Genomic DNA, 922746 nt, shown 5'->3' on the forward strand with positions numbered 1-922746 from the left:
ACCGCCGATATGCAGCTCTCCCGGAAGATTGACCGGGACCGGCTGCATGGCCGGATTCAGCAGATAGATCTGAGTATTGGCGATCGGCCGCCCGATCGGCACGCTGCTGACCTTCTCTCCGCGCTGACATTTCCAATATGTCACATCGATGGCCGCCTCGGTCGGACCATACAGGTTATGCAGTCCGGTGGTGGGGAAGCGGCCGAAGAAGCGCTCCTGCGTCTCTGGCGCCAACGCCTCGCCGCTGCAGATCACGTTGCGCAATCCCCGGCAGCCGCTCAGGTCTGGCTCGGTCAGGAAGGCCTGCAGCATCGATGGCACGAAGTGCAGGGTCGTTACCCGCTGCTCGTTGATCAGGCGCGCCAGATAGGCGGGGTCCTGGTGGCCGCCGGGACGCGCGATCACCAGTCCGGCGCCGGTGAGCAGGGGCCAGAAGAACTCCCACACTGACACATCGAAGCTAAACGGCGTCTTCTGCAGCACGCGATCCTCGCCGCTGAGCTGATAGGTCTGCTGCATCCAGTGCAGGCGGTTGCAGATGCCCCTGTGCGTATTCATCACGCCCTTGGGCTTGCCGGTCGAGCCGGAGGTATAGATCATATAGGCCAGGTTCTCCGCCCTGGCCTGGCTGGTGGGATTGGCGATCTCTTCGGTCTGGGCGCTATTCCACCCGGCGTCCAGGCTGATGACCTGAGCCTGCGTGTCCGGTAGGCGCTCTTTCAGATGCGTCTGCGTTAGCAGCACGGGTACCTGCGCGTCCTCCAGCATGTAGGTTAGCCGCTCGGTGGGATAGGAGGGGTCCATCGGCACATAGGCGCCGCCGGCCTTGAGGATCGCCAGCAGGGCCACCACCATCTCGAAGGAGCGCTCCATGCTGACGCCAACCAGCACATCGGGACCCACGCCAAGCTGCTGCAGGCGATAGGCCAGGTGGTTGGCCGCGTAGTTGAGATCGCGATAGGTCTTGCTCCGCCCCTCGAAGATCAGCGCCACCGCGTCGGGCGTGCGCTCCACCTGCGCCTCGATCAACTGCTGCAGCGTCGTCTGATCAGGATAGGGCAGCGCGGTCGCGTTCCACTCGATCAGCATGCGCTGGCGCTCCGCCTCCGTCAGCAGCGGCAGCTGTAAGAGTGGTTGATCGGGCTGCTCAACGATCCCCTGCAGCAGCGTCTGGAAGTGCTGCTCCATGCGCGCGATCGTGGCCGGCTCAAACAGATCGGTATTGTAGCGGAAATCCGCGCTCAGGGCGCCATCGACCTCAAAGACCGTCAGCGTCAGATCGAAGGGCGCGCCCTGCTGACCATAGGCGAACGGCTCAAACGATAGGCCCGTCTGCTCCACCTGCCGCGCCAGCGTCCCCTGTCCCAGCCGCTCCAGGTCCTGTGGACTACGTGTGCGCGGCCGATCCCAGATGAACAGCGTCTGGTAGAGCGGTGAATAGCTGGGATCGCGTTTAGGCTGCAGGCGCTCAACCAGCAGGGGGAAGGGATAATCCTGGTGTTCCAATCCTTGTAGTACGCCCTGCCGCGTCTGTCCCAGCAGCTCTTTAAAGGTGGGATTGTCAGATAGGTTGGCGCGCACCAGGATCGGGTTGGCCAGGTAGTCCACCACGCGCTCCCACTCGGAGCGGGTGCGGCCCAGCGCCGGTGTCCCCACGATGATATCTTCCTGGCTGGTATAGCGATAGAGTAGGGCCTGGAAAGCGGTCAGCATCAGGGTAAAGAGGGTCACTTTTTCGGTCCCGGCCAGCGCGCGCAGGCGGCCGGTCAGGGTGGCAGGTAGCTCAAAGCTATGCGAGGCGCCCGGATAGGTCTGCACCGGCGGACGGGCATGGTCCAGCGGCAGATTAAGCACGGGCAGATCGCCCTGCAGCGTCTGCTGCCAGTAGCGCCAGTGCTCGTCGCCCTCGGGGCTCTTCAGCATCTCCTGCTGCCACCGCACATATTCGATATGTTGTGGCCCTACCTCGCCCAGCGGTGCAGGGGTTCCGGCCTGTTCCGCGGCGTAGAGGAGAAAAAGTTCATCGACAAAGATATCCAGCGCCCAGAAATCGACGGCAATATGATGCGCCACCAGGGCCAGCACATAATCCGTCTGCGAACGCTGATAGAGTTTGACGCGCAGCACCGGTCCCGTAGTCAGATCGATGGGCTGATTGCTCTCCCCCAGCAGCTGTCGCCGGATCTCATCCAGGCTCAGCTGCTTCGCCGCGATCTGCTCGAACGGCAGTGTGCGGTTGGAAACGATGTGCTGGGATGGCTCACCATCGTGCAGCGCGTAGGTGGCGGTCAGAATGGGATAGCGCTGTGCCAGGGTACGCAGGGCGTTTTGCAGCGCCTGCATATTCAGCCTGGAACTGATATGTGCCGCGTACAACAGGTTGTAGGCGGCACTATTGGGGGCCAGGCGCGAAAGAAACCAGAGCGCTTTCTGGTTGTGCGAGATGGGCACCCAGGACTCCTGGACCCCGGCTTTCTCGCGCAACAGGCGGGCCAGCAGAGCACGCTTGGCTTCGGCCGACAGATTGGAAAGATTCTTTGAGGAATCGCTCATCGATTTAAGTCTTCTTTCTGTGCCATTTCATTGAGCAATGCCTCGACCTGCTCATCGGAGAGCTGATCGATCTGTGCCAGCAATGCTGCCGCATTCTGGGCGTTGAGGTCCGGGCGTTCCTCGGCATGTCCATTGGTTTTCTGCTCATGTTCCTCGGGCAACATCTGCGCGAGGAGGGTATCAACATCTTGCTCTGAAAGTTGATCCAGCTGGGCCAGCAGGCGCTCCGCCTCCTGGGCCGACTCCACCTGCACCGCGTTCTCTTCAGTCGCGGATGGCGCCTCATCGCTGACCGCAGGAGCGACCATGATCGTATCCGCCAACTGCTGACGCACCTGGTGGGCGAACTGTACGATGCTGGGGCCCTGCAAGAAGGTCACGATCGGGATGCGGATGGCCAGCTCGCCCTCCATACGATTCTTCATCTCGATCGCCATCAGGGAGTCCAGTCCCAGCGTGGTCAGCGGCTGCTCGCTATCCAGCCGCTCGGGCGGCAGGCGCAGGACGCTGGCCACCTGTGCGCGCATATAGTCTTCCAGGATGGCCTGCCACTGCTCAGCGGGGGCCGAGCGAATGCTATCCAGGATCGATGCGGTTGCTGCAGGACTGGCGTCTGATTGCTGGCCGCTCGAAGATGTATCGATCAGGTGGCGCACCAGCGGCAGATCGGCGATCTGAGTATAGTACTGTGCCAGCAGTTGCCAATCCAGCTTCAGCACGCCGACGCGCGCGCGACCCTGCGCGATCAACAGCTCAAGCGCCTCCAAGACCTGACGTGGCGTGATGCGCTGGATGCCGCGCGACTCCCAGTATTCATGCACGCGCAGGCCTTCGCTGGTCGCGCCGAAGCCGATCTGGGAGACCGCGCCCCAGTCGATGCTCAGGGCCGGCTGGTTGTGCGCGCGCTGGTAGTGGGCCAGCATATCCAGGAACTCGCCCGCCGCCGCGTAGTTGCCCTGGGCGGCTGAGCCAAAGAGTGACGCGCCCGACGAGAAGGAGACAAAGAAGTCCAGCGGCTGTTCTTTCAGCAGGCTATGCAGCAGCCAGCTGCCGATCACCTTAGGACGGAAGACCGCCGTCAGGGCGTCCTGCGTTAGCTGAGCCAGTGGCCGCACCAGCGACTCTCCCCGCGCATCCTGCCAGACCGAGGCGGCGTGGATCACGCCCTTCAGCGCCGGATAGCCCTGTTGCGCATAGGTGGTCAGAAAATCGGTCAGCTGCGTCTCGTCGGTTACATCGACGGACGCGTAGTGGACCCGCGCGCCCAGGCGCTCCAGTTCACGGATGCCCGCCGCCTGTTGTGCCTGGCGGCTGCCAGCGGGTAGCTTATCCCAGCTCTCGCGGGCCGGCAGCTCGCTGCGACCCAGCAGGACCAGGTGTCCCGCCCCCTGGCGCGCGAAGCGCCGCGCCACCTCCAGGCCCAATCCCCACAGCCCACCCGTAATCAGGTAGCTGCCATCTTTCTGCAGGGTCAAGGGACGCGTCGCGCGGACCTGGCTGCGCACCATGCGTGCCACATAGCCCTGTCCGGAGCGGAAGGCGATCTGATCCTCCTGTTTATAGTTGCGCAGCGCGCCGAGCAGCTGCGTGGCCGCCGCCCGCGCCGTCTCTTCTGGATCAAGATCGACCAGCCCGCCCCACAGTTCGGGATGCTCCATGGCGCAGGTTTTGCCCAGTCCCCACAGGGGAGACTGGCTGATTTCAAGCTGGGTAAGATTGTTGTCGACCGCCTGAGCTCCACGGGTCGCGAACCACAGCTGCGGCGGCCTGGTACCACCATGTTCCGCCAGCGCCTGAATGAGCTGCAGCGCATGGCCGGTGCTGATCTGCTGATCCTCCTCCAATGACGCCACGCTGGTGGCCGCCACGGGAGTTGTATCCAGGCTCCACAGGTGGATCACGCCGGAGAGCGGCTGATCCTGCAGCGCCTCTTGCACAACGCGTTGTGTATCCTCGCCCTGCGCCGGATCGATCTGATAGTGTCCAGGGGAGAGGACGCGGTAGCGGCTGCCTGCCACTACGCGGATACAGCTGGCCCCCAGCTGTTCCATCTGCTCAATCAGCTTCTGGCCCACGCTGCTCTTATCCGTAAAGACCAGCCAGCGTCCCGACAGATCTGTAGCGGCTGGCGGGGTCAGCGAGGTCGGTTCCCACTGCAGCTCATAGAGCCAGTTCGGCAGATCTTTTGTCTCCGATGCCGGATTGGCACTCGTGTTGGTCGCGGGCGCGGCCAGCACCGTATGCTGCAACTGCAGCCCGCTGATCTCGACCAGCAGCTGTCCCTGATCATCGAGCAGGTGCACCGTACCTTCGATGACATCTGTGGAAGGAGTGGCCTCGGTCGTCAGCTGCGCGTGGCTCCAGACGGAGGTGCTGAGCGGCCGATGCTGTTGGAAGCTACGGATCCCGCTTGGCAGGTAGAGATCGGTCGCGCTCTCCAGCAGCTCCTGTGGCAGTGTTGCGATCAAGACCTGCAACGCCGAGTCCAGCAGGGTGGGATGGATAGCATACTTCTCAGCATCCTGTACCAGCCCGGCCGACAGCTTCACCTGTCCCAGCGCCTCGCCGTCGCGCTTCCACAGACGGCTAATGCCCTGAAAGCTCTCGGCCAGCTCAACGCCATGCCGCTGAAGCTGTTGATAGAAATCCGCCGTATCCACCTGCTGGCGACAGCGCTGGCGGATAGCGCCCAGTGAAAGGTCTTGCTCCACGGCCGACTGTGTGGTTGTGGGGTTGGAAGGCTGCAGCGCTGCTGTTTTCGCCGGCGCATGTCCATTGGTATGATGTTGTTCCGCCACGGCCGCCACGGGCTGTAGCTCCCTCTGAGCGCGCGACTGCAGGCGGCTGTTGGCCAGCTCTTTTAACTGATCCAGATAGGGCATGCTCTCCATCACCAGGTCGGCATCGACGCCAAAATCGATCTGGCAGGCAATCTCGCTTACGCCGGCCTCTTTCAGCTCAACGATCAGGTCGGCGCACTGTTCCGGCGTACCGATCAGGACGCGGCGGGTACTGATCAGGCGATCGGTCACGAAGAGCAGGTAATCGTTGAGATCCTGCTCCGAAAGCGTCTTGAGATCGACCTGCTGCCCCCGGCTGTAGGCGATGGCGTTCACCAGGTAGGAGGCAGACTTCAGGTACTCGCTGAACGGCCCCTGGGTCTGCTCGCGCACCGTGGCCTCATCTTTGCCGATAAAGGTATGCATCATGACCGACACCTGGCCCGTGGCCGGATCGTAGCCATGTTCCGCGCGCGCATTGCGATAGATGCGGATCTTTTCCGCCAGCTCCGGCACACTCTGGTTGTACATATGGGTCAGCAGGTTGGCCCCGATCTCGCCCGCCTTGGCGAAGGTGTTGGGATTGCCGGCCGCCGTCACCCAGTAGGGCAGCTCACGCTGGATGGGGGTCGGGTAAGTCTGGATCTCCGCCTGCTTACCATCGCCGCCGGTCACCTGGATCTTCTCGCCGCGCCAGAGCCGCTTCACGGTCTCGATGCCGCGATACATTACCTCGTGGCGCTGCTGATAGTTGTCCGGTGCCAGTGAGAAATCGGTGGGATGCCAGCCAGAGGCGAAGGCGATGCCCACGCGGCCGCCCGACAGATTGTCGACTACGGCCCACTCTTCCGCCACGCGGATGGGATTGTGCAGGGGCAGAACGACGCTGCCCGCGTGCAGCCGGATCTGGCGCGTCTCACGCGCCAGGGCCGCATGCAGAACCGCTGGATTCGGATAGAGCCAGCCATCCCTGGTGAAATGGCGCTCGGGAATCCAGACCGAGGAAAACGCGTGCTGGTCAGCAAATTTCGTGCTCTCAATCACCAGGCGATACTTATCGGCGTGAAATGGAGTCTCACTGCTCGAAAAGAATATCAGACCAAAGTCAATATACTGGCCACCGCTGGATGTCGTTGGTGATGCCACAATATCCTCCAGACTAGTTCCTTAATGAGTATGAATTTTACCAGTTGCATGGAGCGTCCAGTGGTCGTGTGGTTGATCTGGTGCACCGACAGCATGGCTATAAATGGTAAAGGTTGCCTGATCCTGGGTGTCGGCAGAAAGAACAACTTGAACCTTCTGGGGACCCTCCTCCGGCAAGAGGAGCAGCTTCTTAAGCTCAATCTCTTTCAGGCTATAGTTATTGGTGCCAAACGCCTCCCTGGTCGCGGCCTGCGCCATCTCGATGTATGTTGAAAGAGAAAGGGCGGGCGAGCCCTGGACGCGATGGTCCTTCATGTAGGGAGTTCGCTGCGTATTCAGTATACTCTCCCAGACGTGCATGCGTACAGGTTGAACCAGGGCGACATGGGTGTCCAGCAAGGGATGGCGTTGAGAGTCAGGCTGATTCTCTACAACCTCTGCTCGCCGCGCCTCTGGCTGCGCGGCGGGCGCGTCGCTGGTCTCGAACCAGTAGCGCTGGCGCTCAAACGGATAGGTTGGCAAGGCGATGTGCTGGCGCTGATAATCGTGGTCAAACCCAGGCCAGTCAAGGTCGACGCCCAGCACAAACAGCTTGCCCACGCTTTCCAGCAAGGTCTGCCAGTTGCCATGATCTTTGCGCAGCGATGGCAACCAGCTATACTCCCCTGCGGACAGGCTACGTTTTCCCATATTAATCAGTGTAGCGGCCGGGCCAACCTCAACAAAGACATCGCAGCCCTGGCTGGCCAGCGTATCCAGGCCAGCGGCGAACTGCACCGCGCTGCGGGTCTGCGTGCGCCAGTAATGTGCATCCACCGTTTCGCCCACGTTCAAGAGCTGGCCCGTAACATTGCTGACCATCGGGATCTGCAGCGGTTTAAACGTGATCTCGCTGGCCACCTGCTCAAATTCGTCGAGCATCGGCTCCATCAACGGCGAATGGAAGGCATGGGAGACCGTCATCGGATGCGTCGCGATGCCCGCCGCCTCCAGCTTTTGCGTCATCTCTTGCAGCGCCCCGGCATCACCCGAGAGCACCACGCTCTGCGGACCATTGATGGCCGAGATCGAGACCAGCTGCTGCACCGGCTCCATAAACGGCCGCAGCTGCTCGGGAGTGGCGAAGGTTGCCACCATGCTTCCCGGCTGCTTTAGCGCCTGCATCAGGCGTCCACGCGCGCTGATCAGCTTCAGTCCATCCTCCAGACTCATCATCCCGGCGACGCAAGCCGCCACATACTCGCCAACGCTATGCCCCAGTAGCATATCTGGCACCACGCCCCAGGACCTCCACAGCTCCGCCAGCGCGTACTCCAAAGCGAACAGGGCCGGCTGCGTATAGGCTGTCTCATCCAGCGATGGATTCTCCAGTGAAGGATAGAGCACCGACAGCAGCGGCTGCTCCAGGTACTGCTGCAGGATCTGGTCGCAGCGCTCAAGGGCCGCGCGGAACGTCGGCTGGGTATCATAGAGCTGCCGCGCCATCCCCACATACTGCGAACCCTGTCCCGTAAAGAGGAAGGCCAGCTTATGGCCGCGCGTTGTTTTGCGTCCCTGCTGGATGGTCGACGCCGGCTTATCCTGCAGGAAGGTCGCCAGCTGTCCTCGTAGCCGCTCGGCGGTCGTCGTCGTAATCGCCAGCCGCGAAGCGAAGGGGACACGCCCCGTATTGGCCGTATAGCAGAGGTCCGCCACCACCGTGCCGTGATGCTCCTTTAAGAAGGACTGGTAGCGGCGCGCCAGCTGGCGCAGGGCCTCATCGCTGTGGGCCGACAGCGTCAGCTGGTGCAGGGGCCGCTCCATCTCGTTGGTGACGGCGCGCGTCTTCGGCGCCGCCTCAAGGATCATATGCACATTTGTGCCGCCGAAGCCAAAGGCGCTGACGCCCGCGATGCGCCGCTCCGTGGGCCACGGCATCGGCTGCGTCGGGATCGCGAAGGTCGTATCCTCAAACGAGATATGCGAATTCAGCTGCTGGAAATGCAGATTGGGAGCGATCTCGCCCTTTTGCAGACTGAGCACCGTCTTGATCAGACCGGCGATGCCCGCCGCAGACTCCAGGTGGCCGATATTGCTCTTGACCGCTCCCAGCACACAGGTCTGCTCGGGCGTGCGCTGTGGCATCAGGACCGACTTGAGGGCCGCCACCTCGATGGGATCACCCAGCGGGGTACTGGAGCCATGTGTTTCCACATAGCTCACCAGTTCTGGCTGGATGCCGGCGTTATTCAGAGCCTGGCGGATCACAGCCTCCTGGGAAGGGCCATTGGGGGCGGTCAGCCCGTTGCTGCGCCCATCCTGGTTCACAGCCGAGCCGCGAATCACGGCCAGCACCGCATCACCGTCGCGCTGCGCGTCGGAGAGCGGTTTCAGCAGGACCAGTCCGCAGCCCTCGCTGCGCACATAGCCATCGGCGCTCTCATCAAACGTCTTGCAGCGACCATCCGACGACATCATGCGCGCCTGCGAGAAGGTAATCGTCAGTTCGGGCGTCAGGATCAGATTGACCCCTCCGGCCAGCGCCAGCGTGCATTCATGGTTGCGCAGACTCTGGCAGGCCTGGTGGACCGCCAGCAGGGACGACGAGCAGGCCGTATCCATCGCCATGCTGGGACCGCGCAGGTCCAGCACATACGACAGACGGTTGGCCGCGATACTGTGCGCATTGCCCGTACCCGCGTAGGCATCGGCCTCCTCGGGATGGCGGAACTGCAGGCGTGAATAATCGTCGCTACTGATGCCCACAAAGACGCCGGTCTGGCTTCCCGCCAGCCGCGCCGGGGAGATGCCCCCGTTCTCCAGCGTCTCCCATGCCACCTCCAGCAGCAGACGCTGCTGCGGGTCCATGCCATTCGCCTCGCGTGGCGAGATGCCGAAGAAGGCCGGATCAAACTTATCCACATCGGACAGGAAGCCGCCCCAGCGCGTGTTCATCTTACCGGGCGTGGCCGGGGTCTCGGCATAGTAATCCTGGCTATTCCAGCGCTCGCCGGGCACCTCCGAGATGCCATCGACGCCGTTGCGCAGCATCTGCCAGAACTCCTCAGGATTCTGTGCCCCCGGAAAGCGGCAGCTCAGGCCGATGATGGCGATGGCATCCTGGTCAAACCTCTGCTGATCGGGCGTCTCAACCGCCTCTGTCGCAAAGACCTCTTCTCCATTCGCCAGGTAGCGGGCCAGCGCATCTATAGTAGGATAATCATAGGCCAGCGTCGGGGACAGTGACTGATGCAGCAGATCCTCCAGGTCGGCGGACAGACTGACCGCCTGCGCCGAATCCATGCCGTAGTAGGCAAATGGTGTCCCCACATCGATTGAAGTAGGCGCCACCTTCAGCGCCTCCGCCACGTGCTCCACCAGCCAGGAGCGCAGGGTGGCCACGTCTATCGCTGGCTCGGATGGCTGTTCCTCCTGAACGGATTGCTCTTCTTGTACTGGCTGCGGCGTGGTCTCCTTCGCGGGTCTGGCTGCCTGTGGCGTGCCGACCTCGGACGCGTCCTGCTGCCAGGAATATACCACATCGAGCGTACCATCCAGATAATGTTCTTTCGTGCCCCGGCGCTGCACCTTGCCGCTGGACGTCTTCGGCAGGCTGCCGGGTTTGATCAGGGTGATCGCGTACACCTGGACCTCGTGCTGTAGCGAGATCGCCTGGCGAATGGTCGCCGCCACCTCCTCCAGATTGGAGGATAGCGCGGTGCGCTCAACCTCGTGTACGATGACCAGGCGCTCCTCGCCACTCGCCTCGATCGAAAAGGCGGCCCCGCCATTGAGGCGCAGGGCAGCGTGGCAGCTTTCCACCGTCTTCTCAATATCCTGTGGATAATGGTTGCTGCCGCGAATAATAATCAGATCTTTCAGGCGTCCCGTAATAAAGAGTTCATCCTCATGCGAAAAGCCCAGATCACCGGTACGCAGGAAAGGACCCTGTCCATCGACCAGGTGGGCCTGGAAGGTCTCGGCCGTCTCAACGGGTCGCTGCCAGTAACCCTGGGCCACGCTGGGGCCGGAGAGCCAGATCTCGCCCACGCGATCGGCTGGGCACGGCGTACTGGTCTCGGGGTCCACAATCAGCATCGTCTGATCATCCTGGCTCTTGCCGCTGCTCACCAGGGTTCTGATGTTCTGCTCCTCGCCATCCTGCTGATCCGTTGCTGGTACTTCCTGAGCCAGATTCTGCTTCAGGGACTGAGCATCGAATGAACGCACGGTGGGGAAGACACCCTTGGTGCCTGCGCTTATCAGCAGTGTCGCCTCGGCCATGCCATAAGAAGGGTAGAAATAATTGCGGCGGAACCCGCTGACCGCGAAGGCTTCCGCGAAGCGCTCCAGCGTATCCGCACGCACCGGTTCCGCGCCATTGGCCACGATCTCCCAGTGGCTCAGGTCCAGCGTCTTCTTCTGCTCCTCAGTAACCTTGCGCACGCAGAGGTCATAGGCGAAATTGGGAGCGCCACTAATGGTGGCCTGGGTATTTGAGATTGCCTGCAGCCAGCGGTACGGGCGCTGTAAAAAGGTGGTCGGGGCCATAATCGTTGATTCGTAGCCTGCGTAGAGTGGTTGAAGCACCCCACCGATCAGACCAAGATCATGATAGAGCGGCAGCCACGTTACGCCGTGGGCCGTCTCGGGATGCTGGCAATAACGTGCGACCAGCGATAGATTATGCAGTAAGTTCCCATGCGTCACCATCACGCCTTTAGGGACCCCGGTCGAGCCTGATGTATACTGCAAGAACGCCAGCGTTGCGCTATCCACATCGGGCATCTCCCATTGGGAAGAGGTATCGGTGAGGGTATCAGTGACAAGGACGGGCGCAGCCTGTAGCTCAGGGGTCTGCTGGATTAAATTGGTAACTTTTGAAGAAAGGGTGGTGGAGGTTAGAACGACCTCGGCATCAACGTTTTGCGCGATCGCTCGAAATTTTGTCAGGGTACGATCTGAGCGAACCGCAGAAGGTGGGTACACCGGGACTGCAATAATTCCACTGTATAAGCAACCGAAGAATGCGACGATAAAGTCCAACCCCGAAGGGTAGATCAGCAAAGCGCGGCTTCCGCGAGGAACGCGCCCTTGTAATGAAGCGCCGATAATTCTTGCTTGGTGATCAAGCTCCGCGAATGTGAGGGCATCTTTTTCTTTGTCTCCGTCAGTCAAAAAAGTGTAGATGCGCTGTTCGGGCTGTTGAGCTGCCCTCCAACGAAGGAGATTGACCAGAGTAGAAAACTCACGCGAGGGTGGCAAAATACGTGTTTTCAATTTACTATTCCTGGTCGGGAAATATCGACAGCCAGTTGCTAGTATAAGAGCAAAAAGCAATCGAGTTACATATTTATTTATGCGTCTGTTATTGATAATACATTTAAGTCAATGGGACTGTCAACCGTTTTTTTACACAGAATCCCACTCTGTTTCGCTGAGTTTACCACAGCCATACCGGTGCCGAACTCGCCCTGCTTCTATGGCTAAAAATAAGCCTGACTTCATACCAGAAGCCAGGCTCATTTTTATGTATATTTGATTGTGGGAAAGCGCAAATAGTAAGCTTTAACCATCAGATCTCATATATTTATTATATATTGGCAGCGGGCCGCTGACGGAGATATTTTGCGCTTCTTGACTAGTCGCCCAACTGACCGGCGGCAGCACCCAGAACGCGATCAAGGGTCTCGCGTTTAATGCGGTATGCCTGGCGCTCATTGACGTGGGGCAGAATAACCGCTTCCAGGGCCCCCTGCTTCACCCAGCGACGAACCGTAGTATCGTCTACGCGTAAGATATCTGCAACCTCGGACACTGTTAATAGCTCGCTCATCTGTTTTCTCCTTATTGATTGATATCAATTTTTATACTGTGTTTTCTACTGATTCACTTGCTCTGGGTTGCTTTGTCGCTAAATAGGCCCAACAGTTAAGAAGTGATCACTGCGTTGTAGAAATACACAAAAAAACATTGTATATGCATTGTACATTAATGTGGTCAGGTAAGTAAAGAGGAGTGATAAATTTTAGTATATTTAGTATATGCAGATAAGAACTTAAGCTATGCTTTTTACCTATATAAATTTTAACAGCTTTGTTATATCTATGCAGCTACGTGAGCATAGCTAGAACTATCTGGCTATTTTTTTAGTTTTTCACCATTTTTTATACTTCGGAACAGTTAAAAAGAATAAATTTTTCTTCGTAATTTATATAAGGGGTGGGGCAAAATAAAGGCGCGTCCGACGCGCCTTTATTTTGCCCCACCCCTTATATAAATTATTTGAATGCGAATTTTTGGCAATATACGTTTAATACGATCATCTGGTGCGCGAATCAGTTGAAAAAGGGCTCGGGTTTTGGTACAGTAGCATTTGATAATAATGCCTCTTGCGTGCTATTCTTCTCTCTCAAATACTATTGTTGCCAGGGAGGTTTTGTTTATGTCAACAGAAACACATAAGGAGACGCTTGGTTTCCAGGCTGAAGTAAAGCAGCTATTGGATCTGATGATCCACTCGCTGTACAGTAACAAAGAAATATTTCTCCGTGAACTCATTTCAAATGCATCGGACGCGATCGATCGTCTGCGCTTCGACGCCCTTTCAGATGCATCGTTATATGAGCATGATACCGATTTTAAGATTCGCGTTTCATTTGATAAAGATGCTCGTACGATCACCGTCGCGGATAATGGTATTGGTATGAACCGCGAAGAGGCTGTCGAGCATCTGGGCACGATCGCCAAATCGGGCACCCGTGAATTTTTCCAGGCTCTGACAGGGGATCAGCAGAAGGATGCCAACCTGATCGGCCAATTTGGTGTTGGCTTCTATTCTTCGTTTGTGGTTGCCGACCGGGTCACGGTCCTGACCCGTCATGCTGGTCTGAAGCCGGGCCACGGCGTGCGCTGGGAATCTAACGGTCAGGGAGAGTACTCAATCGAGAACATTGAGAAGCCCTCTCGTGGTACCGAGGTCATCCTGCACCTGCGCGAAGACGAAGACGAGCTCCTGAACGGCTATCGCCTGCGCTCAATCATTCGCAAATACTCCGACCATATCACCTTGCCGATCGTGATGAAGTCGGAAGAGAAGGATAAAGAGGACGAGTGGGAGGTAGTGAACACGGCGTCCGCGCTCTGGACCCGGTCACGCAACGAGATCAGCGAAGAAGAATATAATGAATTCTATAAGCACATCTCGCATGACTTCAGTGATCCCCTGGCCTATACCCACAGTCGCATGGAGGGGACGCAGGAATATACCCTGCTGCTCTATGTACCATCGCAGGCCCCCTTCGATCTCTACACTCGTGAAGTCCATCATGGTGTCAAGCTCTATGTGCGCCGCGTCTTCATCATGGATGACGCCGAGAAACTGATGCCGCGCTACCTGCGCTTCATCCGTGGTGTCATCGACTCCAACGACCTGCCCTTGAACGTCTCGCGTGAGATCCTGCAGCAGAATCGCATGATCGATGCCATTCGCTCCAATTCGACCAAGAAGGTGCTGAGCCTGTTCACCGACATGGCCAGAAACTCGCCGGAGAAGTACGCCACCTTCTGGCAAGAATTTGGCCGCGTCATCAAGGAAGGCCTGCTGGAAGACCACAACAACCGCGACACCCTGGCCAAGCTGCTGCGCTTCGCCACCTCGACCTCCGGCAGCGAGACCCAGAACGTCTCACTGGAAGAGTACGTCGGGCGCATGAAAGAGGGACAGGACAAGATCTACTACATCGTGGCCGACAGCTACGCCGCTGCCAAGGATAGCCCCCTGCTGGAGATCTTCAAGAAAAAGGGGATCGAGGTCCTCTTGCTTTCCGATCCCGTTGATCACCTGGCGCTGCCAGAGCTGCGTGAGTTTGACGGCAAGCAACTGCAATCAGTCTCCAAGGGTGAAGTCGACCTGAGCAAGCTGGAAGACGAACAGGAGAAAGAGGAGCAGCAGAAGAGCGCCGACGAGGCCAAAGATCTGCTGGAGCGCCTCAAGCAGGTCCTGGGCGAAGAGGTCAAAGATGTGCGCACCACCAACCGCCTGACGACCTCTCCGGCCTGCCTGGTCGTCGACGAATATGGCATCGACCCCAGCCTCAAACGCCTCCTGCAGTCCGCCGGTCAACAGATCCCCAACGACAAGCCGATCCTGGAGATCAACCCCCAGCATCCCCTTGTCGTACGCATCAAGGGAGAAGCGAACGAACGGCTCTTCTCCGATTGGGCACACGTGCTCTTCGACCAATCGGTTCTCAGCAGCGGCGAACAGCTAGAGAATCCCGTCACCTTTGTCAATCGCTTAAACAGCCTGCTGGCACAGCTCTAACCAGCAGCAGAAAAAAGGGCCGTCCTCGAAACTTCGAGGGCGGCCCTTTTTTTTGAAAGGCGTAGGATTCGCGCCTTCGCATAAGCCAGGGCAAGCCTGACACCTACACTCTACGCGTCTACGGTGCTCAACAGTATTATATTGGAGTGGACTGGCGTGATGTCATGCAGGCGCTGAAGCGCCTGCATGACATCACGCCAGTCCACTCCAATATAATATAACGAGGGCAGCCGCGCATGCGGACGCGCGTGTGGGGGCGCTCACGTACCCCGATAAGATGAGAGTAAGACCCCATACTCTTAATAAATAAAGCATCTGAAAGACAATGGCCTGGCTTTTGCAATTTGTACAAATATATCGAGGTTTTGTTTTGTGCAAATTGCACAAACGAGGGGTCAAATTGCTTCGTAAAGATGTAATAAAGGGTGTGGGTAGGAGTGTTTTTGAAGTGGCTATATATCGAAGTGCATAAAGATTTTTGCCGCCCCATTTTTTGGTCGTTTTTTGGCCCCTAAACGCCAGATTATGCCGTATTATATGTATGTCAGCGAAAGCGAAACGACAAACAAAATCAATCACCTGGGCTGGAGGTTCGACGGCGAATCTTCCCCTCAGTTAGTCAAAAGTATAAAGAGTAAAAACAACAGCCTGAGATAACCTCAAGGAGGAGCAAACAATATGAACACACCACACAACCACAAAGATCACATGAAAATCGGTCGCTACCAGTCCTGGTTAGAGGATGGCAAGCTGAAGCTGTACTACCACGAGTTTGGTAATCCCAGTGGCATGTATTGCACGATGAGCGCTGAAGAGACCCGTGGTCTGCTGGAGCTGTTGAGCCGCAATAGTGAGGGCATCAACGAGGCTCTATTCGTGAACGAAAAAGAGTCCCGAAACAACTACGCCGGCCTCTAGTCGTTCGAACTTCCTGATGAGGTTGTTTCGCTGCTAGATAGCCGATGAATAAAACCGCGGGGATCGTCCTGATATTTCTATCAAAGAGGACGACCCCGCGGTTTTTGTATGTCAGTTCGCTGTCGAAGTGATCAGGCAGCTACACAAAGAGCGGCTGCATACCCAGGCCGGCCACCATCTTCTCCATTTCTGAATCCTGTGTTGCCTTCTCAAAGCGACTGGCCGCGTCCAGCACCTTTGGCAGGAGATGGATATCGCCAACGGTATTGAGGAAGACTCCCTCGTGGCCCAGGACCCAACCGACGGCGCGATCGATATCTTCCTGGTCCTCCAGGGGAGCGTACCAGGTGCTGCGGTTGTGCTCCTCACCCAGCCATGGCTTGTAGGCAATCGATTTAATGGTCTGTACGGCCACGTTACGTTGCTTGCAGGTCTCAACCAGTGCGTTGAAGTTTTCCGCGTAATACGGATTCTGCAGCGTCACATAGTTGCAGGGCAGCAGGACCGAGTCGAAGTCGAAGCGCTCCAGGCTGCGGCGATGGGTGGCGGCGATCTGCAGGCCATGACCGGTCACACCGATGGCGCGTACCAATCCCTGCTTCTTCGCCTCGATGGCCGCGTCGATGACGCCACCCGGGCTCAAGGCGATGTCCCACTCGATAGGATCGGCCAGATTGTGGAATTGCCACAGATCAACATAGTCGACCTTCATACGCTCCAACGAGCGATGCAGCTCCTCCATCGCCTTGTCCGCTGTACGCTCACCAGTTTTTGTGGCCAAAAAGAAATCGCCGCGATGCTGAGCCATCCAGGGGGCAATGCGCAGTTCTGCATCGCCATAGCTGGCGGCTACGTCGATGTGGTTAACTCCATATTTGAGCAGTACCTCTAACGTCTGATCTGCTTCCGCCTGCGTAACCGAACCCAGAGCGGCGGCACCGAAGAGGGTGCGCGTGCTGTTATGCCCGGTTCGACCAAAAGGCTGTTTGGCAATAGTCATAAATACGTTCTCCTGCTTCTATACATTCCAATCAAAAGACGAGAGTGACATAGCGCTTTGGTCTGAATGGCCAAAGTTATTGTATCCCTTCGACTACCTCTATTCAACGCACCAATTTCAAGGTTGGTCAATACGTTATGTACAGTTCTTGCTGGCATGATGCTTTGTTCGCGGATAAAAGTCGCGGCATCGGCCAGCGGCTTGAATACATGATTGGTGCTTGATTGGGGTCGGCGGGCGTATATAGAAGTGATACGGATGAATGCGCCTATCAGTTTTGTGATAGCTCTCTCACGTATTATAATTTTTTTATATCATGTTTTTTGCTACCTATGATTGGTCCGGGCATATAGCGTGGCGCACTCCTGTGCCCGCTATTTTTGATCTCGATGTATGAAGCAATAAAGGAGCGATTGATGGCGCTGACCACTGAGGATTTGAATCGCCTGTTAACGGATGCAACCGCGAGGATTGAGGATGTTGTGGCGCTGACACAGCGTATCTGCGCGGTCGCGGCCCCTACCGGTGACGAGGGGGAGCGGGCCGCGTTTGTGGCGCAACTCTGGCGGGAGCGCGGCTATGCTCCTGAGATTGATGAGATCGGCAACGTCTATGTACGGCGCGGGCAGCAGGGGCAGGGCAGACCGTTGGTAATGCTGCTGTCGCATATCGACACAGTCTTTCCGGCCACGACACCCCTGAAGATCTATCGAGAAGGGGATCTCGTCTATGGTCCGGGGATTGGCGATAACAGCGTCAGTGTGGCCTCCGTATTGACTGTATTTGAGATGTTGGATGCATATGGCTGGGAGACGCCGGTAGACCTGCTGGCTGTAGCCAATGTTGGTGAGGAGGGCCTGGGAGATCTGCGGGGCGCCAGGGCCGCCGTAGAGCGCTACAGGGAAGAGATCGGCGCCGTCCTGGTCGTAGATGGTAACCTGGGCAGCATTGTCAATGTCGCCGTCGGCTCGAAGCGCTGGAAGATTACGGTCAGGGGCCCCGGCGGACACTCCTTTGGGTCCTTTGGTGTTCCCAGCGCCATCCATGGCCTGGGGCGCATTATCGCGGGCCTGGCGGCGCTGCAGGTACCGAAGGATCCAAAGACCACCTTCAATGTGGGCATGATCGAGGGAGGGACCTCAGTGAACACCATCGCGCCCCGCGCCTCGGCGTTGCTGGATATGCGTTCCATCAACCCGCAGGCGCTGGATACCCTGGTGGCGCAGGCGCGAACGATCGTGGAGCAGCGAGCCGGCTCCGGCCTGCAGACCGAGATAGAGAAGATCGGAGATCGGCCCGCCGGCAAGCGTGGCGAGGATGATGAACTGGTCCGGCTCGCTGTGGAGGTCGTGAAATGGATCGGCTATCAGCCACAATGCGTGGCATCGAGTACGGACGCCAATATCCCCATTAGCCTCAACATTCCATCCGTCTGTATCGGCGTCACCAAGGGCGAGAAGGCCCATACCATGGAAGAATGCATGCATGTCGCACCGCTGGGGAAGGGCCTCGCCCAGTTGTCGCGACTCTGTATGGAGGCCAGCGCGCTGGTGGCATCCCGGCAGCCCTAGCTACATGCCGCCGGGACGCATCGGTTAGGCGATGGTGACAACGTGCTTGATGCCACCGGGCTTCTTGAGCAGAACCCCGGAGGCCCGCTGCATTGGATGGCGTTGGGTAATCAGACTGGACAGGATCGAGGGCCAGCGCTGCTGGAACACGCCCAGATGCTCAATGGCGGACGTAAAGGTGTCCGGTCCCGCGTTGACCGTACCGATAATAACCTGGTTCAGCGGGGTCAGATTGTGCAGCGTCGCGGCGCTATCGATACCATAAGGCTGCCTGGGATTGGTGCCGCTGGTAAAGATAAATATGCCATTGCGATTGAGATGTTGAATGATCTCAATCGCCATTGGGGCTGCATCCATAGCTTCGTACACCAGGTCGATCTGCCCCACCTGCTTTGTAAACTCCTCCACAGGAGTCGTCTCGGATGAAATATAGGTGGCGCCGATGGCGGTTACGATATCGGCCTTTTCATTGGGGGCCTGGGCGCGGGAATAGACATAAGTATCGAAGCCCTGGATCACGAAGAGCATCGCGCCCAGCAGGCCGATGGGTCCGGCACCCAGCACGACGGCGGTCAGGCCGCGTCCGGGCTCGGAACTGGTAGCGGAGCCGGTCTGCCATGGCAGGCGCCGCTGAATCTGAAGAGCCTGGTCCAGCGCTTTCTCAGCGATGGTCAACGGCTCCGTCAGCACAGCCACCTGTCTGAGCCCCTCGGGGGCGGGATGCAGGAAGCGCACATCATCCACCACATATTCGGCCATATAGCCATGGAGTTCTTTAATGCCTCGTTCTGTATAGGTGCCGGTCTGACAAAAATCCTGGTGCTCGGCCTGGCAGGCCCGACACGAGGGATCGGCACAGGGGCGGCGCACCTCAGGCACCACCAGGTCGCCCGGCTGCAAATGGGTGACCGCATCTCCTACGGCAACCACTTCAGCCAGCGCCTCATGTCCCAGAATCAGATAGTCGCTATGTGCCGGCGGAGAGCCAAAGGCCTGGGCGCAGATATGGCGATCGGTGCCGCAGACTCCCACTTCCAGTAGCCGCAGCTTTACCTGCTCTGGTCGCTCGATCTGTGGCTCAGGATGTTCGACTACCTGGATCTCTTTTGTTCCTGGAAAGACCGCAATTGCCTTCACGAATTATCTCCTTGTGCATAGATAATAATAGGTTCTTTCTGCTACTTTGACATCTCCCCACAGCTAAAGCAAGGGGATGCTAAGAATCACTTCTTAGATTTCCTGCTTCGTTGAGGCTTGCCTGGTTTGGCTTTCTCCGCTCCAGGTCTTACGGCCTCTCCACAGGCATTAAGGACCGTGAGCCCCACGGACCTGATATTTTTCGCCGCGTTCAAATCTCTATGGTGATGAATGCCACATTCCGGACACGTCCAGTGGCGAACATTAAGTGGTAAGGAGTCTACAATATGTCCACAGTCGAAACAGCGTTTACTGGTGGGTTCCCACGTGTCAATTCTCACCACATGTCGACCATACCAGCCCGCTTTATATTCCAGCAGGGTAACAAATTGCCCCCAGCCCACGTCCGAGATGGCTTTACTCAAGCACGGATTCTTGATCATGTTCTTGACCCGAAGGCTCTCCACGCAGATCGTTTGGTTTTCACGGATCAAGCGGGTGGATAGCTTCTGGAGAAAGTCGGTGCGTCGATCAGCAATCCGAGCGTGTATTCTGGCCACTTGACGGCGCGCCTTGTCTCGGTTCTTCGACCCCTTTTGTTTCCTGGCGTATCGCCGTTGGGCTTTCGCCAGTTTCTTCTCATCCTGCCGAAAAAAACGCGGATTGCCAATTATTTGGCCATCGGAGAGCACCACGAACGATTTCAAGCCCAAATCAGCGCCGATCGTCACATCCGTCGGGGTCAGGTAAGGGATGGGTTCTTCCACCAACAGGCTGACGAAATAGCGCTCGGCGGCGTCTTTAGAGACGGTGACGCTGGACACCACAACCTGTGCTGGCAACGAGCGGGACCAAACGATATCGAGCGGATCTTTCATCTTCGCTAGCCTGAGAACTCCGTGGCGAAACGTAAAGGCACTTGCGGCATAGGAGGCCGACTGCTTGTTTCGTTTCTTTTTGAAGGCGGGATACTTCACACGCTTCTCAAAAAAGGCGAGAAAGGCATTGTCGAGGTGACGCAAAGTCTGCTGGAGGGGCACACTGGACACCTCATTCAACCATGTGTAGGCTTCTTGGGTTTTTAGGTCGGTCAGCAGCGAAGACAGATCTTCGTAGGAGAGACGCCGCTGCAGCTTGTGGTAGGCATCGGTTTTGAGACGGAGTGCCCAGTTGTACACGAAACGGGTACATCCAAAGGTACGAGCAAGCATCTGCTTCTGCTCATTTGTTGGATAGAATCTGAACTTGTATGCTCGTTTCTGTGTACACATGTTCTACATTCTATCATCCCAGATGCAGCACGTCAAGCAAATCGGAAGGAGCGACTTTGCTTCACCACCAGAAATGAATCTCGGAGTTTTCACAAAGCCGCATTTATACATAAATTGTCTATGTAGCGAGTCAGCGTTTTGTCTCGTATATGATATGATTAGCTCAGAGAAGTTATTATCATAAAGGGAATAAGCCTTTACTGATAGTGCATCCGCATAGCGGCGCCCCTCGCGGGGACCTCCATCTTTGTATGGACCAATGAGCACAGCACAGGTGATCTCCGCGAGGAATGCCGCTATCTCATTATGTCTTTAAGGCCATTTGAATTAAAGGAGTATCCATGAGCTTCCTCTCGTATCCAAGGACTGCCGAACAAAAACAACTGCTGGAGACGGCCGCTAGCTTAGCCGACCGTTTCGCGGAGCGTGCCGCGCGCTATGACTGGGAAGGGCGCTTCCCGGTAGAAAATTTTAAGGATCTGCACGAGGCGGGCTATCTGACGCTCTCGCTGCCACGCGAACTGGGGGGACAGGGTGCTTCGTTATTGGATCTCGTTCATGCTCAGTATCGGCTGGCGCAGGGTGATGCGTCGACGGCGCTGGTGGTAACGATGCACCTGATGCATAGCGGTCGGCTGGTCGAGGGGCGCGGCGAACTGCCCCCGGTGATCGAGCAACTGTGCCGGGACGTGGTTGAGAATGGAGCCATGATCAATAGCGCGGTCAGCGAGCCGGCGACCGGCAGTCCCAGCCGGGGAGGACGTCCCCAGACCACTGCCCGCCGCCAGCCAGACGGCAGCTGGCGTATCGATGGCCGCAAGACCTTTACCACCGGCAGCCACGCGCTCAGCTATTTCATCGTCGGATGCAGTATCGAGGATGCCGGGGGAGCGGAGGCTGGTTTGCCAGCACTGAAGTCCGAGCGCGGCAACTTCCTGGTCCCCAAAAGTGTCGAAGGTGTACGCATCGAGGACACCTGGAACACCGTTGGCATGCGCGAAACCGGCAGTAACGACCTGGTCCTGGAAGGGGTCCACCTGGGGGCCGAGGCTTATCTTGACGAGCAGCTCCCCGCGATCCCCAGCATCCAGACGAAGCAGGGCGTATGGGGACTGGTCCTGGCCTCCGTATACCTGGGTATCGCGCAGGCCGCCCGCGACGAAGCCGTACGCTTCGCGCGCAGCCGCCGACCCAACTCACTCAAACAGCAGTCGATCGCCACCGTCCCCCATATTCAGGACAAGATCGGCCGCATCGAAGTCCTGCTCTTGGAAAGCAAGGCCTCGCTCTTTGGTCTGGCCGAACACTATAGCGAGGATAACAGCAACGTAGAGTCCGCCCTGGTAGGAGCCGTCAAGTACCTGGCGACCAACAACGCCATCGAGATCATCGACCTCTCCATGCGCGTCGCGGGAGCCGCCAGCCTGGCCCTTAGCTCGCCGCTGCAGCGTTACTACCGCGACATCCGCGCCGGCCTGCACAATCCACCCATGGACGACGTTGCCCTCGCCGCCCTCGCCAAACGCGCCCTCGAAGACCCCACCGAACACGCGAAATAACGCCCCCTATACGCCCGATAACGACCTCTAATCGTAGGTGCCGGGCTTGCCCCGGCTTCGGGCTTGCCCCGGCTTTTGCGGCCCCGTTTGATGATATCCCCGACATCATCAAACGGGGCCAACGATTAGAAGGTCTCGTAGAGGTAGGGCAGTTGCGGCGTGAACATGCCGCGCATGGTGGCCTGGATCTGCTCTGATGGATCGCCCCAGTCGCGAATAGCGAACGTAGCCGGATCATGGGTACCATAGATGAGCGCCGATATGGCCTGGATCGACAGATTACAGTCCGCCGAGGTGGCGGGACTGATCTGGAGTTGGCTGTCGCTCTGCTCAAAGCGGTATGTGCCACTGTTCCAGGGACAGTATTCGTCGTGCACGTGTGCCGTGAAGCTGCCGGGCCCGATGTTCATACCGTTGAGCCGGGTGATATCGACGACGCGACCCATAGGAGCTCCTACAGAGGTCACACTCATGTTGAGATCGGCCCACCAGGTTTCAGGCTGTTCAAACGGCAGCAGATGTGCCTCGATGGATTTCACGTGGTCGATGTGGCGCGCGAACCATTCCAGCAGCAGGTAGCGGCCCTGAACATCGTGATACCAGAAATGGGCGACCTGGAAATCATCGCCATAGCCCTTGATCTTGTAGAGCATCATCCCCTTAACCTCGCCGTGTGAGCGGGCCACAGCCAGCCAGTAGGCGTTCTGATCGCGCAGGCTGGACTCGATCTTGGGCGAGAAGCGACCGAAGCCATGAATTCTCTGATGCTGAAGGGACAGATAGTCCTGGTAGAGCTCAAAGCCTTGAGCCAGCTCCATCAGCTCCACATCTCCATCCAGATCCTTTTTGAGCAGCGGCTGCAGCGCGACCGGGGAGAAGCGTGCCTGCTTTGATTGCGGAAAGGTGGTATAGCCGAGGCGTTGATAGAACGACTCGCGGAACGGATAGAGGACGGAGATGGCGTACCCATCCTCGCGCATGCGCGCCAGCAGAGCGGTCAGCATGGCGCGGGCATAGCCCTGGCGACGACCGGCGGGGTGGGTGGTAACCGCGCCTATCGCGCCCCCCTGGTAGAACTGGCCGCGAATATTTTGTGTGATGGTCGAACTAACCGCACTCGCGCGCGGCTGATTATCGTCAAAGACCGCGAAATAGGTGGCCTCATTGCGATAAGCCAGATCCTTCTCCCAGGCCGCTCGTTCGGGAAGCGAAGGCGTTGAACGAAAGGCATAGGAGGTCAGCAGGCGCGTCACCTCTGAAATCTCATCCGGCTGCATCTGGCGAATAGTAATATTGGACATAAGGCACGATCTTTCTAGTATTGCAGTAAATATTGACGAGGAAAAAAGCCGAAAAATAACACCAACCGCTGACTGGCAATCAGCGGTTGGTCGTTTTTCTCTACTGGTATGATGGCACGTCAGGGGGGAGTGTGTCCAGTCCGACCGCCTTACTCCTGATCGTCCTGATAGGGTTGGGGCTGGGCTCCGCTGATAGCCTCTACCTGGCACAGGGCGATCGTATCTGGATCGCCGCCGAGCTCCTCGAACAGCGTCAGGATGTTCTCTTCCTGTAGCCACTCTTGCGGCAGATGATAGTAGCGCTGGGTAGGGACATCGGTATTCTGGGCAAAGATGATATTCTTCTGCCATTGTTCGGTTTCGCCGCTCGCTGGGGTCAGCCAGTAGCGTCCGATGCAGCGACCATTGAGCCAGGCCAGACCCTTCTGCATGCCGTTGAGATCAACGACAAAGGGTCCCTCTCCCTGTGGACGGCTGAATGATAGCTGCCACCAGCGCAAGGGCTGATTGAGGGCCTCAGAGCTTTTCTTCTGCCACGTTACGAGTGCCGAGGCCGCCCCGAACAGGGCGCCCTGCTCACCGAGCAGGCCCGGCAGTATCGACCACTCGCCCTCCAGAACCTCACTATTCCAGCGTGCATGGCCCCAGAGCCCCTTGCGCTCCTCAACCATGTTGGCATCGATCATCCAGTCCCCTTTGATCAGGCCCACGGCACAGCTCAAAATGGACAACTCATGCTGACCGGCCGCTAGCGAGAGGTTGAAGGATTGGGTAAAGGCCGGACCCTCGAAGGAACCGCGATCTTCAAGCAGCGGCGTTGGCGAGGTGGCGACGAACTGGCTGTCCACGAAGATATGGGCCACGTCCGCGAAGCCGATCAAAGAAAGGGTGCCCTCCGCCTCCTCTGTTGTCGAGAGGGTGGTGCTATACCAGCAATAGTCGGTACGGTCATGGGTCAATGACAGCTGTTCAACGGGTTGGGGCGCCGTGATGGCACGCTGTCGCGCGTCAGGTCGCTGTGTGGGCAACGGCTCCACGTACCACGTGGTCCGCGTAATGGCTCGCTCCAGTGGTTGATAGGCCAGCTGCAGCGTATGGGCCGCATCGACCTCGGCCGTGTTATAGAGAATGACGCCATCACCGACCAGCAACACGGAGTGCGCCGGCAGCTCTATCTTCTCGTCGCCCAGCAGACAACTGGCGGGCAGCGGAGCATCGTTGCACAGAAATGTCAGCGCCTGCGTCTCACTGGCATAGGTATAGGCCCATTGCTGCTCGCCCAGTGGCTGTGGCTGTGGCCGTTCCTGTTCCAGCAGCAGCCGGGCATAGCTATGGAGGACCTGGTGGAGATCAGCCAGGTGACGCGACTTGGTGGTGGGCTGACCAAATTCGTTGAGCGGGGCATTGAAATCATAGCTGGTGGTCTGCAGATACATCGCCTCGCGCCCAAAATTGGTGCCGCCATGCCACATATAATAATTGACGCCCGTGCCCCCGGCGGCGATGAAGCGCGCCACGCCATACGCCACATCCTGAGGCGTGCGAATATGGTGGGGATAGCCAAAGGTATCGTACCAGCCGGGCCAGTCCTCGGTCCAGATGGCGGGCTGATCGGGATGGTTGAGCGCATGCTGCTCAACCATAGGATGGGCATAGAAGCCATTCATCGTCTCGATGGCCCCTTCGGCCGCCCCCACGCACATGACCAGTGGTATCCCCATGTTAAGTGACTGTCCCAGCTCGCTGACCCAGCGCAGATAGCGTTGTCCCTCCGCCCCGTAGCGGCTGGCGATATTCTCATACTCATTTTCAAGCTGGGCCAGAATAATCGGTCCCCCATGGGAAGCCAGCAGGGGACGGATATAATCGACCAGGAAGCGCACCCAACGCTCCATCTCGCGCATAAACGGCTGATTATAGGTGCGGAACGCGATACTCGGCACCTCGCGCAGCCAGGAGGGCAGGCCGCCATAATTGGTCTCCGCGCAGATATATGGTCCGATGCGCAGAATTACATGCAGGCCATACCGTTCCGCCAGCTCACAAAAATAGAACAGATTCAGGCGATCCGAAAAATCAAACTTCCCCTGCTCCTGCTCGTGCAGATTCCAGAACACATAGGTCTCAATCGTATTCAGCCCCGCCTCTTTGCTCTGACGCATCAATTCCGGCCACATCGCGGGCGTACTGCGTGGATAGTGGATCGCCCCGCTCACAATCAACGTGCGCTCTCCATTGATGAGGATCGCCCGCGAGTCGTAGCTCACCGCTGCAGGTATCTCCATAAAAAATATGCCCCTCTCTTCTCAACCCATAACGAAGCCTGCCACCTTGCATGGCCCGTGTTTTTAAAACTCTATAACTCATCTACGTTTGAGACGGTCATAAAGCGTCTTTTTGTGCGGAATATTATTGAGGGAGGATGGGCGCCCGGGAACGTGGTGATTCGCAATACGTTCAATGCAAGATCGAGCAAAACGAGAAAAGACCACAGTACGTGCGGGGCTTGCCCCCGCTTCCTTGCTTGCCCGCGAGAAAGGTTCCCTCAAAGTGACCAGGAACGGTTGCATTTTTCCTGCTGCTTTTTCGATCGGCGAGGAAGGAAGCGGGGGCAAGCCCCGCACGTACTGCATCTCTTTCTATTTATGCATTTTGTTTTCTGGAGAGGGAGGAGCAATAGGAGCCGGCGGTATGGTTGAGGTGGGCCACTTTGAGGGCGACCTCTTCATTTTCATCTACCTCGGGTCGGAGCTCGGGCGAGATGTTCCATTGGAACTGCTCCGCGTCGGGATAGCGGGCGGCGTAATGGCGCAGGGCGGGCGGAATCAGGCGCAGGCGGCGGTCGATCCATTCACGATCCCAGGGACCATCTTCAAGGATCTCTTCGGCGGCGCGGAACTCGTAGTAGATGGTGCGGCGCAGGGCCTTGCCCTCGACCTCTTCCGATCCATGTACGACCATTACATCGTGCAGCAGCACATCGCCGGGCTCCATCTCTACCACGATCGCGTCGGGCGGATTCCAGCCCCATTGCTCTGTCAGCGCGCAGAGATCCTGGCGCTGGCTGTGCGTCTTTGGAATGACGTGCAGAGCACCCGCATCACCGCGCGAGGCATCCAGGTAGAGATCGAAGTTGAAGATGCGATGCTTGCGTGGATGGACGGCATCCTGGTGCCAGGGGATCGCGGCCCCGTCGTCCTTTTCTTTGAAGACCATCGATTCATAGGTTGGCACAAAATCGGGGCCGCACAGGCTCTCGGCCACACCCAGCACAGCGGGACTGCCCAGCAACTCCAGCGAGGCCGCCTCCCCTTTATTATGCACATAGTTTACCCGGAACATGACGCGTCCATGTTCCCGCTCGGCGAAGGCATAGTCCTCATACAAAGGATCGCTGGCATCGATACTATTACCTTTCTCGATCCAATGCTCACCGGCCTCCTGCAGCCGCTTCAACAGATCCTGAGGGATCCACTGGCGCAGAACCAGATAGCCGTTTTCATCAAAAAAGCGGATCTGCTCCTCGCTCAGATGGTAGTCGCCGGTCCGGGGCGTCGTATCGGTCGTATGTTTGTTCGTGGTAGTCATCGAGTACTCCTCTCATGTACAACTCTGTATTGCTATGAGCTTCTACTACAGACTATACTTGATAGAATGAGAATAATCGTCTCACTCCGAACGCCATTTGTCTTAGATCCTAAGGTTCGTTCATATGCCATCAGAATTATTGAATACTGATATGACCGTGCTGGGTCTGGCGCATGGACATATGCATCCGACGTTGATGCCGAGTGCGCATCGGCACAATGAAGTGGAGCTCAATTTTGTCGAGAGCGGCGCCATGACGTACCTGTTTGGGGGCGTGCGTGTTGTGGTGCGGGCCGGCCAGCTGGCTTTCTTCTGGGCCACATTACCTCACCAGGTTATCCAGGTGGGAGAAGAGACCCGCTTCCACTGGCTGACCATCCCTTTCCCATCTTTTTTACAGTGGAGGGTACCGGCGCCCTTTCTGCAGCGCGTGCTGCGCTGTGAATGTCTGGTGGGAAGGGGTGAGCACGCGTTATTGCAATCACAATTTCAACAGTGGCGTATTGATCTACAGGCTAGAAGCGAAGAGTGCAATCAGATCGTGCTGCTTGAAGTCGAAGCCTGCGTGCGTCGCCTGGCCTTGACTATGGCCACGGCCGGTGATAGCTCATGTACGGAGGATGTGCAACATGTAGAGCCGCATGTACTGAGCAGGGTTGAGCAGATGACCTGTTTTATCGCCGAACACTACGCCGAACCCCTGCATACGCAGGATATCGCTGAAGCGGCCCATCTGCATCCTAACTATGCCATGAGTCTGTTTCGCAAACATGTCGGCATGAGTATGCTCGATTACATCATGCGCTACCGGCTCGCGCACGCCCAGCGGCTTCTGATTACCACCGACGCCAACGTGTCCGCCATTGCGCTGGCGGCCGGGTTTGGCTCCGTGAGCCGCTTCTATAGCGTCTTCAAAGCCTCATGTGGCCTGCATCCCGCAGAGTATCGCGGCGGTCTGCGGCTCCCCATCTTCGCCGAAGAGCACTGATGAGGTATAGCGATTCTTTGCCTTATGGTATATAATAATCCATTGGCCGTGTAATGATTTTACAGGGCAGAACAGATATCACAGGGGAGCGGATTGTATCAAACAATCTCCTATGATATACTATTGCAGTATTCTCAGGGCGGATCGAACAGCAATCACTGGTGTTGAGCACTCTACCGACAGCAAGAGACGCGGTAGATTGTGCTGATAGACCAACCGATTACGCGCCGGGAACAAATTGTGGGCTACATTTGTTCTAATGTGTAGAAGCCACAGAACAAGACTTCTAACAAGACAGTTTTAGGCGAAAGGGGAATATCAACAATGCCTAAGAAGGGTGAACTTTCAAAAACCGCCCGTGCTTCGCTGGCGAACCGCGAGGCCGTTAATCATCAGACTGGCCACATCTGCGCTTCTTGCAACGAGCCAATCTGGCTGGCTGATCTGTATCCAGTAAAGGTTATGGGTAAGGGCATGTCCTACTACCACAAGGACCACTACAAGGTACAGTAAAAAAATTTTGAGAAGCGGGCTTCCACATGGTGGAAGTCCGCTTTTTATATGTCTGTAGGGGTTGGTTTCGTGCCTTCGGCCCTTGACTCTACGCGCCTACGGCGCTCAACTATTTATAGTTAGGGATAGGTGCAACACAACGGGTGGGGGCGAACGCCCCCACCCGTTGTGTTGCACCTATCCCTAACTATAAAAATAGGGGCGGCCGCGTATGCGGACGCCTGTGCGGGGGCGCTCAGGTTTCCGAGGGGATGGGAATGTTGCTCATTATGAGCGCTTGACAATCCCGGCGTGAACTGGCACAATCGGCAGCAGGAGCGATGGAAAGAATAGCTGATACACTCTGCAAATGCTGGTACCTCTCTTGGAGCTTGTCCTTTGTAGTAACGGCCTGAGTGACATTCCATTTTGTCAGGGTGATAGGAGATGTGTGAATGGCACAGACAACGAAAGCAGAACATACGCGAGAATCGAAAGAGACTCCTGATGTCACTACCGTGGCCTTTCAAGGTGAACTGGGGGCGTTCGGTGATGAGGCTGTACGTGAGTATTTTGGCGCCCAATTGCAGGCCAACGCCCAGCCTGTTCCCTATCGCATATTTGCCGATGTCTTTCACGCTGTCGCGGCGGGCGAGGTAGATTACGGGCTGGTTCCGGTGGAAAACTCGCAGGCGGGCAGTATCAATGATGTCTATGATCTCTTGCGCCAGCATGACCTGTTTGTCATCGGCGAGATCGGCCATCCCGTTGATCACTGTCTGCTGGCGCTGCCGGGACAGCAGATCAGCGATATCAAGCGCGTCATCTCGCATCCGCAGGCTCTGGCGCAATCCGATGTCTTTCTGCGCGAGCTGGGCGCCGAAATCGTCGCCACCTATGATACCGCTGGCAGCGCCAAGATGGTGCGCGAAGAGCAACTGGTCGGGGTAGCCGCCGTAGCTGGCGCGGGCGCCGCAGAGATCTACCAGCTGGACATTCTGGCCCGTGGCATCCAGACCATCAAGGATAACTACACGCGCTTTATCGCCCTGGGACGCGAACCGGCGTCGCGTCGCGAAGGCGAGGCCAAGACGATGCTGGTCATGGCGACCGCGCACCAGCCGGGCTCACTCAACCGCTGCCTGGCCTTTCTGGCCGATAACCAGATCAACCTGCTCAAGCTGGAGTCGCGGCCCTCGCGCCAGCGCGCCTGGGAATACGTCTTCTACCTGGACTTCGAAGGACACCGCGAAGATCCACATGTGCGCAAGGCCCTGGCCAAACTGGCCGGTCACACCACCTTCTGCAAGGTTCTTGGCTCCTTCGCGCGCAGCATCTAACCATCCAATCGCGTGTTATCATCCATCACAACATATATAAACATAAGTGCACCAGGAGCGCTCAACAGCCGATGATAGAGAGGTGCACCAGGAGCGCTCAACAGTCCATGACATAGAGGTGCGCCAGGAGCGCTCAACAGCCGATGATAGAGAGGTGCACCAGGGGCGCGCATGTGCGCCCCTGGTGCACCTCTCTATCATCAAATGCGGCCGCGTAGCGGACGCCTATGCGGGGGCGCTCACGCTCACAAAAAAAGAGGCACCCCGCCAGGGGGCACCTCTTTTGACTCCGCGCATAGCGCGAATACCTAACGTTTAATGCGCAGGGTGCTGGTGAAATTTGCGGCCAGCTCCTCGTAAGCGTCAGCGTAATATTCCTCAACCCGGCCCGCGTCGCAGAGTGTGGTCAGGGAGGAATCGATCGGCAGATTGCCCAGCAGAGGGGCGCCCGTCATCGAGACCAGTTCGGTGCCATTGCTGGGACCAAAGATCTCGTAGCGCTCGCCGTTGGGGGTCTCAAAATAGGACATATTCTCAACCACGCCCACGATCGAGCCCTTGAGCTGCTGCACCATATTGATACACTTCATCACGATCATCGTTGCCAGCATCTGGGGCGAAGAAACCACCACCACGCCATCCAGCGGCAACGCCTGCATCACCGTCATCGGCGCATCGGATGTTCCGGGAGGCAGATCGACCAGCAGATAGTCCAGATTGCCCCAGTCCACATCGCTATAGAACTGCTTGATGGCGCTAGAGATCATGGGGCCACGCCAGACAACGGGATCGCTCTCTTTTTCAAGGAACATATTCATCGATACGATTTTGATGCCCCCCTTACTGCGCAGGGGCTCGATACCGCCATTAGCCGATTTGGTTGGCTGGCCCTTTGTGCCGAACATACGAGCAATACTCGGGCCGGTGATATCACCATCCAGGATGCCGACCTGCTGACCCTGGCGACGCAGGGAGACAGCGAGCAGACCGGTGACCAGCGACTTACCGACGCCACCCTTACCACTCATGATAGCGATCACCTGTTTGATTTTACGATTGGGGTCGCCGGATGCCATGGTCAGTGGCACACCGCGCCCTACAGGCGCCTTCTTTGGTGCAATAGATGTCGGCTCACCCTGGGCAGCGGCGTTCAGATCCTTGATCAGCAACTCCAGCTTCTCAGGAGAGAAACGATGGGTTCTGGCACCACCCGCCACGCTCTCACGCGCGCCCACTGCACAGGCGGTACAGGGGAGACCGTGTCCGTGAAAGACCTTCACGGTTGCAGGGAATTTGGTCACCACATCATGTATCACCATGTCGGCTGTAATAGTTTCCGCCATGTTACGTATCCTCATTCGCAACAGAGAACATAGATCTCTCTGTCGCTCTTTTCTGTAGAAAGATAATAATAATGAACTCTTCTATAGGTACATAGAGAGTGGTTAATTCCGACTTGCGTACTCAGATATTATAACACACCACGGTGAAAAGTGACTATAGCGATGAAAAAAAAAGCGCCCCGGAGGGAAGGGTGAGCCGAATTGCATGTCACATGTGGTTATGCTATGATGAGCGCACTGTCGCATAATGCATTATTGGGCCACAAAGGAAGCAGAAGAGATGGAAACAGAGAACGAATTTACCTATTTCCAACAGGTTACCATTTTTCGTGGACTGAGCGAGGATGAGATCCAGGAACTGGCGTCGGCGGCCAGGAAGAAAACCTTTCGGTCCGGAGAAGTTATTTTCCATCGTGATGATCCGGGACAGGTGATGTACGTCATCAAAGAAGGCAAAGTCAAAATCTGCCTGATCAGCCCCGACGGACAGGAGATCTCATTAATTGTGTTTGGCAAAGGCGATTATTTCGGCGAGTTCGCTTTACTGGATGGGCTTCCACGTTCAGCTGATGCCATCGCTCTGGAAAAAGTCGAATGCTATACCCTGCAGCGCAGCGATTTCCACAAAGCTATCATGAAGAATCCCAAAATCGCGATTCGGGTGATGGAGGTTCTCTGCGAGCGCCTGCGTAAGACGGACCAGCAGGTCGAGGACCTGATCTTCCTGGACGTATATGGGCGTGTGGCCAAGAAACTGCTCGAACTATCGGATACCCATGGCAAGAAGGTCGAAAGCGGTATCCGTATCGAAGTGCGACTGACACAACAGGAACTGGCATCGATGGTCGGCGCATCGCGTGAAAGCGTCAACAAAGTACTGGGTTATTTCACAGACAAAAAATATATCAGCACAGACAAGCATCGTATTACCCTGCACCGGGTAGCAGATCTGGAGCGGCGCATTTACTAATCCGCCGACTTGTACTTTTGGGTGCTGTGTTACCTCGCCCTTCAACGATACGTTTCAGGATGTCAGGTACATGTTTTCACGTATGTTTAGTATGCGTTGAAGGGACAGTAAACTTTTGGAGAAAGTTACTATAAACAATGACGGTCAATCTGTAGTAGAGGAGAATGAGCAGGCTCTATCCACCCCCATCGTGGAAGCTCCCGATCCGGCGCCAGCCAGCTTTTTTACCCGGTTAAAAGCCCTGATCGCGCTGATGAGGCCAAAGCAGTGGACAAAGAATGGCGCCGTTTTTATCGGACTGGTATTTGCCAGTGAGTTGTTTCACCTCTACCCATTAATCCGAGCGACTGTCGCTTTTATTGCTTTCTGTTTTATTTCCAGTACTATATATGTTTTAAATGATTTACTAGATATCGAAAAAGATCGCGTGCATCCCACCAAGCGGTTCAGGCCCCTGGCCTCGGGTGTGCTTCCAACCTCCTGGGCTAAAGCGGCCCTGGTTGGTCTGCTTGGTATGTGTGCCGTGCTTACTTTTCTACTCTTCTTGATTCCATCACCACCTGATATATACCGCTCGCTCGGGGGCGCCAACGTCCTTTTTGCCCTCAGCATTGCCGCCTATCTGGTCATGATGATTTTCTATAATACGCATTTAAAGCATGTAGTGCTGATCGACGTTTTTTGTATCGCGGCCGGTTTTGTCTTGCGTATCATCGCGGGCACCGTTGTGATCCCGGTCGTTATCTCGCCCTGGCTCTACCTGGTTACCTGTTTCCTCTCACTCTTCATGGGATTCGGGAAGCGGCGCCACGAACTGGTACTATTGCAGGGGCAGGCGGGTAGTCATCGCAAGATCCTCAAAGAATATAGTATTCCTATGCTAGATCAGATGATTACCGTGGTGGTTTCTGGTACATTAATGTCATATAGTCTTTATACGGTTCAGGGGCAGACCGGCAATCATCGTCTCATGATTACCGTTCCCTTTGTATTGTATGGGGTATTTCGTTATCTCTACCTGGTCTATATGCGTATGGACGGAGGAAGTCCTGATGAGATACTCTTGCGTGACCGCCATATACTGGCAGCCGTTTTGTTATGTGTTATCACTGTCATAACTGTTCTCTACCTGCTACCACAACCATAGTTATGGAGCATCTGTTTGTTTACTCGTAAGATACGTATCGGTATTATATGTTCGCTTGTACTGGCCTTTATAGTGATCGTCGCGATCGCGCTATATGCGGATTTGCCGCACATGGTGGAGGCGCTGACTCGTTTTCACTGGGTCTATATTCCGCTCATTTTAGGATTTACCCTGGTGAATTACGCCGGGCGCTTCATCAAGTGGCAGTATTATCTGAAGCGTCTGCGCATAGAGATCTCCACGAAGGAAAGCTTATGGATTTTTCTGGCGGGCCTGTCGATGGCAATCACCCCTGGAAAAGTAGGTGAGCTTTTGAAGTCCTATCTTCTGAAGCGCTCGACGGGGACGCCTATCAGTCGAACCTCCCCTATTATTGTGGCGGAGCGACTGAGTGACGGCATCGCGATGTTAGGACTGGCGGCGACGGGCCTCTTTCTGTATGGTATCGGTTGGGAAATCCTCCTTGTCTTGCTGATTCTGGGCGTGGTAGGGATTATCCTGATCCAGAATCGTTCATTGGTCCTGACCTTACTGCGGAAGGGTGAGCGTCTCCCTCGCATGTCTGGATTTATCCATCTGGTACGCGCATTTTACGAGAGCACATACACGCTGCTCCAATGGCGGCCATTACTGCTGGCCATAGGCATTGGTCTCATTTCCTGGTCAGGGGAATGCGTCGCGTTATATTTTGTCTATAGTGGACTGGGTATTGCCGCAGGTCCCGAGCTCTTTGTTAAATCTATGTTCATTTTAGCGGTTTCCACGCTGATCGGATCAGCTTCTGGCTTACCGGGCGGTCTGGGTACCGCGGACGGTAGTATGCTGGGCCTTACCCGCTTGCTGGTAACATCATCGGCCACGTTGGCGGGCGCGGCAACCCTGCTCATTCGCCTATGTACGCTCTGGTTTGGTTTGCTGGTCGGCATGATCGCCCTTGTGCGCATTCGTTGGACGCAGCGCCACCAGAAACTGGATCTCTGGGATAGTGACTGGGATGAACAGCAGAAGCAGAAGGATGAATCGCATAGCTACACACGATGACCTGACGTATACACCTGGCGGTACGGCAGCATCCACGAACACAGGAGAAATGTTTGTATGAAAACCTTGATTATTATTCCAACGTATAACGAGTACGAGAACCTACCTCCCCTCCTGGAGACGGTCTTCTCGTACGTACCGCAGTCAGATATTTTGATTGTTGACGACAACTCGCCCGATGGCACCGGTCAGCTGGCCGATAAGTTCGCGGCGGAGGATCCACGCGTCCATGTATTGCATCGCGCTGGCAAGCTGGGTCTGGGCACCGCCTATGTAGCCGGCTTCAAATACTCGATCGAGCACAACTACGATGCCGCCTTCGAAATGGATGCCGACTTCTCGCATGATCCCAAATACCTGCCGGACTTCCTCAAGGCCATCGAAAACGCGGACCTGGTGATCGGCTCCCGCTACATTCCCGGCGGTAGCACCCCCAACTGGTCCTTTGGACGCCGCTGCATTAGCGGTTGCGGCAACATCTTCGCTCGCTTCATGTTGCACATCCCGGTCAAAGACTGTACCGCTGGCTTCCGCTGCTATCGTCGCGAGGTACTGGAGAGCATCGATCTCGACACCATTCAGTCTCAGGGTTACGCCTTCCAGATCGAACTGGCGTACCGCGTTATGAAGCAGCGCTTCCGCATCACCGAGATCCCCATCACCTTCATGGATCGCCGCGTCGGTAAGTCCAAAATGTCGCGTAAAATTGTGCTTGAAGCCTTTGTATATGTTACTCGGGCGCGCCTGGGTATGGTGCCGATGCCATCGCCCGCACTGCGCAAAGAGATCAGCCGTGTCGAGGTGGCTCAGAAGTAGTCAGCATCTCTGGCAGAAGAATGAGCGTTTGCTGCTCCTTGAAGTGGTGAGCGCTTATTTTTTTATGCCGTTTTATTTGTGTTTTAGCGTCTTTCGATCTACGCGCATGGACTTGTAGCGGCGCGAGGACTTTCCCTTCTTAGGGGGTGAAGGGGTGTTGAACTCTTCGTTATCCTGCTGATACTTATAGGTAGGATCGATACCGTAGACGCGGCGCATCTCCTGGCGATATTCGGAACGCTGAAGCACATCCTGTGGAGCGGCATTGAGGGAGGAGACCAATCCATGGGTTGTCAGGGCATGACCACCTTGCTCGATCACGCTGCGCTTGACCTCACCATCGTCGCTAAACATCATTACCTCCACCCCCCTATCATTGGCCTCCGTCGCCAGTCGGGCGATGACACTATCGGCGGTCTCCCCATATTTCGAATAGATGACGCAGATATGATCGATATGTAGCATCTGTTCGCGTCCCCCCTTGCCATCAAAGACCACCACCACCCGGTCTGTCGTATTGCGATAGCGATTCTTCAACTGCTTGATCAGCAGATTGCGCGCCTCCGCCTGGCTCTTGCCCTCCACATATTTGAACATCGCGTTATTTTTGATGACATTGTAGCCATCGACTAAGATATCAAACCCCATAGCATATACTCCAATATCAGGTCGTTGCCCACTCAAGCACACGCCAGACATGGATAAAATGATGATACACTGTCTGGTTGCTCATGAGCATAGTTCTCTTCTCCTTTGACCTGGAACATCAGTAAATCTGGTAATACTATCTATTGTACCTTACTTTGCGCTGTTTGACAGCATCACGTAACCATTCAGGCTAAAGCTGGGACGCCGGGGCGGGCGATCCAACCGCCACGACTGCATAGTTAGATTACGCGAAGTGAGCGTTCATGGATGAATCTGCCGGATCAGCTGCCAGAGGTAGGCCAGTTCGGCCCGAATATTGATATGTAGAAAATGCTCGATGGTGGTATTGGCTGTACTGGAGGAGATAGATGTCACGACCAGGGCGAGAATAGCCAGCAGCAAGATCAGAAGGACGATCGTCACCAGGGATTCCAGCGAGAAGCCCGCTTTCCTCTCCACCTCATCACCGGATCTGTGTGGCACCGGCTTTTCTGGCTTATCCAATGCGATGGTCGTCCGGGGACGTGGGGGACGCGTGGCGATCTCATCGATGGCCAGATTCTTCCGATGGTCGCGCACGGCCGCATCGTGCTGCCTGCGGGCCGCCTGCTGGTGGGACGCGGTTCGCGCCGCAAAGCTGCCTTGAGGAGGACGCGTCGGCAGGCGCTCGATGTGCCATGCCGCCCCATCATCCCGCACCATGTCCCTACTGGTGTTGCTGTGGAGCGCTGGTGGTGGAACGAGTTGAGCTCTGATCGCGCTTTGCATCGGCAGCGTCTCGGCCGTATCAACCGATGTCATCGCCTGGAAGCGACCCGGCTTGATGCACACCAGGCGTACCGGGGTCGCGTGCTTGCGACGCAGCTGCGCCTGCCGCGTCGTCGCGAAGAGCACGCCTCGCAGCGGAGCCGTCTGGGCCCGAAAGGGCAGCCCCGCCTCCACACAGCACTCCCCGCACACCCCATGCACATTATCCCAGCACTGCGGACAGGACGGTCGGCGGCAGCGAAAGCAGAAATGACACATACTCATAAAGGCCGACTCCAGTGCCATCGGGGGAGCCTGCAAAAGATACTGATGTTCCTGCGACGGAGCGTACATTGCCTGGCAGATACGACACGAAATAGTCACCGGCAACCCTTCTTTCTGTCGCTGGCCGGCCGACTCGGGATCGGGCCTGGACAGTGCATGTGCCACGAAAGCCTCCAAAATATCATATAGCGCCCTGACCTGAATGAACTTCTGTTGTTATTATAACTTGTTTCAAACAATCCCTGTGCGCGAAAGCAAACAATCAGGCGCACAAGCCCTTTTTCAATACAACGCTAAAAAATAGGAAAAACGCAGATCGCTACCAAATTCGGGACAAAAACATTTGACAATGACAGGCAAGTCTGGTATTATTTATTCACGCGAGGCGGTGCCAGGAGCACCGGCGAGCAAGTAAACTGGAGCCGTGGTGTAGTGGCCTAACATGTCTGCCTGTCACGCAGAAGACCGCGGGTTCGAATCCCGTCGGTTCCGTTAATAAACATAATAAAATACGAGAGGCACGTTGCTAGCAACGTGCCTCTCGTATTTTATTATGTTTATTAACCATGGTGTCTGCTAATCGCCTCGCTGACTGGACCACCGCATATAGATAATCGGGTTCACTTTGCTGCTGATAGCCCATATGTTACTTTTTGCCGAAATCTTGCGTGTCATGGAGATACCGAACGCATGCAGATTTGGGCATGAAGTTAGCTACGCGAGCTTGAGTATTTTATAGATACGAGGAGAAGCATATGAAGGCTGTCGTCTATAATGGTCCCCGTGATATGCAGGTGAAAAATGTGCCGGACGCGAAGATTGAGCGGCCAACTGATGTTCTGGTGCGTATTACCAGTACCAACATTTGCGGCTCGGACCTGCATATGTATGAAGGTCGGACCGATCTAGAGCAGGGGAAAGTTGTCGGGCATGAGAATCTCGGCGAGGTGATTGAGGTTGGCCCTGCTGTTGATCGCATCAAGGTTGGCGACATGGTTTGCCTTCCATTTAATATCGCTTGCGGCTTCTGCGAGAACTGTACAAAGGGGCTTACCGGATTCTGCCTGACGACGAATCCTGATCCCAAGATGGCCGGTGCGGCCTATGGTTATGCCGACATGGGACCCTATAACGGCGGGCAGGCCGAGTATCTGCGTGTCCCCTATGGAGATTTTAATTGCCTGGTTTTGCCGGAAGATGCGCGTGAGAAAGAGGATGACTATGTTATGCTCTCCGACATCTTTCCCACTGGCTGGCACTCGACCGAACTTGCCGGTGTGCAGCCTGGAGATAGTGTGGTCATCTATGGTGCCGGTCCCGTTGGTTTGATGGCGGCCTACTCGGCATCCATTAAAGGGGCCAGTAAGATTATGGTTGTGGATCGCCTGCCCGATCGTCTGCGCCTCGCCGAATCGATCGGGGCCATTGCGATCGATGACTCGAAGAGCTCACCCGTGGAACAGGTTCTGGCAGCGACGCAAGGAAAAGGGGCTGATAGGGGTTGTGAGTGCGTTGGCTTTCAGGCACACGATACGCAGGGCCATGAGCATCCGAATATGACGTTGAATAATCTGGTGCAGTCGGTGAAGGCGACCGGAGGGATTGGTGTGGTTGGTGTTTTTGTACCCCAGGACCCCGGTGCTCCGGACCAGGAAAGCAAACAGGGCGCGATCAATTTCGATTTTGGAACTTTCTTTTTTAAAGGCCAGTCGATGGGAACAGGTCAGGCAAATGTCAAAGCCTACAATCGCCAGCTGCGAGACCTGATCCATGTCGGAAAGGCCAAACCTTCATTTATTGTTTCGCACCATTTACCTCTTGATCATGCCACCGATGCATACCAGCACTTTGATGCGCGTGATGAAGGCTGGACAAAGGTTATTCTCAAAACGGGGAAGTAAGACCCATTCTGAAATAATAGAGGCAGGCTTGTACGAGTCATCTCGTACAAGCCTGCCTCTATTATTTCAGGGACATCATGTCAAGGAAGTTTCTGCGATACTACTTGCAGCATTTTATATATTTAAGTCAGGAGCTATAAAAATACGGCATTTTTCATAGATAAATTTTAGGAGAGCATTTTCCGCTTATGAGCGCACCCATCGCCACGCTCGTTACCCACACCAGCGTTGTGCCAGATCATATTGATGATTTTACTAGCTGGCAACAGCAAGTGAATGATACCATCGCTATGTTTCCTGGCTATCTCGACCATACAGTCATCCCTCCCAACCCACCTTTACAGACTGACTGGGTGATTATTCAGCGCTTTCAGACCGTTGACGCGGCGCGTACGTGGCTCCAATCTACGGAGCGGCAGCATTTACTGGACACGATTCAACCATTCCTGATCGGACCAACCGACATTCATCTCTTTACAGAGGATGAGCCATCAGGTTCATCCTCTCCTGTGTCTGTAATCATCTCGACACGCCTCAAACCAGATCAGCAGGGGGCTTTTCTGCGTTGGTACAGGAGGATCTCTGCGGTGCAAAGCCGGTTCGAGGGTTTTCAAGGCTACAAGTTTGAACCGCCTATTCCAGGTGTTCAAGAAGATTGGGTGACCATTCTGCGCTTTGATTCCGATGCCCATCTAGAAGCCTGGCTCAACTCTGAGGAGCGGAAACAGATGCTTCAGGAAGCTGAAGCTTTCAGCCTTGATACTCACTTGCGGAAAGTAGGCGTTGGCTTTGAAGCCTGGTTCAGGTTCGCAGGTGGGCAACAGCAAAGTTCACTTTCCTCCTGGAAAGTGAATATGCTGGTGTTATTGGCACTGTATCCTACGGTCTTCTTGTTCTCCATTTTTGTGCAGACGCCGTTACTGCTTCATCGGGGAATGCCTTTCTGGCTGGCATTGTTCATCGGCAATGCCTTCAGTACCTCAATACTTGGCTGGATTTTAGTCCCATACCTGAGCAAGTTGTTCAGCTGGTGGCTTGATCCGCTAAAGCATGCATCTTTGCCCGCAAGAACCATTACCTGGGGCGGGACCGCACTTATTCTGGTCATCTATGCAGTATTGCTGTTTGTGTTCTCACGTTTATCGTAACGAGAACATTATATCGCAGCTTGCCCGGCGACAAGTCTTGCCGCATGGCGGTTATGTTCCTCAATCACAGGTACAATATCAAGCGTCGCGATCTCACCCCGATCAACAACAAGACGACCGCCCACAACTGTATAGTGAGCACGTTGTGGCGCGCAAAAGACGACCGCGGCAACGGGATCACTCAGAGCACCGGCGTAGTTAATGGTATTGAGATCAAGCGTAAAGAAGTCCGCACACTTGCCTGGCTCCAATGACCCGATATCGGATCGTCCGAGCACCTGCGCGCCCCCGCGCGTAGCGATCTCCAACGCCTCGCGCGCCGTCATCCATTCTTTATCACGCAGTGGGTCAGATGTCGGAAGGAGGGTCATCGGTCCCTCAGGCGGCCAAAGCCCCATCTTAAGTCTGGCAAGCAACATAGCCTCTCGTGTTTCGATGAGCAGATTGGAGGCGTCATTGCTTGAAGAGCCGTCGACGCCAAAGCCGACCTTCACTCCATGTTCCAGATACTTTTTGACGGGCGCGATCCCTGAGGCGAGTCGCATATTTGATGATGGGCAGTGACACACGCCTGTACCTCTCTGCGCGAATAGGGCGATTTCGCTGTCGTTGACATGTACGGCGTGAGCGTACCACACATCGTTGCCTATCCAGCCCAGTGTTTCCAGATACTCGACGGGACGCATGCGAAAATGCTCGAGGGTGTAGCGCTCTTCGTCTAACGTCTCGCAGAGGTGTGTATGCAGCCGCACACCACGCTCTCTGGCCAGGGAGGCAGATTCGCGCATGAGATCCGCGGTGACACTGAAGGGAGAGCAAGGTGCCAGCACAATCTGCACCATCGATCCAGGGTCAGGATTGTGGTATTGTTGAATGAGCCTGAGCGAATCGGTTAAAATAGCTTCCTCTGTTTCGACGCAGCTATCCGGCGGCAGCCCTCCCTTTGACTCACCCAGTGACATACTTCCGCGCGAAGCCATAAAACGCATTCCCAACTCCCTGGCGGCATGGATCTGATCGTCAAGTTTACAGCCGTTCTTGAAAATGTATGTATGGTCGAAGGCGGTTGTACAGCCTGAGAGGGCAAGCTCGGCGAGGCCGATAATGGTCGCCGTACGGGATGCCTCGGGGGTACGCTGACTCCAGATAGTATAGAGAACCTTCAACCAGCGGAAGAGGTTGATGTTCTGGGCCGCGGGCACGTTTCTGGCCAGAACCTGGTCCAGGTGGTGATGACAGTTAACGAGCCCAGGCAACATGATCTGTCCACGCAGATCAAGCACCGTATCGGCCGAAGTTGGTAGCTGGTCTGTGGGTGCCACTTGTTCGATGAAGCCATCCCGAGCGAATAACCCGGCGTTTTGCAACTCCCGGCGTTCGCCATCCATCGTGACTACCATCGTAGCGTTTTTAGCAAGCAGAGTTGTCATCTGCTCACTCCTTTCTTATGATTGGAGCTCGGTAAAAAACGTTCATGACTGGGAATAGAGCCGCTCGAAGATGCGCTCAGGCGTCAGTGGCAAGTCAGGAAAACGGATGCCAGTCGCATTGGCAACGGCATTGGCAATCGCCGGAGCAACAGGATTGATCGAACATTCTCCCTGTGACTTAGCGCCGAGCGGGCCAATGGTATCGTATGTATCCGCAAAGTACACCTCGCTGTGGGGAATGTCGGCAAAGGCCGGTATCCTATAGTTGCGCAAGGCCGGGTTCACCATGGTACCGTTGTCATTATATACCATCTTTTCGTAGAGCGCCCAACCGATCCCCATCGCAATGGCACCCTCGATCTGGCCCCGGCATTGCATCGGATTGATCAGTCGCCCGATATCGGCGGCCTGCACACTCTGTAATACTTCGATCTGCCCGGTCATACGGTTTACGGCTACTCGAATGCCTTGAACATTGAAAGCAACCGAGCGCGGCGACAAATAGGCTTTGCGCTTGGACTCGAAGCGGTGGTTTACATCCATACCAGCGCTATAGAGCTCCTTCAGTGGAATGCGCCGTTCTCCACATATGACGAAATCATGTTCAAGACGGCAGGCGGACGATGCTATATGTGTGAAATGAGCAGCAAATTCAATGATATTGTCGCGTAATGCCTCTGCCGCCAGCGCAACAGCCTTCCCCGCGATGACCGTGCCCGTGCTGGCAAACGTACCAGTGTCATAAGGAGTCTGGTCCGTATCGCCATTAATGATCGCAATCCGCTCTACCTGCGTGTCGAGGATTGCAGCGGCAATCTGGCAGTGCGAGGTAGTTGATCCATTCCCCATCTCTGTCGACCCCACCGCGAGATGATAGCTGCCATCGGGCAGGAGCTTCATCTCCGCGCCTGATCGGTGTTCGGTGGGAGGACCGCTTTCCAGCATCGCCATTGCAATGCCCGTTCCCTCGACCCATTCCTTTCCCTCTGGTCTGGCTGAGCCCTGTCCGCTGGCCAGAGCGGTTTCGACCCGATCAAGACATTGATCAAGGCCATAACTGCCAAAAGTAACATCCTGGGGGTCTTTCCATACCGATTCTATCCAATCATCCGGTTGGATCATGTTCTTGCGGCGGATCTCGAATGGGCTGATACCGAGTAATCGTGCCAGGTCGTCGATGGCACATTCTATCGCGAAGGTTGTCTGCGACGAACCATATCCGCGGAACCCTCCCGCCGGAACCATATTCGTATAGACTGCGTACCCATCAGCTTTCTTGTTGGGACATCGGTAGACGGTGAGAGGGTTGGTGAGAGCGGCAGCGAGCGTCTCACTGGCATGGCCGCCGTAAGCGCCTGTATTGGAAACCACACGGACTTGTATTGCCGTCAACGTCCCATCACGCCTGGCGCCAAGCTTAACACGGGTCGTCATCGGATGACGCGTAGTCGCACCGATAAACTGTTCCTCGCGGGTAAACTCCCACATGACAGGTTGCCCGGTTTTCAGCGTGGCGAGGACGCACAGATCTTCGGTAAGCATCTCCTGTTTCCCCCCGAATCCCCCACCGACGCGTTCAGCAAAAACATGGAGGTTACGCGAGGGGAGCCCAAAGATGTGGCAGAGCTTGCCTTTGACGATGAACGGCGCTTGCGTACTGGTGCGTACGTGAAGACGTCCATCGTCACCTTTCCACGCGATGCAGCCATGCGTTTCGAGATGGACATGCTGGACGCGGGAAGTCGAGTACGTCATCTCATGAATCGCGTCTGCCTCCTTGAAGCCTGCCTCCACACACCCTACTTCGCCGTGAATATCAACGTAAATATTATGGCCAGATTTGTTGCTGGTATCGTGAAGGGCGGGGCTCCCCGGATTCATCGCCTCTTCAGGATCGAAGACGGCGGGCAGCAGCTCGTATTCGACATCGAGCAGACGGCATGCCTCTTCGGCGGCCCCGACGCTCCCGGCAACAACGGCTGCAATTCGTTGCCCCACAAAGCGGACGACATTGTCAAGCACGTATGTATCATCTGGATCGACCAGGTGGTCTTCATGGGTCGCTGTACTGTAAAGTCGAAGGGGAACATCTTCCCAGGTAAAGATGTCGACGACGCCAGGAACAGCCATAGCCTTGCTGCGATCAATGGAGCGAATGCGAGCATGTGGGTGTGGAGAGCGCAACACTTTGAGGTGGAGTATTCCATCCATGGCAATATCGAGCGTGTAGCGTGCACTTCCTGTGACTATTGCTTCTCCGAATGGGTTCCTTACGTTCTTGCCGCAGGCTGAGCCTGCGACCTCTTTATCAGTGGAAACGATATTGCCAATGGCATCGTCAATGCTACGGTAGCCAGTGCATCGACACAAATTACCCTTGAGAGCGTTGGGGAGATGCGCCCGTTTCTCATCATTAAGCGATGCCGCCGTCATGATCATGCCAGCCGTACAAAAGCCACATTGAAAGGCCTGAGCATCAAGAAAGGCCTGCTGCATTGGATGCAACCGACCATCTTGTTTTAATCCCTCAATGGTCGTAATCTGATGGTTGGCGGCTCGAAAGGCAGGAATGAGGCAGCTATGCACAGGCACGCCATCAATCCAGACGGTACACGCGCCGCAGTCACCCGCGTCACATCCTTTTTTGACACCAAAGAAGCCGCGTTCACGCAAAAAGGTTCTTAAGCATTGTCCTGGTCCTGGCTCAGCAGAGAACCTTCTGGTATTGACAGTGTAGTTCATACCTTCCCCTCTTTCTGCGCCAGTTCGGAGCGGATCTGTTCCGCATAGTAGTAGGTGAGGTGACGCCGGTAAGCTGGTGACCCATGTACATCATCAAAGTAGAGGGAATCGGGAATAGTCACGTCGATGCAGTGACGCAACTCATCGGCCGTTGGCATCTGCGCAAAGCGCAACTGCAACGGTCGATTGGTTGCCGCCGTCACAGTGATCAGCAAATCACCTTCGTGTATGTTTTGGGTACCGATGAGAAGTACCGCCGAGCGTCCGAGATGCGTTAATGACAAACGGCGGAACGCGAACCGCCTCGTAAGTGCTGCTGTAGGAAGGTGGATACTGCGAAGCAACTCCCCTGGCTGCAGGACATTCGCGTGGTTTCCTGTGACGAAATCGGTGGCCAGAACCTGTCGTGGTGGTGCTTCGCGCGGCCATAATGTATAGACACCCTCAAGTGCAACCGTCAATGAAATCATTGGACCTGCTGGCAGCGACATACAGATGTTGCCTCCAACTGTTGCCGTGTTCCAAATTTTAAACGAGGCCAGCAGAGAACGGCAGCACTCGCCTATGAGCGGTGCTGCCAACCATTGCGGAGGCGCGACAAATCGGTCCAGTTCGGCGATGGGGCAGGTCGCAGCGATATCGAGCCCATCTTCTGATACATGCAACGCGGGCCAGTGAAGTGTTTCGAGGTCAATCAGCGTTTCGATGTTCAATTGTGGTTCCGAGAACAGCCAGGTGCCGCCAGCAAGCCACGCACATCCATCGCGCCAGATAACAGTATCAACTGATCCAGGCCGCCTCACTTCTTTAATGGTATTCAAGTCCATGAACTTCACCCTATCTGTTAGCTTAAGATCACGATGTTGTGCTTATCGCATCATCATATAATTATCGGTTGCAAACAAGTTTTCCTTAAATAAGGAAAAATGTATTACATGCAGATGAATATATATAGGGAAGGCCTAATTGGTGTATTGGCGCCGGGCAGCGTAGCCATAGCCGGTTGTGGAGGAGGTGCCATTTAAGGTATACTCCCTCCCAGGAGGCGAGAGCGCATGACGCCAATTTTAACCACGAAACTGTATCTTCCTCGGCTTCGCCCGAACGTCGTTCTTCGTCCCCGCTTGCTTGAGCGGTTGCATGAGGGCCTGCATCGTAAACTGACGCTTATCTCGGCTCCTGCTGGCTTTGGGAAAACCACGCTGGTCAGTGAATGGGTTGCAGAAATTGGGAGGCCGACCGCCTGGCTATCGCTGGATGAAGGGGAGAACGACCTTACGCGCTTTCTGACTTACCTGATTGCTGCCTTACAGACAGTTGTGCCGAATATTGGTGAAGGTGTGTTGAGCGCACTTCAATCTTCTCAGTCACCGCCAACCGAGGCGATACTGACTGGCCTGCTCAATGAGATCTCCGTGCTTCCGGATCGTTTCGTCCTCGTCCTTGACGATTACCACGTGATTGATGCCAGACCGGTTGATAGTGCCCTCGCATATCTCGTCGAGCACCTGCCGCCACCGATGCACCTGGTCATTGTTACCCGCGAGGATCCATCTCTTCCCCTGGCTCGTCTTCGTGCCCGGGACCTCCTGACCGAACTGCGCGTAGCCGACCTGCGTTTTACGTCTTCCGAGGCGGCCGCATTTTTCACCCAGGTGATGGGCCTCACCCTTTCGGCGCAGGATATTGCTGCCCTGGAAGGGCGCACCGAGGGCTGGATTGCTGGCCTGCAGTTCGCCGCGCTTGCCCTGCAAGATCGCCGAGATATTTCTGGATTCATCCGGACATTTGCCGGAGACCACCGATACATCATGGACTATCTGGTTGAAGAGGTTCTGCAAGGTCAGCCCGAATCTGTTCGCAGCTTCTTACTTCAGACCTCCATTCTCGATCGGTTGAGTGGTCCACTCTGTGATGCTGTTACCGGTCAGAAGGATGGCTTCGCGCAGCTGGAGGCCCTGGAGAGAGGCAACTTCTTTGTCATTGCGCTTGATGACAGGCGCCACTGGTATCGCTATCACCACCTCTTCGCCGACGTTCTTTCCGTGCGTTTGATGACTGAGCAATCCGATCAGGTCTCAACGCTGCATCGGCGCGCGCGCAGGTGGTATGAGAAGAATGGTTCGACGTCCGATGCGATCCACCATGCGCTGGCTGGAGGGGATTTCGAGCGAGCGGCAGACCTGATCGAACTGGCAGTGCCGGAAATGCGTAGGAGTAGACAGGATGCCACGTTGCGTGACTGGCTAAAGGCGCTACCCAACGAATTGATCCACTTCAGGCCCGTGCTCAGTGTTGGATATACCTGGGCGTTGCTGGCTGGCGGAGAGCTAGAGGCCGCCCACGCCCGACTGCGGGACGCTGAACAGTGGTTGGGCCCGGTGACAGGAGCAAGCTCGCTCACGCCTATCCCATCGGGTCAGATGGTCGTTGTGGACAAGGAGGAATTCCGCCGTCTACCAGCTGCGATTGCCGTTTACCGCGCTGCCATTGCCCAGGTTATGGGGGATGTGCCCGGCACCATAAAATACGCCCGGCTCGTGCTCGATCTCTTACCTGAAGAAGACTATCTAGGGCGTGGGGCGGCAGCGTCTCTTTTGGGGCTCGCATCCTGGACGAATGGGGATCTAGAGGTTGCGCACCAGGCTTTTGCCGATGGTCTGGCTCTTGTGCAGAAGGCCGGAAACCTCTCCGACGCCATCAGCGGCACAATCGCCCTGGCTGATATAAGGATTGCGCAGGGCCGCCTACGCGAGGCGATGCGAAGATATGAGCGCTCTTTGCGGGAGGCTTTGGCCTGGAGCAAGCCTGTGCTGCAGGGGACAGCCGACCTGTATGTAGGGATGAGTGAGTTATACCGGGAGAAGAACGATCTGGATGTCGCTATGCTGTATCTATCGAAAAGCAAGGAGTTGGGTGAGCGTACGGGGTTACCGCTAAACTGGTCTCGTTGGTATGTTGCTCGTGCGCGAATAAGTGAGGCCCAGGGTGATCTGGACGGCTCTCTCAACCACCTCCAGGAGGCGGAGCACCTGTATCGGAGAGACATCTTCCCAAATGTGCGTCCTATCTCTGCGTTGAAGGCACGGGTATGGGCCAGGCAAGAAAGATTGGATGAAGCCTTTGGCTGGGCGCGTGAGCAGAGTCTATCTGTTGGGGATGACTTGAGCTACATACGTGAGTTCGAGCATATTACCCTGGCCCGTGTGCTGCTGGCCCGCTATAAAAGCGACCAGGTGGATCAATCTGTTTTTGAGTCACTGAGATTGCTGGAGCGTCTCCTGAAAGCCGCAGAAGATAGTGGGAGGACGGGAAGCGTCATCGAAATCCTGATATTGCAGGCGCTCGCCTACCAGGCGCAAGACGATATCCCTGCTGCTCTTGTGCCACTGCGGCGGGCCTTGACTCTAGCCGCGCCGGAGGGCTACGTTCGCGTGTTTGTGGATGAAGGCTCTCCTATGGCAGTCTTGCTGGAAGAGGTCGCGAGACACGCGATCGTCCCGGGTTATGTCCGTCAGCTCCTGTCGGCCACAAACGCGAATGAAGACAGAACGCTTATCAAGCAGGGCTTGATCGAGCCGCTCTCGGAGCGCGAACTTGAAGTGCTGCAGCTGCTCAAAACTGACTTGACCGGACCGGAAATTGCCCGCAAACTCATCGTGTCCCTGAATACTATGCGTACCCACACCAAAAACATTTACAGCAAGCTCGGCGTGAACACCCGCCGGGCAGCGGTTCGCCGGGCTGAAGAACTCGATTTGCTCTAATTTGTTCTAAATAATTCATGAAAACTGGCCCTGGCGGCTCTGCCGACTCGTGTTCCCATACTTTTTCTCCCCCTCATCGCCTCCCATAAATAACATCACCACATCAATCACCACATGTGGTGATGCCTGCTCACCACATGAACAGGTATATTCTGATCAAAGAAACGGACGCACACAGCAGCGTAGGTCTTCATCCATATAAGCAAAATGATGACAAACTTTAATACAGATTACTTTTGTTTAAAACTATTGTTTAAAAAGGAGACAAACATATGATTTCCAGCAGACCAGCCATGGGCATTGAAGAAGACAGGCACCATCATACCAGTCATACCAGCAGACGGACAGCGGCAATTGTGGGGATACTCTTCATCGTGGCGGCGGTGACGGTGGTACTCGGTCTTATTCTCTACAATCCTATCCTTGGTGGCCCCGAGTACCTTCTGAAAGGCGCCGCGAATAAGAATCAGGTGATACTGGGCGCCATAATGGAGCTACTCCTCGTCTGCTCAGCTATTGGCACCGCTGTTGGTTTGTTTCCGTACTTGAGGAAGTACAACGAGAGTATCGCCCTTGGGTACCTCTGCTTCAGATTCCTTGAGGCCGTTCTCATTACCATTGGGATCATCGCTGTCCTTTCCCTTTTGACCCTCAGTCAGGAATTCGCGACCGCGGCAACCCCGAATGTTTCCGCGTACCAGGTTTCAGGGAGCCTCCTCATCGCGGTTCATGACTGGACATTCAAGCTTGGCCCTGATTTCATGCTCGGCATCAATACGGCGCTGTACAGTTCTCTGCTCTATAAATCCAGGCTTGTCCCCCGGTTCATAGCCATCATGGGGCTTACCGGAGCAACGCTCGTTTTTCTTGCGGCCCTCTTAGAAATATTCGGGATTGTCCTTCAAACATCCTTATGGGGAGCTATGCTGGCGGTACCAGTCGCCTTATATGAAATGACCCTGGCGGTATGGCTCATCGTCAAAGGATTCAATCCATCTGCAGTTGTTTCCTGATCAGCCTCTTTACGGCAGCCCCCATCTGTGAGAGGATACGGGAACTTCGCAGAGTGATTATGACGCTACAAGATAATCAAAAGGGATGCAAGAGGCCTTGCCTCTTGCATCCCTTTTGAAATGAAGCTCAACGGGGAATTAGCTATTGGTATATCCAAACATGGATGTACCACCATGCTTGATGTTATCGGAGAGGAAGTAGTAGACGCGTTCGGCAACTACTGTCCCATCCAACGCCTGTACCGTAATTGATACATTGTTAGCCCCGCCTGCCGGATAAGCTTTCGCGATCGGCACAATAATGCTATTCACATTTAGCGAGGTGATTTGGAGTGGCGTTAACTCGACCGTCTTTTGGATGATGGTGTTATCCGCGTACAGAGTAACAACTACATGCACCTTATTACTGGACTGGTTGAGCAATGTCAGGTATTCGGTGTTGTAGCCAGCCGTATAGCCTTCGGCAAAGCTATAGGATGCGTAACCTGTTGCGCTGGGCTGTCCAATGGTATCCAGAATGCCCGAAATAGTTGTCGGGCTCTGGTTATTGGTGCTGTTATAGTTGAAGTAGACCAGGCTCTCAGCCACGATTGCACCATCATCATCGTGTACCGCGGCTGCCACCCCATCGGTGCCCGGCCTGAACTGGGCTCGATAGCTATTTACATCGAAGTAGAGCTGGCTATAGGCTTTGACCTGTACAGAAACACTTTGTACCTGACCATTTGTGTATTCCAACTGGACTTGTGCGGTTGTATCGCTTCCCGTAAAGTTTGCCAGGACCAGGTATTCCTGATAGTTACTTTGTTGGGTGTTACCTACAGCGAAGAGCCAATCTTTACCCATGCCAGTTGCGCCAATGGTAGTTCCGGCACCAGATATAGGGCCGACCTGGTTAGCAACAGTATCCTTAAAGTACATAGGACGCTCTGCGACAATACCGATGCTCGATGTCACCTTCATGGCCATCTGCTGATGTCCCGGAGGAGTGAGCGTACCGCGTGCCATAGACCCAAGAGCCATCGTCTGGGTTCCCACAACACTCCCATTTGCATAGTAGGTCGCGGTAATGTTGGCAGTGGTGGAATTTGGATTGAGCAGGGTAATAAAGGTATTGTAGTTCTGCGTACTGTTCAGGCGTGTATCACCAGCCGGAAAGTAGAAATTGGTCTGATTGGCGGCGTTGGCACCGAAAACGTCTGTTCCACTATATACCCGATTGGCAAAGTTAAAGTACATAGGCCGCTCAGCAATGATTGGCACTGCGACGCCATTGCTGTTCGCCACCGATTCCACAATGGTCGAAACCGATGTCTGGGCTGTTCCTGTATCGGGATAGTTCAGATCGGACATCAGAGACACCGTACCACGTGTACTCGCTGTGACCGTGTGCATCTTTACAATGGGAGCACGACCATTGGGGAAGAGATAGGTGACCTTGACGTTCGCGGCCTGCGTGATATTGGGATTCAGGATGGAAAGGAACTCCTGGAATCCATTGCCCACATTGCCTTCGGCAAAGTACCATTTCGTTGCGGCTGGCGTCTGACGCTGTCCCGTCTGGCTATCGGCCAGGTTGGCGAGGTCAGTGAACAGGTTGCCATTAGCAGGTGAACCCAGGCCCGTCGCCAGATCATAGCCAGAGGTTGCGCTATACTGGGTACCGCTTACGATATTGTTGTTCCCGGTTGTGATGTCATGGAAATCACCAGGAGTGCGCGTATGCAGGCTGTACAGTAGCGGATTCAAGAAGCCGATATTGTAGTAGCCTTTGCTCAGCGAGTACTGGTTTGCCAGTGCAACCAGAGATGCATACATCGGAGCTGAGGTCGATGTACCACCGTAGATGTACCATGCGGGACCAGTACAGGATGCCGATGTGCAATTATAGGTGTAAATGGGATAGCCCGAATCGGGATCAGCATTAAAGGAGACATCGGGAACCTCGCGGCAATAGCCGCTGGTTGCGTTACAGGGGGTGCCTGAACTCGAACCGTTCACGATCCCTTGTTGATAGTCTGGCATGGGCCAGAGTTGACTGATGCCACCACCACCGGCTGCCTGCTGCTGCTGTGCGGATGGAAGCCCCTGGGTATTGTTCCATACGTTTTCACTGCCATAACCACCAGTGCTATTGGTATGCAGTGTGGTGCCCCCAACAGCAGTGACATAGGGCTGTGAAGCAGGATCACCAACCTGTAAAGAGGTGTCATTATTTGCGCCCAGACAATCCGTGCTACCATTATCGCCAGCTGAGGCAAGGATACTCTGGCCCTGAGCCGCAGCAATCATAAATAGAGAGTTTTCCTGCTGAACATCTGAGGGGGTAGTATTCGGTTCGCAGCTACTCCAACTCGTGCTCACAACCGGTACCGCATCGCTGATAATCTTGCCCCACATCAGCAAATTGCCTTGTGAGGTGTTTTGCGCCTCGTAGACATTAATGTTTGCCAGTTGTGGCGCGGTGCTCAAGGCCAGTTCTATGTCTAGCTCGGCCTCGCTCATGCCTGAATCGTAGGGTGTTGATCCCATGCCATCGGCTGCAATGCGCGATATGGGCACGGTCTTGCCACCATAGCAGGATGCATAGGCGGCCGCGTCGCTGGGCAGGTAGTCGGCAAATTCAACAAGACCGATCATCTGACCATTGCCCTTATAGGTTTGCTGCACATTACTCAAATTGTAGCCATTGGTAATCTGGCTTGGCGCGTAATAGGTTGGATAGGCATTATTCTGGCCGTTAGCCGGACAGCTCACTGTTGCATTGGAAACCGCCTGCGGGCTCTTGCCACCTGGCTGTACCGGTGTGATAGGGGTATGTGTAAAATGAGTTACATTATCCAACCCTTGAATGGTCGTGATATAGGGGGCAATCGCCGAAGGAACGCCCGGCTCCGTCGTTGATGCATAGAATTTGTGACCATCTTTCGTGGTGTAGTAGTTTTCAGATACGTTGAAAGCACTCTCGGCCTGTCCGATCGTGCCCGAGAATCCAATGACGAGACGATGGTCAAATGTTTCGGTTGTCTTAAAACCGTACTGGTTCATATAATTGATCACAGCTTGTTGCTCGGCAGGATAGGGGCTATAGGTCTCGATAAGCTGAGCTTTGGTTAGTGAACGTGCGGTTTTGTTTTTTGTGTTGCTGATATTGTTGACATATTGTTGCAAGTCGGCCTGGTTATGCATACGCAAACCGATGGTAATCTTCACCGGTGTATTTGCATCTACGGTGCTTCCGAGCTTACTGCTTTGCGTGAGCTTTGTTTTGATACCCGGGAGCGTCTGAATGCCGGCGGCATGCGCATTGTTCAGGGGATTAAAGCCAGAAAAATAGCCCACCACCAGGGCGAGCACAAGGCCGATAACAGGGATATAGGAGATGGGACGCTTCAAGAAAGATCGGCTTTGATGTTTCTTGTCCCCATCTGACACAGTTGCTTCCATACAGTTTTGTTCCTTCATTACATTGGAAAATTAGATAGATAAACGTAAAACACAAAAGGAAGAGATAATAGCAGAAATTGTGTCTATTTGTCTGACCTGATTCGCATGTGTCACATCGCTTATAGTACATCCTTGTTCAGTACACGCTGGGGGAGTCAGTGCAGGACATTTTTATCTCTGCTGTAACAAGTATACATTTATATTGTTCAATTTATAAATACTAAGATGCGGCACCTAGTACTAATGTTTTTTAATAAGACTTCTGATCTTTTCTTTGGGTATCCCTCATACGCCGCTTCTTCTTGTTCACCCAACTTGCTCCTGATGGTATAGCAAAAATATGTTTTCTTAAATAGAAAAGATATATGTTTGATATTGCTATGCGCCACAACCTGGCGGCTGTTCCCAGCGTCTTCTCGCTGCGTTGATAGCTATCGCTTTTCCCATAAAAACCTCCTGCAAATCAATCACATCCTTCTGTAGCTTTTAATCACGTCTATTCGTGCTATATATAAATAAAAGGGGATTTGAATGGTGGATGCGATACTCAACACATTAATTGTTGTGCTATTCCTGGGAGGTTTTGTCTGTGTTTGTGTGCTCTTCTCTCTTGGACTGAGAAGCTTGCGCGATCAACATTCCCAGGGAATACAGCAACCATGGTTTAAACACCCTACAATCTTGTTCAGCATAGGACTTTTCTTTTCCATTTCTTCCCCACCTGGCAGTTCATTGATCCGATTTCTTATGGGGAAGAAAGCAATACCAGACAGCGACATTTTTTTGTTCATACCATTTATCCCGATGATCTGCGCCCTCGCGATAATTTGTTATTGTCTCTATCTAAACCTCGACGCGGGTGGTTAAAATGCTTCCCTGGGTATTGAGCCGGGAAACGCCCCTGTAAATTCTCCCGAGAAAATGGGAGTTTCTCTCATGGTGCGGGAAACCTCCGACTGGTATGCTTCCCATGAAGAGAAGCAGAGATGGATCTGCTTCTAGAAATGGAAAGGCATTACCTGTAAAGGGGGGTATTGATTATGTCATCCACATCGTTGCAACGCTTGAGCGGGATCAGCCTGCTCGTTGGTAGCGTCCTGGCCATTGCTGGCGGCATTCTGGGCATTTTTAGCAGTAACCCGGCCGACAGCATGGGCATTGTCGGATCTCTCATCCAGTTTATTGGAGCAACATTGGTGATTCTGGGTTTGCCCGGTATGTATGCCAGGCAGGCACAACGAGCCGGCATCCCGGGTTTAATCGGCACCGCATTGATGATCTGCTATATTCTTATCCTCGGTGCGTTCGGCAGCGCACTGAATGCTGTTCTTCTCCCGTTTATCGCAACCCATGCGCCCGCGCTCGCGCAAAGTGAACCTCCCGGACTGGGCATCTTTTTTATGGTTGGCGGTTTGTTGGGAGCTCTGGGAGGCATCTCGCTCGGCCTGTCAACCATACGTGCCTCCATCTTGCCCCGATGGGCCGGGGTTTTGCTCATGGGCAGCGTTATTCAAGTTGTCGGTGACTTTTTCCAATCGCCCATTGCTAATCTTGGCTTCATGCTGGTAATGATTGGATTTGTCTGGCTGGGTATAGCTCTGCTGGCGTCGGAACAGCATGATGCCAGGGTACAGTCAGAGTTCTCCACCAGTGCTACACGGGTCTAAATGGGAAGAGACCAGACGCCTTAAGTTGATCGACTTGAGGCGTCTGTATCTTACACTGTACAGAAGAATACCTCATCAGGTAGAATAGGAAAAGAACCTGGAACCTGATTTGCACTCTTTGGAGTAAGACGAGGAGGATAGGTATGCGTGTCCCTACTCCATCGGCCCCGGCTAGCACACATCTCAGTCGATCAGGTACCCCTGACTGGCGTCTGCATGGTTCCTGGCTTGTCATCGCACGCATCGCGTGGCTTGCCGTGGTGGGACTCGTCGTCGTGCTGTTCATCACCAGCATTTCCACCTATGCTGCCTTCCTCCATACCCTCGCGACTGGCGTTGTCTTAGACTTGAACTCAGGACAACTCACTCAACAGGGAGTGCGTGACCTTCATGCGCTGGGCCTCTCCGTCAACTTCTATGTGATCTACCATATTGTGCTCAATGCCATCTTTCTACTTGGCTTTTTAACGGTTGGTGGCCTGCTGTTCTGGCGCAAGATCGACGATCCTGTGGCGTTGTTTACTTCGTTCGCCCTGGTTACCACTCCCTTAGGCGTCATGTTCCAGCCGGCAACGCTTCCTTTAACCTGGTCGTTTACAGTTCACTGTATTGCTTTCTTCAGCGGCATCAGCCTTAGTCTCTTTTTCTATCTGTTTCCCGGCGGCAGGTTTGCTCCAGCCTGGACGCGCTGGTTTATGATCGGCTGGGTGATTCACGAGGGAATCACCGATTTCTTCCCCTTTCCCACCTTATCTCTGTTCTCGAATCTGCTCTTTTTCCCGTTGTTGCTCAGTCTGGTAGCTATGCAGGTGTACCGCTATCGAAAGGTATCCATCCCACTTCAGCGTCAGCAAACGCGCTGGGTTGTCTTCGGCTCTAGCATCGCCATTGTTGGTTTTCTTGGCGTGATTATTTCTGGGACATTTTTCCCTTCATTCTTCCATCCCGGCACCTTCGCTTACTTCGTTGGTGAGACCGCTATCCCTCTCTTCCTGCTCTGTATACCGCTTTCTATAGGTATCGCGATCTTGCGTTCTGGCCTGTGGGACATTGATCTCATCATCAACCGTACACTCGTCTATGGAGGGCTTTCGACCTGCGTTATCGGCATCTATATCCTGGTGGTAGGATATTTGAGCACGCTTTTTCGGATGAGTGATAACCTTTTCATCGCGCTGCTGACAACCGCTCTGATTGCTATTCTCTTCCAGCCATTGCGCGAACGCCTGCAGCGAGGGGTCAACCGCCTGATGTATGGTGAGCGTGACGAGCCATACGCGGTTGTAACACGTCTCAGTCAGCGCCTGGAGGGGACGCTCGCACCTGAAACCGTGCTGCCAACCATTGTGGAAACCGTCGCCCAGGCACTGAAACTCCCCTACGTAGCGATCTCATTAGAGCAGGAAGGTACATTCACCGTCGTGGCAAGCTACGGCAAGCCTATTGACGATCCCCTGGTGCTTTTGCTTACCTACCATGGTGAGACCATTGGCCAGTTGCTCCTGGCCCCACGGACGCCAGGAGAGGTCTTTACCGCGGGAGATAGACGCCTACTGGACGAGCTCGCGCGTCACGCGGGCCTTGCCGCGCACGCGGTCCGACTTACCTCCGATCTACAGCGTGCGCGTGAACGCCTGGTCACGGCGCGAGAAGAGGAGCGTCGCCGTCTGCGCCGTGATCTGCACGATGGATTAGGATCTGCCCTTACCAGCGTGATATTCAAAATGGACGCGACGGATGAGCTACTCGACCGCGATCCTGGTACCGCACGGACATTGCTGGCAGAGGTGAGAGCACAGACGCAGGCATCCATCGATGATATCCGTCGCCTCGTCTACAACCTCCGTCCACCTATCCTGGACGAGTGGGGATTGGTCCCCGCACTCCGTGAATATGTGGCGCAGTATACCCTCAAGAACGTGCTGGTTTCCCTCGATGCCCCTGAAACGTTGCCACCGCTGGCAGCGGCCGTCGAGGTCGCCATCTACCGCATTGTACTTGAGGCCCTGGCCAATGTTATCAAGCATGCCGGGGCCTCAAGCTGCGCGATTCGTCTCGATCTCTTAGATGAAGTGTTAACCGTCGAAGTGCAGGATGATGGATCTGGTCGAATTGCTGGCTATCGTGCTGGCGTGGGTATGAACGCCATGCGTGAACGGGCCGAGGAACTAGGAGGATCCTGCGTTGTAGAAGATGTAGTGCCTCACGGAATACGTGTTTTCGCACGCATCCCTTTAAGGAAGGAGTGATGCCAGATGACAGAGAACCCCTTGCGTATCCTGCTCGTTGATGACCACCCACTTGTTCGTGAGGGCTTACGAGCGCTACTCACCTCGCTGCCTGCCATAACCATTGTAGGAGAAGCGGGTAATGGCGAAGAGTCAGTGATGATGGCGCTCGATCTGCAACCTGACATCATCCTGATGGACCTGTACATGCCAAAGCTCAACGGTATCGAGGCGACGCGCCGCATATTACAAACCAGCCCTCATATCGGCATCCTAGTGCTGACGATGCTTGGCGATGACGATTCGGTCTTCGGTGCCATGCGTGCAGGGGCACGCGGCTATCTGTTGAAAGGTGCCGGGAAGGCGGAGGTACTGCGTGCGATTACGGCCGTCGCTCACGGGGAGGCCATCTTTAGCCCACAGATCGCACAGCGGCTCATGCAGTATTTTGCCAATATGCGCCCGGTCATTCCTGAGCAGGCTTTTCCTGACCTGACCGAGCGCGAGCGGGAGGTACTGGCTCTCATTGTCGATGGTAAAAGCAATACCCAGATTGCCGATGTCCTGACTTTAAGCCCGAAGACTGTGAGCAATCACATCTCCAATATCTTCAGTAAACTCCAGGTCGTTGACCGCGCTCAGGCTGTTTCCAGAGCGAAACAGGCGGGTCTAGGATGAAAACGCTCCTGGTAGTTTGCTGACGTCGATGATGCTGAGCGTCTGGGAATTGTAGTTGGTGAGCAGTAACGTCTGGCCATTTGCTTCAAGGGTCAGTTCGCGGGGGAAATCGCCGACGTTTATAGAGGTCAGAACCGCCGCTTTGTGATCGAGCGCCTGTTTTGTGTTGAGTACTGTAAGATGTTGTGGCGTGTATGGTTGCAGGAAGCGGTTGGAATTGGCGACAACGAGCACTGAGCCTTTGTCTATGAGAGCCGCTCCCACCGGAGCCGTGCCAACAGTGGTAGAGGCCAGCCGGGCGTTCTTTTGATTGGTAATCAGCCGCGTGGTATCGAACGTCAGCACGGCATTGTTCCCTCGCGCTGTTACCCAGGCGAGCGTTCCGGAGGGAGAGAGCACTACGCGTACCGGGCCACATCCAGAGGCTGCCCTGGCGATAATCGCATGTGCTGGATCTTGCCTGACGCGCGCAATAGCTGCCACAGAAAGCGATCCTTGAGGGTAGCCACCACACATCTTTGCTGCCTGTGTCGAGGATGACAAAGACTTATCTGCCTCGCTCGTGATGTACAGAAAGCGATTATCAGGGGAGATAGCCATCCCGACAGGTGCTACCCCCAGTGGAAGCTGACCAATGAGCGCGTGCGCGCTAAAGTCGTGGGCGCGGATGCGTTGGAAATCAATCACACTGACCGTGCCATCATTCTCATTCGCCGCAAAGAGATCCTGCTCGTCTGGCGAGAGCGCTACCTCAATGGTGGATGATGAAGGATGCTCTGGTACATAACCGAGAAGGGCGCCCTTTGTGCCGCGTTCAGCCTGCGCTACATCCATAAACGCGACATTGCTATAGTCTGCGATCGCAAGGATGCGATCGTCATGACTCAATGTCATACCAAACGGCATGCCCGAAAGGGGGATCACATGTTGCAGGCAGATCTGTGAGCCCTGTTCGTGCAACACAGCGATACCACTTGTGGCGGCATCGTTGCCATTGAACGAGACAAATATCCATTGCCCATCACTCGTAGCAACAGCCTTGAACGTCTTGCCCGGCAACGCAACATTCGCCAGAATAGCGGAGCCGCTTCCATGACTGGCCGAGGACGAGGCGAGGGCCGTACAGGCAGTGTTTTGAGGTGGGGCCGCTGTATTTGCACCCGTACTGCAAGCACTGGCTAACAACAATAGAAAGATAGAGAAGGTAGCATACCTGCCGAGTGTCTTCACTTGAGTAAGAGAAAAGAGCCTCATGCATTTCATCTCCGTTATAACTAATAGCTATTTCTATTAAAACTAATTGCTATATATTCATAACACGTATGAATCCCTTCTGTCAAGATGGGCCCTTCTAATCATCATGCGAGCATATTTCGGATACACCTCCTATCTGCTTTAGAAGGAGGTCATTTCTTCATAAATATCATCATGTACATTTCTGCTTTATGCGTAATATATTTAGCAACTGCTTTTGTTAGAGATATGAACAAGAGGTGAGACTATGCCTCTATCCCCAAAAAGAGGAGGCTTCGAGCGTAAAAAGGCGTTATATATTCATATATTCATACTCTTGGCATAGAGATTTGCTCTTTAACGCTGTATAATTGGTTTATTCTTTTATAATCCGGATGGTCAGGGAAAGTGGGGTGTTTATCAAACCGCGCCGTAAAACCCCTGGTTTCAGCCATAGGGAGAGAAGGTGCGTTCCTTCTGGTGGAGCGATGGGAGTAGGACATTGTTGACTTTTTACACGGTATAGGCTACAATGTAAAACATGAGTACACAGAAACGCGCCTATCAATTCAGGTGGTACCCAACCGACGAGCAAAAACAGATGCTTGCTCGGACGTTTGGCTGTGTACGATTTATCTACAACTGGGCTTTGCGTCTCAAAACGGATGCGTTCTACAAGGAACATACGCGCCTCTATTATAAAGACCTTTCTTCACGGTTGACGGATCTCAAAAAACAGGATGAGTACGCATGGTTAAACGAGGTGTCCAGTGTTCCCGTCCAACAGGCATTGCGCCACCTGGATAAAGCCTTCATCGCCTTCTTTGAGGGTCGCGGAAAGTATCCCACCTTCAAAAAGAAACGGAACAGACAGTCTGCGACCTACACGTCGAGCGCCTTTACGTTTCGCCATGAGACGCTCACCCTGGCGAAGATGCAAGAACCACTCGCTATTGTGTGGTCGCGCCCTTTGCCAGAGGGGGTCATCCCTTCCAGTGTCACCGTCAGCAAAGATGCCGCAGGTCGCTATTTCGTCAGCCTCCTGGTAGAGGAGGACATTGCTTATTTCACGCCCAGTGAAACCATCATTGGTGCCGACTTGGGGTTGAAATCGTTCGTGGCGCTCTCTGATGGGGAAATCGTGGGAAACCCTCGCTTCTTTCAAAAAGATGAGAAGAAACTGGCGAAGGCGCAACGTCGTCATGCGAAGAAGCAAAAGGGCTCGAAGAATCGAGAGAAGGCGCGGCGCACGGTCGCCAGAATCCATGCCCGCATTGCTGACCGACGTGCTGACTTTCTGCACAAGCTCTCCACACGGCTGATCCGTGAAAACCAAACGATCTGCGTGGAGAGTCTTGCCGTCAAGAACATGGTCAAAAATCCTTCACTCAGCAAAGCCATCTCGGATGTGGGGTGGAGTCAATTTGTGTCTCAGTTGGAATACAAAGCCGACTGGTATGGTCGAAACCTGGTCAAAATTGACAAGTGGTATCCCTCCAGTAAACGGTGTTTCGACTGTGGATATATCTTCGACTCCCTCACTCTTGAAGTACGCCACTGGACGTGTCCAGAATGTGGCGTCCATCATGACCGAGATGTGAATGCCGCCAGGAATATAAGGTCCGTGGGGCTCACGGTCCTCAATGCCTGTGGAGAGGCCGTAAGACCAGGGGCGGTGAAAACCACCTCGGGCAAGCCTCAGCGAAGCAGGAAACCCCGCAAGTGATTGCGGGAACCCCACGGCTTTTGCCGGGGGGAGGATGTCAAGTTGACGCAAGAGGACAGAATATCTTCGCTGGAGAAGTCAGTGGCGTTGTTAGAGAAAAGATTTAACGGTGCAGATATTCAGAGCATTAATCATACCACTACAATGCTGCTCGGCCTTGCCTATAAACAACAATCGGAAACCAATGATATCAAAGCTGATTTTTCAGCCATGAAGCAGAGGCTGGATGGAGTCGAGCAGGATATTAAGGAGCTGCGCGTGAAATCGGATGAGCATACGATGATGCTCACTGAGAATACCAGACTGTTGACACAGATGCTGGCGCTAATGACTGCGCCTGCAAAGGGATAAGATCATCATTTCCCTTGCTATGGCAGGGATGCTGACGCATATTACCAGCATCCCTGCTTTTTTGTAATCTGCTACTTTGAGGCTTGCTTCCTGGCTACATATTGTTCGAGCTCTTGACGCGACCATGCGCCGTTGGCGAGCATGACGTGGTAGTTGAGGGTCAGATCGTCTCCCGGCTGCAGGGGATAGTATTCATCGAACATGAATGAGCAGCTGATGCAGGCGTATGGGTCGTTGCGCACGAACCATTTGTTGGGATAGCGGGGATTCTCCGGCCGATCTACGAACAGAATGGTTGATTGCGCCTGGTTGCCGTCGTGCTTGCCGCTCAGGGCCAGCCAGGGGGCGCGCTTGCCCATGCTTTCGGGACCCTCCAGGCCGTCGGGGCCGATGATGTTGCCGTGCAGGAACGAGCGCGGTCCGCGCCAGAACAAGCTACCATAGCCGGCATCCGGTCGACCTTCGGTGGTGGGTGAGCCAAAGTTCAGCGGCCGCTGCGCGACGTTGGTCAGGCGAAAGGCCAGGTCCAGGCTCCAGTAGCCCGCTTCGGGATTGATCTCGCTGACGACGATCTGGCGCTCCTCCTTGAGCCAGACTTCTCCCGCCTGGGTCACCCATTGAAGCTGTTCACGGCAGCGCACCTGCCCGTCGTTGTTGATCTCCTGCCAGCCGAGATGGTCTATATGCCCATTGTTGGCGAGCTGGACATACCCCTGCTTCTCGCGTGTATAGGTGGGGCCGCCCCAGAAGTTTTCCCCTTCGATGTTGGCGATGCACATGGTCAGGCCGATATGCCAGAGGTGATCGTGGGGACGGAACAGGCTCAGCTCGTTGCCCGCCAGCGTGCGCAAGGGATGGAAATAGGGTCTGGGTGCTTCTCGTGCTGGATTCTTTGACTTATATACGTATTTGAATAGTGTCTGCCCTTGATAGGCTACTTCGATCGCATCATTGAGCGTATGGGTCAGGGTTGTTTCCATATAGATATTTCCTCTTTGTTCAGGCGGACTCCAATGCATCCTGTCGGGGCTGTACCCCGATGCCGGGCTGCATCCCGAGATGGACGGCCCCATCAAATTCGAACTCGGCTTTGTCTGGATAGAGCGTGGACTCATCCAGAAACTGGCTGCCATTGAGGGCGGCCGGACCATGATGGCCGAACGCGACCGCCAGCTGGCAGACGGCCAGCTTGGTGAGCAGGCTATCCGTCAGGCCGCTGACGAGCAGGGGCAGTCCCGCGGAAGCGGCGACGGCAATCTGCTGCAGCGAGGGCCAGATGCCTCCACTGCGCGTGACCTTGATGACCAGGTAGTCGACCAGTCCCTCGGCGGCGTAGTGGAAGAAGTCGGCGGGACTGACGCTGGCTTCGTCGATGGCCAGGGGGATGGGACACTGCTGGCGCAGTCGCCGCATCAGCTGCAGCTGGTCGGCGGGGAATGGCTGCTCCAGCACGTTCACCCCCGCGTCGGCGAAGCCGCGCGCCAGCGCCAGCGCCTCCGGCGGCTGCAGTCCCTGATTGGCGTCCGCCCATACAAACGCATCGGGTCCGGCGGCCTGCCTGATCGTCCTGGCTATATCCCGATCGGTCTCGGAGGCTACGGCGGCCTTGAAGTTAAAGTGGCGAAAGCCTTTCTCCCGGGCCTCCATGATCTCGCGCTGTACATCCGCGACCTCGTGCGAGGTGAGCGTGTAGCTAAGCTCGACGGTGTTGCGCTGTTCGCCGCCACCCAGATAGCTGCGCAGGGGCAGGCCAGCATTGCGCGCGCAGAGATCGTGGGCCGCCATGTCGAGGGCGGCCCTGGCGACCGGCATACCGGTGCTGGGACCCCGGCCAATCGCGCCCTGCATACGCTGGTGCAGCCCCCAGCGATCCGTGATATCCAGACCGAGAATGGCCGGACCCAGATAGTCGCGGATCGTGCTGGTGACCGATGCGATGGTTTCATAGGACCATTGAGGCATGGGGCGTCCCTCGCCCCAGCCAACATTCCCCGCGCTATCGGTCACCTTGACCAGGGCGATGGAGGCGGTTCCACCGGCCGCGCCGGCGGAACCAGAAGAGAAGCGGAAAGTCTGCGTCACCGACAGGGAGGTCGAGAAAACCTCGACCTTCTGGATGGTGTTCATGGTTGGTTATGCTTTCTGCTGTTGGGTGCCACTGACATGCTCGTAGAAGGGATCGCCCGCGACGATTGAGCCCCGCTGCACGATCTGCCTGGTCGCCGCGGATTTATAGATGCTGGTGAGAAAGTCCAGCGTCGGACGGATATCGGTCGTGCTGGATATGGGCCGCTGCTGATGGTCCATGCTATCCAGTAGCATGCTCAACTGGGCCTTGTGGGATGAGGCCTGGTTGCGCTCCAACTCGTTCCAGCGCGCGGTGACGGCGGCATCTTCCTGTCCTTTGGGCTGCGTGAAGCGCCAGTTGTCATTCGTATAGCTGTAGAGCGCGGTCAGCTCCACCGTCGCCTTCTGGAAGTCGAAGCGGAAATAGGTCTCCTCGCGGGGCGACAGAACGCTATTGACGATGCTGCCCAGCGTGCGATTCTGGAAGCGCACCATCGCCAGCGAGACATCCTCGACCTCGATGGAGCGATCGAGCGTATCCGTGAAGGCGCTGACCTCCTGCCAGTCTCCCATCAGCCAGAGGAAAAAATCCATGGCGTGAATGCCGTGTCCCATGGTGGGGCCGCCACCCTCGGTGGACCACTTGCCGCGCCAGGGCACCTCGTAATAGGCGGCATTGCGGAACCAGGTCGTCTGACAGACGCCGACCAGCGGACGCCCCAGTGCCTCTTGCTGAATCAACTGCTTGAAGTGCTGGCCCCTCGATCCAAACCGCCACTGGAAGACGCTGCTGCAGAACTTCCCGCTCTGCTGCTCGACCTCGGCGATATGGTCCAGTTCGGCCAGCGAGGTGCAGAGCGGCTTCTCGCAGAGGACCGATGCGCCGGCCTTTAGCGCCTGGATGATCAGAGGGTAATGAAGGTTAGGCGGCGTCGCGATATGCACCAGGTCGGGATGCTCTTTTTCCAGCATCTCTGCGGCGTCGGTATAATAATGAGGGATGCCGTTTTTCTTGCTATACTCCTCTACGCGTTCGGGAACAACATCCACTGCAGCAACAACTTCTACCCGGTCCTTTAGATCGTGAAGCGCTTTGATGTGATTGCCTGCAATTCCACCAGTTCCAATAATGGCAGCTCGATAACGTGACATAGAAATGTTCCTCTTCTATTTATGAAAATGTGTCTGAATTCCACCACTATGGGAAGCTAAGCGCCCGAGCCATTGTTTTATTCGTTGATGCAACACGGTCGCACAGCGACCGTGTTGCATCAACGAATAAAACATTTTGAGCACCGAAGGTTTTTCAGACACGCTCTATGCATACTTTGGCAACATAGTTGTTTCAGTCAGTAGCCGACAGCTAGACAAGCTGTCGGCTACTGAGACCAATGCAGCTCTTAAAGAGCTACCTTGCCTGTTCCTTAGAGAAGGCCCTGGTCTTTGAGTTCTTTATTGGCCTGTGCCTCCCAATCAGAAACATTGAGGCCATCAAGTCCTTTGATAAAGCTGTTCCAGCTTGCATCATTTAATGGTTTCTGGCCCGTGATAAACTGAACCAGGTTTTCATCTACATAACGGTTGATGTCTGCCTGATTGTCTGCTGGCTGGATCACAAATGCAGCCGTTTGATCTTGCCAGGGAAATGATGCTATCGTATCGTGGATTTGAGACGGACTAATGATCCTGCCACTCTTCGTCTTGTGACTGTTGTACCTCGCTTTCAGTTCCGCAGGAGTGTTTTTGTATACCCAGTTACGAAGTTGGTTAAGGGGAGCCGCTTCATGTGAGGTGAAAGGAACTGGCACTCCATCTCCGGTCACATTACCCTGGGCATCTAATTTGTAATGGACACCTTTCTGACCAAAGGCCATCTCATAATAGCCTTCGCCAGTATTCCCCCACTCCAGGAGCTTGGCAATTGCGGGACCTTTGCCTGCATCCATGGCTTTCTTGGAGACCGCGATACGAAAACCAACATTCGTGTACGTGCCCAGAAAAGATTTTCCATCCGGCCCCTGTGGTGGTGCCAGTGGTTCCCATTCACCATTAGGGAAGTTTGTGTCAAATGATTTATAGTTGGCCTGACATATCGCAGCACAGAAATCTTCTGACATGATGCCATATTTGCCCTGCTGTTTCCAGGCTGCGCGGAAGTCATCCGTGCTCATGGTCGGCCAGGTCGGATCGATAAGCTTGTTTGCTGCCATCGTGTGTAGAAATTCGACTGCCTTCAGATATCCAGGATCACGTAAGCTCAGGCTTATTTTTCCAGGCGTATTAAAGTTCCAGGTACCAGGCAACCCATAAGCCCCAAAGAACGCTTGCCAGCTACCGCCCAATCCCACACCAGAGACGCCAGTAGTTCCCCCGAATCCATAGGTGTCATTTTTGCCGTCGCCATCAGGATCTTTAGTCGTAAAGGCCTGGGCGACATTATAGAAATCGTCTAGAGTCTTAGGTTCCTTTAATCCCAGCTTGTCCAGCCAATCCTTACGGATAAAGAGCCCTTGCCGTTTAATCAAGCCGGCCTTTTCCTGGAGCACATACTGCTTGCCGTTGATGGTGGCAATTTTCTGCATCTGTGGATCGCTGTAGCGATCTTTGGTGCGCCCTGGCATCATAGGCAACAGGCTATCAACGGGTGCAATCAATCCTTGTTTGACCCACTGTAAGAAAATATTGTTATTGGAGGGTACCTGAAAGACGTCCGGCAGAGCATTAGCGGCGGCTGCGGCATTCATTTTTGTATCACCATCATCACCATTAGGCAAAAGGGTGACTTTCAGGTTAATATTCAACTTACTACGGACGTCTTTGGTGAGGAACCAGTTTGCCGGTGGATTCCCCACTTCGCTAGCGGCTGGAGGAGTCCACAAAGTCAGGTCGACCGGTCCATTATTTGACGACGATGACGATGACGATGACGAGGGTAAGATATTTGATTTACATGCGCTGGCCAGAGGTACGAGCAAAAGGATGAGCAGACAAAAGGATGTGATCGTTTTGGATGCCGTGAAATTACTCCTCATGAGTATCTTTCCTCCTTACTTATCTGTAGATCAAGAGACGAAAAATAGCAACAAAGTGTTTGTTGACTGTACAAAGCGCTACAGGGACAAAAGTCTTTCATGCAACTTTCCTCCTTACTCCTTGACAGAACCCACCAGCACTCCTTTGGTGAAGTGGCGCTGAATCCAGGGATAGACGGCTAGCATGGGCAACATCGTCAGAATGACGGCGGCCATTTTGAGCGCATCTTGTGGCGCAGTGAATAGTGAGTTGACCTCAACATAATCATTGATGTTGCCCGCGGTCAAGATATTGCGCAGCAGCACCGGCAACGGCATTAAGTCGTTGTTGCTCAGGTAGAGAATTGGATTGAAGAAATCGTTCCATTGCGTGACCGCATAAAAGAGGCCAATTGTGAGTAGGATTGGCTTGGAGAGCGGTAGCACTATGCGCCAGAGTACTTGAAATTCGTTGGCCCCATCCACAATGGCTGATTCTCGTAAACTGGTAGGGATATTCTGGAAAAATGCTCTCATAACCAGCATATTGTACACACTGACAGCGTTGGGTAATATGATAGCCAGGTAGCTATCGAGCAGATTCAAGTTCTTTACCAGAATATAGGTCGGAACCAATCCAGCGTTAAAGAGAAAGGTGAACAGAATCAAGGTGAGCATCAGATTGCGCCCGGGCAGATCTTTAAAGATGAGCCCATACGCGGTGAGCGTGGTTAAAATCATATTGACGACGATAGCCATAGAGGTCAGCACCACGCTATTCCACAGTGCCTGCAAAAAAGAGTCCTGACTGAATAGCTGGGTATAGGCTGCGAACGACCAGTTTAGAGGAGAAAGGAACAGGTTATATCCGACCGTCTTGGTCAGTTCCAATGGCGTGACCGAGACGACAATGGCATACCAGACTGGTACGAACGTGACAAGAATGACAATAACCAGAAAAGCGGCTAATCCCCAGTCGAAAGAACTGATGCCGTTTTTGCCCCTTTTGCCAGCGGTGGTTTTGAAGACAGACTTTGTCTCAATGCGGTTTTCCACATTCACCTCCTTTTCCGTTAGTAGAGACCCGAACCTGCGAAGCGTTTCGCGACACGGTTAGCAACAACAATCAGACCTAAGCCGATCAAGCCCTTGAACAATCCAACAGCGGTTGCCAGGCTGAACTGAGCGTTTAAGACGCCCTCTCGGTAGACCCAGGTATCAATAATGTCCCCAACGCTGTAGACAGGCAGCGAATACATCGCAAAGATCTGCGTGAAACCAGCATCCAGAATCGATCCCAGGCGTAGAAGCGTCACCAGAACGATGACTTCTTTGATGTTGGGCAAAGAAACATGGATAATGCGCTGCAGGCGTGATGCTCCATCAATGGCTGCTGCCTCGTGCTGACCCGGATCTACAGCAAGCAACGCCGCCAGGTAGAGGATGGCTCCCCAGCCTGTCTCTTTCCAGATATCAGAGGAGACGACAATCAAGCGAAACCAGCCTGGATCGGTAAGGAAATTAATTGGCTGTCCGCCAGCATTGCTGATAGCAGAGTTCACCAGGCCAGTACTTGGCGAAAGCATACCGAGCAGGATACCAAAAATGACGATCCAGGAAAGGAAATGCGGCAGATACGACATCGTCTGGGTAATGCGTGCTAAGCGAGTAAAATGTCGAATTTCGCTCAGCGCGAGCGCCAGGATGATCGCGGGCGGAATGCCGAAAATCAGCTTCGCCACACTGATTATCAGCGTGTTGGTAAGCAACTGTGAAAAATAATAGGATTTAAAGAAGATCTCAAAGTTCTTAAATCCAACCCAGGGACTGCCCTCTACACCCAGTAGCGGCTGAAAATCCTTGAACGCGATCTGAGCTTCATACAGGGGTCCATAGCGGAAAATAGCGAAGTAGAGCAGCCCCGGCAGCAGCATCAGGTAAACATACCGATACCTCCACATGCGCCTGAACAGGGAGTTGCCACGGCTCTTTGAGCGAGTAACGCGCACCGATGGTGCCGTCAGTGTCTTGATACCCATATTCCTCCTCGAATAATGCGCGGGATAAAAAGGCTACAGCATCTTAGAAAACGTTTACTAAGGACGTATAAAAACCCTCCTTCCCTGTGGAGATAACGTTTACTGAACGTTATAGTAGAGCTGATAAGCGAAAAAGCAAACGCAACGGATGTTTAAGCGTGAACAGAAAAGCTGGTTGGTTCTGGAACAGTGCCACAGGACTCGCGTATGTGAAATTGATAGCTGAGCTTGATGTTCTGTGCCGGTAGCGTGTCGCTCGACTGGAACTGGTCGAGCAGGATGCGCGTGGCGATATGCCCTGCCTCTTTCACAGGGTGGGCGAATGTCGTCAGAGCGGGGAACATATGCGCCGCATACGCGGGATTGCCTATCGTTACCAGCGCTATATCGTGAGGCACTCGTACTCCGTGATAGTAGAATGCTCTCAAGGCTCCTATGGTCATGTGTTCGTTGGCGACAAAGATGGCTGTTGGTCGTTTCTGCGCCTGTTCCCAATGCCCCAATAGCTGCAGGGCGGCCTGATAGCCGCCTTCGTGGCTATAGCGCCCATCACCGATCCACTCCGGGACCACCTCCAGGTTTTGTTCTTTGAGCGCCTCCAACCAGCCCTGATGGCGATCCACGGCGCTCTTCCAGGGCGGAACATGGTTGCGCGGGCCACTGATGGTTGCGATAGAGGTATGGCCCAGATTTATGAGATGCCTGGCCGCGAGATAGCCAGCCTCCCACTCGTTAAACTGGATCTGGTTGAAATCATAATCCTTCTCAAGAGGACGGTTAATGACTACAAACGGGATGTCTTCCTCTTTCAGAGGTAATAGATGAGCTGATTGATATTGTGTATGAGAGGACATGAACGACATAAAAATAAAGCCATCAACCTGCTGAGCCTTTAAGGTCTCAATCGCCTGCATCTCGCTCTCCAGGTCAGGGGTACTGGCCAGGATGATGTTATAGCCGAGGGGACGCAAGACCTCCTGTATGCACTCAACGATGGGCATAAACAGGTTGCCGAGCACGGTAGTGACGACAACGCCCACGGTGGCTGTTCGTCGCTTGACCATGCTGCGAGCGATCGCATTCGGATGATACTGCAATGCCTTCACCGCGGCCAGCACCCGGTCGCGCTTCGCCTCTCCGACATACTGATTGTTGCCATTGAGAACCTGCGAAACAGTACTGATCGATACCTCGGCCATCTGGGCTACGTCCCGAATGGTAACAGATTTTCGGCGCATCGTTCCATCCTCACTTTGTTATAGAGGACAAAAACGTTTTTGAAAAACGTTTTTCAAAGCATACCCGGTAAATTTATGATTGTCAATACTATTGTGGATATATTCACGTTCACTGTTGACAGTGTCGTCTCGCCTCTTCTATCATTGTTTCCTATTGATTTGCTGCTTTTTTCGTTTTCAATGCTCTCTATGTGCCAGGAGTGTAAGGACAGGAGGAACGTATGAGCCCGATTCGCTTTGATATTGTTGGTGGCGGTTTTCGTATCCAGGCCTATATCCGCATCGCCGCCTTGATGCCGCAACGCTTTCAGGTCGGCGGGGTTGTGGTGAGGGATGAGGCCAGGGGGCGGGCGATTGAGGAGCAGTGGCATGTCAAGACCCATCGCTCGCTGGAAGATCTGCTGGCAGCGGGCGAGCGAGACTTCGTACTCCTCTCCCTGCCGAGGTCCGTGAACGCGTCCTATATCCATCAGCTGGCAGAGCAGGGTATTCCGGTGCTGGCCGAGACGCCGCCTACACAGGATCTGGAGTCGCTCATCGACTTATACACGTTTGTACGAGAGCGGCGGGCAAAGGTGCAGATCGCCGAGCAGTATCACTTCCATCCCTTAAACGCCGCCCGCATTGCCCTGGCCCGCTCCGGCAAGCTCGGCACGATCTCGCAGGCTCAGGTCTCCGTTGGACACGACTATCATGGCATGAATCTCCTGCGCAAGTTGCTCGGCATCCAATTTGAGAACGCGCAGATCTTCGCCCACCAGTTCACCTCTCCGCTCGCCGCCGGACCCACTCGCGCGGGCCTGCCCACTGATGATAAAACGCTGCCCTCACAGCAGGTGCTGGCATATCTAGATTTTGGTGATAAGCTGGGCGTCTACGATTTCTGTAGCGATCAATATCGCTCATGGATTCGCACCTCGCGCGTGCTCGTGCGTGGTGATCGTGGGGAGATTAATAATACGCAGGTGCGCTACCTGGAAGATATCCTCACCCCTATCCAATACGAGCTGGCGCGGCAGGACTCCAGTAAGATCGGCAATCTGGAGGGATATTTTCATCGCGGCTACATGGCCGGCAGCGAGTGGATCTATCGCAATCCATTTATCGATGGACGACTGAACGACGACGAGATCGCCACTGCGACCTGCCTGGATCAGATGGCTCGCTACGTGGCCGGTGGTCCCGACTTCTACAGCCTGGCGGATGCCGCCCAGGATCAATATCTGAGCTCGATGATTCACCAGTCCCTGGAAATCAACGGCCCGGTCAGGACCAGTACCCAACCCTGGGCCATGATCCACTAAGCCCGCAATTTACGCAGGCATGTCGCTACAAGTATGGCCTTTATCAACAAACTATGAGCCATCCCGGATTTTTCAAAAATCCGGGATGGCTCATATCATATCCTTAAAGAAATGGAATAAAGCTATATGACGATTTCTCACGTGGACCTGGATTGTGAAATAATTCAGTGAGGGTATTAGAAATGTGATGCCAGATGAACTTTCGGCACGCTTACTCCAGATCGTCTAGATAGCAGCGTCGGTAAAAGCAGAGGCAGCAAATTCACCGATGAATTGCTGCCTCTCAATGATGGCTTGTACTCTCTAAAAATTATGAGTTGTGTATCTGTATGTTGGCGGGGCTGCCAACGGTGCTGGCGCGAATGCACAGTTCAAATGGGACCAGAATGCGTTCGGGCGTCTCTGTGCGGGTGCCTTGAATCCTGCCGATGAGCGAGGTGACCGCCAGGCGACTGATCTCTTCTTTATCAGGAGAGACGGTCGACAGGGGAGGATAGGCGTACTGCCCCTCTTCAATGTTGTCGAAGCCAATTACGGCGATGTCTTCAGGAATGCTGAGTCCGGCGGCATTGATGGTCGAGAGCGCTCCCATTGCCATCAAGTCGTTGAAGCAGAAGACCGCGTCGGGCGGATTCTCCAACGAGAGGAGGTAGCGCATGGCGTTGGCTCCATCGGAACGGTGCCAGTAGCCCCCGCTGATCAGCAGACCTTCATCGACCTCGATACCAGCCTCGCGCAGAGCCCGGCTGTAACCTTGCGTGCGTAGCGATGGCGCCTGGCTCTGTGTCTCCTGCGAGCCAATAACAGCGATGCGCCGCTTCCCGATTTCCAGCAGATGCCTGGTCGCCTGGTAAGCTGCCTGCACATTATCGATGAGCACATGGTCAAACGGAGCGCCAAACAGGCGCTCTCCCACGAGCACCAGTGGTCCCTTTACCTCTTCCATCTTAATATCATCCATGGTCAGAGCTTGCGGATCAAGGATGACCCCATCGATCAGGTGTGGGCGCAGACCTTTAATGACGCTCAATTCTTTCTCCAGCGAACCATAGGCATAATCGCTATAGCGGATCTTCCCCTCGGGCTCGGGATCGCGAGGACCATAGGTATAGTCGAGGAGCAGCGTATATTTATGCTCTTCAGCCACCCTGGTCATGATGTCGCCAATTTCCGTGAAATATGGATTGCGGATGTCGGGAATGGCATAGGCCAGCACCCCGACACGGGCCTTGCGTAGTTGTCGTGCAGCGATATTGGGTTGATAGTTCAATTTTTCAATGGCTGCCAGCACCATCGCCCGTGTCTCAGGGCCCACGCGAGCGTAATTCCCATTGATTACGTTTGAGACAGTTTTAATTGAAACCCCCGTATAGGCTGCAATATCCTTTAAATGTACCGTCATCGCGCCGTTTTTTTTCCCACACTTCCGTATTATTTGCAATACAGCAAGGAGCACTAAATGTACCCCTACAGGGATCATAACATTGAGAAATGAAGCGAGTCAACGCGCTTATTACTTTTTTAGCTGAACTATCAAAATTGATCAATAAAGGGGTTGACAGGATGAGCCTGGTTTGATATTATCTATTCACGCAAGTGGTACTCCAAAAGTGCCGCCAGCAGCAAGAGATGGAGCCGTGGTGTAGTGGCCTAACATGTCTGCCTGTCACGCAGAAGACCGCGGGTTCGAATCCCGTCGGTTCCGTTTGTTTTACACCTGATACACCAGAACCAATATTGGTTCTGGTGTTTTGTTTTGTTAATCCGTTTGAGAATACATGAAGAAGCGCGGTATGGGCAGGTGAGCGCGCTCACCTGCCCATACCGCGCTTCTTACTTCTCTCTTTTTACCAGGCGTATGCTTCGGGAGCCTGTCCACCGGGGCCGGGGAAGATCTCATCGAGCTGTTTCAGGGTCTCTTCGCTCAGATGCAGATCCAGGACACGCATGGTGCCATCCAGCTGTTCGATGGTGCGGGGTCCGATGATGGGAGCTGTAACCACCGGATTGGTATGCAGCCAGGCCAGGGCGACATGGGCTGGTTCCGCGTCCAACTGTGCGCAGAGCTTCTCATATGCCTCAAGCTTCGAGCGATTCTTCTCGATGTTCTTCTGCATATTAGCGTCGCTGCGGCGGCCTTCACTCGCTTTCTGCAGCGCGCCACCCAGCAGTCCACCGGAGAGCGGGCTCCAGGGGATCAGCCCCAGACCGTACTCTTTACAGACCGGGATGACCTCGAGCTCGATCATACGGGCGTTCAGGTTGTAGAGGCTCTGCTCCGAAACCAGTCCCATGAAGTGGCGGTTCTTCGCGATCTCATTGGCCTGGGTGATGTTCCAGCCGGCGAAGTTACTGCTGCCAACGTAGACGACTTTTCCTTCGCGTACCAGCTGCTCCATGGCCTGCCAGATCTCTTCCCAGGGGGTCTGACGATCGACGTGGTGCATTTGATAGAGATCGATGTGATCGGTCTGCAGACGGCGCAGGCTATTCTCACAGGCCTGGCGAATGTGGCGCGCAGACAACCTGGAGTTGTTGGGCCACTCGCCCATATCGCCAAACACCTTGGTGGCCAGCACGACCTTGTCCCGGCGACCACCGCCCTGGGCGAACCAGCGACCCAGGATCTGCTCGGTGACTCCCTCGCCCCTCTTTCCACCATAGACGTTGGCAGTATCAAAGAAATTGATGCCATGCTCAAGAGCACGATCCATGATCTTAAAGCTATCGGCTTCGCTGGCCTGGGGACCAAAGTTCATTGTGCCCAGACAGAAGCGACTTACTCTCAATCCTGTGCGACCAAGATGGGTATATTCCATTGAAAACCTCATTCCTTACAAATACGATAGTGGAACAAATACGATAGTGGACAGCGCGGAGTTCATTCATTCCTATGTCCAGCCATCTTCACTTTTTGTGATAACGCATGTATTACGATTGATATTCCCAAAAAAGATAACGTTTTCTTCAAAATGCGGATAACTCGGTGCAATCCGTGTGGCATCAAAAGGCCCGGGAAGCGGTTTTATCCGCCGTCCCGGGCTTTTTTCAATTGATTTGATTTTGGGAGTGATTATGCGGGCCAGACATCGACGAGATAGTGGCCGTTGCTGGTCTGTTCGTTGAGCCAGTGTTCGGCGACCTCGGTCGAACTGCCAGTTTTTTCCTGGTAGAGGGTCACGAAGGCCCGGCGTACATCGGGTGCCATGTTGCCGGCATCACCACAGATGTAGATGATCGCGCCCTGCTCGATCAGTTCCCATACACGATCTTTGTGCTTGAGGATCTGGTCCTGGACGTACATCTTGTCGTGGCCTTCCCAGCGTGAGAAGGCGGCGATCAGCTCGGTGACGCCTCGGTCCTGCATGGCTTTGAATTCGCCGGCGTACAGGAAGTCGTGCTCGGGATGGCGGCAGCCAAAGAAGAGCAGCGATGCGCCAACGTTTTCGCCGCGCGCTTTGAGCGCGTCGCGCTCCTGCAAGAAGCCACGGAACGGCGCCACGCCGGTGCCAGGTCCCACCATGATCAAAGGCACGGTTGGATCTTCTGGCAGCATAAAGGTTGAGCGCGTATCCTGGATGAAGGCGTTGATCTGATCGCCCTCGTGCTGGCGGCTCAGGTAGTTGGAGCAGACGCCCTGGTACTGACCGTGGCCCGAGCGGGCCGGGGCATCGACTACCGCCACCGTAATGCTGCAGCGCCGCTCGTCCTGCGATGGTGAGGACGAGATCGAATAGTAGCGCGGACGCATCATCGAGAGCAGTTCCAGGTAGGCGTTGAACGGCAGTTCGCAGGCCGGGAACTCTTCCAGCAGGTCGATGATCGATTTGCGTTTTGCCAACACCTCGCTCTTGTACAGGGCGACACTGACCTCATCCTCACCGGAGAGGGCCAGCAGTTTCTTTTTATCTGGTGGACACTGCGTGAAGTCCGCCATGGCCTTGATCTGCTTGCGCGTGGCCACATCCTGCAGCTCGACATAGTCGCGCAGCAGGCTATAGACCGAGACCGGCATCTCAACCGGCAGGTTCGATTTGCGGTTATCGCCCTTGCGCAGCAGGATATGCGTATCCATGGCGAAGCTGAAGTGGCGCATGACCCGCTCAACCGTGGCATCGCTGTTGCGTGGGATGATTCCCAGGTGGAAGCCGGTGCGATAGCTCACCCCCTCGGGCAGCTCGAACTCGATATGGCGGGCCGAGCGGCCAGCCTCCGGACTGTACATTTCCCGGTTGACCATGACCGTAGCGGGACGGGCCCCAAAGGTCTCGATCAGCGGATGCGAGCGCATGCCATTGATGACCTCGACCTCGTAGGCTGTGCCGACCGTGTTGACCTCTTCTGGCAGCTTCGCTTCGATGCCAAACTGCTCGAACAGGGACTGCCACAGCGGCTGATACCAGGACTCGAATTGACCATCGAAGTCCTCGCGAGCATCACCCTCGCCGCGCGCGTAGATACGCTCGGCCCCAAACTTCTCCAGATTGGTGTCGATCAGGCGGGGAATGGCCTGGAAGGTAGCGGCCCAGTCGCGGTTGCCGCAGCCAAAGACCATATATTTCACACCCTTCAGGCTGCCCTGCGCCAGGTCACCGGAGCGCAGCCAGTTGCAGAACTTCTCCGCGTTATCTGGAGGCGTGCCGTTGTAGGAGGAGGTGATCACCACCACCGCGCCCTCGGTCGGCAGCTTGTTCGTATATTCATCCAGATCGGCGATAGTTGTCTTAAAGCCATAGGCGTTGGCATCCTCTACCATGCGATTGGCGATATCCTCGGCTGTTCCCATGTTGGAACCGAAGAGGACCAGCAGCGGGGTATCGTGTCTGGGCACCTCGGGCTTCGGCATGGTCCGGGCGGCGGTCCTTTTCGCCTGAACGCTCTCTTCGGCTTGCGGCCGTACAACGATCGTGCGCTCCGCATCGGTACGCTTGCGCACCTTGATCTTGAAGTCGTCTGGCTTGATCGTCAGCGTCTCTTTGATCTTGAACTGGTAGTTGGTATGGTCGATAAAGTGATAGCGCTGCAGCAGCATGCCCAGGACCAGCGTGGCCTCCTGCATGGCGAACTGGCGACCGATACAGGCGCGCTGTCCATTGCCAAACGGCTTGTAAGCATCAGCCGGACGGCTCTGTTCCGCCTCTGGTGAGAAGTGTTCGGGATCAAATGCATCGGGATTATCGCCCCAGATGGCGCGATCGCGGTGCAGCATCGGGATCAGAACGGCGATATCTTCGTCCTTCGTCACTTTATATTTGCCGCCGATGATCTCCTCATCGTTTAATGGGTAGACCGCGAAGGCGGGTGCCGTCGGCCACAGGCGCAGCGTCTCCTGCAGAATCTGCGTCACATAGCGCAACTGATTCACCTGGTTAAAGGTGGGGTGGGCGGTCAGATCACTGCCCAGTACACGGTCAACCTCTTCATAGGCTTTGGCCAGCACCTCTGGATGGTGCAGGAGCTCGTAGAGCGCGAAGGAGAGCAGACCGCTGGTTGTCTCGTGTCCCGCGATCAGGAAGGTAATGATCTGGTAGCGGATATTGAGGTCGTCCAGATGCTCGCCCGACTGCTTATCGGTGCCTGTGAGCATGTAGCTCAGCAGATCTTTCTTCTGCGAGGAATCCTCGCCACCCTCGCGGCGCTCCTTGATGATGCGGTCCACTACGCTATTGAGAAACTCGGTATCGGCCTGAAACTGGCGATTCTTATGGACGAGCAGCTTGTCCTCAAATGGTAGGCGACCGCCGCGCTCCATGGCTTCCTGCAGGGCACGCACCATGCTATTGACGAAGGGGTGCATATCCTCGCGATAGAACGAGTTAAAGCGATAGTCGAAGCCGCATAGACCGATGGTATCCAGCGTCAGGCGCGTCATATCGCCCGGCACATCGATCTCATCGTCCGAGTTCAGGCGGTCCCACTTGCCCACCAGCTGCTCTGCGATATCGATCATCATCGGCAGGTAGCCCTGCATAGCGCGCATGCTGAAGTTGGGCATCAGGATATTGTGCGCCTTGTGCCAGTTATGTTCCTGCGTCCAGGAGGTAAACAGGCCATCGCCGGCGAACGAGCGCACATTCTGCAGTGGGGCCCAGACCTTCTTGTCAAAACGCTTCTCATCCGCGAGCTCTTTGACCAGCTCATAGCCGGAGACAATGATCAGGGAACGCCCGGGCATATTGAGTTGATAGATGGGGCCATACTCACGGGCCAGCTTCATCATATCCTGGACGCGCCGCCCCGACTGCAGATCGAGCAGATTCCCAAGGAATAATTTTTCTTTTGGATGCGGTATATTATTTGTTTCAAGTACTTTATGTGTGGTCATACGAACCTTCTGTCTTCTCTAAAAGAAAGAGACTGGTTTAGATGTTATCGTGAATCAACGTTACCTTCAGGCAGCGCCTGCCGGAGAGGGCCGGATATGCTTATTTGGGTCGGTCCTCAACTCTCCAGCTAGCTAGTGTGCTGTATCGGGTGGCAGGAGACGCTCTTTGAAGAGCGCGGCTGGCAGGCCATGGGCGAGCAGATGTAAAACGCTTTCCGCCATCTCATCGGGTCCTGGATCATCCTGTTCAAACCACCAGATAATACCCTGGGCGATCACCCCCGTCACTAACCGGGCCAGCAGGAAAGCATCATATCCCTGCAGTTGACCCGATTCCGTCGCGCTCTCAAAGGCCCGCGTCAGGCCCTGAGCGATTGTATCCTCCACTCGAATGGTGCGTGAGACCTGTGCGCCACTGGTCAGGGCGATACTAAAAAGATCGCGCTCGGCATATGCGTGGCGGAAGATAGAGCGCACAATAACCGGAAGCGTCGCCGTTTCAGAGCTGCGCACCTCGCTGATAACCTGCTCTTCCAGGATCTGAAGGACTTCGTCGATCAATGTGTTGAATATCTCATCTTTATCTCTAAAGTGGAGATAAAAAGTACCAACTCCGACATCGGCGGCCTCGGTAATATCGAGGATACTGGTATCGTGGAACCCTTTTTTGGCGAAGACGCGCCGTGCGGCCGCTAGCAGCTCGGCACGGGTCCTCGCTCTTCTTTTCGCGCCCCGATGTTGCCGGGCGTTGGAATCATCTTTTGAACTATCATTCATAACTGAATTATAATTCAGTTTAATTTGTATGTCAAGGGGTGTAGATAGTAAAAAAAGGATGTGGTGGAACGCGCATTGAGCGCGTTCCACCACATCCTTTTTTTACTGTCAGGTGTTATTTAGGTTTCTGTATGGCCTGTGGGGCGGTGTGGATGGGACCCCAGTTGACCCATTCCAGTCCTTCATAGAGCTCATCGCCCCAGACCTTCCAGGAGTGGCCGCCGGGCTCCCTTACAAATGTATACTGGATGCCCAGTTTCTTTAGTGTGGCGGCGAACTTGAGGGCGCCGGGATAGTAGAGCTTATCTTCGGTCGCATCGCCCAGGAATATCTGTAGCGTCTTCGCCTGGGGTGTGTGCCCAATCTGAATGATGGGACTGTTGTACTGGCGATAGGCGGTACTGGGGCCCCAGATCGGTCCTATGGCATTGTAGTAGCCGCCCAGCGCGATGACCGAATGGAAGACATCGGGATGGTGGATCGCGATATTCATGGCTCCGAAGCCGCCCATCGAGAGGCCGCCGATGGCGCGGTGTGTCGCGTCTGGAATGGTGCGATAGTGCTGGTCAACGTATTTGACGAGTTCTTTGGATACAAAGTCTTCAATTGGCTGTTTATTGTTGCTACTATTGCCCCACTCGCTAGTTGTTCCAGGGGCACCATTGCCATCTGGCATAACCATGATCAATTCTTGAATCTTTTTCGTATCGATCAACGCATCGGCTGACTCGGCGGCTCGGCCCGCGATCACCCAGTCCGTTGCTCTGCCAGGTGATCCATGCAGGAGGTACGCTGTAGGATAACGTTTATTTTTCCCCTGGGGAGTGTTGTAGGTTGGGGGAAGATAGATCTCAAAGAGTCGGCGACTCTTCATCAAGGCGCTAGGCATCTCTACCAGCTTGGTCGTGCCAAACGATGGAACATTGGCGGCGACGGAGGTCAGTTTGGGAGCGCCATGAATGTCCGCCTCCGGCGAGATGATGAACAGGTTGCCCGACTGACTGGCCAGGAAAAAGAGTCCGAGCATGGCGATGAGTGCCGCCCAGCGTTCGAGGTGCCATTGCCGCAGGCGCACCTGGAGATTCATCGCACCCGTATCACGGGCGGCGATATCCCGCAGGGCGAAGCGTTGCCAGAGCGCGCGAATCGCCTGATATGGTTGATAGAGCAATATCTCATAGAGAGTCGAGCCGACCGCAGCACCGATAAGCGCGCTCAGAATGGCCAGAGCCACCATAATGAAACAGGTATTATAGAGAACGTTGGTCTGTAATGGTTCAATATGCCCGCCCGCATCGGTAACGGGGACAAGCTCAGTCTGTATAAACGCAACCAGGTAACCCAGGACAAAGACGATGCTCGCTCCTACCATGCCACCAGATTTTCGATGTGTGAACAGCGCTCCGGTCAGAGCAGAGCCCGCGGTAAGTATAAGGGCGGTGATGAGCTGAGAGCGCATCGAATCCAGACCAGTCGAGGTGATCGCTGCTGAAAGCCCATCGAATACACCATGCCCGAAGAGAAGAATCCCACTTATCAATGCAAGCAGGAAAGAGACAAAGAACCAGAGAATCGGTATATACCGCCTGGTTCTGTTGTAATTGAACATAGAGGGTTGTTTCTGTTTCATTCCCATTTAGTTTTCTATGAAGCTCTTGATCGGAGAGCTCCGAGCATTTTTTACCCTCGGCTACGTGATGTAATCTACTTGTCCGAGTGAAGAATCTGTGCCATTTTAATCTTCCATCGTATTATACGTTACGACCCTCGAAAAAATCGCGATCACATATCAAAAAAGGAAAAATGCCTACCCGGTTCGGCTCTGTAGTATATACGCTTAATTTAAACGCTTGTTGCGATTATGTGGCAATGTTATGTGGCGATATAATGTAGCGCTGATTTTGTTTGAATGGTGTGGATTGGCAGCCTAAAAGGAGCCGATTCCCAGCCCATGCAGAATCATTTCCAGTGCCGCGATCAGAATGACCGGCACGAAAATGATGCGTAAGATCTTATTGCTCATGCGCAGCAACAGGCGGGCACCCACCAGCGCCCCCATCAACACTCCCAGGGCGACTGGAGCCGCTATCAATGGGGGAATATTGCCACGCGAGAAATAGATGCCGGCGCTGGCGGCGGCCGTCACTCCGATCATCAGATTGCTGGTTGTCGTAGATACCTTGAGCGGTAAGCGCATGATGGTATCCATGGCGATAACTTTAAAGGTGCCGCTGCCGATGCCCAGCAGACCCGAGATCAGGCCAGCGATGTACATCATGCCCAGCCCAAAGGGCGTGCGCGTAACCTGGTAAGACACCTCGCGTCCTAGTTTGCGGTCTGGATATGAGCTGGCTAGCTTCAATGTGCGCGCCCAGCGATCGTTGATAACTCCTCGCGGTAACTCCTCTCCGATTTTGAAGATCAGGGGCGCGGCGGAGACGAGCAGGATGAAGCCAAAGATAACTCCCAGCAGGTTGGGGGCCAGCAGACCCGCCAGAAAGGCTCCGCTAATGGCCCCCAGTGTGGTCCCTATCTCCAGAAACATGCCGATACGGATATTGGTCAGTCGATCGCGTACATAGGCGACGGCGGCTCCGCTGGAGGTGGCGATGACCGAAATAATGCTGACGCCAATGGCAAAGGGGATCGGGAAGCCAAAGACAATCGTGAGCATCGGAACTACCATGATGCCGCCGCCCAGGCCAACCAGCGCCCCGACGATACCGGCCAGCAACGAGCCCGCGAATATGAGCAGGGCCACGCCCAGCGAAAAGTGAAGCTGCATCGCGTCGACGGTGAGCTCATTTTGCCTGTTCTGGTTGCCGATAAACAGGCTGAAGATCAGGATGGCCAGTACCACGGCGGTGATCACTACATATGTATAGTCGCGTTCCTTGATAAACATGACCAGTGAGGCCGCCACACGCACAATCGGCGTCGCGATCAGCAGCAGCAGACCCAGCATAATAAAAGCCTGAGGCCGCAGGATCAACAGGCCCGCGCCCACCTGTCCGAGGGTCTGCGGAAAATTCAACAGGCGGCTAGCCGATAGGCCGCCGGGACGTGTTGGTAACATGGCGATGCCAAGTACTATCAGCAGCGCGCTCAGGATGACTCCGCCCTGCAGAATCCAGCTAATGCTGTTAGAAAGCTGCAGGAGCTCCTGCGCCCCCTTCTCATCGGGCTGTTGGGGTGGCTCTGCTTTATTAGATATGGAAGGGACTGGTGTGTTTAGCGCATAAGGTTTAGCGCCCGCCTCCTCATCTCTCTCTATCATCATATTCCTCATTTCTCTATCGGTTTTTATTGATATTCATCTATGTCCGCTTTCAGTGTATCCCAGCTATAAGTATAATTACAATTCATATATGTGATATAAATAATAACCAGAGAGAATAATATGGTTGACTGCGTCTTTACCCTGCCGGGGAGCGTGTTTTTATTGCAGAGTATGGATAAGGAAGGACGCCTGGGGTAAGTCAATCGTGATATGAAGAAGGAGTGGTAAGGACAGGCATATTATACTGAAGAAATGTGTTCTTATATTATGTAGTGGAAAATTATCTAGAGAAAAAATATCTAGTAGGAAGGTTGTGGATTTCTATGTTCAAGTTATCGAACGTACGACGTCCCCGCTTTTCATTGAAGAGCTTTTTGTGGGGGAGCGTGGGAGGTAGCGTGGGGGTGCTGGCGGTTATTCTTGGGGTTGGCATGTATATCGTAGAGACGTTGACCCGTCCCAAGCGCCTGGCAACATTTGCACTGTATACATTTAGTCCTTTTGAGCTTGGTATGCCCGCGGAGGATGTAACGTTTCCCTCCTTGCACGACGATCACAAGGTGAATGGCTGGTATGTGCCTTATCCAGATGCGACCACCACGATTATCGTTTCACCGGGTTATCGTGGAAGCCGCTCGGATGTACTGGGATTGTGCGCGCTGCTATGGAAGGCAGGCCATAATGTGCTGGTATTTGAATACTATGGACATGGAACTGTGGTAGGGATGCCTGTGACGCTTGGATATCGCGAGATCAATGATTTTCTGGGTGCTGTTGCGTATGCCAGAGAGCGTGCTCCTCATGCGCGCCTTGGCGCGGTTGGCTACTCTATGGGAGCGGCGGTCTCGATCATGGGCACGGCCCGTTCTTCTGAGATTGAGGCCCTGGTGGCTGATAGCGCGTTTGCGACCCATCGTCGTGTGGTCGAGTTCGCGGTGCGCCGCACATTGCATCTCCCCTTCATCATTTTTGATTGGGTGACTGATCTCATGCTCTGGCTGCGGGCTGGCTATCATTTTAACCAGGTCGAGCCTTTGCGCGACATCGGGCGTATCGCGCCTCGGCCGGTGATGATCATTCATGGGATGAAAGATAGCGTCGTCGATCCCCATGATGCACCCTTGCTATACCAGGCTGCCAACGAACCGAAGGAGCTCTGGCTGGTGCAGGATGTTGAGCACTGTGGAGCGTACTTTGCCGACCGAGAGGAGTACATGCGCAGGGTCACCGAGTTTTTTGATCTCTACCTGAAGCAGCAGCCGCCCGTCAGGCAGGAGATCGTGAGCGAACCCGTTACCGAACCCACCAACGGACAGCATCCTTTATCCGAGGCGAGCTAGCCCTTATCAGGCTTCCGGCTCATCGGAATAATCCAGTGAAATCACCATTCCATCTTTGGCGGCACGTGTTCTGGCGAAGACAGCACGTGCCGCTTTTTCCGCCTGCCGGGTATCATGAATTTTGGGGCTGAAGTGAGTCAGGACAAGCTCATGGGCTCCAGCTGTTAGAGCGAGACCGGCACTCTCCTCAGCCAGCATATGTGCATTGCTCTTTGCCAGCGGCAGATCCTCTGGATCGTCGTACATGCTCTCGCAGATCAACAGATCCACATCTCGTGCCAGCATAGCCAGTTGTTGTGTTGGACGGGTATCGGTAATATAGGCGAACGAGATGCCACGCCGGGGAGGTCCCAGAACCTGAGAGGGTTTGATCGTCTGTCCCTGGTACTCCACCGTCTCTCCATGCTGCAGGCGCGACCAGAGTTGCACGGGGAGGCCAAGTTCCTGGGCCCGAGTCGCCTGGAAGGCGGGACGGCGTGACAGTTCCGCGCGATACGCCAGGCAGTGAATGCCATGATTGGCGGGCGCGCAGCTGGCCTGCAATCCACCCGGCAAGGCAAAATGTTCGTGGCCCTTGAGCTCGTGAATAATGACTGGATAGGGCATCTCCGGGGCGATGCGCCGCAGGCCATCGATTACATAGGTTGTGCCCGTGGGACCATAGATGTGTAGTGGCTCTGTCCGCCCGGCGTGGGCGACCATAAACAGGATGCCTGGTAATCCTGCCACGTGGTCGGCATGCATATGCGACAGGCAGATCGCTCCTAATTGACGAAAACCCCAGCCCAGCGATTTCCAGGGAATCTGTGTCCCCTCACCGCAATCGAACAATGTCAGTGCCGAACCGCAACGTACCAGCGTACTGGAGAGCCAGCGTCCAGGTAGCGGCATCATACCACAGGTGCCTAATATACAGATATCAATCATCATTTATCCTTCATATTATGAACATGTATCATCCACCACCCGGATATAATCGAACAGGAGCAATAATTGACAGACCCTGGTGGCGCGAACTGCGAGTGTACAAGCGGTTATCCCAATCATTTTTTTATAGCATACCATGGATAAGCGGCCGACTAAAAGCAAAAGTCTAACGTGAATCTTGTAACATATGCAAGCGAGCATTACGCTGTTATTATTGTTTCATGTAGATTTTTTGACATTTTTAGCCTCTTCTGTTATCATGAGATGCGCGAATGCTGGTAGTAATTGTCCTTGAGTTTTAGCGAGAAAAACATGGAGGACTGCATGGAATGGCGTGAGTTTCTGAGTAGTATCATCAGTAATACGACTGAACGCGATCGTATCGCTAGCGAAATTGGTGTACATGCGGTAACGTTGAATCGCTGGGTGAGTGGTGAATCTTCTCCTCGTCCGCATAATATGCGGCAATTGTTGCGTGCCATCCCCAAGCAGCAGCGCAGCCAGTTGCAGGCGTTGCTGGAAAAATACTCATCAGATGTTTCGGATTTTGACATCGATACCACCGCGCAAGAGATCCCGTACAAATTTATCATGGAGGTGCTGGACGCCAGGGCCAGCATCCCGGACCTGCTCCGCTTCTGGTCTATCACGCGCCTGGTCCTGCAACAGGCTCTGCGACAGCTGGATCCCGAAGGCGTGGGAATGGCGATCACTGTCGTACGCTGCATGCCTCCACGTGATGATAAGATTCGAAGTCTGCGTGAGAGCGTGGGGCTGGGAACGCCTCCCTGGGGTGGAGATCTAGAAGAGAAGGCGCTATTGCTGGGCGCGGAATCGCTGGCCGGCCATGTCACGGTATCGTGTCGTCTGGAGCAGATCGGTGATCTGCGGGCGAACAAGACATTTTTGCCTGCCTACCAGGTGGAGCATGAGGTCAGTGCTGTCGCCTGTCCGATCATGCATGCCTGCCGGGTCGCGGGCTGCCTGCTCCTCTCCAGTACCCAGCTCGATTACTTTGCCCCAGAAGCGCGGCTCTCCCTGGTACGGGGATATACCAACCTTGTCTCACTGGCCTTTAATCCCGACGAATTTTATGATCCGGAAAAGATAGCTTTGCATATCATGCCCCCCCCGCCGCGGCAACAAGAATTTTTCGACGGTTTCCGCCAGCGAGTCCTCAGACGCATGCAAGAGTCCTCGCGTTCTGAAAGGCGCCTATCGAGTCCCGAGGCCGAACAACTGGAGTGGCAGGAGATCGAAGAATCTCTGCTCAACCTGCCACCCGAGACCAGGGTATCCTGACTGATTTGTGCCTGTTGAACCCGGGCACGAATGCCATCGTCATCCCCATGTTATTACAAGATGTATAAATTCAAGAGGTAGCATTATCCACTCCTGAAAAAACAATTGAGCGCCGAAGGCGCGAAACAAGAGCGGCCTGACGCAAGGCCCAGGCCTTTATCTGGGAGCGGGGAAGCTGATGTGGTATGCTGAGGGAAGCATGCTAAAGGGAAACGAGAGGATCATGATGGCACTCATTTTAGTTGATCGATTTCATAGCCATAAAAGAGATGAGCAGCAGCGCTTGATAGATGCTGATCAACTGCAAAAGACGGAGGAGCTGGCTTTGTTAGAAGGTGAGCAGTTGCGGCCGCTGGCGCTGCTGAGCCTGCAAATGTTTATTGTTGGTGGACTCTTCTTTGTCGTGCTGGATCTGTTATCCTATCACTGGCATTATCAAACCTGGCTGGCCCCACTCAGCGCGCTAGGTATTATCCGCTGGATTATTCTTAACATAGTTGGCTATCTGCTCATCCTCTGTGTCCATGAGTTGATCCATGGCGCCGTCTTTGCGTTCTGGGGCGGCCGGCCCCATTTCGGTGCCAGACTGCCGCTCGCCCTCTACTGCGGAGCGAGCCAGCAACTCTTTCGACGCGACCACTACCTGGCTGTTGGACTGGCGCCGCTCGTCTTCCTCACCTTGCTGGGTATTATCGTGACCATCTTCTATCCGGGTCCCGCCTCCTATCTCTTGTTCGCCTTCGCGGGCAACTTCTCGGGTGCCGCGGGTGATGTGGTGGTCGCCCGACGCGTGGCACGCCTCCCCAAACCCACCTTGATCGAAGATACTGAAGTGGGCTATACCGCCTGGAAGCTTCCCGAATAAGTTGTCCCTGTAATTGCCACCTGTGGTACCCAGGGATCTGCTTTATGTTGGTGCAACCGGGGCGCATTGGTGCCAGACTCCATAAATTGGAGCAGGGGGCGCAGGTGCGCCCCCTGCTCCAATTTAAAAACGAGTTGCGGCCGCGCATGCGAACGCCCGTGCGGGGGCGCTCAAGCACCCCTACAAGAGGAGAGCCTGGTGTGTGATATACTATTTTTAGTAGAAGGTCATGTTGGGGGAGGGCAAATATTTTTCGGCCGCAACCGGCCATACCGCCTCTATTTGTTCTCACATGTATATCCTCTCACTACCACCAGTATAGAAGTTAAGGAAGCGAGTCAGTCGCTTCCAGGTCAGGATGAGCAATGCCAGAACTACCTGAAGTTGAATATACCGCGCGCCAGCTGCGCGCCTCTGTCGTGGGGGCGACCATCCGGGAGGCGTATGTCTTCTGGGAGCGCGCCATCAGCCATCCCGCGGTGCCAGATTTCCTGGCCGAGGTGGCCGGTCGTCGCATCGAAGGTGTGCGCAGGCGTGGCAAGTTTTTATTGATCGACCTGAGTGGCAACATGTTTCTCTCGATCCACCGGCGTATGACGGGCAATTTCCTGTTGCTACCGGTGGGTTGGGGTCTGGACACCAGCCTGCGTGAGCAGGACCGGGTGGCCTGGAATACGCGCGGCCCCAGGTTTTATGTCGATGGAGGGCAGGAGGCGGCCGAACAGGCCGAATTCAAGTACTGCCGGGCCTGTTTCGTCTTCGAAGATGGACGCTGCCTGCTCTTCACCGATCCACGCAAATTCGGCAAGATCGGCCTGTGGCCCCGGGAACGCGAGCAGGAGGCGCTCAAGGGACTGGGCCCCGAGCCGCTGGAAGCCGAGTTTTCGGTGGAGCGGTTCGCCAGCTCGCTGCGTGGCCGCCGGACCGGTATCAAGCAGGTGCTGTTGGATCAGACCGTCGTCGCGGGTGTAGGCAATATCTACGCCGATGAAGCCCTGTTTTACGCCCGTATCCATCCTCTACGGCGTGCGGAAAGCCTGTCGGAAGATGAGATGCGGACGCTGCATGAGGGGATCGTCGATGTGTTGACGCGAGGAATTGAGCACGGAGGCACGTCATTTAATGACTATCGGGATCTGTGGGGGGAGGCTGGCGATAACTTTAACCATGTGCGGGTCTATCATCAAGAGGGCAAGCCCTGCAGCCGCTGTGGCACAGTGATAGAGCGCATGGTGATCGCCCAGCGCAGCGCCCACTTCTGCCCCGGTTGCCAGCAAGCGCCGGCTCAGCCCGGGGATGTCGTGACCAGTGTCCCATAGCGGGCGCTCGCCCCAGCCTCTGCGAGATCACATGATTATTGTGGTGTAAAGAAGGCCGGGGTACATGTGACCGTTTTGCCATCGACGTTAAACGACACATCCACCGTCGCCGGAGTCAGCCGGGGTTGCTGTCCCCGCAGCTGGAGCACAAAGGTCACGTAGCCGCCGCTATCGCTGACCGGCGCCTGGTCCAGGTTAAGGTCTCTGTACGCAAAGTGGGCCGTCGCCTGAGCGGACGCTCCTGGAATCGGCTTGACATTTTGCGTCAAACGGGCGTAGATATTAATAACGCCATACGGGCCCGGATTGTTGGCAGACGACCAGGCGCCACAGAGATACTTCGGTAACGTGGGGACCGACGAGACACCTTTTTGGAATGACTTATTCACAGTTACCGTCGGTTGTGCCTTTGGGCGCGTCACCGAGACAGTTGGGCCACAGGCAGACAAAACAAGCAGGAGTGTCAGGAGCAAGGCGCTCATTAGAAATAATGACGTTTTTTTCATAGCACTCTAATTGAAGCTTCTTCGTTATTCTTGAATATGAAACGACACTGCATAATGAACGGGTGCGGCAGCGCTCCAGCGTTGCAAGGATAGATATAGGTGGGCCCACTCTTTAGGAATTACATACAGTATAACATACCTGAATAGTGAACCAGGCCATACTTCCTATTAGTGATCACCTTCACCGTGCATGATGACAGCCAGATTACTGCAAATGTATGAAAAAGTCATGAATAGCAACTTATGAGTAAGAAAGTGCTACCGTTGGCTTGCTGAATAAGTTGGACTGTGTTACACTGTGACTGGTTGTAGGATGCAGATGAATAATCATTGTGCAATGATCGACTTGAGGTATTACTTTTGTGAATCACGAAATTGATAGACAATTCGAACTCTTTAACCAGTTGCTCGGTGAGAAACCATTCGGGCACAACGATCTTCATATGGGACAAACTGAGCAAGCACCCGAGTCGGGCAGTTCTATTCATTCCGGGGATACACCGGTACCACCAGTGAACGCTGCACAGCCTGAAATCTCCTCTGCCATCCATACTCGTCCCGATCCTGGACGCGAGCAACGGAAAGGGGCCCCCGAGGTTATTCTTGGGGCTACCAAAGAGACGGCGCAAATTATTTCAATGGCGCATGGCCTCTTAGACGGGACCGGGCGTGCGATCATCAGTCGCTTGCGCCCCGACTCGATCCTTCCTCTCCAGACAGAGTTTCAAGCCTACACTGTTCGTACGCTTGCGGCGGCTCGCGCAATGGCGATCTACCGTCCTGATTATGTACACAAAAAGACCGGGGGGCATGTTGGCGTGATCAGCGCCGGCACCTCAGATATTCCAATGGCGGAAGAAGCGGCACTCATCGCGGAAGAGATGGGTTGCCACATCACATCTATCTATGATGTTGGGGTCGCGGGCCTTCACCGGCTGTTTGGGCCACTACGTGACCTGCTCTCCAACGAGGTTGATGTGATTATCGTTGCCGCTGGTATGGATGGGGCTTTACCTTCGGTTGTTGCAGGGCTGGCGCCGGTTCCAGTTATCGGGTTACCAACGTCGATTGGCTATGGTTTAGGCGGCAATGGGGTTGCCGCATTGCTTTCGATGTTGCAAACGTGTGCGCCAGGACTTTCAGTCGTCAATATCGATAATGGTGTTGGCGCTGGAATCACAGCGGCGCTGGTTGCCAATCGTGTGGCGCAGGCGCGTGAACATCAGTCGCAGTAGGGAAGCAGCGAGATGTTCTGAATGTAGAATGTCTCACCGCTAATATGTTGGGTAAACGTGGGTACGAAGTTTTAGAGAGGCGGGACTTTCTATGGCAAATAATAAACGTGGGCCCGAGCCGGGATCACAAAAAGCCAAGCATGGTGGTCAAGCTGTACGCGAAAAATATGGTCCGGAATTCTACTCGAAGATTGGTAAGAAGGGTGGTGAGACGGTCAAGGAGAAACGCGGCCCACAATTTTATGCTGAGATCGGGAAGAAGGGTGGCGAGTCAACCAAGCGACAGCAAGGCTCCGAATTCTACTCACGGATTGGGAAGAAGGGTGGCGAGCGTGGCCGTACAGCCTCAGATAGTCAGGAAGAATAGGGAAGATTGCTTTCCTTATCGTGGTCGGCGAAATGCTTTCTAATGCGCGGGCCTCGATGCGTCCCTAGCGTCCTGGTTGTGTCCCAAGTCGTAGCAAGACCGCATCCCGTTGCTGTTTCTTTTCTCGAACTGACGGGCATGCGGCCTTCGCATTATGGTCTACTGTTTACCCTTGCGCGGCTAACTTATTTCTCGTTGCGTTTGATAAATGGCGGTGGCTCGATGGCCCCATCCTGGTCCACTGTAGGGCGATAGCGCGGCCCGCCTTCCTGCCTGTTTCCCATACCACGGATCCCACGCAGATCGTTCAGGCTCCGCTGCTGCCGACCCGGCTGGGCCGGATTCGTCGGGTGTAGTGGTGGTGGCATGCGTGTCGGTGGTGGTGCTATCGGCGGCTCTGCTGGCTGGACCGATGGGGTCGCACCCGGGAGCCCGGGTCTGCCAGCAGTTTGCCATGGGCGGCCCGAACCCTGGTCGGGGTAGGTAGGGGCCGTGGTTGGCCTGTTAGCCAGTGGCATACCAGAAGAGGGCATATGGGTCGCTGAGATCTGACGGCCATGTAATCCATGCCCACGTGTCCCGCGCAGTTCTTCCATGCCGGCCGCGATCAGGGTGACGCGAATGGTATCGTTGAGTGTGGGATCGACCACCGCGCCAAAAATGATGTCCGCTGCATCATCGATTGCGGCACCGATGTGTTCGGCCACCTCATTTACCTCGAACAGGGTCATATCCTCGCCGCCGCTGATATTAAATAAGACACGCTTGGCGCCTCGGATCGTGACGTTTAAGAAGCCACCGGCGACCGCCTCCTCGGCCGCGATCTGCGCCCGATTGCGGCCCGAACCCTGGCCAATGCTCATCAACGCTGTACCAGCCTCCCGTAGCACGCTGCGCACATCGGCGAAGTCAACATTGATCATACCCGGCACATTAATCACCTCGGCAATGCCCTGCACGCCCTGGCGCAGAACATCGTCCGCTACCTTAAAGGCATCCGCCAGGTTGCGGTCGCGGGCCACGGTATTGAGCAGGCGATCATTGGGGATGGTGATCAGCGCATCGATCTCGGCGCTCAACTCGGCCAGTCCCTGCTCGGCGATGCGCTTGCGCCGTGAGCCCTCAAACGTAAACGGCAGGGTCACGATACCAACGGTCAGCGCCCCCATCTGCCTGGCGATCGACGCCACTACGGGCGCCGCGCCCGTCCCCGTGCCGCCGCCCATACCAGCCGCGATAAAAACCAGGTCCGCGTTGCCCAGGGCCTCACGAATCTCGGCGCTACTCTCGGTTGCCGCGCGCATGCCCACCGCTGCGTTGCCACCTGCTCCCAGGCCCTTGGTATGGTTCTGGCCCAGGCAGATACGATAAGGGGCCTCACAGAGGGACAGCACCTGGGCATCAGTATTCATAGCCACGAAGCGCACACCTCGCACGTGGGTATGGATCATGCGATTGATCGCGTTCATGCCGCCGCCGCCAACGCCGACTACGACAATATCTACATTGTGGGGCGCTTCCTCGGAAGCCTCGAAATCAAAAGGGGATTGGGGAGAAAGGGGATCTCCGTCAGTGTAGCGCTGATCCCAACCGCCACGCGCTGGGTCTGGTGCCCCTGGCACGTTCTCCGCTACCTCGTGACGAAGGATCGCCCACTGATTTTCCTGTCCTTCATATGCGTCTGGCGCCTGTCCAGCCCGATCTCTCCATGGCTCGGAGGCCATGTTGCGTTTGTATGCATCATCTGACATTGGTTGCATGCACACCCCCATTTCCTCTCATCGAAACAAACGGTGCAACCTCTCTACAAGAGAATAGGGTGCCGTCTTTCTTCTCAGTTTTTTCTTCGAGGCTGGTCAGGTTCAGGCCTGGTCTTTTCTATCCCCAAACAGCAAAAAATATATGCCCGAATTGTACTGGTAATCTGTTGAGGATAACAAACAGGCCCCGCCTTTGAGCGGGGGGCACCTGACGTAATAAAAGCATTCCATCCGCATTGTAACAAGAGTGTCAAGTATATATCGGGGAGAATACTTATGTCGCCATGGGCGCGCGCCTCTTATATAAAATAACGAATTAAAGCGGGAAAAAGTGATATCACTCTTCCACTGGTTATATATGGTGGTGCCAGGGGTGCGCGTCCGCGCACCCCTGGCACCACCATATATAACCAGTGTCTGCACCTCTGTGGGTCACAAGTCCATGGTGTTGGTACAGCAGGAGTGCGAAAGCGCTCCTGCTGTACCAACACATAAAAACAGTGCGCCCGCGTAGCGGACGCGAGTGCGGGGGCGCGCTGCCCCATTTTTAAGATAACAAAAAAGCTCTGATGATCAGAGCATGCGCAGATAAATTGGAGATGCGCATATCTCTCATACATCAGAGCCTGGAAAACAATGCTACTCTTTTTTTAGTGAGAATGAGCCGCTGGTTTTGGCCGCTTTCTTCTCACGCTGAGCTTCTTTTTTCTGTTTATTGGATTTAGGCGCTGCTTTTTGCGTCTTCTTCTGTTCTTTATTCGCCACGATAGGTACCCTCCTGAACTGTATTCTCTAAATGATAGGCACAACCTATGCTATATCTTTATTGTATCAAAATCTGCAGATGAGGTGAAAGGGCAACGAGCTTTACTGATAATTGTACTGCTCTTGTAGCCGTTTCTCCTCGAAGGTCGCCAGGGCATGGGTAATCATGCGAATAACACTGCCGATATCCATGGGCTTACGAATCTGATAGATGCCGCGCTTTTCTAACTCTTTGACAGGTAAGGTTGCGCTCATCATAATCGCAGGCACTCCACGGGTCTCGTCTATTTCCTGAAGGCGATCATACAATTCTAAACCATTTAATTTTGGCAGACGATAGTCCAGCAGCATCAGGCAGGGCCGGATGCCAGGAGTCTGCTCTAAGGCCGTCTGCCCATTATCGATGACTGTGGTATGATACGGTGTCTCCTCTTCAATCAACTGTTGCAGAAATTGAGCAATATCTGCATCATCTTCAACAATTAAAATCGTTGTGTTCCGTGGGCCAAGTGCCGCCGGCGGAATGACTTCTCGTGGCATGATGAACTCCTTTTCCGCATGCGATAGTTAAGATGCGAATATAATGCTATACCTTAATGTAACGGTTCTCAATCGACATTAGTGACGCACGAAAGGGGGCAATTATGAGAAATTGCTGGTGCCCTTCGTATTTCCTATCCTGCTTTCTACACTTTACACACTTAACTAGCGCTGTGGTGGAAGCTCTGTCCATTTCGACTGTGGTGGCGGCGATGTATAGTTTGCCAGGGCATCCAGTAGTGCCGCCGGGGTCTGATGATGGAGCAGAAGCCGGGTATGAAATGGTTGGATAAAACCTTCTTTTGATGCATGTTCTATAAGCGCGAGCAAAGGCAGAAAAAATTGTGCCACGTCCAGCAGCCCGATTGGTTTGGTATGGATGCCGATCTGGGCCCAGGTTGTAATCTCAAAAAGCTCATCGAAGGTCCCAAAGCCGCCGGGGAGGGCAATAAAGGCATCCGAGAGATCAGCCATCAATGCCTTTCGCTCATGCATACTATTTACAGTATATAAATTGGTTAAATGTTCATGGGCAACTTCACGCTGAAAAAGTCCTCTCGGCAGGACCCCAATGACCTCGCCACCGGCCTCCAGTGCGGCGTCCGCGATTGCGCCCATCAAGCCAATGCGCCCTCCGCCATAGACCACACCAATGCCACGGCCGGCCAGTTCCTGTCCCAGTTCACGTGCCGCCTGGACAAATTCGGGGCGCACACCCGGATTTGAGCCCGCAAAAACACAGATCCGACTCATTCAGCTATCCTTTTTATAGTGAATAAAAAAACATATGAATTTGATTTCTTATTGTACTGTATCTCAATCCAATCCGAAAGATATATGGACCAATGGGCATGAGCCCGTTGTTGAGAGTGGCACAGCGGGACGCATGCGTCCCGCTGTGCCACTCTCAACAACGAGGGATTACCACTCGGTGATGGAGCCATCGACGTTGCGCCAGACGGGACTATGCCATTGGTGCCCGGTTTTGGCCGCTTCGCGTACCCTGTCCTCGTTGATCTCTATTCCCAGCCCCGGTTTCGTTGGCCTGGCTACAAATCCAGCTTCATATTTGAAGACTGATGGATCGGCCAGATAGTCCAGTAGATCGGTTTGCTGGTTGTAGTGGATCTCCAGGGATTGCTCCTGGATGAATGCGTTGGGCGTGCAGAAGTCAAGCTGCAGTGAGGACGCCAGGGTCAGTGGTCCTAGCGGACAGTGCGGGGCCACGGCGACGTCGAACGCCTCGGCCATCGCAGCGATCTTGCGACCCTCCCAGATGCCACCTGTATGGCTCAGGTCTGGTTGGATGATGTCCACGGCCCCGCTGGTCAGCAGCGATTTAAAGCCCCAGCGCGTATAGAGACGCTCTCCAGTCGCGATGGGGGTACTGGTATGCCGGGCCAGTTCGACCAGGGCCTCATTGTTCTCCGGCAATACCGGTTCCTCAATGAACAGGAGCTTATATGGATCTAGTTCTTTGGCCAGCACCTTGGCCATGCCACGATGGATACGTCCATGGAAATCTACAGCCAACCCGATGCCGTTGCCGATCGCTTCGCGTACGGCCGCGATGCGCTCGACTGCCTCCTGCACCTTGAGCGCCGAATCGATCCACTCGAAGTCCGCTGTCGCGTTCATCTTCAGCGCGGTATAGCCAGATGCTACCCGTTGTTTGGCATGCGCGGCCGCCTCGGTCGCCTTATCTCCGCCGATCCAGGAATAGACACGCATCTTGTCGCGTACGGCCCCACCCAGCAGATCATAAACCGGCACGCCCAGGCTCTTCCCCTTGATATCCCAGAGGGCCTGGTCGATGCCTGAAATAGCGCTGGTCAGGACCGGGCCGCCGCGATAAAAGCCACTGCGATAAAGCGTCTGCCAGATATCTTCAATGTGCGAGGCATCCTGCCCGATCAGATAATCACCCATCTCGGTGACGGCTGTCTTCACCGTCTCTGCCCGCCCCTCCACCACCGGTTCGCCCCAGCCCTCCACACCATCATCCGTTGTAATCTTCAAAAAGAGCCAGCGTGGTGGCACCTTAAATAATTCCAGTTTGGCAATTTTCATTTCAGTTCCTTTCCTGCACCCATCGGCGCCATGCCGATGGCAGGATAGTCGTGATGATGGGCGTCTTATATTGCCCGTCTGTACTATCCCGTGTGTATTTTACATGGATAGTTTGAGTATAGAATGTGTTAGAGGCAAATTCAAGCCGGAGAGATAGATAACTCCTCTATAAAATACTCCCGTGCTATGGTCTCGCTTATCATAAGACCCTTGCTATCCGGGCAGGATGGAGGCCGCAACAGGGTCAAATCATCGATCATGCTGCTGAAATAATTGTGATATGATGGAGATAAATATGAATGTTCTGCCACTTATATAGATATATAGAGAAGCGAAAGGTTGTTTAATGATAAGCGCACTGGTCTTTGATTTTGATGGACTTATACTTGATACCGAAATATCCTCCTATCAATCCTGGCAAGAAATATATACTGAATATGAGCAGCACCTTCCATTAGAGAAGTGGGCCGCCTGCATCGGGAGCGGTCTGGAAGCTTTTGACCCCCATGAGTACCTTGAGTTGCTTACCGGACACGCTATCGAGCGCGATCCGCTCGCTGAGCGACGTCTGCGCCGCCACCTGGAGCTCATTGAGACACAGACCGTTCTGCCGGGCGTCGAGCAGTATATAAAGGATGCGCGCCGCTTGAATATGAAGATCGCCGTCGCCTCAAGCTCGCCACGCTCCTGGGTTATTGGCCATCTTACCCGTCTGGGCCTGCACGAGAAATTCGACGCCATGAAATTCGGGGATGAAGTGACGCACCGCAAGCCTCATCCCGAGCTCTACCTTTCCGCCCTGGATCTTCTCGGAGTTCAACCTGAGCAGGCCATCGCCCTCGAAGACTCTCCCAACGGCGTGCGGGCCGCTCAGAACGCTGGCATTTTCTGTGTTGCCATTCCCAATCCGATCACCGGCCAGCTACCGCTGGACCACGCGGATCTGCGCCTGACCTCCCTGGCCGCTATGCCCCTGGAACAGCTCGTGCGACAGGTCGCGAACAGGCAAGAAGTGTAGCGTATCGGCGCTCATTTTGTCGTTGCGGGATAATAGAGAAGAACGAAATCAGATGTATGATGCCACCAGCCATAAAAGGAGCATGAACGAGATGGAGCAGACAATCATCCAGGTAGACGCCTTTACCGACGAACCCTTTAGAGGAAATCCTGCGGGCGTGTGTGTGCTGTCCGAGCCACGCGATGCCGAATGGATGCAGCGGGTCGCGGCCGAAATGAATCTTTCGGAGACCGCCTTTCTCCTGCGGCAGGATGACGGATTTCAGTTGAGCTGGTTTACGCCAACTGTAGAGGTCGAGCTGTGCGGACACGCCACCCTGGCCAGCGCGCACGTCCTGTGGCAGGAGGGTCACCTGGCACCCGATGCCGAGGCCCGCTTTTCCACCCTGAGCGGCCTGCTGACCGCCCGGCGCAACGGCGAATGGATCGAGCTCAACTTTCCGGCGGACCCGACGCGGCCTATCGATTCTCCGTCTGTGCTCGCGGAAGCCCTGGGCGTACCTATTGTAGCGGTTGAAATGGGCAAGTTCGACTATATTGTGGAAGTAGAAAACGAACTGCAGGTCAGGGATCTCAAACCCAACCTCGCGCTCTTGCAACAGATACCGGCGCGTGGCATCGTCGTCACCAGTCGGGCCAATCCCGGCGTTGACTATGATTTTGTCTCCCGCTTCTTCGGCCCGCGCGTTGGTGTCAGCGAAGATCCCGTCACCGGCTCGGCCCACTGTGCTCTGGCCCCGTACTGGAGCCAGCGGCTGCAGCGCCCCACCCTCGTCGGCTACCAGGCCTCCAGGCGTGGCGGCCTGGTACGCGTCCAGCTGCAGGGCGATCGCGTCGTCCTGGGAGGGCAGGCCGTCACTGTCTTCAAAGGCACCCTGTTCGCCTGAGGAGAGAGCCATCGGCACGGCATATAAAAAGAGGGCCCCTGTCTAAGCAGACCGGGAGCCCTCTTTTCATAAAAAGCATACAAAGAAAGATTTAAGGTAGAACGTAAGAGATCTCACCTGACAGTGTATAGCAGATCGCCTCGCTATTGGGAAAGTACACCTTAAAAGCATTCTCAATCACGCGTCCGTGCTTATCTTTACTCGGTTCTTCATGAACATAATGACAGATCGTCGCCTCACACCCGCTGACCTCACCCTCATAGCGGCGAATCAATTTCAACGCACTTGAGGTAATAGTCGTACAATAGAGCGTTTTCATAGTATTGTGAACCTCGCAATAACCGGAGTACCGAATGGCCCGGACAGGGATAACGCCATCTCCTCCCCCTGACCAATGATATATTGTCTCAATTAATAACGTTAATAATAGAGAAAATTAACCACTGCATGCTGTAACATTGAAACAGAAGTTTTAATCATTCACAAGAGAGGAAACAACCTGGCAGTGCTCAACACTGTTGCAAAAATATTACCACGTGTTCCCAGCCAATGACGTCTTCCAACCATACGCCCACAGAAAAATAGGAATTTGGTCCTATTGAAGGATGGATTTGCGCATGTAAAATGGCTCACGAATTGGGTGCCGTTCTATTGACAGCCCCATCAACATGTGCTAAATTGATGGTGTTGCGCCCATAGCTCAGCGGATTAGAGCATCGGTCTTCGGAACCGAGTGTCGGGGGTTCGAATCCCTCTGGGCGCGTTAAACATATCTAAGCCACTAAACCAGCCCCACAAGCCAAAAAAGCCCTAAAGCCCTACTACAGAATAGCAGAACTTCAGAGCCATTTTTACCCAATTCTTAGTGTCGGACACACTGTTTTTCCGACACGAATTGATGTCAAAATGCTAAAAATTGATGTCAACTTTCTACTTTTTAGATTTCCAGATAAGCTCTAATTCTTCCGGTGTGAAATTTGCTAACCAAATTGTCCAACCATCATCATCAACACACTCCATGCAATATCCTGCTCCTTGTTGATACACCATCACTATTGTTCCTACATCACCTACTTGTGGCTCTCTGATAATTGCATCATCACCATCTATTATATGCTTCTGGTTGAGAAGCTTTACAATCCGAACAACATCAAACTCTTCCATTACTTTCTCACATTCTTTCCTCTCATGACTTGCCCCTATTTTTCTTACGTTTGCCCAGGAGATCAAGAGCATTCACAGGTGAAAACTTGCCTTGTCCCTGGCGAGCGGCCCGCAACTTGAAATCTTTAAGGTATTCTTCTGTGACCTCGACACTGCTATGTCCCATGAGACGCGAGAGCTTATAGATTTCGCCGCCTTGTTCCAGGTACATCCGAGAGAAGGTATGGCGGAAGGTATGAGCGGAAACCCGTACGCCAGTGATGCCAGCCTTATTTTTAACGTCCACGAGAAGCTGTTCTACGCCGTTAGGTGTGACCGGCTGACCATAACGATTGATGAAGATACGCTGTTCACCCTCATCAGCAGGTTTACGATAATGGTTGACATACTTCCAAAGCTGTTTAGCGACCTGGGGAGATACACCGACCTCGCGTTCTTTCTTACCCTTACCAAAGGCTCTAATATGATCGTCAAAAACATCCTGCACCTGAAGGCCACATAGCTCAGAGACACGGATACCAGTTTCTAAGAGCACTAGCATGATAGTATAGTCTCGATATCCTAAAATGGTAGAGAGATCACAAGCATCAAGCATTGAACGAATATGGTCATGTGTAAAAGTTGGTATCATATAATCGGGAACTGAAGGAAGCTTAAGCCTCTTAGAGGGATCTTTTTCTATTAACTCTTCTTCCAGGCACCAGGGGAAAAAGCCCTTGATCACCTGGACATATCCCTTTATGGTGAGTACAGATATTTTTACAGGATTGCCACCATTCCCTTTATTGACCGCCCTACGCCCTGCAGGCGGATGCGCGATGTCTTGAGAAGGATCTACACTGATGAGCAGTTTGCCCATCTCTTCCCTAAGGAGGGTCAATCGGCCCAGGCTCCATGGAGACTTGCCCTGGTCACCGTGCTCCAATTTGCTGAGAACCTATCCGATCAATAAGCGGCTGATGCGGTGCGCGGAAGGATCGATTGGAAATATTTGCTGAGTCTGGATCTCACCGATACCGGATTTGATGCCTCGGTGCTCTCCGAATTTCGCACCCGTTTGGTTGAGCACCATGCCGAAGAGCTTCTGCTGGAGACCATGCTCACCCTTTTTCATCAGAAAGGCTGGCTCAAAGCGCGCGGACGGCGGCGAACTGATTCGACCCATGTACTGGCCAAGATCCGCGCACTCAACCGTGTTCTGTGTGTGTGGAAAGCGATGCGCGCTGCCCTCAATAGTCTCGCAGTGGCTGCTCCCGACTGGCTACAAGCTCATAGCCACCCCGAGTGGGTGGAACGCTATGGTCCTCGTAGTGAAGAGTCGAATCATGAGAGAATGCTTCCTTTCATCCATACGAATGAATGCATGCTCATCACTACTTACTATAGCGCCACCATGTTTGGATCTCATGGTGAAAAGCACCAGTGAGGTAATACCCTGGCTGCTTGTTAGGCTTCCCTCCTGGCGAGGCAGGGGTGGAGCTTCCACCGCAAGCTGCGAGGAAGACTAACATACTTCCAAGGATCAGAATGCACGAGAGAGTTGCAAAAACGCGCTTTATGCTACTTTTCCGCATAGTATATACTCCTTTACTGTTGTGTTTCAAACAAAACAACGTTTCCCCCGAACCGATAGCATACGTCGGCCCGGTCCTTTGAAGGGGGATTGCTCAGCACTATCCAGGAGCGATAGTGCCCCCGTTCCTTTGGCAGCGGTCTTATCGCCTGCTCACAAACCAATGCAGGAATCCCTCTTCGTAAGGGTTGCTGCAGAAGATTCTATAAACTATTACGCCCAACGGTTACAAAACTCTGCGGGACTACTTCTACGAACGCAGTATTGGGTGTATCGATGTGCTCAAAGATTAGCTGGTACACATGGTTGCGAGTGCCTTGCGTTCAGGCGATCCCCGCCTTTCTCTGATACGCTGGTTCTGTCAGAATTCAAACTTCCATAGGGCACAGAGGTCCTATTTCTGATATGCTGCTCTCAGCATTTTGATGGAATGAGGCAGGTTGTATGAACTGTCCCTACTGTGTAGGAACGATGGCTCAGAAACGAGCAAAGAAAACCAAATGTGGCTACACAACGTTCTTTTGCTCTCAGTGCAGACATACGTTCAACGAACGCACCGGCGCTCTTTTTGAACTATCTGGAAGTCCCGGCGGACATTGTCCTGCTTGCGGTCATATGGCGGCTCCGCTATAAGCTGAGCCTGCGTGACGTAGCTGAGATATTTTTGGAGCGCAGCTTTCCGTTCACGCTTGAAGTTATCCGAGGCTGGGAAGCGCGGTTTGCCCCCTCGATAAAGGACCAGCTACACAGCAAGCGGCAGGGGCAGGTCGGGAAATGCTGGTATGTCGATGAAACGTACCTGAAAGTGCATGGGAAGTGGTGGTATGTGTATCGGGCGATCGATCAGGGTGCTTGAGGCGCAATGTGGGCAGTTCATGAATCGCTCCTTCTCGGTTGGATCTCTGTTCTCGGCATATCTCGCAAAAGATCACCGCGACAAGCTTTCCCCTGAATTCTGACAGAACCCTGAAGAAACTGATTGGAGATGGGAATATGGGAACGGTGAAGATAGAGGGATATTCTTCATCAGAAACAGTTGGCTAGAGGCTGGGTGCTCACTGCACTCGGCCTCATCATTATTTTGTCGGGTGGTAGGTCAGGGTAAGGACTCCTGAAGGGAGCAATTTGTTCTCGACCAGTTGAAGCGCTTGCATCTCGCTTGTATCAGAGAAGAGGCGCCTGCTACGGCCCAGAATCAGCGGAAAAACCATCAGGCGATACTCGTCGATGAGGCGTAGGTTATGCAGGGTTTGGACGAGTTGAATACTGCCGAAAATGAGAATATCCTGACCTTCTTCTTGCTTGAGCTTGGATATGGCTTCTGCCAGATCACCTGTGAGCGGTGTAGCATTCCAGGTCATTTCTGTGAGTGTCGTAGAGGCAATGTATTTGGGGAGGCTATTCATGCGCTCTCCATAAGCTCCTGTTCCTTGCATTGTCGGCCATACAGCGGCAAACCCTTCATAGGTTCGACGGCCCAGCAACAGGGTATTAGCTTGGAAGAGTTCATCGATTTTTACTTGCTGCTGCTCGGTACTGCCAAATCGGAAGGCCCAGCCTCCGTATTGGTATCCCTCCACGCCTCCTGGATCTTCGACAACGCCATCCAGCGACACAAATTGGGACATAACGACTTTGCGCATACATTTCTCCTCACGTTGATAGCAACACATTTACTTGTAATTTGCAAGTAATAACTATCTCCTTATTCCAAAACATCTCTATAAAAGCGGATATGTTGCCAAATTCTCTCTCACCAGGTATGCAGTAAGAGAAAACACGTTCCTCTTACTGCATACCTGGTGAGAAGAGAAGCCTGTGGAATACATCAGCAAGAGTTCGTCTACCAGGCTAACTCTTTCGTTTTTGACGCATTCTTGGTTGCCTCTGTCCCACGGGTAGCAGCTTTAAGCAAGTAAATGGAATACCTCTGAAGTTTTTATGTTTGGGCGCTTTACGAAAATGAACCAGATCTACCACTGAGGGGCAAGTGATAGACCTGTTCTACATAAGCTCATCAGCACCTGCCTGCTATCGTTTTGGTGCTATGAAGAGGAGTGATAACATCTCATAAAGTGGATATCAGGCCCTTTTAGCGCTATCGGAGTCGGGGATGGATATGTGGGTTATCTTCTCGTTTAAGAATGATCCTTACTTTGAGCTTTAGATAACTTTAGCCGTAGGGAGTGTCACACGCCTCTCCGAAATCCTTCCTCAATCGAGGTAATGTGCTCGGTCGCATGCCCCGCTCTCCCGGCAAACAAGTTGCCAGCGGCCTGGTCACCCACGACGGTGGGCACCGGAGCGGCCAGCTGATCATCGGTGAACTGGTGCAGGAGGTCCAATGTTTCCTGCCGCGTCGCCAGAAAATCTGCTGCCAGCATTTCCAGACTGTCGTCATGGTGTTCGTTCACGTAGGTCTGATTGACGCTGGCAACGGCCATCACCAACCGCTTCTGTTCCCCGGGGGTCAGCTCGCTCAGATTACCCGGATTGCCTGGCATTTCCATTTCCGCCGGATATTGAAGGCGTAAGAGAACGTCTCGAGTGTCGCCGGCGAGTGTATGGCGCAGCAATCGCTGGATGGCGCGCTCACTTTGCGCCAGGTGAGCAAAATGATCCTTGGCGCGCCAAGGAGCCGCTCCAGGAACATCACTCGCCGTTGCCGGGCGCTCCAGGTCTTCCGGGCTCAGCCCTTGAAAAAACGCCATGACCTGCGTCTGCGATGCCGCAAGGGTGTCCAAAATCTCTGTGCGAGTTGGCATAATTATCCTCCTATGTAGAAACTAGTGGGAAGTACAAGGCGTGTCCAGACAACAACCACCGGCGTGGCTCCACGCATTGAGCAACACTTCCTCGGAAGGATAGCATGCGAACCCACAACAAACTTCTTCTATTTTGCTCTTTTTCCACACTGGGCTATCCCAACGAAGTCACGATATGCTTTCACGATATCATTAAAGTGCAGCGCTTTAGATTTGATGTGGTAGAGTCTTTCAGATGAGACTGTGTGACGTTGGAGGTGACGAGCCTTCTCTTGCAGAGCACGGATCGTACCATTTTTATCAAAGATGATCAGGCTGTTGAGGCGTATGACAGCTTGCTCTTGCAGGGATGGTAACACATGCGAATAGGTATCCAGTGTCATGCTGATATTGCTGTGCCCCAATAGTTCCAGCACGATCTTTGGATGCACATCCATCGTCAGCAGTAACGTCGCGGTGCTATGCCGCAAATCACGGAACCGGATATCTGGCAGCCTGGCTTTGTCCAACAGCGGCTTAAATGAGCGCCGCAGAACGTTGCCGGCCTCCAAAGGATTGCCGCTGTATTATCTATGTTGAGCGTGCTTATCATGAAGCAGATCTTCGCCCTTAATGATTTCTCAGAGGGGTGATGGTCACCTTGTTCATGCTACTCTCGAAACAGGGCAATGCATCTAAAAAAACTTGTGTCTGCAACTTCTGCACCCAACCAGTTGCAGAAGTTGCAGACACGAGGGAGCAGTACCGCCTACACGTACCCCAGGATGCGGTCAACCATTACGCACAAAACCACACGCGGATCGCCACGATAGCGCGAGGAGGAGCCATACTTTTCTGCCAGGGTATTGTAAAAGGCTCCAGTGGGATCTTCCTCGACCTTGTCAACCACCCCACGAAACTCGGCATAAGTGTACGGGTCATCGGGGTCAGTAATCGTGATAGCCACACGCGGATCACGCTTGATATTCTGATATTTCTGACGTTCAGTAGTATGTGTAAACTTGATGTATTCCTCATCCCACAAAAACCACATCACTGATGAATTTGGCTCTCCCTTAGCGCCAATTGTTGCAAGATGCGCGAACGCTTTCGAGTTGAGTATCTTCTGAACTTTGGGATTATTCAAATCGGCCATGCAAATAACCTCTCGACATTACTTTGGCTGAAAGGCGTGATCGCCTTTCATGTAATAGAACCCCATAATCTGCATAGTTTATTCCTCTCGTTGTTCTGTAAACTCCAACTTCTCCGCAGTTTTAGAGCTTCTTTTATCACCTCCCATTTAGATGCGCTTGCCCTGCCATTTCACTCATGGCAAGTGTATCTCAAGTGTATCTAATGATTCTCGAAAGCACCTGTTTGACAGGTCCAATAGACACTATTAGAATAAGCTCAGATATACTGTTTCATAAAAGGAAGCATGACGTGAAAATCGTTTACAGTCGCTTCGCCGGTCAAAGTCTGGACCGATTTGCCTCCCTTTCCGATGGTATCTTCGCTGTCGCGATGATCTTGCTCGCCCTTGATCTGCGTACTCCTGTGGCTGACGCTGCCATCGAAGTATGCTCTGCTATCGAGCGGCGTATTGTCTTCTACCAGATCCTCTATGCTGTTGTTGTGCTGCAACCAGGTTCTCTTTTTTCCACCAGAAAGATACCATAAGGAGAGACGTCATCAAAGAGTCACCTTTTGCTCTTCCGTATATTCTAAGCCAAGCTCGGTGAGTTTGTGCGCCAGAAGATCCACGCAGGCTCGATAGGCAACTCCTGGAAGATTCTCGGTTGGTATCTCGATCAGGGCTTTCGTAAAGCCAATCCAGTTCTCCTGGTGTTCAGCGATGATTGAACGTAATGCATGCTCCATGATGAACTCCTTGATAGTGATCGTGCACAGAACGGTGTCTAGCTATCAGTATAGAGATCATTGACTGTGGAGGAAGGGCCAATGTATGAATGGACTGATCTTTGTTGCCGTCATCATCTAACAGGGCTTGTACGATTGCATAGACTCCTGTACTCGATTGAGCCACTCGCTGACCAGGGCGTTGAAGAGGTGAGGTTGCTCGATCTGCAAATCGTGACCGGCGCGGTCGAGTACCGCGAACGTTCCATGGGGATAGTTTTCCAGAATGCGCCAGGCATCGCGATACCCTGCTATATGGTCTTGCCTTCCCACGAGAAGCACAACCGGTCTGGTAAAAGGTCGAGGAAGTTTTCCGACATCGAATGAACAACTGTAGCGCTGAAGGATCTTTTGAAGAAACGCTTCATCTGCTACTTTGGCTCCACTGAGAACCTCGTCTCGAAAACGTTCCCAATGGTCGTGATCCTGTACAACGGCCATCGACGTAAATTCTTCTGCATCAGCGGGATCTAGTTTGGCCAATAGGGTGCGATCTTCAACCATCACTGTGCGCGGCGGGAGATCTCGTTGAGAGCGTTCCATAATGACCCCTGAGCAAATGAGCGCAATCCCCACAACCTGCTCAAACTTATGGTGGAGAACCCCCTGACTCAGGTATCCTCCATACGAATCCCCCACCAGAAGAAACGGTTGTCCAGGGATGACCGCATCGATAAAATCGACGACCACATCGAGGATGTCATCAGTGCCCTGGATAGATGCGCTGCCAGGTGTCTGTCCCATGCCGGGCAGGTCGAGGTAGATCCGTTGCCACCCATGCTGTTGGGTAAAGAGAGGCTCCATGCAGCCTTTCATCTGCCGATGGTCACTGGAAAACCCATGCAGTAAAATGATGGGAGTACCTGTTCCATAAGATTCGTAGAAGAGAGGAACATCACGGACAATACATTTCATATATCGGGGATTTCCTTTTCTTTCGTATTTGTGACTGCTAGATTGTGATTGAGACCAACGTATCATTCAATAAAACGCTTCCTCAGTATACGTTGCCGAGAAGATCGGCACCAGGAAAAAAGTATGCTGAGAGCATTGCTTGCCCGCCTTTTACTCTTTTTCGATGTGTGCTCATGGCCAAACTCTCATTCGCCATCATGGGTCGAAAGGTATGGTGGTACCACTTGTCTAGACAGAAATGGGCCAATTTTAAGAGAGAACTCAGCAGTATTAGAGAATTGATGGTGAACAATCAGGTCGATACACTGCAAAAGGTGTTTTGTACTCTAATGACTGATGGTACCGTTGGTAATTGTAAAAATGAAAATAGTCTGCTAATCCTTTTCTCGCTTCGGACACGGTTTGGTAGTCTTTGATATAGACCTCCTCATATTTCACACTGCGCCATAAGCGTTCCACAAAAATATTGTCTAACGCCCGTCCACGCCCATCCCAACTGATACGAATAGCTGACTGGAGTAAACGACCAGTGAAGTCTTTGCTCGTGAATTGGGCACCTTGATCGGTATTGAAAATCTCTGGCCGGGCCGCTTGTAACGCTCGGTCTAGCGCTTCCAAGCAGAAACTGCTATCCAATGTCGTTGAAAGTTCCCACGCCAGCACAAATCGGCTGAACCAATCAATAATCGCCATCAGGAACACAGAGCCTCGCGCTAGGCTAATGTAGGTAATATCGCAGCTCCAGACCTGGTCAATCCGATCAATGCTCATACCACGCAGAAGATAGGGATAGCGTACCGAGGGTTCTCCCGGCAGGCTCACCCGTGGTTTTGGATAGATCGTTTCCAGGCCCATCCGCTGCATCAGCCGTCGTACTCGTTTCCGATCGACGGTATATCCTTGTTCTTGAAGGAACACCACCATTTTCCGTTTTCCATAAAAGGGAGTCCGCGTATATTGTTCATCAAGCAATCGCATCAACAGCAGATCTTCCTCACTTTCAGGCACAGGCTCATAGTAATAGCTTGAACGAGCTAAACCCAACAGTTCACACTGGCGCGCGATCGACAAGTGCGGGTGATTGGGCTCGATCAAGAACCGCTTGCCTTCAACGGTACTGATCTGATTTTTTTTTAAGGAAATCTGCCTCGACTTTGAGTTGACCAATTTGTTGATATAAGCTTGCTATCAAGGCGTCGTCATTCTTCGCTCGCTCAGATCCAGGACGCTCAAAGATGGCTGGCAGCTCATCGAGAACTTGCTTTTTCCATTGCGTAATTTGGGTAGAATGCACTCCATACTCTGAAGATATCTCGTTGATTGTTTTCAGACCTTTTATTGCTTCCAGAGCCACTTTTGCTTTGAAATTGCTGCTGTACTTTTTTGGTGAACGTGCCATGGTTTTCCTCCTTGCGGATGCTTGTCTCCTTCCTGCTATTTTATCTCATTGACCTGTCCAGTTTTCCGCCCCCATTATAAGGATCAGTATGAAAACGACGCCTCGCTCTCCTCTTGATATCACCGCATTCTTCCCTGAACTCGTTTCGCTGGCATGTCAAGCAGTACGTTTGCAGCCACGGCGAGCTCCTGAACCTGGATTGCGGGAAAGCAAGTTGGGCGGCACGTTTCTTTAGCCTATGAACGAACCCTGGCCATTCTGTCCAGTTGAGCACGGAGAAAGTGAACCCCAACAGACCAGCGACGCCAAACTGCTGCGCGCGGAGGCTGAACGGAGAAGCATGTTGACGTTTCAACCTGTTATGCAAGTTGCGGGCCATCCCCAAGACGCTCCTGAGATAGAGACTGTTCTGGCAAATAGCTATGATGTATGACAAAATTTGAACAGGCCGACAATATTGTCGGTGAACGTAGCCGTATCAAAGGAATCAGGAGAAGATACATGCCACACGTACGACCGTTTCGCTTTGGCATCATTACCGATGGTGCCCCTACCCGTGAAGAATGGATCTCACAGGCACGAGAGGCCGAAGATCTGGGATACTCTACCTTCTTGCAGCCAGATCACTTTACCAGCGAGTTTTTCCCTGTGGCCTCCCTCATGGCGGCCGCGGATGCGACAAAAAATCTGAGAATTGGCACACTGGTCTATAACAATGATCTTCGTCATCCGGTCCTTCTCGCCAAAGAGGTGGCGGCGCTGGATATGCTCTCCGGTGGACGTTTTGAACTGGGCATTGGAGCGGGCTGGAATCGACCGGAATACGACCAGGTTGGTGTGCCCTTTGAACGTGCCGGGCTCCGCATTGAACGCCTGGAAGAATCCTTACAGATTCTGAAACAAAGCTTCAGCGATGAACCCGTCAATTTCACCGGCAAACACTATACTGTGACCGATCTCAACGTGACGCCGAAACCTATTCAGCGTCCTCACCCGCCGATCGTCATGGGTGGTGGTGGCAAAAAACTTCTGAGCCTGGCCGCACGCGAAGCCAATAGTATTGGTCTGCACATCAAGGTAAATGATAATGGCACCGTTGATGCCACAGAAAATGTTGAGGATACCCTGGCCGAAAAAGTCAGGTGGATTCGTGAGGCCGCCGGCGAGCGTTTTTCGTCCATTGAGTTAAATATGCTTATCTCTGGCTTCGCCCTGGCACACAATCAGCAGGAGGCCGCGGAACACTATATCCGCGAAAGGGAACTGACAGATGCCACGGTTGAGCAGGTGCTTGCCAATCCGTACATCATGCTCGGAACCATCGAACAAATGGTCGAGCGTATCCAGCTCTGGCGCGAGCGCCTGGGCGTCTCCTATCTTGTTATCCGCGCCGAGTATATGCGTGCCTTCGCGCCGGTTGTGACCCAACTGGCAGGGAAGTAAACAGGCAGGAAGCGTGGAATTGTGCGCCCACCTTGCCCAATACGGAGGAGGAAGGGCCAACGAGACTGCCCGCGTACACACCATCGTTGTTGTTACGCGCGGCTTCTCTCACCCGTTAGGATCTTTTGCCTCTGCCTCAATCCGAAAGGCGTGCTTGTTACGTGTAGAACATGATAAGAATGAAAAGCGAGGCGAAATACACGGTGTGGAAGAATAAGCAACAGTATCTTTGGGTTCTTGGTGCTATTGGCTCTTTTGGCCTCGCAGTAACGGGGTTTCATCAGACCGCAGAGGGCGAAAGCAGTGATCCAATCATTGGCTATATCTTTGCTGCTGTTGTGTTGTGTCTGAGCATCTACTGCATATGGCGTTTTCTTCGAGCACGCAAAAACTATTAAGAAGAAAAGGGTATCTGTCGAGGTGGTCTTGCGGCTAGCGTTTCCACGTCACTCCGCGATGTGTTACGCATTCCAAGGCGAGGCGAGAGGATATACTAGGGAGATACCGTTACACGGCACTCGGGATGGCATCTAGAAGCTTCTTGTTCGAAATCATTATCATCAGAAATACGAAAAGCAATAGGGAGAAAATACTGATTGTCCACTTGTCTCCTAAAAATTGGACGGTAAATCCCATCAATGTCAATCCAAGCGAATAGCAGATAAAATCACCTGAGCGGGTGATGCTGGTGACTCTTCCTTGAATATGATGAGGTATTTTCCCTATTATTCCTGCGCAAATAATGTAATAACTCGGGAAGAGGGCAAAAAGTATTGCGGTAATGATGGTTAATGTAACAAGATTGGACGCAATAAAATACAACATAAATATTGCTGTGCTGATAATGCCTGTTACTACTAATGCAGTGAAACGATTGTATTTTCTTGCAAATTTGCCGGCAACGATTGATCCAATGACTCCTGATGCTGCGCTAATTGCCAGAATAATACCAATAAATCCCGCTGAAGCATGGAACTGCTTTGCTAGTATAATCACGAGAAGAGATACCGCTTCGACAACTATGATGCGAATCCAAGACATACATAAATAGACACGATACAGTTGCTGGCCCCATAACCATGCAGCAGCTTCTTTTAACCCTTTTCTTAGTCCTTCATCTGGTTCTTTTTTTTCAAGAGACAGTGAGTTATTGACAAAAGAAAGTGCAATTGCATTTATAACATAAGACAGGGCGTCCGCCAGGAAAGAAATCATTGGGCCAACCGTTTGATAGAGGAATCCTCCAAAGGATGGTCCTACCATTTGTGCAAACTGTCCTACTGCGCTATCTTGCGCAATTGCTGCATGTAATTGTTCGTTAGGAACGATAAATCGCAGTGATGAAAAACGCCCAATATTTGCAAAGACAAAACAGCTCCCTTCGATCCCATAGAGGATAAAAAGCTCAGGTATAGAGAGGTGCTTAAATAATAGAGCAAGAAACACCATAAACATCGCCAAACCACTTCCCAGGTTACTTATAATCATGATATTTCTTCTGTTTCCTCGATCCAGAGCATAGCCTGCTGGTAGAGAAAGAAGTACATACGTTATCCCTCTCATTGCTGCGATTGTTCCGGCTAATGCTGCTGATCCTGTTAACGCAAGAACAATAAGAGGCATAGCTATTCCAGATATTTCAGTCCCTAGCCATGATATTCCCTGGCCAGCTGACAAAAGCATATAATTGCGATGTTTCCATAATGGTTGCATAGTATGATGCTAACAAATAAAAAGAGATGAAACAATTTTTTGGCCAAATTTGACCACCTGGCCGAACACCTATGGATGCAAATGTTACGAACTGCCAGATCTCGTTGAGTACCGCGTGGGTTTGATGGGTTGCCTCTTGTGGATGCAGGCGAACATGATGGCGTTCGGGTTATACCGTTTCGTTGGGTTGGGCGAAGGGACTACGTCCTCAATGTACATCAATGCTGACTAGATCAATGTTGTCACCAGGTCCATAATGGTGATAAAGCCACGCCTTAGGATTGTCAGGATCTTGTTCTATGCTAGCTGTCAGAAAACTATAAATTGATTTCAGATTTATGTATTTCCTCTTGCTCATCTCTTAAACTGTGGGCACTCTGCGAAAGCGGGCCAGGTCTAAAGCGCCATGAGGTAAGTAGGTGGTGTTTACACCACCAGATACATCCACCCGTTAAGAGGATGAGGAAGGGTTCGATTGGAGCTCGAAAGCGTGAACTTCCATAGAGCGCAATATTAAGTCCCACCGTGAGGAGCAGGCAGAGATAAACCACAAGGAGCTCTTGTTTCCAGCGTTTCCAGGTCATGATCAATCCAAGCGTGGCTAGAAGTAAAATAATTGGGTAGATATACCAGAGCATATCCCACACAATGATTGAAGAGATACGCGTTGGAAATTGTACCATTGGTAAGCCATTTTCTGAGGTGTATGGAATCCAGGTGTTCACAAAGTGCAAACTAAGGAGGTATGGCATCGAAGAGAGATGATGTCGTATCCAATCCACTGCACGGGATGTGCGATAAGCATCGGTATCCGAATGGTGCTCTAAATCTAAGAGTGGTTTTGTCTGGGTGGTGGACACCCAGAGGCCACGATCCTGGAGATTGATCCACATACTTTGTTTCATTGGGCTATTGGCAGGCATCCATGAGGTATCGTTTTTTGCATTAGGATGCAGTGCTGTATCATTATATGAACCTGACAGGACTGCCCCGCTGCCAACCGCAACAGGAATAAATTGATGAGTGGCCTCGTAGTTTCGTATTGTCCAGGGAGCGATGAGTGACACTGCGAGGAGACCATTGACTAGTGTGACAGTGAGGGCCTGTCGCCGGGAGAAGCGATGTTTCCAGAGCAGCAAGGCAGCCCAGACCACGACAAATACGATCAGAGCAACTCCATTTGGGCGTGTGAGAGATGCCAGAGCAATAGTAATACCACTGATCACAGCCCAACGGTAATGCTGTGTGCATTGAAAGCGGAAGAGAGCATAACAAAAGACTAGTTGTAAAAAGGTAAATAGGGATTCGGTATACAGCCAGCCGTCATACAAAAATAATCCCACATATACAGCCGCTAGCAGACCGGTAATGAGTGCAATCCGCTTTCCCCACAGGTCACGAGCAAAAAAATAGAGCATGGTACATGTGCCTGAACCAACAAGGCAAAAAAAGAGGCGTGGGTAGAGTGTGGAAGGTCCGAAGATCCAGGCGAGTACTGCAATTATGGCTGGCCATAATGGAGCACGTCCCGCCAGGCAGCCGAGCGTTTGTTGTTGATTTGGAGGACAATAGTGGTGCAGATAAAGCATGTTTAACCCGATATTGCGATAATTTTGGGCATCAAAGAGTGGGGCATATCCTTTGGCGACAGTCACATTATAGAGTACTCGGACAGTACAGGCGAGACAAAAAATGAGGAATGGCGCAAAGGCAGAACGAGATGGATTGATATTTTTCATAGAGGACCTCCAATAGGTTATTATTATACAAAATTTATATATGCATACATAAACCGAGTGACTTAAATCCTAATTGAAGTCACTATGAAAATGAAAAAAGAAATAATGAATTGGATGACGAGACGATGATCAGAACCTTGATTTTCAGCAATAAAGTTGATTATGCTTATTGTTGATAGGTGGATATCAATGCCCTCCTGGGAATGAGTGTAGCTATCTTCCCAACGCATCGCGACTCCATCTTTTATGTCCTGCTTTGCCTGGGGAGGCATACAGGATACGCAGGTACATGGATGTATCCCCGTCTATTTATGTAGAGAAAGAGAGCAAGGAAATGCGAAAATCTCTATCCCTCTTTTTGCGTGTTTCTCCTCTATTTGTCGCAGCCATGGTCGTGGTGCTGTTTGGTGCCGTTCAAACGGTACATGCCGCGCGCACCTGGCCAACCTATCAGTCTGGTGCGAGCGGGGAGAATGTTCGCTCCATTCAGTATATGCTTGTACAGCGTGGATATAGCCTGACGGTCGATGGACAATTTGGCCCCGCTACAACCTCTGTCGTGAAGAGCTTTCAGAGCAACAATGGTTTATCGGCGGATGGCATTGTGGGTCCACAAACCTGGGAAAAGCTGATTGTGACGACTCAGAATGGTAGTAACGGAAATGCAGTCACAGCCTTGCAACGCCAGTTGAACGCACATGGCTCCAGCCTGACTGTCGATGGCGCTTTCGGCCCGGCAACCGAATCGGCGGTGAAGAGCTTTCAGAGCAGCCAGGGCTTGAGCGCCGATGGCGTCGCGGGACTCGACACCTGGAGCCGGTTGGTTGGTGGCAGCGGAAGTGGTGGGAGTGACGGAGACAAACTCACGCAGAGCCAGGCTGCGAGCATGCTCAGTAATGCGGGCATCAGCGTTACATCCTCGGGCGGCTGTACTGACCGCAATAATTCAACGTGTACCTCGCTTGACCAGATCCGACGAGGTACCATTAATGGGGTTATCGCGTTCAAGAACGCAAGCGGGTGCGCGATCACCATCACCGGCGGCACTGAAACAGGACACGCCAGTGGCATCTACTCCCACTGGAACGGTTACAAAGTGGATGTTTCACATACGACCTGTGTGACGAACTATATCCACAACCACTTCACCTACAAAGGGCTGCGCAGCGATGGAGCACCAATGTATGACGACGTCTCTGGAAACCGTTACGCCGATGAAGGCTCCCACTGGGATATTACCTATTACTAAACTACAGGGTCCAGAATCGTCTGGGCCCTCCCTATTGGTCCAGGCACCGTTTAAGGGGCCGAAGGACTGGGGTCGGAAGTGAAAAGGAAAAACCTGTATGACAGATGAATTTACTCATGCGCAAACGAAGACAACTGCGTCTGGGCCCAACCCTGCGCTCGCATCCCTCAAAGGATTCATTGGTGATTGGGCAATGGAACTATCCAATGCATCTTTTCTTCCTCGCCCATCCGATATGGTAAAAGGATCAGTCTCTTTCGAATGGGCGCAGGACGGCGCTTTTCTGCTGATGCGCATGGGCGACGAACCCCCAGGTGCTCCCGCCGCTCTCTGGCTCATTGGTCGAGATGAATCGGCCCTGAACTATACAGTACTTTACTATGACTCGCGAAGTGTTTCGAGAATTTATGCGATGAGCTTCTCTGAAGGTGTGTGGAAGATGTGGAGGGAAGCACCAGGCTTCTGGCAACGGTATGAGGGTACAGTAAGCCAGGACGGCCAGACCATCACCGCCTATTGGGAGAAATCACATGATGGTTCTACGTGGGAGCACGACTTCGACGTCACCTATACAAAGCTCGACTAGACAGGCCCATGCCGCGTAGTGAACGAAGATTGCCGCTATTGATCGGAGTGACGGCAATCTTCAGCGATACGATTTCCATAAAATACGCGGCTTCCACTTTCCAGCCATCAGAGACAATCGGGCATCAAGCATCCATTCTATAAATGGCGGTGATGGACTTTTGCTGCCTGTGCCTGCGCGTGCTTCCAATCGGCATTGAATGTTGTAAGCAGGTGTGATACGACGTTTGCATTTGAGATCAGGATACCAACCTCACGGCTGTAGTGCAGCGATTGGTGGCTGAGATTCTGTGAACCGACAAACGCGAGATGCCGATCAACGATGATCATTTTAGCGTGCATGAAATATGGCGGCGTCACATTGACCGCGACGGCAGGGCTCAGGATACGATAGGTTTCGTTGTTATCAGCCGATGGGGCGCCCAGTGGCTGGGGTGAAAGCGGAGGCAACATCAACTGGACCGCAACCCCACTTTGGGCCGAGTGTAGAAGGATCTGTTTCAGGTTGAGCGCGCCTTGACCGGGCGGGTCGTTGAGATATTCTACCTGGATCGCCAGGCTGTGTTTGGCGGTTCGCAGCAATAGCGGCAACAATGAAAGCGCGTTGATGTCAGAGACAATGAGATTGGATGTCTCGGGTATCGCGGGGAGCGGGCGACCGGCTTGATCCGCCAGGAAGATCGCTTTGAGCAGCGCGATGTCATGGGGATCAGTATCGCAGATGATGTATTCGCGATTGGCGTAGCCCGCATGGTTGCCACCAAGAGCCTGCGCGGTAAAATTGGCGGTCATGATGTAGGCTTTGGCCTTCCCTGGCACATCTGCATCGACAAGGATAAATTTAGCGTGATGGACGGAGACGGGTTGACCGTCAGTGCGAATCGCTCTATTAGGTGCGACCCAGGCTGGGAAACGCCGTGTGCCGTTGGAATCAAGGCTGGGTGGCAGGTCTGGTTGATGGCACAGCAGACGGAGATCCAGTCCGGGATGGGCCGCCTTCTGCCTGAGCAGCATCTGCGCCACATGGTCGTTGTCGAATAGATACATTTCAATCCAAAGCGATTTGGTAGCTGAGGCAATGATATCTTGAATGATTTTTATGCCCGCATCCGGTTGGATGCCGGCAAGAGAGATATGTGAACCGGCTCCTGCTGGTAAAACGGGGAAGTGAAAAGGATTTTTTGCAGGAGCGTGGTGAGGCCAATGTGGATCCATATACTTACGCGAACTCGCTTTCCAGATTTCGTTGCTGCCCTTCGCTGCTCCAGATATGGTATCAGAAGGCAACATTTGATTCCATACAATGTTCGTACCCTCAAAAAAGTAGGGATCAATTGCTTCATCTGTACTATAACACATTATCTGAGCTAGAGATGTTGATCCAGACGTTCGATCAGGCACACGCGACCAGCGATCACGATTCGTTCAGCGTGTGCCTGTCTTCAGGTGAGGGGACATTATTGAACGCGCACGGCCAGGTCATGCTTTGGACCTCGGCTGGGGGCGGTTTTATAGCGGACCTCGTAGTTGGGTGGATCAAGGGTGAGATCCAGTTCGTTCACCAGGGCCGCGATCGTGGCCATAACCTGGATTTCAGCCATGCCCGCTCCCAGGCAGGTGTGTTCTCCAACGGTAAATGGGACGAAGATGTTGGGCTGGCGTTGCTCATGGCGCGGCTCAAGGTAGCGATCAATGTCGAAGGTGAATGGGTCAGGGAAGAACTGAGGCTGAAAGTGCGTTACACCCGTTCCGACCAGCACATTTGAGCCTTTCGCGATACGATAGCCGCCAAATTCAAAATCCTCTGCCGCCGTGCGGGGAGCACCGGGACCCACGGGATAGTAGCGAAAGTTCTCCAGCAGGGCGGCGTGCAGCACCTTCATCTCTTTCAGATCCTCCATAGTGGGATTAGAGGTACGCTGAAAGATCGGGCGCACTTCGGCTACGACGCGTTCCCATACATTTGGATGTTTCAACAAAGCGTACACGGCGAAACTGCAGGTTAAGGCTACCGTGTCGATACCGGCGATATAGGTGCCGATAATGGCCGCGCGTAGGAGATCGGGCGGATACGGCTGCCCTTGATCATCAACCGCAGCCAGCACATCATCGATGAGGGTACGTCGTGCGGGATCAGGTGGGGTAGCGGCTCGGGCAGCCATTACCTTATCAATGAGGCCGAATACACGAGTTTGAGTATGGCGGAAAGAGGGGAGCTTGAGGACGAATTCAGGTAATTGATTGGAGACGGTGGTTTCCGCTGTAGTGGTAAAAAACTTCTGAAGATCCTCAAAATAGCCTTCTGGATCGTACTGCAAGAGTACCTGGCCAAGCTGCTTTGTGATCAGACGTTTGAGGGCGGGAACGACAAATACACGTTCACCTTTTTTCCAGTCACGTGCCATCTCTTGCGTTAGCCGAATAATCAGTGGTACCGAGGGAATCACAGCGGTCTTAGAATAGCCACGTCTGAGAATGCCGCGCAGCTCGCGATGCTTCTTACCATCGTGATTCAGAATAAAATTATTAGATTGCAGGCCGGTCGCAACACCCGAATAGACTTTTTTGACGGTAAGATATCTGTCGCCCTCGCGCGCCAGGAATTTGTTGGCCTCAAGGCCAGCAATGATCGTGTATTCCAGGTGGAGCGCCCGTACGCGAAAGATCGGGCCATACTGTGAATATGCCCGCAGCATGAATATCAAAGGGTCCTTCACCATGTCACGGGCATTACCCAATATGGGGGCGCCAGATACGATGGGGGGTAAGGGTAATGATGTGTTTCCTTTCGTTCTGGTAAGCGATTCCATAAATATGATTGCGTCCTTTACTTTTTTTTCCAAAGCTCCTGCCTATGCCGAGTTGAGAGAGCATCTATACCTTGATAAGATACACAATGTAGTATACATCATCTATATGTTAAAAGAAATGTTAGAAGAGTGTTTATAGAGAATATATACAGTAAGGGTGAGCGCCCGTTTTTTAGTTGCCAGCACCAACTAGCCCGCTTATTAGGTGCAAAGGTCGATTTAAATTGATATTCTAGCCTGCAAAACAATTACTTACGCCAGCTCTTTTATATTGTACAGATCGATCAATTTATATGTTATACTTACACTGATAGTAAATGACGCAAAAATAGATGACATGTGGAGATGTGATGGCCGCCCGCGATTCATCGTCTACCTGGAATAATCCTTCTGCGAACGAGAAGGCAGGTACAAAGCATATACCCGGACCACTGAAGAGGCTTATTGGCCGTCAACGTGATATAGAGCGTTTCCTTGAATTGTTCGCGTTGAGAAGCAGCCGTCTGTTTACTATCGTGGGAACGGTAGGCGTTGGGAAGACGCAGTTCGCTTTACATGTGGCCTCTGCTCTACAGTCTTCTTTTCCCGATGGTGTTGGTGCCGTTTTTCTGGATAGTCTCTTCGATCATACCCTCGTTCTCTCGACGATACTGCGCACACTGGGTATTACCGAGGACCCTGCAAGCTCTGATTTCGAAACGCTCTGTTCTTTTCTTCATGAGACACACATGCTGTTGTTACTCGATACCTTTGAGCATCTTCGTCCTGCGGCCTCGTTCTTACCTCGTATTTTAGATGCGTGCCCTGGAATTACTATCCTGGTGGTGAGTCGCGCAGGTTTGAAAGTACGTGGTGAACAGCAATTTCCTCTCTTTCCGCTCGATCTACCAGACTACGCGGACCCATATGACCCCGAAGTGCTTGCGTATAACCCTGCTGTGGCCCTCTTCCTCGCCTGTACACGAACACACCTGCCACAGTTTCAGCTTACTTCAGAGAATGCGGGCTATATCGCGCAGATTTGTACCCACCTTGAAGGGATTCCACTGGCGCTGGAGCTTGCCGCGACCACGGGTATGCAGCTCTTCCCGCCCAGGATGCTGATCAAATACCTGGAGCAGCACCCATTGCATATCCTGGTCAATGAAGAACAAGATGTGCCGGAGCGCCAGCGTACCTGGAGCAAAACAATTGACCGCAGCTATTCTCTTCTCCAGCCCCAGGAACAGCGCCTGTTCCGCCGACTGGCAATCTTTGCGGGGGGTGCGACGTTGGAAGCCCTGGAAGATCTCTACGAGAGACTTGGCGAAAAAAGCCATACGATAGTGCCAGCGCTGGCCGTACTGACGAATCATCGGCTCGTGATTGCCCCTTCCGAGGGCTCAGCAGATCCCACGCATTTTAGAATGCTGCAGGTGATCCGTGCCTATGGTCGGGAGTGCATCAATGTTGAGAGGGAAATGAACGATATCGTACAGGCGTATACTGCGTATTTTATTCATCTCGCGAAGGAGATAGAGCCACAACTGATTGGCGCGGCACAGTTACAGGGGCTGGATATACTCGACCGGGAACAGAACAATTTCCGCGCGGTTTTCACCTGGCTGGTAGAACGAAATGAGATCGAAAACGCGCTCGATCTCTCGGCAGCCTTGTGGAAATTCTGGTCGTATCGTGGCTATGTGGCGGAAGGATACCAGCAGGTTGCGCAGCTATTGAAGATGTGCCAGGATGAAATGGTTTCGGCGGCAGTGAGAGCAAAAGCGTACTACGCGGCTGCCCTATTAGCCTTTTTTCAACTGCATATAGCGGCCATGAGAGAACATCTACAGGTATGCTTAAAGCTCTACCGGGAGATTGATGATAAACATGGGTATGCTATGGCTCTCAATGCGATGGGATTTTGTGAACTCCTGCAAGGGCATAACGAAAATGTAAAGACGTACTATGAGCAGAGCTTTCCTATCTTTCAGGAAATGGGGGATCGTTGGCATCTTGCTGAAGCATATGCGCTTATGGCCAGAGAGGCGCAGGCGCAAGGGAACCACTTGCGAGCCCGACAATTGCTGGAGCAATCCCTTACTCTCATAAAAGAGGTAGGAGATCGTCGAGCGATTATCCAGGCTCTGGATTTTTTGGGATCGATCGTCTGCCATCTGAAAGAATATGAAACCGCGCTGCAAATGTATAAAGAGAAATCCCTGACCGCTATCGAATTGGGCGAAAAGCCCTTAATTGCCACCAGCCTTGAAGAAGTTGGAGCGATTGCGATCATTACTGGTCAGCAAGCGTGGGCGGCTATCCTGATAGGCGCTGGCGAGGCATTGCGTGAAACAAGCTGGGGATTGATCTCAGACGCGGACCGACGACGCGTTGGAGATATGAAGATGCAGCTTCGTGCGAACATGAACGAGGAGACTCTGGCAAGAATATGGGCTCAAGGACGCGCGCTGACTCCAACGCAAGCTCTGCTGGCCTCTCCCCCCGAAACTCCTCTCGAACAGGAGGCCACCACCCTGTCTGCTCCTGATACCACACTCAATCTATCCATGTATCCCGATCAATTAACTCCGAGGCAAGTGGAGATACTGCGCTTGCTAGCTAAAGGTCTTACCGATAAAGAGATTGCTGCGCGCTTGAGCATAAGCCCTCGTACTGTCAACGCCCATCTCAATAAGATCTACCCCAAAATTAATGTCTCCACCCGAAGCGCCGCGACCCGTTATGCTGTCGAAAGAAAATTAATTTAGGCGCTACACGAGCTACTCCGTACGTTATTCTACCTACGCATCTTATCTATCGCATGCTGAGCAAATTACAGTCGTTTCACAGATGCGAAACGGCTAGCACATGAATACAATCAGAAGAAGAAGTTGCTCAAACGGAAGCACACACGCTACGTACCATCCGCCAGAGAAGAAGGAGTGCCATTATGCTAACGGAGACGAATAAAGCGGTCGCTCGTAATTTCTACGCGGCCATTACGGCATATAATGAAGGAGATGAACAGGCCCTGGAAAGGATATTGGCGCCTTCATTCATCAATCACCGCCCTCTTGAAGGTCAGACTCCTGATATCGAAGGGCTCAAGTTGCCAGCATTTCATCGAGCCTTTTCTCAGATTCACGTCACCATCCTGGATCAGGTTGCGGAAGAAGACAAGGTCGTTGATGTGACATCGTGGTCGCTTCTGCACACAGGGGAGTTCATGGGGATACCCGCGTCTGGCAAACGTATTTCTTACACCGAGATCAACGTTCTGCGCGTGGTCGACGGCATGATCGTCGAACGCTGGGGGCTTCCTGATGAAATAAACATTTTACGACAGCTAGGAATTGTATCACCGCAGGAGTAGGATGTGTTCCTACAAAGGATACAAAGAGGAGACGGAGAGAGTATGCAGAGCTTGAACAGTAGCGCCCCAGTTGTAAAGAGCTTGCCACAGTTGATTATCGGGAACATTCGCTGACGCGGTTTCTCTACAAGAGGATTCCTTACAGGCGAGGAAACATATCACAAAGGGATCACAATCAGACACAGCGCTGGAACTTCTATCTGCTTTGCAAGAGATTGAGGAATGCGGTGCCAGGCAGTGAATAGCCGGGTATCTCCTGAGATCGACTCGTGACAATGTGGCCTGCCCCTGTGATGGCATTGTAATATCGAGATCACATACTTTCACTGAATGTTGCCAGCCAGGATATGTTGTCATGCTTGAGCAAAGCTTTAGCCAGCCGCAAGCCGCCTCTTAAGGGCGTGCGGTGAGGCGTGCTCAGGTTTTCGTCCGTGGCCTCTTCGGACCAGGCATGCGGGTCTGGGCAAGCAATACCTCAGAGAGGAGGTCGTATCACTGCTCGTCAAGTTTGCGTGTTGAGCGATCTGGCTTGTTGTAGGAAGCGGTCGGCTGTGTTACATATCACCAGCCTAGACCACATAGTTCCTTCTTGACACATGAGGCATGTATATCGTATCATCTCTTTTTAGAACATATGATCTTGAAAGGAGTGAGCGATGGCAAAAGCGACCACCACGATCAAGCACATCTTGACCTCTACGCCCCACCATGGCACCTGGTTTGCCGCTAATCAGGCTCTTTTCAATCGTGTTGTTTCCTTCTACTTTGATGTGATTCAATCGCATATCATTGTGCTGGATCACTCGAACAAAGAAGCTCTGACCATCCTGGAAACGCTTACCCATGCCACCAAAAGGAATCCCTCCCCGGTTATGCCTCTTTCCAAGATTGCCGAGGATATCCCTGCCTATTTTCGCCGAGCAGCGATTCATGCGGCATTGGGCTCTGCTCACTCCTTCCACACCCACCTCACCTCATGGAAACAGCGAAAAGAGAAGGCCGGCATCAAAGGGAAGCCATTCCATGAGCGCCCGCCTGTTCCTCCACGTTCCTGGCAGAAAGCCGCGATCCTCTACCAGGGCATGTGGAAAGAGCGGACGAAGCAGAGCATTGTGATCAAAGTGTGGACGGGGGCATGTTGGAGTTGGATTAAGGTGCGTATGACTGGGCGCCAACTGCCAGTCGATGTGGAGCTAGGAAGCCCTTGCTTAGTGTGCAAAGGGACCCGTTGGTGGTTGCATACCCCCATTGAACGGCACGTTCACAACCCCGGAACCATCGAAAAACAAATGACTACACATGCACACACCTCACTGTGTGCGGTAGATCTCAATATTAATGAAAACCTCGCTGTGTGTACCGTCCAAACTGTCGAAGGTACGATTCTTGCCACCAAATTCATCAGGGGTGGCAAAAGAATAGCTGGCTTTAGGAAGCGACAGTTGGGTCGTATTGCACGCAACCGATCTCGGACAGGCATCATGGCAGAAGGCCAACAAGACAATGGTGACCTCTGGAAAAAGATTCGCCATGTTGATGAAAAATGCGCCCATCGTATCAGTGCACGCATTGTTCAGTTTGCCCAACAGCATCAAGCCACCATCCTCGTGTTTGAACACCTGGGCAATCTCAGGCCTGCGAAGGGCACGTATAGCAGTAGGAGTAATACCAAACGGGCCTACTGGATGAAAGGGCGTATCTTCACCTACGCCAAATATAAGGCATACACCATGGGTATGCTTACCAGTCGAGTCAGCCCAAGGAATACGAGCCGGGAATGCGCCTGCTGCCACAACCTGATTGTCCGGTACGACGCAGGCAAGCCAGTAGAAGGGTACATGCCCGGTGCGCCCTTAGCCTTTTGCCTTGAATGTGGGATGAAGGGCAATGCAGATAGAAATGCCAGTCTGGTCATCGGTCAACGATTGATAGCACGCTATCACCCAAAGGAAAAGCCTCAAACTCTTCGGAGGGTATCGAAAGATACAGGTGTTGTTGTTTCCCAAGACGCCGGATGTGAAGAAGGACCATCTATCCTTGTCGCAGGGCATGGAGAGAGCAACGAGCATGGCACCGCTCACGATGTACGGTTCAGGATGGATGAACCGGCATCAGATATTCCTCACCAATTACGGTTTCTCTTTTGAGACGTAGTTATGCTACCTATTCTCTCGAAACCGCGTACATAGGAGTGTCAGAAGATGCGGGGATGTATCCCCCGCGGAGTGTCACAGATGGAGAGACATATGTCATCGATGCCACTGAAACTGCTGCTCGTGGGCGACGTCATGCTCGGACGACTCGTCAATGATGCCCTTAAAGAGAAATCTCCTATCTATCCATGGGGCGATACGCTGCCACTTTTTCAGGCTGCGGATGTGCGGTTGTGCAATCTTGAATGTGCTATTTCTGATAAGGGGAGGCCCTGGTCCGCGACGCCGAAAGTATTTCACTTTCGCACAGATACAAAAAATGTCGCCGTACTTCATGCCGCGCACATCGATGCGGTCTCGCTGGCCAACAATCATATCCTCGATTTTGAGTATGAAGGGTTATTCGATACGATCAGCTCTTTGAAACAGGCGGGCATTCATGCCGTCGGCGCGGGCGCCACATTACGCGAGGCATCAGAGCCTGCCATATGGGAAGTGCAGGGGAGAAAACTGGGCTTCATCGCCTGTACAGACAACGAGCCAGTGTGGGCCGCGTCTCTAGAACGCCCGGGGACCTGGTATGTCCCCACGCAGATCCAGGACGAGCGAGCACGCTACCTGTTCGAGATTGTGCGACGTACAAAAATGAACGTCGCATGCCTGATCGTTTCTCTGCACTGGGGGCCCAACTGGGGTGATGTACCACCTCCTAAACATCAACTTTTTGCCCACGCGTTGATTGACGCCGGGGCTGATGTCGTCTTTGGACATTCAAGCCATGTCGTGCGGGGCATCGAGGTGTACAAGAATCGGCCCATTATCTATGGTGCAGGCAATTTTATCGACGACTATGCTGTTGATGAAGTTGAGCACAACGATCAAAGCGCCATATTTCTGATCGAGCTGTATGGAGCAACGATCGCGCGCCTGCGCCTGTATCCAACGATCATCGACTATTTTCAGGCGAGACGCGCGACAACTGATGAGTGCAGGGACATCATCACCAGAATGCAGCGATTGTGTACGCAACTGAAGGCTGTAACGAACTGGAATGGGCAGGAAGCATATCTGGAAGTAGCGATCAGCTCCCCGCCGGACGCAACAGCTCCTTTTGCGCCTTAGATGCTCGTGTATTTTGCTTTCTCTGGCCCTGCGGATGTAGAATCAAGTTGCTGTGATTGTTGTTGGAAAAGTATGGGAGTGTAGTGAGCGATGAAGTATCAGCGCGTGATGCTCATGAGACGCGGGGCCCCACATGTATTGCAGGTGCGCGAAGAAGATTTGCCCGAGCCGCGACCTGGTGAAGTGCGCGTCAAGATCCTGGCGGCTGGCGTGGCCTTCGCCGACGTGCTGATGCGCCATGGGAAATATCCTGGTCGGCCCCGCTTCCCTTTTACGCCGGGATATGACCTGGTCGGGGTAGTGGAGAAGTGTGGGGCGCAGGCAAGAACATATGGGGTCGGCACCATGGTGGCCGCGCTGCCGCGTTTCGGTGCTTATAGTCAGTATATTTGTCTGCCAGAGCAAGAGCTGGTACCCGTGCCTGCGGGAGTCGATCCAGCCGAGGGGGTCTGCCTCGTGCTGAACTACCTGACGGCGTATCAGATGCTGCATCGCCTTGCCCATGTCAAAGCGGGCCAGCGTGCGCTCGTCTATGGGGCCGCCGGAGGGGTCGGTACGGCCCTGCTACAGCTTGGCAGGTTGGCGGGGCTGGAGATGTATGGCACAGCCTCCCCACCCAAGCATGAAACCGTCACCAGATTCGGCGCGGTCCCCATCGACTACACCCACGAGGATGTGGTGGCCCGTGTCCGCTCGCTTACCGATGGAGGAGTCGATGCCGTCTTCGATCCAATCGGAGGGAGCCATCTGCAGCAGTCTTTTCGCGCATTGCGACCGGGCGGTACCCTGGTTGCCTATGGTTTCTCCTCCAGCCTGGGAGGGTTCCCCATGGCGTTGACCCTGTTGATCATGGTGCTGCAGCTGGCCTTCTGGTCATTGTTCCCTGGCAGCAAGCGAGTCACCTTCTATAGCGTGGTTGGTTTCCAGGGATTTAAGGACAATCATCCGGATTGGTTCCGTGAGGACCTGCGTACCCTGTTCGATCTCCTGGCGGCTGGACAGCTCAAGCCGCTCATTGCCGCGCGCCTGCCTCTAAGCCGGGTCGCGCAAGCCCACGAACTTATTGAAAAAGCCCGCGCGCAAGGTAAAGTGGTGCTTATTCCCAATGAAGATTCCTTCTAAGCTTTGGGTCTTTCGGAATTTTTTATGGGATTTTAACGATGACTATGGAGTGGTTGAACGTGTGGTATATCGATGCATTACTTGATATATATGTTAGAATATATGTATAAGCGTAGGGTGAGTATAGCGATCTTGAATTACATAAAGATGTTGTAGTGAGTATTATGATATTTGCGAATGCATATGATCAGAGGAAGAGGAATGTGTTGGGTATGAAAAAAACTACACAGGCAGTACCAAATATGTTATTGAGAAATGCACGTATAAGTCTTGGTTTGACTCAAGAAGATGTCGCGGATAAGATTGGTGCTTCTCACCCGTTTCTGGTGAACCGTTGGGAGAGAGGCATTGCCTCTCCGAGCCCCCGCTATCTTCGACAACTGGTAAAGTTTTTTAAGAAAAAGCCGGAGGAACTGGGTTATTGCCTGAAGGATTCTAAAGCAAAAAAGCGCATATAGCTGTGCGGCATTGATAGTCAGAGAGAAGAAGCAGGCGTGTGATGCGCGCATCACACGCCTGCTTCTTCTCTCTGACTATCAATGCCGCATGATCAAGATCGGAATCTGCTTCCATATATGCGATTTCTTCGTGTTACAAGTAGCTTTGTAGCGTGTATATGTAGGAGTCGCATGGTAGCGCATCTTTTTAAGGATGAGTAAAGGGGATAGTCCCACCATGTACGTTTGGGTGGGGGACCTCACCTTTATCTGGTGTATGGAGATATGGATTCATGAATCAAAATGCGTATAATTCGCAGACCGGCTATTATATGGCGCGGGGGCAGCGTGGTTGCCTCTCTACCTTTCTGATTGGCCTCCTGCTTTTTGTGGCGACGGCGCTGGTATTGATCTTCACAGGAAACCCCAACCTGTATCCGACTGTGATCATCATTGGCAACTTTCTCATTCCTATCGTGTTTGTTGTCTTTTTATACGATCACCAGCATCTGAGCTCCTTGAGTCCGGAGACAATCGGGCGCAGTTTTGGTGTTGGAGGTATTCTTGGCGTGCTGGGAGCCTCTATTCTGGAGACATTTCTGCTTCCCCGGCCCGCTACCCCCGATCAGGGCCTGACCTTTTCGAGCGCGTTGCTAGTGGGGTTGATCGAAGAGGGTTGTAAGATTATCGCCGTCATCATCCTGGCCCGACGCATGCGGCCACGTTCGCAGATCGATGGATTGCTGCTGGGGGCGGCGGTTGGCATGGGCTTTGCCGCCTTTGAGAGCACCGGCTATGCCTTTACCGCTTTTCTGGCCAGCCAGGGACATCTTACCGCATCGCTCATCTCGACTGTGCTGCGTGGGCTCCTGGCTCCTTTTGGTCATGGAACCTGGACGGCCATTCTGGGTGCCGTTTTATTCCGTCAGAGCCAGGGAGGGCGTTTCCGCATTACTTTTCCGGTCATTCTAACCTACCTGCTTGTCTCTGTTCTCCATGGTTTATGGGATGGCTTTCCGCTCTTTCTCTTTCCCTTCGTTGTCGATGTCTCCGGGATTAACGTGCCGCTGGCAACGATCATCATTGGCGTGCTCGGCCTGGTGATCTTGACCGTGCTTTACCAGGGGGCGATCCGCCAGCGCATCCTGACCGGTCAGCTACCACCTTTGAATAAGGCGCCGTGAATATGTTGTACTTTATCGCCAGTTATTGTGGTGACCTCTATAGCCACAATGGTTGGCGGTAAATATGGTGGAAGGGTACAGAGATACGCAAGGTAGCACCAATAGTTCTGGCCAACCATTGTTGTGAGAGACGTTTTTTTGTAGTGTGCATGTGATCGCAAGGAGACTGGAGCCGTGGTGGAAAGAATTATTGCCGGGTAACAAAGGTGCTCTGGCTGGTATGTGGAAAGGGATCACCCGATTGTAAGCTATCCAATGGCGTTAAAGGCCAGTCGGAAGCTGACACTAGTAGCTACTACGTTGCCAGGGCGGCTCATCTTGCCAGGCGAATAATCTGGAGCCTCTGCAGCGTTTGTAGCATGTGAGAGACCTCTCCTGGCTCCAGTCCCAACTCCACAATCAGCGCCTCTACGGACCGTCGACCGTCGATGAGAAAAATAAGCTGACGATATGAGCGCGGGAGCCCATTTTTCTCGATGATGCTGACGGCCTTGACCACCGACATGGTCGCGCTGGGAATCGTCGTCAGGGAGAGCAATGGACCTGATGGTGCCTCGCTCACTCGCTCAGGGAGAGAATGGACGCCGCTATTTCGCTCAGGGAGGGGATGGATACCGCTGCTCCGCTCAGGAAGGGGATGGATGCCGCTGGTAAGGGCAGCTGACTGTGTTCTGATTGGTCCAGTATCGGGGCCAGGCAGCGATTGGCGCAAAGGAGCTGTTGATGTGTGAAAGATAAAAAAGCATTGGCTCCATGTGCTCAGCATCGCAAAGGCCTGTGGTCCCTGATATTGCCCAATGCGTGCCGCAACGACCTGTCCATTCACAAAGGCAATGGAACCTGTTTCGGTGTATGGAGTGTTCCCTCGGCTAACCTGTAGCTCTCCTGTTCTACGCTCGGTTTGCAACACCCTGATGATGTTTGCCAGGCTATGTGTTATTCTTACTTGCTGCTGTGACACATACTTCTCCACATTATCATATTTTCATTTGAAGCGTATTCAATCGTGTATTGTCTGGTTGGCGCGCAATAGTTTACCCTTATAAGAGATGCCGCCTGTGATATTATCCCGACATTGTCGCGCGATAATATCACAGGGCACGCTTCTTGTCTCTTGCTATACATGTCGTACTGATATAGGGGCCTTATCCTATATTCAACACGTAAACACCCTGGTTGTAAGCCACATATCGTCGCGTGCCAGTACTCTCTGGCTACGGATGAGTAAGGTGTGAATTGGAGCCTCGCCTTATGGATCGGCCTGGTAATGGCTGGCTATGGGGCTTCGACCCGCTCCCATTCTGTTCTTCCCCGGCCTGCGAGATAGGGAAAGAGACCAGGGGAAAGTTTCCTGAGGGTGAGGTTACGTGATCCGAATATCCTGTGCCGGACAGTGCTCCCGAGTTAATGCCCGCATAGGAATCCTGCGGGAACATGTTGGGGCCTGTCTCATCGGATGATTGCGCGAAGATATCCTGATCTTCACGCAGTTTGAAGACCTCGGCGGATCCCAGCAATTGCTCAGCCAGCTGCGCCACGCGCTCCATGCGCGTTGATTCTTCACGGATGCTCTGGCCACTACGCAATGTTGAGGTATACACTTCTTGCATAATCTGCGCGACATTGCCCGATGCCGCCAGCTGGTGCCTGGCCGCGTGGTTAATCGTGCTGATCTCACCGCCCTGCTGCTCGATCGCATGGAAGATAGCGGCGAACGCCGTACCGGCATCCTGCGAAGATTGGATCCCAATCCCTGTCTCTGTTTCGGTTTCACGGATGGAGTAGGTGACGGCCTCAATATCCTGAATTACCTGTTTCACGATGCGCTCGATGTTCAACACCTGCATCTTCGCCGTCTCAGCTGAGCGGCGAATATCATCGGCCACGGCCCTGAATGCCCTACCATTTTCACCCGCCATGGCTGCCTGTATGGACGCGTCCAGCGCCAGGCGGTTGGTCTGGTTGGCGATGCCTGCAATGATGCGCACGATATTGTTGATCTCCTGTGAGTGTTCTTCGAGCGCCTGGACTTTTGAGGCGCTGAGATGAACATGCGTGCTAATGCGTCCCATGCCCTCCACTGTTCGCTGAACCGCGTTACGACCTGATTGGGTCTTCTGGTATACCTGGTTGCCGACCCGGACGAGCGCCTGCGCGCGCTGCACCACGTCGCGGCTGGCATTTGCCATCTCTTCTATAGTGCTGGTGGCAACGGTGATTTTCTGGACCTGGTTGTCTGTTTCACTCACCAGCTGTATGGTCTCGTCATAGGTCTGTAAGGTTGCGCGCTCGACTTCGTTGGCGAGTGTTTTAAAGTTGATAACCAGGGAGCCCAGTTCTGTAATCACACTGTTGAAGAAGGACGCCAGGAAGCCCATGCTATCGGGTCCCGCTTCGGCCTGTACACGCAGATCGCCTTCACTGACCGGGCTGATCTCGCCGATCAGTTTCTCGACCTGCATCTGCAAGGTCTTGTGACGTGATTCCGCCTCGGCAATCAGCCGCACAATGTTGTCCAGCATGGCGTTCATCGAGGTTGCTACCATGTGTATCTCGTCGCCGCCGGGGATGTCGGCGCGTTCGCTCATATCTCCTCTGGCAATGCGACCGGTCAGAGCGGCCAGCCGCCTGAGGGGACGAGAGATCGTTGCGTTGATAATGAGCGCGGTAAGCGCGATGACCAGGAGGATGAGCGCCACGGCAACGGCGGTCCCGATCTGCAGCGGCACGATCTCAGAATTGCTGAGGTCAGTGACCGCCTGGCCAACGTTTGTCGCCGTATCCAGCACCGTTTGCCAGCTCTTCTGCAGATCCAGAAATTTGAGATTGGCCTGGTAGAGCGTCTTGTAGGCTGGCTCATATTCTGGCATCGGCTGGCGCAACTGGCCCAACACCTGGTCTTGCAGGATCTGATAGGCGTGCCATTGCGTCTGCCTCACGTTATTGAGTGCGCTATTCTGGTCAGCAATAAAGTGCTGATTGGCGCTGCTGTTTTGCAAAATGCCCCGGATCGTCCCCATGTTGGACGAAGCGCTAATATTATAATTCCTATCGTAAGAGGCGCTGGTCTGATCAAAATCGATTTCGCGGGCCGTGATGTCCTTTTCGATCAGACCTCCCGAGGCGGCCAGCGATGGATCTCCCTGCAGGCCTGTTGTATTCTCATTGGCGAAGATCTGCGCGAAGCGCGCCTGCAGTAACGCGTTCATGCGCTGCAGGTTGATCTGCTCGTTGGTCGCGATTTTCTGCGAGTCGAAGCTTGTCTTCACTGCCTGCGCGTGTGTCTGCTCCGTCGTTAAATAGAAATAGCCCAGGGAGACCATGGTGGCGCTTGAAATAACCACCAGGGCTACAAATAAGATGATGAGCCTGGGAAATATACGTATCTTGCTAATGAATCCAAACATGCTCCTGTACGTCCTCTCCTAAAAATTCTTCTTCGGATATTCCGGGTTGGCCTGTGCGTTATTTACGGGATATACCAGCACCAACTTTCCATCTATCCACTGGAACATGTTAAGGGTACCAATTGTGTTGCCGCCATCGGCGCTAAATCGAATTGGTCCCTGCACGCTATTGAACGTACCGCTGTGCAGCAGCTTACTGAGTTTGGCATCATCCAGGCTATGTGTTTGCTCGACGGCCTGCTCAAGTACCTGCGCCGCCCCAAAAGCTTTGGCTGTGGTTGAACTGATATCGCGGAAGTTTCCCCCATATTGCGCGATGTAGGCCTGGGTGAATATATCGCTCTGGTAGGTGGTCGCGCCGGGATACCAGCCGGTGTCGGGGACAAAGATGCCTTCAGCCGTGGCCGGGCCACCGACCGCGTTGAGGTATTGCGCGCCTTCACCGGGCCCCGACGTTTCAACGATCGCTTTGGGATTATAATGAAGGGATTTAAAAGCCTTGGTGAATGAGACACTATCGCCCAGTCCACTGGTTCCCAGTACAACGACATCCGCCTGCGAACGAGCAACCGCCTGAGCGATCGGCATAATGTTCGAGTTAGCGGCATATGGCGCGGGCGCATAGACCGTGCGCATGTAATTGCCCAGGACCTGTTTGGCTTCGGCCACCTGTGGCATCGCGAATGGGCTGTCCACCGAGACGTACGCGACCGTTTGCGGGCGAATGTCTTGCGGTAAAGACAAAATAAAGTACCCAAAGGTCAGTAAATATTCCTGAGATGGCGGAACCGAGACGAAATAATTGTGGAAGTGCTTTTTAAAGATACCCGCCGCATTGCCAGTCGGGGCGAAGAGCACGCGGTGATTGGCGTTGGTCACCGTAGCGGCTGGCATCGTTAACAGACTGGAATAGGGTCCTAACAATAGATCAACATGATCCTTCTTGATCAGCGTAATATAGTCGCTTTTAACCTGGACCGGATCACTTTTGTCATCAATGCCCACCAACTCCACCTGGCGACCAAGAAGACCACCACGCTGGTTAATCAGGTCGCGCCACAACTGAAAGCCCTGTTGGAGCGCCTTACCATCGTTGGCGAAGGAGCCAGTAAGCGACGCGGAATAGCCGATCTTTATGGGAGGTTGTCCGTTGGTTGTCGTGCCTGGCCCTGTACATGCGTTCAAGCTTGCAAGGAGGATCACGAGGAAGATAAAGCACTCCCACGCCTTCTTGCGTCCTCTGTAGGGATATGTAGCCACTCTATTCTCCTTAAAAACATGTGCAGTTACATAAAAATAATGCCAAAAAAATAGGCTGCTATGCCTTGTGGGTTACGCGAGAAAATATAGAATAATACGTCTATACTATGAACATATGGTTTAAAATGTGCCTTTTTATATAGAAGATCCTACACATACTTTTATATATCTATAGCGTGATCAGTGATAGCGCATTGGATCTTTGCAACATGGCATCCTTCTCGCGAGGGATGCCATGTTAGCAGAAAGGGTTACCCGGTTAAGGGTTAATTGGACTTAAATGCCTGTCTGATGGCTGAGATCCAATATTCGTCGTCATAGAGAGAGTTCCTGCCCGGGATAACCAGTTGCCTGCTATCGACGGAGGTCGTGAAGCCACCGAACTGCTGGCGCAGATTGATCGTGTTGATCAGGCCGGGGATATTGAGCGCCTCCTCAATATTCTCGCCGCGCACAAAGTCTAGCATAGAATCCTGGTAGACATCGGTGGCGACCTGGGTCGACACCTTGTCAACGCTGGCGATATCGGCGATGACCGTGGCCTTATTGGTCGGGTTGATCGCGAAGTTGTAGCCCTGGATCAGAGCCGTGGTGAAGTTCGTGACGGTCTGGGGGTTCGCCTGCGCATAGGCGCGGGTGACGACCAGAGAAGCACCCTGGTAGGGAGCCATGTAGTCCGAGAACTTCGCGACATCGCTGAGGGTTGAGACGTAGTGGGCCTGCTCGGAGAAGGGGGTGCCCAGGATGGTAGCGTAGACTGGATCACCGGTGCTGGTATGACCAGCTGAGATAGCCTGGAAGCGTTGCAGGGAGCCACCGATGATCTGTAGCGAGTAGTCGCCGTTCTGCAGGCTCAGGCCGTTGGCCGCCAGGATCTTCTCCAGGGTGAAGACGTAACCGCTATCTGGAGCGTCAACGGCGATCGACTTGCCCTTGAGATCGGCGATGCTGTGAATGCCATTGGCGGTGTTGACGATCAGGTCAAGGCCTGCGCCCTGGTCGAAGCCGCCCACGATCTGCACCGGGACCTGGGAGTTGACGTAGCGGTTGACCGCGTTGTCGGCGGTGGTCTCGACGATGTCGTATTGACCTGAGAGCAGACTGTTGAACTGCTGGGTAGAACTGGAGACCTGATTGTAGCAGACGTTTAAGCCCTGCTGGGTGAAAAAGCCCTGCTGCTGCGCCTCGATGAAGGAGACGTTGTGCATAAAGGCTCCGTACTGGATGCAGGTAGCATCGGCGCGCGTTGTGGTTGGCTTATTTAGCACAAATAAAGAGGTCGTGATAACAATAGCTGCGAGGATAACTGCGGCACCTGAAATAATTTTGATGCGCTTCACGCTTGTCTTCCATACCTTTCTTACAACACACTTTGGGAATGGTCTGTGTTGTGTCAACTTTAGACGAGGCCAGGTCGCTAAATTGAAGTATTACACATACATTAGGATTACGGCTTTAATTCTAAATACTTTTAGTTAAAAGATATATCGATGGGCCGCAATGGAATGATAGTATATTTGGGGATAGAGATCAAGAAGCTCAGCATATATATAGGTAAATATAACTACGTAAATGGTTTTCGCGGAACAAAATTTATATTTTGATTAATATTTGTCGATTGATGCAGCCACGATGATAACGAAAGAAGATGTATATGCACTGATGCCTTATTTCCTTTATATGATCTTTAACTTTTTAACCTGGCATAACATGCCTCATGTATCCCCATCTGCGGCGGGGAGAGGGGAAGGGGTATTGGTGAGGGACTTGAGCATGCTCCCAGCATGCTCGCCCACACCCCTGGCAGGAGGGCCTCGCCGCCCTCCTGCGCCTCCCCGCTTTCTGCCAGCTTTATTTGTTAAATATCATATTAAGGCGTCGTTTTTTGTACTGCTGCCTGTGGGGCACGTGACGAGGTCATAGTCGTCACGTACTCCTTCTGGGGGAAACCAGGTCATGTCACGAACCGGGTATGCGCCTGTGGAGACCTGGCGTGAGTTAGTTCTGTGTATCCGTGTTTTCGTTCCCACCGCTGACGATCAGTTCTTCTTCCTCTACTGGAAGGGCCAGGGTGAACTGCGTCTCTTGATCATCGGTGGAATGGATCATGAGGGTTCCACCATGGGCGCGCGCAATCTGCCCCGCGAGGTACAGTTGTACTCCGAGTTGGAGCGAGGGCACATTGACGACAAACGGTTGGAGGAGGTCGCTCGAGATATGAGGCATCGCCAAACCGTTCGCCCTGATGCTTAACAGTGCCCATGGACCGTCGATGCGTATCTCGGTGGAGATATCGATGGTGACCTCCTCTGGCTGTGCCGGTGAACTGAGCATATAGAGCAACATCGTTTCAAACGCCTGCTGCACCCGCTGAGGATCGGCGCGAAGGATGACCTGCCCGGGAGCCTGGACGGTAAACAGGATGGGCCTGTGAGCAAAGGTCGCTACCACGTCCTGTACCATCTGTGTTATGTTCATCGGTACCGGGGTGATCGCGAAGACACCCTGGGTGAGGCGAGCGATATCCAGGATATCGGAGATGCCGCGTGTCAGCATCTCGAGCGTGTGGAGGCCGCTCTCAGCGTCGTGTCGATCTTTCTCTCGCCCTTCGCGCCGGGCGCGCTCCGTGAGAAGATCAAGCCGTCCGCGTAACGGTTGCAGATAGTTCCGCAACTCATGAATCATCATGGTCAGCAGTTCTTTGGCGACCCCCTCCTGATCATGTTCGATGTTCTTTTGCTCCATCTGCTCGGCCAGTTCGTTGCGTCCAACCATCAGGCCTACCCAGCGCGCGATCACTTCCAGGAAGCGCAGATCACCCGGCAAAAAGAAGTCAGGTTTCGTTGAGGCGACCAGCAGTACGCCCCGATGTTGCGTCTGTACCTTGAACACGGTGGCCATCTGCGATTTCACACCCAGACCACCCTTGATGCCCAGCAGTTCATTGGGATCCTGGTCCACATGGTTGTTAAAGAGAGCAATGCCGCTGAGGAAGACCTCGACGGTGCTGCCTCCATTCGCCAGTGGTAGACGATCCATGCCAATCGCTCGCTGTTGCTTTCCCAACGGGGAATCGCTACTACTCAGGACCACCAGCGTCTCGATGGCGGGCTCGTGAAAGAAGAGCGCAACCAGGTCGGCCGACAATACTTCCTGTACCTGCCGGACTACCTGGTCGAGCACAAAGAGGCTCGCGCTGGTCGGTACTTCCAGCAGGTGTTCAAGCATTGTCAGCAAACGGTCCTGCCGCTCGTTGAAGATCTCTTCTTGAAAGGCAGAGCTCATGGTAGTTATCCTTTCCTGCTACACTTACTTCGCGGCATCTTGCCGCAGAGAAAGCATCGTCTCTGTCAGGACTTCAGATATTTTTCGACTTTGGTCAGGATCTCCGCCATGCTAGATGGTTTGGCGAGATAGTCATCCGCCCCGACCTCGGTGGCGATCCGCTGGATGTTGTTGTTGGCCGAGATCAGAATAATAGGAAGATGCTGCGTTGCTGGCTGACTTTTTAAGCGTTTGCAGATGTCGCGCCCATCTTTGCCAGACATCCAGATATCTAAAAGCAGGACCTTGGGCAGGTCTTCCTGGAGCGTTTCGAGCGTTTCATCTTCGCGCAGGTTTCGAATAGTATAGCCAGCATCTTCAAAGATCGATGACATAGCCTCAACAACTGCTGGATCGTCATCCGCAATAAGCACGTCCCTGGTGCTATTCATGCTCTCTCTGTTCTCCCTTATTTGATTAGCTACTGGATGGGTATATGTTCCTTGATATGCGCTTATATGAAGGGCGCACATCCTGTTCCTATCCCCATTCAGAGCCTTATCTTGTAGCATATATTCGTAGAGGTTTACGCCTCACAGTATAGCGTTTGCCTCTCGCACACGCAAGCAGAACAAAAAGATTTTTTGATTGGCCTTCTAGCTAGATATGCAACATTATCATAGAGTCTTCCGATAACAATATGAGATGTCCGAGGAGGGGATATATGGGTATGGTAGAAGGAATGTGGTTACATATTATTACTGCGCCAATAGATATTGGGGCTCATTTGAAATTCTATGAATTTTTATGCCATGCTATGGCAAAGTATTAATTTTTTACTAATGTTATTGATATATATATGATAGCATCAATACCAAAAGAAGTGAGTAAGCTGTACCAAATATAACTAAAGGGTGAAAAAATATTAGTGGCGCCGAGCGTTATATAGAAAAGAGACGCGAGCGAGATGCGGTAGCTGAGGTAAAATCTACATCGTTTTTGCGGGGAATATGTGTCGCTAGTATAGCGCATGTATTTTATCGCAGCTACCAGGCATAGTGTTATGGAAAATTACCAGTTGGACATGGATGGGAAGTAATATGATTGATCTGGTCGGTCATCAGTTGGGTAATTATCATGTGCTTCGTCTCCTGGGGCGTGGGGGGTTCGCTGACGTTTACCTGGGGGAACAGATTCACCTCAAGTCCCATGCCGCGCTGAAAGTGGTTCGCACGCAGGTGAATAGAGAACAGAGCGCGGCCTTTTTGCAGGAAGCGCGTATCCTGGCGCATCTTAAGCATCCATATATCGTGCGCGTGCTTGATTTCGCGGTCGAGTCTGATATCGCGTACCTGGTGCTGGAGCATGCGCCGGGTGGCTCGCTGCGCGCCACGTTTCCAAGAGGGACGCGTCTCCCGCTTGATGTCGTGCTGCGCGTTGTTCGCCATGTCGTGCCGGCCTTGCAGTATGCGCATGACGAGGGCTTCGTCCACCGCGATGTCAAGCCCGAAAATCTTCTCTGGGGCTCGCATGGGGAGGTACTGCTCAGCGACTTTGGTCTGGCCGCCTTCGCCTCCAATGTGCAGCTCTATCGTGACCAGGACCTCGCCTTTTCGGGCGCGAGTATGTCTCCTTACATGGCGCCCGAGCAGTTGCAGGGGAAGCCCCTGCCGGCGAGCGATCAGTATGCACTGGGTACCATGATCTATGAGTGGCTCAGCGGCACGACGCCTGTGCAGAGGGTGCAGGCCTCGTTGGAGTCGTTGGCGCATTCTCCTTTCCCCTCGTATAAGCTGCCGTCCGATATCCCGCAGGCCATCGAGGAGATTATATCGCGGGCTCTGGCCCGGGACCCCGAGCAGCGCTTTGCCAGCGTGCGAGATCTGGGAGAGGCCTTCGAACGGGCGGCGCAGGGGTCCCAGGCGGTGATGCCCGTGCCCCTTTCTCTCTCCTCCTCTACCCGCGAGATCCTTGACATGTTGAGCCATAGACAGCCGGATAACCATCAATCGGAGGCGTCTTCCTTGCGTGGCAATGCGCCCGTTTTTCTGACCAGGCTGCTCGGGCGCGAACAGGATATCGAGGGTATCAGCGCGCTTATTCAGCGCCCTGAGGTGCGCGTGGTTACCCTGCTGGGACCCGGTGGTGTCGGCAAGACGCGCCTTGGGCTGGCTGTGGCGCAGCAATTGTGCCCCGCTTTCAAGGATTGCGCGTGCTTTGTGGCGCTGGCCCCTGTCCGTGATCCGCACCTGGTTCTGCCCGCGATTGCTCAACAGCTCTCTATAAAGGAAGAGGACGATCAGCCTGTTCTGAGACTGCTGATCGCGGCGCTGCGTGATCAGCAACTGTTGCTTGTGCTGGACAACATGGAGCAGGTGGTGGCCGCCGCTCCGCAGCTGGCCGAGCTCCTGGCGGCCTGCCCCGGTCTCAAGCTGCTGATTACCAGCCGGGCCTTGCTGCACCTGCCGGGCGAGCATTCGTATCTGGTCCAGCCCCTGGCTCTTCCTGATCTCGCGCACCTGCCCGATAACGAGTCTCTCGCGCAGCAGGCGGCGGTCGCCATGTTCCTCGAACGGGCGCAGGCGATGCGCCCGGATTTCTCGCTGACTGCCGAGAATGCCGGTGTGGTCGCCGAGATCTGTGTCCGCCTGGACGGCCTGCCACTGGCGATCGAACTGGCGGCGGCGCGCATCCGGCTGCTGCCGCCAAAGGCGCTGCTGGAGCGGCTGACGCAACGCCTGTCGGTGCTGACGCGAGGAGCCGCGACCCTGCCTGAGCGGCAGCAGACGCTGCGCGCCACGCTGCAGTGGAGCTATGACCTGCTCGATAGCTACGAGCAGCGCCTCTTCACCTACCTCTCCGCCTTTATCGGTGGTAGCTCGTTGGAGGCGGCGGAGGAGATCTGCGGTGCGCTGCTGGATGGAGACGAAGCGGAGAGATCGGTCCTGGACGGCCTGGACTCGCTGCTTGAGAAGAGCCTGCTGCGGCTGGTGGATTTGCCATCCGGTGAGTCGCGCCTGATGATGCTGGATACCGTGCGTGAATACGGTCTGGAGTGCCTGAGGAACAGCGGAGAGCTGGCGCTGGTGCGCCAGAGGCACGCGGCGTACTACCAGGCCCTGGCGCACCAGGTGGGGACAGACGTTAATAGTCCCGAAAACGGGCTCCGCCTTTTGGGGCAGGACAAAGACAATCTGCTCGCCGCCTTGAACTGGCTGCTTGAACAGGGGGAGATAGAACAGGCCCTGCGCATGTGTAATGACGTTCTATGGTACTGGTGGACGCGCACTTATCCACGAGAGGGGCGCCTTCTCCTGGAGCAGGAGCCGGGCGCCCCCGAGAGCGGAGAGCATGATGTCTGGGGCTGGGGACTGCAGACACTGGGCGTCCTGGGCAGCAACCAGGGCGACCTGACCCGCGCTGTAGAGCTCTGGCAGATGGGCCTGACACTTTTCCGCAGAGCTGGCGCGACGCTGGGGATCGCCTGGGCGCTCAGCAACATCGGCCTCGCCACGATGTACCAGGGGGAATATAGCCGCGCGCGGCAGTTCCTGGAGGAGAGCCTGGCTCTGTTTCGAGAACTGGCAGAGCAGGAAAGCCATGACCCCTTACAGATACGGTCGTCGTCCGCCTCGAGTGGGGTGCCGTTTACCCTCTTCCGTCTCGCCGCCATCGCCAACATCCAGGGGGACTATGCCCGGGCGCGAACGCTCGCTGAAGAGAGCCTGCCGCTGCTCAGAGCGACGGGAGATATCATGCGCATCTCTCTTGTGCTGGAAATCCTGGTCCTGGTGGCGCTCAATCAGGGGGACCTTGACCGCGCCCAGGAACTGCTGGCGGAAAAAGTCGTGCTCGATCGTGAAACTGGTTCCAGACGCGTTATTGGCACCACCCTCTTGTTCCAGGGGCAGCTGGCGCTGCTGCGGGGAGAGCTCGACCGGGCGCGCGACCTGCTGACGGAGAGCATTGCCATCCTGAAAGAGATCGCCGCCAGCGGCATGCCATCTCAGGAGAGCCTGGCCGAAGCCCTCTCCCTGCTGGGGCGAGTCAGCGCGCGCCAGGGAGTCCTGGTCCGGGCTCAGTCCATGCACCAGGAGAGCCTGGCCATCGCCAGGCACCTGGCGACGCCCCAGGTCGTCGCCTTTAGCCTGGAAGGGCTGGCCGAAGCCGTGGTCCAGCAGCATCCCGCCCGTGCGGTACGGCTCTGGGGGGTCGCCGAAGCGCTGCGCGAAATCAGAGGTACGCCGCTGCCAGCTGCCTGGCGACAGGAGTATCAACGCGAGGTCAAGCTCGCCCGCACCTTCCTGGGCGCGAAGGCCTTCTCCGATCTGTGGACCGCCGCACGCAGCCTGTCGCTGGACCAGGTGCTTGATGACCAGGAACCCGAGGTATCTTCACCCACATCATTGCCTGAGAACGAGAGCGCCGAGTCTGCCGCCTCGCCCGAGGCCGCGCTTCCGTCCGCTGTATCCGCCGCCGGACTCACCGTGCGCGAGATGGAAGTGCTGCGCCTGCTCGCCCAGGGACTGACCAGCGGGCAGATCGCCGCCCAACTCTTCGTCAGCACACGCACCGTCAACGCCCACCTGCGCTCAATCTACAGCAAGCTCGGCGTCTCCTCGCGCGTCGCCGCCGTGCGCTACGCCTTTGACAACCATCTTGTCTGAGCTGGAGCCAGTAATGGCATAGTTACATTTATCAAATCGTTGCTCCACTTTTGCCCCTGTTTATCAGGGGCATTTTATTGTCCCTGGCTACTAGTTAAACTTGCCTACAACTAACCCATACACAGGTTCCGGAACAATTAGTTAATTCTAACGATGCACATTTTTCACCGGTTATCTATACTATTCTTTGGGCGGTCGAGTAGAGCTACTACACCTACCAGCTAATGCGTATGCTCACAACGAAGTGAATACGCAATGGTGATATGAAAAGCGATACGTTGCATGCATCATATAAATAACGAAAATTATTGTGGTGGGGAATGAAAGATACAATGAGCGTATCTATACACACATATTGAGCAATGAGAAGCTCCTATCTCTCATTGCTCAATATGTGTGTATAGATTGTAATTCTGGACAATCTGTGTGAGATCAGCTGGTAAGACCCGCATTTCCACAACAAAACGAACGCACGGAGCTAGACCCCCATTCCCAAATTTAAAAAATCATCAAATGCTTGCTGCAGCGACGGAGCTAAATGTCACTATGCTCACAATATGTGATGACATCAAAAGTGACAATTTGAATTTCAATTTCGCAGGAGCATAATCAACACTCCTTTGCCTTTTTTACTTTAGTGCGTTATTCGTGTGTTACCTATTATAGTGGGATCTTTAACGAATGAAATTTTTATGGAGGGTCAGTTGATAGAAGCGAATATGTCTACTGATGTCGTAGAAGAGCCAGCTTTTCCCAGGATTAGTGTCGTCATCCCCACCAGGAATGAGGCCAAAAATCTTTCTCATGTCCTACCTTATTTGCCCTCCGATATTCATGAAGTCATCCTTGTGGATGGACATTCTATCGATGGAACAATAGAAGAGGCTCAGAGACTACTTCCATCAATTAAAATCATTCAACAGAGTGGTAAAGGCAAAGGTAACGCCCTCAAGGATGGGTTTGCAGCCTGTACAGGTGACATTATTGTGATGCTCGATGCGGATGGTTCCGCGGATCCCACTGAGATACCAAATTTTGTTGCGGCGTTGATGCAGGGGAATGATTTTGCCAAAGGTTCACGCTTCCTGAAGGGTGGGGGGAGCGATGATATCACATTTCTACGCCGCATGGGAAACGCTGGACTCAGCCTCTTTGTCAACGCGCTCTTTGGGACCCGTTTTAGCGACCTTTGTTATGGCTACAATGCGTTCTGGAAACACTGCCTGGATCGGGTAGTGATAGATTGCGATGGGTTCGAGGTAGAAACCCTGCTTAACCTGCGCATGCATAAAGCAAACTATCGCATTGTAGAAATTCCCAGCTTTGAGTTTCTACGCATTCACGGCCAGAGCAATCTCAACACATTTCGAGATGGCTGGCGCGTGTTGAGGACAATAGTGACAGAACGTAGCAGGCTTCATATTGTGATAAGACAACCTGTGATTGGCAGTTTTGCAGGATTAGAGAGAGAGTAGTAATAGAATGGCTGTGTGTCCTGATAGTATCTCGGTAATCATTTGTGCGCATACAGAAGAACGTTTTGATTACCTTGTTGAGGCTATTGAGTCGGTAAAGCACCAAACTGTTTTAGCTCAAGAAATCATTGTTGTTATTGATCACAATATAAAACTCCTGCAGCGCATTAAATCACAAACCTCTGATGTAATTATTGTGGAGAATAGTGGTGCCCGCGGACTGGCCGATGCTCGCAATACTGGGATTGCAACGGCTACCAGCACCCTTGTAGCATTTCTCGATGACGATGCTAAGGCATCACTATCCTGGTTAGAAAACCTCTGTGCAGGTTTTAATGATCCTTGTGTGATTGGAGCCGGTGGTGTTCTTACTCCATTATGGGAAGGGCAGGAACAAACCTGGCTACCAGCTGAATTTTACTGGGTTGTTGGTTGTACTTATCGTGGTATGCCACAGACTGTGACCAGCATACGTAATCCGATCGGGGCTAATATGGTATTCCGCCGTAAGATTTTTGATGAAATCGGAGTATTTCGTATAGGTCTTATTGGATCGCGCCTTATCTATTGTGATGAAACGGAGCTTTGTATTCGCGCCCGCCAGATGTTGCCAGGAAGCATATTTTTGCATCAGCCTCAAGCTAATGTCTTCCATCATGTGCCTGCGAAACGAACAACATGGAAGTACTTCTGCTCTCGTTGTTATGCTGAGGGAGTTTCCAAGGCAATGATTACACGGATGACGAGGGGCAATAGCAGTCTAACGCCTGAGCGCACTTATGTGTTTCGTACATTACCACTTGGGATACTACGCGGCTTAGCTGATGGATTGCTGCATTATGATTTTACCGGGTGGGCCCGCGCAATTGCCATTATTACTGGCCTATTCACTGTTGTTGTAGCGTATATCATCAGCAATATTAACTACTATATATCACATGATAAGAAACATGCTATTCATGAAGAAGTGCCGCAAAAATTAGAGCAACTTTTCAGTAATAAGGCTTGCTAAACAGCACATTAGTAAAGTTATTGATGAAAAGAATGGTGCTACGTAGAAAATTCTAGAAAATATTCTGTCAACTTTTAAGGAGCAAAATGGTTGTGGCTCAAATGAAAAAGATGCGTGTACTGATGGTGACCGCAAGGTATTTTCCTCATATGGGGGGAATCGAAACACATGTACACGAAGTGGGCCGGCGTCTGGTACAAAATGATGTAGATATCACGCTACTTACAACAGTAGCTCAGCAACCTGCGACTCCCCTCCCACGCGAAGAAGAGGTGGAGGGGATGCGTGTGCTGCGCATTCCGGCATGGCCTGCTCAACGCGATTATTATATAGCGCCTGAAATATTTTCTATTGTTAAACAGGGAAACTGGGATCTTGTTCACTGTCAGGGCTGCCATACGTTTGTACCGCTGCTGGCGATGTATGCTGCTCGCGAAGCCGGAATTCCCTACATGCTAACGTTTCATACCGGTGGGCATTCGTCGAACTGGCGCAATAGTATCCGTAAAGTCCAGTGGCAAGTTCAACGTCCATTACTGAAGCATGCGGCCAGACTTATCGGGGTATCGCGTTTCGAGGCCAGCTATTTTCGCACGCTACTGCATCTTCCACAAGAACAATTCACGGTCATTCCTAATGGTGCTGTCGTGCCGGAGGTTGTGGTACGAACCGCTCCGGAAACTGGAACACTGCTGATCACCTCTATTGGGCGATTGGAGAAATATAAAGGTCATCAGCGTATGATCAGTGCCCTGCCAGCTATTTTAGAGCGACGACCGGAGGCCAGGCTGTTGATTTTAGGCGTCGGCCCGTATAAAGCAGCGTTGGAAGCGAAAGCGAAAGAACTGGGAGTTGCTGCGCGTATCGAAATTCGTTCGGTTCCGGCCCATGATAGGCAAGCGATGGCTGATATCCTCATGAGCTCAGCCCTTGTTACCCTGTTGAGCGATTACGAAGCTCACCCGATAGCCGTGATGGAGGCCCTCGCGCTGAAGCGTCCAGTACTGGTGGCGGATACCTCGGGTCTACATGAGATTGCTGAACAGGGATTTGCCCGCGCCGTGCCATTGGAGTGCAGTCCTGAAGAAATCGCCCGGCTCGCGCTCAAACAGATTGAGGAGCCATTGCAACCCCCTGCAGAGTTTGCACTTCCTACATGGGATGAGTGTGCCCAGAAGTTACTGGATATCTATACATCAGTTGCGGAGAAAAAACTATGCGCATTTTGATGCTTGCTCAGTTTTATCCTCCCACTATCGGTGGAGAGGAGCGTCATGTGCGTAATCTGGGCATCGAACTGGCGGCGCGCGGACACGATGTCTCCCTGGCGACCCTCTGGCATAAGGGGCAGGCGGAGTTTGAGATAGATCAAGGCGTACGGGTCCATCGTATTCGCGGCACGATGCAGCGTTTCTCTGCTCTGTTCGTCGAGCAGGAGCGTCAGTATTCCCCTCCGTTTCCAGATCCAGAGGCGCTCAATGCTATACGCCGTGTGATTATTGCTGAGCGCCCTGATATCATTCACGCCCATAACTGGATCGTCCACTCTATGACGCCTTTGAAGGTTTGGAGCAAGGCAAAGCTGATTGTAACGCTGCATGATTATAGCCTGATCTGTGTGCAAAAGCGTCTGACCTATCAAAATCGTGTCTGTGACGGCCCGGCTTTGATAAAGTGCTTACAGTGTTCGCAAGGTTTTTATGGTACTGCAAAGGGGTTTTCATCAACAGCGGCAAACTGGATCTGGGGGACGGTAGAGCGACGAATGGTGGATATGTTCCTACCAGTGAGTGAGGCAGTTGCACGGGGCACCCAATTAGCCAGACATAAAGTTCCTTACCAGGTTATCCCAAACTTTGTGCCAGATAATGTAGCTATGTTACGTGACGATGAACATCCACTATTGGAACAATTGCCAGATGGAGATTTTCTACTTTTTGTGGGAGATGTGTCACGAGATAAAGGCGCAGAGGTTTTGCTACAGGCATATGCAGCCTTAGAGCGTCAGATTCCTCTGGTTCTTATTGGAAGATCGGGAAAAGATCTGGAGTTAGATGTCCCGTCTAATGTAAGAGTTTTGCAGGGCTGGCCACATACTGCTGTGATGGCGGCTTGGAAGCGCTGCACCATTGCTCTCGCACCCTCAATATGGCCAGATCCCTGTCCTACAGTTGCCATGGAAGCTATGGCATCTGGTCGACCAGTAATTGCTTCTCGTATGGGCGGACTCTCCGATATTGTTGCCGATGGTGAAACAGGGTTGCTGGTTCCCTCAAATGATCCACAGGCACTGCGGGATGCCATACAATGCTTGCTTGATGATCCGGCTCGTAGAAATCAAATGGGTATCAAAGCTAAGGAGCGAATAGCTGAGTTTGAATCGAAATCGGTGGTTTCGCGTATCGAGCGAGTGTACCAGGAAGTATCTGCATAAAGTATAGGAAGATACCATTCGCATGGAAAGATTAACAGTGACAGGTATAGATGAGAGAAGTGGCTCGTCATCTCCTGGTGAATTGGGAGCGGTACAGAAAACAGATAACAATGTGATCGACCGTTTGCTAAATAAACTTCCTTCACCTTTGCGCCGGATAATCTTTGCCCTTCTCAAGCGGGCGGGTGATCCAGATACGGAGGATACATCCACCAATAATCAACCGGGCGGGTTGGTGCTGGTTTGTGGGTGGTTTCCTGGATTAACCCTGAGTTGTGCCCTGGGCATATTATCGACAAGCTATTCCTTTTCTGCCGGCCGTGATGGACAATTCGGGCTAGAGCTTTTTTTTGTGCTCAGCATGTTGCTGATCTTTGTGCCGATTACGATACGCTTGCTTTCGCCCGCGGCAACACGTTTTGAGCGTATCACGATTGTTTGTACCGCCGGGATCAGCTTGTATCTTATAAAGGTATTAACCAGCCCGGCATACTTCTCGATGTATGATGAGTTTCTGCACTGGCGAACTGCAGATGATATTATGCAGACCGGGCATCTTTTTACCAGCAATGCGCTACTTCCCGTCAGCGCTTATTATCCTGGTATGGAGATCGTTACGAACGCACTAAGCACGCTCAGCGGCATGAGTACTTTTCATACCGCCTTGATCGTTATTGGTGTTGCCCGCGTGCTTATGGTATTATCGCTCTTCCTGTTGAATGAACGATTGACGAAGTCACCGCGTATGGCCGGTATTGCCACCATCATTTATATGGGGAATCCCCATTTTCTATTGTTTGATGCCCAGTATGCCTATGAATCGCTGGCGCTGCCACTGACGGTGTTCGTTTTGCTCGTCATCGAACTGCATCAGTTCACCTCGGTGCGCTTTAACGGCTTAAAGTCGGTCGCGCCAATTGTTATGTTTGCGAAGGCTCGGAATACATTGTTACGCGGAGATCTACGCTGGCTATCTGCTGTAACGCTGATGGTGCTTATCACCGTCGTCTTTACACATCATATGACTGACTATTTCCTTGATGGCATACTTGTTCTCTGGGCTGGTGTATATATATTTTTACACCTGAAGCCGCTGTATCGCTCCTATGTAGCCCGGATTGCCCTGGTTGGCCTTATCCTGTCCGTGATAGCGGCTTTACAGATAGGTAATCCGGTTGTTGACTACATTACCTCATTTTTTCAGATGGCCCTGGTTGAATTAAAGCACATCCTGACTGGCATGAGCTCGGCACGGCCCCTATTCCAGAGTTATACAGGGATTCCCACGCCGATCTGGGAGCGCATACTAACCATCTTATCACAGCTTCTCGTTCTGCTAGGTCTGCCGTTTGGATTATTATGCCTGTGGTTGCGTTTCCGCAAGCAGGCCCTGGTGGTTACCTTTGGTGTGCTTGTACTGTGCTATCCCCTGGTGCAGGTATTCCGCTTTACGAATGCTGGTGGCGAATTGGTAGACCGGTCTGCGGCGTTTCTCTATATTCCTATCTCAACTGTACTGGCGATCATGATTGTACAACTATGGCCGACGCGCTGGCTGAGGTGGAAACATCTCTTCTCGCTCGCAATCGCTCTTTCAGTGATAGCGCTAGGAGGCACCATACTTGGAGTGGGACCCTCGATGTCACTGCTACCTGGTCCCTATATGATTGCCGCTGATACAAGGTCTATTGACATGGAAGGTATCCAGGACGCGGCATGGACGCGCACCTATCTTGGTCCTGATAATCGCGTCGCCACTGATAGAACCAATCAGATCCTGGAGGGAACGTATGGCCATCAAAGGATTGTTGACTCGATCTATGATCGAGTGGATATATCCCCCATTTTCTTCTCGCCCCAGATGGGCCCGGATGAAGTGGGCATAATTCGGGCGGCAAAGATCCATTTTCTCGTGGTGGATATGCGTATGAGTAAGGCGCGTCCGTTATTGGGGTTTTACATTGATGAATCCGAAGTGGATGCTTATCAGCATACCAGTCCAGTTGATCCGCATAATTTGACGAAATTTAATACTGTATCACAGCTGAATAAAGTTTTTGATAGTGGAAATATTGTTATCTATGATACTGGGGGGTTAGTAAATGCGCCAGAAAAACCTTGATCTAATATTGATCATGGTAGCTGTGATCGTAAACATCCTGGGGGCTGTGTTTTCTTTCATCCCTCACTTTATTGTTATTAGCGCAGCTATGCCCATCGTTCTCTTCATCCCGGGCTACTTACTCTGTGAAGTAATATTTCAAAAGCGCATGCTTAGCATCTACCATCGCATCGCGTTCAGCCTGGCTTTGAGCGTGGCTGTAGTGATTTTAAGCGGATTCGCCCTCAATCTGCTCCCCACGGGATTGAATACAGTTGCCTGGACTGTGCTTCTAGACGTATTTAACACGGTTTTTTGCTGTGTGGGTTTTCTTTTACGGCATAGGACACGGGCAAAGAGCCGGGGCGTGGGCAAATTCAAATTTACTGTCCGTGACTATATATTACTGGCGCTGGCCGTCCTGGTTATCGCCTTCTCTTTTGAATACTCGTTTAATTCTATCCTGCATCAGCCAGGCCTGGGGTATACACAGCTCTGGATGCTCCCTTCGCAGACCGATCGTAACAGCTGGACGATTAACCTTGGTATGCAGAGCGAGGAGGCGGCTACGCGGCAGTATAAGCTTATTGTGATGGTCAATGGGAAGCCGCTAAAAACATGGTCATCTATTTCGCTGACCCCCAAAGGTCTTTGGAAGCAACAGGTACCGCTAACCGCGGGCAACGCTGACAAAATTGATGCAAGTGCACAGCTATATCTAGTAGATGCGCCGCAGGTTGTATATCGAGAAGTGCATGTAACCCTCCAGAGAAAATAAGTTGTAGGGATGTAAAGGTGTTGATTATGAAAGGTACGTATAAATGCCTGGGGCTATAGAGTTGAAGAAGATTCCCATTTTGATGTATCACAGTATATCGTCTACGACCAATAGCAGATTTAGTCCTTTTACCGTTTCTCCTGAGCTTTTTACGGAGCAGATGAGCTACCTTACTACCCATGGCTACACCCCTATAACGGTTACTCAGTTTATGCAAGCTCGTACCCATAATGGGTGCGCACTGCCTGAAAAGCCGGTAGTATTAACGTTTGACGATGGTTTCGCTGATTTTTTGATGTATGCGGTACCCATATTGCGGCAATTTAACTTTGCCGCGACGTTATATGTTTCGACTGCATTCCTCGATGGCACAAGTCTCTGGTTGCGCAAAGAAGGCGAAACGCAACGACGCATGTTGACGAGCAGTGAGTTACGGCAGGTGGATACATATGGCATCGAGTGCGGAGGACATACCCATCGGCATCCACAGCTTGATATGCTTCCACCTCAGATGGCGCGAGAAGAAATCGTTATCTGTAAAGATGTATTAGAGCAAATTCTTGGTCATGCAGTGTCCAGTTTTGCTTACCCCTTTGGCTACTATACTCCGCGTATCCAGCAATTTGTGCATGACGCGGGCTACATTTCCGCCTGCGCGGTACGACATATGATGAGCTCGGAGCAGACTGATCCCTTCGCCCTAGCGCGTTTGTGGGTCAAGCCAACGACAACACCGGATCTATTTGGCCGGTTGTTAGATGGGGTTGGTATGTCGACCCTCCAGACTTTCTATCTTCAGATGCGTACGCCCGTCTGGCGGGTTGTACGCCGCTGTTCATCGCTTGGCCATTCAGTAGAAGTAGAGAGGGAAGGAGTGACCACTCGTGTCCACAACGTGTGATGTGACCGTAATCATTTGTGCCTATACATTGAAGCGCTGGGATGATCTTGTCGCCGCGGTAGAATCGCTGTACAGGCAGACATGTGAGCCAGATGAAATTATTGTTGTCGTCGATCATAATACCGAGCTTTTTGAGCGGTTACGGCAGAAATATCCAGAGATCATGGTGATCGAGAATAGTCATGCGCGAGGCTTGTCGGGGGCACGCAATACCGGGGTGGAGATCGCGCGTGGCGCGCATATCGCATTTCTTGATGATGATGCCGAGGCGGAATCCCACTGGATTGAGTTATTGTTGAAGGGCTGCGCCGATCCCAATGTGTTGGGCGTTGGTGGAACCGTGCGTCCCTCCTGGCAAGGTCCACAGCCTGTGTGGTTCCCATCTGAGTTTTATTGGGTTATTGGCTGTACATATCAGACCTTGCGCCAGAATCCTGCCATCGTGCGCAACCCCTACGGGGGATGCACCTGCATCAAACACGAAGTATTCCAGGCGATTGGTGGTTTTCGCGAAGGTATTGGACGTGTGGGCATCAATTTTATGGGTGGTGAAGAGACCGAGCTCAGTATTCGTGCTGCTCAGCACTGGCCGGAAAAATTCTTTCTGCTCGAAGCGAAAGCGCTCATCTTCCATCACATCCCCGTAGAGCGTACCCGTTTGCGCTATTTTCTCTCCCGCTGCTATGCGGAAGGACTTTCGAAAGCGCTCGTCAGCCGATATGTGGGCGCTAAAGATGGACTGTCCGCCGAGCGTTCCTATGCCGCTATTACGCTTCCACTGGCTATGCTGAAGTATGCCGGTCAGGCACTCAAGCATGGCGATCCGGGCGGCTTTTTACGCGCAGGCGCTATCGTACTGGGGCTTACTATGACCGCGATCGGATATATCAAAGGACGTTTACGGAGTCAGGCCGCCACCCATGTGAAGGCATAAACACTCATGCTCGTATCTCTTTCCTGGCTACTTTGTCCGTCCATCATGGTGGTTGCGGTTCTAAAAGGGTGCAAGTTTTCTTGAAGAAAGGAGGCCGGTGATGTTGAAGTTTTTCATCCATTGGTTGAAAGCCAATAGCGTTATTCTATTAAACGCCAGTTCACTGATTGGCGCGACTGCCATTACTTCTGGATTGGGCTTTATCTACTGGTGGATTGCGGCTCGTCAGTTTCCCCCTGAAGCTATTGGAATGGCATCAGCATCTATATCAGCGGTAATGCTGCTGGGCACGATGAGTATGTTCGGACTGGGGACACTGTTGATTACGGAACTGCCGCGCAATCCCAGGGAAGCTGGCTCGATAATGAGTACCGCTCTACTGGTGGTTGGATTGCTGGGTACACTGGTGGGAGGCGTTTTTGCATTGATCGCTTCCCATTCCTCTGCTGGTTTCCAGCCACTGGGTGCCAGTCCCATAGATACACTCACATTTGCGGTCGGCGTCGGTTTCTTCGCGGTAACGCTGGTACTTGATCAGGCACTCATTGGTCTGCTGAGGGGAGGCTTGCAGTTCTGGCGCAACACCATTTTTGCTATCTTGAAACTGGCCGCCCTCTTAGTCGCTTATCTATGGCCCTCTCATCAACCGGGCATGAAGATCTATGCAACATGGATGGTGAGCAGCGGATTGTCTCTAGCGTTGTTTGCTGTGAATGTGGTGCTGAAGAAAAACTGGAGAAGTAAAAATTATTGGCCGCGCTGGCAGATCTTGCGTAAGTTAGGACTGCCCGCAATTCAGCATCATATGTTGAACTTAACCTTGCTTGCTCCGACGCAACTTCTTCCAATAGTTGTCACCTTTATGTTGTCCGCGCGCATGAATGCGTGGTTCTATGTTGCATGGATGATTGCCAGCGTTCTCTTTATTGTACCCGGAGCACTTACGACCGTATTGCATGCAATTAATGCTGCGCAGCAGACGACCCTGGCCCGCAAGGCGCGCGTGACCATCGGGATTGCTCTCCTGGTGGCGTTGCTGGCGAACCTGGTTATTCTGATAGGTGCGCAACAGATATTGGGCATCTTCGGCAAAGAGTATGCCAATGAAGCTGCCTGGTGCCTGCGTATTCTGGCCCTGACAGCCTTTCCCTTGACGATAAAGAATCACTATATATCAATATGCCGTATTCAAGATCGCATAATGACGGCAATGATAGCTATGATCCCCGGCGGATTGCTGGAGCTGGGAGCCGCGGCACTCGGTGCGTATACCTATGGCCTGCTGGGATTGAGCCTTGGTTGGGTCCTGGCGATCGGCGTTGAGTCCGTTTTTATGCTCCCCACCGTCTATAAAGTTATTCGCCCCGCACAGCCATATCTGGCTCGTGTGCAGAGCGCGAAGACGATCATCCAGCCAGGAAATGTATGGAAGGTAGAAACAATACCGCTTCCAAGAATGGATACGCTGGAAAGCCTCTGGCTGACAAAAACAGTTCCTCTGCCCGTGATGCCACGTGGTTATTCCAAAGATGCCGGACATTCCAACGATGTGAGGCATTCTTTATCATTCAGGGTGAACCTGGTTGCAGATCCAAACGTTACAGAAGAAGGGGTGGTATAATGGGATTGATATGTTCTTTTGTGGAGAAGAAATAAATAGAAACATAAAGTGTTGTGGGAATATATAAAAGGTTTCTCAATGCCTATTGGAATGCGCGTGTTGTTTATGGGTGCATTGTTCTTTTAATGGCGTTGGGTAGCGATTTTGTTATGTGTGGATGTAATCTACAATCTACCGCTGTGACAAAAGGCGCATATCAAACAGGAACATTCATTACGCGCTCTGATTCTATGCTCCAATTAAACGGTAAACCGTTCCGTTTTGCTGGAGCTAATATTTACTGGCTTGGCTTACAGGAAAAAAATGGGAATGCCATTTATCCCAGCCATTTTCAGGTAGATGATGCCCTGGCAACCGCGTCAGCTATGGGAGCGACGGTGATACGTAGCCATACTCTTGGTATCTCAACTGGCTGTAATCTTTGTATTGAACCTCATCTTGGTTCGTTTCAACAGACCGCTTTTCAGCATATCGACTATGCTATTCAGGAAGCGGGAAAGTATCACCTGAAGCTGATTATTCCGCTGACCGATAACTGGCACTATTATCATGGTGGAAAGCATAATTTTACTGATTGGCGTGGTGTTAACGAAGATCAATTTTACGCTGATAGCCAGGTGGTCGATGACTTTAAGCAATATATCAGCATGCTCCTCAATCATGTAAATAACTATACCGGGATTGCTTACAAAGATGATCCCACAATCCTTGGATGGGAAACCGGGAATGAACTAAGCGCACCTCCCATTTGGGTGCAAAATATAGCGGAATATATTAAGAGCATCGATAAGAATCATCTCATTGTTGATGGAAATTATGAATGGGATACCAATTCATCCAATTTTTTAGCTGATTTACAAATTGGCTCCATTGATATCTATACAGGTCACTATTATCCTCCCAGTTCCAGTGCCCTCCAGGTGCAATCTCAACAGGCTATACAGGCAAAGAAAGTGTTCATGGTTGGTGAATTTGATTGGAATACCAATGATGGAAGCTCTCTGGCCGATTTCCTCCCCGCAGTAGAACATAGTGGGATCGCGGGAGACTTGTACTGGTCGCTCTGGCCTCATGCGGATACCTATGGTTTCGTGCCACAAAACGAACATTTTACCTTGCATTATCCAGGAGAGACCCCGGATGAGCAGAGACGAGCAAGCATGCTACGTACACATGCTTATGCCATGCAGGGTTTGTCACCGCCCCAACCAGATATGCCAAAACAACCTTACATCACGAATTTTCAAGATAGTACCCTTTATTGGCGTGGCGCTGTTGGCGCGTATACCTATACGATTGAGAGATCTACACAAAGCTCGAATGGACCATGGACAGTTCTATGTACCCATTGTGCCGCCTATGGAGTGCCCTGGATGGATGCAACACATCCATCTGGTACCAGCTGGTATCGGGTGAAAGGAGTGTCCCTTTCAGGATATGATGGTCCCTATTCGAATCCCTATCAGGTCACAACGGACTCAACTTCTAGCGCCTGGTACGGTCAGGGTGAAGCAGAAGGTTGAGCCGGTGCCTTTGTCGCTTTCGGCCCAGATCCGGCCGCCGTGGCGCTGGATGATCTCGGAGGAGATGTAGAGGCCGAGGCCGAGACCGGGGTAGGTGTCTTCGTATACGCCGCTTTCGCGGAAGAAGCGTTCGAAGACGTGGGGGAGCTTATCAGTGGCGATGCCGATGCCGAAGTCCTGTACGCAGAACTGGATCTCGCGCGAGGTGCGTGAGGAGGTTACGATCACCTCCTTTTTGTGGGGTGAATATTTGATGGCGTTGGTGAGCAGGTTGGTGATGACCTGCCCGATGCGTTCCCGGTCACCGTAGATGGTGGTGTTGGTGGCGCCTTCGCGCAGGATGCTGTGCGCGGTAGTCTGCTGGATCTCTTCAATGATCTCTTCGACCAGCTCATCGAAGGCGAATTCGGCTTCGTGTAAGTTAAGCTTGCCTGTGTCGAGCCTGGTTACGTTGAGCAGATCGCTGATGAGGAAGGTCAATTTCTTCATCTGGGTGTTCATTTTGGCGAGCAGGGCGGCGTTTCTTTCGTCACCGTCCTTGCGGAAGCGGCGCTCGATCAATTCGGCGAAGGCCTTGGTCGAGGTAATCGGCGTTTTGAGCTCGTGACTGACGATGTTCAAGAAATGGCTTTTTTGCTGGTCGAGCTGCTTCATCTGCTCTATGTCTGTCTTGGTGCCGTACCAACGGAGAATGTTGTTGTTTTCGTCGCGGGTCGGCGTTCCTCTGACCAGATGCCAGCGATACGTGCCATCATTCATCAAGAGGCGTGCCTCGTGTTCAAATGCATTGCCCGTTTGTTTGGCCTGGTCCCAGTCGCGTAGAATCAGTAGCCTGTCGTCGGGATGTATGAGCGCCTGCCAGTCGTAGATGCCATCCTCGCTTCTGGACAGCTCGGTGTAATTCTGCAGTTGGTCGTTAAAAAAGTCGATGGACCCATCGGCGCGGGCCGACCATGCCAGCTGGGGTATGGAGTGCGCCAGGGCATGCAGATGTTCCTGGCTCTCTTCCGCTTTTTGACGTGCGCGAATGATGTCCGTGACCTCATAGGCGTAGACAAGCACACCGTCTACCTTTCCGGCGGCATCGCGGGAAGGTTGATAGACAAAGTTAAAGTACACCTCCTCTAACGTACCGTTCCCTTTACGATCAAGGTAGACTTGCGCCTCATTGCCCACGACGGGCTCACCCGTCTGATACACGCTATCGAGTAGTTTAAGAAATCCCTGTGGTTCGATCTCTGGGATGACTTCACGCACGGTTTTGCCGACGACGGATCGACGACCTTTGCTGATAAAGCTCATAGTCCGCGGATTGGCAAGCGCGAAAACATGGTTTGGTCCGCGCAAAATGGCGATGGCGGCGGGCGCCTGCATAAACAGGTCGTGCAGTCGTTTACGTTCGGCCAGGACCAGCCGCTCGGATGCGTACAGGGCCTTCTCTATCTGTTTGCGCTCCGAGATGTCTTCTGTGATACCTATGAAGGCGCATATCGATCCGTTTGTGGCGTATTCTGGATGGATGCGTGAGCGTTGCCAGTGCCCATTATCAAAAAATTCAAGCTGCTGCGCCTCGCGCGTCGAGAGTACTCGCTGGCAGATGGCTTCAAAGCGATCATAGATGTCTTCAGAAAGGCCCATCTCACGCGCCGTTTTACCCAGCCATGCCTGGGGAGGCTGGCCTGTGACGCGCTCAATCGCGGGACTGATGTACAGGTGGCGCAGCTGGAGGTCCAGCCGAAAGAAGACATCGGGCAGGTGCTCCAGGATCGCCGTGGCGGCGGTCCTTTCTTCACTATCCAGGAACAGAGACGAGACAGGTGCCCTTACATGCAAGCTTGCGGATCGACGTGGTTGCGACTCCTGACCCTGTAGAAAAAGGTCGAAGTCCTGTTGACGGATACGATATCCCTCATCTTCCAACGTCAGGGCTGGCAGTTTACCTTGTTCTATCCAGTGGCATACCGCCTGCACATTGACGTCAAGCCGCTGGGCAATCTCTTCCGCAGTGAGGTACTCCTTCATAGCCTCGTCTTCTCTCTGCTCTCGTCGCCTGGTGAATACATTTCCGGTGAGCGGACCTTGTATTCTGAGGGGAGTCTGGTTACTTCTGTTCTAATCATGATACATATTGTATTCAGCCGGAATATGCTCTTAAAAGTGTAACTGTTTTTACAGCATAACACTGGTTGGAGTCGATGTGCAAGCGGAACAATAGTTTCCAGGAGGGCTGAGGATGAGGTGCAGTAATAAACTGGAGGAGGACTTGTGTGTGTCGCTACTGCCATGTATAACTGGATTAATCCAGGTAGAGAAACAAAGAACATAGGAGAGAGATATATATGTTGGATTATTTGCGCTTCACCTGTGATCTGGAGCAGCCGTTAATCGCCTCGGCGATCGATGAGTGCTCGCTCTGGGCATCCAGATTTGGCTCCCTGCTGCTGGACAATCTGGAACTGCATGCCGATCTGCACATTCTGGACCTGGCATGCGGGACTGGCTTTCCGCTGTTTGAGCTGGCCCATATGTATGGTGCCTCGTGCCGGGTGACTGGGGTCGATAACTGGAAGGGTGGTATCGAGCGCGCTCGGGCAAAACTGGACGTCTACCAGTTGCCCAATGTGCAGATTATTGAGGCGGATGCTGCCCATCTTCCCTTTCCTGCCGAGAGCTTCGACCTGATCACATCCAACCTCGGCATCAACAATTTTGCTGATCCCGCGGCCGTTCTGGCGGAATGCTTCCGCGTCGGCAGGCCGGGGGCCCACCTTGCGCTGACGACGAATCCCATTGGACACATGCGCGAGTTTTATGCGGTATTCCGAAGTATACTGGAAGAGCAGCACAGGGACCGCTACCTGGAACGATTAGCGCGGAACGAGGCCCATCGGGGCTCAAAGGAGGCCCTGATCGAGCTAATGGAGCGTGGTGGTTTTCGTATAGTAAAGATTAAAGAAGAGCGGTTTCAGCTTCGTTACCTCAATGGGGGGACCATGCTCAATCATTTCTTGACGAAGATTGGCTTCCTGGGTGGCTGGCGACGGGTGATTGAGCCCGAGGATGAAGCGCCGATTTTTACGGAGCTTGAGCGTAGGCTCAATCAGCTCGTGGAGGCTCAAGGCGAGTTGCGCATGACCATTCCTATGCTTTACCTGGAGGCGGAAAGGTCTGATACGCGCCCTTCTTTGTCTTGAACACTTATCCCGCGAGCCGATTGCATGCGCTGGACCAGGTATGAGAACATCAATGCTCCTGGTCCACTTTCCCCGTGTCATCTGGATCTCTCATCAGTGCGCGCCGTTCAGATGGAGATGGAAGGCGCGTGTTGCCGGTCACAGGGAGATTGCCCCCGTGGACGCCGAGACTGGTCCCTCGTATTGCTGTGACAGCCGCTTGTCATCGGCCGGATCACCACCATGTTTGGGATTGGTGCTCGCCTGGCGCTGCGTGGCCGCCAGCTGCTGCTGCATATCATTGAATATCGGCTTATCTCGCTCGGCCTCTGAGCTTGCAGATTGGTTATAGGTATCTACCTGCGGCGGATAGGCCGAGCCTGTGGTGTACGACTTTCCTTCGGGATCGTATAGATTGCTCTGCTTATTATATTTGCGCGCCTGCTCTGGATCATAACTATCGTTATCGTAGCGTTCGTCTTCTACTGGCATGAGCTATATAGTCCTTCCTATATCTACCATCAGTGGTTCTCTTTTAAAAGGCCCCTGACGTTCATTCGTTACCCTGGTATTCACGTACTGGCCTTCTAAAAGAGAACATCTTTCCCCAGGATGCTCACGCGTGATCGGTCTCCTGGCCATCCTCACCCGTAACCTGAATCATATCCTCTTGCGCGGTGCCGTGATCGGCCTGCACCTCCGTGACCTCCCAGTGTGACTGCTCTCCCTGACGCCAGAAGCGCAGCGTGATGGAGCAGGGTCCAACGCGCAGGCGGTGGAGTGTGATGTCGGGCAGCCAGTGGGGAAGTGTGGGATGCACATAGAGGCGTTTGTGCGGCGCGTCTGCGCGCAGTCCCAGGATGGTGCGTAGCATGTGGAAGATGCTGCCGGTGGCCCAGGCCTGGGGTATATTGGCGCCCGCCGGATAGAGAATGGGAAAGTCTATCTCACCGGCGCGCTGCACGCCCGCGAACACCTCCGGTGGCCGGTAGCCGTCAAAGCGCTCGATGGCATCGAAGATGCCACGGATCACGTGATTGGCTTCCTGCGCCAATCCGTAGCGTTTGAAGCCGTCGGCGATGATCCCATTGTCCTGCGGCCAGATGGAGCCGCGCTGATAGGCGAAGGGATTGTACGCCGCGTTGTCGCGCGAGAGGGTGCGGATGCCCCAGCCGCTCCACATATCCTCCCGCAGGAGCCGGCGCGCGGTGCGCTCGGCCTTGTCTTGATCGGCGATGCCGCTCCAGAGGCACTGACCGGCGTTGGAGGCGATCGAGGTAATCTGCTTCTTATCGGGATCGAGCCCGAAGGCGAAGCAGCCCTCATTCTCCATCCAGAACGTCTTATTGAAGCGTCGCTTGAGCGTCTCGGCCTCTTGCTGGAGCGTCTGCGCCCGCTCCTGATCGCCAAGGGCCGCGAATACCTCGGCCATGCGTGTCTTGGCGTCATAGACGTAGCCCTGCAGCTCGCAGAGTCCTTTGGGCTGCTTTACCGGCGTTCCATCGGCGTAGACAACGGCATCGACCGCGTCTTTCCAGCTGACGTTGTTATAGTGGTACGGCGAGAAGCTCTTGTATTCCTGGAAGCCATCACCGTCGAGATCGCCATAGTGATCGATCCAGTGCAGGCACTTTTCGGTCACCTCGCGATATGTTTTGAGCAGCTCGACGTCCCCGGTCCAGCGGTAGGTTTCCGACAGGATAATGAGATAGAGGATGGTGGCGTCGGCGGTAGCGTAGAAGGGGGTGAACGGGACCTTGTGGAAGTGCGCCAGCTCGCCGAAGCGGATCTCATGCATGATCTTGCCGGGCTGGGCGTCGCGCTCATCGTCGCGCTCCTGCGCCTGGTATTCTGCCAGCCGTTTGAGGGCGCCGCGCGCGAATCCCTCCGCCACCGCCATGTTCTGGTACGAGACGGTCAGGCTATCACGGCCAAAGAGGGTGACAAACCAGGGCACGCCCGCCGCCGGTACCCAGGCCTCATCGGAGACGTCCATATCGTAGATGCGTAGCGCCCCCATATCCTCCACCGCCTGCTGATACATGCGATAGATATGGTGGTTGGACGTTGTAACCTCTGTGCAGTTCTCCTGCCAGCGCTGCTGTCGCTGCTCAAAATCGTTGCTCTGTTCGTGTCCCGATGTCAGCAGGGCCTGCGTGGCGTTCATGTCCCTCGTGGATTGGCTGCAAGTTCCGGGGGCGGGCTTCCGCACGTGTTGCCCATGTTCAAGTATCATTTCGCAGCAGGTATGCCAGCGTTGATTAGGTGCCAGGGCTATCTCAATGCGCAGGCGCCCATTCGCATAGCCCACTGGCATGTCACTGAGGATACGGTAGCGCATCGCGCGATGGAAATCTTTATTATCATAGGTGGTGTAGAGCTGCCTGCTCTGGGCATCCCATTGCGTCTGCTCGCGACCACGCTGAATGATATGTTTGGATTTTACCTCGAACAGATCGGCGAAGTCGGAGCGCATGGATAGTTCAAATATGAAGTGAATAGATTTGCCCGTATAGTTGGCGATATCTATGTCCTCATGAATCCCTTCATGCACAATCCGGTTGATGGTGATGCGCAGGGTCTGCTCATCGATGATCCCGCCCTCCGTCTCGATGCGTGGGTTGGTCAGGTGATAGCGCGCGGCATAGAACGTCAGCTGGCTTGAATTGATAACCTGCAATGGTACCTGGTTGATATACATGCGGTAAAAGCTCAGGAAGCGCGTATCGATGGCGTATACTCCCTGGTCTGTACTCGACATGATCTCGCCCGCCTGGGTCGTGACCATAAAGGTACGGCCCTGGCTGATGGTGATGGTAGGTGGACCTACCCGTATTTCGACTGTCATCCTGCTGTTCCTCCATAAGCCCGTAAGCCAAAGAAAAACGACCCCAGTACGTGCGGGGCTTGCCCCCGCTTCTTTGCATCCCAAAAGGAAAGGCACCTCAAAGCGATCAAGGACGGTTGCATGCGATGCACCACATGCTGTTTGTTGCTTGTTCGCGCGGCGAGCAAGCAAGCGGGGGCAAGCCCCGCACGTACTCTCGTCTCTTTTCTTGTTGCTTGCTCTAAAATTGAAAGTATTTGGGGCAAGCCCGGCACCTGCGACGATGATAACGATCATGAGCCGAAAGGAGCCCGGCATCCACAATGACGATTATCCGGCGAAGGGGCGCCGAGCTACGCCTTTGATGTCGGTTTGTAGATAGAAAAGGTCACCGCTCTGGGGAGACTGGCGGCGCTGCTCCGCGTTCAGTTCATTCCATGCGGTGGTAATGTAGAGCTCGTTCATATCCTTGCCGCCGAATGCGCAGCTGGTTGGATGCGGTACCGGCACCGAAACTTCTCGTTCGATCTTGCCGCTGGGATCGTAGCGGATGATCTTCCAACCGTTGTAGCGGACGCTCCAGAGGAAACCCTCGCTATCGATGGTCAGGCCATCGGGGACGCCCGGCTCGCCATGGGTCTGCACGAAGGGACGCCGGTGCTCGATGGCGCCTGTCTCTGGATCGAAGTCGTAGGCGTAGATAACCTGCTGCGGCGAATCGGTCAGATACAGGATGCGGTTGTCCGGGCTCCAGACCAGTCCATTTGGCATCCCCAGGCCCTCGTCCATCATATGGAGTGAACCGTCGGGATCGAGGCGGTAGAGGGCGCATTGTGGGGTCGGACAGGTATCGGGCGGATCGCACATCGATCCTGCCCAGAAGCGTCCCTTGATATCGATATTGCCATCATTGAAGCGCCGGTTGGCCTGGCCCTGTAAAGGATTGGCAACAATGGTCAGCTCCTCTGCCCTGTCATCCCAGCAGGCCAGTCCCTCATCGGTGGCCATGACCTGTCCCCCTCCGCTGCGCGGTGCCATCACGCCTATCTGCGCGCCAACGTTGAAGGTTTCGTACTGCTTTGTGCGCGTGTCCATGCGGAAGAAGCGTTTTTGTTTGATATCGAGCCAGTAGAGCTTCTGCTGATCCGCGTTCCAGAACGATCCTTCCCCCAGTTGATTCGTCATGGTCAAAAAATGCTCTGCCTGTAGCATCGCTGGTGGATCCTTTCTATCATTGTGTCTCTTTGCTCAGGGTTGCCGTACGTCATTTTCGGGCAAGATGATGCGCGTGCCTCGTTGAAACGTGATGTATGTCCAGGCGTATTCGAGAAGCACAAGGATGCGATTGCGAAATCCAATCAGGAAGAAGATGTGCACCAGGAGCCACGCCAGCCAGGCGAGGAGACCGCTAAAGCGAAGCGGGCCGATGTCGACGATGCCGAAACCTCGCCCGACCGTGGCCAGGGTCCCCTTATCAAAGTAGTGGAACGGTGACCGACCGGCGGTGCCTCCTGTAGTACGGCTGGCGATGACGGAGGCCACATATTTCCCTTCCTGTATGGCTACCGGTGCCAGACCGGGAAGGTGCTTCCCATTTTGGGTGACCAGCGCCGTATCGCCGATCACAAAGATGTTGCTGTGACCCGGAACGCTCAGATTCGACTGGACCTTGACGCGTCCGTCGTGATCAACGTCGGCATGCAGCCACTCGCCCGCCGGTGATGCCTTGACCCCCGCGGTCCAGATGATGTTTTCGGTGGCCAGGTGTTCATCCCCGACCATCACGCCATCTTCGCGCACCTCCTTCACGTGCTCACCGGTCTTGATCTCGACCCCCATCTGTTGCAGTTGCTTGCTGGCCCGCTGAGCCAGTGTGGCCGGGAAGCCGGGAAGAATCCTATCAGGGCCCTGGACCAGTATGATACGTGTCATGCTGAGATCGATGTGGCGGAAATTGCATTTGAGCGATTGATGGGCCAGCTCGGCGATGGCACCGGCCAGCTCGACGCCTGTGGGACCCCCTCCTACCAGCACAAAGGTTAACAGGGCTTTGCGCTTCTGTTCATCTGGCTCTCGTTCCGCCGCTTCAAAGGCCGAGAGGACCGTGCGCCGGACCGCCAGGGCATCGTTGACGGATTTGAGCCCTGGTGCCAGTTGCTGCCATTCCGGGTGGCCAAAGTAGTTGCTGGTCGCTCCCGTTGCCAGCACGAGGTAGTCATAGTGTACCGCCTGCCGATCGCCCAGCAAGACCTGTTGTTCATCCAGGTCTATCCCTGTGACCTCGGCCATCAGGGTGCCCGTGTTATTCTGCTTTTCCAGGATGGCGCGGATCGGGTTGCTGATATCGGACGGCGAGAGGCCCGCAGTGGCAACCTGGTAGAGCATGGGCTGAAACAGGTGAAAGTTATGCCTGTCGATGATGGTGACGTGAACGGGCTGCCTGCCCAGTTCTTTGGCGACCTGCAGACCTCCGAATCCGCCCCCTACGATAACGACATGCGGGGTCGTGGTCGGCTTCTGCTGCTGCGTTGGTGCGACCTCCGATGAATTAACCTGTCGCGTCTGTGTATCCATAAATCTTTCGATCCTTTCACTTCCTACATCTGCCCTGAGTTTTAATCATAGAGGTTTTGCGAGGTGGGGTGCGCGTGTCCGAGATGGATGTTGAGCGCCTTATCCAGGTGATAGCAGGCGGTGATCAGCGCGAGATGGGTGAAGGCCTGGGGATAGTTGCCCAGCGCTACGCCTGCGGGACTGATCTCTTCGGCATACAGGCCGACGTGGTTGCTGTATGAGAGCAGCTTCTCCAGGCGCAGGCGTGCCTCATCGAGCTTGCCCGCGCGCGCCAGGTCTTCTACCAGCCAGAAGCTACAGGCGCTAAAGGTCCCTTCTTGCCCCTCCAAGCCATCATCCGCCGCACCCTGCGAGTAGCGCTTCACCAGGGAGCCCTCGCTGAGCTGACGCTTGATGCGCTCGATGGTGGAGAGCATGCGCGGCTCCCTGGTCCCGGTGAAATTGGTGATCATCAAGAGTAGGGCGCTGGCATCAACGGCATCGCTCCCATAATATTGCACGAAGCTCTGCTCCTTCTCGTTCCATGCCTCATCCATGATCTGCTCGTAGATCTGGGAGCGGATCTCCACCCATTTCTCGGTCGGAGCGGGCCAGCCGCGATCGCGTGTGATACGAATGGCGCGGTCAAAGGCCACCCAGCTCATCAGGCGCGAGTGCAGGAAGTGTTTGGGGCCCCCACGCACCTCCCAGATCCCCTCGTCGGGCTCCTGCCAATGCTCCGCCAGCCAGTCGAGAAGGTTGCGCACATGGAGCCACAGATCATAGCTGATCGCCTCGTGGTTATTGAAGATAAAGATGGCATCCATCATTTCGCCATAGATGTCGAGCTGCGTCTGCTTATATGCCCCATTGCCAACGCGCACGGGACGGCTCTGCCGGTATCCCTCCAGGTGGTCGAGGGTGATCTCGGTCAGCTTCTGCTCGCCATCGATGCCGTACATTGGCTGGAGCGTGCCGCCGTCGTTCAACTGGTGACAGCGGTCATCCAGCCAGCCCATGAACGCTTCCGCCTCCTGGGTCAGACCGAGGGTGAGCAGGCTATAGAGCGAGAACGAGGCATCGCGGATCCATGTGTAGCGATAGTCCCAGTTGCGCTCTCCTCCAATCGATTCCGGCAGGCTGGTGGTGGCCGCCGCCACGATCGCGCCTGTGGGCGCGTAGGTGAGCAATTTCAGGACGAGGGCCGAGCGCTGCACCATCTCGCGCCAGCGCCCCTGATACTTGCACTGCGAGAGCCAGTTCTGCCAGTAGTGCGATGTTTGATGAAAGGCTTTCTGGTAGGCTTTCTCTGAGATCGGTTGCGGCTCCTGCTTGCCGTCCTGGCTGCTCTCCAGCAGAAAATGCAGGGTTTCATTTTTATGGAGCGTAAACGTGGCTTTGACGCCGCCCTGCTCATTTTGCTCAAGTGCGACCGGCGAGGAAAGCCTAAGGTGGAAGTCCTGATGCAGGAAGGTGGCCCCGCTCTCTGACATCTCGACTCGATGCTCATCTCGCGCGTAATTAAAGGCCGGTTGGCAGGTGAGCGTGAACGAGAGCGACCCGTGGACCATCGTCACGGACCGGATAATTTTGTGATCGCGCGTGGGGGTGCCTACCTCTTTGATCGGCATGAAGTCCGTCACCTCGGCCACACCGTCCTGGCTGAGAAAGCGTGTGAGCAGGATATTGGTTTCTGGCAGATACAATTGCTGACACCTGACGTCTGACATATCAGTTGGGGAGATGCGGAAAAAGCCTCCTTTTTTCGCATCCAGCAGAGCGCCAAAAACGCTTGGCGCGTCAAAGCGTGGCAGGCAGCACCAGTCAATGGAGCCATTCTTGCCCACCAGCGCCACCGTGTGCAAGTTTCCTATCAGCGCGTAATCTTCAATTGGTAGATATTTCTGTTCTTCTGACATACCACTCTCCCCTATAGCCCACCGGTATTGCGCATGAGTCCACCATCGATGAAGAAGGTCGCGCCCGTGACATAGGAGGCGGCATCTGAGGCCAGGTAGAGGGCCATCTGCGCGACCTCCTCTGGTTGCGCCATACGATGTAAGGGGATCTCTTTCAGCAACGCTCCCATCTTCTCCGGGTCCGCCTCAACGTCCCTATCGATTGGTGTATGCACGGCGCCGGGACCGATATTGTTGACGGTAATGTTGTGGGGGGCCAGTTCAAGGCAGACCGTGCGTGTCAGCATGCGCATGCCGCCTTTAGCGCAGCAGTAGGGAACGTTGCCGGGCATCGGCAAGTCTTCGTGGACAGAGGAGATGTTAATGATGCGGCCCGCGGTCTTCTGTTTGATCATCTCGCGTGCGGCCAACTGCGCGCCGAAAAAAGCGCCTTTGAGGTCGACGCCCAGAACACGATCAAAATGCTCCTCCGTTTCATCCAGAAACGGGCTGTGGATCTCCATACCCGCGTTGTTGACCATGATATCAATATGCTGAAACTGCTCAATTGTGTGCTGAATGAGCCCGGCGACCTGTTGATACTGTGAGACATCCGCCTGTATGATGATCGCTTTGCCATTATTCTTCTTAATGGTCTGCAGGGCCTCTTCCGCTTTATCCTGCGCATGAGCATAGTTGATAACGACGGTTGCCCCTTCTTTCGCGAATTGAATGGCGATGGCCCGGCCAATGCCACTATCGGAACCGGTCACAACGGCGACTTTTTGATCTAGCTGTCCCATATAGGTATCCTTTCGTCTGTTCAAGCATATATTTATTCAGAATATGTCTTACTTTCATCTAGAGCGGGGCACATGAGCGCCCCCATATGCGCGTCCGCTGCACGGCTGCACCGGTTATGGTAGTTGGTGCGTCGGAGGCGCCTCCGCCCCCGACGCACCAACTACCATATGCCCTTGAGCACCACAGGTGCGAAAACACAGGTAGACCGCAATCATTACTTCGTCTGGCTATGGTAGTAACTGGTTTATTGAAAGTGTAATAAGCGATGGTAAGGAAATGGTAAAAAAGAGAGACCCCCAGAATATCGATTTGAATCCTGATTCCCCGCTCTTAAAGACTCTGCAATAATTTTTACCAAGTTATAACCAAATGCTTCTACACTGATTTCTAGCAACGCAATGAGAAGTGAACAGTCAATCATTGTCAGTATAGATCTGATGCCTGTTTATGCTGTAGAGCCCTGTATTAGCAGGAGAAGGAAGAGAAAGAAATGAGTACGACCGTTAGTGATTTTCTACTAGAGCGCCTCGCGGAATGGGGTGTCAGGCGTATTTATGGGTATCCTGGTGATGGCATCAATGGTATTCTAGGAGGATTGGAGCGCCACCAGGAGCTTTTTGAATTTGTACAGGTACGTCATGAAGAGATGGCGGCCTTTATGGCGACCGCGCATACCAAGTTTACCGACGAGGTCGGTGTCTGCCTGGCTACTTCGGGTCCGGGCGCGATCCACCTTCTTAATGGTCTCTATGACGCGAAGATGGACCATCGTCCCGTGGTAGCGATCGTGGGCCAGGCGGCGCGCGCCGCCATCGGTGGCAATTACCAGCAAGAGGTCGATCTGCAGACCCTGTTTAAGGATGTGGCCGGTGAGTACGTCTATACCGCCTCAAGCCCGGTGCAGATTCGCCAGTTAGTTGATCGCGCCATGCGCATCGCGATGGCCGAGCGCACCGTGACCTGCATCATTATCCCCAAAGATGTACAGGAACTGGATGCCGTTGAGAAGCCACCACACGCCCACAATACCGTGCATACCGGCACCGGCTATTCAACCCCGCGTGTCGTGCCTACGGAAGAAGATCTCAAGAGGGCCGCCGCGGTCTTAAAAGCGGGGAAGAAGGTGGCGATCCTGGTCGGCGCGGGAGCCAAGCATGCGACCGATGAGGTCATCCAGGTGGCGGACCTGCTCGGCTGCGGTATAGCCAAAGCCCTGCTGGGCAAGCAGGTGGTCCCCGATGATCTCCCCTTCGTCACCGGCTGTATCGGTCTGCTGGGAACCAAGCCCAGCTACGATATGATGATGGAATGCGACACCCTGTTCATGATCGGGTCGACCTTCCCCTATGGCGAGTTTCTGCCGAAGGAGGGACAGGCCCGTGGCATCCAGATCGATATCGATGGTCGCAACCTCAGCCTGCGCTATCCGATGGAGGTCAACCTGATCGGTGATAGCACCGAGACGCTGCGCGCCCTCATCCCATACCTCGAACGCAAAGAGGACCGCTCGTGGCGCGAGAAGATCGAGAAGGGCTATCACGATTGGTGGAAGGTGGTTGAGGCGCGCTGCATGGAGAGTGCCGATCCGCTCAACCCCGAGCTCGTCTTCTGGGAACTCTCCAAACGCCTGCCGGACAATTGTATCCTGAGCGGAGACGCCGGTACCGCCACCAACTGGTATGGGCGCATCATCAAGATGCGCCGTGGCATGCAGGGCTCCCTCTCCGGTAGCCTGGCCACGATGGGCGCGGCTGTCCCCTACGCCATCGCCGCCAAGTTTGCCTATCCCGATCGCGTGCCGATAGCTCTAACCGGAGATGGCGCCATGCAGATGAACGGCCTGAACGAGATGCTCACCGTCGCCAAGTACTGGAAGCGCTGGAGCGATCCTCGCCTCATTTTCCTGGTGCTCAATAACCGTGACCTCAACCAGGTGACCTGGGAGATGCGCATCGAGGCGGGCAACGCCAAGTTAGAGTCCACGCAGGACCTGCCGGACTTCCCCTACGCGTCCTACGCCGATTCGATTGGCCTCAAGGGTATTCGCGTCGATCGACCGGAGGATGTTGCCTCGGCCTGGGATGCCGCCCTCTCCGCCGATCGGCCGGTGATCTTCGAGGCCTATACCTCCGGGAACGTGGCCACGCTGCCGCCGCACATCACCTTTGAGCAGGCCAAGAACTATACATCCGCGCTCCTCAAGAATGATCCCGAAGAGGGTGGGATCATCAAGGAGTCCATCAAGGGCGTAGTTGAAGGTATCGTGCCACATCGTGGCTAGACCGTAAGAAAGCAGGTGTAGGATTATGGCTAGCACGAAATTTGGTGACAACGGCGTCGCCATTGAACGGCTCGAAGTCTCGGCCTACACGGTGCCAACCGACTCTCCGGAGTCGGATGGCACCTATGTGTGGGATAAAACAACGATCGTCATTGTGGAGGCCTACGGTGGTGGCAAGCATGGACTTGGCTACACCTATGCCGATACATCGACGGCCACCCTGATCAAGACGATGCTCACCCGTATCGTTGAGGGACGCGATGCTATGAATGTCTCTGGCTGCTGGGCCGCCATGGTCGAAGCCATTCGCAACCTGGGACGTCCCGGCATCGCCTCGATGGCTATCTCCGCCGTTGATAGCGCCCTGTGGGATCTCAAGGCGCGGCTGTTGGATCTGCCGCTGGTCTCCCTGCTGGGTGGGGTACGCGATGCCGCGCCGATCTATGGTAGCGGCGGCTTTACCGCGTATTCGCGTGAGCAGCTGCAGGCTCAGCTTGGTGGATGGGCCGCGTCCGGCATCCCGCGTGTCAAGATGAAGATTGGCCGCCAGCCCAACGCAGATCCGCTGCGCGTGGCACAGGCGCGTGAGGCTATTGGCCCGGATACAGAGCTGTTCGTGGATGCCAATGGAGCTTACAGCCGCAAAGAGGCGCTCGCCCTGGCCGAGATCTTCGCGTCCCAATATGGTGTCACCTGGTTTGAGGAGCCGGTCTCTTCCGACGACCTGGAGGGACTGCATCTCCTGCGCGATCGCGCGCCAGCGGGTATGGATATCGCAGCCGGCGAGTACGGCTACGATCTCTGGTACTTCCGCCGCATGCTTGAGGCCAACGCCGTGGATGTGTTGCAGGCCGATGCCACACGCTGTGGAGGTATTACCGGTTTCCTGAATGCCGCCATCCTCTGTGAGGCACGCTCGCTTGAGCTTTCTTCGCACTGTGGGCCGGCTCTGCACATCCATGCCTGTTGCGCCGTCCAGAATTTCCGCCATATGGAATACTTCCATGACCACGTGCGCATCGAGCATCTCTTCTTTGATGGTGTTCCTGAACCGGTGAAGGGCGCGTTACATCCTGACCTTACCCGACCGGGCATGGGTCTTGATTTCAAGCGCTCCGACGCCGAGAAGTACGCCGTGTAGCGGACCGGCCTGGATGGTGAGAAGGGAGGCGTGATACATACTTCCCACGGCAACTCTGAGAGAGAGGATGATTCAGTGAAACATGTAGTGGTTCTCAATGAAAATGCACATACACATGTGAAGAACAGCAACGTGCATAGTGTGCCCATGACGAGCATGGTGGTTGACGTGGAGGCGCTAGAGCGCGATCTACGCCAGCAGGTGCGCGGCGAGGTTCGCTTTGACGAGGGGAGCAGGGGACTGTATACGACCGATGCCTCGAACTATCGCCAGGTGCCGATCGGCGTGGTGATCCCGCGGGATAAAGACGACGTGGTGGCAACGGTGGCGGCCTGCCGGGCATACAACGTGCCGGTCCTGGCGCGTGGAGGAGGCACCAGCCTCGCGGGCCAGTGCTGTAACGTCGCGGTCGTGATCGACATGTCAAAGTACATGAACGGGATCATCGAGATGGATCCCGAGCGACGGCGCGCGCGCGTGCAGCCGGGAATCATCCTCGACCATCTGCGCCAGGCGGCTGAAGAGCATCATCTCACCTTTGGTCCTGATCCGGCTACCCACAATCACTGCACCCTTGGAGGGATGATTGGCAACAATTCGTGTGGAACCCACGCCTTGATGGCGGGCAAGACCTCCGACAACATCGATGAGCTAGAGATCCTGACGTATGATGGTCTGCGCATGCGCGTGGGCAAGACGAGCGATGAGGAGCTTGAGCGCATCATCAGGGAGGGTGGCAGGCGCGGTGAGATCTACGCACGGCTCAAAGCTCTGCGCGACACCTACGCCGATCTGATCCGCGAACGCTATCCAGACATTCCGCGTCGCGTCTCCGGCTTCAATCTCGACGAACTGCTGCCAGAAAACGGCTTCAACGTGGCGGGCGCGCTGGTCGGCAGCGAGTCCACCTGCGCCGTGGTGCTGGAAGCAACGACTCGTCTTGTCGAGAGTCCTCCGGTACGCACACTGGTGGTCCTTGGCTATGCAGATATTTATAGCGGCTGCGACCGCATCCCCGAACTGCTCAAGCATCACCCCATCGGCCTGGAAGGCTTCGATGATGGCCTCATCAGTGACATGAGAAAGAAGGGTATGCACCCTGATGAGATCGCCCTTTTTCCCGAAGGACGAGGCTGGCTGCTGGTGGAATTTGGCGGGCAGGATAAAGAAGACGCGGGCAAGCAGGCACGGGCGCTGGTCGATGAACTGAAAGAGAAAAAACACGCGCCAGATATCAAGATCTATGATAATCCTGCAGATCAGCAGAAGATCTGGTCGGTGCGCGAGGCCGCCCTTGGGGTGACCGCGCTGGTGCCCGGCGAAAAAGCACGCTGGGCGGGCTGGGAGGACTCGGCCGTGCCGCCGGATAAGCTGGGAGACTACCTGCGTGACCTGCGCAAGCTGCTGGATGGCTATCAGTATAGCGCCAGTTTCTATGGGCACTTCGGTCAGGGATGCCTGCATACCCGCATCGATTTCGAGCTGGATACGCATGAAGGGATTCAAAAATTTCGTGCCTTCATCAATGACGCGGCCGATCTCGTAGTGCGCTACGGCGGCTCGCTGTCGGGGGAGCACGGTGATGGACAGGCGCGCGCAGAGTTCACCACCAAAATGTTTGGCAATGAGCTCATCGATGCCTTTCGTGAGTTCAAGTCTATCTGGGACCCAGCGTGGAAGCTGAATCCGGGCAAGATGGTGAATGCCTATCGAGTCGATGAGAATCTGCGCCAGGGGACCAACTATCAGCCGCTGCCGGTCAAGACACACTTTCAGTTTCCAGACGATGGGGGGAGCTTCGCCAGCGCCACCCTGCGCTGCGTTGGCGTCGGCAAGTGTCGCCGCATCGAGGGTGGCACCATGTGCCCCAGCTTTATGGTGACGCGTGAAGAAAAGGATACCACGCGCGGACGCGCCCGCCTGCTCTTTGAAATGCTGCAGGGCGATCCTGTCACCAGGGGATGGCGCAACGAGAAGGTCAAAGAGGCGCTCGACCTCTGCCTGGCCTGTAAAGGCTGCAAGGGAGACTGCCCGGTCAACGTCGATATGGCGACCTACAAGGCGGAGTTCCTCTCACACTACTACCAGGGGAGATTGCGTCCCCTGACCGGCTATTCCATGGGCCTGATCTACTGGTGGGCGCGGCTCGCCTCGCTCATGCCTGGCCTGGTCAACTTTGTGACCCACGCGCCCGTTCTCAGCGGCCTTGCAAAGACGATGGGCGGCTTCGCGCCACAGCGACGCATCCCTACCTTTGCCCCACAAACATTTAAGCAATGGTTCCAGCGACACGACACGCGCAATCAAGGCGGCCCACAGGTGATCCTATGGCCCGACACCTTCAATAATTATCTCAAGCCGGAGACGGCCATGGCCGCCGTCGAGGTGCTGGAAGCGGCCGGCCACCAGGTCATCGTGCCGCAGCGATCGCTCTGCTGCGGTCGCCCGCTCTATGATTATGGCTTTCTTGACCAGGCGAAGCATCTGCTGCGGCAGATCCTGGACACGCTTGGACCGCAGATTGAAGCGGGCACCCCCGTCGTGGTATTGGAGCCGAGCTGTGCCGCCGTCTTTCGCGACGAACTGAAGAATCTCTTCCCGCATGATGAGAACGCGAAGCGGCTCAGCCAGCAGACGTTCCTGCTCAGCGAGTTCCTTGAACAGAAGAGCAAGGACTACCAGCTGCCGCAACTGTCACAGCAGGCCGTTGTGCATGGACACTGTCATCACAAGGCCATCATGAAGATGAATGACGAGGAGGCCGTGCTCTCGCGGCTAGGACTCGACTTCCAGGTGCTCGACTCGGGCTGCTGTGGAATGGCCGGTGCCTTTGGTTTCGAAAAAGATCACTACGATATCTCGATCAAAGCGGGCGAGCGCGTGCTGCTGCCAGCTGTGCGTAAGGCCGATAAAGACACCATCATTATCGCCGATGGCTTTAGCTGCCGTGAGCAGATCGAGCAGACCACGGATCGCAAGGCACTGCACCTGGCAGAGGTGCTGCAGATGGCGCTCCGTCAGCAGCAGCAAAAGATCTCTGGCGACTATCCAGAGAGGCAATACAAGCGCGAACTGCACAGCCGTGAGGCGCAGGCAGTCCCGGCGCGGCGCGGGACGGTGCTTCTGGGCGCGGGGATCATGGGCGCCATCGCCATCCTCGCCTGGAGGCTGTTGTCACAGCGCCGCTTAGCAGTGAAATGAACAAAATGAGGAAATAGTATATGGCTCTAACGAAAACTGCATCTCCAATCAAAGATCTGGTTGAGGCCCCGCCCATACCCTTTGTAAAAGGGAAAGCGCATCGCTCGGGCCTGCGGAATCTGCTACCGCGCGCGATTACCCATGAAGGAATCGTGCTCGACCAGCATATCCGTGAGGGACGCTTCCAGCGCAGTCTGTCGCTGATCACGGCGTTCTCCAGTGTGCTGGCCGGCCTTGAGGTGACCTACGAGCATTATCGGGGGAGCTATGGTCAGCAGATCATGTATACACCGGTTATCATCAGTCCTATTCTGGCCGTCGCTGGCGTATGGGGCGCGTTGAATCGGCGTGTGGCCCGTACGGTCTTGCCGATCGTCTCGCTCTTTACCATGCTTGATGGCGTGGTCGGCTTCTACTTTCATGTGCGTGGCGTGGCGCGCAAGCCTGGGGGATGGCGCATCCCTATCTTTAACGTCATCATGGGACCGCCGGTGTTCGCGCCCCTGCTGTTCGCGATCAGCGGTTTTCTGGGCTTGATCGCCTCACTGCTGCGCCGTGAAGACGATCCCGCACACACCTCGCTGCCAGGGATGCCGCGTCCACGCGCGGGCTGGCTGCCGCGCAAACTGGTCAGGGAAGGCATCGTCTTCGAGCAAGATGTACGCGAGGGCCGCTTCCAGCGTGTGCTGGGCGTGGCCACCGCCGTCTCGGCCTTTTTCAGTGGCATCGAGGCCCTCTATTCACACTACAAAAACAACTTCAGCTATCGGGTCCAGTGGACGCCCGTCCTGCTGACTCCCGTATTGATGATCGCGGGCATCGGGACGGTGTGGAGCCGCACGATGGCGCGCACATTGCTGCCGCTGGCCTCGATTCTGGCCCTGCTCAATGGTGGCATCGGCTTCCTCTATCACGTGCGCGGAGTGGTGCGCCGCCCTGGAGGACTCAAGAAGCCTTTCTATAACATCGTCTATGGCCCTCCCATCTTCGCGCCACTGCTGTTCGCAGCATCCGGCTTCCTGGGTGTTCTGGCCAGTCTCTTAAGGAGGGCAGACTAATGAAGATCCGCGACAACGCCCGTAAGGACGAGCAGCAGCGGGATGCAGGGCGCGACCGCTGGCCTGTAGATGGCACGACCGGTCACCCCCTGGAGCCACGGGCGCAGCCCGGCTATTATCCCGGCTACCATACCCTGAGCCAGCAGGCATTCTGGGATGAGGCGACGCGCAAGGTCGTGCTGGCCCGCGTGCATGACGTGCCACCCATCCGTTTCTTCTCGCCGGAGGAGGCCCGGTTGATGCAGGCCATCTGTGACCGCCTGCTCCCGCAGGATGATCGCGACGAGGCGCACCGGATACCGGTGGTCAACTACATCGATACCAGGCTCTATCACAGGCGTATCGATGGTTACCGCTACGAAGACATGCCTCCGGATCACGAGGCGCACCGCCTGGGACTGCAGGCGATCGAGACCATTGCCCGGCATATGTATGACCGGTCCTTTGCCGATCTGGGCCAGGGCGAGCAGGACGCGGTCCTTCAGACCATCCACGACGTCAATCCGCCCGCCGCCCAGGATATCTGGCAGCGCATGTCGGTGCAGCGCTTCTGGATGCTGCTGATGCAGGATGTGGTCGATGCCTACTATGCCCATCCCTATGCCTGGGACGAGATCGGCTTTGGGGGTCCCGCCTATCCACGCGGCTACATGCGCCTGGAGGGTGGCAAGCCCGAGCCATGGGAGGTGGAGGAGCAGCGCTATGAGTGGCGTGCGCCCGATGAGGCCCTTTCCGATACCTATCGGCCAGTAGGTGGCCCCGGTGGTCATAAGCAACAGCCTTCAGGTCAGGAAGGCACACACTAAAGAGCCTGAAGAATGGATGGAGAGAGAATAGTTTATGAAGAAGCCAATTTTAGGAGCATTTGAGGGGCCGAAGCCTGGAAAGCATATGCTGGGGCCGGTCCAAAAAATAGATTTTCCTATGCACCATTTTGCTCCCGATGAAGAGGTTGATGTTTGTATCGTGGGTGTGGGGTCAGCGGGAGGTGTTTTGATCCAGCGCCTGGCCCGTGCAGGATTCCGTGTCGTCGGCATGGAGGCGGGCCCCTTCTGGGAGACGGAGCGCGACTGGGTCAGCGACGAGGCCGGGTCGTCAAAGCTGTACTGGAATGACCTGCGCATCACGGGTGGCAAAGATCCGATCACACTGGGCGCCAATAACAGCGGCCACGGCGTCGGCGGTGGCTCGGTTCACTGGGCCGGTTTTACGCCGCGCTTCCATCCGTCCGACTTTCATGTGTTATCGTCCGACGGTATGGGGGCCGACTGGCCTATCTCTTACGAGGAGCTCAAGCCATATTATGAACTGCTGGAGGCCGAGATCCCTGTTTCCGGACCTGCTTACTATCCCTGGGGCGATCCACACGGCTATATCTATGGACCCCATCCCCTGGGTGGTGTGGGCGATGTCCTGGTCAAAGGCTGCACGAAACTGGGCATCCCTGTTGTAGCTGGAGGCCCCGTCGCTATCCTGGCCGGCTCGCATGGTGATCGCCAGCACTGCATCTACCGTGGGTTCTGTATTCAGGGTTGTAAGGTGGGCGCCAAGCAGAGCACCTTGATCAGCCACGTGCCCGATGCCATCCGCCATGGGGCCGAGATTCGCGCCAACTGCATGGTCTCGCGCATCAACATGAAGAACGGACGCACCACCGGAGTCACCTACTTTGATCCCGATGGGCATGAGCGCGAGCTCAAGGCGAAGGTAGTCATCGTCTCTGGCTACGCCATCGAGACGCCCCGTCTGCTCCTGAACTCTGCCTGTCCCGGTTTCGAGCAGGGTCTGGCCAACTCCAGTGGGACCGTCGGCAAATACCTGATGGTGCAGATCGGCAACGTTGTGCTGGGCCGCTTTGAAGATCCCATTCGCATGTACAAGGCGCCGCCCGCGCACGCGCTGACCGAGGAGTTCTATGAGACCAATCCCAAAAACGACTTTATTCGCGGCTTCGCCATTCAGACGGTGGGTCCTCTTCCTATCGCCTTTGCCAAGCAGATGCTGGTGGCCAAGGGAGCCTGGGGCTGGGGCATGCGCCGCGTCATGATGGATTACAACCACTGGGCCGCTCTGGGCGTGCTGGGCGAGATCCTGCCCTGGGAAGACAATCGCGTGGAACTGGCCGATGAGACCGATCAGTTCGGTCTGCGCGTCGCCAAAGTGACCTTTAACCTGCACGACAACGATAAGAAGATCGCGCAAGCCGGGGTGAAGAAGACCACCGAGGTGATGCAGGCGGCCGGCGCGCAGGAAGTGGTGCAGGAGTCGCGCTACGCCCACCTGGTCGGCGGTGCGCGCATGGGGAGCGACCCCAGCACATCGGTGGCGAACAGCTTTGGCCGCACCCATGATATCCCCAACCTGTTTGTCTGCGATGGCAGCCTGCTGCCCACGCAGGGCTCGGCCAATCCGGGACTCACCATCCAGGCGCTCGCCGCCAGGACCGCCGACTACCTGATCTCGAATGCCGGTGACGTCCTGTCCTCCCATCCCGAGCGAATTTCGGTAACCGATCCACCAGTAAGGCGGAATCTCTCGCCGGCGGGCACGGCCAATAAAGGTGTGCCGCGTCTCGTGTAGATGGGTTTATCCCAGAGCCAGAGATTGAGGTTTGGAACAGATAGAAGGAGAGAATGTGAGATGCAAGCACAGAAAGCAGAAGTTGTTGTGGTGACCGGGGCATCGGCGGGTGTTGGCCGCGCTATTGTGCAGGCCTTCGCCCGGCGCGGCGCCCATATCGGGCTGCTGGCCCGTGGCCATGAGGGACTGGAGGGGGCGAAGAAAGATGTCGAGCGCATGGGGGGCAAAGCACTGGTCTTGCCGACCGATGTGGCCAACGCCGAGCAGGTGGAGGCCGCGGCCTCCAAAGTCGAAGAAACCTTTGGCCCCATCGATGTCTGGATCAATGTCGCTATGGCCTCGGTCTTTTCACCGGCAAAGGAGATGAAGCCGGAGGAATATAAACGCGTCACCGAGGTGACCTACCTGGGACAGGTCTATGGCACGCTGGCGGCCCTGCACCGCATGCTGCCACGCGATCAAGGGAGGATCATCCAGGTCGGCTCGGCGCTGTCCTATCGCGGTATCCCTCTGCAGTCGGCCTACTGTGGCGCCAAGCACGCCATTCAGGGCTTCACCGAATCGGTGCGCGCCGAGCTGATCCATGACAAGAGCAACGTCAAGATCACCATGGTGCAGCTTCCCGCCGTCAATACACCACAGTTCAGCTGGGTCAAGAGCCGTCTGCCGCGCAAAGCGCAGCCCGTTCCACCCATCTACCAGCCGGAAGTGATCGCCGACGCGGTCACCTGGGTGACCGATCATTATCGTCGCCAGCTCTTTATCGGGCTCTCCACGGTCATCGTCATTCAGGGCAACAAGCTCGCCCCCGGCTATGGTGATCGCTACCTCGGCAAGACAGGTTTCAACTCGCAGCAGACCAGCCAGCGCGAAGATCCCGACCGCCCCAACAATCTCTGGGCGCCCGTTGATGAGGACCGCGACCATGGGGCGCACGGGGCATTTGACGCCCAGGCCAGGGATCGCAGCTTGCAGCTATGGGCGGATACCCATCGTGGCCTGCTCGCCCTTGGCGGAGCCGCCCTGGCGAGCCTTGTCGGTGTCGCCCTCTTCGGGAAAAATCGATGAAACCAGAGGTGTGCGGTTTTCGTGACGACTTTAGATGAAATACCGTAATACGATGCAAATTAGAGCGAGGAGCCGTACGTGCGTCTTGATGGGCTCCTGGAAAGTGGATAGAACGAAGATGAATACCCATCTGGTGATTGCTGAACTGGGGTTTCCTCTCTGGCTACGGATCACGCACTATATTAATCTGCTGTTTATAGGGTTGTTGATCCGTAGCGGCATTCAAATTCTGGCCGCCCATCCCCGGCTCTACTGGAATGACAATAGCACGCCCGGCAAAGAGTGGATCCGGTTCACGCGCAAGAAGGTGCCGGTGAAGAAGGACGTCGTCTACACCTCGCTGGATGACGAGGTGCCAGCCTCACCCTGGCTGGCACTGCCGGGCGGAAAAAACCTGGGCATTGGACGACACTGGCACTTCTTCTCCGTGATCTTCTGGGTCCTTAATGGCCTGATCTACGTGGTGCTGCTCTTTGCCACCGGCGAGTGGGCGCGGCTCATTCCGACCTCGTGGTCGATTGTGCCGGAGGCCTTCCACACCTTTCTGACGTATATTACGTTTCATATCCCGCCCGCCAGCGAATTTCATCCCTACGATCCGCTGCAGCAGCTGGCCTATGCAGGCGTCGTCTTTCTGCTGGCACCATTTATGTTGCTGACCGGCGCGACGATGTCGCCAGCGGTGGCGGCACGCTTCCCCTGGTACATCAAGATCTTCGGGGGACGGCAGGTGGGACGCAGCCTGCACTTCTTGAGTCTGCTGGCTTTTATCGGCTTCATCATCATTCACGTCTCCCTGGTGCTCATCGTCCATTTTCAGAACAACATTCGCGATATTGTGTTCGGCAGCGATCGGGCCAACTTCTGGACGGCGCTTGACATTGCTATCGCGGCTCTGCTGCTGGTGGCGCTGATCTATGTGTGGACGACCGTCTACTCGGCGCGGCATCGCCGCAAAGTGCAGCACGCCCTGGGCGCGGTGGTTGATCCCACGCGTAATGCGCTTCTGCACGGAGCCAGGTCGGTCCAGCACTATCAAGAGGAGGATATCTCGCCCTATTTCTGGGTCAACGGGGCTCCTCCGACCAGCGAAGAGTATAAGCACCTGGCGCAGAACAACTTTCGCGACTGGCGTCTGGAGGTGAACGGGCTGGTCAAGCATCCGCTCTGCCTCTCCCTTGACGACCTGCGCGATCTGCCCGTGACCTCGCAGATCACCAAGCATAACTGTATTCAGGGCTGGTCGGGGGTTGGCAAGTGGACCGGCACCTGCGTGAGCGAAATCCTCAATCGCTGTGAGCCGCGGCCAGAGGCGAAGTACCTCGTCTTTACATCATATGGCCTCGATGAGCATAGTCTGGATGGCGAGCATTACTATCCATTTTACGAGGTTATCGATATGGAGCTGGCGCGGCATCCACAGTCCATCCTGGCCTACGATTTCAATAACGGGCCAGTCCCGATTCCCCACGGCGCGCCGCTCAGGCTACGCGTTGAGACGGTGCTCGGCTACAAAATGGTGAAGTACCTGCGCTCAATCGAGCTGGTGGAGCGCTACGATGATATCCGCGCCGGTCAGGGTGGATCGCGCGAAGATACGATGTACTATGGACGAGGCGCGGAAGTGTAAAGCGCCACTTGTCGGATACAGCATTGCTGGTTCTATGACGAAGAGGAAGGAATGAGGAGAGATATGGGTTCTGATGGAAAGCCGAGTACTTTTAAGATGGTAGTAGGCGTCGTACGCGCCTTCGTGACGATCGCGCGGCGCAAGACGCCTCCCGACATGCACGGACAGGTTGTACTCATTACAGGGGGATCGCGAGGGCTGGGCCTGGCCATGGCCGAGGAGTTCGCGCTCCAGGGAGCCAGGCTGGTCCTGGCGGCGCAGGATGAGCAGGAACTGGAAGAGGCGCGGCGACAACTGGCGGAGCAAGGAGCGCCGGTCCTGGCGATCCCCTGCGACATGACCAACCGGGAACAGGTGCAGCATCTCATTGATCAGGCGACCGAACACTACGGGCGTATCGATATCCTGGTGAACAATGCCGGTATCACCACCGTTGGACCAGTGCTATCCCAGACGCTCAATGACTTTGAGGATAGCATGAATATCATTTTCTGGGGCGCGGTCTATGCCACGCTGGCCGTGCTGCCACAGATGGTGGAGCGCAAGCAAGGCTGTATCGTCAACATCTCCTCCATCGGTGGCAAGGTCAGCGTCCCCCACCTCTTACCCTATTCAAGCGGGAAGTTCGCGCTGACCGGCTTTTCGGAGGGACTGCATGCCGAACTGGCGAAGGAGGGCATCCAGGTAGTCACCGTCACGCCTGGTCTGATGCGGACCGGATCGCCGGTCAACGCCCTGTTCAAAGGCAAGCACCATGCTGAATATACCTGGTTTAGCATCTCCGATAGTCTGCCTTTCCTTTCGACCAGCGCGAAGCTGGCGGCGCAGCATATCGTACACGCTACCCAGAAGCGCCGTGTCGCGGTTACCCTGACCATTCCCGCCAAAATGCTCGCCTTCTTCCATGGTATGTTCCCCCAGATGACCATCAGGCTGCTCAGTATTGTGAACCGGTTGCTGCCGGACGCGGGTGCGGCCGATGGATTTGATAGCACCACGGGGCGGGAAAGCGAGACACGCCTATCGCAATCATTTTTGACGACGCTGGGACGCAAAGCCGCCCAGGACTACAATGAAGACGTCTGATAGATGCTAGAACGGGAGATTGCTATGCAGCATATGGAATATCGAGACGGCCGCGCAATGTTGCGCAAAGCTGGCTTCACCGAAGTCGAGATAGAACGTCTGAGCAGGCTACGCGCCGCATATCGAGAAGAAGAGGTTCCCCAGCCAGCACCGGATGCCCATAGCCGACAACACTGGTTGGAGAAAGCGATCAGCAAATTTAGCAGCCTCTGCTTCCAGCTTACGTATAATGGGGGCATTTTCTGGCCATACGACCACACCACCTTCTAATCTCTCCACGGGATAAAAGGGGCCGGGACAATTTCTGTTTAGCCCGAGTATAAAACCGGGAGGCACCTATCTGCCGTATAATAAACGTTTCCTAAAACTGTAGCGAACTGTTTACAACTCTTGCGTTCTCTGCTATAAATCATCCTATGAAGTTGCATGATGACGCCAAAGCTAAAGGTGTTCGTGCTGAGAACACGTCCAACCTCGATAGATAGTCAAGCAGAGCGATGAGTCGCCTATTGTGCGGCCAAAGGCTATCAGATAGCTCAGGTGATGAAAGAGGTTGGGTCAGGAGTCAATGATAGCCACCCAAAGTTTCTTTCCCTGCTTACTGACCAATCTTGTGATGGAACACAAGGACAGAGGAATAAGGTTCGGGTTTCGCTCTATTGAAACACTTCTTCATGGTCAAAGGCGCGAAATTGAGGTGGTGAACTACGCAGACACAAGCACAGAATATGTGTTAGCTGACCTCGTTTCAATCATCGACCGTTTTTGCGCAAGGCTCTCTGGGCAAAGATGAGCGAAACGAAAAGCAGAGAAGATTGTAGCAGCATGAGAGGAAGGAGAGTAGAATGCAATTGGTAGAGCAACACGTGATCAAGAAAACTGATGCACGCTTTGCTTTGATCGATCAGGCTGCCTTTTCCTCCAAGAACCTCTACAATGCCGCACTCTATGAGATCAGGCAGTGCTTTATCTTCACTGGTAAATACCTGAGCTACAATGCACTGGACAAGCTGATGCAGAAGCATGAGACGTATCGGGCACTGCCTACCAAAGTGTCCCAACAAGTCCTCAGGCTGCTGGACAAGAACTGGAAAGCATTCTTTGCGGCAGTGCGAGCCTATAAAGAGGATCCCTCCACGTTCAAAGGACGCCCAAAGTTGCCTGGATACAAAGAGAAGAAGGATGGCAGGAATGTGCTTGTCTACACGCTCCAGGCCATTTCTCAACCAGCACTGCGCCAGGGCATCATCAAACCATCTCAACTTGGGATAGAGGTGCCAACCAGACACAGAAATGTTGATCAGGTGCGCATTGTCCCGAAGCACAGTGGAGCCTATGTGGTTGAGGTTGTCTACACGCAGGAGGAAACTCCACAACAGCTCGACCCATCTCTTGTCGCAGCGATAGATATTGGAGTCAACAATCTTGTGGCGCTAACATCAAACAAACGTGGCTTTGCGCCACGACTAGTTAACGGGCGACCACTCAAGAGTGTGAACCAACGCTATAACAAACACGCGGCAACACTTCGCAAGAAGATGAGTCACCATCATCACACTTCGCGCGAATTGGAACGGGTCTCAGCCAAGAGGACCCGACGCATTGATCACTACATGCATACCGCTTCCAGAAGGATCATTGATCTGTTGGTAGCTGAAGGCATAGGAACGCTCATTATTGGCAAAAATCCTGCCTGGAAGCAAGCAGCCAATATGGGCAAAAAGAATAACCAGCATTTTGTGCAACTGCCCCATGCAAGATTCATCGACATGCTGACCTACAAAGCCACATTGGTTGGGATCACGGTCATGCTGCAAGAGGAAAGCTACACGAGCAAGGCAAGTTTTCTCGACCTGGACATACTCCCAGTCTACGGAAAAACAGGTAAGAAGAAACCGGTTTTCAGTGGAAGGCGAATAGCACGTGGACTGTATCAGGCAAAGAATGGGAGAGCATTCAATGCCGACGTGAACGGCAGCTATAATATCTTGCGCAAAGCATTCCCAGACGCTTTCAGCAATGGGATACAGGATGTGAATAAGGCGCTGGTTGCGTTACCAGCGTCTTTCGTAGTGCATCCTGCGAGGATTGTCATTCCCTCCGAACCCAGAATGTCTAGCATTCGTTAGTGTTTTGGAACTATTAGAAAATAGAATAGACGCTCTTGAGACGCGCATTTCTTACCAGGTTTTAACAAAAAAGTCGTAGAGTAAAGGTGAATCAGATGCAAGGTCTCAATGTACCAGCAGGGGCAGGGAAGTAATGATGGCGAAAATACTTGTGGTTGAAGATGAAAAGCAGATTGTGAGTTTTCTGCGCCGTGGGTTGATGTATAAGGGTTTTGAGGTAATCAGCGCTGAAAATGGCAATGAGGCCATTAAAAAGGCGGAGCATGCCGCGCCAGACCTTGTAATCCTGGATATCATGCTTCCCGATTTCGATGGCTTTGAGCTCTGCCGCTACCTGCGCGCGACCGGTAATGAGACGCTGCCCATCCTGATGCTCACGGCGAAGGACGATCTGGCCGATAAGATAACCGGCCTCGATAGTGGGGCCGATGACTATATTACCAAGCCCTTTGATTTTGAAGAGCTGGTGGCACGGATTCGCGCGGCCCTGCGGCGTGTCGAGAGCCTGCACCAGAGCAATCAGCGTATCGAGATCGGTGATCTCGTTATGGATACCAGCGCTCACCAGGTCTGGCGCGCTGAAGAACTGGTTGAGCTGACGAGGCGCGAGTACGATCTGCTCGAATTTTTAGCGCAGAACGCGGGTCATGTATTGTCCAAAGAACGTATTTTTGAGCGCGTGTGGGGATATGACAATGAGGCTGAACTGGAGGTCATCAAAGTATATATCAACTATCTGCGCTCAAAGCTAAATGCAGGTGGCAAGCCCGATCTCATTCATGCTGTACGTGGCATTGGATACGTTCTGAGAGCATAGGCGCTCTCTTTGTCAGAAAAGAGATGATAGCTATGGGAGAGACTGCGATTACAGCGGAGAATGCTTCCCCTCCTTTCTCTGGCTTCAAAAAGACATCTTCACTGCGCCAACGCCTGGTATTCTGGAATGTGTTGATCTTCCTGTTCTGCTTCCTTATTTTAAGTGGCCTTATTTTTGTGCTGGTCTCTTCCTATCTGCAGACCAGCCTGGATAATCGCCTGTCATTACAGAGTGAGAAGATGCAGATTGCGACCACCTCATGGTTCGCGGCGGGTCACCGCTTTGATGCTCAATTTTTCAACCAGATGCTGCAGGGAGTACCTGGCAACGAGTTCACGGTGGACAATCCGTCATATATCAAGTTTATTGATATTCACTCCGGGAGGACACTTTACCACTCGGCCAATCTGCAAAGTGAAAGTTTCATCCTCAACCAGGCTGATACGAAAACGATTCTGCAGGGGCAGAATGTATTTCGTACCTACCAACAGGACAGCAGTTTGCAGGTCCGCACTCTGACCTTTCCGATACGAGACCATGCGCGTGCCGTCATCGCGATCGCCCAGGTTGGTAGCTCGCTCGCGCCGATCAGTGAGATGCAACGAGTCCTGTTGCTGTTCCTGGGCATCGGCATGCTGGTGGCGGCTCTGCTGGCCTATGTCATCGGCTCTCTCGTCACCAATCGCGAGCTGCGTCCATTAAGCGATTTAAGCTCCACTATGCTTGATTTAAGTGCGGAGAGCCTCGGTGCGCGGCTCTCACCCACGTCATCGGCTACTGAAATACAGCAATTGACCGATGCCTTCAACCACATGACGGAAAGGCTGGAGAAAAGCTTTCAGCTCCAGCGCCGTTTCGTCGCTGACGTCTCACACGAGCTACGGACCCCGCTTACAACGATACGAGGGCAGATAGATATCCTCCTGATGGATCCCGATCTCAAAGGTACGGCCCAGCATGATGTGCAGGAGATCAATGTAGAGCTCCGACGCGTCTCCTGGCTGCTGACTAATCTGCTGTTGATGGCCCGGGCTGAGGTGGGAATTATACCCGAACTGGACGAGAAGCATGTGCAGGCGGTAGAGCTGGATACGCTGCTGATCGAGATCTTACGCCAGTTGCAGGGAGACAGGCAGGCCGTGGAGCTGAGGATGGGACAGCTGGAGCAGCTTGGCGTGCGGGGTGATAGAGATCTGCTCAAGCACATGATCGTCAACATCTGCGATAATGCACTACAGTATACACAACCCGGTGGACATATTTTCGTGGAATTAACCACGCAGCAGGAACCACCGTCCTGTATCGACCACAAGCCGTATAATCGCTGCGCCTCATGGGCCACGATCCACATCTGTGATACGGGTCCGGGCATCGCACCCCACGACATTCCCCATATCTTTGAGCACTACTATCGAGCGACGCAGCCAAACTCTCGTAGTAAGCACGGTGCCGGATTGGGCCTCTTCGTGTCCCGCCTCATCGCCAGTGCGCATGGTGGTGATATCACCGTCGATAGCCAGCTATCAAAGGGATCATGTTTCTATATATGGTTACCAATGAACCCTGGTGATTGACCACGCCTCAGTGCAGACGTTCGCATCGCTGTATCTTTCCACTGCATCAGGCCGTAATGTCATTATGGCATTCTCTCGCGAACCGATAATCCCTGTGCTACTAAAATAGGATTTATGGCTCTAAAAAGAATGATATGCATTTGTCTCAGAAATAGCCATACTATCTGCTATAGCACTGTTTATTATTGGCTATGCTCGATGCTTCAAAGGATGATACCATGCTTCCACAAGAATCAATGCAGTCTGGCGGTTCTCAACGGCAAGACGAGTCAGGTGAAGAACAGACTCTGCTGAACAGGGATGAGCAATTTCATTTATGGATCGAGAATATCGCCGATATTATTACCGTATTTAAAGCTGATGGCACTATTTTTTACCAGAGCGCCTCCATCACGCGCCTGTTAGGCTGGGCGGTTGAGGAACGCGTCGGCCAGAACATATTTACCAATCCCATTACTCATCCCGACGATATCCAGGCGCAACAGGCTTTTCTCATTGACGCCATCAATAATCCCGACAAAGTGGTCACCAGCACATTTCGCCTCCTGCGCAAGGACGGCACATTCTGCTATATCGAGGCTATTGCTCGCAACCTGCTACATCACCCCCTGGTTCAAGGTATTGTCAGCACATATCGTGACATCACCGAACGCATGGAGTTGGAAAAGCGCAAAGAGGAGTTTATCCGTGCCGCCAGCCACGAGTTGCGCGCCCCCATCACCAACCTCAAGGGCCATACCCAGGTACTCAAGATGATGCTGGCGGACCATGATGCGATGGAGGAACCGGTTGAATACCTCTCAATCATGGATAAGCAGATCGACCGCCTGACACGGCTCATCAACGATCTCCTCGATGTCACAAAGATCAGGGCCAGTATGATGGATTATAAGGATACCCTGTTTGAGGTCGATCCTTTTGTGCGCGATCTGGTAATCCTGCTCCAGCACAACTCTTCCCATCACACGCTGAGGTTTAGCGGGGAATCCCACGCCACGCTCTGTGCCGATAAGGATCGCCTGGCGCAGGTCATCATCAACCTGGTCATGAATGCCATCAAATACTCACCCAGGGGCCGTCCCATCGATATCACGGTGACTGCTGAGGATGATCGTGTGCTCATACGGGTACGCGATTACGGAAAAGGTATCCCCGAGCTCTATCTGCAGAGGATCTTTGAGCGCTTCTATCGCGTGCCTGACACGGACAATGATAATCGCTCAGGCCTGGGCATTGGCTTATACGTCGCCCGAGAGATTGTTGCCCGCCACCATGGCGAGATACAGGTTGAGAGCCAGCCCGGCGAAGGCTCAACCTTTACCGTTGCTTTGCCCATCAATACCTGATACTCATTTTAGAATGGGCCTTACCCTCTTTATATTGGGGCATGTGAGCGCCCCCGCACGCGCGTCCGCGCTGGTTTTTTGTGTTGGTGCATGGGGGCGCATTCGCGCCCCCATGCATCAATATAAAATGACTCGTGAGCACCACAGGTGCGAAAACGCCTGCGGCATGCCCGGGCTGCTCAAGCTATTTGCCGCTCCAGACGAGGATAAAGTGCTCCGCGTTTCCCATCATGCCCCAGCTTTCTGGTGGGGGGAGTTTCTTTTTGTCCTCCTCGTCTTTTTGTTTAGAGGGGAGCGCGCCCTTGATGAGGCTGGTGCCCTTCAATGCCTCTAATTTCTTGGCCGGCCCTCCGCCGGTCTCTTTGACCGTTCCAGCTGCTTCTTTGATCTCCTTTGAGACCTTCCTGGGCCTGGTCAGGAACTCCTTCGCTTTATGCAGTAGCTTCTGTATTACTTCCACTGCGGAGGTGAACTTCTGCAGCATGGTATGAAGCGCACCCACTTCCTCTTTTTTACCGAACAGTGATGAGACCTTCTGAAGGCAACCGACGCCCCGCGTTGCCTTAGCCAGTGTTCCTTGCAGTTCACCAACTTTATCTGTGGCCTGGTCTAACAGCTCTAGAGCCTTACCGACCCCACCCTGCCGCTTGACCAGCGGCTGCACTTTACTGAGCAGATTCTGCCCGGTATGCGCACGTTTATCGACCGTATCGAGTACATCGTAGAGTGGTTTGAGCGTCTCCTTATTGTCTAGCAGCGGCTCAACTTTATCGAGTATCTGTCTGGCAACCGAAGCGCTAAGGACGATCTTTGCCAGAATATCCTGCGCTTTGTCGACATTTTCCGCTACCCGGCTTAGCAGGTCTTGTGAGGGACCTTTCTCTTCTTTTCCTTCGGCAGGCTGCTCTTCCTCGGCAGGCTGCTCTTCCTCGGCAGGCTGCTCAGATTTCTCTGGAGATGGCTCAGCAGTATCTTCTTCGGGAGACTGCTCATCCTGCTCGGAGGTCTCCTGCTCTTTATCAGTGGTAGACTGTTCATCCTGTTCCGGTCGGGTCTGTGTTTCTTCCTGGGCAGAGGTATCTTCAGAATGCTCTTTGACGCTTTTGTTTGCCATATGTATCCCCTTATGTATTGGTACAGATTATGATGGACTTCCGAACTGCTCAGGTCTATTGGTATACTTCTCTGATACTGTCTGGCTTTTATCGTTCGGGTATTTGCATGATTTCTTCATGTTAAATGCCTCTGTTAAAAGCCGGATTATCGGAGCGTTGCTGTAACCTACAATTTCATCGATATATAGTCAACCCTAAAAGTCAACTATTATGGCTGTTTCTTTTTAAGAATAACATATTTCAATCCATTCTAGCCTATTGGTAATCTTTCTACGTGCGAAGGATTTCGGAAAAATGCCTCAGGAAGATTGGTTAAGCCGGTGTGTAGCTGGCGAAATTTTGAAAGTGGGTTGGAAACTTATAATATTTCTTCATCGTGTTATAAATATTGTAGGCAGCGAAAAATAGGAATGTTGCAATGCACGTAGGTTATCTCTATATGTTCAAGCTGGGGAATACTTACTTGTTGTTAACCGAGAAGGGCAGGTTGCCTGCATAAAAAGTTTCAAATGCCTTTGAGGTTTTTACAAATAGAATCTGAATCACAGATTGAACATCATATTATGTCTAGTGTAAACAAAAAAGCTAGACGCTTAAACAAGTCATACGCTAAATGCAGTAGGAGGAGGGAAAAATGCCGGTAGACAAAGTTCCAGCGTCATCTAGTCTGGCAGAGGTCCTTGACCGCATTCTTGATAAGGGGATAGTCATTGATGCCTGGGTTAGACTCTCATTGATCGGTATTGAAATTCTAACCATTGAAGCCAGGGTTGTTGTCGCTTCCGTCGAAACATACCTCAAATACGCCGAGGCCATCGGCCTGGTCGCTTCTGGACCAGAAGCAGGTGCTGCCGAGGCGAGCTAACTATAAAACATCACATTGCTCTGGACTGGCTTGATTATTAGTGCCGTTGCGATAGCGAGGCGGTGGCAGCATTTTCAGGTGGGGTAGTCGATCTAACGGTGCCGATGATCAAGCCAGGCGCTAAAAACGGTGGCGAAACGAGCCGCAGGGAGAGTGCTGTATAACGACAAAGGATGACGATCATGAAGAAACAACATCAGAAAGAAGGCGAGGATAAATCCGCTAATGGACAGGGCTCCTTTATGGGATTTTTTCGAGGCCTTGAATCTCTGTTGAACACGGTGATTACTCTGGAAGAGGGGGCACAAGAAAAGAAATATGAAGGGGAAGCGAGCGATCCATCTGGTCGTTTAAAAACAGGCTTTAGCCTTTCTGTCAAAACCATAGGTGCCGCTACAACCCCATCCGCTGAATCTGCTCGTGTTGTTACCCGGAAGCCCGAGGTTGAGGCAGAGCCAGAGCCATTTGTCGATTTTTTCAATGAGCAGGATCATGTGCGGATCATTGCTGAACTGCCAGGGATCGAAGAAGAGAATATCCATACTGAGATACATGGTGATATCCTTATCCTTTCAATCAGCGGTAATCGGCGTGCCTATAGTAAAGAGATCGTTTTGCCCGAGGGTACGGATGTCGGTACGCTGACGCGGAAGTACACTAATGGCATCCTGGAGATCAGAATGGATAAGACGCACCATGGCTGATGCAGTGGTTCAGCTCAGAGTCGCCGAAGCCAATGCGCGCGATGTCGGCCGCGGAATTGCTCGCGTTGATCCCGAGGTAATGACAAAACTGGGCGTTAGCGACACTGGAGAGGTTATAGGCCTCAAAGGGAAACGGGAGACGGTGGTCAAGATCATGCCAACGTTTCCAGATATGCGAGGTCACGGCATCGTCCAGATCGACGGCATTATCAGAGAGAATGCGCAGATCGGACTGGACGAGCAGGTCAAGCTGGCGCGCACTCAGATTGCGCAGGCGCGTAAAGTCACCCTCTCACCACTTACCTCGCTGAATAACATGACCATTGATCGTGCTTACCTTTCCAGGCAGTTAGCTGCCATGTCCGTTATGCGAGGCGATCGGGTTCAACTTACCTTCCTGGGTACCAGAAAGCAAGATTTTAACATCGTAGATACCCAACCTTCCGGCGCGGTCTTGATTATGCCACAGACAGCCATCTCCATTACCGGTGAGGGCAAGGCCACCGATGCGCGCATGACCTATGAGGATATTGGTGGACTGGGGACGCAGATCAAGCGCATTCGGGAAATGATTGAGCTGCCGTTGCGTTTCCCCCGCATCTTCGCGCGTTTAGGCGTCACACCACCCAAAGGGGTCCTGCTGCATGGGCCACCGGGCTGCGGAAAGACCTTGATCGCCAGGGTGATCGCCAATGAGACCGATGCCACCTTCCTGCACCTTTCGGGTCCAGAGATCATGCATAAGTTTTATGGTGAGTCCGAAGCCCACCTGCGCAATATCTTCGAGAAGGCCAAAAAGAATGCCCCGGCCGTGCTCTTTTTTGATGAACTGGATGCTATTGGACCCAAAAGGGAGGAGCTTGGCGGCGAAAAACAGGTTGAACGACGCGTTGTCGCACAACTACTGGCCCTGATGGATGGTCTGGAGGAGCGTGGCCAGGTTATTATCATCGGCGCTACCAACCTCCCCGATATCCTTGACCCGGCCCTGCGTCGTCCCGGCCGCTTTGACCGCGAAATCGTGATCCCTATTCCTGATAAGAATGGACGCAAGGAGATCCTCACCATTCATACCAGAGGTGTTCCCCTGGCGGATGATGTCGATCTCGATCGCCTGGCATTTCTCACTCACGGTTTTGTGGGGGCGGACCTGGCGGCCCTGGCGCGCGAGGCCGCCATGTACGCGATCCGCCGCTTCCTGCCAAAGATCGACTTTGAGCGTGGCATCCTGCCCGAGCAGGATATGCTGGCGCTTGAAGTGACGATGGACGATTTTCTGCAGGCGCGGCGCGAGGTCGAACCATCGGCGATCCGCGAGGTCTTCACGGAGATCCCCGAGATCGGTTTTGCCGATATTGGTGGCCTGAACAACATCAAACGAATCCTGACGGAGACCGTCAGGGATCCCCTGTACCATCCCGAGGTGTATGCCAGGGCCAATACAAAGCCCCCCAAAGGGATCTTATTGTCTGGTGAGCCTGGCACTGGCAAGACCTTGATTGCCAAGGCGATCGCCAGAGAATCAGAGGTGAACTTCATCGCTATTTCGGGCCCGGAACTGATGTCCAGGTATGTCGGTGAGAGTGAGCGCGGCATCAGAGAGGTATTCAAAAAAGCCCGCATGGCCGCCCCATGTATTCTGTTTTTTGATGAGATCGAGACCCTGATCCCGAAGCGCGGCCTCAGCAGCGGCGACCAGGTGACGGAGCGCGTGACCACCCAGTTCTTAACCGAGATGGATGGCATTGAGGAATTGCGGGGCGTACTGGTGCTGGCCAGCACCAACCGGCCAGACTTGATCGATGCCGCCATGTTGAGGCCCGGACGCTTTGATCTTCAGATTGAGTTACCAAAACCTGATATAGAAGCGCGGGAGGCCATCTTCAAGGTCCATACCCGTGGCAAGCCGATCGCGGAGTCGGTTGATATCCACGGCATGGCTCAGCAAGCTGAAGGGCTGGTCGGCGCGGATATCTCCTCGCTGTGCCAGCGTGCCAGCCTGCTCGCGATTGAAGAATTTTTAGAAAGTAAAGAAGAAAACCTGGATAAACTACTGATTGAAGAGAGGCATTTTAGCGCCGCGTGGAGTGGTTCAACCGATGATATGTAGCCCCTTGTGTTTCATCTTAGCGAAACCGGGAGCCCGAGGCTAGAATGCGCAAAAGGCGCAGCGGAAATACCTGATGTTGACCGCCTGAAGTGCAAATGATAGACTGCACGAGGCCGCTCCACTAGCAGAATAGGAAACCAGACTATGATCAATGATGTCAAAGGGAAAGTTCAGCAATTTTTGCAAGATACGCTCGAGATTCAGGAACCCGGGGAGGGTGTGAGGATAGTCGGTATTACGAAAGTCAGCAATGGATGGGTGGCCGAGGCGGATGTAGTTGAAAGGGATCCGACCCTGCATGCGCACCGTGTATTTAAAACCGCGCGCTACATTGTTAAGCTGAATAAGGATCTTGAAGCGTATTCTTTCAGGCTGCAAAACAGCAATCAGCCTGAGGATGTTGAGGAATAATAGCAGACATGTAGGGATGGTTCACTACAATTGAGAGAATCATATGAATGGCAGAGAGCAGAAGAGCAATGTACCTTCAACTCCTGATCTGTTAGCAAACGACCATCGGGAGCCGCCAGAGCCAGAAGTGAACATGGGGGTTCTGCTCGAACAATGTAGCATAGAGATGCAGAAGGTTGAGCAGCGATTGGTTGAAGTACAGGCACAATTTGAGGCCGCCCGGTTACGCTTTCAAGAGCTGCAAACGGCGTTGATAAAGCAATACGCTGCATCACCTCAAGTCGCCCCCACAGCAACCCCCCAGGCCGCACCCTCAGAAGAGGCTCCAGCCGTGGATGCTGCTTATCCTGCATCCGGACTGTACGCCTATGGTTTCATCAAAAGGATGCCTCGCCACCTTGATATCGTCGGTATCGATCACCGGAGCAAAGTGTATCCCGTCAAGGGCAATGGCCTCTCTGTCATGGTGAGTGAGATCGATGTCGGCCAGTTTGAGGAGCAGGTGAAAAACCTCTACGCGGCCATGACCCAATCTCCCGGTGTGTTACAGAATCAGGATGGAGCTATTCTGCAGGCCCATGAGCACGTCATCGATACCATCATGCAGCACACCACGATCGTCCCACTCAAGTTTGGTACGATTCTGCGTGATGAACAGGCCGCGCAGCAGCTGCTGGAGGAGCAAGGCGAGCACTTTAAAGAACTGCTCACCAGGTTTCGGGGAAAGATAGAATGCGGGCTCAAGGTGTATGCCGATAAGCGTATCGTGTTGCAGCATATAATGCAGCGTGATGCTGAACGTATCAATGCGCAGGAGCAGCCTGAGCCAAGCTCGAAAGGGACCGCCTATCTCCTGGCCAGAAAGAAAGAGGAACAGTTAAAGGAGCACGTCAATAACGAGCTTGTACGCATCGGCGAGCATATCTTTCACACCTTTGGTCAAACGGCGTTTGATATGAAGCAGAATAGCCTGCTGCCACAGAAAGCGACAGGCAAAAAGAAAGAGATGATCCTCAACGCCGTGTACCTGGTGGGACAGGAGCAGCTCTCCACCTTCTATGAGTGGTCCGGAGGTATTACCGAGCACTATGCCCCCCTGGAACTAGAACTGGAGTTTTCTGGCCCCTGGCCTCCCTACAACTTTATGTAAGGTTTCATCAAGCAGTTACGTATATTGATGGGGTATGGGTGCGCAAAGCACACCCATACCCCATCAATATACGTAACTGTTCTAGAAGCTTTGGGCCAGCACAAATTGGGGATGGGCGGTCTCTGCAACGGTCCAGAGGAAGGATACGGTAAGAGGCAAGTAGACATAGAGATCTGGGGATGCCTGCTGCTCTTCCGGATTTAGCTGCGTTAATTCGTGGGAGAGAAAGCCGAAGCGGCCATCCGCTTGCTGCTGCGCGAGTAGAAAGTTTAATCCCGCTCCCCGGCTCTTATGGTCGTACAGGTGGAGGTAGCGCATGCTGCGCAGGATCTGCATGCCTGCTTCAAGGTTATAATCGCGAAATGAGTCGAGCATGAGGATGGGAAGGAGCGAGGAGAGCGTGCGCAAGGAGTCGGCCTCCAACCCGCGCGTGACCTGTCCAAACTGGGTGGCGGCCGCTATGTTTTTTGCCAGCCCCCCCATGCTCGCCTCATCCGCGTGAATCAGTTCTGCCGCACCGGGGGGCGGAGTCGATACGAGGGCAGGGGAGGGTGCAGGCGCAGGCGTCGCAGCAGGAAGCGTACCAGGAATAGCTCACTGGCCTCCTCGTCATCTTGATCCTTGTGTTCGCGCAACATCCCGCTGATCTTCTCGGCGAACTGTTCAATCTGATCACAGGAGACATCGAAGAAGCGTAGAATGCCGAGAGAAAACAGGACCAGCGCGGGATCCGCGTAGAGGAAGTCCAGCGCCTCATCCATGTTCTCGGGGATGTACTGGCACACTTTGTGCGTATATGAACCGGTGCAGGGATAGCTCTGTTCTTCGAGCAGGCCCTGTTCGCAGATCCAGAGTCCCACTAGAATCTGGAAGACGTATCTGGGATTTATGGTCGCAGCGGACGCCGTCAGATCTTGAGCCGCTACCAACCAGTCCCGCGCGCGTGCGCCGGTCGATCGCACCTGTTCAGACATCAGTGAACGAGACTCCATCACATATCCCTTCTACTTTTCATCTGTATCGCTGGCTGCCTTCAAATCCTGGTAGATTAGAAAACTGGCGAGGGCGTTCACAATGGTGGTGTGGTAGTTTTCCTCGAAGCAGTAATGAATGCTGTCGGTCTCGTCGAGCTTCTCTCGCTGCTCCTGTGAGTAGCGTGGTCCGGGGATTGATCCCTCCGGCAATTGATGCTTTCTTATAGCTCCCAACGCCAGCTGACAGAGAGGATCAGGATACCAGTGCAGGCAATAGCAGTCGAGCAAGAGCTCCCCCGCCAGGTCCCAGTTCTGATTGCGCAGATATATTCCCAATAGCGTTTCGATGGTCCATTGTACCGTTGCAAGGTGCTTACCTTGCAGGATGGCACATGGTGCGCGTCCAAAATCTGTGAGGTAGAAAAGGGTATGGGTAATAGCATACACATCTGTATCCGTGACATATACCAGCTCGGGATTGTGGGCCAGTAGCGTCTGGTGGTAGATCTCTTCATAGGAGGGTAGCGAATACTGGAACCGTCCGCAATCTAGCATGTGCCGGCGATCTAATAAGCGCATAGGGGTTGTCTCGGTGGCCGTCACATATCCCTGGTCGATGACCCTCTGGATCATGGCTTTGTAGTCTTCCGCAATGACGTTGCATTGCTGCAGGATGATATAGATCATGGTATAGATCTGAAAATAGTCGGGCCTGCGCACGATCCGCTCTTTATATTGTGGCTGTTCCCATACGCTGGCGATGAGCTGCAAGAAACGCTGGATGCGTGGATCAACGTCCCCCTCCTTGCAGCGATAGTAGAGCATGCAGAGGAGCCCCAGTTCGCCCAATGCTTTGGTCAGGTATATCTCTGATGAAGGATTGTCTGATGCCTCTGTGAGAGGATCAAACAGGTCTCGATGTGTATCCAGCCAATCCAATGCCTGGTCGTAGCAATGATAGATCTGCTCAAGTTGTGCGGCCATGAAGCGACGACTCCCCCTCTACTATGCCCATGAAGCGACAACAATAGGCCTGCCGGAAAGAGAGATTGCGCAGGCCTATTATCATGCTACAAATTGCCATATGCGCAGCGTCTAGTCATGTTTTTTTTGCCAGACCAGGGCCCAGTGCCCCGAGTCGCCGATCAGGCCCCATTCCGTTGAAGGGTCGGTCTGTATATTCTGTACCTGGTCGAACAGCGATTTCAAAGGCATGTCCAGGTTGATCAGGTTGGAACTCTTTAAAAAATCCAGCACCTGTAGCAGCGTGTTCCCCGTCTCCCCACCTGTCCGCTGCTCCTCACCTGCCTGCTGCTCCTCACCTTGCCCTTCTGCCTCTTCAGTTGCCTGCGGCTTCTCGCTTCGCGCTCCTGACTTTGAAGATTTGCTTCCCGTCTTTGATTCTGTGCTCTCTGTTTTTTTATCGCTATCCTGATCAGCCATATCTCCTCCAGAATAAAACTATGTGCTGCACTTGAGATTAAGCATATTTTCTCTATCTACAACACGCCTGGACATTGTACGAAGACACCATTCCGGATTCTTTGCTTGAAGAGGAGATGGAGATAGATAGCTCTGCTATTTTTCTGCCTCTTCTTCTTTCCAGACAAAAAGCATATGGCCCGGATAACCGATGATCGCCGCCTCCTCTGGCAGGTTCTGGCGCAGGTTTTCAAGCTCCTTGTGCAGATCTTCAGCATGCACATCCGGCTTGATAATGTTGGCCTTTTTTAAGGACTTGAGCATGTTATCTTCCTCGCTGGCGGGCTCCTTCTTTTCTTCCCCGGCCTTTTTTCCTTTCGGCGCTTCATGGGCTGCCTCGCTTTCGGGCTTCTCCTTTGTCTTTGCTTCGGGAGCGGGTTTCTTTCTGGTCTCCTTTTCTGGCCGGGCCTCTTTTTCAACCTCGGCTTCAGGGGCGGCTTCCGTTTCGGGCTCCTTGGCAGGTTTAGCTTCGGGGACAGGCTCCTTCTTTGTCTCTTTCTCCTCTTTTCTGACTTCGGGGGCAGGCTCCTTTTTTGCTTCTTTCTCCTCTTTTCTGACTTCGGGGGCAGGCTCCTTTTTTGCTTCTTTCTCTGTTTCAGCCTCGACTTCGGGGACAGGCTCCTTCTTTGCTTCTTTCTCTTTCTCTGCCTCAACTTCGGGGGGCGGGCAGTGGGTGCTCGGCGGGCAAGGCCATGATCTTATCCAGGGTGGATTGGACCACGTCGACGCCGACGATAGCCTTGCCAAGTACCAGGTTGACCGTTTTCACGATCGCGTTTACTTTTGTGTACAGTTTGCGCGCGGTACCGACCTCTGACTTTTTATCGATCATAGGCGCGACCTTCTCCATGGCTTTAAGGACCACCGCGACCCTGCGCAGAATGGTTTGCAGCGCGTCGACTCTTTCTTTGGCGTTTTCCAGCAGTTCCTGCAGATTTTCTACGCCTCCTGTAAACTTCTCCAGCACATCCCTGATGTTGGAGGCGTCTCCCTGCTGATAGAGCAGTGGTTCAAGTTTATCGATAACATCTTTGGCCGTCTTGACGCCTGGCTCTACCTTGTTCAGTACCTCCTGAATCTTTTGTATATTCTCTTGTTCTCCAAACAGAGGAGCGGACTTCTCGAGCACATCCTGCATGACATTAATGGCGGTCACCGTTTTATCCAGCGTGTTTTTGACCAGTATAATGTTCTGGGCCAGCCTGTCTATAAGCTCGTCCCTTTTCTTTCTGTCAGATATCAGACTGATCAGGGTATCCCGAGGGGGACTTTTTTTTACTTCTGCCTCATTTTCCTTTTTCTCTGCTGGCTCATGACCGCCGACCGGGTTGGTTGAGCTCTTCTTGCTCTCATGTTCGCCTCTGGCCTTCTGGCCGCGGGATTCCTCGATCGCGTTGGCGCCCGTCTGTAGTGCTGACTGAAGGCCAGTCTGCACATTATCTCTCATCGTTTCGCTGGCATTGCTCAGGCTCGTCTTGAGTTTCTGTATGTTACCCTGCAGTTCGTCCTTTACCACCTCCTGAATAACCTTGAGCCCTGCCTGTAAGTTTGTATGCTGGGTGCCGGTTCCGGCAAGATTCTGCGCGCTCTTGAGATCGCGAGCGCCTTTAAGACCCTCCGCTCCCTTAATATCTTTGACGCCCTTGAGACCCTGGCCCCCTTTGAGATCGTGTGTGCCTTTGAGGCCGCGCGTGCCTTTGAGGTCATGAACCCCTTTAAGCGCATGTACCCCTCTGATCTGCCTGTTTCTATGAGCAGGATCTTTGGGCCGTTCTTTATGTTCTGGTTGACCCCAGGACCGCGGCTCGTCGTCTGTACTCATGATTCAGCTTCACTTCCTCTTGCCAGATTTAGCCTCTCTAAGAGCTGATCTTCCCTTCTCTGGTACTCCTCTTCAGAGATCTGATCGGTGACAAAGAGTGTCTGCAGCATCAGCATCTCTTCTTTGATTTTGGATTCATTGAATTGGGATTCGTTGTTTAGTTCCTCCTCGGCCATATTCGCCAGGGTTCTGAGGATGCCGGTAAATCCTTTGACGGGTAGGCCGATCAGTAGATCATCGAGAATAAACATGACGTTAACCTTCCTTTTTTTGTGTTTCGGTAAACAACTGCGCGCCCAATGCCTGTAGCCTGGCGATGCCTTGTACTTCGGTGGCCTGTAAAATAACCTCTGTGATGATATGGTGGGGAAACATCTCTTTCATGCTCTGAATATACTGGTTCTGGAAATCTCTTCTTTGCCGGATAAAATCGCTTTCATCCTGCGGAAAAATATTGTTGATAATAATATGCTGCGATGGAATCTGCATTTTATGCAGGCTCTTTATCAGGTCCTGAGTTTCCGCGACGGCCATCTTTTCGGCGATCGTGACCACGACGAACTCTGTCCTCTCCACGTCCTGTAAGAGCGCGTGCACCTTTTTCACCGTCTTTTTCATCTCCACCAGAAACTTATCAGCACCCTCCATGCTGCTTTTTGGTGCCAGTTGTCTGACCACGGCATGATACTTCCAGCGTAGGGTACCAAGAAACTTGATCCAGTTATCTAAAAGATCTGGCAACATGAGCAGTCGCAGCGTATGACCGGTTGGAGCGGTATCGACGAGATACATATCGTATTCGGAGCTATCCATAAAATCCATGATCTTTTTAAAGCTCATCACCTCATCCAGGCCCGGGATCTCCATCTGAAACAACTCTTGGGCTTCCTCATCGGCCAGGTAGGTTCCTTGTTGCAGTATCTCCAGAATTTCGCTGCCGTACTCCTCTTTAAACTCTTTCAGTACCTTGCTGGCATCTATCTCCATGGCAAAGAGGTTGGAAACCTGTTCAACGGCTACCGGTTCACTACCGATCTTCTGTCCAAAGCTATCCGCCAGCGACGGCGCCGGGTCGGTGGTGAAGAGCAGTACTTTGTGCTGTCTGGCCAGTTCTACCGCGGTTGCCGCCGCCATCGTTGTTTTGCCGACACCTCCTTTACCGCCAAAAAGAATAAATTGAAGTGATGATTGTGATAATTGATGTAATGACAATGGATCTCCTTACCATTTGACTACTACCTCCACAAAGCTGTAAGGGACAGTTGATGTGGTGTAAATTACTACTATTCTGTCCTGAAGTTCTGTCTGCAGTTCATCTATTCTCTGGTCAAACTCCTTCTCCTTCGCCTTATCTACCAGGAAGGTCGCGTTCAAAAGATTCATGTCTCCGTAAAGCCGGCTTTCTCTGTGATCCAGGCTGAGAGGTCTGATCGCCTCCAATAGCGACCGGGTCTCTCTGATCCGCTTTTGCTCCAGCTCCTTCTGCACCATCTCGCCAACTTTGATGCTGTTGGCGTATTTTTTCTGCTTGTCTTTTTCCTGTAAGGATGCTTCTTTCAATTTCTTGATCGGCTCATTTTCCTCCACCAACTCGGCAAAGATCACATCCATATTTTTCCAGCGCGCACGCACTCCTAGCTCGATCTTCCCCTTCATCTTCCCGGATAATTGAATGAATTCTTGATAGCGCGTCTTCAGCAGTTTATCGACGATCATCTCCCCGTTTTCAGCAATAGTACAAAAACGAACCGGTAGAACCGTATAATCCTTTGCTACTGTTTCCAATACCTGGGTGTGGGCAAAGACGTTATCCCGGGTGACCTCGTATTTGATGATGGGGGATTTAGAGATGACGGCCGCGATATCCTGGTACGGAAGCGCATATACCTCATCACCACGGCCTCCAATGCCGATCGAGCCAAAATCCTGTTTCTCCCCAGATGGGATAATGCCATACAGGTAGAGGCCTTCTTCACTGCTCATTGTCTGCTCCTTGAGTTATCTGCCTGGGAAGGATCGCTGTAATGCATTAGTATTTCGGACCTCGCCCCACACGTAGAATTGGCAATCTGCATTGATTACCATCCTTTATCTGCTCTCTCAGAGAGTGTCTTATTCTCATGATCATCGCCTGCGGCCTGCATGAGGTTTCGCACCTACGGTGCTCACGAGTCCGTTTTGTGTTGATGCATGGGGTGCGCATCTGCGCACCCCATGCATCAACACAAAAAACCAGTGCGGCCGCGCAGCGGACGCCCGTGCGGGGGCGCTCATGCGCCCCCATAATGGCGGGAGTCAGACACACTCTCAGTAAGAGGGCTATATCGACTTCACCTTGAATAGTTGCCAAAATTTATACTATCACTCAAATTGAAATTATATCAAGCACAACTATCTCAAAATGTATCATTGGCACTCTATCACTAATTTATTAATTTACTCCATAATTTTATAAGAATGTGTCTGATGCTCAAGATTATCGCCTGCGGCTGCATGCGTTTGCGCACCTGCGGTGCTCAACAGTCCATAGTGAGTTGGTGCCACAGGGGCACACCTGCGCCCCTGTGGCACCAACTCACCAAATACCAGTGCGGCCGCGCTCAATCGCCCCTGGAAGAGGAGCGTCAGGCATTCTCCAAATATAAAGTGCACATCTGTCCTTCTCATCAGCCTCAATGGTAGAGCTGGCATTATAATACTGCTAGCTTGTATACTGGCAGTATCTTATAGAGGTACCTGTAGCGATTAAAGTATCTGTTTTGCGGCCTCGGGCATATATGCAGACAGAGTTTATATATCTGATGTTGTGCGATCCGATATACAGGAGTGTTTATGACAGAAGGCATCTATATCTACGGTATCATCAACAGTGGTGATCCTCAAAGTTTCAGCATTACTAACAACCCGGCCGTGCCTCAGGTGTTTACGATCAGCTCGCAAGATGTAGCCGCGGTGGCGTCTATCAATCCTTTTACACATTATGAATCGCTGGAGCAAGAACAGGCGGTGAAAGATCTAGCCATTCATAACTTCGTTGTTGAGAAAGCTATGGAACGATTTACCATCTTGCCGGTCAAATTCGGCACCATGCTGGAAACCAGGGATGAGGTGATCGCGTTACTGGATAAGGGCCAGACTCTCTTTCGTGAAATGTTGGGCCGGATGGAGGGGAATATAGAGCTGGATGTCGTGGCACGCTGGGAAATGCCCGAGGTGCTGGCCTCTATCGCGCGTGAGAATGCCCAGGTGCGAGACAGGCAACAGGCGATCACACAAAAAGGTGAGCAGGTGAGCATCGAAGATAAAATCATTCTTGGCCAATACATTGGGCAGGCGGTGCAGGAGAAGAAGGCAAGTTACCAGCAAACGATGCTACAGGCTCTGCAATCAGAAGCGGAAGATGTCTGTCAGCATGATCTAGTCAGTGATGAGATGATCTTCAATGCCGCATTCTTACTGTCCAGGCAGCGTCAGGATGCTTTTTACCATGCCGTTGATGTGCTGGATCAGCAGCTAGAGAGCCGGGTGCTCTTCCGTATCGTTGGTCCCTTGCCGCCGTATAGTTTTGCCACCATAGAAGTCAAACGATTTGATCCGACCAGCATTGAAGAGGCAAAGAAGATTCTCCAACTTCCAGCCGAAATCTCCGACAGGTCTGTGCGCGATGCCTACCACCACATGGCTAAAGCCTATCATCCGGACACGGGCAGCGAGGAGGAAACTGGAGAGTTCCAGCGCATCAACGCGGCCTACACCATCCTGCAGGAGTTTGTCGCCAACGGCTTGATCTATCCGCGGGTCTATCAATGGCCGGAAAGATGAAGTAGGGCCGCGCGCGCCGATCCACAATGCGACTGTAGGAGCGTCGATGGAAAGTCAGCAGAGACAGGTTGATGATCAAACAATCAGAAATTATCAGTTGACCCTTCTTGAGCTTTTGGACAGGTTGATTGATAAAGGGGTAGTGGTCAAGGGCGAGGTTCTGCTCACAGTAGCTGACGTTGATCTTGTCTATCTTAATCTGTCGCTACTTCTTTCCGCCGTCAAAACGATTGAGCGGGCCGCGCGTGGCGATGATGGTGGCGAAGGGAACATTCCGGCCAGAGAAGGATCTTCTCCGCAAGAGTCATTAAATAAGTCACCGCAGCCAGAGGTGCGGAGCCATAGCGCTCCCAGGTCCGGGGAGGAAACAAAAGCTCCGCATGCGCGAACCGCTCCACGTGAGTCTGCGGAGGAAACAAAGGCTCCACGTGCGCGAACTGCTCCACGTGAGTCTGCGGAGGACGCGCGATCAGCGTTTCCCTTTAGGGAGACGAAGCCACAACGACGCTCTGAAGCTGGCATTAATATTGATCCCGAGCGCGTCGAAAAGGGATTGGTGGCTCTGGTATTAACGCTTGTCGACCTGATTCGACAGTTAATGGAGAAGCAGGCCATCCGCCGCATTGAGAATGAGCAACTGACGGAAGCAGAGATTGAACGCGTCGGCAATGCCTTTTTTCTCCTGAACGAGAAGATCGCGGAATTGAAAGAGACGTTTGATCTCTCCGATGAAGATCTCAATTTGAACCTGGGACCCCTGGGCGATCTCCTGTAAACTAAAGCAGATATAAAGAGGGGTGGTGCAGGCACGTCTCGATCAAGCGAATGGGGCGCCATAAAAGAAAGAGAAGAGGTTGAGTGTATTATGGCAGAACAGAGTACCACTGTCCAGACAACGAATGTCGCTGATCTCTTAGAGCGTATCCTTGACAAAGGGATAGTTATTGTGGGTGATGTCAAAATCAATCTGATCGACATTGAGCTCATCACCATTAAAATCCGACTGCTCGTTGCCTCGGTAGATAAGGCGAAATCCCTGGGCATTAACTGGTGGGAGGACGATCCCTTTATTACCTCTCCCCGCATTAAAGAAGAGACAAGCTCTGAATAGTACATATGACGGTAGGGCGACAGGGGCGCATTCACGCCCCTGTCGCCCTACCGTCATATGTACTACTACAGGCCTTTTCGTCTCCAGATGAGCAGCCAGTGGCCTGATGACAGCAGGAGGCCCCACTCCTTCGGCGGTACGAGCCTGCCTTGCTTGACCATAGACTTTAAGGAAGCATCAGTATTAATCAGGTCCGCTTGCTTTAAGAGCTCAAACACCCGCTTAATCGAGTCTTCAGGTCCTTCCGGTTGTCCCTCTTGTTCTCCCTGAGGTTTCTCTTGTCCCTCTTGTTCTCCCTGAGGTTTCTCTTGTCCCTCTTGTTCTTTCTGAGGTTTCTCTTGTCCCTCTTGTTCTTTTCCTTGATCTTCCTGAGGCTTGCCTTGTTTCCCTTGCTCTTTCCTTTGTTCTCTTTGAGGCTTGCCCTGTTCTCCTTGCCCCTTTCCTCGTTCTCCCTGATCTTCGTGTTCTTCTTTTTGACCCTGGTTTTGTTCGGTGTCTGTATTTGCTTCTTGATCAGATTCTTGCTCTTGATCAGATTCTTGCTCTTGATCAGATTCTTGCTCTTGATCAGATTCTTGCTCTTGATCAGATTCTTGCTCCTGATCAGATTCTTGCTTTTGTTTATCAGTTGCTTCAGACGTTTTTTTCTGTTCCTGCTCGGTATCTTGATCAGAGTTGGCTTTCTTTTTGCCGAAGCGCATACATTCCTCCTCAAATAATATATCTCTATCACACCAATGGAAGAAGACAGCTTCTACGTTGACGGTATCTCTAAAGAAGATGACAATCTACAAAGTTATCGTCTTAACCTGAGCAGGCCTCCGTTGCATCCAGAAGTAGAGGAGGAATCTGGCTTTAAGGGATAAGTCAGTACTCTATATGTTTATTGCTCTGTTGCTTAAAACCTACACTGAGAATAGAACATGGAATTATCTTTGTCAAGATAAGCCTTTTGTGTGCTGCTCGATCAGTTCTTTTCCTGCTCAAGGAAAGCCAGGGTGGCAATTTCTGCCGGTGTCATGCTCTGAAGTTCCTGGTCGGAAGAAGATCGTTTATGTTCTGCAACGGCACACATAAAAAATCTGGTTGATGCCGCGGGCATCAACCAGATTTGAGTAGTTACAAAAAAGGGAGAGCTAAGCTCAGCTTAGCTCTCCCTTTGGGCAACGACCTTCTCTTCGCCGCGGATTTTTAATCCTTGCTTGGCGATCTTCTCGCGCAGTTTCAGGATGCCTTCGACGAGGGCTTCTGGCCGGGGTGGGCATCCGGGGACGTAGACATCTACCGGCACGATGTTATCAACACCCTGCACCGTGTAGTAGCTATCGTAAAACTCGCCACCCGAGTTGGCGCATTGTCCCATACTGATGACCCATTTGGGCTCGGGCATCTGTTCCCAGAGCAAGCGTAGGCGTGGAGCCATTTTGGTGGAAACGGTGCCCGCCACAATCATCAAGTCCGCCTGTCGGGGACTTGAACGGAACACTTCAGAACCGAAGCGGGCCAGGTCATACTGACCGGCTGAGGCGGAAGCCATCATTTCGATCGCGCAGCAGGCTAATCCATAGCCCAGCGGCCATACCGATTTTGAGCGCGCCCACTGCAGCATCTCTTTCATGCTTGTGAGTTGGACCGGCAGTTCCTGGTCGCCAGGGGTATACTGCTCGGGGCCGCTGACCATTGCCAACGGAATGGGCTTGCGGCGTTGCTGTTTGGGGGCGGCTTCTGGTTGTATCTCTTGTAATGTGGTAGTACTCATATATATATAGACACTGGACATTTGAGAGGCTGGCTCCCATCCTCTGTCCAGAGAGGTTTGATACTAGCGGCTTGTCAGTTGACTAACATCTACATCGAGCAGCTGGACCTTACCCTGAACGCGAGCTTTAATCGTGACTGTATCTTCTTTCTGGCGAAGGACCACAGCTGGAACAGGAATCTTCTCATTCCCATTTTGTGCTCTCCAGGTAACCAGCTCTCCTGCAATGAACGTATTTTTGGTATCTCTACTGGTGAATGTGGCCATATCTTCTATAACTCCTCGCGGAACACTTGCTTGATCTCGTTGGTTCCCTGATGAAGCATGGTGAGCCTGAGGGATCGGGCAAGGGATAACATATCATTCTCTATGTTTGGGGAATTGTTGTGTGGAATGGATGGTGGGATCACCACCCGCTTTCACTTATTACAACGTCACTGCTTCCCTGATTATTCCAAACTGGACGCTTTCCTCTGTTTCCTCCCAAGATGCATCCGCCAGCGGTTCTACCTCGCTTGTGATGGGCAGTTCTTCCTGTCGGATCGCCATAGATGGCAGGCGGCGGCTCTGCATGACCAGCCCGTGCATCAGTGAGAGGGTAGCCCGGCTCAGCTTTGAGCGTAGCTGAGTCAGGATAAGGTGTTGAGCCTCTAACCGTCTCTCTGCCTTACGACGCTGGTTGTTGTGCCGGTAGCCACTGAGGGCCAGCTCTTTGTCCCAGAGATCTTTATCGTCCAGCACGTGGCCGATGGCGGACTGCAACTGCTGCAACAGGTCGATGGTCTGGTTTAAGAGCATCAAGACATCGCCTTCTGCCAGGTCGATCTGCTCAACGATCATGCTGAGGGATTGTCCTTTCCCCCAGGCGAGCGCCAGCGAGTGGAAGTCGGGCATCGTGGCCGGGGAGAGGGTGACGTTGGCCTCTTGCTCGCTGGCGTGTACCTCATCCTCGATATCCCACAGTTGCAGGTGGATATTTTTCAGATGGGAGCCCAGCTCAAAGCGATTGCCGAAGCGGCGATCCTTCTCAAAGGTGAACCAGCTACAGATCTCGGCCAGCTCCAACGGACTGCAGTTCTGTAAGGCGCCGCTGGTGATCAGCTCGATCAGCGTCAGGCCGGCGGGATGATAGATGTGCCGCAGCAGGTGACCTTTAAGCGTCAATGTATCTGTTTCATCATCGATAAACTTGAAGGCGCGCAGGATCTGGATCGTTCCACGCAGTTCCGCTTCTCCCATCGCGCTCAAATTTGGATAGATGAAGTCGGTGTGCTGCTGTTTGTATGGATTCTGGCTGACCTTCTGTTTGCGCTGTTTCTTTCTGGACTGCTGCTTTTCCGCCCGCTTCTTATTTTTCTGTTGGAAGCGCTGTGCGCGCTGATACTCGTTCAGGCTGGAGGCGCAGATCTGCTGGATATAGTCCTCATCGCCCGGCTGCCACAGGTTGAGAATCGAGTTGTAGCGAATCTCAAACGAGCTCATGACCGGCAACTGTGGACCTGTGATGTGGGCGAATGCCTCCTCAAAGGTTTCCCAGGGTGAATATGGGATGACCGCCGCGCCACGGGTATCCAGACCCCGGCGACCGGCTCGTCCTGTCAGCTGGCGATACTCATTGGGGGTGAGCAGACGCATCTGCTGCCCGTCGAATTTGCTCAGGCTGCCGACGACGACCGCGCGCGCTGGCATGTTGACTCCCAGAGCCAAGGTATCGGTGGCGAAGACTGCGCGCAGGTAGCCCTGGGCAAACAGGCTCTCAACGATCAGTTTGAGTCCTGGTAAGAGACCCGCATGATGGAAGCCGATGCCCTGCGGCAAGAGCTGCGAGAGGAGCTGAACCTGGAAGAGTTGCCGATCCTCTTTAGAAAGGGTCTCCTTCCACTGTGCCAGCTGAGCCACGATCAGTGTCTGCTCTTCAGGCGTGGTGAAGGAGAGGGACGCGGCCTGTTGCGCCGCCTCCATCACCATCTTTCGTCCGGGCAGGAAGTAAAGACAGGGGAGCAGCTCGGCCTCTTTTAGCGTTTGCAGCACCTCCGCAGGCTTTGGCGCGGCATGCTTCTTCACCGGCTCCGCCTCCTGCTGATCCGTTCCCTGACCCTGAACGGGCGTCCTCTGGCCCTCTTCATACTCTTCTTTCTGCTGGCGACGCCCTGCTGAACCATAGCGCGCGTATCTATTGCGCGCGAGCTCGCGTTTGGCCTCGCCGCCAATATGCCGGAAGCGCTTGACGCGCTGACCCTCGGTATTCTGTACGAGGTGTAGCTGTCCATCCAGCAGGTAGAAGTGCTCCAATGGCACCGCGCGCTCATTGTGTACCACCAGCGAGGTGGGGCCGTGTACCCGGCTCATCCAATCCACCAGGTCGGTGGCGTTACTGACGGTCGCCGATAGGCCAACGATCTGGATGTGGGCCGGTGAACAGATGATGGCCTCCTCCCAGACCGGCCCACGCTGTGGGTCGCTGATATAGTGGAGCTCATCGAAGATCAGGAAGCCGATGTCGCTGAGCGCCGATGGTCGCTGCGCTTTGCGTTCGCGCTCCTCTTCCAGCAACATATTGCGATAGACCTCGGTCGTCATAATTACGATCTGCGCGCGGCCATGTTCAACAATGTCGCCGGTCATCAGTCCCACGGTTTCACTGCCATACATCTGGCAGAAATCCTGATATTTCTGATTCGATAGTGCCTTGAGTGGAGTCGTATAGATGACGCGCTTATGCTGCTGCAGCGCCTGCCAGATGGCGTATTCCGCGACCATCGTCTTACCGGTTCCGGTCGGCGCGGTCACCAGGACCGAGCGTCCGGCCGCCAGGTGTCGCATGGCTTCCTGCTGGAACTCGTCAAGCGCGAAAGGATAGCGAGCGGCGAAGCTTTCAAGCAAGCTATCGGCGGTAGTAATTTGTTCTGAATATACTTTTTGCATAAATACCTTTATGAGAGGAGCTGGCTTTCGTGCCATCTGGCAGGTAAAGCAAGCTCCAGTGGATAAGCAATGAAGCTGATATGATGATTAAGAAATGAAGTCTCGCAGTTCGTTGAGTTGACCCGAATCGCGCAGGTGCTTTCGGGCGCTGTTTTATCGTCTGTTTGCTTAACATAGCACCCCCCTTTTAACTCATCAAAATAAGTTGAAAAATCGCTGTTGTGTACAGCGAAAAGTCTTGGGGGAGTGAGCGTTTAACCCTGATGGAGGGCCAATCCAGGATGGAGTGGAACGTTCTTGATGTTGATTAATTGCGTTCACTTATAATAACGCTTGCCCGGCGGAATCTATTCCGCTAAATGGTCTTTTTGGCTGGCAAATGCCCGCTCCTGATGTATCTTCAGGGGAAGAATGGACGTTCAGCGTTTATCCCATTCCTGCTGGGCGGATGGGTGCAGGTCTACCTCTGGCTGCTCCCAGTCGATGATGTGTTTGGTGAAGAGATTGGAGGTGACGACATTGATCGTATATTCCCCGTAGGCGTCCAATCGTTCTTGAAAAGCTTCCAGGTGCTCCATGGAGGAGAGGGCAACTTTGAGCATGGTGCAGTGGTGTCCGCCGAGTCTATGCATCTCCAGAATCTCCGGAAATTTCTCCGCGCTGCTGGTTTTGAACAGGCACCGGTCAGGAGCGCAGCGCAGCTGGATAAAGACCAGCAGGGGCAAACCGAACCTGGTAGCGTCTACCCGCGCGCCATAGCTGGTGATGATGCCCGCGTCCTCCAGCTTGCGCACCCGTTCGGCCGCTGCTGGTGCCGATAATCCCACGCGTTTCCCCAGCTCATTAAAAGAGAGGCGACCATCCTGCTGCAGCTCGCGCAAAATCTTCCAATCGGTCTGGTCGAGGGACCTCTCTGACCGCAAAGCCATTTTCTGAAATACCTTTCTTTTTAAAAGAGAGTATAGCATAATCCCTTCCGTTTGCGATTCCTCTCCGGAGTATCTGCTCGTTACAATATGCCTGTGCATGGGCGTCCGCATATGCGGCCGAGACGTTTGTATGTGATTGTACAAGTGTAATTGTGATGCCGCCAGGCGGCATCACAATTACACTTGTACAATCACATGAAATCACTGAAGAAAAGATTTTTATATGACCCAGACAACGGCATCATGCCCAACTATGAGAGATCAGCAGCCTCGCGCAGGTCTGAATCCGCGCGTCTTTTTATTGTCCCTTGGTATGTTTGCTCTGGGGACCGATGCTTTTATTGTGGCGGGTGTGTTGCCTCTGATCGCGCGGGATACCGGGGTAAGCACCGGATTGGCCGGTCAACTGGTTACCGTTTTTTCGCTTACCTATGGCCTGGCCGCGCCCTTGCTGGCAGCTTTAACCGGTCGCTGGCCGCGTAACCGCGTGCTGCTGGGAGCGCTTGGCCTGCTTGGTCTGGCCAATCTCGCTTCGGCCCTCTCTCCTTCGTTCCCCATCCTGTTGTTTACGCGCTTGCTGGCGGGCTGTTTCGCCGCCACCTATACACCGCTGGCTTTTGCCGCCGGGATCGAACTGGCGCCCCCCAAGAGAAGAGGATTGGCGCTGGCGCTGGTGGTCGGAGGACTCAACATCGCGACCGTCCTGGGGGCGCCGCTGGGAATGTGGATCGGCGAGCAGTTGGGATGGAGGCTCTCATTTATCCTGGTAGCAGCGCTGGCGATAGTGGCGTTTCTCTGCCTCGTCATCTGTGGACTGCCGGAGGCAGCCTCGTCGGTATCACTGTCGTTGCGAGAGCGCCTGAAGCCGATCGCGCGTCTACGCATCGTGCTGGCCCTGTTGCCCGCATTGCTGTGGAATATTGGCGTCTATGTGCTGTATACCTATATCGCGGTCTTTTTACAGCAGCGATTACACATTACAGATGTCAGCCTGCTGCTGGCCTGCTTCGGTCTGGGCATCGTATTCGCCAATGTGCTGAGCGCGCTACTGTCTAATCGCTTCGCGCCACAACGGCTGGTGATCATTTTTCTGAGTACGCTGATCGTGATACAACTGGCGCTTCCGTTGCTCACGACCACTGTGGGGAGCGCGGCCGCGCTGCTTTTGTTGTGGGGCATGAGTTTTGCCCTGCTGTTTATCCCTCAGCAGCAACGTCTATTGAACATTGCGCCAGAGCACGCCAACGTGATCCTGGCGCTCAATAACTCGGCACTCTACCTAGGAATCGCCGGTGGTGCCGCGCTGGGTGGCCTGGCTTTGCGTACCTTTGCCATCACGCAACTGGGATGGATAGGCACGCTGGGCATGCTCCTGGCGTTGCTCATGATCATGAGCAATCCGGGTAAATAGGCACCAGGAGCGTGTGGTGGTGACTATGCGCCCGGGTACGGGGCCGCTTTGCGGCAAAGCTGGGGCAAGCCCAGCACCTACGACGATCTTCATTTGCGATATTGCTACATTTGTTTTTAAAAAAGGGGAAAATCCTGTGGTATCACCAAACGAAACGGAGCGCGTGCGCGCCATCTATGACTCTACAGCGGCGCGATATGATCAAAGCATGAATTTCAGTGAGAAGTTCTTTATAGGTGATGGGCGTGCCTGGGCCTGCTCCCAGGCACGCGGACAGGTGCTTGAGCTGGCCATTGGCACCGGACGCAACCTCTCATTCTATGCGGAGGATGTAGATCTCACCGCAATTGAACTTAGCCTCTCTATGCTTGAGGTTACCCGCCAGCGTGCACGGGACCTTAAGCGACAGGTTGAACTGGTTAATGGCGACGCGCAGGCGCTTCCTTTTCCTGACCAGAGCTTTGATACGGTGGTGTGCACGCTGGCGCTGTGTACTATTCCCGACGAACGCAAGGCGGTGGCCGAGGTTTGGCGCGTTCTGCGTCCAGGTGGCCGTTTTATCGCCCTGGAACACGTACGCAGTCCTAATGTGATTGTCCGTGGTATTGAGCATCTGCTAGAGCCCCTGTCGGTGCGCACGGAGGCGGACCACCTTTTGCGCGAACCGGTCGAAGCCGTGCAGGCGGCTGGCTTTAGCATCGAATACCTGACGCGGCACAAGCTAGGAGTCATCGAGCGCCTGATCGCACGCAAGGCAGCGCAATAAATCCTGCTTATACACTAAGGATAAGTGCCTTAGCCCTCGGGTGCGTCGACCAGGGCCGGGTGCTGTACATCCAGGATAGACGAGGTATAGCTGCCTCCGGCGAAATCGTTCAGCAAGGCGAGCAGGTCGCGCACGGCGGACCCGATATCCTGGTGGGCGGCGGCATGGTGCGCCTCAACGGTAATCAGGCATTCCCGCGTCTGCTCGACGGCCGCGCTCGACTCGCTCTGTCGCCAGCACCAGCGGCGCGCGACAACCTGTCTGGTCTCATCTGAGAATACCACCTCGCCCGGCTGCGGATGATCCTCCGCGCTTTCGCCCAGCTCGCTGTAGCGCTCTGTGCCATCGGCGAAGCGCACCGTGATCGGCCGCTGCAGGGCGCTCAGATCGAAGACCGCCACAGGCAGTCCATAGCGAATGCTGACCATGTTGCCGATATCGACCAGCAGATTGATGCTGGGAATATCCCCTTTTTTGGTCAGGCGGCGCAGCAGGGCTTCAGCCGCGCTGCGATACTGGGTTGGATCGACCCCGAAACCACGGAAGGCGCGTCGCCAGGCGGCCAGCGACTCTATCTGGCTCAAGGGCGTGTTGCCAATGCGCTCCACCACGCGCTGCTGCTCGGTTTGATAGAGTGTCTGTACCTGCGGTGGCGTTGGGCCGTTGGTCACATCGCGCGCCAGAATCGCGCCGCCAACAACCTCCGGGTAGCGTTCCAGAATGGCCGGATCGTATTGAAAGATATGCATTTCCTTCATCCTTTTTTATGAAAATTGTGTATAAAGCTTTTACTTTGCATTATTATAACCAAAGCAGGGAAATATGGAAATCAAGTTACTGGCTGTTGTTTTGCTTGAATTCCGCCACCGCAGCGGCGGAATTCAAGCAAAACAACAAACTCTCATTCCTTTTTAACTAGAAATTTGATCAAAAATGTGGTACTTGTATCAAGGTAAGCTACATTTTTGCGTTTGAATCAGCAATAGTGGCGGCTTTGTGTTCTATCGATGTCGATCGATTAAAATGCAAATCTCTATTGCTCCTATTTCTTATTCTTCTTATAAAGTCACATAGGTGGGCAACGATGGCGAAGCATATTGGTAACCTACCACACGCGCTCGACGAAGAGGCCGAGCTGGCTCAACGTCTGGCCGGAAGGCAGTCGGCTGTTTTCCTCGACTACGATGGAACCCTGACCCCGATCCGCGATCGGCCGGAGGACGCTGTGATCTCTGATGGTATGCGTGAGGCGGTACGCAGTCTGGCTGAGCGCGTTCCGGTGTGCGTGGTCAGTGGGCGCGACCGCAAGGTCGTACAGGAATTGATGGGTATCAACAGCCTGATTGTGGCTGGCAGCCACGGCTTTGATATCTGGAGTCCAGATGGTCGGGCCATTCAGCGAGAAGAGGGCGCCGCATTCGAGGAGTTGATGCGAGATGTGGAGACGCGGCTACGCGCCGACCTGTCCGACATTCCTGGCGTTTTGATCGAGCCCAAAAAGAGCTCGGTGGCCGTTCACTATCGTCTCGTTGCCGATGAGCATCGGCCCAGGGTCAAAGAGATCGTTGACATGATCCTCGGTGAGCACCCAGATGAGCTCAAGGTTACTCCCGGCAAGATGGTCTTTGAGTTGCAACCGAAACTGGACTGGGACAAAGGGAAGGCGGTGCTCTATCTGCTTGAGGCCCTGAGCCTGGACCGCGGTGATGTGGTACCTATCTACCTGGGCGACGACATCACAGATGAGGACGCGTTTCGAACTCTGGCGGGACGCGGCATCGGCATCTTTGTCGGACATGCTGATGATCCCGAAACCACCGGACGTACCACGGCAGCTGATTATGTGCTCAATACGATGGATGAGGTGGAGGGATTCCTCAACAGGCTGACCGCGCTAGAGTCAGCAGAAGAAAAGCAGACATTGCCCGGTGGCGTCCAGCCCAATCCAAATGATTGGACGCTCGTATATGATTTCTTCGATCCCGAGCAGGAGAGGTTGCGCGAGGTGCTGACCTCGACCGGTAACGGTTACTTCTGCACACGCGGCAGCCTTGAGTGGGCCGACGTGGATGAGGTGCATTATCCGGGTACATACGCGCATGGTTGCTATAATCGTGAGACGACCATCATGGGTGGGCGGCCTGTGCTCAACGAGGATCTGGTGAATCTTCCCAACTGGCTCCTGCTCAAGCTGCGCATCGGCGATGAAGAACCGATCAGCCTGAAGAACGTTGAAATGTTGAGCTATCGGCACGCGGTCGATTTCCGCAATGCGACGGTGATGCGCGAGATGCGCTTCCGCGATCGCCGTGGCCGCGAGACGACGCTGACCAGCAGACGTTTCGTTAGCATGGGGGATATGCACCAGGGGGCGCTGGAATGGACGATCACGGCCGAGAACTGGTCTGGTCCGGTCGAGGTGATTACGGCGCTTGACGCGCGCGTCATCAACCAGGGCGTTGCCCGCTATCGCGAACTTGAGGGCCGCCACCTGCATCCGGTGGCCAGCCGCACGCCGCGCCCGGATACCATCTCGCTGCTCGTGCACACCCGTCAATCGCGCATCTATGTGGCCGAGGCGGTAAGGACGCGCGTCTATGGAGACGCCGGTGAACTAGAAGTTGAGCGCAGCCGTTACCTGATGGAGGACTACGCCCATCAGACGCTGGGATTTGATCTGTTACAGGGGCAGCCGGTGCGGGTCGAGAAGATGGTCTCGTTCTATACCTCGCGCGACCAGGCGATCAATGAGCCCCTGACTAATGCCGAGAAGGCGGTCAAGCGTTTCGGCACCTTTGACGAGTCTTTTGAGCAGCACCGGCGTGCATGGGACGAGTTGTGGGACGATTGCGATATCCTGGTGCCCAATGATGACCGGGTACAGTTTCTGCTGCGCTTCCACGCCTCCCATGTGCTGCAGACCTGCTCTCCCCACACGGCCGATCTTGATGCCGGTGTCTCTGCGCGCGGCCTTAACGGGGAAGCCTATCGCGGCCACATCTTCTGGGACGAACTCTACGTCTATCCCTTCCTGAATTTCCGCCTGCCAAAGATCACGCGCGGCCTGCTGATGTATCGCTACCGCAGGCTCGACGAGGCACGCGCGCTGGCCCATGCCGCCGGCTTCCGGGGCGCCATGTATCCCTGGCAGAGCGGCAGCGACGGCAAGGAAGAGACCCAGGTAGTGCACCTCAATCCCCGTTCGGGAATGTGGGAGCCAGATCTGAGTCAGAACCAGAGACATGTGAGCGCGGCCATCTTCTACAATATCTGGCACTATATCCAGGCGACCGGCGATACCGACTTCTTGATTGGACCGGGTGCCGAGATGATGTTGGAGATCGCGCGTTTCTGGGCCAGCATCACCCACTTCAATTCACAGCGTGGCCGCTACGAGATCCTCGGTGTCATGGGTCCCGACGAGTTTCACGAGAAGTATCCCGACTCGGACGAGCCGGGCCTGCACAACAACGCCTATACCAACGTGATGGTGGCCTGGATCTGCGACCTCGCCAGCAGGTTACCAGATATGCTGGCGGAGCGCCGCCGCCGCGCGCTGGCGGAGCGTATCAATCTCACCAGCCAGGAGATTGAGACCTGGAGGGATATGAGCCGCAAGATGTATGTCCCTTTCCGTGATGATGGCATTATCAATCAGTTCGATGGCTGGGACAGGCTGGAGGACCTGGACTGGGACGCCTATCGCGAGAAGTATGGCAATATCCAGCGCCTCGACCGTATCTTGCGCGCGGAAGGGAAAGAGCCCGATCGCTACAAGCTATCGAAGCAGGCGGACACCGTGCTATTGTTCTACCTGTTCCGGCAGAATGAGCTGAAGGAGATTTTTGAGCGTCTGGGCTATGATTACTCGCCTGATATCCTGCATAAGAACGTCGAGTACTATGATGCCCACACCTCGCACGGCTCTACACTGAGCTTTGTATCCTATGCTGGCATCTACGCCGAGATCAACCTGACGACCTCCTGGGAGCGCTATCTGGTGGCGCTGGAGAGCGATGTCGAGGATATCCAGGGTGGCACCACGGCCGAGGGCATCCACATGGGCGTGATGTCGGGGACGCTGGACCTGGTGCAGCGCAGCTATCTGGGCGAGGTAATTCTCGATGGCGTCCTCTACTTTAATCCCAAGCGCATCGAACAACTGCGCGGCCTGTCGCTGCCCATGCGTTTCAGAGGGCTGCTGATCAACGTCACCCTCGAAGAGGGACGCCTGCGCGTCGGAGCCGAGGTCAACAGCCTCAACCAGTCCGTCAAAGTAGGTGTCGGCAAGCAGGTGCGCGAGATCGGTTCCGGTGAAAGCTACACCTTCCAACTTTAAAGATAGAAATTGCCCGCCCAATATGGGAGAGTGGTGTTGAACGGGCGCAACCGCGCCCGTTCAACACCACTCTCCCATATTGGGCGCCCGTGCTTAGTAAGCGTGAAGGACGTGGAGCAGGTAATCCTTGCGATTCAATGGATTAAAGTCCGCGCGCTTCCTGATGGGGAAGGCGCCCTCTACCTGGCGAAATCCCCCTGGCCTGGTAAGCAGGATGCCTTCACCCTCGGTAAAAGAGTTCAGGTTTCTCTTGAATGCCTCGGTGGTCGCTACTGGCAGCAGTCCCGTTAACTGGAAGGTGTCGCCGCGCAGTAGCGGCTTGTCAAAGGTTGCCCTTGAAGCGGATAATTTGAACATCGCTTTGCTGATGGCAGAGAGGGGAGCGTTCAGCTCAAACTGGTGCAGCGGTTCATAGACGGTGGTGCCCGCGCGGGAGAGCGCCTCCATCAGAACGAGCGGTACCAGCTTGCGGAAATCGCCCGCCACTGTGACCGGACTGGAATAGCCGGTATGGGTCAGGGTCACCTTGATATCGGTGACCTCCCAGCCGTAGAGTCCCTGTTTTAATACCTCGCGTGTCGTCTCCTCGATTGCCCGGTGGAAGGGGAGGGGCAGCGAGCCGAGCTTGACCTCCAGCTTATAACTGACGCCGCTGTTCACAGCGCCCGGCTCAACCCTGAAGCCGATAGTCGCAGCGAATGGGTTGTCCGCCGCGGTTATCATCTCCAATGCCTGTCCTGTTCCGGCGGGTTTTTCGACACAGATCACCCTGGTCTCAGAGAAGGTCACCTGTAGACCATACTTTTCCAGCAACATCGCCTCGATAACTTCCTTTTGTACCTCGCCAAAGATGCGTAGATAGATCTCATGGTGAAAGGTGTCTTTGAGCACCTTGATCAATGGATCTTCTTCCGCCATCTCCACCAGGGCCCGGTAGAGCTGTTGCGTTTGTGATGGATCTTTCGCCTCGATGCGTGCTTCCATCTGTGGTTCCACAAAGTGCAGGTCTTTCATCCTGTCCGATCGTTCGCCTATGATATCGCCGATGCCGACCTGTTTGAATCCCCAGATCTTACAGAACTCACCGGCTTCTATGGCTGAAGCCTGAACCGTTCTCCCTTCATTGAACAGGTGCAGCTTTTTGACTTTTTCCTGATACGTATTGACCTCCTGTATATCAGTATTGCGGCTCACTGGGACGTATGCCCGGACATTGATGCTGCCCGAGAACAGCCTGACATAAGCGATCTTTTCGCTGGCTGTCTCTTTCTCGATCTTAAAGACGACCCCGGATAGCGGAGCTTCCTTCAGACCGCTGTTGGTGGGGAAGAATGTGGCTACTCCCGTGAGCAGTTCGGCAACGCCGATGCCGGTGATGGCCGAGCCAAAGAAGATCGGGTAAAGGTTTGCCTCGCGGACCTGTTTTGTCAGTGCTGTTCTGATCTGCTCCTCCGGCAATGGTTCGTCGCGTAGATAAGCGGCCAGCAGACGGTCGTCGTTGAGGGTGAGCATCTCTATACACTCTTCTAAGAAGGTTGGAGTGGTATCGCGACAAAAACGATGCTCGACGATAAACGCTTCCTTCGTGCCTATCTTTTCAGGTGTGGAGAGGGGGAGTACACGCTCGGTCAGTTTTTCCTTGATGTGTTGGATGAGCGAGGCGGACTGCGCGCCTCGGCGATCGATCTTATTGATAAAGATGATCGTGGGGATACCAAGCTTGGCCAGGATGGCCATAAGAAACTTGGTCTGGGCCTGAACTCCTTCCACGGCCGAAATCACCAGGATCGCCCCATCCAGTACGCTGAATGAGCGCTCAACTTCCGCGATAAAGTCGGCGTGTCCGGGGGTATCGATAAGATTAACTTTGAGATCGTGATCCCGTACAAGGAAGGATACGATCGAGGCCTTAATGGTGATGCCTCTTCTTTTTTCCAGTTCTAGAGAATCGGTCTGGGTGTTGCCTTGATCAACGCGCCCAATTTCGGCGATAACATTCGTCTCAAACAGTATGCGCTCCGTCAGGCTTGTCTTTCCAGCGTCCACGTGCGCGACGATGCCAATGTTCACTACCTGCATGCAGTAAAATCCTCTGTGTGTGCTGTTCTTCTATTCTCATTTCAATCTCCTTATGAATAATGTTGAATTGCCGCATTTGATGATTCTCCTGTCTTTTTGCGATAAAGCTACTGTGTAGCAACGTTGAGTGGTTGTACCATATATGATGTGAGTCCGTTTTGTCAAGCTTTGTTATGCGCAGATAATATACGTGAATATGCAAAAAGCAACCGGCAAAATAATGTCTATAGACATCGTTTCGCTGGTTGCTTTATCTGGCGGATTTGTAGATGCGTTACTGTTGTTTGAGATCGATATCTTTGCGGGTGATGGTTACATAGGCGACGAGGGCGATGATCAGGATTGTCAGTACCAGACTGACCGTTCCTGTGCCGAAGCCGATGCCACCAGCGTCGCGGGGCTTGCCCATCCAGTCGGCGAAGGAGGCGCCCAGCGGCCGCGTTACGATGTAGGCGAACCAGAAGGCCAGGATCTCGTTTAAGCCCAGCAGCCAGCAGGCGAGGCCTGGAAGGGCGAACAGCACAGCAAAGAGGATACCGGAGTCCAGGTAGCCCAGGTGCAGGGTGGTGGCGGTCATATCGCCCAGGGCGGTGCCGAGCGCGAACGTGGTGACGATCGTGGCCCAGTAAAAAAGCTCACGGCGCAGCGTGTAGATGCTATGGATCGACAGCGTCTTTTCGGTCGCGTACCAGACGCCAAAGATAATGGCCAGCGCGATCGCGAAGAAGATGGTCGAGGCGAGATATGGGATGCCCAGTCCGATGTGGAGCACATCGGCGGCCATCGTGCCGAAGATAGCAACCATCACCACGGCGAACCAGTAGACCGCCGGTATATAGCGGCGCACCACGAGCTGTAAAGCGAGCGCGACGCATAAACCGAGGGCTCCGATAGCGACCGCGATCACCGGATCGATATGGTTGACCATGTAATCGGAGGTCGTTTCTCCCATCGCGGTCGTCAACAATTTAATGATCCAGAAGAAGATGGTAATTTCAGGAACCTTTTTAAGAAGATGCGCAGCCTTGTGCGCAGGTTGCGCCGCCGCACCGTCGCGCTCGAAGATGGAATTGGCGGCATCAAACTGCGCGTCAGACTGGCGCTGTGAGATAGGATTGCTCATTTACGATTTTTCCCCGATACTGATACAATGTTTCTGTCAGTGCTTTTCATATATACTTGCGGAACAAAAGAAATTTATCCTTCATATTGATCGTATCATATCGAAGAATGCCCATCATACGTTCTGGTACTCTTGCCTCAGGACCATAGGAGACTGGCTGAAGCATGGTCAGGCCGCTTAACCGTAGCCTGACTTAGCCTGAACCAGGGCCTACGTAGGAGGGCCGCGACGAATATGCTCGCAATATGCCTTGAATGCTTGTTCCGTCACCTGATCGGTTGGTTCCAGTTCGATCCACCACGTCGCCCCCGCTTCGCTATACTGCCGCACCAGTTCGGCGTTCTGGTGCGTATTCTCGGATGGCTTCACGTTCAGGGCCACGTTAAATGGCCCTCTGGCTGTGCGATTGGCGTTGATATAGGTGATGACTTCACGTACCTCGGCGGGCGTCAGCATCTGGCCCGTATCCTGGTTGGTGGTCATAAGATAGATGCCATCCCATCTCGCTGCTCTGCGCAGTGGCTTGCGGCGCGGCCAACCGCCCGCGAGCCAGATAGGGATGCGCGGAGATTGCAGTGGCCTGGGCTGCAGGCTCACATCGTGAATCTGATAGTGTTTGCCATCGAAGCTAAAGGTTTCGCCACTCCAGAAGCCATCAAGGATAGCCAATCCCTCATCCAACTTCTCAGCGCGAATTTTGGGATCGAAGGTCTCGCCGAAAGGGATAAAGTCGAGATCGTGATAGCCCAATGCGGCCCCGAAGATCAGGCGTCCGTTAGATAGGTGATCGAGACCCACGCTCGCGCGCGCCACCTGCCAGGGGCGGCGGCGCGGCAGCGGTGTGAGGAAAGCCCCAATCTTGATGCGTTGGGTACGCATAGCGATCCCCGCCAGGGCGATCCAGGGATCTACCACCGGAATCTCGGGATGTCCCGGCATAAAAATCGTATCCCACAGAAAGAAACCATCCCAGCCTGCCTCTTCTGCCTCAACCGCCAGATCGGCCAATGTGCGCGGATCGGCGAACGCACCCGCCGTTGGAATATCCAGACCATACTGCATCGCGATAAACTCTCCCTTGATTGATTGTTGAATGCATTTCAAGGGAGAGTTTATCTTATCTTGTTGACATCTCCTGTCATATTTTTATGTCATCGCATATAACCTGCTGCACATGACGGCAGATTATAGTGGCTGCTCGGCGGCGGCGGTGGTTTCGCGCCGCACTATGGGGGCGACTTTGGTACCGAACAACTCGATGGCATGCATGACTTTGTTGTGGGGCATTGCTCCGACGCTGGTCTGCATCAGGAAGCGCTGATGACCAAAGATTTTGTGCTGGAAGAGGATCTTTTCGGTAACCTCCTCGGGACTTCCCACCAGCAGCGCGCCGCGCAGTGAACTGCCGGCGTCGTATTGGCTCCGGGTCATCTTGCCCCAGCCGCGCTCACGTCCCAGCATATTCATCATCTCCATGTAGTATGGTGCATGCTCCTCTCGGGCCGTCTGTGAGGTGTCGGCGATATAGCCGTGCGAGTTGATGCTGATTGGTAGGGTAGAAGGATCATGCCCAGCGTGCTGCGCCGCCTGGCGATAGAGCCTGGCTAATGGCGCGAAGCGCGCGGGTTCTCCACCAATAATGGCGATCGCTAGCGGCAGCCCCAGGATGCCCGCGCGCTGCACCGAAGCGGGCGTACCACCAACGGCGATCCAGATCGGCAGCGGATTCTGAATGGGGCGAGGATAGACACCCAGGTTATCGAGGGCGGGACGATGCTGTCCCGACCAGGTGACGCGTTCCGACTCGCGGATGCGCAGCAGCAGATCCAGCTTTTCGGTGAACAATTCATCATAGTCGTCGAGGTCATAGCCGAACAGTGGAAAGGACTCGATGAATGAGCCGCGCCCGGCCATGATCTCCGCGCGCCCGCCTGAGAGCAGATCGAGCGTCGCGAAATCCTGGAATACGCGCACCGGATCGTCTGAGCTTAAGACGGTCACCGTGCTCGTCAGACGAATCTTCTTCGTGCGCTCAGCGGCGGCGGCCAGCACCACCGCGGGCGTCGAGACCGCGTATCCAGGGCGATGGTGCTCACCTACTCCAAACACATCCAGGCCAACCTGGTCGGCCAGTTCAATCTCTTCTATAAGGTCGCGCAGCCGCTGTGCGGGACTGATCGTCTCTCCAGTCAATGGAGAAGGCATCACATCTGCGAACGTATAAAATCCCAGTTCCATCAAGAACTCCTTGCAGGGCGTGTATGGCGGAAGTGCGCGCGGCCCCAGTCTGGATATGGGCAGCAATGCCTGCTACCCACCATCTCTAACTAAATGTATGTAACTTACAATAATATTGTACGCGTGAATACCCTTAACCGTCAAGTTGGTGGAGGTGTCAGACACGCTTTTTCTGCGCGCGTCCGTTGCGCGGTCGCGCGGTTTTTTTGTGTGGATGTTTGTGCCATGGGTTGTGCCTCCGCGCAACCCATGGCACAAACATCCACACAAGGCTGACTCGTGAACACTAGTTCTGGAGTTGCAATAACGCAGTTACATGCAAATGTATATATTTGTAGGATTTGGATCAACTTTGGATCAACTTTACTCTTCTATGTCGTGGCTGCTTTTCTTATACTTGGAAGTAGAAAGCAGGGTGAACCTTTGATGGCAGGCTGCATTCACAGAAAGAGATTGTTGATATGTCTATTGCTTTAGCTCAGTGTTGGATTAGCGATCTGGAGGGTGTTTCATGGTTTGTGCGGCCCGCGACATGTGCTGAAGAGGATCAACAATTTCTGACGTTGATGTGTTATCTCTCTGCTTTTCCGATGCGCCATTGCCGTATGTCTGGTTGTGATGCAGAGCTGGTCGCGCGTTTGCCTCAGATCGCGCCGTGGAGAAGTGGCTGGGGGCGTCCGGGTGATATCGCGCTGCTAGCTGTAGATACCATGACCCGGCGACGGCTCGGCGCCATATGGTGCCGTCTTTTCTCCTCTCCCGATGATTTTGTGCCGGGCTTCTATGCCAGCGATATTCCCATCATTGCGCTTGCCGTAGAGGTACATGCCCGTCGGCGTGGGATCGGCCAATCATTGCTGTCTACGCTCAAACAGATCGCCTCTCAGCGGGGCTATAGCGCCCTGAGCCTGTCTGTCAGCACGAATAGTCCAGCCAGACGGCTCTATGAGCGCAACAGCTTTATTGCTCAGGATATACAGAGCCACCCGGACCCCACCTCCATGTCCGTTACTTTATAACGGTTCCTTCAGCTATTATCCTCCCCTCTGACTACCCCGTCCATCCGTGCGTAGAAACGAATTTAAGTTTAGGCAAGATACTGCATGCCTGGTGATCCATTGTACAAGGCTTATACAAAATACAAAGCTTATGCATTGCGTGTTACCAAAACACCTATAAAGTACTTCTCCTCCAAAAGAATTAAATCTACATGTTATAATCGACGTATTATACGAGCCAAAGGACAATAGCAGACATACTGTTACCACGTTATCAAAGAATATTATGATACCTCCAATACAAAAAGATGATGCATACGCGCCGGCGAGCCTGAAGCTTTTTTCGTGATCTCGTAACGGCGGCGCGCCGCAGGGCGGGTCGTCTGCAAAAGGAACTGGCTGATGCCCTTAGCCTTGACGCGCAGGTACTGAGCCGTAAGCTGCATGGGGCGCGGCGATCTTTCCCGACCCATACTGAGGTGAAACAGATCGTCAAGACCCTGGCTGATTGGGACGCGATTACCACACGCGCCGAAGCCGGTCAGCTGCTCTCTATCATGGGCTTAAAGGTGGAAGCTTTCTCCGAGCCGGAGTGGGGGAGCGCGCCACTGGACAAACTTGAGGCTGAGCAGCCCCAACCAGAGTCGGGCCCGAGTGCCGCCACAACAACTGTGGCTACATCAACAACGTCCCCTGTGCATTCCGATTACGTACTGCCGGGTCCCACTACCGCGCTGATCGGGCGCGAATATCAGGTAGAGTTGTTGCTCGATCGATTGCTACAGCCAGCGGTACGGCTGGTAACGCTATTTGGGATGGGGGGCGTTGGCAAGACACGATTGGCGCTGGAGGTAGCGCATGTGCTCAAGCGCGATTTCGCCGATGGCGTCTTTTTTATCTCCCTGACCTCAATACGCGAGGTGGCCTTTGTTCCCGCCACGATCGTACAGGCGTTGCGGCTCATGACAGCAACCGGAGAAGGGAATCCAGACCAGCCGGGTGCTCTGGGGCCGGAAGATATATTGAAACAATTCCTGCAGAACAAAAAGCTCCTGCTGATACTCGATAACGTAGAGCAGATCCCCGATATCGCGCCATTCGTCAGCGATCTGCTGCAGAGTGCTCAAACCATTAAGATCATGGTGACGAGCCGCGTCCTGCTGCACCTGTATGGTGAATATGAGTTCGATGTTCCGCCGCTTACCATCTGCCCCTCACCTGATCTCGTTAATATAGAGACCCTGGAACAGTTTTCCGCCATTCGCCTGTTTGTTGAACGGGCTCAGTCAGTTGATCCGACCTTTCGCATAACGCCGCGCAACGCTCGGACCATCTCCCAGATCTGCACCCGCCTGGATGGGCTGCCGCTGGCGATCGAACTGGCGGCGGCCCGCGTCAAGGTGCTGCCATTAGCTGACATTTTACAGTGGTTAATGACCGGGAGGGGTGGATCCATTCTGCGTACCAGTGCCTATAATATGTTGCAGCGCCACCAGACCCTGCAGGCTATGTTGGATTGGAGCTATGAGCTACAGCCACCCCTATATCAAACGCTCTTCCGCCGCTATGGTGTATTTGTCGACGGCTGGACCCTGGAGGCGGCCCGCGCTGTTGTGCTATTTGACAACCCAGAGGCCACCATCCCCGACGTCCTGGAGCAGATGGAATTTCTTATAGATCAGAGCCTGCTGAAACGCATGCGCCCGGAGGAGGGATTTGCCATTGGGGAGACGCAGGAGCCGCGCTTTTACCTTCTGGAGACGATCCGTGAATATGCCCTGGGACAGTTGAATGCGGCCGATGAGCTGGCGCAGGTTCAGCAATGGCATGCCTGCTACTACCTGGTATTGGCCGAAAAGGGAGCGTCCAGCCTGGCTGGCGACGGACAGTTGGCGGCGATGGCGCTGTTCATGCGCGAGCAGGGGAACCTGCGGGCTGCCCTGGCCTGGGCGACGGAAAACGGCGAAAGCAAGATGGCGCTACGCATCAGTAGCGCCCTGGGACACTTCTGGGAGGCGCGTATGCAATTCCACTCTGCCCTGCGCTGGGTGGATGCCCTCTTCGCGATGCGGTCCGATACGCCATCATCTATGCATGCGAAGCTTCTGATGGGAACCGCCCGTCTCGTCCTCTGGGAGGTCGGTTGCGAGCGTTCGCGTGAGCTGGCTCAGCAGGCCCTGCGATTATATGAGGCTGATGGCAACCGGGTTGGGCGCGCATGGGCGCTATTCCATATCGGCGATACCTGGCATATACAGGGGGATTATGTACGGGCCATCCCCTACCTGGAAGAATCGTCACAACTGCTCTATGAGCAGGAGGACTGGCGTAACTATGCCTTCGCCTTGAGCAGGCTGGGGGCTCTGGCAACGTTGCAAGGCAACATCCAGCAGGCACGTACCTGGCTGGGTGAAGCCATGCGGCTCTTGCGCGAATATGACGAATCAGGCGTCCTGACGATTACACTGGTCTATCTGGGAATACTAGCTTTTCTCCAGGGGGATCTGCCGCTGAGCAGCGATTACCTGCGCGAGGGGATGTGGCTGGCCAGGAAGACCGGCAATAACTACATGCTGGCCGCTGACCTGCTCACCCTGGGCTGCGTGCTGGGCAGGCTGCGAGGACCTTTCTTCACCGCCCACATCTGTGCCGCCGCCGAAGCGCTCTACGAAAGCCTCAATTCCACGGTCCCGGTCGCATACCGTCCACTCTACTTTGCCAATCGCGACCGCATGCAGGCGCAGGTCAACGTCGAAACGTGGGAACGCTGGTGGATCGAGGGACGCAATCTCTCCATGGAAGAGATCTGCGCGCTGGCGGAAAAGACCAGCGCGCAGAACTAGCATCGGCCTGGTTCGGGGAGCTTAACGTTTTTTATAGTAAGAGACTGCCAGAGGATTGCGCTCGGCGAACGGGCGCTGGTGCCAGTATGGATAGATGGTTGGTATCTCGCTGGCCTGATCAAGTTTCGCCACCTGTTCGGGGGTGAGATTCCAGTCGACTGCGCCAAGATTGTGCTTAAGCTGATCCTCATTGCGCGCGCCAACGATAACGCTGGCGACCGTGGGGCGCTGCAGCAGCCAGTTCAACGCGATCTGGGCCACCGACTTGCCCGTCTCCTCGGCGATAGCTTCGAGTGCATCTACGATCTCATAGAGCTTCTCGTCAGAGATACGTGAACCCTCCGAACCGATCTGTTGCACGCGACTGCCCTGCGGTGCAGGCTGGTTGCGGCGTATTTTACCCGAGAGTACCCCAGATGCCAGGGGACTCCAGACGATCGTCCCCACCTTCTGATCGAGGGCCAGTGGCATCAGTTCCCACTCGTACTCGCGCCCGGCCAGCGAGTAGAAAGCCTGGTGGGCCGCGTAGCGCGTCCAGCCATAGTTCTGCGCCACGGCCAGCGACTTCATCAGGTGCCAGCCCGAGAAATTGGAGCAGGCGATATAGCGCACCTTGCCGCTCTGCACCAGGGTATCAAGGGTGCGAAGCGTCTCCTCAACCGGGGTAAGCGCATCGAAGCCATGCATCGTATAGATGTCGATATGATCCGTATTCAAGCGGCGCAGGCTGTCCTCGCAGGAGCGGATGATATGGTAGCGTGAGGAGCCCAGATCGTTGGGACCCTCGCCGGTGCGAAATGTTGCCTTGGTCGAAATAAGCAACTGATCGCGCCGTCCCTCGATAGCCTTGCCCAGAATCTCCTCGGCCCGGCCATTGGAGTAAGAGTCCGCGGTATCGAAGAGATTGACGCCTGCTTCCAGGCAGACATCGACCAGTCGACGCGCCTCATCCACATCGGTTTTGCCCCAGGCGCTAAAGAACTCGTTGCCCCCGCCGAAGGTCGCTGTTCCGAAGCTAAGTGCGGAAACTTTCAGGCCAGAGCCTCCAAGTTGCCTATATTCCATCGTATAATTCGCGTGATGCGGGTCCCCCTCGGTTGACCCATGGGGAGGAGCATCACGCACTCCTTTCGTCGTGATACGCATAGCCGTCTACCCGATGCAGACGGCGCATATATTTCGGATGAATATCGATCTTGCCCAGGCGGAATGACGGACGATAGCGAATCGCGATGCGCCCCTGAAACGTTCCGTTCGGCGTGACCGCCTTGACCATATCACCGGTCCGGTACCCGAGATAGGTCCCTTTCCGGCCTTTGTGCTGCTTGGGAAACCCGTATTTATCGGTGACGCACATCTGTCGTCGCCCATGTCCCGTTGCCCGAATGCGCAATGGATGGATCTGGTCGACCTTCAACACCTGCGGGGTACTCCTGCCGACACAAGCCGCGTCACCCCAATGGGTCTTGGCCATCTTGCGCTGGAATCGATTGAACTTGGTCAGCCCACCCGAACCGGTTTCCACAGGCAACCCCGTTGCTTTGAGTCGATCGAGGAGTGCGCTGCCTAAGCGAAGAGGTCGCCCTCTCCGCTCGGCTTCAAAACCGTGCGTGAGACTTGTCACCTCACACGGCTCCTCAATACTGCGGTCAGTTGTCATTGATACACTCCGCATCGTGCTTCGCATGTCGTTGGTCATGACAATGACGGTGCAGAGCACATTTGTTGCTGAGCTCTTCACCTCCACCTTCACTTTTCGGGGTGATATGGTCAATCTCAATAAGATCCTCTTCCCGAAAGTAAAGTTCACACCATCGACATTTCCCTTGCTGTTTCTGTAGCAGCCTTCCTAGTGTCGTCCTTGTTAATGGATGATTTTTTAAGCGCTTTGTCCAGTAAAGGAGATTTCCGTCAAACGGGCTTGCTCTGCCCTTTACCTTCACATGCCGCTGAATGGGGGTGTTTGCGTGCCATCGTAGGGTTCTTTGCTTGTCCCCTGCTGTGGTTGCAAATGTCCAATTGTTCCCTTCTACTGTCCGCCAGTACTTTCTTTTTACCCATCCCGCGTTTTTCTTCGGGTGTTTTCGGGTCATCCTCTGCCAGAGCATACTTATCAGGTGGTGATCGCATGCCTCGAGTTGTCTCTTGGAAACGACCGTTCGATAATACAGTGCCCATCCATGAATGACTGGGTTTAATTGGTCAATGAGTTCCTCTTGGGGAAGTGATTGACTTTTCTGTAAGATTTTTCTGAGTTCTTGCAGATGGCGTTGGACTCCTTCTTTACTTGGCTTGATGATCGTTTTGAAACCGGACGTTTTCCCCTTTCCCGTATGGGTCTTTCCTACCGGAAATTGTCGAATGGTAAACCCTAAAAAGTTAAACCCTACATTTTCCTGGTATTCCTTCAGAGTATGGGAGAGTCGCGTTTTGCTCGGTTTCAGTTCCAATCCGATGCCCTTTAACCACATCTCAATAATCTGTTGTGCTTTGATGATCTCTGTTTCCTGAGCATGCAGCACTACAAAATCGTCTGCGTATCGAATGAGTTGTGGTGCTCCTCGTAAAGCGGATGGCGCCTTCTTCTCACCGACGTAGGCTTTCTGCAGTGCTTCTTCCATTCCATAGAGGGCAATATTCGCAAGCAATGGCGACACTACTCCACCTTGCGGGGTCCCTGCCTTCGTTGGGGAGAGTTCCAATGCTTCCATCACTCCTGCTTTGAGCCAGCCTTTTACGAGTCGTCTCATTGCCGGATAGGTGGACAGTTTTGCTAAGAGCGCTTGATGGTTGATGTTGTCGAAACAGCCTTTAATATCCGCATCAAGAACATATTTGCTCTTGAGTCGAATATTGCTAAAGATTGCTCCTATCGCATCATGGGCACCGCGTCCCGGTCGGAAACCATAGCTATTGACCTCAAACAAGGCTTCCCATTGCGGTTCAAGGGCGGCTTTGGCTAATGCCTGACATGCCCTGTCGAACATCACTGGTATTCCTAACGGTCTTTGCTCAGTTTTTCCTGGTTTGGGTATCCAGACGCGTCTGAGCGGTTGTGGCTTCCTCTTGTTCATATGCCTTGGGTGAATTGCCTCAACCATTGCTAATCTTCCTGTTGGTTGGACGGATTTTACACCGTCTATCCCAGCGGTTTTCTTGCCCTGATTGTCCTGGGTCACTCGTCGCACTGCCAAGAGTCGGGCAGACCGAGACTTCATTAACAATTTCTGTAGTTTGTGAACTGCTTTTAGATCTCCACGTTCGGAGGCTTTGAAGATGCGCTTTTGCAGGCGGTACTGGTGTTGCTCTAGCTTGCGCCAGGGTAATCCGGCCCATTCCTCACTCGGACTTGCGTCCGGTGCCTTGGTTTGTTCCATGCGACTTGCGCTCCTTCATTCCACAGTATCGGGTCTGCGTCAGCCTATCCTGAACATTACTTCAGGCGTTTGCTTTTCAGACCATCCCACCTCACAGATGCTTACGGTTGGTACCTACTCATGTTTTCGACCTCACATGAGAGCTATCTGTCGGTTACTTCGTTCCGATAGTTCGTTTTGCGTTGCCGTAGGACTCCTGCTGTCCGCCGGGTTTCGTGGGGGTGAATACCGATCAGCGGTGGATCTGTCGGCCCCTATCCTTGTCCGTTTTGGACCAAGCCCCGCATTGGCTCCCTGATACTTGCGTTAACTCGCTTTGGCTTGTTCGCCATAACGACGGTTAATGTGCAGGTTCGCTTGCGCTAGCCATAGCAACTTGCTAGGGGTGTCCGTCACACCGAGTTTGCAACGTCGCCCCATTTCCTCCCGCTTCTCGGATTGATGACCAGTCGCTACCGAGGGGAGAATGCTGTTCCTCTCTTCACCTAAAGGGATGGGAATTGCGCCCATCATCAAACTATCAGTTGTCAACGAGACACCTGTCCCGTTGCTGTTCCGCCCCCGCTTAAGCGGTTTTGGAGCAAACGAATCGCAGCCACCGCGTGGCGTTGACGGCGGCAGCATCCTTGAGCGGCTGGCGTGCCTGCGCCAGAATCGTCTCCAGGACGAAGGGTTTCTTCTTGAGGAAGATCCGAATATCCTGGGTCCCCTTGGCCCTGTTGCACCGATCACAGGCCAGAGTCAAGTTGCTGATTCGATCGGTGCCCCCGGTGGCACGGGGGTGAATATGCTCAACCTGCAAAGGACAATCAGTCGCTCCACAGTACGCGCATTTTCTTCCCCATTTTTCGAGCAAGTATTCTCTCACTTCGAACCCCATGAGGGTCCCTTGTTGATATGCAACGCCGCCTATCTCCGGGTTCTCCAGCAATTGCGTGTCGAAGCGAACCAGTTCCATGCTGATCGTGGTGATGGCACAGAGTCGTGAGAGACGCGTAACCCAGGTGAGCACATTGGCAATACGGCTGAGCAAGGATGGTGGGAGCCACCCTTTGGGGACGCGACGATTGTGCCGTTGGGTAGGCCGCTGGCGAGGTACATTGTATGCCCTTTTCCTTCGGCCTCCCACCAAACTGTACGAGCACCTTTCAGTGCATACAGCTTTCCGTTCGTTCATTCCGATACCCTTTCGTTCTCGGACGATTGCTAAGACAGTTTTGGCGTCCCTCATCACGAGTACCTCTCTGAGCTTACAATCTGAACTCCCTGCCGCCCTTCGCCATGTGATCGGTGTTATCGTCTCGGACTACTATGGCGGCTCCGTTGCCTTGGACGCGCTTGCGTCTGTAGGCAATCCCACGTTCCGTCGGTCATGTACGTTCTAGCATCGCTTAGGCTCCCTACTCATCCCTTTGCTTACCCCCGTTGGGTACTCTTTCATGATATGAAGGTTGTCTCAGTTCGCGCTGGTAACTAAGGCATATCATGACATCGGTGTCAGGCGTTTTTCCGATGGGCGGCAAAGTTTCACCAAGTCAGGATTAGGGTTCAAGCAGTCTAGCTTTAGCCATACGACGCGGGTCTTGCAGGTACGATTCATCCGCAACGTCTCTGGATGTTCCCCACGTTCCCATCATGCTACGGTCCCCTTCGCTTTTCAGGTCCAGGTAAGATGGGTGACCCAAGAACTTCCCTTCAAGTTCTTTCCCCTTTCAGGGGAGATACATGGCCGCGTGACGCGGCGCACATCTCGCTTTGCGATAGCGGGTCTTGCGCTGCCGTCGTGAGCGTCGGACACCTCTGCGATCGTCAAGGCTGGTTTTGATGGCCTGTCCCCGATGCGAGAGTTCTGCGGCAAAGACGACCTGGCCTGAAACGTCGTTGACAAGCGCGATCCCCGTCGTCCGGGAGCCTGGGTCGAGCTTGAGACGCAGAGGTCGTACGGCTGGTTCAACAACTTCGGTTTTCAGGATGATCGTGAAGGGGAAGCGCCTCCACACCGCGGCCTTCCCCTGTGACAACAAGCGTCGTGCCTCTCCCGGATGAACCGGGTTGAGCGGTTTCTTCGTGGTATCAAGCAGGAATACAGAGGACATCGTTGATTGCTCCTTTCAGAGCCTCCCGTTGCCGGGGTAATGTGTGCCTCGTCAATGTTCGAGAGGGTTTGGCGTCAATCGCACTTCCTTAACCCTGTAGGGATGTTTAACGACTGACCGTAGAGGGCAGGGCTGGCATGCACCCTGCCGTACCTATTTCCTCCCGAACGGAGCCTGTGTTTCAAGGCTGAGACTGGTCAGGTATGGACTTGCTTTCACAAGCCCCCGCCAGAAGGCGTGGGGTTCCTGACCGAGTTGTTCCTCTCTTCTATTGACTACAACAAAAGGTTTGAGAGAGTGTTTCCCCCTTGTTTTAGAGGGGTACGTGAGCGCCCCCGCCCTGGTTGGGTTGGTGTTACAGAAGTGCATTCGCGCTCCTGTAACACCAACCCATAAAAATTTCTGAGCACCGCAGGTGCGAAAGCCAGGGGCAGATAGATATTTTCCTGAAGTTCTATAGTACAACAAAAGAGGGGTTTTCCCCAAAAACGTCGCCCTCCCGTAGGTGCCGGGCTTGACCCGGCTTACCGCGAAGCGGTCCCGTTCCCGAGCATCCACGCTCTTTGTGGGTAATTATGTATTGATGCCGCAGGGGCACATTTGCACCCCTGCGGCATCAATACAAAGAGAGGATGAAGACGCCTGCGTTCCCGTAGGTGCCCGGCTTGTCCGGGCTTGCCGCGAAGCGGCCCCAGGCGTCGGGGATGGAAGGGGGATCAGGCCACGCCGATCTCCCCATTTTCCATCTGTATCGCGATGAGTTTCGCATAGAAGCCACGGCGCTGTAGAAGTTGTTGGTGCGTCCCTTGTTCCACTATACGCCCCTCATCCAGTACCAGAATAACGTCCGCGTTGCGGATGGTGCTGAGCCGGTGGGCGATAACGATCTGGGTGCAGGAGAGGCGATTAAGGCTCTGCTCCACGGCCCGCTCGGTCGTCACATCCAGGGCGCTGGTCGCCTCGTCGAGCAGGATCAGGGCGGGATGGTTCGCCAGGGCGCGGGCCAGGGCCAGACGCTGACGCTGTCCTCCAGAAAAGACGCTGCCCCCTTCCGATAGCAATGTCTCGTACCCCATCGGCATCTTTTCGATATCCTCATGGATGGCCGCCGCTTTGGCGGCCCGCATAACCTGTTTTATATTCAGGTCCGGATTATTGAACGAGATATTTTCACGCACCGAACCACTGAAGATAAAGGATTCCTGCAGCACCACCCCGAACTGGCGCCGCACCTCCTGATAGTTGAGCTGCTGCAGAGAAAGGCCATCATAAACCACCTCGCCTTTGGTAGGGGTGATCAGGCCAATCAGGAGCTTGCCCAGCGTACTCTTGCCCGAGCCGGTCTTGCCGACCAGGGCCACTTTCTGTCCCGGCTGAATGCGCAGCGTAATGTCCTTTAAAATCGCGGGGGTGTTGGGATCGTACTGGAAGCTCACGTTCCTGAGCTCAAGGTTGCCCTTCAGCTTTGGTGGTAGCTGAACCTGGTGCAGGTCCTGCTCCGACTCGCTTCCAAGCACATCCGCCAGGCGATCGAAGTGCGCATTGGCGATCTGCAGCTTTTGCCCGCTGGCGGCCAGAGAACTGAGCGGCACCAGGAACGAGACCGCCAGCGTGCTGAGCGCCAGCATAGAGCCGACCGACATCGCGCCATTGATAACCTGTGTCGCACCGACCCAGAGCAGTAACAGCGGCGACAGGATCTGCAGAATCTCAAAGGCGATGCCGACGATGGCCTGCAGATAGTTGCGCTGGTTCGAGATATTCATCTCATCGAAAAAGAGATTTGTCCAGCGTGCCAGGGCGCGCTGCTCCGCCCCGGCCGCCTTTACCGTCGCGATACCGGATAGTACCTCGTTCAGATAACCCTGTGTTTTGCCCTGTGCGATCAGGTCGCGCATAGTCAGGCGGCGAATCGCAGACGCTGTCGTAAGCAGCAGCGCCACCTGAAGCACGCCAATTGCTATCGTCACGCCCGCGAAAAGCTTTGACTCTATGATCAGGACGATCAGGTAGATGATGACCGAGGAGCCATCAAGCAGGGTAGAGATAAGTTGACTCGTCAGCAGGTCACGGATGGCCGCGTTGCTCTCGGTACGTGCCAGCAGATCACCATTCAAACGCATCTGGAAGAAGCGGTAGGATAAGCTGAGGAGGTGCTCAAGGAAATTGAGCATCATCTTCGCGTCGACCCGCGTCTGCAGAAAGATCAGCAGGGAGACGCGCATCAGCTTCAACACCCCTTGCATCATAATCAGAAACAGCATGCTGATGCCCAGCATGACCAGGAGATTCACCGACCGGTTAGGAATGATATGGTCGATGACCATCTGGGTGAGCAGGGGCGTACCCAATCCGAAAATCTGGAGCAGGATTGAGATGCCAATAATCTGGGTAATGATCCCATGCATGTTGGGCAGCGAGCGTAGATAGGTCCAGAGTGACAGGGTGCGTGTCGAATGCTGACGTTCAAAGTTCGCCCCCGGCTCAAGCATCATCAAGATGCCGGTAAAGCTTTCCTCAAATTCGGCCATCGAGAGCCTTCTGCGTCCCGCAGCTGGATCGACGATATCGACATATTTTTTCGAGCAGCGCTCAACGACCACGAAGTGATTAAACTCCCAGTGGGCGATGGCGGGCAACGTAATGAAGCGAAAATCGTTTGTTTTCAGCGAAACGGTGCGCACCCGCAGTCCATACTGGCGGGCCGCCTGAACGATCGTCAGGGCCGAGAGGCCATCACGACCCACGCCGCAACGCTCCTGCACATCGGATACACTGACCGAACTGCCGTGGTAATTCAAGATCATGGCCAGGCAGCAGGCACCACACTCCACGGCGCTCATCTGCCTTAACTCATGAACGCGGCGCCAGCGCTTCTGGCGGCGGCGTGGGGCGGCGGCTTTAGGTGGTTCTTTCCTGGCCTGAGAGCTGGACGCGGCACCCTCCCGTGGCTCCTGTCTGACCTGTGCACCACTAGTCACGGCCTCAGGCGTCTGATGTTCGATCTGGGGAGCGGGAGCGACCGCCGGCGCCTGGTGCTCGATCTGGGGAGCGGGAGCGACCGCCGGCGCCTGGTGCTCGATCTGGGGAGCTTGAGCGACCACCGGCGCCTGGTGCTCGATCTGGGGAGCTTGAGCGACCACCGGAGGAGATGGTTTAGCTTTGATTGCGGGTACCGGGTGGCTGGGCAATGAAAGCAACTGGGGTCCATGCGAGGGCGGGATATAGGCCGCTTGATCTGACGCAGGTGTTGCGGCAGGGTTGGGATTGGATGCCGGAGCGGGCTCGTTTTCTTGCGCAAAACTGGGTAGCAACAGGCGAGGAGGCACCTGGAGAGCCTGTCTCTTCTGGCTGTGTTCTTGCCCTTTCTGCGAAAAATGCGGCTGCTGTTGCTGTTCCTTCATACATCTATCCCTTTAATTTTTCGAGTAGCTGATTGGCGCCCGGGATCAAGGAGAACACGCTCTGTGATCCTACCTGGATCTGCGCGCTACACAGGCTTCCTGCATATAGTCTTGCTGAGCTTGAGGACCCTATAAAGATCGTGACGGTGGTAGATGGTCCCATGATAACCTGCGCTAGTCCCCCCTGTAGCTTATAGCGGCTACGAGCCTCTTCTGGACTGATGAGCTTTGTATCGATATGATCGACGGTGCCGGCGACATTAATTGGAGGCGAGCCAATACCGACAACCACGGGCTGTCCTGGATGCAGATGTGTTCGCTGGTCTGGTGCAATAAAGAGTTTGGCGACCGTTGTTGTCTCGCTTTGTTCGCTTGTTTTCTGCTCTATAACTACTCCCTGACCCTGGATGACGACCGGCACCTGTATCGAGAGGGCAAAGCCAGCGGCACCAATGAGTGCCAGCATGAAGATCCAGAAAAAGATCAAGGCGGGCGGATACGTTACACGCAGCAATACCCCCTGCTCGTATCTTTGCTGATAGCGCTCGACAGCTTCCTTTCGAAATATAGGTCGTTCTGACATCGATATAACATTTCCTCATAAACAGGCGAGGCAAAGTCTAACACAACCGCTGCTTTGTGTTATACCTTTGCCTCGTCCACATTGGTATTCCTGAGCCTAGAACAGGAAGGGTGTCATCAGTTATGGAAGCAGGTTGGAGACAACTGATGTAACGTCTGCACCGTTGATATCGGTTTTGGGGCTGATCTCCAGCTCGTTGCCGGTAACAGTTGTAACAACCTGGGTAACAGGGTTAGCAACGTTTTTCACAGTTGCAACTACGCTGTTCAGGTTGACAGGAGTGCGCAGGCTACCGCCAGCGACCTGGCTCAGCTGCTCGTCGCTGACCTCTTCCAAATACTGCTCGGTAACTACTTCGTTTTTCTTAAATTTGAACATTGAGATATACTCCTTTGACCTACATACAACTTCTTACAATGTTTGCCGAAACCAATGCAATCATCCGGATTGCTGGCCGCAGTAACTGCTGGCAAACCAATATTTCAATTCAGGCTTGCCCTATTAATGCTACAAATATCTACCCTTGCCGGCAAAATCCCTTTATGCCATAAACATCTGTAGCATCAATGGCAAGCATTTCAAGAATAAGACTCTATTCCTGAAATTGCGAGATCCTGGAAGAAAATGACTTGCCGTTATCCTTGGAGCGTCACACTTTTTCAAGTTCATTTTCTCCAGACTCATTTGGTTATCGCAGAAAGGATAAAAATGTTGCACGCGATTTATTCGGTCATGGAAAAATAGACCTATCGGGTGAGCGTGATATAGCACTTTGGGGTCAAGATATTCGGAACAAAAATAGATGGAATTGTAAAAAGCCTGCAGCCGCCTGAGAAGGCGATCGACATGATGTTGATAGTACGAAATTTTTGACCAATACAGAAAAAAAAGACTTTTGGGTAAATGGTGTGACTGATAAGATATTTTTGTTGCACCAAAATTGGTCGTCGAATGACGAAGGATAGTCCTTTTGGTTGGTCTTCTGGCCTGGTACGCAACATTATCATAGAACCTCCCGATAACCATATGAGATGTCCAAATTATCCTTGAGGAGCACCATGTATCAACGACAACGGCAAGCCTTTGACCGTTCACTGGTTGAAAAGCTTTATGATAAATATGCGCGAGATATTTTGAGATATATTCGCAGATATATATATTCGAATGAAGATGCTGACGATATACTGGTCGAGGTTTTTCTCGCCGCCATGGAGAGTCAGACATTACCTGATTTGAAGATCGAAGAACAATTTGCCTGGCTGCAGCGTGTGGCACGCAACAAAGTTGCTGACTACCAGCGGAAGGTCACCAGATATTCGGCGGTAGCCCTGGATGAAATGCTTGATAGTCCCTACGATGCAGATCTGATTACACCGGAGAAAGAGCTGGTGCAGAGAGAAGATGTGGAACTGTTGCGCTCCCACCTCTCTGTACTCCCCGAACTGCAGCAGCAGGTGTTGCAGCTACGGTTTGGAGATGGCCTGCGTACAAAAGAAATTGCATCGAGGTTAGATAAGAGCGATGGGGCTATACGTTCACTGCTTTTACGTTCGCTCAATCTGTTAAGAGACCTGTACACCACGCAAAACAAGGAGCGAATCAATGGATAGGGATGACGAAAAGCAGACTGTAGAGAATATAAAAAATAGGTGGAAGGGCGAAGAGCTTAGCGTAGAGAACGTAGATGAGCAGGTAGAGCATCATCTGTTACAGCCGCCTGCCCCTGGGGCCGCGACACCACTGGCCCGCGCGGTGAATGATCTGCGAACCATTTATACTGAGAAGCGCAGTCTGGAACAGGCCTGGGCTCGTATTAACGACCATCTGGAGGCTCGTGAGGCCAGCGATGGCGTTCCCCCAGGCGCCAGCCCCGATACGCCGACGGAGACACTGCATGAACTGCCGCCCGTTAAGCAGAAGCATACAGGTCCACTCCCTTTTAAAGCTAGTAGACGTGTAGCCAGGTTATCTCGCTGGAACTGGCGCATCATCGCGACCGGGCTGGTCGCCGCCATCGTCTTACTCGCCATCCTGGCGTGGCCGCTGGTATCATACGCTCTCCACGGGACATTGCCTTTCGTGCCTGCCGCCACGAGTACGCCGCAGAGCCAGTCCACACCGCAGACATCCGTCATGAAGGAGTACAACGGCCAATACTTTAAAATTCAATATCCATCCAACTGGACCATCACGCAGATTTCCAACGGTGGAGGCTACCGGCAAACGGTTCAATTGCGTCCCTCGAAGACGAGTCCGGTGTTTGTCAACATCAATGTCCTGTCGGATAGTACGGCATCTGCCGCGCAACTGTTACAGAGGGATCCCGATCTGAGGATGGGAAAACAACTCGGCACAAGTTCGGTTACGTTCCATGACGTGCCCTGGAACGTAGGTATGGTTGAACGTGCCGCCTCTGACGACAATCAGGCTATCAGGTTGAAGATAGCCTACTCTAATTCAGGGACCCCATATAGAATCGAGTTTGGGGCACTGACGAACGAGTTCGGCTCCTATACATCGGTGTTTGACGCCATGTTCGCATCCTTCGATGCGCAGCCCGCGTCGATTGCTCGCGCGACCGCCACTCCAGCGAATACGCCTGCACCTGCGCCGACGAGCGCGCCAACGCCCACACCTGTCACCGGCAGCACGCCACCAGCCGCCACGGCTACCCCGGTCACCCCGGCCATCCCGGCACCGACGGTTGGCGCTACCATTGGTTTGAAGGTATATAGTGACCAGTACTTCAATCTGCAGTATCCATCCAACTGGGTTATCACGCAGGTCTCGAGTGGCGGAAGCTATCAGGAAACGGTTCAGTTACGTCCAGCGGCGTCGAGCTCGGTGTCTATCACCATCAACGTGCTGGCGAATAGTCCATTGTCTGCCAACCAGTTGCTGCAACTGGATTCCGATATAAAGTTGGGCACGTTGCTTAGCACAAATTCAGCCTCCTATCACGGTGTCTCCTGGAATATCGGCATCGCTAACATCCTGGGTTCTGTCCTGCAGCCCCCGCGTAAGGTAGAGGTTGCCTATACCAGTCAGAACACGCCCTACAGGGTGGAGTTGAGTGCGCCTCTGGATGCGTTCGATGCGAATACGCAGACATTTAATAATGTGCTGGCATCGTTTAATCCAACCAGTTAGAGAGGAATGTACGACCAGCTAATCGGTTATAACGCGGTGCGCGGAGCGGGTCTTTAAAAGACCACAGGTTCCGCGCACGCGCGCCCACCCATGGATCCTTTTGTAATGAGAGAGAGGTGCATTTTGGAGAAGAAGCAAATACACGTGCCAGATCAGTTAGAAGATAGGATGGAGCGTTTATCTAATAAACACTATTACGGCAAGCCATCGCTGCGCCTGATCTCTCTGCGTGTCGGTATCGTCGTTTTTTTGCTGGTAATCTGTGCGGGTCTTGATCTCGGTCTGCCGGGGCAGCATGCCTACGCGAAGAGCACGTGTGGCATCCTTTTTGCCTGCCCAACGCCAACGCCGATCCCGCCTACCCCAACTCCACCGCCTCAACCAACGCCGATCCCTACCCCGGCTCCAACTTCCGCTCCGCCAGTGCCTCCAGCGCAGCCAACGCCTACCGCCGCGTCCGGACCGGTTGTGGGGCCGACCGCACCCGCCAACGTTCCGCCAACGCCAATCGCGACCGCGCCTGTTAGCCCGACCGCGTCTGCGACTGCGACCAGGAAAGCGCAGCCAACACCTACCGCCGCTCCCACACGTGTCCCTGTCACCAATCATCAGAAGCCTGACGATCGCACGCCTGCTCAGCCGCAGGAGAGCGGCTTCCCACATATGCTGATGATTATTGCCCTTGTTTTCTGTATCCTGCTTTCTATCCTTGGCATTGGCCTGCTCATCTTTCGTCGCATGCTCTTGCCACCGATCCAAATCAAACCACCTACAGTTGGGATTGGAGGATCCTCCTGGACGCGCACCCTTGCGCCCGATCCTTCTTTCAGCGGCCTGGACATAAGCAACAATGGCATACAGGATGCTCCAACTGTGGACTCTATCGTTCCTCCACTGGCAGGCATAGACTATAACGGTGCCACCGCCATTGTTCCTCCACTGGCAGATATAGACCATGATGGTGCCACCATCGCCAATACTGCGGTACCGTTAATGCCCGGCGAGCAGGCTGATACCGCGGGTGTGAGCGCTGCTAATGCGGAAGCGACTGGAAAACTATCGGCAGCCAGACCGAACACTGCCTGGTATGACATATCGGATGATCCATTTACCACATAGTACCAGTAAATTCGTTTGCTTTTTATAACGTTGTATTATTGATAATAAGCTTACAAAAAGCAGAAGCCCTCTTTTCAATGCTTGAGCTTACTTTGAAACGGATGAAAAGATCGGCATCTGCTACTGTACAGAAAAAATGGATATTTTTTTACTTTTAATAAGTAGAAAGGTGCAAACGTATACCTGAGGACAATTAATTATTATGAAATTTCAACAACGGTTCAAACTCAATGAGAGAATGGGGATATTGTGGCGGCATAATATGGCCGTCACGCTACCATTCTCAATACCTGAGGAACTGCTCCTTGAGGCACGGCGCTATGTGCACCTGTTTCACCAGGAGTGTGGAACTCCCGGCGACTATGCACAAAGGGTAGAAGCGGTGCGTATTGAACTTGAGCGCACAGGTACCTATTGGCATACACAGGATGAGCTTACGTATGGCGCCATGGTCGCCTGGCGCAATAATGCGCGCTGTATCGGTCGGTTGCACTGGCGATCGCTCCAGGTGCGCGACATGCGTCATCTCTCAACTGCGCAAGATATATTTTCCGCTCTGGTTGAACATATCCGACTTGCCACCAATGGGGGAAAGATCCGATCGATGGCCACCGTATTTGCCCCCCAGGCCCCCGGCCAGCCGGGTATTCGTATCTGGAATCCCCAACTGATTCGCTATGCTGGCTATCGGCAGGCCGATGGCTCTATCATTGGTGATCCACTCCATGCCGATCTGACGGAGGCGATGCGCCGTTTAGGCTGGCAGGGAGCACGCAGGGGGGCTTTTGATGTGCTTCCGCTCGTCATCCAGTTGCCCGGTCAACCCCCCGAAATATTTGAAATACCCCCTGAGTGTGTACTGGAGGTCATGTTAAGCCATCCAGAGTTTTCCTGGTTTGAGGACCTGGGCATCACGTGGCATGCGCTTCCGGTTATTTCGAATATGCGACTAGAGATCGGAGGTATCTCTTACACGGCTGCTCCATTTAATGGCTGGTATATGGGAACCGAGATCGGGGCCCGTAACCTGGGGGATGTGGAACGTTACAATCTGTTACCAGTGATTGCGCAGGCGATGGGATTGCAGACGCGTTCAGATCGAACGTTGTGGAAGGATCGTGCCCTGGTTGAGTTGAATCGAGCTGTACTCTACTCATTTGAGCGAGCTGGCGTTACCATTATCGATCATCACACGGCAAGTCGGCAATTCATGCATCACGAAAAGCATGAGCGGCAGGCAGGGCGCTCATTGTACGCGGATTGGGGATGGATTGTGCCGCCCATGTCGGGCTCGACGACGCCCGTTTTCCATACTCCGTACGAAAACCGCCAGACGACGCCTAACTTCTTTTATCAAAATGATCCCTGGCTGGAAAACTCTCTCGGTCCGGCCCTCTAATAGAGGAGTGATATATGCACGGTTTAATCTTTGTGACCTGGGAAAAGTACCTGGTCAGTCGTTTTGGTGCTTCTTTGCTCACCACGTATCGAGCAAAAATTGGGGAGGGTCCGGCAAACGCGCCACTGGCCAGCAGGGTCTATGACGATGCGATGCTTCTCGCGGGAGTCGGAGCGGTTCATGAGCTGACACACCTTCCGGTTGATACCCTCTTGCGCGAATACGGCCGTTACTTTTTGATCAATGGACTCACCAGCTCCCGCTGCTCATATTTACTGACGCAGGTAAATAGTGGGCGTGACCTGTTACTGACGATGCGTGATGCGCACTCCCAGATGCGCCGCGTCCCCGACGGATTGACGCCTCCCGTCTTTGGTTATGAGGCCGTATATGATCACAACAATTCATTGACACTTATTTATGATAGTGATCGTCAGCTATGCCCCGTTCTGTGGGGTGCTATAGAGGGAGCGGCGGAACGCTATGGTCAGAAGGTACGCATTCAGGAGAAGACCTGCATGCGTGTAGGCGACGATGTGTGTCGCTTCGATATTGTCTTTTCGCCCACCAGGAATGAGCCGAAGACACAGCTCTCCCCTGAGCAAATGGCGCAACGCCAGCTGCAGCAGCGGATCGATAATCTGGTACTATCTGTGCTGCCCGCGCAACGCGGCATTACGCTGGCCCAACTGCAAAGTCTGTTAAGAACGCAGTCTCAGTTTCCCCCCAGCCATATGCGTCCGAGCCGCCTCTTAGAGGCGTTGCAGCATCTGTCTCACGCCGGACTGGCCGCCAATACCGCCAACGAGCCGGGCGACTCCCTGACCAGTCGCCTCTACTGGCGCGCTCCCACCTACGACATATAAGCGTGTCCACTTTGTGTTGAGTAACCTGTAAACATACAAAAGACGCTCTATAGGGAGAGCTGGGAAAAAGGGAGGGAAAACGCGACACTCATCGTGCGTTTTCCCTCCCTTTTCCCATTGTTCTATCCACCCATATAGTCTTTAAAAGTGTTGGATGCGTAGTGCGGTGCTTTGATTGCTTGAGAGAATGCTTGCTGAGCGGCTGAAGAAGATTCGATGCGCCAATCTTGTTGCGTGATTTGATTAAACCACACGATTCCTTTTATATTCGGAAAATTATCCGGCAGTTCGACAGAATAGGCATCGGTAATCCAGGCTGCCTTGTTTCCTCCGCGCTCTACGGTGCCAGTCTCTGAGATAATCATTGGTTTGGACGTAATTTTCATGATATCGTTATAGGTTGGGCCAAACACTTTAGCGAATGGAAGCCATGCGTTGTATTGTGATGTGGTTCCCCAATTGAAGCCATCCATAGCCGTCCAATCCACGTATGCATCACCAGGGTAGTATTCTGAGATAGGGGTATTGTCGCTGACATTTTCGATATTAGGGCACCACACCCAGGTTGCATTGGTTACGCCATGGGCGGTAAAAATGTCATGTACATGTTTCCAGGCCTTAACGAAATCACCAGCCTGATTGCTATTGATGCTTTCTGACCATGGCGTCCAGTCTCCGTTCATCTCAGGGGCAAAACGCAAGAAAAATGGGTAGCGCCATGCCCTGGCATCTTTAGCCCATTGTGTGATATAGGCATCAAACTTGCCCTCACTGATATTTTTCAGCGCATAGTCCGGCTCATTATTTTCCTGTGGAAATGGCGCTGTCTTCCATGGTTCCCAGGTAATCATCGGAATAGCTCCATCCTCTCGTACCGGGGTGGTCCAATCGTCTGGGAAACCATTCGAATGGTCGCCCCAGGCTTGATAGGAGAGGAGAACCGACACATTCTTCCCGCTGTCCTTTTCATAATTGCGAATAACATTCATATCGCCTGGCATGGATACCCCGTTCAGAATTTTTCCTGCGGGTGGGAGAATGGTTTTGCCGATCGGCTTTGGAGCAGAAGTGCTGTCAGATGTACTTCCGGTCTGGGTTACCGGATGAGGATTTGTGGCGTTGAATATATGAGGTTGAATGTATTGTTGGAGAGCAAAAAATGGAATTGACAATACCACAATACCGGTAATTAAAAAAGCGAAAATGAAGAAAAGCTTCTGCCGGCGTGATCGGGCCATGTTCAGGTTCGCGCTCTCATCTGGCTGCGCGCGGTTGTGCGTTGGGTAGGGCTGAACCTGCGCACGCCCTGGGATTGCTGTTTTCACCTGAGGTGGCATGTGTTGGTTCGGGTAGCGCAATTTAAAAGGAGGCGAGTCATGGCCGCTATTAGAGTGCGGAGGTATTGAATTGTGTGAATCGGGTGGTCGCTGCATACGAGAATCCTTTACAAAAATAAGGTTTTAAGAATCCGCTACTCCAGTTCGCTGCCATTTCTGCCATTTGACTTCATGCTTACGGTAGTAGGTGTAGAGCGCTTTAATAAGCGAATCTAGTTCAACAAACGTTGCCAGGTGTAAGAAGAACCAGAAAAGAGGAGCCAGTATGAAATTAGAGAGTTTTCTAAAATACCGATCTTCGCTTAATTGCAGCGAAAAAGTGATCGTGGAAATCACTATCGTCAAAAGGAGGAGCGTAAAATCATGATTGAGGAGGGAGTAGAGATAGAGCAACAGGACATACATGGACCCTAGCACGATTTCGATATCTCCAAAAATAACCATGGGTAAGATGACCCAGAAAAAGGCCTTGTTGGCGCCCTTTGTTCTAAAGAATGAGGATCTATGCATACGGAAAGCCTCCAGGCGTCCGCGTTTCCAGCGCAAACGTTGTTTACGCAATCCAGCCAGCGTGGTTGGTCCCTCTGTATGAACGATAGCCTCGGGCACGTAAACGATGCGCATGCCCGCTTCCTGGATCCGTAACGAGAGGTCCAGATCTTCTGTCAACGTTCCAGTATCGTAGCCACCCAGACGGGTAAACACCTCTTTGCGAAACGCGCTGGCGGCACCACCAATCACAAAAACGACTCCCAGCAATGACTCGGCTTTTTTGATCTGAAAGCCCAGGAAATATTCGATTGATTGGATGAACCCGAGTATCGTTTTCGTGTTCCCAATCATAATGTTGCCCGCAGCCGCCATGACTTCGGGATCGGCGAAATAGGAGACAAAGTGTTCTACCGCCTCTTCATGCACGACGGAGTCCGCATCAAAAGTAATAATGATTTCACCATGGGCGAGGGATATACCGGTATTGAGAGCGGTTCCCTTACCGCCATTAGGTTGATAGTGATAGATGACATTCGCGTAGTTGCGTGAGCCCTGAACACTTCGCTGATACCTCTGGATAAACGCACGCATAATGCTATCCGAATTATCGGTTGAGCCATCATTGACAACAACAATCTCTAGAGGACGATAGGAACTGGCAAGGATCGTTTTTAATGTAGAGACGAGGCCTACTTCTTCATTCCATGCTGGAATAATAACTGATACCAGCGGCCGGTAGTTGCGCCGCGCGAAGTAGCGTCTTCGCTTGGCCCATACATCATAGGAATACCAGGGAGCGAGAATCATATAAAAAACTGATTTCGTTACCCAGATGACGCCAATCACAATAATGAAGATAGAAAAATAACGAAAAAATAAAGGCTGATGCTTCTGCAGGTCTCCAGGCATCAGTATAGTAGCGATGATCATAGATACCAGAATGGCATATAGAAAGATACTTAAAAGAATTTTTTTCATGAATTTATGCGATAGAACATTAGCGCCTTCTTGACAGGAATATCGTATTCCTTGTTAGTAGTGACAATGTAAAAACAGACTGAAAATGGGATTATTGATCAGCGAGCATCGTCTCTTAAATCCTTTTTCGTAATTGCACGCAGAAACGCTGTTGTATCTTGCTTGATCAATGTCATGTGCTTCATATCTTTGTCTTTCGACAATGTGGATTTTTTACCGACTACACGCACCATTTGCGTGACCGTGAGAAATGTCTTCTGACGTGCTCGATAGATAAACTTGACCTGCGCGCTTACAACGTAGGACAAAACCACGAGCGATACCAGGAAAACAACCGCTTTATACAGCGGATTTGAGAGCAGAATAATGGCAATTGCCAGTAATCCAAGCAAAAGAATGCTTATGCACAGGACGATGATGTTACTAAAAACCGCGCTGACATTCTTTTTCACCTGTTTCTTTTTGACAGCTCGGATAGAGACTGTCTCTAGTATGATTGCATCATCGTCTCCCGTATCTGCCTCCCGCCACCCACCCATCATCTGTAGCGCATCGAGCTGTTCCGTATTTAGGCTATCTCTGATATATGGCTCAATTGCAGGGATAATCTCCGTTGACACGGCAGAAAGATCTTCCTGCATCCATTCCTGCGCTGTGGTAGAGGACTTAACTGTTACAATTTGTTCTACAACTGGCACCTCAGGGGAGGATGTGAACATGAATCCGACTGTAGGAGCGATAAATTGTCTTTTCCGATTACCAGGTTTTTGGGCTGGAATAAAATTTCCAGGCAATGGGGAATTTTCACTTTCTATATTGATAACAGGATGCGATGTATCCCACGACTCGTTTTTCATTTTGCATACATCCATGCGGATTAAAATTGCGTCTATCTACTATCCCATCTGATATAGTATAATTTTTAAGATTAGCTTTTGCCTATTTACTAGTACTTTCAGTACTCATTAATAGGTAAAAAAGATTTTTAGCATTATTAAATGGGTGAAACACATGCTATGGAAAAAATGCGGTATTTCTTCCTTTAGCAAATAAATTCTAGATTACACTGTCATGATGGCAAATTTACATATAACATTATAAATTGCATATACTTGTAATATTTGCCATTTCTCTTTAACTCTTAGATTGTATATATTGTTTTTTGCATGGAAGGCGTGAAAAAAATGAAGAGGAAGATATTTGTTGTGTTCTTTGTATTTTCATTGCTTTTGCTGGTCGCACCTGCAAAGACAACCATGGTAAGGGCCCAGAGCACCAATCTTATCGCTAATCCATCTGTGGAGGTGTCCAATATGGCGGGAACGGCGCCTCAAAGCTGGAAAAACAATGCGTGGGGAACGAATACTACCAGCTTTTCTTATCTTAATACTGGTGAGGATGGAACCAGGAGCCTGGATGTAAAGATGACCAGCTATGCCAGCGGGGATGCGAAATGGTATTTCAATGCTGTAACGGTGAGTCCAGGTACCAGTTATAATTTCAGAGATTATTATAAAGCAACCACTTCTACATCGCTGGTTGCCTGGATTATCACCACCACCGGTGCTTCGCAATATCAGAATATTGGCACACTTCCACCCAGCGCAAACTGGACATTAGCAAATTTCACCTTTCAAACACCTGCGAATGCAAAAACAATTACTATGTTTCATCTCATTAACTCTGTAGGAGAACTTCAGACCGATAACTACCTGCTGCAGCAGACCGCGAGCGAAAACGATGTGCCAAATAATTCACTGGAGCAACCCGGAACTACAGATACGGCGCAACCAGATGGGTGGACCACCAATAGATGGGGAACCAATACTACGCAGTTCTCCTATCTCAATACTGGTCATACAGGCTCACGTAGCGTTGAAACTCAGATGACAAGCTATACCGATGGCGATGCGAAGTGGACGTACGCTGCACAGCCCGCTCAATCAGGGACGCAATACAAGTTCAGTGATTTTTATTATGCAAACATCGTGACCCAAGTAGTCGTGGCTGTCACACTCACCGATGGCTCGACACAGTATATACAGCTCCGTCATGCCGAGCCAGCCAGTACGTGGACGCAGTATTCCGATACATTCACGACGCCCGCCAATACCCAGAGCATGAGTGTATGGCATATCATTGCAGGCGTTGGGTATTTGATAACAGACGACTACTCAGTCACTCCTTATACGCCGACGGCGTTCAACCGAGGAATGGTAAGTCTGACATTTGATGATGGCTGGCAATCACAGGCGACCAATGCTTTACCCGTTCTCAATAATCACAATGCGAAGGGAACGTTTTACCTGATTTCAAGCTACCTTAATACCCCCAGCTATTTAACGACCGCCCAGGCGACCTCATTGCAGCAGGCGGGTAATGAAATAGGGTCGCACACCGTCGACCATCCAGACCTTACCACGCTCAATTCAACTGACCTGAATAATGAACTAGCGCAATCTCAGCAGGTGTTGCAGGCTCAATTCGGTCCCATGCAAGATTTTGCCTCTCCCTACGGCGCTTATGATAATCAGGTAATCAGTGCCATAAAAACATACTACAGGTCCCATCGATCCACTGATGCTGGCTATAACTCTAAAGACAATTTTGACATCTATAACATTCGGACCCAGAGTGTGTTGTCAACGACGACAGTCAGCCAGATTAACGCGTGGATAGATACCGCCCAGCATGATAAAACCTGGCTGGTACTGGTTTTCCACGAGGTTAATACCAGTGGAGATCAATACAGCATTACTCCGCAGAATCTTGATACGGTACTGACTCATATCAACAGTATCAATATGCCGACGCTTACTGTTGCTCAGGGAATCAACGAGATAACACCACAATTGCCGTAGACTCATTCAAATAATGGTAGTAAAGAGTGGCCCGCATCCTCGATGGGATGTGGCCATTCTCTATTTGTGCGCTCAGCTTATGAGCAGGCGTAGCAGGCTCCAGCATAGCTTGAGGGCGAAGAAGCCGAGGGCGAGGCCGCATACGAGGTTGACAAGGCGGAAGAAGAGGGGCGTCACAAAGCGCCGTCCCCAGGCGATCAGACCGGCCATGAAGAAGCACCAGAGCAGGGCGCTGCAGAGAAAACCTGCCAGGAATATCGTGAGGCTCCACGGACCGGACGCGGATCTTCCATTCGAGGATACGATGGTGCTTCCGATGCCGAGCCAGAATGCAATCGGCAGTGGATTCGCCAGGGAAAGGGCGGCACCAAGGGCGAAGTCACCACGAGCGCTGGCCCCTTTCGCTTCGGTTAGCTGGCCTCGATAGGCATCCCTGAGCGCCTGCCATGCGAGTAGGAGCAGTAACAGGATGCCGATAATGCCCAGGACCAGGCGGACAGGCGTGTTATGCGCCAGCATGGCGGCGCCAATAAAGGCGATTAGAGCCCAGAGCGTGACACCGATCAGGGCGCCGAGCTGTAGAAGCAGGGCGGAGAAAAAGCCCTGCTTCAGTCCACGCCGGAGCAGTTGGGCTGTGATGGCGCCCGGCGCGGCAAAAAAAGCCAGGCCGAGCCCAAAGGCGGATAGGAAAAGGGACATGAGCGAAGCCTCCCCAGATATCAGTTTCGTCAGGCAGGTCTATGCCTACTCGTTTGTCTGATGATATGCAGCGCGCAGGGGCGCGGCCACCTCTTCAGCCAGGCGTTGCAGAATCCCCTGTGGATCGGGCACCGGTACGTGATAGATGATGTACGTTGCCCCTACCTCTATAAATGCGCGCGTCTCCTCGTATGCCGCGTGCAGGTCTGATGGATCAACAGAGACGTGCCTGGAATGTTCGATGGTGGCGGGATCGCGTCCGATGGCCGCGCAGGCGTGGTCCAGAATGGCGCTTTTCTGGCGATACTCTTCGGGAGTATTGACGCTGCAATCCCAGATGTCGGCGTGGCGGGCGACCACGCGCAGCGTACGCTCTCCCTCGGCACCGATGACGAAGGGTGGACGCGGTTTCTGTATTGGTTTGGGCTCGCAGTATGCATCGTGCAGCTGGTAATAGCGTCCCTCGAAGTTCGCGACGGGCCGTGTCCAGAGCCGGTGCATCAGTTCACACGCCTCGTCCAGGCGGTGTACGCGCTCACCGGCAGGTGGCAGGGCGATGCCATAGGCATGATGTTCTTGCTCGGACCAGCCGGTCCCCAGGCCAACGTTCAGGCGTCCGTGGCTGACGATATCGATAGTCGCGGCCATCTTGGCCAGCAGCGCGGGATGACGGTAGGTGTTGTCTGTAACCATAATCCCCAGGCGCAGACGCTGGGTGCGCGCGGCCAGCGCCGCCAGCAGTGTCCAGCTCTCCAGATAAGGATCGGTGGGATGGTCTCCGAGCGACATCAGGTGATCATTAAGCCAGGCATGCTCGAAAATGGGGAGATCATCCGCCGCCTGCCAGACGTGTAGCAGTTCTTCGTGGGTCGCATGTGTGGGTGCCGTCTTAATGCCGAAGCGTAAAGATGGGTGGTGTACCATGGGTATTTCAATTCTCCTTTTCACATCTGTTATGATGTTGAAAGTATATGGCGATTTTGTGCTAAGATACAGGCAAAAAGTACGGCATATCTAGATATCGACATAAGTTATAAAGGGAGAATTGCTCTATGTCCTTAGAAACTGAAAAGCTACTTGACGAGACTGGCTGGCGCCTGCTGCAGGAGCTACAACAGAACGCCCGCCTCTCCTATACGGAGCTGGGACAGAGGATTGGACTCTCGTTGCCCTCCGTCGCCGAGCGGGTGCGCAAGATGGAGGATGCAGGCATCATTACTGGCTATCATGCCGAGGTGAATCTGAGCAAGCTGGGGATGCCGGTGCAGGCGATCATTCAACTGCAAGGTATAGGGGGACAGAGCTGCCGTAACGCCGTCGCTCAGGTCTGGGAACTGCCCGAGGTGTTGGAATGCTCACGCGTGACGGGCAACGATTCGATCATCGTCAAGGTTGTAGCTACCTCGCTCGACCACCTGGCCCGGGTCATCGATCAGCTCTCTCTCTCGGGCGTACCCTCTACATCGATTATTCGCACCAGGCCGATGCAGCGCCATCTGATTCCGAGCGAGATCCTTGCGCGTGGCGCGAGCGAGGATGAGACCCTATAATTGCTGCGACGGTGCGCGGAACGCATTGCTCAGGCTCACGGCGCAGGCGAGCAGGGTTACGAGTGCGATGCCCATGGCCGCGAGCGAGAAGTTGATATGCGTGCCCGTGATCATCCCCTGCATGTAGAGCGGATGGCTGACCGGATTGAGCAGCAATATGTGTACGATCTGGGAAACGACGTTAACGAAGAGCAGGCTTCCCACGCTCACGCACGCGCCCAGAATCAGGGCGGCTCGGCGTCCCAGGACAGGCTCCGTACGCGTGGCGGCTCCTCGTCCCACCAGCAGGCTGACCAGCGTCAGGACCACGAAGGCCGCGAACAAGAACAGGAAGGATGTAGGGTGACGAACAATCAAGCCTCCAAAGCCGCCCAGAACCACGACGAGTCCCACCAACGCAAGGCCAATCATGACCGGCATTGTGCGCTGCAGCAGGGCGTATCCTGCGATGGCGCACATGGCGACTCCCGAGGCGAGCGCGGATACATAGATGCCATCATAGCTGACGCGTAACAGCGTGGAAGCGCTATACGCCGCCTGCGTCAGGGGACTGCTATCTTCGATCAGGTAGAGATTGAGGCTGGCCACCAGCGAGACCGCGAACGCGATGATCGTTGTGGTGAGGGCGATCCAGAGACGCCGTGGAAAATGCTGTGTATTGACCATGGCGCGGGCTCCTTCCTGTAACTGCTGCCATCGTTCCAGGCAGGCATTGCTTATCAGATCAGAGAGTGTATGTAGCCAGAGTGGGATGATGGCCGCCAGGCCGTGTTGCCGCAGGGTATCGCGGCAGCTATCGCGAAATACCTGAACCATGCGCGAGCCAAAGTCGCGCCGAAATGGTGCCGGGTAGACGCGCAGAAAAAAGGTATAGAGCCACGCTGAGAAGGCGACGATCCTTCTCATGCCGCGTGGAGAGAGCCTGTGGCGCGCCATTATATCCCTCCTCCACCCGGTTGAGGTAACAACTGCCTGGACTGTGCCATGCGTACCAGTTCCGCCAGGCGCTGCGCCTCCGCCCTGGCGACGCGCAGCCCAAATGGCGTCAGGCGATAGTAGTTGCGCCGCTCATCATCCAGGTCGGGGGCGGGCCGCTCATCGGACTCCTCGATCAGCCCATCGGCCAGCAGGCGGCGAATCGTGCGATAGAGTGTTCCCGGTCCCAGGTTGACCTTGCCACCACTGCTTTGAGCCGCCTCCTGCATAATGCCATAGCCATGGCGTTCCCCACTGGTCAGGGCCAGCAGGATCTGAAAGGCAGCCACCGGCAACGGGAGCAGCGCTTCGGGCTCTTCTTTGTCTTCCTTCATAAGCACCTCCTTGCGTGTTATATGGAAGATAGTATCCATGCTGCATATAACCAATATGGATATATGTACTATGGATATAGTAGATCGAAAAAAGCTGTTTGTCAAGGGCGAGGTGCCTGGCTGCATGGAAATGGATCGCTGTGATCTTTCTTTGAGAGGTACGCCAACCTCTGTGATGGTGATGTGAGGGCGGCAAACTATGCGTACACAGGGTGGGGTGACCCTCAAGGGTATCGCTTTTTGTATCGTTTTTTTTCTCCACATTCCACAGCAATTTGTTACGATGCAGTTGCATTGTAGAAATTATGGAGGCTCTAAACTCGTATTAGTTATATATAGAAGGTAGCTATGGTTTTTTTGAGCAAAAAACGCATATATTCTTTTGAAATGTGGCGAAAAAAAAGCGATACGGCGCTATCTATGCATTTTGAGAAGGGAAGGGGGTCATTATGAGAATAAATTCCAGCATTCGCAGGCTCACGACTATATTTGTCGTTATGTTCGTTGCCATCAGCGGATGCCTTGTCTACTGGCAGGCGGTGAAGGCGGATCAGGTGACGGCGACGCCGCATAATCCGCGTATCTGTCAGCCGGACAATGTGCCGTTGCGCGGCAATATCTATGATCGCAATGGCGTCTTGCTGGCATATTCGGTCCCCGATCCCAATGCATGTGGGGGATATACTCGTCACTATACCGACCCTTCACTGGCAGGTTTGATCGGCTATTACGTGGCGGGTGGCCTCTATCCCGCAACCGGTCTGGAGGCGCAATATGATGCGGTCCTAAGTGGCGCGACGGGTCAGACGGCGATCAATAATCTGGTGAACAAGACCCTGCATACATCGCAGGTTGGCAATAATATCTACCTGACCATCGACGAGCGCATCCAGAAGGTTGTTGCGCGCGATTATGCCGACTACACCCCTGATCCTACGGGGACGGCGTTCGTCAATCATACCTATCCCACCTATCCAACGGATCGTGGGGCAGCCGTAGTGACCGATCCCCACACCGGAGAGATCCTGGCCATGGTCAGCTCGCCCGGCTATGATCCCAATAAAATGGTTGATACCCTGACACATTCGCAGAACCAGACCTCATACTACGATCAGCTCGTCAAAGATCCGGAGAATCCACTGCTCTATAGACCAACACAGGGACTCTACTCGCCGGGCTCGACGTTTAAGACGGTGACCCTGATGGCCGGACTCGACTCGGGGGCGACCACGCTGGACCAGAACTGGGACATGCAGAATGCCTATAAGCCCTGGGCCATTCCGCAGACGGCGGACAGTCCGGGTACTACCGTAGTGGGCGATAATCTGGGCTACGGCCAATATGTGTTTCACTTTCCCGTCAACACCGAGTTCGGGTATGCCAACTCGGACAATATCATGTTTGCCCACATCGGGGCCAACGTCGGGCAGCAGAAATGGCTGGATTACACGAAGCGAATGTACTTTGATCAGACGATCCCGGCTGATTTCCCGATCGCCAAAAGCCACGTCATGCAGGCCGATGGCAACCTTAATTTCGCCAACTTTGTCAACGACGCATATGGACAGGGTGTGGATTTCGTGACGCCGATGCAGATGTCGCTGGTGGATAATACCGCCGCGAATAACGGCACCTTGATGCGCCCGATGCTGCTCTCAAAGATCACGGATAAGCAGAACAATGTGGTGCAGAACTTTGATCCCCAGCGGCTCAGCAACGTGATCAGTCCCGATGCCGCTTACAATACGCGTGTGGGCATGAACGCCGTCGCGACCTGTGGGAGTGCCTGGCATATTACCGAGGACAACCGCCCGCCGACCACTGTGATTGGCAAGACCGGCACGGGCGAAGTGGGCGGCGGCAAGCCTCCCGAGAGCTGGATGATTACGCAGGCTCCCTTTGATATTAACAACCCGCAGCAGGTCCCGGCGCTTACCATCGTCGCCATGCGTGAGAACGGTGGAGAAGGTGCGTATAGCATCGGACCCGCCATCTGGCACATGTATAGCGACATCTTTAACCAGAACCTGGTTAAAACGCAGCTGACCCCCTGGAACGATCCCAATGTGTTCTGCCCCGAGCACAATCTGTGGCAGACACGGTCCGGTCCCCAGGTGCATGGCAATCTGTAGCTGTATGGTGTATACTTGGCGCAAAATGGAAAGCGCGTTAAAGATGGAGCACCGTCAGCAGGATATGTCACCGGGACTATCGTTTGGTGCCTGGCTCAAGGAGCAGCGCAAGAAGAAGCATTGGACGCAGGCAGAACTGGCGCAGCGCATACACTGCGCCAGCATCACTATTCGTAAGATAGAAGCGGGCGAGCGCCATCCGTCACGCCAGTTGACCGGGCTGCTCGCCGAGCAGTTTCGCATCGCGGCGCGGGACAGGGATGCATTTGATGAGTTCGCCATGTCGGGTTCATCTTCATCCTTGCCGGATAGCATAGGTGCGACGGCTGCGAAGTCCTCTCCGGTCGTACCTATGCAGGATTTCTCGCGCGGGCCCGAACGAAAAAGGATCACTTTTGTTCAGCGTCCCCATGGCGTTCACGCCAGGACCATCTACCTGCTGGAGGCCAGCTCCGATCAATTGTTACTGGCCGAACGCGCGCAGCAGCGTCTGAAGATTGCCAGCACGACAAAAATTATGACGGCCCTGCTGGCGATTGAGCAGGGCAACCTCAACCAGAAGGTGATCGTCAGGCAGGAAATCCTCGACCTGCTCAATCGCTATCAAGGGCACCTCAGTCATCTACAGGCGGGTGATACATTTCTTTTAAAGGATCTCCTCTATGCCCTGATGTTGCCATCGGGCGATGATGCCGCCTTTGTAATCGCCGAAGCGATGTGCGGCAGCGTTAAAGAGTTTGTGAAGCTGATGCACGTCTATGCCAGACGCCTGAGGCTAACCGACACTTGCTACGTAAATCCTAGCGGTACCACCCATCTAAATATGCTGGACAACTATGAGGCCAGCAACTACTCGACAGCCACCGACCTTATCCGGTTGACGCAATACGCGACCACTAATTCATTATTTGCCCAGATTGTGCAGCTACAGCGCTATGAGCTTCCCGAAAGTGATGATCACCATGCCTATCGCTGGGAAACGATCAATAGCCTCCTCTATAGCTACGCGGGCGCGACGGGCGTCAAGACCGGTCGTGACAGCGAAAAGGATTGTAGCATGGTATTTTCGGCGACCAGCGGCAGACAGCGGCTGATTGGCGTCGTACTACAGGAGCAAAGTATCCAGCAGCGTCTGCATGATGCTCAACGGCTCCTCGATTGGGGCTTTTCTCAATCATATTGATGTATTTCATTCTGTGATTCTCGTGAGATACGTGGAGGGTATTTGAGAGCTATCTGTGATGTTGTCTCGCTAGCATTACCATTTAATCGGAGAGATCGCTGAAAGCAGAGAGATGAAGGATGAGAAAAAAGGAGGTGGCATGATGGGAAGGATGCAGCTTGAGAAGGAGGTTCAGATACCCGCTGACGCCGTCCAACTGGCCGGGTCGCTGGTGCTGCCTGAACATGCGGTGGGCCTGGTGGCGTTCGCTCATGGTAGTGGGAGCAGTCGCTTCAGCCCGAGAAATACCTTTGTGGCCCGGCAACTGAATCAGGCGGGTATTGCTACCCTCCTGATGGATCTGCTGACCGAAGAGGAAGATAGGCGTTATGAGACGCGCTTCGATATCGACCTTTTGACCGACCGTCTGCTTCAGGCTACCTACTGGCTGCAGAAGCAGCCCGCGACAAAGGACCTGGAGATCGGTTACTTTGGCGCGAGTACCGGAGCGGCGGCGGCGCTCAAGGCAGCGGCGGCGCTGCCATCGTCGGTCCGCGCGGTCGTTTCTCGTGGCGGACGTCCCGATCTGGCCGACGAGGCGCTGGCGAAGGTTCAATCGCCCACCCTCTTGATTGTCGGTGGCAACGATCCTGTGGTGCTGCAGCTGAACCGCAACGCCTTTGAGCAGCTCCCTGGCGAGAAAGACCTGATTATTGTTCCTGGGGCGACGCACCTGTTCGAGGAGCCCGGCACCCTGGAAGAGGTGGCTCGTTTAGCGACTGGATGGTTCAGAAGCCATCTGCACAGTGTACCCGTGGCCTGAACATGCCACATCACAATTGATTAGCAATCCTGCTGTTATAAGCCTCGATCCTTTTCATGTAGCAGATGATCAGGTATCATAGCTACATGTCTCCATTTTATGCTATAAAACGCTTAAAAATATCTTGATGGATGCAAGAAAGTTGGATCTATGGTAAAGGTTCATATTATTGGAGGGCCTGGTAGCGGAAAAACAACGTTAGGACAGATAATTGCGGCCAGATGGCATATCCGGCATCAAGATCTGGATTGGATTGAACTTCCTCCCAACTCTGGTATCGATGCGTATGTCAGCTACGCCTTTGACCTGGCCGGGCAGCCTGACTGGATCACGGAAAACATAGGCCTGATGTGGACCGACCCGTTTCTCTATCAAGCCGACTATATTGTGCTGATGGAGATCTCCTGGCCTGTGGCCGCATGGCGTATCATTCTCCGACATCTCATCAAGAGCCTTCGCCGCGACAACCCCTATCCCACCAGTCTGTTATACAGTTTCCTGAAAGGGACGCGCCAATACTACCTCAACCAGATGAGCGCTGATACTGCTGCCGTGGCACGTGCATATCTTGCGGAACACGGAAGCCATGTCGAACCGCCCGACAGCAATGTTCTGCTTACTCGCCTGGAGACGTATAAGATGGGTGGCCCTCCCGGTGTGCCTCCTACGGCAGAGTTTACACGCCAGTACCTGGAAAAGTATAAAGAGAAGGTCTTTGTGGTCAGGAATAATGCCGACCGAGAGCGTCTGCTATCACTGCTCGGGAAAGATAGCCGGGCTATGTTACAATAGTTTCACAACTGGCATTCTTGCGTAGGAGAGGTTTTTTATGACGCAAACAGATCATGGCATTAAGGAGCAGCATGGGTTGGACGGTGGACAGAAGCCGCGCCTGCGCTTCGCTCCCAGCCCGACCGGATTGATGCATATCGGGGGATATCGTACGGCTCTGTTCGATTGGCTCTACGCGCGCCAGACCGGCGGGACGTTTGTGCTGAGGATTGAAGATACCGATACGCTGCGTACCGTGGAGGGGGCGGTTGAATTTCTGCTCGAAGGTATGCGCTGGCTGGGTATGGATATAGATGAAGGCCCCGGCGTGGGCGGCGCCTATGGCCCATATATTCAGACCCAGCGCCAGGAGCTTTATCAACAATATGCCCAGCAGTTGATCGAGGCGGGCCATGCCTATCGCTGCTACTGTACGCCGGAGCGGCTGGAGAGCATGCGCCGGGAGCAGCAGGTACAGAAATTGCCGCCGCGCTATGATCGTCGCTGCCGCTATCTTTCGGATGAGGAGCGCGCCGCCAACGAGGCGGCCGGCCTCAGATCAACCGTGCGCTTCGCTATGCCGTTGGAGGGTGAGACGACCGTGCGAGACGAACTGCATGGCGACATCACGTTCCGCAATGCCGACATCGACGACGCCATCCTGCTCAAATCCAACGGGATCCCCACTTATCACCTGGCGCATGCCGTCGATGATCACCTGATGAAGATCACCCATATGATCAGGGCCGAAGAGTGGATCTCCAGCTTCCCGCTGCACAGCCGTGTCTGGCAGGCGCTGGGCTGGGAGATGCCGCTGGTCTATCATGCGCCAGACGTGCTGGGCAAGGACAGACGCAAGTTGAGCAAGCGCCATGGTGCTGCCTCCTGGCAAGAACTGCGGCAGCAGGGCTTTCTGCCCGAGGCGGTCTTTAATTTCCTGGCCCTCATCGGCTGGTCGTATGACGACAAGACCGAGTTCTTCACGCGCGAGGAACTGATTCGCCTCTTCTCGCTGGAGCGCATCAGCGTATCCGGCGCCATCTACGATGAGGAGAAACTGGCCTGGATGAACGGCGTCTACATCCGCAAACTCTCGCTTGAAGAGCTGACGCGGCGCACCCTGCCCTACATGGAGCGTTCCGAAGCTGAGGGTGGTCTGTCCGATGCCATCCACCGTCCGCTCGACGTGGCGTACACGCAGCGCGTGCTGAACCTGGAACACGAGCGTCTGCGCACGCTGGGCGAGGCCGCGCACGCTGTTTCATACTTCTATCGAGAGGACTGGGAATACGAGACGCCTCTGATCCAGAAGGGAATGGATCAGGAGAGCACCAGAAACGTCCTGCTGCGCTCGCGCGATCTGCTGGCGGGGCTGGCCCCTTGGGATTCCACACACCTGGAGGAGCAGCTGCGCGCACTGATGATGGAACTGGTTCTCAAGCCTGCCCAGTTCCTTGGCACCCTGCGGGTCGCGGTCAGCGGACGCAAAGCCACGCCGCCCCTCTTTCAGATGCTCGAAGTTCTGGGCCGCCAGAACACGCTGTCCCGCATCGATCGCGCCTTGAATGGCCTGGTATAACGAAACGCCCCTCGATGGTATCACGCCCTACGCGGTGCTTTTGGGTTCGTGTGTGGAACGTGGACGTGCAGGTACCACGTGGGCCGACGTGAAAGGCAGGGGAAGCGGTGTTGTGGGGGGACGGGGGCTGCCATTGCTGGCGCTGGCAGCCCGGTCGACCGTTGAAGGTCGACCCTACGGGGCGTTTCGTTTTGAAGGGGACGTTCATCTTTGGCGGGTGTTTCGTGTTTTTTGTTGCATGCCTTTTTGCGAATTTGGATGATATTCGATGGCTCTCTGCCCTTCCACCGGAAGGACAGAGAGCCTATTCAATTCATATTGTTGCTTGACATGGTTGCTAAGTGTTCGGTATCCTGAAAAGACGCGGATGCATGAGTTAAGTCTTTCGCGTTAGATTGGGATAAGAAGATGAACTCCTCAATCACTATCCAAAATTGGTTGTTTCTTTTACCTGCGTATGATAGACGGCTTCATAGGTGGGGTTGGATTGCTTATTATTGACGAAGCCGGGAGCGCTAGCTCTGGTGATGGGTACAGGTGAGAACGCTTCCTGATACCTATTAATAATGCGTTCATCGCGAAGTAATACTTTCGATTCCTCACAACTTATCTTTCTTCCTGGCTGATCCACGCCTGTTGCGAATGGATCTTTCTGTGTTGTCTGAAACTTCCCAGTGGCCGTGCTCCGCCATTTCCTTTTTCTTTGCTTTTGAAGAAATCGCACATTTTTCATGCATAGAAAAGGAAAAAGGAATGTCTTCAATTTCAGATAACCCCCTGAATGACCATAAATCGAAGCAAGTAAGGAGCGTAGCTCCCAGGCGTCGCCTGCCCCTTGCATCCCTGCTGGTTGAGCGGGGGATCTTTGCCCATGTCGATGAAGCCCGGCGCTGGATTATGGCTGGAAAGGTGCTAGTAAATGATCAGCTTATGGACAAACCGGGCATGGTTGTGCCCCGAGATGCGCATCTGCGCGTGCGCGGAAGAGCGCGCTATGCCAGTCGGGCTGGCTACAAGCTTGAGGCGGCCCTGGATGCGTTTGCCGTCGAGGTTGCTGGGCAGGTGGCCCTGGACTGTGGTGCTTCTACGGGAGGATTTACCGACTGCCTTTTGCAACGAGGCGCTGAGATGGTCTACTCGGTTGATGTGGGCTATGGTCAGTTGCTCGGTCGTTTGCGTGTTGATCCTCGCGTGCGCAACCTTGAGCGAACCAATCTAAGCGATCTGACAGCGGATACGCTGCAACACGCACCGACGCTGATTACACTCGATCTTTCGTACCTCTCGCTGACGAAGGCACTGCCGGTCGCGGCGACGCTGCTGGCGCCAGAGGGAGAGATTCTGGCGTTGGTGAAGCCGCTGTTTGAAGTCGAGAGTCAGGATGCCAGGCGCAGCGGCCGCATCGATGATGTAGCGCTGCTGGTTGAAGCGCTGCGACAGGTAGCTGAGGCGGGCCTGAACTGTGGTTTATCTCTACAAGGGATTGTGAAGCTGGCGCTCAGACCACGTTATGGCGTCCATGAATTCTTCACCTCATTTATTCGGCGTCCAGACGCGCCTGATCGGCAATATGATGAACACACATTGCTTGACCTTATCCAGGGACAGGGTGTTGGCGTAACTCAAGGAGAATAGTCTGATTTCCGCCATCGCAGGAGAGCTGGAGCTTTGCTCTAACTCTCCTGCTAACTAGTTATACATATGTCGTAAGCATATCTTTATTTTTGCTTTTTATGTTTTTAGGCTCTTATACTGATAGAAACGCTTTGTGATGATGCGAGAAAGTTACGCTGTAAGAAAGTGATGTCCTCAATGGATTGGAGGTACTTTTCGTGAGACATGCGTTGTATGACGATATTGCTGAATGGTACGATAACTATCTGAATGGGAATCCCGTTTACTCTGAGGTTATTCTTCCCAGTCTGTTGGAGCTTGTCGGAGATGTGCAGGATCGCACGATTTGTGACCTTGCATGTGGGCAGGGTTGGTTCGCCCGTGAACTGGCTAAACGGGGTGCGAGGGTGACTGGTATTGATATTGCTGATCGTTTGCTTGAGTTGGCTCGCCAGTACGAGTTGCAGGAACCATGGGGAATCACTTATCAGCTTGATGATGTCCGGAGCGCGCTATCGCTTCCTGATGGCACATTTGATGGGATTGTATGTGTGCTGGCGCTGATGGATATTTCTGATTTTCAGGCTGTATTTCAAACGGCCAGGCGCATCCTTCAACCTGGAGGGTGGCTGGTTTTTGCCATTACCCATCCTTGCTTTGAATTGCCTGAAGCCCGGTGGATAACGGATGAGCAGGGAAAGGTGACGCGTGCGGTGAAGGGTTACTTCAAAGAAGGGAGCTGGAAGTCAGAACGCGGAGGCGTGCGTAGTCGTGTGGGAGCGCATCATCGCATGCTCAGCACGTATCTTAACTCCCTTGCCTTGGCCAATTTTACGCTTGAACGGATGCTCGAGCCTATGGCAAGTGGTGAGCGTGCTGATAAAGTGCCCGGAAATCGAGAGGTCCCTTCATTCTTATTCATACGCGCACGCCCCCTTTGATGCTGATATATGCGAGGGGACGTGCGCGCCCGGGCACAGGGCCGCTACGCGGCAAGCTTGGGCGAGCCCAGCACCTATGGCAAGCCGGGCGCTACGATTTCTTGCCTGCGAGGGCCGCTGGCCGTTGTTTTTTTGCAGTGAAGTTGCGAATGGCTTTCTGGTAGATGCCGTTGTATTTGTATGCCATGGCAGCGCCTGAGAAGTGCTGCTGGACATGGGCCCTGGTTTTTTCTCGGCTGATTTCATCGATGCGGCCGATGGCATGGACCATCTCTTCGAGGTTTTGAACGAGAAAGCCTGTTTTGCCGTCACTGACAATCTCGGGAGCCGCGCCGCGCGCGAATGAGATGACGGGACAGCCTGTAGCCATGGCTTCTATCATCACCATGCCGAATGGCTCTTCCCAGGTGATCGGATTGAGGAAGCCGCGGGCACGGCCCATCAGTGTCAGTTTTTCTTCGAAGCTGGCGGGTCCGTGGTTGCGTATGAGCTCTCCATCGATCTGAGACTCGACCACCTCTTTGTAGTATTGTTCCTGGTTCTGGCTGATGGTGCCGGCCAGTATCAATGGCACCCCGGCCTGTTTGGCTGCCTGAATCGCCAGGTGGGGTCCCTTTTCGGGTACAAAGCGGCCCAGCCATAAAAAGTAGTCTTCCGGTGGTTCGGACGACATGGGATATTGTTGCGGGGAGATGCCGTGGTGTACCACTCCAATAAAATGCAGTGGGAGTCCCTGGTGTCTTCGTGCCTGTTCGCTGATGGCGACGATGGGAACGTGTTCCGTCCAGCGTGCGATATCACCCTGCTTTATCTCTGGTGGAACCTCCTCTGTGCGGAATGGAAGATTACTGTGCAGCGTGGTCACGTGCGGCACGCGTAAATGAGAGAGCAGTGGGAATAAGTGCATGTCTCCGCCCGAGGATAGGTGCGTATGCACGATTTCGAAATCGTGAGCCTCAATGTAGTCCAGGGCTTGCTGTAGATATTCTCGTTCCTTCTGGGTATCGCGCCAGGAAAATCCTTCTTCCAGCAGGCTATGCGCGGTCAGGGGGACAAAATTAGCCCCCGTCTGACTGCCTGCTGCAGCTAGCAGGGTAACTTCATGTCCCTGAGCTACTTGTTCTTCAACCAGTATATGTAGAACTGTTTCGGTTCCACCATATGCTTTAGGTGGGATCTCGATCCATGGCGGCGCTAGCTGAGCAATTTTCATATCTATTCTCCTATCTTTTTGTTTTTCTTTGCTCCTTCTTGCTGAGTTTGACTAACAGAGATGTATTATATTGTATCTACGTGTAACACGGTTAACTATTTTACGCGGTTGTGGCACTAGGAGTTTCGGTTTCATTTGAACGCTGCTAGCTATTACGGGTAAGATGTTCGCGATCCCAAATGCATTAGTGGCGCCGGCAGCCTTCTCCAGCGCCACCATGTAGATGCACATATGCATTTGTTACAGTTTGAGCAGCATGTCGTACTGGCTGAAGAACTCGTTGAAGCCGAGATCCAGGTAGTGGGGAACCTGGGGACTCTCCTCGGGCTCGTTGTAGATCTGGACCTTAGAGCAGTCAGTGGCCAGGGCGCGTAGCAGCGCACCGTACTCGCTTGCCGTCAACCGGCAGCGCAGCAGCACCGCCTGGATCTGCATGATGTTATTGGCGCGGCGCACGATGAAGGCGTTGAGCTGGTCATCGGGACCCGCAATGGTGAGCGCTTCGGAATTGCCGGTGAGGAGACTGGCGATCTCCAGACCCCAGGTGGGACGGGTCGTATAAAAGGGGTCCCAGGATAGCAAGGAGGTCGGTTCCACCGAGTTGATCGGCCCGCTGGATTCAACCGGTAGATCCGAAGTTGCGATCTCCAGGCCGAGCAGGCGGCGCTGCCTGACAAAGCCGACGCGCTCATAGAGCTTGATGGCGGCCGTATTCTGTGTCAGCACCTCAAGCTGGAGCAGCGTCAGGCCGCTCTCTCTCGCTACCCGTACCATCTCGCCGGCCAGGAGCTTACTGGCGCCCGTCCCACGAAATTCGGGGACAATGCCGAAGCCGCCGCACCAGCCGCGTGAGCCACGCGTGCCCATGCGCGCCATGCCAACAAAGGTGTCCTGAGCATCGTGCATCACCACACAGCGATTGGCATCGATCTGGTTGGCGCGCCAGAAGTCAGAGACCTGTGCCGGGGTCATTATCATAGGCATAAAATAGCCGCTGAAGCTGCGGTTGTGCAGATCCGCGAGCTGCTCAAAGGTATAGCCGAGAGCATTGGAGAAGCGATACTCATGCATGGGATATTGTTCACTTTCTGTTAATTAAAGGCTCTATTTCTTATAGTTATCAGATATTTACTATAATGCTTCGTCTGTGCTGGCTTTGATGATGGCGGAAGAGAGAGAGAGGCCCACAAAGTTGCTGTAGCGCCTGGAGGCCTCGATGACCGCCTCCTTTGAAGCGTTGTGTTGTGTAAAGTGCTGGAGCGTTACCTCAACCGAGCGTTTGCCGAGCTTGCGCCGCCATGTGCCAACGACCGTTCCGGCGACGACGAGCGTGGGGAGAAAGATGCCATTGTTGCCTGGCACAATCTTATCCGCGTGTTCGGCGGCCAGCACGGCTTCGCGATCTTTATAGCCAAGCAGATATTCATCGAAGCCTGGCAGCAGATAGATGCCGGGCTCAGTCTGTGGTTGAAGGGTTGCGAGGTCGGGAGCCATCCAGTATTGCTGGCCGGCGATCGTTTCCGCGACTAACTCTGATCTAACGGTCTCCAGGCCAATTTTAGCATCGGCGACCGTCAATCCGGTCCAGCGGGTAAAATCCTGTAGGGTGGCTGGCCCATGGCTGGTGAAGTAGCGCCGGGTCATCTCGGCCAGGGCTTCAGTGCGGGACAGTTCGCGTGGTTGCGGCACCCACTCGTCGAGCAGGGTAAATGTCTGCTGCTTGCCCTCAAGGGGACCCAGGCAGAGTTGGCCGGTCAGAGACTGGTGGAACAGGAGATGATAGCCGCGCTGACCGCTGGTACTGATACCTTTATCCTCTAATAGCTGCATCAGGGTGGGGCGAGAGAGGCACTTTCCGCCTTTGAGTGCGTCGTAAAAAAGGATGCCAGTGCGTTCAATGGTGGCCTCGTCGAGTTCGAGCTGCCTGCGTCTGTGCGCGGTAGACGCAAGCATGCGGGCCGCCGACAGGTTGACCATCCACTTCGCGTCTTCGGAAGGCACAAAGTGCAGCGTACCGCGCATCGGCCAGGTACGCAGGATCTTTCTCTCGACGATCGCCTGCTCGATCGTTGCCACCGTCGCATTTTGCATACGCAAGCCGATCGCCCACAGTGCCTGCAGATAATCCTGTGCCTGCATCGCGCCCATCCACCGCACCACCCCCTCGGGAGACTCGAATTTCTCCCCCATAATCCGCTGGCTCAACAATCGCAGTCGTGCGATATCCAATTCCATCGTTTATCTCTCTATATATCCATAATCGCCGTAGGTGCCCGGCTTGCCCGGGCTTTGCCGCGCAGCGGCCCCGTTCCCCAGCGCGAATCGCCTGCTCTCCATATATATTCTCCAACATGGAAGAGTATAACAGAGAGCTGGAAACAAGCCAAGAGAAAATGAGGACAGGAGAAAATCGTGATGGGGGAGGTGATAAAAAGCCGATAGGCGTTGAGGTCTTCCAACGCCTATCGGCTTCTGTTTGTATCAGCTCGCTTCTCTACCTATGGGGTAGCGGTAGCGGACGGCTGAGAGGTGCCTGTGTGGACGGTACCACACATGATTGGGTTGTACTGGGACTGATTGCTGAGATCGGTACCATAGTGGACCTGCGCGGCCCATTTGTTGTCCGGAATCGACGTAACGTTGGGGAACGTTTTCGTCACGGTCGCATTACCCTGGGCATCAGCGGTCAGCGTGCCCAGATTGTAGAGAACGCTGCCGATAGTCGGGCAGGTGCCATTATGGATGTGAGCGGAATGGCTTGAATTGGGGGCCAGGCCACGCACGTTCAACTGTACTGTTAGCGTACCATTGTTTACACTGAGCTGGGCTATACCGGCACTCTTCTCATTGGGGTTATTGACCGGTCCTAGCTGGGCGGCGAAGGTGTTGCCACCCGCTCCCGTCGCCGTGCCGGTCGCGACGGCTGTACTGGTCGCGACGGCCGTACCAGTCGCGGTCGCGCTGGACGGATTATACGGTTTGATATCTCCGCAGGAAAGGGCTGTTTTCTGGGTTCCCGCGCCGGTATAGAGCTGGGCTCGCAGGTTCGATGCGGTCAGCGGTGTACTCACATTAGTGATGGTGGCGCTATTCTGGACGCGTCCAGTCGCGTCGGCCGTCAATGTGGTCGAATAGAGGCCAGTTGTCGCTGTAGCCGCGGTTGTCGGCGATGCCTGTGCCGACGGCGTGGTGGTTGTGCCCTTTGTGGCGGTGGCTACCGGCGTCGTCGCTGTGCTGGTCGCGGACCCCGCCGCGGCTCCTGCACTTGCACAGGTACCCTGTTCAATCTGCAGAGGATGGCTACTGTTGGGTGTCAGACCGATGATGTTTGGGGTGAGCATAAGTGACTTGTTGCTGGCATTGTAAGTCATGCGGATGACGCCATTTGGTGTATGCATCATCATGGCACGTCCCGTAGTGCCCGCTCCAGTAGATGAAGAGGTTCCCGTTGCCACAGGGGTCGCCTCAGTCTGGGTTACAGCCGCGCGCGCATTGTTACTTAAAGCAATAAAGACGGTCATAAGGATGAGCGTACAAAGCGTCGTGCTGATAGCAATGGCTCGAGAAACTGCGCTTCTCTTTCGGGATGACTTAAACACTTTACTCCTCCTTTGGTGATGAACGTGTAGACCGTATAGTTGTGAGCCTGTCTCGCTGTCACGTAAAACGGCACATTGGCAGGTCCGAAAAATTACTGCTCAGCTTCTAAATGACGGTCGTATAATATTATGCAAGCATTGTTGTCAAAACTGCAATATCAGCAATATACCCGGCTAGCATCACGTGTTTTAAGATAAGGCATACATTGATCAGGATATCTTGCTCTGCTTGCGCGACTTTTCCAACTGAATATTGGATTAGTTCAATTTATCGATCTTATAGAACCATACATTCTGCTAATATTTATAGTTTAAAAACATTTATAATACATAAAAGATGCTATTTATTTTTATGTTTCTCCTACCTGCAAGCGTTTTCTTTATATTTGTCGGTAAGATAGAGTAAGATACGTATTTTTCGTATCCCTGCTGATGGCATAATGTGAGGTCGATTGATCAGTATTGCAGCTTTCAACGTATGCTGTGACGAGAATGAGATATGTGGCTCGTTGTTGTGATGTGCTGGTGAGAGCATCTCTTTATGCTGTGAGCAAAGACGATATTTTGTGTATATGGGATAGTCGAGTGAGGAGGTACGCCCATGTTTCAACATATTCTGGTTCCGCTGGACGGCTCACAAAGGGCCGAGCAGGCGCTGATCCTGGCGCAAAAGCTGCATAGTCAGCTGCCGTTACGCCTCTCGCTTTTATCCGTCATTGATCCGGAATCCAGGGATCTGCGCCTCGCGCTCTCGAATGTTTTTGATGATCTGGCGTCCGCCATCGAGGCGGAGGAGAAGCGCATCACGGCCTACCTGACTGGTGTGGCCCAGAGTTACCATCTCACAGATGCCAGTGTACACTGCTATATCCAGCACGGCGGTGCTGTTCCAACCATGTTGCGTGCCATTGAAGACCTGCAGTGTGACCTGGTGGTTATGTGTAGTCATGGGCGATCCGAGCGGCGCACCCTGCATCTGGGAAGCGTGGCGCAACAGCTGACGCGTCACTGCCCCGTTCCACTACTGGTGCTCAAGAATGGAGAAGCTATCCCGACCAGCGCCTATCCCGATCAGCGACGTCCCCTGCATGCGATCGAGATCGCCGTGGCACTTGATGGCACAGCTGAATCCGAACAGGCCATTCTACCGGCGGCCCAGCTAGTGGCGGCCATCGCCGCTCCCAATCGGGCCACCGTACACCTGGTACATATCCTGCCCTCGCAAGAGAAATCGATCCAGGCGGCGATCAAGCAGATCAGGTATACGTCCGAATACGAGCGCGCCTGCCACTATGTTCATCAACTGGAGAACCGGCTAAGGACGGAAGACGGGGCCAATCTGAACATCCTGACCACCTCCTCGGTCTTTCCCGCGGCAGACGTTCCTTCGGCGCTGGCCTACTTCGCCGAGCAGCGTTATGGCAAGGTCACCGGTGGCAGCGATCTGCTGGCCATGTACTCCCGTGGTCGTCCAGCAAGAGACCAGGAGACCAGCACATACATGACCGAGGCCACCCTGAATACAACGGACAAGCCGATCCTGATCATTTGACAGCGTTTAGAAATGGGTACGCAAGTCCGCGAAGCGCTCGAGGGTGAGCAGCTGGTTATCGGCGGTCGGCTGCATTACCTCTTCATGCTCCAGCACCCAGGTCTGGGGATGGGGCACGAAGACGGCGTTGAGGCCGGCGGCCAGAGCTGGATTGATGTCGGAGCGTGGCGAATTGCCGATCATCCAGGTAACCTGCGTCTCTAGTTCTAGCTGACCTACGATCTGGTGATAGGTGGCGGCGTTTTTCTCGGGCACGATCAATACGTGGTTGAACAGCTGCTCGATGCCCGAGCGATCAATCTTCAGACGCTGCTCCTCCAGATCGCCCTTGGTTAGCAGCATCAGGTCATGGCGCGGAGACAGGTACTCCAGCGTCTCCAGTACACCATCCAGCAGCGTGAGAGGATGAGAATGGATCTGCTCTCCCAGCTGGCGGATGTACTGCAGATGCTCATCACTGATGGTATCCTCCGCTAGCTGCTGATATGTGGCCAGCAGGCTGTTGGTGAAGTTGGTGGCTCCATAGCCCATCAGGCGCTCTGTTTCATCCAGCACCTGCCGCACCTCTTCATGCGACATGTTGGAGTGGTTGAGGAAGCCGATAAACTCATGGATGGCCTGCTCAAAGTAGATATTGTTTTCCCACAGCGTATCATCCGCATCAATTAAAAGATGTTGTCGCATCGCTCTCCTGCTTTCTTCGTGCTTCCCATAGTGATAGGGAAATCCGTAATAGAAGTTATACGTATAACTTCTATTATACAGACTAGCTCTACAGATGTCAAAAGGAGATTTATAATGATAAAAAATGGTCTGGGCGCGCGCGCCCAGACCATTTTTTATCATTATCTGGTTTGTTGTTTGAAGGGGGCGAGGTGTTTGTCGAAGTGGCGCTGGATGTAGGCCCAATATTCGGGCAGGTGGGCGCGCAGGATGCGCTGCAGCTCGGCTCCGTAGGTGTCGAGGACGGAGCCGAAGGTGACGTGCAGGATCTGGCGCGGGCCGAATTGGTTGAGCAGTTCAGGGAGCTGCTCGTCCGTCAGCTGTTCGGCTGGCAGGGTCTCACTCAGGACGGCGGAGACGTGGTAGGTGCGCCGGTCGTTCTCGTAGTGTTCGCGCGTGAAGTCCCAGATCTCGCGGAACAGGGGACGATCGATCGAGGCGATCAGGCGCAGAGCCTCCAGATAGCTGGTGCCGGCCGTCTTCAGATGGACCAGTCCGCCCGTGGCCTGCATGGCGATCGGATAGACCTCGAACTTGTCCGATCCGGTGTGCAGGCTGAGCTTGTAGCTATTGTCGAAGTAGCGCATGATGCTGGCGTGCCCGTTGATGTTCTGCGTCAGCTCGTCGAGATCGCCGATGTAGCCGACGCCCTTCTCGAAGCGTCCCACGAAGCGCGGCGCCAGACTGACAAAGGGAACACCCAGGCGCTTGAGCTCGGAGGCGATGTAGAAGTGCTCCAACAGCGCGGTGGTCGTCCCGGTTTCATCCACTGACATCTCCATCTCGAAGGGGCGCTGGTCCTGCAACTCTTGCAGGCGTCGGGCCATACGTGCCGTATGGGCGACGGCCCCGCCGTACTTGCCCAGGGCCTTGTACAGATCCTCTTGCGTAAAGGTCAGCGTGCGATCGTCCAGCGTAAAGGCGCGCTGGTAGCGCTCGCTGGTCTCCTCAAGGGTGCTCTGCAGATCGGACCAGGGCAGCTGTTCGACCTTGCGGCGCCTCGTCTCGGCATCGTCGGTCTCGACGGCGTCATCCACGTATTCGCCGGGATCGATGGTGTAGAAGGTATAGCCGGCAGCGACGAAAGGTGGGATGTCTTCCAGCGTCTTCAGGTGGTCGGCGTCGGCTCCCCACGATTCTTTCCAGCCGGCGTGGAAGGCGCCCCACATGGCGTCATCCACTACCTGCTGGGGTGTGCGCCCGGTGCGGGTATTCTCGCGCACGGACTGCTGGGCGTAGATCGGGGCCACGCCTGTGCCCCGCGTGGCCAGCACATGACCCGGCGTGGCGATCCCCAGGCGATCCCCGAAGCCGGCCGAGGTTTGCAGTCCCAGCACCGCCGGCTGGAGCCAGGGCAGACGCTGACGCAGCACGACCGCGTTGTGGGGTGAGCGTGATCCCAGCAGGCTCCCATCCGCCAGCGTCTCGCCCTCAAAGCCATCGATTACTCCGCGGACGAGGAGCTGGCAATCACCTGGTTGATCGCAGTTGACCAATGCATAGGTGGTATCCCCATATCTGGTCACGGACTCGGAGACCTGTGTAAATGGCTGCTGCTCAAACATAGTTATCCCTCCAGTTTGTAGCTCTGTTTCGCCAGCCGATAGGCCAGATCAACAATCATCTCGTTGGCATCCTCTTCATCGATGATGTCCTCAACTACCTGCCGGGCCAGCCAGTCCGAGCTGACGCGGCGCCAGACATCGTGTCGGGCGGGGATCGATGGATAGGCGCGGGTATCGTCGTTAAAGCCGGCTGTATTGTAGATTCCGGCCGTCTCCACCGTAGTATCGAAGTAGCGGCGCATGCCCAGCACGCTATCGAAGAACCACCAGGGTGGACCCAGGCGCAGCGCCGGATAGTGTCCGGCCAGCGGGGCCAGTTCGCGGCTGTACGTCGTCTCATCCAGGTTGAACACGATCAGCGAGAGGCGCGGATCGCTACCGAAAAGGTCGAGCAGCGGCTTGAAGTTATGCGTAAACTCGCTGGAGGTCGGGATGTCGGCGCCCATATCGCGTCCAAAGCGGGCCAGCAGATCGGGATTGTGGTCGCGCGAGCTGCCGATGTGTACCTGCATGACCAGTCCATCCTCCACGCTCATGCGCGCCATCTCGATCAGCATATGGCCGGTGAAGCGCCGCGCATCCTCCGCGCTGGCCTCATCCTTCAGGGCGCGCTGGAAGATCGCCTCGGCCTCATGGGCGCTCAGGCGCGCGGTATAGGCGCTCTGCGCGGCGTGGTCCGTGGCGGTCGCCCCCAACTCGCGGAAGAAGCGCCGGCGCTGCTCCAGGGCCGTCAGATAGGTGCGGTAGTCGCTGACATCGATATCGGATACCTCACTGAGCAGGCGGATCTGCTCAGCGAAGCCGGGCTGGATATTCACCACGGCATCGGGTCGGAAGGTGGGGATCACGCGGCCATGCCAGTCGGAGTCGCGCAGCTTCTGATGCTCTTCCAGCCTGGAGGTAGCGGCATCGGTGGTCGCCAGCACCTCGATCTTGAAGCGCTCAAACAGGCGCCGTGGCTGGAACTCCGGCTGCTGCAGGCGCTCGGTCAGCGCGTCATAGATGGTTTGCGCGTTGGCAGGCGTCATTTGTTGCTCGATGCCGAAGATGTCTCGCAGTTCATCGCGCAGCCACAGGCTGGTCGGAGTGCCACGGAACAGATACCAGTAGTCGCAGACCACCTGCCAGATCTTGCGGTGGTCCTTCTCGGTCGCTCCACCATCGCGGCGCGGGATGCCCAACGCTTCAAGGGGGATACCTTGTGAGTAGAGCATGCGAAAGACGTAGTGGTCGGGTATGATCAGGAGGTCCACCGGGGATCCCCAGTTATAGTGTTCGGCAGACAGCAGGCGCGGATCTACATGTCCATGTGGGCAGATCAAAGGGAGATCCTTTACCTGTGCATAAAGTGTGCGTGCCATCTGTCGTTGGGTGGGATCGCTCGCGAAGTAGCGGTCATCTCGTGTTTGGGCCATCATTTCCTCTCTTTGCACTACCGGTACTACTGTGCCGCCTTAACGGGCAGGCGAAACAGATCGTTGATCTGAATTAACTGGCCCGTCTGCATTGACTGATTGGCGGCGATTCCTACCAGGATTGAGGCGGCACCATCGATGTGTGACGCTGCCCGTCGATACGGATCAAGGGGAGGATTGGGCGAAAATAAGTGCTCCAGCAATATGGGATCACCACCGCCATGTCCCCCGGTCGATTCCGGTACTTCTACAGTATATGGTACACCAAACATAGGGAAGACGCGGATACTGGTGGATTTAAACGCTCCCTTGCTGGCGCTCACCTTGCCCTCGGCATCGTTCTGGATCTGGTGGATATTCTCCACGACATCCATCTCCAGGCGCCCTTTGGTGCCCGTGATGGCGACGCGCAGTCCCTCCCAGGGAGAGTAGGCGATCAGTGAATAGGAGAGCAGCACACCGTTCTGGTAGCGAGCGATCAGCCGCATGGTATCCTCGATCGTGATCGGCTCGCCAAAGACGTTGCGATCGCGCAGGTAGCCGGTCTCCTGCTCAGCGTTGAGATACAGGCCGCGCAGCATCGGATTGGTCTCAAGCGTGAGGGCGAAGGGATCTTTGCCCGCCTCTTCGGCGCCGGTGTAGCGCTGATAGTCGTAGTGCTCGCCGCGCTCCTCGGCGTTGTGCTTGCCATAGAACTGCAGGGCGCCCATGGCGAAGACCTCGCTGGGATAGGTATCGAGCCACCAGTTGACCAGGTCGAAGTGGTGCGTGGCTTTATGCACGAACAAACCACCGCTATTCTTCTTCTCGCGGTGCCAGCGGCGGAAATAGTCGGCTCCATGGCTGGTATCCAGCAGCCAGGCGAAATCCATCGCCAGCGGCTTGCCGACCGCGCCTTTCATGACCTGCTCGCGGAAGGCTGTATACGCGGGCGTATAGCGATAGTTAAAGCTGACGCGCAGCGAGCGCCCTGTGCGCTCCTGCGTCTCGGAGATCTCCCGCAGCTTCTCGATATCGATCGTCAGTGGCTTCTCCGTAATCACATCGCAGCCCAACTCCATGGCTCGTATGATGTAGATATGGTGGGTGCTATCCATCGTTGTTACGATGACCGTATCTGGTCGCATCTCGCCAATCATCTGATCAAACTGCTCGGCCAGGTAGGTTGGCAGAGGTGCGCCTCCAATACTTTCCTGGATGCGCTGATTATGCCAATCCATGCGCACCTGGCTCAGATCGCACAGCGCCACCAGTTCCGCGATCTCATGATAGGGTCCGATCAGCGCATCGATAAACATGCGCGAACGCGACCCCGTGCCGACCAGTGCGTAGCGTTTCTTTTGCATATGCCGTCCCTTTACTAATTTACTAGATTTCTATCTTTCATGTTATGATCATGTGTGACCGGTAACATTACATATATGCATTATAAACCAATAAAAATCAAGCGGTGTTCGAAGGGATAATCGGAGGCGAGCTCCGAATCTATGGGTGGGTTATGGGGTGGCATTGACATGAATGGGGTGGATTGGGTATAATGTGACCGTTCACAAAGTTTATACACATTTTTCGTACATCCGGGTTATTTCGGGGCTGGTATGGCGGGGCGCCTTTTTTGAGACATTTATATTGACGGACACGGAGCTATCCTGTGTTGGTCGGAGAGATGCAGCGCGCGTATGACTGTCAGGAAGAAGAAGAGCACGATTCGCGACGTGGCGAAGCTGGCGGGGGTCTCCTATCAGACGGTGTCGCGGGTGATGAATGAGAGCGAGAGTGTCGCCGAGGAGACGCGCAGGCGTGTTCTGCAGGCGATGAAGGAGCTGGATTTTGTGCCCAGCAAGGTTGCCCGCATGCTGTCCACCCATCGATCGCATACGCTTGAGCTGGTCGTGGTGAGTATTCGTCACGGCGGACGCTTCGCGGATTCGATCAAAAGCATGGCTCTGGCCGCGCGAGACGCGGGCTATGATCTACTGGTGACGATGACGACGCGCGAGGAACTGGGGGCGGCCCTGGAGAACGCGGCGGCCCGGCTGGTGGATGGCGTAATCATGCATGCGCCCTCGCTGGATATCAGCGATGCTGACCTGCTGGAGATCGCCGGGGGCATGCCACTGGTGCGGCGCGATTATGTGCCCACTTCTAAACTGGCCTGGGTTGGCTTTGACCAGATCTACGCTACCCGTATGGCCGTGGAATACCTCATCAAGCTCGGCCACCGTCAGATCGCGGCTATTCCGCCCTCACTGGACCTGATTAACGGCCACCTGCGGCATACCGTCTGGCGCGAGACCCTGTTGCACCATGGTCTGCAACCAGGGCCGGTGTGCCCTTCCCAATATACCTTTACCAATGGCTACGACACCATGCAGCAGCTGCTAGCGAGTGGCCAGCCCTTTTCCGCCGTCATGGTCGGTTCGGACACCATGGCCCTGGGGGCGATGCGCGCCCTGCGCGTGCACGGCCTGCGCATCCCTGCCGATGTGTCGGTCATCAGCTTCGACAATGCCGAGCTGGCGGCCTATACCGAACCGCCCCTTACCACCATTGATTTCGACTTTGTCCAGCAAGATACCACGGTCGTAAAATATCTCATCGAGATACTCAATAATCCAGATATGAAATTGCATCAGCGTATTTTGTTACCGGACCTGGTTATTCGTGAAAGCACCTGCGAGTGGCCCACCGATAGATCGGTTGATCACTCGCAGGCTCCTGAAAAATAGCGCCGGCTGGTGCCCATCCAAATCCCTTTGGAAGTGGCGGGCCGGCAGATGGCTATCTGTGCTCGTTTACGTCGTGTCCGCCAGGATCGCGGACGCTTTCCTTATCGTCATTCGGTTGTCCCGTTGTCGAGATGCATCGATGGATTATGCATATCTGAGGAGGCACAAGTACATGAGTAAGATCTCTTATACCCGCAGACAATTTTGTCGTTATGGTTTAGGCAGTGTGGCTGGATTGACGTTGATGGATCTTGCGGCCTGTGGCGCGAGTTCATCAAGCGCTGGCGGCAGTCAGACATTACAGTTGTCCTTCTGGGGTGATGCCTCACGCAACAAGCTGACGCGCAACGCTATCTCGCTCTATCAGCAGGCACATTCAGGTACCACCATTCACTCCTGGTTCGCTGATTTCAATTCATATTTTAATAAGTTGAATACCCAGATCGCCGGTGGGAGCGTGCCAGACCTGATCCAGATGGATATGGCGTATGTATCGCAGTATGTGAATCAGAAGATATTGTTAGACCTGGGGCCACTCATTTCTAACAAGACCATCGATCTATCCGATTTTGATCAAGGGATGCTGAAGAATAGCGAGGATAAGGGCGTCGTCTACGGTATCTCGCTGGGTGGAAACTATGAGTGCATGATTTATGATAGCCAGGTGGTAAAAGACGCTGGATTGAGCGCCCCTCCAAGTAGCTGGACGTGGGACGACTACGCGCAGTACGCGGGCAAGATTTCAAAGGCACTGAGCTCTAAACAAATCTACGGTTCGCCCGACTCCAGCGGTGCCATCGATATCTTTGAGATCTGGGTACGTCAGCAAGGGCATGAGCTCTACACATCCGATGGGGGCGTGGCCTTTACGCTTGATGACGTTACCTCGTGGTTTACGTATTGGAGTCAGCTGCGCAAGGCCGGTGCCTGCGCTCCTGCCCAGCTACAGGCCTCGGTGACCGGGAGTGGCCCGGCCGCTACGTTGTTGACGCAAGGGAAGGTCGCCTTCGCCATTGCTCATTCCAATCAATTCCATGGCTTCCAGGTGCTCTCGCAGCATCCTTACGCGCTACAGATGGTGCCGAACGGCCCCAAGCCGGGCCTGTATCTCAAGCCATCGATGCTGATGAGCGTGGCCGCCAAATCCAAATACACCAAAGAGGCCGCCGATTTCATTAACTTCTTGATTACGCAGCCCAAGGGCGTTAAGGCCATTGGCCTGGATCGTGGTATTCCTGGCAGCGCACGTGCGCGCGCGGCGCTGCAGCCGACGTTGAAGGCCGAGGACAAGGCCGTACTGGCCTATGCCAGTATGGTAGCCGGCAGTGGACAGACCTCCTCTAAGACCGTGCTCGATCCCCCGAATGCTGGCAAGCTTCAGACCCTGTTGATGAACGTAGCCCAGGCCGTTGGTTTTGGCAAGCAATCGGCGGCCGATGGCGCCAAATCTTTTTATGATGGGTCTCAGAAAGCGCTGGCCAAGTCCTAGAATGTGGAGCTGAACAATGACTGTTACGCCTGCTATGACCCGGTCGCGTCCACCCTCTGAACGCAAGCCACGCAAGCCACGCCGCATGAGCAGCGCGGAGAAGAAAGAGAACCTGGCCGCCCATCTCTTTCTTCTCCCCTGGTTCCTAGGTATCATTATCTTTACCGCCGGACCCGTGCTGGGCTCACTCTATCTCTCGTTTACCAACTACAACCTGATCGGTACGCCGTCCTGGGTGGGACTGCGCAACTACCTGACCATGTTTCATGATCCACAGTGGTGGAGCTCCGTGCGGGTAACGCTGGCCTATGTCATCTTTTCCGTGCCGCTGAAGCTGATCTTCGCGATGGTGGTCGCCCTGCTGCTCAAGCAGGGCCTGCGCGGACTGGGCCTCTTTCGCGCCATCTACTACGTGCCTTCGCTGCTCGGGGGCAGCGTCGCCATCGCGCTGCTGTGGCGGCAGATCTTTAATTCGGACGGCATCGTCAACCAGGCGCTGGGCCTCATCGGCATTCATATATCCATCAGCTGGATCTCCACGCCGGAATATGCGCTGCCCACACTGATCATCCTGGCGATCTGGCAGTTTGGCTCGCCGATGCTGATCTTTCTGGCCGGTCTGAAGCAGATTCCGCAGGAATATTACGAGGCGGCCTCAACCGATGGATCGGGTCCCTGGCGCAACTTCTTCTCGATCACCTTACCTTTGATTACACCACTGGTCTTTTTCAACCTGATCTTACAGATGGTGGGAGCATTTCAGGCCTTTACACCAGCATTTGTGGTCAGCGGAGGTAGTGGAGGGCCGTTGGATTCAACCCTCTTCTATACTCTGTACGTCTATCAGCAGGGATTTGGCTATTTGCAGATGGGGTATGCTTCGGCGATGTCGTGGATCCTTCTGGTCGCGATCGGTGTGTTCTCTGTGATCGCCTTTCTGTCGTCGCGCTACTGGGTCTTTTATCAAGATGAGGGGAGATGACTGATGAATATTCCACTTCCACGTTTGCAACTGGCGCGCCGCAATGCGCGCCCTCAGCAGCAACGACCATCACGACTGCTCTGGCGCCTGTTGATGTATCTAATCGTGATCGTGGGCGCGGTAATCATGTTGTATCCCCTGATCTGGATGTTTAGCGCCTCGTTCAAGCCGGAAGATCAGATCTTCGCCAATTCCAGCCTGCTCTCTCCCAGCTGGATTATCAATAACTATGGGGATGGCTGGAATGCCCTGGATTATGGGTTTACCACCTTCTTTGCGAACTCGCTGATCGTCTGCCTGGGGGCGGTCGTGGGCAATCTGATCTCTTGCTCGATGGCCGCCTACGCCTTCGCGCGTCTGCGCTTTCGCTACAAGGCCTTCTGGTTTATCGTGATGCAGGGGATCATCCTGTTGCCGATGCACGCCATGATCGTGCCGCAGTATATCCTGTTTAAAGATCTGGGCTGGGTTAATACTTTCCTGCCGTTGATCGCACCTAAATTTCTGGCCACCGACGAGTTCTTTGTGTTCCTGATGATCCAGTTTATTCGTGGCATCCCGCGCGAGCTGGATGATGCCGCGCAGATGGATGGCTGTGGTCGCCTGGCCTTCTACTGGCGCGTGGTCCTGCCGCTCTCGCTGCCCGCGCTGGTGACATCCGCCATCTTCACCTTCATATGGACCTGGAACGACTTTTTTACGCAGTTGATCTACCTCAACGACGAGTCGCTCTATACGATTCCGCTGGCCCTGCGCACCTTCCTGGATAGCACCGGCAACTCGGCGTATGGACAGCTCTTCGCCATGTCCGTGCTCTCACTGCTGCCCGTGATCGTCTTCTTCCTGCTCTTCCAGCGTATGCTGATTGAAGGGGCCGCCACCACTGGCCTGAAAGGATGAGGTCATACTGCGTACACCGCTGGCGGTGTACGCAGTATGTATTGTTTATTTATTGGGGGCGGCGATAAAGTGATATTTCTGGAGGACGGCCTGGCCGTTGCTGGAGAGCACGTAGTTCACGAAGTCCTGGGCTTCGCTGTGGTGGGGGGCGCTTTTAGTGACGGCGATCGGATACTGGGCTATCACGTTGAAGGTGTCGGGGATATCGATGACGGTCACTTTACTGGAGACGGCGCTGGTGACATCGGTGCGATAGACGAAGCCGGCATCTACCTCGCCCAGCTGTACCTTCTGGACTACGGCCTTGACGTTCTCTTCCTGTGAGACGATGTTCTTCTTCACGTTGGCCTCGTAGCTGGTGCCATACTGGGGTGAAGCCCCCATCTTGTCGAACACCTGCTGACTATACTTGCCCGCCGGCACAGCGGCCGCGCCGATATCGATCTTGACGCCTGATTTCGCCAGGTCTTTCAGGCTGGTCACATTCTTATTGCCGGTTGGCACGATCACCACCAGGCGGTTCTGCGCGAAGATCTGCGAGCTCTCCACCACTCCCGCCGAGCTGGCCTTCTTCATGTTGGTCTGGTCGGCTGAAGCAAATACATCGGCGGGAGCACCGTTGGCGATCTGCTGTTCCAGCAGCTGCGAGCCATTGAAATTATATTTGATGCTCACATTGGGATGCCCGGCCTGGTACTGCTTCGCGATGTCATTGAAGGACTCGGTAAGCGAGGCGGCGGCGAACACCTGGAGCGAAATATTGGTGGCCGCCGGCTTTGTGGCCGAGCTGGCCTGGGAGCCACTCGTATCACTGGAGCCGCCGCCGCAGGCGGCCAGCAAGAAAGTCAACAAGAGAAGGGCGCAAACCGCGGAACGAAATCGTTTCATACATACTCCTCACAAACGTCTAACCGTTTGCATCTTCCTATTTTCTCACCCCAAGAGCGCAAAGACAATATCGTATACTCATAGCGTGAGTACTCATGCTATGAGTATACGATATTTTAAGGGGGGTTGGATATAATTTTGTTTGGGATGTGGCTTGCTCACCTTTTATTGGGGGGAGGTGCGCGCCCCCGCACGCGCGTCCGCTGCGCAGCCGCGCCGGTTTTATATATTGATGCAGGTGGGCGCGTTCGCGCCCACCTGCATCAATATATAAATGGAGTGTGTATGACTCCCATCATTGAGAGCGCAGAGAGCAGCCCCTCATGTGATAAGTTGGTGTATGGGTGCGCACCTGCGCACCCATACACCAACTTATCACATGAGGGGCTAAGGCGTACCGTCGAGCAAGGGGATGGTGAACCAGAAGGTCGAACCCTGGCCCTGGATGCTTTCGACGCCGACCTCGCCGTTGTGGCGTTGAACAAGGGTCTGACAGATATACAATCCAAGACCTATGCCATGGCCGGCTCCGGTAGTGATGGCGATCCCGGGCGCTTTATAGAAGCGTTCCCAGATGCGCTGTTTCTGCTGGGGTGAGAGGCCTGGCCCTCGATCGCGTACCCACACACGAGCTGTATTGCCGCTCTGCCGTACCCCGACGGTGACCGGAGCGGAGGCCGCCGAATATTTGAGTGCATTGGTGAGATAATTGCTGACGACCTGTCCGATGCGATCGGCATCCGCGAGAACCATCAGGGGCTCCTCGGCATCCGGCAGGTCCAATGTGATGGTGCGGCCGGGCGTGGCCGCCTGGTGGTCGAGAGCGATCTCTTGTACCAGCGGTACCAGGTCACAGAGTTTCAAATCGAGGTTGAGCTGGCCCGATTGGATGCGCGAGATGTCCAGCAGGTCCCCGATCAGTCGATTCTGGATATCTATCTGGCGTAGCGCGCGCACAATGAGCTCGGAGACCTCGTCAAGCGTTTTGGGTATGGCCTCGTGCACGTCCGCGACGAGGGGACGGAGCCTGCTCAGTTTGCGCTGGGAAAACTGTAGATTGCCCTTCATCGCGGCGAGCGGGGAGCGCAGATCGTGGCTTACCATGTGCAAGAATTCATCTTTGCGCCCTTCAAGTTGTTTCTGGTCTTCGATATCGGTATTGGTGCCGATCCATTGCGTGATGTTCCCCTTATTATCCCGAATAGGGATCGCCTGGCTCATATGCCAGCGGTAGACGCCATCCGCCCGGCGAAAGCGGTGCTCGCAGTAAAATGGTTCGCCTGTTTCAATGGAATGACGCCAGCGGCTCACGTTTTCCTCGACGTCTTCCGGATGAACGAACCGTGTCCAGCCCCAATCGCGAATCTCCTCAAAAGGCAGTCCGGTAAATGCGGTCCACTGGGGATTGAAGTAGTTGACTCCTCCGTTGGGATCGGCCATAAAGACTTTCTGGGGCATCTCCTCGGCCAGGAAGCGGAAGCGCGCCTCGCTGGTGGTGAGTTGTCTGCGCGCCCATACCTCCTCGGTTACTTCTACCGCGTGCACCAGGATCCCCTCAACCTCGCCTGATGCAGAGGTAAGTGGTTGATAGACGAAATTAAAGAAATGTTCCTCAAACTGGCCCGTGGTGTTATTCTGCAGTTCGAGGCGAGCCTCTATGCCGCTAATAGCTTTACCGGTCTGGTAGACCTGGTCGAGCATCTCAAAATAGCCCTGACCCTCAATTTCTGGCAGCACTTCACGCACCGATTTACCCAGAATGGGGCGCTGACCCAGTAGTTGCATGTAGAGTGGGTTGGCTAGCGCATAGATGTGCTCTGGACCCTGTAAGACGCAGATGTGAGCTGGCGCCTGCATCAATAGCTCATATAAATGTGCCCGCGTCTGTCGCGTCCTCTTGTGCAGGCGTGCCATATCCATGCGCAGCGCCACGCGCGCCATCAGTTCGCGCGCGGAGAACGGTTTAACCAGGTAGTCTTCCGCTCCCAGTCCCAGCCCTTCGACGATTGTTTCCTCACCGGTGCGGGCTGACAGCAACATCACCGCGATATCGGCCGTCGCTTGATCCGCGCGCAACTCTTTAAGCAAGGCGAAGCCGTCGAGTTCTGGCTGCACGATGTCGCTGATAATCAGGTCGGGGTGTTGCTCGCGCGCGATGGTGAGCGCCTGGCTGCCATCAGCCGCCAGTTCCACCTGATATGTTGGGGACAAGAGCCGCTGCAGGTAGGCGCGCATATCGGCGTTATCGTCTACCACCAGCACGTGACCGGGATGCGCATCCAGTTCAGATTGCAGGGGTTCGGAGTAGTGGCTGGAGATAGGGAATGCCTCCATCTCGTCTATGTGTGCTGCATTTTTCTGCTGTGTCTCCGCGAGCCAGTGCATGGCTTCTGCTACATATGGCGGTGCCTGAATCTCTGGTGATGGGCGTTGTGGTCGCTCCTTCTGAGGTGTCGATGCCTGGCCGGACCGGCGTGGCACGCGGATGGTGAAGGTGGTCCCTACGCCCTCCTGGCTCTGAATGGTAATGGTGCCTCCATGCAGATGGACCAGTTCCTGCACCAGAGAGAGTCCGATGCCCGCGCCTTCCTGGGTGCGCGTCCGTGCTGGCAGCGCCCGGTAGAAGCGTTCAAAGATATGCGGAAGATCATGCTCACTGACCCCGACGCCTGTATCCTGTACGATCAGTTCTACTTCATCTCCGGCGGCATGAAGCGCCACGCGAATAGACCCTGTGAAGGTGAATTTGAAGGCGTTGGAGAGCAGGTTAAGCACGATCTTCTCCCACATCTGCCGATCGACGGCGATCTGCTCGGCCATCGGTGGGCACTCCACGATCAACTGCAGGCCGGCCTTCTCAATTAGATCTCGAAAGGTACTGGCCAGATCTGTGGTGAACTGGGGCAGATCGGTTGGTTCGTAGACGGCCTCTGACCGTCCGGCCTTGATGCGCGCAAAATCGAGCAGGGCATTGACCAGCTTGAGCTGGCGCATGGCATTGCGGCGCGCCAGCTCAAGCTGTGCCCGTTGTGGCTGTGAGAGCGGATCTGAGCGATCATCCAGCAGCGCTTCCAGTGGCCCCAGGGTGAGCGTAAGCGGGGTTCGGAACTCGTGGCTGATATTGTGAAAAAAGACCGTCTTGGCCTGATCCAGTTCCGCCAGCGCGCGTGCGCGCGCCTCTGACTCTTGATAAGCCCGGGCGGAAGCCAGCCCGGCGGCTATCTGTCCAGCTGCCAGTTGCAGGAACGCGCGATAGTCATCATCCAGCTTGCGGCGGGGGTTGATCCCCACTACCAGGAAGCCAGAAAGCTCCTTGCTTCCTGCATGTGACATTGGCAAGATCAGGGCGGTCTGAGGCGCGGGATGAGTTTCGCTGTCCAGAGCGGAGATTGCTGCTGCCACCTCCGGAGGAAAAATTTTCACCAGCTGTGGCTTGCCGCTACTGGCAACGGACCGCAAAGGCCAGGGAGCCTGCGTATCGGCGACCTGAATGCTTTCGGGAGAAGCAACCGTCCCGACCGCGAGCTGGGCGTTTCCCGCTAGCTGTGCCTGCGTGCCATCTGAAGAGAGCAGATATAAGAGCGCGAAAGGGATGCCGGCCCTGTTTTCAGAGATGGCTGAGGCGGCGAGCTGGCAGACCTGCTCTGGCGTCTGGATTTCGACCATACTGGCGGCCAATGTCTGCAACATCTTCAGGCGACGTTCTCCCACCACGCGTTTTGTCGTCTCGGTAGCGGCGATAAGAATACCGCCTACTTCACCGCTCTCATCTTGAATATGGCTGTAGGAAAACTCGAAATAACATTCTTCCAGGTAGCCATTGCGATCGAGGGGGATGAGAAAATCGGTATAGCCGACTGATACACCGGCCATGGCCTTTTCAAAGAGGGGGCCAATGATCTCCTGCCAGCTCTCGGCAAAGATCTCTGCCGTCTTTTTGCCCAGGGCAGGATGTTTGGTGGCCCCCAGGATGGGACGATAGCTGTCGTTGTAGAGCAGGGTGAAATCATCGCCCCAGGCAACCGCCATCGGGAAGCGCGCCTCCAGCATCATGCTGACTGCTATCTGTAAGCTCTGTGGCCAGTGTGAGGGTGGTCCAAGGGGGGTCTGCGCCCAGTTATACTCGCGTATCAGGAGGCCCATCTCTCCGCCACTGGCCAGTGGGTGCTTATGAGGAGTTTTCAAATCCATTTTTCTTTTCTCTTCCCTTCTCGCACCCCCTGTATAACGCGTCTTTCTGTTGTTTGCCTCTGCGTTTGGGTACGCCAGAACACCGTGGGATTGTAGCTGTTTTTGTTTATATTACCTATCCATGTAATGGTTACATAATAAGCACTTCCTTTCCTTTTCACGCATTGACACAACAAAAGGTTGCAGAAAGGTGACAATATACGATGGATGATAGGTATGTTGGAGTGCGGCGCATCCGCACTCCAACATACCTATCATCCATGGGGATGAACACCGCCAGGTCGCGCGCAATATTCCAGGCGTCGGGGGTACCTAGTCCGGTGGCCGGATCATAGCCCGCGCTGGCATTATAGTAGAGATTGGTGCCACTGATGATGTCACGGTAGGCTGCACTAGGATAGAATTGAATACGTTTTTTCGTGTAAAGGGTCGCATAGCATGCACTATTGCTGCTCTCTTTTTGGTTGTGCTGGTCATGGGGATGGGGGACGGCAGCTCCGCTTCGCTGACGCTGGCCGCGCCCGGGGCGGCGCATGTGTTATATGGCCGCATTCCCGGTCATGTCGTACCTGTAGTCACTGGGCGCACGCCCATTGGGCCTCGGGCGCAAAATGCGAGCCTGCGCCTCTCTATCAGTCTTAGCCTGCGCAATACACAGGCGCTGGATGTCTTGCTGGCGCAGCAGAACGACCCAACCTCTCCTCGCTATCACAGCTATTTGACACCGCAGCAGTTTAAAGATCAATTTGGGCCGACGCAGCAGACCGTCAACAAAGTGGTGTCTTATTTAAAGAGCAATGGTATCCTTGTCACGGAGGTGACGCCGAATAACCTCCTGCTCAAAGCCGCGACAACCGTAGGGGTCGCCGAGCGGGCGTTTCTGGTCGGGATAGACAACTACGTGGTTGGTACCCGTGTTGTCTACGCGCCCTCGAATAATCCCGCCGTACCCGCTAGTCTGGCCTCGTCGATCCAGTACATTGCTGGACTCGATAACATCACGGTCCGCCAGCCGCGGCATATCGTGCGGCCCGTTCATCGCTATGCCGGTCCCATTGGTGGGTATAATCCTGCTACCTTGAGTACCGCCTATAACGCGACTCCCTTGCTGAATACGGGGGCCAATGGCGCGGGACAGTCTATCGCGCTTTTTGAGCTCGATGGCTATAACGCCGCCGATATCGACACGTATCGCAGCACGTACAAACTGGGGACGGGCAAATATGTGAATGTGCTGGTCGATAATGCCGTCAATATCGCGGGTCCTGGCTCGATTGAGGTTGAGCTCGATATGGAGGTAGTCTCGGCTGTGGCACCCCAGGCGACCCAGAGAGTGTATATCGGTCCCAACACAACGCCCGGCGTCAATGATACCTATAATCAGATGGTGACCGACAATAAAGCGAAGGTGATCAGTACGAGCTGGGGATTGTGTGAGACGTCTTCCGGCAACGCCGAACTGGCCGCCCTTGACAGCATCTTCAAGCAGGGGGCCGCGCAGGGCCAATCGTTCTTTGCCGCCAGTGGAGACGCGGGAGCCTACGACTGTGGTGATAGCAACCTGGGCGTAGACTCCCCCGCAGGCGATCCCTATGTGGTGGCCGTTGGGGGCACCAATCTCCACACCGGCACCAATGGAAGCTATGGCACCGAAGCGGCCTGGGACGATACCACCACGGCGCAGGGAGGCTCCATGGGTACGGGTGGAGGTGGCGGCATCAGTTCCTACTTCAAGCGGCCGGCCTACCAGAATGGCCTCAAGATGCAGAACGCCAACCGCCAGATCCCCGATGTCTCGGCCAACGCCGATCCTGTGACCGGCTACTCGATCTACTGCATGACGGCCATCTACTGCCAGGGATGGGGGATCGTCGGGGGGACAAGCGCGTCCGCTCCGCTGTGGGCCGGCATCGCCGCCGATGTGAACCAGTACCTGACGGCGCAAAAGAGGCCGACACTGGGCAACGCCAACTCGATGCTCTACCGGCTCGACACGACATCGCTGCCCTACCCGGCCTATCACGACATCGTCCTTGGCAACAACCTGTATTACAAAGCGGGAGTCGGCTATGACCTGGCGACCGGCATCGGAACCCTGAACATCTGGAACATCGCGCGCGATCTGGTCGCCTTACCCGGTGGCACCGTCAAGCCCACGCCGACGCCAACGCCCCGCCCGACGCCAACAGTTAAGCCTGGACCCACACCTGGAGTCGCATAGACCTGAACGAGTGTGCCCCTGATTACCCGTTTCGGCGAAACAGGTAATCAGGGGCATGTTTTTTTGAATTTATGCGGGATACTATCTATATTTCGTGGCGGCGGCGTACGGCCTGCAAGTAATTAAGTGTATCTTTGCCGAGGGTCTGCGTGGGGGTGACATCGGTGACTTCGCTGATGTCGTAGATCCCGTTGCGATTCTCGACCATCTGCTTGCCCCGGAATGGGATCAATACACCTTTGACCTCGCCATCTTCCCTGGTTTTTGCCTTTACAAATTTGCCCAGATCTGCCTTTACCTTCTTCTTTTTGAACATTTCCTCACCTCTCAACATGCCTTCATAGAGAAATGTAGCTACGCTATTCATAATCTATCTTATTACATGATATAACAGTTTTACCAACGCTACAAGATAAGTAACTATGGTATGGGGAGATATTGAGTGAGTCAACCTACCAGTCGGGTAGTTCGTTGTCTCATATTAAGTATAATCGTTCTATTTGAAGCGGGCAGCAGGCATAAGCTATAGGTACTATGCGTCTATCTGTATCTTCTGGCTGGCGCGGGCGCCGTCGGTGAAATCGACCAGAATCTCTATTTCGGTGGGGTCATCCGCGTTATCTGGAATAATCTCGATGTTTTCGACCGTCTCCATTGGCCGCTGGAGCTCCCCCGTGATCCAGCCGGTTAGAATTTGCACGATAGCATTCTCTTTATTTTTCTCCAGCCATTGCTGTGTTTGCGATAAATCGGACATGGCATCTCTCCTTTTTCTCTCCTGGCCAGTATATCAAAGACACGCCCCTGGCTGCATTTGAGCTGCCATCAAAGGGGCGTGTCTGATCTTCTCATCGGACGTATATAGCGGTATCTGACCAGCTGAAATAGCTAGTTGGATGGCTCAAAATTCAGCACTTCTCTGGCATGTTCAAGATCAAAGAAGCGATTCTGATTATCCGAAACGCCGTAGAAAATGTCAAATTGAACCGTATCGGCCTCGATACTTTTCCTGACCATCTGGGCGAAGTCCTCGTGACTCATCCACATGGCGGGGCTGGGTTTGGTGGGATCGCCCTTTGGCTCGTTATCGGGATTGATCCAGCCGATGCGGATACAGATTACGCGCAACCCCTGGTGGTTGGCGTAATAGGCGCCCATCGCCTCGCCAAAGACCTTGCTTACTCCATAGTAGCTATCAGGCTGCGCCAGGATCAGGTGATCGAGCATCTCTCGTTTGCCCGAGGCAGCCTTGCGCACGTATTCTTCCTCATAGCTGCCCACGGCATGGTTAGAACTGGCGAAGATGACCTGCTTTACGCCCGCCCGCCTGGCCGCCTCATAGACCGTATAGGTGCCGATAATATTGTTATGCAGGATCTCCTCCCACGGGGTATCAACCGCCGGACTGGCGGCCAGGTGCACCACACTATCAACCCCCTGGCAGGCCTGGACCATTGTATCCATATCAACGATATCGGTCTGGATCGCCGTCTCACCCTCGACCGGCTTCGCTGTAATCAATTTCAACTGATAGTCTGGCTTGAGGGCCTGGGTCAGGTGTGACCCGATCAGGCCATCGGCTCCTGTAATCAATACCGTCCTCAATGTTCTCCTCCTGTAGAACGTGCTGAATGGATACCACCATAACTACTGTACGGTCGGTACAACCTTTTCGCCTCATCAGCAGGCGAAATCGCCCGCAAGGGCCAATACATTCAATTTAAGATTGCACAAAACGAGAAAAGGCCACAGTACGTGCGGGGCTTGCCCCCGCTTTGCTTGTTCCCAAAAGAAAAGGTTCCTTGAATGCGATCAGGTACGGTTGCATGCGATGCATCGCATCATGCTCGTTGCTTTTTCGAGTGGCGAGGATGCAAGCGGGGGCAAGCCCCGCACGTACTGTGGTCATGTTTCTTTTTACCTGAGCTTAATGTCTTGGCCGCAAGGGCCGAACGTACGAGGGATGGTGGAAGTGATGAGGTATAATAAAAGGGAAATTATCTGAATTTATGTATATATAGCACGCATTGTAATATGTGGAGGCAAGTGAGCATCTTGGAAACTACCGATACCATATCCTTTGTTGTTGCAGTCAGCGTGGCTGACATACGGCGCGAGCCCGATCCCAATTCCGAACTGGTTACGCAGGCGTTGATGAATGTGCCCGCCATCGCCGGTGAGACCTCGGGCGACTGGACCCATGTTCAGCTCTCCGACTATAGCGGTTGGATACGTAGCAGTGAGCTGGACCTGCCGATTGTGCGTGGCGTCTGTGATGGTGATGATGGCACCTGCGGCGTCCCCCTGCCCTATTCCGCCGTCGTCACGCGGCCCGAGGCCCCCGTCTACGCCGGTGCCGAGGGGGATGAGAAGCTGCTGGATCTCTATCTGTCAACCGCCCTGCCATATATCAACCTGGCGCATCCACAACGCATCCGCATCGCCCTGCCTGGAGATGCCGAGGGCTGGATCGACCGCGAGGCCGTAGAACTGCGCAGCAATAGCGAGCTCTATCCATTGCAGGATATATCAGTCGTTACCAGCTACGCCAAAGCCTTCCTTGGCGTTCCCTATCTCTGGGGGGGCACTTCCTATCGCGGCATTGACTGCAGCGGCTTCGTCCAGCTCTGCTACCGCATGGGTGGCAACATCATCCCGCGTGACGCCGATCAGCAGCATGACTTTCTAAAGCAGTCAGTGGACCGTCAGCAGATGCGAGCCGGTGACCTGATCTTCTTCGGCACCAAAAGCATCACCCACGTCGCCATGGCCCTCAACTCACACGAGTTCATCCACGCCGAAGGTCGGGACTATAATCGTGTTGTCATTAACAGCTTTGATCGCCGCCACCCCGATTACCACGAACGCCTCGACTCCATCGTATGGGGCATCAAGCGCGTTCGCCCATAACCGAACGTATCCCCCCGTCACGTGACGGGGGGCCGGGTCACGCAACGGAAGGGGTAGGTATGCGCCATTGGTGGGCGAAGCGGGCCAGGCGGAAACGCGTCAGCGGTACCAGCGGCTCTTCATCGCAGACCAGTGAGCTCAATAATTCTCCCAGTAAGATACCAAATTTAAAGGCATGGCCGGTAAAGCCGGTTGCCAGCACAATACGTCTGTCCTGTGGTAGATAATCGAGAATGAAATCTTCATCAAGGCTTACATCATAAATATAAGATTCAACTTTCGCTAATTCGGCTTTTCTCAATGCTGGAATAAGTTGGTAGAGGCGTTGGGCGACATCCTTGATAACCTGTTCATCGATTACTGGCACTTCTCCTGGCTCCGCGGGCGCCCCAAAGGTATGTGAGGCCGCCTTGAGCCAGGCGGGACCATTGTTGCCATGCTTGTGAATCGGGAAGCCGTAGAGGTCGTCCGCCATAAAGGCCGGGAAGGCGGGCAAGCTAAATTCTTTCAATGGGAGATTGGCGAAGTAGAGGAGATATTGTCGTGTCAGCTGAATGGGCAGGTCTATCTCATCGCGTAGGATGCGATGCACCCAGGGACCGGCCGCGATGACGACGCGATCCGCGACGATCTCATTTCTTGCCGCCAGCTGGATGCGTATCGGCTGCCGGGCGTTGTCATGGCGAATGGCGGTAGCCTGATGGTATTCTAATATCGTTCCCCCCATCTCACGAATAGCCGTGCGCAACGTTTGTAGACACAGCGAGGCATGGAGCATGCCCGCGTTCGCGTGATACGACAGAAAATCATACTCCTGGGCGCAAAACTGCGGAAAGCGCTGGGCAATGGCGCTGTGGCTCAGGCGCTCAAGGGGGTACCCCAGGCCGCGCAATGTCTGATAGCTCTGCTCGCTCAGGCTATCCGTTCCACTCCCCATTCCAAGCGTTCCGGTCGGGGTATACAGACGCTGCCGGGTATATTGCTCTAGCTGTTGCCAGCGTTTCAAACTCAAACGTACCATCTCTGGATAAAACGTGTCGGTGCCATACTCGAAGCGGAGTAAGCGCGAAATGCCATGCGAGGATGCTTGCCCATGATCCACGGTCTCCTGTTCAAGTACGGTAACCTGGTGCATGCCTTGTCGCAGAAGATTATAGGCGGTGGCAAGACCAATAATACCCGCTCCTACGATCACAACATGTTGCTGATGCACGATAAAATTGCCTCCTATTCATTCAAACATGCCAATGGTACGATTATAACAAAATATACGACGGATTTCAAATATAACTAAAGAGTATATAAAGTAAAAAATGGTTAAGCATTTCATGAAATATTTGGTGCTCAAATGTATTTTCTGTGAAATTAACTTGTAAATATAATATGTGACCTCATATTTTAAAGTAATGATGGTCTCTACTATGGCTTATGCCGTTGATCTGGTTGGCGTAGTTGCACAAGCGATAATAGTAACCATGTCGGCAGGCCGGATGATGGGAAGGTTGTCCCTCGACATCGAAGGGGTTGTCACTTACAATGATAGTGAGTAATGCTGGCTGTCAAGGTGTGCATCTCAGCTATTAGTTATGACGTGCTGACGCGATCACTTATCAATTTTGTAAAGAAAGCGATGCTGATCTTATGAGCGATAGTTCACCCGCCTCTCTCCCATCTACCGTTATGGTTGCCCCATCAACGCTGCACCCTGCACGTCCAGAGGTGCCCTCGTCCAAATACTACACGTTGCGCTATGCGCTGGCCGCGGCACTGGCGCCGGGGGAGAGTCGGATTGTGCTGCCCGCCCAGAGCGATGATAGCGAGGCTCTGTTTCGCGGCTGCCGGGCGCTGGGGGCGCAACTGCGCTGGGAAGATGAACAGGAGCGCGTCCTGCTCATTCGCGGGACCGGTCGACCTTATCAACCGGGGCCAGTGACGATCAATGTCGGCAACGCCGGGGCCGTCGCGCGTTTACTGATTGGGCTGGGAGCGATGCTGCCCGAGGTTACCATCGTGACCGACCATCCCCAGTCCCTGGGCAAGCGACCCAATCGGGAACTGCTGGAGGCGCTAACCGCGCTAGGGGTGTGTTGTGAAGGGAGTGGACCCGAAGGCTGCCTGCCTATCACAATGCGTGGTGGCGCCATCCATGGAGGGCGGGTGACCGTCTCCGGAGCGCGTAGCTCGCAGTTTCTCAGCGCCCTGCTTTTCTTGTCACCCCTGTTACCTGAAGGATTGGAGATCGACGTGGTGGATGGCCTCAAATCACAGCCGCTGGTGCGCACCACCATCGAGGTACTGCAGGAGGCTGGCATTCAGATCGAGTATGACGCCAGCCTGCTGCACTTCCTCGTTCCGGCCGGGCAGCACTACCAGCCGCGCGAGTATCATATTCCGGGGGATTATCCTTCGGCGGCCGCCCTGCTGGCCGCGTATGCCGCCTCCAGCGATCCCGCCAGCCAACTCACCCTGTCCCGCCTGCGTCCAGGAGACGAGGTGGGGGAATACCTGTTCGCCACCTTTGAGCGCATGGGCGCCGATATCCAGCGTTACGGCGACACGATCATGCTGCGCGGAGGACGCCGCCTGCATGGCTTCGAGATCGATGGCGATCCCATCACCGATTGTATCCCGGTGGTTGTTGCCGCCGCCTGCTTTGCGGAGGGTGAGAGCCGCATCTACAACGTCGAGAGCCTGCACTACAAAGAGTCAGACCGCATCAATGATCTGTGCGCTGAACTGAACAAGGCCGGCTGCAGGCTTGAGCCGCAGCGTGACGCCATCATTATCCATGGACGGCCAGAGGGGATCGAAGGTGGCGTTAGTGTCGACGGGCACAATGATCACCGCCTGTTGATGGCCCTGGCGATCGCCGGTCTGCGCAGCCAGCGCGGGCTGACCGTGACCGGCGCCGAGCATATCGCCAAGAGCTATCCGCACTTCTTTGAGGAACTGCGCCGCTGTGGCGCTGATGTTCAGCAGTCGCGCGGCTAACGTAGCCCCCTGGCCTGGCCGCCTGGATGGTTTTAGAGGCTGAGGCAGGACTCGGCCGCCAGCCAGAACAGCTTTTCGCGCACTGTGGTCTGGGTTGTCCACTCGCGACCATCCCACTGCTCGCTTCCGACGTCGTCGCCTCCATACAGAATCTGCGCGAACTGGACCGAGCGGAACTGCGCCACCGCGAAGAAGGCCGCCGCCTCCATCTCGACCGTAATGCAGCCCTCCTCACGGCGTAGCTGCACCTTCTGCGGCGTTTCGCGATAGATGGCATCGGTGGTCCAGGTCTTCCCCGTCACATATTCGCAGTGGTGCTTCTGCAGCACCGCTTCGATCGCCTGTATGCCGGCTTTGTCTGCTTCTACCTCGCGGCCGGGTGGCAGATAGTGGTAGGAGACCCCCTCATCGCGTATCGCCGACGTCGGGACCACCACGTGTCCCACTGCCAGCGAGCTATTCAGCACGCCGGCGCCCCCGCAGGCAACAAACTTGCGTCCTCCGAGCGCGATCACCTCTTCCAACATCGCGGCTGACAACGGCGCACCGATACCTGGATGGAATACCGTCAGGCGCTGTCCCTCAAATTCTATCTCATAGATTGGATGCTTCCCGATCTCGCTTTGCAGATGCTTTACCACGCGCGCCGCATGCCTCTGGGTCAACTTCGTAATCACATCCTGAAAAAAGCAGACCACGACATAGGGAGAGATATCTATCGGGCGAATCAGGCGCGTGGGCTCCAACATCGCTTCCCGCGCGCTATCAAACTCAAGTATAGGATACTCAGGCATAAAATAGATCCTTCTTCTGCTATTGCAAGAGTTGCCGGGATCCGGATTTCAAGGTCTGGTAAATCTTGCAATAGAATGATACAATACTCTTCGGTCATAATGGAAGATTTTTTGTCTGCGTGGTCGAGGTGCTGTTGTTGGATACAGCCGAAAGGATACGATTGTGTATAGGTATAAAGGCTTTGATAGCGCGCTGTGTGGCGGAAGTATCGCCGCACTAGAGGCTGTCGTCAACGCCTGGATGGAGGGGGAGCGCCCACGCATTCGACAGATGAGCCAGAGTGTTCGCGGCCAGCATATCATTTTAAGTTTTGTGTATGAAGATAGCCGTGAACTGGAGCAGCGGGTGAACCTGCAGAGTCAAGCGACAGCCATTACCGGTGCATTCCCGCGCTTATTCAATGACGAGCCGGTTGACGATCGGCCGACCAGTCCGAGCATTCCGGCGACTCCTCCTCCCATGCATTGAGCTCTGCTCTGCATTATCTTATGCGTTAACATCAAGTATTCATTAAGGACACGATAAGGACAATTATGGCGACTCCGTATCTATTGTATGTAACCCCCGAGGGGGAGATCCTTGAAGAGCCTCGCTTGCAGGCCCTTTCCTTTGGGGATCGCCCGCTAAAAGAATCTGATTTAATACCGCTACCAGATGGCGTGACGCTATCTATGATGCCCGATCGCATGGCGGTCGGCCTGAAGCGCTCGGGCGTGCGCCACGTGTTGCCGCAATCGCGTGGCTGGGCGGTGGCCGCGCTGCTGCCGATTGGCTACACGCGAACATTGCTGCCCGCCTATGAAAAGGTACCCGATACGGAACCGTTGCCTTTCTTCGGCTATAGCGCGGTCGCTGGCATGAATGGCAAGCTTTATGTGGCGGCCGTCAAGACCGACGAGGTCAGAAAATGGCATCCGCGCGCCTTCAATCGCCAGAAACTGGAGCGCCTGGTACACGCGAAGCAGGAGGCCTATCCCCAGAACCGCATCATTGGTCAGCACGCCCACTGCGCGCTGGACTACTCGTGTCCCACCGCCAGCAATCTGTTCTTTGAGCGCTGGGAGATGGCCATCGCCGTCTCGCCTGGCTGTAACGCGCGCTGCGTCGGCTGTATCTCCAAGCAAGAAGAAGAGGAGCTGATCTCGCCCCAGGACCGACTGACCTTTATTCCCACGGTCGATGAGATCGTCGAGGTGGCGTTGCCCCATCTGGAGAAGGCTGAAGACTCGATCGTCAGCTTCGGCCAGGGCTGTGAAGGCGAGCCGCTGCTGCAGTGGCCGCGCATCGGCAAGGCTATCAAGGCTCTGCGCCAGAAGACCGATCGTGGCATCATCAACATCAACACCAATGGCAGCAATCCGCGCTGGCTGCAGCATCTCTACGACGCCGGGCTCGACACCATTCGTGTCAGCACGATCTCGGGCCATCCCGAAACGTATAATGCCTACTATCGTCCCCTCGGCTACACCTTTGAGGACGTCAAGGAATCGCTGCGTCGCGCCTCGGAAGCAGGTCTGTACAGCTCTATCAACCTGCTCAGCTTCCCTGGCCTGATCGATCGCGAGCGCGAGGTAGAGGCCCTGCTGGCCCTGGCGCGCGACACCAATCTGCGCCTCATCCAGCTGCGCAACCTCAACATCGATCCCGAAGTCTTCCTGCCACGCATGCCTGACTTCAACACCATGGGCAAAGCGCTGGGCATGAAGAAATTGATCCAGATCCTCAAGCAGGAGCTGCCCGACGTCGAGATCGGCAATTTCACCCGAGCCGTTCCACGAGCCACCGCTCCGGAACCCGCCACGCCCGCCCCGACCGTGGCCCCGTAAATCGGACGCCCACCGCGTAAAATCGGACGCCCACCGCGTAAAATCGGACGCCCACCGCGTAAAATCGGACGCGAGGTCCGAACCTATGGGCGTCCGATTTTACACCCCGTGGATGTAATTCACCCCCAACATGCGGCGGGCGGCCACCGCGACGGGATCGACGCCGAGCATGGTGATGCAGTCGTGCACCGAGCAGCCTTCGGGGGTGCCGAGCTGGTGGCCGGTGTAGAAGCATGGCATGCAGGGCAGGTCCAGCCGCACCACTGTGGCGCGCTTGCTGTCGGGCCCGCCGGTATAGGGTCCCCAGGCTTTATGGTTGGTGAGGCTAAAGATGCCCACAGTCGGAGCCCCTACGGCCGCTGCGATATGCATAACGCCCGCGTCATTGCCCACGAAAAGATCGACCATCTCCAGCACGGCGGCCGTCGTTTTAATGTTGCCCTTGCCGGACAGGCTACGCACAGGCATCGGAGACTGCATCTGTGAGATGATATACTCATGCAGCTCTTTCTCTTCGGGTCCGCCGACCAGCAACAGCTCGCCGCCGAAATCGGCGTACAGCGTATCGGCCAACTTCGCGAAGCGCTCCGGAGCCCAGCGCCGGGCTATGCTATAGCTGCCGCTGCCAGGATGCATGGCGATCAGCGGTCGCTTTACCTCGTGGGAATCGCCCTCTCCATAGATGAGCCGCCGGGCCTGCTGGCGGTCGGCTTCGCTCAGTGGAAGGTACAGCTTTTTGTCCCGCACGGTCGCCCCGGCCGCCTCGGCGACCGCCATGGCGTATTCCGCCTCGTGCAGCGCTCCGAAGCCATCATCCTTGACGCGCACATTGAGGAACCAGCCGTGGCCGTTATCCAGTCCCACGCGCCAGCGCGCCCCGGTGGCGCGCATCAACAGCTGATGCTTCAAGCGTCCAAAGGGCAGCGTCAGGTGGTGGAGCAGCAGGACCGCGTCATAGCGACCGGCCCGCATCGTCTGCCACAGCTCCTTCAGGCGTAGCAACGTTTGTGGATTGTTGAGGATCTGGCGCGGATGATCGAAGAGATACTTATCCAGCACGATGGTATGGTCGATGGCATCCCAGCCGTTCAGGATACCCGCCGAATCGGGCGTTACCAGCAGATCGATGCGGGCCTGCGGATACGACTCGCGCAGCGCCCGTAGCGCCGGGGTCGCCAGCAGCAGGTCGCCGATACCGGCCATCTTTACCACCAGTATCCGTGCGTCAGGTGGTAGCGTTATCTGTGATCTATGCATACATTTTCTATTTCTTATCTGTATGATGTATAAATATACAAGTTCTTTTTCTTAACTGTGTTCTTCGGGAGCTAAAGATCTGTAGTGATGAAGCTGGCAATAGTCCTCGAAGCCCAGGCGGTGATAGAGCTCTCCGCTCATGTCGGATGGTGAGAGCGTGGCGATCGAGTATCCCAACTGGCCAATGGCGCCGATGAGGTGCTGCATCATGGCCGTGGCGATGCCCTGCCGGCGCACCTCCGGCCGCGTTGTCACCCCGTAGATGCCCGCAATGCCCTGTTTGAGCAGGATCGACGCGACCGCGACCGCCCTCCCTTCGCGCCAGCCAATGTAGTGATGCCAGCGCTGTCCCTCCCCGAAGCCGCTGAACTTATAGGTCAGATAATAGTGGCGGGCCATCATTTCGGATGCGCCAAAGCCGATTCTTTCCACCTCGCACTTGGCCTGTAGCTCTTCAAGCGTCTGCACCTCGCGTATCTCCAACCCATTCACCGCGACATCGATGCGTCGGGCCGAGGCCACCTCGAGGATCAGGCAGGACATGGAGGTACGCTGGGCCATGCCGTGGCGCTCAAGGTAGGTTCCCAGGTCGGATGGTTGGGTGGTAGGACCAACGCGCCAGCCGGGATCAAGTACCTCGTGGCTCCTAAAACGGGCCAGCGTCTCCTCGATGCGCGTGTCGATATAGGATGCGTCATGCTGCTTAAAGCATGTTAATAATACCCCATTTGGGCCACCGGGACCAGTGATAAACAGGGTCAGCTCGTCGTCCTGGTGCAGGATGGCGCCCGGCAGGTTGCGCCCAAAGCAGGCCATCTCCTCGGCGAAGTTGCGCTCGACCGCCGCCAATAATCCAGGCTCTGTCAGACTACTGAAGATCTTGCTCATGCTGCGTTCCTTCTACCAACTGCTGTATCTCCAGTGGGGCCACTTCTTCCGAAGCCGGCTGGCCCGCCGGCTCCGATTGGAGTGTCTCAATAGTCTGTAGCACCTGCTCGGGCGGGATGTTTTTCATGCACTGGGTCGTAAAGAAACGGCAATCAGCCGGCGCGCCTCTGGCTTTATAGCAGGGACTGCACCAGATCGGATCGCGCAGGACCGTGGCGTGTGGACTGACGGGCCCGCTCATGGCCGGGTCGGTTGGCCCATGGATGGCGATTACCTTGCTGCCCACGGCGCAGGCGATATGCATGGGACCGCTATCACCGGTAATCAGGATATCCGCCCTCTGTAGCAGAGCCGCCAGTTGTTTCAGGCTCGTTTTGCCCGCCATGTTGATGGCTTGCTCTCGCATGCGGGCCGTGATCGACTCGATCAGCGGCAGGTCGTCGGGCGCGCCGGTAAAGATGATCTCGTACCTGCCCGTTTGCAGCAGGCGATCGATTAACCTGGCCCAGTATGGAATCGGCCAGCGCTTGGACTGACCATTGTTCGAGCTGACATGGCAGGCGATCAGCGTCTTCTCTCCGTTGACCCCCTCCTGCCGTAGCAGGTGCTCCACGTCGCGTTGAGCCTGCGGATCAACCACCAGCGTCGGGATGCGGTCCTCCGGTTGGAGCGTCGCCCCGGCGGCTTCGGCCAGTCGCAGACAGTAATCGACCTCGTGCAGATGGTCGCCCTCCTCCCAGTGCTGTCCGGGTACGCTATCGGTCATCAGGCCGGGATAGCTCTCTTTGCCAAAGCCCAGGCGGCGCGGCGCTCCACTGATCAAGGAGATCAGCGCCGCCCAGGGACCGAATACGCTGACTGCCAGGTCATAGTCGCGCGCTCGCAACTGCTGGCGCAGCGCCCGGGCCTCGCGCCAGTTTTTGGGATTGAGCAAAGCCTTTGGGCGGCGCCAGATATTGGGATCATAGGTCAGCACCGTGTGGATGGTGGGATCGCTGCCCAGCACGCGCGCGCTGGATGGGAGCGCCAGCAGGTCGATCTCCGCCTCGGGATAGGTGCGCTTCAGGGTGTGGACCACCGGCAAAGACAGCACCAGGTCGCCGATCAGGTCCAGGCGCATCACCAGGATGCGCCTGGGATGAAAGCGCGCCGGATTCAGGGCCGGTTTCCTGCTCAGCCCACTGCTCAGGCGTAGATACAGGCCCAGCACACTCATCAGGATATAGATGCCAGAAAGTAAAATTCGTTTGCTCGTATGTACAGCGCTATTGCGCAGCCGTCTCCGTGAATCAGGTTGCGTAGGATAGCCATAATCATCTCTATTTGCTAACGCATGTGCCATAAAATTATTCCTAATGTACTCAGGTTCTTTCCGTCATTACCAGCGCCTTGATGGCTTGCTCAACCTGCTCATCTGTGATCAGGCGTACGCAGGGATGCTCGGGAAGCTCTTCCTCGCTAAAGTCCAGGCGACCGCAGGGAATAACGGGGCATCCAGGGCAGCGATGGGTGGAGGCCAGGACCCGCTGCCGTTCCTGCGCGCCCCAGGGTCCGAAGATATGCGTATCGGTTGGTCCGAACAGGCGCAGAGAGGGTGTATCCTGCGCGGTCGCCATGTGCAGGGGACCATTATCGACGCCCAGCACCAGGTCGGCGCGCGCCAGCAGGGCCGCCAGCTGCCCTACCGTCGTCTCCGTCAGGATCAGGGCAGAACCCCTTAGTGGTGCCGCGATCTCCTTGATCATGGCCTGTTCACCCTTGCCGCCGGTAAAGATAACATGGGCCGGCGACGGCAGGAGGTTCCCCTCGATCAATGCCCGCGCGATATGGGTCCAGCCATCGTTCCGCCACAGCTTGACCGCGCCTCCAGTCCCCGCATGGATGACCACAATGGGTCTCCCTGTAGACATGGATGCCTCTTGCAGCCGCTCATCGGCCCAGGCCAGCTCATCCTCATGGGGCTTAAAATAGAGTGGATAGCGCGCGGGCGTATAGGGCTCGGCCAGCGCGGGGGCCCCCAGGGTCTGCAGGGCGGCGCTGGTCAGGCGCAGATTCGAGATCGTCGCGTGCTCGGCGCCCGGGAATGGCAGCGCCTGTGTCAGGAACGGCGTGGTCAGCGCGGTGGCATAGCCGATGCGTTCAGGGATGGCTGCCAGATAGAGCAGGGCCGCGCCCCACCAGAAGTCCGGACGCAGATTGATGGCGAGTTCATACTCACTCTGTTTGAGCTGTTTCGCCGTGCGCAACAGCAGCTTATAGGGGTCCAGCGCCTTCTGTGACGCGCGCTGGAAGCCCGGAAAGGGACAGGTCAGCAGGCGCTCGACGGCGGGATGGCGCGCCACCACCTCGCTCGACCAGGGACCGATCATCACCGTAATCTGGGCCTGGGGCAACTGCTCTTTGATGGCCTGCAATATCGGAGTCGTCATGATCATATCACCGAGGTGATCGGGCCGCACCAGCAGGATGCGTGGAGCCCGTTCCGCCGATGGCAGGCGCTTTTTGTGACTGGCTTTCCTGGCTTCCAGGCTGCCATAAACGCGCACAAGGCTCAGAATAAGGGTACGCAGCAGGTTCCTCATGGTTGCACCTCCTGCCTTTGCTGGGCGTCAGGGATCAGGCGCTGCAGGGCCTGCCAGACATCAGCAACCGTGACCGAAGTCATGCAGGTGCAGTGTTCGCAGGGCTGCATCTTGCCCAGGAAGAAGCAGGGCTGCCCCGTGGGATGGCGCCAGAGCGCGATATGTTGTGGATCGTCCAGGGGATAGGGGCCGTATTCCTCGGGGCTGGTGGGACCAAAGATGGCGATGACCGGGGTACCGACCGCCGCCGCCAGGTGCATCGGGCTGCTATCATTGCCAATAAACAGCCGGCACGCCTCGATCTGGGCCGCCGTCTCCCCAAAGCTTGTCTTCCCCGCCAGGTTAACCACCATCTCGGATGGCACATCCAAGCCATCGATCAGGCTCTGGTTTAACTCCCGGTCGCTTTCACCGCCGATCAGCAGCACCTGCATCTCCAGTTCAGCAACGATGCGCCGCGTCAGCTCCCGGTAGCGCTCGATGGGCCAGCGCTTCGCTGTTAACTGCATGCCGGGATTGCTGCCGCCACCGGTGAAGACGGCGACCTTCGTATAGTCTGATTTATAGGCCGACTGGCGCTCCTGATCGGTCGGCACGAAGAGCATGCGTGGCTGATCAATGCGCAGCCCGATGGCGCGCGCCAGGTCCAGATAGATCTCGGCCTGGTGCTGCAGGTGTGAGCGGTCGACTGAGACGACCACGCGATCGGTCAATGAGAAGCCACGACCCAGGCTATCGGGGCCCACGCGGCGTGGTACACCCGCCAGCCATGGCAGCAGGGTCAGCATCGGAGAGCGATCCAGCACAAACGCCAGGTCATAGTGCTGCCGGCGCAGTTGCCGCGCCAGATTGAGATAATCTTTGAGGCTATAGCGACCGGGGATGCCGATGCTGCCACAGTCGATGATCTTATCGACCGCCGGGTGATGCTCGGCAATCGTCTTTGACCACGTGCCGGTAATATATGTGATGGTCGCCTCTGGATAATTCGCGCGGATCACCTCAAGCAGGGGAGTGGTCATAATCACATCCCCGATGCAGCAGGGCTTGATCAGCATGATTGATCGCGGCTGGCGCCTCGATGATCTGTTGAACGGCCTGGCGAACGCGTTAAGCAGCACGAACAGCAGCCGCAGACCGCTACAGAGTGCCGTAATAAGTTGTTGACGCAGAACTAGTATCCTCTATCTTTCTCAGAGAGTCCCGTATCGGTTGCTGGTGGAGGATCTTCACCGCGCACGGTTGCCCGATCCTCTATCTGATCCGCCTGGAGTCCTGGATATGCTGGTGAGGAGGGACTGACGCGTGCTGTTGGAAGTTGCTCCTCCATATGCGGGTGGAGTGCTCGGCCGCAGGCAGCGCAATAGAGATCATTGGCCTGTATAGCGGTGCCACAACCCGGACACTGTTGCGTTGGAGCCTGAACCCCTTCGAGTCGCGTCGGCGCTGCCGCCAGATCTACCTTGTCGGTATCAGGGGCTACCTCCTCCACTATCATAGTCTCCTGTGAATGGATTGTCAAAGGCGTTAGGCCAGGCGGTGGTGGTGGGATGATCGGTGCCGCCGTATCGGTGTAGATCGGGGCTGTATGGCTTTCATCTGATTGAGATGTATAGGTTATCTCCTGCGTTCCCGGTGAGGGGACCGCTGGTCCCTGACTCTGAAGCAGCTGCAGCTCAGCGCGGGCCTGAGACAACTGCTGATGAGAATTGAAGAGATTCTGACATGGCGTTAACAACTCTGACTGGGTCAACATGCCCGCCACATACAGCTCCATAACCTGTTTGAGTATATCCTGTTCCTGAGCCGTAATCTGGCGCCCCAGCGTCTCAACCTGTGAACGTGTGCGCTGAATGCGCGCAATGCGTCCTGCACTATTAGAAGCTTTCTCAAGACTTCGGTGAACTGAGTCCCATAGGTTCATCGTGGCCCCCTCTATATGCTATGCGCTTCACAACATCCTGTTTTAGCCAGTGCAAATTATAACAAAGCTCCCGTGGGAAGTCGAGCTAACACCTACCCATACCTCTTGAACGTTGGGACGAATGTTTTCTTGCGGCGAGGGAAATCAGCCGCGCGGGCCAACTCTGGGCGATGAGTGTCAAAAATATGAAATCTCTGTATTAGCTGTGGTGATGGGCCGGGTCAGGTACGCTTCGTAACCCTGGTGCTGGAGTTGGTGCTGGACCCAGGCGGCGGCTGGCAGATCGGCAAAGGTCGAGAAGAGCGTGGGACCGCTGCCCGAGAGCCGCACATATGAGGCCCCCGCCTGCAACATGTCGGCGCGTGCCTGTGCTACCTCGGGATACTGGGCGAGGACGCCGCGCTCCAGGCTGTTATAGAGATCCGTTGGGCGCAGAGTGCTGCGGGTCTGCAGGGCGGCCTCGGCAGCGCGGCTCCATGAGCCGTTGCTGTAATCGCTGGCCGTCAACTGCCGGAAGACGGTGGCCGTGGAGACGCCGATGGCCGGCTTGAGCAACACGAGCCAGCGCATAGAAGTAGGCCAGTGGGGGGCCAGCGGCGTTATCTTCTCACCCCGCCCCTCGCAGAGGGCCAGTCCCCCGGTCAGGAAGAAAGGGATATCCGAACCGAGGGATGTGGCTATCTCCCAGAGATCATGTAAAGAGAGCGGCAACTGCCACCACTGCTGCAGCGCCAGCAGGGTCGCGGCTGCGTTGCTGCTACCGCCGCCAAGCCCCGCCGCCACCGGGATACGTTTATTGAGCTCGATGGCCAGTCCCCGCGTCAGGTTAAGCTTCTGACGAATCACCTGCGCGGCCCGCACCACCAGGTTCTGCTCATTGCTCAGCTCGGGACGGTTACAGACCATGCTCACCCGGTTCTCATCAATGATCGAAAAGCATAGCGTATCATAGAGGTCGATCGTCTGCATAATCGTCGCCAGCTCATGATAGCCATCTGGTCGCTTGCCCAATACATCCAGGGTTAAATTGATCTTCGCGTATGAACGCACAAAGCGAACCTTCTCGATCGCCTCGGGACAGGCATGGTCATCTCTTCTCATCTCGGGTGCTCAAACTCCATCTCTTTGTATGTGGCCGCCTGCTCATATCACAGGGCGCTCCGCCACACGGATTTCTGTGTGCATTGTGCCCAGAAAAACAACACTTGTCAACCTCCCTCTACTTGACGCCGCAGCAGGTAAAATTGTAGGCTATGCATAGCCAAAAACTACCTGCCTTTAGAATATTTTTAGGCGATATGATACACTGTAGAGTATGCATACGTAAATATTACGTTGCTCGCTCCTATATTTTCTTTTGCAACAATCGTTAGTAGGTAAGATGGATATTACTGTTGCTTATTTTCACCCATTTTTTCATCCCGAAGCTGTAAAGCGCGATTTCGAGCATATTCGTGCGTCCGGCGCCAATAGCATTGTCTATGCTATTCATGAGCAAGAAGAGCAGCGCTGGCCACGTGATTTTGAGCGCGGGTTGCGTCTCGCGCAGGATGCGGGATTGAAAGTTTATTTGAGCCTGGGGCGCTTTGGCAACCTGTTCGCGGGCCCGATCTTTATGCCCAGCTGGTATACGTTCCGGCACCCGCAGTCGTTGGTCAAAGATCGCCATGGACGCGTGCACGATATGACCTGCTTTAACCATGAGTCATTTCGTTCGTGGCTCTTTAACGAGGTGGATTATTATTTGCACACGTATCCACTCAACGGCATCGTCATTGATGAACTGCGTGTGCCCGACGTTACCTGCTTCTGCTCGGTCTGTCGCGCCCTCTGCCCCGACATCACAGACCTTCAGCATTTTCGCCGCCGCTCCATGATCGACTTCTTGAACGAGCTTTTCTCCTGCGTCAAACGCGCGGATCGCGAGGCCAAAACGAGCATCGTCTTGCTGCCTCAGGACCTCAGCCTGACCGAAGAACTGGCCACCATGCCCAACCTGGATACGATTGGTTGTCATCTCTTCTGGCAGTTGCTGGGAGCGGACGTCTCGATGGTCGAAACATGGGGACAACAACTGGTGGGCGCCGTCAAGCAGCAGGGCAAGCGCAGCCAGCTCTGGCTGCAGAACTTTAACCTGGATGAAGCTGATGAACAGGCGCTGAATGTCGCCTTCTCGGGCCTGCTCAGTGCTGAACCAGACGACATGGCCTGCTACTACTTCTGGCGCAACAACGCTAATCCTGAGCACGTCTGGCAGCAGACACGAGGACTGCTGCGCCGCATCCCACGCCGCCAGCTCTTCTGGCAAACGCTGCCCCGCGTCCCCGTTCCCGACCTTGCCCCCAACGAAGGATCCTGAGCACAAACACAGAAACGCGGGCGAGCGCATCAGCGCTCGCCCGCGAAGAATAAAGGTGCAACCTTCTTTTATTTGCGACCCGCCGATGGCAACGACGGACTGTCTTTGTCTTTATCATCCTGATGGACTTTTTCCAGCAGTTCGCGCAGCGACTTGATCTGATCGTGTGTGGCATCAGCGCTCTCTTTGGCGGTCAGGATCACCGCCTGAATGCCGAGAGTATTGATTGTATAGGCATCTTCCTCGCTTAATGAGCCATTGACATAGATGAACGCAGGGAAGCGCACAGCTTCGCGGACCGCGCGGTAATCAAGGATCTCCTCAATGGTCAGCTGGCCCACCTTATCGGTCAGATCAAAATCCAGCAGCACGGCGGCGATATGCTCAAAGGCGGTCAGATTGCGGATATAGAGCGCGTAGTTCTCATCCTTCCGCATCGGAACCACGATCACCTTCTCCAGGTCTTTGGTCTCCAGCGCCAGTAAGCGGGCGGGGGCATTAAAAGGCAGGATAATATACTGGACGCCCAGATCCTTTAGCTCTCTCAGGCTCTCGACCGTCAGGCTATCCAGTTCACCGGTGACGTGCAGCCCTGTGACCGTGTTCTCCTTCTGAGCTTTGGCCGATTCGATCTCCTTTTTCAGCGTGTCGAGCTGATCTTTGCCTTTGCCATCCCACTTGAACAGGATGCCATCGGCACCGGCCTTTAACGCGGCTTCCGCATTGCCGGCGACAATCGTCTCTTGCTCAACCACGAGAGCCGCGGCGCGAGCCTTTCTCTCAGTCCGATGTTTGCCTACGAAGCCCATGCCGCCGCCGCCTTGAGCTCGATGTGCCTGCGTAAACATATCTTGCAGTTTAGCCATTCCGACTCTTTCTCCTTATCACGAAACGAGTTTGATGATATCGACTCGCATATGCATATGGACAGGTATCGTATGTACGACTCCGCGCCATAAAGTTATCTTTTCACCTTACTAATGAGGGCGTCGCCGTACCCGTTGGGTAGTAACCTTCAAGGGAACGTGCATAACGCACGAACGTTAGTCCATTATAGCACTTTCCAAGAAAAAAGGCCGAGCCTCGTAGAGGGCGGATTGCATGCCAGAATTAGCATGCGCTATCTTGTCAAACATAGAACTGTATGTACTAGAGAACTTGCATGTATTGCATGTATCGATTATACTGACTACAGCCTCCTAGAGAAACGGCTGGCTTCGCTCATAGAAAATTAGATAGATAGATGTGGGAAGGGTGTTATGTTGCAAGAAGCTGTTGATAAATTTGTTACCTCGATTGCCAATGGGGAGATGGAACGTAGTGGTGGTAGCCGCAATACTATCATGGCATACCGCAATGATCTGGGCCAGTTGTGCAGCCATATACAGACGCTGGGAATTACGAGCTGGCCACGTGTTACTCATGAGCACATAGGTGATTATGTCCAGCATCTGCGTGATGAGCATGCCTATCGGCCGACGACGATCGCTCGTAAGCTGGCGGCCTATAAGTCTTTTTTCCGCTACCTGTCTCAGAAAGGGGTCGTGACCACCGATCCATCGCTGGGGGTCTGCTTGCCGCCAGTTGAAAGAGAACTGCCTCAGATCATGACCGCTGAGCAGGTGCAGACGCTGTTTCATCTGCCAGAGAGGGATACTCCGATGGGTGTACGCGACCTGGCGATGCTTCATCTCCTCTATGACACAGGGATGCGCGTCTCCGAACTGATCTCACTGGATGTTGAACACTTTCGCGCGCAGGACGCCGCCATTCAATGTGTAGGTGTGCGTGGCAATGTACGTTACCTGCCGCTCACATCCGCGGCTATGGATGTGCTTGATCGTTATCTGCAACATGGGCGGCCCCATTTTCTGCGCGATGCAAGAGAGACAGCCCTGTTTGTCAATCATCATGGTGAGCGCCTGACGCGTCAGGGCTTCTGGCTAATCATCAAGGGCTACGCGCGCCGGGCCGGCATCGAGGCGTTGACGCCCCATAAATTGCGCCATGCGTTCGCCATGCACATGATCGATAGCGGAATGGATCTTGGCTCTGTACAGGAATTATTGGGACATGCGCATATTTCAACGACGCAGTTCTATTGCCAGCTGGCGAGCGCACAGCATAGATGACGCACGTGTGCTATCCTGTAGCCATCCCGGTAAATTGAATGAGGAGGTACAGAGAGAGATATGCTTTACGATCAAGCTATGGAGGCCACGCAGGCGATCCAGAAACATACGGAGACGAAACCCGCGCTAGCGATCATCCTGGGTTCGGGTCTGGGAGACCTGGCCACTGAGATACGCGATGCCGTGGCTATCCCATATGGCGAGATTCCGCATTTTCCGCAGTCGACGGTGGCTGGTCACGCCGGTCGTTTGTTGATCGGGAACCTGGCCGGAGTGCCCGTGGTAGCCATGCAGGGACGCTTCCATTTCTATGAGGGGCACGCGGTCCACCTGACTACGCTGCCCGTGCGTGTGATGCGTCTGCTGGGCGCGGAGACGCTGATCGTTAGCAACGCCGCCGGAGGCGTCAATCCGAATTACCGCCCCGGTGATTTTATGCTTTTGCGCGACCATATCTATATGCCGGGTCTGGCGGGGAACAATCCCCTGGTGGGTCCCCATGATGAGCGCCTGGGTGAGCGCTTCCCGGCCGTCGGCAAAGCCTATGACGCCGAGCTGCGCGCGCTGGCGCGCGAGGTGGCGGCTCGTCATTCCGAGATTATGCTGCACGAAGGGATCTACACCATGGTCGGGGGACCCAGCTATGAGACGCCGGCTGAACTGGCCTTCCTGCGCACCATCGGCACCGACGCCGTCGGCATGTCGACCGCGCCAGAAGTAGTGGTCGCCCGCCAGGTTGGCATGCGCGTCCTCGGCATCAGTCTGATCACCAATAGCGCCACCGGCAGCGAGACTACCGAGGTCAACCACGCCGAAGTGCTCTCCACCGCTGACGCCGTACGCAACAAGTTCGCCAACCTCGTCATGGGCATCGTCGAACGCCTGGGTGCTCCGGCTTAAATTGAAGATACGTAATGTAAACAAAAAGGAAGAGCGAGCCTGTACCAGGTTCGCTCTTCCTTTTTGTTCGCGGAATGCTTGTATTGAAATAGCTGCTTTATTTCTGTCCTGTCACGTTCAACTGAGTCGACCAGCTATAGTTATAGAAAGGAGTATTTCCCGTCAGGCCGACGATATAATATTTCCCTTTCTCTAACGTGTCTGCCAGTCTGAGCGTCCACGTGGCTTTGCCTTGCATACAGGGCTGGGTGAGTGATCCTCCATTTACCACAGTCAAACCACCAGCGATTTCATGTGGAAAGGTCCCGCTATAGTTAGCGGTATCTTTAAACAAGGCTCTATCCGCATCGTCAAGTACCGGAACCACACCTTTAGCCTTGGCCAGGAAGATGCGGCAGGTGATGCCATTGTTGGCCAGATCAGGTTCGTTGGAGGGAGTGCAGTCATTCGGTACCTTTTGTTTAGCCGCGAGGGTGAGGGTAATGGTGCCATCTATGCCATAGGTTGTTCCTATTCCTGGACAGCCCTGTGGTATGGCCTGGGTTGTTACCGCGGTTGTGGTGGGCGAGGGGGTTTTCGCGATGACGACCGGGGTAGGCTTTTTGTCACCTCCCGACGTAGTATTGATGATCTGCTGGACGGTGCGCGGATGGGTAAAGGCGCCTACGGCGAAGCCAAGGATCGCTCCGGAGAGGGCGAAGAGCGTGATGGCCGTAATCATCACCGTTTGTACCTGGGTATTGCCGCCATTTTTCTGTGATTTTACTGAATGTTGCATTCCGTCAAAACTCTCTTCTTCGTCTTTTTTTGATCGTTCATTATTTCCATCATACCACGCTATCACTCATCAGCTGACAATGCCTGACGACGCATAGCCTAAATTGGTACATGCTTTTCTACTCTTTACATCATAATAGTCGATTGCTGCGGAATCTGGCTACCCGTATGGTAGAAATGTCCTGATCTTTCTGATCGTCATAAAAAGGGAAGGAGACTGATCATCGTTCTGGGGGGACGTGATCAGCACACTCAGCTTGTAGGTGGGGAAAGTACCTGAGCGTGGTATTCCTTGGGATGGCTTTGGCGGCCGCCTTACAGCGATTGGCCCGATCTGGCTAACCGCAGGCCGCTCGTACTATCCTTCAGTTTACTCTCTGTCTTAAAGAACTGTATCCAACATCTTTTTTGGGGATGCGCGGCAAACGAATGCATATATTTTTGTGTGCTCGGCTAATGGAGGACACAATGAACTCCGGCCCTGTGGTAAAATAGCAGTGTTGGTGTAGTAGTAACAAAGCTGCTGGCATAGATGTCACTGGTGAAGGAGTACGACGATGCATATCTGGGAATTGCTGATAGTTATTGGCGTTGCACTGGCTATATTCGGTCCCAAAACGCTACAATCGCTGGCGCGCAATGCGGGCAAAACGACCGGCGAGGTCAAAAATGCCAAAGATAAATTCATGTCTCACGTGCCGGCCGATGATATCACGAAGTTACGCGAGACCCTGAACAAGGTTCCCACCTCTCCGGCCCACGCGGCCCAGATGTTGATGACCCCGGATGAGAAAAAGGAAAAAGCCCCCGCAACCAGGACCGACGCGGCCGTGAACCCAGAGGCAAAAACAGTTCCTGCCAAAGAAAACTAAGGAAGATCTCTCAGCCTTCACTGGTATCTTGTCGCTAACCATAAACATGCGAACCGAACCGAAGCTGTTCGGTTGCAGCCTTTTTTAGTTTTATATCAAAGGTAGGTAGGCTATGGAAGAATTGACGCAGCAGAAGTGCGAGGTGTGCCGTGCCGGCGCGCCTAAAGTGACCGATGAGGAAGCCGCAAACTATCAGAAGCAGGTGCCCGGTTGGATCATTATGGAGCAGGACGGGGTCAAGCGTCTGGAGCGTGTGTTTAAGTTCAAAGATTTCGTCTCGGCGCTCTCATTTACGCAGAAGGTTGGTCGCCTGGCGGAGGATGAGGGGCATCATCCCGCTCTGCTGACCGAGTGGGGCTCGGTCGGCGTAGCCTGGTGGACACATAAGATCCATGGTTTGCACCGCAATGATTTTATCATGGCGGCCAAGACTAATGAGATCTATAAAGATTTCGCGGCGATGTGAGCTGGCCTGGGGAGCGCAGGTGCCCCCACTCTCTCTATTCATAAAAACGCAGCAGGTGTGCGGATGCGCACCTGCTGCGTTTTTATGAATAGAATCGCGTATTATTGGCTACGCCTGTTCGAGGAGGGCGACGGCGTAGCAGGCGATGCCTTCGCGGCGTCCGGCGAATCCGAGCCCATCGGTGGTTTTGGATTTGACGCTGACCTGGTTGATGGAGAGCTGGAGGTGTTGCGCCAGGTGTTCGCGCATGGCCTGGACGTGGGGGGAGAGTCTGGGCTGTTCGGCGACGATGGTGGCGTCGACGTTTCCGATGGTCCAGTGGTTCTGGCGCAGCAGATCAACGGTATAGGTGAGGAAGACCGTGCTTGGCTGGTCCTTCCAGCGCGGATCTTTGGATGGGAAGTGCTGTCCGATGTCGCCGAGGGCGGCCGCGCCCAGCAGAGCATCGACAATGGCGTGAATGACCGCGTCGGCGTCAGAGTGGCCGGCCAGGCCATAATCATGAGGAATGGTCACTCCGCCCAGTACCAGCGGGCGTCCCTCTGTAAATGCGTGGACATCATAACCAGAACCAATGCGTATAGTCATTCTACCTGTCCTTTGATACATGCCTCAGCGAAGAGCAAGTCTTCCTGAGTGGTGATTTTGATATTCGTGTAGGAGCCAGGAAAGATCGCTACGTGATGGCCGAGCCGCTCTAAGAGCAGGGCATCATCGGTGGCGTCATCGCTGGCCAGCGGTGAGTGGTGCGCCTGGTGGATCAGTGGGAAAGAGAACACCTGGGGCGTCTGAACGGTCCAGAGCAGTGATCGATCCGGCGTATCCAGTATCTTGCCGTTGCGCACCTGTTTAATGGTATCCTTGACCGGCACGGCTGCTATGGCTGCCTGGTGCTCCTGAGCCGCGAGCAGACCGGCCTCAATGATGCTGGCCGTCACAAATGGGCGAGCGCCATCGTGGATCATTACCCAGCGGCAGTCTGGCTGCAGTGCCGCCAGTGTATCCAATCCCTGGCAGACCGAATCCTGTCTGCGGGCCCCGCCGGGGACAACGGCGCGGATCTTACTCCATGCTTCCTGCCTGCAAAGCTCCTGTGTTTCCGCCAGGCGTTCAGCGCTGACTACCAGCACAATGGTATCGATGCGCGGGGAGCTCTGGAACGCATCGATGGTGCGGGCGAGGGTCACGCGCCCGGCCAGGGGGATCCAGAGCTTATCCCTGCCCATGCGGCGACTGGCCCCCGCGGCCACGATAATGACAGCTGATTGTTCTTGCATGGTATATGTGGAGGTAGGTGGCTACCTTTTCTCCCTTTACATAAAAAATAAAGAGCACCGCAAAGGGTGCTCTTGTGAGATCATTCGGAATTTATACTTGCCTTTGCTTTAAGGACGATTGCTGCGCGATCGCGGCGCTGGCGGTGGCACTACTGGCATTGACTTGCTGTTTCGGATGGGCGAAGATCATGCGACCCGCCACCGTCTGCAGCACGCGTGTCACCGTCACCTCAATCATCGTCCCCATAAACTGCCGTCCATTTTCAACGACGATCATGGTTCCATCATCCAGGTAGCCAACCCCCTGTCCGAGTTCCTTACCGTCCTGCATGATTTTAATATGAATATCTTCTCCTGGCAAGAGGACCGGTTTGATGGCGTTGGCCAGCTCATTGATATTGAGCACCTTGACGCCCTGTAGCTCGGCGACTCGATTGAGGTTAAAGTCGTTGGTGATGATGGGACAATGCTGATCGCGGGCGATCTTCACCAGCTTCCCATCCACATCGGCTATCCCTTCAACGTCGGTATCGACGATCTCTATCGGGACCGTCGCATCCTTTTGCAGGCGGTTCAGGATCTCCAGGCCACGGCGGCCGCGATTGCGGCGCATCGTATCGGCCGAATCGGCGATGCGTTGCAGCTCGTTGAGGACGAAGCGGGGAACGACCAGTGTGCCGATGATAAAGCCCGTCTGACTGATATCGGCGATGCGACCATCGATGATCGTGCTGGTGTCCAGCAAGATCTGCATGGATGGAACAACAGGTGGGGTAACCGCTTCTTTCTCAGCCTCGCGCTTCTTACCACGCTCACTGCGATCGCGGTCCTCTTCACGGTCACGATCACGCTCACGACGGCGCGCTATAGTTGACTGGAAGAGGTGAGCGATATCACTCTTGCGCAGGACCGCCGTGGTCAGGCCGATATAGCCAAAGATGACCGCGCCCAGGAACGGCGTAATCTGCCCCAGGCCAAAGGGAAGGTACTGTAAAGGGATCGCTAATAAAACAGCAAGAATAAGTCCGATAGCCAATCCGATCGCGGCGGAAACCAGGTCACTGGCCGATGCCGCGCGAATCTTATTGCTGACCCATTGGAATGGGATCACGGTAATATACGGGGTGATGATAAAGGCCGCGATCGCGCTGACGGCCGCGATAATCGCGATCACCCATGGTACAGGAAGGGGTAGTGGAGCCAATGTTGTAGCTCTATACAACGAGATACTGATCGCTGCACCTATGGCGACCAATGCTCCTATGATGCGGGTCACGGTATTTACTGACATCCCTGCATCCTCCAAGCGAGACACGTAGACGTGCTCATTCTAAGCTCAAGAGGTCAACGCTGCTTCTTTGTCCGGTTGGCAGGTCTGATAAAAAGAAAAGAAAAATGAATAATAATTCCAGATAAATGTAACTCTGGCCTGCTGTCCAAAAACCACGTGCCTGTTTGAGCAAACAACCTTTAAAAGATATACGAACCGACGAACAAATTTGTTGCTAACATGGCAAAATCTTGCTTGAGCTAGCAACTGTTTCTATATGTTTTTATTATAATACATAGCAGAAAGCGCATTTGCTTTCTATTGAGGTAAACTAAATGACAATACACGCTATGTAGGGTAAGGTACACTGAATATGCAGTATACACTGTTTTCAAGCTGGAAGCAATAGACTTCTCAGTAGTATTGCGTATGCTGCTTGTAATACAGATACATGCTGTCAGAAAATCTGCCTCCTTTGCTGTTTTTAATGAAGTGCGATCTCCAGTGCCACGGCTAATGTACTGGCCGTAATGACCCTGAAGTCTTCCTCAGGGTATGTTTCAGCTATTTCATGGTGCAGCTTATTGCCCTGGCCCGCCGACGGAATCAGGCAACGCTTAAAGCCTAGTTTGGCGGCCTCACGTACGCGCAATGACAGGCGACTAACGGCCCGCAATTCTCCCGAGAGTCCTACTTCACCAATCAAGGCCATATCGGCCGGAATCAGCTTCTCACGGTAGCTGGAGGCGATCGCCGCCGCGACCCCCAGATCGATTGAAGGCTCTTCAATGTTGAAGCCACCCACGACGTTGGCATAGACATCGTGTCCACCCACCGCCAGTCCGACCCGTTTGGTAAGAACCGCCATCAGCATCACCAGGCGATTATGATCGATGCCATTGGTTGTACTACGAGGATTGCCGAAGTTGCTGGGCGTGACCAGAGCCTGGACCTCGACCAGCAGGGGACGCGTCCCCTCCATGCTGACCACTACCGCCGACCCGCTCGCGTTAGACATGCGATCCGACAGAAAGACGGCCGATGGATTGGTGACCTCGATCAGGCCCTCCCCATGCATCTCAAAGACGCCGATCTCATGGGTGGCGCCAAAACGATTTTTGACGCCGCGCAGCAGCCGATATGAATGATAGCGCTCGCCCTCAAGGTACAACACGGCGTCCACGATATGCTCTAGCGCCTTGGGTCCCGCCACCGTTCCCTCTTTCGTGACGTGTCCAATTACCAGAATCGGGATCTGTGATGTCTTGGCCAGCTGCATCAACTGCAGGGTACACTCGCGCACCTGGCTGATACTGCCCGGTGCCGCCGTCAGGTGACTGGCCAGCACCGTCTGAATCGAATCCACAATCACCATGGCCGGCTTCACCCGGTTGACCGACTCCACGATCAGGTCCAGCTCGATGGCGGCCAGCAGATAGAGCTGCTCGCCAACGATATCCAGGCGCTCGGCCCGCATCTTAATCTGCTCAATGGACTCCTCACCCGACACATAGAGCACCGGACCCACATTCTTTGCAATCTCGCCCGATATCTGCAGCAGCAGCGTCGATTTGCCGATGCCAGGTTCGCCGCCAACCAGGATGAGCGAGCCAGCGACCAGGCCGCCACCCAGCACGCGATCCATTTCGGGATAGCCTACCGAGATGCGTTCCTGCACCAGTGGCTTGATATGAGGAAGAACGATAGGGGTATGAGGATGGTGGCTGTTAGAGGCAGGGGATGCGGCCATGATGCTCTGGCGCCGCTGCTGAGCGGGACTCTGCGGGACATCCACTACTTCCTCTAACGTATTCCATGCCCCACAATCGGGACACTTCCCCATCCATTTACTATGTTCCCCACCACATTGCTGACAGATGTATTTTGTGCGAATTTTTGCCATGTAAAAATCTGCAATCTAGGATAATCCAGGATATTGGAGTCGCCGCGTGAGTGTATGATTGTCTATGAAATGGAACCTGTAGCACTAAAGTTAAATAAGAAAAGAGAAGATGAAGAAAAGGGGACGTGACAGATATCACGTCCCCCTCTGTTATGATTAGCTTTCGGTATTCGTGCTACCTTCGCCGCCAGCCGAGAGGGCTGCTTCCGGGGTAGCCGATGCGGGTGGTGGCAACTGCTCAATGCGGTTGCGTACCTGCAGGGCAAGATCGTCATCAACGATACTCGCCTCTACCAGATCGCCGGGATGGAACTTGCCTTGCAGCAAGCCTTCCGCCAACGGATCTTCAACCATACGCTGGATGGTGCGGCGTAGTGGACGGGCACCATACTGCGCGTCGAAGCCCTTGTCGATCAGGAAGTCCTTGGCGTTCTGTGGAACCACCAGTTCGATCTGCTGTTCGGTGAGCTGTGCGCGAACACGGTTCAGTAACAGGTCGACGATCGAGTACATCTCCTCCATCCGCAGGGAATGGAAGACGATCACCTCATCGATACGGTTGAGGAACTCAGGCTTGAAGGTGTTCTTCAATTCGCCGAGCACCTTATTCTTCATTGCATCATAGTCTGCCTGATTGGCTTTCTGCTTATCTTTCGACTGCTTAAAGCCGATCTGAGCCTCCTTATTGAGGAGCTGAGCGCCGACGTTTGATGTCATGATAATAATGGTGTTGCGGAAGTCCACCGTGCGGCCCTTGGCGTCTGTCAACTTACCATCTTCCAGAATCTGGAGCAGCATATTGAAGACGTCAGGGTGAGCCTTTTCGATCTCATCCAGCAGGATTACGCTGTACGATTTACGGCGTACCGCCTCGGTCAACTGGCCGCCCTCTTCATAACCGACATATCCGGGAGGGGCACCGACGAGACGCGCGGCCGCGTGACGCTCCATGAACTCTGACATGTCAATTTTGATCAAGGACTCTTCGCTACCGAACATAAACTCGGCCAGCGTCTTAGCCAGCTCTGTTTTACCAACACCAGTGGGGCCCATAAAGATAAACGAACCAATTGGACGCTTTGGATCCTTCAGGCCGGCACGAGCGCGGCGTACAGCGCGTGCAATCTTCTCGATTGCCTCATTCTGACCAATCACACGAGAGTGTAGCGCATCTTCCATCTGCAAGAGTCGCTGTGACTCTTCCTGGGCGATACGCATCACGGGAATACCGGTCCACATCGAGACGATCTGAGCAATCTCCTCTTCGCCAACCGTTGGTTTCTCGTTTCCACGCTCTTTATGCCAGCCAGACTCAAGTTTGGCGATACGATCTCGCAACTTCACCTCGCGGTCCCGCAGTTCCGCTGCCAGTTCGTATTCTTGCTGCTGGATCGCCGCCTCTTTCTCACGCAGAACGGACTCCAGACCCTTCATGGCCTCTTTCAAGTTCAGAGGAGCCAGGGAGTTCTGCATGCGTACGCGGCTCGCAGCTTCATCGATCAGGTCGATAGCCTTATCCGGCATGAAGCGATCGGTGATATAGCGGCTGGCCATATCGGTCGCGGCCTTGAGCGCCTCGTCTGTGATGATCAGGCGATGGTGTTGCTCATAGCGTTCACGGATACCCTTGAGGATCTCAACGGTCTCGTCAACGGAAGGCTCACGAACAATCACTTCCTGGAAGCGGCGTTGGAGTGCAGCATCGCGCTCGATATACTTGCGATATTCATCGAGAGTTGTTGCACCGATACATTGCAATTCGCCACGAGCCAGGGCAGGCTTCAGGATATTAGCTGCATCCACAGCACCTTCAGCGGCGCCCGCACCCACCAGGGTATGAACCTCATCGATAAAGATGATGCAATCGCGGCTATTGCGAATTTCTTCTATAATTTTCTTCAGGCGCTCTTCAAACTCACCACGGTACTTGGTACCAGCGACCAGGGAGCCAACGTCCAGCGTGAGCAGACGCTTGCCGGCCAGGGTCTCTGGAACCTCGCCGGAGATCAGGCGCTGGGCCAGACCTTCAACGATCGCTGTTTTACCAACGCCGGGTTCACCGATGAGAGCCGGGTTATTCTTGTTACGTCGGGAAAGAATCTGGATGACGCGTTCAATTTCTTGATGACGTCCAATGACGGGGTCGAGTGTACCTGCGCGAGCAGCTGCCGTCAGATCAATGCCCATCTGATCGATTGTGGGGGTCTTTGAATGTTTTGCGTCGCGCTCATGTGGGGTGCCAGACTGGCTGAGCACCTGAATGGTTTGCGTACGCACTTTCTCCAGGTTCACGCCCAGGCTCTCAAGGACGCCTGCTGCGATACCTTCACCCTCACGGACCAGACCAAGCAAGAGGTGTTCCGTCCCAATATAATGATGATTCAGGCGGCGAGCTTCATCAACTGCGAGCTCGATAACCTTTTTGGCACGTGGCGTCAGGCCAATTTCGCCCAGGACGATGCGGTCGCCACGACCAATAATAAATTCAACGGCACTCCGAACCTTGTTCAGTTCGACACCGAGATTTGCCAGAACTTTCGCAGCAACGCCTTCACCCTCACGCACGAGGCCGAGGAGCAGGTGTTCTGTACCAATATAGTTGTGTTGGAAGCGCTGGGCTTCCTCCTGTGCAAGGCTCAGAACTTTTCTGGCCCGCTCTGTGAACTTATCAAATCTGTCTCTATCGTTCACCTGTTTGTCACCCCCCTTTCATTGGCAGAGGGTGGAACCGAGCCCTCTGTGTCGCTCAGGTAAACTATGTGATTCATCATACAACACCCATCATACAGCGTCAAGGATAACAACTGTAGCCTCCCGTCTGTCAATAAACGCTCAACCTTCTTACTGAGAAACAATCGACCTCTACACTGCATTCGCATAGATGCACACAGCGGAGAGGTCGCGAGATCATCTGTTCAGGTACGATTTGCTCCAACAGCCAAGAAACCTTGTCTATCTAGGTGCCTCCGTATCTTCTTTGATGCCCTGACAAACGAGCGACTGAGCGGAGTGCATCAGCCAGGATCGTTGTCCCTCTATCGTCACTTCCACTGTAAAAATGCGATTTGATTATCCTTTATTCTACAACAAAAATGCGTGGATATCATCGATCTGTTCGCGATTTGTTTGCTTTTTGCCTATAAATGTAGAAGGGGACTCGTGATCGCTTCGTTAACTGCGCATTTCATCATACTACAACTCTTTTTGCAACGTCAAGAATACTTTAGGCATTCTTGCTCGCCACAACACCTATTATATCCTGCTTTGTGAATGGGTCTGACTCTCGTCACCCTGGTGGCCCGTGATAGCCCTCGCACGCGCGGCCGCGCCAGTTATATTTGTGTTGGTGCATGGGTGCGCATACGCGCACCCATGCACCAACACAAATATAACCCATGAGTATCGGCGGTGCTTACGAGTCCTTTGTATGGTGGTGCGACAGGGGCGCATCCGCGCCCCTGTCGCACCACCATACAAAACCAGCGCGGCCGCGCGTGCGGGGGCTATCACCCGCCCCGAAGGTGGCGTAAGTCAGGCACTCATATGCAATTGAAGAAACCTTCTATTAAGAAGAACCCCCCTGTGGCTATCTTTCAATGAAAGAAAGATTACAGGGAGGTTCTTCTTACAAGTGACGTCTGCTAAGGATCGGTGATACCTATCGGTGCCGGGCTTGCCCCGGCTTTACCGATTACTCAGCCGATTCATCTTCATCTTTGGTCGAACGATTGCGAGCGGCTGCGCGGAAGGCCTCGGCCATCGCGGTTAACTCGCCACCGTCGTCGCGGTGACCCTGACCGCCCTCACTGGAGCGCTCCTGGCGTTCGCGACGCTCGCGTTTATTTGGAGCCTGATCTGAAAGCGCTGGCAGTGACTCCAGTGAAGGAGTGCTGGGGGCAGCTGCTGTGTCGGCAACTGGAGCGGCACTCGATTCAGCGGTAGCACCTTCAGTCTGGGCTTCCTCCTGCGAGGGGACCTCTGTCTCGGTCTCTTTGGCATCCACTTCGTCAGCCTGGCGCAGGCTGAGGCCAAGTCGGCGGCGCTCGGCATCAATGCGCAGGATACGCAGTTGCAGCTGTGCCCCCTCGTGCAGAACCGACTTGGGATCTGTACCAGGTGTGAGCTCCGACTGGTGGATCAAGCCCTCGATGCCATCTTCGATGCGCGCGAACGCTCCGAAGGGGGCGATCTTGGTCACGACACCGGTGACAACCTGTCCTGGCGTGTAGCGCTGCTCAACCGTTGTCCAGGGATCAACTTCGGCACGTTTGATTGAGAGTGCGATCTTCTTTTTCTCTTTATCGACACTCAGAACCTGTACTTCAACTTCCTGGCCAACATGCAACACTTCGCTCGGATGGTTGACACGGCTCCAGGCGAGCTGACTGATATGAACCAGTCCGTCTGCGCCACCAAGGTCGACAAAGGCACCAAAGTTCGCCAGGTTGCTTACCACACCCTTGCGTACTTCGCCAGGTTTCAGCTCATCGAGCAGTTCCTCGCGACGGCGCTGACGCCATTCCTGGACTGCCAGGCGCTCCGAGAGGATCAAGCGGTTGCGCGCTCGATTGATCTCAATAATCTTCAGCTGAAGCTCTTTGTCCTTCATGGCCTGGAGCTTGGCCGCAGTCTCCTGGTTTTCACCACCGGCTGCGACTTCCTCACGCTTGAGGTTCAAAATTTGGGAGATCGGCACAAAGCCACGAATTCCCGCCACATCAACGATTAAGCCACCTTTGTTGTAATCAATGACTTTTGCTTTGAGGAGTTCGTTGTTTTTGTACTGCTCTTCCGCGATACGCCACTGGCGCTCGGTGTTGGCCCTCTTCAGTGAGAGGACAGCATGACCCTCAGAAGTCTCTGGCTGAATGACATAGACCAGAACTTTGTCGTTGAGGTGTAGCTCATTAAAAGAGCCATAGCCACTGGATGGCAACTCTTTTGTTGAAAGGACGCCTTCTGACTTTAAGCCAATATCCACCAGGATTTCGTCCTGGTCGATACGTACGATAACGCCCTCGACTACATCGCCTCGCTTAATGCTGATTGGATTCGCCGATTCCGCCAGCAACGCTGCCATTTCGTTCTGGTTAAATTCTTCCATCTCTTCGGGGTTGCTGTTGTTTTGCCCTTGTAGGTCATTTCCTTCGATCATCGTCTGTACCCGCCCGCTGTTTTGATTTGCCGCTGGCATTGCCGAAAGGGTGCCATGCTCTGTGAGCATGCATGGGTAGTTAACCCCTTTCGATCCACGGTTTTTGCCTGTCTACGATAGACACTCATGCCAACCCTTTTGGTTTCTGTGCTGTTTTCTGGTGCAGTCATGCCGAACCGACCATTGCCACCCTGCTATTCTTGAAACAGTAAGAATAACAGATGGACTGCTCTGCACGTTGGGACCCTTGGGGAGTGTACCATCGGACTTGGGCTTATCGGAGGAGGTGCTCAGGCGGTCATCGTTTCGGTTTACGATATTCCCGTCGTTACACTAAGAATACCTGTATAACCCATTGTTTGCTTTACAGAACGGTGATACGAAACGATACTCGCAGGCAGTACGCCATCATACATATGATAATGACGCCTGAATGTAAGCATACCCCCACTCGATACTCTCTATTATACCAAATGCTCTCACCGATTGCAAGACAATGCCTAACCTTCTGGCAAATCTCTCCGATTGTTTTTCTGTCTCAGATTGTATCACAGTGGCGCAAGCCCCCTTTAAATGTGCTACAATAGAAGTATGGATGTGTTGGATTTTACGAATACTGCAGAGATCATGGGCATGTTACGCACGCGCTTAACGCCCGTTGAGCAAGCAGGATCGCTTATTGATAGAGTCGAGGGTCACCAGCAACATGCGCGCCAGGCGGCGGTGCTCCTTCCATTTTTTGTTGAGGATGGTCTGCTGCAGCTGGCGTTGATTCGTCGTGCCAGTACGCTACGCGCCCATAGTGGTGAGATCGCCTTTCCCGGTGGAAAGGTGGATGCCACCGATACCTCGATGGTGATGACTGCTCTGCGCGAGGCCCATGAAGAGATCGGCCTGCATCCCACCCGCGTCGAGACCCTTGGTGTGCTGCCGCCGGTATTTACCGTGGTCAGCAACTATCTGATTACGCCCGTGGTTGGCTATCTTCCACAGGGATTAGGCTCGCTGGTATTGCAGAAAAGCGAGGTAGCCGAGCTGCTCCGCGTCTCGCTGACACGGCTGGCGGATCCCGCTATCGCCCATACCGAGCTGTGGACGCGCGATGGGCGCAGCAGGACCGTATATTTCTATGACTACGATAAATATTGTATCTGGGGTGCTACCGGGCGTATTCTCTCGTCGCTGTTCGAGCTACTCAAGCAGGAGGATGCGCCTCCAGTCGGCTAATGCCGCCTGCGAAAAATACCCCATTAGTCATAGTTCCCTTGCGAAAATCGGTCATATCGCTACAATTAAGAGTAGACGGACAAAAATGCTGTAGTGCGTACGTTGTAAGCTGTCCCTTGTTGATGCGGTTGGTATGCAAGTGCCTTAGTGGAGAAAAGCTGTGACGTTGCCTAGTCCTGATGCACCACGATCCCGGAGAACCGTGCCTCGCCGGCCACAAATGATCCCTCCCGCCCACTCGATGCCCGAACCTTCTTTGGCGTCTCCCTCTGTTATGCCCTCAAATCCACCCTCCGTGGCGGCTCCGGCAAACTCTCAGCAAGCGGATCATGAACATCCATTGGATTTTGCAACCCACTCCTGGGACCTGGCTACTGGCGGCTTAAAAACCCTGACCGCGAAACGAGAGCTCCCGATACGACCTGAACGCCGCGATACGAGCGTGGTACCAGATATCCTGGCTACTTCGCGTAGTTATATGTTTGCCCTGGTCATTATGGGATGTGTATTGCTGATGCTGATCGGCGGAGGCATTGTGTTATTTGTAATGCTACAACCATAACAGACAGGATTGGAGTTCGCCTAATCGTACCAATATTACTACTTTTCATGACTTTCTAAAAAAGAACTGGCTGCCGGAACGCCATGCAAGTCGCTCGCGCTGCGCACCGCTTTCACAATTGCTCGCGCCAGCGTGTTGGCCGCCGCCGCTCCTAACGTACTCACCTGTAGTGCTGCGGTTGCGGTGTCTTGCTGTATTCCTGATGTCCTGCTTCCTGTTGCCAGCGCAAATATGGTATCGCCGTCAAACATCGTATGCGCGGGTCTGATCACGTGCGCCATGCCATCGTGTGCCATCTGGGCCACTTTAGTGACCTGGGCCTTGGTAAGTGTGGCATTGGTGGCGATCACGGCGATAGTGGTGTTGCCAAACGGATTGCTCGCTTGCGGGCTTTTTCCGGGGCTGTTCTGCGTGCCGGCCACGACCTGCTGTGTCTGCGGATCAACAATATCCCCCAGCGCGTTGACCACGACGATGGCGCCGACCACGATGCCGCCGAGCAGCTCCATACTGGCGGAGCCGAGCCCACCTTTCATGGCTGATGCTGGTCCCAGCATCTTGCCGACGGTTGCCCCTGTCCCTCCACCGATATTTCCCTGTTCGACAGGACCGTTATTGGCCTGCTCGCAGGCGCGATAGCCGGCGGCATGATCGGGGCGCACGGTGGCGGAGCCAAACGGAAGATCAAAGATAGCCGCGCCGGGCACGATGGGGACGCGCGCGACCCCGGTATCATAGCCAATGCCGTGTTCATCTAGATAGCGGACAACTCCACCGGCGGCATCCAGACCAAAAGCGCTGCCCCCGGTCAGTAGGATCGCGTTGACCTCATCCACCATACATAAAGGGTGCAACAGATCGGTCTCCCGGGTAGCGGGCGCGCCGCCGCGCACATCGACCCCGCCGACCGCGGGCGGATCACATAAAATAACGCTACAACCCGTCCCGGCCTCCAGATTTGTATCGTGCCCCACGCGAATGCCCGGCACATCGGTAATATCATCATGCATATTTTCGTACCCCCTCCCATATGGTTTCGGAGCTCGCCTCCGATGTACGTCCCATCATCGGAACGTACATCGGAGGCGAGCTCCGAAACCATATGGGGTTATTTTTCGGTGTTTATGCGTTGTCGGGAATGGCGTGGCGCAATTTTTCCATTGTTTGCGCGACGCTCTCTTTGTTGTTGTAGACGGCGGAGCCTGCGACCAGGAGATTGGCGCCCGCGCGGACAACCTGCGGGATCGTTTCGGCGTTGATGCCGCCATCGACCTCGATATCGCACTTCAGCTCGCGCTGTCGCAACATGCGGTGCAGCGTCTCTATCTTGGGCAGTGTCTCGGGGATAAACTCCTGTCCCCCAAAGCCCGGGTTAATGGTCATGACCAGGATCAGGTCGCAGAAAGGCAGCATATCCTGCAGCATAAAAACAGGGGTGGATGGATTGATGGCCACACCGGCCTGTTTGCCGGCCGCCTTGATCTGCTTCAAGGTTTTATGCAGATGGGGCGACACCTCCTGGTGCACAATGATGACGTCCGCGCCCGCCTTCGCGAACGTCTCAATATATTCCTGTGGATTGGTGATCATCAGGTGGGCTTCGAGGGTGGCGCCGGTGCAGCTGCGTACGGCCTCCACCACCATCGGACCCATGGTGATGTTGGGCACAAAGTGCCCATCCATCACGTCGATCTGGATGCGGCGCGCGCCGGCCGCTTCTACGTCGCGCACCTGCTCACCAAGGCGCGTAAAATCCGCGGACAGAATAGAAGGTACGATCTCTACCATGGAATCTGACTCCTACTTCTGTTTGCGCAGTTTCCCCGCCGCGGCCGTATCCAGCATCCACGTCACCTCGCCACGGATGGGGTGGACGATCTGCGCCGGATATTCGTCTGGCTGCTGCTCTCCCTCCAGCACAGCCGCCACGGCCTCATCTTTTTCCGCCCCTGTCACCAGAAACAGAATGTGGCTGGCCGCGTTGATCAGGCGAGGCGTAAAGGTCAGGCGGTCGGGTGGTGGCTTGGGAACGGAGACCGGCATCACCAGCCTCTGCTGCTCGCGCAGCGATCCCTGATGGGGGAAGAGCGAGGCGGTGTGCCCCTCGGGCCCCATGCCCAGCTGGATCAGATCAAACTGAGGAACATCATCTGTGCCAAATGCGCGCTTCATCTCTTGCGTATAGGCGAGAGAGGCGGCATCGCGATCGGATTGATCGGCGGGTGTGCGATGGACATGTTCGGCCGGGATCGGCAGTTTGCTCAGCATCACCTCGTTGGCCATGCGATAGTTACTTTCGGGATCGTCCGGGGACACGCAGCGCTCATCGCTCCAGAAAATCTCGACCTTGGACCAGTCGATCTGGTCGCGATATGGCTCACTGGCCAGCAGGCCATAGAGTTTTTTGGCGTCGAGCCACCCGATAGGGCCAGGGTAAAGCGGTCATGATCCGCTATGGCTTCGCGGGCGACGCGCACAATGTAATCGGCCGCTGAGCGACTGAGCTGCTCTGTATCAGAAAAAATGGTAACGTCCATACAATGCTCCAATAGAAAGTTGTACTAAAACTGTCGTTACGCCAGTAAATCGAACACCTCGTGTAACGTCTCTTCGTAGAGGTGATCGCGCCCCATGATCTCTAACTCGTTGTGTAGCAGATCGCTTTCTTTATGGGTCGCTGCTATATTCACGGTTCGGGGGGGACGTGCGCTTCCAGGCACTTCGACAGAAGTGAGTACATGGTCATCATCATCGACCCGCTGGATCGTAAATGTGGCCTGTTTTCCGTTAATGCTACTGGTCATATGCACCATGCACAGGGTACCAGGAGCGGATTTCTGGAGTGGCCGTGGCCGAATCGTGATGCGGATCCCTCCCAGTGGCGCGCTGCTGCGTTTTCCACCAGCGGTTGTCAGTGGCTGCGTCACGACCTTCGCCATATTCCGTTCGGACATATGCCAGAAATAGGTTCCTGTCTCGTGATCAAGGTTCTTATCATCTGGATCTTCTGAGAGCTGCCAGCCCAGGCGCGTCTTGAGCCACGCGGCCAACAGTAGTGCGCGGATAGGATTCTTTGGATTCGAATGGTGATCGAGGGCCTGTGTGGAGGTGGCAACGGTATGCTCGATCAAGATAGAATCGACGCCCATCACGTAAGGACGATATTCCGCGATATCAAAGAACTGGGCAATTAATTCACGCCAGGGGGTCACACGTCCCCAGGTAAGGTCGCTGAGCGCGCAATGTGGCGACTTCTGTAGGATAGCAGAGGCATCCTGAATCTGCTCCTCTGGCTGTAAAAAATGGCTTGAATCGATAAGGACCCGATTACTGATATTGATCAAGCGATGAAAGATTTCATGGTCTTTGGGTAGATCATTTAGCCACCATAAATACACCGGAAGGTCAGGTTTTAATGTAGATTGCACAATATTATCTACATACTTGATGGCTGCGCCACTCACTGAGACAGTAACCTGCTCAAAGTGATGGCGCATGATATCTGAAATGATGGGGAAGGAACGCAGTGTGATCCAGGTCGCGACCTCGCTAGGAGCATCACTGCGCGTATCAAGGATTAAAAGGGTAACTCGTGCGATATGTGTACTGGATAAATCACGTAAAATGGCGCTAGCCCGGCGTGCTGACTCAATGTCCTGCGCGCAGATGACAAAGTTCAGCACACTGGTGCGTACATTCATATTCTGGCTGATTCGCATGTTATCGGACGCCAGGTGCCAGAGGGTCGACAATTCGCCTTCGACTTGTTCCTGGTTGACCTTTTTACCTGCCCAGGACAGCTGTTTTCTGGGGGTTGCGGAGTTATCCATTGCCATTCCTACACCCTTCATCATTGAACCTCGTTGTTCTAAAAGACGACATTGTGCTATCTCTGTTCTTTGCTTGCTCTCACTCTCGCTCTTATGGACGGCGCCAGCGGCGACCATCGCGCCAGATGAACTCGTCGGCGGCCTGCGGACCCCACGAACCGGATTCATACGTATGAACCGTGTCGCGTGGCGCGCTCTGCCATTCATCGAGAATGTTCTGCACAAACGACCAGGCGGCCTCTACTTCGTCGCGACGCGTGAAGAGCGTTGAGTCGCCATGCATCGAGTCGAGCAAGAGGCGCTCGTAAGCCTCTGGCTGTTCACGGACGAAGGATGAACCATAGAAAAAGTCCATGTTGACCGATCGAATCTGCATATCTGTGCCCGGAACTTTGGCGCCAAATTTGAGCGAAATGCCCTCATCTGGTTGGATGCGCAGCGTAAGGACGTTGGGTTCCACCTGTCCTTGCGTGTCATGATCCTTGAACAGCATGAGTGGCGGCTGCTTGAACTGGATAGCGATTTCACTCACACGCTTCGGCAAATGTTTGCCGGTGCGTAAGTAAAATGGTACCCCGGCCCAACGCCAGTTGTCAATAAACGTTTTTAGCGCAACATAGGTCTCCGTGGTTGATGTGGGTGAGACCCCCTGTTCCTGCAGATAACCAGGCACCTGTTTGCCACCAACCCAGCCCGGACCATACTGGGCGCGAATCGTGTTGCTCTGTACGTCACGTCCTACCAATGGTTGCAGGGCGTGCAGTACCTTTACCTTTTCGTCGCGCACAGAATTGCCGTCGAAGGCAATTGGTGGTTCCATCGCGACCAGTGTCAGCAACTGCAGCATGTGGTTCTGGATCATATCGCGAATGGCGCCCGATTCCTCGTAGTAGCCCGCGCGCCCTTCCAGGCCCAGATTCTCCGCCACCGTAATTTGAACATGATCAACATAACGGCGGTTCCAGACTGGCTCGAAGATGCCGTTGGCCAGGCGGAAGACCAGGATGTTCTGTACGGTCTCTTTACCCAGATAGTGGTCGATACGATAGATCTGCTCTTCTTTAAAGACCCTACCGATCTGGCGGTTCAGCTCACGTGCCGTGCCCAGATCGTGTCCAAATGGCTTTTCAACAATGATACGCGTCCAACCCTTACGGTTGCGGTTCAGGCCTGCCGCGCCCAGATTTTGAATGATCTCAGGATACTGGCTGGGTGGTGTGGACAGGTAGAAGATACGGTTCCCGCTGGTGCCACGCTCCTGATCGAGCTTGTTCAAGAGCTGATTAAGTTTTGTGTAACCCTCTGGATCATGAAAGTTTGACTGCAAGTAATGAATGCCAGATGCAAAGCTATCCCACACCTGGGGATTGACCGGCTTCTGGCGAGAATACTGATTAATAGACTCGAGGGCCTGCTGGCGGAATGTTTCGTCTGTATAAGGCCGTCGTGCGAACGCAACGACTGAGAAGCCCGCTGGTAATGGATGCTCTAGCGCCAGATTATAGAGGGCGGGAAGCAATTTTCGGTGTGTCAGGTCGCCCGTTGCACCGAAGATGACCATAACACAGGGTTCAAGGCTCTCTTTAATGCGTAATCCTTCACGAAAAGGATTAGGCGCCTCGACGACGCTACGCTGAGGCATGTGAAATCTCCTAATGACTTTTAGTTTCTTACAACTAATGACATGTTTTTAAAGGTGTGATGACTATTGTCTATTTTTGTGAGGGTAAGGCTACCCATCACGGGTCGCAAAGCCTCTACCATCGGTTTGCATGATACCATATTCACGTTGGAGCTGCGTTATTCTTACACATCCATCCTTATTTTATCATGCGATTACCCCTGCAATCTTGTCAACGTCAACGATACGTTGAATTGGCGTAATAAGACTGTATTTATACGACTCGATACCTATATCCTACCACGATCCATTGACGTTTTGTTGCGGAGCCAGGTCTAGCTGAATATTCTGTTGCTTATTTGGAACGCTCAGGAATATCTCCATCCCGCTACGTTTTCCGCGTAATCGGGATGGAGATATGATGGCGTTGTCTAAACGTTACAACAACTATCGAAACGCACCGGGCTAGTCGGCCATCTGGGATTCTTTGATAGCATTTTTCTTGCCATCGATCCCTTTGAACAGCTGATGGAAGGAGTCGGCGAACTTCTGTACGCCCTCATCCTGCAGCTGCTGGGTGACCTGCGCGTAGTGGACGCCCTTTTTCTCCAGGGCATCCAGGACAGCCTTGGAGCCGGGAATATCATCCTCAATGCTGTGGCGCACCTGGCCATGGTCGCGGAAGTTTTCGATGGTCTCCAACGGCATGGTGTCGACGGTATCCGGTCCAACCAGTTCCTCGGCGTACAGCACGTCGCGGTAGGCAGGATTCTTGGTGCTGGTACTGGCCCACAGCGGACGCTGCACATGGGCACCAGCCTCCTTGAGGGAATCGAAGCGTGGGGAGTAGAAGATGCGCTTGAAGTCCTGGTATACGACACGCGCATTGGCGATCGCGGCTTTTCCTTCCAGTGACTTCAACTCCTCTTTCTCGGCGCTATCGCTGCTCGCCTTGACCTTGTCTTCGAGCATCTTGTCAACCAGGGTATCTACGCGGCTGACGAAGAAGCTGGCCACCGAGGCAAGCTTGCTGATGTCCTCGTTGCGACCTTTGCGATCCTCAAGGGCACGGATATAGGCGTCGGCAACGTCGCGATAGGACTCCAGTGAAAAGATCAGGGTGACGTTGACATTGATGCCGTTGCGCAGCGTCTCGTAGATGGCCGGGATGCCCGCCGGGGTGGCTGGAATCTTGATCATCAGATTTGGACGCTCCACCATACCCCAGAAGCGCTTGGCCTCTGCGATGGTGCCCTCGGTATCGTTGGCCAGCTCAGGAGAGACCTCCAGGCTGACATAACCGTCCAGGCCATGGGTGCGATCGTAGATCGGGCGCAGCAGGTCGGCTACGGTGCGAATATCCTTGATTACAACAGCCTCATAGATCTCATTGGTACTCTTGCCCTCTTTGATCAACTGGCTGATCTGATCATCATAGGCATGCCCCGAGCTGATGGACTTCTCAAAGATGGTCGGGTTGGCGGTTACGCCAACAACGCCATCCTCAGCCAGCATTTTCTGAAACTGTCCCGAAGTCAGCTGAGAGCGATCGATATTGTCATACCAGACACTCTGACCCTGTGATTGCAATTGTGTTAAAGGATTTGCCATGGTATTGTACCTTCCTTTTCCTTATTGAACGTTTCTTCTTTATTTTTTCAATAGAGCTTTTGCTCTCGCGACGACATTCTCTACTGAGAAGCCAAATTCCTTGAAGAGGATTTTGGCCGGAGCGGAAGCCCCAAAGTGGTCCAGTGCAATGATGTCGCCATCCAGACCAACATAGCGCTCCCAGCCCTGCGTGCGGCCAGCTTCAATTGCTATACGGGTGCGAACGTTTCCTGGCAAGACCGCTGCCTTGTATTCCGCGCTCTGCTCTTCAAACAGTTCCCAGCTGGGCATACTTATTACACGGACAGCAACGCCATCCTGACGCAATTGTTTGGCGGCATCCAGTGCCAGTGAAACCTCGGAACCACTGGCCATCAGAATGAGATCTGGTGTTCCTTCGCTATCCACTAGCACGTATGCGCCCTTCGCAAGGTTACTTGCGGCGGGATATTCGCTGCGGTCGAGCGTTGGCAGATTCTGACGGGTTAGCGCCAGGGCGACCGGACCGTGATGGGTGATGGCGACACGCCAAGCCTCGGCTGTCTCGTTGGCATCGCCGGGACGAATCACGGTAACGCCCGGGATCGAGCGCAGGGCGGCCAGCTGTTCAACCGGCTCGTGGGTGGGACCATCCTCACCGACGCCGATGCTGTCATGGGTGAAGACATAAATGGTCTTGAGACCCATTAGAGAAGCCAGGCGGATCGGCGGGCGCATGTAGTCCGAGAAGATCAAGAAGGTCGCGCCGAAGGGGATCAGGCCACCGTAGAGGGACATCCCGTTGAGGATGCTGCCCATGGCGTGCTCGCGAATGCCAAAGTGCATGTTGCGACCGGACTCGCTGGCGCTGAAATCTCCCAGGCCCTTCATGTTGGTGTTGTTCGAAGGAGCCAGGTCGGCGGAACCACCGATCAGGTTTGGCAGATTGGGGGCGATAGCGTTGAGGGTTTTACCGCCAGCAACGCGGGTCGCGACCGCTTCACCAGCCGGGAAGTCGGGAATATCTTTATCCCAGCCCTCTGCCAGCTTACCACTCAACTCCCGCTCCCACTCGGCGGCCAGCTCGGGGAACTCGGCGCGATAGGCGTCGTATTCTTTCTGCCAGGCCTGCTCGTACTCCGCGCCGCGCTCAACGGCCTGCCGGAAGTAGTTCAGGGACTCCTCGGGGACGAAGAAGGGCTCTTCCGATGGCCAGCCCAGGTTGCGTTTGGTCAGTAGGACTTCCTCGGCGCCCAATGGCGCGCCGTGGGCATCGTGGCTCCCCTGCTTGTGGGGACTGCCATAGCCGATCTTGGATTTAACCACGATCAGCGAGGGGCGGTCGCTCTCAGCTTTAGCTACTTCGATGGACTGGTTGAGGGCCTGCAGGTCGTTGATGTCCGCGACGCGCTGAACATGCCAGCCGTAACTCTCAAAGCGAGCACCAACATTCTCGGTGAACGCGATGCTGGTATCTCCTTCGATGGTGATGTTGTTGTCGTCATAGAAGAAGATCAGCCTGCCCAGTTTGAGGGTGCCGGCCAGGGAAGCGGCTTCAGAGGAGATGCCCTCCTGCATGTCGCCGTCACCGGCGATGCCATAAATGTAGTGGTCGATGACTTCGTGACCAGGACGGTTGAAGCGGCTGGCCTGGAAGCGCTCCGCGATAGCCATGCCAACGGCGTTACCGATACCCTGGCCCAGCGGGCCTGTGGTGGTCTCGATGCCAGCGGTGTGACCATACTCGGGATGGCCCGGGGTCTTACTGCCCCACTGGCGGAAGTTCTTCAGCTCGTCCAGTGAAAGATCGTAGCCGGTCAGATACAGCAGACTGTACTGCAGCATTGATGCATGTCCAGCTGATAATACGAAGCGGTCGCGGTTCACCCAGTGTGGATTCTTCGGGTTGTGGCGCATGTGGCGTGTATAAAGTAAGTATGCTAAAGGGGCCAGCGCCATTGGGGTGCCGGGGTGCCCGGAATTTGCTTTCTGTACGCCGTCCATGGCTAGTGTGCGAATGGTGTTAATGCAGAGTTGTTCTAATGCTTGATTGTCTTCTTTAATAGATGTCGATGATTGGGTTGTCATTTATCCTCCCAAATTGGATTTTATTATTGTACACAGTACACTAACCATTCTTATGATACCACATTTTGATGGTTAGATGTTGGGATTGTGCGCGGAAAATATGTCCGAATGCGCAAAAAGCTAGGAATCTCGCCTGGCCTTCTGCTGCAATTCGTAGAGTTTGCTGATGGCCTCGATCGGCGTCAGTTCGTCAATGGCCAGTCCCTTGATCTCTTCAACCAGGGGATGGGTTTCCGGTTCCAGCAATGTCATCTGCCAGGCCACCGGCATCGTCATGTCGCGCATAGCTTTGCGCCGATGTTTGGCATCTCCTTTACGCTCTAATTCCTCCAGAATCTCCTCGGCCCGGTGGATGACCGGTCGAGGAATCCCGGCGAGCTGGGCTACGTGGATGCCGTAGCTTCTATCGGCCCCGCCAGGTACGATCTTACGTAAAAAGATGACCTGCCCGGCCTCCTCGGTGACGGCGACGTTCAGGCATTTGATGCGTGGCAAGAGCTGGGCGACCTCGACCAGTTCGTGGTAGTGGGTGGCGAAGAGGGTACGAGCCCCGCTACGCCTGTTGTTATGCAGATACTCGACCACGGCGCGCGCGATGGCCAGTCCGTCATAGGTACTGGTGCCGCGCCCGATCTCATCCAGGATGATCAGGCTGCGCGGTGTGGCGTGGTGCAGGATGTTGGCGGTCTCCACCATTTCAACCATGAAGGTACTCTGACCCGTCGCCAGGTCGTCCTGCGCGCCGATGCGTGTAAATATGCGATCAACGATCCCGATCGTGGCGGCCTCTGCCGGAACATAGCTGCCGATCTGGGCCATCAGAGTAATCAGCGCCACCTGACGCAGGTAGGTTGATTTACCGGCCATATTAGGACCCGTGATGATGCTGATCTGGGCCTCGTGGTTGGAGAGGTTGGCGTCATTGGGGATAAACGGCGTGTCCGCCTGGGCCTGCTCCACCACCGGATGCCGGCCGGCGACGATGTGGATGGCGTCCTCTTCGTTTAATACCGGTTGACAATAGCTGTGCCGGGCCGCTACTTCGGCCAGGCTCTGGTAGACGTCGATCTCGGCCAGTGCGTGGGCGGTGTCCAGGATGCGCTCGGCCGCGTGTTCAGCGATATCCGTCCTCAGCTGTACGAAGAACTCATTCTCCATCTTATTGACGCGTTCCTGCGAGTTCAGGATCAGGGTTTCGTATTCTTTGAGGTCCGGGGTAATGTAGCGCTCGGAATTGGTAAGTGTCTGTCTGCGAATATATTCCTGCGGGACGCGGTTGAGGTTGGAGGTGGTGACTTCGATGAAGTAGCCGGTCGCTTTGTTGAAGCCAACCTTGAGGTTGTTGATGCCGGTCCTCTTGCGCTCGCGCTGCTCCAGATCTGAGATCCATTTGCGGCCATTTTGTGACGCGTCGCGTAGCTGGTCGAGTTCGGCGCTGAAGCCGTGCCGCATGATGCCGCCTTCAGTGATGCTCAGGGGTGGCTCTTCGACGATGGCGCGCTCGATGAGCTCAATGATATCGGCGTTGTCCGCCAGGTGTTCAATGATGCGGTTCAGCGCGGGCTTGCTGGCGCTCTCTTCTTGCGTGAGGCAGTTGCGCACATCAGAGGCGGCGCGCAGACCGGCGGCCAGCGCCACCAGGTCTCGGGGAGAGGCGATGCGCTGCTTGACACGGTTAATCAGGCGTTCAATGTCGCCGGCTTTCTTGAGCCCCTCGGCTAGCCTGGCCTGCAACAGGGTATCGCCCAGCAGTTCGCCGATGGCCTCCTGCCGTTTGTTGAGGATGGTGATGTCCAGCAGCGGCTGACCGATCCAGCGTCGCAGCAGGCGTCCACCCATCGGGGTACGCGTGCGATCGAGCACCCAGAGCAATGAACCTTTGACCGAGCCGCCGCGCCCGGTTTCGAAGAGCTCCAGGTTGCGCCTTGTATAGGGATCGAGGGTCATAAAGCCATCAGTAAAGTAGGTCTCCAGCCCGTTGAGCTGCTGCAGGAGTCCCTTCTGGGTCTCCTGTACATAGGCCAGGATGGCGCCGGCGGCCCGGATCGCCAGCGGCAGGTGCGCGCAGCCAAAGCCTTCCAGGGAGGCCACGTCAAACTGTCGCAGCAGACGATGGCGGGCATCATCTTCGCTGAAATAACGGGTATCGTAGGGGGTAACGTGCCCGGCCACGCCGTCCAGCAATTTTGCCAGCGGGGCTACATCGTCCTCTTCATCATCCTCGATATCGGGAATGTTGGCATTAGGATTGCCGTTGCTGCCCACTTTGGTCACCTGCTTTTCATTCATGACGGCGGCCAGCCAGCGGCGCTTGCGCTGTCCCAGACGATTAAAATTGGCCTCGACCAGCACCTCCGCCGGACCCACGCGGGCGATCTCCTGCTGGGCCGCCAGGTCCGGCTCGCTGGAGCTAAACTGTGTGACCGCGAACTCGCCTGTGGTGATATCAACGTAGGCGATGCCGACCGCGTCGCGCCCCACGATAACAGACGCCAGAAAGTTATTGCGCTTGGCGGCCAGCATGGCCGGATCGATCACGGTACCGGGAGTAACGATGCGTACCACCTCGCGGTCCACCAATCCCTTGGACAAAGCTGGGTCGCTCGTCTGTTCACAGATCGCCACGCGATATCCTTTACCAACCAGCCGGGCGATATAACCATCAGCGGCGTGATGGGGGATGCCCGCCATGGGGGAGCGTTCGCCGCGGCCGAAGTCACGGCGCGTCAGGGCGATCTCAAGTTCCCGTGCCACGATCTCCGCGTCATCATCGAACATCTCATAAAAATCACCCATGCGAAAGAAAAGGATCGCGTCAGGATTTTGCTGCTTGATATTCAGGTATTGTGTGCGCACCGGGCTGTGGGCCGGGTTGGCTTTCTCATAATCTTCAAATAACACGTTAACTCTCCTAATACTTCACCCAAGTATCATAAACGTTTTTAGGAGCCATGGCAAATCCTCGCTGTTTCTTGACGATCTTTGCCTATTTTTCGCTCCCACAGCATGGTGCGTCCTCGCTCCAGCAGACGGCAATCTTTGGGCCGAGCATTGGCTGGCTCACCCTTCACGCGGGGGAAGGCGAGATATCCTGTGGAATAGATCGAGTTGATCTGCTTCACATAGCGGTCTTTCACACGCACGATGTCCCCCTTGCGAAAGCCATCGAGTTGGTCGTTGACTTGATAGCGAACACGGCCTTTGCCCTTTTGCGCCACATCCAGAAACCTCCGACGGGTCTGGCGCGGTCGGAAGGAAATGATGAAAAAGCGCGCTCGCTGATAGGGGACCCGTTCGCCAGTCGTGTAGGTGGCCAGGCAGAGGGCATCCGCATCATGCGCTTTGGGAAGCTGCTGGGCCTTGCGCCAGGTGGCCGTCTGGTAGCCAAAGAGCGTCGCGAGCCGTGTGCTCGCCCCAAGCATCGCATATAGATAGCTCTTGCCTTGCATGGTCCGCTGCGCAATCCGGTCGAGATGCCCACTCACCCCGGTCACGTGAAGCTTGAGCTTCCCTTGATGCAGCTTGTGATGGCAGTGCTCACACAGGGTCAACAGGTTGGAAAGCGTATCCTTGCCGCCATGCGCACGATACTGCACATGATGGGCTTGCAGGCGAACCTGTTTCTTGCGGCAGGATTGGCACTGGTACCCATCGCGCATCAGGCAGGCGATGCGCAGATTCTCATCGAGCCGGGTCGGATCTTGATATTGACTCCCCTGTAGGTGCGGGTTGTTGAGCCGAGCGATATCCACCTGCACATCCTCAACGATGATGGCGCTGATGGGGAGCGGAAGCATTCTCACCACGCGGATCACTTCCTCCACGTTGGTTTTGATCGTCGGGGGGATGCGCCCGCTCCGTTTGCTTGCGGCTCGATTGCGCCAGCGCGGTGGCCGGTGCCAGATGCGGTTCCGTCGACTGCGACGATGCGTTCGTCTGGCATCCATTTTGTCTGTGACATCGAGGCGATGGTGGATTTCCCCTGACAAGAGCACCTGCCCATTGCCAACGCAGGACAAGCCAGTGACATGGCTGCCCTTGTCGATGCCGACTGTGACCTGCTGGATATACTCTTCACAGTCCCAGAGCAGTTGAATGGTGAACGGGCACTGCTTGATGACCCTGGCCCGCTGGTCCCGCAGGAGTTTGCGGGCCTTGGCTGGCTTGCAGGGCATCAAGCATGCTCCATTCTGGTTGACGACGTAGACAAGTAAAGACGTCATAGCTGTAAGCTCTCCTTTCAGAGTGAGATGCTCCTCGCGGCTGTTCAAGAAGGTTTTTGCAGAAGCGACACCTTCGGCTTTCGCCTACCCTTAATCACTTCCCACAGAGCCTGAAGCTGGAACAACACTCCAGGGTGTGATGCTCTTCTTGAACTGCTGTCTGCCCAAGCAGTGACCCGCTGGTAGCTCCATGACCGCACGCATCAATGATTCGCTCGATTTTAGGAACTATATGCCTATTGCCGCATGCCGTCAATTTGCCCGACGGCAATGAGAAGGAAATGGGGTGGAAGCGCCCCTTTATTTGTACTGTATATTATGTAACAGATGATCCGTATTATCAGTAAGTCCAGCAATTGAATCCGTATCGGTGAAAGTGCTGCTGGACACCTGTATTATTTTTGTATTTGTATTGACGGCACCATTATAAAGGAGGTCGTGATGTTCTACCTCATACTGTTACTATTCTTATTGGTATGCGGGGGACTGGCAGTACTGACTATCTTGAATTTTACCACCCAGGTGCATATCGTGCTGTTTTCGTGGCAGTCACCTGACCTTCCCATTGGCATGTGGATCTTGCTGGCTTTCTTTCTGGGCGCGTTGCTGCTCTACCTGGTTTCTCTGGTATCAGCGTGGTCGGATAGGCGCAAGATTAAAAAGTTGCAACGGAATGTCGCTGAACTTCAGGAGCAACTGCTGGCTGCCAGGCGGCCCGTATCCATGCCGGGAATCTCTCCTGCTACCAGCAATCCAGATGTTATGCCTGGTCAGGCCATGCCAATGCCCACCGGCATTACTCCTCAGGATCGTCTACCGTCTCAGGAATCGACCTAGGGAGCGTTTGAGTAAGCCTCGCGGTTTGCCGTCTGTGGTGGCGTGAGGCTTTCTGCTGTTCTCCGCTGTTTGCTCCGGCTCTGGCTGATGATCGTGCTGTGTTTCCTCCGCTGCGGCTGGTTGTGCCGTTGACTGTCCATTCTGTGCCTCTTGATAGACATAGGGCCACTGTCCCTGCTGGACCGTCTCTTCTGCTGAGATGGGCTGCTCTACCGCGATAGGCTGTTGCTCCATCATCTCAACCTGTTCTGCTGCTTCCTCGTCTGGAAGGGACTCCTCCTCTTCTTCGAATTGCCCCTGCGACTCCTTCTCTGGAAATGTTTCTTCCTCTGTTTCTACCTGTTCTTGTGGCTCCTCATCTGGTAGCTGCTCCTCCAGCAGATTCTGTGCTGAAATTGGAGCTTCCGCTGTCTGTTCCTGCGCCGCTGTCTGTTTTTGCTCCTCTGGCGCTGCCTGTGCCTCTTCGGCTTCAGCCGGTTCCTGGCCTGATCCGGATGGCGGGGTATGAGCGTTTTCCGCCTCGCCTGGTATGGGCTGGTCAATTTCTACCGCGTCAGTTGTTGGTTCGTTCCGCAAGGACTCATGTGTATCTGTGGGAACGACATTCTGTTGAGGATCACCGGTGCCAGATGTGGCGGCTTCTTCATCCTGATCCGCTTCGCCGGCCATGCCAGGATGGAGCGGCATTAAGGCTTCGGATTGTGTTAGCACCTCGTCTGGACTGATCATCGGCAGTGGTTGGGTGATTCTGGCCCGCGGTCGAGCCGGGCTTTTCTCCTCGCCCTCCTCGCTCATCAACTTTTGCAGGAGTTGCGCCTCGGTGACGTCCGCGCTGTCGCTGGCGGCCGATGTGGTCTCCTGAGACTGCGGGGCTGCTGGCTGCTCGACATCAAAATATGTGCTCAGGCTGGCATCGTTCATGGACCACATCCATTCGTACGCGCCTTCCAGGGCATGTTCGCACCACTGGGCATAGTTTCCTCGAATGACATTGAGGGCCTCACAGCGCGCGAGGAGTTGCATGGTGTTGTCGAGCCATTCTTCACCGCGATCGAGCATGCGGTCGAGCAGGTCAACGTCATCAACCCCGTGAAAGCGCAACTGGGCGATGGCCGAAAGCGCGATGGCCGATGGCGCGATCAGCTGCATGCGAGCGGTGTTTTGCGCCTGCTTCTCGTGTAACGCCTGGAGCCCTTGCTTGATCTGTGTGACCCGCTGGCGATGGCGCCAGAGCTGATAGGCCTGGTAGAAATCATCGACTTCCGCGGCTGTGAGTTGCGAAAAGAGCTTGTCTATCTCCGCCTGTTGAATATGTGCGCCATGCTGGCTCTCGTCCTCTTTCATTCGCCCTGCCCCTCCTGTTTCGGTGCGGAATCTCTGGTGCGCTCCCCCCAGCGTTCAAACCAGCGCTCGACAAGCTGATTAGTACGGGTGCTTTGTTGATCGACGGGACTGGTGCCCGGGGCGCCCGTTGGGATCTCTTTATGCGCGTGGGCATTGCGTAGCCACCACGGGACCTTTAACTGTGGATCTGTCAGGCTATTGGCATCCATAAAGCCACTGCTACTGGTGGGGGTTAGACTGCTGTCAGAGCCAGTGGGAGCCGGTAATGGACGTGGGAGGGTCACGTTGTCATCCACGGGTTGCGCATCCCGGTTATCCAGCTGGGGCAACTGGTTCCAGGCGAAAAGAGCCGGTGAGGAGGCTCGCTGACCCACAGCGGCGGCCTCAGCCGCTGCTCCCTGACTATGAATCTGCTGGGCCTGTTGCAGGCCGATCAGTGCCTGGATAATGATGTTGTCTGCATAGCGTGTATCCCGTTCCAGGTGCTCTATCTCCATCTGGACGTGCGCAAGTTCTTGCTCAGATGCCTGGATCTGAGCGGTGAGCTGTTGATCAATTTCACGATAGAATAGCCATTCCCTATATTGACCCATTCCATTGTTCCTCTGCGGATGCTACAAAGACTATATCATGGGCAGTATAGCATGCGCCCAAAGTGTAGACAAGCAATGGCCGCTGTGTACCGGCGATGTCACTCAGGCTGGCACGTTGTCCCGCAACGATTATGCCAGGCTATGGAGGTGGCAGCAATCATCAGGAGTTCTGGATCTACACATAAGCGGCCCCTGCCTCGGTCGAGGCAGGGGCCGCTTATGTGTAGGGTTTAGTATGGTCCTTCGCGTTCTACCGCGGTGTTGTGGGAGATGCGCAATAGGATGCCGACGATGATGAAGTTAGCCAGGATAGCGTTACCACCATTGCTCAGGTAGGGCAGCGGAATACCGGTCAGCGGTAGCAGCTTGAGGTCTCCAGCGGTAATGATCAGGGTCTGCAGGGCAAAGATTGAGGTCAGTCCGGTGGCCAGCAACTTGCTGAAGGTATCGTTTGCCTCGGCCGCGATGCGGAATCCACGGTGCACGATCAGCAGGTAGATGCCGATAATCGCAAAGAGCCCCACCAGGCCAAACTCCTCGGCGTAGGCGGTAAAGGCCATGTCCGAGTCGATAACCGGCGTTCTCACAGGATAGCCTAGCCCTAATCCTGAGCCAAGAATGCCACCACTGGAGACATTTATGAGCCCCTGATAAACTTGCAGGCCTTGATTCGTTGCGAACGCGTCTTCCTTTGGTGTCAGATGGGTCCAGTCTGCCGGATTGAAAGCGACGGTCGCGAAACGGTTCTGCACATAGGGTAGGAGGGCATAGCCGATTGAAGCCAGGAGAACGAAGGCCAGTAAACTGACCAACACATATGATTTTTTGCCTGTGGCCACATAGGTCATGCATAAGAAAAGGCTATAGACCAGCATTGCCAGACCGAGCTCGCGTACGACGAGGAAGCTGAGCAGTCCAATGCCAAGCATGAAGAGCATTGGACCTAGCTGCCTGAGCGGCGGTAAGCGTAGCGGTCCCACCCGGTAGTGACCTTCCGCTAGAATATCGCGGTTATCGTTGAGGTAGCCCGCAAAGAAGATCGCCACACCGATTTTCAAGAATTCGGATGGCTGTAGCTTCAATGGCCCAAAACCGAGTACGTCACGACTAGGAGCGCCACTTTTGAAGGTGGTAATACCCTGGATAACACTAGGCAAGAGCACCGCGAAGCAGAAGAGGAGCCATGTATATTTATAGCGTGATAGCCAGGTGATGTTGCGCAGAATAAACATGGTACCCAGACAAATTACCAGTCCAAGCAAGACCCATAATAATTGTTTCGAGCCCAGATCAGGAATTGGCCCTACTTTAGGGGGAATATCAGGCCCCAACCTGGTCATCATGACTACACCCAGTCCACTCAGCAGGGCTACCAGGGGGAGCAGGACCTGATCAGCTTTGCGAAAGAAAATATTCAGGATGATATGTGCGACCAGAACGGCGGCGATAAAACCCAGGATAGGGATCAGGCCATCCAGAATGGGAAAGTTGCGCAGGTTATTGACCGTAGTGGTGTCGTTGCTGGATCTGATGATGAGCAGTTGCGACATCAAGAGCAGCAGGATCAACCCTGGAAGGACCAGCAGTCCCAGCTCTTTCCAGCGGTAGCGTCGGAGCACTCCTGATGTTTGTTGAGCCATTTGTGCCATGTATAAAAAACCTCTCAATAACTAGAAGCAGGAGTCGGTGCTTAATAAAGAAGTCGGATCAATTAAGGGAAGGCAACCAGAGCGGTTGCCTGTAGTTGAATTAATTATTGCGTGAGCTTGAACTGGATATAGCCGACGCGCACGATATCACCGGGGCGCGCGGGTACAGCTTCGCGAGCTGGCTGACTATTGACATACGTGCCGTTGACGCTGCCGGCATCCTGGATATACCATACGCCATTGCGGAACCACAGTCGCGAATGCTCCGACGAGATAAAGTTATCAGAAATTTGAATCGTATTAGTTGGACCACGCCCGATGGTGGTATTCTGATCCAGGTCAAAACGCATCCCCGGCTGTACTACCGTACTGGGGCCGCTATCTACCACGATCAGGTGGCCAAGGACGGCCTGTCGCCCCCCATCGGGGATGTCCCCCATGGCGGCCGTTTTGCGTAGATCGCGGGTAATCGCGATCACCACCTGCATCAAGAAAAGATAGAGCAGGACGATAAACAGGAGACGCAATATGAGTAAGAATACTGGTAGTTGCATAGGGCGAAGATCTCACCTTCTCTCGAAGTAAAAATCATAGCTGCCTATGGTGAACTGATCACCATTGCGCAGAATATGTTGGCGCATATGTGGCGTATTATTGATTGTAATTCCATTTGTACTGCCAAGATCAAAGATGGCAAAATGCCCATCCGGTTGATATTTAATTTGTGCATGATAGCGAGAGACGCGCTTGTCCTCAACAATGATATCATTGCTGAGTTGACGGCCGATATTGACCAGCGGCTTCTCGATGCGATAGGTCTGCTGACCTGCCTGCGGCAGACGGATCGTGAGCCAGGCCTGCGGCATAGGCGGCGCCTGGGGAGGGGTAGGTGGGACGGTGGGGGCAAGCCCTCCTGAATTGCCTTGATAGGCATAGCCCTGGTGGCCGGCTCCAGACCCTCTACCTTGTACACCATGGTTGGCCCCACTGCCCACGCCATCGATGCCGGGTAACATCTGTCCTTGCGCGAGTTGGTCGCGTATCTGGGCTAATTGTTCGGGGCTGAGCGCCTGGGTCGCTCCCAGGCCATTCGCCTGGTCGGCCTGTTCCGTGTCGATGCGTATCATACCCGGGCGCAAAGAGGTATCAGAGTGCAGACGGATGATCGGCACCGTCTTTAAGGTATAGTGTCTGCGCCTGGCGAACTCCACCAGGTGATTCTGCCAGTCGCGAGTGAGCGCGTTCTGGCCCGGTGCTATCTGCTGATGATCTTTCATGCTTAGATAGACATCATATACATTCGGCGACAGGCGCCGCCCCTCACCTTGCAGCATCGTATTGTCGTCCATCGCGCGCTCTAATTTGCGTGTGATCTCGATCGGCTCCATCTTGGATGGGAAGAGCCGATTGAAGGGACTCTCAATAACTCGCTGCATAAATGCTTCTAATTTTGCTAATGGGTTCTGGCGAGCGTTCAATGGCTCACCCTCCTGCTTGCTAAAATCTGCCGTGTTTGTTGCACATCCATAGAAATCTGGTTTTTCAAAGCATCAATTCCTGAAAAGCGTTGTTCTCCGCGTAGGCGTTCAATGAATTCGACGCGCAGATACTTATCGTAGAGATCCATTGTTACATCTAGCAGATGTACTTCTACAAGGCGTTCTTTTCCATTAAACGTAGGACGAATACCAATATTTATCACACCATTATAGACGGTAGAAGCTTCTACTGAGTCACCGCTGGCGTTGTCGTAAACTGTAACTCCTACTGCATATACGCCGTTGGGGGGAAGAAGTTTGTGTTTTTCTGGACGAATATTGGCGGTCGGGAAGCCCAGTAGCCTGCCGCGCTCGTCTCCATGCACGACTATGCCCCCAAGTACTAATGGGTGACCCAGCAACACGTTCGCCTCGGCGATCTGACCCTCACTGACTAAATTCCTGATACGGGTACTGCTGATGCGCGCCTGGCTATCTGTCTCCAGGCTTAATGCACGTACTTCTATACCGTGCTCCTGACCATATTGTTCAAGGAACTCGACATTGCCCATGCGCTTATGACCCAGGCTAAAGTCCGCGCCAACGATCAGTCCTCGTATAGTAAAACGGCTGCACAGGTTGTCCATGAAATCCTGGGCCGAGAGCGCCGCCACCTCGGGCGTAAAGTGCACGATGATCGAGTCCGCCACCTTGCCATATTCACGGGCCAGGGAGAGTTTTTCTTCCAGGGTCGTGAGATATAAAATATTCATGTTTGGGCGCACCACCATCAATGTATGGGGCGCGAAGGTGACCATAACTGGCGTACACTGCAGCTTCTCCGCCATGGCGCGCAGCTCGTGTAAGAGTCGCTGATGTCCAAGGTGGATGCCATCAAAATTGCCAATCGTGATCGCGATTGGTGTGTTTTCTGATAGGGTTGTCTGGTATTCAGTCATTTTTGTAGAGGCCCTCTTCTATTCTTGCCTTGCTTTGCCTTGCCTTGGAGGTACCTGTTCCTTGTTATTCTTTCGTTTATAGTACCACAGCCGGTGCATACCCGCAATAAAAGTAGGATAATGCAGGACTGTGCTGTTTGGGGCCGCTTGCTGCGGCCCCAAACAGCACAGTCCTGCTTCTTTGTTGGGGTTCGCCGCCTGCGGCGGCGGGGAGGGAGAGAGAAAGAAGTGCTGGGGGACACCCCCAGACCCCCGGCAGGAGGGCTGGCCGCCCTCCGGCACCACCCGCTTTTGGGAGGGAAAGCCGAAGGGGGCGATGAATCGTAGGTGCCAGGCTTGCCCTGGCTTGGAGCCCCGTGACCCGGTACCCAGGCGGCCACGCTCCAATAAACACGCGGCTGGTGCCCGAGAAAGGTTGGAAAGAATGAACTTGCCCTGGCTTGGAGCCCCGCGACACGGTACCCAGGCGGCCACGCTCCAATAAATACGTGGCCTTCCTTTTTATTTTAAAGGAGGACTTTTTTGGGTTTCCATTGGTGGGTGGTGGGGTCCCAGGTGGCGATGGCGAGGAACTGGTTGGTGTGGGCGTAGACGCGTGCGAGGCTGGCCTGCTCGGCGTCGACGGCGTTGGGATAGTTGAAGGCGTTGCCGTGCGTTACGCGTTGCGTCTGGGCTTCGTCCAGATACAGGGCGGGATAGCTCTGGAGGGCGAAGTCGGCGGGGAAGAGGTGTTGCTGCAGGGTTCCCTGCTCCTGGGCCTCGGCGAGCTGTTCTAGCGTGATGCTGTCGGCCAGTACGAAAGGACCACTGCGGGTGCGTACCAGGCCGGTCAGGTAGGCGCCACAGCCCAGGTATTCGCCCAGGTCATAGGCCAGGGAGCGGATATAGGTACCCTTGCTGCATTCGATCGACAGCGTGAGGTGTGGGTTGTCACAGGATAGGATGGTGAGGGACTGGATTTCGACGCTGCGCGCCTCCATCGTGATCTCCTCCCCGGCTCGCGCCAGCTTGTAGGCTGGCTGCCCCTGGATCTTGATGGCGGAATAGCGTGGCGGCATTTGTTGTTGAGCTCCCAGAAAATGGGGGAGCACGGCCTCGATCTGATCGCGTGTGAGCCCAGAGGTATCGGCCGTGCGCAGCACGACGCCTTCGGCATCGTAAGTATCGGTGACGGTGCCGAAGGTGATGATGGCCTGGTACGCCTTGCCGCTCTCGCTCAGGTATTCCGCGACCCGGGTGCCCTGACCGACGCAGATCGGGAGGACGCCGCTGGCTTCGGGGTCCAGAGTGCCGGTGTGCCCGACACGTTTTTGCTTGAGCAGCCTGCGCACCTTCGCCACCACGTCGTGTGATGTCATATGCAGGGCTTTATGGATGTTCAGAATTCCGTCCACTACGCTCTATCACTCCGCTTTCTGTTACTGGTTGAGGACCTTGTGTGGTAGTCGATCCGTTTCGCGCATCTCGCGCTCGATCTCGGCGATTACCAGGGGAATGGCCTCCTGGATGGGGAGAGCGATAGTCGCCCCCGCCGCCCGGGGATGTCCGCCGCCGCCCAGGCGCATACAGACCGCCGCCACGTTGTATGGCTCGTTGCTGCGCAGGCTGACGCGGGTAACGGTCGGATCGCCATAGTTTTTGAAAAACGCGGCCACCTCTACACCCTCGATGTCGCGCAGCATGCCGGAGGCGTTGGTATCCATATCGTCCGTCGCTCCCGTCGCCGCCAGGGTCTCATCCGTAGCGAAGGACCAGATCACGCGTCCGTCGGCGGAGGCCTGGATATTATTGATGGCGGCGGCCGTGAAGCGCATCTGAGCCAGAGGATGGGTGCGGAAAATAGGTTTCACGATCGGTTCTGGACTGGCCCCCGCTGCGAGCAGGACGGCGCCTACCATCATGGTACGGGCGCTGGTGCTGGGATACTGGAATGAGCCCGTATCGGTAATAAGGCCGGTGAGCAGGCAGACGGCCGCATCCTTTGTTAGTGTCAGGCCGGCCTGTTGCTGGAAGAGCACGATCAATTCGGTAGTTGAGGCCGCGCCCGGCTCGATAATGTTGACCTGTCCACAGCCGATGCTGCTGATATGGTGGTCGATATTGAGGATTGTCGCCTGATCCAGGAAGGCTTTGTGCCGCTCGTAGAGCGCGCCATAGCGGCTCAGCTCACCGGCATCCAGCGCGATCACCAGGTCAAAGCGCTCATCACCCAGGCTGTTCTGTAGCTCCTCCACACCCGGTAAAAACTTGAATGAGTGTGGGGCCGGATCGGCACAGGCGGGCACACAGACCTTACCCTGCTGGCGCAGGATGTGGGCGAAACCAAGAATGGCGCCCAGGCAGTCCCCATCGGGATGCTCGTGGGCGAGCAAGGCGATGCGTTGTGCCCGCCCAATCAAGCGTATGGCCTGTTCCACCTGGGTTGGTGAGAGTTGTTTTGCCAGCGCTGACGTATCTAGAGAAAAGGATTCGTTCATTCACCCTCTTTTACGTTGGTTGGTTCACCAACGTTGTTCTGCTCTGTATTTGCCTTCTCACGATCCTCTTGCTCAACCTGGTTGATCAGACTCAGGATGCGTGCGCCCTCTTCGATCGAGGTGTCCAGTTTAAAGGATAGCTCGGGCATGTAGCGCAAGGTGAGTCGCGACGCCATCTCGTGGCGTAGGAAACCACTGGCATTCTTCAAACCCTGCATGGTGGCCTTCTGATCTTCGGGCGTTCCCATTACGCTGACGAATACTTTGGCGTGACGCAGATCGCCACTGACCTCGACGCGTGTAATGCTGGCGAAACCCACTCTGGGATCTTTGAGGCGGGTGCGAATCAGCTCGCTGAGGTCCGCCGTCATCAGCTCGCCCAATTTTTCCTGCCTATGTGTATTCGGCATACTCTTTCCCCTTAACAGCATTGAAGTGGCCACCTATCCCTTTATGAGACGGGTGACCACTTCAAATTGCGTTATTTATGCTCCTGGTGTCACACGTTCCTGTGAGAATGCCTCGATTATATCACCAACTTCATATCCGTTGAAATCTTCGAGGAGGATACCGCATTCGTATCCAGTAAGCACTTCACGTACATCATCTTTACCACGGCGTAGCGAGGCCACTTTCCCGTCAAAGACCTTCTCGCCTTTACGCATCAGACGCACCTGTGAGCCACGGGTGATACGACCATCCGTGACGCGGCAGCCCGCGATGATGGTCTTACCGGCCTTAAAGGTCTGCATGATTTCGGCATGTCCGTCGATCACTTCGCGGTAGGTTGGCTCAAGCATACCAACCAGGGCGGCCTGGATGTCCTCAATCAGCTTATAGATGATGTTGTAGTAGCGAATATCAACGCCTTCACGCTGGGCCTCACGGGCGCCTGCGCCGTCTGCCTTCACGTTAAAGCCGATGATAATCGCGCCTGAAGCGGCGGCCAGGTGGACGTCGGTCTCACTGATATTACCAATGCCCTCGCGGATCAGGCGTACCTTCAGGTTTTCTTCGCTCAGCTTCGACAGGGCGCCCTTGATGGCCTCCAGTGAGCCCTGTACATCACTCTTGATGACCACGTTGAGCTCTTTGACCGTGCCTTCCTGCATCTGCATGTAGAGCGTATCCAGGCTGACCTGGCCCAGAGGCATCGCCTCGTCCTCGCGCTTCTCCGCTTCGCTCTCGGCTTGCTGCTTGGCGGTGCGCTCATCTGGCGCGACCTCCAGACGATCACCTGCGTTTGGCACTTCTGGTAGACCCAGGATGCTGACAGGTGTGCTGGGGGTAGCCTTCTGGATGCGCTTGCCACGGTCGTTGAACATAGCGCGTACCTTACCGGAGATCGAGCCGACCACGATATTGTCGCCCATCTTCAGGGTACCCTGCTGGACCAGTACGGTGGCAATGGCGCCACTGTTCTTTTCCAGGCGGGCCTCGATGATGACGCCGGTCGCCAGGCGATTCGGATTGGCCTTGATGTCCTGTACCTCGGCCACCAGCAAGATGTAGTCGAGGAGTTCATCGATGCCTTCGCCGCGCCGCGCGGATATCGGCACACAGACGATGTCACCACCATATTCCTCGATGACCAGACCGATCTCGGCCAGCTGCTGCTTGACGCGATCGGGATTGGCGTTGGCTTTATCTATTTTGTTGAGGGCGATAATGATCGGCACCTTCGCCGCGCGCGCATGGTCGATGGCTTCGCGGGTCTGTGGCATCACGCCGTCGTCAGCGGCCACCACAATGATGGCGATATGTGTGACCTGGGCACCGCGTGCGCGCATGGCCGTAAAGGCTTCGTGACCCGGAGTATCCAGGAAGGTGATCTTCTTGCCGTTGACCTCAACCTGGTACGCGCCAATGTGCTGGGTGATACCACCCGCCTCACCGGCGGCTACCTTGGTCTTTCTGATCATGTCCAGCAGTGACGTCTTACCATGGTCAACGTGACCCATGATCGTGACCACGGGTGGAATGGTGACCATGTTCTCGTCATCGCGCGTGGCCAGCATGGCTTCGTTGGCCGAGAGCGGACGCTCGCTGCGAACCGCGGGGCTCTCGGTCGCCGCCGCCGGGCTGGGCTCGAATCCCAGGTCGGTCGCGACCAGGGCTGCTTTGTCATAATCAACCACCTGGTTAATGCTGGCAAAGATGGCATGCTTGTTAATGAGATCACGAATGATCTCGATCGGTGAGACGCTCAGCATCTCGGCCAGGTCTTTGACCACGATCTGCGGTGGCAGAGAGACGGGTCCGGTCGGTTTTTCCTTCACAGGTGCCGCCGGACGACGCTCCTGCGTACGCTGGGCCGTCGGACGCCCATTGTTGGGGCGACGATTGTTATTGCCACCTGGTCGGTTATTGCCGCCTGGGCGGTTAGTGTTGGGGCGGGATGGGCCTCCCGGTGTGCGTTGCGGGGCCGCATTCTCGCGGGCACGCTCTCGCTCACGATCCCTGTCGCGGTCTCTATCTCTGTCCCGCTCACGCTCTGGTGGACGTGGCGCGACGGCCGCGTTATTCATCGGAGGGCGTGGACCACCGGCGTTACCGCCACGATAAGGTGGGCGATTGCCGCCGGGGCCGGCGGGACGTGCTGGCCCGGAACCGGCGGGTCGAGGACCATTGCCTGGACCACCATACTGGCGTGGTCCTGGTGCTTGCGAGTTTGGATTGCGATTGTAGCCACCGGGGCGTGGCCCTCCCTGACCACCAGCGTTGTTGGGTCGATGGCCCTGGTTATATGTTGATGGGCGCGGCGACTGCTGATGTTGCTGGTCGGCTCCATCGTGTTGTTGTGTTGTTGTGGCATTAGGATTTGGCGTGGTACGACGTCGAGGCGCGGGCCTGGTCTCCTGGTCCTGGCTGCCTGTTGCCTGGTTTTCTGGTTTGGGGCGAGCGGCTGGTCTTGGCTTCTGGGCTGTAGGTTTGTTCTGTGCCTGCTCTGTGCCCTCTGGAAGTTCTGATATATCTCTCATGAAGAAGACTCCCTTTCTTAATCAGATGTTGCGCCATAAGTGGCGGCGGAATCTCTCTTCACAGCCATAAAAAAGGTCTGTCCCCTGTTCCTGATAAACAGGAAAAAAGGCGACAGATCCTCGTTGGTGCAGTGCCAGGCGAATAAGCAGTCTGCGCTCTCTGACGTAGAGGCAGCTATGGTTTATATAATCATAGCTAATTGCTCCGCAAACATTCGCTTACAGCTGCCCTGTATACGAGGGGCTGTGTCTCTTTCAAGAGTAGAGAAAAAACGAAACATTGTTCAATCCTCATCTAACCCGTAGATCAGATGCCAGTATTGAAAACTCTATCTCCCCAACGGAGATAGTGACAATAATACATACCAGTTCTCAGTATAGCTTACTGAATAGATCATTGCAATATCATGCCGCTTGCTTAAAAGCTGAGTTTAGCCAATTTGTCGCGTGAATTTATGAATTGGTCTCAACTGCCTTCTTGCGGCTGGCTGGTACTTTTATGGCCCTGGCCTCAGATGGTCGGGGGTCATCTGGTGGCAGGGTCGCCATGTAATCTTCCAGGGCGGCCCGATCTTCAGCCGAGATCGCGGTTTCGAATACCTGTTCGAGGCGGTGCTCTTTGAATGCTTTCTGCCAGCAGGATAGCCTGGCGCAGAGATAGGCTCCACGCCCCGACTTTTTGCCGGTGGCATCGATGAGCACCTGGCCCTCGGGAGTACGAACGACACGCAATAGTTCGCGCTTCGGCTTGTTTTCTCGGCAGGCGATACACGTACGCAATGGCAGATGCTTCTGACGTTGAGGTTGTTTTTTAGCTGCTTTCACGCTACGCTTCCTCCTCCCTTAATCTCGATCGTACTCATTATATCCTGAATGGCTATGGCGGCTACCGCGCTCACGTCCTCCACGCCGCGAGTTGTTGTCTCGCTCGTGACGACCTCCGGAGCGTTCTGAACGTTCACGGCGGCCATAGGAACCGCCAGATGACGTTTCCGCCATCTCGCTGACGGGCTGCTCCTCGAATACCTCACCTTCAGCCGGCTTGGTGACGTCCACACGCCAGCCGGTTAGCTTGGCCGCCAGGCGGGCGTTTTGTCCATCTTTACCAATTGCCAGTGAAAGTTGTTTCTCCGCTACAGTAACCAGTGCCGTGTGATCCTCTTCGCGTAGCTCAACCTTCAATGGTTTGACCGGGCTCAAAGAATTGGCGACAAAGGTAGCTGGATCAGGACTCCACTGGATGATATCAATTTTCTCGTCGTGGAGTTCGCGTACAATATTATTGATGCGCGAACCGCGCACACCCACGCAGGATCCGATAGGATCGAGCCCTTCCTGGCGCGCGACTACGGCCACCTTTGAACGGCTACCGGGTTCGCGGGCGATGGCTTTGATCTCCACGGTCCCTTCGTAGATCTCTGGCACTTCAGATTCGAACAGGCGCCTGACGAGATCGCGATGGGTGCGTGAGACCAGAATCTGCAACATGCGACCCTGCACGCGGCGCACATCATAGACCAGCACGCGTAGGCGCTGACCTACTTTATTGTGCTCGGTTGCAACCTCTTCGCTGGGTGGCATAAACCCCTCAACTTTATCGACCTGGTCCAGGTCAAAGTCCAACAGCCAGCCACGGACAGGATCTTTACGGGTCAGGGTGCCCAGGCGGATTTCACCCACCCAGTTCTTAATCTGGTCGTAGAGGTGTTCGTGTTCCGCTTCGCGGATACGCTGTAAAATGACCTGTTTGGCCGTCTGTGTCGGGATGCGTGCGAAGATAAACGATGAGTCAACATCCACAAATTGCCCGAGAGCCGCGTTCGGAATGAGACGCTGTGCTTCTGCCAGAGAGATCTCTTCGTTGGGGTCTTTCACCTGGGTCACCACTTTTTTTGATGCCCATACGTGCACCTCCCCGTTTTTATCCACTTCGATGCGAACGTTCTCGCCACCGCCGAAGCTTTTACGGTAAGCTGCTAATAGGGCAGTGGCTACGGTCTCCATTACCACTTCGCGGGGTAGTCCCTTTTCGGCAATTAGTTGTGCGATAGCCGCCTGAAATTCGCTCCTCATATGCCTGCTCCTCCCGCTGGCGCCCGGTAATAACTACATCATTTTTTCGAGTGCAAAAGAAAAAAGTCTCTGGCAAACAGAAAAGTGGGGCCTGCCCACTTTTCTTTAAATGTTTACTCAATTCTGTTGCTATTATATCACGGAATTTGCTGTATGTAAATGAGATTACAAGCTCGCAACATCCCTGGAGATAAGCGTGAATGACTATTATAGCATTTTTTTTGCACTTGTTGTTTGGAGCACGAGAGCAGTAGATTGTTCTGTTCAGGCTTTGTGCTTTTTGCTCCTCGTGGTGTTAGCGAACGTGGGCACCTCCGCACGAGTGTCCGCTACGCGGCCGCACATGTTTTGTGTGGTGGTGCAGCCGGGCGCATCTGCGCCTGGCTGCACCACCACACAAAAAACTGTAGAGCATCGCAGGTGCGAAAGCTGACGAAATAAATTACCCTTGGATGAGATGGCTCAGGGTGTTGTGCGTAGACCGGTCCAGTAGAGGGCCGGTTTCAATACATCATTGATATGTTCTACACTGTGCTGATAGGTCTTGGTTACCGCCCAGCGTAGCGTGACCTCTCCCCATACGGTGGCTCGCCTGTCTTCCCATATGTCCGCGTCGATCTCCTGGAGCAACGCTATCTGTATTGTGCGCTGTGTTTGAAAATGCTTGAGCGCCGCCTGAATATCGGGCTGCTGCAACCAGGCTTCCTCTTCGTCCTGTGTCAGGGTCTCAAACGCCGCATAGCGTTCGATCAAAACATCGTCCTGCCTGGCATATAGGGCGCGGTCGGTCAGCCATAGCCGCATATTGGGAAGCACCACCTTCTCCTCTTGAAAGCGCAGGTGGAAGATTATGCGGGCCACCGACCAACTCTCAGGCCGATGGGGTGGGACGCTGTTGAGCTTCTCGACTGCTATCTGCTGCGTCGCCCAGATGAAGTCGTTGCAGCTATGCTGTAATAGCCGGGTAAAATGCTGTACATAATCCATAACATTTTTTCCTATAGTTTATTTCGTCGTGCCGCTCAGGTTATAGCGTGCCGTATACCGGCGACAACCTACCGATATGATAAAACATTTGCATAAGGTTATCCTGGGTCGTATATGCTATACTTCTATATAGACATATGAGCCCCGAATAAGGGCTAGCATTGAGCGTAATTAAAGGAGTCTGGTATGGCTGTGTCTCATGTCATTGAAGACGAACGGGCACTTATTGATGCAATTCGCGAAATTGCTCAGGAGCGTGTCGCTCCCCGTGCCGCAGAAATAGATCATAGCGGCGAATTTCCCTGGGATATGAAAGAGCTGCTGGCTCAACAGGATATCCTGGCGATGCCCTTCCCCACGGAATACGGCGGCATCGGGGCCAGTGAACTGGCGATTGTGATGGCGATCGAGGAGCTTTCTCGCTGCTGCGCCACAACGGGACTGCTGCTGGCCGTGCAGCAGCTTGGTAGCCTCCCCATCTTGCTCTTTGGCAATGAGCAGCAGAAACAGAAGTATTTTCCTCGCCTGGCCTCAGGTGAGTGGATGGCGGCCTTTGGCCTGACCGAGGCCGGTTCCGGTTCGGATGCGGCCGCTATGACGACGACCGCGGTTCGTAAAGGCGATACCTATATTTTGAATGGCGCCAAGCGCTTTATTACCAACGGCGGACTGGCCCAGGTGAACTCAGTCTTCGCCCAGACCGATCCTTCCAAGGGTACACGTGGTATCAGCGCCTTTATCGTTGAGAAGGATTTCCCGGGCTTCTCGGTGGGGCGCATCGAGGACAAGATGGGCATCAAGGGGTCCCAGACCGCGGAACTGATCTTCGATAATTGCGAGATTCCGGCCGAAAACCTGCTGGGTCGCGAGGGTGACGGCTTTAAGCTGGCCATGATGACGTTGGATCGTACCCGCCCGGGCATCGGGGCGCAGGCCGTGGGTATCGCCCAGGGAGCCCTCGACCTGGCGGTCTCCTACTCTAAGCAGCGTGTACAGTTCGGCAAGCCGATTGCCGAGAATCAGGGTATCCAGTTTATGCTGGCTGATATGGCGACGAGCGTTGAGGCGGCCCGCCTGATGGTCTATAACGCGGCAGAGATGATCGATCGCGGCGACAAGAACTTCAACAAGTACTCGGCCATGGCCAAGATGTTTGCCTCCGACGCCGCCATGTCGGTCACCAACGACGCCATTCAGGTGCTCGGTGGCTACGGGTACATGAAGGAGTATCCTGCGGAACGCATGATGCGCGATGCCAAGATCACGCAGATCTATGAGGGCACCAATCAGATTCAGCGTCTGGTTATCGCGCGCGCGCTCCTAATGGAGCAATAAATAGTGCGCCTGCGGCGCCCAATATAGTGAATTATAGAGGTGGGCAGCAGTGAGGCAGGTGCATTCGCGCCTGCCCCACTGCCGCCCACCTCTATAATTAAGAAGTAAGCGAATCACCTGTATATGCTTTTGTAGGTGTGGAGGAGTGGTAAGAAGCGCATCAGCGCCTTCCGCCACTACTGTCCACCTCTACAATTAAGAAGTAAGCGAATCACCTGTATATGCTTTTGTAGGTGTGGAGGAGTTGGTAGGAATGCGCGGACGCGCATTCCTACCAACTCCTCCACACCTACAAAATTAACGAGTGGGGGCGCCCCGCGCTCCCCAGGCTGGCTATGGATCGCATGTGATGGATGTATGTATCTTTATAGGCCTGCAGGCCTCCGGCAAGAGCACCTTTTTTCGCGAACGCTTCGCCGCGACGCATGATTATGTGAGCAAGGATCTGTTGCGCAATAATCGGCGTCCGGGACGTCGACAATTGCAACTGGTTGAGGAGGCGCTGCAGGCTGGCCATTCGGTGGTCATCGATAATACCAATCCCGCTGCCGAGGATAGGGCTGATCTGATCGCGCTGGGCCATCGCTATCATGCCAGGGTCATCGGCTATTTCTTTCCTCCCGATGTGAAGCGTAGCCTGCGCTGGAATGATCAGCGCACAGGGAAAGCGCATGTCCCTCGTATTGGCATTTTCTCCGTCCTCAAAAAAATGACCCCCCCCTTATACAAAGGAGGGGTTCGATCAGCTCTATCGCGTGCAGGCGCGGGAAGACTTTCATTTTGACGTATCCCCCTGGGAGCCTGATGCCGCTGAAGAAGCCAGGTAGTTTCCCGGTTAAACATGGTGGATCAGTACCTTGTCGATGCGCCGCCCATCCATATCAACAATCTCAAACAAAAAGTCATCAATGGTCACGCTATCGCCAACTTTCGGGATGCGCCCCATCTGGGTCAGCAGGAGGCCGGCCAGGGTATGGTAGTTGTAGTGCTCCTCCTCGTCCTTCTCCGGCATCCCTATCTTCTTGCGCACCACTTCGTGATCGGTCATGGCATCCACCAGCCAGCTGCCGTCCTCACGCTGTATCATGGCGCTATCCTCGGGCTGGTCATATTCATCATGAATCTCGCCCACCAGTTCTTCCAGCACATCCTCTAATGTCACCAGGCCGGTAATCTGGCTATACTCATCGATGACCAGGGCGATATGGATGCCTTTGCCGCGAAACGTCTTCAGCAGATCGTCTACGTGCTGAAACTCAGAGATAAAAAAGGCCGGCCGAGCCAGGGTGCGGATATTCACCTCCTCATCCTGCTTGTTGTCCGCGCGTGAGCGCAGCAGATCTTTGGCGTAGAGGACGCCGACCACGTTATCCAACGATTCCTCATATACCGGCAGGCGCGTATAGCCGGAGCTCATGAATTTCTCGATGACCTCGTGGAAAGGGGTATGGACCTCAATGGCTACGATCTCTGTGCGCGGCATCATTACACTGCTCACGGTACGGTCGGTAAAGCGGAAGACGCGATTGATAAATTCTTCTTCTCCTGATTCGACCGTTCCACTGACAGTACCTTCGCGGGCCAGGTAGACAATATCCTCTTCCGTCACGATCTCTTTTGTGCTTTTATATTGTCCCAGCAAGCGCAGAATCAGGTTGACCGAGAGTGTAAGCAAGGCGACAATAGGAGCCGCAATTTTAGATAGGCGAACCATAAAAGGTGATACGGCCACGGCGAGTTTTTCGGCCGACTGCAGGGCCAGGCGTTTAGGGGCCAGTTCTCCTATCACCAGCGAAAAATAGGTAATGAATAGAACAACAATGAACAGAGCCAGTGAGCTTGCGTAAGGTTTGAGAGCAGGAAAGGTGGCGATCCATTGCGAGAGCGGCTCACTGATGCTGGCGCCGCCGAACACCGAGGCCAGGGTACTGATCAAGGTCATACCGATCTGCACCGTTGCCAGGAAACGATCCGGATTTTCTGATAGCTGCAGCGCCTGCTTGGCGCTCTTTTTTCCAGAGTCAGCCTGCTGCTGTAGACGACTGCGTCGCGCTGAGACGATCGCAATTTCGGAAGCCGCGAAAAAGCTGTTGGCCAGAATAAGGGCAAAAATAATGATTACCTCAAAGCTGGGGATACCGCTCATCTTTTCTTTACCTTTAACTTCTATTTTTTGGTATATCTATCAGTTATCACAAAAATATGTTCCCAGTGTACATCGAAAACAAGACTTGTAAAGTACGGGATAGTTATAATACGACTCAGCGGTTGATAGGGTGTCTTACTTTCGTCCTATAGGGATATGTACGCGCCCCCGTACAGGCGCCCGCCGGCGCACCCGATGCACCTACACATTAATGACTTCTGTACGCCGCGGGCGCGAAAACGCCGGCGGGCCGCAGGTGATGATCATGAGGATTCGGATGGAAAATGGCGGGTAAAAGAAGGAATGTCTTCTTGTTATAGATATATCTATATGATGCTTGACAATATTTAATGTTAACTATACTATGCAAAAATGGTAAATAAATAAAAAGAGAGGGAGAGGTGCTATGCCCTGGTTTAAGAAAAAGACGGGTAACGAGGACACTTCATCATCTGCTACAGATGTATTGAAGAGGCGACTCCAGAATGATCAGACCATATACATGCTCCCAAAGGATTTCCGGGAAGTGAACCGTTTGGACTTTCAGCACTACCTGCTACGGCAAGCTATGTCCGGCAATTATCTTGCCCCTCTTGAACAACCATCGACGATTCTGGATGTAGGATGTGGAACAGGTCGTTGGATGCTGGAGATAGCGCAGCAGTTTACACATGCACAGGTTACAGGCGTGGATATTTCACCTCTATCCAGCTCGACCATCGTTTTCCCTCCCAATTGTCGCTTTCAACAGTGCGATATTACCAGAGGATTGCCATTTCCTCCTCGCTCATTCGACTATGTCCATCAGCGTTTTCTGGTCTTTGCTCTTCCGCTTCACCTCTGGCCGTCTGTTATCCGGGACCTCAAGCGTATAACCCGACCGGGTCAATGGATTGAATTGACGGACGCCGATCTCAGCCATAACAATCCGGGACCTGAAACCAGCAGAATACTTAGCTGGATCGACCAGGCGGGCAAAAAGCGGGGATTAGATATCGCCATTGGAAGCAAGCTGGGAACGCTCATGGAGATGGAGGGGGTGGCGAATGTGAAGGTACAAAAACTAACGATCCCGATGGGCGACTGGGGTGGGCGTATCAGCAAATTCTTGATGAAAGACTTCTATGGAGCGGCGATGACGATCAAACCGCTTGTTCTTGCCTCTACCGGGGTAGCCTCGGAGGAGTATGATCGCACATTGAACGCCTGGATTCGCGAGTGCGACGAATACCATACCAGCTGCGACTTCTACGTCGCCTATGGCCAGAGCCAATGGCTATAGACGAAGAGCAGACCGGATACAAAAGACCTCCGGCCTGCTCTTCATTCGTTCTTATCTCTGTTACTTTGTCTCGATCGCGCGAGCGATAATCTCAGAGATATCTTCAACCTTCATTTTCTCTTCGGCCTCAACCCCTTTGACGCCATCCTCAAACATGGTGATGCAGAAAGGACAGCCGGCGGCCAGCACCTCGGCATTGGTCTCCAGGGCCTCATTGACACGCGTCTGGTTGACGCGCTTGCCGACCTTCTCTTCCATCCAAACACGACCGCCACCACCACCGCAGCAGAAGCTCTTGTTGCGGTTGCGTCCCATCTCGGTGATCCCGTTGCTGTTCAAGACGGTCAGGACGCGTCTTGGCTCGTCGTAGGTGTCGTTGTAGCGACCGACGTAGCAGGGATCGTGATAGGTCAGCTTGCGCTTATCGAAGCCCTTCAGCAGCTTCAGCTTCTCATTCTCCATCAACGAGTCGATGAAGACCGTGTGGTGGACGACCTCGTAGTTGCCGCCCAACTGCGGATACTCATTCTTGATGGTGTTGAAGCAGTGCGGACAGGCGGTGATGATCGTGCGGTGCTTGTCGTTGAGCGCGTTGGCAGTCGCGACCGCTGTCGCGGCCTCGTGCTGCTCTTTATCGCCCTCTCCATCGCTGACCGGCTTGGTATTAAAGCCATAGCCATTGAGGGTTTCAATGTTCTGCATGGCCTGCATCTGCCAGAGATACTCATTGCCGATGCGGCGCGCGGGATCGCCGGTGCAGGTCTCCTCGGGTCCCAGGATGGCGAAGTCGATGTTGGCGGCCTTGAGAACTTTGGCCACCGAGGTCGCTACCTGCTGGTTGCGGCGATCAAACGATCCCATGCAGCCGACCCAGTAGAGCACTTCAGCGTCAGGATTCTCGGCCAGCAGGGGAATCTCCAGGCTGGCGGCCCACTCGGCGCGCTTGTCGTTGCTGATCTCCCATGGGTTGCCATTGCGCTCGATGTTGTTGAACAGCGAGGTAACCTCCTGCGGGAACTCACTCTCCTCCATTACCAGCGAGCGGCGCATATCGACGATCTTCGGCACATGCTCGATCGAGACCGGGCAGATCTCCATGCAGGCCATACAGGTAGTGCAGGACCACAGGGCCTCCTGCGAGATGATGCCTCCCACCATCGGCTCGTGATGGGCCTCTTTCTCTTCCGGCGTTTTGTCGGCCTTGATGCCGGCCACGCCCAGCTTGTTGTAGATCGAGTTCTCGCCCAGGATCTCGTCGCTGCGTACGAACAGCGCCTCTTTGACGCCCAGGATGATCTCTTTGGGATAGAGTGGTTTGCCGGTGTTTAAAGCCGGGCAGACCGTGTTACAGCGTCCGCACTCGGTACAGGCATAGCCATCGAGGAGCTGTTTCCAGGTGAACTGCTCGACCTTGGAGACGCCGTAATCCTCGCGGTCCTCCAGATTTTCGATCAGCGGCAGTTCTCCCTTGGGCTTGTAGCTGCGGAAGAACACATTGAACGGGGTGGCCATCAGATGCAGGTGTTTGGAGCGCGGCAGGTAGATCAGGAAGCCCAGCACCGTCAGGATGTGCAGCCACCAGAAGGTACGGTACGCAGCGATGTCCGTGCCCTTCCCAAGCGGGGTGAACAGGGGTGCGAAGAAGGCGCCGATGGGGGTCCAGGCCGCGCCACTGCTGGCGGCATACTCAAAGGCTTCCACCAGCGCCAGGGTCACGATAACCAGAAGGATCAGGCCGAGAATAATAAAGCCGTCCCAGGGACCGTGCAGCGAGCTGCTGAGCTGTTTAGGACGCACGATGCCACGGCGAATCGCGAAGACGACCAGCGCGAACAGGACCAGTACAACAAATACATCCAGGACGATAGCGAAGACGCGATTATCGCCCAGGAAGGGGATGGAGCCATTAAACGCTCCCAGGATCAGATTCAACAGGCCAAACTGTATTAAGATAAAGCCCCAGAACGTAAAGAAGTGCGCTATACCAGGGATGGGATCGCGCAGTACACCGCTTTGTCCAAGCACGACCTTAAAGAAGGCGCCGACCCGATCTCCCATATGATCGGTCCGATTCTCGGGACGAGCTTTTTGCAGCAGGGTAATCAGCTTACCTACCCGTACCCCAAAGAGGGCGAGGGCCGCCACAAAAAGGATGACAAAGAGTATGGTACCGAGCCATCCCCCGGTTGGCGAAATTGCAGGGGGAGTCATATGTGAACCTCCGTTGGTTAGGGCGAACTCTATGCCCTGTTTGGGGATGCGTATCTCTGTCTATGGATGCACGTGGGGAAAGCGCCCGCAGGGGGCGCACCTACGCGCATCCACGATCTGCCTGCTTGCTCAGGCTTTTCGACTTTTGATCTCGTTGGTGAGCTGCGGCAGGATGGTGACGGCGTCACCGATCACACCCAGGTCAGCGACCGAAAAGATGGGCGCGTGCTCATCTTTATTGATCGCCACAATATACTTTGATCCCTTCATGCCTGCCAGGTGTTGGATGGCTCCGCTGATGCCAGCCGCGATGTAGAGCGTTGGCTTCACGGTCTTGCCGGTCTGACCGACCTGGTAGCTATATGGCAGCCAGCCTGCATCGACGATGGCACGGGTCGCCCCCGGTGCTCCATTGAGGATTTCGGCCAGTTCCTCTACGTAATGGAAGTTCTCCGCTTTGCCCAGGCCACGACCGCCGCTGACAACTACAGCCGCGTCTTCGAGGGCTGGTCCCTCACTCTTGACCTCAATGGTTTCCAGCACCTTGATGGTCTGTGCCTGCGCGCTGACGCTTGCGTTGATGGTTTCAATTTCAGCGCTGCGTCCACTATACTGCTCGACCGAAAATGCCTTTGGCCGTGTCAGGACAATGCCGGGGCGCTGCTGCGTTAGCGTGGCGGTTACGACGGTCTCGCCGCCCCAGGGAACGGTCACCTTCACGCCGTCATCCGCGAGTGCTAGATCGGTGGCGTCGGTGAGCAGGCCCATATTGCTGCGAATACTCAGGCGCGCGGCGATGTCGCGCAGATCATAAGTTGTCGGAAGCAGGATCAACGTTGGTTGATGCTGCTGGATGAGCTGGCTAAGCGTCTCGACCGCGGGCAGGGTCAGATAATTATCGTAGACGGCGTCAGCATGCACATAGACTTTTTCCGCGCCATATTCGCCCAGTGTAGGAGCGACCTCGGCGGCGGCGCTACCCAGTACCACAGCCTCCGCGCGACCCAGTTTGGCGGCTTTTCCCAGTACTTCCAGTGACGAACGGACCGGAGCGCCGCTCTCCAGCTCTACCAGAACCCAAATAGTATTTGCCATCTTCTACCTCCTAGAGTAACTGGTAACGCTGCAGAAATTCCGCGATCTGCTGAGCTGCGTTGCCATCGTCTTTGATGATTTGACCGGCGGCGCGCGCCTCGGCGCTCCCAACGGTCAGCACTTGCTCACGTGCTCCGGCCTCACCAACCTGTGAAGCATCGATGCCAAGGTCGGACAGGCTCATCTGGGTGTAGGGTTTCTTTTTCGCTCCCATAATACCCTTCATGGTCGGATAGATGGCCTCAAAGGAGCCACTGGCGATGGTAACCACCGCGGGCAGAGAGCTTTCGACGGTCTGATAGCCTTTGGGGATAACGCGTTTGATCACAGCCTTCTGCCCTTCGATATTGACTTCACGCGCGAAGGTCAGCTGTGGAATGCCCAGGAACTCAGCGATGGCGCCGGGCACCATGCCGGTATAGCCGTCGGTGCTTTCCGTGGAGCAGAAAACAAGGTCCGCGCCCTCTTTTTTCAGGACGGAGGCCAGTACGCGGGCGGTACCCACCGCGTCCGAACCGGCCAGGGCGGGATCGGTCACCAGGATGGCGCGATCAGCTCCCATCGCCAGTGCTCTGCGCATGGCCTCCTGGGCGCTGGCCGGACCCATGCTCACCGCGACCAGTTCGCTATTGCCAACCTTGTCGCGCAATTTGATCGCCGCGGAAATAGTGCTTTCATCGCCAGGATCTAAGACAAGAGAAACACCAGTACGTACAAGACGTTTGGTAGTGGGGTCAAGTTTAGGAACAGTAGTATTGGGATCAGGTACCTGTTTTATACAGACAAACATCTTCATTGTATATTGCCTCGTCTTCTAGTGTGGTGGACGTAGGATATAAGAGAAACCACGTTGTTTCCCAAGCTCTCTTATTGTACCTGTCAAAAAAATAAGGTGTCAATATAACTGGCTAACAGATCTGATGTATCAAGGGAGAGGACAACGCCATGGGTGCGAACACACCCATGGCGTTGTCCTCTCCCTTGATACATCCTCAAGATAGAAGACGTTTGCTGTCGCGCTGCATGATGGGATAAGATAAGGTGGTTGCGGAAAGTTGAAAACAAGTAGTTCGTTGATGGAGGACATATGCAGACGAGACATTTCGGCAATACCGATATGGAGATTACGACGCTGGGCCTGGGGACCTTTGCTCTGGGTGGTGAGGGCTGGCCGGCCGCCTGGGGCCCACAGGATGATGATGCATCCGTTGCCACCATCCATCGTGCCCTTGAACAGGGGATGAACTGGATCGATACCGCCGCCGTCTATGGCTTTGGTCACGCGGAAGAGATCGTGGCGCGCGCCCTGAAGGGCCGTAGCGAGCGTCCATTTATTTTCACCAAGTGCTCGCGCCGTCCGACACCGGATGGCAAGATTGTGGGTACCCTGAAGGCCGCTTCGATCCGCGAGGAGGTTGAGGATAGCCTGCGCCGCCTGCAGGTCGACGTAATCGATCTCTATCAGATCCACTGGCCCAATCCAGATGAGGATATCGAGGAGGGCTGGACCACTATGGCCGAGCTCAAGGCCGCGGGCAAGGTGCGCCATATCGGTGTCTCCAACTTTAACGTCAATCAACTGGAGCGCGCCTATAAGATCGCCCCGGTCAGCTCATTGCAGCCGCCCTATTCGCTGCTGCGACGCGATATCGAGAAAGACGTGTTGGACTTCTGCCTGCAGCACAATATCGGCGTGATCGTCTATTCGCCGATGGCCTCCGGCCTGCTCACTGGTAAGTGGAATGTGCAGCGCGTCCAGAACCTGCCTGATACTGACTGGCGCAAGCGCAGTGCTGACTACCAGGAGCCGCGCCTCTATCGTAACCTCGCGCTGGCAAAGTTGCTGCAGACAATTGGTCATGTCCATGGTCGCTCGGCTGGTGAGGTGGCGATCGCCTGGACCCTGCGCCATCCTGCCGTGACCGCTGCCATAGTCGGTGGTCGCCATCCGGGCCAGGTCGATGAGATTATTGGAGCCGGCGATTTCCGCCTCAGTGAGCAAGAGATCGCTCAGATCGAGGACTTTGTCCAGACCCATCCGTAAATTGAAAAAAATTGGGAAAAACATGGCCGTGGAGCACTGTCTTATGGTTCCACGGCCTTTTTCTGCGCAAATGTATGTGTGGGGCTATTTGTTGGCGCGGGGACTTTTACGCGCCAGGAAGCTGCCCACGACCATGACAAAGCCCGCGATGAAGAGAGGACCGCTGATACTGATGCTGTGCATGGCAAATAGCAGCAGCAGGCTGAGAATTTCAATCAGGATTCCACCGACCAGCAGGATCGTAACCGCCAGTGAGGAGCTTTCAAACGTTCCCCGTACCTGCTCCCGTGTATAGACCGCTTTGTCTGGCTCCTGCATGACCTGCGTCTGCCCTGTTGTTGTTGATGCTGGCTGTTCCGCCCCTGCCTCGCTATTTTGAGCCGTTAAGTCTGGCCTGGCCGTCGTGTCGTTTGCCAGTCGCAGGGTTTCGTAGAGAAATTCACTTTTCTGCTGCGCCGTCCGGATATAGACGTCGCGCTTTCCATCGCTCACCACGATCTCGCGGAAGACGGGTTCGTAATTTTTTTTGCGCCACGTGACCGTGCGCAGGTCGGCCAGGTTCAGCGCATCGAAGAAGACGCGTTCGCGCGGGAAGCTGCGATAGTAGTAGCCGATCACGCGCTGATTGGTAACGATAATATCGCATGCCGTGCTATGGTTACTCTGGCCACCATCCCAGATCGCGGGCAGGGCCAGGATCGGGTCTTCTCCCGGCTGCATCCGGGCCTGTAAACCCTTCAGGCGCTGAAAAATTTTAGCTGCTGCGGTCGTATTTATATTCGGCATGCCTTCGTGAAAACCTTTCTCTCGTTCTGTACAAGATTATAGCATGCATACCCCTAAACGCAATCAGAAATCTTGTCTGGAAGCGCTATCACCAATCGTTGTTGTCTTGCAATTTGTTTAATGTAAAAGGAGCTTATCAAAGTATGGTAACGATTCGACCGGCCACGCTACAGGATGTTGAAGGGCTGGCGCGCGTCCATGTGGATACCTGGCGTACCACCTATCGTGGCTTAATACCCGCTGATTATCTGGCCGGATTAACCTACGAGCCGCGCCTGCGTATGTGGACGCAGATCCTGAATCGCGCGGCTGAGCACAACTTCGTGTTTGTCGCTGTTGGTGAAGCGGGCCAGGTGGTGGGATTTATTAGCGGGGGACCCGAAAGGTCCAACCACGCCGTCTATAAGGGTGAACTCTATGCCATTTATATTCTTGCTGATCAGCAGGGACAGGGTATCGGCCGAGAGCTGGTGCGTGTGCTGTCCCGCAGTCTCATCCAGGCAGGTTTTTCTAGCATGCTGGTGTGGGTGCTGGATGGCAATCCCGCGCAGCACTTTTACCTGCGCCTGGGTGGCCAATACATTGCCTCCAAGCCAGAGCAGATCGGAGGGGCCGAACTGACAGAGCTGGCATATGGCTGGCCTGACCTCCACACCCTGCTTTGATCCAGGGCAAAAGCGAACTGCAGATATCCAGAGCAGCACTATCTGTTTGATATATTGGCATCATGAGCAGTAAGGATCGAAATTTTCGTATAGTTTTACTGTTGATTTTGTTCGCATGAAACAAAGCTCCTAGAATATCAGTGTCTACATAGGTGCTGGACAAGATAAACTGTTCTACCAGGAACAATATGTTTGATATTGAGGAAAAACTCTATGATGCCTGATTTACTCGCGGCTCGTGCCCAGATGGGTACTTCGCTGGCTTTCCATATCATTTTTTCGGTGCTGGGTGTGGGTGTGCCCCTGCTGCTCTGTATTTCAGAGGGCCTGGCTTTGCGCACAAAAAATCCCGTGTGGATGATGTTGACGCGGCGCTGGGCCAGGGCGGCAGCGATCCTGTTCGCCATTGGTGCCGTTTCCGGCACCATCCTTTCCTTTGAACTTGGCTTGCTCTGGCCCACCTATACGCGCTTCGCGGGAGCTGTGGTTGGCTTACCCTTCTTACTGGAGGGCTTCGCCTTCTTTACAGAAGCGATCTTTCTGGGCCTCTATCTCTATGGCTGGGACCGCCTTTCGGCCCGGGCGCACTGGCTCTGCTCATTCCCGATCTGGATCAGCGGTATGGCCTCGGCCTGGTTTATCGTCAGCGCCAACTCCTGGATGAATACGCCGGCGGGCTTTGTAATCAAAAATGGCAAGGTGGTTGATATCAATCCTCTCCAGGCCATCTTTAATCCCAGCACTCCGTTTGAAACAGTGCATATGATTCTGGCTAGTTATGTCGCGACCGGATTCGGTGTGGCCGCTGTATATGCCGTTGCCTATCTACGTGGCAAGCGCGAGGAATATTACCGCAAGGGCCTGATGCTGGCTATGCTGCTGGCGCTGGTGGCGATCCCGCTGCAGATCGTCAGCGGAGATTTCAATGCGCGCTTCCTATCGGTCTATCAGCCGACCAAGTTCGCGGCCATGGAGGGGATCTTCAGGACGCAGAGCGGTGCTCCCATCTCAATTGGTGGCCTGGCTGATCCCAATACCGGCAAGGTGGAGTACGCGTTAGAGATTCCCTATGGCCTGAGCATTCTGGCCGACTATAACCCTCATGCTACCATCAAGGGACTCGATCAGTATCCGCGTGAGGATTGGCCGAACTCAACGATCGTGCATACCTCATTTGATGGCATGGTGGGGAGCGGCTTCTTCGCGCTGCTGGTGGCCGTCGTGTTCTGGGCCCTGTTCCTGTTAAAGAAGCGTCTGCCAACGTATAAATGGCTGCTGTGGGGCGTCTTCCTGGCGGGCCCGCTCTCGTTTCTGGCCGTTGAGCTAGGCTGGATGGTTACGGAGATCGGGCGCCAGCCGTGGACCATCTATGGGTATCTGCGTACAAAGGATGCTGTAACCACGGCCCCTCTCTTGAATGTCAGCTTTTTGATCTTCTCGCTCATTTATGTGCTGCTGGCCGTGGCCTTGATCTGGTTGCTCCTAAAGGTGGCCCGTCGTCCATTGCCGCAGGTAACCCTTTCCGAGCAAGGCTACGATGTGAAGGAGCCGGAGATAGAAAAGGTTGGTGTTTAAATGGATGTAGCTTTAATTGCGCTGGTCGTGCTCTGGTGGGCCTTGATCGTCTATGCCGCGCTGGGTGGAGCGGACTTTGGCGCCGGCGTCTGGGACCTGTTTGCCGTGGGGAAAATGGCCAGAAAACAGCATGGTCTGATTAATCATGCGCTGGGTCCCGTCTGGGAAGCCAACCACGTCTGGCTGATCTTCTTGATTGTAGGACTGTTTAACGTGTTTCCTGGCGCGTTCTATGCCCTTTCAATTGCCCTGTTTTTCCCGTTTACCATTATTCTGATCGGCATCGTGTTGCGTGGAGCGGCCTTCGTGTATCGCTATTATGCCCTGGATGAGACTGGTTTATTCGCGCGCGCCTGGAGCCGTGTATTCAGTGTGACCAGCGTGATTACGCCTTTCTTCCTTGGTGTGGCGGCCGCTGGTGTGGCCAGCGGCAAACTGATCGCTCCCGATGGTGTGCCGAGGGCCACGTACCTGGCAGGTATGCTTACGCCGTTTGCCGTTGTCATTGGGGCGATGGCCGTGGCGCTCTGCGCGAGCGTGGCGGCCGTTTACCTGGTAGTTGAGGCGCGCGATACCGAGCACGACGAGGCGTTGACTGAGTCCTATCGCACCAAGGCGTTGATCACGGGCGCGATAACAGCTGTGCTGGGCGCACTTGGCCTGCTGCTCTCGATCTCAGAGGCACCAATTATCTGGCAGGGCATGCTGGCGCGAGCCATTCCCATTGTCGTCGCCACCATGCTGATTGGTCTGGGGACCGCCGTGGCGCTGTATCGCCGCTCCTACCGTATCGCCCGCGTTCTGATCATCGCGGAGACGGCGTTCCTGCTGGGCTCCTGGGGCCTCTCGCAATATCCCTATATCATTCCGACGCGCTACACCATCGCCAACTCGGCCAATGATCCCACGGTGATTACCACCCTCATCATTGGCATCGTCTGCGGTCTGGTGATCCTGCTGCCATCGTTGTACTACCTCTTCTCAGTCTTTAAACTGCCCTATCCCATTCCCGGCCTGCGCCGCCCCGAACAGGCCAGACAAACACAGGCGCGCCGAAATAACGAGATGATCATCAATAAGTAGCGAAGTATCAGATACGAGAAAAGGGACCTCAACATTATTGGAGATCCCTTTTCTCGTATCTGACGATCATCACCTGCGGTGCTCAAGAGTCCATGATCATCACCTGCGGCGCTCAAGAGTCCATTATGAGTTGGTGGATCGGGTGCGCGGAGGCGCACCCGATCCACCAACTCATAAAAAACAGCGCGTCCGCGAAGCGGACGCGTGTGCGGGTATAGCCCCCGTACCCCCAGGGTGACGAGAGCTATACCCACTAGCTACATCCCTTGTGAAAGGATGTAACTAGTGGGTATGAGGTCGCAGGATCTTATGGAAGACGCCGAAGAGCAAAAATGTGGGAGGCCACTGGCCTACAAAGATGCTCCAATCGCGTTTGTTGGACATAAACAAGATGGCGGAAGCGATAATGGAACCCAGAGCCGCCCAATACCATACCTCTTCTGGCACCTCATCTGTAATACGGAAGTATTGCTCCTGTACATTCTGCGTAGCGTCTTTTGTATCGTTCATGGAATGATTACCCTTTCTATGTGTTTAACCATCATATAGATCATCACAATGATGTATCCACATATCAGACGGTCCCTCACTAGAAAGTGGGTAATCATAATTTTACTATATTTATGATATGCTCTGTTATTTTATATAAATGCGTAACTATTCACCTGCTATAAACTGTACAGCTATACTATGGGATCTAAGAAGCCACAATCACGTATATGAAGAAACTCTGCAGTTATTCTTTAATTGCTATCTTTATGTCTAAAGGCACATAAAGATAGCTTACCCCGACTATCTCGCGACCGCCAGGCTTTACTTATTTCATCAACTCCGCTGCTACCGAGTCCGGAATGACCAGCACATCCTGTCCATAGCGGGTAATTTGCTGTGCGGTAAAGGTCGGATACTGCCTGCTAATCATTTGACGCAGCCCACCGCTGAGCTCATAACCTACCACCTGGATCGCCTGTGGTAGCTCAATATTGAAAAGCACGTTTCCAAGATTTCCTACCACGGTACCACCTTCGCTCAGCACACGATAGCTCAGAATGTCTTTTCCCTTAAACGCTGAACTCAAGGCTGGATTATCCTGCTCCTTAATTAAGGCATCTTCCTTTGTCAGTGTCAGGGCATCCTGACCAATACCCTGTATCGATGACAGCGACAGGGAATGATGGCTGAACATACCGTTTTTGATGATAAAACCTATCACATTATGGCTCTGTGGATCGAGATAGAAATCTTCGACCATACCCACTTTTTTCCCCAGATCGATTGTCACGGCGGTCAGCCCTTTAATCTCTGACCATTTCCTTGTTCCCGATGTGTGTTGCATAGTATCTATTAATCCTCTCTCTAATGACTGCCTGCGCTCCTTAACTGGATACAGCCGCCGCTACCTCTAGCATAAAGTATCTATCTGTTAAACGGAACAACCCCACCATTCCGCTAATAAGATTAACATCAAGTTTTTATGTGCGTGCGGGTGGCGTCGCACCGCGACGCCACCCGCACGCACATAAAAACTTTCCTTCGCCTTACCATTTTTGATATACTTATGAAGTTATCTATAGATCATGACTCTATATTGCGAGAGAAGAAACCATGAGAGACGCTCAAACTTTCTCCCGGCGGACCACGCAGCCCGTTGCCTGGAAAACCTGGGTTAAAACTAGCCGACCCTTTACGCTGACCGCGACGTTAAGTCCGGTGCTGGTAGGGACGGCCCTGGCCGCCTATGAAGGAACCTTTCACCTCGGAACCTTTCTGGCCACGTTTTTTTCCTGCCTGTTTCTGCAGATAGGCACTAACTACTTTAATGAATACTTTGATTACCGCTATGGATTGGACCATGCTGGTTCGCTGGGCGCAATGACCGTGATCTTCAAGCAAGAAATGACGGCGGGCCAGGTCCTTGGAGGCGGTATCTTCTGCTTCGTGATGGCGGCCCTGCTGGGTGTGCTCCTCATGTTTGTCGTGGGACCCGAAATTATCCTTTTTGGACTGGCTGGCATCCTGATCGCCTACTTTTATAGCGCGAAACCGTTCAAGTTTTCCAGCCGTGGCCTGGGCGATGTGATGGTCTTCCTGGCCATGGGCGTATTGATGACCTGGGGCTCTTACTATGTCCAGATCCACCACTGGTCGTGGAGCGCCCTGGCCGCCAGCGTGCCGGTCGGCCTGCTGGCTGTCTCCATCCTGAACATGAACAACGTACGCGACTATCAGGATGACCTGGCCGTCAACAAAAAAACGCTGCCCGTCCGCTTCGGACTGACCTTTGGCCGGCGCTTCCATGCCGCATTGCTGTTTGGTAGCTATGTGTTGACCACGATCTTTGTTATCGTCCACCTGCTCCCCTGGGCCAGCCTGCTGGTCTGGCTGACCTTTCCGCTGGCCTATCTCAACGTGCGCGCCGTGCTCGGAGCGACCGAACGCAAGGCCTTTATTGTCGGCATCAAAAAGACCTCCATGCTGCACCTGGTCTTCGGATTGGTTCTTGCCCTCTCCCTCCTGCTTGCCATCCTGTTTTAATAGTTTTCGCCAGATCAAAGAAGGGGCTCCGGGTGTGTTTATCCGGAGCCCCTTCTTTGATCTGATGAGGATTAGCGCTGTACCGATCTGGGATGGATCAGCGGGTATAAATTTATATCCCAGCCCATACCAAAGGCGCGCGGCATAAAGATACGGGATGTCTCACTGTTCCACATGGTATGGTGTATGCGCTCCCAGGTCGGGAAGCGCAGGTCATAGGGCATACCCAGCACCCTGCCCTGCCAGGACCGTTCCTCTGCCGGGCGACTCAGTTGATCGACGATCGCCACTCCTAGTAAGGCGCCGGTGGCGAGGCCAAATAGCCTTCCAATCAGGCGCTGTCTCTTTTTGCTCTGCTTCCTTGAGCTCACAGTCTGTCGTTCCTTTCTTTTCTCATAGAGAAAAATTATATGCTACTCCTAGATACGGACCTCCTTTTTTCAGGTTGTGATTTTGTGCTGTGTTGTAGGAACTGGTGCAATGCCATAGGTGGGTGCATTCACACCCACCTATGGCATTGCACCAGTTCCTACAACCCTTATGCTGGCAAAGAGGCCGGAAGCGGGCAGATTGGATGGTGTACAATAGGGTGAGAACGTTTGCTGTTTTAGTCTTTTATAGTTATGTGTAGTATTGACGATGAATAGGGGATGATACTGTGAAGTCTGAGTTATTAGCACATTACGTTGCCGGTGAGTGGTTGAAATCCAACGAAGATCAATGGAGTGATGACCTCAATCCTTCTGATACTACCCAGGTGCTGGCCCGTGTTCCTCAAGGACCTTCGGGCGTGGTTGAGCGAGCGACTGAAGCGGCCCATGATGCCTTCGCTGGCTGGCGAGCTTTGTCCGGACCCGCGCGCTCTGAGATCCTGTATCGCGCCGCCAATGCGCTGGCCGAGCGTCGGCAGGAGATCGGGACTGTGGTGGCGCAAGAAGTTGGCAAGCCATTGGGCGAGGCGCTGGGTGAGGCGGATCGGGGTGTCGCGATCCTGCGCTACTTCGCCTCAGAGTCTGTGCATCCCAATGGACAGGTGATCCCGGCCCAGCTGGCTGGTAGCCTGCAGTTTACGCTGCGTCAGCCTCTTGGCCCGGTGGCGGTGATCTCGCCCTGGAACTTCCCTGTGGCTATCCCGCTGTGGAAGATCGCCCCGGCCCTGGCCTACGGCAATACCGTCGTGTGGAAGCCCGCCGAGGTCGCCTCGTTGACGGCGGTACGCCTGGCTGAGGTGTTCGCCAGCGCCGGCCTGCCGTCCGGCGTGCTGAATCTGGTACTGGGCAAAGGCTCCTCGCTGGGCAATACCCTGATCTCGCAGGAGGCCATTCGCGGCATCACCTTTACGGGATCGGATAGCGTGGGTATGGGGATCGCCGAGGTGGCGGCCCGCCGCAACGTCAAGTACCAGCTGGAGATGGGTGGGAAGAACGCCGCCATCGTCCTTGGCGATGCCGACATGAAGCAGGCTGCCAAACTGGTCGCGGCCGGCGCTATGCGCTTTGCCGGACAGAAGTGTACGGCCACCAGCCGCGTAATCGTGACCAACGATATCGCCGACAGCTTCGTGGATCTCCTCAAGCAAGAGATTCAGGCTCTGCCGCTGCAGCCCGCTACCGAGTCCAGCAGCGCGGTTGGTCCCCTGATCACCCAGGACTCGCTGGAGAAGGTGGCATCCTATGCCCAGAAGAGCACGCAGAGCGGACGTGTCGTGCTGGGTGGCAACTACGCCAGGAGCGGTGCATTGAAGAATGGCTACTTCTTTGAGCCAACGCTGGTCGTTGATGTGCCGCCCGACGCGCCTGTGGCCCAGGAAGAGGTGTTTGGCCCGCTGCTGGTCGTTGAACTGGCTCATAGCATCGACGAAGCCATCGCCATCGCCAACAACACCAAATATGGTCTGAGCGTCTCTCTGTTCACCCACGACATCAACGCCTCGTTGGAATACATCAACGCCATCGAATGCGGCATGGTCCGTGTAAATGGAGACACCACCGGAGTTGATCCCCACGCCCCCTTCGGCGGCATGCACAACTCCAGCTCGCACTCCCGCGAACAGGGAACCGCCGCCATCGACTTCTTCACCGAAATCAAAACCATCCAGGTCAACCGAGCCGGATAGCTGCCGCAGGCGGCAAAAGGAGCGGGGTGCAGGGGCGGCAGCCCCTGACTGGGGCTTGGGGCTGTGCCCCAACTTTCCCCTCTCCCCACGCCGCCGCAGGCAGCAAAAAAGGTAATATAAAAAACCATTTTAATGCAGATTGACAACAATCTGCATTTCTGTTATGCTTCGCATATTCTATAGTTATAGCCTGCCGCAGGCCCAACGAGCCTCGCAGAGAGAAAGGAGCGTGCCACATGAAGAATGCCACTTTCTTTTTCATGCATCACGACTCCAGGCTGGCCATAACTATGCGCGAACGCGGCGAACAATAATCCTGCCGCTCAACCCCACACATACTTCTGGCCATCTCTTGTGAGGATGGCTTTTTTCATGTCAACTCATGTCAAAAGAGAGCCGTCAGCGTGATGCTGGCGGCTCTCTTTTTGATTCTCATCTTGTATTGGCTCATCAGAGAGAGAGGTGCCCAATGGGAACAGTTGCGATTTTTCATGTAGACAAATTTTTAACCGATGATCTTCAATACACAAAAAGGAGTCTCCGTTGTCTAAGAGAAAAATGGTACGCGCTATCGAGGAACAGGAAGAATGGGAAGCGTTGATGGCGCTTGATGAGCAGGGAATGGATCCCCTGCAGTCTACACTGGACAGTTTTTTTACCGATGGCTGGATTACTGACATTTTACACGAGGTGAAGAGCGGCAAAGAGGCCACCGTCTATTGCTGCCGCGCCCACCCATCCCGAGGCGTGCCGTACCTGGCAGCGAAGGTCTATCGCTCGCGCAACAAGCGCGGCTTTAAAAATGATGCCGTCTACCAGGAGGGACGCGCGATCACCGATCGGCGTGTGAGCCGGGCCGTCAAGAATAAGTCGGCGGCCGGGCGCGAGATGCAATTTAGTATGTGGGTGAGCCACGAGTTCGATACGTTGACACGTCTACATGCCGCCGGCGCGGCGGTGCCACAGCCGCTGGCCCGCACCAGCCATGCATTGCTGATGGAATACCTGGGAGAGGAGGAGAGGCCGGCCTTCGCGTTGCAAGGCGTTACCCTGGAGCCGGACGAGGTCTATCCTGCCTTCGAGCTGCTGATGGACAACATTCAGCTCTTACTGGCCAACGACGTTATCCACGGCGACCTGTCGGGCTATAACATCATGTACTGGCAGGGGAAAGTCACCATTATTGATTTTCCGCAGGCCGTTGATCCGCGCTTCAACTCTCATGCCCTTTCCCTGCTGACCCGCGACATCGACAACGTGTGTAAGTATATGGCCCGCTACGGCTTGAAGCGCGATTCAGCGCAGATCGCCAATCGGCTCTGGCAGCGCTTCAGAAACGCCACGCTGTAAATCCTCTCTGATCAATGTTGATGCCCTGCTGAGATGTTGCCGGTGGATGGTGCGGTCGCGACCGCACCATCCACCGGCTTGTTTTTCTTTGCCCACTTTGCTACAAGCGGCCATCATGGGCATATAATAATGGAAAAATGTTCGCATGTACTTGATGGTAGTGCTACAGGTGTGATGGAAAGGTTATCTGGAGCTTATGAAAGCGGTAATGATTACGGAACCCGGTGAGGCGCATGTGACCGAGCTGGATCGGCCAGCGCCCGGACCCGGTGAGGTGCTGGTGCGTTCGCGGGTGATTGGTCTCTCTGAGAGCGATGTGGAGCTTTTTCAGGGCAAGAGAGCGCGGGGCTACTCCCACTATCCCATCGTCCCCGGCCACGAACTGGCAGGTGAGGTGGTAGCCGTGGGTGAGGGGGTCTCCAATGTCGCGCCGGGGGCTAAGGTGGCGGTTGAGAGCATCTACGCCTGTGATATCTGCCGCAACTGCCGCGAGGGCAAGACCAACCTGTGCGAGTCTGGCTACCGTGAGCTTGGTTTTACTCGTCCCGGTGGACTGGGGGAGTATCTGGTAGTCTCGGCCCGTCAGCTACACGTGCTGCCTGATGACGTCTCGCTAGAGGAAGCGGCTCTGCTAGGATCAGTCGCCGTGGTAGCGCACGCCTTCTTACGCGCCCGGCCATGCCCCGGTGACGTGGTGGTTATCGTGGGTGATGGACCTACCAGCCTGCTGGCTGTCCAGCTGGCGCGGCTGTATAGTCCGGCGGTTATCGCGGTGTTGGGCTTTCGCGCCGAGCGGCTGCAGATGGCGGAACGCTATGGCGCGACCCATACCATCAATATGAGCCAGGAAGATACGCAGTCCCTTATCCAATCTCTATCCGGTGGGCGTGGAGCGGACCTGGTGTTTGAGGGGACCGGGCATGTGCAGGCGATTGAGGAGGCCCTTTCCATCGTCAAGCGCGGTGGGACGGTACTGTTGACTGGATTGGAGGCCTCGATCGCGCCTCTGAGCTTTACTACCGATCTCTTCGTTTTAAATCAGATCAGCGTCTATGGCGTCTTCGGTGCCAGCACGGCCGCCTGGACCTACGCCGTTCAGCTCTTCCTCAATGGCTCGCTGCGCCTGGCCGATCTGATAACCCACCGCTTCTCATTGGATGAATTTGAAGACGCTGTGGATGCCCTTATCTTGCGGCATAGCCGGGCGACAAAGGTTATAATTAGCCATGAGTAAAGAATAGATACACCTTGGTGAATGTGAAAGGATCAGAACTTATGGAAGAGACGCGTCGTTTTCTGACTAGCCTGGGACTGCCTGCTGGCGATGCCTATGATCTGCCGACCAGCACGAAGCGTTTCCCAGATGGCGCCCAGTACCGGCTTGAGATTCCCAGTACCGAGAGCGGTCCCGCGTTGGCCGCGATTATCGAGGAGGCCAAGCGCTACGAGCTGACCATTCATCGCATCTCTCAAGGGAGTGGGGTGATGTTGATGACCGATGCGGAGATTCTGGAGATGGCGCGCCTGGCTATCTCGCAACAGATGGAGATCAGCCTCTTTGCCCGTCCCAACGCTGCCTGGGATACCGGTGCTATGGCCGTCGCCAGCGGCGGGAAGACCGTTGCGCCCCGCCTGCGTGGGCAGGAGCAACTGGTGCACTGTCTAGAGGATGTGCGCCGGGCGGCCGCGCTGGGCATACGCAGCGTGCTGCTGGCCGACGACGGCGCGCTCTGGGTGGCCAATGAGATGCGCCAGCAGGGTTTGTTGCCACCCGATATGCAGTTTAAGATCAGCGTAATGATGGCCTCGGCCAATCCCGCCTCTATTCGCCTGCTCGAAAAGTTGGGTGCTGATACCTTCAATATCCCCACCGATCTGAGCTTGCCGCAGATCGCCGCTATCCGCCAGGCGGTGGATATCCCGCTGGATATCTATGTCGAGGCGCCCGATGACCTGGGTGGCTTTGTGCGCCTGTATGAGATTCCCGAGCTGATCAGGATCGCGGCCCCCGTCTACATTAAATTTGGCCTGCGCAACGCGCCCAATATCTATCCTACGGGCACCCACCTGGCATCTACCGCGCTGGCCCTTACGCGTGAGCGCGTGCGCCGGGCCCGATTGGGAATGGATATTATCAAGCGCTATTATCCTGATGCGGTGATGTCTCAGCCCGGCGCCAGCGGGCTGGCCATCCCGCATAACCTTTAAATGTCGGCCGGCCGTTCAACCATGATGGCTGATTGGTTTGCCCATCTATTATGGAACGTTAGGATGGCCTGTTGCTCTTGTGTGGTGCAGCCGATGAGGAACTTGATCTCACTATCGCGTTTGGTAAGATCAACTGTGATAAGGATGGCGCTGATCCGCCTTTCTGACTGGCTGCCCAGCCAGGCATCGATCCCATCTCCGTCACCAGAGATTGTGCCGCTGAGATACCCATAATCTAAGGGATAAATAACATCCGGGTAACGGGGGTGGGCCGAGCCTCTAGGACGATCGATGTTGATCGTGCTGGTTTCAACCAGGGTGGTTAGTAGCTGCCAGAATGCTTCATCGTGCATTTTCTTCTAATGCTCGACAAAATTGTTCTGGATCAATCCCGCCAGGGCTGCGATGGCCCTCTGTTCGTCGTCGCCCTCGGCGGTAATCTCAATTTCGGCATCCTTTCCGGCACTGACACTGAGCACACGCACCAGGCTCTTGGCATCCACCGTTTTCCCATTGTAGGCAACGCTGATCTTACTGTTAAATTGCCTGGCTAGCTTGACAAACTGGGCGGCCGGCCGCGCGTGGAGTCCTACCTCACTCTGGATGCGTACGGTGTTTTGCTGCATAACTACTATCCTCAATCTGGTCCTGGCGGGAACGGTATTATTGTATTAATGTATATCAATGGCTTAGCTTTTTGTCAATGGGTACCAATGGCGGTCTGACCGTAGCCCTCTTTCCAATGAGTATGCAGCCTGGCTACTTCTTCGGGTGGTAGTGGGGCAGGTGTGCCCAGCTGTTTGGCCAGACTGTAGACGCGGGCGGTATCCTCCAGCGCGTGGGCGATCGAGAAGGTCAGGGCCAGATTGACGCCCACCACCATGGCGCCATGGTTGCCCCAGATGACGGCCGATCTCTCTCCCAGCGTCCGCCCTACCAATTCGGCGAAGGCCTGCGTCCCCGATTCCTGATAGGGCACGATCGGCACCTCTCCGCCCAGGCAGGCGGCAGATTCCTGCAGGATCATCGGGATCGGCTGATAGACAACGCCAAAGGCCGAGGTATAGAGCGCATGCGTATGCATGACGCAATTGATGTCCCGCCGTAGACGTAAAATATGGGTGTGAAGCGGCGTCTCGACCGATGGTTTCCACTTCCCCTCTATGATATTACCCTCCACATCAACCACAGCAATATCTTCGGCGGTGAGCATCTGGTAATCCGCTCCGCTGGGAGTGATGCATATCAATCCGCTCTCCGTGTCGCGTGCGCTGAGATTGCCCTGGGTCGCGCGTACCAGCTGGCTCTCGTACATCTTTCTGGCATAATGAGCTACTTGCGTGCGCAAATCGTTTAACAGCATCTACTAAAACCTCCTTCATTGGAAGTTTACCACGTTTCTTGACATAATAGTCCATGTTACACAGCTATTACGACTATTTCCTTTTCTGCGTTCGTTTCCGCTTAGCCTCTACCAGGCGCGAGGCGGTTGAGGAGTTGGCTGATGCCGATTGTCCGGCTTGCTTCGTCTGCGTTGGCGGCTTGCTCGTCGGCGGAGCCGTATCGGGCGCGGTTTTCACCGGTGTTTGTGCCCTCGGTGGTGGCGGCATGGCCGCCTGGCTGGTTCGGGATGTGACCGGTGGCGTGGCCTGGCTGCGCTGCCTTTCGCGTTTGGCCCGGATCGAGCTCAGGGAGGCTACGCTGGGCTTCTTCTCGGCTGGCGTGGCCGTGGCCGTCGCTGGCTGCGTGCTGGTTTCTGCTCTGGCGCGTCCCCTGAGCCAGTGGTATCCCTCGACGATAAAGTCAAAGTTGGCCAGGCGCCGGGCGGCGATATCGACTGGTAGGAGCAGGGCGGCCAGGATCAGGAGCCAGAATGCCAGCGGCACCGAGGCCGATGTCGGTATCAGGCTCTGGGTAAAGGCCGACTCTGTATCATTGGGATTCAGGAGGGTGCCGCCACCGGCCTGGGCCAGCAGCTGCAGGAAGCGGGTATCAGTCCCCTGATTATGGTACTCGGGCGAATAGGGGACCACCATGCCGGTGGTGGCGGTCAGGCGGCTCTCCTTCTTGTTGGCCCCCTGCCAGGTTACCTGCAGCAGATATCCTCCTACCTGTTCGGCCGGAAAACTGCCTTCCCAGCGCTCGGGCGCGGTCGGCTGCAGATTGATATTTTGCTGTGAGAGATCAGGTCCAATGATGTGCACCTGGACCTGCTGTTGACCGCCCTCGGCGGTCGTGCCCGGTGGCAGATCGACCGTCAACTGCCCCTGTCCATTGTTGACCTTGCCATTGATGGTCATGCCTCCATCATTGGCGGCCGGCAGAGTCCAGGTGACGACATTGGCCCACCACTTCGGGGCATCGCTCCAGCTGAGCCAGTTTTTGGTCCATAGCCCCAGGGCGTCGCTGGTCCAGGCCGCCACGCGCCCCAGGCCATACTGCCATACCGCCAGTACCGGATCATCCAGGTGGCTGACCAGCACCATCTGGGCGGCCGGCTTGGGCGTGGTGGCCACATAGCCGTTCAGGGTTGGCAGGCCGGTGATCCCGGTCAGGATCGGATGACTGCCGACCACGGCTGGATTGAAGCTCTCATTGATCAGCGAACGGCGCGCGGCGCGCTGTGTCTCTTTCAACAATATCTGGGGGATAATGTTGGGATTGTCGGCGCGGTAGAAGCGTCCCTTGCCCCACTGGGCGATATTCTGCATGGTGGCCAGATCTTCATTGCTCAGGGCGTTGGTCTCAACCGTCGAGACGGTGATGTTCTCGCTGGCCAGCTTCGTGACCTGTGGCGCGTAGTTATCGTAGGCGTCCCCATCGCCCAGCAGGATGATATGTTTGATCTTGGCATCCGTGTGCAGCAGCTCCTGTTCCGCGTTGGCGAAATCGGGATTATAGCTGGGAGGATCGACCGGATTAATGTTGTCGATGGCCTTGTCGATCGATTTTTTATCGGTGACGTGCTGCATCTTGATGCTCAGGGTGCCGTAGCCTCCCGAGATCCCCACCTGGTCGCGCGGTGTGAGCAGTCCTACCACCCCTTTGGCGGCCTCTTTCGAGATATTGATCTGCACCTGCTCTTCCAGGCTCTCGACGATCAGTACGACCGCGATGCTGGGCGTCTCTTTATGCTGCGGAATATCCATGCTGACCGGCAACACCTGCTCCAGCGGCGTATCGGTATAGCCTCCTACGCCGTAGCTGTTCTGGCCGCCGCTCACCACCAGTCCATGCCCCAGGTCGCGTACAAAGGACTGCAGGATCTGCATGCGGGTATTGCCAAGCGCGATGGCGGGCACATCGGCCAGGATGACGCTGCTGTAGGGCACTAATCCATCCAGTGTGGTTGGGATGTCGCCGGGGGTAGCTACCGAGACGTCGATATGGGTCGCCTGCAGGGCCGCCACGATGTTACGCCCGCTCCCCGGCTGCCCCTCAATAACGAGTATCTTTGGCGGCCCCTGCACATTGACAAAGGCGGCCGCCTCATCGTTTTGGGTAATCGAGTCCCTGGGCGCCTCCAGCGTAATGCGGAAGGTATGGAAGCCGACCGTTGGCGACTGCATGTCGATGCTCAAATCTTGCTCGCCTGCTGAAAGGGGAACCTTCTGCTGAGAGATGATTGTTGAGTCCAGGTAGATGCGGGCAGTCGCCTGCTGGGCGACGCTGCTATAGATCCTGGCGTGCAGCTTGAAATGCTCGCCGGTATGCAGGTTGGTGGGCGCGTCAAAGCTATCGACCCTGACGTCGTCGCTATTGACAGTTGGCAGGGCGACGATGTCGAGCCGGATGCCCTGCTGCTGTAAGAGCTGGGCCTCCTGTTGCGCGTCCTCTAGATTTTGCTGGCCATCGCTGAGCAGGACGATGTGGCGCTGGCTATTGGATGGCAGGATGGCCGCCGCCAGGCGCAGACCGGCCGCCAGGTCGGTATAGTTGGTGTCTGGCGTCGATTCAAAGTGTGAGAAGTCGATAGTCGCCGATTGGATCGACTGTTCCACCAGGGCATTGCGTCCGACGGCCACGATGCCCACCTGGTCATCGGCGCGCTTATGCCTGACGGCTGAGCCGATCCACTGCTCGATAAAGGTGCGCTGTGGACCTGTGCTGGCCGAGATGTCGCCGACGAAGACGGTGGCCTGGCGCGAGACCGGCATCGCCCACGCGGTTCCCGCCAGGGCCAGGATGACACAGCTGAACAGGAGCAGACGCGCCGCCAGGATCAGTCCACGTTGCCGCCTGGGATACGGAAGCGACATGCGTTTCCAGGTCAGATAGACCAGGATACCGATGGGTATGAAGAGTAAGAGTAGCAGTGGCTGCTCAAATGTTAACACGGCGCTCCCCTTTCGTTGACCTGGTCAGCTTGGTGCGCAGGCGTTTCCTGAATTTTTTGCTTTGACGCCGGGTACGGTTCCAGCTGGCCTGTACCTGTTCCTGCATCGAGGCCAGCCATGGATAGCGCGCGATACGCTGATTGGGTTTGCCGCGCATAGTCGTGCGTGGCGTTCTGCTCGCGGACTGGCTGCTCTGCTGTGGCTGATAGTTGCGGCTGAAGAGCCACCATTCGGCGCAGAGTATCAATAGGAGCAGAGCGGCGATCCACGGCCAGATCTCTCTGAGCTGGCGCGAGATAGTGTTTTTATTGCCGGCCACATTGGTGCTATGGGCGACCGGGATGGTTTTGGCCGGGGCCAGCTGTGATTGATTGGGATTGAACAGGTTGACGGTAAAGGTCCCATTGAGCACCTGCCCATGCACGCGCTGGCTGACCTGGTAGATACCCACGGAATTGGTGCGCGCGTAGGGCGTCACAGGGAAGGGCGGTCCCACCGTGACGGCCTGTTGATCCGGTCCGGTGACCGTTACCTGGTCCGCGCCTGGCCACGTCTGTACATTGACGGCTGTGCCCGGAGTCACCTGTCCGTTCCCGGCCACCGGCGAGGGCAGGAACCAGTTGACCATGTTATAGATCAGGATCGGGAAGGATGGCTGCAGTGGCAGATCGGTGTCGTGCAGGTCGAAGCCGAAGACCGCGATGCGGCGGTTGTTGTTCTCGCCCGCCAGCAGCAACGGCGTCTCGGGCGTATTGATGATGCTCTGAGCCCACAGCGCGGGCTTGAGCGGATGGCTGGCGCGCATGGTATGGATGCTGCTCAGATCAACATCGCTGAGCAGGTTCTGCGGATCGTTGCCGGTGCTGATATGGGTGACGGCGGCGATCGGACCCGATGAGCCAAACGAGTAGTTGTGCGCGGGCGGATTCACGTAGAGGATGTTGCCCGCAGGCTCTTTAGGAGGTGTGTAGCCATCAAAGATCGTCAGGTCATATGTGCCGACGTTGGCCGTGTATTTTGACGGATCGATGGTGTAGAGGGTGACGTTGGATTGCAGCCGTAGTGCCGTCTGCAGGTACATATTGCCTTTGGAGACCAGCAGCACGCGGCCATGCATGGAACTTCCCACCAGGGACCAGGCTTCGTGATCGGTGGTCATCGCATCCTGCGAGAGCAGGCGCGCGTGCAGCAGATTGGTGCGCGCCGGCAGGGGTCCCCACTCGATAGCTCCACTGCCCCCCGCGTTCAGGGTCACCGTTTTGACGCCAAAGAGCTTTCCGTCGGTGTAGAGCTCGACCGGGACCGAGCGCTTATCATGGCTGTAGTTGCTGACCTGGGCAAAGGCGATCAGGCTTCCCTGCAAGGAGCGTGAGGAGAGGGCCAGTAATGCCACGTTGGGCGCGTCGCCGCCGATCGACATGTAGCGGACCGGAAATGACGAGTCCAGCGTCTGATCGCTGTTCATGACGTGACCATCTCCCACAACCATGATCTGCGCGTTCTCCTGACCCGCCGCCAGCGAGCTGGCCAGCGAGATGGCCTGCTGCAGATCGGCGTCCTGGTTGGTGACGCGCGCGTGTTGCAGGGCGTTTGTCAGCTGCGTCTTGTCCTGTGAGTTGGCGATCAGCACCTGCGGGGTACGCGCCATCGAGATCAGCGAAAGGTGGTCGTTGGGTCCCAGGGCATCTATGAAGCCGCTGATGGTATCTTTGGCCTTTTCAAAGCGGCTGGGGGCCACGTCGGTGGCCTGCATACTGGCGGATGACTGCAGGATCACAATGGTATTGCCACTGACGGGACTGCTCATAAAGATAGCCGGGCGCACCAGGACCAGTACGATGATGATCGCCGCCAGCAGCTGCAGCAGCAGTAGTGGTGTGATGCGCAGGCGCTGCCATGGACGACTTGCCTGCAGATCTTGCATCGCCTGCTGCCATAACAGTGTGCTGCCAACGATCCTTTCCTGGCGTTTGGGGCGCATAAAATAGAGCAGCAGGATCACTGGTATGATGGCGCTGAAGGCAAGGGCAGCAGGAACAAGTATGCTCATGACGCTATCTTTCTGTGATTATCGAACCAGTTCTACCTGTCGCAACAGGCGCTGCACAACATCTACGATATCGGTATCACTGGCGATCAGGGTATAGGTGCCCATATAGGTATGGGCGAAGGCCGCCAGCTCCTCTGTGAAGCGGGCCAGGCGGTCGCGATACGCCTGCAAGATGTGCGAGGAGGCGCTGACCTCGACGCTCTGGGTCCCCTCGCTATCGCGCAGCCGCCAGTCTCCCTGTATCTGCGGGTCTAGCTCGTCGGGCGAGAGGATCTGTAACAGGGCCACCTCCTGCCGCAGTTGGCGCACTGCCCGCACCCCGGTCTGATAGCCCTGCGACGTGAGAAAATCCGAGATTACAATGGTCAGACCGGGAGTCGTGACCACGCGGCCGATATCGTAGAGCGCGCGATTGAGATCGGTTGTTCCTGAGCGCGGCAGCTTCTGCAGGAACTCGCCCACACTCCAGATGGCGTTTTTGCCACCACTGATGCGCCGATATGAAACCAGGCGATCGGTCAGGGCGCCCAGGATCACGCTATCCTCGCACTTGAGGGCGATGTAAGCAAGCGCGGCCGCGACCGCCATGCCCAGTCCCGCTTTCTCCGGCGTGCCATGATACATCGAATCCGAGCAATCGAGCAGGATGGTGACGGTAATGTTCTCTTCGGCCTCAAAGACGCGCAGGAAGAGCCGTTCCAGGCGCGCGAAGGCCCGCCAGTCGATGCGGCGGAAGTCATCGCCGGGCGAATAGCGCCGATAGTCGGCGAACTCCATTGATGATCCGGCCAGCGGCGAGCGTCGGCGCCCCTGCCGGCCCGTTGCCATCGGACGACGTGTGAGTAGCGAGATATTATCCAGGCGCTGGAGCACACTGGCGTCCAGCGGAAAACGCGCTTTCTCGGTATCTGCCATGTGTCGTCTTTCTTCTAGTTATCTGCATCTAGCTCGCTGATAATAGCCTCGATTAACTGCTCGGTGGTAATATTGTCGGCCAGGCCATCGAAGTTGAGCACGATCCGATGGCGCAGGGCCGGATAGGCGACCGCTTTGATGTCTTCCAGCGAGACGTTGTAGCGACCTTCCAATAGCGCGCGTACCTTGCCCGTCATGATCAATGCCTGCAGGCCGCGCGGACTCCCGCCGTAGCGCACATACTGGCGCACCTTTTCTGGCGCGCCCTCCTGATCGGGGTGGGTGGCTAGCAGCATGCGCACCGCGTATTCCTTGACGTGCGTGGCGATGGGGACCGCGCGGGCGACCGCGATCATGCGCGCCAGTTCTTCGCCCGAGGTGACCTTCTGGGCCTGCGGGGTCTCTGTGCCGACCGTGGTATCGATGATGCGCATCAAGTCTTCCGCCTTAGGAAAGTTGACCATGATCTTCAGCATAAAGCGGTCGAGCTGTGCCTCTGGCAGCGTGTAGGTCCCCTCCATCTCCAACGGATTCTGCGTGGCCAGCACAAAGAAGGGCTGGGGCAGGGGACGCGTGCGATCGCCCACGCTGACGGTGCGCTCCTGCATCCCTTCCAGCAGGGCCGACTGCGTCTTTGGCGTGGCGCGGTTGATCTCGTCGGCCAGCACGATGTTGGCGAAGATGGGACCCGGCTGGAATGAGAAGGCGCGCCTGCCACCGGTTGAGCCATCCCCTTGTTCCGAGACGATGTTGGTGCCCACGATATCGGCGGGCATCAGATCTGGCGTGAACTGGATGCGGGCGAATTTGAGCGAGAGGGTATCGGACAGCGTGCGCACCAGCAGGGTTTTGCCGAGTCCAGGCACGCCCTCAAGTAAGACGTGCCCTCCCGCCAGCATGGCCAGCAGCAGTTCGCGAATAACGTGTTCCTGCCCCACCACGATGCGGCAGAGCTCCTGTTCCAGTTTATTGGTTACGGCGATGAACTGTTCGATATTCTCTTCGCTGGGTTCAGCGGAAGAGATTGTGGGCTCCCGTGTCGCGACCTCAAAGGTGTGCGGCTCGGGTCGAAATTGCGTATCATCGTATGGATTGAACGTGCTATCACTTGCGTTTGCCATGGTATTACTGCTGCCCTTCTAATGTGTTGAAGTAATCATGGACCAGGTCCTTCTGGCTTGGCGCGACATTACTGTTGTCGATGGCGTCGTGCGCTTTCTGGTTATACTGTTCAATGACCTTTGAGTAGGGGACATCCGAGCCAGGCTGAACGACGCCGTTGTTATTATCAGCGCTCTGTGTACTTGAGCCCTGGCCGTTCTGGCCCTGCACATACACAGGCTCATCCTTGTGCGCGCCAGAGCCATTGCTATTGCCACCACCGGCTCCTCCCTGTCCCTGACCCTGCTGACCCTGGCCTTGACTTCCCTGACCCTGGCTTCCTTGACCCTGCTGTCCCTGACCCCGGCCCTGCTGACCCTGGCCCTGTTGACCTTGCTGTCCTTGCCCCTGCTGGTTTTGTCCCTGCTGGCCCTGGCCCTGACCCTGCTGGTTTTGCCCCTGCTGGCCCTGGCCCTGACCCTGCTGGTTTTGTCCCTGCTGGCCCTGGCCTTGTTGATTCTGCCCCTGATCTTGACCCTGCTGCGCCTGTCCAGTTGTATTGTCTGTGGCTGATGCCAGGTTGTTGGCGGCGTTCTGCAGACCCTGCGAGGCCTTATTGATCGCGTTCTCGCCGGCCTGGTCAGCGCTGGTCTGGTTGCTGGCTGATTCCACGGCTTTGGCGGCATCTGAGATCTCGCTGCTGCTGCCGTCGGCCATCGATTTCGCCATCTGATGCAGGGCCGAGCTTAAAGCGGGATCTTTGTTCGCCTGGTTGGCGGCTTTCTCCAGATCCTGGGCCATCTGCTTGCGCTGCTCAGGTGATGCCTTGCTGGCCTGGTTGGCGAGATTCTGTAAGGCCTGGGCCAGGCTCTTGCTATCGTTGGAGTTTAAAGCCTGTCCGGCGGCGCGTGTATTGGCATTGGAGCTATTGTTGAGCGCGTCGGCGGCCGAGGAGCGGGCCTGCGTTTTGTTGCTGGACTGTGGGTTGCGCAGTTGATCCAGTTTGGCCTGCGCCTCTGAAAGCGCCTGCTGGGCATCGTTGGGATTCTTAGCCTGCTGCAATTTGCTTTCCAGATCGTGGAGGATCTGGTCGATCTTTTGCTTCTCGTCCTTAGAGATGCCTGGCTGCTGAGCGGTGATCTGCCGGAGCTTTTCAATGCTGGTCACCTGCTTGGTGATCTGCGCCTGCAAAGCGGCCTGTTGTTTGAGGACGGCCGTCATGGGATTGGGGACCAGTATCAGCGTGGTCAATAAGAGTAAGAGCACGACCAGGGTGACGGTGGTGGCCCTGTTCAGGCGCAACGCGATACTTTTGGCAGGCGTATGGGCGCGCAGTTGTTTAAGGGCATCGCGCCTCTGCAGTCCGGCCAGGGCCGATGCCTGGTCGCGCAGCTCCCACGCGGTCCCTACACGGTCATGTAGAGACAGGCGCTCATCCACCATGTGGGCCGTGCTGGTATTGGTGGGGCGGAACCAGAGTGCCAGGGCGATGCCCAGCACCGGTAGGGCGATGCCGATCCCCAGCGCCCAATAGGGAGCCGACGCCCAGGGGAGCAGGCGAGAGATCAATAGGATCAGGCCCGCCATAAATAAACCGATCAGCAGGCCGCGTACGCCCCAGAAGAGAATTCTTTGGGTCCAGATGCGTCTACGCCAGGGCCGCAGCGCGGCGCTGAGGTTCGCCTGCGCCTGCGCTCCCCCGCTGTTCGCCCGGGTATGTGACGGTATAAAGGTTGCCATAATACATCCTTTCCCTTGTCTCATCAGATGGACGGATGCCTGTTTTCATCTATATATACCTGTATTCTATCTCATCACGCTGTCGCTGACGCTTTTGTTTCGTTTCCTGATGTCTCGATGTTGTTCTTGCGTAGCCGCAACTGTAAACGCTGCCAGGCCTGCGGTTTCACCAGCCAGAGACTCAGGGCAATCAAAATGAGGGCGGCGATAACGCTGTAAATACTGTATATCTGCCAGGCAACAAAATTGAACGGGCCAATGTTAATGCTATTGTTGGTGTTTATCGCACCATAGTTGAACGTGCTAAACATCGCCACCACCGGATGGCATAGCAGATAGAGCGGCATCTTGCTTGTCCTGAGCGGGATGATAATGGCATAGAGGACAGGCAAGCCCAACCAGAGCAAGAGCAGGACATAGGAGAGCGCGGTCGAGATCGCGGGTCGCGCCACCAGGGTTGAGCAGAAGATTCCCAGGCTGGCGGCCAGCACCGCCGTCAGAACAAATACCAGGAGCGCGGCCAACGCCTGTGTCGGTGAGACGCCCCCGAAGAAAAAGACCAGACTGAAGATAGGGATGGAGGCCGCAATCAGTATCAGCGCGTTGAGCAGGCCAGCCAGCAGCTTACCTGTAACGAGCGAGGTCGAGGACAGGCGTGAACAGAGCAAGAGATCGAAGGTCTGGCGCTCTTTTTCGCCGTTGACGGCCGTCGACGTAAAGGCGGGCGTAATAAAGATGATCAGAAAGAGCTGCACGGTCAGCAGGATGCTGTAGAGCCCCAGTCCGATGTTGGCCCAGTTGTTGCCGTAGGCCGCGCTACTGCTGCTAACGCTGATATAGAACCAGCCCAGCAGACCGAGCAGTAAGATGTATGAGACGACCAGCCAGATCGTGCGTTCGCGCCTCATGCGCAGGCGCATCTCTTTGATCAATAGTGCCATGAAGGTCATGCCTGGCTGCCCCTTTCTGTAATATGCATAAAGACTTCTTCGAGTCGTCCACCACCCGAACGAGGAGCAAAAGAGACAACCGGATAACCCTGGGCGATGAGGGCGGCCAGAATATGGTGCAGCGTCTCATCATCACCACTAAATTCTGCTTGAATCAATCTGTCTTCGTTGGTCGTGATGTTGTGGATATCGGCCACGTTTTCCAGGTGCGCGACGACGTCGTCGATCCGCGTGTTGTCGAGCAGTCGGATCTCTATCTGGCGCGCGCCACCCAGTTGATGGGTGACCCGCTCGACGTCCCCGGCTATGACCAGCTGCCCGTTCTGGATGATGGCGATATCGGTGCACATCTCAGCCAGTTCGAGGAGGATGTGGGAGCTGATCAGAATCGTCTTGCCCATCCCCTGAAGCGTGCGCACCAATTCGCGCAACTCGACGCGCGCCCGTGGATCCAGTCCAGAGGCTGGCTCGTCCAGCAGCAGGATGTCTGGATCGTGGACGAGCGCCCGTGCCAGGCACAGCCGCTGTTTCATACCGCGTGAGAGAGTCTCAACCATGGCCTCTCGTTTGGACGAGAGCTCGACCAACTCTAAGAGGTCCGTCACGATGCCCGCGCGTTTCTGCCGTGGTATGCCGTGAATGCCGGCATAAAACTCCAGGTATTCCGCGGAGGTCAGGTCGGGATAGACACCGAAGAAGTCCGGCATATAACCAACCTTGCGCTGGATGATAGAGGGGGTGCGCGTCACCTCCTGTTCCTCGATCCAGACCTGCCCCGAGCTCGGAGTGAGCAGGGCCGCCAGAATGCGCAGCAGGGTGGTTTTGCCGGCCCCATTAGGACCAATGAGCCCATAGATGGTGCCACGCGGGATCTCCAGACTGATATCGCGTAAAGCATGGGTATTGTGATACCGTTTCGAGACGTTTTGAATTTTGATAATCGCTTCGGTTGTCGGTGCCGTTGTGGATGGTACCACCATGTTCTGCATTAGCTATCCCTCTCTACTGTGCGACCGTCCCCTGCAGGGTTAAGGTTGGTTTATCAAAGACCGCATTGGTATCACGGTTGCTTAGATGCAGCAATATACGCCCTCCCGTGCCGATATAGGCTTGCGCGGATTTAACCGTACAGGTAAATTCACTGAAGGATACACTGTCCCAGTTGCCCGTCTGCCAGTTATAGAGATATGCCTGTAGATGATTGATATTCGTGGCTGCACCAACCGTCTGGCCGGTATTTCTTGTTGGCGAGAGCGACGATGTGAAGGTCAGCGAACTATTCTCCAATTTGGATATATTGGGCACGGTATACTCCAGCGTCATATTGCTCGACACCATTGCATACGTCCCCAATGACACTTCCTGGATGTTGCCAGGGGCGTTCTGTTGAATATGGACGATCTGACTGTTGATGATGCCAGACGGGATCTGCACGGCTCCGGTGAACTTGACGTCCAGGGGTGCCTGTACTATGGTCTCCTGTGAACCGCTGGGTGTCTGACCGTTGACCGTGATATCTCCGTTGATGGAGGATGTGTCCTGGGGCCAGCCGATAACGGTCGCGGTGGCGCCCGCCAGGGTCAGTGGATCACGATCGCTGCTACTGGTGCCGTTGAGGATCTGTTTGGTAATCACTCCACTGGCATTACCAGCCGTCGGGAAGGTTTGATGGTAGCAGGTGGTGTTGTCGCAGAAGCCCCCGCTGAGCGCCTCCAGCAAGAGTGCGTGACGGTGTGGGGCATCCATGGCCTGGTTGTTGCTGGTGTTGTACGCGGAATAATAGCCCCCATTGGGATTGGTGGCCATCCCGCGACTGCTGGCGATCTGATCCGCGATCGTCGTGGCATTACTTGCGTTCTGGGCGTTGGAGGCGTTGCTGCCCAGGTTGAGCTGGACCTGCGTGGTACTGTTCGGCTTGATGTCGCCCAGTGATACATAGCCGTTGCCCATCACCACAAACGCATCGGTCAATGTATACGGAAGCGTGCTGGTGACTGTGCCGCTCAGGATATTCTGCTGCAGCTGAAGCTGTGAGGTGATGCCGCCGCTGGTATGCATATCGTGCTGGGCGATCAGGGTGCGCGTGGTCCAGATATCGACGCCCTGCAGATCAACATTGGTGCCATCGCTGCCCACGGTATAGATCGACTGCTGATTGCTCGAGGTGCCGCGATAGGCAGGATCTACATATCCATTTTGGTCCGCCGGTTGCACCAGGCTGACCCCTGGCATGTGCACCTGGAAGTCCCCCTGGCTGGGAACAAAAACGCCCAGGAAGGTGGTGGCATGTCCACTGGAGCCGCTTTTATCGGGCGCGTTCAGCTGGATGAGCGTAATACTGCTATTGACGATGGCTGATCCCTTTTGCTGCAGGGCCAGCCCATAACTGAGCAAGGTAAAGATGGCGATGGTCGCCAGCACGATGCGCCAGCTCCAGTCGCGTCTCTTGAAGGCACGTATCAAGATCAAGCGGAGCGGACCCAGGATGATGACATAGCTTAGCAGGAGGACCAGGATGAGCCAGATCGATGGATAGGCATTCGGGAAGAAGCTCTGCAGCAGCGAGATCAGTGTCACATAGGGCATATTAATGTTTGACCCTGATATAGGGGTATTGCCTGTATTGGCCGTGTTCATCAAGACCCGGTCCCCTATGGAGCGCGTCAGGAGATCGGCCCAGAGCTGATGGGTATTTTGCCAGCTGGCCAGTGGCTCGATGGTGGGATCATAGGCCAGATAATAGACGTCCCCTTGCCCCTGAATCTGCTGCACAATTACTGGTGTGCGATCCGACGAGAGCAGTGTCGTGGTATGCGGGGCCGCCTGGCCCGTGCTGATAGCGACCTGTGCCTTCATGTTCTCGTTGTTGGGTTGATTATTTGAGGCCACGGTATTCACCGGCAGAAGCGGCCTGTTAGCTGGGATGTTGCCGGTTCCCTTGATGCTGACCGGTACCAAACTCGCCGGCAATGCGCCCAGGGTGCGCTTCCATTCAGGACCACCGGTGACGATAAGGTCTCCCCCCTGATACACCCAGTTCTGCAGCGCCGCCAGCTGTGCCTGGCTTAAAGATCCAGTGGTGAAGTTGTCCACCACGATCACATTGAAATTTTTGAGCAGCGCGGCCTGGTCTGGCATGCTGGCCGCGGTCAGGCCTTTGGTTTGTCCCGACGTTGCCAGCAGATTAGAAAGGGCCAGGTTGAGCTGGCCAAAGTTATTGGGTGTATCTGATAGGATGCCGACCAGCGTGAGGTTGCTGCCGTTATTGGGCGTCAGGGCTACGTGGGAAACGATGTGACCACCTGTATCCAATAAGTTGACCGCGACCTCGCTGTTGGCACCCTGCGCGCTTAAATTCAGCGGCACGGATAGCGTGATCTGCTTCTTAGCCCCCGGTGGGAGATCGACGTTTACTTGATAGCTATTGGTACTGGTGCTTGAATTCGGCCCGGCAAGTGATGTGGAGGGGATATTGATAGCGACCTTGCCCGTAAAATCGCTCCCGGTGTTGCTCAGGTTAACTTGAACGGGGACCCAGTTACCGTCCTGGTACATGCCATCGAAGCCCAGGCTGGCTTTTGTAATGGTTGGACCACTGGCCGTAAGGTGTTGTGGATGGGCCAGTGCCGATGGAGAAAAGAGCACAAAAAAGAGAAATAAGGTAAGGTAACCAGCGATATAGAAAGCGTTGCGTACCATGCGTTGAGGACGCATGTGTAAAATGAGCATATCCCTGAGCCTCTCTTATGAATATCATCACAGAAATCACGTCGCATATTTGAAAACATATATCTTCTCAATAGAGCGAAAGGTGGAAAATCTCCAGGGTATGGTACTGTTAATACATTAGACGTTCGAAAAGGGCGTTCTGTTGCATGGAATGCGGTGCGCTGAGGCGCTCAATAGGGCCTTTGCGCGGATTGGCGTGGCATGTCGCATCAATCCGCTCACTGTTGTTTTATCTATCGGCGTTTGAACGGCGCAAATAAAGGTTCTCTTTCCAGCGAATGCTTGATATAGGATAACAGAAAATCCTGAGAAATGCTACGGTAGCAGCTTTCGCATGTGCTCTCCTACAGTCTCTATGGGGTGCGTGGCATCCTGTCGCCGCCACGCCTTCAGCATCGGCTGTCCGGCCTGATTCTCCTGGATCCACTCGCGGGCAAAGCTGCCGTCCTGGATATCCTTGAGTGCCTGGCGCATGTTGCCGCGCGTATGCTCATCTATAATGCGTGGCCCCGTCCGGTAGTCCCCGAATTCGGCGGTATCGCTGATCGAGTTATGCATAAAGTGGATGCCACCTTTATAGAGGAGGTCGGCGATCAGCTTTACCTCCTGTAGGCAGCAGGTATAGGCCACTTCCGGCTGGTAGCCCGCCTCTACCAGGGTCTCAAACGCGGTGCGGATCAGGGAGGTGAGCCCGCCGCACAGGACCACCTGTTCCGCGAAGAGGTCGGTCTCGGTCTCCTCGGCGAGCGTGGTTTGAATCACGCCGGCTCGTGTGCAGCCCAGCGCGCGGGCATAGGACAGGGTGAGGTCGCGCGCCCGGCCGGTGACGTCCTGGTAGACGGTCCAGAGGGCCGGAATCCCCGATCCCTGGCTGTACATGTGCCGCAGCTGCGCGCCGGGACCATTGGGCGCGACCATGGCTACATCGATCGTCTCATCCGGCACGACCTGTCTGTACTGCAGACTGAAGCCATGCGCGATCAGCAGCAGTTTGCCCGGGGCAAGTCCTGGCTGGATGCTCTGCGTATAGACCTGCCCCTGAATCTGATCCGGCACCAGCAGCATGATTACCTCGGCCTGTGCTGCTGCCTCATGTGGCAGTAGCGGCGACCAGCCATCCTGTCGCGCTCTCTCGCGGCTCTTACTCTCAGCTGGCAGCCCGATCAACACATCGCAGCCGCTATCGCGCAGGTTCAGGGCGTGCGCGTGCCCCTGGCTCCCATAGCCGATAATCGCCACCCGCTTCTGCCGGATAAGCTCCAGGTCCGCATCCGCGTCATATAAAATAGTTGTCATCCTTTTTTCCCTTCTTCGCTGACTAATCATCAGCGAGTGTCAGGCTTTCCTCTTACCGGAGGTTTGAGCGCCCCCGCACAGGCGTCCGCATGCGCGCGGCCGCCCTGTTGCACCAACATACAGTGAACTGCTGAGAGCCGTAGGCGTGAAAGCCATGAGCGTAAGCTGGTGTCCATCATATGCTGGTGCAGCTGGCGCTATACGCGCCAGCTGCACCAGCATATTTAAAATAGGGGCGACCGCCTGTGCAGGGGCGCTTACGCGCCAGCTTAATCTTCTGGTTCTGCTGACTGCTCGATAAATTGACTTTTCAGGGTGCGGGCGACCTCTTTATGGGTATGATAGGTTTCGCTATCAGCGGGGAATGTGCCCGCCTGCACATCCGCGCTATATTGCTTGAGCGCGGACGTGGCAATCTCCGCCAGCTGCGCGTACTGGCGCACAAATTTGGGCAGATGATTGGTGGTCAGACCCAAAACGTCATGGAAGACCAGCACCTGTCCGTCACAATGGGGACCGGCACCGATGCCGATGGTTGGAATGTCGATCTCCTGCGTGATGATCTGCGCCAGCACATCAGGTATTCCTTCCAGAACCAGCGCGAAGACGCCCGCCTCGGCCAACGCTCTGGCATCTTTGAGCAGCTCGTGCGCGGCCTCAAGCTCTTTGCCTTGCACCTTGTAGCCTCCCATGGCATGTACGGACTGAGGCGTCAGACCCAGGTGACCCATGACAGGGATCTCGGCGGCCAGCAGAGCCTCGATCATTGGCAGCCTCTTGCGTCCACCTTCCAGCTTGACCGCTTCGGCCTCTCCCTCGCGTACCAGGCGACCGGCGTTGCGGATCGTCTCTTCAATTGAAATATGGTAGCTGAGCCAGGGCATATCCGTCACGATCAGGGCGCGCGGCTGCGCCTGTGCTACGGCGGCGCTGTGGTGGACCATAATATCAACGGTGGCGGCCAGCGTATCCGGCTTGCCCAGCACGGTGGTGGTGACGGAATCGCCAACCAGAATCATATCGATCCCCGCCTCGTCGACAATGCGGGCCATGGGGGCATCGTAGGCGGTAACCATCGTCAGTTTCATTGCGTGTTTGCGAGCTTTAATGGCGGGAACTGTAACTTTATCGCGCATGGTTGTTCTTTCTCTAAATAGATGAATGCTTATGGGTTGGCGCGAGATACCTGGTCGCCAATCAGGCCGGTATCCCACCTGCCATCAGTATGTAGCACAAAATTATCGATCAGGCGTGTCTTGCCTATGCGCACAGCGATCAGCACGAGGGCGGGAGGGCGTAGCGTCTGCAGTGGCAGGAAGGTGCTATAGTCACGTATTTCGATGTATTCCAGCCGGATATTCGGCATGCTGTCAACCACCGTGCGGGCCGCCCCGCTAATGGCCTGAACATCGGTCAGGCGTTGAAGATCAAAGGCAGCCATGGCGGCTGAGAGGGCGCGGTAGAGCACGCATGCGCTGGCTCGTTCGCTGGCGGTCAGATAGCTATTGCGGCTGCTCATGGCGAGTCCATCAGCTTCGCGGATCGTGGGCAGGGTCTGCATGGTGATCGGCAGGTTGAGATCCTCAATCATACGCCGGATGACCACGACCTGCTGGGCATCTTTTTGGCCGAAATAGACGCGCTGTGGTTGCACGATCAGAAATAACTTGAGCACGACAGTGGCGACCCCCCGGAAGTGCCCTGGACGTATGGCCCCCTCACCCTGCTCGACCAGCGGACCCTCCGGAGTCACGTACGTCGTAAATCCGGAGGGATATATCTCATCTACGGTGGGGATAAAGACCACATCGACCCCCAGATTTGAGAGCAGCTGGAGGTCATGCTCGATGTCGCGTGGATAGCTGGCAAGATCTTCGTGCTGCCCAAACTGGGTCGGATTGATGAAGATGCTGACCACCACGTGTTCATTTTCGGCCCGTGCGTGCTCAACCAGTGAGAGGTGGCCCTTGTGAAGATAGCCCATGGTTGGCACCAGGCCAACCGAACCTGTCCACTGTTCGTGTTCATGCCTCATTGCTTGAACGGTGCGGACGATGTGCATATTCGCGAAATTCCTCCTGGCAAATAGTGGGTTATTGTGGGAAGACCTGGACGCCTTCTGGCCCACCGATAATGATTTGGCTGACCATATGAATGAAGAGGCCGGTCTCAACCACCCCGACGATGTTATGAAGCTGTGCGTCCAGCTGTACCGGATCGCTGATACCCTGCGGGAAGGTGCAGTCAAGAATGTAATTATGATTGTCGGTGATAAAGGGTATGTTGTTGTTTTGCCTGATCTGTACTTGTGCTCCCAGGCGGGAGATCTGCAGTGAGATCGGGGTCTTCGCCAGCGGAATGATCTCTACCGGCAGAGGATAGCGATGCCCCAGCTGCGTCACTTTTTTGGACGGATCGGCGATAACCACAAAACGGCGCGCCGCCGAAGCCAGGATCTTCTCGCGCAGCAGCGCGCCACCGGCCCCTTTGATCAGGCGCAACTGTGGATCGATCTCATCGGCCCCATCGATATAAATATCCAGCTCGGGATGGTCATCCAGGTCAGTCATAGGAATGTTCAGGTTGTTCGCCAGCTCATAAGTGGCCAGGGAACTGGCCACCGCCCCCTTGATCTGTAAGCCCTGCTGGATGCGCTGCGCCAGTGCCTGCACCAGGTAGGCCGCGGTCGAGCCGGTCCCCAATCCCACGACCATTCCCTCTTCTATGAGCTCGGCGGCCGCGCTACCCGCTCGCTGTTTCCAAGTATCCTGTGGACTCATTGGTGCTGTCATGCTTGAACTCGCTCCTTCACTATCGAGTGCCGGTGCCCGTAGTTGCGCGAATTGGGTACAACGAAAGTACTAATAAAACGCCTTTTTCGCGGCGGGTACCGCTTGCTGTGTCGAGTATAGCACGTTCTATAAAGAGCCTACAAATGTGCCGCCGGAGGTGCGTGGTACCTGATGCTACGTATCTTGCCATCGCTACAAGGTCGTGATACACTCTTCGAGTAATTACAGAATTTCGCCGGAAACGTCCCGCTCCTTTATCAGGAAGGACGAGTGCATTCCGTTAGATGTTTGTTGAGAAACTGTCGTTCGGATTGTAATCATATACAAAGCGACAAATATAGAGGCATGAGACCAGAGCTATGCTGCGAAAAAGCATACTACTATTTTGCCCGGACCTCCTTAATCAGGAATAGTTAAAAAGAGTGTGGGCTTTTCTCATACCTGCTACACAACATTGTTGTAAGAATGTGTCTTACTCTCATGTTCATCGCCTATGGCCTGCATGAGGTTTCGCACCTGTGGTGCTCAGAAGTCAGTTTTGTGTTAGTGCATGGGGTGCGCGAAAGCGCACCCCATGCACTAACACAAAAAAACAGCGCGGCTGCACAGCGGACGCGCGTGTGGGGCCGCTCATGCGCCTCCACGGTGACGGGGGTAAGACCCATCCGATGAAGACCGAAGCTTTTTCTTTGGCTGTTCGATGCAGGAGCTGATGACTCGGTCTACTCTGATGGGGGTGGAACAGCCGAATCTGTTTCAGGTGGTAGAAATAATGTCTGATGTCTGTCGCATTATTGTAGTTGCGAGTGATGACGCGCTGAACCAGAGTGTAGTCAGTTCTCTGCGCAAGGATGGCTATATTGTGCAGGGGGTCATGAGTGGAGCGGATGCGGTGCGGGCCCTCTGGTCGGAAGAGTATGAAGTCGTCATTTGTGATGTGAAGACGCCCGGCGTCAATGGCTTCGAACTGCTGCAATGGCTGCGCGCCTATCGTCCCAACGTACGTATGATTATGCTGGGTGAGGCCGACGCGACCTCATCGCGCATGCAAGCCCTGGAGAGCGGCGCGGTCAGCTATTTTGAGAAGCCATTGGATCTGCGCTTGCTAAAAGAAGAGCTGCGCCGGCTGCTCCAGCCAACCGGCTTTTCGGCCAGCCTGGATTCGTTTGATCTGTTAGATGTCATCCAGATGGTCAATATGAGTCGCAAGAGTATTACGCTCCTGGTAAACACCGGGCTAGAGGAGCGCGGCATCCTGCGTTTCCAGAATGGTGAATTGATCTGGGCGGAATATGGGGTGCTGCGCGCGGAAGAAGCGTTTTTCGCGCTGGCCGCGCACAAAAATGGGACCGTTATCCACCAGCCATGGAATGAGCAGATAACCTCTAATGTGACGCAGCCCCTCTCGCGGCTGATTTTTCAGGCTTTACAGTATCGCACAAAGTATGCCGATCGCCAGCAGTATAGCGGTGAGATCGAGCGCGTTCAGGAGGCCCCCGCGGCGTCATCTTTCACCGACATCGATGATACCCCCTTTATGGTGCTGACCGAATCCCCAGCGTACGCACCTGTATTTGAGGCCAGCGCCAACAACACAGACCTGTGGGAGGAGAGCACCAGCGTTCCACCTGCTGAGGTACCCACAGAAAAAGAGTGGTGGGAGAGCACCAGTCGCCGTCCTAGCGTGAAACCCGAGCAGGCCAGCGCCTCGCAGCTGAATGACGCTATGTCCGCCCCCACCATGGCTATGAACGGGCAAGAGCTGATGGATATGCTCAAGAAGATGAACGAGCGCTCGCGCGCCCAGGCGGCTCCTGTTCCTGAACAGAATAGCGAACTTCCCGGCTGGCTGATGGATCAACCAACCTCTTCGCAGCGTGCCATTCCTGAGCCAGCCGCCGATATGTCGTCGTCGGCCGCGTATCCAGTCCCGTTCACGCCAGACATGGCGTCCCCAGCGGAACAGTGGCCGGCGGATCGTACGCTGCCAGGGACCACTGAACAGTTCGCATCCGACCAGTTCAGTGGCTTCCAGGAGACGGAAGTTCTGCGTCCCTCGCACAGCGTCTGGGACTCTGTGGGGCATACGACCTCGGTGAATCTCGGTAGTTCATCTGCGGCGAGACGCTGGTCCGATAGCGGCGCTTTAGCCGTCCCTGCCGCGGATGAGGGAAACCAGCAGCAGCTCTCTTCAGGTACGCTGCACACCCAGCAGGCGGCCCGGCGTAATTATGCCGCCCTGGTCTCGGCCCTGCAGACGCTGGGCTATTCCGTGCCCGGCTTTATCGCCGCCATTGTCGCGACCATCGATGGACAACCCATCGCCCAGGTCGCCATTGATGATATGGATGTCACCAGCCTCTGCCGCCATTGCAGCGCCATCCAGCAGGGTGTGCTGCAGGCCGTCTCCGAGCAGGACGGGGGAGGGGCATACGAGCATACCGTGGTGACCAGTGGAGGAAGGCAGATCTTCATGCACATGGTTGGCACGGATCAACGCATCTTTCAAGTATTAATTACCACGCGCGAGGCCGAGTCCGCGCAGTGCATTCAATTAATGACCAACGTAGAAGAGACCCTTAGCACAGCCTTACAATAAATACAAAGCGAGAAAGACATTTCCCATGAATGACAAGCAGATCGAAAACAAAGAAGAGGCCCCGAATAAAGGTTATTCCTTTATTGTCGGCATGTTCATTGCGCTGGCGATTATCATTGTATTCGTGTTTCTTTTCCCCAGGTAGACCGGAGATTCGCGTTCACACGGCGCTCATAGATTTTTATGTAAAAGCAGGTTGCGACCCACGTATTTGCGCGAGTCGCAACCTGTATATGTGAGCATTGAGTTGCTAGTGATTGCTTGCGAGGTGGCGCTGGAAGAACTCTACCAGGCGCTGCTCCAGGTATTTGAGGTGGGCGGGGTTGCGTGGCATATGGCGCGCCTCAGGGAAGATCATCAGCTCGTACTCTCCTCCGCTGCTCGCCATGGCTTCGAGCAGTCGCATGCTGTGGCGGGCATGCACATTTTCGTCTACCAGTCCGTGGACCAGCAGGAGCTTGCCGCCCAACTTGTCGGCCTCAGTCAGCACCGAACTGGTGGCGTAGCCGCTGGCGTTGCTGCTCGGCTGGCCCATATAGCGCTCGGTGTAGTGGGTGTCATAGCCCTCCCAGAAGGTGACCGGCGCGCCGGCGATGCCCGCTTTGAAGACCTCGGGTGCCCGTTCCAGCGCGCGGCAGGTCATGTAGCCGCCGTAGCTCCAGCCGTAGATGCCGACGCGTTTACCATCGACATAGGGTCGGCTGCTCAGGAAGCGAACTCCCTCGACCTGGTCATCAACTTCGAGCTGCCCCATATTGTGCACGATCGCACCCTCGAAGGCCAGTCCGCGATTGGCGCTGCCCCGGTTGTCGACCTTGAGCACGACGAAGCCCTGCTGTGCCAGGTATTGTGCGCGCATGTCCACGGTAAGGGACCACGTGCTGGTCACGGTCTGCGCGTGAGGGCCCCCATAGACCGCTACCACCAGCGGCCGGGGCTGTCCAGCAGCGCGGACCTGCTCCGAAGCATAGATCGCTGCGTAGAGCTCTGCGCCATCTTTGGTGCGGAAGCTGGTGAACTCTGGCACGAGGAGTCCGAGCGCTGCCGGTGTAACCTTCGCGTTCTCGAACAGCACCGCCTGTTCCGTGCCATCTTCCAGGCTGCTCAGCGTCAGCCTGGGTGGCTGCTGGGGACTGTTCCAGGTGTCGACGAAGAAGCGGTGATTGGGCGAGATGACCGCGCTGTGCCAGCCGGCTTCCTGCGTCAGACGCCGTGGGGAGCCTCCGTCGAGCGAGACGACATAGATGTGCCGTTCCAGCGGACTCTCCTGGGTGCTCTGGAAGTAGACGAGCCGCCGCTCTTCATCGACCGACACCTCGCCGGTCACCATCCACTGACCCTCGGTCAGCGCCCGTATCTCGCGGCCGTCACGGTCGTGGAGATAGAGATGGCGAAAGCCGGTTCGTTCACCTGACCACACGAATTCGCCCGAGCGCAGGAAGCGCAGATCGTTGTGGAGATTGAGCCAGGGCTCTCCCCGTTCCTCGATCAGCGTCGTCGCTGCGCCACTCCGGGCATCAAAAGCGACCAGCCGCTGCGTCTGCTGATCGCGCGACTCGATCAACGCCGTTAGAACGCCATCGGGTCGCCAGGCTACGCGTGCCAGGTAGATATCCTCGTTGGACCCCAGCTCCATCCACGTAACGTCTTTTGGGTTTCCCTCAGCTGACACCACACCCAGTCGCACGATCACATTGCGGGCGCCCGCGAAGGGATAGTGGTGCTCCTCCACGGCCGGCTGTTCCGTTCCCTGGTGTACGATGGGATAGCGGGGGATATGGCGGCTATCGACGCGCACGAACGCCAGACGTGCTCCGTCTGGACTCCACCAGTAGCCCTCGGCGCGATCCATCTCCTCCTGCGCGATATATTCCGCCAGGCCATTGGTTATGCCGTCCGTTGCCCCGCTGGTGAGCGTTCGCGGCTGTCCTGCTCCATCAGTCGTGATAACGTGAAGCTCGCCCGAGCGCACAAAGGCCACCTCTGATCCATCTGGACTGAGCCGCGCGTCGAGGGCTCCCTCGCTGTTCGCCAGCGGGGTCAGCTCCTGCTCGCCGCGCGCGCTATAGAGCCGTCCATCAAAGGGGATCAGCAGGACCCGTGGCTTTCCCTCAGTCCCACCGGCGAACTGATAGCTGGTGACGCCCGATTCGCGCTGGCGGCTGCGTTCGCGCCGCAGCTCCTCCTCCAGGGAGAACTGTCCGGCAGAGTTTTGGGGGCCACCGGATAGATGCGTGAGCTGCCTGCGCTCACCGCTGTTCAGATCATAGCTCCATAGTTCTTGAGCCAGCGAACCAGCGCCTACCTGTCGATAAATAATCTGCTGCCCATCGGGGGTAAACGTGACGCCGGTTGGCGCATCCATGCCCGGACGGGGATAGCGTGCCACATCCTCCAGCAATAACTGACCATCCGCCATAATATGCCTGCTTTCTAAAATGTTTCTATCTAATACATGTGATAACCTTTGCCAATCACATAATTCTATCTTTATAGGATACGACAAAAAAACCGCCGGTGCTGGCGAGCTTGCCTGTTAGCACCGGCGGGCATTGTCGTTCTGTTTGCTACATATCGGAGTTTTGCGAGGCTTCCAGGATCTTTTTCAGGTAGTCTAGATCCATGTCCCGCTCGGTCGAGGGTTCTTCGGCGGGCGTAGCCCCATTTTTGGCTGGATGCGGATGCGTCTCCTGGTCGATGAGCGGTCTGAACTGGACGAGGTCGTCAGGGGACCCGTGCGGGGTGGACGCTGCTCGCTGGCGTGCGGTTGCGAGTTTGCTTGTTGTTTCTGTTTCAGGCTATCGAGCTGCTGCTCGATGGCCTGCTCGGCGCTCAACGCCGCGATCTGGGCGTCGAGATCACGCTTGTCAAGATCGGCCATCGCCATGGCCTGCGCCTGACTATTCAGCTGAGCCTCGCGCGCCTTGCGGTTCGCCTGCAGATCTGTTTTGCCTGTTTTCTGCAGAGCTTCATAGACGCGTTGCTGAATCAAGGCATTGCGTTTGCGCGTCGCCAGTAATTCGATCGTCGTATCCGCCTCGGTGATCTTCTCATCTAACTTGCTCAGCACGCCGCGCAGGGTAGCGACGAACTGCTCCTGTTCCTTCTTTTGTTGCTGGTAGCGCTGAACAAGCTTATTCTGCTCATTGTACTGCGTCAATGCCTGGCGAGCCAGGGCATCGTTGCCATGTTGTACCGCCTGCTCCGCTTTCTTCATCCAGCTGTCGACTTCGGTTTTGCGCGCCTGAATCCGTTTTTGTAGAACATGTCCCTCCGCGATAGCCTTGGCAACCTCAGTCTTCACTTGTACCAGCTGGTTACGCATATCGATCTGCAGTTGTCGCAAGGACTTTTCGGGGTCATCGGATTTTTCCGCTACCGCGTCAAGATTGGCCCCTAGCAAAGTAAGTACACGTTCCAACAGATTCATAGGCCCACTCCATTATTCATATTATCGACCGCGCATCGTAGGTTCGGCCCTTGCGGCCGATTTTCCTCGCCTTTTTACTCAATATCACATATTTATGTATTCCCGCCTACGGCGGGGAAGGGGATAGGAGAGAATTTTTGGGGACTTGATCATGCTCCCAGCATGCTCGCCCAAACCCCGGCAGGAGGGGCTGGCCGCCCCTCCTGCACCTCCCTGCTTTTTGATAGGGAGCCGAGGAGGCCATGTTGCTACATGGGCCTCCCCTGGTTCTTTATTTCATCATTGGGGCGGTTGGTTGCCGCCCCGATGCGAAATGCTACTAATAAGTGGTACTAATTTTTGCCGGGGGCAGACTCAACTGCGCCGGTGCCGTTGGAGCGTGCGTTGCTCTCAGGGGCGTTGGCGCCGTCCTCGGTGCGTAGCGCGGGTACGTTGTTCATCAGGTCACCGATGCGGGTGCCGCTCAGCAACTCGAAGAGGGCCGGTACCTGGGCGACCATATTCATGATATCACCTGTCAGTCGGCTGGCACCAACGCCGTTGTTGTTGCCATCACCGCCGGTGGAGACGATGGTGACTTTATCAACTTTACCGAGAGGCTCGGCGATGGCACGTACGATCTCAGGCATGCCGGTGAGCAGTTTATCCAGTACCGCGGCCTGGTTGTACTCATGGAAGGCAGCTGCTTTGACTTTCATCGCGTCAGCTTCCGCTTCACCTTTGGCACGGATAACTTCAGCTTCGGCGAGACCACGGGCACGGATGACTTCAGCTTCGGCGAGACCACGGGCGCGGTTGGCATCGGCTTCACCAAGACCACGGGCCTTGGATGCATCCGCTTGACCTTGCGCTTCCAGGATCAGACGCTGTCTCTCAGCTTCGGCGACCGTCTCGACGCGGCGGCGCTCGGCCTCGGCGGCTTTCTGGATGGTGGCTTGCAGTTCCAGCTCACGGCGCTGAATTTCAGCCTGCTGCACTTTGATCTGGGCGTTCTTCTCGACCTCGGTCACACGTACGGCCTCAGCTATAACCTGCTGCTGCGTTACGTTGGACTGAATGTCGTAGGCTTTGTCGGCGCTGGCCTGCTGCTTCTTGACTTCAGCATCGAAGGAGGCTTTTTTCAGGGAGAGGTTTCTCTGTGATTCCGCCTGCAGGGCCAGTGATTCGGCCTCGGCTTTCACACGCTCTTGATCGGCCAGGGCACGGGCGACGGCCGACTCACGGGAAGCATTGGCCTGCTGGATCTGCGTATCGCGCTGCGCCAGGGCGGCGGCGATATCGGCCTGTTTGCGGATCTGCGCGATCTGCGGACGACCCATATTGACGATATAATCGTTTTCGTCGCGCACATCTTTAATGGTGAAGGAGATAACTTCCAGCCCCATCTTCTGCATATCTGGTGTGACGGTGCGCAGCATCTTGCCACCCACGCTCTCAGGATCTTTCACCAGGTCCTCAACGGTCAGCTGACCGACAATTCCACGCAGGTGGCCTTCCATGACCAGGCGGATCAGGTTCTCGCGATCCTCCTGCGTTTTGTTCAGGAACTGCTCGGCGGCGGTGCGAATGCTCTCATCATCCGAGCGCACCTTAATCTGGGTGACGGCCTCGACGTTGACTGCCACACCCTGGGTGGTGTAGAGGGCCTGCCGTGGAGCGACATCAAAGGACATCAATTCGAGCGAGAACTCCTGGGCGCGATTGAACAGAGGAATAACCAGTTTGGCTCCCCCTGTGATCACATGTGTGCCCCCTTGACCATAGACGATCAGTGCCTGGTTGGGGCCAACCTTGCGCAGCAGGGCGCCCCATACGCGCACAAAGATGACGACGATGAGCAGAAAGGCAACGATACCAATGCCAACGAGGGCGAAGAGACTCATAATGATTTACTCCTTTTTTGTATCATTACGCATAATATATTCAGAGTCATTTTTATTGGGTTCCTCAAGAAGTGCGCGTAGGGTAGCCATGTCGTCGTCTTCGGGCTGCAGCAAGCTTGCCGAATCCTCCTGGTTTACAAAGTGGTCCCAGGTATCAACCTCGGCGATGCCGTGCTGATAATTGACCACCACCACCTCCTGATCGCGCTCCAGCCGACGATTATCGATGCTGCGTGCCGGAATGCTCTTACGCATGCCGCCAGGAGAAATGTAGAGGATCTCGCCCAGCCCATTTTTTTGAATGGTAATGCTGACCTTGCCCAGCAAGCCTGTGCGGTCGGCTACGTCCTGTACGGTGGCCGCTTCGCTGCCACCCAGCAAACGTGAAAACATCGTTAAGAAGAGGGCCGCTACAACGATTCCGCTTACGCAGGCGATTGCCAGGATGATGGCCATGCCAAAGTCGGTATTTGTATGCAAGGCATAGCCAAAGAAGCCAAAGCCAATCAAGAAAAGTACAATACTGGTTGGATTGATGATGCTAAAGAGTGAAAAATGGCCTTCCCCGCTGTTCGCGTGGTGGGGATGCTGGGCACCACTATGGCCTGTTGGTGAATGACCTTCAATATGGACGTGATGGGCATGGCCGCCACCGTCCTGACCGTGATGACCCAGGTTGCCGAACAGTGCTGTAACGAGCAGGTAAAGGATGCCAATGAGAAAACAGCTGATGAACAAGAGTGAAAGTTGATCAGTTGCGATCATAGCGCTGCTCCTTCAATACTGGAGATACGATGGCGTATGCTCTTCGCTGCTCAACATGTTCGATGATGTTGATGATGCTGATGAGTATACCGCACGTCCCTGACATCCATGCTAGCGAGAGGCAGGGGAGTGCAGGGGACGCCCCGATAAATGCCAGGACAGGAAATAGCGTATCGGCGAAATAGCTAGCCATGACGAGTAGCACCGCGCCACTGATCAAGCACAGTGAAACCAGTATTGGATGACGTTGTAGGAGCGGATGCCGATCTTGCCAATGTTTGCCAGAGCCAACATGACTGTACAGCTCAAATTGTCGCGGCGCCATTGCCTCTCCTCTTTGTCTTTCGCTGGCACATTGCCTGCTGAGCAATGTGTATGAAAACTCTCATCAATGTCTCCACAAGTATGCCTGAACCCTTTGCCGGGGTTACTCACTATCTTGTCTTGATCCCATATACTATAGACGGGGTAAATGCGAGAAAATACAATCGGAGTTATTCAGTCTCCTCTTGCATATCCAGGGCATCGATAATCGCTTCGAGCTCTTCAATTGAGAGCTCCATAAAGGTGCGGAAGACCGCCAGGTAACGCCTTGGCTCTTCAACTTCCGCGAGCATCTGTAATAACTCGCTCAGGATGGGTTCGCGGCGCCATTCGGCCGCGTTGGCTATCAGCCATGTTCCCAGTCGATCACTCTCCTGACCGACCTCGGTAAGCAGATCGGTGCTGTAATCCGGCGGATCACTGACCAGATAGCCTGGATGAACTTTAAAGAAGCGTGCCAGCAGATCCCGGCTCGATGCCGTCAGATGGAGTCGTTTTGAGCTCTCAAGCTGTGAGAGATAGGCCTGACTGATGCTCACCCCTAGCTCCTGTTGCATTGTTTTCACAACTTCCATTTGCGTCATCGGGCGATTAAACCCTCTCAATTCGCCTTCTACTTCACGTAAATGTTTAATCTTCTCCGCTAGATTCATGCTTACCTCATAACTATTTGCTATAGCAAGTATAGCTAGATGCTATGTTATTGTCAAGAGAAAAAGAGGCTTTTTTGTAACCTGATCAGAATAGATGGATACCGCCCCCAATAAGAGAGATTAGCCACGTAACGTGCACGGACTAACCTCTCTTATTATAGCTGTCGCGGAGGGATCTGTATGCATGGCTAGGCTAGAATAGCCAGTTGAGCCATGTAGGTCCTATATTGCTGGCTTCTGTGGCTAGGCCTGTGTGATGGTGCCGGTGGCGCTATCGATATGGATGGTGACCGGTGTGAGCGGCGTCTCTGCGGGTCCCATGACGGGGTTGGCCTGTTGCGCGGGATCAAATTCGGCGCCATGGCAGGGGCAGACGAGGAGGTGCTGCTGTGGATCATAGTCTACCTGGCAGCCGGCGTGCGTGCAGCGCAGGTCATAGGCGACAAACTTGCCGCTGGGCAGGTGAATCAGCATACCGGCCTCGCCGCTACCGTTGATGGTAAATGGCACACCGCTATTATTGGGGACCGCGTTGACCTGGGCGATCTTGTTTCCTGTGGGAGCGCTGGTGGTGGTAGCTGTCGGCGTACCCTGGTCCCCGTCGTCGCCCTGGTTAGAAGTTGATGGTTGCGTGGCGATGGCCGTTGGCTGTTGCGTAATGGGCGGTGTGGCTTCCGACCGTGTGTTTACAATACGCGCCGCCATGGCGACGGCCGCCAGTGCAAAGGCACCCACGCCCCCGGTGATCAGTCCCATGAGAAAACCACGGCGGCTACGTCTTGCCTGCTGGATAGTTGCTCTCCTGGACATCTGCTTTTGGTGCGTGTTTACAGGTTGAGCTACTGGCTCTGCTAGCGACCTGGTTCCTATTATTAACATAGCGATTCGGGTGAGCGCTGATGGCGGTTGCTGCAGGTTGGTTGAGCGCGACGCGGGCGCGAACAGGTTTTCATCGATGGTTGGCAGTCCGGTATGGGATGGCCCTTTGAGCATAAGGGTTAACCAGGCGAAGACAAATACAATATCGGAGCCAAAGAAGTAGGGATAGACGCGCCAGGTTGCCGAGAGGAAAAATACCAGGCTCAGCAGCACGCCAAAGAAGGCGGCTGGGCGCAGGAGCAGACCAAGCAGGGTCCCCACACCGATGGCGATCTCTCCAAAGGCGACTAAAAAGCCGAAGAGCTGGGCGTGAGGAACAGCTACATGGAGTAAGAAGTCTTTTAATGGCGATGCAGTAGCATATCCTGCCAGCTGCTTACCAATATAGCCGGCCTTTGTGGGATCAAAAAACTGTGGATCGGCCAGTTTCTGTATACCTGCATACACGAATGTAACGCCAAGAAACAGGCGTAATGGCAGCAAGATCCAATCCGGAGATGGTGCTATCGCGGGTCTTTTTTCTTGCATAAGGGTGATTGCTTCCTCTTTTTTTGAACATGTCTGAAAGCTGGACGTTTCGCCCCTGCGGCGCTCACTTGATTTTATAGGGGTGGATGCAACATAACAGGTGGCGGCAGCGGACGCCCAAGCATGGGCGTCCAAATTATCTTATTTATAAAACGTCAACATGATAGCACGATTAAAGATGAGTGTGATTTTGTGGGGAAGAAAAGTAGATGCACAAAAATAATGAGGCTTGCACATGCGAACAAGCCTCGTCTGAAGTGATGTAGAGCCTGTGACTCACTCTAGCATTTCACATGACAACAGTATAAGCGCGAAAATTCAAGAAACTATCACAGATTTGTAAATTTTCTTTAGGGTTTCTCTCATGGCTTATTGGGATTTAAATGCAATGTTCCTTCCGCCTGCGCTTCTATCTCTTCGCGCCGATAAAGCATGGGATGCGTCTGCCCGCTGCGCCAGAGGGCGATAAAGTCATCATAGTGTTTGCTGCCGGGCTGTCCCGACTGGCCTGGTGCGTGGATTGAGCTCGAGCGCGAGAACTGATCCAGGTCGACGATCTGACGGTATGAAGGGACCACCATCACGTTTTCGGGATCGGTGATGATGGAGGAGCCGACATTGACGGTATCGCTATCACCGCCGACCGAGAAGGGTCCGCGATTGAAGAAGCTCTCCACCGCCTTTACCGCTCCCAGCGGATGCGTGTACTTCATCTTATGGATCGCCCCGTACTGCCAGCGCAGAATATTGCTGCCCAGCCTGTCCCGCAACTCTTCCAGCGTGGCCTCAAAGGCGCGCTCCAGCGCGACCGACCACGTTTTGGGTCCATTGGGGATGACCGAGTCGCTAAACCAGTCGGCTGGCTGCTCGCGCAACAGACGCAGTAGCAGGGGTCTATTACGACCGGCATAGCCGTTCAATGTTCCCAACGCGTTCAGGCTTTTGCCCAGGTACTGGTGGATGAGCTCCTCATCATCGCCCAGCAGCGCGTCCAGCACCAATCGCTCCAGCTTGCGGATAAAGGTAGTGTAGAGGCTGGCCCCGATGCTGGTGGTGTTCAATTGATAATCCCAGGTCTGCAGGATCTCGTGGGCCGCGCGCTTGAGCGCCGTGTTGGCCTCTAACTGAAGCATATAGGGGACCACCTCGGTGGCCGGGATGCAGTAGTAATCATTCTGGATGCGCGACATATCTTCGACCGTAAGCTTCTGCTTTTCGGTCAGCATCTGCTGGATGCGCTGGGCGCGATAGCCGTTGAGCCATTCATGGGTGATGTAGTAGGGATAGTTGTCGTCGATGACCCGGTTGTTGGCGGTAACCAGGTAGTGCTGCTCTGGATTGTATACCTGGGGCAGTTCCTCGAAGGCGATGCGACCAGTCCACTCGTACTCGCCTGTCCAGCCGGGCATCGGTACCAATGCCAATCCCTGGGCGCGAATGGGGATATAGCCCGCCATGACATAGCCAATGTTGCCTTCGCGATCGGCATAGACGAAGTTCTGCGCCGGTACATCCCAATCGCGCAGCGCGTTTTGAAACTCTTGCCAGTTGCTGGCGCGATTCAGGTTGCGGATCGCCGAGAGCAAGGTACCGGATTCCAGTCCGGTCCAGCGCAGTGCCAGCGGGAGTTCGTTGGTCTGTCCCTCGCTGGTTTGAGGCTGCGAGATGGCGGGGATATGGGTCACGATGGGGCCGTGGCGTGTGACACGCACCTCTTCAACTACGGGCATATCCTGCCCTTTGACCTTGATCTCCTCACGAATGATCTCGGCCTCTTCCCACTGGCCCGCGAACTCGTACTGCCGTGGATTTTCCGGATTAAACTTCTCAACGTATAGATCCTGTACATCCGATATCGCGTTGGTGACGCCCCAGGCGATCTGCTGGTTGTGACCGATGATGATGCCGGGCGCGCCTGGGAAGGTGGCACCGGTGACGTCCAGATCCTTTGAGACCAGGTGACATTCAAACCAGATCGATGGCGCGGCCTGTCCCAGGTGTGGATCGTTGCAGAGCAGGGGGGCGCCGCTCTCGGTCATGCTGCCATCTACCACCCAGTTGTTGCTGCCGCCCATCACACTGAATCCGCTCAGGGTCTGAATTTGCTGATACTGTTCGAGCAGGCCCAGGTTGATGCCCTGATACGAGATGCCCGGTGGCAAGATCAGTGGATGTTCAGGATCATAGCCCGGCTCTAATTTTGCCGCGCGCTCGACGCCAACTTTTTCGACGATGCGCGCGCGAATCAGTTCGGTCTCCCAGTTGCCACCCAGAGTCCATCCCTGGACCTTACCCCACTGGAGGGTATGCGCAGGCTGCCAGGGTTCGGGGCGATAATTGAGCAGGCGAAACTCTACCGGGAGCTTATTCTGGTTGCGCCGTATAAAGCTATTGACCCCGCTGGCATAGGCCTCCAGCACGCGCAGGTCCGCTTCTGGCAGAGACTCCACGTCGGCCACCGCGGCCCGGTGCATGCCCAGGCGTCGGCAGAAGCGATCGGCCTCCAGCGTTACCTCGCCAAATATCTCTGACAGGCGGCCAGATCCCAATCGTCGATGCAGATCCATCTGCCAGAGGCGATCCTGCGCATGGATATAGCCCTGCGCGAAATAGAGATCATCATCGTTGTTGGCGTAGATATGGGGGACCCCATATTGGTCTGTAATGATCTCTACCGGATCATGCAGTCCCGCAATCTGGATGGTGCCACTGGTTGAGGGGAGCTGGCGATGGGTCAGGAGTGAATAGAAACCATTGACAAAACCACCCAGCTCACCGGTCTTGTTCAGGTTTTTGCGCCACCAGGATGCCATGAATTGCCCTCCTTGCTATTGGATCGCGTCATCGTCGTAGGTGCGCCCCTTGCGGGCGCTTCTTGTTATTGGATCGCGTCATTATCGTCGTAGGTGCATCTCCGTGGGGCGAGGGTGGAAGCGCCCGCAAGGGGCGCACCTACGACGATTGATGATGTATCTTTTTGAGCAATTATACCAATTGTGTGCCCTGTGGGGTGTCGCGCACCTCGAAGCCCATGCTCTTCAGCTGGTCGCGCAGGCGATCCGATTCTTTCCAGTTGCGGGCAGATCGGGCCGCGTCGCGCTGGCGAACCAGCTCCTGCGCCTCGTCACTGACGGTTACAGGCGCTTTGGGGGCCACTTTATCCAATTGTAGACCCAGAACCCGGTCAAAGTCCAGTATCAGGTGGCGCCGCTCGGCGGGCGCGATCTTGTTGGTGCGTGCCGCCTCGCGGGTGATGCTGATCGCCACCGGCAGGTCCATGTCGTTGTTGATGGCTTCGTGGAACGCCTCGCGCGTGCGCTGCGCTTCCTCCGACCAGCTGGCGGGCGCCTCTTCTACCGGTAGCTCGGCGATATCGGCGCGCAGATTGTTCAGGGCGTTCTGGGCGGCATTGATCGAGTCATCGGTAAAGTTGAGCTTCGAGCGATAGTGGGCCGTCAGCAGCAGATAGCGATAAGCCATCGGCTCGATGCCGCGCTCCTTCAACGAGCTCAGCAGCAAGACGTTGCCGACCGAACGCGACATCTTGCTATTGCCGAAGTCCAGGAACTCGTTGTGTACCCAGTACTGCACCGGACGCTTGCCGGTCGCGCCCTGGCTCTGCGCAATCTCGTCTTCATGATGCGGGAAGACCAGGTCGATGCCGCCGGTGTGGATATCAAACTGTTCGCCCAGGTAGCGGGTGGCCATGGCTGAGCACTCGATGTGCCAGCCAGGGAAGCCGACGCCCCAGGGACTCTCCCAGTTCATCTGGCGCGTGGCGTCGCCATGCTTCCAGAGTGCGAAATCCTCCGCGTTCTGCTTATCTTCCGCCACCTCCATCTGCACGCGTCCATGACCACCGGCGCGCAGATTCTCGACCGTGTTGCCCGACAGCTCGCCATAGTCTGCAAAGCGGCTGACCGCGTAGTAGACATTGCCATCGCTGACATAGGCCAGTCCCTTCTCGATCAGCCTATTGGTTATCTCGATCATCTCGGGGATGTGTTCGGTGGCCTTTGGCACGATCTGCGGCGGTAGGATGTTCATCTCGTCGCTGTCGCGCAGGTATTGCTGCGTGTAGTGGGCCGCGATCTCATAGGCCGAGCGCCCGGTCGTACGCGCCTCGTGCTCCAGTTTATCCTCGCCGCCACGGACATCGTCATCCTCGTGCAGGTGGCCAACATCGGTGATGTTGCGCACCAGCGTGACCTCGTAGCCGTTGTACTCTAAGATGCGGCGCAGCCAGTCGGTGGTGGTAAACGAGCGCAGGTTGCCGATGTGAATATCTTTATAGACGGTGGGGCCGCAGTTATAGATGCCCACCTTTGGGGCGTGCAATGGTTTGAATAGTTCTTTGGTACGCGTCAATGTATTGTACAGGTAAACTGGTTTGCTTGCTTGCGTTGACATGAGCAAATCTCCTCTATCCGTAGGTGCGCCCCTCGCGGGCGCTTGTTTGTGTGCATGTGCGCGTGTGCGCGTGTGTATATGCTTGCTCTATTGTATCAGTCCGTTATGGTACGAGGTAGCAGCTCAGACAGAAGACGTGTGGGGGAAGTGAATCATAATGGTCGTTGGAGAACACGCCAAATTACGTTCATAGAGGGCTGAGCTACTCCTAAAAGCTGCCTCTATGAACGCACAGACAGGTGCAATTGTGCATTCTGACGTTCACGAATCTCTCCAACATATCAGGTTTTCCTGCATTATTTTGGTATCATTATACCATACAAATTCAACCACGCCAACGCCACCGGATGGCGGCGTTGGCGTGGTTGAGGCGGAAAGCGCACGCGAGGTGCGCACCTATGGGCACGCACGCCACGCCAACGCCATAGGTGCGCACCTCGCGTGCGCTTTATGAAACGCCGACCGCCTCGGCGTTGGGCAGCCGGATGGCGAAGTAGACGGCCTGCTGGTGATGGGTGATCATGGCGGCCGTCGACTGCTCGGGGACTAGCTGGTAGGCCTCGGTCAGGGTGACTCCGATGCTCTGTTCGACGGGGAGCAGCTTGAAGAGCTTCTCGTGGTCGGCCAGGTCCGGGATGGCGGGATAGCCCCAGCTGTAGCGGCGGCCACGGGCCTCGTCGGTCAGGCCGAGCTCCTGGCGCACCACGCGATTGGTGTATTCGGCCAGCCCCTCGGCCATCTCAACGGCCAGCCCATGCAGGAAGTAGGCCTCGGAATACTCTCCTTTGTCCTGCAGTGCCTGGATGGCCTCACTGGCCTCATGTCCCATGGTGACGACCTGTAGAGGGAGCACATCTACCTTGCCGCTCTCCACCGAGGCGAAGTAGTCCGCCATGCATAGGCGGTCATGCTCTGTCTGGCGGCGGAAGACGAAGCGCGTCACCTCGCGCAACTGGCCGTCCCGCTGGAACTGTTCTGGATCATAGACGATCAGTTCGTTGCCGCTGGACTGGCAGGGATAATACCCGTAGACCACTTTCGGCTGCAGGTAGCGTTGCTGGCGCGCCTCGCGCAGCATGCGATCCAGACGGGGCTCAAAGTCCTGCTTCACCAGGCGGTTAAACTCCTCGCCATGCGATTTGCCGCCCCAGTGCAGGCGATACAGCGTCTTGTAATCCATACAGGCCGCGATATCTTCCAGGCCGATGCGTTCAAGGATGCGCGGTCCCCAGAATGGCGGCGTGGGAATCGAGGCCGCCGGCTGCACGCTGCTGGATGGCGTTGTGCTTACCTCCTGTTTGACCGGCGCCGCCTCGGCGCTCTTCGCGTTCTTCTTCAGGCGTTCGTTCAATGCCTCATCCTGGATGCGCTGCACAAACTGCTTCTTCTCCGTTATGGTATTGGTCAGCTTATCGACGATATCCAGTCCCTCAAAGGCGTCGCGGGCATAGAAGACGCCCGGCTCATAGGGTGTGGGAACCGAGTCGACCTTCTGGTCATCCACAAAGAGGATACGGCGTCCAAAGGAACGGTTGATGGCGGCGCCACCGATGATGACCGGGAAGGACAGCTCGCGCTTGTGCAGCTCTTTGACGCACAGCGGCATCTGCTTCGAGGTGCTAACCAGCAGGGCCGAGAGGCCGATCACGTCCGCCTTGACCTCCATAGCCTTTTCCAGGATCGTATTCAGCGGCACCTGCTTGCCCAGGTCGTAGACGGTATAGCCGTTGTTGCTGAGGATGGTGTTGACCAGGTTCTTGCCGATATCGTGTACGTCGCCATAGACCGTGGCCAGCACGACTTTGCCCTTGGTGTAGCCCTCCTGCTTCTCCAGGTAGTTTTCCAGGTGCGCCACCGAACGCTTCATTACCTCGGCCGATTGCAGCACGAACGGCAAGATCAGTTCGCCGGCGCCGAAGCGGTCACCTACATCTTTCATGGCGGGCAGCAGTACCGTATTGAGCACGTTGACGGCCGCGTCGTTGTTGTTGACCTGCATGCTGGCGGCGCGCTCGGCCACCACCTGGTCGATCAAGGGTTCGATCCCTTCTTTGCGGCGATGCAGGATCTGCCAGTGGATGCGCTCGGCGACCTCCATGCCTTCGGTGGGATCAACCTTATCGCTGTCGTCGCTCTTCTGTGGACCATGCTGCTCAAAGTAGTTGATGTAGCGCGGCAGCGCATCGGGCCGGTTAAAGATCAGGTCGTCGGCCAGCTGGCGCTGCTCATCGTCGATCTCCGCGTACGGCTTGATGTGGGAGGGATTGACGATCGCCATATCCAGTCCCGCTCGTACCGCGTGATAGAGGAAGACGCTATTGAGCACCGCGCGCGCGTGCATCTTCAGACCAAAGGAGCCGTTGCTGACGCCCAGGATCGTCATCACGCCCGGCAACTCGGCCTTGATGCGCTTGATCGCCTCCAGCGTCTCGATGGCCGCCGTCTGCAGCTCCTCCTGTCCCGTAGTGATCGGGAAGGTCAGGGGATCAAAGACCAGCGCGTTGGGCGAGAGCCCGTACTCATTGACGCAGATATCATAGATCTTATGAGCGATCTCGACCTTGCGCTCGATTGTCTTGCCCATGCCGATCTCATCAATAGTCATCGCGATCACCGCCGAGCCGTGTTCCAGCGCCAGCGGCAGTACGTTTTCGATTTTCTGACGTCCCATCTCCATATTGATAGAGTTGATCAGGACGCGTCCGGGGGCGATCTCAAGGGCCGCCTTGATTACGTCGGCCTCGGTACTATCGATGACCAGCGGAGCTTCATTACCCATGGAAAGTTTTTTGACCAGGGTCGCCATCTGGATATCTTCATCGGTGCGCTCGGTCAGGGCCACCTGGACGTCTAAGACATGGGCGCCACCCTCGACCTGCTCGCGACCAATGGCCAGCAGAGTATCATAATCATCGGCCAGCAGCGCCTGTTTGGCTTTGCGGCTGCCGGTGGCGTTGACGCGCTCACCCACGATCAGGGGAGGCGGATCCTGCTGCATCGAGGTGGAGCGAATGCCACTTGAAAGGAAAGGAGGGATGATCTCCCGGAAGTTCTTCTGCGCGATATTGTTATCCGCGATCGGTCGTGGCTGGCGTGGCGCGTTGCGACAGGCTTTGACGATAGCTTGCAGATGCTCATGGCTGCTGCCGCAGCAGCCGCCGATGATATTCACCCCGAACTCGGTCACAAATTCGTAGAGCGCCTTCGCCATCGGTTCGGGCTCCATCGGGTAGACGGCCTGTCCATTTACGTTCAGTGGGATGCCAGCGTTGGGAATGGTCGAAATGGGCAGAGGACAGTTCTCGGCCAGGAAGCGTACGGGCTCGCGCATGTGTTCGGGACCCGTCGAGCAGTTGAGGCCGACGATATCCACGCGCAGGGAGACCAGTGTCGTCATCACCGCCGCGATATCGGTTCCCAGCAGCATGCGGCCGCTGGTATCCAGTGAGACCTGGGCCTGGATCGGCACCTGCCGGTCCGCGTCTTTCATGGCCTGGCGCAGACCGGTGATGGCCGCGCGTACCTCCAGAATGTCCTGGCTGGTCTCGATCAAGAAGACGTCCACGCCGCCCTCCAGCAGACTCTTGCCCTGCTCGCGGAAGAGCGCCACCAGCTGCTGATAGGTGATATTGCTTAGCAGAGGATCGTCGGAGGAAGGAAGCATGCCGGTGGGGCCAACCGAGCCCGCTACGAAGCGCGGCTGCTCGGGCGTGCTAAAGCGATCCGCCACCTTGCGCGCCAGCTGCGCCGCCGCCAGGTTGATCTCATGCGTCAGGTGGCCCAGCCCATACTCATCCAGCTTCAAACGGCTGGCGGTAAACGAATCCGTCTCAATAACGTCGCAGCCCGCCTCCATAAAGCCCGTATGGATCTCCTCGATGACATTGGGCTTTGTCAGCACAAGGTATTCATTGCAGCCTTCGGTCGCTTCGCCACCATAATCTTCGGCGGTCAGTTGATAGCGTTGAATATTTGTGCCCATCGCTCCATCATAGATCAAAATACGCTGGGCCAGTGTATCGAGAAATCGGCTCATTCTTCCCTCCGAACTTCTGGGTAAGCTATATATGATACATATATAAAATACGTTTTTGCTGGAATCAGGCGCCCTCGCGCATACATGAGATGGAGATAACCACCCCCGGCGCTCTTGACCGTAAAACCCAGGCACCAGGTTTTGTGCATGATGACCCCGCACGTACAACCTGGAGGGGTAGCTGAATAGCAGACGAGTGCTTCTGGTTGGGGCCTGCTATAAAATTAGCTGGATATGATCTTCCTCGGTCTATAGGTGTCATGGTGTATTATAGCATGAGCCGTGTAGCAATAGGGAGGTTCAACTTATACACAGAGTCCATATTTTTGTAGCCCGCTGTATGCATTCTATTGCATAGCTATGAAAAGCCTGGATCTCAACTATCATCGAGATCGTGAATAGTAGAGTAACGATTGTATGAATTGGTTACGGATTTTTGATGGAGGGTTGGCACATGGCACAACGTTTTATGCTCGGGATCGAGGAGGAGTTTCAACTGGTCGATGCAAAGACCGGCAAGCTGGCCTCGCGCGCCCAGAGTATCCTCGATAAAGGGGCTCCCATCTTCGAAGAGCAGATCAAGCCGGAGATGCTGCAATCTGTGCTGGAATTTGTCTCGCCCGTTCTGCCGGATATTGGTGCGGCGCGCATGGAGCTGTATACCTCGCGTGCGCTGCTGGCGCGCATCCTGCAAAAAGAGAACCTGGCGTTGATCAGCGCTGGTACCCACCCTAGCTCCTCCTGGCATGAGCAGAAACCAACTCCCCACGAACGCTATATGGAGCTGGAGGAGGAATATCAGGACGTGGCTCGCTCGATCCTGATCTTTGGCCTGCACGTCCATGTCTCTGTGGATTCGAAGGAGCAGGCGATCCAGGTCATGAACCAGGTACGTACCTGGCTGCCCCATATCCTGGCGCTTTCATCGAACTCGCCCTTCTGGAATGGGCGCATGACCGGCATTAAATCCTATCGTTCCGTCGTTTGGAAGCGTTTCCCGCGTAGTGGTACGCCCGACATCTTTGAGAACCTTGAACACTTTGATCGCTTCGTCAACGACCTGGTCGAGATGGAATGCATCGACAACGGCAAGAAGATCTGGTGGGATATCCGCCCCCATCCGTTTTTCGACACCATCGAGTTTCGCATCAGCGACATGCCGGCGACGATCGAAGATACGCTGGCCCTGGCCGCGCTCTGCCAGGCTCTGATTGCCAAGCTGGTCAAGATGAATGAAAAGGGTGAAAAGGTCCCCATCCTCTCGCGTGACTACATCGATGAGAACAAGTGGCGCGCCATGCGCTATGGCCTGGACGCCGAGGTGGTCGACTTCACTAACAAGCGCAGGGCCAGCATGCGCGACTCCTTCCGCGAACTGCTAGACCTCGTTGATGACGTCGTCGATGAACTGGGCAGCCGCCGCGAGATGGACTATATTCGTGCCCTGTTGGATGATCCACGTGGCACCGGGGCCGATCGTCAGATGGAGGCCTTCCGGCAAACCAACGATCCCGACAAGGTCAGCCACTTTCTTATGGAGCAGACTATGCAGGGCGTACAGCTGGACGACGCCATGCTCTACGACAAATTCATCCGCTTCAAACCCTACGAAGCCTCCATTTAAGGCCGTTGATAATGCCCCGGCAGCCTCGAAAGGCGCCGGGGCATATGCGCCATAACCCCATACACATGCGCGGCATCCCGTAGGTGCCAGGCTTGCCCTGGCTTGTCGCGAAGCGACCCTGTACCCGGGCACACGCGCCCCTAAAAATCGGAGAGCTGGGCGATCGCCGCGCTGAAGCGCGTCAGCTCCTCCTGTGTATTGTAATAGTGCACGGAGGCGCGCACCATCGTCGTCAGACCACGAGCCTCCAGATCCAGCCGCGTCGAGCTTTGCACGGCTACCGACACATTGATCTGCTGTTGCGCCAGCTGCTGCTTGATCTCCTCCGGCTCGACCCCCTCGACCGTAAAGGTGACGATCCCGCACTGCGTAATGCCGCGATCGCGCACAATGACGCCGGGAATGGGGCTGAGCTGCGTGCGCAGGTTATAGCCAAGCTCCTTGACGCGCCGCCAGATGTTGTCGACACCCCAGTCGAGCGCGTAATCTATGGCCCGCGCCAGACCGATCTTGCCCGCGTAGTTGGTCTCCCAGTTCTCGAAGCGGCGCGCGTCCGAGCGCATCTCATAGTGGTCCTTGCTTACCCAGGTGGCCGCATGTAGATCAAGGAAGACCGGTTCAAGCTGCTCGATCAGCTCGCGCCGCACATATAGAAAGCCGGTGCCACGCGGACCGCGCAGGTACTTGCGGCCCGTTGTAGATAGCATGTCGCAGCCGATCTTCTGCACGTCGATCGGCATCTGTCCCACTGATTGACAGGCGTCAACCAGGTACAGGATGCCTGCCTTGCGCGCCACCTTGCCGATCTCGGTCACCGGATTGACCAGTCCGCCGCTGGTTGGTACATGGGTGATCGAGATCAGCTTCACCCGCTCGTCCAGCATATTGCGCAGCGCCTCGACCGAAACCTGCCCATATTGATCGTCTGGAATCGCCTCAACCACGGCCCCGGTCTTGCGCGCCACCTGCAGATACGCGATATAGTTGCTGGCATATTCCGCCATCGAAGTCAAAATACGATCACCGGCTTTAAATGGGATAGCATAGAAGGCGGCATCCCAGGCGCGGGTCGCGTTCTCCACAAAGGCGATCTCATCGCGCGTACAATTGATCAAGGTCGCCGCGGCATCGTACGCATGCTCCAGCACCTCCTGCTGCCGCTCAACCGCCTCATAGCCACCGATCTGCGCCTCCAACTGCAGATGCGCAACCGTCGCTTCCAGTACCGGTTGCGGCATCAACGACGAACCTGCATTATTCAGATGCAGGACATGCTGGCTTCCCGGCGTCTCCAGCCGCGCCCGCTCGACATCAAATAAAGGCATAGCCCACTCCTCATTTTTACTTGCTATTGTAGCAGACTAGCCGCTCCATGAAACCAGCCAATTCCCTTGTTATATCGACATCTATCTATTCGTATAGCCATGAAATAAAGATAGCTTCTATACTATAGAAACGGTTCGAGCACACGCCCGAACCGTTTAGGAGTTCTGAGAAGGGGAGTTAATTAGTGGGGATGACGACACGGCCCTGGCCGGTGGGTGGCAGGTTGGGTCCGGCGCCCACATAGCGCACGGCGGTGCCGATGGCGGTCACCTCCATCCACTCGTTGTTGTGCATGAATTCAACCTTGATATCCGCGCCGATTACGCCATCCGCGCCCAACTGGTCGGCCTCAAACTGCATGCGACTGAGCGCCAGTTCACGGGCCTGGTACATCAGCTCGGAATATTCTTTGAGCTCGCCCTGAAAATTGCCTTTGATGCCAACCAGCCAGTTGCGCACCGCGCCCATCGAATAGATACAGTTGCCGATCACCAATCCCATGGGCTGGAAACCTTTGTCGACCACCAGCCAGAACTCCTGTCCGCTGAGGTCGGAGGTGAAGGCGCGCCCACGATAACCCGGCTTCACTTCCATGGCATGACGAGGTCCATTCATGCTCAGTTCTCTCGCTTTCTCTAAAAACAATCCATCCGCGCTCTTCCAGCAAAGAGTTGCAGCGGTGCATTTTTCATGCTCATAGTGTACCATGTATCAATCGCTATGTTAGAATAAACGCACGTAGTATCGATATTTCCAATAGGAGTTTTATGAAGACTTATAATCTCTGCCTGCTTGGTTTTGGCAACGTGGGGCGCGCGCTATTGATCTTGCTGCAGGAGAAGGCCGCTGAGCTGCGCGAACGTTATCAGATCGAGTGGCGTCTCACCGGGGTGGCGACCCGGCGCCTGGGCTGGCTGGCCAATCCAGACGGACTCGACGTGTCCGCTTTGCTGGCCGGGCAGTTTGAACAGCTACCGACAGTTGCCTCTGGTGATGATGTGCGAGACTGGCTGTCCGCCGCCAGGGCCGATGTGCTGTTTGAATTGACCTCGTTGAATGTTGACACAGGCCAGCCCGCTATTGAGCATATCAGGGCCGCGTTGGAGCATGGCGCCCACGCAATTACGGCCAATAAGGGGACTGTGGTGCATGGCTATCACGAACTACAGGCGCTGGCGCAACGACAACGGCGCAGCTTCCTGTTTGAGGCTACCGTCATGGGTGGCGCACCTATCTTCTCACTCTTTGCCAGCAGCCTGCCGGCCTCCAATATCAATCGCTTCCGTGGCGTAGTTAACTCGACCAGCAACGTCATCCTCGAAGAGATTGAGCGGGGGAAGAGCCTGGAGCAAGCGATTCAGACCGCGCAGGAACTGGGGATCGCCGAGACCGATCCTTCGGCCGACATTGATGGCTGGGACGCCGCCGTCAAGGTGAGCGCGATCGCGACGGTGTTGATGGATACTCCTACGCCGCTGGCGAAAATAGAGGTGGAGGGAATTCGCCACCTGGATGCGGAACAGGTGCGGGCCGCGCGCGCCGCCGGTACGCCGTATAAGCTGGTGGCCCAGATCGAGAAGGTGGAAGAGGGGATCAGGGCTTCTGTGAAGCCGCAACGCCTGTCTCCACCCGATCCGCTGGCCGCGGTAACGGGTGGTTCTATGCTGGCCCACTTTGAGCTCGATACCCTGCCAGGCCTGACGATCACACTGGATGTACCAGACTATGGTCCCGCCGGACCCCTGGGCCCGGCGGTCACCGCCTATGACGTGCTGGCCGATTTTATTCGCGCCGTTCAATCAGAACAGCGCGGTTGAACGATGTTTCAGGTCAGGGCAGGCCGACGACGCGCAGGCCCTGTGGATGCTCAACCACGAAGCGATACTCGATAGTAAACTCTCCGTTGGCTGGTAGAACCTGTTCCCAGGTGAGCAGTTCCAGCCGGGTGCGCTCGGCTGGCTGAGGCGTGATGCTCTGCACCCTGACCTTGATGCGCTCATGCTGCGGCACCGGGATATGATCTTTAATCACTACCTTGCGGGGTGCCGTCGCGTAGTTATGGACGTTGATGCGATAGGCGTACGTGCTGCGCCGGATATCGCCCTGCAGCAGGTTTCCTTTGTCAACTGAGCGCTCGATCGGCTCGCGCTTGATCTTCAGGCTATCATCGATACCCAGGAAGATCTTGAACTCCTCGCGTGCCGCTGTGAAGTCCAGTTTGGTGGTGCCGACGTATTCGGCGTCCAGGAAGATGCTGGCCTGACCGTCCAGCAGGATGCGCTCGGTAGAGTTGACGACGGTCGCGCGCATATGGGCGTTGGTCTCCAGGGCTGGCGCGCTGACGTAGTCAAACTCACAGGGCAGATCGTCGCGGGCGATCGTCGTCTTGTGCGGCGAATTGTCGGACGGGATATCGACCGAGCGACCGACGCGGAAGACCAGCGCGGTCCCGCTGCGCTCGACGGTGGCGGTCGCGATCTCCGCCTCGACTGGCGCCGGGGCAGGTGGCTCTATCTCATCCTCTTCCAGGGCGAAGCTCCCACCTGGGGCTGCCACCCGCGATCGCAGCATACCCGTAGGATGGGCACCATACGCGGTGGCGGACATAGGCGCCGCCATGGGAACGGCCATAGGACGTGGTGGTGGTGGGTTGTATTCCTTGAGATACCAGGGCTGCAGTTCTGGCAGGATCGCTGCCTGGCTGGGGCGGGCCGTCGACAGCGCCAGCTCTACGTGTTCCCAGTTCTCGCCGGTAGATTGCTGTACCATGCCAATATAGGTGAGCTCGACCGTGCCCCTGGTCTGTTGCCCATCGATATGCACACGAATATCGTATTGTGGATACCAGGAAGCGTTGCGCACCAGGTAGGAGATCTCCAGTTCCAGTTCGCCGGCGCTGGCCAGTTCAACTGTGATCAGGGCCGCCTGGCGATCGCTGGAGATCTCATCGCCCTGGCGCTGATAATACTCCCGCTGCCGAGCATCAATTTGGGATTGAACCTGCTGGATCTGGGTCTGTAGCTGCAGCGCGGCCTCGGCATCCTGGGTGGCCTGGGCCGACATAAAGCTAAAGAAATCTGAGCAATCCTGCGGCTTCATCTGTCCCTGGGCCAGTCCGCGCGCGAAATCGCGGGATTGCTCGCCGAGCGCGCGCAGCCACTGACGCCGATCATTGAGCGCCTCCTGCCGGGCCTGCAGCAGCTTCTGCTGATGCTGCAGCGCATCCAACTCTGTTTGGATGCGTGCCAGGTCCTCCTCAGGTGGCTGGGGATAGAAAGCGGTGGTAATATCAACATTAAGGATACGCGTTCCCTGAGGTCCATGGCCGGAGGCGCGCAGTGAGTCCCGCAAAAATTGAGGTAGATTGTTGACGCGGACCTCGTGCTCGCCGGCTTCAAGCGTAACCTTGCCCTTGCGCGTCACCAGCGCGCGATCCGCGTAAACCGTGACAGCCGTAATGGGAGCAGTAATGTCTGTCATGTGATATATAATTCCTTCCAATATATGATGGAATCGGGCCTCAACCATAGGCCCTTATTGCAGGCAAAGAAATAGGAATTGGATGTGTCTCATGTACTGATAATGTACACTATGAAGTACGTCAGTTGCCAGAAAAAGTTCAGCCAACAACCATCCTATTTGGCCGTTTTCTCGTCTTTATTCTACTTGTGCCGTATGAATTTGCTGATTGCTGTCCAATATAGTACCACCTTTTGACAGTGCGTAAAGAATGCGGTAATGTACGGATGTTCAATGCGACTTGATTGTACCCTGTGTTATGCCGAGGTGTGTATTTTATGGCGACCCTGAGCCCGGCCCGCAAGCAATATCTAGAATTCAAGCAACAGTTTCCCGATGCGATCTTGATGTATCAGGTGGGCGATTTTTTTGAGACGTTTGATGAAGACGCCTATATTACCGCGCGTGAACTCCAGATTGTGCGTACGACGCGCACCTATAGCCGGGGCAAGGAGCGCGTTCCCCTGGCTGGCATCCCCAAGCATGCCCTGGAGAACTATGTGGGCAAGTTGATCCACCGGGGCTATAAAGTGGTGGTCTGCGAGCAGGTGGGGGAGGTTAGCAAGGGACGCGACGTGGTGGAGCGGGCCGTTACGCGCATCCTGACCGCCGGTACCCTGTCAGAACCTAACCTCTTGCCGGTACGCCAGAACAATTACCTGGTTGCCATCTCCACGGGACGAGTGCAGACCGCGCTGGCCGCCGTGGATGTCAGTACCGGCGAATTTATGGTGACCTGGTTTGCCCCGGATGATCTGCCGGTGGCCCTGGATGCGGAGCTGCAGAGGCTGGCCCCGGTTGAGTGTCTGTTGGTCGAGGGGACCCATAAAGAGGATTATCAGTTCCCCGCCAACAACGTGACCATCACCCATTGCCCACCATATTTTTACCAGGAGGAGGCCGCCTATCAGCGCCTCTGCCGCCAGTTCGGTGTGCAATCCCTGGAATCATATGGCTGCGAGGGCCAGCCGCAGGCTATCGCGGCGGCCGGCGCCATCGTAGCCTACCTGGAAAAGATGAACGGTTCGCTGCTCTCGCTGCTGACCGCCCTGCATTCATATAGTACAAATCAGTTTATGGTATTGGACGCCCATACCCAGCGCAATCTTGAGCTGCTGCAGGGGACGCGCAGCGGCACGCTGCAGGGGAGCCTGCTGGCGGTGCTGGATCGTACAATTACCCCGATGGGGGCGCGCCTCCTGCGCCGTACGCTTACGCAGCCGCTGCTGGATCTGAATATCCTGAATGGACGGCTGGAGAGCATTGAGGAGCTGTATGAGAGCCCGGCCATTCGCACGCGCTTCACCATGTCCCTGCAGGAGCTGGGCGATCTTGAGCGCGTCTCGGGCAGGATCAGGCAGGGGACGGCCGTGCGTAACGAGGTGCTGGGTCTGCGCGACTATCTGGCCGAGTTGCCGACGCTGCGCGATCTCTTACAGAGCTGCGAATCCAACCTGCTGCTAGAGATCGCCGAAGACCTCGATCCATGTCCCCAGGTGCGTGATTTGATCAACCAGGCGCTGCTGCGGCCCGACGAGGAGGGTGATGAGGGTGATGAGGGGCGCATGATTCGTCCCGGCTATCATGCCGAGCTAGATGAGCTGTTTAACTCGATTCGCGACTCGCGCCGCTGGATGATCTCACTGGAGGCGCGCGAGCGCCAGCGCACTGGCATCAAGGCCCTCAAGGTGGGCTTCAATAAGGTCTTTGGCTACTATATCGAAGTCAGCAATGCTAACCTCAAGCTGGTTCCCTCCGACTATATGCGCAAGCAGACGCTGGTCAACGCCGAGCGTTTTATCACACCCGAGTTGAAGGAGCACGAGGCGCTGATCCTGAGCGCCGTTGAGCGTATCGAGGAGATGGAGCGCAGCATCTACGCCGATGTGTTGCGCCAGATCGCTTTCTACTATCCCCAGTTGATGGGCAGCGCAGCCGCCGTGGCCCGCATCGATGTCCTGTTGAGTCTGTCCGAGGTGGCGGCCCACCAGGGCTATGTGCGACCAGTATTGGAGCAGGGGCGGTGCCTGCAGATCGTGGGCGGTCGCCATCCGGTGGTGGAGTATACGCTGAACGGCGATGTCTTTATCCCCAACGACACCAACCTGGAGGCGGCGAGCGCCGAACGTATCGTGTTACTGACGGGACCCAACATGGCCGGCAAATCGACCTATCTGCGCCAGGTGGCGCTGATTACCCTGCTGGCCCAGATCGGCAGCTTTGTGCCCGCGCGCAAGGCGCAGATCGGCCTGGTGGACCGCATCTTTACCCGCGTGGGTGCCGAGGATGACATCGCCTCCGGCAAGAGTACCTTTATGGTCGAGATGGAGGAGACGGCGACCATCCTACACCACGCCACCAGCCATAGCCTGATCATTCTGGACGAGATCGGGCGCGGTACCAGCACCTATGATGGACTGGCTATCGCGCGCGCCGTGGTAGAGCACCTTCATGACGAGGTTCAGGCTCGCACCCTGTTCGCGACCCACTATCATGAGCTGGCGGCCCTGTCCGCGCAACTAGGACACCTGCACGTTTATACGGTTGCCATCAATGAGGACGACCCCAATGGCATCGTCTTCTTGCATCGCGTGGTGCCCGGCTGCGCCGAGCGCAGCTTTGGTGTGCACGTGGCGAAACTGGCCGGCATGCCGCCTTCGATCGTAAAGCGCGCCGAAACGGTGCTCTCTCAACTCGAGACCAATCAGGCTGCTACTATAGTGCCAGATCAGCGGTCATCAACGCGGGCCGACCGCGTGGCCGAGTCTAATGGCTACTATCATCCTCAGAGCGAGTCCAACCGAGCGGAACCTGCGCCTGCCCTGTACTGGCAGACCGAGGCGGCTCGTGGGATCGCTGAAGCGGTGGAGCGCGGTGAGCGCGCGCCGTCGCTCGACGATATCGATGTCCAGGCGATTACCCCTCTGGATGCCCTGAATCTTTTATCTTTCTTACAACGACACAAAAAGAATGCAATGTATTGATGAGCCAGCTATTTGAGTTTATGATCCAACGGCCAGAATTCGTACGCACGGCCCTGCATGAGCTGCCGCCAGCCGTTGCCGAGCGCATCGCCGCCGGCGAGGTAATCGAGCGACCGGTGTCTGTGGTGAAAGAACTGGTCGAGAACGCATTGGACGCGGGCGCTCAGGATATTCGCGTCGAGGTGCGCGGTGGCGGACTGCGCCTGATCCGCGTCAGCGACGATGGCTATGGCATCCCGGCTGAGGATCTGGCGGCGGTCTGTGAGCGCCATACTACCAGCAAGCTGACCGCCTTTGAGGACCTGGAGCGTCTGCATACGCTCGGCTTCCGTGGGGAGGCCCTGGCCAGCATCGCGACCATCGCGGAGGTCACCATTCAGAGCCGCGCCTGGGAGACGGAGCAGGAGGAGGGAGAGGAGCAGCCGGCTTACTGGTATACCTGGCGCGGCGGGCTGGTGCAGGGTCATGGCCGCAAGGCGCGTCCTCACGGCACCACCGTCACCGTCACCGATCTGTTCTATAACGTGCCGGCACGGCTCAGCTACACCAGGGCGGCCCGCACCGAGAACGGCCATATCGTCCAGCTGCTTCGCCGCTACGCGGTCGGCTATCCCTCTGTGCGCTTCAACCTGGCCCTGGACGAGCATACAGCTATCCAGACCAGCGGCAGCGGCAGCCTGGCCACCACCCTGACCGAGCTCTATCATATCTCACTGGAAGAGATGCTGCAGGAGATAGACGTCAGCGATGGAGAGCACTACCGGTTGAGGGGCTACCTGGGTAACCGGGTGCTGGCGCAGGGGAGCCGCCAGTATATAACCCTGTTTATCAACGGACGCTGGGTGCAGTCCCGTGTCCTGCAAGACGCGCTGGAGGAAGGATATCGCAGCCTGCTTCCCAAAGGCAAGCATCCCTTGCTGGTGCTGGCGTTGGAGGTGCCGCCCGATGAGGTGGATGTCAATATCCATCCCGCCAAGACCGAGGTCCACCTACTGCAGGAGGCAAAGATCAAAGAGGCGGTGACACAGACCATCAAAGGACTGCTGGAGCGCAGTCCGGTGGTGCCGGAGGCCGTGCAATTTCCCGGACCCGTGCTGGCGACGCAGCGGCGTTTGCCAGGACCCCGGCGCCGGGGTCTGCATGTCGCCGAAAGCTCTGAGGGCTATCGCGCCGAAATCGCCGAGCCGGGCACGGCGGAGGTGATCGTCAGCCTGCGTCCCCTGGCACAGCTACAGCAGGCCGTGATCCTGGCCGAAGCTCCTGATGGCAGCCTCTACCTGGTCGATCAGCACCGCGCCCACGAGCGCGTCATCTACGAGCACCTGCGCAGCACCTATAGCGGCGTCAGGCCCGAAGAAGAAGAGATCCACTCTCATCTGCTGCTGGAGCCGGTGATCATCGAAATGAAGCGCTACGAGGCTGAACTGCTGGAGCAGCGCCTGCCCATGCTGCGCGGCCTGGGCATCGAATGCGAACGCTTCGGCGGGCGTAGCTTTCTGGTCCGCTCGGTCCCGGCCAGCGAGGGGAGCGAGCAACTGGCTGCCCACCTGCAGGAACTGGCCGAACTGGCCGCCGAAGATAGCACCGACTGGGAGGACCATCTCTTGATCGGGCTTGCCTGCCGCTCCGCCCTCAAGCGCGGCCGAGAACTGGGTCCAGGCGAGCAGCGTACCCTGCTCAAAAATCTCGCCACCGTATCCGCTCCCGCCGTCTGTCCCCACGGCAGCCCCATCCTCCTCCACTACAGCCGTAACTTCCTGATCAACAAATTCGACTGGTAATCCTGTTTCATGAGGGCGATGGTGCACCTGTGGATGTCCTATTTTTAGGAGTTGGTGCCACAGCACAGATGGGTGCGGCTGCACCCATCTATGCTGTGGCACCAACTCCTAAAAAATAACAGGTGAGCGCCGTAGGCGCGTAGAGTCAGGGGCCGCAGGCGCGAATCCTACAATTCCTCAATAGCGCACCATGCGCACCAACCCTTCGGCAATGATCAGGAAGACGAGGTCCAGGACCAGCAGGACCGATAGGGCGAAGTCGATGCGCGAAGAGATAAAGGTGGCGACCGCCAGTAGATCATTGAAGCGTTGCGCGTACCAGACGGCGATCACAAAGAGGGTCGCCAGCGCCGCCAGCGTCAACACGAACCAGCGGGCGCCGTGCCAGTCCTGGTGACTGGGCCATAGTTCGGAGGTCACTGAAAGGATCAGGTAGGGGGCGAAGATCAGGGTCCACAGCGGCCAGCCCGCACGAATGATCTGCCATTGCTGATGGGCGACATCGAAGGGGATATCCCAGATCGTATAGCCGGTGGTAACCCAGTAGAGAAACATAAAGGCTGCGGTACCACCAAAGAGGGGGGCCACGCCGCTAAAGCCATCACCGACATAGCTCATGAAGCGTCCCTGCGGGCGCACGTACTGTACCTCTCCCAGTTGCAGGGATTGCGGCCCATTGCGCCGGACGACGCGTCCATTCCCCACGCGCTGTCCCATAGGTCTGATGCGGAAGAGGGTCACACTGGTAATGCGAAATCCGAACGGCGCGAAGAGCAGCACGACCAGCGCGTGACTGAGCTCATGCACAATGACGCCCGGCGCATTGAGCCAGAACCAGATCAGCAGACCTTTTTCGCGCATAGTGCGATAGCCAAATTCATCGACGCGCCGGCGCAGCGCCTTGCGCGTCATGCGTAACAAGATAAAGAGAACAAAAACTCCGGCAATAATGAGCCAGGGTTGATATGGAGCAATCTGCTCCATAAGTTTGGTCTCTGGTGTCATTTCTCTCCAATCCTTACTTCTGCTCGCTTTATCTCAATCGATATTGTATACGTATTTTTTCCCTCAATCAACATTTCCTCTACCTGGTACTGTGGTCAGAGGTGTTTCCTCACGTTCCACTAGCTGTTCTTGTTGCGCTATGGATACAGTCGGATGCCTCCGTTCGTAGTAAACGCTCCAGATGCCGAAAATTAGTATACTACCCGAAAGTAGATACAGCACACGATCAATATGCAGGGAGGTGTCGGAGAGTATACCAATGATCAGGATGACTGGAATGGAGCACGCATTATACAGTACAAGCTGCAGGGCCAGCACGCGGCCCTTGATCCACTCTGGTGTCAGCTCCTGCATCGCTGTCTGGGCCGGGATGTTCACGAAGTCCAGGGCGACCCCGGCAACAAACATGCAGCCGGCCATAGCGACCAGCAGCCAGGGATCTTTATTCCAGTGCTGGGGCTCCAGCCAGCGCGCGAAGACCGTTGAGAGCGGCAAGAGCAGGGTCGCGATGGTCAGGCCAACATTGCCGATTAAGATCGTGCGCAGCTTCCCCAGGTGGCGCGTGATCCTGGGCATCAAGACCGAGCCCAGCACCAATCCAATGCCGGCCGGCGCGAATACCAACGCCATCAAATTCGCGTTCATATTGAGCAGATCCGTCACAATTGGCGTCGCGATCTGCCCGATTACCAGGATCAGGATGCCCACAAACGAGAGCTGCACGACCGCCAGCAGCAGGGACCGCCGCTTGTGAATAAAGTGCCAGCCCTCCTTCATCTCGTTCTGCATCCGGCGTACGATGCTGATGGTCTCGGCGGCCAGGTCTGGAACAGGCTCGGTTTGTGTATCGCCTCGGTGTGTGAAGCTGGCGTGTGGAATCGATACGATCAGTGCCGCGCAGATTAAATAGAGGATGGTAATGATGGCGTAGAGCTGAATGAACGCGTCGATCGGGACGTTGAACAATGTGAATGTGGGCAGTAGCGCGATGGCCAGCGGGGCCATCAGCACGTAGCCGATCGCCTGCGAGAGCATGAACGTGATGTTAAACAGCGAGAGCGCCGGCATCAATTCATCCTCATCCACCAGCATCGGAATGGCCGAGCCTTCAGCCGGCGTAAAAAACTGGCCGATGGCCGAAACGATAAAGGTCAATAAGTAGATGGGGACAAGTACGCTGCTCCGATGGGCCAGGAGCACAAATGCAAATATCAGCGTGACGATGGCTCGCAGACAGTTGCTGGTCCAGAGCACGCGCCGCTTGTCCAGGCGGTCCACAAAGACGCCAGCGGGCGCCCCGAAGAGCACCGCGGGGACGCTAAAGCAGATGATCGCCAGGCCGATCATGATGGTGGAATGGGGGACGATACTGTTGATCAGCATAATCAAAGCGTAATTCGTCGCGTTGAGAATGGTCATGGAGATAAGCTGAGCCAGCCAGAGTCGCAGGAAGTTCCTCTTCTTGAGAAGAGTGAGAAAACCCTTGTTCGATTGGGCTATTGCCATTATGCCTTATCCTTGTACGTTATACGAAAATAAATCCTTTTTATGTATAACGTTGAGTATACAGGGATGTGGCAAGAGGGCGCAAGGGGCGGGGCACCCCGCGCTGTTTCTTCGTATGTTATTCTTCATCAAAAAAATCGACTTCGGAGGATGCCAGGCGGGGGAGCACCTGTTTGACGCGGCGCTCAACCTCTGAACGCGGTAAGAGGATGCGCCGTCCACACTTTTCGCAGCGCAGTCCGATATCAGCTCCCAGCCGCACTACCTCCCAATCGAAGCTGCCGCAGGGATGTTTTTTGCGGAGCCGCAAGCGTTCTCCGATCGCAAATTGCATTGGTGCCATGAATATCTAGCTTTCTGTTTGATGTTGATAGAGGTGGTGGGACCGGATATACGCCTCAACCTCTGCTGGTACCTGGTACTTGATGGGGCGGTTTTCTACTATACGCTGCCGCAGGTTGGTGGATGAGATGTCCAGTTGCGGTGCGGCCACCAGGCACACCTTTTGGAGCAGTCCAGGCAAGCGGGCCTCCAGCTGTTGATTATACGCCTCATCTTCCTGATAGCCTGGACGATGGACCACCACCAGGCGCTGCAACTGCTCCAGGATCTCAGCCGGCTTATACCAGGTAGGGAAGTCTTCCAGGCTATCCCAGCCAATGACGAAGAACAGATCCGTCTCCTGTCCCCACTGTTTTTTGAGCAGGTGTAACGTATCTACCAGGTAGGAAGGTCCTGACCGATCAATCTCAACACGTGAGACGCTGAAATGGGGATTTGAGGCCGCCGCCATCTCAACCATGGCCAGGCGGTCTCTTACTGGCGCTGTGGTGCGGTTCATTTTATGTGGAGGTTCGCCGGCGGGGATAAAAACCATCTCGTTGAGATTGAGCGCGTAGCGTACCTCCTCAGCCACAATTAAATGGGCAAGGTGAATGGGATCGAACGTTCCTCCCATTAAACCAATTGATCGCGTACTCACCCCTGGCTGCTCCCCCTTCTGCGAATGATCATTTTCTTCTTCCCCGGATTTTATCATATCCGAGTTCATGTGGAAAGAAGTTGTTTTGTGTGTTGGTGCGCCCCTGTCGCACCAACACACAAAACAACTTCTTAGATTGGTTCCTTGACGCTGATATCGGAGTTGGGGAAGAGGTTGTGCAGTTCATAAACGACGGTGGAGATATCGATCACCTGGCCTGTAGCGACCCAGAAGCGTATCTGCAGCGAAACCTTTTCGCCTTCATAGCTATTGACCATCACCGTCGGATCTGGCTTGGGCATGACCTCCTGATAGTTCTTGAGCAGTAGCAGGATCTTGCTGCTGGTCTCATCGCGGTCAAAATCCGCCTGCGGCATCGTCAGCATTAGCAGTGAGCGCCGCTCACCAAAGTGGGTATTATTGATGACCGCGTTGCTGAAGATAAAGAGATTGGGGACGCTGACCTCTTCGCCGCTGGTCAGACGTAGCCGCGTGGCGCGCAACTGAATATCTTCCACCTTGCCGATATACGTGATCATGCCCGAGGTGATATTGATCTGATCCCCGATATAAAACGGCCGCTCGACCAGGATGTAGAAACCGGCCACCAGGTTTTTCAGGATATCCTGGAAGGCCACGGTGAGTGTTACCGTGAAGGCACTCAACACCGCCACCGGGATACCGATCGGCACATTCCAGACAGTCAGGATGAAGAAGCCTGTAATGGAGAGGATCACGATATAGAGGACGCGCGCGAACAGGGTGCGCATATTGATATCGACCCGGCTGGCCCCCAGGCTGCGCGTCATCATAGCGCGCAGCGTTCTGGCCACGCCATTGCCCAGCACCAGAATGAGTAAGGTCTCAACCAGGTTCCAGGAGGTATCGATCGCTAGAGCGGGCCTGGAAAAGAAGTTCTCCGTCAGGGTAGAGAGAACAAATGAGGCGTTAAAGATCGCCACCGCGCCCGTAACACCCAGCAGCGTTGGAATGACCACCACCGCGACGCCCAGCGTCTGGATAATCCAGTTATCCAGCACGGTCTTATGCAGGCGCCGCACCAGCAGACGCCTGAGCAGGAGACCAAGGCCGAAAGCCGCGAGGATAGTCGCAATACCAATGCCAAGCTGAAAGGCATAATTCATTTGTTGGGTAACATCAGGAGTTATTGCAATACTATTTAAGACAAGCTGCATACACGACACGGAAACCAACCCTCATCAAACTTCTGGAAAAATAACTTCTGAAAATCTTTTTTATAATCGGCAATCTATTCTTAGCCGCATTATATCATAGCTATTTTTCCGCAGTCTCTCCGCATGCGTTTAGTACTGCCGCCAACAGCACCGGTGTACATGTTCTCCAGCAGATAGAATCGTATCGACCACCAGTACCAGGAGGGATATCTGATGGTGACTTGCGGGATTATTCTTGAAGGTCAACGGTATTGTTGGCCTGGAAACGATGATAATCCTCCATAATTTGTTTGAGAATATGCATGTGGCCCATGCTGTTTGCATATGAGGTACTACTATATTTCCAACTGATTTTTACCATTTGCGTATGTCCATTTCTATCGCAAATGTGGAGTTGAACTCCAGCCAATGTTGGCTGAGGTTTGATTGACTTGATACGGCTATATTCGATTATGGTAGTTTTGGATTTATGTATATCGCTCCAATGCTTATACTGGATAAATCCATTGGGTAGCGACACCAGCAACATGTCCCGATCATGTTTTTCAAATTTCCAGACTCCCCTGGAGCCAGCGTATGTTGCAAGTACAGTGCACACTATCGTAAGCACTATTAGTATGGGATATGTGGTAAACATAGGCCAGGGACTTGATTGGATCAAAGTTGTCTGATGTGTAAGCATGATGATGAGTGCGGATGCTATAGTGCAATAAACAGGCATGCATATTGCATAAATGCAACCTAACAGTATAAACGACACAGGTGAGATCGGTGGTGGCTGCCAGACTGACCAATCAGCAGGTACATTTCCTTGCCTGATGTGGCTACTGATTTCTTCTACTGATATGCTCAATACGTCCCCCATAATTTAAACTATCAAGAAATTGATACACAGTCGATGCATCCCTGAACGTGTTCGCTATCCTCTTTTTAGATATGCTCAATGCTCGGAAGAGTCCGATCTACACCTTGAACTATTCTATCCTGTTTTAATTGCTCAGTAAATAGCATATAATCGGTGTCAGCATCTCATCATGCGAATAGATTAATTATGAGGAAGTAACATTGCTATGCCACGGGAAAAAAAAGGGAACCTGCTCCTTTCTCTGATTGTGCTTTGCAGCCTTTGTGTAGTGATTGTGGCCCTTATTTTTCACCAGCTTGTGCTGCTTTTCTCTCTGACATTTACTCTGTGGAGTATTCTAATATTCCTATGGGGGGTTCCGCTTATCTTTGCGGGCGGCAAAGAAGTACTCGCCGCTCGTAAACATGGGGAGAAAGTTCCCTGGCAGTCAAATAGATATCTGGTCAGAGGGTTAACTTATATTTTCCCCTGGGTGATAATGTACATTGCATCTAGTGGATTTATAAGCGAAAATCTTTTGAGAGATAAGAATGGAATGTTCTTTGAAATTATTGAATATGTCGTGGCATTTATTGTTATCTTTCCTCTGCTTATTTTGCTGATCATATTCTTCATTGCCACGATACGCTATATACTGACAACGCCTCATCCCTACGCCAAATACATCCAGGATGCCTTTACCGAGGAGTAATTGCGGCCTGAAGCTGGCAAGATAATTACCCGGTACAAAACATGCCCGCAGGAAGGCGGGCATGTTTTGTACCGGGTAATTATCTATTTAAGCACCTCAACCATAGCCGCGGACTCGGTTTGTTCTTGCATGTTTTTAGTGCGTTTGGGAACGAAGAACATGGCGAGCATAGCCAGCAGTCCCAGGATGCCGGCGACCAGGAAGCTCTGGTGCATGGCCAGCAGGGAGCTTTGCTGCTGCAGTTGCGCGCCCCGAACACCCTGCGCGGACAGCGTATCCATATAGTACATACTGCGCGCCTGTACGATGCTGGAGAGGATGGCTACTCCCATTGGGGCCGCTACGGCGCGCAGCACTGTGATCAGGGTCGAGCCATTAGAGACCTCCTGGTGCTCCTCTTTATCTATGCGCGACATGGCGGCCACCGGGATCTGCTGGCTCAGGCCGAAGGAACTGCCGAGCAAGACCAGAATCCCAATGATGATCCAGATCGGTGTCTGCAGGGCCAGCGTCATCATCAGCGCCGCCGTTCCACCCAGGATGATCAGACCTACGATGACTACCGAGCGCGGTCCGATGCGGTCGGAGAGCCTGCCCGCCACTGGTAAGATGACGATCACCGCCAGCGCCTGCCCCATCTGGATCAGGCCGGCGTTCAGGGCCGTTTCACCATGCAGATTTTGCAGATAGATGGGAATGAGGAAGAGCAGTCCAAACATGATGAAGCTGCTGAAGACCAGGGCGATGGTGCTGAATGCAAAGGTACGATCATGGAAACGCCGGAGATTGAGCAGCGGGATCTGCCCCCGCTTCAGCGTGCGTAGTTCGATGATGATAAAAGTGAAGATGATGAATATGCCAGCCAGGAACAGCACGATATTTTTGAGGCTGCTATCGCCACTGGTAATGGCCGAGATCGCGTAGAGCAGGGTGACGCTGCCAAGAACCGCCGTGAAGAAACCGGGCAGATCGAAGCGCGTGCGCAGCTGCGATGGCGTGTGGCGCAGCACTTTTTGCGCCACCGTGATGGCGATGATGCCCAGGGGAATATTGATAAAGAAGGCCCACTGCCAGCCGAATGTGCTGACCAGGTAGCCGCCCAGAGCGGGACCGATGACCGGCGCGAACTGCATCGGAATACCGATGACGCTGGTGGCCACACCTCGCTCGTGCGGCGCGAAGGCCTGATACTGTAACGTCATGACAAGCGGCAAAAGAATCCCTCCGCCAATGCCCTGGATCAGACGAAAAAGAATCAACGTGGGCAGGTTCCAGGCGAAGCCACACAGGATGGAGCCGAGCAGAAAGGCCACCAGCGTCCACACATAGGCGCGCTTGGCGCCGAATTTAGAGGCCAGGTACGGTGCGGTCGGGATGACCGCAGCCTGTGTGATCATATAGATCGTCACCACCCACTGCACGTCGTGAATGCTGGCTCCGAAGTCGTGCTGCATTTTCGGAACCGCCACGTTGACGATCGTAGCGTCCATCAGGCTCATCAGCATGCCGAGAGAGACGGCGATAGCCACCAGCCACTTATCGGCGAGATATATTTTTGAACGAGTAGTACCAGACATATGTTTCCTTCCCCTTACTCTCTCGGGTCGCGCTATCTTGCAGGGACGATGGTATAGTTTTCATGCCGAGGCACGAACGACAACTGAAAGTTGATTGGCCGACAGTGGTATGGGTTCCTGTCCCTCAATGGCTGCCAGGATAGTGTCGACCAGCTTCTCCATTGATTGGTTATGGTCAAAGCGAATAGTGGTCAGTGGCGGCTGACTGAACTGAGCCAGGGGAATGTCATCGCAACCAATGACGGCCACCGCCTCCGGCACCTGAACGTCCATGTCGGTTAAAGCCGCCAGTACAGCGAAGGCAACCTCGTCGTTGTAGCAGCAAATGCCGGCCGGCCCAGCGATCCTGGCCAATATACCCCGCATGGCTGTTTGTGCGGCCGCACGACTGAGTGGTATGGTCTGTGCTATGGGGGAATGCAGGCCATATTTTCCACATGCCTGACGCACTCCTTCCAGGCGACCCTGTGCCAGCCATTGCACATCCAGCCTCTCGGGGGCCGCAAAGACAATGCTTCTCAAGCCTCTTCGCACAAAATGATCCACCTGCGTTCTGCCGACGCACTGCCGATTTATCTCGCCGGCCATCGTTGCGATTACCGGTACATTGAACTGCTGCAGAAATGCAGCCGCCGTCGCGTCGTTCTCATCCACATACGAGAGGATGGCCCTTGGCGTCAGGTGAAAGGCCGGATGGGCTTTGCCGGTCATGCTCAGCTCGCCAACGTGCCAGATCAGGGTGAAACCGTGCTCCGAGAGCCTTGTGCCCAGCACCTTTAATGTGCGTGCCAGGTCTGGATCAACCTGTTCGAAAGGAAGCACCGCCAGCACCAGGTCGCTCTGTCCCTTGCTCAGCGTGCGCGCCGGGCTAAAAGGACTGTACCCCAGTTCCTGCACCGCCTTCAGAACGCGCTCACGCGTCTCCGGAGGAATGCTCTGGCGCGGATCATTATTGAGCACATAGCTGACCGTGGCCCGCGAGACACCGCTCGCCCGCGCCACATCGACACTCGTCACGCGCCGCGCTCCCTTTTCTGCCATTTCCTACTCCTCAGCCAATACTTTTATCTAAACTATATATCACTTACACGTGTAAGTCAACCCATCTGACCCCTACAGATATTGATGCATACGGGTATAATTCATATTTTTGCAGAGAGAAAGGCAAGGAGAAAAACGAAAATACCCCTTGTTGCCTGCAACGATACATCTTGATAAACCGTCAAATCGGCTCTGTACAATAGAGAGCAAGGGTGATATTTTTCTCATCTGCGGGTAGAGGATAGAGGGGATTGTGCGCGAGAACGTTGATGAAATTACGCTGCGCCTGAACTCGATACAGGATCTGTTTAGCGTGCCCCAGCCAGATCCTTTTGTGGAGACGGTGCGTTTTGTGCCGGCCATCGATATCGTGAAGAGCCGGTGCGAACTGCCTGGACCCTGGCGCAAGCGGCGTACACGAATCGTGATCTATTTGCCGGCGCGCCATATCGAGGCGGATCTGGCACGCAAGACGCGGGCCGCGATCCAGCGCTATTGCACCTTCCAGATCTGGCAAAACCGCAATTCTGCCGTGGTCTTGAAGCAGGATGCGTTACGGGCCTTGATTATTGGTATCCTGTTTATGGCCAGTGGCCTGTTCTTGCTCGGTAACGTCAATGCCCTGCCCACCGTCCTCGCCACGTTCTTGAGCGATGGCTTCAATGTCGCTTTCTGGGTCATCCTGTGGCGTCCCGTCGATTTTTTCCTCTTTGATCTCTCGGCGTTCTGGCGCGAGGGCCGCGTCTACAAGCAGATCATGAAGGCCGAGGTCGTTCTCCGCCCCGAGGAGCAGCCTGCATCCCACGCTGATGCTGCCTTGCCCGAGACGAGCTAGCTATGCTGTGTGGGGGCCAGGACGTAGGAGCTCATAGAGCGATGTCGCGGGCCGCTGGCGATAGTACGCGGCCAGTTCTGCCGCGCTGATCGCCTCTGCGGTATCGCGCAGGCCGCAGCTGTGAGCAAGCAGGCCGATGACATCTTCCGCCGTGTAGTTGCTGGCTTGCAGGGGAGCCAGACCAGCGCTCTGGACGCGCTTGGAGAGCTTCTGCCCCTGTTCGTTGCGGATGAGGGGGACGTGGGCGAAGGTAGGAACGGAAAAGTCGAGCAGTTGATAGAGGACGATCTGGCGCGCGGTCGAGGAGAGCAGATCAGCCCCGCGCACGATCTGGTTGAGGTGCATCAGGGCGTCATCCACCACGACCGCCAGCTGATAGGCAAAGATGCCATCGGCCCGGCGCAGGATAAAATCACCGACCGCCTGCTGTACCTGCTGCTGCTGTGGACCCAGCACGAGATCGGTGAAGGTGATGGTGGTATCGTTGGGGACGCGCAGGCGCAGCGAGGGACGCCGTCCCTGCCGTTCGTACTGGCGCCTTTGCCTCTCGCTTAACTGGCGGCAGGTGCCCGGATAGCGTGCCCCCCCATCAACTCCGGCGGGCAGGTGCGCGGCCGCCTGCTGGATCTCCGCCCGGCTGCAATAGCAGGGATAGACCAGTCCCGCGTCCTGCAGACGTTGCAGATACCGCTGATAGATCCCCAATCGCTCATTCTGGATGTAGGGGGCATAGGGACCGCCCTCGGGCCCCTCATCCCAGTCCAGTCCCAGCCAGTGTAGATCTTGAAGCATCTGCTCCGTGGCGCGCGGCTGCATGCGCGGCTGATCCAGGTCTTCGATGCGCAGGATAAACTCGCCTCCGGCGCCACGGGCGAAGAGCCAGGCCAGCAGCGCGGTGCGCAGATTGCCCATGTGCAACGTACCGGTGGGACTGGGCGCGTAGCGTCCTCGTACAATCTCAGTCATTAGCTGATGTGACATAGCTCCGACCAGGGGCAGGCGCTGTGCGGGTCTCCCTGGCTGGCGGGATAAACATCAAAGTTTGCCAGCAGGCGCACCAGCGTGCACAGGGGCAGACCGACCACGTTTAAATAGCAGCCAGCGATGCGTTCGGTTGGCTGGAAGCTGGCGCTTTGAATTCCATATGCCCCGGCCTTGTCCATGGGATCGCCAGTCGCGATATAGGCGTCGATCTCTTCATCCGTGTAGGGACGCATCAGGACCGGTGTGTTGCAGCTATCACCCTGCATGCGCAGCTGACCATCGACCATCGTGCTGACCACCACACCGGTGACGACGCGATGCCAGCGTCCGCGCAGAGAGCGCAGCAGGCTGCGGGCGTGTTCCTCGTCGCGTGGCTTGCCCAGTTCATGGTCATCCAGGATGACCGTGGTATCGGATGTGATGACCAGGTGATTGGCTGCTTCTGGCCGGGTGAACATCATCAGAGCCTTGTGGGTCGCGGTCCATGTGCCCAGCCCATCGGCCGGTCCCTGGTAGTGGGCCTGAGCGGCATCCTCATCGCCGGGAGCGACGCTGACGATATATGGCAGTCCAAGTTTGGCCAGAATCTGTCGCCTGCGGGGCGAGGCGGAGGCTAGCAGTAAAGGCAACTGTGTTGTTGTCATAGGGTTGTGCGCTCCAATACGGCTACATTCTCGATGTGGGCGGTCTGTGGGAACATGTCCAGCGGCTGCACCGAGCGCAGGTGATAGGCCTGGCTCACATTGCACAAAATATTGAGGTCGCGGGCCAGGGTCGATGGATCGCACGAGACATAGACGATGCGCGCCACCGGATTCTGAATCAATGCATCCAACACAGTTGATTGGCAGCCGGCGCGTGGTGGATCGATGACGAAGCCGTCGATCTGCGCCGAGAGGCCCGGCAGCATATCCTCGACCTTGCCCTTGATGATCTCGACGTGCTCGACATCGCGCATGTTCCACTGTGCGTCTTTAATGGCGCTGGCGGACTCCTCGATGGCGATCACCTTGCCCACGTGGGGGGCCAGCAGGGCAGCGAACGTTCCCACACCGCAATAGGCATCGACCACCGTCATCTGGCGAATCTTCTCCTCGGGCTGGTCGGCCAGCAGGCCATCCAGTACCATGCGGGCCATCTTCTCCGCCTGGGTGGTATTGGTCTGGAAGAACGAACTGGGTCGAATGCGGAAGCTCTGTCCGCCCAGCACCTCTTCCATCGTCTCTGCCTGGATCTCGATGCCCTGTTCTGCCATCTGCTGACGCACCTCTTCGCTCTGCGCCGGCTGGATCAGCATCTGGTTATTGGCGGTCGCGCAGCGGATCAGAACCTGCGGACGTGGATTGACGTGCTGGTTGACTACCTTGAGGGCCCGGTTGATCTGCCCATGGGCGATGGGACACTCGGCGAGTGGTAGCACGCGATGCGAGCCGCGCGCCGTCAGGCCGGCCTGTCCCTCGCGGTTGACGGAGAAGCGCATATGGTTGCGATAGTGCCAGGGATCATCGCAGGCCACGGTATCCAGCAGCGGAGGATCGGTGAACTGTCCAACTTCATGTAAGAGCTGGCGTACAACCTCACGCTTCCACCCCAGCTGTGCCGTGTAGCGCATATGCTGGATCTGGCAGCCTCCGCAGGTGCCGAAGACCGGGCAGGGAGCCTGGATGCGTAAGGGAGATGTTTCGTGGAGCTCGGTGATCCAGACCCGTGGTGGCCGCTGTTTCCAGTGGCGGCGTTTGCGGCCGGGTCTGGGCGTTGGCGGTGCCTCGACGGCGATCGTCACGCGCTCGCCGGGAAGTCCCGCCGGTACCTGGAGCAGGCGAGTGTGAACGTCGCCTGCCTCATTCTGTTCGCTGATTTCAGCTGTGGCATGCCCATCACGGGAGAGCGCGCCCAGCTCGACGGTATAATAGGTGATTGTGCGTTCTTCTTGAATCTGTGTCATTTCTTCTTTGCTTTGCGACTTTTGGATTTGTTCGGGCCCTGTGGTCCACGACGCTGTTTGTATTCTGCATTGTAGCGCGCGCGCGCCTCCTGTAGGAACTCGTCATCGCTATCCAGGCTTTCACCCTTGCTGAGATAGCGATCGGCGCTACGGAAGTCGCCACTCTGCATATAAATCAGCGCTATTGTAGCATACAGGTCAGCGGCATCGGGATTGTTGTCCAGTCCCTCACGGGCGACATCGAGCGCCTTTTTGGCGTTGTCCTGCACCAGGTAGATGCTGGCCAGTTCGGTATAGGCCTCCGTCAGTTCGGGTGCCAGCTCAATGCTGCGCTGCAGAGCTGCGCTGGCCTCTTTAAAGCGCTCCATCTGGTGCTGGATGTAGCCGATACGATACCAGACCTGGGCATCATCCGGTGTCAGACGGGAGAGCTCATTGAAGTGTTTCAGGGCCTCTTCGTTGTCCTCGCGCTGCATCGCGATCTCGGCCAGCCCCATCGCCACATCAACGGCATCCTCTTGTGTCAAAGGACCCTTCTGGGCCTCGCGCAGGTGTGCTTCTGCTTCATCCAGCTTCTCTTCGTGCTGGATGAGAATGGTAGCCAGCAAGACATGGTTGGCCGGGGTATCCGATACCTGCAGCGCCTCGCGGATGGTTGGCTCGACCATGGCATCGAAGCGTTCCTCTTCCTCATGATCATCATTGTTGTGGAAGCGGGCCGCGATGGCATGGTAGCTATAGGCGAGGTTGCGCAATGCTTCGCCACGGCTCTCTGGCAGCTTTTCAGCCATCAACTGGGCGTAGCAAGCCGCGCGCTCAACATCGGCGATGCCACCAGACAGGTCAAATGCCTCTCTGAAGATCTCCTCGTTTTCCTGCGGGGCTTTGGCGATGAGCGCATCATGGTGGTGCAGGAGCTGAACAATCAGGCGAATCATCGAGCTCATATTGCCAAGCGTGCTGGCCAAAAGCTGCATCTCGCCCAGGTCCTCTTCCTCCTCATCTTCGTCCTCCTCCAAATCCTCGTCTTCGTCCTCCTCCTCTTCTTCTAAATCCTCTTCTGCCTCTTCGAGCTCCTCAGTCTCGTCTTCGATATCCTGGCTAATCTCCTCGATCTCACTGCTGAGGTCAGTGATGCTCTGCTGAAGCTCTTCTAGCGAAAGCTCATTTAACCTGGCGCCCTCGTTGGTGAAATCGTGGATGCGCCACTCCTCATCTTCAAAGATGACGGTATAGCGTGTCCAGAACCAGCCTCGGCCGGTCTCTTTAAAGGAAATGGTCGGCTGGGGACATTCTGGCACGGCGAGTGTTGGTTCTGGAGTCAACCGGATGGACCAGCCGACATCGACCTGGGCGATATCGGGTCCCAATTCATCTTCAACGGGCTCGATAAAAGAGATCTGCAGGTCATCGGGTCGCACCTTTTCGGCCCAGGACTGGCGACGTGCCACCCAGTCTGCCTCCGAGAGGCCCTCGCGCAAGGGGCTTTCCTTTGAAAGGTAGCCAACGACCTCGTCGTAGTGTTGATTGCCCCATTCCTGCAAAAATTCGGTCACCGTATCCAGGTGCTCGGGCGCCCCCATCAGGCCCTCGGCCTGTCCAAAGAGGGACTGGAGCTCGGACATGAATGAATCTTCCTCGGGCTCATCGCTCTGGGTAAAGTTCTCAATGGTCTCAGTGAGTGTTGGACCCGCTGGTATGGTCCACTCGGCATAGACGTCTTCATTTTCGAGTTGAATCAGGCGTCGGCGAGCCTCTTTGCGGATCTCTTTATTGTTGCTCAGCGCGTTGATCGCCTGGATAATATCGGCGGAGGCCGTTGTTTTTATGGTACCCAGGGTCTTGAGAAGGGCGATCTGGACATTTTCTGGCTGGCTTGTAAATGGTTCTAGCAGCGCTTTGGCCTCGGCTAGGTCTTCGCTGGCGTTTAAGGCGCGCGCAATCTGTTCGAATTGCTGTAGGAGCGCCACATCCCCCTCGGGTCCTTTATTTTGTTTATCCTGGTCAGTCATAATGAATTATCGTCCTTTCCTTATTCTTGATCAGGCATCACGCTACACGCGTTTGCGCATACTGGCGATTTGCTGGCGCACCGCTGGAATGAAGTCTGATTCAGGGTCAATGCGTTCAGCTTCTTCAAGGTGCCGCTGTGCCTGGCGCCGATCACCTTTCTCTGCCAATACAGAGGCCAGTAATGCATGCAGGTAAGCCGTTTCTGGATATTGACGTAGTGCCCCCTCTAATAGCATCTGGGCTTTGTTAGCATCAGAGCGTTGCATGTAAATCGCTGTGAGTTCACTATAGATGCGAATATCAGTCGGGTTTTCCGCCAGGGCCTTCTGGTAATACGATTCAGCCTCATCAAGTCGATCTAGCAAGCGGTTGGCAAAGCCCAGGCTAAACCAGACGCCAGGGTATTGTGGTTGTATGTCAGCGACGCGCCGGAAGTGTGATACGGCTTCTTCAGGCTGCTGCTGACGCATAGCCACATTGCCTAGCCCGGCCTCAATCGAGGCTTCAAGCGCGGGCTCTGGCTTCCCCTTGGAGAGCAATTCCAGGCTCTTCATGAATTCCTCGCGTGCGTCATCATTGCGATCCAGGCTTATCAAGAGCTCGCCCAGCAGTGAATGACTGGTGGCGCTGTTATCTACAACGACCGATTCACGTAAATTCTCCTCGGCCCGCTGCAGCAGATGCTGGTGACGATCCTTGAACTCGGGACTGTCAAAGCGGAAGGCCAGTTCAGCTAGAGTTGCCCCCAGCCGGCGCAGGGTGTCGGCCTTGTTGTTAGGAAAGCGCTGTGCCATGCGCTCAAGATACACCATCATCCGTTCAGGATTGCCTGTGAGGACCGAGCAGCTATATGCATCCTCAGTAGCATTATAATCCAGGGGCAATTGCGCGATCAGCGCGTCGTGGAAATGCAGCATCTGACCCAGACGCCATGACATCTCCTCCATAAATGTTTCGGGATCTCTGTCCTGCTGCTTGAGCGCCTGGTCGATGACCTCTTCATACTCTTTAATGCGCTGCTGCAGCTGATCGATGGCCACACCCTGTAAAGCGACCCCTTCATCCTTTATCAGCTGGATGCGCCACGCATTGCCCTCTCGGGTCAGCGTATACGTATTCCAGAACCAGTGCCGCCCGGTCTCTTTATTGACGGCCGTGCCCATGGGCATCTCTTTGATGGTGCCGCCGAGAGGAGTCTCCAGCAGTTCAAGGGACCAGCCGATCTCTAGCAGCTTGCTTGTGGTGCCGCGCTGACTGGCCGTCGCGCCCGGAAGCCAGATGGCGCTTTGTGGTTGCTCTCGTTCGTGAATAAAGCTGAGCTCCATGCGCGTTGGATGCGCCTCATCGAACCAGGCACGATGCTGCTCGATCCACTCATCGCGTGCCAGGTTATCGCGCACCGGACTGTTGTTGGTGAGCAGGTCGTAGGCCAGGCCGTAGTCTCCGAACGACCAGGCGCCAATAAAGTTGGCCGCCACCTCCTGCGGCTCCATATCGGGCGCGATCAGGGTCTGACTTGTGTCATCGTTGGCCTCAGTTGCCTGCAGAATCATCTTGTTGACCAGCGGCTGCTGTGCCCGGTAGTCGGGGTTAGGCTGGGTGCCGCGCCAGGCATTGATGTCCAGCGCCTCTTCAATCAAGCGCTTCGCCTCACTCAGTGAGCAGGGGACCAACTCTACCTCGGCCGGTACTTTTTGCAAGTTCTTGAGGTGCTCATCGATATGGCGCCTGGTACCGGTCTCGGTAAAGAAGTCCTTCACCCCATCATTCCAGAAATCCAGCAGGAAGCTGAGCACACGCGCTTCGCCGTACTCATAGCCCTGCTCCCAGCACAGCGTTACCTGCATCTCGCCCTGTTCGCGTGAGCGGGTGACGAAACCCTTCCAGAAGCGTGGCGGATTGGAAACGTTGAGCTGGACCGCCGCCGTCTGGCTGACCGGGGCGCTCCAATGAGGGGTAACCTTTGATGATTCCAGGCGTAGCAGGCCACGACGTGCCTCTTTGCGGACCTCTTTGTTGGGGCTTACCGCGTTGATGGCGACCAGGATGTCGGCGCCGTCGACCCGATTGGTTCTGGCCAGGGACTTTACCAGTGCCAGCTGCGCGGCCTCAGATAGGGCGAAGATCTCTGCGAGGGCAGTCTCTACCTGAGCTTGATCTTTACTCTCATGCAGCCGGGTAGCGATGGTTGGATACTGTTGCTGTATGTTTTCAACCTGTTCAGTTTCCTCGGATGTGAGCTGAACATCGGTATTTTTTTTGGCGGACATGGTGCTCTTTACTCCTCACTACGACTCACTATCCTGTCGATTGTACCACGAAGCAGGAGAAGAGTCGAGACGAGCGAATCGGAGTGAGGTATGTGAGCGCCCCCGTACGGGCGTCCGCTGTGCGGCCGCATCTATTATGTATATTGGTGCGTGGGGTGCGCATCTGCGCACCCCACGCACCAATATACATAATACCTTTGAGCACCGCAGGTGCTAAAACACATACAGGCTACAGGCGATGATCGTGAGAGCTAGACCCATTCTTAGTATTGAATACTAACTAACTATACCTGCGCCGTTGAACGTACCTGCCCGGTCTGTTTGCGTGCGCGCAGGTAGTCGAAGGCGTATTGCCGTGCTGGCTTCGCCTGTGCCGAGAACAGGATGAAGGCCGGAAAGGCGACACAATAAAAGTACGACGACAGGCTACGCCAGGCCAGGAAGAGCGGCAGTACCGCCAGGAGCATCGCGGCCTCGGGACGGCTGCGGCAGATGCGCCAGTACCAGGCGATGGTCATTACCATTCCTCCTAATTCGAGGGCTGTGTAGACCCAGGTAGGGAAGTAGGGGATCAGGTGAGATGTGCTCAGGCTGATCAGGCCAACGCCCATCGGGAACATCGGATCAGCAATCGGAGCCATCACGCCCGCGAACCATGAGTGGTAGTCCCACATGATAAAGGGCAGGTTGATCGCCAGGCCAATGCCACCCGCGATCGCCATGCGATAGCACGCCTCCCTCCATCCATAGTGCTGAATGGCCATAATCAGATAGAAGGGGATGAAGTACCATGCAATCTGCTTGGTCGCCAGAGCCAGCCCGAAGAAGATGGCCGATATCCAGCGCTGGTCGCGCTTGAGCCAGGAAACCATCAGCAGCAGCGTATAGAAAATGTCCAGGTTGCCGCCGATCGTCGATGCCCACATCGGCACATTGGCGATGGCCAGCAAGATCACCCAGGGGCGTAACGCTGGATTCACCGCCCGCCAGGCCAGGATAACGATCATCAGGTAGGAGAGCATATACAGCGGCAGCACGTTGTAATTCTGAAACAGTGCGAAGGGCACCAGCGTCAGAAATGAGAGCGCGGGATAGCTCACCTTAGCCTCGAACTCAGGGACATCGCCAGACTTGAGCGATGTATTTAAAATGGATTGCAATTCTGACATGCTTGGGTAATCCAGGCGATTGGTGAATTGCCCCTGTCGTAATGGTGTCGTCCAGTTCGGGCTGATATCAAATTGCCGGAAGAGCTCCGGAATATTGGATTCGCTATAGGGATTGCGTCCCTGGACCAGTAAGATGGCAGCATTGGTATCCAGAGAAGTACCATCGTTTGAGAACTGGGGTGCCGAAAAGCACTCGACGACGCCACGCCCAAGCTGGAACATGCCGGCGAGGGTGACCAGAAACGTCAGAATCAGCACGACCCGTTGCCAGGTACGCACCGGACGATGCCCTGGCTTCTCCAACTTCTCCTCCACCTGTTTGGGGGTTGGACGCAACGCCATCCACAGAGCCCAGAAACTACCCAGTAGCAGGAAGAAAGGGATTAGCGCGTTGAACTCTGCTATATGCGGGATTTCATTTGAGGCTTGAAACAGGATGGCGACAGCGATCCATGTAGCTCGTCGTTGCAGTTCTATGATGGGACGCTGTGCATACGATGTATCTTCCGAAAGAAAGTATTGCATCCATCTGTATTGAAAAAGGTGTTTATTATTTTTTAAGTGAGTGGTCTGTTCTACTACTACAGATCGCTGTACCATATCCTCGCGCTTTGCCCCATGCATAACGCGTGCAAATTTAGTTATTCATACAGTGCACGACTAAATGATAAGTTGGGGGTGCTGCGCTTTTACCTCCCATCGAAGTACCGAGAAAACAAGCAGTGCATACCGTCCGACTATAACCATAATTATAGACCTGTTCTCTCGATCCACATCTTAGAACGAAGGGAAGCGGATATCCGTCACAACTTGTGGTAGGCAGTTATCGACCTTGAGGAAATATTGAGCTTTCCTTGATCTTTTATGCCCGTATACCTTTAAATTTATAGTGACAAACGATAATACAACTCTCGATGCTGTAACTCGAAACCCAGATTTTCATACAGACGGATCGCGGACGTGTTTTGATCCCAGACGTGCAGATCGATGGCGTGCAGTTTTAACTCGTCGCGTCCATAGGCGATAGTGTGCTCAATGACGTTACGGGCGTAGCCTTTGCCACGGTGATCGGGGTGAATGATGACGCGCTTCACATAACCAATAGCCTGCACTGCATCTTGAGGAGGAATCATCAACTCTGCTTTTCCTACTACCTCACCCTCTACCTCCACCAGAAAAATGATGGTGTGTTCATGCGTCGAAGGGTCAACCGAGCCAAAGTACTTATGCATCTCGCGGTGAATGTGGCGCGTAGGTGATGCACTGAAGCTGTCGAGATGATCGATGTGGACGATATCTTCGGGTGTGGCGATGCGGATGACCAACGTCTTTGTTGGTAATTGATCTGTCATATATGTGTATCCTGGTCTCTAGCAGTTATCTGCTTACGAATGCCGTTTTCTAGGCAACCTCAAAATAGCGACCAATGCTGCAAGGGAACAGCCAAGAATCATGATCGCGTAAACAATACTCTCGCCATCTTTAGTCGATGCTGTAAGGGTGTCGCGGAGCATAAAAACGCCCCAGATAAAGAATCCAATAAAGACAGCAAACAATAGAATTGTGCTGGTGTATTTTTTGCTCATGGAATATATCCCTTGATAGATTCAAGTCAGACAAACAGGTGTTGTCTGCTGTATGATTCAAATTATAGCATACATGTGTTATCTATGCTGATAAACAGGACCGTTGTGGTAGGTGCGGGGCTTGCCCGGGCTGCCGCCCCTGCACCCCGCTTCTTGAACATCGATGGGCGTGACCCCGTAGGTGCGCCCCTTGCGAGCGCTTGCCGCGAAGCGGCCCGTACCCGTGCGCCCCCGTTTCACCAACGGTACCACCTTCCCTCTCAAAGGCGTTTGCGTTCCCCGGTTATTTGAGGGCTTGCCAGACGAGGCGGTGGATGACGGCGCGGAAGCGTCCCCAGTAGGCCCAGCGACCCGCGATCTGTTCGCTGTATTGATCGCCGAGGTGTTCGAGGTGTTCCGCTAATGTCGGGAGCTCCTCGGGTGTGATTTCGCGGAATTCACCTACCTGTTCGTCTTCGTCTATGGCGCCCAGGGTACCATCCAGTTCATCTAAGAGGAAGGCGAAGGTGTAGAAGGCGGGTGCCTGGTCGGTGTCTTCCAGGTGGTAGGTGGCGACGGCCAGGAAGCGTTTGACTTCGACCTGCAGGCCGGTCTCCTCCTGAGTCTCGCGCAGCAGCGCGTCGAAGATGTATTCTCCGTGGTTAATGCCGCCGGTGAGCAGTCGATACGCTCCTTTGGGATAGAAGGTCTTGATCATGGTGAGCAGCCGGCCATTCTTGCGCCGGATGACCATGCAGACCTCGCCGTAGCGGTCCGTTTTGCTCAACGGGTCGAAGCTTTCATGGATCTGTAGTTCGGCGGATTGTACGATAGGCTGGCCATAGCGTTGAACGAGCTGTGCCAGTTCGTCCTGAATGGTCTGGGGTAACGTTGAAAACATTGAAGAACTCCACTATTTCTCTGGCGATTTAGCGCTGACTGATGAGCCGCTGCGCCACCATTATACCATGCTCTAGCGCCAGATGCAGCCGTCCGCCGACGAAGGCGTCGCCGCTAAAGGCCAGCCGTTGTGGCAGTGTCAGGGCGTTCAATTGGTCGCCATCCGCTTTTTGAGACGGTAAGGCGTAGCGCCAGCGCTGGAGATCGGTGAAGATCGGGGTCGGTAGCTCTTCCTGAATCAACTGGGATACCAGTTGCGCCGCCTGTCGGATGCACTCTCCCTCCTCGATCTCCATGTGCGCGAGACTATACTCGGGCGCCATCTGCGCGATCAGCATGCCCGCTCCTGGTGGAACGCGTTCGGCCGCCTTCTCGTGCTCCCAGGCCAGCCACGAGATAGGATGTTTCTTATCTGTGTTGACCAGGGCATAGTAGGGGCGCGTCTGCGGCCGCGGTTGATAGCCCAGCATGATCGAGAGCAATGGATTATAGCGGACTGGGGCGAGCCGCTGTACGATGGTCTGTTTGAGCTCTGTTTTAAGCTGACTGTTCTGGATGAGTTTCGTCGCCTGGGGAGCGGGCAGTGTAATAAAGAGAAAGTCGAAGCCCGCGTAGTCATAGCCCGCGCTATCGTAGAGCCGCCAGCCATCTGCTTCCTGCTGTACATTGGTGATGCGCGTCTCAAACTGAATCGAGAGTCCTTGCGCCATTTTTTTGGGGAGCGTCGTCAGGCCGCCGCGATAATTCAGCTTTTGTTCGGCGTTCTGCTTTTCGTCCCCCGGCTGAATCTGTCCCTGGCCGTCAAAGATCCAGACGGGTTTCTCGATGTCGATGAGATCGGGTGTGCGAAAGCGTTCAGTAATCCAGGCCAGGCTGGTTGGCGTCCCCTCTTTAATATACTGGGCGCCGTGATCGTAAATAAAGCCCGCGTTTTTGCGGGTGGCCGCGCGTCCTCCGACGCCACGGCTCTTCTCAAAGAGCGTCACTGTATATCCGGCGTCCTGGAGTGAGTGGGCTGCGCCCAGCCCGCTCATGCCAGCCCCTAGAATGGCTACCGATGGCATAATTGATCCTCTGGCGCGAATCGCGCCTGTTTAGCGTTCGATTGACTCCCTGGCCTGTTCTGATCTGCCCTTTTGGCGCAGCCAGTTGGCCTTCCACATGTCGGACCGGCCCAGCATCTCTTCAGCGCTCTTCATGGCGATATCGGTGACGTTACCGCCCATAATATGGGCGATCTCGCGCACTCGTTGCTCGGGCCGTAGCTCGTTGACAATCGTCATGGTGCGGTTATCAAAGATTTGCTTATTCACATTGTAGTGGGTGTCGGCAAACGCGGCAATCTGTGGCAGGTGGGTGACGCAGATGATCTGGTGGTTGCTCGTCAACTGCCAGAGCTTCTCGCCCACCACCTGGCCGCTGCGACCGCTGATACCGGCGTCAATCTCGTCAAAGATCAGGGTTGGCGTGGCATCGGCGTCGGCCAGAATCGTCTTCAGCGCCAGCATTAAACGCGATGTCTCACCGCCGGAAGCGATCTTGGTCAGCGGCTTGAATGGCTCACCTGGATTGGGGGCGATCAGGAACTGAACCCGGTCGACGCCGGTGAGATCGCAGGCATAGTATTGCTCTTCCTGACCATTGAGTGTGACCGGAACGCCATGTCCATCGGGCGTCTGGATAATTTCGACCTGGAAGCGGGCGCGGCGCATGTTCAGATCATTGAGCTGCTCTTCCATGGCCAGGGAGAGGGATTGGGCGACCTCTGAGCGCCGCTCCGACAGCGCCTGCGCCAGGGCGCCGATCTCGCGGCGGAACTGGCCATCCTGTCGCTTCAGCTTGATAATCAGTTCATCGCGATTGTCGATCGTCTCAAGCTCCGCCTGGTCATCGGCCATATGCTGCAGGATCTCCTCAATGGTATCGCCATATTTGCGCTTCAGCTTGGCGATCTGGTCCAGGCGCTCTTCCACGTCGGCCAGTCGATTGGGATCGTCCTCGATATCCGCCTCGTAGCTACTGATGGACGTTGCCACGTCCTCCAGCTGGTAGATGGCCCCGGCCAACGCCTCCTCATACTCCTCCATGGTTTTGTCCAGCCGTACCAGCTCGCTTAATGAGCGCTGAGCCTGGCGGATCTGGTCGAGGGCGGCCTGGAAGCCATCTCCCCCCATCTCTGATCCCTGGATAGAGCCATAGATGTGCGAACACAGTTCGCGCAGGCGCTCGGCGTTGTTGAGGATCTTGCGCTCCTCCTCCAGTTCCTCTACCTCACCGGGACGCAGGCTGGCCTTCTCGATCTCCTCAATCTCGAAGCGCAAAAATTCCGCCCGGCGCTCCTGCTCGCGGATATTCTGTTGCAGCGATATCAATTTTTTGCGCGCGTTGCGCCACTCGCTAACCTTCTCGGCCAGTTGTTCTCGTAGCGGTAGCGTCTCGGCGTAGCGATCCAGGAAATTAATATGCTGATCGGGCCGCAGCAGGCTGATGTTCTCGCTCTGCCCGTGGATATCTACCAGCCAGCTGGCGACCTGCTGCAAAATATGTAAGGAGAGCGCACGCCCATTGATGCGGGCAACAGTACGTCCGGAACGGAAAATATCGCGGGTCAGGATCAACTGCCCATCTTCGGGATAGAGGTCGTACTCCTGTAAGAGCGAGGACAGGGCGACCAGGGCATCAGCGCTCTGCGCGGCGGCCCCGTTCCCATTGGTGGTGCCTCGCTCGGTCTGCTCTATCAGGGTGAGCAGGGGCGAGCCATTGGTGGCGGTGGCCTCTGCGTCCTCTTCAAATGGAAGCCAATCGGTGGGAGGCTGTGGCAGTGCACCGACCGAGAATACCCCCTCGACGGTCGCACGATCACAACCAGCGCGGACAAACTCGGCGCCGATCTTCCCACCAAGTAATGCATTGACTGCATCAATGATGATTGACTTACCCGCGCCTGTCTCGCCGGTGAACACGTTAAAATTACGGTTCAGGCGAATCTGCAGGCGGTCAATAATGGCGAAATCTTTAATCGTTAACTCAAGTAGCATGATTTAATCGTTAACTCAATGTGCGTGATTTGTATCGTTAGCCGTCAGGTTATCGTTTTTCAGCTTCGCGTTGATAATTTGATAAAAGTACGTTGGCGGTCGGCGCCTGAGAAACCTGGTGGTATGCTGGCTCTTGCGGACCCTGATGATCGCGCCGTCCTTGATCTCTCGATTGAGTTGACCATCGGCCGAGAATACGCCATTCTGTGAGCCGGTAAATATCTGTAGCTTGATGGTTGCCTCTGGTTGGATAATGAGCGACCGGTCGGATGCGAGGTGGGCGGCAATCGGCGTCAGGACCATGCTCTGTACCTGTGGATGGAGCAGGGGCCCTCCCACCGCCATATTATAGGCTGTGGAGCCTGTGGCGGTCGAAATAATGATGCCGTCTGCGTAACTCGTATTATAGTAGTAATCATCCACCCAGACGCAGACCTGTACGACGCGTGGCCAGGTGCCGCGAGCAATCACAATGTCGTTGAGCGCCAGGAACTCCTCACGCTGACCATCTTGCTCCAGGACCGCTTGCAGCATTGCGCGTTCATCTACCCAGACGGAACTGTCGCCGTTGAGATAATAGCTCAGGTCACTCGCTATGTCGTCTGGTTCCATCTCGGTCAGGAAGCCGACCCGTCCAAAGTTGACGCCGACAATCGGCGTGCCCGTACTCGCGCACATGCGGGCCGCATGTACGATCGTACCATCACCTCCCAGGACCAGTATCAGGTCAACGTCTTTGAATGAATCCTGGTCATAGGCAACGTCTGACTCAAGGCCTTCTTGATGGATATCGATGGCACGGACCGAATGGCCCTGTTTCTGCAGGGTTTCTACAAGTTGGGCTGCGAATTTGGACGAAGCTTGCTTACGTCCCTGGTAGAAAATCGCGATCGTCTTCACTAAAAAATCTCCAATTGGCAAGTGAGGGCGAACACGATGTGCCGCCCTTACATGTTTAGCCTCAGTAATGTTACGCCATGGGGCGTGTATTGTCAACTAGGTCCTTAGTATGAATGTTCTTATTTTTCCTGTTGGGCTCGTATGTGTTGAAGTTTTTCTTCCGCGAACCAGAGCACTTCTTCTTTAGAATGAACCTCGCCTTCTGCTTGCGCTTCCGCAATGGCTTCCAGAAGCTGCCCGATCAGTGGGCCTGGCTGAAGTTGGAAGTGCCGGATGAGCTCTTCGGATTGAATCAGGCGCGGCGGCAAGATCTGCTCACGTTCGCGAATGTAGCGCGTCAGCAGCGTGCGCACCGTGGCCAGGTGGCGCTGCCAGTGAATGGTCAGTGGCTCGGGTCCTCGCATAGCCAGGTGATCTGCCAGCGAGACCAGGGCCACGTAGATGCCGTTGGGTCCCATGTCGACGAAATAGCGCCGAATGGCCCTGGGGGTCACCGTGGTGCTGCTTAGCTGTCCCGGTCGCATGTGGTGTGCTACCACCTGCTGAATCAGCCTTTTGTCCTGCGTACTGATGCCCAGGCGCTGTGTAATCTGCTGCGCCAGGGGCACCCCTGCCTGTGGATGGTGATAGAACGTAATATTCCCCGCCTCATCCACTACCCGCGTGATCGGCTTGCCGATATCATGCAGCAGCGCCGCTACCTTCAGCGGCGGAGACAGCAACCTGGCGAACGAGAAGATCCCCTGCTGCTCCGCCTCCTGTAGCAGTTGCTGGAGCTCTAGCAGGTCGTCGTGTTCTCCCACATTGAGCGCCGAGCGTCGCACCTCTTCGGGGGGCCGCTGCAGGAGCGTGCCCAGCTTCTCCAGCATCCCTACCGCGGCGAGAGAATGTCCGAAGACATCCCAGTGGTGCAGGTCGGGCTGGGTCATACCGCGCGCGGGCTCCAGTTCTGGTATCAGAACGGTGAGCAGGTGATGGGTGTCCAGAAAGAGTAGATGCTCATAGGATCCCTCGGGCCGCAGCAGGGCATAGAGCTCTTCATGAATGCGTTCGCGCGCCACCTGCGGGAGCAAGGAGGCATCGCGAGCTATATAGCGCGCTGTCTCTGGTTCTATCGTCAGCTGATATTGCCGGGCGAAGCGCATCGCGCGCAGCAGGCGCAAAGGATCTTGCTTGAAGACCGCCTCGGTTGTGGCGCGCAACGTATGCGTCGCGATATCTTGTAGTCCCTGGTGAGGATCGATGGCGGCTTCAGATAGGGAGGCACGTAGTGCTTCCGGTGACGTGGATTGCTCAATGAGCGCGATTACCCTCGTAAAAGGGGCGGCCAGCGCATTGATGGTAAAATCCCGTTTCGCCAGGTCTTCCCAAATGTCAGGCCCCTGTAGTGGCGAGATGTCCAGCGTCAGCTCTTGCTGTTCGTGTTTGACGATGACGCGGCTGGCCTTCTCATGCATATGCGCGTAGAAGCCACCCAGGTGATCTGCCAGCCGACGAGCCAGGTCCGGGATATTGCCGGACGTGGCGATATCCCAATCTACACAGGGCCTTTGCAACAGGAGGTTGCGCATTGAGCCTCCTACCAGGTAGACCGGTCGTTCATACTCTTTCAGTAGCTGGCAGCTTTGTCGCAATGCCTGCAAGACCCATGCGGCGCGGGCCTGTTCTTTTTCTGTCATACCCTGCTCACCAGAATATATAGGTAGAGATAAGTCAATTTTTATCTGCGATCTCTGCATTATAGTATCACCCCTGTCTACCTGTGTGACTGGCGGGAATGTTTATGCGCGTGCGATAGCTTGTCATTCCTGATAGTCCCATGTATAGTAAGAATATGCTCAGTCAGCAGCGAGCTGGCTTATGGTAATCGATGTGGGCGGCAGGTAGCTGGAGAGGGGGTGCAGCTAACGAGAAAAGATAGCTGGTTCATGGTTACCAGAGCCGGGGAAACTATGAGAAAGAGGGGAGCAACAAGCGGCTGGTCGGCCCTTGTTCGCTGGGTACGTTCCATGAGTGGAAGTCAAAATTACGGGGTGTTGCGTGTAGTGCGTGTGCTCTTGCCCGCCGATCCTGCCGGACACCCGGATACACATCCTCGTGGTCTGTTTCCAGAAGAGCGTCTGGTCTATGTGCTGACGTCTCGCGAGACGACTATCGGGCGCGCCTTGAGCAATGATTTGATCTTAATGGACCCCAGTGTATCCCGTGAGCATGCACGCCTGATCTTTGACGGGGAGAACTGGTCTATTCATAATATAACGGAACAGAATATCTTGCACGTCAATGGGCATGAGGTGACCGCCGGGGCGCGGCATGCGCTGAAATCCCAGGATTTTCTGGTGTTGGGCAATACCATGCTGCAGTTGATCGCTCCTAAAGGTGATCAAGATGTTTCTATCGCTTCCGTAGTTGACGACGAGGAGGCTGGTGAGTTACCGCTCCCAACGCCGTCTCAGATCAGCGATGAGGCTGTGAAGTTTCCTGTTTCATCCACGACTCCACATCCCCGTGTTTTTTCACGGCTGCCGCTGCTGCCTCCCATCAAAAAGACGCCGGCGACAAATGGCAAAAGACACGAGGCGCATACAATCTCTCCCGAGACCGCAAACCTGAAGGACCATCAGACGGTTATGGATCTGGATGCGCGCGCATGGGCGGAGGAAGGCAAACTGCTCGGGAGTAGCATTACCTTGCAGTTTGCCTTTCCCAGGGTACTAAAAAAAACGCTGCGCTGGACCATTGGTGGCCTGCTGCTGCTGGCGCTCTTGCTGAGCGCGCTGGCCGCCATTATTTTAAATAACCTGCTGGGGATCGTCTCGCTGGTGCAGGAGAGCCCTGTCAATATCTTATCGGTACTGACGATTCCGATTGTGGCCGCGCTGGGCATTAATCTGCTGGTCAATTTCATTGATCGCTATGAGCGCGAGCCCTGGTTCTTACGCCTGGCCGCCTTCCTCTGGGGAGCCATCATCGCCATTCCGCCGACCACCTTTATCGAGGGGAGTATCGATAGCTGGCGGAGCGCCATCCTGGGTCCGCAGGCGGGCCGGGCCCTGCATGCGCTATTTTCTGCCCTCAATGCCGGTATTACGGAAGAGACCGTCAAAGGACTCGGCCTGCTGCTGCTCTTTTTTGTATTGCGCGACGAATTCGATAACGTGACCGATGGTATTGTCTACGGTGCTTTGATTGGCGCTGGTTTTGCTATGGTCGAAAATATCTTTTACTTCGCCGGCAATCCCAAGGCCTTCCTCTTTTTGCTGATCGGGCGCATCGTATTGGGATGGCTGAGCCACTCCACCTTTACCATCTGCCTGGGCATCGCCCTGGGATATATGCGGCACACGCAGATACGCTGGCGGCAGATCATGATACCCATCATCGGCTATTTTATTGCTGTGGGATTGCATACCGCGTTCGACTTTATCAACTTTTTCGCCAATGCGCTGGTCCTGTCCTCGCCGGATAATTCAAATATTGTTATGTTTTCGCTCTTTGCCAGTATCGGCGACTACATCCTGCCCTTTATCGCCCAGATGGTGATCATCTATTGCCTGATTAAGTCCCTGGCCCATGAGGCCGCCATTATTCGAGAGTTTCTGGCCTCGGAAGTGAGCAACGGGATCGTGACGGTCGACGAGTACGCCATGCTGCAGCATTCGTTTCTGCGTACCCGCATTGAGCGCGGCATCTTATTTCGCCAGGGTTTTAAGCAGTGGATGCGTGTGAAGGCTTTGTATCAGACGGAGATCGGTCTGGCCTTTCGCAAGTGGCACGTCAGTATGGGCGATAAGCCCAAATTGGGCTATATCCAGCCAGAGGATGCCTATCGGCAGCGCATTCAACGCCTGCGTCAGGATATTATTCTGGCTGAAGTCCCAAACTATAAGCTATAAAGAATCGCACCGACTATAGTACATATATAGCTACACTACCCCGCTGATGTGGTAGAGTATACATGTGATTAACAAATGAGTTCCAGGTGTGACTGCGTCAATGGAGAGCAGCCTTGACACCTCTTCATAGCGCATGCTAGCATGAGCGCAAGCGCACCTTAATACAGAAAAGGATGGGTGATTATGGAACTGGAGCGGGCCAACCTGCTACAGATCTATCGTTTTATGCGCCTCACCCGTGCCATGGAAGACCGCATTCGAACCCTGTTTTTACAGGGGCGTATCGTAGGTGGTGTTTACACGGCACAGGGGCACGAGGCCACAACCGTCGGGGCAGCAATGACGCTTCGCGATGGGGACTGCATTGTTCCGCAGCATAGAGATCTAGGTATGCACCTTGTACGGGGAGTCTCTCCTCGCAGTACGATGTGCCAGTGGCTAGCTCGCGGCAATTCCCCCACCTTAGGTCGTGATGGTCAGATGCATATTGGTGATATGCACCAGGGTATTGTCCCCATGATCAGCATGCTCGGAGAGTCACTCCCCGTGGCATGCGGGGTCGCTCTGACCATGAAGATGCGAAAACGTTCAACAATCGTCCTCGCCTCCTGTGGCGATGGCGCAACCAATACCGGCTCCTTTCATGAAGCGCTCAACTTTGCCGCGGTGCAAAAGTTGCCGATTGTCTTTGTGATTGAGAATAATGGGTATGCCTATTCGACCCCTACCTCAAAGCAATTTGCCATTCAGAACCTTTCCGACCGCGCGCTCGCCTATGGCATGCCCGGTCAAAGCGTCGATGGCAATGATGTGCTGGCCGTCATAGAGGCCGTCGGGCACGCTGTTGCCCGCGCCCGCAACGGTCAGGGTCCCGCGCTGGTTGAATGTAAAACGTTCCGCGTGCGCGGCCATTCAGAGGCGGATAAGGCCGATTACGTCCCCGATGATGTACGCGCCGAGTGGCTCAAGAAAGATCCTATTCAGCGCTTCGAGCACTATCTATTCCAGGAAGAAATCTTAACAGAAGCCGCGCGTAGCCAGATGGATGCGCAGATCAAATCTATAGTTGATGATGCGGTACGCTTTGCCGAGCAGAGTCCCGCGCCAGATGAAACAACGGTTGCGCACTATGTCTATGCTCCCGATGGATCAATAGCAATGGTTGGTGATCCGGGTGCGCTGGATACCCGCTATATCAACGCGTACGACAGTCGTACGGGCCAGCCGTTTCACATCGTGCAAAAGGCAGAGGAGGCCGCTGGACGACGATGAGTGATAGAAAAGTAACCTACCTGGAGGCTATTAGCCAGGCCATTCGCGAGGAGATGTTGCGCGACGACGCCGTCTTCCTCCTGGGGGAGGATGTGGGGTCATACGGTGGAGCATTCAAAGTCAGTGCCGGCCTACTGTCGGAGTTCGGCGCCGATCGCGTGATCGATACCCCGATGTCCGAGGCGGCCATTATCGGGTCTGCCGTTGGTTCAGCGCTGATGGGCATGCGTCCCATCGCTGAAATGCAGTTCATCGATTTTATTACCTGCGGCTTCGACCAGATCATCAATATGGCGTCGAAGATGTACTGGCGCGTGGGTATGCCGGTTCCTATGGTGGTGCGCGGACCCTCCGGCGGCGGCACCAAAGGGGGACCATTCCACTCCACCAGCCCCGAAGCCTGGTTCTTTCACGCGCCGGGCATCAAAGTCGTCGTCCCTTCCACCACCTATGATGCGAAGGGTCTGCTCAAGGCCGCCATTCGCGACAACAATCCCGTCCTCTATCTGGAGCACAAGTTGCTCTATCGTCTGCCCGAACTGCGCGAAGAACTGCCGAGCGAGGATTACGTCGTGCCGCTGGGCAAAGCCATCGTGCGCCGCGAAGGCGAAGACATGACCATCCTGACCTATGGCGCGATGGTTCACCAGTGCCTGAAGGCCGCGCAAAAGCTGGAAGAGGACGATGATCTGGAAGTCGAGGTTCTGGACTTACGCAGCCTGGCACCATTGGACCGTGAGGCGATCACGGAGTCGGTAAAACGCACCAATAAGGTGCTGATCGTCCATGAGGATACCCTGACGGGCGGGATCGGCGCCGAACTCTCGGCCATCCTGGCGCAGGATCTGTTTGAATACCTGGACGGTCCTATTACACGCGTGGCCGCCCCAGATGCGCCGTTCCCATATGCGCCGGCGCTAGAGGCCGCCTATCTGCCAAACGCTGACAAGATTCTTTCGGCCGCCAGAGAACTGGCCGCGTACTAAACGTGTTATATAGAGGTCATATATATGATCGGCTATTTCATAGAGATCTTACAAATCTATCATCATAGAGGGGATGAAAGGGTGTACTTATTATGCCAACACCAGTAAAAATGCCGCGCCTGGGCGAATCGGTGGCGGAAGGAACCATCGGCTCCTGGCTAAAACAGGTTGGAGATACCATCGAGCGCGATGAAGCGATCGCCGAGGTGATTACCGATAAAATTAATGCTGAATTGCCATCTCCGGTAGCCGGACGGCTGGTCAAGATCCTGGTCCAGGTCGATGAGACGGTGCCTGTGGGGACCGACATCGCCATGATTGAAGAGAGCGCCGATGTGCCAGCGGACAGCGGCACGTCCGGACCCGATGCCGCTCCGGTGGAGAGCGTGCGCGAGGCCGATACCCCGTTGCCCGAGTCGTCGCAGCCCGTGGGCCTGCCGAGCAATGGCACGCGCGTGAAGCAGCAGCGCGAAGATGAGGAGCGTCAGCGTATCTCTCCGCTGGCCCGTCGCCTGGCGCAGGAGCACGGCATCAACTTGAACGATATCGCCGGAACCGGCGCTGGTGGCCGCGTGCGCAAAGAGGATATCCTGGCCTTTGTGGAGCAACGACAAAAGGTAGCGACTCCCGCCGCTGCCGCGTATGCCCCGTCCGCTCCTGCCGCTTTTGCCGCCCCCGTTGCCCCGCAACCCGCCCGTGTAGAGGTTGCGCAGCCCACGTCGGAGCAACTGACCGAGGCCGGCGACGAGGTGGTCTCACCCAGCCGCATGCGCCTGGCGATCGCCGAGCATATGGTGCGCAGCAAGCGCACCTCGCCGCACGCCACCACCGTGGTCGAGATCGACATGACCAATATCGCGAAGTGGCTGGCCAAAAATAAAGAAGAGTTCAAACGCCGCGAAGGCTACGGCATCAGCTTTGTTCCATTTGTGATGAAGGCCGTCTGCGAAGGCATTCGCAAGTATCCAATCATCAACTCCACCTGGACGCCCGATAACAAGATCATTATCAAGCGCCACATCAACCTCGGCATGGCCGTCTCGACCGACACAGGACTGGTCGTCCCGACGATTTATGACGCCGACCAGTATACGCTGGCAGCGCTCGCGAAGCAGGTTAACGCCCTGGCTCAGCGCGCGCGGGCCAACAAGCTGACCGTTCAGGATATGCAGAACAGCACCTTCGTAGTGAATAATCCTGGCGTATTTGGTACAATTATATCTATGCCTATTATCAATCAACCACATGCGGCCATTCTCAGTATGGATGCCGTCGTGAAACGGCCGGTGGTAATTGAAGATGACGCTATCGCTGTGCGTTCGATGATGTTTATGTCGATGTCATTTGACCACCGCATCCTGGATGGAGCGGGCGCCGGCGGCTTCCTGCAGGCCGTGCGTACCAAACTGCAAAGCTATGGACGCGACATCGATGTGTATTAGTACGTCCCTTGGGACGTACCTATAATAGAGTAACATAGCATCTTGTCTGCGGGGAGATGCAGGAGGGGCGAGCATGCCGGGAGCATGCTCAAGTCCCCACAAACCTCTTCCTTATTCCCCGCCGAAGGCGGGAAGACAAGATGCCAGCCAGTTGCAGAACTAAAACAAGGAAAATTTCCATGACGACCATTATCCCGGAGCGCCGGCCTGAATGGCTACGCGTACGAGCTCCCAAGGGAGAAAACTACCAACAACTCAAGCAACTGATGCGCGGTCAGTCGCTGCATACCGTCTGTGAAGAGGCACGCTGCCCCAATATCGGCGAGTGCTGGGGACACAAGACCGCCACCTTTATGATCCTGGGCCGCGTCTGTACCCGTAGCTGTGGCTTCTGTGCCGTTGAGACGGGGCGTCCAATGGGTCTGGACTGGGAAGAGCCGAAGCGCGTGGCGGAGGCTGCGAAGGAGATGGGGCTGCGCCACGCCGTGGTGACCTCGGTCAATCGCGATGAGTTGAAGGATGGCGGCGCGGCGGTCTTCGCTTCAACCATTCGCTGGATCCGCCGGCTCAATCCCGAGTGCAAAGTTGAGGTATTGACCCCCGACTTTAAGGGCTCGGCCGACGCCTTGCGTGTGGTGATGGATGCGAAACCCGATATTTACAACCACAACGTCGAGACGATTCCCAGGCTCTACAAGCGTGTGCGCCCCCAGGCTGTCTATCAGCGCTCGCTGCAGGTGCTGAAGATGGCCAAAGAGATGTACCCTGGCACACGTACCAAGTCCGGCTTTATGCTCGGTCTGGGCGAGAGCTGGGATGAGATCCTTGAGGTGATGCGCGATATGCGTGAGTATGACGTCGATATCCTGACCATCGGCCAGTACCTGCGCCCATCGTTCCAGCACCTGCCGATTCAGCGCTACGTACCACTGGAAGAGTTCGCCGCGTTGAAGGCCGAGGGCAAGAAGCTGGGCTTCCGTCACGTGGAATCGGGACCCTTTGTGCGCAGCTCGTATCATGCCCATGAACAGGCCGATGGAGCGACGCAAGAGTAATCGAGGAGTAAGCAAGGAGCAATCATGGCATCGAAAGCAAGCATAAACTCCGTTGAACTGGCTTATGAAGACCATGGCATTGGCGTCCCGTTGATCTTCCTGCATGCGTTTCCGCTCAACCGGCACATGTGGGACAACCAGCTTGGAAGCCTGCTGGACGAGCAGCGCTATCGCCTGGTGGCGCCGGACTGGCGCGGCTTCGGTGAGAGCAGCCTGTATGGGAACCTCTCGACTATGGAGATGTTCGCTGATGATCTGGCCGGCCTGATGGATCACCTGGGGATGCAGCAGGCGGTGCTCTGCGGACTCTCAATGGGTGGCTATGCTGCTTTCGCTTTCTTGCGCAAATATCCTCAGCGGGTGGGCGGCCTGGTCCTGGCCGACACCCGTCCCGGCGCGGATACCGAGGAGGCGCGGGCCAATCGCGAGAATCTGGCCCGCACGGCCGAACAGCAGGGAACGGATGCCATCGCCGATCTGCAGATTCCGCGCCTCCTTTCAGAGCATACGCTCACCCATCACCCCGCCGTAGAGGCACAGGTGCGCAAGCTGATCGCGACTGCCAATCCGCTGGGTATTGCCGCCGCCTCACGTGGTATGGCCCTGCGCGCCGACAGCAGCGATCTCCTGAGCACCATCAACTGTCCCACGCTGGTGCTGGCTGGCGAGCACGATGCCCTGACGCCGCCCGATGTGGCGCGTGAGTATGCCAGCCAGATCAAGGGAGCCCGTTTCGCGGTCATTCCCCATGCTGGCCATCTCTCAAACCTCGAACAGCCCGAGGCATTTCAGACCGTACTGCAAGATTTCTTGCGCAGTGCCCTATAAGGTTCTTGCAAACGCAGCATAGAGTTAACCCGAGTCGGTGATCCCCTGGCTTTCACAGAGAGGGAAACATGGTACAGCAGCCATCGCTTCAGCATCCGGTGGTACTGGTGGTAGACGATAATCCTGCCATTCGCGACATGGTCTCCTGGGCCCTGGAGTTAGATGGTTATGAGCCGGCCGAGGCCGCCGAAGGCCAGGAGGCTCTCGACTGGCTGCATAACGCGGCCCGCGAAGGCCGCTATCCCGCCGTCATTTTACTGGACCTGGCCATGCCCGGCATGGATGGTCTCACCTTTTTAGCCCGCCTGCAGGAATATCGTGAGCTCTACTCCTCATCGTTTCCCGGCCCATCCGTCGTCGTCATCACCGCCAACATCGCCGCCTCCGAAGTCGAGAAGCTGGGAGTAGAGCGCGTCATCATCAAGCCCTTCCACGTCCGTGACCTGCTGGATGCCGTGCGTATGCTCACCTGTTAACTGCCTTCCCGGTGTCACCTTTGGTGGAACGGGGTCGCGGAGCTCCAAGCCGGGGCAAGCCAGGCACCTACGGCGACGATTCATTAAATAAAAAGATGGTGGCGTGTGGTTGTGCGGCGGGTACCCGCCGCACAACCACACGCCACCATCTTTTTATACACGGGCGGCCGCGTATGCGGACGCCCGTGCGCTGGCGCTCAACTCCCCCATAAAAAAAGAGCAAATCATTAGCTTCTCTTGAGACTTCCTTGAACTCTTCCTGTTACAATTTCCGCAGATAGAGAAAAAACCATACAGTTCTATGTATTTTTATGATAGACGCACCATCACTTATTCATAGTGAATCACACATAAACGCATAGAGGAGACGTTAAACATGGATATGCATGAACAGCCCACTGAACCGTGGCGGAGGGCTGATCCCGGTCAGAATGTGAATATGCCCGGACCCCCACCAGCATTCGCGACCTCTGTGCCAGGAACCGGAGGGGCGACGCCCACGCCAAAGCGCCTGTCGCGCCGGGCTCTCTTTTCAGGACTGGCCGGCGCGGGCGCCGCCGTAGCCATTGGCGGCGTTGCCCTGGCTGAATGGCAGCATACGCAACAGACTGGTGCCGGCTCACAATCCACGGCTGGCTCTGGCGCAAATGCGCAGATCGGTCACCTGTTGCGCCGCGCCGGCTTTGGCGTTACCCTGAACGACCTGGCTACCTATACCCCGCTGGGATTTCAGGGCGCGGTGGACCGCCTGTTGAACTATCAGCAGGTCTCCGATCAGCCGCTGGAGCAACAGTTGACTGCGGCGAATCTGAACCTGGCGAAGCCGCAGAGTCAGCAGCAATGGTGGTTGCTACGCATGGCTGGTACCCAGCGACCGCTGTTGGAAAAGATGACCCTCTTCTGGCATGGCGTTTTGACCAGCAGCTTTCAAAAAGTCGGCGGTCCAAATGCCTATATGCGCATGATCGTGCAGAACAAGTTCTTGCGCGACCACGCCTTCGATACCTTCGACAATCTGCTGCTGGGCATTACCAGTGATCCCGCCATGCTGTTCTACCTGGATCTGACCAAGAGCCGCAAGAACGCGCCCAACGAGAATTTCGCGCGCGAATTGATGGAATTGTTTACGCTCGGCCTGGGTCACTATACGCAGCAGGATGTGTTTGAGGGAGCGGCCGCCCTGACAGGCTGGCACGTACGCCCGGGCGCCCAGCCAGCGCGCTACTCTCCGGCCGACCATACCACGCGCGAGCTGGTCTTCCTGGGACAAAAAGGGAACCTCGACTATAAGGATGTTGTCAGGATACTCGCCAGCCATCCGGCTACCCCCTGGTTTATCTGCCGCAAGCTCTTTACCTTTTTCGCCTACGAAAATCCGAGCAACGCTGATCTGCAGCCTCTGGTGGATACTTACGTCAAGAGCAACCACAGCATGCAGGCGGTCATGAAGACGCTGCTGCTCTCACCACAGTTTAGCTCACCCAAAGCGTATCGCGCGCGTATGAAATCGCCGACCGAGTTTCTGGTTGGCTCGTACCGGGCGCTGGACGCGAAGACCAGTGGCGTGGAACTGCCTGCCCTGCTTTCCCAACTGGGGCAGACCCTGCTTGCGCCACCCAATGTCGCGGGCTGGCCGGGCGATAAAGTCAGCTCACTCTGGCTCAATGGCGGCACCTGGATGACACGTCTCAACTACATCAATACGCTGATCGGCGGTGGACGCTATCGCGGCACCGTCTACAAGCCGCTGGATTTCCAGTCTATTGTCGATACCCGGCACATCGATACGCCCGAGAAGTTCGTGGACCACTTTTCCGCTTTCTTGCTGGATGGCACGCTGGATAATGAGCGCAAGGGTCAGCTGGTGGACTACTTCAATACCCCTGATCCACGTTCACGCAAAGGACACATCACGCTGAGCGGCGGAAAGAGCTATCCGGTCAGTAAGGTACGGGGAACACTATATCTGTTGCTGGCAGCGCCAGAATATCAGCTCAATTAGAATGCATAAATAGATACACATGCAGGAACGCAGCCTGACGGCGGGCCTATAGCTTGCCTGCCAGGGTCAGGAAGGAAAAAGGATATGAAACTTTCGCGTCGCGCACTGATCAAGGATGGCATGCTGGTGGTCTCCGCTGGTATGGTCATGCCGGCCATTTTTAGCCGTGGCGTCGCCTCGGCTAAATCGCTTCAGATGGATGGTGCCCGCACCGCCATGGCGGGCAACGACCACACGTTGATCGTAGTTCAGATGGCGGGCGGCAACGACGGCCTGAATACCGTTGTCCCCTATACCGACGCCACATACCATAAGATGCGTCCCACATTGGGGCTGGCTGAAGACAAGGTTTTGCACCTGGACGATCGCCTGGGGCTGCATCCCAACCTGGCGCCGCTCAAAAGCCTGTGGGACCAGGGTCATCTCGCCGTCGTCGAGGGCGTCGGCTATCCCAATCAAAGCCTCTCGCACTTTCAGGCGATGGATATCTGGCAGACTTTAGACCTGAATGGCAACGGCAGCGAGGGCTGGCTGGGAAAACTGGTGGCCGGCCTGGTTGATAAAGATGGGCATCCCTTCCAGGCCATGGATATCGGGACCCAGACGGCGCAGGCACTCTCCTCAATCACCACGCCGGTCCCGACGCTGACCAGTCCACAGGCCTATCGTCTTAACACGGACCCTACCGAGCCCGATGGAGGCAACGCGCGTCTGCAGGCGCTGCTCAAGCTCTATAATACCTATCCGCGCTCATCGCCGTACGCCGCGCTCTTAGACACGACCGCACTTAATGCGCACGAAGGGGGACGCCAGCTGCTGCAGGCTCAGTCCGCCTATCACCCGGCCGTCACTTATCCCCAGGGTCCATTCGCCGCCGGCCTGAAGACGCTGGCCGAAGCCATCGTGCAGGGACTTGGCCTGCGCGTGGGCTATGTGACGCTGGGCGGATTCGACACCCACGCCAACCAGGTCACGACCCATGAGACCCTGTTAAAGACCCTGGCCGAAGGACTGTCCGCGTTCTATACCGACCTGGATAAGCATGGCAAAGCCGATAACGTCGTGGTCATGACCTGGTCAGAGTTTGGGCGACGCGTCGAAGAAAATGGTAGCCAGGGGACAGACCATGGCACAGCCGCCCCTCTCTTCGTGCTGGGCAAGTCGATTCACCAGGGCGTCTATGGCGAGCCACCCGACCTCAAAAACCTGGACCAGGTAGGCAACCTGAAATATACCGTCGATTTCCGTTCCGTCTACGCGACCATGCTGGATCGCTGGATGGGCGCCTCCTCCAAAGATGTCCTGGGCGGCTCCTTCGGCTCCCAAAACTTCTTGCCACAGCTCTGATCCGTTTAGACAAAGAGACAAGCGTGTGCCAGGGTTCGCAGGGTCAGGACCGACCCTGCGAATCCTGGCACACGCTTGTCTCTTTGTCTACTTGAGATTTCTGTAGATTTGTGATAAATAGAAGGGATGGATCGTGAGCGTATCTCCCTGCCACTTTTTTGTTTTGGCGAATCTAGCCTTTCTTGAGAAGCAACGACAATTATTTTTAGAGGAAATGTAAAAGGTAAAGATGGATGAGTATGAGCAAGTTTAGCAAGGAATATGTGACACAGACCAATGTGTCAAATGAAGTTGTAGATCTTACCAATTGTGACCGTGAGCCAATTCATATTCCGGGATCTATTCAACCTCATGGCATCCTGATGGTTCTGAGTGTACCCGCCCTGCATATTATCCAGATCAGCAACAACGCTGAGGCGTTGCTGGGTATCGCGTCAGAGAACCTGCTGGAGCAGCCTATTGCCCAGCTTCTCCCATCCGACCAGCTAGAGCAGCTCACGGCCAGCCTGCAGTCAGATGAGATTGAGGAGGTAAACCCGCTGCTGCTGACGCTACAGAACAGCGAAGGCCAGGAGCTGCGCTTCGATGGAGTCGTGCATCGTGTCGATGATCAGGAAAAAGATCTGTTGCTGCTCGAACTGGAGCCAGCCCCTGAAGAAAAACGCGCCTCCGTTCCGAATTTCTATCAGATTATGCGCACATCGGCCGCGGTCCTGCAGCGAGCCGCTAATCTCCTGGATATGTGCCAGGCCTCGGCCGAGGCTGTACGTAGATTGACCGGTTTTGATCGTGTGATGATCTATCGCTTCCATGCAGACTGGCATGGTGAAGTCATCGCGGAAGCGCGCACTGAAGACCTGGAAGCATATCTGGGGCTACACTACCCGGCTTCAGATATTCCCGCCCAGGCGCGTGAGCTGTATCGCCACAACTGGTTACGCCTGATCGCCGACGTCTCCTATCAACCGGCGCCACTGATCCCGGCGGCCAATCCGGTTACCGGGGGACCCATCAACCTGGGCTCTTCGGTGCTGCGCAGCGTCTCACCGATGCATATCATGTACCTGAAAAATATGGGTGTGGCCTCCTCCATGTCTATCTCGATCAAGAAAAATGATCAGCTGTGGGGGTTAATCTCCTGTCACCACAACTCGCCCCGTTTCGTGCCCTTCACGGTGCGCGCGGCCTGCGAGTTCCTCGGTCAATCGCTCTCGCTGCAGATCGCGGCCCGTGAAGATATTGATGACTACGCCTATGAGATGCATGTAAAGAACATCCAGGCTTCATTGCTGGACCATATACGTGGCGATCAGAGTGCCTTTGAACAGCTATTGCAGCATCCCGAAGAATTGCTGAGCCTGACGAATGCGCAGGGGGGCGCCGTCTGTTTTAACGATCGCTATATGCCCATTGGCCAGGCGCCGGAGGCCGCCGATGGCATGCGTATCGTTGCCTGGCTCAAAGAGCATGTGCAAAACGATGTGTTTGTGACCAATACATTCTCCGATCACTGGAATGACGCAGAACAACTGCAGGGCATGGTGAGCGGCCTCCTGGCCATCTCGATCTCACCCTTGCAGGGCAGCTATGTGCTCTGGTTCCGGCCAGAAGTTGTGCAGCAGGTAACCTGGGGTGGTGATCCGCACAAACCGGTCGAAGTGCAGCCGGACGGCAGCGCCATCTTATATCCGCGTACCTCTTTTGCCGCCTGGAGTGAAACGGTCCACTTTCAGTCCCAGGCCTGGAAAGCCTGCGAGGTAGATGCGGCGCGCGGCTTCAGAAGCGCTTTGGTGGACCGCGCACTGCACGATCTATTGGTACAGCGTTCCGAGGAACTGGCCGGACTCAACAAGCAGCTGGCGGATAGCAATCAAGAGCTCGATTCTTTTGCCTACATCGTTTCGCATGACCTGAAAGAGCCCTTGCGTGGCATCAATAATTACGTGAACATTTTGAAAACAGATTTTGCCGATAGCTTGAATGAAGAAGGATTGAGCCGCCTGGACACCCTGTTGCGCCTCTCGCATCGGCTCGATTCCTTGATCGATTCTCTGCTGCACTACTCACGTGTGGGACGTGTCGATCTGGCCTTTGCCGAGACCAATCTCAACGAGGTGCTTGATACCTCTCTGGAGTTGTTGCGTGCCAGAATTGAAGAGGAGGGTGTTGAGATCCGCGTGCCGCGTCCCCTGCCAACGGTCTGGTGTGATCGTGCCCGCGTCGGCGAAATCTTTACCAATTTAATCACCAACGCCATGAAGTATAATGATAAGGCAGAGAAATGGATCGAAATAGGATATCAGCAGCCTGAAAATTCAAGACAAGCACTGATCTTTTATGTACGCGACAATGGCATCGGTATTCGTGACAAGTATTTTAACTCGATCTTCCACATCTTTAAGCGTTTGCATGGTCGGGAAAAATTTGGAGGAGGCACGGGTGCTGGTTTGACAATCGTTAAACGTATTATAGAGCGTCATGGAGGTGAGATCTGGCCGGAGTCTACATTTGGAGAAGGTACGACGTTCTATTTTACTCTGCAGGAAGGCTAGCTACGCATGCAGCGAATGATTGACCGTTCCGATTATCCAATACTGATTGTAGAGGATAATGACGAAGACTTTGAAGTAATCCAATGGGCATTAAAAAAGTTATCGATCACCACTCCCATCTATCGTTGCGATGATGGGGATGACGCCCTGGACTTTCTTCACCATACCGGACAATATGCCCAGAAAGAAAATTCGCCCCGCCCCGCGCTCATTTTGCTCGATCTGAATCTGACCCTTATGAACGGACAGGAAGTGCTCACTCGTATCAAGCACGATGATGCGCTGAAAATGATTCCCGTTATTATCTGGACTACATCGGCCGATCCCAAAGATATCGAGATTTGTTTCAGGCAGGGTGCCAACAGCTATATCCTTAAACCGATGACTTTTGATAAACTATTAGGTGCTGTCGATTTGCTCAACCAGTACTGGTTCGGAGTGGTAAAGCTTCCTGAGATAACAGAGATGTGAGTATGGCGGAGAAGAACCCTACAATTTGTATTATTGATGATAATCCGGACGATCGGGAGAATTTTCGGCGCTACCTTTTGCAGGATCCCCTCTATCGCTATCAATGCTATGAGGAGGAAACGGGTGAGGACGGACTGCTCCTGTGCAAGAAAATTCAGCCCGATTGCATTCTGCTCGACTACAAACTGCCTGATATTGATGGGCTGGAATTTTTAGCGGAACTGGCGGACCCCTCCGGTTCCGTTCCCTTTGCGGTCATTATACTGGCCGGCCTGGGCGATGAGGGGATCGCCCTGCAGGCGATGAAGAGCGGGGCCCAGGACTACCTGGTGAAGGATGAGATGACGCCGGGCAACCTGTTTCGCGCCATCCACCATGCGATCGAGCGCACAACGATGCGACGCGCCCTGGAGAAGCACCAGCAGGACCTGGAGCAGAAAAACCAGGAGATCCAGGCCTTCGCCTATGCGCTGGCCCACGATCTGCGCGCCCCTTTGCGGGCTATTACCGGCTTCTCGCAGATCGTTGAGCAGGATTACCATGATGCGCTGGACGATAGCGGACGCCATTATGTCGAAAATATTGTGCATGCCTGCGCGCAGATGGATCGTCTGATCGATGATCTTTTAAATTATACGCGCATCGAGCATCGGGCGCTCCGCTATAAGCCTGTGGCCTTGAACTATTTACTGCAGCAGATCGTGAAAGGTATGGAGACGCGTCTCACAGAGACCGGAGCAACCATCACTCTGGCGGAGGATATCCCCACCATTTATGGGGATAGTACCCTGATCAACCAGGTCTTCGTCAACTTGCTGGATAATGCCCTGGTGTATCATAAGCCGGACGAACTGGCACAGGTCACCGTTAGCTGGCGCGAGGATGGCGATTTTATTGTTGTCAGGCTGGCCGATAATGGTATCGGTATCGCGCCTAAGTTTTACGAGAAAATCTTTAATATTTTTCAACGCTTACACAGTGAAGAGATTTATCCCGGTACCGGCATCGGCCTGGCCATCGTGAAAAAGGCGATCGATCTGTCGGGTGGATTTGTATGGGTCGAATCTACTCCAGGTGTAGGAAGTAATTTTTTTGTAAAGCTGCCTAAGTACAAAGTATAAATATGGGTCTGGTATGTGTCCATGGTATAGGCAATTTGTTTATAGTGAAACTGATTAGGTTACATAAGAGTAATACTGTTATATTTAAATGGGTATAGCTCTTATCCCACTGTAGAGGTTGTCTGTGGTACGTGTGAGTATGTAGGATGCCATATTATTTGGATGAGCGAAGCCGTTTCGGCCGTGATGTGAGTTGGATGCGCGCGGCGTTTACGATTGCTTTAGAGTATGTTGGAGTGAGCTTGTGAGGTTCCTGATTGTCGATGATAGTAAGCCTGATCGTGAGTTAGTGATCAGGCGCCTGAAAAAAGAATTTCCAGATGTTGAATATGTAGAGGCATCGCATTTGGACGAGCTGGAAGACGCGATGGCCAGCGATGACTTTGATATTGTGCTCACCGATTATCAATTAAACTGGACGAATGGCCTGAATATCCTGAATAGGGTCAAGCAGCAATATCCTGGCGTCCCAGTCCTGATGGTCACCGGTACCGGCAGCGAAGAGATCGCGGTAGAGGGCCTGCGCTCGGGTCTGAGTAACTATATTCTCAAGAGCCATCTGGATCAGCTCCCGCAGGCTGTGCATGAGGGCCTGGAGAAGGCACGCTTGCAGAAGCAATATAATGAAGCCATCCTGCAGATCCGCCATTCTGAAGAACGCTATCGCGAAATTTTTGAACAGGGTCTGACCGGTATCTTTGTTTGTACCCCCGAGGGAACACTGCTTACCTGCAATACAGCATTCGCGCGTATCCTGGGCTTCGCCTCTGAACATGACGCTTTGCAGACCGATATTCACGCTCTCTATCCAACATCCAAGGATTACGAGGCCTTTCTTGCGCGTTTAGCCAAAGAGAAGCGCTTAGAATACTACGAAGTTGAGATGGTACGCCACGATGGCGCGCCGGTCTACGTGGTTGAAAATGTTGTGGGCAGCTTTGATGAAGATGGCAGATTGACTGAGATCAAGGGTTATATTTTTGACACCACGGAACGGCGTAAACTGGCGGACCAACTTCAGCAGGCCCAGCGGTTGGAGAGCGTTGGTCTGCTGGTCAGTGGTATCGCCCATGACTTCAATAATATGCTGGGAGGCATCCTTGGCTACGCCAGCCGTGGTCTTAACCGTGTCACCCCGAGCCATCCCCTCTACGACAATTTAAGCCACATTCATGAAATTGGCACGCGGGCCGCGAAGATGACCCATCAATTGCTGGCCTTTTCACGCCGGCAGGTTCTGGAGCCAACCGACGTCAACCTGAACTACGTGGTTGAGAATCTTTTGAGCCTGGTTGGCAAGATACTGGCCGACCAGATTGAAATCGAGTTCATTCCCGATCCCAATCTCAAAACGGTGCACGTCGACTATGCGCAGATCGAGCAGGTGCTGATGAATCTGTGTGTCAACGCCCACGATGCCATGCCAGATGGGGGAAGGCTTACCATCAGGACCAGCAACGTACCCTACGAGGAGGCCTACCGCAAGAGCCGCGGCCAGTTGGCGGAGGCGCAGTATGTCCTGCTTACTGTGCAGGATAGTGGTATTGGCATGGATGAGCAGACGCAGTCGCATATCTTTGAGCCTTTTTTCACCACTAAAGAGACCGGGAAGGGGACAGGCCTGGGCCTATCCATGGTGCATGGTATTATTGGTCAACACAACGGATATATCGCGGTTGAGAGCACGCCGGGAAGGGGAACCTGCTTCTCCATCTACCTGCCAACCATTGAGGTGCCCGCGACCGAGCCAGATTTCTATAAAAATACGCTGGCGGTCAGCCAGGAGTCGGTGCGTGGTGGAGACGAAAACATCCTGGTGGTTGAGGACGATCCCGATCTGCGCTGCCTGATAGAAGAGGCGCTGACAGAGTATGGCTATACCGTGGTGAGCGCCGCCGATGGATCTGAGGGGCTCAAGCTTTTTGAGCGGCGTGACCCGGTTTTCTCGCTGGTCGTTTCGGATCTCGTTACCCCTAAAATGAAGGGGAAAGAGCTTTACGACAACATCCACCTGTTGAGCGAGCAGACAAAATTTCTCTTTATCAGCGGCTACCAGGCGAACCAGATCAGCCAGAACTTTGTGTTGGATAAAGGGTTTGCCTTCCTGCAGAAGCCGTTTGACCTGGATGAACTGGCCACCCGCGTACGCGAGATCCTCGGCTAACGTGTGGGCGTGCGTATGCACGCCCCTCATCTGGCTACTAATCTTCTTCCTGTGTGGCGCCGACGCGTTCGATGCGGCTTTGGACCTCAAAAAGGGTCTCGATGCGTGGCGTCTGTTGCTGATTGCTCTCCTGCAGGCTGTTCTGGATCAGGTTATCGATTTCCAGGTAATACTCGACCAGGAGCCGTTCCCCGACGGTAGTATGGTTGACGCACTCCTCCAGCATGCTCTCCGCCTCTTCATACGTTGCCAGGGACTCCTGCGCGCTCTGAAAGGCATTCTGGGCGCTCTGGAGCCGTTCCATCTGCTCCTGGTAGGCCCGGCGCCGCAGGGGCTCGCTCCCGGCGTTTGACTGCAATTCTTGTAGGGTCAGGGCCGCCCTCCCCATATCAACATGGGTCTCGTCCTCTCGACGCTTCAACCAGGCGCGTACGGCATGCAGACGAACGAGCGGATTGGCATCTTCAGGTAAGCGTAAATTATCATCAGAGAGCAGTTCGTCGCTCCCGACCTCTTCTGGCTGCTGAGAAAGTTCTTCGTCAAAATCCATCCTGGTGCTTCTTTCCTTTTTCTGACGCTAACGGTTGTTTTCTGTATGGTAGCATAGCCTGGCAAGCAACAAAAACAGGGATACCATGCGTACGCGCAGATATCCCTGTGAATGGAGAGCCTGTAGATGGATTAGCTCAGCGCCTCCTGTCCTAGTTCCTGTCCTTCAATCGGGGCCGCTTCCTCCTCATAATCAGACGGCCGCGTCCGGTCGCTGCCATTTCCCAGTCCGATGGCTTTGAAGATGGGCGTCAGAATGACGGCCAGCAACAGATTGAGTATGAGTACGGCGACCGCGATATAGATGGGAATGCCAAAGACGGCCATGGTGGGTTTATTGCCTGCCATGATAAACATGGTGGTGCCCGCGATCATGGCCGCGGCCCAGCCGATCAACAGGGCCCAACGATTAAACCAGTGGGTGTAGAGTCCCAGGAAGACGGCGGGTAGAGTCTGCAAGATCCAGATGCCTCCCAGCAACTGGAAATAGACTACCTGGGCAGGATTGATGGCGACGATGAAGATCAATGCACCAAACTTCAGCACCAGGGATGCGAGTTTGGCCGCCTGCGACTCTTGCCTATCGGTAGCATCGGGTCGGAAGTATTCCTTGTAGATGTTACGCGTAAACAGGTTGGCCGCCGCGATAGACATGACGGCCGCCGGCACCAGGGCACCAATCGAGAGGGCGGCGAACGTAAAGCCGGCGAACCAGGAAGGGAAGATCGCGTTGATCAGGGCCGGTACGGCGCTATTGTTGCCGAAGCCACCGAACGGCTTGATCTTTTCCGCGATGGCCATATATCCCAGCAGGGCCAGGAAGCCCAGCATCAGTGAATAGATGGGCAGCAATGCGGCGTTCCGCTTGACCACTTTTGTGTTGCTACTGCTGAGCACGCCGGTGAGCGAATGGGGATACAGGAAGAGCGCCAGCGCCGAGCCGAGTGCCAGAGTAGAATAGGCGATCGCCTGATTGGCAGGGATGATATCTGAGAAGGTCTTTGGACTCGCCAGCGCCTTCTGGTGCGCGGCGTCGAAGATGGGGCCAAAGCCGTGGAAGTGCGTCGGGATAATCGCGATAATGGCGAACAGGACGATGAAGATCATGACGTCTTTCACCAGCGCGATCATCGCGGGCGCACGCAGTCCGCTGGTATAGGTGTAGGCGGCCAGGATCACAAAGGCGATCAAGAGCGGAATATCGACCTGGAAACCCAGGATCGGGAGTGTGATCGGGATGCCCATCGCGGCCAGCGAGATCTGGATCCCATACATCTGCAGGGCGATATATGGCATGGTAGCCAGGATGCCTGTGAAGGCTACCGCCAGCGCCAGTCCCCGGCTATCGAAGCGATCCTTGACGAAATCGGACGCGGTCACATAGCCGCGCTGCTTACAAACAGTCCAGAACCTGGGCATCAGGATAAAAACAAGTGGATAAACCAGTACCGTGTAGGGAACGGCGAAAAAGCCCGATACCGCGCCAACGCCGTACATGGCGGCCGGAATGGCGATAAACGTATACGCGGTATACAGGTCTCCGCCCAGCAAGAACCAGGTGATAACCGTGCCGAAACGCCGACCTGCTAATCCCCATTCATGCAGCAGATCCAGGTCTCCTCGTCGCCAGCGCGCGGCGACAAAACCCAGGACCGTCACAACAATGAAGAAAAAAATAAAAACGGCGACAGCGGTTGCGTCAAATTTCATAAACGCATGCTCCCTTCTTTGAAGGCACTACATGTTAGCCATCTTCAGCGATTGACGATCTTACGCGCCCATGAAATAGACTATGGCGGTAATGATAGATGTAATGATGATCCAGAGCATTTGATACCAGTAGAAAAAGGGCATACCTAAAAACGATGGCTGCAGCGAGTTGTAGAAGGACGGTATGAGTAAGAAGATAAAGGGGATAATTAAGAGAAGCAGGAGCCAGCGACGTCTCTTGCTGGCAGGGCGAGTTACCATATGTGTGCTCCTTTGCGGTATCCATGGAAAACTGGCCATAACAGTATCTGCCGTCGGGCAAATCGATTAACTCTACGGCTTATGTTAATCCTAAGGTATTTACATCCAATTGTCAATCGAATCGCGGCGGCACCACAGGTGCTTTCACACCTACGGTGCTCACGAGCCTAGTTGCTGCATAGCAGCCCCAGGCCATGCTGCGCGGCCTTATGCGTGATAGCCAGCAGGCTCTCGGCATGTTCGGGCAAGATCTCATCAATCATGTGGAATGCCCGTTCTTCGGTGGAGGATTGGCATAGGAACGCATAGCTGGCCCGGGCCTCTTCGGTGTTGGGAGCCTGGACGTAGCGTAAGCAGCGCGAGAACTGCCAGACCTCACGTGGCGTCAGGTAGCCCACAAAATCCTCATAGGGCTCGCCCGTCCTATAGCCAAACGGCAGGAGCCTGCGGCCGCAGGCTAGCAATTCAAATAGCGCCATCGATCGTATGGAGACGGAGGCCAGCCATCCGCGCAGATGCAGGGTCGCTGGATGACGCCCGATCTCCGTACCGTGCATCTCAGGTGTCTCACCATCCTCTCCCTCTTCCTCTGTGGCTGGCACAGTATTGTCCTCCTCCAACGATTGCTGATGTATCTGCCGCGCCAGCTCATGGAGGCCCGCCGATTGTAGTAGCGAGACGATGTCGCCGTGGCTTTGTTCCTGCTGCTGATAGAGCTCTGGAACCACCGTAGGAGGGGTATGGAGAAGGGGAAAATGAAAGCAGGCGAGGCAATGTTCAGCTACCGTGGCTCCCCACACAGCACGCAGAGCGTCGGTATTCTGATAGAGCTGTGGTGGATGCCTGTGTACATAGCTGTCGCTAAGCTCGGTGAATTCCTCTGCGCTACAGAGCACCTCGTATTCCCGGCGCGTATGAGACCCCTGTGGCAACTGCTGGACAAATGCTTGTGCGCGTGACCAGGTGCGTAGCGGCTGCATAGCCGGTGGCAGAAATTGCTCTTCTCGAAAACAGCGTGTCTGTGTATAGAGGGGATAGATCAGAGAGTCATCCCCTTGTGTGAGCCAGAGCTTAAAAGCAGGCATGACACGTTGAGCATATGTTTCCCAGTTAAAACCATAGACGCGCACCGTCATAACACCCTCTTCCACGTAACCACACAGTATCATTGTTTTTTCTTATTCTTATCGTACCCACATTTGCCGGAAAATCCAAATGTGATAGTCCTGGAGTACTTTAAGACAAGAAGGGAGCATGCACGTCTTGCATGCTCCCTTCTTGTCTTAAAGCGCCTCTTCTGAACCAGGTGTCTCCGAGCTTGGGAGCGCGTACAGGCCCATCTGGGCCTGGCGCATAATCGTTTCCAGGACCGGATCATCCTGAATGCTGGGCGCGATGAGCGGTGAAAACGCCTGGGACTCCTCTGCTGGAGTGGGGAGCATTTGATTGTTAGCCGGGCCGTTGTTATCCTGCGGTAAGACCTGTGATAGATCAAAGTTGTCTAGCGGCAATGGACGCATATCGCTCGTACTGATAGGATTGTGCTGGGCCGGTTCCGTGACCAGCTTAGGGAGCGGAGCGGTTATGGGTTTAAGGTCGCTGGGCGTATACGCCTCGCTTTCCGGCTGTAGCTTACCGCCGAAGGCGGCGGGGGTTGCAGGTAATAGATCTGGTTGCAGACCGGTAGGCATCGTAACGGTTGGTTGCGATCCACTGGCAAACGCAGATGGCGATGTCGGCGTGATCACCGCTCTATTGGCATGCGCGGGCATCGATATGGGAGGCCCGGCAGGCGACATCGGTAAAACGTCAGGCATCGATGCAGCGACGAAGGCGGCCTGCTGCTCCATAACTGGCGCCGGCATCTGTGCCGGGATGGGCGTGGCAAATGGCGAGTTAGCACTCCGCTGATTAAACCAGTCCGGCCGTCCCGTCGCGCGCAAAGGTACCCGGGCATACGCGAGTTGTTGAGCGCCTGGTTTGCGCAAGAACATAAAGCACGTCAGACCACCGATCAGCAACAGTAAGACGGAGCCGATAGCTACCGGAACGATCGTTGTGCCAATGCTACTCCCCTCCTGCTTGCCTTGATTGCTAATGCTGTTGTTCGTGCTGGTCGAAGTGGCCACCGTTGGCGTAGCCTCCACTGGTAGTGTTGGCGTGGCGGTCGCCCTGGGTGTCGCTTTAGCCCTGGGGGTAGGAGAGGGAACCGGAGTCGACCCTCCTGGGAAAAAGCCGCCGCCATTGGAAGGTGGCAGGCCGGGCGCCGTCACCGTTGGAACACCCGGTGGGATTGGTTGCGGGGTAGGCTGTGGCGCGGGCACGGGTGTGGGTGCTGGTGGTGGCGCGGGTGTTGGTGTGGGCGCCGGTGCCGGTGGCTGCGTAGGGACCGGGGTAGGCGTATCAACAGGGACAGGAGTAATTGTAGGGACCAGCGTAGGCGGTACTATCGTAGGCGTGTCAGTAGCTAGCAGCGTAGGCGTGTCTCCAGCGATGGCTGCGGTCGATGTGGACATCGCTGGCGCGTTAACCTGGGCCGCGTGGGCATGAGTCGCCACAATAGCTATATTTATACCTATGAAGAAAGCAAAAATGCCATAAATGATTGCGGCTTTGTACCTTGTCAGGACGTTTTTCTTCATGTTTTCGTTCACCCCGGAAGATTTGTTCCTGTCTATCGAGCTTGCCTCTCCTCTCTGGCGCCCTCTTGACGGAGTGGAGCGATAAGGAGCTTTTTATTGATAAATCATTGATCGAGTCAAGTGTAGATGCACTCGACATCTGCCGTCAAGCGGTCAGAAAAATGTACTATTATATGTCAATTCTTCATAGGTCGATTCGTCGCATTTACGCGTGCCTGGCTCGAAAAAGCAGTTTGATCATCAATCTGCTTTATATTGATTTTTTATTTGTCCCACTGTCTTCATATATGTCAGCGTATTTTATTGTGTAACACAAATACATTTTTGACGTACTATTATGTAGTAGATTACTGCACGTTTAGCCGCCCACCTGGAGAAGGAGTACCACTATGCTGCTCATCAATGGCACGGCTACTTTGCGCTGTAAAAACTTTCTGCGCCAGGCGCTTGCCCAGAAGCTGGAACGCTATGGACATACGCCTGCCCCTTACATTTTTGAAGCTACCTCGCGCGAGAATCTAGCATACAGGTTATATGCTATTGAGTCCGCTATCTCGGATACGCTGTCATTGTGGTGTGATCAAGAGACGTGTACACATACCCTGCGCCTGATTGGCCTTGTACAGGCGCTTGGGCGGCAGTCAGGTCTGCTCGATACGGATCTTGTTATTCTGCGGCTCTCGGCGCTCTTGCATGATATTGGTAAGGTCGCGATCCCGAGAGAGATCTTGCAGAAGCAGGGGCCATTGAATGAAGAGGAGTGGAGGCTGATCCGCCTGCACCCTCAGATAGGGTGGGAGATACTGGAGGGGAATGGTGAGCTTTTTGAACATATCGCTCCCATCGTTGTCGCGCATCATGAAGCATGGGATGGTAGCGGCTATCCGTTTGGATTGAGTGGTGAGACCATCCCATATTTCGCTCGTATCCTTACTGTTGCTGATTCCTATGACGCAATGGTTTCATGCAGAGTATACGGAAAGCCGCTGCCTATATTGAGTGCATGTCAGGAATTAGTAAATTGTGCCGGTCATCAATATGATCCTCAAATTGTAGGTGCTTTTCTTGAAATGCTAATAGGTGAAAGAAGTATACAACTACATTCGTGTTTTTCTTCTAGGCGAAATCTCGCAATAGGTGAACTTGAACAGGTTGGCGCAGAGTACGCAAAGCTTTTACTTCAATCTGTCGGATACGCTCGCGTGTCAGCTTGAAGTAGGCACTGAGCTCTTCCAGGGTATGGCAATAGCCATCCTGCAACCCATAGCGTAACTCGATGACCTGCCTTTCTCTCTGGCTCAGGGTTTCCAGGGCATGAGAGATGTGGTCGCGTAATACCTGGTGGGTAACGATATCCGCCGGGGCGGCCGCGTGCGGGTCCTCAATGATATCGGCCAGGTGATACTGCTCATCGTCGCTTAGTGGTGCATCCAATGATATGGGGGCCTCAGCCATGCTCTGTAGCTCAACCACCTTCTCTTTGGAGAGATGGATGGCGCGCGCGATCTCCTCTGGGAATGGATCACGCCCGAGCTCTTGATAGAGCTGGCGTGTAATTCTCTTCATCTTATAGATGAGCTCAACGACGTGTACCGGAATATGGATGGTGCGTGTATGCTCTGCCACGGCCCGGCTGATCGCCTGGCGGATCCACCAGGTGGCGTAGGTGCTGAAGCGAAACCCGCGTACCGGGTCGAACTTTTGCGCGGCCCTGATCAGGCCCAGATTCCCTTCTTGAATGAGGTCAAGCAATGAAACCCCATGATTATTGTAGCGTTTCGCGATGCTCACCACGAGACGCAGATTGGCCTCTACCAGTTGTTGCTGTGCTCGTATATCTCCGGTGATAACACGTCTTGCCAGCTGCATCTCTTGCTCAGCCGACAGGAGCGGATAGCGGCCGATCTCAGCCAGGTATTGTCTGATGGCGTTTTCGGCCTCCATATCGCCGCCATCTACTTCCTCTTCTTCTTCTTCCTCTTCCAGGTAATCCTCTGTATCCTCATACCGTAATTCTACATAGTTAGAAGCATTGGTTCCTTTTCTATTGCTGCTTTCTTTCTTACTAACGGTGGTCCTTGATGGATGTTCTTCATTGAGTAGAGCTGTATAATATGCTGGATCCCCTTCCTGGGCTGATGTGGTTCTTCTCCTTTTTCTGTGGGCAGTAGTTTTCGAATGAGTTGCAGTCCCCCTTTCTATCTGATGCGTTGAGATGTCTGCCCTTCCAGGGGTGATATATTCCTGAAATTCTGTTGCCTCCACCTCAACTGCCTGTACTGGATTGGTTGTGGCTACCATATACCTACTCCTCCTTATACCTCAAATCCCATTCCACAATTTGGTAACCGGAGACCTGTGATGACTGATCGCATCGATCACAGATCCGTAATTTTTTAACATCCTACGGATCGCTACAGGCGTAGAATCCTAAAAATTTTTACGGATTTATTCCCCCTATATATTGCTTGTGCAAGATATGTGCCAATATAGAGGTGTAGGGATGTATAGACCCATCAGCTGGCTTTAGCAGCCAGCTGATGGGTGGTACCCCTTAAATGTTGCCGTTTCGGCATTGCGGCAACTGGAAATTTTTCCCAGTTGCTGTGTATTTTTCCACACTCTATTACATGCCAACCTTATACACTGTTGTGAAAGCGTGTCTGACCATCGCACGCGCGGCCGCGCTAGTTTTATATATTAGTGCAACAGGGGCGCATCCGCGCCCCTGTTGCACTAATATATAATGGGCTATTGAGCACCGCAGGTGCGAAAACACAGGCAGGCCAACGAGCGAAAAAATTCGCGTCGACCGTTTATTTGCATGATGGGGTGGATGGGATGGGAGAAAGGAGTAAAAATTATCTAAAGGCCGTTTTTCCTCAATTGTAATTTAGGAAGCAATGGATATGGTGAAGTCTGTCTATCCAGTCAATAAAGAAGTACATGCATATGGTGGTCATTTTTTAGTAGGAGAATATAGTCCGGCTCGCCGATCCCCGCCTCTGCCTGTTATCCCGGCTCGTGCTTCCGCGCGTCATGCCGCTGTGACGAAGGTTCGCCCGCGCTATCCACGCTGGATGTCTGAGCTGGTGCAAGAAGATGTGACGCGTATGCCGACGGTGCAAGAAGATGTGACGCGTATGCCGACGGTGCAAGAAGATGTGACGCGTATGCCGACGGTGCCGCAGCCAGAGACGATCTGGCAGTTTGAGACGCCGCGCTACGCGGCTGAGAGCAGCGTGGCCTCATTAACGCTGGCCGTTACCGATACCAGCCTGGTAGCCAGGCCAGCTATCTCACGGGCACCCACGATACCGCGGCAGAAAAGTGTCCGGCCTGCCGCTGGGCGCGATACTTCTATTGTGGCGCGTCTGCGCGAGCACCATATCGATGATATCGATACCGTACCACCGTTATTGTCATCTCCCGTCATGCTACACGAGCCAGGGGCGTCTATTCGCCATCCCATCGAAGGCATACGCTGGTGGCTAATCCAGCCGGGACGCCTGGAATTCCTCCTCTGGTTGGGTGGTACTATTGTATTGATTGGACTGACCGTGGTCTTTGTTCTTTTCATCCTCTCCAGCCTCGGCTATCTGGCGGTGCCCTAAAGCAGGTCATAAGGGTGTGGTGTCAACATGAGTGCGGCTACAGCCGTGCTGACACCACACCTTAAAAAAGTCTCCTGGCCATCTACACCAACGCGCCACACCTGCCTTCGTCATGGGATGCATAACCCCTTGAAGCAAGTAGGATGTTCAAAGCGTTTTTTGTCATAGGGCAAAAAGAAAAATATTGTCCAGTGAAGTCACTTTACGCCATGATCTCTTCTATACATATGTGGGGTGTAATCTCGACGCCTTGGGGCCAACGTGATACAATTTCTTGCATTAGTGCTCGCCCGGGAAGGGTGTGCTTATTACTCCCACAAAAGGAGAGCGAACGCTTATGCCAAGAGGACGCAAGGGGTCTCCTCAAGAGAGTGTGGACAGTATTTTACTGGCAATAAGTCGGCGTGAAGATATTGATCCCAATACAATGTCCCATTACCTCGATCGCCTGGATGAAGAATGGGCGGAAGGGGCGCGGGAAAAGGTACTGCATCTGCTGAGAAGTAATGATGCCCTGGCTCAGGCCGCGGCGTTGCGCATTCTCTCAGAGTTATCGACCGACTTTGATCTGGAGGGACTCGAGGATTTTGTAACTGATCCTACCGTAAGTGATCTGGCAAAGCTTTCTCTTTCTCCTATCCTCAAAGAACTGGGTTCAGAGATGGCCGATGAGGGCATTATTGAATACCTCAACGATCCAGCCGGGGCAATTCGGCAGATGCAGATGCGTTTGCTTGAGCTGGTTGGCCAGAATGAGATGGGTGTTGAGACTATCCTGGAGGATGTGGTTTCGATGCCGGTTGAGCGCCGCTTCGCGTTTATTAACTGGCTGGGGAACAGCAATGATCCTCGTGCCGCCAATCTGCTGGTCCCTTTACTGGAAAATCAAACAGGTAAGGTCGTGATGGCCGTCATCGATGCCCTGGAGCAACTGGGGCCGATCTCCATCAACCAGACGATCCCTGCCTTGAATCATCTGATCGCGACCAGTTCTAATCGACAACTGAAGCAGCAGGCCAGGACCGTGCTGGGGCGCCTGACCATGCAGTCTATGCTCGGCTCTGAAGATGCCGCTATGATGGAGGCGCGCCAACAACAGTATCCTCCGTATCAGGCGCGTGTCAGCTCGATCGATGGCTCCGGCACGCAATTGATTATGCTTTCGTGGCAGCGGCCAGACGGGTTGATCAAGGGCGTCAACATTTTGTATCACGATCAAAAAGGCATCAAAGATTGCTATGGTCTGGATGAAATGGATAGCGAGCAGTGGGATAACCTGGTCGAGGATCTGGATGAGCAGGGTTTCAGTAGCTTTACTGTCTCGTTTGACTACGCACGCGCCGTCGTTTTGGAGGCACGGGCGTTGAACCGGCGGACCCGTACCCGGCTGCCGATCGCCTATTCTATCTGGCGTCCATTGACTGAAGCGGGTCTGCGGGACAAAAAAGCCCAGGCCAGCCTTCCGGCTACGCACCTGGAGCCGATGGAATTCAATGCTGAGACCGTTGCCCTGGCGCGCCATGCCGATGAGCTCTATCGCTTAAAGGAATTTTCGTCCTGGTTATACGAGCCTGTCGAGCGTATTGAGCCCTTCATCAGTCGCTACTGGACCGCTCAGAACGCCTTTCCGGCTTCTACTGGCGGCCGCCGGAAAAGTAAATTGAAGGTGCAGGAGCAGCAGAGTCTGCTGGAAGAACTGGTGGATGACGCCGAGGTCGCGCTGATCGATGATAAGTGGCGCGCCACCTACGCGGCACGCTTGCTGCGTCAGGCCGCCCTGCTGCAGCACGTCGGACAGACCGAATCTGTACCTCTGATGCGGGCGACGGCAACCCTGCTGGCGCCAGAGTCGAACGTCGCTTTGCGTGAGCAGGCCTTTCCCAGCATGCTCCTGCACGTATCTATTGAGCAGGGGCCGCTCCGCTTGATGGTTGAGTCTCTGCGCAGTGGTAGCCTCAGTTCTTTCCCGGTTGAGTTTTTTCAACAGGATTAAACAGGGCTCAAACTTTTTCCTGCCGAGAAAGTTTGAGCCCCGATCGGGTGTGTCACGCGGGTGTATTTACCCGCCGGGTCAGGCCTGGCTCGGCACCAACTGCTGCGTTTTTAAGAGCGCCCTGGCCGCCAGCTCACCGCTATGCATCGCCCCCTGGATGCTGCTCGATTGTGTATATTCTCCCGCCAGGTAGAGTCCCTCGACATCGGTCTGATTGTCTGGCAGCGTATCAAAGATGCCCGGCGCCTGTTGAAACTGCGCGAACGGCAGGCGATACACCGCCAGGAGCTGCCAGTGGCTAAGATCATGGTTGGGGAACCAGCTGGCCAGCTCGGTCCGGCTTCGCTCGGCTACATTCTCGTCGTCTTCAGACGGATTTCCCAGCACCGTTACGGAGAGCAGGTGTTTGCGCGGTGGCGCGTAGGTAGGTGCGATATTGCTGAGCAGCACGGCGTTATTGACGTACGCATGTGGGTCCGCGTTCAGCAGGATCTTGCGCTGGTTGTACAGGCGTTCGTCGCCCGCGAAATACAGGCAGACGGCGCTGACAGGCTGATCGGGCAATTTTTTGTGGGTAAATTTCTCCGCCACCGGACTTGAGGTGGCCATCACCACGGTGTCGGCCTTGATCTCTTCCCCATTGACCAGGCGTACACCCTGGACCCGCCCATCGCTGAGCAGAAGTTCGCCTACGCGCGCACTGCAGCGGATCGATCCCCTGGGCAGTCCGGACGCGAGCTGCTCTGGAATACGCTGGATACCTTCCGCTGGAATGATGATATCGCCGCTGGCCAGCATTTTAAAAGTAAACTGGAACATGCGGGCGCTGGTCTGGAGCTCGCGTTCCAGGAAGATGCCACCGTAGAATGGGCGGAAAAAGTTGTCGATGATTTTATCTGAAAACCCTTGCTGGCGCAGGTATTCCTCGGTTGTCAGGTCTTTCCCGTCCTTCTCCAGCGCGCCTGCGAAGATTTCCTCGACTGACGCCCGCTGCAACTGCAGGCTCAGCTTCATTGTGCGCAGCTTATCAGCCGCTGAAATGAGCGGATTGATCATGCTTGAGAAGACGTGGGATGGCTCGCGCCGTGGATCGGTAATCTCACGCTGCTTCCCGTTCTTGACCAGTATGGCGCCGGGATTAAACTTGCGCTGCTTTAATGTATTGTAATTGAGATGACGCGCCGCGGCCTCGTACGCCGTGAATAATACCTGGAATCCGCGATCCAGGCGATAGCCGTCTTCATGATAGTCGGTTCTTACGCGTCCTCCGACCTGGTCCGCGGCCTCCAAAACGAGTACTTCTTGACCTGCCTCCGCCAGTACCCTGGCGCATGTTAAACCCGCCAGGCCGGCGCCGACGATAATAATCATACCTGTTACCTGCTCCTTACCATAAGGGATTGATCACCAGGCCGGTGATCAGCTTTGGATAGAGGTACGTAGATTTCTGTGGCATGCGATCATCTGCCAGCGCCACGTCTCGTACCTGGCGAAAAGGAATACCATTGAGTAAAATGATGGCCTGAGCCTCTTTATTGTTCAATGCCTGTAGCGCGTGCTGCGTATCATGTATATAGCGGATGTTTTTTCCGGCCGCCACATCTTCAGCGGTGATATGGAGTAGCGTCTCCAGGATCAAATGCTGCACCATGGCGACATCCAGGGCATTCCATGCCTCTGAGTGGCCGCTCTCACCCATCAATTGTCGTCCCTGCTCATTGATGGTGAGCAGTAATGCCTGGTCCGCGGTCTTTACCAGTAGTGCCGGTTGCTGGCTCCCCACCTGTGCCAGTTCGGCCAGCAGCGTGTTGTCATCTGTGGCTGCTACCTGTTTGACAGCGAAATAGCGTGAGAGCTGCGCTGCTGTCAGTTGCTGTACCTGTTCTGCTGTAAGATCGAACAGCACGCGGTGAGTGGGTAACACCAGCATGCCCGGATCATCGACGTCGATCAGCGCCATCAGCATGAAGTTCGCGCCATCCTGTGGATGCAGCCCTCCTCGCTGTTGATTGAGCTCATCGCGATAGCTTAATGCCGTGGTATAGCGATGGTGTCCATCCGCGATGTAGAGTTGGCGCGGCGCGAAAAGTCCTGCAGCAGCCGCACATGCTCTGGATCTGTGATGGGCTGCAGGAGATGATCCTCTCCGTTCTCATCGACGAAGCGAATCTCTGGCTGCTCGGCATAGGCTGATAGCAGCCGACGGATACGGCCCTGTGGATCATCATACATGCACATGATCGGACTAAAGTTGGTTGAGCAGGCGCGCAGCAACTGCAGACGGTCCTCTTTATCTTTGGTGCGTGTATGCTCGTGCGGCAGGATGACCTGTGCATCCCACGGCTCCAGGCGGACCCGCGCTAGCAGGCTGGTACGGCTATAGCTTTGCCCCGCATAGGTAAAATGTTGTTGATAGAGGTAATAGCAGGCCTGCGTCTCCTGTTGCAGGACGCCTTCCAGGCGCCACTCGGCCAGCGTCCTGGCCGCCCGGGTGTAGACATTGTTCAGCCCGCTATCAGTAGGATACGTTTTTCCCAGCTCCAGGCGAATAATATTATATGGATTGTTTTGATAATAGCCTGCCTGAGCCTCTGGCGTGATGACATCGAATGGTGGTGTGACGGTCCCCACCAGGTCACCAACTTTTTCTTGCGCATAGCGAAATCCACGTAGTGGTTGAACATCTGCCATACAATAGTTCTCCAATCCCTATTTTCCCCATCTTGCTGAGCATAGACTGCCAAAGTTGGTGGAATACATTCTATGGAAAGCCAGTCACAAAACCGGCTTTTCGTTTTCTTCTCTTGATTGCTGGTAAAGGATGATCTGTGCTCATTGTATCATTTTTGAATAGAGTGGGTTTGAGCGGTGGGACCACCCAGGACCGGTTAAGATATCTGGCACCTTTTGTATCCACAAGTCCTAGTTTACGCCCATCAAATTGACCCACTTTGATACAAAGTGTAAATTCATTTATGCGGATAGAAACACATCCCTTTATCGCGTTACTGGTTCTGGATCTTGACTAGCTATTTTGGGAGGGGGGAAAGGGATAGTGGTAAAAATGGACCGATCACTACGATGTGTACATATATACATCCTTGGCGCCAGATTTACTTGTGATAGGCGCTGGTGTGAGACATATGCCGTTTGTTGCGCATAGCTTGTAGTTTGGAGAGAGTTAGATGCAAACACTATCGGAAGAACAACTGGTTGGCCATGTTCTGGGGCAGTACCGAATAGAAAGACTGGTCGGTAAGGGACGTTTAAATATCGTATATCTAGCACGGCATCAGGGAGCGCAACGTGTTGATGCCCTGGCACTCTACCCGCTGCCCGCGCATTTTTCGAATGAGGCGCGCACCTTTTTTCCTGCAGCGCTTCCATAAGGAAGCGACGTTAATTACGTCATTGAAGCATCCGCATATTTTGCCTGTCTACGAGCATGGCGAGATTCTGGGCTATCCATACCTGATTACGCCGTATACCACGAATGGTTCTCTGGCGGACATTATTCGGCACCAGGGGCGTTGTGAACATACATTTGTGACCACCATCCTTGATCAGATCGTGGATGGTCTGTCGTATGCCCATGGAAAAGGCTTTGTCCATGGCACATTAAAGCCTTCAAATATCGTTATCCATGATGATGAGAATATTCAGGTCGCTGGTTTTGGTTTGATGCACATCTTACAGCGTGCGGGGGTGGATCCCAAGCCCATGCAGTATGCCCATCTTTTGAGCATCGCCGAGACCTTTCTGGCGGCGCCCGAATATGTGGCGCCCGAGATCGTCCAAGGGCAGGCGGTGGATCAGCGCTCGGATGTTTATGCGCTGGGCTGTATTTTGTATGAGATGCTCAGCGGTCGTCCTCCATTTACCGGCAACAATCCACTTGAAGTGGCCCAGATGCATACAAAGCAGGCATTTCCGCCACTGCGCAAGCTCTGCCCCGAGGTGCCGGTTGCCCTGGCCTCGGTCGTCGGCCAGGCTTTGGCACGTGACCCAGAGGTTCGCTTCCAGAATGTGCGCGAGTTAGGTGAGGCTTTTACCCAGGCCTCGATCGGCGCCACCCAGACGCTGCCATCCGTACATATGAATCAGATCGCCAAGGCCGCGCCCGGCGCTCCCCTGCCTCCCGCGCGCAGTGGCTCCACCGGCGGCTGGCAATTGGTTCCTCCCATCGTTACCAGTCAAGTGCCCGCGCTGAAACCAACGACGACGGGACTGCTAGCTTCGAGCGATCGACACAACACATCTCCCCAGGGGACCGCGAAGGGCACGCGGCCCGTGGAGTCGGGTTCGGCCAGCGCCCTGGTTCAGCCGACGCTACCTCCCATTGTTCCCCAGGAAAAGAAGGCTTCCCCGGCGGCCGCGCAGCGCCGGCAGTCCGCCCCGGCGCCCATGCAGCGCCAGCAGGTCCAGGATGATATCGTCCAACTGCCTGCCCAGGATGATATTGTGCAGCTGCCCGGCCAGGGTGTGACGCTGTCAGGCAACCACGCCTCCGAGGCTGATCTGGTAAAGGCCTATGAGTGGTGGTCTCCAGCGGAGCCATTGCAGGCGGCCCCACAGGCATTTGCCAATCAGGTGAAAGAGAAGGCACCAGCGCCAGCTGAGCCAGCCTCTGCGCGTATGCCTGATACCGATAGCCTGGATTGGGGTCTGGATATGCCACGACCCCTGCAGAGCCAGAAGAAGCGCAAAGCGACAGGGTCCCTGGGTCAGCCCGCCCGCAAGGTGAAGCGCCGCCGTGTGATCGCGATGATCTCTGGTGGTGTCGTTGCGGCCGCTGGCATCGGGGTGGCGTTTAACCTTGGAAAATTGGAGATGGCTTTGGGTATGCCGCAGACCGCGCTGCAGCAGACGACAAAAACCGGGCAGACCGCCACCAAACCGGCGCAGACGCAGCAGAAGCAGAATAAACCTGTCTCCAGTGGCCAGAAACAGAATCCGCCCGCGAATAATCCGCCAAAACCAGCTATGCCAGGCCATACCGGAACGGTCATCGGATCGAAAAATCTGCCCGCCAACAGCGCGGCCGCGTTTAACAATCCTGGTGACCAGCAGGCTAGCCTGCTGGTGCACCTGGCCGGTGGTACCTTCGCGGCCTACGAGAGGGCCTGTACCCATGTTGGGGTCGCGGTAAACTACAATCCGGTGACCAGGATGTTGGAGTGTCCCGCGCACGGCGCTGTCTTTGATCCAGCTAACAATGGAGCGGTTGTGAAGGGTCCTGCAGATACCCCGTTGCCACCCGTCAAGATCGCCGTTAACGGCGATGGTACGATTACCGCCATCTAATGTACAGGCACAGAGAGGAGGCAGGCCGCTCGTGGCCTGCCTCCTCTCTGTGCCTGTACATTAGATGGCTCTATTCTTGAGGTCGGCCCAGGAGGCGCTCGACTTCTTCAAGTATTTCGTTCACATCCAGGTCTGACTCGTCGAACTGCTGTATATCGTCATCAGCCATCTCGGTTACTTGTGTCTGTATCGCCGGCAGGGTCACATCAATATCGCCAGGTGCTTGCGCGAAGAACTCATTTTCGCAGTCTTGCAGCGCCTCCTGGGCGGATTGGTTGCCGTAGATAATGCGGGGAAGCAGGTTATGGTAGATTGAAACAGTTTGCATCAAAGCACTAAAAGCCAGGCGAAACTGTTCAAACGGAATGCCTTTGTCCGCCAGCGGGATACTCTCTTCCAGGCGCACCTCGCCATCGGTGAGATCGATGCCGAATTTTCCCAGCGCGATGCGATAATTGACGGCAAGTAATGCTTCGAGACACTCCAGCCGATTTTGTTCGGTGATGATATCAATCTGCGGCACAATGAGCATCAGCTTACTGGCATTTCCACTATGGTGAATACCTACAATCATCTGCCAGCGTCCATGTTCGTCATGGAATGCCAGTTCAATTGTATTCTGAGAACGATTGACCTGTGAAATCTTGAGTCCTAATCGTTTCAGATATTCAGCCACGTGGAGGATGCTAAAGCTATTTGTCATGAAGCTCTCCTTGCTAGTGAAGATGAATAAGGCTTACCAGCCTGGCCAGTTTGTTATTGTGAAATATTTGCTCAAGTATAGCATATGCCAGAAGTTGAAAACAATTTTATAGGAGTAATCGCCCCTGTCAGGAACCCGCATGTCCTCTGCCTTTGGTCGCCTCCGCCACCAGGATAGACAGGCCCATGTCCTCGACAAAAGTATGGCGCGATCACAACAATGTTACCCTTGCTGTACAAAGCTCGTATATGCGATTGTATTGAGTGAAAACATATCTGGATTTGTTTGGAGTGGCATTGGTGTTATGTAGAGGGGGGCACCTTCATATCTGTATGCCCCCCGTTGCCACCAGACCACCTATACTTATACCGGTAATCCCTGACGCTATATATAATAGAGGAGCAAGCATGCTATGGCAGATGTAACACAGCAATCACCGAAACACGATCTTGATGCTTTGAGCTTTGACGAGCGAATGCAACTAGGGGCGGAGAACGCTTTGCGCTGTATGGCGGTTGGCGAACAGGATCGCGTGTTTATCCTGACCGATTTCGCGCGCCAGCATATTGCTCAGCGCGTGGCTGCGGCTGCCCTGGCACGACACGCTGATGTAACCGTCCGTTTCCTTGAGCATTATGGTGAGCGTCCATTGACCTCTTTCCCCGATACCCTGCGCAATGATTTTCTGGCCGCGCGCCCGACCGTTTCCTACTATATCGCGACCGCGCAGCGCGGTGAGATCGCCTTCCGTATCCCGCTGCTCCCTTTCCTGGTCAATGAACTGAAGGTGCGCCATGGTCATATGATCGGCATCGACGACACTTTGATGACCGATGGCATGTGCGCTGATTACGACGAGGTCTTTACCATTACCAATCGTATCTATGAACTGGTGAAGAACGCGCGCACGATTCATGTGACCTCTGAAAAGGGCAGTGATGTGACGGCGACCTTCCATCCCGAGTGGAAATGGGTCCCCTGTCATGGTCGCTATGATAAGCAGGGAGCCTGGGGCAATCTACCCGAGGGTGAGGTTTTTACCGCCCCCGCCACCGTCGATGGCGTGCTGGTCTGTGATGTACTGGGCGACTTCTTCTCTGAGAAATATGGTGTGCTGGAGCAGCCGCTGACCCTCACTGTTAAAGATGGGTATATTACCAGCGTCGAGAGCGAAAACAAGGCCCTGGCGCAAGAGGTACACGACTACCTGTTCTCGGTCCCCAATGGGAACCGGGCCGGCGAGTTCGCCATCGGCACCCTGACCAGCCTGAAGCGTTTGGTGGGCAATCTGCTGCAGGATGAAAAGCTGCCAGGCTTACACGTCGCCTTTGGCAATCCATATCCAGAGTTCACTGGCGCCGACTGGGACTCCACGGTGCATGTGGATGTGATTCCAACTGGGTGCACGATCGAGGTGGATGGGCGCCTCATCATGCGCGATGGACAATTTGTGTTGTAGACATGCGCATTGAGGACGCCTGTGTTCCCACGATCACAGTGATCAAGAAGCCAGACATGCTTCCATGTGTTGGTGCATCGGGGCGCTCAAACTCGCCAGCAAAAGGAGTGTTTGACGCTCTCACAGCACACACCTGTGATAGGTGGAACAGGACATTTTATGGATATCGGCGTGGAAAGTTGACACTAGATAAAGAGTCTGATTACAATTGTTTATAGTTCCTATATGTACTAGAGCTTTCATGCACAGTATCTCAACGAAGAGCCAGAGAGGAGCTTCAGCGTGACTGCAAGTAGGGGGCAACATCTGATTGGGAAGATGTTAGGCTCGTGCGTGCTAGAAAAATTGCTTGGTTACGGTGGCTCGAGTGCTGTGTTCCTGGCGCAACAGCAGAACCCCACGCGGAAGGTGGCGGTGAAAGTCTTCCTCCCACGGGCCAGCATGGATATACGGATGCAGCGCGACTTTTATCGCCGCTTCTTGCGCGAAGCTGAAGCGGTCAGTAAATTGGAGCATGCGAATATCCTGCCGATCTATTCGTACGGTGAGCAGGATGGCCTTCCCTATATTGTTATGCCTTATATGCCAGGAGGGACGCTGGCGGAATATATGTCAAAGCGGGGGCCACTGTCGTTGCAGGAGGCCCGGTGGTATCTGGAACAGCTGGCGGCCGCCTTAGATTTCGCGCACCAGCATGGCTGCGTTCATTGTGATGTAAAGCCCGCCAACATTCTGCTGGACAGCGATGGACACGTTATCCTCTCCGACTTTGGTATCGCCCGCGTTACCCGCCCGGCATCGGACCCGGTTGAGGCGACCGATGTAAAGCATTCTGAGGCCTTGCTGGGTACACCGGACTATATTTCACCAGAGCAGGCCCTTGGACGTCACCTGGATGGCCGCTCAGATATTTATTCGCTGGGCGTGACCCTCTTTTTCGTTCTGTCCAAGCGGCTCCCTTTCCGGGCTGATTCGACGATCGCGCTGGCTTTGCTCCATGTCCATGAGCCCCCTCCATCGCTGGCCTTAATCAGGGCTGATATCACGCCATTGCTGGATCGAGTGGTGCGTAAGGCGCTGGCGAAAGATCCTGATGATCGCTTTCAGACCGCGCAAGAGTTAAGCCGCGCCTTCTCGGCTGCGGTGGCGATCGGTGAGTCACGCTCGACCACTACACGTCCGCCCGAACTGGCCTTCCTTGACGATGAAAAGTATCTGGCGGGTCCGGAAGCGCACCCATTACCGCCCACCCCCAGACCCATTGTTCGCGTCAAGCCGACCTGGGTCAGGGAATGGTCGGCCACCCGTCTCAAGCGTGGGATACTGATCCTGATGGCGCTGATAATTATCATTGCGACCACCGGTTTCAGTATCAAATTGATGAATGGCGCGCCCAGTCGCAATCAATCCGCGCCCACGACCATAGCCGCCAGAACCACGGTCACCCCGACTCCGCCGCCTATGCCAACCAATCCTTTCGCGCTACCGGGCAACTGGCCCCAGGGGACCAATGCCTTTTTTGATCAGGAGCATCGGTACCATATTATCAATACGCAGGCGGAAAATGCGATGCCCGCGCCTTTCCAGGATTACCAGGTGCAGGATTTCAAGCTATCGGTCAAGATGCTTGAGGCGACCAGTAAGAAGGAGGGCCCCGACTTTCAGGGCGTTATCTTCCGTGTCGCCCCCGACCAGTCGTTTTTCTATCTCTTTGAGGTCTCGCCACGAGATAACCAGGAATGTGTCTTCTCGCGTTTCTCTAGCAGCGATCCCCACCAGGTCTGGTATACCATCAAAAACAGAAGAAGCGCGGCGCTCAAGAGTGGCACCGGCGAGAGCAATACCATCACCGTTGAGGCCCGTGGAAATACCTTTTCCTTCTCAATTAATGGTGTGCCATGGCTGGATCAGCCGCTTGCCGATCCTTCCGCGAGAGGGGTGAAACCGGGGCAGATCGGTGTATATGTGGAGAATCAGGGGGAAGAAGTTATCTTTTCAGACCTTACCGTTGGCGCCCTCAAGTAGGCCTTTAGGATGATGCGCATCCATTATAATCTATGAGAGAAGTGGGGCTTTAAGGCAATTGACATCACTTGTACAACCCTCTATACTGAAGTTGGCTTAAAATAGAAATTCGCCCCTATGTACCTGTACAGGTACGTAGTGTGTCGGGAGGAGGATGTCTAGAACCAATGACTTATGTAATTACCCAGCCATGTATTGGCGTTAAAGATGCATCCTGTGTTGATGTCTGCCCGGTAGATTGCATTCATCCATCGTCTGGCGAGCCCGAGTTCGAGACGTCTGAGCAACTCTTTATCAATCCGGATGAGTGTATCGATTGTGGAGCATGCGAGCCAGCCTGTCCGGTAACGGCCATCTTCGAGGAATCGGCGGTTCCAGAAGAGTGGAAGAGCTATATCAAGGTGAATGCCGACTTCTTTACAGGTCAATAATCCGGGATTAGAGATCTTTCAATTTTCAAGGGGTAAGTCTTCGCTTGTCCTGTTGTGGGAATGCAGACTTACCCCTTTGCTTTATCGAACCTTTTTTCTTTTTCGCAATGTGATATAATACATGTGCTGCGCTTTACTTTGCATGCACACAACTTCTTTCTTATGGAGTGAACCTCTTATGCCAATTACCCGACGAAGACGTGCTAATCCACCTGAGCAACCAGAGCAGACAAATCCTGTTACTGAGCAACCAACAGAACAAGTTGTTGATAACGAAGCTACCAAGCGTGCGCCTGAAGCCTCGAAAGAGGAAGAGGGGCAGCCAGCCGCCGCCGAGGCAACTCCTGCCCGTCCCGAGAATAATCCACCTGCGCCTGCGTATCCGTCGTCCTTTGTCATGGCCCAGCCGCCCGCGACGCCGGTATTGAATAATGAGCAGCGCGCCGAGAGCTCCGAGGCGCCATCAACGCCGCAGCAGCGACCAGAGCGTGCTCCACGCGCCGATCGCGCGGAGCGTCATGAGCGTCATGAGTATACGCCATCAATCGAGGGTGGTCGACGTACCTCGCGTGGCGAATTGTTCCGTCGTCCGCCGCAAGTACCGACTCCTGCGCCTGTGCAGCAGCAGCCACCGGCCAGCGCGGCCCCATTGCAGCCACCTTCCCATGAAATCAGTTTGCCGCTGGGCAACCTGCTACACCTGGCCTACAATCCAGGCTATACGGGCTCGGACGAAGCTCGCAGCGCGCTCTTGCAAAAGCTCGCCAATGAAAGTAAGGCCGGCGGTCGTGCTCGTTGCTGGAGCTGTGGCTCCCTGGCGATCGTCTATGATCGTTGGAATACGCGCAGCAAAACCTTTGGCGAGGTTGGGATCGCGTTTTGTGAGATTTGCGGTGTATGGAGCGTCATGTAATCGTTTGACGATTGCATGATAGCTCCTCCTTTGCAGAGCAGCATGGATGAGATCGATCTGGTGATGTGGCAGCGGCGTTCTATTTGGGTTTGACCGGTCCAGGTACCCCCACAATGCAGGGGACGGGCCGCCTTGCTCTGCCATATAACTATTTCCTGTAGATATTGAGTAGTGTACACAGTCGACTGGATGGGATGATAGAGGTGGTGTAACCACGGTAGGTTGCGGCTTAGAGGGATGATCGTTGCTTGAGCTACCTGCAACCATGACCTGAAGTCACGCGTATATATGTCTAGAAAAAGACTCTGCCCGCAGTGGCAGCTTTTGCACATAGATCTGGTCAGTTGACTGGTGTTTCAGACTGAGGTTCACTATGTTTAATCCACGTAACAATTATCCCTACGGGAATAATCCTTATAACAACCGCTCCCGGGGCAACCAGTTTGGTTCGAGCTATCAGTATCAGACGCTGCCGTATGGCTACCAGGGGGCCGCTACCCCGAGCGGTTTGATCGGTAAGGTCATGGGCCTGCTGGCCTTTTCGTTCATCTTTGCCACCCTGGGCACGCTGGTCGGCTTCATGATGGGCCTGACCTTTAACGGCTACTGGATAGTAGCTATCGCCGGCTTTGTGGTGCTAATCGCGTTGAATATCCTGATTCAGAAGCCGGGCATCAACCTGTTCCTGCTCTATCTCTTTACGTTCCTGGAGGGTCTGGCCCTGGGGCCGCTGGTGGGCGCCTACTTGAGCGCGGGCCTGGGGAACATCCTGGGGCAGGCGTTTGTGATTACGGCCCTGACCTCACTGGGCCTGGGATTGTACGCCTGGACCACCAAGCGTGACTTCTCACGTATAGGGGACTACCTCTTTTTTGGATTGATCCTCCTAATTGTGACCGGGTTAATAGGCATTTTTTTCCATAGTACCCTGTTTTCACTTGTGATATCCTTCTTTGGTGTCGCGATCTTCTCAGGGTATGTCCTGTTTTATGTACAGCGTGCCAAGTATATGGCCGATACGCTGCCGAACGCGATCGGCTTGACGGTCTCGATTTTTATCACGGTGTTGAACCTGTTTCTCTACATCTTGCAGATCCTCTCGATCATGCGCGGCGACAACCGGCGTTAGCACCGGCCCCGGCATGAGGGAGGCGATGCTTTTTGGCGTGAGAGGATTGAGCGGAATAAACCTGTTTCCGTTTGTGTTCTCTACTGTAGTGAAAGAAAAATGACAAGTGTTACTTGTACCTGATGGTAGAGATCAGGATAGATTTATTGAAAGTGAGTGAGAAGTACTATGGAAAATGCCAATCTGTTTCATGTCGGTGACCAGGATTTTGAGGCGAAGGTGTTGAAATCCTCAACCCCGACGATCGTTGATTTCTGGGCTGCCTGGTGCGGTCCCTGTCGCAACATCGCTCCTGTATTTGAGCGCTTGAGCACCGAATACCAGGGCAAACTGCAGTTCGCGAAAATGGACATCGATGAGCATGGCTTGACCCCCTCACGCCTCGGCATTCAGGCTATCCCAACGCTGATGATTTTCAAAGATGGCCAGGCTATCGGTCGCCTCGTCGGTCCCAATCCCAGCCGCTTGAAAAATGAAATTGATCGCGTTTTAGCCGAAAATGGCATTCAAGTCGCCTAAAAATTAAAGATATGACCTGGTATATGCTCGAATTTACCAGGTCATATTTCGTGTTTATTCAAATTTATTCTCGTAACCCCTCGACTCTCTCCTCATTTTGTGATATATTCTTCCCATAATGTTACATATCCAAAAATTTGTTGTATGGACATAAGGGGAACCGTATATGCCAATTTTAGAGCGCTCAAATCCTCTACCGCTTTACTATCAATTAAAAGAAGTGTTGAAGCAGCAGATTCGTGCGGGCCACCTCGCTCCTCATACCGCGATACCCTCTGAACCGGAACTGGTGACGCAGTATCACGTGAGTCGCGCGACCGTACGACAGGCTCTGACCGAACTCGTTCATGAAGGCCTTTTGTATCGCCAGCATGGGCGTGGTACGTTCGTATGTGAGCCGCGTGTGCAACAACAAACCATTAGCGAACTAACAAGCCTTTCTGAAGAATTACGTCGTCGGGGGAAGCGTCCGGGTGGAATGCTATTTGTCAGTGAATTGGTACGTGGCTCACAGACTGTACGCGAACAACTTCGTTTAACCGATGAAGAACAGGTAATTCGCCTGGAACGCTTGCGCACCGCTGATGATCAGCCGATCGCCTATGAGGTTGATTATCTGCCCTATCCACGCGCCGCGGGGGTCTACCAGCGCGCCAAGGAGACAGCTGAGGGATCACTCTATAACCTGATGGCTTCTGAAGGGCTGCAGCCGTATATCGCGGAACAGTCGCTCAAGGCCGACACGGCTTCTGATCGTGAGGCGGAGTTACTGCGTGTCTCTCGGGAGGAATCAGGCCTGCGCCTGTTCTGCACCGCCTTTGATGAGACGGGGGCACCAATCGAGTATACCGAGTCTTTTTTCCCGGCGAGTTTGTATGAATTTCGCTTAACCTTGCGTGTTACAAAGTAGAAACGCGGAATGTTTCGCGTCTTTAAGATAAGCTGACCTGCTCGGATGCTCTTAAAGGCGCGTTCATTATGCCTCCAGGCGTAGTGTAGCGGTGTTGCTACTGCTTTATTTTTGCGGGAAGCAAAGAAAGGGTGGGGCGTGCTATACTACGCAGGGATTTATCAGTATTCCTATCAACAGTACAATGTGTAGTATAGAGGAAAGTAGGCCACGTATGAGTAACATGCAAGATGAACCGAATACGAACCCGAACGCAAATGCGAATCCGCCAGGCGGTAGTGTTCCTATGCATTTTGTGAAGCGGAGCGACCTGGCGCGTGATGAGCAGTCATGGACCGATCGGGGCAATACCGCGGCCCAGGCTGGCGATTACGAGGCCGCGGCCGAGGCGTTCGTGCAGGCGGTTGAGGCCAGCCCCGAGAATGCTCGCGCTCGCTATAACCTGGCGCTGGCACAGCAGTACCTGGGAGACGTCGAGACGGCGATTGCTGGCTATCGGCGCGCGATCGATCTGGATCCACAGTTGATCGATGCTTATATTAACCTGGGCAACCTGTATGGTGAACTGGGTTTATATGAGGAGTCGCTGGAGACCTTCCAGCAGGCGATCGAGTTAGATCCAGAAAATGACGAGCTCTATTTGAGCGTTGGCGACGCGTATCGCACCCAGAATTTGTATCAGGATGCCATCCAGGCTTATCGCCAGACGTTGATGCTTAATCCAGAGAATACGTCCGCCAGCAATAATCTGCTCGATGTGCGCGAACGCGTCAATGATCAGTGGCGCCGCGTGATGGATCAGGAGCATAGGATCGATGAGAACCCTACCGATCCCGCCCGCTATGCGGAACTGTCGAGCATCTACCTGGATATGCGTCGCTATGATGATGCCCTGTCGACCGCCAATCAGATCCTGACTCTTGATCCTGAGGGACGCGTCGGCTATGATGCGCTGGCCGCCATCTATGAGCAGATGGGTGAGCGCGACCAGGCGGCTGAGATCTATCGTCAGATCGTCACGATTGATCCAGAAGATGCCGAGGCCTGGGAGCACCTGGGTACCTGGCGCTCGCTTCAGGGCAATAATGAAGAGTCGATCGAGGCGTACAATCGCGCCCTACAGCTTGATCCCCAGCGCGTCTCGACGCGCTTTAGCATAGCCGAAACCTATTTAGAGATGGAGCGCTATGATGAAGCACTGGCTATCTATCAGGGTCTGGTTGAGAATGCTGATCGTGGCGAGCTACAGTTGGATGACCTGGCCGCGGCCTATGCTGGCCTGGCCGAGACATACAACTCCCTGGGTCGTTACGAAGAGGCCATCCAGACCGCTCAGAAGCTGCTAGACCGCTCTGATGAAGATCCTGAGGGGTATTACCAGCTAGCAACGGCCTATGACGCCCTGGGGCGCTATGACGAGGCGATTGAGAACTATCAAAACGCCATTGAGAGTGATCCGCTGAACGCCGACTACTATAATGACCTGGCCGATACATTGCGCGAGGTGAAGCGCTATGATGAGGCCCTGGATATCGTGCAGCAGGCGATCTCAATGGACCCTTCTATGATTCTGGCCTACGAGACGATGGCGCAGATCTATGAGGCCACCGGTCGCTCTGATGAAGCCGCCCAGGCTATGAGCCAGGCTAATGCCCTGCGCTCAGTTTCTGAATAGCCCACGTCCCATCGTTTTATCGCATCCACCATAACTGGTATCTTGCATATAATGCACGATGCCAGTTTTTTGTTTTGCGCCTGCCCGCTATGCCTGTTTCTGTTCGATGGCGTCGGCAAACTCCAGGAAATCGTTCAGGTTGTGTTGTAGGTAGTCATAGAGTAGATCGTGGTTGAGTCTCTCTGGATCGTGCACCAGCGTGTCGCGCAAATTGATCAGGACCTCTAGCCGATAGGAGAGGGGACGAGGGATCAACTGCTGGGCCGCGATGATACTGAGAAACTCGTGATAACCTTCCGCGCGCCGCAGACCAAAACTGGCGATCAACGTGCCGCATGTCGATAGGCAGGCTTCGATGGCTAGCTGCAGATAACGCTCTGCCAGCGCGTAAAGATGATAATCGGCGGTAAAAGCCTCGCGCGGATGTTGCCCCAGTTCCTGCAGGATGGGGACGGCCATGCGTATCTGTTGTAGCGAATGGTGCACCAGCTCTTTATCGATCGGCAGCATCTGCCCATACAGACGGCGCTCGAGAGCCTGGTTCTGGATATCGTCAAACTTCTTAAAGTCCAGGTAATCCATTACGGCCCGCGTCTCAAAGGTGACGCGCTGCTTCTCATTGCGGCTGAACAGGATCTGCCCATAGCGGATGACCTGGAGCTTGAGCAGCAGGGAGGCCTGATTTAAGATGACCACGTCGATCGTGTCGGACTCCAGCCGCCGGGTTAGCTCACTGAGAAAGTACAGCTGGTAATCCAGAAACTGGTCGGCCTTAATCTGATCCATTAACAGGACCGCGATGTCAACATCGCTGAGCTGACCAAAGGTGGCGCGATTGGAGAGCGAGCCGGCGAGGTAGGCGGCGTTGACGGGGTTCTGTGCAAAAAACTGATTCAGGCGGGATTGTTTTTCGAATAAGTTCATGAACGACCTCCGAGTAAACCTGGACCTGTCCCAGATCGTTGGTTAGCTCGTGCGAGGGAGCGCACTTATCAGCAATAATACTCGCTTATTTAGAAGTATACCATAAAAAAGCGTGTAGGTTATCGCTTCATGAACTCATTGTGCGTGCGGCATGCATTGAGGGTAGATAGGGCTGCCTAGCCTTCTACCCATTCTTCTCCATTGGTGGCAACCTCTTTTTTCCAGATGGGGACGGTGCTCTTGAGCGTGTCGATCAGGTAGCGACACGCTTCGAAGGCTTCGCCGCGATGAGGGGTGGCGACGGCGATGATGACGCTGGCCTCGCCGATCTCCAGGCGTCCAAAGCGATGGGCGATCGCCACGCGATCGATGGGCCAGCGCTTTCTGGCCTCCTCAATGATCGCCGCGATCTGCTGCTGCGCCATCTCCTCGTAGACATCATATTCCAGGTAGCGCACCTGTTTGCCACGGGCGTTGTCGCGTACAACCCCCTCAAAGATGACGATCCCGCCGACGCTGGGATGGCTGATCGCGGCCACCAGAGCGTCTCGATTGAGCGGCTCGCGTGTCAATTGAATGATGGGTTCCACTAGCATCCTCCTCCTGTGGGCGGAATAAAGACCAGCTCATCTCCTTCGTGGAGGAGTGTCTCCGGCGAGACATAGCGCCGATTGAGCGCGCTGACCGAGCGATCCATCACCGGCTGTAGCCGTGGCTCGCGCTCAAGCAACAGTGCCCGCACATTGGCCACCGTCGCGTTATCATCCACGGTCAACCACTCTTCGTTTTGACCGACAATCTCACGTAATGAAGCAAAATAGCGAACTCTAATTTTCATGCTCTGAGTATAGCACAAACGGCAAGCGCGGTGCGCTACAGGATAGATATTGTGCCTGTTATGGTATAATTGCGACTAAGTATAGTCGTGATTGTCGGGTGTGGTTGAAAGGGATGTGCTTATTTTATAGCATGTCTTTTTCTTTTTCTCATAGCCAGGATCCTGAAATGAAATGTAAATTTTATGTCCCTATATATCTCATATGCCTTTTTGCGTTCGTTGTCCAGCGTTGTATGGTTGTTCTCTGCCTTTCTTGGGCGAGAGATCGGGCAGTTGCGCCTGGGAGAGCTGCAGAACCAGCACAAGAGAGTGCCGGAGAAAGCGGGTGATGCTGTATAAGCAGGTGTCAGTGACGAATCTTCTTCTTGAATGGTTCACTTGCGAGTCCAGCGTTGTCAGCACGAGCGACTCGACCTCATCTTCCTCAAAAGCCCAGGCAAAATGCAGCTGCTTCTATTGCTTCTTGCTGGTACAGTATGAATAAATAGTAGTGGCGCAATATTGCAGTTGCCTAGCTGTAGAGTCTGTAGAACGTGGGTGATTGTTTTAGGTATGATGCGATTGTAATTGGCGCGGGTCCCAATGGTCTGGCGGCGGTGGAGCTGGCGCAGGCGGGACAACATGTGCTGGTGGTGGAGGCGAAGGAGACCATTGGCGGGGGGATCGCGTTCGAAGGAGCTGACGTTGCCGGGCTTTGTGCATGACGTGTGCCCGGCCGTTTATCCACTGGCGATCGCTTCGCCGTTTTTTCAGCCTTTGCCGCTGGAGCGGTTTGGCATGAAGTGGCTGCAGCCCGGCCGCCACCGACGCTGGCCGAGCTGCGCAACGCTGATATGAGGCCGTAGTTATGCCGCGCTATACAATGATTGGCTTCTTCTTCTGTAGCGCATCCATCACCTGTTGAGGCAGGTTGAGATCACCCTGTACCAATGCTGGCGGCGTAACCGCCATCCACTGGTTGAGAGAAAAATCAGCATAGCGATCTGTTTTAAATATTTCCAGAAAGCGTAATGTCGTTTTGCCCGTATTCTCGACATAGTGCCCCATATTCGCCGCCACGTAACCGACATCACCGGCCTGGTAGTCGAACGTAGCGGCTGTGCCCGCCCCCGCAAAGACCGTCATACGTCCATTACCCTCAATATAGTACTGCCATTCATCGGCATTCGGGTGCCAGTGCATTTCACGCAAACCACCAGGCTCAACCTCCACCAACGCGGCTGCGATCGTTTTTGAGACATTGAATTTGCTTGAGTCGACGACTCTCACTCTACCATGCGCTTTGCCTGACGTTGGTGGCTGAGCCATCATATGATAGGTGAAGCTCTGTGGAGATTGCCCGTAAGGATCTGAGACTGGAGTCGATGAGGTGGGAACCTGGCCGGGATAAATCCAGCGTGAGGATGGGGGCGCGAGGTTCGCGAAATTGCTTTCCGGTACTCCAAAGTTTTTCGCTAGCACTGATTTCGGCGTGTGCGCGAACCAGTCGCTAAGCATGAAGGTTGAGCCCGCGGAGAAATGACCATCATCAAAGACCAGTAGGAATTCACAACCTCCCTGAAGACCCTGAATCGAGTGCGGAAAACCAGCCGGGAAGTACCAGAGATCGCCGACTCCAACAGTATCGACGAAATTACGCCCCTGAGGATCCAGACAGGTTACCTGCGCCCTTCCATTGAGCATAAAGGCCCATTCGGCTTCCACGTGCCAGTGCAACTCGCGGATTGCCCCCTCTTTCAGGCGCATAGTTACCCCTGCTACATCCGTTGAGACGGGTAGCTCTGTTATCGTCACCTGGCGAGCCCAGCCACCATTGGCGAGCCGATTATGGGCGTTGCTAAACGAAAATTTGAGATTCGGCATAATGCCCGCATCGGTCGTAGGGGGAGCCATGCTATCAAGATTCATCTCATCAAGCACCACGTTGCGGGGTCCGGGATCGGTCGCGCCAAGATTGCCCACAATGGGCTCTGGTACTGGATCTATAGTGGCGGTCGTCGATGCGGCATGAGCAACAGCAGGGACATTGGTTACACTGGCAACAGCTCCCGCAGCCGCCAGGGTTTGAATTATTTTGCGTCTCGTCGTATCCATAATATCCTCTCTGCCTGGTACCTTATAAATAAAAGTTTCTCATAGCGAGCCATTCATTGCAGGTCTCAGCTTTGTAAAATAATGAGTAAAAGCCATTAGTGATTCGGCTCTATCACATCTGCTTCTGTGAAAAAGCTCTTCTCTTAGAGAGTGTATTCGCACGCCAGCCGTTTCGCATCTGTGAAACAACTGCATTTCCTCCATGTGTGGAAGAAGATACGTAGGTAAAATAACGTATAAGGTATCTCATAGGTGGTATGCGACGCACCAATGGGGGACCGGATCTATTCTCCACAATTCAGTCGTTAGCAGGATCTATTGCTTATCATTAGTCGCGTGTGGATAAATATTAGTAGTAGTTTGAAACTGGCTGTTGAAGATCTGTAGAGTCTGTAGAACGTGGGTGATTGTTTCATGTATGATGCGATTGTAATTGGTTCGGGTCCAAATGGTCTGGCGGCGGCGGTGGAGCTGGCGCGGGCGGGACAACATGTGCTGGTGGTGGAGGCGAAGGAGACCATTGGCGGGGGATCGCGTTCGAAGGAGCTGACGTTGCCGGGCTTTGTGCATGACGTGTGCTCGGCCGTCCATCCACTGGGAATTGCTTCGCCGTTTTTTCAGTCTCTGCCGCTGGAGCGATTTGGCCTGGAGTGGATGCAGCCCGAGATTCCCCTGGCCCATCCTCTGGATGATGGCTCGGCCATGCTGCTACAGCGTTCGGTAGACGAGACGGCCGCCACCCTGGGCGTGGATGAGGGAGCCTACCGCAAGCTGATGCATCCATATGTCGAGCACTGGCCGCTGATCGTGAACGCCTTCCTGGGTCCATTGCGTGTAAAGCCCCTGCTCCATCCATTGGCGCTCGTCCCCTTTGGATTGGCCGCCCTGTCTTCGGCGCGGCTGTTGACACAATCGCTGTTTAAAGAGACACGCGCGCGTACCATGCTGGCCGGTATCTGCGCCCATTCTATGCTGCCGATGGAGCGCTTGACCAGCGCGGCGGCGGGCCTGCTGCTGGGAACGGCCGGGCACGCCGTTGGCTGGCCGGTGCCTCGCGGCGGCTCGCAGAGCATCGTGGATGCGCTGGCTGGCTACCTGCGTTCTCTGGGAGGGGAGATCCAGACGGGCCGCGAGGTGCGGCATATCGATGAGCTGCCTCCGGCCAGGGCGTATCTCTTTGATGTGACGCCGCGCCAGCTGCTGGCCCTGGCAGGTAATCGCCTGCCCGACAACTATAAGCGGCGTCTACGGCGTTATCGTTATGGGCCGGGCTCCTTTAAGATTGACCTGGCGCTGGATGGTCCGATCCCCTGGAAGGCTCAAGGGTGTCTGCAGGCCGGGACCGTTCACCTGGGCGGCTCTTTTGCTGAGATAGCCGAGTCCGAGCGGCAGGTGTGGCGTGGTCAGCACGCGGAGCGACCCTATGTGCTGGTAGCTCAGCAAAGCCTGGTCGACGCCAGCCGCGCACCACAGGGCAAGCATACGGCCTGGGCCTACTGCCACGTTCCCAGCGGCTCAACCTTTGACATGACCGATCGCATCGAGGAGCAGATAGAGCGCTTCGCTCCGGGCTTTCGTGATCGCATCCTGGCGCGTTACGTCTCGAATCCCGCCGCGCTGGAGCAGTACAACCCCAACTATATCGGGGGAGACATCAATGGTGGCGTGCAGGACATCTGGCAGCTGTTTACACGTCCGACCATACGCCTTGATCCCTATACAACTCCCGCCCCCGACATTTTTCTTTGCTCCTCGTCGACACCGCCCGGTGGGGGCGTACACGGCATGTGTGGCTACTTCGCGGCCCGTGCCGCTTTGAAAAAGACATTAATGGTCGATAAACATAAATAATAAGTGGGCCGCTGTTGTACAGCAAAGCGTTGCCGCAACTGTTTGTCTTGTCGCCATACATCTGCTTTTTACAGTCAGCCGATTTTGCTGTATACTCCATTTAAGGCCCATTTGCTATAAGGAAACGCCTGGTGGAGACCGGGGCGTAACAATAAAAAGGGAGATAACCGACAGATGGATGCTAATGCGCTGGCAGCGGCGAATTTTGAACTGCTGAGGAATAATCCTTATCCGGGAAGAGGTCTGGTGATCGGCCGCTCTTCCGTGGAAGATGCCTGGTTGATGATTTATTGGATCATGGGGCGCAGTGCTTCGAGTCGCAATCGTCGCTTTGTGGCCGCGGGGACTACGTTGCGCACCGAGCCGATCGATACGCGTCAGATGGAGAATCCTGAACTCTTGATCTATGATGCGATGCTTGAACTGTCCAGTATCTACCTGGTCAGCAATGGCGATCAGACGCGCACTATTTATGATGCATTGCTGGCTGGCAACTCGTTTGATGCGGCGCTCGAAAAGCGGGAGCGTGAGCCGGATGCTCCCCACTATACGCCTCGCATCAGTGGCATGCTGGACCTGCAGACCTTTCCCGGCCGGATCACGCTGAGCATCTTGAAGGCCAGTCAGGCTAATCCCGCCAACACCGATCGCTTTACCTACCGTCCTGGAAAACTGCCTCGCGGCTTCGGTATGGGATTGACCACGTATCGCGGCGACGGCAATCCGCTGCCCAGTTTTAGCGGCGATCCACTGCTGTTGCCGTGCGCGGGCAAGGCTGAAGCGGTGCTGGATACCTATTGGAACGCCCTGAACGCGGATAATCGTGTCGCTATCGCGGTCAAGCAGATCCCTGTTCAAGAGGGGACTAGCCGCCTGCTGGTGCGTAATCGGTTTACTGCCCAGTAGTGAGAATGTGTCTGATGATTATGGTGTCGGTGCGACAGGCGCGCATTTGCGCGCCTGTCGCACCGACACCATAATGACTCCTGAGCGCCGCAGGTGCGAAAGCTCAAGCTTGCTTATTTCTTCGCCAGCTGGAATGCCAGTTCGGTCAGGGTGCGCACACCTACGCCGGTGCCACCTTTTTCCTGGTAGGGTTTGGGACTATCGACGTAGCTGGTGCCGGCGATATCGAGGTGCGCCCATTTCGCGTTCCCTACGAAATGCTCCAGGATCTTCGCGGCCGTGACTGAGCCCGCCTCGCGACCGCCGGTCTGCTTGATGTCGGCGATCTCGCTTCTGATCAACTCGCCATATTCCTCGTCCAGGGGCATCGGCCAGTATTTTTCACCAGCGGCGCGGCCGGCGGTAATGATGGCCTGCGTTAGCTGCTCATCATTGCTGAAGAAGCCGGTTATGGGATGTCCCAGGGCGACCACCATGGCGCCGGTTAGCGTGGCCAGGTCCAGGATGGGGGATAGGCCTTCCTGTGTGGCCAGGGAGAGGGCGTCGGCCAGGATCATGCGACCTTCGGCATCGGTGTTGACGATCTCGATTGTCTTGCCGTTCATGATACGGACGATGTCGCCCGGCACATATGAACTGCCGCTGGGCATGTTGTCGCAGGTTGGCACGAAGGCTGTGACATTGATGGTGGGTTTGAGACGGCCAATAGCCAGCATGGCGCCCAGAACGGCTGCGGCCCCACCCATATCGCCCTTCATGGCGTCCATATTGGCGCCGGGTTTGAGCGAGATACCGCCGGTATCGAAGGTGACACCTTTACCTACCAGCGCCATCCCCTTGTCGCCCTCGGCACCACCGCGGTAGCGCAGGATGACGAAGCGCGGTGGATTCACGCTACCTTTGGAGACCGCCAGCAATCCACCCATCCCCATCTCTTGAATCTTCTCTTTTTCGAAGATCTCGCATTCCAGCCCCACTTCCTTTGCCATGGCGCTGGCGCGATTGGCCAGTTCAATAGGGGTCAGCACGCAGGGAGGCTCATTGATCAGGCTGCGGGCGAAGTTGGTACCCTCGGCCATGGCCTGTGCCTGCCGGATGGCCTGCTCTAACCCGCTTTTTTGCTCCTGTGTGGATGCCAGAATGACCTGGTTGACGCTGCTGGTGTTCTCTTTGCTCTGATAGGCGCGGAACGTATAGAGTCCCAGCAGCGCGCCTTCAATGGCGGCCTGAGCCTCTTCCTCGACGCCAAATTTATTGGTGGTCAGTCCTCCAGCGACCGCGATCGTTCGCGCGCCCGTCTTCTGCAGGTGACGGGCCGCGATGGCGGTCGCCTTGCGTACCGACTGGTTATTCAGTTTGTCCAGCGATCCCAGGCCCACCACTATGACCCGTTTGGCGGCCAGCTTATCGCCGGGATGCAGGGTGAGTAGCTCGCCGGCTCCGCCTTTAAATTCTCCATCTGCGCTCCGCTCGGCGATGAGCCCGGACAGGACGGTGTCGACTGCGGCCGCCGCGGTCGATAATTCGATCCCCGAGTCAGACACTTTGCGTGCCGCACTAACAATCAAAGCATCACAGGCAATCCTGCTTAGTTCCTGCGTTGTCAGATTGATCTCCATACGTGCAATTCTCCTTCGAACGTACTATAGCAGCTGATGGTGTGATGCCATCGCTGTTTTTAGCACCGATCCGGTTGCCACCAGACCAGATACTGGCTGGTTCATGAGAACGGCTAAACCTGATCGATGAGCGATACTCTATGTGATCTCTCTTCAGTATGGCACATCGTTCAACGAGAGAACAAGCCTGCTTCATGCCGATCGATGGAGGAGGCGCTCAACCACTTCCAGCAGCTGGCGCGGCTTAAATGGTTTGGTCAGATATTCTGTGCAGCCAATCTGCCTGGCGGCCTCACCTTCATCGTTGAGCGCGAACGCCGTTACGGCCACGATAGGCACCTGTTGCATGCCGGGGCGCGCGCGGATGAGCTGTGTGGTCTGATAGCCGTCCAGGACCGGCATTGAGAGATCGGTGAGCACCAGGTCGACGCGTTCCCGATCCAACATCTCCAGGGCATCGCGTCCGTTGGAGGCCGAGATGCAGCGATAGCCGCGGGTCGACAGGACGCGCTCGATCAGGAGGCGGTTGGACACCTCGTTCTCAATGACCATGATGGTTGGTTGATATGCGTTCTGTTTTGATGTATTCATGTCGTTTCTCATATATTCTTGATTATGACTTCGGATGGTTCGGCAATCGGTAGTGTAAACGAAAAGGTGGACCCCTCCCCTGGTATGCTTTCTACCGCGATCTCTCCACCCTGCAGTTCAATCAGCTTTTTCGCGATGGTGAGGCCCAGCCCTGTTCCACCGAAGCGCCTGGTGGTGCTGCCATCGGCCTGGCGAAAGGCTTCGAAGATGTAGCCGAGGGCTGCGGGCGAAATACCGATACCTGTGTCGGTAACGGCGATCTGCACCATGTCCTGCTGCTTCAGGTAATGGCAATGAATGGTCACCCCACCTTTCTCGGTAAACTTGATGGCATTGGAAACCAGGTTGATGACGACCTGGCGCAGGCGGTGACCATCGGCCAGCACCTGCGGGATGCCGCTATCGATCCCCAGACGCAGATAGAGCTCTTTATTGTTGGCCAGTGGCTTCAATTGCTCGATAACCTGGGATAGGCTGGACGCCAGTTTCAGCGGCTCTGATTTTATCTCGATGCGATCGGCTTCGATTTTTGAGAGATCGAGCATATCATCGACGAGGTGCGAGAGGTCCTCGGCCCGGTCGACCATGAATTGAATATGCTGTTCCTGTTCCTCAGTGAGCGTCCCATCCACAAAGCCTTCCAGGATGAGTGCGCCATAGCTGATGATACTATGCAGTGGTGTGCGCAGCTCATGGGTGACGTTGGCCAGAAATTGAGATTTCAAATGGTTGGCGCGTTCAAGAGCCGCGTTCTTATCTTTGACTTCCGCGAATAAGAGTGCGTTTTCGATGGCCATCGACGTTTGCAGGGCTGCTGTACTGAGTAAGAAGGTATCACGGCTGCTGATCGGGTGTGATTCTTCAGTATAAAGTATAAATGCACCGATTGCCTGGTCCTGCAATAGCAGGGGGACCGCGATGGCGGAGCAGTAGCCAGCCTCTAAGGCCAGGCGCGCCCAGCGCTCCTGCTTTTTCTGATAGATGGTGGTGATGTCTTCGCCGTAAACGATCTTCTGCCGCTGGATCGCCATGCGCGCCAGCGTCATATCCAGTTCGTGCAGGGCGTGGTTGGGGATGCGCGATGTCCTGATGGTGCCTCCTGTTGTTGGCGCACCGGCGCGGATGGCGGTCCGTTTCGCGCTGGGTGTTAGAGACTGTGGATTGGGGATGGCGGCCATCTTGCTGGTTACGGCCATCGTAATATCGTTATTGGGATCGGTATAGACGCTGACCGTACTTGGGACGGTCTGGACCTCTAGCTGTGGTGGCTCCTCGGGCGCCTCCGACCACTGTGCTACCGCCCAGGGGGCGATGCTTTCGCGTCCATAGAGTAGTAGTGATACGTGCTCGACATGCATGATACTCCCCATGCGAGCTACAAACTCGCCCAGTAGCTGTTCCAGGTTTAAGGTAGACATCAAGGCATCGCTCATGACCAGCAGATTGTGCGTCTGATCGATCAGGGCCTGGCTTTCATTGTAGAGCGATTCGTTGAGGAGCTGGAAGGACTGGGCCAGCATGGGCAATTCGTTCGCGCGTGGTAGCTCTAACTGTACGCCTGTATTCTGCGTTACCAGAATCTGGGCGTGCGCCTGCAGACGACGGAGCGGCCGGATCAGCAGAACGCTGGTGAAAAAAGAGAAGAGAAAGATGCCCAGCGAAAATACAAACAGGCCGGTCCCCACTATTAAGAGCATTGAGCGCCTGGGATGAGTGCTCAGGTTATAGAGTGGCTCAATCGTGCTCAGCGTGAGATCGGGTGTGCCGGCTATCTGTTGTGCCAGGTGTATGCTACGGCCCTGTACCAGGTATGACTCGTGGCTCTCCACGACATGTGGCTCATCATGCTGGCACATCTGCTGCTGCGTCTCATTCTTCAGCCTGGTAGACTGCGCCAGGTCTAAGGCGGTCGCCCCCACAAACTGGTTCTGCACACAGGCGAGTAGCCTGGTATCGGCCCGCTGGCTGAGGTCCTGCATAAACTGACCATCGATAGCTTGCGTGGCAACCATGATCCCGCCGGCATAAGTTGGCGTTGGACGTGCTAATAGCAGGAGCCATTGTGGGTTGGATGACACAGCAGGAGTGGGCACGGACAGTGGCTGGAGTAATAGGATAGTCTGCCCCTGTCTGGCCGGGGCAACCAGTTGCTGCTGCGCGCTGGTTAAGGGGAGGGCTGCGGGAGCCAGCCCATGGCCCTGCTTATCGAGGATATCTAATGAATACAGCGCGTTACTGATAGTATACTGGTTAAGCAATGTACGGACAGCGCTTCCCCCGTTCGCCGTGGGTGAGCGTGCCAGCGCCGCCGTCATCTGCCTATCCTGTGCTATCTTATTGGCCGTCTGGATGAAATCCCTGGCATGGCCCTGATATGCTGCCTGTATGCCGGAAAGATGTGATTGCGCGTCCCTCTTGGCCTGGTATTCTGAATAGAACCTGAACATGCCCCAGGAAATAATGGAAAAGAGGAGCATACAAAGCAAGAGCGTCAACGTCGCAACAATTATCAGTTTTCCACCCAGTGATCGTACTGTGAATTGCATGCGACCCTTCCTACCTACCTATGGTAAAAGCAAGGGGAAGACGGGGTGCCAGCTCGTCTTCCCCTTACAACGCGTCTGCTTCTGGCGCGACGCGAAACTCCAGGAGGTGCGCGTGCGAACCCCATGGGGAAAAGGTTGCACGTAAATCTTAGATGTCCGCTACAAGCTGCTCGTCGAGGTGGGTTGCTTGCCTACGCACATCCCGCCATCCATCCCAAGCCTATGTATTATAACGTATAATCTTATTCAAAGTAAACAGGTTTAGCACCACTTTGCGGAATTTTTACGATTACTTTATGTAATGCACCGGACATTTTTTCTTGCTCCTATTTCAGTACCCCCAAAATATGCATTATGTACACTTCCCTCAATTCAGATATGGTTATAATGAGGTATATACATCACCCATCTATCATAGGTGGCGGGCATGCCCCGGCTGGCATGCGTTTTCGCACCTGCGGTGCCCAAATATATTTGTGTGTTGGTGCATCGGGGGCGCATCCGCGCCCCCGATGCACCAACACACAAAAAAACATGTGGCGCGGTATCAGAAACGAAGATCGCCGTAGGTGCTGGGCTTGTCCCAGCTTTGCTGCAAAGCGGCCCGTGCCCGGGCGCCCACGTTCCACCAACGATACCATCTCCCCTCTCAAAGAGGCGTCAGCATGTTATGTTGAATGTATTGGGGCTTGCCCCAGCTTTGCCGCGCAGCGGCCCCGCTCCCTCATGGTCCCTCGGTGCCGGCTTTTCAAGCGGTTCTTATGGGTGCCTGGGCCAGTTGTAACGAAGGAGAAGCAGGCGAATGCCGTTGGTTAGCAGGATAAGGAGTAGAATGATGGCGATCTGCAGACCGAGGAGGTTGCGCCTGGGATAGTGGTTGAACAGCGGTTGGAAGGAGAAGGGAGAGGAGGAGTCTGAGGATGTACGCGTGCTATTATCTACGTTCAGCCGTTTTGGGAAAGCGTTTCTGGTTGGCTGGGAGAGTGGGGTATATTGTATCCAGCTATTGTATGAGTCCGGGGCCTGTTGTTTGCCTTCACTTGTGAACGGGCCTGCCGTGGCCAGTATCTTGTCGCGCAGATCAGGCGTAGGAGTGACCCGTGGCAGCTGGGCCAGCAAAGCATCGAAGCGGCGATAGTCGGCCAGGACGCTGGCACATTGGGGGCAAGACGAAAGATGGGCATCTACGTACTGGCGCTCATTCGCTGTGAGCTGATCGTCAAGGTAGGCACTGAGCAAATCCCTGACCTGCTCACAGTTCATTTCGTGCCTCCTCCTTGTTCCAGGGACCGATAGTGCTCTCGAAACGACTGACGTGCGCGCGAGAGATACATTTTGACGCCGCTCTCAGCAATGTTCAGGGTGTGGGCAATCTCGCTATAGGAGAACCCCTCCTGAGTATATAATAACAGGGCCGCCCTATACTGCTGGGGCATGCGGCGTAGTGCCGCACGTACCATTTCAGTGGTGCCATAGATCTCTTGCGGATCCGCGCTCTCCACATCAGCTGGCTCGTGGTCGAGATCTTGCCAGGGTAACCAGGCAATCAGTTTGCGACGACGCAACGCATCATATGCCGTATTGGTGGCAATACGGTAGAGCCAGGCCGACAACTTCAAGTTCGCATCCATCTTTGGCAGGGCACGAAAAGCCTTCAGGAAGGTATCCTGTGTCAGGTCATCGGCCTGTTCACGATCCCCTACCAGGTGATAGACGTAGTTGTAAATAGGTGTCTTGTATTCGTCGTAAATTTGTTCAAAGGACCAGGAGTTCTCCCTGGTTTCCACCCGGACCATGCGCTACAATCCCTTCGATAGCTACTGTGTTCCCTTGTCCGTTCCATGCAAGAGGATGAGTAGCTGTCTCCAGGCCATGTAGTACGGTAGGCCGACACTGCGCGCAAGCGTGTATAGCTATGGCGCGTGTGGAAACGCTTTTCCCTTCTGTCTAGTGGAACGGACAACTAACGCTATCAGTAACATGATAAAGTAGTCATGCATACTTGCTGTTGAGTGTTGTATCGTTTATCATGGTAGCATACTCTGGTGGATTTACCGCAATCATTCACTTATGGGTTAGTACTATTGGGTGCATAAAACGCAGTTTGCGTTACCCCTTCGTTACATATCGGGGGATTATGCCCAAAACGTCTTGCCATCCTTTTGCCTGGTGAGACCAGGAGGAGGCCTTAATTCCCATGGACGACAGTTTCTTTCATTCACAGGTGCGGACCGTGTGGTGGGAGGAGGAGGCAGATGGGCGCGCGCAGATTGCCCTGCTGGATCAATCGCTGCTGCCACAGCAGGTGGTCATCATGCATCTTCAGCATGAGCAGCAGGTAGCCGATGCGATCGCCAGTTTAAAGGTGAGGGGTGCCCCGGCTATTGGTGTGACGGCCGCCTTTGGTGTTGCTCTGGCCGCTGCCAGGCTCCTGGCTGAGCGCCAGGCTGGTCAGCGCGAGCTTACCCAGTCCGAGCTCAGCGAGCACGTGTACGAGGTCGGTCAGCTCCTATGCCGTACGCGACCCACGGCCGTAAACCTCTTCTGGGCTACTGAGCGTATGCAACGCTGTATGCAGCGTGCCGCCCGAAGATCCATGCCGGTTCAGCAGCTTGTAGACCTCTTGCAAGAAGAGGCGCAGGCCATCGCCGCTGAAGATGTGCAGGCGTGCTGGCAGATGGGTATGTATGGAGCTGAATTGATTGCTGATGGTGATACACTATTGACGCATTGTAATGCCGGTGCCCTGGCCGCGACAGGCATCGGGACCGCGCTGGCCCCGATATACGTGGCGGCCCGCAGCGGGAAGAACCTGCATGTCCTGGTTGACGAAACGCGACCTGTTCTTCAGGGCGCGCGCTTAACGGCCTGGGAGTTACAGCAGGAGGGTATTCCGCTGACGCTGATCACCGATAACATGGCGGGCCACTTTATGCGTCAGGGGAACATTCGCTCTATTTTCGTGGGGGCCGATCGCATCGCCGCCAATGGTGACGTGGCCAACAAGATTGGCACGTATAGCCTGGCGGTGCTGGCGCACGCCCACCAGATTCCGCTGTATGTGGTGGCTCCTTGCTCCACCATCGATCTCTCGCTTCCCTCGGGAGATCAGATTCCCATAGAGCAACGCAAGCCCGAGGAAGTAACGACATTGTATGGGACCCCGATCGCTCCCGCTGGTGTCGCGGTGGCCAACCCTGCATTTGATGTCACGCCCCATCCCTATATTTCTGCTATTATTACAGAAAAAGGGATCGTGCGACCTCCGTATCGCGAAAACTTGAGGGAGCTGGATACGGAGCTCTAGCTTTTGGGAAGGTAAGTTTAAGATGGATACAGATGTCGTGCAAGTTGCAGCCCAATACGCGGAAGAGGTTATGGGCGGCGAAGGCTTTCGCTATGTGAGCGCTGTGGTCGCTAATTGTAAACTGCTGGCTTTTGAATTGGAGTCGCAGGAAGAGCAGGCCTTTGCCATAGACACTGATGCACTGATTATTGCTGGCTATCTTCATGATATTTCAACGGTGACCCATGGTTTCCAGGATCACCAGGTGAAATCGTCCGAGATGGCGGTCGAGTTTCTGCGCCAGCATGAGGCACCGGACGCACTGGTGCAGCATGTCGAGCAGGCTATCTTGACCCATACTACGGCGGTTGCACCTGATCAGCGCGCTGAAGAGGTGACCGAGGGCAATATCCTCTACGACGCGGATAAGCTGGGCCGCTTGAGCGGACTGGCTGTGATTACCTCGCTCATCGAGTTTGGGGCTCGCTATCCCAATCGCGCGGTTACCGGTGAGGTGCTGGCCGCCATCTTGCGCCACGTCGAGGAGCGTTTTATTGAGCTGTACCAATCTTTGCATACCGCTCCAGCTCGCGACATGGCTCGCACCAAATTTAACAATACCCTGTCTTTTCTGGATGGAGTCATTGAGCATTTGAGCGACGCCACCCCGATTTAAGGCAAAAAAATGAAACTTTTTGAGTGCCAACCCTCTCTTATTTACGAGACAATTTTTATGGAGGCGAAACTTGCCTATTCTAGTTGTGGGCTCAGTGGCCCTGGATACAGTAGAAACACCCTTTAACAGGATGGATGGCGTCCTGGGTGGAGCCGCATCATATTTCACGACCGCCGCATCTATTTATGATCAGGTCAACCTGGTGGGGATTGTAGGGAGTGACTTTCCGCGTGAACACCTCGACTTCTGGCGTAATCGCTCGGTTAATCTCGATGGCCTCCAGATTCAGGAGGGGCAGACCTTCCACTGGCATGGGCGCTATCACATGGATATGAATACGCGCGATACCCTCGATACCCAGCTGGGCGTCTTTGGCGATTTCCATCCCGTGGTGCCCGAGTCTTACACACAGAGTCCGCTGGTCTTCCTGGCCAATATTCAGCCGGAACTGCAACTGGAGGTGCTGCAGCAGATGCCACACGCCCAGCTCACCGTGCTGGATACCATGGAGCTGTGGATCAATACCGCGCGCGATCAGTTAACCGAGGTGATCAAGCAGGTTGATGTGCTCTTGATGAGCGAGGAAGAGGTCAGGCAATACACCAACCAGTCCAGCATTCTGGCGGCGGTCCGGCACTTCTTTACCCTGGGCCTCAAATACGTGGTGGTGAAGCTCGGTAGCTATGGCGCCCTGCTCTTTGGCGCCGATGGCACCTATTTTAGCGCGCCTTCATATCCCCTCGAAGAAGTGGCTGATCCTACGGGCGCCGGCGACTCCTTCGCGGGTGGTTTCCTGGGCTACCTTTCAACCGTTCAGGCAGATGCCTCCGGAAGCTTCGCTATCGATGATATCAAGCGCGCGGTCGTGCACGGAAATATCATCGGCTCTTTTGCCTGCGCCGATTTCGGCATCGGTGGTTTAACAGGTTTAACCATGGATGATATCGTGAAGCGCTACGGCGAACTGGTGCGCTACTCACATTTCGATCCGAACTGGACTCCCCAGGGAGCTCATTAGCGCTTCCAATGCGGGAGGTGCAGGAGGGCGGCTAGCCCTCCTGCCGGGGTGTGGGGTGTCCCCACACCCCGGCAGGGAGAAACCTGCACCCCCGGTTTTGGGAACTTTTTCAAAAGTTCGGGATGACTCATAGGCTTTTTGTAAGCTATAGTTGCGCATGGAGAAATGTTGTAGAATAATCGGGAACGTTCCCCGGAATGTTTCCCACTGCTTGTACAATCGTACGTCAGTACAGAAGGAATTTGATAGATACAATGACAACTTCAACACGTGGAGATGTAAAAGATCTCTCCCTGGCCCCTCGCGGTAAAGACCGTATCGAGTGGGCTGCGAAAGATATGCCTGTCCTGCGCCTCATCCGTGAGCGCTTCGCTAAGGAGCAGCCACTCAAAGGCGTGCGTATGTCGGGCTGTTTGCATATTACAACCGAGACCGCCAACCTGGCCATTACCCTGAAGGCCGGCGGCGCCGACCTGGTGCTGTGCGCCTCCAATCCTCTTTCGACGCAGGATGATGTGGCCGCCGCGCTGGTGAGCGAGTATGGTATCCCAACCTATGCCATCAAAGGCGAGGATGAGAAGACCTACTACAGCCACATCAACTCGGTGCTCGACCACAATCCTCAGATGACGATGGATGATGGTTGTGACCTGGTTTCAACCCTGCATACCACTCGCACAGACCTGATCCCCAACATCATCGGTGGCATGGAAGAGACCACCACCGGCGTGATCCGCCTGCACAGCATGGAGAAGCAGGGTGTCCTGCGCTTCCCGGTTCTGGCGGTTAATGACTCTGACACCAAGCATTTATTTGATAATCGCTATGGAACAGGTCAGAGCACGCTGGACGCGATTATTCGCTCGACCAATGTCCTGCTGGCTGGTCGCACCATCGTGGTCTTCGGCTATGGCTGGTGTGGTCGTGGTGTGGCCTCCCGTGCCCATGGCCACGGCGCCAACGTGATCGTCTGCGAAGTCGATCCTACCCGTGCCCTGGAGGCCGTCATGGATGGCTATCGCGTCATGCCCGGTGTAGAGGCTGCCGCCCTGGGTGATGTCTTCATTACCGTGACCGGCGACATCAACGTGATCGACCAGGCTCACATGGAGAAGATGAAAGACGGCGCCCTGATCGCCAACTCTGGCCATTTCAATGACGAGATTAACATTCCGGCTCTGGAGAAGTTGGCCACTGGCAAGCGTCGCGTGCGCGACTTTGTCGATGAGTACACCTATGCCGATGGTCGCCATGTGCACTTGCTGGCCGAGGGCCGCCTGGTCAACCTGTCCGCCGCCGAAGGCCATCCCGCCAGCGTGATGGATATGAGCTTCGCCAACCAGGCCCTGGGTTCAGAGTTCATGCTCAACCATGCCAAAGAGTTGAAGCCCCAGGTCTACACCCTGCCACAGGATCTCGATAAAGAGATCGCGCGCCTCAAACTGCATGCCATGGGCATCAAGTTTGATACGCTCACCGAAGAGCAGGAGAAGTACCTCAACTCATGGGAGTCCGGCACCTAAGCCATCTTTCATGTGGTTCCGGATAGCAGGCTGGCGGCATAGTATCGCGCCAGCCGCTATCCTTCGCTTCTCCTTCTCATCATGCATCAATGTACTTGATCCATGCATGCTGATAGCGCTTGCATAGATTTGACAGCTAGCATATCTGTAGCGTACAATTATAAGCAATGTTAAGCGCATAGGTGGTGTTAAACCCCTGCTACATGGACAAATAAATACATGAGTGTAATCACTCTCATCAAGAGAGGTGGAGGGAAACGGCCCGATGAAGCCCGGCAACCCGCCTGTTTTCACTAATAAACAGGAAGGGTGCCAATTCCGGCGGTCTATGCTATGCCGCAAGATGAGGGGAATGTGCAATAGCCACACCCCTGAGAAAAAGGGGTTTTTTTATGCCTGAGCCCCACATATACTTCTCACTTCACCTTCAGCATAGAATAAAAGTAATTAATATGGCCATACATATGCATGTGTCACCAATTTTTTTCGAGAAAGGAATGGCCCATTCATGACAAGTTTCATGCATGATCCTAAAACATTTTTTACCAGCGAGTCGGTGACTGAAGGTCATCCAGATAAACTCTGTGATCAAATTTCGGACGCGATTCTGGATGCGATTCTGGCGCAGGACCCTATGGCTCGTGTGGCCTGTGAGACGGCTACAACGACAGGCCTGGTTCTGGTTGCAGGTGAAATTTCAACGTCAGCCTGGGTCGATATGTCGGCGGTCGTGCGCCAGACTATCGAGCAGGTCGGCTATATCAATGCCGATTATGGTTTCGACTATCGCACCTGTGGTGTTACTACCTCTATTGGCAAGCAGTCGCCCGATATCGATATGGGCGTCAGCCATTCCCTGGAGAGCAAAGGCGACAAGGTCGTGCGGTTGACCGACGACGAGCTAGAGCGCATCGGCGCTGGCGACCAGGGTATGATGATCGGCTTTGCCTGTAACGAGACCCCCGAATTGATGCCGATGCCGATCAGCCTGGCCCACAAATTGACGCGCCAGCTCTCGCAGGTACGCCGCAAATCCTGGAGCGGCCAGGGCCCGATGACATATTTACGTCCCGATGGTAAGGCACAGGTTACGGTACAGTATGAGCATGGCGCACCAACCCGCGTCGATACGATCGTGATCTCTACCCAGCACGCCGACTATGTGGATCGCGAGCAGATCCGCCAGGATGTGATCGAGTATATTATTAAGCCCGTTATCCCCGCGCATCTGCTGGATAAAGACACCAAGTTCTATGTCAATCCTACCGGTCGCTTTGTTACCGGCGGTCCCATGGGCGATGCCGGCCTGACTGGCCGTAAGATTATTGTCGATACCTATGGCGGCATGGCTCGCCATGGTGGTGGCGCCTTCAGTGGTAAAGACGCGACCAAGGTTGACCGTTCGGCTGCCTACGCGGCTCGCCATATCGCGAAGAACATCGTGGCCGCCGGACTGGCGGATCGCATTGAGCTGCAGATCGCTTATGCCATCGGCGTGGCGCGTCCGCTCTCGCTGTTCGTTGAGACCTTCGGCACCGGCAAGGTTTCGGATGAAGAGATCATTCGCCTGATCAATGAGCACTTTGATCTGCGCCCGGCGGGCATTATCCAGGCACTGGACCTGCGCCGCCCCATCTACCAGCCGACCGCTGCCTTCGGTCACTTCGGCCGCACCGACATCGATCTGCCCTGGGAGGCTCTGGATAAAGTCCCCATGCTGCGCAAAGGCGTCGGCGCCAGCGCCGAAACCAGCGAAGCAGTCTCTCAGTAATCTTCAATAGTTGAGATAAAAAAATGGTGATGGGGGGTGTACGCCTCCTATCACCATTTTTTTATCTCAACTATATTTTCCCTCTCGCTATTTCTGGTCTGCATCTACTATAATGTGTGATGTACAGATTACCTGTACCTATCACAACTTATATGCATAGTGCAGAAAGGATCACCTCGAGATGGACTTTTCACTCAATGAAGAGCAGATGGCCATTCGTCAGACATGCAGGGAATTCGCTGAACAAGAAATCAAGCCCATTGCTGAAGAAATAGATGCCACTGGTTCGTTCCCCTACGCGCTGATTCGCCAGATGGGCGAGCTTGGTCTGCTAGGATTGCCTTTCCCCGAAGAATATGGCGGGGCCGGAGCGGATTTTCTTTCGTATTGTCTGGCTATTGAGGAGATTTCACGCGGAGACGTTTCCATCGGGATTACCATGGAGGCCCATACATCCCTGGGCGCGACACCGTTTTTTCTCTTTGGCTCACAACAACAGAAAGAGCAGTACCTGACTCCGCTGGCCCGTGGCGAGCGATTGTGGGCGTTTGGCTTGACCGAGCCTGAGGCCGGCTCCGATTCCGGTGGCACACAGACGCGCGCCGTGCTGCAGGATGGCTGCTGGCATATTAACGGCTCCAAGACCTTCATCACCAATGCGGGTACCGATATGACCGGCGGTGTTACGATCACCGCCGTGACTGGCCATACCCCAAAGGGGCGTCCAGAGATCACCAATCTTATCGTGCCAAAGGAGACACCCGGTTACATCATTGGCAAACCATACAAGAAGATGGGTTGGAAAGCTTCGGATACACGTCCGCTGGCCTTTGAGGATTGCCAGGTGCCGGAGGGGAACATCCTGGGACATCCTGGAGACGGTTTTAAGCAGTTTCTGCGCATCCTGGATGGTGGGCGAGTAGCCATTGCTGCCCTCTCGGTTGGACTGGCCCAGGCGTGTCTTGATGAGGCTCTGAGCTACGCCAGACAGCGCAGGCAGTTTGGCCAGTCGATCAGCAAGTTCCAGGCCATCCAGTTCAAGCTGGCCGATATGGATATGGAGATAGAACTGGCGCGCCTGATGTATTATAAGGCCGCCTGGCTGCATATGCAGGGAAAGCCCTATACCCGTGAGGCTTCGATGGCCAAACTGTTCGCCTCCGAAACCGCCAAGCGCGCCGCCGACCAGGCGGTCCAGATCCATGGGGGCTATGGTTACATGGACGAGTACCCGGTCTCGCGCTACTGGCGCAGCGTCAAGATCAACGAGATTGGAGAGGGCACCAGCGAGGTGCAGCGCATGCTGATCGCTAAACAGCTCGGCTGCTAAGTCTGGACTACATCAACCAAAGGAGCCCGGAACTGACATCAGTTCCGGGCTCCTTTGGTTGATGATTACTTCGGCCATTTCAGCGTTGTGAACGTTATGTTCGACTCCGTTGTCGGATCGCTGTTGTTGGGATCGGGTGCCACGTATTTGGTCCAGATCACGGTCGTGCCGCTTACCGATATCAGCGCGGTACTGTTTCGATCAATGGTATTGATCCCATTGACCATTACCCTGGCCCTGGTATCGTACATCTTGAAGTCTTTGGTAATGCTGTTTTGCCAGATCAAGAATGATCCGCCGCTCTGCAATCCCGTTAGTACCTCGCTGTCACTGATATTGGTTGTGACCGGGGTGGCTCCGTCGGGCGTGAAGGCTAGCAGCTTGCCGGGCGTCTCCATATCGATCTGCGGCGTAATCACAGTTGGATCGATCTCGCCTGGATTGGCCAGCAGATTGGAGAGATTCTGCTGGGTCGGTGTGGCGGTCGCCTGCGCTGTCGCGCTGACGGTCGGCGTCACTGTGCTCGTCACTGTTGGCGTTACTCCCGCCGTGGATGTCGCCGCGGCGGTGGCGTTGGCCGTTACGTTCTCATTTGTCGTTAAGAAGAAGAGTGTGCCAGTGACAATCTGCGGACGAAACGAAGTGCCGTCATCGCGGTAAAGATAGGTCTGGGTCTCGGGATGATCAATCCAGCGTCCCGTCTTAGATGGGGCCGCCTGCACCGTCTGCTGGGTCCAGATATTGCTGTTGAGTTTGTGATCTGGTGTCTGCCATTCGTCGGACCAGTAGATACTACGGCCATCGCTGGACGCGGTGGGCGAGTTCAGCACATGCTGATCCTGCGCTCTGGCCATCTCGGTCGACTTATCCAGCGCGTTCTGCGAGAACTGATAGTTGAGCAGGTGCGATGTACCCTTGCTATCGATCAGAGCCACCAGCGCGTGGTCCGTATAGAAGCTGATCCCTTGAATGGGTGTGTTTACCCAGTCGGCAACGGCCGAGCTATTAAACGTATCTGTACGCAGGGTCAATGGTTTAGCGAAGTCTGCCGTGCCGTCTTGCGGGGTCTGCTGATTCTGGGTAGTGGCATCCTGGCCGATATAAAGCGCCTTCAGACTCCAGGAGCCCGCCAATTTCCCCGACTGGTTGTCCGACTGTGCGGTCGCCGTGTGCGACTGTTTGCCAGCAGGATGTTTGGGCGCCTCCATCTGCAACCACAGCAGCCAGTTATCGTTGCTGCCCAGGATGAGCAGCGGTTGCGTGGTCGAGGTCGCCAGCAATGGAGAGCTTTGATGGGTGGCGTTGGAATCGCCCGTTGTGTTGAGCTTCTCCAGCATCCAGTTCGAGCCATCCTCATTATAGGCCGAGTAGTAAATAGCATTGCCGCTGGCCACGCTGCTGGCAACATGAGGGTAGCTGCTCTGGGTAGATATGGGGTTTGTATCGGCTTGGGCGATCTCTGAATGCGAGATACTGACCTGGTTGGATGGGATTACCCCTGGCTGCCCCTGATTTGCCAGCATGAGCAGCGATACCAGGCCTCCGAGCATCACAACCACCAGGAATGAGGCTGCCAGGCCAATAATGGCGATATGCTGGGTTGAGCGCGACCGGCGTGGTCGCGTGACCGGCAGCACTGGTAGTGGACCTGTGGTGGCGGTCGAAAACGCGGCCAGTGAATCAGCATGTGCTGGCTGTTTGGCGAGATCCTTAAGATAGGGTGCCAGAAATACTGGTGTCGGTGTTGATGAAGCTGAAGCTGGCGTGCGCTGTAAGAAGCGCACATGTTCAGCCGCCAACGCCTGCATCAGCTTCTGATGGGCATCGGGATCTGGCTCGATCGCTGGCATGGAACGGATGCGCTCTCCAACTAGCTGGTATTGAGCGTATGCGTCTTTGCATTCTGCACAATGCGCCAGGTGATCTTCTAATTCAGCCGTCTCCGTCGGATTTTGTTTTTGTTCACGATATATGGCGAGCATTGCCCGCGCCTGACGACAGTTCAATCTTCACCGACCTCTTTTTGATACAATCCAATAAAACGTTCTCTTGCCCGCATTAAACGCATCTTCACTGCGGAAGGACTGATACTTAGTACTTCGGCAATTTCCGCGCAAGATAAACCGTCATTTTCATAAAGCCAGAGGCACACTGAATATTTTTGTGGCAGTTGTTGAAAAATGCGCTCAACAATCTCTCGATCTGCTACCCGACTCTCAAAGCGTCCGCCATCGTATCCATTACGTTCATACATCGAGTTGACTGAACTGGAACGCGCCTCGACAGGATGCTCCTCATTGTTATTAAAACCATCTCCCGAAGTCCCGCCGGAATCTGATACCATACCCGCCCCGATCCCTCGATCCTCATTAAACAATGAGAGTGGTAGCCAGGAAATCAAGCGTCGTCGCCGCAGGGAATCTGTTGTCGTGTTGGCCGCTATCCGATACAGCCATGCCGATAATGCCCCCGGCTGGACGACCGTTCCTCCTAAAAGTGCTTTGTAGGCTTTTACGAATACATCTTGAGCAAGATCATACGCCTGTTCTCTATTGCCTATCAGATGATAAATGAAGTTGGTAATGGGCACCTGAAACCGGGTAAAGATAGCCTCGAAATCAGCGACATTTACCTGCTCGGGAGGTGCTTCCTGTTCTTCTGGTTGAGATTGTGCCTCGGAAGCGTCAAGCGCTTCGAGGTCAGCCTCCTCCACACCATCTTCATTCTCTGGCATAGGAATAGTCGAATGGCTTTGCTGTTCATCATTGGATGAACCCAATTTGCTATTCGCATTGTAGAAACGTATAGAGGTATCCATCGGTTACATCGGCCTTATATAATGCAGATTTTTACATACTTCTAAGGGAGCGTACAGGTATTTTGTTAGCATACCAGAGCATAACGACGTATGCTATGAGCTAATAGACATTTCCTATTATTCCAGGAAAGAAGTACACGGCTCCCCAAAAGGATACAATTTCTCGCCATTGGGTACATGATCGCCCCCGCACGGGCGTCCGCTGCGCGGCCGCACTGGTTTTTTGTGTTGTGGGATGGGGGCGCAAATGCGCCCCCATCCCACAACACAAACTGACTCCTGGTCATCGCCAGCGGCCTGCCTGAAGTCGTGCACCTACGGTGCTCACGAATTCGCTGTGATGTGGTGCATCGGGCGCGCATCTGCGCCCCCATCCCACAACTAGCTCCTAATCATCGCCGTCCACCTGCCTGAGATTGCGCCCCTACGGTGCTCACGAGTCCTTTGTGATGTGATGCATCAGGTGCGCATCTGTGCCTCTATCCCACAACACAAACTGCTTCCTGGTCATCGTCTGCGGCCTGCCTGAGATTGCGCCCCTACGGTGCTCACAGATCCGTTGTGATGTGATGCATCAAGGGCGCATCCGCGCCCCTATACCCAAACCGGCTCTTGATCATCGCCGGCGCCTGTCTGAGATTGAGCATCTACGGTGCCCACAAGTCCGTGGTGCATCGGGTGCGCATCCGCGCACCCGATGCACCACATCACAAAATTAATGCGGCCGCGCAGCGGACGCGCAAGTGGGAGCGCTCACATGCCCCCAGGTGACGGGAGTAAGACCCATTCTGAGAGGTCGTTGGTTCCAATTGTTTAACAGCAAGCTTCTAATGAAAGCCTATAGTAAAGAGTTGACCTGCACTCTTGCGGTATTGAAATGTGCTGTCTGCAAGATTTTCAAAGCTCGCTAAAACGAGCACTATAGGAGACAGTATATCATATTTCCCCTGAGATTGATGCGGCTTCTGCATCTTTTGTTGGATATGTGGCAGACTGAAAGAATACTAAGCATTTTCTCAGTTTCTGGCTGCTGTTTTTGGTGCGTGCCTGACTCTCATGATTATCGCCTACAGCCTGCCTGAGATTTTACACCTGCGATGCTCACGAGTCATTTGTATGGTGGCGCGGCAGGGGCGCATCTGTGCCCCTGCCGCGCCACCATACAAAACCAACGTGGCCGCGCAGCGGACGCCCGTGCGGGGGCGCTTACATGCCCCATGTGCCTTACTCTCGTCACATGGGGGCATGTAAGCGGAAATTATCACTTGCTATTGAGCTCTAATTTTGCTACTATGAGGGCATGGGAAGCCTTCAGACACAGACACCTGGCTGGAATATTATCGGCCATGAACATGCAGTGGATCGCCTGCGCCGAACGCTGGACGCGCAGCAGGTGCGCCATGCCTATTTATTTGCTGGTCCCGCCCACATCGGGAAGAGCCTGCTGGCCCTGCGCTTCGCGCAGGCGCTTTTGTGTACCGGCGGCCCCGATCCCACTGTCTCTCCTTCGGTGCCGTGTAACACCTGTCTCTCCTGCCGAAAAGTACTACATGGCAATCACCCGGATGTCCATGTCATCAGTAGGGCCGCTGACAAGCAGGCCATTCTGATTGAACAGGTGCGCGCCCTGCAGTCGGATGCCTCGCGTCGTACCCTGGAGGGTCGGCGTAACGTCTTCATCATCGAGAATGCGCAGGATATGAATATCCAGGCGGCCAACTGTATTTTAAAGACGCTTGAGGAGCCAGAGAAGGATGTAGTCTTGCTACTCACCGTTCCAGATCCAGGACTACTCTTGCCCACGATTATCTCACGCGTCCAGCAGGTGACGATGCAGCTTCTGACCTTACAGCAGATCAAGCAGGCTCTGCAGCAGCACTGGGAGGTAGATGAAGAGGACGCGACCCTGGTCGCCGCGCTGGCCGCTGGCCGCCTGGGCTGGGCCATAGAGGCCGTTGAGGATGAGGAGCTGCTGGATGAGCGCAAGGCCCAGCTAGAAGCGCTGACGAAGCTGCCGACCGTGTCGAAGGTGCAGCGCTTTGACTTCGTGCAGCGCCTGGGAACCGACTCTGAGAAGCTGCGTCACGTGCTTGAGTTGTGGTTGCTGTGGTGGCGTGATATGGTATTGGCAGCAAATGGTTGCCTTGACCTTACCGTGAACGTGGATATGCGCGATCTCTTGAAGGCGCAGTCGGTGAAGGTCGGGACAATCGAGGCCGAGCGTATGGTCCGCGCCATCCTGCAGACTCAGGAGTCTCTGGACCAGAATGTGAATGCGCGGGTGGCCCTCGAAGTGCTGATGCTGGACACGCCAATGATCAAAGCGTAAGTTCAGCCTCGTCTTTCTGCGTATCTATGCCCCGGCTGGCTTTTGGTCTTTCGATTTTCCTTAATTTGTTTGATCGCACACTTCATCGCCATTCATGGAAGAGGTTATGCTATGCGCAGCGATTTTCAACATGTGCTGGTTCGACGCGAGTCCGGCGTGCTGACGATTGTCATGAATCGTCCCCAGGTCCTCAATGCCATCAATGATCTAATGGTGCAGGAGCTGATTGAGATTGTAGAAGAGACCGCGCGGGATGAAGAGATCCGGTGCGTGGTGCTGACCGGCGCGGGACGCGCCTTTGGAGCTGGTCAGGACCTCTCTGTATTTGCCTCCACCCCAGCTGATGAGTATGGTTCGGCGGTTCGCGAACATCTACAGGCCTATCATCATTTGATCATGGGTATACAGCAGCTCCCGCAACCTGTGATCGCCGCCATCCACGGTGTCGCCACCGGTGTCTCCCTCAATATCGCCCTGGCCTGCGACCTGCGGATCGCGGCTGGCGATGCCCGCATCTCGGAGGCGTTCGCCCGGATCGGCCTGGTGCCCGATGGTGGTGGTGCCTATTTCCTGACCCGCTTACTGGGTTCGGCGAAGGCGTTAGAGCTATCGCTGCTGGCCGAAGAGATCAGCGGCGTCGAGGCTGAGCGCATCGGACTGGTCAATGAGTGCGTGCCGCTGCCCGAACTGGAGGAGGCTGTTACCGCAATGGCCCGGCGCCTGGCCGCTGGTCCGACGCGCACCTATGGTCTGATCAAGCAGCTCTTCCAATCCTCGCAGGATCAAGACCTGGCGACCGTGCTACAATTAGAGGGTGAATTTCAATCCAGGGCAGTGAAGACTGCCGATCATCGTGAGGGCGTTCAGGCTTTTCGGCAGAAACGACCTCCCAGATATAGCGGGAAATAGCAAATCGTGCGTATCGATACACTTACTTCTTATAATAGCCAGATGCAGGGCAGAGAGCGGCGCGAATGGTTCCGTCAGCATGCCCCGCAACACCTCAAAAATTGTGCCACTTTTGTTTCGAAGGGCCTGATGCTGCGGGATGGGAGCACCTCTCGCAGTAGCCTGGTGTTGGGCGCGGGCGCCTGTACCGAGGTGCCGCTCTCAGATATCGGCCGCTCCTCCGAGGAGGTGGTGCTGGCCGATCTGGATCTGAACTCCATGCAGCGTGGCCGCGATGAATTGTTGGCCGCCTCGCTGCGCAAGCGGGTCCGCTTTGTGCAGTGTGACCTCACCGGTGGCGTCAGCAGCAACCTGACACGTCTGCTGCGCCGCGAGGATTGGAAGGCCCTGGCCGCCCAGGGCAGCCAGGCTTTCTTCGATGCCGCCGCTAGCTGCCTCGAACAGTGTCCCGTCCCCGATCCACCCGAGATCTATACCCTGCGCCCGGGTGACTTTGGCCTCGTTGTCAGCTCGATCGTGCTCACACAGCTGTTCAGCTATCCATTACTGGATATTCTTGACCGCGCCCAGCAGGCCGCCCCTGATCTGCTGCTGGACCAGGAGCGCCATCGCCGCTATCAGGACGCGGCCCAGTCCTTCAGGGTTCGCATCATTAACGCGCATCTCCATCATATACGCGCGCTGCTCGACCTGGGTGGTGTGGCCGTCCTGTTGACCGACATTCGTGGCTTCGCCTTCGACGTCTACGGCACCGACCACGACGCCACCCACCGCCGCACCATCCCCCTGGTCCCACGCGTCCTGCCCGACCTGATCCGCGACGTCTTCGATGTCACCGAAGAATCCCAATGGGAATGGCTCACCGACCTGCCCGACAAAGAGCGCCCCGGCCGTGGCTACGAGATCGCCGGCTACATCCTCCAACCTAAATAACGCAAAAGGACAAATAAGCTCATTTTTGTATCCTTGACACATTTTTGCAGGTCAGGTATACTGCTTGTACAATACAATAACAGTCGTTACGAGGGACGAAGACATGGTGCGCTGAGCGCCAGCGAGTCGGAGGCGGTGAGAGTCCGGCACTTCAGTCAGCACGTGGAATGCCCCCCTCTGATCCTCTTATAGCGGGATCGCGACGCGGGACGAACACAACCGCAGGTTGTAAGTAATTCTGGCCGGAGGCCCTCCGTTATCCAGGGGCAGGACATCGAATACATTTTTCTTGAACATGCTATTCATGCTTTGTGTGGGTGAGTGTGTGATGCATTCCGTGTCTGATGAGAGGGAAAGCACATATCCAACGTGGCTTCCAATACAGGTGGTACCACGGGTTTTGATACAAGAACTATCAGCCCGCCCTGAGTTAAATACAACTCGGGGCGGGCTTTTTGTTTGTCTCTCTTTTCTGACGCCCTATGTGTCGTTGTAATGGTCGGCTCACCATGTGCGTGAGCCCTGCCGTAGACGTTTCTATCGTTGGTAAAGCAAGGAGTAAACAAAATGATGATGCACAGCAATGAGATTCGCCGCACCTTTCTAGACTACTTTCAGCAGAAACAGCATACATGCCTGTCTAGCAGTCCGCTTGTCTTGTCATCAGATAAAAGCCTGCTATTCGTGAACTCGGGGATGGTGCCCTTTAAAAATGTGTTTCTGGGATTGGAGCAGTCACCGTATGCGCGCGTGTGTAGTAGCCAGAAGTGCCTGCGCGTCTCGGGCAAGCACAATGATCTGGAAGAGGTAGGGCGTTCACCACGCCACCATACCTTTTTTGAGATGTTGGGGAACTTCTCGTTTGGCGATTACTTTAAACAGGATGCGATCCACTACGCGTGGGAACTGTTGACGCAGGTGTTTCATCTCCCGATTGAACGCCTCTGGATCTCTGTTTATCAGGACGACGAGGAGGCGGCGCGCATCTGGGAGGATGTAGGCGTGCGGCGTGAGCGTATCCTGCCGTTTGGCGATAAGGATAACTTCTGGTCGATGGGTGAGACTGGCCCCTGCGGTCCCAGCTCAGAGATTCACTATTATCTCGGCTCAGATCCGAGCATGCAACATCCAGAGGGCGTCAACTCTGATGATGATGATTATATGGAACTCTGGAACCTGGTCTTCATGCAATACAATCGCGATGAGCAGGGAAGATTGACGCCGCTTTCAGCGTTCTCTGTCGATACCGGCATGGGCCTGGAACGCCTGGCGACGGTGCTCCAGGGCGTTAAGAACGACTACGAGACTGATCTGTTCATACCCATCTTGGGACGCCTGCTGGAGCTTAATCACCGCGATGACGCGCATTATCAGCAACATCGCCACGCGTACAATGCGATCGCGGATCACAGCCGGGCGCTGGCATTCTTGATCGCGGAACATATCATTCCTGGTAATGGCGGTCGCGACTATGTCTTGCGACTCCTGATCCGGCGCGCGGCGTATCTGGGACGCACCCTGGGCCTGGAGCAGCCGTTTCTAGCGCCGGTTGCGCAGGTCTGTGTCGACATTCTTGGTGAACAGTACCCTGAGCTGCGCCAGGTACGTACTGATATCGATGGTATTCTCACCACGGAAGAAAAGCGCTTTCAACGTACTTTGAGCCGTGGCCTGCGCTACCTGGACGAGTCTTGCCAGCGTCTAACCCAATCTGGTCTGCGCACGCTGCCCGGTCCCGAAGCGTTCAAGCTGTATGATACCTTTGGTTTCCCATTTGACCTGACCCAGAAAATCCTGACTGAACGCGGCCTGGATGTCAGCGTACAGGACTACGAAGAGGAACGCATCAAGCAACAGCAACGCTCACGCCAGCACGCCCTCTTCAAAGCATAATACATCTCTGATTTCGCCTCCCTCCCAACCGTAGGTGGGGAATCGGCCGCGAGGCCAAATTCAAGGTGGGGAGGTGCAGGAGGGGCGTTCAGCCCCTCCTGCCGGGGGCGTGGGGGTGTCCCCCACAAATTCCTCCTCCCCCTCTCCCCGCCGTAGGCGGGGGATACAAAAGGGCATGTTACCCCCGGTAAAAAAGGAAAAGGCCACACTGGCGCTTTTCTTTTTGCTCACGAAAAGCCATAATAATGATATGATCTGGTTTCAAGCCGAATCAATATGTAAGCTAAAGAAGAAACACCGCAAAAAGACGCACTGCGATAAGCTTGATTTTGCGCTTTTATGCGGGTAATATAGAAGAAAGATTGTACATGGATGCGGATTTATTACTGTATTGTTCTATATCTTGCCTGATATGTTAAAAATTGTGATGGAAGGTTACTATGATTTCACGTTATGAGCAGGTAGATAGGCGGCGGGTGATTATCGCACGGGTAGCGGTTATCGCGCTTTTCTTTAGTAATGGAACGATCATCGCGAGCTGGGCGGCGCGTATTCCGGCCGTCCAGGCAAAACTGCAGTTGCCACCTGGACAATTTGGCCTTGCCTTGCTCGGAGCCGCCGTGGGTGCCCTGATAGCCATGAATGTCGCCGGTCGCATCTCGATCCGCTTTGGTAGTGCTTTGATTACGACTTTGTCGGCTATTGGCCTGTTTATTACCCTACCGTTGCTGGCGGCGGCCCCCAGTCTGATCGCGTTGAGCGCGGGCCTGGTCTTTCTGGGCGGCTTTAATGGCGCCATGGATGTGACCATGAATCTGCAAGGAGCTGCGGTTGAGCAGCAGTATGGAAAGCCAATCTTTAATTCTTTTCACGCCTTCTACAGCGTGGGTGCCCTGGCAGGAGCTTTTGTCGGCAGTATTTTCGCGTCCTACAACATCGATCCCCTGATCCATTTTAGCGCGGTTGCTCTGCTCGCCGCGATCACGGTGCTGGCTGCCTCTCGCTTCCTGCTATCTTCATCTCCTGTGGCGAAGCCGGTTGAAGAGGGGACAGCGGGCAAGAAGAAAGCTCCATTGTTTGTGCGACCATCGCGTACCCTGCTGGCTCTGGGTACCATTGCTTTCTGTGCTTTGATCAGTGAAGGGGCTATCTCGGACTGGAGCGCCCTCTATCTCAACGGTACGGTCCATTCAGGTGCCGGCCTGGCGGCCGCTGGCTTTGCTGTCTTCTCGCTATGCATGGCCATCGGCCGTGGTGTGGGCGACATCTTCGCCGCCCGCTTTGGGCCGGCCGTACTCGTCTGCCTGGGTGGCATGATGGCGGCGGTCGGGTTGGGGGTGGGCCTGCTCTTCCCCTGGACCTGGATCGTGGTTGTAGGCCTGGGCCTGGTGGGCCTGGGACTAGCGGTCCTGTTCCCGCTGGTCTTGAGTGCCGCCAGCCGCAGCTCCAGTGGACCCGCGGAGACCTCGCTGGCGACCGTCTCCACCTGCGGCTATGTAGGATTCCTGGTGGGGCCGCCCGTGATTGGTTTCCTGGCTAATAGCTTTAGCCTGCGCATCGGCCTGTGCTTTGTGGTATTCCTCTGCCTGATCACCTTCTTATTGGGCAGGGCAGTCGGGAACGGCCCCGCCAGCAAAGAAACCGTAGTGGGTGCCGAAGAAGCCGTCCCCTCATATCCCGAAAAAGTGTAATGCAACGTTAATCGGGGCCGCGATCATCATCGTCGTTGTCGTCGTCGTAGGTTCGGCCCTTGCGGCCGATTTTCTCTCCCCGCACGGCAACGCCCACATCGTGGGTTCGGCCCTTGCGGCCGATTTTCTCTCCCCGCACACCCATGTCCACCAAATGCGAGAGGGAGAAATCGGCCGCAAGGGCCGAACCTATTAATGGTGGAAGAGGCGCACGCCGGTGAAGGCCATGACCATGCCATAGTCGTCGCAGGCCTCGATGACAAGGTCGTCGCGCAGAGAGCCGCCGGGCTGGGCCACGTACTTCACGCCATACATGGCGCCGCAATCGATACTATCGCGGAAGGGGAAGAACGCGTCTGATCCCAGGGCCACGCCGCTGAGGGTCTTGAGCCACTCCTGCTTCTCTTCCGGCGTCAGACGCTGTGGGACCTTCTCGAAGTTCTCTTTCCACTGTTCGAGCTCGATCGGCGTCACGTCGTCGCGCAGGTAGAGATCGATGGCGTTGACGCGGTCCTGGCGTTTGGTCCCCGCCTTCCAGCGCAGTTCGGCGATGCGTGGATGCAGGCGCAGATACCAGATGGCGGCCTTCGAGCCGGCCAGGCGCGTACACTGGATGCGCGACTGCTGCCCGGCTCCGATGCCGATGCACTGTCCATCGACCGCGAAGCAGACCGAGTTCGATTGCGTATATTTGAGCGCGATCAGTGAGATCAGCAGATCTCGTTGGGCTTCCCCGGTCAGCTCCTTGTTTTTGGTGGGGATGTCTTTGAACCACTCTGGACTGGCGAGGGTGGTATTGCGCTTCTGCTCGAAAGTAACGCCGAAGACCTCGCGCTGCTCAAACTCGGCCGGCTCATAGTTGGGATCCATCTGTAGCACGATATAGCGGCCCTTCTGCTTTTTGCGCAGAATCTCCAGGGCCTCTGGCTCATAGCCGGGGGCGATCACACCATCGGAGACCTCGCGGTTGAGCAGGCGTGCGGTCGGAACATCCACTACGTCGCTGAGGGCGGCCCAGTCGCCGAATGACGACAGGCGATCGGCTCCGCGCGCGCGAGCATAGGCACTGGCCAGCGGCGACAACTCCAGGTCATCCACATCGTAGGCTTTTTTCAGCTGGTCGCTCAGAGGCAGGCCGACCGCTGCTCCGGCGGGACTGACATGCTTGAAGGAGGCCGCGGCCGGCAGCTGCAGCACCGTCTTCAACTCCTTGACCAGCTGCCAGGAGTTCAACGCGTCCAGCAGGTTGATATAGCCCGGTGCGCCATTAAGGACGGTAAAGGGCAGATCACCGCTCTTCATAAAGACGCGTGCCGGCTTCTGATGCGGATTACAACCATATCGTAAACTCAGTTCGTTCTGTATGTTCTCTGTCATGATGGCTCTGCTTTTCCTCTGCATGGTCGGCTATCGCTTACCATGCCATAGTAGCGATAGCCGGATGAACGATTGCTTAGTTGGCGGTAGCCGTTGCTACTTCTGCCTGTACGAGATCGAGGTTGAGCTCTGGATAGAGCTGGTGGCGGGCCAGCAAGTTCTGCACGCGCTGCTGCGCATCGGCCAGGATCTGCTCATCCAGAATATATTTGGTCAGGCTCTTCTTGCCGCTGGCGGTTTTGGCGGCCGTGACGTTGCCGAGCACCAGCTTGATGATGCTGGCGATCTCGCGCATCTCCGCTGGTCCCATGCCCAGCGTCGTCGTCGCCGGCGTCCCAATGCGCAGGCCACTGGTATACCAGGGTCCGTTGGCATCGAAGGGGAGCGAATTGCGGTTCAGCGTAATATTGCACTCGCGCAGCACCGACTCGGCCTGGCGACCGGTCAGACCAAAGGTTTTAGCCACATCGATCAGCAGCAGATGATTATCGGTCCCGCCGGTCAGCACATTGAGCCCCTCTTCTACACACGCTGCGGCCAGCGCCTGTGAGTTCTCAACGATTTTATGGGCATAGGTCTGGAACTCAGGCCTGGAGGCTTCGTGGAAGGCAATGGCCTTCGCCGCCATCACGTGTGGCAGCGGACCACCCAGCATGGCGGGACAGCCCTTGTTGACCCACTCGGCGAACTCCTCTTTACAGAGGACCAGGCCGCCGCGTGGACCACGCAGCGTCTTATGGGTGGTCGAGGTTACCACGTGCGCGTGTGGAACCGGGTCGAACTCGCCCGTGAAGACCTTGCCGGCCACCAGGCCCGCGAAGTGGGCCATATCCACCATCAGCACGGCCCCTACCTCATCTGCCAGCTCGCGCATACGGGCAAAGTTCAACTTGCGCGGATAGGCGCTGTATCCAGCCAGCAGGATCAGGGGTTTGACCTCATGCAACTGCTGGCGCAGTTGATCCAGATCAATCAGGCCGCTGTGTGGGTCGACCGAATAGGTATAGACGTCGAAAAGGTGGCTGGAGATGTTATGGCGATAGCCATGGGTGAGATGACCGCCGGAATAATAATCCAGGGAAAGGAGACGCTGGTTGTGAACCGCCGCGCGCACCTTGTTCCAATCCTCACGCGAGAGCTTGGATGGATCTTCCTGACCCAGCTCGGCCAGTACCGGTTTCTGCGCTTTGGCTGAGAGGATCGCCAGGAAGGCCACCAGATTCGCGTCGGCGCCTGAATGTGGCTGCACATAGGCGTAGTCGGCCCCGAAGAGCTGTTGCGCCAGCCGGGCCGCCTCCGACTCGATGGCATCGACATTATCGCAGCCCGCGTAGAAACGGTGGTTGGGATACCCCTCGGCATACTTATCGGTTAGCAGGTTGCCCATGGTCAGTTGCGTAGCGAGCGAGCTATAATTCTCGCTGGCGATCATCTTCAAATTGCTGCGCTGATCCTGCAACTCCTGAATGATGCTGGCAGCGATCGTCGGCGAAACACTGTTGACCTGGTCCAGGGAGGCATAAAAGGCCGCAGCAGCAGAATCGGGGGATTGACCATCCAGGCTATTGAGATAGCGAACCAGCAGGGACTGTGTGGGAGTGTGTGTAGACATCGTCGGTACTCCTTTGCTGTCAATATTCCAAAAACGTCCGCGAACGCTTTTTTCGTATATCCAGCCCAGGCGAGCGACTGTTGTATTTTTATTTCTCCTGACTTCCTCGTGGTTATCCACTACTCTATCGCCAGTTGCCAGAAGAATACAATTTTCAATCTCCTGAAAGATGATCCTGACGTACCACCTTCCATACTTATAAGTATAACAGCCCTCCGAACACAGTCAAGTGGGCATGCTCTTTTTCTTTTTAACCAGTTGTTGGTGTGGTGGTGTATTGGGGGCGCATCTGCGCCCCCAATACACCACCACACCAACAAAACCAGTGCGGCCGCGTAGCGGACGCCCGTATGGGGGCAAGCATGTTCGCCAACACAAAGAGAGTAAGACACATCTTTTAGAACTTATGGATCAGTTTGTGAGGGGAGGCGGTCAGGAAACGTAATGTTAATGGAATATGTTGCATCCTGGCTTACCTCTATAGGTAACAAGGTGATAACAACATACAACATATATATTTGCAATGTGAGAGCCGTTAAGGATTAGTATGATAGATATAGAGCATTCGTTAGATCAGTTTATCGCTGATCTAAACAGCGAGGATGATGTTGTGCAGCTTCCTACAAATGGGGAACGAAGGGAAAACGAATGTGAGCGTGCAATAGGGTCACTGGCAGCAGCGCTCAATAGTGACATAGCCTCTGATCAGCTTGCTTCCGAAACGTATATCAATGATGATCGTTTGCCAGATATCTTGATTGGATTATATCATCCGCGGCGTCAGCATCGTCTGGAGACGATCTACGCGCTGGCGGAATTGAGAGATGCACGGGCAATCAAGCCCTTGATCTCTTTATTTGAGGACGAAGGCGGCGAGGTCAGTCTGGCCGCAGCCCACGCTGTGGCCACGTTTGGTAGCGTTGCCATGGAGCCGTTGCTGGCCGCCCTTGCCAGTAAGTCGGTGGATCAGCGCTATTGCGCGGCCGAGGCACTGGGGGAGCTTGGCGATAAGCGAGCCGTGGTTGCGCTACTGATCGCGACCAGGGATGAAGAACCGACGGTTCGCGCCCAGGCTGCCGAGGCATTGGGCAAGCTCGGAGATTATCGGGCGGTAGAGCCCTTGATCGCGATGCTACACGATGACTATACAGACGCGCGCTGCAAGGCGGCCGAAGCCCTGGGACTGCTCTGCGACGCCCGCGCGGTCACACCGCTGCTGCTGGCCCTCAATGATAAAAAGGAGCGCGTGCGCATTGAAGCCATCCACTCCCTGGCTCTACTGGGAGATCGTGTCGTGGTCGCGCCTCTGCTGGCGTTGCTTTCTGATTCCCTCTACTATGAGCGCATCGAGATCATTGAGGCCCTGGGCGCCCTGAATGATGAGCAGGCCATCGAGCCGCTGCTGCAAAGGGCGCTACATGACAAAGAGAAGCGTGTGCGCCAGGAGTCTGTCGCTGCCCTCGGCCATGTGGGAGATGAGCGGGTCATTGAGCCACTCAAGGTGGCGTTGACCACCACCAGCGACAGCTTTCTGCGTTCATACATGATTAAAACCCTGGGCATGCTTGGCTGTCGCTATGTCGAACATATTTCCTGTCTGCTGGTGGCGCTGCTGCCCTGGTTATCCGATACCAGTCAGGGACTCTCGTACTATGTACGTGCGGCGGCGGCTACCGCGCTGGGCCGCTTTGGTGATATACGCGCCCTGGAGCCTCTGCTGGCCCGGCTGGATGACGAGAATTACTATGTGCGTGCGCACGCGGCCCGCGCCCTGGTGGATATTCCCGACTGCCGCATCATTCCCCCCTTGATTCGCACACTGTCTGATGCGCACCCCAGCGTACGGGCCATGGGGGCTGAGGCGCTGGGCAAGTGTGGCGATAGGCGCGCCATAGACCCATTATCTGAACTGCTCAAAGATGAAAACGGGGTCGTGCGAGCACACGCCGTCGAAGCGCTAGGCTTTCTCGGGACCGTCCAGACGCTCCCCTTACTCATCTCGTTGCAGTCCGATAACACCCTTGTGGCGACGAACAAACCAGATTGGCAGTGTCGCACGGTGAAGGATGTTGTCAGCGAAGCCATCGAACGCATCACGATGCGCGGCGCACTCTCATAGAGAGTAGCAGACAATCCTCTTGCATAATGATACCCCCGGCGCGTATTCGCGCCGGGGGTATCATTATGCAAGAGGATTGTTCAGTTTTTTTTAATTTTTGCTGCCCACCAGTTGTGTTTCAGTGCTGACGGAGGGTTGCTGCTCCGCTTGCTCCTGAGCCTGCTTGCGCTCATGTTGGCCGCGCAGATAGAAGATCACGGCCAGTAAAACGATGATGCCCAGTGCCGTGAGTTGGGTCGCCTCGTACGGTAGACGCGCCACCTTTGAGACCTGGATCACACTATCCGTTGGGAAGAGCATGAAGAAGACCGCCAGCGCCGCGTATGCGGTGGTCAGGACCGTGACCAGCCAGGCGCCGACCATGCCGCCGGGCACGCGATATGGTCGCTTGACCCGCGGATATTTATAGCGCAGCACCAGGTAGGCCGGATAAATGAGCAGGTAGGAGAGCGTGTTGATCGAGACGGTGAAGCCAAGCACCAGGGCAAACAGAGATTGCGTGGAGCCATCACCGAACGCGGTGATCAAGACGGTCCCCACCATGGCAATGGTGGCGATGAGGCCGCAGAGCAGCGTGGTGATGATCGGCGTCCCATAGCGCGCGCTGAATCGTCCCAGGACCGCTGGCGCGGCATGATCCAGTGCCGCAATCGCATAGGTGCGGTTGCCGCCTCCCATCCATGTCGCTCCGCTGGAGGCCATGGTGATAAGAATCGCCGGCACCAGAATGATTTTGAGCAGCATCATTAGCGGCGCGGGGAGCACCACAAATACATTGCTAATCGCCTGCAGGAAGCCGCTTGAGTTGGCTATCTGCTCCTTGTTAAGCGCCAGGAGGATGACCGCGATCGGGATCGTGTAGGCTACCAGGGCCACGCTTCCGGCTCCCAGCAACGAACGTGGCACGTCGCGTTGAGGATTCTTCATCTCATCGCCAGCGCCGTTCTGCACCTCGAAACCGGTCCATTTAAAGATCAGCAGGGGGAGTATGCCGCTGACGATCAGACTCCAATCGCCCGTCGGCAAAAAGTCCCCTAGCTGTAGATGCGATCCCTGCGCGTGCCCCTCGAATAGAAGAGCTAACGCCAGGATAACGAACAATCCCAGCAGGGCCAGTTTCAGGATTGAGCCAACGATCGAGAGCCATCTGCCGGTGCGCATCGGCAGTAGCACACAGACCACCGTTCCCCAGATAAATGCCAGCGAGATCGCGATCGTGATCAGGGTATCCGAGACCTTGTTGCCTCCGAAGAGCATATTGATATCGCCAAACCAGAACAGCTTGATGGAGGTGATGACCGTGACAAACATGGTGCCACCGATCCAGAGCGGATTTGAGATCCAGTAGAACATCGAGGTCAGGGCCGCGTAGAAGCGTCCAAATGCCAGTCGGCTCCATTCATATACGCCACCCTCCTGGGGAAAAGCGCTCCCCAGTTCGGCGGTCAGCAGACCATAGGGCAGCAGAAACGTCACGGCAGAAAAAAGCATCCAGAACAGCGCCTGCCCCCCGTAAGAAGAGACGGCCCCCAGGGTATCGATGCCGAGGATGGCCGCAATGGTATAAAAGAGCATATCGACAAAGTGAAAATCACGCCTGATCTTCTTCTTTTCTTCCATCATCATAGTAGAAGATTGATTATTATCCAAAACGAACTCCTGTATGTAAATAGGCATAAAGGGATATTAGATGATTAATAGAAAATGCAGAATGGCTGTTGAAGTAATTCGCATCCACCCACATGTGCACAGCAACGTGCCCACCACCAGATACCTGAACGTTAGATATCCTGAGGTAATAACTCTATAAGCATATCATCGTGTATAAACATATGTCAAAGAAACTATTTGGATTTATCCAGTGGAACCCAAAGGGAAGGGGTGGAGCCGCGACTGCGGCTCCACCCCTTCCCTTTGGGTCTTTATTCCTATGCCTGGGCGGCGGGTAGGTCGGCTACCTCTGCCAACGTGGCATCGAGAATCTGGGTCGCCTCGTCGATGTCGGCGGTGGTCAGGATCAGGGGCGGAATCATGCGCAGCGTTTGTGGATTGGTGCTGTTGAGGAGGAGTCCATGCTCCATCGCTTTCTGCACAATCACGGGTCCCAGACCGTGTTTGACGTTGACCGCGCGCATCAGGCCGATGCCTCGCGGGCTATCGATGAAGGGATACTTCGCGCCCAACTGCTCCAGTTTCTCCTTCCAATACTCGCCCATTCTGGTGGCGTTGTCAAGGAGATTCTGCTCGGTGATCGTTTTGATGGTGGCGATGCCGGCGGCACAGGCAATAGGATTGCCGCCGAATGTCGTGCCATGGTCGCCCGGCACGAATATATCTGTACGTGGATCCGTCAGCATGGCGCCGATCGGCACGCCGCCGGCCAGCCCTTTGGCCAGAGTGACGATATCGGGACGCACATAGTGCTGCCAACTGAAGAACTTGCCGGTGCGACCCGATCCAGCCTGGACCTCGTCGCAGATGAGCACCAGGTTCTGCTCATCACACCAGTCGCGCAGACCCTGCATGAACTCCTGGCTGGCTGGCCAGATGCCGCCTTCTCCCTGAACCGCCTCAACCAGAATGGCGGCGGTCTTATCGCTGGTCGCCTTTTTTACCGCTTCCAGATCGTTAAATGGCACCTGTTTAAAGCCATCGGGCAGGGGAGCCCAGGTGGCCTGGTAAGAGGGCTGGCCGGTCGCGGCGGTCGTCGCCATCGTACGGCCATGGAAGCTATTCTCCATGCTGATGATCTCGTAGGCGCCATTGCGATGCAGGCGACCATACTTACGAGCCAACTTAAAGGCACCTTCGTTCGCCTCGGCACCACTATTTGAAAAGAACGAGCGCATCCCATCGCTCTGAATGCCGAGCAATTCTGCCAGCTCGATCTGCCGTACATTGTAATAGAGGTTAGAAACGTGTACGAGCTGCGTCACCTGTTGCTGAACCGCCTCGACAACAGCGGGATGACAATGGCCCAGAACATTGACCGCAATACCTGCCACAAAATCGAGATAGCTCTTGCCCTCGCTATCCCATACACGCGTGCCTTCTCCACGTACGAGCGTGATGGGGTGGCGTTTAAACGTTCCCTGATAATATTTCTGCTCAAGGGAGACCCAGTCGCGTTGGTTCAGCTCTGTTGTTGTCATAGAGACCGCTCCTCTTCATCCAAGATATTGTTGATTACTGGTATTCTGTATAGATTGCTCAGGCATCAAATAGATAAAACGGTACGTGAAAAAACTGATATGCTTGTATGTGTAGCGAGCATAGGGAACAGAACACCCTGCCATACAATGAAAAAAAAGTTCCTGGAAAACTCCGGCTCCCAGATGTATATCGCCTGCAAAGGGAACGAAGAACCTGGAACTTTTGCTGTACTCTTCTCATTGTACAATGATGTGATCCATACGGACAACCCCCTGAGGCATGGGCTCTCCACTGATCAATTGGGTGCGGCTAGGCCCAGCCTAGAAATGTAAGCATGATTGAGATGGTATCGATCAGTCCATGGGCGATGACGCATGGCCAGAGATTGCGTTTATAGAGCAGGTAGAGCAGCCCGGATAGAAAGCCGTAGCTCCCGGTCAGCAGGACGCCTGCCAGGCCTTGATAGGCATGTGCCGATCCAAAGATAATGGCCTGACCGAAGAGCGCGATGGTCCAGCCGCCGCCCTCTCCTCCAAAGAGATCGGCGATGCGATTAAAGAGATAGCCGCGATAGATCAGCTCTTCCCCAAAGGCGACCGTGCTCCAGATATTGATAAGAGTGGTAAATAATTGTGTCGGATCGCCCCGTACGCTATTGAAAACCGCGGTATCTGGCGACGTGTGGATGAGAGAGGTGATGATGGGACTCACAACCAGGGTGCTGAGTCCAAATAATACCAGTCCACCTATCAGGCCGTAAAGGATGGTGGAACGCCACTGGCGCGGCGTGCGCAGCCCCATCTGGCTCCAACTGCTGCCGCGCAGCCAGAGCAGCGCCATAATAACCAGGAAGATGGTCATAAAGCTGACCAGGCCAAAAGACGTGCTGGCAATGTTGAGGAGAACAATGCCCAGAACCTCGATGGCGATCAAGATCTTATTGTCGCGCAACAGGGTAATGCTGCGACCACGGCGCGAATTGATTGAAACATAGGTGGGAGCGCGTCCGGGTTGTGAGGTAATAGAGATCGGCGTCTGCGCGCTTTCATCGTTGCTCTCCAGAGAGAAGATGTTCCCTTCGGGATCTTTGCCATCGCAGATCAGCTGACCAGTCTCAGGCGAGCGAATATCGCTCACCTCGATATCCTTCTCCAGCAGTAGCGTGCGGCTCTGGCGCAGATCGGCCACGCGAAAGACGAGCTTGGGCGCCTTCTCGCTCGTGCCCTCCTCTTCCCTGGTGGCATGTAAAACCAGCATACAGGTGCCTGTATACATTTTCACATCATAGAAATCCCGGTAATCCTGCACGCCCTCTGGCTCATAGACCTGAAGCCCCAGCATCTCGTGATAGAACGCAACCTGCAGATTCATATCATGGACCGGTAGAATAATTTCTACCAGCTCTCCCATGCCCATATTGACCATGAGCTTTTTCCCTTCGGCTGTAGAAATAAATGGTATATATATTTTGAGAGGGAATGCAGAACCAGTGCTTCGCACTGGTTCTGCATTCCCTCTCAAAATATACGAGCACCGCAGGTGCGAAAACCCGTGCCATCATGCGCTAAGAAAAACGTTTGACGCCTTTCTTAGCGCGATGTGTTTTTGTCGTTGCCATATGGTGGCTGCAGCTGCGGCGGTAAAGGATAGGATGACTTTGGTGCAGGCAATCCTTTCTCCTCGCCACGGTTGGCGTGATAGCCGTCATAGATGACGGTCTCAATCATCTCGCCCTCATCCTGAGTCTCCTCAGACACCGGTTGATTGAACAGGGACTCAAAGAGCGGACCTTCGAGCGTCTCCTCTTTGATCAGGCGTTCGCTGATCATGATCAGGCGACTCTTGTTTTGCATCAGGATGTTGTAGGCCCTATCAAAGGCTTCCTGAATGATGCGGCGAATCTCCTCATCGATCTCGCGGGCCGTCTGTTCGCTATAGTTGCGCTGCTCACCAAAGTCGCGCCCCAGGAATACCAGCTCGTCTTTATGGCCGAGCGCCATGGGGCCGATGCGACTGCTCATTCCATATTCGGTCACCATTGAGCGCGCGATCTTGGTGACGCGTTCAATGTCATTAGATGCGCCGGTAGTGACTTCGCCGAAGATGATCAGCTCGGCCACGTGGCCGCCCAGGGCATAGGCCAGCATATCCTCGAACTGCGGCTTGCTCCACAGGTAGCGGTCCTCGGTTGGTAGCAGCATGGTGAAGCCGCCCGCCTGTCCACGCGCAACGATGGAGACCTTGTGGACCGGATCGGTATTGCGCAGCATACGCGCGACGAGGGCGTGTCCGACCTCGTGATAGGCTGTGATAGATTTCTCGCGCTCACTGATGATGCGGCTCTTGCGTGCCGGACCAGCGACCACGCGATCGATGGCCTCCTCAAGCTCGCTCATCCCGATTTTACGCTTATTGCGGCGCGCGGCCAGGATGGCGGCCTCGTTCAAAAGATTCGCCACGTCCGCGCCTGAGAAGCCCGGCGTCTGTTTGGCCAGCACTTCCAGGGATATATCTGGCTCCAGTGGCTTGCCCTTCGCGTGCACCTGCAGGATCGCGATGCGCCCACGAATATCTGGACGATCCAGCACAACCTGCCGATCAAAGCGCCCCGGTCGTAGCAGCGCCGGGTCAAGTACATCTGGTCGGTTGGTGGCGGCGATTACGATCACGTTGGTATTGGTATCAAAGCCATCCATCTCGACCAGAATCTGGTTGAGCGTCTGCTCGCGCTCATCGTGCGAGCCGCCCAGACCCGCGCCGCGCTGGCGCCCTACGGCGTCGATCTCATCGACAAAGACGATACAGGGACTGTTGCGCTTCGCCTGCTCGAACAGATCGCGCACGCGGCTGGCGCCCACACCGACAAACATCTCGACAAACTCGGAACCACTGATGTTGAAAAATGGTACACCGGCCTCACCAGCGACGGCTCGTGAGATCAGCGTTTTACCGGTTCCAGGTGGTCCAACCAGCAGCAAGCCTTTAGGGATACGCGCACCCAGGGCGGCGAACTTCTCGGGAAACTTCAAGAATTCAACGATCTCCTGAAGCTCTTGTTTGGCCTCTTCAACACCAGCCACATCGGCAAAGGTGACCGAGGGTTTATTGCCCATGAAGATGCGCGCGCGGCTCTTACCAAACGACATGGCCTGATTATTGCTTCCCTGAGCCTGGCGGAACATCAGAAGAAGGATTATGCCCAGCAAGATGAAAGGGATAAAGCCTGCGATGGTACCAAGCCAGCCCCAGATAGGACTGGGAGACTCAAACTGAAGTTTGAGTACCTCTGGATTGGCGTAATCGATATTGTTCTCTTTGAGCACCCGCGTGATGTCAAAGTTGCTGTCAATGGTCGCTGCTTCCTGTGGAGCATTCGCTGTTTGTCCCCTGACCAGCGTGATTCTTCCGTCGGTCACCGTCAGCGTGTCTAGCTGCTGCTTTCCAACATCCTGCTTTACATCACTGAGGATGGTAGACGCCGGCACCGATTTCACGTAACTCTGTGGCCGAAAGATAAAGACAATGATCAGAACGGCGATTGGCAAGATCAGGAGCCAGAAAACGCTCGTTCTGAGCCATTTTCCATTAGTTAACATGGGGGCTCCTCTCTAAGAATGAGCATGCACAAGTAATACCAGCAAGAGATGCATTATTTGTATTGATGCTAGCTGGCATCGCATTTGGTACTCGTGTGTGTCTTATTATAGCACACCTGGTCTTAAGTCTCCTGCAAAGCATTATAAAAAAAGTCGTTGATATGATACTATGTTTAGCTCAACAAATGCTTGTAAAATGAACTACTCTGTGTAGTATAGTAAATTTGCGTTTTGTACATGGTGATGTAGCAAAGAAGTACAGGTGTCCTTTTTTCTTATAGCTTATTATTATCAATGCGCGCATCGCCGAGTGGACGCGCCAGCACCAGTCCCCACACGGCCTGTGCGCCAGCCGCGAAAAGGGGAGCCGCGCAGGCTTCCAACGTCGCACCTGTTGTGCAAACATCATCAATAATAAGAATTCTACGCTTAAATAATGATTGGGTTGTATCTTGCGGGGTATAACTGAAGGCGCCCTGTAAATTTTTTCGTCTCTGCCGCGCGGTTAATGTCACCTGGGCGGGCGCATTATGCAAGCGCTGAAGCCGAGTGGTATACATGGGGAGTCGTAGCAAATGTGCACACGATTCTGCCAATAGTTGAGATTGATTATAGCCACGCTGTTGTTGCTTCTCTGGATGGAGTGGGACGGGAATGATAATATCTGCCTGCAGCCCATAGTGCTGATAGGCCCGCGCCAGCAGGCATCCCAGTGGTTCAGCCAGGCGCCGGTTGCCCTGGTATTTCAGGGCACGAATACACGAGCGCAGCGGCTCCTGATAGCCGCCAACCGCCCGCACGCCGCTCAACTGTAGCGGCTGATGCTGGCAGCGCGCGCACAGTATGCCGCCATTACCAGGCGGCAGACCACAGCCATAGCACAGCGGCGGCCTGAACCACGAAACAGTCGCGGCACAACGCGCGCACAGCACATCCCCACTGGCCTTACACCGCACGCACTGCGGCGGAAACAACAGATCCAATGCCCGCTGTATCACATCACCCCACACAGCCCCTCCTCACCTTCTATCCTTCTCTAATAAATAGATGCATTAAAAAAGGTAGAAAGGCGGAAAAAAAGAAGAGGAACAGGCCTGCTGTGGCAGGCCTGTTCCTCTTCTTTTTTTCCGCCCCCTAACTTTCGTCGGCGGATTTGCGCATGGTGGGGAAGAGGATGACGTCGCGGATCGATTCCTGGTCGGAGAAGAGCATGGCCAGGCGGTCGATGCCCAGGCCGACGCCGCTGGTGGGAGGCATTCCCACCTCCAGGGCCTCCAGGAAATCTTCATCCAATACCTGGGCCTCCTCGTCTCCCTGGGCGCGCTGGCGTGCTTGATCTTCAAAGCGGGCCCGCTGATCGAGTGGATCGTTGAGCTCAGTATAGGCGTTCCCGCACTCCAGGCCGCCGATGAAGGGCTGGAAGCGCTCGACCATTCCCGGCAGCGTGCGATGTTTCTTGGTCAGAGGCGAAACATCTTCGGGATAGTCGATCAGGAAGAGGGGTTGGCGCAGTTCCGCATGGCCCTGGCGGAACATGGCGCTCTTTAGATCCTCAATCAGCCGCCCATAGCCCAGTCTGGGATCAACCTCAAAATTTCTGGCCCTCATCTCCGCCGCCAGGCTTTCGCGATCTGGATACTTCTGCACGTCTATGCCTGTAAACTGGTGGATGACCTCTAATAAGGAATAGCGCTTCCAGGGGGGCGTCAGGTCAAGCTCGGTCTCCTGGTACGTGATGCGGGTCGATCCCTTCACCTGTTGGGCGATGAAGGCCAGCATGTTTTCGACCAGTGTCATCGTGTCGTTATAATCGGCATAGGCCATGTAGAACTCGATCAGGGTGAACTCTGGATTATGGTTGCGGTCGATGCCCTCGTTGCGGAAGCTACGGCCAATCTCATAGACGCGCTCAAAGCCGCCAACGAGCAGGCGCTTATGATAGAGCTCGATCGCGATGCGCAGAAACAGGTCCCGATCCAGCGTATTGTGATGGGTAGTAAATGGCCGGGCATTGGCGCCACCATAGATGGGTTGTAGGATGGGGGTCTCGACCTCGATGAACTGCTCGTTGTCGAGAAACTGGCGCATCGCCGTAATCAGGCGGCTACGTGTGATAAAGATATTCTTGATCTCATCCCCATTGGCGATCAAGTCCAGGTAGCGCTTGCGCTGCCGCGTATCCCGGTCCTCCAGGCCATGGTATTTTTCTGGCAGTGGACGCAGTCCTTTTGAGAGGACGCGCAGCGATTGTACATGCAAGGTCTTTTCGCCCGTGCGTGTATAGAACAGGAAGCCATGCACCTGGACGAAGTCCCCCAGGTCAAGCAGCTTCAGCAGTTGATAGGTCTCCTTGCCGACATCGTTCACGCGAATATATATCTGGATGCGGCCCGTGCCATCCTCAATCTGAGCGAATGATGCCTTCCCCATTTCACGCAGTAACCGCACTCGCCCAACCAGCGTATAGGAGCCATCGGGTCCGGCATGAGCATCAAAGTCCTTAAGCACATCCCCAATGGTATGTGTGCGCTCAACTGCGTGGGGATAAGGATTGATGCCCTGATCACGCAGGGCCTGTAAGTGTTGGATGCGTATATCTCGCTCTTCAGTCATCGTAAGCTCAACCTTCTTCAAAATGTACTTGCATGGATGCAAAAATCTGTGCTGCTTGCTGGCGCCTGTAGCTGTATTGTAGCATTGTTTTCGGGGTCTAGATAGCAGAATTATTTCATGGTATCGGCGCGACACAACAGGTGGGTGCATCCGCACCCACCTGTTGTGTCGCGCCGATACCATGAAATATTGTGAGCACCACAGGTGCGTAGCGTCAGGGGCCGAAGGCGCGCATCTAAGGCTTTTCGAGGCACAGCAATAAAAAAGACCTGCAAGCCATCGCAGGATGCTTTGCAGGTCGTATCTGGTATCTGGCGTGGCGCGCTATGTGGCGCTACTCAATGGAGGTGATGGTGTATTCTTTCACGCCACCGGGAGTGGAGACAATGACAAGGTCACCGGATTTATGCCCGATTAGTGCTTTGCCGACGGGTGACTCGTTAGAAATACGGCCTGCGCTGGGCTCTGCTTCGAATGCCCCAACCAGTTTGTAGCAATAGGTGCGGCCGTTGCTGGTTTCCAGGTGGACAGTTGAGCCGAGAGAAACGACGTCACTATGTATATTATCAATCAGTTGTGCGCGGGCCAGCATCTCTTCGAGTTCTACGATCCGGCCTTCAAGCTGGGCATACTGGCTTTTGGCCTCTTCATAGGCGGCATTATCGATGACATCGCCAGATTCTTTGGCATCATGAAGATACTGAGCAATTTCGGCACGTTTGACGGTGCGTAAAAATTCAAGCTGATGAGCCGCACGCTGCAATCCGTCATTGGTGAGGAAAATTTCTTGTGACTCCATGTTTTGCATCCTCTCGTTTGTATGGCGGAGGGGGACCTCCGACTTATCTCGTACATCTCTCCAGTATTGTGGGAAGAGGGATGATCGTGGGTGTTATTCGATATCTCCCCAGGTAATACTGATACATTCACCGGAATGACTGCGGAGTAACAGTTCTCCCTGATCATTCACGTCCTCAGCTACGCCGCTGAGTAGTTTCGATCCCTGGTGTACCTGTATCGTACGACCCAGGGTCGAAAGTTGATTGCGCCATTGCTCTCGTATCAAGCGAGAGATGGGACCATTTACATAGGCTTGCGCTTCTCGTTGTAAGGCAAGATAGCGTGTTTCAATCTGATAAAGCAGGCGGGCAATAAACATTTCGCGGCTCACTACATGGCCACTTGATTCCTCAAGGGTGGTAGCTCTTTTCAGCAGCTCTGCATCGGCCTGTTGTAGCGAAGGTTGTTCCGCACTTAAATGCGAGATATGCCCGTTAGCATTGACGCCTATGCCCATGATAGCAACGAGCCGACCCATCTGATCATGACTGGTCTCAATGAGAATACCAGCGACTTTACGTTCACCAATCAGGATATCGTTGGGCCACTTGATCGTTGCCTGGATATTACAAATATCGGCGATGGTATCGACGACCGCCAGTGAAGCGATCATTACCAGCTGATATGGTGGGAATAATGGTCGAAGCACCGTAGATGACAACACGTTCAGGCCAGCTACATCCACCCAACGCCGCCCCTGCCTGCCCTTGCCAGCCGTCTGACTATCGGTGAGTACTACTACCCCTTCCTCTGATCCTTCTCGGGCCAGTTTCATAGCCTGAGAGTTGGTTGAATCTACCGTCGGTGAGTATACAATATGGTTGCCGGTGCCAAGTAGCTCGGTCTTTAACTGATGCCGAATATCTGCGACATCTAAAGATCTGGATGTTGTGGTTTCAAATTCGTCCAAGCTCTATCACTTCTATCTACAAGAATGTATTCCCAAAAGAGCATCAGAATAGCGTAATTGGAAGATAGCACGCACTGTTAAGCTCTATAATAGGAATAGAGCACATAGGTTGGGTGTGCTTTTGTGTTGTATGCGCTTTTAAAATAAGGTGCCTGATATAAAAGCGTTTGGCGTGCCCGTTTGGTCTGGATGAGCTTGCTCGGATTTACAAAAATCCCAGAGCAAGGGCAAATCAGTCTTTTCGCCAATGCTCTGGGAGGTGCTGCACAGACAGGTGGAATACTCTACCTGCCAGTATCTGTTCTTTTAACCTCCACCTGGCTTTAGCCGGGTGTGCGAGATGGCAAGCTAACTAGCAGCTCATTCCTCTCGTCTGGAAGGTGTGAGATCTAACACTGCTGCCTGTGCAGCTAATACTATCAATCATTACACACCACCTCCTTTCGATGACGATATTGTACCATCGAGATTTAATTGTTGTCAAGCTTTATCTTAAAACTCATTCGGAGCATAGAGGCGATCAATACGCACAAGTGGCCCCTCATGAGGCTTCATGCTCTACCATAGTATGTGAAGATCGTGTGAAAATGGATCACTTTTTACGTATCTATTCCTGTAGTAAATGTTTTTCTGGCTGCCCGGCGCAGGCGCGAGATAAGACGAATGGATGACGTTTTTATGATTGACACTACAAAGTGGCACAGCCAGATGACCATATGCTATACTAGTGTAAGTAACAGATAAGAGGCTAGTGTGGTTGTAAGATGATGGTGTCTCTGTTACGAACGCACTCCATGCCGTCATTGTATCACTGTTGATCTGTTTTCAGGGCAGCGCAATCGGCATTTTTCCTCGCGGTTCTGGCCCAGTTATGCCGACATCTGCGTCTGCTTACTAGTGAACATTTTGGATCTAGTTAGCGGTGAAAATCGTGATGACTATGAGTACTGAAACTGGCAACTGCATAAACAGCACTATCTGTTTTCATTTTCTTCCGGTTGTGGGTGGTGGACGGTTCATCTGAACTCATTTGAAAAGAGATAGCTGTCTGTGTTCCGACCAATGATTGCGCCGGCACTTCACGCTTATTCGTCTGACTAACCGACTGATAATCAAACCCGGATGAGTTACTATCCAGGTAACTTGTGCTCAACGGTAGAGCCGGAGCGGTTGGTCAGCTGAGTAGACGTATGGTGTTTGCATAATTGGTTGGTAAAGTAGTAGAAGCGAAGGAAGGAGGACTTTTTATGCAGCAATATATGGATCTGCTTGTCGATGCCCTCCTGGATGAGGGTTTTACTGTAGAGGAAGCACAACGACTCATTCAACTTCAGCAGGAGTATGAGGAACGCAAGGCAACTGAAGAGACGAATCACCATCGTTTCGTACGTTGGATGGTAGAACATGGGCGGTTTAGTGAATGGTAGTGGGGACCGATAATAGCGTGAAAAGTGATCTTGCGACGCTCTTCGCGGATGTTGTACAATGAATTTAGTGGAGCTGATGGGACGGCGTGGCATTGCTACGCCGTCCTTATATTTCCGATAACAGCCGGGTGACCAGGCTGGTTACCTGAATTACAAGGGAGGCCTCTATGAAAGCGGTTGTAATGGCCGGAGGGGAAGGGTCGAGGCTACGACCATTGACGATTCGACGGCCAAAGCCAATGGTTCCTATCGTAGGCAAACCTGTGATGGAACACATACTTAACCTGTTGAAGCGCCATGGCATCACCGAGGTCGTCGTCACGGTTCAATATCTGGCGAATAGCATTGAAGACTACTTTGGCAATGGTTCACAGCTGGGAATGCGTATTACCTATTCCCGCGAAGATGTGCCTCTGGGTACAGCGGGTAGCGTGAAGAATGCCGAAGACCAATTAACCGAGCCTTTCCTCGTAATTAGTGGGGATGCCCTTACTGATTATGATTTGACTGAAGTGATCAAATACCATAACGAGAAAAAATCACTCGCGACCCTCCTTCTGGCTCATGTGCATAATCCTCTGGAATATGGCGTTATCATTACCAATGAGGATGGCCATATCACGCAGTTTTTGGAGAAGCCAAGCTGGGGCGAGGTGTTTAGCGATACTATTAATACAGGCATCTACGTGCTCGATCCCAAAATTTTTTCCTACTTTGAGCGCGATAAGCAGTTTGACTTCAGCCAGGAACTTTTCCCGATGATGTTGAAGCAGGGCGATCCCATCTATGGCTATGTGGCTCCTGAGGGCTACTGGTGCGATGTGGGTAACCTGAGCGAGTATATGCGCGCCAACGCCGATATGCTGCAGCATAACGTCAATCTGGAGATTCCCGCCAAACATATCGGCAACAACATCTGGTGCGAAGAGGGCGCGGAGATCGATCCGGACGCACAGCTCTATGGTCCAGTCTACCTGGGTCGCGACTGTAAGGTGCGCGCGGGCGCGATTATCCATGGCCCGAGCATGATCGGCAGCTATTCGATCGTTGATGAACGTGCCCAGGTGGATCGCAGTATCGTCTGGAATAATTCGTATATCGGAGATCGCGCGGAGCTGCGTGGGGCGATCGTTGGTTCGTCCTCAAATATCAAGAGTAAATCCGTGATGTTTGAGGGATCGGTGATCGGTGATAATTCTATTATCCAGGATGGCGCGATCATCCAGCCGAACGTGAAAATCTGGCCGGATAAAGAGATTGAAGCTGGCGCGGTGGTCAATACCAGTATTATCTGGGGATCACAGGGTCGGCGTGGCCTCTTTAGCCGCTACGGTGTGACCGGGCTGGTGAATGTGGATCTGACGCCTGAGTTCGCGACCAAACTGGGCGCGGCCTACGGCGGTATCCTGCCGAAAGGCTCGGTGGTCTGCCTCAATCGCGATACCCATCGTACTTCGCGCATGATCAAACGTGGCATCAATGCCGGTCTGCCATCAGCGGGTATCGATGTACACGATATCAATCAGGTCCCCTTGCCGGTGGCGCGCTACTTTATCCGCACGACCGAGGCGGTCGGTGGCGTACATGTGAGTATGTCTCCGGTTGATCAGCGGGTCGTGGAAATTAAAATTTTTGATCAAAATGGCCTTGATATCAATAAGACAACTGAACGTAAGATTGAAAATTTATACTTCCGCGAGGATTTCCGCCGCGTCTACCTGGATGAGATTGGCGCGATCGACGTTTTGAGCAATACCGACGTGGTTGGCCATTACCTTGAGGGCTTCAATAAGGTGGTGGACCACGAGGTGGTGCGCAGGCGCAAGTATCAGCTGGTGGTTGACTACGCCCATGGTAGTACCGTCGACATGCTGTCAAACATTCTCAATAATCTGGGTTGTGAGGTTATTGTGCTCAACTCGGGTGTAGAAGAGGCCAGGACCTCCCGTACACCTGACGAGTTTAATAAGGATATGCAGCGACTGGCGACCATTAGCTCGGCCCTCAATATGGATCTGGGCATTCGTATTGATCCCAGCGGCGAGCGCATCTCGGTTGTGGATGATCGCGGTCGCATCCTGGACGGGATGAAGATCCTGTCCGTGATGACCAGTCTGTTTCTGCGTCAGCATCGCAATGGTACGGTGGCCGCTCCGGTGACCGCTCCCAGCGCGCTCCAGCATATCGCTGATCGCTACGAGGGCACCATCCAGCAGACCAAGGTTCTGCCCCACGCCCTGATGACGGCCGCCGGTCGCGAGGGGGTCGTGCTGGTAGGCGATGGCAGTGGTCAGTTCGCCTTCCCGGAAATGCATCCGGCCTTTGATGGCATGCTGGCGATCGCCAAGTTGCTGGAACTGCTGGCGACCTTTAACATGCGCCTCTCCGAGGTGGTTGACGACCTGCCTGCCTACTACATGAGCAGTGCCCGCGTCACCTGTCCCTGGGAGCATAAAGGAAAAGTGATGCGCATCCTCAGTGAGCAGTATCGAGAGCGACGTGCCAAGCCGATCGATGGTATCAAGATCGACCTGGGCAAGGAATGGGTGCTGGTTCTGCCGGACGCGGATGCCCCGTTCTTCCATGTGTTCGCCGAGTCGGTCTCCAATGAGCAGGCGCAGGCGCTGGCAGAAAAATATGCCCGCGTGGTCAGTGGCTTGCAACAATAACTTTCGCACCCGCGCACAGGCGGGCGACCGCACAGGTTTTTGTGAGGGTGCGGCAGAGGCGTATTCGCGCCTCTGCCGCACCCTCATACTATTTTGTTTATGCTCGCGTGAGCGTGGCTTCGGCCACCAGCCTGACGGGAACAGGTTCAGCCGTGGGACGTTGGGGCTGCGCCTCCTTGCCCGAAAGCAGGCGAGCAACCGCCAGGCGTACCCCTTCTGATAGGCTGACCTGCGGCTGCCAGCCCAGAATGTGCCCGGCGCGCGTGTTGTCCAGGATCACCGAAGATGCTTTCAGATAGGGACCGCCAAGGTAGGTGGGTTCGATAGCGCTTTCTACCACCGCGGCCGCCATATGATAGAGCCGGTTGAGCGAATACCCATGCCCTGAACTGAGATGCATAGTAGTGTTTTTTGTGCGTGTGAGATTTTTTATCATAAGTAGATGAGCCCGCATGATATCATCTATAAAGATGTGATCTCGCAGTTCGTTTCCAGTCCCATAGATAATTGAGCGCTGCCGCTTCATGAGCATCTGAATAAAGTAGCTCAGTGGATGATTGGCGCGTGGACTGCTGCTCTCCCCATAGATGTCGGCGTAGCGCACGATGGTATGGGTGAGACCATATTGCTGGCTATAATAGCGCACATACCACTCGCCGGCGACTTTACTGATGTCGTGCGCGCTGCGTGGGTAGAGCGCGTGCTCTTCATTGAGTGGCAATTGATCGGGATCGACCGGTCCATACATGCTGTTTCCGCCGGAGGCAAAGACAAAATGTGTGACCGAGGCACTGACACAGCTATCCAGAACATTGATTAATCCTCTCACGTGGACATCTGCGTCCCTCAGGGCGTGTTCAGCCGTTCCTGGTTCGTGCTGTTGAGCTGCATGGTGGCTCATAATATCCGGACGTTCACTCTGCAATAGCTGCCGCAAGTTGCTATCGCGGACATCGATCTGATAGAAACGGGCGCGTGGATCGATGGTCTGTCGTGAACCTGCCGTGAGGCTGTCGATGACGAAAACGTCATGCCCTGCGTCCAGATATGCTCTTGCTAACTGGCTCCCTACGAAGCCCGCTCCACCGGTGATAGCTATTTTCATACGGGGCCTCTCCATATAGTTATTGTTCTTTGTTTTTTGGTTGATATGATGCGCTTGAGAGGCTGCTGTGCGTGCAGGCGGTTTCTTTGTCCCCGTTTCCCATGAAGCTGGCAGATATGGCACAAACTGCTGAAGCGTGGACGCGCGAGACGCACAGCGATGAGAGGAATCTCTCACTATACCTCTCTTCTTTCAGTGTATGCGTGGATCCTATCGGTGTCTGCGCATCCGTCGTTTATCATCGTAGGATTGCATGTTGATGTTTATAGTCTGTATATATAGGGAAAAAACCCGTAGCCGCTGATGGTGAGCCTGCCGCTATCAGCAGGCATGGAGCGTTACGGGTTGAAAGTATGTGGTTAGCTTCGTGCGAAGTAGATGAGCATGCATCAGGCTTCTGGCAATTCTCCACCAAGGAGCGTGTCCAGCGTTGAACGCTTCACACGATATGCCTGGCGCTTTCCTCGATGGGGAAGTGTGATCGCTTCCAGCGCTCCACTTTTGATCCAGCGGCGTACCGTGGTATCGTCGACCCGTAAACGGCGGGCCACCTCGCGCACGGTTAACAACTCCTCTTTTTTCTCCTCTGCCATCTTCTGCTCTCCTGCACCGGCCCGGTGCCTCTCCATAACGACATTACTCTGCGGCATAGAATCCTCTTTGTTCTTTATTATGATGAACAGATGTAACACTTTCATAAAGACTGTTCGTACCACAGGGGGTGCAGCTATGTGGATCTGGCCCGGATCTGTGGTTATACGTCTTATGTGTCTGTTCGAGGATGAGCCATCTACCACACCACCTGCCAGTTGACTATACTATACATCTCGGCCTAAACATATTAAAATACAGCAAAGGCAAATGCCACCCGGTGTGAAAGGTCCATCTGATTTCCGCGTTTGACGCCGCAAATTGGAATAAGATAGATAGAGAATTGAGGGAATGAGAAAGAAGTGGCCACCGAGATGAAACGTAAAAAACTAGTCTTAATAGATGGGCATGCGATTATTCACCGTGCCTTCCACGCGGTACCTGAGGACCTTTCGACCAGCGCCGGGGAGCCGGTCAATGCGACCTTTGGCTTTACCTCGATGTTGATGAAGGCTCTGCTGGAGGAGCGGCCCGATTATATCGCCGTGACCTTTGATCGCTCGGCTCCGACCTTCCGCCACCTGGAATATATACCCTATAAGGCCCACCGCCCGGCCCTGCCTGATAATATGAAGCCGCAGTTCGCGCGCATCCGGGAAGTGGTGGAGTCGTTTGGCATCGAGATTTATGAAAAAGATGGCTTTGAGGCGGATGATATCCTGGGCACGCTATCGGTGCAGGCGAACAAGCTAGGTGTGGATACCATTATTTATACCGGTGACATGGATACCCTGCAACTGGTCAATGAGCATGTGCTGGTAAAGGTCGCCAAGCGCGGCATTACCGATGTCACCGAATACAATGAGCACGAGGTACAGGTGCGCTACGGCTTTGATCCGCTGAAGCTGCCTGACTTTAAGGGTCTGGTGGGCGATAAATCGGATAATATTCCGGGCGTGCCGGGTATCGGTGAGAAGACGGCCAGTCGCCTGATCGGCGAATATGGCGATCTGGAGGGGATCCTGGCGCACCTGGATGCCCTGAAGCCGAAGGAGCAGAAGCTTATCGGTGCCGCGACGGAACAGGCCCGGCAGAGTAAGTACCTGGCCACCATCGTGCTGGACGCACCGGTGCAGATGGAGTTAGAGGCCTGTCGCATGACCGATGTCGATGGCGAGAAGGTGATCACGCTCTTCCGCCAGCTCGAGTTCCGTAGCCTGATCGAGCGGGCGCTGTCACTCTTTCAGCAGCTGGGCGTGACCGTTTCGGAGTCCCATACCTCTGTTGCTCCAGCGACGGCCGCCTCCTCCGCTGAACTGCCGAGCACCGACGGTACTGAGCTAGCTCCGGGTGAAGATCCCCGTCTGGCGGCCCCTATGGGCGTCGTGCCTATCTTACTGCCACCTTTGCCACCGGGCGAAGAGACCGCGGTTGAGCCCGATGTGCTGGTTCCGCTCAATGCCCGGTCTGGCGCTGGTGATGGTGTTACGAACGCGCCCGCTGCCGTGGCGGTCGCCACCAGAGAAGAATCTCCCGCCCAGCTGAGCCTATTCGAGGTGGAGGCGCCGCATGAAGAGGTGGTGCATAAGCTACGCCTGCCGGGTATGCCGAGCCCCTCCAGTGCACTGTTCGCCGATCGTGAGGGCGCCAAACAGACCAGCACGATGATCGTGAACAGCGAGGAGGGACTGCGGGTCCTCGTGAAGAGTCTGACCGATGCGGGCCGTTTCGCCATCGATACCGAGACCTCTTCCAACGAGCCGCGCCATGCCGATCTGGTGGGTATCTCGCTTTCAATGGCGCCCGGGGAGGCATACTATATCCCTGTGGGCCATACCAGGACCCCCGATGGACAGGAGCCCGATACGCAGCTACCACTTGCCTATGTGCTGGAGAAGATGGAGCCAGTGCTGGAGAATGAGCAGGTGTTGAAGTATATGCACAATGCCAAGTACGACCTGGCGATCTTTCTGCGCTACGGCATCGATGTTAAGGGTCTGGCCTTCGATTGTATGCTGGGCGCCTACCTGGCTGAGCCCGGACGACGCGGAGTGGGACTCAAGGACCAGGCCTTTCAGCGCCTGGGCGTCGTGATGACCCCGATCAGCGAGTTGATCGGTACGGCCAGCAAGATGATTAGCATGGCCCAGGTCCCTATCCGCAAGGCCGCCGATTACGCCGGGGCCGACGCCGATATGACGCTGCGCCTGGTTGAGCCGATTCAAGAAGAGCTGCAGCAGCATGGACTGATGGATATGTATCAGCGCATCGAGCTCCCGCTGATCAACGTCTTGATGCAGATGGAGCTGTATGGTGTGGCCCTCGATGAGCCCTTCCTGCGCGAGTTCGGGAAGACGCTGGAGGATCAGCTGGCCGAGATGGAGAAGGCCATCTATGAGCAGGTTGGCCATCGCTTCAACATCAACTCGACCAAACAGCTGGCGGATGTGCTTTTTGTTGAGCTACAGCTTCCCTCCGGCAAGAAGACCAAGACCGGCTATTCGGTCAGCGCCGATGTGATTGAGAACCTGCGCGGTAAGCACGCGGTTGTGGATTATCTGTTGGAGTATCGCCAGCTGAGCAAGCTCAAGTCAACCTACATCGATGGTCTGCTCACGCTAATGGAGCCCCATAGTGGACGCGTCCATACCTCGTTCAACCAGACGATCGCCTCCAGCGGTCGCCTGTCATCCAGCAATCCGAATCTGCAGAATATCCCTGTCCGCACTGAGCTCGGACGCCAGATCCGGCGCGCCTTTATCGCCGATCCCAGCTATGTTCTGTTGACCGCCGACTACTCGCAGTTTGAGCTGCGTATCCTGGCCCATATCACGCACGAGCCACGCCTGGTTGAAGCCTTCAGCAATAATGAAGACATCCATACCATTACCGCCTCGACCCTGTTCTCGGTACCGGTCGAAAGCGTGACCAAAGACCAGCGCCGCCTGGCCAAAACGGTGGTCTATGCCGTGCTCTATGGACAGTCCGCCTATGGCCTGGCCAACGTGACCGGCATGTCTACCCCTGAGGCGGCCGAGTTTATCAAGCACTACCACGAGATCTTCCCCAACGTGAAGGTGTATGTAGATAGCACGCTGCAGCAGGCCAGGACGCAGGGCTACGTGAATACCCTGTATGGACGCAAGCGTTTCTTCCCCGATATGCATGCCCTCTCGCACACGGAGCGCCAGGCGCTGGAGCGTGAGGCCATCAACATGCCGATCCAGGGCACCAACGCCGACCTGATCAAGATCGCCATGATCCGTTTGCATCATGCCCTCAAGGAGAAGAAGATGAAGACGCGCATGATCCTGCAGGTGCACGACGAACTGGTCTTCGAGGTCCCGGTTGAAGAGCTTGAGCGCGCCCGCAAATTGATCCGTTCAATGATGGAGGGCGTCGCCGATCTCGACGTGCCAATCACCGTAGAGATGAAGATGGGTAAAAACTGGTACGAGGCCGAGCCCATGGATTAAGCCGTGCATGCGGCGAAGAGATGCAACAGAGCAGGGACGCCTTGCAAGGCGTCCCTGCTCTGTTGCATCTCTTCGCCGCATGCGTTGTCGCACCTGTGTGGCTCAACAACCTTTTATATATGTGTGCAATAGGGGCTGCATCCGCGCCCCTATTGCACACATATATAAAACTAGTGCGGCCGCGCACGCGGACGCCCGTGCGGAGGCGATCACGTTCGCCAACAAAAAACAAGATCCATTCAGATGAGTCTTATGATTCCACTCGCGTGAGCGAGGAAACATGGTATAACATAGAGAGGAATAGAGAGGAGATTATTCGTGCGCTTATCAAACCTGATTAATAGTTTACCTCCATATCATTTTGCCAATGCGAAACAAAAGATTGCCGACCGGCGGGCGGCCGGGGTGGATGTGATCTCGCTGTCGATGGGCGATCCGGATCTTCCGGCGCCACCGGCCGTGGTCGAGCGGTTGTGCGCCGCCATGCAGAATGGTGAGAACCATCGCTATCCAGAGTATCGCGGCATGCGCGCCCTGCACGAAGCGATCGCCGAGTGGTTCGAGAACCGCTTCGGGGTCCAGTTGACCCCTGAGCAGGATATCCTGCCCCTGTTGGGATCCAAAGAGGGCCTGGCCTACGCGGCGACGGCGGTGCTCAATGCTGGCGATATCGCGCTGACACCCAATCCCTACTATCCGGTCTATATTTCAGGTGCGACCACGCTGGGAGCCGAGCCATACCTGCTGCCGTTGCGCGAGGAGCAGCACTTCCTGCCCGACCTGGATAGCATCCCGGAGTCCGTGCTGTCGCGCGCGCGTGTGCTCTGGCTTAACTACCCCAACAATCCAACGGCGGCCTGTGCCGATCGCGCCTTTTTTGAGCACGCAGTCGAGTTCGCCCGGCGCCATGACATCGTAATTATCCATGATATGGCCTATGCAGAGGTCTATTTTGATGATTTTCGGCCGATGAGTATATTACAAGTACCGGGCGCGCGCGATGTGGCGGTCGAATTGCATTCATTAAGTAAGACCTATAATATGGCCGGCTTCCGCATCGGGATGCTGGTGGGCAATCCTGATCTGGTGGATGCGGTGGGACGCCTCAAGAGCAACATTGATAGTGGTATCTTCCGACCGGTGCAGTACGCGGCCATCGAAGCGTTGCGCCTGCCATCGTCCTGGCTGGCCGAGCGCAACGTCATCTATCAGCGCAGACGCGACCTCCTGGTAGAGGGCTGTAACGCGCTGGGCATGCGGGCGGAGAAGACGCGGGCCGGATTGTATGTCTGGGCCCATGTGCCCCAGGGCTATACCTCGCGCGACTTTACCAGCTGGCTCTTTGATCAGGCCGGCGTCTTTATCACCCCTGGCACCAATTTCGGTTCAGCTGGCGAGGGATATGTGCGCATCTCGATGACCGAGCGCGAGGAACGCATCCAGGAGGCCCTGCGGCGCATGCAGGAAGTTCTGCGGAAAGCATAAAATAAAGAAGAATGACCGGGCGGCACCTCATCGGGGATGCCTCCTTTGTCGTCTACTATAGACCGGCATGCCAACAATTTAACAGCGTGTGCTGATGACAGTCAATGTGTGTGGTATGTATCTCGTCCTTACATATATTGTTAGAATCAGTGTGTCGTCAATGATAAGAGGATATGGATTATGATCTTGAAGCAAGATGCATCTCTATTTGATCATTCGCCTGCCAATCCCTGGCACATTCAGGTCGGTTCAGAGATCTGTGACGATGTTCAATCCGGACTTGATCATGAGTGGCTGGTTACTAATGGCCTGGGTGGTTATGCGTCTGGTTCTCTTGTCGGGGCTACAACGCGTTGTTATCATGGTCTGCTCGTAGCTGCCCTGCAACCTCCGGTCAAGCGTACTGTGCTGGTGGCGAAGTTTGACGAGGTTGCGACCCTTCATACAGGCGAAAGAATTGAGCTTGGCGTGAATGAGTATGTGCCGGGGACGATCGCCCCTGAGGGCTATCGAGCGTTGCGGTCAGTTTCCCTGGATGGGGATATCGTGTGTTTCTCTTACGCGCTGACTGAAACCCTGACTCTGGAAAAGCGCATCTGGATGGAATATGGGGAGAATACAACCTATGTTCAGTATCTGCTGCATGGCTCCTTTGACGAGGAGGGAGAGAAGAGCGGCGACGAGGATGATCCGGCGGTTTTGACGCTGGAGGTCGCGCCGTTCTGTCTTTCGCGCGATTACCATAGCGTGACGACGGGCGCCGAGGATTGGCGTTTCCTGGTTGAAGATCAGGGCCATCGCTGCCGCATTCGCGCCTATGCGGAGGCGCCCGCTTATCATATCATCGCCAATCCATCCGCGACCTTTACGCCCGGCGGGGTCTGGTACTGGCATATCTGGCATCGCCAGGATCAGAAACGGGGCCTGCCCGGCCAGGAAGATGTGTATATGCCGGGCACGTTTCGTTTGACCCTGGTGCCTGGCATGCATACGACGATGGTGTTGATGGCCGAGACCGAGACAAGTTGCTCCTGGGGCTATGGCGGCCGGCGTCATGAGACGCTGGTGGAGCAGGCCCTGATGCGCCATCGGCGTCGCGTACAACAACTCCTCGCGGTGGCGAATCACTCCGGCCATCAGTTGCCCGAGCAGGATCCCCTCTTCGCGCGCCTCGTCCTGGCGGCCGACCAGTTTATCGTGGCCCGGCCCGATTACACGCGCTCATCCGATACGTCTGGAGCGTTGCGCCTATCGCCTGATCGCAAGACCATTATCGCCGGCTATCCATGGTTCACCGACTGGGGGCGCGATAGCATGATCTCTCTGCCGGGCCTGCTGCTGTGTACCGGACGTTACGGTGAGGCGCGCGGCTTGCTCAAAGCGTTTACCTCGTTTATGCATAATGGGTTGATCCCTAATCGTTTCCCCGATGATGGCCAGAACCCCGCGTATAATACCGCCGATGCCACCCTGTGGATGTTCCGTGCGTTGGATTACTACTTCACAACGACCGGAGATTGGTCCCTTATCAAGGAACTCTTTCCGAAGTTGTGTGAGGTTATTCAATGGCACGTAACAGGTACCGATTATGGTATTAAGATGGATGAGTCCGATGGTTTGCTCCAGGCCGGCGTTCCCGGTCTGCAACTGACCTGGATGGACGCCAAGGTTGGGGATTGGGTGGTGACGCCGCGCTCTGGCAAGCCCGTCGAGATTAACGCGCTCTGGTACTATGCGCTGACCACGATGGAGTCATGGGCTGTGCGACTCTCGACCGATGCCGCCCAGTATGGGCACCTGCGCGCGCTGGTGCGCCAGCACTTCGTCAGGCGCTTCTGGTATGAGGAGGGCGGCTATCTCTATGATGTCGTTGATGTTGAGGGCGTGGCTGGTAGCAATGATCCTTCTCTGCGTCCAAACCAACTCCTGGCCGCCTCGCTGACCCGCGATCTATTATCGGAGCAGCAGGTGAGCAGGATGCTTGAGCAGGTCACGCAACACTTGCTGACCCCGGTCGGTCTGCGCTCGTTGAGTCCAGATGATCCCGCTTACCAGGGCCATTTCGCCGGCGATCAGCGACAGCGTGATAGCGCGTATCATCAAGGGGCCGTCTGGCAATGGTTGCTGGGACCCTATGTAGACGTGCATCTGCAGGTGCATAACGATCCCGCCGCGCTCCGGCCGCTGTTACTACCGTTCGCGCAGCAACTCAGATCAACCTGTCTGGGAACGATCAGCGAACTGGCCGAGCCAGAACCGCCATTTAGCGACGGAGGTTGCTTCGCGCAGGCGTGGAGCGTGGCTGAAATTTTGCGCTGCTGGCTACTTGTGCGCGATTCTGGCCACTGATTTCATCTTATTCTAATGAAACCATTTTAGACTAATGTGCGTTGCATTGATTGCCTGTTTTCTACTGGAGTCGTAGAACAGTAATCAATGCACTGCATTTTTTAGGCCCATAATAGATGAGAGATGCCTCATGAGAATTCTGGTGGTTGAGGACGACCCACGGTTGGGTCCCAGCTTGAAAAAAGGCCTGGAAGGCAATCACTACGCCGTTGACCTGATGCCCAATGGTGAAGACGCGCTGCTGGCCGCCCTGGCTACAGCCTACGATCTGGTCGTGCTGGATATCCTGTTGCCCGGCCTCAATGGCTTCGAAGTCTGCCGGCGCCTGCGTGAGAAGAAGCGCACCATGCCCATCCTGCTGCTGACAGCCCTGGGGGAGGTAGATCATCGCGTCAAAGGCCTGGATCTCGGGGCTGATGACTACCTGGTCAAGCCCTTCGCCTTTAGCGAACTTGAAGCCCGTGTGCGCGCGCTGCTCAGGCGCAAGGGCCCCACCAAAACTCCAGTATTGCGCTTTATGGACATCACTCTTGACACCCGTACCCACGAGGTCTATCGGGGTGACCGCTTGATTATATTAGGGAGTAAGGAGTATGCTTTACTTGAATTCTTTATGCGTCACCCGCATCAGGTTTTAAGCCGTACCATGATAGCTGAGCACGTATGGGATAGCGACACCGAGCACCTGTCAAACGTTATTGATGTGTACATACGTTATCTACGCCGTAAGTTGTGTGAGCTGAATGAGCCAGACGTCATCGTTACAGTCCGTGGCGCGGGTTACCAGCTAAAGGAACCACCGGTATGATCAGGCAGTTGCGATATCTATCACCACCCGGTTTGCGTATGCAATTAACACTCTGGTATACAATTGTCTCTGTGCTCCTCATGCTTGTCTTCTGCCTGGCGTTCTACTCTACCTTGCAACAGATCCTCTTCAATAGCTTTGATTCTACCCTCCAGCAGCGTGCTCAGCATGTAGCCGAGGGTGTCGGTGTAGATAATGGCAAGCTTTACGTAGACGATATGTCCCAGGAGATCCCGGAACTGGATGCCCCCGCCGCTTTGATCGATCCATATAACTCTTCCGATGAAAATGACAACAACCCATCCGGACCTCCGTACTACAGCCAGTCTTCTCGTCACGATCTTGTCCTGGTGCGTGTTTTAGACCGGCAGGGCCATGAGATCTATTCCTCGGGCTCCTCTGGTGATCTGCTCCTACCGGAAGACAGCGTGTTGCAGCCATTGGCGGGAAAACCGTGGCGCGCAACCATGAACGACGTGAATGATCAATCGATCCGTATCTACAGTACGATGCTGGTCGATGGAGACACCGTCATCGGCGTGGTTCAGGTCGGCCAATCGCTGGAGACCCTGAACCGTTCGCTGGATCGTATTGTGCTGGTGCTTTTCCTGCTCATGCTCCTCTCGCTGGCCATGTGTTCACTGGGCAGCTACTGGCTCTCGGGCCGGGCGTTCCGCTCGATCCAGCGCCTGGCCAGAACGGCCCGTGAGATCAATGCCAACGATTTAAATCAGCGCGTGCTGGTTCCGGCCGCTAAAGATGAGGTGCGTGATCTCTCCATTATTTTCAATCAGATGATCGCGCGTCTGGAGCGTGCCTTTGTCCAACAGCGCCGCCTGGTCGCCGACGCCTCGCATGAACTGCGTACTCCGGTTGCGGTAATCCGCAATGTGACCGAAGTCGCCCTTTCACAACTCTCCAGCCCCGACGAGTACAAGCATGTATTGACCGAGGTCAATGAGGAGTCTGAGCACCTTGGACATTTAATCAATGACATGCTGATCCTGGCCCGGGCCGATGAAGGGCAGATCCACCTGGACTGTGAGCCTGTACGCCTGGATCTGCTGACGCGCGACGTGGTCGATAGCCTTGAAATGCTGGCCCAGGAGCGCCAGATGAGCCTGTACACCCGGACCTTAATGCCCGCTACCGTGTTGGGGGACGCGGCTCGCCTGATACAGGTTATCATGAGCCTGGTCGACAACGCCCTTAATTATAGTAACCCGGGCGGTAAAATCTCCCTATCCGTAGAAGTGCGCGACACCTACGCCTACTTGCATGTATCGGACACCGGTATCGGCATCGAAGCTAAAGATATCGAGCACATTTTTGAACGCTTCTACCGCGCCGACCCCGCCCGCTCCAAATCCGTCAGCGGCACAGGCCTGGGTCTCTCCATCGTAGAATGGGTCGTCCACGCCCACAAAGGCGCCATCGAGGTCAGGAGCATCCCTGGTCGCGGCTCCACCTTCACCATCATCCTACCCTGCATATGTGCCTAAACATAGAGTGGCAACGTGCGATAACGATTCGGGGGCTACTGCACCCGAATCGTTATCGCGCTGATATTCCCTTCGCCGCCGGCGGTGTTGGCGGCCTCTACCAGCAGGGTGGCCATCTGCTGGGGATCCTCCACCATTTCTATAATCTTGCGGATACGCTCGTCGGGGAGCATATGCCAGAGCCCATCGGTACAGAGCAAGATAACATCATCAGGCTCGACCTTACATTGAATAGTATCGATGTTTACGCTATAGTTCTGGCCGAGATAGCGATAGTGCTGGTTGCGCTTGGGACTCCTGGCCACCTCATCAGGATCCAGCAGGTTGGCGTCTACCAGGCTGGCGGCGATCGTATGGTCCCTGGTGAGGCAGCGTAGGCCTTTCCGGGGAGTGTAGTGGTAGGCGCGGCTATCGCCCACACTGGCAACGTACAGGTTCCGCTTGTACATGAGAGCGATGGTCAGCGTACTGGCCATGGTGGCGTCGTAGTCCGCGTTGCAATGATAGATGACCTGGTTGGCCTGCCTGGTCGCGTCTCGTATCCATTGCTCCAGAATCGCTTCGCCGGGGGGCGTTGATCGATGCGATGTGTGGTTTCCTGCCTGACCGCCTGTGACCGGCGTATGATAGCTATATGGCGCGGAATTGGTGGTTGGTGTGCTCAGGAGAGGCAGGAGAATGTCGGCCAGCGTCTCGGTCGCCAGGCGACTGGCCTCATGCCCCTTTGCCTGGGCTCCCCGGGTACCGCGCAGCCCGTCGGCGACGGCGAAAAGACCGAAGGGGCGGGGTGGTGGTGATAGATTAATGCACAGACCCTGGACGATGAGCAGCGTATCCTCGTTGCTCGGTGCCTGGTGTCCAATATCGCTCAGATAGCCAACCTGGCAGACCTCGTGCACCAGCGGCGACGTATCGCTCAGGCTATGACCGCAGTAGCGGCAAAACCGTGAGGTATGCCGATTTTCACGTCCACACTGGCCGCAGGGATTTTCGGGAATGATCATGCGCACAATCACGTTATCGTCATTGCCCGCGAGCATGGTCGATGCCATGTTATCCATGGCGATGGTGGGCTCCGACCAGATGCCGGGCTGTGCCAGTACATCATTGAGTGCGTCGGCGAACGCTTTCCCACTGGGGTAGCGCTCTCCGGGATCGGTGGCGATCGCTTTCAGAATGATCAGGTCCGCTTCCGGCGGCAACATAGAATTCAAGCTGCTGGGATCAGGCAGCGATGGCGCGTGGTTTTTGATGACGGCCTGAAATGGCAGCAGCCCGGTAAACATCTGGTAGGCCACCACGCCCATGGCGTAGATATCGCTGGCCGGTTCGGCCTTGCCCTGCTCCTGTTCGGGGGCGGTATAGTGCTCGGTTCCCAGCGCCCATCCACGCTGTGTCAGCGGTTTCTCCTGCTGCATCGCCCGGGCGATACCGAAGTCCGCCACCATCAGTCTCTGATCATCCTGGTGGATCAAAAGATTCGACGGCTTGAGATCGCGATGTACGATCTGCTGTGGATGCCGATGAATGGCGTCGATCGCCGACGCCAGATCATTGACGTAGCGGCGTGCCAGGTCTATGGGGAGTGGAGTTTCAGACTTCAGGAGCATCTTCAGCGTGCCACCGGTGATCAGATCCATCGCGATATAGAGCAAGGGACCATCCTGACCAAAGTTCAGCACCGACACGATGTTGGGATGATGGATCTGGTGAGCGTAGCGCGCTTCACGCCGAAAACGCTCAATGGCCGTATCAACATCCAGTATATTGGGGGAGAGCGTCAATACTTTCAGAGCAATCTGAAGGCCTTCAAAGGTATCGCTGGCTCGATAGACCGCACCCATCCCACCAAGACCAACCAGCGTCTCAATACGGTAGCGTCCCGCGACCAGCGCTTCTGGCAAGAGACACTTACAATACGGATTGCTACATTGCGTTGTTCCTGGTGCGTAAACAGCCTGGCAGCGAGGATTTGGGCAAGACGGCATACTTTTTCTCTCGGTAATCGTTATCAAGTGACAGCAGATTCAGGTGCTCGTGCGCTCTTTTCAGTTTAGTTGAATGGCCGGGCCCTGTCAATACAAGCGAGCTATTGACAAGGCTATTTAAAGTTGCGCTCAGCGGGGTCAAGGGGCGGCGAGCCCCTTGCGGGGTGCGGGCGAGCATGCCGGGGCATGATCAGTCCCCGCTCTCTTCTCCTTCCTTACCGCCGCCGAAGGCGGCAAAAAATACTTTTAAATGACCCTAGCCATGTCCCGGGTAAAGTTGCCGATAACTATGGACAGCGCTATAATCTGAATGGTCGTGGAAGATTTCATGCCCCAGATAGACACTGATTGACGCACTCAAAGGATAAAAAGATATCATGCTACAAACGTTACCGTTGGTTCTCTTTATAGTCATGGCCGAGGTTGCAATTGGCGCGGTAAGCGTCCTGGTTTTTCTTGATTGGCGTAACGAGGTCAAGCGTGGTTTCCTGGTCTCGTATGCTCTTATTTATCTCGTGCTGGCCGGTTTAACCTACTGGCTCCAGCAGAGTTTTGCGACGCCAGCATTGCTTAACACCTACCCTCAACTCGACAAGGCCTGGACCGGCTATCAGTCGCTTCCATTGTTGCTTTTCTTCCTCTTACTCATTCCTTATAGCTTTTTTCTCTTGTTGGATAAAACCGCTGGCGTACAGGATAAGGCAACTACTCCTAAAGATGGGGAAGCACTGCCGGAGGCGCCACGGAAAAAGACCGCGGCCCGAGCCCTGCGCCTTGCCAGCGGCGTCGCGACTGTTATTGCCGGACTTATCACCCTTTTTGTTACGGCGATGATCTTTCGTCCCCTGGCCGCCGGGAGTATCGGTGGCTTCTTTACCGTTGCTGGCTTCTTCGCGGCCGCCTTCGCTCTGGGTGGCGTGTTGACAGCTATGTGGCTTGGACACTGGTACCTGGTGACCCCTGCGCTCTCCGAGCGCCCCTTACAATTTTCGACCACCCTGGTCCTGGTAGCGGTGGTGGCCCAGGTCATCTTCTTTGCCATCGGTGGACCAAGCTCAACCTACGCGAACAAGGCCCACACCAGCGCACCTGCGGTAACCGCGCAGGCCACGCCGGTCCCGTCCAATCAGGTTAAGCCAGCGGATGCTCCGGTCATGGCCCCCTTGAGCCCGGATGCGATCAGCTGGATTCGCGTCCTCGTTGGCTACATTATGCCTCTCGTCCTGGGTGGACTGGCCTGGAAACTCATTCGCGACCGCTCCTTCCAATCCGCCACCGGCATGCTCTATCTCGTCGTCGTCTGCTCCCTCGCCGGCGAAATCATGGCTCGCGGCCTCTTCGTCGGCGGTCTCTAAAAACACAAAAAGCAGATCAGGTGCAGTGCACCTGATCTGCTTTTTGTGTTTGCAGCCTCAATAATTAGTGAGTGTTGTCCGGAGGGTGCAAAGCACCCTCCGGACAACACTCACTAATTATTACTTTGCTTTTTCGCGTTCCTGGAGTTCGCGGCGGAGGATCTTGCCGGAGGCGGTTTTGGGGATGGCGTCGATGAACTCGACGAGGCGCAGCCGTTTATAACCGGCCAGCTTGCCGTTGGCGAAGTTCAAGACGTCTTCTTCCGTGATGGTCGCGCCTGGTTTTTTGACGATGATGCCTTTGATTAGCTCACCGGCTTCGTCATCGGGGACGCCGATGACCGCTGCATCCAGGATGGTGGGATGTTCGAGCAGTAGGGCTTCGATCTCAGCTGGCGCGACGCCGAAGCCGTGGTACTTGATCATCTCTTTTTTGCGGTCCACGATATAGGTATAGCCGTCTTCATCTATGTAAGCGATGTCCCCGGTATACAGCCAGCCATCTCTCAGCGCCTGGGCCGTCGCTTCAGGCGCCTTCCAGTAGCCTTGCATGATCTGTGGGCCTTTAATGATGAGCTCGCCCTGCTCACCCTGCGGCAGTTCGCGTGTCCCGGTCTCTACGTCTACGATTTTGCACTCGGTATTGTGGGTGGGTAGACCGACACTCCCCAGCCGCACCAGTGATATATCGCGTGGCTGTGAATGGGTCAGCGGAGACGCTTCCGTTAGACCGTAGCCCTGTACGACGCGCCCGGGTATCTTCTCTTGTAGTCTGCGGGCCGGGTCCGTTGGCATGGGGGCGGCGCCCGAGAAGATGTATTTGATGCTCTTCATTTTGCCCAGGTCCACCGGAGCGTTGGCCAGTCCCAGAATGATGGGTGGGACGGCGAAATAGTAGGTCACCTGGTACTTTTCACATAGCTCCAATGATTCGAGCAGATCGAAGCGCTCCATCATGATCTGTGTGCCACCGCAGGCCAGGAAACTGCCGGTGAGCATGACACCATAAATATGATAGAAGGGGAGGAAGAGCAGTGCCGCATCCGTCGGGTTGATGCCCTGCGCATTCGTAAATTGCAGGTTGTTGCTCACCAGGTTGCGGTGGGTTAGCATGGTCCCTTTGGGCAGGCCTGTGGTGCCGGATGAATAGGGAAGGGCCAGCAAGTCGTCACCCGTGACGTCGACGTGCGGTGGAGCTTTGGGTGATGATTGGCTCAGGAGCTGTCCAAACGCGATGGAGTTGGGTAGCGTTTCCGGTGGACGGGCTCCGGTCACAATGATGTGCTGTAGATTAGGGAATTCTTTCTGGTTCAAGGCCAGGGCTAACGTCGGTACCAGTTCCCTCTGTATCAGGATCGCCTTCGCTTCGGAGTTCTCCAGCTGATAACTGATCTCGCGTTCTTTATAAGAAGGATTCATCGGGCTTACGACCACGCCGATTGAGGCGGCCGCTATAAAGGTGACGATATATTCCGGCCGATTGGTGGTAAACAGGCAGACATGGTCGCCTTTTCGCAGCCCTAGTTCGTACAAACCATTAGCGATACTATTTACCATGGAGACGGTTTCGCGATAGGTAAAGCTCAGGTTGTGATACACGATGGCCAGGCGATCAGGATTGCTCTCGGCGGCTTTGCGCAGGAGATGGTCGTAAGGGATGTCTGGGATATCTAGCGGGGGACGGAAAAGTTCGGGTGCAAACAATTTATTTGCCATGCCAGGCGTCCTTTCTGTATAAACTCGACTATGAGCAGCAGAAAAATTCTACAGGACTGTGGGTTTGCTTGCATTAGAGCGATCGGCTTGCATATGCCAGTTTGCTTGTATATTGTAGCTATATTTTAGCATACCCTTGTTTCTCGGGAAGGTCAAGCTTTGACCGGGATAAAAATAATATCTGGAGGACAGCGCTGTGAGTGGATTGCAGTGGTTCGATAGGCGTTTTTTACCACCATTGCTGGCACCGGTTCAGCTTACTATTTACGATCTACGCGGTGCTTCACGTGATGAATATGTTACCGCTACGGTGGCGGCCGGCATTATTAATCGTTCTCAGGTCAGCATCTATTTGATTACCAGCGACGACGATGCATTCTGGCTTGAGCAGGCCTTTACCTCTGTTCCTCAGGTGCGCGGCCCGGAACACGGTTCGTCCGCGCTGATAGATCTGCTGAAGACGTACCGCTCAGCCTTCACCGGATTGCTGATCTACGATCCGGCGTTGCCGGATACGATTAACGTCGCTACGACGATGGCCGGTCTGCAAGATGCCCTCGTCGCATCTCCCGCGCTGGCTGAACGGCTGCAGGTTGTCTGCGACCTGCCCGTGCTGAACGATTTGCGCACCTATGGCTGGCGTACGCGCCTGCAGGCTTATCAATGGGCGCGGCAACATCTGCAGCCCCGTTGCTCACGGCATGTGCTGGCGGGTCTGGATCCGGGCGCCTTCTGTGGTCTGCGCTCGTTTCTGGTTGCCAGCCGGGCCTTTGTCTACTGGCTGGATTCGCGCCGCTATCTGGCCGCCGCTGGCGATGGCCAGGGCTCTGAACGCGGTCTGTTGCGTCAGCTGCTGGCCTTCTATGCCCCCGGTGCTGTACATATGGGATGGGTGATCCACGAGCAGAGCGCCGTGGCGATGACCTCGGCGGCGGGAATCGCGGTGGTGGCATCGGACTATGTGCTGAACCTGGAAGTGTGGATGGCGTTGCCGGCGGCGCGGATACCCGTTCCCCCGGCAACTACCCGTCATATCGAGCGCCGTGAAAAGATCTACCTGTCCTTTACCATGAGCGATGGTGATAACCTGCAATATTGTCAGCATCGTCTGCGTGCGCTCTGGCAGGATCCCGCCCGGGGCACTATTCCGCTGGGATGGACATTTCCGCCCTTGCTGACGCGGGCCGCTCCAGCCTTAGCCGCCTATTATACGGGCAGCGCGACCCCGCTGGATGAACTGGTGGCTGGCCCCAGCGGCCTTGGCTATATCTATCCTTCTCGCTGGCCCCGTCACCTGCTTAGTCCATTCCTGCAGCAGACCGGCGCCCTGATGCGATCCCTGGATATGACCATCCTCGATGTGCTGGATGTGGATGCCGTGTATCGCACCGGCTTGCCGCTGGTGGCGGCCTTTAGCCTGCAGGGTATGCAACTGAGGGATCACCGGGTGCAGCATCAGTTCGCCCGCGAACTGGCTCCCTATGGGGTCAGCAATGTCTTCAGCGGCGCGGGCTTTACGGGCAATGTTGCCCGCTGGCAACAGGTCGGCGACCTGACTATCTATCATCACCTTGGATTTACCGATAGCGTTGAGCGCACCGTCAGGCTGATCCGGTTCGCGTCCACGCTGTTCCGGCGCCGCCCCCTCTTCCTGAGCATCTACCTGATTGCCTGGACGATGACTCCCTCTATGGTCGGAGAAGTGATGGCGCAACTGGGAGAAGAATATGAAGTGGTGTTGCCCGGCACCCTCTTCTCCCTGCTAAGAACGCAACAGAGACCTTGATGGAAGGAATGCTATTCTGCTCCTACTTTTTGGCGCCGGGCTTTATAACAGCCATAGAGTCGGTTGGCTGGCTCTCATCTATTGATGGGGTCGTCGGGATGTCTGACCGCTTATTCTCTGGTTGAGCGACCTGGCTGCTGACTGCGGCATGGTCTGCATTCAGGTGGTGGGAGTCCCATTCGAGTGAGACTTTGACGTTGGCATGGTGATTGTCCGGCACCAGCATGACCATCAACTGGTTGGCTTCGAGGGCGAACTCCAGGCCAAACTCGATCTGGGTCCTGCTGGCGTCGACCTTTTTCACCGTATCCGTAATGGAATCGGCAATATTTTCAATCGTCTCTGTTAAGACCTCAAATGAGGGGGTCTCGTAGCTGTAGTCGATGTGTTCATTGCCCTCAAGGGCGCGTGCTAAAACCCTGAGCGATGCTCCATTTTTTAAGCGTGTTTCAACCACGCGCGTCTCAATCTCCATTCATTTACCCCTTCCTTGTACTCATCCGTTATTTTTTGATGGAACGTTTATTGACACTATTCCATGTATGCTAACATGAGTAATAGGGCAGATCAATTTTATGAGGATTTTTGGTAATGAGGCTGTCGGACTATAGTGCTAGCGTAAGGGGCAAAATGCAACAAAAAAGAGACATAGAGTTGGGGCAATGAAGCCACCCCTCAATGTCTCTGAACCTGTTCGCTTTATTTTCGGATGGTCGGTTTTTTTACGTTTATGTCGAGCCTGGTCATCTCGGCCTCTTCTGCATCACCTTCGAGCTCGGCTTCATCTTCATAATACTCATCCTCAAGGTTCTGGTCGACCCAATGAGCTACGCGTGCATCGCGTTTATATGGACGACGCGCCTCTCCTTCCGTGCCACGACGGAATGTGTCGCGCCTATTTATCGAGTTCTTGTCACGTAGTTTTCCTCTCATGCTTTCACCTCCTCTCTGGCGAGGTAGGAATTTACCTGTGCTGATGCATCCATATATGCTGGATTACACACCTGAAATCTCTCCCGGGCAGCTAGAGTAATGCTGCTTTTTGGTTGATGTAATACTACAATGCGATAGGGCATAGCTATCGTGCTGCGTACCATAGTGCTTTCTCTATCAATGAAGTATGTATGTTGACAACATGAGGAATGGTGTTGCATTGTGAGGAACGCTGAGGATAAGAGTAGGTGCTCGGGCAGATCCGAGTCACAACAGCTTTGCGCATAGGTTATGCATTCTTGTGTGTGGTCGGAAGAGTTCTCGCAATTCGCTCACATTTTTCTGCGATTATCTGTCTATTCTGCATAGAACTCACCTCCTAAAAGTATGTACGATCTCACATCCACTATATACCGACTATGAAACGTCTACTAACTGCTAATGAGTGTACTTGGCAGGGGCATAATTGTCAAGCGATTTTCGCTCACATTTTGGACTCTGAGGCTAATTAGCCGGATCTGGCTATCGTGGCGGTATTTCCAGGGACTTCTGTCTTATCAGCATATGGACGTGCGACCCATAAAAAAAGCGGAACCCTGCCGTCTGGCAAAGTTCCGCTGAAATATGCTGAATACGCAGGCGCGCTAGCGTTGATAGTTGCCCGCCTGGGTCAGGAAAATTTTGAGGAGGCCGCGTGAGATAACAAAGAAGAGACCTAACTCCACGATAATCATGGTAATCCACACCCAGACCAATTGCGCTTCTTTGACGTTGTTGGTGCCGATGGCGTTGATAGAATTATAGAGAAGTGGAATTAAAATCACCAGGGGGATAATCAACAGGGCCGCGCAGCAGGCAATGACGGCCACTGGCAGCACGATGCGCCACAATCCTGAGTCGCGTAAGTTTTCAGTCTTCGCTGTACCATAGGCCTGTCGGTGTTCGCTGCCCGCTCTCTCCGGTGAGGCCGCACTTGCTTGCGCTGACATGTGTTGCGATGCTGTATTTTTCGCTGGCTCCTTCGTGGAGCTTAAGGTTTGTTCATCCATATGGTATCTCCTGAAGAACATGTATTAGAACTACGTCCCTCAGTATACCATATGGTGAACCGCTGCTCATAACAATTGCTGGCAATCTTTGCATGGCGTGAAACTGTTTAGAGATATTTATCGATCTGTTGGAAGAGTTGTTTGCGTACGATTACGACGATAGCCGGTATCACGATGGCGCCCACAACCCATTTAGCGACTAATTTCTTCATGAATATTCTCCTCTACCTGTATTCTGTGCTTAATAATCAATTGTATATCGGTGCATGGAGCGCGCATCCGCGCACTCCATGCACCGATATACAAAACCAGTGCGTCCGCTACGCGGCCGCACGTGTGGGTACTCCCACACCTAGTCCCTTTTCATTGTCATTGGGCGGTTGGCTGTCTGATCCACATAGGCGTTGGGCGGTACCTCGCGTCCTGGTTGCTCGGCAACTGGACGCACCGATGGTCGCTCACGATTGCCTTCTGCCGCCCCGGGCAGGTGTTTGAGCAATGGCTCGATAATGTCCATGGGAAGCGGGAAGATGATGGTTGAGTTTTTCTCAACGGCGATCTCCGTCAACGTCTGTAGATAGCGCAACTGGAGTGCGCTAGGCTGTGAACCGATGACGCTGGCCGCCTGGGCCAGTTGTGTGGAGGCCTGCAGCTCACCTTCGGCATGGATGATCTTGGCGCGTTTCTCGCGCTCCGCCTCCGCCTGCTTGGCCATCGCACGCTGCATGGTAGGTGGCAATTCGATATCTTTCACCTCTACCGCCGTGACCTTGACGCCCCAGCGCTCTGTATACTCATCGATGATGGTCTGCAGATTCTGGTTGATGCGATCGCGGTGGGCCAGCAGCTCATCGAGGTCAGATTGACCCAGCACGTTACGCAACGTCGTCTGCCCGATCTGCATGGTGGCATCTATAAAGTTTACCACTTTGGTTACCGCGTCCTCGGGATTGACTACGTAGAAGTAGACTACGGCTGTCACGCGGATGGTGACGTTGTCGCGTGTGATGATCTCCTGCGGTGGAACCTGCATCGTTACGATACGCAGGTCCACTTTCATCATGCGTGTAATCATCGGCGGCACCCAGAAGACGCCCAGTCCCTTTGCTCCACGGAGCCCGCCTAGAATGAAGATGACGCCGCGTTCATACGACTGTACGACGCGTAAGCCTGGCAGTACGAAAAAGAATAGGATCAATGCCAGGACAATGAGTATTATGATAAGCGCCATAATGTATCTCCTTCGGTTTTCGTGAGAATGGAAATCCTAGCTCTACAATGAGAGACGCTAAATGGTGAGCATCATAAAAGCTGCTGACGACGAAAATATTCCGTTTAAAGTGCTTGACAATCTGAGGCACTAATGCTATATTTATCTCCGTTAGCAAATAGGGCGCTTAGCTCAGGGGGAGAGCGCTTCGTTCACACCGAAGAGGCCACTGGTTCGATCCCAGTAGCGCCCACCCTATTCTCCCAAAAAGCATATTTCCACATCTCTGTACTTATACGATCACCCCCCCGTTGTAGTTGTCGTTTAGTTCCATCAATTTTTATGCGTCCCAACCTATTGAGAGATGTTCATTACTTGCATATGTCAAAAGATTTTGCGATTCAACGCCAAAAATTAATAGACCAGTTACAACAAAATGGTATCAGCGATGAGCGTGTCCTGCGGGCTATCTCCGAAGTGCCGCGTGAAATGTTTATCGATTCATCGTTCCAGACTATGGCCTATGCCAATCAAGCGTTGCCACTGGTGCTGGGCCAGACGATTTCACAGCCATTGATGGTGGCGATCATGACGCAGGCGCTGCGGCTGAGCGGAAGCGAGAAGGTGTTGGAGATCGGTACCGGTTCGGGTTACCAGACCTCTATCCTGGCTCGGCTCTGCCAGCACGTCTACAGCGTCGAGCGCTATCCCCAGCTCTCCGACCAGGCGGATGCTCGCATGGATCGGCTCGGTTGCGCCAATGTCTCTCTCCTGATTGGCGATGGCTCTATCGGCTGGGTCGATCATGCCCCCTATGACCGCATCCTGGTGACGGCCGCCGCCCCGCATGTTCCTTCGCAACTGCTGGAGCAGCTGGATATGGATGGCTTCCTGGTGGTGCCGGTTGGTGACCAGGCTCAACAGGAGCTGCAGGTGATTCAGCGTACGCATTGGGGTATGCAAACCCATTCACTCGGTCGCTGCGTCTTTGTTCCCCTCATCGGCGAAGATGCCTGGCGGTAACGCCATATCTTTTCTCAATGTGTTTTTATGTTTTGCTGCACTGCGTGGCGCAAAAAGCGCCACGCAGTGCAGCAAAACATAAAAACACAGCGCGGCCGCGCATGCGGACGCCCGAAAGGGGGCGATCAAGCTCACTGATAAGAGGAGTGCCTGTGGTTTTGGCACCCCTCTCAAGATCTATTTTGGCTGTACAATTGCGTGATGATGAATTGTTGCTTTATAATAAGAGTAATGAAAGGTGTTCTCTGGAAGCCAATTGCTGCTGTGGAGGGATTTGCATGCCAGGTTTTTTAGCCAGTATTCACGTTACTAATGTTTTAGGGTTAGTAATATTCCTGGTGCTTTGGATTGTCCTCGGTGAGTTGACCCATGTGTTAGTGTTGTTGGGACGGCATGAGCCGCTGGTCGGCTGGGCTGTCGGCCCCTGTGGACTTACCCTGATGGTTTTACGCGAGCCCTCTCTCCTCTCCCTCTGGCTTGATGTCCTGGTGCCTGCCGTTGTGTCTGGTTGTGTGCTCTCAATTGGCCTCTTTACGTCTCTGAGCCCGATTACCTTTCCACACCATTATCTTCTCAAGTTTATCATCCTTGCCTGTGGGGTGGTGTTGACCAGCGCGGCCGACCTGGTGAACGCGCTGCGCGATCTACGCTATCCACTCTGGGGTGAGGCACGCATTCTGCGCACGATGCAGTTTCTGCGCTCCAACTGGTCGAAGATCCATTTTACCTCGTTTGGACACTCCTATCTGCGTACCCATTTCGGCTCGAATCCTGCTGAGCTCTTGCAGATGCTCTCGCTATAACGTCGTATTACCTGTGGGGGCCGCCTCTGACTGCTCGTCGGACGGTGGAACCATCGGCAGCGTGACGTGGAAGGTGCTGCCGGTCCCCTGATTGTTTTCCAGCCAGATCTGACCGCCATGGCGGTCGATAATCGCTTTGGCTACATACAGCCCGAGCCCGATACCCGCGTAGTGCTGGCTGGAGGTGTTGTGAATGCGATAGAAGCGCTCAAAGATATGCTCAAAGTGCTCGGGATTGACGCCGATGCCCTGGTCTTTGATGCTGATGTGATACTGTGACGGCTGCTTGTACAGGCGTACGATGACCTGTCCGCCGTGAGGTGAATACTTGACTGCGTTATCCAGAATATTGCCGATGACCTGTTCGATGCGCGCTCGGTCCGCGACCACGCTGGCCTCGCGATCGGTTGTTTCAAGGATCAGGCTGTGCTGCTCGGCGCTGGCCTGTACCGAACGTACGAGCTCCCCCAGGACGGCCGGCAGATCAAAGGTCTCATAGTGCAGATGGATCTGTCCCCATTGGACCTGTGAGAGGTCCAGCAGGTCGTTGACCAGGCGTTCCAGGTGTTCGGTCTGGCTTTGAATGATGCTCAGACTACGCAGGTCCTGACTTTCAGGGCTATCGATGACGGCCCCTTCGGTACTGCTGCGTAGCTTGCGCAGGCGCCGTTCTACACGGCGTACCAGGTGCTGGGTATACCCTTTAATGGCGGTCAGCGGGGTGCGCAGTTCGTGCGAGACCACCGAGACAAAGTCATCCTTTAACTTTTCCACCTGCTTGCTGGAGGTGACGTCGTTGACGACCGCGACGACGCCAACCGGTCGCGTGGCGAACTCGCTGGCATCATGCAGTGGCGCGGCGCTGATATTGAGCGTCAATGGTACGCGATCATCTTCCTGCCCGGCAACTAATTCTTGATTTTTGACGGTATGGCCGCTGAGCGCCTGGTGAATAATATCGGCCAGCCGCGGCAGCCAGGGAACGCTGCTGGTCTCGGCCAGCTGGCGCAGGGGGACGCCCGGCGTAAACTCGGTCTGGGCCTGGGCCAGCAATTGTTCCGCCGAGGTATTGAGCGAGGTAATCGCGCCCTTGGCATCCGTAATGAGCAGTCCCTCGGCCATGCTGCCAATAATCAGTTCCAGGCGCATGCGCTCCAGCTCAGCTTCACGCCAGAGGGCATTTTCGCGCTCGCGTAGGCGAACATTGTCCAATGCGACCGCCGCATAATCGGCGATCATGGTGGTGAGCTGCAATAGATCGGCGTCAAAGGTGCCCGGCTTCTCGTCAAAGAGGCTGAGCATGCCGATGATGCGGTTCTCGACGGTAAGGGGTATATTGAGACCCGAGCCGATGGTGGTGCTGGATATCTCGCCCTGCTTACGGCGTTGCGCCAGTTCGTCGGGGGCATCAAAGTAGGCGGAGCGCGCCAGCTGCTCGGGGGTAATGGCTGGAAAGTTCAGCGCATTGGCGGCACTGGCAATGCGCTGAATCATCGCTTCTAAAAAGGACCCATTGAGCGGATAACAAGGAATGATGAAGAGGTCTATCGGGTCACCGGTTAGAAGAATACAACAGGCTGAAAAACTGTAGAGATCTTGTAGGGCGGCCAGCAGAGCACGATGAACTTGAAAGCGGTCGAAGGCGGCAACAAATTGTTTGCCAATCCTATTGAGATATTCCATCTCTTGTTTAAGTGCACTCAAGCGATCGGCGCTCTGCATGTTTGGAGAGCGATATGGGGTATCTGCGGCTTGTAAGTCAGATTGTACACTGCTCTCCATGCGGCCCCCTTACTGCAATTGTCTTAATTGATGTGTTACTTCGTCATGAAGGGGTGGAACGATCAGGTCACCGGTAAGTTCACGCAATCCCGCGAAGCACTCATCTAATAAAGCATTGAGTCCCTCTATGAGTTCGTATGCAGCAATGCCACCAAGTTGTTCATGAAAAACTGATGGGATAATATCGGTATAAGGACGATTAACTAAACAACTCAGAAATGGATAATTGTCCTGGATGCGCCTGGCCGCACCCTGTACAAGAGCACGAGTGGTTGCCCTCCCCAGGTAGGGGGCGACTCGCTCATCAATCAACCCAATGACTTTCAGGTACGCCTCTGTAACTTGCTCACGGGAGACGGAAGAGGAGTTGTCATGTATGGGTAACACTGGTCCCTCCCTTCGCTTGCTAGTAATGTTCTCCGTTGTTTATTATAGCATAGTCACCTATATATTGTAAGTGTATAGTACCTACATAAGAACCAAGTTTTATGTATACATGCGGTTCTATCGTTTTACACGTATTGTGTGCAAGTATGTTTCACTTTTGAGGTAGAGTTTGTAACTGCGCACTAACACAGCAATAAAAGCCGCTGCGGCTTTTGTGCCTGTATTTTACCAAATAAAAAAATTGCACGTTCCGCCTGGTAGGCGGAACGTGCAATTTTTTTCGAGCTTTACTGTACCAATCCGAAGATGCGTGCCAGCCAGAGGCGGAAGCCGCGCAGCTGCGGTTTCTCCTTTGAATTGTAGTCGGCGGCCATATCGATGAGGCGTTGACGACCACGCTCCTGACGTTCGCGCTCGGCTTCGGCGGCCTCTTGAATCGAGTAGCGCTCATGCTGCTCATCGATGGCGCGCGCGAAGTGCTCGGGTCGAATTGAGAAGCGCCTGGGAGGCGCCGCCGGCTGACCCTCCTGCCCGGCGCTATCCGTTGCTGTGCTGTCGCCTGCTTCAGATGCTGTCGCTGTACTTGTTTCGTTGGCTGTGGCGGTGTCGCTGCTCTCGGGCGCTTCAAGAACCGGTACGACGGACACCTGTCCCACGGTTAAGCGGGGCGCGATCCATTCGCGTAGCGCGAACAGGGCGGCGCGGCGACAGATGGCCTCGATGTCGGCTCCACTGCGTCCGGGGGTGATGCGGGCCAGTTCCTCGATCGTTACTTCAGGCGCCACGGGTCGTCCACGCAGGTGGACCGCGAAGATGGCGCGCCTCTCTTCTTCGTCCGGATATTGCAGTTCAACCGATAGGTCGAAGCGTCCAGGACGCAGCAGGGCGGGATCGATCATGTCGGGACGGTTGGTGGCCGCCAGCACGATGACGCCTTCGCGTCCCTCGATGCCATCCATCTCGGTGAGCAGCTGGGCGATGACGCGGTCTCCGACGTTGCCGTCGTTGCCGCCGCCGCGCCGGGGCGCCAGCGCATCCAGCTCATCAAAAAAGACGATACAGGGCGCGGCCTGCTTGGCGCGCTTGAAGACTTCGCGAATCCCTTTCTCTGATTCTCCAACCCACTTTGAGAGCAGCTCGGGTCCCTTGATCGAGATGAAACTGGCCTCGCACTGGTTGGCCAGGGCGCGGGCGATCAGCGTCTTACCAGATCCCGGAGGGCCCGAGAGGATAATGCCTCGCGGTGGCTCGACCCTGGCATTGGAGTAGATCTCTGGATAGCGCAGGGGCCATTCTACGCTCTCCGTGAGCATGTTTTTCGTATATTCAAGACCGCCGATGTCATCCCAGGAGGTGTCGCTGACCTCGACATAGACCTCGCGCGTGGTCGAGGGTTCGATCTCGCGCAATGCGGCCTGAAAATCGGCCATGCTGATATTGAGATTGACCAGCGTTTCGTAGGGAATATAGCCGCGCTGATAGTCGATGTAGGGCAGCACGCGGCGCAGGGCGATCATGGCGGCCTCGCGACAGAGGGCCTCCAGGTCGGCGCCGACAAAGCCAGGCGTTAGCTGGGCCAGGCGCTGCAGGTCGACGTCGTTGGCCAGGGCGGCGTCGCGGCTGTGAATCTGCAGGATCTCCATGCGGCCGCGCATATCGGGCACGCGCAGGGCGATCTCACGGTCAAAGCGGCCGGGACGGCGAATGGCGGGATCCAGGGCATTGGGCTGGTTGGTGGCGCCGATAATGACCACCTGGCCGCGTGACTCCAGTCCATCCATCAGGGCCAGCAGCTGGCCGACGATGCGGCGCTCGACCTCGCCGCCGGTTTCGGCGCGCTTGGGTGCCAGCGCGTCTATCTCATCGATAAAGATGACGCTGGGGGCTTTGCGCTGGGCCTCCTGGAAGACTGAGCGCAGTCGCGATTCGCTCTCGCCGTAAAACTTATTGATGATTTCGGGGCCATTGATGATAAAAAAGGTGGCCTTGGTCTCGGTGGCGACGACGCGGGCGATCAGTGTTTTACCTGTTCCTGGAGGACCATAGAGCAGGACGCCCTTTGGTGGTTCGACGCCCAGGCGATCGAAGACGGCGGGATACTTGAGTGGCAGCTCCAGCATTTCACGGATGCGCTGCAGCTCTTTTCCCAGTCCGCCGATATCCTCATAGCCGACATGGTGGGAGGCGCCGTTGTTGGCTCCCCTGGCCTGGGCACGCACGATGGTGCCGGCCTGTACCATGACCGCCTCCACATCATTGCCCTGTTCGGGCGTTTCTACGATGGGCAGCTCACCGGCCTTCCGCGTCTGCAGGGTATACGCTGGCGTGGCTGGATTGGTGCCGATGATCAGGAATTCGCGTGGTGCTGTGCCCGGTGTTCCAACGCGTAACAGATCACCAACTGTTACTGGCAGGCCTACCAGGTAGCGCGTGATGTATTGCAGGTCGCTCTCCTGAATGGGGGCGCCGCCGCTCAATGGCAGGATAGTGATTTTTTCGGCTGTGCTCACCCTGGCTTTGTGGACGCTAACGTGCTCTCCAAGGCCGGAGGCGCTGTTCTGACGCACCTGGCTGTCCATCTGGATCGAGCGCTGTCCACGATCAATATTCGCGCTGGGCACAACTTTGGCGGCGGTGGTGCGCGCGCCTTCAATCATGATGATGTCGCCCGCCTGGCAGCCGAGGCGTGCCATGTCAGCGGGATCGATACGCGCGGCGCCACGCCCTACCTGGAAGCCTTCGACAACCACGAACTGCATGCGTTCCGTGTCAGGATCTTTTGCGGCTTCTGGAGACGATCCGTTGGGACCGGTCGCTGTATCATCGGCAGTGTCGTTGGCGAGTTTGGTGGTTGTATGTCCCGGGGTCTGACCATCAAGCCTTGCCGTCACCTGGGTTGCTGTATCGGAATTAGAATTATGTGTATTTGTAGTGGGAGTAGTACGTGGCTCCTCCATATATAAACCCTCTCTTTTCCCCATGATGACGTCAGGGGATTGCTTGTCTCATCACAGTGGATGCAACAACATGTACGAGATAGTCACCAGAAAGTTAGATGAAATTACCTTTTGTAATGATACATTGGGACCCCGGACCTGCCTGGCGCGTCCGGGGTCCCAATGTATCATTACAGATAGCTTATCGTCTGGCATTCCAGAGGGTGGTACGCGCGTCCGCGCTGGAGGTGTGGCCGGCGTTGACGACGGTGCGGCGCAGGAAGTATCCCCCCACCAGGACCAGGGCGGAGACAAACATGCCGATGCCGCCGCGCTTCCTGGCTTTGCTGCTGGTGTCCTGTTTGTTGGTGAGCAGGAAGGTCTGAACCAGCCAGGGCAGGACGAGGCCGCTGCCAACCATAACGCCCCAGAAGGTGCGTCCCTGTTCCTTTGGCTCCGTTCCGACCAGTGCCTTGGCGGCCCGGCCAGAGGTGCGCAGGTAGGTGAACAGACTGACCATTTCGACCAGCATGTTCATCCATTCGACGCGCTCCAGCTTGTGCAGCGTTTTGGCGGGCGCGCCGATGATACGCAATATAAATGAGATCAGGGCTGTGCTGGTTGAAAAGGCCGAGGAGAAAAACAATGCTCCCAGCATGCGGCTGCGCGACCAGACAGGAACGCTGGTTGAGGCCAACAGCACCCCGGTATAGCCACCGAGGAAGACGGCGAAGAAGCTGCCAGGGATGGCCAGTAGCTTCTGTGGCAGACGTGCCAGCAGGTGCGCGCCCCACCAGTCGCCCAGGATATTGTCCCTGGCGGCCTGGATGATCGCTGTGAGTCCACTGAATAGTGAGAAGCCCAGCAGGCCCCAGACGCCCATCGACATCGGCGATTTGAACTTGAAGACACGCAGCATGTTCAGGAACTTTTCGGGCCGCCCCAGATCCTTGATCAGCAAGGGTGGACATGGCAGGAGCGCGAGCAGCGAGGCGTAGTAGCCCACGCGCGCGACCATGCGATCCTCTTTCGAGCCAAAGAGCGAGGCAATGGTGGCCAGCACATAGCTGCCTCCGGCCAGTCCTCCCATGAAGAAGTACCAGATAATCTCCCAGCTCCAGACCGGTGCCTTAAGGGAGGGATAATCATAGTAGCTCTTTTCATGTAGCTCTCGTTCTGGATCGGGCTGGTAGCCGGTGCTCAGGAGTGCCAGGGTAGCCAGCAAGCCGGGTCGTGGCGTGATGGCTGGCACACTCATGGGCGTTCCGCTGCCCGACTGCCGTTGTATGGTCAGCGCCACCTTCTCCGAGGTTCGTATGTTATCCATTGTACTCTTTCAGTCCTATTCTTTTTTAAAGAAGAAGATACTCATCAGGCCCATCAGAACTGCTACGATAATGGTTCCCAGCGATGTGGGCAGCACGTGGGTGCTGGGACGGGATGGGTTGGTCGGCAGGTTATATGTTTCTGGCTCATCCAGCAATAAAAAGAATGAGTTAAGTCCACCCTCTAGAATCTTGTCGTCCGCGCCGTAGAGTCGTGCCGAGTCCACACCATGCTTTTGCAACTCTCCTACACGCTCACGCGCATGCTGTTTGAGCGTCGCCACCTCACCAAATTGGATCGAGTTGGTGGGACAGGCCTTGGCGCAGGCGGGTGTCATCCCATCTTTGAGCCGATCGTAGCAGAGCGTGCATTTGTGGGCCTGCCCGTCCCCCCCATTATCGCGGGCAATCACGCCAAACGGACAGGCGACGACGCAGTAGCCGCAGCCGTTGCAGATGTCCTGCTGCACGTAGACCGTGTCGAACTCGGTGCGAATAATCGCGCCTGTGGGACAGGCCTCCTGGCAGGGGGCATTGGCGCAGTGCTTGCAAACATCGCTCTGCATCAGCCAGCGGTCGCTGCTGAAAAAGGGCAGCGCCGTCCCGGGTGGTGTGGCAGGTATCGCGTCCTGCGGTTCCACGGAGGGCTGGAACAGGTTCAGCTCGGGCAGCTTCCCGACCGGTTTGGCCGTCTCCGTAGCCGTGGGCTTGCGGCGTCCGATCTGCTCAATAAACTGCACGTGACGCCAGGTGGTGGCGCCCAACTGCTTTGTATTATCGTAGCTGGTGCCGGTCCAATCGGGTGCCGTGGCCGGGAGCTGATTCCACTGTTTGCAGGCGACCTCACAGGCCTTACAGCCGATGCAGAGGCTGGTGTCGGTAAAAAAGCCCAGCGCCGGCTGTTCAGGCAGTGGCGGTTCTTTTTTGAGCAGGCCAAGCAGGTGTGGTACCTGCTTAACCTCACTGGTGATGGACGAGAGAGCATCTCGTCCACGTTCTTCTATCATCTCCTGTCTTCCTTCTCGTCATGAAAGGCGTCCAGGACGCACATTACAGGTAAAGGCTTTCGCTTCTTCAATGCTGACATTCGGTTCCAGGACCGAGTGGGTCAGGTCGTTGGTGATGCTGCCCGTGCTCTTTCCCTGGAATCCCCAGTGAAAGGGGAGTCCGACCTGGTGCACCAGGCGGTCTCGTATCTGCAGGGGACGCATGCGCCGCGTGACCATAGCCTTCGCCTCGATCTCACCGCGCGGCGTGCTCAGCACCATCCATTCGCCATGCCGGATGTGTTTTTCGGTCGCCAGCTCCGGACTGATCTCCGCGAACAGCGATGGCTGGAGCGCGTTGAGCCACGGCATCCAGCGTGTCATGGGACCGCTGACGTGGTGTTCGGTCAGGCGATAGGTGGTGACGACAATCGGATAGTTGGGATCATCTATCGCCGCCAGCGGATTGTCCTTGCGGTTCTTGTGATATTTGGCGGCCGGATTGCTCTGCTGCGAGTAGAGGGCGTTATGGACTGGCGACTCGGCAGCCTCATAGTGCGTCGGCAGTGGTCCATCCTTTAAGCCGACTGGCGCGTAGAGCCAGCCCTTACCATCCGGCTTCATGATGAATGGATCGATACCCGAGATGGCATCCATACCGCTGGCATCGGGCGCGGGCCGATAGTCGGGCGCCTTGTTGACCGGAAAATCGGGCACGTCCTTACCGGTCCACTTTTTCTGTTCCGCGTCCCACCAGATATACTTCTTGCGTTCAGACCATGGCTTCCCCTCGGGGTCCGCCGAGGCTCGGTTGTAGAGGATGCGGCGATTGGCCGGCCAGGCAAATCCCCATTCGGGATTGGTCTCGCCGTCGCTGATGCGCGAGGCGGCCAGGTTCTTGCCCGGCTCGGGATAGATGCCGCTATAGATCCAGGAGCCGCAGGCCGTGCTGCCATCCGCCTTAAGGGCGGTAAAGGCTGGGACATGCGGCGCGTCGTGGAGTGTATAGCTTTTCAGCGTGCCATCGTTGTTTTTCTGACTGACGTAGAAGCCATTGATCTCTTTGAGCACCAGTTCGGCGTCTGGTTCATCGGTCAGGCGCGAACCGGGTTCGGGCTCCGTCATCTCGTAGTCCCAGGTCAGGGCCTGAAGCGGCCGGTCTCTGGGATCATTGCTATCGGCATAGAGCGCCTTGAGACGCTTGCCCAGGTCGTAGATGAACCAGAGATCTGAGCGGGCATCGCCCGGGGGATCAACCGCTTTATCGCGCCACTGCACCAGGCGCTGGGTGTTGGTGAAGCTGCCCTCTTTTTCGGTCGAGGCGGCGGCTGGCATCAGGAAGACCTCGGTCTTGATCTGTTTGGGATCTCCATGGTCCGGTCCCTTGTACCAGAAGGCGGCCGATTCTACTTCGTACAGGTCGCGTACGACCATCCAGTCGAGCTGGGCCAGGGCCTTGCGCTGCATGCGTGAGTTGGTACTGCCCGCGGCCGGATTCTGTCCCAGCAGGAAGTAGCCTTTGACCTTGCCGTCGAGCATGTTGTAGCTGGTATTGATGTGGGAGTGGTCGCCAATGATCTTCGGCAGCCAGTGATAGCCCCAGTCGTTCTCGTTGGTGGCCTCATCCCCATACCAGGCTTTGAGCAGACTGACGATGTATGAAGGCATGTTTGACCACCAGCCCAGCTTCATGCCGGCGGTATCGATGTATTCCGCCAGCGTCTGCTGGGTGCGCTTATGCACATGTTTATCTTTACGCTCGCCCCAGGTGGTCGCCGTCGGATTGTGCTGTGCCTCCGGTCTTTGCGAGAGCATCTCGGCTGGCTGCGGCATGTAGCCCGCCAGCAGGTCATACAGGGTCGGCACGTCGGTTGAGCCCTGGATCGAGGCGTGTCCGCGCAAGGCCATGATTCCACCACCGGGTCGCCCGATGTTGCCGAGCAGGAGCTGGATGATAGCGCCGGCGCGAATGATCTGCACTCCCTTGGATTGCTGCGTCCAGCCTACGGCGTAGCACAGTGCCCCCGTTCGCTCGCGACCGGAGTTCTCGACCAGCGTCTTTACGACGCTGAGCCACATGTTCGCCGGGACCCCGCATTCCGCCTCGACCATCTCTGGCGTGTAGCGTGAGTAGTGCCGCCGCATAATCTGTAGGACGCAGCGTGGATGCTGCAGCGTCGGATCGGTCAGTGGCCGGTCGTTTTTGTCGCGCTGATAGTCCCAGCTGCTCTGATCATCATAGGTCTGCGTCTCCTGATCATAGCCCGAGAAGAGACCATCGAGATCCTCGGTGTCTTTGAAGTCCTCGCGCACCAGCATAGCCGCGTTCGTATAGTTGACCACGTAGTCATGAAAGTACGCGTTGTTTTCGAGCAGATAATGGATGATGGCGCCCAGAAAGACGATATCTGAGCCCGCGCGCGTTGGCACATAGAGATTGGCCAGCGCCGATGTGCGTGAGTAGTGGGGATCGACATGGATGATCTTTGCGCCACGCTCCCTGGCCTTTACCACATTGGCAAAAGCGACCGGATGGGCTTCAGCCATGTTGCTGCCCATGATCAGAATGCAATCGCTATTGACGAGATCCTGTGGAAATGACGTGGCTCCGCCGCGTCCTACCGTTGTACCCAGACCGGGCACTGTAGAACTGTGTCATATGCGGGCCTGGTTCTCAATCGATACGATGCCCAGCCCGGCGTTGAAGAGCTTCTTAATAACATAATTTTCTTCAACGTCCAGCGTGGCTCCACCTAAAGAGGCCATAGCCAGCGTATGATTGACTTCGCGCCCATCTTCCAGGCGCTCGACGAACGTCTCATCGCGCGTCTTTTTTACGCGCTGCGCGATCTGTTCCATCGCCCACTCCTGGGACTTCACCTCCCAGTGGTCGCTGTAGGGCGCGCGATAGAGCACCTGCGTCAGGCGGCTCGGGTTGACGGTGTACTGGAAGGTGGCCGATCCCTTAGGGCAGAGCGTCCCATGGTTGATGAAGCTATCGGGATTACCCTCGATATCGATCACCTGGCCGTTCTTAACATAGACATTGAGGCTACAACCAACGGCGCAATAGGGGCAGACACTGTGTACGACCTTCGCTCCTCGGATGCGGGGCGCCTTCTCCCGACTCTCCTTGCTCAATGGCTGGACCTTTGAGCCGACCTCCATCATCCTTGATAGAATATCTGGATTCGCCTGTTCTTGCATAGTCATATCCTCTCCCTAAATACAAAGCAAATGATATATGACATTTGAAATAATCTATTTTGTGGTGGCGCACGCGGGGCTGCCCACGCTGCTTACATCTTATCAGCGGCCTGTCTGAGCGCCCGCACCTGTAGCGCTCACAAATCCGCTGTGTTGGTATCTGTAGCGCTCACAAATCCATTGTGTTGGTGTCTGTGGTGTGCGGAAGCGCACCACAGACACCAACCAAAAAAACAGTGCGGCCGCGCAGCGGACGCGCGTGTGAGGCGCCCATCTGCCCCCAGAGCGACGAAAGTAACACACCCTCTCCTCTTATTATTGATGTAATTGTATCACGTTCCCGGGTAACTCAGCGGTTAATAGCGGCTATACAACATGGCTAGTACTATTTTCATAGATCAGAAGTAGGTATATGCATACTGAAAATGTGTTGGAGCAGCTTGAACAACCTCATACCTTAGTACTAATTCTAATTTTTCTAAGCATTCTTATCTTATCCTTATCTTGCTAAACCTTTTCTTATGCGTTATACTAGCCTCAAGGTAACGGTATGAAGAGAAAACAAACACCACGAGACGAATTGACATAAAATGGTGGTAAATTAAGATAGTAGGCATGGTAGTAAGTCATCAGTAGAAAACTATAGAAGGGTCTAATGTTAGCGCATGGAAATGCCTCCAAAGGAAAAAAGAGAAACCCCTAAATCAGAGACGCATAGCTCAAATCCAAAGACAACACGTAAGCGTAGCTTTATGGCTCGCTATGGTCTTCCTATTGCTCTGATTGTGATGGGTCTGCTGCTCCTGGGAATTGTGGGAGTAAAATACATTAACGTCTCTTTAGGTGGAACAACAGTACAAGAGAAGCCGATTAGCAACGTTTTGAATATGGCGGATCAGCATCAACTGAAATCGGTAGTTCTCAATGGAAATGATGTCACAGCGACTAGCGTAACAGGCCAGCAGTACCATGCGGTTAAAGAAGAAGGTCAGTCGGTTACTGAGGTATTTAGGAAAGATGGTGCTGTAGTCAGCATCGATAACAATCAACAGGGCCAGTGGTTGCAGGGCGTGGGCGGGCTGCTGCTTGTCTTACTTGTGGTTGGTCTGACCTTTGCTTTTATACGTCGCAGTGGTCTGGGCGGTCAGGCAATGCCTTTCGTTCGCTCAAAGGCCAAACGTTTTTCTGAGTCCCGTCCTTCGGTCTTATTTAAAGATGTGGCGGGCGTCGAAGAAGCCAAAGTTGAGCTGCAGGAGATTGTTGAGTTTCTCAAGCAGCCCGAGCGTTTTATTTCTATGGGAGCGCGCACCCCGAAAGGTGTGCTGCTGGTTGGAGCCCCAGGCACTGGTAAGACCCTGATCTCACGTGCCGTCGCCGGTGAGGCTGGCGTCTCTTTCTATAGCGTGAGCGGCTCCGAATTCGTGGAGATGTTTGTTGGTGTTGGCGCGGCTCGTGTCCGTGATCTCTTCAAAGAGGCTAAAGATCACTCGCCGTGCATTATCTTCATCGACGAGATCGACGCCGTTGGTCGCCAGCGTACCAACTCTGGCAATGGCGGCAACGACGAGCGCGAGCAGACCTTGAACCAGTTGCTGGTTGAGATGGATGGTTTCGATAAGCAGACCAATATTGTGGTGATCGCCGCTACCAACCGTCCAGATGTGCTGGATCCCGCACTGCTGCGTCCGGGTCGTTTCGACCGTACTGTTACGCTGGATAATCCCGACATTCGTGGCCGCGAGGCGATCCTTGAGGTACACGCCGCGGGCAAACCATTTGAAGATGGCGTTACCCTGACCGAGCTGGCTCGCCAGACCGCTGGCTTCTCGGGCGCTGACCTGGCGAACCTTTTGAACGAGGCCGCTTTGCTGGCCGCGCGTAAAGACCAGCCTAAAATCGGTAAGTTTGAGCTGGAAGAGGCGATCTTGCGTGTGATGGCTGGACCTGAGCGCAAGAGCCGCATGATCACGGAAGCGGAGAAGGCCATTATCGCCTATCACGAGGTTGGTCACGCCATCGTGATGCGTTCAATGCCCAATTCCGATCCGGTGCAGAAGGTCTCGGCTATCGCCCGTGGTAAGGCCCTGGGTATTACGGTACAGTCACCTTCTGAGGATCGCTATCTGATGCGCCGCTCCGAACTGCTCTCAAAGATGGCGGGAGCCATGGGCGGGCGCGCGGCAGAAGAGATCGTCTTTGGCGACATCACGACCGGTGCCAGCCAGGATATCGAGTACGTTACCAATATCGCGCGCCGCATGGTATGTGAGTTTGGTATGTCTCCTCTGGGCAATGTCATGATCAAGGCTGAGTCCGACGGCGGCAGCATGCTAAGCGCCGACCTGGCTGCGCGCATCGACAAAGAGATCTCAGTCCTCATCGACCAGGCATATGCCACCGCTCTGTCGATCCTGCGCGAGAAACAGGAGAAGCTGTCGCTGATCTCCGAGCACCTGATCCTTGTGGAGACGATCGACGGTGATGAACTGGATAGGATGCTCTTCGCGGCATGACCAGAACGTTCATCGCCCTCGAAATGAATGAACATATGCAGCGCCATCTGAGTGGATTTATCCACCGGATGGCGCCTGCGCTTCCAGGACTGCGCTGGGTTGATCCGCGTGGCATCCACCTTACCCTGGCTTTTTTGGGTGAGCTGGATAGCGAGCAACTGTCCCTGGCCTTTGAAGCCACACAGCTGGCGGCCCAGAGCGCCCGCGCCTTCTCTTATAGCCTGGCTCGTCCCGGCATCTTTGGCACCCCGCGCCAGCCACGTGTCCTCTGGATGGGCATTGAGGAGCCTTCTGGTGCCCTGCAGTATCTGTACCGTCAACTGCAGAGCGAACTGGTCCAGCGTGGTTTTACAGGGGAATCACGACCGTTTTCGCCTCACCTGACGCTGGCCCGCGCCAAAGCACCCCTCAATCCAACCGAGCAAGCCGCCCTACAAAAAATCCTGGCTCCCCACTACAAAGCGGGCTCAACGCGGCCCTACCCCGCCACCTACATCCACGTCATGAAAAGCGAACTCTCACGCACCGGCGCAACGTACACTGCTCTGCAAGAATACTCCCTATAATCAGGCATGAAAAAGGGGATGGCGCCACTGCGCTATCCCCTTTTTTCATGCCTGATTGTGTTGCCCTGCCGGGCAGAGCACAAAAACTTGTAGTGTTGCTCTGCCGGGCAGAGCACAAAAATCGTGGCGTTGCCCTGCCGAGCAGAGCACAAAAATCGTGGCGTTGCCCTGCCGAGCAGAGCACAAAAATCGTGGCGTTGCCCTGCCGAGCAGAGCACAAAAATCGTGGTGTTGTTGCACATGGTCGGCATCGCCGACCATGTGCAACAACACCACACAAAAAACAAAAAGGCTGGTTGTTGCCGCAGGCAACAACCAGCCTTTTTGTTTATATCTTATTATTCCTATTTGGAGCTATGTCCATCTAGTATAACATAGAAGTCACTTTATAAGCAAGCCTCTGAACGTCAAATATATGTGATAAACGTACATAACCCGCCAGGGTGACGTGTATGCTTTCTCCAAATATGCGAAAAAGGGCACCAATTGGCTTGACAACAATTACCGGGTGATGTATCCTCGAAAACAACAAAGAGATATTGCAGAATGATCTGGCAAAGTTGCTATTGGTGTATCTGTAAGTACACAAATTACTCCAAAAAATTATATTCATTTGTACCGCATGCTTTGGTGGAAACAGGAGAGAAAACGATGGTAATGTCATATGGAATGGAGATAGCAATGAATGCTAATCAACGTCCCTCTCGACATATGCCCTTTTTCATGCCTGCCCAAAGTATGGGTGCATGCGGTATGGCTGCAAGCGCAAACGCCACAACTACTATCTTGAAAACCGACGTAATCACGTCGGTTTCTTTGTTTGTGCTTATTCCCTTATTGCTTCTCGTTGCCCCTGTTATAGGGCTTGTGGTTCTTATTAGCCTCCTTATTAGCCTCCTCCTTATGGGCCTTACCGGACTCATAGGGCTTGAGAGTCTGGTAGGGCGAATTGTACAGCTAGCCACAAGAAGTGCACAGGGAGATTAAACGGGAGCAAAGGCGCCACCCAATCCAAAGAAGGTATCCTCACAAGGACCTCCCAGCATGGGAGGTTCTTTTTTTATCGTTAAATTTTTTCAGGAGGAATTATGGCAATCGCTGCAAAGGATATTCAGAAGACTGGTACGACGTATCAAGTAGATCAGCGTGAGAATGAAGCTCGTGAATTAACCGGCAGTGAAATCATCTGTGAGACGTTGATCCGCGAGGGCGTCGATTTGATGTATGGCTATCCGGGTGGCGCCATTATGCCGTTCTATGATGCGATTACATCCTATCCTGCTCTGCATCACGTGCTGGTGCGCCATGAGCAGGCGGCGGGGCACGCGGCCGATGGCTATGCACGCGCCACCGGTAAGGTAGGTGTATGCGTGGCGACCAGTGGTCCCGGAGCGACCAACCTGGTAACGGGCCTGGCGACCGCTTTTATGGACTCTGTGCCGATGATCGCGATTACCGGCCAGGTGGCGAGTAACTTTATTGGTCGTGATGCCTTTCAAGAGACCGATATCCTGGGCGTGACGCAGCCCATCACCAAGCATAATTTCCTGGTGCGCAACGTTGGGGAACTAGCTTCGGTAATGCATGACGCCTTCCGCATCGCCCGCAGTGGCCGTCCGGGTCCTGTGCTGGTTGATGTGCCGAAGGATGTGCAGTTTGCCCGCACCAGCTATCGCCCATCCGACCACATGACGTCGGACGAATATCTGAGTAAGAGCGTGGCACAGTGCGAGCCCCCTTCTGAATATCTTCTGTCCCAGGCCGCCGAACTGATCGCCCGTTCCAGCCGGCCAGTAATCATGGCGGGACATGGCGTCATTCTCTCAAACGCCTACGCCGAGCTGAAAGCGTTCGCTGAGAAGGCATCCATTCCGGTTATCACCACCCTGCTGGGCTTGAGCGCGTTCTCCGATACGCATCCACTGCATATCGGCATGCCGGGCATGCATGGACCGGCCCACACCAATCACGCCATCGGCGCCTCCGATCTGATCATCGGCGTGGGCCTGCGCTTTGATGATCGCGTGACCGGTGATGTCACGAAGTTCGCTCCCAATGCTCAGCTCATCCATATCGATATTGATGCGTCAGAGATGCAAAAAGTAAAGGTGGCGACGGTCCCCATGGTGGCCGATGCCCGCGTGGCCCTGGCGGCTCTGACCGAGGCGATCGAGACTGGCGATCACCGCGACTGGCTGGGGGAGATCCGTTCGTGGGAGACGGCCAACGATGAGCGCGGCCGGCAGATCGTGCGTGACGAAGAGCTCCCCGATCCTGTCAGCATCCTGAGTACGATCCATAAGGTAACCGATGGTGAGGCAATTGTAGTCTCCGATGTGGGTCAGCACCAGATGTGGACCGCCCGCTTCTATCAGTGGACCCGGCAGAACAGTCATATCACTTCTGGTGGACTGGGAACCATGGGATTCGCGCTGCCGGCGGCAATGGGAGTCAAGATGGGCATGCCCGACGCACCGGTCTGGGCGGTCGCTGGCGATGGTGGTATCCAGATGAATATCCAGGAACTGGCAACCCTGCAGCAAGAGGGGATCTCCGTCAAAGTGGCGATTATGAATAATGGCTACCTTGGCATGGTGCGTCAGTGGCAGCAGTTCTTCCATTCACGCAACTATTCTGAGACGCCGATGAGCGGACCCGACCACGTAAAGCTGGCTGATGCCTACGGCCTGAAGGGGATCCGGGTGAAGCGCCGCGAGGATGTTGAGCCCGCCATTCGTGAAGCCATGGAGACCCCGGGTAGCGTGGTGGTCGAATTTATTATCGAGCCGGAGGCGAACGTGTATCCCATGGTTGCTCCTGGTAAGGCAATCACTGAAATGATCGAGGAGACGGCACAGGAGAACACGAAACATGAGTAATACCGCTACGACTACCACCCCTCGGGCGCATCATTCGAATGCTCCCCAGGGGACCGAGAAGACCCATACCCTGATTATCCTGGTTCAGGATCGGCCGGGATCTGTTGATCGCGTGGTTGGCGTGCTGCGCCGGCGCCGCTCGATGCTGCAGTCCCTGTCGATCGCGCCCGGTACTCAGAGCGAGATGTTTCGCATCACGGCTCAGGTGAAGGACGCGGAGGTCGTGGTTGATCATCTGGTGGCCCAGATCCAGAAAGTGGTTGATGTGCAGCAAGTGGCCAACGTGAGCCCAGCGCAGGCCATTACCCGCGAACTGGCCGTCATCCAGGTTGAGACGGCCAACGCCGATAGCAACGCGATCATCTCCACGGGGGAGCCATTTGGCGCCGTGGTCATTGATGCGACGCCCGAGGCGGTTACCCTTGAAGTGACCGGCGATGCGGCAAAGATCGCCGAGGCGCTGGCGGCTTTCCAGCAGTATGGTATCCGCGACGTTGCCCGTTCGGGCCCGGTCGCCCTGGCGCGCGACGCCGCTACGAAATAGCCATGGATTCTGGCCCCGGCACCGGGGCCACGTCATTTTCAATTTGATACATATTAAGGAGTGAAGTACTCATGCCAAATATTTATTATGACTCAGACGCCAACCTTGACCTTATTCAGCAGAAGCGCATCGCTATCATCGGCTATGGTAGCCAGGGCCACGCCCACGCCTTAAACCTCAAGGACAATGGCTGTGACGTGGTGGTCGGCCTGCCAGCGAGCAGCAAGAGCCGCGCCAAAGCCGAGGCCCATGGTCTGCGCGTCCTGACACCGGCCGATGCCGCCCAGCAGGCCGATGTGATCATGATCCTGATTCCCGACGAGACCCATCGTGAGGTCTTCGAGCGCGACATCCGCCCCGGACTAGCACCGGGCAAGATGCTGATGGTTGCCCACGGCTTTAGCCTGCATTTCTCACAGATCGTGCCGCCACCCGATATCGATGTCGCCATGGTGGCCCCAAAGAGTCCTGGCCACATGGTGCGCCGTGTGTTCGAAGAGGGCGCTGGCGTCCCGGCACTCTGGGCCGTCTTCCAGGATGCGACTGGCCAGGCTGAGGCCCTGACTCTCTCGTATGCGCGCGGCATCGGCTGTACCCGCGCGGGCGTACTGCGTACCACCTTCGCCGAGGAGACCGAGACCGATCTGTTCGGCGAGCAGGCTGTACTCTGCGGCGGCGTCTCCGCCCTGATCCAGGCCGGCTTTGAGACGCTGGTCAGCGCCGGCTACCAGCCAGAGGTCGCCTATTTCGAGTGCCTGCACGAGATGAAGCTGATCGTGGACCTGATGTATCAGGGCGGCATCAGCTATATGCGCTACTCCATCAGCAATACCGCTGAATATGGGGATTACGTGACCGGCCCGCGCATCGTCAACGACGAGACACGTGCCGAGATGCGCCAGATCCTGCGCGAGATTCAGAATGGCACCTTCGCCAAAAACTTCATCCTTGAGAATCAGGCCGGCCGCCCCGGCTTCCAGGCCATGCGACGCGCCCATGCCGCCCACCAGATTGAAAAGGTTGGCCACGAACTGCGCGCCATGATGCCCTGGCTGAACTCAAAGCAATCAGAAAAAGCTGAGTCAACAAAATAACGGATGAGGCCATAGCGCCTCATCTGGAGCATGGTTATAAGGAGGGAACAAACCATGGGAGATCCTGCAGTCGTTAAAATTTTTGACACCACCCTGCGCGATGGCGAACAGTCACCTGGCGCCACCCTGACTGCGACTGAAAAGCTTCAAGTAGCTCAACAACTTGCTCGTTTGAATGTTGATATTATTGAAGCGGGTTTTCCAGCGGCCTCCCCGGGCGATCTTGCTGCCGTCAAAGCAATCGCGCACTCGGTACGCGGCGTCTCTATCGCTGCCCTTGCGCGTGCGCATAAAAGCGACATCGACGCGGCTTGGGAGGCTATCTGTGACGCTGAATCACCTATGATCCATGTGTTCCTTGCCACCTCCGATATCCATCTCCAACATAAGCTCGGTATCAGCCGTGAGGAGGCCCTGAAGCGCGTGCGCACCATGGTCGCATACGCGCGCAGCCTCTGTCCGACCGTCGAGTTCTCGGCCGAGGACGCCACGCGTAGCGACCGTGATTTCCTCTGCCAGATCTTCGAGGCCGCCATTGCGTCTGGAGCCACCACGGTGAACGTTCCCGACACCGTTGGCTACACGTTCCCCAACGAGTACGAGGCGCTCTTCCGCATGCTGCGCGACCGCGTGCCGGGCATGGAGCAGGTTACCTTGAGTGCTCACTGTCACGATGATCTCGGTATGGCCACCGCCAACACTCTGGCCGCCATCAAAGGAGGGGCGCGCCAGGTCGAGGTCACCGTCAACGGAGTAGGTGAGCGCGCCGGAAACACCGCCCTGGAGGAGGTCGTCATGGCGTTGCGCACCCGTCCCGACACCTTTGGCTCGGTAGATACGAACATCAACGCGCAAGAACTGCTCGCCACCAGCCAGATGGTCAGCCAGCTCACCGGCATCCTGGTCCAGCCCAACAAAGCCATCGTCGGCATGAACGCCTTCGCGCACGAAGCGGGCATTCACCAGGACGGCATGCTCAAGAACCGCATGACCTACGAGATCATGACGCCGCAATCCGTTGGCTGGAACGACACCAACCTGATCCTGGGCAAGCACTCCGGTCGTCACGGACTCGATGCGCGCCTGCGCAAGCTGGGCTACAAGCTCGACGCCGAGCAGTTGCAATCCGCCTACAGTCGCTTCGTCGCCCTGGCCGACCAGAAAAAGCTCATCACCGACGCCGACCTGTCCTACATCGTCGAAAGCGGACAAGAAACGCCCGCCGCCGTCTAACGCCAACACGAACCCATGCGGACACATCCAACCCCTTAAGTGGGAAGGTGTGAGCATGATTCCTTCGGTGGAAGGTACGCGCTCGGGGACGTGGTCGCTTCGCGACAAGCCGGGGCGAGCCCGGCGCCCAAAGCGGGGTGCAGGGGCGGCAGCCCCTGACTGGGGGACCGGGGGCTGTGCCCCCGGCTTCTCTTCTTTTATCTCTCGCCGCCCGAAGGGCGGCTACAATGGGGTCACAGGGGCTTTGCCCCTATCCCATCAATTACTTTTGTCCTTTAGCTAGCTCGAACATAGCAGAACATGATAGAATAAGCTAACGAAAGAAAGGATGAACCATGCATTCATCATCAGAAAGGCAGGTAGCCGGCGATGGCACTGGTATTACCTGTTTCGGTTACAGTCTTAACCCCAGCAACATCCGCTAATTTAGGGCCTGGCTTCGATAGCCTGGGCCTGGCGTTACAGCTTTACAATCGTTTTGAGGTTGAAGAGTGGGGAAGCGATCCCGATCATCCACGTATTGAAGTACTTGGAGCGCTTGGCGAAGGCCTACCAACTGGACCGGACAATATGTTCTTCCAGACTTTTGTGCTGTTCCTCAAACGCCTGCAAGTACCCATCCCATCCGTTCGTATTCGCATGACAATCAATATCCCTCACGGGTGTGGTCTCGGAAGTAGCGCGACCGCTGTCGTTGGCGGCCTGATGGCGGCCAATGAATGGGTGCGCCCGCTCGGGCTGGCTGTTCCTAAAGAAGAACTCCTGGAGATGGCCGTTGAGGCGGAGGCAGGCAATCACCCGGACAACGTAGCTCCGGCACTGCTCGGCGGACTGGTCGCGACGACCCATGTCGATGGCAAAATTCACGCCATCAAGACCCGGTTCCCCAATTCGCTGCGGGCCGTGATCTTTACTCCTTCATTTCCCATGGATACCGTCGCGGGCCGCAAACTTTTGCCGGCGAACTATCCAAAGGCGGACGTGACGTTTAATACCGGACGGGTTGCTTTGCTCTTAACCGCTTTGCAGACGGGGCGCTACGAGTTGATCGGCGAAGCCATGCAGGATCGGCTCCATCAGCCCTATCGCCAGGTCCTTTTCCCCGCTATGCCTGAGATCATCAATGCTGCTGTCGCTGCGGGCGCACATGGTGCATGCCTTTCTGGGGGCGGTTCATCCCTTATCGCACTTGCCAGTTCACATTTTCACGAGATCTTGCGCGCGATGCAAAATACTGCTCGCGCCGCTGACGTGGAGGGGACCGGCATGATTTTACGTGCGGACCAAAACGGGGCGCGGGTTCTCAATACACCTCGTAGTCGCATACGAAAGGAAGTTAGTGCGCGTTATGGCGATCAATTCTACTGGTCTCCAGCCAGACCGGGAAGCGGGCGATAATCAATCTCGTTCGCTTACGACTCTTGCTGCCGATGCGGTTGAAGCTCTGTCTTCAACCTCTCTGCGTTGTCTCGAGTGTTCTGCCCTTTATCCCGCTATCGAGATGGGTCAGCCACCACGCTATCGCTGTGATTGTGGTGGTGTGCTGGATGTTGAGACCGAGTTCAAGCTCCCTCAGCAGTCCGCACAGTCTGACGCGGACGCTGATTCAAGGCTCTATGACTTTGACTCGGAACTGGATCGCGGCTCTCCTTCCGCCGGCTCGGCCTGGCGCCAGTTGTTCGATGAGCGTGCCGCTAATCCTCCCATCTGGTCGATTAGCTCTGATAAGATGCTGCTCGATGGTAGCGGCGTCTGGCGCTATCGCGAGCTGATCTTGCCTGCGCCAGAACGTTTTGTGGTGACCCGGCCAGAGGGCAACACCGGTCTGTATCCGGTTGGCATCGAAAATTGCGGTGTTGGTCGTGTCGGCCATCGTCAGATCGGCGCATACGCGGGCCTGGAGCGCTTCTTTCTCAAGCACGAGGGTGAAAATCCCACGGGCAGCTTTAAGGATCGCGGCATGACGGTCGGGGTGACCATGGCCAATCTCATGGGCGCCAAAGCCGTGGCCTGCGCCTCAACCGGCAATACCTCGGCCTCTCTGGCCTCGTACGCGGCCCAGTCCGGCCTGGAGGGCATCGTCTTTTTGCCGGCGGGCAACGTCTCGGCCGGCAAGCTAGCTCAGTCCCTCGCCTATGGTGCCCGCACCGTGCAGATCGAGGGCGATTTTGATGATGCCATGACCCTGGTTGAGCAGGTGTGCAATGAACTGGGTATCTATCTGCTGAACTCGCTCAATCCTTTCCGCGTGGAGGGGCAGAAGGCGATCGGCTTTGAGATTCTGCAGCAGCTGGACTGGCAGGCCCCGGACTGGCTGGTACTGCCGGCTGGCAACCTGGGCAATACCTCTGCCATCGGCAAGGCATTTCGCCAGGCGTATGAGCTGTCCTTGATCAGCCACATGCCGCGCATCGCCTCTATCCAGGCGGCGGGCGCCAATCCCTTCTATAAGAGCTTTACCCAGGGCTTTGCTAAACGCGAAAAGATGCAGGCTGACACCGTGGCGACCGCGATCCGCATCGGCAATCCGGTGAGCTATAGCCGCGCGCGCCGCGTGATCGAAGAGAGCGATGGCCTGGTCGAGCAGGTGACGGACGAAGAGATTCTGGCCGCCAAAGCGGTCATCGACCGCGCCGGCATCGGCTGTGAGCCGGCATCGGCCGCGACCCTGGCCGGGGTGCGCAAACTGGTTGCTCGTGGCGTTATCAAGCGCGACGAACAGGTCGTGGGCGTGCTTACCGGCAATCTGCTTAAAGACAGTAAGACGGGGATCCCTCAGCATGTGGGTGGGGCCACGGTCAAAGCGACTATGGAAGCTGTCAGGAGTGTATTGGCGTAATGAAGCTGGATACCCGTGACAACGTTTCAGTGGATGCTGTAGACAGGCCATCTACCCCTCTGCGCCGATCATTGGGAGCGCTGCTTGGCTCCTGGGAGGTCTATCTTCTCCTCCTGGTGGCGGCGCTCCTGCGCCTCTATCATATCAATACCACCGAGTTCGATGGTGATCAGGCGGATATCTTTTATATGGCTCACAACGCAGTGAGCCAGGGACATTTAGTGGCAACCAGTAATGTAGCTTCAATTAAGATATTTAATCCTCCGGCTATTATCTATGCTTTAATGATACCCGCAGCGGTCAGCGCCAATCCGGTCTGGGGCTCGGTGCTCACCGCCCTGCTGGCGATTGCCTCTGTCTTTTTGACCTATCTCTTGATGCGCCGGTATTACGGTCGTCTGGCTGCTACCCTGGCCTCCTTTTTATACGCGACGGCCTCGGTCCCTATCTTCTACTCGCGCTTTATGTGGAACCAGAATATGCTGTTGTTCTTTGTTCCGCTTCTGATCTGGTTCTTATATCGTGGAGCGGTGGCGCGCCGGACCTTCTGGCTCTTCCCATCGGTCGTTCTGATCGGTCTGCTGGTCCAGTTTCATGCCTCCAGTATTGTGCTGGTGGTGCCGCTTCTGGTTGCCCTGGTGCTGGCGCCGCGCCGCACCGTGCGCTGGTACGATTTTGTTTTAAGCGTTCTCGGTATATTTTTTATCTACGCACCCTATATCGTCTGGCTCTTTCAAACACATTTTCAAGATATCTTTACCGTCCTGCATACCGCAAAGGGAGAGACGCTGATCGATGCGCAGGCCTTGCTATTCTATCTGCAATTTTTAGGTCCCTTACCTGCTCCTTATACCAACAATCTATCGCTCCTCTCTCCTTATATGACGGCTTTTGCGTGGCTGCAACCACTGGTGGTACTGCTGGTGATCGCCGGTGCCGTTCTGGCCGCTGTGCTGGCCGTGAAGTCGCGCCGTTCTGAAGCAGAGGTTGAGCCCCGGCCAGGGTTTATCACCGGGATCGCTCGCTGGTGGCATGATCTGCGCCAGTCTCCTTTGCGCTGTGGTCTGCTTATTCTTTTGACCTGGCAGATTGTTCCACTCCTCTATCTGACGCGCCACGATATCGTCCTGCACCTGCATTACTTTATTATGTTTATGCCAGGACCCTTTATGCTGGTCGGTTTCTTCCTGGCTCGTGCGTTTGACTGGCTGCATGCGCGTCTGAACAGCGTGCAGGTTGCACGTATCGTTTTCCTGACCATTTGCGGTCTGCTGGTCTGCGCCCAGTTTCTGCTCTCTGCAGGTTATGTCTATGATGCCTCGCATGGTCGCTATGTCGATACAACCTGGGCTGGTCAGTATTACAACGATCTTACCTCGCTGCAGAATGTAATGCGGCAGGCGGATCAACTGGCTCAGCAGCGACACCTCAACCATGTCTATGTGAGCGTGGACCAGGGAACCCGGGCTGCGTTCCTCTATCTAGCGGGACAGATGAAGACACCGACCACGGTGGTTGACGATTCGTGCCTGGTGCTTCCCGGCATCCAGAGCGGCGCGGCCATTCTGTTGACGGCTCCCCATAGCCATCGCCTGGATCTGGTAACGGCCTATGCGCATGCTTCCCGCATCGCTACCGCCGCGCATCCTGGGGGACCTCCCTTCAACCTGTATGTGCTGCGGCCCGGCTCATCGGCGGGGCAAGGTCAGAATAATTCAACTGAAGAATTGAAATTCATGGATCTGAAGCCATTTAATAATGGGCAACGGAACGTGCTGGCGTCTCGCTGGCAGATGTTGCGCTCGGCCCCGGCGGGCTATCGCACCAGCTATAACTACACCTTCACGAATGGCGTCGCGGGTACGGGTGTCGCCCCCGCCAGCCATGCCTGTTCGGTGAGCGCGCTGCGCTCCGGTGATCAGCTGATCGTGCCAATGGGTGATCCCGCGCAGCCGCCTACAAAGATGCAGGTTACCGCCTATACAACCCTACCGACGATTCTCTCGTATAACTTTTTAGGAGCCATCCCACTCCAGCTCGACACATTTCGTCTCTATGATACGCCTAAAAAAGTGTTGCGATCACAGAGTGGTCTGGATTACATACCTGTTACCTTTGCCAAAAAATCGTGATGCACAGGTCTGACCACCGGGCCCAGACCTTTTAAAAGGAGGGAGCAGTCCAGCTGGATGCTTCCTCCTTTTATGTGTAGTAGGTGTCGGGCTTGCCCCGACTTTGCCGCGAAGCGGCCAACTCCCGGGCGCGACCGTTCCACTAACGATGACATCGTTCCCTGCGAACGCCGATCTGCGCGATGCCCGTGCTCTATCACTGGTAACCGGTCCGCCTGACTGCTACAATGTACATATATGAATCCATATAGGCTAAAAGAGGATCTGATGTGAACAAGATCAAGCGTTTTCGATTTTCTATTCCAGCCTGGAACATGCCCTCGGATCCAGTGAAAGCCGTCTGGTGGTTCCTCTACTGGCTCTTGCAACTGCTCGTGCAGTTTTTCTGGCTCCCCATTATTCTGATGATGATCTACGAAACGTATAGCAATAGCCTTGTTGGCGGTGTTTTCAATGGTATCGTCAGCGGGATATTGACGCTGTTCGTGGGTTTGATCGTCTGGGCCGTGCTCTATGGAGCCCTGGTCATCGTCAAGATTAGCACCGGCATCTCACAGGCTGTCTCAGGCATGAAGCGCATGCAGCAGCAGCAAGAAGAGTTCTTGCGCCAGGCCTATTCGCCGTTGATGGGCAGCAATCGCCCCGAACGTGAAGAGCGCGTGGTTGAGGGAACCATTACCGACCTGGAAGAAGAGAGGCAGAAACGCCGCCGCGAGCAGTAGGTCCCCGGCGAGAGTGCTCTAGAGAGCACTCTCGGAATTGGCGGCCCGCCAGGCCTGCCAGGCCTCGTCTCTGGCTTTAGGTACATATGAGAAGAGGAGGGAGCCCTCTCCTTCAATGCGGTACGCACCCAGATCAGCTGGCAGCACCAGTGTCTGGCCGCGGCTGAGCGTCTCTGTTTGTGCGAACTGCTCACCGTAAGCAACACGTATCTCCGCCCCCAGTGAGGTGAGAATGATGCAACTCTTCTCGGTCGCCCCCTCGCGCACGCCACCTTTCAGGTTTAGCTCGCGCGTCAAGAAATATTTGCAGGCGACCAGGCAGCGCTCGTCGTACTCCGTCGTGCTAGCGAGGGTGACGGGATGCATTTTGATCTGCCGCGAGGCCTCATAGTGCGAGACATCCAGGGAGCGGTCGATATGCAGCTCGCGTGGCTTGCCAGAGGCTGTAAGACGACCATAGTCATACATACGATAGGTGACGTCAGAGTACTCCTGCAGTTCATAGAGCAGGATGCCGCCGCCGATGGCATGGACCGTTCCGGCGGGCACAAAGACCACGTCGCCCGCTGCGACCGGTTCTGCGTGCATCAGTTCTTCCAGTTGCACCCCTTCAATGGCCTGCCTGACCGCGGCGGGATCGGTCGCAGCCTTAAAGCCGTGGACGATGCTCGCCCCCGGTTCAGCGCTTAAAATATACCAGAACTCGGTCTTGCCCAGTTTTCCACCCTCAAATTCGTTGGCGTATTCATCCTTGGGATGGACCTGTACGGATAGCTGGGCATTGGCGTCAATGAATTTAGCTAGCAGCGGGAAGCGCTGACCAAAGATGGCTGTGGCTTGCTCCCCAAGCAGGGAGGTGCCCAGTTCGGCGACAACGGCTCCCAGTGTCTGACCCTCATACTCCCCATTCTGAACCAGGTTACTGACCTCTGTCTCCCATGATTCACCGATTAAAATTTCATTGGCTGGTAACGTTTTCCAGCTATCTTGTTCCAGACGGCGCCCGCCCCAGATGGTTTCGTGCAGCGACGACCGCAGGCGGATCGGATAGATGTGTGACAAAATACAACTCCTAACGATAACGGTGATAAAAATAGGCTGAGCTACTCGGCCAGCAAGACACCTTCAACCATGCGGCGCAGCTTATCGCGCATTACAATACCTGTAATACGATAAACCTCGTGCCCATTCTTAAAGAAAACGAGCGTAGGGATACCCTCGACCTTCCATTGCCTGGTCAGGTCTTCCTGCCCGGTGACATCCAGTCTGGTAAAAACGACACGGCCTTGATACCCTTTGCTGATCGCTGCGATTTCTGGCTCTTGTATCTTGCAGGCATTGCTCTGTTCCGCCGAGAAATTGACGACCACCAGTTGGGACGCTTGCAGTACCTTTTCAGCAAAAGTGTCCGGTGTTACCTCATTATAATTCTCTGCCATGCTATCCTCTTGTAGTCAATAATAAATGCACTTTTGCTTCTCAAAGTATCACCCTATGCGGGCGTATGTCAAGCGAGCGCATCCACTCTTCTCTCGCACCGCCTGCGGCGGAGAGGAGAAAAGATGAGGGTGGGGAGACCCCACACCCCCCAAGGGGCTAGCCGCCCCTTGACCCCGCAAAGCGTACCCCCGCGCGAGAGGGCTAGCCGCCTCTTGACTTCACAGAGCGTTTCCCAGATGGGAGGTGCAGGAGGGCGACTAGCCCTCCTGCCGGGGTGTGGGGTGTCCCCACAAAATCTCTTTTTTCTCTCTCGCGCCGCAGGCGGCGCGAGAGAGAGGGCCTTGCACCCTTTTGCAAGAAAAGGTTATGATGCTTTCATTATGGCTGGGCTGTCAAGAGGTCCTCTGCATCTTCTATCAGGTAGCGATACCCTTGCTCAGTCAAAAACAGTTGCCGGTTGGCGGAAAAATCCTGGTCGCGTGTATCGCGAGTGACGATGGTATAGAAGTACGCACTTCCTCCATCACCCTTTGGACGCAGGATGCGGCCCAGGCGCTGGGCCTCTTCCTGCCGTGAGCCAAAGGTGCCTGATACCTGGATGGCGACATTGGCGTCCGGTAGGTCGATGGCGAAGTTGGCGACTTTACTGACCACCAGCCGTTTGATCTCACCGCGTCGAAATTGCTCATAGAGCTTTTCGCGCTGGGTGGTGGCCGTACGCCCTGTGAGCAGGGGAGCCTGTAGTTCTTCCGCCAGGATTTTGAGCTGATCCAGGTATTGACCTATGATCAGCACCTGGTCATCCGCGTGCCGGTCAACCAGGTGGCGGACAATCTCTAGCTTGGTCGGATTTTCGGCGGCGATGCGATACTTCTCGCGCGTCTCAGCCATGGCATACGTGAGCTGATCGTCCTCGGTGGGAAAGCCCACGCGGATCTCATGGCACTCTGCGGTGGCGATCCACCCTTGCTGCTCCAGCTCGCGCCACGGCACATCATATTTCTTGGGGCCGATCAGACTGAAGACGTCCGCCTCGCATCCATCTTCTCGCACCAGCGTGGCTGTCAGACCCAGGCGACGCCGGGCCTGAATCTCGGCCGTAAAGCGGAAGACCGGCGCCGGGAGCAGGTGCACCTCGTCGTAGATGATGAGCCCCCAGTCATAGTTGGTGAAGAGCGAGAAGTGGGGATAGGTAGTGGGTCCTACATCGTTTGCATCGCCCACCTCGTTGCGCCGGTAGGTCAGAATCTGATAGGTGCTGACCGTGATGGGCGCGATCTCTTTGCGCTCACCGGTATACTCGCCAACCATTTCGGGCGGTAGATCTGTCTTATCCAGAATCTCATGTATCCACTGGCGGACCGCGACGGTATTGGGGGTAAGGATCAGGGTGGCTCGCTGCAGGGTGGCGATGGCGGTCAGGCCGACGATCGTCTTTCCAGCTCCACAGGGCAGAACTACCACACCGCTCCCCCCGCTGGGCGCTCCCCCGGCATGAAAGGCCGAGACCGCCGCCTGCTGATAGTGGCGGGGTTCAAATTCTTTGCCCTGCTGCGTCAGCGTGCGTAAGTTGATCGGGAGGGGAGAACCCTCGGTATAGCCAGCCAGATCCTCGGCCGGAAAGCCAATATGGATCAGCGCCTGCTTGACATGTCCGCGCCTGGCGCTATCGATCTGCAGCGTGTTGCGATTGACCTGCCGCACGATATACGGCTGCATTTTTTTGTGGTTAATGATCTCGGTCATCAAGGCATAATCATCTGAGTACAGCAGGAGATCATCCCCTTCGCGCACCAGCTTGACGCGTCCATAGCGGTGGATATAGGTCTGTATCTCGGTCATAATATTGGTGGGCAAGGGATATTTGCTGTAATCTGTGAGCAGGCCGACGATGGTGTTCGCATCCATGCCGCCAGCCGCGGCATTCCAGAGCGACAATGGCGTTAAGCGATAGGTATGAATATGTTCGGGCGACTTCTCAAGTTCGGCAAACTGCGCCAGAGCATCGCGCGCCTCTTCATGCTGAGGATGGTCAACTTCTAATAAAATACTGCGATCACTTTGAACAATAATGGGGTTGGCTGGATTCATTATATTCCTCTTCTTCCAACTTCTGATATCGATCTCATGCGAATCTCGTTTAGACCCCCGGCATGCTCGCCCATGTTTTGAGATATTTTAAGATAGCCTGCACGGCCGGCTGCTCATAGCCGCGCATCAAATGCCTGGCTCCGACAATGACTTTGATCCCCTTGGGGCCGGCCTGCTGCTCAACAAATGGCTCCAGCTTATAAAGCGGACAGATTTCGTCGAACTCACCGGTGACAAATAATTTGGGGCGCTCAAACTGGCGTGGAAAACCGCTGGTGGCACGGAACAGGGGCAGGCTAATCGCCACAATCGTACGTATACGCATATCGAAGGGAGCGTAGAGCATCGTTGTATAGGCACCAAAGCCATGCCCTACCACGCACAGCTTGGCGGGATTGACGCCCGGAAATGTCAGCGCCGCATCGATGGCGCCGGCTAAATCAAGTGGCTCAAGGCGCCCGTCTGTCTGCTGACCCTGACTACGGCCCACTCCGCGAAAATTGAACCGGAGCACGATCATGCCTTCCTCAGCCAGTTGTTTGGCCAGGGCGACGTTCAAGGTGTCATTCATATCGCTACTGGCCGGTTGAGGATGGCAGATAATCACGATGGGGGCATGCTCAGCCTTGAGAGGAGCATGCACAACGCCCTCGAGAAGAAAGGCCGGCTGGCCCTTGCTATGAAAGGTAATGGGTCGTTCCGCTTGTACCGACAAGGTCATCGCTTATCCTTTGTTCTGTTCAGCCTTTGTATGGGCGAAGATGTACGGGCTTCTTACTGCCGTTAATTGCATGCCTTCTATCTAAATATTATCTCAGTCAGACTCAAGCGTCAACATTCCCGTACAATTTATAACACCCTTGAGGGACCTGAAAAAAACTCTGTAATAATTGACCAACAATTTATCTCATGAAAAGCCATCATCAATCGTCTCTATTAATAGAAATACTCGTGCCCCCTTCGTGGGGCCTGACTCTCGTCATAGTAGGGTACGTGAACGCCCCCACATAGGCGGCCGCTGCGCGGCCGCGTTGGTGTTGTGTGTTGGTGCGTGGGGTGCGCATTCGCGCACCCCACGCACCAACACACAACAGACTGTTGAGCACCGCATGTGCGAAAACGCAGGCAGGTCGCAATGCTGCACATGAGAAGCGGGGATGCAAGGGGCGGCGAGCCCCTTGACTGGGGGCGCGGGGGCTGTGCCCCCGACACTTCTTCTCTCTCCTGCCGCCCGAAGGGCGGCAAAAAAGGGGGTAAGGGGGCTCTGCCCACCTAAAAGTCACAGTATTGTGAGATTTTTGCAATTTATGACGAAAAGCTTTGATTTGTTAAACAAAACCTTTGCATGTCGCCCGAAGGATGTTATACTAACTATGACATATGTATACTTACTTTTGGTACTGTAAGTACGATATGTACATTAGGAGACAGTCGATTATCACTATTTGCCCATGCCAGGCATTGCGCTACACTGTCTTCACTGTTGGCTCAATGCCCCCACTCCCCTATTGAATGGGCCTGTATCAGGAGGTGACTTTGTCATTTGATACGCATAACGCGTATTTTACGATACTTATACACTGATGGCTCAATAACAATTTATGTGTTCTTTCGATGTATCATAAACGTTGATGCAATGTATTTAACATAAGTAGTTTACTGTGCTACGGTGGTGTACCTATAGTTCTCGATCGGACCAGTGGTATTCTGGCTCACGGCAAAACCGTAGGTGTATGGATGATTTCATTCGTATTACATGGATAACGTGAGTCTTCTAAGGTATACACGGTGTATATAGTGAAATGTAGAGGTAGGAGCATATATGTTCAGCATTCTAGTCGTCGAAGGTGAAGGAGTCATCACACAATTAGTCAGGGAGCAATTTGGGGGCGAGGGATATCAAGCTGTTGTGGTTAGAAACGGCGAAGATGCTGTACAGTTTGCTATGCGTGAGATGCCAGGCCTTATCATTCTAGATGTAGAACTTCGGGGTATCGATGGCTATCAGGTCATCCAGCAGTTGCGTGACCATCCCAAGTGCATGCACATTCCTATCATTATGGTGAGTGCGCATTCATCGTTGGTAGATAAGGTCCGGGCATATGAACTGGGTGTTGATAGCTATATTACCAAGCCTTGCTGCTCGGATGAATTGCTTGCCCATATTCGCCGACAGCTGCGGCGCGTACAGCAAACCACTCTATCACCTCTTACACGCCTCCCTGGTGGCCTGCAACTTGAACGGGCCATCGATTATAAATTGCGTGGCTCCGACCCCTGGAGTGTCCTCTATCTCGACCTGGATAATTTTAAAGCATTTAATGACGCCTATGGCTTTGTGACTGGCAATGATATGATTCTGCTGGTTGGCCATATCTGTCAGCGTGTCGTGTATGAATATGGCAACGCTGATGATTTTGTAGGGCATGTCGGTGGGGATGATTTTGTTATCGTCACAACTCCGGATCGCGAGAAGATACTGTGCCGCCACATTCTGGCGCGTTATAAACAGGAGAGCATGTCGTTTTACCACCCTGAAGACATCGAGCGTGGCTCGATCAATGGCGTTGATCGCTCTGGTCATCCATATCAGTTTCCGCTGGTCTCTCTCTCCATCGGCGTGGTCAGCGATCAGCTCAGGTGTTCGCACTCGATGAATGAGGTGAGCACGCTTACGGCTGAAGCCAAACGCCTGGCCAAGCAATCCTCCAATAACGTTTCGCGCGTTTCTCCGCAGTGGGGTGTTCCTACCCAGGTGTCGCATACACCGGCGAGCTTTAATCTGGTTGGCAACGTTGGACGGAACCTTTTTCACTTTTCTGAAGAAGATGTGCTGGCAAAATTTAAATAAACAGGGTAAGTGCTCGCTATTTCGTATTTTGTGATGGGGTGGTCGTGATGGGTTGCTTCTTTGTGCTATGCTGAAATATATTCATTTTTTTCATTGCCAGGTGTTGGAAGGTTACCGTGTATGTCTACGAGTCGTGACTATCATGAGCTCTCGTCCGAGAGCCATGATGAATTATATGAGCAGGAACGTGAGGCGCAACGCCTCTCTATTCGTGAAAATGCCAAGCATGTGATGCGTGAGAGCGGTTTAGCCGAGATGTTGCAGAGCATTAACAAGAATCTTCTCAAGGGGCGAGGGCACTTTGAGGAGTATGATTCGATGGTGCTCTTTCGCTGGGGAACGCACTCGACGCGTCGCCATATGTGGATTGAAGTACGCGGGAGCTCGATTCTTTTCCGCCTGCACCCCCACCGTAAATGCGCCTCGGCCGCGCCTGTGTGCGATGGCGAGTATCATACCCTGACGGGCGCGATGTGGTCAGATCGGGAGTTTTTGAAGGCCGAGCTAAAGAAATACTATGATCGCCCGGTGGCCGAAACGTCGGCCGACTAACCTGCCCTCGCCTGCATGTGTTTTCGCACCTACGGTGCTCAGATAACTTGTTTTATGTTGGTGTCGCCGGGGCGCATCTGCGCCCCGGCGACACCAACATAAAACAAGTTATCTGCTGCTTATAGCATCTCTAGCGAGAGCACATTGATGGGTGCTCCCTTCTCAACGGTCCTTTTGACTCGTCGATAGATGTCGTGCGCATAGAAATTCTCGCGTTCCATCTCGTTGGCCCAGCTAAAAAAACCAAAGAGCAGCGAGCTTTGTCGCGCGAATACCTCCTGGTAACCGGCGGTACGCGCGACGGTAGCCAATCTATGGGCGGTTGGTGTATCATTGATGCCCCGAGCGAAGAAGGCAAAGGTAAGATGCATCTGGAGCTCCGGCTGATAGAGTCCCGCCAGCCATTGCTTCTGAACCTGCTCAATCCTTTGTGGATCAAGCGTCATAATATGGATCGAGGCAATTTGAGCTGGGGCAGTTGGCCGACTATAGCCCCAGAGGTAGGAGAGCAACCACTGCTCGGGCTGGGAGGCCAAAAGATTGGTGGCCGTCAACAGCAGCTTTTTGGGTGAATGGCGTTCCTGGGCCTTGAGCCAGCTTTGTTCATCATCCCATGTCGTCAGGAGCAGATAGACGATGCCATTGCTGCGCCCGCGATACAGTCGGGTAGAGATGAGTCCTGGTGCGCTGCGCAGCGTGTTTGCTATTGAGCGTATGTGTGCCCGCGCTTCTGTATCTTTTCCGGGCAGGACATGAGCTAGCGTAACAACTAATAACTCCATACTGTGCTGCAAAATGATGCCTCAACTTTTCGTATGAGCGTTAGAACGCAGACTAGGATAGCATAGTGATTCATATGGCGCAATAGGATTATCGCTTATGCTTTTTCGCTTGACTGTAGGGATAGCGAGGATGCGTGAATAATTATCCCTGGTGTGATATAGAACGTGTCCATGCGTAGAACATCAAATGTGTTCCAGGTAAAGGATAAATGTATGGATATCTCTGCCTTTGGCGAGTTTGAGCTTGTCGCGCGACTGACCGCCGGCCTGGCCGTTTCAACCGCCGGCGATATTGGCGTGGGAGACGATTGTGCCCTGCTAGACCTGGGGCGCGGAGACTTGCTGCTGGCGACCTGTGATAGCCAGGTCGAGGGGGTGCATTTTTCTCTAGGATCCTCTCCATCAGAGCATATTGGACGAAAGGCGCTGGCGATTAACTTGAGCGATATCGCCGCGATGGGCGGAACGCCCCGCTACGCGCTGATCTCTCTGTTGCTTCCCTCCCACCTGTCCATCGAAGTCCTGGATGGCATTTATGCTGGATTGCGGGCGCAGGCGCAGCGCTTCGATACCGCTATCGTTGGCGGTAATATCTCCAGCACCGGCGGCTCTCCTCAACTGGTGATCGACATTACGCTGCTAGGTACTGTTGAGCGCGGCCATGCTCTGTTGCGCAGTGGCGCCCATGCTGGCGATCTCATCTGCGTTACAGGTTCTTTAGGCGACTCTGCGGCCGGCCTGCAAACGTTTCTGCATACCACAACCGATGTGTCGCCACAGGACCTGCAGACGTTGCGAGAGCGCCATACCGCGCCTGAGCCTCGCGTTCGCGAGGGTCAACTGCTTGGCGCTTTGGGAGGAGGGAAGGTCACGGCGATGCTGGATATCAGCGATGGCCTGAGCGGTGATCTCACCCATCTCTGCGAGCGCAGCGGCTGCGGCGCGCGTGTAGACCTGGCGGCGATCCCGCTCTCCGCGCCACTGTTGCGCGTAGCACGCTCTCTCCAGCACGATCCCCTGGACTGGGCGCTGCACGGCGGCGAGGACTACGAACTCCTCTTTACCCTGCGACCCTCCGCCCTGGACGAGGTGCGCTCTGCCATTCAACAGCAAAGCGGAACGCCACTCACCGTCATCGGCGAGATCCAACCTCCCACCGCTGGCCTGACCCTCTCCCACCCCGACGGACATACCGAACCCCTCCACCCCCACAGCTGGGACCACCTCAACCACCCATCGCCGTAGGTGCGCCCCTTGAATGAAAAAGCCCACAGTACGTGCGGGGCTTGCCCCCGCTTTGCTTCCTCACCACTTATCGATGCAGGCTTCTGCTGATGAAGAACATCTTTCTTGTTGCTCTTTCGAGTGGGAAGGACAAAAGCGGGGGCAAGCCCCGCACGTACTGTGGGCTTTTCTCGTTTTATACACCACATTCTTTTATTTATTTCGAGCGCCAGGGCGCTCGAGTCAGGGCCACAGGCGCGAACCATCAGTATTATAAGAGCGCGCGCTCAGCGCGAAAACGAGCGCAGCGCCAGCGTCACCTGCTCCTCCAGCGAGAGCGCACGATCCTGCGGCAGCTTGGCCAGCGCCGCCTGCGCCTCCGCATTGGTATAACCAAGCCCCATCAAAGCTTCGAGCGCCTCGGCTTTAATATTGCCCGCCACCGGCGCGGCGCCATTCCCAGCCAGCCCCGCCAGCGATGGCAGCTTACCCTTGAGCTCAAGGATCAGGTGGGCCGCCAGTTTCTTGCCCACGCCTTTGGCCAGTCCCAGGCGCTGTTGGTCCTCGTCCGCGATGGCCTTGTAGAACGCTGTGGCATCCATGACCGAGAGGATGGCCAGGGCCACCCTGGGCCCGACCCCGCTGACACCGATCAATTGCTCAAAGGCATCGCGGTCCGTGTCGGTCGTGAAGCCATACAGCGAGATGCCATCCTCGCGCATATGGAAATGGGTGGAGAGCGATACCTCCATGCCTGGCTCATTCAGGCGCTGTTGGGTGGAAGATGGCACGAAAACCCGTACTCCAAAGCCCCCCACCCGGATAATGGCGTAATCGACACCCGTAGCTTCAAGGGTGCCATGAATGCTGGTTATCATCTCCCCAACGGTACCTCTTCTGTGTTATTGATGCTTGTTTTATTCGCGCCCGCGAGAAGCGCCCGCAAGGGGCGCACCTACGTATATGTGGCGGGAAGAGAAGCGCCCGCGAGGGGCGCATTATGGATCATGAGCGATTGTAGCGTAAGAGATTGGCCGCGTAGGTTGCTGTATTCAAGTGGCAGATGGCGACCGCGGCGGCGTCTGCGGCGTCATCTGGTTTCGGTATTGCGGTTAACTTGAGCAATATACGTACCATCTCTCCTACCTGATTCTTATCAGCACCCCCATAACCGGTAACGGCTTGCTTGATCTGTTTGGGGGTATATTCAGCTACGGAGAGACCACCATTGGCCAGGGCAAGCATCGCAACCCCACGCGCCTGGCCTACGGTCATCGCAGTGCGCGCGTTCTTCGCGAAAAAAAGCTCCTCCATCGCCGCTTCTTGCGGTTTGTAGGTCACAATCAGCTTGCTCAGGCCCTCGTAAATAATTTGCAGGCGCTGGGCCAGCGGCATCTTGGCGGGGGTCGTGATGACATCGCATGCCAGCATGCTCAGTTCACTTCCCCGCGCCATCACCACCGAGTACCCAACGATTGCTGTTCCTGGATCAATGCCGAGCGCGATACGCGCATCTGAAGGTGGAGGCGGCATGAGATCTTTTTCCATCTGCCACATTCCCTTCTGGCATTAGCGACTGTCGCGCAAACGTTTATGCGTTGTATGAAGCCGCGAATGCTTCTGGGAAATCTGCGTTGGTGTAGACATTCTGCACGTCGTCGAGATCTTCCAGTCTCTCAATCAGGCGAATGGCCTGGTGAGCCGTCTTTTCTTCATCTAGCTCAATGCGGGTCTTGGGGACCAGCGTGCTTTCGGCTTTGAGCACTGTATAGTTATGCGCTTCCAGTTCATGCTGTACTTTATCAAGCACATCGTGGGCGGGATCAGTGTAGATGATCAGGGTTTCGTCCCCCGGCTGGGCTGGCTCGACGTCGTCGGCGCCAAAGTCAATAGCCTCCAGCGACAACTCATCGGCGTCTTTCCCGTTTAGCTCGACCTCGATGACCCCTTTGTTCTCAAAGAGCCAGTCGACGCAGCCATTTTCACCCATGTTGCCTGCGTTGCGGTTAAAGGCGTTGCGTACCTCGGCGACGGTACGGTTGCGATTCTCAGTTAGCGTCTGTACGAGGATCGCCGTACCACCAGGACCATATCCTTCGTAGGTGATCTCTTCGAGGTTGTTGCCCTCTCCGCCACCCAGTGCACGCTTGATGTTGCGCTCGATATTATCCAATGGCATATTGGCATCACGTGCCCGCTGTACGGCCATGCGCAGGCGGAAGTTCGCATTCGTGTCGCCACTGTTCCCTTCACGTACCGCTACAACGATCTCACGTCCTAGCCGAGTGAACAATTGGCCTCGGCGTGCGTCATTGACGCCTTTTGAACGGCGAATCTGTGCCCACTTTGAATGTCCTGACATATCGTTGCTCCCCTAGTCTAATCAGACGGTTCTCTGTATAAAATATGCGTTGTGCATAAATTACGTCTTGCTGTTTTGCTGTGAATAGCTGTCGGGCCTATTTTAACACGAATAGGTATAGAGCGTCGAGAGGGTCGCTTTTAAACCTTTCTTCGCCTGCCTGTGATTATATACCGGCCTGCCGTAAGTATCCTCCGGCTATCACATCAGCTATGATTTTCACTGCGAACATTCCAATAATACCATATTCGCGGTGGCCTCTATGAAAAGCTGTGCTTTTTGCATTGACGAGCATTTATGCTAAAATAAACACAACATTACTACACTCCCAAAGCGGGAGGTGCAGGAGGGCGGCGAGCTTTCCTGCCGGGGTGTGGGCGAGCATGCTGGGGGCATGCTCAAGTCCCCACAAAGCTTCTTTTTCTCTCTATTCTCCTCTCGCGCCGCCTGCAGCGGCGCGAGAGGAGAATAGAGAGAAGGAGTTGTTACCCTATTTTTGTACAACACAGCGGCTTACAATGCGTACATAGATACAGAAGGGTTGAGTGGTTGAGGTGAAGGAGCGACGTATGGGTAGCGCTGCAAAAGGGGTTCGACAGGGGCTGGGCCGCACTGGTGAGCGTCTGGCGGCCGAACGGCTGCAGCAGTCGGGCTACGTTATTCTGGAGCGCAATTTTCGTTGCTGCTATGGTGAGATAGATCTGGTGGCCGAGCATGAGTCCGACCTGGTATTTATCGAGGTCAAGACGCGCCGTGGACTTTCCCGTGGTTTGCCGGAAGAGGCGGTCAACCAGCGTAAACAGCAAAAAATTATCCAGGTAGGTCACTATTACCTGTTTATCACAAATGCCGATCCGGCGCGTTCGTGGCGTGTGGACGTTGTGGCCGTTCAGCTCAGCGCGACCGGACGCCTGGAAGAGATTCGCATCTACCAGCACGCATTTGATGAATAAATTTCAGATCAATGCATACAATGGAGGCAATATTATAATGAGTGATTTTATCTCGTCAGCCAAAAATTTCGTTAATTCGGCTGTCAGTCGCACGAGCTGGGAGGCTCAAAAGCAGTTGCGCGTACGTAATAAGCAGAGCGAGATCGATAAGCTGCTGGAGCAGCGCCAGCATCTGATGGACGAGCTCGGCCAGGTGGCGATGAATCTCTATCAGCAGGGATCACTCACCGATTCGCAGCTTTCGCGCCTCTGCGCCAGTATCTTTGAGCTGGATCACGATCTGCGTGCGCGCGAGACGCAGCTGCAGGATGCCAAAAACGAGGCCTATCCCGCCGATCAGTTCGCTCCTGGCCCCACCATGAACTATGCGCCTCCGTCGCCGAACACGCAGACCCCGCCTCCCAACGCCGGCCCGAGCAACGCCAGCTATGGTCAGCCGCAGCCGACACCCAATCCCGGCCCGAGCAACAATGCCAGCTACAGTCAGCCGCAACCGGGAACCAGCGCCGGGACCGATCGCTGCCCCCAGTGCGGCAATCCTCTGCGTCCCAACGCCCTTTATTGCCGCAGCTGCGGCGCCAAGCTCCGCTAATCATCTCCACCACGCGAGGATAATCTGCCCTACCACAAGCAAGGCAGATTATCCCCATCAAAGTTCCTTGTATGCTATAATGTTACTCACTATTCCCTCCTTGTGTTCGAGGTATCTGCATTCTTTGTCCCGGAGGGTATTGGATGGGGATAGATATTCTGGTGCCGCGCGTGCGGGACCATTAGCGTATTTGTAGGGAGGCTTCCAGTGCGTGATGAGGGGCGCGATACAGCAATGTCGGCTCAGGATGGGATCTGTTCCCTCGAGGTGGTCAGCCAGCGGGCAAGTCAGACACAGCGTTTAGGCGCGGCCCTGGGGGCGTTGCTGCGGGCGGGCGATCTGATTCTGCTGGATGGGCAGCTCGGCGCGGGCAAGACGACCCTTACCCAGGGCCTGGCCCGGGGGATGCAGGTGACGACCGTGGTGAATAGTCCAACCTTTACGCTGCTGAAAGAGTATCAGGGCGTAGCGGCATCGCAGGGCAATCAGCCTCTGACCCTCTATCACTTTGATCTCTATCGACTGGAAGATCCCGATGAGATCGTTGATCTCGGCTTTGAAGATTACTTTTATGGCTCGGGCGTGTGTGTGGTCGAGTGGGCGGGCAACGCAGAAGAACTGTGGCCCGCGGAACGATTGGATATTCGCCTGAGCTCTGTCGATGAAACCAGGCGCCGCTTGCTGTTTGTGGCATCGGGTGCGCGCTATTGCGAACTGCTCCGGCAGTTTCAGAAGAATATGTATGCTATTACTCGCTCTTGATACTTCAACTCGCTATGCGAGCGTGGCCTTGTGCTCAGAAAACGAGTTGTTGAGTGAATATACCTGGTTCTCGGAGAATAACCATAGCGTAGATTTGTTGGATCGTATTCAGCGTATGATGGCGCAGCGGCAACTCTCCCTGAAACAGCTTGATGCGATCGGGGTGGCGCTGGGACCCGGCTCGTTTAACGGCGTGCGCGTGGCTCTGTCCTCGGCCAAGGCTCTGGCATTTTCGCTCCAGAAGCCCTTGCTTGGCATTGGTACGCTGGATGTGCTCGCGGCGCAGCAGCAGTTCTGGCGTGGACCCATCTGCTCGGTGCTGGAGGCCGGTCGCTCTGAGCTCTATGCCGGCTGTTACTTTTCCACCGAGACCCGGATGGTGGATGGTGAGGTGAGCTATCGTCTGCAGCAGGTCGGCGACTATCAGTTAGCTACGCCGCAGGCGCTGGTGGATTTTCTCCATACTCAACTGGCGAACTGGCCGGTTGCGCTATCGGCGCCAGTGCTTTTCTGTGGCGAAATGAAGGCCGCGTCTCGACAGGCTTTGCACCAGGGGATGGCGGAGCAGGGCGTGTTGAGGGGATCGCTCGCATCGACGAGATCTGCGTCTGTGCTGGCCCAACTGGCTTGGCAACGTCTACAGGATGGTCAGGCAGATGATCCACTCGTGCTGGAACCTCTTTATTTACGGCGTCCATCCATTACAAAGAGTACCCGCAAGCAGCCTTTGCTTGGCGGCTCTTTCCTACGATCGACTGATCATGATACAACAGAAAGGGAACAGGGTGCGTTACGCCATTGATAGAATGACGATGTCGGACGTGCCTCGCGTGATTGAGATCGAGCGTCTGGCATATCCTTCGACGTGGCCTCCGAGTGCCTATCGCAAGGAATTACAGGATAATCGCTGGGCGCACTACATCGTATTACGCGATAAGCATATCCTTGAAGAGCAGAGCACGGTCTTCGCTGAACCAGAGAAGTTGCGAAAGGCGCGTCCTTTTCCGCTTTCACTTTTACCCAGCAGGCCTGCCGTCACCTCGCCTTCGCCTGGCCTGGCTTCGATCCTGGGTTTTGCTGGTCTGTGGCTGATGGTTGATGAGGCTCATATTACCACCATCGCGATGCATCCAAACGCGCGCGGACAGGGCCTGGGCGAATTCTTATTGGTGAGCTTGATTGATATTTCCTATAATATAGGTGCAAAATGGGTGACATTGGAGGTGCGGGTCTCCAATTATACGGCCCAGAACCTCTATCGCAAATATGGTTTTCGGGAAGCGGGTGTGCGTCACCGCTATTATAGCGATAATCAAGAAGATGCTTTAATTATGTGGACCGATGAGATCAACTCTACGAGCTATAAACAAAAATTTTTAGAATTGAAGGCGGCGTTATTGCAAAAGTTAGAGACAAATTGAGCGCTTGTGGAGCGCGTTTTGTCTCCTGGTAACGGCTGCAGTGTTGGGGATGGAATCTATGCTTGTACTTGGTATTGAGAGCTCATGTGATGAGACCGGGGCCGCGCTCGTGCGGGATGGCCGTTATCTGCTTTCCAATGTGGTGGCTTCGCAAATTGAGATTCATAATCGCTACGGCGGTGTGGTCCCCGAGGTGGCCTCGCGTCAGCAGATCGCGGCGATTATCCCTGTGGTGGAGACCGCGCTGGCGCAGGCGTCATGCTCCTGGGAGGACGTGGACGCGATCGCGGCTACCTATGGTCCGGGCCTGGCCGGTTCTCTGCTGGTTGGCCTGACGGTCGGCAAGACGTTGTCGCTGGCCCGTGAACTGCCATTTCTGGGTGTCAATCACCTGGAAGCCCACCTCTACGCGAACTGGTTGCGTCCGCAGGCCGAGACGGCCACCGCCGCTCCGCTTCCACAGCAGGAGTGGCGCTACCAATCGGGCGACCCTCTCTTTCCACTGATCTGCCTGGTGATTTCGGGCGCGCATAGCGAGATCGTGCTGGTGCGCGATCATGGTGACTACGAGTTGCTGGGGCGCACGCGCGATGACGCGGCCGGCGAGGCCCTTGATAAGGTCTCGCGTGTCCTGGGCCTCGGCTATCCCGGTGGACCCGCCATCCAGCGCATGGCGCAGCAGGCGGAAGATGCGTATGCGCAACAAAAGAAATCTATCAAGAAGGCGCGCAGCGTCTATCGTTTGCCGCGGGCATGGCTGCGTGGCACCTATGACTTTAGCTTCAGTGGAGTTAAGACGGCGATGCTGCACCTGGCCGAAGGGGCCACGGATGCCGCCCGCACACACGAAGATGGGAAGCCTTCTACCCAGTACACACGTTATACTCGTATGGGGGAACAGGCAGCGCAAGCAGGAGCCCCTGATGTTGCCCTGCTGGCGTCAGGCTTTCAAGAGGCTATCGTCGATGTACTGGCTACCAAGACGCGCATGGCCGCTCAAGAACACCAGGTCAAGCAGGTTATCCTGGCCGGCGGGGTCGCTGCCAATCTCAGCCTGCGAGCCCGGATGCTTCAGGAGCTCCAGCCGCTGGGCATCCGTTTGAGCTATCCTCCGATTGAATTTTGTACCGATAATGCCGCAATGATTGCGAGCGCAGCCTTTTTCCACTTGAGTTTGGGTGAGCATCACGGAATGGATCTGGATGTTCAACCTGGATTAAGCCTGCCATTCAGAAAGTGAGTTCGTATGCCAAAGTCAAAATCTTATGCACTGGGAATCGATCTGGGGGGCACAAAGACCCTCGCCGCGGTGATTGATCTTTCCGATGGGAGCGTCGTGGCTTCCGCGCGCAAGCGTACACGCGCCGAGCGCGGTCAGGATTTTGTCTCGCAACGTACCATTGAGCTGGCGACCGCTGCGATAACCGCCGCCAAACTCCCCGAAGATACCGAGTTGCTGGCCATTGGTGTGGGAGCAGCCGGCCAGATTGATCGTAAGGCAGGCGTGGTGTTGGACGCACCCAATCTAGGTGTGCGCAACATGCCGCTGGGCGATATTTTAAATAAGCGTTTTAACTTGCCTGTATTCGTGGGTAACGATGTTGAGGTGGCCGCCATGGGCGAGAGCCTGTATGGCTCTGGTCGTGGCTACAATAACTTTGTCTGCATCTTCGTTGGTACCGGCATCGGCTCCGGCATCGTGCAGAACGGTCGCATGTATACCGGTCTGACCGGCACCGCTGGCGAGGTCGGACATATGACTATTCAGGCCGGTGGCCGTATCTGTGGCTGTGGTTCGCTTGGCTGCCTGGAGGCGTATGCATCCCGTACCGCTATCACCAAAGCCATCCTGGCCGAGATGCACCATGGACGCCCGTCGATGCTGTCCGACGAGGCTCTGGGGCAATTAAAAGAGGGCGATACCATTATCCGCTCCGGTATCATCGCCAACGCCATAGAGCAAAAAGATGAATTGGTGATGGAGATCGTGACTGATGCCGCCAACTACCTGGGCTACGGTATCGCTTCGGTGATGAATTTCTATAATCCAGACTGCATTATCCTGGGCGGTGGCGTGATTGAGGCCGTTGACCTGCTGTTTGAGACCGCGGTGGCGCGCGCCCGCAAAGTGGCGCTTTCCGCTTCGGCCAAACGCACGCCGATCGTGCGTGCCAAACTGGGCGACTTCTCTGGTGTCGCGGGAGCCGCGGCGCTGGGCGCTCTCTCCACAGGCTACGTCGTGAACGCTAAATCATAAGTTGTGTGTATCTGCCACGCAAACTGGCAGATACGGGCGAAGAAAGCAGGGAATTGCATGGATCACATTGAAGTGCGTGCTGTGCATGTCAGCGATGCTGTTGCTCTGCATGAGCTGGATTTTGACTTTGAAACGGACCGCATTTACACGTTGCAGGTGCGCAATCGGCTCATCCACAACCACGTGAATGCGGAGGAAGATGGCAGGGTGGCATTCGCCTTTGAACTGGTGGAAACGGCCGTCGATCCTCCCCTCTACAAAAATTTTCACGACGGTGAGAAATCGCTGGGGAAGATCAAGGACCTGCTCCGACTGACAGAAGGTGGTTTTGTCGCCCTGACCGATGGCAAGATGGCCGGAGGCATCTTCCTGACGGTCGAGGACCATAGTTCGGTGGCTCGCATTCAGAGCCTGATCGTGGGCCGCCAGTTCCAGCGCTACGGCATCGGTTCGCTTCTTCTCAGCTGCGCCTCTGATTGGGCGCGCAAGCAGAAATGCTGGGCCCTTGTGCTGGAAACCCAGAACACCAACTACCCGGCCATCCAGTTTTATCTACGCAACGGTCTGGAGATCTGGAGCATCAATCGGCACTTCTATCCGCCCGGTGACCTCTCCCACGAAGTAGCCATCTTCATGGGCAAGCGCCTCTCGTGCGCCACCGAAACATCGTCCCCGTCGTCATCGTCCCCGTCGTCGTCGTAGGTGCCGGGCTTGCCCCGGCTTCGGGCTTGCCCCGGCTTCGGGCTTGCCCTGGCTTGGATCGAAGCGACCCCGTTCCTGGCCGGTTCGGCATCTTCTTGAATGAAATTCTTATGATACATCCACGTAGGAGGCAATGTATGGCAATTGAAGATGTAAAACGATATTTTCAGCAATGGGGCGTTGAGGACCGGATACAGGAGTTTGACGTGTCCAGCGCCACGGTGGAACAGGCGGCGGCAGCTCTGCACTGCGAGGGGAAAAGGATCGCCAAGACCCTCTCATTCCTGGTAGAGGGCAAGGCGATTTTAATTGTCGCGGCCGGCGATGCCAGGATAGACAATCAAAAGTACAAAGCATATTTCCATACCAAAGCGGCCATGCTCTCACCAACCGATGTCTTTGAGCTGGTGGGACATCCCGTAGGTGGCGTCTGCCCCTTTGGCGTCAAGGACGGCGTTGACGTCTACCTGGATGCATCATTAAAAAGATTTCAAACCGTGTTCCCCGCCTGCGGCAGCAACAACAGCGCCATCGAACTCACTCTCCCCGAACTAGAGAAATATTCCCACTATCGCGCCTGGGTAGATCTCTGTAAAGGATGGGAGTAGAAGAAGCGGGACTGCCAGGGGCGCATCGCCCCTGGCAGTCCCGCTTCTTCTACTATATTATTTTTCGGCGGCGATGGGCTCTTCAATTTTGGGGAAGAGGGGAGCGGGCTTCGGCAGCGTCGTCCCCGCGGGAATCTCTACCGCCTGCCAGGGCTGCGCGCTGACATCCCCTTCAAAGCCAAGGTAGCCATGCAGCTTCTGCGATGAGAAGGGCAGGTAGGGACAGAAGAGCAGGCGCAGACCACTGATGATCTGCAGCATGACATAAATGGTAGTCCCTGCGGCCTCACGATCCACTTTAATCTGTTTCCATGGTGCCTGTTCATCCAGGTAGCGATTGGCGGCGCGTGCCACGTTCATGGCCGTGTTCAATCCCTCTTTGAAGTGGCACTGGGAGATGTTCTTGCCGACCAGCTCGAAGCCACGTTCAAGCTCGGCCAGGATCTCTTTGTCGGCCGCGCGCAACGGCTGTGGCTGTGGCAGTACCCCGCCAAACTTGCTCTGCAAGAAGGTCAGCGTACGATGCACAACGTTGCCGTAGGTGGCGACCAGCTCATCGTTGTTGCGACGGATCATCTCATCAAAGGTGAAGTCGCTGTCGCGCCCCTCTGGCGCCGTGGCCGAGAGATAGTAGCGCAGCATATCGGCCCCATACTTATCCAGCACATCTTTGGTCCAGATTACGTTGCCGCGGCTACTGGACGCCTTGGCGCCGCTCATGGTCATGAACTCATTGGCGGGCACATCGTATGGCAGCACGCGGTTGCCATAGCCCAGCAGCATGGCGGGCCAGATGATGGTATGGAAAGGAATGTTATCCTTGCCGATAAAGTAGTACGACCTGACCTCGGTATCGGAGAGGCCGGGGATCCACCAGTTTTTCCAGGCTTCCGGCGCGCCACGCTTCTCGGCCCACTCGACGGAGGCGGAGAAGTAGCCAATCACGGCATCAAACCAGACGTAGATGCGCTTATCCTCATAGCCTTCCAGCGGAATTGGCACACCCCAGTCCAGGTCGCGAGTGATGGCACGCGCGCGCAGCCCTTCCTTCAGCCAGTTCATGGCGAAGGCCAGCGTATTGGGCCGCCAGTACCCCTTGTTTTCCGATAGCCATGCCTGCAACGGTTCCTGTAGCTTGGGTAGATCCAGGAAGAAGTGCTCGGTCATGCGCATCTCGAGCTTGCTATCTTTGCTGCCGCACAGACGGCACTTCGCGTCGATGAGATCCACCGGATCAAGCGTGTGTCCACAATTATCGCACTGGTCGCCACGCGCACCGGTATAGCCGCAGAGGGGACAGGTCCCTTCGACATAGCGGTCCGGTAGGAAGCGGCGATCGGTCGGACAGTAGGCGGACTGCATGCTGTCTTTAAAGATATAGCCCTTATCGTAGAGCGTCAGAAAGAAGTCTTGCGTGATGCGATAGTGATTGGCCGTCCCGGTCTCTGTATAGAGATCCCACGACATGCCCAGCCGGTCCCAGACCTCGCAGATCTGGCGGTGGTAGTTGGCCACAAAATCGCGTGGGCTGATGCCCAGACGCTCAGATTCAACGAGGATAGGGGTGCCGTGCTCATCACTGCCCGAGACCATCAGAACCTTGTTTCCTGCCATACGGTGATAGCGCGCAAAGGTATCAGCGGGTAGGTATGCCCCGGCAACCTGCCCGACGTGGGTTGAGGTTTTTGCGTACGGCCAGGCTACGCAGACAAGTATATGTTCGTTCATATGTAATATATATTCTCCCTTTTTGCTTGAAGGATTGTGTTGTGTGCGGGGAGGGGTTTTCTATTCAACCTTCTGCGTATCTCATTGACGTTGACAGAGAAAAACAGGAGATGAACCACGGGTTATTATAGCAAGTGTGACCGGGGAGTACAAGCACTCATTTCCTGACTGGTCCCTGTACCCTCCAGTCCTCCACCCTACATCCCTATGTATCGCGCATAGACCGAGCGGGCTACCTGCTCGTCATCGGTCCCCTTGATAATCGCCCGCGCATCCGGGAACACGGTCAGCTCATAGCTGTCGACCTGAAAACGCAGCAGATATGCGTTGTAGTTGACCGTGCCGATAGCTTTCAGACGTTCAGCCAGCGCCGCGAAATCCAGGGACCCATGCGTCGTATTGCGGACCTGCACGGCGTTGCGTCCACATAGACTGGTGCTGGCCTGCCCACGAGCCTCCAGGAACGTAAAATTATGCGCCCCGCAGGCTGGACAGTCTGGCTGTCGAGGAAGCTCGATGCGCTCAAATGTATTTTCCCACAGATCCATCCAGGTCATGTCGCGACAGATCTTATCGCTACCCAGCAGGATCTTTAACGCTTCGGTCGAGGCGATGCCGGTGATCGCACCTACGATACCATTCAAGACGCCTGCCGTGTCGCAGGTGGGTGTGCTACCGGGTGGGGGAAGCTCTGGAAACGCGCAGCGCAGACAGGCGGTCTGACCAGGTAGAATATTCATCGTCACCCCGTAGGCCGCGATCACACCGCTATATATCCAGGGTTTTTGATACTTGACGCAGGCATCATTGATAATGTAGCGCGTCTCAAAGTTATCGGTCGCGTCCAGAATCAGATCTGACTCCTGCACCAGTGCCTCAATGCCATCGGCGGTAATATCGTCCACCAGCGCCTCAACTTCAACCTCGCTATTGATGCGGGCCAGTCGCTGCCGGGCGGCGATCGCCTTTGGGATATGTTGTGCTACATCATCCTCATCAAAAAGGATCTGCCGTTGTAAATTATTCGTCTCAATATAATCGCGATCGGCGATCACCAGGTGTCCTACGCCGGCGCGGCAGAGGTTATTGGCCAGCACCGTTCCCAGGGCGCCACAGCCAATAATTGTCACCTTTGCCTTCACCAGCTGCTCCTGTCCCGCCTTCCCAATTGGACCAAACAACGTCTGCCGCGAATAGCGATCAAGCATCGTATCTCCCCTTTTTTCTACAGATAGCCATCTACTGTATTGTAGCACGGGCCACAATCTATCCCGAGATAGGTATGGTGGAGTATGGGCTGAGCGCCGGGCGCTCAGCCCATACTCCACATAGATATAAGTGATGTGAGCCGGGCGCCGGGCGCTCAGCCCATAACTACACCATACTTATAAGTGATGTGGGCCGGGCGCTCAGCCCGGCCCACATCACTTATATATCACCCAGGAGGGCGCGCAGCGCCCTCCTGCTCAAATCGCATCTCTGCAATTTCCCGGCTTAAGCCGGGAAATTGCCGCTAATCCTCTGTTTGTAGGACAGAATATGGTGGAAGTTGGCAGCAGGTCGTAACTGTGTTACAATGCGTGAAGTGCGATACTCTTTTTCTGGAAATCTGTAACCAGTACATTGTGCGACTCTTTGCGAGGGGCCGGCCATATGAGCAGCGTGAATGCAATCAAAAAGGTATTGGTTATCGACGACAACCCCACCATTGTGGAGCTCATCAAATACGCGGTGAATCTCCAGGGCTCGTACCAGGTTGTCGTTGCATACGACGGAGTCCAGGGGCTTGAGCGTGTCTTCACAGAGCAACCTGACTGCGTCATCATCGATGTCAAAATGCCCAGAATGGATGGGTATCAGTTAGTGCGCTGTTTGCGTGGCGACTCACGCACTGCAAATATTCCGTTGATCATTTTAAGTGCCATGACCCGCGAAGAGGATCATATGACCGGTCTGCTTTCGGGTGCTGACGAGTATCTCACAAAGCCTTTTAAACCAACCGCCCTGAACGCAGCCATTGAGAATGTGCTTCGCCTGACTCCCGCTGAGCGCCAGCGCCGCACCGACTCTCTGGTGCAATCACAGTCCGAGCGCGATTAACCTCTGATCAGCATGGCATTCTGATCGGTCTTAAAAGCCTACTCAGACCTGCGTTTCTATGTTTAAATCTATTGAATTGTTGCCCATCTATCGTTTTCTGGTCGGTACCAGTACATCTACAGGCTTTTTTCTGGTATGTTTATTTTTATTTATTAGGAAAGCGCTAGCGCGCGTGTGAGCTACAGGCATTGCGTAGATTACATATTCTTTTTGTGGATAGTGATCCACACATACACGATAAAATCAAGCAAGCGCTGGGTGGCGAATTTACTGTACAGTGCGCCGGATCTATTGCTGAGGCGAAGCAGCGCCTCTCCGTATCTCAGCCCGACATCGTGATCTCAGAGGTAGTGGTTGGGGAGGAGAGTGGCCTGGATCTTTGTCGCTACGTGCGCGGTAATCCTTTACTTCGGCACCTGCCGATCATGTTGTTAACCTCTATGGCTACCCTGCACGACAAAGTGGAGGGTTTTCAGGCGGGCACAGATGACTATGTCGTGAAACCGTTTGACACCTATCATCTGGTAGCCCGCATCAAATTACTGGCAAGAATCAAGCGTCTAGAGCGGCGTACCACCGTCTAGACGCTTTCTTTTTCTATAGGATCATTTAAAAGTCTTTTTTGTCGCCCTTCGGGCGGCGGGGGAGGAGAGAGAATTTGGGGGCACAGCCCCCAAACCCCCAGTCAAGGGGCTGGTCGCCCCTTGCATCCCCACTGCACCAATATATTTAGAACACGGGCGGCACGTGAGCACCATCGCAAGAAAGCTTATACATGCCACAAGCTAAGACACACTTTATGTTATTGGAGCAGTGAGGGCATTGGGGGCGCGGATGCCCCCCCAATGCCCTCACTGCTCCAATAACATAAAACACGGGCGGCCGCGCAAGCGGCCGCCCGTGCGGGGGCGTGAGCGCCCCCAGTAAAAAGTTTGTCTGACAAACCCCTACCCTGGGAAGTGACAGGCAGCGTAGTGGTTGGACTGCTTCTCCTCCAGCGGCGGGATGACCTCGCGGCAGATCGCCTGCGCCTTCCAGCAGCGTGGATGGAAGTTACAGCCACTGGGCGGGTTGACCGGGCTGGGAACATCACCCTCCAGGATGATACGCTTGCGGCGCAACTCTACCTCAGGATCGGGCACCGGGATGGCTGACAGCAGGGCCTGGGTGTATGGATGCAACGGCGTCTCATACAGGTTTTCACTCTTCGCCAGCTCAACCACGCGGCCCAGGTACATTACAGCGACGCGATCGCTGATATGCTTCACCACCGACAGATTGTGGGCCACGAACAGATAGGTCAGGCCGAACTTCCCTTGCAGATCCTGCAGCAGGTTCAGCACCTGAGCCTGAATCGAGACGTCCAGGGCCGAGACCGGCTCGTCGGCTACCACAAAGGAGGGATGCAGAGCCAGGGCGCGCGCGATACCGATACGCTGACGCTGACCACCGCTGAACTCGTGGGCGAAGCGGTTGACGTAGTAAGGATTCAGACCTACCGTCTCCATCAGGTGGCCCACTTCCTCCTGAATCGCCTTCGCGTTGCCGCGATTAAAGTTTTGCAGTGGCTCTGAAATAATCTGGCCAATCGTGTAACGGGGATCCAGGGAGCTATAAGGATCCTGGAACACCATCTGCATATCCGCGCGCTTGCGACGAATATCGTTGGACGAAAGTTTGGTCAACTCCACCCCATCCAGTTTGACCGTGCCGGCGGTCGGCTTGATCAACTGCAAGATGGCCCGGCCGGTGGTCGATTTACCACAGCCGCTTTCTCCTACCAGACCCAGAGTTTCGCCACGACGGATGAAGAGGTCAACGCCATCGACCGCTTTTACCTGTGCCACCGTGCGTCCGAGCAGGCCACCTTTGACTGGAAAATGGACCTTGAGTCCTTTAACATCAACGAGTGTGGTTCCTGTCGCCTGGGGCGTTTGAACTTCTTGTGCCATAGTGTACCTCTTATATTAGTTTGGATAGAAGCAAGCTGCAGTCTGTTCGCCACGACCGACGAGCTGGAGCTCTGGTCGCTCCTGACGACAGCGAGCCTGTACTTTGGGACAACGAGCAGCGTATGGGCACCCCTGGGGGACGTTGATCATGTCGGGTGGCTGACCAGCGATCGGGGTAAGCCTTGAGCCACGTACGTCGTCGACGCGTGGAATCGATTGTAGAAGGCCTACAGTATAGGGATGGGCGGGCGTCTCAAAGATCTGTTTGACCGGGGCCGATTCTACGACATGGCCAGCATACATAACATTTACATACTGACATGTACCGGCGACTACACCCAGATCGTGGGTAATCATCATGACGGCGGTGCCAAACTCTTGCGAGAGACCCTTCATCAGCTCAAGCACCTGAGCCTGAATGGTCACGTCGAGCGCGGTCGTTGGCTCGTCCGCGATCAACAGCTGCGGATTACAGGCCAGGGCGATCGCGATCATCACGCGTTGGCGCATGCCGCCACTAAATTCGTGGGGATAGTTCTTTGCACGTCTCTTGGCATCGGGGATGCGCACCAGGTCAAGCATCTCGACAGCGCGGCGCCATGCCTGGTCATTGTTGACATCTTTGCGGTGCCGCTTTACCGTCTCGGCGATCTGATAGCCGACGGTAAAGACCGGGTTTAGCGAGGTCATAGGATCCTGGAAGATCATCGAAATTTTGCTGCCACGCAGTTCGGTCAGCTCATCGCGGCTCTTATCCAGGATATTCTCTCCGTTGAAGAGGATCTCGCCGCCGGCGATTTTTCCAGGAGGGGACGCGATCAGGCGCATCACCGAAAGGGCCGTAACGCTCTTTCCGCTACCGCTTTCGCCTACTACGCCCAGGGTCTGGCCAGGTTTCATAATAAATGAAACATCATCAACGGCCTTGACCACGCCACCTCTTGTATAGAAGTAGGTTTTTAAATTATTGACTTCCAGCAAGTTTGCTGCCATATGTCTCTATCTCCACTTACTCTTTAGTCTTTTGAATGAGGATCGAAAGCGTCGCGCAATCCATCACCTATAAATGAGAATGATAGCACGATGATGACAAGTGTCAAGGATGGGACTAAAAGTTCCCACGGGTAGGCCGACAGGGACTGCGATGATTGTGAGATCATCAGGCCGATACTGGATCCCGGCGGCTGTACACCAAGGCCGAGATAGCTGATGCCGGCTTCACCGATGATGGTTCCTGAGATGTTGAGGGTTGAGGCAACCATCACGATACTGAACAGGTTAGGCACGATGTGGCGCCACAGGATGGTGATGTCTTTGGTACCGGCTGTTTTGGCGGCCTCGATAAATTGTTGTTCGCGCAGCTGTAACGTCTGGCCACGTACATAACGGGCCATCAGCGGCCAGGCCGTAAATGCCAGCGCCAGTGAGACTAGCAGCAGGCGCGCGTTTCCATTGGGTCCGACCACCGGAATCTTCGAGAGGTTGTCGTCTGCCCAGCCACCCAGAATACCGGCGACCAGGATGACGAAGAGCAGTCCCGGGAAGGCGAACAGCAGGTCCGCCAGGCGGGCCAGCAACTGGTCGATCCAGCCACCGTAGTAACCGGCCAGCACGCCAATAGTAATACCCAGTGTGATGTCGATGACCTCAACCGCGACCGCCAGCACAATGGAGATCAACATACCCTGCATCAGGCGCGCAAAGAGGTCACGTCCGATGCCGTCGGTCCCCAGCCAGTATTGCGCCGAGGGCAGTTCATGCGTGCGGTCCAGCTCCTGGTGATCATAGGTATGATAGACATTGGGACCGATGGTTTTGGTACTGAAGGGCCCTTTGTAGGGGCCACCAATATGCTGATAGATCGGAGGCCCAATGATGGCCAGCACGACCATAAAGATGATGATGCCCAGGCTGATCATGGCGCGTTTGTCGCGGCGGAAGCGTCTGAGCGACTCCTGGAAAGGCGTCCGTGATTTCTGCGCCTTATTGGCTGGCGTTGTCTCAGCAATGATGGCCTCTTCAGGAATGACGCCAACCTGGTCTTCAGGATGTCCCGGGAGCGTGTTTAATTCCCATTCAGGCTCTACTGTGCTAGAACTGGGAGCAACAAATCCGGGCGCATCTGTTTCGGGGTTGCGATCATGTGTGTCCATTTTTTCTCCTATGAAACCTTAATGCGTGGATCTACGGCCGTATAGAGCAAGTCTGAGATCAGGTTGCCTAATACCACTCCCGTGGCCAGGAGCACAGCTGTCGCTTGAATGACCGGATAGTCGCGCGTGTTGATGGACTGGATAGTGATATAGCCAATTCCATTGATGTTAAAAACGGTCTCGGTAAAGAAGGCGCCGGTGACCAGGAAGCCGAGGGTGACTCCCAGGACGGTAATGATAGGAATCAAGGCATTGCGCATGGCGTGGCGGTAAACGACGATGCGCTCCTTCAAACCTTTGGCGCGGGCGGTGCGGATGTAGTCCTGCCGCAGTACCTCTAATGTGCTGGTGCGCGTGAGGCGCGCGAAGTAGGCCAGGCCGATCGCTGCGTATACCAGAATAGGACCGAGTTTATACTGAATATCCGAGGGTGAATACTGCCAGGTATTGCCCCAGCCTGCGACTGGCCAGTCGAACCCGATTGTTCCATGGAGATAGACGATCAGTACCTGGAAGAGCGAGGCCAGGATAAAGGATGGCACCGAAAACAGAAAGATCGCCAGCACCATGGTGACAGTGTCGATCCAGGTGCCGGCTTTAAGGGCCGCTAAAATACCCAGAGGGATACCGATGATGATCTGGACGATCAGGCCCCACAGGCCCAGCTCAAGCGATGTTGGCACCCCATCTTTTAAGATATCCCAGACCGGGCGGTTGGCCGTCTGGAAGGATGTTCCCAGATCACCATGTAAGAGCCGAACGATATAGTTAAAATACTGTACAAGTACGGGTAAGTCGAGTCCATATTGGTGCTTGAGGCGTGCATACTGCACCGGATTAAAGTGGTTCCCGAGCATTTCTTGAATGGGATCCCCCGGTGCGGCATATCCGATGATGAACGTGATAAACGTCACGCCCAAGAGCACAAAGATAAGGCCTATGAGCCTTTTGAGAAGAAACTGAGCCATCTTGAACCTTCTACTCCCTTGTCAAACAGAGGGTAACAATGGTCGTGCGCATGAAACGATGCAATGTAGGTAACAGTAGACAGCAGCGAACACTGGACTGAGTTACGATACGATTGTTGTTGCACGCCAAATGTTTCTTGTCGTTTCCCTTCGGGAAAACGTAAGGGACGGATGCTCGTGTATATATACTACTGTTGCCCCGTAGTCTATCTACTCGAGGCACCTTTCGGTAGATATCTATTGATATATGTTGACAACAGATGATCGATACATGAGCTGATTTTTTGCTATTTTATGCGAGGGCGTTATTATTGTCAAGGTAATTGGCTATGCTATGTTCAGTTGGCCTGCCCCTGATGGTAAGTATGTATACCCTACAACAAATTCTGCGTATATTTGTTCGTTCACAAGCTGCATCGCCATTTCACCGCACTGTGTAACCATGAGATCAGGGATAATGAGCGGTCTCCCACTCATTATCCCTGACTACTGTGGAAAGCTAGATTGCCATCGCTTCCCCAGCCCTACCACAGCAGCGTTGCTTGCTTAGTGGTTGGCAATATAGACCTTCGACCATGCGAATGGCGGGGTCGAGTCACCAGCATTGAAGACACGGCCCACGACGTAGCTCTTCAGCACGCGGGAACGAGCCAGCTGGAAGATTGGCAACCAGGCAACATCGTTGACCAGGGTCTGCTCGGCCTGGTTGTAGGCCTGCATGCGCTTGGTGTTATCCTGCTCGGTGTCGGCAGCAGTCAGAGCTTTCTGCACCTGAACCTGGGTGGCCGAATCAGCCGACTTGTTCTGGCCCCAGTTGGTCTGGTTGTTGGGGGAACCAGAGGTGAACTGGAGGGTCAGGAAGTCCTGTGGATCAGGATAGTCCGCGCCCCAGCCGGTCTGGAACATCTGGATGGTTGCTTTACCAACGTTCTGAGGCAGAGAAGCACTCAGGGTCTCGAAGTCGGTTGGGATCGTTTTGACGGTGACGCCCAGGACGTCTTTCCACTGCTGAGCAGCGACGGCCATCTCTTTGTCGGTGTCGGGGCTACCACTGGCATACTGGAATTTGATGGCAGGAATGGCGGCCGCGTTGGCGTATCCCTCTTCCTTCAGACCCTGCTGGAACAGCTGCTTGGCCATCGTTGGATTGCCGGCCGTGCTGGTTGTGCCATCGGGCCCTTTGAGGTCCGGGTTGTAGCCAGGCATACCGCTTGGAACGATATGGTTGGTCGGAGTGTGGACGCCCTTGTAGACGACTTTGACCATCTCGTCTTTGTTGAGCGCCAGCTCGAAGGCCTTACGGATGTTGATGTTGTCGAAGGGCTTGCTCAGGTAGTTCAGTCCATAGTAGAAGATGGAGAGAACCGGTACCTTGTGGTACTCTTTGCTGCTCTGGACTTCATTCAGGAAGTCGGTTGGAACAGCGGCCTGGTCGACCTGGCCATTTTTGTAGGCCTGGTAGGTCGTGGTGGAATCTTTGTAGAAGTTGCTGACTACTTTGATGCTTGGCACGCCATTAGCATAATTGCTGTTGGGCACAAAGACAATGCGCTTACCATGGGTGTATTCCTGAACTTTGAACGGACCAGAGCCGCCGCCCTCTGTCAGGTGGTCGGTGAAGTTTTTGTTGCCGTATTTGTCGATCAGCTTCTTCTCAACCACAAATGCGGTCGAATAGGTCAGCGTGGCCAGGAAGTAACCGGCAGGCTGGTTGATCTTGATCACAACGGTCTGTGGATCAGGGTTCATCAAGCTGTCGCCGATGAGGGTTTTCACTTTGCCAGCCAGCATTTTGTCTGAGTCTTTGATCAGGTTCAAATAGCTAGGAGAAGCTGGCGAATTGAGATCGGGCAGCAGTGCGCGGTTGATACTGTAGACAACGTCCTCCGATGTCAACGGGGTGCCGTCGCTAAACTTCAGATTTGGTTTCAGTTTGAAGGTCCAGGTTAAACCGCCGTCAGAAGATGTCCAGGATTGTGCCAGTTCAGGAACAACCTTCTGGTCGTTATCCAGGGTAACCAGGCCAGTGAAGACCATGCCGATGGCCTGCAAAGATGTCTGGGTGGTTGCCATTGCAGGGTCAAAGGTTTTAATGTCCGCAATGCCGGAAAGGGGCCAGTTAAATACCTGCTTGTCTGCCGGTGCTTTGCCACCGTTGCTGGTGGTGCCGGTCGTGGAGCCGCTGCCGCCGCCACAAGCACTCAGCACAGTTGCCATCAGGACCAGCATGGTAGCGATGATCCCTAAGGCCGATTTCTTTTTCGATCGCATGAAGACTTCTCCTTCAGTCAGGAATAAAGGTGATTGATTTTGAAAGTCGTCGTTCCGCCTGCCCATCGTGAATAGATGCATATAGAGATTGCAAGATTGTGCTTGATGGTATGTGCGAGACGCCTTCTTCCATTTTCATGGAGTGCTTTTCATTCTACTTTTGAAAAGTGGTACTTCCATGATCATGCATACATTAACCATTCACAGGGCCATTGTGAGAGCCAGTATAGAAAAGGCGGCTATCTCAATGGTGTAAATATCTGTGTTTATTGGTTCTCGTATAATAATTACGTCAGGTCCTGGGTAAATCTCACACAAATTCATTGATTAAAATGGAGAAAAGGAAAACTGCTTGTATCTTGTATGAAGAGTAATCAATGCACGCTCGCTTAGACGCGCCTGTAGCCTGCCTCCGTGCCTTCGGTATCTGACGCTTCGCGTCTGCGTAACTCGCAAAATATATGATGAGGTGTCTGGCAAAAAACGCGCAACTGCGTGTTTTTTGCCAGACACCTCATCAAAACAACCATGGGATTGCTCCGGCGAGCCAGGGCAATTTTATTGGACGCGATAAATGTTGGCCCAGTCGTCGGGCGGGATGTTGTTCTGGGCGTTGTCGGTGATGCCGATAATGTTAGGGTTGCGCAAGAAGGTCTGGGTGACCTGCTCCATCGGCAACCAGGCAACGTCGTTGATGAGCTGTTGCTCGGCTTGCTGATAGCTTTGCAGCCGTTCGCTGTCGTTGTGGTTGGCGTCGGCCTCTACCAGTTGTTGCTGCACCTGTTGCTGGTGCGCCGCGGTGGTACTGCTGTTCTGGCCGTAGTTACAATTGTTGTTGACGACGCCCCTGGCGAACTGCTGGGATAACCAGTCCTGCGGATCAGGATATTCATCGACCCAGGCCAGTCCCCACATCTGAATGCCGTTGGCATTGCCGGTGGCGCCGGTTACCTTGTCGAGCAGCGTATTGTAATCGACGGGATTGACGGTGACCTGAACTTTGAGGACTTTCTGCCAGTCCTGGATCATGGCCTTTACTTCTTGATCAAAGCTATCCACCCCTGAAACATAGGTGAGCTGAATCGGTGGTAGCGCGCTCACAGAACTTATCTTCTCCTCCTGCAATCCTTGCTGCAAGAGTGCCTGGGCCTTTTGCGGATTCCCTTTCAGACTTTCGGTCCCATCGGGTCCGGTAACGTGGGGATTGCTGCCGGGCAGGCCGGTCGGTACGATATGGTTGGTGGCGATAACGGTGCCCTGCCAGATATCGTTGGCGATGGCCTCTTTGTCGATGGACAGCGCGAAGGCCTGGCGAATGTGAATGTTATCAAATGGTTTGGCCAGGTAGTTCATGGTGTAGTAGTTGATCCAGAGCTGGGGAACCTGGTGATAGTCTTTGCGCTTCTTATCATTGGCCAGCGTGTTGAGCGGTACCCCCGTCATATCCAGCTGGTTGTTCATATATGCCTGGTAGGCTTCCTGGGCGGTATGATAGAAGATATAGGAGACCTTCTGGAGCTGTGGCGCCGGATCGTAATAATGGGTGTTGGGCACAAAATCGATGCGCGAACGATGGGTATAGGTCGCTACTTTAAATGGACCTGCGCCGCCACCTTCGTTGAGATGATCTGTAAATCCTGCCTGGTATTTGCCGATCAACTTCTTCTCCACGACATAAGAGCAGGGATAGGTCAGCATGGAGAGGAAGTAGGCCGACTGTTTGTTGGTGACGATGACTACGGTCTGCGCATCTGGCGTCATGATGCTGTCGTTCAGTAGCGTTGAGATGCGTCCAGCCAGTAGCTGATCGGAATCCTTGATCAGCCGTAAATAGATAGGCGCGACCGTCGATCTGGTCTCCGGCTGCAGGGCGCGATTGAGACTGTAGGCGACGTCGGCTGAGGTAAGGGGCGTGCCATCGCTAAAGGTCAGGTGCGGTTTTAATTTAAAGGTCCAGGTGACGCCATCGCTTTCCAGGTGCCAGGACTGTGCCAGCTGCGCATGTACCTGTAGCTTGTCGTCGCTCTGCACCAGTCCGGTGTACAGCATTTGAACGGCCTGTATAGAGGTGGGATCATGGGCCAGGGCAGGGTCGAGTGTGTCAAAGTCGGTTACACCTACCATGGGCGCGGTATAAGTCTGCCGGTTGCGTGCTACCTTCGTTGGTTTCCTGGTTGTTGTGTCGTTGCCACCGCCAAATGGATTGCTACAGGCCGATAAGATCAATGAGACCAGGCAGGCGGCCAGCAAGAGGATATAAAGAGAATGGTGCCTGCGTGTATGATAAGCTAAATGTTTCATCGGCATGAAAAGCCTTCTCTTTACAGAGTGTAAATTACAAATCACAAAAATCAGTGGTGCAACGCGGGTGCCCGGCATCCGCGTTGCACCACTGAATAACAGAATTTTTGGGCGCGGATGCGCCCTTATGCCAGGAAGAAGGCGTTGCTTCCCCGGTGCTCTGGGAAGCAACGCCTTCTTCTCTACGCCAGTTGTGAAGCAAGCGAGTCGCGTTTGCCCAATGCGGCGGCACGCAGCGCGATATGCAGATAGCTATCGATTTTGGTGCCGGCCAGTTCTTTGGGCCAGTTGATAAATTCTTCGCCCGCGGCCTGTACAATCTGCAGCGAATGTCCCTGGTCGAGCGTGGTGTCGTTCAACGCAGCCACCAGGCTGATCGTTCCAAAGAGCGCCCGTGCATTGTGCCCCAGGTTGAGATAGCGCTGGGCGGTATGGAGGGCTCCGCGCAGATCTTTGTCTTTGAGTTGCGCTTCGAGGGTTTCCAGCTGGCTGATGGCGATCAGGCCACCACCGGTTGCGGTGGTGGTAGCCGGGGTGGTCGGCTGGCCAGCTACTTGTGCCTGCGTCGTCACTTCTTTATACAGGGCATTGATATAGGCCGCGGAAGTGAAGACCATGTTATACACTTCTTCATCCTGGACCTGGCTGAACACGTTGCGAACCGCTGAAGCAAACAGCAGACCGTGTGAGACGCGGATGAAGAGGTCGCGATCTTCGTCGCTAACCTTCTGTATAATCTCGGCCGCGGCCAGCGCGATAACCGATGCGACCGCGCGCGGGGAGGCCTGGCCTGGGATGATGGCATCGTAAACGTTCTGGCACACCTCGGCGGTCTCCGCGTTGCTGAGCAGAACCTGCTGCAGCGGCAGGGCGTTGGCGTTTTTCGGGGCCGCCAGCCGTGTGCGCACGCTGGCCAGGCTGTGCTTCTGGGTATCCGCGATAAACTCGCGTACGGTCTGCATCCAGGCCGCCTCAGGTTTGTTGGGCTGCAGGGGCAGGTGCGGCGCGAGCCAGTGGAGCAGTTCGGGCACGTATTCACCCCATTCGACCGCGTCCAACAGCTGGAAGCCGCGCGCGGTATACATCAGGGGATGTCCACCATTGGCGAAGGTGGTCGAAACCGCCTCGTAGGCGCGCACCTGAAGCGTGCGGTAATCGGCACCGGTTCCATATAATCCGAGCAGGATGCGCTCGGCCAGCAGGGCGTCGTTCTGCTGAATGGCCTCATTCATGACCTGGTTGACGCTCTTGCCTTGATCAAGAAACGCGCTCGGGAAGAGGGGTTGTGGCTCCTCATAGCTGGCGTTTCGACCGTTGCGAATCGCCGGCGCGGCGGTGATTAGCGCGCGCATGAATAACGGCAGCGCGCGTATCTGCGGTGGAACCTCGGTATCTAACGGCGCTGGACGCGCGCGTAGAAAGCGAGCCAGCATTGTCGCCGCCGCGATGGTAATACTGACATGCCCCTCTGGATCACCTTTGGTGGCCATCATACCGATGCGACCGAGTAAGACATCGGCGTTACGTTCTTGTTCTAATAAGCTTCGGGCGCTGGAAATAATGCGTGCCTCATCTCCATTGACCACCGCATCAATCAGCGTTGAGAGATCCACTCTCAGTTCTACTGCAGCCATATATGACTCCTACATATGTAAGTACGTATTTATAAGAACATGCATAGTTGCTATTCTTTGAGTTCGCGAATAGCATTTTCTATGCCGGGAATTTCTGCGTATTCTTCATCCAGTAATTTGTACGCGCGGCTCAGATAGAGCTCCGCCAATTTAGCTCCACGTTCGGTGGGCGAGATCGCGGCCTTCACAATTTCGGAGCCACGATATTTGTCTGGTAACAGACGAGCCAGGCGCTCTATGCGCCGCTGCGTGTCCTGCAGGAGAGCTTTGTCCTGCCCCTCCAGCGCGTAGCGTGCCATACCGACCAGTTTCCCTACCTCTGCCAGTTTCTGCCGTTCAGACAATGTTTGCAACAAGAGCTCTTCAGCATCCAGTTCGCCCGCAGGAGTCGCTTCAGGAATGGCCGCTTCCGCTGGCTTTCTGTTGATCTGCGCTGCTTGAGAAATATAGTTAGCATATAACTGGGCATATTCCTGGCTACACATGGTGGCCATCTGCATACGCTCGACCTCTTCGGATGAAGTTGATCCGATATCACAGAGATCGTCGGAGCGGCGTTCCGCCAGCTCTTCCAGTTGTTCGAGGCTCATTCCTTCTTCTAGCATGGGGGGAATGGGCATGCCAGCGATATTCTCCGCGCCCTGCAATTCTTCCGAGGGAATCTGGGCGGCGAAGAGCGGAGGTAGGTACTTCGCGATCGACATGGGTATTGGCGGTACGAGACAATAGGTGCTATAGACAATCCGTGAGTTGCTTCTACTTCTCGCTATGAAAATAGCATGCCCCCTGGGGGCTTGTGGATTTCCACGTAAGAATTGTATACCCATAACGAAGTGTCCCTTCAACTTTCAGGGTCGGGGCGAGCTCGATGAACCCGCCCCGGCCTGGTTGTGTGTGTTCTTTCACAGGTTTTGCTTGCCGCTACCTGTGTTCTGCTTTTGTCTGCCTTAGAAGGAATGTGTTTCTCGTGTTGTCACCCTCTGGGGGCATTGACACGCCTTCTAGTATATCATCGATAGCAATATTTCTGCCTTATTATAAACTACGACGCAGCAGAGCCAGGCGTTTGACGAGATCGGTGTTGATCTGAATGTCTTCGCCTGAAAGTTCCTCCCCTCCTACCGGAATCGCTTCTTCATAGGCTTGCAGGAGGTTTTTGAGCTCCTGGGCGCCGGCGATGCGCGCGAAGTTCTGCAGTAGTGTGAGCGCCTGGCTATCGTTGTGCTGGCGCAGGTCAGTCATGGCCGTTTCCGCGTACTGCTCGGCATATTGGCGCAGGAATGTGCCCCATCTTTCGGGAGACTTGATGCTGTTCATGACACGTTCAACCTGGATAATCGCTTTACCCTGCTCGTCGCGGGCGCGTTCGAGATCTTTGCGCAGCAGGAAGATGGAGCCGCGCGCGAAGCGCGTGTCGGCAACGCCCAGCGGACGCCGTTGATGGTGATAGTGCTGCAGGGCCTGTTCAAAATCGTTGAGGGCGCTATCCATCTCCTCTCTTGAGCGATAGGTGAGTCCCCGCGTGAGCAGGGCATCGGCCTCATTCGTCTGATCGTCGGCCTGCTTGAAGCGTACCATGGCGGCTTCACAGTCCTCCAGCGCCTCATCCCAGTGTTGTTGTCCGATGTGGACCTGGGCGACTCCGAGGACGGCCAGCCCATCGCCATCGGTATTTTCAAGCACCTGGTACTGGCGACCGGCGGCATAGAAGGTCTCCAGCGCGGCATCCAGCTCTCCTCGCGATAGCCGTGCCTGAGCCTGTCCCAGTAAGGCTTCCACGGCGATTTCTGGCTGCTGCAGACCCTCCGCTTGATTGTGGGCGCTGCTGTAAAGTGCCTCGGCCGCGTTAAAATCTCCTTCTGCCAGGCGCAATTGACCGCGCACTGCCAGAATTTCGGGGAGCAGCTGGCCGACCAGGACGTTGTTGTTGGCCGCCGCCTCAGCCGTCTCCAGATGGTGATCGGCCTCTTTCATGTCACCGCCGAGAATGTCCAGGCGCGCCTGCGCGATTTCGATCGCGGCTATGGCCGGGATGCCGATGGCGCTATCAATTTTTTCAGCCTGGTCGTGGGCATCGCTGAGAATGCTTTTGGCCCGGGCAAGCTCGCCTTGTTGCTTATTCGCATAGGCCAGTCCCAGCAGTGCCCGGCTTGCTACCTGCAGATTGTCGAGGGTATGGGCCTGCTTGAGCCCGTCTTCCAGCGTCTTGCGCGCCCGGCTCAAGAAGCCCCGCTGATACTGGATCAATCCCAGTCCGACGGTGGTCTCGGCCTGTCCCAGGCGATACGCTACGGCCTGGAAGGTGCGCAGGGAGCGCTCCATGATCGAGTTGGCGTAGGAGAGCTGACCACGACGCAGATTGATTTCGCCCAGAATGCGACCCGCGCTGGCGGTACCCAGCGCATTGTGCTGATCGCTATACGTTTGCAGCGCGGATTGGGCTGCGATCAATGCCTGGTCAACCTGGGATTGAATGAGGTTGATCTCCGCCAGTCCGAGATTGGCGTCGGCCTGCCCTAATTCATATTCGATCAGACCCGCGCGGTTGAGGGCGTCGGCCAGCACAGCGGTTGCCTCATCCAGGCGTTCCTGATCGATATAGATGCGTCCTAATCCTACCTGCGCGTCAACGATCCCATAATTGTCACCGGTCTGCTGATAAATTTCCAGTGCTCGTTTATAGGCCGACTCGGCCTCGCCAAACTGACGGCGCAGGCGTTGAATATCGGCCAGACTGCGGCTGGCATCGGCCTCATTGGTCGTCTCACTCGCTTCTTTAAAGAAGCGAATCGCATCCTGGTAGTGGTCTGTCGCATAGCTCATATTGGCGCGCTGCAGCTCAATGTGACCCATTGCCAGTTCCACATTGCCCAGACCCTTGCTGTTCTGCTGCTTGCGATAGATCTGTTGCGCGTTCTGATAAGCATCTTGCGCGCGGTCCAGGTGTGCCAGGCGCCGCTCCACGTGCCCCATTGAAAGCGCGCTGGAGGCCATCAGCAAGGGACGATCGGCCTCCTGATAGTGTTTGAGTGCGCGCTGATAGCTATTGACCGCCTGCTCCAGCGCGTTATTCTGTTCCTGGATATCAGCGATCATCGCCCGGCAGTCACCTGCCTGCTTGAAATCCCCGCTCAGGCGAAAACGGATCTCCGCATCCCCGAATGCCTCGGCCGCCTGATCTAATTTTCCATCGTTGTACGCATTAAAGCCAGCCTGCAAACGATTCTCTGCCTGCTGACGATCCTTTTCTTTTTTCTCATTTTCTGATGTTGTCATAAAGATGTATTCCTCTCACCCATACCAGGTTGAGCGTTCGTGTTGTGATTGCATCAAGTACTTGCTCCATTGTATATTCCGCGACTTTCTAAAGTCAAAAACTCACTCAAAACCTCAAGGTTTTCAGGGGCTGTGCCCCTGGGCCCCCTGATGCCGCCCTGCGGGCGGCTGGGAAGGGGGAAAGTTGGGGGCACAGCCCCCAAACCCCCAGTCAAGGGGCTGGTCGCCCCTTGCATCCCCACTTGTTGTTGGGAAGGCAAAAAACTGGATGACCCATCACTCCCAGTCAAGGGCGACCAGCCCCTTGCATCCCCACTTGTTGTTGGAAGGGCAAAAAACTGGATGACCCATCACTCCCAGTCAAGGGCGACCAGCCCCTTGCATCCCCACTTGTTGTTGGAAGGGCAAAAAACTGGATGACCCATCACTCCCAGTCAAGGGCGACCAGCCCCTTGCATCCCCACTTGTTGTTGGAAGGGCAAAAAACTGGATGATCCATCACTCCCAGTCAAGGGGCTGGTCGCCTCTTGTATTCCCACTTGTTGTTGGGAGGGCAAAAAACTGGATGACCCATTACCCTCTGTCCAAGGGGCTCGCAGCCCTTCGCATCCCTGCTTATCTGCGGGATGGCGAGGGACCGGGTGATCCGTGCCAAAAAGGCTGGGGGCAGGTCGCCCCTTGCCAAAAAGGCTGGGGGCAGGTCGCCCCTTGCATCCCTGCTTGCTGTTGGAAGGGCAAAAAACTGGATGACCTGTCACCCCTGGTCAAAGGGCGACCTGCCCTTTGTATCCTTGCCGGTCTGCTGTAGACCAGCAGAGTAGACGCTTCATGTCAAAAAGATGGGTGCCGGGGCGCCAGCCCCGGCACCCATCCTTCCCTCCAGGTGCTGCCGTAGGCAGCACCTGCAAGCAACCGGAGTTTCCTACCAAAAAATAAAGACAGGAGAGCTCGATAATGCTATAATGGCAGAGAATGTTATAGCAATAGCTATATGCATATGCTTTTGCATTGACCGCTGTTTGTGCTGTGATTTTCAGCCACATCATTGAGGAAGATCCTCACAAAACAGCCGGATGTTAGTATTTTTGAAAGGCAGTTCTTTCTTATGTATGAAGACGCTCTTGCACGTGTAGACCTTTTCTCCGCCTTAGATAAAAAGGAACTTCAGGCCCTTGCGAAAAGTTGCCAGGAACGCTCGTACAATGCCGGAGCGACCCTTATTGCTCAGGGAGATAGCGGGGTTGGACTTTACATTATTACAAGCGGAAATGTGCGTATCACGAAGTCCAAGGAGGCAGGAACTGAGGAGACGTTAGGCGCCCTGGGCGCGGGCAATGTGCTGGGTGAGATGTCACTGCTGGATGATTTACCTCGCTCGGCTACCGTTACCGCCGTTGACGATGTAAAAGCTTTGCTGCTCCCCGTCTGGGAGTTCCGTACCTTCCTGCGCAACCATCCGGATGTCGCCCTCAAACTGCTGTCCGTTTTGAGTCGCCGTCTGCGCAAAGCTGAAAATACGCACGTGGAATAATCGCAACTAGAAGAGTATTCCAGCCCGGGCTGGAATGCTCTTTTGTTATCCTGCCCTGGCTGGCGCGGACTATTCACCTGCTGCGACTACACATCTCCAGGTGAGTATGTCTTGGCGTCACTATCTTCTATAAATTGGTGGAGACTGTTGGCGTCAGGCTTTTCTCGATTGAGCAGCTTCTGAATCTCCTCAAACATCGTTTCGACATCTCCAAAGGATCGGTAGACGCTGGCAAAGCGAATATAGGCGATCTTGTCCATCCGTCGGAGGTGCTCCATAACCAACTCTCCAATGACATTGCTAGGAACCTCTTGTTTGCCGAAGCGATAGAGCTCCTGCTCAATCTCCTCAACCGCCTTCTCGATTTCACCCGCCGGTAATGGACGCTTCTCACAGGCTTTGCGAATGCCAACATAGAGTTTCTGGCGGTCAAAAGCCTCGCGCCGCTGGTCCTGTTTAATAACCATCAGGGAAAACTTTTCGACCCGCTCATAGGTGCTGAAGCGACCCTTGCAATGTTCGCATTCGCGCCGCCTGTGAATGGCGTCTCCAATATCTCGGGAATCTTTGACCCGCGACTCTGTGCCTCCACAAAAAGGACATTTCATCTGAGCCCCAAATCTTTGCTATGAATATAAGTTAGGAACATTCTATCATCTTTTTCAATCGTGCGGATACCCCTGCCTGCCTTCAGGTAGGGGGAAGGAAGCACTCCTCCTTTTTAATGCAGCTCTTCAAGAATGTTCCCAAAGGGGAGGCGCAGGCTGTTTTTGCGTTTACATACGTGCGGCCGTTGTATATTCCTCAGATTTGATGGCCCGGGCCGACTTTTTGGGCTTCGCCGCTTTTGCTGCCGCCGGCTTCTGCCCATGGGGGGAGCGCACTTTTCCTATATACCCCGAACGTAAGCGTGAACCCTGGCGCCAATAAGCATACCAGTAAGGCCCGTGCCCCTGGGTGTTGCGACATGTGCTGCATGATGCCTTCCCACATTTACGATACTGTAGCTGATAGGTAATATGCTGGTTGCTAGGTATCTCTGTCATAAACCCGTACCCTTCCACAAATCTATACATGTCAACGCGACCTTAAAAGATACTGATATGATACCATCATTGTATGAACATTTTGTGAATTTAATACAACAAAGAATGAAACAATGTTAATAATATGGCGTATTCCATCTGTGCAAATGTACTTTTGTATAACACCTTTTTCATATGCAAAGAACGGTAACGGGGTACTTATTTTGCGGTATAGGGGTTCATTCGTGAAAAATTTGTTACCTTTATGTTGTCCGCACCCCTCTTGCCGCCCGCAGGGCGGCAAGGGGAGGAGAAAGCGTTGGGGGCACAGCCCCAAACCCCGTAGGTGCCGGGCTTGCCCCGCCTTGCTTGTCCCCCAAGCGGAAAGCTCACTCAAAGCGACCAGGAACGGTCGCATGCGATGCATCGCATTCTGTTTGCTGCTTTTTCGAGCGGCGAGCAAGCAAGCCGGGGCAAGCCCCGCACGTACTGCTTCTCTTTCTCTTTGTACATTCCCTTAAGTTGAATGTATTGGGGCTTGCCCCGGCTTGGGCTCGCCGCTTGATCATGCCCCCAGCATGCTCGCTTGCATCCCCGCATAGAGCATTGGGAGCACAGTCCTCAACTCCCATAGGTGCTGGGCTTGTCTCTGCTTGGGCATACTCGCTTGCATCCCTGGATGGAGCATCGGGGGCGCGCCAGCGCCCCCGATGCTCCATCCCAAAAAACCAGTGCGGCCGCGCATGCGGACGCCCGTGCGAAGGCGCTCACGTCCACTAGGAAAAAGTGTGTCTGACACCCCAACACCTTTTGAAATGGGTGATATAATGGTGTCTGTACCCGCTTTTTTAGCGAAGAGTCATTGCTTTGTTCGTTACGTTGTGTTGTTGGATTGGAAAGAGAGCGAACTATGCAAGTTATTATCAAGAGCAAACAGATGCAGGTCACACCTCAATTACGTCAGCGAATTGAGCGCAAGGTACAACGCCTTGCACGCTGGCTTAATGATGACTCGCGCGTAGAGGTAACTGTCGCCGAAGAGCAGACGCGCAGCGCCAACGATCGTTACTGTGTCAACCTTGCACTGACTGGCAACTCACGCACAATTCACAGTGAGGTAAGTGCCTTAAGCGCCAGTGCCGCCCTCGATATGGTGCTCGATAAAGTTGTCGCGCAACTTGGCCGTTACAAGGATCGACAGACCCGGCGGCGGCAACATGCAACCCCTATCAAGATCCTTTCTCTCTCTCGTGCCGGTGTCCTCTCATCGTTGGATGAATATGAGGATACGGAGATGACAGCCCCGGTCATGGAGGACGAGCATAATGAGGAAATCTGGTCCAAAGTGCTGGAGATTCGCCGTTTACCCACACAGCCTATGACTGATGATGAAGTAATTGAGCAGATGGAGAAAAGCGGGAACTCGTTCTATCCTTTCTTTAATGAAGAAACCAATAGCGTCAATGTGATGTACAAGCTGGAGACCGGTGGGTACGGATTGCTGGTGCCAGCCCAGGAATAACAGGCATGACTCGCTAATCGCTGAAAAAGCTTTTGTTTGAATGTGAAGACGCCGCCAACGCGCTCTATGCGTTTGGCGGCGTCTTTATATGGAAGTTAAGCGACTGTGATTTCAAACTGCCAGGGCTGGGCCGGGATCTCTTCAAACTGGCCCAGTGGATCGGCGGCACGAATGATCAAGGTACGTGCTTCAGATGAGGGTAGGGGTCGGAAGCGTGCGCTCCCCTGATAGACGGCGTTGTTGGGTCCGCTGGCCAGGTCGGGGCGCGCCAGAATCATGCCGCCGCGATCTCCGGTCCATTGGGTACCTGTGTTGTCTTTCAGAAAGAAGATGATGCGCGGCACAAAGGCGAAGCCGGCCGTAAATGGTGGTCGAATCCAGAGATATTGAAGCTCAAAAAAATCTTGATAATACAGCATGCGATGCAGGATCAGGGTCATCCCTTGTTGCTTCTGCTCGATTTCCAGGGTGACTGTGCGTACGGGTTCGCGCACGCCTGTGTTTTCGCTCCGCTCGCTTCCCAGTGACGGTGCCGCGACGACGATCGGGGGACGCGAAGCCAGCTCCAGCGCTGCGGTCGAAAATGGCGTTGGGTCACGGAGAATATCGTTACACAGTTGCAAACAATCGTCGCAGATGTAGGCAGCTCCAGGGCCGGCGATCATACGTCGTACTTCGGACGTGTGGCGGCCACAGAATGAGCAGCGAGCCATTGATCGATCAAAACTCATAGCATATTCCCCATCAGTTAAACCAGTGTGCTAGTGTTTGTGGGCGCGCAATACTGTCGCAGCCTCACTATACAATCCCAGTCGCTCAAGTATAGAGGCGTGTGCCTCCCATTCTAACGAATCTTCCAGTGGTGTCAGTAATGGTGACAGATTTGTTTTTTGTAATTCTAACACAGTTGAACCATTTTCAGAGGCCACACTCGTATGATTGCCATTGAGTGGTTGAGGCTCTACATCGGCCTGTTCGGCGTATTTACGCTGTAACGCCAGTTCAATTAAGTAATCAGCAAAATGAGGATTTTTTGGTAATAATGAGCCATGAAGATAGGTTCCATAGGCGTTGCGGTAGATGGCGCCTTCGGTCTGATCTTCGGCGTTATTCCCATACCCTTTGAGTACTTTTCCCAGGGGACTGGCCGTGCCAAGATAGGTGCGCCCCCCATGGTTTTCAAAGCCTACCAGTGTCTGTCCATTCCAGCTCAGGGCGATATCGCCGATGCAGCGAGCGACCTGTGGACCCTTGTGCTCGGTCCAGGCATCGAAGACTCCCAGCCCACGCATATCAGGACCCTCGGCGGGACGGTAATAGTGGGCGAGCAGTTGGAAGCCGCCACACACCGCCAGCACGGGCATGTCATCTTCGATGGCCGCCCATAGGCCGATGCCCTTCATTTCATAGAGATCTTGCGCGACGGGCGCCTGTTCTCTATCCTGTCCGCCACCAATAAATAGCATATCATATTCATCTGGTGCCAATGCATCTCCCACCCCCAATCCTACCACACGTAGCTCGATGCCCCGCAACTGACAGCGACGGCGCAGAGTTAAAATGTTGCCTCGATCTCCGTAGAGATTTAATTGGTCCGGATATAAATGGCCCAGGGTCAGTGTGAGTGGCTGTATTCGATATTCTGCCATACTTTTAAGCATCTCTTCCTTCCCAATAATGTGGGGTAAAACCGCGCTGTTCCAATTCATGATGCACTTCCAGTAACCCTGTATACGTCGGTACCACGAAGAGAGTTTCGCCGGCAGGGGTTTGTTGTAATGCGCTATCTAATGCGTTCTTGATGCCATAGAGGCGCTCGTCTATGACCTCAGACTGTTGTTGCCCTTCATTTATTCCCTGATTCTTTTTCAGACGTCTGGAACGGGTCGTTTGCGTATTTTTCTGCGCTTTTAAACGGGTGGTCGAGACGATCGTCATGGCGTTTTCGTTGATGCCTGCGTATTTGAGGCGCAGCGCCAGGTCCAGCGCGCGGGTGCCACTGATGACCAGCGTGCGGGTCTGCCCCACGGCTCGTTCAAAATCTACATCCCAGATCCAGGAAATATCCTGCCCATCGGCGATGTTATCATTGAGGATGAAGAGGAGATGACGTGCCGTGCCGTCATTAAAGAGGGTACGCAGTACCTCATTGAAGCCGGTAGGATTTTTCGCCAGCAGCAGGCGCATGGTTTTGCCATCGGCCTGGATGCGCTCGCCGCGTCCGAAAACGGGCTTTGATTGCTCGATGCCGCTGATAATGGGCTCCCAGGGTGTGCCCAGAGCCAGGGATGCTGTGCTGGCGGCCAGCGCGTTATAAATATTATAGAATCCCGGCAGGGGGACGATGATCTCGCGCTTCTGGTCGCCCGCCTCAATCTGCAGGCGGATGCGATCAAAAGTATCGACCTGGACGTGGGTCACGCGCACATCGGGCCGTGGTCTCTGTTTGCCGCATTGTGGACAATGATAATGGCCCATGTGGCTGTAAAAGTGGAGATCATATTCGTATTCGTGTCCGCAGCGCGAGCAGACGCGGGCATCCATGACCTGGTGACGGTCGGCTTCATCTTCGCCTTCGCCCGTCTCAAGCGTTGTCTCGATCCCGTAGTAGAGGCAGCGACCCGGAAAGCCGTCGCCGAGCTGAGCGATGGTGGGATCGTCGGCATTTAATACCAGCGTGGTGGTTGCTGGCAGCAGGGCGATCGCTTGCTTCCACTTGCTGATGACGCTATCGACCTCGCCATAGCGATCAAGCTGGTCGCGGAAGAGATTGGTAAAAACGAGGACGCGGGGAGGAATCGAGCCCACTAGTTGTGGTAGTGCGGCTTCATCTACTTCTAAGATAGAGATGGCCTGGCCAGCCCGGCGTAGATGACCATTGGGTTGGGCGCGAATCACCAGTGAACTGGCGACGCCGCCGACCAGGTTGGAGCCCTCGCGGTTGCGCCAGACGCGTAAGCCGTCATCACGCAAGATGGCCGCGATGAAGCTGCTGGTGGTGGTCTTGCCGTTCGTCCCGGTTATCATAACGCTGCCATGCTCAAGCTCGGTAGCCAGATGCTCTACGATATCGGGGTAGACGCGTTGCGCGACAACGCCCACGATACTGGTACCGCCTCCGAGATGCAGGCGGCGACTGATGGCTCCGGCGGTGCGCCCTGCCATCACCGCGACGCCAGCGCGCACCGCATGCTGACGCCGCGTCCCACGCGGCTTCCTCGTACTCTCTTTCTTTTCAAGTGGGGGAAGTGACGCGGTCTCCATCAAGCTTTCTCGCGGTTGCTGATCGCTTTCAGACGATACTGGCTGAGATGGTTGTTCTTTTCGCATGCTGTTCCTCCGCATCGGCGCTTCTGCTTCTATCCTGTATAGTAGATGAATGCAGCATAGCATGCAAGCCCGGTGGGGTCAAGTGTATGGTAAAGATATTAAAGATAGAAACTATTACCCCTTGTCAAAGTTATGATAATGAGATATGTACTAATAAAAACGAACTATTGCCATGTATGGTATGCTTCAAAAGAAATTTTTGATGCATCCTTTCTGTGAGAGAACTTGACTCTCATTTCATTGCCTGCGGCACGCCTGCGCTTTCGCGCCTATGGCATTTACGAATTCATAGTGTGTTAGTGCAACAAGGGCGCATCAGCGCCCTTGTTGCACTAACACACAAAACCAGCGCGGCCGCGTAGCGGACGCGCGTGCGGGGACTATCACGCGCCTCGAAGGTGACGAGAGTCAGACGCATTCTTTGCCTGGGATAAGAACTCGCACGTCACGCTCGAAGCAGGGTTCTGGTACAGTGTTCCTGGCGATATGTCAAAAACAGGTTGTGGATACGTAGGTTGGGAGGTCTGGTAAAAAGAGCTACTCTTCGTTCTGTAGGGGGAAAAAGCGGGGTGCAGGGGCGGCAGCCCCTGACGGAGCGCGAGGTGCCCTCGCAGCCCTCCCCCACCTCCCTTTGGCAGGGCGGAGAACCAAAGAGCTACGGATAAAGCGTTTGATTAGATGTAATATAGGATAGAATACCTACTTGTCAGGCTATGCTATTCTATCCTTTAAGACGAACACTCATAAAAATATGCGGGTTTTGTTCAGTAACGAAGGTCAGGTAACAACTCCATGGCGAAAAAATTGGTAATTGTCGAGTCACCGGCCAAAGCAAAAACTATCGAGAAGTTTCTTGGTCGTGATTTTGAGGTCCGTGCGTCCATGGGCCATATTATTGATCTGCCCAAAAAAGGGCTCGGGGTAAACACACGCAAAGATTTTGCTCCTAAATATGAGATTATTGAGAAAAAAGATAAGTTGATCGATGAGCTGAAGGCGGCATCTAAGCGCGCCGATGAAGTGTACCTGGCCCCTGACCCGGACCGTGAAGGTGAATTTATCGCCTGGTCACTTAAAAATATCCTGGAATTGCAGAATCCTCGCCGCGCTGTGTTCAATGAGATTACCAAGCGTGCGGTCCAGGATGCGATTCGCAAACCTCGGCAGATCAACGAAGACCTCTTTAACGCTCAACAGGCTCGCCGGGTGCTCGATCGCCTGGTTGGCTATAAAATCAGCCCTTTGCTCTGGCGCCGTATCCAGTCAGGGACCAGCGCGGGCCGCGTGCAGTCGGTTGCTTTGCGCGTGATCTGTGATCGCGAGGCGGAGATTCGCGCCTTTGAGCCCGAGGAATACTGGAGCATCGTGGCGACCCTGAGTAAGCAGAAACAGTCGGAACGCTTTGAGGCGGCCTTGATCTCTCGCCTGAAAGATGTCGATGCGCTCAACGGCGACGAGGTGTCCGGCGATACCGAGGAGCCAGCCACGGCCGAGACCAATGGGTCAAATGGCTCCAAACAGACAACAAAGGCGGGTCGGGGCCGCATCAAGATCTCTTCCAAAGAAGAGGCCGACACGATCCTGAAGGATCTGCAGGATGCGACCTATAGCGTACTGAAATACGATGAGCGCGAGCAGCGTCGCCAGCCACCATTGCCGTATACGACCAGTACCCTGCAGCAGGATGCCTCATTGCGGCTCTACTTTAAGCCGAAGAAGACGATGAGCCTGGCGCAGCAACTGTACGAAGGTATGGAACTGGGCGCGCGCGGCCACCAGGGTTTGATCACCTATATGCGTACCGACTCGACGCGTATATCGGAGGAGGCGCAGGGCAAAGTCAAAGAACATATTGCCCAGAATTTTGGCGATCCCTACGTGGGCCAGGGTCGGATCGGTAAATCGAAGGCGACGACGCAAGATGCGCACGAAGCCATTCGCCCGACCGATGTGTCTTTGACGCCACAGATTGTGAAGTCGCACCTGTCTGCGGACCAGTTTAAGCTATACAATCTGGTCTGGCGCCGCTTCGTGGCTAGCTTTATGACGCCCGCTGTCTTTGATACGGTGCGCGCCGATATCGTGGCCCGGCAATATGTGTTCCGCGCCAGCGGCTCGAACCTGAAGTTTCCGGGCTTCTATGCCGTCTGGTCCCGTGAAGAAGATGAGAAATTGTTGCCGGTAATGAAGGTCAATGAAGAGTTGACCTGCTATGGTCTGAAACCGGATCAGCATTTTACGCAGCCGCCACCCCGCTATTCCGAGGCCAGCTTGATCAAAGAGCTGGAAGAACTGGGCATTGGTCGCCCAAGTACCTATGTGCCGATCATCAGCACGATTCAGGATCGCGGCTACGTGGACCAGGAGCAGCGGCGCTTTGTGCCAACCTGGCTGGGCGAGACCATCAATGAGGTGATGAATAAACACTTCCCGGATATCGTGGATACCGGCTTTACCGCCGATATGGAGCGCAAGCTGGATGACGTTGAGGATGGCAAGCGTTCCTGGATCGAGTTCCTGAGCACATTCTATGGCGCCTTTAAGTCAACGATGGAAAAGGCTGAGGCGGAGATGAACCGGGTGCAGAAGCCCGTGGAAGAGACAGATGAGCAGTGCCCGGAGTGTGGCCGTAACCTGGTTATCCGTACCGGCCGCTTTGGTCGCTTCATCTCTTGCTCTGGTTTTCCTGAGTGTAGCTATCGTCGCTCGGTGGTTAATAAGACCGGCGCGCTCTGCCCACAGTGTGGTGGAGACCTCGTTGAGCGTAAGACTCGTCAGAAGAAGCGCATCTTCTATGGTTGCGGCAACTATCCAACCTGCAACTTCGCCATCTGGGAACGTCCGATCCCTGATCTGTGTCCGAACTGCGGCGGCCTGATGGTGGTGCCAAAGGGGAGCCAGGATCCGGTCTGCTATAACGAGGTGGTGCTGGTACAGCGCGGCAATGAGGAGACTCCGCCCCAGGATGGCGCCGCCGCGACGTCCGCTGGCACGGGCCGTAAAAAGGCCGCCTCTACGGCGAAAAAGAAGACGGCCGCTACAGCGAAGAAAGCCACGACCACTAAACGCGCCACCGCTACGCGTAAGAAGGCGGCCGACGCCTCTGAAGACGGTACCGAAAAGGTGGCCTCTACCCGCAAAACCACGCGGCGGGCGACAACCAGTACCAGCAAGGGCACAACAAAGGCAACAACAAAGACACCGGCACGCCGGTCAACTACGGCTGCGAAGGCCGCAGGAACAGCAACGGGGAGAACGAAGGCGACCAAATAAATTGAAAGCAGAACGGTGAGCGGAAACTTGTGATATAATCGGAAAATAATTTACTCTCTCTCAAATCCCAAAACAAGGGGAGTTCTGCTTATTATGGAGGATTACATGCCGCATGCAGTGACGCTGATCCCCGGCGATGGAACTGGGCCAGAAATTGCTGAGGCGACCTGCCGCGTACTGGAGGCCACTGGCATACAGTTCAGTTGGGATGTCCAGCCGGCAGGGGTGGAGACTCTGGCGAAACAAGGGACTGTCTTGCCAGAGGAGGTGATAGAGTCAATCAAGCGCACCAGGGTGGGGATCAAGGGCCCCATTACGACTCCTGTGGGGAAGGGTCAGCGTAGCGCCAATGTGACACTACGCAAAAGGCTTGACCTCTATGCCAATCTGCGCCCCGCCAAAACATATCAAGGCCTTCGCTCCCGTTATGAAAATATTGACCTGGTCATTGTACGTGAAAATACTGAGGACCTCTATGCCGGTATTGAATTTCAACGCAATACCCCTGAATACGAAGAGTTGCTGGAATTCATTGGCCGTACAACCGGGCATCGTATCGATCCCGATTCAGCGATGAGCGTCAAGTATATCTCCGTGGCCGCTACCAGGCGTATTGTGAAGTTTGCTTTCGAATATGCACGGGCCAATAAGCGCCGTAAAGTGACCGCCGTGCATAAGGCAAATATTATGCGCCTCTCCGATGGACTCTTTTTGTCGACCGCCCATGAAGTCGCCAGGGAATATCCCGATATTCAATATGAGGACCGCATTGTTGACAACATGTGCATGCAACTGGTCCAGAAGCCAGAACTCTATGATGTCCTCGTCCTTCCCAATCTTTATGGCGATATTATTTCCGATTTATCCGCTGGCTTGATCGGTGGCCTGGGCGTGGCTCCAGGCGCCAATATCGGCAGTGATTACGCGGTCTTTGAGCCGGTACATGGTAGTGCCCCTAAATATGCCGGCCAGAATAAAGTAAATCCAATGGCGATGATGTTTTCCGGTGTCATGATGCTCCGCCATCTGGAAGAGAGAGAAGCCGCTCACCGCCTGGAGCAGGCTTTAATGCAGGTGCTGGCCGAAGGGAAGTCTGTGACCTACGACTTGAAGCCGCGCCCCGATGATCCGACCGCCGTTGGTACATCGCAGGTTGCCGATGCCGTCATCGAGCGCCTCCATAATATGTAGTTTCAGAAAGTATGTGATGTGTGGCATCTGGCAATACCTGCACTGGTGCGTATGGCTGGCCTGAAATCACCCCTTTTACTAACTATATAAAAACTAGAGCGTAGCGCCTCATTCAAAAATAAGATTTGTGATGTGTGGCAATTCATGCGCGACAGCGCATGAATTGCCACACATCACAAATCTTAAAAAAACAATATCTGGGTGCTTTAGCGCCCCACGCTGGTTGCGCCAGCCAGTGCAGAACCTAGTTCTGCACCACCCCTTTGCGCCATTTGTGGCGGGCCTGGATATAGCGTACGGTACCCGAGTGGGAGCGCATCATGATAGATGATGTGCGGGCGCCCCAGCCAAAGTACTGAACACCATCGAGCAGTTCACCACTGGTGATGCCGGTGGCGGCGAAGCTGACATCGTTCCCGCTCACCAGGTCATCTGTCCGGTAGACACGGTCCATATCGATGCCGTCGGCTTTGAAGCGCTTGCGCTCCTCCTCAGTTCGTGGCCAGATCTTACACTGGATCTCGCCGCCCAGGCACTTCAAGGCGGCGGCGGCCAGCACGGCCTCTGGCGCTCCACCAATGCCCAGCATAATATCGATGCCGCGATAATCTTCCATGGCGGCCAGGATGGCGGCGGCTACGTCACCGTCGGTGATCAGGCGGATGCGGGCTCCGGCCTCGCGTACCTGGCGAATGATATCCTGGTGACGAGGACGATCCAGAATGACGGCGGTTAGATCGTCGATGCGCGACTGGCGTGCGCGTGCGATGCGATCCAGGTTGACCGTGATCGGAGCGTTGATGTCGATGACATTCTTCATCCCTGGTCCCACGGCTATCTTCTCCATGTAGTAGACGCCGGGAGGGGCCGAGTACATGCTGCCGCGCTCGGCTGTGGCGATAACGGCCAGGGCCCCTGGTAAGCCAAGTGCCAGCAGGCGCGTGCCGTCGACAGGATCTACCGCTACGTCTACCTCTGGCTTGCTCCCGTTGCCGATCTCTTCACCGATATATAGCATCGGGGCTTCGTCTTTCTCTCCCTCACCAATCACCACCACACCGTGCATATCTACCCCATCGACCGCGTGACGCATGGCATCTACCGCGGCCTGGTCGACCATCTCTTTATTGCCTTTGCCCATCCAACGACCGGCGCTCAACGCGGCTGCCTCGGTCACACGAATGAGCTCCATCCCCAGGTTGCGCTCTATTGTGCGCGAGGGTTCAAAACGTTCCTCTTCTGTCGACATAGTTAAATCCTTTGTTTTTCTTTCTTATATTTGTACGTACCGTGGGCGAGTGCGGCAATGCTCTGCCTGCATGATCGCCTGTAACTGTGCAACGGCGTCTGAGAGTCGCCCCTGGCGATTCACAATGGTATACTCGTAGTGCTCTTGTTGCGCTAGCTCGTGCTGTGCGTCGAGAAGTCGGCGCTGGCGCTCTTCCTCGGTCTCGGTCTGGCGATTGGTCAGGCGCTCGACAAGCTCTTCTATGGAGCCAGGAACGAGGAAAATGTAGATCGCTCCGGGCACCCTCTGCCGCACTGTCGCGGCGCCCTGTACATCAATTTTGAGCAGGACATCACGTCCCTGTTGCAAATTATCGACGATCTGACGTATGGGTTGCCCATACCAGTTGCCATGCACCTGCGCGTACTCAATGAGTTCATTCTGTTCAATCATGCCCTTGAATTGTTCATGACTGACAAAATAATAAGGATTGCCCTCACTCTCACCAGGGCGTGGCGCGCGCGTTGTCACCGATGCAACCACGTGAAAATCAGCCCCTTTTTCTTTCAGGGCGTTGATTACGCTGTCCTTGCCGGTACCAGATGGGGCCGAAAGGACAAAGAGCAATCCCGGCCTTTTAGTGCCTGCTTGATTTAGCTGTGATGATAGCGATTGAGTCTCAAGTTGCATGCTTTTCTTCCTGCAGTTGCTCAAATAGAGAGAGGATTGGTGTACGAACAAACATCTCTTTGTTATACTTTATCTTATATTTGCGAGCACAATGACAAAGAAAAGCCACCTGGCTCTTATTGTGTTGAGCCTACGCGTGCTTGCACTACTATTGTACAACACTGATGGGTATCCTGAAAGTCGTTTTCTCTCAAGGATGTGTCAGGAAGCCTGGCAAGAAGAAAGCGGGGTGCAGGGGCGGTAGTCCCTGCCAGGGACTGGGGTGTCCCCAGCCATTCACCTCTCTTTGTACCCGCCGTAGGCGGGTTGGGAAGTAGATAGGAATTTACTATGTATATAGATGCTATGACGCTGGCCAATGTGGCGGATGAGTGGCGCAAGCTGCTGGTGGGCGCGCGTATCGATACGATTATTCAGCCAACCGAGCACGCGGTGGCCCTGCAATGCTATGCTCCGGGCGCTGAGGGCGAGGGCGGTAGGAATCGCTGGATCTATCTTTCCGCCCATCCGCAGCTTGCCCGTGCCCATATTACGGCCTTGAAGCCGCAGAGGATCGCCAGTGAGCCGCCGGCCTTTGTGATGCTGCTGCGCAAGCACCTGGAGGGCGCGCGTATCGAGTCGATCGAGCAGCCGCGCTGGGAGCGCGTGGTTGAGATCGTGGCCGGCTATCGCAGGAGTCCCGATAGTGAGGAGCGCGTGCGCTTCCGTTTGATCATTGAGGCGATGGGACGGCTCAGTAATATTATCTTTTGCGATGAGCGGGGCATGATCCTGGGCAGTCTGAAGCGGGTTGGCTCGGACGTCAATCGCTATCGCGAGGTGGCGGCCGGCCTGCCGTATGTGCCCCCACCACCACAGCAGCGTACGCTGGCTGGCCAGCAGCTCCCTCGTCTGGAGCCAACCAGTGTGACGGCGGCCCAGTTGTCTATCTGCGCCGCTGACGAGACGACCCGGGAGGAGCAGCCGCAGACTAAAAAGCGCAGGCGGACCCCTGAGGAGCCGAAGTTGTGGCAGTTGTTGTCCCACCATGTTCTGGGCTGCAGTCCCTTACTGGCCCGTGAGGCGGTGTTTCGCGCCACCGAGAATGCTGAAACGACGGTGGCGCAGGCCGATCAGGCGGCCTGGGAAGAACTGGCCTGGAATGTCAGCGACCTGACGAGCGCCTACGATAGCCATCGCTGGCATCCCCAGCTGGTCGAGCGCCAGATGACGGCCGATGAGCAGCAGCAGTCGTTCGCGGCGGCGGGCGAGGATCGTTATCTTCCTCTGGCCTTCGCTTCCTACGTGCTTGAACAGTACGCCGCCCTTCCTGATGCGCGCGTGCGTGAGTCGCCATCCATCAATGTCTTGCTGGATGAGTACTTCGCCCGTTCCGAGTGGCGCGATGCCGTCGATACCCTGCGCGCCCCGCTGCGCAAGATCCTGCAGAACAATATCGATCGCTGCAGGCGCAAGGCTGATCTGTTACAGAAAGAGATGGATAATTCGGCCGAGGCCGCGCGCTATCGTCTGTTCGGCGATCTGCTCCTGGCCTATCAGCAGGAGGTGGAGCAGGGTCCGACCAGCGTGGAGCTGGAGAATTACTTTGAGCAGACCCCCTCAGGGGGAGTCGCAGAAGGTGACGGTGCCGCTGGATCCGCGCTTTGATGCGGTGGGGAACTCGAATCGCTACTTCAATAAATACCATAAGCTCCGGCGCGCGCTTGAGCTGGTCCCTGCTCAGATCGAGCAGAACGATACCGAGCTGGCGACGCTTGAGCAGTTTATGGCTGATCTTAAGCTGGCCGAGAATGCCGCCGAGGTCGCTCATGTGAAGGCCGAGGTGCAGGCGGCGGGCTATATCCGTGGTAAGGCCCTGGTGGATAAAAAGGCCCTCAAGGCGGCGAAGAAGGGCAAGGGCGGCAAGGCGGCGAAGGGCAAGCCGACCGCTCCCGGTGGTGGTGTGCCTCTGCACTTCCAGAGCCGTGAGGGCTTTACCCTGCTGGTCGGCAAGAATAGCCGCCAGAATGAGGAGGTGACGTTCCGCCAGGCGACCTCCAACGATATGTGGCTCCATGCGCGCGGCGTTGCCGGTGCCCATGTGATCATCAAGGCTGCCGGTCGCGAGATTCCGCGCGGCACGATCGATCAGGCGGCCAGTCTGGCAGCCTATTATAGCGAGGCGCGTGGCAGCACCAGCGCGCCCGTCGATTATACGCTGCAGCGCCACGTGCGCCATATGAAAGGTGGCGGACCCGGCATGGTGATCTATGAGCGCGAGCACACGATCTACATTGAGCCGGATAAGGCGCTGACACTACTTAAAGGATAGATCTGCGCTCAGATACCAGCCCGCGCTCACGCGATGAGCCGATGCCCATCTCTTCGCGGTATTTCGCTACGGTCCTGCGGGCCAGCGGCATGCCGCGTTCGGTCAGGATATGCGCCAGCTCCTCATCGCTGAGCCTGTGGCATGGATTTTCCGCCTGGATGAGTTCACGTAACATGTCTTTGATGCGCATTGAGCCATCGAAGAAGTCGGCGATTGGGATCAATCTGCCATTGGGAAGCAGGGCATACTTGTTGGCGGTTGCCCTGCTCACAGTGCCTTCATCAAGATTCAGCATGGAGGCGACTTCGGCCCTGGTTAATGGATAGAGATAGAAGAGTGCTCCCTTTTCGAGAAAATCCTTGCGCAGGCTGACGACAAGTTCCGCGACCTGTCTCAGGGTTCGCCAGCGCCGGCGGATGCAGTCCACGAAAAATTTGGCGCGGTCGCGATTCTGGTACATATACTTTTGTATATCGGTATTGCTTTCACCTCCGGCCTGCTCACCCGAGCCCACGTAGGGCGGATCGATGTGGAAATTGTACCGCTTTTCTTCCATCAGCTCGACCTCAAAGCCATTTTCTGCTTTGCGGATGATAATGTCGGGGTGGATGTATGAGGTGCTACTGCCCAGCGGGGTGTCGTTGTTGACCGAATTGTAAATATAGCTGGGATAGGGATGAAGCATGGTGCCGATGTAGTCGCTGGCGCGTCTCACCTCAGCTTCAGGGACTTTGAGCTTGCGCGCTATCTCCGCGAACTGGTTGTGTGTCAGCTGTTCGAGGTAGCGATCGATCAATATTCCGGCCAGTGGAGGGGGCTCTTGCTGCTCGCTCAGAGCCGTCAGCTGCAGCAGCAGACACTCGCGCAGGTTGCGAGCGCCAAAGCCGACCGGCTCCAGAGTCTGGAGCTGACCAAGCACGTATGTAACTCGCTTGAGCGGCACCCGTAGATGCCGGGCAATCTCCTCGGCGGGGATATCCAGGTAGCCCCGGCTGTCCAGGTTCCCCACCAGCTGTTCGGCGATCGGGGCATCTTCGGGGGGGATCAGCGCCTCCAACTGGTGCAGCAGGTTCTCCACCAGCGTCTCACTGGTTGGAATACGGGCCATCGGATCATATGCATCATCGTTGTCGGCTTCGTTAAAGCCATAGTTATCGCTATCATAGAAGAAGAGTTGCTGTTCCCACGGTGAGTCAGCAGAAATAGTGTGACGAGGTGTCTCGGGTGTAAATGCCATCTGTGGGGTATTCTGGGTGATGCGGCCACAGACTGTACAGGTTGGCCCATAGAGAGGTGTGGAGCAGAACTGGCAGATGCGCTGTTCCGTTACCTGAAGAGCGGGATTCTCTGTTTGCTCCTGATTAATAGTGCGCTCTAGCTCATCTGCTGAGAGATGGAGTATCGTACTCGATGTCACGAGCCGAGCGCTTATCCTAACATTCTGATCGGTTCTTGGCGTTTGTTCCAATCGCATACACGTACCCTACCTATCCCCTGTTCGCGCCTCAGAATTAAGATGTTATACCGTTTTCTATCCTAAATCCAGCCACGGCTCACAAGCGCGCCACGTGCCGCTTCTTGCTCGGCCGTTTGTTTGTTACGGCCCTGTCCGCGACCGGCTACACGATCTCCTAACATGACCTCAACGGTGAATTCCCGATTGTGCGATGGCCCTTCCTGACCGACGAGCCGATATGAAGGGGTAATCCCCTCGTGGGCCTGCGCCAGTTCCTGGAAGAGCGATTTATTATCTTTAAACAGGCGTTTGGTGACAATAGTATGTGCCAGAGGGTCCAGACGTGGCAGCAGAAACTGCCGTGTCACCTCCAGTCCCTGGTCCAGATAGATTGCGCCCAGCACCGCTTCAAAGGCGGAGGCCTGCACTCGCTGTCCCCCACCGGTATGTTGTTCCCCCTTCCCCATCAACAAAAACGCGCCCAGATTGATCTCGCGCGCGAAGTTTGCCAGCGTTTCCGTCCTCACCAGTACCGCGCGGACATCGGTCAACTCTCCCTCGCTCAACTCGGGAAAGGTGCGATAGAGGAAATCAGCACTGATCAACGCCAGAATTGAATCGCCCAAAAACTCCAGGCGCTCGTTGGAGCTTTGCCCCACCCCTGGCGTCTCATAGATATATGAGCGATGCGTGAGAGCTAATTTCAGGAGCTGCTCATCCTGAAACTTTATCCCTATAATCTCTTCTAATTGTTCGTGCATGACTGTACCTCTACTGTTAGATTGGACCACCCCGATGTGCCCGGCACCATACCCCAGAGTTTAGCGCCGCAAGTATTAACCATATATCTGTTTCGTTTATCGCCGTCATTGTAACGCGTTTTGGATGGAACCGCAACGCTCCTGTGTAGGAATATTCGGCTGTCTAAGTATGCATAGAATCTATTCGATCACCAATAGCATCAGTGATCGAATGATGATGATCTACCTGCTAGACTGTTCTCTTCAGATATGATACTCTATGCTATGGGTTTGAGGAAGACTGGTAATCGCGGATCAGCGATCCGAGGAAAGTCCGAACTCCGCAGAGCAGGATGCTGGCTAACGGCCAGTGAGGGTGACCTCAAGGAAAGTGCAACAGAAACATACCGCCTGTGTATTCGGGTAAGGGTGAAATGGTGAGGTAAGAGCTCACCAGCAGCCAGGTGACTGGTTGGCTGGGCAAACCCCATCTGGAGCAAGACCAAGCAGAGGGGACTGATCTTTTTGATCAGGCAGGTTGCTCGCCTGTTAACCTTCGGGTTGGTCGCTTGAGGCGGTGGGCAACCATCGTCCTAGATAGATGATTACCGCCCGCCCGGGTGTAAATCTGGGAGGGTACAAAATTCGGCTTATGGCTTCCTCAAACCCTCCCAGACCCCCTCTATCTATACTTTATACAAACGCATTAATCTTTGATGCGATTATGCTCAATTAACCAGCGTACAAAATCCAGGCGACGACTCTCCTGCAGTATTTCACGGTATTCGACTTGCTCGGTAACGTGTTCTTTCATATGAACGAGTTGCGCAGCTTCGATTTCTGAAAATCCCATGCCCAATAGACTTTGAAAATCATCACCTTTAACTATAGAATGTTCTTGCATAACGACCGCTCCCTCTAGCATCAAACTGGGTAAACAACATACATTGGGCTATGCTGGAGACTTATTGCAAGCTGCGTGATACGTAGATGCATGCATCGGGCCTCTCTGTATATATAACGTATTCCTGGTCGGGATTATTTCTCGTGCTACGAACATTTGTACAAAAGAGATTTTTATAAAAAAGAAGGTGTCACCCACAGAATGCATATCCGTGATCTATATCTGCGATGGATACCTGTGATGATAGAAACAACGATCGATGGGAGAAAAGGATAACACTTTTTTTATCGTATTTTATCCCCCAACTGCTTTCCCATTAAAAAGAGCTTCATCGCCCGCTCCGTTGCCTGACTCGTCAATAGTGAGGCATGTTTCATTGCATAGACTAACGGCATCGGTCCAGAGGGTAATACTGTAATCGCATCAATACCGAGGTCGTAAATACGCGTATAGTTCTCTCCTAATCCACCCGCCACTGCCAGCACGGGTAGCTGATGCGTTTTGGCCAGCCCCGCAACGGCCCCGACGCTCTTCCCATAGGCCGTTTGCTCATCGAGCTGACCCTCGGCCGTAATCACCATGTCGGCGTTTTTCATATATTCGTCAATACGCAACACTTCTAGCATGATCTGAGCCCCAGGCCGCAGGGAAGCATGCAGGAAGGCCAGCATACCGGCTCCCAGTCCACCGGCGGCTCCGGCGCCAGGTGTCTCGCGGACCTCCTTTTTGAGGTCGCGCTGGATAATGTGCGCGTAATGGTGCAGGGCGGCATCCAGTTCCTTTATCATTTCCGGGGTCGCGCCTTTCTGGGGACCATAGATGGCTGAGGCGCCTGTTGGACCACATAGGGGATTGGTTACGTCGCAGGCGATGTCGAAGCTGCATTCTTTGATGCGCGGATCAAGCTGACTGATGTCGATCTGTTCCAAGCTGGCCAGCGCGGCTCCTCCCGGCGGTAGATTATCTCCGCTGGCGTCCAGCAACCTGGCGCCCAGCGCCTGAGCCATGCCGGCCCCTCCATCGTTGGTGGCGCTACCACCAATGCCCAGAATAAAGTGCCGGCTCCCCTGATCCAGGGCCGCCTTGATCAGCTCACCCACTCCATATGTGGTCGCGATCAACGGATTGCGTCGTTCGGGAGCTACCAGCGGCAGACCTGAGCTGGCCGCCATCTCGATCACGGCCGTCTGACCATCACCCGTCACGCCATAGAACGCCTCTACCGGCTCCCCCAGGGGACCGGTGACCGTCCGTGTATGCATCTGCCCATGGGTGGCATCGATCAACGCCTGCACCGTCCCCTCGCCACCGTCGGCGATCGGAATAATCGTCAGTTCAGCCTCCGGAAAGACCTCGCGAACTCCCTTCGCGATGGCCGCTCCTGTCTCGGCGGCCGTCAGGCTCCCCTTCAATGACTGCGGGGCAATCAGAACACGCATACCAGCACTTCCTTTCTTCCTGCATATTGATTGGTTTATCTGCATTATACCAAATATCCCTGTGCGCAACGGCCCTCTCAAATCCATTTTGTGTCGGTGTATAGGGTACGCATCTGCTCCCCATGCACCAACATAAAAAACCAGGGCGTCCGCTACGCGGCCGCGCGTGCGAAGGCGATCAGGAGCCGCCAGGGTGACGAAAGGAAAGCCGAACGGGGTGCCATTCATGTTTTTGCCAAAAGATAAGATAACAAAACCGGAGTGCCCCCGCAAACCGTAACGCTCCCGCAAACCGCAACGCTCCCGCAAACCGCAACGCTCCCGCAAACCGCAACGCCCATGTAGGGTCGACCTTCAACGGTCGACCGGGCTGCCAGCACCAGCGACGGCAGCCTCCGTACCACCACGACACCGCTTCCCTTGCCTTCCACGGCCGCCCACGTGGTACCCACACGCCAACGTTGCGCAGGCGTACCCAAAAGCGAACGTTTCCCCTCTGGTACCACGTGGGGCGAGATGGTTTCCATGAGAAGCCGAACCGGCCGGGGACGTGGCCCGCAATCGCTGTCGCTCGCGAGCCGGTCGACCGTTGAAGGTCGACCCTACATGGGCGTTTCTCGTTGGTGGGGCGTTTCGTGTTTCTTTGCGCCTTCTCTTTTTGCAAAAACATGAATGACACCCAGCCGAACGTGCATGTTTGCACGTTCGGCTTTCCTGCTCTATACTAAATAACAGGGTTATTTATGTTGCTATCCAGGTATTTTTGTGGAGTCTTTCTATGTTGAATGGTCTATCTCTTTCCTGGTCCTGGAGTCCAGGTGGTCTGCTCTGTTTGGTTGTGCTGGCGCTCCTATATCTGTTGCGCCTGCGTCAGGTTTTTCGTTTGCACCAGAAAGATCCACAGGCGTCTACCGTCAGTAAGATCCGTATCGCCTCTTTCTTTTGTGGTCTGCTGCTGTTCGCGGCCCTCTTCTTCTCTCCGGTCCAGACCATTGGTCGCACGCAGTTATTTCTGATCCATATGGCCGAGGTTGTAACCCTGACCACCTTCTGCGCGCCTCTGCTGCTGGGTGGCTGTTCGGAGGTGGTCCTGCGTCCCATACTGGATATCCCCGTTGTCAGTACAGTGGTACGCTTTTTGACCAATCCGGTCGTTGCCTCGGTGATTTTTAACGCGACCTTTTTGCTCTGGCATGCTCCTAAGATCTACAATGCCTCTACCCCTAATGTCGCGCTTTACAATACCATGATGCTGTCTATCTTTCTGACCTCGCTACTCAACTGGTGGCCGATTATCGGTTCCCTTTCCGAGCTCAAGAAGCATGGCTATCCCCTGCAGATGCTCTATGTGATCTTAGATGGTCAGCCGCTGGATATCTTTGCCTTTGTGCTGGTCTATAGCGGAGTTCCGCTCTATCACTACCATATCCCAACGCAGATCGGCGTGAATGCCTTTGGCGACCAGGCCGCGGCCGGCGCCCTGCTGCTGCTGCCGGGACTGGTTGACCTGGGGGTGCTGTCGCCGCTGTTTATTAGCTGGATGGGTCAGCTGGAGCATAAGACGCGGGCCGCTGATCAGCGTCGCCTGGAGGAGGCCATGGAGTATGAGGAAGAAGAAGAGGATGTCGAGATAGAGGCGCGCTGATTTGTTGCGTGACCTTTTCCAACTGGCTGGTAGCCGGAGCTACCAGCCGCAGCGTAGCTGGAGCGCCTGCCGCAGCCGTCGCTCGTATTCCCGGCGCGGTATCTCGGTGACGCCCAGCGTGATCAGATGCGGGGTCGTAAACTGGGTATCGTGTAGGATGTAGCCATGGCGCTGTAAGTGCTGCGTCAAGGCTACCAGGCAGACCTTGGAGGCGTCGCGGGCGCGTGAAAACATGCTTTCACCCATGAATGCGCCGCCCAGCGCGACCCCGTACAGCCCCCCGACCAGCCTGCCTTCCTGCCATGCCTCGATGCTATGGGCCAGTCCACATCGATGCAGATAGACATATGTTTTGATAAATTCTTTGTTGATCCAGGTCTCTTCGCGTTGCGCGCAGCCGTGCATAACCTCCTCAAAGGCGCTGTCGGTGCGAATGGTGTAGATGCGCTTGCGAATGGTGGCCCGCAGTGAATGTGAGACATGCAGGTTCTGATGCTCCAGGATGGCGCGCGGGTCTGGCGCGTACCAGTCGACTTTTCCCTCTTCGTCCGCCATGGGGAAGATCCCCTGGGCGTAGGCCTGGACGACCAGCTCAGGGTCCAGTGCTTCCGGCACCACGTGTCTCATCGCTTCATGTTTTTCCGTTCCCATATCCTTCTCTCATGCCCTCTCGTTTGTTTCCGCCTATCTGCCCGGCCCTATATCCTTGCTGGCACGGCTGAAATACCTGAGATAGCCGGCCAGGCGTGGATTCATTCCTTTAAGCAATTCGATATCCGGTTGGGTCAGTGGTTTGATCCACCAGAGCAGCCCCAGACATAAAATAATAAACAGGCAGCCCGAGATGCCCAACAGGATGCGATCTTTGGGATGCCAGAGCAGGCAGGGGAGCGCCGCCAGTATCAGGGCCAGCATAAAGCGACCGGTGAAGACCAGGACTTCGCGCCGCTGCCCGGATGGGATCTGTGGCGCGATCCATATCAGTAGCAGAATCCCCGCCACCGTTTTGGCCACCCCGTCCGCGATTAGCGCGCCTGCCGCCCCGAAGATGGGAATGCAGAGGATGCCAACGCCGATGACTATCAGGAGGCCCAGCCACTGGCTGGCTACGACCTGCCTGGGTTTGCCGAGCACGTAGAGGCCAGACTGGTGGATGGTTGTGCCGAGCAGGCGCACCAGCAGGTTAAAAAATAAGAAGATGGTCAGCAGGGGCCAGACCGGATCATACTTGCTGCCGTAGAGGACGTTGGTGATGTTGGCCGCGTTAAAGAGACAGAAGACTAGCACCGGTGCGGCCAGCAGCGTCTCAACCTTGATCAGCGCCTGCCAGGTCTGCCCGAATCTCTGGTGGTTGTGGCCGGTAAAGGCCGCCGCCAGCGCCGAGCCACCTACGCCCGTCAGGCCTGAGACCAGCAGCAGGTTGGCGGCATCCGCCAGCTGGAATGAGAGGTTGAAGTAGCCGATGTTCTCTACCGAAATCAGGAAGACGCCCAGCAGGATGATTGAGATCTGCTTGAAGAGCGCGCCGGTGGCCAGATTAGTGAGCCAGGCCGAAATGCCGATCTGCCAGATGTTCTTCAGGGGTAGCCTGTGATGCGGGGCCCCCTTGAGCAGAAACGGCGCTAGCCAGCAGACAAAGGCCAGCGCGTTCAGCAGCGCCACCAGCGCCTGCAGCCAGAGGATACCATCTATACCCCAGCCCAGCGTGAGCAAGATAAATCCCGCCAGCAGCAGTGCCCCCTGCGTGATGCTGCCAATGACCAGTACAATGTGCATGCGCATGCGGGCCGCGCACAGGGCGCTGAAGAGATTGCTGATGCCGGTGCCAAAGACATAGAGCGCGATCGGGATGCTAAATCGGCTCAAGAGCGGACTCTGCAATGTGCTGGCGACGGTCGCGCTGCCAGGGATAGGTATCAGCGCGATACCCGTGGCCAGCAGTGGGAAGCCAAAAAGAATCAAGGCGATCGTCATAAAGAGAATGAGCAGGCGTATTGCCAGCAGATAGCGGGCTAGCTGACTGGCCACTCCGGATCCAAACTCTGACAGCAGTCGCGGCACAAACGTTACGGTGGCGTCTTCGATGCCCAGCGCCACTATATAGATAATGGTATTAATCGTGGTCTGGATAATAGCATAGACGCCGTACTCGCCGGTGGTGACCGCGCGTGTAATCAGCACAGTAAAGAGAAAGGAAGAGAGAAAGAACCAGAGGCTATAGATCTGGTTAATTACATAACTATTAGGGGCGCGCTTCAATAATCGCCGGGCTTCGCTATCTCCCTGCGACGCTTTATCAGATGGCTGTTGTATCATCGCGGTTTATTTCCATGTAAATACGCTTTCAGAGATTACTATTTTATCTCATTTTAAACAAAAACCTTGCTAACCAGCCAATTGCTCCTAGCCCCGCGAAGAGTTCCAGCAGGCTGACGTTGGCTGTAATATGGTCGCTTGATACCACATAAAAGGCGCCAACTTTAAATGTCGCGGCCACCAGGAAGATACCCAGGCCCAGCCAGGCCGGTAGGGTGGCCAGGAGCAGCGCCTTCTGCCAGCGCTGGCAGCTAAAGCCGATTACGGTTGGCAGCAGATAGAGCAAGAGCGTAATCATCGGCGCGATGCTGGCGGGATAAGGACCGTTGAGGGCCGCGTTGGCGGAAAGTGGGATCAGCCGTGTCCATAGCTGTGCGGGGACCAGGGCGCTGGCGACCAGCAGCGTCTCCAGTCCCACCGTGGTGTAGAGCCCCACCTGGCGGTAATTCAGGTTGCGATAGTTCAGGTTGCGGTAATTCAGGGCTTTCTGTTGTAAGAGACGAAGGTGAAGCATTGGCGTCCTTTCTATTTGCTGCCAGGAATGGGCAACAGGCCCATTTGATACTTCATCAATAAGATGCGCCGTACGGACGCATCGATGCGTGACTGTGGGATCTCTCCTTTGTTCAGCGCCTGCTTGATGCCATTGATCATCTGTGCTACATCATTGGGACTCGACGCGCCCATGATGATATCCGATCCAGCCTCGATAGCCAGGACCGCCGCCTGGTCAGGGGTGTAGTAGGCGGTGATGCCCGCCATGGTCAGGCTATCCGTCATGATCACCCCCTGAAAGCCCATTTCGTCGCGCAGGATGCCCGTGATCAGTTTCGATGAGAGGGACGAGGGTTGGCTGGGATCAATCGCGGGTACGATTTCATGGGTGACCATGATGGCGTGTACCTGTCCCCGCTGAATCATGGTGCGATAGGGCGCCCAGTCGATCGTTTCCAGCTCGCTTTTTGAGCGTTGAATACTCGGCAGTCCCACGTGCGGATCGACCGTTGCATCACCAAGGCCGGGAAAGTGTTTGAGCGTGCCTACAACCTGGTGGCTCTGCTGTAAACCCTCTAAATAGGCCTCCGCCATGCGCGAGACTACCTGGGGCGTGGTTCCAAAGGTGCGCATGTCTTGATGTAGCTCGGAGTAGTTCGAGCTGTCGACATCTACTACCGGAGCCAGATTGAGCGTGATCCCGTAGGACGCGAGGTCCTGCGCATCCTGTTGTCCGGCTGCGTGAACCGTCTGTGGATTGTTGCTGGCGCCCAGCGTGGCGGCCGAAGGACGCGGTCCGTCCAGTTGCTGCAGGCGATCAACGGTCCCTCCCTCCTGGTCTATGGCCATGCTGACCGGTAGATCGGTTGCACTACTATGGATCTCTTGCGTCAAGGACTTGAATTGATTTTTGTCGATGATGTTGCCGTTGGCGGAAAAGAGTAGTACCGATCCGACCTGGTATTGGCTGAGCATGGTGGAGAGCTGCTGGCTGTAGTTCGCGCCCACAAATTGCACCATCATCATCTGGCCCAGCTTCTGATCCAGTGATAACTTGCTGGTAATGAGATCGATATAGGCCTCCGGCGTCAGGGGCGCCTGCGCCGTCGCATGTGGCTGATGGATGGCGCGGTGGTTCAGCCCCGTGAGAATATCTCGCGAGTCCTGCGCTGTCGTACTGGTGGTTTCGGATGGATAGAGTACACTGGCCCAGCCCTGTGCTCCGATGAATTGTGGCTGACCAAGATCAGTTGCCCGCCAGACCAGCAATGCCAGCAAGCACATAATACCGGCTATCTTTAGCCGATCAGAATGCTTCAATCTGCCCGCTGTGCCCACTAATCCATGTAGTGATATTGAAGATTGTGATGTGTTATATTCATCAATATTGGCTGAATTTACATCTTTTTCTGCGTCAATAGTAGTATGTTGTTGTGACGTGTCGGTTGATGGATGCGAGGTATGGGTGGCTTCGATATGGGATTGCGCGTCAGCTAGTTGCGTCGTCTCAGCTAGTTCGCCGCTTTGATCGGCCGAAGAGCTATGTTTCTGCGCTGCCAAGGGAGCATCTGGCTCCATACAAGACCCCCTTAAAGAAAAGCATTATACAGATTGTCGTATAAAAATGGCAGAAAAACTCGTAAGAGCCTATAATATTGTACGCCCTACATGATGAGCTCTAAAGATATAATCATCCATAAAGTTGCACCAACCCCTAAAAGTAAAGCACATATCACACCAAAAGGCCAGTTGTTTATCCCGGGAGTGCAGAACGGGGTGATCACCCCGTTCTGCACTCCCGGGATAAACCTTCCTGTGTGTTGGTGCGATCAAGGCGCGCATGCGCGCCTTGATCGCACCAACACACAGAACGAGTGTGGCCGCCGAAGGCGGATGCCCGAGTGCCCCAACACATCCTTTGTGTTTCAGCAGGGATGCAAGCGAGCATGCCGGGGGCCCTAAGCTGGGGCAAGCCCAGCACCTACGGGGTCTGGGGTCTGTGCTCCCAGGCTCCTCTTCTCCTCCTCACCGCCTTCGGCGGCGAGGAGGAGTGTGCCCTTTCATCCTATTGCTTGTTGGGATGGATCGTCTGCGATATACTGTTTTTGTTATGCATATAAAAAGAGATCCGGGGTATCATAAATGAAACAAATACAAAATACTATTTCCCTGGGCACAAGCGGAGGACGGCATACCTCTCTCGCACCTCGTCGTGTGCTTCTCTGCTTTCTGATCGGGCTGGGCATCACCTGCCTGGTGACCCTACTTCTTGTTTTTGGGATACTCTTTCCTTTCCATTTGTTGGCTGAACTACCTTTTATTCTTATTATTGCTCTCCTTGAATTGTGTATATTTACCGGGCTGGTCCTGTTATTGGCACGACCGCTGGCTATTATCCGTTATCTGCGCGCGGCGCATGAATCCCAGAAAAAGTACCATGATTTATACACGCCTCTGACGGCCCTGGCGAATATACGCCAGACGAGCGATCTGAGCCGGGCTCAGGATCAAGACGGCGCGGTGCAGCGCGATGAGCAGGTCTCCATTTTGCACCTGGTTGAGAATCAGCGTTCGCATCTGCTGATCCTGGGCGTGCCCGGTGCCGGTAAAACGATGGCCCTGCGCGTCTATCAGTATATCTCGACTCAGAAGACGATGGGTCTGGCCTTGAGCCGGGGCAAGATTCCCGTCTATGTGCCGATGAAAAATTACAGTCTGTTTTTGAAGCAGCAGCAACTGGATGTATCTCCTCCCGCAGACGTGGAGGATGAGCGCGCCGATACTCCCCCTGCTTCACTGCTTTCTTACATTACGCAAAGCGATCTACCTGGGATGCGTTTTCTCCGTCCTTATCTGCCCGCGTTGTTTACGCAGGGACGGCTCCTCTTGTTGTGCGATGGTCTCAATGAGGTGGATAGCAACTACCTGACTCAGGTGAGCCATGAATTGGCCGAGGTGATGAGCCAGGATCAGAATCGCCTGGTCATGACCTGCCGTGAGGTGGACTATCGCGAGCAGGTTGAGTTTTCGCGCCTGGTTGAGGAGGGACACGCGGCCCGCGTGCTGGTCTATCCTCTCTTGCCAGAGCAGGTGGAGGAGTTCGTCGCCCGCTATATCGAGCAGTCAGATGTGCCGTGGCAACATAGCGCCGACCAGATTATGACCGTGATTGATCGTAGCCGTCTGCGCTACCACTGCACCAATCCGATGATGCTATTTACCCTGATGGGTATTATCGATAAGATCGGTGTGGATCGTGGCAAGCAGGTGGATACGCGCGGACGCCTGTTGCGTGAGTCGGTGCAGCAACTGCTGGAGCAGGAGATTGAGAAGTGGGGTAGTGGCGCGCCAGCCGCGCAGGACGTGGTGCGTTTCCTGAGCGAAGTGGCCTGCGCGGCCCGCTGGGCCCAGGATCGCAACGCTATCCAACTCTCCCTTACTCAGCTAGGAAGCTCTCATGCATCCCACAACTTTGATGAGGTACGCGATGAGCTCAGATTCTGGTTGGATGAGCATCCCGCGCAGGGACCCTTTACGACCGGCGAGCGGCCCCAGTTTGATGCCTACGATGACCTTTCGCAGTTGATCCAGTTTGCCCAGAGGGCCGGCCTGATCGAGATCAGCTCGGACGGTGTGTTGAGTTTCCGCCATGAGTTGATCGCCGAGTACCTGGTGGCTGAATATTTCGCCGCCTGCGCTCCCCGCCCTCTCCCACCGTTGCAGATTCGCGAAGATCTGCTGGAAGATGTTGGCCGCTGGAGCGAGCCGGTCGCCATCTGGGCTGGCCTGCTGGATAATCCCCTGGAACTGGCCGAGTGTTTTGGTCTGCTGGGCGTCAGCAATAAAGCCTATGTGTTGCAAGCCCTGACGCTGGGGCTGATCTGTGTCGGTGTGTTGTGGACGCCGCCGCAGGCGGAGATCCAGCACCGCGTGGTGCTGCCCGCGGGCATCGAGGAGTCCCTCGCGGTGGCTGTACGCAATAAGGCCGCGCGCGAAGAGTTGGCTCTGATCTTTACCCAGTGCGCTGAAGAGGGGGGACAGGAGGTCTACCGTTCCCTGCTGCCGCTGATTACGACCGATGGCATCGATGATCTGTTGACTCTGCTGGATCGCAATGTGGTGCCGAACCTGCTCTTTGCCCAATTGCAGGATGCCGTGGATGATATGGCTTACGAGCAGCAGGTGAAGCGCATCGTACGTGTGCTGGGCCGCTTTGGCGAGCAGGTGGTGCCACGGGCGGCCGAGCTGAGCCTCCCGGCTCCTGATCGCTCGCTGCGCCTGCGCTCTGCGGCCGTCAATACGCTGGGCTGGACCAATGAGAGCGGCGCGGTTGAGCCGCTGATCGAGCGTCTGCGCGATAGTGACCTGTTTATCGCCCAGCGCGCCACCAACGCGTTGATCCGCCTGGGTCCGCAACTCATTTTAAACCGCGCCTTACTGGAATTAGAGAACCGCAATCCCGGACCCTTCCAGCCGCGCGTCCACCAGGCGTTGCTGACGATCCTTGATCGCTTTTTGGATGATCAGGATGGGGCGCGCTACCAGGTGACGCTGGTGCAATATCAGCATATCATTGAGCATGTGGTGCCCATGCTGTCGTCGCAGTACCAGGCCGAGCCGGAGACACAGCAGGTGGCGCGCGAATTTATCGTCAAGCAGGGGAAGAGCGGATCGCTGCCCGATGGCGCCCGTGAGCGGCGCTGGGAGAAGGCGATCGACGCGCTGCTCGCCCTCCTGTCATCCCAGGACACCCGTGCGGTTCAGAACATGATCCTGGCATTGCAGGAGATTGGCTCCCCCGCCGTCCCGCGCCTGATCGAGCGCCTGAACAATCCATCCGATGTGGTGCGTGTACGCGTGGTGCAGATTTTGAGTGAGGCGCGTGACTTCCGCGCGCTCGATCCTCTGCTGCGCCTGCTGGCGGACCCGCAGCAGTCTGTGCGGCAGCAGGTGGCGCATGCCCTGCAGGTCTATGCCCCCGAGAGTATTCCGGGTCTGATTGAACGCATCCTGACCGATGCCGACGATGTGATCGCCGATCGCGCCTCGACTATCCTGGAATCGATCGGTGAGCCCGCGGTTGACCCTATCATCGAGGCCCTCTCAACCGCCGTCTCGGGACGTACGCGCTTTCTGGTTCAGATCCTGGAGCATCTGCGCGACGCGCGCGCTGTTCCCGCGCTGATTCAACTGCTCAATCAGCCCCGACTGGATCAGCTGGTGACTATTGCTATTATTCGCGCCCTCTGCCAGTTCTCGGATGTACGCGTGGTGACGCCACTGCTGAAGCTGCTCTCTGTGAGCAACACGATGGTCTATGAGGCGGCCATCCAGGCCTTGAGCCAGCTGGGCCTGGTAGCTTTCCCCGGCCTGGTTGAGGCGCTGGATACCACTAATGAGACGGTCGCCACCCCGCGTGTGCGCCGAGCGTTGATGATGATGGAGCCATTCCCCGGTGAGCAGTTGATCGATGTGCTAGAGCAGCGGCGCAGCGTTGCCCAGGCCGAGCAGGTGGTGCTGGTCCTGCGCGATAAGGGGAAGGATGCCGCGCCTATCCTGGTGGAGAACCTGCTGCATCGCGATGAGTCGGTGCGTGAATATGTGCATATGGCGCTGGAGCAGATGCCCGGTCAGACCGTTGTGCCCGCCCTGCTGGATGGGTTATATCAGCCGTCCAGGCGCAACGTGGTCAGCGCCCTGCTGCTGAAGTATCCTCAGGAGGCGATACCACCCCTGGTCAGCCTGCTTGGCGAGCACGAGCGTGGTCCCCTGGTGGCTGATCTGCTGCCGCGTTATGGCCTGCCCGTGCTCCGTCCCCTGGTGAATGGCTTGAACGATCAGCGGAACGCCGCCCGCGAGGCGGCCCAGCGCGTGATCATTTCTCTGGTGCGCCAGCGTCAGGGCCAGGAGCAGCAGCGTGCCTTGCTTGAGGTGCTGCGGCTCTTCCATCCAACGCTGCCGCCATATGCTCGTGAGACGCTGCTGGATCTGCTGACCGAGAAGATGGCGGATATCAGTATGCCCGCCCTGTTAGATGGCCTGGAGGATGCGCGTCTGATTGAGGATGTGGCCGAGGCCTTTGTGCGCCTGGCCCGCAAGCCGGCGCGCCATGACGAGGTGCTTGACCAACTGGTGCGCGCGCTCTTTAATGATGATCGTCGCCAGGGAGCGGAGATCGCCCTGATCCGTAATGGTGCCCCGTCCGTCACGCGGGTGGGAGACCTGATCATCAATCCTGATGCAGCTGTAGCCCGCTCGGCCCAGTTTATCCTCAGCGAGATCGGTGTGCCGGCCCTTTCCTTTATCTGGACCGCCCAGAGCGATCGCAATAATCCGGCCAGGCGCGAAGCGGCCATGGCGGTGTTCCGTGGCATGCCCCCCGAGGTGATTAAGGACGAATTGGTCACCCTGCTGGTCAGCGATAATCGCGATGACATCTCCATGGCTGTCTCGCTGCTGCTGGCACGCATCCATGAAGAGGCCCGGCTACCCTATGAGGAACACGTAATGGTGCCCGAACTGATCGAGTTCGTCCAGACCAGCACCATTCAAGAGACCAACCTGCGCGTGATGGCCTTGCTGCTATTGCTGGGCGAGCAGGCTATTATCGATCACCTGGTGCAGGCGCTGATCGATAATCCCCAGCAGACCCGCCAACTGGCCTATCTGTTCCTGTTGCTCGGCCCCAAAACGCAGCACCTGCTGCTCGATGTGTTCGACGACGGCGACTCACCGGCCGCCCTGCGCGCCGAGGTAGCCTCTGTGCTCAGCATGACCATCGCGCCCGAAGACGTCAAGGATTATGTCTACAACATCGATCGATATGGGATCGCCAATCGTCGCCCCGGTTCCCCATATCCCGAAGAGTTGGCGGTCGCCCTGCGCGCCCTGGGCGGCCTGCTCGTCAGTGGACAATGGGACGTAGGCAAGCTCCAGGAACTACGCGAAAATAAGTCGGATGAAGGCGCCCTGCGCGAGGTCGCCAACGTCTTGTTGGGCTGGCGCTACGAGCCGCAGCTCTTCAAGCTGCAGCAAGATATCGAGCACCAGCGCGACACCTTCAAAAAAGAGTTGCTGGCCTCGACCATGAAAATGGCCGAGCAGCAGAAGCGCATCAGCGACCTCGAAGAGGACCTGGAGAAGTTCAACGACAAGCAAGGAGAGCATGAAGATGAGCTCAAGAAGATACAGCGCGAAAAAGAAAGCCTCAAATCCACGGTTGATCAACTAACCAAAGAGCGCAACCGCCTGCGCCACGAGCTGGAAGAGGTCGAAGAGGAAAAGAACGACCTCGCGCAGCGCCACCAGGCCATCCAGCGCCAGCTCCCCAAAGGACCAACCAGCGGCAGCAGCGGCAGCCAATCCCAACGCCTCCGCTAAGTTAGAGCGTTCTATTCGTGATGTGATTGTGCATCAGGTGCGCTCAGCGCACCCGATGCACAATCACATCACGAATAGAACGCCCATATTCCTATGAACAGGGAGAAATAAAAAATGGGCGCTGAGCGCTACTCCTTGCAGCGCACGCTGCCAAGCGGGCACATGAGCGAAGTCTGGCTGGCCTACGACCAGCAGGAGGCCCGCCAGGTCGTCGTCAAAATTATGAAGGTCTACGAGGGCGATCCCTACCGCAACCAGAAAACGGCCGAGCGCTTCGCGCGCGAGATCGCCATCCTGCAGGACCTGGACCATCCACAGATCCTGCCGCTGCTGGACTCCGGTCATATGCTCTATAAGCGCCACAACGTACCCTACCTGGTGTCGCCCTATATCCCTGAGGGCTCATTGGCCACGTTGATGAATCGGCGCCCCCCGTGGCAGTTCTGGTCGTTGCGCCAGGTGGCGGATACTGTCATGCAGGCGGCGAACTGCCTGTGGTATCTGCACTGCCACCAGCCGCAGATCGTGCACGAGGATATCAAGCCGGGAAACTTTCTCTATCGTTCAGTCAACACGGCCGAGCGTGCCGTCTTTCTCTATCTCTTTGACTTCGGCATCTCGCGCTACAAGCACCAATCCTTTGAAATGGCTAGCGAGGTGGTGGGCACCCCGGCGTTTATGGCTCCGGAACAGATTGAGCAGCACGTTCACTGTGCCTCCGATCAATATGCCCTGGCCGTGATGGCCTGCGTGCTGCTGACCGGTCAGTTCCCGGTTCAGGTCGATGAGCAGGATCGCCAATACTATCTGGAGGCCCACCTGTATACCCCTCCACAACCTCCCAGCGCCCTGCTGCCCGAAAGGCTGCGGTCGGAGCAGATAGATAATGTCTTTCTGCGCGCCCTGGAGAAGAATCCTGAGCGCCGTTTCCCGACCGTGCTGGCGTTCGCCGAAGCGTTGCGCCATGCTATCTCTGCCTATGGTGAGGATAAGACCGAGCCGGATCCAGTCCCCATCGTTCCCGGCCCGCGTTTCTCGCCCGCCTTCGACGCATCCGATAGCCAGGATCAGCGTGTGCTGGACGAGCCGTTGCCGATCAAGCCTCCCAAAGCGATCGCGCCAGATCGCCCCGATGGAATGCTGCTCGCGCCATTACCGGTGCGGGGACCGCTACGTGTGCCGCTCCCTGCGCGTCCCAAGGCGCTGAGCTGGTCCCCCGATGGCGCGGCCCTGGCCTGCGTGCTCTATGGCGCTATCTATATCTACCGGCCGGGTCATGATCTGCAAGTGGTGACGACCCTCAACGCGGGGCGTGCCAGCGTGGTGAGCTGGTCAGCCGATAGCCGGGTACTGGCGGTGGCCGGTGATCGCCAGGTCTGTTTCTGGGATGTGGATCAGGCCGCTTCATTACCCTACGCACTGCAGCTGACCGTCAGCACGCCGCTGGGCATGGATTGGTCCCGGCAGGAGCAACTGGCGCTCTGGCTCGATACCACGATCTGGATCTACCATCTCCCGCGCGAACGCCTGCGGCAGTCGCGTCCCCTGGCGCCCCAGCATATCTCGACCGGAGGGATGCGCTGCGATAACGCGGGTACTCTGTTCTGGTCGCCCGATGGCACGCTCCTGGCCAGTGGGTCTAGCCACGGCGAAGTGGTTTGCCGGCCGGTAGGTGGTAAGCAGCTCGCCTGGCAGGTGGCCAACCTGGGCCAGAAAATTCAATGCCTGACGTGGTCAAGCGATGGCTCGCTGCTGGCCGTGGCGACCCAGGATCGTCGCGTGCTGGGCTGGGATGTACAAACGCAAAGCGAGGCCGTCCATTGGGAGAGGCTGCCCGCCCTGCCACGCCTGCTCACCATCTCGCGCCAGGGCCATATCACGCTGGCCTCCAGCGAGAAGCGGCTGTTAATCGGTTTCGCCCACACCGCGCATCCCTCACTGTCAGCGCCGGGACAACTCCTGGCCGCCTGGTCGCCCGGCAAAAATGAGCTAGCCACCCTGGATGACCAGGAGGCCAGCGTCCTCAACATCTGGTCCAGCCCTGCCTGAGGCTTACCTGGGCCGGCGTTAAAAAAGGTTTCATATTGTATCCCGGCATCTTGCTGTTGCGTATACCAGATATATCCAATAAGTCAAAAAGAACCAAAAACATTTTTTGTTGAAATAGCTTGGAGGGCATTCTATGAGCTCACATACTGAAGATAAAAGCGATAAGAAACTCCTTAGCGATAAAATCAAAGATATCCGCATGGCGATGATGACGACCGTTGATCCCGATGGGACACTGCACAGTCGCCCCATGGCGAGCCAGGACTTCAAGGCGTTAGAATTTGACGGGGATCTCTGGTTTATGACCTACGCCAGCTCGCACAAAGTTACAGAGGTGCAGCAGCATCAGCAGGTCAACCTGAGTTACAGCAAGCCGGGCGATAATCTGTATGTCTCGGTTACCGGGACCGCGCAGCTCGTGCGGGATCGCCAGAAGATCAAGGACCTCTGGAACCCAATCTATAAGACCTGGTTTCCCAATGGTGAAGACGATCCCGATATCGCGCTGCTGAAGGTCCACGTAAATAGCGCCGAGTACTGGGATGCGCCATCCGGCAAGATGGGCTTTCTGTCTATCATCACCAAAGGCCTGGCCTCGCATGGCGAAAAGCCGGCCGGTGAAGATGTAAAGCTCGACATCCATTAAGAGCTTTGTGTATACAAAAAGAGAGGTGCCGCAAAGGCACCTCCATAGGCGTCAAGTTAAGCAGAAAAAGTCGAGCTAGGCAAAAAATACTCCTGTGAGACGATGAAGGTTGTGAAACACACATCACCCACAGGAGTTTTCTTATGGAAAGTATAGCATCACTGAGCCAAGCGTTGCGGACCCTCTTTTTTGAAGATGCTACTCGCTTGGCGAAAGAGCAAAAAGTCATCAAGCGGCAGCGCTGTTTTTCTGCCACAAATCTCCTCCTCGTGCTGGTCCTGGGATGGTTTCAGCATCCACTGGCTGGTCCGAGTCAACTGGCACGCTTTGCTCACACCGCCGGCGTCAGCGTCAGTAAACAAGCTATTGTGGGGCGATTGAGCTTTCAAACAGCTTCCTGGCTTCGCAGTGTGTTGGAACAGGCAGTCTCAACACTGATCCTGGTTGCTCCTCTGACGCAAGGACTCCTAGCGCGCTTCCCCGCCGTCATTTTGGAAGATGCCTCTAGTGTACAATTGCCAGATGCGCTGGCATTCCTGTGGAAGGGATGTGGAGGCAGTGGCTCGGCCTCTTCGGTCAAGCTTGGGGTACGCTGGGATCTGCGTTCGGGGCAATTGCGGGGACCGCTGTTGCAAGATGGCAAAAGCCATGAAACGCACAATCCTGTGCACGCCCTTGCCCTTCCGGTCGGAGGCGTGTGGGTGGCCGATGCAGCCTATTACAGCTTACGCTATCTGCGTCAGTTGGCCCAGAGAGGCATCTTTTTTGTCATTCGTCCGCGTGGCGATCTGGCGGTCTCGACCCCTGATGGGAAACGTTTGCCCTTAGCGAGGTATCTGAGCCAGCAAACGGGAAAGGTCATTGATCTGTCCGTTCGTCTTGGTTCCATCCCGGCTTTGTGGTTACCGGCTCGTTTGGTGGCGTTGCCCGTGGCTCCCGAGGTCGCAGAGCAACGACGAGCGCATTTGGTAGAAAAGGCCAAAAACCAGGGACACACTCCCTCAGCTGAAGCGCTCGCTCTGGCTCCCTGGAATCTGCTCGTGACCACGATTCCGGCGACAGTGCTGCAAGCACAGGAAGTTCTGCTTCTGTATCGAGCGCGATGGCAGGTGGAGTTACTCTTCAAACTCTGGAAAAGCCATGGACAGGTGGATCAATGGAGCAGTGCCAATCCGCAGCAGATCTTATGTGAGTTCTATGCAAAGCTTCTTGCCATGCTGGTACAACATTGGGTCCTCATGGAGAGTTGTTGGGATGATCCTCATCGCAGTTGGATGCTCTCGGCAGATCTGTTGCGTGATCAGGTCTCCCTCTTCCTTCAAGGACTCCGAGGGCGGCTCCCTTTGGAGTACGTCTTGCAACTCATTCACGAGGCCCTGGCTGCTAGTGCTTCTATCCCAGCACGAACAACGCGCCCCAGCACTTCCCATCAGCTTCTTGATGGGGAGTATTGGGGCTTAACTTGACGCCTATGGAGGTGCCGCAAAGGCACCTCTCTTTTTTGTATTTTTTATTCGTGGCGCTCAGGGCGGCTGATGATCCTGGCGTGGCGCTGGAAACGCAGGTAGGACCAGCTCCACTGCATCAGTACGATCAGGCGATTTTCGTAGCCGATCAGGTAGATGATATGCACGAGCAGCCAGAGTATCCAGGCCAGGAAGCCGGAGAAGCGGACCTTGCCTATGTACGCGACCGCGAAGGCGCGCCCCACCGTTGCCATATAACCTTTGTTGCGGTAGTGGAACGGGGCTCCTGACTGTTTGTTGGCGAGCCGCCGCTCGATGACTGACGCCACATATCGTCCCTGCTGCATGGCTACCGGCGCGATGCCCGGCAGCGGCTTCCCATCCTGCATGAGGGTGGCCGTATCCCCCAGTACAAATATCTCTGCATGTCCCGGTACCGTCAGGTCGGATAACACCTTGATGCGCCCGGCCCGATCGGTCTCGGCACCCAGCCATTGGCCCGCCGCCGAGGCCTGCACGCCCGCCGTCCAGATTATGGTGTTGGCGGGGATCCATTCACCTCCGGCGATAACCCCATCGGTCGTAATCTCTTCCACTGGCGTGCTGAGCCGTAGATCTACCCCCAGCTTTTGGAGCTCATGACGGGCTTTTTTCGACAGCGAGCGCGGAAAGGAACCGAGGATCTGCGGCATGGCCTCAATCAAAAGAATATGAATCCTGGCGGGATCGATGTGGCGAAACTCGGGAAGCAGCGACTTGTAGGCCAGTTCGGCGATGGCACCAGCCAGCTCAACCCCGGTTGGGCCCGCGCCAACGACCGCGAAGGTCAACAACTTCTGGACGCGCTCAGGATCAGTTTCGACCTCCGCCTGCTCGAATGCCAGCAGCAGCTTGCGGCGTATCTCCCGCGCATTGTCCAGGTTTTTTAAGCCGGGTGCCAGTGGCTGCCACTCCTCTGTATGTCCGAAGTAGTTTTCATGGGCGCCGGTGGCGATAATTAAATAATCGTAGCTGATGCTGCCGTCCCGCATCAGGACGCGCTTCTGCGCTACGTCGATGCCCGTGACTTCGGACATGATGACCACGGTGTTCTTCTGCTCACGCAGAACATGACGGATCGGCGTGCTGATATCGGCGGGCGAGAGCGCCGCCGTCGCCACCTGGTAGAGCAAAGGCTGGAAGAGATGGTGGTTGGTGCGATCGATTACCGTCAGTTGCACATCCGGCAGCTTCTTCCCCAAAGCCAGCGCCGCCTGCAGTCCTCCAAAGCCAGCCCCGATAATAACAATATGCGTCTCATTTGTTGCTGTATCCTGCTGACGTACCATCGTGGAAATTACCTTTCATGGATACGTTTTCGCTGCCGAATTAAAAACGAGCACGGAAGCGAAGGCTCCAAAAGGAATGCCAATCGTAGGTGCTCCCCTTGCGGGCGCTTGCCGCGAAGCGGCCCGTACCCGGGCGCGCACGTTCCACCCAAAGGTGACATCTTTCCCAGCGAAGGATGAACCAATGGATGGGCGATATTATCATTTGACACGTTTGAGGTCGTTGGAATGGGACACGTTGGAGTGCTTGAATTGCTGCCAGCGCGTCTGCAACTGCTGGAAGTTGTCGTCAATCTTGTGGCGCGGCAGCACCACCTGCGTGGTCTGGCCCTCACCGATCAGGTCAGACAGCTCAGTGTAGATCTGGCAATGGATGTAGACGCGGTTCTTTTCGGCTCTGGCCTGATCGGCTATGAACCGCACGCGCATGCCGGGCAGAGCAGAAGCGATGTGAAGTACGCTTACCTCGTGCCCAATCGCTTCTTCATCCCTCTCCAGAAACGGCAGCAGCAGCTTGCGTCCTACCAGCTCCATGTGCTTCGTCATCCAGTAGGTGGCGTAGACGGGATGGACGGCGCCCAGTTCCTCGAACTGGACCGTCATCTCGTCTGTTACCGTGATCTCAAACACTGTCTGCTGATCGGGTGGTATCGGCAGCATCGCTCCCCTTCTCTCTGCCTGTGGGCGGACTAGCGCATGTGCAGCAGCAGGCGCTGCGGCTGCTCGAGCAGTTCGATCAGGGTGTTCAGGAAACGCATAGCCAGCTCGCCGTCGATCAGGCGATGGTCGGCGGTAAACGACAGCGGCAGTACCGGCCGTACCTCGATGTGATCGTCCACGACCCAGGGACGTTTGGTGATGCGCCCCAGGCCCAGGATGCCAGCTTCACCGGGATTGATGATCGGCGTGGTGAAGAAGCCGCCGACGGTGCCGTAGTTGCTGATAGTGAAGGTGCTGCCGCGTAGCTCCTCCAGCTTCAGCTTCTGCTCGCGCCCGCTATCGGCCAGGCGTGTGATCTCGCGGGCGATCTCCAGCAGCGTCAGTTGGTCCGCGTGGCGCAGCACAGGTACCAGCAGGCCGTCGCTGGTGGCGGTGGCGATGCCGATGTGATAGTAGTGCTTGAGCACGATCTCCTGCGTCCCCTCATCGATGGTCGCGTTGATCATTGGATATTGCTGCAGTGTCTGCACGAGGGCCTTGATGATCATGGGGAGATACGAGAGCTTGATGCCCTCTGCCTCGGCCAGTGGCAGCAGACTTTTTCGCAGCGCGACCAGGCCCGTCGCGTCGACCTCGATCAGCGATGAGACCTGGGGAATCGTGCTGACCGAGCGTACCATGTTTTCGGCGATGCGCCGTCGCAGGCCGCGCAGGGGTATGCGTTCCTCCTCCTGTGGCTCTTCCTCGATCTTTGTCTTTGCTGGCATTGCAGTCTGCCGGGCTGCTGTTGTGGCGATCTGTGCGATCGCTGGCTGTGCCGGGGCGTTCATATGCGCGATCGCCTGCTGTACATCCTCTGTGCGCACGCGGCCCGCATGGCCTGTACCGCTGATGGTGGCAATGTCGATGCCAAACTCTTTCGCCATGCGCCGCGCCACCGGCGTCGCCAGCACGCGTCGCGGATATGCCGCCGGGGCCGCATCTCTCTCTTTATGCACGCCATTGCTCAGGTTGGTCTTGATGGCGGGCAGGATGGTCTGGTGCGTCACCGCGTTGGCCGCCGAGGAGACCAGGAGCGTTCGGGCGGCTGGCCGCTTCTCTTCTGCCTCCTCCAGGGTCAGCAGGACGGTTTTGACCGCTACAACTTCGCCCTCGGAGACCGACAGTTCGACGATCGTGCCCGCTACCGGTGAGGGTAGTTCGACGACCGCCTTGTCGGTCTGCACGGCCACGACGGCCTGGTCCTGTGTCACCTGGTCCCCTGGCTTGACGAGCCATTGGACTATCTCTGCTTCAGTGATCCCTTCCCCCAGATCTGGAAGATGAAATGGCACTATCATACATGCACTCCTCAAGAGCCCGTTGTTGACCAGCACGCGAACGACGCTGGGCAGACAGGCGCTGCTATACCGTCATCGAGGCTCTTGCTGCCTGGATAATGCGGGTGGCGCTGGGCACGTGGTAATCCTCTAAAATAACGGGCGAGACGACGTCGTAGCCGGTGATGCGCATGACCGGGGCCTCTAGCCAGAAGAGCGCCTTCTCGTTGATGGTGGCGACGATCTCCGCGCCCACGCCGGCCGACTTTGGCGCCTCGTGCACGACAATGGCCCGTCCCGTCTTTTCGACCGAGCGGACAATGGTCTCGCTATCGAGCGGCGCGAGGGTGCGCAGATCGATGATCTCGGCCGAGATCCCTTCGTCTGCCAATAGTTCTGCCGCCTCCAGCGCGGTGGCGACCATGGCGCTCCAGGCGACGATGGTGATGTCGGTCCCTTCACGCGCGATGGTGGCCTTGCCCAGCGGGACCGTGTAGTGTCCATCAGGCACATCCTGGCGTCCGGCACGGTAGCCGCGCAGGGGCTCAAGAAAGACGACCGGATCTGGATCGCTGATGGCCGCCAGCAGCATGCCTTTGGCGTCGTAAGGGGTGGCCGGGGCCACAACCTTCAAACCGGGAGCGTGGACGAAGTGGGCCTCCAGGGCGTCACCGTGCAGTTCAAAGGCGCGCACACCACCGCCGAAGGGGGCACGCACGACCAGGGGACAGGTGAAGCGTCCACGCGAACGGGCACGGATGCGCGCCGCCTGCAGCAGCAGCTGGGCGAAGGATTGCATCGAGAAGCCCAGAAATTGAATCTCGGCGATCGGCAATAGACCATAGGTTGCCAATCCGATGGCGGTCCCGACGATGCCGGCCTCGGCCAGGGGGGTATCCACTACGCGCTCCTCACCATAGCGCTCGATCAGTCCATCTGTGGCGCGGAAGACGCCGCCGTTGCGCCCGACATCTTCGCCCATCACCATTACCCGCTCATCCTCTCCCATGGCCACATTCAGGGCATCGTTAATGGCCTCAATCAGGTTACGCTGAGTCATGGGAAGGTGACTCCTTTCTGCGATTGCCTGAGCGATTCCAGCATCTCCTGTCGTTGCTGCTCCAGAATGGGGGTCGGCTGGGCGTAGACCTGCTCAAACATGCTTTCAGGAGGTGGAATAGGCTCGGTCAGGGCGGTGGTGACGCTGCGCGCGATATATTCACGCAGCTCCTCTTCCAGTGCCCCCTGCTTGTCGGCATCCCACAGATTTAGATGCTCCAGGCAGACGCGCAGACGTGTGATGGGATCGCGCTGATCCTTCCACTCAGTCAACTCGCCGGCCGGCTGATAGCGCTGAGGATCATCGGCGGTGGAGTGGGGGCCAAAGCGGTAGGTGACGGCCTCGATAAAGGTCGGACCTTCGCCGTTGCGCGCCCGCTCAAGCGCCGCCCGCGTTTCGCGGTACATGGCCAGCACATCGTTGCCGTCAACCAGCTTGCCGGGCATGCCATAGGCGACAGCCTTCTGCGCGATAGTCTCGCTGGCCGTCTGCCTTGAGCGCGGGATCGAGATCGCCCAGCCATTATTCTGACTGATCAATACAACCGGCGCCTTAAATACGGCGGCGAAGTTCATTCCTTCGTGGAACGCACCCTCTGAGGTAGCACCGTCGCCAAATAGTGTCAGGGCGGCCGTCTTGGCCCGGCGCAGCTTCATACCCCAGGCTACGCCAACGGCATGTGGAATCTGTTCGGCGATGCCGATCTGCTGTCCAAATACATTGACGCCCGGAGGAACCAGGCCGGCTTTGGGATGACCACGGAAGAAGAGGGGAACGTGTTCGGCCGGCAGGCCATGTACAATGCAGGCCAGCCCATCGCGATACGAGCCGAACAACCAATCATCCTTTTTAAGCGCCAGCGTGCTTCCGACCTGGGCCGCCTCCTGGCCCGCGACCGGAGCGTAGGTGCAGAGCCGTCCCTGCCGCTGTAGATTAATCAACCGCGTATCAAAGAGGCGGCCAAAGCTCATCCAGCGATACATCTCGAGCAGCAGTTCCTCTGACTCTTCGATATGCATCCCCGGTTGCAGAGATCCATCGGGCGCCAACACGCTGATAGGCTCCGGTGGCCGAATATCATGCTCATGAAGTGTACTAGTCATGTGTCTCTTCTCGCACTTACTCATCTTTGTAATTATCGTCAGGGTGCCGCTCCGCTGCGGCAGGCGCCGGCGTTCGCATCCCCAGCTTCTGACTCCCCCTGAAACAGAGGTTTCCTATAGCTACTGTTGGATGTGCCCGCGCCTGTCTGACTTCATAGACTGCCATGTACGTATGATTTGCTGAGACTCAGAATAGATCGTTAAACAATCTCTGTAAATGCGATCGTGACGCTGTCTGGCGTCGCGAAATTAACGAGATCGGCGTTGGTCGCCTGCCCCTCGGGGGAGCTCAGGCCGGCCTTGCGCTCTTCTTTGCTGTTAAAATAGAGGGTTGCCATCAGATAGTAGGGGGCATCCTTGCCGGTGAAGCGGCTAACCTCGACCTTCTGCAGACCCGGTATCTTTTTGACCAGGGGGATATGGGTATCAAAGTAATGCTGCTCGAACTTCTCGCGGTCCGCCGGTTCCTTATAGAGCGCGATCATAGTGACTGCCATTGTCATCATTCTCCTTAATAGCGCTTGCCACCGCCGAAGCTGGTGGCCCTTCTTACCTTTACATTACCGTTGTGTTAGCGTAGATTGATCCAGGCTGTTTTGACCTGTGTATAGGCATCCAGTACCGCGTGCCCCATTTCGCGACCATAACCACTCTGTTTATAGCCTCCAAAGGGAGCGGCGGCATCGAACTGATTATAGGTATTGACCCAGATGACACCCGCCTTGAGGGCGGCGACCATCTTGTGCGCCTTCTTGATGTCGTTGGTCCAGACCCCGGCGGCCAATCCATATTCCGACTGGTTGGCGCGGGCTGCGATCTCTTCGGCCTCTTCAAACGGCATGGCCACCACGACCGGACCAAAGATCTCTTCGCGCGCGATGGTCATCTGGTCCGCTACCCCGTCGAAGACGGTCGGCTGTACAAAGTAGCCCTCCGCCAGTTCGTCACCCGCCCGGTTGCCGCCGGTAGCGACGCGCGCCCCTTCCTGCTTGCCTGTGGCGATATAATTCGTCACGCGCTCCAACTGCTGCTGAGAGACCACCGGACCCATGTCGGTGCCAGGATCAATGCCGGGACCTAGCTTCATTTTACTACTCATGGTGGTCAGGTTGCCAAGCACCTCATCATAGACCGACTTATGCACAAACAGGCGGCTACCAGCGGTGCAGACCTGTCCCTGGTTGAAGAAGATGGCGTTGAGGGCGCCACGCACGGCATACTTCAGATCAGCATCGGGGAAAATAATGTTGGGTGACTTGCCGCCCAGTTCCAGCGTCACCTTTTTCAGATTGCCGGCACTGGCCTGCACGATCTTCTTGCCCACCTCAGTTGAGCCCGTAAAGGCGATCTTATCGACGTCTGGATGGGCCGCCAGGGCCGCTCCGGCCGTCTCGCCGAATCCGGGTACGATATTGACTACACCCTCGGGGAAGCCCGCCTCGCAGATCAGCTCGCCGAGGCGCAGGGCCGTCAGCGGGGTCTGTTCTGCCGGTTTCAGGACCACGGTATTGCCGCAGGCCAGGGCCGGCGCCAGCTTCCAGGCCGCCATCTGCAATGGGAAGTTCCAGGGGATGATCTGTCCCACCACTCCCAGCGGCTCGCGTAGGGTATACGTAAACATATTGGGGACCGAGACTGGAATCGTTTCGCCCTCGATTTTGGTGGCCCAGCCCGCGAAATAGCGGAAGTGCTCGACGGTCAGCGGCACATCGGCCGCCCGTGAATACTTGATGGGCTTGCCATTGTCCAGGGTCTCCAGCTCTGCCAGCTCTTCGGCGTTGCGTTCAATTAAATCAGCCAGCTTCAAAAGAAGATGCGCGCGCTTGGCGGGCGTCATTTTGGGCCAGGCTCCCTGTTCAAAGGCCCGTCGCGCCGCTGCGACCGCCCGATCTATATCTTCAGCCTCGCCCTCGGCCACCCTGGCCAGCACCTGCCCGGTGGAAGGATTGATCGTATCAAACGTCTTGCCACTGGCCGCCTCAACCCACTGTCCCCCGATCAGCATCTTCATCGATTGCTGCTGTAAAAATGCGGTCTGCCTTTTCTCTGTTGCGTGTTCGACCATGTCGCCAACTCCTCCTAACATTTTTACCACATGGTAAAAATATATCTAACGTCCTGCTAAAAGTCAATGCTTGTCCCCGCGCAATCTACTCTATGGTAAAATAGAGATACTCTACACCAGATAAAAAACAACGGGAAGCATGGCATTATGAAACAGAATCAGCCCGATCCAATCTCCCAGCCAAAGACTCGTCGAAAAGACAGCGAGAACGAAGGCGGTAAACGAACACGCTTGACGCAGAAGGCCATCGTCGAGACGGCGGCTGAGCTTTTCGCCCAGCGCGGCTTCGGCGCCACCAGCTTGAACGATATCGCTGATGCCCTGGGCGTCACCAAGGTCGCTCTCTACTACCACGTCAAAAACAAAGAGGAGATCCTGCGCCTCGTCTACCTGACCGTTCTCAACATCGCCGAAGAGCCCCTGCGCCGCATCGTCGAATCCGACCTCAGGCCGCGCGAAAAGCTCCAGCAGGCCATCGAGCACCACATCGCCATCACCGCCAACGCCTCGCCGGCCGTCACTGTCTTCTACCGCGAGCAGGCCCACCTCACCGGACCTTTCGCCCGTGAAATCGCCCTGCGCGAAAAAGACTACGAACGCTACTTTGAACAGATCATCACAGAAGGCATCGCCGCCCACGCCTTCAAACCCGACTTCGACTCCAAAATCGTCACCTTCGGCCTCTTAGGAATGTGCCACTGGCTCTCCCACTGGTACCAACCTTCCGGCCGCTACACCCCCCAACAGATCGCCACCATGTTCATCTCCCTCACCGAAAACGGCCTCCTCACCCCATAAAATCGGCCGCGAGGGCCAAATCCATGGGCGTGCATTTCCGTGTGTGGAGGGAAATCGGCCGCAAGGGCCGAACCTACGTTGTATTCATTCTTTTTACATGAGAAACGTGGAGGTGCACCAGGGGCATCAGAAGGAGCATGCCCCACCTTATTTTCCTTTTGAGGAGCGTGCGCATGCACCAGGGGCGCTAGCCCCTGGTGCATGCGCACGCTCCTCAAAAACTCCGGTGCCGCCGTCAGGCGGCACCGCAAATGATGGGCACAATGCCCCCATTTTCAAGTCAATGTGTGGGGTGCAGTTATTTTACCGATCGGTAAAATAACTGCACCCCACACATTGACTTTTACCGCATTCTCTTTTATATTTTTACCATACGGTAAAAATATGTTTGAGATATTCCATATAAACACACACCATACCAATATGGCTCTGTTGATAGTGAGAGCCGGATAAGAGAGGTAGTGAACATGACTCAGGAACAAGAAGACGCACGGGTAGCAGAATTTCGCGCCTACCTCGCGGCAGGAGGCAAAGTTGAAGCGACCGACTGGATGCCAGACGGCTATCGGCAGTCGTTGATCCGCTTCATCGAGATGCACGCCAATTCTGAGCTGATGGGTGCCCTTCCTGAGCGTGATTGGATTATGCGTGCCCCCACCATTCATCGCAAGCTGGCGCTGACCGCGAAGATCCAGGACGAAGTGGGGCATGCCGAGCTGCTGTATCGCCTGGTTGAAGACCTGGGCAAGCCGCGCAGCGCCTGCCTGGACGATCTGATCGCGGGCAAGGGCAAGTTCCATAATACCTTCCACTACACCACCAAATCGTGGGCCGATGTGGGTATCATCGCCTGGCTGGTGGACGCGGCCGCCATCGTCTCGCAGCACGCGCTGCGCGATAGCAGCTACGCGCCCTACGCGCGCACGATGCAGAAGATCTGCTGGGAAGAATCCTTCCATATGATGCATGGCCGCGACATGGTGATCACCATGATGAACGGGACCGACGGCCAGCGTGCGATGGCCCAGGAGGCCCTTGAGCGCTGGTGGCCGGCACTGATGGTCTTCCACGGACCCAACACCCCGGCCGAAAAAGATAAAGACCTGCAGTGGCGCATCAAAGCCAAGACTAACGAGGATCTGCGCCAGGAGTTCTTAAACGTCCAGGTGCCGCGCCTGCGCGAGGTGGGCCTGGTCATTCCAGATCCCGAGTTGCGCTACGACGCGGGGCAGGGGCGCTGGCTCTATAGCGAGCCCCGCTGGGACGATCTGCGCGCCATCGCCCGCAATCAGGGACCGGCCTCGGCTGAGCGCATCGGCTTCCGCCGCCTCTCCTACGAGGAGAGCCAGTGGGTGCGCGACGCGATGCAGCGCCAGCAGGCCGCGGCCAGTATCGCATAATACGTGACAGAGGTGGATCCCAATGACGGATAATACAGCCCATGCTTCGCTCTCCGCTCTGACCAACGCGGTCGATGAGGGCGAGGTTTTTGAGATTTTCCAGCAGGCGCCGCGCGAGCATATCCCGCGTCATGGCGGCAACCTGCGAGCCGCCGATAGTGAGCTGGCCATCCATTACGCCAGGGAGTTTTATGGTCGCAGGCAGGAAAGCCAGAAAATCTGGATCATTCCCCGTACCAGTCTGCTTGAGATCTGCTATGATCCGGCGGCTCCCATTGATCCACAGCCGGCCGCGATCAGCGCGCAGGCCGGGTTGTTTGTCGTATTCGCGCAGAGGCAGGCGGGGAAGCCGCTGCTCTGGCTGCAGAACCTGACCGCCGGTAGTCAGCAGGATGCGCGAGCGCAGGCGCTGGCCCTGCTCCAGGACAATGAGGGCGCCTATCTGCGTCTCTGGCTCTGTCCCCTCAGCGCCATTACGGTGCTGGATAATCCCGATCTGTTGCAGCCTCCGCTCGATCGCTCGTATCGACGGCTCGATGGCTATGATATTCGTGAAAAACTACACATTGCCCGTCAGCGTGTCAGGGCGCAAGAAGAGAGGCAGCACTGATGAAATTCACCGATGCATCGATGGTCCCGCCCGACCTAAAGCAGCCACTGAGCAATTTCTTGTTGTCCCTGGCGGACGACGAATTTATCCTGGGTTACTGGGATTCTGAGTGGACCGGCGTGGCTCCCACGCTGGAGGAGGATGTGGCCTGTAGCTCGATCGCGCAGGATGAGATCGGCCACGCCCGGCTGTTCTACCAGGAGGTAGCGGCTCTGACCGGTTCAACTCCCGATCAGGTGGCTTACGATCGCTCACTCAGCGAGTATCGGCAGATGCAGCTGGTGGAGCGCCGCCGTGGTAACTGGGCCTTCACCTGCGCCCGGCGTTTCTTCTACGAGACCTCCGACCAGGTGCGCCTGGCCAGCCTGACCACCTCAACCTATCGGCCACTGGTCGAGGCTATCGGCAAGATTGAGCGCGAAGAGGTCTATCACCAGATGCACAGCATCGCCTGGCTGAATCGCCTGGCGAACGGGACCCCCACCGCTTACAAGCTATTGACCGAGTCCCTGCAGCAGCTCTGGCCGGATGCATTGGGCATCTTTGAACCGTTCGAAAACGAGGATATCCTGTTGGGGGTCGGTATCCTGCCCGTTCCGTCCTCCGAACTGGAGCAGCGCTGGCTGGGCGAAGTCGTACCGGTATTTGAGCGTCTGCAACTACCGCTGCCGATCAAGAAAGAATCTTCAAGCGAGGATGGTGCTCCGGCCATTTATCGTCCTACTATCGCGGCGCGTACGGGTGGTCGACATGGGCAGCATGGCGCCGATTTTACCGACCTGTGGGACCAGATGACGATGGTTTCGCGCATGGAGCCCGGGGCGATCTGGTAGCCCTGCTGGGAAAGATTGGAAGGACGCATGTCTGAGACGATAACGCACACAAATGACGGTTCTCTGGGTGAGCAGCAGGTATGGGACGCCTTGCAGATGGTGCCAGATCCCGAGCTGCCCGCTATCTCGGTGGTCGATATGGGCATTATCCGACGCATCGACATCGATGAAGCCAGTTCATCGATTCGCGTTGTGATTACGCCCACCTTCTCCGGCTGTCCCGCCTTAAGCCAGATCCAGGCGTCGATCGCGGAAAAATTGCGTTCCCTGGCAAAGGATGTTGAGGTCTCGGTTACCATGCAGCAGCCCTGGACCAGCGATATGCTGAGCGAGTCGGCCCGCCAGAAGCTGAACAAGGTTGGCATTGCCCCTCCTCCGCACGTGGGGCGTGGTCCTCTGCTGCCCATGCTTATGCAGCAGCCCCTGACCTGTCCCCACTGTGGCTCACAGCAGACCATGCTCGAGAATCCCTTTGGTCCCACGCCCTGTCGTGCCATCGCCTATTGCCAGCACTGCCACCAGCCCTTTGAGCAATTTAAACCGATCTAGTCGACCTGGACGGTGCGGACACCCGTGCGAGGCGCTCATGAGTCAATTTTGTATTGGTGCGTGGGGTGCGCATTCGCGCACCCCACGCACCAATACAAAAACCAGTGCGGCCACGTAGCGGACGCGCGTGTGGGGGTGCTTACGTACCCTCAGGAGTTTGGCGTATTGGAAGCTCGACTCTGCCCCAACTTATGCTGGGCATAATCTCCATATCCACCTCCTATCGTGGTACCTGAAGGAACCTTACCCCAGAAGAGGCGATAGGTAAGGATGAAGTAGACGCTGGCCAGCATGATGCCGATAATCCACCAGACCAGACCGACTGCCTGGCCGTATGCCGAAGCGGACGCGTTATGGATCGTCAGGCTGTTGGCCCGAGTGGTGGCCGGTAGCATATAGGGATACAGGCTGGCGGCTGTGCTGGCGAGCATCCCGATAATGAAGGCGCAGGAAGAGAAAAAGGCCAGCCGATCACGCCCTCTAAACAATCCCAATCCAATGCCTGCCCAGCCGATGAGCGCGATAAGCGGGAAGATCACGATCCAGTAGCGGCTCCCAAAGTTCTCACTGATCAAGGGCTGAACGATAATTGTGACCACAGTGACTACGATGGCCATGACGATACTGATGAGCCATGTGGCCTTCGCGATCCGGCGTGCCCGCTGTTGCAGCATGCTCTCCGTTTTGACTGCGATGAAGGTGGCTCCGTGAGTGGTCAGGACCACCAGCGCGAACAGGCCGATAAGGACCGTATACCAGTCCAGGATGCCGGTAACGGCGCTAAAGGGATTAAAATCAGTCCATAGCGCCTCAAAAAACACCCCATGGGCGTCCATCGGCACCCCGCGAATAACATTCCCCATGGCTGCGCCAAAGAAGATGGCCAGCAACGCGCTCCCGATAAAGAATCCGCCATCCCAGAAGGCGACCCAGACCGGATTTGAGATGTGCGAGCGAAGCTCGATAGCGACACCACGCACAATCAGGAGCCAGAGCACAATGATTAATGGCAGGTAGAAGCCACTAAAGCTGGAAGCATACAGGATGGGGAACGAAAAGAAGAGCGTACCGCCCGCGGCGATCAGCCAGACTTCATTGCCGTCCCAAACAGGGCCGATCGCGCGCAGCACCTGTTCCCGCTCAGACTCAGTGCGCGCCGCGAATAGATGAATCACGCCCGCGCCCAGATCGAAGCCATCCAGCAGGATATACATCGTGAGCATAAAGGCAATTAGGATAAACCAGAGTGTCTGCATAATCTATTTCTCTCCTTGCCACTTAAGCTTTGTTGATCAATCCCTGGGGTTGAGGCGTGTCGGACGGCTCATCACCTTCGTCAACCATCGCCACATGTCCTGGCCCGCGTCCAGTCTCATAGACCACCAGCACCACGTAGAGAATACCCAGCAGCAGATAGATGCCGGCAAAGCCCAGCAGGGTGAACAGGATATTGCCGTCGCCAACCTGAGGCGATGAGCCCTGTGCCGTGTGTAAGAGACCGTAGACGATCCAGGGTTGCCGGCCAAGCTCAGTAGTAAACCAGCCCGCTATATTGGCGATAAATGGAAATGGCAGGGCCAGGAAGAGAATCCAGTGCATCCAGCGTGAGCGAAACAACATTTTACGCCAGAGAAGCAGTACCGCCAGGGCCATAATTGCGATAAAGATTGTGCCCAGGCCAACCATGATATGGTAGCTATAGTAGAGCAGAGCCACAGAATCGGGACGCTGATCGGCTGGGAAGGTATTGAGCCCGCGCACCTGAGCCGTCCAGTGGCGATACGTAAGCACACTCAACGCATTGGGTACTACCAGTGGATTATCCAATGTGCCTCTGCCCGCGTCTGGCTGTCCGATGATGACGATGCCGGCACCATTCTCGGTCTGGAACAGGCCCTCCATCGCCGCCAGCTTTGCGGGTTGGCTGTCTGTTACCTGCCTACCTTCGGCATCACCGGTGGGGAAGATTTGAATCGCGGTTGCGATCAATCCAACGATTACGCCGACAGTAACAAAGATGCGCGCGTACTCTTCATGCTTTCTGACCAGCAGATAATACGCGCCCACACCTGCCATCGCGAATGCTCCGGTTACCACCGCTGCGCTCATCGTATGCGAATATTGCGCGAGGATCCAGGGATTGAACAGGACGGCCCAGTAGTTCGATATCGTCAGGTGATTCCCTGTGATGGTATAGCCCACTGGATGCTGCATCCAGGCGTTGGAGGCGATAATAAAGCCGCCCGATGCCCAGGTACCCAGCCAGACCATGAAGGCTGAGAACCAGTGCATCTTTTGGCCGAAAGCCTGTTCCCCAAACAGGAAGATACCCAGAAAGGCCGATTCTATAAAGAATGCGAAAGCGCCCTCCATCGCCAGCGTTTGCCCGATGATATCTCCGGCGTACATGGAGAAGCGCGACCAGTTCGTGCCGAACTGGAACTCCATGGGGATACCTGTCACCACACCCATAATAAAGGTGATGGCGAAGATACGGGCCCAGAAGCGTGCACTGATGTTCAGTCGCTCATCCTTGCGCCACAGATAGAGCGTTTTGAGAATGAGCATGAGCAGTGCCAGGCCCATGGTCAACTGTGGAAAGAGATAGTGGAAGCCTATGGTAAAGGCGAATTGGGCCCGCGATAGATACGTTGCCAGTACATCATTCATAGAAAACAAACTCCAGTGAGATAGGTTGACTACCCCGATATCAAAAATGTAGCATATTGCTTACACGTAACATTGCCAATAACATTAGTGTATGGTTTCTACCAGATTAAAGATGCCATTTTGCATCTCATACATCCGCCAGTAGAGTCCCTTGTCCGCCAGTAGTTCCTGGTGCGTCCCCTGTTCGCGGATACGGCCATGTTCAAGCACCACGATCTGGTCCATGCGTTCCATAGAGATAAGGCGATGGGTAATCAGCAGCGTCGTTTTATCTGCCATTAACGTATCGAGCGTATCGAGTAATCCGCGCTCCGTTAATGGATCGAGATTCGCCGTCGCCTCATCGAGAATCAGAATGGGAGCGTTTTTAAGCAATGTGCGCGCAATGGCGATGCGCTGTTGCTCCCCGCCCGAGAGCCGTAGCCCCTGCTCACCGATCCAGGTGTTCAGGCCATCTGGCAGCCGGGCGATCGTTTCTGAGAGCTGGGCCTGTTCGATTACCTTCTCCAACTCCCCTTCGCTGGCCTCTGGACGAGCCAGCAGCAGATTCTGACGAATGGTCTCGTTGAACAGATAGGTGTCCTGGGTCATCACGCCCGTCTGGCCGCGCAGATCGGCCAGTGAGCAGGCGCGAACATCCTGCCCATTGAGTTTGAGGACACCGCTGGTCGGGTCCCAGAAACGTAAGATGAGCTTGACCAGCGTGCTTTTGCCCGACCCGCTGGGTCCAACAATAGCGACACGACCGCCCGAGCGAATACGTAGATTGATATTGCGCAGAATCTCTTCACCGCCCGGTTGATAGGCAAACGACACATCCTCGAATTCCAGTGCGTATGTGCCGGAGGCGGGGATCTGCGCAGGCTCCTGGCTATCAACAATGGCGGGCGGTGTGTCAACGATCTGAAACAGTTTCTCTCCGGCCGCCAGGGAATGTCCCAGGAACTGAAAGGCTTGGCCTAAGGGTTGGATAGCTTCGAAGCTGGCCAGCAGGAAAAATACCAGGAAGGCCAGGTAAACACCATCAATGGTGTTCCGCAGAATGGGAGGTGTCACCAGGATGAGCACTGTCCAGATCGCCATATTCATCAGCAGATCCAGCAATGCCTGTTGCATACCGGCAATCATCGCCATGCGCCGTTGTATCGTTGCCAGCGTGTGATTCAGACCGGCGATGAGCTGTTGATGGGAGGCAGCGCGTCCGAAGGCGAGCAGGTCTTGCATTCCCTGGATGCCATCGATGATCTGTATATGCAGATCGGCGCGTGCCTGGAGCTGTCGCTTCCCCAGCGCCCTTGACAGCAGCGCGGCCAGTAGCGGCACTCCCAGCCCGGCTAGCAGCAGGAATACCAGCGCGGTCCAGGCCAGGGTGATCTGAAACAGCGAGAAGACCCAGAATGTGAGCAGCGTTACCAGGACGGCGACGACAAGCGGCTCGATGATCCGCAGATAGAGGTTCTGTAGCTCTTCAATATCACCGACGAGGTGCGAGAGCATCTCTCCACTGCGATAGGCCTGTATCTGCGCGGGGGCCAGCGGTTCGATACGTTGGTAGAACCATACGCGCAGGCGACCCAACAGTTGAAGCGTCACCTTGTGGGAAACAACGCGACCCATGTAGCGCGCGCCCGCGCGTCCAACGCCCGTGAAACGGACGATATAGATCGGGATGGTGAGAAAGGCGATGAGGGGAACAATCGCCGCGGCCGATATGAGATAGCCCGACATTGCCAGCAGACCGATATTGCACAGCGCCGTCAGGAATCCCAGCCCGATGGCGAGCAAGATCTGCTTGCGAAACGGTTTGAGATATGAAAGCAGGCGCAGAAATAGTCTCATGCGTAGGCCTCCTTCGTTTCGTTCCCCTGTACGAGCCTGGCATACTGTCCGTTACGCGCCAGCAGCTGTTGAGGTGTGCCACATTCCATAAGCTCGCCGTGCGCGAGGACCGCGATCTGTTTGGCCTGTTTGATGGTATTGTAGCGATGCGCGATGACCAGAACGGTACGCTGCTGCATCAGGCGCGCGATGGCCTGTTGAATCAGTACCTCGCTGATGGGGTCCAGACTCGATGTTGGTTCATCAAGGATGAGCAGGGGCGCATCTTTGAGAAAGGCGCGTGCGATGGCGAGCCGCTGTATCTGTCCCGCGCTAAGGCGGCTTCCTCGTTCTCCTACAATCGTGTTATAGCCATCCGGTAGCTGATCAATAAATTCGCTGGCGCCGGCCTGTTCAGCGGCATGCATCACCTCTTGCGCGCTGGCGGAGGGGCGCCCCAGGCGAATGTTGTCCATGATGGTGGTATCGAAGAGGTAAGGACGCTGCGGCACCAGGGCCACGTATTCACGCCACATTTCAACGGGAAGCTCGCTAATTGGTATCCCATTGATCGCGATGCAGCCGCCATCGCTATCCATAAAGCGCAGCAACAGATGGACGAGCGTGCTCTTTCCTGAACCACTGCTACCGATAAGCGCGGTGCAGGTATTGGCCTCCATGCGCAGCGTCACGCCATGTAGAGCCGGTCTTGAACTCTGGGGATAGGTGTACGAAATATTGGTCAGTTCAAGCGTCAATTGTTCACGCGGTTTATTCTGATGCTCTGTGATAGTAAATGTTGTTTTGGCTGTTGGGACCGTCGTGTGTAATAGCTCGCTTATGCGCTGGGCCGCCGCTTTGCCCTCGATCGCCGCATGGCGGTGCGCGCCCAGATCCCGTAAAGGACGGTAGAATTCGGGGACCAGCAGTAAGATCAGGAAGGCATCGGCGAACGGGATGCTGTGATTCAGCAAGCGAATGCCAAGCGCGACCGCGATCAACGCGATCGCCAGCGCCGTCATAAATTCGAGCACCAGGCCAGAGATAAAAGCGATACGCAATACTTTCATAGTTGTATGCTCGAACCGCTGGCTGATCCTGGAGATGCGCTTGTTGGCCTCCTCGCTATGCCAAAAGATCTTCAGCGTAGGGAGCCCCTGGATCGAGTCCAGGAAGTGCGCGCTCATATGGGTCAGGGCCCTCCATTGTTTTTGTGTGCGTTTTTCTGTATAGGTCCCGATCATATACATCATGAGCACAATAATGGGCGCCGTCACCATCAGGAGCAGCGCGCTGATCCAATCAATGGGCAGTAGATAGATGAAGATCAGCAAGGGGATGCAAACGCTGAGCACCGTCTGCGGAAGGTACTGACTGATATATGCATCCAGCCGCTCGATCCCATCACTCAGCGTTGCCAGCAGCTCTCCCGTACGCGCATTTGAGCGCAGCGCCGGCCCCAGCGCCATCAGATGCGCGAAGAGGTAGTTCCGCAGAGCCACTTTGGCCCGTAGTGCGCTTTCCTGTGCGCTCACTTCACGCAACCAGGTCAACGCTGATCGTACAACGAGCATGATGAGCAGGAGAGACAGGGGAAATACCTGCTGAGACAGCCCTTGCCTTTTCATAAAGACTGCATTTACGATGCTGCTGAGCAGGGAGAGTTGCACGATCATGACCACCGTCCAGGCCAACCCAAGCACCACCGTCAAAATAAGGAATATCCGGCTACTTTTGCTGTAGCGAAGAAGTTCTCTATTCATATGTTCTTACTATTCAGAGTGCATGTATTTATACGCACCTGTTTACCTACCTTGCCACAAAGAGTTGATGTACAGGTTCATGAATATATCAGGGAGTATCTCATCCCTATAAAGGGATAAAACACTCCCTGACAGCCAGTGTGATATGGATGTTTTAGCTCCTCTCAAACCAGGTGGATGAATTGAACACCAGACTCTCTGCGTAGTACTATCTTTAACTATATGTTACACGTAAGTGTATGCCAGGTGGTTACATATTATTGGCTCTGACAAGCGGGGATGCGCCTTCAGCGAATAATGGCTGGAGTTCTTTTCGCAGGCAACGCGCCGAGGGCATCTGTGCCTGTTATTAGCGTGCTTAAGAAACGCGTTTATGCCTGTCCGAACGGTGTGTTGAGAATGCATCAGGTATTAAAATTTCCATGATATAATAAAAGCCGAAGAAAAACCCACAACGATGCGGGAAGGAGCAGTCTATGTTGCAGGAGGCCGTTATTCTTTCGGCTGTACGTACCCCGATTGGACGCTACAATGGGGTCCTCAAAGATGTGCGCCCCGATGATCTCGGGGCCCTTGTCATTCGTGAAGCGATCGCGTGCGCCACTATTTCGCCTGAGGAGATCGAGGATGTGGTGATGGGATGCGCCAATCAGGCCGGTGAAGATAATCGAAACGTCGCCCGTATGTCTCTCTTGCTGGCCGGTCTGCCGGTGACGGTGGCGGGACAGACCGTGAACCGGCTGTGTGGCTCTGGCCTGCAGGCGGTCAACGATGCCTCCCAGGCTATCTGGAGCGAGCAAGGGGAACTGTTTGTAGCCGGGGGAGTCGAGAGCATGAGCCGCGCCCCTTTTGTGATGGGCAAGGCCGAGACCGCCTTTCCGCGCGGCAACCTGACCATGTACGATACGACTATCGGCTGGCGCTTCACCAATCCCCGTCTGGCCGAGATGCATTATCCCTATAGCATGGGCGAGACGGCCGAAAACGTGGCCAGCAAGTATCATATCGAGCGCGCCGAGCAGGACGAGTTCGCGCTGCGCAGCCAGCAGAGCGCCGTTGCCGCCATGAATGAGGGCCGCTTCGCCGATGAACTGGTCAATGTGGTGGTACCGCAGAAGAAGGGCGAGCCCATCACCGTATCGCGCGACGAGCATCCACGGGCCGATACCTCGCTGGCCGCGCTCAGCAAGCTCAGGCCGGCCTTCAAAAAGGATGGTGGCACGGTAACCGCCGGCAACTCCGCTGGTATCAACGATGGCGCCGCCGCCCTGGTACTCTCTTCCCAGAGCTACGCCAGCGCGCACGGACTCCAGCCGTTGGCGCGTATCGTCACCACGGCCGTCGCCGGTGTCGATCCCGCCTACATGGGCCTGGGACCCATCCCGGCCGCGCGCAAAGCCCTCAAGCGAGCCGGGCTGAGCATAGATGATATGGATCTTATTGAGCTGAACGAGGCGTTTGCTGCGCAGTCTTTACAATGTATGCGTGAGCTAGAAATTCCAGTTGACAAACTCAATGTGAATGGAGGCGCCATCGCCCTGGGACATCCCCTGGGCGCTTCCGGGGCGCGCATCCTGACCACCCTGCTGCACGAACTGCGCCGCCGTCAGGGCCGCTATGGCCTGGCCTGCATGTGTATCGGCGTCGGCCAGGGCATCGCCACCATCATTGAACGTTTGTAATTGCGCCTGCCATGGCGCGCTGGAGATATGTGAACCAGGAGGAGTTTATCTATGGTTATCACGCAACATCAGGAAGCGGGACTGCTGACCCTGACGCTCAATCGCCCCGATGCGCTCAACGCCATCACCACCGAGCTACTCGTCGAACTGGGACACGCCCTTGAGAAGGCGCAGGACCCGGCTGTACGCACCGTTTTACTGACCGGCGCCGGCCGCGCCTTTTCCGTAGGACAGGATCTCAAAGAGGTCCAGGTGCGACAGGAATCCTTTAAAGACCATCTGCGCCACTATAACCGCGTCATCAAGCTGCTGCAGCAGTTGGAAAAGCCGGTGCTGGCCGCTATCAATGGCGCCGCCGCCGGCGCTGGTTTCTCGCTGACCCTGGCCTGCGACCTGCGCCTGGCCTCCGAGGGCTCCTTTGTGACGGCCGCCTTCAGTCGCATCGGACTGGTGCCCGACAGTGGCATGAGTTATTTCTTGCCACGCATCATCGGCTGGAGCAAGGCCTTCGACATGCTGACCTTTTCTCCACGCATCACCGCCGAAGAGGCGTTCGAGATGGGCATCGTTGACCGCATCTTCCCTGACGACACTTTCCAGGAGCAGGTGCGCGCCTTCGCCATGGATCTGGCGCAAGGACCCACCCTGGCCATTGGCCTGACCAAACAACTCCTGCGCCGCAGCGGTAGCGCCTCCCTGGACGAGATGCTCGATCTCGAAGCCGAAATGCAAGACCGCGCCGGCCAGAGCCAGGACCACCAGGAAGGCCTCAAGGCGTTTATGGAAAAGCGGGGGACCCGCTTTTCCGGCCTCTAGGTCCGCTCCCCCGCACGCGCGTCCGCTACGCGGCCGCTTGTTTTTAAATTAAGTGTGGTTGCATTTTTGTGTTTTGCCTGCGCCTAGGCGCAGGCAAAACACAAAAATGCAACCACACTTAATTTAACTTATGAGCGCCGAAGGCGCGAATCAAAGGCATTAAGCAGCGATCTAAAAAAAGATGGGGCATGTACCACAGGTGCATGCCCCATCTTTTTTAGATCGCTGCCTGCGATTCTCTTGCCTGGACGGCGCTGTCTACGGTGCCGCCGGTGGTGAACTGGCTGTTGTACAGGTCGGCGTAGAAGCCGTTTCTGGCCAGCAGTTGTTCGTGCGTGCCCTGTTCGATGATGCTGCCGTGATTCATGACCAGGATCAGGTCGGCATCCCGAATGGTTGAGAGCCGGTGGGCGATTACGAAGCTGGTGCGACCCTGCATCAGTTCGCTCATGGCTTTCTGAATGTAGATCTCGGTTCGGGTATCGACGCTACTGGTGGCCTCGTCCAGGATCAGGATGGACGGATTGGCCAGGATCGCGCGGGCAATGGTCAGCAGCTGCTTCTGGCCCTGCGAGATGTTGGTGGCCTCCTCGTTCAGGACTGTATCATAGCTCTCAGGGAGCGTGCGGATAAAGTGGTCCGCGTGCGCTGCCTTCGCTGCCTGGATGATTTCCTGTTCCGTGGCCCCCTCGCGACCATAGCCGATGTTATCACGGATCGTGCCGTTGAAGAGCCAGGTATCCTGCAGTACCATGCCGAACATGCTGCGCAGATTGCCGCGCTTCAGCTCGGTGATATCGACGCCATCGACCATGATCCGGCCACCGTTGAGCTCATAGAAGCGCATCAACAGATTGACCAGCGTGGTCTTACCGGCGCCCGTCGGACCCACAATGGCGATCGTCTGGCCGGGTTTGACATCGATGTTCATATCTTCCATCAAGGGCACATCAGGCTTGTAACCGAACTGCACATGATCGAAGGTCACCTCGCCCATCGGCTCGGCGATAACTTTGACGTCGACCGCCTCCGGTATCTCTTCCTCCTCATCCAGCAGCTCGAAGACGCGCTCGGCCGAAGCGATGGTCGATTGAATGATGTTGGCGATATTGGCCAGCTGCGTGATCGGCATCGTGAACTGGCGCGAATACTGGATAAAGGCCTGGATATCACCGAGCTGGATCGTTCGCTGTGTAACCAGCACGCCGCCGATGACGGCAACAAACACATATCCCAGGTTGCCGATGAACATCATCAGCGGCATGATCGTACCGGAGATAAATTGTGCTCGCCATCCCGATTCATACAGGCTCTCATTTAATTTGTCGAATTCATCGATCGAGCGCCGCTCAAAGCCGAAGGCCTTCACGATCTTGTGCCCGGTATACATCTCTTCCACGTGCCCGTTTAGTACGCCCAGCGCGCGCTGCTGCCCCACAAAGTGTTTCTGCGAGCGCTTGGCTACGCCGATGGTAACGACCAGGCTGAGCGGAATCGTGATCAGCGTGACCAGCGTAAGCAGTGGACTGATCGTCAGCATCATGACGATGACGCCGACAATGGTGACCACCGAGGTGATCAACTGCGTCAGGCTTTGCTGCAGCGTGCTGCTGATATTATCCATATCGTTGACGGCCCGGCTCAGGATCTCTCCATGGGTGCGGGAGTCAAAGAATCTCAGCGGCAGGCGCGACAGCTTCTCTTCAACCTGCTTGCGCAGGTCATAGACCGTCCTCTGTGCCACGCTGGCCATAATATACTGCTGGATATAGTTGAAGACCGAACTGATGATATAGAGAATGGCCAATGTTATCAGGATCTGCTTGATGGCGCCGAAATCGACGCCCGCGCCCGGTACGCCCCGGTACTTGGCCAGCAGACCTTCAAACAGCTTGGTCGTTGCCTGGCCCAGAATCTTCGGACTGACGATATTGAAGATCGTGCTGATGATCGCGGCGATAAAGACCGCTGTCAGCGCGACTTTATGCGGCATCAGATAGCCGGTCAGGCGTTTGAGGGTTCCTTTAAAATCTTTGGCCTTCTCGACGGGCATACCCATGCCCATGCCGGGGCGACCACCGGGACCCATGCCCATGCCTCCCTGCGGTTGAGGCCGTCTGCGTGTCTCGCTCATGCGATTTCCTCCAACGAGAGCTGCGAGGATACGATTTCACGATATACCGTGTTGGTATCCATGAGTTCGCGATGATTGCCGATACCGACAATTTTCCCCTCATCCAATACGATAATGCGATCGGCGTCCATCACGGTGCTCACGCGCTGAGCCACAATGAACACAGTCGAGGTACGGGTCTCATCTTTGAGAGCCGCCCGCAAGCGGGCATCGGTTTTAAAGTCGAGCGCCGAGAAGCTGTCGTCAAAAATGTAGATCTCGGGCCTTCTCACCAGGGCGCGCGCGATCGAGAGGCGCTGCTTCTGTCCACCAGAAACGTTGTTGCCACCCTGAGCGATGATCGAATCAAAACCGTCCTTCATGCCAGAGATGAATTCGGTCGCCTGCGCGATGCGCGCGGCATACTCAACCTCTTCATCAGTGGCATCCTCTTTGCCATAGCGAATGTTCTCTTTAATGGTGCCCGAGAAGAGGACCGCCTTCTGGGGCACAAAGCCGATCTTGGAGCGCAGATGTTCCTGCGCCATCTCACGGATATCCACGCCGTCGATCAGAATGCTGCCCTCGTCAATATCGTAGAAGCGGGGCATCAGTCCAACCAGCGTTGACTTGCCAGCTCCGGTACCACCGATAATGGCGGTCACCTCGCCTGGGTTGGCCTGGAAGGATGCGTCATCGACCGCCGGCTGCTCCGCGCCAGGATAGCTGAAGGTGACATGGCTGAACTCGACATAGCCGCGCTTGCTCTGCGCCAGCCTGGTGTTGGCTGCGTCCACGATCTCAGGCTCGATCTCCAGCACCTCATTGATGCGCGCCGCCGAAGCGGATGCACGTGGTAGCATCACAAACATCATCGACACCATCAGCAATGAGAACATAATCTGCATCGCGTACTGCAGAAAGGCGATCAGCGAGCCAACCTGCATGTCGCCATTGTTAATGCGAATACTGCCGAACCAGAAGATGGCGATGGTGGTAAAGTTCATTAGCAGCATCATGACCGGCATCAGGGCCGCGATGGTGCGGTTGACCTTAATTGCGGTGTCGGTGAGATCCTCGTTCGCCACGTCGAAGCGCTGGATCTCGTGTTCGGTGCGATCAAATGCGCGGATTACACGTACACCTGTCAGGCCTTCATCCAGGATCAGGTTGATCTTATCGATCTTGGTCTGCATGATCTTGAACAGCGGGATCGCTCGACCGGTGATGATCAGGATGGTGATGATAATGATCGGAAGCGAGACCACGAATATCCAGGAGAGCTGCACGTCCTGGGATAAGGCCATGATAATGCCGCCGATGCACATCATTGGTGCGCTGATCATCATGCGCAACATGATGATTAATACCTGCTGTACCTGCGTGGTGTCATTGGTGGTGCGCGTGATCAGGGAGGCGGTGCCCACCTTATCAAATTCGTGCAGCGAGAACTGCTCCACGCGATTAAAGATCTTTGCGCGTATAATCTGACCAAAGCCGACAGCGGTCTTGGACGAGAAGTAGCTGGCGATGATGGTACATATCGCTCCACCGATCGCGATCAATAGCATGAAGCCGCCGACGCGCAAGATATAGTTGTTATCCCCTTTCACAATGCCCGTATCCACGATATCCGCCATCAGGGTGGGCAGATAGAGATCGGAAAGCGACTGCAAAAGGACAAGGACCAGAACTATCGCTACATACCATCGATAGGGCTTTAAAAACCTGAATAATTTGATCATGCTTCCTTGTCTCCGTGCCGACAGGCCATTGACCTATCTGGCTCTCGTTCGTTGAAGTATATATATACTTTCGTTAACAGTTCGGCGAGCTGCTCGCTTTGCTCTTCACCGAGGTAGTCGATCAGGCCATTGATCGAAGCAAAGAACGCTTCCGAGGCCCTGCTGGTCACCAGCTCACCCTTCGCCGTCAGCGCGACACCAACGGCGCGTCTATCTAACGGATCATTTTCTCTTTCAATTAACCCATCGGCCTCCAGTCCCTTGAGCAACTGGGTTATGGTTGGAGATGTAACATGGAGCATCCTGCTGAGTTCTGATACCTTCATCTTATGAGACGTCAGTTTCACCTGTCTTTTAATACATAACAGCAGTTTTATCTCGCTGGGTTTGCATCCTTCGATAGTGCTTTGATGCCAATCTGCTTTATCGAATTGCATAAAGGCGCGCAAAAGCCGCTGTGCTTTTGCCTCATCCTGTACGGGCATTTGCGCCCTCCTTTAGATAGGTTGGCAAATATTTTTGCAACTAATTAGTTTGGTAACCTAATTATATCCGAGCCATTATTATTCTGTCAATCATTTTTTCACTGAATTTTCTAAGAGTGTCAGACACACTTTTTATAGGTGTTGGTACGACACAACGGGTGGGAGCGTGCGCTCCCACCCGTTGTGTCGTACCAGATGTGTATTGTTAGATGCGCTCGAGGGCGATTACGGGGATCAGACGGGTCGTTTTCTGCTGGTATTCAGCGAACCCTGGATTTATACTGGACTGGGTGCTGTACAGGCGATCGCGCTCCTCACCGGTCACCTCGGTGGCTTTAACTTTTACGGTCTCAGTGCCGACCTCGACGGTGGCCTCTGGATTCGCCTTCAGGTTGTGATACCAGTCGGGATTAGTGGGGGCGCCAGCTTTAGAGGCAAAGATAACCATGCGCTCACCTTCCGGTAGATAGACCAGAGGGGTCGTGCGCTGCTGGCCACTCTTCGCGCCGGTCGAGGTTAGCAGCAGCATGTGGGCGCCCTCAAAGGGTCCACCGACCTTGCCGCCATTGCTGCGGAACTCATTAATAATCTGACTGTTCCAATCATTCGCCATAAAAAAACTCCTTTAGAATTATGTAAATATGCCCACAATAGAGCAATGTGCTTCCTCTCGTCAGGAAATCCGTTTATGATAACGCCAGCGCTCTATCGTTCTATTCCAGCAAAAACAAGCGATCCGGCACTTCTGACATCACAGTTTCATGTGAGTTAGTGCGATAGGGGCGCAAATGCGCCCCTATCGCACTAACTCACATAACGAAGGCGTCCGCGCATGCGGACGCCCGTGCGGGGGCACGCACATGCCCCGGAAAAAGTGTGTCTGACACCCTCACCTCTTTTTGGGCGGATGGACGACCAGCAGGGGAAGTTTGGTGTTGTTGAGGACGCGTTCAGCCACGCTGCCGGCGGCCCAGCGTGCTATGCCGCTTCGGCCATGGGTTGCCAGGGCGAGCAGGGCATATGCAGATGGCCCCTGCATGACGGGTACCCCTCCTTCAACCTCGCGGATGATGGTCTGGGCAATATCGCTTCCCATGCTCACAGACCAGGTGACGCGTACACCCAGTTGCGCGGCCGCCTCTCTGTTTAGACGCTCGCTGAGCTCTTTCAGATAGCTGGTGGCCTCGTCGTAGAGGAACTGCTGGATATCGAGCTTGTGGATTCTGCGGAAGATCTCTATCCGCTCGGCTTCCATCGCTTTTACGATGCGCAGCAGGTGTACCTCTCGTTGCCGTACATTCCCACAGGCGGCCGCCACGTAGAGCGTGGGCCGCAGTACCCTTTCCGCCATCTCTGAGCCATCGAGCGCGACGCAGAATTTGAGATCGCCGCTGGCGGTTCCGCAGGGCAATGAGTAGTTTTCACGCTGTATCAGTACCGGGGCGGTGCTATCGTGCACCATCTTCTGGGCTACACTGCCCAACATCCATTGCTTATAGCCTGTGTAACCATGACTTGTCATCACCACCAGGTCGATCGCATCCCTGCCTATCATTTCTAAGAGCATGGTAGCGACGTCGCCGGCATGGACCTCGATGGCTGTATCCAGGCGTTCCAGTTCCCGGGCGCCATATATGCGCTGTAGATATTCACGCGCCTCCTTCTCCTGTATCTCACGGATCTCGTTGGTTAACGCGGCCGCCTGGATCGAGGAGGCGCCGACCGTTTCAAATACATCGACAATTCTGGTGAGTATAATGGCGCTGTTATACGTGCGGGCGATATGGGCGGCAAGCGGCAATGCTTGTTCAGCGCGTGCTGATCCATCCAATGGAACAAGGATTCGCTTAAACATGGGAAGCCTCGCTTTCGAAACGTGTGCCCCTGGCATCCCTGCCAGAGAGTAGTGGCTGTAATTGCCGATAACCCATAGCTGGTACAGGCACCTACCTGTACCAGCTATGCACCAGGTGATTGATCATGGTGGCGCTATGTTATGCTAGCGTGAGCTAGTTGCCTCTTTGACTTTGATTGGCACCTGTTTCGCTTTGGCTTCTTCGACCTTGGGAACCTTGAGCGTCAACACTCCTTGCTCATACGAGGCCTGGATCTTGTCAGCATTGATATGGGTCGGCAATGCGATGGTGCGCTCGACTTCGTTGACATAGCGCTCACGCCTGATATAGTTCTCTTTTTCTTTCTGCTCTTTTTGCTCTCTCTTGCTGGCATGAATGCGAATTACGTTGTCTTCGGCGGTAACCTCAATCTCATCGGGTTTGAAGCCGGCGATGGAGGCCTCTATCACGAATTGCTTTTTGTCGTCCGTCTCGTACACATCAAGAGGAAGCATGCGGGGCGCCCCCATCTCAAAGCGTGGTGTGACGAAGCTCTCCTCAAACAAACGGCTCATCGCCTCACGCAGGGGCATCAGGGCATCTAATGGATCGCGGGGTGCTAACATTTCATAGCTCCTTTTGTGCTTGCAGCTTTTACTTGCAGTGCTTCTCTGGGAAGCTTCTGGTGAATATCTTTATTCATGGGATCGGATACGAGACGTCTGTTTTATGGCCGATCAGGAACTCGGCCGCGCGGGAAAGGTATGTATATGTCTGACTGATATGCTATACATATCCCTATACGTCTCTAATAGTAGTGTCGGAATATTTCATTTGCGTCACAGGGGGGGCTCGGGAATCACAGATAGATCACTAAAGTAATCATATCCGTACATGCGTCCGGGCTGGTTGCAGCTCGCCTTATCTAAAGGCAACCTGGCGATATTCTCCCTTTTCGCTCTCCTGCTGATCTTTTACGCACAGCTCCGCCCAGGGCAGGGCTTCCAGACGCCTGGCTGGAATAGGTTGACCACAGACGCGGCAGAGCCCATAGGTGCCTTCATCGATACGTTTAAGCGCGCTTTTAATGGTGCGGGCCAGCTTCAGGTCTTTATCGAGCATGGCTTCGGCCAGTTCGGTATCTGATACGCGCGTCGCGGCTTCTTCCAGATCCTCTTCCGCGAGTTCCATATTCGCCTTACCGCGTAATTCTTCGATCCGCTTTTGCAAGTCTAGCAGTTTGTTTTCTAGCAAGGTACGCCGGGCTTTTATATTACTTGACAGCATATCTGGTCCTCCTCATCCACCTCACTGTGGATGTTATCTCACATTGTTTTTGAGATAGGAATAACTGTTTCAGCGCAACACAAAGATATGCGTTGAAACAGTGGAATGCGTTGCTATCCCTTACATATAGTCCCCGGCAGGCACAAATGTATCACCAGGCGGCCTGTGTTTCTCTCAAATGCATCACAAAGTCCGGTGATATTGTGGGCAACACATAGCAAATCTTCTTTGTATTTCTTTTATTTGGAACCGGCTGTGCCTGCCTCGCGACTTCTGTGATCTCTCTGAGAGGGTGAGTGGCTGTTTGAGAAAGAAATGAGAGGCGCGAGCGGTATTTTATGGGTTGTAGATGGAATGATCAAGGATGAGCTAGAGTTTCTCTCGCGAGGGAGTGTCTGGATGCTCCCTCTTGTAATTGGAAGGGAGCGCTGTACTATGCCGGGCTCTTTGCGTATCGGAAAAATCGCGGGCATCGATATTGCCTTTCATGTAAGCTGGCTGATTATCGCGGTGCTTTTGAGCTGGTCTCTGGCGACGGGCTGGTTTGGGGTACGCTATCCAGGCTGGTCCACGGGAGCCTACTGGAGTGTCAGCGTGCTGGCTACGCTCTTGCTCTTCCTGTCAGTCTTTTTGCATGAGCTGGCGCATGCCCTGGTGGCGCGCGCGCGTGGCCTGCAGGTAAAGAGTATTACGCTGTTCCTCTTTGGGGGGGTCTCCAACATTGAGCAGGAGCCGGCGGCGCCAGATGTCGAGTTCCAGATGGCGCTGGTAGGACCCCTGACGAGCCTGGCGCTGGGCGGGCTGTCCTGGCTACTGGCGCTGGCCATCGGTCACAATGGCTCTCCCCTGAGCGCGATCTTTGAGTACCTGGCGCTGGCCAATCTGTTGCTGGGTGTCTTTAACCTGATTCCTGGCTTTCCGCTGGATGGAGGCCGCGTGCTGCACTCGATCATCTGGAAGATACGCGGCAATGTACGCTCCGCCACCCGCGTGGCGACCGGGGTAGGACAGTTTATCGCCTACGTCTTTATCTTTATCGGACTGTGGATCTTTTTCCGAGGATATGTGCTGGACGGTCTGTGGATCGGCTTTATCGGTTGGTTCTTGCTGAGCGGAGCGACCGCCGCCAGCGCGCAGGGTATGTTGGAGGGGATGTTCAAAGGCGTTCGCGTGGACGATGTGATGAATCACAGCCCTGCGACCGTTCCGGCTAATATCTCCCTGCAAAAGCTGGTCGATGACTATTTGCTGCCGTATGGCTGGCGCAGCGCCTTTGTGCTGCAAGGGGACCAGCTGGCCGGCCTGATCGCGCTCAGCGATATCCGCCACGTGCCGCGCGAGCAGTGGTCTCAGACCCCGGTCGGTTTTGTGATGGTCCCTCTGACTCGTTTGCACACGATCAACGCGGGACAGAGCCTCAACGACGTGCTGCCGCTGATGGTCGGTCGCGACCTGAACCAGCTGCCGGTGGTCTCCGAAGGCCATCTCCAGGGATCGATCAGCCGTGAGAACATTATGCACTTTATCGAGATCAAGCGCAGCCTGGGCCTGGACTCGTAGGCTCGGTTGCGCTTGCCGCGATTAGAAATCCGCCTGAGCTTGCGCGAAGATGGCGACGCGTGGATGCACCAGGCGCTCAAAATCAGCATACTTGATGCTCATGGTGTCGGTGTAGGTGCCTACCGGGAACGTAATGGAATCTTCGGCGGCCAGGCTGGTGTCTACATAGACCGGTATGCCATAGAGGTTGCCGAAGGGAGGCATGGTGCCGACTTCGCAGTCGGGGAAGGCCAGTTCAAACTCGTCTTCATGGGCCAGGCGCACATTTCCTGTCCCCGTAATGGCCCGTACTTTGCCCATGTCAACATAGTATGCCGCCGGCAAGACAAAGCACATCATCTGGTCATTTACCTGTAAGATGACCGTCTTGGCCGTCTTCTTGCTAGATATGTGTTCGCTCTCAGCGATCGTCCGAGCGCTAAACGTGCGTGGATGCTGCTGCTCCTGAAATGGTACCTGGTTTTGCTGGAGATACGTCTCCATCTTCTCTTTGCACTGCTGCATATCAAACCTCCTCGGAGATTGGCTGTTCTTGTTTATGTTGGTGATGGGGCAACCTTTTCTCGTGGTGTGGCCGCATTGACCAGGAAAAGCGCTGCGGCTCGGTGTACAGCGCTTCTCTGATCAATGCGTTATGCTACCGCGGGACTGTTATGCCGATGCGCTCGCGCAGCAGCTCCTTGGCCCGTGCCGCTCTCTTGCATTCCTCTAGCTGTGCGTCATGGAAGAACTGTGCTAGCTGATGATCACCAGCTCTTTCTGCATCCTTGCGGAAGTTCTCATATTTCCATGATCCTTCAAGCATGTGGTAGAGTACACTAATCAGGTCATAGTGCTCATTACATGTGGATGTGATCTCTTCTGCCTTCATGATGGTGTCCTCCTTTTGGATGTTCAAGAGCTTCTTGCTGTCGGGCCGCTCTTTTCGCCAGCTAACAGCTTTCCTGCTTAGAACCATAGCCCGCATATCTCTCACTGATATCTCCTGGTGTACGCGCATATCTCAAAACCATCACAAAAGCGTGGCATCCCAGCCATTGCTACCGGACCTGTTTGCCCATCCCGCTCAGTTGTTCAGCGCGCCGGGAATGCTGCGGTGGCCTGACGACCAGCAGTGATATTCGTGCCCTGGATAGGATGCGCTCGGTAACGCTACCGGTGAGCCAGCGCTGCAGGCCGCTACGGCCATGCGTGGCCAGGGCGATCAACTGGCAGCCAGGATGGTCTGTTGCTGCCGCGCCGCGTTCAGCGGTGTTGATCATTTGCGTGGCTACGTCCAGATTGTGGCACAGGGCAGTGCTGATCTCTATCGGGAGCGGTCCGAACCTGCCATCCCTTATCTGCTGTTCAATGGATTGGAGATAGGCCATAGCTCGTGGCGTCTCTTGCTTGAGCGCCCGGGAGACGCTATCTTCCTGTCCATATTCAAATGATGAAGGGAGATGAATGACCGAGGTAAGCTGGAGCGCGCCTGTGGCTGGAGCCGAAAGGGCCATGCTGAGATTGCCCGCCGGGACGATGGCCGTTTCGGCCAGTTCAGAGCCGTCCAGGGCTACCATGATGCGCACGGTTGAAGGCTGTGGCGCGCGTAGCTGTTGTTGCAAAGGATCATCTTCCTGTAGTACAAGCACCGGTGCGGGCGCGGTGCGCGTGATTTTCTGGGCGACGCTGCCCATGCTCCAGCGCTTTAATCCGGCGCGACCATGGCTGCACATCACAATCAGGTCGATGGCATAGGCTTCGGCGGCCAGGAGAATCTGTTCCGCCGGAAGACCGATGCGCGCCAGGGTGATGATCTCCAGGCCCGCTACTTCCTGGCTACGCGCGATGTTCTGTAGATAGAGCTTCTCCATATCTATGAGCAGATGTTCGCGGGGTAGCGTCGCTAACCCCATCTCATCTATGGGATTGATCGATTCGAGCAATATCAGCGTGCTGTTGTACAGGCGTGCGATGCGTGCGGCTACCGGTAGTGCATGTTCGGCCCGCGCCGATCCATCCAGAGGAACCAGAATGTGCTTAAACATAGTTCTTATCTCTTTATGCTCCCTGCCATGACCATCCATAACTCTCGATGGAGATATATGTCGCCTGGCTGATCGTCTGTTTTCACCTGTCCCGCCCGGCATTGTCCGGTGGGGCGGGACGGTGTTTTATCTGGACGCTCTACATGGTGGCAGATGGTCGGCTAGAAGATGATCGGTACATCGACAGTCTGGCGCTGTGCCTTCTCATGCTCTGCCTCCTGCGGCTTTCTGGCGTGTACGACCAGCAGCGGCCTCTGGGCGGCGTCGAGTACCTCTTCTGTGAAACTGCCGAGCAGGAGATGCTGGAAGCCGTGGCGTCCATGCGTGGTCATGGCGATGATGTCACAGCCCGTGAAGCCGGGGACGTCACCAATGCACGTGCTCTCTTCGAGGATGCGTTTGGTGACATCCTCGATATCCACATAGGCCACCACCGAGGTCGTAATCGTCAGCTGCAGCGACATCAGGGGACCCGTGTCTATCCGTTGCTTGATGACCTTGAGGTAGTCTTCGGCCTCGATCTGGTATTCTTTGTTGATGCGCTCCATCTGCTCCTTTGTCTGGTGTCCATAAGGCAGCAGGCGCTGGACGATCCGCGTCAGGTGGAGGGCGCCATGGTTGGGATGTGCCAGGGCGGCGCCCAGTAGCGCGGCCGGCGTGATAGCTTCTTCGGCCAGAGAGGAACCATCGAGGGCGACCAGGATGCGTGGTGCGTGCTGAAAGCTTAGCGGCTGGTTGTGGGACCTGTTCACCACCAGTACCGGAACGGGGCTGTGGCGCACCAGTTGTTGCGCGGTGCTGCCCATGATCCAGCGGGTCAGGCCGGTTTCGCCATGGCTACGCATGACGATCAGATCCACCCCTTGCTGCAGGGCGTAGTCGACGATGGTGCTGGTGGCACCGCCTAGCAGGACATCCGTCTGCACATTCAGCATATCGATATGCGCGCGTGCGACCGCCTGCTCCATATAGCTACGCGCGCTGGTAAAGGCCGCCTCGCGCATCGGCTCGGTGATGTCTGTCAGCGGTACCGGGTAGATGGGTACGCAACTGGAGGGTGGGACCACGCGGAGCAGCCGCAATTCGGCTTTGCTGCTCCGTGCGATCTGCGCCGCCAGTGGGAGCGCCGCCTCCGCCAGCGGGGAGCCATCCAGCGGAACCAGAATTTTGTTGAAGTAGGCTGTGCCGGTCCGGGTATTCATCGCTTTCTCCTTTCTTATAACAATTATTGCTGCTTATGCATAATGACCGTGATATATCGCTCAGATAGTGCGCCCTGGGGAGCCGATCTTTTCCTCCACCGTACTGTTGAGCAATACAGGCAGCCTGCGTTGTAACGCCTCCAGATTGGCACGCTGGGAACTGGCTGTCGACAGGGTGATGTGCCTGACCAGTGGCTCCTGCTCTGGATCAAAGGCTTCCCAGTGCGCCACCTGGCTATCATAAAGCTCGGGACGCCCATCGGAAGCATCGGCTGTCCCTTTCGTGTCTGATCCGGCGCTGATGCGTTCGCGCCAGCGCTGCTCAAGGCGCTGCAGCGTCAGCTCACGTGGACACGTACATTCGATAAAGATGACGCTGGCCCCATGCTGGACCGCGGCCTGGGCGATCTCCTGGCGGTCGGCGCGCCGTGCATAGGTGCCATCCATCACCACCGAATAGCCCTGTTGGAGATAGGTCTGGGCCCGCTCGTTCAGTGCCGCGTAGGTCCGCCGCGTCCAGGCGGGATCATAGATTCCGGCGTCAAACGCTTCCGCCTGTGGTTGGGCCGCAGGCAGGTGGGTCAGTTGCTTGCGGACGCTGTCGGTTGAGAGTAGCGCGCAGGCATATTCATCCTGTATCTGCCGCGCGATGGTGCTTTTGCCGCTTCCCATCACTCCGCCGACAATAACCAGGTACGGCCGTGAGGTGCACCGGCTATAGCGCAGCGCCAGCTTGAAGAGCTCGCTGGCCTCTACCTGCGCTCTGGCGCACTGCTCTGGACCAACCTCTGGATCGTCGAGCAGGAAGGAGATAACTTTGCCGCGTACGCAGGCCCGATAGCAGGCGTAGAATGGGAGCAGACTGATCAATGAGCTATCGCGGGTCTCCGCTATATAGCGCGTCAGGAAGGCGTATGCCAGGTCGGGACGCCGGGCAAAGTCCAGCTCCATATACAGGAAGGCGACCTCGCTGGCCACGTCACCATAGCGGATGCGCTCGTTGAACTCGATGCGGTCCAACAGAATGATGCGCGGGAGCGTATCCCAGTACTCTTCCGGTAGTACATAGATGTGCTGCAGGCGCAGATCGCCATGGCAATCGCGGATAGCATCATGCAGGAAGCGTCGCCTGAACAGTTCCTTATCATGTTTCAGACAGTGGTAGACGTAGTGCTGCAGGGCTGTATACGTCTTGCGCGACAGGGTGCGGCCGCAGTAGGGACGCATCTGCCGGAAGTTCTCATCCCAGTTCTCTTGAATGACCTGTATGCTGCCCGCTCTGGCGATCGTGTCGCTGGTTGGCGTGCGGCGATGAAATTGTGCCACCACCTGAGCGACCTCTCCCATCAGCTCGGGCGTCACCTTGCCCGCCTCTAGCAACGCGTGCAGCGTGGCGCTTTCGGGCAGACGACGCATGACAACCGCATAGTCGACAAGCGTTCCGGCCGCGTTGAGCAGGGGGCCGGGGGCCGGTTCGTCGCCCGGCGGATAGGTCTCCCCAAAACAGAGGGCCTCATCCGGCTTCTCGATCACCGGGGCGACACCCAGGTAGACGCCCGGCGCCAGCTCGCTGTTCAAGCGCACCTCTAGCTGGCAGAAGTGACGGCGCTGCTCGATGGTTGAGTAGTCGAAGAAGCCAAAGTCGCGTGGCTTCTTTAGCTTATATACCTTATCAGGTGTGATGATGACCGCCGAGGCGTGTGTCTGGATCAGATACGGATCTTCTCCCGTCTCATAAACAAAAGGAAAGGCCTGCCGTTTGAGGAGCGACTGAACCATAGACGCGAACGCGTACTCAGCAACCTTGTGGGCGGAACGATGGATCGGCATAACATTTTCCTTTCATTCCTGTACATGTACCCCCATTCCCGCTTAGCTGGACGCAGACTGCTTTTCGGCGGCGGCATGTACGATCAGGACCGGCTGCCTGGCTGTATCGAGGACGCGTTCGCTGATGCTGCCGAGCGCCCAGTGTTCCAGTCCACTGCGGCCATGGGTCGTCAGGGCGAGCAGATCAATCTGCGCTGCCTCCGGCATATGGGCCGCCTGCACGGTCGGGTCTTTGGCGACCTCAACCAGGGTGTGCGCGATATCCTCGTGGATCAGTACGGAGGTGGTGATGCGCAGATTGTGGTAGGCCAGGCTGCTCTCCATGAGCTTCTTTTTGATCTCTTCCAGGTAGCACTGCGTCTCGGTGATAATGCGTTTCTGCGCCTCCTCAATGGCCTGGTGGGCTGGCGTCATATGGCCGTGCCGGGCCGGAAATGGCAGCACCTCAACCAGGTGGAGCGTGGTTGGTTCGGGGACCGACAGGGCGACACCAAGCTGGATGGCGGGTTCCAGGGAGGCCTCGGAAAGCGTAGAGCCATCCAGGGCGACCATGATATCTAGCGATTGTGGCCGCGTGGTATAGATGCGGCTACATCTGTCATCGCTCTCATGCAACACCAGCAGTGGAATGGTACTGGTGCGCGTCAGCTTGTATGCCACGCTCCCCAGCGCCCAGCGCTTCAGACCGGTGTAGCCATGGCTGCAGAGGATGATCAGGTCCGCCTGGGCATTCTTCCCAATCTCAAGAATCGTCCCGGCCATGTCGGTCGCGATGGTGGTCTGTATGGCGACCTCGATGCCGACCAGAGCGTCAGACATAGCGATCTGGCGTAGATTGCTGCGGGCCAGCTCGACCTCCTCTTCCGCGATCTGGTTATCGAGCTCCATAGGAGTGGCCAGGACGCGTGGATAGCGAGTATATTCGATGGTTGGATAGACGATGCGTATCAGGAGCAACGATGCACCTGTGGATCTCGCTATGCGCGCCGCGACGGGTAGGGCGGTCTTTGCTCGTTCAGAGCCATCCAGCGGCACTAAGATTTTTTGAAACATCACGCATCTCCTTCTGTCAGATCGGGGAAGAGCGGTTCCCGGATATTTCTGGTCATTTGCTTCTACAGAAACAGTAAACCCTTGATCTCTCGAACATGTCACCGCAAACTCGCCAACCTCTCAAAACCATCACAATACCCAGGCGGGAGGTGCAGGAAGGTTGATGCTGTGTGAGCTCTCAGAGAGAGAGCTCACACAGACTTTTTATACATTGGCGCATCGGGGGCGCATTCGCGCCCCCGATGCGCCCCCGATGCGCCAATGTATAAAACGAGTGCGGCCGCGCAGCGGACGCCCGTGCGGGGGCGCTCACGTGCCCCACTACGACGCAAGTATGGCACTTTCTCTCGGCGCCGCAGGCGGGAAAAATTACACCCCTTTTCGTACATGAATGGCGTTAACGCGCAACGCGTTAAAGATAACAAGCACATCAATCCCTTCTTGCAGGATCGCCCCGGCGGCGGGCGGAATATAGCCCAGGGCAGCAAAAACCATGGCCAGGCCGCTCAACCCCATGCCGATCCAGATGCCCTGAAGGGCGATGCGCATCACCCGGCGACCCAGGAAGACGGCGGTATCTACGCGCATGATGTTATTAGAGAGCAGGACGGTGTCGGCGGCGCTGGCGGCGGCGGTGAGCCCCTGTGTCCCCATCGCCATCCCCACGGTCGCCGTTGCCAGGACTGGGGCGTCGTTGATACCATCGCCGACCATCAAGGCTTTATGTCCCTTGTCCTCCAGGTCGCGCACCACGCGTACCTTGTCTTCCGGCAGGCACTGCGCGACGACGCAGTCTATGCGGGCTAACTGCCCCACCTGTTGGGCCACCGCCTCGCTATCGCCGGTCAGCAGGACAGTCTGCGCGATGCCCTCGCGTTTGAGGGCGGGACAGAGCTGCTGGATCTCTGGCCGGGGCACATCTTCCATCACGATGAGCGCCTGGATGCGCCCATTGATCGCCACAAAGCTACAGATCTGGCCCAGGGCTCGCCTGCGCTCCCTCTCTTCCATGAAATAGGTCGGCAGTGGAATGTCCAGCATGCGCATATAAGTGCGATTGCCCACGGCGACTGTGAGCGGCTCTCCTATGGGAGAAGATGCGCCGGCGATGGTGGCGCACACGCCTTTGCCAAAGGTCTCTTCAAAGTTGCTGCTGGTATACAGGGGAATCTGCTGTTGCTGGCTGGCGCTGACGATGGCGCTGGCCAGGATGTGGGTCGAGAGCTGCTCAACCGAGGCTGCGTAGGCCAGGATCTCTCGTTCTGTGTATGGCGTCTCCCGCTGATCCTCGGGGAGCAGCAGAACGGTGGAGACTTCGGGCATGCCCAGCGTCAGCGTACCGGTCTTATCGAAGACCGCCACGTTGACCTCTCCCAACTGTTCGATGGCCGCGCCGCTCTTGACGATGATGCCGTTGCGTGCCGCGATGTTGATGCCTGACATAATAGCGATCGGGGTGGCCAGAATCAGGGGACATGGGGTGGCCACCACCAGGACGGCCAGAGCGTAGACCTGGTTTCCGGATGTGAGCCAGGCGGCGCTGGCGAGCACGAGCGTGAGCAGCGTGAAGACGATGCTGTAGCGGTCGGCCAGGCGATGAATCGGCGCTTTGTGTTCCTGCGCCTCGGCCACCAGCTTGACGATCTGGGCGTATTTACTTTCGGCACTGGGCTTGCTGGCCCGCACCTCCAGGATGCCGTCCAGGTTGACACTGCCCGATAGCAGTCCCATGCCCACCTGCTTACGCACCGGCAGTGGCTCTCCGGTTATGTCGGCCTGGCTGACATTGGAGGCTCCCTTCACGATGATGCCGTCGACCGGCACCAGTTCTCCCGGCTTGATCACGATCGTCATGTCCGGCTCGATCGTCTCTACTGGCACATCTATCAGCTGTTTGTCCTGCCAGACGTGGGTGGTACGCGGCGCCCGTTCGGCCAGGGCCGAGAGCGAACTGCGGGCGCGCCTGAGCGCGAAGGCCTCCAGCGCCTCGCCCCCTGATAGCATCAGGACGATGATGGCTCCCGCCAGGTATTCTTGCAGCCAGAGCGAACCCACAATGGCGATGGCCGCGATCACATCGATGCTAAACTCCCGGTGCCAGAGCCGGCTGATCGTCTCCCACAGCAGCGGGATGCCTCCCCAGATGATGATGCCCAGCAGTGTCCAATTGGCAAGGTCGCCGCGACGCGCCAGCCAGAAGACAAGGCTGACAAGCAATAGGAAGATGGCACCGGCTGGGATCGGATAGCGCTTTAAGAGCGACCAGCCTCGCTGATACCAGGGGGCCTGCTCGCCCTTTATCTCCCGCTGTGTCTCCAATGGCTCGATTGGCTTTTGGGTTATATCGGATGCTGCTACCTGTGTGCGTTCCTTATGGTTTGTCATGGCGTCACCTTTTCGCCTCCGATTGCTCGCCTCCGATTTATCCATCATGGGTAAATCGGAGGCGAGCTCCGAACCTATGGAGGGGTTATTGCACGGGTTGGGCTTTGATGGGGGTGGCTGGTTGTAGGGGGCGCATGATGAGTAGCGGGAGCTTGGTGCGGTTGAGCACGCGCTCGGCGATGCTGCCGAATATCCAGCGATCGATATTGTTGCGGCCATGGGTGGTCATGGCCAGGAGCTGGCAGGTGGGATACTGATTGGCCCCGCCGTTTTCCGCGTACTGGATGATCTCTTGCGCGATATCGGCCCCACTCTTCAGGTTGCCGATGATCTCGATATTTTCGTAGGCCCTGGCCGCCGGTTCCAGGCGTTTCACAACCTCTTGCAGGTATTGCTGTGCCTGCTGACGTATGAGATCCTGGAGATTGAGATGGTAGATCTCCTCAAAGGCTTCTTCATCGGATAGATTTAATGGCTCGATCACGCGGAGCAGGTGGATCTCGGCGCGATGGCCTGCGCCGCAGGCCGATGCGATCGCCATGGCGGGTTCGATGACGGCCTCCGCCTGCTCTGATCCGTCAAGGGCGATGCAGACGCGAAAGATCGGCTGTCCTTCTGCATCTACCGCGAGCGGTAGGGGATGCTCTGCGCGTTGAATCAGGACCGGGGCGGGGCAGGCGCGGGCGATCTTCTGCGCTACACTGCCCAGTACCCAGTGCTTCAGACCCGTGTAGCCATGGCTGCAGAGAACCACCAGGTCGATATTTCGCCGGGCCACGGCTTCGAGGATGGCTGATGATGCATCGCCGACATAGACGCTTGTCATAGTTGAAATGTGCTCCAATGGTGCCGAATTTTTGATATGATTCAGGTAGTTTTTTGCTCCCTGCTCTTCAAGTTGCTGGACTCGTTCCATCATGCCGATGGTCTGCATGCTATAAATGCTCATCAGTTCTACGCTGCGCATCAGGTGGATCGTGCTGTGATTGGCACGCGCGATGTGCGCCGCCAGCGTGATCGCCTGCTCCGATCGAGATGAACCATCCAGCGGAACCAGAATATCTTTAAACATGACGTATCCTCCTTCCTGGGTGGGCGGGCCCGATGCTCGCCCGTCCTGCTTCCCCTACCTACCTACTGAGCATCACTGACAAGCGCCTCTGGCTCTGCCCGGTGGAGATGTGTCTCCTGTTCGACTATGGCGGCGGGACGCACAATCAACATCGGCAGGTGGGTCCCGATGCGTACCCGCTCGGTGGTGCTGCCCAGGTACCAGAGGGGATGGCCGGTCATGCCATGGGTCGACATAGCGATCAGGTCGCAGCCTCCAGCGATGCCGCTGTTTTCGACTCCCTCGCCGTTTTCCGCGACACGAATGATGGAGTCGGCGGCGTCCTTGCTGACGGTGACCGACCAGGTAACGGGAATCTGCTGCTGCGAGATAAAGGGCGCGACCTCTCCCTGCCTGATTCTGGCCGTTATGTCCTTCAGGTAGTGTCTGGCTGTCAGGAGCTCGTTGGTGGTGTCAATGGTGCGTACCAGGTGGATAGCGCGGTTGACGGACGCGGCCAGCGCGTGAATGAGCTCGGCCGCCGGTTCAATGGCGGAGGCGGCGTAGTCGGAGCCATCCAGCGGCACCAGTACGCGCAACGGCTGCGTTGGATCTGGATGGGGACCAAGCGGCAGGGCGCTGTGACCACGCAACAGCAGGACCGGTACCTCGGCATAGCGGGTGACTTTTTCGGCCACGCTCCCCATCATCCAGCGTGTTAGTTCGCTGTAGCCATGCGAATTGAGCAGGATAATATCCGCTTTCTGCTTCTGCGCGTTGACCAGGATCGTCGCCGTTTCGTTCCCGGTGGGTACCTGGATCTCGGTTGGGATACCCTGGAACTCCTCTTTCTTCGCTAGCCTGACCAGGTATTGTTCGGCCTCGAATCTGGCATTGGCCGGGAGCTCTTGCGCCAGGCTGGCCTGCGAAGGCCAGTTGAGATTGACGACGCGCAGCAAGATGATGGTTCCCGAATAGGCCCGAGCCAGTCGCAGCGCGATCGGAACCGTGCGCTCAGCCTGGTGCGATCCATCCAATGGAAGAAGAATACGTCTGAACATTGTGTCGCTCCTATGCCTGAGGTGATAGACAGGCAGATCGTGTTACCACGGCGCGTACGCGCCACCCACTATTAACTTATGCCCAGGTAGCCCTGACCGACCAGCAGATTGCTACTGGCAATAATGGTCTGTTCTCTTGCGGGCTGTTTCCGCGTCAGCCAGCGTCTGCCATCGCCAATGTGTGGTGGAATCTTGCCGTGGCAATGGATGGTACAGAGTGGCTTCTGCTGAGAGACATCGGGCAGATAAATAGCGCACTCGTCATAATCGATAATTAACACGGCATCCGTCTGCAACCATTGTGGCGCGAACATCGAAAGTATCTCTACAACCTCGGGCGCTTTCCAACCTGCCAGTGGGAGCCCCTGCGACTCGATGATATCCGCGTTGATGTCCACAATGTGGTTGGGATAGCGGTTTTCCAGTGCATAAAGGCAGATCTGTAATGTGTCATATAGATGCATTGAAGTCCTCCTCCCTGCATGCATTGCGGGCCATATGTGATGGCCCCAAACTACCTTACCCCGGCATCGCGGTCCCTACGAAAATGTATCGGAATTTCTATGCTTACCATAGCGCAATGACCTCTCAAATTGCTCTCATGCTCAGGCCTTGTCTCACATTAAGATCACAATTCATGACGTGCCTGAGTCGGTGCGATATTCAAGTATTGCTTTGTGGCGCACAGCTATATATGGTCTGGTGAGGCAAGCAAAAAATGAGGTTTTACTCTGATTTGTGACTGGATTGTGATGAGCTACGACGCGGGTGAGATCATCCGGTGATGCGCCAGACGTATCCTAAACACAAAATCGGCGTGTGCCACTTTTCTGACTATTGAATCTGATTTGAGAGAATGTGTCTTGCGCTCATACGCATCGCCTGCGGTTTGTATGAGGTTTCGCACCTGCGTGGCTCCTGAGTCTGTTGTATGGTGGTGCGTCGGGTGCGCAGATGCGCACCCGACGCACCACCATACAACACCAGCGCGGCTGCGCAGCGGACGCGCGTGCGGGGGCGGTCACGGGCCACCAGGGTGACGGGAGTAAGACTCATTTAGAGAGGCGTCAGGGCATATGAAAACAGCCATTCAGGCACCCGCGCAGGTGCCAGCATCCGAGGCATCAGATGAACTGTTGCGTTTATCCTTACCGCAAATATTTGCTCGCCTGCAGACAGATGAACATGGCTTAAGCGATGCCGAGGCCGCCCGCCGCTTAGAGCGCTATGGCCTCAATGAGCCGGTGGCGACCGTGAAAAATACCTTGCTCGCCCAGTTTCTGCGCCTCTTTCTTAATCCACTGGTCCTGATCCTGCTCTTCGCCAGCGGCATCTCTATTGTGCTGGGGGAGACCGTTGACGCGACCATCATCATCGCCATCGTAATGCTTAGCAATACCCTGAATTTCGCCCAGACCTATCGCTCTCAGCGGATCGTGGAGCGGCTGCGGGCCGAAGTAGCGCCTACAGCTACCGTGCTTCGTAATGGGAACTGGCGGAATGTGCCGCGTCAGCAACTGGTGCCAGGGGACGTCATCCGCCTGCGCGCCGGAGATCTGGTCCCCGCAGATGCTCGTCTGATCGAGGTGAAGGATCTCCATGTGCAGCAGGCGGCGCTCACTGGTGAGTCGCTTCCAGTTGAGAAGCAGCTTGATGGCGACGCGGCCGCGCCCAATAACCTGGCTGAGATCCAGAACGGCGTCTTTCTGGGCACCTCTATCGTCAGTGGTAGCGGGCAGGCGGTGATCGTGGCTACGGGGTCCCATACCTCTTTTGGGGATATCGCGGCCCACCTCGTGCAACGGGCTCCGGAGACGGAGTTTGAGCGCGGCATCCGTCACTTTGGCCTGCTGATTATGCAGACCGTCTTCTTTCTGGTGATCTTTATCGTTATGGTGGGTCTGATCGGCAGGCATCCACCCTTTGAGACCGTGCTCTTTGCTATCGCGCTGGCTGTTGGGCTTACACCCGAATTTCTGCCTATGATCACCACGGTTACCCTGGGGCAAGGGGCCATGCGCATGGCGAAGCGCAAGGTGATCGTCAAGCGGCTGGAAGCGATCCAGAACTTCGGCAGCATCGATATCCTGTGCAGCGATAAGACCGGGACCATCACCAGCGGCGAGACTCACCTGCAGTCGGCGCTGGGACTCGACGAGCGGCCTTCGCCGCGTGTATTTTTGCTGGGCTACCTGAATAGCTCCTATGAAACCGGTTTTAAGAGTCCACTGGATGCGGCCATCCTGGCCGAACCAACCCCCGATGTGCAGGGCTATCGCAAGCTGGACGAGATCCCCTTTGATTTTGAGCGTCGCCTGCTCTCGATCGTGGTGCAGCACGAGGACCAGGCGCTGCTCATCACCAAGGGCGCGCCCGAGAGCGTGCTGGCGCACTGTACGACCTATGAGCTCGCTGGTGAGCAGCATCCGCTGGATGGTCCGGGTGGGGAGCAGTATAACGCGGCGACCGAGATCTATCGCCGGTTAAGCGAGCAGGGATACCGCCTGCTGGCTGTAGCCCATCGCACCCTGCCCGTGCGCCCCTGCTACAGTACGGCCGATGAGCAGCAACTGGTTCTGCAGGGCTTCCTGGTCTTCGCCGATCCGGTAAAGGAGGACGTGGCGCAGGTCCTGCAGGATCTCCGGCGTGACGGCGTGCAGGTAAAGATTATCTCGGGCGACAACGAACTGGTGACGCGCCACGTCTGCCAGCGGGTGAGACTGGCGAGCCCGCGCGTCGTCCTGGGTCAGGAGATTGAACGTATGACGGATACCGCGCTGGTCCAGGTGGTGGAGCAGGTGAATATCTTCGCCCGCGTCTCTCCCGTCCAGAAGAACAGGATCATCCAGGCGCTCAAGATCCGCAAGCATGTGGTGGGCTATATGGGCGATGGCATCAATGATGCCCCCTCGCTGCACACCGCCGATGTCGGTATCTCGGTGGCCTCGGCCGTCGATGTGGCCCGTGATGCCGCATCGATCATCCTGCTTGAGCAGAGCCTGCAGGTACTGCACCAGGGCATCCTGGAAGGGCGTAAGGCCTTCGGCAACGTCATCAAATACCTCTTGATGGGCACCAGCTCCAACTTCGGCAATATGTTTAGCATGGCCGGCGCTTACGTCTTCTTGCCCTTCCTGCCCATGCTGGCGACGCAGATCCTGCTCAACAACTTCCTCTATGATTTCGCCCAGATCACCATCCCGACCGACAATGTTGACGCGGCCTATGTGAAGAAGCCGCAGCACTGGGATATCGGCCTGATCCGCCGCTTTATGATCTTTATCGGTCCCATCAGCTCGATCTTTGATTTCCTGACCTTTTTCCTGATGCTGCGTGTCTTTCAGGCCGGCGAAGCGCTCTTCCACACCGGCTGGTTCGTAGAATCGCTGGCCACGCAGACCCTGGTCATCTTTATTATTCGTACCGTAGGCAATCCATTCCGCAGTCGGCCTAGCATCCCACTGACCATAACCACAATTGGAGTCGTGCTGATCGGGGCTATCCTCCCCTTTACCCCTCTGGGCAGCCCACTCGGATTCACTCCGCTGCCGCCCCTCTACTTCTTCTTCCTGGGCTTGATGGTCGCAGTCTACCTGTTCCTCGTCCAACTGGTCAAAGGCTGGTTGATGAGGAATCTCGCTAACCACGCTGTGCGTACTAAGTGAGAGAACTGAATGTTCCGCCTATTTTTGAGAAGGAAGATTATCGTTATGCCGCAGACACCGCATGTGGAGAAGCATTTTACCTCGGGCGAACTGGTGCGTGATATTGTGATCGGCATGTCCGACGGACTGACGGTTCCATTCGCGCTGGCCGCTGGTCTGTCGGGGGCCGTCAGCTCGACGACGATTGTCGTGACGGCTGGCCTGGCGGAGATCGCCGCTGGTTCGATCGCTATGGGGTTGGGTGGCTATCTAGCCGCCAGGAGCGACTCGGAACACTATAGCAGCGAACGCCGCCGCGAACAACTGGAGGTCAAGGAAAAGACCGACGCCGAAAAAGCAGAGGTTAGCGATATCTTTCAGCAGTATGGTCTGACCGCCGAGCAGAGCGCGCCGCTGGTCGAGGCACTGAGTCAGAAGCCAGACGCCTGGATAGATTTCATGATGCGTTTCGAGCTTGGCCTGGAGGAGCCCGATCCTAAGCGCGCCTTTAGCAGCGCCATCACAATCGCCCTTTCCTACATCGTCGGCGGCCTGATACCACTGAGTCCCTATATCTTGCTTCCAGTAGCCAGAACGGCCCTGCTGACCTCGATCGTCGTGACCCTGCTGGCCCTGCTCATCTTTGGATATATCAAGGGACGTTTCACCGGCACAAATCCGCTGCGCAGCGGCATCCAGACCGCCCTGATCGGAGGTCTGGCTGCGGCCGTCGCCTTCTTCATCGCCCGCCTGGTCTAAAGCTGTATCGTCCTGCTTCATAAGTTAATGTGGAGGTATGTTGTTGCGTCATGCCCGCGCTCAGCGCGGGCATGACGCAACAACATACCTCCACATTAACTCCTTTGAGCGCCGAAGGCACGAATCTTAGGCGTCAGCCACATCCAGCAGCGGCAGTGCAACAAAGAAAGTCGTCCCCTCCCCTTCCTGGGATTGGAACCAGATATTGCCGCCCTGGCGCTCGATCAACTCGCGGCAGAGGTATAGCCCCAACCCTGTCCCGCAGATACCGTGGGCCTGCGCGTTGGTGGCGCGGACGAAGCGTCCAAAGATCTGCGCCTGCTGGCAGGCCGGGATGCCGATGCCCTGGTCTTTGATCTTTACGAGCACCTGTCGGCTCTCGGCCTGCTTCTCCAGGGTGATCTGGATCGGTCCCCCGCCGGGGCTGTATTTGATGGCATTGGTGAGCAGGTTGGTGAATACCTGTTCGGTGCGCACAACGTCGATTGAGACGATGAGGAATGGGTCCTGCGCGGTAATGATCAACTGGTGGTCGGGGGCTATGGGCTGATGGCGCTGGGTGACGCGCTTCACCAGCGAAATCAGGTCGGTCACCTCTTCCACCAGTTCCAGCCGTCCCGCCTGCAGACGCGTGACGTCCAACATATCGTTGGTGAGCGTAACCAGGCGCCGGGTGGCCTGGTCGATATGCTGCAGCGATTCACTCTGCTCCTCCGTCAGCATCGGGGGGTGCTGGCGCCCCATCTGTCTCTGGAAGAGCTCGACGAAGCCCTGCAGCACAGCCAGCGGATTACGCAACTCGTGGGCCACGATGCTGATGAATTCATCCTTCAGTTTCTCGGCCTCTTTCATGGTTGAGCCATCCTGTTGTGCCACCATGGTGACCGGGGTGATATCGTGCCAGACGACGATGGCGCCGCTGATAGTCGTGGTAGCCGGTGTACTTCTGCTGGTGTGCCGCCGGGTATGCTGTGTGACGTATGCTTGCTGATACAGAGGGGATGCGTTGACGAGATACTCGCATTGTTCAGAGCACTCATTGATGGCGGTAACGGATATATCCTGCTGGCGATGGCCGCGCAGCGCCTGGCGCGCGGGCGCGTAGAGCAGCGCCTGCAGCACCTGCCGCCCCTGTGGGGATTGCTCTAGCCGGCTGCGCAGCATATAGGCCGGCCTATTTTCGCGCACGATGCTCTGCATTGGATCAAGCCACGTCACTCCATCATGAATGCTTTGGAAGATAACATTCAATAATTGCAATGATGTCTGCTCATCGTGTTCATTGAGCAGTGCCGCGCCGCCCTGATTAAGCGCGGCAAGCTGTTTGTCTGCGCTGAGATGTGGATGCATCGCTTACCCAGATTTTTATATGAACATATTTGAACTATCATGAATCATCCTTTATCATAGAAGCAAAAAGACAATCTTGCAAGGGCTGTTCTGGCCCGGTTGCTGTGTTCAAGGTGGATATGGGAGGAAGTGACAATCATGACGATCAAGAAGTATACCGTTCTGGTGGCCGATGATGACCCGCAGCTCTTGCGCCTGGTGATGCGCAGCCTGGAACTGGAAGGCTTCCATGTCCTCAACGCCCACGATGGAGAGGAGGCGCTGGCCATGATCGAGGCCAATCCTCCTGACCTGGTACTACTCGATGTAATGATGCCGCACATGGATGGCTTTACCGCCTGTCAGAAGATACGGGAGTTCTCGCAGGTGCCGATCATCATCATTACAGCGCGCGGGCGCGATAGCGATAAGGTGCGGGGCCTGAACCTGGGGGCTGACGACTATCTGACCAAGCCCTTTAGCATTGAAGAACTGGTGGCGCGGGTGCGGGCCGTCTTGCGGCGCTCGCAGTTTGTGGCGCAGGAACAGATGCTGGCGACCCGCTCAAAGCTTACCATTGGCGCCATCGAGATCGATTTCGAGCAGCGCCTGGTGATGGTGCATGGCGCAGAGGTGGTCCTGACACCGACCGAGTATCGTATCCTGGCCTACCTGATGCAGAACGCGGGTCGCATCCTGACCCAGGACCTCTTGCTGGAGCACATCTGGGGACCGGAATACATGGGAGAGAGCCATATGTTGCAGGTCAGCATCAACCGCTTGCGCCGCAAGATCGAGCCTGATCCTTCCCACCCCACCTACATCCACACAAAAATCGGCGTCGGCTACCAGTTCGCGGCCCACCCCAAACTTCCATAGCGGGGATGCAAGGGATGGCCAGCCCCAAAGCCGAGGCAAGCCCGGCACCTACGTAGGATCGGAGGCACTCAAGAAGGTATCTGTGATCTGGTTGTGCCACCAGGCCGGGTTTTGAGAAGTATCTGTGATGAGCAGGCGCTATCTTACAGATAGCAAAAGAATTCCATTCAAAACCCTCTCTCGATGAAGAGGCGAAAGGAGCCCGGCTATGTTGGGGCATATTCTTGTACCGTTAGATGGTTCACACCGTGATGAGCAGATTCTACCCATGGTTGCGCGCCTGGCTCGCGCGGCGCATGCCAGGGTCACCCTGATCACGATTATCGCGTTGCCTTCCGAATATTACGCGTATCCAATGTGGTCTGGACCCGTACCGGCCAACATGGTCGAACGCGACGAGCAGGAGGCGGAGGAGCACCTGAAGCATCTGAAGCAGAGCGAGATGCTGCGCGACCTGGAGGTCAATACCTCGGTCTTCTCTGGTTTCCCGGTGCAGGAATTGGAGGACGCGATCGAACGTGAGCACGTTGACCTGGTGATGATGTGTAGCCATGGTGATGTTGGCTTCAAACGCCTGGTGCTCGGAAGCGTGGCGCAGCAGATGGTGCGACATAGCAATGTGCCGGTGCTGATCTTAAAGGAGCAGCGGCAGGGCCAGTCCATGCTCGGCAAGGGGATGCCATTCCAATTTACCGTGGCGCTTGATGGCTCACCCGGCGCGGAGTCGGTCTTGAAGATCGCCGCCACCTTAAGCGCGCTGCTCTCGGCTCCCGAGCCCGGAAAGCTGCATCTACTACGCGTGGTACAGCCCATCTATGCCGTCGCTCCCCATGGCAACGAGACTGTTTCGCAGGCCAACGTCAAAGCCTTAGAAGAGGCGGAAGCCTATCTGAATGATGTGACAAAGCGAATCCTGCTGCACATGGTGCCCGATACACTGCTCGACATAACTATGTCGGTACGTACCGACGAGGATGTGGCCACCGCCCTCATGCAGGTAGCGCGCGAGGACGAAGTGCGCATGATGGGACCCTCCGGCGGCATCGCCCTGGCCACGCATGGCCGGCATGGCATTCCGCGCTGGCTCCTGGGCAGTGTCACCGAGCACGTCCTGGGACACGCCTCCTTCCCCCTGCTGATCGTCCGCCAGGAGATCGCCGAGTCCCGAGAAGCAGATCACGGCGACCAGGCCCAACGCCACGAGCACGCATATCACCCCTTCGCCATGTTTTAACAAGTTTTTAGAGTGATGCAACCCGAGCTCATTCGCGCCCCGGTTGCATCACTCTAAAATAATTATAATGGTGTACCACCATTATAATTACCAGTGCGTCCACGTGCGCGGACGCCCGTGCGGGGCGGCCACCCACGCCGGGAAAAGTAAATACAACCCTTTCTTTACGGTTGAAAAATGTGAGATATGTCTGAAAAACAACGTAATAAAAAAAAGATGACCTGTGTGTCTCACATTTTTCAACCGGCCCCCCCGAAAAGCGCGGCATGCTTAACGAACTCTTTTTCTGCCTGATCAGAAAAAATCAAAATTTGCCAACAAAAGTCCTTGATTTTTTTCTCTTTCATCGGTATACTTAAATGTAATCGATACCGGAATCGATTACGAAACCGCTTTGGTCTGATTATTGATATTTTTTCGCATTTGCCTTCTCTTTCTGTCTGTTCATCATACAGAAAGTAGCGCGAGTAGGATTGGCATTGCCGCCCATCCATGAGGATACGTTATTTATGGCAAGGAAGCGTACGATTGATGATATTGCCCGTCTGGCGGGCGTATCGAAAACCACGGTGTCGCGCGTGCTCAATAACAAGCCCGATGTCGATCCAAATACACGCGAGCGCATTCTCCGCATTGTCAAAGAGGAAGGGTTTGTGCCGAGTGCCACAGCTGCTGGTTTAGCCGGGGGGCGAAGCCATCTGCTGGGTGTTCTGGTTCCTTCATTTACCTGGCCGATGATCCCTGATATCGTGTGTGGCATTGCCGAGACGATCGGAAATACCGCCTACGAATTGGTATTGTACAGCCTCAATGATAAGACGCGTGAAAATGGTGAGGGCGATATTATTGACCATATCCTATCGACAAACCTTGTGGCGGGTATCCTGGCGGTTTTGCCGGGTCAGTCGTCAAAGTTTGTGATCCGTTTACATCAACATGGCTTCCCCGTGGTATTAATTGATGATCAGGATGATCCTCCCCTGGTTCCCTGGATCGGTGCCGATAACCAGTGTGGCGCCTATGATGCGGTAAAGCATCTGCTGGCCCTCGGTCATCGCCGCATCGCGCATATTCAGGGTCCCATGAAATACGTATGCTCACGCGAACGCTACGAGGGTTATTGCCAGGCTTTGCGCGAACATGGCATTCCCGTTGATCCAGCTCTTGTCGTCGAAGGTGCCTTTGATACCGTCTCCGGACGAGATGCTGCCCAGACCTTTCTCTCCCTGCCCGAAGATCAGCGACCCACGGCCATCTTTGCTGGTAGCGACCTGATGGCCTATGGTGTGCTGGCCTTCGCGGAAGAGCAGGGGATCGACATACCGGGCCAGCTGGCGCTGGTGGGATTTGATGCCATCGGCTCTTCTGCCCTGGTTCGGCCTGCCCTGACTACGGTCAAGCAGCCGTTCGAGGAGATGGGCCAGCGAGGAATCGAGGTGTTGCTCTCCATCATCGAGCACTCGGATCAGCAGCGCATGAATGTCCGCCCTGGCTATACCAGGGACTTTATGAGCCCATCCCGTGCGCGTGTTGATGAGCCAGCAAACGCCCCTCCTTTACGTATCCAGCTGGCGACGAGCCTGGTTGTACGCGCCTCTTGTGGCATGCAACAAAGATCCCCATTCTCATCGATAAAATCGATTTCCCGCTAATGTTAGGAACGCTACATATTCTTAGTCTGTACGTGCCCGCTTGTGCAGGAAATTCGAGCACTATGCCGCTTTTGCGGCACAACTACATAGAGATAGGATCGATCGAAAGGAGGAAATGGAAAGTCAGGCTTTTCCTATAAATGGTTTCTTTCACTTAAAAGGATTTATTGTGTTTTCTATTGCCGGGAGGTTTTGATGACACCGCAATCTCTGACAATGTCGTATAAGAGGAAGGACGGGAAAAGGGCGTGGCTATTGTCGCTCTTGCTCGTTCTTGGTGCTTTACTGGCTGCCTGTGGCGGCGCTAATGGTAATGGTAATGGCTCTACTCAGGGTTCTTCATCACATAACTATTTGACCATCCAGACGGGCCCCAATGGAGATTTTACCCGTAACTTTGGACCCTACGCGCCCAATGCCAATCCGGGCACCCAGGGTATGGTCTATGAGACCCTGTTGTATGTCAATGGCTTTAGCAATAAGGTGACGCCCTGGCTAGCCACCGATTATAAGTTCTCCAGCGACAATAAGACCCTGACCTTCACCCTGCGCCAGAACGTTAAATGGTCCGATGGCAAACCCTTCACTTCGGCCGACGTGGCTTTCACGCTCAATCTGCTCAAAAAGTATCCAGCCGCCGATAGCAATGGTCTCTGGAACTACTTCAATAGCGTGACGGCGCCCGATGATCACACAGTAGTGATTAGCATGAAGAAGGTGTACACTCCCATCCTGTGGAATGTGGGCGGCACCACCTATATCGTGCCCGAGCACCTGTGGCAGAGCGTGGGTGACCCATCCAAGTATACCAATCCCAATCCTGTTGGTACCGGTCCATTCGTGCTGAAGAATTTCTCTTCTCAGCTGGTCGACTACACCAAGAATACCAGCTACTGGCAGGCTGGATTGCCCAAGGTTGGTGAGCTGCGCTATCCGTCCTACAACTCCAACCAGTCGTTGGAGCTGGATATGGACAAAGGTGAGCTCGACTGGGTGAGCCTGTTTACCCCGAACCTGCAGAAGGGGTACGTTGATCGCGATCCTACGCACAACAAATACTGGTTCCCACCCAATAACGCGGTCTCTCTGATCATGAACCTGAGCAAGGCCCCGTTCAACAATGTCAATGTCCGCAAGGCGATCAGTATCGCCCTCGACCGCGACCAGATGTCCAAGGTGGCTGAGAGTAACTTCGAAGCCGTCGCCAGCCCGACTGGTCTGCTGCTGCCCGCGCAGAAAGATTTCCTGGCCGCTGATTACCAGAACACAACCTGGCAGGCCCCCGACGTGGCCCAGGCGACCAAGCTGATGGAGAGCGCCGGCTACAAAAAAGGCTCGGACGGCATCTATGTTGGCCCTGATGGTAAGAAGCTCTCTTTCAACATCAACGTGGTAACCGGTTGGAGCGACTGGGTCACGATCTGTCAGATGGTCAATAGCCAGCTGAAGGCGATCGGTATCCAGGCTAATGTGACCGCGCTTGCTTATAATTCCTATATCAGCGCGTTGAACCTGGGTAGCTTCGACATGAGTATTGGTAGCTTCAGCTCCGGCCCGACCCCGTTCTATACCTTCAACAGCATGCTCAGCAAGTCGCACACTGCTCCAATTGGACAGCAGGCGGCCTCCAACTTCGAGCGCTGGATGGACCCGGCGACTGATAAACTGTTGGATCAGTATGCCTCGACCACCGATACCAATGCCCAGAAGCAGGCCATTCAGGGATTGGAGAAGATCATGGTTGAGCAGGTTCCGGTGATTACCCTGGTCAATGGTGCCGCCTGGAACGAGTACAGCACTAAGAACTTCACCGGCTGGCCAACGGTGGACAATCCTTACGCGGTACCACCTCCCTGGCAGCATCCGGATGATGAGCAGGTGGTGCTCCACCTGACCCCGGCCAAGTAACGTGTCCCGGATGCGTCAATAGGTTTTCCTGCGAGAGCTCCTATGCATGTAATCTTCATAGGAGCTCTCTGCTATCGCGTCAATTGACGCATGTGGTTGACTAGCAAGGAGTTCATGGATGCGTCACCTCTTACGCCGCATCGGCTTTTACCTGATCGCCTTATGGGGATCGCTTACGCTTAACTTCTTTATCCCCCGCCTGGCGCCGGGTGATCCGGCGCAGATCTTTATTGCGCGTTTCCAGGGTCGCATCAGGCCGGAGGCGCTGCACGCGCTGCAGCTGCAGTTCGGGGTCTCCAACGATCCTTTGTGGGTGCAATACTTTCAGTATCTCAATAGCCTGTTGCATGGCAACCTGGGCCTCTCCATTACGTATTATCCCACCCCGGTGGCTGAAGCGATCGGACAGGAGCTGCCCTGGACGCTGGTGCTGGTGACGATCTCGCTGCTCATCAGCTTTGGCCTGGGTACGCTGCTGGGTGTTGTCATCGCCTGGCGCCGCAATTCCTTTCTGGATAGTCTGTTGCCACCATTAATGACCTTTATCAGTGCCATCCCCTATTTCTGTATGGCCTTGATCATGCTCTATATCTTCGGCTTTACCCTCAACCTGTTCCCGTTGAATGGTGGCTATGATCGTTTCCTGAGCCCCGATGGCTCACCCGAGTTTATCAGCAGTGTGATCCAGCATGCCATCTTGCCCGCGATCACCTTTGTGGTGGCCAGTATCGCCGGCTGGATGCTGGGCATGCGCAACTCGATGATCACCACCCTCTCAGAGGACTATGTGTTGATGGCGCAGGCCAAAGGACTGGCCACACGCCGTGTGATGATGAATTACGCCGCTCGCAACGCGATCCTGCCCAGTATTACCGGCTTCGCTATCGCCCTGGGTGGTGTGGTCGCCGGTCAGCTGTTTTTGGAGATCATCTTTTCCTATCCTGGCATCGGCTACGCGCTCTTTCAGGCGGTGCAGAACTCAGACTACGCTTTGATGCAGGGGATCTTCCTGATTATTACGGTGGCGGTGCTGGTAGCCAATTTCCTGGTCGATCTGACTTATGTGGTGCTTGATCCACGCGTCCGGCAAGAAAGGGGATAAGCTCAATGAGTTCGACGAACTCCGGCGCACACAATACGCCGCCCAATAACAGTTTAACCACCGTGGTTTCTTCCACGACCGCCATGAACGCGGGTGGCACTGCCTCTGCCGGCGTGGCTGGTATGACCGCGCCCCCGGCGGTGGGTGGACGTATGCGCGATTTCTGGCGCATGATCACGCTCAATCGCAAAGTGGGCATCGGCGTGCTGATGCTGGTCATTTTCTTGCTGATTGCTATCTTTGGCCCACTCTTTATCCATCAGGACCCCAACACGTTGAACGCGGGCCCGGTGCTGTCGCCGCCCACGTCACAGTTCTGGTTTGGCACCACACAGACGGGTCAGAACATCTTCACCCAGACCATCGTCAGTACGCGTTCGTCCATCTTCTGGGGCTTTGTCACGGCCCTATTGATTATGGCCGTCTCGACCACGATAGGCCTGGTCTCCGGCTACTTCGGTGGCACAGTCGATGATGTCCTCTCGATCATCATTAATGTGTTCCTGGTCATCCCCGGTCTGCCGCTGGCAATCGTGCTGGCCGCCTTCTTCCCCAAAGGTGACCTGACCGTGGCGCTGGTGCTGGCGCTGACCAGCTGGTCGTGGAACGCGCGCGTCATCCGCGCCCAGACCATGTCGATGCGTAGCCGCGACTTCGTGCAGGCGGCGCAATCGAGCGGCGAGGGGACGCTGCATATCATCTTTTCCGAGATCCTGCCCAACGAGATCGCTATTGTGATGTCGGGCTTCATCGGTACGGTGGTGTATGTCATCCTGGCGGCCTCGGGCCTGCAGTTCCTGGGCCTGGGTAGTGTAACCGGCTTGAGCTGGGGCGCCATGCTGTACTGGGTCAATAACAACGACGCGATCCTGCAGGGCGCTTACTGGTGGTTTATCCCGCCTACATTATGTATCGCGCTGGTAGGGACCGCGCTGTCCCTGATCAACTTCGGGGTCGATGAGATCGCCAATCCACGCCTGCGCAAAGAGGCGAAACCGAAGGCGAGCAAAGCGAAGAAGGAGGCGGTGGCGTAATGGCTGAACAACGTGTAGCCGATGATTTGTTGTTGGACGTACGCAACGTCTGTGTTGATTATTATGCGGCCAATGGGGCTGTGCATGCGGTGCGCGACGTCAATCTGACGTTGCGGCGCGGCGAGATCCTGGGGTTGGCCGGCGAGAGCGGCTGTGGTAAGTCGACGCTGGCCTTCGCCATTGCGCGCCTGCTGCGTCCCCCGGCTGAGATTATCAGGGGAGAGGTGCTCTACTATCCCCGCCCTCATGCCGATCGCAAAGGGAGCATGGCGCAGAACCGGCGCGGTCGTAACAGCCCGCAGGAGGATGTCATCGATATCCTGAGCCTGAGCCCCTCTCAGCTGCGCCAATTCCGCTGGAATGAGCTGTCGGTGGTCTTCCAGAGCGCCATGAACGCTCTCAATCCGGTGATGACGGTGGGAACGCAGATCATCGATGCCATCAAGGCTCATCGACCCGACATGGGACCCGACGCCTGCCGCAAGCGCGCGCTGGAACTGCTGGATCTGGTTGGCATCGCCGGGGACCGCATTCGTAGCTATCCCCATGAGCTCAGCGGTGGCATGCGCCAGCGCGCCGTGATCGCTATCGCCCTGGCGCTCAACCCAGAAGTCATTATTATGGATGAGCCGACGACGGCGCTCGACGTGGTGGTGCAGCGCGAGATCCTGGAGCTGATCAGCAACCTGTGTAAGGAGTTCAATACGGCGCTGATCTTCATCACCCACGACCTCTCGCTGCTGCTGGAGCTCTCGGATCGTCTGGCCATCATGTATGCCGGCAAGATGATCGAGAAGGCGAGCAGCGAGGATGTGTATAAGCATCCCCGCCATCCCTACAGCTATGGGCTGCTCAATTCGTTCCCGACCCTGCATGGTCCTCGCCGCAAGATGGTGGGCATCCCGGGTTCGCCGCCCGACCTGCGTGTGGTCTCCGCCGGCTGTCCGTTCGCCGCGCGCTGCCCGATGGTGTTTGAGCCCTGTCACACGGTGACGCCCGAGCTGGCACCGGCGACGAGCGACAACCAGGAGCAGCTGGCGGCCTGCCATCTCTATAATCCAACCTATTCCCAGAAGTTACCCGGCGCGCAGGATTTCGCGAAAGGCTATGAGGCGCTGGCAGAAAGGAGCCTGGTTTAATGAGTACGTCTCCCTCTGTTGAGAATCAGACCAACGTGGAGCTGCCAGCTCCGGTACTGGAGGCGGTCCACCTGCGCAAAGAGTTTCCGGTGCGCGGCAAGATGTTTGGCCCCTCGCTGGCGGTGCACGCGGTGGAGGATGCCACGGTGACGCTGCGACCGGGACGCGCGACGGCGCTGGTGGGGGAAAGCGGTAGCGGCAAGACGACGGTGGCGCGCATGCTGGCGCGCATCTACAATCCAACCTCGGGGACGATCAAGTTCCGGGGGAGCCGGTCGCGCTCTCCAAGAGCACCTCGGCGCTGCGGGCCTATCGCCGCCACGTGCAGCTGATCTTCCAGGATCCCTTTAGCTCACTCAACCCGGTGCACAATATCCGCTATCACCTGGCGCGTCCGCTGCAGATCTTCGGGCATGCGCGCGGCGAGCGGGAGGTGACCGAACAGGTGCTGGCCCTGCTGCGACGCGTTAGCCTGAGCCCTGCCGAGCAGTTTATCGAGAAGTATCCGCACCAGCTCAGTGGTGGACAGCGGCAGCGCGTGGCGATCGCCCGCGCGCTGGCGGTGCAGCCGGAGGTGCTGCTGGCCGATGAGCCGGTCTCGATGCTCGACGTCTCGATCCGTCTGGACATCCTCAACCTGCTGCTGCGGCTCAAGGATGAAGAGAAGCTGGCCTTCCTGTTCATTACGCACGATATCGCCAGCGCGCGCTACTTCGCCGAGGATACGCTGGTGATGTACGCGGGACAGACGGTCGAGGGTGGTCCCAGCGATGAGATCATTCAGGAGCCGAAGCATCCCTATACCCAGCTGCTGCTGTCGGCGGCGCCCGACCCCGAGCGCATCCAGGCTGGTGCCGGAAGCAAAGAGCTGACGGCGCGTGGAGAGATCCCCAGCCTGATTACGCCACCCACGGGCTGCCGCTTCCATCCACGCTGCCCTCACGCCATGCCGGTCTGTAAGGAGCGCTTCCCCGGTCGCACCAACCTGGGCAATGGTCACTGGACCAACTGCTACCTCTACGGCGCCGGTGACGAGTCACCAAAGACTGATACCTCTGTGGCCCAGGGGGCCGATTAATCTTAGACGATAGGCAATAAAAAGGCGCGTCAGATTTTATCCTGACGCGCCTTTTTATTGCCTATCGGTTATGAGTGCGAGTCGATGGCTTGCGGAGCCTGGCCCGTCGCTGCCAGCGAATCCATCACCATGGCCGGTGGGACGATCAGCACGGGGAGCTGCGTTTCATGGGTAATGCGCTCCACGATATGATTCCCCAGGTGCAGACATTGCTGGTACTGTCCAAAGCGCGAGGAGATAGCTAGCAGGTGGAATTGTGGCTTGTGCTCTTCACCGTCATAGCTGCCGGCCTCTTTCAGTAGTTCGTGCGCGTAGTCGGTGCCGACCAGGGTCGATTCGCTCATGCAGGCGCTGCTCACGACCTCCATCGACTCCTCATCAATATCCTCAAACTCGTGTACATGCTTGATCTGCTGCTCTTTGATGACCTTCATCAGTTCGAGCAGGCCGCCCTGAGCACCGGACTGCTCGGTGGCGTAGGGCGAGATGACCCGCGCCAGGCGGATGATCGGTTGGTTGGTGGCAGCCAGGCCAGCTACCAGCGCGAGGGAGCTTTTCACCACGGGGCCGGCCTGGGAGATATCGTCAACTCCTAGTAGGATGCAGATAGGATGGCCCGCTGGTATATATGGGATGATTGGTAGCGGCCCGTGTTCGTGGATCAGAAAGACCGGTACCGGTGAATGCATCGCCACGCGTTCGGCCACGCTGCCCGGCAGCAGATGCTTCAGGCCGGTATGGTGTTTGCGGCTCATGAGGATCAGGTCGCAGTGGTGCAGTCGGACCTGCTCTACCAGTTCGGGCGCGACCTGGCCCCAGCAGACCTGCAGCTCCACATCGATGCCGTCGAGCAGTGGCGTGGTGGCGACGGTGGTCAGATAATCGAGCGCTTTCTGCTTTTCGGTTTCAACCAGGCTGTTCAAGGCGTCCGTTTTCAGAATAGCTTTTCCATTGAAGTTGGTTCCCAGTGTAATGACATGGACGAGAATTAATGATCCCTGCGCGGTACGGGCGAGGCGGGCCGCGATGGGAAGCGCGTGCTCGGTCGCCGGTGATCCATCAAGAGGAACTAATATGCGGCTAAACATGTTCAAGCTCCTTCCCAAGCATTAAGCTTTTATGAACGCTTTTTTGTATACGTGGTACGGGCCCTGCTTCCAAAGCCACGAACAAGCAGAAGAATTTTCTACCCTACCTGCATTGTACATACTGTACTTCTACTCCCTCACAGCTATGTCACAGCAGCCGGGGCTATCTCTCAGTGCGATCACAAAAGAGGGCGCTATAGTAGCGTTGTTTCTGTGATCTCTTTGAGATGCCGGTTCGCGGGCACGAGACTACCCTGTGATCATGAGGCGATATCTTCCTGGTATATGAGCAGATGTTGAAAAGCAGAAAGTGATGCGATGTCTTATGGAACATACTGAGGCAATGCTGGATGGGAACGAGGCCGCCTCCGCCGTCGCTTATGCCGTGAGCGATGTGGTAGCTATCTATCCGATTACGCCATCCACTCCTATGGGTGAGGCCGCCGATGCCTGGTCGGCGCAGGAGAAACCCAATCTGTGGGGCAGCGTGCCGCTGGTGGTTGAGATGCAGTCCGAGGGCGGGGTGGCGGGCGTGCTGCATGGAGCCCTGCAAACCGGGGCGCTGGCAAGCACCTTTACCGCGTCGCAGGGCCTGTTATTGATGATCCCGAATATGTACAAGATCGCTGGTGAGCTGACGCCGACGGTCTTTCACGTGGCGGCCCGCTCACTGGCCGCGCAGGGGCTCTCGATCTTTGGCGACCACTCCGACGTGATGGCGGTGCGCGCGACGGGTTTCGCCATGCTGGCATCCAACTCGGTGCAGGAGGCGCAGGACCTGGCGTTGATAGCCCATGCGGCAACACTCAAGGCGCGCATCCCCTTTGTGCATTTCTTTGATGGCTTCCGCACCTCGCACGAGATCGATAAGATTATGCTGCTGGAATGGGACGAGATCCGTGCCATGATCGATGATACATTGGTACATGAGCACCGAGCCAGGGCGCTCTCGCCCGACCACCCTGTCATTCGCGGTACGGCCCAGAATCCCGATGTGTATTTCCAGGCCCGCGAGACGGTCAATCCTTTCTACCAGCGCTGTCCCGAAATCGTGCAGCAGAGCATGGATGCGTTCGCGGCCCTGACCGGCAGGCGCTACCACCTGTTTGACTATGTGGGCGCGCCTGACGCCGAGCGCGTCATCGTCATGATGGGATCGGGCGCCGAGACGGCCGAGCAGACCGCTAAGTACCTGGCGGCGCGTGGCGAGAAGGTCGGCGTGCTCAAGGTCCACCTGTATCGTCCCTTCGCGGTGGATGCCTTTGTGCGTGCCCTGCCCACGAGTGTCAGGACCCTGGCCGTGCTCGATCGCACCAAGGAGCCAGGCAGCGCGGGCGAGCCGCTCTACCTGGATGTGGTGACCGCCCTCAACGAATCCTGGGATAACGCGCGCCCCGCTCCACGCGTGATCGGTGGTCGCTATGGGCTCTCATCCAAAGAGTTTACCCCGGCCATGGTCAAGGGCATCTATGATCATCTGCTGGCCGAACGGCCGAAGAAGCATTTCACTATCGGCATCAACGACGACGTGACCCATAGCAGCCTGCCGTATGATCCGGCTTTCGCCATTGAGGGCGAGGACATCGTGCAGTGTGTCTTCTGGGGACTGGGATCGGACGGCACGGTGGGCGCGAATAAGAACTCGATCAAGATGATCGGTGAGGAGACGGCGAACTACGCGCAGGGCTACTTTGTCTATGACTCAAAAAAGTCCGGCTCGGTCACCATCTCCCATCTGCGCTTCGGGCCGCGCGCTTTTTCGGCCCCCTACCTGATCGACGCGGGCCAGGCCAACCTGGTCGCCTGCCACCAGTTCGCGCAGCTTGAGCGCTTCGATGTATTGAAATATGCGCGCGAGGGCGCCGTCTTCCTGCTCAACAGTCCATATGGTCCCGAGGAGGTGTGGGGACACCTGCCCGTCGAGGTGCGACAGGTGATTCGCCAGAAGCGGCTACGCTTCTACGTTATCGATGCCTTTCAGGTGGCGCGTCGCGTGGGGATGGGGGGACGCATCAATACCGTAATGCAGACCTGCTTCTTCGCCATCAGCGGCATCATGCCGACCGAACAGGCGATCGCCCAGATCAAGCAGAGCATCAAGAAGACCTATAGCAAGCGCGGGGAGGCGGTGGTCAGGCAGAACTACCAGGCCGTCGATGATACGCTGGCCGGACTCTACCAGGTGACGGTTCCTGAGGAGGCCGAAGTGTCTCTTGGGCGTGAAGATGGGCAGACTGCCGTGGCGGTACACGCACGAGCGCCCATCGCCCTGCCGATGCTGCATAGAAGGGCTCCCGTGGCGGCCGAGGCGCCGACCTTCGTGCGCGACGTGCTCGGTCCTATGCTTGTCGGGGAAGGCGATACAGTGCCGGTCAGCGCTCTCCCCTGTGACGGCAGCTATCCAGTGGGCACGGCCCGCTGGGAGAAGCGCAACATCGCGCAGGAGATCCCGGCCTGGGACCCCGACATCTGCATCCAGTGCGGCAAGTGCGTCATGGTCTGTCCGCACGCGGTGATCCGCGCCAAAGTCTATGACCCCGCCGAGCTGCGCGATGTGCCGGAGACATTCCAGACCACGCCGGCCCGCTTCAAAGAGTTTCCCGATATGAGCTATACGCTCCAGGTGGCGCCCGAGGATTGTACCGGGTGCGGCCTGTGCGTCGAGGCCTGCCCCGTTAAAGATAAGCGCCAGGTTGGACGCAAGGCGATCAATATGGTGCCGCAGGCGCCGCTGCGCGAGAGCGAGCGGAAGAACTGGGACTACTTCTTGCGCCTGCCCGAGGCTGATACATCGCAGCTGAACCTGGCGGCGATCAAAAACGCCGAGCTGCTGGAGCCGCTGTTCGAGTTCTCGGGCGCCTGCTCGGGCTGTGGTGAGACGCCCTACATCAAGCTGGTCTCTCAGCTCTTTGGCGATCACTTGCTGGTCGCCAATGCGACCGGTTGCTCCTCCATCTACGGCGGCAACCTGCCCACTACCCCCTGGAGCGCCAATGCCGAGGGCCGTGGTCCCGCCTGGTCGAACTCGCTCTTCGAGGATAACGCCGAGTTTGGACTGGGGATGCGCCTGTCGCTGGATCAGCAGCAGGAGCAGGCCCGCGCCCTCTTGCAGCGCTGTGCTCCCCTGGTCGGCGAGGAACTGGCGCAGTCCATCCTGCTGGCCGATCAAGGACATGAGATAGGACTGCGGGCGCAGCGCGAGCGCGTCCAGCTGCTCAAGCAGCATCTGAGCAGCGGAGCGGTCGCCGAGGATCAACAGTGTCAGCAGCTGTTGTCGCTGGCCGATGCGCTGGTGCGCAAGACGGTCTGGATCATCGGCGGTGATGGCTGGGCCTATGACATCGGCTATGGTGGGCTGGACCACGTGCTGGCCTCGGGCCGCAACGTCAATATCCTGGTGCTGGATACCGAGGTCTATTCCAACACGGGCGGCCAGGCATCGAAGGCCACGCCAAGGGCCGCCGTGGCCAAGTTCGCCGCTAAGGGCAAGGCGCTGCCTAAGAAGGACCTGGGCTTGCTGGCTATGGCCTATGGACACGTCTATGTGGCCCACGTCGCCATGGGCGCCAACGATCAGCAGACGCTGCACGCCATTGAGGAGGCGGACGCCTATGATGGTCCCTCCCTGATCATCGCCTATAGCCACTGTATCGCGCACGGCATCGATATGCGCAAGGGGTTGGAACAGCAGAAGCTGGCCGTGCAGACCGGCTACTGGCCGCTGTACCGCTACAATCCCGCTCTGATGGAGCAGGGCAAGGACCCGTTGATTATGGATGCCAGGGAGGCCACGCTCCCGCTGTCGCGCTTTATGTACAATGAGACGCGTTTCCGCATGCTCGTGCAGAGCGACGAGGAACGGGCGGCCGAGCTGCTGCACCTGGCCGAAGAAGATGTCAGGACCAGTCAGGCCCGCTACTATCATGCGGCGGATGGCCATGATGGTCACCAGGAAGGAGAGAAAACGCTATGACAATGCCCGATCTGCGAACGACCTATCTGGGCCTGCCGCTGCAGAATCCCCTGGTCGCCTCGGCCTCACCGCTTTCCAGAAAGCTCAGTACGGCGCGCCAGCTTGAGGATGCTGGCGCCGCCGCCATCGTTATGTATTCCCTGTTCGAGGAGCAGATTACCTACGAGAGCCACCAGCTCGACCACTACCTCAATCATGGCACCGACACCTACGCTGAGGCCCTGAGCTACTTTCCCGATCTTGAGCACTACAACATTGGACCCGATCGCTACCTGGAGCATCTCTCGCGCCTCAAGACGGCTCTCTCCATCCCTGTCATCGGTAGCCTGAACGGCGTCTCGTCCGGTGGCTGGATCGAGTATGCGCGCCTGATCGAGCAGGCCGGGGCCGATGCCCTGGAACTGAACATCTACTACCTGCCCACCGATCTGTCTCTGAGCAGCTCCGAGGTGGAGGACACCTATGTACGCCTCGTGCGCGACATCCGCGCCATGGTCCAACTGCCCATCGCTGTCAAGCTCAGTCCATACTTCACCGCGCTGCCCCAGTTCGCGCGCCGCCTGGTTGAGGCGGGCGCCAACGGCCTGGTGCTGTTCAACCGCTTCTACCAGCCAGACCTGGATCTGGAGAACCTGCAGGTCGTGCCCAATCTGGAGCTGAGTAGCTCGCATGAGCTGCGGCTGCCCCTGCGCTGGATCGCCCTGCTCTATGGCCGCATCCAGACCGATTTCGCCCTGACCAGCGGCGTGCACAGCGCGCAGGACGTTCTCAAGGCTATGATGGCAGGGGCCAACGTCGCCATGATGGCCTCGACGCTGCTGGCCAACGGCATCGAGCAGCTCACACGCATCCGCACGGACATGCAATGGTGGATGGACGAGCACGAATACCCCTCGCTCGACCTGATGCGCGGCAGCATGAGCCAGCAGGCCGTGGCCGAGCCCGCCGCCTTCGAGCGTGCCAACTACCTGCGCGTCCTCGATTCCTTTATCCGGGCCTGAATATAATCGGAGGCGAGCTCCGAACCTATGGAGGTGGGATGGGGATGTCGAATATATGGATGTATGGTTTTATGGTGTGTGGAGGATTGTGGAAATGGAGAAAGGTGTTCTATGGCCCTGCGCTATCGAATATGCCTGTGGTGGCTGGCCGTCCAGCTCGCGCTGGTGGGGGTCTTGATGTGGCCGGGCGATCTTACGGCCCACGCACGACAGCAGCCTCCCGCTCGGGAGTTTGTTGTGATCCCTGTTCATCTGAAGAGTATTACGGTTACGGCCCTCAAACTGGATGTGGGAACGTATGGGAAACGCCAGCAGATCCCGGTGTTTAAGGCTACATTTGATATCGTCCTGAAGAATCCCCTGCTGATCCGAGCTCTTCAACCTTCAGCTCCTGCGAACCTGAAGGCGCTGCCATTGAAAGGGACCAAAGTCGATGTCATCGACGTCCGGGCTGGCGTTGCCACGTTTCAGAAGTTGTCCGCCACCGCCTCTGGTCCCTTTGGCTTTGAGGCGAAAGCGTCGTCTCTGCAGTTAAGCGATGCCGTGGCGCAGGTGCCACTTACACCTGCGCAGGTGGCCGCGCTGGCAAAGTTGAAGCCCCTCGTCCCCAAAGGAGGCATTCAACCCTGAATCTGGGTTTTCCTCTCCTCTTTCCGGGGAGCGTGATCGCCCCCGCACGGGCGTCCGCATGCGCGGCCGCCCTATTTTTTATATGGAGCATCGGGTGCGCATCCGCGCACCCGATGCTCCATATAAAAAAGACCCGTGAGCACCGCAGGTGCTCACGGGTCTTCTGCCACTACTTTTTGGCTGGTACTAATTTCTTGGTTTCTTGTTTGTAGACATCGGCGCTGCTGGTATGGAAGACCAGCTGGCTGGCCTGGCTGGGGGCTCCTACCTGGTTCAGGGTTAGCGTATCGTTGCTGTCATTGATCTTGCCCGATAGGGTCGTGGCCTGTCCATTGATAGTTACAACTACATAGATATCGTGGTTATCACGACTGTAGAGTCCGCTGGCGGGTGCGGTCAGGGATTGTGGCGCTCCATTGGCATAGGCCGCGAGCTGCAGTTGACCCTTCAATTCGCCATTATTATTGCTCCAGTGCAGATAGTACAGGATTTTGTTGGCGCTACCCGATCCGGCCGGGGGCGTCACGCTTGAGAGCCAGTCAGTGGGCGGATCTTTGGGGCGGTTGACAAAGAACAGCAGCGTGGCCAGCAGGGCTACCAGCACTATCGCGCTGATCACGCCAATCAGCACGCCCTTCTTTATAAAAATACCTGAGCGCGCCGGTTGCGTGGTCGCGTCGTCTTCCTCTAGATCCTCATCCTCATCTTCGTCTGCCTGATCAGCTACTGCCGCGTCCTCAGTGGACCCCTCGGCGGCGGTCGGCGACTCAGAGAATGGCATTGGCTGTGGTGTCGCCTCCTCATTGGCGCTCTCATGGGTAGCAGGCTGTTCGGCGACCTCTTCATGTGAAGCCGTCTCAGAAGGAAGGGTAGGGTAGTCATTTCCTTCCGCCGGGGAGGTTGAATCGGGGGTAGTGGTTGGTTGCTCTGCTGCATCCTCGTGTGAGACTGTCTCGGATGTGGGCACTGTTTGTTCAGATGTGTGGTCGCCGGACTGGAGCGCTGTCTTCTTCTCTGGTTCCTCTCCCAATGGAGGCTGAGGAGGTACATTCATAAAAATGATCGATCCTTTCGTCTGGGTGACATATCATTTGATCAAATACTATCGCCCATATGAGCAAAAGCGAATGATAATACTTGTCTAATTAAGCGTAAAAACTAATAGCTAATGTGAATAGCGTAGTATTCCCATTAGCTAAATCCATCTTGTGCATCTTAGCAGAGATAGAGATCAATGTCTAGCCATCGTGTCGCGCTGATCACTCTGTTATGGATAGCAGTACAACCGCCGTGCATTAGCACGGCGGTTGTACTGCTATCCATAACAGAGTGATCAGGTTCGGACGTCTTTGCGTTTCAGGAAGATGCCGATGATGATGGCAAGGACGATGGTAATCAGCCCCAGGCTGACCCACGATAGTACCAGGCGATGGAGCGCATCGGTCTGGTTGTAGATGGAGAAGAGGGTGCTATGATAGGTGGGGTCATCTCCGAAGAGCTTATCGCCACCGGTTGTATCGGAGTGCAGGCCGATGGATGATCCCAGTGCGGCCATCGCCCAGCGTGTGGGGAAGACGGTGGCCATGATCTGGGTGACCCAGTCTTTGAGCGGGATGATCGCTCCCGAAAAGATGACCTGCGGCAGCAAAATGATCGGAACCAGGCTGATGGCTCGATCGTTGTTGGGCGCGATTGCCGAGATCGTCAGGCCGATCATCAAACCGGCCAGCGAGGTCAGGCTGAGCGTGATATAGGTCTCCAATATGGGTGAGAGGAAGACGCCCTGCTTGAGTGGCTCACCGATCTCAACTACCAGCGTCAGGATGGCGCTCTGGAAGAGACACAGCATGCCGAGCACGACGATCTTGGAGAACATGTAAGGCAGGATGCCCAGGTTGACGGTGCGCTCGCGCCGGTAGATGGCGGCCTCTTTAACGATTTCACGCGCGCCATTGATGCAGCCGAAGAGGACCGTTGCGAAGGCCATGATGAACAGCACCTTTTGCGCGTCGGTGCCGGGTCCCTGGATCAGAAATGATTGCAGGGCCTGGGCCACGCTGCCCTTCTGCTGCACAAAGGCGTGCGCGGTGGCGTCTGTTTTTAAGAAGTTGACGACCTGTTGGCAATCGATGAGGTCGGTGGTGCGGGCCTGTGGCAACGCCAGCGGACCCGAGGAGGTGAGGACCTGCGTTCGGCACTGCGTCAATTTGTTGGCGTCAAAGACCCCGGCGCCAACCTCGAAGCGTACCATCAGCACCAGCATGATGGCGATAACGGGCGCCTGTAGCAGCAGGATGAGCAGGTTGCCGACGTCGTTTTTCAGCAATTCCAGATAGCGTGACGAGAGCAGCGTAAACTGCATCCAGCCCTGGCCCCTGCGTTTCGAGCGCTGCTTCTTGCCGCGTGGCTGCGCGGTAGCCCCCGTCTGTTGCGCCGGCGCCTTCTGCTCGCTCAACGGCCCGACTACATAGCGTTGATAATCCGCCGAGTTGCGGAAGCGCTCCTCCGCCCTTTGTGGAATATCCGGCTGATCCTTTGTTGGCTCCAGCGCGCTGTAGATTTCACTGAAGTCGGTCTTCTCAAAGAAGGTCTTGGCCTCATTGGGTGGACCAAAGTAGGCGAGCCGCCCGCCCTGCGCCAGAAAGCAGACGTAGTCGCAGCTGTTGATATTGTTGGTCGCGTGCGTCACCAGTACAATGGTGCGGCCGCGATCGGCCAAGCGGCGCAACAGCGTCATCATCTTGCGATCCAGACCCGGGTCCAGCCCCGAAGTCGGTTCATCCAGGAAGAAGACGCCCGGATTGGCCAGCAGTTCGAGCGCGATCGAGACGCGTTTGCGCTGACCGCCTGAGAGCTTGTTGACCAGCAGATGGCGGCGCTCCGTCATCTCTACATCTTCAAGCACCTCGTTGATGCGCCAGGCAATCTGCTCCTTCGTAAAATCGCCTGGCAGACGCAGCTTCGCCGCGTAGTAGAGCGCTCGCTCGACGGTCAGTTCGCGGTGCACGATGTCATCCTGGGGCACGTAGCCTAGCTGCGTATTGAATGCGGCCAGGTTACGATAGTAGTCGACCTCGTTATAGAGCACCGTCCCCTCTTGCGCGGGACGCAACCCGTTCAGCGCGTCCATCAAGGTGGACTTGCCCGCGCCCGATCCTCCGACCAGTGCCACAAATTTGCGTGGCGGAATTGCCAGTGAGATGTCATTGAGCAGGACAATGTTATTGTTGCCAGATTTCTTCAGGTGCAGCGCCTCGATGCGAATATGATTACTCTCATCGTAGGGTCGCAGTTCGGTTCCTGTATAGACCAATCGGTAGGGGCCGATGCGGATCTCGTCACCGGTGCGCAGCAGCTTATGGCTAACCTGCTCCCCATTGACGTATACATGGTTGGTGCTGTTCTGGTCCAGCAGCCGATAGCCGTCCGCAACCTTCTCCACCAGGGCATGATGAGCCGATACCTGTGGATGATTGAGTACAACCATATTATCGGGCGTGCGCCCGATCGTTAATGTTCCCTCTTGTAGAACGATCGGGGCCATCTGCGGCAGATTTTCTGGTGGCGCTTCCGTGCCCGTATCGAACATCAACGTTACCAGCGTTCCATGCTCGTCGCCGATGCGGAAGATATCGCCGGCCCGCAACTGGTGGCGGAACGTCTGGTCCCCTGGAATATGCTGGCCCTGGTACCACAATCCATTCAGCGTCTTCCCGCGCCTGGGATGAGGATGGACCAGGAAGAATTGATCCCCGTCGCGTACGACCTGGGCGTGCCATGACGAGACGATGGGCGTATCAATGACGATCTCGTTCGAGGGGTCGCGCCCGATATTGTTTACCTGCTGTGTTAGCTGCGCCACCTGGCGCTCGCTTCTAGTATTGCTGCTGATCAGCAGTGAAGGCACGTTCGTGGTCGAGAGATGCGCCATCACCGTCGAATCGGGTGCATTGGGAATCTGCGCCAGCCCCGCCCACTGTGCCCGATTGTGCGCCACATCCGTCTGTTTTAGCATAGGGTGACTGGCGGATGGCTGTAGTGGCTGCGATGAGACCGGCGGCTGCGATGGGACCGGCGGTTGTGGTGGCTGGGATGGCGGTGGCGAAACCGGCGGTGGTCCCGGATAATTCATATCGGGTGTGTTACCGACCACGGGCGCGCCCTGCTGTGCTTCAGGATGGCGCAAAAGAAAGACAAAGCTGACCTCTGAGCCAAGCTTGATTACATCATTATGGTGTAGCTGCGCATGAGCTGCCTGCTGCTCATTGTGCGCGATGGTATTGCCCTGCGAAACGTTTTCAACCCCCCACATATCACCAAGCCAGCTTATGCGCACATGGTATCTGGAAATGCCGGGGTCAGGCACAATAATATCGTTCTGCTTCTCCCGGCCGAGCGTCACCACGGGCTTCTGCAGAAAGAAGGTCTTTCCACTCAGTGGCCCATTTAGAAAGCGCACGGCCGCTTCGGCAAAAGGCTTTTGTACTGCTTCCAACAGTATTACTCCTGGCATAAAATACTAGTAGTCTGCCAACATATACATCTTAGCATAACTCATGCTTTATGAACGCGCCCATAGCGTATATTTGGGCTTTACATTTTATAAAGAGTGTTTGACTGCCGTTATCGTGGGGGTACGCGATAGCTCCCACACGCGCGTCCGCTGCGCGGCCGCGCTGGTTGTGGATTGGTGCATCGGGGGCGCGGATGCGCCCCCGATGCACCAATCCACAACGGACTCGTGAGTACCGCAGGTGATGATTATGAGAATCAGTCACATTCATAGTAGGAAGGGAGGAGAATAGCGGCCGCGGCCGCTGTTCTCCTCCCTTCCTACTACAAAAACAGCGTGGAGGGCGTGCCAGCGAGCTCCACGAAGAAAGCGTTCCCCATTATTTTGTGTATGTTGCAGAAAATATGCTGTGGCATATTTTCTGCAACATACACATGAGTCACCTTTTAGCTTGGACATTCGTGTATCTCATGATTGTGCTTGCGAGAGAGCATGCCATTGTGTGGCATAGAAAGATAGGATCAAGGAGCGTTTCCATGAAAGCGGTTGTCTGGCGTGGTGAGAGAGAATTGAATATCGAGTCGGTCGAGGATGCGCGTATCGAGGCGCCGACCGATGTGTTGATGCGTATAACATCCTCGGCTATCTGTGGGACCGATCTGCATATTTATGAGGGTCGCATGGGCGATTTTAATGGCAATGTGATCGGGCATGAGCCTTTGGGTGTGGTTGAAGAGGTTGGGCCGGCGGTCGTCTCAATCAAGAAGGGGGACCGGGTGGTGGTGCCGACACATATCTGTTGTGGTTTTTGCTATAACTGTGTGCGCGGCGATAGCGCGTCCTGCCTGATCACCCATCCCGGAGCTGCAGGGGCGGCTTATGGCTATCCTGGCATGGGACCGTACAAAGGGACGCAGACCGAGCTTGTACGCGTTCCGTTCGCAGACGCCAATTGCCTGCGTCTGCCTGGCGAGCCCGGTGATGACTGGGAACACGATTTTGTGTTGCTCGCCGATGCCTTTCCGAGTGGCTACCATGCGACCGAACTGGCGCATGTTTCAACTGGCGATAGCGTGGCCATCTTTGGCGCCGGCGCGATTGGTCTGCTGGCCGCTTACTGCGCGCTCTTTCGCGGGGCGAGCGAGGTCTACATGGTAGATTATATCCCCGAGCGTCTCAAGAAGGCTGAGGAGCTGGGCGCCATCCCGATCGATTTTCGCGTTGGTGATCCGGTTGAGCAGATTAGAGAGATGCACGGCCGCCAGCGCAAGAGCGCAGGTCCTACCTGGCGTGGTGAGGATATCATGGGTGGCGTTGATTGTGGCATCGATGCGATTGGCTTTCAGGCGCGTGATCGCGCCAATCCAGATCGCGAGAAGCCCAACCAGGTGATCGAGGATCTGTCACGCCTCATCAATCCCAATGGTCGCCTGGGTATCATTGGTGTGTTCGTCCCCAATGACACGCGCCCCGTTGGCGAGATTGAAAAGCAGGGCAACCTGGTTGTGCCCTGGCAGACGCTGTTCAAGAACAACATCTCTATCGGCATGGGACGCGATCACGACGAGCGCTACAATACACAGCTGCGCGATATGATCATCGCGGGTCGCCTCAAACCGGGCCGTATCGTCTCGCATCGACTGCCCCTCTCGCAGGCACCCTCGGCTTTCCAGCAATTCGATGCGCGCGCCAACGGTTATATTAAGGTTATTCTTGATCCACACCAATAAAGCATCCCATGGGTTAGCCATGTTTAGAGCTGTCTGCGGGCAATGAAAGGTTGTGATAAACATGAATGCATTCAACCGCTCCAATGAGACGTCTGTTGTACCACAGCCGATGCGGGATGGTATGGGAGGAACCGATCCAGGGCCGCGCAATGTCACCCTGGATCGGCAGAATCCCGATGTGCTGACACCACCTGAGACCGACTCGGGGACGGTCCCCAACCTTAAATTCCCTTTTGCTATGGCCCATAATCGGCTGCAAGAGGGTGGTTGGGCGCGACAGGTCACCAGGCGCGAACTGCCGATCTCCACCACGCTGGCGGGCGTCAACATGCGCCTGAATCCCGGTGCTATTCGTGAGCTGCACTGGCATAAAGAGGCCGAGTGGGCGTATATGCTTGATGGTCATGCGCGCATCAGTGCCGTGGACCAGGATGGGCGAAATTTTCTGGCAGATGTCGGAGTGGGAGATCTCTGGAACTTTCCCGCCGGTATCCCGCACTCGATCCAGGGATTGGAGGATGGCTGTGAGTTCCTGCTCGTTTTCGATGATGGCGACTTTTCAGAGGATTCCACCTTCTTGATATCGGACTGGTTCGCGCATACGCCGAAGTCGGTACTGGCCAGGAACTTCGGGGTCGCCAAGAGCGATTTCGCCTCCATCCCGGAACACGAGCTCTACATCTTTCCGGACAAGGTGCCGGGTCCGCTGGCCGATGATCAGGTGCCCAATCCGCAGGGGTCACCCGCGCACTCGTTCGCCTATCGCCTGCACGCTCAGGAACCGATCAAGATGGATGGCGGCACGGTGCGTATCGTAGACTCTACGAACTTCCCGGCCGCGTCCACCATCGCCGCGGCGCTGGTTGAGATAGAGCCAGGAGGCATGCGTGAGCTCCACTGGCATCCCAACGCCGATGAATGGCAATACTACATCGCGGGCAGTGGTCGCATGAGCGTCTTCGCTTCCGAGGGTAAATCGCGCACCTTCGACTACCAGGCCGGGGATGTGGGCTATGTCCCGTTCGCCATGGGGCACTACATTGAAAATACAGGGGATACCACGTTGCGCTTTCTGGAGATGTTTAAAAGCGATCACTATGCCGATGTCTCGCTGAAGCAGTGGATGGCGTTAACGCCGCCCGAACTGGTGCGGGCTCATCTGCATCTTAATCAGAACGTAATGGGCTCCCTCTCCAAAGAAAAGAAGCCGATCACGCGCTAAATAAAAAAGAGAGGGCGCAGCGTGCGCCGCGCCCTCTCTTTTTAAATGTACTACCGCTCAACCAGTTCGACAGGGGAGACTGCGAATTCCTGCAGCCTGTCATCTATGCGAGCTCGGATAATGACCTTGTCCATTTCCTGGCGCACAACAACGCCTGGAACGGGCAGTAAGCGTAGAGCGGTGCGAGAGTGCCAGAGTACCAGATCCTGGTTCTGAAATTTCATTTCTTCTAGTTGATTGATTGCCATCGCACATTTCCTATATGTTTATTACTAGTTGTGTCGGGAGGCCTGAGCGTCCCTTCCTCTCGTACACCAATGGATACCCTCGATAACGGTCCCTCGTTAATCCTCTGGAAACTATAAATGTTTAAGTGCTTATTAAAGGGTCTACTGTCTGTAAGAACTAACTGATGCAACCGCCACCGTAGCATTAATGATGCCGTAGTGGTGAGCCTCGCGTAGCAGAGATATGTTTTTCTACCGAGGCGCGTTGTAACTATGAGTCGATTTTACCAGAAAACCACACCCCCGGATGCTCATATCTTTTGCTTATAGTACTTTTTGGCCTCGCTCTCTCTTCCACCAAGGATACAGGCCGTTCCAGCGCTCCTACATCCAGGTATCTGAAAGCCGCAAGCTTCGCGCCTGCGGCGCTCAATTGTTTTTGAGGGACTGGTGCAACACCCCGGGTCGGGGTGTTGCACCAGTCCCTCAAAAACAATGATATGACATAGCCATTTTGGTTGCTTTATTGAGAGACCCTACTTGTTTGTCAGTACGACGGTCTGGCCGTGGCCTGGATTGCTTTCGTGGTGCAGACGATCGAGGGCCGTAACGTAGTAGGTGTACGTCTTGCCGGACTGCGCGGTGGTATCGGTGAACGTTTGCATGGTTGCGTCGATGGCCGTGCGGTGTACGGTCGCCAGCATGTACTGCGCGTTGTTAAAGTCACCACGGTTGTGCTGGACGCGCCCATCGAAGCGATACACCACGTAATACGTAGCGTTGCTGTGAAGAGGCGTGTACCAGGTCAGCTGCACGCCATTGGCCTGAGCGCTGGCCTGCTTGAGGTTGACCGGTTGCGGCGCGTGACCTCCCAGCCATGGCATTATCGGCACCAGTGCGGGATAGCGGTAGATGTCGTTCTTCAGCCGGTCCGTGAAGCCCAGCGGATTGGCCGTGAGATCCTTCATACTGAAGAAGATGCTCCCCTTCACCGCGCTATACTGCAGATTCAGCTTCAACTGGTTCGGCATCTCCTCGGGATTGGCCCATGCCTGGTTATTGTTGTTGATCTTGTATGTGGCCTGCCCGATATAGAGCTGAACGTGGCTCCCTTTGACCTCATTGGACCACCAGGGAACCAGGATGTCGTAGGCCGCCGGGGCGAAGCCGATGTTCCAGTAGATCTGCGGCGCGATATAGTCTAGCCAGTTATTCTTGATCCACGTGCGCGTATCAGCATACAGATCATCATAATCGCTGACCCCCGCTGTGGTGGCCGATCCGGTTGGATCAACCGAATTATTGCGCCAGACCCCAAAGGGGCTGACCCCGAACTTCACATAGGGCTTCACCTCTTTGATCTGCCGCGAGAGCTCCTGAATCAGTTTGTTGATGTTGTCGCGACGCCAGTCCGCCTTATTGGCGAATTGTGCCGCCCCGTAGCGTTGATAGGTGGCGTTATCCGGAAAGTCCTGCCCGGCGATGGGATAGGGATAGAAATAGTCGTCGAAGTGCACGCCATCGATATCGTAGTTGCGTACCGCCTCCAGAATGCTCTGGATGATGAACTCCCTGGCCGCCGGAATGCCCGGATCAAAATAGAGCCCGCTACCATACTTCACTACCCAATCGGGATGCAGGCGCGCCGGATTGTTGGGAGCCAGTTTCGTCACATCTGTCTGCAGGCTGACGCGATATGGATTAAACCATGCGTGAAATTCCAGGTTGCGCTTATGCGCTTCGGACAGCATAAAGGCCAGCGGATCATAGCCAGGATCCTTACCCTGCACGCCCGTGAGATACTGGGACCAGGGCACATATTTGGATGGATAGAAGGCATCCATGGTTGGCCTGACCTGTACAAAGACCGCGTTCATGTGCAACGCCTGCAATTGGTCCAGCTGGTTGATAAACTGCTGCTTCTGTGTTTCAATAGGCAGCCCCGGCTTCGACGGCCAGTCAACATTGGTCACCGTAGCGATCCAGGCACCACGTAGCTGGCGCTTGGGATATTGCGTCGTCTGCGGCGCCGCCCCTCCGCGCGGCGTAGTCACCGCCGCCTGTGCGGATAACGTACCCTGCATTATAAACAGCGCCACAAGGGTACAGGCCAGCATGAAGGCCGAGATCCATCTCATGCCTCCGCGAAATAAGGTCATATACTACCCCTCACGTTTCTACAATGAAATACTGCTCTAACGACAGCTATGGATACAGTATATACAAATTTCTAGATAAATAAAAGACTACATATCTATACCAGTGTGTAAAATTGCTACCAAAGATATAGTACAGAACACAAATCGACAAAACAATACAGAATTGTAAATATAGAGAGCGCCCCCATCCTTCCCCCATTCGATCATGTATCAAGAGACGAACATTCTTTGTTGGCCGGGGCTTTGACAATTATCTGTACTCTCTATATAATTAACTGTATGGTTAATGATTCATCAGAACGACTCAATACCATTTTTTTCGCGCTCGCCGATCCTACGCGTCGAGCCATTTTGGAGCGCCTGGCGCGGGGAGAAGCTTCTGGAACGGAGCTGGCGCGGCCATTCTCAATCTCGGTGCCGGCCATCTCCAAGCACCTGCGTATGCTCGAGAGCGCCAACCTTATCCTGCATAGGAAGGATGGAAGGACGCATCTCTTTCGCCTCGCGGCCGGTCCCATGGGAGAAGCTGCCGCCTGGCTTGATCACTATCGACAACTCTGGGAAGAGCAGTTCGACTCGCTCGAAACCTATCTACTAACCACATCGGAAGAGGAGCAAGACGCTGATGATCCCTCCAGTCCCCGATGATGCCACCACCCTCGTGCTTCGCCGTGTGTTCAAGGCCACGCGCGCGCGCGTCTTTCGCGCCTGGATCGAGCCCGAGGCGCTGCAGCGCTGGTTTCGACCACGGGGATTGCACATGACCGTCAGCCGGCTCGATACGTGGGAGGGGGGAGCTTTCCGTTTCGATGTCGAGAACGGCGTCTCCATCACCGGCACCTATCTACATGTCCTGCCACCTCAGCGGCTCTCCTTTACCTGGTCAGACGCGTCTGTACAGGGCCAGGAGACTATCGTCACGCTCGATTTTTTTGATCTTGGCACTTCGACCGAAGTTGTTCTTACCCATGAGAGGCTGACTACACAGGAGATGCGCGCGCTCTTCAGCGGAGGCTGGCCGTCTCTGTTCGACACGCTCGCACAGGTCATCTCTGGTCCACAAGACATCTAACGCGCCGTACTCCTGACCTTCTTGACATTGCTATCCTCTTACTATATACTTAACCTATAGGTTAATTGAATGCGTAAAAATATGAGATATCTGACTGGAAAGGATCGCATATCGTCATGGAGAAGACGAATCTGTGTAGTCGTGCACTAGAGAAAGACCTCTATATTAAAGCCACCACTGATCGTGTTTTTCGGGCCCTGATAGATAAAGAAGACCTTGAGCACTGGTTCCTGAAGCATGCAGAAGTTGAAATGCATCCTGGAGGGACGATACACTTTGTCTGGGGAACAGGCACGGTCAATCACGGCACAATCCTCCTTTTGGAGCCACCCCGTCGCCTCAGCTATACCTGGGAGTCCCTCTCACCCAGTCCCACCATCATCACCTTTGATCTCCATCCGGTCTACAATGGTACCCACCTCCACCTCAGCCACACCGGCATCGGTGAGGGCCCCGACTGGGACAACTTCTATGACACCAGAAACAAGGGCTGGGACGTCCACCTTAGCTACCTCGTTGCCTGGCTCGAAACCGGCCAGCAACGTATCTGGTAAAACCACCTCACCCCTCCATCCTTGCATGAATGTTCTATGCTAGAGGGGACTCAATGGCTTGGAGTTCTGACGGAAAAACCCGCCGCAAGCCACTGGGTTTTGAACCCAGGTGCTCAGGCGGGTTTGCCCAGGCTTTAGCCCTTGCTTGTTGCATGACCCCGCCCATGTGTTGTAAAATAGAACATATATTCGAGTAATCGGGTCATTCGCACCTCTGAAAGCTGTGTGCTTGCAGTTCTTTTCTTGCATATCCAAGGACTGCGCTCTCGCCATCGCGGTGCGGTGAAGTGGGTACCACGTTTCTGAACGGTCCTTCTACCGATGGGAAAGGAGATCAGGCCATGGCTACTGCAACGACGGCCCTCAAGCAAGTGATCAGCGGTCGCGCTGACTGTACGGCCTGGTTTACGGCGAATCAGGCGTTGTTTAACCGAGTGGTGGCCTTTTATTTTGGCGTGATCAATGCCCATGAAGGGGTGCTCAATCTCTCCAATCAAGAGGCCCTCACCGCCCTGGAAAAGCTGACGCATGCCACCACCGCCAACCCTGATCCCATCATGCCTTTGCACGAGATTGGCCACACCATTCCGGCTTTGTTTCGGCGTGCCGCCATCAATGCCGCTCTCGGTTCGGCGCGTTCCTTCTTTACCCATCTCTCCAAATGGAAGGCGCGCAAAGCCAAGGCGGAAGCCAAAGGCAAAAAATGCGGGGATCGCCCTCCTGTGCCTCCACGCACCTGGAACAAGTCTGTGCTTTTTTATACGGGACAGTGGAAGGAACGGACGAACACCTGCATTGTGCTCAAAGTATGGACGGGCTCTTGCTGGAGTTGGGTCAAGATACGCACCCTGGGACGGGAGGTGCCTGAAGGCTACACATTGGGGAGCCCTTCATTGATTCGCAAAGGGGATCGCTGGTGGCTGCACACGCCCCTTGAGAAAACGTTCAAGGGACCAGTCAACGTGGCCCATCAGTTGAGCGAGCCTTCGACCAAACTGTGTTCCATTGATCTCAATCTCGGCGAAAATCTCGCCGTCTGTACCATCCAAACTGCCGAAGGTACGGTCCTTTCCACGAAATTCCTCAAAGGTGGCAAAGAAGTGCACGACTTTAGGAAGAGGCAGCTTGGCACAATTGCACGCAACCGCAACATGACTGGCCTGATCGCTCAGGGTGAGCAGGATAATGCGGCCCGCTGGCAAAAGATCAGCCATCGCGATGACGACCTGGCCCATCAGATCAGTGCTCGTATTGTCCAGTTTGCGCGAGAGCAGGGCGCTAGTATCCTGGTCTTTGAACATCTGGGTCATCTGAAACCCCAGCAGGGGAAATATAGCCGCCGAGGCAATAGCAAACGGGCTTTCTGGATGAAAGGGCGCATGTTCCGCTACAGCAAGTACAAAGCCTGGAACGCTGGCATCGTGACCAGCCGAGTGAATCCGCGCCATACCAGCCGAGAATGTGCCCGGTGCCATGAACCGGTGGCCCGCTACAGTCAGGGGCAAGCCGAGGAAGGCTACACGATGGGGGCACCACTGGTCTTCTGTGCGAAATGCGGCATGCGGGGCAATGCCGATCGCAATGCCGCCATCGTGATTGGGCAGCGTCTGCTCCAACGACAGGGGAAAAAGCCTTCCCTTTCTCATGACGCACATGAGGAGGCTGCGCAAGCAGCAGGTGTGGGCATCTGCCAAGAAGCCGGAGGGGACGAGGAACCATCTATTCCTCCACCCGGGCATGCAGGTCTCCAGTGGCATGGCACCGCCAAAGAGGAAGGGCGCTGGATGGAAGTGCCTTCCTCATCTATTCCTGTTCAATTACGGCTTTTCAGCGAGTAGTCTCTAGCAGACACATACTCAGAAGGCCGCGGACCCAGGAGTGGAAGAAGCTGCCGTCCTTTTAGGGCGTGCGGAGTGTCACATGCAAAGGAGGGTTGAGCATGGAGTTGTCGGTTGAGCAGTATCAGGAATTGTATCGGATATTGCGCCAGTATCCGCTGGAGGTTTCGCACCTGGAGCTTCTCCAATACCATGGGCGCGCGGTGGCGCGTGTGGAGACGCCGGATGCGCCGTATGTTTTGCGCGTCAGCTATCCGCTGACCAGGGTTGAGCGCGTGCGGGAAGAACTGGATTGGCTGCAGGCTTTGCGGCACGACACTGATCTGATCGTGCCGTCGCCTGTGGCCAATAAGCAGGGGGAGTTCATCACTTCCTGGGGGGTGGACGAAGGAGAGCCGCTTCAATACTGCCTGCTGTTCAACTGGGTGGAGGGCGATTCTGTACGTGACTCGCTTTCGACGGAAACGGCGACGGCCGTTGGCGTGGTACTGGCTCGCCTGCATCGGCATGCGCAGGCATATACGGCTGCACGCGCTACTGCATTCGTGGGGCCGCGCTATGACTTCAACTGGCTGCTGGGTCCTGCTTCCTGGTGGGCGGATGGACATGCCATCAGCGATCTGGGGAGCGACACCTATCGGCGTCTGCAGCCCGCCATTGCTCTCGCTGGTGAAGCCATGTCGCGACTGGGTGAGGGTTCCCAACACTTTGGTATTATCCATAGCGATCTCCACTTCGACAATATCCTGCTACAGAACGATCGCTGCGCCCTCATCGATTTTGATGATTGCGCGCTTGGCTACTACTTGTATGATCTTGCCATCACAGAACAGGCGTTCCGCTATCACTACGACCACACCCCTATCCTGGCCGCCTTTCATGAAGGCTACTGTCGCGAGCGCGGCATCCCGCTCGCCTCCCTCCGTGATATCGATGCTTTTATGATCGCCGTCGACGTAGGGTTTCTCGCCTGGATCCTGCGCACCGATGAGGTTGAGGCGCGCGAACTCTTGTTGCCACAGGTTCCCGAGCACATAGAGCATATCCTCGCCTGCGCTGAGCGAGCGAAACAGTCTTCTTGAACCGGATAGGTAAGCAATGTTACGTTGTTTGTGGGAGTGATCGGGCGACGACGTCGAGGAGGTCCACGATGTCGAACGGTTTCATGAGGTAGATGTCAAGGCCCATTGTGCTGGCCCTCTTTTCGACCTGGGGATCGGCGGTCAGGAGGATAACCGGTATGTCGAGATGGCGCCCCTGCTGCCGCAGGACTTTGATGAATTCATAGCCGTTCATGCGCGGCATCATCAGGTCGAGGATGATCAGGTCAAGAGTGCTGGCTGTGAGCAGGTCTAATGCCTTTATCCCATCCGAGGCCATCATTACCTCATAGCCTTCTGTTTCAAGGATGATCTGCAGGCATTCCTGGATGCCTTCATCATCATCTATTACCAGGATGCGTCTCTTCATTCCGTCTGTTCTCCATGTTGCTGGTCTTCGGTGGGTAGCGAGATCAGGAACGTTGTCCCCTGCCCCTCCCGGCTCGTAACAGTAATGCTCCCTCCATGGGCTTGCAGGATATTCTGGCATAGGTACAAGCCCAGTCCCACTCCAGAAAAGTGCCGTGAAGAGGCATTAGAGGCTCGGAAGAAAGGGGTAAACACCTGGGGGAGCTCCTGAATCGCGGCCCCCATCGAGAGTCCAACGTTTAGAATATATGCCCCTTTTAACTCACTACCGAGAATTCCTTCGTTCAGATGTCCCAGACTGGCAATGAGCCGTCGCATAAACAGATCGCGGTCCAGGGCGATGGGAGTACTAAAAAGCTCAGGACTTATCTTAATTCATCTATACTGCTTGCTCCTCTCTCAAATGAGGTTAGCCAGACAAATATAAAAGGTCCCTTCCCTGGGGAGTATCTATCCCGATACATATAGATTGCCCCATTATATATCCAATGGGTTGGAGATGCTAGCAATAGAGTTTGTCGCCTGAGCTTATCTTCTTTGTGGAAAGACGTGAGCACCCCCACACGCGCGTCCGCTGCGCTTTTGTGTATTGGTGCATGCGCCCCGCATGCACCAATACACAACGGATTCGTGAGCACCGTAGGAGCGAAAGTGCAGGTATGCCGCAGGAGATGAGCATGAGTGTCAGACACATTCTGAGGGTTGACCCGTCGTGGCTAATCGAAAAGGTGATATGCTAAAGATACGTAAGGTCAGCATTGTTCCGTTATTCCAGTTGAGAAGAGATGTAACGCTGAGAGAAAGAAAGAGAGACATGCGATGGAAGTATTTGACGCCGTGCGCACGGTCCTGGCGGTGCGCCAGTTTCAGGATAAGCCGGTCCCGGAAGAAGTTGTTCGTCAGATCATTGAGGCAGGGCACCTGACCGCCAGCAGTATGAATGGGCAGCCCTGGCACTTCATTGTGGTTGAAAACAAGGAGACGCTGCGCCAGATGGCGCCACTCGCCCAGACGGGTCCCTATATCGCGCAGGCCCCCCTGGCGATCGTTGTCGCTATGGAGCACAGCCCGTTCGGAGTCTCTGATGCCAGCCGGGCCATTCAATCCATGATTCTGACGGCCTGGGCCCAGGGTGTGGGCTCAAACTGGGTGGGCTTTAGTAATCTCCAGCAGATTAATTCCCTGCTGGGTGTTCCTGACAGGATCGATATCCTGGCCGTTCTTCCGTTTGGCTACCCGGTCCAGGCCACCGGCAAGGGCCAGAAGAAAAGAAAGCCATTGGGTGAGGTTGCTCACCGTGAGCGATGGGACCAGCCATTCGCGTAGGTGAGCCTTTGCCTCACGATACTGTATCTTGCAGCTATAGAGCAGCTTACGGCGTGTCCTGGATGAACTGATGGATGACGTGAGCCAGTTTCTCCGGCTGGTCGAGAGGGATGAGCGTAAAGCTGTCGGCGATCTCCACCAGTCGCGCCTGCGGCAGGAGCGCGGCCAGCCGCTTTCCGTTCGCGGGGGGTATCATGCGATCCTCCGGTGTCCAGACAACGAGCGCCGGACGCTTAAAAGAGCTCAGACTTTTGGTTGCGGCCAGCAGGTCAGCTTTGCTGGAGTGGCGCAGATATTTCAGGAGATCGCGCCTGACCTCCTTCTGGCTGAAGAGTGGACGCAACCACGCGTCGGTGATCTCATGTGGAATCGGCCGCTTGGTCATCGGCCCAAGGGCTATCGGCAGGCGGCGCATGGCGCGGATCCGCAGGGGTTGAACAACCATGGCGTTCAGCCCGCCGGGAATCTTTGCCGCCAATGAGATTGTGTGACCCGGTAGACCGGATGGAATGTTCTCGAAGGCTTCACAAGAAGTGATCACCAGCCGTGCTAGCCTCTCTGGATGCTCACCGGCCGTGGCCAGAAAAGCTCCCAGGTCGTTGCCGACCAGGGTGACCTCGCGCAGGTCCAGAGCCTCTAAAAACTCGGCTTGCAGTCGCGCGAGCCCCAGGAGCGAGAGGTCGGCGTCGGCCCGCATCGGCAGCCGATGCCCACCAACGGGCAGCGTCGGCACGATACAACGATAGGTGGCGTGTAATTCACGTACGACGTGACGCCACTCTGAACCATCCATCAAGAGCCCATGCAGCAGCACGACAACGGGACCGCTGCCACCTGTATCTTCATACTCTATAGTCCCGGCTGAAAGTTCAATCTTTTGCATATGCTTATCTTCTCCATGCTCATTTTGTGATCTGATCTTCTTGTGAGGTCGGACCGCATTTTTTCCTCTTGTTGTGATATACCTTACGGGATATACTATCCCTTGTCCAACACTTATTCTTGACTTATTAACACCCACACCATACATAATCAGGGACGGGCGCATAACCCGCCGTTCTCACCCTGTATAAGAGAGGTCTACATGGAGCTGCGTCACCTGCGCTATTTTGTCGCAGTCGCCGAGGAGTTGCACTTCGCCCGTGCAGCTGAGCGCTTACATATGGCCCAACAACCTCTGAGCTTTCAGATCAAGCAGCTAGAAGAAGAACTGGGGGTGACGCTTTTTCGGCGCACGACGCGTCGGGTCGAGTTGACCGAGGCTGGCCGCGCCTTGCTGGCGCAGGTCTACGTCGCGCTCGATCACCTGCGCCTGGGCATTGAGACGGCAAGGAGTCTGGAGCGAGGGGAGACGGGATCATTGGTGATTGGCTACGCGAGCATGGCCCTCTACAACCTGGTGCCTCTGGCCGTGCATCACTTTCGGGAGCGCTTCCCCGCTGTGCAGGTTACGTTGCGGGAGCTATGCTCCCCCGAACTGGAAGAGCATATCCTGGAGGGGACCTTCGATGTTGGCCTTGCCATACAGGGGATGTATGAACCGGGGTTGATCTATGAGACCGTGCTGCGCGAACAGGCCACGGTCGCTATCCCCAAACACCATCCTCTGGCAAAAAGGAAACAGGTACCGCTGCGCGCCCTGGCCGCCGAGCCGTTTGTGATGTATGAGCGCGCGCAACGGTCGTTGATCCACGATCAGATCATGGCGCTATGTGGGGGCGCCGGTTTTCGCCCCAACGTCGTCCAGGAGGCCGCATCCGAGCAGGCGGTGATCGGATTGGTGGCGGCGGGTGTGGGGGTTGCGCTGGTCTCGACCTGCATGAGCGGACTGCGCACGGAAGAGGTAGCTTATCGGCCACTTACCGACCCGGAGACGCCGGTTGAATACGCCGTCGTTTGGAAAGGGGAGCATCCATCGCCGCTCGTCAAGGCATTTCTCAATATTGCCAGGGAGGTCTCGCAACACGCTGGCTCCCACATTGAGAGCTGACGAAGCCGGTGTTGTTCTTGCTCTGACTATTTTTTTCGATCCCCCTGGCTGTCCTGGCTACCTCTAGTCGCTCAGCAGACCCCGTACGTAGGCCGCCTGCCCGGCGTGTTGCAGGTCATCGGTAATCACACTGATCAGCCGCACCCCCAGGGTCACGGGTGGATTCCAGTTGCTATCGACGATTCTATCGTAGTCCTCATCCTTTAAACCCTGAAGATAAGCGATGGTGGCCTCGTGGACCGCGTCGTAGTAACCGAGCAGCAGGCCGGCGTCTACCTGTACGGCGCCAACCTCTTTGCTGCTATGACCATAGCCGGTGTCGTCGTTGGCGAATGGCAATGAGAAGCGCTGCGCCCAGCCCGTATGCCAGACCTGTTTCTGCTGCGCGACGCCCGCGATATGATCGTCCTGGATGCGCGTCAGGTGCCACACGAGCCACCCGATCGAGTTAGCCGACGGGGTAGGGCGGAACGCTAAATCATCTTTCCCCAGACCCCTGACCACCTGGTGAACAACCTCTTTTATGCGCCCGAACGCATCGATGAGCAATGTATCTGCGACCATTGTTTCCTCCATTACTATGTTCGTTCTCCATATATTACGGCGTTCCATATGATTTTGGTAACAATGCAATCAGCAATGAGTTAGACGAATGGGATGTTATCCAGGAGATCATCGCCAGGGAGGGGGGCTACTTGCAAGAGTAGCTGTTGTCCAGTCAGGGAAAGATGACGTGGAAAGGACTGCCCATGCCGTCTGAAGATATCATTCTCTATAGGGCAGAATGGATAGATTTTGTTTGGTAGCAGCTGTGTCCGCGGATCATTTAAAGATGCGTATCCGAGGAGCGAAAGATAGATATTCAGAGTGAAATGTTCTATAATTGCGGCCGTCACCTCATGACGGGCACCCGGCTTAGAGCTCGGCGCGAGTGGCTTGCCCAGGTACCAGTAAATGACGTCTTCGATATTATCATGAATCAAATTATACTCAACTTGTCTCGCCCCGTACTCATTGCGCACTATCGAGCCCGAAGCGTCAATCAACAGATTTCCTGTGATCACAGGGCCGACACAACGTACGTATTTGCCATCCGGCACCTCCAGATATAAGCCGATGGAAAGTATCCAATGTACTTGCTCGAACCAGAGTGGTTGCTCCTCGGGGAGATCCATGAATTCTCGGGTAAAGAAGTAGGCGTCTGAGGTTGAGGGTAGTTGTAAAGAGACGTACTGCACCCCCCACGCCAATTCCTGACGATCCCACCTTTTTCCTTTTTCAGTTTCGCTATCATAGATAAAATCTGGTGCCTGCATATACAAAAAACATCTCTGATACACCGGCGATAGATTGAGCTCTAATGAATGATCCCTCTCCTGCCACAAAAATGCTCTGTCTACATCTTGCATATCAATACATGCCACATCGCGCAGGCCGTCTCGAAAATAGCATGGAATTTCTGGAGAAAGCAACACCTTCTGTGCCATGGTGAGTGCGTCAAGCGTGTGAGGTGGATATGGATAAAGCAGGTTTAGTGATGAGGATAGCTTCTGAAATACGGGCTGCGTTTTAAGTCGTGTTTTTGCGCTCATGTATAATGTCCCTTCCCTTTCTACAACCAACCAGATCATACATTGATCTCTATTAAAGCATATCAACTATCGAATGCGCAATTATCTACATCAAAGGTACTAGATGTATGGTTGAGGTGGAAGGGCTATTGCCTCTATCGTCGAAAAGGATTGTAGCGGAAAAGAAATAAGAGCGAGCATTAATATTTATTAATTGCAAAAAAGGCGTAGAAATATGTATTTTCATGTGCCTGTAGCAAAATGAAGGGGCGAGAATATGTGGAGGCTGGTCTGGAGATCTGGAGATGTTCTACGGTGATATGCGCTGGTCTGGTTGGGATAATGACCTGGCATCTCTCCTGGGAGGCTGCTTTGAGAGGGCTATCCCGCATCCACGAGACAGCCTTCTTAATATTACATTACGCGCCCGCGAGACGGGCAACTACTGGTGCCAGGACTTCCATGTAGTCGGCATCGAGCACAAAATACGAGATGCCAAATTGCTCACGCAGTTGTTGGATGCGCTCAACGATCTGCTCGATGCTGCCAACAAACATATATGGGTTGGCCAGGAGTTGTTCTGCCGTTGCTCCAGGTCGTCCTCGCTCGCGAATATACTCTTCAGCCGCTTGCTGCCGATCCTGCGTGACGATGACGCGATTAATGAGAAGATTCAACTCTAGCGATTCAAAGCGTTCCCCGGCGGCCTGCCGCACCCATTCTACCTTTTGCGCCAGGGCGGCCTCGGTATATTCAGAGGCGTCTACCGTTCCGCTATCATTCACTTTCAGATGCAGACTGACGGTATCGGCTTCTCGACCCGCCAGTGTCAGGAGTCTTTTGCCGCCACCACCTATGAGAATGGGAGGATGAGGACGCTGTAGCGGCTTGGGAAAGGCTTTCAGATCGGCCACCGTATAATGGGTGCCCGCGAAGGTGACCGTTTCCTCGGTGAAAAACTGCTTGATGACATTCAGAGCTTCTTCCAGCCTGTTGATACGCACGCCTGCTCGATCAAAGGGGAGGCCGGCCTGCTCGTATTCGGGCCGATGCCAGCCCGCGCCCATGCCAATTTCGAAGCGGCCACCGGAGAGCAGATCGAGCGTCGCGACCTCCTTGGCCAGCAGCGCCGGGTGGCGAAAATCATTGTCGAATACAAAGGTGCCGACGCGCAGCGTCTTTGTCGCGTCCGCCGCGGCCATCAGAGCGACAAGAGGAGGAAACTCATTGACAAAGTGATCTGCCAGCAGAAATGTCGCATAGCCTAGATCCTCGACTTTACGTACCAGAGAGATCCACTGCTCACGCGAAGGGGCGCTCTCTGTGATGACACCAAAACGGAATGGTCGCATATTCGGCATATATCTTCTCCTACTGTTTTTTCCTGATGACCTTTATCATATCACTATTTCTACTGAGCAAAAATCTGCTGTGCTTTGATGCGCAGGCTAGATTGAAGGATTCTAAACACTTACTGCTAAGAATTCTGATATTGACAGCGGGTGTATCATGCGCAATGATAAAATGGAATTACCAGAGAACCCCCCTTACACGGCCGTTCGTAGTGTCGTCGAACGTACAGTCGCTTGTAGCAGCCTCCTTTTGTGCAGTCTATACCGTTGACCACGACTGTAGAGATGATTGAAAATATTGAACCTCATCTCTATTGTTCAGAAATGAGCTCTGTACCGCATGGAAAATGAACGCATAATGCATCATGAGCATCATTCTAGCTCTGGGCCGGGTTACGCCTCACCCGAAGATGCCATGAAAGCTGCCCCAGAAAAAGTGCTTTACAGCATCGCTCTCTATGTAGGAACAGGGATCGAGGAGCCTGATTACCTGGCCACAGTTGATGTTGACGCCACATCCCCCACATACTCCCAGGTGATTCATCGCACACCAATGCCCAACGTTGGTGACGAACTGCATCACTTTGGCTGGAATGCTTGTAGCTCATGTTACGCGGACGAACGCCGATCACGCGGTTTTCTGATCGTTCCAGGAATGTTGTCCAGCAGAATTCATATTCTGGATATCTCTGATGAACGGGCACCAAAACTGCATAAGGTGATCGAACCCGAAGAGCTTAAGCAGAAAACGAACCTCACCGCTCCCCATACCGTTCACTGTCTTGCTGATGGTAACGTTATGATCTCGATGCTTGGTGACAATAATGGCAATGGTCCTGGCGGTTTCCTTCTGCTCGACGAGCAGTTCAATATTGCAGGCCGTTGGGAACACAATGCTAATGGCATGCGCTTCGGTTATGACTACTGGTATCAGCCACGCCACAATATGATGGTGAGTAGTGGATGGGCCGCTCCTAATACGTTCAGGAAAGGTTTCAATCTGGAAGATGTGGCTGCGGATAAATATGGTCACCATCTGTACTTCTGGGATTGGGAGAAGCATGACATTATCCAAAGTGTCGATCTGGGCGAAGAAGGGTTGATACCGCTCGAAGTACGCTTCCAGCATAACCCTGATAGCACGCATGGTTTTGTTGGAGCGGCGCTTAGTAGCAACATCTGGCATTGGAATAAGCCCGATGAGAAGTGGCAGCTTGAAAAGGTCATTGATATCCCTTCAATTGAAGTAGAGGGTCAGCCTGCTCCAGTACCATCTCTGATCACCGATTTTCTGATCTCGATGGATGACAGGTATCTCTATCTCTCGAACTGGCTTCATGGCGATATTCGCCAGTATGATATCAGCGATCCTTCTCATCCAAGACTGAGCGGACAAGTCTGGTGTGGTGGCCTGACCGGAAAAGCTGTTAGCGTTCAAGATCATAAGCTCACCGGTGGCCCACAGATGCTTCAGCTCAGCCTTGATGGCAAGCGGCTGTACGTTACCAACTCGCTCTACAGTTCGTGGGATAACCAGTTCTACCCCGATATTGTCAGAGCAGGGTCGTATCTTCTGCAAATAGATTGCGATACGGAGCACGGTGGCTTGAAGATCAACGAGAACTTCTATGTTGATTTCGGCACAGAACCTGCTGGCCCGGCACGAGCCCACGAGATGCGTTATCCTGGTGGCGACTGCACCTCCGATATCTGGATATAGTTTCCGGCGTATTGAGCACCCCTTCTCGCTTCTGCCAGAAAGGCGGATCGGTTCGAGCGGAAGATCTGCGGTTTGTGATGCCAGTGAAGAAAAAAAGGAAAGCATCAATGGACCACATCCTTCGCATGCTCTCAGCTATGTGGTGGCTGCGGTGCGGTAGAACTCGGACGCCGTGACTGTGGCGGGGACGCCGAGTTCGGCGGCGACCGTGGTGATCGCGGTGGCGCCGACGGCGAGATCGGCCTGTCCATCGGTGGTGAAATGCGGTGCGATGAACGTTTCGTAGTGGGTCCAGGTTTCGTCAACGGTGTGTTGGCCGAGGAATGTCTGGAGGTGCCGCACCGTGGTGTCGGGTTCGTTGTGGATCATCTGCAAGGCGCGCCGGTGGGCTCGTACGACGGCCTGGACCGCGGGGTCGTCCGGGTGAATGTAGGTGGGGTCAACGGCCACGCCGACGGTTGGGATCTGGAAGTGGTCGCCGACCCAGGCCAGCACCTGCCAGCCGTGCTCGGCGGCTATCGCTTCCGGCGCCATGGTGCTGCCGACCAGGGCGGCGTCGATCCTGCCGTCGTGCAGCCAGCGCAGGTCCATGCCGTAGTCGCCGGGCGCGCGGACGATGGTGTGGATGTCGCGGTCCGGGTCGAGGCCCGCCTGGCGCAGCACGATCCGGGCGAAGCATCCGGGTGCCGTGTGAGGAGCGTGTATGGCCAGACGTCGTCCGGCCAGGTCGGCCAGGGAGGTCAGGCCGGGACGAGCGAGGAACCAGAACAGCGGGCGGTGGGTGTTGACATTGAGTGCGACCCAGGGGATGCCATTGGTCAGTCGGGACAGCAGTGTCCGGCCGAGCCCGATGGTGGCTCCGTGGCGCAGCCGCTCGTCGTTCCAGGAGCAGCCGTCGCGCAGAGCGACGTGCACGCCCTCGTCGGCGTAGTAGTCGTGCTGGTCGGCGATGTAGGCGACCAGTTCCTCGTGCAGTCCCCGCCCGACATAGGCGAGATCGATCGTGTACATGAGCATTCTCCCTTTCCCTAGTACATGGACATCCCGCCGTTGACCGCGGCCGTGGTACCGGTCATGAAGGCGTTGTCCTCGCTGGCATAGAAGGCGACCACCTGGGCGACGTCGCCCGGATGTGCCAGGCGGCCCAGAGGGGTAGCGGCCACCTGCCGCTGCTTCTGTTTCTCGTCGAGTACATGCGCCATGCGCGTGTCCTCCACCGGGCCGGGCTCGACGACGTTGACTGTGATGCCTCGCGGACCCAGTTCCAGGGCGAGGTAGCGGGCGAACTGAGTTAGTGCGGCCTTGGCCGTGCCCAGCGCGATCATTCCCTCCCGCGGCTGGCGGCTGAGACCGGTACCGAGATAGATGATGCGTCCCCACCCCTGTTCTGTCATGGCGGGTAGGACGGCTTTAGTGACCGTGAATGCCGCACGCATCTCATCATCGATCTTGCTGCCCAGTTCTTCCCACGTCATGTCCCGAAACGGCTTGATCACATACGGGGTGAGCGCGTTGTGTACAAGCACGTCGATGCCGCCCCATGCCTTATGGACCTGCTCGATCATGTTCCCGACCGCCCCCGCCACGCGCACGTCGGCCTGTACAGTCATCGCCTGGCCGCCAGCGGCTTTGATACTGACTACGACCTCCTCGGCTGCCGTGCCGCTGTGGAGATAGTTGACCACCACGCGCATCCCTCGCGCGGCTAGAAGGCGTGCGGTGGTCGCGCCGATTCCGCTGCTGGCCCCTGTCACCAATACCACTCTGCCGGTTGTCTCAGTCATGCTCCCACCTCCTATAGCTCGGGATTTGTTCTGATACGCTCCCCTCACTATAGACTCTCCTCCCGGCTTGAGCAAGCTCGTCTTCCACTTTTCAGCGCGACCCGAGGACGGGGAAGATGACTATAACGGCGTTCGCCGTTATCATCGCAGTTGATGCGCATGCCACGCGCGTCAACTGCTCAGGGCAGCCCGCAGGAGCGGAAGGATCACCGTAAAGGTCGAGCCTTTCCCAACCGCGCTGTCCACAGTGATGGTTCCTCCATGATGTTTGACGATCTCGGCTGCGATGTACAACCCCATGCCCAGGCCAGGGATGGCTTGCTGCCCCAGATCTGTAACCCGATAAAAGCGCTCAAAAACCCTCTCGATCTGTTCGCGAGGAATCCCCAGACCATGATCGCGGACATGGACCATGACCGCATCTTTGGATCGAGCGAGGTCAATCTCAACTGCCTCGGCGTTGGGAGAATACTTGATAGCATTGCTGATCAGGTTGGTGAAGACCTGCCCAAGTCGGTCTCGATCCCCGATTACGCTGGCCTGCACGCTCCCGCTGATCAGGATGGTACGGCCTGGATGGAGGTGGCGGATGGGGGCGGTGACCTCCCGCAACAGTTCGTTGAGGTCCACCGGCTCCCGCCGATACTCGAGTTTCCCTGCTTGCATCCTGGAGACATCCAGTAACTCTGTGATCAGGCGCTCCAGTTGATTGACGGGTCCCTCCACCCTGGTAAGCGCGGTAACCGCCTCGTGCTGGGAGTGCTTTTCGAGTCGTTTGCGCACCAGTTGGACCTGCAGCTTAACCGCTGTGAGCGGGGTCTTCAATTCATGGCTCGCCATGCTAATAAAGTCATCTTTGCGCTGCTCCAGTTCCTTGCGCGCAGAATTATCCAGCATAAAGGCGACCATCTGGCGTGGCTGCTCCTGGAAGATGACGCCGCCCACCAGCACGGGTAGACGGCTGCCATCCTGACACACCAGTTCGGTCTCAAAGGCTGTATGCTGCCCACTCTCTTTGAGCTCTCGAATCGAGCGCTCAAAGAGCGGTGCCTGTTCCCGGGGGACAATGTTTCTTCGGCTCAACGTTCCGCTCTGCACCTGCTCTCGGGTATAACCGGTCATGCGAAGAAACGCCTCATTGGCGTCCGCGAGCACCTCTCCTTCCATCTCGACAGAGGTAATCCCGATAATACTGGAGTTGATCAGGGCGCGGATACGCTCCTGACTCAGGCGTAAGGCCTCCTCTGTTCGTTTCTGGTCTTCGATATCGGTGCAGGTGCCAAACCACTTGACGACCTGACCGCCTTCATCGCGCATTGGCATGGCACGCGTTAAGAACCAGCGATACTCTCCATTCTGGCCATTTCTGAGCCGCTCTTCATGTTCATATAAGGTTCCCCTGTCCAGGGCATGCTGCCAGAGAGCCTGGCTTTCCGCACGGTCATCAGGGTGGATAAACTGAAGATGAGCCCAGCGGTCGCTTTGGAGATGCTCAAGCGTCAATCCGGTGTAGTCACGCCAGCGCTGATTCATGTAGTCATGCATGCCGTCGGATCGTGTCACCCATACCTGCTGTGGCACAGTCTCGGCGAGGACGCGAAAGCTCTCCTCGCTGTCTTTGAGCTGCCGCTCAGCTTGCTTGCGCTCATCAGCATGCCTGATGAGCGCTTTACGTCGTGGGAGTGTGAGATGCTTGATCTGTTTTTCATTCAACATCACGCAGTAGCTATTCCTTTCATGTGGCCCCATCCCTGTCAGGAAGATTGCATCCCTGCTTGATATTTTGAAACACAGCATTGATAGATGTGAGAAGACGCGCATGCCTTACGGGTTTACCTTTGAGGTGCAGAACGGCTAAGCCAGTCCTCGAAACGCGTCGGGACGATTCGCGCGTTATCGCCTGGAATGAGGGAGTAATCCTCCAGCTCTGAGCCGTAGAAGCGTGCATGGACGTCTGTGATCACCTGACGTGTGTCTTTATTCGCGCTCAAGAAGCGGCGCACAAGTTCATCGAGATGCATCTTTTCGGGGCCAGCCACTTCAATGGTGCCATTGATAGGCTTCTCGAGTGCGACGTCGGCCAATGTAGCCGCGACGTCATCCGACCAGATCGGCTGTATAAATGCAGGCGACAGGCGAATGGTTTGTCCATCGCTGGCCTCCTGGGCGATGCCGCCGACGAACTCGAAGAACTGCGTTGCGCGCAGGATGGTATAGGGCACCTTTGAAGCTTTGATCAGGTTTTCCTGGGCCACCTTCGCCCGGTAGTAGCCATTCTCGGGAAGACGGTCAGTGCCGACCACCGACAGTGCAATATGATGTCCCACACCAGCGGCCGCTTCTGCTGCCAGGAGATTGCGACCTGATGTCTCAAAGAACTCTAACACTGCCTTGTCCTCCCACGAAGGCGCGTTCGCCACGTCGACGACTACTTGAGCACCGCTAAGCGCCTGTGCTAATCCCTCACCAGTGATGGTGTTGACACCTGTGCTGGGTGACGCAGCCACGGCCTGGTGACCACGCTCACGAAGCTTGTTTACAAGCTTTTTTCCGATGAGGCCGCTGCCGCCAATAACCACAATCTTCATATTGAATCTCCTTCTTCGTAGCCCGTAAGTTGGGCCTGTGATGTCTAAACATATATTCTGGTGCGCGTTGAAAAGCTCTGGATAAGCACTTTACAGGATGTCCAGAAGTCATCAATACCCTTGCTACCAATCAAAGGCTGGCCAGTTCGATGGGCATATCCTTGTAGAATACGTATGCATTGATGTGCACCCACCTTCTCAGCAATCTCTATACATAAGAAGTCTTGCAATCAGCATTGGTTCTGACCTTTGCAAGAAGCATAGTCTAGAAAGGGAGCCCCTTCAAGGGTCATTTTTGCAAATTTCATGGTATCATTTACCGGAGCTTCCTTTTTACTTATGGCAAAAAGATGGCAAGCAATGCAAAACACAGCAGATCTTGCCCTTCAGGAAGAGTTACCCAATTCCCTCCACAATAGCTCGGCCCTGTGGATTTGCCACGCTCCATTCCGTCGCAATCAAGCGGCGACCGGTGAGCTCTTGCGATGCGTCCGAGGCGAGAAACACCGCCGGATCCTGCATGATCTCCGGTTGGAGCATACGCGCCTTGACATTCGCTGGAGCCGTAGCGGGGACCATACCGGTATTGGTCGCGCCACCCGGCAGCAGGACGTTGACACGGATGCGTGCCTCGCTCAGCTCTTGTGCCCAGATGGCTGATGAAGACTCCAGCGCTGCCTTCGAGGGTCCATAGGGAGAAAAATTGCGCCGTTTCATCCCCTCGTAGTCCATACTGATGTTGATGATGCTCCCTTCGTGCTGCTGCTTCAGCAGGTGTGTGACAACTGCACGAGCCATATAAAATGGTCCATTGACATTCGTGTCTATGATCATATGCCAGGCTGCAGGCTCTGCTTCCCAAAAGCGCGTGGGCTCTGTCAGAAAAGAAGCATTGACATACTTCATGCCTCGAGCTGCGTTATTGACCAGGATATCGACGTGCCCAAACCGTTGGATGGTCTGCTCTACGACCTGTTCACATGCCTCTGGATTGGTTACATCGGCCAACAGTGCCAACACACGTTCAGGCCCATGCTGCTTCGCGAGTTGGTCGATTTCGGCCTGTTCATGCGCTGCCGTTATGGTCACCGAGGCCCCTTCTTGTAAGTATGCCTCCGCGATCGCTCGTCCGATACCTCGCCCCGCTCCGGTCACGATCGCCACCTTTCCATCAAGCTTTTCCATTTCGTTTCTCCTTTTCTAATTCTCGATGAACCTGACCGTCTCGTCGAGCGGTGCCCGGTCCAGACGGGTGTAACCCACCGTGACGTCCTCGAACCCGATCGATATGCCGCAGAAGAGGATGAGTTCACTCGGAGGGGATATGATCTCCGCGACGGTCTTGTGATACTTCGCCCACGCCATCTGCGTACAACTGTGAAGCCCTTCGGCGCGGAGCAGCAGCATGATGGTCTGCAGATACATGCCGACGTCGGACCATTGGGGCGGACCCATGTCGCGGTCGATGTAGCAGAACAGGGCGACGGGCGCGCCGAAACAGTCCCAGTTCGCGGCCGCGGCCCTCTGGCGCGCCTCCCAGTCTTCGCGCGCGATATCGAGTGCGCCGTAACGCTGCTTACCGAAGGCGGATCGGCGCTCGTCGTACGGGGACTTCAGTGAGGGTGGGTACATCTCGTACTCCGGCTCGTCCCAGGGGCCACCGGCGGCTACACGCTCGCCCGCTCGCTTTTTAAGCTCGGCCAGCGGCGCGCCAGTCAGCACGTAGGCGTGCCACGGCTGGAGATTCGATCCAGATGGCGACCAGGCCGCTGCGGACAGCACGCGCTCCAATACCTCCTTCGGGATAGGCCTGTCTGTGAAACTGCGCACTGCCCGTCGGCTCCTGACAGCTTCATAGACGTCCAAGATCTCCTGCCTTCCTAAAAGTCGCGTTCGCCACGTCGACGACCACCTGAGGGCTAACAAACGCTTGAGCTAATCCCTCACCAGCGATAGTGTTGATATCTGTGCCAGGTGATGCTGCCATGATCTGAGGGCCACGTTCACGAAGCTTGTTTACAGGCTTTGTTCCGATGAGTCCATTTCCACCAATAATCACAATCCTCATACTAAACCTCCTCCGTGGATATTATCGACGCCTCTGTTATCAATCAAAGGTTCGCCAGCAGGAAGCATAGTCTAGAAGGAGAGCCCCTTCAAGGGTCATTTTTGCAAATTTCATGGTATCATTTGCTGGAGGCTTTCTTTTCAATCATGGCAAAAAGACGACAGGCACTGCAAAACACAGCGGATCTTGCCCTCAATCGCACACTCACGATGCCATTGCATCGCCAACTGTATGATCGATTGCGTCATGCCATCCTCAGTGGTCAGTTGCAGCCAGGTCAGCTCCTCCCATCAACACGGGCTCTGGCAAGCGAATTAGGTGTCTCTCTGAATACAGTGAACAATGCCTATGAGCAGCTCTATGCTGAAGGCTATATCGAAAGAAAGGTCGGACAGGGGACCAGGGTGGCGTACGACCTTCCTGAGACCTTTTTCCTTCCCAAAGAGGCTCCCCAGAGAAACGCCGCTCCCGATGAGAGCACACACGCCACTCTCTACCTGTCTCACCTGGGAGAGGATTTAACGCGTCAGGCACCTGAGTCATCTATCCAGACCTATCGTCGACCGACTCCCCCGCGTGCTTTTCGCACGGGTACTCCCGAGCTGCGTGCCTTCCCTTTTCAACAGTGGAACCAGATCGCGGCTCACTGCGCACGATCTATGCTTAGAAATATGGCCAATTATCAGGAGATCGCGGGTTATTATCCGCTACGTGAAGCGATCGCCATCCATGCGAGTATTACACGAGGTGTGCATTGCCAGGCGGAGCAGGTCATTATTGTGCCAGGAGCGCAGGTGGCATTAGATATGGCGGCTCGTCTCCTCCTGAACCCAGGTGATCTTGCCTGGATAGAAGATCCGGGCTATCTAGGAGCACAGCGAGCTTTCCTCAACGCGGGCGCGCAACTGGCTCCTATCCCTGTGACACTGGAAGGGATCGATGTTGAAGTTGGACGAAAGCAGTATCCACAGGGACGGCTGGCCTATGTCACTCCATCGCATCAATTCCCTTCGGGCATCACCATGCATCTGTCGCAACGCGTCGCTCTGTTGCAATGGGCGAAGCAAGCCAATGCCTGGATTCTTGAAGATGATTATGACAGCGATTATCGCTTCAGTGGCCGACCACTTGATGCCTTACAGGGGCTTGATCTCGCCGGGCGCGTCATCTACATTGGCACGTTCAGCAAAGTTCTTTTCCCGGCGCTTCGTATCGGCTATCTGATCGTTCCTCCCCAACTCGTCTCCCCTTTTCTCTCCCTCTGTAGTTATACCCATATTCATGTGCCTATTCTCGACCAGTTGACCCTGGAAGCCTGGATGACCAAAGGGTATTTGCTGCGCCATATCCGCCGGATGCGCGACCTCTATGCTGCCAGAAGGGAGCTCCTCATCGAGTCGTTGCAGCAGGAACTCGGGGGCGGCATAGAGGTGCAGCCTCCCCAGGCCGGTTTACATCTTACGGGCTGGCTTGCGCCGGGTCTTGATGATCAGCAGATTACACAACAAGCGGCAAGCTGCGGGCTCGAAATCATCCCCCTGTCGGCGTTGACACGTGGTTCACCTCAGCGAGGAGGGCTTGTCCTTGGCTATGGAGCTGTCAATGAGCAGGAGATTCAGGCTGGCGTTCGCCAACTGGTGAGTGTTTTCCCCTCATAGCTCACCGCTTTTGCGCACTTGACTCTTCCATTGCTTGATGGCACACTTACAATGAAGAGGCTCGTAGCAAGTCATAGGAATAACGACCTGTTATGTGTGTTTTTTTTATGCGTGCGCCTGGAATATATACTATTCGTGCCTGCGACCCCTGACGATCCACATCGTAGCTCTCCAAACGGTTAATGTGTCGATTGATGACATGACATAAGCACCACTCCCATCATGAAGCGTCTATCACTATGAGACGAAAGGATCGCAGCATGAAGCGCAACCGGAGGATCATCTCGACGATTGAGGATTTTGTGCAACGCACGCCGATTCTAGATACCCATGAACATTTGATTGAGGAAACGCGACGGCTGGCCGGACCTCACGCGGATGATCCTCTCTATCCTTGCAATGATTGGTCCTACCTCTATCATCACTATAGCAGCCAGGATCTCTGTAGCGTTGGTTTCTCCCGAGAACAGGCCAGGCGGTTCTTCGATCCGCAGGTCAGTCCTAAGGATAAGTGGCAGATCTTCGAGCCTTATTATCGATCCACATGGAATACGGCTTACTTCCAGGCAGTCGAGCATACTGTGCGTCTGCTCTTCCAGGAAGAGAGGATTCACAAGGGGAATGTAGAGCGTATCAGTGAGAAGATGCGCGCCCAGACGCGTAAAGGGTTCTATGCCCATATCTTGCATGGTGTCGCTAACATTGAGTCGTGCCAGGTCAATTCGTTGGAGCATATGTTGTGCGAGACCGAGTATCCTGACCTGCTCTTGCAAGATATGTCGATCAATGGGTTCTGCACCGGGTTTGGCCATCAGCATATCGCCAGGGCCAGAGCCACTACGATCAAGGATTGGTATGACCTCATTGATCAGAACTTTGAACACTATGGCCCGCGTGCTATCGCGGTAAAAACCCAGGCGGCCTACTGGCGCGACCTCTCTTTTGAGCGCGTCACCGCTGAGGAGGCTGAGCCACTTTTCGCCCGCTTCGCCAGAGACCAGCACGCGCTAACCGCTGCGGAACACAAAGCATTGCAAGACCATTTTTTTCGCTACTGCGTCCAGAAAGCGATTGAGTACAATCTGCCAATCAAGTTGCATTGCGGCTACCTGGCCGAGAATAACATGATGCCGCTGGAAAGACTCAAACGCATCGCTGCCGATCTCTGCCCGCTGTTGCAAGACTATCCACAGGCCAGATTCATTTTGATGCACATTGGCTATCCCTATCAGGATGAGTTTATTGCTCTTGCCAAGCATTACAGCAATGTCTATCTGGATATGTGTTGGGCCTGGCTCATCAACCCGCAGGCTTCTATGCGCTTCCTCAAAGAAGCATTACTGGCCGTCCCTGCTGCCAAGCTGCTGGGGTTTGGCGGCGACTACTATCCAGTTGAGCCCATCGTCGGACACGCCTACATTGCGCGCCAGGGTATCGCTCAGGCGCTCTCCGAGCTGGTACTCGAAGGCTGGCTCAGCGAGAAGCGTGCCTTACGTGTCGCACGCTATATCATGCGCGACAATGCTCTACGTGTGTTCGACTATGAACGTGTCCAGAAAGCCTGGCAACAGAACGTATAGCCCTGTCTGACAACCACATAGAAAAGGGAAGATTGGAAAGAGCGGGAGGAATGGGCTTCTGAGATAGACGCGCCAGCCCATTCCTACCAGCAGGGCTCAAACTCTGGGAGGCGAGAAGGCGCCACTGTTTGCCTTACGCATGGCTTCCAGTGTTTCGTCCATTGAGAAGAGCCGGGTTACTTCGTTCATCTTCATGATACCCGACGCTTTCACGGCCAGGCTGACGGCGGACGCGGTGAGATCATCGGGTGCCTCGAGCAGTGCTATGCCATCGTAGGCTCCCAGAGTGTAATAGAGACCAAGCAGCTTGCCCCCCAGCCGTTGGACCAGTTCCTGGCTGGGAGTACTGCGGTCCTGTGGTTTTTGCAGTAGAGTTGCCCAGGTTTCGGGTGTGTAGGTAAATTGCACCAGGTACGTTGCCATAGGAGATATATCCCTTCTCCAGGAGTGTTATCCTGGATGATCACGTCAATCTCACATGAGGAAAATCGTCGCCTCACATTTTTAGTGTAAAGCATTCTGTAACCCCCTGACTTCAGTCATGGGGATAGAAGGGGAGTTCCTTTTAAGGCGGCTCGGGAGGAGGGGTAACACGAATTTTGACAATATATAGCTCCTTGCTGTATACTATTATCATGGCAGAGCTAAAGTACAAATCCAATCGCAATGTTTGCTACTCGTGCAAGTACCACGTGGTATGGTGTCCAAAGTATCGGCGTCAAGTGCTTGTCGAACCAATAGAGAGCCGATTACAAGAAATCATGCACCAGGTCTGTCAGGAGTGCAACGCAGAAATACTCAGTCAGGAGATCATGCCAGATCATGTTCATCTGCTTGTTGAATGTGACCCGCAATTTGGTATTCATCGACTAGTGAAGATGCTCAAAGGACGATCATCCCATCTCTTGCGCCAGGAGTTTCCGCTCTTAAAGAAGAAGCTCCCAACGCTGTGGACGCATTCCTATTTTGTCTCAACGGTGGGTGGAGCGCCTCTCTCCGTCATCAAGCAGTACATAGAGAACCAGAAACATGTCTAAAGAGAAGAAACAGACACCATCGAAAAAGACCCGCAAGCAGAAGAGTCCTCGTCTTCGCAACAAGGCATTCAAATTTCGCATCTACCCAACCGAGAAACAGGTAGGGAAATTGGAATGGACCCTGCGCAGATGCAAGGAACTCTATAACGCTGCTTTGCAAGAGAGGCGTGACGCCTACACGATGTGCGGTCTATCTGTTTCTTACTACACACAGAATAAGCAACTTCCTGAAATCAAAGAGATACGGGAAGAATATCGAGCTATCCATAGTCAGGTCCTGCAAGATGTGCTCACACGTGTTGATAAGGCCATGGACCACTTTTTCAGAAGAGTCACGAATGGAGAGAAACCAGGATACCCACGGTTTAAATCTGGAGATCGCTACGACTCGTTCACCTATACACAAAGCGGGTTTGAAATCATCAACGGGAAGGTGAACCTCTCGAAGATAGGGTGGATCAAGATCAAACTCCATCGCGAGATCGTTGGCAGCATCAAGACGTGCACCATCGAACGGGAGGCAGGTCAGTGGTATGTTGTTTTGAGCACTGAATATGCATGTGATCCCTCCATGGCTTTTCATCCCACCACCAAAGAAACAGGGGTTGATCTCGGGATTCACTCCTTTGCGGCTCTTTCAGATGGAACCTTCATCGAGAACCCTCGCTTGTACCGCAACGAAGAGGAGAAGATCCAGGCGGCTCACAGGAAGATTGCACGCCGAAAGAGAGGAAGCCACCGGAGGAACCGTGCCAAGCAGGAACTTGCTCGTCTCTATCGGAACGTACGCAACAAGAGAAGAGATTTTCTCCACAAGCAGTCAAGGAAACTGGTCAATGAGCATGCGGTTCTGGTGTTCGAAGATCTGCACGTGGACAATATGACCAGGCGTCCTCAACCCAAGCGGGACGAAAACAGAACGTATGTCCCAAACGGAGCCGCCGCCAAAGGTGGCTTAAACAAGAGCATCTTGGACGCAGGATGGAGTGCATTTGTTGCTCTCTGTACCAGCAAAGCGGAAGAAGCTGGCTGTACAGTGGTGAAAGTGGCACCCCATGATACCTCCCAAGTGTGCTCAGCATGCGGGTGTGTGGTGAAGAAGGACTTGCGTGTCCGATGGCACTCCTGTCCGCATTGTGGTTGCCAACTGGATCGAGACCACAATGCGGCAATCAACATCCTCGCCTGCTACCAGAAACAGAAATTGAATGGGCAGGAAGTGTCCCACAGTTCTCCCACGTGAGAGAGCTGTAGAAGCCCCTGCATTTATGCATGGGGTGCTTCACTGTAAAGCACGTATCCAAGCTGCAATTTATCGTTTTTCAATGTGTAGGTTTCAAGGCGGGCAAAACTTGATGCTCCAGCCAGTCTTGCGCTGTCATCCAGAGGATGCGCACCCCAAAATAACCGAGCGCGAGGCCACACAACGCATTGATCCAGCGAAACAGGGCCGGGTGAATCCAGCGGCGTCCCCAACGGATCAGAGCACTGATCCCGATGCACCAGAGCACGGCACCCAGGAAGAAACCGGCAAAGAAGCCCGCAAACTGCCAGCCTGCCATCCCCGAGGCGGCCACACTGCTTCCCAGGCCTGACCAGAACGCGAGCCCCACAGGATTCGCCAGTCCAAACACCACACCTGTTGCAAAATGCCCTCGTGTGGTGGATGTGTTTCCTTGAGATGTATGCTGGCGGGTAAAAACTTCGCAGAGGGCTAGCCATGCCAGACGGAGCAAGAAGCAGCCACCCGTAATCCCAAGCACAATCTGTATCGCCAGATAGCGCGTCAGCAGCGTCACCCCGGTCAATGCGAGGATCGCCCACAACGAGTCCCCAATCAGCGAACCTGTCTCAACCAGCAGCGTTGAACGTGCACCCCAGGAGACCCCTCGGCGTATTGCTTCTGTATTCACCGCGCCCGGCGCGGCGGCGTACGCGATCCCAAGCCCGATAGCCATAATGATCGTAGAGAATGAAAGCATCTTTTTTCCTTGTTTGTCTCAGACGGCAGTTTTATGTTTCAATAGTAAAAGAAAAGTGGACAGGAGTCGAGAGCCACTTTGAGCGAAATGAAGGGAACCACTCTGTATGGACAAACGGACAACGAGTAAAATAATGCCCGAACTCAATCTGCCCTTGACCCTGGTACGCAATGGGCAGAAGCCGCTGTACCGCCAACTCTATGAGCAGTTGCGCGCGGCGATTCTGAACGGTTCGCTGGCCCCGGGTGTTCGCCTTCCGTCGAGCAGAGCTCTGGCTGAGGAATTAGGTATTGCCCGCAATAGTGTGGTCTCGGTCTACGAAGAGTTGTTGAGCGAGGGGTATCTCGTGAGCCAGCACGGATCGGGCACCTCTGTCAGCAGTGAACTCCCATCCCTTCCGAAGCTGGAAAAAGCTGTGGAGAGGAAGATCCCACGCTGGCTAATGCAGGAGGAGCCAGTTATCAGTGAGGCAGAGCTTCCTCTCCCTGCGCTACCTGGTCAGATTGATTTCCGCCTGGGCGTAACGAGCACGGCGCTCTGGCCACAGCAGGCCTGGCAGGCAATCTGGCGTGAGGTCAGCCGGCAGCAGTTGCCGGGAGACTATGGTGATCCCGGTGGTGAGGGCGCGCTGCGGACGGCCATTGCAAGCTATGTTGGTCGCGCCCGTGGGGTGGCTTGCCAGCCCGAAGATGTAATTATTGTGGCCGGGACGGTGCAGGCGCTGGATCTGATCGCGCGCGCGACATTGGGGATGCACGATGCGGTGGCCATGGAGGAGCCAGGGTATCCATTGGCGCGAGCAGTCTTCCAGAGCAGGCAGGTTCAGGTCGTGCCTGTTCCGGTGGATACCGACGGCCTGCGCGTGGAGATGCTGCCGTGTGGTGCCACTGCGCCCACGCTGGTCTATGTAACGCCCTCTCATCAGTATCCGCTGGGCACGCGACTCTCGATCGCGCGTCGTCTCACCTTGCTGGAGTGGGCCAGGGAGCATGAGAGCCTGGTGATTGAGGATGATTATGATAGCGAGTTCCGCTTTGGCGCCCAGCCGCTGCCCGCGCTGGCCAGCCTGGATGATCTCAGTAGAGTGGCCTATATCGGATCGTTTTCCAAAGTGCTGACCCCGGCTCTGCGCGCCGGCTATCTCATAGCTCCCCCGTTATTACGCGAGCGCATCACACGGCTCAAGCTGTTGAGCGATATTCATCTCTCATGGCCGCTGCAGCAAGGACTTGCGCTATTTCTTCAGTCGCGGAACCTGGAACGCTACATCCAACGCCTGCGTCAGCACTATGCTGAAAAACGAGCAACGTTGCTCCAGGCACTGGCACCTGTCGCCGGTCTGGTTGAGATGCAAGGGCTGGACGCGGGACTCCATGCCTGCCTGGAACTGAAAGGAGATGATGTGCATGAGGCAGAGATTGTCGCGCGGAGCTATCAGCGGGGCGTGGTTGTGTATGCCCTGCATCACTACTATCTGGGGTTGCCCGACAAGAAGGGCCTCCTCTTAGGCTATGGCGGCCTGGAGGAAGCGCAGATAATGGAAGGCGCAAAAAAGCTCGCGGCAGTGATACGACAAACCGATAAAGAGAAGAAATAAGCAACATGTCATCGAACTCTGAGCTCATCAAGTAAGCAGATGCAAACAAATAACGAAGAGATGAGTAGCCACGCCCTCATCTCTTCGTTGCATCATGATAGAGGTGCCTCTTCCTCTTCTCGAATATGGCAGGGCAGGCTCAGAGCCTCGAATTGCTGTTCACCAATCTGCCGATTTCCCACGTTCGCGCGTAATGCGTGGTCGAAGCACGTGTGGGTTGATGAATGCTCCTCGTGACCTCAGGGATGTCATCAGCCTTCTGACACCGATCCGGTTGTAACCGCTCCTGCGCGCTTGTAATTCACGATAATGATGCCATTTGGGGAGATCTGGCTCTCCGTCACCTGGAACGCCGCTGGAATGGTGCCATCGACAAACAAGCGTTTGCCACTGCCCAATGTTAGCGGGTAGATCTTGAGCCAGAACTCATCGACCAGGTCATGTTTCATCAGCGTCTGAACGAGATTTGCACTTCCGTACACGTGCAGATTCGGCCCTTCCTGCTGCTTGAGTTGGCTGACTTTTTCCGCGATGTCTCCGCCTAAAAACACGGAAGGCTGCCATTCGCTCCCAGTTATGGTATTCGAGGCGACGTATTTGGTGGCTGTACTGGCGCCCGGCCATATGTCGACATGCTTCGGCCAGAAGGGTTCCCAAATTTCAAAGGTTTTGCGCCCTAGCAACAGATCAAACGGCATACTCATCTGCTTATTCATGACGCCTCCAAGAACCTCGTCGGAATATGGAGCTTGCCACCCGCCATACGTGAAGCCACCACTGGTATCTTCTTCTGGCGCACCTCCGGCTTGTATGACACCATCAAGGGTGACGAATTCGAGTACAATCACTTTTCTCATTCCTCTGTTCCTCCAATATCTGGCGACCTTTGGTGCTGATCGCGTGTGTTCATCGATATTTTTTTCTTTTCGCTCCCTCTTGCATTCGGCATAACTGATGGAGAGCGTAAATGTTCTTGCACGTTGCGCGTCTATCTATTCTATTGGCGGAGCAAGAAAAAAACTTCTTGGATCTTGCTCACATACTCGGCCCACCTCTTGCCTGGGAAAGATGCACCAGTCGAGCTGAGAGGTACAGTCGGTTTTTGCGCACCGCGCAGGCGGCAGATGGGATCTGGCAACAGCCTTGAGGGCCACGAGATCACTCTTGCTTTCAAATATACTCTATGTTATATTCAATCTGTTGAAACGCCGTTTCTTCAAGCAAAAAGGAGCAATGTAAATGAAATACACCCCTCTTTTCATGTTGTGTGCCGCATCTGCGAACAGCCCGGTACTGCTCTTTTAATAAGGCATCTTACCGCTTCTCGTTATCATAAGGACACGGATACCTATCCTCCCTTGTGCCACGCCATGCTCCATGCAGAATCACTTCAGCATAGACACCCCTGGGTGATATATGTCATTCATGTCCAGGCATGAATGACGCCGGTACACACTTCTCGACCCCCAACAAGCAATCGCAACATCGCATAGCAGAGATCAATCTATGTGCTTTGGTGTGTTATGTCTTTATCCGCTACAAACTTGAAGGAAGAAAATATGAATCAGCATAGCGTAACAGGCGAAATTAAAACAGAGATTACAGCCAGTGATAGAGCCAACATAGCCAGGTTAATCGAGGATTATCGCCTGTATGAAGGGGTGGACTTCCTTGTTCCCCTGGAAGAGATGCTCGCTCCATCAGAAAACAAACCAGCACCGTTACTCCATTATCAGGGTGATACCCTCACCGGCTTCGCCTACCTCCAACATCTTCGACCTGACGCAGAGATCGAGATCTACGGTATGGTCCATCCGGATCACCGGCGTAAAGGTGTAGGGACGACTTTATTTGAGGCCGCGAAGGCTGTCTGGCGACAGAGAGGAGCTAGTGACCTGCTGCTGGTTTGTGATGGCGCCTTATCCTCCGGCAAAGCGTTCGCCTCCGCACACAGGGGAGCATACCGTTTTTCAGAACATCGCATGGTGCTTGATCCAACCAGCATCAAGCGTCCCCAACTGTCACAAGGGCAACAGGTACAACTCAGGCGCGCAGAAGGTACCGACGTTCCCATCCTCGCCCATCTCGTTTCACAGGCATTTGACTCATCTGAAGAGGAGATGGAAAATTGGATCACAGAATCTATTTCAGCAGACAACCAACGCTTTTACATCGGCCTGCTTGATGGGTTGCCAATTGGATCACTCAGAACGGTCAGCTTTGGTGATCTGACTGATATCGTGACCTTTGGCGTCCTCCCTCTCTATCGTGGACAGGGGTACGGTCGGCAAATGCTCGTGGCAATCGTTGACCTGCTGCTTGAAGAACAGTGGCCTGGCATCGCCCTGGATGTAGAGACAAAGAACGCTAATGCCCTCGGACTCTATGAATCTTGCGGCTTCCGTAAGATCAGAACATGTGATTATTACCAGGTACCCGAAGGGGAACTCGCTCGTTCATAGGCTGATACGAGCAGAACAGGAACGAGAGTTCTTCACCATCGTATGTTTGATGAATGTATATAGATATGGATAATGCATATGAAATACAAAGCCGTTCTCTTCGATTTGGACGACACACTCTTAAAAACAGCGGTTATCAAGTGGGCTCATCATAAGGCGGTCGCGAAGCAGTTCTATGATATCGATCTGACCGACGACGTTCTGGCAAAGCATTGGGGGATGCCATTTGAACCGATGATAGCCATTTTGTATCAAGGGGCTGATACTCCCGAAAACATGCTCAAGGCGAACGTGTCACTGGAAGATCAATTTCTCAAAGAGGTCCAGGAAGATGGGCTCGCGACCGTCAATGCCTTATTGGATGCAGGTGTTGAAGTTGGTGTGATCACCTCTACTCTCGGCTCGAGAGCGCGAAACGATTTGATGCGCCTGGGTTTCCCCATCGACCAGTTTTTTCTTCTGCAGGGGGCAGACGACGAACCCGTCCATAAGCCCGATCCTGGAGTCTTTGAGAAAGCACTCAAACTGCTCAGCGAAAAAGGGATCGCTCGTCAAGAGGTACTCTACATTGGCGATGCGTTGATGGATTACTATGCTTCACGAGATGCAGGTATGGGATTTATAGGGGTCACAACTGGATTTGTGGCGCAGGGACAATTTGAGCGGGAAGGAGCGCAAGCCTGTTCCTCTTTAGCTGAAATAGTGCGTGCTCTACAAGCCTGGCGGTAGACGTCATCTCAGCATAACAATGAGCATGTGCTATCGGTCACACTTCCACCTTCCAATCTGTCATTTGAGTATGTACCTCTGATGAAATATGGTGCGCGAAAGGGAACAGCATATGCTAACGAGCGGGAGTCAACCGGGCGACGGTGAGGAACAAAACAGAACGATGTGGGCAGGGTATGCAGCTCTCGGATGGGTCATTGTTTTTCTTGTGTTTCATGTATATTGGGCGTTTGGGGGCCGGTTTGGCTTAGGAGATGCAAGCGCCCCGCTCCCCGCCTTCCCACACAGTGTGGGGGCATGGCTCTTCACTATCATCGTGTTTGGAATGTTTGTGTTGGGAATCATTGTTCCCCTGGCTATCGTTCAATCCTGGGAGTCCGTCTTCCCCCGCTGGATGTTTCTTACTGCCTGCTGGATTGGTTCTATCGTGTTGATAGTGCGGGCCGTGGCGTCGATGATAGACGATTTTTCTCGCTTGACAGGCATCCTGCCAAATGGCCTTACCGGAATGACGTACGCCCAGATCACGGGCGATAGCCAGGTTTCAGCATATACGCTGTGGTCGGGCCGAGGCATCGACGTCTATTTCCTCCTCGGTGGCATCCTGTACGGCATAGTGGCATGGCGTTACGGACAACAAAAACGTCGCGCGAAAAGCTCCTCGCTTGATCGCTGACTGCTCCTCGACAGCATCAATCTTGCACCCATTGAATTGAATATTCGATACCTGAGTGCCTTAAAGCCCAGGACCAGCTTTATCAAAGCGCGCCGTAAAACCCCTGGCTTCAACCATGAGGATAGAAGGCGCGTTCCTTTTGGTGGCGCGATGGGGGATGGTGCTGTTGAATTTTTACACAGTATAGGTTACCATGTAAAGCATGAGTACACAGAAACGCGCCTACAAATTCAGATGCTACCCGACCGACGAGCAAAAACAGATGCTTGCTCGGACGTTTGGCTGTGTACGCTTTACCTACAACTGGGCCTTACGCCTCAAAACGGATGCCTTTTACAAAGAACACACGCGTCTGTCCTACAAAGACCTTTCTTCGATGCTCACTGAGCTCAAAAAACAGGAGGACTATCGCTGGCTGAATGAGGTATCCAGTGTTCCCGTCCAACAGGCATTGCGCCACCTCGACAAGGCATTCATCAATTTCTTTGAGGGTCGCGGCAAGTATCCGACCTTTAAAAAGAAACGGATGTGGATATATCTTCGCATCCCTCACGCTCGACGTACGCCAGTGGACGTGTCCAGAATGTGACGTGCATCATGAGCGAGATATGAATGCGGCAAAAAATATAAGGTCCGTGGGGCTCACGGTCCTCAATGCCTGTGGAGAGGCCGTCAGACCGGGGGCGGTGAAAACCACCCCCGGCAAGTCTCAGCGAAGCAGGAAACCCCGCAAGTGATTGTGGGAATCCCCCGGCGAGAGCCGTGGGGAGGATGTCAAAACCTGGGTAAAATACAATCCATATGATACACTGTCACAATGGATAAAGCTGATCATATACACAGTATTGTTGTACCTGAGCGAGTTCGGCTGAGGGCCGAGCAATCAAGCCCCCAGGCAAGACAGTGGCTTAAAGATCTCCCTGGCCTTATTGCCGACCTTGAGCAAGAATGGGAAATTCGCATTGGCCAACCGCTTTCCGGAGGATCTTCGGCATACGTCGCGCCAGTAAAAACCGCAGGCGGAAATGCAGTCATAAAGATAGCTATGCCGATACCTGACGGCTTTCAGCATGAGATAGACACTATTATCCGTGCGAATGGTCACGGCTATGTTCGCGTGTTAAAGTTTGACTACGAGCGACGCGCCTTGCTTCTAGAGCAGCTCGGACTATCCATGCAGGATAGTAAATTGGAACCCAGGCAGGCAATAAGATTGCTGTGCAAGATACTGAAACAAGCATGGCTTGTACCATCTGGCGCGGATCAGACTATTGATGCTTTGGAGTACAAAGCGTGGACGTTGGCTCAGCTCATAAGCGAGCTATGGGTCAAACTTGAACGGCCATGCCCTGAGAAAATTGTCTCTCAGGCCCTGGAGTTTGCGTGCCGGCGCATGGATGCTTTTGACCGCGAACGATGCGTCGTCGTACATGGAGACCCCCATCCAGCGAACGCTCTTCAGGTACTTGCCCCACGTACTGGAGCTGAGTCGGGCTATGTTTTTGTTGATCCGGAGGGCTTCCTCTGCGAGCCAGAATATGATCTTGGGGTGGTCCTGCGGGACTGGAATGAGGAATTGCTTGCAGCCGCCGATCCTATGGCGTTAGCCCACGAATATTGCGAGCTACTCGCCAAAGAATCTGGCCTCGATCAAGCCGCTATTTGGGAATGGGGCTTTATCGAGCGTGTCTCAACTGGTTTATATATTTATGCCTACGGCTCAAATGAGCTTGGGCAGCCATTTTTCAAAACAGCACAACGCTTGCTGGGGTAGTGCTGTGTAAAAAGAACCTACTCCTGGTCGCCGACGACGCCTTCTCACCACTATTCTCATTCCTGAATTTGGGAGGGAAGAAAGGCCAAAAAACGATGAGAACTAACCCAAACACATGTTTGTCTGAACGAACGTTTTCGCGGAGAACCCTGAAAGGATGCGAAGCATGACGAACCAGGGGTTGATTGGCAAGCCGATGGTGAAAACCTTCAGTTGGCCGCTGCGGGACGTGAGCACGTGAACTTCCTCTTCCTGGAGAACGCCAATCACGTTCTCAAGCAAGAGCTGCGGCCCCGGTCAGAGTTGGTGCAGGCCGAAGTGACGGCGAGCTACAATGGCCCCAATACCCATTTGGATCCACAGGCTCTGGCCAGCCTTCTGGGGTGGCTGGCTGTCCACGCCTGACCAGGTTATACACTGTAGGAGAACGGTCGTTTGTGACCCTCTGTTTTTATCTGTATGTGCAAAACACTTTACCTGCACACAAGCATATCGAAGGAGCATGAGATGCGTATTGTAACTACTGAAGGGATCGCCCACCATCGTATTGTGGAAACCAAGGGACAGGTCTTTGGCGTGGTGGTGCGCAGCCGGGGCCTGGGGGGCAACATCATGGCGGGTCTGCGCTCCCTGGTGGGCGGCGAGATCAAGGAATACACCGAACTGCTGGAAGATGCGCGCCGACACGCGATTGATCGCATGGTCCAAAACGCGACCGCCATGGGGGCAAATGCAGTTGTGCGCATGCAATTTGATTCCTCTGAAGTGGGCAGTACGATGAGCGAGATCGTGGCCTATGGCACAGCGGTTGTGATTGAGCCGGAGAGGGAGGGAGCGTGATACTGCGGTGGGTGATCATTGGGTATGGGCTGCTCTACCTCATTGGTGCGGCTGTGTTGCTGTTCCTGGTCCATACCAGCATCTTTCTGGTTGTGTATCTGGGAGTCAATGGGTTCATCCTGGTGAGCGCCATGCTTTTTGAGCGCAGGCGATATCGCTCGCGGGTAGATCGAACGCAGGGCGACTTCCAGCCCACCGGCGAGCGATTCGTTGATCCCACGTCCCATCGGCTTCTGGAAGTGTTTTACAATTCCGCAACGGGTGAACGCGAGTATCGCGAGGTGACGAAGTAACTCATTGCCTACATCAAAACGTTATAGGGAATGAGAAACGCTTTTCTCTGAGGAGAAGGAATGGATTGATATCGATCAGTTGTTCTTTTTACCACTTTAGAGGGAATGGGAAAGACCATGAAGCTGAATACCAGTGTGGACAAAAAGCAACGAGCCAGGCAGCTTGCTGACCTTCTTCATCAAACGGGGGAGGATCACCATATCGCATTTAAAGCAACCGACGGTGCTGATCCTGATTGGTCGATCTGGTACGCTGATCATTTGCGAGAAAAAGGGATTGAGACGTTGCTTGATGCGAAACTGCTAAAAAGCGATTTAATTTATCTGCTTGTTCTGGCCGATAAAAAACAGATGAGTGAAGCCCCTGGGTCACGTTGGGAACAGTTCTACGCCGATTTTTTTGTCAATCGCTATATCCATTCCTAGGGCTCCCCATCGGAGTTTATTGCTACTGGCCTATTCTCCTGCGTCTTCTTCTCCTGTTCGGACGAATCTTGTTCCTTCTCCGTCTGGACGGACAGGGCATCATGATGTCGCTTCCAGTAAGACCAGTATGCCACGAGGATTGTCTGGATGAAGCCTGCTGCCGATCCAGCAAACAATGCTCCTATAACTCCAAAGAGCTGATTCCCTGCGACCAGAGCAGCGATCATAATGATCGGATTGATACCGATGGCCCGGCCAATAATGCGCGGTGAGAGAACCTCTCCTTCTAGCAACTGGAGAGCACCTACAAGGGCCAGGGCCAGTAGTGCCGTCACCCACCCCTGCGTAAGAGCGATGAGGACAACCGATATGGCAGTGATATAGAAGCCAATCACTGGAATAAACTCCAACACAAATGCCAGCGCACATAGTAGGAAGACATATGGCACACCTATGAAGAACAGACCAATACGTAATCGTGCTCCTGCCGGTCCAGCCCTGCTTTGAGCTTTGCCTCCAACTGCCTGATCCGGTGCTGTTTTAGTACTTCGATGGTGAAGGGTGGGAGGACGATGCTCCTTCGCCCCCTCTCCGTCTTTGGCTCGGCCTCCTCGAATCCCTTGCCCGGAAGCTTGCTCGGGATCCTCGAAAGGATGCGGCGCACCTGCAGCACGCCCCGGTTCATGTCAATATCCTGCCACTTGAGTCCGAGGAGTTCTCCTCGGCGCATGCCTGTCGCCAGGGCAAGAATGAACAGCGCCTCCTGCCGGTGTCCGTGGGCCACGGCCAGGAACTGGTGGATCTGCTGCATCGTGAGCGGCTGAATCTCAAAGCGCTTCCGCCTGGGTGGCGATACGAGGTCGCACGTATTGCGTCCGATCAGATTCCAGCGGACGGCTGTTTCCAGGGCTCTGTGCAGGACATTGTGAAAGCAAATGACGGTGGTGTTCGAAAGACCCTCCTCCAGTTTCTTCTTGTAAAATGATTGGATATGTTGCGGCGAGAGCTTTTGGAACTGGTGATGTCCAATCCCTGGCACGAGATGAAGCCGTACAATCTCCTCATATCGCTCGTACGTTCGCGAGCGGATGCTCTGCTTGTGCACGTCCTCTAGCCAGTGGGTGAGAAACTGTCCAACCTTTTGCTGTGGACCCGTCACGAGCATGCCTTTCTGCTGCTCGTACAGGGCGACCTTCAGCTTTTCCTGGACTTCCTTCCGCGTTTTCTCGTAGAGGAACTTGCTCTTTCCACCTTCAACGGAGATCTCTGCAGTCCAGCGGCCATCTTTTCTCTTATAAATGGACCCTTCACCTCGTCCGCTTTTTACAACCATAGGGGCACTCCTTTATTATCAAGTGCCCGACTATCCATCTAGCAGACACCTGTATCGTACCATATTGAGCTTGCTCATGAAAGAAGAGGCGTACCTTTGGAGAAAAAATGAGCGATAAGCAATTACATTCACGTGTATCTATTCATATAGTCAAAAAACGGGCGCTATTACTTCTACCGGGTTGCCGGGCCGATGCTGATAGAGCATATACATTTCTGGAAGCACGTGTGGCTGCGCAGTATCCTGAAGCCGGGTTCCCAGAAAATAGGACACTTACAGAGATGCGTTTTCCTGTTCTTTAATCCACTTCTGAAGAGAGTCGATGGAGATGCGAACGGATCTCCCAAAGCGAATGACTGGAGGCCCTTGCTGCTGTGCAAGCAGCACATAGAGCTTGGCGCGAGAGATGCCGAGACTGCGAGCCGCCTGTGGAACGGTGAGGAGCAGTGGCTGGATATTGTGTTCATTTTTCTGCTGCATTGCTGTGATCCTTTCGTAGCTATGGTGATCGTACCGTGCCTTTCATACTGTTTTTTCCTCAATCAAGGAATGCTACCTCCTCCGATCATACTGCTCCGGGGCTGATAGCACTGGTGCAGCAGGCAGGTGAAGGGAGGAGTAGCGAAGGAGCAGAAGAAAATCTCCACCATAGTTGCACATAATAATTCCCTAAATATGGCTGGCACATCAAACATCCAGTAACTCTGCTGGCATGTACTTTTATAACTCTTGAATTCACTTATTGCCTGGCTCGCATGGAACTTGTACGATGTAAGAGGTCCATATGGATTGACGTCTCTTTCTTATTAACAGGAAGAGTGCACAGATTTTTATCTCCTTTTACAAGTACTGGAGGGCATTATGGCAAATCCTCATCATCTCTCTCTTCTTCTGCAGGGTAAAGATGCCTGGAATCATTGGAGGGAGCAGCATCCGGAGGTTCAGCCTGACCTTAGTGAAGCAAACCTAAGGAGAACTGACTTGAGTGGATTTGATTTTCACGGAACAAACTTCCGAAACGTTGATTTAAGCTATGCCAATTTGACAGAGGTAAATCTGCAAGATGCACTGCTTCCTTCTGCCCAACTACGGGGAGCGAACTTATCTGAAGGCAATGTGCAACGAGCCGATTTCTATGGTGCTGATCTCAGCCAAGCGTATCTTGGAGATGGAGTTGATGCGATGCTTCGTAGCGTAGATGCTCATGATGCTGACTTCAGCAATGCCACTCTCAGTCAAGCGAATTTGTGCGGAATCGATCTCTCTCGAGCTAAGCTCAAAAATGCTAATTTAGATGGAGCGGATTTACGTCATGCGAATTTGCATGAAGCCTACCTCGAAGCCGCCGATTTCAGAAGAACGAATTTACGTTGGGTGCGAATGCAGCAAGCAATGGCAAACAGTGTGAATCTCAGTGGAGCAGATCTGACACATGCCGATCTTCGTGGTTCCAATCTGAGCTCTACAGGCTTTAATGGTGCCGATCTGACGCACGCTGATGTTCGAGCCTCTGTTCTCATTGGAGCAGACTTGAGTGGTGCCGATCTGAGTGGAACCAACCTGGAAGATGCAAACCTGGAGGGAGTAGATTTGAGCCGCGTCGTGTACCACGATATCTCGTTAGAGACGTTTTTTCCGGAATAATTCCGCCAACACATTGAGAAACACGCTTGTACGTAATCTTTCCAGGCAACTATCGTTCATTTTCAAAATGGCACCATTATTACAACGCAATTTGGCCCTTGTAGAAGGGCCATTACGATGGTATATTCTCTTCAAGCGGGAGGGCAAGAGGCCTTGCCCCATACGTGCTAACGTAAGAGGCATGCCTATCCCAATCCTCACCAACCAGAATCCACTATGTACCAGAAAATTGAAAAGGAATGGAATCTATGTATCAACGCATTAACTACGGAAAAGTTGCCCCGGAAGCCGTCAATGCAATATCGACACTTGACGATTATGTAGAGATGAGTGAACTAGAACCCGCGCTACAAGAACTCGTACGTCTACGTGCCTCACAAATCAACGGATGCGTACTCTGTGTCGACATGCATACACGAGCGTTGAAAAAACACGCGGTGAGCGAACGCAAAATCCATTCCGTTGTTGTCTGGCACGAGTCACCCTTCTTCAACGAGCGTGAACGTGCCGCACTGGCATGGGCAGAAGCGGTTACCCTGATCTCCGAAGGACACGTACCCGATGATGTCTATGAGCAGACACGTCAACATTTCAGCGAAAAAGAACTTGTAGACCTGACTTTTCTCCTGGCCGACATTAATGCCTGGAATCGGATCGCCCTCAGTTTCCGTCAGCTACCGGATGCATAAGCCAGCAGTTCTCACGCCTCTAAGAGAACCTGCCAGGAAGAGCAACAAGAATCATTCTCACAGCAGATAATGGTTCTTGCTGTTCCTGGGCATCTGCATGCTATTGCTCGTGAGGCTCTCGAACCAGGTACCTCTACACGCGCGGAGGCAGAGAAACTGCCTGGCTCTGAGTTCCAGTTACTGTTTACCAAATCAGATCATACGCACTTTTCCTGATTAAATCTGATCAAAGGAGAAAAAATGAGCTATACCATAGTCAGCAAAGATGAACTTCATCGATATGGCAATACCTATGAGTTTCAGGGATATCAGCATGGAGACGCAAGCGTTGCTTTTATCTGGGTGGATATGCCACCAGGGAGCGGTCCACGGCTGCATCAACATCCCTACAAAGAGATCTTCGTTATCCAGGAAGGTGAGGCTATCTTTACCGTTGGCTCAGAGACGATAAGCGCAAAGGCAGGACACATCGTGATTGTCCCCGAGGACACCCCCCACAAGTTTATCAATTCTGGCGAGGGACCCCTGAGGCAGATTGATATCCATCAAAGCCCAAAATTCATCACGCAATGGCTTGAAGACTGAAACTGGTTACAAGCGAGCTGCCTGTGCTATTTACCATCGACTGTCAGTTCCGCAACGAGCGTTGGAAAGGCTAATCGGCACCTTTTAGGGTTGGCTGCGGGCTCCCCCTTCATCTATGGAACACGATACGCTGCAAACGTCATCTCAGCATAACAATGGGCATGTGCTATCGGTCACACTTCCACCTTCCAATCTGTCATATGAGTATGTAGCTCTAATGAAATATTGTGCACGAAAGAAGAGAACGGCATATGGTAAAGACCTGGAGTCAACCGAGCGACAGTGAGGAACAAAACAGAACGGTGTGGGCAGGGTATGCATCTCTCGGGTGGGTCATTATCTTTCTTGGTTTTCATGTATATTGGGCGTTTGGAGGCCGGTTTGGCTTAGGGGATGCAATAGCCCCGCTGCCTGCCTTTCCTCACAGTGTGGGGGCATGGCTCTTCACTATCATCGTGTTCGCAATGTTTGTGTTGGGAATCATTGTTCCCCTGGCTATCGTTCAATCCTGGGGGCCTGGCTTACCCCGCTGGATGCTCCTTATTGCCTGCTGGATTGGTTCTATCGTGTTGATAGTGCGGGCCGTGGCGTCGATGATAGATGATTTTTCTCGTTTGACAGGCATCCTGCCAAATGGCCTTACCGGAATGACGTACGCCCAGATCACGGGTGATAGCCAAATTTCAGCCTATACGCTGTGGTCGGGTCGAGGCATCGATGTCTATTTTCTCCTCGGTGGCATCCTGTACGGCATAGCGGCATGGAATTACGCACAACAAAAACGTCGCACGAAAAGATTCTCGCTTGATCTCTGACCGCCCCTGCGACAGTGCCTACCCATAACAGCGATTGAGCTTTATCTTATGTGTGCCCAAAAACTGCCTTGACAGAAAAGGGCTTCAGCCCTCGCCATTCCGTTTTTTCTGGAGGCGAAAAGAATTGATCAGCAGTACCTTGAGAAATGAATAACGTACGTTACCGCGTTTCCCATTGTTTCAGCTCTTTCAACGTGCGAAGGCACGGGTATCCAATCCACGGCTAACGAGTCACGTCACCGACCGAATAGCGCCAAGGAAAAGTCTCCGATCTGGTGGGTACGTTCCCCAGGAATGAGCCTCGAAAGAGGCGGGCGTTGGGTCTCTCCCTTCTCGAAAGGCATGAGAGCAGTAACGTGCCGAGCACCGCGCAAGAGAAACTATGCATGGATGCATCCTCTCAGCTTTTCCTCCACCACTATGATGTGCGTCGAGCCGTAGCTACGCTCCATTTCTCAGCACAGCGCGTACAAAAGAGAGGCGAAAGATGCCGCGCGACTTCAATCGCGGCGAAGTGTCAATTTTGGACCATCATAGCTCTAATCAAGAACATGGAGAAAGAAACAAGAATATGGAGAAAAAAATCGGAAGCGAAGCATTAATCCCAAATCCAGCGCTTGAATCCTTCAAGGTGTTAGTGGGGCAATGGCAAACCACTGGGTCTCATCCCTACCTTCCCGGGATAACCTTGCATGGCCGTACAACTTTTGATTGGCTTGCTGGCGGCGCGTTCTTGATCATGCACACAGAGATTGACCACCCTCTTTTTCCTGACGGGGTTGCGATTTTTGGCAGCGATGATGTGGCGAAAACCTATTTTCAGCTTACCTTTGATGAACGTGGCATCTCCAGAAAATACGACATGACCATGACAGGAAATCAGCTCAAGTGGTGGCGTGATGAACCCAGTTTTTCTCAGCGAGTCACCATGACCATAGAAGACAACAGCAACAAGATGGAAAGCCAGGGTGAAATGTCACGAGAGGGAGCAGCCTGGGAGGAGGACCTGGCACTGACATACGTGCGAGTAAGATAACTCATTTTTTCTCTTCATATAAATATCTTATGAGTAGTAAGGTAGGGAAAAGAAGCGCCTGGTCGAGGGAAACTTTCGACCAGGTGTTTTTCTGCGCAAGGGTACTGCTTAAGTGCAGTGTACCTGCAGTAAAACAGGACATGAAGCGATCTCATTTACACTTTTCAGCGAAAAGAAGCGAACATGAGACAAACTATTTTGCTGTGAATTTACAAATGCCGAGTACCATGAACTGTTCCAGAGGTGGCTTCTCAAGCAACTAATGGTTGTGCTGCTCAACATTCAGAGCAAGTTCCCATCCTTCAGTTCAAAAACTGTCAGCCCTTCAGTGAATTTGCCACAAGACAGAATGATGCTCAGCCTTTTGCTGGACAAGTCCATGGAAATGGTGTACTTGTACATGTGATTGGTGTACGCTTCGCCTGGGTACGTAGATAGAGTTTGCTTTGGAATTTATGTATTTGGTTGCCAATTATCGGGAGGCGGCGTAAAGTCGTCGCCAATTGTAAAACATGATGAGTTGCCTCCATCGGGAACAAGGTCTACATCTGTTTTAACGCCCCTGTAGCTGGTCAGCCGGAAGACCTGGACACTTATCCCTTTGCTTTGCAGCTCGTTTTGCCGCTCAATGGCTTTTTGCGCACCCTGATTGGTGAGCTTGATGGCATAGCATTCATTGGGCTTGCCAATATTCCTGCGCAGAATCTTGAAATCTTCCTTGAGGACCAGGCCCGCTGCTTGCAACGTGATTTGAGTCTTTTCAGACGTCCCTCTAGTATATGGCATGGTTCACTCTTTCTTCGATAATGGATTCAGTTTTAGAATCTTTCTTTAATGATGATGCGTTAAATTCCACACCGTTTCTCGTTATTGTGCAGATCTGAAGAGTATTGTCAGCCAGGGGCAAATTCAGGTCCTTTCTAATGTGCTTGTTTGAGACTGCTCTGGGCGCGCCTCTGGAGATAGCGCGCGATGCGTTCTATGATCTCCTGAGGGATGGCCTCTACTTCCTGGGGGAGCAGGTTGCCTTTGGCGATCTGGCACTGCAGGCAGGCAGGCACGACGTTGCCGACCCAGGTGGCGCCACCCTTGCTCACGGGGACAAAATGGTCGAGGCTCTCAAAGGGACCTTTGCAGAAGGCGCAGCGCCATTTGTAGTGGCGCAAGGTTTCGGCCCACTCGCCGAGCTGCAAGCGGCAGGGGCGGTTCCTGATATAGGACGCCTCTTTATGCCGCTCGATGCGATAGCTCTCGGCATAGAGCCGGTCGCGACACTGCATCTTACAGGCGGTGTCGCTCTGTCCCCAGATGATGACCTTGTTGCAGACCCAGCAGCGTTTCTCGATGTAAACCATGGTGCCCTTTTCCCTCACGCTATGAGCAACATGCAGGCAACGAGATCACGTTCGTCTCGTTGCCTGGGAGTGACCTGTGCCCGCGCATCAATACCCACACAGCGAACGGTAGATTTCCAGTGCCCGCTTCCTATCTCCCTCAGCCTGGCCTTCAGCCTGCTTCCAGAGTGGATAGCGATCTTTCATGCAGCGGGCGCAGGGCCGATAGCCTGCCGTGATGGCCGTCAGCTCGTCGGCGAAAAAGACGCGATGCTGGACATACTGACCCTTGGCGATGGCATTATTGGCGCTCGGACAATCGAAGCGGCCATATATTCTGCCTGGTTTATAACCCCCAAACGTCCCTTTCTGCTCGCTCTGATATGGTTTCCCATTGGTTCCGATCAATGTATACATCTTCATATGTTTTTTACCTTTCATCTTTCTCAAATGTCGATCCGTAATTGTTACTCTGCCGATGAGCTCTCTAACCTCTTCAGGCCTCTTTGGCTTGGATAGCGATGACGGTGGACCCCCGCAACCTTGTCGCACAGAAGGATGCGGACTTACGGTGGAGTCCGCTCCTCCATGAGAGTTGGTGGGTCGATGCGCTGGTTGATGACGTGGCAGACGCGCGGGTTGCGCAGGCAGTCGGTGTCGGCGTTGACGATGTCGAAGACGCCTGGTCCAATGTGGGCTTTGGGACAGAGCAGGGTGCGCCGATCTGGTCGGGTACCGGCGGCGTTGCGGGTGTCGAGCGTGAGGAAGGTGCCCTGGCAGACTGGTTGGGCACGCTCGGGTAGCTGTTCGGCGGCCATGTCGAGGATGGCGCGCAGCCGTTGCTGGAGCTGTGGAACGGGAAGTGTGGGCTCGATGTGGTAGAGGTGGATCTGCTGCTCGCTGGCCGCCGGTCGGTAGGGTCCCGCTTTCTGCCGGATGGTGCGCGTGATCTGCTGCTGCCCTTTGGGTTCGGGCAGGCGTGGGAAGAAGAGGGCGCCGGTATGCGCCCCCAGCAGGGCAATGTCGCCCAGCATCTTCTTGATCGGGCTGTGCGTGTTGGCGGGGTCGCTGCCGCTGAGGTAGTATTTGGCGTCGAGGATAACTGGTGGTTCGCGCCAGATGTTTTCTCCCCGGTATTCGACGACGAGTGGCTCGGCTCGTTCGATGCTGTAGTCGGGGCGCGAGGCGGGTGCGTGCTCCCAGGTGGGTTCGTAGCTGGTCGAGGTGTCCAGCTGGCGGTTGTAGAGCAGGCGGAAGCGGCGTCCCTGCCAGCTGAAGGTGCACTGCAGCAGGTCGGTGGCGATGGTCATATCCTGGGGCTGCACGGCCCCCTCGGCGTGGAGCAGGTGGATGAGTTCTAAGGCGATCCACAGCTCGTAGAGCCAGGCGGTCGTTTTTTCGTCTGAACGGGTCGAGCTCAGCGCCAGGGCCTGTTCGGTAGTAGCGCGACCGATGAGTACGCGCGAGAAGCGCCGCCACCAGTGAATGAGATCACGGTATGGGCTGGGACCCGGCTTGAGGCTGCTGGCGACCTGTTGGACCAGTGTGGGGATGGTGACGTGGCGGGCCTGCTCCTTGAGCTGACGGGCATAGCTACTGGCCAGCTCGCGCTGCGCCCGCTCGTCGGCGCTGCTAAAGAATTGTCGCTCCAGACTGTTGAGCTCTTCATCCTCAAAATGGATATTCATGGCTAGCTGGAGCTCCTGGCGTAGCTGGAGCGTAATGGCCACCGCCAGCACGTTTTCGGGTGTCTCCATATCGCGCTGGCGCACCCGTGTCAGCAGTTGCAGGGGAGGCTGCCCCGGCCACTGCTGCTGTGCGCGGGCCAGCGTCCGTGTCCAGTCTACATTCCCTCTGGTCGGAGCCTCCTCAAGCAAGCGCTTATGCGTTGTCTTCAAACTCAGCTGACGCCGGATGCGTGGCAAGATGTCATCCAGCAGCTCATTGCTAAAGAACTGGAGCTTGATATAGTGGTCGTATTGCTGAAGCAGTGGCATCTGCGGCAGCTGGCTGGCGGCCGAAAAAAGGCGAAATTGCTGGCGAAAGAGCGCCGTATCATGCTGCAAGAGCAGCCGCATGACCCGGCGCTGTAATTGCTGCGACCACGCCTGTACCAACGTCTCATCGCGCTGTAGAACCATCGTATCCCCCATTCAATAGAGCTATCCACCATCCCGATCCTTCCAATTATTAGAGGCCTCGCTCGGCTTTAAATGAGCGCAGGCGGCGCGTGAATTGCGGCAATGGATCGGTCTCGTATTGAAGATGGAATAGCTCGGCCAGGATGGTCGCTGTCACCTCTGGCCGGTCCTGGTTGGAGATCTGCTCGACCCGGGCATCGGTTAACACCTGTTGCCCCGCTTCATCATAGATACCGGCCAGCGAAAGCAGCTGTCCATAGAGGCGCTGCGGCATGCTATTGAGCCCATCCAGTAGCTTGCCGTATGCTGCGGGAAAGTTATCCGCTGGCGTGGTTAGATAGAGCAGCAGGGCCTCGATCTCGTCGGGCAGCAGGACCTGGAGCTGGTCGGCGATGGTATCGCACAGGGCCGCGTCCAGTGCCTGTCCAATCCATTGCTCGCGCGTGCTGTAGCCTTGCAGCACGCCCGCGATCAGCATGTGGCGCACCAGGCTGATCGCCTGCGCCGTGCCCAGCTGGCGATAGATACGAATCACCTCGAAGACGCGCCACGCCGCCTCGAAGGCTGAGCGGAACGCGTTCTGCTCCTCATCCCACACGATAGAATAGCTGCCATCGGGCTCTGCGCTGACCGCGAGGTTGTTCCAGTTGACGCTCTCAGCGCTCGCTTCAATGCTGTCGCTGAGATGCGCCACCTTTGTCAGCGCTTTATAGAGCACGATACCTTGCTCGGCTTTGCGCTGGGCCCGTGTCGGCGGCAGGATCTCGACGAAGGAGAAGCGCCGCTTCAAGGCTTCGCTGATCTGATTGAGGTAGCTACGATCGAAGCTATTCAATGTGCCGATGATGCGAAAGTCCTTGGGGATGGGCAGTTCTGCGCTGCCGTTTTCGATGGCGACGCGCAGCACGTCGTTGCCGCCCAGGGCCGTGAGCGCGTCGCCAAGGGCGAGATCGATGGGGGCGCGATTGAACTCGTCGATGACCAGCCACTGACCACGGAAGGTGGCTATTCTGTTGCGATCGAGTCCGCTATGCGCTTTCAGGCGTGCGCGCAGTGGGCTCAAGGTGCTCCATTCCTCAAAGCGCTCGCCCTGGAAAGACCAGTTGTCGAGGATGGTTGAGGTGAGGTGCCCATATTGGATGCTATAGCTGATGGTGCCGTTCTGGCTACGTGGCGCGATGCCGCTGATCAGCGTGCGCGCGCTCCAATCATCGGTCGCCGTCACCAGGCGCGTGGTGTAGGCGGTCTCCGTCACATAGGCGGCACTGGCTGTCGCGTCCGGATCGGCGGTGCTGACGCCCTCGTCCGGACTGGCCTGACTTTGCCAGAGCAATTCGGGAATGATGCGTGCCAACTCTGTCTTGCCGGTTCCAGGAGGTCCGGTCAGGATCACGTGTCCCGCTAGCAGCGCGTGGTAGATGCGCCTGACCAGCGCTTCATCGATGAGGATGTGCTTTTGTACTTCTTGAATGAGGTGCGTCAGCAGTGGCTCCGGCGTGGGTTTTAAGGGCATGTGCTCGATCAGCAGCGTCTCTGCCGTTGGCGCCGCGCTACCGGCCGTATTGGTCTGATGCTCCAGCGTCGTATAGAGTTCAGGTGGATCTTTCACGACTCCCGGTTGACCTGTTTTTCCGCTTAAGAGATCGCTATTATCAGGATCTTTGATAACCGTATCGGAGGTCAGGGTTTTAAATTGACCGGCGACCCAGAGCAAAAAGGCTTCATCCCAATACTCAAATTGCTTGAGCTGTGGTGCTTTCTGGCTGAGTTCATCCAGTAATGCGACTACTTTTCGATGCTCGTCCGCTTTTTTAACTTCAATCGTATTGGCACTGAGCATGGATGGTGGTAATGGCGACACTAATCTGGCTTGGACCAGGGTATAGATACCTTTACGCTGAGTTTCATAATAGATGCACGTTGGATTGGTTGGATCCAGCCAGCGCGCAAAGAGCGACATAATAAAGGCGCTATGGGATGGCGGGATAATCATACCACTACTTTTCCCTTCCCTGCGTAGTCGCTCCCTTTCTTGTAGTAAGAAGTTATAGAATGCTTCTATATGCGGACCCAGCGTAGCGCCGGTGAGTCCTTTCAGGCTGTTGCGGAAATGGATCTCAGCATTATTATTGGTCTCATTATAGTATTTGCTAAATTTATTGAGCTGCATCATAAACCCGGAGCCGTTGGCTCCCCAATATTCATGGTTGTGGAGGATGCTATTAATCTGTGCCAGCAGCGTTTTCAATGATATCTTTGCTTGCACAAAGCTTTGTACTGCCGCCTGTAATTCTGGCAGGCTGGCATTGCGCGTCCTGGTCCTTTGCTCTCTATGCTCAAGATATTTATGATCAGCTAAATATGCTGCGACGATTTCAGATAATGTTGTTACCATGCGTTATCTTCTTTTCTATTTTCGGTAATCTTCTTGAAGAAGGCCAGGTTGTCGCGCTCGACGGTGTTGATGATGACGGAGCGGTCGAGGTAGCGATTGCCTTTCTCGCACGAGGTTTCGGGGATGAACATGCAGGCGTGGCAGGCAGCTCCGTGTAGGGTGTTGTCTTCAAGGGTGACGTGCTCGGCGCACAGCGGATCGGAGGCGCAGTATTCCATGTCGTCGAGGACGCCGCCGATGTGGTAGCCCATCTCTTTGCCCTGGCTGACGAGCCCGCCCAGCGTGCCTTCACTGTCGGAGGCGGCGGTGTAGAGCAGGATCCCAGCCATCGGACCCCCTTCGTCGTCGGCGTCCTGCGAGTAGATGCGTTCGCGGATGCTTGCGGCGGCATAGCCGCAGTGCAGGGTCAGTTGCCGGATCAAGGCGTGGGCGAAGCTGTGCAGCAGCACGTAGCGGATGTTGGGATAGTTGGCGGCGCTGTCGGGCATATTGCGTGCCTCGCGCCAGCGCTTGTGCGCCTCGAAGAAGGTCCCGTTGTGCTCCTGGATCGCCAGCCGGTTGAGCCAGTCTCGAATGGCCTCTTCGCGGAACTGGATGAAGATGCCTTCGCCGCGCACCTCGGTGGCGGGCAGCCATTCGGGGGAGCGGCGCGAGAGCTGCATGATGTGGTCTTTGGGCAGCTCCTCCTCCTCGGCGAAGTCGCTGAGCGATTCAATGCGTGTGAAGCCGGTGAGGGCCATCACCTCGCGCAGCCGCTCGACCAGCACGACCTGCTGGATCACCTGCTCGTAGCCGGCGGGCGTCTCAGCGGGCATGATCTCAAAGTCGTCGGTGTGCGGCGCGTTGGCCGGATCGATCAAGATGCGCCACTCGGGCAGCTTGAGGTCTCTGGGACGCACGATGGCGTCGGAGCTTTGCTGCTGTTTCCTTTCGATGCCCTGCCAGATCGTCTCAGGACTGTAGCTGCCCAGCTGCTGCTGGATCTGCGGGATGAGCATGAAGGTTTTGAGCAGCTCGATGCTGCTGGCCGCCTGCAGGATGCTCCAGTTGTGCTCGATCAGTTCCGCCAGCGGGTCTTCGCCCTCGGGGAGCGAGAGCGAGGTGTAGCCAAGGGGGAACCAGGTGTTGGAGGCTGAGAGCAGCGTGGTTTTGGCCTGGGAGCCGCATTTTTTCTTCGCGTAGCGGCGCAGGTGGGGGCTGCGCCCGCTGCACGTCGGGATGTAGTTTTTCTCATCCTCGGTGTTGTCGGCCAGGGCCTGCGACATGGGACGCCGTTGGCCGCAGGTGCGGCACTCGATGATGATGTCGGATGCCTCGCCCGAGACGCCACGCTCGGTCATGTAGAGGGCGGACTTGCAGGGACGGGCGCCGTGGATGAAGTGGTGCCAGGGGAAGTCGTCGAGATGGCCCGCTTCGCAGGCGATGAGGAAGCGCGAAGGGACGACCATCGGCTTCTTGCCCTTGGGGCAGTTGATGTGGCGGTAGCTGGTGCGGTCGGGATGGAAGTCGTTGGCCTGCAGCTCGAAGTAGCCGTCATCGATGGAGGCGAGCAGGCGGCAGGAGGGACAGACCATCCAGCGCGGGAAGGCGGCGACCGGCACGCCGATGTACTGAGGCGTCTTGCCGGTCTTCTCGGCGGCCGAGGGGGTCAGCAGGCGCTTGACCTGCGGCCCCATCACGGATTGAATGGCCTCCAGCAGGCGTGGCTCAATGATCTCTTCCGATTTGTACGTGTCCCAGTCGTCGATGCCCATGATCAGGGTCGACATGTGAGGCAGATCCACGATGGCGCCGACGCCATAGGAGAGGATCAGCTGGCTGGGACGTAGTTCTCCGACGGGATGCTTCTTGATGAATGATGTGGGCATTAGTGTGTCTCCTCCGACGTATCTTCCTCTGTGTCGAGATCATTGGGGTCGCCCAGCTTGCGCTCGTCGATCAAGAGCTGGACGGCTGGCTCGACGTTGCGCATCGAGTTCAGGCAGGTGAAGGGTTCCCATTTGCCGCGCTGCGGCTCTTTGAGCAGGTTGAGCATGCCGTTTTTAGCTTGCTTGTAGTTGAGCGTGGCGTGCGTGTTGGCCTGCTTAAGCCAGAAGCTCTTGAGGTTTTGCAGATCGTGCTGGACGCGTTCGCTGGATTCGATGGCTACCTCGTAGGCGCGCTGGCTGATGACCTGGATGGCCTGCTCGATTAAGGCTGGATCGGCGCCGATCTCGCCGGCGGCGTCGTTCTTGTTGAAGCGCTGGTCGTTCAGGCGGATGAGGCTGACGAGTAGCGCGGCCAGCCCGCGATCCAGGGCGCGCGGCGCGAAGGGCGTGACCGAGAGGGCCTCGACGTGCTGGTAGAAGGTGGCGTGATACTGCTCGAACTGCTCGTAGTGCGAGAGATCGCGCGGTCGCGCCCAGTTATAGACGGTGCAGACCAGTCCGGGGGCATTACGGCCGACGCGGCTGGTGGCCTGGATATACTCTGAGGTCGTCTTGGGCTGGCCGGTGACGACCATCAGGCCGAGGCGCTTGACGTCGACGCCGACCGAGATCATGTTGGTGGCCAGCAGGACGTCGATCGGTTTGGGTCCGCCTTCGATGCCGAACTGCTGCTCCAGGCTGCTCAGCACGTCGGGGATGTCCACCGAGCTGACGCGCGAGGTGAGCTCCTGCACCTTGGGACGCGAGCGGTTGGCCAGTCCGCGCTGCTCCATACGCCAGATGCGGTTGCTAACGTCGTCGTCGACGAGGTGGCGCATGCCGCCCAGCTCGCTCATCGAGTTGAAGTAGCCGACCAGCGTCATCCAGGGATCGGCGTGCGCTCCGTATTTGGTGTAGAGTACCTGCGCGCCGGCCAGCAGCGAGAGGTAGACGCGGATCTGCGCCGCCTTCATGCGGCGTCCGTTGGCGCAGATGCCCAGGTAGCGGCGTCCGGGCGCGTCGGGACCCGGCTTGCGCTGGCGCGAGAAGAAGTTGTCCTCGACGTCCAGGCCCTGCGGCGGGAAGATGTTGACGCTGCGCATGAAGAGTGCCTCGATCTGCAGCCCGGCCTGTCGGATGGTGGCGGTGGCCGCGATGACCTTGGGGCGCACCCGCTGTCCCTTGACCTCCCAGCTGGCCAGGTGATCGACCGCCGTCTCGTAGAGTCCGACCAGGGTGCCCAGGGGACCCGATATCAGGTGCAGCTCGTCCTGGATGATCAGGTCGGGTGGGCGCAGCGGCGCGTGGGCATACGAGTGGGCCAGTTGGTGCTTACCTACCGGGCGATGCTTGTCGCTGTCCTTGATCTCGGGCGAGCGGAAGCCGTGGCGCTCGCAGCGCTGATCGACCTGCCCGAAGAGCATCTGCGTCTCGCCCTTCCAGGGCAGCTGCGCGAACTTGTCGACGGTGGCGATCAGCAGGGCCGGCAGCAGACGGTAGATCTCTTCGTCGACCACCAGCACCGGGATGCCCTCGTCGCTGGATTTGGCACGACTGAAGGGGCAGGAGCCGAAGGGATCGCTGCAGTAGGTGAGGGTGCGGCCGCGCCCCTTTTCGTAGCTCTCGACCGTGATGTCCTGGCCGGTCTCGATCTGCTGTCCGCACCAGGGGCAGTGGGTGATCTGGCGTGGGTTGCCGCTGCCGCCTCCGCCGTACTTGCTGGCCTCGCGGGCCTGATTGATGGCCTCGGCCGCCTCGTCGGTGGTGTTGGGCGTCGATTTCTGCCCCACCCACAGTCCCAGGCGGAACGGGGTCTGGCCCCAGGTGGACGGCGCGCCCCGGCGGATAATCTCGCAGGCGCAGATCAGGGCGGCGGCGCGTTGGAACTGCTGCAGCGTCAGCAGGCGCAGGGTGTAGCGCATGATGACGGCCACACCGTCCTCGCCGGAGCGCCCCTCGACCACGCCCTGCAGCCGGCGGATGCCCAGCGTGTAGGCGGTCAGGCCCAGGTAGGCCTCGGTCTTGCCGCCGCCGGTCGGGAACCACAGCAGGTCGGCCAGCGCCTCTTTGCCCGCCCGGCGATCCTCGTGCGTGGGATCGGTCAGGGCCGGGATGTTGAGCAGGATGAAGGCCAGCTGGAAGGGGCGCCAGCTACGGTTGTGCGGCAGGTCGATGTCGGTCAGCTGCTTGCCGCTCTGGCTGCGCTTCTCCTCGGCCAGCAGGGTATGGATGCGCTGCAGCCACATGGCGCGGTTCATAAAGCTAAAGGTGCTGGCCGCCTGCGGGTCGGTGCTGACCAGGTCGATGCCCTGCTGGATGCGCCGCAGGGTGCGGCGGCAGTTGGTGATGGCGCTGTGCGCCGCCTCCTGGTAGGGCTGCAGGTCCTCGCGGGGATCGCTGATGCGCCGCTCCTGCTGATCGATCCAGTCGCTGTAGGTGCTGAGCAGGGGACGTAGCAGGTCGGGCAGTTCGGACACCCCGGCCTGGGCCAGCGTGCGCATATCCAGGCAGAGCCCGGCCAGCCCCGGCAGGTCGCGCTCCGTGGGGGCTTCGGTGCGCGGCACCTCGTAGCCGGGGATAATGCGCGTGGTCAGCCGGTAGGCGCTGGTCGAATCTTCGGCCAGCGTCTCGGCGTGGACGCTGACGCCGTGGCCGATGGCGAAGCCTACCTGCTTGCGGTAGAGCATGGCCAGCGCCTTATCCTCCTCCTTATAGATCTTCTGCAGCTCGGATGGGCGGCGGCGGAAGATCGGCCCGCCACTGGGGGCGGCCACGCTCATCTCGGGCTGGAAGAGATAGAACGAGTCGCTCGTCTTCTTGGAGAGGATGCGCTGCCCGTTGACCAGGAAGAGTGTCACGATCCAGAAGTTGGCCGAGCGGCGCACCAGTCCCTTAAGGTAGACCTCGGGCTGCTCATCTGGTTCCGGCTCGATGCGCTCGATGGCGCCGGCGCGCAGCTGAATCGTCAGCGGCTGGCCGCCGCGCGGCACGCGCTTCCAGATCTGCGTCGAGCGCGACCTCCCCTCGGGCTTGACCTGGCTCTCGGCCTTGATATACTGCCCCCAGCGTGCTGTGACCTGGATGTGCGTCGTCTGGTGATCGACGCAGAAGCTCATGCCGATCGACGAGGGACTCAGGCTGGTTTTCTGCGAGGCATCGGTATCCGGCTCGCCGTGCTCCTCGACGCCGCTCTCGATCGTGCCCTGGCTGTCCAGTTCCTCCGCCGGGGCGGCCTTCTCGTTAGGGGCCAGAATCCCCACCAGGTAGCGGTCATGCACGCGGAACTCGTCGACCTCCTCCTCTTCGCCGCCAGCCGGACCCAGCAGGTCGCGCAGCAGCAAATCCTCTAGCTCATTGCGCAGCTCATACGGCGTCGGCACCCGTCCCTGTAGGATCGCTCCTCCCAGCTCTGGCTGGTTCACCTTGCCCGTGGTCACGCTCGTTACCTTCTTCGTCATCTCAACCTCATCCTCACTCTTTATCTCTTCATCTTCAACAACAACAACCTCATCCTCCGGCAACCACAGCTCCGGCCGACTCGTCGCGTGCGGCGTCGGCGGAATCTCCAGCGGCTTCCCGATCACCGTCGCCTCCCGATCATCGCCCGCCAGCTTAAAGGCCGCCACCACGATCGGTGCCAGCGCGTCCGACAGCGTCTCGGCTCCCAGTTGCTCCACATGGTCGGAAGGGTCCAACCCCTTCAACAGCGGCACCAATTGTGCCGGGCTAACCGTCGGCTCGACATCACGCCAATCCAAACGAATAGAGCCATCACGCAACAATTTATTTAAACGCGCCAGCTCACCCGGCGCCGCCAACTCTCTCCCCAAACGGATCGTATCCAAAATGCCATCCTTATTCTTTCAATCCTCGAACGGTAAAACGAAAAGGGACTACAGTACGTGCGGGGCTTGCCCCCGCTTTTGCCCTTCCCGCTCGGCAAAGCAACAAGAAAGACGTTCTGCATCATCCTGAACCTGCATGAATGAGCGGCGAGGAAGGAAGCGGGGGCAAGCCCCGCACGTACTGTGGTCTTTTCTCTTCATGCATTTCTTAAATTTGAATGTATTGGCCTTTGCAGCTGATTTTTCTTTTATCGTGCAATATCGTTGGTATGCATCGGTCATCGAGATCATATTTTCCGCGTTAAATTCCAATATTGGGGATCGAAACCATCGAGCAGGGGCGTGGTGGCACCCTGGGGGATGATGACGATCAGGGCGCGCATGGCGCGGGTCATGCCGACGAAGAGCGTGCGGCGCTCGCCGGCGAGGTGCTCGGCGCGCTGCTCGTCGCTGGCGTCGGCCGGGATGATCGGGTAGTTGGTCGGCGTGAAGCCAGCCAGGGCCACGATCGGGAACTCCAGTCCTTTGGATGATTTGAGGGTGATGACCTTGATGCCGGGCCGGCTCAGGTCGAGCTCGCGGCCGGACATGTAGGTGGCTTCGAGTCCCTGGTTCTCCAGGGCGATGGCCAGGCTGCGGCCGGCGTTTTCGTTGGGACAGAGCACGGCGCACGAGCCGATGGGCAGGCGCAGGCTGCGACTGGCCTGCTTGAAATAGGTTGTCAGCAGCTTTGCTTCGTGGCCGACGGTGGCGACCAGGCGCGCGTCGGGCGTGGGTCCGCTGTTGATGTACTGTGGCTCGCTCACCTCGGGTTCGAGGGCGCCGTAGCTCAGGTAGGATTGCGCGGCCTCGCCGATCTCGGCGGTCGAGCGGTAGTTGGCTTTGAGGATGCAGGTGCGGCCCTGGAAGCGCAGGCTCTCGTGGACCTCGGACCAGGAGAAGCCGCCGCCGTAGATCGATTGGTTGGCGTCGGCGGTGATGAAGAGCCGGTTAGGGGCTTTGCAGTAGGCCACCAGCACGCGCAGGGCGGTCGGATCGAGGTCCTGCGCCTCGTCGATGACGACGGCGTCGTACTGCTGCAGTGCGGTCTGGGGAGCGAGCAGGCGGGCGGCGCGCAGGCGGCGCAGCGCGAAGGTCTCGATCCCCTGCTCCTCCATCAGCCCTCGCCAGTGCTCGTAGACCTTCCAGACCGCCGCGCGCTGGGTGGCGTTCAGGCGCAGCTTGCGTCCGCTGCGCGAGGCCTTGACGTATGCTTCCTGGCCGTCGAGCTGGCGCGCGACGATTACCTTCTCGATCTCTTCCATCAGGTAGTCAACGCCCATGCGCTGCAGAATCTGCTGCTGGGCCTGTTGCTGCAGCTGGTTGCCGTTGAAGGTGACCTCGCCGATGGCCCGCGTCAGCAGCTTCTTTGGCTGCTCGCCGCTCTCGATCTGGTAGGGGTTCTCCTGCCGCTGGGTGCGCAAGAACTTGTGGATAACACTATCGGCGGTTGCCACCTCGACATAGATATGTTTGGGGCCGAGCAGCTGCTTGAGGAGCTGCTGCGACGAGCGGATCAGGGCGTTGGTGTAGGTGGTGAACAGGATCCTCGGTTGAGCCTGCCCGCTGGCCCGCAGCTGGTCGAGCAGCGAGCGGATGCGGTAGAGCGCCACCGTGCTCTTGCCGGTGCCGGGTCCGCCCTTGACCAGGGTGGGGCCGGTGACGCCCATCGACCACGAGGCGTAGCGCTCCTGCTCGGGCGAGAGCTTGAGCAGGAAGGATAGTAGTTCGCCCTCCTTGTAGCGCAGCAGGTCCTCAGTATCCGACAGGACCAGGTTGGGCTGCTGGATGACCTGCTCCATGGGGGGATCGAACATGTGGCCGTCGATGCGCAGCAGGATTTCGTCGGGGACGCCGGGACAGGAGAGCAGCCGGTCCTGGTCCCGCACACGCAGCAGGCGGATATGATACTGATCGGGGACGCGTAGCCGCTTGAGCAACTCGACCGTGATCGGCTCCGGCAGAGGTTTGGAGCTGATGGCGCTGTCAAAGGCGTGATCCCAGTCGACGCGCGGCGAGTTGCTGGTGGTTGCGTCGCCATGCTCGACATCCAGCGCGGCCAGCACATCGGACGATGGTGGGGCCTCGGGGGCCACCGTATCACTATAGGTGTCGTCATCGCGATCATCCATCTTATAGATGCAGATCACATCCTGCTGGAAGGTATAGAAGATGCGGTAATCGCCGGAGCGGATACGATAGGGGCGGCCCGGCATATGGGTCAGCTGCTTCTTCAACTTGCCGTCCGGCAGTGGATTCTGCTCCAGCATTTCCACCTTGTCGCGTACCTGCTTCACCTCTTTGGAGGGCAGCTTGAGCAGATAATCCAGAAAGGCCGGCTTCATCAAGAGTTCCCACTTCTTACTCATCGCGCACAAGCATCCTTTCTTGTTACAGCTCGAACAGCCGGCCCTGCCCCGGCTGATCCTCTTCGTCATCGCCGCCGGACCGCCGCCCGTCGCTGGCATCCTTACCCGTACCATGCTTGCCGGTGCGGCCCTGTCGGTCCTCGGCATCCTTAGCCAGCAGCTTCTTGCCCTTGGCCGTCGGCTTGCCATTCTCATCCACCAGCCCGGCCGCCACCTCCTCCGCGTGCCGCTGATGGTTCAGCAGCAGCAGCCGATCCAGCACCTCCTGCCGCGCCGCCTCGCTGATCGTATAGCGCAGCCCCTGCTTCGTCTCATGAAACCCATGCTCCAGCTTCAGGTCATCCCACCCATACGCCCGCGCCACCTCCTCATCCATCTCCCTATGCATCTCACGCAGCCTCACGATATCCTCTGCGTGCTCCCTGGGATCATGCATACGGTTGTATATTTTTGTAAGCCCCTCTTGCCGAGCTTGCATAATGGATTGGCGATGATGGTTGTAACAATCGCCAATACTATCAAGATTGCCTATGCTTGACGGGAATGGAAAAGTTTCAAAACAATCTGTAGGCGCATATTGTAATCGCGTTTCTAATGTACCAGAGAAGTATCTAGCCCAAATCTCATGAATGTTACTGCTTAATATACATAAGTATCTATACTGATCGAAAGGGAAAACAACAAGTTTATTCATAAAAACCTGATTAGTTGGAACAAAGCAAAAAGATAAATGTTTGGTGAATATAGAACAAACTAATACCTGTTCCATATCGGCAATTGTCGAGTAGAGATTCGAACATTTTTCTGCATATTGCCACCACCTTTCTCTATAAATTTTGCGATTACTTGTACTTCTTTGTGGTTTGACTTTTTCCTCTACTGTTTTAAAGCAGTCAGGATATAAAGCTGCCTTTTCTAAGGACCAATCATGAAAGTTAATAATCCAACGACTGGCTGTTTGGTTTGGATGAGTGTTTAGATCCTCTCCATTAAGGTAAGGAAAGAGTATATTCTTATAGCGAGTATCTTTCTCAATATATACTTGTGCTTCCTCAGGTTCTACGACGAAACCTAGTCCTAAGACAACAGAACCCTGGAAAGATTTATTTAAATTAACAATAAGTTTATAAGGCTTACCCTGCACATTTCCTTGAACCGTGAGGAAAGAGGTAATACTATTTACAATCTTATTATTTAAGATATATGCTCCTTGCCAGTTGCCCTTTCTTAACCAAACATAAGCAACTTCCAATGCAGCTTCACCAGGCCATGTTTGGCTTGGTATTGCGCGGGGAATTGTCCAACCAGAAGATATTATCTGGTCAAGCCCGACTTCTCGTGTATCTCCCTGTGCAATAGTATTTGTGGCAAGGAGTGCACCCATTCCGTTTTGTCGCGCGAGCATTGTTACCCTTAGGAAGAAATATGCGCATAAATCAGCGTGGCCTGTTACATTATTTGCCAAATACTTTAGGAGATAATTTCGATAATCTGTACCTAGAGTTCCTGTAATCTTTTTTCCTCCCTGAAATGGTGGATTCCCAACAATTGCTGCAAAGCCTGCATCATCATCTCTATTTATGAACACTTCAGGGAACTCTAGATGCCAGTGGAATGGACGACGGCCTTTTAATAAGTCGTCTACCTCTTTTCGTATTTTATTAAATGCCTCTCTCTTATTGGCCCATTCTTTGGCAGTTGGCTGATGATAAATGGCCTGCTCGTAAGCTTTTGCCAGAACTGAATATTCAAAAGCTAGGGTATCCTGCATAGCTTGTTGGCGTCTGGGATCACTCAGTGTGACACCTATTAGTAAATCTGCTCCAAGGTTAAGAATCGCAGTCGTATCCTCGGCCTTTTTCAGATTTCGCTCTTTTTCCTCAATATCACTAATATCAATATTTGGTGTGTTGATGATTTGTTTACGCAGCGATTTGGCGATATCTAGATTGCGTCTGACCTGATTACCAACGCTCCAAGAAGATTTACCGATCTCGCCAGATTTTGCATCTAGCGACCAGTTGGAAAGTTGGCGATCACTGATTCCTAATAAAGAATCACCACAACGCAAGGCGTGATCAAGAAATGTGAATGGTCTACCTTTAGCAAGTGTAATCAGCCACATTGAAAGTTTGGCCATCTCAACAGCCATTGGATTTTTGTCGACACCATAAATACAGCGCTCACTCACTAGACGACGAGCCATCATTAAGCGTTCTTCTCGATCAAGCGGGATAAGCTCTTCGCTGGCTCCCCCCTGCGAGAGTTGCCCACTGGGTGTTTTTTGAGGGATGGCCAGCACCCTATTGCTGTTGAGCTCGCGGTCGGTCTTTTCCCAGGCCTGAACCAGCTTCTCGGAGAGGTAGCGGCAGGTCTGCACCAGGAAGGCGCCGGAGCCCATGGCGATGTCGCAGACGGTCAGGCTGAGGATCTCTTCGGCTGTGCGCAGCTGCCACTGCTCCTCGGGCCAGCCCTCGGCGGGTCCGATATAGACCAGGGGATCAAGGGCGTGCCGCACGATCGGTTCGGTCAGGCTCCTGGGCGTGTAGTGGGTGCCGGTCGAGCGGCGGTCGCTGCCGTGGGTCATGTAGACCGAGCCGGCCGTGATGATGGTGTAGTTCTGGAAGGTATCTTTGCGCAGCAGTCCGGCGTAGGGCAGCACGCGCTGGAAGATCTCGTGCTGGTTGTCGCAGGCCTCCATCAGGCGGCTGCGATCCTGCTGCTTCTCCAGCCGCAGCTCCAGTGCCTTCTTCAGCGCCGGCTCGCCGCGTCCCGTCACCTCCTTGAGGTAGGCCAGCAGCGCCTGCTCACCCTTGCCTGCCCGTTGTTCCAGCTCATCCAGCGCCACCTCTGGTTCGGACTTATCGCTGCCCTGCAGTCCCAGGATCGTGGCCTGGGCGCGCTTGACGGTATGGTCGAGCAGCCCCTCATAGACGTGGCCGATCTGCTCGATATCCAGGCCCCGGAACGAGAGGCGGCGCGGCTCAACCACGCCTCCCACCCTCACCTGCAGATATTGCAGGGCGTTGAGCAGGTAGAGCACGGTACGATTATCGATGCGCAGCGGATTGGCCGGCGTCTCGCGCCAGCTGCTCCCTGTTGCCCGGCCCTCCAGGAAGGGGAATCGATCGGGATCAAACAGGCGGCCACCATAGGCGGGCAGCTGCAGATCATGGTGGTGCAGTCCGCCATAGACGATGCGGAAGATGGCCAGCAGGCGGCTCCACGCATCGTAGCGCAGGCCTAGCACCTCCTCGCCCTGCTGGTCGGCCTGCTCGCGCAGCTGCTGGTGCAGCGTCGAGGCCGCGTAGTTGTGGTCATAGATCGGATCTTCCAGCAGCAGCAGCTTGCGCTCTTCGGCCGAGAGCAGGAAGACCAGACGCATCATCACCGTCAGCGCCGCCTCATACAGCTGCGTCTCCGGCACATCCCTGAGCAGCTCGCGACCGCTATCCTTATCGATGCGATCCAGCGTCTGCACCAGCACCTCGACGGCGCGGCGCACCTGGTCGCCCAGCTGCGTCGTCACCTCCTGCTGCTTGCTGGCGCTCTCCGCCAGCAGCGCCTCGATCGTCTTGCTCGCCTCGACATTAAAGAAGCGCCGCATGCCCAGCAGGCTATGGAAGGCGCGCAGCGTCACCTTCTCCTCCAGCCACAGCGAGGCGTACCAGGAATAGTAGCCGGTCGTCTCCCCGGCCGGGGCATCCACCAGCATCCAATGCTCTCCATTGGTCAGCAGGCCCAGGCGGATATCGTTCTTGCGCAGCAGCTCCATCATGCGCGTCTCCGGATAGGCGTTCCAGGCCTTGCCCGGCACCGGCCTGCGCAGATTCTGATTCTTGGGATAGAGCTGGACCAGCAGGCGCGGCTTCGGCTCATGGGGCGACTTGATGGCCAGCGTCGGGCGCAGCGTCTCGCCGTATTCCTTCATCTCCAGGCTCAGCGAGGCCGGCAGCTGCTGCCCCTCCAGGATCGCGGAGGGGTGCATATCCAGCAGTTCCTCCAGCACGAAGCGCAGCCACTGATGGTGGATGGCCGGGTCGGGGCGCGACCCCTCCTGGTTATCGGCCCACTCCTCATAGGCCAGGCGCAGGCGGCGGCGCATCTCGGCCTCCTCATCCTTCGCATCCAGGCCATGGGGGAAGGCATCCTGCAGCACCGGCAGGCTCAGGAAGGGGCCAGAGACTTCAATCAGGGACAGCCAGTCGGCATGATGGCGGGTAATCGACTGTTGAGCAACCATCGTGGATGAATCCTTTCAAGGGTGCGCCGTAGGGCGGGAGGGCGCGGCATACGCTTGATGCGCGCGCCCTCCCGTCCGGTGCGGCGCTCCTAGCGTGCCAGATGGGCAGGCACGACATATGTCACGGCGACAGGAAATATTCTGGGTTTGGGATCGGCGAAGCGCTGCTGGATGCGCGCGGTCTCCTGCTCGATCTCGCTATCGATCTGCTGCAGGCGAGCCTCCAGGGCCGAGATGTCCCGGTTGAACTGCTGGCGCTCCTCCTGCGAGAAGCCCGACAGCTCAAGCTGCACCACCTCCGGCTGCTCCAGCTCCTTGCTGATATTCTCCTTCAGCTCAGTCAGGATCGCCGTGATGTCGGCCTGCTCCTTGGCGGCGCGATCGGCCATCTTCTTCTGCAGGCTCTTTGTGCGCTCGCCCATGCGGTTCTCCAGAGCGCGGATCAGCGGCTGTCGATGTACGTCCCACTGGGAGGCCAGCCGTTGCTGCACCGCCGGGGAGACCTCGCGCTGCTGCAGCGCATCCTGGATCATCTTCAGCTGGCCCTCGTTCATCGGCACGAAGCGGCCCTCGCGCAGATAGCCACCGGCGGCGATGACCTCCTCGTGCAGGCGCTGATTGTCGCCGCCCAGCACCAGCAGACGCGCGTGGGCGATTACCGCTGGCACATCCATCGTGATCGAAGGCACCGTGCGCGCCGTCACGCGCTGCAGCTTGCTCTGCTCGCCGCTGGCCCACACCTCCGCGCGCAGCAGGCGCAGCGACATCGTCACCAGCCGATGGTTCAGGTGGGCCAGCACCACATCATCGCGCCCCTGCGCCAGCGTATGATCGAACACGATCGGCCGCTTCACATGCGTATGGGGATGCTCAAGCCCCTCGGTACACCTGGCCCAGCTCCCGGTCAGCTCGGGCACATCGAAGACCTCGATCGGGGGATGGTGGCCGTGTGGATCTTCCAGCGTACGCGCCTGCAGTGCAGGCTGTTTCGCCAGTTCCAGGGCGGTCTCAACCACCGCCTGGATATGTTCCGGCGTCAGGCCCAGCTCGCGCTTGCCCTCCTGCAGCTGCTCATAGAGCTGGCGGATATGCGCCTCCAGCCGTTCACGCTGCCGGCGCTGGAAGGCCAGGAAGCGCTTCGAGGGCGCCTTCGCCTCCGCCTTGCCGGTATCCAGCTGCCGTCGCCGCCCCAGCATCGCCTCCTCCACCTGCGTCGCGATCACCGGCCCCACGCTCCCCAGGTCCTCGCGGATATACTCGATCTTGCGCACCGCCTGCATCAGGAAATCCAGATCGTCGTCCAGCTGCTGGCGCTCCCGCGTCGCCATCGACTGCTGCTCATAGCGGCTGCTCACAAAATGATAGATATTCACCTCCGGCGCCCGCTGTCCGTGGCGATCGACGCGGCCATTGCGCTGCTCCAGTCGATTGGGGTTCCAGGGGATCTCATAGTGGATCAGCTTCGAGCAGTGGTTCTGTAGATCGATACCCTCCGATGCGGCGTCCGTGGCCAGCAGGATGCGCACCGACGAATCATCCGGGTCAGCCTGGAAGGCCGCCTTGACCTCCTCACGCGCCTTCGTATCCATGCCACCATAGAGCAGCTGCAGGCGGCGCTCGCCATCGGGACCCGCCTCGGCGAAGCCCTCGCGCGCCAGCAGATCATAGAGCCAGTTCTGCGTCGCCCGGTACTCGGTAAAGATAATCACGCGCTCACGCGACCACTGTCCTCCCGGTCGGATCACGCGGAACAGCCAATCGATCAGCTCCTGCGCCTTGCTATCAGGGCGGCGCCGCGCCTCCTCCGCCCAGCGCCGCAGCCGCTTCAGCAGCGCCTGCTCATGATCTGTCGGCTCATGGAAGAGCGGGGCCGCCGTCGTCAGCGCCTCCGACGTCACCTCATCCAGGTAGGCATCGTCATCGCTCTCCTCCTCGATCTTCTCCACCCGGCTGCGCAGAATCCCCTCGCTCGGCTGCTTCGTCACCGCCGTATGGCGCTGCCGCTCACCCAGCGACTGCTCATGCTTCTCCAGCGTCAGGCAGAAGGCCTCCGGCGAAGAGAAGAGCCGCTTCTTCAGCAGCATGAACACGAACTCAGAGGCATAGCGTTCAACACTATCCTGTGCCTCACGGATGCGCGCCGCGCTGTATTCCTGCAGCAGCTGGTGCGCCTCCCGCTCCTGCGGCGTATAGGCCACCGGCAGCGGCGTAATCTGACGCTGCGCGAAGCGCGCCGAACCATCCCAACGCTTCGGCAGCTCCGACTTCAGGCGTCGGATCATCACCGCCTGCAGCTGCTCGGGATCAGGCTCCACCCCGCGCGCGAAGCGCTGATTGTCCAGCAGCTCCAGCAGCGCCGTAAAGCTCTCTCGGTAGCCATTGTGCGGGGTCGCCGACAGGAACAGCTTATGCTCAAAATGCGGAGCCAGGCGCCGGATCGCCGCCGTACGCTGCGAATCCGTCGCGTACTTCCCCTGGCTCGAAGGCGCGATATTATGCGCCTCATCCAGGATCAGCAGATCGAAGCGGCGTGGATAGAGCGGCTCGCCCGCAGCCGGCAACGCCTCCGTAAACAGGCGCAGCGGCCGCTCGCGCTTCAAGAAATCGATCGAGGTAATCAGGCGCGGAAAATGCTTCCACGGATTCACATGCAGCCCCCGCTCACGGCGCAGCGAGCGCATCAGCTCGCTATCCACGATGCGGAACTCCAGCCCAAACTTATCGCGCATCTGGTCGCGCCACTGCACCTGCAGCGCTGCCGGACAGACAATCAAGATCTTGCGCGCCCGGTGGCGGATAATCAGCTCCTGCGCCACCAATCCCGCCTCAATCGTCTTCCCCAGACCCACATCGTCCGCGATCAACAGATTCGCCCGTGGCATCTGGATCGCCCGTGCCACCGGGTCCAGCTGATAATCCTCAAGATCGATCCCGCTCAAAAAGGGAGCCTGGATCGCCTTCACATCCGCGCTCGAAGCCGCGCCCCAGCGCACCGCGTGCAAAAAAGTATCCAACCGCTCAGGCGTATCAAAGCGCACCGGCTGTGGCAGCGGAGTCTTCTCAATCGCAGCCGCCCCCGGCTCCACCTCCCAGATCACCTGCAGCTCCTCACCCAGCCCATCATCCTCCACCGAAGAAAGCGTCACCAGATGCTGCTTATACAAAGACTTCACGGAGGCATCATGTGTAGCAAGCGTACTCACCACATTATCGACAACCACATACCGACGTTGCCTGACATTGACCAGCTGACCAACTTCAGGGAGAGAGGCCACAGAATCCAAGGATGAGCTCCTGACTAGTTCAACACTGAACATCGCATAAAAAATATAGCGCATACATAGAAATAAAATAACAAAAAAGCACAGACTTCCTCAACGGCACAATTGAATATAGAGCACGGAACCCACTTCACTATCTCTTAGAGGGTCATAGTGAATGAACACATACCGCTAGCCTGGCAGTCCCTACTAGAAAAGAGGAAGATTTCCGTAGCAGAACTGTTTAATGTTCTTCAAGGCTATCGTAAATTATACCTGGATTTCTCTCAAAATACCAGAGTTTAGACGAATCACCTACAAATGCGAGTATTCGTGCTCATCCCAACGTAGCCTCAACTCCTTATGGTAGAGCATGAATAGACAAAAGACGACCAGATAAAGAATGAGCTATGCTGACATATTTAAGGGAACCAAAGCAGCTTTATAGGGCCCCGCCATGCCATGGGTAACTCATTTTATAACACCTTATCCAGGAACTTTACGACATCGCTGAGTTCGGAAATGCGATGCCCTCCTTTAGAAGGGAGGCATTCCAGTGGGTCGTATAATAGCGAGATGGCTCCCACGGACAAAGCCATTGATTCATCCGCATCCGGACTGTCTCCCACATGGATACATTGCGCGGGTTCTAGCTTACAAGCCTGCGAGAACATGCGAAAAATCGCAGGATCTGGTTTTCGGACCCCTACGATGTGCGAATCAAGCACCATTTCGAAATAGGAAAGGATATTGAGATCCTGCAAAATCTGGCGCAGGTTTCCATCCCAGTTGGATATTACACCAAGACGAATACCGCGTTGACGCAAGCAATCCAATGTGATAATGGTTTCAGGATCAAGAACCCACGTCTCTGGTAGCTGGTTCCAAACCTCATGTATAGCTTGAGCTAATTCTCTGAGATTCCCTTGAACGCCAGCAGCCTGAAGCCCAACTATATGGTAATTTAGCCACCATTCCAGGTGCTTGCTTGGCCCCTTATAGCGCTCTTGAAAAAAGCGTTCACAGGCGACAGCAGCCAGCTTTGCTGCATCAGGTGCTAACGGCGGAATGCCAATTTGTTCACACAAGTATGCGAAACGCCTCGTCTTATGCACCCAGAGGTGTATAAGGGTGTCTCCCGCATCAAAAGTGACAGCTTTAATTCTGGGCAACATGTCTACTCCTTAGATCTATAAGGATCATCAATGTCCTTCTCCGTTGCTGGCCGAATCGTAGATTTCGTCATTGTTCATCACCTTCCGGATGACAACCCTGTTTAGAACTAATAAATCAGAGGCCCAGCAAGGTCATGACACCAGTCATGACCTTTCCGTGGGTAACGCGACAGCCGCAGAAGAATGGCGGAAAACTATTCTTCAGATGGATGCTCAAGGCCAAAATGGTGCGCAAAGAAGCGCTCGGATTGGGCCAGTCCTTCCTGGGTGAACGCGATAGATTTTGCTTTATTTCTGGGATTGTCAATCCATCCCTTCTCGTAGAGTCTATTGAGGACATCCCAGTCAAATCCTTTCCAGGCGCGGTAGGAATCATGGAGCGTCAATTGCAGTAGGGCGAGAACCACTTCGTCTATTTTGTCCTGGTTGTAGGTATCCATGGGTGTGACTCCTCTCATCTTGAACTTATGGTGAGAACGTAGATACGTTCATGCCAATGCCATCAAGAGTGGCAGTAATTTCGACTTGTGTTGATGCCGTTCTAGCAGATCCGCGAGGTAGATGTGCCATGTGTCATCTTGTCCTAACAGGTGATAGGCTGTACGCGCTTTCGCGAGCCAGTTTGCTGCGGCCTGATAGTAGGATGCTTTGGCTCCGTTCATAATATGTTCGGCTTGCTGGCGGCACGCCTTGACAACCCATTCCAGAACGGTCTGCTCTTTGAGTGCGGCGTCCACGACCAGTGTCACCAGCGTGTGCCGTCTATCCGTTTGCAGCACAGCAATGGCATCCTCAAAAAGATGCTCGTGCAAAAAGATCTGCAGTAAGTCGTGCGCATCGGTGGTAGAAGGAGCCTGGCGCGCACTATCCAGGAGCCTGACACGGTATTCGGGCCATTGGGTTCCGGCGATACGGGCGAGGGAGAGATAGTGCTTCAGCGTAGGCTCACCTTGAAAGGCCACCTCGCCTGCTTTTATCGCTTGCGTCTGCTCTCCCATGCGCCAGGATTGATCACGCAGCCAGACGGCAAGTGGGACGTGGGCGCCATCAAGGGTGATGCCAAGATTGGCGATCTGAAGACTTGCTGATTGCGCGCCATGTGTCCACAACGCCTGAGCTACTGCCAGCGCATCCTCGGCTGTTGTCAGATGGTGCTGTCCATAGGCGATCGCTTCCGGGATCTGTCCCTGTCGCACAAGCATGGTCACATACGCTCTGGTCTGGTCTTCTGCTTTGGCCAGATACAGATATTCCTGAAACTTCTCCTGTTGTTCCAACACGGTGAGGCGAGCCTGTGTGAGCAGAGGCGCATAGGCAGGAATCTCGCCTTCCCAGGCTCGCTGTTGGAGCGCTATCCCTTGTAAAATACGTTGGAGGGGACCATAATCCCAGCCTTCACGAAGAGCAGCCTGTAGAACCGCAAATGCTTCGTGTATGCTCTGCCAGTCAGTAAGTCGTGCCTGCCAGATCGTTATCTGTTTCGCCCAACGTTTGCGCTCGGTAGCTGTGAGATCAACCTGGAGCACCGTCTCGGTCCACACCCTGGTGAGATCCTGAAAGAAAGCGCTCACCTCACCATGGATATCGTTGAGATGCATCCATTGCTCGGTCAAGACATCAGTGACAGCCTTGAGCGTCAGGAGCGCCTGCTTCTGTTCATGTACTTGTAACTGTATGGACGCAAATGTTACGAATTGCCAGATCTCATTGAGCACCGCATGAGTTTGACGGGTTGCCTCTTGTGGATGCAGGCGATACTGGTGGCGAATCAGTGCACGAATATGTTGGCGTATCGCCTTCGGTTCAAGTGGTATCGTTGTGTGTGCAGAAGGAGGCACCAGATCTTCTCTCCTTACCTGGTAGCGTTCTTTATGGGTGCAACAATATGCTCTGTTGCTGCCTCAATGATCCCCTGGCGTTTCTGTTCTTCCATTCCTTTTATCTCTGATGCTCATTGTACCACCTCCATGAACGGGATGACACGCCTGGGCATTGGAAGCTCGCGGTGCTCATCAATACTGCGAGAAATTGTGTCAAACGGGTCATGCACAAATATGAGAAAGGATCCTTACGTCCTCTCTATGCTCGATCTGGCTCGTATGTGAGTACCACAACACCAGAGCCGAATGTTTGCGATTGAACAAGCTTGAATTCTTTTTGCTGGCTCTCACCATGGAAAAGCCGCTTCCCGTTTCCTACGACAATGGGGAAGACCATGAGACGGTATTCATCAATGAGATCCTCTTGCATGAGCGAGTGAATGAGCTCAACGCTCCCAAAGATCAATAGGTCCTGACCAGACTCCTGTTTCAATCTGGTCACTTCCTCTATAACGTTGTCCTTGATCAGGGTGGCATTCCACTCAGCTTTCTGTAACGTTGTGGTTGGAACATACTTGGACATACTGTTTATTCTTTCGCCATATGCACCAGTAGCACCAGGCCAGGCGGCTGCAAGTTCCTGATAGGTGATGCGCCCCAGAAGGAGTGCAGCGCTGGCAAAAAGCTCATCGAATTTATATTTTTGTGATTCTTCACTCCGAAATTGAACAGTCCACATCTGTGGATTTTCAACAACACCATCCATCGCTATGAGCATCGAAGCAACTATTTTTCTCATATTTTTCTCCTGAAAAGGAATGTCGCAGGAATTTACTTGCAATTTGCAAGTGTTCGCAACAAGCTATTCTCACGGAGCCAATCAAAAACGGGAAAGCTATTGTAGATAGTATTGGGAGGAAAATTGACTCGATATTTCCACGTATTCATTACCTGACCTGGCCTGCAGGCGAACATGATGGCGTTCTGGCTATCGGTGTTTAGTTGGGTTAGGCGAAGGGACTACATCTTGTTCCTGTTTAAAAACTCAATGCTTCTCTGTTCCCTCCCTATACCGCATGATCAACTTGGAAGCATATAGCTTATTGACTTTTAAGTGCCTCAATATCATACGCCAGACGTCGGGAAAGATCAGACAATCAAAGGTCGTTTAACGACCTCATCGTTTCAGCTGAACCTGAAAGCCCGCGTGATACGTTCCTTCGAGCACTGCCTCATTATTGATGAGAAACCACGTATCCTGCAAGAAACTGGCTCGCCACAGTCACCAATCTCTTAACTTCATATAGTATCATTGAATTCCTTGAGAGCATGAGCCAGGGCGTTCCCATCATGGTAGCGCTTTTCCGGCTCCTTTTCCAGGCAACGCAGAATGATATTCTCCAGGTCACGAGGAATATGCGGATTGAACTGGCTGGGAGGAGGCGGGGCATCTTGCATATGCTGTCTCGTGACCTCTACCGGTGTCTCCCCATCGAACGGGGCACGGCCGGTCAGCATCATATACATCACGACGCCCAGCGCATACACATCGGCCGCCGGACTGACGATTTCATTCCGGGCCTGTTCAGGGGCGCAGTACGAAACCATACCTATCGCCATTTCGGTAGGAATCACATCCTCTGTGTGTCTATCTTGAGATAGATCACTGGCGAGACTAAAATCGATGATCTTAATACTGCCATCACGACCTATCATAATCTCTTGTGGTTTAACCCCTCGATGCACAATGTTGCGACGGTGGGCAGCGCCTAGACCAAGTGCAACATCATGAGCGATACGAGTAACCCGATCTACAGGGAGCACACCTCGTGAGCGTAGATAGCGACCTAGATCCGCACCTTCGATCAGTTCCATGACCAGAAAATAATTACCATCGTTCTGGACATAGTCAAGGGCCTGTACAATATTTGGATGTCGTAATGACAGGGTGATCTTTGCTTCCCGCTGGAAATAGGCCAAATAGGATGGGTCTGTCATGTAGACTTCCCGCAGCACTTTCATCGCGACAACACGATCCATGAGGAGATCGCGCCCCTGATAAATCCTAGCCATGCCACCACGGCCAATTGGGTCAAGAATCTGGTATCGATCACCCCAAAATCCGATTTGTGTCTTGATCATTTGCCCCTCTCGCTGTCTGTAAAGTTGGATCTAGCACTCATGTTGAAGAGATCATTGGTTGTCTGGCAGTCGCTTGAGCACATAAAGGAATACTCTCAGGCTCTTTTTACTGACGAGTTTGTCAGAAGGATGTTTCTGGAATGAGTATAGCAGAGATGGATATTTATCCACAAGCATTTACTCGTAGTTCAAACTGGAATATTTGCATTATGACATATTGCATGCATATTAGTGTGGCTCTTATGCCGTAGTTAACCGCTATATCCGTCACTGCTAACCGTTATATTTGATCAAATGCAATAACGATGGCAGCAGAGAAAACTGAAGAAAGTTTTATCTGTACCGTCGCTTTTCGTTTGTATCCATTTTCTATGGTTCGCGAGTAGCTTTCATAGTCATTCAGGACTGTAATCATAGGAGGCAAGTAATTCCTTTCGGACATTTCTTCAGACATCCTTCGGACATTTCTTCGGACATTCTTTTGCCATCTATCCGATGGCAAACAACTCACCGATCAGTGAGGAACCAGGTTTGATGCAGATCGAGATCCACACCCCAATACTGTTGCAGGAGAAGTTCGAGCGGATCATGCTCTTCATATGAAAATCCTCTCGCGCAAAAAACATGAGCGTGAAAAAGTTAAAGGCAGAGTAGTTAATTAATGGGTGCGCTGTTGTGTAGAGCATATCCATAAAATGGATAACGTATGGTTGGGCCAGAGAGTAGAGCACCGCTCCGCGATCACATCTGAAGCTATGAACAAGCGCGTCGCTTGAGGGTCATATATGAATGCACGCTGGTTTAGCTTGGACATGCGTTCATGCTTCTTTTTATGATGGAGAGCATGCAGCATCGTTGTGTTGTTTTGGTGTGAATATGCCCAAGATTCTAGCGCCTATGCAATCTTCGGTAGAAAAGAGAATACCCTATGCTTTTGTATCTTCATCCCACGCGGCGCGAGGCTATCACGGCCAGTGGAACGGCGCTCACCCGTTGGTTGCTTATCACCAATCCTGCAACCATGCTGGCTCAGGTTTCTACGGCACCAGCTATCTTCTTTGAACACATGTATGACCAAGGTGCCCGGATACACACCTATGGAGGGATTACTCGCACTCCAGATGGAAAATTGTTTGCGCTGCAACAGCTTTGGCCGTCAGATTCTTATCCCCAAAACCCCTGTGTGATCGAATGGCGTCGTTGGGACGATCTTTTGCCAGCCCGAACTGCCATCGTCCCAAATACGGGATGCCCGATTACGAGTATGGATTGCTCCTTCGATAGCCGCTGGCTGGTCATGGATGAGGATCTTCTGTACTATTTGAGTATTATTCACAGGTTAAACAGTACAAGGAGTAAGAACTGTGGCTAATAAAGAGCATGTCTCTCTCTTTTTCAACTTGAAGAAGTGGGTCGATTGGCGTCGATCGCATCCAGATATTGTGCCAGACCTGAGCACCATGGAATTTGACGATGATTTCATTCCCGCTGACGTCCATCATGTCAATTTTAGCTGGACGCAATGGAAAAACATCAATTTGTGCGGTCACGATTTTTGGGGATGCCAGTTCTCATATGCTGTATTTCGTCACTGCTCCATGGTTGAAGCCTCTTTTGAAGGGGCCGATCTCCGCCATGCCGACTTTTGTTTTATAGGTTGTGATGGGGCCAATCTGTCTCATGCGAATGCTCAGGAGGCGTTCTTCATCAATGCCAGAGCCAGTGATACATGTTGTACTGGGGCTAATCTAGCGCACGCTACGTTGAGAAATGCACATTTTAATTCTGCAGATTTACGCTATGCAAATTTACGAAACGTTGAAGCCAGTCGCAGCATGTTTGTTTGTGCCAATGTTCGCGGGGCCGATCTTACCGGAAGCGATTTTCGCTATGCGGATCTTCGCGGAGCAAATCTGTTGGAAACGCTGAGCGGTAATGATCTCACGGGGATGAAGTTACGCGGGGCGATCTTTGGTGATGCATTTGTAACGACTGATTTGCAAGGCGCACATCTTCGAGGGGCTGATCTGCAAGATGTGGATTTGACAGGCGTAGATCTGCAGCATGCCGATCTGAGTGGAGCGGATCTACGAGGTGCAACGTTTTACCATACCCAGGTGGCTGATACGCTGTTTGAAGATGCGCTTCTCGATCAAGAAGCATTGCTCTTTCATGACGGAATGCTCAGTTTGCATGAACTGCTAGAGAACAGGCAGGATTCTGAAGATAACTCTTGATGAAGGTGTGTATAAAGCAACGCAGCACAGCAAATGCGTGTGGCAAGCGTAGCATGATTGGCGCGGAAGATTCCAAGCACCTTATAACGACGGCGACGTTTGATCGCTCGACCTCCTTGAGAAGCAATGCTTATGTGAGAAGTTCACCATCAGTGAGAGGTCAGGTTTGTTTCAGGTCGAGATCAAAGCTCCAGTAACGTTGCAGGAGTGGTTCGAGTGCATTATGTTCTTCGTCGGAAAATCCTCCCGCACAGAAAGACGAGAGCGTGAAAAAATCAGAGACAGGATAGTCAATCAATGGGCGCGCCGTTGTATCGAGCACATCCATAAAGTCGATAACGTATGGTTGGGTTAGAGCGTAGAGCACTGCTCCTTTGTCCCACCCGCAGTCATGAGCAAGCGCGTTGCTCAGGAAGGGAAAACAAACGCAGATATCTTTTTCGCGCAACGGAAGCTGGCGCAACGCTTGCAGAAAGGCAGCTACATCGTCTCCACAATACCAGAGAGTTTCAGCATGCTGTTCTTTTCCGTCTATGACATCCCTGGTGAGCCGTAGCATTGACTCTGGTGCATTTGGGATGATGTGCTGAGAGGCTTGTACGAGCGTGCCTTCACGCGCGGCCTGGTCATATGCCTCTCCCCTCGCTTCATTTTGCGCGTTCCCGACAAAGATGGCTGCGGGCGAGCAGATATGCTGTTCCTTCAATAATGCGAGCATGAGTGACGCTATCTCTTCTGCTGTGAGCTTGTTCTTCGACGGTGATGTTGCCAAAAAGAATGTGAGCGCAGCCATATGTCCTCCTGAAAAAATATTAGTAGCCTGAGGAGCGAGTTCAGGCCTATATGATCCCATTTCTCTCTCTTTTTATTCTGAGGATGAAAAATGGTTGCTCCTCAATCAGCATTTTGCAGTGTGCTACACACGCGCGCATACTCTTCATCGATCCAGAAGAGATTCTTGCTGAGTGTGAGTGCTTGCTCAAAATCATTGCGAGCCTGGCTATTGTCGCCCTGGTGAAAAGAGATGAGTCCACGCACCGCGTACGCATCAGCACTTTGTGTATCTTGTGCTAATGCTCGCTCGCAATTGGCAAGGGCCTGCTCGAAGTTACCTTGCAGGCAATACACGCGCGCTCGATAGGCGTAGACAATCGGATGAGCGTCATCGATGCGCAAGGCTTGTTCGCAATCTTCCAGCGCTGACGAGAAATCGCCTTGTTCCGCGTAGATCCAGGCTCGATTGAGGTAGAGATAAATAGATGCATTTGGATTTATGCTGAGAGCCTGATTGTAGTCCACAAACGCCTGTTCATGTTGTTTCAGAGCATAATAGACCCAGCCACGGTTATTGAGTGCCTCGGTATTCTCAGGCTTCCATGTAAGTAGCTGGTTATAGACTTCCAGTGCTTCAGGATACTTTTTCCACGCAATAAAAACCAGCCCTCGTCCCAACCATGCGCGTACATTTTGCGCCTCTTTTTCCAGAACCTGGGCAAACGCTTCTAGCGCTGCATCATATGCGTTCAAGTGATAGAAAGTGAATCCACAATGATTCAATGCATGGATGTTATTCGCATCAAGGGCAAGAACCTGCTTAAAAGCCTCCAATGCCTGCTCATAGTTCTTCATCGCATAGTGAGTGATGCCGCGATTGATATGGGCCTGCGTCCAACGTGGACTGAGCTTGATGGCCTGCTCAAAGTCAGACAGGGCCTTGGCGTAATCTTGCAGCGTATAGTAAGCCCAGCCACGATTATTGTACGCTGACACATATTGATCGGGAGGTGGGGACTGTCGTTGTGACGTGGCGTGAGGTAGCGGGAAACGAGTTCAATCATCTGGCTGTACGCCTGGATACTCTTCTCGTTCTCCTTTAACGCGAAATAGACGTGCCCAAGGCCAAAATGAATACGGGGATGATGGTCTGAGATCTTCAGCGCCTGCTGGAAATCGGCCAGCGCGAGTTTATATTCTCGCCGATTATCGTATATGAAGCCGCGCTCAATATAAGCGGCAAGCATGTGTGGTTGGAGCTCTAAGGCCTGCGTGAAATCTGACAGTGCTTGTGGCTTCTTCAAAAGATTGTGGGCGCGTCCACGATTGAAATAAGCTTCCGCGTCCTGTGGATTACGTTCTATCGATTTGTTGTAGAACGTGATGAGTTCTTGATGTTTATTCAAATCCCAGTAGGTTTTCTCAAGGCCATTGCGAGCATTGGTCAGCTTGGCATCTAATGCTGATGCCTGCTCAAAGTCAGCGAGTGCCAGTTTATGTTCTTTCATTGCGCGGTACGTCCAGCCGCGATTGTTATAAATGCGTGCATCATCTGGTTTCAGGTTCAGCGCCTGCGCAAAATCTTCCAGGGCTTTTTCGTATGCTTTGAGCATGTGATACGACCAGCCACGATTAAGATAAGCCATCGCATCCTGTGGATTGAGTTCTATCGTCTGGTGATAAGCTTCAACCGATTGCTGATACTCTTTGAGGTCAAAAAATGTGCGTCCTTGTTGAAAATACACTGCCTGTTGTTTGGGATCTATGTCTAATGCTTGTGTGAACGATGCCAGTGCTTTTTCATACTCTTTTTGTGCATAGTAGGTATGACCAAGATTGATATAGGCTTTCGCAAAGCGAGGGCTGAGCGTAATAGCGCGTTGATAGTCGTTTATGGCCTGCTGATAATTTCCCAGGTGATAGTGGGTCCAGCCGCGATTGTTATGAGCTGTTACATCGGTGGGATCGCAGGCAATAGCTCGATCGTAATTAGAGATTGCTTGCTGATAATGTTTGAGATCGTGGTAGGCCAGGCCCCTGTTGGAGAGTGCTTGTACATAGCGAGGATCAATCTCAATGGCGCGGTCGTAGTTTCCAATTGCTTTGGTGTACTCATGGAGCCTGTAATAGGCCAGCCCTCGTACTGAATAGGCCCAGGAAAAATCCGGTTTCGCTTCCAATGCACGATCACAGGCGGCTATGACCTCTGGATAGCGTTTAGCATGCAAATGGATGGATGCTTCGCCTACCCACATCCTGGCAGTCTTTTGTATGCCTTCGGGGATAGGGAAGAAATCGATGGTTTTCTTGCATGCCTGCTCCAGTGCCTGAGCAAACTCCAGCACACTGCTAAAACGGTTGGCGGGCCACCTATCCAGTGCCTTACAGATGACCTGTTCCACTTCTGGAGAGATATCGGGTACTTTTGTGCTGAGCAACGGAGGGGGCGCAGACGTGTTTCGGAGAGCCATCATCCTGGAAGTACCTTGAAAAGGATATTCGCCACAAATCCAGGTATAAACCGTCACCGCGAGCGCATACTGATCGCTGGCAGGGCGAGGTTGCCCAAAGAATTGCTCAGGGGCCATATGGTTGAGCGTTCCTGCGAAGCGCAGAGGATCTTCAGGATCGATGTGCCCATCAGGTGCGAGTGTCGCCAGGCCAAAATCGCTGAGCAGAATTTCGCCGTTATTTCCCAGCAACATATTGTCCGGTTTGACATCGCGATGCATGATACCCCGGTCATGGGCATACTGGAGCGCCTCGGCAATTTGTCGTGTATACGAAGCGATGCTGACAAAGGGAAATGTTACGCCCAGCGGATAGCGTTTGCCCAACGATCCGTTTTCAGCATACTCGAACACAACGAAAGGTGTTGTCTGCTCGACTCCATAATCGAAGAGATGCACGATATTGGGATGGTCTAACTGACTGAGGACGCGTGCCTCGCGCTGGAAGGCAGTGATAAACCGTTCCTGTGTCAGGCTGGCGTGCAGCAACTTGAGCGCCACCTGGGTGCCCCGTCCAACATGCTCGGCCAGGTAGACTTCGCCAAAGCCGCCTTTTCCGATCCTCTTCTTGAGTCGATAATCCCCGAATTGTTGTCCTGAACGATCTGGCACTTTCTCGTACCCCCGACCGAGCAATAATTTAACCGTACTGGGTTGCTTGCTCGATTTATATTGTAGAGTATGGCCATATCTCCGTCAAGAAAAAAGATAAGGTATGACCGCTTCCGACGCGCTTTGATGGTGGGATGGACATTTCTGTCCCTTTTTATGCGTGATCCGCCTGCAATCTGCCGTCCACACGCGCCAGTTCACCTCCTGACGTTATCCTCTAGCACTATACAACGGCTCATAATATTTTCAGCCATCCGTTGTATAAAAGATGGTGTATAATAAACACAAAATATATAACGGAGCGATCTATTTTCTGCTATCCGTTGTATACATATCTGATGGAAAGGGAATGATACCAGGTGAGTAGGCAGCAGAAATCGATCATGGACGCGAGGTTAGCAGCGCGCCTCCAACAGAAAAAGGCCATCATAGATGGATATCGGCCGCTACCAGCCGGGACCGTTGCCAGGCTCCATGAAGATTTGAAGGTCATGTTGACCCACCACAGTACGGCCATTGAAGGGAACACTCTGACCCTGAACGAGACAGCCATGGTGATTGAGTACGGAATGACCGTTGGTGGTCATTCTCTCAGGGAGTATAAAGAGACGGAGAACCATGCCCGCGCCTATGAGTATGTCGTGTCTCTGGTCGCTGGCAGTCAGGAGCCGATCACGCAGGAAACCATCTTAACCCTGCACCAGCAGGTGATGAGTGGCATCCTTGACGAAGCTCAGACGGGAACATGGCGTACGGTCCCGGTCTCTATACGAGGAAGCAACATGACTCCTCCACCAGCCCGCAATGTCCCCCGGCTGATGCGCGAGTGGGAGCAGTGGGTCAACGGGAAGCAGGGCCAGCAGTACGACCCCGTCACACGTGCTGCCATCGCTCATCACGGCTTTGAAGCGGTTCATCCATTTCCTGATGGAAACGGCAGAGTTGGTCGTCTCCTGCTCAATCTCATGTTGATGCGTGAGGGCTACCCGCCTGCCCTTGTGTTGAAAGATTGGCGTGTACGCTATATCCATGCGCTTGATACTGGCAACACTGGCAACTATGGCCCGCTGGTGAATATGATAGGCCAGGCTGTTGAAGCGAGCCTTGACCTCTATGTAGAGGCATGCGCTACCATCCCTGCAACCGAAGAGGAGGATACCTTGCCTCTTCCAGCGTTAGCGCGGGAGTTTGGATACGACCCAGAGGCTTTGAGTTGGGCTGCCCGTTATGGTCGCTTAGAGGCACGCAAGCAGGGGCGTAACTGGTACGCAACCCGCGCTGCCGTGGCCGCGTATCAGCGCCATGCCCAGGAGTACCGCCGACAGCACGGGCGTGCTCAGGATGAAGAGGAAGCATGACTCAGCTGATTTAAAGCGACCAGCCGATGTGATCTCCCACGAGAGAGCATGCTAACCTGAAGCCACCATTGACCCAATTGCCTTCATCGTCGCGAGCGGTGGTTCGCATTTCACTGGGGCCGGAGAGCCATGATCCTCCCCGCGATACAACATATTCCTCTGGCATATGTGGGTCTTCGCGCCCATCCCAGGGATCATAGGGATACGCACGGTAGAGTGAACTCGTCCATTCGGAAACATTGCCAGCCAGGTCTTCTATTCCATAAGGACTCGCCCCTCCCGGGTGCGTGCCAATTGGGCCGCCCCCCCAGATCCCCCTCTGTCCCCATCGTGATTGGACACGTTCTGGATCCCATGCATTTCCCCACGGGTAGCGACGGGTATCGGTCCCTTTCGCTGCCCTTTCCCACTCTGCTTCGGTTGGCAGGCGCCACGACTGCCCGGTCAGAGCAGCTAACCACTGCGTATACCGATAGGCTTCGACCCAGTTTTTGAGCGCTCTCACGGGGAAATCTGGATGTGCTTGTTGCTCTTCCCACGTCAAGATGGTGGGCTGATGGAAGCCTGGACCTGTTTCACCAGGTGCATAGGCAAACACTTGCGGTTCGGGGACGCTTACCGCACCCGCATCCACAGCACATTGATACTCTGCCACCGTTACCGGATACTTTGCCAGGAAGAATTCCTGAACCATTATCTGATGTTGAGGCCGCTCATCAGAGAGGCTCTCGAGGTCCGTTGCCGGATTGCTCCCCAGCAGAAAAGACCCTCCGGGAATCAGTACAAGGGGACGCAAAATGACTTTCACCCCCTGGATATGTTGTATTTCATAGCCTAAACTGAGCAACCGCTCTTCGCTCATCTTTCACCAATCCTTTGGCATGAGAGCCTCACTTTCAGGGCTTTCCCACCGAAATTGAAGGGATCAGCCCCTTTCCGGTGGGAGCATTGGAGAAAGTCAGCTTTCAGACTCGCCCATAGCGCCGCAAAATGGCCAGCGTTTCATCGAGTGGAAGCGCTTCTGCTCGGTGGTTATCCCGCCCACTCTGGGTGTGCGCGGCACACAATGCGTTAAGGACAGCTTCTTCGGTAGCTTCAACCACCGCGGTAAAAAGCCGATCGATGGTTGGATGCTGTTCGTTGAGCACTTCCACGTGATGGATGAGCGGAGTCTCGTCGTGGGGAATGCGGTTCGCAGTCGAAAACGCAATGGCCAGATCGCCGCTGCCGTGACCTCCGGTCGTGCCCGTGCGCGCGAGACCAAGCGGGACGCGTCGGGTCAGGCGGCCAAGTTGGCGCGAGTTGAGCGGCGCATCGGTCGCCAGGATGACGATGACCGATCCTTGCTCCCGCTGCATCTCTTGCACTTCCCGTTTGTGGCGCAACTCTTCAAGCTCACGTCCAACAGGGACGCCGCCGATGAGGAGATCGCCTCGCCGCCCAAAGTTCGCCAGCACCAGCGCCCCGAGAGTATACCTTCCCTGGTCAGATGTGAGGCGGCGTGAGGCTGTGCCAATGCCTCCAGCAAACCCATAGGTTGTCATGCCGGTCCCCGCTCCAACAGTTCCCTCGACCACTGGCATGGCAGAAGCGTCTGTCAGCGCGGCGCGTACATCTTGCTCTGTCACATGCCGGCCACCGATGTCGTTAAGAAAGCCATCGTTGCATTCGCAGATGACTGGATTGACGGTACCCGTGGTGACGCCGATCTCTGGGCTCTGTTCGACCATCCAGGCAACAAGCGCGTCAGCGACCTTGCCGACATTCAGCGTATTCGTCAGCAGAATGGGCGTCTCCAACAAACCCAACTCGGCGATTTGTACCAGGCCGATCGTTTTGCCAAAGCCATTGAAGATGGTCGCCGCCGCTGGCACTTTGAGCCTGAAAAGGTTTCCCCCATGCGGCAAAATGGCAGTGATACCCGTACGCACTGGCCCCATGCCTCGAACCAGCGCTCCCTCTCCTCGCACCAGGCTGACATGACCGACGAGCACGCCTGCGACATCAACGAGACTGTTGGTTGGCCCTGGTAGGAGTTCGCCCAGGATAATCCCTCTACCAGTGGGTGGAGGATAGCGCTAGTCGTAGAGAGGCACAAGAGAAGCTGAAAGCGCTCATCCAGGTGTGTTTAGTGGAAGAAACCGCTTTTCAGTCTCTCAGTATTCATGTAGAGCAGGTACATTGGGGTCAGCTCACTGAATTTTTCTGTGAGTGTTATTATCGGAAGCGTTTTCGACAAGCACTCCCAAGCGTGCCCTCAGAAGCATTATGGGCACAACTCTCTGAGACAAGGAGACTAGGACCATTATCAGTGCATCCACAACAGGATAAAGCTATTCGATATTCTGTTCGTGCGAAATTAGTTCCTTTGGAGCAGAAATTGTTCGCTCATGGTGGAATAGCGATGGATAATAGATATGAGCCAGATGTAGCGCTACTGGTGCAGTATGGACACATTATCGAGGGGACTGTAGAGCTAGTGCCTGGAAAATCTCGCCAATGCCATTATAATACGGCTCAACTGTGGAATCAGCACAAAGATACGCTGGCCATCGTCACTGGCTATGTCCTGTTTTCAGAGGAAAATCGACAATGGATACAACACAGTTGGTTGATACGTAAACATCCGACTGCTGAGCAACCTCGTATTATCGAAACCACACTAGCGTGCATCAAATATTTTGGCGTCATTCTCAACGAGGAGCAGGCTCATGTCTTTGCTAAAAGAGAGCTGCACCTATGAATATGTCCGGTATTGCATCTTTTTGATTAATTCTGATGGTTGTATGACTGAAGAAATTGTGCCAATCTAGTGTGCAGCTTGCGACTCTGTATATGCTGGTCCAATTGTTTGGTCAGATTGTGCATAGCAGTCTGAATACTTGGAGATGGTTCCTCGATGTTCTCATTGTACGAACTGGTGAAGAAGCGCCTGGCTTGCTTTCAGGATCTGAAGGCGAGCCTCTTCATGCGAGATGGTTGCTTGTCCATCGCCATCTTGTTGCCCATAATCCCCAAAGAAGGAGTGAGTCCCTCCCGAAATTTCGATATATTGTGTCTGTTCCGGTAAATTTGACCTGGACCTGGTGACCTGCTCCGGAGCGATCACGGCATCATGTGTCCCATAGATTAGCGTCACCGCAAGCTCCTCCCGATTGGAAAGGTCACAGCCGGGAAACGTACCATACAACAGTAATCCTCTCACGTTCTTATGCGTTACCACGAACTCACAAGCCATACCACCTCCCATCGAGTGACCTCCCAGAACCCAGGTTTGGATTTCCGGATACGCTGAGATGAGCGTGGCTGCACGGTTTCTCGCAAAGATAGCCAGATCCAGTGGCATTTTGGGGAGAAACGTTGCGTATCCCCATTTGGCTATCTCATGCAGAAAGACGGCATATGCTTCAGACTCCACTCTCGCTCCTGGATAGAAAATCAGGCCCACGGATGCCCCCTCACGCGGGAGAAATGCAATCTGTTCCTCGGTGGTTATCACATTCACTTTGCTGCTATTCTGTAAGGCTGAAAGGGCGAATTGATTGGCACGATACGGGTGGAATGAGGCCACGAGGGCCATATCTTCTTCCGAGAGATGCATTTCTTCCCTTTTTGTCGTATGCTGATTCATTTATTTGGTTTACTCCGCTAACTCTAAAATAATCCCCTCTGGACCACGAACGTAGCATAACGTATACATGCTTTCATAGTCTTAGAACTCGCTAAAGATTTCCACCCCTCTTTTTTCAGTTTGGCAACAATCGCTTCGACAATCAATGTAATATGCCGAATATCCAGGGTATTTGCAAAAGAATGTTGGATACCTCTTCCATCTGACGACGTATAAAATTTGATGAGTTCTCTATATGCCTGACCATCAAGTGTGCCATGTAATTCTATTTAATCATCAGAATTTATCTATTGTTGTTGATCTGTATTCTTACCCATAGTATAATACTTAAATAAATGTATCTAAGATGTAAAAAGGACACAGTATTGAAAGTCGGCATCATACTTTCTCAAGGGTGGAAGAAAGACTATACTAATCCGGTAGGGGCAAAGAGTGGATATATATAATGCTGATATAGATAAAGAAGGAAAGATACAATGGGTGCGCGCAATGAGCAGGGTGACTCTCCACTCACACTTTTCTATTCCTATGCCGATGAAGATGAAGAGTTACGTAAGGAGCTAGAAAAACACCTGAGTCTGTTAGAACGACAGGGAATGATTGCAGGATGGCATCATCACAAGATGATACCAGGAGCCAATAGAAGCCAGGCCAACAACGAACAGTTCTCTTCGGCACAGATCATTCTCTTGTTGATTAGCCCGGACTTTCTAGCTCTAGACGCTTCTTACACTGAGATGCAACAAGCCTTACAACGCGATGATGCTGGTGTGGCGCATGTCATTCCACTCCTCTTGCGTCCGGTTGATTGGGAGCAGGCTCCCTTTACCCACTTGCAAGTCCTTCCCAGCAATGCCAAACCAGTCACGATGTGGAAGAATATCGATCTCGCTTTTGTCGATATTGCCAGGGGCATTCGTTCTGTCATTGAACAGTGGCACACATCTCCCGACCATGTATGGCACCACGTACCACAATCTAGGACCCCGGCGCCTCTTTATCCATTTCTATTTCTCTCTTCTGCGCTCAAGGATCTTCCCATACTCGATAACCTCAAAACTGATCTACAAGAGCACGGCATAACAGCATGGACCGCACATACAGCTAGTTCTGAGGAAGAAGAAATGCGTGAGGCGATCCGTAATGCATCTGGAGTGATCGTCGTTGTTTCGTCCTATACACGGAGCTCTCTATCAGTTAAGCGCGAACTCCACATTGCGGAGATGTATCAACGCCCTATCTACCTGTTCTGGACCTGGGGAGACCATTTGATGGACGTCCTGCCTGCCAATCTGCATGGTTTGCCGTTCTTTGATGCTAGAGGGAAACGTTATCCACAGGCGCTTCAAGAGCTGCTCCACATGCTTGACAAGCAAACTTCATCTTCCTTATTGCAAGATCACCATATAGAACAAACTGTTCGCTCTCTTGCTGCTCTTCGTAATCCTTATAAGGGATTGCTGGCGTTCCGTGCTGAGGATGCCCGTGATTTCTTCGGTCGAGATCGTTTGATTGATGAGCTTTTGGAGAAGGTCCGGCAACTACGTACAATGGATCTACAGGATCAAGCTGCCTCACGCCTGCTTACGGTCCTGGGACCAAGTGGGTCAGGCAAATCCAGTGTTGTCATGGCGGGCTTGATCCCCAAACTCAAGCAAGCGACTTTTCCAGAAAATGAGCACTGGATCGTTCTGGACCCCATGAGTCCAGGAAAATTTCCCATTGAGGCGTTGATAATAGCGCTCAGCCCGCTCTTTCCAGAACGTAGCTTCAAGAGTATTCGTGAAGATCTGGAAGACGATTCAGCGCGAGGGTTGCATTTGTTACTTACAACGAGCGCGAAGCCATCCAGTGTGAACGTTCTACTTGTCATTGATCAATTTGAGGAACTTTTTACGCAAACCGCTTCAGAAGGTGAACGACGGCAGTTTCTGGAGCTCTTACTTACTGCCACCAGTGAAATGCACGGTCCATTAGTAGCAGTACTCACCTTACGAGCTGATTTCTATGATCGCCCATTACAGTACTCAGAATTAGGGCGTCTCATCCAACATCATCAGGCGATCGTCTTTCCAATGGAAACTCCAGACCTGCGCAGAGCCATCGAGCAACCAGCTCAGCTCCCCGATGTTCAGCTTAGTTTCCAGGAGGACCTGATCGGAGATTTACTATTCGACGTGCAGGGTCAGACGGGAACACTACCACTTTTGCAATTTACGCTCGACCAGCTTTTTCAGCACAACCAGGGACGGTTACTCACGCGACAGGCCTATCAAAAGATCGGGGGAGTCAAAGGAGCGCTCGCCAAACATGCGGAATCCACATATCAATCTTTACCCACTGCAGCCCACCAACTGCTGGCGCGCGCCCTCTTCTTACGACTGCTCAATCCCGGAACGGTAGAAGAAGACGCCACGAAGCGGCGTATTCCCCGTGATGAATTGACAATTATTGATACGGAAGAGATGGTCAAACTTACAGATGTAACCAATGCTTTTATAAAAGCGCGCCTCCTCACTGCCAATACAGTAGCTGGTGTGTCCACCATCGAAGTGAGTCATGAAGCCGTGATCCAGGCATGGCATCGTCTGAAGGACTGGCTCCATGAGGCACGAGAAGATATCCGATTACAGCAAATGATTAGCGCAGATGTAGCAGAATGGAAACGGCATGGAGAGCCCACAGATTGGCTCTACCGGGGCGCCCAACTAACGGAGGCGCTCGCATGGAGAAAGGCTAATCTCCCAAGCATTGATGAAGATCGCTTCTTACAAGCCAGTATTGAAGAGAGTCAACGGGTCCAACAGATGGAGCGTCAGCGACGCCAGCGCTACACGAGGCGCATGGTATTAATTGGTCTGACAGGTATCGCAGGCATGGCCGGAACAGCTGGTATTGTTCGAACATTTCTTGGAAATCCACCACCCGCTTCGCCGAAAAAGCTTCCTTATGTCTATGCCGGGCATAAGTCCTTTGTGTATAGTGTTGCCTGGTCTCCTGATAGCGAACGCATCGCTTCAGCCAGTGCGGATGGGACAGTAAAGGTGTGGGATGCTGGCAGTGGTAATAATTCCTTGCTACTCACCTATACAGGCCACACCTCTTCTGTCCAAAGTGCTGTCTGGTCTCCCGATGGTAAGCACATTGCTTCAGGAGGGTTTGACGGGACCCTGCAGGTCTGGGATGCTGTTACCGGCCATCTTCTATTGAACTACAAGGGCCACAACTCCTACATAGAGGGTATCGCCTGGTCCCCCGATGGTAGGCGCATCGCTTCTGCCAGTGGCGATCACACAGTACAGATCTGTGATACTAGCGATGGGCATCTCCAACTCACATATAAAGGCCATACCGATATCGTAGCTGGCGTGGCCTGGTCTCCTGATAGCAAACACATCGCCTCAGCTGGATATGACAACACTGTGCAGGTCTGGGATGCCAGCAGTGGCAGTCCTTTGCGCGTCTATCATGGCCATCATAGCACTGTAAATAAGAGCATCTGGTCTCCTGATGGGAAACGTATCGCCTCGGCCAGTAATGATGGAACCGTGCGCATCTGGGATGCCAATAGCGGCAACCTCCAGCTCACCTATCAACGTCATACTAATGCTATATATAGTGTTGCCTGGTCTCCTGATGGCAAACGCATTGTCTCGGCTAGCCATGATGAAACCGTGCAGATGTGGAACACCAATAGTGGCAGCCTCCTGCTTACCTATCAAGGTCACACTGGTGCTGTATGTAGTGTTGACTGGTCTCCCGATGGCAAACGCATTGCCTCAGGAGGATATGATAAAACCGTGCAGATGTGGAATGCCAGCAGCAGTAACAGCTTGCTATTACTGACCTATAGGGGCCATGCTAACGCTGTGTATAGTGTTGCCTGGTCTCCTGATAGTAAGCGTATTGCCTCAGGGGGAGCTGATAAGACGGTACAGATGTGGGATGCCAGCAATGGTCACCTCTTGCTCACTTATACGCATCATACCGACATGATAGAGAGTATCACCTGGTCTCCTGATGGCAAGCATATTGCCTCGGGCGATGGCAGCGGGAGCGCGCAGGTGTGGGATGCCAGTAGCGGTCACCTGTCATTCAGCCATACGAACCCTGATGTCGTAATATGGAGCGTGGCTTGGTCTCCGGACGGCACGCGTATCGCCTCGGCTTGCGGCAAAACGGTAGAGGTACGAAGTGCCAGCAGTGGTAAGCTGTTGCTTACCTATAAAGGCCACACCGTTACTGTAGGCAGTGTAGCCTGGTCTCCTGATAGCAAATATATTGCCTCGGGTGGTGATGAAGCAACAGTACACGTGTGGGATGCCACCAGCGGGAATCGCCTTCTTATCTGCCGCGGATATACCTCCTTTGTTGGCAGTGTCACGTACCTGGTAGCAACTATCACCTGGTCTCCTGATGGCAAGAAAATCGCCTCAGGCGGGCTTGCCAGAATTGTGCAGGTGTGGGATGCTCACAATGGACAACTTTTGCGTTCATATAAAGGTCATACATCCGACATAACGAGTGTCGTGTGGTCTCCCGATGGTAGACACATCGCCTCGGCTGGTTATGACTACACCGTACAGGTGTGGGATGCCAGTACCGGCAGCCTCCGGTTTACCTATCATGGCCATACTGATGCGGTAACTAGTATTGCCTGGTCTCCCGATGGGAAACGTATCGCTTCAGCGGGACGCGATACAACGGTGCAGGTGTGGGATATCAGCCAACTGAAATAACATAGTAAGGTCAAGTGGGTAGACATATAGCGCCTTGATCTGTTTTCCAGTTCCGGTTCTGTGTGCCTCCCACTCTAAATTGAAGCGCTTTTCGTCCTTTGACAAAGGTGACTACCTGCATGCCCAAAACCCGCGTGACAGGTCGATGAGCATCTCTGTTCCTGGACTATTCCAGTAGAGGAATCGCTATGTGCAGTTGAGTACTTTCTAGATGGAGGAAGAATGGTTCCTTGGGTCCACTGGTGTGAGCGGTAATGAGCTCTTCTTGCTTTGTAGGAGAGAGAGGCAAGGCTGCTTGCTGGGGAGCCGCTGCGCAGGTATACATCTATCGATGAAACGCACAGCTGGGTTCATGATTCGTGGTTCTCCATGGATTGTTCATTCTCGCTCTCCCGCGATTCTGTCAATCGGCTTCCGGGGCCTTCCTGGACACGCTCTAAGGATGGCGTATATAAAGATGCAAAGTAATCAAGCAAAAGCCGATGGATAAAGATATAGCCGCCTCCTACCTTCCGTAGCAGAATATGTTCAGTGGCATAATCTAGAAAGCGTGAGTATCGCCAGGGTATACGCTCAACCCGCCAGAGGAACCACCGTAGGACGATGTGTTGAATACCTGCAGTGCCACCGTTTGATAACCCGATAGAGAATCCTGTGGCTAGCCCGGTTACCATCCCGGTGATCAGCCCGAAGACTATCCCCACGAGCATCGATGAGGTATCTAAACCGTTAAGCCATCCAATGATCAGCCCATTCACTAACCCGGCTACCAGCCCGACAACCAGCCCAACTAGAATACTATTTCGTGTAGAATACCGCATTCCCTGATTGGGTCTTGTGAAAATCTGCTTATCGAGGCGGTCATTCGACAGTCCTCCGAGGAGCAGACTTATGAAGTCAAATATAACCCCACTTATGATACTACTAACCACCCCGTGGATTAATCCCGCGCCTAGCCCGATGGCCGTTCCAAATGCTAACCCTGTAGCTAATGTAACTATTATTATCTGTCTCCATGACTCATTCTTTACGATTTTTTGCCATATAGCTACTCTTAACCAACTCAGTATCTCAACTGACTTTACTTCTTTATTTACGTGATGGTTAAACCCAATAACAAGTCCACCGACTAGTCCGCAGATCAGTATCACGATCGGGATCAGCATGGGGTCGTTGGTCGGTACAATCAACAATGCTAGAATCGGCAAACTGATCAGCCCAACAACTAGCGCGCTGACTAATCCAATCAAAAATCTATTGCGTACAGAGCCCCTTCTGTCTTGACTCAGGACAGGATGTAGCTGTTTCGCCTGTGTTTCATAAAGCAATATGCTGACTGCTTTATCTACCAATCCGATAATAAATCCACCGAACCACCCAAGGATCCACCCGTAGGCCAACCCATCTACCAGCCCAAAGGCCCATCCTATCGGTAGCCCAAAGACCAAACCAATGATTAACCCACCAAGTATCATACTGCGTATGGATCCCGTTTTCGTTAATATTTGCCACACATTATGCCATGACCAGATGATTACCTCGGCAGGTTTGATCTCTCTCTCGATTTGTTGCGTGAGTCCGACAATTAACCCGGTGGTTGGCCCGGCAACCAATCCATTGATCAATGCGGTATGCGGGTTCAGTCTAAAGACCAACCAGGCGATTAGCGCCATGAGCAACCCGCTGATAAGCCCCGCAAGTAATCCTATACCTACAGTACTCGTCCTCACTACCACCCGATAGAAATGGGGAATCTGTTGATGCTCATCGAACCAATCCGGTTGCATGCGCTCAAGATAGAACTCCGTCAGATTATGCCGGGCTAATTGATGAGCGAGCCAGGCTAATCTGTGGATGGCTTGCTTTTGAGGATAGCGTACGCCGAAATTCCGGCGTTGTAACATTCGCTTGATATAAGCCTTAAATACCTGTTGCCTCGTTCTGGGAACCCCCGCCACTTGTATCTCTTGATGTGACTTACCGGCGTAGGCTAATGTCAGGATACTTAGCATCAATGGCGACCTTGCCATTTCTTGTAACTCAGGATCATTCCGTATCACCATGCGTACTGCTTCCATAGGTTTCCCTGCTCTAGAGAGATATGTTTCGATTTGGTCTTCTGTCAGCGATTGTATAACAACAGCAGTATGTAATTGTACTCGCTGTATCTGCGAGAGGTAGTCTGCTTTGCGGCTACAGATCACCATAGGTACCAGACCATGCTCATGCCGGTACGTATTGATGGCCTCAATGCATGTGGCACGATGCACCTGTGTAACCTCATCTAATCCATCGAGTAATAAAAGCAATTGATCGGCTTCTATCCATTGCTGTGCCAGTTTTCGTGGGACTTGATATTTGCTGTTCAGTTCTTCAATCAGCCAATGAGCAAGAGGAGGCCGTTTGACGCTCCATGAGGTGAGGTTGAAAATTACCGGAATGGGGTGCATTGTATCCTGATCGGCACGATCAAGCAAATCACGAGCTAGCTCTAGAAGCAATGTCGTTTTCCCCGCACCAGGTTCTCCCAGGACCAGGAGTTCTCCTCCTGCTTCATCATAGAGATGTGTTAAGCGCGTCCCTGGGGGTAAAGCATGTGCTGTGGGTTGATCCGAAGATTGCACGATGAGTTCCCAGGGATGAGCGACTGCATCTGGTTGCTCATGTAGCCCTAGTTCTATCATAGCGGCTCCATGCAGTGAGTGTTCAAGGACATTTGTGATCCAGTAGGCACGGACCTTTGCCAGCATTCTGCTACGATTGCGTTTCTGCTGCATCTCACTGAGAGAGGGAGACGCAATCATATTGATATCATGACCCGCATTATATTGTTGATGTACTTGCTGATAACGTTGGTCAAACTTTGTCATGAGAATAGCTTCTGCACGGCTTCAATAGCCCCTACAAGGGCTGTCACGAGTCCACTTGCTGCTGCCACTTCCTCAATCAGAGATTTTGCTGTCGTGAGGTGATTAAGAAGAGTCTTTTTATCGGGATCTGGTTTCCTGGCTTGTTGAACTGCCTTCGTCAACTGATAGTGAACATCTGTCGCTTGTTCCTCTTCGATGGTTCCCGCCTGTTGTGCTTGAGCGACTTTCCCTTTCAGCTGTTCAAGCTGCATAATAAGGTCCTCTGAGTTCTGGACCTGTCCGAAATTGATGTCACGCCCAGCATTGTATTGTTGGGTGACGTGCTGCCCTCGCTGGTCAAATTGAGCCAAAATATGTTCCTGCCTTCTTCAAAATTCATGCTTCTCATTCACGAAGCCATTGATTGCGCGTCGATTTTGCCAGATGTTCCTGGTAGGATACCGCCATAGTCCATGCAAGCAGGGATGAACGGAGTTTTATATGGCTGTATTTTGTTCCGGTAATATACTCATATACGATAATGATCAGAATAGACTACAAAGGCGATATTCACCATTTATATTCTATCATAGTAAACGCCCGAAGGTAAGTTTTTGAGGAAATGATTTTTATATGCGTACTTACTTAGAGTGTGTCGTAAGAGCACTAAAGAGCCGATAGGAAATAGAAAGGAGTTCAAAACGTCACAAGAAAGGATCAACCTTGATGAGTTCTCAATCGTACCGAAAACTGTATCCAAGCGATCTGACTGATGAGCAAAATGAGCAGTTTGTCGAACAACCCTAATGGAGTTATCATGCCCCATCAGGGAAGCGAAGAGATAAGCCAGGCGAATACGATAGGCTTCCGACACCAGACGAAAGAGAGCTCCATTGGCATCGAAGCGCCAGGGTAGTTGCAGAGGTAGAACACGGAGTTGAGCGATACGATCCTGGTATAATAGTTCACTTGCTTTACCATTAGCATCCTTAAAGATAATTTCTGCGCCAATATCAGCATGAGGGGTAACGCTGATAATAGTGACCATCCCATTCCCCGGTAGAAGACCTTGTAAGGCAACTCCGGCTTTAAGATCCTCAAGTAGAGCCACTAGTATAAACCTCTTTCCAGGACGGGCCAGTGAGAGAATATATAATTAGGAGTATATAGATGCATAAAGCAATTGAGATATAAAGAGTTAGAACCTGTATAATACTATAATTTCTGGTATAAATTATAAAAAATTAATTGAGTCATAGAATAATATAAAATATTATTAATGTGTTTTCAATCTGTTTTTGGAAGAGAAAAATAATTGTGGGTTATTAATACATAGCAGTATAAAATGCCTTACTAGAACAATGCCCACTTGAAGTTCAATGGGATATTAATAAAATACACCACACCTTTAGAAGCTAAAGTTGATGGTGTGGGATAACGAAGTCAATGGGTTTGTTGGTTAAGAGATGTGGCTGCTCTTGTTTATTTGAGGCTGCTTTTTTTGTGGATTTTGGGTTGCTGTACAGTTGATGTACAGAGACGGTTGCTACATAAAATAAAAACCCCTCAGGCGGCTGTACATACGGCCTGAAGGGTCATCCTTAAAAAGGGGGGTGCCGGTGGAGAGATTCGAACCCTGTCCGTGTTTTTCACCCGTCCCAACTGGCTCTACAACTGGCTTTACGTATTCTCTTTTGCATTCTTGATGGGCTCCTGACAGGAGATCTGACAGGAAACCCCGTTTACTGCTGTAGCGCGTCATTGATCTTGTTCATTGCCTCCTCTTGCATCGTCGGGAGCACGTGCGAATAGATATCCATCGTGATGCTGATCTGGCTATGCCCCAGGATCTCCTGGACGATCTTCGGATGCACCTTCATGCCGAGCAGCATCGTCGCCGAACTGTGCCGGAGATCATGGAAGCGGATATGGGGCAATCCGGCCTCGACCAGCAAGGACTTGAGCACCGCGAGGACGTCCCGCGTCGGGTTGAGATGCGTCCCGATCGACGTACAGAACACGTAATCATGTTCCTGCCAGTCCAGGCCCGCCTTGAGCTTTGCCTCCAACTGTCTGATCCGGTGCTGCTTCAGCACCTCGATGGTAAAGGGTGGGAGGACGATGCTCCTTCGCCCCCTCTCCGTCTTTGGCTCGGCCTCCTCGAATCCCTTGCCTGGAAGCTTGCTCGGGATCCTCGAAAGGATGCGGCGCACCTGCAGCACGCCCCGGTTCATGTCGATATCCTGCCACTTGAGTCCAAGAAGTTCTCCCCGGCGCATGCCCGTCGCCAGGGCAAGAATGAACAGCGCCTCCTGCCGGTGTCCGTGGGCCACGGCCAGGAACTGGTGGATCTGCTGCATCGTGAGCGGCTGAATCTCAAAGCGCTTTCGCCTGGGTGGAGACACGAGGTCGCACGTGTTGCGTCCGATCAGATTCCAGCGGACGGCGGTTTCCAGGGCTTTGTGCAGGACATTGTGAAAGCTAATGACGGTAGTGTTTGAAAGACCCTCCTCCAGTTTCTTCTTGTAAAATGATTGGATATGTTGCGGCGAGAGCTTTTGGAGCTGGTGATGTCCGATTCCTGGCACCAGGTGCAACCGTACAATCTCCTCGTATCGCTCATACGTCCGAGAGCGGATGCTCTGCTTGTGTACGTCCTCTAGCCAGTGGGTGAGAAATTGCCCGACCTTTTGCTGGGGACCCGTGACGAGCATGCCTTTTTGCTGCTCGTACAGGGCGACCTTCAGCTTTTCCTGGACTTCCTTCCGCGTTTTCCCGTAGAGGAACTTGCTCTTTCCGCCTTCAACGGAGATCTCGGCAGTCCAGCGGCCATCTTTTCTCTGGTAAATGGACCCTTCACCTCGTCCGCGTTTTGCAACCATGGGGCACTCCTTCTCATATCAAGTGCCCGACTATCCAACTAGCAGACACCTGTATCGTACCATATTGAGCTTGCTCATGAAAGAAGAGGCGTACCTTTGGAGAAAAAATGAGTGATAAGCAATTACATTCACGTATGTCTATTCGTATAGTCAAAAAAACATAGCACTATTACTTCTACAGGGTTGCTAGGCCGATGCTGATAGAGCATATCTATTCCTGGAAGCATGTGTGGCTGCGCAGTATTCTGAAGCCAGCCTCCCAGAAAACACGACACTTACAGAGATACGTTTTCCTGTTCTTTAATCCATTTCTGAAGAGAGTCGACGGAGATGCGTACGGATCTCCCAAAACGAATGACCGGAGGCCCTTGCTGCTGTGCGAGCAGCAAATAGAGTTTGGCACGAGAGATGCCGAGACTCCGAGCCGCCTGTGGAACGGTGAGGAGCAGTGGCTGGATATTGTGTTCATGTTCCTGCTGCATTGCTGTGGTCCTTTCACGGCTATGGTGATCGTGCAGTATCTTTCAGGATGTTTGCTCCTCTATCGAGGAACTCGATCTGCTTCGATCATACCGCTCTGGGTCTGATAGCACTGGCGCAGCAGGCAGGTAGGGGAAGGCATAGCGGAGGAGTAGGTAGAAAAAATTGCCTTGTACGAAAATTGATATTTCTGTATACTTGAAATGCGAAGGAAAAATAGGCGTGCAGATAGTACGACAAATCCAGAACACGTGAAACGGTTGAAAAAGATGTGTGGTTGTGGAATGAGTAGAGATCTGTAACTCTTTTGGCTAATTGGGATTCTCTGCCCCTCTACTCAAAATAGAGGAGAGCTGAGAAAAAAGGCCACTTGATTGTACTGGCGCGAGGCATCGAGGATAATAGATGAGAAAAACAATCGAAGAAAGCTCATATCCATGATTATTCTGATTAATGGCTCGTTTGCGTCCGGGAAGACTACGACGGCAGAACTGCTTGTTCAACATCTTTACCATAGCATGCTTTATGATCCTGAGATAGTAGGGGCTGGACTAGCCGCTATCGTCAAACCCATCGAAACCGTTACTGACTTTCAAGATCTGACCGCGTGGCGTCCCCTGGTGGTAGAAACAGCACGTGTGCTCAAGCAGGTGTACGGACGAACGTTAATCATTCCCATGACCTTGTGGCATCGCCCCTACTTTGAGGAGATTACTGATGGCCTTCGCCAGATTGATCCCCACTTCTACCATTTCTGTCTCACTGCACGCAAAGAAACGCTCCTCAGCCGTCTGGCACAACGTCAGCAGGAACACACCGAGCAAGCGCTTATCTGGATTCAGGAGCGGTTTGACCGGTGTTTGGCTGCCTTTGCCTCCCCTGGGTATGCTGTGCAGATTCCCACGGATGAAAAGCGTCCAGAAGAGATCGTAGAAGAGATTCTTACCCAGATCAACTCCTCGTTTCTTTAGCATCTCGCCGGTTACAGGGTACAGTAGATCTCCTGTTAAAGGTGCATGCGATTGAGCATCTAGAGGGATACGGCCATTTGGGGTTAGGTGGGTTCATATTAAAAATCTCGCACCGCTATCTATAGATCAAGTCTATTATTTCAATCTGATCTATAGATAGCGGTGCGAGATTTTCGGATATTTGACAATCATTAGGGTCGTTATGGGTTTTCTGTGAACTTAACAGCTTCCCATTTTGGGAGATTTGCTCATGGAGATGGTGTACGTGTACATGGTATGTTTTATTGCTCAATCGTCGAGCACACGGCTGGCTGCTCGTGCAACTGAGTTTGACGTTTTGGGGGTGTACGCCATTCCAGCTATCTGCTGCTTATCGCCCACGTTTGTCGCGTGCTGCTGCGGTGAGACGGTTGGTATCCAGGCAGCGATGGGTTGGCCCTGGCGCAGTTTGTGCCATTCGATCAACAAACGACGGGTCGCCTCGGCTCGGCTGAGCCCTCCCCATTCGTGACGATAGGCATCAAGTGCCTGTAGCGCCTCATGATCTTTGGGTAGGCTGGTGCTCCAATACACCTCATCTGAATTTCGCATTTAATGCATCTCCCAGCGATCTTCATCAAGTGCCTGTGCAAGGTCTGCATAGCCACAGATGTTTGCATCTTGTGGTTCTGGGATAGTGATGATGTGACAGTCCTGCAGGGTTGCGCGAACAATCTTTTCGAAGTAGTATGCGCCCCCACCACCAAGATAAATGGTATCGAATTGTGACCCTGGTGGCGCTTCTTCAACATTCCAGGCTCCGGCAAGAAATGACGAGAGCGGCCGTGCCAGTCGTTGGATGGATTGCTCAATCGTGGTTGTGATATGCTCAGCGGCCAGATGTCCGTTCGCTGTCTTGATGGGAGGATATGGCTGCTGATGCGCATATGCCTGAAGGAGGGCATGTGCTTTCTCGGTGGTGATTTTACGACGATGCTCTAATCCCATCTGTTGGAGATCTTCTACCAATTGTCCCACCCCAAATTGATCACCTTTACAGAGACGCCCTATCAGGCGCTGCCCAGAAGCTGCGATCAGGTCGGTTGTTCGCTCGCCGATATCGATAACTGCCTGTTCACTTGTTTCATCACCATAATGGATGAGAATCCCTTGTCCTTCCATAGCGACATATCCACACCGGACAATGACTTCTCGTTCCCGTCCATTAAAGGTAACATGGTACGTTTGCGAAAGAGCGTGACGAACGAGTTGCCGTCGTTCCCGATTATAGAGACTGACCGGGAGAGCTGTGACCAGGCGAAGTTCAAAGCAGCGTTCAGGAATAAGGATACAGGCCAAACAGAGGAGCAACATCTGCGCATGATCTGACCAATAGCGTCGCTCATCATTGAAGGCATTGTCACGGTAGGTGCCGTGAGCAAGCAGATTGCCGAGAAAGTAGGTCCGATCCTGCCAGGACAGGACATAATCTCCTGGTTGGAGGATGGAGGAGAGTGTAGCATCAGTATCCCCACTTTTGAGCAGGAGTGAAATGTCCCCATCGGCAAGAAAGCTTGGAAGCGTGACAAGATCCTGGCCCATGGGAAGGCCGTCAACGGGGATAACTTTGAGGCCAGAGATGCCAGATCCAACCTCAAAGCCTGCATAGTAGCGTGGATAGGAAGACGATTGCATGTGTGCGTCCTTTCTCACATTATCTGCACTCATGGAAGTGCGTGATGAAATCGATGTTCTGGCGTGCTCTAACTGTTCGTGTGTGTAGATGCTATGTCTTTGCCGAATAACACTGTTCGTACTGAATACATCAGGACATTTTGTGTTTCTACTCTACCTTCTGTACCGGGGGAGCGAAGGGGTAGGGTGGCGTAGGGTAGGGGCAGGTAGGAAGAAAAAAGATGCCTTTGCAACGGAATGGCTTGGATGCGTGTCGCAAGGGGCTGTCGAAGGCTACGCCCATTGGTTGAAGCTCATCAAGCGGCAAGCGTATGGGAAGGCAAGCTTTCAAACCCTGCGTAAGCGAGCCCTGTGCTGTGCCTGACTGCTTGTCAGAGAAACCGGTGTCGTTTTTCGTGCGACGATGGAGGAACAATCCGTTGACAAATCTTCACCATTCACGTACGCTGCTCCGAAGCAGATCTCTTTTCTCCAGACCGATGTTGAAAGGTAGGAAAAGTTCATGACCCATCTCTATCTCATCCGCCACGGCGACTATATTGGGGAGGCCCATGGCAAATTGGTTGATCACGGCCTCTCGCCGCTCGGAGTGAAGCAAGCTGAGTTGCTGTGCGATCGCCTGGCTGCGACCGGTGAGATCCAGGCGGATGTGTTGATCAGCAGCACGCTGCCGCGTGCACAACACACGGCTGAAATTATCGCGCCCGCACTGGGTCTGCCTGTGGCGTCAGATCCCGAATTTGAAGAGTGGCGCAATGAGGATGGCAGCTTGAGTGAAGAGCAATTTCTTACCATGTGGAAAGAGGTGCCACGCGAACAGCGTCCGTATTTTCGCTGGCTGCCCACTGGCGAGAATTGGGTGGAATTCAATCTGCGTGCCACCTCAGCACTCCAGCGTGTGATGCACGAATACGCGGAGAAGACGATTGTCCTGGTCTGCCATGGCGGGATTGTCCAGGCCAGTTTCACCTATTTCTTTGGCATGACTATCCACCATCTGCAACGCGCTGACATTGATACGGACTATACCGCGATCACGCATTGGCAGGTATTTGCACGAGAAGTGGGGTGGCAGCCCAACTTTCTGCTCGAACGCTACAATGATCGGCATCACCTGGAGGGGGTCGATCTGTCTGTATCTGCTGAAAAACGTGATCCTGGCTGGGATGGACGCGCTTCACAGTAGCGGCGGGTTCGGCTCCTGTCTTGTTCTCTCCAACAGGAGCCTCTCCAAAGTGCTTGCGGGAGGCATGGGCGCGCTTCATCAAAAGATCGTGAGAAACCCCATCTCCTGGGTTGATTACCGACCTTACCAGCGTCTGACAGCGCGAATGGAAAAGCCTCCAGGGCGAAAATCTGGTGCCAACCTTTCACGTAATGGACAATCATTACAACCTGTAGATAGATCCACTACGATCACTTTATAATGATTGCCTCTTCTGGCTGCTTTGATCACTTTGTACAATCATACAAAATGATCCGATATGGCCTGCCAGTTTTCTTCATACTTTTTTATCGCTCACTTCATGACACGATATTGTATGTTCTGTAACCGGCCACTATGGCATGAGGGAGTCAAAGGCTTCCTTGCCAGAGCCAGCATTCATTGGGTACACTTGTCGTATGAATGAGCAGTTCAGGCGCTGGAATCTAGAGACAACAGAGATCTGGCAGATCACGCACTCCACACTCCATTGGTGGCAAGAGCAAGGCCGCCCTCTCGTTGGTGCATTCATCGAGGGATCGGTTGCCCAGCATGGAAAACTTTTGCCAGGCAGCGACATCGATTTGTGTATTGTCACTCCCGACGACCCCGATCCGGCATGGTTTGAGGAGCGCGTTGTTAGCCCGTACACGATAGAAATTTACCCCCTCGCGCAAAGGACATTCGATGACTTGGATTGGGTTCTGGCACAACCAGCCCTTCCATTTAATCTCTGCGAAGGAATCGTGCTCTCTGATCCTCTTCATCTGATTGCGAACGTGCAAGCTCGTCTCACTCCTCAGCTGTGTCTGCAACCGTTTCGGCACAAGCGGCTTGCGACCTGTTTCGGACAGGCTCAAGTTGCGTATCGCCAGGCTCGTGTGGCGCTGGAAGCTTCCAATCTCGCGCAGGCCCGATTGCAGATCACGATCGGGTTATGGAATACGATTGGAATGGTTTGTGCCTTCCTGTGCCGGTGTTCAACCACCCGACGTGGTTTTGTCCTCCTCTGGCAGTGCGCCTCGCAGTGGCAACGACCAGATGTGATCGAGCAGGCCAAACAAGCGTTGGGAGGGACGCAGCTAACCTGGCAAGAGGTAGAGGCGCTTACGGATCAGGCAGCAGAGATGAAAGAGCGTGCTCGTGAGAGTATTCTCTCGCTGAGGGATAGTGCAGAGGCGATGCAGGCGGCTTGGCCGCTGTTATGTACTGTCGTATGGGAGGGATCGGCAGCTCACCGAGCCCCTCAAGCGCAGCAACAGGTGCTCACTGCACTGCATTACGAGACGCCAACACAGATTGCACAACGTTATCGGGCTGCAAGTGAGCTGACGCAGTCTGTGTGGGATATTATTTCACCTCTTCCTCCAACTTCTTGAGAAAGATGTTCAGCCTTTTGCCGTACACGTCCATGGAAATGGTGTACGTGTACACCTTTCATGTGTACATGTCGCTCGGGTACAGAGATATCCTGTCTTTGTACAGCAAAAGGCGTACGATGTACCGAACAACCCCGTACGGCCTGGCTGTGAAGTGAGAAACGGGCCGACAAGCATCATTATGAGAAACATGTGCCCTTATGACATCATGTTTTCTGCAGTGATTAACGTCGCAGAGATGTTTTCTACGCCTTTCTACGCCTCCCTACCTACCTGTTGCCCCTGGAGTCTCCCACCTGGTTTGATACGCTCACAGTGTAACTATCTGGCTGATTACTCCTTCTTTTCTTGTGGAGTAGGCCATACATAGGAGCAAGCTGTACAACTGCTACAGCTCTACGAGTGGAGTTTCCCGTCCACCTTGGTGCGCAATTCGCTCCTGCTTTTATCTGTGTTCTGCGCGGAGAAAAGAGTGTGTTGAGCTGGCTTTGGCAGAGAAACAGGGATCAGGAGGTTGCTGTACTGACAACACGATGCATCTCTTCACATACCTGTATGTGAGGGCCAGGGTGCACCTGATCAGTTTCACCTCCAACCTTTTTCAATCGTTTCCTGTAGTGTGTTTCCCTATAGTATTGATATTCGCTGTGCTTCTCTACCGCTCAGGAGAGGAGCGATGGTCCTCCATTTTTGTGGATATAAACAGCTTCGCTGCCAGATGAAGTGTTTCGGGGCACCCGCATACGGCACCTGAGTGATGGCAAGACCTCGCAGAATTCCTTACCCTGACCATTGTCCTCGTGGTGTGAAACCGTGTACCTGGCGTGGGTATAGTAACCATTGTAGTGAAAGGAGTCGAGCTAATGGGAAGTCGACCCAGCATCATCTATGAAACGCAGCTGCTCCTGGATAGTTTGATGGCGATCGGCCAGAGCCGCTATCAGGCCAAGCAAGAACTGCGCCGACGCATGCCTGAGCAGAGTTGGGCCGTGGTAACGGAGCAGATCTATTCCTATGGGACGCGTAAGACCTATCAGCAGCAGACCTATGCATTTGTCAATTGGGCACGGTCTAACCATGGCATCAAGCGGTTGGCGCAGCTCTATGAACGACTGGATGAACTGGCCTGCTGTTACCTGAAGGAGCAGATTGCGGCCCAAAAGAGTCCCTATACACTGACGACGCAGCGATCGGCATTACGCAAGGTGTTTGGCAATCACCATTTGGCGGCTGAGGTGGTGCTTCCATCGCGTGCCCAAAAAAGCATCACCCGTTCGCGTGGACCGGTCAAGCAAGATGCGCACTTTCAACCGGCGCATTGGCCTGATCTTGTCCTGTTCGCACGTGCAACCGGCTTGCGGCGCGCTGAACTGAGCGATCTCCTCGTCAAGGAGGTGCACTGCACAGAATCTAGTGTGATCGAGGTCTCTGTCAGAAATGGGAAAGGCGGCAAAGCGAGAACGGTGCCGGTTCTTGCCGACTACGCCGATGTGATCAAGGCCATGGTCCAGGGGAGAGATCCGAATGAGCACGTCTTTGAGCACATTCCCAAGGCGATGGATGTCCAGAGCTATCGGCGCGCGTCAGCACAGCAACGCTACCTGTCCCATGCCCCCGATCGCATGTTACCTCCAGCAAGCAGGCGGCTCAAGGCAACGGACTATGACATCGTAGCAACGCATCAGGTCTCGCGTGCCCTGGGCCATGAGCGTACGGATGTGGTGTTGAACCACTATCTCCGATGAGCCTCGTGTTTTCGTATTCTGTTAGCTGGCAGTGAGATGACCAGGAACCGTGATGTCGCCAATGGTGAAACCCTCGGGGCATGGAGTGAAGAAATGCTGGGCGAGATGGGATCGCTGATCGAGCCAGTGCTTTGCCAGCCGAGCGGCATGGCGTTTATCGCGTGCATAGACAAAGCAGTATTCATCGAGCAGGTGAGCCTGTTCTGGTTCTGGCGTGTGGTGAGGCTCGGCAGGACTGGCTCGGATAATCCAGAGAAATTGATAGTCGTCCCAGGTGATGATATCGACCTGGTCAAGGGAAAGCTGTTGATGCGTGTCGTGTGAGAGTGCCTCCAGGATCTGTTCCGCATGCACTCGATGAATGGGCTTGCGCAGGAGTGCATGATAGACAATGGAGGGTCCAACTCCTGCGCGCCGTGCCAGTGTAGGAATATCAAATGAGTGGAGCATCCGTATCTGCTCCAGCGTTTTTCTGTGTTCCGTGCTCTCCATGAATAGTGCTCCTGGCCTTTCTCTGCCATCGCGATATCGATCCATCGCGGTTATTTCTGTCCATAGGCGATATAGAATGCGTGGGTGGTATGGCAGAACTCCCATTCCTGGGGAAGATCTGCCAGGATGGCATCAAAGTTGTCCGGATCGACGTCTCCAACGGCGCAGTAAAAGTTCTTGAGTCCCTGGAAGGCAGCGTACATATCCCTGGCATACAGGTCTCCTTCTTTACCACCCCAGGTCCCCACGGGAAGCTGAAACGTCCTGGTTCGGATATGGCGCATGTCCACGCGAGCGAGTAAGTCGCCCAGGTAGGGCATCAGGCTCACATCAATGCCTTTCCTGATGCTGGCGATCTGCCCCCAATTAAGAAAGGTCTGCATGGAGGCTCCTACCTGCTGATAGCTATTGCCCGCTTCGGCCAGCTCGATATACCCCCCTGGTTTGGTGACCCGAACAAGCTCGTGCAGCACATCTGGCCAGCGGACCGATGGGATCGCGCTGACGAGGAGCCGTTGATGGACGAAGTCGAACTGGTTGTCAGGGAAGGGGAGAGCCTGCAGGACGTTTCCTTGGACGAAGTGATAGTTGCCAGGTGGAGGCAGGCCCACTCCCTGCGGCAGTTCGAGATCGAGACCGTAAACCTGGGCCTGGGGAAAGAGCCGCGCGATGTCATGTGCCCATTTCGCCGTCCCTGTTCCGACATCGAGAATCCGCTCAACAGTGGGTTCGATCGGGGCGTGATAGTGGCCACCCAGGATTTTATGGAGCGTATAGTGTTGGAATGCGAGTCGTTCCTCCTCGCGTTCATCTTTGGGTAAGGCATAGGGAACATCCACGCGATGACGACGGCCTCGCATAAAGGAGACCGGACAGCTGGGAACGGATGGGCAACTGGGTCGGTATGTCAGCTTCTCTCTAGTCAAAAACGAAAAGACGCTCATGATTCTCATCCTTTTTGCAAGCTACAAGAGCATTTCACGTATGGTCGAAACAGGTGTTGACCGGGTCTATAATGAGCGTGAATCCTGTTCATGGGTGGTGTGCATCACACTGGCCGGGATGTCGTTTCCTCAAGCGTAATGGAGGCATCACCTGGAACGGCATCCAGCGAGTGTGCAATAAGTGCGATGGCGTGGTCTCCGACATGGGTGCGCAATTCCTGGTGAAGCTGTTCTATCCGCTCCATCTTTGCGCTTATGAACTGGTGCTGCGCTGTACCAGCGGCGATCCCGGAGAGGCCGCGCGTAGCGGCTACATATTCATCCTGGATACGTGCAAGCAGACGAGCAACATCACTAGAATTGTGCTGCATAGTGTTTCCTCCTGATTGGTATTGTTCTCACCTGAAGATATCTCTGTGTGGTGAAAATAGACATGACATCCTATCCACATTTCGTTATTACAAGGAATGCAGTTGATATATATGGTTCTATAACAGGTATGTTGTGTTAGAGGATGGTCGCGTCGGCGGTTTTTACGTTCGCATTTTTTCTTTCCTCCTTGAAACATACTAGAGACATACTGCCGTTGATATGTGCTCCTTCCTAGAGTTTGTTAAATGGCTGATGACTGTCATGGAAACCAGCGATCTCTGGACTTGTTTTTATATATCGTGCTTATTAAAAAATTTGGCTGTACATGTATGTTCAATATCCGATGTTCAATAGTATGAGTTTAGCATTACGCGCGTAGTTTCGTCAACCTAGCCCTCAGAATACAATGAGCAAAAACTATGGGAGCACATATGAAACCGCGATTGAAGGTAAAGGAACTTGCTTTGGCTAAGGGATATAACATGTCAAGCCTCTCAAGAAAAGCTGATGTAAGTTTTAGAACGATCAAGAGATATTTTAGAAATCCGTTAGATCCTGCGACAACGGACACATTAGGAAGAGTCGCGCAAGCCTTAGAGGTTGAAATTGGCGATTTGATAGAACTGGTTCCTGATGATTATCAGGAAAAGGAATCTGAAGGAGAAGAGTAGCTTGCTTCCGCGCGTTTCCTCTGGCTTGCTTTTCTGCAGTAGCCTCAAATTTATGGCTGATGATGCTATGAACCCCTGCCATCTGAAAATCAGTCATTATGTGCTGGAGGATTTCGCATTTCCTCTCAATTTGACGCAGTAATGTTGCAACTTCACTTGTCATAACCCTCTCTTTCTCATTAGATTGCTCAGGAATAAGGATACCTTGATTAAAGCCCGGATCACATGTCATTTTTATGACAAAAGATGCCACTCATAAGATAGTATGTTCTATGTTATAATTCATGGTGAAATTTACATTGTGAGGAGGAGCGTGGGGCATGCATGCAGCAAAGGCGAAGAAGCCGAACAAACAACTCCGTTTGCAGCGAGAGTTGCGTGGTTGGTCCCAGAAAAAGGTCGGACTGGAAATTGATACCAGTAAGGACATGATCAGTCGTTGGGAAACAGGAGAGAGAAGTCCAAGTCCGTACTATCAGGCAAAGCTATGCGCTCTTTTTGACCTCTCGGCAGAAGAATTAGGATTCATTGATCCCTCAAAGCAAGAAAATATACCCTTTGCACACGTTGAGCACTCATTTTTGATGCCAGATGTTGACACGCAGGATGCCTTTTCATGTATCTCACAGGCTGTTTCGCACGGTATCATAACTGCAGTGAAAGAGCTAGAAGAGGGTAGACACATGGATGCACGACGACGGCAATTTATGCAGCAGGCATTGGGAGCGACTGTGGCTTCTTCTCTCATCCCTGACACTGATCTTCTTGCAAGATTGGTCAGAGCGTTAAAGAAACCCGTTGGGGTCGATATGTCACTGCTGGCGCATCTTGAGTTGATCACCAAAAAGAATCGACAACGGTTCATCCGCTCCCAAAAGTCGGCGCTCCTTTTACACGATGTATCCAGACACTTAGAAATCATTACGCAGCTGTTGGAGTCGTCCCCTCCAGCACATGCCAATCATTTGCTGTGCCGGCTCGCAGCTGAAACCAGCCAGCTTATCGGTGATGTGTTATTTAACGCCGGGAACAATGTTGAAGCTGAGCGCTATTATAATGTTGCGTTGAAGGCATCGGAAGAATGCAATCAAGCGGTGCTCCACGCCGTTATCCTTGGCCGAAAGAGTTTTATCCCTCTCTATGGAGGTGATGCTGAGACCGCACTCCCGCTGTTGCAAGAGGCACGTATACAAGCAGCAGGCACAGCGGCAGATGTAGTGACCGCCTGGTTGTGGGCCGTCGAGGCAGAAGTCCAGGCTCGCCTGAAAAAGGCAGATGACTGTTTGCGGGCGTTACACCAATCCGAGCGATTGATAGAACGAGGGCAATCGGGTGATGTTTCCTACACCTTTGCTGATCCATTGTATTCCCCATTTACGCAATCGCACCTGCTTGGATATAAGGGGGCGTGTTATGTACGCTTGCAACAGCCGCGTAAAGCACAGAGATTTTTGCAAGAACGGCTCGCATCTATGGATGAAACGCGTATCCATAAGAAATCGATTACGCTTGTTGACCTGGCAACAACCTTTGTTCAGATGGACGAAGTGGAAGCAGCGTGCAAGCATGCTGAACAGGCCTTGACGATCCTTGAGCAAACGCGATCTGCGCGAGTCTTCCAACGCGTCCTCGCGTATCGCCATCAGCTCGAACGTCGGAAGGATACTACCCAGGTGAAAAACCTGGATGTGCGCATAGAAAATGTCTTGCCCTCTATCCAATTTCAGGGAGCGTTATGAATACATCTGATCAGCCTTCTGTTCGTGTGCTCTATGTGATTGCTTGTGGGAGTTCATCGGCATTTCTGACCCCGGATTTGGTACGATGTGCTCAATCAACTGGATGGACTGTGTGTGTCATTACAACACCCTCTGGCAGAAACTTTATTGATATTCCAGTACTCGAACAACTCACAGGATACCCTGTACGAAGTGAGTATAAAAAGCCAGAAGAGCCAGATGTGCTCCCGCGAGCAGACGCCATTATCGTGTTTCCGGCTACCTTTAACACCATCAATAAATGGGCGCTAGGGATTAGCGATACACTGGCCGTAGGTTTGCTCAGCGAGTATACGGGTTTGAATAAACCGATCGTGGCTGTCCCCTGTTTTAAAACGGGTGGCGGGTTGGATACCAATCCCGCCTTCAAGAGAAGTCTGCGCTTACTTCGAAAATATAAAATCCATGTCCTGTATGAGCCTCAGCTTTACCCTCCTAAGAATCGCGTTCCACCAGAGATTATCCTCGCGACGTTGAATGATGTCATCTATGAAAAGGCCCATAACAAACAATAGTAATAAATCTCTGGTTTGCGTATCAAAGGATACTACGAATTCTGTGAATGAAATACTGTCTCAAAATGTCATTTTTTTCGATCGAGATGTGTATATAAAACCTCACATAATCTCTTCGTTGAAGATTTTGTTGGCGAATAGTATCAACATCAATAATCAACGCGACATTAGAATACTCCTTACGTGTGCCAAATAGGGTGTAAAGCAAGACGCGTAAAATGAGATTGGCGTGTCTTTGCCTCGCGGTGTCGATGTCAACATTGTGCCGATTCGTACGAGATTAATGGCAACAGCGGTTACGACGCGTTGCACTGTGTCCTTTGCAATCCATCATAGCGCGAGCGGCGTAACTTCTGGATTCGCACTACTTTTGAGATTGTTTTCTCAACGCCAGTTCGTGCCTGATACGCTTGCCGAAACGCTGGAACCTCTTGTTCTTGCCGTCGCGTTTGTAAAGCTTCGTGAGTTCCTTGGGGCGCAGATGCAGCGCCCGACCAGTTGTCATGGAGCGCGTATAATCCAGCGCACCGGACAGGAGGTACAAGTCGCTGTCGCGAAGACAATTTTCATGCGTTCACCTGTCTGGCTCAGGCGAGCACTGCTGTGCTCTTGACAAAAAACTATAGAAGTGATACCAAAAACACTGCTTCTAAGGGATAATTCTATTGATATTTATTACTTGTAAGAAACGAGGCCTTGCATCTCACGTAAACACAAGGCCATCCTAGTTCTCCCTACTAAGGTTCATGTCCTGATACATCACTCTAATTCTTGGCTTCTTGTAGAAGTATATTTAATAAGTCATCTACGCGTCTGTCTCGCTCTTGGCTCTTCTCAAGGCTCTGCCCAAACCAGGAGTTAATTTCATCTCGCAATCCTCGCCAAGTTGCACTTTTGGGAACGTCTTTCTCCTTGAGATATGAAGCAAGCATCCAGGTTAGTGCAAACCCAAAAGGATCACGGCGTTGGTCTTCGTAAGCGAGGTAATAAAGAAGGTAGCGGAGAATATTATAGATTTCAGTGTCAACCTGGGTACCATGCTGCAGGACTCGCCCATTATCAAGAAAGTGGCGCATACGTCGAAAGAGGATATCGTGAATCCTGATGCTCTGATTATCTTTGCTCCAAAGATCTGGCAGCTGATAAATTTCCTTAAGCAACTCAATTGCTTGCTGTAGTGCGGGATCTTCGGCATTGACGTTATATTTTGCACGAAGCGGCCCTATATTGATCAACTGGTCATCTACACCTGGAGAGACCTCCAGGTAAACTTGTGCGGTAAGGTTATGACGATAGGGCAATGATCTCTTTTGCAATGGACGTGGCTTTCCTTTTTCATCGTGCAATGGATCTTTTGTGCCTTTAATTGACGAATTACATGTGTGGCAGATCGGAATCAGATTGTACGGATGGCAAGAGAAGTGAGGATAGGCCTCTTTGGGAAAGTAGTGATCAAGAATGCTATATTTTTTCTTTTGCCCCTCAGTATAGTAACGTGCTTGGTCACAAATGGCACAAATTTCCAAACCTTTGTTTTCATTTATGAAGAGGTCGAGCAGTTCCTGCCGCCCAAATGGTTGGGCTTTAGGATCACTAAAGATTTCTTCGGGAAGCTTTGCATCCCCGCCTGCATACATTTTGTAAAAGTAGAGAAAAAATTCACTGGCTCTTTGTTGCCATTTAGGAGCATCTTGTTTTTTACAGGCTTGAATCTTCTTTTCCTCTACAAAAAAGCTTTGCACAATAATTTGCCCGCTATTGTCGTGCTCTAAGAGCATATCTATCTCTTTTCGAATGCGTTCAAACCAATCTGTACGGAACTTCTGCACCTGCTTACTTACTTTCTTTTGCTGAAACGCCGTTGCAAAGTCAGTTAGTAGTGTATTCCTTAGTGAAGCATTTGAAGCAAAGTACCAATCAGCAATTACTTTGCCTCGTCCAGCAAAGGTGCCGCTATACTCATCAAGATAGGTAGCGCAGGTTTCTAGACCAATGTTACCTTTTGGTGTCAGAGAGGCATAAAGGAGCAAATCTATTTGAAGCAAGACAACTTCCCGTAGCCGCTGATAAGTGGTAGGTGGCAAATTCAAGCTGTGCAGTATACTCATGGTTCTAATCTCGCTTCGTTTCTTGAAGGCTGGCTATTTTGTTCATCTTCCAATGCGTATATCTCTCGACGTATCAAGAATCTTAGAGGTCCTGGGCCGACATTTTGTTGGAGTCGTTGTAGCTGTTCAATTTTCTCCTGTGTGGTTGTGGTAAGCAACCGGATACGCCTAATTTCTCCCTGGATGTATGAGATACTTTGTGCTCCTGTCGCACTCTCTGCTCCAAATATGTGAACGATGATATCGCTAGGATCAGTTCCCAACGTTCTCAGATTAGGGGGAGCAGCATATTCAGTGAATATGCCATTGCGTTTCATAACCCAAATATTGGTGTTATAAACATCGCTCAAGGTGATGCTAGAGTGAGTTGTCATGATGACATGGCTGTACTGGTCCTGGAGAAATTTGTTGAGCATACTTACAAGTTGGCGTTTCCAATAATCATTGAAGTGTACTTCTGGCTCATCAAGCAATATGAGTGCTTCGTTTTCTCTTAAGAGCGAGAGGGCACAAAGACGTCCAAGAAAGCTGACTTCGCCATCACTAAACCATTCGAGCATGTGTAAGGGTGCTCGTTCAGGTGGCAATAATGTTTTTTCTTCTCGTTCTTCGTCTGTCCTATAATCTCGTTCTAAGAAAAGGTTAACCTCGCTGAGGATGGCTTCCTTTCCATCATGAGGGATAGTAAGCTGATTAAGCCAGCGAAAGAAACGCAATGCGTTTCCTTGGAGGCTTACAAGTTGTTGGATAATTTCCTGGCGTAGACGACGGCTGTGCTCATCATAAAGATGGAAAACAAGTAAAACATCATTGCCCTGTTTAACAGCATATGTAGCCATAGTAATCATTCTTTGTATCAAGGATTTGTCATCTGGCGCGATATTTTCACTAATGAGGTGAATTTTTAGTGAGAAGCTTCTCAGAGCAGTTATTTTGATTTCCTTAAGAGCATCATTGAGTAAAGAAGAAGGGTGATTACGGGTATCGCCTGAAGTTTGCGGCGATATATCTATTGTTTCTGGGATATACAGGTCGATGAGAAGCCCACAAAGGATGATAAGCGGAAGCTGGTTATACTGGATAAAGAGAAAAGCATCTTCAATGTTCTTATTTTGTTCAACTATTGACTGGACTAGCATGGGTTCGCTTCTCTGGCTATGTTCCAGCTGGTACCATTCACGCAATTGACGTCCAAAGTCTGGCGCATTGATATTGGGCGGTGACTCTGTTGGATCGTCTTCTTCTACGCTTGTTTGAGCTGAGGGTAGAAGCCAGCCTCCTTCGCTACCACTGGTGAAAGCGACAATTGCATCAGGAAGGTATTTTTCGTCAATTTTATCACTGGGTCCATCGAAAAGGAAAACTTGCTGATCATCTTCAACATGAAGATAGAAGCGTTGTGTAAGACTTCCAGTCTGGTTAGTGATTGTGACGGTAATGGGATGCTGTGGATCTTTGTTTAGCCGATAGATGATAGAAAATTTGAAAGGCGGCGAGTCATTACTTCGACTAAGATGCTGGAAAAGATCCGCCAATAAATGGAGCAGTGTTGATTTGCCTGTTCCATTAACACCGACAATAAGGTCTAGACGATAAGGAGTATCGTGCGTAGATGATTCTGGCCGTAGATCACCTATAGGCATAGTAAGGTCATGAAGTACCTTATAGTGTTGGATCCAAAGATGGAGTATACGCATTATGTTTATGTCTTTCTCATTTAGTCTGTTGGAAATACTATTTTGCTATCCTTCTGCTCCCACGCGTGCTCGATATCCCTGGCAGTAATGCGGCGGTAATATGTTTTAGGGACGGTGTTCTGATCAGGCAAAATATTTACTCGAATAATCAGGCCTAAGCGCTCGAAGAGTGTAAGTGACGAGAAGATTTCGGGGACTGCTACATTATTTTCAAGTGCATCGATGAGCTGGGTGGATGTAAACGGTGCTGCATAGTTCTCGGTACTGAAGCGCAGTTTGATAGCGGCCCAAACTGTATGCTGTACATTTCCAAAACTCCAGGTTGGTTCAGTAATATTGACAATCTGTGGAATTTCGAACGGCTGATCCTGTTCAGACTGTGAAGGGGGTGGTGCATCGGATTCTCCTTCATCAGTTATAACTGATTCGGGCTGTGCTAGTGGGAAAGAGGAAGAAAACCTGTCGTCTTTGTTGTCAGGTATATATTGTTGGAAATAATTCTCTGGCAATAAGTTATCGTTATGTGCGCTTATTTCTGATATTGGTACTGTAATACCAATACAACGCCCATCGGGTGTGATAGCTATCATTTGGTCGGGATCACCTTGTTGGAAGATCATTTGTGTACGAGGAGGGGGCCAATTTGAATGTGGAAGCGGGATGTGTAAGGATTGATTCTCGCTGATCATGATGTGTAAAGTAGGTTGAGAACCTATTTTTTCATATTGGATGATTCGAATGCCTGTATTTCGTTGTGATTTAATGATGCATCCAACATACTCATCATTTGCATGGACAAAGTGATATGAAATAGGCTGCGCTGGATTATCTATGTGCTGTAGGATATCTTCACGGCCAGTCATTTGAGCAGCTGTCTCTATAAGCGGGAAGTCGTTGAATGCTGGGCCATAATCTGGCGATTGTGTGAGATCGCGTTTCATTCCAGGCTCATAGCCATCCTTTTGTGCTTGAAAGAACCAAACTGTATCACGTGGTTGCTTATTAATGAGCAGTATATATGCGGTTTCTTCTGTGAAAGGATTAAGAGCATCCGCATTCAATTGGATGACCGCCTGAACTTCCCTATCCTCTATAAGAGACCTCCTTACAAACTGGGATTTACTTGAAGCGCGTGTAACAGTACTTGTTGATACAATCAATGCGCCTTTACCCTGGGCAGAAAGCTTCCTCTGCAGCAGATAAGTAAAAATATTGTCGCTGTCTAATGAGAACTCACCTTTCCTGCCTTGGCTTTTGGCTCGTCTCATTTCTTGAAGAAGTTCCTGAAATTGCGATACTTCTATACTGACGTCCAGCGGTGGAGAGATTGCGATACGATCAAATGTATCCCGCTCTAACTCTCCACCAGGACCACATAGACGAACGCTATCGCCGATGTGGATTTTTACATGCGTAGCAGCTACCTGATGAAGTAAAAGATTGGCAAGGGCAATGCGAGCCCAATTTGGCGAGATTTCTACTCCAACAGTTTTCCCTTTTTGTGTGTTACTTCTTCGCGTTGAACGCCCTTGATTACTGCGTTTATCTTGGTACCGTTGAATCAGAAAACCACCACTGCCACAGGCAAAATCGGCAAAACTATGTTGTGGTTTGATCTGAAGGAGATTGATCATAAATTCAACGATATGTCTGGGGGTTGGATAACTTCCTTCTTCACGAGAACGAGATGTATAGAACAATACATGAGTATTGAATAGCTCAGCAATACCCTCTTCTATGCTCTGGCTGCTCATCTGCTGAGCCGCAAACCGGAGCCGACTTGTAAGCCATTCATCATCGGGGTTATAGCGTACTTTGGGTTTTTGAGGTCGTTCCACATCAAAAGGCCAAGTAATGTCTGCAATAAGCAATGTTGCAATATACTCAATGATTGCCAGATCGTTGCCAACATTAGCTCGCCGCAATCTTTCCCAGATTTCGTCCAGTATCGGGCGCACTTCCGCCATATATAGCCTGGCTTTCTTTATATATTCTTATATTTAAGATAAGTAAACGCTCATCTCGTAGCACAGCAGTATAGTTAATTGCAAGTTATTATATATAATATGGATAAAAACGTCTATAATCAATCCTGCCTCAACAATTTCCAAGAAGCTTTGCTCTCGTTTCTGGCATTCTTCCCGCCCCAAACTCTACAATTTAAGTAATGATTGGTTAATAAGATTAAGACCAGAAAAATGGAATTGTATTACTTGCATATCTGATACTATCCAATTATACTTATGTAACAGGAGATCGATACGCTTTAAGTTTGCAGAAATAACGCTCTATTTTGTCTATGCCTTTATGTTTAGTGTCTCTCTACTCATTATTTTCAGTAAGTTGTCTGTCTATTTTCTTTATGAATAATAAATAGGAAGTGGGGCCTCCAATCGTTACCAGCACTCAAACCTCCACTCGCCTCCCCCGTGTCGGGCAGAAAGTATTTTTGCGCAATCGGCCAGCATCGGTTCGAGCAGTAATCCCACATGAACATAGAGATGGAATGCTGCACGAGGTGCAGGTTGATTATCTTGATAACTGGTCCTACCCTGATAGCGATACTGTGATTTGGGAATTGGAAAGTGTCAAGCGAGTTCTGGACCGTCTAGCGATCCCTCGTGTTGATGAGTTCCCTCCTGACGATCCCAAGCTTCTTCAGGCATTCCTCTCAGCATATCAGTGGAGCGCGGTAAATCGCCTGGCTGCGAGTTCCAACGACGAAGCAAACAAAAATGAGTTGCGCCTCATCTCTTCCTGGCAGAGCGCCGTTCAGGTTGAAGATTATCAGCTCTACCCTGTGATTAAGTCTCTATTGATGCCCCGCATCTCGCTTCTGCTGGCCGATGATGTAGGTTTGGGCAAGACGATTGAGACGGGGTTAATTCTATCCGAACTATTTGCACGTCGCCGTATTCGTCGTGCTTTGATTATCTGTCCTGCCTCTCTACAACTGCAATGGCGCGATGAAATGCGAGAGAAGTTTTATCTCGATTTTACGATTGTGGACCGCGATGAGACCTTTAAGTTGCAACGCGAACTGGGTGTAGACAGTAATCCCTGGGCCTCATATCCGCGCATTATTACATCGATGGACTATTTACGCCAGGGAGACGTGCTGGCTTCCTTTAAAGCTGCAACAGAGAACCTGGTCCGTAATTTCGACGCTTTGCTTCCCTGGCAGATGCTAGTCGTTGATGAGGTACATAATCTCTCCCCTGCTCGTTTCGGGGATGATAGTGATCGCAGTAGTATGCTGCGGCAGCTTTCTCCATATTTTGAACATCGCATTTTCCTCTCAGCAACACCTCATAATGGATATACGAGCTCTTTTACTGGCCTATTAGAGTTGCTGGATCCTGTGCGGTTTCAGCAGCGCCCTTATCTTGATGATGCAGATCGGCCACAGATCCAAACTGTTATGGTACGTCGCCTGAAACGTGATTTTGACGAGATGGGAGAGACTGATCGCTTCTCCCATCGAACGGTGCAACGTTTAGGGATTCAATTGTATCCACAGGAACAAGCTCTATTTGCTGCACTACGTGAATACCGCAATGCCTTATCATCTGTGTTGCGTGCACGTAGCCCCCGTGAGAGACACCTCGGCAGCTTTTTGATTAAGCTACTGACAAAGCGATTGCTATCAGGCTCCTATGCTTTTGCCCGCACATGGTGGAGTCACGTTGAAGGACTCGAAGATATTGCTGAGAGTCAGGATGAGGCGGTGACGGCAACGGCCGTGTCGCGTGCAGAAACAGTGATGACTGATGATGAAGAACGAGGCCTGCGTGAGGAAGATGCGACTCGTCAGACAGGTGCCTGGCTGCGGCGCTATGCCAGTTATTTGACCCAGGAACGCCGTGCTGTGAGTGAGTGCCTGGAGAGCCTCGGTTGGAGTTCGCAGGTGATTCAAAACCTTATCCGGGATGAGAAGTCTCTACGAGAAATCGCATTACCTGCTGATGCTCGTTGGGAGAGTTTATGGAGTTGGATACAGTCTTATCTGATGCAGGATTCCCATTTGCGTAAAGATGAGCGTCTGATTATTTTCACCGAATATAAGCATTCTCTCGACTACCTTATGGAACGCCTCCGACGAGAGGGGTTATGGGATGGGGTGGAGGATAGCAATTCTCCTGTCGCGTGTCTCTACGGTGGGGCTGGCAGCCAACTACGGGAACGAGTAAAAGGGGCGTTCAATACAGAGGAGCATCCGCTTCGTATTTTGGTGGGAACTGATGCGGTCTCTGAAGGTATCAGTTTACAACGTCACTGCCGCTACGTCATTCATCAAGAAATCCCCTGGAATCCGATGCGCCTTGAACAGCGTAATGGTCGCGTCGATCGACATGGCCAGGAGAGGGATGTCTTTGTCTTTCACTTTGGTAGTGATGATGAAGACGATCTGAAGTTTATGCAATCAGTTGTTGCCAAGGTAGATACGGCACGTGATGATCTGGGCAGTGTGGGACAGGTCATTGATGCAACGGTTGAAGAATATTTTACGCAGGGTCTATCTCAAGCATCGGAAGTGCTGAATGAACGTGTAAATGACACCCTGGCAGTGGCCCAGGATCGTAAAGATATGCAGTCTCGGGACTACGGTGGCCGTGAGGATTATGAGCAGGCGATGAATAAGCTCTATCAGACAGAGATGGAAATGCATCTTTCGCCTGAAAATGTAGCACAGGTATTGGCCTGGGTGGTTGAGCGTGAAGGTGGAGATCTCAAGCCTGTTCCGGGAGATGAAAAAGCATATCGTCTGACGGTGCCGAAGAGTTGGAAGAAACTAGTTGATGAGACCATTATGCAGGAAGAAGGGCATGTCCACCGTCTTCCTAAGCTCGTATTTGATCCGAGCTATTTCGAGGTTACAGAACATTCTCGCAGGATTTTTAAACCGCGTAAGGATGCTGTGCTGATTCGTCTGGGGCATCCTTTGATGCATAGAGCACTTGGTTCCCTGCGGCGTCACCTATGGGACGACAAAGGCGTGTATCGCTGGACCGTTCAGGGAGCGGAGCTGCCAGTGGGACTCAATGAAGCGCTAATCTTGCATATGCAAATAGAGATCACCAATGAATTTCGCGAAGTGGTACACCAGGAGATTGTGCCGGTAGGATTTACGGTTCGTGGCTCACATTTGATCTCAATGGACAACAATTTGCGCCAACAAATACAATCGTGCTCACATCATCCTTTTAGCGACACCACTTTTGACCAGCAGATTGATCATGTACGTGAGCATTGGGATGATCATCTGACGATATTGCGGAGTCTGATTCAGACGATGCGTACCCAATACCAACAGGATTTCACCGTGCGCATGCAAACACGCCTTAAAGAAGAGCGTCAGCGTGAAGAGAAGCGTTTTGCATCGCGCCTGCGTGAGCTTGAGCGCCTCCAACAAACGCAGCATATCGAAACACTCAAAAGAGAATGGAATGTATCCATTTCAGAGAAGGTACGCCTGGAGCAGGAAAATCAACAGCTCAGTTTCTTGCCTGAGGTAGAGATTACACGGCAGCAAGAACTTATTACACAAAATCACAAAATCAAAGCACTGGAATTTGACATGGAGCAGGCCCTGCAACATTTTAAGCAGCTACAATACGCAATCACGCTAGAAAAAGAGCGTGTGATCACAAAAATGCTGCCCAAGAGATATACCCTGGCGACTGTGGACGTTCAGCCATTGACGATTGAGTATCTGGTTCGCTCAACTGGAAAGGAACAGTGATAATATGCCAATAATGGCGACTGAAAAGCATGCATGGTGGTCTGATCTGCGTCATAATGGGATGCTTGTTGCACCTGCTCTGCTTGATGAATACTTTCCCGCTGGACCTGTTGAGCCAAGTCAATATCGCTATCAGAGACTACGTGAACGCTATACGATTTTTGATACCTGGTGGCGTAAAGAAGGATACGCCCGTGAGGGCTCACATCAGCCATTATATGATTGGCTTGATGGTGTGTTAGATATTTTTCTAGGGCATGAGGGTAAGCGCTGGCAAAAAGGAAACCATGTCTCCGCCACCTGGAAGCATACGACGTTTCAGGGAAGTACTCTTGCGCCTTCACGCGTGCTCTTCCTCGATATGTATAAGCAAGAAACAGCACAGTTGTTTGTTTGGGTTGAGCAGACGAGGCAGATCGGAATGGGCCAGGGCCGTACTGCATATGGGAAACTGCTGGAACTGTTGCGGGCTAAAAATGTAAAGCTGGGCCTGTTGACAAATGGTCGTCAGTTCCGCCTTTGCTATGCTGGGCAGGATTACGATTCCTGGGTGGAATGGGACGCTGATGCCTGGTTCGCGGAAGGTGAGTTGCGTCGCCAGCTCTATGGTTTTTACACTTTGCTCGGTTCCGCCGGAATGCAACCTACAGCCAGTAGTAAGGATGGCCGTTTTCCATTACTGGATGCGGCAGAAGCTTCTCGCTCACGCCAAGGCGAGCTATCGACGGTATTGGGTGAGCAGGTGCGCGAAGCGGTTGAGTTGTTGCTAAATGAACTGAATCGTGCTGCTCAGGAACATGGAGATATTCTCAAAGATGTTCGTCTAGCTCCTTCTGGGGAGGAGTTACCACAACGCCGTCTTCTGGAGGCCCTTTATCAGGCTGCAGTGCGCATAATTATGCGCCTGGTAATTATCTTCTTTGCCGAGGCGCGTGATCTTTTGCCGCGCTCATTGCCGATGTATCACGATGCCTATGGCCTGGAGGGACTCTATGAGCAATTGAACCGGGCTGTACAGTACGAAGGGCGCAAAACGTTAGAAGAGCGCGAAAGTGCCTGGGCCCGCCTATTGAGTCTTTTCCACGTCATTTATAATGGATCAGCGATTTCAATTCTACCAGTACAGACTTATGGTGGTCTGCTGTTCCGTCCCGGTGATCTCACGAGTTCTGATGCGATTCTGAGGGCAGTTGCGCTTTTTGAATCGCTGGAACATCTCTCAATTATGGATTCCACAGTTCTCCGCCTGCTCGAACTGCTCAAACGTGGCAAGGTCAGGATTAAACAGGGGCGTACGAGTCGCCTAGTCCCAGGCCCGGTGGACTTTTCAGAGTTAAGGACCGAGTATATCGGTCTGATGTATCAGGGCTTACTTGATTTCCATCTGCACATGGCTGATCAGCCGATGATCTTTCTTAATCTCGGCCAGGAACCAGTTCTGCCATTGAATGTGCTAGAGCAGATGCCCAATCAACAGCGCAAGGATTTATTAAAGAAGTTGAGCGCAGAGAGGAGTAGTGGCCCTGCTGTCTCAGATGAGGAAGACGAAGGAAAGAATGAAGAGCAGGATGTGACCGATGAGACCTTTCCTGATGAGACCGTAGCTGAAGATGAGGAGGTACTTGAGGATGAGGCGGGTAGTGTGCTTGAGAATGCAATCGTCGAGGACGAAGACACACTCTATGCGCGTGCGATGACCTGGGCCGAGCAGACGGTAGAGATTGTTGGTATGGTCAAGAAGCCACGGGGAAAGCAAAAAGGGGGCGATTCTCCCTATCAGCAAGAGCGTGTGAAGGCTGCGAAAAAGCTGATTAAACGCACACTCAATGTCAATGAATTCTATCTAATTCGACGTGGTGGCACTCGTAAGGGATCGGGAACCTTCTATACGCGACCGCAACTGTCCGTTCCGATTGCCTGGCGGACTTTGGAACCGCTGGCCTATATGGATGGCGAGGATGGAAAACGTATTCCCCGCAGGCCGGAGGAGATTCTCTCGGTAAAGGTTTGTGATCCTGCCTGCGGCTCAGCCTCCTTTTTAGTGGCGGCCTTGCACTATCTGACCAATGCCCTTTATGACTCGTTGGTTTATTACTATCAGATCGATGAGTTACCAGAGCCAGAGCAAGGGCGTATAATCCGTACCATGCCTTATGGTAAGCCGTCCAGAGCGTTGGTTCATGAAGAGTTGCTCCCTATCACCCCGAAGTATACGAACTTTGAGACGCGCACCAAGGCTAGTTTGCGCCGTCACATTGTGGAGCATTGTATCTACGGAGTCGATCTCTCGCCGCTTGCCGTTGAACTGGCTCGCATGAGTTTATGGATCGAAACATTGGACTATAAGCTGCCTTTCACTTTTCTAGATCATAAAATCAAAGTTGGCAATGCGCTTGTTGGTACATGGTTTGATACTTTCCGTGAATATCCGATCATGGCCTGGATGCGTGAAGGAGGCGATACCGGCCACAGAAATGGAGTCCATTATAAACAGGAAGAATGGACAAGAGCAATTAAAGAGGAACGCAATGAGGTCATCAAACCAGCATTGATTCGGCAAATTGAGTCAAGTGGTCAACAGTTGTTGCTCTTCGAGGAAGACCGCCAAGTAACACCAGAAAATCTGTATTCTGAGATTACCTTTGAGATGGAACAGATTCACTTGTTACCAGTTGAGTCGGCCGACGAGCGCGAGGAACGTTACCAGGAATTACAGCAGCGCTCAGGATATCAAGAGCTAAAATTGGCGTTTGATTGCTGGTGCGCTATCTGGTTCTGGCCCGCTGATAAACTGGGTGAAGTGCCTACTCCTGCCAATTTATATCAATTACCAACAGAAACTAGACAACAAGTGAAGCAACTAGCTGAAGAACACCATTTTTTTCACTGGGAACTAGAGTTTCCTGATGTGTTTGCGCGTGATGGGCATGGTTTCGATGCTATTCTAGCGAATCCCCCTTGGGATATTATTACAAGAGCACAATCTTTGGAGTTTTTTACAAATTATGATCCCCTTTATCGTACTTATGGAAGACAAGAAGCATTAAATGCCCAAAAGCGTCTTTTTTTGGACAATTCCGTTATTGAAAGAGAATGGCTACTATATCAAGCGTATTCAAAATGTATAACTAATTGGGCGAAATATGCTGGGTCGCCCTTTGGTGATCCAGAAATTGATGCAACGAATTCTTTTTCTCTTAAAACTGGGAGGAAAGGAAATTTGTTGCATCATCAGTGGAGACAGCGGCGCAAAATCGTTTCTGGCTATTCAGATCGTAATCATCCTTTTCGCTACCAGGTTGTAGTAGCTCTCAATACGTATAAGATGTTTCTGGAGTTATCTCACCATATACTTAAGCAAAAAGGACAATTGGGAACACTAGTCCCATCGGGTATTTATACTGATCAAGGATCAAAAGCATTAAGAGTGTTGTTTTTGGATAAATGCGATTGGAAATGGCTTTTTGGTTTTATCAATTGGCAACGCATTTTTGATATAGACAGTCGATTTAAGTTTGTAGTAGTTCTCTTAGAAAAAGGAGGAAAGACCCAATCGCTAAAAGTTGTATTTAACCGCGCTAATATAGCAGATTTGGAGCAAACTACTGTTTTAGAATTAGAATTTCCACGTAAACAGATAGAGCAATTTAGTCCAAAATCGCTAATAATTGTCGAACCACAAACTGAACGTGATCTTAATGTACTGGAAAAATTATATGCCAATGCAGTGCTCCTCGATGATCAAAATGAGCAATCTTGGCAGCTTCAATACTCTAGAGAGTTGAATATGACTGATGATTCAGCTCTTTTCCCTCCTTTACCAAGGTGGCTTAATGATGGTTATCGATCAGATAACTATGGCCGATGGCTTGATTCCAAGGGAAATATTGCTCTCCCTCTATACGAGGGTCGTATGATTGGTGCTTTTGATCCAAGTGAAAAAGGTTGGGTAAGTGGCAAAGGTCGTACTGCTGTTTGGCGAAAAATACCTATGGATAAAAAAATTATCGAGCCTCAGTATCTTTTATCACAGGAGACATACACAGGACGTGTAGGCGTTTCTAAAGGCAATAAGATTAGCTTTATGCGCGTATCATCGGCCACGAATACTCGTTCTATGTATGCAACATTCGTTCACAACATTCCTTGTGTTTATACGGCTCCTACCTTGCTTCCTGCGAAAAATGATGCTCTCGCAGTTCTTTTTGTTGTTTCTTGTCTTAATTCCTTTGCTTATGATTATATGTTACGTTGTCGTTTTGGTGGCCTCGATTTAAGCTATTTCGTTATCGCCGAAACACCTCTCATCCCACCGGTGCGCATACAACCCACTATTTGCGCACAACTGGCGGCACGGCTGAACTTCATCGTGCCATCGTTTGCCCCACAGTGGCTTGAGGTGCGCCAAGCATACCCTCAGCTTGGACAGCAGCACTGGCGTCAACTTTGGGCCATCACGTCACATGAACGGTTACGTCTACGCTGTATGCTGGATGCCATCATTGCAGAACTATATGGATTGGATTATGATGACTTCGCCTGGATTCTACGTGACGATTTGACAAATCCAAAGGGTTTCTGGCGTGTAGATAAAGAGAAGCCCAAAGAGCTGCGCCATACAACACTGGCTCTGGCAGCATTTGCTCGTCTAAAAGAGGTTGGTTTAGATGCATTCCAGCTAGAGGACTGGCAGTTCCCACCCGAGGTCGCAACACAACTCGGCCCACGTTTCACTTCCTGGCAAAAAGAAGGGACAGTCGAGGAAAGTTGGCAGGAGTGTGAAATGCATGCCCACAAGGTGAAAGAACTACTTCCAATGCCGCCAGCATATGAAGTCTCAACAGAAGCCGAAACCGGTAATCATAAAATGAGTAAAACGAATGGCAAGCAAAATAGTAGGACTATGTGGGCTGATGATCGGCCTCAACAATTGAGCATGCTGGAGCCAGACCATCAACAACTCAGCTTCTTTGATATACAGGAGGAATGATATCTTGCTTGTTTGTGTGGACAAATAGCAAGCATTGTATTCGTTTAGCTAATAGCAGAGTACAACATAGACAACGATTAATAGATGTTGGAGGTGGTGGATATGTGGAAAGGGTTTGAAAGGATGCAACCAATGACGATGACGACCATCAACCCTGTCTATTTTGCTAGTCAGGTCAACAAGCAATTTCTGGATTATCAGTTGACAGCATTCCCTTTGACTGATCCCGATCTGGCAACACAGGCACGAACTTTGTTACGTGGTGAGATGGGACGCTCACCATTGATTCAAGGCCCCTATGTCTCGCTGAGTAAGGCGTTTGAGCAAGGACGTGACTTGCGCGATCTGGCCCGGGAAGGATTAGCACACCCAGCACTTCCCGGTCTGACAACTTATCCATCTCTTTTCGCCCATCAAGATGAGGCGTATCGCCAGGTCAAGGATGAGAAGCATTGCCTGATTGCTACTGGTACTGGTTCGGGTAAAACAGAATCATTTCTCTATCCAATTCTGGATCACTGCCTCCACTTGCGTGATGACCATGCTCCTGAAGGAATCGTTGCTGTTCTTGTCTATCCAATGAACGCGCTGGCGCTAGACCAACTAGGGCGCTTACGGCAAATGCTCGTTGGTTCCGGTATCTCCTTTGGTATGTATGTGGGTACTACAGCTGCCAGCCAGGGTGAGGTACGTGATATCGTTCGCTTGAAAGAAGGGGACGGGCGCGCAGCTTACGAGAAGAAAATGCGTGATAGAAAACACGAACATCTAATCATCTCGCCATACGAAGAGCGCTTGACTGAGCAAGATATGGTTACCAGTCCCCCACGCATTCTCCTTACCAATATCAATCAGCTTGAATTATTGCTCACGCGTGGTAAAGATCTCGGCTTATTTGTCGATGCACCGCTCAAGTACCTGGTATTTGATGAAGCACATACCTATACTGGCGCCATCGGTGCAGAAGTTTCCTGCCTGATTCGGCGGTTGCGAGCATTTTGTAGTAAGAGCGCTGATGATGTCATCTGTATTGGCACCTCAGCTACTGTAACAGATCTGAACTCTGAAGATGGTGAGGAAGCGGCTTATCAGTTTGCACATCGTTTCTTTGGAGTGGATCCCAAACGTGTTGCCTTGGTGCGTGAACACTATCAGCAAACGATTTTCCCATCTCGCCGTCATATCCCTCAACCACCGCAAGACAGTATCGCACTGCTTGATACCATCTTACAGGCATTAGAGCATGAGCGAATAGAGCAACTACGGGAAGCCGTCAAAATACTGACTGGCAGATCATTCCCTGAAGAGATGGAACCCTTCTGGCCTGAAGCACTCTATGAACATCTCAAACATAGTGAGTATATCTATGCACTCTTTCAGCACCTGGATCAGCCATTGTATCTCCAGGAGGCTGCTCAGCGTATCCAACTGCATCTGGGCCGTAAAACACTGGTTGTCAATGAGCAGACACACGGTGAGCTTTTATGTTATCTAGCCTTGGGTGCGGCCGCTGAAAAGGATGGTAGTCCGCTCCTACGCCCAAAAGTTCACTACTTTCTCAAGGGCTTGGAAGGTGCAGTTCTGGCCTTTGCACGTGAATCACATGAGTCAGGCCAGGATTTCCGTGCGAAATTGCATCTCTCGCTGGCCGAAGCCATGCAACGTGAGGGAATTGAGCCAGCGGCCTGTCCTACATTGTTGGTCTGCCAGAACTGCGGTCAGCACTATCTTGAAGGGCACTATCGCGAGTTTCTATTTGAGAATGGCAAGTTGTATGGCGGTTTGCTGGAAGGTGACAATACCATCTGGCCACTGGCTGATGATAGTGAAGGTGGTCAACGCGTACTCTTCACCAATCGTTTCGCTTCAGAAATAGATGCCGATGATGATCTGGCGTCCCAGCGTCTGGATAAGCGGCGGCGCCAACTCTATTTCTGCCATTATTGTGGGACACTGCATCTTGAGCAGGGTAATTGTCAGGCACCGATGTGTAAACGACAGGGACCTCTTGTGCCTATCTGGATCATTCAACTGAGCGAGCGAGGAAAGCTCCAGGTGTGTCCAAGTTGCGGACAGCGCAGCAACAATGTTGGAGAGCGGGTAATAGAACCGATCAAACCCTTGCGCGCCATTACCGTTGCCGATGTGCATATTCTGGCCCAGAACATGGTAAACGCATTGGAAGGCCCGCAACAAAAGCTCATCGTCTTTAGTGATAACCGTCAGGACGCGGCTTTCCAGGCGGGATGGATGCAAGACCACGCGCGTCGTTATCGTCTGCGCCACCTGATCTATGACTTCCTACGAGAACGATCTGATCCTAGTTCGATTACCGACATTCGAGAGTACCTGCTATCCCGCTTTCACCTGGACCGCTCGCTTGCGCGCGTGCTGGCGCCAGAGGTCTTTAGTGGTCGAGCTGACGAAGCTTACGGAAAAGCACTGGACCAGCAGCTCAGTTATTATCTCCATATTATGCTGATGCGTGAATGGACTACCAGTTTTAAGCAGCGTGACAGTCTGGAGACCTGGGGAAAAGCGCGTGTTGTATATTACAACGTCAGTGCCGATCATCCCTGGATACAAGAGTGGGCGCAACGTCTGCATCTTCCAGCCATAGAGCTGGCTGAGGGCATATCCTCCCTACTGGATGCCTATCGTCGTAATCGTCTCTTTTATGACAGTAACGCGCCTATTTTTAGTCGCTACTGGCGTGAGGGAGATGACGAGGTGCAGCGCGGCTATCTTCCATTCTTTGATTTTCCCCCCAAGGGCTTAAAATTCCGACGTGAAGAAGGGGACCGGGAAATCTATGTTGTCCAGTTTCAATCAGAGCGTGGCCAGACCCTGACACAGAACTATATCAGCAAGTGGAATCTTCCACTCAAGCAGCGTGAGCCGTTTATGGAGGCGTTCTGGTCATTTCTCATTGATGGGGTTAGTGTCCTTAAACCAGTCGAATTAATCGGAGCACGACAGCGCGTTCTGCCGGGATCAAATGGAGTATTCCAGCTTGCTTCAACTCAGGTCGGTTTTCAAATTCAGCATGAACGCTATCGATGTAATGTATGTCAGCGAGTGCACACGCGTATAGGACCTAACGCAGCCTGCACAGCTATGCATTGTAAGGGAACATTGCAGCGCGAGGAACCACCAGTTGACGATTATAACGTCGCGATGCTGGATATGCCTTTCTCCATGCTTACTGCGCAGGAACATTCCGCCCAAGTGCCTCCAAAAGACCGCGAAAAGATCGAGGAAGAATTTAAAAAGGCGGATGGTAGGTACAATTGCCTGGTCGCTACCCCAACCTTAGAGATGGGCGTTGATATCGGTGCACTCGATATGGTGTTGTTACGCAACGTTCCCCCCAAACCATCAAACTACTGGCAGCGCGCGGGACGTGCTGGGCGTCGTCACCGTATGGCGGTAGTCTATACATACTGTCGGCGTAGCAACCATGACTCCTACTTCTTTGAAGATCCTGCGCGTATGCTCAGTGGACGAATAGAGACGCCGCGCTTTAATCTGCATAATGAAGTCATGTTGCGAAAACATGTGCATGCTGCGGTATTATCCGAACTCTTGCGCCTCTCCCACCACCCGAGTTCGATATATCGATTGAATGATGCTGAAGTCCAGGCTATCCAATCCGCCCGGGAGCAGGCTTTCCCGAACTATATTGCAACCTACCTGTTTGAGGATGGCAATGCATATCGCCAGCAGCCATACCAGGTGACAGAACTAGCAGCAATTATCGAGCGACACCTACCGCATCTTTTACAGACGGTACAATCTATCTTTGCTCACTATTGGCCTGCAGCAGATCAATATGTCGTAAGAACCGAGACGCTGGAGTTGTACATTCGCCAACTGCCAGAACGTTTGCAAGAGGTTATTGAGCGTTTGCACAATCGTCTGCTCTGGGCAATCAACGTTCAAGAACGTTTATTAAGCGCGCAGCTGCGTGGACTATTAGAACCCGACGAGGATCGCATGTTGGCACGCTGTAAACGCTATCTTCATCAGCTAGCACAGCATGACATCAACACGTATGCCCTTTCAGTACTTGCTGTAGAAGGATTTCTGCCAGGATATGGTACATACGAGACAGGTATCAAAGCTTTTGCAAGCCGGACGAATCTAGGAGCAGAACGGAAACGGGATTTTGAGCTTACCCGTATTCCCATGATGGCTCTGCGCGAATATGTGCCTGGTAACCTTATCTATGCCAATGGTGGCCGTTTCAAAGTTGCGCTGTACCATTTCCCAATCGGAGAGCGTCAAAGCGAAATGGAGCGTTACCGGGTAAATATTGAGCAGGAGCGCATCAGAGAAGTAGGAAGTGATACCACAGATGGCCAGTATAACACTGGCAGCTTGAATGCTTTGCTGACTGGACTGCCGATCTGTGATGTTGATCTCTCGTATATTTCACGTATCAGCGATGAAGAGGCTAACCGATTCCAACTGCCTGTCGCAGCATTAGGTTATCTCAAGCAAACGCATCGTGGTGGCTATGTCTATACCCTCGATAAACGGGAACTTCAACATCGTTTTGGACAACACATACGATTAGTCAATGTTGGACCTGCAGATAGAGCCAGGCGGGGAGAGTTAGGGTATCCCATCTGTACAGTGTGTGGTGCAGTGCGTTCTCCATATGCCTCGGATCGCGAACTAGAGCACTTTCTCAAAATCCATAAAGAGCGTTGTGGACGAGAACCAGAGAATATAGCATTGACCACAGATAGTCATGTTGATGGCGTGCTCTTCCAGGGTTTGCAAGATCGAGAGGCTGCGGTCAACTTTGGAGAAGCTGTGCGTATCGGGGCTGCCCAGGTACTGGAGATGGAGAGCCAGGATCTGCAACTCCTCTTGCTCCCTCAATCCGATGGAAGCTATCATCTCTTTCTCTACGATCCCATGCCCGGTGGTTCAGGACTGCTCCAGCAGTTGCTGGATCAATGGGATCCTATCCTTGAGAGCGGGACTCATAGCCTGAGTAACTGCGAATCGCACTGCAAAAAGAGCTGCTACAACTGCATGCGCACATATCGCAATGTTTTCTATCATGATTTGCTGGATCGATATGTTGCCATACAACAATTGCAAAAATATCGAGGTGATCTCAAACAAGAACGTGAATTGCCACCACTCCAAGAAAACGCAACAAATGGCAACACGCAACCCACCAATCGAGGAGAGCAAGCATTAGCAGAGATGATACTTCAGGCAGGTTTACCAGGCTTCGAGCATCAACACCGTATTGATCTAGGCAAACCTCTCGGAGCCACAGTACCAGATCTCTTCTTTGATGATCCGGTTAGTGGCATGCAACTCGCAATCTACCTCGATGGACTTTCCAAAGGCATACATGGCAACGATAAGCGGCAACAAATGGACCGCATGATTCGGGAGAGCCTGGAGATGGAAGGTGTTGATGTACTTGAGATTGCTGCTTCGGATCTGGATGATCCCGAAGCAATGAAACGGCACCTCAAGCGTATTAGCATGAAGCTCCGCAGGCGATAAACGTTACCATTATCTCCTTAGTGCTTCGAATAGATCTCATCCAATTTAAATATACCAAATACAGGATTTAACTCTTACTTAAATATTATTAAGGGGTTATGACTATGTTTGAAAAAGCGAAGCATCTCAAACCTGATGCTCTTATTGATAAAGCCTTGGCACTATATAAACTTGGGCTTTATGATGAGGTTATTATTGTATATACGCAGGCAATTCAAATCAATAGCAAACTATCCAGAGCTTATCATGGACGTGCGTTAGCACACTTAGCCCTTGGAAATTATGAAGCCGCAATTGAAGATTGTTCTCAAGCTATAACATATAATAATATGGAACATAAATTATACATTACAAAAGGTAATATTTATTTCGCACTCCATCGATACGGAGAGGCAGGGAATGCGTATAATGCAGCGATTAGATTAGATTCTAAAAACATTGGTGTAAGTGTCAATAAAGGGAGAGAACTTATAGAAGAGGGGGAAGAACTCTTTGAGCTTCGGAAATATGATGAAGCATTTTTAGCTTATGATCATGCCCTATTTTTCCACTTAATTGATGTAGAAAAGAAACGTGTTAATGCAATAAAGGGAAATATCATGGCAGAAAAAGGCAAAGAGCTTTTTGAACTTAAAAATTATAAAGCGTCTAGTGTTGCTTTTTGGCGAGCTATTGAATGTAACCCTTCTATCCAAAACATCTATGCCGAGAAAGGGCAGTTTTTATTGAATGAAGCAAACACTTTTGTTAAACAAGGAAATCATCGAAAATCTCTTGAAGTTTATAATAATATAATATCTTTTGGATATGAATTGAAAAAAGCTTTTATATCTATTATGGAATTAGAAATCGCTGTTAATGATATAGAAGAGATCCTCAATTCATATAATATTATAAAAAGCATTTATGGCAATTGTTGTCAACTAGAAACTGAGGGCGACTCTTTAGTAGAAGCTTTTATTCAAGCTGTTGAACGTGGATGCAAATTAATAGACGCTTATAATACTTTTATCCAGGCTGTTTTACGCAAAGGCAATAACTATTTTAAACAAGAGTCATATGAAGAGGCACTTAATATATATAACATATCTCTATCTATCTGTAAGGATACCAAAAGTATTCTAAGTAAACAACACGAACATACTAACTACTGTTTATTAAAAGGGAAAATTCTTACTGCTATTGGAGATGCTCTCTTTGCCCGCGGGCACTATAAAAATGCTAATTCAACCTACAAACAAGCATCTTCATTATATAGGGATATCGCTTCCTCATATAAGTTCACAAGATTATTTGATATCGCAAGTGAAAAGATTGAATCTCTGAAAGAGAAGTCTGAAAAGTGTCTTGAGTGTTTAAAAAGCGCTCATAAAATAATGGCTAAGTCAAATACAGGCGAAGAACTGGGGCTCGACTATTCCGGAATAATGCCTGATGCATATGAGAGCACAGAAAAAGTAGATTCCAGTTTTGAAGAGGAAATAAGCGATCCTGATGACTATGACGAAAATTATAATCAATATTCTCATTTAGACTTGGGAGACGAGGTTGACAAATATAATGAACGCTTAGGATAGGCCTGGGAAATGTTATTCTATTATAGAAAGAGTGGAATTCAATAAATGTCTAATACTCAGTTCATCGAATGGGTAAGATCATTTAATTCAAATGTATTGCAAAACGAAGATGATGTCGAAACAAAATTTATCTTACCGCTCTTTAAGCATCTAGGTTACCCCGATAATCATCGTCGCGGGAAGTATTCCATCCAGGGTTATCAGCCTGGAAAAAATAAAATAGGAAGAAAGCCTGAAATTGATCAGATCTATTTTTCCACAGAAGAAAAAAATAAACAAGACAAAGAGACGTCTCTGATTCTTATTGAGGCAAAGGAACCACGAGAGAAGAACCTGACAGATGCTATACATCAGGCTGAGTTTTACGGGCATTTTCTCGAACCTCTCCTTCTTTTCATTACAAATGGACAACACATCCATGTTCTTAAACGGCACCGTTTTCGTGATAATGAGCAGGTGTTTAACTTTTCTGTCCAGGAGCTTTGGAATGACTCAATAGCAAATGATTTTTATAATCAACTTCATTACGAATATATCAAACATTTAAAATTAGAGACTATAGATGTTCTTACTCATAAGCTTTCTATAGACTTGCTCAATGCATATAAGCGCTATCCGGATTTGCAAAATCAACTCGTCAAAGGAGATTTTACCCCACAGACACGTGAAGACCGAAACAGTTTTGTCTTTATCCGACCGACGGTGGCCATAACATGTACATTACCGATAGCTTTTGAAGAGGGAAATTGCTCCATAGAATTTAGTAACATCATGCTAAGGGGGCTTACCTGTTATCTTTCACATAAAGATATCCTTATGCTCTTCTCGCCAGGTCTAGGAACCCCTCCCGCTCAAGGAGAGAGACGTTTTCTACGCCAGACTGAAGGTAATTGGTTTGAAGCCAGGTTAGGCCAAACAACAGTTCTCCTCTCAGAAAGAGAGGCAAGTGAGTTATGTGATGCTATTGATGGTGTTTTTCAAAGATATAAAGCGAATATAGTAAAGGCTGCAAATATCTTAGAAATTCATGAATACTCAACGGTTTCTATACAGAATATGATTGGGTTTCCTTTATTTGCAGTGGATCGCTGGCTATGGAATTTGATGAAGCTCTTCACTGAACTGTTTTTGTATTCTCCAAAGAAGTCACCAGGATATCTCTTTTCCTCGTCCGGGATGGAGATACAAATATGCAACAAAGCACGACGTGACCACACACTTATCTGGCCTAGAGTTGATACAACGGATACCTCTCCATCGGGAAATAGCGGCATTCAAATCCTATATGTTGATCCAATAACCTACCACCATACAATCTATCACGATAGCTGGGAGAACACAAAAGATCAATCAGAAGAACCCTCTTTTGAGCAAGTAGGTCCTTTGGGTATATGGACAGCAAAATATACAGAAAAGTGGCTACTCAGACAATTTATTCCAGTCATCTTCGACACCTTTCTCCACCAATCTCATCATTCAGAAAGCATCCTTAAGCCATTACAGACTATTCTCCCACCAGCTATTTGGGCACGCTACAAAAAAAGTGGTCTAACGGCAGAACAAATAAAAACTACTATGGAAAGTGCAATTCATGATTATCATAAAGAGATATACTCACCAGATGAACATAAGTACGTATCAGCTGATCCATTTCGGGATAACTATATTCCGTTTGAAAGCATAAAGAGCCCAAAAGAGCTTGCACCCTATATAGCTTGCATAGAGACAATGTTCACAAATCATCATGCTCAACTAAACACTATTCTATCGAACATCCTGCAGCCCTATTATGCTTCATTGGCTCAGATAATACGACGTGAGGAACCAAATCCATTAGGTACAGAGTACATGAAGTCAAAATTGCGTTATGTTCAAAGGCTAAGACAAGCAAAGAATATTGAGGAGCAACCCAACGATTTATTAACCCACGAAAAGATCCTGGACTATCTCGATCAACAGGTTATTCTAATTAACCACATGGATTACGAAGATAAAAGAGTTGCGGCCATGCTTTCACGCATCTTATCAGTAGCCCTTAAAGAGGGGGTATTTGATCTCCAGCAAAAGCACCTCAACACATTAATAGAAGCATTCAAACCATTGTATGAGCAATATTGCTTTGAGGCACAATTTGTAGAAAACCTCTTTTATGAAGAATGAATTATTCTAAACAAAAAATCATACCGAGGAAAGAAAAAATTCCCTTAGCACTTCAGCGTGATGTTTTAAACGTTATGTCAGTTTTTTCAAGGGTTTCTTAGACAACTTTGCTTGTTAGCTTATTCAAGAAAACCCACTATTAGAGTTTTCTATTAATAATGAGCGTAATGATAGTAATTTTTTATTTATATATTTATTGGAGCCTGCAAATTATTTGCTAGAAAGGTTTACCATGACCATTGAACTTATACAGGAGAATAATTCGTTAGAAACAACTTTGGTAGAAAGATTTCATATTAATACCGGTTTCCATGATGGACAACGTGACATTATTGAACGGCTTATTCAAGGTAAGCGTGTTCTTGCCATTCAGCGTACAGGCTGGGGGAAATCACTTTGCTATCAGATGGCTAGCCTTTACTACTCGGGCCTTACAATTGTTTTTTCACCCCTCAAAGCTCTTATGCGAGACCAGTGCTTGCGGTGCACGAAAAATTATGGTATCCCAGCCGAAATTGTTAGTTCTGACTTTAGTGAAGAGCAAAATACTGCAGTGCTTCTTAAAGCAATAAATAAGCATATAAAAATTCTGTTCATTTCGCCTGAGCGCTTAGACAACCTTAACTGGCAAAAACATGTTACCGAAATGAGTATCAGCATGGTAGTTATTGATGAAGCCCATTGTATATCTACATGGGGACATGATTTTCGTCCTAGCTACCGTCGAATCTCTAATTTATTGCGTTTCCTTCCTGAAAACACACCGGTACTTGCTCTTACTGCTACCGCGAACAAAAGAGTTGAAGAGGATATTCTGTTCCAGGTCGGAGACAATACGGAAGTTATACGTGGTACTATGAAGCGCCCAAATTTAAGCTTAGAGGTGGTTTCCCTTAATGGAAATCAAACTAAACTAGACTACTTAGGAGCGATTCTTCCCCAACTGCCAGGAACTGGTATTGTTTATACTGCAACTAGAAAAGATGCGGCATTAGTGGCTTCTTTTCTACGACATAAAGGCATCGATTCTCGGTACTATCATGCAGGATTAGATAATAATGTAAGGCAGGAAATAGAACTTGAATTGTACCAAAACCAGCGTAAAGTTTTTTGCTCAACAAGTGCGCTTGGCATGGGTATAGATAAATCAGATTTACGTTTTGTTATACATTATCATTTTCCCTCATCTCCTATATACTATTATCAGGAAATTGGTCGAGCAGGACGTGATGGAGAATCGTCCCATTGCATCCTGCTTTATGACCAAAAGGATATAGAGATACAAGAGCACCTAATACACATTGCAAAATCAAAAGAGCAGCACTATGATATGGTGCTTACTGCCATACGGCAATCTTTAGTACAGGGCTTAAGAGAAAGGGATATTCTTTTAAAGGTGCCTATCCCCTCTCAAAATGCGCTAAGGAAAATATTATCTGATTTACAGGATCAAGAGCTTGTCGAACAGAAAAATGGTTATTATAAAGCAACACCCCAATTAAAGCAGGTAAACTTCTCGTATGATGATGCCGCACTACAGCATAAGTCACAAGAGCTACAAGAGATGATAAACTACGCTAACATAAATACATGTTATATGAATTTCTTGTCAAAATACTTAGGAGATTTAGAAAATGATCCATGTGGAAATTGTAGCCACTGCACAGGAGTAACATTGCCATTTGTAGCGCCCCTTGCCGGTATGCAACAGGATATCTTTGAAGAGAAATTTTTACCTCCCATTGAGAAACGAAGTAATCAAATTGCTCAGCATGAGGCTGGTTACTCTCTAGCCTACTACCAGAACAGTAAAATTGGGTCTCTCGTTCACCGCAGCAAATATAAAAACGGCGGTCCGTTCCCCGATGAGCTTGTACAGCGGGCGGTGGAAGTCATACGTGAACAATATCCATTGCATCTTATTGACATAATCACAAGTATTCCTCCCACAAAAAGCGGAGACCTTGTGGAGACGTTTGCCAAAAGCATAGCAGACATGTTATCTATAACATATGTTCGTGCTTTAAGAAAAGCCCGGGAGACAAGAGAGCAAAAGGAGTTCGTTAATAAAGTCCAAAAAGAACGTAATATCAAGAATGCATTCGTCGTATCCACACCACAGCTAGTGATTGGGCGTACGCTCTTACTTGTAGACGATATCTATGATTCTGGATACACCATACAAACAGCTGCGCAGGAACTAAGAAAAACAGGGGCATTAGCCGTGTATCCATTCACGATTACACGTACATCTCATTCGGATGATCAATAAAGGAGAACCATATATGAACGCAAGAGAGCAAGCATGCTGGCTTGCATTAGTCTTTGAAAGCAGATTGTCAATACGTACGATTAATGACATTCTAGTCATCTGGTGCAAACAGCTAAAGCGAACGCTAGGAGATTTGTTTGCTGCTGATTCGCGAGAATGGCGAGATTCTTGCCATCTGAAAGATGATTTCATCAAAAAACTCGAACGTGCAAAAGAGAAATTGGTAGCGCAAGCATTTCTAGTCGAACAATTGCAACACGCAGGTATCTCGATGATGACAGTGCTAGATGAACACTATCCCAAATCTTTGAAATTAGCTCTTGATCGTACTCATATACCTCCAATACTCTTTTATGCCGGTGATGTAGACATTTTAAAATATCCAACTGCCGCTATTATCGGATCACGTAACGCGAGCGAAACTAGTCTGAATTTCACAAAGACGATCTCCCAATATCTAGCTAGCAATAATGTAAATGTGATTAGCGGTTACGCTCGTGGCGTGGATCGTGCGGCATATGAAGGCGCAATAATAACACAAGGGTATACAACGGTTGTATTACCTCAAGGCATTCGTAAATTGAGTCAGGCACAACTACGTAGCCTGCAGCCAAAAATTGAATCTGAAAAGGTTCTATTGTTAAGCCAATTTCATCCCGATGCTCCTTGGATGGTAAGCCGTGCAATGGAACGCAACAAAGTGGTTACTGGTTTAGCTCAAGTGGTCGTAGTAGCTGAGTCAGATACGAAAGGTGGCACATGGGACGGTGCAATTGGCGCGCTTAAACAAAAGCGTCTGTTGTTCGTGAGACAGTCAAATGACGAAGATACATTACCAGGCAACAAGTTGCTATTAGCGAGAGGCGGAAAATCACTGTGCTGGCCAACCACGAATGTCAACGATACATTTGCCCCACTGTTTGAAACAATCCAATCCTTACATCAATACCAACGTGACGCAGCACCACCTCCCAGTCAACTTCCACTCATGACTATCGATCAGGAGTAGACCAATGAGCTTGCCGCTTTAGAGAAAGCTGACGACTTCAGCACAAATATACATAGTCAAGGCAAGCTCATGCTTAAATCTTCCCAAAGGAAAGATGTGAACAATTATCTATTTCATAGATGCCAGTCCTGGATTTATGAAAAGGAGCCAAAAATCACATCTCCTTTCCACTACCCTCCGAATGGATAAAGAAACCACATTGCAAATGGTAAAATCATCTCTTACTATATCCAGTCATATTGCACCGATATCGAACCATTTGTGAACTAGCTCCAAAGTGTTTGGCTATTTCCCTCCGCGTCATATTGCGCTGAAATGCCCAGTCGAGTCCTCTAGCCGTAATCTGCAGGCATCCACCTAGATATTCAGCCGCTTTTTCATCTGCTGTGCGGTACTCACGTACGGGGATGGTTCCCGATACCTGATGGAACCGAATTGGCTGATGGCCAAGCAACAGATGAGCCAGTTCATGCATTACATCCGACTCATGCCGTGTAGTTGCATGGGTTGGGTTGTAGATGACTATATGTTTACCCTGGCTTACAGGCAAGGTTATCGCTGACCAAGCAGACTCTTCTTCTAGCAAACGTTGGAGTATTTGTGCCTCTATCCCAGGAATTTCTGTTGGACTGAACACAGGGATTTCCAGATGCTGGGCTAAACGTTGAGATGGCAGAGGATCGTACGCATACAAACCCAACTCTCTCCGCCAGCGCACACCCTCATTCTCACACCAATCTCTTAAACTTCTCTCCAAACCTCTCATCTACTCTTGCCCTAATTTTCCCTCAGTTGCAGCTTTATACGCTGCCTTCATCAGTTTTGCCAGGGCATCCGCAGTCTCAGGGGCCAATTCTCGGTCTGCACGAAGATATCCTTCAATACGATCAATAGTACTCGCTTCATTTTCTTGCCGATCATCCGTTTCTTTAATAAACTCCTCTGAGGAAACTTGCAGCCAATCACAGATGCGCAGAAAGGTATCCATGTCGGGCACTTTCCCATTCTCGATGCGAGATAATGTTGAGGGACTTACCTCTCCTATTTCCTGGGCAACTTCTCGTAACCCCCGATTACCACGCTTGGTCTTGACCCGAGCCGCTAGATATTGCGTGTCTAAGACTTTTGCCATTGCTTTCCCCTATTTAGCCTGTATTCTTTAGGAAACACTGTTTCATACATTGCACAATCGGCAAAAATACTGTATACTCTTCTCTAATGTTTCATATAAGAAACATTGTACCATCGCTAGTACAAATGATCAAGTACGAAAGAAGGGATTAGTGTATGGCGCGACCGTTACCAGAGAAAGTCTTCCCCTATCTGGCCATCGGCTTGGCAAAATACGTTGAGAGCAAGCAGAAATACCCGTATCCGGATGAACTGTTCTATGCTTTGAATCAACTCTCGCTGGCTATGCTTGGAACGTATCCTGGTACAATCGCAGATCTATTCGAGCTTTTCGAGAAACCACTTGAACAGTGGTGGCCAGGCGCGCCACTGACCGGGATTGACCCGCGTTTTGAATTGCTTTACAACAACGAATTGGACGAGCAAGTAGTGGAGTTTTTGTTGGAATACCAACTTCCTGAAAAAGCCACTCTCCGAGATGTGCAAATTATCATCGATAATCAACTCATGTTAAACATCCTGAACACGGCTAGAAGTGCTTATGCAACTGATCCCGTTGGTGCGAGTGAGGAGTATGTCGCGATCAGGCAGTATGTAATCACCCACCCCTGGACGAGCAGCGAACAGCTTCGTCGACAATTTCGCAGTTTGCGGCATATCAAGATTCAGGATGTTGGAGCTCTGTATCAAGAAAGTCGCTCACTCCAATCGACGCTGCTCTACCAGAGGCCTGGCATATCCGAAGTTTGTTACTGGAATTGTCCGACATGCGGTCCCCTCTATCAACGCCACAACCGGCTTGGGAGCCTCAAACCAAACGCCTGCCTCGGACGCTGCCCTGGTCCACAGGGCTGGCAAAACCTTGACCCAATGAACTATCCACTGGTTCTCAGGCGTGGTATCCACCTGCGAACCATGATCCCAGGTACAGCTGAAATGCAGCTTTATCAATGGCTCACACAAGGCGCCCAATCAATTACTCCTGCACTGCAACAAGTCATTTTATGGCCCGGTGTTGATTGCTATGATCTACAGCTTAGATTCCGGCACTCTGCCCAAACAGAGGAAACCTGGGCCATAGATGTCAAAGACTACAAAGATCCCTTCGCATTAGGGAAACATATTGCTCAAGATAAGCGGTACTTCAATGAAAAGGTACTGGAATGGCAACGATGGTATTATGTCTACCCATCCTACCGGGAATATCAGCGGAGTGATTACCGCGCATGTGCACTGCGTGTTGCCGGGCAATTGCCTTCGAATGTTGATATTCTCAGTGAAAAACAGTTCAAGGCTATGGTGACAGCCTGAGCTCTTCAGGCTCCAGGAGGTACAGATGTACGATAGAAGTCAGTGGTATACGTCCCTTGTTCAAATACTCAAAGACCAGGATCAAGGTGGTGCTCTGAAAGGCAATTATGTCCTTCTTCTCCAAGTGGAACTCGGCCTGCGGCTCCTTGAGCGGCTTGGCCTGCTCGATGAACCAATTACAGTCCTCTGGGTGCTTTTGAGTGGGTTGCCCATTCCTGATCCCCGGCTTAACGCCTTTGATCAACTACAACGACACATGATCGCTAATGCACGCATTCTCCTGCCATTTTCTGGAAGATCCAACTGGGAACATGCCCTCAGAGAATATGCATCGCTCCCGCAGATCTGGCGCTGCTATAACGTATGGCCAGAAGATCTTGAAAAACAAATGATCTTGCGAGAACTTCAACCTCCGGAGGAACGCCTTCTCGCATATGATGCGGTTCTTGAGAGCACATTGCCATTCGCGCAGAGAACAATCAAGCCAGCTACAGCGGCAACTTTTTTCTTTGATGCCATAACTAGGCAAGGGAAGCAAGTCGTTCAAGTAGACATTCCTGAAGACATCGCAGAGCTGGCCGCGACGGGCATTCCCTGGTTTATCCATCCTCGTATCCGATCTGGACTGAAGTATTCATATGATGACTTTTGCTCTATCGCTGTCGATATAGACTTGCTACGACAAAAACGCGGAATGCAGAACGCTCTAGGATCGCAAACAAGCTGGACTAATTTAGTTGAGAACCTGATCGGATATCGCGCCATTCAACCCGACGGGAGTCTCTCCGACAAAAATACTGTTCCTCTAATATTAGACGGTCACGCCTATGTAGTAGGTGCTGTTGCTGCGGGCAAATCGACCATCGCTAAGTTGCTCCTAGCCGATACGGCTTTGCATCCGGAGAAAGATTTACGTATCACGCTGGTAGTTGGTGATACCATGTCTGCACTGAACCTCGCTGATGATTTCAACAGCTTCTTCTGTCAGCGAGGAGAAAATCCGGTGGCAGTCCCCTTAATCGGGCGTTCAACGCGTGATATCCATCTGCAACGCCTGCACCGCTCCAGCAAATTCCGACCTGACCATTGGGGACTGCGCTGGCTCAATACAGCCTGTCCTTTGCAGGCGCTCGCCACTGATCAACCCAATCCGGTTATTCCAGGGCAAGAACCCTGTGAAGCGCTGTACAAATTACCGAAGAAAGAGGGTCAACGGAAAACATACTTTTCCTGCCCTCTCTTCTCTGTTTGTCCGAGCAAACAGTTGTATCGCGATATGCCAGCAGCGCGCATCTGGATTACCACGCCAGGTGCATTAGGGGCTGCCAGTCTACCATCACAGATCGAGCAGCGAAAAATTCACCTGACCGAGATTGTCTATGAACAGTCGGATCTGGTCATCTTTGATGAAGCGGATACAGTACAGGAATGGTTTGACAATCTTTTCGCTGGAGAGGTGCTCCTGACGAAAACCGATGGTAGTGGTCTGCTAGACGTCGAGGACGTAGAAACAGCTCAGGCATGGGTACCTCGACGGACACAACCTGCTCCTACACGCCGTTGGGTGGTGGCAGAACGACATTCTTTGGCCTCCATTTCCAACATCCTCAGCAATCTGACAGATACACAACAAGGCGAACTTTTGCGGCACTGGATTGGGCGCAATTTCTTTACGTCGCTCACACTGGCATATAAACTGGTCTGGCGTCTGCTTGATCTTCCTGAACGAGATTCCGACGAGTACCAGCAACTGGATCAGATCGAAGCGAATAAAAAAGTTCTACGCATTGTACGCTACTTTGACAGACTTAGTCAGTATGATCCGCTTACACTGGCAAGACCTAAGGGGAATGTGCAAGTCAACCAAGTCTATCGCTTGGCACTAATTATGCGTACCCTGATCGCGGCTGGCGACAGCGCTCACAACGCTGCGGTAAGCGATGAGTGTAAGGCCTGGATTCTGGACTTTATCCCGAATATTGAGCAAACGCTTGCAAAATTAGCGCAACGCCAAGCAACCTGGAAGGCACAGGCCAATCAGCAAAAAAATCGCAACCAGAAACCACCAGATGACCTAGATACCTTCGCGCTACGGTTGGAGTTCGTCCTTAGTGTCATGATTCTGGATCGAAACATCCCGGTCGTCTTCTATGAATGGTACAACAAACCTGAGAATATGATCACCGATCTTAACGAACACTCACTTGAACGCTCGCCAAGTAATTTAGCTGACATTCTGCCTGTCCCGCCGACCGGTCGCATGTTTGGCACATATTACTCAAAAGATTTGGAAATCGGCCAAGAAGAGCAAATAAACGGTTCAACTCCGTCTGGTCTCTCTGTCTTTGGCTATCCCAATGTTGGACGCTGGTATATTATGTACTTTCACAAGCTATTCACCGACCTCGACGGAAGGCGCGGCCCCAATGTGCTAGCTCTCTCAGGCACCTCTTGGCTGCCACATTCTTCACGCTGGCACATCGACACCCCTCCACAGGGGATACTCAATCCGTCACCAGAAGCTCAACAAGCAATCGAGCAAAGTAAATTCTTCTATAGCCCACAATATATCAGCAACAAGAATGGCTTGGAGCCAATCCGCATATCAGGCAAGACAGAAAAACTTGTACCGATCAAAAATATGTTACGGGCCCTGGCTAGTGATCAGAACAGCCAGAGCGCTTCTCTGAAGAGCGAATTAGAACGGCTACGAGAACTGGGGCAACAAGAACCTCAATACTGGCAAGATCGAGAGCGATTGCTCCTGGTTGTCAATTCATATGAACAAGCAAAATGGGCATTCCAGGAGCTCAGGCAAAACGAGCTGTGGCAAACAGCGCCTCCTGGAGAAGTCCGCTATCTGGATCGAACGGAAGCTGGTATAGATGAAGTACAAACAGAAGATACAACTTATCGCAGTGACATCGAAGATTTCGCCCAAACCAATGGGAAAATCCTTATTGCTCCACTGCAAGCTATTGGGCGAGGTTACAATATTCTCAATCGGAATGGCAAAGCGGCTTTCGGAGCCATTTACTTTCTAACACGCCCGATGCCTTACCCCGCAGACACACAATCACTGGCGCGCGAACTGAATCGTCGCACTTTGGACTGGTGCAAAGACCCGCAGTTCAAAGCCTGGCAAGAGCAGGAGCTTATTGGGAAAGCACTCCATCTGCGCAGTGAAGCCAGTGAGTACTGGCGCAGGGCCGAACTGCGCAGTTATTACTCAAGGCTCAAACACGAAGATGAGAAAAAAGATACAACCTACAGTGAACGCTTCGATCTTGCTGCAACTACAGCTGGCCATATTATTCAAGCTTGCGGGCGACTCCTGCGTGGTGGGGTTCCTTTCCATGCCTATTTTATGGATGCTGCCTGGGGACCAAAAAGCGCAGAAGACCGTACTCGAACGGAGACAGCCGATACAAGCCTGTTAACTGCCGTGATCGAAGTCTTGCAGGAATACATTGAAAAAGACATTGGACGGGCGCTCTACGAATCAATCGTAAATGCACTGGTAGATATCCAAGGCTTTAATCCTGAATATTAAATAGAAAGCGGAGTATCCATGGACACTTTTTCTCAAATCGTACCGATGCGTTTTCGTATTGATGAGGCGCATCTCCGCAATTTGGCGGTCTCATTCTCAAAATTCGCTTATGAGCAAGATTGCCTGGATTTTCTTGAATGTATGAAGCGGCTTTCATCTCGTGACCATCCCGAAAATCCCCCTTATCGGCGGCTTAATACGGTGCTTACTGCACTAGCGCCAACATTAGCGCATCCATTTATAGTTGTTCGCAATGTGGATACCCAACAATCTGAAAGGCAAATGTTAGTTGTCGGGGCAGATGTAACACGTCGTCCTAAACCAGAACAGATGAGTGATTTGCTCTATGAGTGGGGAAACCAATGGGGGCAGAATAGCTTTGCTAAGGTAATCAACGGTGCAGGGAAAGATGCCCATCAGCGGTTGCTAGATCGTTTACAAGAGCCAGCACAACAATGGCAGGAAATAGACGCAGCCTCACTTTTCCTCAATCTTGACGCAGGTACGCGAGCGGGGTACCGCGCTATTCCCAGCGTGCTGGGCTCTCTTCTGGCGGGAAAACAATCTCGCATCAATGGAAGAATCGTCACCTGGCGTTTAGCACAGGATGGTGATGCTGGATTAGCCGTCATTAGCAATCCATTCCGGGCCGAGTTTGAGGATGAACATCCCATTACACATGTGAAAGAGATAAAAACTGGAACATTCGCCTATAAGCTTGAATTTCGCTTACAAACGCAGGTGGGTAGCCCCCATCGTTGGTTACATCTCTACGTGCGATGTAGTCGCTACGTTGACCGGCATCTGAGAGACGCCAATTGGAATCGCGATGTCAGTGTTAAAGTTGGCATAAACCAGCCTCGTTTAAGCGGATGGGGCTGGTCGCCAGCATTAGTCACCCTACCGCTTACCGGCGGCGTAACCAATCCTCGCTGGCAGGATGATCCAGCGCAACTCCTTTCAGCAATAAAAGCACGTGATCTGGTTGCTCCAGACTCGCTCTTACAAGCACCACCTGACTACCGGGTAGCTAGTTCACGCAGCATGTATGATGAATACTTTGTACTCCATGCCGAAGGTCTCAAGCCCAAACATAAAGTAAAAACCGGCTTCGATTTCGCAGAGCTGCGGGAGGTTGCTAACACAGTTAGCGACATATTAGGTCTCGAACTGTCGGCCGGCCAAACGTTGGTTGCTGATATACCAATCAGGCAAATGTACCGACCTCAGCTTCCTTTAATGATGTATGGTAGGGGAGAACTTGAGGAAAAAAAGTTTGTGAAAAAGCAGCCGCAAGCCTCTGATGAAGCAAGAGAACATCAAAATCGATTGGAGCGGCAAAAGCTCATCTTATCTGCTCTTCGACGTGCAGCAAATAACCAGCGCATCAGCATTGTTCTTTGCTGTAGTGATACAATCTCTCAAAAAATCCTAGAACAGGAAATTCGCCGAGACTTATTCATGGAAATGGATGAACCATGGCCAGAACATATCAAGCTGATTATTCCTCCCACTCCCATCCCTGATACCTTATTAGCCCCACTGGATCAAGGCCAGCTCAATCCACTTGATCACTATAAAAAATTCCCTATACGATCCGATCGCCAAAAATACCTGGCAGAGTGGAAAGCACAGATGCGCGCAGCTTTTCGTGAAAAGACGCGCGCATGGGAAAACTATCTGAACAGGTTGTTACCAGCTGAATCGGGCTGTGTCTTAGCGTTGATCGGACTGCATAAGCTTGATCCCAAGAAAACATATCCCGACCAGCACATTAAAGGTGCTGTCCGCCGAGCATGCAACGAACTCGGGTGGGCATCGCAGATGCTCTTTCTTCCCCTTAAGCTCGATAAAAAAGGAGTGACAACGGAAAGCAAGGCCCGAGCCCACAATAGCGTCGTTGATCTCATTTATCGCCAGACAAGTCTGGTCTATGATCGGCCATACGGTCTCTATCTGAAAGCAGGGATACCACAAGAGCAGGCCGAGCATCTACATGTGATCGCTCTGTTCAAACTGCGTAAATATGAGCCAAGAATGGATTATCCAATGGCAGTACGCCTTTGTCCCGATGGAACATTCCAGGCTCTCTTGCCCCATAAGCCTCAGCAATGGTTGCCTTTCATGGAAGCACGCCAAGAATTAGGCAAAATACTCATGCGAGGAAAAAGAAAGGATATCTATCTGGAGAAAGATGCTCAGGCACACTTTGCTGCCCAGGTCTTCACCAAACCGTACAATGAGCCAACTCTTGTCCTATTCGAAGCCCAAGATTGGCGGAACCGCGGTGTACTACCTCAGTTCGCAAACGGCAAAACGGCGCTGAAAGATCAACTCGATCTGACCCATGTGAAAACATTTGAGCGAGTCTATCATCAAAGAGATTTCCCTAACCTGCGTATTATTCGTATACGCACTCTTGGTTCTGGTGAAACCCCCCAATACTTTGCTATTCAGGAAGATGATGAAGGGATAAAAGAGGATAAAGATCTGGGCCATCTGACTGGCTTTATCGATACGCAGGTTGAAAGCGAGTTCTTCCACTATCTCTCGGTTGGGCGCCTGCCAACGACCGCCGCTAAAGAACAGCGGGGAAAACCCGGTCTCTATAAAACTGATGAGGGAGGGGGAATCGCTTTTAAACATCAGACTATTGTCGAATTTGTTCCCTTTTTCTTGCAGGAAAAGGACAATCCTCAAGCCTGGTGTCACATTCCCCATTTTCTGCGCATTTCGCCAGGATGGGACGGCGGTAATATTATTCTTCCTTATCCTATGCATTTGGCAAAATGCATGATTGAGGATCAGCTCTGCATCCTTGATGGTGGATTGAACGAGGAAGAGGTTTAAAACCCTCTTCCTTGCTGATATGCCTTGTAGATAACAAACAAATAATTATATAACTTAGTATAGTATAATCCCTCCCAAGGAGAGAAAGGAAAGAAAAAAGCTTGTCACTGTAGATGCATTAGATGATAATGCAATATATAGGGCAACACTTCAACAAGAGCAGTTTATCATTACTATTACCAAGTAAGTTCCTCAACGAGCTAAGAAATCAAACCAGGCTATTGTCTCATTGAATGGTGGAGCGTGAATCGAACGCTTTCCGAACAAAAATAGTGGACGATCAGTTTAGCTTATGCCATTGACTTGAGCCAGCCAATCCCTTTGACAAGCGAGTTCCAGTGAATATTGATGAGATAAATAAAACGGAAATTCAACAAACAGTTACTTAGCGACTAAAATTTTTTGACAGTTATCACAGATAACAGCTTCTGCTCGTTGCAATTCTTGAATTTTTTGGTCGGATAAGCCAACATAACATGCAGGACAAATTTTCCCTGTATAGAAAAAAATAACAGGAAATTTCCCACGTTGACGTTCAACCTTATATTTACTCCAAATTTTATTGGTCGATGGTTCCTTTTCGTACTTCTCTTTAGCTTGTTTATATAAGTCAGATCGCTCTGTGCTTAACGCTCTATCAGCTTCTTGCAATTTAAGCAGACAGGACCAACGTTTTTCAACCTGCTTCCCTAGATGGCTAGAAGCTACCTCAAATATACTGAAGATATGTCTCTCTACCTGTACTTGTATATCTTGAAGCCCTCTCGTGTCACAGCTTTTTTCCCATTGAGCAAGTATAGACCTTGGGTCCGTACGTACTAAATTCTGAGCTTGGTTTTTCAATTGTAAGAAATACTCTCTTCGATTTTCCCCATAAGGGGTGATTGCTCCTATACAAAGAAGCAATGGCCCTTGTATAGAGATCATACGCACCAAATCTCTGGCGATAGATGTTTTATTTAGTTGAATAAGAAAATCAATAAAATGTTCTAATAGCCTTTCACGCCCCTCGATAGAACTGTCTTTGACCTCAATACAAACGCATGCTATGGTTCCTAGACCTATTTTTAGCCGAGCGACAAACTCGTTATCAACTGCAAAGGCTAGGGATTGCAGTGTTCTTGATAGATTGCAGAGGTAACGATCTACTTCTCGCAATATACCTTTAAATGCCTTCCGGCGCTGCTGTGTATACCGTTGAATGCTCTCTTCTTGATTCTCTATATTCGAATTTATGGGTAGTTCTGCATTAGGGCGAGTTAAGAGCATTCTTAATAAATCAAAATTGTAGACGTTCGTGTCTGACTTTAAAATTGATCTGGCTGTATTTCTCACAAGATCTAGATTAGAAGAGAAGGCAAACACTTCACGATACTGCCTCATTTTAATATGTCGCTCTTTAACATTAGACATGTTTATTGAAGGAAGTTCATTATCTGGTGTGATTGCCAAATAGTCTTGCACAGCTTGCTCCAACCAAATTGCTATGCTATTAGGTAGCTCTAGAAAGTTATTGGTTGCAATACGTTCAATCCAAGTACTCTGTTTGCTTGTGGCAACGCTGGCATTAAGAGCTGTATAATTAATTACCCAGGCGTGTGTTTTACAAAAATCCTCATTTGCAATTGCTTCTAAAGTAATCCTTTGTGGAACTTTCTGCAGTGCTCTGGTAATCTCATGTCGGTCGCCACAGTAAATACTTTCACCAGTGTCTGTAGTCAGTGTTGCATCCTCTACATTGAGATTATCTTGCTCACTCCATTTGACAGTAAGAATGCCATCCTTAAAAGTTGCTTCTTCGATAAACAAAATGGATGAGAATTCTGAAGAGCTAGTTGTCCAATCCCTTCCCGTATGTGGAAACGCTTCTACGTCATTGATAGGTCTAAAATCTAGAACTTCATCTAAATAATTGTTGCTTGTAGCGACATTCTCTTCAATGAAGAGAAGATATTCCAGATTTCCTCCTTCTGCAACGTTTCTCATGAGTGCTGCCTGTGTGCAGTTGGCAGAACCTAATGCCACACTTGAGGTATGTGCGTTCCTAAATTGGTATGCTTTTGCATGCAAGCGGCGCTTACTATAGAGAAAGCGTGGATGGATATGCGGATTAGCGTGCATAGTTTCTGATAAAGGTGTATCAGGACCATCTTGTGGCAAATCCAGCACAATCGTTTGAGCCTGAACCCCTTTAGCTAAGTGTTTCAATGCTTGTGCATCTAAAAAAGGTGTAATAACTCGTATCTCATCGGCAAATTGCACTTTTTCAATCAATTGATTAAGTAGAGGGCGGTGACGACTGGACATCATTGTAATATTTGATGGCGAATAGATAACTGTCGGAGGCTTAATATGCTGCCATACATAATATAAACAAGGGGGGACCATTAGCGAAATGTCATCGTGTATTTGTTGTAATGCTTGCGTGTGGGATGGATTCATGCTTACAAGTTTTGCGGTAACTTCAGTCTGGTCATTGTAGCCAGCCATTGTCAGATTATGTGACCCAATATATGCCGTAATTCTGTCATGTTTTTGCAACCAGAGAAGTTTCGCATGTTGAATCCCTCCTCTTGGTAAATGTACGGGGGCAAGGATATATTCACGTCCGCACAATCCAGAAGGAATACCATTCTCAAGACTTTCTTGATATCCTCTATAATCGATGAGAATACCAATACGAGATATCCCCATACGCCTTAAACGGGGTAAAATCATCGATTCAAAAAATCTTAAATTGATAGTATATGTGAGAAATAATGCCGTATCGTAAAATTCTCTTTTTTTAAGTTCATTTAACAATATGATATTATTCATTGGTGGTCATGGTCCCAATCTATACAACATTGACGTCCAGTTGGCGTGAGTTCAAAAGCGCTAGTGGACGATTTTTTGGCAAGACCTAGTTGTAAGGCCCAACTCAGCGCAACATCTAGGCGTGTAGAACCATCAGCCAGAGCAATCTGGGTATCAAAAGCTCTATCACGTATTCTCCATTTACCAGCATCAAAATCAACAATCAACGAATCTGGATTTCCATCGCTCATCTTGCGAAGTGAAATAGAGAAATGCTCCATAAGAGATTTTTCAGCGATTTCTGACCACATCTCACAGGCTTTATGTTTTTGCCCTACTTTTAGAGTCTCGTTTGAAAAAGGAATAGGGTTTGCTGACCACAATCGCCCAAGGAAAGAACTATGATGCGCTTCTTGATCTCTTTTAGTTGTATACAATGCAAAGAGAATGCATAGCAGGTAATCCCGAGGTTGTTCACTCTTAGACAACTCTTTAAGCCTATCTCTGTTGTTGTAGATATTTTCTTCTATTTCTTGCCACAATGATTCAACTGTTTCATTTTCCTGTGTTTCATCATCTTGTTGACCTAGATAAAACCGCCGCATTTGATCAGTAAACTCATCAGCGTCTAGCCCGAAGTATTTTTGCTTTAATATCTCAATGGATTTTTGAAAAACGCCTGTCCATCCTCGTTCAAAAAAAGTTCGAGCGGCCACCCAGCGCCAGGCTATCATTTCATCATTAAGAACAGGATGTCGATTAACCATCGCTACATGACTATCTAGAAGATTGACTAATGTAAGATAATTGCCAAGAGGTTGACCTTGACTATGATTGATCAACTCCAAAACAAAACGCCAAGCAAGAGAGCGGTAGGATGTGGTATGCTTTATCATCTCATTATCGGATGCAAAGGGCGAAGAGAGCTGTAGTGGCCGTCCTTGAGCAAACAAAACACGTATTAATTCTGCTTGTTCCGGACTATTATCAGGAATAGAGCACAGACAAAAAGCTTCATCAATTTTCCCAATATCTCCACGGTCAATATACTTTGGTAAAACTCCTTCTTTTAGTTCTGAACTAAATGATCCTGCTTGCTCTATGTCCCATGCCTTTCCAAGGCTAATAGCATCTTCAAATAAAGGATCAGTGGACTCTGATGTATCAAAAATATGAAGATTGCCAAGAGTGCCACGATAAATACTGTGGGCAAGCTTTTGTACCTCAGTTTTGAGTTCGATTTTTCTATCCTGACTCTGAAGTTGTACCTTCATTGTCTGAACCCCCACAATACCAGATGGCGCTCCACCACTTTGCAAATGATGATGAATAGAACAAATAGCCACAAGAGCTTCAAAACGATGAAAGTATTCGTCAAAAGTTAACTGTTGCTCAAGTCTTATCTGTTCTTCCTCTGTTTTAGCTGCTTTCATACGATAAAATCTGGCTGCTGTAAGGAGGGAAATATAACGAAGGCGTTGAGTTACAGTTGACATACCCGGTAATAGTAACGCCTGGAAATTTGTACTTGCTTGCTGTACACCAGATGGATCAATGTGTGTTCTAGCACTAACAATAGGACCGGTCCAGCCAATCATATTAGCTGACATAATATTAATGCCTTTTCCATTTCTGCTGTGGTACCACAAATAAACACCTAAAATATAAAAGCTATTTTTACACATAAACATAATTCATGCAATACTATATAGATTGTAACATTATATTCAATGCGAAGGGTGAGTCTTGCGAATGGCATTGAGCTGATTAAATGGGGTCAGAAAAACTTGAGATGATTCGGTTGTGTAGAACCAGGTTTACTTTGTTTTCATGGAGCGGGCAAGAGCACCATCGCTCTCTATCGCGTGCGCGCGCTCATCATCGAACTGCGCAAGCAGGGACGCGACGACATCCGCATCCTCTTCACCGCCTACACCAATGCCCTCATCAACTCCTCGATCCAGTTGCTTGAGTAATTGCTGGGTGAAGACAGGCCCTTCGTCGAGGTGCTGACCTCCGGCCGGGTCGTTATCAAGCTCCTAAGCCAAGCCGGTAGTGCTACCTACATCCTTGGCGATAGCGAGATCAACACCCTGCTGCGGCAGGCTATCCAGCAGACCCGCTTCGATGACAGCGAGCAGCAGCAGAGCCAGCGGCAGGCCATCGAGCAGATGAGCCTGGACTACTTGCTGCAGAAGATCAACCAGGTGATCGTTGCCCGGCAGATCCACATGCTCAAAGACTACCTGACCGCAGCCAGACCGGGCCGCAAGCTTCCCCTCCGAGGCCTCCAGAGCCGTGCTGTCTGGGGCGTCTTCGAGACCTTGCAGCAAAGTCTGTCGCGGCAGAGCAAGATCACCTGGTGCCAGACAAGAGCCATGGCTGATGTCTATGTTGCGCAGGGAGCCTATACCCAGTTCTACAACGCCGTGATTGTCGACGAGGCTCAGGATCTCGATCCCAGCGCCCTTCGCCTGTTGGTTCACCTCTGCAAGCAGTCCAATCACCTCTTCATTACCGCCGACGCCAACCAGTCCATTTACAGTAGCGACTTCAACTGGATCGGCGTCTACCAGGATCTCAAATTCCATGGTCGTACCGCCATCCTGGACGCCAACTACCGCTCCACCCGCGAAATTGGTGAGGCGGCCCAGCGTTGCCTCGCCGGGGGAGTGCTCGATACTGATACCGAAGAGTGCTTCTATATCAACAACGACTCCAGCCATTATGCACCGCATCCGGGATCAGCACTAGCAGCTCCAACTGCTCGTCAGCTTCTTCCGCCAAGCCCGCAGCGCTTATCGCATGAGTTCTGGCGCTTACTCCGTCCTCTGCTCCACTATCAAAGCCACCCCCGCCATCAGCCGAAGCACTCAGCCAGCAAGGCTTGGAAGCCACGTTTATGACCCGGCCAGGAACTCGACCTCAAGCACTCCTGCATCAAAGTCATCATGCCCGCTTCGCCAAAGGCTTGAAGCTCCCGATCGTTGCCCTCACCGGCTTCCTAGACAGTACCTGGCACATAACTATGCCCCACACCTTTAGCTAAGAGAAACGCGAAGAAAACCTCTCATTTGAGCGCCGCACCCCGTTCGTCGGTATGACCCGCGACATGCGTGTCCTCCGTGTCTTTACTACCGAAAATAGCACCCCACCCCTCACGCAAGGCTTCGACAAGTAATACTGGAACAAGTATAGCCAGAAGGTCGTACTGCTTTTATCAGGAAGAATATGATAAAATAATAAGCAGTAGAGGTATATATGGCTAATATTGATGCCACAGTATAAGGAGATCATATATGGTAGATTCCAATCAATCTTCTGAAATTATTATACAGCAAAGTCATGATACACAATTGCAAGTATTCGAGCAAGATTTGTTGCGATTTCTTATTCAGCAAAATCTGCCCACGCAATCTATTCTTGTTCCTGTTCGCGAAAGAGTACGCGTTTTTAATAACTTGGACGCAGCAATAGAATTATTACCAGAGGATAAAAAACGAAGGTCTATTTACATATCGAAATTTGTGGCCGCCGTAGCTTCTGGATTATTTGACGCTGCTCTGAATTACCTGTGGGATGAAACGATCACTGAGCTAAGGCAGAGAGTTGCCCAATATGACCTCTCATATTTTTATGATATGGCAGTAAGGAATGATAAACGTAAGAGCCTTAATAGTATAGATGATCTTGTGAGCATAGACGACAGTGAATTAATTCGAGGTGCTAAGGAAATTGGCTTGATCAATGATATAGGTTATAGGCACCTTGATTATATAAGATCTATGCGAAATTGGGCGAGTGCTGCTCATCCCAATCAAAATGAACTCAGTGGCCTGCAGCTCGTGACTTGGCTTGAAACTTGTGTGCAGCAAGTAATTTTATTACCTACATCTAATGTTGTTGCAAATATTAAGCGGCTTCTACATAATGTTAAAAATAATGATATCTCTGATATGGAAGCCAGAGAAATAGGAGCGTTCTTTCTCAATCTTTCTCAGGAACAAGTAAATAATTTAGTCGCGGGTTTTTTGGAATATATACACGTTCAGATACTACTTCTACTACGCGGCAGAATATCCATCGACTGTTACCCCTACTCTGGGGTCGTGTAGGAGAAGAGACTCGCCAACAATTAGGAACACGATATGGTAAGTTGACTGCTGACAATGATCCAAATGCTAGGTTCGCACGCCAGTTTTTAGAATTAGTTTCTGCGACACCTTATATACCCGATGCGCTGAGAGCTGCAGAATTAGAGACAGCCTTAGATAATTTGCTCAGTGCACATAGGTCTTGGGGTAATTTTTACAATGAACCTTCCTTTGCAAGACAAGTACAAAGACTAGTGGGTAAAGATGGCAAAATACCGACATTAATTGAAAAGAAATATGTTTATGGAGTTGTGGAAGTCTTTTTAACGAATGGCAAGGGTATTACTCGTGATGCTCAGCCTGTATATCTTTATTTATTGAATCTTTTTGATTCAAAACAAGCTTTCATCGCGACGATGGCTATTTTTGATGACTATATTTCTAGTAAGTTGCAACTGCCTTTATGTAGAGAAAAATATAGAGAGTTGCTGGAACTTATGAAGATTAAAATATCGATGCCTGCGCTACGGGAATTAATTGATGATATTGAACAATCTAAAGAACCTATTCAAGATCTGAAGGGATCTCCTCAATTTAAGCAACGAGCGAATAACGTCGTAAAGATTTTGGATTTGAACATTAAACTCTAAAACCTTGGCTGGACAAATATACATCTACTTTTCGGTGTATTAAGAGCCAAATAAAAAGTAGGATTTCATATACTAAAATAGCATATTAATGCTGTTTTAGTATATAGCTTATGTGTTGATAGTATAAGGAGTCAGATTGGAAAAAATAGCAAACACTACTTTAATTCAATATTTGATTTAGATGAGTTAAACCAGCAAAATATTCATAATTATCAGCAGGTAAAAAGAGATAAGCTAAAATTTGATATTCCGGATCCAATTTGCTCTTTGGTCTTCAATCTTTTATTACCGACTTCAAATAGTGCTATTTACGATCCTACTTGTGGTAATGGTAATTTACTCTTGAGGCTGCGAAAAAACTTCGATGCTATGCATACTGGAACTAATGTTGTTGCTCCTAGTTTGTATGGAGAAGAGGTTGATCAGGTCCTGGTGGCATGGGCTCTTTCAAATATGAATCAGCATGGTTATGAAAATGTGAGGATAATCAAAAATGATGCCTTATTGAGGCCTGGTTTTGTTGAAAACAACCAGATGTTGCAATTTGATTATGTTGTGGCTAGTCCTCTATGGAATCAAAAAGGATACAGCAGGAACGACTATTGTAATGACAATTGGAATCGCTTTCGTTATGGTATACCTCATAAATCTTTTGCAGATTTAGGTTGGCTTCAACATGTACTTGCGTCGCTAAATCACAATGGTAAAGCTGTGGTAATGTTAGATCGAGGTGTGCTTTCACGCGGTTCAAATGCAGGTAATAAAAATAATGTAGAGTTAACAATTCGCTCTCAATTTCTTCAAGAAGATAAAATAGAATGCGTTATCTTGTTACCTTATAAAAAGCAGCCTTGTGCTTTGACTATTTTAGATAATAATAAAATAACAGAAAAAAAAGGCTGGGTATTTTTTATAAATGCCCTCATAGATTCATTAGATATAGATCACCTAAGATCCTCAAGTCAATATTTCCAGAACATTGAAAATGCTTACCATAAATTTGAAGAGAAAGAGGGATTTTGTCGAGTAGTGAAGCATACGGAAATTAGCCATAAGCGTAGTAATATTGATCCGTATATATATATCGCGTATGAGAGCAAAAGGGCCATATGTTTGCCTGCTCTAGCTACTGAATTGGGAAAAAAAGATCAAGACAACGTTTACAGGATGTTTTCTTATGGTATCTACGAAGAACCACGCCAGGATACTATAATAGGATCGCTTCCGCAAAGCTGGCGAGTCCTAAAAATTAAAGAAATTGCATTGGATTTGGGTAGTGGGAACCCCCAACGGAAAGTTAGCGATTCTGATTATATTTGCAAAGAGTGGGTCCAGATACTAGATTTAAATGATGACTTGGTGTCTCAAACAGTGAAAATGTCTAAATACTCCAGCCAAATGCCTATTCTTGACAGAATTAGACCTAAACATACTGTAATGATTGCTAAATCGGGAAGTGCGGGCAAAGTAGGTATTTTAGATATGCCTGCCACAACAAATACGGCAATTTTCTGTATTGTAACAGATAAAGAAATCATAGATCCTTATTATCTTTTGTATTATTTAAAAAGCGGAAAAAATATTTGGTCACATATCGCATTTGGTACTCGAGATGGAGCTAGCCTAACAAACGAACTTATTGCAGAGCTATATATTCCTATACCATCCTTAAGAGAACAGAAATCTATTGTTTATAGATTAAAAAGCAATGGCTCCAAGGCTGAGCATTAATGAGGCGCAATTATATCTTTATTGCGCCTCATTAATGCTCAGTATAAAAATATGTCTGAATATGGCTAGTATATATTTTTACCTAACAAGAGATCATTTAACCCCATATCTGTTTCTGTAGTTATGTCTCCTACTCCATGAGCACTTTCTATCTTAAGTTTTTGGTTAGGTGTATTCCCCATTAGTTGTTTGAGGAAACAAAGATGAAGTTGCATTCCAGTGCTTTCCCAAGCATGAAGGAGATAAAATGGATAAACATCTAAAACCTCATAGTTTTTACTAATTAGAATAACATGCTGAGTTTCCGCTAGGAGAGGAGTTTCTAATTCTTCTGTTTGTGATTGAAACAACGGATTATTACCCATCATTGAAGTAATGCTGTGTATATATCTCTTCTTTGCGATGGACATTTGCATGATTTGAATTAATTTGTAATCCTTGAGAAAATCAAGAGATTTGACCAGAGTATCTAATTTAGGGCGAAATGTCTCAATCTGTCGCTGGCACCAGGGTTCTGATACGTTTGTATGCCCATAAATATTGCGAACTTTATTATGAATATTTTGACAAATGCCGAAGTCAAGGGCTACTAGTTCTGGAATAAATAAATGTATATCTGGATTCTTCCTTGCTAATTTTAATATATAAAAAATTACTTCTAGCCTTTTATCAATGGAGAAGCTTAAAAGACTTGTATTAATTTTGGTTATCAGTTCCGTGTCGGATATTTTTGCGGACTGTAGCTGATCTGCAACTAAGATATTATGAATATAGTAAACTATGGTTTCGGATAAGTTTATTAGCTCCTTTAGGCGGGCTGAGGACGATAGGTTAACCGAATTTTCCAAGGAGCTAAAAGCCCTTGCAATAGGAAAAGGTAAAAGGGTCTTTGTATTTTCCTTCCAAGAAGTCTTTGTATTTTCATTAATCGCTTGCTTAGCTCTATTAATATCCTTCTTGTCTGGAGTTTGTGCAGTTGTAGTTTGGTTGAGTGTACTAGCAAAATCATTATAAAAATTTGTAACCAAATTTTCTCGATACTGATAAATATACTTTTTGATGTCATCAATAATTTTTTGTTGTTTGGCTAATGAAGGTATATATACCTTAATTTCACCAAGATTAGCACTTGATAAAACAGGTATTACACTTCCGCTAATATGCCGCTTAATTTGCATCTGTATTTGAATGGATTGAAGACAGTGGTAAAGATACTCAGGTAAAATTTTAGTCCCGTCTTCGATGCGTAAACGTCTGATAGATGTATCTACACAAACTCCACTTCCAGGTATATTTTTATCTAAAAGTGCAACTTTACCTACTGTACCTGCAACGGTTACTAAAAGGTCATTCATCTGGCTATAGCTGCGGCTTCTAATTGCTGTAGATGGATGGAGCGTTTTAGCACTATACAAATTGATGGTTCCATTTGAGTCTATGTTTCCCACTTGAAGAAAAGGGATGCCATATGGTGAGAAATCCTCTTTCGAAAATCTCTCACCGCTATGAATGCTAACAATTTTATTAAGGGGAGTCTCCAAAAAAATATTAGGGTCTGGAACTACATAATTTGTGTATTTTGGATCATAATATTGCGCATCTAGGCGAAGACTAGTGAGTCGGGAACGTTCGATGGTAAATATTGATCCTAACGTTTTGGGAAATTGCTTGGTTTCGTAATTGCTTATATGAAGCGCTAAATCTTCCAGCCGAATAGTATTAGTTTTATTGATTCGTACCATTTTTATGTTTTCACGAGGATGTTTTTCTGCTGTAATGAATAGTATACTTGCTTGAGTGCTAGTGCCCTGAGCCCAACCTGATGGTAACTCTATAATGGTTTGCAATCCAGCCTCTTGCAAGATAAAATTTCGCATTGATTGTTGCGAATGGTTTGAGAGCAAACCAGTGGGGACAATGATGGCTAATCTCCCATGATCATTGAGACGATTAATGCTCCATTTTAACCAAAATTCTTCATTAGGCTCACTTGACCCTCCAGGTTCTTGATCTAAGGATGCGCCAAATGTAGGTCCGCACACGATTACATCGTAAGTTTGTTGTAATTTGTCTAATTCTTCTGGTGCTGGATTACTTTTAATGAAGTCAGGTGTGGTTCCCGTTAAGCTATTTATCATAGGCAAAACAATATTAGGATCTAAGTTGATGTCTAAGACAGTTTCATGTTTGGCTGGTTTAGTTAGATCTATTAGAAAAGAGAGAACACTTTGTGGCACAAGAAAATATTGATTGTTAATGGACATAACGCCTCCAAGATTTACTACTAACTCTTATTCTTTGTTTATTGACAAAGGTATGTAAGGAGAACTTTAAAAGCCTTATGATATCATCTTGATTTGCATTTAATACAATATAACACTTATTAGGCTGATTTGCACCATATTATACAGGAAAGGAAATTATCATTAAAAAATTGGAATATGAAAAGTGCCTGGGTTTGGCATGCTAAAGCAGTACATGCTTTTTCGTTTCAACCGTAATCCACTCACATTAGATAATATCTATGAAAATTCCGATAAGCTGCTGCATCTGATTAGGCAGCATATCCCACTGCAATATGAATGATAACATGCCTTATCCGGTGCACGCTTTCTGATGGGAGAGGATTGCCTGCAGCGCAATCGACGATGGTGAGAAGTGTTTGGCTCAGCTGGCTGGCGTGTAAACTCCTCACTGGTATAGCCTCTCTACTGGTGGCCCAGTAATCTTCTTTTCTGTATGCTGCTCTGCTATCTATACCCCAGTCTAGCACTGGAACAGTGCCTGCTGAAAACATACTCCCCCTCGCTGTTTCTGTTGTTATGCCACATCTACACCGCGCTTGCCCCACCTTTGCCCCCTGCCGTTTTGTATGCTTCTCGGGGAGCATCATGCTGAGAGATGCCGAAAAGGGAGATTGTGTCCTGACGCTCAGTGGGGAGGATCTGGACGATCAGTGCCACCAGCGCAGATAGTCCAGATCCCTGAAAAGGACGAGAAAAAGAAGCATAGAGCGAGCAAGGGAGTCGTATGCAGCAGAACACATTGCGTTCAAGCGGAGATCCCCGGCCAGAGATGGTGCAGGCGTTAGAGAGGGCGATCGAGTTATCCGTAGGAAGAAAACCGTATACTCTTGTCGATGGGCGGTTGATCTACGAGCAGCACCGTCGCTATCGCTATACCTTTACCCTGGAGTCGTCGTGGGATCTGCCCGACGGTACGGACTTTCAATTGCAGAGTGCGGATTTCGACCACCTGCTCGTGGAATTGTCGAACACCAAGGACGATCGTGTCACGATCACGACCACACAGCGCTTGCCGGATCGCACGCTCTCCTGTGCACGCTTGGTGATCGAACGTGCGTATCTCCTACGCAAGATGAAAGAAGTATTGGCCCAACTCCATGCCTCTACGGGCCTCGGCCTCAAGCTCTTCGGTTACCGTGATTGCATCGAGGAGATCGCTGCATCCTCTCTCATTGATGTGATCAGCGATGTGTTTGTTCCTGACGATGCGCAGCGCCTGGCGATCCAGCGTGCGCTGGGAAGTGAGGTACAGATGATCCTGGGTCCTGGTGGAACCGGGAAAACCGACGTGCTGGCTGCCATTGCCATGCTGCATGCTGTTTTGTATAGGCGTCGAGTCCTGATTGCCTCACACACCAATATCGCGATTGATAATGCGATTATCCGCCTGTCCGCCTTCTTTCGCAAGCATGGAATGGGTTTCTTTCTTAATGAACAAAACTTGGTCCGTGCGGGCAGTCCCCATCTGGCCGAACTGGAGACGGATGCGTACCGCCATGTCACCCTCTCCTTGATCGTCAATGATGCGATAGAGCAGCAACGTGACGAAATTGCCCGACTGGAACGCAGGCGCAAAAAGATGCTCTCCGATATCGTCACCCATGAGGAAGCATTGCCCGAACAGACCCGTGCCTGGAACCAGCGCCAGAAGGAGATTATTCAGCAGCGGAAACGGGTCCAGAGGGAACTGGAAGACCTGGAAGCAGAAGAACAGCGCCGCCAGATTCCCATTGTGGAACGGCTTTCAGCGTTGGAACAATGTGATACCGAGGCCATCGAGGCCATGAAGGCTGCGGACATGTCTTATGAGGTTGATGAAGTGCAGCTTGAGCTTTTGCAGAAGCGCTATGACAAGCAGCTGCCATTCTATGAGGAGGCCTGGAAAGAGCTTATACGGTTGCGTGAGTACCCGCCTGTTGCACGCTTTTTCGTCCAGCTCTTCACTGGCGTGTGGGAAAAACCGCTGGAAGCCAGTGTCCAGGATCTTGCTGCCCCGCTGTGCACCCTGCAAGACCAGATGGACCCTCTACAGAAGCGGCTTGCCAAAGCCGCACAGGCCTATGAGCAGGCAGAGAAACTGCACAACAAGCTCCAGGTCTCAATTACCCTCTGGACCGGAAAGCGTGATACCCAACCGACATCGTATCTGCAAGAAAAGGCGGCTCTTGCCAGGGAACTGAAGGACCTGGAGCATGAACTTGAAACGGGCAATGCGCACCTTGCGGCGCTGGAGCAGGAGCTGGTCAAGGCTCGGCAGAAGCGCGATGTGATCGAAGATGGGCTGGCCCATCTCGATCAGCATGCTGAGGTGGCCAAACGAGAGGTGGCGCGCTTCGTGCTGGAATCGGCACAGGTGGTAGGGACGACCCTGACTGGTTTGTACCTTAATTCGACGCTACTCAATCAGCAGTGGGATGTGGTCATTATTGATGAGGGTTCCATGGCCCCTCCTCCGGCCGTAATGATTGCAGCCCAGTGTGCACGCGACCACGTGATTGTTGTCGGTGACCCGTTGCAACTCGCCCCAGTCTGCAAAATCAGGGATCCCAACGTTCCACGCTGGCAACATGATCAGGACCTGGTCCAGCGCTGGCTGGGACGTGATGTCTTCTACCATGGTGGCTACACCCTGCAGCAGGCCGGATCTGGGACGCATCACTGTGTTCTCCTGCCCTATCAGAGCCGGATGCACAGCGACATTTGTGATCTGGTGCGCGGTCTGGTGTACCAGGGATTACTTAAAGATCGCCATCCCGCTACGCCACGCCCGATGTTTGGGCCGGAGCCAGATCATCCAGTGGTGCTCTACGATACAGGAGGCAATGAACGGGCTCTGGCGCTCAAGCCGGACAGCGGCCGTTCGCGCTACAACCCCTATCACGCTGGCGTGGCGATCAAACTGGCGGGACGCGCCCTGGCCGATATACCCGACAAGAGGCCGGAATGCATCGGGATCGTGACCCCTTATGCGGCTCAGCGAGACTATATCAAGGAGCTGATCCGGGGAACGGTACTGGAAACCTGCGCGCGAGTCGGAACCGTTCACGCCTTTCAGGGCCTTGAGTTCGATGTGCTCATTTTCGATACCGTGGAGTCGCCGGGGATCCGGATCTCCCGCTTTACCAGCGATCGATGGGGAACGGATGCCATGCGCCTGTTCAATGTGGCGGTGACCCGCGCCAGGCACAAGCTCCTGATCGTAGCGAACATGGCATATATTCGCCGGGAGCCTGCATCCCACCTCTTGCCGCAGATGATGGAGCTGGCATGTCAGAAGAAATGCGTGCCCGCGGAAGCCCTGGAGGCGTAGGCGCTTTGTGCCTGCTTTGCGCCGTCAGAAACTGTGTGTTGGGATACATATCCAACGCCCCCTGGTCCTGAGCACGCAAGCAATATGCACGCCTGGCGAGAAAGCCATCCTGAGGCCAGCGAAGGAGATGTGGCACGCATTTCGTCACCAGATTGGTTCGCTGGCCGGGTTGCTGGCGCAGGATTTACCTGATCCTCTCCGCCGCATTTCCGCTGGAGATAAGGGTTTGAGCGTTGCCGGCTTCATCGAAAGTGAAGTGGATCTTTTCGCCGTAGGTGCCGCCGGGATTGCCGCTAATAACAGTAAAGCTACCATCTGTATTGGGAGACAGTCGTTCCACGAATTCCAGGGGCATGCCGGCGGTGGGATCGTAGCGCAGAAGGCTCTGGCCGATGTGGGCAATCTGATTGTCCCCCCAGATGTTGCGATAGGTGCCGACGAAGCGCTCGGGATGCTCGACGGCATGCTCGACTTTGGCGAGTTCGTCGTAGTCTACGATATATTTGTCGATGACCGATAGGGCACCGTTGACCAGGGTGAGCGCGGGGCCGTCGATGGCGTTGGTCAGCACGACCATGCCGATCTGACGGTGAGGATCAAAGGCAAAGCGGCTGATGAAGCCCTGGAAGGCGCCTCCGTGACCATAGACCCGCCAGTCTTTGACTTTCCAGGAGGCAAAGCCAACGCACTGGTCGTCTACGACGCCTTCACCCATCCACTGAATCCGCCGCATCTCGCGCTTACTCTCTTCGCTGAGCAAGGTCGTGTCGCCGGGGAACTGGGCCTGCATATAGCGCAGAAGATCGGGCACAGTGGAGAGAAAGCCGGTCGCCGAGGCCATGACGCCAGTGCTGATCTGAGGAAAGCGCTCACGAGGCTGACCGGGAATATCGCGACTGTACCCCACGGCCAGCGCGTGCTCGGCTTTGGAATGGAGATCGGGGGCGGTATGGCGCAGACCCAGCGGCTCGATAACGTGTTTGGTCACATACTCGTTGTACGCCTCGCCGCTTACCGCTTCGATAACTTGTCCGACGATGGTATAGCCAATGTTGGAATATTTCCACTGGGTCGCAGGATCAAAGACCATCGCTCCATCAGAGATATGTTGCTGGATGACAGACAGTTCGGGGAATTCTAGCGAGACCCACTGGCCAGCCTCACCGTCACGGTCCAGGCCGGAGGTATGCGAAAGCAACTGACGCAGGGTGATAGAGGTTACGCGGGGATCGTGAGGGCTGGTGAACCATGGGACATAGGTGCTGACGGGACATCCAGGTTCAGCTTGCCCCGCTCAGCCAGCTGCATAGCGGCGATGGCACTAAACGTCTTCGAAAACGAAGCAATCCGGTACCCTGTCTCTTTGCGGGTAGGAATACGCTCTTCAAGATTCGCATATCCATACGTCTGCTGCAACATAATCTGGTTTTTATACACAATTCCTACGGATACGCCAGGAATGCGGCCCATTTCTGTTTTGTAGGCTAGCCAGCGGTCAATGAAGCTGGCCGCATCGGTAATGGCTTTGTGGGTGCTCATGCAGAATCCCCCTGTGAAGCTGAAAATTGATGTGCTTCTATTCTACGATGAGCGCGCGTGCAGCGTCAAACCGGGCATGTAGATCTCAGCATCTTATGAGAGAAAAATGAGCAGAATTACCTCGTTATGGGAACCTGAATCGTGTGTTTCTTGAGGATGCGATCAGATCGGCAAACTGCCTGGCAAAGACCTCGAAGGTTTTCGGTGGATGCGCGCGGTCAGCGACTGAAAAGAGCACGTGGCGGAAGCAATGGCTGTAGAGACCCGATGGGCAGAGATAGTCATGGAAGATACGCGCAACAGTACCAGGATCGTTTTGGAAGACGCCACACCCCCAGGCACCGAGTACGAGCGCATCGCACTGGTGAGCCGCAGCCAGAGCAAGGATTTTACTGGCGCGCTCGGTGAGGGTGGGTACAATGTGCAGGCGATGATCTGGCTCGTTCTGTTGTACGGCCCCTGCATTGGGCGCCGGGCTGGTGATGAAATCAACGACATACGGCTGACTCAACCACTGACCGGCATCATCACGGAACACGGGGCACGACGGGCTGTAAATCATGCGGTCAGAATAGAGGCAGGTATCCTGAGCCCGATGAAAGGCGTAATGCTCCGGGCATTGGAGCAAGCTGAAATAGAGGGCAGAACTGCGGGCCAGGCTCTCTTCCTGTGCCCGCGCTCCGCGTAAAAAACCACCACCAGGGTTCCTGGCCGAGGCAAAGTTCAAGACGCCAATGCGCCGATACTGCTGGCTGGCAACCAGTCGGGCACATCCCTGCAGCGTCGTTTCATTTACGACGGCGAACGAGGTGGCTTGCTGGCTGATCGGTTGAGCCAGGACGTGCTCACGTAGACGCGCCAGGTCTTCGGGATCATACGACTGTGTGCCACTCAGGCAAGTGGCAAGCAGACCTGTGAGATCGACGGTGTTACCCTCTGGGGCTGTGTACTGACCTTGTTTGAGCGCAGCCATCGTTCCCTGGGCAATCGCTTTGGCGTCCATGATATCTTTCTCCGTGCGTGTATGCTCGTGTGATTTTCAACAATCAAGGGCTACCAAAAATGGTATAACGAGGCCTCAAGCCGTGTCAATGGGGAAAATCAGCGATGCACCCGCTGGAGTTCCGTACTGGCGCATCTTTGCTACACGCTTCCCATACCTCTGAGCGCGATCGAATGCGTGTTTTCCTATCCACTGGGCTGCTACGATCAACAATATAGCCAGGCCATTGTATTGCCACCTAATGAGATAAGCAGTGAGAGCAATTCAGACACCTCAATGACCAGATCAAAATGACTACTCATAGATTGTCATAGGCGCACCTCCTGGAGTGACTAAAGAGGACGCGAGCAGGTATGTTGTATCCCATGTGTTACTGGTTTGAGGGTGCGATTTGAGAAGACTCATCTTCAGCCGTAGAACTTTATATGATAGGCCAACATTGCCTCATTTAAAGGAGTGGATGGATACTATGAAAGTGTTCCTCAATGTGCTCAAAGTTTTTGGTTGGATAGGTGCCTGCATGTTTGTGGCTCCCGGAATGATTGTGTTTGTTTGGGCGCTTATGATAGGTAATTATCATCAATATCTGATTGGCAGGACCTGGGCTTCGGTCGGTGCACTGCTTGGGATGCCGTATTACTTTATCCAGCCGTTTAGAAGAATGAGACACCAGCCTTTAAAAAAGATAAGGCACCACAAGGTGCATCCCTCCTTTAGGAAGAAGAAACAGTAGAAATGTGAAGCTATGGCAGCAAGAGTAGATCAAGCATTACCTAGCGGCTAGCGCCTCTCCCTTTTGTGGCCCTGCTATACACTCATGCCCCGGTTCCTGGCTGGCTGAGGAGCGTTTTGACGTCCGTTTAGTGGATCGGCGTGGTGGCTGTGAAAACGATAGTGTTGAATGATGTTCGATCAGCCATAGGCCAGTTAAATGTACCCTGAGCAATCATGTTGTTGAGGATATTGCTGTTTACGTGACAAAATATCGGAAAGGCTATAAATCCGCCACATTTGACGCATAAATTTACCAGTTAATTGAGCCTGGTTAGAATGTTGTTTTTGTTTTCTCTGACGCACATCTTCGCCCGAAATGGAATTTAGCCCATAAACTTGCCCAAAGTTTTCATCTCCTAGATAGCTCGGATTTTCATTTACGAACCCACGTTTCACTCCTCAATCTGGTGGAGAATTGCGTCAATGCAACGAGAAAATGCGTCACTACCTTGTTTTTGGTTCCAAAGTTGAGTATGCTCTCAGCAGAGGTATCCAGCACGCTATGGGGAAATGATCGCATGAGAAAGAGCAGTGGGTGAAGACCTTTGCCTTCGAGTGGTGGTGTGATCGGCTCTTTTAGTAATCATATTTACAGGCAACGCCAACTGGCATGTATGGACCCGAGAAGGCCGGGCCGTGCTTCGCCGTTACTACGACTGCATGAATGAAGGTGGGCCATTGCCATGACCGGAATCGAAGTTTCGACCCCTCCCCCTCCCTTGCCACGCTGGTTTGGACCGAGAGCCAGCCCCGATGATTCGGCCGTCTCGGCCCTGATCGACCGCGTCGCGCGGGGGGCAGGGTGGGCAGACATCGGCGGTTCGTTCAATCTCAACGTGCGCATAGACGCTGAGCCGCTGGTTGTCCTCCGGATTCATAGGCCGTGGGTAACGCGCGGCCGAGTGGCTGGACTGCGACGCCTGCGCGAGCGGCTCCAGCGCACCCAAGTCCGAGTCGCTCGGCCGATTCGGATATTCGGCTCCGACCTCGTGAGGGTCGCTGATCGTTGGGCTGAACTTGAGGAGTTCATCGATCACGTACAGCCGCCGGCGACCCAAGACTCCTACGTCCGCCTATTCGAGGAGCTCGGACGTCTTCACGCGGCGCTCAAAGCAGTCTGGGAGCCCAGTCTGCCCGAACCTCTCGACGACCACAGGACATTCGGCCAACTGCGTTACTCAATCGGCTTCACACGCCGCCGGCTCGGACCCAGTAGCGAGCCGGTCGTGCGTCGGATGCGCCAACTGACTGGCGAGCTGTCCAGGCTTCGGAAGGATGTCGAACTGCCATTCGCGCCGATTCATGGTGACTACCGCTTGGGCAACGCGGTCGAACTGTCAGACGGCTCATGGATCACCCTGGACCTGGATTTTGTGAGGGTCAGGGAGCGGTTGTACGACATCGCGGGCGCTCTGAGCCTGATTCGCGACCTTCCCGGCATCGCCACCAGCCTGAATCCCGGTGCACAGAGTGGCGAATGGCTCGAGCCGCGACTACTGCTCGACGCCTATGAGCGCACCGCTCCGGAACCCCTGACTCCCGACGAGCACCGTTGGCTTCCCGGGGCTCTGGCCCTTGTACCCTTGCACTGGGCTGCCACCGCCGGACTCGTAGGAGCCGGCGTCGAGGAGGCGGAGAGCGCAATGACCGCCGCCGAGGCCTGGTGGTCGCGCCGCTCTGAGCTGTCGTCGTAGTCCAGCGGCTGCGCGACAAGATGTCTTTGATCTATTGCTGCCGCGACAATCCAGCGGTACATGGGGAAAGAAACCTGAAGCATCGATTGCAATCACCAGACCTTCTCCAGTGATCTGGATATGTTCGACGTGCATCCCTTCCGGTAGAGAAAGCAGAGATAGTTCTTCCATCATGAACTCTCTGATGAGCACGGGTTCCCTCGCGGCTATCGCCAGGGCAAGAAACGCTTCTTCGGCTATCAGTCAGGGGATCTGGTCCGTGCCGTTGTGCCGAAAGGAGCCAGGCGGGGAACGCATGTGGGACGGATTGCTGTCAAAGCCAGTGGCTACTTCACCATTCAGACCAACGCAAGCAAGGTGCCGGAGGTGGCTCATCGCTATTGTCACCTTCAGCAGCGAGCTGATGGCTATATCTATAGCTTTGGGGTGAGGTTGTTCCCACCCCCAACCAGCCCGAAAGGAGCGCCAGTTTCCTCCCCTGCCTAAAAGGCAGAGGTTCCCACTGGCAGTATATTTCATGGATTGAGAACCCCATAGGCACGTTTATTGAGGAGAATGAATAGCGATGAGGGATGATAGAAAAACGCGCAAGCTCCCACCAAAAGGGCAAGTGAAACTGAGCACGAAACAAATTATGCAGATGGTGGCAAAGAAACATCCAAAAATTATTGAATACCTGGGAACCCATTAATAAAGAAGTATCGAGCTGCCTCAACCAGGGGCAGGCTCTTTTTTTGCGCCTGGATGAATTGTGGTGAAAACCACCCGTTTTAACTCCAGGATTTACACCCAAAGAAGAAACAAGGAGTGTTCGTTGAAGAAACGAGTTCCAAAATTTCAAGAAGGCATGCGCCTTATGCGTCATAGCGACCCGCAATTGCAGGAAGATGGCTTTCATCTCCTACTTCCCTATGCTCACGAATATACGCAACAATTGATAGATTCGTTTCGTCAGGAGGCTGATTCCGGCCTGCGTCATTGGCTCTTAGAACTCCTCTCTGCAGCCAAGGATCCTGAAGCTCTTCCTATTTTTCTCGAATACCTCCATAGTGATGAGTCTGGATTGAAGAGCGAGGCCATCCGTGGATTGAAAATCCTAAATACGAAAGAGGCTCGTCGAGCCTTGTGGGAAGCAGAAGCCTAATGGAGTCCTAGCGGATGAGCAAGACTTACTTTGTCAGGCGCATGAGGTATCTGCTTTCGCAATACATCAAACCTGGCTTGTCCATACGCTTGCCTTTTTAAGACTGGAGCACCTCTTACCAGCTTCAGCAACTCTTGTTCTTTCTGATCAGGTAGGTGAGCAATCACATTCTCGTGTACACGCTTTATCATTTGCCATGTTTCTGTTTGATGGCAAGGATTGCATCGAACCTTTCGTTATTCGCCTGCCATGATGCGTTGACGCAGTGCATTCGTAATCTCGTCAACTTTGCCGATCGCAGAAGCCATCATCTTAGCACTTTCTGATCTAACACAGATACAATGCGGCAACAACTTTAGAGCGAGGATAGGCCTGGTTTCGTGGGGAGCTTCACTATATTGCCTTCAGTCAGCCAGGATGCAACGTATAGAATACAGAAGTAATATAATAGTAAAGAGGACTCAGCATGCAAGGAAAGCGAGAGTTGAAAATTTATATAATGGGTTCCATAGGGCACTTTTTCATTGCCGTCGGTTTTATGATTCTGGCATTTACATATATAAGAGTGCCTGTTGTTGGGCCTCTTATATGCATAGGCGCTGGATTGTTTGCTATCGGATTCTTGGTGATGCTCCTCTCTGGTTACTTGAAGGCCAGAAATGGGAAACAGTCCAGCTAGCGTTGTTCGCGCGGTTTCGTCATGGCAAGCGTCTCAACCTTTTCTGGTCCTGCGAAGCCGTTTGTCTTCGGACAAGTGAGACGGTTTAACTTTCTTCTTCGTCGTCAAATACCAGGCCTCTATACCACGCTGCAACTTCGATGTGTCCATCGATGCTGACCAGGTCGATGGTGTCATCTGGTCCATAGTGGCGGTAGTGCCAGGCCCTGGGATTGTTGGGGTTTTGTTCATTGCGCTGCCAGACCTCGACATACTGAGCAAACTGGCTGGCCAGAACGATTTCCTGGATGGTTTCCTGGCTCTGATACGCTTTAAATTTCGCACCGCGATCTTTGGTTTCGGTGCCTGGAGAAAGCACCTCCACGACAACGCGGGGCGATGCTATCAGTGTGTTGTCCGATCTGCTATCCGCCGCGTCACAAGAGATGGTGACATCTGGATAGACAAAATGAGGTTTCCCCTTTTTCTTCTGGGCAAGAAATACCTGTACATCTGCCCCGAAGACGGTACAGGCATGCGATCGAAGGTGTGTGTCTAAAGCGAGTCGTGTATTATACGCGATCCGATCATGCGCGACGCTTCCACCGCTCATCATGTACGCGATACCATCGATGTATTCGTATTTGCGGTCAGGATAGAGGTGCTCAAGTTCGTGATATTGCTCCTCGGCCATCTTTGTACCAGGACGATGCCACAGAGGCGGTGTCGGCTTGTTGTGGGAATCTGGCGCCATTGTTCTCCTTTTCCAGCACAAAGGCTTTGCTATTCTCTTCTGAATCGAAACGCTTCTCACGTATAGCATATCTTATCTGGCCCAGGAATTGTCAGGGCGTGGGAGGCAAGATGAAAAGATGCACATCACAGAATTGTGTAGCTTCGTATACCAGGTGAGTATTAATAAAGAGAAGTAGAGAGAAACCATGCAAAAGCCTCGAACTTTGACAGCTGCTCTTCCCCTGTTTGCTGCTGTAAGTTTCTTCATTGCTACCATTTTTTTCATTGTAAGGCTCATTACAGGTAATAGCCAACTTACTTCCATGGGATATGTTTTCTTAGTGACTGGTTTCATTATTTACTTTGTCTGGTATCTTCTTGAAAAGAAGCGAAAGATGTGAAAATATGATGGGGATGCGATAATCCCAACATTGTTCGTGGCTAGCGTCTCCACTTTTGTGGCCTTGCTATGCCATTCATGCCTCGGCTCCTGGATGGTTGAGGGGCGTTTCGGCGTACGTTCCCCGGGCCGTTGTGGTGTTTGTGAAAACGATAGTGTTGAATGATTGATCAGCTATAGGCAAGTCAATATTGCCTTGAGCAACTATGCTGTTGGGGCTATTGTTGTTTATGTGGCGAAAAAGGTGCAACGTTCCATATTCATTCTTGATGTTAATCGGGCCGCATGTGCGTTATATTAATGAGTATCTATTTATTGATTATGCGTATGAGAGGGGATCTGTGCTATGTCTGCCGATGCTGCGCGCCCGGTCGAGATGTTTATTTCGTATGCCCACGAGGATGAGGCGTTCGCGAGGAGGCTGCTGAATCATTTGAGCGCGCTGCGGCGGCAGGGGGTGGTGTCGAGCTGGTACGATCGCGATATCAGTGCGGGCGAGGAGTGGGTGGCGAGCATCGCAGAGCAGCTGGGCCGGGCGACGATTATTGTGCTGCTGGTGAGCGCTGACTTTCTGGCTTCGGATTATTGCTATGGCGTGGAGGTGCAGCGGGCGATGGAGCGCGCGCTGCGCAAGGAGGCGTGCGTGGTCCCGGTGATCGTACGGCCCTGCGATTGGAAGGGGACGTCGTTCGATAGTCTGCAGGCGCTGCCACGCGATGCGAGGCCGATCAGTACATGGGATGATGAGGATGAGGCGTTCCTGGCGGTGATTACGGGGATACGCGAGGTGCTGCGTAGGCTGCAGGATGATCCGGTCTACCAGGCTCGGCTGAGCCGCGAGGCGCCAGCGCGGGCGGTGGTTGAGAATATCCCCTACGCACGCAATCCGCTGTTTACGGGCCGCGCGGTGGTGCTGGCGGATCTGCATGCGACGCTGCACCGGGAGAGTGCGGTGGCGCTGACCCAGACGATCAGCGGGCTGGGCGGCATCGGCAAGACGCAGACGGCTCTGGAGTATGCCTATCGCTATCGTGAGGAGTATACGCATATCCTGTGGATCACGGCCGATTCGCTGCAGTCGGTGCGCTCGGGCCTGGCAGCCGTCAGCCTGCTGCTCAAGCTGCCGCTGGGTCCGGAGCAGGAGTAGGCCGTGATTATCGAGGCGGTCAAGCGTTGGCTGCAGCAGCACGATGGCTGGCTGCTGATCCTGGATAATGTGGAGTCGCTATCCGACCTTGAGGGCGTACCACCGGTCAGGGCGCGGGGGCATACGCTGATCACGACGCGCTCGCAGGCCTTTGGCAACAGGGCGCGCCACATCGACCTGGAGACCATGCCAACGGAGGAAGGCGCGTTGCTGCTGCTGCGCCGCGCCAATGTACTGGACATGAGCGAGGACTCACTGGTGGGTGCGTCGGAGGCGGATCAGGCGCTGGCCAGGGAGATCGCGCGGGATCTGGGCGGCCTGCCGCTGGCGCTCGACCAGGCCGGCGCCTATATCGAAGAGACGCAATGCGGCCTGCAAGGCTACCTGGACCTGTATCGACGGCGCAACGCAGATCTGCTGCGGGAACGCGGGGAGGCCGAGGAGGAGTATCCAGAGACGGTAGCCACGACCTGGTCGCTCTCCTTTGAGAAGGTACGGCAGGCCAGCGCCGTCGCCAGTGACTTTCTGACGGTATGCGCGCTGCTCGACCCGGATGCCATCCCCCGGACGCTGTTTGAGCGGGGCGCGCAGGCGCTGGGACCCGAACTGATGCAGTTGCAGGGAGACGAGCTGGCCTTTAATGCCATGATGCGCCATCTGCTGCGCTACTCGCTGCTGCGCCGTAACCCCAACCAGACGCTCACTATCCACCGCCTGGTCCAGATCGTGCTGCAGAGCAGGATGAGCCAACAGGAACGACAGCTGTGGTCCGAGCGCGTCATCAAGGCCCTGGCCCTCAGCCTGCCACCAGCCAATTATGAGCAGGATCACTGGTCCCAGTGTCTGGAATATGTTCCCCAGGTCCAATGCGCCCTGGAACTGGTCGAGCAGCAGCAATTCTCCTTCATTGAAGTGGCACAACTCCTCCGCTGGCTCGGCAAGGTAAAGTATGAGCAGGCACGCTATCAGGAAGTTGAGCCTTCCTTGCAGAGAGCACTCACTCTCAGTGAACAGATTGTCGGGTTTGAGCATCCGCTAGTTGCAACGATCTTGAATGATCTGGCTGAACTCTACCGTGAGCAAGCAAAATATCAGGCCGCCGAGCTGCTCTATCTGCAAGCGTTGCAGATTCGTGAGAAGGTCTTAGGGGAAAGTGATCCCGATACGGCGACGAGTCTGAATAATCTGGCAGTATTATATAAGGATCAAGGAAGATATGGGGAGGCGGAGCCATTATATGAACGGGCGCTGCAGATTCTGGAAGAGGTGTTGGGAGGGCAGCATCCCAATACAGCGACGAGTCTGAATAATCTGGCAGTATTATATCAGGATCAGGGACGATATGAGGAGGCGGAGCCATTGTTGATGCGAGCATTGCAGATCTGTGAGGAGGTGTTGGGAGGGCAGCATCCCAATACGGCGATGAGTGTGGGGAATCTGGCAAGATGGTATCAGGATCAGGGACGATATGAGGAGGCGGAGCCATTGTTGAGGCGAGCATTGCAGGTTCTAGAAGAGGTGTTGGGAGGGCAGCATCCCGATACGGCGACGAGCCTGAATAAGCTGGCATTATTGTATAAGGAGCAGGGGCGATTGCAAGCAGCGCTTCCTCTTTATAAGAAGGCATTAGCAATTCAAGAACATGTGTGGGGGGAGCAGCATCCTGATATCGCTACTAGCTTGAATAATCTGGCGACGCTTTATGCTCAGCGGAATTTATATTCGCTGGCGTTACCATTGCTGAAAAGATCACTGGCTATTTGTGAACAGGTGTTGGGTGCGGAACATCCCGATACACAGCGGGTGCGGGAAAATTATGAGGAGTTGCGGACGCGGATACGACCAGCCAGTGGGGGACGTAAGAAAAAGAAGCGGTAGATTGCGCGGCTGGTGGATCACGTAGGCGAGCTATGGCTGGCAGTATATGTGGCGCGCCTATCGGCGCTGGTCCCTGGCGATCGTTGCGTTTCCGTGCAGGGGGAGATGGTTGAGTACATGAGAATAGACCTGGTGATATTGGTGATTCTACAGGCTTATATCTATATAAATAAATAATGAGAAGATGCTTTTATTGGGGCACCTTCTATGTTCTTATGTTGTGGACGGATGTATTCGGGTGAGAGGGCTGTGACAGTGTTAGATGTCGCAAGGTTGTCATAGCTGTCCAGGGATGGGATGTGGTGGGGTGGCGGTGGTTTTCACCTGCATGGGTCAGGGGATACGCTAGAAGGCCGCGAGGCGGAAGGAAGAAGGCATGGACCAGTGCCTTGTCGAGGCGCTCTCTGTGCATGTTTATTGTAGGTCAGGAGTGATGTATGCCGTACAGGAATGTGACGTATCGGGTGGTGGATGGGGAGCGCATTCGGGGGAGCTGGCGCCATGTCTTTATCCACAATGGGACGTATTTTTTGAGCGATTTGAAGGTGTATGCTGATGGGATGATCGATTGCTGGGGGCTGGTGAACTTTGAGACGTTTCGCCAGCAGGTGGCGTCGGGATGGGTGGCGACGAGCTTTCCCCAGGGCGCGGATGCTCATGCTCATGATCTGGTAATGTGGCGCTTCGACGAGCCGTATACGATGATCACCCCGGAGGGTCTGATCGCGGAGGTGGCCGATGAGATCGAGTACCTGGCCGGGCGTCCGACGCTGGAGCAGCGCTGCCTGGCCGCGCTCGATCGCTACGTCGAGGCGCCGGATGTTGAGCGTCTAGAGGCGCTGCGAGCGGCGTACCTGGCTGTGCCCGAGCATCAGCGCCGCTTTCTGCTCCACGACCAGGATGCCAAAGACTGGCCGCTGCGCACGATTCTGACTTCGGTCGGCGAGTCTGTTTCTGTGATGCCCGATGGCACGCCCGAAGATCCTGTTGAGGAGGCTGACCATGAGGGCGCCATGGAGTACTTTCGCAGGCGTAGGGAGGAGGATCAGCGCTGGCGAGCCGCTGAAGAGCTATGGCAAAATGACTCGGTCACAGCCAGTCCATCGGTGGTGCGTTTTCAAGCCCCGAGGGGTGAAGCACTGTATCTGGCCAATGACTATCCAGCCCCCATCACCCTCGCTGGACGCACGTACGCGACGGTTCAGCACGCCTACTGGGCTATGGCCACCACCGACGCAGAGGCGCGTGAGCGCATCATCTACGCCCAGACGGCCCAGGAGGCGCAGCAGATCGGTCAGCAGGCCCCGTTGCGCCCCGACTGGAACGTCGTGCGCCTCTCGGTCATGACGCGCCTGGTGCGCGCCAAATTCCAGCAGCATCCCGACCTGGCTGCACAGCTCATCGCCACCGGCGACGGCCGCCTCGTCAACAGCCAGGAGCGCAGCCGCTACTGGGGCTTTCTCGGCCAGGGACGCAACTGGCTCGGCCGCATCCTCGAACTCGTGCGTTCCGAACTCGTCGAGCAGGCCAGTTCGTGATGGCACAGGGGCAGCGACGGGTGGTGCAGAATAAGGCAACCCCAACAAACGAACGGGCATGCAAGCACGTATAAGAAACAAATGCGCACGCATACATTGAAAGAGCGAAAAATGAAAAGATCAGAAATTCATCTGATATATTATATGGCTTGTATGTTTCTGTTCTTTATGCCTGGTTTTATCCTTCTTATCACCAATCCTATGGGTCCCTTGAGTCGCATGGCCAGCACAATGATGTTTTTGGGCTTGTTGGCGCTGTCCTGGGAGCCGTTGCATTCCACTCCAAGCGCAACAGATAATAATGCACCAGGGAGCGTGACCTTTTGTAATCTCAATGTTACTATGACCAATGAGGCGAGAAAGTTTATACATTTGATTACTGTGTTCAACCCTGCTTTAATTTGAAAAAGCAGTACAATAGAGGAGATGTTTCTTGAATGCTGGATGAAGTGCTTTTACTGCAACTAGGTCAAGTCCGTCAAACCTGGGCAAAAGGTCAATTGAAGGAGGCGTATGATCGTTATGAAGTCCTCCTTGAGGAGTATCCAGAACATCCAACGATTTTACGTGAGTATGGTCATGCGCTTTTCATGGAGTATGGTGACCTAGAGAAGTCAGCTCTGCTTTTGGAGCGAGCGTTAGAGCAGGAACCGGATTCGATTATTACACTACAATGTCTCTGTTTACTGTACTCCTGGGGGTATGGACATGGATATGCGGCGGCAGGGCCACTGTATCGTCGACTGATCGCTCTAGCGCCTACTGATAAACAGATTTGTGTTAATGCATACCTGGGTATTGGAACAATGCGTGGCGCGCCTGGTTGTTCGTTGAATCCTCAGGAAAGTAGAGATGCTTTTCAAATGGCTACAGAGATTGATCCAGAGTATGTGAATGCCTGGCTCAATCTGACCACACTTTGTTGTGAATTGCGAGATTGGCCCGCTGCACAAATAGCAGCAACACGAGCAGAGGCGCTTTGCCGCCAGCAAGGACACTCAACTTCTTACGCGCAAAAACTGCTTGATCATATTAATAGGCAAGAGCCTCTAAAAAATCGGAGCTATTATAATGGTACATATTTAAATTTTCGTTGGCCAAATATACCTCTTGAATAAATAGATAAACAAAATGCCGGAGGAAAAGAGAACAGTGGGGATTATGATCATAACATGTAGAAAGCGATCTATTTGCTGTTTGGGCAACCAGACAAGGTCAATTACCCGACTCGTATGTCCCTGTAAATAGCGGCCGTGGCCCCGTAGGGCGGTTTGTTTTTCTCGACGCCCGTGGAACGTATCAGGAGTCCGGCAAGGTTATGGCTGGCGGTATGACCTTGCCGTGGGCGACGCGACAGCCGCAGTAGCATGGCGGAAAACTATTCTTCAGATGGATGCTCAAGGCCAAAATGGTGTGCAAAGAAGCGCTCGGATTGGGCCAGTCCTTCCTGGGTGAACTCGACAGATTTTGCTTTATTCCTGGGATTTTCAATCCATCCCTTCTCGTGGAGTCGATTGAGAACGTCCCAATCAAATCCTTTCCAGGCGCGGTAGGAATCATGGAGCGTCAGTTGCAGGAGGGCAAGGACCACTTCGTCTATTTTGTCCTGGTTGTAGGTATCCATGGGTGTGACTCCTCTCAACTTGAACTTATGGCGTGAACGTATCTACGTTCATGCTAATGCCTTCAAAAGTGGCAGTAATTTCGACTTGTATTGATGCCGTTCTATCAGGCTGGTGAGGTAGATGTGCCATACGTCATCTTGTCCTAAGAGGTGATAGGTGGTACGTGCTTTCGTGAGCCAGTTGGCTGCGGCCTGATAGTAGGAGGCTTTGGCTCCGTTCATAATATATTCGGCTTGATGGCGGCACTCTTGGACGACCCATTCCAGGACGGTCTGCTCTTTGAGTGCGGCGTCTACGATTAGTGTCGCCAGCGTGTGCCGCCTATCCGTTTGCAGCACCGCGATGGCATCCTCAAAAAGATGCTCGTGCAAAAAGATCTGGATTAAGTCGCGCGCATCGGTGGTAGAAGGAGCCTGCCGCGCACTTTCCAGGAGCCTGACACGGTACTCGGACCAGTGGGTTCCGGCGATACGGGCGAGGGAAAGATAGTGCTTCAGCGTCGGCTCCCCCTGAAAGACCACCTCTCCTGCTTTCATCGCTTGCGCCTGCTCTCCCATGCGCCAGGATTGATCACGTAGCCAGATGGCAAGTGGGATGTGGTTGCCATCAAGGGTGATGCCAGGATCGGCGATCTGAAGAGTTGCTGATTGCGCGCCATGCGCCCACAACGCCTGAGCCACGGCTAGCGCGTCATCGGCCGTTGTCAGATGGTGCTGCCCATAGGAGATCGCTTCAGAGATCTGCCCCTGTCGCACAAGCATGGTTACATACGCTCGGGTCTGACCTTCTGCTTTGGCCAGATAGAGGTATTCCTGAAACTTTTCCTGTTGATCCAGCACGGTGAGGCGAGCCTGGGTGAGCAGGGGTGCATAGGCAGGAATCTCGCCTTCCCAGGCTCGCTGTTGGAGATCTATGCCCTGTAAAATGCGTTGGAGGGGACCATCATCCCAGCCTTCGCGAAGGGCAGCCTGCGGAATCGCAAAAGCTTCCCGTATGCTCTGCCAGTTGGCAAGTCGTGTCTGCCAGATCGTTATCTGTTTCGCCCAACGTTTGCGTTCGCTCGCTGTCAGATCAACCTGGAGTACCGTCTCGGTCCACACCATGGTGAGATCCTGAAAGAAAGCGCTCACCTCACCATGGATATCGTTGAGATGCATCCACTGTTCAGTCAAGACATCCGTGACAGCCTTGAGCGTCAGGAGTGCCTGCTTCTGTTCATGGGTTTGTACCTGTATGGACCCAAATGTTACGAATTGCCAGATCTCATTGAGCACCGCATGGGTTTGACGGGTTACCTCGCGTGGATGCAGGCGATACTGGTGGCGAATCAGTGCGCGAATGTGCTGGCGTATCGCCTTTGGCTCAAGTGGTATCGTTGTGTGTGCAGAAGGAGGCACCGGATCTTTTCTCCTTACCTGGTCGCGCCCTTTATGGCAGCAGCAATATGTTCTGTTGCTCTCTCAATGATCCCCTGGCGTTTCTGTTCTTCCATTTCTTTTGCCTCTGATGCTTATTGTACCACCTACATGAACTGGATGATACGCCTGGGCATCGCAAGCTCGCAGTACTCATCAGTACCGGGAGAAATCGTGCCAAGGCTTCCTTCCTCGCTCTCGTCGATCAACTGTTGACTGTAAGGGATGCCTCTTGTGCAAGCTGTTGAAATGTATATGCTCGCTGCAATGACCCCACAATATCAAAAGGCCCTTTGGGGATATCCTGGAGACGCTGAGTAAAATCTTGAGGAGTATGCTGTTTTCTCCTGCTAAAAAACGTTGAGGTACTCTATACTACTCTGGGCACTAGGCTCTACTGGATCAGAAGGATGATTCTGGAATGAGTATAGCAGAGTTGAATGTTTATCCACAAGCATTTGCTCACGTTTTAAACTGAAATGTTTGTACTAGTAATATTTCGTGCGTACAATGTTGTTCTTATCGCCATAGTTAACCGCCATATCCGTTACAGCTAACCGCCATGTCCGATCAAATGCGATAAGATGACCGCAACCGCAACAGAATAGAGAGCTATCTACACTATCACTTTTTCGCTTGTAGCCATTCTCTATGGTGCGTGAGTGGTTTCTCTTGGTCATTCAGGACTGTAATCATAGGGGCACAGATAATTCCTTTCGGACATTTCTTCGGACATTTCTTCGGACATTTCTTCGGACACCCCCTATGAGAGACCTTGTAAGTATGCTAGAATTGGCCTACATGAGGGTATAATAGCGTGGAATGGAGGCATTATGGGTAAGCTGAGTGATACGGAACTCAGGAGGCTTGTGAAGGGCGGCGAGACAAATACGGTTGAGCTCAAATTAGCGGCTCCTCGTGCCGTTGATCTGGCGGAACGACTGTGTGGAATGGCCAATGCCAAAGGAGGGGTTGTGATTATCGGGGTGGAAGATGCGACGCGCAAGGTGGTAGGAGTTCCCGACGAGCGGATTGGGGAAACCATGGATGTTATTTTACGCGCCGCCCGTCAGGTGATCAAGCCAGAGCTAGTACTTGATCCACCCGAGCCGGAAGTCTATGAGTTAGCGGGGAAGAAACTGCTTGTGGCCACTATCACCCCAACCGCCGGACCCGTTTACCAGGCGGGCGGCATTTTTGGATACGGCAGGGAACGCAGACCAGGGCATTAAATATGGTCGAGTTGTCAGAGATGATTTATGACCGGGGTTTGCGCGATTGGGAACTGGAACCTGCCTTCAACGCAACCATGGAAGATCTCGATTCGGAACGGGTACGGGCATTTCTTGCCAGGCGAACGAACTCAGGTCGGCATCCGAGCCGTTTCAAGGATACAGAGCGTGTCTTGATCGGAATGCGGTGCGCTGTAAAGGTTGGTGAGTCTGTTGTTCCGACGAATGCGGGCATGCTCTTCTTTGGCCGGAGTCCACAAGATCATGTTCCTCAGAGTGAGGTGACGTGCGTCCTGTTTCGGGAGACCGTTGGGGCCAGCCGCTATGCCGATCGCAAGGTTGCCACAGGGACACTCCAGGAGATTATAGATACCACAGAAGCATTTCTCAACCGTTATATTGCAGTCGGGGCACGTATTGAAGGGTGGAAGCGGATTGATATCCCGGAGTATTCGATCGAAGTGCTTCGCGAGGCCGTCATTAATGCCGTTGTCCACCGGGATTACAGCCGGCGCGGCGAGATGGTTCGTGTCTTTTATTATCCTGATCGAGTTGAGGTCCATAGCCCTGGCCTCTTGCTACCCGGGATAACAGTTGAGCAGATGCAGCGAGGCGAGGTGCAGTCGAAGCTGCGGAACCCCGTCATTGCGGATCTATTGAGGAGTATCCCCGGCTACATGGAGCAAATCGGCAGCGGAGTTAGATTTATGATCGATGAGACGAAGCGATTAGGACTTCCCACCCCGCATTTTCGCGAGATGAATGAAGTGATCGTGACGTTCCAAAAGGCACCCGCTTTGCGCACTCCTGAGCCTCAAATGCCATATCAAGGAGAAACGCTCTGGGGCGAACAACAGGAAGTTTCCCCGGAAATCGTGGTGCAAGATCGCCGCGCTGAACAGGTTGAGAAGCGGTTGATCCAAGCGTTGAGCTATGTTCAAGAGCACGGATTTATCACGAATGGGATCTATCGGCAACTGACCGGTGTTACTGATAGAACGGCCCACAGGGATCTGGAACGATTGGTTGAACGCGGAAGGTTAAAAGGCAGCGGTCAAAGAGCTGCGCGGCGATATGTCCTGGCGTAGAGACAGGAAAGTCTTCTTGGGGAAAAAAGCGTTGTCCACTTGAGAAATAGATGGTAGTGCGCAAAAGGGCCGGGTGCCAGTGCAGATTGTAACTGCTTGCCGCAATAAATGAGTAGTATAAGTATAGCATCATGGATGTCATTTATATATTTTTGAAGGGATTCATGCCATGGAAACTACTCTTGCTGTGCCTTTGTTGAGATCTCAAATTGATGTGGCAAATAGGCTGCACCAGCAGTTACGGCAATGGAAGGATATAGATCAAGCACTTGAAACTTTGCACACGCACTTTCCTGGATTCGACATGGACTCAACTCTGTTAAAGGTTGTTGCTGTGAATCAACTGTATGGGACGCGGCTCTATATGGTGGTTCCGATGGCCAGGCATGTCACTGAGGTTATGAGTACATCAGATGAGCTAGAGGATACTGAACTCGTCGAGCAGATCGCCGCGTTTGCAGGCCACAAACATCTCAGTTTTGCCTCCAAATTTGCTCATTTTTTCATCCATATGGAACGTTTCCCTATCTATGATGCCTTTGCGAGAAACATGGTTGCCCACCATCTAGGAACACATGTGCGAACTGTTGGAACAACGTCACCGTATAAGGCTTTTGTTGACAACATAGAGCAATTAAAGCAGCGTGCCGCATTATCGTGTTCAAATAAAGAACTCGACCGTTATTTGTGGCTGGCTGGCCTTTATCGTCTGTGGAAGAGATATCAGAATAAGTATGAGGAGAATACGAATGAAAAGAAAAAACTGAGGATGAATGCAGAGGTTGAAGCTCTCTTCAATGACTTCTCATCAGTGAATGCGGCAGAGCTAGCTCAATTGTATCCCTGGTATCCAGAGAAATGATATGCAATCAGGGATATTTCATGTAAGATGCGGATATGAATATCAATGAAATTCGTGCTGATTATGACAGCAGGTCGATTACAGTCTACCAGGCTTATGGGAAGGCTATCGCCTTGCCAGCGATACGGCACAATCGCTTTGTGCCCCCGTTTTCGATGCACCGCATGACCTGGATCAAACCCTCATTTTTATGGCTCATGGAGCGCAGCAACTGGGGACGCAAACCTGGCCAGGAAATGATTCTGGCCATTCGCATGACACGGCAGGGTTGGGAGGAGGCGCTCTCTCAGGCTGTATTGACCACGTACGATCCATCGGCCTACCGCAGTTATGACGAGTGGGCCACGCAATTTGAGCAGGCACGCGTTCACGTGCAATGGGATCCCGAACGCACGCTGCGGGGCAAAACCCTTCCCATTAACAGCATTCAAGTCGGTCTGAGCCGCCATATTATCGAGCAGTACGTTAATGAGTGGACTGTAGAGATTCGAGACGCAACTCCACTGGTGCGAAAGATCTATGCGCTTTTGCAAGAGGGTAAGGAAGCGAAAGCGAAGACCTTGCTACCTGGAGAACGTGTGTATCCAGTGCCTCCAATCCTTGCCCGGCGCATTGGTATAAAGTAGCACAAGTTGTGATGTCAAATGATCCATGTCATAGGAGGGTGCTGCAAGAGATATGTATACTTGCCGCTTTATGCAAACTATTGAAGGTGCAGCCTTGAGGCTCGATGCTCTGCCTCTCGGAGACGTCCCACGTGGGCTCGGAACTCCATCGCTCTATTGCCTGGTGGGTGAGGATGATGTGCCCGTGATGAGGATCGACGTGTACGGCGATCCAGGCGCATTCACCGAGGCACAGATCTGGCACAACTGGGTGATTATCGGCTTTGCTGACCGGGTTCATTTCGTCTCCCTTGAGACGCGACAACACCAGTCTCATCCCTTGAGCGGCTACTTTGGGCATCTCTATCCGCTGCAAGATCGACTCCTTGTCGCTTCAGCTTCCGATCTGTTGTGCTTTGATGCGCAGGCTCAACTGCAGTGGATCTCAGAACATCTTGGAATTGATGGTGTCGTTATTACGCGTGTTGAAGACACCATTATCTATGGAGAAGGCGAGTGGGATCCACCAGGGGGATGGCGACCATTTCAACTGGCACTCTGCACCGGACATATCCTTACAGAAGAATAATTCCATGGGCGCATATGTATGAGGAGAGCGTAATTGTTATGAGGATTCAGTCTGAAGATCATCGGCACTGCATTCAATTGAAGTTTCAAGAAGTGAATATGCTCTACTATCCAAGCGTGCGTGCCCAGATCGAAGCCAGCGCGTATGATTTCTCGGCCAGCATGCATTCCGTCTGGTTTAGTCTAGATGAAATGCACGTCTTCCTCACGGATTTAGTGCGTCTAAAACAGCAGCGTGCAGAGACAACCGTATTAGCCGGCATGAGTCCGAGTGAAGCGGTTCTTTCCATCCAGAAAATCGATCGAGTCGGCCATATGATCGCCAAAATCGACCTTACACGCACCCTCCCTTCTGTCTCCTGGAACATTGAACAACATCTCAGTATTGCTTTTGAGATCGATGTGTCCTTGCTCCCTTCGCTGATCAGATCTTTTGAGCGGCTGATTCCAAAGGATGAGAACGAGCAGTAAGCATAGTGCAGATGAATGAACGCTGTTTTGGCCTGGGCATGCGTTTATGCTTTTTATGATGAGGAGTATGCAGCATTGTTGTGCTGTGAAGACTCTGCATCTTTGTTTAAAAAGGAAGTAAATCCTGAGTCAGGTAGTGCCGTTGTTCTTGTGATAAAAATGGATGTTGCTCTAATCCCGGGAAGCCGCCCCATTGTAGAATGCATAACCGCAAATAATTGACGAACGTAAGCTGGTGCGGTTCTCCTAGAAACAGCGTATCGATGGCTTGACATGGAAGGAGTACATCATAGGTTCCCCCACCGCTATAGCCATATTTGTGGAAGCAGTCGCCGGCGAGCAGCAAGCGGGGATCTTCCTGCCAGCTTTCACCAGACACTGTGACTTGTATGAGCGCAATGTCTAGGGGACAAATACACAGTGGATCTAATAAATACCCATCTTTGGGGTCCATGGAGGAAAATGCGCCGACCAAATCAATGGTTCCGACTTCTCGATAAAAGAAGCGCAGTGAGAGGGGCAGCGATCCAGTGAGGTGATCCAGCAACGTGATTTGCTCGTGCGCATTCTGTGCTGGAGGTTGGAAGAGAGGTTGTTCCTTTTCGTATGCTTCTTGCTCTTGTTGCGTAGTGAATGCTCTACTTAACCCTTTGTGATGCACATATCCAATCTCGGGAAGGCGTTGAAGAAGCGTCTCGATATTGAAGCGTACCCGTTGCATCATGGAACGCATGACGGCCGATGCATCTTCATAGAGCGATGGATCGCGGATACGATCGTGCATGGCAAGCAAGGTGTCATAGACCTCTTGATGATGACCCCGTTGGTAGTGTTCATAAAAATGTAGCATAGGTGATATCCTTGATCCTAGTACAGTAAAGTGACGAAATGAATGACCTCTGATTATATATAACTCCACATATCATATATTGTATCTTAAGTATGGCTGAGCAGGCGTTTGCTTATCGTGCGTACGAACTGAGAACGCTGTGTTTGATGTAACGCTGTTTCGTCGTGAACCTGCTCAGTACTCTAGAACCCATGTGATTTTCGATAGAAAAGAGAACACCTATGCTTTTGTATCTTCATCCTACGCGGCGTGAGGCTATCACGGCTAGCGGAACGACGCTCACCCGCTGGTCGCTTACCACCAACCCATCCACAATCCTGACCCGGGTTTCTACGGACCCGTCGCCTATCTTCGAATACATGTATAACCAAAGTGGCCGGCTTGTCGAGCACGGTGGGATTACCCGCTCACCCGATGGTGAACTGTTCGCGTTACAGCAACCCACGCCGCCTGATTCTCGTCCTCCAGATCCTTCTGTAATCGAATGGCGCCGTTTGGATGATCTCTTACCAGCCCGAACAGCTACCGTTCCAGGCACGGGATGCCCGATTATGAGCATGGATTGCTCCCTCGATAGCCGCTGGCTGGTCATGGACAATGATGAAGATATTTTTCTTCTTGATTGGCACACCGGTGAGGTGATCAGTCGCCACTTCTCTGGCGGCTATGCAACCAGCGGTCTTGCCTTTGACCCCACGTCTACCTTTGTCGCAGGATTATCTTTTTCTGATGGTGGAGGGTGTTTGAAACTCTGGCGACTCGATCCTGCGGAACGATTTGTTGCACGACCGGTCAGAGAGGACTGGCTCTCACACACGTTTGTGCCGCAGGATGTTGTGAGTGGAAACATGGGGTTGACTCTGATGCATGAGGATCTAGACCGAACAAACATTACCTGGACGGATCGGGATCTCGCAGACACGGCATGCCTCACAACATTTAGCTCGGATAGCCGCACCGTGGTGTTTGCTCTCACATCCGCCTACAGCAAATGTGGCATGGAACTAGTGGCTTATGATGTACCGTCTGGTAGGCGCCGATGGTGTACACGCAGCGAAGAGGAGCACTGGGGAAGAGGTGTCTTCGCCCCTGATGGCCGTAGCTTGATAGTTCCTATGGAGGAAAACCAACTCTTCGTCTATCGCGTTGAGGACGGCACATTGATCCAGCGCCTGCCCATAGCACTCGATGAAGCCGTCCAGGCGCTGGCGTTTGATCACGATGGCCGGACGCTCTGGTTGGCCTCAGAAGGGGAGCTGGTTCAGTATTCAGGTTATACTCATGAGGAAGTGCTCTACCAATAAGGATATTCCTATTCTTTTCGGATTTCTGGTTTTATTGGAGCTTATTCAGAGGCCGGGCCTTACAAGTTCATGTTCATCAATTTCATATAAACCTTGTCATGGGTAACTCATTGCCTACATCATAACGTTATAGGGAATGAGGAGCGAGAAGGAATGGATTGATGTTGATCAGTTGTTCTTTTACCACTATAGAGGAAATGGGCAATGACTATGAAGATGAATACCAGTGTGGACAAAAAACAACGAGCCAGGCAACTTGCGGATCTTCTTCATCAAACGGGAGAAGATCACCATATCGCATTCAAAGCAACTGATGGCGCCGATCCTGATTGGTCGATTTGGTACGCTGATCATTTGCGCGAAAAGGGGATTGAGACGTTGCTCGATGCGAAATTGCTGAAAAGCGATTTGATTTATCTGCTTGTTCTAGCCGATAAAAAACAGATGAGTGAAGCTCCCGGGGCACGTTGGGAACAGTTTTATGCTGATTTTTTTGTCAATCGTTATATTCATGATTGACGTTCCCCAGCGATAGAACATCGCTTGGTCGGGCATGGAGACGTGCCCTGTTAGCCCTGCCATCATAAATGCAACCCAGGGTCAAAACGAGAGCTTTTGCGTTCATTGCGGCGTTTGACCTGCTAGCGGATGAGAGGCTGTTCTTCTCATTGGATGAGACCTGCATCATTCAGAGCTAGCGGAAGCAGATGTTCGGCATTCAGGGTCTGCGTCCAATACGTGAGTTGTGCGATATCCAGTTGTGTTCCCTGGACTTTCATCACGCCAAGCACATCGTTCCATTCCGCGTCATTAATCATTCCATCGGAACTGCTGGAGAGTTCTTTGGAGCAGCGGGCCAACTTCCATGCCACCATTTCAAGAGCTGAAGCCACGGGCAATGGGGCATAACGCTCATCAATCAACAGGGGCACAACCCTGGCCTGCATGGCCTCGTCAAATCCGGGAGCATGAGGAATAATTACATCGATGTTCATGAGCGTGTCCAGATGGATCAAGGACAGAGAGTTCTCCCCGTAAAGTATCTGAGCAATTTCCTCTCGCTCCACAAGATACTGATCCTGGAGAGTCGCGAGTGCTGCGCCCACCGAATGGACATTGTTTCCCTGTCGGATGAGCACCAGATCAATGTCAGACGCACTCTGCTGCATCCCATGGATCGAGCTAGCGATGGAGCCGCCGATGTAGGAGGAGATACCTACCTCGTGGAGCGCTTGTATCACTGGGAGAAGCGCCGCTGTTAAGTCCACGGGTTGTTCCTGCCACTGAGGTCGAGTGGCAAGTGCGTCTTGTACACGTTGACCGATGCGCTGACCATAGCCAATGGTGATGGCACGGATCGCTTCCACCTGTCTGTCTTGCTCAGGATCGCGTCCACTCAGCATCCGTTGCGAGAGAGATTGCACTAGGCGGAAACGCCTGGAGACAGGGGCCTGACGAATCCGCTCAATTAGAGTGTGCTCGGCTTCAAAGCTCGTATCTGGCGATTGCGTTCGCATCTGCGTTTCTCCTTCTTCATAAGAGTGTCTTCCTTGCTCTTTCTCGTGTCAATACAAATGATCACTAGTAGACATTCCTCTTAAGCCACTGAATTAGGAGATGACATCCCTTTGAGCCAGTATATTCCCATCGAATCTGTGTTGCTTGTTCTGGCAGCCGAAGAGAGCGAGACGTGTCGACGAGCAATCAAGGTGCTCAGTTATTTCGATGTTTCTGTCCCAGTAGAGAGGTTATTGTCGTACCTCGATAATGAGAATGTTGAACTCGCAGGTCTTATCGCAAAGCAAGGACGGCAGGAGGGGAATAGATATTCTCGTCGCCAATCTTCGCACGCGCTTTCGCGTCGATCATGCTTTTGCAACTCTGGGAGCATTAAGCGAACGAGCGCCAGCAGAGCTTTTGCTGCTCGAACTCCATACGAGCGACACATCCGTGCGCCAGGGTGTGGCAGTAACTTTCTACGAAACCCACCCTGAACTACTTCCACAACTCGTGCCAGAGCTTGTCGAAATGCTTTGTACCGGAAAGGTGAGACCTCCACTACAGGACATCCTGGTCGCGCAGGTTCTGGCTCGCTACGCAACTCACATTCGACTTTGCTTACGTGGTTTGATCAAGCCCTGGACATTTCCCATTGGGAAGTTCGCATGTGGGCTTATTGTTGGGTTGAGCCAGATGTCACCACATATTCCAATGCCAACTATTAAGAAGTTCCGAAGCCTGCTTGATGACCCTGAATCAGCAAGTTTGCCAGGCCGCGTTCATGCACTTGAAGCTATTGCGTTACGCACCGCTACGGATGAGCATCGATGGTAAGCCGCAGGTTGCGAATGGTACAGAAAGTGAGGCGTTGAAAAACTTTCTGTAGGGATCCAGAAACTAAAGGTAAGGATTAGATGATACCACTGCCTCAGAAGCATTAAGCGTAAAATCAAAATTGTATGAGTAGTACGACTCCCATCTTTTGGGTTTCCAACAAGATGCCAAAGGGAATCCTGCTGGATCAAGCCATTGTATCTTATTTTCTACTATTACAGGTATAACTTTCCATATCTTCGTAGGCACTCTTTCAAAGTTCCTTAGTAACTCAACTTGTATATATGCAGGAGGCTTATTAGATCCGATTGACCGGCTTGTCTTAAAGTGATTATCAGCCCAATTCCTAATGAATGATGCGTTTAAAATTTCATTAGGATCTGCGTGGGGTGGATTGTTATAATACTCTTCGGCAGCTTCTTCTGCATCTTTACGTGTGATTTTAATGTTTTTTGCAAGTAAATATGCAGCGACAGGATCTAATGTTCCCCAAGTAATAAGTTCTTTCATCCAAAAGACAATCCACGGTAATTGTAAAAGCGGCCAATCCTGTAAGGAGGACTCTAGAGTGATACCTTTATGTATTTCATCCCATGCTAGAGATATAATGCTACCTAATCCCCAATTGAATTTATATAAAAAATTATGATATACATAGTCATACCAACGAGAAATATCTGATGGCGTTTTGGGTCCAATACCCGCATTAGGATCAAGCCACCAGCGTAAGATATCCTCCCAAGGAGCCTCCGTATTCCCAAATGTTGCGTTTTTTAGCTCAAATTTAGACAATGTACCTAAAAGGTCTACAATTGTTTGAATATAGTTAAAGCATCTATTCTTATCTTTTTCTTTCCACCAAAGAGAATATTCTTCTCCTTTTTTCAGCTCTTCTTCAACTTTGGGATAAAGTTCTAATAGTTCATTACCTGAACGTGGAGGTAAACTTGTACGATACAAACGCCGACGTTGTGCTGCATCAGGGTAAATAGTTGTTTCTATTGATTTACCACGGCGAATAAAGATTTCTTCTAAAATTCTCTCTTCATGTGCAGCATAATATGCATAGCTGCGCTGCCAAATTTGACGAAGCCGATTTTCTAATTCAGAAGCGACAAGTGGTTCGTTTTCTATTTGCTCAAACTCAGTAATAACAGAGAGTAATATGCTATCTAAAGTATCTACTGCCTCTACTGCTGAAAGCCCGGTATTTTCATCTAGGTTTTTGGGTGTATGTAATGGTGTTACTTTTTCAAGCCACTCAAAAAACTGTACCTGATTATTGTAGGCGAAATATTGATCCCATTGCTCTTTTAGGTATTGAAGTAGTTGAGCTAATGGACTTATGGCACCCGTTTCTTTGTCAGTAGATTCTATAGAGCCTTTTATTTGCTCAATTAAATTTTCGTATCGATCCCTAATTTTAGCTATATCGAAAATCTCCCACGCATCATGCCCTCGTTCATTCTCTAGAACTACCAGCGTTCTGCCTTCTGTACTTACTCCTGGCCTACCTGCTCTGCCCACTAAGTTAGTGAATTCACGTGCATCCATGATTTTTCCGGAACGGAGTATGGTTGGAACAAGAACCGTTTCAAAAGGAAGATTTACTCCTTCTGATAGAGTTGAAGTAGCCAAAACGATATGTACTATATCTGTCTGGATTGCCTGTACCAGCGAACGAGCCATTAGCCCCGGCATTTTCCCATGGTGAACTACTATACCTTTTTCAAGTAGTTTATATTCATGTGACTCTTTGCCAAAATAATCTTCACAGGAGCGTAAGCATTTTTGCCAAATTTCCACTTTACTTTCTTCTTGTGGAGGGAGAAAGAACGGTTGTATTTTTTCATTCACCCAGGTTGATTCTAGTAAAGTAAGGAAATCTTGTGCATAGCTATTAATATTTTGAGTTACGGAAATAAGTACAGCGCCACGCTGATCTTGATGATATTGAGCCGCAAATTGCATGGCTGCCCATAATGAATAAGGACGAAGACGCTTTTCTGGCCCTCGATTTGTTGACTCCCATGCAGCAATAGAAGGGCAGGAGTCAAAAGGATTGATAATGAAAGGCGTTTCAGACGAATGACCTTCTTTAAACTGTAAATTTTCTCCATCAAGGAGGTCATAATGAATAGAGAAAGTTTTGTCGGAGTGGACTTCGAGGCGTCCAATTAATTGACGGGTACTTCTATATAAGGTTTCTGCTGGTTCCGCATCAATTTTCCCTGTTACCCAATTAGCGAGTATATTTTGCATTTTTGCCGTGACCGCTGATAGTGCAATTACTCTTCCATTGCTTTGAGACAAATATGTAAATAACCGTGTACCCAGTGACTCTAGACGTAGAGATCGACTTTCCGCTTTCCTTAGATCCATCATAGTGTCATTAAATTGGATTGAATGTGCCTCATCAATAACAACTAGTGATAAACGTTTAAGAAGTATAGAGCCTAGAAACCTCATTAGAGCTTCTGCTTTCTCATAAGTACAAATTAGTACAGTTTGTACATCTGATGTTAGCCATGCATCAGTTGGCCCCCAATCAGTTCCTCCATAAAGGCCTGTTATACTTATTGGAGGTTCATTAAGGTTGCGTAAAACACGAGAGAGATTTGCTTCTACTTCTGCTGCAAGTGCTCGTGAAGGTACTAAATATAGGGCCAGGGGAGCCGGTTTGTTTATAAAAAAATCTTCTGTGTTTGAAGGAGTATTTAGAAATAGACTTTTTAGTATTGCTAGTTCTGCAACTCTTGTTTTCCCTGACCCAGTTGGTGTACAGAGAACAAAGGACTCATTTCCACTTAATCTTTTTATGCCTACTATTTGAGAAGGCCAAGCTAACATTTTGCTTTGTTGAAAGCATTGATGCAAATAACGCTCAAGCGCTTTTTGGCCTGTCTCGTTTATTTCTGGTAAAAGGGTCTTTATATGACTACGTAGAGAGTTATTTACATAGACACTTGCAACCTCAGAACATAATTTTGCAAGGAGCCAAGAATAAGAATCATCACCATTAGTAAGCAAGTTTCCCATTGCTGAGATTTTTTTTAAAGCATTTTGTAATCGGGCATTTTCTCCCCAGCGCATTTCCGCATATAAAACCCCTAAAGCACTAATGGTTTCTTTAACAAATCGTTGTTGTAGCTTGAGTGAAAGTTGGCTGGCATCTTCCCATGGTAAATGACCTTGCTCACTTGAAATAAGATGTTGCTCCCAATAATGGATAATTTGTTCAAGTAATAGAGGGAAATCTGCTTTTAACAAAAAATAAAGAATAAGTGACTGATTACTATTTATTGGTTCTTTACCAAGTAGTCCACTGGACAATGCTGGATAGCCAGCGAGTTGATATGAAGCAGCTGCAAGAAGATTGAGCGGTAATTCATCCAACTGTATTTGCGGATGAGATAACCATTCTAATAATGCGCCGGCTCGTCGTACACTGTCACGCCAGTGCTCGTCACCTGCATCTCTTTCTATAAAAGCAGCTTCCAGAAGGCTTATTGCGTCGTTTAGTCGTTCAGTAGCCTCTTCTCTTTGCCAACTTGATAATCCTGGCTGGTTGGCTCGCAGTCGTGTATATTGGCTGTATAGTTTTGCAAACGATGGCGGAAGGTTAGTGCCTGCAAAACTTTCTCTTAGTTTTCTTGCTAACTCAATAATATCGTCGGCTGAAAGAGTCATATGTTTAGTCCTTTAAAGCATATTCAATAGAAATTTCAGTTTTAATAATGTTCTTTCTTTCATACACTTTTTGAATCAACTCTCTAACCGCCGGTAAATGGATTTCTACAGTTTCTAATCTTCTTTGTGCTTTATATTTTTCGTGTGGCTTGCTTTTTGAAAGCCAAGCAGTACGTGTTTTTGACGCTGGACTTTTACTACAGATATAGCTTACCATATCACAACGTTCTGGTTCATAATTACAATTTTCAGGCAATTTTTTACGCAGAAAAAGTGATAGTTTTTGGAGTGCAAGAACCCATTGCTTGCTCTCAGCATCCTCTCTTTTCTTCAAAACCTCAATAATACGGGGTATGTCTACGGGAACAGAAATGCTTACACTGTCATGAGCGTTACCAACAAGATTGGTTTTATTTCCTCCAGTTGTGCACTTAGCTTCACAATACAGATACCTAATTATTTGCCCTTCACTATCGAGTTGAAAAGCAAGACAGTCATCACCTGTTCTCCCTGGAATTTTTTTCGCACTCGTTCCTGTTTGATGGATTCTTTCTAGTTCTTGAAATGCAACAATATGATAACGGAATAAAAACAATGGAACTTTCCAGCTATTTTCATCAAAAGGTGAAAAATGCTCAGCAATAAGTCCTGCAAATATCTCTCCAAAGTAGCCTTGTAAGGCCTCTATATGGAGGAGTTCTGGATATCCCTCTGTCGGATCGAACGAAGGAGGGGCTTCTAAAGGATCAAGGTTATTTTCAAGAAAAGCTTCACGGAGATATATCCTCGCGTCTTCATGAGCAGCGTGCACATATGAGGCCAATTCCTCAAGGAAGTCATCCCGTTTATTTGGGTGTTCGGTAATTAAACGATGCCTATATTTTTTGTCGTTAGACCACTTACTTACATCATTTTTTAGCCAAGGAGAAAACTTATTTTGTGTAATCATTCTTTCTCATCCTACCAAAAACAGAACATTTTTCAATGTTTCAATGCCTTAGAGTTTGTTGTGTATCTGCTTTACTGAGAGAGGCTCAAGTCACAATTAAAGATAAATATGAGAATGTAATAAACTGGTATATCTGTAAAGTTAATCTGTTGATGTTTAATTGGCCGTAAATTTAATATATCATTATTCAATGTTTTTTTAATTAATGAATGTTATTCATGTGAAATGGAGTATGTCCTTCATTAAGAATCATCCCCTAACAATAATGTAAGCAATTTTAACATAGTAGGGCTTTTGATGTAATTCCTTGAGATACTTAATACTGACTTTCCTTCGGAAATTAGAGAACATCAGAAACTTACTATTTATATCTTCCCCTCTTAGTACTTAATATATTAGATTATGCAAGTGCTTTTGTCTATCCTTAAATCACAATGGGTATAGCTATACTAAACGGCAAAAGGGAAAAGGAGGTATGAAAATGATGCATCGCTTGGCATGAGGTACAGACTCATCAAATGGTGGACGAGCTTAGTAAAATAGAGAAAATTGAGTACAAAAGCACAAAGCTTATACTAGGAACAGGTATATGAATAAGGCAGGACAAAAAGATATTTTTAATATCTTTCATGATGGAAGCTTTCAGAACTTTTGTCCAGTAGGCAATGATCGTAAGTTTGATGTTGATATTGAATATCTGGTTCAAGTAGTCAATCCCCACTATACATTTTCAAAGGAATAATGAAAAATTGTCAGCAGCTTGTGCTCGGTATATGGGATGTGGGAGAGACAGAAGGCATCGCTACGATCAATGATTTTGCAGATGATCTGGAAATCTCAAGTGCTGATATTGATTCTAGAGCGTTAATCAAAAGGATTGAGCCTCAAACTGCTGTGTTTCGGTAAAGATGGGTTCACCCTCACGCGGGAGATAGCCACAGTGAGTAAACCAGCTCCGAGCGTCTTGGTCCGTAATTTCCTCCAGCGCCAGGGCAATCGCTTCCTGCAACGCCTCTGGCGTACGAGCACCGATGTGTCGTAAGCAGGTCTTGAGTTTGGAAAACGCCTGCTCAATGGGTGAGAGATCGGGCGAATAGGAAGGCAAGAACACCAGATGGCATCCTTTGGCTTCAATCGCATCACGGACCCGCGTCCCATGATGGGTATTGAGATTATCCAGCACCACCGTCTGTCCCGGCTGCAAACTGGGAGCTAGAACCTGTTCGATGTACGTCTCAAACGCGCAGGTATCTGCCGCTCCCTCCAGCATCAGTGCTTCCCCCATCCCGGTCAGAGAGAGCGAGGCGATCAAGGTCGTATTGGCTCCTGTGTTGCGAGGAACCTTGCCAACGGCTCGCGTTCCTCGTGGAGAACGGGCATACAGCGGAGTCAGAGCGATGTGCGTCCCGCATTCATCGACAAAGATCCACTGGTCGTGTAGTTCTCGCCTGGCTTGCACACGCCAGGCTGCTCGCGCCTCCTCATCCCGCTCGGCGGCCACCAACGTCTTTTTTTTCGAGTCCAGCCCAGGCTGGTGATGGCGCGGCCCATCGCCGCGGCACTCACTTGCTGCCCGTGCGTCTCTTCCCAGATCTGGCACTGTTGCTCCAGCGTCGCCTCCCGGTGGGCTTCCAACTGGCTCCAGAGGTCTGCCCGTAAGGCATCTCCTTTCGTTGCTGGGCGACCTGGAATGGGTTTGGGGGCCAGCACTCCGGTCTCTCGCTGTTGTTTCGCATAGCGTTTGATGGTGGCGCGAGAAACGCCAAAGAGATGGGCAATTTCTTCGCGCGGGCGGCCTTCTTCGACGGCGCGCACCACTCGTTCTCTGAGATCTGTTGAATAGGCTTTCATGTATCCAGTCTACTCTTCGGCTCAAAGCTTATGCGTACCGCTCTAGGGGCAAAGTTCATGTTGTCTGTAATGACTTTTCACGTTGCCTTGGTACATTTCTATACGTTCAAAGCGAGGCTTTCCTGATCTTTGATGAAATGGTAAAGCCATGACTGTTGCTGAATTGACAACTGTGTGTTGGAAATATTAGGAAGGTTGAATCATATTACATGCCTGCTTTCTGTCTGCTAGCTGGTAGCGGGCTGTGTTCTTACCTTAATTTACGCACGTCTCACGCTCCGAATCCTGACAGGAGAGTTGACAGGAAAAGGGGGAGACGACCAGGGATTTTCGTGGAAACCAGTAGAGTTTGGGAGGGGATTTGAGCACAGGATAGACCTCGATGGACTCCAGAAGCGGGGTTATGCCGGTGGAGAGATTCGAACCCTCAACCCTTGCGGGACTTGTTTTTGAGACAAGCGCGTATACCGTTCCGCCACACCGGCTTGTGTTGACGGAATGTATAATACCGCATCTATATGCGGAAGTCAATAGTTTTTTTGGTTTTTTGGCACGAGATTGGCGATCCGTGGGCTGGTTCTTTTTTGCTATGGTCACGGGCTGGCGGTGGTACTATCTCGTGTGTTTTTGCGTTCCCTGGCTTTATTGGTGTGTATTATTATAGATGAATGGATGGTTATGGCAGAGTTTTCCGGGTGCGGCGCATGGGCGGTTTGGCTGACGTTATACGCGGCCTGACGGCAGGGAGGTATGTGCGGCATATACTACTCTTGCGCATTGGGAAAAAGTTCTGTTATACTTTCCAATATCATTTGAGTGAATAGCAGAGATGGTTGTTTTCTCTACTTTTGTGAGCTGCGGCGGAGCTTTGTAGTTCGAGCCTGGCTTTGTTTCAAGACTTTATTTAGCTATGGCGCGGAGGAATTTCATGCTTGATAATATGACCCCGAACTCTCCAACGTTGTCTCAGCCCGCCGGTAAGTCGCTGGCGTCTCTGGATGCCGATATCATTATTAAGAATGCGCCGGATCCAATCTTTATTTCGGATCTTGAGGGTAAGATTCTGTCGGCCAATGACGCGGTCTATGAGTTGTTGGGCTTCCGCAATGATGAGGTTCTGGAGCAGTCGCTGTCGCGCTTCATTAGCGCTGATGAGACGCGTGAGTTCCTGGCGGCCCTCAAGGAGGTCATTGAGCGTGGATCAACCAGAAATGCGCGCTTGAATCCGCGGACGGCCTCCAATGAGGTGATCCCGACGACGCTCAATGCGTCGGCGTTGCGCGATACCGATGGCAAGGCGATTGGCGCCATCGGCATCTTGCGCGATATGCGTGAGCTGGATAAGGCACGGGCCCTGGCGGATAGCCTGATTAAGAATGCGCCGGATCCGATCTTTGTGTCGGACCTGGAGGGCAAGATTCTGTCGGCCAATGACGCGGTCTATGAGTTGCTGGGTTTCCGTCCCGATGAGGTTCTGGAGCAGTCGCTGTCACGCTTTATTAGCGCCGAGGAGACGCGTGAGTTTCTGGCGGCCCTCAAAGAGGTGATCGAGCGTGGGACGACGCGTAATGCGCGGCTGAATCCGCGGACGGCTTCCAATGAGGTGATCCCGACGACGCTCAATGCGTCAGCGCTGCGCGATACCGATGGAAAGGTGATCGGTGCCATCGGTATCCTGCGCGATATGCGGGCATACGAGAAGATTCTGCAGGATCTGCAGGAGTCGAAGGCTGAGCTGCAGGAGAAGATCCTGGACCTGGAGAAGTTTGAGGAAGTGGTGGTGGGGCGTGAGCTGAAGATGATCGCGCTGGAAAAAGAGATTGAGAATCTGCGGCGCGAGTTGGAAAAGGCGCGAGGTCAGAGTAAATGGACGTAGCGTTTTCGCATACGCCAGCCCTTTCTGATCATCAAGAGCTGAGCTTTGAACAGTTGAGCGAGGCTTATCAGCGTCTTTTGGAGGAGAATGCCGCTCTTGAGCTGCGGCTCGTGAAGAGCGAGGAGCGGCGTCGCGCCTTTATGCATATTTTGAGCGATCTGAATATGGTGAATCGTAAGCTGAACGATCAGCGGAAGGCGATGATCCATATTCTGGCCGATTATGAGCATGATCGCAGTCGCCTGGCGAAACAGACGGAGCGTCTGCATAATTCGCGCCGGGCTTTGATGCATATTCTGCAGGATGCCCATCAGTCGAATCTGCGCCTGGAGAATAGCCGCAAGGCGATGATCCATATTATGAGCGATCTCAAGGAGACGTCGGAAGAGGTGCAGCGGCGTGAGCTGGAGCTGCGTGAGAAGCAGGAGCAGCTGGTCCAGGCGGGCAAGCTGGCGACCCTGGGCGAGCTGACAACGGGGGTGGCGCACGAGCTGAATAACCCTTTGAATAATATTGGTTTGTTCGTGGGCAATGCTATCGATCTGATTGAGTTGGGTATGGCGGATACCGATCCTGAGCGTATCTTGCAGGAGCTGCATAGTACGATGCAGCAGGTGCGTAAGGCGACGGAGATTATCTCCCACCTGCGTACTTTTGGGCGCGCCGCTTCTGTGAGTCGTGAGCCGGTGATGATCACCGAGGTGATTGAGAATTCGATCTCTCTGATGCAGGAGCAGTTGCGCCTGCGCCAGATTGAGATCAATATTCAGTTTCCTCCGAGTGACGTGGTGGTGATTGGCAATGCGATCCAGTTGGAGCAGGTGTTTATAAATCTGTTGACCAATGCACGCGATGCTCTTACCGATATACCGCGTAAGATGATTACCATTACCTGTACGCTGGATGAGCAGTGGGTCGATATTACCGTCAGTGATACTGGTCCTGGCATCGCGGAAGGTCTGGAGCAGCGTATCTTTGATCCGTTCTTTACGACGAAGGATGTCGGTGCTGGTACAGGTCTGGGACTATCTATTACATATGGCATTATCAAAGAGCATCAGGGGACAATCCTGGTTGAGAACCATCCGGGCTCGGGGGCTACATTTCTGATTCAATTGCCACTACATATAAGTGAGATGTTAGGTGAGTGATTTGCTGTTATGACTGAAGCCTATATTCTTCTTGTCGATGATGATACAGCTTTGCTGCAGGCGCTGCCCCAGGCGCTGTACCTGCGCATGCCGGGGTCAAAGGTCGATACAGCTGATACGGCGATCAAGGCGCTGGAACTTTTGAAGGCCAACGACTACGATGCGATTGTCAGTGATATCAAGATGCCCGGCATGGATGGCCTGGCGCTTCTTTCAAGAATACAGGGAATCCGGCCTGAGACGCCGACTCTTTTGATTACTGGTCACGGAGATCATAGTCTGGCTATCCAGGCGTTGCGTGGTGGGGCGTACGATTTTATCCAGAAACCGATTGATCGCGAGTATTTTGTGGCCGCCCTGCGCCGCGCTACGCAGTCGCGGCACCTTCGTCGACAGGTCTACGCGCAGCAGCAGGCTTTAGAGCAGCACGCTAAATCACTTGAAATGACCGTTCTGGAGCGGACACGTGAGCTGATCGAAGCTAACGCGGTGAAAGATGAGTTCATTAACCTCGCGTCACATGAGCTGAAGACGCCCCTCTCAAGCCTGAAGGGGATGGCGCAGTTGCTGCATCGCCGCCTGATCCGCGCCAGTTCGCCCGAAGTCGCCAGCCTGGTGAGTATGGAGAACTCTATTCGACGCATCGAGGTGCTGGTCAACGATCTCCTGAATATCTCTTCCCTGGAGACCGGGCTATTTGATCTGCATTATCAGTGCTGCCGTGTTGTTGAGTTTACACAGCGCTTGGTCGATGAATATGTTGCGGGCGTGAACCCTCATCCGACGATCAGTACCCATTTCCCCGACGAGGATTTTGAGGCGGAGATAGATGTAGAGCGATTGGGGCAGGTGGTGATTAATCTGCTCTCGAATGCGCGTAAGTATGCTGTGACCGGCTCGCCGATCGATGTGACCCTGACGCGGCAGGAACAGACCTATACCCTCAGCGTTAGTGATACCGGATCGGGTATCCCACCGGAGATGCTTCCCTTTATCTTTGAGCGCTTTTATCGCGTGCCTGGTGTCGAGGTGCAGACCGGTTCTAGCGTGGGATTCGGGCTGGGATTGTACATTTCGCGCCAGATCGTTGAGCGTCATGGTGGGCGTATCGAAGTGGAGAGCACCCCGGGTAAAGGGAGTGTGTTTTCTCTGGTGTTGCCTTTGCCGGCGTCTCCGACTTCGTCCGATGCGAGCGTTGAAGATGCTTCGGTACAATCCTCCTGATCTTTTTTCGCACTCAACATGTGCTTGTTATGCCTGATTTTCGTGCCTTCGGCCCCTGACGCTACGCGCCTACGGCGCTCAAAAAATTATTTAGGTGAGCAGCAGTTCGGGCAGGCACCACCGCATTGCGGTGGTGCCTGCCCGAACTGCTGCTCACCTAAATAAAAACAGGCTTTTCGATTGATGAAGGCGCAAGGAAACGAACGCAGCAAAAGAGATGGCATTCGTAGGTGCCAGGCTTGCCCTGGCTTGGCCGCACAGCGGCCCCGTGCCCGAGCGCAATGCTCCCCTGCGAGCGTTGCGCCAATAGGTCATCCACGCTCGATGCGACCGTTATGCAGTTGCCATTTTTCCCCCTGGAAGCGTTGGATGAACCAGCGGTCGTGGGAGATGACGATGATGGGACCCTGGAAGCGCAGCAGCGCGGCTTCGAAGGCTTCAAGCACGTCGAGGCTGATGTAGTTGGTGGGCTCGTCCAGCAGTAGCACGTTGGGTTGCGCCGCCAGCAGACAGGCTAGCTCCAACTTGCGTTTCTGGCCTACGCTGAGCTGCTCGACCTTTTTGTGCATGTCCTCCAGGCGAAAGAAGCCGTATCCCAGCAGGCGCCCGATAAACTCTCCTTCAAATCCGACCTGTTCGTAGCGGTAGGTTTCGATGATCGTCTTCTCGGGATCCAGTGAGCCGGGCTCCTGGGCCAGGTAGCCGATGCGCGCGCCCTCTACGATGTGCCGGGTACCACTGTCCGGTTGCTCATCACCGTTGATGAGCCTGAGCAGCGTCGTTTTTCCGGTTCCATTGGGACTCGTGAGCATGATGCGCGTCTGCGGCGTGATGGTCAGGTCGAGCCGGTCAAAGAGTCTGCGCTCGCCAAAGCTTTTGCTGATCTGTTCCAGGCGTACGATGACCTGGGATTGGATAGGCTCGCTCTGGAACTGCGAGTTTACCTGTAGCAGTTCGGGTGGCTTTGGAATGGGATCCTCTTCGATGCGCTCAAGCTGCATCTGGGCGGCCCGTACGTTGCGGGCGACGGCGCTCTGTACGTTCTGACTAAAGAAGTACTTCGCGTATTTGTCGTTGTCCCGTGTCGGACGGTTGCCGTGTCCTACCTGCCGGCCGTGGACGCGGATCCGCTTCTGTAGCTCTTTGATCTCTTCCTGCTGCTGTTCATAAGACTCCTCCCAGCGCCTGCGCTCGGCCTGCTTGGCCTCAACATAGGCATCATAGTTGCCGGTATACGTGCGTAACTGATGGCTATGCTCATCAATTTCAAAGATCATGTTGACGGTCTTATTCAGGAACTGGCGGTCATGAGAGACCATGACGACGGCTCCCTGGTAGGTGGAGATGTAGTTCTCCAGCCATTCCATGCTGGCGAAGTCCAGGTGGTTGGTGGGCTCGTCCAGCAGCAGGATCTCTGGTGAGCTCAAAAGCAGGGTGGCCAGTCCTACGCGCGCCCTTTCTCCACCAGAGAGCGTTTCGACGGCTCGTTCGCGCTCAATATAGGTCAGGTGCAGACCCTCCATGATCATGTCTATCTTATAGTCAAGTTCGTAGCCGCCACGGTCCTGGAAGCGTGTCGATAGCGCGGCGTATTCTTCCATCAGGGAAGGGAGCCGATCCTGGTTGGCGCTGGCCATTGCGGCCTCTACGCTGTGCATCTGCTCTTCCATGAGCTTGAGATTGCCGACCGAGGCCATGATCAAATCCTGGATGCTCTGCCCATAGAAATCTGGTGTGGTCTGGGGCAGGTAGCCGAACTCGCTGTCCGGCGCATAGCTGATTGTTCCACTGTCGAACTCCTCCTGCCCGACGAGCAGGCGCAGCAGAGTCGATTTGCCGACGCCATTGGGACCTACGATGCCGATGCGCTCGGCCGCGTTCACAACAAATGATAGCGAGTCTAAAACGGTCTGCACACCGTAGGATTTGCTGAGTTCTTTGCAGGTTAATAACATAAAGTGTGAGCACCTCACTTCTGCCGCTGGAATAGCGAGAGGGAAGCGTAGACGCACCTCTCGGGCTGAAGAAGAAAGCAATTGCTCATGTGGTTCGCGACACAGCAGTCATTTCGAGGTGCACTTTGGCGGCAGTCAGAAGCTTGATAGCGCAAAAGCATACAAGTATGCAACCGGATGAAAGAGGCGATGGATACATGAGCACTTGAGGCTGATAGCAAAGAACGTCAGGAGTGGCAAAAGTTGATGTAATGGAATGGAAATGCAGCCCGACGAAATGCTACCAGAGGTGTAGTATGCTCATGTTACACGTAGGAATCTCCTTGAGGAATTTAATACATATCAATTGTACACGATATTCCTTCCCAAATCAACCCCACCCCCCAAAGGGTGTCATTCACGTTATTGCAAAAAGAGCAGGCAACAAGAAACCCGAAACGCCCCCGAAAACCGGAACGGCCGTGTAGGGTCGACCTTCAACGGTCGACCGGCCCGCGAGCGACAGCGATTGCGAGCCACGTCCCCGGCCGGTTCGGCTTCTCGTGGATAACATCTCGCCCCACGTGGTACCCCAGGAGAAACGTTCGCGTTTGGGGTACGCGTGCGCAACGTTCACGTTCGGGCACCACGCGGGCCAGCGTGGATACTATGAGAAGCGGTGTCGTGGGGGTACGTGGACTGCTGTCGCTGGCGCTGGCAGCCCGGTCGACCATTGAAGGTCGACCCTACACGGCCGTTCCGGTTTTCGGGTTTCTTGTTGCCTGCTCTTTTTGCAATAATATGATGCGCACTTCTTCCCAATTTCATGAAACACATAGGTTCGGACCTCGCGCCTGATTATCCTCCCGGCGAGGCCCGATCATGTGTGTTATGAGGTGGGGCGGGTGGCGACGATGTCGTTTTGGGCGGCCCATTGATTGAGGTCCTGCCGCTGGATGGCGGCGGCCATCAGGTCGGGAAACAGTTCGGGCGTGCAGGCGAAGGCCGGAATCCCCATCTGGGCCAGGGCAGCGGCGTTGCTCTTGTCGTAGATGGGGGCTCCCTGGTCGCTCAGGGCGAGCAGGCAGACGACCTGGACTCCGGAGCCGACCAGCTCGGCGGCGCGGCGCAGCATGCGTTGTTTGTCTCCTCCCTCGTAGAGGTCGGTGATCAGGACCAGGATGGTCTGGGCGGGCCGGGTGATGACCTGCTGGCAGTAGGCCAGGGCGCGGTTGATGTCGGTGCCTCCTCCCAGTTGCGTGCCAAACAGTAGATCAACAGGGTCCTGCAGGTCATCGGTCAGGTCGACGACCGAGGTGTCGAAGACGATCATGCGGGTGCTGACGGCCTTGAGGGTGGCCAGTACGGCTCCGAAGATGCTGGAGTAGACGACCGAGGCGGCCATAGAGCCGCTCTGGTCCACGCACAGCACGATGTCGCGCAGCGAGGAGCGCTTATGACCATGCCCCACCAGACGTTCGGCGATGACCGTCTTCTTCTCGGGCAGGTAGTTTTTGAGATTGAGGCGGATGGTGCGGTCCCAGTCGATCTCGTTCTGGCGCGGCCGATAGCTGCGGGTGGCGCGGTTCAGGCTGCCGCGCACGGCCTGCAGTAAGGGATTGGCCAGCTTGCGCTCCAGTTCGTTGACGACCTTGCGCACTACCATGCGCGCCGTGTCTTTTGTCTTCTCGGGAATGACGCGGTTCAGCGAGAGCAGGGTGGCGACCAGGTGGACGTCGGCTTCGACCTGTTCCAGCATTTCTGGCTCTAGCAGCATCTGCTGGAGATTGAGCCGTTCCAGGGCGTCCTGCTGCATGATGCGCACGGTCGAAGTTGGGAAGTAGCTGCGGATATCGCCCAGCCAGCGGGCGACGCGCGGGGTCGATGCTCCCAGTCCACCTGAGCGATCATCGGATTCGTCCGCGCCATACAGCGCCTCCAGAGCCTGGTCCATGGTGAGATCGCCGCCTTCCAGCAGACTATCGATGCCCTGCCCCTGGTCTCTCTGATCGGCGTCTTGCTTGCCCAGCACGAGCCGCCAGCGGCGCAGTCGTTCTTTTTCGTCAATTGCCATTTTTTACCCCCAATAGTTGTGCCAGTATCGGTAAGACGTGGGCTGCGTGCTCCTGATCGATCTCCACCTCTCCATGCCGTGTACCATGCGCGGTCGCTGCCTGCGGCGATCGATGCAGCTGCTGGACCTTCTCTCCCATCTGCCGGCGTTCGGGTCCTTGGAAGTTGGCGAAGGCGCGCCGCAGAATGGGGAGGAGCTGAATAAAGGTATCGGCGTTGAGTGCGCTGAGCCATTGATCGAGCGCGTGCCAGAGCTGATCCTGGTGCAGCAGCAGCAGTCCGCTGCCGCGCACGACCCCTTCGATCCAGGCGGCGGCCTGCGTCACCGGGACGGCCGGGGAGAGTGCCAGCTGAATGAGGTCCCGCATCTCTTCTTCGCCCAGCGCTTGCTGATCCAGCAGCAGGCGGCAGCTGCGACCGCGTATCAGCCCGTGGATGTTGTCGTGCCCGGCCAGGCTTCTCAGGCATTGCAGCCATTCCTGTCGCTGGTCGGGACGATCCAGCAGCTGGACGCTGTCCTGTACGTGGTCGATGCTGTTGAGCATCGCCTGGGCGGCGTCATCATCCAGCGCGAAGCAGGCGCCTGGCAGGCCGATCAGGCTGCGCTCAAACAGGCCGTCGATGATCGGCAGGATGCGTTCAGCCCTGGTCTGGCGCACGTCGCTGTAGCGGGCGACGCGCGCCAGCGGCGGCAGCGCGTCCATCAGGTGGCGTACGTCGGTCGAGATGGCCGCCCGCTCTTGCAGAATTGAGAGCAACTGGTCGATGGCGTCGGGCAGATCAGCCAGGATGACGTGTTGAAGCAGTTCGGTCAGCTCTGGCAGCTCCTTTGACTTTCTGGCCGCGTCGATGACGTAGCTGGTGGCGGCGCTCGCGATGGTGTTGCCCCATACGTTGGCCTCGATGATGGCGACGGCGAAGCTGACCTTCCATTGCAGCTGCCAGTGCTCGTGAAACGTGCCCGATTTGCCCCTGACCGCGACCTGCTTGCCCCAGGGAAGCGAGAGCAGCTGCAGGCGGTGGAGCAGCTGGCTGCGCGCACGGTCGTTCTCTTTGCGCAGATCAAGCTCCAGCTTTGTCTTTTCGATGGATGGTTTGAGCCGCAGGCGCTGCTGCCAGTTCTCCAGATCGCGCTGTAAGGGGACGGTTGGAGCCTCGCCGGGAACGTCTCCCATCTTGTCGCCGATCTCCAGCTGTTCTCGGATCAGCTGCATGGGAGCCATGTCGCCGTGGCAGAGCACGGTCAGGATGGCTTCGTTGTGTTCGGCCAGCCCTGGCTGGGTGAGATCGCGCATGGCGGCCAGTGTGTCGGTCAGGCGTACGGCCTCTATGACGCTGGCCGATGAGGCATCCAGTCCTTGTTCGCGCAGCAGGTGGGCAGCCCTGGTAACCCAGCGCGTGGTCAGCTGATCGCGGGCCGACCACAGATGGGCGTACCAGCCGGGCGCGTCCATGCCAGCTCCATAGCCGCTGCGCGACGAGAGCCGCGAGTAGGTCCAGGGGATCCAGGTGGCCGTGGTCTTGACCTGTAGCAGTCCCTTGAGCGTCTCTTCGTCTTCTTTAGCGGGACCCGGATCGGTCAGGACCGGGGCGTGCCAGGCGCCGCAGACGATGGCGATGCGCTGAAATTGCTCCTTCTGGGCGGCCCGGATGGTCTGGCGCATGTATGCCTCGCGCTGCGCCTCCTCTTCTTTGGGCGGTCTGGCGTCCGCGCGCAGCGCCGTCATGGCCTCCAGGATGCCAGCGAACAGGTCAACGACGTTGTGTCGCTGTTCGATCTGGCGCTCCCACCACAGCTCGTGATCGGTGTAGCCGGCGGCCTGCGCCAGCAGCGTCAATGGATCTTCCTCCAGCAGCGTCTGCTCGTCCTTCTCGGGTGCTACCACTAGTGGCGATGCTGCCCTGCTTGAGCGCCTTTTTAACCCGGCCACGCGTGGTGGGCGCGGCTGGCTCAAGCTCTTCGCCTTGCTCTCCCTCCTGAACGCGGGCGAGCTGGATGGACTGTGGCAAATCCATGAAGCGAGCCGGGATGCGGGCCTTCTGAGCATACTTGAGCGCCTGCCATTCGGGCGAGAACTGGGTAAAGGGATAGTAGACGGCCTTTTTCGGCTGCTCTGGCGCATAGATGAGCAGGGCAACCGGCGGCTTCATCTTCGGTTGCTCCATCAGTGGCAGCACCGCCTGCGCGTCGGGCGGACCCTCGATCAGCAGGATATCTGGCTTGAGCTTCTCCAGGGCGGCGCGCAAGCTGCGCGCGCACCCCGGACCATGATGGCGAATGCCAAAGACATGTATCTCACCCATTTAGAGCACCTCATTGCACGCACGATAGAGATCTTTCCATCCTTCACGCTCCTTGACCACGGTCTGCAGGTATTCCAGCCAGACCACGCGGTCCTGCACGGGATCTTTGACGATGGCGCCCGTCAGACCGGCGGCCAGGTCGCCAGCGTGCAGCTCACCGTCCCCGTAATAGCCGGCCATGGCCAGTCCGCTGTTGATGACTGAGATCGCTTCGGCGGTTGAAAGGGTGCCGCTGGGCGATTTGATCTTTGTTTTGCCATCGACGGTGAGGCCCGAGCGTAGCTCACGGAAGACGGTCACCACGCGGCGAATCTCTTCCAGCGCGGGCTTCTCGGCGGGCAGTTCCAGCGCCCTGCCCAGGCTGGCTACGCGGCGATCGACGATCTCGATCTCCTCATCGATCGTGTTCGGCAGCGGCAGAATCACGGTATTGAAGCGGCGCATCAGCGCGCTGGAGAGCTCGTTGACGCCCTTGTCGCGGTTGTTGGCGGTGGCGATGACGTTGAAGCCCTTTTTAGCCTGCACCTCAGTGTTCAGCTCGGGCACCGGCAGCGTTTTTTCGGACAGGATGGTGATCAGGGTATCCTGGACCTCGCTGGCGATACGTGTCAATTCTTCGATGCGGGCGATCTTGCCATCCTTCATGGCCTGCATCATGGGACTGACGACCAGCGCCGCCTCCGATGGCCCCTCAACCAGCAGGCGGGCGTAGTTCCAGCCGTAGCGGATGGCGTTCTCATCAGTGCCGGCCGTACCCTGGATCAGCAGGGTGGAATCACCGGCGATGGCGGCGGCCAGGTGTTCGCTCACCCACGATTTGGCGGTGCCGGGCAGACCGTAGAGGAGCAGGGCGCGATCAGTGGCCAGCGTGGCGATGGCGATCTCCATCAGGCGTGCGTTGCCGACGTACTTCGGCGAGATGACGAATCCGTTGTCGAGTTTGCCGCCCATCAGGTAGAGGCGTACCGCCCAGGGCGAGAGCTGCCAGTTGGGTGGACGCTGCCGGCTATCGACCTTGCTCAGCTCGGCCAGCTCCTCGGCGAACTGCTGTTCGGCGTGCTGTCGCAGGACGGCTTCGATCGTTGTCTCAACGGCTGTGGTGGTGCTGCTCTGGCTTGTCGTCATCTTATACAATCTCCTCTAAAATCTGCTTACGTCGTTCAATAAGTTCAATAAAAGTGGCTACCTGTCTTTTTTGCTCCTGGGCGTACCAGGAGGTATCGTTCTCATCGATCTCCCATGGCTGCAGCGCGTCCTGCAGGCAGTCTGGATGGAGCGCGCTGGCGACCCTGGGCAGGCCTACGTTCCAGTAGTAATGCTGCTGGCTGGTGGTGTTGGGATCTTTATAATATGCGCGCAACACCTGTAAGATGTGCCGGCTAAACTCCTGGCTCCATGGCGCGGGCAACATCTCTGTAGCGGCTTCCCAGCTGTATTTATCCTGCAAGAGCGGTGCTACCAGCGCTTCGGCGACCGACTGAGGAAGCTCGGCCAGCATTTCTTGGCACTGGCTGGTGTTAGGCCGCTGCCCGCTCGGCAGGGCTAATAGGTGTTGTAACAGTGGCTGATACCAGGCCAGGGAGTGATGGCGCCGGGCGGCGAACCGGAGTTGCTGGATCAGCATCTGCCCATAGGTGTCGCTTTTATCCTGGGATACTTTCTGCCTGTTCGCGGCCAGGGCATCAATTATCTCTTGCGGCGAAAGTCCCAGGTGTGCTTCCCAGTGCTCCAGGATAGTCCTGCTAAAGGCTGTCTGCAGCCAGTTCTCCGGCTTTAATAGCTCGGAGTAGCGCGTACCCAGTGCTAGCGCCTCTTTGCTGGCATCATCGAGCTGCTCTGGTACGTTGATGGTGAGCTGATTCTGCTTGCGAGCCGCATCGTAGCTGATGAACTGATCGGCGGCGACCAGGAAGCGCCGGGTCAATGGTGATTCCGGCAGTAGTAAAATCAGCTCCGCGGCCTGCTCGCGTACGCCCTCGCTGCGATCGAGCAGCGCCTGCTCCAGAAAGCCATGATCGTCGAGCGAGAGTTCGCTGCGCATCTGCGTTAGAAAGGCCGAGCGCATCTCGGCTTTCTCCTGCTTCCAGACCTGCTGCACCCATTCGCGTGCGCGGGCGGGATCTTGCTGCCTTATCTGCTGTAAGACCTGCTGGCGCTGCTGCGGCGTTCCCTCCTGCCAGATGGTTTCGAGGTCTGCTTCTGGCTGCTGTCCCTGTTGTGTAATCCAGCCCCAGTCGGACTCGAACTGGCTCAGCCAGCGGCCGCGCTCGCCCAGCAGTGGCACTATTGCTTCTCTGAACTCGCGATGGCTCGTGGCATAGCTGATGTACTGCGGCAAGACCTCGTGCGGCAACCGCTGTCGCAACTGTTGCAGACGTTGCAGGGCTTCAGGCAGCAGGCCGTTGTGCGGCTGCTGGAAGAGCCCCTCGATCAGCTGCGCGACGCGCATGGAGCAGGTCGGTAGGGTATCTGGTGTGGCGATAGGTAGGAGAGCCGGCGCCTCAGGCGCGACCCTGCCGGCCTGGGTGTAGATGGCCTTGGCTGCGGCGGCCAGCAGAAAAGATCGTTCGCCCTCTGCGGCAGGAAGCTGTTGCGTCAAGGAATCGACCGCGTCGCCGGTCGTTGGAATGCGCGCGCCCACCTGGGCGGTCCCGACCACGGCCGTCTTTAAAAATGCGTCCATAATATCCTGCTTCCTATAGTAAGTGATAGCTATGGTCGATCAAGGCACCGAGCGGCATGAGCGCCTCACCGTTCCACTCAGCGGCCAGGTCAAGCGGGTGACCGCCAGAGAGCGCCAGCAGTTTCCAGTGCTCGTCCTGTCTGCGCGCCAGGGGAAGGGCCTGACCCTGCTGATCGCTTAGCCACCAGCTCTTGTTCTCCTGATCATAAACGGGCAGGCTATCC

The 922746-nt window shown here is 54.4% G+C and carries 708 protein-coding genes, 5 tRNA genes, 1 other RNA gene, 17 pseudogenes and 2 riboswitches (2 of these 733 cut by a window edge); of the genes and pseudogenes, 330 read left to right on the plus strand and 401 right to left on the minus strand.

Annotated elements, in window-relative coordinates:
- The 4 genes from AABA21_RS29075 to AABA21_RS29090 form a co-directional block, all read right to left on the minus strand.
- Window positions 1-2553, minus strand: the 5' portion of a protein-coding gene (locus tag AABA21_RS29075; RefSeq protein WP_338255620.1) for an amino acid adenylation domain-containing protein. Its footprint begins 2838 nt before the window's first position; the window shows 2553 of its 5391 coding nt (coding positions 1-2553); its start codon is at window positions 2551-2553; the stop codon falls past the left edge of the window.
- Entirely contained in the window at window positions 2550-6479 is a 3930-nt protein-coding gene (locus AABA21_RS29080; protein ID WP_338255622.1) for a type I polyketide synthase, read from the minus strand. The genes AABA21_RS29075 and AABA21_RS29080 overlap by 4 nt, the downstream gene beginning before the upstream one ends.
- Before the next feature lie 21 nt (window positions 6480-6500).
- Window positions 6501-11738 (minus strand): beta-ketoacyl synthase N-terminal-like domain-containing protein, encoded by a 5238-nt coding sequence (locus tag AABA21_RS29085; RefSeq protein WP_338255624.1) that lies wholly within the window; start codon window positions 11736-11738, stop codon window positions 6501-6503.
- 361 nt (window positions 11739-12099) lie between these two features.
- Window positions 12100-12294 carry a helix-turn-helix domain-containing protein gene (locus AABA21_RS29090; RefSeq protein ID WP_338255626.1) on the minus strand — a complete coding sequence of 65 codons (195 nt, stop codon included), beginning with the start codon at window positions 12292-12294 and terminating at the stop codon, window positions 12100-12102.
- A 609-nt stretch (window positions 12295-12903) separates the two neighbouring features.
- Between AABA21_RS29090 and htpG the strand changes: the two genes are divergently transcribed.
- Complete coding sequence (gene htpG / locus AABA21_RS29095) at window positions 12904-14784, plus strand: molecular chaperone HtpG (RefSeq protein ID WP_338255627.1); 1881 nt, start codon at window positions 12904-12906, stop codon at window positions 14782-14784.
- A 678-nt stretch (window positions 14785-15462) separates the two neighbouring features.
- Entirely contained in the window at window positions 15463-15702 is a 240-nt protein-coding gene (locus AABA21_RS29100; protein ID WP_338255628.1) for a hypothetical protein, read from the plus strand.
- A gap of 139 nt (window positions 15703-15841) precedes the next feature.
- Here AABA21_RS29100 and AABA21_RS29105 read toward each other — a convergent pair whose 3' ends face one another.
- On the minus strand, window positions 15842-16702 hold the full coding sequence (locus AABA21_RS29105) for an aldo/keto reductase (RefSeq protein WP_338255630.1): 861 nt from the start codon (window positions 16700-16702) through the stop codon (window positions 15842-15844).
- 416 nt (window positions 16703-17118) lie between these two features.
- On the opposite strand from AABA21_RS29105, the gene AABA21_RS29110 reads away from it, so the two are divergent.
- Window positions 17119-18273 carry a M20/M25/M40 family metallo-hydrolase gene (locus AABA21_RS29110; RefSeq protein ID WP_338255632.1) on the plus strand — a complete coding sequence of 385 codons (1155 nt, stop codon included), beginning with the start codon at window positions 17119-17121 and terminating at the stop codon, window positions 18271-18273.
- A gap of 24 nt (window positions 18274-18297) precedes the next feature.
- Here the strand turns inward: AABA21_RS29110 and AABA21_RS29115 are convergent, their stop codons facing one another.
- Together AABA21_RS29115 and AABA21_RS29120 are read right to left on the minus strand one after the other, a co-directional pair.
- On the minus strand, window positions 18298-19410 hold the full coding sequence (locus AABA21_RS29115; protein ID WP_338255634.1) for a glucose 1-dehydrogenase: 1113 nt from the start codon (window positions 19408-19410) through the stop codon (window positions 18298-18300).
- Between the two features lie 86 nt (window positions 19411-19496).
- Window positions 19497-20681, minus strand: a complete 1185-nt coding sequence (locus AABA21_RS29120) for an RNA-guided endonuclease TnpB family protein (RefSeq protein WP_338255636.1) — start codon at window positions 20679-20681, stop codon at window positions 19497-19499.
- A 341-nt stretch (window positions 20682-21022) separates the two neighbouring features.
- Here AABA21_RS29120 and AABA21_RS29125 point away from each other — a divergent pair, with 341 nt between their 5' ends.
- Complete coding sequence (locus AABA21_RS29125) at window positions 21023-22240, plus strand: acyl-CoA dehydrogenase family protein (protein WP_338255638.1); 1218 nt, start codon at window positions 21023-21025, stop codon at window positions 22238-22240.
- Between the two features lie 125 nt (window positions 22241-22365).
- Here the strand turns inward: AABA21_RS29125 and AABA21_RS29130 are convergent, their stop codons facing one another.
- The 3 genes from AABA21_RS29130 to AABA21_RS29140 all read right to left on the minus strand — a co-directional run bounded on the left by AABA21_RS29130 (window position 22366) and on the right by AABA21_RS29140 (window position 27129).
- Entirely contained in the window at window positions 22366-23541 is a 1176-nt protein-coding gene (locus AABA21_RS29130; protein WP_338255640.1) for a GNAT family N-acetyltransferase, read from the minus strand.
- A gap of 149 nt (window positions 23542-23690) precedes the next feature.
- Window positions 23691-25826, minus strand: coding sequence for a beta-galactosidase (locus tag AABA21_RS29135; RefSeq protein ID WP_338255642.1), 2136 nt, complete (start codon window positions 25824-25826; stop codon window positions 23691-23693).
- A gap of 358 nt (window positions 25827-26184) precedes the next feature.
- Window positions 26185-27129 (minus strand): phytanoyl-CoA dioxygenase family protein, encoded by a 945-nt coding sequence (locus AABA21_RS29140; RefSeq protein ID WP_338255643.1) that lies wholly within the window; start codon window positions 27127-27129, stop codon window positions 26185-26187.
- A gap of 124 nt (window positions 27130-27253) precedes the next feature.
- On the opposite strand from AABA21_RS29140, the gene AABA21_RS29145 reads away from it, so the two are divergent.
- The 3 genes from AABA21_RS29145 (at window position 27254) to pheA (ending at window position 29949) form a co-directional block, all read left to right on the plus strand.
- Window positions 27254-28117: a helix-turn-helix domain-containing protein gene (locus tag AABA21_RS29145; RefSeq protein WP_338255645.1), complete on the plus strand. Its 864-nt coding sequence runs from the start codon at window positions 27254-27256 to the stop codon at window positions 28115-28117.
- A 324-nt stretch (window positions 28118-28441) separates the two neighbouring features.
- Complete coding sequence (locus AABA21_RS29150; protein WP_338255647.1) at window positions 28442-28630, plus strand: hypothetical protein; 189 nt, start codon at window positions 28442-28444, stop codon at window positions 28628-28630.
- A gap of 434 nt (window positions 28631-29064) precedes the next feature.
- A complete protein-coding gene (pheA, locus tag AABA21_RS29155) occupies window positions 29065-29949 on the plus strand; it encodes a prephenate dehydratase (RefSeq protein ID WP_338255649.1) in 885 nt (294 codons plus the stop codon).
- Between the two features lie 308 nt (window positions 29950-30257).
- Here the strand turns inward: pheA and AABA21_RS29160 are convergent, their stop codons facing one another.
- Entirely contained in the window at window positions 30258-31292 is a 1035-nt protein-coding gene (locus AABA21_RS29160) for a P-loop NTPase (protein ID WP_338255650.1), read from the minus strand.
- A 280-nt stretch (window positions 31293-31572) separates the two neighbouring features.
- Here AABA21_RS29160 and AABA21_RS29165 point away from each other — a divergent pair, with 280 nt between their 5' ends.
- The 4 genes from AABA21_RS29165 to AABA21_RS29180 all read left to right on the plus strand — a co-directional run bounded on the left by AABA21_RS29165 (window position 31573) and on the right by AABA21_RS29180 (window position 35266).
- Complete coding sequence (locus AABA21_RS29165; RefSeq protein WP_338255651.1) at window positions 31573-32262, plus strand: Crp/Fnr family transcriptional regulator; 690 nt, start codon at window positions 31573-31575, stop codon at window positions 32260-32262.
- Between the two features lie 115 nt (window positions 32263-32377).
- Complete coding sequence (locus tag AABA21_RS29170; RefSeq protein WP_338255653.1) at window positions 32378-33409, plus strand: decaprenyl-phosphate phosphoribosyltransferase; 1032 nt, start codon at window positions 32378-32380, stop codon at window positions 33407-33409.
- A gap of 15 nt (window positions 33410-33424) precedes the next feature.
- Entirely contained in the window at window positions 33425-34450 is a 1026-nt protein-coding gene (locus AABA21_RS29175) for a lysylphosphatidylglycerol synthase transmembrane domain-containing protein (protein WP_338255656.1), read from the plus strand.
- A gap of 57 nt (window positions 34451-34507) precedes the next feature.
- Window positions 34508-35266: a polyprenol monophosphomannose synthase gene (locus AABA21_RS29180; RefSeq protein ID WP_338255657.1), complete on the plus strand. Its 759-nt coding sequence runs from the start codon at window positions 34508-34510 to the stop codon at window positions 35264-35266.
- Between the two features lie 72 nt (window positions 35267-35338).
- On the opposite strand, the gene AABA21_RS29185 is transcribed toward AABA21_RS29180, so the two are convergent.
- A complete protein-coding gene (locus tag AABA21_RS29185; RefSeq protein WP_338255659.1) occupies window positions 35339-35914 on the minus strand; it encodes an NYN domain-containing protein in 576 nt (191 codons plus the stop codon).
- 261 nt (window positions 35915-36175) lie between these two features.
- The gene (locus AABA21_RS29190) at window positions 36176-37111 is read right to left on the minus strand and encodes a hypothetical protein (protein ID WP_338255660.1); all 936 of its coding nucleotides are present in this window, start codon (window positions 37109-37111) and stop codon (window positions 36176-36178) included.
- Window positions 37112-37364: 253 nt separating this feature from the next.
- Between AABA21_RS29190 and AABA21_RS29195 the strand changes: the two genes are divergently transcribed.
- The 3 genes from AABA21_RS29195 to AABA21_RS29205 all read left to right on the plus strand — a co-directional run bounded on the left by AABA21_RS29195 (window position 37365) and on the right by AABA21_RS29205 (window position 39995).
- Window positions 37365-37438, plus strand: a tRNA-Asp gene (locus AABA21_RS29195).
- 263 nt (window positions 37439-37701) lie between these two features.
- Window positions 37702-38847, plus strand: coding sequence for a glutathione-independent formaldehyde dehydrogenase (locus AABA21_RS29200; protein ID WP_338255661.1), 1146 nt, complete (start codon window positions 37702-37704; stop codon window positions 38845-38847).
- Between the two features lie 188 nt (window positions 38848-39035).
- Window positions 39036-39995 carry an antibiotic biosynthesis monooxygenase gene (locus AABA21_RS29205; protein ID WP_338255663.1) on the plus strand — a complete coding sequence of 320 codons (960 nt, stop codon included), beginning with the start codon at window positions 39036-39038 and terminating at the stop codon, window positions 39993-39995.
- 8 nt (window positions 39996-40003) lie between these two features.
- Here the strand turns inward: AABA21_RS29205 and AABA21_RS29210 are convergent, their stop codons facing one another.
- Genes AABA21_RS29210 through AABA21_RS29220 form a run of 3 tightly spaced genes read right to left on the minus strand, consistent with a single transcriptional unit; the run spans window position 40004 to window position 44994 of the window.
- The gene (locus AABA21_RS29210; protein ID WP_338255665.1) at window positions 40004-41425 is read right to left on the minus strand and encodes an 8-oxoguanine deaminase; all 1422 of its coding nucleotides are present in this window, start codon (window positions 41423-41425) and stop codon (window positions 40004-40006) included.
- 42 nt (window positions 41426-41467) lie between these two features.
- The gene (locus AABA21_RS29215) at window positions 41468-44167 is read right to left on the minus strand and encodes a molybdopterin-dependent oxidoreductase (protein WP_338255666.1); all 2700 of its coding nucleotides are present in this window, start codon (window positions 44165-44167) and stop codon (window positions 41468-41470) included.
- Window positions 44164-44994 (minus strand): FAD binding domain-containing protein, encoded by an 831-nt coding sequence (locus AABA21_RS29220; protein ID WP_338255667.1) that lies wholly within the window; start codon window positions 44992-44994, stop codon window positions 44164-44166. The genes AABA21_RS29215 and AABA21_RS29220 overlap by 4 nt, the downstream gene beginning before the upstream one ends.
- A gap of 228 nt (window positions 44995-45222) precedes the next feature.
- On the opposite strand from AABA21_RS29220, the gene AABA21_RS29225 reads away from it, so the two are divergent.
- Together AABA21_RS29225 and AABA21_RS29230 are read left to right on the plus strand one after the other, a co-directional pair.
- Entirely contained in the window at window positions 45223-47934 is a 2712-nt protein-coding gene (locus tag AABA21_RS29225) for a winged helix-turn-helix domain-containing protein (RefSeq protein ID WP_338255668.1), read from the plus strand.
- A gap of 272 nt (window positions 47935-48206) precedes the next feature.
- On the plus strand, window positions 48207-48947 hold the full coding sequence (locus AABA21_RS29230) for a DUF4386 domain-containing protein (RefSeq protein ID WP_338255670.1): 741 nt from the start codon (window positions 48207-48209) through the stop codon (window positions 48945-48947).
- A gap of 138 nt (window positions 48948-49085) precedes the next feature.
- Here the strand turns inward: AABA21_RS29230 and AABA21_RS29235 are convergent, their stop codons facing one another.
- Window positions 49086-52394 carry a S53 family peptidase gene (locus AABA21_RS29235; RefSeq protein WP_338255671.1) on the minus strand — a complete coding sequence of 1103 codons (3309 nt, stop codon included), beginning with the start codon at window positions 52392-52394 and terminating at the stop codon, window positions 49086-49088.
- A 1040-nt stretch (window positions 52395-53434) separates the two neighbouring features.
- On the opposite strand from AABA21_RS29235, the gene AABA21_RS29240 reads away from it, so the two are divergent.
- The 3 genes from AABA21_RS29240 to AABA21_RS29250 all read left to right on the plus strand — a co-directional run bounded on the left by AABA21_RS29240 (window position 53435) and on the right by AABA21_RS29250 (window position 56967).
- Window positions 53435-54061, plus strand: coding sequence for a hypothetical protein (locus tag AABA21_RS29240; protein WP_338255672.1), 627 nt, complete (start codon window positions 53435-53437; stop codon window positions 54059-54061).
- A gap of 143 nt (window positions 54062-54204) precedes the next feature.
- Window positions 54205-56310 (plus strand): sensor histidine kinase, encoded by a 2106-nt coding sequence (locus AABA21_RS29245; RefSeq protein ID WP_338255674.1) that lies wholly within the window; start codon window positions 54205-54207, stop codon window positions 56308-56310.
- Window positions 56311-56316: 6 nt separating this feature from the next.
- Window positions 56317-56967: a response regulator gene (locus AABA21_RS29250; RefSeq protein ID WP_338255677.1), complete on the plus strand. Its 651-nt coding sequence runs from the start codon at window positions 56317-56319 to the stop codon at window positions 56965-56967.
- Here AABA21_RS29250 and AABA21_RS29255 read toward each other — a convergent pair.
- Window positions 56959-58221, minus strand: coding sequence for a beta-propeller fold lactonase family protein (locus AABA21_RS29255; protein ID WP_338255678.1), 1263 nt, complete (start codon window positions 58219-58221; stop codon window positions 56959-56961). The genes AABA21_RS29250 and AABA21_RS29255 overlap by 9 nt on opposite strands.
- 520 nt (window positions 58222-58741) lie before the next feature.
- Here AABA21_RS29255 and AABA21_RS29260 point away from each other — a divergent pair.
- A complete protein-coding gene (locus AABA21_RS29260) occupies window positions 58742-59926 on the plus strand; it encodes an RNA-guided endonuclease TnpB family protein (RefSeq protein ID WP_338255680.1) in 1185 nt (394 codons plus the stop codon).
- Between the two features lie 42 nt (window positions 59927-59968).
- On the plus strand, window positions 59969-60277 hold the full coding sequence (locus AABA21_RS29265; RefSeq protein ID WP_338255682.1) for a hypothetical protein: 309 nt from the start codon (window positions 59969-59971) through the stop codon (window positions 60275-60277).
- 71 nt (window positions 60278-60348) lie between these two features.
- On the opposite strand, the gene AABA21_RS29270 is transcribed toward AABA21_RS29265, so the two are convergent.
- From AABA21_RS29270 to AABA21_RS29300, 7 genes are all read right to left on the minus strand, one after another.
- Entirely contained in the window at window positions 60349-61257 is a 909-nt protein-coding gene (locus tag AABA21_RS29270) for a DUF6807 domain-containing protein (RefSeq protein WP_338255684.1), read from the minus strand.
- 19 nt (window positions 61258-61276) lie between these two features.
- Window positions 61277-62404, minus strand: a complete 1128-nt coding sequence (locus tag AABA21_RS29275; protein ID WP_338255685.1) for a mandelate racemase/muconate lactonizing enzyme family protein — start codon at window positions 62402-62404, stop codon at window positions 61277-61279.
- 6 nt (window positions 62405-62410) lie between these two features.
- Window positions 62411-63496 (minus strand): Gfo/Idh/MocA family protein, encoded by a 1086-nt coding sequence (locus tag AABA21_RS29280; protein ID WP_338255687.1) that lies wholly within the window; start codon window positions 63494-63496, stop codon window positions 62411-62413.
- Between the two features lie 272 nt (window positions 63497-63768).
- Window positions 63769-65376 (minus strand): extracellular solute-binding protein, encoded by a 1608-nt coding sequence (locus AABA21_RS29285; RefSeq protein ID WP_338255689.1) that lies wholly within the window; start codon window positions 65374-65376, stop codon window positions 63769-63771.
- Between the two features lie 114 nt (window positions 65377-65490).
- The gene (locus AABA21_RS29290; RefSeq protein WP_338255690.1) at window positions 65491-66411 is read right to left on the minus strand and encodes a carbohydrate ABC transporter permease; all 921 of its coding nucleotides are present in this window, start codon (window positions 66409-66411) and stop codon (window positions 65491-65493) included.
- Between the two features lie 17 nt (window positions 66412-66428).
- A complete protein-coding gene (locus AABA21_RS29295) occupies window positions 66429-67394 on the minus strand; it encodes an ABC transporter permease (protein WP_338255692.1) in 966 nt (321 codons plus the stop codon).
- A gap of 152 nt (window positions 67395-67546) precedes the next feature.
- Entirely contained in the window at window positions 67547-68632 is a 1086-nt protein-coding gene (locus AABA21_RS29300) for a LacI family DNA-binding transcriptional regulator (RefSeq protein WP_338255693.1), read from the minus strand.
- A 221-nt stretch (window positions 68633-68853) separates the two neighbouring features.
- On the opposite strand from AABA21_RS29300, the gene AABA21_RS29305 reads away from it, so the two are divergent.
- Window positions 68854-69936, plus strand: a complete 1083-nt coding sequence (locus AABA21_RS29305) for a Gfo/Idh/MocA family protein (protein WP_338255694.1) — start codon at window positions 68854-68856, stop codon at window positions 69934-69936.
- A 310-nt stretch (window positions 69937-70246) separates the two neighbouring features.
- On the opposite strand, the gene AABA21_RS29310 is transcribed toward AABA21_RS29305, so the two are convergent.
- Entirely contained in the window at window positions 70247-71338 is a 1092-nt protein-coding gene (locus AABA21_RS29310) for a LacI family DNA-binding transcriptional regulator (protein ID WP_338255696.1), read from the minus strand.
- A gap of 229 nt (window positions 71339-71567) precedes the next feature.
- Here AABA21_RS29310 and AABA21_RS29315 point away from each other — a divergent pair.
- Window positions 71568-71641: transfer RNA gene (locus AABA21_RS29315), tRNA-Asp, on the plus strand.
- Window positions 71642-71783: 142 nt separating this feature from the next.
- Here the strand turns inward: AABA21_RS29315 and AABA21_RS29320 are convergent.
- The 6 genes and pseudogenes from AABA21_RS29320 to AABA21_RS39555 form a co-directional block, all read right to left on the minus strand.
- On the minus strand, window positions 71784-72755 hold the full coding sequence (locus AABA21_RS29320) for an aldo/keto reductase (protein ID WP_338255697.1): 972 nt from the start codon (window positions 72753-72755) through the stop codon (window positions 71784-71786).
- 254 nt (window positions 72756-73009) lie between these two features.
- On the minus strand, window positions 73010-76261 hold the full coding sequence (locus AABA21_RS29325) for a bifunctional cytochrome P450/NADPH--P450 reductase (protein ID WP_338255698.1): 3252 nt from the start codon (window positions 76259-76261) through the stop codon (window positions 73010-73012).
- A gap of 132 nt (window positions 76262-76393) precedes the next feature.
- Window positions 76394-77038 (minus strand): TetR/AcrR family transcriptional regulator, encoded by a 645-nt coding sequence (locus AABA21_RS29330; protein ID WP_338255700.1) that lies wholly within the window; start codon window positions 77036-77038, stop codon window positions 76394-76396.
- Window positions 77039-77153: 115 nt separating this feature from the next.
- On the minus strand, window positions 77154-78668 hold the full coding sequence (locus AABA21_RS29335) for an alpha/beta hydrolase (RefSeq protein WP_338255701.1): 1515 nt from the start codon (window positions 78666-78668) through the stop codon (window positions 77154-77156).
- A gap of 297 nt (window positions 78669-78965) precedes the next feature.
- Window positions 78966-79823 (minus strand): sulfite exporter TauE/SafE family protein, encoded by an 858-nt coding sequence (locus AABA21_RS39550; RefSeq protein WP_420917228.1) that lies wholly within the window; start codon window positions 79821-79823, stop codon window positions 78966-78968.
- A 54-nt stretch (window positions 79824-79877) separates the two neighbouring features.
- Window positions 79878-80327: pseudogene (locus AABA21_RS39555) on the minus strand (DUF1634 domain-containing protein); the annotation flags it as partial.
- A 314-nt stretch (window positions 80328-80641) separates the two neighbouring features.
- On the opposite strand from AABA21_RS39555, the gene AABA21_RS29345 reads away from it, so the two are divergent.
- Window positions 80642-81658, plus strand: coding sequence for an alpha/beta hydrolase (locus AABA21_RS29345; protein WP_338255704.1), 1017 nt, complete (start codon window positions 80642-80644; stop codon window positions 81656-81658).
- 6 nt (window positions 81659-81664) lie between these two features.
- Here the strand turns inward: AABA21_RS29345 and AABA21_RS29350 are convergent, their stop codons facing one another.
- Entirely contained in the window at window positions 81665-82588 is a 924-nt protein-coding gene (locus tag AABA21_RS29350; protein WP_338255705.1) for a ribonuclease Z, read from the minus strand.
- A 321-nt stretch (window positions 82589-82909) separates the two neighbouring features.
- Between AABA21_RS29350 and AABA21_RS29355 the strand changes: the two genes are divergently transcribed.
- The 3 genes from AABA21_RS29355 (at window position 82910) to mutM (ending at window position 86071) form a co-directional block, all read left to right on the plus strand.
- Window positions 82910-83887 (plus strand): hypothetical protein, encoded by a 978-nt coding sequence (locus AABA21_RS29355; RefSeq protein ID WP_338255706.1) that lies wholly within the window; start codon window positions 82910-82912, stop codon window positions 83885-83887.
- A gap of 223 nt (window positions 83888-84110) precedes the next feature.
- Window positions 84111-84752 carry a DUF3267 domain-containing protein gene (locus AABA21_RS29360; RefSeq protein ID WP_338255707.1) on the plus strand — a complete coding sequence of 214 codons (642 nt, stop codon included), beginning with the start codon at window positions 84111-84113 and terminating at the stop codon, window positions 84750-84752.
- Between the two features lie 365 nt (window positions 84753-85117).
- A complete protein-coding gene (gene mutM / locus AABA21_RS29365) occupies window positions 85118-86071 on the plus strand; it encodes a DNA-formamidopyrimidine glycosylase (RefSeq protein WP_338255708.1) in 954 nt (317 codons plus the stop codon).
- 35 nt (window positions 86072-86106) lie between these two features.
- Here mutM and AABA21_RS29370 read toward each other — a convergent pair whose 3' ends face one another.
- Window positions 86107-86577, minus strand: coding sequence for a hypothetical protein (locus AABA21_RS29370; RefSeq protein WP_338255712.1), 471 nt, complete (start codon window positions 86575-86577; stop codon window positions 86107-86109).
- A gap of 362 nt (window positions 86578-86939) precedes the next feature.
- Here AABA21_RS29370 and larB point away from each other — a divergent pair, with 362 nt between their 5' ends.
- Both larB and AABA21_RS29380 read left to right on the plus strand, forming a co-directional pair.
- Window positions 86940-87812, plus strand: a complete 873-nt coding sequence (gene larB / locus AABA21_RS29375; protein WP_338255713.1) for a nickel pincer cofactor biosynthesis protein LarB — start codon at window positions 86940-86942, stop codon at window positions 87810-87812.
- Between the two features lie 91 nt (window positions 87813-87903).
- A complete protein-coding gene (locus AABA21_RS29380) occupies window positions 87904-88179 on the plus strand; it encodes a KGG domain-containing protein (RefSeq protein ID WP_126596986.1) in 276 nt (91 codons plus the stop codon).
- A 185-nt stretch (window positions 88180-88364) separates the two neighbouring features.
- Here AABA21_RS29380 and ftsZ read toward each other — a convergent pair whose 3' ends face one another.
- The 5 genes from ftsZ to dgoD all read right to left on the minus strand — a co-directional run bounded on the left by ftsZ (window position 88365) and on the right by dgoD (window position 93314).
- Entirely contained in the window at window positions 88365-89939 is a 1575-nt protein-coding gene (gene ftsZ / locus AABA21_RS29385) for a cell division protein FtsZ (RefSeq protein WP_338255715.1), read from the minus strand.
- A gap of 639 nt (window positions 89940-90578) precedes the next feature.
- On the minus strand, window positions 90579-90704 hold the full coding sequence (locus AABA21_RS29390; protein WP_338255717.1) for a hypothetical protein: 126 nt from the start codon (window positions 90702-90704) through the stop codon (window positions 90579-90581).
- A 102-nt stretch (window positions 90705-90806) separates the two neighbouring features.
- Entirely contained in the window at window positions 90807-91244 is a 438-nt protein-coding gene (locus AABA21_RS29395) for a response regulator (RefSeq protein ID WP_338255719.1), read from the minus strand.
- Between the two features lie 165 nt (window positions 91245-91409).
- Window positions 91410-91997, minus strand: a complete 588-nt coding sequence (locus AABA21_RS29400; RefSeq protein WP_338255720.1) for an LOG family protein — start codon at window positions 91995-91997, stop codon at window positions 91410-91412.
- A gap of 168 nt (window positions 91998-92165) precedes the next feature.
- A complete protein-coding gene (dgoD, locus tag AABA21_RS29405) occupies window positions 92166-93314 on the minus strand; it encodes a galactonate dehydratase (protein ID WP_338255722.1) in 1149 nt (382 codons plus the stop codon).
- Window positions 93315-93660: 346 nt separating this feature from the next.
- Between dgoD and AABA21_RS29410 the strand changes: the two genes are divergently transcribed.
- Both AABA21_RS29410 and AABA21_RS29415 read left to right on the plus strand, forming a co-directional pair.
- The gene (locus AABA21_RS29410; RefSeq protein ID WP_338255723.1) at window positions 93661-94332 is read left to right on the plus strand and encodes an HAD family hydrolase; all 672 of its coding nucleotides are present in this window, start codon (window positions 93661-93663) and stop codon (window positions 94330-94332) included.
- A 91-nt stretch (window positions 94333-94423) separates the two neighbouring features.
- Complete coding sequence (locus AABA21_RS29415; protein WP_338255724.1) at window positions 94424-95218, plus strand: PhzF family phenazine biosynthesis protein; 795 nt, start codon at window positions 94424-94426, stop codon at window positions 95216-95218.
- Between the two features lie 91 nt (window positions 95219-95309).
- Here AABA21_RS29415 and AABA21_RS29420 read toward each other — a convergent pair whose 3' ends face one another.
- Window positions 95310-95537 (minus strand): hypothetical protein, encoded by a 228-nt coding sequence (locus AABA21_RS29420; RefSeq protein WP_338255725.1) that lies wholly within the window; start codon window positions 95535-95537, stop codon window positions 95310-95312.
- 370 nt (window positions 95538-95907) lie between these two features.
- Between AABA21_RS29420 and AABA21_RS29425 the strand changes: the two genes are divergently transcribed.
- Window positions 95908-95981, plus strand: a tRNA-Arg gene (locus AABA21_RS29425).
- A gap of 167 nt (window positions 95982-96148) precedes the next feature.
- Here AABA21_RS29425 and AABA21_RS29430 read toward each other — a convergent pair.
- The gene (locus AABA21_RS29430) at window positions 96149-96382 is read right to left on the minus strand and encodes a DUF4926 domain-containing protein (protein WP_338255727.1); all 234 of its coding nucleotides are present in this window, start codon (window positions 96380-96382) and stop codon (window positions 96149-96151) included.
- A gap of 22 nt (window positions 96383-96404) precedes the next feature.
- Window positions 96405-97241, minus strand: a complete 837-nt coding sequence (locus AABA21_RS29435; RefSeq protein WP_338255728.1) for a tyrosine-type recombinase/integrase — start codon at window positions 97239-97241, stop codon at window positions 96405-96407.
- On the opposite strand from AABA21_RS29435, the pseudogene AABA21_RS29440 reads away from it, so the two are divergent.
- Both AABA21_RS29440 and AABA21_RS29445 read left to right on the plus strand, forming a co-directional pair.
- Window positions 97191-97700: pseudogene (locus AABA21_RS29440) on the plus strand (transposase); the annotation flags it as partial. The gene AABA21_RS29435 and the pseudogene AABA21_RS29440 overlap by 51 nt on opposite strands.
- 699 nt (window positions 97701-98399) lie before the next feature.
- Window positions 98400-98799: pseudogene (locus AABA21_RS29445) on the plus strand (DDE-type integrase/transposase/recombinase); the annotation flags it as partial.
- A 232-nt stretch (window positions 98800-99031) separates the two neighbouring features.
- On the opposite strand, the gene AABA21_RS29450 reads toward AABA21_RS29445, so the two are convergent.
- The 4 genes from AABA21_RS29450 to AABA21_RS29465 form a co-directional block, all read right to left on the minus strand.
- On the minus strand, window positions 99032-99598 hold the full coding sequence (locus tag AABA21_RS29450) for a dihydrofolate reductase family protein (protein WP_338255730.1): 567 nt from the start codon (window positions 99596-99598) through the stop codon (window positions 99032-99034).
- Window positions 99599-100144: 546 nt separating this feature from the next.
- Window positions 100145-100720, minus strand: coding sequence for a DinB family protein (locus AABA21_RS29455; RefSeq protein WP_338255731.1), 576 nt, complete (start codon window positions 100718-100720; stop codon window positions 100145-100147).
- Between the two features lie 128 nt (window positions 100721-100848).
- Window positions 100849-101271 carry a tyrosine-type recombinase/integrase gene (locus tag AABA21_RS29460; protein WP_338255734.1) on the minus strand — a complete coding sequence of 141 codons (423 nt, stop codon included), beginning with the start codon at window positions 101269-101271 and terminating at the stop codon, window positions 100849-100851.
- A 197-nt stretch (window positions 101272-101468) separates the two neighbouring features.
- Window positions 101469-101855 (minus strand): PPOX class F420-dependent oxidoreductase, encoded by a 387-nt coding sequence (locus AABA21_RS29465; RefSeq protein ID WP_338255735.1) that lies wholly within the window; start codon window positions 101853-101855, stop codon window positions 101469-101471.
- Window positions 101856-102145: 290 nt separating this feature from the next.
- Here AABA21_RS29465 and AABA21_RS29470 point away from each other — a divergent pair, with 290 nt between their 5' ends.
- Window positions 102146-102382, plus strand: coding sequence for a TMEM175 family protein (locus AABA21_RS29470; protein WP_338255736.1), 237 nt, complete (start codon window positions 102146-102148; stop codon window positions 102380-102382).
- A gap of 12 nt (window positions 102383-102394) precedes the next feature.
- Here the strand turns inward: AABA21_RS29470 and AABA21_RS29475 are convergent, their stop codons facing one another.
- From AABA21_RS29475 to AABA21_RS29485, 3 genes are all read right to left on the minus strand, one after another.
- Entirely contained in the window at window positions 102395-102583 is a 189-nt protein-coding gene (locus AABA21_RS29475) for a hypothetical protein (protein WP_338255738.1), read from the minus strand.
- Between the two features lie 117 nt (window positions 102584-102700).
- Window positions 102701-103537: an alpha/beta fold hydrolase gene (locus tag AABA21_RS29480; RefSeq protein ID WP_338255739.1), complete on the minus strand. Its 837-nt coding sequence runs from the start codon at window positions 103535-103537 to the stop codon at window positions 102701-102703.
- A gap of 270 nt (window positions 103538-103807) precedes the next feature.
- Window positions 103808-104936 (minus strand): IS3 family transposase gene (locus tag AABA21_RS29485; RefSeq protein ID WP_338248176.1). Its coding sequence is split into 2 segments (ribosomal slippage): window positions 103808-104656 and window positions 104658-104936, totalling 1128 coding nucleotides; the frame shifts between segments, so codons are not numbered across the junction.
- Window positions 104937-105437: 501 nt separating this feature from the next.
- Between AABA21_RS29485 and AABA21_RS29490 the strand changes: the two genes are divergently transcribed.
- Together AABA21_RS29490 and AABA21_RS39560 are read left to right on the plus strand one after the other, a co-directional pair.
- Complete coding sequence (locus AABA21_RS29490) at window positions 105438-106379, plus strand: TIGR03621 family F420-dependent LLM class oxidoreductase (RefSeq protein WP_338255740.1); 942 nt, start codon at window positions 105438-105440, stop codon at window positions 106377-106379.
- A 179-nt stretch (window positions 106380-106558) separates the two neighbouring features.
- Entirely contained in the window at window positions 106559-106777 is a 219-nt protein-coding gene (locus tag AABA21_RS39560) for a DUF202 domain-containing protein (protein ID WP_420917178.1), read from the plus strand.
- 109 nt (window positions 106778-106886) lie between these two features.
- Here the strand turns inward: AABA21_RS39560 and AABA21_RS29495 are convergent, their stop codons facing one another.
- Both AABA21_RS29495 and AABA21_RS29500 read right to left on the minus strand, forming a co-directional pair.
- Complete coding sequence (locus AABA21_RS29495) at window positions 106887-108092, minus strand: MFS transporter (protein ID WP_338255742.1); 1206 nt, start codon at window positions 108090-108092, stop codon at window positions 106887-106889.
- 317 nt (window positions 108093-108409) lie between these two features.
- On the minus strand, window positions 108410-109831 hold the full coding sequence (locus tag AABA21_RS29500; RefSeq protein ID WP_338255743.1) for an ArnT family glycosyltransferase: 1422 nt from the start codon (window positions 109829-109831) through the stop codon (window positions 108410-108412).
- Between the two features lie 334 nt (window positions 109832-110165).
- Here AABA21_RS29500 and AABA21_RS29505 point away from each other — a divergent pair, with 334 nt between their 5' ends.
- Both AABA21_RS29505 and AABA21_RS29510 read left to right on the plus strand, forming a co-directional pair.
- Window positions 110166-111080, plus strand: coding sequence for a peptidoglycan-binding domain-containing protein (locus AABA21_RS29505; protein ID WP_338255744.1), 915 nt, complete (start codon window positions 110166-110168; stop codon window positions 111078-111080).
- Window positions 111081-111177: 97 nt separating this feature from the next.
- A complete protein-coding gene (locus tag AABA21_RS29510; RefSeq protein ID WP_338255745.1) occupies window positions 111178-111666 on the plus strand; it encodes a hypothetical protein in 489 nt (162 codons plus the stop codon).
- Between the two features lie 137 nt (window positions 111667-111803).
- Here the strand turns inward: AABA21_RS29510 and AABA21_RS29515 are convergent, their stop codons facing one another.
- Complete coding sequence (locus AABA21_RS29515) at window positions 111804-112880, minus strand: phospholipase D-like domain-containing protein (RefSeq protein WP_338255746.1); 1077 nt, start codon at window positions 112878-112880, stop codon at window positions 111804-111806.
- A 242-nt stretch (window positions 112881-113122) separates the two neighbouring features.
- Complete coding sequence (locus AABA21_RS29520; RefSeq protein ID WP_338255747.1) at window positions 113123-114475, minus strand: cytochrome P450; 1353 nt, start codon at window positions 114473-114475, stop codon at window positions 113123-113125.
- Between the two features lie 332 nt (window positions 114476-114807).
- Between AABA21_RS29520 and AABA21_RS29525 the strand changes: the two genes are divergently transcribed.
- From AABA21_RS29525 to AABA21_RS29555, 7 genes are all read left to right on the plus strand, one after another.
- Complete coding sequence (locus AABA21_RS29525) at window positions 114808-117225, plus strand: LuxR C-terminal-related transcriptional regulator (protein WP_338255748.1); 2418 nt, start codon at window positions 114808-114810, stop codon at window positions 117223-117225.
- 182 nt (window positions 117226-117407) lie between these two features.
- Window positions 117408-117830 (plus strand): ester cyclase, encoded by a 423-nt coding sequence (locus tag AABA21_RS29530; RefSeq protein ID WP_338255750.1) that lies wholly within the window; start codon window positions 117408-117410, stop codon window positions 117828-117830.
- Between the two features lie 656 nt (window positions 117831-118486).
- A complete protein-coding gene (locus AABA21_RS29535; RefSeq protein ID WP_338255752.1) occupies window positions 118487-119977 on the plus strand; it encodes a zinc ribbon domain-containing protein in 1491 nt (496 codons plus the stop codon).
- Window positions 119978-120091: 114 nt separating this feature from the next.
- The gene (locus AABA21_RS29540; RefSeq protein WP_420917229.1) at window positions 120092-121105 is read left to right on the plus strand and encodes a CapA family protein; all 1014 of its coding nucleotides are present in this window, start codon (window positions 120092-120094) and stop codon (window positions 121103-121105) included.
- A 90-nt stretch (window positions 121106-121195) separates the two neighbouring features.
- Window positions 121196-122227 (plus strand): medium chain dehydrogenase/reductase family protein, encoded by a 1032-nt coding sequence (locus AABA21_RS29545; RefSeq protein ID WP_338255756.1) that lies wholly within the window; start codon window positions 121196-121198, stop codon window positions 122225-122227.
- A gap of 212 nt (window positions 122228-122439) precedes the next feature.
- Window positions 122440-122685, plus strand: coding sequence for a helix-turn-helix domain-containing protein (locus AABA21_RS29550; RefSeq protein ID WP_338255758.1), 246 nt, complete (start codon window positions 122440-122442; stop codon window positions 122683-122685).
- A gap of 272 nt (window positions 122686-122957) precedes the next feature.
- The gene (locus tag AABA21_RS29555; RefSeq protein ID WP_338255760.1) at window positions 122958-123848 is read left to right on the plus strand and encodes a PrsW family intramembrane metalloprotease; all 891 of its coding nucleotides are present in this window, start codon (window positions 122958-122960) and stop codon (window positions 123846-123848) included.
- Window positions 123849-124161: 313 nt separating this feature from the next.
- Here AABA21_RS29555 and AABA21_RS29560 read toward each other — a convergent pair whose 3' ends face one another.
- From AABA21_RS29560 to AABA21_RS29585, 6 genes are all read right to left on the minus strand, one after another.
- Complete coding sequence (locus tag AABA21_RS29560; protein WP_338255762.1) at window positions 124162-124809, minus strand: DUF4388 domain-containing protein; 648 nt, start codon at window positions 124807-124809, stop codon at window positions 124162-124164.
- Window positions 124810-125062: 253 nt separating this feature from the next.
- Window positions 125063-127255, minus strand: coding sequence for a methyl-accepting chemotaxis protein (locus AABA21_RS29565; RefSeq protein WP_338255764.1), 2193 nt, complete (start codon window positions 127253-127255; stop codon window positions 125063-125065).
- 18 nt (window positions 127256-127273) lie between these two features.
- Entirely contained in the window at window positions 127274-128515 is a 1242-nt protein-coding gene (locus AABA21_RS29570; protein ID WP_338255766.1) for an amino acid ABC transporter substrate-binding protein, read from the minus strand.
- 266 nt (window positions 128516-128781) lie between these two features.
- Window positions 128782-129855, minus strand: a complete 1074-nt coding sequence (locus AABA21_RS29575; RefSeq protein WP_338255769.1) for an ABC transporter substrate-binding protein — start codon at window positions 129853-129855, stop codon at window positions 128782-128784.
- Between the two features lie 658 nt (window positions 129856-130513).
- The gene (locus AABA21_RS29580) at window positions 130514-131800 is read right to left on the minus strand and encodes a GAF domain-containing sensor histidine kinase (RefSeq protein ID WP_338255770.1); all 1287 of its coding nucleotides are present in this window, start codon (window positions 131798-131800) and stop codon (window positions 130514-130516) included.
- 65 nt (window positions 131801-131865) lie between these two features.
- Window positions 131866-132231 (minus strand): response regulator, encoded by a 366-nt coding sequence (locus AABA21_RS29585; protein WP_338255772.1) that lies wholly within the window; start codon window positions 132229-132231, stop codon window positions 131866-131868.
- Between the two features lie 648 nt (window positions 132232-132879).
- Here AABA21_RS29585 and AABA21_RS29590 point away from each other — a divergent pair.
- The 12 genes and pseudogenes from AABA21_RS29590 (at window position 132880) to AABA21_RS29640 (ending at window position 149225) form a co-directional block, all read left to right on the plus strand.
- The gene (locus tag AABA21_RS29590) at window positions 132880-136446 is read left to right on the plus strand and encodes a protein kinase domain-containing protein (protein WP_338255775.1); all 3567 of its coding nucleotides are present in this window, start codon (window positions 132880-132882) and stop codon (window positions 136444-136446) included.
- A gap of 692 nt (window positions 136447-137138) precedes the next feature.
- Window positions 137139-137921 carry a glycosyltransferase family 2 protein gene (locus AABA21_RS29595; RefSeq protein ID WP_338255778.1) on the plus strand — a complete coding sequence of 261 codons (783 nt, stop codon included), beginning with the start codon at window positions 137139-137141 and terminating at the stop codon, window positions 137919-137921.
- A 7-nt stretch (window positions 137922-137928) separates the two neighbouring features.
- Complete coding sequence (locus AABA21_RS29600; RefSeq protein WP_338255780.1) at window positions 137929-138933, plus strand: glycosyltransferase family 2 protein; 1005 nt, start codon at window positions 137929-137931, stop codon at window positions 138931-138933.
- A gap of 101 nt (window positions 138934-139034) precedes the next feature.
- On the plus strand, window positions 139035-140162 hold the full coding sequence (locus AABA21_RS29605) for a glycosyltransferase family 4 protein (RefSeq protein WP_338258489.1): 1128 nt from the start codon (window positions 139035-139037) through the stop codon (window positions 140160-140162).
- On the plus strand, window positions 140150-141367 hold the full coding sequence (locus tag AABA21_RS29610) for a glycosyltransferase family 4 protein (protein WP_338255783.1): 1218 nt from the start codon (window positions 140150-140152) through the stop codon (window positions 141365-141367). The genes AABA21_RS29605 and AABA21_RS29610 overlap by 13 nt, the downstream gene beginning before the upstream one ends.
- Window positions 141368-141389: 22 nt before the next feature.
- Window positions 141390-143489 (plus strand): hypothetical protein, encoded by a 2100-nt coding sequence (locus AABA21_RS29615; protein ID WP_338255784.1) that lies wholly within the window; start codon window positions 141390-141392, stop codon window positions 143487-143489.
- A 13-nt stretch (window positions 143490-143502) separates the two neighbouring features.
- Window positions 143503-143820: pseudogene (locus AABA21_RS39565) on the plus strand (DUF1616 domain-containing protein); the annotation flags it as partial.
- A gap of 15 nt (window positions 143821-143835) precedes the next feature.
- Complete coding sequence (locus AABA21_RS29620) at window positions 143836-144246, plus strand: hypothetical protein (RefSeq protein WP_338255785.1); 411 nt, start codon at window positions 143836-143838, stop codon at window positions 144244-144246.
- Window positions 144247-144328: 82 nt separating this feature from the next.
- A complete protein-coding gene (locus AABA21_RS29625) occupies window positions 144329-145147 on the plus strand; it encodes a polysaccharide deacetylase family protein (protein ID WP_338255786.1) in 819 nt (272 codons plus the stop codon).
- Window positions 145131-146081, plus strand: a complete 951-nt coding sequence (locus tag AABA21_RS29630; RefSeq protein ID WP_338255787.1) for a glycosyltransferase family 2 protein — start codon at window positions 145131-145133, stop codon at window positions 146079-146081. Before AABA21_RS29625 ends, AABA21_RS29630 begins: the two co-directional genes overlap by 17 nt.
- 100 nt (window positions 146082-146181) lie before the next feature.
- Complete coding sequence (locus AABA21_RS29635) at window positions 146182-147702, plus strand: lipopolysaccharide biosynthesis protein (RefSeq protein WP_338255789.1); 1521 nt, start codon at window positions 146182-146184, stop codon at window positions 147700-147702.
- 53 nt (window positions 147703-147755) lie between these two features.
- Entirely contained in the window at window positions 147756-149225 is a 1470-nt protein-coding gene (locus AABA21_RS29640) for a cellulase family glycosylhydrolase (RefSeq protein WP_338255791.1), read from the plus strand.
- On the opposite strand, the gene AABA21_RS29645 is transcribed toward AABA21_RS29640, so the two are convergent.
- The gene (locus AABA21_RS29645; protein WP_338255793.1) at window positions 149181-151247 is read right to left on the minus strand and encodes a PAS domain-containing protein; all 2067 of its coding nucleotides are present in this window, start codon (window positions 151245-151247) and stop codon (window positions 149181-149183) included. The two genes, AABA21_RS29640 and AABA21_RS29645, sit on opposite strands and share 45 nt — an antisense overlap.
- A gap of 317 nt (window positions 151248-151564) precedes the next feature.
- Between AABA21_RS29645 and AABA21_RS29650 the strand changes: the two genes are divergently transcribed.
- Window positions 151565-152419, plus strand: coding sequence for a class I SAM-dependent methyltransferase (locus AABA21_RS29650; protein ID WP_338255795.1), 855 nt, complete (start codon window positions 151565-151567; stop codon window positions 152417-152419).
- A 138-nt stretch (window positions 152420-152557) separates the two neighbouring features.
- On the opposite strand, the gene AABA21_RS29655 is transcribed toward AABA21_RS29650, so the two are convergent.
- The 6 genes from AABA21_RS29655 to AABA21_RS29680 form a co-directional block, all read right to left on the minus strand.
- Entirely contained in the window at window positions 152558-152890 is a 333-nt protein-coding gene (locus AABA21_RS29655; protein WP_338255797.1) for a hypothetical protein, read from the minus strand.
- A gap of 124 nt (window positions 152891-153014) precedes the next feature.
- Window positions 153015-155246, minus strand: a complete 2232-nt coding sequence (locus AABA21_RS29660; RefSeq protein WP_338255799.1) for an amylo-alpha-1,6-glucosidase — start codon at window positions 155244-155246, stop codon at window positions 153015-153017.
- A 309-nt stretch (window positions 155247-155555) separates the two neighbouring features.
- Window positions 155556-156437: an SMP-30/gluconolactonase/LRE family protein gene (locus tag AABA21_RS29665; protein WP_338255801.1), complete on the minus strand. Its 882-nt coding sequence runs from the start codon at window positions 156435-156437 to the stop codon at window positions 155556-155558.
- Window positions 156438-156473: 36 nt separating this feature from the next.
- Window positions 156474-157799, minus strand: coding sequence for an NAD(P)/FAD-dependent oxidoreductase (locus tag AABA21_RS29670; RefSeq protein ID WP_338255804.1), 1326 nt, complete (start codon window positions 157797-157799; stop codon window positions 156474-156476).
- 41 nt (window positions 157800-157840) lie between these two features.
- On the minus strand, window positions 157841-159697 hold the full coding sequence (locus AABA21_RS29675; RefSeq protein WP_338255806.1) for a glycoside hydrolase family 15 protein: 1857 nt from the start codon (window positions 159695-159697) through the stop codon (window positions 157841-157843).
- Between the two features lie 11 nt (window positions 159698-159708).
- Complete coding sequence (locus AABA21_RS29680) at window positions 159709-160479, minus strand: SDR family oxidoreductase (RefSeq protein ID WP_338255808.1); 771 nt, start codon at window positions 160477-160479, stop codon at window positions 159709-159711.
- Window positions 160480-160970: 491 nt separating this feature from the next.
- Here AABA21_RS29680 and AABA21_RS29685 point away from each other — a divergent pair, with 491 nt between their 5' ends.
- The 14 genes from AABA21_RS29685 (at window position 160971) to AABA21_RS29750 (ending at window position 180391) form a co-directional block, all read left to right on the plus strand.
- The gene (locus AABA21_RS29685; RefSeq protein WP_338255810.1) at window positions 160971-162761 is read left to right on the plus strand and encodes a thiamine pyrophosphate-requiring protein; all 1791 of its coding nucleotides are present in this window, start codon (window positions 160971-160973) and stop codon (window positions 162759-162761) included.
- 25 nt (window positions 162762-162786) lie between these two features.
- The gene (locus tag AABA21_RS29690) at window positions 162787-163902 is read left to right on the plus strand and encodes an enolase C-terminal domain-like protein (RefSeq protein ID WP_338255812.1); all 1116 of its coding nucleotides are present in this window, start codon (window positions 162787-162789) and stop codon (window positions 163900-163902) included.
- A gap of 147 nt (window positions 163903-164049) precedes the next feature.
- Window positions 164050-167103, plus strand: coding sequence for an FAD-binding and (Fe-S)-binding domain-containing protein (locus AABA21_RS29695; protein ID WP_420917230.1), 3054 nt, complete (start codon window positions 164050-164052; stop codon window positions 167101-167103).
- A gap of 20 nt (window positions 167104-167123) precedes the next feature.
- Window positions 167124-168161 (plus strand): hypothetical protein, encoded by a 1038-nt coding sequence (locus AABA21_RS29700; protein ID WP_338255816.1) that lies wholly within the window; start codon window positions 167124-167126, stop codon window positions 168159-168161.
- Window positions 168161-168967 (plus strand): gluconate 2-dehydrogenase subunit 3 family protein, encoded by an 807-nt coding sequence (locus AABA21_RS29705; protein WP_338255821.1) that lies wholly within the window; start codon window positions 168161-168163, stop codon window positions 168965-168967. Before AABA21_RS29700 ends, AABA21_RS29705 begins: the two co-directional genes overlap by 1 nt.
- 34 nt (window positions 168968-169001) lie before the next feature.
- Entirely contained in the window at window positions 169002-170741 is a 1740-nt protein-coding gene (locus tag AABA21_RS29710) for a GMC family oxidoreductase (protein ID WP_338255823.1), read from the plus strand.
- 60 nt (window positions 170742-170801) lie between these two features.
- Window positions 170802-171809: an SDR family oxidoreductase gene (locus AABA21_RS29715; RefSeq protein WP_338255824.1), complete on the plus strand. Its 1008-nt coding sequence runs from the start codon at window positions 170802-170804 to the stop codon at window positions 171807-171809.
- A 118-nt stretch (window positions 171810-171927) separates the two neighbouring features.
- The gene (locus tag AABA21_RS29720; protein ID WP_338255827.1) at window positions 171928-173439 is read left to right on the plus strand and encodes a molybdopterin-dependent oxidoreductase; all 1512 of its coding nucleotides are present in this window, start codon (window positions 171928-171930) and stop codon (window positions 173437-173439) included.
- 63 nt (window positions 173440-173502) lie between these two features.
- On the plus strand, window positions 173503-174525 hold the full coding sequence (locus tag AABA21_RS29725) for an SDR family NAD(P)-dependent oxidoreductase (RefSeq protein ID WP_338255828.1): 1023 nt from the start codon (window positions 173503-173505) through the stop codon (window positions 174523-174525).
- A gap of 24 nt (window positions 174526-174549) precedes the next feature.
- A complete protein-coding gene (locus AABA21_RS29730; RefSeq protein WP_338255831.1) occupies window positions 174550-174795 on the plus strand; it encodes a hypothetical protein in 246 nt (81 codons plus the stop codon).
- 575 nt (window positions 174796-175370) lie between these two features.
- Window positions 175371-176654 carry an RNA-guided endonuclease InsQ/TnpB family protein gene (locus AABA21_RS29735; RefSeq protein ID WP_338255833.1) on the plus strand — a complete coding sequence of 428 codons (1284 nt, stop codon included), beginning with the start codon at window positions 175371-175373 and terminating at the stop codon, window positions 176652-176654.
- A 133-nt stretch (window positions 176655-176787) separates the two neighbouring features.
- Window positions 176788-177471 (plus strand): response regulator transcription factor, encoded by a 684-nt coding sequence (locus tag AABA21_RS29740; RefSeq protein ID WP_338255835.1) that lies wholly within the window; start codon window positions 176788-176790, stop codon window positions 177469-177471.
- A gap of 32 nt (window positions 177472-177503) precedes the next feature.
- Window positions 177504-179045 (plus strand): sensor histidine kinase, encoded by a 1542-nt coding sequence (locus AABA21_RS29745; RefSeq protein ID WP_338255838.1) that lies wholly within the window; start codon window positions 177504-177506, stop codon window positions 179043-179045.
- A 218-nt stretch (window positions 179046-179263) separates the two neighbouring features.
- Complete coding sequence (locus AABA21_RS29750; protein ID WP_338255840.1) at window positions 179264-180391, plus strand: sensor histidine kinase; 1128 nt, start codon at window positions 179264-179266, stop codon at window positions 180389-180391.
- A gap of 184 nt (window positions 180392-180575) precedes the next feature.
- On the opposite strand, the gene AABA21_RS29755 is transcribed toward AABA21_RS29750, so the two are convergent.
- Window positions 180576-181505, minus strand: coding sequence for a hypothetical protein (locus tag AABA21_RS29755; protein WP_338255843.1), 930 nt, complete (start codon window positions 181503-181505; stop codon window positions 180576-180578).
- Window positions 181506-182140: 635 nt separating this feature from the next.
- On the opposite strand from AABA21_RS29755, the gene gvpA reads away from it, so the two are divergent.
- The 5 genes from gvpA (at window position 182141) to AABA21_RS29780 (ending at window position 186746) form a co-directional block, all read left to right on the plus strand.
- Window positions 182141-182371: a gas vesicle structural protein GvpA gene (gene gvpA, locus AABA21_RS29760; RefSeq protein WP_338255845.1), complete on the plus strand. Its 231-nt coding sequence runs from the start codon at window positions 182141-182143 to the stop codon at window positions 182369-182371.
- Between the two features lie 182 nt (window positions 182372-182553).
- Window positions 182554-183075, plus strand: coding sequence for an Hsp20/alpha crystallin family protein (locus tag AABA21_RS29765; RefSeq protein ID WP_338255847.1), 522 nt, complete (start codon window positions 182554-182556; stop codon window positions 183073-183075).
- The gene (locus tag AABA21_RS29770; protein WP_338255850.1) at window positions 183068-185185 is read left to right on the plus strand and encodes a CDC48 family AAA ATPase; all 2118 of its coding nucleotides are present in this window, start codon (window positions 183068-183070) and stop codon (window positions 185183-185185) included. Before AABA21_RS29765 ends, AABA21_RS29770 begins: the two co-directional genes overlap by 8 nt.
- A gap of 144 nt (window positions 185186-185329) precedes the next feature.
- On the plus strand, window positions 185330-185596 hold the full coding sequence (locus AABA21_RS29775) for a hypothetical protein (protein WP_338255851.1): 267 nt from the start codon (window positions 185330-185332) through the stop codon (window positions 185594-185596).
- A gap of 43 nt (window positions 185597-185639) precedes the next feature.
- On the plus strand, window positions 185640-186746 hold the full coding sequence (locus AABA21_RS29780; protein ID WP_338255854.1) for a GvpL/GvpF family gas vesicle protein: 1107 nt from the start codon (window positions 185640-185642) through the stop codon (window positions 186744-186746).
- An 81-nt stretch (window positions 186747-186827) separates the two neighbouring features.
- Here the strand turns inward: AABA21_RS29780 and AABA21_RS29785 are convergent, their stop codons facing one another.
- The 9 genes from AABA21_RS29785 to AABA21_RS29825 all read right to left on the minus strand — a co-directional run bounded on the left by AABA21_RS29785 (window position 186828) and on the right by AABA21_RS29825 (window position 193007).
- Window positions 186828-187229, minus strand: a complete 402-nt coding sequence (locus AABA21_RS29785; protein ID WP_338255856.1) for a hypothetical protein — start codon at window positions 187227-187229, stop codon at window positions 186828-186830.
- Between the two features lie 20 nt (window positions 187230-187249).
- Window positions 187250-187738: a hypothetical protein gene (locus tag AABA21_RS29790; RefSeq protein ID WP_338255857.1), complete on the minus strand. Its 489-nt coding sequence runs from the start codon at window positions 187736-187738 to the stop codon at window positions 187250-187252.
- Between the two features lie 12 nt (window positions 187739-187750).
- Window positions 187751-188704, minus strand: a complete 954-nt coding sequence (locus AABA21_RS29795) for a DUF6895 family protein (RefSeq protein WP_338255858.1) — start codon at window positions 188702-188704, stop codon at window positions 187751-187753.
- Window positions 188705-188815: 111 nt separating this feature from the next.
- Window positions 188816-189163 carry a hypothetical protein gene (locus AABA21_RS29800; protein ID WP_338255859.1) on the minus strand — a complete coding sequence of 116 codons (348 nt, stop codon included), beginning with the start codon at window positions 189161-189163 and terminating at the stop codon, window positions 188816-188818.
- A gap of 135 nt (window positions 189164-189298) precedes the next feature.
- On the minus strand, window positions 189299-189949 hold the full coding sequence (locus AABA21_RS29805) for a hypothetical protein (protein WP_338255861.1): 651 nt from the start codon (window positions 189947-189949) through the stop codon (window positions 189299-189301).
- Window positions 189852-191024, minus strand: a complete 1173-nt coding sequence (locus AABA21_RS29810) for a hypothetical protein (protein WP_338255863.1) — start codon at window positions 191022-191024, stop codon at window positions 189852-189854. Before AABA21_RS29810 ends, AABA21_RS29805 begins: the two co-directional genes overlap by 98 nt.
- On the minus strand, window positions 191021-191275 hold the full coding sequence (locus AABA21_RS29815) for a gas vesicle protein GvpG (protein WP_338255864.1): 255 nt from the start codon (window positions 191273-191275) through the stop codon (window positions 191021-191023). Before AABA21_RS29815 ends, AABA21_RS29810 begins: the two co-directional genes overlap by 4 nt.
- 4 nt (window positions 191276-191279) lie before the next feature.
- Window positions 191280-192236, minus strand: coding sequence for an ArsA family ATPase (locus AABA21_RS29820; protein WP_338255866.1), 957 nt, complete (start codon window positions 192234-192236; stop codon window positions 191280-191282).
- A 9-nt stretch (window positions 192237-192245) separates the two neighbouring features.
- On the minus strand, window positions 192246-193007 hold the full coding sequence (locus AABA21_RS29825) for a GvpL/GvpF family gas vesicle protein (RefSeq protein ID WP_338255867.1): 762 nt from the start codon (window positions 193005-193007) through the stop codon (window positions 192246-192248).
- Between the two features lie 849 nt (window positions 193008-193856).
- Here AABA21_RS29825 and AABA21_RS29830 point away from each other — a divergent pair.
- The 4 genes and pseudogenes from AABA21_RS29830 to AABA21_RS29840 all read left to right on the plus strand — a co-directional run bounded on the left by AABA21_RS29830 (window position 193857) and on the right by AABA21_RS29840 (window position 195957).
- A complete protein-coding gene (locus tag AABA21_RS29830) occupies window positions 193857-194846 on the plus strand; it encodes a GvpL/GvpF family gas vesicle protein (protein ID WP_338255869.1) in 990 nt (329 codons plus the stop codon).
- Window positions 194847-194892: 46 nt separating this feature from the next.
- Window positions 194893-195048: pseudogene (gene gvpJ, locus AABA21_RS39570) on the plus strand (gas vesicle protein GvpJ); the annotation flags it as partial.
- A 318-nt stretch (window positions 195049-195366) separates the two neighbouring features.
- Entirely contained in the window at window positions 195367-195621 is a 255-nt protein-coding gene (locus AABA21_RS39575; RefSeq protein ID WP_420917231.1) for a gas vesicle protein K, read from the plus strand.
- Window positions 195622-195711: 90 nt separating this feature from the next.
- Complete coding sequence (locus AABA21_RS29840) at window positions 195712-195957, plus strand: gas vesicle protein (protein ID WP_338255871.1); 246 nt, start codon at window positions 195712-195714, stop codon at window positions 195955-195957.
- A 65-nt stretch (window positions 195958-196022) separates the two neighbouring features.
- Here the strand turns inward: AABA21_RS29840 and AABA21_RS29845 are convergent, their stop codons facing one another.
- From AABA21_RS29845 to AABA21_RS29865, 5 genes are all read right to left on the minus strand, one after another.
- Window positions 196023-196658 carry a hypothetical protein gene (locus tag AABA21_RS29845; protein WP_338255872.1) on the minus strand — a complete coding sequence of 212 codons (636 nt, stop codon included), beginning with the start codon at window positions 196656-196658 and terminating at the stop codon, window positions 196023-196025.
- A 446-nt stretch (window positions 196659-197104) separates the two neighbouring features.
- Window positions 197105-197638: an NADH-quinone oxidoreductase subunit B gene (locus AABA21_RS29850; protein ID WP_420917232.1), complete on the minus strand. Its 534-nt coding sequence runs from the start codon at window positions 197636-197638 to the stop codon at window positions 197105-197107.
- Window positions 197639-197779: 141 nt separating this feature from the next.
- Entirely contained in the window at window positions 197780-197983 is a 204-nt protein-coding gene (locus AABA21_RS29855) for a hypothetical protein (RefSeq protein ID WP_338255875.1), read from the minus strand.
- 159 nt (window positions 197984-198142) lie between these two features.
- Window positions 198143-200641 carry a DEAD/DEAH box helicase gene (locus tag AABA21_RS29860; RefSeq protein WP_338255876.1) on the minus strand — a complete coding sequence of 833 codons (2499 nt, stop codon included), beginning with the start codon at window positions 200639-200641 and terminating at the stop codon, window positions 198143-198145.
- A gap of 419 nt (window positions 200642-201060) precedes the next feature.
- Window positions 201061-201570 (minus strand): Lrp/AsnC family transcriptional regulator, encoded by a 510-nt coding sequence (locus AABA21_RS29865; RefSeq protein ID WP_338255877.1) that lies wholly within the window; start codon window positions 201568-201570, stop codon window positions 201061-201063.
- A 223-nt stretch (window positions 201571-201793) separates the two neighbouring features.
- On the opposite strand from AABA21_RS29865, the gene AABA21_RS29870 reads away from it, so the two are divergent.
- Together AABA21_RS29870 and AABA21_RS29875 are read left to right on the plus strand one after the other, a co-directional pair.
- Window positions 201794-202981 (plus strand): MFS transporter, encoded by a 1188-nt coding sequence (locus AABA21_RS29870; protein WP_338255878.1) that lies wholly within the window; start codon window positions 201794-201796, stop codon window positions 202979-202981.
- A 136-nt stretch (window positions 202982-203117) separates the two neighbouring features.
- A complete protein-coding gene (locus AABA21_RS29875; RefSeq protein ID WP_338255879.1) occupies window positions 203118-203747 on the plus strand; it encodes a class I SAM-dependent methyltransferase in 630 nt (209 codons plus the stop codon).
- A gap of 29 nt (window positions 203748-203776) precedes the next feature.
- Here AABA21_RS29875 and AABA21_RS29880 read toward each other — a convergent pair whose 3' ends face one another.
- Window positions 203777-204496 (minus strand): B3/B4 domain-containing protein, encoded by a 720-nt coding sequence (locus tag AABA21_RS29880; RefSeq protein ID WP_338255880.1) that lies wholly within the window; start codon window positions 204494-204496, stop codon window positions 203777-203779.
- A 335-nt stretch (window positions 204497-204831) separates the two neighbouring features.
- Here AABA21_RS29880 and otsB point away from each other — a divergent pair, with 335 nt between their 5' ends.
- Window positions 204832-208086, plus strand: coding sequence for a trehalose-phosphatase (gene otsB / locus AABA21_RS29885; RefSeq protein WP_338255881.1), 3255 nt, complete (start codon window positions 204832-204834; stop codon window positions 208084-208086).
- 93 nt (window positions 208087-208179) lie between these two features.
- Here the strand turns inward: otsB and AABA21_RS29890 are convergent, their stop codons facing one another.
- The 4 genes from AABA21_RS29890 to AABA21_RS29905 all read right to left on the minus strand — a co-directional run bounded on the left by AABA21_RS29890 (window position 208180) and on the right by AABA21_RS29905 (window position 213526).
- Window positions 208180-210165: a GTP-binding protein gene (locus tag AABA21_RS29890; protein ID WP_338255882.1), complete on the minus strand. Its 1986-nt coding sequence runs from the start codon at window positions 210163-210165 to the stop codon at window positions 208180-208182.
- Between the two features lie 274 nt (window positions 210166-210439).
- Window positions 210440-211288, minus strand: coding sequence for a COG4705 family protein (locus AABA21_RS29895; protein WP_338255883.1), 849 nt, complete (start codon window positions 211286-211288; stop codon window positions 210440-210442).
- 210 nt (window positions 211289-211498) lie between these two features.
- Window positions 211499-212350 carry an LLM class flavin-dependent oxidoreductase gene (locus AABA21_RS29900; RefSeq protein WP_338255885.1) on the minus strand — a complete coding sequence of 284 codons (852 nt, stop codon included), beginning with the start codon at window positions 212348-212350 and terminating at the stop codon, window positions 211499-211501.
- Between the two features lie 123 nt (window positions 212351-212473).
- Window positions 212474-213526, minus strand: a complete 1053-nt coding sequence (locus AABA21_RS29905) for an LLM class flavin-dependent oxidoreductase (protein ID WP_338255886.1) — start codon at window positions 213524-213526, stop codon at window positions 212474-212476.
- A 461-nt stretch (window positions 213527-213987) separates the two neighbouring features.
- On the opposite strand from AABA21_RS29905, the gene AABA21_RS29910 reads away from it, so the two are divergent.
- Complete coding sequence (locus tag AABA21_RS29910) at window positions 213988-214545, plus strand: GNAT family N-acetyltransferase (RefSeq protein ID WP_338255887.1); 558 nt, start codon at window positions 213988-213990, stop codon at window positions 214543-214545.
- Window positions 214546-214808: 263 nt separating this feature from the next.
- On the opposite strand, the gene AABA21_RS29915 is transcribed toward AABA21_RS29910, so the two are convergent.
- Complete coding sequence (locus AABA21_RS29915) at window positions 214809-214970, minus strand: hypothetical protein (RefSeq protein ID WP_338255888.1); 162 nt, start codon at window positions 214968-214970, stop codon at window positions 214809-214811.
- Window positions 214971-215003: 33 nt separating this feature from the next.
- Here AABA21_RS29915 and AABA21_RS29920 point away from each other — a divergent pair, with 33 nt between their 5' ends.
- The gene (locus AABA21_RS29920) at window positions 215004-217367 is read left to right on the plus strand and encodes an ATP-binding protein (RefSeq protein WP_338255889.1); all 2364 of its coding nucleotides are present in this window, start codon (window positions 215004-215006) and stop codon (window positions 217365-217367) included.
- 21 nt (window positions 217368-217388) lie between these two features.
- On the opposite strand, the gene AABA21_RS29925 is transcribed toward AABA21_RS29920, so the two are convergent.
- From AABA21_RS29925 to AABA21_RS29960, 8 genes and pseudogenes are all read right to left on the minus strand, one after another.
- Window positions 217389-218432 carry an aldo/keto reductase gene (locus AABA21_RS29925; protein WP_338258491.1) on the minus strand — a complete coding sequence of 348 codons (1044 nt, stop codon included), beginning with the start codon at window positions 218430-218432 and terminating at the stop codon, window positions 217389-217391.
- A 36-nt stretch (window positions 218433-218468) separates the two neighbouring features.
- Window positions 218469-218928, minus strand: a pseudogene (locus tag AABA21_RS29930) (RNA-guided endonuclease IscB); the annotation flags it as partial.
- Between the two features lie 88 nt (window positions 218929-219016).
- Window positions 219017-220744, minus strand: coding sequence for a group II intron reverse transcriptase/maturase (gene ltrA / locus AABA21_RS29935; RefSeq protein WP_338255892.1), 1728 nt, complete (start codon window positions 220742-220744; stop codon window positions 219017-219019).
- A gap of 595 nt (window positions 220745-221339) precedes the next feature.
- Window positions 221340-221867, minus strand: a pseudogene (gene iscB, locus AABA21_RS29940) (RNA-guided endonuclease IscB); the annotation flags it as partial.
- A gap of 625 nt (window positions 221868-222492) precedes the next feature.
- A pseudogene (locus tag AABA21_RS29945) lies at window positions 222493-222840 on the minus strand (RRXRR domain-containing protein); the annotation flags it as partial.
- A gap of 716 nt (window positions 222841-223556) precedes the next feature.
- Window positions 223557-226244 (minus strand): cysteine peptidase family C39 domain-containing protein, encoded by a 2688-nt coding sequence (locus AABA21_RS29950; protein ID WP_338255894.1) that lies wholly within the window; start codon window positions 226242-226244, stop codon window positions 223557-223559.
- A gap of 4 nt (window positions 226245-226248) precedes the next feature.
- Window positions 226249-226827, minus strand: a complete 579-nt coding sequence (locus AABA21_RS29955; RefSeq protein WP_338255895.1) for a hypothetical protein — start codon at window positions 226825-226827, stop codon at window positions 226249-226251.
- Window positions 226828-226947: 120 nt separating this feature from the next.
- Complete coding sequence (locus AABA21_RS29960) at window positions 226948-227205, minus strand: hypothetical protein (RefSeq protein ID WP_338255896.1); 258 nt, start codon at window positions 227203-227205, stop codon at window positions 226948-226950.
- 680 nt (window positions 227206-227885) lie between these two features.
- On the opposite strand from AABA21_RS29960, the gene AABA21_RS29965 reads away from it, so the two are divergent.
- From AABA21_RS29965 to AABA21_RS29985, 5 genes are all read left to right on the plus strand, one after another.
- Window positions 227886-228437, plus strand: coding sequence for an RNA polymerase sigma factor (locus AABA21_RS29965; protein WP_338255897.1), 552 nt, complete (start codon window positions 227886-227888; stop codon window positions 228435-228437).
- The gene (locus AABA21_RS29970; RefSeq protein WP_338255898.1) at window positions 228430-229977 is read left to right on the plus strand and encodes a hypothetical protein; all 1548 of its coding nucleotides are present in this window, start codon (window positions 228430-228432) and stop codon (window positions 229975-229977) included. The genes AABA21_RS29965 and AABA21_RS29970 overlap by 8 nt, the downstream gene beginning before the upstream one ends.
- A gap of 144 nt (window positions 229978-230121) precedes the next feature.
- A complete protein-coding gene (locus tag AABA21_RS29975; protein WP_338255900.1) occupies window positions 230122-231096 on the plus strand; it encodes a hypothetical protein in 975 nt (324 codons plus the stop codon).
- Window positions 231097-231298: 202 nt separating this feature from the next.
- Window positions 231299-232495: a nitric oxide synthase oxygenase gene (locus tag AABA21_RS29980; RefSeq protein WP_338255902.1), complete on the plus strand. Its 1197-nt coding sequence runs from the start codon at window positions 231299-231301 to the stop codon at window positions 232493-232495.
- 14 nt (window positions 232496-232509) lie between these two features.
- On the plus strand, window positions 232510-233361 hold the full coding sequence (locus AABA21_RS29985) for a heme NO-binding domain-containing protein (RefSeq protein WP_338255903.1): 852 nt from the start codon (window positions 232510-232512) through the stop codon (window positions 233359-233361).
- A 122-nt stretch (window positions 233362-233483) separates the two neighbouring features.
- On the opposite strand, the gene AABA21_RS29990 is transcribed toward AABA21_RS29985, so the two are convergent.
- From AABA21_RS29990 to AABA21_RS30000, 3 genes are all read right to left on the minus strand, one after another.
- Window positions 233484-234794, minus strand: coding sequence for a glycoside hydrolase family 26 protein (locus tag AABA21_RS29990; RefSeq protein WP_338255904.1), 1311 nt, complete (start codon window positions 234792-234794; stop codon window positions 233484-233486).
- Window positions 234795-234821: 27 nt separating this feature from the next.
- Window positions 234822-236120, minus strand: a complete 1299-nt coding sequence (locus AABA21_RS29995) for a glycosyltransferase family 2 protein (RefSeq protein WP_338255905.1) — start codon at window positions 236118-236120, stop codon at window positions 234822-234824.
- A 146-nt stretch (window positions 236121-236266) separates the two neighbouring features.
- Window positions 236267-237025, minus strand: a complete 759-nt coding sequence (locus AABA21_RS30000; RefSeq protein WP_338255907.1) for a hypothetical protein — start codon at window positions 237023-237025, stop codon at window positions 236267-236269.
- Between the two features lie 399 nt (window positions 237026-237424).
- On the opposite strand from AABA21_RS30000, the gene AABA21_RS30005 reads away from it, so the two are divergent.
- Entirely contained in the window at window positions 237425-239029 is a 1605-nt protein-coding gene (locus AABA21_RS30005; protein ID WP_338255908.1) for a polysaccharide deacetylase family protein, read from the plus strand.
- Window positions 239030-239101: 72 nt separating this feature from the next.
- Here AABA21_RS30005 and AABA21_RS30010 read toward each other — a convergent pair whose 3' ends face one another.
- Together AABA21_RS30010 and AABA21_RS30015 are read right to left on the minus strand one after the other, a co-directional pair.
- Window positions 239102-239728: a LysE family transporter gene (locus AABA21_RS30010; RefSeq protein WP_338255910.1), complete on the minus strand. Its 627-nt coding sequence runs from the start codon at window positions 239726-239728 to the stop codon at window positions 239102-239104.
- 45 nt (window positions 239729-239773) lie between these two features.
- The gene (locus tag AABA21_RS30015) at window positions 239774-240652 is read right to left on the minus strand and encodes a TIGR03560 family F420-dependent LLM class oxidoreductase (protein ID WP_338255911.1); all 879 of its coding nucleotides are present in this window, start codon (window positions 240650-240652) and stop codon (window positions 239774-239776) included.
- A gap of 128 nt (window positions 240653-240780) precedes the next feature.
- Here AABA21_RS30015 and AABA21_RS30020 point away from each other — a divergent pair, with 128 nt between their 5' ends.
- The gene (locus AABA21_RS30020) at window positions 240781-241278 is read left to right on the plus strand and encodes an Lrp/AsnC family transcriptional regulator (RefSeq protein ID WP_338255913.1); all 498 of its coding nucleotides are present in this window, start codon (window positions 240781-240783) and stop codon (window positions 241276-241278) included.
- On the opposite strand, the gene AABA21_RS30025 is transcribed toward AABA21_RS30020, so the two are convergent.
- Window positions 241273-242214 (minus strand): hypothetical protein, encoded by a 942-nt coding sequence (locus AABA21_RS30025; RefSeq protein WP_338255916.1) that lies wholly within the window; start codon window positions 242212-242214, stop codon window positions 241273-241275. The genes AABA21_RS30020 and AABA21_RS30025 overlap by 6 nt on opposite strands.
- A complete protein-coding gene (locus AABA21_RS30030; protein WP_338255917.1) occupies window positions 242214-242588 on the minus strand; it encodes a PadR family transcriptional regulator in 375 nt (124 codons plus the stop codon). Before AABA21_RS30030 ends, AABA21_RS30025 begins: the two co-directional genes overlap by 1 nt.
- A gap of 449 nt (window positions 242589-243037) precedes the next feature.
- On the opposite strand from AABA21_RS30030, the gene AABA21_RS30035 reads away from it, so the two are divergent.
- The 7 genes from AABA21_RS30035 to AABA21_RS30065 all read left to right on the plus strand — a co-directional run bounded on the left by AABA21_RS30035 (window position 243038) and on the right by AABA21_RS30065 (window position 251610).
- Window positions 243038-244720, plus strand: coding sequence for a penicillin-binding transpeptidase domain-containing protein (locus tag AABA21_RS30035; RefSeq protein WP_338255918.1), 1683 nt, complete (start codon window positions 243038-243040; stop codon window positions 244718-244720).
- Between the two features lie 43 nt (window positions 244721-244763).
- Window positions 244764-245903 (plus strand): helix-turn-helix domain-containing protein, encoded by a 1140-nt coding sequence (locus tag AABA21_RS30040; RefSeq protein WP_338255919.1) that lies wholly within the window; start codon window positions 244764-244766, stop codon window positions 245901-245903.
- 139 nt (window positions 245904-246042) lie between these two features.
- On the plus strand, window positions 246043-246705 hold the full coding sequence (locus AABA21_RS30045; RefSeq protein ID WP_338255920.1) for a dienelactone hydrolase family protein: 663 nt from the start codon (window positions 246043-246045) through the stop codon (window positions 246703-246705).
- 150 nt (window positions 246706-246855) lie between these two features.
- Entirely contained in the window at window positions 246856-247497 is a 642-nt protein-coding gene (locus tag AABA21_RS30050; RefSeq protein ID WP_338255921.1) for a P-loop NTPase family protein, read from the plus strand.
- Window positions 247498-247534: 37 nt separating this feature from the next.
- Window positions 247535-249055, plus strand: coding sequence for a glutamate--tRNA ligase (gene gltX, locus AABA21_RS30055; protein ID WP_338255922.1), 1521 nt, complete (start codon window positions 247535-247537; stop codon window positions 249053-249055).
- 753 nt (window positions 249056-249808) lie between these two features.
- The gene (locus AABA21_RS30060) at window positions 249809-250690 is read left to right on the plus strand and encodes a TlyA family RNA methyltransferase (RefSeq protein WP_338255924.1); all 882 of its coding nucleotides are present in this window, start codon (window positions 249809-249811) and stop codon (window positions 250688-250690) included.
- A gap of 209 nt (window positions 250691-250899) precedes the next feature.
- The gene (locus AABA21_RS30065; RefSeq protein ID WP_338255925.1) at window positions 250900-251610 is read left to right on the plus strand and encodes a class I SAM-dependent methyltransferase; all 711 of its coding nucleotides are present in this window, start codon (window positions 250900-250902) and stop codon (window positions 251608-251610) included.
- Between the two features lie 91 nt (window positions 251611-251701).
- Here the strand turns inward: AABA21_RS30065 and AABA21_RS30070 are convergent, their stop codons facing one another.
- From AABA21_RS30070 to AABA21_RS30085, 4 genes are all read right to left on the minus strand, one after another.
- Window positions 251702-252823, minus strand: a complete 1122-nt coding sequence (locus AABA21_RS30070) for a glycosyltransferase family 4 protein (protein ID WP_338255926.1) — start codon at window positions 252821-252823, stop codon at window positions 251702-251704.
- A 240-nt stretch (window positions 252824-253063) separates the two neighbouring features.
- Complete coding sequence (locus tag AABA21_RS30075) at window positions 253064-253894, minus strand: GNAT family N-acetyltransferase (RefSeq protein WP_338255927.1); 831 nt, start codon at window positions 253892-253894, stop codon at window positions 253064-253066.
- A gap of 60 nt (window positions 253895-253954) precedes the next feature.
- Window positions 253955-255058, minus strand: a complete 1104-nt coding sequence (locus AABA21_RS30080) for a winged helix DNA-binding domain-containing protein (protein ID WP_338255929.1) — start codon at window positions 255056-255058, stop codon at window positions 253955-253957.
- Between the two features lie 263 nt (window positions 255059-255321).
- Complete coding sequence (locus AABA21_RS30085; protein ID WP_338255930.1) at window positions 255322-256422, minus strand: CHRD domain-containing protein; 1101 nt, start codon at window positions 256420-256422, stop codon at window positions 255322-255324.
- 601 nt (window positions 256423-257023) lie between these two features.
- Between AABA21_RS30085 and AABA21_RS30090 the strand changes: the two genes are divergently transcribed.
- Window positions 257024-257974, plus strand: coding sequence for a universal stress protein (locus AABA21_RS30090; protein ID WP_338255931.1), 951 nt, complete (start codon window positions 257024-257026; stop codon window positions 257972-257974).
- Between the two features lie 6 nt (window positions 257975-257980).
- Here the strand turns inward: AABA21_RS30090 and AABA21_RS30095 are convergent, their stop codons facing one another.
- From AABA21_RS30095 to AABA21_RS30110, 4 genes are all read right to left on the minus strand, one after another.
- On the minus strand, window positions 257981-258658 hold the full coding sequence (locus AABA21_RS30095) for an HAD hydrolase-like protein (RefSeq protein ID WP_338255933.1): 678 nt from the start codon (window positions 258656-258658) through the stop codon (window positions 257981-257983).
- A gap of 161 nt (window positions 258659-258819) precedes the next feature.
- Complete coding sequence (locus AABA21_RS30100; RefSeq protein ID WP_338255934.1) at window positions 258820-260262, minus strand: tagaturonate epimerase family protein; 1443 nt, start codon at window positions 260260-260262, stop codon at window positions 258820-258822.
- Between the two features lie 2 nt (window positions 260263-260264).
- Window positions 260265-261677, minus strand: coding sequence for a glucuronate isomerase (uxaC, locus tag AABA21_RS30105; protein ID WP_420917233.1), 1413 nt, complete (start codon window positions 261675-261677; stop codon window positions 260265-260267).
- 26 nt (window positions 261678-261703) lie between these two features.
- A complete protein-coding gene (locus AABA21_RS30110; RefSeq protein ID WP_338255936.1) occupies window positions 261704-263023 on the minus strand; it encodes a Gfo/Idh/MocA family oxidoreductase in 1320 nt (439 codons plus the stop codon).
- A gap of 333 nt (window positions 263024-263356) precedes the next feature.
- Between AABA21_RS30110 and AABA21_RS30115 the strand changes: the two genes are divergently transcribed.
- The 4 genes from AABA21_RS30115 (at window position 263357) to AABA21_RS30130 (ending at window position 267777) form a co-directional block, all read left to right on the plus strand.
- Window positions 263357-264406, plus strand: a complete 1050-nt coding sequence (locus tag AABA21_RS30115) for a LacI family DNA-binding transcriptional regulator (protein ID WP_338255937.1) — start codon at window positions 263357-263359, stop codon at window positions 264404-264406.
- Between the two features lie 172 nt (window positions 264407-264578).
- The gene (locus AABA21_RS30120; protein ID WP_338255938.1) at window positions 264579-265895 is read left to right on the plus strand and encodes an ABC transporter substrate-binding protein; all 1317 of its coding nucleotides are present in this window, start codon (window positions 264579-264581) and stop codon (window positions 265893-265895) included.
- A gap of 16 nt (window positions 265896-265911) precedes the next feature.
- Window positions 265912-266877 carry a carbohydrate ABC transporter permease gene (locus tag AABA21_RS30125; RefSeq protein ID WP_338255939.1) on the plus strand — a complete coding sequence of 322 codons (966 nt, stop codon included), beginning with the start codon at window positions 265912-265914 and terminating at the stop codon, window positions 266875-266877.
- Between the two features lie 93 nt (window positions 266878-266970).
- Window positions 266971-267777, plus strand: a complete 807-nt coding sequence (locus tag AABA21_RS30130) for a carbohydrate ABC transporter permease (protein ID WP_420917234.1) — start codon at window positions 266971-266973, stop codon at window positions 267775-267777.
- Between the two features lie 45 nt (window positions 267778-267822).
- Here the strand turns inward: AABA21_RS30130 and modA are convergent, their stop codons facing one another.
- Complete coding sequence (gene modA, locus AABA21_RS30135; protein WP_338255942.1) at window positions 267823-268665, minus strand: molybdate ABC transporter substrate-binding protein; 843 nt, start codon at window positions 268663-268665, stop codon at window positions 267823-267825.
- 387 nt (window positions 268666-269052) lie between these two features.
- The gene (locus AABA21_RS30140) at window positions 269053-272856 is read right to left on the minus strand and encodes an ATP-binding protein (RefSeq protein WP_338255943.1); all 3804 of its coding nucleotides are present in this window, start codon (window positions 272854-272856) and stop codon (window positions 269053-269055) included.
- Between the two features lie 403 nt (window positions 272857-273259).
- Here AABA21_RS30140 and AABA21_RS30145 point away from each other — a divergent pair, with 403 nt between their 5' ends.
- Window positions 273260-275077 (plus strand): S53 family peptidase, encoded by a 1818-nt coding sequence (locus tag AABA21_RS30145; protein WP_338255944.1) that lies wholly within the window; start codon window positions 273260-273262, stop codon window positions 275075-275077.
- Between the two features lie 85 nt (window positions 275078-275162).
- Here AABA21_RS30145 and AABA21_RS30150 read toward each other — a convergent pair whose 3' ends face one another.
- The 3 genes from AABA21_RS30150 to AABA21_RS30160 all read right to left on the minus strand — a co-directional run bounded on the left by AABA21_RS30150 (window position 275163) and on the right by AABA21_RS30160 (window position 276682).
- Window positions 275163-275444 (minus strand): hypothetical protein, encoded by a 282-nt coding sequence (locus AABA21_RS30150; RefSeq protein ID WP_338255945.1) that lies wholly within the window; start codon window positions 275442-275444, stop codon window positions 275163-275165.
- Window positions 275445-275609: 165 nt separating this feature from the next.
- On the minus strand, window positions 275610-275834 hold the full coding sequence (locus AABA21_RS30155) for a hypothetical protein (RefSeq protein ID WP_338255946.1): 225 nt from the start codon (window positions 275832-275834) through the stop codon (window positions 275610-275612).
- Between the two features lie 131 nt (window positions 275835-275965).
- Entirely contained in the window at window positions 275966-276682 is a 717-nt protein-coding gene (locus AABA21_RS30160; RefSeq protein ID WP_338255948.1) for an NAD-dependent epimerase/dehydratase family protein, read from the minus strand.
- 450 nt (window positions 276683-277132) lie between these two features.
- On the opposite strand from AABA21_RS30160, the gene AABA21_RS30165 reads away from it, so the two are divergent.
- Window positions 277133-277987: a C40 family peptidase gene (locus AABA21_RS30165; RefSeq protein WP_338255949.1), complete on the plus strand. Its 855-nt coding sequence runs from the start codon at window positions 277133-277135 to the stop codon at window positions 277985-277987.
- 37 nt (window positions 277988-278024) lie between these two features.
- Here the strand turns inward: AABA21_RS30165 and AABA21_RS30170 are convergent, their stop codons facing one another.
- Entirely contained in the window at window positions 278025-279200 is a 1176-nt protein-coding gene (locus AABA21_RS30170; protein ID WP_338255950.1) for an FAD-dependent oxidoreductase, read from the minus strand.
- 428 nt (window positions 279201-279628) lie between these two features.
- Between AABA21_RS30170 and aroA the strand changes: the two genes are divergently transcribed.
- Entirely contained in the window at window positions 279629-280978 is a 1350-nt protein-coding gene (aroA, locus tag AABA21_RS30175) for a 3-phosphoshikimate 1-carboxyvinyltransferase (RefSeq protein WP_338255951.1), read from the plus strand.
- A 32-nt stretch (window positions 280979-281010) separates the two neighbouring features.
- Here aroA and AABA21_RS30180 read toward each other — a convergent pair whose 3' ends face one another.
- Window positions 281011-281772, minus strand: a complete 762-nt coding sequence (locus AABA21_RS30180) for a nucleoside phosphorylase (RefSeq protein WP_338255952.1) — start codon at window positions 281770-281772, stop codon at window positions 281011-281013.
- 163 nt (window positions 281773-281935) lie between these two features.
- Between AABA21_RS30180 and AABA21_RS30185 the strand changes: the two genes are divergently transcribed.
- Window positions 281936-282241 (plus strand): hypothetical protein, encoded by a 306-nt coding sequence (locus tag AABA21_RS30185; RefSeq protein ID WP_338255953.1) that lies wholly within the window; start codon window positions 281936-281938, stop codon window positions 282239-282241.
- 65 nt (window positions 282242-282306) lie between these two features.
- The gene (locus AABA21_RS30190) at window positions 282307-283599 is read left to right on the plus strand and encodes a radical SAM family protein (protein WP_338255955.1); all 1293 of its coding nucleotides are present in this window, start codon (window positions 282307-282309) and stop codon (window positions 283597-283599) included.
- 99 nt (window positions 283600-283698) lie between these two features.
- On the opposite strand, the gene AABA21_RS30195 is transcribed toward AABA21_RS30190, so the two are convergent.
- Genes AABA21_RS30195 through waaF (AABA21_RS30215) form a run of 5 tightly spaced genes read right to left on the minus strand, consistent with a single transcriptional unit; the run spans window position 283699 to window position 289348 of the window.
- Window positions 283699-284856, minus strand: a complete 1158-nt coding sequence (locus tag AABA21_RS30195; protein ID WP_338255957.1) for a glycosyltransferase family 9 protein — start codon at window positions 284854-284856, stop codon at window positions 283699-283701.
- Between the two features lie 51 nt (window positions 284857-284907).
- Window positions 284908-285744, minus strand: coding sequence for a GNAT family N-acetyltransferase (locus AABA21_RS30200; protein ID WP_338255959.1), 837 nt, complete (start codon window positions 285742-285744; stop codon window positions 284908-284910).
- Complete coding sequence (gene waaF, locus AABA21_RS30205; RefSeq protein WP_338255960.1) at window positions 285725-287086, minus strand: lipopolysaccharide heptosyltransferase II; 1362 nt, start codon at window positions 287084-287086, stop codon at window positions 285725-285727. The genes AABA21_RS30200 and waaF (AABA21_RS30205) overlap by 20 nt, the downstream gene beginning before the upstream one ends.
- A gap of 19 nt (window positions 287087-287105) precedes the next feature.
- Window positions 287106-288326, minus strand: a complete 1221-nt coding sequence (locus AABA21_RS30210) for a glycosyltransferase family 9 protein (RefSeq protein ID WP_338255962.1) — start codon at window positions 288324-288326, stop codon at window positions 287106-287108.
- The gene (gene waaF, locus AABA21_RS30215) at window positions 288323-289348 is read right to left on the minus strand and encodes a lipopolysaccharide heptosyltransferase II (RefSeq protein WP_338255963.1); all 1026 of its coding nucleotides are present in this window, start codon (window positions 289346-289348) and stop codon (window positions 288323-288325) included. The genes AABA21_RS30210 and waaF (AABA21_RS30215) overlap by 4 nt, the downstream gene beginning before the upstream one ends.
- On the opposite strand from waaF (AABA21_RS30215), the gene AABA21_RS30220 reads away from it, so the two are divergent.
- Complete coding sequence (locus tag AABA21_RS30220; RefSeq protein ID WP_338255964.1) at window positions 289341-289493, plus strand: hypothetical protein; 153 nt, start codon at window positions 289341-289343, stop codon at window positions 289491-289493. The two genes, waaF (AABA21_RS30215) and AABA21_RS30220, sit on opposite strands and share 8 nt — an antisense overlap.
- Window positions 289494-289500: 7 nt before the next feature.
- Here AABA21_RS30220 and AABA21_RS30225 read toward each other — a convergent pair whose 3' ends face one another.
- Both AABA21_RS30225 and ispE read right to left on the minus strand, forming a co-directional pair.
- Complete coding sequence (locus AABA21_RS30225) at window positions 289501-290250, minus strand: zinc ribbon domain-containing protein (protein ID WP_338255965.1); 750 nt, start codon at window positions 290248-290250, stop codon at window positions 289501-289503.
- Between the two features lie 177 nt (window positions 290251-290427).
- A complete protein-coding gene (gene ispE / locus AABA21_RS30230) occupies window positions 290428-291351 on the minus strand; it encodes a 4-(cytidine 5'-diphospho)-2-C-methyl-D-erythritol kinase (RefSeq protein WP_338255966.1) in 924 nt (307 codons plus the stop codon).
- A 280-nt stretch (window positions 291352-291631) separates the two neighbouring features.
- Here ispE and AABA21_RS30235 point away from each other — a divergent pair, with 280 nt between their 5' ends.
- Window positions 291632-292609: a hypothetical protein gene (locus AABA21_RS30235; RefSeq protein WP_338255967.1), complete on the plus strand. Its 978-nt coding sequence runs from the start codon at window positions 291632-291634 to the stop codon at window positions 292607-292609.
- A 68-nt stretch (window positions 292610-292677) separates the two neighbouring features.
- On the opposite strand, the gene AABA21_RS30240 is transcribed toward AABA21_RS30235, so the two are convergent.
- Window positions 292678-293475: a hypothetical protein gene (locus AABA21_RS30240; RefSeq protein WP_338255970.1), complete on the minus strand. Its 798-nt coding sequence runs from the start codon at window positions 293473-293475 to the stop codon at window positions 292678-292680.
- A 393-nt stretch (window positions 293476-293868) separates the two neighbouring features.
- Between AABA21_RS30240 and AABA21_RS30245 the strand changes: the two genes are divergently transcribed.
- The gene (locus tag AABA21_RS30245; RefSeq protein ID WP_338255972.1) at window positions 293869-294741 is read left to right on the plus strand and encodes a tyrosine-type recombinase/integrase; all 873 of its coding nucleotides are present in this window, start codon (window positions 293869-293871) and stop codon (window positions 294739-294741) included.
- Between the two features lie 60 nt (window positions 294742-294801).
- On the plus strand, window positions 294802-295641 hold the full coding sequence (locus AABA21_RS30250; protein WP_338255973.1) for a purine-nucleoside phosphorylase: 840 nt from the start codon (window positions 294802-294804) through the stop codon (window positions 295639-295641).
- Between the two features lie 97 nt (window positions 295642-295738).
- Here the strand turns inward: AABA21_RS30250 and AABA21_RS30255 are convergent, their stop codons facing one another.
- Window positions 295739-296419, minus strand: a complete 681-nt coding sequence (locus AABA21_RS30255; protein ID WP_338255975.1) for a hypothetical protein — start codon at window positions 296417-296419, stop codon at window positions 295739-295741.
- 556 nt (window positions 296420-296975) lie between these two features.
- Here AABA21_RS30255 and AABA21_RS30260 point away from each other — a divergent pair.
- Window positions 296976-297290 (plus strand): Sec-independent protein translocase subunit TatA/TatB, encoded by a 315-nt coding sequence (locus AABA21_RS30260; RefSeq protein WP_338255977.1) that lies wholly within the window; start codon window positions 296976-296978, stop codon window positions 297288-297290.
- 112 nt (window positions 297291-297402) lie between these two features.
- Window positions 297403-297756 carry a 4a-hydroxytetrahydrobiopterin dehydratase gene (locus tag AABA21_RS30265; RefSeq protein WP_338255978.1) on the plus strand — a complete coding sequence of 118 codons (354 nt, stop codon included), beginning with the start codon at window positions 297403-297405 and terminating at the stop codon, window positions 297754-297756.
- Window positions 297757-297864: 108 nt separating this feature from the next.
- On the opposite strand, the gene ispF is transcribed toward AABA21_RS30265, so the two are convergent.
- From ispF to AABA21_RS30295, 6 genes are all read right to left on the minus strand, one after another.
- Complete coding sequence (gene ispF / locus AABA21_RS30270; RefSeq protein ID WP_420917235.1) at window positions 297865-298338, minus strand: 2-C-methyl-D-erythritol 2,4-cyclodiphosphate synthase; 474 nt, start codon at window positions 298336-298338, stop codon at window positions 297865-297867.
- Window positions 298339-298340: 2 nt separating this feature from the next.
- On the minus strand, window positions 298341-299033 hold the full coding sequence (gene ispD, locus AABA21_RS30275) for a 2-C-methyl-D-erythritol 4-phosphate cytidylyltransferase (protein ID WP_338255982.1): 693 nt from the start codon (window positions 299031-299033) through the stop codon (window positions 298341-298343).
- 91 nt (window positions 299034-299124) lie between these two features.
- A complete protein-coding gene (locus tag AABA21_RS30280) occupies window positions 299125-300324 on the minus strand; it encodes a PIN/TRAM domain-containing protein (protein ID WP_338255984.1) in 1200 nt (399 codons plus the stop codon).
- 463 nt (window positions 300325-300787) lie between these two features.
- On the minus strand, window positions 300788-302206 hold the full coding sequence (gene radA / locus AABA21_RS30285; RefSeq protein WP_338255985.1) for a DNA repair protein RadA: 1419 nt from the start codon (window positions 302204-302206) through the stop codon (window positions 300788-300790).
- Window positions 302207-302362: 156 nt separating this feature from the next.
- The gene (locus tag AABA21_RS30290) at window positions 302363-304897 is read right to left on the minus strand and encodes an ATP-dependent Clp protease ATP-binding subunit (RefSeq protein WP_338255986.1); all 2535 of its coding nucleotides are present in this window, start codon (window positions 304895-304897) and stop codon (window positions 302363-302365) included.
- 1000 nt (window positions 304898-305897) lie between these two features.
- Window positions 305898-307430, minus strand: a complete 1533-nt coding sequence (locus AABA21_RS30295) for a 30S ribosomal protein S1 (RefSeq protein WP_338255988.1) — start codon at window positions 307428-307430, stop codon at window positions 305898-305900.
- Between the two features lie 528 nt (window positions 307431-307958).
- Between AABA21_RS30295 and AABA21_RS30300 the strand changes: the two genes are divergently transcribed.
- Window positions 307959-308588 carry a CoA pyrophosphatase gene (locus tag AABA21_RS30300; RefSeq protein ID WP_338255990.1) on the plus strand — a complete coding sequence of 210 codons (630 nt, stop codon included), beginning with the start codon at window positions 307959-307961 and terminating at the stop codon, window positions 308586-308588.
- Window positions 308589-308862: 274 nt separating this feature from the next.
- Window positions 308863-309150, plus strand: coding sequence for a hypothetical protein (locus AABA21_RS30305; protein ID WP_338255992.1), 288 nt, complete (start codon window positions 308863-308865; stop codon window positions 309148-309150).
- Window positions 309151-309188: 38 nt separating this feature from the next.
- Here the strand turns inward: AABA21_RS30305 and AABA21_RS30310 are convergent, their stop codons facing one another.
- The 9 genes and pseudogenes from AABA21_RS30310 to iscB (AABA21_RS30355) all read right to left on the minus strand — a co-directional run bounded on the left by AABA21_RS30310 (window position 309189) and on the right by iscB (AABA21_RS30355) (window position 322502).
- Complete coding sequence (locus AABA21_RS30310) at window positions 309189-310160, minus strand: P1 family peptidase (RefSeq protein ID WP_338255995.1); 972 nt, start codon at window positions 310158-310160, stop codon at window positions 309189-309191.
- A gap of 112 nt (window positions 310161-310272) precedes the next feature.
- Complete coding sequence (gene rpe / locus AABA21_RS30315; RefSeq protein WP_338255996.1) at window positions 310273-310938, minus strand: ribulose-phosphate 3-epimerase; 666 nt, start codon at window positions 310936-310938, stop codon at window positions 310273-310275.
- 12 nt (window positions 310939-310950) lie between these two features.
- Window positions 310951-311687: pseudogene (gene pgl, locus AABA21_RS30320) on the minus strand (6-phosphogluconolactonase).
- Window positions 311688-311723: 36 nt separating this feature from the next.
- Entirely contained in the window at window positions 311724-312986 is a 1263-nt protein-coding gene (locus AABA21_RS30330) for a glucose-6-phosphate dehydrogenase assembly protein OpcA (protein WP_338255999.1), read from the minus strand.
- An 85-nt stretch (window positions 312987-313071) separates the two neighbouring features.
- A complete protein-coding gene (gene zwf, locus AABA21_RS30335; protein ID WP_338256001.1) occupies window positions 313072-314622 on the minus strand; it encodes a glucose-6-phosphate dehydrogenase in 1551 nt (516 codons plus the stop codon).
- 444 nt (window positions 314623-315066) lie between these two features.
- On the minus strand, window positions 315067-316212 hold the full coding sequence (gene tal / locus AABA21_RS30340) for a transaldolase (protein WP_338256003.1): 1146 nt from the start codon (window positions 316210-316212) through the stop codon (window positions 315067-315069).
- Window positions 316213-316251: 39 nt separating this feature from the next.
- Window positions 316252-318279 (minus strand): transketolase, encoded by a 2028-nt coding sequence (tkt, locus tag AABA21_RS30345; protein ID WP_338256004.1) that lies wholly within the window; start codon window positions 318277-318279, stop codon window positions 316252-316254.
- A 120-nt stretch (window positions 318280-318399) separates the two neighbouring features.
- Entirely contained in the window at window positions 318400-321180 is a 2781-nt protein-coding gene (gene mutS, locus AABA21_RS30350; RefSeq protein ID WP_338256006.1) for a DNA mismatch repair protein MutS, read from the minus strand.
- A 41-nt stretch (window positions 321181-321221) separates the two neighbouring features.
- Window positions 321222-322502 carry an RNA-guided endonuclease IscB gene (gene iscB, locus AABA21_RS30355; protein WP_338256008.1) on the minus strand — a complete coding sequence of 427 codons (1281 nt, stop codon included), beginning with the start codon at window positions 322500-322502 and terminating at the stop codon, window positions 321222-321224.
- Between the two features lie 441 nt (window positions 322503-322943).
- Here iscB (AABA21_RS30355) and AABA21_RS30360 point away from each other — a divergent pair, with 441 nt between their 5' ends.
- On the plus strand, window positions 322944-323339 hold the full coding sequence (locus AABA21_RS30360; protein WP_338256009.1) for a lipopolysaccharide assembly protein LapA domain-containing protein: 396 nt from the start codon (window positions 322944-322946) through the stop codon (window positions 323337-323339).
- Here AABA21_RS30360 and AABA21_RS30365 read toward each other — a convergent pair.
- The 13 genes from AABA21_RS30365 to AABA21_RS30425 all read right to left on the minus strand — a co-directional run bounded on the left by AABA21_RS30365 (window position 323316) and on the right by AABA21_RS30425 (window position 337880).
- Window positions 323316-324683: a hypothetical protein gene (locus tag AABA21_RS30365; protein WP_338256011.1), complete on the minus strand. Its 1368-nt coding sequence runs from the start codon at window positions 324681-324683 to the stop codon at window positions 323316-323318. The genes AABA21_RS30360 and AABA21_RS30365 overlap by 24 nt on opposite strands.
- Window positions 324680-325276: a hypothetical protein gene (locus AABA21_RS30370; RefSeq protein WP_338256014.1), complete on the minus strand. Its 597-nt coding sequence runs from the start codon at window positions 325274-325276 to the stop codon at window positions 324680-324682. Before AABA21_RS30370 ends, AABA21_RS30365 begins: the two co-directional genes overlap by 4 nt.
- Before the next feature lie 230 nt (window positions 325277-325506).
- Window positions 325507-326925 (minus strand): FtsW/RodA/SpoVE family cell cycle protein, encoded by a 1419-nt coding sequence (locus tag AABA21_RS30375; RefSeq protein ID WP_338256015.1) that lies wholly within the window; start codon window positions 326923-326925, stop codon window positions 325507-325509.
- A gap of 104 nt (window positions 326926-327029) precedes the next feature.
- Window positions 327030-327479: an FHA domain-containing protein gene (locus tag AABA21_RS30380; RefSeq protein ID WP_338256016.1), complete on the minus strand. Its 450-nt coding sequence runs from the start codon at window positions 327477-327479 to the stop codon at window positions 327030-327032.
- Between the two features lie 12 nt (window positions 327480-327491).
- Window positions 327492-328403, minus strand: a complete 912-nt coding sequence (locus AABA21_RS30385; RefSeq protein WP_338256018.1) for a DUF3662 and FHA domain-containing protein — start codon at window positions 328401-328403, stop codon at window positions 327492-327494.
- The gene (locus AABA21_RS30390) at window positions 328400-329362 is read right to left on the minus strand and encodes a bifunctional riboflavin kinase/FAD synthetase (protein ID WP_338256020.1); all 963 of its coding nucleotides are present in this window, start codon (window positions 329360-329362) and stop codon (window positions 328400-328402) included. The genes AABA21_RS30385 and AABA21_RS30390 overlap by 4 nt, the downstream gene beginning before the upstream one ends.
- A 506-nt stretch (window positions 329363-329868) precedes the next feature.
- Window positions 329869-330756, minus strand: coding sequence for a tRNA pseudouridine(55) synthase TruB (gene truB, locus AABA21_RS30395; RefSeq protein ID WP_338256021.1), 888 nt, complete (start codon window positions 330754-330756; stop codon window positions 329869-329871).
- A 24-nt stretch (window positions 330757-330780) separates the two neighbouring features.
- Window positions 330781-331839, minus strand: coding sequence for a DHH family phosphoesterase (locus tag AABA21_RS30400; protein WP_338256022.1), 1059 nt, complete (start codon window positions 331837-331839; stop codon window positions 330781-330783).
- Window positions 331836-332249 (minus strand): 30S ribosome-binding factor RbfA, encoded by a 414-nt coding sequence (gene rbfA, locus AABA21_RS30405; RefSeq protein WP_338256023.1) that lies wholly within the window; start codon window positions 332247-332249, stop codon window positions 331836-331838. Before rbfA ends, AABA21_RS30400 begins: the two co-directional genes overlap by 4 nt.
- A gap of 75 nt (window positions 332250-332324) precedes the next feature.
- Window positions 332325-334820 carry a translation initiation factor IF-2 gene (infB, locus tag AABA21_RS30410; protein WP_338256024.1) on the minus strand — a complete coding sequence of 832 codons (2496 nt, stop codon included), beginning with the start codon at window positions 334818-334820 and terminating at the stop codon, window positions 332325-332327.
- 453 nt (window positions 334821-335273) lie between these two features.
- Entirely contained in the window at window positions 335274-335645 is a 372-nt protein-coding gene (gene rnpM / locus AABA21_RS30415; protein ID WP_338256026.1) for an RNase P modulator RnpM, read from the minus strand.
- An 18-nt stretch (window positions 335646-335663) separates the two neighbouring features.
- Window positions 335664-336893 (minus strand): transcription termination factor NusA, encoded by a 1230-nt coding sequence (gene nusA, locus AABA21_RS30420; protein WP_338256027.1) that lies wholly within the window; start codon window positions 336891-336893, stop codon window positions 335664-335666.
- 462 nt (window positions 336894-337355) lie between these two features.
- Window positions 337356-337880 carry a DinB family protein gene (locus tag AABA21_RS30425; RefSeq protein WP_338256028.1) on the minus strand — a complete coding sequence of 175 codons (525 nt, stop codon included), beginning with the start codon at window positions 337878-337880 and terminating at the stop codon, window positions 337356-337358.
- 186 nt (window positions 337881-338066) lie between these two features.
- Here AABA21_RS30425 and AABA21_RS30430 point away from each other — a divergent pair, with 186 nt between their 5' ends.
- Together AABA21_RS30430 and AABA21_RS30435 are read left to right on the plus strand one after the other, a co-directional pair.
- Entirely contained in the window at window positions 338067-339215 is a 1149-nt protein-coding gene (locus AABA21_RS30430; RefSeq protein WP_338256029.1) for an acyl-CoA dehydrogenase, read from the plus strand.
- Between the two features lie 349 nt (window positions 339216-339564).
- The gene (locus AABA21_RS30435) at window positions 339565-339999 is read left to right on the plus strand and encodes an AAA family ATPase (protein ID WP_338256031.1); all 435 of its coding nucleotides are present in this window, start codon (window positions 339565-339567) and stop codon (window positions 339997-339999) included.
- Between the two features lie 51 nt (window positions 340000-340050).
- On the opposite strand, the gene AABA21_RS30440 is transcribed toward AABA21_RS30435, so the two are convergent.
- Window positions 340051-341361 carry a hemolysin family protein gene (locus tag AABA21_RS30440; RefSeq protein ID WP_338256032.1) on the minus strand — a complete coding sequence of 437 codons (1311 nt, stop codon included), beginning with the start codon at window positions 341359-341361 and terminating at the stop codon, window positions 340051-340053.
- Between the two features lie 526 nt (window positions 341362-341887).
- Between AABA21_RS30440 and AABA21_RS30445 the strand changes: the two genes are divergently transcribed.
- A complete protein-coding gene (locus AABA21_RS30445; protein WP_338256035.1) occupies window positions 341888-342643 on the plus strand; it encodes a class I SAM-dependent methyltransferase in 756 nt (251 codons plus the stop codon).
- Window positions 342644-342703: 60 nt separating this feature from the next.
- Here AABA21_RS30445 and AABA21_RS30450 read toward each other — a convergent pair whose 3' ends face one another.
- The 3 genes from AABA21_RS30450 to AABA21_RS30460 form a co-directional block, all read right to left on the minus strand.
- A complete protein-coding gene (locus AABA21_RS30450; protein WP_338256036.1) occupies window positions 342704-344854 on the minus strand; it encodes a 4Fe-4S dicluster domain-containing protein in 2151 nt (716 codons plus the stop codon).
- 129 nt (window positions 344855-344983) lie between these two features.
- Entirely contained in the window at window positions 344984-345949 is a 966-nt protein-coding gene (locus AABA21_RS30455) for an electron transfer flavoprotein subunit alpha/FixB family protein (RefSeq protein ID WP_338256037.1), read from the minus strand.
- 10 nt (window positions 345950-345959) lie between these two features.
- The gene (locus tag AABA21_RS30460) at window positions 345960-346745 is read right to left on the minus strand and encodes an electron transfer flavoprotein subunit beta/FixA family protein (protein ID WP_338256039.1); all 786 of its coding nucleotides are present in this window, start codon (window positions 346743-346745) and stop codon (window positions 345960-345962) included.
- A gap of 291 nt (window positions 346746-347036) precedes the next feature.
- On the opposite strand from AABA21_RS30460, the gene AABA21_RS30465 reads away from it, so the two are divergent.
- A complete protein-coding gene (locus tag AABA21_RS30465) occupies window positions 347037-347993 on the plus strand; it encodes an aldo/keto reductase (RefSeq protein WP_338256041.1) in 957 nt (318 codons plus the stop codon).
- An 84-nt stretch (window positions 347994-348077) separates the two neighbouring features.
- Here the strand turns inward: AABA21_RS30465 and AABA21_RS30470 are convergent, their stop codons facing one another.
- Window positions 348078-348779 carry a hypothetical protein gene (locus AABA21_RS30470; protein WP_338256042.1) on the minus strand — a complete coding sequence of 234 codons (702 nt, stop codon included), beginning with the start codon at window positions 348777-348779 and terminating at the stop codon, window positions 348078-348080.
- Between the two features lie 143 nt (window positions 348780-348922).
- On the opposite strand from AABA21_RS30470, the gene AABA21_RS30475 reads away from it, so the two are divergent.
- The 3 genes from AABA21_RS30475 (at window position 348923) to AABA21_RS30485 (ending at window position 352102) form a co-directional block, all read left to right on the plus strand.
- Window positions 348923-349444 (plus strand): GNAT family N-acetyltransferase, encoded by a 522-nt coding sequence (locus AABA21_RS30475; RefSeq protein ID WP_338256043.1) that lies wholly within the window; start codon window positions 348923-348925, stop codon window positions 349442-349444.
- A 213-nt stretch (window positions 349445-349657) separates the two neighbouring features.
- Window positions 349658-351019, plus strand: coding sequence for a cytochrome ubiquinol oxidase subunit I (locus AABA21_RS30480; protein ID WP_338256044.1), 1362 nt, complete (start codon window positions 349658-349660; stop codon window positions 351017-351019).
- Window positions 351020-352102, plus strand: a complete 1083-nt coding sequence (locus AABA21_RS30485; RefSeq protein WP_338256045.1) for a cytochrome d ubiquinol oxidase subunit II — start codon at window positions 351020-351022, stop codon at window positions 352100-352102.
- Between the two features lie 282 nt (window positions 352103-352384).
- Here the strand turns inward: AABA21_RS30485 and AABA21_RS30490 are convergent, their stop codons facing one another.
- Window positions 352385-352612, minus strand: a complete 228-nt coding sequence (locus tag AABA21_RS30490; RefSeq protein WP_338256047.1) for a hypothetical protein — start codon at window positions 352610-352612, stop codon at window positions 352385-352387.
- A gap of 307 nt (window positions 352613-352919) precedes the next feature.
- Window positions 352920-353438, minus strand: a complete 519-nt coding sequence (locus AABA21_RS30495; protein ID WP_338256048.1) for a PRC-barrel domain-containing protein — start codon at window positions 353436-353438, stop codon at window positions 352920-352922.
- A gap of 269 nt (window positions 353439-353707) precedes the next feature.
- Here AABA21_RS30495 and menA point away from each other — a divergent pair, with 269 nt between their 5' ends.
- Window positions 353708-354637 (plus strand): 1,4-dihydroxy-2-naphthoate octaprenyltransferase, encoded by a 930-nt coding sequence (gene menA, locus AABA21_RS30500; RefSeq protein WP_338256049.1) that lies wholly within the window; start codon window positions 353708-353710, stop codon window positions 354635-354637.
- A 71-nt stretch (window positions 354638-354708) separates the two neighbouring features.
- On the opposite strand, the gene AABA21_RS30505 is transcribed toward menA, so the two are convergent.
- Entirely contained in the window at window positions 354709-355008 is a 300-nt protein-coding gene (locus AABA21_RS30505; RefSeq protein ID WP_338256050.1) for a DUF5808 domain-containing protein, read from the minus strand.
- Between the two features lie 287 nt (window positions 355009-355295).
- Here AABA21_RS30505 and AABA21_RS30510 point away from each other — a divergent pair, with 287 nt between their 5' ends.
- From AABA21_RS30510 to AABA21_RS30525, 4 genes are all read left to right on the plus strand, one after another.
- Entirely contained in the window at window positions 355296-356753 is a 1458-nt protein-coding gene (locus AABA21_RS30510) for an aldehyde dehydrogenase family protein (protein WP_338256052.1), read from the plus strand.
- A gap of 543 nt (window positions 356754-357296) precedes the next feature.
- Window positions 357297-358103, plus strand: coding sequence for an RIO1 family regulatory kinase/ATPase domain-containing protein (locus tag AABA21_RS30515; protein ID WP_338256054.1), 807 nt, complete (start codon window positions 357297-357299; stop codon window positions 358101-358103).
- 196 nt (window positions 358104-358299) lie between these two features.
- On the plus strand, window positions 358300-359337 hold the full coding sequence (locus AABA21_RS30520; RefSeq protein ID WP_338256056.1) for a zinc-dependent alcohol dehydrogenase: 1038 nt from the start codon (window positions 358300-358302) through the stop codon (window positions 359335-359337).
- Between the two features lie 41 nt (window positions 359338-359378).
- Window positions 359379-360311 carry a U32 family peptidase gene (locus AABA21_RS30525; RefSeq protein ID WP_338256059.1) on the plus strand — a complete coding sequence of 311 codons (933 nt, stop codon included), beginning with the start codon at window positions 359379-359381 and terminating at the stop codon, window positions 360309-360311.
- Here AABA21_RS30525 and AABA21_RS30530 read toward each other — a convergent pair.
- From AABA21_RS30530 to rpiA, 15 genes are all read right to left on the minus strand, one after another.
- Window positions 360308-360664, minus strand: a complete 357-nt coding sequence (locus AABA21_RS30530) for an inorganic pyrophosphatase (RefSeq protein ID WP_338256060.1) — start codon at window positions 360662-360664, stop codon at window positions 360308-360310. The two genes, AABA21_RS30525 and AABA21_RS30530, sit on opposite strands and share 4 nt — an antisense overlap.
- A 6-nt stretch (window positions 360665-360670) precedes the next feature.
- Window positions 360671-360937 (minus strand): HPr family phosphocarrier protein, encoded by a 267-nt coding sequence (locus AABA21_RS30535; protein WP_338256062.1) that lies wholly within the window; start codon window positions 360935-360937, stop codon window positions 360671-360673.
- 74 nt (window positions 360938-361011) lie between these two features.
- Window positions 361012-361674, minus strand: coding sequence for a class II aldolase/adducin family protein (locus tag AABA21_RS30540; RefSeq protein WP_338256063.1), 663 nt, complete (start codon window positions 361672-361674; stop codon window positions 361012-361014).
- 73 nt (window positions 361675-361747) lie between these two features.
- On the minus strand, window positions 361748-364648 hold the full coding sequence (locus tag AABA21_RS30545; RefSeq protein ID WP_338256064.1) for a glutamine amidotransferase: 2901 nt from the start codon (window positions 364646-364648) through the stop codon (window positions 361748-361750).
- Complete coding sequence (locus tag AABA21_RS30550; RefSeq protein WP_338256067.1) at window positions 364635-366698, minus strand: vWA domain-containing protein; 2064 nt, start codon at window positions 366696-366698, stop codon at window positions 364635-364637. Before AABA21_RS30550 ends, AABA21_RS30545 begins: the two co-directional genes overlap by 14 nt.
- Before the next feature lie 18 nt (window positions 366699-366716).
- Window positions 366717-367613, minus strand: coding sequence for a DUF58 domain-containing protein (locus AABA21_RS30555; protein ID WP_338256068.1), 897 nt, complete (start codon window positions 367611-367613; stop codon window positions 366717-366719).
- A 14-nt stretch (window positions 367614-367627) separates the two neighbouring features.
- On the minus strand, window positions 367628-368734 hold the full coding sequence (locus AABA21_RS30560) for an AAA family ATPase (RefSeq protein WP_338256070.1): 1107 nt from the start codon (window positions 368732-368734) through the stop codon (window positions 367628-367630).
- Between the two features lie 4 nt (window positions 368735-368738).
- Entirely contained in the window at window positions 368739-370454 is a 1716-nt protein-coding gene (locus tag AABA21_RS30565; protein WP_338256071.1) for a hypothetical protein, read from the minus strand.
- A gap of 74 nt (window positions 370455-370528) precedes the next feature.
- Window positions 370529-371404: an ABC transporter permease gene (locus AABA21_RS30570; RefSeq protein WP_338256072.1), complete on the minus strand. Its 876-nt coding sequence runs from the start codon at window positions 371402-371404 to the stop codon at window positions 370529-370531.
- Entirely contained in the window at window positions 371401-372393 is a 993-nt protein-coding gene (locus AABA21_RS30575; protein WP_338256074.1) for an ABC transporter ATP-binding protein, read from the minus strand. Before AABA21_RS30575 ends, AABA21_RS30570 begins: the two co-directional genes overlap by 4 nt.
- Window positions 372394-372406: 13 nt before the next feature.
- A complete protein-coding gene (locus AABA21_RS30580) occupies window positions 372407-375133 on the minus strand; it encodes a DUF7408 domain-containing protein (RefSeq protein WP_338256075.1) in 2727 nt (908 codons plus the stop codon).
- 315 nt (window positions 375134-375448) lie between these two features.
- Window positions 375449-376429 (minus strand): ketol-acid reductoisomerase, encoded by a 981-nt coding sequence (gene ilvC / locus AABA21_RS30585; protein WP_338256077.1) that lies wholly within the window; start codon window positions 376427-376429, stop codon window positions 375449-375451.
- A gap of 269 nt (window positions 376430-376698) precedes the next feature.
- A complete protein-coding gene (panB, locus tag AABA21_RS30590; RefSeq protein WP_338256079.1) occupies window positions 376699-377565 on the minus strand; it encodes a 3-methyl-2-oxobutanoate hydroxymethyltransferase in 867 nt (288 codons plus the stop codon).
- Between the two features lie 29 nt (window positions 377566-377594).
- Complete coding sequence (panC, locus tag AABA21_RS30595; RefSeq protein ID WP_338256080.1) at window positions 377595-378491, minus strand: pantoate--beta-alanine ligase; 897 nt, start codon at window positions 378489-378491, stop codon at window positions 377595-377597.
- Between the two features lie 31 nt (window positions 378492-378522).
- Entirely contained in the window at window positions 378523-379221 is a 699-nt protein-coding gene (gene rpiA / locus AABA21_RS30600) for a ribose-5-phosphate isomerase RpiA (protein ID WP_338256081.1), read from the minus strand.
- Window positions 379222-379933: 712 nt separating this feature from the next.
- Between rpiA and AABA21_RS30605 the strand changes: the two genes are divergently transcribed.
- Window positions 379934-381820 carry a response regulator gene (locus tag AABA21_RS30605; protein ID WP_338256082.1) on the plus strand — a complete coding sequence of 629 codons (1887 nt, stop codon included), beginning with the start codon at window positions 379934-379936 and terminating at the stop codon, window positions 381818-381820.
- A gap of 250 nt (window positions 381821-382070) precedes the next feature.
- On the opposite strand, the gene AABA21_RS30610 is transcribed toward AABA21_RS30605, so the two are convergent.
- The 10 genes from AABA21_RS30610 to metH all read right to left on the minus strand — a co-directional run bounded on the left by AABA21_RS30610 (window position 382071) and on the right by metH (window position 398728).
- Window positions 382071-384239 carry a S9 family peptidase gene (locus AABA21_RS30610; protein WP_338256085.1) on the minus strand — a complete coding sequence of 723 codons (2169 nt, stop codon included), beginning with the start codon at window positions 384237-384239 and terminating at the stop codon, window positions 382071-382073.
- 195 nt (window positions 384240-384434) lie between these two features.
- Window positions 384435-385250: a PspA/IM30 family protein gene (locus AABA21_RS30615; RefSeq protein ID WP_338256087.1), complete on the minus strand. Its 816-nt coding sequence runs from the start codon at window positions 385248-385250 to the stop codon at window positions 384435-384437.
- 332 nt (window positions 385251-385582) lie between these two features.
- The gene (locus tag AABA21_RS30620) at window positions 385583-387133 is read right to left on the minus strand and encodes an SPFH domain-containing protein (protein ID WP_338256089.1); all 1551 of its coding nucleotides are present in this window, start codon (window positions 387131-387133) and stop codon (window positions 385583-385585) included.
- 6 nt (window positions 387134-387139) lie between these two features.
- Window positions 387140-387898, minus strand: a complete 759-nt coding sequence (locus AABA21_RS30625; protein WP_338256091.1) for an NfeD family membrane protein — start codon at window positions 387896-387898, stop codon at window positions 387140-387142.
- Window positions 387885-388223 carry a hypothetical protein gene (locus AABA21_RS30630; RefSeq protein ID WP_338256093.1) on the minus strand — a complete coding sequence of 113 codons (339 nt, stop codon included), beginning with the start codon at window positions 388221-388223 and terminating at the stop codon, window positions 387885-387887. The genes AABA21_RS30625 and AABA21_RS30630 overlap by 14 nt, the downstream gene beginning before the upstream one ends.
- Window positions 388224-388392: 169 nt before the next feature.
- Window positions 388393-388806: a hypothetical protein gene (locus AABA21_RS30635; protein ID WP_338256095.1), complete on the minus strand. Its 414-nt coding sequence runs from the start codon at window positions 388804-388806 to the stop codon at window positions 388393-388395.
- A 312-nt stretch (window positions 388807-389118) separates the two neighbouring features.
- The gene (locus tag AABA21_RS30640) at window positions 389119-390282 is read right to left on the minus strand and encodes a TQO small subunit DoxD (protein WP_338256097.1); all 1164 of its coding nucleotides are present in this window, start codon (window positions 390280-390282) and stop codon (window positions 389119-389121) included.
- 362 nt (window positions 390283-390644) lie between these two features.
- Window positions 390645-393095: a penicillin acylase family protein gene (locus AABA21_RS30645; RefSeq protein ID WP_338256099.1), complete on the minus strand. Its 2451-nt coding sequence runs from the start codon at window positions 393093-393095 to the stop codon at window positions 390645-390647.
- Between the two features lie 172 nt (window positions 393096-393267).
- The gene (cysS, locus tag AABA21_RS30650) at window positions 393268-394692 is read right to left on the minus strand and encodes a cysteine--tRNA ligase (protein ID WP_338256101.1); all 1425 of its coding nucleotides are present in this window, start codon (window positions 394690-394692) and stop codon (window positions 393268-393270) included.
- A 448-nt stretch (window positions 394693-395140) separates the two neighbouring features.
- Complete coding sequence (metH, locus tag AABA21_RS30655) at window positions 395141-398728, minus strand: methionine synthase (RefSeq protein ID WP_338256102.1); 3588 nt, start codon at window positions 398726-398728, stop codon at window positions 395141-395143.
- Between the two features lie 454 nt (window positions 398729-399182).
- On the opposite strand from metH, the gene AABA21_RS30660 reads away from it, so the two are divergent.
- Complete coding sequence (locus AABA21_RS30660; protein WP_338256103.1) at window positions 399183-400352, plus strand: carboxylate-amine ligase; 1170 nt, start codon at window positions 399183-399185, stop codon at window positions 400350-400352.
- 140 nt (window positions 400353-400492) lie between these two features.
- On the opposite strand, the gene AABA21_RS30665 is transcribed toward AABA21_RS30660, so the two are convergent.
- Both AABA21_RS30665 and AABA21_RS30670 read right to left on the minus strand, forming a co-directional pair.
- Entirely contained in the window at window positions 400493-401677 is a 1185-nt protein-coding gene (locus AABA21_RS30665) for an aminotransferase class V-fold PLP-dependent enzyme (protein ID WP_338256104.1), read from the minus strand.
- Window positions 401678-401855: 178 nt separating this feature from the next.
- Window positions 401856-402293 carry a YbjQ family protein gene (locus AABA21_RS30670; protein ID WP_338256105.1) on the minus strand — a complete coding sequence of 146 codons (438 nt, stop codon included), beginning with the start codon at window positions 402291-402293 and terminating at the stop codon, window positions 401856-401858.
- A 152-nt stretch (window positions 402294-402445) separates the two neighbouring features.
- Between AABA21_RS30670 and AABA21_RS30675 the strand changes: the two genes are divergently transcribed.
- Window positions 402446-403495 carry a homoserine dehydrogenase gene (locus AABA21_RS30675; RefSeq protein ID WP_338256107.1) on the plus strand — a complete coding sequence of 350 codons (1050 nt, stop codon included), beginning with the start codon at window positions 402446-402448 and terminating at the stop codon, window positions 403493-403495.
- A gap of 13 nt (window positions 403496-403508) precedes the next feature.
- On the opposite strand, the gene AABA21_RS30680 is transcribed toward AABA21_RS30675, so the two are convergent.
- Window positions 403509-405158, minus strand: coding sequence for a mucoidy inhibitor MuiA family protein (locus tag AABA21_RS30680; protein ID WP_338256109.1), 1650 nt, complete (start codon window positions 405156-405158; stop codon window positions 403509-403511).
- 317 nt (window positions 405159-405475) lie between these two features.
- On the opposite strand from AABA21_RS30680, the gene mutS (AABA21_RS30685) reads away from it, so the two are divergent.
- Window positions 405476-408181 (plus strand): DNA mismatch repair protein MutS, encoded by a 2706-nt coding sequence (gene mutS, locus AABA21_RS30685; RefSeq protein ID WP_338256111.1) that lies wholly within the window; start codon window positions 405476-405478, stop codon window positions 408179-408181.
- Window positions 408181-409962: a DNA mismatch repair endonuclease MutL gene (gene mutL, locus AABA21_RS30690; RefSeq protein WP_338256112.1), complete on the plus strand. Its 1782-nt coding sequence runs from the start codon at window positions 408181-408183 to the stop codon at window positions 409960-409962. Before mutS (AABA21_RS30685) ends, mutL begins: the two co-directional genes overlap by 1 nt.
- Before the next feature lie 177 nt (window positions 409963-410139).
- Here the strand turns inward: mutL and AABA21_RS30695 are convergent, their stop codons facing one another.
- From AABA21_RS30695 to AABA21_RS30715, 5 genes are all read right to left on the minus strand, one after another.
- Window positions 410140-410967, minus strand: a complete 828-nt coding sequence (locus AABA21_RS30695) for a hypothetical protein (RefSeq protein ID WP_338256113.1) — start codon at window positions 410965-410967, stop codon at window positions 410140-410142.
- Window positions 410968-411030: 63 nt separating this feature from the next.
- A complete protein-coding gene (locus AABA21_RS30700) occupies window positions 411031-412473 on the minus strand; it encodes an MFS transporter (RefSeq protein ID WP_338256114.1) in 1443 nt (480 codons plus the stop codon).
- A gap of 118 nt (window positions 412474-412591) precedes the next feature.
- Window positions 412592-412816: a DUF951 domain-containing protein gene (locus tag AABA21_RS30705; protein ID WP_338256116.1), complete on the minus strand. Its 225-nt coding sequence runs from the start codon at window positions 412814-412816 to the stop codon at window positions 412592-412594.
- Window positions 412817-412822: 6 nt separating this feature from the next.
- Window positions 412823-413455: a nicotinate-nucleotide adenylyltransferase gene (nadD, locus tag AABA21_RS30710; RefSeq protein ID WP_338256118.1), complete on the minus strand. Its 633-nt coding sequence runs from the start codon at window positions 413453-413455 to the stop codon at window positions 412823-412825.
- A gap of 131 nt (window positions 413456-413586) precedes the next feature.
- Complete coding sequence (locus tag AABA21_RS30715; protein WP_338258494.1) at window positions 413587-414651, minus strand: mechanosensitive ion channel family protein; 1065 nt, start codon at window positions 414649-414651, stop codon at window positions 413587-413589.
- Window positions 414652-415721: 1070 nt separating this feature from the next.
- Here AABA21_RS30715 and AABA21_RS30720 point away from each other — a divergent pair.
- Window positions 415722-416207: a hypothetical protein gene (locus AABA21_RS30720; protein ID WP_338256119.1), complete on the plus strand. Its 486-nt coding sequence runs from the start codon at window positions 415722-415724 to the stop codon at window positions 416205-416207.
- Between the two features lie 83 nt (window positions 416208-416290).
- Here the strand turns inward: AABA21_RS30720 and AABA21_RS30725 are convergent, their stop codons facing one another.
- The gene (locus AABA21_RS30725; protein WP_338256121.1) at window positions 416291-417784 is read right to left on the minus strand and encodes an MDR family MFS transporter; all 1494 of its coding nucleotides are present in this window, start codon (window positions 417782-417784) and stop codon (window positions 416291-416293) included.
- A 60-nt stretch (window positions 417785-417844) separates the two neighbouring features.
- Complete coding sequence (locus tag AABA21_RS30730) at window positions 417845-418825, minus strand: LacI family DNA-binding transcriptional regulator (RefSeq protein WP_338256123.1); 981 nt, start codon at window positions 418823-418825, stop codon at window positions 417845-417847.
- Between the two features lie 253 nt (window positions 418826-419078).
- Here AABA21_RS30730 and AABA21_RS30735 point away from each other — a divergent pair, with 253 nt between their 5' ends.
- The gene (locus AABA21_RS30735) at window positions 419079-419660 is read left to right on the plus strand and encodes a hypothetical protein (protein WP_338256124.1); all 582 of its coding nucleotides are present in this window, start codon (window positions 419079-419081) and stop codon (window positions 419658-419660) included.
- Here AABA21_RS30735 and gluQRS read toward each other — a convergent pair whose 3' ends face one another.
- From gluQRS to AABA21_RS30800, 13 genes are all read right to left on the minus strand, one after another.
- Entirely contained in the window at window positions 419661-420641 is a 981-nt protein-coding gene (gene gluQRS, locus AABA21_RS30740; RefSeq protein WP_338256125.1) for a tRNA glutamyl-Q(34) synthetase GluQRS, read from the minus strand.
- Window positions 420626-421288, minus strand: coding sequence for a Maf family protein (locus AABA21_RS30745; protein ID WP_338256127.1), 663 nt, complete (start codon window positions 421286-421288; stop codon window positions 420626-420628). The genes gluQRS and AABA21_RS30745 overlap by 16 nt, the downstream gene beginning before the upstream one ends.
- Window positions 421285-422589 carry a class I SAM-dependent RNA methyltransferase gene (locus tag AABA21_RS30750; protein WP_338256128.1) on the minus strand — a complete coding sequence of 435 codons (1305 nt, stop codon included), beginning with the start codon at window positions 422587-422589 and terminating at the stop codon, window positions 421285-421287. Before AABA21_RS30750 ends, AABA21_RS30745 begins: the two co-directional genes overlap by 4 nt.
- Window positions 422586-424601, minus strand: a complete 2016-nt coding sequence (locus tag AABA21_RS30755; protein ID WP_338256129.1) for a tetratricopeptide repeat protein — start codon at window positions 424599-424601, stop codon at window positions 422586-422588. Before AABA21_RS30755 ends, AABA21_RS30750 begins: the two co-directional genes overlap by 4 nt.
- Window positions 424602-424643: 42 nt before the next feature.
- On the minus strand, window positions 424644-426872 hold the full coding sequence (locus AABA21_RS30760; RefSeq protein WP_338256130.1) for a tetratricopeptide repeat protein: 2229 nt from the start codon (window positions 426870-426872) through the stop codon (window positions 424644-424646).
- Between the two features lie 284 nt (window positions 426873-427156).
- Complete coding sequence (locus tag AABA21_RS30765) at window positions 427157-428641, minus strand: glycosyltransferase 87 family protein (protein ID WP_338256132.1); 1485 nt, start codon at window positions 428639-428641, stop codon at window positions 427157-427159.
- A gap of 284 nt (window positions 428642-428925) precedes the next feature.
- Complete coding sequence (locus AABA21_RS30770; protein WP_338256134.1) at window positions 428926-429393, minus strand: GNAT family N-acetyltransferase; 468 nt, start codon at window positions 429391-429393, stop codon at window positions 428926-428928.
- Window positions 429394-429426: 33 nt separating this feature from the next.
- The gene (locus tag AABA21_RS30775) at window positions 429427-429627 is read right to left on the minus strand and encodes a hypothetical protein (protein WP_126597251.1); all 201 of its coding nucleotides are present in this window, start codon (window positions 429625-429627) and stop codon (window positions 429427-429429) included.
- Window positions 429628-429910: 283 nt separating this feature from the next.
- A complete protein-coding gene (locus AABA21_RS30780) occupies window positions 429911-430507 on the minus strand; it encodes an NUDIX hydrolase (protein ID WP_338256136.1) in 597 nt (198 codons plus the stop codon).
- A gap of 28 nt (window positions 430508-430535) precedes the next feature.
- A complete protein-coding gene (locus tag AABA21_RS30785; RefSeq protein WP_338256137.1) occupies window positions 430536-431570 on the minus strand; it encodes an NAD(P)/FAD-dependent oxidoreductase in 1035 nt (344 codons plus the stop codon).
- 30 nt (window positions 431571-431600) lie between these two features.
- Entirely contained in the window at window positions 431601-433544 is a 1944-nt protein-coding gene (recN, locus tag AABA21_RS30790) for a DNA repair protein RecN (protein WP_338256139.1), read from the minus strand.
- 15 nt (window positions 433545-433559) lie between these two features.
- Window positions 433560-434444, minus strand: coding sequence for an NAD(+)/NADH kinase (locus AABA21_RS30795; protein ID WP_338256141.1), 885 nt, complete (start codon window positions 434442-434444; stop codon window positions 433560-433562).
- A gap of 119 nt (window positions 434445-434563) precedes the next feature.
- The gene (locus AABA21_RS30800; protein ID WP_338256143.1) at window positions 434564-436123 is read right to left on the minus strand and encodes an HD domain-containing protein; all 1560 of its coding nucleotides are present in this window, start codon (window positions 436121-436123) and stop codon (window positions 434564-434566) included.
- 330 nt (window positions 436124-436453) lie between these two features.
- Here AABA21_RS30800 and AABA21_RS30805 point away from each other — a divergent pair, with 330 nt between their 5' ends.
- From AABA21_RS30805 to AABA21_RS30865, 13 genes are all read left to right on the plus strand, one after another.
- Entirely contained in the window at window positions 436454-438340 is a 1887-nt protein-coding gene (locus AABA21_RS30805) for a PrsW family glutamic-type intramembrane protease (RefSeq protein ID WP_338256145.1), read from the plus strand.
- A 183-nt stretch (window positions 438341-438523) separates the two neighbouring features.
- A complete protein-coding gene (locus AABA21_RS30810) occupies window positions 438524-439612 on the plus strand; it encodes a thiamine pyrophosphate-dependent dehydrogenase E1 component subunit alpha (RefSeq protein WP_338256147.1) in 1089 nt (362 codons plus the stop codon).
- Window positions 439609-440598, plus strand: coding sequence for an alpha-ketoacid dehydrogenase subunit beta (locus tag AABA21_RS30815; protein WP_338256149.1), 990 nt, complete (start codon window positions 439609-439611; stop codon window positions 440596-440598). Before AABA21_RS30810 ends, AABA21_RS30815 begins: the two co-directional genes overlap by 4 nt.
- A gap of 92 nt (window positions 440599-440690) precedes the next feature.
- The gene (locus AABA21_RS30820; protein WP_338256151.1) at window positions 440691-442040 is read left to right on the plus strand and encodes a dihydrolipoamide acetyltransferase family protein; all 1350 of its coding nucleotides are present in this window, start codon (window positions 440691-440693) and stop codon (window positions 442038-442040) included.
- Between the two features lie 179 nt (window positions 442041-442219).
- The gene (gene lipA / locus AABA21_RS30825) at window positions 442220-443095 is read left to right on the plus strand and encodes a lipoyl synthase (protein WP_338256152.1); all 876 of its coding nucleotides are present in this window, start codon (window positions 442220-442222) and stop codon (window positions 443093-443095) included.
- A 24-nt stretch (window positions 443096-443119) separates the two neighbouring features.
- The gene (locus AABA21_RS30830; RefSeq protein WP_338256153.1) at window positions 443120-443923 is read left to right on the plus strand and encodes an alpha/beta fold hydrolase; all 804 of its coding nucleotides are present in this window, start codon (window positions 443120-443122) and stop codon (window positions 443921-443923) included.
- 68 nt (window positions 443924-443991) lie between these two features.
- The gene (locus AABA21_RS30835; RefSeq protein ID WP_338256154.1) at window positions 443992-444399 is read left to right on the plus strand and encodes a response regulator; all 408 of its coding nucleotides are present in this window, start codon (window positions 443992-443994) and stop codon (window positions 444397-444399) included.
- 376 nt (window positions 444400-444775) lie between these two features.
- Window positions 444776-446401 (plus strand): DUF1800 domain-containing protein, encoded by a 1626-nt coding sequence (locus AABA21_RS30840; protein ID WP_338256156.1) that lies wholly within the window; start codon window positions 444776-444778, stop codon window positions 446399-446401.
- An 84-nt stretch (window positions 446402-446485) separates the two neighbouring features.
- Window positions 446486-447748, plus strand: a complete 1263-nt coding sequence (locus AABA21_RS30845) for a DUF1501 domain-containing protein (RefSeq protein ID WP_338256157.1) — start codon at window positions 446486-446488, stop codon at window positions 447746-447748.
- Between the two features lie 239 nt (window positions 447749-447987).
- Window positions 447988-450300 (plus strand): ATP-binding protein, encoded by a 2313-nt coding sequence (locus tag AABA21_RS30850; RefSeq protein WP_338256158.1) that lies wholly within the window; start codon window positions 447988-447990, stop codon window positions 450298-450300.
- Window positions 450301-450306: 6 nt separating this feature from the next.
- Window positions 450307-450771 carry a response regulator gene (locus AABA21_RS30855; protein ID WP_338256160.1) on the plus strand — a complete coding sequence of 155 codons (465 nt, stop codon included), beginning with the start codon at window positions 450307-450309 and terminating at the stop codon, window positions 450769-450771.
- Between the two features lie 2 nt (window positions 450772-450773).
- Window positions 450774-451892: an ATP-binding protein gene (locus tag AABA21_RS30860; protein ID WP_338256162.1), complete on the plus strand. Its 1119-nt coding sequence runs from the start codon at window positions 450774-450776 to the stop codon at window positions 451890-451892.
- A 244-nt stretch (window positions 451893-452136) separates the two neighbouring features.
- Window positions 452137-454056: a hybrid sensor histidine kinase/response regulator gene (locus tag AABA21_RS30865; RefSeq protein WP_338256164.1), complete on the plus strand. Its 1920-nt coding sequence runs from the start codon at window positions 452137-452139 to the stop codon at window positions 454054-454056.
- A 37-nt stretch (window positions 454057-454093) separates the two neighbouring features.
- Here AABA21_RS30865 and AABA21_RS30870 read toward each other — a convergent pair whose 3' ends face one another.
- From AABA21_RS30870 to AABA21_RS30890, 5 genes are all read right to left on the minus strand, one after another.
- The gene (locus AABA21_RS30870; RefSeq protein WP_338256166.1) at window positions 454094-454606 is read right to left on the minus strand and encodes a hypothetical protein; all 513 of its coding nucleotides are present in this window, start codon (window positions 454604-454606) and stop codon (window positions 454094-454096) included.
- Window positions 454607-454737: 131 nt separating this feature from the next.
- Window positions 454738-456315: a monocarboxylate uptake permease MctP gene (mctP, locus tag AABA21_RS30875; protein ID WP_338256168.1), complete on the minus strand. Its 1578-nt coding sequence runs from the start codon at window positions 456313-456315 to the stop codon at window positions 454738-454740.
- Window positions 456316-456375: 60 nt separating this feature from the next.
- On the minus strand, window positions 456376-456576 hold the full coding sequence (locus tag AABA21_RS30880) for a DUF3311 domain-containing protein (RefSeq protein WP_338256170.1): 201 nt from the start codon (window positions 456574-456576) through the stop codon (window positions 456376-456378).
- Window positions 456577-456743: 167 nt separating this feature from the next.
- Window positions 456744-457745, minus strand: coding sequence for a hypothetical protein (locus AABA21_RS30885; protein WP_338256171.1), 1002 nt, complete (start codon window positions 457743-457745; stop codon window positions 456744-456746).
- Between the two features lie 114 nt (window positions 457746-457859).
- Window positions 457860-459218, minus strand: a complete 1359-nt coding sequence (locus AABA21_RS30890; RefSeq protein WP_338256172.1) for a hypothetical protein — start codon at window positions 459216-459218, stop codon at window positions 457860-457862.
- Window positions 459219-459607: 389 nt separating this feature from the next.
- Here AABA21_RS30890 and AABA21_RS30895 point away from each other — a divergent pair, with 389 nt between their 5' ends.
- The gene (locus tag AABA21_RS30895; RefSeq protein ID WP_338256173.1) at window positions 459608-460432 is read left to right on the plus strand and encodes an HD-GYP domain-containing protein; all 825 of its coding nucleotides are present in this window, start codon (window positions 459608-459610) and stop codon (window positions 460430-460432) included.
- On the opposite strand, the gene AABA21_RS30900 is transcribed toward AABA21_RS30895, so the two are convergent.
- Window positions 460335-461519: a sigma-70 family RNA polymerase sigma factor gene (locus AABA21_RS30900; protein ID WP_338256174.1), complete on the minus strand. Its 1185-nt coding sequence runs from the start codon at window positions 461517-461519 to the stop codon at window positions 460335-460337. The genes AABA21_RS30895 and AABA21_RS30900 overlap by 98 nt on opposite strands.
- Before the next feature lie 608 nt (window positions 461520-462127).
- Between AABA21_RS30900 and AABA21_RS30905 the strand changes: the two genes are divergently transcribed.
- A complete protein-coding gene (locus AABA21_RS30905; RefSeq protein ID WP_338256177.1) occupies window positions 462128-462832 on the plus strand; it encodes a hypothetical protein in 705 nt (234 codons plus the stop codon).
- 337 nt (window positions 462833-463169) lie between these two features.
- A complete protein-coding gene (locus AABA21_RS30910) occupies window positions 463170-464825 on the plus strand; it encodes a HEAT repeat domain-containing protein (protein WP_338256179.1) in 1656 nt (551 codons plus the stop codon).
- A 78-nt stretch (window positions 464826-464903) separates the two neighbouring features.
- Here the strand turns inward: AABA21_RS30910 and AABA21_RS30915 are convergent, their stop codons facing one another.
- Together AABA21_RS30915 and AABA21_RS39580 are read right to left on the minus strand one after the other, a co-directional pair.
- On the minus strand, window positions 464904-466196 hold the full coding sequence (locus AABA21_RS30915; protein WP_338256180.1) for an NAD(P)/FAD-dependent oxidoreductase: 1293 nt from the start codon (window positions 466194-466196) through the stop codon (window positions 464904-464906).
- Between the two features lie 16 nt (window positions 466197-466212).
- Window positions 466213-467516: pseudogene (locus AABA21_RS39580) on the minus strand (DUF1015 domain-containing protein).
- Window positions 467517-468010: 494 nt separating this feature from the next.
- Here AABA21_RS39580 and AABA21_RS30930 point away from each other — a divergent pair.
- On the plus strand, window positions 468011-468214 hold the full coding sequence (locus AABA21_RS30930) for a hypothetical protein (RefSeq protein ID WP_338256183.1): 204 nt from the start codon (window positions 468011-468013) through the stop codon (window positions 468212-468214).
- Window positions 468215-468254: 40 nt separating this feature from the next.
- Entirely contained in the window at window positions 468255-470129 is a 1875-nt protein-coding gene (locus tag AABA21_RS30935) for a protein kinase domain-containing protein (RefSeq protein ID WP_338256185.1), read from the plus strand.
- A 70-nt stretch (window positions 470130-470199) separates the two neighbouring features.
- Here AABA21_RS30935 and AABA21_RS30940 read toward each other — a convergent pair whose 3' ends face one another.
- Window positions 470200-470832, minus strand: coding sequence for a YbjN domain-containing protein (locus AABA21_RS30940; protein WP_338256187.1), 633 nt, complete (start codon window positions 470830-470832; stop codon window positions 470200-470202).
- Window positions 470833-471244: 412 nt separating this feature from the next.
- On the opposite strand from AABA21_RS30940, the gene AABA21_RS30945 reads away from it, so the two are divergent.
- The 8 genes from AABA21_RS30945 to AABA21_RS30980 all read left to right on the plus strand — a co-directional run bounded on the left by AABA21_RS30945 (window position 471245) and on the right by AABA21_RS30980 (window position 479893).
- Complete coding sequence (locus tag AABA21_RS30945) at window positions 471245-472291, plus strand: aminopeptidase (protein ID WP_338256189.1); 1047 nt, start codon at window positions 471245-471247, stop codon at window positions 472289-472291.
- Window positions 472292-472573: 282 nt separating this feature from the next.
- Entirely contained in the window at window positions 472574-474316 is a 1743-nt protein-coding gene (locus tag AABA21_RS30950) for a serine/threonine-protein kinase (protein ID WP_338256191.1), read from the plus strand.
- Between the two features lie 167 nt (window positions 474317-474483).
- Entirely contained in the window at window positions 474484-474747 is a 264-nt protein-coding gene (locus AABA21_RS30955) for a 4Fe-4S dicluster domain-containing protein (protein WP_338256192.1), read from the plus strand.
- A gap of 178 nt (window positions 474748-474925) precedes the next feature.
- Window positions 474926-475660, plus strand: coding sequence for a hypothetical protein (locus tag AABA21_RS30960; protein ID WP_338256194.1), 735 nt, complete (start codon window positions 474926-474928; stop codon window positions 475658-475660).
- Between the two features lie 373 nt (window positions 475661-476033).
- Window positions 476034-476789, plus strand: coding sequence for a Bax inhibitor-1/YccA family protein (locus AABA21_RS30965; RefSeq protein ID WP_338256196.1), 756 nt, complete (start codon window positions 476034-476036; stop codon window positions 476787-476789).
- Between the two features lie 168 nt (window positions 476790-476957).
- On the plus strand, window positions 476958-477308 hold the full coding sequence (gene trxA, locus AABA21_RS30970; protein WP_126597287.1) for a thioredoxin: 351 nt from the start codon (window positions 476958-476960) through the stop codon (window positions 477306-477308).
- A gap of 166 nt (window positions 477309-477474) precedes the next feature.
- Entirely contained in the window at window positions 477475-478218 is a 744-nt protein-coding gene (locus AABA21_RS30975) for a GntR family transcriptional regulator (RefSeq protein WP_338256197.1), read from the plus strand.
- A gap of 214 nt (window positions 478219-478432) precedes the next feature.
- Window positions 478433-479893: a tetratricopeptide repeat protein gene (locus AABA21_RS30980; RefSeq protein WP_338256198.1), complete on the plus strand. Its 1461-nt coding sequence runs from the start codon at window positions 478433-478435 to the stop codon at window positions 479891-479893.
- 87 nt (window positions 479894-479980) lie between these two features.
- Here the strand turns inward: AABA21_RS30980 and hepT are convergent, their stop codons facing one another.
- The 3 genes from hepT to AABA21_RS30995 all read right to left on the minus strand — a co-directional run bounded on the left by hepT (window position 479981) and on the right by AABA21_RS30995 (window position 481655).
- Window positions 479981-480817 carry a type VII toxin-antitoxin system HepT family RNase toxin gene (hepT, locus tag AABA21_RS30985; RefSeq protein ID WP_338256199.1) on the minus strand — a complete coding sequence of 279 codons (837 nt, stop codon included), beginning with the start codon at window positions 480815-480817 and terminating at the stop codon, window positions 479981-479983.
- A gap of 176 nt (window positions 480818-480993) precedes the next feature.
- The gene (locus tag AABA21_RS30990; protein ID WP_338256200.1) at window positions 480994-481407 is read right to left on the minus strand and encodes a molybdenum cofactor biosynthesis protein MoaE; all 414 of its coding nucleotides are present in this window, start codon (window positions 481405-481407) and stop codon (window positions 480994-480996) included.
- A complete protein-coding gene (locus AABA21_RS30995) occupies window positions 481407-481655 on the minus strand; it encodes a MoaD/ThiS family protein (protein WP_338256201.1) in 249 nt (82 codons plus the stop codon). The genes AABA21_RS30990 and AABA21_RS30995 overlap by 1 nt, the downstream gene beginning before the upstream one ends.
- A gap of 533 nt (window positions 481656-482188) precedes the next feature.
- Between AABA21_RS30995 and AABA21_RS31000 the strand changes: the two are divergent.
- A pseudogene (locus AABA21_RS31000) lies at window positions 482189-482450 on the plus strand (NAD(P)-binding protein); the annotation flags it as partial.
- 60 nt (window positions 482451-482510) lie between these two features.
- Here AABA21_RS31000 and AABA21_RS31005 read toward each other — a convergent pair.
- Window positions 482511-483749, minus strand: coding sequence for an oxalate decarboxylase family bicupin (locus AABA21_RS31005; RefSeq protein ID WP_338256203.1), 1239 nt, complete (start codon window positions 483747-483749; stop codon window positions 482511-482513).
- 414 nt (window positions 483750-484163) lie between these two features.
- On the opposite strand from AABA21_RS31005, the gene AABA21_RS31010 reads away from it, so the two are divergent.
- Window positions 484164-485600: a phytoene desaturase family protein gene (locus AABA21_RS31010; RefSeq protein ID WP_338256205.1), complete on the plus strand. Its 1437-nt coding sequence runs from the start codon at window positions 484164-484166 to the stop codon at window positions 485598-485600.
- A 174-nt stretch (window positions 485601-485774) separates the two neighbouring features.
- On the plus strand, window positions 485775-486506 hold the full coding sequence (locus AABA21_RS31015) for an IMP cyclohydrolase (protein ID WP_338256206.1): 732 nt from the start codon (window positions 485775-485777) through the stop codon (window positions 486504-486506).
- 113 nt (window positions 486507-486619) lie between these two features.
- Here the strand turns inward: AABA21_RS31015 and AABA21_RS31020 are convergent, their stop codons facing one another.
- From AABA21_RS31020 to AABA21_RS31040, 5 genes are all read right to left on the minus strand, one after another.
- Window positions 486620-488125 (minus strand): leucyl aminopeptidase, encoded by a 1506-nt coding sequence (locus AABA21_RS31020; protein WP_338256207.1) that lies wholly within the window; start codon window positions 488123-488125, stop codon window positions 486620-486622.
- A gap of 192 nt (window positions 488126-488317) precedes the next feature.
- A complete protein-coding gene (locus AABA21_RS31025) occupies window positions 488318-488716 on the minus strand; it encodes a response regulator (RefSeq protein ID WP_338256209.1) in 399 nt (132 codons plus the stop codon).
- A gap of 8 nt (window positions 488717-488724) precedes the next feature.
- Window positions 488725-491262 carry a HAMP domain-containing sensor histidine kinase gene (locus AABA21_RS31030; RefSeq protein WP_338256212.1) on the minus strand — a complete coding sequence of 846 codons (2538 nt, stop codon included), beginning with the start codon at window positions 491260-491262 and terminating at the stop codon, window positions 488725-488727.
- A 759-nt stretch (window positions 491263-492021) separates the two neighbouring features.
- Complete coding sequence (locus tag AABA21_RS31035) at window positions 492022-492525, minus strand: anti-sigma factor family protein (RefSeq protein ID WP_338256214.1); 504 nt, start codon at window positions 492523-492525, stop codon at window positions 492022-492024.
- Window positions 492522-493058, minus strand: coding sequence for an RNA polymerase sigma factor (locus AABA21_RS31040; protein WP_126597319.1), 537 nt, complete (start codon window positions 493056-493058; stop codon window positions 492522-492524). The genes AABA21_RS31035 and AABA21_RS31040 overlap by 4 nt, the downstream gene beginning before the upstream one ends.
- 401 nt (window positions 493059-493459) lie before the next feature.
- Between AABA21_RS31040 and mtnA the strand changes: the two genes are divergently transcribed.
- The 6 genes from mtnA (at window position 493460) to AABA21_RS31070 (ending at window position 500866) form a co-directional block, all read left to right on the plus strand.
- Entirely contained in the window at window positions 493460-494569 is a 1110-nt protein-coding gene (gene mtnA, locus AABA21_RS31045; RefSeq protein WP_338256218.1) for an S-methyl-5-thioribose-1-phosphate isomerase, read from the plus strand.
- A gap of 22 nt (window positions 494570-494591) precedes the next feature.
- The gene (locus AABA21_RS31050) at window positions 494592-495224 is read left to right on the plus strand and encodes an HD domain-containing protein (RefSeq protein ID WP_338256220.1); all 633 of its coding nucleotides are present in this window, start codon (window positions 494592-494594) and stop codon (window positions 495222-495224) included.
- Window positions 495225-495294: 70 nt separating this feature from the next.
- Entirely contained in the window at window positions 495295-496242 is a 948-nt protein-coding gene (locus AABA21_RS31055; RefSeq protein WP_338256222.1) for a PfkB family carbohydrate kinase, read from the plus strand.
- Between the two features lie 254 nt (window positions 496243-496496).
- Window positions 496497-497765, plus strand: a complete 1269-nt coding sequence (gene ahcY, locus AABA21_RS31060) for an adenosylhomocysteinase (RefSeq protein ID WP_338256224.1) — start codon at window positions 496497-496499, stop codon at window positions 497763-497765.
- A 232-nt stretch (window positions 497766-497997) separates the two neighbouring features.
- Window positions 497998-498115, plus strand: a riboswitch (SAM riboswitch).
- Between the two features lie 170 nt (window positions 498116-498285).
- A complete protein-coding gene (gene metK / locus AABA21_RS31065; protein WP_420917236.1) occupies window positions 498286-499536 on the plus strand; it encodes a methionine adenosyltransferase in 1251 nt (416 codons plus the stop codon).
- Window positions 499537-499717: 181 nt separating this feature from the next.
- The gene (locus tag AABA21_RS31070; protein ID WP_338256227.1) at window positions 499718-500866 is read left to right on the plus strand and encodes an acyl-CoA dehydrogenase family protein; all 1149 of its coding nucleotides are present in this window, start codon (window positions 499718-499720) and stop codon (window positions 500864-500866) included.
- Between the two features lie 65 nt (window positions 500867-500931).
- On the opposite strand, the gene AABA21_RS31075 is transcribed toward AABA21_RS31070, so the two are convergent.
- Window positions 500932-502872, minus strand: coding sequence for an anti-sigma factor family protein (locus tag AABA21_RS31075; protein ID WP_338256228.1), 1941 nt, complete (start codon window positions 502870-502872; stop codon window positions 500932-500934).
- On the minus strand, window positions 502869-503684 hold the full coding sequence (locus AABA21_RS31080; protein ID WP_338256230.1) for an RNA polymerase sigma factor: 816 nt from the start codon (window positions 503682-503684) through the stop codon (window positions 502869-502871). Before AABA21_RS31080 ends, AABA21_RS31075 begins: the two co-directional genes overlap by 4 nt.
- Before the next feature lie 1300 nt (window positions 503685-504984).
- On the opposite strand from AABA21_RS31080, the gene holB reads away from it, so the two are divergent.
- The 5 genes from holB (at window position 504985) to AABA21_RS31105 (ending at window position 511439) form a co-directional block, all read left to right on the plus strand.
- On the plus strand, window positions 504985-506013 hold the full coding sequence (gene holB / locus AABA21_RS31085) for a DNA polymerase III subunit delta' (protein ID WP_338256231.1): 1029 nt from the start codon (window positions 504985-504987) through the stop codon (window positions 506011-506013).
- Between the two features lie 111 nt (window positions 506014-506124).
- Window positions 506125-506922, plus strand: coding sequence for an enoyl-CoA hydratase/isomerase family protein (locus AABA21_RS31090; protein ID WP_338256233.1), 798 nt, complete (start codon window positions 506125-506127; stop codon window positions 506920-506922).
- A gap of 6 nt (window positions 506923-506928) precedes the next feature.
- Complete coding sequence (locus AABA21_RS31095; RefSeq protein WP_338256234.1) at window positions 506929-507855, plus strand: hypothetical protein; 927 nt, start codon at window positions 506929-506931, stop codon at window positions 507853-507855.
- A gap of 567 nt (window positions 507856-508422) precedes the next feature.
- On the plus strand, window positions 508423-509748 hold the full coding sequence (gene alaS, locus AABA21_RS31100; protein ID WP_338256235.1) for an alanine--tRNA ligase: 1326 nt from the start codon (window positions 508423-508425) through the stop codon (window positions 509746-509748).
- Window positions 509749-510188: 440 nt separating this feature from the next.
- Window positions 510189-511439 carry an MFS transporter gene (locus AABA21_RS31105; protein WP_338256237.1) on the plus strand — a complete coding sequence of 417 codons (1251 nt, stop codon included), beginning with the start codon at window positions 510189-510191 and terminating at the stop codon, window positions 511437-511439.
- A 192-nt stretch (window positions 511440-511631) separates the two neighbouring features.
- Here AABA21_RS31105 and AABA21_RS31110 read toward each other — a convergent pair whose 3' ends face one another.
- Together AABA21_RS31110 and AABA21_RS31115 are read right to left on the minus strand one after the other, a co-directional pair.
- Window positions 511632-512816, minus strand: a complete 1185-nt coding sequence (locus tag AABA21_RS31110; RefSeq protein WP_338256239.1) for a phosphoribosylaminoimidazolecarboxamide formyltransferase — start codon at window positions 512814-512816, stop codon at window positions 511632-511634.
- Window positions 512817-512892: 76 nt separating this feature from the next.
- On the minus strand, window positions 512893-514428 hold the full coding sequence (locus tag AABA21_RS31115) for a glycine hydroxymethyltransferase (RefSeq protein WP_338256240.1): 1536 nt from the start codon (window positions 514426-514428) through the stop codon (window positions 512893-512895).
- A 56-nt stretch (window positions 514429-514484) separates the two neighbouring features.
- Window positions 514485-514576: riboswitch (ZMP/ZTP riboswitch) on the minus strand.
- A gap of 399 nt (window positions 514577-514975) precedes the next feature.
- Between AABA21_RS31115 and AABA21_RS31120 the strand changes: the two genes are divergently transcribed.
- Entirely contained in the window at window positions 514976-516547 is a 1572-nt protein-coding gene (locus AABA21_RS31120) for a HEAT repeat domain-containing protein (RefSeq protein ID WP_338256241.1), read from the plus strand.
- A 90-nt stretch (window positions 516548-516637) separates the two neighbouring features.
- On the opposite strand, the gene AABA21_RS31125 is transcribed toward AABA21_RS31120, so the two are convergent.
- From AABA21_RS31125 to AABA21_RS31160, 8 genes are all read right to left on the minus strand, one after another.
- Entirely contained in the window at window positions 516638-518197 is a 1560-nt protein-coding gene (locus AABA21_RS31125; RefSeq protein WP_338256242.1) for an APC family permease, read from the minus strand.
- Window positions 518198-518475: 278 nt separating this feature from the next.
- Window positions 518476-519699 (minus strand): acetylornithine transaminase, encoded by a 1224-nt coding sequence (locus AABA21_RS31130; RefSeq protein WP_338256243.1) that lies wholly within the window; start codon window positions 519697-519699, stop codon window positions 518476-518478.
- A gap of 310 nt (window positions 519700-520009) precedes the next feature.
- Window positions 520010-521125, minus strand: a complete 1116-nt coding sequence (locus AABA21_RS31135) for a CPBP family glutamic-type intramembrane protease (protein WP_338256244.1) — start codon at window positions 521123-521125, stop codon at window positions 520010-520012.
- Window positions 521126-521289: 164 nt separating this feature from the next.
- Window positions 521290-523296: an ATP-dependent zinc metalloprotease FtsH gene (gene ftsH, locus AABA21_RS31140; protein ID WP_338256245.1), complete on the minus strand. Its 2007-nt coding sequence runs from the start codon at window positions 523294-523296 to the stop codon at window positions 521290-521292.
- Between the two features lie 275 nt (window positions 523297-523571).
- The gene (locus AABA21_RS31145; protein WP_338256246.1) at window positions 523572-524306 is read right to left on the minus strand and encodes a ComF family protein; all 735 of its coding nucleotides are present in this window, start codon (window positions 524304-524306) and stop codon (window positions 523572-523574) included.
- A gap of 124 nt (window positions 524307-524430) precedes the next feature.
- Entirely contained in the window at window positions 524431-525909 is a 1479-nt protein-coding gene (lysS, locus tag AABA21_RS31150; RefSeq protein ID WP_338256248.1) for a lysine--tRNA ligase, read from the minus strand.
- Between the two features lie 334 nt (window positions 525910-526243).
- Complete coding sequence (gene greA / locus AABA21_RS31155) at window positions 526244-526708, minus strand: transcription elongation factor GreA (RefSeq protein ID WP_338256249.1); 465 nt, start codon at window positions 526706-526708, stop codon at window positions 526244-526246.
- A gap of 93 nt (window positions 526709-526801) precedes the next feature.
- Window positions 526802-527659 carry a biotin--[acetyl-CoA-carboxylase] ligase gene (locus tag AABA21_RS31160; RefSeq protein WP_338256252.1) on the minus strand — a complete coding sequence of 286 codons (858 nt, stop codon included), beginning with the start codon at window positions 527657-527659 and terminating at the stop codon, window positions 526802-526804.
- A 1247-nt stretch (window positions 527660-528906) separates the two neighbouring features.
- Between AABA21_RS31160 and AABA21_RS31165 the strand changes: the two genes are divergently transcribed.
- Together AABA21_RS31165 and AABA21_RS31170 are read left to right on the plus strand one after the other, a co-directional pair.
- Window positions 528907-529086: a hypothetical protein gene (locus AABA21_RS31165; protein ID WP_338256253.1), complete on the plus strand. Its 180-nt coding sequence runs from the start codon at window positions 528907-528909 to the stop codon at window positions 529084-529086.
- Window positions 529087-529253: 167 nt separating this feature from the next.
- Window positions 529254-531755 carry a sugar phosphate nucleotidyltransferase gene (locus tag AABA21_RS31170; RefSeq protein WP_338256254.1) on the plus strand — a complete coding sequence of 834 codons (2502 nt, stop codon included), beginning with the start codon at window positions 529254-529256 and terminating at the stop codon, window positions 531753-531755.
- Window positions 531756-531852: 97 nt separating this feature from the next.
- On the opposite strand, the gene AABA21_RS31175 is transcribed toward AABA21_RS31170, so the two are convergent.
- Both AABA21_RS31175 and AABA21_RS31180 read right to left on the minus strand, forming a co-directional pair.
- Window positions 531853-532860 carry an NAD-dependent epimerase/dehydratase family protein gene (locus tag AABA21_RS31175; RefSeq protein ID WP_338256256.1) on the minus strand — a complete coding sequence of 336 codons (1008 nt, stop codon included), beginning with the start codon at window positions 532858-532860 and terminating at the stop codon, window positions 531853-531855.
- 389 nt (window positions 532861-533249) lie between these two features.
- Entirely contained in the window at window positions 533250-533510 is a 261-nt protein-coding gene (locus AABA21_RS31180; RefSeq protein ID WP_338256259.1) for a helix-turn-helix domain-containing protein, read from the minus strand.
- A 315-nt stretch (window positions 533511-533825) separates the two neighbouring features.
- Between AABA21_RS31180 and polA the strand changes: the two genes are divergently transcribed.
- The 5 genes from polA (at window position 533826) to AABA21_RS31205 (ending at window position 543071) form a co-directional block, all read left to right on the plus strand.
- A complete protein-coding gene (gene polA / locus AABA21_RS31185; RefSeq protein ID WP_338256261.1) occupies window positions 533826-536927 on the plus strand; it encodes a DNA polymerase I in 3102 nt (1033 codons plus the stop codon).
- 318 nt (window positions 536928-537245) lie between these two features.
- Window positions 537246-538412, plus strand: coding sequence for an LL-diaminopimelate aminotransferase (locus AABA21_RS31190; RefSeq protein WP_338256263.1), 1167 nt, complete (start codon window positions 537246-537248; stop codon window positions 538410-538412).
- Between the two features lie 180 nt (window positions 538413-538592).
- Window positions 538593-540761, plus strand: a complete 2169-nt coding sequence (locus tag AABA21_RS31195; RefSeq protein WP_338256264.1) for an amylo-alpha-1,6-glucosidase — start codon at window positions 538593-538595, stop codon at window positions 540759-540761.
- Window positions 540762-540891: 130 nt separating this feature from the next.
- Window positions 540892-541569, plus strand: a complete 678-nt coding sequence (locus AABA21_RS31200) for a response regulator transcription factor (protein ID WP_338256265.1) — start codon at window positions 540892-540894, stop codon at window positions 541567-541569.
- A complete protein-coding gene (locus AABA21_RS31205) occupies window positions 541566-543071 on the plus strand; it encodes a sensor histidine kinase (protein ID WP_338256266.1) in 1506 nt (501 codons plus the stop codon). Before AABA21_RS31200 ends, AABA21_RS31205 begins: the two co-directional genes overlap by 4 nt.
- A gap of 35 nt (window positions 543072-543106) precedes the next feature.
- On the opposite strand, the gene AABA21_RS31210 is transcribed toward AABA21_RS31205, so the two are convergent.
- Window positions 543107-545059: a protein kinase domain-containing protein gene (locus AABA21_RS31210; protein ID WP_338256267.1), complete on the minus strand. Its 1953-nt coding sequence runs from the start codon at window positions 545057-545059 to the stop codon at window positions 543107-543109.
- A 377-nt stretch (window positions 545060-545436) separates the two neighbouring features.
- Here AABA21_RS31210 and AABA21_RS31215 point away from each other — a divergent pair, with 377 nt between their 5' ends.
- Window positions 545437-546414, plus strand: coding sequence for a hypothetical protein (locus tag AABA21_RS31215; RefSeq protein WP_338256269.1), 978 nt, complete (start codon window positions 545437-545439; stop codon window positions 546412-546414).
- Between the two features lie 120 nt (window positions 546415-546534).
- Here the strand turns inward: AABA21_RS31215 and AABA21_RS31220 are convergent, their stop codons facing one another.
- Window positions 546535-548130: an AMP-binding protein gene (locus AABA21_RS31220; protein WP_338256271.1), complete on the minus strand. Its 1596-nt coding sequence runs from the start codon at window positions 548128-548130 to the stop codon at window positions 546535-546537.
- A 196-nt stretch (window positions 548131-548326) separates the two neighbouring features.
- On the opposite strand from AABA21_RS31220, the gene AABA21_RS31225 reads away from it, so the two are divergent.
- Window positions 548327-549916 carry a GxGYxYP domain-containing protein gene (locus tag AABA21_RS31225; protein WP_338256272.1) on the plus strand — a complete coding sequence of 530 codons (1590 nt, stop codon included), beginning with the start codon at window positions 548327-548329 and terminating at the stop codon, window positions 549914-549916.
- A 22-nt stretch (window positions 549917-549938) separates the two neighbouring features.
- Here AABA21_RS31225 and AABA21_RS31230 read toward each other — a convergent pair whose 3' ends face one another.
- From AABA21_RS31230 to AABA21_RS31245, 4 genes are all read right to left on the minus strand, one after another.
- Complete coding sequence (locus tag AABA21_RS31230) at window positions 549939-550391, minus strand: CU044_2847 family protein (RefSeq protein WP_338256274.1); 453 nt, start codon at window positions 550389-550391, stop codon at window positions 549939-549941.
- A gap of 224 nt (window positions 550392-550615) precedes the next feature.
- The gene (locus AABA21_RS31235; RefSeq protein WP_338256275.1) at window positions 550616-550849 is read right to left on the minus strand and encodes a hypothetical protein; all 234 of its coding nucleotides are present in this window, start codon (window positions 550847-550849) and stop codon (window positions 550616-550618) included.
- A 644-nt stretch (window positions 550850-551493) separates the two neighbouring features.
- Window positions 551494-551898, minus strand: a complete 405-nt coding sequence (locus AABA21_RS31240) for a hypothetical protein (protein WP_338256276.1) — start codon at window positions 551896-551898, stop codon at window positions 551494-551496.
- A 352-nt stretch (window positions 551899-552250) separates the two neighbouring features.
- Complete coding sequence (locus tag AABA21_RS31245; RefSeq protein ID WP_338256277.1) at window positions 552251-553129, minus strand: slipin family protein; 879 nt, start codon at window positions 553127-553129, stop codon at window positions 552251-552253.
- Window positions 553130-553289: 160 nt separating this feature from the next.
- Here AABA21_RS31245 and AABA21_RS31250 point away from each other — a divergent pair.
- From AABA21_RS31250 to AABA21_RS31260, 3 genes are all read left to right on the plus strand, one after another.
- A tRNA-Val gene (locus tag AABA21_RS31250) sits at window positions 553290-553361 on the plus strand.
- 128 nt (window positions 553362-553489) lie between these two features.
- Window positions 553490-554131: a protein-L-isoaspartate(D-aspartate) O-methyltransferase gene (locus AABA21_RS31255; protein ID WP_338256279.1), complete on the plus strand. Its 642-nt coding sequence runs from the start codon at window positions 553490-553492 to the stop codon at window positions 554129-554131.
- 278 nt (window positions 554132-554409) lie between these two features.
- On the plus strand, window positions 554410-554934 hold the full coding sequence (locus AABA21_RS31260) for a hypothetical protein (RefSeq protein ID WP_338256281.1): 525 nt from the start codon (window positions 554410-554412) through the stop codon (window positions 554932-554934).
- On the opposite strand, the gene AABA21_RS31265 is transcribed toward AABA21_RS31260, so the two are convergent.
- The 6 genes from AABA21_RS31265 to fdnG form a co-directional block, all read right to left on the minus strand.
- Window positions 554929-556716 carry an ATP-binding protein gene (locus tag AABA21_RS31265; RefSeq protein WP_338256284.1) on the minus strand — a complete coding sequence of 596 codons (1788 nt, stop codon included), beginning with the start codon at window positions 556714-556716 and terminating at the stop codon, window positions 554929-554931. The two genes, AABA21_RS31260 and AABA21_RS31265, sit on opposite strands and share 6 nt — an antisense overlap.
- 9 nt (window positions 556717-556725) lie before the next feature.
- A complete protein-coding gene (locus tag AABA21_RS31270) occupies window positions 556726-557103 on the minus strand; it encodes a hypothetical protein (protein WP_338256286.1) in 378 nt (125 codons plus the stop codon).
- A 287-nt stretch (window positions 557104-557390) separates the two neighbouring features.
- Entirely contained in the window at window positions 557391-560060 is a 2670-nt protein-coding gene (locus AABA21_RS31275) for a CDC48 family AAA ATPase (RefSeq protein WP_338256287.1), read from the minus strand.
- Between the two features lie 181 nt (window positions 560061-560241).
- Entirely contained in the window at window positions 560242-561366 is a 1125-nt protein-coding gene (nrfD, locus tag AABA21_RS31280) for an NrfD/PsrC family molybdoenzyme membrane anchor subunit (protein WP_338256288.1), read from the minus strand.
- A 15-nt stretch (window positions 561367-561381) separates the two neighbouring features.
- On the minus strand, window positions 561382-562371 hold the full coding sequence (locus AABA21_RS31285) for a 4Fe-4S dicluster domain-containing protein (RefSeq protein ID WP_338256289.1): 990 nt from the start codon (window positions 562369-562371) through the stop codon (window positions 561382-561384).
- Between the two features lie 18 nt (window positions 562372-562389).
- Entirely contained in the window at window positions 562390-565521 is a 3132-nt protein-coding gene (gene fdnG, locus AABA21_RS31290; protein ID WP_338258498.1) for a formate dehydrogenase-N subunit alpha, read from the minus strand.
- Window positions 565522-566309: 788 nt separating this feature from the next.
- Between fdnG and ftsH (AABA21_RS31295) the strand changes: the two genes are divergently transcribed.
- The 10 genes from ftsH (AABA21_RS31295) to AABA21_RS31340 all read left to right on the plus strand — a co-directional run bounded on the left by ftsH (AABA21_RS31295) (window position 566310) and on the right by AABA21_RS31340 (window position 580079).
- Window positions 566310-568070 (plus strand): ATP-dependent zinc metalloprotease FtsH, encoded by a 1761-nt coding sequence (ftsH, locus tag AABA21_RS31295; protein ID WP_338256290.1) that lies wholly within the window; start codon window positions 566310-566312, stop codon window positions 568068-568070.
- Window positions 568067-568636: an RNA 2',3'-cyclic phosphodiesterase gene (thpR, locus tag AABA21_RS31300; RefSeq protein ID WP_338256292.1), complete on the plus strand. Its 570-nt coding sequence runs from the start codon at window positions 568067-568069 to the stop codon at window positions 568634-568636. The genes ftsH (AABA21_RS31295) and thpR overlap by 4 nt, the downstream gene beginning before the upstream one ends.
- Before the next feature lie 1088 nt (window positions 568637-569724).
- A complete protein-coding gene (ilvB, locus tag AABA21_RS31305; protein WP_338256293.1) occupies window positions 569725-571515 on the plus strand; it encodes a biosynthetic-type acetolactate synthase large subunit in 1791 nt (596 codons plus the stop codon).
- Complete coding sequence (ilvN, locus tag AABA21_RS31310) at window positions 571508-572059, plus strand: acetolactate synthase small subunit (RefSeq protein WP_338256294.1); 552 nt, start codon at window positions 571508-571510, stop codon at window positions 572057-572059. The genes ilvB and ilvN overlap by 8 nt, the downstream gene beginning before the upstream one ends.
- Window positions 572060-572130: 71 nt before the next feature.
- Entirely contained in the window at window positions 572131-573153 is a 1023-nt protein-coding gene (ilvC, locus tag AABA21_RS31315) for a ketol-acid reductoisomerase (protein WP_338256295.1), read from the plus strand.
- A gap of 54 nt (window positions 573154-573207) precedes the next feature.
- Window positions 573208-574386, plus strand: coding sequence for a 2-isopropylmalate synthase (locus AABA21_RS31320; protein ID WP_338256297.1), 1179 nt, complete (start codon window positions 573208-573210; stop codon window positions 574384-574386).
- Window positions 574387-574755: 369 nt separating this feature from the next.
- A complete protein-coding gene (gene thrB / locus AABA21_RS31325) occupies window positions 574756-575784 on the plus strand; it encodes a homoserine kinase (protein WP_338256298.1) in 1029 nt (342 codons plus the stop codon).
- Window positions 575735-577225 (plus strand): threonine synthase, encoded by a 1491-nt coding sequence (gene thrC, locus AABA21_RS31330; RefSeq protein WP_338256299.1) that lies wholly within the window; start codon window positions 575735-575737, stop codon window positions 577223-577225. Before thrB ends, thrC begins: the two co-directional genes overlap by 50 nt.
- The gene (locus AABA21_RS31335) at window positions 577225-579357 is read left to right on the plus strand and encodes an ArnT family glycosyltransferase (RefSeq protein ID WP_338256301.1); all 2133 of its coding nucleotides are present in this window, start codon (window positions 577225-577227) and stop codon (window positions 579355-579357) included. The genes thrC and AABA21_RS31335 overlap by 1 nt, the downstream gene beginning before the upstream one ends.
- Before the next feature lie 269 nt (window positions 579358-579626).
- Entirely contained in the window at window positions 579627-580079 is a 453-nt protein-coding gene (locus tag AABA21_RS31340; RefSeq protein ID WP_338256302.1) for a hypothetical protein, read from the plus strand.
- A gap of 18 nt (window positions 580080-580097) precedes the next feature.
- On the opposite strand, the gene AABA21_RS31345 is transcribed toward AABA21_RS31340, so the two are convergent.
- The 4 genes from AABA21_RS31345 to AABA21_RS31360 form a co-directional block, all read right to left on the minus strand.
- The gene (locus tag AABA21_RS31345) at window positions 580098-581141 is read right to left on the minus strand and encodes a type I phosphomannose isomerase catalytic subunit (RefSeq protein ID WP_338256303.1); all 1044 of its coding nucleotides are present in this window, start codon (window positions 581139-581141) and stop codon (window positions 580098-580100) included.
- A 41-nt stretch (window positions 581142-581182) separates the two neighbouring features.
- Complete coding sequence (locus tag AABA21_RS31350) at window positions 581183-581518, minus strand: thioredoxin family protein (RefSeq protein ID WP_338256304.1); 336 nt, start codon at window positions 581516-581518, stop codon at window positions 581183-581185.
- A gap of 379 nt (window positions 581519-581897) precedes the next feature.
- A complete protein-coding gene (locus AABA21_RS31355; RefSeq protein WP_338256305.1) occupies window positions 581898-583610 on the minus strand; it encodes a DNA repair helicase XPB in 1713 nt (570 codons plus the stop codon).
- A gap of 49 nt (window positions 583611-583659) precedes the next feature.
- A complete protein-coding gene (locus tag AABA21_RS31360) occupies window positions 583660-584331 on the minus strand; it encodes an alpha/beta hydrolase (RefSeq protein ID WP_338256306.1) in 672 nt (223 codons plus the stop codon).
- A 1101-nt stretch (window positions 584332-585432) separates the two neighbouring features.
- Between AABA21_RS31360 and AABA21_RS31365 the strand changes: the two genes are divergently transcribed.
- Entirely contained in the window at window positions 585433-586461 is a 1029-nt protein-coding gene (locus AABA21_RS31365) for a GGDEF domain-containing response regulator (protein WP_338256308.1), read from the plus strand.
- Between the two features lie 120 nt (window positions 586462-586581).
- Window positions 586582-587013, plus strand: a complete 432-nt coding sequence (locus AABA21_RS31370; protein WP_338256310.1) for a hypothetical protein — start codon at window positions 586582-586584, stop codon at window positions 587011-587013.
- A 119-nt stretch (window positions 587014-587132) separates the two neighbouring features.
- Here AABA21_RS31370 and AABA21_RS31375 read toward each other — a convergent pair whose 3' ends face one another.
- Window positions 587133-587795, minus strand: coding sequence for an antibiotic biosynthesis monooxygenase family protein (locus tag AABA21_RS31375; protein WP_338256312.1), 663 nt, complete (start codon window positions 587793-587795; stop codon window positions 587133-587135).
- Window positions 587796-588008: 213 nt separating this feature from the next.
- Between AABA21_RS31375 and thiL the strand changes: the two genes are divergently transcribed.
- Window positions 588009-589040 carry a thiamine-phosphate kinase gene (gene thiL, locus AABA21_RS31380; protein WP_338256313.1) on the plus strand — a complete coding sequence of 344 codons (1032 nt, stop codon included), beginning with the start codon at window positions 588009-588011 and terminating at the stop codon, window positions 589038-589040.
- Between the two features lie 266 nt (window positions 589041-589306).
- Here the strand turns inward: thiL and ruvA are convergent, their stop codons facing one another.
- The 3 genes from ruvA to AABA21_RS31395 all read right to left on the minus strand — a co-directional run bounded on the left by ruvA (window position 589307) and on the right by AABA21_RS31395 (window position 591381).
- Complete coding sequence (ruvA, locus tag AABA21_RS31385; protein WP_338256314.1) at window positions 589307-589897, minus strand: Holliday junction branch migration protein RuvA; 591 nt, start codon at window positions 589895-589897, stop codon at window positions 589307-589309.
- Window positions 589898-590024: 127 nt separating this feature from the next.
- Window positions 590025-590567: a crossover junction endodeoxyribonuclease RuvC gene (gene ruvC / locus AABA21_RS31390; RefSeq protein ID WP_338256315.1), complete on the minus strand. Its 543-nt coding sequence runs from the start codon at window positions 590565-590567 to the stop codon at window positions 590025-590027.
- Between the two features lie 43 nt (window positions 590568-590610).
- Window positions 590611-591381 carry a YebC/PmpR family DNA-binding transcriptional regulator gene (locus AABA21_RS31395; protein WP_338256316.1) on the minus strand — a complete coding sequence of 257 codons (771 nt, stop codon included), beginning with the start codon at window positions 591379-591381 and terminating at the stop codon, window positions 590611-590613.
- 569 nt (window positions 591382-591950) lie between these two features.
- Between AABA21_RS31395 and AABA21_RS31400 the strand changes: the two genes are divergently transcribed.
- The 9 genes from AABA21_RS31400 to AABA21_RS31440 all read left to right on the plus strand — a co-directional run bounded on the left by AABA21_RS31400 (window position 591951) and on the right by AABA21_RS31440 (window position 598676).
- Window positions 591951-592334: a YraN family protein gene (locus AABA21_RS31400; protein WP_338256317.1), complete on the plus strand. Its 384-nt coding sequence runs from the start codon at window positions 591951-591953 to the stop codon at window positions 592332-592334.
- A 37-nt stretch (window positions 592335-592371) separates the two neighbouring features.
- Window positions 592372-592926 carry a zinc-ribbon domain-containing protein gene (locus tag AABA21_RS31405; RefSeq protein ID WP_338256318.1) on the plus strand — a complete coding sequence of 185 codons (555 nt, stop codon included), beginning with the start codon at window positions 592372-592374 and terminating at the stop codon, window positions 592924-592926.
- 207 nt (window positions 592927-593133) lie between these two features.
- Window positions 593134-593688, plus strand: a complete 555-nt coding sequence (gene tsaE / locus AABA21_RS31410; RefSeq protein WP_338256319.1) for a tRNA (adenosine(37)-N6)-threonylcarbamoyltransferase complex ATPase subunit type 1 TsaE — start codon at window positions 593134-593136, stop codon at window positions 593686-593688.
- On the plus strand, window positions 593669-594490 hold the full coding sequence (gene tsaB, locus AABA21_RS31415) for a tRNA (adenosine(37)-N6)-threonylcarbamoyltransferase complex dimerization subunit type 1 TsaB (RefSeq protein ID WP_338256320.1): 822 nt from the start codon (window positions 593669-593671) through the stop codon (window positions 594488-594490). The genes tsaE and tsaB overlap by 20 nt, the downstream gene beginning before the upstream one ends.
- A gap of 10 nt (window positions 594491-594500) precedes the next feature.
- Complete coding sequence (gene rimI, locus AABA21_RS31420) at window positions 594501-595109, plus strand: ribosomal protein S18-alanine N-acetyltransferase (RefSeq protein ID WP_338256321.1); 609 nt, start codon at window positions 594501-594503, stop codon at window positions 595107-595109.
- A 58-nt stretch (window positions 595110-595167) separates the two neighbouring features.
- Window positions 595168-596349, plus strand: coding sequence for a tRNA (adenosine(37)-N6)-threonylcarbamoyltransferase complex transferase subunit TsaD (gene tsaD / locus AABA21_RS31425; RefSeq protein ID WP_338256322.1), 1182 nt, complete (start codon window positions 595168-595170; stop codon window positions 596347-596349).
- Window positions 596350-596355: 6 nt separating this feature from the next.
- Window positions 596356-597366, plus strand: a complete 1011-nt coding sequence (locus tag AABA21_RS31430; protein ID WP_338256324.1) for an ROK family protein — start codon at window positions 596356-596358, stop codon at window positions 597364-597366.
- 57 nt (window positions 597367-597423) lie between these two features.
- Window positions 597424-598068, plus strand: a complete 645-nt coding sequence (locus AABA21_RS31435) for a GNAT family N-acetyltransferase (protein ID WP_338256325.1) — start codon at window positions 597424-597426, stop codon at window positions 598066-598068.
- Window positions 598069-598205: 137 nt separating this feature from the next.
- The gene (locus AABA21_RS31440) at window positions 598206-598676 is read left to right on the plus strand and encodes a YbaK/EbsC family protein (RefSeq protein WP_338256326.1); all 471 of its coding nucleotides are present in this window, start codon (window positions 598206-598208) and stop codon (window positions 598674-598676) included.
- A 57-nt stretch (window positions 598677-598733) separates the two neighbouring features.
- Here the strand turns inward: AABA21_RS31440 and metG are convergent, their stop codons facing one another.
- On the minus strand, window positions 598734-600404 hold the full coding sequence (gene metG / locus AABA21_RS31445; protein WP_338256327.1) for a methionine--tRNA ligase: 1671 nt from the start codon (window positions 600402-600404) through the stop codon (window positions 598734-598736).
- Between the two features lie 197 nt (window positions 600405-600601).
- The gene (locus tag AABA21_RS31450) at window positions 600602-601612 is read right to left on the minus strand and encodes a ThiF family adenylyltransferase (RefSeq protein ID WP_338256328.1); all 1011 of its coding nucleotides are present in this window, start codon (window positions 601610-601612) and stop codon (window positions 600602-600604) included.
- A 445-nt stretch (window positions 601613-602057) separates the two neighbouring features.
- Between AABA21_RS31450 and AABA21_RS31455 the strand changes: the two genes are divergently transcribed.
- Both AABA21_RS31455 and AABA21_RS31460 read left to right on the plus strand, forming a co-directional pair.
- Window positions 602058-602504: a response regulator transcription factor gene (locus AABA21_RS31455; protein ID WP_126597397.1), complete on the plus strand. Its 447-nt coding sequence runs from the start codon at window positions 602058-602060 to the stop codon at window positions 602502-602504.
- A 188-nt stretch (window positions 602505-602692) separates the two neighbouring features.
- Window positions 602693-603088 carry a response regulator transcription factor gene (locus AABA21_RS31460; protein WP_338256331.1) on the plus strand — a complete coding sequence of 132 codons (396 nt, stop codon included), beginning with the start codon at window positions 602693-602695 and terminating at the stop codon, window positions 603086-603088.
- Between the two features lie 363 nt (window positions 603089-603451).
- Here the strand turns inward: AABA21_RS31460 and AABA21_RS31465 are convergent, their stop codons facing one another.
- The 9 genes from AABA21_RS31465 to AABA21_RS31505 all read right to left on the minus strand — a co-directional run bounded on the left by AABA21_RS31465 (window position 603452) and on the right by AABA21_RS31505 (window position 617059).
- The gene (locus AABA21_RS31465) at window positions 603452-604456 is read right to left on the minus strand and encodes an ABC transporter ATP-binding protein (protein WP_338256334.1); all 1005 of its coding nucleotides are present in this window, start codon (window positions 604454-604456) and stop codon (window positions 603452-603454) included.
- Between the two features lie 15 nt (window positions 604457-604471).
- Complete coding sequence (locus AABA21_RS31470) at window positions 604472-605449, minus strand: ABC transporter ATP-binding protein (protein ID WP_338256336.1); 978 nt, start codon at window positions 605447-605449, stop codon at window positions 604472-604474.
- Window positions 605450-605472: 23 nt separating this feature from the next.
- Window positions 605473-606609 (minus strand): ABC transporter permease, encoded by a 1137-nt coding sequence (locus tag AABA21_RS31475; RefSeq protein WP_338256338.1) that lies wholly within the window; start codon window positions 606607-606609, stop codon window positions 605473-605475.
- A gap of 8 nt (window positions 606610-606617) precedes the next feature.
- Entirely contained in the window at window positions 606618-607577 is a 960-nt protein-coding gene (locus AABA21_RS31480) for an ABC transporter permease (protein ID WP_338256339.1), read from the minus strand.
- A 546-nt stretch (window positions 607578-608123) separates the two neighbouring features.
- Window positions 608124-609848 carry a peptide ABC transporter substrate-binding protein gene (locus AABA21_RS31485; RefSeq protein WP_338256341.1) on the minus strand — a complete coding sequence of 575 codons (1725 nt, stop codon included), beginning with the start codon at window positions 609846-609848 and terminating at the stop codon, window positions 608124-608126.
- 558 nt (window positions 609849-610406) lie between these two features.
- Window positions 610407-612155, minus strand: a complete 1749-nt coding sequence (locus tag AABA21_RS31490) for a peptide ABC transporter substrate-binding protein (RefSeq protein ID WP_338256342.1) — start codon at window positions 612153-612155, stop codon at window positions 610407-610409.
- Window positions 612156-612331: 176 nt separating this feature from the next.
- Window positions 612332-613783 carry a hypothetical protein gene (locus tag AABA21_RS31495; protein ID WP_338256343.1) on the minus strand — a complete coding sequence of 484 codons (1452 nt, stop codon included), beginning with the start codon at window positions 613781-613783 and terminating at the stop codon, window positions 612332-612334.
- 50 nt (window positions 613784-613833) lie between these two features.
- Window positions 613834-614610 (minus strand): hypothetical protein, encoded by a 777-nt coding sequence (locus tag AABA21_RS31500; RefSeq protein WP_338256344.1) that lies wholly within the window; start codon window positions 614608-614610, stop codon window positions 613834-613836.
- Between the two features lie 208 nt (window positions 614611-614818).
- Window positions 614819-617059 (minus strand): tetratricopeptide repeat protein, encoded by a 2241-nt coding sequence (locus AABA21_RS31505; RefSeq protein ID WP_338256346.1) that lies wholly within the window; start codon window positions 617057-617059, stop codon window positions 614819-614821.
- A 1105-nt stretch (window positions 617060-618164) separates the two neighbouring features.
- Here AABA21_RS31505 and AABA21_RS31510 point away from each other — a divergent pair.
- Window positions 618165-618590 carry a Crp/Fnr family transcriptional regulator gene (locus AABA21_RS31510; protein WP_338256348.1) on the plus strand — a complete coding sequence of 142 codons (426 nt, stop codon included), beginning with the start codon at window positions 618165-618167 and terminating at the stop codon, window positions 618588-618590.
- Between the two features lie 86 nt (window positions 618591-618676).
- Here the strand turns inward: AABA21_RS31510 and nrdR are convergent, their stop codons facing one another.
- Window positions 618677-619198 (minus strand): transcriptional regulator NrdR, encoded by a 522-nt coding sequence (gene nrdR / locus AABA21_RS31515; protein WP_338256350.1) that lies wholly within the window; start codon window positions 619196-619198, stop codon window positions 618677-618679.
- Window positions 619199-619366: 168 nt separating this feature from the next.
- The gene (locus AABA21_RS31520; protein ID WP_338256351.1) at window positions 619367-619636 is read right to left on the minus strand and encodes a DUF6788 family protein; all 270 of its coding nucleotides are present in this window, start codon (window positions 619634-619636) and stop codon (window positions 619367-619369) included.
- Between the two features lie 889 nt (window positions 619637-620525).
- Between AABA21_RS31520 and hpf the strand changes: the two genes are divergently transcribed.
- Window positions 620526-621137, plus strand: coding sequence for a ribosome hibernation-promoting factor, HPF/YfiA family (hpf, locus tag AABA21_RS31525; protein ID WP_338256353.1), 612 nt, complete (start codon window positions 620526-620528; stop codon window positions 621135-621137).
- Between the two features lie 592 nt (window positions 621138-621729).
- Here the strand turns inward: hpf and AABA21_RS39585 are convergent.
- The 3 genes and pseudogenes from AABA21_RS39585 to AABA21_RS31540 all read right to left on the minus strand — a co-directional run.
- Window positions 621730-621868, minus strand: a pseudogene (locus tag AABA21_RS39585) (ClpX C4-type zinc finger protein); the annotation flags it as partial.
- Window positions 621869-621898: 30 nt separating this feature from the next.
- Window positions 621899-622786, minus strand: a complete 888-nt coding sequence (locus AABA21_RS31535; protein ID WP_338256357.1) for a type 1 glutamine amidotransferase — start codon at window positions 622784-622786, stop codon at window positions 621899-621901.
- A 4-nt stretch (window positions 622787-622790) separates the two neighbouring features.
- Window positions 622791-624467, minus strand: coding sequence for a MurT ligase domain-containing protein (locus AABA21_RS31540; protein ID WP_338256360.1), 1677 nt, complete (start codon window positions 624465-624467; stop codon window positions 622791-622793).
- 792 nt (window positions 624468-625259) lie between these two features.
- Between AABA21_RS31540 and topA the strand changes: the two genes are divergently transcribed.
- Window positions 625260-627740, plus strand: coding sequence for a type I DNA topoisomerase (gene topA, locus AABA21_RS31545; RefSeq protein ID WP_338256362.1), 2481 nt, complete (start codon window positions 625260-625262; stop codon window positions 627738-627740).
- 105 nt (window positions 627741-627845) lie between these two features.
- Entirely contained in the window at window positions 627846-628931 is a 1086-nt protein-coding gene (locus tag AABA21_RS31550) for an isocitrate/isopropylmalate dehydrogenase family protein (protein WP_338256364.1), read from the plus strand.
- A 244-nt stretch (window positions 628932-629175) separates the two neighbouring features.
- Here AABA21_RS31550 and glpX read toward each other — a convergent pair whose 3' ends face one another.
- Both glpX and gmk read right to left on the minus strand, forming a co-directional pair.
- Complete coding sequence (glpX, locus tag AABA21_RS31555; RefSeq protein WP_338256365.1) at window positions 629176-630180, minus strand: class II fructose-bisphosphatase; 1005 nt, start codon at window positions 630178-630180, stop codon at window positions 629176-629178.
- Window positions 630181-630204: 24 nt separating this feature from the next.
- Window positions 630205-630849, minus strand: a complete 645-nt coding sequence (gene gmk / locus AABA21_RS31560; RefSeq protein WP_338256366.1) for a guanylate kinase — start codon at window positions 630847-630849, stop codon at window positions 630205-630207.
- Between the two features lie 330 nt (window positions 630850-631179).
- On the opposite strand from gmk, the gene AABA21_RS31565 reads away from it, so the two are divergent.
- Window positions 631180-632496 carry an Rqc2 family fibronectin-binding protein gene (locus AABA21_RS31565; protein ID WP_338256368.1) on the plus strand — a complete coding sequence of 439 codons (1317 nt, stop codon included), beginning with the start codon at window positions 631180-631182 and terminating at the stop codon, window positions 632494-632496.
- Window positions 632435-633160, plus strand: coding sequence for an NFACT RNA binding domain-containing protein (locus tag AABA21_RS31570; RefSeq protein WP_338256369.1), 726 nt, complete (start codon window positions 632435-632437; stop codon window positions 633158-633160). Before AABA21_RS31565 ends, AABA21_RS31570 begins: the two co-directional genes overlap by 62 nt.
- On the opposite strand, the gene rpoN is transcribed toward AABA21_RS31570, so the two are convergent.
- Window positions 633150-634634 carry an RNA polymerase factor sigma-54 gene (gene rpoN / locus AABA21_RS31575; protein WP_338256370.1) on the minus strand — a complete coding sequence of 495 codons (1485 nt, stop codon included), beginning with the start codon at window positions 634632-634634 and terminating at the stop codon, window positions 633150-633152. The two genes, AABA21_RS31570 and rpoN, sit on opposite strands and share 11 nt — an antisense overlap.
- A 62-nt stretch (window positions 634635-634696) precedes the next feature.
- Window positions 634697-635377: a ribonuclease III gene (gene rnc, locus AABA21_RS31580; RefSeq protein WP_338256371.1), complete on the minus strand. Its 681-nt coding sequence runs from the start codon at window positions 635375-635377 to the stop codon at window positions 634697-634699.
- A gap of 271 nt (window positions 635378-635648) precedes the next feature.
- Between rnc and rnpB the strand changes: the two genes are divergently transcribed.
- An RNA gene (gene rnpB, locus AABA21_RS31585) (RNase P RNA component class A) lies at window positions 635649-636024 on the plus strand.
- Between the two features lie 38 nt (window positions 636025-636062).
- Here the strand turns inward: rnpB and AABA21_RS31590 are convergent.
- Together AABA21_RS31590 and AABA21_RS31595 are read right to left on the minus strand one after the other, a co-directional pair.
- Complete coding sequence (locus AABA21_RS31590; RefSeq protein ID WP_338256374.1) at window positions 636063-636260, minus strand: hypothetical protein; 198 nt, start codon at window positions 636258-636260, stop codon at window positions 636063-636065.
- Window positions 636261-636544: 284 nt separating this feature from the next.
- On the minus strand, window positions 636545-637699 hold the full coding sequence (locus tag AABA21_RS31595; protein WP_338256376.1) for a glycerate kinase: 1155 nt from the start codon (window positions 637697-637699) through the stop codon (window positions 636545-636547).
- A 778-nt stretch (window positions 637700-638477) separates the two neighbouring features.
- Between AABA21_RS31595 and AABA21_RS31600 the strand changes: the two genes are divergently transcribed.
- On the plus strand, window positions 638478-639344 hold the full coding sequence (locus tag AABA21_RS31600; protein ID WP_338256378.1) for a cytochrome c oxidase assembly protein: 867 nt from the start codon (window positions 638478-638480) through the stop codon (window positions 639342-639344).
- Between the two features lie 39 nt (window positions 639345-639383).
- Here the strand turns inward: AABA21_RS31600 and aat are convergent, their stop codons facing one another.
- Genes aat through AABA21_RS31620 form a run of 4 tightly spaced genes read right to left on the minus strand, consistent with a single transcriptional unit; the run spans window position 639384 to window position 643733 of the window.
- Window positions 639384-639995: a leucyl/phenylalanyl-tRNA--protein transferase gene (gene aat, locus AABA21_RS31605; RefSeq protein WP_338256380.1), complete on the minus strand. Its 612-nt coding sequence runs from the start codon at window positions 639993-639995 to the stop codon at window positions 639384-639386.
- A 33-nt stretch (window positions 639996-640028) separates the two neighbouring features.
- Window positions 640029-641660, minus strand: a complete 1632-nt coding sequence (locus AABA21_RS31610; protein WP_338256382.1) for a lipopolysaccharide biosynthesis protein — start codon at window positions 641658-641660, stop codon at window positions 640029-640031.
- A 43-nt stretch (window positions 641661-641703) separates the two neighbouring features.
- Window positions 641704-642174 (minus strand): hypothetical protein, encoded by a 471-nt coding sequence (locus AABA21_RS31615; protein ID WP_338256384.1) that lies wholly within the window; start codon window positions 642172-642174, stop codon window positions 641704-641706.
- Between the two features lie 11 nt (window positions 642175-642185).
- Complete coding sequence (locus tag AABA21_RS31620) at window positions 642186-643733, minus strand: glycoside hydrolase family 3 protein (protein WP_338256387.1); 1548 nt, start codon at window positions 643731-643733, stop codon at window positions 642186-642188.
- A 564-nt stretch (window positions 643734-644297) separates the two neighbouring features.
- Here AABA21_RS31620 and AABA21_RS31625 point away from each other — a divergent pair.
- The 4 genes from AABA21_RS31625 to AABA21_RS31640 all read left to right on the plus strand — a co-directional run bounded on the left by AABA21_RS31625 (window position 644298) and on the right by AABA21_RS31640 (window position 653696).
- Entirely contained in the window at window positions 644298-649535 is a 5238-nt protein-coding gene (locus tag AABA21_RS31625; protein WP_338256388.1) for a HEAT repeat domain-containing protein, read from the plus strand.
- Window positions 649536-649649: 114 nt separating this feature from the next.
- Window positions 649650-651584 (plus strand): protein kinase domain-containing protein, encoded by a 1935-nt coding sequence (locus AABA21_RS31630; RefSeq protein ID WP_338256391.1) that lies wholly within the window; start codon window positions 649650-649652, stop codon window positions 651582-651584.
- 133 nt (window positions 651585-651717) lie between these two features.
- Complete coding sequence (locus tag AABA21_RS31635; protein WP_338256392.1) at window positions 651718-652230, plus strand: pyridoxamine 5'-phosphate oxidase family protein; 513 nt, start codon at window positions 651718-651720, stop codon at window positions 652228-652230.
- 143 nt (window positions 652231-652373) lie between these two features.
- Window positions 652374-653696 carry an IS4 family transposase gene (locus AABA21_RS31640; RefSeq protein ID WP_338256394.1) on the plus strand — a complete coding sequence of 441 codons (1323 nt, stop codon included), beginning with the start codon at window positions 652374-652376 and terminating at the stop codon, window positions 653694-653696.
- A gap of 44 nt (window positions 653697-653740) precedes the next feature.
- On the opposite strand, the gene AABA21_RS31645 is transcribed toward AABA21_RS31640, so the two are convergent.
- The 7 genes from AABA21_RS31645 to AABA21_RS31675 form a co-directional block, all read right to left on the minus strand.
- Window positions 653741-655024 (minus strand): NAD(P)/FAD-dependent oxidoreductase, encoded by a 1284-nt coding sequence (locus AABA21_RS31645; RefSeq protein WP_338256395.1) that lies wholly within the window; start codon window positions 655022-655024, stop codon window positions 653741-653743.
- Window positions 655025-655225: 201 nt separating this feature from the next.
- A complete protein-coding gene (locus AABA21_RS31650; protein WP_338256396.1) occupies window positions 655226-655684 on the minus strand; it encodes a thioesterase family protein in 459 nt (152 codons plus the stop codon).
- A gap of 29 nt (window positions 655685-655713) precedes the next feature.
- Window positions 655714-657024 (minus strand): dihydrolipoamide acetyltransferase family protein, encoded by a 1311-nt coding sequence (locus AABA21_RS31655; RefSeq protein ID WP_338256397.1) that lies wholly within the window; start codon window positions 657022-657024, stop codon window positions 655714-655716.
- Between the two features lie 64 nt (window positions 657025-657088).
- The gene (locus AABA21_RS31660) at window positions 657089-658063 is read right to left on the minus strand and encodes an alpha-ketoacid dehydrogenase subunit beta (protein ID WP_338256399.1); all 975 of its coding nucleotides are present in this window, start codon (window positions 658061-658063) and stop codon (window positions 657089-657091) included.
- Window positions 658060-659166, minus strand: a complete 1107-nt coding sequence (gene pdhA / locus AABA21_RS31665) for a pyruvate dehydrogenase (acetyl-transferring) E1 component subunit alpha (RefSeq protein ID WP_338256401.1) — start codon at window positions 659164-659166, stop codon at window positions 658060-658062. The genes AABA21_RS31660 and pdhA overlap by 4 nt, the downstream gene beginning before the upstream one ends.
- 200 nt (window positions 659167-659366) lie before the next feature.
- Window positions 659367-659663: an EthD family reductase gene (locus tag AABA21_RS31670; protein ID WP_338256403.1), complete on the minus strand. Its 297-nt coding sequence runs from the start codon at window positions 659661-659663 to the stop codon at window positions 659367-659369.
- Between the two features lie 74 nt (window positions 659664-659737).
- Window positions 659738-661231, minus strand: coding sequence for an aldehyde dehydrogenase family protein (locus AABA21_RS31675; protein WP_338256405.1), 1494 nt, complete (start codon window positions 661229-661231; stop codon window positions 659738-659740).
- A 147-nt stretch (window positions 661232-661378) separates the two neighbouring features.
- On the opposite strand from AABA21_RS31675, the gene AABA21_RS31680 reads away from it, so the two are divergent.
- From AABA21_RS31680 to paaD, 5 genes are all read left to right on the plus strand, one after another.
- Window positions 661379-662029: a TetR-type transcription factor C-terminal domain-containing protein gene (locus tag AABA21_RS31680; RefSeq protein WP_338256407.1), complete on the plus strand. Its 651-nt coding sequence runs from the start codon at window positions 661379-661381 to the stop codon at window positions 662027-662029.
- A gap of 467 nt (window positions 662030-662496) precedes the next feature.
- Window positions 662497-663429, plus strand: a complete 933-nt coding sequence (gene paaA, locus AABA21_RS31685) for a 1,2-phenylacetyl-CoA epoxidase subunit PaaA (RefSeq protein WP_338256409.1) — start codon at window positions 662497-662499, stop codon at window positions 663427-663429.
- A gap of 22 nt (window positions 663430-663451) precedes the next feature.
- Complete coding sequence (locus AABA21_RS31690) at window positions 663452-664039, plus strand: hypothetical protein (protein ID WP_338256410.1); 588 nt, start codon at window positions 663452-663454, stop codon at window positions 664037-664039.
- A complete protein-coding gene (gene paaC, locus AABA21_RS31695; RefSeq protein WP_338256411.1) occupies window positions 664039-664872 on the plus strand; it encodes a 1,2-phenylacetyl-CoA epoxidase subunit PaaC in 834 nt (277 codons plus the stop codon). The genes AABA21_RS31690 and paaC overlap by 1 nt, the downstream gene beginning before the upstream one ends.
- Before the next feature lie 27 nt (window positions 664873-664899).
- Complete coding sequence (gene paaD, locus AABA21_RS31700) at window positions 664900-665421, plus strand: 1,2-phenylacetyl-CoA epoxidase subunit PaaD (RefSeq protein WP_338256412.1); 522 nt, start codon at window positions 664900-664902, stop codon at window positions 665419-665421.
- A gap of 149 nt (window positions 665422-665570) precedes the next feature.
- Here paaD and cydB read toward each other — a convergent pair whose 3' ends face one another.
- The 4 genes from cydB to cydD form a co-directional block, all read right to left on the minus strand.
- The gene (gene cydB, locus AABA21_RS31705; protein ID WP_338256414.1) at window positions 665571-666677 is read right to left on the minus strand and encodes a cytochrome d ubiquinol oxidase subunit II; all 1107 of its coding nucleotides are present in this window, start codon (window positions 666675-666677) and stop codon (window positions 665571-665573) included.
- 22 nt (window positions 666678-666699) lie between these two features.
- The gene (locus AABA21_RS31710; protein WP_338256416.1) at window positions 666700-668091 is read right to left on the minus strand and encodes a cytochrome ubiquinol oxidase subunit I; all 1392 of its coding nucleotides are present in this window, start codon (window positions 668089-668091) and stop codon (window positions 666700-666702) included.
- An 84-nt stretch (window positions 668092-668175) separates the two neighbouring features.
- Entirely contained in the window at window positions 668176-669930 is a 1755-nt protein-coding gene (gene cydC, locus AABA21_RS31715; protein ID WP_338256417.1) for a thiol reductant ABC exporter subunit CydC, read from the minus strand.
- Window positions 669927-671672 carry a thiol reductant ABC exporter subunit CydD gene (cydD, locus tag AABA21_RS31720; protein WP_338256418.1) on the minus strand — a complete coding sequence of 582 codons (1746 nt, stop codon included), beginning with the start codon at window positions 671670-671672 and terminating at the stop codon, window positions 669927-669929. The genes cydC and cydD overlap by 4 nt, the downstream gene beginning before the upstream one ends.
- Before the next feature lie 479 nt (window positions 671673-672151).
- Between cydD and AABA21_RS31725 the strand changes: the two genes are divergently transcribed.
- Together AABA21_RS31725 and AABA21_RS31730 are read left to right on the plus strand one after the other, a co-directional pair.
- Window positions 672152-673354, plus strand: coding sequence for a thiolase family protein (locus AABA21_RS31725; protein WP_420917237.1), 1203 nt, complete (start codon window positions 672152-672154; stop codon window positions 673352-673354).
- 51 nt (window positions 673355-673405) lie between these two features.
- A complete protein-coding gene (locus tag AABA21_RS31730; protein ID WP_338256421.1) occupies window positions 673406-674170 on the plus strand; it encodes an enoyl-CoA hydratase-related protein in 765 nt (254 codons plus the stop codon).
- Window positions 674171-674387: 217 nt separating this feature from the next.
- Here AABA21_RS31730 and AABA21_RS31735 read toward each other — a convergent pair whose 3' ends face one another.
- The 7 genes from AABA21_RS31735 to AABA21_RS31765 all read right to left on the minus strand — a co-directional run bounded on the left by AABA21_RS31735 (window position 674388) and on the right by AABA21_RS31765 (window position 681635).
- On the minus strand, window positions 674388-676304 hold the full coding sequence (locus AABA21_RS31735) for an ABC transporter ATP-binding protein (RefSeq protein WP_338256423.1): 1917 nt from the start codon (window positions 676302-676304) through the stop codon (window positions 674388-674390).
- Window positions 676301-678028 carry an ABC transporter ATP-binding protein gene (locus AABA21_RS31740; RefSeq protein WP_338256424.1) on the minus strand — a complete coding sequence of 576 codons (1728 nt, stop codon included), beginning with the start codon at window positions 678026-678028 and terminating at the stop codon, window positions 676301-676303. Before AABA21_RS31740 ends, AABA21_RS31735 begins: the two co-directional genes overlap by 4 nt.
- Complete coding sequence (locus tag AABA21_RS31745) at window positions 678025-678513, minus strand: MarR family winged helix-turn-helix transcriptional regulator (protein ID WP_338256425.1); 489 nt, start codon at window positions 678511-678513, stop codon at window positions 678025-678027. The genes AABA21_RS31740 and AABA21_RS31745 overlap by 4 nt, the downstream gene beginning before the upstream one ends.
- Before the next feature lie 205 nt (window positions 678514-678718).
- Window positions 678719-679126 carry a nitroreductase family deazaflavin-dependent oxidoreductase gene (locus AABA21_RS31750; protein ID WP_338256426.1) on the minus strand — a complete coding sequence of 136 codons (408 nt, stop codon included), beginning with the start codon at window positions 679124-679126 and terminating at the stop codon, window positions 678719-678721.
- A 276-nt stretch (window positions 679127-679402) separates the two neighbouring features.
- Window positions 679403-680368, minus strand: coding sequence for a universal stress protein (locus tag AABA21_RS31755; RefSeq protein WP_338256428.1), 966 nt, complete (start codon window positions 680366-680368; stop codon window positions 679403-679405).
- A gap of 144 nt (window positions 680369-680512) precedes the next feature.
- A complete protein-coding gene (locus tag AABA21_RS31760; RefSeq protein ID WP_338256429.1) occupies window positions 680513-680974 on the minus strand; it encodes an Hsp20/alpha crystallin family protein in 462 nt (153 codons plus the stop codon).
- Between the two features lie 295 nt (window positions 680975-681269).
- A complete protein-coding gene (locus AABA21_RS31765; RefSeq protein WP_338256431.1) occupies window positions 681270-681635 on the minus strand; it encodes a TraR/DksA family transcriptional regulator in 366 nt (121 codons plus the stop codon).
- Window positions 681636-682070: 435 nt separating this feature from the next.
- Between AABA21_RS31765 and AABA21_RS31770 the strand changes: the two genes are divergently transcribed.
- Window positions 682071-683195, plus strand: a complete 1125-nt coding sequence (locus AABA21_RS31770; protein ID WP_338256433.1) for a site-2 protease family protein — start codon at window positions 682071-682073, stop codon at window positions 683193-683195.
- A gap of 21 nt (window positions 683196-683216) precedes the next feature.
- Here AABA21_RS31770 and AABA21_RS31775 read toward each other — a convergent pair whose 3' ends face one another.
- The 10 genes from AABA21_RS31775 to AABA21_RS31820 form a co-directional block, all read right to left on the minus strand.
- Window positions 683217-683699 carry an aminoacyl-tRNA deacylase gene (locus tag AABA21_RS31775; RefSeq protein ID WP_338256434.1) on the minus strand — a complete coding sequence of 161 codons (483 nt, stop codon included), beginning with the start codon at window positions 683697-683699 and terminating at the stop codon, window positions 683217-683219.
- Window positions 683700-683832: 133 nt separating this feature from the next.
- A complete protein-coding gene (locus AABA21_RS31780) occupies window positions 683833-684066 on the minus strand; it encodes a hypothetical protein (protein ID WP_338256436.1) in 234 nt (77 codons plus the stop codon).
- A 169-nt stretch (window positions 684067-684235) separates the two neighbouring features.
- Window positions 684236-685222, minus strand: coding sequence for a universal stress protein (locus AABA21_RS31785; protein WP_338256437.1), 987 nt, complete (start codon window positions 685220-685222; stop codon window positions 684236-684238).
- A 161-nt stretch (window positions 685223-685383) separates the two neighbouring features.
- Window positions 685384-686424 carry a universal stress protein gene (locus tag AABA21_RS31790; RefSeq protein WP_338256438.1) on the minus strand — a complete coding sequence of 347 codons (1041 nt, stop codon included), beginning with the start codon at window positions 686422-686424 and terminating at the stop codon, window positions 685384-685386.
- Window positions 686425-686484: 60 nt separating this feature from the next.
- Window positions 686485-688254, minus strand: a complete 1770-nt coding sequence (locus tag AABA21_RS31795; protein WP_338256440.1) for a bifunctional aminoglycoside phosphotransferase/ATP-binding protein — start codon at window positions 688252-688254, stop codon at window positions 686485-686487.
- A gap of 42 nt (window positions 688255-688296) precedes the next feature.
- A complete protein-coding gene (locus tag AABA21_RS31800) occupies window positions 688297-689307 on the minus strand; it encodes a universal stress protein (RefSeq protein ID WP_338256443.1) in 1011 nt (336 codons plus the stop codon).
- Between the two features lie 369 nt (window positions 689308-689676).
- Complete coding sequence (locus AABA21_RS31805) at window positions 689677-691692, minus strand: heavy metal translocating P-type ATPase (protein WP_338256445.1); 2016 nt, start codon at window positions 691690-691692, stop codon at window positions 689677-689679.
- 85 nt (window positions 691693-691777) lie between these two features.
- Window positions 691778-692764: a universal stress protein gene (locus tag AABA21_RS31810; RefSeq protein ID WP_338256446.1), complete on the minus strand. Its 987-nt coding sequence runs from the start codon at window positions 692762-692764 to the stop codon at window positions 691778-691780.
- 62 nt (window positions 692765-692826) lie between these two features.
- Window positions 692827-693804 (minus strand): universal stress protein, encoded by a 978-nt coding sequence (locus AABA21_RS31815; protein ID WP_338256447.1) that lies wholly within the window; start codon window positions 693802-693804, stop codon window positions 692827-692829.
- Window positions 693805-693875: 71 nt separating this feature from the next.
- A complete protein-coding gene (locus AABA21_RS31820) occupies window positions 693876-694268 on the minus strand; it encodes a hypothetical protein (RefSeq protein ID WP_338256451.1) in 393 nt (130 codons plus the stop codon).
- Window positions 694269-694880: 612 nt separating this feature from the next.
- On the opposite strand from AABA21_RS31820, the gene mgtA reads away from it, so the two are divergent.
- Both mgtA and AABA21_RS31830 read left to right on the plus strand, forming a co-directional pair.
- A complete protein-coding gene (gene mgtA / locus AABA21_RS31825) occupies window positions 694881-697469 on the plus strand; it encodes a magnesium-translocating P-type ATPase (protein ID WP_338256453.1) in 2589 nt (862 codons plus the stop codon).
- Window positions 697470-697514: 45 nt separating this feature from the next.
- Complete coding sequence (locus AABA21_RS31830; protein ID WP_338256456.1) at window positions 697515-698207, plus strand: VIT1/CCC1 transporter family protein; 693 nt, start codon at window positions 697515-697517, stop codon at window positions 698205-698207.
- Between the two features lie 126 nt (window positions 698208-698333).
- Here the strand turns inward: AABA21_RS31830 and AABA21_RS31835 are convergent, their stop codons facing one another.
- Window positions 698334-699557, minus strand: coding sequence for a sensor histidine kinase (locus AABA21_RS31835; RefSeq protein WP_338256458.1), 1224 nt, complete (start codon window positions 699555-699557; stop codon window positions 698334-698336).
- Between the two features lie 138 nt (window positions 699558-699695).
- Here AABA21_RS31835 and AABA21_RS31840 point away from each other — a divergent pair, with 138 nt between their 5' ends.
- The 9 genes from AABA21_RS31840 to AABA21_RS31880 all read left to right on the plus strand — a co-directional run bounded on the left by AABA21_RS31840 (window position 699696) and on the right by AABA21_RS31880 (window position 709562).
- Window positions 699696-700415, plus strand: a complete 720-nt coding sequence (locus tag AABA21_RS31840) for a response regulator transcription factor (RefSeq protein WP_338256460.1) — start codon at window positions 699696-699698, stop codon at window positions 700413-700415.
- A 208-nt stretch (window positions 700416-700623) separates the two neighbouring features.
- Window positions 700624-701649: a universal stress protein gene (locus tag AABA21_RS31845; protein WP_338256461.1), complete on the plus strand. Its 1026-nt coding sequence runs from the start codon at window positions 700624-700626 to the stop codon at window positions 701647-701649.
- 509 nt (window positions 701650-702158) lie between these two features.
- The gene (locus AABA21_RS31850; RefSeq protein ID WP_338256462.1) at window positions 702159-703301 is read left to right on the plus strand and encodes a LacI family DNA-binding transcriptional regulator; all 1143 of its coding nucleotides are present in this window, start codon (window positions 702159-702161) and stop codon (window positions 703299-703301) included.
- 195 nt (window positions 703302-703496) lie between these two features.
- A complete protein-coding gene (locus AABA21_RS31855) occupies window positions 703497-705209 on the plus strand; it encodes an ABC transporter substrate-binding protein (protein ID WP_338256463.1) in 1713 nt (570 codons plus the stop codon).
- A gap of 118 nt (window positions 705210-705327) precedes the next feature.
- Window positions 705328-706311, plus strand: a complete 984-nt coding sequence (locus AABA21_RS31860) for an ABC transporter permease (protein WP_338256464.1) — start codon at window positions 705328-705330, stop codon at window positions 706309-706311.
- Between the two features lie 5 nt (window positions 706312-706316).
- The gene (locus AABA21_RS31865; protein WP_338256465.1) at window positions 706317-707345 is read left to right on the plus strand and encodes an ABC transporter permease; all 1029 of its coding nucleotides are present in this window, start codon (window positions 706317-706319) and stop codon (window positions 707343-707345) included.
- Window positions 707345-708484, plus strand: a complete 1140-nt coding sequence (locus tag AABA21_RS31870; RefSeq protein ID WP_338256467.1) for an ABC transporter ATP-binding protein — start codon at window positions 707345-707347, stop codon at window positions 708482-708484. Before AABA21_RS31865 ends, AABA21_RS31870 begins: the two co-directional genes overlap by 1 nt.
- Window positions 708484-708816: an ATP-binding cassette domain-containing protein gene (locus AABA21_RS31875; RefSeq protein ID WP_338256468.1), complete on the plus strand. Its 333-nt coding sequence runs from the start codon at window positions 708484-708486 to the stop codon at window positions 708814-708816. The genes AABA21_RS31870 and AABA21_RS31875 overlap by 1 nt, the downstream gene beginning before the upstream one ends.
- Complete coding sequence (locus AABA21_RS31880) at window positions 708807-709562, plus strand: ABC transporter ATP-binding protein (protein ID WP_338256469.1); 756 nt, start codon at window positions 708807-708809, stop codon at window positions 709560-709562. The genes AABA21_RS31875 and AABA21_RS31880 overlap by 10 nt, the downstream gene beginning before the upstream one ends.
- 68 nt (window positions 709563-709630) lie before the next feature.
- On the opposite strand, the gene AABA21_RS31885 is transcribed toward AABA21_RS31880, so the two are convergent.
- On the minus strand, window positions 709631-710650 hold the full coding sequence (locus AABA21_RS31885) for a universal stress protein (RefSeq protein WP_338256471.1): 1020 nt from the start codon (window positions 710648-710650) through the stop codon (window positions 709631-709633).
- A gap of 325 nt (window positions 710651-710975) precedes the next feature.
- On the opposite strand from AABA21_RS31885, the gene nifJ reads away from it, so the two are divergent.
- The 3 genes from nifJ (at window position 710976) to AABA21_RS31900 (ending at window position 716254) form a co-directional block, all read left to right on the plus strand.
- Window positions 710976-714623: a pyruvate:ferredoxin (flavodoxin) oxidoreductase gene (gene nifJ / locus AABA21_RS31890; RefSeq protein WP_338256473.1), complete on the plus strand. Its 3648-nt coding sequence runs from the start codon at window positions 710976-710978 to the stop codon at window positions 714621-714623.
- A 2-nt stretch (window positions 714624-714625) separates the two neighbouring features.
- Window positions 714626-715624 (plus strand): dihydroorotate dehydrogenase-like protein, encoded by a 999-nt coding sequence (locus AABA21_RS31895; protein ID WP_420917238.1) that lies wholly within the window; start codon window positions 714626-714628, stop codon window positions 715622-715624.
- Between the two features lie 111 nt (window positions 715625-715735).
- Entirely contained in the window at window positions 715736-716254 is a 519-nt protein-coding gene (locus AABA21_RS31900) for a hypothetical protein (protein WP_338256477.1), read from the plus strand.
- Between the two features lie 169 nt (window positions 716255-716423).
- On the opposite strand, the gene AABA21_RS31905 is transcribed toward AABA21_RS31900, so the two are convergent.
- Both AABA21_RS31905 and AABA21_RS31910 read right to left on the minus strand, forming a co-directional pair.
- Entirely contained in the window at window positions 716424-717308 is an 885-nt protein-coding gene (locus tag AABA21_RS31905; protein WP_338256480.1) for a hypothetical protein, read from the minus strand.
- A gap of 279 nt (window positions 717309-717587) precedes the next feature.
- A complete protein-coding gene (locus AABA21_RS31910; protein ID WP_338256481.1) occupies window positions 717588-720749 on the minus strand; it encodes an FHA domain-containing protein in 3162 nt (1053 codons plus the stop codon).
- Between the two features lie 118 nt (window positions 720750-720867).
- Between AABA21_RS31910 and AABA21_RS31915 the strand changes: the two genes are divergently transcribed.
- The 3 genes from AABA21_RS31915 (at window position 720868) to AABA21_RS31925 (ending at window position 723719) form a co-directional block, all read left to right on the plus strand.
- A complete protein-coding gene (locus tag AABA21_RS31915) occupies window positions 720868-720999 on the plus strand; it encodes a hypothetical protein (protein ID WP_338256482.1) in 132 nt (43 codons plus the stop codon).
- Between the two features lie 304 nt (window positions 721000-721303).
- Window positions 721304-722497, plus strand: a complete 1194-nt coding sequence (locus AABA21_RS31920) for a glutathione-independent formaldehyde dehydrogenase (protein ID WP_338256484.1) — start codon at window positions 721304-721306, stop codon at window positions 722495-722497.
- 61 nt (window positions 722498-722558) lie between these two features.
- The gene (locus tag AABA21_RS31925; RefSeq protein WP_338256485.1) at window positions 722559-723719 is read left to right on the plus strand and encodes an oxalate decarboxylase family bicupin; all 1161 of its coding nucleotides are present in this window, start codon (window positions 722559-722561) and stop codon (window positions 723717-723719) included.
- A 50-nt stretch (window positions 723720-723769) separates the two neighbouring features.
- Here the strand turns inward: AABA21_RS31925 and AABA21_RS31930 are convergent, their stop codons facing one another.
- Together AABA21_RS31930 and AABA21_RS31935 are read right to left on the minus strand one after the other, a co-directional pair.
- Entirely contained in the window at window positions 723770-723967 is a 198-nt protein-coding gene (locus AABA21_RS31930; RefSeq protein WP_338256486.1) for a hypothetical protein, read from the minus strand.
- Window positions 723968-724482: 515 nt separating this feature from the next.
- Window positions 724483-726105, minus strand: a complete 1623-nt coding sequence (locus AABA21_RS31935) for a glycoside hydrolase family 10-like protein (RefSeq protein ID WP_338256488.1) — start codon at window positions 726103-726105, stop codon at window positions 724483-724485.
- A gap of 279 nt (window positions 726106-726384) precedes the next feature.
- Between AABA21_RS31935 and AABA21_RS31940 the strand changes: the two genes are divergently transcribed.
- The 5 genes from AABA21_RS31940 (at window position 726385) to AABA21_RS31960 (ending at window position 730651) form a co-directional block, all read left to right on the plus strand.
- The gene (locus tag AABA21_RS31940) at window positions 726385-726753 is read left to right on the plus strand and encodes an ArsR/SmtB family transcription factor (RefSeq protein WP_338256490.1); all 369 of its coding nucleotides are present in this window, start codon (window positions 726385-726387) and stop codon (window positions 726751-726753) included.
- Window positions 726731-727177 (plus strand): SRPBCC family protein, encoded by a 447-nt coding sequence (locus tag AABA21_RS31945; RefSeq protein WP_338256492.1) that lies wholly within the window; start codon window positions 726731-726733, stop codon window positions 727175-727177. Before AABA21_RS31940 ends, AABA21_RS31945 begins: the two co-directional genes overlap by 23 nt.
- A 116-nt stretch (window positions 727178-727293) precedes the next feature.
- Window positions 727294-727731, plus strand: a complete 438-nt coding sequence (locus AABA21_RS31950) for an SRPBCC family protein (RefSeq protein WP_338256494.1) — start codon at window positions 727294-727296, stop codon at window positions 727729-727731.
- A gap of 341 nt (window positions 727732-728072) precedes the next feature.
- Window positions 728073-729569, plus strand: coding sequence for an RNA-guided endonuclease TnpB family protein (locus tag AABA21_RS31955; RefSeq protein ID WP_338256497.1), 1497 nt, complete (start codon window positions 728073-728075; stop codon window positions 729567-729569).
- A gap of 101 nt (window positions 729570-729670) precedes the next feature.
- Complete coding sequence (locus AABA21_RS31960; protein ID WP_338256499.1) at window positions 729671-730651, plus strand: phosphotransferase enzyme family protein; 981 nt, start codon at window positions 729671-729673, stop codon at window positions 730649-730651.
- Between the two features lie 19 nt (window positions 730652-730670).
- On the opposite strand, the gene AABA21_RS31965 is transcribed toward AABA21_RS31960, so the two are convergent.
- Together AABA21_RS31965 and AABA21_RS31970 are read right to left on the minus strand one after the other, a co-directional pair.
- Window positions 730671-731039 (minus strand): response regulator, encoded by a 369-nt coding sequence (locus tag AABA21_RS31965; RefSeq protein WP_338256501.1) that lies wholly within the window; start codon window positions 731037-731039, stop codon window positions 730671-730673.
- Complete coding sequence (locus tag AABA21_RS31970; RefSeq protein ID WP_338256502.1) at window positions 731036-731356, minus strand: ATP-binding protein; 321 nt, start codon at window positions 731354-731356, stop codon at window positions 731036-731038. The genes AABA21_RS31965 and AABA21_RS31970 overlap by 4 nt, the downstream gene beginning before the upstream one ends.
- A gap of 501 nt (window positions 731357-731857) precedes the next feature.
- On the opposite strand from AABA21_RS31970, the gene AABA21_RS31975 reads away from it, so the two are divergent.
- Window positions 731858-732364: a nitroreductase family protein gene (locus AABA21_RS31975; protein ID WP_338256504.1), complete on the plus strand. Its 507-nt coding sequence runs from the start codon at window positions 731858-731860 to the stop codon at window positions 732362-732364.
- 46 nt (window positions 732365-732410) lie between these two features.
- Here the strand turns inward: AABA21_RS31975 and AABA21_RS31980 are convergent, their stop codons facing one another.
- A complete protein-coding gene (locus AABA21_RS31980; RefSeq protein ID WP_338256505.1) occupies window positions 732411-733247 on the minus strand; it encodes an alpha/beta fold hydrolase in 837 nt (278 codons plus the stop codon).
- 201 nt (window positions 733248-733448) lie between these two features.
- On the opposite strand from AABA21_RS31980, the gene AABA21_RS31985 reads away from it, so the two are divergent.
- Window positions 733449-734354 (plus strand): LysR family transcriptional regulator, encoded by a 906-nt coding sequence (locus tag AABA21_RS31985; RefSeq protein WP_338256507.1) that lies wholly within the window; start codon window positions 733449-733451, stop codon window positions 734352-734354.
- Window positions 734355-734417: 63 nt separating this feature from the next.
- Here AABA21_RS31985 and AABA21_RS31990 read toward each other — a convergent pair whose 3' ends face one another.
- The 3 genes from AABA21_RS31990 to AABA21_RS32000 form a co-directional block, all read right to left on the minus strand.
- Window positions 734418-734918: a mycothiol transferase gene (locus tag AABA21_RS31990; RefSeq protein WP_338256509.1), complete on the minus strand. Its 501-nt coding sequence runs from the start codon at window positions 734916-734918 to the stop codon at window positions 734418-734420.
- An 80-nt stretch (window positions 734919-734998) separates the two neighbouring features.
- Window positions 734999-735985 carry a hypothetical protein gene (locus AABA21_RS31995; protein ID WP_338256511.1) on the minus strand — a complete coding sequence of 329 codons (987 nt, stop codon included), beginning with the start codon at window positions 735983-735985 and terminating at the stop codon, window positions 734999-735001.
- A gap of 359 nt (window positions 735986-736344) precedes the next feature.
- On the minus strand, window positions 736345-737286 hold the full coding sequence (locus AABA21_RS32000; RefSeq protein ID WP_338256512.1) for an LLM class F420-dependent oxidoreductase: 942 nt from the start codon (window positions 737284-737286) through the stop codon (window positions 736345-736347).
- A 331-nt stretch (window positions 737287-737617) separates the two neighbouring features.
- On the opposite strand from AABA21_RS32000, the gene AABA21_RS32005 reads away from it, so the two are divergent.
- Entirely contained in the window at window positions 737618-738997 is a 1380-nt protein-coding gene (locus tag AABA21_RS32005; RefSeq protein WP_338256513.1) for a selenium-binding family protein, read from the plus strand.
- Window positions 738998-739132: 135 nt separating this feature from the next.
- On the opposite strand, the gene AABA21_RS32010 is transcribed toward AABA21_RS32005, so the two are convergent.
- The 7 genes and pseudogenes from AABA21_RS32010 to AABA21_RS32040 all read right to left on the minus strand — a co-directional run.
- On the minus strand, window positions 739133-740008 hold the full coding sequence (locus AABA21_RS32010; protein ID WP_338256516.1) for an ABC transporter substrate-binding protein: 876 nt from the start codon (window positions 740006-740008) through the stop codon (window positions 739133-739135).
- Between the two features lie 17 nt (window positions 740009-740025).
- Window positions 740026-740781 carry an SDR family NAD(P)-dependent oxidoreductase gene (locus AABA21_RS32015; RefSeq protein ID WP_420917239.1) on the minus strand — a complete coding sequence of 252 codons (756 nt, stop codon included), beginning with the start codon at window positions 740779-740781 and terminating at the stop codon, window positions 740026-740028.
- Window positions 740782-740952: 171 nt separating this feature from the next.
- Window positions 740953-742431, minus strand: a pseudogene (locus tag AABA21_RS32020) (PAS domain-containing sensor histidine kinase); the annotation flags it as partial.
- A gap of 182 nt (window positions 742432-742613) precedes the next feature.
- Window positions 742614-743369 (minus strand): SDR family oxidoreductase, encoded by a 756-nt coding sequence (locus tag AABA21_RS32025; protein ID WP_338256521.1) that lies wholly within the window; start codon window positions 743367-743369, stop codon window positions 742614-742616.
- Window positions 743370-743765: 396 nt separating this feature from the next.
- On the minus strand, window positions 743766-744554 hold the full coding sequence (locus AABA21_RS32030) for an SDR family NAD(P)-dependent oxidoreductase (RefSeq protein ID WP_338256523.1): 789 nt from the start codon (window positions 744552-744554) through the stop codon (window positions 743766-743768).
- Window positions 744555-744569: 15 nt separating this feature from the next.
- Complete coding sequence (locus tag AABA21_RS32035) at window positions 744570-745235, minus strand: nitroreductase (RefSeq protein WP_420917179.1); 666 nt, start codon at window positions 745233-745235, stop codon at window positions 744570-744572.
- 22 nt (window positions 745236-745257) lie between these two features.
- Window positions 745258-745437, minus strand: a pseudogene (locus AABA21_RS32040) (NmrA family transcriptional regulator); the annotation flags it as partial.
- A 146-nt stretch (window positions 745438-745583) separates the two neighbouring features.
- Between AABA21_RS32040 and pdxR (AABA21_RS32045) the strand changes: the two are divergent.
- Both pdxR (AABA21_RS32045) and AABA21_RS32050 read left to right on the plus strand, forming a co-directional pair.
- The gene (gene pdxR, locus AABA21_RS32045) at window positions 745584-747095 is read left to right on the plus strand and encodes a MocR-like pyridoxine biosynthesis transcription factor PdxR (protein WP_338256527.1); all 1512 of its coding nucleotides are present in this window, start codon (window positions 745584-745586) and stop codon (window positions 747093-747095) included.
- A gap of 260 nt (window positions 747096-747355) precedes the next feature.
- Window positions 747356-748675 carry an amidohydrolase family protein gene (locus tag AABA21_RS32050; protein WP_338256528.1) on the plus strand — a complete coding sequence of 440 codons (1320 nt, stop codon included), beginning with the start codon at window positions 747356-747358 and terminating at the stop codon, window positions 748673-748675.
- A 96-nt stretch (window positions 748676-748771) separates the two neighbouring features.
- On the opposite strand, the gene AABA21_RS32055 is transcribed toward AABA21_RS32050, so the two are convergent.
- Window positions 748772-749098, minus strand: a complete 327-nt coding sequence (locus tag AABA21_RS32055) for a GYD domain-containing protein (RefSeq protein ID WP_338256529.1) — start codon at window positions 749096-749098, stop codon at window positions 748772-748774.
- A gap of 212 nt (window positions 749099-749310) precedes the next feature.
- Between AABA21_RS32055 and tnpA the strand changes: the two genes are divergently transcribed.
- Both tnpA and AABA21_RS32065 read left to right on the plus strand, forming a co-directional pair.
- Complete coding sequence (gene tnpA, locus AABA21_RS32060; RefSeq protein ID WP_338258500.1) at window positions 749311-749712, plus strand: IS200/IS605 family transposase; 402 nt, start codon at window positions 749311-749313, stop codon at window positions 749710-749712.
- Window positions 749705-750838, plus strand: a pseudogene (locus AABA21_RS32065) (RNA-guided endonuclease InsQ/TnpB family protein); the annotation flags it as partial. The gene tnpA and the pseudogene AABA21_RS32065, both read left to right, overlap by 8 nt.
- Window positions 750839-751034: 196 nt before the next feature.
- On the opposite strand, the gene AABA21_RS32070 reads toward AABA21_RS32065, so the two are convergent.
- Window positions 751035-751694, minus strand: a complete 660-nt coding sequence (locus AABA21_RS32070) for a LysE family translocator (protein WP_338256531.1) — start codon at window positions 751692-751694, stop codon at window positions 751035-751037.
- 106 nt (window positions 751695-751800) lie between these two features.
- Between AABA21_RS32070 and pdxR (AABA21_RS32075) the strand changes: the two genes are divergently transcribed.
- Window positions 751801-753291 (plus strand): MocR-like pyridoxine biosynthesis transcription factor PdxR, encoded by a 1491-nt coding sequence (pdxR, locus tag AABA21_RS32075; RefSeq protein ID WP_338256534.1) that lies wholly within the window; start codon window positions 751801-751803, stop codon window positions 753289-753291.
- Window positions 753292-753542: 251 nt separating this feature from the next.
- Here pdxR (AABA21_RS32075) and AABA21_RS32080 read toward each other — a convergent pair whose 3' ends face one another.
- Complete coding sequence (locus tag AABA21_RS32080) at window positions 753543-754148, minus strand: dihydrofolate reductase family protein (protein WP_338256536.1); 606 nt, start codon at window positions 754146-754148, stop codon at window positions 753543-753545.
- Window positions 754149-754850: 702 nt separating this feature from the next.
- On the opposite strand from AABA21_RS32080, the gene AABA21_RS32085 reads away from it, so the two are divergent.
- The 10 genes and pseudogenes from AABA21_RS32085 to AABA21_RS32130 all read left to right on the plus strand — a co-directional run bounded on the left by AABA21_RS32085 (window position 754851) and on the right by AABA21_RS32130 (window position 760491).
- On the plus strand, window positions 754851-755753 hold the full coding sequence (locus AABA21_RS32085; protein WP_338256537.1) for a GNAT family N-acetyltransferase: 903 nt from the start codon (window positions 754851-754853) through the stop codon (window positions 755751-755753).
- Between the two features lie 78 nt (window positions 755754-755831).
- A complete protein-coding gene (locus tag AABA21_RS32090; protein WP_338256540.1) occupies window positions 755832-756482 on the plus strand; it encodes an HAD family hydrolase in 651 nt (216 codons plus the stop codon).
- A 163-nt stretch (window positions 756483-756645) separates the two neighbouring features.
- Window positions 756646-757158, plus strand: coding sequence for a DUF3995 domain-containing protein (locus tag AABA21_RS32095; RefSeq protein WP_338258503.1), 513 nt, complete (start codon window positions 756646-756648; stop codon window positions 757156-757158).
- Window positions 757159-757360: 202 nt separating this feature from the next.
- Window positions 757361-757684, plus strand: a pseudogene (locus tag AABA21_RS32100) (RNA-guided endonuclease InsQ/TnpB family protein); the annotation flags it as partial.
- Entirely contained in the window at window positions 757578-757895 is a 318-nt protein-coding gene (locus AABA21_RS32105) for a zinc ribbon domain-containing protein (protein WP_479430360.1), read from the plus strand. The pseudogene AABA21_RS32100 and the gene AABA21_RS32105, both read left to right, overlap by 107 nt.
- Window positions 757896-757975: 80 nt before the next feature.
- The gene (locus AABA21_RS32110) at window positions 757976-758932 is read left to right on the plus strand and encodes an aminoglycoside phosphotransferase family protein (RefSeq protein WP_338256547.1); all 957 of its coding nucleotides are present in this window, start codon (window positions 757976-757978) and stop codon (window positions 758930-758932) included.
- A 213-nt stretch (window positions 758933-759145) separates the two neighbouring features.
- Window positions 759146-759337 (plus strand): hypothetical protein, encoded by a 192-nt coding sequence (locus AABA21_RS32115; protein WP_338256549.1) that lies wholly within the window; start codon window positions 759146-759148, stop codon window positions 759335-759337.
- Between the two features lie 102 nt (window positions 759338-759439).
- The gene (locus AABA21_RS32120) at window positions 759440-759772 is read left to right on the plus strand and encodes a heavy metal-binding domain-containing protein (protein ID WP_338256550.1); all 333 of its coding nucleotides are present in this window, start codon (window positions 759440-759442) and stop codon (window positions 759770-759772) included.
- Complete coding sequence (locus AABA21_RS32125; RefSeq protein WP_338256552.1) at window positions 759769-760065, plus strand: hypothetical protein; 297 nt, start codon at window positions 759769-759771, stop codon at window positions 760063-760065. The genes AABA21_RS32120 and AABA21_RS32125 overlap by 4 nt, the downstream gene beginning before the upstream one ends.
- A 117-nt stretch (window positions 760066-760182) precedes the next feature.
- Window positions 760183-760491 carry a hypothetical protein gene (locus AABA21_RS32130; RefSeq protein WP_338256554.1) on the plus strand — a complete coding sequence of 103 codons (309 nt, stop codon included), beginning with the start codon at window positions 760183-760185 and terminating at the stop codon, window positions 760489-760491.
- Here AABA21_RS32130 and AABA21_RS32135 read toward each other — a convergent pair.
- The 3 genes from AABA21_RS32135 to AABA21_RS32145 form a co-directional block, all read right to left on the minus strand.
- The gene (locus AABA21_RS32135; RefSeq protein ID WP_338256555.1) at window positions 760488-760940 is read right to left on the minus strand and encodes an AI-2E family transporter; all 453 of its coding nucleotides are present in this window, start codon (window positions 760938-760940) and stop codon (window positions 760488-760490) included. The two genes, AABA21_RS32130 and AABA21_RS32135, sit on opposite strands and share 4 nt — an antisense overlap.
- Before the next feature lie 2 nt (window positions 760941-760942).
- Window positions 760943-761824: a tyrosine-type recombinase/integrase gene (locus AABA21_RS32140; RefSeq protein WP_338256558.1), complete on the minus strand. Its 882-nt coding sequence runs from the start codon at window positions 761822-761824 to the stop codon at window positions 760943-760945.
- 273 nt (window positions 761825-762097) lie between these two features.
- Entirely contained in the window at window positions 762098-762304 is a 207-nt protein-coding gene (locus AABA21_RS32145; protein ID WP_338256559.1) for a helix-turn-helix transcriptional regulator, read from the minus strand.
- Window positions 762305-762685: 381 nt separating this feature from the next.
- Between AABA21_RS32145 and AABA21_RS32150 the strand changes: the two genes are divergently transcribed.
- The 5 genes from AABA21_RS32150 to AABA21_RS32170 all read left to right on the plus strand — a co-directional run bounded on the left by AABA21_RS32150 (window position 762686) and on the right by AABA21_RS32170 (window position 766593).
- Window positions 762686-763468, plus strand: a complete 783-nt coding sequence (locus AABA21_RS32150; protein WP_338256561.1) for a pentapeptide repeat-containing protein — start codon at window positions 762686-762688, stop codon at window positions 763466-763468.
- A gap of 248 nt (window positions 763469-763716) precedes the next feature.
- Entirely contained in the window at window positions 763717-764157 is a 441-nt protein-coding gene (locus AABA21_RS32155) for a carboxymuconolactone decarboxylase family protein (protein WP_338256562.1), read from the plus strand.
- A 240-nt stretch (window positions 764158-764397) separates the two neighbouring features.
- Window positions 764398-764742, plus strand: a complete 345-nt coding sequence (locus AABA21_RS32160; RefSeq protein ID WP_338256563.1) for a cupin domain-containing protein — start codon at window positions 764398-764400, stop codon at window positions 764740-764742.
- A 251-nt stretch (window positions 764743-764993) separates the two neighbouring features.
- Window positions 764994-765557, plus strand: coding sequence for a DUF3995 domain-containing protein (locus AABA21_RS32165; RefSeq protein WP_338256564.1), 564 nt, complete (start codon window positions 764994-764996; stop codon window positions 765555-765557).
- Window positions 765558-766044: 487 nt separating this feature from the next.
- Window positions 766045-766593 carry a hypothetical protein gene (locus AABA21_RS32170; RefSeq protein ID WP_338256566.1) on the plus strand — a complete coding sequence of 183 codons (549 nt, stop codon included), beginning with the start codon at window positions 766045-766047 and terminating at the stop codon, window positions 766591-766593.
- 453 nt (window positions 766594-767046) lie between these two features.
- On the opposite strand, the gene AABA21_RS32175 is transcribed toward AABA21_RS32170, so the two are convergent.
- From AABA21_RS32175 to AABA21_RS32245, 15 genes are all read right to left on the minus strand, one after another.
- Window positions 767047-767379, minus strand: coding sequence for a hypothetical protein (locus tag AABA21_RS32175; RefSeq protein WP_338256567.1), 333 nt, complete (start codon window positions 767377-767379; stop codon window positions 767047-767049).
- Window positions 767380-767513: 134 nt separating this feature from the next.
- Window positions 767514-767948: an HNH endonuclease gene (locus AABA21_RS32180; protein ID WP_338256569.1), complete on the minus strand. Its 435-nt coding sequence runs from the start codon at window positions 767946-767948 to the stop codon at window positions 767514-767516.
- An 87-nt stretch (window positions 767949-768035) separates the two neighbouring features.
- On the minus strand, window positions 768036-768350 hold the full coding sequence (locus AABA21_RS32185; protein WP_338256570.1) for an Ada metal-binding domain-containing protein: 315 nt from the start codon (window positions 768348-768350) through the stop codon (window positions 768036-768038).
- A gap of 143 nt (window positions 768351-768493) precedes the next feature.
- Entirely contained in the window at window positions 768494-770068 is a 1575-nt protein-coding gene (locus tag AABA21_RS32190) for a hypothetical protein (protein ID WP_338256571.1), read from the minus strand.
- A 49-nt stretch (window positions 770069-770117) separates the two neighbouring features.
- Complete coding sequence (locus tag AABA21_RS32195) at window positions 770118-772463, minus strand: AAA family ATPase (RefSeq protein ID WP_338256572.1); 2346 nt, start codon at window positions 772461-772463, stop codon at window positions 770118-770120.
- The gene (locus AABA21_RS32200; RefSeq protein WP_338256574.1) at window positions 772457-774331 is read right to left on the minus strand and encodes a DrmB family protein; all 1875 of its coding nucleotides are present in this window, start codon (window positions 774329-774331) and stop codon (window positions 772457-772459) included. The genes AABA21_RS32195 and AABA21_RS32200 overlap by 7 nt, the downstream gene beginning before the upstream one ends.
- On the minus strand, window positions 774331-778215 hold the full coding sequence (gene drmA, locus AABA21_RS32205; protein ID WP_338256576.1) for a DISARM system helicase DrmA: 3885 nt from the start codon (window positions 778213-778215) through the stop codon (window positions 774331-774333). The genes AABA21_RS32200 and drmA overlap by 1 nt, the downstream gene beginning before the upstream one ends.
- A 287-nt stretch (window positions 778216-778502) precedes the next feature.
- Window positions 778503-780623 (minus strand): UvrD-helicase domain-containing protein, encoded by a 2121-nt coding sequence (locus AABA21_RS32210; protein ID WP_338256579.1) that lies wholly within the window; start codon window positions 780621-780623, stop codon window positions 778503-778505.
- A 22-nt stretch (window positions 780624-780645) separates the two neighbouring features.
- Window positions 780646-784866: an Eco57I restriction-modification methylase domain-containing protein gene (locus tag AABA21_RS32215; protein WP_338256581.1), complete on the minus strand. Its 4221-nt coding sequence runs from the start codon at window positions 784864-784866 to the stop codon at window positions 780646-780648.
- An 89-nt stretch (window positions 784867-784955) separates the two neighbouring features.
- Entirely contained in the window at window positions 784956-788150 is a 3195-nt protein-coding gene (drmD, locus tag AABA21_RS32220) for a DISARM system SNF2-like helicase DrmD (RefSeq protein WP_420917180.1), read from the minus strand.
- Between the two features lie 452 nt (window positions 788151-788602).
- A complete protein-coding gene (locus AABA21_RS32225) occupies window positions 788603-789301 on the minus strand; it encodes an HAD family hydrolase (protein ID WP_338256582.1) in 699 nt (232 codons plus the stop codon).
- 194 nt (window positions 789302-789495) lie between these two features.
- Entirely contained in the window at window positions 789496-789741 is a 246-nt protein-coding gene (locus AABA21_RS32230; RefSeq protein ID WP_338256584.1) for a DUF6429 family protein, read from the minus strand.
- Between the two features lie 48 nt (window positions 789742-789789).
- A complete protein-coding gene (locus tag AABA21_RS32235; protein ID WP_338256586.1) occupies window positions 789790-791139 on the minus strand; it encodes a hypothetical protein in 1350 nt (449 codons plus the stop codon).
- A 241-nt stretch (window positions 791140-791380) separates the two neighbouring features.
- Window positions 791381-791920, minus strand: coding sequence for a dihydrofolate reductase family protein (locus AABA21_RS32240; RefSeq protein ID WP_338256589.1), 540 nt, complete (start codon window positions 791918-791920; stop codon window positions 791381-791383).
- 500 nt (window positions 791921-792420) lie between these two features.
- Complete coding sequence (locus AABA21_RS32245) at window positions 792421-793263, minus strand: protein kinase domain-containing protein (RefSeq protein ID WP_338256590.1); 843 nt, start codon at window positions 793261-793263, stop codon at window positions 792421-792423.
- A gap of 928 nt (window positions 793264-794191) precedes the next feature.
- Between AABA21_RS32245 and AABA21_RS32250 the strand changes: the two genes are divergently transcribed.
- Together AABA21_RS32250 and AABA21_RS32255 are read left to right on the plus strand one after the other, a co-directional pair.
- Window positions 794192-794635, plus strand: a complete 444-nt coding sequence (locus tag AABA21_RS32250; protein WP_338256591.1) for a hypothetical protein — start codon at window positions 794192-794194, stop codon at window positions 794633-794635.
- On the plus strand, window positions 794628-795500 hold the full coding sequence (locus tag AABA21_RS32255; RefSeq protein ID WP_338256593.1) for a pentapeptide repeat-containing protein: 873 nt from the start codon (window positions 794628-794630) through the stop codon (window positions 795498-795500). The genes AABA21_RS32250 and AABA21_RS32255 overlap by 8 nt, the downstream gene beginning before the upstream one ends.
- Window positions 795501-795660: 160 nt before the next feature.
- On the opposite strand, the gene AABA21_RS32260 is transcribed toward AABA21_RS32255, so the two are convergent.
- The 3 genes from AABA21_RS32260 to AABA21_RS32270 form a co-directional block, all read right to left on the minus strand.
- Window positions 795661-796293 carry a hypothetical protein gene (locus AABA21_RS32260; protein WP_338256594.1) on the minus strand — a complete coding sequence of 211 codons (633 nt, stop codon included), beginning with the start codon at window positions 796291-796293 and terminating at the stop codon, window positions 795661-795663.
- A gap of 101 nt (window positions 796294-796394) precedes the next feature.
- A complete protein-coding gene (locus AABA21_RS32265) occupies window positions 796395-797231 on the minus strand; it encodes a tetratricopeptide repeat protein (protein WP_338258506.1) in 837 nt (278 codons plus the stop codon).
- Window positions 797126-799396, minus strand: a complete 2271-nt coding sequence (locus tag AABA21_RS32270) for a tetratricopeptide repeat protein (RefSeq protein ID WP_338256595.1) — start codon at window positions 799394-799396, stop codon at window positions 797126-797128. The genes AABA21_RS32265 and AABA21_RS32270 overlap by 106 nt, the downstream gene beginning before the upstream one ends.
- Window positions 799397-799755: 359 nt before the next feature.
- Between AABA21_RS32270 and AABA21_RS32275 the strand changes: the two genes are divergently transcribed.
- Window positions 799756-800754: a Fic family protein gene (locus tag AABA21_RS32275; protein ID WP_338256596.1), complete on the plus strand. Its 999-nt coding sequence runs from the start codon at window positions 799756-799758 to the stop codon at window positions 800752-800754.
- A 10-nt stretch (window positions 800755-800764) separates the two neighbouring features.
- Here the strand turns inward: AABA21_RS32275 and AABA21_RS32280 are convergent, their stop codons facing one another.
- The gene (locus AABA21_RS32280; RefSeq protein WP_338256597.1) at window positions 800765-801616 is read right to left on the minus strand and encodes a formylglycine-generating enzyme family protein; all 852 of its coding nucleotides are present in this window, start codon (window positions 801614-801616) and stop codon (window positions 800765-800767) included.
- Window positions 801617-801719: 103 nt separating this feature from the next.
- Entirely contained in the window at window positions 801720-802805 is a 1086-nt protein-coding gene (locus AABA21_RS32285) for a DmpA family aminopeptidase (protein WP_338258508.1), read from the minus strand.
- Between the two features lie 80 nt (window positions 802806-802885).
- Between AABA21_RS32285 and AABA21_RS32290 the strand changes: the two genes are divergently transcribed.
- Window positions 802886-803497, plus strand: coding sequence for a hypothetical protein (locus tag AABA21_RS32290; protein WP_338256598.1), 612 nt, complete (start codon window positions 802886-802888; stop codon window positions 803495-803497).
- A 162-nt stretch (window positions 803498-803659) separates the two neighbouring features.
- Here AABA21_RS32290 and AABA21_RS32295 read toward each other — a convergent pair whose 3' ends face one another.
- Window positions 803660-804385 carry an alpha/beta family hydrolase gene (locus AABA21_RS32295; protein WP_338256599.1) on the minus strand — a complete coding sequence of 242 codons (726 nt, stop codon included), beginning with the start codon at window positions 804383-804385 and terminating at the stop codon, window positions 803660-803662.
- A gap of 476 nt (window positions 804386-804861) precedes the next feature.
- Between AABA21_RS32295 and AABA21_RS32300 the strand changes: the two genes are divergently transcribed.
- The gene (locus tag AABA21_RS32300; protein ID WP_338256600.1) at window positions 804862-809124 is read left to right on the plus strand and encodes an nSTAND1 domain-containing NTPase; all 4263 of its coding nucleotides are present in this window, start codon (window positions 804862-804864) and stop codon (window positions 809122-809124) included.
- Between the two features lie 350 nt (window positions 809125-809474).
- Here AABA21_RS32300 and AABA21_RS32305 read toward each other — a convergent pair whose 3' ends face one another.
- From AABA21_RS32305 to AABA21_RS32325, 5 genes are all read right to left on the minus strand, one after another.
- On the minus strand, window positions 809475-811994 hold the full coding sequence (locus tag AABA21_RS32305) for an NACHT domain-containing protein (RefSeq protein WP_338256602.1): 2520 nt from the start codon (window positions 811992-811994) through the stop codon (window positions 809475-809477).
- Window positions 811991-812344, minus strand: coding sequence for a hypothetical protein (locus AABA21_RS32310; protein WP_338256603.1), 354 nt, complete (start codon window positions 812342-812344; stop codon window positions 811991-811993). The genes AABA21_RS32305 and AABA21_RS32310 overlap by 4 nt, the downstream gene beginning before the upstream one ends.
- Before the next feature lie 206 nt (window positions 812345-812550).
- Window positions 812551-813084, minus strand: coding sequence for a hypothetical protein (locus AABA21_RS32315; protein ID WP_338256604.1), 534 nt, complete (start codon window positions 813082-813084; stop codon window positions 812551-812553).
- Between the two features lie 631 nt (window positions 813085-813715).
- Complete coding sequence (locus tag AABA21_RS32320; protein ID WP_338256607.1) at window positions 813716-814855, minus strand: tyrosine-type recombinase/integrase; 1140 nt, start codon at window positions 814853-814855, stop codon at window positions 813716-813718.
- Window positions 814856-815130: 275 nt separating this feature from the next.
- Window positions 815131-815337 carry a helix-turn-helix transcriptional regulator gene (locus AABA21_RS32325; RefSeq protein ID WP_338256609.1) on the minus strand — a complete coding sequence of 69 codons (207 nt, stop codon included), beginning with the start codon at window positions 815335-815337 and terminating at the stop codon, window positions 815131-815133.
- 435 nt (window positions 815338-815772) lie between these two features.
- Here AABA21_RS32325 and AABA21_RS32330 point away from each other — a divergent pair, with 435 nt between their 5' ends.
- On the plus strand, window positions 815773-816306 hold the full coding sequence (locus AABA21_RS32330) for a P-loop nucleotide/nucleoside kinase family protein (protein ID WP_338256611.1): 534 nt from the start codon (window positions 815773-815775) through the stop codon (window positions 816304-816306).
- 288 nt (window positions 816307-816594) lie between these two features.
- On the opposite strand, the gene AABA21_RS32335 is transcribed toward AABA21_RS32330, so the two are convergent.
- Together AABA21_RS32335 and AABA21_RS32340 are read right to left on the minus strand one after the other, a co-directional pair.
- Window positions 816595-816897 carry a hypothetical protein gene (locus tag AABA21_RS32335; protein WP_338256612.1) on the minus strand — a complete coding sequence of 101 codons (303 nt, stop codon included), beginning with the start codon at window positions 816895-816897 and terminating at the stop codon, window positions 816595-816597.
- Window positions 816898-817980 (minus strand): ParM/StbA family protein, encoded by a 1083-nt coding sequence (locus AABA21_RS32340; RefSeq protein ID WP_338256613.1) that lies wholly within the window; start codon window positions 817978-817980, stop codon window positions 816898-816900.
- Between the two features lie 502 nt (window positions 817981-818482).
- Between AABA21_RS32340 and AABA21_RS32345 the strand changes: the two genes are divergently transcribed.
- The 3 genes from AABA21_RS32345 to AABA21_RS32355 all read left to right on the plus strand — a co-directional run bounded on the left by AABA21_RS32345 (window position 818483) and on the right by AABA21_RS32355 (window position 822308).
- Entirely contained in the window at window positions 818483-819166 is a 684-nt protein-coding gene (locus tag AABA21_RS32345; RefSeq protein WP_338256614.1) for a histidine phosphatase family protein, read from the plus strand.
- Between the two features lie 437 nt (window positions 819167-819603).
- Complete coding sequence (locus AABA21_RS32350; protein ID WP_338256615.1) at window positions 819604-820563, plus strand: nucleotidyltransferase domain-containing protein; 960 nt, start codon at window positions 819604-819606, stop codon at window positions 820561-820563.
- Between the two features lie 863 nt (window positions 820564-821426).
- Window positions 821427-822308 (plus strand): tyrosine-type recombinase/integrase, encoded by an 882-nt coding sequence (locus AABA21_RS32355; protein WP_338256616.1) that lies wholly within the window; start codon window positions 821427-821429, stop codon window positions 822306-822308.
- Between the two features lie 21 nt (window positions 822309-822329).
- Here AABA21_RS32355 and AABA21_RS32360 read toward each other — a convergent pair whose 3' ends face one another.
- The 3 genes from AABA21_RS32360 to AABA21_RS32370 form a co-directional block, all read right to left on the minus strand.
- Window positions 822330-822800: a hypothetical protein gene (locus tag AABA21_RS32360; protein ID WP_338256617.1), complete on the minus strand. Its 471-nt coding sequence runs from the start codon at window positions 822798-822800 to the stop codon at window positions 822330-822332.
- Between the two features lie 50 nt (window positions 822801-822850).
- Window positions 822851-823744: a class I SAM-dependent methyltransferase gene (locus AABA21_RS32365; RefSeq protein ID WP_338256618.1), complete on the minus strand. Its 894-nt coding sequence runs from the start codon at window positions 823742-823744 to the stop codon at window positions 822851-822853.
- A 104-nt stretch (window positions 823745-823848) separates the two neighbouring features.
- On the minus strand, window positions 823849-824115 hold the full coding sequence (locus AABA21_RS32370; protein ID WP_338256620.1) for a hypothetical protein: 267 nt from the start codon (window positions 824113-824115) through the stop codon (window positions 823849-823851).
- A gap of 420 nt (window positions 824116-824535) precedes the next feature.
- Between AABA21_RS32370 and AABA21_RS32375 the strand changes: the two genes are divergently transcribed.
- From AABA21_RS32375 to AABA21_RS32385, 3 genes are all read left to right on the plus strand, one after another.
- Window positions 824536-824787: a helix-turn-helix domain-containing protein gene (locus AABA21_RS32375; protein ID WP_338256623.1), complete on the plus strand. Its 252-nt coding sequence runs from the start codon at window positions 824536-824538 to the stop codon at window positions 824785-824787.
- A 320-nt stretch (window positions 824788-825107) separates the two neighbouring features.
- A complete protein-coding gene (locus tag AABA21_RS32380) occupies window positions 825108-826526 on the plus strand; it encodes a helix-turn-helix domain-containing protein (protein WP_338256624.1) in 1419 nt (472 codons plus the stop codon).
- A complete protein-coding gene (locus AABA21_RS32385) occupies window positions 826523-827080 on the plus strand; it encodes a flavoprotein (RefSeq protein ID WP_338256626.1) in 558 nt (185 codons plus the stop codon). The genes AABA21_RS32380 and AABA21_RS32385 overlap by 4 nt, the downstream gene beginning before the upstream one ends.
- A 296-nt stretch (window positions 827081-827376) precedes the next feature.
- On the opposite strand, the gene AABA21_RS39590 is transcribed toward AABA21_RS32385, so the two are convergent.
- The 4 genes from AABA21_RS39590 to AABA21_RS32400 form a co-directional block, all read right to left on the minus strand.
- Window positions 827377-827643 carry a transposase gene (locus AABA21_RS39590; RefSeq protein ID WP_420917181.1) on the minus strand — a complete coding sequence of 89 codons (267 nt, stop codon included), beginning with the start codon at window positions 827641-827643 and terminating at the stop codon, window positions 827377-827379.
- Window positions 827644-827844: 201 nt separating this feature from the next.
- On the minus strand, window positions 827845-829188 hold the full coding sequence (locus AABA21_RS32390) for a hypothetical protein (RefSeq protein ID WP_338256627.1): 1344 nt from the start codon (window positions 829186-829188) through the stop codon (window positions 827845-827847).
- Window positions 829185-830831 carry an AAA family ATPase gene (locus tag AABA21_RS32395; RefSeq protein ID WP_338256628.1) on the minus strand — a complete coding sequence of 549 codons (1647 nt, stop codon included), beginning with the start codon at window positions 830829-830831 and terminating at the stop codon, window positions 829185-829187. Before AABA21_RS32395 ends, AABA21_RS32390 begins: the two co-directional genes overlap by 4 nt.
- Before the next feature lie 74 nt (window positions 830832-830905).
- The gene (locus tag AABA21_RS32400) at window positions 830906-832852 is read right to left on the minus strand and encodes an HsdM family class I SAM-dependent methyltransferase (RefSeq protein ID WP_338256631.1); all 1947 of its coding nucleotides are present in this window, start codon (window positions 832850-832852) and stop codon (window positions 830906-830908) included.
- A gap of 413 nt (window positions 832853-833265) precedes the next feature.
- Between AABA21_RS32400 and drmD (AABA21_RS32405) the strand changes: the two genes are divergently transcribed.
- The 7 genes from drmD (AABA21_RS32405) (at window position 833266) to AABA21_RS32435 (ending at window position 854171) form a co-directional block, all read left to right on the plus strand.
- On the plus strand, window positions 833266-836628 hold the full coding sequence (drmD, locus tag AABA21_RS32405) for a DISARM system SNF2-like helicase DrmD (RefSeq protein WP_338256632.1): 3363 nt from the start codon (window positions 833266-833268) through the stop codon (window positions 836626-836628).
- A 4-nt stretch (window positions 836629-836632) separates the two neighbouring features.
- Window positions 836633-841618, plus strand: coding sequence for an Eco57I restriction-modification methylase domain-containing protein (locus AABA21_RS32410; RefSeq protein ID WP_338256633.1), 4986 nt, complete (start codon window positions 836633-836635; stop codon window positions 841616-841618).
- Window positions 841619-841750: 132 nt separating this feature from the next.
- Window positions 841751-847153, plus strand: coding sequence for a DEAD/DEAH box helicase (locus AABA21_RS32415; RefSeq protein WP_338256634.1), 5403 nt, complete (start codon window positions 841751-841753; stop codon window positions 847151-847153).
- Between the two features lie 104 nt (window positions 847154-847257).
- Complete coding sequence (locus AABA21_RS32420) at window positions 847258-848730, plus strand: tetratricopeptide repeat protein (RefSeq protein ID WP_338256636.1); 1473 nt, start codon at window positions 847258-847260, stop codon at window positions 848728-848730.
- A gap of 45 nt (window positions 848731-848775) precedes the next feature.
- On the plus strand, window positions 848776-850890 hold the full coding sequence (locus AABA21_RS32425; protein WP_338256638.1) for a type I restriction enzyme HsdR N-terminal domain-containing protein: 2115 nt from the start codon (window positions 848776-848778) through the stop codon (window positions 850888-850890).
- Window positions 850891-851122: 232 nt separating this feature from the next.
- Window positions 851123-853162 (plus strand): RecQ family ATP-dependent DNA helicase, encoded by a 2040-nt coding sequence (locus tag AABA21_RS32430; RefSeq protein WP_338256639.1) that lies wholly within the window; start codon window positions 851123-851125, stop codon window positions 853160-853162.
- A gap of 13 nt (window positions 853163-853175) precedes the next feature.
- Window positions 853176-854171: a DNA-processing protein DprA gene (locus AABA21_RS32435; protein ID WP_338256640.1), complete on the plus strand. Its 996-nt coding sequence runs from the start codon at window positions 853176-853178 to the stop codon at window positions 854169-854171.
- A gap of 214 nt (window positions 854172-854385) precedes the next feature.
- On the opposite strand, the gene AABA21_RS39595 is transcribed toward AABA21_RS32435, so the two are convergent.
- Window positions 854386-854937 (minus strand): ImmA/IrrE family metallo-endopeptidase, encoded by a 552-nt coding sequence (locus tag AABA21_RS39595; RefSeq protein WP_420917182.1) that lies wholly within the window; start codon window positions 854935-854937, stop codon window positions 854386-854388.
- Window positions 854938-855303: a helix-turn-helix domain-containing protein gene (locus tag AABA21_RS32440; protein WP_338256641.1), complete on the minus strand. Its 366-nt coding sequence runs from the start codon at window positions 855301-855303 to the stop codon at window positions 854938-854940.
- A 155-nt stretch (window positions 855304-855458) separates the two neighbouring features.
- Between AABA21_RS32440 and AABA21_RS32445 the strand changes: the two genes are divergently transcribed.
- From AABA21_RS32445 to AABA21_RS32455, 3 genes are read left to right on the plus strand one after another with little or no spacing between them, the layout of a single operon-like run.
- Complete coding sequence (locus tag AABA21_RS32445) at window positions 855459-856613, plus strand: restriction endonuclease-related protein (protein WP_338256642.1); 1155 nt, start codon at window positions 855459-855461, stop codon at window positions 856611-856613.
- A 25-nt stretch (window positions 856614-856638) separates the two neighbouring features.
- Window positions 856639-860166, plus strand: a complete 3528-nt coding sequence (locus AABA21_RS32450) for a pPIWI_RE_Z domain-containing protein (protein ID WP_338256643.1) — start codon at window positions 856639-856641, stop codon at window positions 860164-860166.
- A gap of 18 nt (window positions 860167-860184) precedes the next feature.
- Window positions 860185-863016 carry an RNaseH domain-containing protein gene (locus AABA21_RS32455; RefSeq protein WP_338256645.1) on the plus strand — a complete coding sequence of 944 codons (2832 nt, stop codon included), beginning with the start codon at window positions 860185-860187 and terminating at the stop codon, window positions 863014-863016.
- A 381-nt stretch (window positions 863017-863397) separates the two neighbouring features.
- On the opposite strand, the gene AABA21_RS32460 is transcribed toward AABA21_RS32455, so the two are convergent.
- Window positions 863398-865833: a hypothetical protein gene (locus AABA21_RS32460; protein WP_338256646.1), complete on the minus strand. Its 2436-nt coding sequence runs from the start codon at window positions 865831-865833 to the stop codon at window positions 863398-863400.
- Window positions 865830-867497 (minus strand): hypothetical protein, encoded by a 1668-nt coding sequence (locus AABA21_RS32465; RefSeq protein ID WP_338256648.1) that lies wholly within the window; start codon window positions 867495-867497, stop codon window positions 865830-865832. Before AABA21_RS32465 ends, AABA21_RS32460 begins: the two co-directional genes overlap by 4 nt.
- Window positions 867498-867788: 291 nt before the next feature.
- On the opposite strand from AABA21_RS32465, the gene AABA21_RS32470 reads away from it, so the two are divergent.
- The 4 genes from AABA21_RS32470 to AABA21_RS32485 all read left to right on the plus strand — a co-directional run bounded on the left by AABA21_RS32470 (window position 867789) and on the right by AABA21_RS32485 (window position 872287).
- Window positions 867789-868718 carry a UvrD-helicase domain-containing protein gene (locus AABA21_RS32470; RefSeq protein ID WP_338256650.1) on the plus strand — a complete coding sequence of 310 codons (930 nt, stop codon included), beginning with the start codon at window positions 867789-867791 and terminating at the stop codon, window positions 868716-868718.
- A gap of 393 nt (window positions 868719-869111) precedes the next feature.
- The gene (locus AABA21_RS32475) at window positions 869112-869927 is read left to right on the plus strand and encodes a hypothetical protein (protein WP_338256652.1); all 816 of its coding nucleotides are present in this window, start codon (window positions 869112-869114) and stop codon (window positions 869925-869927) included.
- A gap of 41 nt (window positions 869928-869968) precedes the next feature.
- Entirely contained in the window at window positions 869969-870556 is a 588-nt protein-coding gene (locus tag AABA21_RS32480; RefSeq protein ID WP_338256654.1) for a hypothetical protein, read from the plus strand.
- 201 nt (window positions 870557-870757) lie between these two features.
- The gene (locus AABA21_RS32485; protein ID WP_338258509.1) at window positions 870758-872287 is read left to right on the plus strand and encodes an N-6 DNA methylase; all 1530 of its coding nucleotides are present in this window, start codon (window positions 870758-870760) and stop codon (window positions 872285-872287) included.
- A 65-nt stretch (window positions 872288-872352) separates the two neighbouring features.
- Here the strand turns inward: AABA21_RS32485 and AABA21_RS32490 are convergent, their stop codons facing one another.
- Window positions 872353-874551, minus strand: coding sequence for a restriction endonuclease subunit S (locus AABA21_RS32490; protein WP_338256656.1), 2199 nt, complete (start codon window positions 874549-874551; stop codon window positions 872353-872355).
- Between the two features lie 766 nt (window positions 874552-875317).
- Here AABA21_RS32490 and AABA21_RS32495 point away from each other — a divergent pair.
- Window positions 875318-877903: a DEAD/DEAH box helicase gene (locus AABA21_RS32495; RefSeq protein WP_338256657.1), complete on the plus strand. Its 2586-nt coding sequence runs from the start codon at window positions 875318-875320 to the stop codon at window positions 877901-877903.
- A 184-nt stretch (window positions 877904-878087) separates the two neighbouring features.
- Here AABA21_RS32495 and AABA21_RS32500 read toward each other — a convergent pair.
- Both AABA21_RS32500 and AABA21_RS32510 read right to left on the minus strand, forming a co-directional pair.
- Window positions 878088-879442 (minus strand): annotated as a pseudogene (locus tag AABA21_RS32500) (serine hydrolase domain-containing protein).
- A 124-nt stretch (window positions 879443-879566) separates the two neighbouring features.
- Complete coding sequence (locus tag AABA21_RS32510) at window positions 879567-880445, minus strand: TIGR02452 family protein (RefSeq protein WP_338256661.1); 879 nt, start codon at window positions 880443-880445, stop codon at window positions 879567-879569.
- 469 nt (window positions 880446-880914) lie between these two features.
- Here AABA21_RS32510 and AABA21_RS32515 point away from each other — a divergent pair, with 469 nt between their 5' ends.
- From AABA21_RS32515 to AABA21_RS32530, 4 genes are all read left to right on the plus strand, one after another.
- On the plus strand, window positions 880915-881178 hold the full coding sequence (locus tag AABA21_RS32515) for a hypothetical protein (protein WP_338256662.1): 264 nt from the start codon (window positions 880915-880917) through the stop codon (window positions 881176-881178).
- 724 nt (window positions 881179-881902) lie between these two features.
- Window positions 881903-882913, plus strand: a complete 1011-nt coding sequence (locus AABA21_RS32520) for a phosphotransferase (protein ID WP_338256663.1) — start codon at window positions 881903-881905, stop codon at window positions 882911-882913.
- A gap of 297 nt (window positions 882914-883210) precedes the next feature.
- Window positions 883211-883399, plus strand: coding sequence for a hypothetical protein (locus tag AABA21_RS32525; protein WP_338256665.1), 189 nt, complete (start codon window positions 883211-883213; stop codon window positions 883397-883399).
- 328 nt (window positions 883400-883727) lie between these two features.
- Window positions 883728-884057 (plus strand): HEAT repeat domain-containing protein, encoded by a 330-nt coding sequence (locus tag AABA21_RS32530; RefSeq protein ID WP_338256666.1) that lies wholly within the window; start codon window positions 883728-883730, stop codon window positions 884055-884057.
- A 764-nt stretch (window positions 884058-884821) separates the two neighbouring features.
- On the opposite strand, the gene AABA21_RS32535 is transcribed toward AABA21_RS32530, so the two are convergent.
- The gene (locus AABA21_RS32535; protein WP_338256667.1) at window positions 884822-885469 is read right to left on the minus strand and encodes a Uma2 family endonuclease; all 648 of its coding nucleotides are present in this window, start codon (window positions 885467-885469) and stop codon (window positions 884822-884824) included.
- Between the two features lie 727 nt (window positions 885470-886196).
- On the opposite strand from AABA21_RS32535, the gene AABA21_RS32540 reads away from it, so the two are divergent.
- From AABA21_RS32540 to AABA21_RS32560, 5 genes are all read left to right on the plus strand, one after another.
- Window positions 886197-886997: a toll/interleukin-1 receptor domain-containing protein gene (locus AABA21_RS32540; RefSeq protein ID WP_338256668.1), complete on the plus strand. Its 801-nt coding sequence runs from the start codon at window positions 886197-886199 to the stop codon at window positions 886995-886997.
- Window positions 886998-887000: 3 nt separating this feature from the next.
- Complete coding sequence (fxsT, locus tag AABA21_RS32545) at window positions 887001-888875, plus strand: FxSxx-COOH system tetratricopeptide repeat protein (RefSeq protein ID WP_338256669.1); 1875 nt, start codon at window positions 887001-887003, stop codon at window positions 888873-888875.
- Between the two features lie 437 nt (window positions 888876-889312).
- Window positions 889313-890413: an NADAR family protein gene (locus tag AABA21_RS32550; RefSeq protein ID WP_338256671.1), complete on the plus strand. Its 1101-nt coding sequence runs from the start codon at window positions 889313-889315 to the stop codon at window positions 890411-890413.
- A gap of 111 nt (window positions 890414-890524) precedes the next feature.
- Window positions 890525-890818: a hypothetical protein gene (locus AABA21_RS32555; protein ID WP_338256674.1), complete on the plus strand. Its 294-nt coding sequence runs from the start codon at window positions 890525-890527 to the stop codon at window positions 890816-890818.
- Between the two features lie 32 nt (window positions 890819-890850).
- Window positions 890851-891531, plus strand: a complete 681-nt coding sequence (locus AABA21_RS32560; protein ID WP_338256675.1) for a tetratricopeptide repeat protein — start codon at window positions 890851-890853, stop codon at window positions 891529-891531.
- Between the two features lie 260 nt (window positions 891532-891791).
- On the opposite strand, the gene AABA21_RS32565 is transcribed toward AABA21_RS32560, so the two are convergent.
- The gene (locus AABA21_RS32565) at window positions 891792-892037 is read right to left on the minus strand and encodes a DUF6429 family protein (protein WP_338256676.1); all 246 of its coding nucleotides are present in this window, start codon (window positions 892035-892037) and stop codon (window positions 891792-891794) included.
- Window positions 892038-892085: 48 nt separating this feature from the next.
- Complete coding sequence (locus tag AABA21_RS32570) at window positions 892086-893435, minus strand: hypothetical protein (RefSeq protein ID WP_338256677.1); 1350 nt, start codon at window positions 893433-893435, stop codon at window positions 892086-892088.
- Window positions 893436-894286: 851 nt separating this feature from the next.
- Here AABA21_RS32570 and AABA21_RS32575 point away from each other — a divergent pair.
- From AABA21_RS32575 to AABA21_RS32600, 6 genes are all read left to right on the plus strand, one after another.
- The gene (locus AABA21_RS32575; protein ID WP_338256678.1) at window positions 894287-894685 is read left to right on the plus strand and encodes an AlbA family DNA-binding domain-containing protein; all 399 of its coding nucleotides are present in this window, start codon (window positions 894287-894289) and stop codon (window positions 894683-894685) included.
- Window positions 894686-894687: 2 nt separating this feature from the next.
- Window positions 894688-895773 carry an ATP-binding protein gene (locus AABA21_RS32580; protein ID WP_338256679.1) on the plus strand — a complete coding sequence of 362 codons (1086 nt, stop codon included), beginning with the start codon at window positions 894688-894690 and terminating at the stop codon, window positions 895771-895773.
- Window positions 895774-895942: 169 nt separating this feature from the next.
- On the plus strand, window positions 895943-896635 hold the full coding sequence (locus AABA21_RS32585) for a hypothetical protein (RefSeq protein WP_338256680.1): 693 nt from the start codon (window positions 895943-895945) through the stop codon (window positions 896633-896635).
- 35 nt (window positions 896636-896670) lie between these two features.
- Window positions 896671-897261, plus strand: a complete 591-nt coding sequence (locus AABA21_RS32590) for a DUF4291 domain-containing protein (RefSeq protein WP_338256683.1) — start codon at window positions 896671-896673, stop codon at window positions 897259-897261.
- Window positions 897262-897355: 94 nt separating this feature from the next.
- Entirely contained in the window at window positions 897356-897829 is a 474-nt protein-coding gene (locus tag AABA21_RS32595) for a hypothetical protein (RefSeq protein ID WP_338256685.1), read from the plus strand.
- A gap of 38 nt (window positions 897830-897867) precedes the next feature.
- A complete protein-coding gene (locus tag AABA21_RS32600) occupies window positions 897868-898299 on the plus strand; it encodes a WapI family immunity protein (RefSeq protein ID WP_338256687.1) in 432 nt (143 codons plus the stop codon).
- A 106-nt stretch (window positions 898300-898405) separates the two neighbouring features.
- On the opposite strand, the gene AABA21_RS32605 is transcribed toward AABA21_RS32600, so the two are convergent.
- On the minus strand, window positions 898406-899149 hold the full coding sequence (locus AABA21_RS32605; RefSeq protein WP_338256688.1) for a hypothetical protein: 744 nt from the start codon (window positions 899147-899149) through the stop codon (window positions 898406-898408).
- A gap of 221 nt (window positions 899150-899370) precedes the next feature.
- Here AABA21_RS32605 and AABA21_RS32610 point away from each other — a divergent pair, with 221 nt between their 5' ends.
- On the plus strand, window positions 899371-900453 hold the full coding sequence (locus AABA21_RS32610; protein ID WP_338256689.1) for a WD40 repeat domain-containing protein: 1083 nt from the start codon (window positions 899371-899373) through the stop codon (window positions 900451-900453).
- Window positions 900454-900657: 204 nt separating this feature from the next.
- Window positions 900658-900972 carry a hypothetical protein gene (locus AABA21_RS32615; RefSeq protein ID WP_338256691.1) on the plus strand — a complete coding sequence of 105 codons (315 nt, stop codon included), beginning with the start codon at window positions 900658-900660 and terminating at the stop codon, window positions 900970-900972.
- A gap of 146 nt (window positions 900973-901118) precedes the next feature.
- Here the strand turns inward: AABA21_RS32615 and AABA21_RS32620 are convergent, their stop codons facing one another.
- Window positions 901119-901970 (minus strand): hypothetical protein, encoded by an 852-nt coding sequence (locus tag AABA21_RS32620; protein ID WP_338256694.1) that lies wholly within the window; start codon window positions 901968-901970, stop codon window positions 901119-901121.
- 256 nt (window positions 901971-902226) lie between these two features.
- Between AABA21_RS32620 and AABA21_RS32625 the strand changes: the two genes are divergently transcribed.
- Complete coding sequence (locus tag AABA21_RS32625) at window positions 902227-902787, plus strand: hypothetical protein (RefSeq protein ID WP_338256695.1); 561 nt, start codon at window positions 902227-902229, stop codon at window positions 902785-902787.
- A gap of 63 nt (window positions 902788-902850) precedes the next feature.
- Here the strand turns inward: AABA21_RS32625 and AABA21_RS32630 are convergent, their stop codons facing one another.
- Together AABA21_RS32630 and AABA21_RS32635 are read right to left on the minus strand one after the other, a co-directional pair.
- Window positions 902851-906477, minus strand: a complete 3627-nt coding sequence (locus AABA21_RS32630) for a DEAD/DEAH box helicase (protein WP_338256697.1) — start codon at window positions 906475-906477, stop codon at window positions 902851-902853.
- A 4-nt stretch (window positions 906478-906481) separates the two neighbouring features.
- Complete coding sequence (locus tag AABA21_RS32635; RefSeq protein WP_338256699.1) at window positions 906482-907426, minus strand: hypothetical protein; 945 nt, start codon at window positions 907424-907426, stop codon at window positions 906482-906484.
- A gap of 589 nt (window positions 907427-908015) precedes the next feature.
- Between AABA21_RS32635 and AABA21_RS32640 the strand changes: the two genes are divergently transcribed.
- On the plus strand, window positions 908016-908168 hold the full coding sequence (locus AABA21_RS32640) for a hypothetical protein (protein WP_338256700.1): 153 nt from the start codon (window positions 908016-908018) through the stop codon (window positions 908166-908168).
- Window positions 908169-908294: 126 nt separating this feature from the next.
- On the opposite strand, the gene AABA21_RS32645 is transcribed toward AABA21_RS32640, so the two are convergent.
- From AABA21_RS32645 to AABA21_RS32655, 3 genes are all read right to left on the minus strand, one after another.
- Window positions 908295-908927 carry an IS630 family transposase gene (locus tag AABA21_RS32645; RefSeq protein ID WP_338256702.1) on the minus strand — a complete coding sequence of 211 codons (633 nt, stop codon included), beginning with the start codon at window positions 908925-908927 and terminating at the stop codon, window positions 908295-908297.
- A complete protein-coding gene (locus AABA21_RS32650) occupies window positions 908816-909277 on the minus strand; it encodes a helix-turn-helix domain-containing protein (RefSeq protein ID WP_338256703.1) in 462 nt (153 codons plus the stop codon). Before AABA21_RS32650 ends, AABA21_RS32645 begins: the two co-directional genes overlap by 112 nt.
- Window positions 909278-909681: 404 nt before the next feature.
- Window positions 909682-909762 (minus strand) — tRNA-Leu (locus tag AABA21_RS32655).
- Between the two features lie 443 nt (window positions 909763-910205).
- On the opposite strand from AABA21_RS32655, the gene AABA21_RS32660 reads away from it, so the two are divergent.
- The 3 genes from AABA21_RS32660 to AABA21_RS32670 are packed head-to-tail and all read left to right on the plus strand — an operon-like array spanning window position 910206 to window position 913528.
- On the plus strand, window positions 910206-911153 hold the full coding sequence (locus tag AABA21_RS32660; protein WP_338256704.1) for a PAS domain-containing protein: 948 nt from the start codon (window positions 910206-910208) through the stop codon (window positions 911151-911153).
- The gene (locus AABA21_RS32665) at window positions 911144-912304 is read left to right on the plus strand and encodes a sensor histidine kinase (protein WP_338256706.1); all 1161 of its coding nucleotides are present in this window, start codon (window positions 911144-911146) and stop codon (window positions 912302-912304) included. Before AABA21_RS32660 ends, AABA21_RS32665 begins: the two co-directional genes overlap by 10 nt.
- A 9-nt stretch (window positions 912305-912313) precedes the next feature.
- Window positions 912314-913528 carry a hybrid sensor histidine kinase/response regulator gene (locus AABA21_RS32670; protein WP_338256709.1) on the plus strand — a complete coding sequence of 405 codons (1215 nt, stop codon included), beginning with the start codon at window positions 912314-912316 and terminating at the stop codon, window positions 913526-913528.
- A 311-nt stretch (window positions 913529-913839) separates the two neighbouring features.
- Here AABA21_RS32670 and abc-f read toward each other — a convergent pair whose 3' ends face one another.
- The 8 genes from abc-f to AABA21_RS32710 form a co-directional block, all read right to left on the minus strand.
- Window positions 913840-915483 carry a ribosomal protection-like ABC-F family protein gene (gene abc-f, locus AABA21_RS32675; RefSeq protein WP_338256711.1) on the minus strand — a complete coding sequence of 548 codons (1644 nt, stop codon included), beginning with the start codon at window positions 915481-915483 and terminating at the stop codon, window positions 913840-913842.
- 476 nt (window positions 915484-915959) lie between these two features.
- The gene (locus tag AABA21_RS32680) at window positions 915960-916196 is read right to left on the minus strand and encodes a hypothetical protein (protein WP_338256714.1); all 237 of its coding nucleotides are present in this window, start codon (window positions 916194-916196) and stop codon (window positions 915960-915962) included.
- 155 nt (window positions 916197-916351) lie between these two features.
- Window positions 916352-917536, minus strand: coding sequence for a VWA domain-containing protein (locus AABA21_RS32685; protein ID WP_338256716.1), 1185 nt, complete (start codon window positions 917534-917536; stop codon window positions 916352-916354).
- Window positions 917526-919373: a DUF5682 family protein gene (locus tag AABA21_RS32690; RefSeq protein WP_338258512.1), complete on the minus strand. Its 1848-nt coding sequence runs from the start codon at window positions 919371-919373 to the stop codon at window positions 917526-917528. The genes AABA21_RS32685 and AABA21_RS32690 overlap by 11 nt, the downstream gene beginning before the upstream one ends.
- The gene (locus tag AABA21_RS32695) at window positions 919288-919839 is read right to left on the minus strand and encodes a DUF5682 family protein (protein WP_338256717.1); all 552 of its coding nucleotides are present in this window, start codon (window positions 919837-919839) and stop codon (window positions 919288-919290) included. The genes AABA21_RS32690 and AABA21_RS32695 overlap by 86 nt, the downstream gene beginning before the upstream one ends.
- Complete coding sequence (locus AABA21_RS32700; RefSeq protein ID WP_338256718.1) at window positions 919840-920964, minus strand: ATP-binding protein; 1125 nt, start codon at window positions 920962-920964, stop codon at window positions 919840-919842.
- 1 nt (window position 920965) lies between these two features.
- The gene (locus AABA21_RS32705) at window positions 920966-922522 is read right to left on the minus strand and encodes a DUF5691 domain-containing protein (RefSeq protein WP_338256719.1); all 1557 of its coding nucleotides are present in this window, start codon (window positions 922520-922522) and stop codon (window positions 920966-920968) included.
- Between the two features lie 13 nt (window positions 922523-922535).
- Window positions 922536-922746 carry the 3' portion of an SWIM zinc finger family protein gene (locus AABA21_RS32710; protein WP_338256721.1) on the minus strand. It continues 1115 nt past the right edge of the window, so 211 of the gene's 1326 nt are visible here — the last part of the coding sequence; the start codon falls outside the window, past its right edge; the stop codon is at window positions 922536-922538.

This window comes from Dictyobacter halimunensis (genome assembly GCF_036245075.1).

Coding starts and splice junctions, on each gene's coding strand:
- AABA21_RS29090 (WP_338255626.1), bottom strand. CDS start 12,294: ATGAGCGAGCTATTAACAGTGTCCGAGGTTGCAGATATCTTACGCGTA.
- htpG (WP_338255627.1), top strand. CDS start 12,904: ATGTCAACAGAAACACATAAGGAGACGCTTGGTTTCCAGGCTGAAGTA.
- AABA21_RS29100 (WP_338255628.1), top strand. CDS start 15,463: ATGAACACACCACACAACCACAAAGATCACATGAAAATCGGTCGCTAC.
- AABA21_RS29105 (WP_338255630.1), bottom strand. CDS start 16,702: ATGACTATTGCCAAACAGCCTTTTGGTCGAACCGGGCATAACAGCACG.
- AABA21_RS29110 (WP_338255632.1), top strand. CDS start 17,119: ATGGCGCTGACCACTGAGGATTTGAATCGCCTGTTAACGGATGCAACC.
- AABA21_RS29120 (WP_338255636.1), bottom strand. CDS start 20,681: ATGTGTACACAGAAACGAGCATACAAGTTCAGATTCTATCCAACAAAT.
- AABA21_RS29125 (WP_338255638.1), top strand. CDS start 21,023: ATGAGCTTCCTCTCGTATCCAAGGACTGCCGAACAAAAACAACTGCTG.
- AABA21_RS29130 (WP_338255640.1), bottom strand. CDS start 23,541: ATGTCCAATATTACTATTCGCCAGATGCAGCCGGATGAGATTTCAGAG.
- AABA21_RS29135 (WP_338255642.1), bottom strand. CDS start 25,826: ATGGAGATACCTGCAGCGGTGAGCTACGACTCGCGGGCGATCCTCATC.
- AABA21_RS29140 (WP_338255643.1), bottom strand. CDS start 27,129: ATGACTACCACGAACAAACATACGACCGATACGACGCCCCGGACCGGC.
- AABA21_RS29145 (WP_338255645.1), top strand. CDS start 27,254: ATGCCATCAGAATTATTGAATACTGATATGACCGTGCTGGGTCTGGCG.
- AABA21_RS29150 (WP_338255647.1), top strand. CDS start 28,442: ATGCCTAAGAAGGGTGAACTTTCAAAAACCGCCCGTGCTTCGCTGGCG.
- pheA (WP_338255649.1), top strand. CDS start 29,065: ATGGCACAGACAACGAAAGCAGAACATACGCGAGAATCGAAAGAGACT.
- AABA21_RS29160 (WP_338255650.1), bottom strand. CDS start 31,292: ATGGCGGAAACTATTACAGCCGACATGGTGATACATGATGTGGTGACC.
- AABA21_RS29165 (WP_338255651.1), top strand. CDS start 31,573: ATGGAAACAGAGAACGAATTTACCTATTTCCAACAGGTTACCATTTTT.
- AABA21_RS29180 (WP_338255657.1), top strand. CDS start 34,508: ATGAAAACCTTGATTATTATTCCAACGTATAACGAGTACGAGAACCTA.
- AABA21_RS29185 (WP_338255659.1), bottom strand. CDS start 35,914: ATGGGGTTTGATATCTTAGTCGATGGCTACAATGTCATCAAAAATAAC.
- AABA21_RS29200 (WP_338255661.1), top strand. CDS start 37,702: ATGAAGGCTGTCGTCTATAATGGTCCCCGTGATATGCAGGTGAAAAAT.
- AABA21_RS29205 (WP_338255663.1), top strand. CDS start 39,036: ATGAGCGCACCCATCGCCACGCTCGTTACCCACACCAGCGTTGTGCCA.
- AABA21_RS29210 (WP_338255665.1), bottom strand. CDS start 41,425: ATGACAACTCTGCTTGCTAAAAACGCTACGATGGTAGTCACGATGGAT.
- AABA21_RS29215 (WP_338255666.1), bottom strand. CDS start 44,167: ATGAACTACACTGTCAATACCAGAAGGTTCTCTGCTGAGCCAGGACCA.
- AABA21_RS29220 (WP_338255667.1), bottom strand. CDS start 44,994: ATGGACTTGAATACCATTAAAGAAGTGAGGCGGCCTGGATCAGTTGAT.
- AABA21_RS29225 (WP_338255668.1), top strand. CDS start 45,223: ATGACGCCAATTTTAACCACGAAACTGTATCTTCCTCGGCTTCGCCCG.
- AABA21_RS29230 (WP_338255670.1), top strand. CDS start 48,207: ATGATTTCCAGCAGACCAGCCATGGGCATTGAAGAAGACAGGCACCAT.
- AABA21_RS29235 (WP_338255671.1), bottom strand. CDS start 52,394: ATGGAAGCAACTGTGTCAGATGGGGACAAGAAACATCAAAGCCGATCT.
- AABA21_RS29240 (WP_338255672.1), top strand. CDS start 53,435: ATGTCATCCACATCGTTGCAACGCTTGAGCGGGATCAGCCTGCTCGTT.
- AABA21_RS29245 (WP_338255674.1), top strand. CDS start 54,205: ATGCGTGTCCCTACTCCATCGGCCCCGGCTAGCACACATCTCAGTCGA.
- AABA21_RS29250 (WP_338255677.1), top strand. CDS start 56,317: ATGACAGAGAACCCCTTGCGTATCCTGCTCGTTGATGACCACCCACTT.
- AABA21_RS29255 (WP_338255678.1), bottom strand. CDS start 58,221: ATGAGGCTCTTTTCTCTTACTCAAGTGAAGACACTCGGCAGGTATGCT.
- AABA21_RS29260 (WP_338255680.1), top strand. CDS start 58,742: ATGAGTACACAGAAACGCGCCTATCAATTCAGGTGGTACCCAACCGAC.
- AABA21_RS29270 (WP_338255684.1), bottom strand. CDS start 61,257: ATGGAAACAACCCTGACCCATACGCTCAATGATGCGATCGAAGTAGCC.
- AABA21_RS29275 (WP_338255685.1), bottom strand. CDS start 62,404: ATGAACACCATCCAGAAGGTCGAGGTTTTCTCGACCTCCCTGTCGGTG.
- AABA21_RS29280 (WP_338255687.1), bottom strand. CDS start 63,496: ATGTCACGTTATCGAGCTGCCATTATTGGAACTGGTGGAATTGCAGGC.
- AABA21_RS29285 (WP_338255689.1), bottom strand. CDS start 65,376: ATGAGGAGTAATTTCACGGCATCCAAAACGATCACATCCTTTTGTCTG.
- AABA21_RS29295 (WP_338255692.1), bottom strand. CDS start 67,394: ATGGGTATCAAGACACTGACGGCACCATCGGTGCGCGTTACTCGCTCA.
- AABA21_RS29300 (WP_338255693.1), bottom strand. CDS start 68,632: ATGCGCCGAAAATCTGTTACCATTCGGGACGTAGCCCAGATGGCCGAG.
- AABA21_RS29305 (WP_338255694.1), top strand. CDS start 68,854: ATGAGCCCGATTCGCTTTGATATTGTTGGTGGCGGTTTTCGTATCCAG.
- AABA21_RS29310 (WP_338255696.1), bottom strand. CDS start 71,338: ATGACGGTACATTTAAAGGATATTGCAGCCTATACGGGGGTTTCAATT.
- AABA21_RS29320 (WP_338255697.1), bottom strand. CDS start 72,755: ATGGAATATACCCATCTTGGTCGCACAGGATTGAGAGTAAGTCGCTTC.
- AABA21_RS29325 (WP_338255698.1), bottom strand. CDS start 76,261: ATGACCACACATAAAGTACTTGAAACAAATAATATACCGCATCCAAAA.
- AABA21_RS29330 (WP_338255700.1), bottom strand. CDS start 77,038: ATGAATGATAGTTCAAAAGATGATTCCAACGCCCGGCAACATCGGGGC.
- AABA21_RS29335 (WP_338255701.1), bottom strand. CDS start 78,668: ATGAAACAGAAACAACCCTCTATGTTCAATTACAACAGAACCAGGCGG.
- AABA21_RS39550 (WP_420917228.1), bottom strand. CDS start 79,823: ATGCAGCTTCACTTTTCGCTGGGCGTGGCCCTGCTCATATTCGCGGGC.
- AABA21_RS29345 (WP_338255704.1), top strand. CDS start 80,642: ATGTTCAAGTTATCGAACGTACGACGTCCCCGCTTTTCATTGAAGAGC.
- AABA21_RS29350 (WP_338255705.1), bottom strand. CDS start 82,588: ATGATGATTGATATCTGTATATTAGGCACCTGTGGTATGATGCCGCTA.
- AABA21_RS29355 (WP_338255706.1), top strand. CDS start 82,910: ATGGAATGGCGTGAGTTTCTGAGTAGTATCATCAGTAATACGACTGAA.
- AABA21_RS29360 (WP_338255707.1), top strand. CDS start 84,111: ATGATGGCACTCATTTTAGTTGATCGATTTCATAGCCATAAAAGAGAT.
- mutM (WP_338255708.1), top strand. CDS start 85,118: ATGCCAGAACTACCTGAAGTTGAATATACCGCGCGCCAGCTGCGCGCC.
- AABA21_RS29370 (WP_338255712.1), bottom strand. CDS start 86,577: ATGAAAAAAACGTCATTATTTCTAATGAGCGCCTTGCTCCTGACACTC.
- AABA21_RS29380 (WP_126596986.1), top strand. CDS start 87,904: ATGGCAAATAATAAACGTGGGCCCGAGCCGGGATCACAAAAAGCCAAG.
- ftsZ (WP_338255715.1), bottom strand. CDS start 89,939: ATGCAACCAATGTCAGATGATGCATACAAACGCAACATGGCCTCCGAG.
- AABA21_RS29395 (WP_338255719.1), bottom strand. CDS start 91,244: ATGCCACGAGAAGTCATTCCGCCGGCGGCACTTGGCCCACGGAACACA.
- AABA21_RS29400 (WP_338255720.1), bottom strand. CDS start 91,997: ATGAGTCGGATCTGTGTTTTTGCGGGCTCAAATCCGGGTGTGCGCCCC.
- dgoD (WP_338255722.1), bottom strand. CDS start 93,314: ATGAAAATTGCCAAACTGGAATTATTTAAGGTGCCACCACGCTGGCTC.
- AABA21_RS29410 (WP_338255723.1), top strand. CDS start 93,661: ATGATAAGCGCACTGGTCTTTGATTTTGATGGACTTATACTTGATACC.
- AABA21_RS29415 (WP_338255724.1), top strand. CDS start 94,424: ATGGAGCAGACAATCATCCAGGTAGACGCCTTTACCGACGAACCCTTT.
- AABA21_RS29420 (WP_338255725.1), bottom strand. CDS start 95,537: ATGAAAACGCTCTATTGTACGACTATTACCTCAAGTGCGTTGAAATTG.
- AABA21_RS29430 (WP_338255727.1), bottom strand. CDS start 96,382: ATGGAAGAGTTTGATGTTGTTCGGATTGTAAAGCTTCTCAACCAGAAG.
- AABA21_RS29435 (WP_338255728.1), bottom strand. CDS start 97,241: ATGGGCAAACTGCTCATCAGTGTAGATCCTTCTCAAGACATCGCGCAT.
- AABA21_RS29450 (WP_338255730.1), bottom strand. CDS start 99,598: ATGCGCAAAGTCGTTATGTCCCAATTTGTGTCGCTGGATGGCGTTGTC.
- AABA21_RS29455 (WP_338255731.1), bottom strand. CDS start 100,720: ATGCCAACTCGCACAGAGATTTTGGACACCCTTGCGGCATCGCAGACG.
- AABA21_RS29465 (WP_338255735.1), bottom strand. CDS start 101,855: ATGGCCGATTTGAATAATCCCAAAGTTCAGAAGATACTCAACTCGAAA.
- AABA21_RS29475 (WP_338255738.1), bottom strand. CDS start 102,583: ATGGAGCATGCATTACGTTCAATCATCGCTGAACACCAGGAGAACTGG.
- AABA21_RS29480 (WP_338255739.1), bottom strand. CDS start 103,537: ATGAAATGTATTGTCCGTGATGTTCCTCTCTTCTACGAATCTTATGGA.
- AABA21_RS29490 (WP_338255740.1), top strand. CDS start 105,438: ATGCCACACGTACGACCGTTTCGCTTTGGCATCATTACCGATGGTGCC.
- AABA21_RS39560 (WP_420917178.1), top strand. CDS start 106,559: ATGAAAAGCGAGGCGAAATACACGGTGTGGAAGAATAAGCAACAGTAT.
- AABA21_RS29495 (WP_338255742.1), bottom strand. CDS start 108,092: ATGCAACCATTATGGAAACATCGCAATTATATGCTTTTGTCAGCTGGC.
- AABA21_RS29500 (WP_338255743.1), bottom strand. CDS start 109,831: ATGAAAAATATCAATCCATCTCGTTCTGCCTTTGCGCCATTCCTCATT.
- AABA21_RS29505 (WP_338255744.1), top strand. CDS start 110,166: ATGCGAAAATCTCTATCCCTCTTTTTGCGTGTTTCTCCTCTATTTGTC.
- AABA21_RS29510 (WP_338255745.1), top strand. CDS start 111,178: ATGACAGATGAATTTACTCATGCGCAAACGAAGACAACTGCGTCTGGG.
- AABA21_RS29515 (WP_338255746.1), bottom strand. CDS start 112,880: ATGGATCCACATTGGCCTCACCACGCTCCTGCAAAAAATCCTTTTCAC.
- AABA21_RS29520 (WP_338255747.1), bottom strand. CDS start 114,475: ATGGAATCGCTTACCAGAACGAAAGGAAACACATCATTACCCTTACCC.
- AABA21_RS29525 (WP_338255748.1), top strand. CDS start 114,808: ATGACATGTGGAGATGTGATGGCCGCCCGCGATTCATCGTCTACCTGG.
- AABA21_RS29530 (WP_338255750.1), top strand. CDS start 117,408: ATGCTAACGGAGACGAATAAAGCGGTCGCTCGTAATTTCTACGCGGCC.
- AABA21_RS29535 (WP_338255752.1), top strand. CDS start 118,487: ATGGCAAAAGCGACCACCACGATCAAGCACATCTTGACCTCTACGCCC.
- AABA21_RS29545 (WP_338255756.1), top strand. CDS start 121,196: ATGAAGTATCAGCGCGTGATGCTCATGAGACGCGGGGCCCCACATGTA.
- AABA21_RS29550 (WP_338255758.1), top strand. CDS start 122,440: ATGAAAAAAACTACACAGGCAGTACCAAATATGTTATTGAGAAATGCA.
- AABA21_RS29555 (WP_338255760.1), top strand. CDS start 122,958: ATGAATCAAAATGCGTATAATTCGCAGACCGGCTATTATATGGCGCGG.
- AABA21_RS29565 (WP_338255764.1), bottom strand. CDS start 127,255: ATGTTTGGATTCATTAGCAAGATACGTATATTTCCCAGGCTCATCATC.
- AABA21_RS29580 (WP_338255770.1), bottom strand. CDS start 131,800: ATGAGCTCTGCCTTTCAAGAAGAGATCTTCAACGAGCGGCAGGACCGT.
- AABA21_RS29585 (WP_338255772.1), bottom strand. CDS start 132,231: ATGAATAGCACCAGGGACGTGCTTATTGCGGATGACGATCCAGCAGTT.
- AABA21_RS29590 (WP_338255775.1), top strand. CDS start 132,880: ATGATTGATCTGGTCGGTCATCAGTTGGGTAATTATCATGTGCTTCGT.
- AABA21_RS29595 (WP_338255778.1), top strand. CDS start 137,139: ATGGAGGGTCAGTTGATAGAAGCGAATATGTCTACTGATGTCGTAGAA.
- AABA21_RS29600 (WP_338255780.1), top strand. CDS start 137,929: ATGGCTGTGTGTCCTGATAGTATCTCGGTAATCATTTGTGCGCATACA.
- AABA21_RS29605 (WP_338258489.1), top strand. CDS start 139,035: ATGAAAAAGATGCGTGTACTGATGGTGACCGCAAGGTATTTTCCTCAT.
- AABA21_RS29610 (WP_338255783.1), top strand. CDS start 140,150: ATGCGCATTTTGATGCTTGCTCAGTTTTATCCTCCCACTATCGGTGGA.
- AABA21_RS29615 (WP_338255784.1), top strand. CDS start 141,390: ATGGAAAGATTAACAGTGACAGGTATAGATGAGAGAAGTGGCTCGTCA.
- AABA21_RS29625 (WP_338255786.1), top strand. CDS start 144,329: ATGTATCACAGTATATCGTCTACGACCAATAGCAGATTTAGTCCTTTT.
- AABA21_RS29635 (WP_338255789.1), top strand. CDS start 146,182: ATGTTGAAGTTTTTCATCCATTGGTTGAAAGCCAATAGCGTTATTCTA.
- AABA21_RS29645 (WP_338255793.1), bottom strand. CDS start 151,247: ATGAAGGAGTACCTCACTGCGGAAGAGATTGCCCAGCGGCTTGACGTC.
- AABA21_RS29650 (WP_338255795.1), top strand. CDS start 151,565: ATGTTGGATTATTTGCGCTTCACCTGTGATCTGGAGCAGCCGTTAATC.
- AABA21_RS29655 (WP_338255797.1), bottom strand. CDS start 152,890: ATGCCAGTAGAAGACGAACGCTACGATAACGATAGTTATGATCCAGAG.
- AABA21_RS29660 (WP_338255799.1), bottom strand. CDS start 155,246: ATGACAGTCGAAATACGGGTAGGTCCACCTACCATCACCATCAGCCAG.
- AABA21_RS29665 (WP_338255801.1), bottom strand. CDS start 156,437: ATGCTACAGGCAGAGCATTTTTTGACCATGACGAATCAACTGGGGGAA.
- AABA21_RS29670 (WP_338255804.1), bottom strand. CDS start 157,799: ATGGATACACAGACGCGACAGGTTAATTCATCGGAGGTCGCACCAACG.
- AABA21_RS29675 (WP_338255806.1), bottom strand. CDS start 159,697: ATGTCAGAAGAACAGAAATATCTACCAATTGAAGATTACGCGCTGATA.
- AABA21_RS29680 (WP_338255808.1), bottom strand. CDS start 160,479: ATGGGACAGCTAGATCAAAAAGTCGCCGTTGTGACCGGTTCCGATAGT.
- AABA21_RS29685 (WP_338255810.1), top strand. CDS start 160,971: ATGAGTACGACCGTTAGTGATTTTCTACTAGAGCGCCTCGCGGAATGG.
- AABA21_RS29690 (WP_338255812.1), top strand. CDS start 162,787: ATGGCTAGCACGAAATTTGGTGACAACGGCGTCGCCATTGAACGGCTC.
- AABA21_RS29695 (WP_420917230.1), top strand. CDS start 164,050: ATGACGAGCATGGTGGTTGACGTGGAGGCGCTAGAGCGCGATCTACGC.
- AABA21_RS29700 (WP_338255816.1), top strand. CDS start 167,124: ATGGCTCTAACGAAAACTGCATCTCCAATCAAAGATCTGGTTGAGGCC.
- AABA21_RS29705 (WP_338255821.1), top strand. CDS start 168,161: ATGAAGATCCGCGACAACGCCCGTAAGGACGAGCAGCAGCGGGATGCA.
- AABA21_RS29710 (WP_338255823.1), top strand. CDS start 169,002: ATGAAGAAGCCAATTTTAGGAGCATTTGAGGGGCCGAAGCCTGGAAAG.
- AABA21_RS29715 (WP_338255824.1), top strand. CDS start 170,802: ATGCAAGCACAGAAAGCAGAAGTTGTTGTGGTGACCGGGGCATCGGCG.
- AABA21_RS29720 (WP_338255827.1), top strand. CDS start 171,928: ATGAATACCCATCTGGTGATTGCTGAACTGGGGTTTCCTCTCTGGCTA.
- AABA21_RS29725 (WP_338255828.1), top strand. CDS start 173,503: ATGGGTTCTGATGGAAAGCCGAGTACTTTTAAGATGGTAGTAGGCGTC.
- AABA21_RS29730 (WP_338255831.1), top strand. CDS start 174,550: ATGCAGCATATGGAATATCGAGACGGCCGCGCAATGTTGCGCAAAGCT.
- AABA21_RS29735 (WP_338255833.1), top strand. CDS start 175,371: ATGCAATTGGTAGAGCAACACGTGATCAAGAAAACTGATGCACGCTTT.
- AABA21_RS29740 (WP_338255835.1), top strand. CDS start 176,788: ATGATGGCGAAAATACTTGTGGTTGAAGATGAAAAGCAGATTGTGAGT.
- AABA21_RS29745 (WP_338255838.1), top strand. CDS start 177,504: ATGGGAGAGACTGCGATTACAGCGGAGAATGCTTCCCCTCCTTTCTCT.
- AABA21_RS29750 (WP_338255840.1), top strand. CDS start 179,264: ATGCTTCCACAAGAATCAATGCAGTCTGGCGGTTCTCAACGGCAAGAC.
- AABA21_RS29755 (WP_338255843.1), bottom strand. CDS start 181,505: ATGGCAAACAAAAGCGTCAAAGAGCATTCTGAAGATACCTCTGCCCAG.
- gvpA (WP_338255845.1), top strand. CDS start 182,141: ATGCCGGTAGACAAAGTTCCAGCGTCATCTAGTCTGGCAGAGGTCCTT.
- AABA21_RS29765 (WP_338255847.1), top strand. CDS start 182,554: ATGAAGAAACAACATCAGAAAGAAGGCGAGGATAAATCCGCTAATGGA.
- AABA21_RS29770 (WP_338255850.1), top strand. CDS start 183,068: ATGGCTGATGCAGTGGTTCAGCTCAGAGTCGCCGAAGCCAATGCGCGC.
- AABA21_RS29775 (WP_338255851.1), top strand. CDS start 185,330: ATGATCAATGATGTCAAAGGGAAAGTTCAGCAATTTTTGCAAGATACG.
- AABA21_RS29780 (WP_338255854.1), top strand. CDS start 185,640: ATGAATGGCAGAGAGCAGAAGAGCAATGTACCTTCAACTCCTGATCTG.
- AABA21_RS29785 (WP_338255856.1), bottom strand. CDS start 187,229: ATGGGGGGGCTGGCAAAAAACATAGCGGCCGCCACCCAGTTTGGACAG.
- AABA21_RS29790 (WP_338255857.1), bottom strand. CDS start 187,738: ATGGAGTCTCGTTCACTGATGTCTGAACAGGTGCGATCGACCGGCGCA.
- AABA21_RS29795 (WP_338255858.1), bottom strand. CDS start 188,704: ATGGCCGCACAACTTGAGCAGATCTATCATTGCTACGACCAGGCATTG.
- AABA21_RS29800 (WP_338255859.1), bottom strand. CDS start 189,163: ATGGCTGATCAGGATAGCGATAAAAAAACAGAGAGCACAGAATCAAAG.
- AABA21_RS29810 (WP_338255863.1), bottom strand. CDS start 191,024: ATGAGTACAGACGACGAGCCGCGGTCCTGGGGTCAACCAGAACATAAA.
- AABA21_RS29815 (WP_338255864.1), bottom strand. CDS start 191,275: ATGTTTATTCTCGATGATCTACTGATCGGCCTACCCGTCAAAGGATTT.
- AABA21_RS29825 (WP_338255867.1), bottom strand. CDS start 193,007: ATGAGCAGTGAAGAAGGCCTCTACCTGTATGGCATTATCCCATCTGGG.
- AABA21_RS29830 (WP_338255869.1), top strand. CDS start 193,857: ATGACAGAAGGCATCTATATCTACGGTATCATCAACAGTGGTGATCCT.
- AABA21_RS29840 (WP_338255871.1), top strand. CDS start 195,712: ATGGCAGAACAGAGTACCACTGTCCAGACAACGAATGTCGCTGATCTC.
- AABA21_RS29845 (WP_338255872.1), bottom strand. CDS start 196,658: ATGCGCTTCGGCAAAAAGAAAGCCAACTCTGATCAAGATACCGAGCAG.
- AABA21_RS29850 (WP_420917232.1), bottom strand. CDS start 197,638: ATGGTCAGCGGCCCCGAGCAGTATACCCCTGGCGACCAGGAACTGCCG.
- AABA21_RS29855 (WP_338255875.1), bottom strand. CDS start 197,983: ATGGCCACATTCACCAGTAGAGATACCAAAAATACGTTCATTGCAGGA.
- AABA21_RS29860 (WP_338255876.1), bottom strand. CDS start 200,641: ATGCAAAAAGTATATTCAGAACAAATTACTACCGCCGATAGCTTGCTT.
- AABA21_RS29865 (WP_338255877.1), bottom strand. CDS start 201,570: ATGGCTTTGCGGTCAGAGAGGTCCCTCGACCAGACCGATTGGAAGATT.
- AABA21_RS29870 (WP_338255878.1), top strand. CDS start 201,794: ATGACCCAGACAACGGCATCATGCCCAACTATGAGAGATCAGCAGCCT.
- AABA21_RS29880 (WP_338255880.1), bottom strand. CDS start 204,496: ATGCATATCTTTCAATACGATCCGGCCATTCTGGAACGCTACCCGGAG.
- otsB (WP_338255881.1), top strand. CDS start 204,832: ATGGCGAAGCATATTGGTAACCTACCACACGCGCTCGACGAAGAGGCC.
- AABA21_RS29890 (WP_338255882.1), bottom strand. CDS start 210,165: ATGCAGGTAGTGAACATTGGCATCGTCGCGCACGTGGACGCTGGAAAG.
- AABA21_RS29895 (WP_338255883.1), bottom strand. CDS start 211,288: ATGAGCAATCCTATCTCACAGCGCCAGTCTGACGCGCAGTTTGATGCC.
- AABA21_RS29900 (WP_338255885.1), bottom strand. CDS start 212,350: ATGCAGTATGGTCTGGATATTCCAACGGCGGGTGCGTTCGCCGATCCG.
- AABA21_RS29905 (WP_338255886.1), bottom strand. CDS start 213,526: ATGGAACTGGGATTTTATACGTTCGCAGATGTGATGCCTTCTCCATTG.
- AABA21_RS29910 (WP_338255887.1), top strand. CDS start 213,988: ATGTCTATTGCTTTAGCTCAGTGTTGGATTAGCGATCTGGAGGGTGTT.
- AABA21_RS29915 (WP_338255888.1), bottom strand. CDS start 214,970: ATGCAGCTTACGGCTCAGTACCTGCGCGTCAAGGCTAAGGGCATCAGC.
- AABA21_RS29925 (WP_338258491.1), bottom strand. CDS start 218,432: ATGGAATATAGGCAACTTGGAGGCTCTGGCCTGAAAGTTTCCGCACTT.
- ltrA (WP_338255892.1), bottom strand. CDS start 220,744: ATGGAACAAACCAAGGCACCGGACGCAAGTCCGAGTGAGGAATGGGCC.
- AABA21_RS29950 (WP_338255894.1), bottom strand. CDS start 226,244: ATGAAGGAACAGCAACAGCAGCCGCATTTTTCGCAGAAAGGGCAAGAA.
- AABA21_RS29955 (WP_338255895.1), bottom strand. CDS start 226,827: ATGTCAGAACGACCTATATTTCGAAAGGAAGCTGTCGAGCGCTATCAG.
- AABA21_RS29960 (WP_338255896.1), bottom strand. CDS start 227,205: ATGTTCAAATTTAAGAAAAACGAAGTAGTTACCGAGCAGTATTTGGAA.
- AABA21_RS29965 (WP_338255897.1), top strand. CDS start 227,886: ATGTATCAACGACAACGGCAAGCCTTTGACCGTTCACTGGTTGAAAAG.
- AABA21_RS29970 (WP_338255898.1), top strand. CDS start 228,430: ATGGATAGGGATGACGAAAAGCAGACTGTAGAGAATATAAAAAATAGG.
- AABA21_RS29980 (WP_338255902.1), top strand. CDS start 231,299: ATGAAATTTCAACAACGGTTCAAACTCAATGAGAGAATGGGGATATTG.
- AABA21_RS29985 (WP_338255903.1), top strand. CDS start 232,510: ATGCACGGTTTAATCTTTGTGACCTGGGAAAAGTACCTGGTCAGTCGT.
- AABA21_RS29990 (WP_338255904.1), bottom strand. CDS start 234,794: ATGCAGCGACCACCCGATTCACACAATTCAATACCTCCGCACTCTAAT.
- AABA21_RS29995 (WP_338255905.1), bottom strand. CDS start 236,120: ATGATCATCGCTACTATACTGATGCCTGGAGACCTGCAGAAGCATCAG.
- AABA21_RS30000 (WP_338255907.1), bottom strand. CDS start 237,025: ATGAAAAACGAGTCGTGGGATACATCGCATCCTGTTATCAATATAGAA.
- AABA21_RS30005 (WP_338255908.1), top strand. CDS start 237,425: ATGGTAAGGGCCCAGAGCACCAATCTTATCGCTAATCCATCTGTGGAG.
- AABA21_RS30010 (WP_338255910.1), bottom strand. CDS start 239,728: ATGTCCCTTTTCCTATCCGCCTTTGGGCTCGGCCTGGCTTTTTTTGCC.
- AABA21_RS30015 (WP_338255911.1), bottom strand. CDS start 240,652: ATGGTACACCACCCATCTTTACGCTTCGGCATTAAGACGGCACCCACA.
- AABA21_RS30020 (WP_338255913.1), top strand. CDS start 240,781: ATGTCCTTAGAAACTGAAAAGCTACTTGACGAGACTGGCTGGCGCCTG.
- AABA21_RS30025 (WP_338255916.1), bottom strand. CDS start 242,214: ATGGCGCGCCACAGGCTCTCTCCACGCGGCATGAGAAGGATCGTCGCC.
- AABA21_RS30030 (WP_338255917.1), bottom strand. CDS start 242,588: ATGAAGGAAGACAAAGAAGAGCCCGAAGCGCTGCTCCCGTTGCCGGTG.
- AABA21_RS30035 (WP_338255918.1), top strand. CDS start 243,038: ATGAGAATAAATTCCAGCATTCGCAGGCTCACGACTATATTTGTCGTT.
- AABA21_RS30040 (WP_338255919.1), top strand. CDS start 244,764: ATGGAGCACCGTCAGCAGGATATGTCACCGGGACTATCGTTTGGTGCC.
- AABA21_RS30045 (WP_338255920.1), top strand. CDS start 246,043: ATGATGGGAAGGATGCAGCTTGAGAAGGAGGTTCAGATACCCGCTGAC.
- AABA21_RS30050 (WP_338255921.1), top strand. CDS start 246,856: ATGGTAAAGGTTCATATTATTGGAGGGCCTGGTAGCGGAAAAACAACG.
- gltX (WP_338255922.1), top strand. CDS start 247,535: ATGACGCAAACAGATCATGGCATTAAGGAGCAGCATGGGTTGGACGGT.
- AABA21_RS30060 (WP_338255924.1), top strand. CDS start 249,809: ATGTCTTCAATTTCAGATAACCCCCTGAATGACCATAAATCGAAGCAA.
- AABA21_RS30070 (WP_338255926.1), bottom strand. CDS start 252,823: ATGAAAATTGCTCAGCTAGCGCCGCCATGGATCGAGATCCCACCTAAA.
- AABA21_RS30075 (WP_338255927.1), bottom strand. CDS start 253,894: ATGCATGAGTATCGCTTCTCCAATGCTCTCGGCTATACCTTTGAGCAG.
- AABA21_RS30080 (WP_338255929.1), bottom strand. CDS start 255,058: ATGGAATTGGATATCGCACGACTGCGATTGTTGAGCCAGCGGATTATG.
- AABA21_RS30090 (WP_338255931.1), top strand. CDS start 257,024: ATGTTTCAACATATTCTGGTTCCGCTGGACGGCTCACAAAGGGCCGAG.
- AABA21_RS30095 (WP_338255933.1), bottom strand. CDS start 258,658: ATGCGACAACATCTTTTAATTGATGCGGATGATACGCTGTGGGAAAAC.
- AABA21_RS30100 (WP_338255934.1), bottom strand. CDS start 260,262: ATGTTTGAGCAGCAGCCATTTACACAGGTCTCCGAGTCCGTGACCAGA.
- uxaC (WP_420917233.1), bottom strand. CDS start 261,677: ATGGCCCAAACACGAGATGACCGCTACTTCGCGAGCGATCCCACCCAA.
- AABA21_RS30110 (WP_338255936.1), bottom strand. CDS start 263,023: ATGCAAAAGAAACGCTACGCACTGGTCGGCACGGGGTCGCGTTCGCGC.
- AABA21_RS30115 (WP_338255937.1), top strand. CDS start 263,357: ATGACTGTCAGGAAGAAGAAGAGCACGATTCGCGACGTGGCGAAGCTG.
- AABA21_RS30120 (WP_338255938.1), top strand. CDS start 264,579: ATGAGTAAGATCTCTTATACCCGCAGACAATTTTGTCGTTATGGTTTA.
- AABA21_RS30125 (WP_338255939.1), top strand. CDS start 265,912: ATGACTGTTACGCCTGCTATGACCCGGTCGCGTCCACCCTCTGAACGC.
- AABA21_RS30130 (WP_420917234.1), top strand. CDS start 266,971: ATGTATCTAATCGTGATCGTGGGCGCGGTAATCATGTTGTATCCCCTG.
- modA (WP_338255942.1), bottom strand. CDS start 268,665: ATGAAACGATTTCGTTCCGCGGTTTGCGCCCTTCTCTTGTTGACTTTC.
- AABA21_RS30140 (WP_338255943.1), bottom strand. CDS start 272,856: ATGGATTTGAAAACTCCTCATAAGCACCCACTGGCCAGTGGCGGAGAG.
- AABA21_RS30150 (WP_338255945.1), bottom strand. CDS start 275,444: ATGAATAGCGTAGCTACATTTCTCTATGAAGGCATGTTGAGAGGTGAG.
- AABA21_RS30155 (WP_338255946.1), bottom strand. CDS start 275,834: ATGTCCGATTTATCGCAAACACAGCAATGGCTGGAGAAAAATAAAGAG.
- aroA (WP_338255951.1), top strand. CDS start 279,629: ATGAGCGATAGTTCACCCGCCTCTCTCCCATCTACCGTTATGGTTGCC.
- AABA21_RS30180 (WP_338255952.1), bottom strand. CDS start 281,772: ATGCCTGAGTATCCTATACTTGAGTTTGATAGCGCGCGGGAAGCGATG.
- AABA21_RS30190 (WP_338255955.1), top strand. CDS start 282,307: ATGGCGACTCCGTATCTATTGTATGTAACCCCCGAGGGGGAGATCCTT.
- AABA21_RS30195 (WP_338255957.1), bottom strand. CDS start 284,856: ATGCATAGATCACAGATAACGCTACCACCTGACGCACGGATACTGGTG.
- AABA21_RS30200 (WP_338255959.1), bottom strand. CDS start 285,744: ATGAGCAAGATCTTCAGTAGTCTGACAGAGCCTGGATTATTGGCGGCG.
- waaF (WP_338255960.1), bottom strand. CDS start 287,086: ATGGCACATGCGTTAGCAAATAGAGATGATTATGGCTATCCTACGCAA.
- AABA21_RS30210 (WP_338255962.1), bottom strand. CDS start 288,326: ATGAGGAACCTGCTGCGTACCCTTATTCTGAGCCTTGTGCGCGTTTAT.
- waaF (WP_338255963.1), bottom strand. CDS start 289,348: ATGACCACTCCCCTGCTTGAGGTGATCCGCGCGAATTATCCAGAGGCG.
- AABA21_RS30225 (WP_338255965.1), bottom strand. CDS start 290,250: ATGAACCTATGGGACTCAGTTCACCGAAGTCTTGAGAAAGCTTCTAAT.
- ispE (WP_338255966.1), bottom strand. CDS start 291,351: ATGAGAAGAGATGACCATGCCTGTCCCGAGGCGATCGAGAAGGTTCGC.
- AABA21_RS30235 (WP_338255967.1), top strand. CDS start 291,632: ATGGATATTACTGTTGCTTATTTTCACCCATTTTTTCATCCCGAAGCT.
- AABA21_RS30240 (WP_338255970.1), bottom strand. CDS start 293,475: ATGGCTAAACTGCAAGATATGTTTACGCAGGCACATCGAGCTCAAGGC.
- AABA21_RS30245 (WP_338255972.1), top strand. CDS start 293,869: ATGTTGCAAGAAGCTGTTGATAAATTTGTTACCTCGATTGCCAATGGG.
- AABA21_RS30250 (WP_338255973.1), top strand. CDS start 294,802: ATGCTTTACGATCAAGCTATGGAGGCCACGCAGGCGATCCAGAAACAT.
- AABA21_RS30255 (WP_338255975.1), bottom strand. CDS start 296,419: ATGCAACATTCAGTAAAATCACAGAAAAATGGCGGCAATACCCAGGTA.
- AABA21_RS30260 (WP_338255977.1), top strand. CDS start 296,976: ATGCATATCTGGGAATTGCTGATAGTTATTGGCGTTGCACTGGCTATA.
- AABA21_RS30265 (WP_338255978.1), top strand. CDS start 297,403: ATGGAAGAATTGACGCAGCAGAAGTGCGAGGTGTGCCGTGCCGGCGCG.
- ispD (WP_338255982.1), bottom strand. CDS start 299,033: ATGCAAGAACAATCAGCTGTCATTATCGTGGCCGCGGGGGCCAGTCGC.
- AABA21_RS30280 (WP_338255984.1), bottom strand. CDS start 300,324: ATGTCAGTAAATACCGTGACCCGCATCATAGGAGCATTGGTCGCCATA.
- radA (WP_338255985.1), bottom strand. CDS start 302,206: ATGGCAAAAATTCGCACAAAATACATCTGTCAGCAATGTGGTGGGGAA.
- AABA21_RS30295 (WP_338255988.1), bottom strand. CDS start 307,430: ATGCTCACAGAGCATGGCACCCTTTCGGCAATGCCAGCGGCAAATCAA.
- AABA21_RS30305 (WP_338255992.1), top strand. CDS start 308,863: ATGCCCTCAAATCCACCCTCCGTGGCGGCTCCGGCAAACTCTCAGCAA.
- AABA21_RS30310 (WP_338255995.1), bottom strand. CDS start 310,160: ATGCATGATGATATTACCGATGTGCCGGGCATTCGCGTGGGGCACGAT.
- rpe (WP_338255996.1), bottom strand. CDS start 310,938: ATGGTAGAGATCGTACCTTCTATTCTGTCCGCGGATTTTACGCGCCTT.
- AABA21_RS30330 (WP_338255999.1), bottom strand. CDS start 312,986: ATGGCAATGGATAACTCCGCAACCCCCAGAAAACAGCTGTCCTGGGCA.
- zwf (WP_338256001.1), bottom strand. CDS start 314,622: ATGCCTCAGCGTAGCGTCGTCGAGGCGCCTAATCCTTTTCGTGAAGGA.
- tal (WP_338256003.1), bottom strand. CDS start 316,212: ATGGCAAATCCTTTAACACAATTGCAATCACAGGGTCAGAGTGTCTGG.
- tkt (WP_338256004.1), bottom strand. CDS start 318,279: ATGACAACCCAATCATCGACATCTATTAAAGAAGACAATCAAGCATTA.
- iscB (WP_338256008.1), bottom strand. CDS start 322,502: ATGACGTCTTTACTTGTCTACGTCGTCAACCAGAATGGAGCATGCTTG.
- AABA21_RS30360 (WP_338256009.1), top strand. CDS start 322,944: ATGTTCTACCTCATACTGTTACTATTCTTATTGGTATGCGGGGGACTG.
- AABA21_RS30365 (WP_338256011.1), bottom strand. CDS start 324,683: ATGAAAGAGGACGAGAGCCAGCATGGCGCACATATTCAACAGGCGGAG.
- AABA21_RS30370 (WP_338256014.1), bottom strand. CDS start 325,276: ATGGGTCAATATAGGGAATGGCTATTCTATCGTGAAATTGATCAACAG.
- AABA21_RS30375 (WP_338256015.1), bottom strand. CDS start 326,925: ATGGCACAAATGGCTCAACAAACATCAGGAGTGCTCCGACGCTACCGC.
- AABA21_RS30380 (WP_338256016.1), bottom strand. CDS start 327,479: ATGCAACTACCAGTATTCTTACTCATATTGCGTCTCCTGTTTATCGTC.
- AABA21_RS30390 (WP_338256020.1), bottom strand. CDS start 329,362: ATGACTGAATACCAGACAACCCTATCAGAAAACACACCAATCGCGATC.
- AABA21_RS30400 (WP_338256022.1), bottom strand. CDS start 331,839: ATGAACGAATCCTTTTCTCTAGATACGTCAGCGCTGGCAAAACAACTC.
- rbfA (WP_338256023.1), bottom strand. CDS start 332,249: ATGCCGAATACACATAGGCAGGAAAAATTGGGCGAGCTGATGACGGCG.
- infB (WP_338256024.1), bottom strand. CDS start 334,820: ATGAGAGATATATCAGAACTTCCAGAGGGCACAGAGCAGGCACAGAAC.
- nusA (WP_338256027.1), bottom strand. CDS start 336,893: ATGAGGAGCGAATTTCAGGCGGCTATCGCACAACTAATTGCCGAAAAG.
- AABA21_RS30425 (WP_338256028.1), bottom strand. CDS start 337,880: ATGGATTATGTACAGCATTTTACCCGGCTATTACAGCATAGCTGCAAC.
- AABA21_RS30430 (WP_338256029.1), top strand. CDS start 338,067: ATGGCTGTGTCTCATGTCATTGAAGACGAACGGGCACTTATTGATGCA.
- AABA21_RS30435 (WP_338256031.1), top strand. CDS start 339,565: ATGGATGTATGTATCTTTATAGGCCTGCAGGCCTCCGGCAAGAGCACC.
- AABA21_RS30440 (WP_338256032.1), bottom strand. CDS start 341,361: ATGAGCGGTATCCCCAGCTTTGAGGTAATCATTATTTTTGCCCTTATT.
- AABA21_RS30450 (WP_338256036.1), bottom strand. CDS start 344,854: ATGACTCCCCCTGCAATTTCGCCAACCGGGGGATGGCTCGGTACCATA.
- AABA21_RS30455 (WP_338256037.1), bottom strand. CDS start 345,949: ATGGCAAATACTATTTGGGTTCTGGTAGAGCTGGAGAGCGGCGCTCCG.
- AABA21_RS30460 (WP_338256039.1), bottom strand. CDS start 346,745: ATGAAGATGTTTGTCTGTATAAAACAGGTACCTGATCCCAATACTACT.
- AABA21_RS30465 (WP_338256041.1), top strand. CDS start 347,037: ATGCAGACGAGACATTTCGGCAATACCGATATGGAGATTACGACGCTG.
- AABA21_RS30470 (WP_338256042.1), bottom strand. CDS start 348,779: ATGCCGAATATAAATACGACCGCAGCAGCTAAAATTTTTCAGCGCCTG.
- AABA21_RS30475 (WP_338256043.1), top strand. CDS start 348,923: ATGGTAACGATTCGACCGGCCACGCTACAGGATGTTGAAGGGCTGGCG.
- AABA21_RS30480 (WP_338256044.1), top strand. CDS start 349,658: ATGATGCCTGATTTACTCGCGGCTCGTGCCCAGATGGGTACTTCGCTG.
- AABA21_RS30485 (WP_338256045.1), top strand. CDS start 351,020: ATGGATGTAGCTTTAATTGCGCTGGTCGTGCTCTGGTGGGCCTTGATC.
- AABA21_RS30490 (WP_338256047.1), bottom strand. CDS start 352,612: ATGAACGATACAAAAGACGCTACGCAGAATGTACAGGAGCAATACTTC.
- AABA21_RS30495 (WP_338256048.1), bottom strand. CDS start 353,438: ATGCAACACACATCGGGAACAAGGAAATGGTCAGAGATTAAAGGGCTG.
- menA (WP_338256049.1), top strand. CDS start 353,708: ATGAGAGACGCTCAAACTTTCTCCCGGCGGACCACGCAGCCCGTTGCC.
- AABA21_RS30520 (WP_338256056.1), top strand. CDS start 358,300: ATGAAAGCGGTAATGATTACGGAACCCGGTGAGGCGCATGTGACCGAG.
- AABA21_RS30525 (WP_338256059.1), top strand. CDS start 359,379: ATGGAAGAGACGCGTCGTTTTCTGACTAGCCTGGGACTGCCTGCTGGC.
- AABA21_RS30530 (WP_338256060.1), bottom strand. CDS start 360,664: ATGCACGATGAAGCATTCTGGCAGCTACTAACCACCCTGGTTGAAACC.
- AABA21_RS30535 (WP_338256062.1), bottom strand. CDS start 360,937: ATGCAGCAAAACACCGTACGCATCCAGAGTGAGGTAGGACTCCACGCG.
- AABA21_RS30540 (WP_338256063.1), bottom strand. CDS start 361,674: ATGCTGTTAAACGATTTGCGCACGCAAGTAGCTCATTATGCCAGAAAG.
- AABA21_RS30550 (WP_338256067.1), bottom strand. CDS start 366,698: ATGAGCATACTTGTTCCTGCTGCCCTTGCCTTCAGCGCCATCATACCA.
- AABA21_RS30555 (WP_338256068.1), bottom strand. CDS start 367,613: ATGGCAGATACCGAGAAAGCGCGTTTTCCGCTGGACGCCAGTGTGCTC.
- AABA21_RS30560 (WP_338256070.1), bottom strand. CDS start 368,734: ATGGCAAACGCAAGTGATAGCACGTTCAATCCATACGATGATACGCAA.
- AABA21_RS30565 (WP_338256071.1), bottom strand. CDS start 370,454: ATGGCAACCTTTATACCGTCACATACCCGGGCGAACAGCGGGGGAGCG.
- AABA21_RS30570 (WP_338256072.1), bottom strand. CDS start 371,404: ATGACCTTCATGGCACTATTGATCAAAGAGATGCGCCTGCGCATGAGG.
- AABA21_RS30575 (WP_338256074.1), bottom strand. CDS start 372,393: ATGCAGAACATGGTGGTACCATCCACAACGGCACCGACAACCGAAGCG.
- AABA21_RS30580 (WP_338256075.1), bottom strand. CDS start 375,133: ATGCTCATTTTACACATGCGTCCTCAACGCATGGTACGCAACGCTTTC.
- ilvC (WP_338256077.1), bottom strand. CDS start 376,429: ATGACAACTATTTTATATGACGCGGATGCGGACCTGGAGCTTATCCGG.
- panB (WP_338256079.1), bottom strand. CDS start 377,565: ATGCGCGATAAAGTTACAGTTCCCGCCATTAAAGCTCGCAAACACGCA.
- panC (WP_338256080.1), bottom strand. CDS start 378,491: ATGCACATCGTCCGCACCGTTCAAGCAATGAGGCATGAACACGAACAG.
- rpiA (WP_338256081.1), bottom strand. CDS start 379,221: ATGACAGCACCAATGAGTCCACAGGATACTTGGAAACAGCGAGCGGGT.
- AABA21_RS30605 (WP_338256082.1), top strand. CDS start 379,934: ATGACTCGGTCTACTCTGATGGGGGTGGAACAGCCGAATCTGTTTCAG.
- AABA21_RS30610 (WP_338256085.1), bottom strand. CDS start 384,239: ATGGCGGATGGTCAGTTATTGCTGGAGGATGTGGCACGCTATCCCCGT.
- AABA21_RS30615 (WP_338256087.1), bottom strand. CDS start 385,250: ATGAATCTGTTGGAACGTGTACTTACTTTGCTAGGGGCCAATCTTGAC.
- AABA21_RS30620 (WP_338256089.1), bottom strand. CDS start 387,133: ATGAGTCTCTTCGCCCTCGTTGGCATTGGTATCGTTGCCTTTCTGCTC.
- AABA21_RS30625 (WP_338256091.1), bottom strand. CDS start 387,898: ATGATCGCAACTGATCAACTTTCACTCTTGTTCATCAGCTGTTTTCTC.
- AABA21_RS30630 (WP_338256093.1), bottom strand. CDS start 388,223: ATGGCGCCGCGACAATTTGAGCTGTACAGTCATGTTGGCTCTGGCAAA.
- AABA21_RS30635 (WP_338256095.1), bottom strand. CDS start 388,806: ATGACGCAAATGGAAGTTGTGAAAACAATGCAACAGGAGCTAGGGGTG.
- AABA21_RS30640 (WP_338256097.1), bottom strand. CDS start 390,282: ATGCAAGAAAAAAGACCCGCGATAGCACCATCTCCGGATTGGATCTTG.
- AABA21_RS30645 (WP_338256099.1), bottom strand. CDS start 393,095: ATGGCATCCTGGTGGCGCAAAAACCTGAACAAGACCGGTGAGCTGGGT.
- cysS (WP_338256101.1), bottom strand. CDS start 394,692: ATGTCAACGCAAGCAAGCAAACCAGTTTACCTGTACAATACATTGACG.
- metH (WP_338256102.1), bottom strand. CDS start 398,728: ATGAGCCGATTTCTCGATACACTGGCCCAGCGTATTTTGATCTATGAT.
- AABA21_RS30660 (WP_338256103.1), top strand. CDS start 399,183: ATGGCACAACGTTTTATGCTCGGGATCGAGGAGGAGTTTCAACTGGTC.
- AABA21_RS30665 (WP_338256104.1), bottom strand. CDS start 401,677: ATGCCTTTATTTGATGTCGAGCGGGCGCGGCTGGAGACGCCGGGAAGC.
- AABA21_RS30670 (WP_338256105.1), bottom strand. CDS start 402,293: ATGAATGGACCTCGTCATGCCATGGAAGTGAAGCCGGGTTATCGTGGG.
- AABA21_RS30675 (WP_338256107.1), top strand. CDS start 402,446: ATGAAGACTTATAATCTCTGCCTGCTTGGTTTTGGCAACGTGGGGCGC.
- AABA21_RS30680 (WP_338256109.1), bottom strand. CDS start 405,158: ATGACAGACATTACTGCTCCCATTACGGCTGTCACGGTTTACGCGGAT.
- mutS (WP_338256111.1), top strand. CDS start 405,476: ATGGCGACCCTGAGCCCGGCCCGCAAGCAATATCTAGAATTCAAGCAA.
- mutL (WP_338256112.1), top strand. CDS start 408,181: ATGAGCCAGCTATTTGAGTTTATGATCCAACGGCCAGAATTCGTACGC.
- AABA21_RS30695 (WP_338256113.1), bottom strand. CDS start 410,967: ATGACACCAGAGACCAAACTTATGGAGCAGATTGCTCCATATCAACCC.
- AABA21_RS30700 (WP_338256114.1), bottom strand. CDS start 412,473: ATGGCAATAGCCCAATCGAACAAGGGTTTTCTCACTCTTCTCAAGAAG.
- AABA21_RS30705 (WP_338256116.1), bottom strand. CDS start 412,816: ATGGCACCAATGCAATTTGCGATCGGAGAACGCTTGCGGCTCCGCAAA.
- AABA21_RS30715 (WP_338258494.1), bottom strand. CDS start 414,651: ATGCAGCTTGTCTTAAATAGTATTGCAATAACTCCTGATGTTACCCAA.
- AABA21_RS30720 (WP_338256119.1), top strand. CDS start 415,722: ATGCCACGGGAAAAAAAAGGGAACCTGCTCCTTTCTCTGATTGTGCTT.
- AABA21_RS30725 (WP_338256121.1), bottom strand. CDS start 417,784: ATGTCTGGTACTACTCGTTCAAAAATATATCTCGCCGATAAGTGGCTG.
- AABA21_RS30730 (WP_338256123.1), bottom strand. CDS start 418,825: ATGGCAGAAAAGGGAGCGCGGCGCGTGACGAGTGTCGATGTGGCGCGG.
- gluQRS (WP_338256125.1), bottom strand. CDS start 420,641: ATGTCACATCAGCTAATGACTGAGATTGTACGAGGACGCTACGCGCCC.
- AABA21_RS30745 (WP_338256127.1), bottom strand. CDS start 421,288: ATGACAACAACACAGTTGCCTTTACTGCTAGCCTCCGCCTCGCCCCGC.
- AABA21_RS30750 (WP_338256128.1), bottom strand. CDS start 422,589: ATGACACAGATTCAAGAAGAACGCACAATCACCTATTATACCGTCGAG.
- AABA21_RS30755 (WP_338256129.1), bottom strand. CDS start 424,601: ATGACTGACCAGGATAAACAAAATAAAGGACCCGAGGGGGATGTGGCG.
- AABA21_RS30760 (WP_338256130.1), bottom strand. CDS start 426,872: ATGTCCGCCAAAAAAAATACCGATGTTCAGCTCACATCCGAGGAAACT.
- AABA21_RS30765 (WP_338256132.1), bottom strand. CDS start 428,641: ATGGTACAGCGATCTGTAGTAGTAGAACAGACCACTCACTTAAAAAAT.
- AABA21_RS30770 (WP_338256134.1), bottom strand. CDS start 429,393: ATGACAGATCAATTACCAACAAAGACGTTGGTCATCCGCATCGCCACA.
- AABA21_RS30775 (WP_126597251.1), bottom strand. CDS start 429,627: ATGAGCAAAAAATACACCAGCACAATTCTATTGTTTGCTGTCTTTATT.
- AABA21_RS30780 (WP_338256136.1), bottom strand. CDS start 430,507: ATGTTTTCAACGTTACCCCAGACCATTCAGGACGAACTGGCACAGCTC.
- AABA21_RS30785 (WP_338256137.1), bottom strand. CDS start 431,570: ATGCCATCGGTAGCCATTCTAGGGGCTGGCATGAGCGGGCTGGGCGCA.
- recN (WP_338256139.1), bottom strand. CDS start 433,544: ATGCTACTTGAGTTAACGATTAAAGATTTCGCCATTATTGACCGCCTG.
- AABA21_RS30800 (WP_338256143.1), bottom strand. CDS start 436,123: ATGACAGAAAAAGAACAGGCCCGCGCCGCATGGGTCTTGCAGGCATTG.
- AABA21_RS30805 (WP_338256145.1), top strand. CDS start 436,454: ATGAGTGGAAGTCAAAATTACGGGGTGTTGCGTGTAGTGCGTGTGCTC.
- AABA21_RS30810 (WP_338256147.1), top strand. CDS start 438,524: ATGGAACTGGAGCGGGCCAACCTGCTACAGATCTATCGTTTTATGCGC.
- AABA21_RS30815 (WP_338256149.1), top strand. CDS start 439,609: ATGAGTGATAGAAAAGTAACCTACCTGGAGGCTATTAGCCAGGCCATT.
- AABA21_RS30820 (WP_338256151.1), top strand. CDS start 440,691: ATGCCAACACCAGTAAAAATGCCGCGCCTGGGCGAATCGGTGGCGGAA.
- lipA (WP_338256152.1), top strand. CDS start 442,220: ATGACGACCATTATCCCGGAGCGCCGGCCTGAATGGCTACGCGTACGA.
- AABA21_RS30830 (WP_338256153.1), top strand. CDS start 443,120: ATGGCATCGAAAGCAAGCATAAACTCCGTTGAACTGGCTTATGAAGAC.
- AABA21_RS30835 (WP_338256154.1), top strand. CDS start 443,992: ATGGTACAGCAGCCATCGCTTCAGCATCCGGTGGTACTGGTGGTAGAC.
- AABA21_RS30840 (WP_338256156.1), top strand. CDS start 444,776: ATGGATATGCATGAACAGCCCACTGAACCGTGGCGGAGGGCTGATCCC.
- AABA21_RS30845 (WP_338256157.1), top strand. CDS start 446,486: ATGAAACTTTCGCGTCGCGCACTGATCAAGGATGGCATGCTGGTGGTC.
- AABA21_RS30850 (WP_338256158.1), top strand. CDS start 447,988: ATGAGCAAGTTTAGCAAGGAATATGTGACACAGACCAATGTGTCAAAT.
- AABA21_RS30855 (WP_338256160.1), top strand. CDS start 450,307: ATGCAGCGAATGATTGACCGTTCCGATTATCCAATACTGATTGTAGAG.
- AABA21_RS30860 (WP_338256162.1), top strand. CDS start 450,774: ATGGCGGAGAAGAACCCTACAATTTGTATTATTGATGATAATCCGGAC.
- AABA21_RS30870 (WP_338256166.1), bottom strand. CDS start 454,606: ATGGATTTTGACGAAGAACTTTCTCAGCAGCCAGAAGAGGTCGGGAGC.
- mctP (WP_338256168.1), bottom strand. CDS start 456,315: ATGAAATTTGACGCAACCGCTGTCGCCGTTTTTATTTTTTTCTTCATT.
- AABA21_RS30880 (WP_338256170.1), bottom strand. CDS start 456,576: ATGGTAACTCGCCCTGCCAGCAAGAGACGTCGCTGGCTCCTGCTTCTC.
- AABA21_RS30885 (WP_338256171.1), bottom strand. CDS start 457,745: ATGATACTGTGTGGTTACGTGGAAGAGGGTGTTATGACGGTGCGCGTC.
- AABA21_RS30890 (WP_338256172.1), bottom strand. CDS start 459,218: ATGAAGAAAAACGTCCTGACAAGGTACAAAGCCGCAATCATTTATGGC.
- AABA21_RS30895 (WP_338256173.1), top strand. CDS start 459,608: ATGCTGCTCATCAATGGCACGGCTACTTTGCGCTGTAAAAACTTTCTG.
- AABA21_RS30900 (WP_338256174.1), bottom strand. CDS start 461,519: ATGGTAGCCACAACCAATCCAGTACAGGCAGTTGAGGTGGAGGCAACA.
- AABA21_RS30905 (WP_338256177.1), top strand. CDS start 462,128: ATGGTGAAGTCTGTCTATCCAGTCAATAAAGAAGTACATGCATATGGT.
- AABA21_RS30910 (WP_338256179.1), top strand. CDS start 463,170: ATGCCAAGAGGACGCAAGGGGTCTCCTCAAGAGAGTGTGGACAGTATT.
- AABA21_RS30915 (WP_338256180.1), bottom strand. CDS start 466,196: ATGATTATTATCGTCGGCGCCGGCCTGGCGGGTTTAACATGCGCCAGG.
- AABA21_RS30930 (WP_338256183.1), top strand. CDS start 468,011: ATGCAAACACTATCGGAAGAACAACTGGTTGGCCATGTTCTGGGGCAG.
- AABA21_RS30940 (WP_338256187.1), bottom strand. CDS start 470,832: ATGACAAATAGCTTTAGCATCCTCCACGTGGCTGAATATCTGAAACGA.
- AABA21_RS30945 (WP_338256189.1), top strand. CDS start 471,245: ATGGCAGATGTAACACAGCAATCACCGAAACACGATCTTGATGCTTTG.
- AABA21_RS30955 (WP_338256192.1), top strand. CDS start 474,484: ATGACTTATGTAATTACCCAGCCATGTATTGGCGTTAAAGATGCATCC.
- AABA21_RS30960 (WP_338256194.1), top strand. CDS start 474,926: ATGCCAATTACCCGACGAAGACGTGCTAATCCACCTGAGCAACCAGAG.
- AABA21_RS30965 (WP_338256196.1), top strand. CDS start 476,034: ATGTTTAATCCACGTAACAATTATCCCTACGGGAATAATCCTTATAAC.
- trxA (WP_126597287.1), top strand. CDS start 476,958: ATGGAAAATGCCAATCTGTTTCATGTCGGTGACCAGGATTTTGAGGCG.
- AABA21_RS30975 (WP_338256197.1), top strand. CDS start 477,475: ATGCCAATTTTAGAGCGCTCAAATCCTCTACCGCTTTACTATCAATTA.
- AABA21_RS30980 (WP_338256198.1), top strand. CDS start 478,433: ATGAGTAACATGCAAGATGAACCGAATACGAACCCGAACGCAAATGCG.
- hepT (WP_338256199.1), bottom strand. CDS start 480,817: ATGAACTTATTCGAAAAACAATCCCGCCTGAATCAGTTTTTTGCACAG.
- AABA21_RS30995 (WP_338256201.1), bottom strand. CDS start 481,655: ATGAAAATTAGAGTTCGCTATTTTGCTTCATTACGTGAGATTGTCGGT.
- AABA21_RS31005 (WP_338256203.1), bottom strand. CDS start 483,749: ATGGATACGACGAGACGCAAAATAATTCAAACCCTGGCGGCTGCGGGA.
- AABA21_RS31010 (WP_338256205.1), top strand. CDS start 484,164: ATGTATGATGCGATTGTAATTGGTTCGGGTCCAAATGGTCTGGCGGCG.
- AABA21_RS31015 (WP_338256206.1), top strand. CDS start 485,775: ATGGATGCTAATGCGCTGGCAGCGGCGAATTTTGAACTGCTGAGGAAT.
- AABA21_RS31020 (WP_338256207.1), bottom strand. CDS start 488,125: ATGGAGATCAATCTGACAACGCAGGAACTAAGCAGGATTGCCTGTGAT.
- AABA21_RS31025 (WP_338256209.1), bottom strand. CDS start 488,716: ATGAATACATCAAAACAGAACGCATATCAACCAACCATCATGGTCATT.
- AABA21_RS31030 (WP_338256212.1), bottom strand. CDS start 491,262: ATGCAATTCACAGTACGATCACTGGGTGGAAAACTGATAATTGTTGCG.
- AABA21_RS31035 (WP_338256214.1), bottom strand. CDS start 492,525: ATGAACTGTGAGCAGGTCAGGGATTTGCTCAGTGCCTACCTTGACGAT.
- AABA21_RS31040 (WP_126597319.1), bottom strand. CDS start 493,058: ATGGTCCGGGTGGAAACCAGGGAGAACTCCTGGTCCTTTGAACAAATT.
- mtnA (WP_338256218.1), top strand. CDS start 493,460: ATGGACGACAGTTTCTTTCATTCACAGGTGCGGACCGTGTGGTGGGAG.
- AABA21_RS31050 (WP_338256220.1), top strand. CDS start 494,592: ATGGATACAGATGTCGTGCAAGTTGCAGCCCAATACGCGGAAGAGGTT.
- ahcY (WP_338256224.1), top strand. CDS start 496,497: ATGACAACTTCAACACGTGGAGATGTAAAAGATCTCTCCCTGGCCCCT.
- metK (WP_420917236.1), top strand. CDS start 498,286: ATGCATGATCCTAAAACATTTTTTACCAGCGAGTCGGTGACTGAAGGT.
- AABA21_RS31070 (WP_338256227.1), top strand. CDS start 499,718: ATGGACTTTTCACTCAATGAAGAGCAGATGGCCATTCGTCAGACATGC.
- AABA21_RS31080 (WP_338256230.1), bottom strand. CDS start 503,684: ATGGATACCTCTATACGTTTCTACAATGCGAATAGCAAATTGGGTTCA.
- holB (WP_338256231.1), top strand. CDS start 504,985: ATGGGAAGCCTTCAGACACAGACACCTGGCTGGAATATTATCGGCCAT.
- AABA21_RS31090 (WP_338256233.1), top strand. CDS start 506,125: ATGCGCAGCGATTTTCAACATGTGCTGGTTCGACGCGAGTCCGGCGTG.
- alaS (WP_338256235.1), top strand. CDS start 508,423: ATGATGATGCACAGCAATGAGATTCGCCGCACCTTTCTAGACTACTTT.
- AABA21_RS31105 (WP_338256237.1), top strand. CDS start 510,189: ATGATTTCACGTTATGAGCAGGTAGATAGGCGGCGGGTGATTATCGCA.
- AABA21_RS31110 (WP_338256239.1), bottom strand. CDS start 512,816: ATGACAGAGAACATACAGAACGAACTGAGTTTACGATATGGTTGTAAT.
- AABA21_RS31115 (WP_338256240.1), bottom strand. CDS start 514,428: ATGTCTACACACACTCCCACACAGTCCCTGCTGGTTCGCTATCTCAAT.
- AABA21_RS31120 (WP_338256241.1), top strand. CDS start 514,976: ATGATAGATATAGAGCATTCGTTAGATCAGTTTATCGCTGATCTAAAC.
- AABA21_RS31130 (WP_338256243.1), bottom strand. CDS start 519,699: ATGACAACAACAGAGCTGAACCAACGCGACTGGGTCTCCCTTGAGCAG.
- AABA21_RS31135 (WP_338256244.1), bottom strand. CDS start 521,125: ATGGTCAATATGGGCATGGGAGAGCTGGTAGAAATTATTCTACCGGTC.
- ftsH (WP_338256245.1), bottom strand. CDS start 523,296: ATGTTAACTAATGGAAAATGGCTCAGAACGAGCGTTTTCTGGCTCCTG.
- lysS (WP_338256248.1), bottom strand. CDS start 525,909: ATGACTGAAGAGCGAGATATACGCATCCAACACTTACAGGCCCTGCGT.
- greA (WP_338256249.1), bottom strand. CDS start 526,708: ATGGAGTCACAAGAAATTTTCCTCACCAATGACGGATTGCAGCGTGCG.
- AABA21_RS31165 (WP_338256253.1), top strand. CDS start 528,907: ATGCAGCAATATATGGATCTGCTTGTCGATGCCCTCCTGGATGAGGGT.
- AABA21_RS31170 (WP_338256254.1), top strand. CDS start 529,254: ATGAAAGCGGTTGTAATGGCCGGAGGGGAAGGGTCGAGGCTACGACCA.
- AABA21_RS31175 (WP_338256256.1), bottom strand. CDS start 532,860: ATGAAAATAGCTATCACCGGTGGAGCGGGCTTCGTAGGGAGCCAGTTA.
- AABA21_RS31180 (WP_338256259.1), bottom strand. CDS start 533,510: ATGCCGCAGAGTAATGTCGTTATGGAGAGGCACCGGGCCGGTGCAGGA.
- polA (WP_338256261.1), top strand. CDS start 533,826: ATGAAACGTAAAAAACTAGTCTTAATAGATGGGCATGCGATTATTCAC.
- AABA21_RS31195 (WP_338256264.1), top strand. CDS start 538,593: ATGATCTTGAAGCAAGATGCATCTCTATTTGATCATTCGCCTGCCAAT.
- AABA21_RS31200 (WP_338256265.1), top strand. CDS start 540,892: ATGAGAATTCTGGTGGTTGAGGACGACCCACGGTTGGGTCCCAGCTTG.
- AABA21_RS31205 (WP_338256266.1), top strand. CDS start 541,566: ATGATCAGGCAGTTGCGATATCTATCACCACCCGGTTTGCGTATGCAA.
- AABA21_RS31210 (WP_338256267.1), bottom strand. CDS start 545,059: ATGCCGTCTTGCCCAAATCCTCGCTGCCAGGCTGTTTACGCACCAGGA.
- AABA21_RS31215 (WP_338256269.1), top strand. CDS start 545,437: ATGCTACAAACGTTACCGTTGGTTCTCTTTATAGTCATGGCCGAGGTT.
- AABA21_RS31220 (WP_338256271.1), bottom strand. CDS start 548,130: ATGGCAAATAAATTGTTTGCACCCGAACTTTTCCGTCCCCCGCTAGAT.
- AABA21_RS31230 (WP_338256274.1), bottom strand. CDS start 550,391: ATGGAGATTGAGACGCGCGTGGTTGAAACACGCTTAAAAAATGGAGCA.
- AABA21_RS31235 (WP_338256275.1), bottom strand. CDS start 550,849: ATGAGAGGAAAACTACGTGACAAGAACTCGATAAATAGGCGCGACACA.
- AABA21_RS31240 (WP_338256276.1), bottom strand. CDS start 551,898: ATGGATGAACAAACCTTAAGCTCCACGAAGGAGCCAGCGAAAAATACA.
- AABA21_RS31245 (WP_338256277.1), bottom strand. CDS start 553,129: ATGGCGCTTATCATAATACTCATTGTCCTGGCATTGATCCTATTCTTT.
- AABA21_RS31255 (WP_338256279.1), top strand. CDS start 553,490: ATGTCAAAAGATTTTGCGATTCAACGCCAAAAATTAATAGACCAGTTA.
- AABA21_RS31260 (WP_338256281.1), top strand. CDS start 554,410: ATGCCAGGTTTTTTAGCCAGTATTCACGTTACTAATGTTTTAGGGTTA.
- AABA21_RS31265 (WP_338256284.1), bottom strand. CDS start 556,716: ATGGAGAGCAGTGTACAATCTGACTTACAAGCCGCAGATACCCCATAT.
- AABA21_RS31275 (WP_338256287.1), bottom strand. CDS start 560,060: ATGGAGGAGCCACGTACTACTCCCACTACAAATACACATAATTCTAAT.
- nrfD (WP_338256288.1), bottom strand. CDS start 561,366: ATGGATAACATACGAACCTCGGAGAAGGTGGCGCTGACCATACAACGG.
- AABA21_RS31285 (WP_338256289.1), bottom strand. CDS start 562,371: ATGATAGAAGAACGTGGACGAGATGCTCTCTCGTCCATCACCAGTGAG.
- ftsH (WP_338256290.1), top strand. CDS start 566,310: ATGGCTCGCTATGGTCTTCCTATTGCTCTGATTGTGATGGGTCTGCTG.
- thpR (WP_338256292.1), top strand. CDS start 568,067: ATGACCAGAACGTTCATCGCCCTCGAAATGAATGAACATATGCAGCGC.
- ilvB (WP_338256293.1), top strand. CDS start 569,725: ATGGCAATCGCTGCAAAGGATATTCAGAAGACTGGTACGACGTATCAA.
- ilvN (WP_338256294.1), top strand. CDS start 571,508: ATGAGTAATACCGCTACGACTACCACCCCTCGGGCGCATCATTCGAAT.
- ilvC (WP_338256295.1), top strand. CDS start 572,131: ATGCCAAATATTTATTATGACTCAGACGCCAACCTTGACCTTATTCAG.
- AABA21_RS31320 (WP_338256297.1), top strand. CDS start 573,208: ATGGGAGATCCTGCAGTCGTTAAAATTTTTGACACCACCCTGCGCGAT.
- thrB (WP_338256298.1), top strand. CDS start 574,756: ATGGCACTGGTATTACCTGTTTCGGTTACAGTCTTAACCCCAGCAACA.
- thrC (WP_338256299.1), top strand. CDS start 575,735: ATGGCGATCAATTCTACTGGTCTCCAGCCAGACCGGGAAGCGGGCGAT.
- AABA21_RS31335 (WP_338256301.1), top strand. CDS start 577,225: ATGAAGCTGGATACCCGTGACAACGTTTCAGTGGATGCTGTAGACAGG.
- AABA21_RS31350 (WP_338256304.1), bottom strand. CDS start 581,518: ATGGCAGAGAATTATAATGAGGTAACACCGGACACTTTTGCTGAAAAG.
- AABA21_RS31355 (WP_338256305.1), bottom strand. CDS start 583,610: ATGAATCCAGCCAACCCCATTATTGTTCAAAGTGATCGCAGTATTTTA.
- AABA21_RS31360 (WP_338256306.1), bottom strand. CDS start 584,331: ATGACCTTGTCGGTACAAGCGGAACGACCCATTACCTTTCATAGCAAG.
- AABA21_RS31365 (WP_338256308.1), top strand. CDS start 585,433: ATGTTCAGCATTCTAGTCGTCGAAGGTGAAGGAGTCATCACACAATTA.
- AABA21_RS31370 (WP_338256310.1), top strand. CDS start 586,582: ATGTCTACGAGTCGTGACTATCATGAGCTCTCGTCCGAGAGCCATGAT.
- AABA21_RS31375 (WP_338256312.1), bottom strand. CDS start 587,795: ATGGAGTTATTAGTTGTTACGCTAGCTCATGTCCTGCCCGGAAAAGAT.
- thiL (WP_338256313.1), top strand. CDS start 588,009: ATGGATATCTCTGCCTTTGGCGAGTTTGAGCTTGTCGCGCGACTGACC.
- ruvA (WP_338256314.1), bottom strand. CDS start 589,897: ATGATAACCAGCATTCATGGCACCCTTGAAGCTACGGGTGTCGATTAC.
- ruvC (WP_338256315.1), bottom strand. CDS start 590,567: ATGGAAAAAGATCTCATGCCGCCTCCACCTTCAGATGCGCGTATCGCG.
- AABA21_RS31395 (WP_338256316.1), bottom strand. CDS start 591,381: ATGTCAGGACATTCAAAGTGGGCACAGATTCGCCGTTCAAAAGGCGTC.
- AABA21_RS31400 (WP_338256317.1), top strand. CDS start 591,951: ATGGGTAGCGCTGCAAAAGGGGTTCGACAGGGGCTGGGCCGCACTGGT.
- AABA21_RS31405 (WP_338256318.1), top strand. CDS start 592,372: ATGAGTGATTTTATCTCGTCAGCCAAAAATTTCGTTAATTCGGCTGTC.
- tsaB (WP_338256320.1), top strand. CDS start 593,669: ATGCTATTACTCGCTCTTGATACTTCAACTCGCTATGCGAGCGTGGCC.
- rimI (WP_338256321.1), top strand. CDS start 594,501: ATGTCGGACGTGCCTCGCGTGATTGAGATCGAGCGTCTGGCATATCCT.
- tsaD (WP_338256322.1), top strand. CDS start 595,168: ATGCTTGTACTTGGTATTGAGAGCTCATGTGATGAGACCGGGGCCGCG.
- AABA21_RS31430 (WP_338256324.1), top strand. CDS start 596,356: ATGCCAAAGTCAAAATCTTATGCACTGGGAATCGATCTGGGGGGCACA.
- AABA21_RS31435 (WP_338256325.1), top strand. CDS start 597,424: ATGGATCACATTGAAGTGCGTGCTGTGCATGTCAGCGATGCTGTTGCT.
- AABA21_RS31440 (WP_338256326.1), top strand. CDS start 598,206: ATGGCAATTGAAGATGTAAAACGATATTTTCAGCAATGGGGCGTTGAG.
- metG (WP_338256327.1), bottom strand. CDS start 600,404: ATGAACGAACATATACTTGTCTGCGTAGCCTGGCCGTACGCAAAAACC.
- AABA21_RS31450 (WP_338256328.1), bottom strand. CDS start 601,612: ATGCTTGATCGCTATTCGCGGCAGACGTTGTTTGGTCCAATTGGGAAG.
- AABA21_RS31455 (WP_126597397.1), top strand. CDS start 602,058: ATGAGCAGCGTGAATGCAATCAAAAAGGTATTGGTTATCGACGACAAC.
- AABA21_RS31465 (WP_338256334.1), bottom strand. CDS start 604,456: ATGGCACAAGAAGTTCAAACGCCCCAGGCGACAGGAACCACACTCGTT.
- AABA21_RS31470 (WP_338256336.1), bottom strand. CDS start 605,449: ATGGCAGCAAACTTGCTGGAAGTCAATAATTTAAAAACCTACTTCTAT.
- AABA21_RS31475 (WP_338256338.1), bottom strand. CDS start 606,609: ATGGACACACATGATCGCAACCCCGAAACAGATGCGCCCGGATTTGTT.
- AABA21_RS31480 (WP_338256339.1), bottom strand. CDS start 607,577: ATGGCTCAGTTTCTTCTCAAAAGGCTCATAGGCCTTATCTTTGTGCTC.
- AABA21_RS31485 (WP_338256341.1), bottom strand. CDS start 609,848: ATGCGATCGAAAAAGAAATCGGCCTTAGGGATCATCGCTACCATGCTG.
- AABA21_RS31490 (WP_338256342.1), bottom strand. CDS start 612,155: ATGCCGATGAAACATTTAGCTTATCATACACGCAGGCACCATTCTCTT.
- AABA21_RS31495 (WP_338256343.1), bottom strand. CDS start 613,783: ATGGCTGCAGTAGAACTGAGAGTGGATCTCTCAACGCTGATTGATGCG.
- AABA21_RS31500 (WP_338256344.1), bottom strand. CDS start 614,610: ATGGGTATACAATTCTTACGTGGAAATCCACAAGCCCCCAGGGGGCAT.
- AABA21_RS31505 (WP_338256346.1), bottom strand. CDS start 617,059: ATGACAACATCAGAAAATGAGAAAAAAGAAAAGGATCGTCAGCAGGCA.
- AABA21_RS31510 (WP_338256348.1), top strand. CDS start 618,165: ATGTATGAAGACGCTCTTGCACGTGTAGACCTTTTCTCCGCCTTAGAT.
- nrdR (WP_338256350.1), bottom strand. CDS start 619,198: ATGAAATGTCCTTTTTGTGGAGGCACAGAGTCGCGGGTCAAAGATTCC.
- AABA21_RS31520 (WP_338256351.1), bottom strand. CDS start 619,636: ATGACAGAGATACCTAGCAACCAGCATATTACCTATCAGCTACAGTAT.
- hpf (WP_338256353.1), top strand. CDS start 620,526: ATGCAAGTTATTATCAAGAGCAAACAGATGCAGGTCACACCTCAATTA.
- AABA21_RS31535 (WP_338256357.1), bottom strand. CDS start 622,786: ATGGCAGAATATCGAATACAGCCACTCACACTGACCCTGGGCCATTTA.
- AABA21_RS31540 (WP_338256360.1), bottom strand. CDS start 624,467: ATGCGAAAAGAACAACCATCTCAGCCAGTATCGTCTGAAAGCGATCAG.
- topA (WP_338256362.1), top strand. CDS start 625,260: ATGGCGAAAAAATTGGTAATTGTCGAGTCACCGGCCAAAGCAAAAACT.
- AABA21_RS31550 (WP_338256364.1), top strand. CDS start 627,846: ATGCCGCATGCAGTGACGCTGATCCCCGGCGATGGAACTGGGCCAGAA.
- glpX (WP_338256365.1), bottom strand. CDS start 630,180: ATGTCGACAGAAGAGGAACGTTTTGAACCCTCGCGCACAATAGAGCGC.
- gmk (WP_338256366.1), bottom strand. CDS start 630,849: ATGCAACTTGAGACTCAATCGCTATCATCACAGCTAAATCAAGCAGGC.
- AABA21_RS31565 (WP_338256368.1), top strand. CDS start 631,180: ATGTATATAGATGCTATGACGCTGGCCAATGTGGCGGATGAGTGGCGC.
- rpoN (WP_338256370.1), bottom strand. CDS start 634,634: ATGCGATTGGAACAAACGCCAAGAACCGATCAGAATGTTAGGATAAGC.
- rnc (WP_338256371.1), bottom strand. CDS start 635,377: ATGCACGAACAATTAGAAGAGATTATAGGGATAAAGTTTCAGGATGAG.
- AABA21_RS31590 (WP_338256374.1), bottom strand. CDS start 636,260: ATGCAAGAACATTCTATAGTTAAAGGTGATGATTTTCAAAGTCTATTG.
- AABA21_RS31595 (WP_338256376.1), bottom strand. CDS start 637,699: ATGCGTGTTCTGATTGCCCCGCAGTCATTGAAGGGGAGCCTGACGGCC.
- AABA21_RS31600 (WP_338256378.1), top strand. CDS start 638,478: ATGTTGAATGGTCTATCTCTTTCCTGGTCCTGGAGTCCAGGTGGTCTG.
- aat (WP_338256380.1), bottom strand. CDS start 639,995: ATGGGAACGGAAAAACATGAAGCGATGAGACACGTGGTGCCGGAAGCA.
- AABA21_RS31610 (WP_338256382.1), bottom strand. CDS start 641,660: ATGATACAACAGCCATCTGATAAAGCGTCGCAGGGAGATAGCGAAGCC.
- AABA21_RS31615 (WP_338256384.1), bottom strand. CDS start 642,174: ATGCTTCACCTTCGTCTCTTACAACAGAAAGCCCTGAATTACCGCAAC.
- AABA21_RS31620 (WP_338256387.1), bottom strand. CDS start 643,733: ATGGAGCCAGATGCTCCCTTGGCAGCGCAGAAACATAGCTCTTCGGCC.
- AABA21_RS31625 (WP_338256388.1), top strand. CDS start 644,298: ATGAAACAAATACAAAATACTATTTCCCTGGGCACAAGCGGAGGACGG.
- AABA21_RS31630 (WP_338256391.1), top strand. CDS start 649,650: ATGGGCGCTGAGCGCTACTCCTTGCAGCGCACGCTGCCAAGCGGGCAC.
- AABA21_RS31635 (WP_338256392.1), top strand. CDS start 651,718: ATGAGCTCACATACTGAAGATAAAAGCGATAAGAAACTCCTTAGCGAT.
- AABA21_RS31640 (WP_338256394.1), top strand. CDS start 652,374: ATGGAAAGTATAGCATCACTGAGCCAAGCGTTGCGGACCCTCTTTTTT.
- AABA21_RS31645 (WP_338256395.1), bottom strand. CDS start 655,024: ATGGTACGTCAGCAGGATACAGCAACAAATGAGACGCATATTGTTATT.
- AABA21_RS31650 (WP_338256396.1), bottom strand. CDS start 655,684: ATGCTGCCGATACCACCCGATCAGCAGACAGTGTTTGAGATCACGGTA.
- AABA21_RS31655 (WP_338256397.1), bottom strand. CDS start 657,024: ATGATAGTGCCATTTCATCTTCCAGATCTGGGGGAAGGGATCACTGAA.
- AABA21_RS31660 (WP_338256399.1), bottom strand. CDS start 658,063: ATGACTCAGCGTAACCTGATTGAGGCCATTAACGATGCCCTGAATGTG.
- pdhA (WP_338256401.1), bottom strand. CDS start 659,166: ATGACTAGTACACTTCATGAGCATGATATTCGGCCACCGGAGCCTATC.
- AABA21_RS31670 (WP_338256403.1), bottom strand. CDS start 659,663: ATGGCAGTCACTATGATCGCGCTCTATAAGGAACCGGCGGACCGCGAG.
- AABA21_RS31675 (WP_338256405.1), bottom strand. CDS start 661,231: ATGGTCGAACACGCAACAGAGAAAAGGCAGACCGCATTTTTACAGCAG.
- AABA21_RS31680 (WP_338256407.1), top strand. CDS start 661,379: ATGAAACAGAATCAGCCCGATCCAATCTCCCAGCCAAAGACTCGTCGA.
- paaA (WP_338256409.1), top strand. CDS start 662,497: ATGACTCAGGAACAAGAAGACGCACGGGTAGCAGAATTTCGCGCCTAC.
- AABA21_RS31690 (WP_338256410.1), top strand. CDS start 663,452: ATGACGGATAATACAGCCCATGCTTCGCTCTCCGCTCTGACCAACGCG.
- paaC (WP_338256411.1), top strand. CDS start 664,039: ATGAAATTCACCGATGCATCGATGGTCCCGCCCGACCTAAAGCAGCCA.
- paaD (WP_338256412.1), top strand. CDS start 664,900: ATGTCTGAGACGATAACGCACACAAATGACGGTTCTCTGGGTGAGCAG.
- cydB (WP_338256414.1), bottom strand. CDS start 666,677: ATGCAGACACTCTGGTTTATCCTAATTGCCTTTATGCTCACGATGTAT.
- AABA21_RS31710 (WP_338256416.1), bottom strand. CDS start 668,091: ATGAATGATGTACTGGCAACGTATCTATCGCGGGCCCAATTCGCCTTT.
- cydC (WP_338256417.1), bottom strand. CDS start 669,930: ATGAGACTATTTCTGCGCCTGCTTTCATATCTCAAACCGTTTCGCAAG.
- cydD (WP_338256418.1), bottom strand. CDS start 671,672: ATGAATAGAGAACTTCTTCGCTACAGCAAAAGTAGCCGGATATTCCTT.
- AABA21_RS31730 (WP_338256421.1), top strand. CDS start 673,406: ATGGTTATCACGCAACATCAGGAAGCGGGACTGCTGACCCTGACGCTC.
- AABA21_RS31735 (WP_338256423.1), bottom strand. CDS start 676,304: ATGAGCGAGACACGCAGACGGCCTCAACCGCAGGGAGGCATGGGCATG.
- AABA21_RS31740 (WP_338256424.1), bottom strand. CDS start 678,028: ATGATCAAATTATTCAGGTTTTTAAAGCCCTATCGATGGTATGTAGCG.
- AABA21_RS31745 (WP_338256425.1), bottom strand. CDS start 678,513: ATGCCCGTACAGGATGAGGCAAAAGCACAGCGGCTTTTGCGCGCCTTT.
- AABA21_RS31750 (WP_338256426.1), bottom strand. CDS start 679,126: ATGGCGAATGATTGGAACAGTCAGATTATTAATGAGTTCCGCAGCAAT.
- AABA21_RS31755 (WP_338256428.1), bottom strand. CDS start 680,368: ATGTTTAAGCGAATCCTTGTTCCATTGGATGGATCAGCACGCGCTGAA.
- AABA21_RS31760 (WP_338256429.1), bottom strand. CDS start 680,974: ATGTTAGCACCCCGCGATCCATTAGATGCCCTGATGCCCCTGCGTGAG.
- AABA21_RS31765 (WP_338256431.1), bottom strand. CDS start 681,635: ATGCTGTCAAGTAATATAAAAGCCCGGCGTACCTTGCTAGAAAACAAA.
- AABA21_RS31770 (WP_338256433.1), top strand. CDS start 682,071: ATGCCGGGCTCTTTGCGTATCGGAAAAATCGCGGGCATCGATATTGCC.
- AABA21_RS31775 (WP_338256434.1), bottom strand. CDS start 683,699: ATGCAGCAGTGCAAAGAGAAGATGGAGACGTATCTCCAGCAAAACCAG.
- AABA21_RS31780 (WP_338256436.1), bottom strand. CDS start 684,066: ATGAAGGCAGAAGAGATCACATCCACATGTAATGAGCACTATGACCTG.
- AABA21_RS31785 (WP_338256437.1), bottom strand. CDS start 685,222: ATGTTTAAGCACATTCTGGTTCCTCTGGATGGATCGGCGCGGGCCGAA.
- AABA21_RS31790 (WP_338256438.1), bottom strand. CDS start 686,424: ATGAATACCCGGACCGGCACAGCCTACTTCAACAAAATTCTGGTTCCG.
- AABA21_RS31795 (WP_338256440.1), bottom strand. CDS start 688,254: ATGCCGATCCATCGTTCCGCCCACAAGGTTGCTGAGTACGCGTTCGCG.
- AABA21_RS31800 (WP_338256443.1), bottom strand. CDS start 689,307: ATGTTTCAAAAAATCTTAGTGCCGCTGGATGGCTCTGAACGAGCAAAG.
- AABA21_RS31805 (WP_338256445.1), bottom strand. CDS start 691,692: ATGACAAACCATAAGGAACGCACACAGGTAGCAGCATCCGATATAACC.
- AABA21_RS31810 (WP_338256446.1), bottom strand. CDS start 692,764: ATGTTTAAAGATATTCTGGTTCCGCTGGATGGTTCATCTCGATCGGAG.
- AABA21_RS31815 (WP_338256447.1), bottom strand. CDS start 693,804: ATGTTCAGACGTATTCTTCTTCCATTGGATGGATCGCACCAGGCTGAG.
- AABA21_RS31820 (WP_338256451.1), bottom strand. CDS start 694,268: ATGCATCTATATGACACATTACAGATCTGCCTTTATGCACTGGAAAAC.
- mgtA (WP_338256453.1), top strand. CDS start 694,881: ATGAAAACAGCCATTCAGGCACCCGCGCAGGTGCCAGCATCCGAGGCA.
- AABA21_RS31830 (WP_338256456.1), top strand. CDS start 697,515: ATGCCGCAGACACCGCATGTGGAGAAGCATTTTACCTCGGGCGAACTG.
- AABA21_RS31835 (WP_338256458.1), bottom strand. CDS start 699,557: ATGCATCCACATCTCAGCGCAGACAAACAGCTTGCCGCGCTTAATCAG.
- AABA21_RS31840 (WP_338256460.1), top strand. CDS start 699,696: ATGACGATCAAGAAGTATACCGTTCTGGTGGCCGATGATGACCCGCAG.
- AABA21_RS31845 (WP_338256461.1), top strand. CDS start 700,624: ATGTTGGGGCATATTCTTGTACCGTTAGATGGTTCACACCGTGATGAG.
- AABA21_RS31850 (WP_338256462.1), top strand. CDS start 702,159: ATGGCAAGGAAGCGTACGATTGATGATATTGCCCGTCTGGCGGGCGTA.
- AABA21_RS31855 (WP_338256463.1), top strand. CDS start 703,497: ATGACACCGCAATCTCTGACAATGTCGTATAAGAGGAAGGACGGGAAA.
- AABA21_RS31860 (WP_338256464.1), top strand. CDS start 705,328: ATGCGTCACCTCTTACGCCGCATCGGCTTTTACCTGATCGCCTTATGG.
- AABA21_RS31865 (WP_338256465.1), top strand. CDS start 706,317: ATGAGTTCGACGAACTCCGGCGCACACAATACGCCGCCCAATAACAGT.
- AABA21_RS31870 (WP_338256467.1), top strand. CDS start 707,345: ATGGCTGAACAACGTGTAGCCGATGATTTGTTGTTGGACGTACGCAAC.
- AABA21_RS31875 (WP_338256468.1), top strand. CDS start 708,484: ATGAGTACGTCTCCCTCTGTTGAGAATCAGACCAACGTGGAGCTGCCA.
- AABA21_RS31885 (WP_338256471.1), bottom strand. CDS start 710,650: ATGTTTAGCCGCATATTAGTTCCTCTTGATGGATCACCGGCGACCGAG.
- nifJ (WP_338256473.1), top strand. CDS start 710,976: ATGGAACATACTGAGGCAATGCTGGATGGGAACGAGGCCGCCTCCGCC.
- AABA21_RS31895 (WP_420917238.1), top strand. CDS start 714,626: ATGCCCGATCTGCGAACGACCTATCTGGGCCTGCCGCTGCAGAATCCC.
- AABA21_RS31900 (WP_338256477.1), top strand. CDS start 715,736: ATGGCCCTGCGCTATCGAATATGCCTGTGGTGGCTGGCCGTCCAGCTC.
- AABA21_RS31905 (WP_338256480.1), bottom strand. CDS start 717,308: ATGAATGTACCTCCTCAGCCTCCATTGGGAGAGGAACCAGAGAAGAAG.
- AABA21_RS31920 (WP_338256484.1), top strand. CDS start 721,304: ATGAAAGCGGTTGTCTGGCGTGGTGAGAGAGAATTGAATATCGAGTCG.
- AABA21_RS31925 (WP_338256485.1), top strand. CDS start 722,559: ATGAATGCATTCAACCGCTCCAATGAGACGTCTGTTGTACCACAGCCG.
- AABA21_RS31930 (WP_338256486.1), bottom strand. CDS start 723,967: ATGGCAATCAATCAACTAGAAGAAATGAAATTTCAGAACCAGGATCTG.
- AABA21_RS31935 (WP_338256488.1), bottom strand. CDS start 726,105: ATGACCTTATTTCGCGGAGGCATGAGATGGATCTCGGCCTTCATGCTG.
- AABA21_RS31940 (WP_338256490.1), top strand. CDS start 726,385: ATGGTTAATGATTCATCAGAACGACTCAATACCATTTTTTTCGCGCTC.
- AABA21_RS31945 (WP_338256492.1), top strand. CDS start 726,731: ATGATCCCTCCAGTCCCCGATGATGCCACCACCCTCGTGCTTCGCCGT.
- AABA21_RS31950 (WP_338256494.1), top strand. CDS start 727,294: ATGGAGAAGACGAATCTGTGTAGTCGTGCACTAGAGAAAGACCTCTAT.
- AABA21_RS31955 (WP_338256497.1), top strand. CDS start 728,073: ATGGCTACTGCAACGACGGCCCTCAAGCAAGTGATCAGCGGTCGCGCT.
- AABA21_RS31960 (WP_338256499.1), top strand. CDS start 729,671: ATGGAGTTGTCGGTTGAGCAGTATCAGGAATTGTATCGGATATTGCGC.
- AABA21_RS31965 (WP_338256501.1), bottom strand. CDS start 731,039: ATGAAGAGACGCATCCTGGTAATAGATGATGATGAAGGCATCCAGGAA.
- AABA21_RS31970 (WP_338256502.1), bottom strand. CDS start 731,356: ATGCGACGGCTCATTGCCAGTCTGGGACATCTGAACGAAGGAATTCTC.
- AABA21_RS31975 (WP_338256504.1), top strand. CDS start 731,858: ATGGAAGTATTTGACGCCGTGCGCACGGTCCTGGCGGTGCGCCAGTTT.
- AABA21_RS31980 (WP_338256505.1), bottom strand. CDS start 733,247: ATGCAAAAGATTGAACTTTCAGCCGGGACTATAGAGTATGAAGATACA.
- AABA21_RS31985 (WP_338256507.1), top strand. CDS start 733,449: ATGGAGCTGCGTCACCTGCGCTATTTTGTCGCAGTCGCCGAGGAGTTG.
- AABA21_RS31990 (WP_338256509.1), bottom strand. CDS start 734,918: ATGGTCGCAGATACATTGCTCATCGATGCGTTCGGGCGCATAAAAGAG.
- AABA21_RS31995 (WP_338256511.1), bottom strand. CDS start 735,985: ATGATCTGGTTGGTTGTAGAAAGGGAAGGGACATTATACATGAGCGCA.
- AABA21_RS32000 (WP_338256512.1), bottom strand. CDS start 737,286: ATGCCGAATATGCGACCATTCCGTTTTGGTGTCATCACAGAGAGCGCC.
- AABA21_RS32005 (WP_338256513.1), top strand. CDS start 737,618: ATGGAAAATGAACGCATAATGCATCATGAGCATCATTCTAGCTCTGGG.
- AABA21_RS32010 (WP_338256516.1), bottom strand. CDS start 740,008: ATGTACACGATCGATCTCGCCTATGTCGGGCGGGGACTGCACGAGGAA.
- AABA21_RS32015 (WP_420917239.1), bottom strand. CDS start 740,781: ATGACTGAGACAACCGGCAGAGTGGTATTGGTGACAGGGGCCAGCAGC.
- AABA21_RS32025 (WP_338256521.1), bottom strand. CDS start 743,369: ATGAAGATTGTGGTTATTGGCGGCAGCGGCCTCATCGGAAAAAAGCTT.
- AABA21_RS32030 (WP_338256523.1), bottom strand. CDS start 744,554: ATGGAAAAGCTTGATGGAAAGGTGGCGATCGTGACCGGAGCGGGGCGA.
- pdxR (WP_338256527.1), top strand. CDS start 745,584: ATGGCAAAAAGACGACAGGCACTGCAAAACACAGCGGATCTTGCCCTC.
- AABA21_RS32050 (WP_338256528.1), top strand. CDS start 747,356: ATGAAGCGCAACCGGAGGATCATCTCGACGATTGAGGATTTTGTGCAA.
- AABA21_RS32055 (WP_338256529.1), bottom strand. CDS start 749,098: ATGGCAACGTACCTGGTGCAATTTACCTACACACCCGAAACCTGGGCA.
- tnpA (WP_338258500.1), top strand. CDS start 749,311: ATGGCAGAGCTAAAGTACAAATCCAATCGCAATGTTTGCTACTCGTGC.
- AABA21_RS32070 (WP_338256531.1), bottom strand. CDS start 751,694: ATGCTTTCATTCTCTACGATCATTATGGCTATCGGGCTTGGGATCGCG.
- pdxR (WP_338256534.1), top strand. CDS start 751,801: ATGGACAAACGGACAACGAGTAAAATAATGCCCGAACTCAATCTGCCC.
- AABA21_RS32080 (WP_338256536.1), bottom strand. CDS start 754,148: ATGAGAAAAGTGATTGTACTCGAATTCGTCACCCTTGATGGTGTCATA.
- AABA21_RS32085 (WP_338256537.1), top strand. CDS start 754,851: ATGAATCAGCATAGCGTAACAGGCGAAATTAAAACAGAGATTACAGCC.
- AABA21_RS32090 (WP_338256540.1), top strand. CDS start 755,832: ATGAAATACAAAGCCGTTCTCTTCGATTTGGACGACACACTCTTAAAA.
- AABA21_RS32095 (WP_338258503.1), top strand. CDS start 756,646: ATGTGGGCAGGGTATGCAGCTCTCGGATGGGTCATTGTTTTTCTTGTG.
- AABA21_RS32105 (WP_479430360.1), top strand. CDS start 757,578: ATGAGGTATCCAGTGTTCCCGTCCAACAGGCATTGCGCCACCTCGACA.
- AABA21_RS32110 (WP_338256547.1), top strand. CDS start 757,976: ATGGATAAAGCTGATCATATACACAGTATTGTTGTACCTGAGCGAGTT.
- AABA21_RS32120 (WP_338256550.1), top strand. CDS start 759,440: ATGCGTATTGTAACTACTGAAGGGATCGCCCACCATCGTATTGTGGAA.
- AABA21_RS32130 (WP_338256554.1), top strand. CDS start 760,183: ATGAAGCTGAATACCAGTGTGGACAAAAAGCAACGAGCCAGGCAGCTT.
- AABA21_RS32140 (WP_338256558.1), bottom strand. CDS start 761,824: ATGGTTGTAAAAAGCGGACGAGGTGAAGGGTCCATTTATAAGAGAAAA.
- AABA21_RS32145 (WP_338256559.1), bottom strand. CDS start 762,304: ATGCAGCAGAAAAATGAACACAATATCCAGCCACTGCTCCTCACCGTT.
- AABA21_RS32150 (WP_338256561.1), top strand. CDS start 762,686: ATGGCAAATCCTCATCATCTCTCTCTTCTTCTGCAGGGTAAAGATGCC.
- AABA21_RS32155 (WP_338256562.1), top strand. CDS start 763,717: ATGTATCAACGCATTAACTACGGAAAAGTTGCCCCGGAAGCCGTCAAT.
- AABA21_RS32160 (WP_338256563.1), top strand. CDS start 764,398: ATGAGCTATACCATAGTCAGCAAAGATGAACTTCATCGATATGGCAAT.
- AABA21_RS32165 (WP_338256564.1), top strand. CDS start 764,994: ATGGTAAAGACCTGGAGTCAACCGAGCGACAGTGAGGAACAAAACAGA.
- AABA21_RS32170 (WP_338256566.1), top strand. CDS start 766,045: ATGCCGCGCGACTTCAATCGCGGCGAAGTGTCAATTTTGGACCATCAT.
- AABA21_RS32175 (WP_338256567.1), bottom strand. CDS start 767,379: ATGCCATATACTAGAGGGACGTCTGAAAAGACTCAAATCACGTTGCAA.
- AABA21_RS32180 (WP_338256569.1), bottom strand. CDS start 767,948: ATGGTTTACATCGAGAAACGCTGCTGGGTCTGCAACAAGGTCATCATC.
- AABA21_RS32185 (WP_338256570.1), bottom strand. CDS start 768,350: ATGAAGATGTATACATTGATCGGAACCAATGGGAAACCATATCAGAGC.
- AABA21_RS32190 (WP_338256571.1), bottom strand. CDS start 770,068: ATGGTTCTACAGCGCGATGAGACGTTGGTACAGGCGTGGTCGCAGCAA.
- AABA21_RS32195 (WP_338256572.1), bottom strand. CDS start 772,463: ATGGTAACAACATTATCTGAAATCGTCGCAGCATATTTAGCTGATCAT.
- AABA21_RS32200 (WP_338256574.1), bottom strand. CDS start 774,331: ATGCCCACATCATTCATCAAGAAGCATCCCGTCGGAGAACTACGTCCC.
- AABA21_RS32210 (WP_338256579.1), bottom strand. CDS start 780,623: ATGAGTAAGAAGTGGGAACTCTTGATGAAGCCGGCCTTTCTGGATTAT.
- AABA21_RS32215 (WP_338256581.1), bottom strand. CDS start 784,866: ATGGTTGCTCAACAGTCGATTACCCGCCATCATGCCGACTGGCTGTCC.
- AABA21_RS32225 (WP_338256582.1), bottom strand. CDS start 789,301: ATGTTGCCCAGAATTAAAGCTGTCACTTTTGATGCGGGAGACACCCTT.
- AABA21_RS32230 (WP_338256584.1), bottom strand. CDS start 789,741: ATGGATACCTACAACCAGGACAAAATAGACGAAGTGGTTCTCGCCCTA.
- AABA21_RS32240 (WP_338256589.1), bottom strand. CDS start 791,920: ATGAGAAAAATAGTTGCTTCGATGCTCATAGCGATGGATGGTGTTGTT.
- AABA21_RS32245 (WP_338256590.1), bottom strand. CDS start 793,263: ATGATCAAGACACAAATCGGATTTTGGGGTGATCGATACCAGATTCTT.
- AABA21_RS32250 (WP_338256591.1), top strand. CDS start 794,192: ATGCTTTTGTATCTTCATCCCACGCGGCGCGAGGCTATCACGGCCAGT.
- AABA21_RS32260 (WP_338256594.1), bottom strand. CDS start 796,293: ATGGCTGCGCTCACATTCTTTTTGGCAACATCACCGTCGAAGAACAAG.
- AABA21_RS32280 (WP_338256597.1), bottom strand. CDS start 801,616: ATGAGCGAAGAGCGGTTGCTCAGTTTAGGCTATGAAATACAACATATC.
- AABA21_RS32295 (WP_338256599.1), bottom strand. CDS start 804,385: ATGAATCAGCATACGACAAAAAGGGAAGAAATGCATCTCTCGGAAGAA.
- AABA21_RS32300 (WP_338256600.1), top strand. CDS start 804,862: ATGGGTGCGCGCAATGAGCAGGGTGACTCTCCACTCACACTTTTCTAT.
- AABA21_RS32305 (WP_338256602.1), bottom strand. CDS start 811,994: ATGACAAAGTTTGACCAACGTTATCAGCAAGTACATCAACAATATAAT.
- AABA21_RS32320 (WP_338256607.1), bottom strand. CDS start 814,855: ATGGTTGCAAAACGCGGACGAGGTGAAGGGTCCATTTACCAGAGAAAA.
- AABA21_RS32325 (WP_338256609.1), bottom strand. CDS start 815,337: ATGCAGCAGGAACATGAACACAATATCCAGCCACTGCTCCTCACCGTT.
- AABA21_RS32330 (WP_338256611.1), top strand. CDS start 815,773: ATGATTATTCTGATTAATGGCTCGTTTGCGTCCGGGAAGACTACGACG.
- AABA21_RS32335 (WP_338256612.1), bottom strand. CDS start 816,897: ATGCGAAATTCAGATGAGGTGTATTGGAGCACCAGCCTACCCAAAGAT.
- AABA21_RS32340 (WP_338256613.1), bottom strand. CDS start 817,980: ATGCAATCGTCTTCCTATCCACGCTACTATGCAGGCTTTGAGGTTGGA.
- AABA21_RS32345 (WP_338256614.1), top strand. CDS start 818,483: ATGACCCATCTCTATCTCATCCGCCACGGCGACTATATTGGGGAGGCC.
- AABA21_RS32350 (WP_338256615.1), top strand. CDS start 819,604: ATGAATGAGCAGTTCAGGCGCTGGAATCTAGAGACAACAGAGATCTGG.
- AABA21_RS32355 (WP_338256616.1), top strand. CDS start 821,427: ATGGGAAGTCGACCCAGCATCATCTATGAAACGCAGCTGCTCCTGGAT.
- AABA21_RS32360 (WP_338256617.1), bottom strand. CDS start 822,800: ATGGAGAGCACGGAACACAGAAAAACGCTGGAGCAGATACGGATGCTC.
- AABA21_RS32365 (WP_338256618.1), bottom strand. CDS start 823,744: ATGAGCGTCTTTTCGTTTTTGACTAGAGAGAAGCTGACATACCGACCC.
- AABA21_RS32370 (WP_338256620.1), bottom strand. CDS start 824,115: ATGCAGCACAATTCTAGTGATGTTGCTCGTCTGCTTGCACGTATCCAG.
- AABA21_RS32375 (WP_338256623.1), top strand. CDS start 824,536: ATGGGAGCACATATGAAACCGCGATTGAAGGTAAAGGAACTTGCTTTG.
- AABA21_RS32380 (WP_338256624.1), top strand. CDS start 825,108: ATGCATGCAGCAAAGGCGAAGAAGCCGAACAAACAACTCCGTTTGCAG.
- AABA21_RS32385 (WP_338256626.1), top strand. CDS start 826,523: ATGAATACATCTGATCAGCCTTCTGTTCGTGTGCTCTATGTGATTGCT.
- AABA21_RS32390 (WP_338256627.1), bottom strand. CDS start 829,188: ATGAGTATACTGCACAGCTTGAATTTGCCACCTACCACTTATCAGCGG.
- AABA21_RS32395 (WP_338256628.1), bottom strand. CDS start 830,831: ATGCCTATAGGTGATCTACGGCCAGAATCATCTACGCACGATACTCCT.
- AABA21_RS32400 (WP_338256631.1), bottom strand. CDS start 832,852: ATGGCGGAAGTGCGCCCGATACTGGACGAAATCTGGGAAAGATTGCGG.
- AABA21_RS32410 (WP_338256633.1), top strand. CDS start 836,633: ATGCCAATAATGGCGACTGAAAAGCATGCATGGTGGTCTGATCTGCGT.
- AABA21_RS32415 (WP_338256634.1), top strand. CDS start 841,751: ATGACGATGACGACCATCAACCCTGTCTATTTTGCTAGTCAGGTCAAC.
- AABA21_RS32420 (WP_338256636.1), top strand. CDS start 847,258: ATGTTTGAAAAAGCGAAGCATCTCAAACCTGATGCTCTTATTGATAAA.
- AABA21_RS32425 (WP_338256638.1), top strand. CDS start 848,776: ATGTCTAATACTCAGTTCATCGAATGGGTAAGATCATTTAATTCAAAT.
- AABA21_RS32430 (WP_338256639.1), top strand. CDS start 851,123: ATGACCATTGAACTTATACAGGAGAATAATTCGTTAGAAACAACTTTG.
- AABA21_RS32435 (WP_338256640.1), top strand. CDS start 853,176: ATGAACGCAAGAGAGCAAGCATGCTGGCTTGCATTAGTCTTTGAAAGC.
- AABA21_RS39595 (WP_420917182.1), bottom strand. CDS start 854,937: ATGAGAGGTTTGGAGAGAAGTTTAAGAGATTGGTGTGAGAATGAGGGT.
- AABA21_RS32440 (WP_338256641.1), bottom strand. CDS start 855,303: ATGGCAAAAGTCTTAGACACGCAATATCTAGCGGCTCGGGTCAAGACC.
- AABA21_RS32445 (WP_338256642.1), top strand. CDS start 855,459: ATGGCGCGACCGTTACCAGAGAAAGTCTTCCCCTATCTGGCCATCGGC.
- AABA21_RS32450 (WP_338256643.1), top strand. CDS start 856,639: ATGTACGATAGAAGTCAGTGGTATACGTCCCTTGTTCAAATACTCAAA.
- AABA21_RS32455 (WP_338256645.1), top strand. CDS start 860,185: ATGGACACTTTTTCTCAAATCGTACCGATGCGTTTTCGTATTGATGAG.
- AABA21_RS32460 (WP_338256646.1), bottom strand. CDS start 865,833: ATGAATAATATCATATTGTTAAATGAACTTAAAAAAAGAGAATTTTAC.
- AABA21_RS32465 (WP_338256648.1), bottom strand. CDS start 867,497: ATGTGTAAAAATAGCTTTTATATTTTAGGTGTTTATTTGTGGTACCAC.
- AABA21_RS32475 (WP_338256652.1), top strand. CDS start 869,112: ATGGTAGATTCCAATCAATCTTCTGAAATTATTATACAGCAAAGTCAT.
- AABA21_RS32490 (WP_338256656.1), bottom strand. CDS start 874,551: ATGTCCATTAACAATCAATATTTTCTTGTGCCACAAAGTGTTCTCTCT.
- AABA21_RS32495 (WP_338256657.1), top strand. CDS start 875,318: ATGCAGCAGAACACATTGCGTTCAAGCGGAGATCCCCGGCCAGAGATG.
- AABA21_RS32510 (WP_338256661.1), bottom strand. CDS start 880,445: ATGGACGCCAAAGCGATTGCCCAGGGAACGATGGCTGCGCTCAAACAA.
- AABA21_RS32515 (WP_338256662.1), top strand. CDS start 880,915: ATGAAAGTGTTCCTCAATGTGCTCAAAGTTTTTGGTTGGATAGGTGCC.
- AABA21_RS32520 (WP_338256663.1), top strand. CDS start 881,903: ATGACCGGAATCGAAGTTTCGACCCCTCCCCCTCCCTTGCCACGCTGG.
- AABA21_RS32535 (WP_338256667.1), bottom strand. CDS start 885,469: ATGGCGCCAGATTCCCACAACAAGCCGACACCGCCTCTGTGGCATCGT.
- AABA21_RS32540 (WP_338256668.1), top strand. CDS start 886,197: ATGTCTGCCGATGCTGCGCGCCCGGTCGAGATGTTTATTTCGTATGCC.
- AABA21_RS32550 (WP_338256671.1), top strand. CDS start 889,313: ATGCCGTACAGGAATGTGACGTATCGGGTGGTGGATGGGGAGCGCATT.
- AABA21_RS32555 (WP_338256674.1), top strand. CDS start 890,525: ATGAAAAGATCAGAAATTCATCTGATATATTATATGGCTTGTATGTTT.
- AABA21_RS32560 (WP_338256675.1), top strand. CDS start 890,851: ATGCTGGATGAAGTGCTTTTACTGCAACTAGGTCAAGTCCGTCAAACC.
- AABA21_RS32565 (WP_338256676.1), bottom strand. CDS start 892,037: ATGGATACCTACAACCAGGACAAAATAGACGAAGTGGTCCTTGCCCTC.
- AABA21_RS32575 (WP_338256678.1), top strand. CDS start 894,287: ATGGGTAAGCTGAGTGATACGGAACTCAGGAGGCTTGTGAAGGGCGGC.
- AABA21_RS32580 (WP_338256679.1), top strand. CDS start 894,688: ATGGTCGAGTTGTCAGAGATGATTTATGACCGGGGTTTGCGCGATTGG.
- AABA21_RS32585 (WP_338256680.1), top strand. CDS start 895,943: ATGGAAACTACTCTTGCTGTGCCTTTGTTGAGATCTCAAATTGATGTG.
- AABA21_RS32590 (WP_338256683.1), top strand. CDS start 896,671: ATGAATATCAATGAAATTCGTGCTGATTATGACAGCAGGTCGATTACA.
- AABA21_RS32600 (WP_338256687.1), top strand. CDS start 897,868: ATGAGGATTCAGTCTGAAGATCATCGGCACTGCATTCAATTGAAGTTT.
- AABA21_RS32605 (WP_338256688.1), bottom strand. CDS start 899,149: ATGCTACATTTTTATGAACACTACCAACGGGGTCATCATCAAGAGGTC.
- AABA21_RS32610 (WP_338256689.1), top strand. CDS start 899,371: ATGCTTTTGTATCTTCATCCTACGCGGCGTGAGGCTATCACGGCTAGC.
- AABA21_RS32615 (WP_338256691.1), top strand. CDS start 900,658: ATGACTATGAAGATGAATACCAGTGTGGACAAAAAACAACGAGCCAGG.
- AABA21_RS32620 (WP_338256694.1), bottom strand. CDS start 901,970: ATGCGAACGCAATCGCCAGATACGAGCTTTGAAGCCGAGCACACTCTA.
- AABA21_RS32625 (WP_338256695.1), top strand. CDS start 902,227: ATGTTGAACTCGCAGGTCTTATCGCAAAGCAAGGACGGCAGGAGGGGA.
- AABA21_RS32630 (WP_338256697.1), bottom strand. CDS start 906,477: ATGACTCTTTCAGCCGACGATATTATTGAGTTAGCAAGAAAACTAAGA.
- AABA21_RS32635 (WP_338256699.1), bottom strand. CDS start 907,426: ATGATTACACAAAATAAGTTTTCTCCTTGGCTAAAAAATGATGTAAGT.
- AABA21_RS32640 (WP_338256700.1), top strand. CDS start 908,016: ATGAATAAGGCAGGACAAAAAGATATTTTTAATATCTTTCATGATGGA.
- AABA21_RS32650 (WP_338256703.1), bottom strand. CDS start 909,277: ATGAAAGCCTATTCAACAGATCTCAGAGAACGAGTGGTGCGCGCCGTC.
- AABA21_RS32660 (WP_338256704.1), top strand. CDS start 910,206: ATGCTTGATAATATGACCCCGAACTCTCCAACGTTGTCTCAGCCCGCC.
- AABA21_RS32665 (WP_338256706.1), top strand. CDS start 911,144: ATGGACGTAGCGTTTTCGCATACGCCAGCCCTTTCTGATCATCAAGAG.
- AABA21_RS32670 (WP_338256709.1), top strand. CDS start 912,314: ATGACTGAAGCCTATATTCTTCTTGTCGATGATGATACAGCTTTGCTG.
- abc-f (WP_338256711.1), bottom strand. CDS start 915,483: ATGTTATTAACCTGCAAAGAACTCAGCAAATCCTACGGTGTGCAGACC.
- AABA21_RS32680 (WP_338256714.1), bottom strand. CDS start 916,196: ATGGTCGACCGGGCTGCCAGCGCCAGCGACAGCAGTCCACGTACCCCC.
- AABA21_RS32685 (WP_338256716.1), bottom strand. CDS start 917,536: ATGGCAATTGACGAAAAAGAACGACTGCGCCGCTGGCGGCTCGTGCTG.
- AABA21_RS32695 (WP_338256717.1), bottom strand. CDS start 919,839: ATGGGTGAGATACATGTCTTTGGCATTCGCCATCATGGTCCGGGGTGC.
- AABA21_RS32700 (WP_338256718.1), bottom strand. CDS start 920,964: ATGACGACAAGCCAGAGCAGCACCACCACAGCCGTTGAGACAACGATC.
- AABA21_RS32705 (WP_338256719.1), bottom strand. CDS start 922,522: ATGGACGCATTTTTAAAGACGGCCGTGGTCGGGACCGCCCAGGTGGGC.